At 68.9% G+C, this 751458-nt stretch carries 705 protein-coding genes, 7 tRNA genes, 13 pseudogenes and 4 riboswitches (1 of these 729 running past the window's edge); of the genes and pseudogenes, 399 read left to right on the top strand and 326 right to left on the bottom strand.

What is annotated here, in order from left to right; genetic code table 11:
• Positions 1-472: pseudogene (locus tag AB8M85_RS05170) on the top strand (pyruvate dehydrogenase (acetyl-transferring), homodimeric type); the annotation flags it as partial.
• A 40-nt stretch (positions 473-512) separates the two neighbouring features.
• Here the strand turns inward: AB8M85_RS05170 and AB8M85_RS05165 are convergent.
• The 3 genes from AB8M85_RS05165 to AB8M85_RS05155 form a co-directional block, all read right to left on the bottom strand.
• The gene (locus AB8M85_RS05165; protein WP_372697676.1) at positions 513-1865 is read right to left on the bottom strand and encodes a permease prefix domain 1-containing protein; all 1353 of its coding nucleotides are present in this window, start codon (positions 1863-1865) and stop codon (positions 513-515) included.
• A complete protein-coding gene (locus AB8M85_RS05160; protein ID WP_372697675.1) occupies positions 1862-2224 on the bottom strand; it encodes a PadR family transcriptional regulator in 363 nt (120 codons plus the stop codon). Before AB8M85_RS05160 ends, AB8M85_RS05165 begins: the two co-directional genes overlap by 4 nt.
• 84 nt (positions 2225-2308) lie before the next feature.
• Positions 2309-2494, bottom strand: coding sequence for a hypothetical protein (locus AB8M85_RS05155; RefSeq protein WP_372697674.1), 186 nt, complete (start codon positions 2492-2494; stop codon positions 2309-2311).
• Positions 2495-2817: 323 nt separating this feature from the next.
• Between AB8M85_RS05155 and uraD the strand changes: the two genes are divergently transcribed.
• From uraD to AB8M85_RS05135, 4 genes are all read left to right on the top strand, one after another.
• On the top strand, positions 2818-3315 hold the full coding sequence (gene uraD / locus AB8M85_RS05150) for a 2-oxo-4-hydroxy-4-carboxy-5-ureidoimidazoline decarboxylase (RefSeq protein WP_372697673.1): 498 nt from the start codon (positions 2818-2820) through the stop codon (positions 3313-3315).
• A gap of 70 nt (positions 3316-3385) precedes the next feature.
• Positions 3386-3739, top strand: coding sequence for a hydroxyisourate hydrolase (gene uraH, locus AB8M85_RS05145; protein ID WP_372697672.1), 354 nt, complete (start codon positions 3386-3388; stop codon positions 3737-3739).
• A 4-nt stretch (positions 3740-3743) separates the two neighbouring features.
• Positions 3744-4682 carry a factor-independent urate hydroxylase gene (pucL, locus tag AB8M85_RS05140; protein WP_372697671.1) on the top strand — a complete coding sequence of 313 codons (939 nt, stop codon included), beginning with the start codon at positions 3744-3746 and terminating at the stop codon, positions 4680-4682.
• A gap of 72 nt (positions 4683-4754) precedes the next feature.
• The gene (locus AB8M85_RS05135) at positions 4755-6377 is read left to right on the top strand and encodes a nucleobase:cation symporter-2 family protein (protein ID WP_372697670.1); all 1623 of its coding nucleotides are present in this window, start codon (positions 4755-4757) and stop codon (positions 6375-6377) included.
• A gap of 111 nt (positions 6378-6488) precedes the next feature.
• Here the strand turns inward: AB8M85_RS05135 and AB8M85_RS05130 are convergent, their stop codons facing one another.
• On the bottom strand, positions 6489-7250 hold the full coding sequence (locus tag AB8M85_RS05130; protein ID WP_372697669.1) for an IclR family transcriptional regulator: 762 nt from the start codon (positions 7248-7250) through the stop codon (positions 6489-6491).
• Between the two features lie 240 nt (positions 7251-7490).
• On the opposite strand from AB8M85_RS05130, the gene AB8M85_RS05125 reads away from it, so the two are divergent.
• Genes AB8M85_RS05125 through AB8M85_RS05110 form a run of 4 tightly spaced genes read left to right on the top strand, consistent with a single transcriptional unit; the run spans position 7491 to position 12622 of the window.
• Positions 7491-8882 carry an NAD-dependent malic enzyme gene (locus AB8M85_RS05125; protein ID WP_372697668.1) on the top strand — a complete coding sequence of 464 codons (1392 nt, stop codon included), beginning with the start codon at positions 7491-7493 and terminating at the stop codon, positions 8880-8882.
• An 11-nt stretch (positions 8883-8893) separates the two neighbouring features.
• The gene (gene aceB, locus AB8M85_RS05120; RefSeq protein ID WP_372697667.1) at positions 8894-10519 is read left to right on the top strand and encodes a malate synthase A; all 1626 of its coding nucleotides are present in this window, start codon (positions 8894-8896) and stop codon (positions 10517-10519) included.
• A complete protein-coding gene (locus AB8M85_RS05115; protein ID WP_372697666.1) occupies positions 10516-11787 on the top strand; it encodes an aldolase in 1272 nt (423 codons plus the stop codon). The genes aceB and AB8M85_RS05115 overlap by 4 nt, the downstream gene beginning before the upstream one ends.
• Entirely contained in the window at positions 11780-12622 is an 843-nt protein-coding gene (locus AB8M85_RS05110) for a bifunctional allantoicase/(S)-ureidoglycine aminohydrolase (protein WP_372697665.1), read from the top strand. The genes AB8M85_RS05115 and AB8M85_RS05110 overlap by 8 nt, the downstream gene beginning before the upstream one ends.
• A 79-nt stretch (positions 12623-12701) precedes the next feature.
• Here the strand turns inward: AB8M85_RS05110 and AB8M85_RS05105 are convergent, their stop codons facing one another.
• Positions 12702-13898: an ATP-binding protein gene (locus AB8M85_RS05105; RefSeq protein ID WP_372697664.1), complete on the bottom strand. Its 1197-nt coding sequence runs from the start codon at positions 13896-13898 to the stop codon at positions 12702-12704.
• 109 nt (positions 13899-14007) lie between these two features.
• Between AB8M85_RS05105 and AB8M85_RS05100 the strand changes: the two are divergent.
• Positions 14008-14231: pseudogene (locus tag AB8M85_RS05100) on the top strand ((S)-ureidoglycine aminohydrolase); the annotation flags it as partial.
• 103 nt (positions 14232-14334) lie between these two features.
• Here AB8M85_RS05100 and AB8M85_RS05095 read toward each other — a convergent pair.
• From AB8M85_RS05095 to AB8M85_RS05075, 5 genes are all read right to left on the bottom strand, one after another.
• Positions 14335-15033 carry a maleylpyruvate isomerase family mycothiol-dependent enzyme gene (locus AB8M85_RS05095; RefSeq protein ID WP_372697663.1) on the bottom strand — a complete coding sequence of 233 codons (699 nt, stop codon included), beginning with the start codon at positions 15031-15033 and terminating at the stop codon, positions 14335-14337.
• A 133-nt stretch (positions 15034-15166) separates the two neighbouring features.
• On the bottom strand, positions 15167-15571 hold the full coding sequence (locus AB8M85_RS05090; RefSeq protein ID WP_372697662.1) for a VOC family protein: 405 nt from the start codon (positions 15569-15571) through the stop codon (positions 15167-15169).
• A gap of 64 nt (positions 15572-15635) precedes the next feature.
• Positions 15636-16259 (bottom strand): maleylpyruvate isomerase family mycothiol-dependent enzyme, encoded by a 624-nt coding sequence (locus AB8M85_RS05085; RefSeq protein ID WP_372697661.1) that lies wholly within the window; start codon positions 16257-16259, stop codon positions 15636-15638.
• A 49-nt stretch (positions 16260-16308) separates the two neighbouring features.
• Positions 16309-17034, bottom strand: a complete 726-nt coding sequence (locus AB8M85_RS05080) for an aspartate/glutamate racemase family protein (RefSeq protein ID WP_372697660.1) — start codon at positions 17032-17034, stop codon at positions 16309-16311.
• A 28-nt stretch (positions 17035-17062) separates the two neighbouring features.
• Complete coding sequence (locus AB8M85_RS05075) at positions 17063-18595, bottom strand: NCS1 family nucleobase:cation symporter-1 (RefSeq protein WP_372697659.1); 1533 nt, start codon at positions 18593-18595, stop codon at positions 17063-17065.
• A 304-nt stretch (positions 18596-18899) separates the two neighbouring features.
• On the opposite strand from AB8M85_RS05075, the gene AB8M85_RS05070 reads away from it, so the two are divergent.
• The 4 genes from AB8M85_RS05070 to allB all read left to right on the top strand — a co-directional run bounded on the left by AB8M85_RS05070 (position 18900) and on the right by allB (position 24016).
• Positions 18900-19691, top strand: a complete 792-nt coding sequence (locus tag AB8M85_RS05070) for a hydroxypyruvate isomerase family protein (RefSeq protein ID WP_372697658.1) — start codon at positions 18900-18902, stop codon at positions 19689-19691.
• A 40-nt stretch (positions 19692-19731) separates the two neighbouring features.
• Entirely contained in the window at positions 19732-20649 is a 918-nt protein-coding gene (locus AB8M85_RS05065) for a 2-hydroxy-3-oxopropionate reductase (protein WP_372697657.1), read from the top strand.
• A gap of 134 nt (positions 20650-20783) precedes the next feature.
• The gene (gene gcl / locus AB8M85_RS05060) at positions 20784-22595 is read left to right on the top strand and encodes a glyoxylate carboligase (protein ID WP_372697656.1); all 1812 of its coding nucleotides are present in this window, start codon (positions 20784-20786) and stop codon (positions 22593-22595) included.
• A 35-nt stretch (positions 22596-22630) separates the two neighbouring features.
• Positions 22631-24016 (top strand): allantoinase AllB, encoded by a 1386-nt coding sequence (gene allB / locus AB8M85_RS05055; protein WP_372697655.1) that lies wholly within the window; start codon positions 22631-22633, stop codon positions 24014-24016.
• Positions 24017-24066: 50 nt separating this feature from the next.
• Here allB and AB8M85_RS05050 read toward each other — a convergent pair whose 3' ends face one another.
• Positions 24067-24267, bottom strand: a complete 201-nt coding sequence (locus tag AB8M85_RS05050) for a hypothetical protein (protein ID WP_372697654.1) — start codon at positions 24265-24267, stop codon at positions 24067-24069.
• Entirely contained in the window at positions 24260-24562 is a 303-nt protein-coding gene (locus AB8M85_RS05045) for a hypothetical protein (RefSeq protein WP_372697653.1), read from the bottom strand. Before AB8M85_RS05045 ends, AB8M85_RS05050 begins: the two co-directional genes overlap by 8 nt.
• Before the next feature lie 180 nt (positions 24563-24742).
• On the opposite strand from AB8M85_RS05045, the gene AB8M85_RS05040 reads away from it, so the two are divergent.
• Positions 24743-25540: an alpha/beta fold hydrolase gene (locus AB8M85_RS05040; RefSeq protein WP_372697652.1), complete on the top strand. Its 798-nt coding sequence runs from the start codon at positions 24743-24745 to the stop codon at positions 25538-25540.
• Here AB8M85_RS05040 and bcp read toward each other — a convergent pair.
• Positions 25537-26013, bottom strand: coding sequence for a thioredoxin-dependent thiol peroxidase (bcp, locus tag AB8M85_RS05035; protein ID WP_372697651.1), 477 nt, complete (start codon positions 26011-26013; stop codon positions 25537-25539). The genes AB8M85_RS05040 and bcp overlap by 4 nt on opposite strands.
• Positions 26014-26231: 218 nt before the next feature.
• Here bcp and AB8M85_RS05030 point away from each other — a divergent pair, with 218 nt between their 5' ends.
• The 8 genes from AB8M85_RS05030 (at position 26232) to AB8M85_RS04995 (ending at position 35259) form a co-directional block, all read left to right on the top strand.
• A complete protein-coding gene (locus AB8M85_RS05030; RefSeq protein WP_372697650.1) occupies positions 26232-27965 on the top strand; it encodes an ABC transporter ATP-binding protein in 1734 nt (577 codons plus the stop codon).
• Positions 27966-30152, top strand: coding sequence for an ABC transporter ATP-binding protein (locus AB8M85_RS05025; RefSeq protein WP_372697649.1), 2187 nt, complete (start codon positions 27966-27968; stop codon positions 30150-30152). It begins immediately after the preceding gene.
• Between the two features lie 117 nt (positions 30153-30269).
• A complete protein-coding gene (locus AB8M85_RS05020; protein ID WP_372697648.1) occupies positions 30270-30941 on the top strand; it encodes a pentapeptide repeat-containing protein in 672 nt (223 codons plus the stop codon).
• A gap of 19 nt (positions 30942-30960) precedes the next feature.
• Entirely contained in the window at positions 30961-31740 is a 780-nt protein-coding gene (locus AB8M85_RS05015) for a lysostaphin resistance A-like protein (RefSeq protein WP_372697647.1), read from the top strand.
• Positions 31737-32978 carry an MFS transporter gene (locus tag AB8M85_RS05010; protein ID WP_372697646.1) on the top strand — a complete coding sequence of 414 codons (1242 nt, stop codon included), beginning with the start codon at positions 31737-31739 and terminating at the stop codon, positions 32976-32978. Before AB8M85_RS05015 ends, AB8M85_RS05010 begins: the two co-directional genes overlap by 4 nt.
• On the top strand, positions 32971-34341 hold the full coding sequence (locus AB8M85_RS05005; RefSeq protein WP_372697645.1) for an MATE family efflux transporter: 1371 nt from the start codon (positions 32971-32973) through the stop codon (positions 34339-34341). Before AB8M85_RS05010 ends, AB8M85_RS05005 begins: the two co-directional genes overlap by 8 nt.
• Before the next feature lie 9 nt (positions 34342-34350).
• Entirely contained in the window at positions 34351-34917 is a 567-nt protein-coding gene (locus AB8M85_RS05000) for a DUF308 domain-containing protein (RefSeq protein ID WP_372697644.1), read from the top strand.
• 36 nt (positions 34918-34953) lie between these two features.
• Complete coding sequence (locus AB8M85_RS04995) at positions 34954-35259, top strand: hypothetical protein (protein ID WP_372697643.1); 306 nt, start codon at positions 34954-34956, stop codon at positions 35257-35259.
• A gap of 9 nt (positions 35260-35268) precedes the next feature.
• Here AB8M85_RS04995 and AB8M85_RS04990 read toward each other — a convergent pair whose 3' ends face one another.
• Together AB8M85_RS04990 and AB8M85_RS04985 are read right to left on the bottom strand one after the other, a co-directional pair.
• Entirely contained in the window at positions 35269-35601 is a 333-nt protein-coding gene (locus AB8M85_RS04990; protein ID WP_372697642.1) for a hypothetical protein, read from the bottom strand.
• A gap of 53 nt (positions 35602-35654) precedes the next feature.
• Entirely contained in the window at positions 35655-36200 is a 546-nt protein-coding gene (locus AB8M85_RS04985) for a CGNR zinc finger domain-containing protein (RefSeq protein ID WP_372697641.1), read from the bottom strand.
• A gap of 122 nt (positions 36201-36322) precedes the next feature.
• Between AB8M85_RS04985 and AB8M85_RS04980 the strand changes: the two genes are divergently transcribed.
• The 4 genes from AB8M85_RS04980 to AB8M85_RS04965 all read left to right on the top strand — a co-directional run bounded on the left by AB8M85_RS04980 (position 36323) and on the right by AB8M85_RS04965 (position 42095).
• Entirely contained in the window at positions 36323-37267 is a 945-nt protein-coding gene (locus AB8M85_RS04980; protein WP_372697640.1) for a DMT family transporter, read from the top strand.
• Positions 37268-37441: 174 nt separating this feature from the next.
• On the top strand, positions 37442-38662 hold the full coding sequence (locus tag AB8M85_RS04975; RefSeq protein ID WP_372697639.1) for a glycine cleavage T C-terminal barrel domain-containing protein: 1221 nt from the start codon (positions 37442-37444) through the stop codon (positions 38660-38662).
• 27 nt (positions 38663-38689) lie between these two features.
• Positions 38690-41278 (top strand): FAD-dependent oxidoreductase, encoded by a 2589-nt coding sequence (locus AB8M85_RS04970; RefSeq protein WP_372697638.1) that lies wholly within the window; start codon positions 38690-38692, stop codon positions 41276-41278.
• Positions 41279-41333: 55 nt separating this feature from the next.
• The gene (locus tag AB8M85_RS04965) at positions 41334-42095 is read left to right on the top strand and encodes an IclR family transcriptional regulator (protein ID WP_372697637.1); all 762 of its coding nucleotides are present in this window, start codon (positions 41334-41336) and stop codon (positions 42093-42095) included.
• A 286-nt stretch (positions 42096-42381) separates the two neighbouring features.
• On the opposite strand, the gene AB8M85_RS04960 is transcribed toward AB8M85_RS04965, so the two are convergent.
• The 6 genes from AB8M85_RS04960 to AB8M85_RS04935 all read right to left on the bottom strand — a co-directional run bounded on the left by AB8M85_RS04960 (position 42382) and on the right by AB8M85_RS04935 (position 48338).
• Positions 42382-43116 (bottom strand): phosphotransferase, encoded by a 735-nt coding sequence (locus AB8M85_RS04960; protein ID WP_372697636.1) that lies wholly within the window; start codon positions 43114-43116, stop codon positions 42382-42384.
• Positions 43117-43256: 140 nt separating this feature from the next.
• On the bottom strand, positions 43257-43889 hold the full coding sequence (locus AB8M85_RS04955; protein ID WP_372697635.1) for a class I SAM-dependent methyltransferase: 633 nt from the start codon (positions 43887-43889) through the stop codon (positions 43257-43259).
• Between the two features lie 37 nt (positions 43890-43926).
• Complete coding sequence (locus AB8M85_RS04950; RefSeq protein ID WP_372697634.1) at positions 43927-45348, bottom strand: amino acid permease; 1422 nt, start codon at positions 45346-45348, stop codon at positions 43927-43929.
• 46 nt (positions 45349-45394) lie between these two features.
• A complete protein-coding gene (locus tag AB8M85_RS04945) occupies positions 45395-47683 on the bottom strand; it encodes a heavy metal translocating P-type ATPase (RefSeq protein ID WP_372697633.1) in 2289 nt (762 codons plus the stop codon).
• A gap of 60 nt (positions 47684-47743) precedes the next feature.
• Positions 47744-47968, bottom strand: a complete 225-nt coding sequence (locus tag AB8M85_RS04940) for a heavy-metal-associated domain-containing protein (RefSeq protein ID WP_372697632.1) — start codon at positions 47966-47968, stop codon at positions 47744-47746.
• A gap of 40 nt (positions 47969-48008) precedes the next feature.
• Positions 48009-48338 carry a metal-sensitive transcriptional regulator gene (locus AB8M85_RS04935; protein WP_372697631.1) on the bottom strand — a complete coding sequence of 110 codons (330 nt, stop codon included), beginning with the start codon at positions 48336-48338 and terminating at the stop codon, positions 48009-48011.
• A 167-nt stretch (positions 48339-48505) separates the two neighbouring features.
• On the opposite strand from AB8M85_RS04935, the gene AB8M85_RS04930 reads away from it, so the two are divergent.
• The 13 genes from AB8M85_RS04930 to thpD all read left to right on the top strand — a co-directional run bounded on the left by AB8M85_RS04930 (position 48506) and on the right by thpD (position 62387).
• Positions 48506-49654 carry a lipid II:glycine glycyltransferase FemX gene (locus AB8M85_RS04930; protein WP_372697630.1) on the top strand — a complete coding sequence of 383 codons (1149 nt, stop codon included), beginning with the start codon at positions 48506-48508 and terminating at the stop codon, positions 49652-49654.
• Between the two features lie 70 nt (positions 49655-49724).
• Positions 49725-49892 carry a hypothetical protein gene (locus AB8M85_RS04925; protein ID WP_372697629.1) on the top strand — a complete coding sequence of 56 codons (168 nt, stop codon included), beginning with the start codon at positions 49725-49727 and terminating at the stop codon, positions 49890-49892.
• A gap of 160 nt (positions 49893-50052) precedes the next feature.
• Complete coding sequence (locus tag AB8M85_RS04920; protein ID WP_372697628.1) at positions 50053-51390, top strand: GAF domain-containing protein; 1338 nt, start codon at positions 50053-50055, stop codon at positions 51388-51390.
• Between the two features lie 131 nt (positions 51391-51521).
• Positions 51522-53045: an aldehyde dehydrogenase family protein gene (locus AB8M85_RS04915; protein WP_372697627.1), complete on the top strand. Its 1524-nt coding sequence runs from the start codon at positions 51522-51524 to the stop codon at positions 53043-53045.
• A gap of 89 nt (positions 53046-53134) precedes the next feature.
• Entirely contained in the window at positions 53135-54166 is a 1032-nt protein-coding gene (gene adhP, locus AB8M85_RS04910; protein WP_372697626.1) for an alcohol dehydrogenase AdhP, read from the top strand.
• 92 nt (positions 54167-54258) lie between these two features.
• Complete coding sequence (locus tag AB8M85_RS04905; RefSeq protein WP_372697625.1) at positions 54259-54663, top strand: DUF779 domain-containing protein; 405 nt, start codon at positions 54259-54261, stop codon at positions 54661-54663.
• A 261-nt stretch (positions 54664-54924) separates the two neighbouring features.
• Positions 54925-55860 carry an SGNH/GDSL hydrolase family protein gene (locus tag AB8M85_RS04900; protein WP_372697624.1) on the top strand — a complete coding sequence of 312 codons (936 nt, stop codon included), beginning with the start codon at positions 54925-54927 and terminating at the stop codon, positions 55858-55860.
• Between the two features lie 130 nt (positions 55861-55990).
• Positions 55991-57451 carry an aldehyde dehydrogenase family protein gene (locus AB8M85_RS04895; RefSeq protein ID WP_372697623.1) on the top strand — a complete coding sequence of 487 codons (1461 nt, stop codon included), beginning with the start codon at positions 55991-55993 and terminating at the stop codon, positions 57449-57451.
• Positions 57452-57536: 85 nt separating this feature from the next.
• A complete protein-coding gene (locus AB8M85_RS04890) occupies positions 57537-58745 on the top strand; it encodes a hypothetical protein (protein WP_372697622.1) in 1209 nt (402 codons plus the stop codon).
• A gap of 241 nt (positions 58746-58986) precedes the next feature.
• Positions 58987-59463, top strand: a complete 477-nt coding sequence (gene ectA / locus AB8M85_RS04885) for a diaminobutyrate acetyltransferase (RefSeq protein WP_372697621.1) — start codon at positions 58987-58989, stop codon at positions 59461-59463.
• Positions 59464-59555: 92 nt separating this feature from the next.
• The gene (gene ectB, locus AB8M85_RS04880) at positions 59556-60824 is read left to right on the top strand and encodes a diaminobutyrate--2-oxoglutarate transaminase (RefSeq protein WP_372697620.1); all 1269 of its coding nucleotides are present in this window, start codon (positions 59556-59558) and stop codon (positions 60822-60824) included.
• 115 nt (positions 60825-60939) lie between these two features.
• Positions 60940-61341 carry an ectoine synthase gene (locus tag AB8M85_RS04875; protein WP_372697619.1) on the top strand — a complete coding sequence of 134 codons (402 nt, stop codon included), beginning with the start codon at positions 60940-60942 and terminating at the stop codon, positions 61339-61341.
• Positions 61342-61487: 146 nt separating this feature from the next.
• Complete coding sequence (gene thpD, locus AB8M85_RS04870) at positions 61488-62387, top strand: ectoine hydroxylase (protein ID WP_372697618.1); 900 nt, start codon at positions 61488-61490, stop codon at positions 62385-62387.
• Between the two features lie 98 nt (positions 62388-62485).
• On the opposite strand, the gene AB8M85_RS04865 is transcribed toward thpD, so the two are convergent.
• A complete protein-coding gene (locus tag AB8M85_RS04865; RefSeq protein WP_372697617.1) occupies positions 62486-62923 on the bottom strand; it encodes a pyrimidine dimer DNA glycosylase/endonuclease V in 438 nt (145 codons plus the stop codon).
• Between the two features lie 199 nt (positions 62924-63122).
• Here AB8M85_RS04865 and AB8M85_RS04860 point away from each other — a divergent pair, with 199 nt between their 5' ends.
• Positions 63123-64004 carry a type I restriction-modification system subunit M N-terminal domain-containing protein gene (locus tag AB8M85_RS04860; RefSeq protein WP_372697616.1) on the top strand — a complete coding sequence of 294 codons (882 nt, stop codon included), beginning with the start codon at positions 63123-63125 and terminating at the stop codon, positions 64002-64004.
• A gap of 236 nt (positions 64005-64240) precedes the next feature.
• Here the strand turns inward: AB8M85_RS04860 and AB8M85_RS04855 are convergent, their stop codons facing one another.
• The 10 genes from AB8M85_RS04855 to AB8M85_RS04810 form a co-directional block, all read right to left on the bottom strand.
• Complete coding sequence (locus tag AB8M85_RS04855; RefSeq protein WP_372697615.1) at positions 64241-65749, bottom strand: aldehyde dehydrogenase family protein; 1509 nt, start codon at positions 65747-65749, stop codon at positions 64241-64243.
• Positions 65746-66504 carry an HD domain-containing protein gene (locus tag AB8M85_RS04850; RefSeq protein ID WP_372697614.1) on the bottom strand — a complete coding sequence of 253 codons (759 nt, stop codon included), beginning with the start codon at positions 66502-66504 and terminating at the stop codon, positions 65746-65748. Before AB8M85_RS04850 ends, AB8M85_RS04855 begins: the two co-directional genes overlap by 4 nt.
• The gene (locus AB8M85_RS04845; RefSeq protein WP_372697613.1) at positions 66501-67808 is read right to left on the bottom strand and encodes an NAD(P)/FAD-dependent oxidoreductase; all 1308 of its coding nucleotides are present in this window, start codon (positions 67806-67808) and stop codon (positions 66501-66503) included. The genes AB8M85_RS04850 and AB8M85_RS04845 overlap by 4 nt, the downstream gene beginning before the upstream one ends.
• Positions 67809-67810: 2 nt before the next feature.
• The gene (locus tag AB8M85_RS04840) at positions 67811-68131 is read right to left on the bottom strand and encodes a 2Fe-2S iron-sulfur cluster-binding protein (protein ID WP_372697612.1); all 321 of its coding nucleotides are present in this window, start codon (positions 68129-68131) and stop codon (positions 67811-67813) included.
• Positions 68132-68164: 33 nt separating this feature from the next.
• Positions 68165-68950 carry an SDR family NAD(P)-dependent oxidoreductase gene (locus tag AB8M85_RS04835; protein WP_372697611.1) on the bottom strand — a complete coding sequence of 262 codons (786 nt, stop codon included), beginning with the start codon at positions 68948-68950 and terminating at the stop codon, positions 68165-68167.
• Entirely contained in the window at positions 68943-70847 is a 1905-nt protein-coding gene (locus AB8M85_RS04830) for a PEP-utilizing enzyme (protein ID WP_372697610.1), read from the bottom strand. Before AB8M85_RS04830 ends, AB8M85_RS04835 begins: the two co-directional genes overlap by 8 nt.
• An 83-nt stretch (positions 70848-70930) precedes the next feature.
• The gene (locus tag AB8M85_RS04825) at positions 70931-72010 is read right to left on the bottom strand and encodes a PEP/pyruvate-binding domain-containing protein (RefSeq protein WP_372697609.1); all 1080 of its coding nucleotides are present in this window, start codon (positions 72008-72010) and stop codon (positions 70931-70933) included.
• Between the two features lie 4 nt (positions 72011-72014).
• Positions 72015-73295: a cytochrome P450 gene (locus AB8M85_RS04820; protein WP_372697608.1), complete on the bottom strand. Its 1281-nt coding sequence runs from the start codon at positions 73293-73295 to the stop codon at positions 72015-72017.
• Between the two features lie 142 nt (positions 73296-73437).
• Positions 73438-74250: an IclR family transcriptional regulator gene (locus AB8M85_RS04815; protein WP_372697607.1), complete on the bottom strand. Its 813-nt coding sequence runs from the start codon at positions 74248-74250 to the stop codon at positions 73438-73440.
• 72 nt (positions 74251-74322) lie between these two features.
• The gene (locus AB8M85_RS04810) at positions 74323-75006 is read right to left on the bottom strand and encodes an HD domain-containing protein (RefSeq protein ID WP_372697606.1); all 684 of its coding nucleotides are present in this window, start codon (positions 75004-75006) and stop codon (positions 74323-74325) included.
• Between the two features lie 167 nt (positions 75007-75173).
• On the opposite strand from AB8M85_RS04810, the gene AB8M85_RS04805 reads away from it, so the two are divergent.
• The 5 genes from AB8M85_RS04805 (at position 75174) to AB8M85_RS04785 (ending at position 80006) form a co-directional block, all read left to right on the top strand.
• The gene (locus tag AB8M85_RS04805) at positions 75174-75905 is read left to right on the top strand and encodes a DedA family protein (protein ID WP_372697605.1); all 732 of its coding nucleotides are present in this window, start codon (positions 75174-75176) and stop codon (positions 75903-75905) included.
• 58 nt (positions 75906-75963) lie between these two features.
• Positions 75964-77307 (top strand): 23S rRNA (adenine(2503)-C(2))-methyltransferase RlmN, encoded by a 1344-nt coding sequence (gene rlmN / locus AB8M85_RS04800; protein ID WP_372697604.1) that lies wholly within the window; start codon positions 75964-75966, stop codon positions 77305-77307.
• 36 nt (positions 77308-77343) lie between these two features.
• Positions 77344-78153 carry an oxygenase MpaB family protein gene (locus AB8M85_RS04795; protein WP_372697603.1) on the top strand — a complete coding sequence of 270 codons (810 nt, stop codon included), beginning with the start codon at positions 77344-77346 and terminating at the stop codon, positions 78151-78153.
• Between the two features lie 114 nt (positions 78154-78267).
• Positions 78268-78705 carry a hypothetical protein gene (locus AB8M85_RS04790; RefSeq protein ID WP_372697602.1) on the top strand — a complete coding sequence of 146 codons (438 nt, stop codon included), beginning with the start codon at positions 78268-78270 and terminating at the stop codon, positions 78703-78705.
• A gap of 140 nt (positions 78706-78845) precedes the next feature.
• Positions 78846-80006, top strand: a complete 1161-nt coding sequence (locus AB8M85_RS04785) for an aminotransferase class I/II-fold pyridoxal phosphate-dependent enzyme (protein ID WP_372697724.1) — start codon at positions 78846-78848, stop codon at positions 80004-80006.
• 46 nt (positions 80007-80052) lie between these two features.
• Here AB8M85_RS04785 and AB8M85_RS04780 read toward each other — a convergent pair whose 3' ends face one another.
• Entirely contained in the window at positions 80053-80454 is a 402-nt protein-coding gene (locus AB8M85_RS04780; RefSeq protein ID WP_372697601.1) for a hypothetical protein, read from the bottom strand.
• A 197-nt stretch (positions 80455-80651) separates the two neighbouring features.
• Between AB8M85_RS04780 and AB8M85_RS04775 the strand changes: the two genes are divergently transcribed.
• The 8 genes from AB8M85_RS04775 (at position 80652) to AB8M85_RS04740 (ending at position 88356) form a co-directional block, all read left to right on the top strand.
• Positions 80652-81623, top strand: coding sequence for an ABC transporter ATP-binding protein (locus AB8M85_RS04775; protein WP_372697600.1), 972 nt, complete (start codon positions 80652-80654; stop codon positions 81621-81623).
• Between the two features lie 29 nt (positions 81624-81652).
• The gene (locus AB8M85_RS04770; RefSeq protein WP_372697599.1) at positions 81653-82405 is read left to right on the top strand and encodes an ABC transporter permease; all 753 of its coding nucleotides are present in this window, start codon (positions 81653-81655) and stop codon (positions 82403-82405) included.
• An 11-nt stretch (positions 82406-82416) separates the two neighbouring features.
• A complete protein-coding gene (locus AB8M85_RS04765) occupies positions 82417-83526 on the top strand; it encodes a sensor histidine kinase (RefSeq protein ID WP_372697598.1) in 1110 nt (369 codons plus the stop codon).
• Entirely contained in the window at positions 83523-84131 is a 609-nt protein-coding gene (locus AB8M85_RS04760) for a DNA-binding response regulator (protein WP_372697597.1), read from the top strand. Before AB8M85_RS04765 ends, AB8M85_RS04760 begins: the two co-directional genes overlap by 4 nt.
• 137 nt (positions 84132-84268) lie before the next feature.
• Positions 84269-85303 (top strand): iron-siderophore ABC transporter substrate-binding protein, encoded by a 1035-nt coding sequence (locus AB8M85_RS04755; protein ID WP_372697596.1) that lies wholly within the window; start codon positions 84269-84271, stop codon positions 85301-85303.
• Positions 85304-85388: 85 nt separating this feature from the next.
• Positions 85389-86360, top strand: a complete 972-nt coding sequence (locus tag AB8M85_RS04750) for a FecCD family ABC transporter permease (protein WP_372697595.1) — start codon at positions 85389-85391, stop codon at positions 86358-86360.
• A complete protein-coding gene (locus tag AB8M85_RS04745) occupies positions 86357-87556 on the top strand; it encodes a FecCD family ABC transporter permease (RefSeq protein ID WP_372697594.1) in 1200 nt (399 codons plus the stop codon). The genes AB8M85_RS04750 and AB8M85_RS04745 overlap by 4 nt, the downstream gene beginning before the upstream one ends.
• Positions 87553-88356: an ABC transporter ATP-binding protein gene (locus AB8M85_RS04740; RefSeq protein WP_372697593.1), complete on the top strand. Its 804-nt coding sequence runs from the start codon at positions 87553-87555 to the stop codon at positions 88354-88356. The genes AB8M85_RS04745 and AB8M85_RS04740 overlap by 4 nt, the downstream gene beginning before the upstream one ends.
• A 77-nt stretch (positions 88357-88433) precedes the next feature.
• On the opposite strand, the gene AB8M85_RS04735 is transcribed toward AB8M85_RS04740, so the two are convergent.
• On the bottom strand, positions 88434-89825 hold the full coding sequence (locus AB8M85_RS04735; RefSeq protein ID WP_372697592.1) for an MFS transporter: 1392 nt from the start codon (positions 89823-89825) through the stop codon (positions 88434-88436).
• Between the two features lie 209 nt (positions 89826-90034).
• Positions 90035-91441, bottom strand: a complete 1407-nt coding sequence (purB, locus tag AB8M85_RS04730; RefSeq protein ID WP_372697591.1) for an adenylosuccinate lyase — start codon at positions 91439-91441, stop codon at positions 90035-90037.
• A gap of 196 nt (positions 91442-91637) precedes the next feature.
• On the opposite strand from purB, the gene AB8M85_RS04725 reads away from it, so the two are divergent.
• Both AB8M85_RS04725 and AB8M85_RS04720 read left to right on the top strand, forming a co-directional pair.
• A complete protein-coding gene (locus AB8M85_RS04725; protein WP_372697590.1) occupies positions 91638-91874 on the top strand; it encodes a hypothetical protein in 237 nt (78 codons plus the stop codon).
• Positions 91871-93322: a hypothetical protein gene (locus AB8M85_RS04720; protein ID WP_372697589.1), complete on the top strand. Its 1452-nt coding sequence runs from the start codon at positions 91871-91873 to the stop codon at positions 93320-93322. The genes AB8M85_RS04725 and AB8M85_RS04720 overlap by 4 nt, the downstream gene beginning before the upstream one ends.
• A gap of 29 nt (positions 93323-93351) precedes the next feature.
• Here the strand turns inward: AB8M85_RS04720 and AB8M85_RS04715 are convergent, their stop codons facing one another.
• On the bottom strand, positions 93352-93762 hold the full coding sequence (locus AB8M85_RS04715) for a phage holin family protein (protein ID WP_372697588.1): 411 nt from the start codon (positions 93760-93762) through the stop codon (positions 93352-93354).
• Between the two features lie 104 nt (positions 93763-93866).
• On the opposite strand from AB8M85_RS04715, the gene hisC reads away from it, so the two are divergent.
• The 4 genes from hisC (at position 93867) to AB8M85_RS04695 (ending at position 98794) form a co-directional block, all read left to right on the top strand.
• Positions 93867-94988 carry a histidinol-phosphate transaminase gene (hisC, locus tag AB8M85_RS04710; RefSeq protein WP_372697587.1) on the top strand — a complete coding sequence of 374 codons (1122 nt, stop codon included), beginning with the start codon at positions 93867-93869 and terminating at the stop codon, positions 94986-94988.
• A 122-nt stretch (positions 94989-95110) separates the two neighbouring features.
• Positions 95111-96277 carry a pyruvate dehydrogenase (acetyl-transferring) E1 component subunit alpha gene (gene pdhA / locus AB8M85_RS04705; RefSeq protein WP_372697586.1) on the top strand — a complete coding sequence of 389 codons (1167 nt, stop codon included), beginning with the start codon at positions 95111-95113 and terminating at the stop codon, positions 96275-96277.
• Positions 96274-97248, top strand: a complete 975-nt coding sequence (locus AB8M85_RS04700) for an alpha-ketoacid dehydrogenase subunit beta (protein WP_372697585.1) — start codon at positions 96274-96276, stop codon at positions 97246-97248. Before pdhA (AB8M85_RS04705) ends, AB8M85_RS04700 begins: the two co-directional genes overlap by 4 nt.
• A 40-nt stretch (positions 97249-97288) precedes the next feature.
• Positions 97289-98794, top strand: a complete 1506-nt coding sequence (locus AB8M85_RS04695) for a 2-oxo acid dehydrogenase subunit E2 (RefSeq protein WP_372697584.1) — start codon at positions 97289-97291, stop codon at positions 98792-98794.
• A 28-nt stretch (positions 98795-98822) separates the two neighbouring features.
• Here AB8M85_RS04695 and AB8M85_RS04690 read toward each other — a convergent pair whose 3' ends face one another.
• A complete protein-coding gene (locus AB8M85_RS04690; RefSeq protein ID WP_372697583.1) occupies positions 98823-99032 on the bottom strand; it encodes a hypothetical protein in 210 nt (69 codons plus the stop codon).
• A gap of 65 nt (positions 99033-99097) precedes the next feature.
• Here AB8M85_RS04690 and AB8M85_RS04685 point away from each other — a divergent pair, with 65 nt between their 5' ends.
• From AB8M85_RS04685 to idi, 3 genes are all read left to right on the top strand, one after another.
• Complete coding sequence (locus tag AB8M85_RS04685; protein WP_372697582.1) at positions 99098-99685, top strand: MFS transporter; 588 nt, start codon at positions 99098-99100, stop codon at positions 99683-99685.
• Between the two features lie 221 nt (positions 99686-99906).
• On the top strand, positions 99907-100038 hold the full coding sequence (locus AB8M85_RS04680) for a hypothetical protein (RefSeq protein WP_372697581.1): 132 nt from the start codon (positions 99907-99909) through the stop codon (positions 100036-100038).
• A 52-nt stretch (positions 100039-100090) separates the two neighbouring features.
• Positions 100091-100660 carry an isopentenyl-diphosphate Delta-isomerase gene (gene idi, locus AB8M85_RS04675; protein WP_372697580.1) on the top strand — a complete coding sequence of 190 codons (570 nt, stop codon included), beginning with the start codon at positions 100091-100093 and terminating at the stop codon, positions 100658-100660.
• Between the two features lie 66 nt (positions 100661-100726).
• Here idi and AB8M85_RS04670 read toward each other — a convergent pair whose 3' ends face one another.
• Positions 100727-101329, bottom strand: a complete 603-nt coding sequence (locus tag AB8M85_RS04670; RefSeq protein ID WP_372697579.1) for an NAD(P)-dependent oxidoreductase — start codon at positions 101327-101329, stop codon at positions 100727-100729.
• An 80-nt stretch (positions 101330-101409) separates the two neighbouring features.
• Here AB8M85_RS04670 and AB8M85_RS04665 point away from each other — a divergent pair, with 80 nt between their 5' ends.
• Both AB8M85_RS04665 and AB8M85_RS04660 read left to right on the top strand, forming a co-directional pair.
• The gene (locus AB8M85_RS04665; RefSeq protein ID WP_372697578.1) at positions 101410-101796 is read left to right on the top strand and encodes a winged helix-turn-helix transcriptional regulator; all 387 of its coding nucleotides are present in this window, start codon (positions 101410-101412) and stop codon (positions 101794-101796) included.
• Positions 101789-102589, top strand: a complete 801-nt coding sequence (locus AB8M85_RS04660; protein WP_372697577.1) for an NUDIX domain-containing protein — start codon at positions 101789-101791, stop codon at positions 102587-102589. The genes AB8M85_RS04665 and AB8M85_RS04660 overlap by 8 nt, the downstream gene beginning before the upstream one ends.
• On the opposite strand, the gene AB8M85_RS04655 is transcribed toward AB8M85_RS04660, so the two are convergent.
• Together AB8M85_RS04655 and AB8M85_RS04650 are read right to left on the bottom strand one after the other, a co-directional pair.
• A complete protein-coding gene (locus AB8M85_RS04655) occupies positions 102590-103879 on the bottom strand; it encodes a PLP-dependent aminotransferase family protein (protein WP_372697576.1) in 1290 nt (429 codons plus the stop codon).
• A 95-nt stretch (positions 103880-103974) separates the two neighbouring features.
• A complete protein-coding gene (locus AB8M85_RS04650; RefSeq protein WP_372697575.1) occupies positions 103975-104397 on the bottom strand; it encodes a helix-turn-helix domain-containing protein in 423 nt (140 codons plus the stop codon).
• A 95-nt stretch (positions 104398-104492) separates the two neighbouring features.
• On the opposite strand from AB8M85_RS04650, the gene AB8M85_RS04645 reads away from it, so the two are divergent.
• Together AB8M85_RS04645 and AB8M85_RS04640 are read left to right on the top strand one after the other, a co-directional pair.
• On the top strand, positions 104493-105350 hold the full coding sequence (locus AB8M85_RS04645) for a carbon-nitrogen hydrolase family protein (RefSeq protein WP_372697723.1): 858 nt from the start codon (positions 104493-104495) through the stop codon (positions 105348-105350).
• A 228-nt stretch (positions 105351-105578) separates the two neighbouring features.
• Positions 105579-106763, top strand: coding sequence for an NADP-dependent malic enzyme (locus tag AB8M85_RS04640; protein WP_372697574.1), 1185 nt, complete (start codon positions 105579-105581; stop codon positions 106761-106763).
• A gap of 80 nt (positions 106764-106843) precedes the next feature.
• On the opposite strand, the gene AB8M85_RS04635 is transcribed toward AB8M85_RS04640, so the two are convergent.
• Both AB8M85_RS04635 and AB8M85_RS04630 read right to left on the bottom strand, forming a co-directional pair.
• Positions 106844-107140, bottom strand: coding sequence for a DUF503 domain-containing protein (locus AB8M85_RS04635; protein WP_372697573.1), 297 nt, complete (start codon positions 107138-107140; stop codon positions 106844-106846).
• A gap of 408 nt (positions 107141-107548) precedes the next feature.
• Entirely contained in the window at positions 107549-108490 is a 942-nt protein-coding gene (locus AB8M85_RS04630) for a GlxA family transcriptional regulator (protein WP_372697572.1), read from the bottom strand.
• Positions 108491-108598: 108 nt separating this feature from the next.
• Between AB8M85_RS04630 and AB8M85_RS04625 the strand changes: the two genes are divergently transcribed.
• Entirely contained in the window at positions 108599-108910 is a 312-nt protein-coding gene (locus AB8M85_RS04625; protein WP_372697571.1) for a putative quinol monooxygenase, read from the top strand.
• A gap of 483 nt (positions 108911-109393) precedes the next feature.
• Positions 109394-110179 carry a DUF4232 domain-containing protein gene (locus tag AB8M85_RS04620; RefSeq protein WP_372697570.1) on the top strand — a complete coding sequence of 262 codons (786 nt, stop codon included), beginning with the start codon at positions 109394-109396 and terminating at the stop codon, positions 110177-110179.
• On the opposite strand, the gene AB8M85_RS04615 is transcribed toward AB8M85_RS04620, so the two are convergent.
• On the bottom strand, positions 110176-110625 hold the full coding sequence (locus tag AB8M85_RS04615) for a lipopolysaccharide assembly LapA domain-containing protein (RefSeq protein WP_372697569.1): 450 nt from the start codon (positions 110623-110625) through the stop codon (positions 110176-110178). The genes AB8M85_RS04620 and AB8M85_RS04615 overlap by 4 nt on opposite strands.
• A 127-nt stretch (positions 110626-110752) precedes the next feature.
• Between AB8M85_RS04615 and AB8M85_RS04610 the strand changes: the two genes are divergently transcribed.
• A complete protein-coding gene (locus AB8M85_RS04610; protein WP_372697568.1) occupies positions 110753-111796 on the top strand; it encodes a Gfo/Idh/MocA family oxidoreductase in 1044 nt (347 codons plus the stop codon).
• Entirely contained in the window at positions 111793-113028 is a 1236-nt protein-coding gene (locus AB8M85_RS04605) for an NAD(P)/FAD-dependent oxidoreductase (RefSeq protein ID WP_372697567.1), read from the top strand. The genes AB8M85_RS04610 and AB8M85_RS04605 overlap by 4 nt, the downstream gene beginning before the upstream one ends.
• 40 nt (positions 113029-113068) lie before the next feature.
• Here the strand turns inward: AB8M85_RS04605 and AB8M85_RS04600 are convergent, their stop codons facing one another.
• Positions 113069-114163 (bottom strand): YihY/virulence factor BrkB family protein, encoded by a 1095-nt coding sequence (locus AB8M85_RS04600; RefSeq protein WP_372697566.1) that lies wholly within the window; start codon positions 114161-114163, stop codon positions 113069-113071.
• 459 nt (positions 114164-114622) lie between these two features.
• On the opposite strand from AB8M85_RS04600, the gene AB8M85_RS04595 reads away from it, so the two are divergent.
• From AB8M85_RS04595 to AB8M85_RS04570, 6 genes are read left to right on the top strand one after another with little or no spacing between them, the layout of a single operon-like run.
• Positions 114623-116239 (top strand): ABC transporter substrate-binding protein, encoded by a 1617-nt coding sequence (locus AB8M85_RS04595; RefSeq protein WP_372697565.1) that lies wholly within the window; start codon positions 114623-114625, stop codon positions 116237-116239.
• The gene (locus AB8M85_RS04590; RefSeq protein ID WP_372697564.1) at positions 116236-117264 is read left to right on the top strand and encodes an ABC transporter permease; all 1029 of its coding nucleotides are present in this window, start codon (positions 116236-116238) and stop codon (positions 117262-117264) included. The genes AB8M85_RS04595 and AB8M85_RS04590 overlap by 4 nt, the downstream gene beginning before the upstream one ends.
• Positions 117261-118178, top strand: coding sequence for an ABC transporter permease (locus AB8M85_RS04585; protein WP_372697563.1), 918 nt, complete (start codon positions 117261-117263; stop codon positions 118176-118178). Before AB8M85_RS04590 ends, AB8M85_RS04585 begins: the two co-directional genes overlap by 4 nt.
• Positions 118175-119878 (top strand): dipeptide ABC transporter ATP-binding protein, encoded by a 1704-nt coding sequence (locus AB8M85_RS04580; RefSeq protein ID WP_372697562.1) that lies wholly within the window; start codon positions 118175-118177, stop codon positions 119876-119878. Before AB8M85_RS04585 ends, AB8M85_RS04580 begins: the two co-directional genes overlap by 4 nt.
• Complete coding sequence (locus tag AB8M85_RS04575) at positions 119875-121131, top strand: acyl-CoA dehydrogenase family protein (RefSeq protein WP_372697561.1); 1257 nt, start codon at positions 119875-119877, stop codon at positions 121129-121131. Before AB8M85_RS04580 ends, AB8M85_RS04575 begins: the two co-directional genes overlap by 4 nt.
• Positions 121128-122510, top strand: a complete 1383-nt coding sequence (locus AB8M85_RS04570) for an LLM class flavin-dependent oxidoreductase (protein WP_372697560.1) — start codon at positions 121128-121130, stop codon at positions 122508-122510. The genes AB8M85_RS04575 and AB8M85_RS04570 overlap by 4 nt, the downstream gene beginning before the upstream one ends.
• A gap of 89 nt (positions 122511-122599) precedes the next feature.
• Here AB8M85_RS04570 and cycA read toward each other — a convergent pair whose 3' ends face one another.
• Positions 122600-124075, bottom strand: coding sequence for a D-serine/D-alanine/glycine transporter (gene cycA, locus AB8M85_RS04565; RefSeq protein WP_372697559.1), 1476 nt, complete (start codon positions 124073-124075; stop codon positions 122600-122602).
• A 198-nt stretch (positions 124076-124273) separates the two neighbouring features.
• Between cycA and AB8M85_RS04560 the strand changes: the two genes are divergently transcribed.
• Entirely contained in the window at positions 124274-125119 is an 846-nt protein-coding gene (locus tag AB8M85_RS04560; protein WP_372697558.1) for a CoA ester lyase, read from the top strand.
• Positions 125120-125147: 28 nt separating this feature from the next.
• Here the strand turns inward: AB8M85_RS04560 and AB8M85_RS04555 are convergent, their stop codons facing one another.
• The 4 genes from AB8M85_RS04555 to rraA all read right to left on the bottom strand — a co-directional run bounded on the left by AB8M85_RS04555 (position 125148) and on the right by rraA (position 127908).
• Positions 125148-125714 carry a copper resistance protein CopC gene (locus AB8M85_RS04555; RefSeq protein WP_372697557.1) on the bottom strand — a complete coding sequence of 189 codons (567 nt, stop codon included), beginning with the start codon at positions 125712-125714 and terminating at the stop codon, positions 125148-125150.
• 65 nt (positions 125715-125779) lie between these two features.
• Positions 125780-126541, bottom strand: coding sequence for a YcnI family protein (locus AB8M85_RS04550; RefSeq protein WP_372697556.1), 762 nt, complete (start codon positions 126539-126541; stop codon positions 125780-125782).
• A 119-nt stretch (positions 126542-126660) separates the two neighbouring features.
• Positions 126661-127299 (bottom strand): hypothetical protein, encoded by a 639-nt coding sequence (locus AB8M85_RS04545; RefSeq protein WP_372697555.1) that lies wholly within the window; start codon positions 127297-127299, stop codon positions 126661-126663.
• A 144-nt stretch (positions 127300-127443) separates the two neighbouring features.
• Positions 127444-127908, bottom strand: a complete 465-nt coding sequence (rraA, locus tag AB8M85_RS04540) for a ribonuclease E activity regulator RraA (protein ID WP_372697554.1) — start codon at positions 127906-127908, stop codon at positions 127444-127446.
• Between the two features lie 81 nt (positions 127909-127989).
• Between rraA and AB8M85_RS04535 the strand changes: the two genes are divergently transcribed.
• The 3 genes and pseudogenes from AB8M85_RS04535 to AB8M85_RS04525 form a co-directional block, all read left to right on the top strand.
• Positions 127990-129324 carry an MFS transporter gene (locus tag AB8M85_RS04535; RefSeq protein ID WP_372697553.1) on the top strand — a complete coding sequence of 445 codons (1335 nt, stop codon included), beginning with the start codon at positions 127990-127992 and terminating at the stop codon, positions 129322-129324.
• Positions 129321-129995, top strand: coding sequence for a FadR/GntR family transcriptional regulator (locus AB8M85_RS04530; RefSeq protein WP_372697552.1), 675 nt, complete (start codon positions 129321-129323; stop codon positions 129993-129995). Before AB8M85_RS04535 ends, AB8M85_RS04530 begins: the two co-directional genes overlap by 4 nt.
• A gap of 107 nt (positions 129996-130102) precedes the next feature.
• A pseudogene (locus tag AB8M85_RS04525) lies at positions 130103-132061 on the top strand (FAD-binding and (Fe-S)-binding domain-containing protein); the annotation flags it as partial.
• A gap of 1164 nt (positions 132062-133225) precedes the next feature.
• Here the strand turns inward: AB8M85_RS04525 and AB8M85_RS04520 are convergent.
• Genes AB8M85_RS04520 through AB8M85_RS04505 form a run of 4 tightly spaced genes read right to left on the bottom strand, consistent with a single transcriptional unit; the run spans position 133226 to position 137571 of the window.
• Positions 133226-134083, bottom strand: a complete 858-nt coding sequence (locus AB8M85_RS04520; protein WP_372697722.1) for a fumarylacetoacetate hydrolase family protein — start codon at positions 134081-134083, stop codon at positions 133226-133228.
• 40 nt (positions 134084-134123) lie between these two features.
• Entirely contained in the window at positions 134124-135104 is a 981-nt protein-coding gene (locus tag AB8M85_RS04515; protein ID WP_372697551.1) for a ribokinase, read from the bottom strand.
• Positions 135101-136525 carry an MFS transporter gene (locus AB8M85_RS04510; protein ID WP_372697550.1) on the bottom strand — a complete coding sequence of 475 codons (1425 nt, stop codon included), beginning with the start codon at positions 136523-136525 and terminating at the stop codon, positions 135101-135103. Before AB8M85_RS04510 ends, AB8M85_RS04515 begins: the two co-directional genes overlap by 4 nt.
• Positions 136522-137571 (bottom strand): nucleoside hydrolase, encoded by a 1050-nt coding sequence (locus AB8M85_RS04505; RefSeq protein WP_372697549.1) that lies wholly within the window; start codon positions 137569-137571, stop codon positions 136522-136524. The genes AB8M85_RS04510 and AB8M85_RS04505 overlap by 4 nt, the downstream gene beginning before the upstream one ends.
• 247 nt (positions 137572-137818) lie before the next feature.
• On the opposite strand from AB8M85_RS04505, the gene AB8M85_RS04500 reads away from it, so the two are divergent.
• Positions 137819-138802 (top strand): LacI family DNA-binding transcriptional regulator, encoded by a 984-nt coding sequence (locus tag AB8M85_RS04500; RefSeq protein WP_372697721.1) that lies wholly within the window; start codon positions 137819-137821, stop codon positions 138800-138802.
• Positions 138803-138931: 129 nt separating this feature from the next.
• Positions 138932-139324, top strand: coding sequence for a hypothetical protein (locus tag AB8M85_RS04495; protein ID WP_372697548.1), 393 nt, complete (start codon positions 138932-138934; stop codon positions 139322-139324).
• A gap of 140 nt (positions 139325-139464) precedes the next feature.
• Here the strand turns inward: AB8M85_RS04495 and AB8M85_RS04490 are convergent, their stop codons facing one another.
• Complete coding sequence (locus AB8M85_RS04490) at positions 139465-139785, bottom strand: nucleotidyltransferase family protein (RefSeq protein ID WP_372697547.1); 321 nt, start codon at positions 139783-139785, stop codon at positions 139465-139467.
• Between the two features lie 133 nt (positions 139786-139918).
• Positions 139919-140107, bottom strand: a complete 189-nt coding sequence (locus tag AB8M85_RS04485; protein WP_372697546.1) for a hypothetical protein — start codon at positions 140105-140107, stop codon at positions 139919-139921.
• A gap of 92 nt (positions 140108-140199) precedes the next feature.
• On the opposite strand from AB8M85_RS04485, the gene AB8M85_RS04480 reads away from it, so the two are divergent.
• The 3 genes from AB8M85_RS04480 to AB8M85_RS04470 are packed head-to-tail and all read left to right on the top strand — an operon-like array spanning position 140200 to position 142653.
• Complete coding sequence (locus AB8M85_RS04480) at positions 140200-140844, top strand: TetR family transcriptional regulator (RefSeq protein WP_372697545.1); 645 nt, start codon at positions 140200-140202, stop codon at positions 140842-140844.
• A gap of 4 nt (positions 140845-140848) precedes the next feature.
• Positions 140849-141808, top strand: coding sequence for an ABC transporter ATP-binding protein (locus AB8M85_RS04475; RefSeq protein WP_372697544.1), 960 nt, complete (start codon positions 140849-140851; stop codon positions 141806-141808).
• Positions 141805-142653, top strand: coding sequence for an ABC transporter permease subunit (locus AB8M85_RS04470; RefSeq protein ID WP_372697543.1), 849 nt, complete (start codon positions 141805-141807; stop codon positions 142651-142653). The genes AB8M85_RS04475 and AB8M85_RS04470 overlap by 4 nt, the downstream gene beginning before the upstream one ends.
• A 9-nt stretch (positions 142654-142662) precedes the next feature.
• Here the strand turns inward: AB8M85_RS04470 and AB8M85_RS04465 are convergent, their stop codons facing one another.
• Positions 142663-143301 (bottom strand): DUF805 domain-containing protein, encoded by a 639-nt coding sequence (locus AB8M85_RS04465; RefSeq protein WP_372697542.1) that lies wholly within the window; start codon positions 143299-143301, stop codon positions 142663-142665.
• A 110-nt stretch (positions 143302-143411) separates the two neighbouring features.
• On the bottom strand, positions 143412-144626 hold the full coding sequence (locus AB8M85_RS04460; protein ID WP_372697541.1) for a PucR family transcriptional regulator: 1215 nt from the start codon (positions 144624-144626) through the stop codon (positions 143412-143414).
• 150 nt (positions 144627-144776) lie between these two features.
• Between AB8M85_RS04460 and AB8M85_RS04455 the strand changes: the two genes are divergently transcribed.
• The 4 genes from AB8M85_RS04455 to AB8M85_RS04440 are packed head-to-tail and all read left to right on the top strand — an operon-like array spanning position 144777 to position 150775.
• The gene (locus AB8M85_RS04455; protein ID WP_372697540.1) at positions 144777-146099 is read left to right on the top strand and encodes an MFS transporter; all 1323 of its coding nucleotides are present in this window, start codon (positions 144777-144779) and stop codon (positions 146097-146099) included.
• Positions 146100-146130: 31 nt separating this feature from the next.
• A complete protein-coding gene (locus tag AB8M85_RS04450) occupies positions 146131-147801 on the top strand; it encodes a thiamine pyrophosphate-binding protein (RefSeq protein WP_372697539.1) in 1671 nt (556 codons plus the stop codon).
• A complete protein-coding gene (locus tag AB8M85_RS04445) occupies positions 147798-149507 on the top strand; it encodes an amidohydrolase (RefSeq protein ID WP_372697538.1) in 1710 nt (569 codons plus the stop codon). The genes AB8M85_RS04450 and AB8M85_RS04445 overlap by 4 nt, the downstream gene beginning before the upstream one ends.
• Positions 149504-150775 (top strand): M20 family metallo-hydrolase, encoded by a 1272-nt coding sequence (locus AB8M85_RS04440; RefSeq protein ID WP_372697537.1) that lies wholly within the window; start codon positions 149504-149506, stop codon positions 150773-150775. Before AB8M85_RS04445 ends, AB8M85_RS04440 begins: the two co-directional genes overlap by 4 nt.
• A gap of 81 nt (positions 150776-150856) precedes the next feature.
• On the opposite strand, the gene AB8M85_RS04435 is transcribed toward AB8M85_RS04440, so the two are convergent.
• A complete protein-coding gene (locus AB8M85_RS04435) occupies positions 150857-151252 on the bottom strand; it encodes a DUF1622 domain-containing protein (RefSeq protein ID WP_372697536.1) in 396 nt (131 codons plus the stop codon).
• A 307-nt stretch (positions 151253-151559) separates the two neighbouring features.
• Positions 151560-151940, bottom strand: a complete 381-nt coding sequence (locus AB8M85_RS04430) for an ArsR/SmtB family transcription factor (protein ID WP_372697535.1) — start codon at positions 151938-151940, stop codon at positions 151560-151562.
• Positions 151941-152140: 200 nt separating this feature from the next.
• Between AB8M85_RS04430 and arsB (AB8M85_RS04425) the strand changes: the two genes are divergently transcribed.
• The 10 genes from arsB (AB8M85_RS04425) (at position 152141) to AB8M85_RS04380 (ending at position 162107) form a co-directional block, all read left to right on the top strand.
• On the top strand, positions 152141-153118 hold the full coding sequence (arsB, locus tag AB8M85_RS04425) for an ACR3 family arsenite efflux transporter (protein ID WP_372697720.1): 978 nt from the start codon (positions 152141-152143) through the stop codon (positions 153116-153118).
• A 52-nt stretch (positions 153119-153170) separates the two neighbouring features.
• The gene (locus tag AB8M85_RS04420) at positions 153171-153593 is read left to right on the top strand and encodes an arsenate reductase ArsC (RefSeq protein ID WP_372697534.1); all 423 of its coding nucleotides are present in this window, start codon (positions 153171-153173) and stop codon (positions 153591-153593) included.
• Between the two features lie 88 nt (positions 153594-153681).
• Positions 153682-155091 (top strand): NAD(P)-binding protein, encoded by a 1410-nt coding sequence (locus tag AB8M85_RS04415; protein WP_372697533.1) that lies wholly within the window; start codon positions 153682-153684, stop codon positions 155089-155091.
• 535 nt (positions 155092-155626) lie between these two features.
• Positions 155627-155941: a hypothetical protein gene (locus tag AB8M85_RS04410; RefSeq protein WP_372697532.1), complete on the top strand. Its 315-nt coding sequence runs from the start codon at positions 155627-155629 to the stop codon at positions 155939-155941.
• 190 nt (positions 155942-156131) lie between these two features.
• Complete coding sequence (locus AB8M85_RS04405; RefSeq protein ID WP_372697531.1) at positions 156132-157583, top strand: GntP family permease; 1452 nt, start codon at positions 156132-156134, stop codon at positions 157581-157583.
• Between the two features lie 47 nt (positions 157584-157630).
• The gene (locus AB8M85_RS04400) at positions 157631-158881 is read left to right on the top strand and encodes a CaiB/BaiF CoA transferase family protein (RefSeq protein ID WP_372697530.1); all 1251 of its coding nucleotides are present in this window, start codon (positions 157631-157633) and stop codon (positions 158879-158881) included.
• The gene (locus AB8M85_RS04395) at positions 158878-159858 is read left to right on the top strand and encodes a hydroxymethylglutaryl-CoA lyase (protein WP_372697529.1); all 981 of its coding nucleotides are present in this window, start codon (positions 158878-158880) and stop codon (positions 159856-159858) included. The genes AB8M85_RS04400 and AB8M85_RS04395 overlap by 4 nt, the downstream gene beginning before the upstream one ends.
• Positions 159859-160114: 256 nt before the next feature.
• Positions 160115-160480 (top strand): metalloregulator ArsR/SmtB family transcription factor, encoded by a 366-nt coding sequence (locus tag AB8M85_RS04390; protein WP_343903170.1) that lies wholly within the window; start codon positions 160115-160117, stop codon positions 160478-160480.
• Positions 160477-161583 carry a cation diffusion facilitator family transporter gene (locus tag AB8M85_RS04385; RefSeq protein ID WP_372697528.1) on the top strand — a complete coding sequence of 369 codons (1107 nt, stop codon included), beginning with the start codon at positions 160477-160479 and terminating at the stop codon, positions 161581-161583. Before AB8M85_RS04390 ends, AB8M85_RS04385 begins: the two co-directional genes overlap by 4 nt.
• Positions 161584-161636: 53 nt before the next feature.
• Positions 161637-162107, top strand: a complete 471-nt coding sequence (locus AB8M85_RS04380) for a peptidase (RefSeq protein ID WP_343903172.1) — start codon at positions 161637-161639, stop codon at positions 162105-162107.
• A gap of 70 nt (positions 162108-162177) precedes the next feature.
• Here AB8M85_RS04380 and AB8M85_RS04375 read toward each other — a convergent pair whose 3' ends face one another.
• Entirely contained in the window at positions 162178-162600 is a 423-nt protein-coding gene (locus AB8M85_RS04375; protein WP_343903173.1) for a four-helix bundle copper-binding protein, read from the bottom strand.
• A 260-nt stretch (positions 162601-162860) separates the two neighbouring features.
• On the opposite strand from AB8M85_RS04375, the gene AB8M85_RS04370 reads away from it, so the two are divergent.
• The 5 genes from AB8M85_RS04370 to AB8M85_RS04350 all read left to right on the top strand — a co-directional run bounded on the left by AB8M85_RS04370 (position 162861) and on the right by AB8M85_RS04350 (position 167411).
• Entirely contained in the window at positions 162861-163301 is a 441-nt protein-coding gene (locus AB8M85_RS04370; protein WP_372697527.1) for a hypothetical protein, read from the top strand.
• 114 nt (positions 163302-163415) lie between these two features.
• Positions 163416-164024, top strand: coding sequence for a DUF305 domain-containing protein (locus AB8M85_RS04365; RefSeq protein WP_372697526.1), 609 nt, complete (start codon positions 163416-163418; stop codon positions 164022-164024).
• Positions 164025-164123: 99 nt separating this feature from the next.
• On the top strand, positions 164124-165002 hold the full coding sequence (locus AB8M85_RS04360; protein WP_372697525.1) for a F510_1955 family glycosylhydrolase: 879 nt from the start codon (positions 164124-164126) through the stop codon (positions 165000-165002).
• A gap of 94 nt (positions 165003-165096) precedes the next feature.
• Positions 165097-165846 (top strand): cytochrome c biogenesis CcdA family protein, encoded by a 750-nt coding sequence (locus AB8M85_RS04355; protein WP_372697524.1) that lies wholly within the window; start codon positions 165097-165099, stop codon positions 165844-165846.
• Between the two features lie 29 nt (positions 165847-165875).
• A complete protein-coding gene (locus AB8M85_RS04350) occupies positions 165876-167411 on the top strand; it encodes a multicopper oxidase family protein (RefSeq protein WP_372697523.1) in 1536 nt (511 codons plus the stop codon).
• Positions 167412-167529: 118 nt separating this feature from the next.
• Here AB8M85_RS04350 and AB8M85_RS04345 read toward each other — a convergent pair whose 3' ends face one another.
• Positions 167530-169659, bottom strand: coding sequence for a heavy metal translocating P-type ATPase (locus tag AB8M85_RS04345; RefSeq protein WP_372697522.1), 2130 nt, complete (start codon positions 169657-169659; stop codon positions 167530-167532).
• A gap of 197 nt (positions 169660-169856) precedes the next feature.
• Positions 169857-170035, top strand: a riboswitch (cyclic di-AMP (ydaO/yuaA leader).
• A 6-nt stretch (positions 170036-170041) separates the two neighbouring features.
• Between AB8M85_RS04345 and AB8M85_RS04340 the strand changes: the two genes are divergently transcribed.
• The gene (locus AB8M85_RS04340; RefSeq protein WP_372697521.1) at positions 170042-170998 is read left to right on the top strand and encodes a C40 family peptidase; all 957 of its coding nucleotides are present in this window, start codon (positions 170042-170044) and stop codon (positions 170996-170998) included.
• Between the two features lie 237 nt (positions 170999-171235).
• Here the strand turns inward: AB8M85_RS04340 and AB8M85_RS04335 are convergent, their stop codons facing one another.
• From AB8M85_RS04335 to AB8M85_RS04325, 3 genes are all read right to left on the bottom strand, one after another.
• Complete coding sequence (locus AB8M85_RS04335) at positions 171236-171436, bottom strand: GDCCVxC domain-containing (seleno)protein (RefSeq protein ID WP_343903182.1); 201 nt, start codon at positions 171434-171436, stop codon at positions 171236-171238.
• A 160-nt stretch (positions 171437-171596) separates the two neighbouring features.
• The gene (locus AB8M85_RS04330) at positions 171597-172274 is read right to left on the bottom strand and encodes a cation diffusion facilitator family transporter (RefSeq protein WP_372697520.1); all 678 of its coding nucleotides are present in this window, start codon (positions 172272-172274) and stop codon (positions 171597-171599) included.
• Entirely contained in the window at positions 172268-172600 is a 333-nt protein-coding gene (locus AB8M85_RS04325; RefSeq protein WP_343903184.1) for a metalloregulator ArsR/SmtB family transcription factor, read from the bottom strand. The genes AB8M85_RS04330 and AB8M85_RS04325 overlap by 7 nt, the downstream gene beginning before the upstream one ends.
• 396 nt (positions 172601-172996) lie before the next feature.
• On the opposite strand from AB8M85_RS04325, the gene AB8M85_RS04320 reads away from it, so the two are divergent.
• Positions 172997-173608, top strand: a complete 612-nt coding sequence (locus AB8M85_RS04320; protein WP_372697519.1) for a recombinase family protein — start codon at positions 172997-172999, stop codon at positions 173606-173608.
• Between the two features lie 178 nt (positions 173609-173786).
• Here AB8M85_RS04320 and AB8M85_RS04315 read toward each other — a convergent pair whose 3' ends face one another.
• The gene (locus AB8M85_RS04315; RefSeq protein WP_372697518.1) at positions 173787-175082 is read right to left on the bottom strand and encodes an MFS transporter; all 1296 of its coding nucleotides are present in this window, start codon (positions 175080-175082) and stop codon (positions 173787-173789) included.
• Positions 175083-175433, bottom strand: a complete 351-nt coding sequence (locus AB8M85_RS04310) for an ArsR/SmtB family transcription factor (RefSeq protein ID WP_372697517.1) — start codon at positions 175431-175433, stop codon at positions 175083-175085.
• A gap of 97 nt (positions 175434-175530) precedes the next feature.
• Between AB8M85_RS04310 and arsB (AB8M85_RS04305) the strand changes: the two genes are divergently transcribed.
• The 8 genes from arsB (AB8M85_RS04305) (at position 175531) to AB8M85_RS04270 (ending at position 182578) form a co-directional block, all read left to right on the top strand.
• Entirely contained in the window at positions 175531-176610 is a 1080-nt protein-coding gene (gene arsB / locus AB8M85_RS04305) for an ACR3 family arsenite efflux transporter (RefSeq protein ID WP_372697516.1), read from the top strand.
• Between the two features lie 121 nt (positions 176611-176731).
• Positions 176732-177082 (top strand): arsenate reductase ArsC, encoded by a 351-nt coding sequence (locus tag AB8M85_RS04300; RefSeq protein WP_372697719.1) that lies wholly within the window; start codon positions 176732-176734, stop codon positions 177080-177082.
• Between the two features lie 76 nt (positions 177083-177158).
• Positions 177159-178553, top strand: coding sequence for an FAD-dependent oxidoreductase (locus AB8M85_RS04295; protein ID WP_372697515.1), 1395 nt, complete (start codon positions 177159-177161; stop codon positions 178551-178553).
• A complete protein-coding gene (locus AB8M85_RS04290; RefSeq protein ID WP_372697514.1) occupies positions 178543-179079 on the top strand; it encodes a low molecular weight phosphatase family protein in 537 nt (178 codons plus the stop codon). The genes AB8M85_RS04295 and AB8M85_RS04290 overlap by 11 nt, the downstream gene beginning before the upstream one ends.
• Positions 179080-179190: 111 nt before the next feature.
• The gene (locus AB8M85_RS04285; RefSeq protein ID WP_372697513.1) at positions 179191-180306 is read left to right on the top strand and encodes a tyrosine-type recombinase/integrase; all 1116 of its coding nucleotides are present in this window, start codon (positions 179191-179193) and stop codon (positions 180304-180306) included.
• Positions 180293-180661, top strand: a complete 369-nt coding sequence (locus AB8M85_RS04280) for a helix-turn-helix domain-containing protein (RefSeq protein ID WP_372697512.1) — start codon at positions 180293-180295, stop codon at positions 180659-180661. Before AB8M85_RS04285 ends, AB8M85_RS04280 begins: the two co-directional genes overlap by 14 nt.
• Positions 180662-180808: 147 nt before the next feature.
• Positions 180809-182101 (top strand): hypothetical protein, encoded by a 1293-nt coding sequence (locus AB8M85_RS04275; protein ID WP_372697511.1) that lies wholly within the window; start codon positions 180809-180811, stop codon positions 182099-182101.
• Positions 182102-182209: 108 nt separating this feature from the next.
• Positions 182210-182578, top strand: a complete 369-nt coding sequence (locus tag AB8M85_RS04270) for an SOS response-associated peptidase family protein (protein ID WP_372697718.1) — start codon at positions 182210-182212, stop codon at positions 182576-182578.
• A 270-nt stretch (positions 182579-182848) separates the two neighbouring features.
• Here AB8M85_RS04270 and AB8M85_RS04265 read toward each other — a convergent pair whose 3' ends face one another.
• Complete coding sequence (locus tag AB8M85_RS04265) at positions 182849-184663, bottom strand: DUF262 domain-containing protein (protein ID WP_372697510.1); 1815 nt, start codon at positions 184661-184663, stop codon at positions 182849-182851.
• A gap of 435 nt (positions 184664-185098) precedes the next feature.
• Here AB8M85_RS04265 and AB8M85_RS04260 point away from each other — a divergent pair, with 435 nt between their 5' ends.
• The 4 genes from AB8M85_RS04260 (at position 185099) to AB8M85_RS04245 (ending at position 188592) form a co-directional block, all read left to right on the top strand.
• Entirely contained in the window at positions 185099-185761 is a 663-nt protein-coding gene (locus AB8M85_RS04260) for a hypothetical protein (protein ID WP_372697509.1), read from the top strand.
• Positions 185762-185806: 45 nt separating this feature from the next.
• The gene (locus tag AB8M85_RS04255) at positions 185807-186892 is read left to right on the top strand and encodes an HNH endonuclease (protein WP_372697508.1); all 1086 of its coding nucleotides are present in this window, start codon (positions 185807-185809) and stop codon (positions 186890-186892) included.
• Positions 186893-186963: 71 nt separating this feature from the next.
• Positions 186964-187104 (top strand): helix-turn-helix domain-containing protein, encoded by a 141-nt coding sequence (locus AB8M85_RS04250; RefSeq protein WP_372697507.1) that lies wholly within the window; start codon positions 186964-186966, stop codon positions 187102-187104.
• 222 nt (positions 187105-187326) lie between these two features.
• On the top strand, positions 187327-188592 hold the full coding sequence (locus AB8M85_RS04245; protein WP_372697506.1) for an NYN domain-containing protein: 1266 nt from the start codon (positions 187327-187329) through the stop codon (positions 188590-188592).
• Positions 188593-188792: 200 nt separating this feature from the next.
• Here the strand turns inward: AB8M85_RS04245 and AB8M85_RS04240 are convergent, their stop codons facing one another.
• Complete coding sequence (locus AB8M85_RS04240; RefSeq protein ID WP_372697505.1) at positions 188793-190586, bottom strand: AAA family ATPase; 1794 nt, start codon at positions 190584-190586, stop codon at positions 188793-188795.
• Positions 190587-191532: 946 nt separating this feature from the next.
• Complete coding sequence (locus tag AB8M85_RS04235) at positions 191533-191880, bottom strand: GNAT family N-acetyltransferase (RefSeq protein WP_372697717.1); 348 nt, start codon at positions 191878-191880, stop codon at positions 191533-191535.
• A gap of 91 nt (positions 191881-191971) precedes the next feature.
• On the opposite strand from AB8M85_RS04235, the pseudogene istA (AB8M85_RS04230) reads away from it, so the two are divergent.
• From istA (AB8M85_RS04230) to AB8M85_RS04220, 3 genes and pseudogenes are all read left to right on the top strand, one after another.
• A pseudogene (gene istA, locus AB8M85_RS04230) lies at positions 191972-193529 on the top strand (IS21 family transposase).
• On the top strand, positions 193526-193780 hold the full coding sequence (locus tag AB8M85_RS04225) for a hypothetical protein (RefSeq protein WP_372697504.1): 255 nt from the start codon (positions 193526-193528) through the stop codon (positions 193778-193780). The pseudogene istA (AB8M85_RS04230) and the gene AB8M85_RS04225 overlap by 4 nt, the downstream one beginning before the upstream one ends.
• An 18-nt stretch (positions 193781-193798) precedes the next feature.
• On the top strand, positions 193799-194275 hold the full coding sequence (locus tag AB8M85_RS04220; protein ID WP_372697716.1) for an ATP-binding protein: 477 nt from the start codon (positions 193799-193801) through the stop codon (positions 194273-194275).
• Between the two features lie 351 nt (positions 194276-194626).
• Here the strand turns inward: AB8M85_RS04220 and AB8M85_RS04215 are convergent, their stop codons facing one another.
• Positions 194627-195430 carry an IclR family transcriptional regulator gene (locus AB8M85_RS04215; RefSeq protein WP_372697503.1) on the bottom strand — a complete coding sequence of 268 codons (804 nt, stop codon included), beginning with the start codon at positions 195428-195430 and terminating at the stop codon, positions 194627-194629.
• Between the two features lie 76 nt (positions 195431-195506).
• Between AB8M85_RS04215 and AB8M85_RS04210 the strand changes: the two genes are divergently transcribed.
• Together AB8M85_RS04210 and AB8M85_RS04205 are read left to right on the top strand one after the other, a co-directional pair.
• Positions 195507-195959: a hypothetical protein gene (locus AB8M85_RS04210; RefSeq protein WP_372697502.1), complete on the top strand. Its 453-nt coding sequence runs from the start codon at positions 195507-195509 to the stop codon at positions 195957-195959.
• A gap of 87 nt (positions 195960-196046) precedes the next feature.
• Positions 196047-196589 (top strand): flavin reductase family protein, encoded by a 543-nt coding sequence (locus tag AB8M85_RS04205; protein ID WP_372697501.1) that lies wholly within the window; start codon positions 196047-196049, stop codon positions 196587-196589.
• 40 nt (positions 196590-196629) lie between these two features.
• Here AB8M85_RS04205 and AB8M85_RS04200 read toward each other — a convergent pair whose 3' ends face one another.
• Complete coding sequence (locus AB8M85_RS04200; protein ID WP_372697500.1) at positions 196630-198405, bottom strand: bifunctional UDP-sugar hydrolase/5'-nucleotidase; 1776 nt, start codon at positions 198403-198405, stop codon at positions 196630-196632.
• 381 nt (positions 198406-198786) lie between these two features.
• On the opposite strand from AB8M85_RS04200, the gene AB8M85_RS04195 reads away from it, so the two are divergent.
• From AB8M85_RS04195 to AB8M85_RS04175, 5 genes are all read left to right on the top strand, one after another.
• Complete coding sequence (locus tag AB8M85_RS04195; protein WP_372697499.1) at positions 198787-199005, top strand: hypothetical protein; 219 nt, start codon at positions 198787-198789, stop codon at positions 199003-199005.
• 62 nt (positions 199006-199067) lie between these two features.
• Positions 199068-199703: a TetR/AcrR family transcriptional regulator gene (locus AB8M85_RS04190; RefSeq protein ID WP_372697498.1), complete on the top strand. Its 636-nt coding sequence runs from the start codon at positions 199068-199070 to the stop codon at positions 199701-199703.
• On the top strand, positions 199690-201414 hold the full coding sequence (locus tag AB8M85_RS04185) for an MDR family MFS transporter (protein WP_372697497.1): 1725 nt from the start codon (positions 199690-199692) through the stop codon (positions 201412-201414). The genes AB8M85_RS04190 and AB8M85_RS04185 overlap by 14 nt, the downstream gene beginning before the upstream one ends.
• Before the next feature lie 13 nt (positions 201415-201427).
• Entirely contained in the window at positions 201428-202585 is a 1158-nt protein-coding gene (gene solA, locus AB8M85_RS04180; protein ID WP_372697496.1) for an N-methyl-L-tryptophan oxidase, read from the top strand.
• Positions 202586-202674: 89 nt separating this feature from the next.
• On the top strand, positions 202675-203019 hold the full coding sequence (locus AB8M85_RS04175; protein WP_372697495.1) for a bifunctional 3-phenylpropionate/cinnamic acid dioxygenase ferredoxin subunit: 345 nt from the start codon (positions 202675-202677) through the stop codon (positions 203017-203019).
• On the opposite strand, the gene AB8M85_RS04170 is transcribed toward AB8M85_RS04175, so the two are convergent.
• Positions 202987-203850, bottom strand: coding sequence for a hypothetical protein (locus AB8M85_RS04170; protein WP_372697494.1), 864 nt, complete (start codon positions 203848-203850; stop codon positions 202987-202989). The two genes, AB8M85_RS04175 and AB8M85_RS04170, sit on opposite strands and share 33 nt — an antisense overlap.
• Before the next feature lie 27 nt (positions 203851-203877).
• Positions 203878-204849 (bottom strand): D-2-hydroxyacid dehydrogenase family protein, encoded by a 972-nt coding sequence (locus AB8M85_RS04165; RefSeq protein WP_372697493.1) that lies wholly within the window; start codon positions 204847-204849, stop codon positions 203878-203880.
• 84 nt (positions 204850-204933) lie between these two features.
• Between AB8M85_RS04165 and AB8M85_RS04160 the strand changes: the two genes are divergently transcribed.
• The gene (locus tag AB8M85_RS04160) at positions 204934-205941 is read left to right on the top strand and encodes an aldo/keto reductase family oxidoreductase (protein ID WP_372697492.1); all 1008 of its coding nucleotides are present in this window, start codon (positions 204934-204936) and stop codon (positions 205939-205941) included.
• 40 nt (positions 205942-205981) lie between these two features.
• On the opposite strand, the gene AB8M85_RS04155 is transcribed toward AB8M85_RS04160, so the two are convergent.
• Complete coding sequence (locus AB8M85_RS04155; protein WP_372697491.1) at positions 205982-206908, bottom strand: NAD(P)H-binding protein; 927 nt, start codon at positions 206906-206908, stop codon at positions 205982-205984.
• 167 nt (positions 206909-207075) lie between these two features.
• On the opposite strand from AB8M85_RS04155, the gene AB8M85_RS04150 reads away from it, so the two are divergent.
• Together AB8M85_RS04150 and AB8M85_RS04145 are read left to right on the top strand one after the other, a co-directional pair.
• Positions 207076-208317 carry an MFS transporter gene (locus AB8M85_RS04150; RefSeq protein WP_372697490.1) on the top strand — a complete coding sequence of 414 codons (1242 nt, stop codon included), beginning with the start codon at positions 207076-207078 and terminating at the stop codon, positions 208315-208317.
• 88 nt (positions 208318-208405) lie between these two features.
• Positions 208406-208861 carry a DedA family protein gene (locus tag AB8M85_RS04145; protein ID WP_372697489.1) on the top strand — a complete coding sequence of 152 codons (456 nt, stop codon included), beginning with the start codon at positions 208406-208408 and terminating at the stop codon, positions 208859-208861.
• Here the strand turns inward: AB8M85_RS04145 and AB8M85_RS04140 are convergent.
• Both AB8M85_RS04140 and ald read right to left on the bottom strand, forming a co-directional pair.
• Complete coding sequence (locus AB8M85_RS04140) at positions 208858-209412, bottom strand: DUF421 domain-containing protein (RefSeq protein ID WP_372697488.1); 555 nt, start codon at positions 209410-209412, stop codon at positions 208858-208860. The two genes, AB8M85_RS04145 and AB8M85_RS04140, sit on opposite strands and share 4 nt — an antisense overlap.
• A gap of 178 nt (positions 209413-209590) precedes the next feature.
• Positions 209591-210718, bottom strand: coding sequence for an alanine dehydrogenase (gene ald / locus AB8M85_RS04135; RefSeq protein ID WP_372697487.1), 1128 nt, complete (start codon positions 210716-210718; stop codon positions 209591-209593).
• Between the two features lie 180 nt (positions 210719-210898).
• On the opposite strand from ald, the gene AB8M85_RS04130 reads away from it, so the two are divergent.
• Together AB8M85_RS04130 and AB8M85_RS04125 are read left to right on the top strand one after the other, a co-directional pair.
• Positions 210899-211390, top strand: coding sequence for an Lrp/AsnC family transcriptional regulator (locus AB8M85_RS04130; RefSeq protein WP_372697486.1), 492 nt, complete (start codon positions 210899-210901; stop codon positions 211388-211390).
• Between the two features lie 112 nt (positions 211391-211502).
• On the top strand, positions 211503-212906 hold the full coding sequence (locus AB8M85_RS04125) for an HNH endonuclease (protein WP_372697485.1): 1404 nt from the start codon (positions 211503-211505) through the stop codon (positions 212904-212906).
• A gap of 15 nt (positions 212907-212921) precedes the next feature.
• Here AB8M85_RS04125 and AB8M85_RS04120 read toward each other — a convergent pair whose 3' ends face one another.
• From AB8M85_RS04120 to AB8M85_RS04105, 4 genes are read right to left on the bottom strand one after another with little or no spacing between them, the layout of a single operon-like run.
• Positions 212922-213656: an ABC transporter permease gene (locus tag AB8M85_RS04120; protein WP_372697484.1), complete on the bottom strand. Its 735-nt coding sequence runs from the start codon at positions 213654-213656 to the stop codon at positions 212922-212924.
• A complete protein-coding gene (locus tag AB8M85_RS04115; protein ID WP_372697483.1) occupies positions 213653-214444 on the bottom strand; it encodes an ABC transporter ATP-binding protein in 792 nt (263 codons plus the stop codon). The genes AB8M85_RS04120 and AB8M85_RS04115 overlap by 4 nt, the downstream gene beginning before the upstream one ends.
• A 19-nt stretch (positions 214445-214463) precedes the next feature.
• Positions 214464-215132, bottom strand: a complete 669-nt coding sequence (locus tag AB8M85_RS04110) for a TetR family transcriptional regulator (protein WP_372697715.1) — start codon at positions 215130-215132, stop codon at positions 214464-214466.
• Positions 215133-215170: 38 nt separating this feature from the next.
• A complete protein-coding gene (locus tag AB8M85_RS04105; RefSeq protein ID WP_372697482.1) occupies positions 215171-216628 on the bottom strand; it encodes a GuaB1 family IMP dehydrogenase-related protein in 1458 nt (485 codons plus the stop codon).
• Between the two features lie 162 nt (positions 216629-216790).
• On the opposite strand from AB8M85_RS04105, the gene AB8M85_RS04100 reads away from it, so the two are divergent.
• The 6 genes and pseudogenes from AB8M85_RS04100 to AB8M85_RS04075 all read left to right on the top strand — a co-directional run bounded on the left by AB8M85_RS04100 (position 216791) and on the right by AB8M85_RS04075 (position 228699).
• Positions 216791-218008 carry an NRAMP family divalent metal transporter gene (locus AB8M85_RS04100; protein WP_372697481.1) on the top strand — a complete coding sequence of 406 codons (1218 nt, stop codon included), beginning with the start codon at positions 216791-216793 and terminating at the stop codon, positions 218006-218008.
• Between the two features lie 5 nt (positions 218009-218013).
• Complete coding sequence (locus tag AB8M85_RS04095) at positions 218014-218865, top strand: putative hydro-lyase (RefSeq protein ID WP_372697480.1); 852 nt, start codon at positions 218014-218016, stop codon at positions 218863-218865.
• A 105-nt stretch (positions 218866-218970) separates the two neighbouring features.
• A pseudogene (glgX, locus tag AB8M85_RS04090) lies at positions 218971-221166 on the top strand (glycogen debranching protein GlgX).
• Positions 221167-221168: 2 nt separating this feature from the next.
• Positions 221169-223505 (top strand): malto-oligosyltrehalose synthase, encoded by a 2337-nt coding sequence (gene treY, locus AB8M85_RS04085; RefSeq protein ID WP_372697479.1) that lies wholly within the window; start codon positions 221169-221171, stop codon positions 223503-223505.
• An 8-nt stretch (positions 223506-223513) separates the two neighbouring features.
• Positions 223514-225271 carry a malto-oligosyltrehalose trehalohydrolase gene (treZ, locus tag AB8M85_RS04080; protein WP_372697478.1) on the top strand — a complete coding sequence of 586 codons (1758 nt, stop codon included), beginning with the start codon at positions 223514-223516 and terminating at the stop codon, positions 225269-225271.
• Positions 225272-225342: 71 nt separating this feature from the next.
• Complete coding sequence (locus AB8M85_RS04075; RefSeq protein WP_372697477.1) at positions 225343-228699, top strand: SNF2-related protein; 3357 nt, start codon at positions 225343-225345, stop codon at positions 228697-228699.
• A 558-nt stretch (positions 228700-229257) separates the two neighbouring features.
• Here AB8M85_RS04075 and AB8M85_RS04070 read toward each other — a convergent pair.
• The 6 genes from AB8M85_RS04070 to AB8M85_RS04045 all read right to left on the bottom strand — a co-directional run bounded on the left by AB8M85_RS04070 (position 229258) and on the right by AB8M85_RS04045 (position 236373).
• Positions 229258-230421: a glucose-1-phosphate adenylyltransferase family protein gene (locus AB8M85_RS04070; protein ID WP_372697476.1), complete on the bottom strand. Its 1164-nt coding sequence runs from the start codon at positions 230419-230421 to the stop codon at positions 229258-229260.
• A gap of 11 nt (positions 230422-230432) precedes the next feature.
• Complete coding sequence (locus AB8M85_RS04065) at positions 230433-231140, bottom strand: GntR family transcriptional regulator (protein WP_372697475.1); 708 nt, start codon at positions 231138-231140, stop codon at positions 230433-230435.
• 45 nt (positions 231141-231185) lie between these two features.
• Positions 231186-232979: a biotin carboxylase N-terminal domain-containing protein gene (locus AB8M85_RS04060; protein ID WP_372697474.1), complete on the bottom strand. Its 1794-nt coding sequence runs from the start codon at positions 232977-232979 to the stop codon at positions 231186-231188.
• Entirely contained in the window at positions 232976-234673 is a 1698-nt protein-coding gene (locus tag AB8M85_RS04055; RefSeq protein WP_372697473.1) for a carboxyltransferase domain-containing protein, read from the bottom strand. The genes AB8M85_RS04060 and AB8M85_RS04055 overlap by 4 nt, the downstream gene beginning before the upstream one ends.
• A complete protein-coding gene (locus tag AB8M85_RS04050; protein WP_372697472.1) occupies positions 234670-235428 on the bottom strand; it encodes a LamB/YcsF family protein in 759 nt (252 codons plus the stop codon). The genes AB8M85_RS04055 and AB8M85_RS04050 overlap by 4 nt, the downstream gene beginning before the upstream one ends.
• A 72-nt stretch (positions 235429-235500) precedes the next feature.
• A complete protein-coding gene (locus AB8M85_RS04045; RefSeq protein ID WP_372697471.1) occupies positions 235501-236373 on the bottom strand; it encodes a hypothetical protein in 873 nt (290 codons plus the stop codon).
• A 192-nt stretch (positions 236374-236565) separates the two neighbouring features.
• Between AB8M85_RS04045 and AB8M85_RS04040 the strand changes: the two genes are divergently transcribed.
• The 3 genes from AB8M85_RS04040 to AB8M85_RS04030 all read left to right on the top strand — a co-directional run bounded on the left by AB8M85_RS04040 (position 236566) and on the right by AB8M85_RS04030 (position 238514).
• A complete protein-coding gene (locus tag AB8M85_RS04040) occupies positions 236566-237330 on the top strand; it encodes a SurA N-terminal domain-containing protein (RefSeq protein WP_372697470.1) in 765 nt (254 codons plus the stop codon).
• A 79-nt stretch (positions 237331-237409) separates the two neighbouring features.
• Complete coding sequence (locus tag AB8M85_RS04035) at positions 237410-237910, top strand: DUF456 domain-containing protein (protein ID WP_372697469.1); 501 nt, start codon at positions 237410-237412, stop codon at positions 237908-237910.
• A 193-nt stretch (positions 237911-238103) separates the two neighbouring features.
• Positions 238104-238514, top strand: a complete 411-nt coding sequence (locus AB8M85_RS04030) for a hypothetical protein (protein WP_372697468.1) — start codon at positions 238104-238106, stop codon at positions 238512-238514.
• On the opposite strand, the gene AB8M85_RS04025 is transcribed toward AB8M85_RS04030, so the two are convergent.
• The 4 genes from AB8M85_RS04025 to AB8M85_RS04010 all read right to left on the bottom strand — a co-directional run bounded on the left by AB8M85_RS04025 (position 238511) and on the right by AB8M85_RS04010 (position 241614).
• Positions 238511-239329, bottom strand: coding sequence for a glycosyltransferase family 2 protein (locus AB8M85_RS04025; RefSeq protein ID WP_372697467.1), 819 nt, complete (start codon positions 239327-239329; stop codon positions 238511-238513). The genes AB8M85_RS04030 and AB8M85_RS04025 overlap by 4 nt on opposite strands.
• Positions 239326-239952 carry a hypothetical protein gene (locus AB8M85_RS04020; RefSeq protein ID WP_372697466.1) on the bottom strand — a complete coding sequence of 209 codons (627 nt, stop codon included), beginning with the start codon at positions 239950-239952 and terminating at the stop codon, positions 239326-239328. Before AB8M85_RS04020 ends, AB8M85_RS04025 begins: the two co-directional genes overlap by 4 nt.
• Entirely contained in the window at positions 239949-240839 is an 891-nt protein-coding gene (locus AB8M85_RS04015) for an endonuclease/exonuclease/phosphatase family protein (protein WP_372697465.1), read from the bottom strand. The genes AB8M85_RS04020 and AB8M85_RS04015 overlap by 4 nt, the downstream gene beginning before the upstream one ends.
• Before the next feature lie 100 nt (positions 240840-240939).
• Positions 240940-241614, bottom strand: coding sequence for a TetR/AcrR family transcriptional regulator (locus AB8M85_RS04010; RefSeq protein WP_372697464.1), 675 nt, complete (start codon positions 241612-241614; stop codon positions 240940-240942).
• Between the two features lie 114 nt (positions 241615-241728).
• On the opposite strand from AB8M85_RS04010, the gene AB8M85_RS04005 reads away from it, so the two are divergent.
• Genes AB8M85_RS04005 through AB8M85_RS03995 form a run of 3 tightly spaced genes read left to right on the top strand, consistent with a single transcriptional unit; the run spans position 241729 to position 245520 of the window.
• Entirely contained in the window at positions 241729-243090 is a 1362-nt protein-coding gene (locus AB8M85_RS04005) for a flavin monoamine oxidase family protein (RefSeq protein ID WP_372697463.1), read from the top strand.
• 3 nt (positions 243091-243093) lie between these two features.
• Positions 243094-243978 carry a universal stress protein gene (locus AB8M85_RS04000; protein WP_372697462.1) on the top strand — a complete coding sequence of 295 codons (885 nt, stop codon included), beginning with the start codon at positions 243094-243096 and terminating at the stop codon, positions 243976-243978.
• 9 nt (positions 243979-243987) lie between these two features.
• Entirely contained in the window at positions 243988-245520 is a 1533-nt protein-coding gene (locus AB8M85_RS03995; RefSeq protein WP_372697461.1) for an APC family permease, read from the top strand.
• A 24-nt stretch (positions 245521-245544) separates the two neighbouring features.
• On the opposite strand, the gene AB8M85_RS03990 is transcribed toward AB8M85_RS03995, so the two are convergent.
• The 8 genes from AB8M85_RS03990 to AB8M85_RS03955 are packed head-to-tail and all read right to left on the bottom strand — an operon-like array spanning position 245545 to position 252647.
• Positions 245545-246978, bottom strand: a complete 1434-nt coding sequence (locus AB8M85_RS03990; protein ID WP_372697460.1) for a deoxyribodipyrimidine photo-lyase — start codon at positions 246976-246978, stop codon at positions 245545-245547.
• Positions 246975-247829, bottom strand: a complete 855-nt coding sequence (locus tag AB8M85_RS03985) for a prenyltransferase (protein ID WP_372697459.1) — start codon at positions 247827-247829, stop codon at positions 246975-246977. Before AB8M85_RS03985 ends, AB8M85_RS03990 begins: the two co-directional genes overlap by 4 nt.
• Positions 247826-248164 carry a lycopene cyclase domain-containing protein gene (locus AB8M85_RS03980; RefSeq protein ID WP_372697458.1) on the bottom strand — a complete coding sequence of 113 codons (339 nt, stop codon included), beginning with the start codon at positions 248162-248164 and terminating at the stop codon, positions 247826-247828. The genes AB8M85_RS03985 and AB8M85_RS03980 overlap by 4 nt, the downstream gene beginning before the upstream one ends.
• Positions 248161-248529: a lycopene cyclase domain-containing protein gene (locus AB8M85_RS03975; protein WP_372697457.1), complete on the bottom strand. Its 369-nt coding sequence runs from the start codon at positions 248527-248529 to the stop codon at positions 248161-248163. Before AB8M85_RS03975 ends, AB8M85_RS03980 begins: the two co-directional genes overlap by 4 nt.
• Complete coding sequence (crtI, locus tag AB8M85_RS03970) at positions 248529-250130, bottom strand: phytoene desaturase family protein (protein WP_372697456.1); 1602 nt, start codon at positions 250128-250130, stop codon at positions 248529-248531. The genes AB8M85_RS03975 and crtI overlap by 1 nt, the downstream gene beginning before the upstream one ends.
• Entirely contained in the window at positions 250130-251011 is an 882-nt protein-coding gene (locus AB8M85_RS03965; RefSeq protein ID WP_372697455.1) for a phytoene/squalene synthase family protein, read from the bottom strand. Before AB8M85_RS03965 ends, crtI begins: the two co-directional genes overlap by 1 nt.
• Positions 251008-252156, bottom strand: a complete 1149-nt coding sequence (locus tag AB8M85_RS03960; RefSeq protein WP_372697454.1) for a polyprenyl synthetase family protein — start codon at positions 252154-252156, stop codon at positions 251008-251010. Before AB8M85_RS03960 ends, AB8M85_RS03965 begins: the two co-directional genes overlap by 4 nt.
• On the bottom strand, positions 252153-252647 hold the full coding sequence (locus tag AB8M85_RS03955) for a MarR family winged helix-turn-helix transcriptional regulator (RefSeq protein ID WP_372697453.1): 495 nt from the start codon (positions 252645-252647) through the stop codon (positions 252153-252155). Before AB8M85_RS03955 ends, AB8M85_RS03960 begins: the two co-directional genes overlap by 4 nt.
• 106 nt (positions 252648-252753) lie before the next feature.
• On the opposite strand from AB8M85_RS03955, the gene AB8M85_RS03950 reads away from it, so the two are divergent.
• Positions 252754-253608 (top strand): tryptophan-rich sensory protein, encoded by an 855-nt coding sequence (locus tag AB8M85_RS03950; protein WP_372697452.1) that lies wholly within the window; start codon positions 252754-252756, stop codon positions 253606-253608.
• Positions 253605-255059, top strand: a complete 1455-nt coding sequence (locus AB8M85_RS03945) for an SDR family oxidoreductase (protein ID WP_372697451.1) — start codon at positions 253605-253607, stop codon at positions 255057-255059. Before AB8M85_RS03950 ends, AB8M85_RS03945 begins: the two co-directional genes overlap by 4 nt.
• Here AB8M85_RS03945 and AB8M85_RS03940 read toward each other — a convergent pair.
• On the bottom strand, positions 255056-255532 hold the full coding sequence (locus AB8M85_RS03940) for an Lrp/AsnC family transcriptional regulator (RefSeq protein WP_372697450.1): 477 nt from the start codon (positions 255530-255532) through the stop codon (positions 255056-255058). The genes AB8M85_RS03945 and AB8M85_RS03940 overlap by 4 nt on opposite strands.
• 414 nt (positions 255533-255946) lie before the next feature.
• Here AB8M85_RS03940 and AB8M85_RS03935 point away from each other — a divergent pair, with 414 nt between their 5' ends.
• From AB8M85_RS03935 to AB8M85_RS03910, 6 genes are all read left to right on the top strand, one after another.
• Positions 255947-256162: a helix-turn-helix domain-containing protein gene (locus tag AB8M85_RS03935; protein WP_372697714.1), complete on the top strand. Its 216-nt coding sequence runs from the start codon at positions 255947-255949 to the stop codon at positions 256160-256162.
• Positions 256146-257303, top strand: coding sequence for an alanine racemase (locus AB8M85_RS03930; protein WP_372697449.1), 1158 nt, complete (start codon positions 256146-256148; stop codon positions 257301-257303). Before AB8M85_RS03935 ends, AB8M85_RS03930 begins: the two co-directional genes overlap by 17 nt.
• 83 nt (positions 257304-257386) lie before the next feature.
• A tRNA-Ala gene (locus tag AB8M85_RS03925) sits at positions 257387-257459 on the top strand.
• 232 nt (positions 257460-257691) lie between these two features.
• Positions 257692-257991, top strand: a complete 300-nt coding sequence (locus AB8M85_RS03920) for a DUF4193 domain-containing protein (protein WP_372697713.1) — start codon at positions 257692-257694, stop codon at positions 257989-257991.
• 243 nt (positions 257992-258234) lie between these two features.
• Complete coding sequence (locus tag AB8M85_RS03915) at positions 258235-259446, top strand: acetyl-CoA C-acetyltransferase (protein WP_372697448.1); 1212 nt, start codon at positions 258235-258237, stop codon at positions 259444-259446.
• Positions 259447-259461: 15 nt separating this feature from the next.
• On the top strand, positions 259462-260946 hold the full coding sequence (locus tag AB8M85_RS03910) for an enoyl-CoA hydratase/isomerase family protein (protein ID WP_372697447.1): 1485 nt from the start codon (positions 259462-259464) through the stop codon (positions 260944-260946).
• Here AB8M85_RS03910 and AB8M85_RS03905 read toward each other — a convergent pair.
• Entirely contained in the window at positions 260943-261851 is a 909-nt protein-coding gene (locus AB8M85_RS03905) for a cation diffusion facilitator family transporter (protein WP_372697446.1), read from the bottom strand. The two genes, AB8M85_RS03910 and AB8M85_RS03905, sit on opposite strands and share 4 nt — an antisense overlap.
• A 108-nt stretch (positions 261852-261959) precedes the next feature.
• Between AB8M85_RS03905 and AB8M85_RS03900 the strand changes: the two genes are divergently transcribed.
• From AB8M85_RS03900 to AB8M85_RS03890, 3 genes are all read left to right on the top strand, one after another.
• The gene (locus AB8M85_RS03900) at positions 261960-263120 is read left to right on the top strand and encodes a N(5)-(carboxyethyl)ornithine synthase (protein ID WP_372697445.1); all 1161 of its coding nucleotides are present in this window, start codon (positions 261960-261962) and stop codon (positions 263118-263120) included.
• Positions 263121-263223: 103 nt separating this feature from the next.
• Positions 263224-264432, top strand: coding sequence for an NAD(P)/FAD-dependent oxidoreductase (locus tag AB8M85_RS03895; protein WP_372697444.1), 1209 nt, complete (start codon positions 263224-263226; stop codon positions 264430-264432).
• Between the two features lie 152 nt (positions 264433-264584).
• The gene (locus tag AB8M85_RS03890; RefSeq protein ID WP_372697443.1) at positions 264585-265814 is read left to right on the top strand and encodes an MFS transporter; all 1230 of its coding nucleotides are present in this window, start codon (positions 264585-264587) and stop codon (positions 265812-265814) included.
• 18 nt (positions 265815-265832) lie between these two features.
• On the opposite strand, the gene AB8M85_RS03885 is transcribed toward AB8M85_RS03890, so the two are convergent.
• A complete protein-coding gene (locus AB8M85_RS03885) occupies positions 265833-266264 on the bottom strand; it encodes a VOC family protein (protein WP_372697442.1) in 432 nt (143 codons plus the stop codon).
• An 80-nt stretch (positions 266265-266344) separates the two neighbouring features.
• Positions 266345-267688 carry an AI-2E family transporter gene (locus tag AB8M85_RS03880; protein WP_372697441.1) on the bottom strand — a complete coding sequence of 448 codons (1344 nt, stop codon included), beginning with the start codon at positions 267686-267688 and terminating at the stop codon, positions 266345-266347.
• Positions 267689-267869: 181 nt separating this feature from the next.
• Between AB8M85_RS03880 and AB8M85_RS03875 the strand changes: the two genes are divergently transcribed.
• A tRNA-Ala gene (locus tag AB8M85_RS03875) sits at positions 267870-267945 on the top strand.
• Positions 267946-268073: 128 nt separating this feature from the next.
• Positions 268074-268760: a Type 1 glutamine amidotransferase-like domain-containing protein gene (locus tag AB8M85_RS03870; protein WP_372697440.1), complete on the top strand. Its 687-nt coding sequence runs from the start codon at positions 268074-268076 to the stop codon at positions 268758-268760.
• 48 nt (positions 268761-268808) lie between these two features.
• Here the strand turns inward: AB8M85_RS03870 and AB8M85_RS03865 are convergent, their stop codons facing one another.
• The 9 genes from AB8M85_RS03865 to AB8M85_RS03825 form a co-directional block, all read right to left on the bottom strand.
• A complete protein-coding gene (locus tag AB8M85_RS03865; RefSeq protein WP_372697439.1) occupies positions 268809-269435 on the bottom strand; it encodes a DUF2249 domain-containing protein in 627 nt (208 codons plus the stop codon).
• On the bottom strand, positions 269432-269965 hold the full coding sequence (locus AB8M85_RS03860; protein WP_372697438.1) for an O-acetyl-ADP-ribose deacetylase: 534 nt from the start codon (positions 269963-269965) through the stop codon (positions 269432-269434). Before AB8M85_RS03860 ends, AB8M85_RS03865 begins: the two co-directional genes overlap by 4 nt.
• A gap of 35 nt (positions 269966-270000) precedes the next feature.
• Positions 270001-270390 (bottom strand): hypothetical protein, encoded by a 390-nt coding sequence (locus AB8M85_RS03855; RefSeq protein ID WP_372697437.1) that lies wholly within the window; start codon positions 270388-270390, stop codon positions 270001-270003.
• 15 nt (positions 270391-270405) lie between these two features.
• Positions 270406-270924 carry a methylated-DNA--[protein]-cysteine S-methyltransferase gene (locus AB8M85_RS03850; RefSeq protein ID WP_372697436.1) on the bottom strand — a complete coding sequence of 173 codons (519 nt, stop codon included), beginning with the start codon at positions 270922-270924 and terminating at the stop codon, positions 270406-270408.
• 5 nt (positions 270925-270929) lie between these two features.
• On the bottom strand, positions 270930-272333 hold the full coding sequence (locus AB8M85_RS03845) for a DUF1731 domain-containing protein (RefSeq protein ID WP_372697435.1): 1404 nt from the start codon (positions 272331-272333) through the stop codon (positions 270930-270932).
• Between the two features lie 106 nt (positions 272334-272439).
• Complete coding sequence (locus tag AB8M85_RS03840) at positions 272440-272703, bottom strand: GlsB/YeaQ/YmgE family stress response membrane protein (RefSeq protein WP_372697434.1); 264 nt, start codon at positions 272701-272703, stop codon at positions 272440-272442.
• 148 nt (positions 272704-272851) lie between these two features.
• Positions 272852-274414 (bottom strand): S10 family peptidase, encoded by a 1563-nt coding sequence (locus AB8M85_RS03835; protein WP_372697433.1) that lies wholly within the window; start codon positions 274412-274414, stop codon positions 272852-272854.
• A 144-nt stretch (positions 274415-274558) separates the two neighbouring features.
• Complete coding sequence (gene putP, locus AB8M85_RS03830; RefSeq protein ID WP_372697432.1) at positions 274559-276079, bottom strand: sodium/proline symporter PutP; 1521 nt, start codon at positions 276077-276079, stop codon at positions 274559-274561.
• A 161-nt stretch (positions 276080-276240) separates the two neighbouring features.
• Complete coding sequence (locus AB8M85_RS03825) at positions 276241-277170, bottom strand: LysR family transcriptional regulator (RefSeq protein WP_372697431.1); 930 nt, start codon at positions 277168-277170, stop codon at positions 276241-276243.
• A gap of 184 nt (positions 277171-277354) precedes the next feature.
• Between AB8M85_RS03825 and AB8M85_RS03820 the strand changes: the two genes are divergently transcribed.
• Positions 277355-281047: a proline dehydrogenase family protein gene (locus tag AB8M85_RS03820; RefSeq protein ID WP_372697430.1), complete on the top strand. Its 3693-nt coding sequence runs from the start codon at positions 277355-277357 to the stop codon at positions 281045-281047.
• A 147-nt stretch (positions 281048-281194) separates the two neighbouring features.
• Positions 281195-281521, top strand: a complete 327-nt coding sequence (locus AB8M85_RS03815) for a hypothetical protein (RefSeq protein WP_372697429.1) — start codon at positions 281195-281197, stop codon at positions 281519-281521.
• A 125-nt stretch (positions 281522-281646) separates the two neighbouring features.
• Here the strand turns inward: AB8M85_RS03815 and AB8M85_RS03810 are convergent, their stop codons facing one another.
• From AB8M85_RS03810 to AB8M85_RS03780, 7 genes are all read right to left on the bottom strand, one after another.
• Positions 281647-282171, bottom strand: a complete 525-nt coding sequence (locus AB8M85_RS03810) for a GNAT family N-acetyltransferase (RefSeq protein ID WP_372697428.1) — start codon at positions 282169-282171, stop codon at positions 281647-281649.
• Positions 282168-282425, bottom strand: a complete 258-nt coding sequence (locus AB8M85_RS03805; protein ID WP_372697427.1) for a hypothetical protein — start codon at positions 282423-282425, stop codon at positions 282168-282170. The genes AB8M85_RS03810 and AB8M85_RS03805 overlap by 4 nt, the downstream gene beginning before the upstream one ends.
• Positions 282426-282487: 62 nt before the next feature.
• Complete coding sequence (locus AB8M85_RS03800) at positions 282488-282766, bottom strand: HPr family phosphocarrier protein (RefSeq protein WP_372697426.1); 279 nt, start codon at positions 282764-282766, stop codon at positions 282488-282490.
• A gap of 80 nt (positions 282767-282846) precedes the next feature.
• Complete coding sequence (locus tag AB8M85_RS03795; protein WP_372697425.1) at positions 282847-284535, bottom strand: phosphoenolpyruvate--protein phosphotransferase; 1689 nt, start codon at positions 284533-284535, stop codon at positions 282847-282849.
• Positions 284532-286538: a fructose-specific PTS transporter subunit EIIC gene (locus tag AB8M85_RS03790; protein WP_372697424.1), complete on the bottom strand. Its 2007-nt coding sequence runs from the start codon at positions 286536-286538 to the stop codon at positions 284532-284534. The genes AB8M85_RS03795 and AB8M85_RS03790 overlap by 4 nt, the downstream gene beginning before the upstream one ends.
• A 2-nt stretch (positions 286539-286540) precedes the next feature.
• Positions 286541-287542 (bottom strand): 1-phosphofructokinase family hexose kinase, encoded by a 1002-nt coding sequence (locus AB8M85_RS03785; RefSeq protein WP_372697423.1) that lies wholly within the window; start codon positions 287540-287542, stop codon positions 286541-286543.
• Positions 287539-288324, bottom strand: a complete 786-nt coding sequence (locus AB8M85_RS03780) for a DeoR/GlpR family DNA-binding transcription regulator (RefSeq protein ID WP_372697422.1) — start codon at positions 288322-288324, stop codon at positions 287539-287541. Before AB8M85_RS03780 ends, AB8M85_RS03785 begins: the two co-directional genes overlap by 4 nt.
• 158 nt (positions 288325-288482) lie before the next feature.
• Between AB8M85_RS03780 and AB8M85_RS03775 the strand changes: the two genes are divergently transcribed.
• Positions 288483-290402: a glycoside hydrolase family 15 protein gene (locus AB8M85_RS03775; protein WP_372697421.1), complete on the top strand. Its 1920-nt coding sequence runs from the start codon at positions 288483-288485 to the stop codon at positions 290400-290402.
• Positions 290403-290415: 13 nt separating this feature from the next.
• On the opposite strand, the gene AB8M85_RS03770 is transcribed toward AB8M85_RS03775, so the two are convergent.
• Positions 290416-291696, bottom strand: coding sequence for an MFS transporter (locus AB8M85_RS03770; protein WP_372697420.1), 1281 nt, complete (start codon positions 291694-291696; stop codon positions 290416-290418).
• A 157-nt stretch (positions 291697-291853) separates the two neighbouring features.
• Between AB8M85_RS03770 and AB8M85_RS03765 the strand changes: the two genes are divergently transcribed.
• Complete coding sequence (locus AB8M85_RS03765) at positions 291854-292417, top strand: acyl-CoA thioesterase (protein ID WP_372697419.1); 564 nt, start codon at positions 291854-291856, stop codon at positions 292415-292417.
• Between the two features lie 16 nt (positions 292418-292433).
• On the opposite strand, the gene AB8M85_RS03760 is transcribed toward AB8M85_RS03765, so the two are convergent.
• The gene (locus tag AB8M85_RS03760; RefSeq protein WP_372697418.1) at positions 292434-293180 is read right to left on the bottom strand and encodes a FadR/GntR family transcriptional regulator; all 747 of its coding nucleotides are present in this window, start codon (positions 293178-293180) and stop codon (positions 292434-292436) included.
• A gap of 165 nt (positions 293181-293345) precedes the next feature.
• Between AB8M85_RS03760 and AB8M85_RS03755 the strand changes: the two genes are divergently transcribed.
• From AB8M85_RS03755 to AB8M85_RS03725, 7 genes are all read left to right on the top strand, one after another.
• The gene (locus tag AB8M85_RS03755; protein WP_372697417.1) at positions 293346-294959 is read left to right on the top strand and encodes an ABC transporter substrate-binding protein; all 1614 of its coding nucleotides are present in this window, start codon (positions 293346-293348) and stop codon (positions 294957-294959) included.
• 102 nt (positions 294960-295061) lie between these two features.
• Positions 295062-296018, top strand: a complete 957-nt coding sequence (locus tag AB8M85_RS03750; protein ID WP_372697416.1) for an ABC transporter permease — start codon at positions 295062-295064, stop codon at positions 296016-296018.
• A gap of 3 nt (positions 296019-296021) precedes the next feature.
• Positions 296022-298166, top strand: coding sequence for a dipeptide/oligopeptide/nickel ABC transporter permease/ATP-binding protein (locus AB8M85_RS03745; RefSeq protein ID WP_372697415.1), 2145 nt, complete (start codon positions 296022-296024; stop codon positions 298164-298166).
• The gene (locus AB8M85_RS03740) at positions 298163-298984 is read left to right on the top strand and encodes an ABC transporter ATP-binding protein (RefSeq protein ID WP_372697414.1); all 822 of its coding nucleotides are present in this window, start codon (positions 298163-298165) and stop codon (positions 298982-298984) included. The genes AB8M85_RS03745 and AB8M85_RS03740 overlap by 4 nt, the downstream gene beginning before the upstream one ends.
• Positions 298985-299074: 90 nt before the next feature.
• A complete protein-coding gene (locus tag AB8M85_RS03735) occupies positions 299075-300016 on the top strand; it encodes a dihydrodipicolinate synthase family protein (RefSeq protein ID WP_372697413.1) in 942 nt (313 codons plus the stop codon).
• A gap of 17 nt (positions 300017-300033) precedes the next feature.
• A complete protein-coding gene (locus AB8M85_RS03730; protein WP_372697412.1) occupies positions 300034-300738 on the top strand; it encodes an N-acetylmannosamine-6-phosphate 2-epimerase in 705 nt (234 codons plus the stop codon).
• Positions 300739-300785: 47 nt separating this feature from the next.
• A complete protein-coding gene (locus AB8M85_RS03725; protein WP_372697712.1) occupies positions 300786-301502 on the top strand; it encodes a glucosamine-6-phosphate deaminase in 717 nt (238 codons plus the stop codon).
• A gap of 7 nt (positions 301503-301509) precedes the next feature.
• Here the strand turns inward: AB8M85_RS03725 and AB8M85_RS03720 are convergent, their stop codons facing one another.
• The gene (locus AB8M85_RS03720; RefSeq protein ID WP_372697411.1) at positions 301510-302946 is read right to left on the bottom strand and encodes a hypothetical protein; all 1437 of its coding nucleotides are present in this window, start codon (positions 302944-302946) and stop codon (positions 301510-301512) included.
• Positions 302947-303260: 314 nt separating this feature from the next.
• Here AB8M85_RS03720 and AB8M85_RS03715 point away from each other — a divergent pair, with 314 nt between their 5' ends.
• Both AB8M85_RS03715 and AB8M85_RS03710 read left to right on the top strand, forming a co-directional pair.
• A complete protein-coding gene (locus tag AB8M85_RS03715) occupies positions 303261-305639 on the top strand; it encodes an ATP-binding cassette domain-containing protein (protein WP_372697410.1) in 2379 nt (792 codons plus the stop codon).
• 53 nt (positions 305640-305692) lie between these two features.
• A complete protein-coding gene (locus AB8M85_RS03710) occupies positions 305693-307513 on the top strand; it encodes an FMN-binding glutamate synthase family protein (RefSeq protein ID WP_372697409.1) in 1821 nt (606 codons plus the stop codon).
• 106 nt (positions 307514-307619) lie between these two features.
• On the opposite strand, the gene pcaC is transcribed toward AB8M85_RS03710, so the two are convergent.
• The 7 genes from pcaC to AB8M85_RS03675 form a co-directional block, all read right to left on the bottom strand.
• Positions 307620-308012 carry a 4-carboxymuconolactone decarboxylase gene (pcaC, locus tag AB8M85_RS03705; protein WP_372697408.1) on the bottom strand — a complete coding sequence of 131 codons (393 nt, stop codon included), beginning with the start codon at positions 308010-308012 and terminating at the stop codon, positions 307620-307622.
• On the bottom strand, positions 308005-308865 hold the full coding sequence (locus AB8M85_RS03700; RefSeq protein ID WP_372697407.1) for an alpha/beta fold hydrolase: 861 nt from the start codon (positions 308863-308865) through the stop codon (positions 308005-308007). The genes pcaC and AB8M85_RS03700 overlap by 8 nt, the downstream gene beginning before the upstream one ends.
• 81 nt (positions 308866-308946) lie before the next feature.
• Positions 308947-310341, bottom strand: coding sequence for a lyase family protein (locus AB8M85_RS03695; RefSeq protein WP_372697406.1), 1395 nt, complete (start codon positions 310339-310341; stop codon positions 308947-308949).
• A gap of 25 nt (positions 310342-310366) precedes the next feature.
• Positions 310367-310942, bottom strand: coding sequence for a protocatechuate 3,4-dioxygenase subunit alpha (gene pcaG / locus AB8M85_RS03690; protein ID WP_372697405.1), 576 nt, complete (start codon positions 310940-310942; stop codon positions 310367-310369).
• On the bottom strand, positions 310943-311776 hold the full coding sequence (pcaH, locus tag AB8M85_RS03685) for a protocatechuate 3,4-dioxygenase subunit beta (protein WP_372697404.1): 834 nt from the start codon (positions 311774-311776) through the stop codon (positions 310943-310945). It abuts the gene before it with no gap.
• A gap of 93 nt (positions 311777-311869) precedes the next feature.
• Positions 311870-313069 (bottom strand): 4-hydroxybenzoate 3-monooxygenase, encoded by a 1200-nt coding sequence (locus tag AB8M85_RS03680; protein WP_372697403.1) that lies wholly within the window; start codon positions 313067-313069, stop codon positions 311870-311872.
• Between the two features lie 156 nt (positions 313070-313225).
• The gene (locus AB8M85_RS03675) at positions 313226-313696 is read right to left on the bottom strand and encodes a MarR family winged helix-turn-helix transcriptional regulator (RefSeq protein WP_372697402.1); all 471 of its coding nucleotides are present in this window, start codon (positions 313694-313696) and stop codon (positions 313226-313228) included.
• Positions 313697-313836: 140 nt separating this feature from the next.
• Between AB8M85_RS03675 and AB8M85_RS03670 the strand changes: the two genes are divergently transcribed.
• From AB8M85_RS03670 to AB8M85_RS03630, 9 genes are all read left to right on the top strand, one after another.
• Positions 313837-314763 carry an SDR family NAD(P)-dependent oxidoreductase gene (locus AB8M85_RS03670; protein ID WP_372697401.1) on the top strand — a complete coding sequence of 309 codons (927 nt, stop codon included), beginning with the start codon at positions 313837-313839 and terminating at the stop codon, positions 314761-314763.
• A gap of 6 nt (positions 314764-314769) precedes the next feature.
• Positions 314770-315660 (top strand): amidohydrolase family protein, encoded by an 891-nt coding sequence (locus AB8M85_RS03665; protein ID WP_372697400.1) that lies wholly within the window; start codon positions 314770-314772, stop codon positions 315658-315660.
• A complete protein-coding gene (locus AB8M85_RS03660) occupies positions 315657-316853 on the top strand; it encodes an acyl-CoA dehydrogenase family protein (protein WP_372697399.1) in 1197 nt (398 codons plus the stop codon). Before AB8M85_RS03665 ends, AB8M85_RS03660 begins: the two co-directional genes overlap by 4 nt.
• 65 nt (positions 316854-316918) lie before the next feature.
• The gene (locus tag AB8M85_RS03655) at positions 316919-317374 is read left to right on the top strand and encodes a MaoC family dehydratase (RefSeq protein WP_372697398.1); all 456 of its coding nucleotides are present in this window, start codon (positions 316919-316921) and stop codon (positions 317372-317374) included.
• Positions 317375-317507: 133 nt separating this feature from the next.
• Entirely contained in the window at positions 317508-319061 is a 1554-nt protein-coding gene (locus tag AB8M85_RS03650; RefSeq protein ID WP_372697397.1) for a long-chain fatty acid--CoA ligase, read from the top strand.
• Between the two features lie 64 nt (positions 319062-319125).
• Positions 319126-320100 carry an ABC transporter substrate-binding protein gene (locus AB8M85_RS03645; protein ID WP_372697396.1) on the top strand — a complete coding sequence of 325 codons (975 nt, stop codon included), beginning with the start codon at positions 319126-319128 and terminating at the stop codon, positions 320098-320100.
• Positions 320097-320933, top strand: a complete 837-nt coding sequence (locus tag AB8M85_RS03640) for an ABC transporter permease (protein WP_372697395.1) — start codon at positions 320097-320099, stop codon at positions 320931-320933. The genes AB8M85_RS03645 and AB8M85_RS03640 overlap by 4 nt, the downstream gene beginning before the upstream one ends.
• Positions 320930-321703 carry an ABC transporter permease gene (locus tag AB8M85_RS03635; RefSeq protein ID WP_372697394.1) on the top strand — a complete coding sequence of 258 codons (774 nt, stop codon included), beginning with the start codon at positions 320930-320932 and terminating at the stop codon, positions 321701-321703. The genes AB8M85_RS03640 and AB8M85_RS03635 overlap by 4 nt, the downstream gene beginning before the upstream one ends.
• Before the next feature lie 46 nt (positions 321704-321749).
• Positions 321750-322616 carry an ABC transporter ATP-binding protein gene (locus AB8M85_RS03630; protein ID WP_372697711.1) on the top strand — a complete coding sequence of 289 codons (867 nt, stop codon included), beginning with the start codon at positions 321750-321752 and terminating at the stop codon, positions 322614-322616.
• Here AB8M85_RS03630 and AB8M85_RS03625 read toward each other — a convergent pair whose 3' ends face one another.
• Both AB8M85_RS03625 and AB8M85_RS03620 read right to left on the bottom strand, forming a co-directional pair.
• Positions 322617-323360, bottom strand: a complete 744-nt coding sequence (locus AB8M85_RS03625; RefSeq protein WP_372697393.1) for an IclR family transcriptional regulator — start codon at positions 323358-323360, stop codon at positions 322617-322619.
• A 2-nt stretch (positions 323361-323362) separates the two neighbouring features.
• A complete protein-coding gene (locus tag AB8M85_RS03620) occupies positions 323363-324463 on the bottom strand; it encodes an enoyl-CoA hydratase/isomerase family protein (RefSeq protein WP_372697392.1) in 1101 nt (366 codons plus the stop codon).
• 137 nt (positions 324464-324600) lie between these two features.
• Between AB8M85_RS03620 and AB8M85_RS03615 the strand changes: the two genes are divergently transcribed.
• The 6 genes from AB8M85_RS03615 (at position 324601) to AB8M85_RS03590 (ending at position 330049) form a co-directional block, all read left to right on the top strand.
• Positions 324601-325806 carry an acetyl-CoA C-acyltransferase gene (locus AB8M85_RS03615; RefSeq protein WP_372697391.1) on the top strand — a complete coding sequence of 402 codons (1206 nt, stop codon included), beginning with the start codon at positions 324601-324603 and terminating at the stop codon, positions 325804-325806.
• A gap of 13 nt (positions 325807-325819) precedes the next feature.
• Positions 325820-326494, top strand: coding sequence for a 3-oxoacid CoA-transferase subunit A (locus AB8M85_RS03610; RefSeq protein ID WP_372697390.1), 675 nt, complete (start codon positions 325820-325822; stop codon positions 326492-326494).
• The gene (locus AB8M85_RS03605; protein ID WP_372697389.1) at positions 326491-327144 is read left to right on the top strand and encodes a 3-oxoacid CoA-transferase subunit B; all 654 of its coding nucleotides are present in this window, start codon (positions 326491-326493) and stop codon (positions 327142-327144) included. The genes AB8M85_RS03610 and AB8M85_RS03605 overlap by 4 nt, the downstream gene beginning before the upstream one ends.
• Before the next feature lie 134 nt (positions 327145-327278).
• Positions 327279-328100, top strand: a complete 822-nt coding sequence (locus AB8M85_RS03600; protein ID WP_372697388.1) for an IclR family transcriptional regulator C-terminal domain-containing protein — start codon at positions 327279-327281, stop codon at positions 328098-328100.
• A 154-nt stretch (positions 328101-328254) separates the two neighbouring features.
• On the top strand, positions 328255-329451 hold the full coding sequence (locus AB8M85_RS03595; RefSeq protein WP_372697387.1) for an SH3 domain-containing protein: 1197 nt from the start codon (positions 328255-328257) through the stop codon (positions 329449-329451).
• Positions 329452-329701: 250 nt separating this feature from the next.
• A complete protein-coding gene (locus AB8M85_RS03590) occupies positions 329702-330049 on the top strand; it encodes a hypothetical protein (protein ID WP_372697386.1) in 348 nt (115 codons plus the stop codon).
• A gap of 39 nt (positions 330050-330088) precedes the next feature.
• Here the strand turns inward: AB8M85_RS03590 and AB8M85_RS03585 are convergent, their stop codons facing one another.
• From AB8M85_RS03585 to AB8M85_RS03575, 3 genes are all read right to left on the bottom strand, one after another.
• A complete protein-coding gene (locus AB8M85_RS03585; RefSeq protein ID WP_372697385.1) occupies positions 330089-331015 on the bottom strand; it encodes a LysR family transcriptional regulator in 927 nt (308 codons plus the stop codon).
• A 49-nt stretch (positions 331016-331064) separates the two neighbouring features.
• Positions 331065-331331 (bottom strand): hypothetical protein, encoded by a 267-nt coding sequence (locus AB8M85_RS03580; protein WP_372697384.1) that lies wholly within the window; start codon positions 331329-331331, stop codon positions 331065-331067.
• A 131-nt stretch (positions 331332-331462) separates the two neighbouring features.
• Complete coding sequence (locus AB8M85_RS03575) at positions 331463-332455, bottom strand: LLM class flavin-dependent oxidoreductase (protein ID WP_372697383.1); 993 nt, start codon at positions 332453-332455, stop codon at positions 331463-331465.
• Between the two features lie 109 nt (positions 332456-332564).
• Between AB8M85_RS03575 and AB8M85_RS03570 the strand changes: the two genes are divergently transcribed.
• Both AB8M85_RS03570 and AB8M85_RS03565 read left to right on the top strand, forming a co-directional pair.
• Entirely contained in the window at positions 332565-333203 is a 639-nt protein-coding gene (locus tag AB8M85_RS03570; protein WP_372697382.1) for an ArsR/SmtB family transcription factor, read from the top strand.
• The gene (locus AB8M85_RS03565; protein WP_372697381.1) at positions 333200-333457 is read left to right on the top strand and encodes a hypothetical protein; all 258 of its coding nucleotides are present in this window, start codon (positions 333200-333202) and stop codon (positions 333455-333457) included. Before AB8M85_RS03570 ends, AB8M85_RS03565 begins: the two co-directional genes overlap by 4 nt.
• 17 nt (positions 333458-333474) lie before the next feature.
• Here the strand turns inward: AB8M85_RS03565 and AB8M85_RS03560 are convergent, their stop codons facing one another.
• The 3 genes from AB8M85_RS03560 to AB8M85_RS03550 all read right to left on the bottom strand — a co-directional run bounded on the left by AB8M85_RS03560 (position 333475) and on the right by AB8M85_RS03550 (position 336684).
• On the bottom strand, positions 333475-334098 hold the full coding sequence (locus AB8M85_RS03560) for a PadR family transcriptional regulator (RefSeq protein ID WP_372697380.1): 624 nt from the start codon (positions 334096-334098) through the stop codon (positions 333475-333477).
• 112 nt (positions 334099-334210) lie between these two features.
• Positions 334211-335617 (bottom strand): aminomethyl transferase family protein, encoded by a 1407-nt coding sequence (locus AB8M85_RS03555; protein WP_372697379.1) that lies wholly within the window; start codon positions 335615-335617, stop codon positions 334211-334213.
• Between the two features lie 200 nt (positions 335618-335817).
• Positions 335818-336684, bottom strand: coding sequence for a methylenetetrahydrofolate reductase (locus AB8M85_RS03550; RefSeq protein ID WP_372697378.1), 867 nt, complete (start codon positions 336682-336684; stop codon positions 335818-335820).
• Positions 336685-336910: 226 nt separating this feature from the next.
• On the opposite strand from AB8M85_RS03550, the gene AB8M85_RS03545 reads away from it, so the two are divergent.
• A complete protein-coding gene (locus tag AB8M85_RS03545; protein ID WP_372697377.1) occupies positions 336911-337900 on the top strand; it encodes an ABC transporter substrate-binding protein in 990 nt (329 codons plus the stop codon).
• A 109-nt stretch (positions 337901-338009) separates the two neighbouring features.
• Here AB8M85_RS03545 and AB8M85_RS03540 read toward each other — a convergent pair whose 3' ends face one another.
• A complete protein-coding gene (locus tag AB8M85_RS03540) occupies positions 338010-338213 on the bottom strand; it encodes a cold-shock protein (protein WP_343901574.1) in 204 nt (67 codons plus the stop codon).
• A 220-nt stretch (positions 338214-338433) separates the two neighbouring features.
• Positions 338434-340029: an MFS transporter gene (locus AB8M85_RS03535; RefSeq protein WP_372697376.1), complete on the bottom strand. Its 1596-nt coding sequence runs from the start codon at positions 340027-340029 to the stop codon at positions 338434-338436.
• Between the two features lie 112 nt (positions 340030-340141).
• Between AB8M85_RS03535 and AB8M85_RS03530 the strand changes: the two genes are divergently transcribed.
• Positions 340142-340684 (top strand): TetR/AcrR family transcriptional regulator, encoded by a 543-nt coding sequence (locus tag AB8M85_RS03530; protein ID WP_372697375.1) that lies wholly within the window; start codon positions 340142-340144, stop codon positions 340682-340684.
• On the top strand, positions 340684-341979 hold the full coding sequence (locus AB8M85_RS03525) for a CynX/NimT family MFS transporter (protein WP_372697373.1): 1296 nt from the start codon (positions 340684-340686) through the stop codon (positions 341977-341979). The genes AB8M85_RS03530 and AB8M85_RS03525 overlap by 1 nt, the downstream gene beginning before the upstream one ends.
• A 20-nt stretch (positions 341980-341999) precedes the next feature.
• Here the strand turns inward: AB8M85_RS03525 and AB8M85_RS03520 are convergent, their stop codons facing one another.
• Positions 342000-342542: a DUF1697 domain-containing protein gene (locus AB8M85_RS03520; RefSeq protein WP_372697372.1), complete on the bottom strand. Its 543-nt coding sequence runs from the start codon at positions 342540-342542 to the stop codon at positions 342000-342002.
• A 128-nt stretch (positions 342543-342670) separates the two neighbouring features.
• Here AB8M85_RS03520 and AB8M85_RS03515 point away from each other — a divergent pair, with 128 nt between their 5' ends.
• Positions 342671-344668, top strand: a complete 1998-nt coding sequence (locus AB8M85_RS03515; protein WP_372697371.1) for a prolyl oligopeptidase family serine peptidase — start codon at positions 342671-342673, stop codon at positions 344666-344668.
• Positions 344665-344973: an acylphosphatase gene (locus AB8M85_RS03510; protein WP_372697370.1), complete on the top strand. Its 309-nt coding sequence runs from the start codon at positions 344665-344667 to the stop codon at positions 344971-344973. The genes AB8M85_RS03515 and AB8M85_RS03510 overlap by 4 nt, the downstream gene beginning before the upstream one ends.
• On the opposite strand, the gene AB8M85_RS03505 is transcribed toward AB8M85_RS03510, so the two are convergent.
• Together AB8M85_RS03505 and AB8M85_RS03500 are read right to left on the bottom strand one after the other, a co-directional pair.
• Complete coding sequence (locus AB8M85_RS03505) at positions 344970-346340, bottom strand: NAD-dependent succinate-semialdehyde dehydrogenase (protein ID WP_372697369.1); 1371 nt, start codon at positions 346338-346340, stop codon at positions 344970-344972. The two genes, AB8M85_RS03510 and AB8M85_RS03505, sit on opposite strands and share 4 nt — an antisense overlap.
• Before the next feature lie 102 nt (positions 346341-346442).
• Positions 346443-348140 (bottom strand): ABC-F family ATP-binding cassette domain-containing protein, encoded by a 1698-nt coding sequence (locus tag AB8M85_RS03500; RefSeq protein ID WP_372697368.1) that lies wholly within the window; start codon positions 348138-348140, stop codon positions 346443-346445.
• Between the two features lie 142 nt (positions 348141-348282).
• Between AB8M85_RS03500 and AB8M85_RS03495 the strand changes: the two genes are divergently transcribed.
• Positions 348283-348792, top strand: coding sequence for a ferritin (locus AB8M85_RS03495; protein WP_372697367.1), 510 nt, complete (start codon positions 348283-348285; stop codon positions 348790-348792).
• Here AB8M85_RS03495 and AB8M85_RS03490 read toward each other — a convergent pair.
• The 4 genes from AB8M85_RS03490 to AB8M85_RS03475 all read right to left on the bottom strand — a co-directional run bounded on the left by AB8M85_RS03490 (position 348789) and on the right by AB8M85_RS03475 (position 352287).
• Entirely contained in the window at positions 348789-349169 is a 381-nt protein-coding gene (locus AB8M85_RS03490) for an RNA-binding S4 domain-containing protein (RefSeq protein ID WP_372697366.1), read from the bottom strand. The two genes, AB8M85_RS03495 and AB8M85_RS03490, sit on opposite strands and share 4 nt — an antisense overlap.
• Before the next feature lie 12 nt (positions 349170-349181).
• Positions 349182-350345 carry a glycerate kinase gene (locus AB8M85_RS03485; protein ID WP_372697365.1) on the bottom strand — a complete coding sequence of 388 codons (1164 nt, stop codon included), beginning with the start codon at positions 350343-350345 and terminating at the stop codon, positions 349182-349184.
• 91 nt (positions 350346-350436) lie between these two features.
• Entirely contained in the window at positions 350437-351492 is a 1056-nt protein-coding gene (locus tag AB8M85_RS03480) for a CdaR family transcriptional regulator (protein ID WP_372697364.1), read from the bottom strand.
• A 9-nt stretch (positions 351493-351501) separates the two neighbouring features.
• On the bottom strand, positions 351502-352287 hold the full coding sequence (locus AB8M85_RS03475; RefSeq protein ID WP_372697363.1) for a DeoR/GlpR family DNA-binding transcription regulator: 786 nt from the start codon (positions 352285-352287) through the stop codon (positions 351502-351504).
• 289 nt (positions 352288-352576) lie between these two features.
• On the opposite strand from AB8M85_RS03475, the gene AB8M85_RS03470 reads away from it, so the two are divergent.
• The 8 genes from AB8M85_RS03470 (at position 352577) to AB8M85_RS03435 (ending at position 365251) form a co-directional block, all read left to right on the top strand.
• Complete coding sequence (locus tag AB8M85_RS03470; RefSeq protein WP_372697362.1) at positions 352577-353935, top strand: ABC transporter substrate-binding protein; 1359 nt, start codon at positions 352577-352579, stop codon at positions 353933-353935.
• 19 nt (positions 353936-353954) lie between these two features.
• Positions 353955-354866: a carbohydrate ABC transporter permease gene (locus AB8M85_RS03465; RefSeq protein ID WP_372697361.1), complete on the top strand. Its 912-nt coding sequence runs from the start codon at positions 353955-353957 to the stop codon at positions 354864-354866.
• Positions 354863-355861 (top strand): carbohydrate ABC transporter permease, encoded by a 999-nt coding sequence (locus AB8M85_RS03460; RefSeq protein WP_372697360.1) that lies wholly within the window; start codon positions 354863-354865, stop codon positions 355859-355861. Before AB8M85_RS03465 ends, AB8M85_RS03460 begins: the two co-directional genes overlap by 4 nt.
• Before the next feature lie 9 nt (positions 355862-355870).
• On the top strand, positions 355871-359029 hold the full coding sequence (locus AB8M85_RS03455) for a glycoside hydrolase family 2 TIM barrel-domain containing protein (RefSeq protein WP_372697359.1): 3159 nt from the start codon (positions 355871-355873) through the stop codon (positions 359027-359029).
• Complete coding sequence (locus AB8M85_RS03450; protein WP_372697358.1) at positions 359026-361143, top strand: alpha-galactosidase; 2118 nt, start codon at positions 359026-359028, stop codon at positions 361141-361143. Before AB8M85_RS03455 ends, AB8M85_RS03450 begins: the two co-directional genes overlap by 4 nt.
• Positions 361140-362297 (top strand): galactose-1-phosphate uridylyltransferase, encoded by a 1158-nt coding sequence (galT, locus tag AB8M85_RS03445; RefSeq protein ID WP_372697357.1) that lies wholly within the window; start codon positions 361140-361142, stop codon positions 362295-362297. Before AB8M85_RS03450 ends, galT begins: the two co-directional genes overlap by 4 nt.
• Positions 362294-363580: a galactokinase gene (gene galK, locus AB8M85_RS03440; protein WP_372697356.1), complete on the top strand. Its 1287-nt coding sequence runs from the start codon at positions 362294-362296 to the stop codon at positions 363578-363580. Before galT ends, galK begins: the two co-directional genes overlap by 4 nt.
• Before the next feature lie 351 nt (positions 363581-363931).
• On the top strand, positions 363932-365251 hold the full coding sequence (locus AB8M85_RS03435; RefSeq protein ID WP_372697710.1) for a short-chain fatty acid transporter: 1320 nt from the start codon (positions 363932-363934) through the stop codon (positions 365249-365251).
• 153 nt (positions 365252-365404) lie between these two features.
• Here AB8M85_RS03435 and AB8M85_RS03430 read toward each other — a convergent pair whose 3' ends face one another.
• The gene (locus tag AB8M85_RS03430) at positions 365405-365623 is read right to left on the bottom strand and encodes a hypothetical protein (RefSeq protein WP_372697355.1); all 219 of its coding nucleotides are present in this window, start codon (positions 365621-365623) and stop codon (positions 365405-365407) included.
• Here AB8M85_RS03430 and AB8M85_RS03425 point away from each other — a divergent pair.
• The 3 genes from AB8M85_RS03425 to AB8M85_RS03415 all read left to right on the top strand — a co-directional run bounded on the left by AB8M85_RS03425 (position 365622) and on the right by AB8M85_RS03415 (position 368310).
• On the top strand, positions 365622-366374 hold the full coding sequence (locus tag AB8M85_RS03425) for an Abi family protein (RefSeq protein ID WP_372697354.1): 753 nt from the start codon (positions 365622-365624) through the stop codon (positions 366372-366374). The two genes, AB8M85_RS03430 and AB8M85_RS03425, sit on opposite strands and share 2 nt — an antisense overlap.
• Before the next feature lie 216 nt (positions 366375-366590).
• Complete coding sequence (locus tag AB8M85_RS03420; protein WP_372697353.1) at positions 366591-367715, top strand: hypothetical protein; 1125 nt, start codon at positions 366591-366593, stop codon at positions 367713-367715.
• A 25-nt stretch (positions 367716-367740) separates the two neighbouring features.
• A complete protein-coding gene (locus AB8M85_RS03415; protein WP_372697352.1) occupies positions 367741-368310 on the top strand; it encodes a hypothetical protein in 570 nt (189 codons plus the stop codon).
• A 298-nt stretch (positions 368311-368608) separates the two neighbouring features.
• Here AB8M85_RS03415 and AB8M85_RS03410 read toward each other — a convergent pair whose 3' ends face one another.
• The 9 genes and pseudogenes from AB8M85_RS03410 to AB8M85_RS03370 all read right to left on the bottom strand — a co-directional run bounded on the left by AB8M85_RS03410 (position 368609) and on the right by AB8M85_RS03370 (position 378641).
• A complete protein-coding gene (locus AB8M85_RS03410) occupies positions 368609-371929 on the bottom strand; it encodes a type I restriction endonuclease subunit R (protein ID WP_372697351.1) in 3321 nt (1106 codons plus the stop codon).
• Positions 371929-373131: a restriction endonuclease subunit S gene (locus AB8M85_RS03405; protein ID WP_372697350.1), complete on the bottom strand. Its 1203-nt coding sequence runs from the start codon at positions 373129-373131 to the stop codon at positions 371929-371931. Before AB8M85_RS03405 ends, AB8M85_RS03410 begins: the two co-directional genes overlap by 1 nt.
• 116 nt (positions 373132-373247) lie before the next feature.
• Positions 373248-374798 (bottom strand): N-6 DNA methylase, encoded by a 1551-nt coding sequence (locus AB8M85_RS03400; RefSeq protein ID WP_372697349.1) that lies wholly within the window; start codon positions 374796-374798, stop codon positions 373248-373250.
• A 257-nt stretch (positions 374799-375055) separates the two neighbouring features.
• Entirely contained in the window at positions 375056-375466 is a 411-nt protein-coding gene (locus tag AB8M85_RS03395) for a DUF302 domain-containing protein (RefSeq protein ID WP_372697348.1), read from the bottom strand.
• 229 nt (positions 375467-375695) lie between these two features.
• Positions 375696-376223: pseudogene (locus AB8M85_RS03390) on the bottom strand (MFS transporter); the annotation flags it as partial.
• Positions 376224-376268: 45 nt separating this feature from the next.
• Positions 376269-376640: a thioredoxin gene (trxA, locus tag AB8M85_RS03385; protein ID WP_372697347.1), complete on the bottom strand. Its 372-nt coding sequence runs from the start codon at positions 376638-376640 to the stop codon at positions 376269-376271.
• A gap of 31 nt (positions 376641-376671) precedes the next feature.
• Positions 376672-377562 (bottom strand): sulfite exporter TauE/SafE family protein, encoded by an 891-nt coding sequence (locus AB8M85_RS03380; protein WP_372697346.1) that lies wholly within the window; start codon positions 377560-377562, stop codon positions 376672-376674.
• Between the two features lie 61 nt (positions 377563-377623).
• Entirely contained in the window at positions 377624-377920 is a 297-nt protein-coding gene (locus AB8M85_RS03375) for a rhodanese-like domain-containing protein (RefSeq protein ID WP_372697345.1), read from the bottom strand.
• A gap of 130 nt (positions 377921-378050) precedes the next feature.
• Positions 378051-378641 carry a rhodanese-like domain-containing protein gene (locus AB8M85_RS03370; RefSeq protein WP_372697344.1) on the bottom strand — a complete coding sequence of 197 codons (591 nt, stop codon included), beginning with the start codon at positions 378639-378641 and terminating at the stop codon, positions 378051-378053.
• Positions 378642-378763: 122 nt separating this feature from the next.
• Between AB8M85_RS03370 and AB8M85_RS03365 the strand changes: the two genes are divergently transcribed.
• On the top strand, positions 378764-379021 hold the full coding sequence (locus AB8M85_RS03365; protein ID WP_372697343.1) for a metal-sensitive transcriptional regulator: 258 nt from the start codon (positions 378764-378766) through the stop codon (positions 379019-379021).
• Positions 379022-379315: 294 nt separating this feature from the next.
• Here AB8M85_RS03365 and AB8M85_RS03360 read toward each other — a convergent pair whose 3' ends face one another.
• Positions 379316-380719: a rhodanese-like domain-containing protein gene (locus tag AB8M85_RS03360; RefSeq protein ID WP_372697342.1), complete on the bottom strand. Its 1404-nt coding sequence runs from the start codon at positions 380717-380719 to the stop codon at positions 379316-379318.
• 732 nt (positions 380720-381451) lie between these two features.
• Entirely contained in the window at positions 381452-382807 is a 1356-nt protein-coding gene (locus tag AB8M85_RS03355) for a rhodanese-like domain-containing protein (protein WP_372697341.1), read from the bottom strand.
• A gap of 328 nt (positions 382808-383135) precedes the next feature.
• On the opposite strand from AB8M85_RS03355, the gene AB8M85_RS03350 reads away from it, so the two are divergent.
• Positions 383136-383699, top strand: a complete 564-nt coding sequence (locus tag AB8M85_RS03350) for a recombinase family protein (RefSeq protein WP_372697340.1) — start codon at positions 383136-383138, stop codon at positions 383697-383699.
• A 170-nt stretch (positions 383700-383869) separates the two neighbouring features.
• Here the strand turns inward: AB8M85_RS03350 and AB8M85_RS03345 are convergent, their stop codons facing one another.
• Complete coding sequence (locus AB8M85_RS03345) at positions 383870-385309, bottom strand: MFS transporter (protein ID WP_372697339.1); 1440 nt, start codon at positions 385307-385309, stop codon at positions 383870-383872.
• Between the two features lie 269 nt (positions 385310-385578).
• On the opposite strand from AB8M85_RS03345, the gene AB8M85_RS03340 reads away from it, so the two are divergent.
• Positions 385579-386439, top strand: coding sequence for an IclR family transcriptional regulator (locus tag AB8M85_RS03340; RefSeq protein ID WP_372697338.1), 861 nt, complete (start codon positions 385579-385581; stop codon positions 386437-386439).
• A 706-nt stretch (positions 386440-387145) separates the two neighbouring features.
• Here the strand turns inward: AB8M85_RS03340 and AB8M85_RS03335 are convergent.
• The 8 genes from AB8M85_RS03335 to AB8M85_RS03300 form a co-directional block, all read right to left on the bottom strand.
• Positions 387146-387925 carry an N-carbamoylsarcosine amidohydrolase gene (locus tag AB8M85_RS03335; protein ID WP_372697337.1) on the bottom strand — a complete coding sequence of 260 codons (780 nt, stop codon included), beginning with the start codon at positions 387923-387925 and terminating at the stop codon, positions 387146-387148.
• A 1007-nt stretch (positions 387926-388932) separates the two neighbouring features.
• Positions 388933-390009: a YeiH family protein gene (locus AB8M85_RS03330; protein ID WP_372697336.1), complete on the bottom strand. Its 1077-nt coding sequence runs from the start codon at positions 390007-390009 to the stop codon at positions 388933-388935.
• A 199-nt stretch (positions 390010-390208) separates the two neighbouring features.
• Positions 390209-391120 carry a pyridoxal 5'-phosphate synthase lyase subunit PdxS gene (gene pdxS / locus AB8M85_RS03325; protein WP_372697334.1) on the bottom strand — a complete coding sequence of 304 codons (912 nt, stop codon included), beginning with the start codon at positions 391118-391120 and terminating at the stop codon, positions 390209-390211.
• The gene (locus AB8M85_RS03320) at positions 391117-391863 is read right to left on the bottom strand and encodes an aspartate/glutamate racemase family protein (RefSeq protein WP_372697333.1); all 747 of its coding nucleotides are present in this window, start codon (positions 391861-391863) and stop codon (positions 391117-391119) included. Before AB8M85_RS03320 ends, pdxS begins: the two co-directional genes overlap by 4 nt.
• 3 nt (positions 391864-391866) lie before the next feature.
• Positions 391867-392865 carry a D-cysteine desulfhydrase gene (locus tag AB8M85_RS03315; protein ID WP_372697331.1) on the bottom strand — a complete coding sequence of 333 codons (999 nt, stop codon included), beginning with the start codon at positions 392863-392865 and terminating at the stop codon, positions 391867-391869.
• Between the two features lie 87 nt (positions 392866-392952).
• The gene (hisD, locus tag AB8M85_RS03310) at positions 392953-394260 is read right to left on the bottom strand and encodes a histidinol dehydrogenase (RefSeq protein WP_372697330.1); all 1308 of its coding nucleotides are present in this window, start codon (positions 394258-394260) and stop codon (positions 392953-392955) included.
• A 57-nt stretch (positions 394261-394317) separates the two neighbouring features.
• The gene (locus tag AB8M85_RS03305) at positions 394318-395541 is read right to left on the bottom strand and encodes a DegT/DnrJ/EryC1/StrS family aminotransferase (protein WP_372697329.1); all 1224 of its coding nucleotides are present in this window, start codon (positions 395539-395541) and stop codon (positions 394318-394320) included.
• A gap of 80 nt (positions 395542-395621) precedes the next feature.
• Positions 395622-397358 carry a Na+/H+ antiporter NhaC family protein gene (locus AB8M85_RS03300; protein WP_372697328.1) on the bottom strand — a complete coding sequence of 579 codons (1737 nt, stop codon included), beginning with the start codon at positions 397356-397358 and terminating at the stop codon, positions 395622-395624.
• Here AB8M85_RS03300 and AB8M85_RS03295 point away from each other — a divergent pair.
• The 3 genes and pseudogenes from AB8M85_RS03295 to AB8M85_RS03285 all read left to right on the top strand — a co-directional run.
• Positions 397336-397413: pseudogene (locus AB8M85_RS03295) on the top strand (hypothetical protein); the annotation flags it as partial. The gene AB8M85_RS03300 and the pseudogene AB8M85_RS03295 overlap by 23 nt on opposite strands.
• A gap of 24 nt (positions 397414-397437) precedes the next feature.
• On the top strand, positions 397438-397983 hold the full coding sequence (locus AB8M85_RS03290) for a GntR family transcriptional regulator (protein WP_372697709.1): 546 nt from the start codon (positions 397438-397440) through the stop codon (positions 397981-397983).
• The gene (locus AB8M85_RS03285; RefSeq protein ID WP_372697327.1) at positions 397976-399553 is read left to right on the top strand and encodes an amidase; all 1578 of its coding nucleotides are present in this window, start codon (positions 397976-397978) and stop codon (positions 399551-399553) included. The genes AB8M85_RS03290 and AB8M85_RS03285 overlap by 8 nt, the downstream gene beginning before the upstream one ends.
• A gap of 130 nt (positions 399554-399683) precedes the next feature.
• On the opposite strand, the gene speB is transcribed toward AB8M85_RS03285, so the two are convergent.
• Positions 399684-400682 carry an agmatinase gene (gene speB / locus AB8M85_RS03280; RefSeq protein ID WP_372697326.1) on the bottom strand — a complete coding sequence of 333 codons (999 nt, stop codon included), beginning with the start codon at positions 400680-400682 and terminating at the stop codon, positions 399684-399686.
• Positions 400679-402076 (bottom strand): MFS transporter, encoded by a 1398-nt coding sequence (locus tag AB8M85_RS03275; RefSeq protein ID WP_372697325.1) that lies wholly within the window; start codon positions 402074-402076, stop codon positions 400679-400681. Before AB8M85_RS03275 ends, speB begins: the two co-directional genes overlap by 4 nt.
• Before the next feature lie 206 nt (positions 402077-402282).
• Here AB8M85_RS03275 and AB8M85_RS03270 point away from each other — a divergent pair, with 206 nt between their 5' ends.
• From AB8M85_RS03270 to AB8M85_RS03240, 7 genes are all read left to right on the top strand, one after another.
• A complete protein-coding gene (locus AB8M85_RS03270) occupies positions 402283-403791 on the top strand; it encodes a PucR family transcriptional regulator (RefSeq protein WP_372697324.1) in 1509 nt (502 codons plus the stop codon).
• Positions 403792-404503: 712 nt separating this feature from the next.
• On the top strand, positions 404504-405757 hold the full coding sequence (gene otnK / locus AB8M85_RS03265; RefSeq protein ID WP_372697323.1) for a 3-oxo-tetronate kinase: 1254 nt from the start codon (positions 404504-404506) through the stop codon (positions 405755-405757).
• A gap of 24 nt (positions 405758-405781) precedes the next feature.
• Positions 405782-406561, top strand: coding sequence for a 2-oxo-tetronate isomerase (otnI, locus tag AB8M85_RS03260; protein WP_372697322.1), 780 nt, complete (start codon positions 405782-405784; stop codon positions 406559-406561).
• Positions 406558-407361, top strand: coding sequence for a DeoR/GlpR family DNA-binding transcription regulator (locus tag AB8M85_RS03255; RefSeq protein ID WP_372697321.1), 804 nt, complete (start codon positions 406558-406560; stop codon positions 407359-407361). The genes otnI and AB8M85_RS03255 overlap by 4 nt, the downstream gene beginning before the upstream one ends.
• Positions 407358-408317 carry a D-erythronate dehydrogenase gene (denD, locus tag AB8M85_RS03250; protein ID WP_372697320.1) on the top strand — a complete coding sequence of 320 codons (960 nt, stop codon included), beginning with the start codon at positions 407358-407360 and terminating at the stop codon, positions 408315-408317. Before AB8M85_RS03255 ends, denD begins: the two co-directional genes overlap by 4 nt.
• A 90-nt stretch (positions 408318-408407) precedes the next feature.
• Positions 408408-409031: an aldolase gene (locus AB8M85_RS03245; RefSeq protein ID WP_372697319.1), complete on the top strand. Its 624-nt coding sequence runs from the start codon at positions 408408-408410 to the stop codon at positions 409029-409031.
• A 207-nt stretch (positions 409032-409238) separates the two neighbouring features.
• A complete protein-coding gene (locus tag AB8M85_RS03240; protein WP_372697318.1) occupies positions 409239-410723 on the top strand; it encodes a GntP family permease in 1485 nt (494 codons plus the stop codon).
• 253 nt (positions 410724-410976) lie between these two features.
• Here the strand turns inward: AB8M85_RS03240 and AB8M85_RS03235 are convergent, their stop codons facing one another.
• The 6 genes from AB8M85_RS03235 to AB8M85_RS03210 all read right to left on the bottom strand — a co-directional run bounded on the left by AB8M85_RS03235 (position 410977) and on the right by AB8M85_RS03210 (position 417666).
• Complete coding sequence (locus tag AB8M85_RS03235; RefSeq protein WP_372697317.1) at positions 410977-411879, bottom strand: amidohydrolase family protein; 903 nt, start codon at positions 411877-411879, stop codon at positions 410977-410979.
• A gap of 263 nt (positions 411880-412142) precedes the next feature.
• On the bottom strand, positions 412143-413222 hold the full coding sequence (locus tag AB8M85_RS03230) for an AI-2E family transporter (RefSeq protein WP_372697708.1): 1080 nt from the start codon (positions 413220-413222) through the stop codon (positions 412143-412145).
• Positions 413223-413411: 189 nt separating this feature from the next.
• On the bottom strand, positions 413412-414812 hold the full coding sequence (locus tag AB8M85_RS03225; RefSeq protein ID WP_372697316.1) for an NAD-dependent succinate-semialdehyde dehydrogenase: 1401 nt from the start codon (positions 414810-414812) through the stop codon (positions 413412-413414).
• 216 nt (positions 414813-415028) lie between these two features.
• On the bottom strand, positions 415029-416093 hold the full coding sequence (locus AB8M85_RS03220) for an aldo/keto reductase (RefSeq protein ID WP_372697315.1): 1065 nt from the start codon (positions 416091-416093) through the stop codon (positions 415029-415031).
• 42 nt (positions 416094-416135) lie between these two features.
• A complete protein-coding gene (locus AB8M85_RS03215; RefSeq protein WP_372697314.1) occupies positions 416136-417224 on the bottom strand; it encodes an NAD(P)/FAD-dependent oxidoreductase in 1089 nt (362 codons plus the stop codon).
• 271 nt (positions 417225-417495) lie between these two features.
• Entirely contained in the window at positions 417496-417666 is a 171-nt protein-coding gene (locus AB8M85_RS03210; protein ID WP_372697313.1) for a hypothetical protein, read from the bottom strand.
• 314 nt (positions 417667-417980) lie between these two features.
• On the opposite strand from AB8M85_RS03210, the gene AB8M85_RS03205 reads away from it, so the two are divergent.
• Positions 417981-418745 (top strand): alpha/beta fold hydrolase, encoded by a 765-nt coding sequence (locus AB8M85_RS03205; protein ID WP_372697312.1) that lies wholly within the window; start codon positions 417981-417983, stop codon positions 418743-418745.
• Positions 418746-418767: 22 nt separating this feature from the next.
• On the opposite strand, the gene AB8M85_RS03200 is transcribed toward AB8M85_RS03205, so the two are convergent.
• The 5 genes from AB8M85_RS03200 to AB8M85_RS03180 all read right to left on the bottom strand — a co-directional run bounded on the left by AB8M85_RS03200 (position 418768) and on the right by AB8M85_RS03180 (position 424158).
• Complete coding sequence (locus AB8M85_RS03200; protein WP_372697707.1) at positions 418768-420018, bottom strand: acyl-CoA dehydrogenase family protein; 1251 nt, start codon at positions 420016-420018, stop codon at positions 418768-418770.
• A 144-nt stretch (positions 420019-420162) separates the two neighbouring features.
• A complete protein-coding gene (locus AB8M85_RS03195) occupies positions 420163-420870 on the bottom strand; it encodes a TetR/AcrR family transcriptional regulator (protein ID WP_372697311.1) in 708 nt (235 codons plus the stop codon).
• Between the two features lie 77 nt (positions 420871-420947).
• Positions 420948-422390, bottom strand: coding sequence for a DHA2 family efflux MFS transporter permease subunit (locus tag AB8M85_RS03190; protein WP_372697706.1), 1443 nt, complete (start codon positions 422388-422390; stop codon positions 420948-420950).
• A gap of 162 nt (positions 422391-422552) precedes the next feature.
• Positions 422553-423527 carry a PhzF family phenazine biosynthesis protein gene (locus tag AB8M85_RS03185; RefSeq protein WP_372697310.1) on the bottom strand — a complete coding sequence of 325 codons (975 nt, stop codon included), beginning with the start codon at positions 423525-423527 and terminating at the stop codon, positions 422553-422555.
• A gap of 79 nt (positions 423528-423606) precedes the next feature.
• Complete coding sequence (locus AB8M85_RS03180; RefSeq protein WP_372697309.1) at positions 423607-424158, bottom strand: hypothetical protein; 552 nt, start codon at positions 424156-424158, stop codon at positions 423607-423609.
• 325 nt (positions 424159-424483) lie between these two features.
• On the opposite strand from AB8M85_RS03180, the gene AB8M85_RS03175 reads away from it, so the two are divergent.
• The 6 genes from AB8M85_RS03175 (at position 424484) to AB8M85_RS03150 (ending at position 430616) form a co-directional block, all read left to right on the top strand.
• Positions 424484-425335, top strand: a complete 852-nt coding sequence (locus AB8M85_RS03175) for an ABC transporter ATP-binding protein (RefSeq protein ID WP_372697308.1) — start codon at positions 424484-424486, stop codon at positions 425333-425335.
• Positions 425332-426648, top strand: coding sequence for a permease (locus AB8M85_RS03170; RefSeq protein WP_372697307.1), 1317 nt, complete (start codon positions 425332-425334; stop codon positions 426646-426648). The genes AB8M85_RS03175 and AB8M85_RS03170 overlap by 4 nt, the downstream gene beginning before the upstream one ends.
• 194 nt (positions 426649-426842) lie before the next feature.
• Positions 426843-427811: a siderophore ABC transporter substrate-binding protein gene (locus tag AB8M85_RS03165; RefSeq protein ID WP_372697306.1), complete on the top strand. Its 969-nt coding sequence runs from the start codon at positions 426843-426845 to the stop codon at positions 427809-427811.
• A gap of 15 nt (positions 427812-427826) precedes the next feature.
• On the top strand, positions 427827-428816 hold the full coding sequence (locus AB8M85_RS03160; protein ID WP_372697305.1) for an ABC transporter permease: 990 nt from the start codon (positions 427827-427829) through the stop codon (positions 428814-428816).
• Positions 428809-429864 carry an iron chelate uptake ABC transporter family permease subunit gene (locus AB8M85_RS03155; RefSeq protein WP_372697304.1) on the top strand — a complete coding sequence of 352 codons (1056 nt, stop codon included), beginning with the start codon at positions 428809-428811 and terminating at the stop codon, positions 429862-429864. Before AB8M85_RS03160 ends, AB8M85_RS03155 begins: the two co-directional genes overlap by 8 nt.
• On the top strand, positions 429861-430616 hold the full coding sequence (locus AB8M85_RS03150) for an ABC transporter ATP-binding protein (protein WP_372697303.1): 756 nt from the start codon (positions 429861-429863) through the stop codon (positions 430614-430616). The genes AB8M85_RS03155 and AB8M85_RS03150 overlap by 4 nt, the downstream gene beginning before the upstream one ends.
• Before the next feature lie 41 nt (positions 430617-430657).
• On the opposite strand, the gene AB8M85_RS03145 is transcribed toward AB8M85_RS03150, so the two are convergent.
• Together AB8M85_RS03145 and AB8M85_RS03140 are read right to left on the bottom strand one after the other, a co-directional pair.
• Complete coding sequence (locus AB8M85_RS03145) at positions 430658-431461, bottom strand: SDR family NAD(P)-dependent oxidoreductase (RefSeq protein ID WP_372697302.1); 804 nt, start codon at positions 431459-431461, stop codon at positions 430658-430660.
• Between the two features lie 248 nt (positions 431462-431709).
• Positions 431710-432516, bottom strand: coding sequence for an MBL fold metallo-hydrolase (locus tag AB8M85_RS03140; protein WP_372697301.1), 807 nt, complete (start codon positions 432514-432516; stop codon positions 431710-431712).
• A gap of 140 nt (positions 432517-432656) precedes the next feature.
• Between AB8M85_RS03140 and AB8M85_RS03135 the strand changes: the two genes are divergently transcribed.
• Positions 432657-434606: an SIP domain-containing protein gene (locus AB8M85_RS03135; protein ID WP_372697300.1), complete on the top strand. Its 1950-nt coding sequence runs from the start codon at positions 432657-432659 to the stop codon at positions 434604-434606.
• Between the two features lie 101 nt (positions 434607-434707).
• On the top strand, positions 434708-435226 hold the full coding sequence (locus tag AB8M85_RS03130; RefSeq protein WP_372697299.1) for a GNAT family N-acetyltransferase: 519 nt from the start codon (positions 434708-434710) through the stop codon (positions 435224-435226).
• A 103-nt stretch (positions 435227-435329) separates the two neighbouring features.
• Here AB8M85_RS03130 and AB8M85_RS03125 read toward each other — a convergent pair whose 3' ends face one another.
• The 3 genes from AB8M85_RS03125 to AB8M85_RS03115 form a co-directional block, all read right to left on the bottom strand.
• On the bottom strand, positions 435330-436283 hold the full coding sequence (locus AB8M85_RS03125; protein ID WP_372697298.1) for an oxidoreductase: 954 nt from the start codon (positions 436281-436283) through the stop codon (positions 435330-435332).
• Between the two features lie 128 nt (positions 436284-436411).
• Positions 436412-436726: a hypothetical protein gene (locus AB8M85_RS03120; protein WP_372697297.1), complete on the bottom strand. Its 315-nt coding sequence runs from the start codon at positions 436724-436726 to the stop codon at positions 436412-436414.
• A gap of 79 nt (positions 436727-436805) precedes the next feature.
• Positions 436806-437354 carry a MarR family winged helix-turn-helix transcriptional regulator gene (locus tag AB8M85_RS03115; RefSeq protein WP_372697296.1) on the bottom strand — a complete coding sequence of 183 codons (549 nt, stop codon included), beginning with the start codon at positions 437352-437354 and terminating at the stop codon, positions 436806-436808.
• A 102-nt stretch (positions 437355-437456) separates the two neighbouring features.
• On the opposite strand from AB8M85_RS03115, the gene AB8M85_RS03110 reads away from it, so the two are divergent.
• The 6 genes and pseudogenes from AB8M85_RS03110 to AB8M85_RS03085 form a co-directional block, all read left to right on the top strand.
• On the top strand, positions 437457-439346 hold the full coding sequence (locus tag AB8M85_RS03110) for an ABC transporter ATP-binding protein (RefSeq protein WP_372697295.1): 1890 nt from the start codon (positions 437457-437459) through the stop codon (positions 439344-439346).
• 221 nt (positions 439347-439567) lie between these two features.
• On the top strand, positions 439568-439849 hold the full coding sequence (locus tag AB8M85_RS03105) for a helix-turn-helix domain-containing protein (RefSeq protein WP_372697294.1): 282 nt from the start codon (positions 439568-439570) through the stop codon (positions 439847-439849).
• Entirely contained in the window at positions 439846-440334 is a 489-nt protein-coding gene (locus AB8M85_RS03100; RefSeq protein WP_372697293.1) for a HipA N-terminal domain-containing protein, read from the top strand. The genes AB8M85_RS03105 and AB8M85_RS03100 overlap by 4 nt, the downstream gene beginning before the upstream one ends.
• A 121-nt stretch (positions 440335-440455) precedes the next feature.
• Positions 440456-440845 (top strand): annotated as a pseudogene (locus tag AB8M85_RS03095) (IS21 family transposase); the annotation flags it as partial.
• 50 nt (positions 440846-440895) lie between these two features.
• A pseudogene (locus AB8M85_RS03090) lies at positions 440896-441021 on the top strand (ATP-binding protein); the annotation flags it as partial.
• A gap of 49 nt (positions 441022-441070) precedes the next feature.
• Positions 441071-441328 (top strand): annotated as a pseudogene (locus AB8M85_RS03085) (hypothetical protein); the annotation flags it as partial.
• A gap of 45 nt (positions 441329-441373) precedes the next feature.
• On the opposite strand, the pseudogene AB8M85_RS03080 reads toward AB8M85_RS03085, so the two are convergent.
• Positions 441374-441586: pseudogene (locus tag AB8M85_RS03080) on the bottom strand (recombinase family protein); the annotation flags it as partial.
• An 885-nt stretch (positions 441587-442471) separates the two neighbouring features.
• Positions 442472-445702, bottom strand: a complete 3231-nt coding sequence (locus AB8M85_RS03075) for a hypothetical protein (protein WP_372697292.1) — start codon at positions 445700-445702, stop codon at positions 442472-442474.
• Positions 445703-446831: 1129 nt separating this feature from the next.
• On the opposite strand from AB8M85_RS03075, the gene AB8M85_RS03070 reads away from it, so the two are divergent.
• The 3 genes from AB8M85_RS03070 (at position 446832) to AB8M85_RS03060 (ending at position 448242) form a co-directional block, all read left to right on the top strand.
• Positions 446832-447170: a hypothetical protein gene (locus AB8M85_RS03070; protein WP_372697291.1), complete on the top strand. Its 339-nt coding sequence runs from the start codon at positions 446832-446834 to the stop codon at positions 447168-447170.
• A gap of 40 nt (positions 447171-447210) precedes the next feature.
• Positions 447211-447519, top strand: a complete 309-nt coding sequence (locus AB8M85_RS03065) for a hypothetical protein (RefSeq protein ID WP_372697290.1) — start codon at positions 447211-447213, stop codon at positions 447517-447519.
• Between the two features lie 120 nt (positions 447520-447639).
• Positions 447640-448242 (top strand): hypothetical protein, encoded by a 603-nt coding sequence (locus tag AB8M85_RS03060; RefSeq protein WP_372697289.1) that lies wholly within the window; start codon positions 447640-447642, stop codon positions 448240-448242.
• A 296-nt stretch (positions 448243-448538) separates the two neighbouring features.
• Here AB8M85_RS03060 and AB8M85_RS03055 read toward each other — a convergent pair whose 3' ends face one another.
• The 5 genes and pseudogenes from AB8M85_RS03055 to AB8M85_RS03035 all read right to left on the bottom strand — a co-directional run bounded on the left by AB8M85_RS03055 (position 448539) and on the right by AB8M85_RS03035 (position 451693).
• Positions 448539-448874 carry a hypothetical protein gene (locus tag AB8M85_RS03055; RefSeq protein ID WP_372697288.1) on the bottom strand — a complete coding sequence of 112 codons (336 nt, stop codon included), beginning with the start codon at positions 448872-448874 and terminating at the stop codon, positions 448539-448541.
• Positions 448875-449117: 243 nt separating this feature from the next.
• Entirely contained in the window at positions 449118-449276 is a 159-nt protein-coding gene (locus AB8M85_RS03050; RefSeq protein ID WP_372697705.1) for a DUF4913 domain-containing protein, read from the bottom strand.
• A 66-nt stretch (positions 449277-449342) separates the two neighbouring features.
• On the bottom strand, positions 449343-449765 hold the full coding sequence (locus AB8M85_RS03045; RefSeq protein ID WP_372697287.1) for a hypothetical protein: 423 nt from the start codon (positions 449763-449765) through the stop codon (positions 449343-449345).
• Complete coding sequence (locus AB8M85_RS03040; protein ID WP_372697286.1) at positions 449765-450517, bottom strand: type IV secretory system conjugative DNA transfer family protein; 753 nt, start codon at positions 450515-450517, stop codon at positions 449765-449767. The genes AB8M85_RS03045 and AB8M85_RS03040 overlap by 1 nt, the downstream gene beginning before the upstream one ends.
• A 32-nt stretch (positions 450518-450549) precedes the next feature.
• Positions 450550-451693, bottom strand: a pseudogene (locus AB8M85_RS03035) (IS110 family transposase).
• Between the two features lie 451 nt (positions 451694-452144).
• On the opposite strand from AB8M85_RS03035, the gene AB8M85_RS03030 reads away from it, so the two are divergent.
• From AB8M85_RS03030 to istB, 3 genes are all read left to right on the top strand, one after another.
• A complete protein-coding gene (locus tag AB8M85_RS03030; protein WP_372697285.1) occupies positions 452145-453230 on the top strand; it encodes an IS110 family transposase in 1086 nt (361 codons plus the stop codon).
• A gap of 399 nt (positions 453231-453629) precedes the next feature.
• A complete protein-coding gene (istA, locus tag AB8M85_RS03025) occupies positions 453630-455168 on the top strand; it encodes an IS21 family transposase (RefSeq protein ID WP_372697284.1) in 1539 nt (512 codons plus the stop codon).
• The gene (istB, locus tag AB8M85_RS03020; RefSeq protein ID WP_372697283.1) at positions 455165-455944 is read left to right on the top strand and encodes an IS21-like element helper ATPase IstB; all 780 of its coding nucleotides are present in this window, start codon (positions 455165-455167) and stop codon (positions 455942-455944) included. Before istA (AB8M85_RS03025) ends, istB begins: the two co-directional genes overlap by 4 nt.
• A 186-nt stretch (positions 455945-456130) precedes the next feature.
• Here the strand turns inward: istB and AB8M85_RS03015 are convergent, their stop codons facing one another.
• Complete coding sequence (locus AB8M85_RS03015) at positions 456131-456838, bottom strand: metal-dependent transcriptional regulator (protein ID WP_372697282.1); 708 nt, start codon at positions 456836-456838, stop codon at positions 456131-456133.
• Positions 456838-458082, bottom strand: a complete 1245-nt coding sequence (locus AB8M85_RS03010; protein ID WP_372697281.1) for an Nramp family divalent metal transporter — start codon at positions 458080-458082, stop codon at positions 456838-456840. The genes AB8M85_RS03015 and AB8M85_RS03010 overlap by 1 nt, the downstream gene beginning before the upstream one ends.
• A gap of 106 nt (positions 458083-458188) precedes the next feature.
• On the opposite strand from AB8M85_RS03010, the gene AB8M85_RS03005 reads away from it, so the two are divergent.
• The gene (locus AB8M85_RS03005; protein WP_372697280.1) at positions 458189-459301 is read left to right on the top strand and encodes a glutathione S-transferase family protein; all 1113 of its coding nucleotides are present in this window, start codon (positions 458189-458191) and stop codon (positions 459299-459301) included.
• 52 nt (positions 459302-459353) lie between these two features.
• Here the strand turns inward: AB8M85_RS03005 and AB8M85_RS03000 are convergent, their stop codons facing one another.
• Complete coding sequence (locus AB8M85_RS03000) at positions 459354-459806, bottom strand: hypothetical protein (protein ID WP_372697279.1); 453 nt, start codon at positions 459804-459806, stop codon at positions 459354-459356.
• Between the two features lie 76 nt (positions 459807-459882).
• Here AB8M85_RS03000 and AB8M85_RS02995 point away from each other — a divergent pair, with 76 nt between their 5' ends.
• Both AB8M85_RS02995 and AB8M85_RS02990 read left to right on the top strand, forming a co-directional pair.
• Complete coding sequence (locus AB8M85_RS02995; RefSeq protein ID WP_372697278.1) at positions 459883-460923, top strand: RNase H family protein; 1041 nt, start codon at positions 459883-459885, stop codon at positions 460921-460923.
• Positions 460924-460960: 37 nt separating this feature from the next.
• Complete coding sequence (locus AB8M85_RS02990; RefSeq protein WP_372697277.1) at positions 460961-462106, top strand: serine hydrolase domain-containing protein; 1146 nt, start codon at positions 460961-460963, stop codon at positions 462104-462106.
• A gap of 34 nt (positions 462107-462140) precedes the next feature.
• Here the strand turns inward: AB8M85_RS02990 and AB8M85_RS02985 are convergent, their stop codons facing one another.
• Positions 462141-462974: an FAD:protein FMN transferase gene (locus AB8M85_RS02985; protein WP_372697276.1), complete on the bottom strand. Its 834-nt coding sequence runs from the start codon at positions 462972-462974 to the stop codon at positions 462141-462143.
• Positions 462971-463276, bottom strand: coding sequence for a hypothetical protein (locus AB8M85_RS02980; RefSeq protein ID WP_372697275.1), 306 nt, complete (start codon positions 463274-463276; stop codon positions 462971-462973). Before AB8M85_RS02980 ends, AB8M85_RS02985 begins: the two co-directional genes overlap by 4 nt.
• A gap of 304 nt (positions 463277-463580) precedes the next feature.
• Between AB8M85_RS02980 and AB8M85_RS02975 the strand changes: the two genes are divergently transcribed.
• Complete coding sequence (locus AB8M85_RS02975; RefSeq protein ID WP_372697274.1) at positions 463581-464342, top strand: SGNH/GDSL hydrolase family protein; 762 nt, start codon at positions 463581-463583, stop codon at positions 464340-464342.
• Here AB8M85_RS02975 and AB8M85_RS02970 read toward each other — a convergent pair.
• The gene (locus AB8M85_RS02970) at positions 464318-464659 is read right to left on the bottom strand and encodes a putative quinol monooxygenase (RefSeq protein WP_372697273.1); all 342 of its coding nucleotides are present in this window, start codon (positions 464657-464659) and stop codon (positions 464318-464320) included. The genes AB8M85_RS02975 and AB8M85_RS02970 overlap by 25 nt on opposite strands.
• Before the next feature lie 52 nt (positions 464660-464711).
• Here AB8M85_RS02970 and AB8M85_RS02965 point away from each other — a divergent pair, with 52 nt between their 5' ends.
• Positions 464712-465443, top strand: coding sequence for a VIT family protein (locus tag AB8M85_RS02965; RefSeq protein WP_372697272.1), 732 nt, complete (start codon positions 464712-464714; stop codon positions 465441-465443).
• Here the strand turns inward: AB8M85_RS02965 and AB8M85_RS02960 are convergent.
• On the bottom strand, positions 465440-466951 hold the full coding sequence (locus AB8M85_RS02960; RefSeq protein ID WP_372697271.1) for an amino acid permease: 1512 nt from the start codon (positions 466949-466951) through the stop codon (positions 465440-465442). The two genes, AB8M85_RS02965 and AB8M85_RS02960, sit on opposite strands and share 4 nt — an antisense overlap.
• Positions 466952-467119: 168 nt before the next feature.
• Here AB8M85_RS02960 and AB8M85_RS02955 point away from each other — a divergent pair, with 168 nt between their 5' ends.
• From AB8M85_RS02955 to AB8M85_RS02910, 10 genes are all read left to right on the top strand, one after another.
• Entirely contained in the window at positions 467120-467788 is a 669-nt protein-coding gene (locus tag AB8M85_RS02955) for a DEAD/DEAH box helicase (protein WP_372697270.1), read from the top strand.
• On the top strand, positions 467736-468767 hold the full coding sequence (locus AB8M85_RS02950) for a helicase-related protein (RefSeq protein WP_372697704.1): 1032 nt from the start codon (positions 467736-467738) through the stop codon (positions 468765-468767). Before AB8M85_RS02955 ends, AB8M85_RS02950 begins: the two co-directional genes overlap by 53 nt.
• Before the next feature lie 85 nt (positions 468768-468852).
• Positions 468853-468952, top strand: a riboswitch (glycine riboswitch).
• A 187-nt stretch (positions 468953-469139) separates the two neighbouring features.
• Positions 469140-472022 carry an aminomethyl-transferring glycine dehydrogenase gene (gene gcvP, locus AB8M85_RS02945; RefSeq protein WP_372697269.1) on the top strand — a complete coding sequence of 961 codons (2883 nt, stop codon included), beginning with the start codon at positions 469140-469142 and terminating at the stop codon, positions 472020-472022.
• Between the two features lie 37 nt (positions 472023-472059).
• On the top strand, positions 472060-473187 hold the full coding sequence (gene gcvT / locus AB8M85_RS02940) for a glycine cleavage system aminomethyltransferase GcvT (RefSeq protein WP_372697268.1): 1128 nt from the start codon (positions 472060-472062) through the stop codon (positions 473185-473187).
• Between the two features lie 40 nt (positions 473188-473227).
• Complete coding sequence (gene gcvH / locus AB8M85_RS02935; protein ID WP_372697267.1) at positions 473228-473608, top strand: glycine cleavage system protein GcvH; 381 nt, start codon at positions 473228-473230, stop codon at positions 473606-473608.
• A 17-nt stretch (positions 473609-473625) separates the two neighbouring features.
• The gene (gene glyA / locus AB8M85_RS02930) at positions 473626-474930 is read left to right on the top strand and encodes a serine hydroxymethyltransferase (protein WP_372697266.1); all 1305 of its coding nucleotides are present in this window, start codon (positions 473626-473628) and stop codon (positions 474928-474930) included.
• Between the two features lie 166 nt (positions 474931-475096).
• Positions 475097-476506 carry an L-serine ammonia-lyase gene (locus tag AB8M85_RS02925; RefSeq protein ID WP_372697265.1) on the top strand — a complete coding sequence of 470 codons (1410 nt, stop codon included), beginning with the start codon at positions 475097-475099 and terminating at the stop codon, positions 476504-476506.
• Positions 476500-477048, top strand: a complete 549-nt coding sequence (locus AB8M85_RS02920; protein WP_372697264.1) for a GNAT family N-acetyltransferase — start codon at positions 476500-476502, stop codon at positions 477046-477048. Before AB8M85_RS02925 ends, AB8M85_RS02920 begins: the two co-directional genes overlap by 7 nt.
• Before the next feature lie 10 nt (positions 477049-477058).
• Positions 477059-477229: riboswitch (M-box (ykoK) riboswitch) on the top strand.
• 190 nt (positions 477230-477419) lie between these two features.
• Complete coding sequence (gene mgtE, locus AB8M85_RS02915) at positions 477420-478778, top strand: magnesium transporter (protein ID WP_372697263.1); 1359 nt, start codon at positions 477420-477422, stop codon at positions 478776-478778.
• A gap of 127 nt (positions 478779-478905) precedes the next feature.
• Positions 478906-480045, top strand: a complete 1140-nt coding sequence (locus AB8M85_RS02910; RefSeq protein WP_372697262.1) for a hypothetical protein — start codon at positions 478906-478908, stop codon at positions 480043-480045.
• A 66-nt stretch (positions 480046-480111) separates the two neighbouring features.
• On the opposite strand, the gene AB8M85_RS02905 is transcribed toward AB8M85_RS02910, so the two are convergent.
• From AB8M85_RS02905 to AB8M85_RS02890, 4 genes are all read right to left on the bottom strand, one after another.
• Positions 480112-481086: a metal ABC transporter solute-binding protein, Zn/Mn family gene (locus AB8M85_RS02905; RefSeq protein ID WP_372697261.1), complete on the bottom strand. Its 975-nt coding sequence runs from the start codon at positions 481084-481086 to the stop codon at positions 480112-480114.
• A gap of 36 nt (positions 481087-481122) precedes the next feature.
• The gene (locus tag AB8M85_RS02900) at positions 481123-482424 is read right to left on the bottom strand and encodes a YibE/F family protein (RefSeq protein WP_372697260.1); all 1302 of its coding nucleotides are present in this window, start codon (positions 482422-482424) and stop codon (positions 481123-481125) included.
• Positions 482425-482524: 100 nt separating this feature from the next.
• Positions 482525-483928 carry an APC family permease gene (locus tag AB8M85_RS02895; RefSeq protein WP_372697259.1) on the bottom strand — a complete coding sequence of 468 codons (1404 nt, stop codon included), beginning with the start codon at positions 483926-483928 and terminating at the stop codon, positions 482525-482527.
• A gap of 165 nt (positions 483929-484093) precedes the next feature.
• Positions 484094-486046 (bottom strand): acyl-CoA dehydrogenase family protein, encoded by a 1953-nt coding sequence (locus AB8M85_RS02890; RefSeq protein WP_372697258.1) that lies wholly within the window; start codon positions 486044-486046, stop codon positions 484094-484096.
• Positions 486047-486235: 189 nt separating this feature from the next.
• On the opposite strand from AB8M85_RS02890, the gene AB8M85_RS02885 reads away from it, so the two are divergent.
• From AB8M85_RS02885 to rpsN, 4 genes are all read left to right on the top strand, one after another.
• Positions 486236-486709, top strand: a complete 474-nt coding sequence (locus AB8M85_RS02885; RefSeq protein ID WP_372697257.1) for a MarR family winged helix-turn-helix transcriptional regulator — start codon at positions 486236-486238, stop codon at positions 486707-486709.
• A gap of 428 nt (positions 486710-487137) precedes the next feature.
• The gene (rpmB, locus tag AB8M85_RS02880) at positions 487138-487374 is read left to right on the top strand and encodes a 50S ribosomal protein L28 (RefSeq protein WP_372697256.1); all 237 of its coding nucleotides are present in this window, start codon (positions 487138-487140) and stop codon (positions 487372-487374) included.
• Between the two features lies 1 nt (position 487375).
• Entirely contained in the window at positions 487376-487543 is a 168-nt protein-coding gene (gene rpmG / locus AB8M85_RS02875) for a 50S ribosomal protein L33 (RefSeq protein WP_372697255.1), read from the top strand.
• A gap of 4 nt (positions 487544-487547) precedes the next feature.
• The gene (gene rpsN, locus AB8M85_RS02870) at positions 487548-487853 is read left to right on the top strand and encodes a 30S ribosomal protein S14 (RefSeq protein WP_372697254.1); all 306 of its coding nucleotides are present in this window, start codon (positions 487548-487550) and stop codon (positions 487851-487853) included.
• A gap of 82 nt (positions 487854-487935) precedes the next feature.
• Here rpsN and AB8M85_RS02865 read toward each other — a convergent pair whose 3' ends face one another.
• Positions 487936-488613, bottom strand: a complete 678-nt coding sequence (locus AB8M85_RS02865) for a DUF1992 domain-containing protein (RefSeq protein WP_372697253.1) — start codon at positions 488611-488613, stop codon at positions 487936-487938.
• A 290-nt stretch (positions 488614-488903) separates the two neighbouring features.
• Here AB8M85_RS02865 and AB8M85_RS02860 point away from each other — a divergent pair, with 290 nt between their 5' ends.
• The 7 genes from AB8M85_RS02860 to AB8M85_RS02830 all read left to right on the top strand — a co-directional run bounded on the left by AB8M85_RS02860 (position 488904) and on the right by AB8M85_RS02830 (position 497173).
• Positions 488904-489188, top strand: coding sequence for an HU family DNA-binding protein (locus tag AB8M85_RS02860; protein ID WP_372697252.1), 285 nt, complete (start codon positions 488904-488906; stop codon positions 489186-489188).
• Between the two features lie 189 nt (positions 489189-489377).
• Positions 489378-490067 (top strand): copper resistance protein CopC, encoded by a 690-nt coding sequence (locus AB8M85_RS02855; RefSeq protein WP_372697251.1) that lies wholly within the window; start codon positions 489378-489380, stop codon positions 490065-490067.
• A 131-nt stretch (positions 490068-490198) separates the two neighbouring features.
• Entirely contained in the window at positions 490199-492316 is a 2118-nt protein-coding gene (locus AB8M85_RS02850; RefSeq protein ID WP_372697250.1) for a cytochrome c oxidase assembly protein, read from the top strand.
• On the top strand, positions 492306-493142 hold the full coding sequence (locus tag AB8M85_RS02845; protein WP_372697249.1) for a hypothetical protein: 837 nt from the start codon (positions 492306-492308) through the stop codon (positions 493140-493142). The genes AB8M85_RS02850 and AB8M85_RS02845 overlap by 11 nt, the downstream gene beginning before the upstream one ends.
• 101 nt (positions 493143-493243) lie before the next feature.
• Positions 493244-495196: an NHL domain-containing thioredoxin family protein gene (locus AB8M85_RS02840; RefSeq protein ID WP_372697248.1), complete on the top strand. Its 1953-nt coding sequence runs from the start codon at positions 493244-493246 to the stop codon at positions 495194-495196.
• Positions 495197-495410: 214 nt separating this feature from the next.
• Entirely contained in the window at positions 495411-495854 is a 444-nt protein-coding gene (locus AB8M85_RS02835; RefSeq protein ID WP_372697247.1) for a MarR family winged helix-turn-helix transcriptional regulator, read from the top strand.
• Positions 495851-497173 carry an MFS transporter gene (locus AB8M85_RS02830; protein ID WP_372697246.1) on the top strand — a complete coding sequence of 441 codons (1323 nt, stop codon included), beginning with the start codon at positions 495851-495853 and terminating at the stop codon, positions 497171-497173. Before AB8M85_RS02835 ends, AB8M85_RS02830 begins: the two co-directional genes overlap by 4 nt.
• Before the next feature lie 6 nt (positions 497174-497179).
• Here AB8M85_RS02830 and AB8M85_RS02825 read toward each other — a convergent pair whose 3' ends face one another.
• The 5 genes from AB8M85_RS02825 to AB8M85_RS02805 all read right to left on the bottom strand — a co-directional run bounded on the left by AB8M85_RS02825 (position 497180) and on the right by AB8M85_RS02805 (position 501174).
• On the bottom strand, positions 497180-498172 hold the full coding sequence (locus tag AB8M85_RS02825; protein ID WP_372697245.1) for a hypothetical protein: 993 nt from the start codon (positions 498170-498172) through the stop codon (positions 497180-497182).
• Between the two features lie 105 nt (positions 498173-498277).
• Complete coding sequence (locus AB8M85_RS02820; protein ID WP_372697244.1) at positions 498278-499042, bottom strand: amino acid ABC transporter ATP-binding protein; 765 nt, start codon at positions 499040-499042, stop codon at positions 498278-498280.
• Positions 499029-499694 carry an amino acid ABC transporter permease gene (locus tag AB8M85_RS02815; protein WP_372697243.1) on the bottom strand — a complete coding sequence of 222 codons (666 nt, stop codon included), beginning with the start codon at positions 499692-499694 and terminating at the stop codon, positions 499029-499031. Before AB8M85_RS02815 ends, AB8M85_RS02820 begins: the two co-directional genes overlap by 14 nt.
• Before the next feature lie 23 nt (positions 499695-499717).
• Entirely contained in the window at positions 499718-500536 is an 819-nt protein-coding gene (locus tag AB8M85_RS02810; RefSeq protein WP_372697242.1) for an amino acid ABC transporter substrate-binding protein, read from the bottom strand.
• 131 nt (positions 500537-500667) lie between these two features.
• Complete coding sequence (locus AB8M85_RS02805) at positions 500668-501174, bottom strand: MarR family winged helix-turn-helix transcriptional regulator (protein WP_372697241.1); 507 nt, start codon at positions 501172-501174, stop codon at positions 500668-500670.
• A gap of 179 nt (positions 501175-501353) precedes the next feature.
• Here AB8M85_RS02805 and AB8M85_RS02800 point away from each other — a divergent pair, with 179 nt between their 5' ends.
• Positions 501354-502019: an NADPH-dependent F420 reductase gene (locus AB8M85_RS02800; RefSeq protein WP_372697240.1), complete on the top strand. Its 666-nt coding sequence runs from the start codon at positions 501354-501356 to the stop codon at positions 502017-502019.
• 28 nt (positions 502020-502047) lie between these two features.
• Complete coding sequence (locus tag AB8M85_RS02795) at positions 502048-503094, top strand: LLM class flavin-dependent oxidoreductase (RefSeq protein ID WP_372697239.1); 1047 nt, start codon at positions 502048-502050, stop codon at positions 503092-503094.
• 15 nt (positions 503095-503109) lie between these two features.
• Here AB8M85_RS02795 and AB8M85_RS02790 read toward each other — a convergent pair whose 3' ends face one another.
• From AB8M85_RS02790 to AB8M85_RS02765, 6 genes are all read right to left on the bottom strand, one after another.
• Positions 503110-504039 (bottom strand): AEC family transporter, encoded by a 930-nt coding sequence (locus tag AB8M85_RS02790; RefSeq protein WP_372697238.1) that lies wholly within the window; start codon positions 504037-504039, stop codon positions 503110-503112.
• A 3-nt stretch (positions 504040-504042) separates the two neighbouring features.
• The gene (panD, locus tag AB8M85_RS02785; protein WP_372697237.1) at positions 504043-504474 is read right to left on the bottom strand and encodes an aspartate 1-decarboxylase; all 432 of its coding nucleotides are present in this window, start codon (positions 504472-504474) and stop codon (positions 504043-504045) included.
• 57 nt (positions 504475-504531) lie between these two features.
• Positions 504532-504602, bottom strand: a tRNA-Gly gene (locus tag AB8M85_RS02780).
• A 79-nt stretch (positions 504603-504681) separates the two neighbouring features.
• A complete protein-coding gene (locus AB8M85_RS02775; protein WP_372697236.1) occupies positions 504682-505890 on the bottom strand; it encodes a cation:proton antiporter in 1209 nt (402 codons plus the stop codon).
• A gap of 9 nt (positions 505891-505899) precedes the next feature.
• Positions 505900-506382, bottom strand: a complete 483-nt coding sequence (locus tag AB8M85_RS02770; RefSeq protein ID WP_372697235.1) for a cation:proton antiporter regulatory subunit — start codon at positions 506380-506382, stop codon at positions 505900-505902.
• 146 nt (positions 506383-506528) lie between these two features.
• A complete protein-coding gene (locus AB8M85_RS02765; RefSeq protein ID WP_372697234.1) occupies positions 506529-507017 on the bottom strand; it encodes an SseB family protein in 489 nt (162 codons plus the stop codon).
• 132 nt (positions 507018-507149) lie between these two features.
• Between AB8M85_RS02765 and AB8M85_RS02760 the strand changes: the two genes are divergently transcribed.
• Complete coding sequence (locus AB8M85_RS02760; RefSeq protein ID WP_372697233.1) at positions 507150-508856, top strand: fumarate hydratase; 1707 nt, start codon at positions 507150-507152, stop codon at positions 508854-508856.
• Between the two features lie 24 nt (positions 508857-508880).
• Here AB8M85_RS02760 and AB8M85_RS02755 read toward each other — a convergent pair whose 3' ends face one another.
• Positions 508881-509771 carry a D-alanyl-D-alanine carboxypeptidase family protein gene (locus AB8M85_RS02755; RefSeq protein WP_372697232.1) on the bottom strand — a complete coding sequence of 297 codons (891 nt, stop codon included), beginning with the start codon at positions 509769-509771 and terminating at the stop codon, positions 508881-508883.
• Positions 509772-509912: 141 nt separating this feature from the next.
• Here AB8M85_RS02755 and dcd point away from each other — a divergent pair, with 141 nt between their 5' ends.
• Positions 509913-510494, top strand: a complete 582-nt coding sequence (dcd, locus tag AB8M85_RS02750; protein ID WP_372697231.1) for a dCTP deaminase — start codon at positions 509913-509915, stop codon at positions 510492-510494.
• Positions 510495-510515: 21 nt separating this feature from the next.
• Here the strand turns inward: dcd and AB8M85_RS02745 are convergent, their stop codons facing one another.
• Positions 510516-511277 (bottom strand): SDR family oxidoreductase, encoded by a 762-nt coding sequence (locus AB8M85_RS02745; RefSeq protein ID WP_372697230.1) that lies wholly within the window; start codon positions 511275-511277, stop codon positions 510516-510518.
• Positions 511274-512620: an MFS transporter gene (locus AB8M85_RS02740; protein ID WP_372697229.1), complete on the bottom strand. Its 1347-nt coding sequence runs from the start codon at positions 512618-512620 to the stop codon at positions 511274-511276. The genes AB8M85_RS02745 and AB8M85_RS02740 overlap by 4 nt, the downstream gene beginning before the upstream one ends.
• Before the next feature lie 147 nt (positions 512621-512767).
• On the opposite strand from AB8M85_RS02740, the gene AB8M85_RS02735 reads away from it, so the two are divergent.
• From AB8M85_RS02735 to mnhG, 6 genes are read left to right on the top strand one after another with little or no spacing between them, the layout of a single operon-like run.
• The gene (locus AB8M85_RS02735) at positions 512768-515761 is read left to right on the top strand and encodes a Na+/H+ antiporter subunit A (protein WP_372697228.1); all 2994 of its coding nucleotides are present in this window, start codon (positions 512768-512770) and stop codon (positions 515759-515761) included.
• Entirely contained in the window at positions 515758-516330 is a 573-nt protein-coding gene (locus tag AB8M85_RS02730; RefSeq protein ID WP_372697227.1) for a Na(+)/H(+) antiporter subunit C, read from the top strand. Before AB8M85_RS02735 ends, AB8M85_RS02730 begins: the two co-directional genes overlap by 4 nt.
• Complete coding sequence (locus AB8M85_RS02725; protein WP_372697226.1) at positions 516327-517949, top strand: Na+/H+ antiporter subunit D; 1623 nt, start codon at positions 516327-516329, stop codon at positions 517947-517949. Before AB8M85_RS02730 ends, AB8M85_RS02725 begins: the two co-directional genes overlap by 4 nt.
• The gene (locus AB8M85_RS02720) at positions 517946-518608 is read left to right on the top strand and encodes a Na+/H+ antiporter subunit E (RefSeq protein WP_372697225.1); all 663 of its coding nucleotides are present in this window, start codon (positions 517946-517948) and stop codon (positions 518606-518608) included. Before AB8M85_RS02725 ends, AB8M85_RS02720 begins: the two co-directional genes overlap by 4 nt.
• The gene (locus AB8M85_RS02715) at positions 518605-518874 is read left to right on the top strand and encodes a monovalent cation/H+ antiporter complex subunit F (RefSeq protein ID WP_372697224.1); all 270 of its coding nucleotides are present in this window, start codon (positions 518605-518607) and stop codon (positions 518872-518874) included. The genes AB8M85_RS02720 and AB8M85_RS02715 overlap by 4 nt, the downstream gene beginning before the upstream one ends.
• Positions 518871-519269, top strand: coding sequence for a monovalent cation/H(+) antiporter subunit G (gene mnhG, locus AB8M85_RS02710; protein WP_372697223.1), 399 nt, complete (start codon positions 518871-518873; stop codon positions 519267-519269). Before AB8M85_RS02715 ends, mnhG begins: the two co-directional genes overlap by 4 nt.
• 6 nt (positions 519270-519275) lie before the next feature.
• Here the strand turns inward: mnhG and AB8M85_RS02705 are convergent, their stop codons facing one another.
• Positions 519276-519545 carry a DUF4235 domain-containing protein gene (locus AB8M85_RS02705; protein WP_372697222.1) on the bottom strand — a complete coding sequence of 90 codons (270 nt, stop codon included), beginning with the start codon at positions 519543-519545 and terminating at the stop codon, positions 519276-519278.
• Between the two features lie 68 nt (positions 519546-519613).
• Positions 519614-519740: riboswitch (TPP riboswitch) on the top strand.
• A 54-nt stretch (positions 519741-519794) separates the two neighbouring features.
• Here AB8M85_RS02705 and AB8M85_RS02700 point away from each other — a divergent pair.
• Positions 519795-520415 (top strand): ECF transporter S component, encoded by a 621-nt coding sequence (locus tag AB8M85_RS02700; protein ID WP_372697221.1) that lies wholly within the window; start codon positions 519795-519797, stop codon positions 520413-520415.
• 4 nt (positions 520416-520419) lie between these two features.
• The gene (locus AB8M85_RS02695) at positions 520420-522810 is read left to right on the top strand and encodes an ATP-binding cassette domain-containing protein (protein ID WP_372697220.1); all 2391 of its coding nucleotides are present in this window, start codon (positions 520420-520422) and stop codon (positions 522808-522810) included.
• Positions 522811-522938: 128 nt separating this feature from the next.
• Here AB8M85_RS02695 and AB8M85_RS02690 read toward each other — a convergent pair whose 3' ends face one another.
• Positions 522939-523907, bottom strand: coding sequence for an aminodeoxychorismate lyase (locus AB8M85_RS02690; RefSeq protein ID WP_372697219.1), 969 nt, complete (start codon positions 523905-523907; stop codon positions 522939-522941).
• An 87-nt stretch (positions 523908-523994) separates the two neighbouring features.
• Here AB8M85_RS02690 and cls point away from each other — a divergent pair, with 87 nt between their 5' ends.
• Positions 523995-525464, top strand: coding sequence for a cardiolipin synthase (gene cls / locus AB8M85_RS02685; RefSeq protein WP_372697703.1), 1470 nt, complete (start codon positions 523995-523997; stop codon positions 525462-525464).
• A gap of 162 nt (positions 525465-525626) precedes the next feature.
• Here cls and AB8M85_RS02680 read toward each other — a convergent pair whose 3' ends face one another.
• From AB8M85_RS02680 to AB8M85_RS02660, 5 genes are all read right to left on the bottom strand, one after another.
• Positions 525627-527792: a chorismate-binding protein gene (locus AB8M85_RS02680; RefSeq protein ID WP_372697218.1), complete on the bottom strand. Its 2166-nt coding sequence runs from the start codon at positions 527790-527792 to the stop codon at positions 525627-525629.
• The gene (locus AB8M85_RS02675) at positions 527782-528285 is read right to left on the bottom strand and encodes a low molecular weight protein-tyrosine-phosphatase (RefSeq protein ID WP_372697217.1); all 504 of its coding nucleotides are present in this window, start codon (positions 528283-528285) and stop codon (positions 527782-527784) included. The genes AB8M85_RS02680 and AB8M85_RS02675 overlap by 11 nt, the downstream gene beginning before the upstream one ends.
• 72 nt (positions 528286-528357) lie before the next feature.
• Positions 528358-528984 carry a LysE family transporter gene (locus AB8M85_RS02670; RefSeq protein ID WP_372697216.1) on the bottom strand — a complete coding sequence of 209 codons (627 nt, stop codon included), beginning with the start codon at positions 528982-528984 and terminating at the stop codon, positions 528358-528360.
• Positions 528985-529071: 87 nt separating this feature from the next.
• A complete protein-coding gene (locus tag AB8M85_RS02665; RefSeq protein ID WP_372697215.1) occupies positions 529072-529902 on the bottom strand; it encodes a methyltransferase domain-containing protein in 831 nt (276 codons plus the stop codon).
• Between the two features lie 36 nt (positions 529903-529938).
• Positions 529939-530400, bottom strand: a complete 462-nt coding sequence (locus AB8M85_RS02660; RefSeq protein WP_372697214.1) for a MarR family winged helix-turn-helix transcriptional regulator — start codon at positions 530398-530400, stop codon at positions 529939-529941.
• Positions 530401-530436: 36 nt separating this feature from the next.
• Between AB8M85_RS02660 and AB8M85_RS02655 the strand changes: the two genes are divergently transcribed.
• The 8 genes from AB8M85_RS02655 (at position 530437) to AB8M85_RS02620 (ending at position 540452) form a co-directional block, all read left to right on the top strand.
• Positions 530437-532626, top strand: coding sequence for an MMPL family transporter (locus AB8M85_RS02655; protein WP_372697213.1), 2190 nt, complete (start codon positions 530437-530439; stop codon positions 532624-532626).
• Between the two features lie 287 nt (positions 532627-532913).
• Positions 532914-534635: a DEAD/DEAH box helicase gene (locus AB8M85_RS02650; RefSeq protein ID WP_372697212.1), complete on the top strand. Its 1722-nt coding sequence runs from the start codon at positions 532914-532916 to the stop codon at positions 534633-534635.
• Between the two features lie 253 nt (positions 534636-534888).
• Positions 534889-536748 carry a molecular chaperone DnaK gene (gene dnaK, locus AB8M85_RS02645; protein ID WP_372697211.1) on the top strand — a complete coding sequence of 620 codons (1860 nt, stop codon included), beginning with the start codon at positions 534889-534891 and terminating at the stop codon, positions 536746-536748.
• A gap of 15 nt (positions 536749-536763) precedes the next feature.
• The gene (gene grpE / locus AB8M85_RS02640) at positions 536764-537393 is read left to right on the top strand and encodes a nucleotide exchange factor GrpE (protein WP_372697210.1); all 630 of its coding nucleotides are present in this window, start codon (positions 536764-536766) and stop codon (positions 537391-537393) included.
• An 85-nt stretch (positions 537394-537478) separates the two neighbouring features.
• Positions 537479-538462 carry a DnaJ C-terminal domain-containing protein gene (locus AB8M85_RS02635; protein WP_372697209.1) on the top strand — a complete coding sequence of 328 codons (984 nt, stop codon included), beginning with the start codon at positions 537479-537481 and terminating at the stop codon, positions 538460-538462.
• 60 nt (positions 538463-538522) lie between these two features.
• Positions 538523-538969: a heat shock protein transcriptional repressor HspR gene (locus AB8M85_RS02630; RefSeq protein ID WP_372697208.1), complete on the top strand. Its 447-nt coding sequence runs from the start codon at positions 538523-538525 to the stop codon at positions 538967-538969.
• A gap of 10 nt (positions 538970-538979) precedes the next feature.
• Complete coding sequence (locus AB8M85_RS02625; protein ID WP_372697207.1) at positions 538980-539915, top strand: alpha/beta hydrolase; 936 nt, start codon at positions 538980-538982, stop codon at positions 539913-539915.
• Positions 539916-539924: 9 nt separating this feature from the next.
• Positions 539925-540452, top strand: a complete 528-nt coding sequence (locus AB8M85_RS02620; RefSeq protein ID WP_372697206.1) for an SRPBCC domain-containing protein — start codon at positions 539925-539927, stop codon at positions 540450-540452.
• Positions 540453-540462: 10 nt separating this feature from the next.
• On the opposite strand, the gene trmB is transcribed toward AB8M85_RS02620, so the two are convergent.
• Entirely contained in the window at positions 540463-541329 is an 867-nt protein-coding gene (trmB, locus tag AB8M85_RS02615) for a tRNA (guanosine(46)-N7)-methyltransferase TrmB (protein WP_372697205.1), read from the bottom strand.
• Between the two features lie 34 nt (positions 541330-541363).
• Positions 541364-542857 (bottom strand): polysaccharide deacetylase family protein, encoded by a 1494-nt coding sequence (locus tag AB8M85_RS02610; protein ID WP_372697204.1) that lies wholly within the window; start codon positions 542855-542857, stop codon positions 541364-541366.
• A gap of 146 nt (positions 542858-543003) precedes the next feature.
• Between AB8M85_RS02610 and AB8M85_RS02605 the strand changes: the two genes are divergently transcribed.
• Positions 543004-543420, top strand: a complete 417-nt coding sequence (locus tag AB8M85_RS02605; protein ID WP_372697203.1) for a YccF domain-containing protein — start codon at positions 543004-543006, stop codon at positions 543418-543420.
• 341 nt (positions 543421-543761) lie between these two features.
• On the opposite strand, the gene AB8M85_RS02600 is transcribed toward AB8M85_RS02605, so the two are convergent.
• Both AB8M85_RS02600 and AB8M85_RS02595 read right to left on the bottom strand, forming a co-directional pair.
• Positions 543762-544121: a DoxX family protein gene (locus AB8M85_RS02600; RefSeq protein WP_372697202.1), complete on the bottom strand. Its 360-nt coding sequence runs from the start codon at positions 544119-544121 to the stop codon at positions 543762-543764.
• Position 544122: 1 nt separating this feature from the next.
• The gene (locus AB8M85_RS02595; RefSeq protein WP_372697201.1) at positions 544123-544725 is read right to left on the bottom strand and encodes a TetR/AcrR family transcriptional regulator; all 603 of its coding nucleotides are present in this window, start codon (positions 544723-544725) and stop codon (positions 544123-544125) included.
• Between the two features lie 135 nt (positions 544726-544860).
• On the opposite strand from AB8M85_RS02595, the gene clpB reads away from it, so the two are divergent.
• The gene (gene clpB / locus AB8M85_RS02590) at positions 544861-547470 is read left to right on the top strand and encodes an ATP-dependent chaperone ClpB (protein WP_372697200.1); all 2610 of its coding nucleotides are present in this window, start codon (positions 544861-544863) and stop codon (positions 547468-547470) included.
• Positions 547471-547472: 2 nt separating this feature from the next.
• Here clpB and AB8M85_RS02585 read toward each other — a convergent pair whose 3' ends face one another.
• Positions 547473-548060 (bottom strand): septum formation family protein, encoded by a 588-nt coding sequence (locus AB8M85_RS02585; protein ID WP_372697199.1) that lies wholly within the window; start codon positions 548058-548060, stop codon positions 547473-547475.
• Positions 548061-548256: 196 nt separating this feature from the next.
• Between AB8M85_RS02585 and AB8M85_RS02580 the strand changes: the two genes are divergently transcribed.
• Positions 548257-548484 carry a DUF3073 domain-containing protein gene (locus AB8M85_RS02580; RefSeq protein ID WP_372697198.1) on the top strand — a complete coding sequence of 76 codons (228 nt, stop codon included), beginning with the start codon at positions 548257-548259 and terminating at the stop codon, positions 548482-548484.
• Positions 548485-548598: 114 nt separating this feature from the next.
• Positions 548599-549525, top strand: coding sequence for a Sir2 family NAD-dependent protein deacetylase (locus AB8M85_RS02575; RefSeq protein WP_372697197.1), 927 nt, complete (start codon positions 548599-548601; stop codon positions 549523-549525).
• A gap of 58 nt (positions 549526-549583) precedes the next feature.
• Here the strand turns inward: AB8M85_RS02575 and purM are convergent, their stop codons facing one another.
• From purM to AB8M85_RS02545, 6 genes are read right to left on the bottom strand one after another with little or no spacing between them, the layout of a single operon-like run.
• Positions 549584-550726 (bottom strand): phosphoribosylformylglycinamidine cyclo-ligase, encoded by a 1143-nt coding sequence (purM, locus tag AB8M85_RS02570; protein WP_372697196.1) that lies wholly within the window; start codon positions 550724-550726, stop codon positions 549584-549586.
• A gap of 13 nt (positions 550727-550739) precedes the next feature.
• The gene (gene purF, locus AB8M85_RS02565) at positions 550740-552290 is read right to left on the bottom strand and encodes an amidophosphoribosyltransferase (RefSeq protein ID WP_372697195.1); all 1551 of its coding nucleotides are present in this window, start codon (positions 552288-552290) and stop codon (positions 550740-550742) included.
• Positions 552291-552337: 47 nt separating this feature from the next.
• Entirely contained in the window at positions 552338-552667 is a 330-nt protein-coding gene (locus tag AB8M85_RS02560) for a hypothetical protein (RefSeq protein ID WP_372697194.1), read from the bottom strand.
• A 3-nt stretch (positions 552668-552670) separates the two neighbouring features.
• Positions 552671-553054 (bottom strand): sterol carrier family protein, encoded by a 384-nt coding sequence (locus AB8M85_RS02555; RefSeq protein ID WP_372697193.1) that lies wholly within the window; start codon positions 553052-553054, stop codon positions 552671-552673.
• A gap of 3 nt (positions 553055-553057) precedes the next feature.
• Positions 553058-554056 (bottom strand): asparaginase, encoded by a 999-nt coding sequence (locus AB8M85_RS02550; RefSeq protein WP_372697192.1) that lies wholly within the window; start codon positions 554054-554056, stop codon positions 553058-553060.
• Between the two features lie 42 nt (positions 554057-554098).
• Positions 554099-554722: a class I SAM-dependent methyltransferase gene (locus tag AB8M85_RS02545; RefSeq protein ID WP_372697191.1), complete on the bottom strand. Its 624-nt coding sequence runs from the start codon at positions 554720-554722 to the stop codon at positions 554099-554101.
• Positions 554723-554775: 53 nt separating this feature from the next.
• Between AB8M85_RS02545 and purD the strand changes: the two genes are divergently transcribed.
• Both purD and AB8M85_RS02535 read left to right on the top strand, forming a co-directional pair.
• On the top strand, positions 554776-556062 hold the full coding sequence (gene purD / locus AB8M85_RS02540; RefSeq protein WP_372697190.1) for a phosphoribosylamine--glycine ligase: 1287 nt from the start codon (positions 554776-554778) through the stop codon (positions 556060-556062).
• The gene (locus tag AB8M85_RS02535; RefSeq protein ID WP_372697189.1) at positions 556062-556967 is read left to right on the top strand and encodes a phosphoribosylaminoimidazolesuccinocarboxamide synthase; all 906 of its coding nucleotides are present in this window, start codon (positions 556062-556064) and stop codon (positions 556965-556967) included. The genes purD and AB8M85_RS02535 overlap by 1 nt, the downstream gene beginning before the upstream one ends.
• Here AB8M85_RS02535 and AB8M85_RS02530 read toward each other — a convergent pair.
• Positions 556964-558202: a helix-turn-helix domain-containing protein gene (locus AB8M85_RS02530; RefSeq protein ID WP_372697188.1), complete on the bottom strand. Its 1239-nt coding sequence runs from the start codon at positions 558200-558202 to the stop codon at positions 556964-556966. The genes AB8M85_RS02535 and AB8M85_RS02530 overlap by 4 nt on opposite strands.
• 168 nt (positions 558203-558370) lie before the next feature.
• Here AB8M85_RS02530 and AB8M85_RS02525 point away from each other — a divergent pair, with 168 nt between their 5' ends.
• Positions 558371-558616, top strand: a complete 246-nt coding sequence (locus AB8M85_RS02525; protein WP_372697187.1) for a hypothetical protein — start codon at positions 558371-558373, stop codon at positions 558614-558616.
• Between the two features lie 90 nt (positions 558617-558706).
• On the opposite strand, the gene AB8M85_RS02520 is transcribed toward AB8M85_RS02525, so the two are convergent.
• From AB8M85_RS02520 to AB8M85_RS02505, 4 genes are all read right to left on the bottom strand, one after another.
• Positions 558707-560515 (bottom strand): ABC transporter ATP-binding protein, encoded by a 1809-nt coding sequence (locus tag AB8M85_RS02520; RefSeq protein ID WP_372697186.1) that lies wholly within the window; start codon positions 560513-560515, stop codon positions 558707-558709.
• Positions 560512-562356: an ABC transporter ATP-binding protein gene (locus tag AB8M85_RS02515; RefSeq protein WP_372697702.1), complete on the bottom strand. Its 1845-nt coding sequence runs from the start codon at positions 562354-562356 to the stop codon at positions 560512-560514. The genes AB8M85_RS02520 and AB8M85_RS02515 overlap by 4 nt, the downstream gene beginning before the upstream one ends.
• A 93-nt stretch (positions 562357-562449) precedes the next feature.
• Positions 562450-563400: a metallophosphoesterase gene (locus tag AB8M85_RS02510; protein WP_372697185.1), complete on the bottom strand. Its 951-nt coding sequence runs from the start codon at positions 563398-563400 to the stop codon at positions 562450-562452.
• A 39-nt stretch (positions 563401-563439) separates the two neighbouring features.
• On the bottom strand, positions 563440-565593 hold the full coding sequence (locus AB8M85_RS02505) for a transglycosylase domain-containing protein (RefSeq protein ID WP_372697184.1): 2154 nt from the start codon (positions 565591-565593) through the stop codon (positions 563440-563442).
• Between the two features lie 37 nt (positions 565594-565630).
• Here AB8M85_RS02505 and AB8M85_RS02500 point away from each other — a divergent pair, with 37 nt between their 5' ends.
• The 3 genes from AB8M85_RS02500 to AB8M85_RS02490 are packed head-to-tail and all read left to right on the top strand — an operon-like array spanning position 565631 to position 567271.
• Positions 565631-565786: a hypothetical protein gene (locus AB8M85_RS02500; RefSeq protein ID WP_372697183.1), complete on the top strand. Its 156-nt coding sequence runs from the start codon at positions 565631-565633 to the stop codon at positions 565784-565786.
• Between the two features lie 20 nt (positions 565787-565806).
• The gene (locus AB8M85_RS02495) at positions 565807-566283 is read left to right on the top strand and encodes a RidA family protein (RefSeq protein WP_372697182.1); all 477 of its coding nucleotides are present in this window, start codon (positions 565807-565809) and stop codon (positions 566281-566283) included.
• A 55-nt stretch (positions 566284-566338) separates the two neighbouring features.
• Positions 566339-567271, top strand: coding sequence for an NUDIX hydrolase (locus AB8M85_RS02490; RefSeq protein ID WP_372697181.1), 933 nt, complete (start codon positions 566339-566341; stop codon positions 567269-567271).
• Positions 567272-567414: 143 nt separating this feature from the next.
• Here AB8M85_RS02490 and AB8M85_RS02485 read toward each other — a convergent pair whose 3' ends face one another.
• A complete protein-coding gene (locus AB8M85_RS02485; protein ID WP_343900293.1) occupies positions 567415-568092 on the bottom strand; it encodes a Crp/Fnr family transcriptional regulator in 678 nt (225 codons plus the stop codon).
• Between the two features lie 204 nt (positions 568093-568296).
• Between AB8M85_RS02485 and AB8M85_RS02480 the strand changes: the two genes are divergently transcribed.
• A complete protein-coding gene (locus AB8M85_RS02480; RefSeq protein WP_372697180.1) occupies positions 568297-569484 on the top strand; it encodes a MarP family serine protease in 1188 nt (395 codons plus the stop codon).
• Positions 569485-569522: 38 nt separating this feature from the next.
• Here AB8M85_RS02480 and AB8M85_RS02475 read toward each other — a convergent pair whose 3' ends face one another.
• The 3 genes from AB8M85_RS02475 to acs all read right to left on the bottom strand — a co-directional run bounded on the left by AB8M85_RS02475 (position 569523) and on the right by acs (position 573113).
• Positions 569523-570512: a DUF2332 domain-containing protein gene (locus AB8M85_RS02475; protein ID WP_372697179.1), complete on the bottom strand. Its 990-nt coding sequence runs from the start codon at positions 570510-570512 to the stop codon at positions 569523-569525.
• A gap of 57 nt (positions 570513-570569) precedes the next feature.
• On the bottom strand, positions 570570-571034 hold the full coding sequence (aroQ, locus tag AB8M85_RS02470; protein WP_372697178.1) for a type II 3-dehydroquinate dehydratase: 465 nt from the start codon (positions 571032-571034) through the stop codon (positions 570570-570572).
• A gap of 93 nt (positions 571035-571127) precedes the next feature.
• A complete protein-coding gene (acs, locus tag AB8M85_RS02465) occupies positions 571128-573113 on the bottom strand; it encodes an acetate--CoA ligase (RefSeq protein WP_372697177.1) in 1986 nt (661 codons plus the stop codon).
• Positions 573114-573381: 268 nt separating this feature from the next.
• Here acs and AB8M85_RS02460 point away from each other — a divergent pair, with 268 nt between their 5' ends.
• The 3 genes from AB8M85_RS02460 to AB8M85_RS02450 are packed head-to-tail and all read left to right on the top strand — an operon-like array spanning position 573382 to position 576340.
• On the top strand, positions 573382-574731 hold the full coding sequence (locus tag AB8M85_RS02460; protein WP_372697176.1) for a hypothetical protein: 1350 nt from the start codon (positions 573382-573384) through the stop codon (positions 574729-574731).
• 2 nt (positions 574732-574733) lie between these two features.
• The gene (gene nth, locus AB8M85_RS02455) at positions 574734-575564 is read left to right on the top strand and encodes an endonuclease III (RefSeq protein ID WP_372697175.1); all 831 of its coding nucleotides are present in this window, start codon (positions 574734-574736) and stop codon (positions 575562-575564) included.
• A complete protein-coding gene (locus AB8M85_RS02450) occupies positions 575561-576340 on the top strand; it encodes a CoA pyrophosphatase (protein ID WP_372697174.1) in 780 nt (259 codons plus the stop codon). Before nth ends, AB8M85_RS02450 begins: the two co-directional genes overlap by 4 nt.
• 22 nt (positions 576341-576362) lie before the next feature.
• Here the strand turns inward: AB8M85_RS02450 and AB8M85_RS02445 are convergent, their stop codons facing one another.
• A complete protein-coding gene (locus AB8M85_RS02445) occupies positions 576363-578075 on the bottom strand; it encodes a bifunctional 3'-5' exonuclease/DNA polymerase (RefSeq protein WP_372697173.1) in 1713 nt (570 codons plus the stop codon).
• A 132-nt stretch (positions 578076-578207) separates the two neighbouring features.
• Between AB8M85_RS02445 and ssd the strand changes: the two genes are divergently transcribed.
• The 7 genes from ssd to AB8M85_RS02410 all read left to right on the top strand — a co-directional run bounded on the left by ssd (position 578208) and on the right by AB8M85_RS02410 (position 583231).
• Positions 578208-579389 carry a septum site-determining protein Ssd gene (ssd, locus tag AB8M85_RS02440; RefSeq protein ID WP_372697172.1) on the top strand — a complete coding sequence of 394 codons (1182 nt, stop codon included), beginning with the start codon at positions 578208-578210 and terminating at the stop codon, positions 579387-579389.
• Positions 579386-580645 (top strand): TadA family conjugal transfer-associated ATPase, encoded by a 1260-nt coding sequence (locus AB8M85_RS02435; RefSeq protein ID WP_372697171.1) that lies wholly within the window; start codon positions 579386-579388, stop codon positions 580643-580645. Before ssd ends, AB8M85_RS02435 begins: the two co-directional genes overlap by 4 nt.
• The gene (locus AB8M85_RS02430) at positions 580633-581487 is read left to right on the top strand and encodes a type II secretion system F family protein (RefSeq protein WP_372697170.1); all 855 of its coding nucleotides are present in this window, start codon (positions 580633-580635) and stop codon (positions 581485-581487) included. The genes AB8M85_RS02435 and AB8M85_RS02430 overlap by 13 nt, the downstream gene beginning before the upstream one ends.
• A 152-nt stretch (positions 581488-581639) precedes the next feature.
• Positions 581640-582047, top strand: coding sequence for a type II secretion system F family protein (locus AB8M85_RS02425; RefSeq protein ID WP_372697169.1), 408 nt, complete (start codon positions 581640-581642; stop codon positions 582045-582047).
• Positions 582048-582194: 147 nt separating this feature from the next.
• Entirely contained in the window at positions 582195-582422 is a 228-nt protein-coding gene (locus AB8M85_RS02420; RefSeq protein WP_372697168.1) for a DUF4244 domain-containing protein, read from the top strand.
• A 10-nt stretch (positions 582423-582432) separates the two neighbouring features.
• Entirely contained in the window at positions 582433-582813 is a 381-nt protein-coding gene (locus AB8M85_RS02415; protein WP_372697167.1) for a TadE family type IV pilus minor pilin, read from the top strand.
• Positions 582803-583231: an Rv3654c family TadE-like protein gene (locus AB8M85_RS02410; protein ID WP_372697166.1), complete on the top strand. Its 429-nt coding sequence runs from the start codon at positions 582803-582805 to the stop codon at positions 583229-583231. The genes AB8M85_RS02415 and AB8M85_RS02410 overlap by 11 nt, the downstream gene beginning before the upstream one ends.
• On the opposite strand, the gene AB8M85_RS02405 is transcribed toward AB8M85_RS02410, so the two are convergent.
• Positions 583228-585558, bottom strand: a complete 2331-nt coding sequence (locus AB8M85_RS02405; protein ID WP_372697165.1) for a DEAD/DEAH box helicase — start codon at positions 585556-585558, stop codon at positions 583228-583230. The two genes, AB8M85_RS02410 and AB8M85_RS02405, sit on opposite strands and share 4 nt — an antisense overlap.
• Before the next feature lie 47 nt (positions 585559-585605).
• Positions 585606-586271 carry a GNAT family N-acetyltransferase gene (locus AB8M85_RS02400; protein WP_372697164.1) on the bottom strand — a complete coding sequence of 222 codons (666 nt, stop codon included), beginning with the start codon at positions 586269-586271 and terminating at the stop codon, positions 585606-585608.
• A 226-nt stretch (positions 586272-586497) separates the two neighbouring features.
• On the opposite strand from AB8M85_RS02400, the gene AB8M85_RS02395 reads away from it, so the two are divergent.
• Positions 586498-587424 (top strand): rhodanese-related sulfurtransferase, encoded by a 927-nt coding sequence (locus AB8M85_RS02395; protein WP_372697163.1) that lies wholly within the window; start codon positions 586498-586500, stop codon positions 587422-587424.
• Here the strand turns inward: AB8M85_RS02395 and AB8M85_RS02390 are convergent.
• The gene (locus AB8M85_RS02390) at positions 587379-587912 is read right to left on the bottom strand and encodes a GNAT family N-acetyltransferase (RefSeq protein ID WP_372697162.1); all 534 of its coding nucleotides are present in this window, start codon (positions 587910-587912) and stop codon (positions 587379-587381) included. The two genes, AB8M85_RS02395 and AB8M85_RS02390, sit on opposite strands and share 46 nt — an antisense overlap.
• 97 nt (positions 587913-588009) lie before the next feature.
• On the opposite strand from AB8M85_RS02390, the gene AB8M85_RS02385 reads away from it, so the two are divergent.
• The 6 genes from AB8M85_RS02385 (at position 588010) to proC (ending at position 595986) form a co-directional block, all read left to right on the top strand.
• Entirely contained in the window at positions 588010-589671 is a 1662-nt protein-coding gene (locus tag AB8M85_RS02385) for a methyltransferase (protein WP_372697161.1), read from the top strand.
• 11 nt (positions 589672-589682) lie between these two features.
• The gene (locus AB8M85_RS02380) at positions 589683-590324 is read left to right on the top strand and encodes an ArsR/SmtB family transcription factor (protein WP_372697160.1); all 642 of its coding nucleotides are present in this window, start codon (positions 589683-589685) and stop codon (positions 590322-590324) included.
• 130 nt (positions 590325-590454) lie between these two features.
• On the top strand, positions 590455-593193 hold the full coding sequence (gene topA, locus AB8M85_RS02375; RefSeq protein WP_372697701.1) for a type I DNA topoisomerase: 2739 nt from the start codon (positions 590455-590457) through the stop codon (positions 593191-593193).
• A 17-nt stretch (positions 593194-593210) separates the two neighbouring features.
• A complete protein-coding gene (locus AB8M85_RS02370; protein WP_372697159.1) occupies positions 593211-594230 on the top strand; it encodes a Ppx/GppA phosphatase family protein in 1020 nt (339 codons plus the stop codon).
• Positions 594231-594247: 17 nt separating this feature from the next.
• A complete protein-coding gene (locus AB8M85_RS02365) occupies positions 594248-595075 on the top strand; it encodes a sugar phosphate isomerase/epimerase family protein (RefSeq protein WP_372697158.1) in 828 nt (275 codons plus the stop codon).
• Between the two features lie 47 nt (positions 595076-595122).
• Entirely contained in the window at positions 595123-595986 is an 864-nt protein-coding gene (gene proC / locus AB8M85_RS02360) for a pyrroline-5-carboxylate reductase (RefSeq protein WP_372697157.1), read from the top strand.
• Positions 595987-596041: 55 nt separating this feature from the next.
• Here the strand turns inward: proC and AB8M85_RS02355 are convergent, their stop codons facing one another.
• On the bottom strand, positions 596042-596713 hold the full coding sequence (locus tag AB8M85_RS02355) for a TrkA family potassium uptake protein (RefSeq protein ID WP_372697156.1): 672 nt from the start codon (positions 596711-596713) through the stop codon (positions 596042-596044).
• Entirely contained in the window at positions 596706-598124 is a 1419-nt protein-coding gene (locus AB8M85_RS02350) for a TrkH family potassium uptake protein (RefSeq protein WP_372697155.1), read from the bottom strand. The genes AB8M85_RS02355 and AB8M85_RS02350 overlap by 8 nt, the downstream gene beginning before the upstream one ends.
• A gap of 203 nt (positions 598125-598327) precedes the next feature.
• Between AB8M85_RS02350 and AB8M85_RS02345 the strand changes: the two genes are divergently transcribed.
• From AB8M85_RS02345 to AB8M85_RS02315, 7 genes are all read left to right on the top strand, one after another.
• Complete coding sequence (locus AB8M85_RS02345) at positions 598328-599473, top strand: acetoin utilization protein AcuC (protein ID WP_372697700.1); 1146 nt, start codon at positions 598328-598330, stop codon at positions 599471-599473.
• A gap of 53 nt (positions 599474-599526) precedes the next feature.
• On the top strand, positions 599527-600135 hold the full coding sequence (locus AB8M85_RS02340; RefSeq protein ID WP_372697154.1) for an ArsR/SmtB family transcription factor: 609 nt from the start codon (positions 599527-599529) through the stop codon (positions 600133-600135).
• A 156-nt stretch (positions 600136-600291) separates the two neighbouring features.
• Positions 600292-601632, top strand: coding sequence for an NADP-specific glutamate dehydrogenase (gdhA, locus tag AB8M85_RS02335; protein ID WP_372697153.1), 1341 nt, complete (start codon positions 600292-600294; stop codon positions 601630-601632).
• 92 nt (positions 601633-601724) lie between these two features.
• Complete coding sequence (locus AB8M85_RS02330) at positions 601725-602273, top strand: flavin reductase family protein (protein WP_372697152.1); 549 nt, start codon at positions 601725-601727, stop codon at positions 602271-602273.
• Positions 602274-602571: 298 nt separating this feature from the next.
• Positions 602572-603657 (top strand): 3-deoxy-7-phosphoheptulonate synthase, encoded by a 1086-nt coding sequence (locus AB8M85_RS02325; protein WP_372697151.1) that lies wholly within the window; start codon positions 602572-602574, stop codon positions 603655-603657.
• A 135-nt stretch (positions 603658-603792) separates the two neighbouring features.
• Entirely contained in the window at positions 603793-604005 is a 213-nt protein-coding gene (locus AB8M85_RS02320; protein WP_372697150.1) for a helix-turn-helix domain-containing protein, read from the top strand.
• Between the two features lie 127 nt (positions 604006-604132).
• Entirely contained in the window at positions 604133-604231 is a 99-nt protein-coding gene (locus AB8M85_RS02315; RefSeq protein WP_003792170.1) for a 30S ribosomal protein bS22, read from the top strand.
• A gap of 158 nt (positions 604232-604389) precedes the next feature.
• Here the strand turns inward: AB8M85_RS02315 and AB8M85_RS02310 are convergent, their stop codons facing one another.
• A complete protein-coding gene (locus AB8M85_RS02310) occupies positions 604390-605208 on the bottom strand; it encodes an HAD family hydrolase (protein WP_372697149.1) in 819 nt (272 codons plus the stop codon).
• 101 nt (positions 605209-605309) lie between these two features.
• On the opposite strand from AB8M85_RS02310, the gene AB8M85_RS02305 reads away from it, so the two are divergent.
• Together AB8M85_RS02305 and AB8M85_RS02300 are read left to right on the top strand one after the other, a co-directional pair.
• A complete protein-coding gene (locus tag AB8M85_RS02305) occupies positions 605310-605564 on the top strand; it encodes a glutaredoxin family protein (protein ID WP_372697148.1) in 255 nt (84 codons plus the stop codon).
• Entirely contained in the window at positions 605561-606208 is a 648-nt protein-coding gene (locus tag AB8M85_RS02300; protein ID WP_372697147.1) for a redox-sensing transcriptional repressor Rex, read from the top strand. Before AB8M85_RS02305 ends, AB8M85_RS02300 begins: the two co-directional genes overlap by 4 nt.
• A 48-nt stretch (positions 606209-606256) precedes the next feature.
• Here AB8M85_RS02300 and AB8M85_RS02295 read toward each other — a convergent pair whose 3' ends face one another.
• On the bottom strand, positions 606257-607060 hold the full coding sequence (locus AB8M85_RS02295) for a hypothetical protein (protein WP_372697146.1): 804 nt from the start codon (positions 607058-607060) through the stop codon (positions 606257-606259).
• Positions 607061-607232: 172 nt separating this feature from the next.
• Between AB8M85_RS02295 and AB8M85_RS02290 the strand changes: the two genes are divergently transcribed.
• The 6 genes from AB8M85_RS02290 (at position 607233) to AB8M85_RS02265 (ending at position 612475) form a co-directional block, all read left to right on the top strand.
• The gene (locus tag AB8M85_RS02290) at positions 607233-607895 is read left to right on the top strand and encodes a histidine phosphatase family protein (RefSeq protein WP_372697145.1); all 663 of its coding nucleotides are present in this window, start codon (positions 607233-607235) and stop codon (positions 607893-607895) included.
• 4 nt (positions 607896-607899) lie between these two features.
• Positions 607900-608526, top strand: coding sequence for a TlpA family protein disulfide reductase (locus AB8M85_RS02285; protein WP_372697144.1), 627 nt, complete (start codon positions 607900-607902; stop codon positions 608524-608526).
• Positions 608526-609317 carry a cytochrome c biogenesis CcdA family protein gene (locus tag AB8M85_RS02280; RefSeq protein ID WP_372697699.1) on the top strand — a complete coding sequence of 264 codons (792 nt, stop codon included), beginning with the start codon at positions 608526-608528 and terminating at the stop codon, positions 609315-609317. Before AB8M85_RS02285 ends, AB8M85_RS02280 begins: the two co-directional genes overlap by 1 nt.
• Positions 609317-610984: a cytochrome c biogenesis protein ResB gene (locus AB8M85_RS02275; RefSeq protein ID WP_372697143.1), complete on the top strand. Its 1668-nt coding sequence runs from the start codon at positions 609317-609319 to the stop codon at positions 610982-610984. Before AB8M85_RS02280 ends, AB8M85_RS02275 begins: the two co-directional genes overlap by 1 nt.
• Positions 610985-611001: 17 nt before the next feature.
• The gene (gene ccsB, locus AB8M85_RS02270; RefSeq protein ID WP_372697141.1) at positions 611002-612063 is read left to right on the top strand and encodes a c-type cytochrome biogenesis protein CcsB; all 1062 of its coding nucleotides are present in this window, start codon (positions 611002-611004) and stop codon (positions 612061-612063) included.
• A 190-nt stretch (positions 612064-612253) separates the two neighbouring features.
• Positions 612254-612475 carry a hypothetical protein gene (locus tag AB8M85_RS02265; RefSeq protein ID WP_372697140.1) on the top strand — a complete coding sequence of 74 codons (222 nt, stop codon included), beginning with the start codon at positions 612254-612256 and terminating at the stop codon, positions 612473-612475.
• A gap of 95 nt (positions 612476-612570) precedes the next feature.
• Here the strand turns inward: AB8M85_RS02265 and AB8M85_RS02260 are convergent, their stop codons facing one another.
• Positions 612571-612996 (bottom strand): PLD nuclease N-terminal domain-containing protein, encoded by a 426-nt coding sequence (locus AB8M85_RS02260; RefSeq protein WP_372697139.1) that lies wholly within the window; start codon positions 612994-612996, stop codon positions 612571-612573.
• Between the two features lie 54 nt (positions 612997-613050).
• Here AB8M85_RS02260 and AB8M85_RS02255 point away from each other — a divergent pair, with 54 nt between their 5' ends.
• Positions 613051-613320, top strand: a complete 270-nt coding sequence (locus tag AB8M85_RS02255) for a DUF4229 domain-containing protein (RefSeq protein ID WP_372697138.1) — start codon at positions 613051-613053, stop codon at positions 613318-613320.
• 33 nt (positions 613321-613353) lie between these two features.
• Here AB8M85_RS02255 and AB8M85_RS02250 read toward each other — a convergent pair whose 3' ends face one another.
• From AB8M85_RS02250 to AB8M85_RS02240, 3 genes are read right to left on the bottom strand one after another with little or no spacing between them, the layout of a single operon-like run.
• Entirely contained in the window at positions 613354-614250 is an 897-nt protein-coding gene (locus AB8M85_RS02250; RefSeq protein WP_372697137.1) for a 1,4-dihydroxy-2-naphthoate polyprenyltransferase, read from the bottom strand.
• A 42-nt stretch (positions 614251-614292) separates the two neighbouring features.
• Positions 614293-615411: an AMP-binding protein gene (locus AB8M85_RS02245; protein WP_372697136.1), complete on the bottom strand. Its 1119-nt coding sequence runs from the start codon at positions 615409-615411 to the stop codon at positions 614293-614295.
• Between the two features lie 8 nt (positions 615412-615419).
• Positions 615420-616373, bottom strand: coding sequence for a 1,4-dihydroxy-2-naphthoyl-CoA synthase (locus AB8M85_RS02240; RefSeq protein ID WP_372697135.1), 954 nt, complete (start codon positions 616371-616373; stop codon positions 615420-615422).
• Between the two features lie 206 nt (positions 616374-616579).
• On the opposite strand from AB8M85_RS02240, the gene AB8M85_RS02235 reads away from it, so the two are divergent.
• Complete coding sequence (locus tag AB8M85_RS02235) at positions 616580-618028, top strand: amino acid permease (RefSeq protein WP_372697698.1); 1449 nt, start codon at positions 616580-616582, stop codon at positions 618026-618028.
• Here the strand turns inward: AB8M85_RS02235 and AB8M85_RS02230 are convergent.
• The gene (locus AB8M85_RS02230; protein WP_372697134.1) at positions 618019-618528 is read right to left on the bottom strand and encodes a PaaI family thioesterase; all 510 of its coding nucleotides are present in this window, start codon (positions 618526-618528) and stop codon (positions 618019-618021) included. The two genes, AB8M85_RS02235 and AB8M85_RS02230, sit on opposite strands and share 10 nt — an antisense overlap.
• 31 nt (positions 618529-618559) lie before the next feature.
• Here AB8M85_RS02230 and AB8M85_RS02225 point away from each other — a divergent pair, with 31 nt between their 5' ends.
• The gene (locus AB8M85_RS02225; RefSeq protein WP_372697133.1) at positions 618560-619090 is read left to right on the top strand and encodes an SRPBCC family protein; all 531 of its coding nucleotides are present in this window, start codon (positions 618560-618562) and stop codon (positions 619088-619090) included.
• A gap of 87 nt (positions 619091-619177) precedes the next feature.
• Here AB8M85_RS02225 and AB8M85_RS02220 read toward each other — a convergent pair whose 3' ends face one another.
• Positions 619178-620584, bottom strand: coding sequence for an MFS transporter (locus AB8M85_RS02220; protein WP_372697132.1), 1407 nt, complete (start codon positions 620582-620584; stop codon positions 619178-619180).
• A 294-nt stretch (positions 620585-620878) separates the two neighbouring features.
• Here AB8M85_RS02220 and AB8M85_RS02215 point away from each other — a divergent pair, with 294 nt between their 5' ends.
• From AB8M85_RS02215 to AB8M85_RS02185, 7 genes are all read left to right on the top strand, one after another.
• Positions 620879-622102: an acetyl-CoA C-acyltransferase gene (locus AB8M85_RS02215; protein ID WP_372697131.1), complete on the top strand. Its 1224-nt coding sequence runs from the start codon at positions 620879-620881 to the stop codon at positions 622100-622102.
• 41 nt (positions 622103-622143) lie between these two features.
• On the top strand, positions 622144-622917 hold the full coding sequence (locus tag AB8M85_RS02210) for an enoyl-CoA hydratase/isomerase family protein (RefSeq protein WP_372697697.1): 774 nt from the start codon (positions 622144-622146) through the stop codon (positions 622915-622917).
• A gap of 2 nt (positions 622918-622919) precedes the next feature.
• Positions 622920-623798, top strand: a complete 879-nt coding sequence (locus tag AB8M85_RS02205) for a 3-hydroxyacyl-CoA dehydrogenase family protein (protein ID WP_372697696.1) — start codon at positions 622920-622922, stop codon at positions 623796-623798.
• A 43-nt stretch (positions 623799-623841) separates the two neighbouring features.
• Positions 623842-624555, top strand: coding sequence for a tyrosine-protein phosphatase (locus AB8M85_RS02200; protein ID WP_372697130.1), 714 nt, complete (start codon positions 623842-623844; stop codon positions 624553-624555).
• Between the two features lie 10 nt (positions 624556-624565).
• Positions 624566-625201, top strand: a complete 636-nt coding sequence (locus AB8M85_RS02195) for a GNAT family N-acetyltransferase (RefSeq protein WP_372697129.1) — start codon at positions 624566-624568, stop codon at positions 625199-625201.
• A 52-nt stretch (positions 625202-625253) separates the two neighbouring features.
• A complete protein-coding gene (locus AB8M85_RS02190; protein ID WP_372697128.1) occupies positions 625254-626258 on the top strand; it encodes an NAD-dependent epimerase/dehydratase family protein in 1005 nt (334 codons plus the stop codon).
• Positions 626259-626447: 189 nt separating this feature from the next.
• Positions 626448-628160: an ATP-binding cassette domain-containing protein gene (locus AB8M85_RS02185; RefSeq protein WP_372697127.1), complete on the top strand. Its 1713-nt coding sequence runs from the start codon at positions 626448-626450 to the stop codon at positions 628158-628160.
• Between the two features lie 38 nt (positions 628161-628198).
• On the opposite strand, the gene AB8M85_RS02180 is transcribed toward AB8M85_RS02185, so the two are convergent.
• Together AB8M85_RS02180 and AB8M85_RS02175 are read right to left on the bottom strand one after the other, a co-directional pair.
• Positions 628199-628624: a hypothetical protein gene (locus AB8M85_RS02180; protein ID WP_372697126.1), complete on the bottom strand. Its 426-nt coding sequence runs from the start codon at positions 628622-628624 to the stop codon at positions 628199-628201.
• A gap of 225 nt (positions 628625-628849) precedes the next feature.
• Entirely contained in the window at positions 628850-629743 is an 894-nt protein-coding gene (locus AB8M85_RS02175) for a serine protein kinase RIO (protein WP_372697125.1), read from the bottom strand.
• Positions 629744-629962: 219 nt separating this feature from the next.
• On the opposite strand from AB8M85_RS02175, the gene paaZ reads away from it, so the two are divergent.
• A complete protein-coding gene (paaZ, locus tag AB8M85_RS02170) occupies positions 629963-632089 on the top strand; it encodes a phenylacetic acid degradation bifunctional protein PaaZ (RefSeq protein WP_372697124.1) in 2127 nt (708 codons plus the stop codon).
• Between the two features lie 90 nt (positions 632090-632179).
• On the opposite strand, the gene AB8M85_RS02165 is transcribed toward paaZ, so the two are convergent.
• A complete protein-coding gene (locus tag AB8M85_RS02165; protein ID WP_372697695.1) occupies positions 632180-633808 on the bottom strand; it encodes a thiamine pyrophosphate-dependent enzyme in 1629 nt (542 codons plus the stop codon).
• A gap of 285 nt (positions 633809-634093) precedes the next feature.
• On the opposite strand from AB8M85_RS02165, the gene AB8M85_RS02160 reads away from it, so the two are divergent.
• On the top strand, positions 634094-634696 hold the full coding sequence (locus AB8M85_RS02160) for a GNAT family N-acetyltransferase (protein WP_372697123.1): 603 nt from the start codon (positions 634094-634096) through the stop codon (positions 634694-634696).
• A 28-nt stretch (positions 634697-634724) separates the two neighbouring features.
• On the opposite strand, the gene AB8M85_RS02155 is transcribed toward AB8M85_RS02160, so the two are convergent.
• From AB8M85_RS02155 to AB8M85_RS02085, 15 genes are all read right to left on the bottom strand, one after another.
• The gene (locus AB8M85_RS02155; protein ID WP_372697122.1) at positions 634725-635336 is read right to left on the bottom strand and encodes a GrpB family protein; all 612 of its coding nucleotides are present in this window, start codon (positions 635334-635336) and stop codon (positions 634725-634727) included.
• A gap of 50 nt (positions 635337-635386) precedes the next feature.
• The gene (locus AB8M85_RS02150) at positions 635387-636079 is read right to left on the bottom strand and encodes a nicotinamide mononucleotide transporter (RefSeq protein WP_372697121.1); all 693 of its coding nucleotides are present in this window, start codon (positions 636077-636079) and stop codon (positions 635387-635389) included.
• Positions 636080-636226: 147 nt separating this feature from the next.
• Positions 636227-636835 (bottom strand): TetR/AcrR family transcriptional regulator, encoded by a 609-nt coding sequence (locus tag AB8M85_RS02145; protein ID WP_372697120.1) that lies wholly within the window; start codon positions 636833-636835, stop codon positions 636227-636229.
• A 9-nt stretch (positions 636836-636844) separates the two neighbouring features.
• Positions 636845-638164, bottom strand: a complete 1320-nt coding sequence (locus AB8M85_RS02140) for an AMP-binding protein (protein WP_372697119.1) — start codon at positions 638162-638164, stop codon at positions 636845-636847.
• 75 nt (positions 638165-638239) lie between these two features.
• Complete coding sequence (gene paaI / locus AB8M85_RS02135) at positions 638240-638692, bottom strand: hydroxyphenylacetyl-CoA thioesterase PaaI (protein WP_372697118.1); 453 nt, start codon at positions 638690-638692, stop codon at positions 638240-638242.
• Between the two features lie 149 nt (positions 638693-638841).
• Positions 638842-639012 carry a hypothetical protein gene (locus AB8M85_RS02130; protein WP_372697117.1) on the bottom strand — a complete coding sequence of 57 codons (171 nt, stop codon included), beginning with the start codon at positions 639010-639012 and terminating at the stop codon, positions 638842-638844.
• Positions 639009-639629, bottom strand: coding sequence for a nucleotidyltransferase domain-containing protein (locus AB8M85_RS02125; RefSeq protein ID WP_372697116.1), 621 nt, complete (start codon positions 639627-639629; stop codon positions 639009-639011). The genes AB8M85_RS02130 and AB8M85_RS02125 overlap by 4 nt, the downstream gene beginning before the upstream one ends.
• A 95-nt stretch (positions 639630-639724) precedes the next feature.
• Complete coding sequence (locus AB8M85_RS02120; protein WP_372697115.1) at positions 639725-640744, bottom strand: adenosine deaminase; 1020 nt, start codon at positions 640742-640744, stop codon at positions 639725-639727.
• 90 nt (positions 640745-640834) lie between these two features.
• Positions 640835-642997 carry a S9 family peptidase gene (locus tag AB8M85_RS02115; protein ID WP_372697114.1) on the bottom strand — a complete coding sequence of 721 codons (2163 nt, stop codon included), beginning with the start codon at positions 642995-642997 and terminating at the stop codon, positions 640835-640837.
• Between the two features lie 67 nt (positions 642998-643064).
• Positions 643065-643451: a hypothetical protein gene (locus AB8M85_RS02110; RefSeq protein WP_372697113.1), complete on the bottom strand. Its 387-nt coding sequence runs from the start codon at positions 643449-643451 to the stop codon at positions 643065-643067.
• On the bottom strand, positions 643448-643738 hold the full coding sequence (locus AB8M85_RS02105) for a hypothetical protein (RefSeq protein WP_372697112.1): 291 nt from the start codon (positions 643736-643738) through the stop codon (positions 643448-643450). The genes AB8M85_RS02110 and AB8M85_RS02105 overlap by 4 nt, the downstream gene beginning before the upstream one ends.
• 51 nt (positions 643739-643789) lie before the next feature.
• On the bottom strand, positions 643790-644572 hold the full coding sequence (locus AB8M85_RS02100; RefSeq protein ID WP_372697111.1) for an SDR family oxidoreductase: 783 nt from the start codon (positions 644570-644572) through the stop codon (positions 643790-643792).
• Between the two features lie 102 nt (positions 644573-644674).
• Positions 644675-644977, bottom strand: a complete 303-nt coding sequence (locus tag AB8M85_RS02095) for a type II toxin-antitoxin system PemK/MazF family toxin (protein WP_372697694.1) — start codon at positions 644975-644977, stop codon at positions 644675-644677.
• A gap of 23 nt (positions 644978-645000) precedes the next feature.
• A complete protein-coding gene (locus AB8M85_RS02090) occupies positions 645001-645234 on the bottom strand; it encodes an antitoxin MazE5 (protein ID WP_372697110.1) in 234 nt (77 codons plus the stop codon).
• A gap of 212 nt (positions 645235-645446) precedes the next feature.
• The gene (locus AB8M85_RS02085) at positions 645447-645656 is read right to left on the bottom strand and encodes a hypothetical protein (RefSeq protein ID WP_372697109.1); all 210 of its coding nucleotides are present in this window, start codon (positions 645654-645656) and stop codon (positions 645447-645449) included.
• Here AB8M85_RS02085 and AB8M85_RS02080 point away from each other — a divergent pair.
• The 3 genes from AB8M85_RS02080 to AB8M85_RS02070 all read left to right on the top strand — a co-directional run bounded on the left by AB8M85_RS02080 (position 645649) and on the right by AB8M85_RS02070 (position 649482).
• Positions 645649-647100 (top strand): serine hydrolase domain-containing protein, encoded by a 1452-nt coding sequence (locus AB8M85_RS02080; protein WP_372697108.1) that lies wholly within the window; start codon positions 645649-645651, stop codon positions 647098-647100. The two genes, AB8M85_RS02085 and AB8M85_RS02080, sit on opposite strands and share 8 nt — an antisense overlap.
• Before the next feature lie 193 nt (positions 647101-647293).
• A complete protein-coding gene (locus AB8M85_RS02075; RefSeq protein WP_372697107.1) occupies positions 647294-648727 on the top strand; it encodes an amino acid ABC transporter substrate-binding protein/permease in 1434 nt (477 codons plus the stop codon).
• Positions 648724-649482: an amino acid ABC transporter ATP-binding protein gene (locus AB8M85_RS02070; RefSeq protein ID WP_372697106.1), complete on the top strand. Its 759-nt coding sequence runs from the start codon at positions 648724-648726 to the stop codon at positions 649480-649482. The genes AB8M85_RS02075 and AB8M85_RS02070 overlap by 4 nt, the downstream gene beginning before the upstream one ends.
• A gap of 150 nt (positions 649483-649632) precedes the next feature.
• Here AB8M85_RS02070 and AB8M85_RS02065 read toward each other — a convergent pair whose 3' ends face one another.
• A complete protein-coding gene (locus AB8M85_RS02065) occupies positions 649633-650010 on the bottom strand; it encodes an iron chaperone (protein ID WP_372697105.1) in 378 nt (125 codons plus the stop codon).
• Positions 650011-650238: 228 nt separating this feature from the next.
• On the opposite strand from AB8M85_RS02065, the gene AB8M85_RS02060 reads away from it, so the two are divergent.
• Positions 650239-650706 (top strand): hypothetical protein, encoded by a 468-nt coding sequence (locus AB8M85_RS02060; RefSeq protein ID WP_372697104.1) that lies wholly within the window; start codon positions 650239-650241, stop codon positions 650704-650706.
• A gap of 69 nt (positions 650707-650775) precedes the next feature.
• Here AB8M85_RS02060 and AB8M85_RS02055 read toward each other — a convergent pair whose 3' ends face one another.
• The gene (locus AB8M85_RS02055; RefSeq protein ID WP_372697103.1) at positions 650776-651489 is read right to left on the bottom strand and encodes a hypothetical protein; all 714 of its coding nucleotides are present in this window, start codon (positions 651487-651489) and stop codon (positions 650776-650778) included.
• Positions 651486-651920 (bottom strand): PadR family transcriptional regulator, encoded by a 435-nt coding sequence (locus tag AB8M85_RS02050; protein ID WP_372697102.1) that lies wholly within the window; start codon positions 651918-651920, stop codon positions 651486-651488. Before AB8M85_RS02050 ends, AB8M85_RS02055 begins: the two co-directional genes overlap by 4 nt.
• A 154-nt stretch (positions 651921-652074) precedes the next feature.
• On the opposite strand from AB8M85_RS02050, the gene paaA reads away from it, so the two are divergent.
• From paaA to AB8M85_RS02020, 6 genes are read left to right on the top strand one after another with little or no spacing between them, the layout of a single operon-like run.
• Positions 652075-653064 (top strand): 1,2-phenylacetyl-CoA epoxidase subunit PaaA, encoded by a 990-nt coding sequence (paaA, locus tag AB8M85_RS02045; RefSeq protein WP_372697101.1) that lies wholly within the window; start codon positions 652075-652077, stop codon positions 653062-653064.
• Entirely contained in the window at positions 653065-653388 is a 324-nt protein-coding gene (gene paaB, locus AB8M85_RS02040) for a 1,2-phenylacetyl-CoA epoxidase subunit PaaB (RefSeq protein WP_372697100.1), read from the top strand.
• Positions 653385-654257 carry a 1,2-phenylacetyl-CoA epoxidase subunit PaaC gene (gene paaC, locus AB8M85_RS02035; RefSeq protein WP_372697099.1) on the top strand — a complete coding sequence of 291 codons (873 nt, stop codon included), beginning with the start codon at positions 653385-653387 and terminating at the stop codon, positions 654255-654257. Before paaB ends, paaC begins: the two co-directional genes overlap by 4 nt.
• 11 nt (positions 654258-654268) lie before the next feature.
• Complete coding sequence (gene paaD / locus AB8M85_RS02030) at positions 654269-654757, top strand: 1,2-phenylacetyl-CoA epoxidase subunit PaaD (RefSeq protein ID WP_372697098.1); 489 nt, start codon at positions 654269-654271, stop codon at positions 654755-654757.
• The gene (paaE, locus tag AB8M85_RS02025) at positions 654754-655941 is read left to right on the top strand and encodes a 1,2-phenylacetyl-CoA epoxidase subunit PaaE (protein WP_372697097.1); all 1188 of its coding nucleotides are present in this window, start codon (positions 654754-654756) and stop codon (positions 655939-655941) included. The genes paaD and paaE overlap by 4 nt, the downstream gene beginning before the upstream one ends.
• Positions 655942-655950: 9 nt before the next feature.
• Positions 655951-656730 (top strand): enoyl-CoA hydratase/isomerase family protein, encoded by a 780-nt coding sequence (locus AB8M85_RS02020; protein ID WP_372697096.1) that lies wholly within the window; start codon positions 655951-655953, stop codon positions 656728-656730.
• 88 nt (positions 656731-656818) lie between these two features.
• On the opposite strand, the gene AB8M85_RS02015 is transcribed toward AB8M85_RS02020, so the two are convergent.
• The 3 genes from AB8M85_RS02015 to AB8M85_RS02005 all read right to left on the bottom strand — a co-directional run bounded on the left by AB8M85_RS02015 (position 656819) and on the right by AB8M85_RS02005 (position 659370).
• Positions 656819-657892 carry an HNH endonuclease gene (locus AB8M85_RS02015; protein ID WP_372697095.1) on the bottom strand — a complete coding sequence of 358 codons (1074 nt, stop codon included), beginning with the start codon at positions 657890-657892 and terminating at the stop codon, positions 656819-656821.
• A gap of 304 nt (positions 657893-658196) precedes the next feature.
• Positions 658197-658805: a flavin reductase family protein gene (locus tag AB8M85_RS02010; protein ID WP_372697094.1), complete on the bottom strand. Its 609-nt coding sequence runs from the start codon at positions 658803-658805 to the stop codon at positions 658197-658199.
• Between the two features lie 115 nt (positions 658806-658920).
• Positions 658921-659370, bottom strand: a complete 450-nt coding sequence (locus AB8M85_RS02005) for an Lrp/AsnC family transcriptional regulator (RefSeq protein ID WP_372697093.1) — start codon at positions 659368-659370, stop codon at positions 658921-658923.
• Positions 659371-659590: 220 nt separating this feature from the next.
• On the opposite strand from AB8M85_RS02005, the gene pdhA (AB8M85_RS02000) reads away from it, so the two are divergent.
• From pdhA (AB8M85_RS02000) to AB8M85_RS01980, 5 genes are all read left to right on the top strand, one after another.
• Positions 659591-660778: a pyruvate dehydrogenase (acetyl-transferring) E1 component subunit alpha gene (gene pdhA / locus AB8M85_RS02000; RefSeq protein WP_372697092.1), complete on the top strand. Its 1188-nt coding sequence runs from the start codon at positions 659591-659593 to the stop codon at positions 660776-660778.
• Complete coding sequence (locus AB8M85_RS01995; protein WP_372697091.1) at positions 660775-661890, top strand: alpha-ketoacid dehydrogenase subunit beta; 1116 nt, start codon at positions 660775-660777, stop codon at positions 661888-661890. The genes pdhA (AB8M85_RS02000) and AB8M85_RS01995 overlap by 4 nt, the downstream gene beginning before the upstream one ends.
• 2 nt (positions 661891-661892) lie before the next feature.
• Positions 661893-663329: a dihydrolipoamide acetyltransferase family protein gene (locus AB8M85_RS01990; RefSeq protein WP_372697089.1), complete on the top strand. Its 1437-nt coding sequence runs from the start codon at positions 661893-661895 to the stop codon at positions 663327-663329.
• 201 nt (positions 663330-663530) lie between these two features.
• Positions 663531-664370 carry an MBL fold metallo-hydrolase gene (locus tag AB8M85_RS01985; RefSeq protein WP_372697088.1) on the top strand — a complete coding sequence of 280 codons (840 nt, stop codon included), beginning with the start codon at positions 663531-663533 and terminating at the stop codon, positions 664368-664370.
• Positions 664371-664419: 49 nt separating this feature from the next.
• Positions 664420-665643: an MFS transporter gene (locus tag AB8M85_RS01980; protein WP_372697087.1), complete on the top strand. Its 1224-nt coding sequence runs from the start codon at positions 664420-664422 to the stop codon at positions 665641-665643.
• 44 nt (positions 665644-665687) lie between these two features.
• On the opposite strand, the gene AB8M85_RS01975 is transcribed toward AB8M85_RS01980, so the two are convergent.
• A complete protein-coding gene (locus AB8M85_RS01975) occupies positions 665688-666593 on the bottom strand; it encodes a phosphatase PAP2 family protein (protein ID WP_372697086.1) in 906 nt (301 codons plus the stop codon).
• A gap of 219 nt (positions 666594-666812) precedes the next feature.
• On the opposite strand from AB8M85_RS01975, the gene AB8M85_RS01970 reads away from it, so the two are divergent.
• Both AB8M85_RS01970 and menD read left to right on the top strand, forming a co-directional pair.
• A complete protein-coding gene (locus AB8M85_RS01970; protein ID WP_372697693.1) occupies positions 666813-667751 on the top strand; it encodes an o-succinylbenzoate synthase in 939 nt (312 codons plus the stop codon).
• Positions 667752-667761: 10 nt separating this feature from the next.
• A complete protein-coding gene (menD, locus tag AB8M85_RS01965) occupies positions 667762-669570 on the top strand; it encodes a 2-succinyl-5-enolpyruvyl-6-hydroxy-3-cyclohexene-1-carboxylate synthase (protein WP_372697085.1) in 1809 nt (602 codons plus the stop codon).
• 53 nt (positions 669571-669623) lie between these two features.
• On the opposite strand, the gene AB8M85_RS01960 is transcribed toward menD, so the two are convergent.
• From AB8M85_RS01960 to AB8M85_RS01945, 4 genes are all read right to left on the bottom strand, one after another.
• Complete coding sequence (locus AB8M85_RS01960; RefSeq protein WP_372697084.1) at positions 669624-670379, bottom strand: amino acid ABC transporter ATP-binding protein; 756 nt, start codon at positions 670377-670379, stop codon at positions 669624-669626.
• A 5-nt stretch (positions 670380-670384) separates the two neighbouring features.
• Entirely contained in the window at positions 670385-671170 is a 786-nt protein-coding gene (locus tag AB8M85_RS01955) for an amino acid ABC transporter permease (protein ID WP_372697083.1), read from the bottom strand.
• 68 nt (positions 671171-671238) lie between these two features.
• Positions 671239-672045, bottom strand: a complete 807-nt coding sequence (locus tag AB8M85_RS01950; protein ID WP_372697082.1) for a transporter substrate-binding domain-containing protein — start codon at positions 672043-672045, stop codon at positions 671239-671241.
• A 140-nt stretch (positions 672046-672185) separates the two neighbouring features.
• Complete coding sequence (locus AB8M85_RS01945) at positions 672186-673541, bottom strand: isochorismate synthase MenF (RefSeq protein WP_372697081.1); 1356 nt, start codon at positions 673539-673541, stop codon at positions 672186-672188.
• 71 nt (positions 673542-673612) lie between these two features.
• On the opposite strand from AB8M85_RS01945, the gene AB8M85_RS01940 reads away from it, so the two are divergent.
• From AB8M85_RS01940 to AB8M85_RS01930, 3 genes are read left to right on the top strand one after another with little or no spacing between them, the layout of a single operon-like run.
• Positions 673613-674389, top strand: a complete 777-nt coding sequence (locus AB8M85_RS01940) for a demethylmenaquinone methyltransferase (RefSeq protein ID WP_372697080.1) — start codon at positions 673613-673615, stop codon at positions 674387-674389.
• A gap of 23 nt (positions 674390-674412) precedes the next feature.
• On the top strand, positions 674413-675756 hold the full coding sequence (locus AB8M85_RS01935) for a geranylgeranyl reductase family protein (protein WP_372697079.1): 1344 nt from the start codon (positions 674413-674415) through the stop codon (positions 675754-675756).
• Entirely contained in the window at positions 675749-676846 is a 1098-nt protein-coding gene (locus tag AB8M85_RS01930) for a polyprenyl synthetase family protein (RefSeq protein ID WP_372697078.1), read from the top strand. Before AB8M85_RS01935 ends, AB8M85_RS01930 begins: the two co-directional genes overlap by 8 nt.
• Positions 676847-676862: 16 nt before the next feature.
• Here the strand turns inward: AB8M85_RS01930 and AB8M85_RS01925 are convergent, their stop codons facing one another.
• Genes AB8M85_RS01925 through AB8M85_RS01915 form a run of 3 tightly spaced genes read right to left on the bottom strand, consistent with a single transcriptional unit; the run spans position 676863 to position 679223 of the window.
• Positions 676863-677348: an HIT family protein gene (locus AB8M85_RS01925; RefSeq protein WP_372697077.1), complete on the bottom strand. Its 486-nt coding sequence runs from the start codon at positions 677346-677348 to the stop codon at positions 676863-676865.
• Between the two features lie 5 nt (positions 677349-677353).
• Positions 677354-677788, bottom strand: coding sequence for a hypothetical protein (locus AB8M85_RS01920; protein ID WP_372697076.1), 435 nt, complete (start codon positions 677786-677788; stop codon positions 677354-677356).
• Positions 677789-677813: 25 nt separating this feature from the next.
• Positions 677814-679223 carry a PucR family transcriptional regulator gene (locus tag AB8M85_RS01915; protein WP_372697075.1) on the bottom strand — a complete coding sequence of 470 codons (1410 nt, stop codon included), beginning with the start codon at positions 679221-679223 and terminating at the stop codon, positions 677814-677816.
• A 122-nt stretch (positions 679224-679345) separates the two neighbouring features.
• On the opposite strand from AB8M85_RS01915, the gene AB8M85_RS01910 reads away from it, so the two are divergent.
• The 3 genes from AB8M85_RS01910 (at position 679346) to gabT (ending at position 682596) form a co-directional block, all read left to right on the top strand.
• Positions 679346-680932, top strand: coding sequence for a sodium-dependent transporter (locus AB8M85_RS01910; RefSeq protein WP_372697074.1), 1587 nt, complete (start codon positions 679346-679348; stop codon positions 680930-680932).
• Entirely contained in the window at positions 680929-681069 is a 141-nt protein-coding gene (locus tag AB8M85_RS01905) for a methionine/alanine import family NSS transporter small subunit (protein ID WP_372697073.1), read from the top strand. The genes AB8M85_RS01910 and AB8M85_RS01905 overlap by 4 nt, the downstream gene beginning before the upstream one ends.
• Positions 681070-681249: 180 nt before the next feature.
• On the top strand, positions 681250-682596 hold the full coding sequence (gabT, locus tag AB8M85_RS01900) for a 4-aminobutyrate--2-oxoglutarate transaminase (protein ID WP_372697692.1): 1347 nt from the start codon (positions 681250-681252) through the stop codon (positions 682594-682596).
• A 114-nt stretch (positions 682597-682710) separates the two neighbouring features.
• On the opposite strand, the gene rarD is transcribed toward gabT, so the two are convergent.
• From rarD to AB8M85_RS01875, 5 genes are read right to left on the bottom strand one after another with little or no spacing between them, the layout of a single operon-like run.
• Positions 682711-683721 carry an EamA family transporter RarD gene (gene rarD, locus AB8M85_RS01895; RefSeq protein ID WP_372697072.1) on the bottom strand — a complete coding sequence of 337 codons (1011 nt, stop codon included), beginning with the start codon at positions 683719-683721 and terminating at the stop codon, positions 682711-682713.
• Positions 683722-683769: 48 nt separating this feature from the next.
• Complete coding sequence (eccCa, locus tag AB8M85_RS01890) at positions 683770-687753, bottom strand: type VII secretion protein EccCa (protein WP_372697071.1); 3984 nt, start codon at positions 687751-687753, stop codon at positions 683770-683772.
• 3 nt (positions 687754-687756) lie between these two features.
• Positions 687757-688836, bottom strand: coding sequence for a hypothetical protein (locus AB8M85_RS01885; protein ID WP_372697070.1), 1080 nt, complete (start codon positions 688834-688836; stop codon positions 687757-687759).
• A gap of 14 nt (positions 688837-688850) precedes the next feature.
• Positions 688851-690197 carry a type VII secretion integral membrane protein EccD gene (eccD, locus tag AB8M85_RS01880; RefSeq protein ID WP_372697069.1) on the bottom strand — a complete coding sequence of 449 codons (1347 nt, stop codon included), beginning with the start codon at positions 690195-690197 and terminating at the stop codon, positions 688851-688853.
• A 6-nt stretch (positions 690198-690203) separates the two neighbouring features.
• The gene (locus AB8M85_RS01875; RefSeq protein ID WP_372697068.1) at positions 690204-690530 is read right to left on the bottom strand and encodes a hypothetical protein; all 327 of its coding nucleotides are present in this window, start codon (positions 690528-690530) and stop codon (positions 690204-690206) included.
• 214 nt (positions 690531-690744) lie between these two features.
• On the opposite strand from AB8M85_RS01875, the gene AB8M85_RS01870 reads away from it, so the two are divergent.
• The 3 genes from AB8M85_RS01870 (at position 690745) to AB8M85_RS01860 (ending at position 693104) form a co-directional block, all read left to right on the top strand.
• Positions 690745-691089: a WXG100 family type VII secretion target gene (locus AB8M85_RS01870; RefSeq protein ID WP_372697067.1), complete on the top strand. Its 345-nt coding sequence runs from the start codon at positions 690745-690747 to the stop codon at positions 691087-691089.
• Positions 691090-691181: 92 nt separating this feature from the next.
• Positions 691182-691478, top strand: coding sequence for a hypothetical protein (locus tag AB8M85_RS01865; protein ID WP_372697066.1), 297 nt, complete (start codon positions 691182-691184; stop codon positions 691476-691478).
• 195 nt (positions 691479-691673) lie between these two features.
• Complete coding sequence (locus tag AB8M85_RS01860) at positions 691674-693104, top strand: FAD-dependent oxidoreductase (protein ID WP_372697065.1); 1431 nt, start codon at positions 691674-691676, stop codon at positions 693102-693104.
• Between the two features lie 89 nt (positions 693105-693193).
• Here the strand turns inward: AB8M85_RS01860 and AB8M85_RS01855 are convergent, their stop codons facing one another.
• Positions 693194-694690: a catalase gene (locus AB8M85_RS01855; RefSeq protein WP_372697064.1), complete on the bottom strand. Its 1497-nt coding sequence runs from the start codon at positions 694688-694690 to the stop codon at positions 693194-693196.
• Between the two features lie 51 nt (positions 694691-694741).
• Positions 694742-695206, bottom strand: coding sequence for a Fur family transcriptional regulator (locus tag AB8M85_RS01850; RefSeq protein ID WP_372697063.1), 465 nt, complete (start codon positions 695204-695206; stop codon positions 694742-694744).
• A gap of 138 nt (positions 695207-695344) precedes the next feature.
• Here AB8M85_RS01850 and AB8M85_RS01845 point away from each other — a divergent pair, with 138 nt between their 5' ends.
• From AB8M85_RS01845 to efeB, 5 genes are all read left to right on the top strand, one after another.
• Entirely contained in the window at positions 695345-696628 is a 1284-nt protein-coding gene (locus AB8M85_RS01845) for an MFS transporter (protein ID WP_372697062.1), read from the top strand.
• Between the two features lie 141 nt (positions 696629-696769).
• Positions 696770-697636, top strand: coding sequence for a zinc metalloprotease HtpX (gene htpX, locus AB8M85_RS01840; protein ID WP_372697061.1), 867 nt, complete (start codon positions 696770-696772; stop codon positions 697634-697636).
• A gap of 217 nt (positions 697637-697853) precedes the next feature.
• A complete protein-coding gene (efeU, locus tag AB8M85_RS01835; protein WP_372697060.1) occupies positions 697854-698696 on the top strand; it encodes an iron uptake transporter permease EfeU in 843 nt (280 codons plus the stop codon).
• 47 nt (positions 698697-698743) lie between these two features.
• Positions 698744-699910: an iron uptake system protein EfeO gene (gene efeO / locus AB8M85_RS01830; protein WP_372697059.1), complete on the top strand. Its 1167-nt coding sequence runs from the start codon at positions 698744-698746 to the stop codon at positions 699908-699910.
• Positions 699911-699972: 62 nt separating this feature from the next.
• On the top strand, positions 699973-701226 hold the full coding sequence (efeB, locus tag AB8M85_RS01825) for an iron uptake transporter deferrochelatase/peroxidase subunit (RefSeq protein WP_372697058.1): 1254 nt from the start codon (positions 699973-699975) through the stop codon (positions 701224-701226).
• Positions 701227-701319: 93 nt separating this feature from the next.
• Here the strand turns inward: efeB and AB8M85_RS01820 are convergent, their stop codons facing one another.
• Positions 701320-701808, bottom strand: a complete 489-nt coding sequence (locus AB8M85_RS01820) for a YajQ family cyclic di-GMP-binding protein (protein WP_372697057.1) — start codon at positions 701806-701808, stop codon at positions 701320-701322.
• A 175-nt stretch (positions 701809-701983) separates the two neighbouring features.
• Here AB8M85_RS01820 and AB8M85_RS01815 point away from each other — a divergent pair.
• Positions 701984-702065, top strand: a tRNA-Tyr gene (locus AB8M85_RS01815).
• 73 nt (positions 702066-702138) lie between these two features.
• Here the strand turns inward: AB8M85_RS01815 and AB8M85_RS01810 are convergent.
• A complete protein-coding gene (locus tag AB8M85_RS01810; RefSeq protein WP_372697056.1) occupies positions 702139-702552 on the bottom strand; it encodes a hypothetical protein in 414 nt (137 codons plus the stop codon).
• Between the two features lie 151 nt (positions 702553-702703).
• Between AB8M85_RS01810 and trxA (AB8M85_RS01805) the strand changes: the two genes are divergently transcribed.
• Both trxA (AB8M85_RS01805) and AB8M85_RS01800 read left to right on the top strand, forming a co-directional pair.
• Positions 702704-703072 (top strand): thioredoxin, encoded by a 369-nt coding sequence (gene trxA / locus AB8M85_RS01805; protein WP_372697055.1) that lies wholly within the window; start codon positions 702704-702706, stop codon positions 703070-703072.
• A 98-nt stretch (positions 703073-703170) separates the two neighbouring features.
• Positions 703171-704874 (top strand): AMP-binding protein, encoded by a 1704-nt coding sequence (locus tag AB8M85_RS01800; RefSeq protein ID WP_372697054.1) that lies wholly within the window; start codon positions 703171-703173, stop codon positions 704872-704874.
• Between the two features lie 16 nt (positions 704875-704890).
• Here the strand turns inward: AB8M85_RS01800 and AB8M85_RS01795 are convergent, their stop codons facing one another.
• Positions 704891-705940, bottom strand: coding sequence for a DNA-3-methyladenine glycosylase (locus AB8M85_RS01795; protein ID WP_372697053.1), 1050 nt, complete (start codon positions 705938-705940; stop codon positions 704891-704893).
• 113 nt (positions 705941-706053) lie between these two features.
• Between AB8M85_RS01795 and AB8M85_RS01790 the strand changes: the two genes are divergently transcribed.
• Complete coding sequence (locus AB8M85_RS01790; protein ID WP_372697052.1) at positions 706054-707430, top strand: cystathionine beta-synthase; 1377 nt, start codon at positions 706054-706056, stop codon at positions 707428-707430.
• A 58-nt stretch (positions 707431-707488) separates the two neighbouring features.
• Entirely contained in the window at positions 707489-708646 is a 1158-nt protein-coding gene (locus AB8M85_RS01785; protein ID WP_372697051.1) for a cystathionine gamma-synthase, read from the top strand.
• A gap of 102 nt (positions 708647-708748) precedes the next feature.
• Here the strand turns inward: AB8M85_RS01785 and AB8M85_RS01780 are convergent, their stop codons facing one another.
• The 3 genes from AB8M85_RS01780 to AB8M85_RS01770 all read right to left on the bottom strand — a co-directional run bounded on the left by AB8M85_RS01780 (position 708749) and on the right by AB8M85_RS01770 (position 712940).
• A complete protein-coding gene (locus tag AB8M85_RS01780; protein ID WP_372697050.1) occupies positions 708749-710242 on the bottom strand; it encodes a carboxyl transferase domain-containing protein in 1494 nt (497 codons plus the stop codon).
• 11 nt (positions 710243-710253) lie between these two features.
• The gene (locus tag AB8M85_RS01775) at positions 710254-711489 is read right to left on the bottom strand and encodes a CaiB/BaiF CoA transferase family protein (protein WP_372697049.1); all 1236 of its coding nucleotides are present in this window, start codon (positions 711487-711489) and stop codon (positions 710254-710256) included.
• 86 nt (positions 711490-711575) lie between these two features.
• Positions 711576-712940 carry an SLC13 family permease gene (locus tag AB8M85_RS01770; protein ID WP_372697048.1) on the bottom strand — a complete coding sequence of 455 codons (1365 nt, stop codon included), beginning with the start codon at positions 712938-712940 and terminating at the stop codon, positions 711576-711578.
• A 127-nt stretch (positions 712941-713067) separates the two neighbouring features.
• On the opposite strand from AB8M85_RS01770, the gene AB8M85_RS01765 reads away from it, so the two are divergent.
• A complete protein-coding gene (locus tag AB8M85_RS01765; protein ID WP_372697047.1) occupies positions 713068-713769 on the top strand; it encodes a FadR/GntR family transcriptional regulator in 702 nt (233 codons plus the stop codon).
• Between the two features lie 48 nt (positions 713770-713817).
• On the opposite strand, the gene AB8M85_RS01760 is transcribed toward AB8M85_RS01765, so the two are convergent.
• The 3 genes from AB8M85_RS01760 to AB8M85_RS01750 form a co-directional block, all read right to left on the bottom strand.
• Complete coding sequence (locus AB8M85_RS01760; RefSeq protein ID WP_372697046.1) at positions 713818-714678, bottom strand: GNAT family N-acetyltransferase; 861 nt, start codon at positions 714676-714678, stop codon at positions 713818-713820.
• 30 nt (positions 714679-714708) lie between these two features.
• Positions 714709-715896, bottom strand: a complete 1188-nt coding sequence (locus tag AB8M85_RS01755) for an amidohydrolase (RefSeq protein ID WP_372697045.1) — start codon at positions 715894-715896, stop codon at positions 714709-714711.
• A 119-nt stretch (positions 715897-716015) separates the two neighbouring features.
• Positions 716016-716441 carry a hypothetical protein gene (locus tag AB8M85_RS01750; protein ID WP_372697044.1) on the bottom strand — a complete coding sequence of 142 codons (426 nt, stop codon included), beginning with the start codon at positions 716439-716441 and terminating at the stop codon, positions 716016-716018.
• A gap of 282 nt (positions 716442-716723) precedes the next feature.
• Between AB8M85_RS01750 and AB8M85_RS01745 the strand changes: the two genes are divergently transcribed.
• The 5 genes from AB8M85_RS01745 to AB8M85_RS01725 all read left to right on the top strand — a co-directional run bounded on the left by AB8M85_RS01745 (position 716724) and on the right by AB8M85_RS01725 (position 720447).
• Positions 716724-718616: a DEAD/DEAH box helicase gene (locus tag AB8M85_RS01745; protein ID WP_372697043.1), complete on the top strand. Its 1893-nt coding sequence runs from the start codon at positions 716724-716726 to the stop codon at positions 718614-718616.
• Between the two features lie 242 nt (positions 718617-718858).
• Positions 718859-718930, top strand: a tRNA-Thr gene (locus AB8M85_RS01740).
• Positions 718931-719000: 70 nt separating this feature from the next.
• Positions 719001-719077: transfer RNA gene (locus AB8M85_RS01735), tRNA-Met, on the top strand.
• Positions 719078-719157: 80 nt separating this feature from the next.
• The gene (locus AB8M85_RS01730; RefSeq protein WP_372697042.1) at positions 719158-720171 is read left to right on the top strand and encodes a DUF2797 domain-containing protein; all 1014 of its coding nucleotides are present in this window, start codon (positions 719158-719160) and stop codon (positions 720169-720171) included.
• Positions 720172-720189: 18 nt separating this feature from the next.
• Positions 720190-720447, top strand: a complete 258-nt coding sequence (locus tag AB8M85_RS01725) for a hypothetical protein (RefSeq protein WP_372697041.1) — start codon at positions 720190-720192, stop codon at positions 720445-720447.
• Here AB8M85_RS01725 and AB8M85_RS01720 read toward each other — a convergent pair.
• Both AB8M85_RS01720 and AB8M85_RS01715 read right to left on the bottom strand, forming a co-directional pair.
• On the bottom strand, positions 720444-722114 hold the full coding sequence (locus AB8M85_RS01720) for a SulP family inorganic anion transporter (protein ID WP_372697040.1): 1671 nt from the start codon (positions 722112-722114) through the stop codon (positions 720444-720446). The genes AB8M85_RS01725 and AB8M85_RS01720 overlap by 4 nt on opposite strands.
• The gene (locus AB8M85_RS01715) at positions 722114-722476 is read right to left on the bottom strand and encodes an ArsR/SmtB family transcription factor (protein ID WP_372697039.1); all 363 of its coding nucleotides are present in this window, start codon (positions 722474-722476) and stop codon (positions 722114-722116) included. Before AB8M85_RS01715 ends, AB8M85_RS01720 begins: the two co-directional genes overlap by 1 nt.
• A 139-nt stretch (positions 722477-722615) precedes the next feature.
• On the opposite strand from AB8M85_RS01715, the gene AB8M85_RS01710 reads away from it, so the two are divergent.
• The 5 genes and pseudogenes from AB8M85_RS01710 to AB8M85_RS01690 all read left to right on the top strand — a co-directional run bounded on the left by AB8M85_RS01710 (position 722616) and on the right by AB8M85_RS01690 (position 725935).
• Positions 722616-723068 (top strand): MaoC family dehydratase N-terminal domain-containing protein, encoded by a 453-nt coding sequence (locus tag AB8M85_RS01710; protein ID WP_372697038.1) that lies wholly within the window; start codon positions 722616-722618, stop codon positions 723066-723068.
• Positions 723065-723511, top strand: a complete 447-nt coding sequence (locus AB8M85_RS01705; RefSeq protein ID WP_372697037.1) for a MaoC family dehydratase — start codon at positions 723065-723067, stop codon at positions 723509-723511. The genes AB8M85_RS01710 and AB8M85_RS01705 overlap by 4 nt, the downstream gene beginning before the upstream one ends.
• The gene (locus AB8M85_RS01700) at positions 723508-724578 is read left to right on the top strand and encodes a UDP-N-acetylmuramate dehydrogenase (protein ID WP_372697691.1); all 1071 of its coding nucleotides are present in this window, start codon (positions 723508-723510) and stop codon (positions 724576-724578) included. Before AB8M85_RS01705 ends, AB8M85_RS01700 begins: the two co-directional genes overlap by 4 nt.
• Before the next feature lies 1 nt (position 724579).
• A pseudogene (locus AB8M85_RS01695) lies at positions 724580-725676 on the top strand (winged helix DNA-binding domain-containing protein).
• Between the two features lie 67 nt (positions 725677-725743).
• Positions 725744-725935: a hypothetical protein gene (locus AB8M85_RS01690; protein ID WP_372697036.1), complete on the top strand. Its 192-nt coding sequence runs from the start codon at positions 725744-725746 to the stop codon at positions 725933-725935.
• A 95-nt stretch (positions 725936-726030) separates the two neighbouring features.
• On the opposite strand, the gene asd is transcribed toward AB8M85_RS01690, so the two are convergent.
• From asd to AB8M85_RS01630, 12 genes are all read right to left on the bottom strand, one after another.
• Entirely contained in the window at positions 726031-727149 is a 1119-nt protein-coding gene (gene asd, locus AB8M85_RS01685; RefSeq protein ID WP_372697035.1) for an aspartate-semialdehyde dehydrogenase, read from the bottom strand.
• A gap of 111 nt (positions 727150-727260) precedes the next feature.
• Positions 727261-727488: an NF038396 family protein gene (locus tag AB8M85_RS01680; RefSeq protein WP_372697034.1), complete on the bottom strand. Its 228-nt coding sequence runs from the start codon at positions 727486-727488 to the stop codon at positions 727261-727263.
• Positions 727489-728103, bottom strand: a complete 615-nt coding sequence (locus tag AB8M85_RS01675; RefSeq protein WP_372697033.1) for a dihydrofolate reductase — start codon at positions 728101-728103, stop codon at positions 727489-727491.
• The gene (locus AB8M85_RS01670; RefSeq protein WP_372697032.1) at positions 728100-728903 is read right to left on the bottom strand and encodes a thymidylate synthase; all 804 of its coding nucleotides are present in this window, start codon (positions 728901-728903) and stop codon (positions 728100-728102) included. The genes AB8M85_RS01675 and AB8M85_RS01670 overlap by 4 nt, the downstream gene beginning before the upstream one ends.
• 32 nt (positions 728904-728935) lie before the next feature.
• Positions 728936-729697: a DUF1648 domain-containing protein gene (locus AB8M85_RS01665; RefSeq protein ID WP_372697031.1), complete on the bottom strand. Its 762-nt coding sequence runs from the start codon at positions 729695-729697 to the stop codon at positions 728936-728938.
• A gap of 11 nt (positions 729698-729708) precedes the next feature.
• Positions 729709-730140 (bottom strand): GntR family transcriptional regulator, encoded by a 432-nt coding sequence (locus AB8M85_RS01660; protein ID WP_372697030.1) that lies wholly within the window; start codon positions 730138-730140, stop codon positions 729709-729711.
• Entirely contained in the window at positions 730137-731978 is a 1842-nt protein-coding gene (locus tag AB8M85_RS01655; protein WP_372697029.1) for a hypothetical protein, read from the bottom strand. The genes AB8M85_RS01660 and AB8M85_RS01655 overlap by 4 nt, the downstream gene beginning before the upstream one ends.
• A 104-nt stretch (positions 731979-732082) precedes the next feature.
• Complete coding sequence (locus AB8M85_RS01650) at positions 732083-732433, bottom strand: GNAT family N-acetyltransferase (protein ID WP_372697028.1); 351 nt, start codon at positions 732431-732433, stop codon at positions 732083-732085.
• Between the two features lie 77 nt (positions 732434-732510).
• Complete coding sequence (locus AB8M85_RS01645; RefSeq protein ID WP_372697027.1) at positions 732511-733479, bottom strand: NUDIX domain-containing protein; 969 nt, start codon at positions 733477-733479, stop codon at positions 732511-732513.
• On the bottom strand, positions 733479-735689 hold the full coding sequence (locus AB8M85_RS01640) for an RNA degradosome polyphosphate kinase (RefSeq protein WP_372697026.1): 2211 nt from the start codon (positions 735687-735689) through the stop codon (positions 733479-733481). The genes AB8M85_RS01645 and AB8M85_RS01640 overlap by 1 nt, the downstream gene beginning before the upstream one ends.
• Before the next feature lie 93 nt (positions 735690-735782).
• On the bottom strand, positions 735783-736766 hold the full coding sequence (mshD, locus tag AB8M85_RS01635; RefSeq protein ID WP_372697025.1) for a mycothiol synthase: 984 nt from the start codon (positions 736764-736766) through the stop codon (positions 735783-735785).
• 19 nt (positions 736767-736785) lie between these two features.
• Positions 736786-737490: a winged-helix domain-containing protein gene (locus tag AB8M85_RS01630; RefSeq protein ID WP_372697024.1), complete on the bottom strand. Its 705-nt coding sequence runs from the start codon at positions 737488-737490 to the stop codon at positions 736786-736788.
• A gap of 123 nt (positions 737491-737613) precedes the next feature.
• On the opposite strand from AB8M85_RS01630, the gene AB8M85_RS01625 reads away from it, so the two are divergent.
• From AB8M85_RS01625 to AB8M85_RS01610, 4 genes are all read left to right on the top strand, one after another.
• Positions 737614-738498, top strand: coding sequence for a hypothetical protein (locus AB8M85_RS01625; protein ID WP_372697023.1), 885 nt, complete (start codon positions 737614-737616; stop codon positions 738496-738498).
• Between the two features lie 197 nt (positions 738499-738695).
• On the top strand, positions 738696-739295 hold the full coding sequence (locus AB8M85_RS01620; protein WP_372697022.1) for an FABP family protein: 600 nt from the start codon (positions 738696-738698) through the stop codon (positions 739293-739295).
• Position 739296: 1 nt separating this feature from the next.
• The gene (locus AB8M85_RS01615; RefSeq protein ID WP_372697021.1) at positions 739297-740370 is read left to right on the top strand and encodes a folate-binding protein YgfZ; all 1074 of its coding nucleotides are present in this window, start codon (positions 739297-739299) and stop codon (positions 740368-740370) included.
• A 185-nt stretch (positions 740371-740555) separates the two neighbouring features.
• The gene (locus tag AB8M85_RS01610) at positions 740556-741713 is read left to right on the top strand and encodes a calcium:proton antiporter (RefSeq protein ID WP_372697020.1); all 1158 of its coding nucleotides are present in this window, start codon (positions 740556-740558) and stop codon (positions 741711-741713) included.
• An 8-nt stretch (positions 741714-741721) separates the two neighbouring features.
• Here AB8M85_RS01610 and AB8M85_RS01605 read toward each other — a convergent pair whose 3' ends face one another.
• The 5 genes from AB8M85_RS01605 to AB8M85_RS01585 all read right to left on the bottom strand — a co-directional run bounded on the left by AB8M85_RS01605 (position 741722) and on the right by AB8M85_RS01585 (position 745751).
• Entirely contained in the window at positions 741722-742459 is a 738-nt protein-coding gene (locus tag AB8M85_RS01605; protein ID WP_372697019.1) for a GNAT family N-acetyltransferase, read from the bottom strand.
• A gap of 47 nt (positions 742460-742506) precedes the next feature.
• Positions 742507-743535, bottom strand: coding sequence for a 6-phosphofructokinase (locus AB8M85_RS01600; RefSeq protein WP_372697690.1), 1029 nt, complete (start codon positions 743533-743535; stop codon positions 742507-742509).
• Between the two features lie 167 nt (positions 743536-743702).
• A complete protein-coding gene (locus AB8M85_RS01595) occupies positions 743703-743954 on the bottom strand; it encodes a PspC domain-containing protein (RefSeq protein WP_372697018.1) in 252 nt (83 codons plus the stop codon).
• A gap of 55 nt (positions 743955-744009) precedes the next feature.
• The gene (locus AB8M85_RS01590; protein ID WP_372697017.1) at positions 744010-744426 is read right to left on the bottom strand and encodes a hypothetical protein; all 417 of its coding nucleotides are present in this window, start codon (positions 744424-744426) and stop codon (positions 744010-744012) included.
• A complete protein-coding gene (locus AB8M85_RS01585) occupies positions 744423-745751 on the bottom strand; it encodes a PspC domain-containing protein (protein ID WP_372697016.1) in 1329 nt (442 codons plus the stop codon). Before AB8M85_RS01585 ends, AB8M85_RS01590 begins: the two co-directional genes overlap by 4 nt.
• Before the next feature lie 125 nt (positions 745752-745876).
• Here AB8M85_RS01585 and AB8M85_RS01580 point away from each other — a divergent pair, with 125 nt between their 5' ends.
• Positions 745877-747199 (top strand): PspC domain-containing protein, encoded by a 1323-nt coding sequence (locus tag AB8M85_RS01580; protein ID WP_372697015.1) that lies wholly within the window; start codon positions 745877-745879, stop codon positions 747197-747199.
• Positions 747196-747870: a LuxR C-terminal-related transcriptional regulator gene (locus AB8M85_RS01575; RefSeq protein WP_372697014.1), complete on the top strand. Its 675-nt coding sequence runs from the start codon at positions 747196-747198 to the stop codon at positions 747868-747870. Before AB8M85_RS01580 ends, AB8M85_RS01575 begins: the two co-directional genes overlap by 4 nt.
• Before the next feature lie 142 nt (positions 747871-748012).
• Here the strand turns inward: AB8M85_RS01575 and AB8M85_RS01570 are convergent, their stop codons facing one another.
• Positions 748013-749212 (bottom strand): pyridoxal phosphate-dependent aminotransferase, encoded by a 1200-nt coding sequence (locus AB8M85_RS01570; RefSeq protein ID WP_372697013.1) that lies wholly within the window; start codon positions 749210-749212, stop codon positions 748013-748015.
• Between the two features lie 294 nt (positions 749213-749506).
• On the opposite strand from AB8M85_RS01570, the gene AB8M85_RS01565 reads away from it, so the two are divergent.
• The 4 genes from AB8M85_RS01565 to rplK form a co-directional block, all read left to right on the top strand.
• Positions 749507-749579: transfer RNA gene (locus AB8M85_RS01565), tRNA-Trp, on the top strand.
• A 124-nt stretch (positions 749580-749703) separates the two neighbouring features.
• A complete protein-coding gene (gene secE / locus AB8M85_RS01560) occupies positions 749704-749970 on the top strand; it encodes a preprotein translocase subunit SecE (protein WP_372697012.1) in 267 nt (88 codons plus the stop codon).
• A gap of 469 nt (positions 749971-750439) precedes the next feature.
• Entirely contained in the window at positions 750440-751201 is a 762-nt protein-coding gene (gene nusG / locus AB8M85_RS01555) for a transcription termination/antitermination protein NusG (protein WP_372697689.1), read from the top strand.
• A 136-nt stretch (positions 751202-751337) separates the two neighbouring features.
• Positions 751338-751458, top strand: the beginning of a protein-coding gene (gene rplK, locus AB8M85_RS01550) for a 50S ribosomal protein L11 (protein WP_372697011.1). The gene runs 311 nt beyond the window's last position; only the first 121 of its 432 coding nucleotides appear in the window; its start codon is at positions 751338-751340; its stop codon lies beyond the right edge, outside the window.

Below are 751458 nucleotides of genomic sequence, written 5' to 3'. Positions count from 1 at the left end.
CCAGCTGCTGGCCTCCGGCGTCTCCGTACCCTGGGCCCTGGAAGCCCAGCAGATCCTCGCCGACGAATGGGGCGTCTCCGCCGACGTCTGGTCCGTCACCAGCTGGAACGAACTGCGCCGCGACGGCGTCGCCGCCGAGCGGGACGCCTTCCTGTACCCCGATGCCCCGGTGCGCCGTGCCTACGTCACCGAGAAGCTGGCGGATGCCCGGGGGCCGGTGGTGGCCGTGAGCGACTATGCCAGCCAGGTGCCGGACCAGATCCGCCAGTTCGTCCCGAACGACTTCGCAACCCTGGGCGCCGACGGCTTCGGCTTCTCCGACACCCGCGCAGCAGCGCGGCGCTATTTTGCCATCGACGCCCACTCGATCGTCGTGCGTGCCCTGCAGATGCTTGCCGCGCGCGGGGAGGTCGCCCCGGAGGTGCCGCGGAAGGCGTTCGGCAAGTACCAGCTGGCCGCCATGACGCGATAGGGGCCCCGGGGCGCCTTGCCGGCAGGGCGCCCCTGATCTGCTACCGGAAGCCGAAGACGGGCGGGAAGAGCGCCACCACGATCAGCGCCCAGACACCGTAGGCCGGGAGGTACCGGGTCTGCCAGTGTTCCAGCTGGGCGAAGACTCGGCGCCGCCGCAGGAAGCCGAGGCCGAGCCATGCCGACCGGAGCAGGTGGACCAGCAGCAGCAGGTTCAGGCCCAGCGCCGAGATCTTATTGGGGCTGGGCCCGAACTCGGCGATCCGGGCGAGCATCGCGACCAGCATCACCACGTCGACGGCGATCGCGGCCAGGACGAGCAGGAGCTGGATGCCATCGAAGAGGCCCGGTGGCGCCAGGGAGTCCCGGGCCGAGATCGCGTAGAGCAACAGGCACAGCACCAGCACCAGGATCGCGTCCATCAAGATGAGCAGTTCCCGGTCGACCTCCCCGGGACCGCCGGCTGCCGCCAGCACCGCCAACATGGACAACAACATGAGCAGTGTTAGTGGGGTGAACACCTTGGTGAGCACCGGGGCGATGTTCTCCACCACGTTCTGCTTGGCTTCCACGAGCCAGGCGGCCACCACCAGGGCGCCGGGCACCGCGAACGGCAGGATCCAGCCCTCCATGACCGGTTCGAGGTCGAGGTCCACGAGTTGCAGGACGGCGAAGGTGAGCCCGATGAGGACAGCGCCACCCAGTGCCAGCAACGTGAAGTAGATGGCGATCTCACCGGTGAACCTCACGAAATCCATGCGGCGGACGTCGGAGCGCCACCGGCCGCCGGCATAGGCGGCCCCGGCAAGCATCCACAGGAGCACGGGGGCGTGCAGGATGGCCAACAGTTCGGTCGATCCGCCGGAGGCGACCGGGTAGGCGTTGAGCAGGACCGCCAGAACGGCAAAGGCCAGCAAGAGGATTCCCGCCGCCCGCCCCGTCAGTCGGCGTTTCCACGCGAAGTAGGCCGCGGGAAAGGGGACGACGAGCAGGCCGATGTTCCGGGCCAGGACGGACTCCTGGCCGAACAGCAGGACCCCGGCCTTCACCGCCAGGCCCGCGCCAACCGCCAGGCACAACACCACCACGAGTTCGCGCCGCCCCGTCCCCTCGGCGCCCCCGCGCCCTTCGGGGACCAAGACGAGTTGCTTCCACAACCGGTCCGAGTGCTCGCGGGCGAATTCGCGGGAGACGGCGTCGAGGTTCCCCATCCGCTTGATAGCCACGAGGAAGGCCTCGTCGTCATCGAGGCCGTTGGACTGCCGTTCGGCGATCTCCCCGCGCAGGTGGTCCTCGAGCTCATCGAGGTCCGCCGGGGCAATGGCCTGGCGCCGCTGCAGGTATCCCCTCCACCGTCCGATCTGGGCCTCCAGTTCGGCGTGCGCCTCCATCATGCCCACCCCGTCGCGGCCGCCGGCGGTTGTTCGAGTGCGCGCCAGGCCTGGCGCAGCGTCTCGGCCACCACGGCCCACTGCTCCTGCCGTTCGGCCAAGGCCTCGCGACCTGTGGGCGTGATGGCGTAGTGCTTGCGGCGGCGTCCGGCTTCGGACGTGCCCCAGGACGAGGACAGGTAGCCGAGGCGTTCGAGACGGTGCAACAGCGGGTAGAGCATGCCGTCGGTCCACTGCAGGTCCCCGTCAGAGAGTTCGCCCACGCGTTTGATGATGGCGTAGCCGTAGAGCTCGCCCTCCGCGAGGATCCCCAGGACCAGCGGGGTGGCCGCAGCGGCGACCAGATCCTTGTCGATGTGCATCGTGCCTCCATACCTAGATCTACTAGGTAATGAAGCATAGCAGTACTAGGTATGGAATGACTGTCGGCGGGGCGGTGCCGGAGGTTACCGCCGGCGGCTGGACGGCAACAGCCGGGCCCAGAATCCGGTGCGCGCGGATTCACTGCGCGGCGGCAGGGCGAAATCGGGGTCGGCCCCGCCGACCGAGTAGAACGGCGTGGCGGGCTCGCGGATCGTCGGAACCGCGTGCGCGGCGGCCTCCTGGTGTGTGGCCTTGTCTGTGGTGGTCATGCTGCACGTCCTATCGGTTTTCGTATAGCGAGAAAACTTTATTGGTTCATGGAAACATTGTGCGATCGGTGAGGCCGAAAAGGCAAGGGTTTGGGTGGAATCCGCTGGAGAACATGGAGGGATCCGGCCGGCGCATGCGTCCAGCGCCCGGGCGGGTGGAAAGCAATTCCCGGGAAGCCCTTGACAGCTGCGGTGTGAGCTGGCTTACAGTATTTGCGGAACCGGAGTTCCACGATACAAAAGCATCGAATCAAGTTGGCGTCACCGCCAATGGTCAAGGGTGTTCGGCACTGCGGAAGCGCAGCAACGAAAGAGCAGACCCGATGGACCTGATGCACTTCAATTCGACGACCGCGGACCAGGCGGCAGCCGCCGTCCGCCCCTGCGTTGACATCACCCGCTGGGTCGACGCCGTCGTTGGATCGCGGCCCTACCGCAGCGTGGACGAGCTGCTGGCCACCGCAACGTCAGCGGCGGCCCCCTTCGAACCCCACGAGGTCGACGCCGCCCTGGCACACCATCCGCGCCTGGGCGAGCGGGCCGCGGGGAACAGCGCCGAGGCGCATTTGAGCCGGGGCGAGCAGTCGGGCTTGGGGACCGACGACGGCATCACCGAGCGTCTCGCCGCCGCCAACGCCGCCTACGAGGCCCGTTTCCACCGGGTCTTCCTCATCCGGGCCGCCGGCAGGACGCCGGAGGAGATCCTCGCCGAGATCGACCGCCGGATGCAGAACTCCCCGGGACGCGAAGCCGCCGAGGTGGCAGCCCAACTGCGCGAGATCGCGGTCCTGCGCCTGCGCGGGATGCTTTCGCCCACCTGAGCAACACCGCCGTCGTCCCCTGTTTTCACCGCGGCAGACGCCGCCCCATGCCACCTTAGAGGAGCAGCAGATGAACGCGCCGCACCATCGCAGCCACATCACCACCCATGTACTCGACACCGGGACCGGGAGGCCCGCCTCCGGTGTCAAGGCCACGCTGGAGGCCCCGTCGGCCGCCGGCTGGCAGGAAATCGGATCAGGCACCACCGACGGCGATGGCCGGATCGGCAGCCTGGGCCCGACAGAGGTTGAACCAGGCCACTACCGGATCACTTTCGATACCGGGGCCTATTTCGGGACGAAGGGCACGGAAACCTTCTTCCCCGAGGTCGTACTAGGTTTCATCGTCGCCGATGCCGCCGAGCACTACCACGTACCCCTGCTCATTAGCCCGTTTGCATTTTCCACCTACCGAGGGAGCTAGAACCATGACTGCCATCACCACGGAACAGGCCACGACGGCGAACGCCTCACCGAAGATCGTGCTGGCGAAGAACCAGTACGGCAAGGCCGAAGTCCGGCTCGTGAAGATCACCCGTCACACCGCCCGCCACCAGATCGAGGACCTCAACGTCACCTCCCAGCTGCACGGCGACTTCGAAGCCGCCCACACCGAGGGAGACAACGGGCACGTTGTGCCCACCGATACGCAGAAGAACACCGTGTACGGCCTGGCCCGCGACGGGGTCGGATCCCCCGAGGAGTTCCTGGTCCGTCTCGGCGCCCACTTCACCGGCAGCTTCTCCTGGGTCACCGGTGGGCGTTGGGCTGCCGAACAGTATTCCTGGGACCGCATCGAGGACCACGACCACGCGTTCTCGCGGAACATGAGCGAGGTTCGCACAGCGGTGCTGGAGATCGCCGACGACCGCCAGGACGTCCTCGCCGGGCTCAGCGGCCTGACGGTGCTGAAGTCGACGGGCAGCGAGTTCCACGGCTTCCCGGTCGACCAGTACACGACGCTGCAGGAGACCACCGAGCGGATCCTGGCCACCGACGTCAACGCCCGTTGGCGCTACAACACGGACGCGGTCGCCGCCGGGGACCTGGACTACAACGCCGTCTATGCCTCGGTGCGCACCCTGCTGCTGCGTGGCTTCGCGCAGACCCACTCGCTGGCACTGCAGCAGACGATGTTCGAGATGGGCCGGCTGGTCCTGGAAGCCCACCCGGAGATTGAGGAGATCCGGATGTCGCTGCCGAACAAGCACCACTTCCTGGTCGACCTGGAGCCCTTCGGGCAGGACAACCCGCACGAGGTCTTCTTTGCCGCGGACCGACCGTACGGCTTGATCGAGGCGACCATCCAGCGCGAAGGCGTCGCGCCGACGCATCCGATCTGGGAGAACGCCGCCGGCTTCTGCTAGACGGCACCAAGGGGCGCCTGCGCTGCCACGCGGGCGCCCCTTCCATCACGGCAGTGTACGAGGAGGTCAGCAGTGAAGGCTGATAAACATCGCAATACCACCGCAATCCGGCGTCCGGAGGACGAGCGGCTGCCACTGGGGCGGACGTTCGCCTACGGACTCCAACATGTTCTCACGATGTACGGTGGGATCATCGCCCCGCCGCTGATCATCGGCGCCGCGGCGGGCCTAGGCACCAACGACCAGGCCCTGTTGGTCGCGTGTTGCCTGTTCGTCGGCGGGCTGGCCACCATCCTGCAGACGGTCGGCATCCCGTTCTTTGGAGCCCAGCTGCCGCTGGTCCAGGGCACCTCGTTCGCCTCGGTCGCCACGCTGGTGGCCATCGTCAATGGGGGCGGTGGGATCCAGGCCGTGTTCGGGTCGGTATTGGTCGCGGCGGTGTTCGGATTCCTGGTCGCGCCCTTCTTCGCCCGGATCATCCGCTTCTTCCCGCCTGTCGTCACCGGCATCGTGATCACGATGATCGGCTTGTCGCTGACACCGGTGGCCGCGAACTGGTCGATGGGAGGCAACGAGCAGGCCGAGGACTACGGCTCCCTGGCCAACATCGGCCTGGCCGCCCTAACGCTGGTACTGGTGCTGCTGCTGAGCAAGGTCGGCAACGCGGCGATCTCGCGGTTGTCCATCCTGCTGGCGATCATCGTGGGTACCCTGGTTGCGCGGGCCACCGGCATGGCCGACTTCTCCCAAGTCGGCAGCGGCCCGGTCGCCGCCCTGCCGCAGCCCCTGGCCTTCGGGGCGCCGGTCTTCGAGATCGGCGGGATCATCTCGATGACCATCGTTGTCCTGGTCATCCTCACCGAGACCACGGCCGATATCCTCGCCATCGGGGAAATCGCCGGTTCGCCCGTGGACAAGAAGCGCATCGCCAACGGGCTGCGTGCCGACATGGTTTCCAGCATCGCCGCTCCGTTCCTGAACACCTTCACCCAGAGCGCCTTTGCCCAGAATGTGGGCCTGGTGGCCATCACCGGGGTGAAGAGCCGCTTCGTCGTCACCGCCGGTGGCGGCATCTTGATGGTGTTGGGGCTGCTTCCCATCCTCGGCCGCGTGGTGGCAGCCATCCCATCGCCGGTGCTCGGGGGAGCCGGGATGGTGCTCTTCGGCACGGTGGCAGCCAGCGGTATCCGCACTCTGTCCAAGGTCAAGTACGACCAGAGCATGAACATGATCATCGTCTCGGCGTCGCTGGCCTTTGGCATGATCCCGATCGTCAAGCCGGACTTCTACGATGGGTTCCCTGATTGGCTTGCCACGATCCTGCACTCGGGGATCAGCTCCGCGGCGATCATGGCGGTGCTGCTGAACTTGCTCTTCAACGTGCTCACCTTCGGGAACCCGGCAAAGGACGCTTCGGTCTTCGTCGCCTCTCCGCCGAGGATGGTCCGAAGGGAACAGCTGAGGGGATTGCGGGACGGCGACCGGGTGGACTCCGGCAAGGTCGTCGACGCCGACGGCGAGGAGGTCCCCGTGGTCACGACCGAGCAGTTCACCGTGGCGCTGGCGGACCACGTCAGGGCGTGCGAGGCCGCGGGGGTCCGGGCCGAGCTTCCGGACGGGCTGGATCCGGAGGCGGTGTTGGAGGCGGCGCAAGCCGTTCCGCAGCCGAAGGAAAGCAGTATCCCCGCACACTAGCGGCAGATGGAACACAACGAGCGGCTCCCCGTGATGCCCGGCCGGAACCCCGGCCCACATCACGGGGAGCCGCTTTCGCCGGAGGAACGTGTCCCGCCCGGCGCCACTGCGCTAGTCCTGCGTGCCGGTCAAGGCCTCGGAGATGATGCTGGTGGCCTCCGTGAGCGCGGGAATGGCACGCTCCGCCAACGAGTCGTCCACCCGCGTGATCGGGCCCGAAATGGAAACTGCCATGGGCGTCGGTGCGCCAGGAACTGCCATGGCGAAGCACCTGACGCCCACTTCCTGCTCTTCCTCGTCGACCGCGAAGCCGACGCTGCGGATCTTCTTGATCTCGTCGTGCAGGGCCGACAGCGACGTGATCGCGTTCGGCGTCGGAGCCGGCATCCCGGCCTGGCCGACCAGACGGTCGATCCGGTCGTCGTCCAGCACCGAGAGGATCGCCTTGCCGGCGCCCGTGTTGTGGAGGCCGGCGCGGCGTCCGACTTCGGTGAACATGCGCATGCTGTGGGGGGAGGGGGCTTGGCTGACGTAGGTGATCTTGTCGCCGTCGAGCACCGCGAGGTTGGCCGATTCGCCCAGTTGTTCCACGAGGCGGCGCAGCAGTGGGGAGGCGACGGCACCCAGCTGGCGGTTGGCGACCTCGCCGAGCCGGATCAGCCGTGGACCCAGCGCGTAGCGGCGGTTGGGCAGCTGCCGGACATAGCCGATGCCCACCAGCGTGCGCAGTAGGCGGTGGATCGTCGGCAAGGGTAGCGGTGTCTCCTGGGCGAGTTCGCTCAGGGTGCATTCCCCGCCCGCCCTGGCAATGAGCTCGAGCAGCTCGAAGGCACGCTCGACGGACTGGACCCCGGTAGCGGGTTTGGCGGGCATTGGATCTCCTGGGTTCTCGGACCGGTGAAGGCACCGGAGGGGGGTCGAAGGGTCGGGAATTATTCGCCACACTACCGGAATCGGGGAACGGTTTTCCGACAGGCGAGAAGACGAGATGGAAACTCGTCGAATTTTCTAGCCTTCAACGGTTGCTTTTCCATTCCTCAAATAATAATGTCCACTATACGGAAACAAGTTGACCTGCGTTGGTCCGACCGACGAGATAAGAGGAGCAAATCCATGGCGAATCCCAGCCCCGGGTATTCACTGACCCTGCGGGTCGAGACCCCGGCGACCTTTACCGCCACGAGCGAGCTCGCCGCGGCAGTCGGTGCCGCCGGCGGATCCATCACGGCATTGGACGTCACCGAGTCGACGCACCTCTCCATGGTCGTGGACGTCAGCTGCAACACGACCGATGCCGCCCACGGCGAACGCGTCCGCACGGCCATCGACGCCCTGGACGACGTCACGGTCCGCAAGGTCAGCGACCGCACCTTCCTGATGCACCTCGGCGGCAAGCTCGAGGTCAACCCCAAGGTCCCGCTGCGCAACCGCGATGACCTCTCCCGCGCCTACACCCCCGGGGTCGCCCGTGTCTGCCAGGCCATTGCCGAGAACCCGGCCGATGCACGCCGGCTGACCATCAAGCGCAACACGATCGCCGTCGTCACCGACGGCTCCGCTGTGCTGGGCCTGGGCAACATCGGCCCCGAGGCCGCCTTGCCGGTCATGGAGGGGAAGGCGGCACTGTTCAAGCAGTTCGCCGACGTCGACGCCTGGCCGGTCTGCCTGGCTACGCAGGATACGGGTGCCATCGTGGAGATCGTCAAGGCGATCGCGCCCGTCTACGGAGGCGTGAACCTCGAGGACATTGCCGCTCCGCGGTGCTTCGAGATCGAGGCGCGACTGCGCGAGGAACTGGACATCCCCGTCTTCCACGACGACCAGCACGGCACGGCGATCGTTACCCTGGCCGCCCTGGAGAATGCGTTGAAGGTCGTCGGCAAGACCATGGACCGGGTCCGCATCGTGGTCTCCGGCGTGGGCGCCGCGGGCAACGCGATCGTGCAGCTGCTGCTGGAACGCGGGGCAACCAACATCATCGCCTGCGGACGTAACGGGGCCATCTCCCGTGCCGACACCAGCGCAGGGGGCCACCGGGCCTGGCTGGCCGAGCACACCAATCGCGAGGATTTCAGTGGGACGCTGCATGAGGCCCTGGTCGGCAGCGATGTCTTCATCGGCGTCTCGGCCCCCGGCATCCTCACCGGCGACCACGTGGCCACGATGGCCAAGGACGCCATCGTCTTCGCCATGGCCAACCCCGATCCCGAGGTCGACCCGGTGGAAGCCGGCCAGCACGCGGCGGTGGTCGCCACCGGCCGCAGCGACTTCCCCAACCAGATCAACAACGTCCTGGCGTTCCCCGGTTTCTTCCGGGGCCTGCTCGACGCCGGAGCCGTGGACATCATCCCCGAGATGCTGGTCGCCGCCGCCGAGGCCATCGCAGCACGCGTCGCCCCCGAGGAACTGAACCCGGGCTACATCATCCCGAGCGTCTTCGACCCGCACGTCGCCGCCGACGTCGCCGCGGCAGTGGCCGCAGCCGCCCGAAACAGCACCAAGTAAGGACAAAGACCATGAGCATCACCCTGACCCACACCCCCCGCGTCGCCGGTGCCGAGGCGATCCTCACCGAGGACGCCCTGGCGTTCATCGAGAACCTCCACCAGCGCTTCACCGGGACCCGCGACGCCCTGCTGGCCGCCCGGAGCTCCAGCCGGCGCGCCGCCTCGGCCAGCGGGACGATGGACTTCCTGCCAGAGACGGCCCACATCCGCCAGGCGGACTGGACCGTCGCCGAGGCCCCGGCGAAGCTCCGTGACCGCCGCGTGGAGATCACCGGCCCCGCGAGCCCGGCCAAGATGGCCATCAACGCCTTGAACTCCGGCGCCAAGGTCTGGCTTGCCGACCTCGAGGACGCCTCGACCCCCACCTGGCACAACGTCGTCGACGCCCTGGTCAACCTCGGCGCCGCAGCCCGCGGGACGCTCTCCTTCACCAATCCCGACGGCCGCGAATACACGCTGCGCCAGGACGCTCCCCTGGCCACCGTGGTCGTCCGGCCCCGCGGCTGGCACCTGCCGGAGGCCAACGTGCTCATCGACGGCAAACCGGCCATCGGCGCCCTGGTGGACTTCGGCCTGCACTTCTTCCACAACGCCGCCCACCTCGCCGCCAGCGGTGACGGGCCCTTCTACTACCTGCCCAAGATGGAATCCCACCTCGAGGCGCGTTTGTGGAACGAGGTCTTCACCTTCGCCCAGGCCGAACTGGGCATCCCGCACGGCACGGTGCGGGCCACCGTCCTCATCGAGACCATCCCCGCCGCCTTCGAGATGGACGAAATCCTCTACGAACTGCGCGAGCACGCCTCCGGCCTGAACGCCGGGCGCTGGGACTACCTGTTCAGCATGATCAAGTACTTCCGCGAAGCCGGACCGAAGTTCACGATGCCCGACCGTGCCGACGTCGCCATGACCGCGCCGATGATGCGCGCCTACACCGATCTGCTCGTGGCGACGTGCCACAAGCGCGGCGCCTTCGCGATGGGCGGAATGGCCGCGGTCATCCCCAACCGCCGCGAGCCCGACGTCACGGCGGCCGCCTTCGAGAAGGTCCGCGCGGACAAGGCACGCGAAGCCGGCGACGGCTTCGACGGGTCCTGGGTCGCCCACCCCGACCTCGTCCCGGTATGCGCCGAGGTCTTCGACTCCGTGCTGGGGGACCGACCCAACCAGCTCGAGCGCCAGCGCCCCGAGGTCGAGGTGACCCCCGCCATGTTGCTGGACGTCGAATCGGCACCGGGCAAGGTCACGGAGGCGGGCGTGCATGCCAACCTCTACGTCGCTGTCGCCTACACCGCCGTCTGGCTCTCCGGCAACGGTGCCGTGGCCATCCACAACCTGATGGAGGACGCCGCCACCGCGGAGATCTCTCGCTCGCAGGTCTGGCAGCAGATCCGCAACCAGGTCGTGGCCGAGGACACGGGCAACACGATCACCGCAGAGCTGGCCTCCGCGATCCTGGCCGAAGAAGTTGAGCGGCTGCGCGGGGAGGTCGACAACGCGGAGGTCTTTGCGGCCTACTACCAGCCCGCCGCCGAACTGATCGGCCGCCTGGTCACCGGGCAGGACGGGGACTTCGAGGATTTCCTCACCTTGCCCGCCTACCAGCTGCTCTCCACCGAGCTGGTGGCACCATGACCGGCCCGGCCGTCCTGGACGACGGCGCCCGCTCCGCGGTCGAGGTGCGTCTAGCCGCGACCGATCGGCTGCTGGCCCGCGCCTACCCCGGCCCGTCCCCGGTGCGCCAGCCCATCCACACCGCCTACGTTCCCGCCGACGCCTTCACCGGCGAGCTCGCAGCCGACTGGGGGCGGAAGGCCCTCGAGGCGGCACGGTCCGCCGGCGGGATCGACGCCCTGGCCACCGCCATCGGGGTCGATGTGGCGGCGGACCTGGTCGAGGCCAAGCTGGCCGCCGAACCCATCGAGGACCTGCGTCTGGACTTCGAGGACGGCTACGGCACTCGACCGGATGCCGAGGAGGACGCCGACGCCGTCCGTGCAGCCCGGGAGGTCAACCGGGCCGTCGCCGCCGGCAGCGCCCCCCCGTTCATCGGCATCCGCTTCAAGTCCCTCGAGGCGCCGACACGCGCCCGGGGCCTGCGCACCCTGGACCTGTTCATCGGCTCACTGGTCGAGAGCGGGGGCCTGCCGGACGGGTTGGTCCTCACGCTGCCCAAGGTCAGCACGGTCGCCCAGGTCGAGGCCATGGTCTACGTCTGCGAACGCCTCGAGGCAGCCCATGGGCTGGCTCCCAAGCGCCTGCGCTTCGAGGTCCAGATGGAGACCCCGCAACTGATCCTGGGGGCGGACGGCACCGTGCCGTGCGTCCAGGTGATCCACGCCGGCGGAGGCCGGGTGTCGTCGCTGCACTACGGGACCTACGACTACTCGGCCTCGCTGGGCATCGCCGCGGCCTACCAGTCCATGGAGCACCCGGCCGCCGACTACGCCAAGTCGGTCATGCAGGTCGCCGTGGCCGGCACCGGCGTCCACCTCTCCGACGGATCCACCAACATCCTGCCCGTCGGCGACCCCGAGCACGCGGTCGACGCCTGGAAGCTCCACGCCCGGCTGGTCCGCCGCCACCTCGAACGCGGGATCTACCAGGGCTGGGACCTGCACCCGGCCCAGTTGCCGACCCGCTACCTGGCAACCTACGCGTTCTACCGCGACGGGTTCGCCGCCGCCGCCGCCCGCCTGCGCAACTACGTGCACCGGATCGAGTCCGCCATCATGGACGAGCCCGCGACGGCGAAGGCGCTCGCCGACTTCATCCACCGCGGCCTGGCCTGCGGCGCCCTGACCGTGGCGGAGGTTGAATCCGCCGTAGAGATCAGCGTCGAGCAGCTGCGCACCCTCGCCCTCGGCCGCCCCACGCAACCAGCAAAGGAATCCCATGTCTGAGACCACCGTCGTCCCCCAGAACGCCACGTCGCCGTACTTCGGTGCCCAGGCCGGGCATCCGCCCCAGACGGACCTGCTCACCGATCGGGCGGTCGTCACCGAGGCCTACACGGTCATCCCGCGCGGGGTCCTGCGCGACATTGTCACCTCGGTCCTGCCGGAGTGGACCGGAACCCGGGCCTGGGTGCTGAACCGGCCCGTCGCCGGCGGGGCCACCACCTTCTCGCAGTCCATCCTGGAGGTCGCCGCCGGCGGAGGCTCCGAGCATCCCGAGCCGCAGCCGGAAGTCGAGGGGTTCATTTTCGTCATGGGCGGCGAGCTGACGGTGGTCATCGAGGGCACGTCCCACGTCCTGGCCCCTGGAGGCTTCGCGTTCGTCCCCGCCGGCACCGTGTGGACGGCCCAGAACGATGGCGTGGAGCCCACCCAGTTTCACTGGATCCGCAAGCGCTACCAGCCACTTGCCGGGCACACCGCCCGTCCCGTGGTCGGCAACGAACGCGACATCACCCCCGGCGCCATGCCCGGGACCGAGAACAAGTGGCGCACCACCCGCATGCTGGACCCGCAGGACCTGGCCTTCGACATGCACGTCAACATCGTCACGTTCGAACCCGGCGCCTCGATCCCGTTCGCCGAGACGCACGTGATGGAACACGGGCTCTACGTGCTCGAGGGCAAGGCGGTCTACCGGCTCAACGCCGACTGGGTCGAGGTCCAGGCCGGCGACTACATGTCACTGCGCGCCTTCTGCCCGCAGGCCTGCTACGCCGGCGGACCGTCGAACTTCCGCTACCTGCTCTACAAGGACGTCAACCGCCAGGTCGTCCTCTAGGCGCTCCTCCGGACACTGCACGACGGCGGAACACCAGGAGCCGGGCACCCCCTGTGGGGGCGGCCCGGCTTCCTGGTGTTTACTCGAGGACCTTGCGTTTGATGAAGTCGGCCATCCCGGGAACCGTGAAAGCCACAAAGCCCCGGTCCGGGGCATAGATATGGCCGTTCTTGATCAGTTCGCGGCGGGAGACCGACAGGTCGCTGGTGCGTGACTTGCCGGTACGAGTGACCAAGTCTTGAATCGCCGAAGGCTGTTCATCGTCCTCAGCCATGGCCTTCATGACTTCACGCTGGGCGGGTGTGGCCCGTTCCCAGCGTGACTGGTAGAGGCCACGATCCACTTCCTGGCGGGCCTTTTCTGAGCCGATTTCCGCATCTTCGAGCGTGATTCGGTTGGCTTGGGCGCGAACGTCCCAGACGTGCTTACCGCAGGCCTGAACGAAATAGGGATAGCCGCCCGACGTGTCGACGGCGAGCTCAAGCGCGTTGGCATCCCAGCTGACTTCCCGTTGTTCCGCAGGCTGGACCAGCGCGCTCATCGTTTCGTCTTCCTTGAGCAAGCCCAACGTCCTGTAGTCGTAGAGCCTCTCCGCGTAGCTCGTTGCGTCGGCGAGAACTGCCGGTAGGGACGGCAGGCCCGTCCCGATGAACAGGACTGGGACAGGCCACGCGGCCTGGCCGAGGTTGTGCAGTGCAACGTTGAGCCCATTGAGGTCGGGAGCCGGTGCTTCCTGGAGTTCATCGACCGCAATGAGGACTCCCGCATCTATCGAGCGCGCTGCCGACCCCAAACTGTCCAACAGGTCGCGGACGTCCTGCTCCGGGTCTCCACTGTCCGCCGTGCCAGGCTCGGGATCTATCTCGAACCCGAAACCATAGTTGCCCATGGGGTCGACTGTTAGTTGGAACGAGCGGAAGACGCGCAGTGCAGTCGAGAATTTTTCCCGAACGTGTTCGCCTGTCGACATGAGCTTCCGCAGTTGGGTATGCAGCTCCTTGGCAATGGCTTGGCTGAGGCTCCGGCCGGTAGTTGCCTCAAGCTTGATGGCCACCCAGCGGGAGGACGACTGGGCCCGGCGAACGAATTCATTGAGGAGAACGGTCTTGCCCACGCCTCTCAACCCGGAGATGATGATGGGCCGTTCGCCCTCCGATGCATCAAGGACCTGGTCCATCAATCGTGACACCTCCGTCACGATATCGTCGCGACCGGATAACTCCGGAGGAACGCGGCCTGCGCCCGGCCGGAACGGGTTCGTATCTGCGGAAGGCATTTATGTCCTTGTCTATGGCCGTATAAGAAAAATCTTATATGGTTATATCAACCCATACAAATGTCCGGCTTTTGATGTTGCTCCTCCTTGGCGCCTGTGTCAGCGAGCAGAACCAGACGCTTTGATCCCGTTCGCCGAGACGCACGTGATGGAACACGGGCTCTACGTGCTCGAGGGCAACGCGGTCTACCGGCTCAACGCCGGTAGACCGAGGTCCAGGCCGGCGACTACATGTCACTGCGCGCCTTCTGCCCGCAAGCCTGCTACGCCGGCGGGCCGTCGAACTTCCGCTACCTGCTCTACAAGGACGTCAACCGCCAGATCGTCCTCTAGGCGCTCCTCCGGACACTGCACGACGGCGGAACACCAGTAGCCGGGCACCTCCCGAGAGGGGGTGCCCGGCTGCCGGTTTTTGCTGGGCCGGAAGCCGGTCAGCTCACCAGGACGGCAGTTCAGGCAGCGGGCCGTCGGCCTCGACATGCTCGCCGTTGCCGCGGGCCAGCCAGGCGAGCAGGCCCTCGCGATCGGACGCGACCTTCAGGGCGCCGTCGCCGACGACCCACTCGTCGCCCTCTTCGGTCACCAGCGTCATCCCCGGGGCGTTCTTGGCCCGCATGGTCCGCACGGCGGCCTCGATGCCGTAGAGCTGCGCGTCCAGGTCCGCTTCCTCGAGGGTCCAGGTGGTGTCCAGGTCGTGGTGGTGGATGACGACCTCGGCGATGCGCAGCGCCACGATGGACGTCGCGGGGATCTGCTTGCCGTGCAGGTGCACCTCGTCGACCGAGAGCTCCCCGGAAAGGCGCTGGGCCTGCTCGGCGAAGTACGTGGCGTTGTCCCGGAAGAGGCCGACCAGGTCCTTGCGGGGCAAGGCGGCGAGCTCGGCGATCTCCTCATCGCGCGCCTCCCGGGAGTCATAGAGCTGCTGCTCCTCGCCGGTGGTCGCCCAGTCCACGAGCTTGACCAGGGCGCGCCCGTTGGAGGCGAGATGCGCGATGACGTCGGCACGCGTCCAGCCCTCGCACAGCGAGGCAGCGGTCATTTCGACGTCGGAGAGCGATTCGACAGTCGCCAGCATCATGCCGGTTTCACGGCCCAGGAGCGAGAGGTCGGAACGGAGTCGCGCGGTGTTGATCATGGGGTCACCTTACCGGGGGGCAAGGTGGCGTGGGCCACTGGGGCGGATACATATCGAACGGGTCCCAACCCAGACGCCGGGGGTCCCGGCGCCAGCAGATGGTGGTGGGCTGGCCGCCCCGTGAGCGCTCGTCCTACACCGAGCGCTGGTGGTCGCGGGCCCGTTCGGCATCGCTGCGCAGGATGCAGAACTCGTTGCCTTCGGGATCGGCCAAGACCACCCAGCCGGTGCCGTCGGGCATCCTGCGGTCATCGACGACGGTGGCTTCCAGCTCCAGCAGGCGCGCCAACTCCTGGTCCCGGGTGCCCTCGGCGGGGACGAGGTCCAGGTGCAGCCGGTTCTTGACCTGTTTCGGTTCGGGGACCTCGATGAAAAGCAGCCGCTGCGTGCCGTCGGGGGAGAAGATCATGCACTCCTCGTCGCCCGGCCCGTCGGGGTTGTCGGCGTCGGGGGAGAAGCCGAGGATCCCGGCCCAGAAGAGGGACAGTGCGTAGGCGTCACGGCAGTCGAACGATGTATGCGATATCAGGGCGGTCATGCCGGACATGCTGCAGCGCCGGGACCGGCAGGTCAACCCCGGCCAGTCGATAGGGTCCGCCAGCCTACGGCGTGAGCCGCTCCTGGAGGATCCGGGCGCCGGGCCCCGTCAGGTCCGCGGCTGCCGCGCCGCGTCCCGCCATGGCCAGGAGCACCGCCTCGGCGGGTCCGCGGGCCTCGGATCCGCGGCCATGGGTCCAGTCCAGGTCCGTCGCGACCAGTCGCACGCCCCGGGCCTTCCAGAATCCGCGCAGCGGCGGGGCCCAGACGGCGAATGGCAGCGCAGCGGCCAGCCGCTCGGCCGGAACGGCCCGCGGCATCCCCAGAGGCCGCCGGATGTCCTGATGGTGGATCAGGCAGTCGACCAGGCCCACGCGGCCCCCAAAGCGCGCCGTGGATCCCTGTGGCTCGACGTGGTCGCGGAGGAACTCCAGGAGCTCGTCGGGGCTCTTGTCCCGGTAATCCGCCAGGGCGGCCGCGTTGAGCCGCTGCGGGCGGAAGCGGGTGCGGCCCAACCGCTTCAGGAGATCGACCGGGCCGTGTTCCTCGTAGCTGACGACGTGGGCGACCACGTCGCGGACGCTCCAGCCAGCGCAGAGGCTGGGGGACTCCCACTGCCGCGGCGGCAGGGTGGCGAGGAAATCGGCCAGATCCGATCGTTCGGCACGGGCCAAGGCCATGACGTTCATGGGTGCTCCTCCCTCGAGCCGGCCGGGTCGGGGGCCGGTCGCGGTCCGGCTAATCTACCGTGAACGGCCACCCGGTGACCTGCTTGGGACGCGGCGGGGCATAGGTGCGCACCTTGGAGGTCCTCAGGCCCATCCGCACCAGCGATTCGGCGATCCCCACGGCGGAGCGGACCCCGTCGACGATCGGGACGCCGGTGGCCGCGGCGACGGCCTCCTCCAGTTCTGCCATGCCGCCGCAGCCCAGGCAGATGACCTCGGCCCTGTCCTGCTCGACGGCGAGGCGCGACTGCTCGGCGATCGCGGCCACGGCCCGCTCCGGGTCGGATTCCAGTTCCAGCACGCCCAGGCCGCTGGCCCGCACCGAGGCGCAGCGGTCGACGAGCCCCGCGAGCTTGAGCCGGTCCTCGATCAGCGGAACCGTCCGGTCCAGGGTGGTCACCACGGAGTAGCGGTGCCCCAGGAACATGGCGGTGGAGGCCGCGGCCTCGGTGATGTCCACGACCGGGACCTCGAGCAGCTCCTGCAACCCCTCGCGGCCGTGTTCGCCATAGCCGGCCTGGATGACCGCATCGAAGGGCTCCGCGTACCGCTGGACGGCGTCCATCACCCCCAGCGCCGCGAGGTAGCTCTCGAAGTTCCCCTCGCAGCTCTCGGCCCCGAACCGCGGGGTCAGTTCGATGATCTCGGTGCCCGGGGAGGCGGCCGACCGGGCGGAATCGCCGATCGCGCGGGTCATGGAGGCGGTGGTGTTCACGTTGACGACGAGGAGGCGCATGCGTGCCGGCCTTTCGGTGCGAGGGGATTCAGTGTGAGGGGGTGACGGCGATGTCCTCGCCGCTGACGTCGTCGTACTGCTTTCCCCGGGGGGCCACCAGCAGGTAGACCACCGCGCCCACGGCGGCGCCGATGAACCAGGAGAAGTGCGAGACCACGGCGAAGACCGGGACGAACGCGAAGGCCAGGGCCAGCATGGCCGCGGGGACCAGGGCGGCCACGGCCCGGCGGTTGAAGCCGCCGGTGAAGTAGTAGGTGGAGTGCCCGTGGTCGCGGTAGAGGTCCGGGACGTTGATGCGGGTGCGTCGGATCAGCCAGTAGTCGGCCATGATGATGCCGAACAGCGGACCCAGCAGGGCGCCCAGGCCGCCGAGGAAGTACGTGATGACCACCGGGTTGTTGTAGAGGTTCCACGGCAGGATCACCAGGCCGATGACCCCGGAGATCAGCCCGGCCCGGCGGAAGTTCAGCACCTTCGGGAAGAGGTTGTTCAGCGCATAGATCGGGGCCACGAAGTTCGCCATCAGGTTCACCGCGATGGTCAGCACCAGCAGGGCCAGGCAGGCGGCGGAGAGCAGGAAGGTGTTCGGGATGGCCTGCACGATGTCCGCCGGGCTCTCGATCACGCGGCCGTCGATGCGGAACTGGGCTCCGGCGAGCACGACGACGATGCCCCCGAACAGGAGCATGTTCAGCGGGATGCCGAAGAAGTTGCCGCGGATGATGGAAGTCTTCGAGCGGGCGCTGCGGGTGAAGTCGCAGAAGTTCAGCACGAACGTCGAGTAGATCGCCACCCAGAGGGCGCCGCCGCCGAGGATCGTCAGCCACATGTCCAGCCCGGTCTTGGACTCCGGGGTTGTCCAGGCGATGGCGCCGCCGGCGCGGGCGAACATCCAGAGGGCCAGCGCCGCCATGGTGACCAGGATGACCGGCCCGGCGAACGCCTCGTACTTGCGGATCATCTCCATGCCGTAGCTGACGATGACCAGCTGCAGCGCCCACAGGGCGACGAAGCTGATCCAGCCCAGCGTGGACAGGCCCAGGAGCGAGTTGGTGTCCAGCCCGGCGGCGCCGGGGGCGATCGCAATGATCATGATGCGCAGCACGACGGACGCCAGGTAGGTCTGGACGCCGAACCAGGCGACGGCGACCGATCCGCGGATCAGGGCGGGAATCTGCGCCCCGCGGATGCCGAAGGCGATGCGGCTCATCACCGGGAACGGGACGCCGGTCTTCTCGCCCATGAACCCGGAGAGGGTCAGCAGCAGGAACAGCAGGGCCGCGCCGACGGCGAGGGCGGTGAGGATCTGCCAGCCGCCCAGGCCCAGCGAGAACAGGCCGATGGCGAACGCGTAGTTGCCCAGGCTGTGCACGTCGTTGGCCCAGAGGGTGAAAATGCTGTAGGCGCTCCAGGTCCGGCCCGTGCGGGTCGTCGGGGCGAGGTCCTCGTTGTAGAGTCCGGCGCTGAGATCGTGCGGGTTGTGGGACTCGAGATCGAGAGCGGCCGGGCTGGCCGGTTTGACCACGGGGATATCGGGGAATTCATCGCGCAGTGCGGTCATGGGAATTGACCCTTCTGTTCAGGCCGGGAGCAGGGCGGAACGGCTGAGAGGGAGCGGCGGCCGCGGTAGGGAGCGGGCGCCGCTTCTTCTCGTATGGCGGAAAAAAGATTTCAGAACGATGTGTTCGAGGTAACACCTCCGGACCCGTTGCTGTCAATGGCTATCCGTTGCGTGACCGAAAATCCCCTGTCGTGAAGACGGTTCTGCGCTGCTCTTGACAGCGTCTCGTGTCACTTCTAATGTTTTCAGTGTGCAGAAGAAAACTTCCACGATTCGGAATCAATCGTTTCGAAAGGACCATGCGATGTCGTACACCGTGAACTGCTCCATCCTGTTGACCGAGCTGCCGCTGCTCGAGCGACCGGCCGCGGCCAAGAAGGCGGGCTTCGACAACGTCGAGTTCTGGTGGCCCTTCGCCGAGGCCGTGCCGTCCGATGTCGACGTCCAGGCCTTCACCTCCGCCCTGTCCGACGCCGGGGTCCAGCTCACCGGGCTGAACTTCCTCGCCGGCGACATGCCCGCCGGGGACCGCGGCCTGGTCTCGTGGACCGGCCGCGACACCGAATTCCGCGACAACCTCGACGTCGTCGCCGCCATCGGCGAGGCGACCGGCTGCCGCGGCTTCAACGCCCTCTACGGCAACCGCCTCGACGGCGTGGAGGCGGCAGCCCAGGACGAGCTGGCCGTCGAGAACCTCGTCGCCGCCGCCCGCGGGGTCCGCCGCATCGGCGGAACCGTCCTGCTCGAACCCGTCTCCGGCACCCCCGCGTACCCGCTGAAGACCGCCGCCGACGCCCTGGACGTCATCGCCAAGACCCGCGCCGCCGGCGTGGACAACGTCAAGCTGCTGGCCGACTTCTACCATCTGGCCGTCAACGGCGACGATGTCGACGCCGTCATCGAGGCCCATGCCCACGAGTTCGGCCACATCCAGATCGCCGACAACCCCGGACGCGGTGCCCCCGGAAGCGGCGAGCTGCCGTTGGGCGAATGGATCACCCGCAGCCGCGAACGCGGCTACCACGGCCCCATCGGGCTCGAATACAAGGCAGCCGCCGAGACCGCCTTCGACTGGCTCATCCGCCAACCCGCCTAGCCACCGCGCCTCCCAGCAACGATTTCCCCAGGAGCACCACATGAGCACGCAGAACATCGCCTTCATCGGCCTCGGCATCATGGGCCTGCCCATGGCCAAGAACCTCGCAGCCGCCGGCTTCCACGTCACCGGCTACAACCGCAGCCCCGACAAGGCCGCCGACCTCGCCGCGAACGGCGGGCACGCCGCGGCGAACATCGCCGAGGCCGTCGCCGACGCGGACGTCGTCATCACCATGGTCCCCGATTCCCCCGACGTCGAGTCCGTCGTGACCGGTGAGAACGGCGTCTTCGCCCACGCCAAGGACGGCGCCCTGTGGATCGACAACTCCACGATCCGCCCCGACGTCGCCGTCGCGCTCGCCGACGAGGCCCGCGCCGCCGGCCTGCGACCGCTGGACGGACCCGTCTCCGGCGGCGAGCAGGGGGCCATCGACGCCGCCCTCTCGATCATGGTCGGCGGCGAAAAGGCCGACTTCGACGACGCAGCACCCGTCTTGGCCGCCATCGGCAAGACGATCGTGCACGTCGGGCCCTCCGGTTCCGGGCAGACCGTCAAGGCAGCCAATCAGCTCATCGTCGCCGCCAACATCCAGGCCCTGAGCGAGGCCGTCGTCTTCCTCGAGGCCTACGGCGTCGACACCTCCGCCGCCCTGCAGGTCCTCGGCGGCGGGCTGGCCGGCTCCAAGGTGCTGGACCAGAAGGGCCAGAAGATCCTGGACCGAAACTTCGACCCCGGCTTCCGCCTCGCCCTGCACCACAAGGACATGGGCATCGTCACCGCCGCCGCCCGCGAGGCGTCCGTCGTCCTCCCGCTCGGCGCCCTCGTCGCCCAGCTGGTCGCCTCCACCGTCGCCACCGGCGACGGGGCGCTGGACCACTCCGGCCTCTTCCGCGGCGTCGAGCGCCTCTCCGGTGTTTCCAGCACGACGCCGGAGCCGGCTCCCGCCGCCGGCTGACCCCACCTGCCTGCCCCCTCGGCGGGTCAAGCCACACCAGACCCGGCCGCCGGTACCTCTCTTCGGCCCGTACCGGCGGCCGCACCACTTCACACCCTTTTTCGCCCGCACCGCGGGCCCCCTAGGAGAACACCATGACCACCATGCGCACCGTGGACGCCGTCGTCCTCATCCTCGAAAAGGAACGTGCCACCGAGGCCTTCGGCCTGCCCGGTGCCGCCATCAACCCGCTGTACTCGGCGATGAAGGCCCACGGCGGCATCCGCCACACGCTGGCCCGCCACGTCGAGGGCGCCTCCCACATGGCCGACGGGTACTCACGCGCCGCGGCCGGGAACATCGGCGTCTGCCTGGGCACCTCCGGCCCTGCAGGCACCGACATGATCACCGGGCTCTACGCCGCCTGGGCCGACTCCGTGCCGATCCTGTGCATCACCGGCCAGGCGCCGGTGGCGAAGCTGCACCAGGAGGACTTCCAGGCCGTCGACATCGAGACGATCGCCCGCCCGCTGACCAAGCTGGCCTCCACCGTGCTGGAACCCGGCCAGGTCCCGGGCACCTTCCAGAAGGCCTTCCAGCTGATGCGCACCGGCCGTCCGGGACCGGTGCTGATCGACCTGCCGATCGACGTGCAGATGGCCCAGATCGAGTTCGACATCGACGCCTACGAGCCGCTCGAGGTCTCCAAGCCGCGCGCCAGCCGCGCCCAGGCGGGCAAGATCCTGGACCTGCTCACCGCGTCGGAGCACCCGCTGATCGTCGCCGGCGGCGGCATCATCAACGCCGACGCCTCCGAGCAGCTGGTCCAGCTGGCCGAACTGCTCAACGTCCCGGTGGTCCCCACGCTGATGGGCTGGGGCGCCATCCCGGACGACCACCGCCTGATGGCCGGGATGGTCGGGCTGCAGACCCACCACCGCTACGGCAACGCCAACTTCCTGGACTCCGACTTCGTCCTGGGCATCGGCAACCGCTGGGCCAACCGCCACACCGGCGGCCTGGACACCTACCGGGCGGGCCGGAAGTTCGTGCACGTGGACATCGAGCCGACCCAGATCGGCCGCGTCTTCTCCCCGGACCTCGGGGTCGTCTCCGATGCCGGGGCCGCGCTGGAGGTACTGCTGGAGGTCGCCGCCGAGCGCCAGGCCGCCGGCACCCTGCCGGACTACAGCGCGTGGGCCGACACGACGACGGCCCGCAAGGGCGAGGGCCACCGCAAGACCAACTTCGACAACGTGCCGATCAAGCCGCAGCGCGTCTACCAGGAGATGAACTCCGCCTTCGGCCAGGACACGACCTACGTCTCCACGATCGGGCTGAGCCAGATCGCCGGGGCCCAGATGCTCCACGTCTTCGGCCCCCGCCGCTGGATCAACGCCGGACAGGCAGGGCCCCTGGGCTGGACCGGCCCCGCGGCCCTGGGCGTGGTGCGCGGCAAGCCCGGCCAGAAGGTCGTCGCCCTGTCCGGGGACTATGACTTCCAGTTCATGATCGAGGAACTCGCCGTCGGCGCCCAGTTCAAGCTGCCGTACATCCACGTGGTGGTCAACAACTCCTACCTGGGCCTGATCCGCCAGTCGCAGCGCGGCTTCGAGATGGACTACCAGGTGTCACTGGCCTTCGACAATGTGAACTCCCCGGAGACCGAGGGGTATGGTGTGGATCACGTCAAGGTGGCCGAGGGGCTGGGCTGCAAGGCGGTCCGCGTCACGGATCCGGAGAAGTTGGCCGAAGGTTTCGCAGAGGCGGGACGGCTGGCCGAGGAGTTCTCCGTCCCGGTCGTCGTCGAGGTCATCCTGGAGCGCGTCACGAACATCTCGATGGGCACCGAGCTGGACAACGTCAACGAATTCGAGGACCTGGCGGTGGACACGGCCGACGCGCCCACTGCCCTGGTCCCGCTGTCCCCGGCACCGGAGCAGGTCCCCGTCGGCGCCAACGCCTAGCCACCGACAGCAGAGCACACGAAGGAGTGGAAGCCATGGGAAGCAGCCCCAGCAACACGAGCACGGCCGGCACCGCCGCAGCCACCGGGACCTACGACCTGGTCGTGCGCGGCGAACGCGTCGCCCTGCCCGGGGGCATCGGACCGGCCGAGGTGGGCATCAGCGGCGGGAGGATCACCGCCATCGTGCCCCTCGGCGAGGCCCTGGCGGGGGGAGAGGTCATTGAACTGGCCCCCGGCCAAGTCCTCATCCCCGGTCTCGTCGACACGCATGTGCACGTCAACGAGCCGGGCCGCACCGAGTGGGAGGGCTTCGACTCCGCGACCCGGGCGGCCGCCGCCGGCGGGGTGACGACGCTGATCGACATGCCGCTGAACTCCATCCCGCCCACGGTCGACGTCGAGGCGCTCGAGGCCAAGCGAGAGGTCGCGGCGGGCCAGGCGCACATCGACGTCGGCTTCTGGGGCGGCGCCATCCCGGGCAACCGTGGCGAACTGCGGAAACTCCACGACGAGGGCGTCTATGGGTTCAAGTGCTTCCTGCTGCACTCCGGCGTCGACGAGTTCCCCGCGTTGGAACCCGACGAGATGGAAGCTGACATGGCCGAGCTGGCCGGGTTCGACGGGCTGATGATCGTCCACGCCGAGGACGCCCACACCATCGACACCGCACCGCACCAGGGCGGCCGCGCCTACTCCGATTTCCTGGCCTCCCGGCCGCGGGACGCCGAGAACCTGGCCATCCAGCGGGTCATCGACGCCGCCCGGCGCACCGGTGCCCGCGCCCACATCCTGCACCTGTCCTCGTCGGACTCGCTGCCCGTGATCGCCGCGGCGAAGGCCGAGGGCATCCGCCTGACGGTCGAGACCTGCCCGCACTACCTCACGCTGCTGGCCGAGGAGATCGCCGACGGGGCGACCGCCTTCAAGTGCTGCCCGCCGATCCGCGAGGACGCCAACCGCGAACTGCTCTGGCAGGGGCTCATCGACGGGACGATCGACTTCATCGTCTCGGACCACTCGCCCTCGACCGTGGACCTCAAGGAGGTCGAGTCCGGCGACTTCGGCACCGCCTGGGGCGGGGTTGCCTCGCTGCAGCTGGGCCTGTCGCTGATCTGGACCGAGGCACGACGGCGGGGCGTCACCCTGGAGACGGTGCTGTCCTGGATGTCCCGCAACCCGGCGGACCTGGCCGGGCTGGAGGGCAAGGGCCGGCTTGAGGTCGGCGCCGACGCGGACTTCGCCGTGTTCTCCCCGGAGGATTCCTACACGGTCGACGTGTCGGCGCTGCACCACCGCAACCCGATCTCGCCCTACCAGGGCAAGGAACTCACCGGCCGGGTCTCCGGGACCTACGTGCGCGGCACGGAGGTCGACTTCGCGACGCCGACTGGCCGGCTGCTGCGCCGCGGGGAGAGGTAGGCCGGGCCTCCGCCGGGTGCCCCGGCCGGGGCAGCCAGCCGGGGTGCACCTCAGTCGGCCTGATCGGGGGAGAGGTCGTCGCGTTCCGGCGCTTCCTGGACCTCTTCCGCATCGGTATCGTCGACGAAGGGCTCGCTCTGCCGGAACTCCTCCCGGTGGCTGGGCTTGATGCCGTCGATGCCGCTCTGGGCCTCCTGCTTCATCTCCTCGTCCAGCTCCGGACCGTGCTTGTTGCTTCCGCGCTCAGCCATCTGACTCCTCCTCGCTTTCCTCGGTGAGGCCCTGTGGGGCCCGTTCGGCCTCTTCGCCCGCTTCCGGGGGGACCGGGTCGGTGGCCGGGGGTACCTGCCCCGGCGCGTAGTCCTGCAGGCCCGCGGCGACGCGTTCCTCCTGCTCGGCGGCGGCGAAGTCGTCGTCGTCCAGGTCTTCCGGGACCTTGGCGTGGCCGCGTCGGTCGGAGCCGGGAAGGGCCGTGCCCTCGGGGTCGATGATGTCATCGAGGTTCGGGTTCCCTGCGGGCCGATCCCCGGACCTGTCTGTCGGCATGCTCTTCTCCTCACCTGCTGCGGCGCGGGCCTTGCCACGTGCGGCGGCCAGCTGTCTTGGTTCCTTTCAACGTAGGACCGGCCCCGCGGGGAAGTACAGGGTCCACGTCGGCCGCCGCGGGGCCATGTGGGACGCGCGCCGCCGTTGACCCGTGGACCGGTGCTGGCTACGTTGTTCGGCATGGAGTGCCGGGTCGGCGGGAGCTCAATCCACTATGCCGAACACGGCGCTGGGCTGCCGCTGGTTGCCCTGCACGGAGCCGGGGTCGACCACCGGGAGATCGAGGCCGCGCTGGAATCCGTCCTCCCGCCCAGCGGCTACCGCCGCATCTATCCCGACCTGCCGGGCATGGGCAGGACCCGCGTGGCGGACTCCATTGCGTCCAACGAGGGCGTGGTGGCACTGCTCGGCGCTTTCCTCGACGAGATCGCGCCCGGGCCGGTCCTGCTGCTCGGCCACTCTTACGGCGGCTACCTGGCGCGCGGGGTCGCGGGGCGGCGGCCGCAGGTGTGCGGCCTGGCCCTGCTCTGCCCCGTCGGGCAGGCCGCCGGGGATATCCCGCCCGAGATCGCCGTGAGCAGCGACCCGCACGCCCATGACGAGCTGGCCCCCGTGGACCGCGCCGGGTTCGACGCCTACTTCGTGGTGCGCACGCCCGAGACGGCCCAGCGGTACCGCGACGCGGTGCTGCCCGGCATCCAGCTGGCCGACGAACAAGTGCTGGGACGCCTCTTCGCCGGGTGGCGGATCGACACCGGGGACGTGGCACCTGCCGTGCCCGTGTTGATCGCGGCCGGGCGTGGCGATTCGACGGCGGGGTTCACCGACGCCATCGACCTGCTGGCGGACTACCCGCGGGCGGCCCTGGCCATCATGCGTGGCGCCGGGCATGCGCTCCCGCACGAACGGCCCGGCTTGCTCCGGGCCCTGATCGGGGACTGGCTGGACCAGGTGGCCCGGACGGGCGCGGGTTCCTAGACCCCGAGTTCCTGGCGCAGCCGCGCGACATGGCCCTGGGCGTCCACGTCGTACTCCGCCGACTTCACGGTGCCGTCGGGGTTCACCACGATGGTCGAGCGCAGCGTCCCGGTGTGGACCTTGCCGCCGAATTCCTTGTCCCCGTAGGCGCCATAGGCCTTGGCAACCTGGTGTTCGGGATCGGAGAGCAGCGGGAAGGTCAGCGACTGGTCCGCCGCGAAGGCCTGCAGGTCCTCGAGCGGATCCGAGGAGATGCCCACGACGTCGTAGCCTGCGCCGGTGAGGGCCGAAAGGCTGTCGCGGAAGTCGCAGGCTTCTGTGGTGCAACCCGGCGTCGCCGCCTTGGGGTAGAAGTAGACGACGACGGAACGGCCGTCGAAGTCCGCCAGGTCGATCGTGTTGCCCTGCGCGTCGTCGAGGCGGAACGCCGGGGCCGGGGCGCCGGGCTGGAGCTGGCTATCGGTGGTGGTCATGGTGACTCCTCAATTGTCGTATCGTGACATTCTTTTTCCATTATACGAACAGTGAAGCCCTTGGATAGGGGTCCACCGAAAATCATCCCGGCGACGGATTGAATCCTCCGAATGGCGGAGTAGGGTTTTCAGTGCCCCGGATGGCTGCAGCCGTTCGGGCCGTACTCCGCCGACGCGATCCAGCCACCGGTGGGGCCTGTTCCGAAGGACCTTCCTGCATGCTCTTGCGTCTCATCCTCAAGTACTCGAAACCCTATACCCCGTGGATCATCGGCGTCTTGGTCTTCCAGCTGGCCACCACGATGGCCACCCTGTTTCTGCCCAGCCTCAACGCCCGGATCATTGACGAGGGTGTGACCCAGGGAGATACCGACTTCATCTGGCACACCGGCGGGATCATGCTCGCCGTTGCCTTCATCCAGGTCCTCACCGCCGTGGCCGCCGTGTACTTCGGGTCCAGGACCTCCATGGCCGTCGGACGCGACATCCGCCGCGGCGTCTTCCACTCCGTGGCCGGCTTCTCGGCCCGCGAGGTCAACCAGTTCGGGGCACCGACGCTGATCACCCGCGGCACCAACGACGTCCAGCAGGTCCAGATGCTCGTGCTCATGGGCCTGAATTTCATGGTCTCCGCACCGATCATGTGCGTCGGGGGCATCATCATGGCCCTGCGCGAAGACGCCGGTCTGTCCTGGCTGGTCTGGGTCTCCGTCCCCTTCCTGGTCGTCATCGTCGGCATCCTGATCCGCTTTCTGATGCCGTTGTTCCGCCTCATGCAGGAGCGCATCGACAAGATCAACGGCGTGCTGCGCGAGCAGATCATCGGCATCCGGGTGGTCCGCGCGTTCGTCCGCGAGCCCTATGAGACCGAGCGCTTCCAGACGGCCAACGAACGCCTGACCGATGTCGGCGTCCGGGTGGGCCAGCTCTTCGTGCTGATGTTCCCGCTGATCGGCATGATCCTGCATCTGGCCACCGCCGCTGTGCTGTGGTTTGGTGGCCACCGGGTGGCGGCGGGGGAGATGGAGGTCGGCTCGCTGACCGCCTTCCTGCAGTACCTGCTGCAGATCCTCATGGCCGTCATGATGGGCACGTTCATGGCCATGATGATCCCGCGCGCCGCAGTCTGCGCCGAGCGCATCGACGAGGTCCTGCACGTCAAGCCCTCGCTCCGCGATCCCGAAACCGTGACCGCCGACGCGCCGTTGCACGGGACCGTCGAGTTCCGCGGCGTCTCCTTCGGCTACCCCGGCGCCGAGGAGCCGGTGCTGAAGAACCTGGACTTCACCGCCGAACCCGGGAAGATGACGGCGATCATCGGCTCCACCGGTGCCGGCAAGACGACCCTGCTGAATCTCATCCCGCGGTTGTACGACGCCGACGCCGGGCAGGTCCTGATCGACGGCGTCCCCGTCCCGGCACTGACCCGGGACCAGCTCTCGGAACGGGTCTCCACCGTGCCGCAGCGCCCCTACCTCTTCTCCGGGACAGTGGGGTCCAACCTGCGCTTCGGTGCTGAGGACGCGACCGATGAGGAACTGTGGGAGGCGCTGCGGATCGCCCAGGCGGAGGACTTCGTCCGCGCCAAGGAGGGTGGACTGGAATCGAAGGTCGCCCAGGGTGGCACGAACGTCTCGGGTGGCCAACGCCAGCGGCTGTGCATCGCCCGGGCGCTCGCGGCCCAACCCAAGGTCTACCTCTTCGACGATTCCTTCTCCGCCCTGGACGTCTCCACCGACGCCCGCCTGCGCGCGGCTCTGAAGGACACGATGCGCAACGCCACGGTGATCATCGTGGCGCAGCGGGTCTCCACCATCACCGAGGCGGACCAGATCCTGGTGCTCGACGACGGCGAGATCGTCGCCCGCGGCACGCACGAGGAGCTGCTGGATTCCTCCGGGACCTACCAGGAAATCGTCGAATCCCAGATCAGCGCGGAGGAGGTGGCCTAGATGGCACGCAACGACAAGCGCGCACGCCGCACGCCCCAGGAACCCGGCGAGGCCGCCGACGCCACGCCACAGGAGGCCGCAGCCCAAGGCGCAGCGCCGGTGGCAGTGGAAACCGCCGTCGAGTCCGGCGAGGACTTCGCCGACATGTCGATGGACGACGGCTTCGGTGGCCAGCAGTCAGTGCGCAAGGCCAAGCACTTCTGGCCCTCCGCCAAGCGCCTCGTGGGACTCCTGGCCCCCGAAAAGGCGGGCATCGCCGTCGTGCTGCTGTTCGTCGCGGCCGGCGTGGTGCTCAACGTCATCGCCCCGAAGATCCTCGGCAGGGCCATGGACGTCATCTTCTCCGGTGTCATCGGTGCGCAGATGCCGCCCGGGGCGACGAAGGAACAGGTCGTCCAGGGGCTGCAGGCCCAGGGGCAGGACGACCTGGCCGACATGCTGGGCCGGATGAACCTGGTCCCCGGCGTCGGCATCGACTTCCACGAGCTGGGCGTCATCATCTCGATCGTGTTGGCCATGTACTTCGTGTCCAACGTGTTCATGTGGGCGCAGGGCTTCCTGCTGAACAAGCTCGTCATGCGCGTGGTCTACAAGCTGCGCAAGGACGTCGAGGACAAGCTCAACCGGCTGCCGCTGAACTACTTCGACACCCGCCAGCGTGGCGACCTGCTCTCCCGGGTGACCAACGACGTCGACAACATCCAAACGGCGTTGCAGCAGGCGTTCTCGCAGCTGATCCAGTCGCTGCTGACGGTCATCGGCATCGTCATCATGATGTTCATAGTCTCCTGGCAGCTGGCGCTGATCGCGCTGGTCGCGCTCCCGCTGTCCGCCGTGGCCGCCGCCGTCATCGGTGGCAAGGCCCAGGGCCTGTTCGCCGCCCAGTGGAAGGCGACCGGCTCGCTGAACGGGCAGATCGAGGAGTCCTTCTCCGGACACGACCTGATGAAGGTCTTCGGGCGCGAGGACGAATCCGTGGAGCGCTTCGACGAACGCAACGAGGAGCTCTACAAGGCCTCCTTCGGTGCCCAGTTCGTCTCCGGCACGATCTTCCCGGTCATGCAGTTCATCTCCTACCTGGCCTACGTGGGCATCGCCGTGGTCGGCGGGCTGCGCGTGGCCTCCGGGCAGATGAGCCTGGGCGACGCCACCGCGTTCATCCAGTACTCGCGCGAGTTCACCCAGCCGCTGGGCCAGATCGCCGGCATGGCCAACCAGGTCCAGTCCGGCGTGGCCTCGGCCGAGCGCACGTTCGAGCTGCTCGATGCCGAGGAGCAGGACCCCGAGACCGCGACGGCGTACCTGGCCGCCCGCACCGAGGGGCACGTCGAGTTCAACGGCGTCACGTTCTCCTACGACCCGGCCAAGCCGCTCATCGAGGACCTCTCCTTCGAGGCCCACCCCGGCCACACCGTGGCGATCGTCGGCCCCACCGGGGCCGGGAAGACGACCCTGGTGAACCTGGTGATGCGCTTCTACGAGCTCGACGGCGGCAACATCACCCTGGACGGGGTGGACATCACCGCCCTCTCGCGCGCCGAACTGCGCTCGAAGGTCGGCATGGTGCTCCAGGACGCCTGGCTGTTCAACGGGTCCATCATGGACAACATCCGCTACGGACGGCTCGACGCCACTGACGAGGAGGTCTACGAGGCGGCCCGGGCCACGTACGTCGACCGCTTCGTCAAGGCGCTGCCCGAGGGCTACGATTCGATCATCGACGACGAGGGCACCAACGTCTCCGCCGGAGAGAAGCAGCTGATCACCATCGCCCGGGCGTTCTTGGCGAACCCCTCGCTGCTCATCCTCGACGAGGCCACGTCCTCGGTCGACACCCGCACCGAGGTCCTGGTCCAGCACGCCATGGCGGCGCTGCGCACCGACAGGACGAGCTTCGTGATCGCCCACCGCCTGTCCACCATCCGCGACGCCGACACCATCCTGGTGATGGAGTCCGGCCGGATCGTCGAACAGGGCAACCACGAGACGCTGCTGGCCGCACAGGGCGCCTACCACCGGCTCTACATGTCCCAGTTCGCCGGGCCGGCGGAGGACCCCGATGCCGAGGCTGACGTCGATGCGGCCCTTGCCGAGCCGGCCGGGGTTGCAGCTGGCCCGGGGACGGACGACGCGACAGCAGCCGGCGGCGGAGCCGGGGGCCCCGGAAGCGGGTCGCCCGCGACCTAGGCGCCGGACCCACCCGGGACCACCCGCCAGCGCCCCTGCCGTGTATGCCGGATGGCCGTCGACGAGCCGGCCAGCAGGCCACCACGTCGGGGGCGTTGCGCGCTCTAGAGTAGGGGAATGCCTGCTTCGAACGCCTCCCCGACGCCCCGTCCACCCCGACTGCCCGGCTTCGACGCAGGAGGCGAGCGTCCGTCCGGGGATCTGACGGCCCTGGACCTGGACGGACGCAGCGACGGACTGCTGTTCGACTCCGACGACGCAGCGGGCCAGGACCTCGACGACACCGTCTTCACCGACTGCACCCTGCGCCGCGTCTCGCTCATGGGCGCCGACCTGAACCGGGCAACCTTTGGGAACTGCCGCTTCGAGGACCTGACGGCCGCAGCTCTACGGGCCCCGGACAGCGGCTGGTGGAACACGCGGCTGGAACGGACGCGGATCGGATCGGCCGAACTGCACGGGGCCAGCCTGCGGGCGGTCCTCATCGACGGCGGGAAGCTGGACCTGGTCAACCTGCGCGGGGCCAAGCTCAAGGACGTCCTGTTCCGCTCGCTGATCATCGACGAACTCGACCTGGGCGAGGTCCAGGCCGAACGGGTGGCGTTTGAGGATTGCCGCGTCGGCATGCTGGTCCTCAACGGTGCTCGGCTCAGGGACGTCGACCTCCGCGGTGCGCGCATCGGCGGAATGGCAGGGATCAGCGGGGTGCGAGGGGCGACGGTCAGCGACCTCCAGTTGCAGGACTTGGCGCCACTGCTCGCTGCGGAGGCGGGGCTCCGGGTCCTCTAGCATTCGCTAGGCTGGAATTATGCACTCCACCCCGCATCCGGCCGCGCCGGGCCCCGCTTCCGGCGAGCCGCGCAAGCGCCGGACCTCACGCTTTGGCCCGGACCGTTTCCGCGTGGGGGATGCCATCATGGTGCTGGCCTACGTGGTCCTCTTCGTCGCCGGCGCTGCCGCACTGCTGACGCTCATCCCCGGGTTCACCCAGGCCTTCACCACCGGCGAGACCGCCGCTGCCGCCGTGAACTTCATCGTGTACGCCGTGCTGTTCACCGGTGCCATGATCATGGCCTTCCCCACCCTGGCCCATTCCTTCCGCACGTTCGCCTACCACCCGTGGGCGAAGGCCTTCATGGTGCCCGGTGCCTGGGTGGCGAACCTGGTCGTCACCACGATCGTCATCGTCTCCCTGGGTGGTGCGGTCAAGAGCGAGAACCAGCTGGCCATCGAGGGCATGACCACCTCGGTGCCGTTCCCCACCATGCTGGTCATGGCCGTGGTCATGGGCCCGTTCGTGGAGGAGTACGTCTTCCGCCACCTGCTGATCGGCAAGCTCAGCCGGAAGGTCAACGTCTGGGTGTGCGTGGTGATTTCGATCGTCCTGTTCGCCGGAATGCACTTCCTCGGCTCCGGATCCTTCGACCCGACGGCGGCCATCCCCTACGTCAGCCTCGGTGCCGTCATCAGCGTCGCCTACGTGCTCAGCGGCAAGTCGCTGGCCTACTCCTACCTCATCCACCTGCTGAACAACCTCATCGCCCTCACCGTGGCCTATTTCCTGCTGCCGCTGGTGCCCGGCGCATGAGCGGACCCGCTCCCTTCGCCGGACACGTCCGCGGCTCCGCCGGCTACCGGCGCATGATCATGGCCCTCTTCGCCGCCGGTGTCGCGACCTTCTCGCAGCTGTATTCCGTGCAGGGTGTCCTTCCGGCGTTGTCCCGTGCGCAGGGGGTCTCGGAGGCCCGTGCCGCCCTCGCCGTCTCCGCGGCCACGCTGGGGCTGGCGGTCTCGGTGATCGGCTGGTCGGTCGTCGCTGACCGCATCGGCAGGCTCCGCGCGATGCAGACGGCGGTCATTGCCGCCGTCGTGCTGGGTCTGCTGGTGCCCACCGCCCCGGGATTCGAGGCGCTGCTGGGGCTGCGCTTCCTCGAAGGTGCCGCCCTCGGCGGGATCCCCGCCACGGCACTGGCGTACCTGAGCGAGGAGATTCATGCGATGCACTCGGCCATCGCGGCCGGGACCTACATCTCCGGCACCACCTTGGGGGGACTGGCCGGACGCCTCATCGCCGGGCCGCTGAGCGAGGTGGCCAGCTGGCGGGTCGGCACCCTGGCCGTCTCCCTGCTCGCCGCCGTCGCCGCGGTGGCGTTTATCGTCCTGGCTCCGGCGCCGTGCGGCTTCACCCCCGTGCCACGGCGGGCCCCCGGCCAGCCCGGGCTGGCCCGCAAGCTATGGGCCAACCTGGCCAACATCCGGCTGCTCGCCCTCTACGCCCAGGGCCTGCTGCTGATGGGCGGGTTCGTGGCGGTCTACAACTTCCTGGGCTTCCGGCTCGAGGCCCCGCCTTTCCTGGTCCCGGCGTCGCTGACCTCGCTGGTCTTCATCGCCTACCTTTCCGGCACGTGGTCGTCGCGGCAGGCAGGGCTGCTGGCCAACCGGTTCGGCCGGCTGCCGGCGCTGCTCGGCTCGATCGGCGTCATGGCCACCGGCCTCGCGGTGACCCTGGCCCCGAACCTCGTCCTGGTCCTGGTTGGCCTGGTGCTCTTCACCGCCGGCTTCTTCTCGGCCCACGCGGTGGCCAGCGGCTGGGTCCCGCTCATCGGCCGCACCGGCCGCGCCCAGTCCGCCAGCCTCTACAACCTGGCGTACTACACCGGGTCCAGCCTGTTCGGCTGGGCGGTCGGCCTGGCCTTCGTGCCGTACGGCTGGGGTGGTGCGGTGGTCTTCATCCTGGTCCTGCAGTGCGTGGCGGCCGGTCTCGCCGCCTTGTTTTTGCGCGCCTCCGGTGCGCGCCCCGTGGGAACGGTGGCCGCCCGTGGCTAAGGACCGCAATAGGGCCCAGGTGCCCGCAGGGCTCGGCCGCACGATCCTGGCGCTCGCCGTCCCCGCCCTGGGGGCGCTCATCGCCGAGCCGCTGTTCCTCATGGCGGACACTGCGATCGTCGGGCACCTCGGGCTCAACGAGCTGGCCGGGGCCGGGTTGGGCACCACGGTGCTGCAGACTGCCGTCGGCCTCATGGTCTTCCTCGCGTATTCCACCACCCCTGCCGTCGCGCGGTGGCTGGGGGCCAAGCGGCTGGACCTCGCCCTGGCCGCCGGACGCGACGGGCTCTGGCTGGCCCTGGTCCTGGGCGTCGTGCTCGCCGTCGCCGGATGGGTTGCCGGGCCGGCCTTGCTCGCTTCCATGGGTGCGGATGGGCCGGTGCTGGGATTCGCGCTGGATTACCTGCGGTGGTCCATGCCCGGGTTGCCGGCCATGCTGCTGGTCCTGGCGGCGACCGGAGTGCTGCGCGGCCTGCAGGACACCAAGACCCCGCTGATCGTCGCCGGAGCCGGGTTCGGGGTGAACATCGTGTTGAACTTTTCCCTGGTGTACGGGGCGGGGCTCTCGGTGTCGGGTTCGGCGATTGGCACCTCGATCGCCCAGTGGGGCATGGCGGCGGTGTACCTGGTGCTGCTGGTGCCCCGGCTGCGGGCCGCCGGAGTATCCTTGCGCCCTCACGTGGCGGGGGTCGTGGGGACCGGGAAGGTCGGCAGCTGGCTGATGCTGCGCACCCTGAGCCTGCGCGTCGGCATCCTGGCCACCGTCTGGGTGGCCACCGCCGACGGTGCCCTGACCCTGGCGGCCCACCAGCTGGTCTTCACCATCTTCACGTTCATGGCCTTCGCGCTGGACGCCCTGGCGATTGCCGCCCAGGCCCTGATCGGCAAGGAACTCGGCGCCGGTGACCGGGCCACTGCGAGGGCCCTGACCCGGGTGATGACCAGGTGGGGCCTGCTCTTCGGGGTGGGAACCGGCGTCGTGCTGGCCCTGCTGGCTCCGGTAGTGGGGGTCCTGTTCACCTCCGACCCGGCGGTCCAGCACGCGGCGGCCATCGGACTCTGGGTGCTGGCGGCCTCCCAGCCGCTGGCCGGTCTGGTCTTCGTGCTCGACGGAGTGCTCATCGGCGCCGGCGATGCCCGGTACCTGGCCCTGGCCGGGGTCATCGCCCTGGTGCTCTACGCCCCGCTGCTGGCCGGCGCGGCCTGGCTGCCGCTGGTACCGGACCTGCCGATCCTGTGGTTGTGGTGCGCCTTCGGCATCGGCTACCTGGCGCTGCGGGCGCTGACCCTGCTCTGGCGCATCCGCAACGACCGCTGGATGTCCGTCGGAGCGCCGTCCCGGGCCGGCGGCGATTCCCATTAGGATCGTAGGGTGCCTGCCGTAACCACCCCCCGTGAAGAAGCCGCCGCCGTCTGGAAGCCGGTGATGTTCCGTGCCGTCGTGGCCGCGGCGTTCGGCGCCCTCTCGGTGTTCTGGCAGCAGCCCAGCGAGTCGGTGGTCGCCTACGCGTTCGGCGCCTACCTGGTCCTGACCTCCAAGTCGGTCTGGGACTTCGCGGTGGCGCGGGTCGTGCCCGCGCCGGTCCGTGGCCTGCTGGGCGGGGCCGCCATTGCCTGGTCCTTCTGCGCGGTGTTCATGCTCATCTTCGCCACGACAACGGCCACCTCGATCGCCGGGGGCATCGGCCTGGCCGTCGCCGGCGTGCTCGAACTGGCCGTCTACCTCCGCCACCGCCGCGAGCTGGTCCCGGTCCGCGATTTCCTGCTCACCGGATCCATCTCGATGGCCACCGGCATCCTGTTGCTGGCCTGGCGGGGCCTGGACCATCACGGGGTCTTCGGCGTCGCCGGCGGCGGGGCGATCATCACCGCCGTATTCCTGCTCATCGCCGCCTTCGGCTACCGGCACGATGCCCGGGGCGAGGCCGCAGGGCGGTAGACTGGAGCCGTCCCAATTTCTTCAGGAGGCATCCCCGTGGGTTCCAACCCGTCCCAGCAGAAGCGCTCATGGCAGCAGAGCATCAAGGCGCCGTTGATCTTCTCCCTGGTCGCGGGCGTCGTGGCCGGCGTCGTCGCCTCGATCTCCGCCACCGGCGGCGGGGACAACCCGCTGCGCATAGACATCGGGCTCATCGCCTTTGGCGTGGCCTTCATCGCCAGCCTGCTGGTGATCTCCGTGCTGACCATGGCCGGCAAGGAGAATCCCCCCGCGCTCAGCGAGGGCTCGGGCGTGAACCGCTCGTCGGACAAGCCGACCGACAAGAAGCCCGGCCAGAAGTAGCGCGGGCGGTCAGCCGACCGTCTCGACGCCGTCCTTGCCGCCCCATTCCTCCAGGAACTGCTCGCGCGTCATCTCGCCCAGGTCGCGGCGGATGAGCGCGATCAGTCCTTCGGCCTCATCGATGTTGTTCCCCGTGATGCGCAGGATCTCGGCGTCGTTGTCGATGCGCCGGACCACGGCGGTTGCGCCCATGACGTCCGTCCCGTCACCGCCCAGGACGGCATCGGCCAGTCCCACGAACCAGCGCCCGGCCGCCTTGAGCGTTCCGTCCGAGGCATGCTCCAGGTCCACGTCGTAGTTCTCGGAGGCGTGGTGCTCCTGAGGTTGTTCAGAGGTGTTCACGGTCTCTTCCTTCCTGGGCGCCGGTGCCCGCGGGCATGCTGCATGGGACCAGTCTAGGGCCGGTTGGCCGCCCGGCGCTGGCGATAGGCGCGCACATGTTCCCGGTTGGCGCAGTTTCCCGTCTGGCAATACAGCTTCGACCGGTTGCGCGAGAGGTCCAGCACCGCTGCCTCGCAATCGCGGGCCGCGCAGATGCGCAGCCGCTCCAGTTCACCCGAACGCAGGACGTCGACGACCGCCATCGCCGCCTCCACGGCCATCCGTTCGGCCAGTGGGGCGGCAGGGCTGGTCGCATGCAGGTGGTAGTCCCAGTGGTCGTGCTTGACCAGCTGCGGCAGGGCGCGGGCATTGCGCAGGATGTTGTTCACCACCGCCACCGCCGCGTCCTCGTCGGCGGTCCACAGGTTCCGCATCATGCCGCGGACGTGCCTGACACTGCGCAACTCGGAGGCGTCGTGGGTGCGCGATCCGGTGAAGTTCTCCCGTTCCACGAAGACGTCCAGATCGGCAGTGGTCAGCAGCCCGTCGGCACCGTCGCGCAGTGTGTTGATGAGGTGGACGACGGTCTGTAACGACGTTTCGGTGTCAGGGGCAAACATGCTGGTGACTCCTTGTATCCCGCGCGTCTGCCGCGGAGTATGCTGTTGTCACGAGTGTACGCCATTTCACCCATGACACGGAGGCGTTCTCGCCATGACCTGCCCACGCCCCGAGGAGAACGATGTCCACGTCAGCAACGAGCCGTGCGGGCACCGCCGCCCACCCCGCCCTCGCGGGCGTCTGGATCGCTCTGTTCTCCTCCGCTGTCTTCGGCATCTCCGGCTCCTTCGCCACCTCGCTGCTCGAAGCAGGGTGGAGCAGCGGGGCCGCCGTTGCGGCCCGCATGGCCGGGGCCTTCCTGGTCCTGCTCGTGCCGACGGTCCTGGTGCTGCGTGGACGGTGGTCGTCGGTGGCCGCCAACTGGAAGCCGATCGTGCTTTTCGGCCTCTTCGGCGTCGGGGTCTGCCAGTTCGCGTACTTCCAGGCGGTGGCGCGCCTGGACGTGGGCGTGGCGCTGCTGCTCGAGTACATGGCCCCGGTGCTGATCGTGCTGTCCCTCTGGGTGCATACCCGCAGGGTCCCGCGCGGCCTCACGATCGCCGGGACGCTGGTCTCGCTCGCGGGCCTGGTGCTGGTGCTGGATCTGGCCGGAACTCAACGCGTCGACCCGATCGGCATCCTCTGGGGCCTGGGGGCAGCCGTCGGGCTGGCCGTCTACTTCTTCGTCACGGCCAAGGCCAACGAGACGCTGCCCCCGCTCGTCCTGGCCGCGGGCGGCCTGCTCGTCGGCGCGCTGTTGATGATCCTGCTCGGCGCGGTCCGGTTGCTGCCGTTCACCGCGACGTTCGGAACGGTGGGATTCGCCGGATTCGCGTCCCCATGGTGGGTTGCCCTCGGTGGCCTGGTCATCGTGGCCACCGTGCTTGCCTACGTCTCGGGCATCATGGCCGCCCGGGCGCTGGGTTCGAAGGTGGCCTCGTTCATCTCGTTGACCGAGGTGCTCTTCGCCGTCCTGTGGGCCTGGCTGTTGCTGGGCCAGATGCCCGCCCCGGTCCAGCTCGCCGGCGGCGTCGCCATCGTCTGCGGGGTACTCCTGGTGCGCGCAGACGAGCTGAAGTCGCCCTGACAGGCAAGTTCAGGGGCGGCATCTGGGCGTCCACTGGAGGCCACTCCGGAGCGGCCGTGACAACCCTTGACCCCACCCCGGGGGCGGTCCACACTGGTTGCACATGGCGCAGTGTTGCGCACCATGCGCAACGATTGGCACTCGGCCGGCGCCAGGATCAATCAGGGAGTGATCATGTCCGAGGCCATCGATACGGGCGCGTTCCAACAACCCGGCACCGGATCCAGCGCCAACCCGAACCCCGCGGTCACGCTCTACACGCGACTACGCAAGTCACCGTACTTCTGGAAGTCCCGCGAACACGGCGTCGCTGCCTACAGCGTCTACAACCACACGTACCACCCGCGCCACTACGGCGATCCGGTCTCCGAGTACTGGTCGTTGCTCAACGACGTCACCCTCTGGGACGTCGGCGTCGAACGGCAACTGGAAATCAGCGGCCCCGATGCCTTCGACTTCACCAACTACCTCATCCCACGCGACCTCGGCCGGTGTGCCGTCGGCCAGTGCAAGTACGTCTTCATCACGGCAGCCGATGGCGGCATCATCAACGACCCCATCCTGCTGCGGGTCGAGGAGAACCGCTTCTGGCTCTCCCTGGCCGACAGCGACGTCCACCTCTGGGCGATGGGCCTGGCCCATGCCGGCAACTGGGATGTGACGGTCAAGGAAGTCGACGTCGCGCCGATCCAGATCCAGGGCCCCAAGGCCAAGGGCCTGATGTCCGACCTCTTCGGCGAGGACATCCTCGAGCTGGGCTACTACTGGCTGCAACGGCGGACGCTTGGTGACCTCTCCGTCGTCGTCTCCCGTACCGGCTACACCGGGGAGACCGGCTACGAGATCTACCTGGAGAACGCCACCCGCGATGCCGGCAAGCTCTGGGACATGGTCTGGAAGGCCGGCCAGGCACATGACCTGCGCGTCATCGGCCCGTGCCACATCCGGCGCATCGAGGCCGGCATGCTGGCCTACGGCTGCGACATCACCCTGAACACCAACCCGCTCGAGGTCGGCTACGACTACAGGTGGATGGTCGACCTGGACCAGGAAGCCGACTTCGTGGGCAAGGAAGCCCTGGGACGCATCCGCGACGAGGGCATCAGCCGGCTCATGGTCGGGCTGGAGATCGACGGGCCGCCGCTGGGCAGCTACAACGACGGATCCATGATCGAGCCCTTCCCCGTCTCCGAGGCCGGCGGCGACGAGCTCGGCCAGGTCACCAGTGCCTGCTTCTCCCCGCGGCTGGAACGCAACATCGGGCTGGCCATGGTCCCCATCGGGCTGAGCGACGAGGGCACGACCGTCGCAGTCCACACACCCGAAGGCATTCGGCAGGGGACCGTGGTGCGCAAGCCGTTCATCGACCCGACCAAGGAGATGCCGAAGTCCTGACGCGCCATCCGAGACGGAGGAGGAGCCATGAGCCAGCCGACTGAAACCACGCCCCAGCCCACCGGTGTGCCGCAGCCGCCGGACGCAGGGAACCTGCCGGACCGGGCCGATGCCGTCGTCATCGGTGCCGGCATCGTGGGCAGTTCGCTGGTCAAGCACCTTGCCGCGGCCGGGTGGCGGAACCTGCTGTTGGTCGAGCAGGGCCCGCTACCCGACCCCGGTGGCTCCACCGGGCACGCCTCGAATTTCATCTTCCCGGTCGACCACCACCGCAACGTCACCGAACTGACCGTCGAGTCCATGCACCAGTTCAGCGACCTCGGGGTGCTGACCACCTGCGGGGGCATCGAGGTCGCCCGTGACGATGCCGGGCAGGACGAACTGCGGCGTCGTTTGTCCTCCGCGAAATCTTGGGGTGTCGACGCGGAACTCATCGACCCCGACCGGGTCGGGCAGCTGGTCCCGATGGTCGACACCTCGCTGATCACCGGCGGCTTTTACACCCCTTCGACTGCCGTGGTCGACCCGGTGGCCGCCGGGCAGCTGATGCGCCGGGCGGCGCTCGACGCCGGGGCGCTGACGATTGCGGAGAACACGGAGGTCACCGGGCTGCTCACCGAACCGTCCTCTTGGGGCGGGCCGGCACGGATCACCGGGGTGCGCACCACTGCCGGGGACGTCGCCACCGACACCGTGGTCATCGCCTGCGGGGTCTGGTCCCCGAAGATCGGGTCGATGGCCGGCGCCGGCATCCCGCTGACCCCCGCGGTGCACCAGATGATCAACCTCGGGCCCATCGCCGACTTCACGGCCAGCGGCGTGGAAATCGACACCCCGATCATCCGCGACATGACGGCCAAGATGTACGAACGCCAACGCTGGGGCGAGCTGCAGATCGGCTCCTACGCGCACCGGTCGATACTGCACGACGCCGAATCCCTGGCCCGCGTGGGCACCGTTCCCCTCTCGCCCACCCAGCTCCCGCTCAGTGAAGCCGACTTCGCCGGTCCGCTGGAGCACGCCCGGCAGCTGTTCCCGGTGCTGCGCGACCCATCGCTGCAACGCACCCTGGCCATCGACGGGCTGCTGTCCCTGACCCCGGATGGCGGGGCGTTGTTGGGACCCACCCCGGAGGTCGACGGTCTCTGGTCGGCATCCGCCGTGTGGATCCGTGAGGCCCCGGCCGTGGGGAGGTACCTGGCCCAGTGGATGACCGAGGGCTCCGCCGAGGTCGACCTGCACGCCGACGACATCGCCAGGTTCCACCCCTCCCAGCGCACCCGCTCGTTCGTGCGCGCCCGCGCCACCGAGGCCTTCCCCAAGACCTACGGGATCGTGCACCCGCGCGAACAATACGCCAGCGCGCGGAGCCTGCGGCGCTCGCCGATCCATCCACGGCATCTGGAGAACGGTGCGGAATTCTTCGAAGCCGCCGGATGGGAGCGGCCGCAGTGGTTTGCCTCCAACGCCGACCTGCTCGAGGAATTTGGCGAGGCAGTGCCCCGGCGCGGGCACGAATGGGACGCCAGGTGGCACTCGCCGATCAGCGTTGCCGAGCACCTGTGCCTGCGCGAACGCGGGGCCATGATCGACCTGTCGGCATTCGCCCAATTCGACGTCGCCGGGCACGGGGCCATGGACTTCCTGCAATCACTGGCGATGGCCCAGGTTGACCGACCCGTTGGCCGGATCATCTACACCCCGCTGCTGGACCCTCGCGGCGGCTTCCGCTCCGACCTCACCCTGGTGCGGCTGGGCATCGGGCACTACCGCGTCATCACCGGTGCCGGCGACGCGGGACGGGACTTCGCGTGGCTACGTCAACACCTGCCCGCGGACCGCTCGGTCCACCTGGCCGACCTGACCTCGGCAACGGCGACCGTCGGACTCTGGGGCCCGCGGGCGCGTGAGGTGTTGGCGGCGGTGAGTGCCGATGACGTCTCCGACGCGGCCTTCGGCTTCGGCACGGCGCGGGACATCACCGTCGGCGACATCCCGGTCCTGGCGCTGCGCATCTCCTACGTGGGCGAGCTGGGGTGGGAACTGCACACCAGCGTCGACCAGGGGCTGCGGCTCTGGGATGCGCTCGCCGAGGCCGGACGACCCCTGGGCATCCGGCCGGCGGGGATCGGTGTCTACGGGACCAGCGCCCGGCTGGAGAAGGGGTACCGGTTGATGGGGGCCGAACTCTCCGCCGACTACAACCCGGTCGAGGCCGGCCTGGCACTGCCGCGGGTCAAGGATGCGGAATTCATCGGAAAGGACTCCTACCTGCGGGCACGGGAGGGCGAACCCGCAGCGGTGCTGTGCACCCTGGGCCTGGACGCCCAGCCACCGGAGGCCGGCACGCCACGCTTCCCCACCGGCAACCAACCCATCCTGGACTCCGCGGGGAACGCCATCACCGATGCCTGCGGGCGACGCTCCTATGTCACCAGTGCAGGTGACGGCCCGTCGGCCGGCAGCTACCTGCTGATGGCGTACCTGCCGCCGGAGCACGCGAAGGAAGGCAAACACCTGCACGTCGAGTACTTCGCCCGCCGGTATCCGGTCACCGTCCTCAGCGCGGGCCGCACTCCGGTGTTCGACCCGGAGAACCTCAGGATGAAGGGCTGAGCCATGCCCCGGCACGTGGCCAAACCGTACGATTCCTGCTGGTAGCGTGAGCGCCATGACGGCACAGAGCGAACGCGTGGCCAAGGGCGGGATCCAGTCGGTGGATCGTGCCGCCGTCGTGCTGGAATACCTGGCCCGTGAAGGGGCCAGCACCGTCAGTTCGGTCGGCCAGGAACTGGACGTCCACAAGTCGACGGCCTTCCGCATCCTCAACACGTTGCTGGACCACGGGCTGGTGGAGCAGCGTTCCGACAGTGCGGAGTACCAGCTGGGGGAGGGCCTGGTCCGGTTGGCCCAAGCCGTTCCCGCGACCCACAGTTTCAGCCCGCGCGTTCACGAGGCCTGCGTCTGGCTGGCCGGGCAATGCGGGGAAACCGTGACCCTGAACGTGACCGAAGGCGGGGAGTCGGTCACGATCGACCAGATCCTCCCCGGATCGTCGGTGGTCAGCCGCAGCTGGCTGGGCCGGCGGACCCCGCTGCACTGCACGTCACCGGGCAAGGTGTCGCTGGCCCTGCAGGACGACGCCGCCCGGGGGCAATTGCTCAAAGGACGGTTGAAGCGGTATACCCCGGCCACCATCACCGATCGCCAGGCGCTGGCCCGGGAACTGGACGCCACCGCCGAGCGTGGCTATGCGCTCGCCCTGGAGGAGTTTGAGGAGGGGCTGACCTCGGCTGCAGCCCCTGTTTTCGGGGCCGACGGCTCGATGATCGCGCAGATCGGCGTGGCCGGACCGTCCTACCGGCTGGGCGACGAAGCGCTGGCCAGCACCGTGGTTCTGGTGCAGGAAGCCGGGCGCCGGGCGTCCGCCTAGCGGAATGCCAGGGGGATGGCTTGCCGACAGATCTCCGGAAGTCGAAGCTAACCCAGATCAGCCATCGGTTTCCAACCCATCCACCGATGCCCACCTGACGTGGTGGCGTCCGCGCGCGGTCTCTGCAGGGCGACGCCGATTGCAATCACCAGGACGGAAGGGCCGGGGACGACCTCGAAATCCCTGGCCAGTAACAGGCCCGAGGTCAGGACGTGAAGCCCGGTTTCCTCGGGAACCCCGCGGCACGACGGTGCGGATTTCGGAGATGTCGGTGGCCTGAAAGTCCTCACGACGCCGCATGCGCCGATCGGAATCCGCGCCGGGTGGCGAAGTTGTTGAGCGCGTGGTTGCGCAACCCCTCGTCGCCAGCCAAGTCTGCGGCGACTGCCACCTGAAGCGGAAGAGCGCGCTTAATCGCGGCAGCGCGCTGCAGCAATTCTTGGGAAAAATCCTGCTTCAGGTCGCCGGTGGAATATGACCCCAGCAAGGGGGCGACGTCAAGGGCTTCATCCCCCAGACAGAGGTTGTCGGGGTCGATCAGACCGATCCCGGTGTCACTGATGAGGATGTTGTGTGGCCCGAAGTCCCCGTGGCAAAGCTTCATCTCGTCGTTTTCCATGCTGAACATCATGGCGACCGTGTCACGTGCGGAAGCCCTGACCGGTGGAGCGATATCCTCCATGAGCTGCTCCAGCAGGTCTGCAAAGTCGCGACCGCCACACCACTGCCGTGACTCCGGAATGCCAGTGTCCAGGTGGGCCTCCACGGATCGGAGCGAGTCCAGCAGGGGGAGGATGATGTGGCGGTCACTGGCCCACGAGGTTGGAACCAGGGGTGTGCCCGGTAACCGTGTTGTCCCGAAAGCTGACCATTCGGCGGCGTGGAAACCATCTGCGATGACCCGGGGCGTGGAGCCCCTCAGATCGAATTCCGAAAATTTCTGCATCACGGCGACCTCGGCGTATATGGCGAGACGACGGTTTCGACCATGCCTGACCCGGTAGACGGCATCCTCGAGCATGACGGCAGTGTGGAAGGCGCCGTGCCGAATTTCGGTGTTGCTCCAGTCATGCCGAGGCCAGACTTCCTCCAGCTCATCAAGGAGAGACGGCGTGAGGTCCGATTGTGTGTGACTCATGACCCGATTTCGCTTCACCTTATTCACCGGCTGAGAACGAATATGCCGTCCGGAGCATTGATCGGCTCCGGGGTTCCCGCCGCAGCGAAGACGCTGACGGACCACGGTGAATCGGATGCGTAAGCGCCGAGATGCCAGTCTGCATACCGGTGTTCCAAGGTCAGCCCGGTCATTTCCGCCGCAGCGTCCTGGTCGGCCGGGCCGCCCGGGATTCCCGTCGTCGTTCCGGTCACGAGCAAGCCGCCCGGGACCAGGATGCCTTCAATACAGGCAAACACCGCCGGCAGCTCGTCCGCAGGGACGAAGGACGGGACATTGCCGGACAAGAGGACGACGTCGTAGGAAGGAGGAAGGCCGCTGCCTGCCAGCTGCTCTGGTGTGGCTTGCGTGGCGGAGAGGGGCCGAAACCACTCGGGGTCGTGAAGTTCCCGGGCAACCCGGAGGACCGTCTCCGTGGGGTCGATCCCGTAGGCGTCGTGGCCACGTTTCCGCAAACCCCTGACCGTTGCGCCGATGCCGCATCCGATATCCAGGATGCGCGCCCCGCGAGCACTGAGCATGTCAATGAAGCGCACGTCGACTTCCAGGTCCGTTCCGGACTCGACGTGTTTCCTCATTTTGGCTGCGTAGCGACCGTAGTTCCGTTGTTCGCTCATGCATCGAGTCTTGCAGGTGGGACCCCGGGGTGCGGAGTTATCGGGCGTCCGCGTCCGCGTCGGTGCCCGCGCCGTCAAGTTCCGCCCGCCGTCGGCCGTCTCCCCTGACCCAGAGCCGATAGGCGATCACCAGCAGGACGATCCACGCGGCTCCGACATATAGCGCTGTCCGGGTGTCCTCGAAGAAGCCCAGCACCACCAGGACCAGCACCATGAAGGCCAGCGCCGCATGGCTGGCGACCGGCCACCCGGGCACCGGGAAGGCCGAAGGGGCCGCGCCCTCACGTGCGAGTTCACGTTTCATGGCGATGTGCGCCAACAGGATCATGATCCAGACCCAGACAGTGGCGAAGCTGGCGATCGAGGCGATCACCAGGAAGATCCTCTCCGGGATGACGGCGTTGAGGACCACGCCAACGAGCAGCGTGCAACCCATGATGGCAGCCGTCAGCAGCGGGACTCCATTGGCGGAGACCTGGGCGAAGGCCCGCGGGGCCTGCCCCTGGTGGGCCAGGCCGAAGAGCATCCGCCCGGCACTGAAGATGTCCGAATTGATGGCGGAGACCGCGGCGGTGATGACCACTGCATTGAGGATCGAGGGTGCTGCCGGGATGCCGAGTTGGGCGAAGATCGTCACGAACGGGCTGCCCTCGGAACCGATCTTGTCCCAGGGAAACAGGGACATGATCACGGCCAGGGTCCCCACGTAAAACAGCAGGATGCGCAGCGGGACCGTGTTGATCGCCTTCGGGATGCTGCGTCCGGGGTCGCTGGCCTCGCCGGCGGTGATGCCAATGGTCTCGATGCCGCCGAAGGCAAAGACGACGACGGCGAGGGAGGCGATGATCCCGCCCACGCCATGGGGCATGAACCCGCCGTGCTGGATGAGGTTCTGCGGTCCCACTGCCGTTTCGGCCTGCAGGTGGAACCCGAAGACCATCAGGGTGATGCCCCCGCAGATCATCGCGAGGATGGCCACGACCTTGATGAGGGAGAGCCAGAATTCCAGTTCGCCGAAGACCTTCACGCGCATCGTGTTCAGACCGGCGATGACGAAGATGATCGCCAGGACCCAGATCCAGCGGGGGACGTCGGGGAACCAGAACCCCAGGTAGACGCCGAACGCTGTCACATCGGCCAGGGCCACGATCGCCATCTCGAACGCAAAGGTCCAGCCGGTGATGAAACCGGCCAGTGGACCCAGATACCGGCTGGCGTACTGGCCGAAGGATCCGGGGACGGGGTGGCGTACCGCCATTTCGCCCAGGGAGCGCATCACCACGAAGACTGCCGCGCCGGCAACGACGTACGCCAGCAGGACGGCTGGCCCCGCCTCCTGGATGGCCTCCGCCGACCCGTAGAACAGGCCGGTCCCGATCGCCGATCCCAGGGCGATGAAGTGGATGTGTCGGGCGCTCAGGCCGCGGGTGAGGCCGCGGGAGGCCGGTGGGTTGGTCATGACGGCCTCAAGAATACTGCGTTTCGTGCCGTGCCCGGGCGTCTGGCTACTTCCCGAAGCCGCGCAGGCGCAGGCTGTTCAGCACCACCAGCACCGAGCTGGCGGCCATGGCTGCGCCGGCGATCATGGGGTTGAGCAGCCCGAACGCGGCGACCGGGATCCCGATGGTGTTGTAGAGGAACGCCCAGAACAGGTTCGTCTTGATCGTGCCCAACGTCTTGCGGGAGAGCTCGATCGCCTGTGGGATCTGGGCCAGGTCGTTGCCCATGACCGTGATGTCCGCCGCGGCGATCGCCACGTCGGTGCCCGAACCCATGGCCAGCCCCAGGTCGGCCTGGGCCAGGGCGGGGGCGTCGTTGACGCCGTCGCCGACCATCGCCACCACGGCGCCGGCGGCCTGCAGCTCGGCGACCTTGTCGACCTTCCCGGACGGCAGGACCCCGGCGAACACGTCCTCCGGCGCGATCCCGACCTCGGCGGCCACCAGCCGGGCGACGTCGGCGTTGTCCCCGGTCAGCAGCACCGGGCGCAGCCCGAGCGAACGCAGCCGGGCGATGGCCTCCGGCGAGCTGGCCCGGATGGTGTCGCGCAGCCCGATGACGCCCACAGTGGCGCCGTCGACGGCGACGAGCACCGCCGTCGTGCCTTGTTCTTGGGCCGTGCGGAGGGCCGTGAGCGTGGCCTCATCGGGGTCGACGCCGTTTTCCCGCAGCCAGGCGGGTTGCCCGGCGAGGACGACGGCGGTTCCCACCGTGGCGCGCACGCCACCCCCGGGGGAGGAGGTGAAGCCGGAGACCGTAGTCGCCGCTGCGCCGGGACGTTCGGCCGCGGCGGCGGCGATGGCGTGGGCGATGGGGTGTTCGGATCCGGATTCGGCGGCTCCGGCCAGGGCCAGGAGGTCGTCCTCGCCGAGGCTGGACGTGGCGATGACGTCGGTGACCGCGAGCCGGCCCTCGGTGACGGTTCCCGTCTTGTCCAGCAGGACGGTGTCGACCCGGCGGGTGTCCTCGAGGACCTCGGGGCCCCGGATGAGGATGCCCAGTTGGGCGCCGCGGCCGGTGCCCACGAGCAGGCCGATGGGGGTGGCCAGGCCCAGGGCGCAGGGGCAGGCGATGACCAGCACCGAGACGGCGGCGGTGAAGGCGGATTGCACGTCGCCGGTGAACACCAGCCAGGCGATGAACGTGGCCAGGGCGATCGCCAGCACGATCGGCACGAACACCGCGGAGATCCTGTCCGCGAGCCGGGCGATCGGTGCCTTGCCGGTCTGGGCGTCGGAGACCATGCGGCCCATCTGGGCCAGGGTGGTGTCCGCGCCGACGCGGGTGGCGCGGATGAGCAGGCGGCCCGAGGTGTTGATGGTGGCACCGGTGACGGTGTCGTCCACCCCGACCTCGGTGGGTGCGGATTCGCCGGTGATCAGGGAGGTGTCGATGGCGGAGGCGCCCTCGAGGATGTAGCCGTCGGTGGCGATCTTCTCCCCGGGACGCACCACGATCTCATCTCCCGGCACCAGCTCGGCGGCCGGGACGCGGACCTCCACGCCGTCGCGCAGCACGTTCGCCTCCTTGGCCCCCAGGCTGAGCAGGGTCTTCAGCGCGTCACCGGCCGAGGACTTGGCGCGGGCCTCCAGCCAGCGGCCGAGCAGCAGGAAGGTGGCCACGACGCCCGCTGTCTCGAAGTAGAGCTGGTGGTGGGACATGTCCATCGCCGACCCGTGGGCGGTCAGGGCCGGGTCGATGACCAGCTGCCAGAGGGAGAAGAGGTACGCGGCCAGCACGCCGATCGAGACCAGGGTGTCCATGGTGGAGGAGAGGTGCCGGGCGTTCACTGCCGCCGCGCGGTGGAACGGCCAAGCCGACCACCAGGTCACCGGGGTGGCCAGGGCCAGGGCGACCCAGCCCCAGTGCGGGAACTGCAGTGCGGGGACCATGGAGATGAGGAACAGCGGGAGGGTGAAGATCGCGCCGACGATGAGGCGGGGGCGCAGCTCATCCGCCGTACCGCCGTGGTTCAGGTGGTCGCCGTGGTCCCCGGGGTGCCGGTCTCCGTCGTGGTCACCTCGCGGGCCGTGCGCGGAGCCCGCGTGGGGGTCGGCCTTCACCCGGGCGCCATAGCCGGCGGCCTGGATGGTCTCCAGCAGGTCGGTGTCCGAAACCCCTGCTGGGGCCGTCACCCGCGCCGATTCCAGCGGTAGGTTGACGTTGGCCTGCACGCCCTCGATCTTGCCGAGCTTGCGCTCGATCCGCCCGACGCACGAGGCGCAACTCATCCCCTGGATGTCCAGGTCGATGACCCGGGCTCCGTCGGTGGTGAGGGCTTCGTGCTCTTCCATGGGGTGCTGCTCCTTCGGCAAGGGCGGGGAAGTGGGGGATCCTGCGGTGTCAGGCATGGGTCAGGCGTTGTTGCCGACCACCGTGTAACCGGCCTCGGCGACGGCCTCGGACAGGGTGGCCTCGCTGATCGGTCCCGCGGATTCGACGGTCGCCGTCGAGATGCCTCCGGCGTTGAGGTCGACGTCGACCTTCGAGACGCCGTCGATGCCCGTGATCTCCTCGGTGACGGAGGCGACGCAGTGTCCGCAGGTCATGCCGTCGATGCTGATGGTGGTGGTGTTCATGTTGATGCTCCCTCGGGTGTTGGTGGTCGGGGTGGGCAGGTCAGCGCAGCAGGCGGCCGATGGCGGCGGATGCCTCGCGGACCTTGTCGTTGACGATCTCCGGGTTGCCGGTTGCCAGTGAATCCTGGGCGGCGCCGACCACGCAGTGGCCGATGTGCTCCTCGACTAGGCCGAGGCTCACCTTGTGCAGGGCGGCGTTGACCGCTGAGATCTGCGTGAGGATGTCGATGCAGTACTTCTCCTCGTCGACCATGCGCGCGATGCCGCGGACCTGCCCCTCGATGCGGCCGAGCCGCTTGAGCAGGGCCGTCTTATCGGCGGTGTAGCCGTGTTCGCGGTGTTCGTCGGTGGTGGTCGTCGCGCTGTCCATGCCCTCAACGTATACCCCAGTGGGGTATCTCGTCAAGTACCCCACGGGGGTATTAAGGCGGGATGGTGACGGCGGTGCCGGGCCGCCGTCGTGCCCCGGGTCACCCCTGGGCCGGGCCGCAGTGTCGGACGGCCGGAGCCCCGGGGCGCGTTGCTATGCTGGCTGGCGTGACATCCACCCAGCTTTCGGTCCGCCAGATCCCCGCCGACGACCACTTGGCCCACCTGGCCTCCCATCCCGAGGCCAGCTTCATGCAGTTGCCGGCCTGGGCGCGCGTGAAGGGCGAATGGCGTGCGGAATACCTCGGCTGGTTCGACCCCACCGGCATCCTGAGGGCCTCCGTGCAGGTTCTGCACCGCCCCGTCCCGAAGCTCAAGTACACGTTGGCCTACCTGCCCGAGGGGCCGGTCGCCGACTGGAACGAACTGGAGCCGGGCGACGTCACCGCCCCGATGCTGGCCCACTTCAAGGCCAGCAAGGTCTTCCTGGCCCGCATGGGCCTGCCCGCCGTGGAGCGCAGCTGGGCCGCCGGAGTGGTGCGCAAGGCACTGTCCGCCGGTGGGCATGCGCTGATGACCGAACTCGACACGCTGCACACCGATACCCGCGCCGTGGCGCTCGCCGATGCCCTGCGCGCCGAGGGATGGACCAAGCAGGAGGTCAGCGAGGACTTCAACGCCGGCCAGCCCGAATTCCAGGCACGCATCCCGCTGGCCGGAGCCGACGGCGAAGCGCTCGACGTCGACGGCGTGCTGGCACAGATGAACCAGAACGCACGGCGAGAGACCCGCAAGGCGGCCTCCGGCCCGCTGGAGGTCCAGGCCGGCAGCGTCGAGGACATCGAACGCTTCCACGCCCTGTACCGGGAAACCGCAGAGCGCGACGGGTTCACCGGGCGGCCCACCAGCTACTTCACCACCATGTTCAATGCCCTGAACGAGCACGCACCCGGCACCTGCACCCTCTACTTCGCGGTGCATGAAGGCCGCGACCTGGCCTCCGCCATCCGCGTCTCCAGCGGCCAGGGCGCCTGGTACGTCTACGGCGCCTCCTCGGCGTCCGAGCGCAAGCTCTTCGCCCCCAAGGCGCTGATCCACCGGATGATCATCGACTCGCTGGCCGACGGCTGCGCGTTCCTGGACCACGGCGGCGTCTCCGCCACGCTGGACAAGGAACACCACCTGGCAGGGCTCACCCTGTTCAAGACGACCCTGGGCTGCAACGTCGTGCAGACGTTGGGGGAGTGGGACAAACCCCTGAACAAGCCCATGACCGCGGCCTTCAACCTCTATATGCGGGCCCGCAACCGCCACTGAACCGGAGGGTACCGCCGCCCGGGCTTCGGACATAGAGTGGCACCATAGGCACCGACACCGGGAGGCAGCCATGGGCGACTATCGCGCATACACCGACGAGGAAAAGGCCAGCTACGTGGCCCCCGCGTGCAATTCGTGCGGCCAGCACCGCCACATCGTATGGGAGGACAAGGGCACCGGGGCGGCCCATTGGGTTCCCCGTGACGCCGGCTGCTCCAACGAGGCCTGCACCGCCTGAACGGCTGGCCGGCCTGTCCACGGCAGCCGCCGGGGCTTCCACCTCCGGCACCCTGCCCCTTACACTGTGCCGTAGGCCACAGGGGTTGTTTCGATTCCCCGTGGTCGCGATGCGCCAGGATCCTCCTGTGCGGCAACCGGCGCCTGGATGGTGGTAACTCATGGCCTTGACGTCTCCGGCTTCGCCGGTGCTGCAGCAGCAAGCCGAGCGCGCCCATGCCCGTCTGGCCTCCGGCGGGCCGGCCCTGTCCGGTTGGGACGACCCCGGGTTCCCGAAACTGCGGCCCGTGGTCCACGACTCCTGGGTGCGTTCGCTCGGCTTCCACCGCGATCCCGCGCGCGCCCGGGCCCTCAGTGGCCTGAGCGACCCCCAACTCGACGAATTCCGCCGCACGCACCCCCTGGCCTCCGTGATGCCGGTGTTCGACCGGCTCCTGGTCCAGCCGGCACGCGACACGGGCATCCTCGTGGCCGTCGGGGACGACGCGGGTCGTCTGCTCTGGGTGGAGGGTGACCCCACGGCCCGCCGTGCCGCCGAGCTGATGTCCTTCGTGCCGGGGGCCGACTGGTCCGAACGGGCCGTCGGGACCTCGGCGCCCGGCACGGCACTGGCGACCGGATCCGGGGTGCAGGTCAGCGGTGCGGAGCACTTCAGCCCCGAAGCCCACCGCTGGAGCTGCTCGGCGGTCCCCATCCACTGCCCGCTGACGGGCCGTTTGCTCGGCGTGGTGGATCTGACGGGCAACGACGACGCCGTGGCCGGCCACTCGCTCGCCCTCCTGCAGGCAGCGGTCGCCGCTGCCGAGTCGCAATTGCGCCTGGATGCCCTCGACCTGGCCGCCCGCGGGGCCTCCTCGGGGACCCCCGGGCGTGCCACGTCGGTGATGCCGGCCGCCCCCGTTGCGGGGCCCGCACGGCTGCGGGTCCTCGGATACGACGATCCCGTGCTCGAACGCGGTCCGGCGCGCCGGGTCCTGGGGGGACGGCACATCGAGATCCTGACCTTGCTGGCCTGGCACCACGGCGGCCTGGATGCCGCCGAACTCGCCGGGCTGCTCTTCGGCGACACCAACCAGCAGGTCAGCGCCCGGGCGGAGATGGTCCGCCTGCGCAAGGCCCTGGGGCAGGAGGCGTCGGCCATCGGCCTCGATTCGCGCCCCTACCGTGTCGCGCCCACGGTGGGTACCGATGCGCGGGACGTCCTGCGCCATCTGGCCGCGGGGCGCCACCGGCAGGCGCTGGACACCTACGGCGGCCCGGTCCTGCCCCGGTCCGACGCGCCGGGCATCGCGGACATCCGGGTCGAGGTCTCCGGTGCCCTGCGCGAGGCCATGCTCAACGACGCCGACCCCGGGATGCTGCTGGAATACCTGGACTTGCCGGAGGCCGCCGATGACGTCGACGGACTGAGGACAGCGCTCCAGATCCTGCCGCCGCGCTCACCCGGCCGCTCCGTCGTCGTCTCCCGGCTCCAGCGCCTGGAAGCGGAGCTCGCCTAGCCTCCCGGCGGACATGCAACGTTGGTGCAACCCCTGCTGGCATAGCGTGATCCACATCACGCGGAACCAGCCGATGCGTCCACGGGCCCTGCGGCCCGCGGCCGCTCCGGGCCACCAACAAAGGAGTTGTCATGACCGTCTACGCCGCCCCCGGAACCGATGGCGCACTACTGGACTTCAAGCCCCGCTACGACCACTACATCGGCGGTGAATGGAAGTCACCCGTGAAGGGCGGGTACTTCGAGAACATCACCCCCGTCACCGGGCAGGTGTTCTGCGAGGTCGGCCGCGGGACGGCGGAGGACATCGAGGCGGCCATCGACGCCGCCGAGGGCGCTGCCCCCGCCTGGGGCCGCACCTCCCCGGCCGAACGGGCACTGGTGTTGAACCGGATCGCCGACCGCATCGAGGAGAACCTCGAGAAGCTGGCTGTCGCGGAGACCTGGGACAACGGCAAGGCGGTGCGCGAGACGCTGAACGCCGACCTCCCGTTGGCCGTGGACCACTTCCGCTATTACGCCGGGGCCATCCGCGCCCAGGAGGGCCGGCTCTCGCAACTGGACGAGAACACCACCGCCTACCATTTCCACGAGCCGCTCGGTGTGGTCGGACAGATCATCCCGTGGAACTTCCCCATCCTCATGGCCGTGTGGAAGCTCGCCCCGGCACTCGCCGCGGGCAACGCCGTCGTGCTCAAGCCCGCCGAGCAGACGCCCGTGTCCATTCTGGTCCTGATGGAGATCATCGGCGACCTGCTGCCCCCGGGCGTGCTGAACGTCGTCAACGGGTTCGGCCTGGAGGCCGGCAAGCCGCTGGCCTCGAACAAGCGCATCCGCAAGATCGCGTTCACCGGCGAGACCACCACGGGACGGCTGATCTCCCAGTACGCCTCGCAGAACCTCATCCCGGTCACCCTGGAACTGGGCGGGAAGAGCCCGAACATCTTCTTCGAGGACATCGCCGCCGAAAACGACGCGTTCTACGACAAGGCGCAGGAGGGCTTCACCATGTTCGCGCTGAACCAGGGTGAGGTCTGCACCTGCCCGTCGCGCGCCCTGGTGCAGGAGTCGATCTACGACAGGTTCCTCGCCGACGTCACAGCACGCACCCAGGCGATCAAGCAGGGCAACCCGCTGGACACCGACACCATGATGGGCGCCCAGGCGTCCAACGACCAGCTGGAGAAGATCCTCTCCTACATGGACATCGGCCAGCAGGAGGGCGCCAAGATCCTCACCGGTGGCGCCCGCGCCGACCTCAGCGGGGACCTCTCCGGCGGCTACTACGTCCAGCCGACGATCTTCGAGGGCGACAACTCGATGCGCATCTTCCAGGAGGAGATCTTCGGGCCGGTGGTCTCCGTGGCCCGTTTCAGCGGCTACGACGACGCGCTGAAGATCGCCAACGACACCCTCTACGGCCTCGGTGCCGGCGTCTGGTCCCGCGACGGGTCCACCGCCTACCGTGCCGGCCGCGAGATCCAGGCAGGACGTGTCTGGGTGAACAACTACCACGCCTACCCCGCCCATGCGGCGTTCGGCGGGTACAAGTCCTCGGGCATCGGGCGGGAAAACCACCTGATGATGCTGGACCACTACCAGCAGACCAAGAACCTGCTGGTCTCCTACAACCCCAACAAGCAGGGCTTCTTCTAAACCGCGCATTTCCCCACCCGGAGGCCGTCGGCGTGCGCCGGCAGCGTAGCTGGAGCGCGCCCGAGGCCCCTCAACGACAGGAAATACCCATGAGCACCATGAAAGCAGCCATCGTCCGCGAGTTCGGCCAGGACCTGGACGTCGACAGCACCGAGATCCCCGAGCCCGGCCCCGGCCAGGCGCTGGTGAAACTGGTCGCCTCCGGCGTCTGCCATACCGACCTGCACGCCGCCGGCGGCGACTGGCCGGTCAAGCCCAACCTTCCCCTCATCCCCGGTCACGAGGGCGTCGGCTACGTCGAAAAGATCGGGGAGGGCGTGACCGAGGTCAAGGTCGGCGACCTGGTCGGCAACGCCTGGCTCGCCAGCGCCTGCGGAAGCTGCGAGTTCTGCGGCACCGGCTGGGAGACGCTCTGCGAGTCCCAGGCCAACGGCGGGTACTCCATGAACGGATCCTTTGGCGAGTACATGCTGGTGGACGCCAAGTTCGCCGCGCACATCCCCGAGGGCGCAGACCCGTACGAGATCGCCCCCGTGCTCTGTGCCGGCGTCACCGTCTACAAGGGGCTCAAGCGCACGGAGGTCAAGCCCGGCCAATGGGTGGTCATCTCCGGCATCGGCGGACTGGGCCACATCGCCGTGCAGTACGCCGTCGCCATGGGCATGCGGGTCGCCGCGGTCGACGTCGCCGAGGAGAAGCTGGCCCTGGCCCGCAGCCACGGCGCCGAGGTCACCGTGAACGCCTTCGCCGCGGATCCCGCCGAGGCCATCCAGGAGGCCACCGGGGGAGCCCACGGCGTGCTGGTGACGGCTGTCCACCCTGCGGCGTTCGGCCAGGCGATCGGCATGACCCGCCGCGGCGGGACGATCGTCTTCAACGGGCTGCCCCCGGGCGAGTTCCCGGCGCCGATCTTCGACATCGTGCTCAAGGGCCTGACCATCCGCGGGTCGATCGTGGGCACGCGCCAGGACATGATCGAGGCCCTGGAGTTCTACGCGGCGGGCAAGATCAAGCCCACGTTCCACACGCGGCCACTGGAAGACGTGAACGCGGTCTTCGACGAGATGCGCCACGCGAAGATCGATGGCCGCGTCGTCATCGACTACGTCGGCGCGGCCTAACCGGCAACCAGCGGCATCCGGGCCCCGGTCCTGCAGCGCCCCCGCGGCGCTGCAGGACCGGGGCTTCGGACCCAGCAGAAAGGGAAACGACCATGGACACGGTGCTCGACGCCCGCCCCACCATCGAGGGGGAGGACTTCACCCGGGTGCGCCTGAGCGCCGACGCCCAGGCGTTGCTGCGCACCTTGTGGGCCCGCCACGGCCCGCTGATGTTCCACCAATCCGGAGGCTGTTGCGACGGTTCCTCGCCCATGTGCTTCCCCGACGGCGACTTCATCACGGCCGAGGCGGACATCCGGCTGGGCGTCTTCGACCTCACGGACGACGACGGTGCACCCCTGGGCGAGCTCGACTTCTGGATGTCGCGGGAACAGTTCGAGTACTGGAAGCACACCCGGCTGACCGTCGACGTGGTCAGCGGCCGCGGTTCCGGATTCTCCGTCGAGGCACCGGAGGGCAAGCGCTTCCTGATCCGCAGCGAGCTCATCGGGGCCTGAACCCGGGGCCCGCCGTCGGGGATGACAAACCTTCCTTCCTCCGCGGTCCCGTCCTACGATGACATCACGCGCGTGCCCCGTGTTCCGGGGCGCCTGGCCTGTTGCGCCGACCCCGCGAGGCATCCGGGTCGACGGCCGGTGGTTTCCCCTGGGGGCGGATCCACGCGGGACCCCTGGGGGTCCCGCCTGTCGCCGCCCGACCTCTCGGGACCGCCTCTCCGCGCAGGTTTGGGCGGAGGGGACAGGAGAAGGACCCTCATCATGCACCGCACCCAGCTACAACGACTCCGCACCCTGCTCTACTCCACCGCAGCCGCCCTGGCCCTCGTCGCCACCGGCGTCGGACCCGCAACCGCCGCCCTCACGCCGACCGCCGGCGTCCCGGCCACCCACGCCACCGCCTCCCACGGGTCTTCCTTCCACGGGACCGCCGGAAAGCGCCACCACCACCCTCCGCAACGCATCGACTACGTCAACCTGGGTGACTCCTACTCGGCGGGCTTCGGCTCCGGGAACATCGTCGCCGGCCCCTTCCCGGGCTGCCTGCAGGGTGACGGGCCCACGCATGTGACCCGGTTGGCGGCCCGGCCGGGTGTCCGCCTGATCGCCAATGCCGCCTGTGCCGGGGCCACCCCGTCCGACGTGGCCACCGTTGCCGCGGGCCTGAAGCCACAACTCGCGGCAGCCGAGCTGGTGACGCTGACGCTGGGCGGGAACGATCTGGACTTCCGCGGGATCGCGACCGCCTGCAGCACGCAGGGGACCGCACAGGCCTGCGCCCTGGCCACGACGACGGCACGAAGGGCCATGCCGGGAATCACCTCCGACGTGCGCTCCACGTTGCGGAAAATCGACAGGTCCACCCGCGCGCGCATCCTCGTGCTGGGATACCCGCGGCTGTTCTCCCCGCAGTTCGGTGACAATGCAGTCATCACCGCCGGCAACGCCCGGGCGCTGAACCGGCTCGCGGACCAGCTCAATCGCGCGGTCCGTGCCGGAACCCGGGGCCATGCCAGCTTCGTCCCGGTCACCAGCGCGTTCACGTGGCACGGCATCGGCTCCCCGGTGTCCTGGATCCACCTCAACCCGCTGAACCCGGCTGACCCGGTGAATCTGCACCCGACGACCGCCGGATACCTGTACGGCTACTACCCGGCGGTGCTGCGCAAGGCCCAGCTGCATCGGCTGGCCCGGTGAATCCACGGCCCGGAGCCCGGCTCCGGGCCGGCCCCCTCGGGCGGCCCCCTGTCCCTTCGTGCTGGAACATGGGCACAATGGGCGCAGGGGCCCCGCGGCTTCCCGATCCTCCGACCGAAAGGCTGACACCGTGACCTTCCTTGGCGATTCACTCTGGGACGCGAAAATCTACTCCAGCGGCTGGAAGGCAGGGCGAGGCGGCACGTCGGCCGCAGTGGAACCGGCCACCGGTGACACGCTGGCCAGCTACGGCGTGGCCTCCCGCGAGGACGTCCTGGACGCTTCCCGGGCCGCCGCCGCAGCGCAAAAGGAGTGGGCGGCCCGCAAACCGGAGGAACGCGCCGCCGTCCTGCGCCGGGCCGGTGCCCTCTGGGAAGAGCACGCCGCGGAGCTGGACGAGTGGATCGTGAGGGAATCCGGCGGCATCCCCGCCAAGGCCGGCCTGGAAACCCATACCGCGGCCAACGAATGCCATGAGGCCGCGGCGCTGCCCGGACTGCCCGCCGGTGAGGTGCTGACCACCAACGAGGACCGCTGGTCCTTCGCCCGCCGCCGTCCCGCCGGGGTCGTCTCGGTCATTTCCCCGTTCAACTTCCCCCTCATCCTGGGGATCCGCGCCGTCGCACCGGCCCTGGCATTGGGCAATGCCGTGCTGCTGAAGCCGGACCCGCGCACCACCGTCTGCGCCGGGGTGTCCATCATGCGCGTCTTCGAGGAAGCCGGGCTGCCAGCGGGCCTGCTCTCGCTGCTGCCCGGTGGCGCCGACGTCGGCGCTGCCCTCGTCGAGGCCCCGGAGGTGCGCGTCATCGCATTCACGGGCTCCACGGCAGCGGGCCGGAAGATCGGCGAATCGGCGGCCCGGCTGCTCAAGCGGGCGCACTTGGAACTGGGCGGGAACTCCGCGATGATCGTGCTGCCCGGAGCGGACCTGGCCAAGGCGGCCTCCGCAGCGGCGTTCGGATCCTTCATGCACCAGGGCCAGATCTGCATGGCCACCGGGCGGCACCTGGTGCACGAGGACCTCTACGAGGACTACGTCGCCGCCTTGGCCGACAAGGCCAGGAACCTTCCCATGGGCGATCCGAAATCAGGCACGGTGGCCATTGGCCCCATCATCGACGAAGGCCAGCTGCAGCGGATCGACGGTCTCGTCCAGTCCGCGGTCTCCGCCGGTGCCCGGCTGGCGGCCGGGGGATCGGTGCGCGATGGCCTGTTCTACCACCCCACCGTGCTGGCCGACCTGGACGACGGGCACGACGCGTGGAGCCAGGAGATCTTCGGCCCGGTGGCCCCCGTGCGCAGCTTCTCCACCCTCGACGAGGCGGTGAAGATGGCCAACGACTCCAGCTACGGGCTCTCGGTCTCGATCCTCGGTGACGTCGGGGAGGCCATGAAGCTGGCCGACCGGCTGGAATCGGGCAAGGTCCACATCAACGAGCAGACCGTCTCGGACGAGGCGAACTCGCCCTTCGGGGGAGTCAAGGACTCGGGCAACGGCGGGCGGATCGGCGGTGCCGCGGCCAACATGGAGGCCTTCACCGAAGTGCAGTGGCTGACGATGCGCCCGGAGATCGCCCCCTATCCCTTCTGACCCCTCGCCCCCGTGGCGCGTGGCACCTCATGGCAGAATCGAGGTGCCAGCCACCCGCGCCAAGGTGCCCGTCAGGAGGCGAGAGATGCAGGACCAGGCAACGCCCCCCGTCGCCCGGCGACAGCTGGACATCGAGTCGCGCTCCATCTGGGCCGGCGTCGCGGCGGCGGTCGTCGCCGTCGCCGTCGGGCTCATAGCCTTCCGCGGATACCGCCCGCCCCTGGCCGGCGACGGCTCGGTGGCGATCTATGCCGCCGTCGTGGCCGGGACCATGGCCGGGGCGGCCTTCGTCGCCGGCTACGTCCAGAACGTGCGCACCGTCCACCTGTGGCTCGGCGCCCGTCCGGTGGTCCGCCAGATCGTCGACGTTGCCGCGCTACTGGTCGTCCACGCGTCCATCGCCACCATGTCCGCGCTGGTGCTCTTCCGGCTCTTCCAGCAGGCGTTCTCCGGGCTGACGGTTGATCCCGTGGCGGGAACCGTGATGCTGGCCGTCTCGGCGGGCATCGCCGGCTACTTCGGCTACACCTCGGGAGCCCGGATCACGGCCGTGGCCCTGTCGGTCATGCTGGCCATCTTCATGTCCTCCGGGATGCTCGTGAGCATGCTCTACGCGGAGAACCCGCTGTGGTGGCACTCGATGTTCAGCGAGCTGGGGACCGGGCAGGCCGGGCTGACCTCCTTCTGGACGTTCAACACGACGATCACCACCTCCGGGATCATCATGACCACCCTCTCGGCGTTCATCACCCGCGACCTCAAGCGGTGGGCCGAGGTGCTCGCGGGACGCCGGCACGACGCCGGTGCCTCCCGCCGCTGGCACCGCGCCCTGCGCGCGGACCGGCTCCTGCGTCCCCGTCCCGCCGTGGTGCGGGCCTGCCTGGTCGCCGGAGGGGCCTGCATGGTGGGGATCGGCCTGTTCCCGGTCAATACATTCGAACGGGTGCATACATCGTTCGTGCAGGTCCTGGCGGTCGTCCTGGTCGTGCTGCTGGCCGGTGTGCCGCTCTGGCTTCCGGGCTTCCCGAAGGCCTTCTACCTGCTCACCTATATTTCGGTGGCCGCCCTCGTCGCCGCCGCCCTGTTGTGGCGTCCGGTGCAGTACTACAACCTCACCGCACTCGAGCTCGCAGCGGCGGGAATCGTGTTCGCCTGGCTCGTCGTCTTCATCCGCAATACGACCGCCGTGGTGGCCTCCGCAGGTGTCGAACCAGCCGTTCCGGGGCTGGGGACAGGCGTCCCGGCGGGGGAAAAACCCGCAGGAGAAGCCCCGGGTAATATAACGAACCGGTAACGATAGACAGACGGGGAAATCACCCGGGGCCACTCCTCGGCATCCCTTGGCATCTTTGGGATCCCTCCGATTGGGGGCACGGCGGCGAAAGTCTCCTCCCGGGGGGTTTCCGTGTCAAATCACCGCCCCTCGGGTTGATCGAAAATCTCATCACGTTACGTTGGAGGGGATGGAAAATGAACTCGTAAACACCACGTCCGAGGCTACATTTCGCCACCCAGTTACCGACGATGGAGCCGCCATGTGGACCATGGCGAAGGATTCCGAGGTGCTGGATCTCAACTCGTCCTACTCCTACCTGCTCTGGTGCCGCGACTTCGCGCAGAGCTCGCTCATGGCCGAGGTCGATGGGCAGTCGGCCGGGTACGTCACCGGCTACATGCGCCCCGATGAACCCGGCACGCTGATGATCTGGCAGGTCGCCGTCGGCGCCAACTACCAGAAGCGCGGGCTCGCAGCCGCCATGCTCGATGAGCTCGCCATCCGCACCAATGCCGATCGCCTGGAGACCACGATCACCGCCGACAACGGCGCGTCCAACCACCTCTTCCAGCGCTTTGCCGAGCGCCACGAGGCCGAGTGCGACCGCGAGCCGCTGTTCACCACCGCCATGTACCCGGACGGCCACGACACCGAGTACCTCTACCGGATCGCCCCGCTGGGCCTGGATGCGGACCTGCGTTCGCTGAACCTGGCGGCCAGCAACTCCAAGGGCTAGTCCCCCTACCCACGACTTTTTTCGACGCCGGGGCGCCACGTGGTGCCCGCGCCGTATCCACGCCTGTCATCGCACCTACGAAGGGAATGACTATGACTGACATCTTTGAAACGCTCGAATCCGAGGTCCGCGGCTACAGCCGCAGCTGGCCCGCCGTCTTCACCCACGCCTCCGGAGCCATCCAGACCGCCGAGGACGGCACGGAGTACATCGACTTCTTCGCCGGAGCCGGAGCGCTGAACTACGGCCACAACAACCCGGCCCTGACCGCCCCGCTGGTGGACTACCTGGCCAGCGGCGCCGTCGTTCACTCGCTGGACATGATGACCCCGGCCAAGCGGGAATTCCTGGAGACCTTCCAGGAACTGATCCTCAAGCCCCGGAACCTGGACTTCAAGGTCATGTTCCCCGGCCCTACCGGCACCAACACGGTCGAGGCCGCGCTGAAACTGGCCCGCAAGGTCACGGGACGCCAGAACATCATCTCGTTCACCAATGCCTTCCACGGCATGACCCTGGGCTCGCTCTCGGTGACCGGCAACGCCATGAAGCGCCACGGTGCGGGCGTCCCGCTGGGCAACACCTCCAAGATGCCCTACGACGACTACCTGGAGGGTGCCGGCTCCGACCTGGCCTTCCTGGAGCGCTCCCTGGAGGACACCAGCTCGGGCATCGACAAGCCCGCCGCCGTCATCGTCGAAACGGTGCAGGGCGAAGGCGGCCTGCGCGCCGCCCGTGCCGAATGGCTGCGCAACCTCTCGGCGCTGCTCAAGCGCCACGACGTCCTGCTGATCGTCGACGACGTCCAGGCCGGCTGTGGACGCACGGGCACGTTCTTCAGCTTCGAGGAGTCCGGGATCGAGCCGGACATCGTGTGCGTGTCCAAGTCGATCTCCGGCTACGGCCTGCCGATGGCTCTGACCCTGTTCCGCCGCGAACTGGATGTGTGGGGCCCGGGCGAGCACAACGGCACGTTCCGCGGCCACAACCCGGCCTTCGTCACCGGGACGGCAGCGTTGAAGAAGTACTGGGCCACCGACGACTTCCAGAATGAGCTGGCCGGCACCATCGCTGCCCTGCACCAGGGCCTGGACGGGATCGCCGGCCTGGTCGACGGCGCCGCTATCCGCGGTCGCGGGATGCTGGCCGGCGTGGTCTTCCCCGACAAGGACACCGCCTCCAAGGTGGCCGCCGAGGCCTTCGCCCACGGTGTGCTCGTCGAGACCTCCGGCTCGGAGGACGAGGTCCTGAAGGTCATGCCGCCGCTGACCATCACCGACGACGAGCTGCAGCGCGGCCTCGCCGTCATCACCGACGCTGTGCGCACCGTCACCGGCAAGCCCGCCCTGGCCTCCGCCTAGGCCACCCGCCCCCAGATTCCACGCCGGGGGGATGCCAACCCATCTCCCCGGCGTGAAAGAACCGAGGTGTCCGGTGAGGGCACCGTGAACGACCAACGACTTCCCAGGAGGAACCATGCAGGTAGTGAACCTGAACGACCTGAACGACACCGAACGCGACATCAAGTCCGAGACCTGGCGCAGCCGTCGCATGGTCCTGGCCCGCGAGGGCGTCGGCTTCTCGTTCCACGACACCGTGATCTACGCCGGAACCACCTCGACGTTCCACTACGCGAACCACATCGAGGCCGTGTACTGCGTCCAGGGCGAGGGCACGCTGACCAACGAGGTGACCGGCGAAGTCCACGAGATCACCGACGGCACCATGTACCTGCTGGACGGCAACGAGAAGCACACCGTACGCGCCACCACCGAGCTGCGCATGGCCTGCGTCTTCAACCCACCCGTGACCGGCCGCGAGGTCCACGACGAGAACGGCGTGTACCCGCTGGTCGTCGAGGAGCCGGCCCAGTCCTAGGCTTCGCCACAGCTTGCCCGAGCGCGGCACGGACCCCGGTCCGCGCCGCGCTTCGGCGTCTCCCGGCCGGACACCGCGTCCGGCCGATGTAACCAGGGGCCGGGGCATCGGAGCCCCGGCCGCAATCCACCGAGGAGGAAATGGACATGACGGAAACACTTCGTCGCCAGATTGACCAGTATCCAACGCGAACCGACGACGACGTCAAGGTGCTGGACCGCAAGGACCCCGTGGTGTGGGGCGGCCCCGACGACGGGCCCTTCGACGCCGCCACGCTGGAGGGCTTCGAGCAGAAGGGCTACCTGGCCATCGACCAGCTCATCACGGACGCCGAGCTGGAGGACCTGCGGGCCGAGCTCCGCCGCCTCTCGGAGGACCCCGTGGTCCGCGCCGACGAGGCCACCATCGTGGAGGCCGCCTCGCAGGAGGTGCGCTCGGTCTTCGACATCCACCGCTCCAGCGAGGTGTTCAAGAAGATCGCCAACGACCCCCGCGTCGTCGGCCGCGCCCGCCAGATCCTGGGGTCGGACGTTTACATCCACCAGTCGCGGGTGAACTTCAAGCCCGGCTTCGAGGGCAAGGAATTCACCTGGCACTCGGACTTCGAGACCTGGCATGCCGAAGACGGGATGCCCTCCCCGCGCGCCGTGAGCATCTCGATCTCGTTGACGGACAACTACTCCTTCAACGGGCCCCTGATGATCATGCCCGGGACCCACCGCAAGTACGTTTCCTGCGACGGGGCGACCCCGGAGCTGAACTACAAGAAGTCGCTCATCATGCAGGGCGCCGGCGTCCCCGACAAGGAGACGCTCACCCGCTTCGCCGACGAGTACGGCATCGACGTCCTCGAGGGCCAGGCCGGCGGCGCCATCATGTTCGACTCGAACTGCATGCACGCCTCCAACGGTAACGTCACCCCGTTCGCCCGCTCCAACGTGTTCATCGTCTTCAACTCGGTCGAGAACACCCTGGTCGAGCCCTACGCGGCGGCCGAGCGGCGTCCGGACTTCGCCGGATCGCGGGACTTCACGCCCGCAGGCTAGCCGGGACAAACAATAGGGCACGACGGCGGCTGGAACCCCTGGTTCCGGCCGCCGGCTGTGTTCGGGGCTGCTTTCTGGCCCGGCCCGGGCTGCTGCCGTTAGGTGACCTCCCAGGCCTCGACGTCCCCGGGCACCGCCAGGAATAGCGGGTGCGGGTCCGGCCGGTTCGGCTCGATCGGGACCGTGGCGACCAGGTCCGGGGCGCGGACGGCCAGCTTGGCCAGCAGATGATCGCGCTCGTGGTCGAGCTGACCGGTGGTCACCGGCAGCGGACCGGGTACTGGAAGCGGCCCGCGCAGGATGAGACCGCGGTTGAAATGGTATCCGCGGGCATCGGCTTCGACGGCGAGGCCCTCCAAATATGCGCCGATCAACGCGAGTGGATCAGTCCGTTCCCGGAAGCGGTCCAATTGCGGATGGTTGCGGTAGCCGGTGGTCCGGCCGTCCAGGACCTTCTGCGCCAGCAGGGTCTCCCGCCAACAGGCCACCAGGCCCTTGCCGTCCAGATACCGGGGATGCAGGGACCAGATGCGCATACACCTTAGGGTATCCGCGCCCGGTCCGATGCCCGGCGGAAGAATCCTTCCGATCGGGCCAATTCACGGCGACGCTTCCGGCAATAAGGGGCGAAACGGAAGAATCCTTCCGAGTGAATGCACACGGCCATCGCCGGTGAGTTGGTCAGACACCTGCGGGCGGACCCAACCGTCCGTCCCAGCACATAAGCTGGATGCCATGATCACAGGGGAACTCAAATCACAGGTTGACCGCGTCTGGGACGCATTCTGGTCCGGCGGCATATCCAACCCGCTGGAGGTGATCGAGCAGATCACCTACCTGCTGTTCCTCAAGAGGCTCGACGAGAACCAGACGGCCGCAGAACGCCGGGCCGCGCACAAGGGTACCCCCGTCGAGAACCCGGTCTTCCCGGAGGGCGCAGACAGGTTCGGCCGTTCATACCAGGATCTGCGGTGGTCGCGCTTCAAGGACTTCGACAAGACAGAGATGTTCACGGTCTTCAGCGAGAGCGTCTTCCCGTTCCTTCGCGACGGACTCGCGCGGCAGGCGAATGGCGACGACTCCTCGTACACGCACCACATGCGCGACGCCCGGTTCACCATCACCAAGGACCACTTGCTGCAGAAGGCAGTGGACCTGATCGAACAGATCCCGATGGATGACCGCGACACCAAGGGCGACCTCTATGAGTACATGCTCTCCAAGATCGCCAGTGCCGGTACCAACGGCCAGTTCCGCACCCCGCGGCATATCATCGAGCTGTTGGTGGCCATGCGCGATCCGAAACCGCCGGAGATGATCTGCGATCCCGCCGCCGGCACCTCCGGCTTCCTGATGGCCGCTGGCGAGTACCTGCGCCAGCAGAACCCTGACATGATGTTCGACCCGGCTCTGCGCGAATACTTCAGCGAAGCCGCAACCGAACAGACCGATATTGCGAAAAAGCTAATGTTCGTGATCGGCTCCAGGGCACGCAAGCACCTTTACCTCATTTCGGAAACTGGACGAGGCAACCAGTGGTATCCGAAGTACCAGAGCAACGTCCTCAAGGGGCTCGGCAAGTATCCTTATACTTCGCGTCTAATTACACGGCTCTGAGGCATAATTCGACGTGGGGGCGATTTCGGCGGTGATGGACCACGAGGGTGCGCTGCTCCGGCGTGCCGGTGACGGAGCAGCAGCTCCTTCTTGTGTGTAGCTGTTCCGATGCGTGACAGTACCTGGACCGGCGGGTGCTCGACCTGCCGGTCGCTCCGGACTGTCACGTGGCGTCGGACCAGCATGACTGATTGCACGACTGGGGGGGAGGGCGAGATAGTCGGGCAATCGTCCGCTCAGCGCCGGTGGATCGACTTGTAGCTCAGGTAGGCCGCCAGCCCCTCTTCGCCGTATTCGGTTCCCAGCCCGGAATCGTGTCGCCCCCCGAAGGGCGCCGAATGATTGGAGGCGAAGAAATTCAGACCCACGGAACCGGAATCGATCTGGTCCGCCACCGCCAGGGCGGCGTCCTGGTCCTCGCCGAAGACGAGGCCGCCGAGCCCGAACTGCGTGTTGTTGGCCAGCGCCACCGCGTCGTCGACGTCGTCATAGCGCAGGATGGAGAGGACGGGGCCGAAAATCTCCTCGCGGGCGATCCGCATGGAGGGATCCACGTCGGCGAACACCGTCGGCTCGATGAAGTACCCGTTCTCCAGACCTCCTCCCCGCCGGGCCGGCCGGCCGCCGGTGGTCGCCCGGGCACCCTCCGCGTGGGCAGACTCCACGTACTCCATCACCGTGTCGTACTGCGCAGACGTCGCACAGGGACCGAAAACCGTGTCCGGATCCAGCGGATCGCCCTGCCGGCCCGCGGCGATGGTCGCGGTCACCCGCTCCACGACCTCGTCGTACCGGGAGGCCGGGGCGAGGATGCGGGTGGAGATGTAGCAGGTCTGGCCGGTATTGCGCATGCACGAACGCACCAGCACCGAGGACATGGCCTCAAGGTCGGCATCAGCGAGCACGATGGCGCTGGATTTCCCGCCAAGTTCCAGCGTGACCGGGCGCAGTAATTCGCCGGCAGCGGCCGCGATCTTCCGCCCGACGGGAGTCGACCCGGTAAAAGCCACCTTGTCGACTCCCGGATGCCGGACCAGGGCATCGCCGAGCCGACCGGAGCCGGTCACGAGGTTCACCACGCCCGCGGGAACCCCCGCAGCGGCGACCGCGTCCACGATGAACCGGAACGAGAGCGGCGTGGGGGAGGCCGGCTTCATGACCACCGAACATCCGGCCAGCAGGGCGGGGGCTAGCTTGATGGCCATCAGGTTGATCGGGAAGTTCCACGGTGCTATCAACGCACACACGCCGACCGGATCACGACGCACGACCGATTCGCCGATTCCCGATGGGAATGGACGCACGTCTTCGGTGTCCAGCCGCGGGGCCAAGGTGGCGAAATAGCGCAGGATGGAAGCAGCATTGGCCGCCGCACCCCGGGATTCGGCCACCGGTGAACCGTTTTCGCGGGTGTTGGCCAGGGCGATGTCTTCCGCACGGGCTTCGACTTCTTCGGCGATGCGCACCAGGTAGCCGGCCCGTTCGGAAGCGGCCAAACGTCGCCACGGTCCGGTCTCGAATGACCGCCGCGCCGCGTCAACTGCCGCGTCGACGTCGTCGGCATTCCCATCGGGAACCGAACCCCAGACTTCGCCGGTGGCCGGATCGGTCACCGGGTTTCGAGCCGTCCCCCGCGCGGTGGTCCACTCTCCGTCGATGAAGACGTCGTCCACATGGGTGTACCGCAGGTCCAGTCCCGCACGGATCGCGCGGGCGTCGGGGGTAGCGGGTGCCGGGGCGCTCATCGGATGACCTCCGTGCGCAGCAATGCGACCGATCGGTCAAGATCTGCGGTACCCATCTCGACGGCGGCCTGGGTGATCAGTTCCGGGAGGATCTCCGAGCGCAGCCGGTCGCTGTACACGGCGGGGTCCATGCCAAACCAGGACGAAGCCAGCGCGATGCCCGCATGGTCGAATCGCCAGAGCCGGTCGGCGTCGCGGACCAAGGCGTCTTCCAGGGAGAAGGCGACCGGACGGGTGTCGTGGCCGTCGATGATGGTGCAGACCTGTTCGATGAAGTCCAGTCCATATCCGAGCCCGGGGAGGACCCGGCGGGCCACGGTGCAGCCTTCTGACTCGTGTTCGTAGCGGATGGCGGCCTTGCGCCAGTCGCCGCTGAATCCCTCCGACAGGATGCGGGACTCGTCGACGTGGGCCCATCCGGTGTCGTGGAGGATGATGGCCACCGACACCAGCTCGCGGTCCGCCGCCGGGTAGGCGTCGCAGAGCCGGGTGGCGAACGCCAGCGAGATCGGCAGGTGGATGTCGTTGCCCCGGGTGCGGGTCTCGGGAACGACGGCGGCAAAAAGCTCGGCATATCCGGTCGCCGGGGTGCCCGCGATAGGGGAGGCATCAACCTGCCCCGCCGCCGGAATGGGCCGCACCGGGTGGGCGTCGACGAAGGCGAGGGCCCGGGCGTCGGAAGCATGATCAGACGGATCATGGGAGGCCCAGGCGGTGGTTCCGCCGGGAGCCGGGCCGGTGGGTTGCGCTGTCATGATGCTCCTTCGAGGCGGGTGGCGTCAGCCGGATCGGTGGTGAGGGTCTTGAGCTGGACCGCGGGGTCGGCAGCGGCGTTGGAGGGGATGTTCTGGCCCTTGCCCAGGGCGTTCTTGACCGCCATGAAGTCCAGTGGGGCGTTGACGCAGTCGGCGGCGATGATGTGCCCGTCGCGGTAATACAGGACGGTGAATTTTCCGCGCTCTTCGACGCGGCGGACCACTGTCTGGTCGAAGCCCATCGACAATCCGGCGATCTGCAGTTTCAGGTCGGCCTGGTTGGACCAGAACCAGGGGATCCCGGCGTAGTCCTCACGGTGGCCCATCAAGGAGTAGGCGGCCACCTTGGCGTGCTCGATGGCGTTGTTCACGCTTTCCAGCCGCAGGCGTTCGCCCGCGGGGGCGCCGGGGAGCGGGTTGGGGATGTTGGCCACGTCGCCCACGGCGACCGTGGTTCCGTCGGAGGCGAGCGCGTTGGCGTCGACGACGATCCCGTTGTCAACGGCCAGGCCCATCTGCTCGGCCAGCTCGGTGTTGGGGATGACCCCGATGCCGATCAGCACGATCTGGGCACCCAGGACGGTTCCGTCCTCGAGCTCGACACCGGAGACGGCGCCGGTGCCGCCGTCGACCATCCGGGATATCCTCGCGTTGAGGTGGATGTCCAGGCCGCGCGCCCGGTGGGCGTCCAGGAAGAACTCGGCGGTTTCCTCGCCCACGGCCCGTCCGACCAGACGCGGCCCATATTCGAGGACGGTGACGTTCTTGCCCATGCCCTGCAGGCTGGCCGCGGCCTCGAGGCCGATGAATCCGCCGCCGACGACCACCACATCGCTGGCGGGGCCGACGATTTCCTTCAGGTGCAGGGCGTCGTCTGCGTTGCGCAGGTAGACGACACCGGCGAGGTTGCCGCCCTCGATGTCCATGCGCCGGGCGCGGGCGCCGACCGCCAGGGCCAGCCGGCGGAAGGGGAATTTGGTTCCGGAGGCCGCGTGCGCCACCCCGGAGCCGTCGTCGTTCTTGTCCACGGCGGTGATCCGCTCGCCATTGACGAGGGCCACGCCGTGCTCGGCCCAGTAGTCGTTGGACCGGAAGATCAGGTTCTCCTTGTCGACCTTGTCCTGCAGGAACTCCTTGGACAGGGCGGGCCGCTGGTAGGGGCGGTGGTCTTCGTCGCCGAGCAGGGTGATGGGCTCCTCGAAGCCCAGGGCGCGCAGCGAGATGGCCAGCTGGACGCCGGCTTGACTGGCGCCGATGACCAGCAGGCCGGTTGGATCGGCCGTCGTGGTGTCGGGGGTGGACATGGCTACACCTGCGTTTCGGGGGTGGTGACGTGGAGGTCCTGGCCCTCGCACAGCTTCAGCTGGCAGGACAGGCGCGAGTTCTCCTCGCGGTCCACTGCGGTGCCGTAAAGCATCTCGTCCTCCATGTCCTCCATGGCGGGCAGTTGAGCGAGGTCGTCGTCGCGGACGAAGACGTGGCAGGTGGCGCAGGACAGGGAGCCGCCGCATTCGGCGACGATGCCCGGGAGCCCGTTGCGGACCGCGGTCTCCATGACCGAGTCCCCGACGTTGCCCGTGATGTCGCGGACGTCCCCGTCGGCGTCGGTGAAATGTACCGTAGGCATGATTCCTCCTGTGGTTGATGCAGGTCTGGGTGGCTAGATGAACTGGCGGCCGCCGTCGACGACCATGGTCTGGCCCGTGAAGTACGAGCTGTCCGGGCCGGCGAGGTACAGGGCTGCACCGACGATGTCGTCCGGCTGGCTGGCCCGTTTGAGGGCCCCGCGGTCGACGCCGTAGGTGGCGGCGTCGTCCATGAGGCCGTAGCTGGCCTCGGTCAGGGTGAAGCCGGGGGCGATCGCGTTGACGGTGATGTTGCGCCGGCCTAGCTCCTTGGCCAGGACGCGCGTCATCGCCACGACCCCGCCCTTGGAGGCGACGTAGTGCATCCACTGTTCGGATCCCGAGAAGATGGTGGCCGAGGAGAGGTTGATGACCCGGCCGCCGTCGGGCAGGTAGGGGCTGGCGGCGCGGGTCACCAGCCACGGGCCCTTGAGGTTCACGTTCATCACCAGGTCCCATTCGGCCGGATCGATGTCCTCGAACGGGCTGCGGGTGACGGTCGCGTAGATCGCGGCATTGTTGATGACGACGTCGATGCGCCCGCCGCCGAGTTCGGCCGCCTGCCGCGCGAGCTCCTCGGTGGAGGCAGCGTCGGTCACGTCGGCGGCGAAGGCCGCGGCCTGCACCCCGTGCTCCCGCACCAGCTGGGCTGTCTCGGCGGCACCGACCTCGTTGACGTCCGCGACGGCGACCCGGTAGCCGCGCTCCGCGAACCCGAGTGCGAACGCCCGTCCCAGGCCCCCCGCCCCGCCGGTGATGAGCACCGTGCGGGCGGGAGGCAACGGCGAGTCCGGGGTGCCGGGGATGGGCGCATCAGACATGGCTGGCACCCGCACCGGCGGGGACGTCCCCGGAGTGGCCGTGGCTGTGGCTGTGCGCACCCGGGCCGGAGACCGGTTCGTGGTCCAGAATCTCCACGGTGCCGGTGGTGCCGTTCACGCGCAGCCACTGGCCGGTGGTGATCGTCGTCGACCCCGACCCCGTACCGGTGACCGCCGGCAGGGCGTACTCGCGGCAGACGATGGCCGCGTGGCTCATCATGCCGCCGATGTCGGTGACCGCAGCGGCGATCTTGCCGAAGATCGGTCCCCAGCTCGGCGCGGTGACGGTGGCGACCAGGATCTCTCCGGGCTGGACTTCGGAGAGCTGGTCGGAATCGTGGATGACGCGGGCACGGCCCTCCACGGTGCCCGGGGATGCGGCCATGCCGCGCAGCCCGCCGCCTTCGACGGCCTCGCCACCGCCGAGCCACTGCTCCACCTGTTCCGTGGTGATGCCCCACAGCATGCGGGTGAACGGTTCGGTAATCGACTCCGGCGGGGTGTTCAGCGCCGGGGCCGGGCGGGCGGTCTTCAGCGCGGTGACGATGTTCCGGCGTTCCTCGATGACCTCGGGCCAGTAGGTCGGGCCTATCGGGGCCTGGGCGCCCACGCCCCAGCCGGTGACCAGGTCGAACAACGCGTCGCGGACCTCGTTGCGGCCCAGGTAGAGCAGGTCGTCCGGTTCGGTCCAGAACCCCTCGGCATGCATCATGCGCGAGAGCTCCCGGATTTTGCGCCAGAACACGCCCATGGTCCAGTGCTCGATGTAGAAGTTGTGGTTCTCCACGTACGGGTAGGCAGTGGCGGCCAGCTCCCGCTTGGCGTCGAAAACGGATTGGTTTTCGCCGTCGAGCAGGTCGCGGTATTCGCCGACGATGCGTTCCTTCTCGGCGATCAGCGCCTCCTTGGGGCGCATGATCTCCTGGCCGTCGTCGAGGCGGCGGATGTAGTCGGCGATGTAGCCCAGCGGGATCTCCTGGTGCTCGTACCAGTACTTGTCGTGGCCGTAGAAGCCGTTGCCGACAGTGAAGTTGAACCACGGATCCTTCGCATCCTCGTACTGCTTCAGCCAGCGTTCCCCGCCCTCAAGGGTGGCGATCGCGGCCAGCGTCGCACCGGCCTCGTCCGGATTGGCGAAGGCGTCCTGCATACCCAGCTCGACGGCGAGCTTGGCCAGGCCCTTGAGCTCGTCGTCGGGACGGAACAGCTCCATGTCCACACCCTGGACCATCCTGGCGATGGACTGGTCGGGGATGTTGGGGAAGACGGCCTTGCAAAAGTTGAAGAAGTCCAGGTAGGCGATGTAGCCCAGGTTCAGGAACTCGAAGTGGTACTGCCAGTTCTGGTAGGCCAGCTGGATCAGCCGGTCGTAGTTCTCCAGCAGCACCTCGGAGCCGTCCATGGCCTTGCCGGAGGTGATGTCATCCAGCGGGACCATGTCCGGCAGCTTCGCGAAAGTCAGGGACTCCATCTCGTCGATGGTGCCGCGGACCTTGACTTGCCACTGCTCGAGTTTCTCGGCCCAGTTGGCGAAGTAGTGACCGACGCGCTCCTCGAAGTGCGGGACGCGTTCTGCGATCTGGTCCTCGGGGACGGGAATGGGGGACATGTAGAGGTAGCCCAGGTGGACGCGGAACTCGATGCCGTTGGCGTTGGGGATCATCAGGTGCCGGGCGTTGTACTGGCCCAGGCACTTGACGGCGAATTCGCCGCCGATGGTCTCGAAGGGCTTGAAGACGGTGGGCCAATGCTGTGAGTCGCAGAACCAGAACTTGGCGTCCTCCTCGTCCTTGAGCTTGTCCTGGAAGACCAGGTAGTAGGGGTAGATCTTTTCCCAGCCCTCGGCGCCGGCGGGGACAGCGAGCTCTGAGGGCTTGGGGAAGGATTTCATGGACATGTCGCGTCCTTTCGGTGTGGCTCGACGGTGAGCCGCGGGGGTGGCGTGGTGCTGTGGGTGCGGGCCGGGGTCCGTAAAGCGGTTCAGGCGCCCTGTTTCAGGTTGGCGGGGGCGAGGCCCAGGGAGGCGGCGAAGCCGCCGCCCAGCACCGGGGTCGGCGCGGTCTGCGGCTTGGAGGAGTGGACGGTTTCCGGGCGGGACTGCAGCAGCAGGAGGTTCCCGCCGTCGGGCAGGTCGGCATCCAGGGCCCATTCGATGTCCTGCGGGCAGCCATAATGCTTTTCCGCCCGTTTGGCCATAGCGGCGACGGCCGTGAGCTCGTCGTCGGACAGGCACCGGCGGGCCCTCCGGTCCGCGTCGACCTCGCGTTCGACCAGGGCGTGGGCTCCCGTGTCGGGAACGAGTTCGGCGTGCTTGTCGCCCACATGTTCCTGGACGATCGCCAGGGTGACCTTGTCGAGTTGGATGTTGTCGGGGGTGACGGTTCCGGAGACGACCATCTCACCGACGCCGTAGGACGCGTCGATGGTGATCTTCGACCGGTCGCCGGTTGCCGGGTCCAACGTCATGGCGACCCCGGAGGTGCGGGCGTTGACCATCTTCTGGATGACGACGGCAATGGACAGGCCCTCGTCGGGGATGTTGTTCTTCAACCTGTACAGGATGGCCCGCGAGGTGTAGAGCGAGGCCCAGCACTTGCGGATGTGCTCGCCGACGGCGTCGAAGCCCTCGAGCCACAGGTAGGTATCCTGTTGGCCGGCGAACGAGGCATCCGGCAGGTCCTCCGCGGTTGCCGAGGAGCGCACGGCCACCGGGACGGGACCATCGAAGCGAACCATGAGGTCGGCGTACGCGCCGCGGGTGGCGTCGCGGGCCTCTTTCGGAACAGGCCGGGAGCAGATGGCCTCGCGGATCCGGGAGGAAATCGCATCGACGGCGGCGACGTCGTCGGGATCGAGCGCGGAGAGGTGCTCGGCGATCTTCCCCGCAATACCGGTCGATTCCATGAACAGGTTGAACTGGTCCGTGGTGACGACGAACCCAGGCGGGACGGGCATGCCGGCCGCGGTCATGGTGACCAGGGAGGCGCCTTTGCCGCCGAGGCGCTCGAGCGAGGCAGTCGCGCCGTCGTCGAAGAACTGGATGTGGCGGGTCGTGATCATGGTGTCAGGCCTCCCAGGTGACGGGGACAGTTTCGGGGACGCGGAAGGACAGGTTCTTGCGGAATCCGATGTCCTCCGGGGCGTCCAATTGGAGATGGGGTGCGAGCCGGGCGATCTCCTCGAGGCAGATCTTCGCCTGGAGCTTGGCGAGCATGTTGCCCAGGCAGTAGTGGATTCCGAACCCGAAAGAGAGGTGCTCCCGGGCATTGCCGCGGGTGATGTCGAATTCCTCGCCGTCATCGAACCGGGAGGAGTCGCGGTTGGCCGACCCCATGAGCAGCAGCAGCCCGGCGCCCTCGGGGATGTCGACTCCACCGACGGTGGCGGCCTTGAGGGCCTTGCGCCGCCAGCCCACGATGGAGCCGGAGTAGCGCAGGATCTCGTCGATCGCCTTGGGGACCAGTTTGGGGTCGGCGACGACCTGCTGCCATTGGTCGGGGTGGGCCATGAGGACCCGCACGCAGTTGGAAATCAACGTCGTGGTCGTTTCGTGACCGGCAAAGAGCAGGCTATAGAGCACCGAGGCGATCTCGTGGTCGCTGATCTCGGCACCATCTCGTTGTGCAGCCACCAGGTCCGCGGTCAGGCTGTCGCCGCCCTCGGCATGTGCCGAGGAGACCAGCTGGAGGCATTCCTGCCAGTACTCCACCAGGTTGTGGGCGTGGGGGACCTGTTCGCTGTCGCTCAGATCGCCCCAGGTCATCGCGGCCCGGGAGTCCGACCAGCGCTTGTAGGTGTCGATCTTGGAGGTGTCGGCACCGATCAGCGTGAGGATGGTGATGGTAGGGATGTCGTAGGCGAGGTCGCGGACCATGTCGCCGCGACCATCCGGGCGGGCCAGCATGGCCTCCAGCCGGGTGACCACGTTTTCACGGATGGCCGGTTCGAGCTGCTTGTAGCGCCGCGGCGTGAAGGCCTTCTGGACCACGGTGCGGATCCGGGTGTGCTCCGGGGGTACGCGGGCGGATAGGCCCGAGTATGCGGTGAACCCGCCGTCCGCCATGATCTGCTTCGCCTCCGGGCCGCGTTCGCGGACCGGCGCTTGTGCGTTCTCGCTGGAGAAGGTCTCCCAGTCGTCGAAGACGGCCTTGATGTCGTCGTAACGGGTGACGACGTAGTAGTTGATCCGTTCGTCGAACATCACCGGCTGTTCCTCGCGGAGTTCGGCGTAGGAGGGGAACGGGTCCTTCATGTCGAATGGCTCGTAGCCGTGGTGGCCAGCCGGTGCCGCTGCGGCCCCGTGGCCGAAGGGGCAGCCCGTTGCCGTATCCGAAGGGGAAGACATGTGTACTCCTGGTGGGTCTGCGGTGCGGCATGATGTGCCGCCGTCGTCCTACCAGTGTCGTCCACATCACATCGCAAAGCTCATGCCTTCTTCCACTGGACGGAAGGCGTGTGGGCCGGGGGTCGCAGCGCGAAGAGCCGGCCTAGTGTTCTGGGGGAGCCGGCGGCAGTGGATCGATGATGCTCCCGAGCAGCGTTTCCAACGGGATGTGGGCGGTGGCCCGCTGGATCTGCGCAGAGATGCCGTTGAGGACGGGAAGGTGTCGGTTCATCGACGATGCCTGCTCTGCGGAGACGACCAAGCCGATCGAGCAACCGATCTTTCCGGAGTGGAAGACCGGTACCGCGATCGAGCACAAGCCCAAGCGCATCTCCTCGAAGGTGGTGGCGTAGCCCTGGCTGCGGACTTCCGACAGTTCAATGGCCAGTCGTTCCGGGTTGACGTGGGTATGCATGGTGGGCTGTCCCAGAGTGCGCTGGAGATATCCCAAGCGAACCCAGTCCTCCTCGAAAGCGAGCAGCACCTTGCCGCAGGCGGTTGCGTGCAAGGGCAGGCGGCCCCCGACGCGTGAGGCGCGGGGGATCCGCTTGCTGCCGTAGACCCGGTCGATGTAAAGCGCGCTCGCCCCGTCGCGGACCACCAGCTGGCTGGTTTCGCCGGTCAATGAGAAGAGATCCTGCACAAAGGGGCGAGCCGTCTCGCGCAGCTGCCGGCCTGCGTTCTGGGCTATGGCCCAGAGACGGAGCCCTAGCTGGATGCGTCCATTCGGGCCGCGGGAGAGGAACCCCCAATCGACCAGCTCGCCCACTAAACGGTGCGTGGTGCTCAGGGGGAGCCCCGAGCGCGTGGAGATCTCCGTCAGCGACATCGACCGGCGCGAGGTCTCGAAGACCTCGAGGATGCCCAGGACCTTCGAGGTGACGCTGCGCCCGGTGTCCTTGTTGCCACCTGACATGGATCCTCCGTCGACCGGCCCGGCGGGACCTTGGCTTGTCCAACCATCCAAGCACATCGGGCGGGCTGCGGACTATCGACCCGTCAGCGCCCGCCGCTGGTCCCATGCCGAGGCCGATTCGACGGCGGAAAAGGCCCGGGCGACGGCACGGGCCTCGTCGGTGAACAGGTGCCCATGCACCCGCGCGCTGCACAGCCGCAGGGCCTGGCCGCGGTCCAGGCCGAACCAGTCCATCACCGTATCGAGTCCGTGGGGACTTAGTCGCCAGGTCTTGTCGGCGTCCTTGACGAGGGCATCGTCGATGCCCAGCGCCTCGCGGCGCGAATCATGACCGTCGATGATCTCCAGGATGCGCTGCGTATGCCCGGCATCGTGGCCGAGGTCGCCGAGGATCCCGGCCGCCAGTCGGCTGCCTTCCTTCTCATGCAGCAATACGAGGTCGGGCCGTCCACCCCCGGGTGCGATGGCGGAGAGGACCTCCTCCGGCGGAACCTGGGACCAGCCGATGTCATGGAGCAAGATGGCCGGTAGGACAATGGCGGGCTCGGCCTCCGGGTGGGCCGCCAGGAACGAGGTGGCCAAGGCATAGGCGTAGAGCGTGTGCGCGTCGTTGTCGCGCACCGCCAGCAGCGGGGCGGCCTGCTCCCAGATGGCTGCATCACGTCCCTGTAGGGCGATGACCCCGCCGGGGTGGTCCGGGACATGGGTGGACACGTCGTGGCCGTACTGGTTGGCAAGGGGCTGCAGCTTGGTCATGGGGCCAGCTTCGCAGCGGTGGACGGCCGGGCCAAGAGCCGGCTGCCACTGGGCGGAAGACGGCGTCGCCGCTGCGAGACTGCGGCGCTGGTCCGCGGGCGACGGCGATGCCCCGGCTGGCATAGGATCGATGCCCGAACGCATCGTCGGAACGAAAGGCTGGACCCGTGAACGAGTTGGGCGAGGGGCTGCGTTCCCTCGACGACATCTGGGTCTATGCCGTCGGCGCCCTCTTCGTGGCGGTATCTGCGCTCATCCCGCCGGTGCCCAGCACCACGCTCTTCGTGGCATTGGGCGCCTTGGCCGCGAATTCGGACTCGCTGAATCCCGTGCTGCTCGGTGTCGCAATGCTCATGGGTGCGCTCGCCGGCGACATCGTGACCTACTTGCTGGCCCTGCGCTTCGACGTCGTGCATTGGCGCATCCTCTCCGGCCGCCGGTGGCAAGCCGCCCTGGCCGCGGCGCGCAGCCGGCTGAAGGACAACGACCTGCCCCTGGTCATGACCTCGCGGTTCATCCCTCTGGGTCGACTGACCCTGAACGTCGGTTCCGCCCTGGTCCCGCACCCGTGGAGCGTCTTCTTCAGGAATTCGCTGATCGCCGGGATCGTCTGGTCGATCTACTCCGTGGGAGTCGGGGTGCTCTCCGGGCTCTGGGAGGACCTGGACACCGAGTTCGCCGTCCTGCTCGCGATCGTCGTCTCGCTGGTGTTGGGCCGACTGATCTCCACCGCCATCCAGTGGTGGGAGACGCGCAGCATGCCGTCCGCCGTCGTGGCCGCCCGAACGGGACTGCGTGCCCGCCGGAGACGCCGCCTCGCCGTCCGCGCCGGGAAGGCTGCCGCCCGCAACGCGGCACTCGAAACCCGTGCGCCGGGGCATCACCGCGACGACCGATGACCTCCTCATGGTGAGCGGGGCCATAGGGCCCGCGCGCCGTCTGGACAAGCATGGGACAATGGGGGTAATGACTACTTCCCCCAACTCCGCAGTTCCCGACTCCGCCGAGCACGCCCGCAGCCGGACCTCGGAGGCCGTCGCCGCGCGCAGCGACCGCACCGCCAAGCACGACGAGTCCGAGACGCGGCGCGTCTCCGAGCGGCGCGCCGAGCAGGAGGGGCGCACCCAGGTCCGTCCCACGGCCGAGGGCTGGACGCAGGCCATGGCGCCGGATGGCCGCCCCAAGCTCGAATTCAAGTCCAAGCCGCGCGTCTCCCAGCCGCCCGTGCACCTGGCCGACCTGTCGTTGGCCGAACGCCAGGCCAAGCTCAAGGAACTCGGGCTGCCGGCGTTCCGCGCCAAGCAGCTCTCCGTGCACTACTTCCAGCACTACACCACCGACCCCGAGCGCATGAGCGACCTGCCCAAGGAACGCCGGGCCGAACTGGTCGAGGCGATGTTCCCGCCGCTGCTCACCGAGGTCAAGCGGCTGACGACCGACAACGGGGACACCATCAAGTTCCTCTGGCGGCTCTTCGACGGATCGCTCGTCGAGTCGGTGCTGATGCGCTACCCGGGCCGCGTCACCTTGTGCGTGTCCAGCCAGTGCGGTTGCGGCATGAACTGCCCGTTCTGCGCGACCGGCCAGGCTGGGCTGACCCGCAACATGTCGGCCGCCGAGATCCTCGACCAGATCGTCCAGGCCAACCGCGTCATCGCCGAGGGCGGGCTGAAGGGCGGACGCCGCGACGGCGGGCACGACGCCGAACGCGTCACCAACATCGTGTTCATGGGCATGGGCGAACCCCTGGCCAACTACAAGCGCGTGATGACCGCGGTGCACCGCATGATCGACGACGCCCCCGAGGGGCTGGGGATGAGCGCGCGCAACATCACCGTCTCCACCGTCGGCCTGGTCCCGGCGATCAACAAGCTGGCCGCGGAGGACATCCCGATCACGTTCGCGTTGAGCCTGCACGCCCCCGATGACGAGCTGCGCGACGAGCTCATCCCGGTGAACTCGCGCTGGAAGACCGACGAGGCGATCGACGCCGCCTACAACTACTACCGGACCACGGGGCGCCGCGTCTCCATCGAATACGCGTTGATCAAGGACATGAACGACCACGCCTGGCGTGCCGACCTGCTGGCCAAGAAGCTCAACGCGCGCGGCCGCGGCTGGGTCCACGTGAACCCGATTCCGTTGAACCCCACCCCGGGTTCGGTCTGGACCTCCTCGGAGCCGGACGTCACCGACGAGTTCATCAACCGTCTGATCGACGCCGGGATCCCCACCACGCTGCGCGACACCCGCGGCAAGGAGATCGACGGCGCCTGCGGGCAGCTCGCCGCCGCCGAATAGAAAGCCACCCGGCGGTACCGCGCTAGCATCGAAGGCATGGGCATCTTCGGCACGGGCACCGGTTCACCGCCAACGATGGCCGACATGGCGCCCGAATCCGTCCTGCTGGCGGGGGCCGGCCGGGCCATCCTGCTGCAGTTGGCCTACCCTCCGGTCGGCCACGGCGTCGCCCGGCATTCCGGTTTCGTCGAGGACCCGTTGGCCCGGCTGCACGGGACCCTGACCTACATCTACGCCCTCACCAACGGCACGCCGGCCCAGGCCGACGCCGCCCGCCGCTGGGTCGAACGCTCCCACGCCCCGGTGCATGCCGACGCCGCATCCGACGGCAGCCATCCCGCCTACGACGCCAACGACCCCGACGCCCAGTTGTGGGTCGCGGCCACCCTCTACGACTCCGCCATGGTGGTCCACGACGCGCTGTTCCCGCCGTTGCCCGCCGAGGCGGCCGAGCGGATCTACCGCGAGTACGCGGTGCTCGGAACCGCGCTGCGCATGCCGGAGGATCTCTGGCCGGCCACCCGGGCCGACTTCGCGGCCTACTGGGACCGGATGGCTGCGCGGCTCTGCGTCGACCGGGCCATCCTGCGCGTCGGCCGCCAACTCCTCGCTGCCCGCAACGCCCCCGCCTGGGTGCGGCTCCTCATGCCGGTGGCACGCCTGCTCACCGCTGGCCTCCTCACCCCCGAGCTCCGTGCCGGCTTCGGCCTGCGCTATGGGCCGGTGCACGACGGCGTCTTCCGCGCCCTGCTGCGCACGGTCGCCCTGGTCTATCCCCGCCTTCCCGAGAGGTTGCGCCACGCGCCCCTGCACTTCTACCTGCGCCGACTCGACGCCTTCTCGTAGGCCGCTCGCGCTCCCTCCACAACCGGGCTGACGGCCCGGCTACCCACCTCCCATCTCCCGCGGGCCGTCGGCGGCGGGAAGTGAGGGACCGTGGTGGTGTCGAAAGGGGACATCATGACCGGCACCAGCCCGCCAGTGCGAACGAACGCCGTGCCGGTGGGGATCCGGAACATCCCGCCGCTGGCCCGCGCCCCGGTGCATCGCGAATGCCTCGTCTGCTATGTCTACCGGATGTGGAGGCATCACGGATGCGGCGACGACTTGTCCTTGGTCCGGCTGTACTGCGACTTCTCGGCCCGGCGGGACAGGCAGCTGGGAGACCGGCTGGCCGGGGTCGGCGTCCACAGCGCGGCCGACCTGGTCTTCGGTGCGCACCAGCCCAACGCGCCTTGCTGGAATCCCGGCGGATCGCGGTATGCGGGAGCGACGCCGGACGGCGTGCCGGCCTGCCTGCAGGTGGCCACCGGATCGACGGCGGCCTGCCACCTCTGGCTGCGCACCACGACGTGGAGGGTTTCGGGTGCCGGTCGTCGCCTCACGCTCTGGGCCTAGGTGCGGTGTCAGGCGTCTTCCCCGTCGGCCGCCTGTGTCAGGCTAGGTGTACCGCGCGAAGACCGACCACGAGGAGCAACTCCGTGAACCAACGACCACTCTCCGTTGCCTCCCGCGCCCAGGTGCCGCCGTTCCAGGTGATGGACATCCTCGGTCGGGTGGCGGAACTGCGCGCCGCCGGCCGGGACGTCATCTCCCTCTGCGCGGGGGAGCCCAGCGGCGGCGCGCCCACGGGAGTGTCGGATCGGGCGGCGGCGATCCATGCCTCCAGGGTCCCTTTGACCTATACGCCGACGCTCGGCATCGCGGAACTCCGCGCGGCCATCGCGGGGCACTATCGGCGCTGGTATGGAGTCGAAATACCCGCCGCCAATGTCGCGGTGACCACTGGATCCTCCGGGGCCTTCATGCTCACTTTCCTCGCGGCCTTCAACCCCGGCGACCGCGTCGCCCTCGCGCGTCCCGGCTATCCTGCTTACCGGAACATCCTGCGGGTATTGGGGATCGAGGTGGTCGAACTGGACTGCGGGCCGGAGACCCGGTACCAGCCCACGCCCGGGCAGCTCGATGCCGCTGCTGCCGAGCACGGCCCGCTGAGCGGTCTAATGCTGGCCTCGCCGGCCAACCCGACCGGAACGATGCTCTCCCGCGGCGAACTCGCCGATCTCACCGCATGGTGTGCTCGTCATGCGGTGCGGCTGATCAGCGACGAGATCTACCACGGCATCACCTATCCCGCGGCCGGGGAACCGGACCCGCAGGGAGTCTGCGCCTGGGAACTGGACCGCACCGCCGTCGTCATCTCCAGCTTCTCGAAGTACTGGGGCATGACGGGCTGGCGGCTGGGCTGGGCCATCGTGCCCGATGACCTGCTGGCGGCCGTCGATGCCCTCGCCGGGAACGTCGCCCTCTGCCCTCCGGCACCGGCCCAGATGGCAGCCGTGGAGGCCTTTACGGAGGATTCCTACCGGCAGGCCCGGGGCTTCGTCGACGAGTTCGCCTCAACACGCGCCGTCCTGCTGGAGAACCTGCCGCGCTTGGGGTGGGGGACGGCCGCCCCGGCCGACGGGGCGTTCTACCTGTATGCGGATCTGGGCGGGGCGATGGCCGGCTTCGAGGACTCCGCGGCCTACTGTGCCGCATTGCTCGAGGAGGAAGGCGTGGCACTGGTGCCGGGCGCCGATTTCGACGGTGTGGAAGGCCGCCGGGCGGTGAGGTTGAGCTTCGCTGCGGGACGGGAGGCAGTGGCCGAGGCGGTCGAGCGCATCGTGCGTTTCCAGGCAGGCAACGCGCACGTGTGAGGTTCGCGCGGCCGCGCCGGCAGCGACGTCTGCTCGCTGGTGGTCCTCAGCCGGCCCCGAGCAGCCCGATGCCGCCGACGACGAGGCTCACGGTCAGGAGGGCGCCGCCGGCCCATAACAACGCGATGAGCCCGTTGGGCTTCTGCGGGTTCCGCCCGATCACCGACAGGAAGAAGCCCGCGGGCATCAGGATCGCCGAGATCAACACGCCGTCGGCGGCGTAGCAGAACAGGGCGGGCACCGCTGCGGCGTCCATGAGCAGCAAGACGACCAGCCCCAGGACGACGAGCACTCCGGCATGGGCATGACCTGCACGGAAGAAGGATTTCTGCAGTTCATTGGCTGGCTGCTTTCCCGAGACCACGCGCAGCACGAACGTGCCGCCGTAGGCGATGGCGACCACGGCCAGCAGGACGACCCCTGCGGTGGTGGTGCTGCCCGTATCCATGATGCCTCCTGCTGATGAGACCGGGCGTTCGGTCCTTTGACCGCGCTCTACGAGCCCGTCGTCCTGGCGCGCCGGCTGGCGCACCAGGACGCGGCTGCGCGTCGGCTGGGGGAACCGCCCCGACCATGACATCGGTCATGGGCAGATCGTGATCGCTGCCAGAGGTGCGACGGCGGGACTGCGACAAGACTGGGGTCATGGACAATCCGACACCAGCCCTTGAGCTTCAGGACCTGCACAAGACCTTCCCCGCCGACGGAGGGCGGCTTAACGCGGTCGACGGCATCGACCTGGCCGTCAACGCGGGGGAAATCGTCGCCCTGCTCGGCCCCAACGGAGCCGGGAAGACCACGACGATCGACATGGCCCTGGGCCTGGCCGTCCCGACATCGGGCAGCGTCAGCGTCTTCGGCCAACGACCGCAGGCCGCCGTCCGCGCCGGTCGGGTTTCGGCGCTGCTGCAAACCGGCGGGTTGCTGCGCGACCTCACCGTCCGGGAAACCGTGGTGGCCATTGCCTCACTGCACGGCGCCACGGGGCGGGTGGAGGAGGTCATGGCGGCCACCGACACCGCCCGGCTGGCCCGCCGAAAGGTCGTCAAGTGTTCCGGCGGTGAACAGCAGCGGCTGAAATTCGCGCTGGCACTGTTGCCGGATCCCGACGTGTTGATCCTCGACGAACCCACGGCCGGCATGGACGTCAACGCCCGCCGCGACTTTTGGGCCACGATGCGCCGCGACGCCACGGCGGGCCGCACCGTCATCTTCGCCACGCACTATCTCGAGGAAGCCGAAAGCTTCGCCCAGCGCATCGTGCTCATGAACGCCGGGAAGATCATCGCCGACGGCAGCACCTCGAGCGTCCGGGCCCTCGCCGCCGGACGGACGGTGGCGGCGACGCTCCAGCAGCACGGCACTATCGACGCCACCGACCCGCGACTGGCCGAGCTCCGCGCACTCGCTGGTGTGACGGACCTACAGGTCAACGGCACCCGGGTCACCGTCACCACCACCGATTCCGACGCCGTCGCCCGCCACCTGCTCAACGGAGGGGGCGGCTCCGAACTGGAGATCTCCGCGCCCAGCCTGGAAAGCGCCTTCGTCCAGATGACCCGCGACGCCGTCCCCACGCCGATACACACCGCACCGACCGACGCCGTCGGCGCCTGACCCGTCCCGATGTCCCGAAGGGAAACACCATGAACGCGACCTTTGTCCGCATCGACCTGACCCGCCAATTGCGCGACGTCATGAACCTGATGTTCGTCCTCGTCCTGCCCACCCTGATGTATGTCATCTTCGGCCTGTCGTTCAGCTACGCGAACGAAAGCGCGGGCAATGGCAACGTGAAGTTCTACATCATGGCGTCGATGGCCGCCTACGGTGCCTCCGTCGCCGCCACCACGGTCACTGGCGTCTCCGCGGTCGAGCAGATGCAGGGGTGGGGCCGGCAAATCGGCCTGACGCCCCTGCGGCCGGCCGGATTCGTCGCTGGAAAGGCAGTGGTTGCCCTCATCGTCACTGCCCTGTCGATCGCCGTCGTCTTCATCGTCGGCGCACTCACCGGCGCGCACGCCGACCACGGCTGGATGTGGGCAGCCACCTTCGCGATCGCGCTGGTCGGATCGATCCTGTTCGCCTTGTTCGGCTACGCCGTCGCCATGCTCTTCAGGAGCGAGTCGGCCATGGGCATCGCCTCCGGGCTGCTGGTCGTGCTCTCCTTCCTCGGAAACGTCTTCGTTCCCCTGTCCGGCACCCTGCTCGACGTCGCCCGGTTCACCCCGATGTACGGATTCGTCGGCCTCGTAAGGTGGCCCGTCCTAGAGGGTGCCCAATCCGGTTCCACGGATGTGGACCCCTTGTGGGCGCTGATCGCTAATCTGGTGGCATGGCTACTCATCTTCGGGCTCGTCGCGGTCCTGGCCGTGCGCCGCGGCCGCGCCCGCCGGTAGGAGGGCCTGCCATGACCCGGCAGGCGGCTGCCCGCGGACCCGCCGAGGCGTCCACCGACCGGTGGGCCCAACGCGGCTGGCTCCTCTCCGCGATCTGGCTCGTCTTCCTGGGCTACACGATCGTGGCCCTCGTCCAGGCGGGCCTCGGGCCCGGGAGGCTGGCCCTCGGCTACCTGCTGATCGGGCTCTTCGTCGGGGTCTACCTGTTCGCCTTCATCGGCGGGAACCGCCTGGACCCCGACGCCCGCTGGCCCCGGTTCAACGCCCTGGGGTTCGTGATCCTGGCGGCCATCATCCTGGCCATGGGCGCGCTCATCGGCCTCGATGCCCTGTTCATGACGCCCTTCCTGATCGGCTACGCCTGCTTCCTGCTGCCGCGTCCGGCCGCCTGGGCGGTGGGGGTCGGCTGCATCGGGCTCACCTTCGCCTTGCCGGCGCTGGCGGGCGACGTGTGGGGGTACGTCTTCATCGCCGCGATCCAACTGGGGATCTTCGTGCTGAACATGGTGACGTTCGCCCTGATCCAGGCAGGCAACCGCAGCGAGCGGATGCAGGCCGACCTCGCCGTCGTCTCCGAACGCGAACGCCTCGCCCGGGACGTCCACGACATCCTGGGCCATACGCTGACCGTCGTCGCCGTGAAGGCCGAGCTGGCCGAACGCCTCATCGACGCCGACCCGGAGCGCAGCCGGACCGAAATCGCGGACATCAGGGCGCTGGTGCGCGGCGCCCTCGCCGATGTGCGGGCCACGGTCGGCGGACTACGCGGCAACGGCCTGTCCACCCAGCTCGAGGCAATCCGCCTGACGCTGGGCGGCGCCGGGCTCGCGGTCGAGGTCGAGGGCGACCATGCCGGACACGTCCCCGACCGGCTGCGCGACCCGCTGGGCTGGCTGCTCCGCGAGGCGGGCACCAACGTGCTGCGCCACGCCCGCGCCTCCCGCTGCCGCATCCGCTTCGCGTCCGGCTCCCTGGTCATCGAGGACGACGGCGTGGGGCTGGGGTCGAGCACCGCAGGCAATGGCATGTGCGGCATGAGCGAGCGCATGGCCGAGGCTGGCGCGACCTTCCACGTGGGGGCGGCCGCCCTCGGCGGAACCCGGGTTGAGGCCAGCTGGTGAGCATCCGCGTCCTCGTCGCCGACGACCAGGCGTTGGTGCGCGGCGCCCTCGTGGCCCTGCTCAACCTGGAATCCGACCTCGAGGTCGTGGCCGAGGCCGACCACGGCACCGCGGCGGTGGAACTGGCCGGACGGCTTGCCGTGGATGTCGCTGTCCTGGACATCCAGATGCCCGGCGTCGACGGCATCGAGGCCGCTCGCCGCATCCGGGCCGGCGTGCCCGGGTGCCGAACGCTCATGGTCACCACCTTCGGGCGCACCGGCTACCTGCGCGAGGCGCTCCAGGCCGGCGCCAGCGGGTTCGTCGTGAAGGACACCCCCGCCTCCGAGCTGGCCGAGGCCATCCGCAAGGTCCATGCCGGGCTGCGCGTCGTGGACCCGGAACTGGCCGCGGCCTCGCTCTCCGAAGGGCAGAACCCGTTGACCGAACGCGAACGCCAGGCCCTGGCACTGGCCCGCGACGGGAAGGCAGTGGCGGCGATTTCCGCCACCTTGCACCTGTCGGCGGGGACCGTCCGGAACCACCTCTCGTCGGCGATCGGCAAGACCGGCGCAGTCAACCGCATCGAAGCGGCGGGCATTGCCGCCGAACGCGGGTGGTTGTGAACAGCGCACGATAATTACGTGACGACTCCGTGACGTTGCAAGTCCAGAACCAAGTTGGGGTAGCCTTACCTTGCACGACATTCGATGATCACGGCCAGTCCTCCCAGCGTCCGGCCCGCACCACGGTAAGGAACCCCATGCCCTTTGCACGCCTGCGTTCCCTCGGGGCGACGGTGGCCCTCGCGGCCGCCTCCGCCCTCGCCCTGGCCGGCTGCGCCGGCGGCGACGCCACGGCCTCCGGCGACAGCACCCCGACCCCCGAAGCCGGCTTCCCGGTGAGCATCGAGAGCGCGTTGGGCACCGCCGAGATCCCCGAGAAGCCCGAACGCGTCATCACCCTGGGGCAGGGTTCCGCGGAAACCTCGATAGCGCTCGGAACCATCCCCGTGGGCATGGAGGAGTACGCGTGGGCCGCCGATGAAACCGGCTACCTCCCGTGGATCCACGAGGCCGTCGAGAAGGACGGCGGCAAGCTGCCCGAACTCGTCGGCGCCGGGGAGCAGCTGGACATGGAGAAGATCGTCGAACTCGATCCCGACGTCATCCTCGCCCCCTGGTCCGGGCTGACCCAGGAGCAGTTCGACACGCTCAACGCGATCGCCCCGACGGTGGCCTACCCGGACAAGGCCTGGAGCATCGACTGGGACCAGCAGATCGACATCGTCGGCAAGGCGCTCGGGCAGGAATCCGAGGCCCGGGCCCTGGTCTCCGACCTGAAGAAGCAGCTCGCCGATGTAGCCAGCGCCCACCCCGAGTACGCCGACTACACGTTCTCCTACATCTACACCACGCCCGACACCCTGGGCGTCTTCCTGCCCACCGAACAACGCGCCGCCATGGTCGACGCGCTCGGCCTGACCCCGGACCCCGCCGTGGAGCAGATGAAGGAGACCGAAGGCACCGACTCGGCGATCATCGGCTACGAGAACGCCGACCAGCTCAACGACAGCGACCTCATCTTCACGTTCTACTCCGACGCGGCCGCCCGCAAGCAGGCCTTGTCGAACAAGCTGTACTCACAGATCCCGGCGATCGAGAAGGGCGCCGTCGTCGCCAGCGACGACAACGCCTTCGTCACCGCGTCCTCGATGATCAACCCGTTGACCGTCCCCTATGCCCTGGACCGCTACATCCCGATGATCGACCACGCCATCGCCCAGGCGAAGAAGTAGCAGCACCATCCGGGGCACCACCAGCACCGCGACCAGCCTGCAGCAGACCCGGACCAAGCGTCCGGGCCCGCTGCAGGCTGCACCCGTGTACCTGGCGTGCCTGCTGGTGCTCGCCGCCGTCGTGGTCGCCAGCCTGGTCCTCGGCTCCAAACCCACCACCGTCACCCAGCTGTTCAACGCGTGGTCCGGGCACGGTGACCCCTACCTGGCGGCTGTCTTCGACTCGCGCTACCAGCGCACCCTGCTCGGCCTGGCCGTTGGTGCCGCTCTGGCGCTGGCAGGCACCCTGATGCAATCCGTCACGGCGAACCCGCTGGCCGACCCCGGCCTGCTGGGCATCAATGCCGGCGCGGCCGCGGCCATGGTCACCTGCACTGCCCTGTTCGGCCTCACGCTCGGTTCCCCGGCCGCCGTCTGGGTCGCCCTCGCCGGGGCCGGGCTCGCCGCGGTGGTCGTCTACGTGGTGGGCACCGCCGGCTCCGGAGGGGCGAACCTGGTCCGGCTGATCCTCGCCGGCGCCGTGGTCACCGCCGTGCTGACGGCCTATGTCCAGGGCATCGCGCTCAGCCTGCCCCAGACCTTTGACAACTACCGCTTCTGGGTCGTCGGATCGCTGCACCACGGCGCCTACAGCCAGCTCTTCTCGGTCCTGCCGTTCCTCGTCCTTGGTCTGGTGATCGCCTTCGCCGTCGCCGGCGGGCTGAACATTCTGGCGCTCGGCGGCGAAGCGGCCACCGGGCTCGGCGTCCGCACGGGCCTGGTGCGCGCCGCCGGACTTGGAGCGGCCACCCTCATGAGCGCGGCCGCCACCGCCGCCGTCGGCCCCATCGCCTTCATCGGCCTGGCCGTTCCCCACATCGTGCGGGCCCTCGTCGGGCTCGAGATGCGCCGCCAGCTGCTCGGTGCCCTGCTGGTCGGGCCCATCGTCCTGCTGGCCGCCGATGTCATCGGACGGGTGCTGCTGCGCCCGCAGGAACTCATGGTCGGGGTGGTCACCGCCTTCGTGGGCGCGCCCATCCTGCTCCTGGTCGTCCGGAAGCTGGGGGACCGCTCATGAGCGGGCTCACCACCGAGCGCGCAGCCGACCGGCACGCCGACGGAGCCGCCCCGAAGGCAACGGCCGCAACGGCCGCAACGGGCGCCCCGGGCGCCCCGGGCGCCCCGGGCGCCCCGGGCGCCCCGGAGGGACCGCGGCCGCCCCGGGTCCCGGCCCCATCCGCTGCCGGTCCGGTGCTGCGCATCGGCTCGCGCATCGCGGTGCCCGTGGCACGGCGTCCACTGGCCGTCGGGGCCGCCCTCGTGGCCTTCCTGCTGGCAGCGGCCTTCGGGACCTTGACGATGGGCGGACTCGGCATCGAGCCATCCAAACTCCTCGGCGCGCTGTTCGGCGGGGCAGAGGACGGCAAGCAGGCCTTCGTGCTCGGCCACCTGCGCGGCCCGCGGCTGGTGGTGGCCGTCGGCGCGGGCATCGCGCTGGGGCTCTCCGGCGCGCTGTTCCAATCCGTCACCCGCAACCCGCTGGGCAGCCCGGACGTCATCGGCGTCAGTGCCGGCGCCGGGGCCGGCGCCGCGCTGTTCGGCCTGCTGCTGCCCGGCACCGCATCGATCCCGCTGGGGTCGGTGCTCGGCGCTGCGGCCGCAGTGGGGCTCGTTGCGCTGGGCACCGGCACCGGGTTCGGCAACCCGCTGCGCATGATCCTGGCAGGCATCGGGGTCTCCGCGATGGCCGCGGCGTTCACGCAATACGTGGTCTACGTGGTCGCCCGCGATCAGGCGACGATGCTCTCGTCCTACCTCAACGGCTCCCTCGAGGCCCGCTCCTGGGAGCATGCCGCCACCATCGGGGTGGTCCTGCTGGTGTGTGCGGTGCCGCTGGCATTGCTCAGCGTGCCACTGGCCTTGAGCGAGATGGGCGACGACGTTGCCCAGGCCCTCGGGTCCCCGGCGTCCGGGACCCGCCGCCGGGCGGTGGTGTTGTCCGTGGTGCTCGCCGGCGGAGCGGTCGCCGTCGCGGGCCCGATCGCCTTCATTTCCCTGACCGCCCCGCACATCGCCCGCCGGCTGGCCCGCAGTGGCCGCCCCCAGCTGCTGCTGTCCGGGCTGACCGGCGCGTTGCTGCTCGTCGTCGCCGATCTGGTCGCCCAGCAGGCGCCGTGGGCCCAGGCCCTTCCGGTCGGCATCCTCACCCTGGCCATCGGCGGCGTCTACCTCGGCGCGCTGCTCGTCCGTGAATTCAGAAAGGGGTCGGCATGAACCCTCGTGACGCCCAACCCGTCCTGGCCGCCCGGGGCATCAGCCTCGGCTACGGCAGCCGGACCATCGTTGCCGATCTGGACCTGGGGATCCACGCCGGGGACTTCAAGGTCATCGTGGGCCCCAACGGCTGCGGCAAATCCACGCTGCTCAAGGCGTTCGCCCGGGTGAACAAGCCCACCGCGGGGCGCCTCGCGCTCGATGGGGAGCCGGTCGCGAAGATGAACGGCCGGGCCGTGGCCCGGCGCATCTCGCTGCTGCCGCAGGGGGCGGTGGCCCCGGAAGGCATCACCGTCGGCGACCTCGTCGCCCGCGGCCGCCACCCGCACCACACGCTGCTGCGCCAATGGTCCCCGGCCGACGACGCCGCCATCTCCGCGGCCCTGCAGCGCACCCGGCTGGCCGGGATGGAAAAGGTGCCGGTGGCCTCGCTCTCCGGCGGCCAGCGCCAGCGGGCCTGGCTGGCCATGGTCCTGGCCCAGGACACCGACATCATCCTGCTCGACGAACCGACGACGTACCTGGACATCGCCCACCAGTACGACCTGCTCGAGCTGTTCGCCCAGCTCAACCGCGAGGGACGCACCATCGTCGCCGTCCTCCACGACCTGAACCAGGCGGCCCGCTTCGCCTCCGACCTGGTGGTCATGAAGGACGGTGCCATCCACGCGCAGGGAGCGCCGCGCGCGATCCTCACCTCGGAGCTGGTCCGGCAGGTCTTCGGCCTCGAGGCCGAGGTGATGGACGATCCGCAGTCCGGGACGCCGATGGTCGTCCCCCACGTGCGCGCCGCTGTCTGAGGCCGGTGCCCGGACGACGACGGGCCGGGACCATCCGACCGGCTGGTCGAACGTCCCCGGCCGCATCAGCAGGGCGGTCAGCCCGCGCTGGGGCGCGCCAGGGGTGCGGTGCCGGCCTCGGCCGGGCCGGCCACGGGGTGGCGCACCGGGTTGCCCAGCTCCTCGATGGGAGTGCGGTGCGTTTCGCGCGCCCACCAGGCGCCGGCGACGGCGATGATCGAGGACGCAGCGACAATCCAGGCGGCCGGCCCCCAGTTGGCGTGGACGCCGCCGACCAGGGCGGTGCCCAGCAGCGGGGTGAATCCGGCGCAGACGATGCCGACCTGCAGCCCGATCGCCATGCCCGTGTAGCGCACGCGCACGTTGAACAGCTCGGCGAACCAGGCCGGGTAGATGGCGTTGGACATCGAGTAGGTTCCGGCGGTGATCGCGGTGCTCACCACGAAGACCAGGCCGACCTGGGCCGTCGAGATCGCCCAGAAGTAGACCCAGATCAGGCTGCCCGAACCCAGCACGCCGGCGATGAAGATCGTCCGGCGGCCGAATTTGTCGGAGAACAGCGCGAACAGCGGCTGGGTGGCCATGGCGATGATGTTGCCCACGATGCTCACCACCAGCATGGTGGAGGCCGGAATGCCGACGCTGACGGCATAGGCCAGGCCGAAGGCCTGCATGAAGGTATTGGTCACCGTCTCGAACGACATCATCGAGATCTGCAGGAACTGGGCCGGGTGGGTCTTGAACATGTCCATGAACGGCAGCTTGGCCAGGTCGTGCTTTTCCGCCTTGGCCTCGAAGACCTCGGGCTCCTCGAGGGAACGGCGGACCAGGAACGCGACGATGAGTACGACGACGGAGAGCAGGAACGGGATCCGCCATCCCCAGGCCAGGCGGTCGGCCTCGCTCATCGCGGCCACGGGCAGGAAGACCAGCGAGGCCAGCACGATGCCCGCGGAGATGCCGCTCATGGCGAAGGAGGGGAAGAACCCGCGGCGGCCGACCGGCGATTCCTCCATCGTCAGCGCCGAGGCCCCGGCGGTCTCCGCGCCGGCGGACAGCCCCTGGCACAGGCGCAGGAACACCAGCAGGGCCGGGGCCACGTAGCCGGCGGTGTGGAAGTCCGGCAGGACGCCGATCAGGAAGGTGGAGCCGCCCATGACCAGCAGGGTCAGCACCAGGGTGTTCTTGCGTCCCATGCGGTCGCCGAGGTGGCCGAAGACCACCGCGCCGAACGGGCGGGCGACATACGCGACGCCGAAGGTCGCAAAGGAGGCGAGCATGGCAATGGTGGGATCGCCGCCGGGGAAGAAGATGTGGGAGAAGACCAGGGAGGCGGCCGTCGCGTAGACGAAGAAGTCGTAGTACTCGAGCATGCCGCCGAGGAAGGCGGCCAGTGCCGCCTTGCGGGCGCGGTGTAGGCGGCGGGCCTGGTCCGGCGCGGTGGGCGTGATGGCTGGTTGCGATGCCATGGGAAGTCCTTTGGATCGTGCTGATACATGGTCGCACGCAGGGTGTTGTGCGTATTCCGAACAGTCGTGCGGTATCTGACTGATTCGATGGTAGAGCACGTGACGCCAATCACCAAGGGCTGCAGGTCAGCGGCGTCATGTACCGCCTTAACGCCAGAGGACGACGCCGGGAGGTTCCGGCGTCGTCCTCGGGGGCAGGTGGGGCTGGGCTACTTCAGATGATCCACCAGCTCGGCGGCGATGCCGTTGTACGTGGCCGGGGCCAACGCCTGCAGGCGCGCCGCGGCCTCGTCGCCCAGGCCCAGCCCGGCGACGAACTCCTGCATGCGCGCCGCGTCGACGCGGTGCCCGCGGGTCAGCTCCTTGAGCCGCTCGTAGGGGTTCTCCATGCCCGGGGTGCCGGCGATGGCCTCGGCACGCATGACCATCTGGATGGCCTCGCCGAGCACCTCCCAGTTGTGCTCCAGGTCCTCGGCCAGCACGTCCTGCGCCACGTCCAGGCGCTCCAGGCCCTTGGCGACGTTGGAGACGGCCAGCAGCGAGTGTCCGAACGCGGTGCCGATGTTGCGCTGCGAGGACGAATCGGTGAGGTCGCGCTGCCAGCGGCTGGTCACCAGGGTCGAACCGAGGGTGTCCAGCAGCCCGTTGGAGATCTCCAGATTCGCCTCGGCGTTCTCGAACCGGATCGGGTTGACCTTGTGCGGCATCGTCGAGGAGCCCGTGGCGCCGGCGACCGGGACCTGCTTGAAGTAGCCGATGGAGATGTAGCTCCACACGTCGGTGCAGAAGTTGTGCAGGATCCGGTTGAACCGGGCCACGTCGGCGTAGAGCTCGGCCTGCCAGTCGTGCGACTCGATCTGCGTGGTCAGCGGGTTCCAGTCCAGCCCCAGGCCCTCCACGAACGTCCGCGACACCTGCTGCCAATCCGCCCCGGGTACTGAGGCGTAGTGCGCGGCGTAGGTGCCGGTGGCCCCGTTGATCTTGCCCAGGTACTCGGTGCGTGCGATCCGCTCCAGCTGGCGGGTCAACCGCCAGGCGGTGACGGCGAGCTCCTTGCCCAGCGTCGTCGGGGTGGCCGGCTGCCCGTGCGTGCGCGAGAGCATCGGCACCGCGCGCGTCGTCTCGGCCATGGCGCCGACCTGCTCCACCAGGGCGCGGGCCGCAGGCATCCAGACGTCCTCGACCGCGTCCTTGATGCCCAGCGCGTAGGAGAGGTTGTTGATGTCCTCGCTCGTGCAGCCGAAGTGCACCAGCGGGGTCAGCGCCTCGATGCCGATGCCGGGCAGCCGGCGGTTGATGTAGTACTCCACGGCCTTGACGTCGTGGACGGTGATGGCCTCGATCTCGGACAGCTCGGAGACCGAATCCGCGTCGAAGTCGGTGACGATGCGGCGCAGCGCGGCGGTCTGCTCGGCAGACAACGGGGAGGTGCCCGGCAGGACCGAGTTCGAGGTCAGGTGGATGAGCCACTCGACCTCGACGTGGACCCGGTTGCGGTTCAGGGCCGCCTCCGAGAGGTGGTCCACCAGCGGGGCGATCGCCGACCGGTAGCGGCCGTCGAGGGCACCGAGTGCCAGCGGTTCGGAAGCAAGGGATGTGCGCGCGGAATCAGCCATGATGCCCATTCTTTCATGCACTACCGCCCGCCCGGCACCGCATGACGTGCCCTGTCCGCCCGCGCCGGCCCCTCCACCGGCGCCCGATATCCACAAGGACGACGGCGGGACCTGCGCGCCGCTGCTGCCGCACCTAGCGTGGTGTTCACCGGGGCTGCGGCGGGAACGGCCCCGCCGCCGGGACAGGGGAGGCGCGGTGCAGGATTGGGATCTGGCGGAGGCACGGGCCCGGCATGCCCTCGAGGAGGTCGACACCGCGCGCACCCAGGTGCTGGGCGCCCTCGGGGTGCAATGGCGCTCGGCGGCCGGCAGGGCCTACCGGAGCCGCCTCGAGGACTGCCTGCGCCAGCTCGATGCAGTGCCCCGGGAGCTCGAGGAGGCCCTGGCGGCCATCCGCCGGGGGCGTGAAAGCCCAACGGTGGCCGGGCCATGAGCCACAGCAGTTCCGGCGGCGTGGCCAGCGTGGACTTTCAGCTCGACCAGTTCGAACGCGCTGCGGCCCTGCTCGGCCGGGCGGAGGAGGGCCTGTTCACGGCGGGACAGCTCCTGGCGATGGCGCTGGCCGACGGGGCACCGCCGGTGGCAGGCCGGGGACTGCTGCAGTCCCGGGCAGCCGAGGACCACCTCTGGGCCGCACAGTGCCTGGCCGCGGAGGTGGCGGACCACGTTGCGGCCTTCCGCTCCGGGCTCCGGGCCAGTCGGGCCACCTACGAGGAAGCCGAACGCGAGGCGGCCCGCGTCGCCTTCCGGCTCCGCTCCGCGACGCTCTTCGTTGGGCTGGAGAGCGAGATGGCGGCCAACCATGGGCACCCCGACCGGCAGACGACCGAGGACCTCATCAACGCGGCCCCCGGATATGCGCTGGCCTGGCTGGCCACCGGCGGCGACCCCGGCTCGGAGCCGGCAACCTGGGCGGCGTGGCGGACGGTTGCACGGCTGGTGGCGGACCGGGAACACGGTGGCCCCTTCCACGTCGGCCTGGCCGAACGGTTGGGATCGGGGCTGGTGGGCCTGGCCATCCTGCGCCAGATCCTGAACCTGCGCAGCATCCACGTCGAGTCCGTCTCGACGTCGGCCCCGGAGGACTTCACCGCGCCGCTGGCCGAGCTGATGGATCTGCAGCGTCGGGCAGAGGCCGCGGTGTCCGGGGAAGGCGCGGTCCTGGTCACGACCACGCAGACAAATGCTGGCACCGTCCACATCCTGACCCTGCCCGGGACCCAACCGGCCGGGGACTGGCGCACGTCCGAGCGGTTGAATCCCTTCGACGACGGCGGAATCGCCGAAGGGGTGGGGCTCGGCAGCGCCTACATCGCCGAGGCGGCGGCGGAGGCGCTGCGGGAAGCCGGTGCCCACCCCGGGGACCGGCTGGTCATCACCGGCTACAGCCAGGGCGGGATCCACGCGGCAAACCTGGCACTTGACCCGGCACTGGCCGAGGAGTACGACGTGGAATACGTCGTCACCGCCGGTGCGCCCGTCGGCGGGACGCCGCTGCCGGACGGAGTACGCGGGCTGCACCTCGAGCATGTCGACGACATGGTGCCCGGCCTGGACGGACGCCCCAATCCGCGGACCGACAACCAGGTCACCGTCGACTTCCGGGGATACGCCCCGGGGACGGACCTGCAGGCCGGGGGATTCGGTGCCGCGCACCAGCTGGGAAACTATGCGCACCTATCCCGTGAGCTGGCCACCAGCACCGATCCCGGGGTGGTCGAGGCGCGCACCGCGCTCGGCGCGGTCTTTGCCGGTGCGGGGACGGCCACCGTCACCACGGTGACCTTGCGGCGTGGACCCGCGAAGCCGGCCCGGCGCATGAAGCCCAAGCCCGTTCGCGCGTCGCTGGCCCGTGGCCTGTCCGGCGCCGCACGGCAGTGAGCGTCCGGGTCCGCAAAGCACGCGGGGCGTCAGCGTTCCCGGCTGTCGGGGACAATCCAGCCGATGACGGCGGAGACGATGCTGATGATGACCGCCCCCAGGATGGCATCCCAGAAGAAGGTCTCCACGTGCAGGCCGATGGGCGTGTAGCTGCTCAGCCACGACGTCAGCACGAGCATGGCCGCATTGATGACGATCGCGAACAGGCCCAGCGTCAGACACGTGATCGGCAGCGACAGGAAGCCGATGATCGGGCGCACCACCGCGTTCACGATGCCGAAGATCAAACCGATGAAGAGGTAGGCCAGCACCACCCCGACCATGTCGTTCCCCGCGGCCTCGCTCACGGCGCTGGAGCCGACGGTGATGCCCGGAAGCAGCCAGGCCGCGGCGGCGAGGGCCAAGGCGTTGACGATGACTCTGACGATGAAACGGAACATCCGGTCATCTTTGCACATCGGCGCCGATCGGCCCATGGCCGCCACGTACGGGGGACACCGGCGGCCGACCCGCCAGACGCCTCGGCGGCGATAGGGTGGAGGGTATGAGCAACGAGAACCCCGTCACACCCGTCGAGGTGCAACCACGTCCCGTGCTGGACCTGCTTCCGAAGTACGCGGCGGGCAAACCCCCGGCCGCCGTGCCCGGCCTGACCTCCTTCAAGCTGTCCTCCAACGAAAACCCCCAGCCGCCAATCCCCGCGGTGCTGGAGGCCATCCGCGAGGGCGTCGACTACAACCGCTACCCGGACCCGCTGGCGACGAAACTGCGCGAGGCCCTGGCCGCCTACCTCGATGTCCCGGCCGACGACATCGTCACCGGAGCGGGAAGCCTGGGTGCGCTGACGCAGATCCTGCAGACCTTTGCCGGGCAGAACGACGACGACGTCGCCGACGAGGTCATCTATCCCTGGCGCTCCTTCGAGGCCTACCCGATCGTCGTGCAGACCACCGGCGCCGACGCCGTGGAGATCCCCAACCTGCCCGACGGCCGGCACGACCTCGAGGCCATGGCCGCTGCCGTGAACGCCCAGACCTCCGTGGTGCTGCTCTGCACCCCGAACAACCCCACCGGCCCCGCGCTGACCACCGCCGAGGTGGAGAAGTTCATCAACGCGGTCCCGGCCAACGTGCTGGTCGTCATCGACGAGGCCTACAACGAATTCGTCCGCCTCGACGATGCCGTGGACGGCATCGAGATGTACCGCAAGTACCCCAATGTCGTGGTGCTGCGGACCTTCTCCAAGGCCCACGGCCTGGCCAACCTGCGGGTCGGCTACTCCGTGTCCCATCCGGCGATCACCCAGTACCTGCGCGTCATCGCCACCCCGTTTGCCGTCTCGAGCCTGGCCGAGCAGGCCGCCGTCGCCTCGATCGAGAACATGGACCAGGTTGTCGAAAGGGTACAACGACTGGTCGACGAGCGGACCCGTGTCGTCGAGGGCCTGCGGGACCTGGGCTGGGAGGTGCCGGATGCCCAGGGGAACTTCGTCTGGCTGGCGCTGGGCGAGGACACCCCCGAGTTCGCCCGGATCGCCGGGGAGCAGGCGCTGTCCGTCCGCGCCTTCGGCACCGAGGGGCTTCGGGTGAGCATCGGCGAGGAAGAGGCGAACACGCGTTTCCTCGAGGTTTGTAGCAAGTATCCAAAACGACCCACCCTTTCCTAGCCGGTCGCCAATCCCGGCCGGACGCCGACGGCCCAGTAGGCTGGAGGGGTATTTCCGTTATATGCCCCCTGCGGAATGCATGCCGTAGGGGGCATATTTCCAAGCGAAGGGTACCCACGCGCATGACCTCAACCGCACAGGCGACGGCGGCAACCGACATGGTCCAGTTGCTCACGCCCGACGGAGAGCTCCTGTCGGAGGGCGAGTATTCGCCCTATCTCGCGGAGGTGGATGCGGAGCGGCTGCGCGGCTTCTACCGGGACATGGCGTTGACCCGGCGCTTCGACCAGGAGGCCACCGCCCTGCAACGGCAGGGACAGCTGGCCCTCTGGGTGCCGCTGCGTGGCCAAGAGGCCGCGCAAATCGGATCGGGACGCGCCACCGAGGCGCGTGACTACATCTTCCCGACCTATCGCGAACACGGCGTGGCCCTCACCCGTGATGTGGACTTCCCGCAGATGCTGCGCATCTTCCGCGGCATCTCCAATGGCGGATGGGACCCGCGGGAGAACAACTTCCACATGTACACAATGGTCCTCGCGGCCCAGATGCCCCATGCCACGGGGTACGCCATGGGCATCCAGCGTGACCAGGCCGGGTGGGACACCGAACGGCTCGCCGCCGAGGGCACCGCGGTGGTGGCCTACTTCGGCGACGGCTCCTCCTCGGAAGGGGAAACCCACGAGTCGATGGTCTTCGCCGCAAGCAACCAGGCACCGGTCGTCTTCTTCTGCCAGAACAACCAGTGGGCCATCTCGGTCCCGTTCGAGGTCCAGTCACGGGTGCCGCTGGCCCAACGCGCGGCCGGCTACGGCTTCCCGGGCATCCGCGTGGACGGCAACGACATCCTGGCGGTCTACGCCGTCACCCGCTGGGCGCTGGAACATGCCCGCAGGGGCGGGGGACCGGTGCTCATCGAGGCCCAGACCTACCGCATGAGCGCGCACACCACCGCCGATGACCCGACCAAATACCGCACGCCCGTGGACGAGGAGCCGTGGGTCCTCAAGGACCCGCTGATCCGGCTCGAGAAGTACCTGCGCGCCCAGGGCCTGGTCGACGACGCGTTCTTCGCCCAGCTGGCCGTCGACGGCGACGAGATGGCGGCCCGCGTGCGCCGCGAGGCGCTGGCCTTCCCCGCCCCGACGCTGGCGCAGTCCTTCGAGAACGTGTACGCCGAGGCGCACCCGCTGATCCGCGAGGAGCTGGAGTTCCACCGCCGGTACGAGGCCGGATTTGCCGACGCCGACGCGATGACCGCCGACCAGCAGCAGGGGGAGTCCCGATGACGACCATGACCATGGCCAAGGCCCTGTCCTCCGGGTTGCGGCGGGTGCTGGAGGAGAACCCCAAGTCGCTGCTGATCGGCGAGGATATCGGCCGGCTCGGCGGCGTCTACCGGATCACCGAGGGCCTGATGGCGGACTTCGGGACCGACCGGGTCGTCGATTCCCCGCTTGCCGAGGCGGGGATCATCGGCACCTCCATCGGGATGAGCCTGCGGGGATACTCGCCGATCGCCGAGATCCAGTTCGACGGCTTCGTCTTCCCCGGCTTCAACCAGATCACCACCCAGCTGGCCAAGATGCGCGCGCGTTCCGAAGGGCGTTTCGGGGCCCCCGTCGTCGTGCGCATCCCCTACGGCGGCGGCATCGGTTCCATCGAGCACCACTCGGAGTCACCGGAGGCCCTCTTCGCCCACACGGCCGGGTTGCGCATCGTCACCCCGTCCAACCCGAACGATGCCTACTGGATGATCCAGCAGGCCGCCGCCTGCCTGGACCCGGTGATTTTCTTCGAGCCCAAGCGCCGCTATTGGCTCAAGGGCGAGGTCGACACCGAGACCCCGGCGCAGGACGCCTTCAGCGCCCAGGTCGTCCGGGAAGGCGCCGACGCCACGATCGTCACCTACGGGCCCCTCGTCCCGGTGGCCCTGGCCGCCGCCGAGGCCGCGACCGAGGACGGGCGCAGCATTGAGGTCGTCGACCTGCGCTCGATCAGCCCCATCGACTTCGACACCGTGGTCGCCTCGGTGCAGAAGACAGGCCGCCTCATCGTCACCCACGAGGCGCCGACGTTCGGCGGGATCGGCGGCGAGATCGCGGCCCGCGTCTCCGAGCGCGCCTTCCTCTCGCTCGAGGCGCCCGTGATCCGGGTCGGTGGATTCCACATGCCCTACCCGGTCGCCAAGGTGGAGGAGCAGTACCTGCCGGACATCGACAAGCTGCTCGACGCCCTGGACCGTTCCTTCGACTACTGAGCCATCCGGCACCCCGACCAGCCCGCCCAAGGAGCCATCCATGAGTACCTTCAACCTGCCGGACGTCGGCGAGGGCCTGACCGAGGCCGACATCGCCTCCTGGAAGGTCAAGCCCGGCGACACCGTGGAGACCAACCAGGTCTTCGTGGAGATCGAAACCGCCAAGTCGCTGGTGGAGCTGCCCAGCCCGTATGCCGGCGTCGTGACCGAGCTGCATGCCGCGGAGGGCCAAACCGTCGAGGTCGGCCAGCCGCTCTTCTCCGTCGACGAGACCGGGCTCGAGATCCCCGCCCCGCAGGAACCCGGCGTCGAGAGTGCCCCGGTGGCCCCCGAACCGGTCGCCGAGCCGGCGGAACCGGCAGGCGGGCCCGAGGAGGACAAGGCACCCGGCCCGCTGGTCGGATCGGGCCCGAAGGCGGATCCAGTACGACGGCGGCCGCGCACCTCCCGCGGAACCCCTGATTCCGGTCCGGTCGCCGGACAGAGGCCGGCTCCATCGAGCGCCCGCCCGGTCGCTGAATCCACGACGCCACCGGTCCCCGTCACCGGCACCCCCGCGGCCGTGCCGGTCCCTGCGGCACAGGCATCCGCAGCGCCCGCCCCCACCGCCGGGGCCCGTGCGCTGGCCGCGCGACAGTCCGTGAGCCAGCTGCTGGACCGTGTCCTGGCCAAGCCGCCGGTGCGCAAGATCGCCAAGGAACTGGGCATCGACTTGTCCAAGGTCCGCGGCACCGGCGGCCGGGGGGAGATCACCCGCGAGGATCTGATCTCCTACCAGGCCCAACGCGAGGCCGAGCAGGACCAGGCGCCGACGTTCTGGATGCCCGGAACGGTCGACGAGGACCGGGTGACCCGTGAGCCGGTCCGCGGGGTGCGCAAGGCGACGGCGAAGGCCATGGTGGAATCTGCCACGACCGCCCCGCATGTGAGCATCTTCGTCGACGTCGATGCCTCCCGCACCATGGAGTTCACGCAGCGGCTCAAGAAGTCCCGGGACTTCGAGGGCATCAAGGTCTCCCCGCTGCTGATCCTGGCTAAGGCCGTCATCTGGGCCGCCGCCCGCAACCCCAGCGTCAACGCGAGTTGGGTCGAGCAACCCGACGGATCCGCCGAGATCCACGTCAAGCACTACATGAACCTCGGCATCGCCGCTGCCACGCCGCGTGGCCTGCTGGTCCCGAACATCAAGGACGCCCAGGACCTCGGCCTGAAGGAACTGGCCATCGCCCTCAACGAGTTGGCGGTCACCGCCCGCGAGGGGAAGACCACGCCGGAGGCGATGCGTGGCGGGTCGCTGACCGTGACCAACATCGGCGCCCTGGGCATCGACACCGGTACCCCGATCATCAACCCGGGGGAGGTGGCCATCGTCGCCTTCGGCACCATCCGGCAGAAGCCCTGGGTCGTCTCCGGCGAGGTCATCCCGCGCTGGATCACCACCCTGGGGGGCAGCTTCGACCACCGGGTCGTCGACGGGGACCTCTCGGCGCGGTTCATGGCCGACGTCGCCGCCATCATGGAGGAGCCTGCGCTCCTGCTCGACTAACCGCCACTGGAGGTGCAGCCGGGCTGCCTCAGGTGCTGTGCCGACCCCGGTGCCGCGTTCGGCGGAGGAAGAACGCCGTCCCCAGGCCCACCCCGACGGCAACGAGGGCCGGGGCGACCCAGGGGGCCCGTTCCCAGTACCAGGTGACGACGCCGTCGTCGAGGGTGAATCCGCAGGCCAGCAGGATCGACAGGATGGCCAGCGGCAGCAGTGGCGATCGCCGCGCTGTGGATGCCATGGTGCCAACCCATGGAGGTGGAGCGGTCCCGGCCGTGGTCGGCCGGGTGGCTTCACGGTAGGCACGTGCCCTGGCGCCCGTCAACGGATGGCCGGGAACACCCCGCCGCGCCGGGCCCAACGACGCCGCGTCACCAGGGCCGCTCGGCATCGGGTGAGCCGGCGTCCGCGATCTCCGTCTCGCTCGAGCACGCCAGCGACCACCGGCGCGGTGTGACCACCAGCTGGACCCTGCAGGGCACCCAGTTCGGTACCTTGCTGGCCACCGGCGTGTTCATCCCCTTCGCCACGCTTCCGCAGGAACAGCTGCTGTCGTGGGGTTGGCGCGTGCCGTTCTGGCTCTCCGCCGTCGTGGTCGTCACCGCCTACATCATCCGGCGCAAGCTGGAAGAGCCGCCAGCCTTCCGCGAAGCGAATGAGACGGTTGTCCACAAGACCCCGCTGGCTGCGACCTTCCGCCACCACAAAACCGCCGTGCTGCGCATCGCCGCTGCCGCGATGATCAATACCGTCAGCATGGTCTTCACCGTCTGGTCGATCAGCTACGCCACCAACGGCATCGGCCGCGACCGTGCCACCATGCTGTGGGTGACGGTCGTGACCAACTTCGTCGCGCTCTTCGCCATCCCGCTGGCGGCCATGGTCTCCGACTAGCTCGGGCGCAAGCCGCTGTTCATCGCCAGAACGATCGACCCGGCGATCCTCATCTACCCGTACCTGACAGCCATCACCGCCGGCAACTGGCCCCTGATCTTCATCGTCGGTGTGTAGATGTCCGGCATTGCCTACTCCTTCGCCAATGCCATCTGGCCGGCCTTCTACGGGGAGATGTTCCCGACGCGCGTCCGCGCCACCGGCCTGGCCCGGGCATCTTCGTGAGCGCCATGTGCATCCTCTCGGGTGCCTCCGCCCTGACCGCGAAGGAAACCAGCAAGCGCAGCCTCGAGGAGATCAACCAGCTGCACACCACCCGCACCAAAGCGGCGGACGCCTCGCGCATCGACTAGGGTTCCAGTGGACATCCGGTCGACACCGGCGGAACCACGGGCAGGAGTACACGTGACGGCACAAGCGCCGCGACGACGGCCGCAGGAGAGCGTGGTGCTGCTGGATGCACGCCACGAGCCCATCGGAACGGCCGCAAAATCCGAGGTCCATACCCGCACGACGCCGTTGCATCTGGCCTTCTCCTGCCACGTCTTCGCGCCGGACGGACGCGTGCTGGTCACGCGTCGATCCCTGGCGAAGCAGGCCTGGCCCGGGGTGTGGACCAACTCGGTCTGCGGGCACCCTGCACCAGGGGAGGCCGGCGAGGAGGCGGTCCGGCGTCGTGCACGCTACGAACTCGGTCTGGAACTGGGGGCCGTCGTGGAGGTCCTGCCGGAGTTCGCGTACCGCGCCGAGGACGCGTCCGGCATCGTCGAGAACGAATTCTGCCCCGTCCATTTCGCCCTGGCGGCCGGCGAGCCGGAACCACGGGAGAGCGAGGTGGCCGAACACCGGTGGGTCGCTCCGGCTGAGCTGGTCGCCGCGGTGGCCGCTGCACCCTGGGCCTTCAGCCCCTGGCTTGTCCTGCAGATGTCCGACTTTGCATCGCGCGGCATCGACTACCTGGCCCCACACCAGTAGGCACCAGTCAGCAGACACCGAATGGCCCCGCAGCACACCCGGCTGCGAGGCCATTGCGGTACCGGGCTAGTTCGCGACGGTGAAGCGGCGGTGCCGGTGCTGGGGGTCCTCCAGCTCGTCGAGCACGGCCACCGCGAAGTCCTGCGTGGAGATGGCGTCGCCCACGGGCGAGTCGGCGCCGAGCGTGTAGGTGCCCGTTCGTTCGCCCGGGGCAATCACCGGCGCCGGGGCAAGCATCGTCCAGTCCAGGCCGGAGGCCGAGTTGTAGTTCTCCATCACCGCGACCATGGCGCGGGATTCGGCTTCGTATTCCGGGGGGAAGCCCGGCTGGTCCACGAGCAGCCCGCCATCGACCATGGTGCTGCCGGCGCCGCCGACGACGAAGACGCGGGCCGGGACCAGGGTCTCGCTGATCTCCTCGTGCGCGTCGATGAAGTCCTGCGGATCCCCGCCCTCACGCGACGGCGGAACGGAAAAGACCACGACGTCGTGGTCGGCTGCCAGGGCCCGGTAGGCCGCGAGGTCGCCCAGCTCGGCGGTGGCGGATGCCGCGCCGTCCACGGCCCGACCCGAGCGCGAAACGGCGGTGACCTCGTGTCCGCGGGCCACGGCCTCGTTGACGATCTGGCTGCCGACCATTCCGGTGGCTCCGTAAACGGCGATCTTCATGGTGAATCCCTCTCCTGGATGGCTGATGTCTCGATGCTATGCATTTGATACCCGGTACCTCAACGTCATAAAGTACCCCAATGGATACCATCGACCGCCCCTTCGACGTCATGGACGTCGACTGCCCGTCCCGTCTGGTCCTGCAACGCATCGGCGACAAGTGGACGCCCCTGGTCATGCAGACGCTCAAGGCCGGGCCGGGACGGTTCACGGCGATCCGGTCGGCGGTGGGAGGCGTTACCCCCAAGGTACTGACGCAAACCCTGCGCGCGCTCGAACGTGACGGGCTTGTTGCGCGCACCGTCTACGCCCAGGTCCCGCCCCGCGTCGACTACGCCCTCACCGAGCTGGGCGCGACGCTGCTGGAACCGCTCGACGCCGTCCGCGCCTGGGCCGAGACGCACGCAGACGCCATCCTCGCCTGCCGCGAGGTCTACGACGACCGGCAGGAAGCCTCCCGTGCCTGAGTCCCTACCGGAGCCGGATGCCGCGCCCGAACCCGAACTGCACGGCGACGCCGCCACCGTGGTCCTGCTGCGCGAATCGCCGCGCGGCCCGGAGGTGCTCCTGCTCGAACGCCCGTCGCACCGGGGATCCTTCGCCGGCGCCTGGGTCTTCCCGGGCGGCCACGTCGACCACGAGGATCGTGAAGCGGTGGCCGCGCAAACCGATCCCGAAGTGGCACGCGCCGCCGGACACCCGGTTCCCGACCTGCACGACGGCGGTGCCCCGGATCCGCTGTTGGCTGCCGCGCTGCGCGCGGGTGTACGCGAGACCTTTGAGGAGACCGGACTGGAGGTCCTGGAGGCGGAGCTGGCGGGCTTCTCGATGTGGACCCCGCCGCCGACGGCCCCGAAGCGCCTCCGGACCTGGTTTTTCCTCGCCATCGTGGACGCCGGGTCCTCGCAGCATCTGCGCCTGAGTCCCGACGAGCATGTCGACCATGCCTGGCTGACGCCCGCCGAAGCACTGCAGCGCCACGGGGAGGGTGCCATCAGCCTGGTGCCGCCCACGTGGATGACGCTGCGCTGGCTGGCCCGGCAGGACAGCGCAGCGGGAGCGGTCGAGGCAGCGCGAAGCCGCCCGCCCGCGGATTTCCGCAGCCTGCGCACCGTTGACGAGCAGGGCCGCCCGATCGTGGCCTGGGCCGGCGACGAGGCCTACGACGTCGGCGGGTTGGCCGGGCCCGCCGGGGCGCGCAACCGCGTCCACCTCGGTTCGCTGCCCTGGGTCAGGGAACGGACACCCCGCGAAGGTTGATCAGGCGGCGTCGATGGCGCGGCGCAGCACGTCCGCCAGGCGCCGGACGCCCTCGGTGATCTTCTCCGGCTCCACGGCGCTGAAGGCCAGCCGCAGGCGGTTGTTCGGCTCGTCGCCCGGGGTGAAGGCGGCCCCGGGGATGAAGACCACGCCGCCCTCGATCGCCTCGGCCAGCAGGGGGTAGGTGTCGATCCCGGCCGGCAGGGTGACCCAGATGAAGAAGCCGCCATCCGGCGTCGTCCATTCCACGCCCTCGGGCATGTGCTCCTCGAGCGCGGCAAGCATCGTGGCGCAGCGTTCGGCGTACAGGCTGCGGTAGGTGGCGATCTGCCCGCGCCAATCGTGCCCGTCGAGGTAGCTGGTGATCAGCAGCTGGTTCAGCGTCGGCGGGCAGAGCACCACGGCCTCGCTGGCCAGGTAGAACCGCCGGGTCAGGTGCGCCGGCAGCAGCGCCCAGCCGATGCGCAGCCCCGGGGCCAGGATCTTGGAGAACGAGCCCATGTAGATGACGTCGTCCGGGTTGCCCGCGCGCAGCGGGGCGTACGGCTCGCCGTCGAACTTGAGCAGCCCGTAGGGGTTGTCCTCGAGGACCAGGATGTTGGCCTCGCGGCAGATGTCCACGATCTCCTGCCGGCGTTCGGCCGCCAGCGAGATGCCCGAGGGGTTGTTGAAGTTCGGGATCGTGTAGAGGAACTTGATGCGACCGCCACGCTCGTTGACCTCGGCGATGCGGGAGCGCAGCTGGTCGGGGACCAGCCCGTGCTCGTCCATCGGGACCGATTCGACCTCGATCTGGTGGGCCTCGAAGGTGTTCAACGCGCCCACGTACGTCGGGTCCTCGCACAGCACCACGTCGCCCGGATCGCAGAAGACCTTGCACGCCACGTCCTGGGCCGACTGCGAGCCGGTGGTGACCACGATGTCGTCGGGGTCGACGCCGGTGATGCCCTCTTCCGCCATGACCTGGCAGATGTGCTCGCGCAGCTCCACGGTGCCCTTGCCGCCGCCGTACTGCAGGGCCGTCATGCCCTGCTCGGCGATGAGCTGGTGGGCCATCTGGCCGATCTTCTCCAGCGGGAGCGATGCCAGGTACGGGTTGCCGCCGGCGAGCGAGACCAGCCCCGGGCTCAGCGAGATGTCGAAGACGTCGCGCACGGCGGACTGCTTGATGCCGGCCGCGCGCGCGGAGAACAGGCTCTCGTGGCGGGCCGAGGCCTGCGCGCGTTCGAGGGCGACCTCCGATTCGGTCGGCAGCGATTCATGGTCGGGGGTGTTCTGCGGTGTGGTCACCCTCACATGGTAACAACGGTTCACCGGGAGGCAACAGCTGTTCCCTGCTGGGCTTATTTGCGGCTGCCCTGCCGCGGACGACGGCGGAGCCGGGCCTACGCGGGCGCCTCACCGGGGCCCGGTGCCCGGTTCTCGCGGGCCGCATCCCGGGCCGCCACCCAGGCAGCCACGTCGGCGGGCCTGATCCTGCGGTGGCTGCCCCGGTACTCCACCGCGATCGTCCCGGCGTCGGTGAGGTTGCGCATGTAGGTGTTGGACACCCCTGCCAGCCGCGCGGCCTGCGAGGTGTTCAGCCACCGGTCCGCGGTGCTCAACACCACGGCCTCCCCACCGGCCAGCCGGCCCAGCAGGTCCAGCACGGCGTCGGTGGCCGCCGGGGGCAGGCGCACCGCGGTCCCGTTGACGAACACCGTCGCATCGGGGGATTCGGCCAGGGCAGCCCCCAGGCGGGCGGCGTCGGCCGGGGCCAGCGCCTCGTGCTGGGTGGTCTTCGTGAGGGCCGTGGTCTCCTGTGGCATGGTCCCATCATGCCGTGCCGACGGCCCCAGCGGCAGGCCCGTATGTCCCAGGGCCCCGGATATGGGCCCGGATATGGGACAGTCGGGACATGACGTTGACGATCGCGCTCGCCCAGCTCAACTCCACCGCGGATCTGGAGGCGAACTTCGACCTGGTCCGTGACCAGGCGCGGCGCGCCCGCGAGGCGGGTGCCGCCGTCGTGGTCTTCCCCGAGGCGACCATGTGCGCCTTCGGCAACCCGCTCACCGCGGTGGCCGAACCGCTCGACGGGCCCTGGGCGAACCGGATCCGCGCCCTGTCCGCCGAGCTCGGCATCGTCACGGTGCACGGCATGTTCACCCCTGGGGAAGGCGGGAGGGTGCGCAACACGCTCCTGGCCACCGGTCCCGGGGTGGAAGCCAGCTACGACAAGATCCACCTCTACGACGCCTTCGGGTTCGCCGAATCCGACGCCTTGACCGCCGGGGACTCGATCGCCACCTTCGAGGTCCAGGACACCGTGTTCGGCCTGTCGACCTGCTACGACGTGCGCTTCCCGGACCTCTATCGCGCCACGACCGCAGCCGGGGCCGCAGTGAACATCGTCTGCGCCTCGTGGGGGGACGGCCCGGGAAAGGCAGCACAGTGGGACGCGCTCATCCGGGCCCGCGCACTGGACACCACCACCTTTGTCATCGCCTGCGACCAGGCCGACCCCAACGCCAGCGGCCGCCCGGCCTCCGGCACCGCGCCGCTCGGCGTCGGACACAGCGCCGTCATCTCCCCGCTGGGCCAGACGCTGGCCGCCAGCGACCCGGGCCCCTCGCTGACCATCGTCGAGCTCGACGTCGAGGGCCTCGACGCGGCCCGCGCCACGCTGCCGGTGCTGGCCAACGCGCGGGCCTTCGACGCCTCCGGCACGGCGGCAGCACCGACGGGCACGAAGACCGGCACGGCGGCGAACCCGGCGTAAAGTCCGGCGCCGGAGGTTGGGTGGACCGGCCCGATGCCTTACTGTGGGTGCAACGGTCTAAAGAAAGTACTGACCACTGCGCAAGCGCCGCGAGCCACCACCCCTGGCCGGCCTCCGCAGAGCAGGGCAGGCCGCCCGCCGCACGCGACGTGACGCGCCGGTGCGCAGCCCGCGGAATCCGTGCCATGCCCGCGTCCCGATCAGCTGACTTTCACCAGGAGCATCCCCATGTCCACCATGACCACCCCCGAATCCTCCCCGACCACGACGGCGCCCATCGTCGAAGCCGACATCTTCTCCGCGCACGAGGGCGGCAAGCTCTCCGTCGAGTCCACCATGCCGCTGGATTCCACCCGCGCCCTCTCCATCGCCTACACGCCGGGTGTTGCCCAGGTGTCCCGCGCGATCGCCGCCGACCCCGCCAAGCACGCCACGCACACCTGGGCCTCCCGCCTGGTCGCCGTTGTCTCCGACGGCACCGCCGTCCTGGGGTTGGGCAACATCGGCGCCGCCGCCTCGCTGCCGGTGATGGAGGGCAAGTCCGCCCTGTTCAAGAACTTCGGCGGCCTGAACTCCATCCCGCTGGTCCTCGAGACCACCGACGTCGACGAGATCATCGAAACGCTCATCCGGCTGCGGCCCAGCTTCGGAGCCGTTAACCTCGAGGACATCTCCGCACCGCGCTGCTTCGAGCTCGAGGAGCGGCTCATCGAGGCCCTCGACTGCCCCGTGATGCACGACGACCAGCACGGCACCGCCGTCGTCGTCCTGGCCGCCCTGACCAACGCAGCCCGCGTGGTCGGCAAGCAGCTGGCCGACCTGCGCGTCGTCGTCTCCGGGGCCGGTGCCGCAGGCATCGCCATCGCCGACATCCTGGTCAACGTCGGCGTCGGGGACGTCATCCTGCTGGACTCGAAGGGCGTCATCCACCGCGACCGCGACGACCTGAACCCCATCAAGGCCAAGTACGCCGCCACCACCAACCGCGACGGCATCATGGGCGGGATCCGCGAGGCCCTCGACGGCGCCGATGCGTTCGTCGGCGTCTCCTCCTCGACCGTCCCCGAAGAGGACCTTGCCGGGATGAACGAGGATGCGATCATCTTCGGCCTGTCCAACCCGGACCCGGAGGTCATGCCCGACGTCGCGGCACGCTACGCGTCCGTCGTGGCGACCGGGCGCAGCGACTTTCCGAACCAGATTAACAACGTGCTGGCCTTCCCGGGGATCTTCCGTGGCGCGCTCGACGCCGGAGCACGCCGCATCACCGGCGAGATGAAGATTGCCGCTGCCATGGCCATCGCGGATCTGGCCGCCGAGGACCTGGCACCGGACTTCATCGTCCCCTCCCCGCTGGATCCTCGGGTCGCCGCGGCGGTGGCCGCGGCGGTGGCCGCCGCGTCCCAGCAGTAGCACGACAGGACGACGCGCGGGCGGGGCACCCCGGTGCCCCGCCCGTTGCGTGGGCCTCCTGGGCTACGCCGGTACAGCGCCTACTCGTCCTCGGAGGAGTGCAGCCGGCGCCGGGCGCCCAGGAACGCGACCTCGGGCCGGCCGGCGACCAGCCGTTCGATGCCGTCGAGCACCTCGACCACGTGGCGGGCATCTGCTGCCACCACCCCTGCCGACAGCTCGGCGCGGCGATGGAGGTCCTGGCGGCCGGTTTCGGCGACGGAGACCTCGAAGCGCCGGCGCACTTCGGCCAGGATGGGCCGGATGACCGCACGCTTGGCCTTCAGGGAGTGCACATCGCCGAGCAACAGGTCGACTTCGATCCACCCGAACCACATGCCCCCATCATCCACCGGGCCGAAGGCATCGGCAACGGGGCTCTTCCCAGATGAGGGTGTAGGTCAGCCGGGCGCGTCGGTCCGCAGATAGACGTCGAGGTCTCCCGACGATGGAGGTTCCTACGCCATCCATCCGAAAGACCTCGACGTGACCGACGCTACCCCGCCGGCCGGCTTCGGCCGCCCTGACCTGACCGCCTTCGCGTCTCATCCCAATCGACCCTGATCGGGTCTGCTGATCCTCTCGACGAGAACGCAGCGACATCATAGCCACCTAACCCTGACCGTCCGGGAAGCCGGGGCACGTCGCATGGCCTGTGCTGCGGGCGTGTCGAGTGGGGCGTCCAGGGGCGACGCAGGAGCGTCGACGCGACGTGCTGAGAGGTGGTTCTAAGGCATGGCGATAGGTCAGGAACGGCGTCGCTCCCTGCGCAGGAGGGAGCGCAGAGTCTCGGCGTTCGCGTAGCCGACCCGTAGCGCGATCTCGGCGGAGGTGAGGTCCGTGGTTGCTGAGAGGTGCCGAGCTCGTTCGATGCGAAGCCGTTGGACGAAGCCGAGCGGAGTGAGGTTGAGCGCCGCACGGACTCGTCGTTCGAGGGTGCGCCGGCTGGTGCCGAGCGACTGCGCGACGAAGGCGACGTTGAACGGTTCGTCCAGGCGGGCGCGCACGAAGCGTTCGAACTCGACGACGATCGGGTCCTCGTGCCGGAAATGTTCGTAGGCGACGAAGGCCGCCTGCGACGGACGCTCGTCGATGATGAGGAGCTTGGCGACATGTTGGGCCAGGTCGGGGCTGATCGATCGCACGAGTGAGAGCGCGAGGTCGATGTGGGCGAAGGCGGCGCCGGCGGTGACGAGGTTCCCGTCGACCACGACCATGGTGTCGAGATCGAGGGCGACGGTCGGATAGCGCTTCAGGAACTCCGGCCCCAGGAACCAGCTGGTCGTCGCCCGCCGATGATGCATCCGTCCGGTCTCGGCGACGGCGAACACGCCGGTGCACGCCGCGGCGATCCGGGTGGTCGCCTCGTCGAGGCGCCCGAGCGAGGCGATGACCGAACGAGCATCTCGGCTCTGGAGGACGTCGTTGGTAGCGGCGGCCGTAAGGGTTCCAAGCGCAGGGACGACGACCACGTCGAACTCTCCGGACTCCGACAGCGGGTGGTCCACCGACAGGGTCATCGATGCCGTCGTGGTCACTCGCCGTTTCGGTCCGAGGATGGCGAGTTCGATCGGGTCGATCCGCGGGTCGACATCGCCGCGGGCTCCGTCGGCCACCCGCACGATGTCGATGATCGACGCGATAGCCGAACCGAAGCAGCCGTCGATCGCGATCAGTCCGATACGCATGACGTAAACAATAGCAATACTGCCGTATACGCCACTTCTCACATGCCCTTGCTCGTCATACACTGAAATCGCTTCACCAAGAAACCTCGGCACCTAGGAGAACCCCTCATGTCAACACCCGCATCACTTCCGTATGCCTTCGTCGCCAAGATCGTCGCGGCCGATGGACAGCACGACGCGCTCGCCGATCTGCTCGCCGGCGCTGTCGCGCTCGCCAACGATGAAGTAGGAACGATTGTCTGGTTCGCGGTCAGGACCAACGCCGACACCTTCTGGATCTTCGATGCATTCCCCGACGAGGCCGCTCGCGACGCCCACGCCAACGGCGCCATCGTCGCAGCCCTGATGGCCAACCAGCACCTCCTCGGCGCAGCACCCGAGATCCTGGCGGCCGACGTCCTCGCGTCCAAGCTCCCGTAGTCCGCCAACGCACGAGACGATCGCGCCCCGCCGAGCCGTCGCCAGGTCGCGACGCAACGCCACGCTGCGTTGCCGAGCGGTGCGAGGCCTATCGGCACACGGACAGGATGCCGGCCGCGAGCGCTCAGCCTGCGAGGGGTCCGTCGCAGAGGAGAGCGACGTCGGTGTCGGGCAGAGCCGTGAGGCCAGCGCATCGCGCGACCACCAGAACCGAACAGCCCCTGCCCTGCGTTTCCGCAGGTCAGGGGCTCTTCGCCGGAGCCGCCTGTCGGAATCGAACCGACGACCTAATCACGTCGGCTTTGCGTCTATCGCTTGATGCGCCCACTGGGCGAACGAGCCGCTGACCTGCGCAAACGCCGAGCGTGGGGGACGCCGCCATCCGGTGGTGACCGACGACGACCGACCAGTACCGACTGTTTCACCGGAGCTTGCGGCGGCGTCGAAGCCGAGCAAGTCGGCGGCGTCGTCGTGGACTGGCCGGTGGGGCGCCTGGTATTCCTCGTCCGCGGTGTCCAACCCGAGGTGGGAGCCGGCGCCTATTGGGGGCTGGTGTGGGGGTGGGCCCCCGCCTGGATCGCCGCCTCCGCAGGCTGCTGGAGCTCGCGAAACCGCTCCGGGACCGGCCGGGCCACCACGGTGGTGCGGCTGCTCCCGGCAGTGGGCTTCGCCGTCGTACTCGTGGCGGCCATGCCGCTGGCATCGGAGGCAAACCGCAACGCCGCCCCGGTGCCGGTGGCGGCCGAGCTCGTGCCGGCCCCGATCCCGATCGGCCAGCCCGACGCGACCTACGCGATCGAGCCCGGCGCCCCGGGAACACCGCATCCGGACGGCCGGCACTGGTGTGCCGGCGACGACGTGGCGATGTCCCTGGGCGGAGGCGACGCGGCCACGGGGCACCGCGCGCAGCAGCTGCTGGTGGAGAACACCTCGACGCGGGCCTGCCGGCTCGGAACCTACCCCGATGTCGCCTTCGACGACCCAGACGGCAACGCGATGAACGTGCTGTTCTACCGGGGCGGGTCCTTCATGACTGAGGACCCGGGGCCGGGCGTGGTGGTGCTGCAGCCCGGGGAGACAGCAACGGCGATGATGGGCTGGAACGCCATGGCTCCGGGGGGTTCGACCACCCCGGGCACCGTCCTCGTGGCCCCGTACGCCGGGGCCGACCGGATGCGGCTGGCCGTCAACGGGCCGGGCGGGGAGTTGGCGCTGGACATCGTCGACGGGGGAGCGGTGGCGATCACCGCCTGGTCCCCCGGAGGCTAGCGCTTCTTCGGCGCCTTCGGCTTCGCCTTTCCCTTGCGGGCGATGGCACGCAGCTGGATGATCCGCGCGGCACCAACGATCGCCACGACGATGCCGCCGCCCACGGCCGCGACGAACAAGGCCAGTCCCAGCTGGACGGTGCCCTGGAGCCCGAAGTACTGCAGGTCCACCGTGTTGGTGTTCTGCGCGATGAAGATGATCAGCAGGACCAGCAGCACCAGCGCCAGGACCGTGGCGGTCCACATGACCCCGCTGCGCGTGACGCGCATCGGGTCCTCGGTCGAGGCACGTGGAGCCCCCTCGGGGCGCCGGGCAGCGGTTCCGGTGCCACCCACGGTGGTTTCGGCACCGGGCCGGCCGGCCACGGCCCCGCCCACGAGGTCGCCTTCCGCGGGATCGCGGGGGTCCTGCTGCGGTGTCGGGTTCTGCTGCGGGTCCTTCGACATGTGCATCCCTTTCCTCGACGTGTGGCGGCGAGGCCGCCGGGGCCTTCGGCAACAGCTTACGGGCCGGGGCCGTTCGGGGCAGCCGCATTGGTAGGGTTTGGCTGTATCCGCCCCCGAAGGAGCCGCCGTGAACCCCCGTCCGCCACTGCGCACCGCCGTCCTGGGATTCGGCCTGTCCGGCCGCGTCTTCCACACCCCGCTGATCGCCGCGGACCCCGCCTACTCGCTGGACGCAATCGTCACGGGCAACCCCGAACGCGCCGCCCAGGCCTCCGTAGCGCATCCCGACGCACGGATCCTGCCCGACGCCGACGCCCTCTGGGCCCGGGCCGCGGACTTCGACGTCGTGGTCATCGGCACTCCTCCGGCCACCCACGCTGCCCTGGCCCTGGCGGCCATCGGGCACGGCCTGCACGTGGTGGTCGACAAGCCCTTTGCCACCAGCACCCCCGAAGCGCGCGGCGTCCTCGACGCAGCCGCCGCAGCCGGCGTCGTGCTCTCCGTCTTCCAGAACCGCCGCTGGGACGCGGACTTCCTCACGGTGTCCCGGCTGGTGGCGGACGGTTCGCTGGGCGAGGTGCTCACCTTCGAATCGCGGTTCGAACGCTGGAAGCCAGCGGGGCTGCGCGACTGGAAGGACACGGCCGGCATCGCCGGCGGCGGAGGTGTCCTCTTCGACCTCGGCACCCACGTCATCGACCAGGCGCTGGCCCTGTTCGGCCCGGCGGCAGAGGTCCACGGGCAGACCCGGCGGGTCTCCGGCGGCCCCTCCGACGCCGACGAGGACGCCTTCGTGTCCATTCGGCACACCTCCGGGGTGTGGTCGCACCTCTCGACCGGCCTGCACGTGGCCGTGCCCGCGCCCCGGTTCCGGGTCCTGGGCAGCAGGGCCGGCTACGAGGTCTGGGGCCTGGACGGACAGGAGGCAGCGCTCGACGGCGGGGCCTCGCCCAGCGACCCCGGTTACGGGCAGGTGCCCCGGGAGCAGTGGGGCCGGCTGGGGGTGCCCGGGTCCCTGGATCCGGTGCCCGCGGAGACCGGAGACTACCCGGAGTTCTACCGCGGTTTCGCCGCAGCGGTCCACGGCGACGGACCGGTGCCGGTGGACCCGGCCGATGCCCTCGCCACGTTGGACGTCATCGAGCAGGTCCACCGGGGTCATCGCGGATGAGCGCGGCCGACATGCAGGGTGCATCGGGTTCCTCCGTCCTGGTCATCGGCGGCGGGCTGGCCGGGTTCTCCCTGGCACGGCAGCTGCGCGCGCTCGGCCATACCGGCCGGCTGCGCATTGTCGACCCCGAGGGCCTGCCCTACGACCGCCCGCCGCTGAGCAAGGCCTACCTGCTCGGGCACACGGACCAGGCCGGCATCCTGCTGGCCGACGCCGACTGGTGTGAACGCCACGACGTCGAGATCCTCACCGGGACCGTGGCCGCCATCCACCCGGAGACCGGCGAAGCCGACCTGGCCGACGGAACCGTGCTGGAGGCCGACCTCCTGGTCCTGGCCACCGGCGGCACCGCCCGCCGGCTGGCCATCCCCGGGGGCGACCTGGACACCGTGCTGGAACTGCGCACCCGGGCCGATGCGGACCGGCTGCGTGCCACCCTACGCCCGGGACTGCGGCTGGCCGTCATCGGGGCGGGGCTGATCGGGGCCGAGACCGCCTCGGCCGCCCGTGAACTCGGTGCCGACGTCATCCTCATCGACCCGGTCGATCCGCCGCTGGTCCCCGCGGTGGGACCCGAGCTGGCCCGGCGGCTGCACGACATGCACGCCGAACGCGGGCTGGAGGTGGTGACAGGCGTCCCGGCCTCCATCACCATCGACGCCGGTGCCCACCTCATCACGCTCGACGACGGGCAGGCCATCACCGCCGATGCCATCCTGGTCGGCGTGGGCATCACCGCCAACACCGCGCTCGCCGTGGACGCCGGGTTGGAGGTCGATGGCGGGGTCATCGTCGACGACCGGCAGCTCACCAGCCATCCGCGGGTCTACGCGGTGGGGGACGCCGCCCGCCGCCGAACCGCGGACGGGGTCCTGCAGCGCCGGGCCGAGCATTGGGAAAGCGCGATGAACACCGGCCGCACCGCGGCCGCGGCCATCGCCGGGGCCGAGCTGCCCGTCCACGGTGCCAGCTGGTTCTGGTCGGACCGGCATGGGGTCCACGTCGAGGGCGTCGGCTCGATGACCGGCCCGGGCACCACGGTCATCCGCGAGATCGACGGGGTCCCGGCCATCGCCTTCCGCCTCGACCCGGACGGCTATCTGGCCGGCTGTGCCGCCATCGACGGTGGGCTGGCCGTCCGTGCCGCCCGCCGAATGATCGACCGGCGGGTCCACGTCGACCCGGCACAGCTCGCCGACCCGGCGGTGAACCTGAAGAAGCTGGCGCGCTGAGGCCGACTGCGGCTGGCGGCGGTAGCGGGCAGCGGGCCCGCTAGCTGTCGCGGTCGCCGTCTCGGCTGGCCTGCCGCAGGGCGCGGCCCTCTTCGATGATCCTTTCCTCCTTCAGCGACCGTTTGTCGCTGGCCTTGGTGTCGCGCGGGGGCAGCTGGACGTCTTCGGCGGCGTGCAGCCCGCCCTGCAGCTCGCGCCCGCGTTCCATTTCGGCGTCGAACTCCGCCCCCAACAACAGCGAGAGGTTCGCGATCCAGATCCACAGCAGCATGACGATCACGCCGCCGATGGCTCCATAGGTCTTGTTGTAGTGCCCGAAGTTCGAGACGTAGAAGAAGAAGCCGAGCGTGGCAATGGCCAGGATCACCAGCGCCAGCACCGACCCCAGGCTCAGCCACCGGAACTTCGGCTGCTTCACGTTGGGCGTCCCGTAGTACAGCACGGCGATCAGCAGGATGGCGAAGACCACCAGCACCGGCCACTTGGCGATGTTCCAGACCATGACGGCGGTTTCGCCGAGGCCGACGGCGTCGCCGATCGTCCGGGCAATGGGTCCGGAGACGATCAGCAGGATCGCCATGGCCACGGCCAGCAGGAGCATCACCAGCGTGACCAGCAGCATCAGCGGGCGCAGCTTGTAGAACGGGCGCCCCTCGTCGACCTCGTAGATCCGATTCATGGCCCGGCCGAAGGCGCCCACGTAGCCCGAGGCCGTCCATAGGGCGCCCAGCAGGCCGACGATCAGGGCGAGTCCGGCCGACGGCGCGGTGGCCAGCTGTTCGATCGGCTGCCGCAGCGTGTCGGCGACCTGGGGGCTGGCGACCCCTTCGATCATCCCCATGATCATCTTGACCGTGGATTCTGCCTGGCCGACGACGCCGAGCAGGGAGACCAGGGCCAGCAGCGCGGGGAAGATCGACAGGACCGTGTGGTACGTCAGCGCGGCAGCCAGGTCGGTGCACTTGTCCCGGGAGAATTCCCCGATGGTGCGCTTGAGGATGTATTTCCACGCCCGGCCGGACAGCTGCGGGGGCGCGGTGGGCTTGCGGCGGTCGTCCGCCGGGGGCTCCTGCCCGCGGCGTGCGGCGGACTCGTCCGCCTGGTGCTGCCGGTCTGCAGATGATCGGGAAGACATTCGTACCCTCCAACGACGATCGGAAGTGTCGGTCCTGGGAAAGGCCAGTCAAACACGACGACGGCAGGCCAACAACGCTTTCAGCGTCCCGCGGCCGCCAGGGGCCTGTCGTCAAGCAGGTTTCGCTCTGTGACGGGAAACGACAGGACATGACGCGCCGCCACCGGCCGCGACCGCCCCATCGGCGGTCCCGGACGGGGAAATGTGACCCGGAACGACGTCCGTTTCCGTCACATGACAGCGGCCTTGGCACCCTGGGCCTCCGGGGTTTCCAATCGAAGCACGACGTCCACCGATCCGCGGTGGGCCTCACGACTTCGAGGAGCATCCGTGACAAATCGCCAGCCGGCGTACCAGGCAGAACCCCGACCGCATCCGCCGCTCCGACGACGACGGGACGCTCGCCCCGCCGCACTGCCAGCCGGCCGTTCCCTGCTGTTCGCGGGCATGGTGGCGGCCATGTCCCTGGCGCTCGCAGCGTGCGGGGGAGGGGCACACGCGGAATCGGCCGACGGCGCCGCGCGGGAACCCGTCGCCGGCGGTACGCTCGTCTACGCCACAGGGGACGTCGAGCCGGCCTGCCTGGACCCGATCGTCTCGGGCAACGTGCCGCAGGCCCTGGTCGCCACGCAGTACCTCGAACCGCTCTTCTACCAGGATGAGGACGGCAACATCGGTCCCTGGCTGGCCGAGGCGTGGAAGTGGTCGAAGGACCGGCTGTCCCTGGACATCACCGTGCGCGACGACGTTCACTTCACCGACGGCCAGCAGCTCAACGCGCAGACGATCATCGACAACGTGGCCTACATCAAGGACCCCGAGACCCTTTCCAGCACCGCCCTGCTGGCGGTCGAGAAGGTGGAATCCGTCGAGAAGGTCGACGAGTTCACCGCCCGGCTGCACCTCTCCGCACGCGACAACGCCCTGCTCGAGCATTTCGCCCAGGTGTGGCTGCCCATGCAGTCGCAGCAGGCCCTGGCCCGCGGCGCGGACGCCAACTGCCTGTCCCCGGTGGGCACCGGCCCCTTCAGGGTGCAGAGCTGGTCCAAGCAGCAGCAGATCGTGCTCACCCGCAACGAGGACTACCACACGGCCCCGCCGTCGGCCGGGCACACCGGCCCTGCCTACCTGGACCAGATCATCTGGCGCATCCTGCCGGACCACGCCGCCCGCTTTGCCGCCCTGCAGTCGGGGGAGGTGGACGTCATCGACGTCCTCCAGCCGCAGAACGCGGTCGCCGCGGACGCGGACCCCGCGCTGGACACGCTCATCGGTTCCCGCCCCGGCCACGTGGTCAACCTGACGCTGAACGCCACCACCGCTCCGTTCGGCGACGTCCGCGTCCGCGAGGCATTCGTGCGCTCCGTGGACGTCGACGCCGCCCTGAAGAGCATCTTCATGGGCACCGTCCCGCGCTCGAACTCGGTGCTCAGCAGCATCACCAAGTACAACCTCCAGGAACCCGACGTCTATGCGCAGGACGTGGACAAGGCCAACCGCCTGCTGGACGAGGCCGGCTGGACCGGCCGCGACGCCGAGGGCTACCGCACCAAGGACGGGCAGCGCCTGGCGGCCACGGTCATCCAGAACGACGCGGTGCTGGTGCCGGTCTCCGTGCTCGAGCAGTTCCAGGCCAGCGCCAAGGCCGTCGGATTCGACCTGCGGATCAGCCAGGAGGAAACCTCCAGCTTCAATGCCCGCCGCTACTCCTGGGACTACGGGTTGGCCCCGCTGTACTACACGAAGAACTCGCCGTCGGTGCTGAACATCGTCTACGACTCCGCCCACATCCCCTCGGTCATCGAGGGCGGATACCACGCGAACAACAACGGGCTCACGGGCCCTGCCGCCGAGAAGATCGACACCGCGCTGCGCGCCGCCGCCACCACCGCCGACGAGGAGGAGCGCGGCCGGCTCTACGCCCGGGCGCAGCAGCTCATCGACGCCCAGTACCTTTCGCTGCCGATCTTCGACCAGCAGACCCGCCTCGGCTTCCGCTCCGACGTCGAGGGCGTCCAGCTCCTGTCCCCGCTGGGGATGCCCACCTTCTACGACACCTGGTTGGACCGATCATGACCACACCCACCGACATCCGCCCACCGGGCGCCGAGACCATGGCGCCCACCACCGCATCCGCATCCCGCACAGTACGACGCCGGGAACTCGCCCCGATCGCCCGGCTCGCCCTCCAGCGCCTCCTGGGTGCCGCCGTCGTGCTCTGGGCCGTCGCCACCCTGGCCTTCTTCGCCCTCCGGCTCGTGCCCGGCGATCCCGTGGACGCCCTGCTCGGCGGTCCCGGAAACAACGCCACCGAGGCCATGCGCCAGCAGGCCCGCGAGGCCAACGGCCTGGACCGGCCGCTGGCGGTGCAGTACGCCGCCTACCTGGGCCGGCTGCTCACCGGGGACCTCGGGGAGTCCTACCAGCTGCGCGAACCGGTCGCCAAGATCCTCGGCGATCAGGTCGGCAGCACCCTGCTGCTGGCCGTGCTGGCGCTGGCCGCCGCGTGGGTGCTCGCCCTGGCGCTGGCGTTGTGGTCGGCACGGGGCGGCCGGATCGCCACCACCGTGGGGAACCTGCTGGAGGTCGTCTCCGCAGCCGTTCCGCACTTCTGGCTCGGCAGCCTGCTGATCCTGGTGTTCAGCGTCCAGTTGCAATGGCTTCCGGCCACCAGCGGCGCACCCGGACCGGAGGGGCTGATCCTCCCGGTGCTGACCCTGGCGATCCCGCTGGCCGGCTTCTTGGGACAGGTCATGCGCGAATCCATGCTCACCGCCATGCAGTCCCCGTTCGCGCTCTCGGCGCGGGCCCGCGGCGAGGCGGAGACCCAGGTGAGCCTGCGCCACGCCCTGCGCCACGCGGCACTGCCGGCGATCGGGCTTTCTGGGTGGGCCGTCGGCTCGCTGATCAGCGGTGCCGTGGTGGTCGAGACCGTTTTCGCCCGGCCCGGGATCGGCAGGACGCTGCTCCAATCGGTCCTCGTGCGCGATGTGCCGCTGGTGCTCGGCGTCGTGGTCCTGGTCGCCGCGATCTACGTGGTCGTCACCGTGCTCAGTGACCTGGCCGACCGGCTGGCCGACCCGCGGCTGCGTGCGGCATGAGCGGCCTGGCCCCCGGGGCCGGCCCGGCCACACCGGCCGCGGCGTCCACGTCGGCTCCGATCCCTGGAGGCGGAAGCGGGACCGCACCGGCAGGACGCCCGCGGATCCGGCGCCGGCTCGGCCCCTCGATCCTGGTCCCTGCCGTGATCCTGGCTGCCCTGGTGGCAGCGGCCGCCATCCCCGGAGTGCTGGCCCCATATGGACCGCTGGCCATGGAACCCGCCGTCGCCTTCACCCCGCCGGGCCCCGGCCACTGGTTCGGGACCGACGAATCCGGACGCGACGTCTACTCCCGGGTCATCCACGGCGCCCGCAGCTCGCTGCTCATCGGCGTGCTGGCCACGGCGATCGGCCTGGGGGTGGCGACCCTGCTCGGCGCCCTGGCCGGATTGGGCACCCGGAGACTCGACTTCGGGGTCTCCCGGTTCCTGGAGGTGCTCTTCGCCTTCCCCGGGCTCCTCCTGGCCCTGCTGGTCATCACCATCCTGGGCCCCGGCGTCGTCACCACCACGGTCGCCGTCGGCCTGTCCACAGCCCCGGGCTACGCCCGCATGATCCGCTCCCAGGTCCTCTCGGTCCGCCGGTCCGGCTATGTGGAGGCCTCTGTGGTCCAGGGCCGCTCGCGCTGGTTCATCATCCGCCACCACATCCTGCCCAATGTGGCGGCGCCCCTGCTGGTCCTGGCCACGCTCGGGATCGGGCAGGCCATCGTCTGGGCCTCGTCGCTGAGCTTCCTGGGTCTGGGCGCCACCCCGCCGGACCCCGAATGGGGCTCGATGCTCTCCAACGGGCGCCTCTACATCGGCAATGCCTGGTGGCTGACCGTCTTCCCCGGCCTGTTCATCGTGCTCAGCGCCGCCACCACCACACTGCTCGGCCACGGCGTGCAGCGGCACCTGAAGGAGAACCCATGAGCACCACAGACACACCCCCGGTGGTCAGCGTCCGCGACCTGCGGATCGGCTTCGGCCCCGCCGATGCCCCGGTCCCCGCAGTACACGGCGTCGACTTCGACGTCCACCCCGGCCAATGCCTGGCGATCGTGGGGGAGTCGGGATCCGGAAAATCGGTGACGGCGCGGACCCTGATCGGGCTGACTGGCCACGGATCCCGCATCCGGGCCGATCGGCTCGAGCTGGACGGAAAGGACCTGCTGGCCAGCAGCGACAGGGACTGGCGCCGCGTCCGCGGCGCCGGGATCGGCTACATCCTGCAGGACGCACTGGTGTCGCTGGACCCGCTGCGCACCATCGGCACGGAGATCGATGACGCGCTGCGCATCCACACCCGGCTCGGACCGCGCCAGCGACGCCAACGGGTCCTGGAACTGCTGGAAGCGGTCGGCATCCCCGAGCCGGAACAACGCATCAACCAGCGCTCCGGGGAGCTCTCCGGAGGCCTGCGGCAGCGTGCTCTGATCGCCTCCGCCATCGCCTTGGAGCCCGCGCTGCTGGTGGCCGACGAACCCACCACCGCACTGGATGCCACCGTGCAGGCACAGATCCTGGACCTGCTCGCCGAACGCAAGGCCGCAGGATCTGCACTGCTGCTGATCAGCCACGACCTGGCCGTCGTCGCCCAGCTGGCGGACCACATCGCGGTCATGCGGGCCGGGGAAATCGTCGAATCCGGGGCCGCCGCCGAGGTGCTGGCCAACCCGCACCACGACTACACCCGCCGCTTGCTGCGCGCCGTCCCGACCGACAAGCCCCGTGGCAGCCGGCTCTCGGACACCGCGACCGGCATCACCGACCGCCACCGGAAGCTAGTCGCAGCGCGGGGCCCGGCGGGGCCGGATGGGGTGGACCATGACGTGGTCCTGTCGGCGGCGAACCTGCGCAAGACCTATCGGAACCCCGATGGCACCGACCGGGTCGCCGTCGCGGACGTGTCCTTCGCCCTGCGCCGCGGCACCACCTTGGGCATCGTCGGCGAATCCGGATCCGGCAAGAGCACTGTCGCCCGCATGGCGTTGGGCCTCGCCCGACCCGACGCCGGAAGCGTCGACCTGCTGGGCCGCCCCTGGAGCGCCCTGCCCGAACGCGAGCGACGGCCGCTGCGCCGCCAAGTGGCCACCATTGCACAGGACCCGCTGGGTTCCTTCGACCCGCAATGGAGCGTGGGCCGGATCCTCTCCGACGCCCTGGCCGGCAGCGGCCGGCGCAGCCGCGACGAGGTCGCCGCCCTGCTCGAAACCGTCGGCCTCGGCCCGCACCTGGCCACCCGTCGGCCGCTCTGGCTCTCCGGCGGCCAGCGCCAACGCGTCTCCATCGCCCGGGCCCTGGCCGGCGGCCCGGAGATCATCATCTGCGACGAACCGGTCTCAGCCCTTGACGTCTCCATCCAGGCGCAGGTGCTCGACCTGCTCGATGACCTGCAGCGCGAATTCGGCCTCAGCTACGTCTTCATCTCCCACGACCTCGGAGTCATCCGGCACGTCAGCGACGAGATCCTGGTCATGCAAGCCGGCGAGGTCGTGGAAGCCGGACGCACCGAAGAGGTCTTCGCCGCCCCCACCCAGCACTACACCCGCAGCCTGCTCGAGGCGGCACCTCGGCTGGCCCCTGCGGCCGGCACCGGCCCGGCAGCCAACGGACCGAAAGGACGCCCATGACCACCCTCTCCGACGTCGGCACCACCCAGGACGCCCCCACGACCACCTCGCTGCTGGAGCGGTTCGCCCCGCTGCTGGAGCACATCGCCTCCGGGGCCGTGCACCGTGAGAGCGCCCGGACCCTGGCCTACGACGCCGTGGCCCGGCTGGCGCAGGCCGGCTTCACCTCCGTGCGCATCCCCCGGGAACACGGCGGGCCGGGGGCCAGCCTGGCACAGACCCTCCGGTTGCTGCGGGAACTGGCCATCGCCGACCCCAACCTGGTCCAGGCATTGCGTGCCCATTTCACCGCCGTCGAGGTCCTGCTTTCCGGCCCCGACAGCGAGCGCCGCGGGCGCTGGCTGAAGCGCATCGCCGACGGCGCCATCCTCGGCAACGCCACCACCGAGAAGGGCAATGCACCCGGAACCAACTCGACGCACTTGCTGGACCGCAACGGGCAGCTCGTGCTGACCGGCACCAAGTACTACAGCACCGGCAGCCTCTACGCCGACTGGATCCAGGTCCACGCCGATACCGTGGACGGTAGGAGCGTCCGGGCGACGGTCCGCCGCGATGCCCCCGGCGTCGAGGTGCTCGATGACTGGGACGGATTCGGGCAGCGACTCACCGCCTCGGGCACCGCCCGGTTCGACGACGTCGCCGTCGACCCCCAGGACGTGATCGAGGCCCCGCGTGGCGGCCCAGGATTCACCGCGGCCTACGTCCAGGCGATCCTGCTGGTGGCCCTGGGCGGCATCGCCGCAGCGGCGCGCCGTGACACCGTCGACTACGTCCGCGGCCGGACCCGCGCCTTCGCACACGGCGTCGGGGAATCGGCTTCACGCGACCCGCTCGTCCAGGAGGTGGTCGGGCGCATCTCCAGCTCGGTGTTCGCCATTGACGCCGTGCTCGACGCCATCGGGGAACGGATCCAACAGGCCGCCGCCCGGCAGGCAGCGGGCGGACTGGACGCAACCGAAACGCAGGAACTGGATGCCAGCGTCTCGGAGGCGCAGGTCTTCGTCGTCGAACAGACACTTGACGTCACCAACCGCCTCTTCGAGGTCGGCGGTGCCTCCGCCGTCTCCCAGGGACGCGGCCTGGACCGCCACTGGCGCAATGCCAGGGTCCTGGGCCAGCACAACCCCGTCATCTACCGTGCCCGCGAAATCGGCCAACACCAGTTGACCGGAGACCAACGCACCACAGCCATCTACGTCGGCGCCGCAGGTGCCCAGGTACCCGCCACCACACCAGGAGACCCCGCATGACCACGCCCCTGCTCTTCAACGCCTTCCTGATGAACACCGTCTCCCACATCCACCACGGTCAGTGGCGGCACCCCGAGGCCCGCCAGCACGAGTTCAACGACCTTTCCCTCTGGACGGACCTGGCCCGGACGCTCGAGGAGGGCCTGTTCGACGCCATGTTCTTCGCCGACGTCACCGGCCTCTACGGCCCGGCCGGCGGCCAGTACGCGGACAACGTCACCGAGGGCCTGCAGATCCCCTCCAACGACCCGGCCGTCCTGCTCGGGGCGCTGGCCGCCGTCACGAAGGACATCGGGCTGGCCTACACCTCCAACGTCATGCAGAACCATCCGTTCAACTTCGCCCGCCAGGTCTCCACGCTGGACCACCTCTCCCGCGGGCGGGTGGCGTGGAACATCGTGACCAGCACGCAGGAGAACGCCGCCCGCAACTTCGGGCTGCCAGCACTGGTCGAGCACGATGCCCGGTACGACTGGGCCGACGAATACCTCGACGTCGCGTACAAGCTGTGGGAGGGGTCCTGGGACGAGGACGCCGTGCTGGTGGACAAGGCCGGGGGACGGCACGCCGACCCGTCGCGGATCCACAAGATCCACCACATCGGGCCCCGCTACTCGGTGGAGGGCCCCCACCTGCCGGCACCGTCCCCGCAGCGCACGCCACTGCTTTTCCAAGCTGGCGGCTCCGAACGCGGCATCCGCTTCGCCGCGAAACACGCCGAAGCGGTCTTCATCGGCCCGCCCGACCCCGAGGGCGCGCGGCAGCACACCGCCACCGCCCGCGCAGCGGCTATCGAGGCCGGCCGCCGGGGGGAGGACATCAAGTTCTTCCAGGGGCTGAGCTTCATCGTCGGGTCCACCCATGCGGAGGTGGACCGCCAACGCGCCGACCTCGAGGAGTACTCATCGGTCACCGGCTACCTCACGCATTCCTCGCTGGGCATCCTGCCGGACGGTTCCCGGCTGCCGGAGGACACGGAGTTGCGCGCTATTCCGAACAACGGCGGGCAGGGCTTCGTGGACTGGCTGCGGCGGGCGAACCCGGACCGCGAACCCACCCTGGCCGACCTGGCCCGGAACCGGATCCAGCGCGGCATCGTCGCCGGCACACCGGACGAGATCGCCGACCAGCTGGTGCGCTGGCAGCAGGCCGGGATCGACGGGGTCAACGTCATGAACTGGCGCCTGCCCGGAAGCTACCTCGAGTTCAACGAACGGATCCTGCCCACGCTGCAACGCCGCGGCCTGGCCAAGACCGCCTACTCACCCGGGACCCTGCGCCGCAAGGTCTTCGGCCACGACCGGCTGCCGGAGAACCACCCGGGCGCCCGGTACCGCGGGGCATTCGGCCGAGCCCCGAAACCTGTCGTCGTCCACTGACCGGCCGGGGCGGCGCCAGCCGACGACGACGGAGGGCGGGTTCGCGCTGGAACCCGCCCTCCGTCGTCGTACTCTGATCTGCTCGGCGCTCAGGCGTCGATGCGGGCCCGGCGCTCCTCGTGCTCGCGGGCGACCTTCGCCTGGTGTTCGGCGCGGATGCGGGCGTGCAGCGGGTTGCGGCGGACCACCAGGTAGCCGATGGCCAGGGCCACGAACCAGACCGGGGTGAACAGCAGGGCCTGCAGCGTATCCGGCTGCGTGGTCAGCGCCCACAGGATGAAGGCGAAGAACACCATCACCACATAGGGCATGAACGTGCCACCGGGCATCTTGAAGGTGCTCGCCTCGTGCAGGTGCGGGCGGCGACGGCGGTAGACGACGTAGCTGAGCAGGATGATCGTCCAGACGAACATGAAGCACAACGCGGAGATCGTGGTGACCAGGGTGAACGCCTCGGCCACCGAGCCCTCCGCGTAGAGCAGCACGACACCGGCGAGCAGGAACATGCACGAGAACAACAGGGCGTTCTTCGGGACCTTGCGGCTGGACAGGCGGCCGAAGGCCTTCGGGGCGTCCCCCTCGCGGGAGAGGCCGTAGACCATGCGCGAGGTCGAGTAGATGCCCGAGTTGGCGCTGGAGGTCGCGGAGGTAAGCACCACGAAGTTCACCACTCCCGCCGCTCCGACCAGCCCGGCCAGGGCGAACATGCCCACGAACGGGGACTCGTTGGCCGTGTAGCCGGTCCAGGGCCGGACGGCCATGAGGATGATCAGGGCGCCCACGTAGAAGAGCAGGATGCGCACCGGAATGGAGTTCACGGCACGGGGCAGGTTCTTCTCCGGATCCTTGGTCTCCGCGGCGGCGGTGCCGACCAGTTCGATGCCGACAAAGGCGAAGACGGCGATCTGGAACCCGGCAACGAAGCCCATGAAGCCGGTCGGGAACATGCCCCCGTGCTCCCACAGGTTGGAGAAGGAGGCGGTGGCGCCCTCGGACTCGAAGCCCATGATGATCATGACCAGGCCGGTGACGATGAGGGCTAGGATGGCCACGATCTTGATCAGCGCGAACCAGAATTCGGTCTCGCCGAAGGCACGCACCGTGGGCAGGTTGAGCCCGAGGAGGATGAGGATGCAGGCCACAGCCGGGATCCACAGCGGCAGCTGGGGCCACCAGAACGCGACGTAGTGGGCGATGGCCACCACGTCGGCGATGCCGGTGACGACCCAGCAGAACCAGTAGGTCCAGCCGGTGAAGAACGCGGCCCAGGGCCCGAGGATGTCGCCGGCGAAGTCGCCGAAGTTCTTGTACTTCAGGTTGCTCAGCAGGATCTCGCCCATGGCCCGCATGACGAAGAAGAGCATGAAGCCGATGACCATGTACACGAAAATGACCGAGGGGCCGGCAGCGGAGATGGTCTTGCCGGAGCCCATGAACAGGCCGGTGCCGATGGCCCCGCCGATGGCGATGAGCTGGATGTGGCGGTTGGACAGGGCGCGGTCGAGTTTGGGCTCTCCCGGCCCGTCGCCGGGCGCGGTCGTCTCGACCTGGGTGCTTGCGGACATGGGTACTTCCTTGTGTTCGGGCAGGGGATGCCACCTCGTGGAAGGGGGCGCTCTGTGATCGCGGATACACAGCGGCAATCACTGTAGCGCCACAGGCGGCGGCCACCGCAACCAGATGGCCGGGTTGCGCCGCGGCACGCAGTGTGACGGGCACGACGGCGGTGGAACGCCGGGCCGCAGACTCGGTAATGTGGGGGCATGTCCCTTCGCAACCGCCGCGCCGCGTCCCTGCCCGCCAAACTCTCCCGCTCGTGGCTCCTGGTGAACGCCTCGAAGCCCGAGTCGTACGCCCCGGCGCTGGCCTCCGAAGCGGACTCCGTCATCTTCGACATGGAAGCGGCAGTCCCGGACGCGCAGAAGGCCGAGGCCCGCGAGGCGGTCGTGGAGGCCCTGTCGACGGGCATGACAGCGTGGGTGCGGGTCAACGGCATCGAAACCGACTTCTGGGCCGACGATCTGGCGGCCCTGTCCAAGACGAAGGGCCTGCGCGGGGTCATGCTGGCCATGACTGAGAAGCCCGAGCAGGTCACCTACACGGCAATGCGCCTTCAGGCCGGCACACCGGTCCTGGCGTTGATCGAGTCGGCCATCGGCATCGAGAATGCCACGTCCATCGCCTCCGCGCCGGGCACCTTCCGCCTGGCTTTCGGCACCAACGACTTCCGCAAGGACACCGGCGTCTCCGAGGACCCGATGGCGCTGGCCTACGCGCGCGGCAAGCTCGTGGTCGCCTCCCGCGTCGGCCAGCTGCCCGGGGCGATCGACGGCCCGGCGGCAGCCGCGGCAGATCCCGAAGACGTGCACGCCGGCTGCCGCGTCACCGCCTCGATGGGCATGACCGGCAAGCTGAGCCTCTCGCCGGCCCAGGTGGAGGACATCAACCAGGGCCTCTCGCCCAGTACCGATGAGCTCTCCTGGGCCCACGAGCTGCTCGAGGCCCACGCCGCGGGCGCTGCCGTCGGCGACGGCTCCTACCTGCCGCGTCTGGCGCGCGCCCAGAAGATCGCCGACCTCGCCGACTCCTACGGCCTCTGGAACGCCTGAGCCGGCGCGGGACTGGTCCTGATCGGGGTCAGTCCGTGCCGAAGCGACGCCAGGCGATGGCGATGCCGGCGCCGATGAGGATCAGCACCGCCACCCCCGAGGGGATGACCCACGGCGCAATGCCCTGCCCCGCAGGCTCCGCGGCGGGGGACGCGGCGGGATCCGCAGACGGCGTGGCCGCCCCGGGCTCGGCTCCCGTGCGGGTCGTGAAGCTGAACTCCCCCTGGATGGGGTGCCCGTCGGAGGACACCACGCGCCACTGCACGGTGTAGGTCCCGGCGGGGGTTCCGGGCTGGACCGCTTGGGTGACGACGCGGTTGGTGACCGTCGCCTCGCCGGTGGCCCAGTTGGTGCCCTCGGCATCGACGACGTGGATCTCCGATCCCATGGCGATCGGGATGTTGTCGTAGGTCATCGCAATGTCCTTCGGCATCGTCTCGATGGTGGAGCCGGCGTCGGGGTTGGTGGAGATGAGGTTGTCGTGGGCGCTGGCCGCCCCGATGGGCACGAGCAGCGCCAGGAGCATTGCCGCCAGGAGGGTGGTGCCGCGTACGGCCGGCCGGCGCAGGCCGCGCCGGGTGGTGTGGTGGTTCATGGTTCGGCTTTCGTGGGGGAGGGTGGCCCGCCGCGGGACGGCGGGCCACACCCCGGGGACGGAGGTCAGTTCTTGCGGCTGCTGCCGACGGTGCGGACCAGGGCGATGGCGCCGACCAGCAGGCCGGCCACCCCGATCCACAGCGCGGCGACACCGATCCCGCCGCCGGTGGAGGCGTCCGCCTCCGATCCCTGCGCTGCTTCCGCTGCCTGCGCCGCGTCCGAGGACCCGCTGCCATGCTGGGCATCGCCGGATTCGGCCGGTGCCGCCGTCGTGGTGAAGGAGGGGGCCGGGTGCTCCGGTTCCTGGCCACCGGTGCCGGCGGGGTCGTCCCATTTCACCACCGTACCGTCGGTGTAGTGCTGGGTCGCGGGGAGGACCACGGCGGTCCCCGCGGACGGCAGCGTGCCCAGGGACACGGTGAACGTCTGGAATTCGTCCTGGCCGATCTGGTGGGCCTGGTCCGCCTTCCAGGTGACGGAGGTGGCGGCCTCGGTGACCGTGGTCCCGTGGACCGTGACGGGCTTCTCGAGGGTGTCGTGCCTGACCGTCGCGGTCCACCCTTCCACCGGCTGGACGCTGACCGAGGTGAACGGGGTGTCCTTGGGCAGGGCCACGGTCAACTGGTCGGTTGTCGCGCTGTCCGATTCGTTGGGCACGCTGAAAGTCGCGTGCGCGTAGGAGCCCTCGGCGGTCTTGTTCGGGCTGACGGTCACATGGGCCGAGGCGATGCCGGTGCCCAGGACCATCAGCCCGGCGGTGGCTGCCGCGGCGGCAGCGGTGGTGAGCAGGCGGTGGCGTGCGGGGGTGGTGTTCTTCGTCGTCATGGGAATCCTTTGCGGGGAGTGCAGGGGCCACGCAGGGCGCAGCCGCAGCAGGGGTGGTTCGGGAAGAACCGGAGGCATGGCCGACCGGTCGGCGATGTCCCGACGCCCGCCCGCCTGCCTCAGGAGACGGCGGGGGCCGGGAAGGACGACGGCGGTGGGCCGCGGAGCCGGTTGGCCCGCGCCGGGCACCGGGTCCGGAGCACGGGCAGGGCGCGGATGGCCTGCAGGCGCGGCGCCGACGCGGCCGGGACGGGGACGCCGGGCACCCCGACCAGGGGCCGGAGCCAGGCCACCAGCAGCCAGAGGGCGTCCTCACCCCGGGAGAGGGCGAACGCGGTGAGCGCAATCGCCAACGCATGGGCCGCCAGCATCGGCAGTTCCCACCCGCCGGAGTGGACGTGAGCCAGCGTCGCGTCTCCCGGCAGACAGGAGGCGACGACGGTGGGGCCGTGGTGCAGGTGGCCTGCGCCCTGGTGCCCGGAGCCGCCGGTGCAGGTCGGGGACGTCGCGAACCAGGCGAAGGCGTGGTGCAGCCCCCACTGGCCCGTCCCCAGGAGGGCGAGCAGCGACCGCATCCCCAGGCGCCGGCCGGCCAGCAGCATGACGGGCACGTTGACGAGCGCGCCGAGCAGGACCAGCACGGGCAGGGTGGGCAGCCGGCCGCCGCCGAGAAGGTGGGACGCTGCCGCCAGGCAGAGCACGGTGGTGGTCACCGCCGCCGAGCGCCACAGGCGCAGGGGTGCCGCTGCGGTGCGCATGGGTCCCCTTTCGCCGGCCGGCTGCGGGTGCAGTCCCCACCAAAGTACCGAACGCGTCCCGCCCGCGCCGAATCGGGAAGACGCCCCGCCTCGGTCCCGGGCGGGCCCGGGTCGGTTCCGGGCAGTTCCGGTTCGGCCCCCGGGTCAGGAGTCGACGAGGACACCGTCCTCGTCGGCGTGCAGCAAGGCACCGGGACGGAAGCGGACCCCGCCGAACTCGACGACGGCGTCGACCTCCCCGGCCCCTGCCTTGGCCGACTTGCGCGGGTTCGAACCCAGCGCCTTGACGCCAAGGTCCAGGCCGGCCAGGGCCACCCGGTCGCGGATGACGCCGTTGATGACGACGCCGGCCCACCCGTTGGCAACGGCCGCGGCGGCGATCATGTCGCCCATGAGAGCCGACTCGTGGTTTCCGCCCCCGTCGACGACCAGCACGCCGCCGTCGCCCGGGGTGTTCAGCAGCTGCTTGACCAGCCCGTTGTCACGATGGCAGCGCACGGTGCGGACGGGACCGGCAAAGCGCTTCCTCCCGCCCAGGTCCTGCAGGGGCAGGGAGAGGGATTGCAGGGTCTCGTCGTCGTCGTACAGGTCGCACGTGGTGAAGGACATGGGCCCAGCATAGGCGGAGCGGCGGGAGAACCCCGTCACAAAATGTCCCACTTCAAACATCAGACGTCTAATGTCTAGGGCATGCCCCCTTCGACACCACCTCCGGCGACCCCTGCCCTCCCGCCCCATGCCCCGGCCGCCGAACATGCAGCTGGGCCGGCCCCGGAACACGCACCGGAGACTGCACCGGAGCAGGCCCTGGAGGCCGTCGTGCGGACCCGGTTCGTCGTCGTCCTCGGGGTGGTCGCCGTCGTCCTGGTGGGATTGAACCTGCGTGCCGGCATCGCCAGCGCGGCAGCGCTCTTCCACGACCTCCAGGCAGTGCTGGGCTACGGGCCGCTGGTCGCCGCGGTCCTGCCCTCGATCCCGACCCTGACCTTTGCCTTCGCCGGCGCGGCGACCTCTTGGCTGGTGCGGCGGATGGGGGTGGAGCGCACCATCCTGCTGGCCCTGGTGATCCTGGCCGCCGGACTGGCCGTCCGCGCGGTTCCCTCCGTGGGGATGCTGCTGCTGGGTACGGTGGCCGGGATGTGCGGTATCGCGCTGTGCAACGTGGCCATGCCCTCGTTCATCCGGGAGCACTACGCCCACCGGACCTCGCTGCTGACCGGCACCTACACGATCACCATGTCGCTCGGTGCCACGGCGGCCTCCGCGCTCGGCGTGCCCCTGGCACTCCAGCTCGACTCCCCGACACTGGGCCTGGCAGCGTGGTCGCTGCTGGCCGCGGTATCGGCCCTGGTCTTCATCCCGCTGGCCCTCGGCGGCCGCCGCCCGCCGGAACCCGCGGAGGGGTCACCCGGCCTGTCGCCGATGCAGGTGCTGCGGACCCGCAGGGGCCTGCTGATCGCCGGCCTGTTCACCGTCCAGGCACTGCTGGCCTACTCGCTGATCAGCTGGCTGCCCGTCATCCTGATTTCCCGCGGCATGGACCCGGCCCTGGCGGGGCTGCTGCTGGCGGGCATGCAATTGGTGACGATCCCGTTCACGCTCATCCTGCTGCCCCTGGCCGCCCGACCGAGTGGACTGCGCTGGGCGTTCATGCTGTGCTGCGGCACGGTGATGGCCGGGCTGGCCGGGTTGGCGCTGCTCCCGCTGTCCTCGTCCATGCTGGCGGTCCTCTTCCTGGGCCTGGGGATCTCGGTGTTCCCGCTGGTGCTCGTGGTGATCAGCCGCAGCGGCCAGAACGCCGCGGAAACCACGGCGATCTCCACGGTGGCGCAGTCGGTCGGCTACCTCGTGGCCACGGCCGGCCCGTTCGGCGTCGGCCTGCTCCACAGCCTGACCGGTGCGTGGGGCGTACCCCTGTGGCTGCTGTTTGCCGTGGCCGTCGCGCAGCTGCTGCTGTGCCTGGCCCTGACGGCGGGAGCCCCGCGCCATCCGGGCGGACGGCGGCTCCGGCGGGTGGCCGCATGACCACCACGCCGCGCACCCCGCTGGCCCAGGAGGTCACCGCGGCGCTGCGCACCGCCATCGCCTTCGGGGAATGGCCGATCGGCGAACGCATCCCGGCCGAGCCCGCCCTGGCGGAACGGTTCGCGGTGTCCCGCGGGACCCTGCGCGAGGCCATCAAGGCGTTGTCCCATGCCGGCATGCTGGAGGTGCGGCGCGGCGATGGCACGTACGTTCGCGCCAGCAGCGAGATGCAGGGGACGGTCCAGCAGGCCTACGCCCGGCACACCGACCAGGACGTCCTGCAGGTCCGCTTCGCCCTCGACGCGCAGGCTGCCCGCCTGGCCAGCACGTCGGCGACCGTGGCGGATCTCGACGTGATGCGCGGCCACCTGGCCGGGCGTCGTCGTGCCTGGGAGGCGCAGGACATCGAGGCCTGGATCGCCGCCGACTGGGCCTTCCATCTCGCCGTGGCGCGTGCCTCGGGCAACGGCCTGCTCGTCGAGCTTTACGCCAGCTTCGGCGACGTGTTCCACGGCACGAAGATGGCCCAGCGCCTCCGCGGCGGATTCGACGGCTGCCGGGCGGCCGGCCACGAGGAGCTGGTCGAGGCCGTCGCGGTCGGCGATGGCGACGCCGCGGCACGCAGCACGACGGCGAACCTCACCTACTGCCTCGGATTCGCCAGCGGGTGATCCCGCCGCCCGCAGTCCACGCGAACGGTTCCACGCGTGGCTCCCCGGTCCTAGGCTGGCCAGTGGGCGGGCTGCCCAGGGCCCGGCGAAGGTATTGGTGATGGAACATGGCGCGCGTGGAACTGCCTGCCCCGGTCGTCCGGCCGGGGTCGGAAGAGGCCCGGAACAGCGGCCCGCCACCGTCCCTGCACGGGCTGCAACGTGACCTCGAGGCCCGGGTGGACGGCGAAATCCGCTTCGATGCCGGTTCCCGCGGCGCCTACTCGACCGACGCGTCCAACTACCGGCAGGTGCCCCTCGGCGTCGTCGTCCCCCGCACCGTGGAGGCCGCCGCCGAGGCCATGCTGGTGTGCCGCGACCACGGCGCCCTCGTCCTGCCGCGCGGCGGCGGCACCAGCCTGGGCGGACAGGGCACCAATGCCGCGGTGGTCATTGACTGCTCGAAATACCTGACCCACCTGCTCTCGGTCGATGCGACCGAGCGGACCTGTTGGGTCGAACCCGGGATCGTCCTGGACGAGCTGAATGCACAGCTGGCCCCGTCCGGCCTGGGCTTCGGCCCGCAACCGGCCACGCACAACCACTGCACCCTCGGCGGGATGATCGGCAACAACTCCTGCGGGGCCACGGCCCAACGCACCGGCAAGACCGTGGACAACGTCCTGGCCCTGGAGGTCATGCTGCCCGACGGCACGCGCCTGAAGGTCTCGGAGACCCCGCCCGCGGACCTCCAGCAGATCCTCGCCGACGGCGGCCGCAGCGCCGAGGTCCACCGCCAGCTGCGCGAGCTGGCCGACCGCTACGGCGACGAGATCCGGGCCCAGTTCCCCCAGATCCCGCGCCGGGTGTCCGGCTACAACCTGGACTCCCTGCTGCCCGAATTCGGGTTCAACCCCGCCCGGGCCCTCGTCGGGACCGAGGGGACCTGCGTCCTGGTGTTGCGGGCCAAGCTGGCGCTGATGCCGGTGGTGCCGGCCACGGCTGCCGTCCTGCTCGGCTATGCGGACCTGGGCAGCAGCGGCGACGACGTGCCCACCGTCCTGGAGCACGACCCGGTGGCCCTGGAGGGATTCGACCAGCGGATCATCTCCTACCAGCGCACCAAGCACCTCAACACCGGGGCCATCGACCGGTTGCCGGAGGGCCCGGAGGCGTGGCTGCTGGTCCAATTCGGGGCCGACACCCCGGCCGGTGCCCGGCGGAAGGCCGGGGACTTCGCCGAGGCGGCCCGCCGCTTCGACACCCGTCCCACCATCAGCGTGTACGACGACGAGGCCCAGCAGGAGCAGCTGTGGCAGATCCGCGAGGCCGCCCTGGGCACGGCAGCGCACGTCCCGGGCCTGCCCAACATGTGGCCGGGCTGGGAGGACTCGGCCGTACCCCCCGAGCGGCTCGGCGAGTACCTGCGCGGGCTGCGCGGGTTGTACGAGGAGTTCGGCTACTCCGACGCCTCCCTCTACGGCCATTACGGGCAGGGCTGCGTGCACAGCCGGATCCCGTTCGACCTGGCCAGCGAGCAGGGGATCGCCACGTTCCGGGCGTTCATGGAACGCGCGGCACGGTTCGTCGTCTCCCTGGGCGGGTCGCTTTCCGGCGAGCACGGCGACGGCCAGGCCCGCGCCGAACTGCTCCCGGTCATGTACAGCAGCGAACTCATCACCGCCTTCGCCCAGTTCAAGGCCGTGTTCGATCCCGGCAACCGGATGAACCCGGGCATGATGGCCGCGCCCTACCGGATCGACGAGAACCTGCGGCTGGGGGCCGGCTACTCACCGGAGCAGCTGGAGACGCACTTCTCCTTCCCCGACGACGACGGGCGGTTCGACCAGGCGGTGCTGCGTTGCGTCGGGGTGGGCAACTGCCGACGGCACGACGGCGGTGTCATGTGCCCGTCGTACATGGTCACCCGGGAGGAGGAGGACTCCACCCGCGGCCGCGCACGCCTGCTGTTCGAGATGCTGCAGGGACACGAGGACTCGCCGATCCGCGACGGCTGGCGCTCGCAGGAAGTGCACGACGCACTGGATCTGTGCCTGTCCTGCAAGGGCTGCAAGGCGGACTGCCCGGTCGAGGTGGACATGGCCACCTACAAGGCCGAGTTCCTCAGCCACTTCCACGCCGGCCGGCTGCGGCCCATGGCGCATTACTCGATGGGCTGGCTGCCCCTCTGGGCCGCGCTGGCCTCCCGCGTGCCCCGGGTGGTGAACGCCCTGACGCGCACTCCCGGGGTGGCGGCGGTGGCCAAGGCCGCAGGTGGCATCGCCCCCGAACGCACGATTCCGCTCTTTGCCACCGAGACCTTCCAGTCCTGGTTCGCCCGACGGCAACCACAGGGCAACGGACGGCGCGGCGAGGTGGTGCTCTGGCCGGACACGTTCAGCAACTCCTTCCACCCGCATGTGGCCCAGGCCGCGGTCGAGGTCCTCGAGGATGCCGGATGGAGGGTCCTCGTTCCGCAGGATCCGGTGTGCTGCGGCCTGACGTGGATTTCCACCGGGCAGCTCGACGTGGCCCAGCGCGTCCTGCGGCGCACGGTCGACGTCCTCGGGCCGCACCTGCGCCGCGGCACCCCCATCCTGGGGTTGGAACCGTCCTGCACGGCGGTCTTCCGTTCCGACGCCGCCGACCTGTTCCCCCACGACGCCGACGTCCGCCGGCTGCGCGACCAGACGGTCACCCTGGCCGAACTCCTGATGGACCACAGCGAGGGGTGGCAGCCACCGCGGATGGCCCGCGGGGCCCTGGTCCAGACGCACTGCCACCAGCACGCAGTGATGGGATTTGACCGCGATGCCGACCTGCTGGAGGCCATGGGCGTCGATGCGGACGTGCTGGATTCGGGGTGCTGCGGCCTTGCGGGGAATTTCGGGTTCGAGAAGGGCCACTACGAGGTCTCCGAGGCGTGCGGGGAGCGCGTGCTGTTCCCGGCACTGCGGGGTGCGGACCGGGACGCGGCCGTCCTGGCCGACGGCTTCAGCTGCCGCACCCAGATCGAGCAGGGCCAGGCCGGCGGCCGGCAGGGCCTGCATCTGGCCGAGCTGCTGGCCGCCGCCCTCCACGGCGACGAGGCAGCGGGCATGGCGCCGGAGGACGCCTATGGCCAGCGGCCCCAGACCCCGCGCATCGGCCCCGCGCATCGGCCCCGTGATCGTCCTCGGCCTCGCAGCAGCGGCGGGGGCTGCCGGCCTCCGGCGCCTGCTGCGCGGCAGCCCCCGCCGGACGTCCCGCTGCTAGACGACGACGTTGCGCTGGGCGCCCAGGCCGTCGATCGAGGTTTCCAGCACGTCGCCGGCCTTCAGCCACGGGTGCCGTCCGGCCTCGTTCCGCCGCCCGAGCGCGACGCCGGCCGGCGTGCCGGAGAGGATGAGGTCGCCGGGGGCGAGCGTGACCATCGTGGAGAGGTAGGAGACCAGGGCGGCCGGACCGAACACCAGGTCGGCGGTGGAATCCTCCTGGACGGTTTCGCCGTTGACCTTCGTGCGGATCCGCGCCCCGTCGGGGAACTCGTCGGCGGAGACCAGGAACGGCCCGACCGGGGTCGAGGCCTCCCAGGCCTTGCCCTGCATCCATTCGGTGGTCCGTCCCTGCCAGCCGCGCATGGAGACGTCGTTGGAGACGGCGTAGCCGGCGATGTGGTCGGCGGCGTCCGCTTCGGCGATGCGCCGGCCTTCGGCGCCGATGACGATGGCCAGTTCGCCTTCCCAGTCCAGCCGGTGGTCCTCCTCCGGCACGGCGATGGGATCGGCCGGGCCGGTGAGCGAGCGGGCGAACTTGGTGAAGACCGTGGGGTAGGCCGGCAGCTCCTGGCCCGTCTCGAGGATGTGGTTGCGGTAGTTCAATCCGATGCAGAAGACCTTCTCGGGGGCCGTGACCAGCGTGCCGAAATCGGCCTCGGCCACGGGTACGACGGCGCCGCGATCCTGGGGTGCCCGGGCCGCCTCGAGGGCCGCGGCCCGGGTGGCGTGGCCGGCGGCCAGGAAGGCCCCCACGTCGGCGAAGCCGGCCAACTCGTGGGCGGTCTCGCCCTGGACGAGCGCGGCGAACGTCTGCTGTGCCGCCCCGGGACGGCGGATGGTTGCGAGTTTCATGGCACCATCCCACCACATGCCGGAGCGGCACCGTGCGGCGTTACGCCGTTCGCAGGGCTGCGGCCACGTCGGCGGCCGTCGGATAGGCCGCCTGTGTTCCCTTCTGCGTGGCGGCCAGGGCTGCGACGACGGAGGCATACGCGGCAGCCTTGGCCAGGCGGTCGCCTGCGGCCAGCCGGGTGGCGATGCCCCCGGTGAACGCATCGCCGGCGCCGGTGGTATCCACGGCGAGCACCCGGGTGGGGGCGATCCGCGTGATGGGGGCACCGGCGTCGTGCGTTCGATCCAGCACCACCGACCCGTCGGCGCCCAGGGTGACCACCACGCGGTCCAGGCCACGTTCGGCGAACCGTTCGGCCACCGGACCCCAAGCGGCCTCCGGGGCCCCGGGGTCGGGGATGCCGGCGCCGTCGAGGAACTGCGAGGCCTCGTGCGCGTTGACCAGCAGCACGCCAGTGGCCGCAGCCAGCTCCGGGGTGATCGGGGCGTAGGGGGAGAGGTTCAGGACCACTGTGGCACCGGCGTCGTGCCCTGCCCGGGCGGCGGCCGTCACCGTTTCCGGGGCGACCTCCAGGCACAGACAGACCACCGAGGCGCCATCGAACAGGTGCGCCGCGGCCTCCACCTCGGCGGGGGTGACGGTGCCGTTGGCCCCGGGGGAGATGACGATGCTGTTCTCGCCGGCGGCGTCCACGGTCACCACGGCGACACCGGTCTCGACGCCATCGGCGGTGCGGACGGCGGAGGTGTCCACGCCGGCGGCGGCGCAGGAGGACAGCAGCAGGGTCCCGTTCGCATCGTCCCCGACGGCACCGAGCAGGGCGACGTCGGCGCCGAGCCGGCCGGCGGCGACCGCCTGGTTGGCGCTTTTGCCCCCGGGGTTCACGCCGAAGCCCGAGCCCTGCAGGGTCTCCCCTGGGCCGGGCAGGCGTTCGGTGTAGATCGTCAGGTCGGCATTGAGGGAACCGACCACGACGATCCGCCCGTCCCGCCCTGGCGCGGTGTGGGTGGGGGTGCTCATGCGGTGACCTCCGCGTCGACGGGCTTCGGGATCAGCAGGGAGGCGGCCAGGGCGGCGAGGGTGATGACCAGGCCGGTAACGATGACGGCCGTGTAGGACGCCGAGGCGCCCAGCGAGGCGGTGCCCACCAGCACGGCCGGCAGGACCAGGAAGCTCAGCCCGGCGCCGAGGTTGAAGGCGCCGGCGTTCATGCCCGGCAGGAAGCCCGGGTTGCCCGGGGGCGAGAGCACGACGCCGAGCCCGTTGAGCATAATGTTCGCGGTGCCGGCGTACATGATGCCCAGCAGCGCGGTCCCGGCAACCATCAGCGGCAGGTTGTCCATCCCCAGGAACAGGATGGCCAGCAGGGCGACCACGGAGCCGATCATGCCGATGCGCAGCACCCGGGTGTAGCCCAGCACCGGGGCGAGCCGGCCACTGACCGGACCGAAGATCCACCCGAGCAGGGCGTACGGGGTGAGGATCAGCAGGGCGGTCTCGGTCGGGCCGACGCCGAAGCCCGGTGCGGCGGCCTGGACGTAGGCGGGGACGATCCCGTTGATGACGGCGAAGATGCCGGTCATGGTCAGGATCGTGGTCAGCAGCGGCGCCCAGGTGGAGCGCTGGCGCAGGTGCGCGATCTCCACCATCGGCTCGCTCGTGCGCTTCTCGGTGGCCCAGAACGCGGCGAACGCGGCGATCGCCACGACCAGCAGGACCAGGGCGAGCACCAGTGTGGACGTCGAGTAGGCGCCGACCAGCGCGGCTCCCTCGTTCAGGGCGGTTAGCAGGGCGCCGACGGCGATGACGATGAAGACGACCCCGCGCCAGTCCATCGTGGTGCCGGCCCGCGGTTTGGTCTCGTCCGTCTTCCACCAGACGGCGGCGGCGGCCAGCACGGCGAGGACGACCATGAACCAGAAGATGCTGCGGAAGCCGAAGTTCTCGGCCAGGTAGCCGCCGAGGAACGAGTCGACGCCGGCCACGCCGCCGTTGACGGCGAGGATGAGGCCCATCATGGTGCCGTAGCGGCGCTGGTCGGTTACCGCCGAGCGCAGCATGATCAGGCACATCGGCACGGTGGGACCGGAGATGCCCTGGATGATCCGGCCGGCGAAGAGCCAGCCGATGTTCGGGGCCAGTGCGGCGACGACGGAGCCGACGGCGGTGAGCACCAGCATGATCACCAGGATCCGCTTGCGTCCCACGATGTCGCTCAGCCGCGGCAGGAACAGCGAGAAGAGCGCGGCGGTGGTGAAGAACCAGGTCTGCGACAGGCCGATGGCCGCCTGGTCGGTATGCAGTTCCTCGCCCATCGTGACCAGGGCGGGGCTGAGCATGGAGGCGTTGAGCTGGAACGCGATGCAGGCGGCCAGCAGGGCGAACAACAACGCGGTGGTTCCGCCGGTGGCGGTAGCGGGACGGGTGGAGGTGGTGCTCATCGTGCGGCCACCGCCCCTTCGGACGCGGCGATCTCGTCGGCAACCAGGTCGTCGGCGGCGGCTTCCGGAGCGGCGGCCAGGTCGACCTCGCCGATCCGCTCGAGGGCGTCGGTGACCAGGTCCCAGAAGCGGGCGTGGTCCAGTTCGACGGCGACCGAGGTGTGGCAGTCCTCCGGCGCCGGGGCGCGGAAGTCGGCGACCGTCATGCCCAGGGTCAGCTTCCCGGCCAACTCGATGTCGACCGGTACCTTGCGGGTGGTCACGATGGACGGGTCGATGACGTAGGCGACGGCGCAGGGATCGTGCACCGGCGGATGGTCGAAGCCCTGGGCGTCCTGGTAGGTCCGGGCGAAGAAGTCCATCAGTTCGCGCACGAACCTGGCCGGGCCGGTGCCCAGCGCCTCGATGCGCGCCACGACGTCGGGGGTGGCCAGCGCCTGGTGGGTCAGGTCCAGCCCGACCATGACGACGGGCCAGGGCTCGTTGAACACGATGTGGGCGGCCTCGGGGTCGATGATGATGTTGAATTCGGCCACGGCGCTCCAGTTGCCCACGTGGTACCCGCCACCCATCAGCACGACCTCGCGGACACGTTCGACGATGCGCGGCTCCTTGCGGGCGGCCATCGCGATGTTGGTCAGCCCGCCGGTGGGGACCAGGGTGACGGTGCCGGGCGCGTGCGCCATGACGGTCTCGATGATCAGGTCCACGGCGTGGCGGGGATCCAGCTCGATGGCGGGCTCGGGCTGGGCGGGGCCGTCCATGCCGGATTCGCCGTGGATGTCGGGGGCGTTCTCGATGCTGCGCACCAGCGGGCGGTCGCAGCCGGCGGCGAACGGGACGCCGGTGATCCCGGCAATCGTGCCGACCGCGAGGGCGTTGGCGGTGACCTTGGCCAGCGTCTGGTTGCCGACGACGGTGGTGACCGCCAGCAGCTCGATGTCGGGGTTGCCGTGCGCCAGCAGGATGGCGACGGCGTCGTCGTGCCCGGGGTCGCAGTCGAGGATGATCTTGCGGGGGCTGTCGGTCGCGGGATGTGCGCCCATGTTTTTCTCCACGTCATTGGGGTCGCCGGCTCCTGCCGGCGGATCAGGGGTTTCAGGAAGATTCTGCACCGCGCCCCGCGGTTGCGTCAAACGCTTAACCCCCGACTGCACGACGGCGGTGTCAAGCGCTTGATCTTTTGGCCCGCGCGGGACGCGGACTCGCTAGGATGGAACGATGGAATCCGCCGACGCTCCAGCCAGCCAGCAGCCTGCCGTCGCGTCGGCAGCCCGCCGCGTCACCGCCGCCATGGTCGCCGAACGCGCCGGCGTCTCCACCGCCACGGTCTCCCTGGTCGCCAACGGCAAGTCCGCGGGGCGCGTCTCCGCCGCGAACGAGGAGCGCGTCCGGCAGGCCATCCGGGAACTGGGCTATGTCGTGGACGGCATCGGCTCGTCGCTGTCCCGCGGGGTCAGTTCCACGGTCATCCTCGTCGCCCCCGACATCTCCAACCCGTTCTTCGCCCGCGTGATCGCCGGTGTGCGCGCTGCGCTCGGCGACGATTACCAGCTGCTGCTGTCGGTCACCGATGCCGGCCACTTTCCCAGCGCGGTCGAGACCCGCCGGCTGCTGTCGCTCCGTCCCGCCGGGCTGCTCGTGGACGCCCCGGACGAGGCGTTCCTCGAGGAGCTCTCCGCCCCCGGGCCGGTGGTGCTGCTCGACGCCCCCGGGGTCGGCGACCGGCTGCCGACGGTGAACATGGACGTGGCCGGAGGTGCCCGCGACCTCGCCGCCCACCTTGCGGCGCAGGGCCACCACCGGGTCGCCTACGTCGACGGCATCACCGGCACCGCGACGTTCGCCCTGCGCCGGGAGGCCTTCCTGGCCGAGGCCAGTGCCCGGGGGATCGAGGTGCCGTCCACGGCGCAGGTCGCCACGAGCATCGATGTCGGGGCGGCGGCTGCCGCATTCGCGGCATCCTGGGCCGCGTGGCAGCGCGACGGGATCACCGCCGTCGCCTGCGCCACCGACACCCATGCCTACGGCATCCTGCAGGAGGCCCGGGTCGGGAGCCTGTCCGTCCCGGGCGAGCTCGCGGTCGCCGGCTTCGACGACCTGCCCTATTCGCAGACCAGCAACCCGGCGCTGACCAGTGTGCGGCTGCCTGCCGACGACCTCGGACGCCGGGCCGCGGAACAGCTGCGCCGCCTGATGGACGGCGACACGCTGGACGAGACGCAGCTGACCTTGCCCAGCTCGCTCGTCATCCGGGCCTCGACCCATCGGCGTTGACGGGGGCGGGGGAAGGAAGCGGTTCTGCATACCGGGGCGGCCTGCTGCCGCGCCTTACCTTGTTGCCGCGGCGCTGCGCGCGTAGCGTGGCGAGCAGAACGCAGTAGGCGACATTGAGGAGAAGTCATCATGCGCGGCATGGTCATGGCAGTCCGCCTGTTTCTGGCGGCCGTCGTTGTCTGCGCGGTGGTTGCCGCGTTGGCCGTTGCGCTGGGGGACACCGCGCAACAATGGCAGTACGACGCGATGAACCGATGGTCCGGACTGCTCGGCATGCTCATTGCCGGCTCCGCGGCCCCGGCGGCAATGGGGGCAGTGGTGCCCAAATGGGTGCTCGGCACGCCGGTGGCGCTGCTGTTCGCCGGCCTGCCGCTGGTGGTGCTGCTTCTCATCCAGCTGTCGGATCTGGACAGCACGACCATGCACGTTTGGGCTCTCATCGGAGCGATTTGCGCCGCCCTGGCCGTCCTGACCCTGCCGGCGGCGGGATTCCTCGTACGGCGCCGCGAGCGCGTGGCCTAGCGCCGGACCAAGAGTCGGCGCTGGAATACGGACGACGCCTGGGCCCGTTCCGCCCGCCTTCCGGAAGCGCCCGAACAGCTTCCCGGTGCCTGCGAGATTTCGAAGCACGGCATCGTATGACCTATCTGCGTCGGAGCGGCTCACAGATCAATCGCCTGTGTGAGGGCGGTTGAAGAGACAACGTCTCGGAGCAGGTCCGAGGACACGGCGTCGACGGAGATCTGGAGGATACGACTGAACTCTTCTCCTATGCCAGCGACGCGGAGCAGCTGATTGCCGCTGTCCGGGTCCAAATCCACAAGGATGTCGACGTCGCTCGAATCTGTTGCATCCCCGCGTGCTGCCGATCCGAAAATCCGTGGGTTGCGGGCCCGGTAACGGCGCAGCACCTCGTCCAGGGCGAGGCGGTGAATGGCGATGGCTTTCCGCACAGCGGCCGACTCCACCGTGATGGTACCCATGGACCAAGGACAGTAGTCGCCTCCCTTGGAGCCAATGGGGCGTCCGGCGGGTGGGAGATCAACCGTGACGGCTCGGGTGGGATGGGGCGTTGGCCGCCCATGGAGGTCATGGAGCCGGTCGTGGCGATCCCAGCTAGAAGACGACGAAGAGGAGCACCACCAGGACGGAGACCGCCGTGACCAGTCCGACGGCGATCGGCCAGAGCCGCTTCGGCCCCGCCTCCGGGTCGTAACCGTCCCTGAAGGCACTCGTCACCCGGTTGCCGCCCAGCAGCGGGTGCTCTTCGGCTTGCGGGATCTTGCGACCGCCGCGGTCCTGCATCGCAGCGCTCCTTGCCTCGGTGGTATTCCGTCGACCATACCCGGGGGCGCAGTGCCCTTGACACGACTGAACGACCGTTTAGCATCTTAAACATGCGTTCAATCGATGGCGATGCGACGACCCAGGCGAGGATCCGTGATGCGGCCATCACCCTGTTCGGGCAGCGGGGCTTCGCCGCCAGCACGGTCCGCGACATCGCCACCGCGGCCGGCATCAGCCCGGGGCTGGTCATCCACCACTTCGGCAGCAAGGCAGGCCTGCGCACCGCCTGCGATACCCACGTGCTGGAGAGCGCCCGCGCCGCGGCCGGCTCCAGCAACGATCCCGAGCAGCTGCGCGACGTCCTCACCGAGTACCTGTCCAAGCCGGACGAGTACTCCCGCGAGCTGGCCTACATCCGACAGTCCGTCGTGGACGACTCCGCGGCAGGCGACGAGTTCTTCGACGCCTACGTCCGCCTGACCGGGCAGATCCTCGCCGAGGGCCTCCGGTCCGGCACAATGCGACAGGTGCAGGACCCGCTGGCCACGGCGACCTGGATGGTCACCAACTCCCTCGGCCTGCTCGTGCTCGGGCGCCACGTCGCCCGCAGCCTGGGCAACGACGAGTTCGGCATCGAGACCATCAACCGCATCGCCGGCCCGGCCGTCGAGCTCTACACCCACCCGCTCTACACGGATGAATCGTTCCTGCAGGCCACGCGCGACGTGGTCTCCGCTGCCGAACCGGAGGGGTAGCACCATGGACCAGGCCATTGAGGTCGGCGGGCTCGCCAAGAGCTACGGCAAGCGCGAGGTCCTGCACGGCCTCGATTTCGAGGTCCCGCGCGGCCAGGTCTTCGGCGTGATCGGACCGAACGGCGCCGGCAAGACCACCGTCATGCGCTGCCTGCTGGACATCATCCGCCCCTCGGCGGGCCGCGTCAGGGTCCTGGGTGCCGAACCGCGACATGCCGGCCCCGACATCCGCCGGCGCATCGGCTACCTGCCCGGCGAACTCATCCTCGAGGGCCGCACCACCGGGCGCCGGCTGCTCCAGCACTTCGAGCACATCAGCGGTCCCGTCGCCCCCGGCCGCGTCGACGAGTTGGCCGACCGGCTCGGCATCGACCTGGACCGCCAGACCCGCCGCCTGTCCAAGGGCAACAAGCAGAAGCTCGGGATCGTCCAGGCGTTCATGCACGACCCCGAACTGCTCATCCTCGACGAACCCACCAGCGGGCTCGACCCGCTCATGCAGCAGGAATTCCTGCGCCTGGTCCGCGAGGCACGCGACGCCGGCCAGACGGTCTTCCTCTCCTCGCACGTCATCAGCGAGATCCAGCAGGCGGCCGATGCCGTGGCCATCCTGCGCGAGGGACGCATCGCCACCATCTCCACGGTCGCGTCCCTGCGCGAGGGCGCGGTCAGCCGGCTGCGCGTCCAGACCCACCTCTCGCCGGACTGCGTCGGCCAGCTCCTGGGCGCACTGCCGGGCATCGGGAACCTGAGGGTCGAAACAGTGCACGACGCCGGTGGCTCGCCCGTGTGCCAGGCCTCGGCCACCTGGTCGGGGAAGGCCGCGGAGCTGGTCGACGTCCTGCCCCGGCTGCAGCCCGTGGACCTGGCACTGGAGGAACCCGACCTGGAGGAGGCCGTGTTGGCCCTGTACCGGAATCCGGACACGCGGGAAGCCGGGCAACCAGAAGGAGCGAAGTCATGAGCACGACGGCGATGCACCGCCAGCGGACGGTGGGGCGTACGCGGCGGCCACGGCTGCCGCTGCTGTCCAAGGCCCTGGTGGACGCCCGGTTGTCCACGCTGGTCTGGGCCATGGCGATGCTGGCGGTCATGGCCCTGTACCTGCCGCTGTTCCCCGCGATCGGCGGCAACGACCAGATGCAGCAGATGCTGCAGGCCCTGCCGCCCGAGCTGGTCAACGCGCTGAACTACGGGCAGATCGCCACCGGCACCGGATACACCCAGGCCACGGTCTTCGGGCTGCTGGGATTCCTGCTCATGACAATCATGGCCGTCTCGGCCGGGGCGGGGGCCATTGGCGGGGACGAGGAATCCGGCCTGCTCGAGCTCACCATCGCCCACGGGGTGACGCGCACGCAGGTCGTGCTCGAACGTGCCGCCGCCCTGGTCGTCCGGGTCGTGGTCCTGCACGCCTTCGTCCTGGTCGTCCTGGTGGTCCTCAAGGGGCCCGCGGAACTGGGCTTCGACGCGGCCCACGCCGCGGCAGGAGTGCTGATGTTCGCCCTGCTGGTGCTGCTCAACGGCTCGTTCGCCCTGCTCGGCGGGGCCATCGGCGGCCGGAAGGTCCACGGCATCGCCGCCGGCGCCGGGGTGGCCGTGCTCGGCTACGCATTCAACGCGCTGGGCAACCAGAACCTCGACCTCGAGTGGATGCATGCCGTCTCGCCCTACTACTGGGCCTACGGCGATTCACCCCTGGTTAACGGGGCGGATGCCCCGGCGGCGCTGTTGCTGCTCGGCGTCAGCGCGGCATGCATCGCGCTGGCCGTCGCGGCACTGCATCGCCGGGACATCCACGGGGTGTAGCTGGGGGACCTAGCGTCGTGTCGGGCCGCCCGGCTGGCCGAAGTCCTGCTGCGTGCCCGGCTGCTGGTAACCCTGCGGGGCGTTCTGCCCGGCGAATCCACCGGTCGGTGCACCTGGGTATCCGGTCTGGCCACCGAAGGCGTTCGCGTGGGCCGCGGCGCCGCCATCGGCGTCGTAGCGCGCGCCCTCGGGCGATGACGGCATCAGGGCCAGGACCAGGAGGACCAGCCCGCCGACGCCGGGGACCAGCACCAGCAGGTAGAGCAGCCCGCTGAAGTTGGCGTCGTGCAGGCGGCGCACCGTGATGGCGATGTTCGGGACGATGACGGCCAGGCCGTAGAGGCCGAGGAGGAGCATGGGCAACACGAAGCCCATGCTGTCCGCTTCACCGGTCACCGGATCGATCGAGCCGATCAGCAGGACGATGAACACGGTGTAGAGCACGCCGACGATGATCGCGTTGAACAGGGCTGCCCACCAGTACTCGCTGCGGCTGGCCCGGCCGCTGAAGGTCGCGTACTTCGTGAAGAAGCGCTTGATGGACTGTCCGAAGCTGGCCCCGTACAGGGGCTGGTCCAGCGCGACCTCCCCGTTCGAGGGGGTGCCCGTCGGACCCGACGGGTAGGGGGTGGGGTATCCGTTGCTCAAAGTTCCTCCATCAAAGTGAGTACAGTCGCTTGAAGACAGTCTCTCAGACTGCGTCGTACTCTGCGATGGGGAGGAGTCCCCGTGGCCAGGAGTGGCGGAATTCCCTTCCGTCAGGCCCAGGCGACCACCAGGCGGGCCGCCTGGGCCGGCACGGACAGGTCGACCCCGGTCAGTCCGGTGAATCGGCGCATCCGGTTCATCAGCGTGTTGCGGTGGCAGAACAGGGCGTCCGCGGAGGCCGCGACGCTGCCGGTGGCCAGGTAGCTGCGCGCGGTTTCCAGCAGGCGTTCCCGCTCGACCTGCCCGCAGGTGGCCAGTGCTGAGTCGACGTCCGCCGCCAGCCGGATGCCATCGGTTCCCAGCCGGGAACCGGCGAGGCGGGCCCAGGCGGTGTCCAGACGCAGGGCCGACGTGTCCTGGTCCGTGGCCAGATGGGCCAGTTCCAGGGCCAGCTCCCCCGCATCGTGCAATCCGGCCAGCCCGTGGACCTCGTCGACGAGCCCGCAACGCAGGGTCGAGATGCGCTCGCCGGCGTCGTGCAGTGCCGAGCCGGGCCGTCCGTCGGCGGGCCAGAAGGCCAGCAGCGCGTCGGCGAAGGGGTGGGTGAAGACCTCGGCGCCGCGGCGTGCGGCCAGGGCGATGCTCACCCGCAGGGCGGCGGCGTCCTCCCCGGCGGCGACCGCAACGGAGAGGCGGGTGTCCGCCGTGAGGCCGAGCGCGGCGGCGGCCCGCTCGACGACGGTCGGTGGCGCGGCGGTATCGCCGAAGAGCGAGGCGACCAGGCCCTGCCGGACCGAGGAGGCCTCGGTGGCCATGCGCTGGCGTTCGGCCATGTAGGCGCCCTGCGTCTGGCTGGCGTACGCGTCGACCACATGCCATACGCTGTTGGCCCGGGCCACCAGCAGCGGGGCGTCGTCGGGGGTGGACAGGCCCGTCAGCGCATCCCAGAGGACCGAGAAGTCGAGCCGGATGGCCGTCATGAGTGCCTCGACGGGGATGTCGGCCCGGGCGCGGGAGACGCCGACGTCCGTGGCGATGCCAAGCTTGGCGTCGTGCAGCTCCTGCGGGTCGGCCGGTGCGCCCGACGGCCCGGTGGAGCGCAGGCTGCGGATCAGTGCCTCGAAGGACTGCTCGCCCGTGCGGCGCAGCTCGGCCGACGGCAGCGGTGCGTCCTCGTAGTGCGGCAGCCGCAGGACCCGGGCGAGGAAGTCGCCGGTCAACTCCTCCACCCGCAAGCCGTCGAGCAGGGTGTTCCAGCGCGCGGAGTCCGCATCCGCCGTCGTACCGTTGTTTTCCACTGTATCGAGGCTGTCCGCAGGGTCCATTCGACCAGTTTATGTGCTTTTGCACATCCCGCGACGGCAAATACGTGTCAAACCGCTCTTCGGGTGACAGCGCTCACACTGGCAGACTGGGGGGGATCCCGGGCACGGCAGCGTTGCCGTCCTGCCCCGAGCACCAGTGTGGAGGCACACATGAGCCAGTCAACGAACCTCGAAGCGGGCGCGACCCACCAGGTCACCGACAAGGAGGCCACCAAGGTCGCCATCGGAGCCCTGGTCGGCACCGCCATGGAGTGGTACGACTTCTTCCTCTTCAGCGCCGCCGCGGCGCTGATCTTCAACATCCACTACTTCACCAACGAGAACGCCACGGCCGCCGCGATGGCCTCCTTCGCCACCTTCGGCGTCGGACTGGTGGCCCGGCCGCTGGGCGGCATGTTCTTCGGGGCGATGGGCGACAAGATCGGCCGGCGCAAGACGCTGATGATCACGATCGTCGGCATCGGCCTGATCACCGGGCTGATCGGTCTGCTGCCCGACTACGCCGCCATCGGCATCGCCGCACCCATCCTGCTGGTCATCCTGCGCATCTTCCAGGGGCTCTTCGTCGGCGGCGAGTGGTCCGGCGCCATGACGATCGTGGTGGAGAACGCGCCGCTGAAGCGACGGGCCCGCTACGCCGCCCTGCCGCAGATCGGCTCGCCCATCGGCACGATCCTCTCCTCCGGCGGGTTCTTCCTCGCCACGCTCTACTTCTCGCAGGAGTCCTTCACCTCGTTCGGCTGGCGCATTCCGTTCCTGGCCGCCTTCCCGATGCTGCTGCTGGCCCTCTACATCCGCTCCCGGCTCGACGAATCCCCGGTCTTCGCCGAGCTCATGGAGGCCGGCGCGACGGAAAAAGCCCCCATCAGCACCGTGCTGAAGCAGAGCTGGAAGCAGATCATCGTCGGCATGGCAGCCGCCTTGCTCGGCGTTGGCGGGTTCTACCTGGTCACCGCGTTCATGGTCTACTACGGCACGAAGATCCTCGGCTACAGCGCCTCGCTGATGCTGCTGGCGACCATCGTCGCCGCCGTGGTGGAGATCCCGGTGCTGCTCATCGGCGGACGGCTGGGCGAGAAGTTCGGCGGCAGCAAGGTGATCGTCTACGGCGGCCTGCTCTCCGCCGTCGTCGCCGTCCCCGCCTTCCTGATGGTCGGCAGCGGGTCTCCCGTGCTGATCGTGCTCGGCGTGACCGTTGCCGTGGCGACCCTGTCCTTCCCCTACGCGGCCTCGGGAACGGTCATGACCGGCCTCTTCCCCGCAGCCACCCGCTACACCGGCGTGGGATTTTCGCAGAACGTCGCGGGCATGCTCTCCGGCTTCATCCCGCTGCTGGCAATCAGCGTCACCGCGGCGGCCGACAAGCACTGGTGGCCGGCCGCCCTCATCCTGGTCTTCCTCTCGCTGTTCACCGCCGTCGCCGGGTACCTGGCACCGCGCATGAGCGTGGCCCTTCCCGGCTTCAAGCACTAGCCGGATCCAAGCACTAGAAGGAGTCCCCTGAATGAGCACCTCCGCCGGCCACCTGGTCGTCCGCCAACTCGAGGCCCAGGGCGTTCGCCGCGTCTACTCCGTCCCCGGGGAGAGCTTCCTGGACGTGTTGGACGGGCTGCACGATTCGCCCATCACCACCGTGGTCGCCCGCCACGAAGCCGGCGCCGGGTTCATGGCGCTCGCGGAGGCCCGACTGACCGGGATGCCCGGCATCGCCATGGTCACCCGCGGGCCCGGCGCGGCCAACGCGATGATTTCCGTGCACACCGCCTGGCAGGACGCGACGCCGCTGGTGCTGTTCGTCGGACTCATCCCCGTGGCCGACCGGGGCCGAGATTCCTTCCAGGAGTTCAGCCTGGACGGGTGGTTCGGCACGACGGCCAAACGGGTGATCGTGCTCGACGACGAACACCGGGCCGCCGAGGTGGTGGCCGAGGCGATGCACGCGGCCTCCTCCGGGCGCCCCGGCCCGGTGGTCATCGGGCTGCCCGAGGATGTGCTGGTGCGCATGACAGACTCCGGGCCGGTGCCCCCGCGTCCCGTTCCGGCATCGGTGCCCGGGCCGGCAGCGGTCGAGGAGCTGGCCGGGCGGCTGGCCGCGGCCGAACGTCCACTCATCGTCGCCGGGGGAGAGGGATGGATCGACGCCGCCGGTGACATCGACGCCGGGACCGCACTGGCGACCTGGGCCGAGGCCGCGCACGTCCCCGTCGCCGCCGACTGGCGCGCCTACGACGCCGTCCCGCACTCCTCCGCCGCGTGGTCCGGCTACCTCGGCTACTACCGGTCCGACGAGCTTGCCGAGCGGATGGCCGAGGCCGACCTGCTGGTCTTCGTCGGGTGCGGGCGCTCCGACGTCCCCTCCGACGGGTACACCCTGGGTCTTGAGGCGAGTACCGTCGTCGTGCTTCCCGATCCGAATGCCGCCACCCATGCCGGACGGATCGACCAGCAGATAGTGGCGACGCCGGCCTCCTTCACCACGGCCCTGCCCGCGTCCGAGGCCGCCCGCGGCACGCGCGGAAATACGTGGATGGACGCGCTCGCCGCCGGCCAGCGCCGCTTCGCCACGCCATCCCCCGAGGACCCCGCCCTCGGCGTCGACCTCTCGGTGGCGTTCGGGCTGCTGGAGGAGAAGCTGCCGGCGAACCGCATCCTCGCCTACGGTGCGGGCAACGCCACGCTGTGGGGCCACCGGTACCTCTCCCATGCCGGGCCGGGCACGCTGGTGGGCCCACGCAACGGCGCCATGGGCGTTTCGGTGCCGGCCGCCGTGGCCGCCTCGCTGGTGCACCCGGACCGGGTCGCCGTCGCGATCTGCGGCGACGGCGACTTCCTGATGAACGGGCAGGAACTCGCCGTGGCCCGGGCCCAGGGCAGCGCCCCGCTGGTCGTCGTTGTGGACAACGGCGTCTTCGCCACGATCGTCCAGCACCAGGAGAAGCACTACCCCGGTCGTCCCTCGGGCACCGCGATGGCCAACCCCGAGTTCGCCGCGCTCATCGGAACCTACGGCGGCCACGGAGAAGACGTCCACACCACCGCCGACGTCGCCGCGGCCATCGACCGGGCGCTGGAAGCCGTCACCGACCGCCGCGTGCCGGCCCTGCTGCACCTGCGCATCGACCCGGCAACCATGCCGCCGTCGACCGCGGCCCCCGCCCAGGAGGCCGGCTCGTGAACCTGGACCTGATCCTGCGCGGCGCCGAGATCATCACCCTCGAGGGCGAGCGCCCCCGCGCGAGCAGCATCGGCATCCTGCACGGGCGCATCGCAGGCTTCGACGAGGAGCTCGACGGCTGCACCGCCACCCGCGAGATCGACCTGGCCGGCGCCGCCGTCGTCCCCGGGTTCATCGACGCCCATTGCCACACCACCTGGTGGGGCGTCGGGCTCGACTCGGTGGACCTGCAGCACGCCCGCGGCCTCGACGAGCTCTACGCCCTGCTCGAGGCCGAAGCCGCCCGCCTCGACGGGCTCGGGGACGAGGACGCCTGGCTGCACGGCACCGGCTTCAACCACGAACACCACGGCGGCGAATTCCCCGACATCGCCCGCCTCGACGCCATCACCGGGGACCGGCCGCTCTACCTGCGCCACATCTCCGGCCATCAGGCCATCACCAATACCGCTACCCTGGCACTGGCCGGTGCGCTGGACCCGGGGTTCGAGGACCCGGTGGGCGGCGCCGTGGTCCGCGACGCGCGGGGCAACCCGACCGGCGTCGTCGAGGAGGCCGCCCAAGCGATCATCCAGGACCTGCTGCTGCCCTACTCCCGCGAGGCGATCGTCGACGCGCTCGATGCCGCGACCACCCGCTACGCCGCCGAGGGCATCACCAGCTTTACCGAGGCCGGCATCGCCGCCGGCTGGATCGGACACAGCCCGCTGGAGGTCGACGCCTACCAGCACGCCCGCCGGACCGGGCGCCTGCACGCCCGCGCCCAGCTGATGCCCACCCTCGACGCCCTGCACGAGGTCACCGGCCACGCAGAGGACCTGCACGGCGGATCCGGCCGCGGCCTGGACCTGGGCCTCGGCGCCGGATTCGGCGACGACCGGCTCTGCCTCGGTCCCGTGAAGGTGTTCATGGACGGCTCGCTGCTCGGAGCCACCGCCGCCGTCACCGAGGACTTCTGCGGGCACCCGCACCACCGCGGCTACCTGCTCGACGACGAAGCCACCTACCGCGAGAAGGTCACCTCCGCCTACCGGGCCGGCTGGCCGATCGCCCTGCATGCCATCGGCGACGCGGCGATCGACCTCGCCTTGGAGCTCGTTATCGGCTGCCAGGACGCGTACGGGGCCAACCCGCTGCCCAACCGGATCGAGCACTTCGGCATCGCCCGGCCCGACCAAGTCGCCCTGGCCGCGGAGCACGGGATCGCGGTCACCCCGCAGGCGGCATTCATCGGCCCACTGGGCGACCAGATGGCCGAACTCGTCGGGCCCGACCGCGAGGGCTGGCTCTACCGCGGCCGTTCCATCGTCGATGCCGGCGGCCTGCTCGCCGGCTCCTCCGACCTGCCCGTGTCCGACAACAACGTCCGCCGCGGGATGCAGGCATGGGTCGACCGCCGCACCTCCACCGGCCACGTCCTGGGCGGAGCGCACGACGACGGCACCCCCATCGAGGGCCTCTCGCCCGAGGAGGCGCTGCGCGCCTACACCGCCTGGGCCGCCGCCGCGACCGGCACCGGAGCCGAGAAGGGCACCCTGCGCGCCGGCAAACTCGCCGACCTCGTCGTCCTCTCTGGCTCCCCGCTGGGCGCCGACGACATCGCCGCACTCGACGTGCTGGCCACCCTCGTCGGCGGCCGGTTCACGCATTCCACACTCGACGGCGTCACGGCCGAAACCGACCCCACGAACGGAGCCCCAGCATGAGCACCACCACCACACGCACCGTCTCCATCGACCGCACCGAGGCCGCCCGGGCCTTCCTCGCCGATTTCCGCTCGATGAGCACCTTCGGCGCCACCGCCGGCGGGGGAGTGGACCGCCAGGCCGGCACCGCAGCCGACGGGCAGACGCGCAACTGGTTCCGCGGGCTCGTCGAGGGCCACGGCTTCGACGTGCGCTACGACGCGGTCGGCAACCAGTTCGCGCTGCTCGAGCTGGTCCCCGGCGCCCCCTATGTTGCGATGGGCTCCCACCTGGATTCGCAGCCGCTGGGCGGGCGCTTCGATGGGGCGTACGGTGTGCTCACCGCCGCCCACGCCGCCATTCGGCTGAAGGAACAGGCGCATGACGCCCGGTTCAACATCGCGGTCATCAACTGGTTCAACGAGGAGGGCTGCCGCTTCAAGCCCTCCATGATGGGCAGCTCCGTCTTCACCGGCAAGCTCCCGGCCGACCAGGTGCTGGAGACCACCGACGCGCACGGCACCACGGTGCGCGACGCGCTGGAGTCCATCGGCACCATCGGCGACTTCAGCCTGGATGTCGCCGCCTACCTGGAGATCCACATCGAGCAGGGCCGCTCGCTGGAGGACAACGGCTTGACGATCGGCCTCGTCGAATCCACCTGGGGCGCCAACAAGTACGAGTTCGTCGTCCACGGCGAACAGGCCCACACCGGGGCCACCATCATTGCCGATCGGCACGACGCGCTGCTCGGCGCCTCCCTGCTGGTCGCCACCGCCCGCGACATCGCGGACGAGTTCTCCACCGACGAGCACGCAGTGATCACCTCCTGCGGCGAATTCACCGTTTTCCCGAACTCCCCAGTGGTCGTGGCCAGCCGGGTGAACCTGCTGGTCGACCTGCGCAGCACCGACCCGGATGTGCTCGCGGCAGCCGACGCGGAGCTGCACCGCCGGGTCGCCGCCATCGAGGAACAGGCCAGCGTCGAAATCGAGCGGGGCGCCGAACATGTCTGGGCGTCCAAGGCGTACGACGCCGCAGGCATGGAGCTGGCCGCCGCCTCGGCCGAAAAGCTCGGGCTGCCCTACGGGACGGTGCGCACGCTGGCCGGCCACGATTCGACGAACATGAAGGACATTGTCCCCACTATCATGCTCTTCGTGCCCAGCGTCGAGGGCATCTCCCACAACGAGAAGGAACTCACCAGCGACGTGGACATGCTCGCGGGCCTGGACCTGTCGACCGAGCTGCTCGGCCGCGTGGTGCGCGGAAACTTCGTGCAGCGGTAGGTCTCCGGAACCGGCCATCCACGTTGGGCGGGCAGGGGCAATGACACGCGCCACCGGTTTGGCATCGCCCGCCGCGCGGCCTCAATCAGCCCCTTGCTCCTGGCCCGCCACCTCCGGCCGTTTTTGCCAGGGCCACCGTCCGGTGATTTCCAGTTCAAGCGACCAGCTGAGGAACGTCCGGATGACCACGATCGCAGCCAGTACGGCGACGCTTTCCATCGAGGGGGTCACGGCAACCGTCCGGATGATGTCGGCCGCAACCAGGAGTTCGAGACCGAGCAGGATGGACCGACCGAGGAAACGCCGGAACTGTCGGTAGACGTCGCCTTCACGGCGAACCAGCCGCGTCGCTGCGAAGATGGCCGCAAACAGGGTTCCGATGATGACGGCGGCCACGCCGACGGCATCCATGACACGGCCTGCCGATTCGATCAGTTCCTGATAGCCAGTCATCTTCGCTTCCTCCTTCGTGGGCATCCCGGGCCATTGCAACCTTCTCAGCGCAGCGCCTCGGCCACTACTGTTTGCGCAGGTACGGCTCGATCCCGGTCGCGACGGAGGGCCCGGCTGGCCTTCGGGTTGGACGCGGTCCCACCAGACGGTTTCAGCCCGACGGCCTCAGCCCAGACATGAGACCGCGAATCGCCCGGCGGCAGCAAGGGTTGTTGCCCAGGGAAAACGCTGTCCTCGAACCCGAGGACAGCGCTTGCCCATGGTGTCGTCGATCGCTGCGGCTATGTCGGTATCCAGCCGACCCGGGTGCCCTACCCGAGGGAGCCGGCCCTCAACTTCCCGATCCGACTGGAGTGGAGACCTGGAGGCCGAGGATGTTCTGTGAGGCAGCTTCCAAGGCCCCCGGAACGAGGGAATAGTAGGCCCAAGTTCCACGTTTTTCGCGGTGCAGCAGCCCCGCCTCGACCAGGATTTTCAGGTGGTGGGATACGGTGGGCTGCCCCAGATCCAGCGGTTCGGTGAGATCGCAGACGCAGGCCTCTCCGCCGTCGCCTGCCTTGACGATGGACAGCAGCCGCAGTCGGTTGGGGTCGGCAAGTGCCTTCAGGACGCGGGCCATGGCCTGGGCTTCGGCGGCGTTGAGCATGGGAAGCCCGCTGGGCGTGCAGCAGGACGGCTTGTTGCCGTCTTCGACCACCGGTGCAGTGTTCATGCCTCCATTATGCCCATTGATTGACAGTTGTCGATATAAGCATGGATACTTCTTGCATCGACAATCTTCAATCTTCCGTTGGACCGGCGAGGAGCCTTGTGAACACCGAGACCAGCAGAACCATCCCGCCGGAGGAAGCCGCAGTTGTCGTCAAGCTGTCCACGCTGGACCGTTTCCTGCCGGCGTGGATCATCGCCGCGATGGCCGCAGGATTGCTCCTGGGCAAGTTCATCCCCGGCCTGGCCGGGGCACTGGACGCCGTAAAGATCGGATCGATCTCGCTGCCGATTGCCGTCGGCCTGCTGGTCATGATGTATCCGGTACTGGCCAAGGTCCGCTACAACGAGACGGGCCGCGTCGTGGGAGACCGCAAGCTGCTGGTCACGTCCCTGGTGATGAATTGGCTGCTGGCCCCGGCCTTCATGTTCGCGCTGGCCTGGATCCTCGTCCCGGACCTTCCCGAATACCGCACGGGGCTGATCATCGTCGGCATCGCCCGCTGCATCGCCATGGTCATGATCTGGAACGACCTGGCCTGCGGCGACCGGGAAGCCGCCGCCGTGCTGGTTTTCATCAACTCGCTCTTCCAAGTCGTTGCCTTCGGCGCGCTGGGCTGGTTCTACCTGCAGGTCCTGCCCGGCTGGCTGGGACTCCCCACGACGGCCGCCGACTTCTCGTTCTGGTCCATCACCGTCTCCGTGTTGGTGTTCCTGGGCATCCCGCTGCTGGCCGGATTCCTCACCCGGGCGCTGGGGGAGAAGGCCAAAGGCCGGGACTGGTACGAAGGACGGCTCCTGCCCAAACTGGGTCCGTGGGCGCTCTACGGGCTGCTGTTCACCATCGTGCTGCTGTTCGCCCTGCAGGGGAACACCATCACCTCTCAACCGCTCGACGTCGCAAGGATCGCCCTGCCGCTGCTGGTGTACTTCGTCGTTGTGTTTGGTGCGGGGATGTTCATCGGCCGGGCGCTGGGCCTCGGCTACGCGAAAACCACCACGCTGGCCTTTACCGCCTCGGGGAACAACTTCGAGCTCGCCATCGCCGTCGCCATTGGAACCTTCGGGGTCACCTCCGGCCAGGCCCTGGCCGGCGTCGTGGGTCCGTTGATCGAGGTCCCCGTCCTGGTGGCCCTGGTCTATGTGGCCCTATGGGCGCGCAATCGTTTCTTCGCCCACTGACCACGATCAGCCCGCGTCAGCCATCCGCCCCGTTCCCGAGGAGCCACGTTCCATGAGCACCACCGAAACCGGCAGGAAGCCCTCCGTCCTGTTCGTCTGCGTCCACAACGCCGGCCGGTCCCAAATGGCCGCCGCCTACCTCACCACGCTGTCCGGCGGAGCCGTCGAGGTCCGCTCGGCAGGCTCCGAACCGGCAGAAGCGGTCAACCCCGCGGCGGTGGCCGCCATGGCAGAGGAGGGCATCGACCTGTCCGCCGAAATCCCCAAGGTCCTCACCGTCGACGCCGTCCGCGAATCCGACGTCGTGATCACCATGGGCTGCGGGGATGCCTGCCCGGTCTTCCCCGGCAAACGCTACGAAGACTGGAAGCTCGACGACCCCGCCGGGCAGGGCATCGAAGCCGTCCGGCCCATCCGCGACGACATCAAAAACCGCATCCAAGCTCTCATCGCGGACCTCACCCCCATCCGCTAGACCCAACTGCCGGAAGCAGGACGGGGCCCAACGTCGACCCCGAACAGTGACCGCAACCGACAAACACCGACCCAGGAGAACCGCGATCATGAAGCGCCAACAACAAGATAAGCTGCCGGTTGCCATCATCGGAGCCGGGCCGGTGGGCTTGGCTGCGGCGTCGAACCTCATCGAACGAGGACTCACGCCCGTTGTCTTCGAGGCAGGGGAACATGTCGGCGCGGCCATCCGCGAGTGGGGGCACGTAAGACTCTTCTCCCCCTGGCGGCACAACATCGACCCCGCCTCCCGACGCCTGCTCGAGCCCACGGGGTGGATCGAACCCCGACTGTCCTCCCTGCCCTACGGCTCCGAACTCATCGAACAGTACCTCGACCCCCTCGCCGCGCTCCCGGCCATCGCCAACGCCCTGCACCTGTCGACGACCGTCACCGCAGTCAGCCGCATCGGCATGGACAAGACGCATTCGCGCGGCCGCGATAAACGCGCCTTCCTCGTCCGCGTACGGGCCGTCGACGGAACCGTGGCCGACCACCGGGTCCGTGCCGTGATCGACACGTCCGGGACCTGGGCGCAGCCCAACCCCATCGGGCAGGCCGGACTACCAGCCCCCGGGGAAGCCGAGGCCGTCGCCCAGGGACGGATCACCGGGCCATTGCCCGATGTCACCGGGCGGGACCGCGACCGGTTTGCCGGCCGGCACGTGCTGGTGATCGGGGCTGGGCACTCGGCCGCCAACACGCTGATCTCCCTGGGCCAGCTGGCCAAGAATGAACCCGGCACACGGATCAGCTGGGCCGTACGCGCCCCCGATGCCACACGTCTCTATGGTGGCGGGGACCTCGACGGGTTACCCGCCCGCGGCCAGCTCGGCACACGGCTGCGCAAGCTCGTCGAGGACGGGCACATCGAACTGCACACCTCCTTCACCAGCACATCCTTCGACATTGTTACCGTCGCTGGCCGGGAAGCGCTGTCGGTGACCGGTGACACCCCAGACGGGCAGGTGACGCTGGAGGCGGACCTGCTGATCCCGGCCACCGGCTTCCGCCCAGACCTGGGCATCCTGCGGGAAATCCGCCTGGAACTGGACCCGGCCGTCGAGGCGCCCCGGGCATTGGGCCCCTTGATCGACCCCGAGTTCCACTCCTGCGGAACCGTCCCGGCCCACGGAGCCAAGGTGCTGGCCCACCCGGAAAAGGACTTCTACATCGCCGGCATGAAGTCCTACGGCCGCGCACCGACCTTCCTGCTCGCCACCGGATACGAACAGGTCCGCTCCATCACCGCCGCATTGGCCGGGGACACGACAGCCGCCGACCAGGTCCACCTCGAACTGCCCGAAACCGGGGTCTGCTCCACCGACCTCGGAGGCAGCTGCGATGCCCCGGTGGAAAACACCGGCCAGGACGAGCCGGCGGAATCGTGCTGTGCTACACCGGCACCGGTGCTCATCGGCATCCCCGCCGGGCTCGCACACGGCCGCTCCGCGGAGTAGGCCGGCGCGCTCGCCGGAAAATCCACGTAGCCGAGTTGACTGGTCCTAGGGGCCGGGTTCCGCGTCCGTCCGGCCCCAATTTCAACGCATTGCCCGCATGCTCATCTGGTCACGGCTACTCAGGGGATGCCGCCTATTAGGTCCTCACGGTGGCGGGGGCGCACCAGGCGGTCGGGCACATGGGAGGTCGACAGAACTCCGAAGGAGCGGATCACCCTCCCGTGAAGTCATAACCTCTCGAAGGATCGCCGTATCGGCAATGTGGCACCGGTTGCCGACCCGGCAACGCACAAGAGGTGGTCCGGCTAAATGTGGAACTGGCCCCGGTTCCCGCCATCTGCAATGTTCATGCACGAAGATGTCAGGTGCCTTGTTTCTGAAGGGGTACCCGGCCGGGAAATCGCCCGCATTCTCGGCCGTCGGACAGGGGTCGGCGATGGCCAGATGGACGAAAACCCTTGAGCGCCCTTCGCCCGCATCCTAGGCTTGCATGCGGTCAAGCAGCGGCCAGTGAATTTCCATCGTGGAGCGTGTCATGAAAAACAGGGCCTCCGTCCTGGTCCGCTTGGACGCCAGCCGCTGCAGTGCCGTCGTCGAAGTCAAAGGTGCCGTCACCGTCGAGAACTGCCAGGGGATCCTGCCCGTCGTCGAACGGACGCTCAGCTTGTCGGGCATGGGAGGCGTGGAGGTCGACCTGTCCTGTGCCAGCGTGGTGGAATCCGCAGCCCGTTCCCTCCTGCGCAATGCCGGATGCACAGTTTTCGACGGTCCCGCTGCCTCCGCGAACCCGGGCCCCGACGCGTTCGACCACCGCGGCGACCTGGCGTCCACCGCTGCCATGGGGTCGTAGGCTCCCGCCCTTCCACGCATCTTCCATGTCCTTCCCCGCTGTGGGGGAGCAGGGGCGCCAGAGGCCCCATCCGTCGTCGTGCCGTCGCAATCTTTGGTCTTGGTCTTGTAATGTAAGAACAAAACCATAATATGGGTTGAGCAACGTGGTTCCGATCACACCAAAGTGATACCCAACCCGAAGGACCCCCATGTCAGATGCAGCCATCCTGATCAACACAGCTGTGGCCGTCATCGCCACGGTCGTGCTGATCGTGCGCTTCAAGGTCAACCCCGTGATCTCCCTGGTGATCGGCTCCGCCTACCTCGGCCTCGCCGTCGGCCTGGGCGTGAAGAAGACCGTCGAGACCATCTCCACCGGCTTCGGCGACATCATGATGGAGGTCGGCCTGCTCATCGCCTTCGGCGTCCTCATGGGCTCGATCCTCAACGAGACCGGCGCCATCCGCCGCCTCGTCGAACGCCTCCTGAAGACCTTCGGCCCATCCCGCCTGCCCTACACCATGGGCCTGGCCTGCGCGACGGTCCTGCAGTCGATCTTCCTGGACGTCCTGCTCGTCATCTCCGCACCGCTGGCCCGCAAGCTGGCGCCGAAGATCGGCCGGCTCGGCACCGCCCGCATGGCCACCGCCATGGCCATCTCGCTCGAATGCGGCATCGTGTTCATGGTCCCCGGCGTCGGCGCCCTGGCGTTGGCCGGCCTGCTGGGCGTTCCGTTGGGCAAGATGCTGCTCTTCGGCCTGCTCATCGTCGTCCCCACGGTCATCATCGCGATCGCCATCATGACCTTCCTATTCCGCCGCGGCCTGTGGAAAGAGGAATCGGACGAGAACCACGAACTGTTCGCGGCCGAGGAAGAGGAAGCGCACGACGGCGGTGCCCCCACGGGCCCCGGTGCCCCCTTCCGCAACAACAGCTCCGGCAGAGGCCAGCCGGCCGACGTCCCCCCGGCCGGAACCCAGGGCTCCGCCGTGGCCGTCGCCGCGGAGACCCGACAAGAGCCCGCGCTGATCCTGCTCTTCGCCCCGCTGCTGCTGTCCCTGGTCCTCATCGCCGCCGGCGCCATCCTGGAGATCGCGAAGATCGAGATCGCCCCCGTCCAATTCGTCGGCGAACCCATCATCGCCCTGCTCATCGGCCTGGTCGGCACCTGCATCGTCGGCCGCTACACCGTGGGCCAGAAGCGGGTCGAGGCCGGCATCTCCGCGGGCTTCCGGGAATCCGGCCAGATCCTGCTGCTCACCGGCGTCGGCGGCTCCCTCGCCGCAGCGGTCACCGCGGCAGGTGTCGGCGACATCCTGGGCGGGTTCTTCACCGCCAGCCATGTCGCACCGCTGGTCGTGGTCTGGGTCATCGCGGCCGTGCTGCACATCGCCGTCGGCTCCGTCACACTCTCGGCCATCACCGCAGCGGGCCTGCTGGCCCCCATTGCCCCCGCGCTGGGTCTGGACCCGGTCCTCATCGCCCTGGCCGCCGGCGCCGGATCCCTGTTCATGGTCCACGTGACCTCCAATACCTTCTGGCTCCTGCAGTCGCTGCTCGGCCAGACCACCCGCGGTGCCCTGAAGTCCGTGACCTTGGGCGTTTCCGTCGCCTCGGTCGTGGCCCTGGGCCTGGTCACGGTCCTGAGCCTGTTCATCTGACCCGGCACCACCGAACCACCGACACCGCCGTAGCAAAGGAAGAACCAATGAGCGAGAACACCACGGCCCCGCTGGCCGGAGTCCGCGTCCTCGAACTGGGCAACTACATCGCCGCCCCCACCGCAGGCCGGTTGCTCGCCGACTTCGGCGCGGAGGTCATCAAGGTCGAACGCCCCGGCACCGGTGACGAACTGCGCAACTGGCGCCTGGCCAAGGGCACCACGTCGATGCTCTACCGGACGCTGAACCGGAACAAGAAGTCGGTGGTCCTGGACCTGCGCTCCGACGCCGGCCGCGCCGCTGTCCTCGAACTGGTCCGCACCTCCGACATTCTGCTGGAGAACTTCCGCCCCGGCACCCTGGAGAAGTGGGGACTCGGCCCGGAGGTCCTCAACGAGGCGAACCCCGAGCTGGTCATCACCCGGATCTCCGCGTTCGGCCAGACCGGCCCGCTGTCCGAGCGCCCGGGTTTCGCCGCCGTGGCCGAGGCGTACAGCGGCTTCCGCAACCTGGTCGGCGACCCGGACCGCGCGCCCGTCCGCGTCGGGGTCTCCATCGGCGACTCGATCGCCGGGCTCTACGCCGCCTTCGGCTCGGTCATGAGCCTGTTCCAGCGCGAAACCCGGCGCGGCGCGGGCCAGCCCAGCACCGCGCTGGGCGAGCGGATCATCGACGTCGCCCTGAACGAGGCGATGTTCTCGATGATGGAATCCCTCGTCCCGGACTACGAGGCCTACGGGCAGAAACGCGAACGCACCGGTGGGCGGATGGAGGGCATCGCCCCCTCCAACGCCTACGTCTGCGCCGACGGGGCCAGCATCGTCGTCGCCGGCAACGGCGACTCGATCTTCCAGCGCTACATGGAGACCATTGGCCGCCCCGACCTCGGCGCCGACCCCGGCCTCGGCTCCAACGCCGGCCGCTGGGCCCGCCGCGAGGAACTCGACGCGGCCATCGGGGAATGGACGTCGCGCCACGACGCCGCCACCGCCCTGGAGCAGCTCGACGCCGCCGGAGTCCCGGCCGGACCGATCTACACGGCCGCCGACATTGTCGCCGATGAACAGTACGCGGCACGGAACATGGTCCAGAAGTTCGACGTCTCCACCGGCGAGGAGCTGCTGCAGGACGTCGGCTTCCCCGGCATCGTCCCGGTCATCGGCGCCACGTCGCTGCCGGTGCGCCACCTGGGTCCGGACCTGGGCGAACACAACGATGAGGTGCTCGGCGGACTGCTGGGCCTGGACGCGGATGCCCGGGCGGCTGCCGCCGGGGCAACGGAGGTGCGCAGCGCATGAACCCGACTAATGGAACCACGAGCCGAACCAGGAGCGGAACCGCCCAGGGCACGACGGCGGTGCGCAGCGCCTCCCTGCGCGATGTCACCTTGCGGGACGGACTGCAGCTGACGGGCAAGAACCTCTCGACGGCGGACAAGATCGCCACCGTGCGCCGGCTGCTGGAACTCGGGGTCCCGGAAATCGAGTTGGGGTCCATGGCCCGGGCCGACCTGGTCCCGACCATGGCCAACACCCTCGAGGTCGTCGCCGAACTGACGGCCGAGGAGTTGGAGCCTTGCTGGATCTGGGTGGCCACGCCGGGCCACGTCGCCAAGGCCGCGGCAGCCGGCGTGCGGAACTTCCAGTACTGCCTCTCCGCTTCCGATGCCCACAACCAGGCCAACATCGGGCGCAGCACCGACGCCAGCCTCGGGGCCCTGCCGCAAGCGGTCGACTATGCACGGGGAGTGGACGGGCGCATCCAGCTCTGCATCGCCACCTCGTTCACCTGCCCCTTCGAGGGCCAGGTCCCGGTCGAGCGGGTGCTCGCCATCGCCAGCGACCCCCGCGCCGAGGGAACCTGCGACATCGTCATCTGCGACACCCTGGGCCAGGCCCACCCCGGGCAGGTTGCCGAACTCGTTTCCCGGGTCCGCGACGAGAGCCCGGAGCGGCGGATCGTCTTTCACGGGCACGACACCTGGGGCCTGGGCGTGGCCAACACCCTGGCCGCGATCGACGCCGGGGCCGATCTGGTGGACGGGGCGCTCGGCGGTTTGGGCGGCTGCCCGTTCGCCCCCGGGGCCAGCGGCAACACGGCCAGCGAGGACATCCTCTTCGCCACCCGGCCGTCCTGGCTCACGCCTGAGACGTTCGCCGGCATCGTCGAGCTCGGCGAGCAGGTCCTCGGGGAACTGGGCGAATCCAGCCGGTCCAAGGCCGCCCAAGGCGCCCGGTCCAGGGCCGAGGCCTTCGAGTGGGTCATCCGCCGCTGAGGAGGTTCCAGCGTCGCACCGAGGCGATATCCGTGTAGTTTGCGGGCGCTGAAAAATCGTTTCGGGAAGGTTCCAACCCCGAGGGGCTTTCAGAATGTGCGGACGCTTTACGTTGTCCGACAAAGTAGGCATTATCTAACTGGATGCAACGCTGTCGTTTTCAGAAGTGGACTTCACTGCCTCTCAGCAGTCCTGTGCACTGAGATCCGAGTCGACTTCCGTTTCCAGGCGCACCATCTCGTGCAATAATCTTCGCATGAATGCAGATAAGAATGTTTGTGGCCGTGAACCGGATAGCCAGTATGTGGAGCTCGCGGTGGAGGTCTTCTCCATGCTTGCCGATGCCACGCGCGTACGCCTGGTCCTGGCCCTGCGCGACGGTGAGCTGCCGGTGAACCAATTAGCCGAGATCGTGGACAAGTCCCCGGCGGCGGTGTCCCAGCACCTGGCGAAGATGCGCCTGTCCCGGATGGTCCTCAGCCGCCAGGACGGGACCAGGGTGTTCTACCGTCTGGCCAACGAACATGCCCGGCAGCTGGTCGCGGATGCGATCTTCCAGGCAGAACACGCCCTGGGAGGCACGCCGCTGCACCATCATGGGGATGCCGAGGGAACCCCGTGAAGTCGCGCACCGGGCACGACCACGACGACCGCGGCCATTCCCACGATCACCAGCACGATGGTCACGACCACGGACACAACGACGACCATCCCCATGATGGGCGCGGACATCACCATGACCATGACCAGGGCGGTCACGGCCACGAGCATCCCTCCGGGTTGCGCGGGGTCATCCACGGATTGTTCGTCCCGCACAGCCACGACGTCTCCGATTCGATCGACGATGCCATGCAAAGCAGCGCCAAGGGCATCCGCGCGGTCAAGCTGTCACTGATCGGGCTCGGTGCCACGGCTGTCTTCCAGCTCGTGGTGGTGCTGGTCAGCGGCTCCGTCGCGCTGCTGGCCGATACCGTGCACAACTTCTCGGACGCACTGACCGCCATCCCCTTGTGGATTGCGTTCCTTCTGGGACGGCGCGCCGCCACCCGGCGTTTCACCTTCGGCTACGGAAGGGCGGAAGACATGGCGGGGTTGTTCATCGTCGCGATGATCGCCCTCTCGGCCGTGGTGGCCGCAGTCGAATCGATCCGCAGGTTCTTTGAGCCCCAGCCGCTGGAAAACCTCGGATGGGTGCTGGCCGCCGGCCTGATCGGTTTCGCGGGAAACGAAGCCGTCGCCATCTACCGCATCCGGGTGGGCCGGCAGATCGGATCGGCCGCCCTGGTCGCCGACGGGGTCCACGCCCGCACCGACGGGTTCACTTCCCTGGCCGTCGTGCTGGGCGTTGCCGGCGTCTGGCTCGGGTTCCCGCTGGCGGACCCGATCATCGGCCTGCTGATCTCCGCCGCCATCGCGGTCCTGCTGTGGGGCACGGCCAGGGACATCGGCAGGCGCCTGATGGACGGGGTGGACCCCGACCTGGTCCAACGCGCGGAGACGGCTGTCACTGCCATCACGCCGGGCGAGCCGGGAGTGCGCATGCGGTGGATGGGGCACAAACTGCACGTGGAGGTCTCCCTCCCCACCGACGGGTCCTCCACGATGCCGCACATGATCGAACGCAGCCGATCGGTCGAAAAGGCGCTCCGCTCGGCTTTGCCGAATGTCGGCTCCGTGACCACCATCCCGGTCTGGGACACGTCGGCGGAGCCCTCCCCCGCCTAGGCCCGCCCCGATCCGGCATCGAGACTGGCCGCCACTACCTGCAGGAGCACAACATGCCACCCATTACCCGGGCCGCCACCGCCGAACTACCCACGGGGGAGATCTTCGGGGTCACCGCCGACGCCCTGGAAATGATCGGGGTGTTCGGCGGGACACTGCACTGCTATGAGGGCCCGGGAGGGTGCCGGGCCACCGGGCTGTACTTCTCCCGGTCCCTGCCCCGCAAACCCATCCATTGCACCCTGCACCCGGCCGGGGGTCCCGGAAACACCACCGGCGCGGACGCGGATGCGCCACACCCGGGGCTCGAGGACCTCACGTTGAGCGTGGGCCACGGCCTGTCAGCGAAGCTCGACGGTGCCGTGCTGGACTTCGGGAACCACAACAGGATGCAGCGCTTCATCTGGCTGGAACTCCCCTCTGCCGGGGATGCCCGCTGCGGGTGCCGCCGGTCCTTCGGTGCCCGCACGGGAAAGCGTTCGCCCTGCCTGGACAAGCAGGGGGTGGGCCTGACGGACCTCTAGGAACGGGCCGCCGGCAACGCGACGGCCGCGGCTTCCTTCCTTGTGGCGGGCCTTCCCGGGGCCGGCCCGGTTATTCGGAGGCCCCGCGTCCCAGGCCCGCGAGGAGTTCGTTGCATGCCTGCTCGCAGCGGCGGCAGGCTTCGGCGCAGACCTTGCAGTGCCCGTGCATTTCCGCGTGTTGTCCGCATTCATCGGCGCAGGCCTTGCAGGTCGCGGCACAGGCCTCGAGGACCGAGCGGGTGACGTTGGCGTCGTAGCCGGTGTGCCGGGAGAGGACATTGCCGGTCGTGGCGCAGACATCGGCGCAATCCAGGTTCGTCCTGATGCACTTGGTGAGGTCGGCGACCATGTCCTCGGCCAGGCAGGCGTCCGCGCAGGCGGTGCAGGTCTGGGCACACTCGAAACACGCGGCGATGCAGTCCGCGAGTTTTTCGCGGTCGATGCCGCCCAGGTCCTTCGGGTACGTGTCGAGCATGCTGGTGATGTGGCTCATTGGATTGCTCCCTTGCGCGTCGGCTTCGTCCGGTCCAGGCGTGCAAAGCATGCCTCGTTTGCCCCACGCTAGACCTGCCCGCGGGGAGGTGTCGACGAGATGTGCAGCTGTTCCGAAGGACCGCCCGCACCCCGGGCTTCCATACCCCCGCGGGGTAGACGTAGGCACCAACGCGGATTCCGGGAGGGACGCCGAACCGGCGTTCCGTCCCATGGCAGCGAAAGACCCGGGCCCCACCCCTGGGCGGTAGAATGGCCCATGTGATGGATTCAGGGAGGACCGGACCCCGCCGGCATTCTTTCCTGCTCCTGCTGTGCCTCGGCGCCGTCCTGACGGGCATCATCGGCATGCACCTGTGGATGGGCGGACATGGGGAACACACGGATTCCCAACCGGCCCCGTCCTCCGCCAGCGTGACCCCACTGGCCACGGCTACGGACCTGCCCAGCATTCATGCGCACACCGGGGCCATTGGCGATGGATCGCCGATGGCCGGTTGCGTCGGCACCTGCGATGCCGGGGACATGGCAGCTGGCATCTGCATGCTCTCGCTGATCGTCCTGGCGATGTTCGCGTTCCTGGCTCCACCGCGCAACGAGCTGCTGCGTACGCTGCTGCGTCGCGGCCCGCCGCCCGTCCCGCGGGTATTTCGGCTCGTTCCCACTCCTTCGTTGACCCAGCTCTGCATCAGCCGCACCTAGAACCGGTGTGCGGACCAGCCATGCCCACCGGGCACCTGGTTTCGCCTTCACCGGCCACCGCCTGGTGGCCGGCTGACCTGCAGACACTTTCTTAGCAACGAAGGACGAACCACCATGAACCGCAAGCTTTTCCTGCCCGCCATCGGCGTGGCCGCAGCAATCATCCTGGCCGGTTGTGCCGGCAACGAGAACCCCGCCGCCTCCGGCTCCGCCGCGGCTTCGTCCCAGCAGTCGGCCTCGTCGAATGCCGGGAGCCAGGTTTCGGCCGAGCACAACGACGCGGACACGATGTTCGCGCAGATGATGATCCCCCACCACAAGCAGGCCGTGCAGATGAGCGAGCTCATGCTCGCCAAGGACGGCATCGACAACAAGATCACCGACCTGGCCACCACGATCAAGGAAGCCCAGGGACCCGAGATCCAGACCATGACCGGATGGCTGAAGACGTGGGGCGAACCCACCGAATCGGACATGGGCGGCCACGGCATGGAGGGCATGATGACCGACGAACAGCTCAAGGAACTGGAGTCCGCCCAGGGTACCGATGCCTCGCGGATGTTCCTGGAGGGAATGACCGAGCACCACAAGGGCGCCGTCGGGATGGCCGAGGACGAGATCGCCGACGGAAAGAACCCCCAGGCCATCGCCCTGGCCAAGCAGATCGAAAAGACGCAGCAGGCGGAGATCAAGAAGATGCAGGACCTGCTCGCCGGCCTCTAGGCCGCACCTTTCCCACGCGGCCAACGGTGCGGGGCCCGGAACCCGGACCCCGCACCGGTCACGCCTGCGTGCCCAAGACCTTCCGAAGGAACTCCCATCATGCCCAAATCCATCCTGCTCCGGCGCCGGAAACGGTTCGCCGTGCTCGTGGCCGCCAGCACCCTGGTGCTCTCAGCCTGCTCTGCCCCGTCGACCCTGGACGACCAGATTCCCGTGGCCGCCACCACCGACTACCCCACCAGCCACATCCACGGCATGGACGTGGATGCCGCCTCGGGGAGGGTCCTGCTGGCCACCCACGAGGGCCTGTATGACGTCTCCACGAAACCGGCCACCAGGATCGGCCCCGAGATCGACCTCATGGGCTTCACCGTCGCCGCCGACGGGATCCTCTACGCCTCCGGACACCCGGGCCCCGGGGTGGACCTGCCCGACCCGGTGGGGTTGATCGAATCCACCGACGGGGGCAGGAACTGGACGCCGCTGTCGCGGACCGGGCAATCGGACTTCCACGCCCTGGCCGCTACCCACGAGGGAGTCATCGGCTTCGACGGCCAACTGCTCACCAACAAGGGCGGCAGCTCCTGGGAGCTGGCCGGGGACCAGGTGCCGGCCTACCATCTCGCCGCCGCCACCGACGGCCACGTCGCCTTGGCGACCACGGAGTCCGGCCTGATGCGCTCGAACGACCACGGCAATTCATGGAACCGGGTTCCCGGGGCCCCCTTGTTGATGATCACCGCCATATCCGGCAACCAGGCAGCGGGCATCACACCCGACGGGGCCCTGTATGTCAGCAGCGACGGCGGACTGCAATGGCGGAAACAACCCGCCACCTCGAAGGACGTGGCCGCCATGGACCTGGTCGTCAAGGACGGCGACACGCAGATCTGGATCGCCTCCGCGACCGGTGTACGGGTCTCCCGCGACATGGGGCGCACCTTCACCGACGCCGAGCCCCAAAAGGGCCAGGAATGACCACCCGCAGGGCCCGGGCGGTGCCACGTAGGGCCGGGGAAACGGGCGGGGAAACAGCAACCGGCGGGCCAGCCCATCGCCGGGGAGGACGGGGATGAGCATCGGTGCGTTCTTCGCCGAAACGGTCCAATCCGGCGCGCTGGTCGTGGCAGCACCGCTGGCCATGACCGCCGGTGTCGTCTCCTTCCTGTCCCCGTGCATCCTGCCCCTGGTCCCGGGCTACCTGGGCTACGTCTCCGGGCTCTCCGAGGCCGGGCGGCCCGGGAGCCGCCGCCGGATGCTCACCGGTGTCGGCCTGTTCATCCTGGGTTTCGCGCTCGTGTTCACCTTCTACGGTGCCGCCTTCGGCCTCATCGGCGGCTGGCTGCTGCGCTGGCAGGACCTGCTCATCCGGGGCCTGGGCATCTTCGTCATCGCCATGGGGCTGGTCCTGGTGGGCCTCTTCCCGGCGCTGCAACGGACGGTGAAGCCGTCCTTCAAGCCCAGGGCCGGGATTGCCGGGGCACCTGTGCTGGGAATCGTGTTCGGCCTCGGCTGGACACCCTGCATGGGCCCCACCCTCAGCGCCGTGCTGGCTTTGAGTACCAGCACCGGACAAGCAGGCCGCGGCGCGCTGCTGGGCTTCCTCTACTGCCTGGGGTTGGGGATCCCGTTCCTGCTCGTGGCACTGGGCCTTGAGCGGGTGAGCCGGGCATTGGGCTTCGTCCGGCGCCACATACGCGCCTTCAACATCGCCGGCGGGTCCCTGCTTGTCCTCGTCGGCGTGCTCATGGCCACCGGCACCTGGACGCACTGGATCTACCAGCTCCAGAACCTCTCAGGGACCTTCACCACTCCCGTATAGAACCCCCACGACACCAAGGAAACCCCTCCGTGCAAAACCAACTGAACCGCCGCTCGTTCCTGGGGCTCTCGGTCGCGACCGCCGCCGCGGCTGCCCTGGCCGCCTGCACCCCCGCCAAACCGACAGCCGCCCCGCCGGCCCGGATCCTGCCCACAGACCCGCTGGTCGCCCAGGCCGAAGCCGCACGGGCATCCACCGGCACGACCATCACCAAGAAGCTCGCCCCCGGACCGTTATCCACCACCATTGCCGGCAAGAAGGCCAACACCTGGGGGTACGACGGTTCTCTCGTCGCGCCGACCCTGCGCGGCAAGGCCGGGGACCGGCTCGAGGTCAGAGTCGACAACCAGCTCGATGAACCCACAACCATCCACTGGCACGGGGTGGCCCTGCGCAACAACGCCGACGGCGTCCCGGGCCTCACCCAGAAGGCCATCGCGGCCGGCAGCGACTACGACTACGCCTTCACCCTCCCGCACCCGGGGACCTACTGGTACCACTCCCACGTGGAAATGCAGCGCGAACGCGCCCTCTACGGGGCCCTGGTCATCGAGGACCCGAAGGAGACCCTGGAATACGACAAGGACTGGGTCATCGTCCTGGACGACTGGCTCGACGGGATCACCGCCACCCCCGAAAAGGTCCTCAAGGAGGTCTCGAAGGGCATGGGCGACATGGGGACAATGGGCGGGATGGACCACGGGGGCGGAGGAGGCCCCATGAAGATGGGCAACACGCTCATGGGTGCCACCAGCGATTTCCTCGGCGGGGACGCCGGGGACATCGCCTATCCGCTGCACCTCTTCAACGGACGCGGCCCCGGCGGCCCGGAGACCTTGGAGGCCAAGGCCGGGGACCGGATCCGGCTGCGCATCATCAATGCCGCCGGGGACACCGCCTACCGGATCGGCATCCCCGGCCAGCGGCTGACCCTGACCCACACCGACGGCTTCCCGATCAAGCACGAGGACATCGACGCCGTCGTCCTGGGCATGGGCGAGCGCATCGACGCCATCCTGGTCGTGGAGGACGGCTATACGCCGCTGCTGGCACTGGCCGAGGGCAAGGGGCAAATGGCCTACGGGCTGGTCTCCACCGGCACCGGCACCCCACCTGCCCCGGCGAGGCTCCCCTCGGAGCTGGCCGGCCGGGTGGTGGACGGCGGACAACTTACCGCGGATCCATCGGTGAAGCTGGACGCGAGGTCACCGGATAGGACGCACGAGGTGCGCCTGACCGGGGGGATGGCGAAGTACGACTGGGGCATCAACGGCCACCGCTACGACATGGCCGACCCCTACGCCAACGCCTTCGACGTCACCGCCGGGGAACGGGTGGAGGTGAAGTTCGTGAACGAGACCGAGATGTGGCACCCGATGCACATCCACGGCCACACCTTCCAGGTCGGCAATGTCGGAGCGCGCAAGGACACCGTCATCGTCCGCCCCGGGCACACCCTGACGGTCTACTTCGATGCCGACAACCCCGGGCAGTGGCTCATGCACTGCCACAACGCCTACCACGCCGAACGCGGCATGATGGGGGTCTTCTCCTACGTCAAGTAGCCCATTCAAATGGGAATAGACGCGGGGCCCCGTGGACATGTGACGGGAGCACCCACCAGGGCCCTGGGCCCGTGGGTGCTCCCATCGGTTCCTGCTGCCCGTGTGGGGCCGGCAACGCCTACACAGTGGCCGGTTCCCGCTCCGGGGACGGTGACCGGCGCAGGGCCTCGGCCGTGCTGGCTCCGGGGGCCAGGTCCAGGCGGCGTAGCAGCTGCGCGTTCAGGGCGACCACGACGGTGGAAGCCGACATCAACAGGGCACCGACCGCCATGGGCATCACGAAACCGACTGGGGCCAGGACGCCGGCCGCCAGCGGAACGGAGACCAGGTTGTAGCCGGCCGCCCACCACAGGTTCTGCTTCATCTTGCGGTAGCTGGCACGGGAGAGCTCGATGACCGAAAGCACCGAACGGGGATCATCGCTGGCCAGGATCACCCCCGCCGAGGCGATGGCCACGTCCGTACCAGCCCCGATGGCAATGCCGACATCGGCCCGGGCCAACGCGGGGGCGTCGTTGACACCGTCGCCGACCATCGCGACCTTGCGGCCTTCGCGCTGCAGCTCGGCGACCTTCTCCTCCTTGTTCTCCGGGCGCACCCCGGCGAACACGCGGTCGATGCCCAACTCGCCGGCCACGGAGCGGGCCACGGCCTCGGCGTCGCCGGTGATCATGACCACCTCGATATCCAGTGCATGCAGGGCCCGGACCGCTTCGCGTGATTCCGGGCGGACCTCATCGGCCAGGCCCAGCGCGCCGATCACCGCACCGTCCCTGAGCACGTGAAGGATGATCGCCCCCTCGGCCTTCCATCCCTCGGTCTCGGGCAAAGGGGCTGCCCCGTGTTGTTCGAGCATGCCGGGGCCGCCGACGCTGATCCTGGAGCCGCCGACGTCCGCGTCCACGCCCAGCGCCGTGGAGGCCTTGAAATCCGTTGCCGTCCGGGGTTCGATTCCGCGGTCCCTGGCCGCGGCGACGATCGCCTTGGCCAGCGGGTGCTCGCTGTCGGCCTCAGCGGCAGCGGCAACGGCCAGGACCTCCCGCTCGTCTTCGCCCTCGGCCGGCAGGGCCTTGGACAGGACGGGCTCGCCCCGGGTCAGGGTACCGGTCTTGTCGAAGAGGACCGAGGTCACGGTGCGCATGCTCTCCAGGGCGAGGCGGTCCTTGACCAGGACGCCACCGCGGGCGGCACGTTCGGTGGCGATGGAGACCACCAGGGGGATCGCCAGACCCAGTGCGTGGGGGCAGGCGATGACCAGGACGGTGATCGTCAGGATGACGGCATCATCCGGGAAGCCCAGCAGACCCCAGACGACCGCCGTGATGACGGCCGCCCCGAGCGCGAACCAGAACAGCCAGCCGGCCGCGGTGTCGGCGATGCGCTGGGCCCGTGATGAGGAGCCCTGGGCCTCGGTGACCAGACGCTGGATCCCCGCCAACGCGGTATCGTCGCCGATGGCGGTGATCTCCACGCGCAGCGCGGTGTCCGTGGCCACCGTACCGGCCACCACCTGATCGCCCGGTCCCCGCCGGACCGGGCGGGACTCACCAGTGATCATCGACTCGTCGACGTCGGCAGTGCCTTCGACCACGCGGCCGTCGGCGGGTACGCGGCCCCCGGGACGGACAATGACCACATCCCCGACCACGAGGTCGGCGGGGGCAATGGGGACCGCCTGGCCGTCGACGAGCTTTTCCGCCTCGTCGGGCAGCAGGGCCGCCAGCGAATCCAGGGCGGAGGACGTCTGTGCCAGGGAGCGCATCTCGATCCAGTGGCCCAACAGCATGATGACGATCAACAGGGCCAGTTCCCACCAGAAGTCCAGGCCGTGGTCCAGCAGGCCCAGATGGGCACCCCAGGAAGCCAGGAACGCCACGGTGATCGCCAGGGCGATCAACAACATCATCCCCGGCTTGCGGTCCTTGAGTTCGCCGGCCGCGCCGGTCAGGAACGGCTTGCCGCCCCACACGTACATGATGGTGCCCAGAATCGGGGAGATCCACAAGATCCAGGGCGCCTGGGACAGCTGGTAGCCGATGATCGAGGCGAACATGGTACTGAACCCGACCACCGGTACGGCGATGACCAGCATGATCCAGAACAAGCGGCGGAACTGGCCCACGTGGTCCCCGTGCCCGTGGTGGCCGCCATGGCCCTGCCCGCTGTGATCCATGGGCGCGTGGTCGTCATGGCCCGCGGGTCCGGCCTGCGTGTCGACGTGGCCGTGGTGCCTTCCTTCTGTTTCCATGCCCCCAAGATATACCCCCCGGGGGTATACATCAAGACCTGGTGCCCAATCCCACCATCGCCCGGTCCGCGCCAAGCCTGCGGCCGTCGTGACACGTCCTACATCAATCCGTAACCATTTCGTGACTTTTACAGTTCTTTCATGTAAATTCGTCTGCGTGCCGGGCTTCCTATGAGCCCGGCACACCCAAGTGGATTGCCGAGCACTGCCACCACTTCGGGTCCGTTCGCGAAGCTTCTGGCAGTGGCGGGGGAACCAAATCCGGGCCCACCGGGCCCTTGGGGTTAAGCGCCTCGCGCTGCCTTGTCAGCGCGGGACGCCGAGTGGCTCCCACTCGAACCCGACAGCTAACCCCGCAGGCATTGGGAGAGGTAACCAACACATGACCAAGCGACACCTGGGCCGCCACCGCGCCGCGCCCGTCCGCAGCAACCCCTTGGGCTCTATCTCCAAGGCAGTCTCCTCCAACGCCGGCTCAGTTGGCCGCCAGGCCGCAGTCATCGCCGCGGCCTCCGGCCTCGTGCTGACCCTCGGCGTTCCCGCCGAGGGCGCCCCGTCCGCCCGCGAAGCAGGCAAGGCCCCGGCAGCTGACATCCTGCGCACTTCCGTGGACTCCCCCGCCGCCGTCACCGTTGCGGACGCCAAGCCGCAAGAGCTGAAGCAGATCAAGGTATCCGTCGCCGACGTCAAGTCCACCGACGGATCGGCCCACCGCGCAGCATTGCGCAAGGCCGCAGCCGAACGCGAAGCAGCCCAGGATGCCGCTGAACGCCAAGCCGCCGCGGACCGCATAGACGCCCAGACGGAAGCCGCCGCATCTGCCGAGCGCGAGGAAGCAGCCGCAGGCGCTGCGATGACCCGCCAGAGCCGCCAGTCCTCAACGCCGGCGCCGTCGAGCACGAACGACAACGCCTCGTCGACCGGTACGGTCACCACGGCCTCCACTCCCGCTCCGGAGACGACCGAAACCAGCCCGACATCCAGCGCGGGCCTCTCGGGGATCGCGGGCATGGCCATGAGCTACGAGGGGACACCCTACGTGTGGGGCGGCAGCAGCCCCTCGGGCTGGGACTGCTCCGGTTTCATCCAGTACATCTACGGCAAGGCCGGCATCAGCCTGCCCCACAACACGACCGCCATCCGCACCAGTGGAAAGTTCGTGAAGACCTCCAACCCCAAGCCCGGCGACCTGGTCTACCAGAACGGCGGCAGCCACGCCGGTATCTACATCGGTGGCGGTAAGATCATCGGCGCACAGAACCCCTCCGTCGGCACCGTTGTCCGTCCAGCCGACAGCCCCTATGGGCCGTTGATGGGCTACTACACCTACGTAGGCTAGGGAAAACCGGGCAAGGGCCCGAGCCACTTTGAACTACTCCCCAGTTGTTGGACTCCATAATTCAGTTCCAGCAGCTGGGGAGCGCTTTTATGCGTTCAGATGGTTCGCTTTCGGGTAGAGGGCTTGTCCTACGCCGAAAAACAATGTGTCCGGGCCGGAATCAAGCACGCCGGGCCCTCCCGCGGTCCATCTTTTGCAACAGGTGGACGATACGTTACCGGTCGGCACCGCTTTTTCTTACGTGGACGAATCCTGCCTTGAGGGGCAAGGTACTGTCCCGTAGGAACAGAACACGCAGCAATCGCCGGCAACGGGCCGAATTCGCTTGGTGCAATTTGGGCACGCCCAGAAGAACTGGCAGGAATCGGAGGGCATCCGCAAGGATGCTTCGTACCCGCAAGCAGGACACGTCAACGTCGACGTCAGCTCAATCATCATTCCTTCCTTCCCATCAGGCGCAGCGCCTTTGGCGCAATTCTGGTCGGTGAACGCATCCGGGGCATCGCTTGCAAAGGAAGCAGGGATCCAGCCGGGTAGGATCGGGCGTGCCCGCCAGGCGCCAGCTGGCCATCGCGGCTGCTTCCGGTCCACGCCTGCGTCAGCAGCAACCCGCCTCGCCGGAAGACGATTCCCTGTCCCCGGATATGGCTGACATGGGCTGCGTGCATGCCTCCCCTATCCATGCCTCGAATCCTTCCCTGACCGCGAATACCGCGATGACAAAGCCGGCTACCGGATCGGCCCAGCTCCAGCCGAAGAGGCTGTTGAGCAGCAAGCCCGCCAGGACGGCAGCTGAAAGGTACGAGCAGATCAGGGTCTGCTTTGAATCGGCAATGGCCGAGGCCGATCCCAGTTCCCGTCCTGCGTGGCGTTCGAGGAGGCTGAGAAATGGCATCACCACGAGGCTCACGGCGGCCAGGGTGATGCCGACCGGGCTATGTTCGGCTTCCTTGAGCCCGATCAGCGTGAGGACGGCGCTGACACTGACATAGGCAGCGAGACCGAAAAAGGATACGGCAATCAGGCGCAGGGCCTTTTTCTCGCGGCTTTCAGGGTCGCGGGCTGCGAATTGCCAGGCAACAGCCGCAGCCGAAAGCACTTCCACGATGGAATCCAACCCGAAGCCGACCAGGGCGACCGAGGAAGCGGCCGCGCCGGCTGCCAGGGCGATGACGGCCTCTATGAGGTTGTACGTGATCGTGAGGGCAACGATGATCCGTATCCGGCGCTTGAGTAGCTCCCGGCGCCGATCCTGGGCTGGGAGCGTGTTCAGCATGTGCACTCCGGCCCCTCGCAGCAGCCGGGGTCGACCTGCAGGACCACGCGAAGCAATTCGTCCATGGCTGCGCCCAGGTGCGGATCGCTCAGCCGGTACCAGGATCGCCGGCCCTCGGGTACCGCCTCGACCAGTCCGCACCCGCGCAGGCAGGCCAGCTGGTTGGACATGACCTGGCGCGAGACGCCGAGCGCGTCGGCCAGGTCCGAGGGGAATGCGGGCGCTTCGCGTAGGGCAAGCAGCACGCCGACCCGCGTGGAATCGGAGAGTGCATGCCCAAAACGCGCCAAGGCAGCGGTATGCGAGGGTGTGGCCGTTGTGTTCACATCATAATAATACATGGATTTATGAATTCACCGGTTCATGTATTAGCGCGGCTCTTGCCTCTCTTCCGGCACCGCACGACGGTCCACGAACGGCAACGTCTGAGCACGCGTCGACGCCAGTCACGGGAAGCACCATGAGGTGGGCGAAACGCCTGGCCGAAGGTATGCGGCGCAGCCGTAAGCCCGAGGACACATGCACCAGCTGACAGTGGTTCTGTTTCTTGTGCAGGAACTTCCGACAACGGCAGGGCGCGTCCCTGTCGAGGGTGTCCCACTTCCTTGGAAGTGGAACAGCCCCACCGAACATGCCGGCACGAACGGACACGCCACGGATTTGCGTTCCAGAACTAAGCCCAAAAGACCGTCCCAGAAGAACCGTACGAGCACGACTTCCGCATGGACATTGGGTATGCGCGCGTTTCGACTGCGAAACAGGACCTCGACCGGCAGATCGATGCCCTGCAAGCCGAGGGCATCGCCGATCGGCATATCTACGTGGACAGGAAATCCGGCTCGACCACCAACCGTCCCGGGCTTCGCGAGGCGCGGGACCAGGCGCGGGATGGTGACGTGATGGTCGTGCACACCCTGGACCGGCTCGGCCGCACCGTTCGCGATACCTTGAACCTCATCCACGACCTCGCCGAGCGCGGCGTCGGCGTACGGAACCTGGCCGATCCCATCCGAGTCGACTCGGCCAACCCCGAGGACCCCATGTCCCAACTCGCGGTGGTCATGCTGGCACTCTTCGGCCAGATGGAGAGGACCTACGCAATCGAGCGGGCAGCCCACGCCCGCGCAGTGGCCACCAGCAAAGGCAAGCGCATCGGCCGGCCCAGCGTCGTCGACCCGTCGAAACTCGCCTACGCCGAACACCTGCGCGACCAGGGCAACTCCATCCGGGAAATCGTGGAGAAGACCGGCATCACCCGCTCAAGCCTCTACCGCCACCTGCCGCCCCGACCCCCGGAAATTCTGACCGCCGAGGGAGAACGCGAGAAACACTGAAGCACACCATCAGGTTGCTGGTGCAGACGACTACGGACCGGAATGCTGCTTGGTGCAGTGGACTTCGGACATCATTGCCGTCCGAAGTACTGGATTACCCCGTCATGACGGCGATCCCAGTGCGGTCGACTTCTGAAAATGACAAACGCCTGTCGGCATGACGGGTCGATCCGCATGGTCAGGACGGAGTGCCGGGGGCGGGAAGGAGCCGGCTGCTGCGGCGGTGAATCAGCATGAGCCAGAGCGTCAGGACTGCTGCTGCCAGTGACATCGCAGCCAAGACCAGGAGCGTCGGCTTCTCTCCCCAGCCGCTGATCAATGAGGTGCCCCAGACGGGGGCTGCGGCTTGGGCCAGTAGGGATGGAAGGGCTATTCGTCCCATGGTCCGTGCGTAGCGTTCCTGTCCGACGAGGGCCAGGGGAACGGTGCCGTTGGCGATGGAGTTCAGGCCGATCCCCGCCCCATACACGACCATGGGCAGGAGTAGTGGTCCGAGCCCGAGAGCCAGGAGCGCGAGGGCGGTTGTGATGGCCGTGACCGCCGTGAGCATGGTCCACAACGGATGGCGTCGCCGGGCGAGGGTGAATTCAACGAGCCGGGCGCCCACCTGCGAGGGGCCGATGGCGGCAGCCAGGCCAACCGCGACGGCACCGCTGGCTCCCAGTGGCGCCAGCAGCGTGAAGACGTGCACCGACACGACCGCCGATACAGAGGTGCCGAGTGTCGTGATGAGGGCAATGAGCGCCACGGGCAGCCACAGCGGGCCAGGCTGCCGGGCACCGGACGGCGGGCCCTGGTGGGGTTCTGCTGCTGGTTCGGGGCTGGCTTTGCCGTGCGGGGCGAGGAGCACATACAGCGGGAAGGTGACCAGCAGATGCGCCGCGGCGTATGCCGCGCAGGTCCACCGCCAACCGAATTCGTTGGACAGCAAGGTGGTCAACGGCCAGCAGGCGGTGCTGGCGAAGCCGCCGAACAACGTCAGGGCGGTGATGGAGGAACGGGCCGTGGACCCGTAGGCATGGCCCAGAACCGCGAATGCCCCGCTGTAGAGGCCGCCGCTCATGCTGGCTCCGAGGATGACCCACGCGCCGAGGTAGAGCCATTGGTTGGGTGCCAGGGAGAGGGTGGCGAGCCCGCCGGCCAACAGCAGGGCGCTTGCCGCCAGGACCTCTCGGCCATGGTTGCGCGAAACCAGGGAACCGATGGCGGGCGAGCCCAGCGCCGCGACGAGCAGTGCCACGGAAACACCGCCGACGACCCAGGGATGTGGCCATCCGGTGTCGGCGGCTATCGGGGCTGCCAGGGGGGCTAGCAGGTAGAACGTCGAGCCCCACGACAGGATCTGCCCGAAGCCAAGGCCCGCGATGACGACGCCCCGCCGTGCAGAGGGGCCGCCGCCCGGACCGGATACGGGCGCCCCTTTTGCCCGCCGACCGCCCCGAGGGGCGGACAGGGGTTTGGCGGGAGGTTCCACCTACAGGGCGAGGATGCTTTGCGACGCGGCTTCCAGCGCCCCGGGAACCAGGGAGTAGTACGACCAGGTGCCGCGCTTCTCGCGGTTCAGCAACCCGGCGTCGACCAGGATCTTCAGGTGGTGGGAGACCGTGGGCTGGCCCAGGTCCAGTGGTTCGGTCAGGTCGCAGACGCACGCCTCGCCACCCTCGCCGGACTTGACTATGGAAAGCAGCCGCAAGCGGTTCGGATCCGAGAGCGCCTTCAGGACGCGCGCCGTGGCTTGGGCCTCGATGGCATCGAGTGCCGGACCACCGGCTGGCTCGCAACAAGGCGCGCCGGTGCGTGTTTCGGGTGCCAGCAGGGTTTCCATGGCCTCATTGTGCCATGGATTGACATTTGTCGATATAGATGTGGATACTTCTTGCATCGACAACCGTCAATTTGATGTTGGATCTTCAAGGAGCCTCGTGAACACCGAGACCACCACACCTGCCGTCCGGGGGGAGGCCGCCGTCGCAGGCGAGCTCTCCACCCTGGATCGGTTCCTGCCCGTTTGGATCATCGCGGCGATGGCCGCCGGCCTTTTGTTGGGCAGGTTCATCCCCGGGCTGGATACAGCCCTGGATGCGGTGAAGATCGGCTCCGTGTCCCTGCCGATCGCCATCGGCTTGCTGGTGATGATGTATCCGGTCCTGGCGAAGGTCCGCTACAACGAAACGGGCCGCGTGGTCGCGGACCGCAAGCTGCTGATCACCTCCCTGGTGATGAACTGGCTGCTGGCCCCGGCGTTCATGTTCGCCCTGGCCTGGATCTTCGTACCCGACCTGCCCGAATACCGCACCGGGCTGATCATCGTCGGGCTCGCCCGCTGCATCGCCATGGTCATGATCTGGAACGACCTGGCGTGCGGGGACCGGGAGGCCGCCGCCGTGCTGGTCTTCATCAACTCCGTCTTCCAGGTCATCGCCTTCGGCGCCCTGGGCTGGTTCTACCTCCAGGTCCTGCCCGGCTGGCTGGGCCTGCCGACCACGGCGGCGGACTTCTCCTTCTGGTCGATCACCGTCTCCGTGCTCGTGTTCCTGGGCATCCCGTTGCTGGCCGGATTCCTCACCCGCACGCTGGGGGAGAAGGCCAGGGGCCGGGACTGGTACGAGGGGAAGTTCCTGCCGAAGCTGGGGCCCTGGGCGCTCTACGGGCTGCTGTTCACCATCGTGCTGTTGTTCGCCCTGCAGGGGAACACCATCACGTCCCGGCCGCTCGAAGTGGTGCGGATCGCGTTGCCGCTGCTGGTGTATTTCGTGGTCGTCTTCGGTGCCGGAATGCTCATCGGCCGCGCCCTGGGCCTGGGCTACGCGAAGACCACCACGCTGGCCTTCACCGCCTCGGGGAACAACTTCGAACTCGCGATCGCGGTGGCCATCGGCACGTTCGGCGTCACCTCCGGGCAGGCCCTGGCCGGGGTCGTGGGCCCGCTGATCGAGGTCCCCGTCCTGGTGGCGTTGGTCTACGTGGCCCTATGGGCGCGCAAACGCCATTTCGCCCACTGAGCAACACCGCATCCGCCAACCCGCTGTCCTAGTCCGAGGAGCACGAAAAGTGAGTACCGCCGAGACCACCACTAAACCGTCCGTCCTGTTCGTCTGCGTCCACAACGCCGGACGCTCCCAGATGGCCGCCGCCTACCTCACCGCACTGTCCGCAGGCGCCATCGAGGTCCGTTCCGCCGGGTCCGAGCCAGCGGACTCGGTCAATCCGGCCGCCGTGGCCGCCATGGCCGAGGAGGGCATCGACATGTCCGCCGTAACGCCCAAGGTCCTCACCGTGGACGCGGTGTGGGAATCCGATGTCGTGATCACCATGGGTTGCGGTGACACCTGCCCCATCTTCCCCGGCAAACGCTACGAGGACTGGGAACTCGATGACCCGGCAGGGCAAGGCATCGAGGCCGTCCGGCCCATCCGGGACGACATCAAGACCCGCATCCAGGGCCTCATCGCAGAACTGCTGCCGACCACCTAGCGGACACCGCCGCCCGCGGATCCAAGCAGGTGGCCGAAGGCAAACGAGCACGTACCACCCAAGGAGAACGATGGATATGACGAACCAACCGAACGACCTCCCGGTTGCCATCATCGGCGCCGGTCCCGTGGGCCTCGCCGCGGCAGCGAACCTCATCGAACGCGGCCTGGTCCCGCTCATCTTCGAATCCGGCCACCAGGCCGGCGCTTCCATCCGAAACTGGGGGCACGTCCGGCTGTTTTCCCCCTGGCGGCACAACATCGACCCCGCCTCACGTCGCCTGCTCGAACCCACCGGCTGGACAGAACCCCGACTGTCATCCCTGCCCTACGGCGCCGAGCTCGTGGAACACTACCTCGAACCCCTCGCCACCCTCCCGGCCATCCGGAACGCGCTCCACACATCCACCACCGTAACGGCAGTCAGCCGGGCCGGGATGGACAAGACACACTCCCGGGGACGGGACGAACGCCCCTTCCTGGTCCGCACGGAAACCGAAGACGGCACGGTGGAAGACCACCGGGTACGCGCCGTCATCGACGCCTCCGGAACCTGGGCCCAACCCAACCCGCTCGGACAAGCCGGCCTGCCCGCCCCAGGCGAAGCCGAAGCCACCGCCCGCGGCCTGATCACCGAACCACTCCCGGACGTGACCGGTGCCGACCGGGCCCGCTTCTCAGGCAAACACGTCCTGGTCATCGGAGCCGGGCACTCGGCCGCTAACACCCTCATCTCCCTGGGCCAGCTGGCCAAGAACGAGCCCGGAACCCGCATCAGCTGGGCCGTGCGTGGGAGCGACACCTCCGGCCTCTACGGCGGGGGGGGCCTCGACGGGCTGCCCGCGCGTGGCCAACTGGGGACCCGTCTGCGCAAACTCCTCGAGGACGGGCACATCGACGTGCATACCTCCTTCACGACCACCGGATTCTCGACAGGTGACCTGCTCGCCGTCACGGGAGCCACACCGGAGGGCGAAACGACGCTGGAAGTTGACGTGTTGATCCCCGCCACGGGCTTCCGCCCCGACCTGGGCATCCTGCGGGAAATCCGACTGGAACTCGACCCCGCCGTGGAAGCACCACGGACCCTGGGGCCGCTGATCGACCCCGAATTCCACTCCTGCGGGACCGTTCCGGCGCACGGGGCCAAGGAACTGGCCCACCCCGACAAGGACTTCTACATCGCCGGCATGAAATCCTACGGACGGGCCCCGACCTTCCTGCTCGCCACCGGATACGAACAGGTGCGGTCCATCGTCGCCGCCATAGCAGGGGACATGGCCGCTGCCGGACAGGTCCACCTGGAACTGCCCGAAACCGGCGTCTGCTCCACGGACCTTGGCGGTACCTGTGATGCGCCCTCCGAGGCCTCTGAGCCTGGCGACGCGGCAGGCTCATGCTGTGCTGCCCCCGAACCCGTGCTCATCGGCATTCCAACCGGCCTGGCCCATGGACGTTCCGGTGCAGAATGACCAGGCGGCCCGAACCGAAGCCATGCGCGGACACCAGAAGTTGACGGCCGCGGCGACCACGAATCCTATGCCGGGAACCGTCCTCCGGAAGGAGGAACCCCTTTCCGTCGATGGCAGGCCGGTAGTCCTGTTCGTCTGCGTCAAGAACGGCGGAAAATCCCAAATGGCCGGGGCGCTCATGCGCCACCTTGCCGGAGGCAGCATCGACGTCCGCACCGCCGGTACCAAGCCCGGCAACGGACTCAACGCTCAGTCAGTGCAGTCCCTGTCCGAACTTGGCATCGAAATCGGCGACGAGCGACCCAAACCCATCACCAGGGAACTGCTCGCCGGCGTCGACCTGGTGATCACCCTTGGCCGGGAAGCGGAATTGGAACCGATTCCGGGAACCCGGATGCGGAACTGGGACATCGATGAACCTTCCCCGAGGGGGATCGATGGAATGGAAAGGATGAGGCTGGTACGCGACGACATCCGGGCCAGGGCCACGCGCTTGCTGGGGGAGCTCAACGCGGCCGCGCGGTAGCCGGATGAGCTAACTCCCCATCGGCCGTCCACCCCTCGGGCCACGCACCGGCACCGGATTGAGATCCGAAAGCCATTGCATCATTGTTGCATTTAATGCAACGATCGGGTGATGGCCAACCAACGCGAAATGGGGGATTCCCCGCTGCATGTGTTGGGCAACGTCCGTCCGTTGGACGAGCCTGCGTTCATCTTCAACGCGATGCTCCAAGGCTGGGACGACCAGCAACAAAGCCGCGGGTTGTCAAGGCAAACCATCGACGTCAGGACCAGTTTCATCCGCCGCTTCTCCGCATACTGCGAGAAGCTGCCATGGGAGTGGGCCCCTGTGGACCTCGAGGACTTCAGCATCCACGCACTCTCCAGGGCGAGGCCCCTGGCGAAGTCCACCACGCGCGGCTACCAGGTGATGGTGCGTGCATTCTGCGACTTCATGATGGATCCGCGCTACGGATGGGCGGGTGAATGCGAGAAGAGATTCGGCAGCGCCCCTCAACAGATCTGCCACGACTGGAACACGGTAAGGCACCTGGCCGAATACGAAGGCCGGCCCGAGCGCAGGGCGTTGACCTACGACGAGCTGGAGCGATTCTTCACCTATGCGGATGGGCGAGTCGAGACCATCATCCAAGCTGGGCGCAAGGGGGCGCTAACGGCCCTCAGGGATTCACAGATCTTCAAGACCACGTATGCGTATGGTCTGCGGCGTGCCGAAGTGGTCGGACTCGACGTAGCGGATCTGCGGCCAAATCCGGCAGCGCCCGGATATGGAACCTACGGTTGCGTTGAAGTGCGATGGGGCAAGGCGAGCCGAGGATCCGGGCCCAGGCGGCGCACGGTCCTCACCGTGCCCGAACTGGACTGGGTCATCGAAGGCCTGGAGCAATGGGTCCACGAAGGCCGTGACCGGGTGGCCACGGATGCCGGGGACGCGTTGTGGACCACCGAACGCGCCACCCGCGTCTCACTGCGCTACCTGGATGATCGTTTTGCCGAGATCCGCGACGGCGCCGGGCTGCCGCGGGAACTGAGCCTGCATTGCCTGCGGCACACCTACGTGACGAACCTGATCGAATGGGGCTACTCGGAGCGCTTCGTCCAGGACCAGGTCGGGCACCTTTACGCCTCCACCACCGCCATCTACACCTCGGTGGGGAACGACTACAAGAACCGGGTGATTGCCCGGGCCCTCTCGCGAATCTACGGAGCAACCGATGCCCACACCTGAAACCCCTGCAAACACGGTTGCATGGCACCTGCGGGACCTGATGGCCGCCGCCGGAATGTTCAAGACCACGGACCTGGTCGAGCCGCTCCGGAAAGCAGGAGTTCAACTCTCGCGCGAGCAGGTATTCCGCCTGGTCACCAAGCCACCAGCCAGGCTCAACATGGAGGTCCTCGCCGCGCTCTGCCTGGTCTTGGACTGCACCCCGAACGATCTCATCAAGATCGTCCCGGCCAACGTTGGATTCCGGAAAACCGGAACAACAGACGCGGCAACCTCTACCGGCTCCTCCATCGGATCACTCCGACCGGTGCCGGCCCGCATCCACCGGCCCTCCGACCCCGGACCTGGCAGCTAGAGGCCCGTCGTGGCCAAGGAACCGCGCCCCTGCCATCTGTGCTCGCGGCAGGTGGTGCATGGCTACGAGCTGCTGGGCGGGACGATCTGCAATCCGTGCTACTCCAGGCTCCGCAGGAATCCGGGGAGCTGCCCATCCTGCGAAGTAATGAAAGTCCTGGCCTTCTTCGACGACGACGGGACCATCGTTTGCGCAGCATGCGCGGGCGTCCCCAGCCGATTCGCCTGCAAGACGTGTGGAAGCGAGGAGCAACTCACAGGATCCCAGTGCGGGACCTGCCGCCTCCAAGAACGAGCACAGGCAGTCCTGGCCCAAGACGACGGGAAGATCCATCCCGACCTGACAGGACTCTACGACATACTGCTGAGCACGCCGGACAAGCGGACCGTCGTGCGATGGATCAAGCACGATCAAGTGCACGGCACCCTGCGTGCCATGGCCACCGGAGGCGCACCCATCAGCCACAGCACTCTGAACCAGCTCCCGCCTTCACCGAGGATCCGCTACCTGCGCCGGCTGATGGTCACCGCAGGAACGCTACCCGCCGTCGACGTGCACCTGAACGACCACGAGGTCTTCGCCAACTGCTTCCTGCAGGCCCTCGCTCCAAACCATGCAACGATCCTCCGCCGCTACCACCAGTGGCATGTCCTGCGGATGATGCGTCAAGAGTCCGAGGCAGCTCCGATATCACCGAACGTGGACTACCGGCGGCGCCGAGAACTCAAGGCCATCGACTACTTCCTCAGCTGGCTCGACGGGCGTGGGACAAGCCTCGAAAGGATCCACCAGCAGGACCTTGACCGATACCTCGCACAACCCAAGGGCATCGAAATCAGGACTTTCGTTGTCTGGGCCCGCCGGCACCACCTGATGCCCCAGCTGGAGATCTGGGCGCGGCGAACGGGGCGCGCACAACAAGCCATCAGCGACGAGGCCCGCTGGACGGCCATCAACCGTCTCGTCAACGATGAGTCCCTTTCGTTGACCGTCCGCCTGGCGGGGCTATTCGTCCTGCTCTACGCCCAGCCCGTCACCACCTGCGTCCGGTTGCTGCATTCCAACGTTGTCTGCACGCAGACATCGGTGGCAATCCGCTTCGCGTCGACGGCCATAGAAATGCCACGTCCCGTCGCCCAACTGGTCAAGCGATACCTGCAGTCGCCCACACAGCGGGCCATCTACAGGAGCCCTGAGCACCAGTGGTTCTTCGAAGGCCTGATGGCGGGTACGCACATGAGCGAGGCGAACATGCGCTTGCTGCTTCACAACGCTGGTCTGGAGCCGCTCCGGGCACGGGGAGCGGCCCTACGCCACCTAACGGTCGCCTTGCCAGCGCGCATCGCGGCCGACGCACTGGGAATATCAACCGGAACAGCGACCACCTGGGCAAGACTCTCTGGTGGAACCTGGAAGGACTACCCCGGTCTCCGGAGGTGAACTATTCGATTAGGGCAAACTGGAATACATGACTTCCACCAACACCCAGGGGGATCTGGTGGCTGCCTTCGGCATTGACGAGGCGGTCGGAAACGAGCTGCGCCCGAGCTGGAATGTCGCCCCCCCACCCAGAAGGTCAGGAACATCACCGGGCGCGGCCCGCAAGGGCCCGTGCCCGGCCGGCGGTTGGAGACCGCCCGGTGGGGGCTGGTGCCCGTGTGGGCGAAAAGCCGCTCCGTGGGCAGCCGGGCGATCAACGCAGGCTCGGAAACCGTCCTGGAGAAGCCGACCGTCCGGTCCGCTGCCGTGAAGCGCCGTGCCGTGGTCCCGGCCGAAGGCTATTACGAGTGGCAGCAGGACGGCAAACAGAAGATCCCGACCTACCTGCATCCCGAGGACGGGGGAATCGTTGCGTCCGCCGGGCTGTACGAGTTCTGTCGGGACCCCGGGGCCCCCGAGGGGGAGCCGGGGGAGTAGCTGATGACCACCACGATCCTCACCCGGCCCGCGGCCGACGCCCTTGGGAACATCCACGACAGGACCCAGGTCATCGTGCCCGAGGACCTGCAAGATGAATGGCCGGACCCGGGCCTGGTTGAGCGTCGTTGGTCCCTAAATCCAGGGCGGGACGGCCTATGTGGCAAAAGAGCGTAGGGCAAGAAGTCGTACCCTTGTGCTCGGCTGCATAACGGGACAGCCCTTGCGTCCGGCAGTGCGTTGGTTCTGTGGTGCCTGTGAAGGTCGTGCTCATGCGCCGACTGTTGAATTTGGCCGGCCCCAGACACGGCAGGCCGCCGCGGCCAGCTGTTCGGCCCGCTTTCCGATGGTCGGTTCATTCCATTGTTCGGAGGCGGCTATGGGCTTGTTGAGCTGCAGGCCCGACTGAAGGGCGAACTCAGCGCGCTTGACCTCCCAGCCCAGGTTGGAGACTCCCTGGTTGAAGCCGGAGGTGACCAGCGTCAGGTTCCCGATGCGCTGCAGGGCGGAATTCCGCTGCTGCGCGGCGAGCTCATGCTGGGCCGGGTCCGATTCACCAATGGGCCAGTGGGTTTGCCAGGACTGGGGGAGGATGTGCTCGATCTGGAGCCGGTCGTAGTCGAAAGCTGCCGGCTCTGTGCGCGGATTTTCAGTCTGCAGCTGCTGGTCGATGGCGGCGAGGATGAGTCGGATACGCTCCTGCGTGAAGGAGTTGTAGAACCTGTTGTTCAAGAAGGCTGCCCTGACATCGTCGTCCGTCGGCCAGGCCAGTCCTGCCGAGTATGATTCCAGTGCGGTGATGACTGCCTCGGCGACGTTTTCCCCAGCCTTCAATGATGTCTGGGCGGTCTTTAACACGTCCACAAAGAAGGTGTTGTAGCCGCGTGTGTTGGCGCCGGTTATCATGCGCCGCATCACCCAGGACTCGATTGCGGCAACGGCCCTCTCGTGGTCGTTCAAGGGGAGGGTTTCCTGCGGCAGCGTGCGCAACCACAGGAACAGTGGAACAGCTGTCAGGACCCGGATTCTGTCGACCCGCGTATAGGCCCGGGCCAGCACGTCGGATTCGGCGCGCTCAGGGTCGTAGATGATCGCGTATGCGGAAGCGTACTCGCGGAGTTCCTTCAACACTGATTCAGTGGTTCTGTCCGCAGCGGCCAGGTAGGAACGAACCTGACCATAGAGATGCCCGACATTGGCTTCCTGCCCGGAAGCGGCCGTCAGCCAGGCGGAGAGCAGGACATCGCGCCGGCCTCGTGCCGCGTGCCCGGTACCGACTGTTGTCTTCCACCACGGCTCGTCGAACGGGGCCCAGTAGCGGTCGTACAGCGCATCCAGTTCCTTTTCGCCGCTGAGATCCCCGCGGAGGAAGAGCAGGTTCTTCACCAGGTCGGCTGCCGAGAGCGGAGTCTGCCGCCCATTCAGGACTTCGAAGATGACCTGGGCGTCGTCATTGTCGTCCAGGTCAATGACGACCAGCTTGAAAAGGCCCAGGAGCGCGTCAACGATGACGTCGGCGAAGTCCTCGTCCGGTGCTGCCTTGATGGCTGCTCGAGTTTGTTCCGCAAAAAACGCGCGCGCTTGCAGATATGGGTGCCCGGCCGCAGCCACGGCGGCATCCGAGATGGCGGCGGGCCAGACATCCCTGTCCTTGCGCCGCGGCCAGAGCTTGTACTGGTCAAGGGGCTCTACGGCCACGTCGGCAGGGTTCTGGATGAGCCGGCGTACCTGAGCGGCCCGTGGCGATCCTGTTTCCAGCAGGACATCCAGAATTCCCCGGGCCAGCAGCTGGAGGGTGGTCAATCGCTGCTGTCCATCAATGACAGCGCGCTGGTCCACGCCTCCGGTAGTCGAGGGAAGCTGGTCACAGACAATGGCACCTAGGAAATGAGGAGCGACTTTCTTGTCCGCACGTGCTTTCGACTCACCCACCGCCTCCGCATCAGCCCTGGCCTTCTGCAATCTTTCCGCCGCGCTGAGCAGGTCTTCATGGAGCAGGCGCCACTGCCCATCAAGAGTCCACTCGTAGTCACGCTGGAACGTCGGAATTACGAATCTGCGCTCAAACCCAAGAACGGTCTTCAATGCGTAAGTTTCCGCCTGCAAAGTTCCCCCAGATCACGACGGTGCCTTTTCCGTCACTCTAGCGGACCAATAACAAGCACAAGAGATGTAATGCAGGTGTTCCTAGCATTAATTGCATTCCTGTTCGAGGAGATGTCCACGTCCGGCCGGACCCCCTCGCCCATGGTTGCTTTCATACGCATGCTCATCACGAACCCGGCCCGTGTGGATGCCGCGATGTTCTCGACGTGGGGTCCCCGGCCGTTATCCGGGGACCCCGCCGTCGCTCGATTGTCGACGTATGCGCACGAAAGGTCTGCCGGCCCCGGCGACGCAGGAGACCCGCGCAGGGCCGGACACCATCTCGCCAGGCGCAGGATTATCGGCGGTGAACGGGCATTGGTAGCGGTTTCGGCTAGTCTGACGTCATTCCATAGGCGTGGTTGGGGGAACCGGATGAATGAACAGCAGGCAATCAAGGCAGTGGCGCAGTCGGCCAGGAGCATCGACGAAGAACATTTCTCGGTTCCACTTGGGGGATGGCCAGACCAGATCGGGATGGCTCTCATCGACGCGGTCTATTCGATCCGGGCGAGCTACCATGCCAAGAGCCCGACCAAAGGCGTCCTCAACCGCGCCCGCGCCTTCCGCGAGAAGTATCCGGAATCCGCCAATGACCTACAACAAATTCGCGACGTCGGCAAAGAAGCGATCCGCAATGTCATGGGAAATGGCAAGAGCTCCGGCCGGCACAAGAGCGTCTGTCTGGTGGAAGCAGCCGATAATCTCCTTTCGTTGGATCCCCCGGTCCGGAATGCACGGCAACTGAAGGCGCTCGATCCGAACCACAAGCGGGCGTACACCTCGGTCAGGGGGCTGGGATGGGTGACCTATGAGTACTTCACCATGTTGTTGGGACAGCCCGGCATCAAAGCCGACACGATGATCCGCCGCTTCGTGGACACGGCCCTCGAGAAGGAGGGTCTTCCCCCGGTCGACACCCACACGGCCAGACGAATCGTTGAAGCCGCCCACGCGCAGGAACGTCCGGCTATGGGCCTCAGCGCATTCGACCACGCGATCTGGCTTCACCAACGAACAGTTTCCCAGCAAAGATAGACATCACCGCACCGCCGATCCAGCCCCGCACAAAAGAAACACTTCATGGCACTGGAAGATCTCACCGATACCGGCGCCGTCATCAGGGCACTGCACATGTATGACGACATGGGCCGGGACGCATTTCTCGCCAAGTACGGCTTCAGGCCGGCACAAAAGTATTGGTTGTCCCACGAGGGGCGCCGCTACGATTCGAAGGCGATTGCCGGTGTGGCGCACCTGAACCAGACAGGGACGCTGTTGAGCAGCTCGGAATTCACCGGGGGAATCAACGGAGCCGTGAGGATCCTGAAGGGGCTTGGCTTCGACGTCACCACTGACGAGGTTCCCGCAGCTGAAGCTGGCGGCCGTCCCTCGTTCGCGGTCATTTGGAATCCGGGCAACTGGACATGGGACCAGGATGACTTTGAATCCGTACGAGAATCCATTGCGGCCACGGGCGGTGCCACCGGTCAATGGAGTACCGGGTCCCGATGGTCTGGAATCGAACCAGGGGATCGTGTATTCCTGTTTCTAGTTGGCTCGGAGAATAGGGGGCTCATCGGTTCCGGGCACGCCGCATCCGAGATTGAACCAAGCCCCCACTGGGACGGACAGCACACGGACGAGGCCCCCTACATCAAAATCCTCTGGGACGCCTTGGTCGACCCAGAAGATTTGCTCTCGTGGGATCAGATACAAGCCAATGACCCCGATTTTCCCGACAACTTCCAGTCAGGAGGGGTACGCATAGATTGGCAGCGCACCGCGGCTCTTGAGTCCCTGTGGCTGGAGCACATCGACGCGGTGACGTTGGGCCACGCCGGAGAGCCGCCCGCTTCGGGGATCCCCGTCAGCTACACATGTGGCCGTGCGAAGCGTCGAAATCATCAACGCCGCTTCAGAGCTCTGCTGTTCCGCCACTACGAGGCCGAATGTTGGATCTGCGGGTTTGACCAAATCGAAATCCTGGAAGCGGCCCACATAGTGAGTGACGCACATGGCGGTGCAGCGACGGTAGAGAACGGCCGGTTGATGTGCCCAAACCATCATCGCGCGCTTGACGTCGGGTTATTTGGGCTCGGTGATGACGACGAATCTATTTGGATGGACACGGCGAATGAGTTCCTCGCTCCAGAGAGGCCAGCGTGAACGAGTGGTCGCAATGAATTCCAGCTGATCGACCGCATAGGTGGCCCAACTCCCGAAATTCTGCAGTTTGGATGAGACCCGAAAAGGTCAGGCAGGCCGGCCAGTACCGGACGGCAGGGTTGACGCCGCCCGAGATCGGGAAGCTATTGGGAGTCAGTAGGGCGACCGTATACCGCTATCTCAGCCTGTTGGCCGAAGCGAAAACGAGCTAAGCGAATGCATCATCCGCCGTCCCGAACTTTTGCTCAGGTCGGTTTCCTGATGTCTCTCAACGTTAGTGGAGCACGGGTTTCTCACTGCTCGGTTGTGAGACATGGAATCGAGGCATATGAGTTCCAGAACTCTCCCTGAGCTTTTAAGGCGGCTAAACCCGCAGGGGGTTCTGGAATCCTGCGTGGGTGCCCCCGAGACCTTATTGGTGGCATACTCCGAAGATGACGGACCTCACCTTGTGCGAAAATCGCCGCCTGCGGCGTGCAGCCATCTTCGTGGACTTTGACAACGTATACAGCGGCCTGGATGCACTCGATTCCCAAGCAGCCGCAAATTTTGCAACGGACCCAGGGCGGTGGACGAGCGCGATCGCCGGCGATGACTCGTCGCGCGGCGCACGTCGATTCCTAATCCGAAATTGCTACCTGAACCCATCAAAGTACTCGAAGTACCGTGCTTATTGGACGCGTGCCGGGTATCGGGTGATTGACTGTCCTTCGCTGACTCAGCAGGGGAAGAGCAGTACCGACATCAATCTGGTTCTCGATGCCGTGGACGTACTGTCGGGGAGCAGCAACGTCGAAGAGTATTTCATCGCCTCCGCTGATGCGGACTTCACCTCTTTGATACAGCGCTTTCGCGCAAGAGACCGCCAGAGCACCGTGATTTTGGCGGGACCCGCCTCGGGGGCGTATCGCAATATGGCCGACGAGGTCATCGAAGCAGACGATTTGGTCGCGATACTCAACAAGCAAGAACTCCTTATTGCGTTGCCTGGAGGAACGACCTCCTCCGTGGATACCGCCCTGCCCCCATCCTCATCCGTGGTGGGCAACACTGCTGGCGGGGACGCGGAAATAGGATCGCCTTCGCCTGCCGCTGCGGCTGTACTCAAATTCATTAAGACCGCCCCTGGACCCGTTAAAGGTGCGCAGGTCGCTGACCACGCGCGTGCTGCGGATCCGAAGATCAGTGCGGACTGGGAAGGTTACGGATCGCTGAAGGCCTGGTTGGGCCAGCTAGGGCCAAGGGTAGCTTGGAACAATACGCCGCCAAGTTGGGTGTTGGATACCCAACGTTTTACGGCTGATGACGTACCGGCCCTCGTTGATTCTCGGCCGGCCCTTGAGCAGCAAGTGACGAGGGTTACCGATATTCCCAGACTGTCCACTGAGCAGTTTCGCCAGCTATTCATTTCCTTGGAACACCGGCTGCAAGGCGAGACCGGCAACAGGAATGAAATCGCAAAGCAGGTGCGGGACGACTGCTCCGACGCAGGCTCTACCGTGGGGCGCTCTGCTGTGAACTACGTGATCCAAGGCCTGTTGTATGCCGGAGCAAGCCTGAAGTCTGGGACTTCAGCCGCAGATCTGGGAACAGCGTGGGCCAACAACGTTGAGGCTCTGTGCGTAGGCGCGCGCATGGAGTTCTCTGAAAAGGAGAAAGCCGAACTGCGTACGTGGGCAAGTGGCGGCCTGGCAAGCTGAACAGATGCGGGTTCCCGACTAAAAACAGCATGATGCCGCCACTCATATGTTGGCCGTTGCAGGAGTGTGTCGATCTGCTGTCTTGTAACCCATGGGTTGCAAGATTGATGTTCCGCAGACGCGCGGGGGTTTCTCATCGTGCATTTTCATAGAGAAGCTCCTTCCGTTGCCTAAGAGCATCGGCAAGGATCGGGTTCTAATCAGGAGCCCGGCTGTGCTGGTAACGCATCGGTGGATCCGTTGGCTTTCCGGATGAAGGCCACGACCATTTTCATTTGTCCATTGAGGTCGTGCGGCAGCTCACCGTCGGGCCATATGCGGCAGGCTTCTCTCGCCACTTTCACCTTGTCCGGTTGAGTTAGCGGCTTCCCCTCTATCGAGGGGAGGCTCGTGAGGTGTAACGGGTTCGCCCATTTGTCCGTCGGCACGTGATGGTGGCTTTTCTTGTGGACAGATGCCACGGCGGTGCGGAGAGTGTCTACCGGCACGTAGTTTTCTATGGTTCGGCAGGCCGTTATCCACGCAAACCCAGGCATGTCGGCACGGTTGAATTCATTTCGCACACGAGTCTTCGTATCGTTGATTTTGCCCCGGGCGGTCCGTTTGTCGCTATCGATCAGAATGGCCGAATGCCGGTTAAGGCGCCGCAGTGAAATGAACTCGTCGACAGACGGATCATTGGCTGTGAGGTGGCTGAGGAGACCGCCGCCATAGAACATCACAGCAAAGTGGATGCCTTCTACGAATTCGCGAGGGGCGACCATCTCAAGCCACCGCAACAGGTAGATACGATCCGAGGGGCCCTCAACCCAGATGACTGAATTCGCCTGAATCAGGTCCGAAGGGCGGTAGCCGAGATCACTGCAAAGATCGGACACGTCTTGGACTGTTGCGGCTTCGCTGACGCGGGTGCCGTTTTCGGCGTCGTGCTTTACATGCAGGACGCAAGCGCGCTCGTAGTCCAGCAAATGAGCGGAGTGTGTAGCTATGAGGTACTGATTGCTCGTCGTGTCGCTCAGGTACCGAACTAGCTTTCGCTGCAGCAATGGGTGCAGATGGACTTCTGGCTCCTCGATGCAAATGAGCGTTCTTTCGAGCAGGGTGGCAGCCGTCGCAAGAATGATCACTTGGTGAATGCCTGTCCCCAGGCTTGTAAGTGGCAGGGCCCGGCCGCCTTGGATGACCTGTAGTTCATCTTGGCCGGAAGCAATACGGATTTCTACGTCGTTGTCCTCGAGAACGCTCTGAGCGAACTGTTGAATGGCCTCGAACCGGGGGTGGTCGGTCGAGTAGCGATTTGCGGGCGGGTTCTGTAGGCGTGCGAGTCGATGGATGAGGTCTTTTCCGCTGAAGTCCCCAGGGAGTCCGCTGTAGTCCCCCTGTTGGGCATTGTCCTCGTCGACGGTGTCGCCACTTGATGATATTTGCCGGAATGCGCCTACAGTCTGAACAGGCGGGAATCTGAGCGGAAATAATGCGTCGAGTACGCGTTGCGCATCAGCGGTCTGCCCGCCTCCTGACGTCGATGTGAGGTCCGCTGATGCTTGCCCCAGAACGCGACCGTCCACGGAGGCTGCCACCGCAGAAAGCCATTCTTGGTCCAAGGACCAGCTAAGCGGCGTACCACTCGCGCTGTACGTAAGCCACACATCACTTCCGGGAAACGGATGGAATACATCAGCTTGAAGGAGCGAGAACACGGCGTCCGGGTGGGAGAGATTCTTCCTCCCACTTCGCAAGTCGCCGGGTTCTCCTAGCGGGTGTGCCATTTGCATAAGTAGCTTCGGACCCTCGGGCTGAGGCCAATCAGCCCACTCCAGGTTGTCGGGATGTTCCTTCAGGAATGCTTGTGCGAAGCGGAGGATATTGGACTTCCCCGCGTTGTTCTGACCCGCCACCAGGGTAACCTTGCGCAATCCACCGAGTGGTTGGAGGTCTCGGAGACTGCGATAACCGCCGACACCGAAGCCAGGCAGAAGCATTTTTTCGTCCATATGGGCATTCTGCCAAACAGCATTATGCGTTTGGGCCATGAGCCATTAGCCGGATCCATCGCCAAAGTAGAGGAATTCTGTTCAATTTCTCTTTAGGGACCGTTTGTGGCACGAATAGTTGTGAATCGTAGCAGGCACTCATATACCCACCCACAAACCAAGTCCGAAACGGGAGTGACCGCAACTACGTGACCTACGGAATTTGACCCGGAACCAGGGCAGATGCCGTCGATCACCCAACGAAGACGACGGCTTGCGTCGGCTCAAGCAGGTGCGCACGTCTTCCCGGGGAAGCTAACCCCGACCATGCGGGTCATCCGTTCGGCGGCCTGCAGCAGGGGATCGAACCACCGGCGGCAGGTCTCCTCGGGCATCCGAAACGTCGGGCCGGTGATGATCACCGCGCCCAGCACGGCTGCCGAGGCGTCGAAGACCGGGCCGGAGGGCCGGAGGTGTCGGAACCGCGTCCGCCGGCGGTGGCAAATTCGTCGGCCCGCGTGCGGCGCACGGCTTCCTGAAGCGCCTCGGATTCGGTGAGAATGGTGCCGATGACGGATTCCTACGGGATGCGAACCGGCACGTGGAAGTACGGGATTCACGTCCAGCAGAGCCCGACCCGTGGGTGGCGCGTTCGGGTTGATGGTCCGGATGGCCCGGGCGCTTGGTGAAGCCATGAGTTCCGCTGTCCACAAAGTGAAGAGCTCCGGTGTCCACGCCGGGATGAGGTTACACGCCATCTAGCAGGGCTGGGAGTACCCGAAACCCGCACTCGCCAGGGGATAGGCGTGCAGGGGCAGGAGCTCGGCGACGTGCGTATTGCGGCGCATCGGCCATCGCCGCGCGGTCACGGTTGTCCTGGCCAGCGGTGAAGAAGCCTCGCCAAGGGCGCCCGATCCACGGCCGAGGCTCTCGAGTGGGTTCGTCCGCGCCCGAGACGCGACCCGGTTCAGAGGAACCGGCACATGCCGTCCTGGCCGGTGCCGAGGTCCTTGAAACCGCGTGATTCGTAGAGCCTGCGACCGGGTGGATCAGCCGTCAGGCTGACGTAGGCACCCTCCGGGGCGCGGGTGCGGATGTCCTCGAGCAGGCTGTCGAGGATCGCGCCGCCGATCCCGCAACGTTGGTGCTCCGGCAGGACCGCCATGTCCGCGATGACGAAGTACCACCCGCCATCCCCCACGATGCGCCCCATGCCCACCGGATCGCCCGACGGTCCGATGACGTGCCTGAATATTCGCGGTTCTGAGGGCCAGCAGTAGTGCGGCCCAGGGCCAGTTCTCGATGCGCTGGTTATTGCGCTTGGGAGCCACCATTGACGTCTTTCAGAGCCACCTGTTTAGGCTCCTTCCACCATGTGAGGGCACGTGGTGGAAGGAGCAATTCCAATGGTAAAGAAGATCAATGCGAAAGCCGTGCTCGGCCTTCGCGCCGAGGGCCTCTCGGGCAGGGCGATCTCTGTCTCGCAGGGCATCTCCAGAAACAGTGTCGCGGTCGTCATCGAGGCCGCTGACCGGCTCGGTGTGGACTGGGACGAGCTGCGCGAGAGGCCGGAAGCCGAGGTCTACGCGCTCCTGTTCCCGGGCCGCGGCGAACGCCAGAGCGTGTTCGTCCAACCCGACTGGGACCAGGTACACCGGCAGCTGGCCCGGGTCGGGGTGACGCTGAAGCTGCTGCACGGTGAATACCAAGATGCCTGCGCCGCAACACGTCAGCCGGCGATGGGGCTACGACCGGTTCTGCAAAACCTACCAACGCCATGTCCTTATCGCCGGTGCCGCCTCGCGGGTCGGGCATAAGGCCGGCGTCAGCGTCGAGGTCGACTGGTCGGGCCCGACCATGCACCTGGATGACCCGGTGACCGGCAGGAAGCAGACCGTGTATCTGTTCGTCGCCTGGCTGCCGTTCAGCAGGTACGCCTTCGTGGCACCGGCCCTGGACATGAAGCAGGACACCTGGCTGCGCATCCACGTGGCGATGTTCGAGTTCCTGGGCGGCTCGGTACCGCGGATTGTCCCGGACAACCTCAAGACCGGGGTCATTTCCCATCCCCGCGAGGGTGAGATCGTGCTCAACGACGCCTACCGCGAACTCGCCGGACACTACGGGTCCGCGGTGCTGCCGGCCAGGGTGAAGCACGCGAAGGACAAACCCAGCGTGGAAAACACCGTCGGGCACGTGGCCACCTGGGTGATCGCCTCGCTACGGGAGCGGTCCTTCGCCACGTTGGAGCAGTTGCGGGCCGCGATCGGCGAACGCGTGCAGGCCTATAACCGCGAGCCGTTCCAGAAGCGTGCCGGATCCCGGTTGGGGGTGTTCACCAGCGAGGAGAAACGCCTGCTGCGTCCCCTTCCCGCGGTTCCCTACGAGATCAGCCGGTGGATCCACGGCCGGCGGGTTGCACGCAACAGCTACGTGTCCTGGGAGCGGAACTTCTACTCCGTGCTCTCCCAGCACATCGGCACACGCGTAGACCTGCGGATCACCGAATCGGTGTTGGAGGTCTATCGCGACCACGAGCGGCTCACCAGCCACCGGCTGCAACCAGCCGGGGCGGTGAACCAATACCGCACCAACGACGCCGACCTGCCCGGGGACCGCCGCTGGCGCGAATGGGACGGAACACGCGTGCGGGAATGGGCGTCGCGGATCGGCCCCGGCACGGTGACGGCCGTCGAGCGGATCTTCGAATCGGTTGCCATCGAGGAGCAAGGCCTGGACGCGGCACTGGCGGTGCTGCGCCTATCGCGCAGATACTGCCCGTCCCGGGTGGAAGCAGCCTGCCAACTCGCCCTGCGCGGACACGTCCGATCCCCGCGTTATGCGCACCTGCGCCCGATCCTGGAAACCAGGCAGGACCAAATCGGAACACCACCACCGGACGAGCCCGGCGGACCTGGCGGCTACGTCCGCGGTGCCGACTACTACGCGGGAGGGAACCGATGAGCCCGGTCGATATCGAGACCAAGCGCAAGCTGCGCGAGATGAACGCCAGTGACCTGCTCGCGGCCATCGAAACCCAGGATGAAACCCTGAGCATGCATCTGGCCTTCGAGGAACGAATCAGCCTGCTCGTGGACGAGGCGTATTCGGCCTTCACCCATTCGAAGGTGACCGGGCTGCTGCGACGGGCCGGACTGCGTTATCCGAACGCGGACCTGCGACGCGTGGACCTCCTCGAGGAACGCGGACTCTAACGGGCCACGGTCACCCAACTGGGCACCTGCTCGTTCATCGAGCGCCGGCAGAACGTGGTCTTCCAGGGCTACACCGGCTCCGGGAAGTCCTACCATGGGTGCGCCCTGGCCAAACAAGCGTGCCAGCACCGGATCCGGGCGCACTACATCCGCATGCCCGACCTCGAGGAAGCCTGGGCCCAGGCCAAGGACAAACCATCCGGCACCGCGAAGTTCCTACGCAAGTACGCCTCGTTCACGCTTCTTGTCGTAGATGAGTGGCCCCTGGACCGGCCATCGGAGCCGATGCGATCCATGCTGCTCGAACTCATGGAACGGCGCTACGACGCGACGTCGACGGTGTTCTGCACGCAATACCCGCAGAAGGATTGGCACCAGCGGCTCGGTTCGGCGGTCCACGCCGACGCGATCATGGACCGGATCATCCACAACACCATCTGGATAGAGACCGGGACCTACAACATGCGCGAGCACGCCACCGTAGCCAACGGGTAGAAGCCCTCGAGAGCGCCAGTGGCTCCCAAGCACGCGGCTACTGGCGCTCTTCGGCAATAACGCTGGCTCCCTCTGGCAATATCCACCGGCTCTCAAACCATCAAATACTCAACGTGCCGGAACGACCACGACCCCGCGATGGCGGCCTCGCCCTGCTCGGGGGTCCTCCGTGAGAGCCCACTGCCGGGACGGAGGCGCACACACTCCTCGACGGACGGAGCACCATGGATCAACTGGTAGGGCGGGAGCAATGGCATGTCGTGACTCTACCGGTTCACCTCCGAAGGGCCCCCACCGCCGTCGTGCATCGGAGGAACCCGGCTGCGCACTTCGATCCGGCGCCGGGCGTTGTCAGGCGGGTGCGCCCGGCTCCCCGGGGAAGCGGCCACCGACCATGCGGGTCATCCGTTCGGCTGCCTGCAGCAGGGGTTCGACCCACTGGCGGCAGACCTCCTCGGGCATCCGGAACGTCGGGCCGCTGATGGTCACCGCGCCCAGCACGGCGGCCGAGGCATCGAAGACCGGGGCGGAGAGCCCGGAGGCGCCGGATTCGCGTTCGCCGGTGGTGATGGCGAATCCGTCGGTCCGGGTCCGGCGCACGGCTTCCTGCAGCGCCTCGGACTCGGTGATGGTGAAGTCGGTGATCGATTCCAGCGGGGTGCGCAGCAGCGACTGGAGGAGTTCGGGATCCCAGGCGAGCAGCACCCGGCTGGCCGATCCCGCGTGCAGGGGCAGGATCTTGCCGACGTGCATTTCGCGGCGCAGCGCGTGCCGGGTCTCGGCCATGGCCACGCAAACGCGGTGGTTCTGCTCGGCCGTGAAGAAGCAGGCGGTCTCGCCGAGCGTGTCGCGCAGGTCCGCCAGCAGCGGGGAGACCACGTCGAGCATGGCCTTGCCGCGGGTCGCCGGCGCGGCCCAATACGCCATCTTCAGGCCGATCCGGTAGCCGTCGCCCTCGCGGTCCAGGAAGCCCTGCCCGACGAGGTTGGCCACCAGCCGCTGCACCGTCGACATCGGCAGGTCGGTGGCGGCACGGATGTCGCCCAGGGTGAGGATGGGCCGGGTCAACGTGAACGCGTCGAGGATGGCGGTGATCTTCCCGAGCACCAGCAGGGTGTTGCCGCTGGCCTTCGGGGCGGTGGACGCTGCTGGCATGGGACTTACGCTATGCGCAAGCGACCATCCAGTCCAACCCCTCCCCGCCCTGCAGCGCCCGTCCTACAGTGGGGGGATGAGCAGAGCGGCAACCCCCTTCATCGTCATCGGCAGCCTCGGCGTCCTGGCCGGAGGCCTCCTGTCGGCCATCAGTGCCGCATCGCCCAGTTACCTGGCGTCCTGGGCGGTGGCCTACCTGGTCCTCGTGGTCGGCGCCGCCCAGCTGGTGCTCGGTCTCGGCCAGGATCGGCTGGCTGCGGGAGAGGTGGCCCCCGGGGTCATCTCCGCCGAGCTGCTGGCGTTCAACCTGGCCAACATCGCCGTGCTGGCCGGCTCGCTGTTCGCGGTCGTGGCGCTGACCTGGCTGGGGGCGGCGTTGATCATCGTGTCTATGGCCCTGTTCATCTGGGCCGTGCGGGGCAGCACGTCCGAACACCGGGGACTGCTGTGGCTGTACCGCGTGGTGGTTGTGGTCCTGTTGGTCTCGGCCCCGATCGGCATCGTCCTGGCGCATTCGCGCATGGGCTGAGCGGCGGGAGGCCGGCCGCCGGGGTGGTGCCCACCGCGTCGCGGGCCTACGGTGGGGGACAGGACCCGATCCGGCAGGAGGGCATCGATGGGCAGCAGACCGGTAGGTGGCCGGGCAGCGCAGGGAGCGAGTGGCCGCGCCGGCCTGGCCGCTGCCTTCCGGGACGCGTTCGCCGGGCACCCCGGCGGCGTCGCCATCATCACGGCCGCCGGACCGCGAGGCCCGGTGGGTCTCACCGCGACGTCGGTGATCTCGGTCTCCGTGGCCCCGCCGACCCTGGCGTTTTCCCTGTCCTCGGCCCGCGGCTCGGCCGGGGCCCTGCTCACCGCCGATTTCCTGGCCGTGCACCTGCTCTCCACCGAGCACGAGGACCTGGCGAGGCTGTTCTCCGGCCCCGGTGCCGACCGCTTCGGCCCGGACACCGCATGGGACCGGGCGCCGACCGGCGAACCGTTGCTGGCCGGTCCGCAAGTGATCCTGCGCTGCCGCGTCCTGACACGGACGCCGGTGGCGGGATCGACGATCGTCGCCGCCCAGGTCATCGACCTGCTGGGCCCCGGTACGACGACGGAAGGCGGGGCAACCCCCCTGGTGCACTACCGCAGGGGGTACCACCGCCTTCAGGGGTGAACCGGTGCCGCGCCGGGGAGGAACCCCGGCGCGGCCACGGCTACTGGGTGATCGCCCGTCCGAGCGGCGCCGGGTCCACGACGTCGTGCTCCTCGAAGTAGTTGATCGCCGCGACCAGGTCGCTCTGGCCCGAATCGGCCGCGTTGGTGCCCTCGGCCAACGTGGTGAAGTTGTCCCCGCCGGCGGCCAGGAACGAGTTCACCACGACCCGGAAGACATCGCCGTCGGCGATCGGCTGCCCGTTGTACGACATCGACGTGATGTGCGAACCGCGGGGCGCGTCCTCGGTGTACGTGTAGCTCAGGCCCGCCGACACGCCCAGGTGCAGTTTCGGCCGGCTGGAGCCCTCCGGCTGCCACTGCTCCTCCAGGACGGCCTTGAGCTGGGCCCCGGTGAGGTCCTCGGTCCACAGGGTGTTGCCGAAGGGCTGCACGCTGGCCACGTCCTTGTAGGTAACGGTCCCGTCGGTGCCGTAGAGCAGGTCGGCCCGCAGCCCGCCCGGGTTCATCAGGGCGATCTGGGCCGGTTGACCGCCGAAGTCCTCATTGGAGGTCGCCCAGAGCTGCATGTCGGCCACGAGGTTGCCTAGGGAGGACTCCACGCCGCGGTCCGAGCCCGGCTCGGCCCCGCCGCGCAGGATGTCGGCGCTGATCTTGCCGATCGGCTGGGCACCGACGACCTCCGCCTGCTCGGCGGCAGCCGTCACGATGCGTGCTACCCGCCGGTCCGCCCGGAACGCGGCGACCGGGTCACCGGCGGCATCCGGCGTCGTCAACTGCACCAGCGAACCGGACAGGGAGACCGGCTTCTTGGTGCGGCGGTCGACCGTGATCTGCACGCGGTCCAGGGTCGTCCCGTATTCGTGCGCCTGCACCACCGGGCGCTTCATGGACTTCGGCCAGCCCTTGACCGGGTACGAGCACGCGTAGCCCTGGTGGGTATGGCCGGAGTAGATGGCATCGATGTTCGCCGACGCCCCGCGCACGAGGTCGCCGTAGGCGGTGTCCTCGGTGGCGATCGCCGAGCAGTCGGTGCCTGCCGACCCGTCGTGGGCCAGCAGGACGACGACGTCGGCCTCGCCGTTGGACTTGCGGCCATCGGAGAGCTGGCGGGCGACCCGGTTGGCCGCCTCGAGCTGGTTGCCGAAGTCCAGGTCGGCGATCCCCGCCGGGCTGACCAGCGATTCGGTCTGCTCGGTGACGACGCCGACGAACCCAACCGTCACGCCCTGGACCTTGCGCAGGGCGTATTCCTTCAGCGCCGGCCGGTGGGTGCCCGCGTAGTACACGTTGGCGCCGAGCGCGTAGTCAGCGCCGCGCTTCGCGCTGCCGTTGCCGTAGCGCGGGATCACCCGGTCCTTGAGGTCGTCGAAGCCGCGGTCGAATTCATGGTTGCCCACGGCCGAGACGTCCAGCCCTCCGACCCGGAGCGCGTCGATCGTGGGGGTGTCCTGCTGGGAGAACGAGGTGAAGGTCGAGGCGCCGATGTTGTCCCCGGCCGAGACGAAGAGCGTGTTGTCCTTGCGCTTGCCGGTCAGCTTGTCGACGGCACCGGCCAGGACGGCGGCGCCGGCCGAGGTGCCGTTGGCCTCGATCCGTCCGTGGAAGTCGTTGATGCCGAGCAGCTGGATGGTGCTGGTGCGCGGCTGGTGGTGTCCTCCACCGTGATGACCTCCACCGTGGCCGCCGCCGTGGTGCTTGCCCTGCGGGACCATGGGCGGCGCCGCCTGGGCCGGGGCGGCCAGGGAGGTGGCGGCGAGTGCGAGTCCCGCTGCGACCAGGCTGGCGCGTTGGATCGGATGCTTGCGTGGGTTCATGTCATGACTCCCGGGTGCGATGAGTGATGTGCCGCACCTTTGCGGCGCGACACCGGCGATACTACCGAGCGCCCGGGCCGTGTCAATGGCGGCGGGGACGGGCCGCCCCACCCCTTCCCAGTGAGCCCTGCGGGGAAAACAACGGAGCCCTGGGGGCGACGGCGGCCCACCGAGCCGCCGCGGCCCCGGGCACTGCGGAAAGGCAAGGCGGACCAAGGCAAAGGAGCCCCCGTGGCTGTGCTTCTGAATCCCTACCCTCGCGTTCTGGGGCAATGCCCGCAGTGCCCTGGAGTTCTACCACGGCATTGTCGGCGGGAACCTCGAGCGCTCGACGTTCGGTGGCTACTCCTTCGACGCCGCCAGAGCCCCGGTCGAGCAGGAGTGGATCATGCACGGGGCGCTCCCTGGGCGGGCGGCCTGGTCCTGCTGGCCGCGGACATCCCCACGACGCTGGACTGCGCGGCGTTGGCGGGCCTCTCGGTTTCGCTGAGCGGACAGGATGGCGCGGCGCTGGCGCAGGCGCCGTGGGGAGCTAGCTTCGGAATGTTGACGGGCCGGTCCGGGGTCGGCTGGATGGTGGACATCGGAACCACGGGTTGATGCGCCATATGGAACAAAGCTTGCAGTTGTGCAAACTTTGCACGAGTGCATAAACTGTACCCATGCAAGAAACCCCGATGACCCAGCGCGAGCGCAACCGCCTGGACACTTGGAATGCCGTGCATGATGCCGCGGCTGCCATGGCGCTCGAGGACGGCCCCGGGGTCGTGACCATCGAGGCCATCTCCACCCGGGCCGGTGTCTCCAAGCGGACGTTCTTCAACTACTTTCCGACCAAGGAAGACGCGATCCTGGGCACCCGCGCACCCTGCGTGCCGGATGAGCTGCTCGAGCAGTTCCGCACCAGCGACGCCGACCTGCTGACCCGGATCGTCCGGATCCTCACGGGGGTCATGCGGACCAGCCTCCGCGGTGGGGAGGCGTACCAGGAGCGGCGCAAGATTGTCAGCCGGTACCCCGAGCTCCGCGCGCGCGTCGTGCAGCACATCAATGACGCCGAACGCCTGGTCGACGAGATCCTGCGGGAACGCATCCAGAACGAGGAAGCCGAGGAAACGCTGAGCCGCCTGCCGGCGGGCGAGGAGTCGGCCCGCGCCCTGCTCATGCTCGCCGGGACGATCACGCGCTACGCCTACAGCTGCGACCCCGAGGGAACCGTCGCCGACATCGACGGGCACATCGATTCAGCCGTCCAGATCTTCCGAGAGGTTATGCAAGCCACCCATGACAACGACTAAAACCGCCAAAACCAAGCCGGTGCACGGCAGCAAGAACCACATCGTCCTGCTCTTCTCGGCCCTGATGGTCACGATGCTCATGGCATCGCTGAACCAGACGGTGCTCTCCGCCGCCCTGCCCACCATGGTCGGCGAGCTCAACGGCGTCGAGCACATGGCCTGGATCATCACGTCCTTCATCCTGGCCTCCACCGTGATGATGCCGGTCTACGGCAAGCTCGGCGACCTCTTCGGCCGCAAGCCCCTGCTGATCTTCGCCATCCTGGTCTTCATGTGCGGCTCCATCTGGGGCGCGCTGTCGGACACGATGAACGCCGTGATCATCGCCCGTGTCATCCAGGGCCTCGGCGGCGGCGGGCTGATGATCCTCTCGCAGGCAATCATCGCCGACGTCATCCCCGCGCGTGAACGCGGCAAGTACATGGGCGTCATGGGCGGCGTCTTCGCGATCTCCTCCGTGGCCGGCCCCCTGCTCGGCGGCTGGCTCACCGAAGGCCCCGGCTGGCGGTGGGCTTTCTGGCTGAACCTGCCCCTGGGTGCGGTTGCCGTCCTGGCCTCCATCTTCCTGCTGCACATCCCGAAGAAGACCAACGCGACCCGGCCCAAGATCGACGTCCTGGGCATGATGCTCATGGCGCTGGCCACCACCGCGCTGGTCCTGGCCGGGACCTGGGGCGGGAACACCTACGCCTGGGACTCGCCCACCATCCTGGGCCTGCTCGCCGGCGCCGTCGTCGCCGCCGGGCTGTTCGTGCTGACCGAGTCCAAGGTTTCCGAACCGGTCATGCCCCTGATGCTGTTCCGGAACCGCAACTTCGTCCTGACCACGTTCTCCGGCCTGATGATCGGCATCGCGATGTTCGGCGCCATCGGCTACATGCCGACCTACCTGCAGATGGTCACCGGCTTCGGGCCCACCGCGGCAGGCCTGCTGATGATCCCGATGATGGGCTGCCTGCTCATCACCTCCGTGATCGTCGGCCGGCAGGTCTCCGCCTCCGGCCGCTACAAGGTCGTCATGATCGCCGGCACCCTGGTGCTGGGCCTCGGGCTGTTCCTGCTCTCGACCATCCACGCCGATTCCCCGGTCTACCTGATCTGCGTCTTCCTCGGCGTCATGGGCCTCGGCCTGGGCATGTGCATGCAGATGCTCACCCTCGTCGCCCAGAACTCCTTCCATCTGCGCTATGTCGGCACCGCCACCGCCGGGCAGAACTACTTCCGGCAGGTGGGCGCCACCCTGGGCTCGGCGGTCGTCGGGTCGCTCTTCGCGAACCGCCTGACGGACCTGGTCAAGGAGCGGATGCCCGCCGGCGCGGCATCGGGTTCCGGCGCCCAGGTGAACTCGCTGACCCCGGAGCTGGTCAACTCGCTGCCGGAACCCATCCGCAACATCATCGTCACCTCCTACAACGAGGCCCTGGTGCCGATCTTCCTGTGGATGGTGCCGCTGGCGATCGCCGCGACCATCGCGCTGTGCTTCATGAGCGAAAAGGCCCTGGCCACCAAGATCGAACGCGACGTCCCTGCGGAGTCGCTGGCCGAGGGACAGCTGGCCCACGTCCAGGAACGCCCCAACGCCCGCAGCGGCGAGCCCACCCACCGGGCACCGTCTATGGCGCCCGTTCCTGCCCGCGATGTCGTCTCCGACCCGGAGGATCCGGGCGACCGCCCCGACGGAGCCCACCGGTCCGACGGCCCGGACGCCTAGGAACGGTCGCACAATGACAACGCACACGCGGGTCGCCGTCGTCGGGTTGGGGGCCCTGGGGGCCGCCGCCCTCTGGCGCCTGGCGGCCCGCGGCGTGGACGTCGTGGGGTTCGAGCAATTCGGCATCGGGCATGCTCTCGGCTCGTCCCACGGGCAGACCCGGCTCTTCCGTGAGGCCTGCCTGGAGCATCCCGGACTCGCGCCGATGGCCGCCGAGAGCCGAACGCTGTTCCGCCAGCTCGAACAGGCCTCCGGCAAGGAACTGCTGCGCATCACCGGCGGCTACCTGATCGGCTCCCCGGAGTCCGACGTCGTGGCCGGTACCGCCCGCGCCGCGGACGCCTACGGCCTGCCCTATGAACGGCTCGACCGCGCGGCACTCGCGGCCCGGCTGCCGCAGCAGGCGGAACTGCCCCCGGACGCCTGCGGCATCCACGATCCGGGCTGCGGGGTCATCGACCCCGAGGCGACCGTCGTCGCGGCCGTCGCCGAAGCGGCCCGCCTCGGGGCGGCCGTCCACACGCACACCACCGTCGAGACCCTCGAGCCGGGCGCCGACGGCGTGCGCATCACTGCGGGCGGTCGCGTGCACACGGCGGATGCGGTGATCGTGGCGGCCGGGGCCTGGCTGCCGCCGTTCATCCCCGAGCTCGAACTCACCCCGGTCCGCACCCCGTTGCACTGGTTCGCGCCCGACCGGGACGGGGCGGGCTCGGCCACCGACTTCGCGGTCGACCGCTTCCCCGTCATCGTGCGGCAAACCGACCCGGAGACCGTCCTCTGGGGACACGGCGCCGTGGACGGCGGCCTGGTCAAACTCGGGATCGGCGACATTTGGGGCGAGCGGCCACCGCGCATCGACCCGTCCGCCCTGGACCGCGGGGTGAACACCGCCGAGTGGCGGCGCCTCTCCGCCCTGGTGGAGCGCGTCCTGCCGGGGCTCGACCCCGTCCCCGCCCGGGTGGAACCGTGCATGATCACCCTCTCGCCCGATGACCAGTTCGTGATCGGCACCAGCCCGGCCTCGCCGCGGATCCTGGTGGCCGGCGGGGACAGCGGCCACGCGTTCAAGCACTGCCTGGCCATCGGCGAGAGCCTCGCCCGCGACGTCGCCGGCGAGGCCCAGCCCTACGACCTCGACTTCGTGAGGCCCGGCCGGTTCGCGGTGTGAGGCACGGAATTGCGCGCCGTGGCGGGGTGCACAACACTGGATGACGGGACCCGACTGGCGTCCCGATGCGCCAACCAAGGAGTGACACCGTGAGCGAACCGATCCATGTGGGCCCGGTCGACGAGATCGAGGAAGGCGAAGCCAAGGTCATCGACGCCGACGAGACCGGAACGGGCTCCGACATCGCCGTCTTCCACAGTGAGGAAGGCGGCTTCTACGCCCTCGACGACGAGTGCACGCACGAGACCGCCTCGCTGGCCGACGGCTGGATCGAGGGCGACGAGGTCGAATGCCCCGTCCACTCGGCCCGCTTCTGCCTGAAGACCGGCGAGGCGCTCTGCCTGCCGGCCACCGTCAACGCCCGCACCCACAAGGTCGAGGTCCGCGACGGCGAGGTCCTGCTATACCCCGGCGTCCCGGTCGCCGACGCCTAGCCGCTCCAACACCGCCGGCGTGCCCAGTTCCGGCCGGTCCCCGGGCCGGGCCAGGTAGTGGACCAGCGCGGCATGCAGCAGGTTCGGATCGGCGAGCAGCAGCTCCACCGGGACCACCAGGTCCGGGCGGGTTCCGCCGTCGTTCTCTGTCCCGCCGTCGCCGGGGGTGGCCCTGCGGTGCAGGACGATCTGTGCCGGTCCGCGGCGCCCCAGCGGGCTGCGGCCGCGCGGGTCCGCGGCGCTGACCGAGGCCACATCGCGCCAATACACCTCGCCCAGGCCCAGCGGCCCGTGGAGCACCACCCGGCTGCGGGTCAGGTAGACCCCCGGTGGCAGCTCGGAGGCGGCCAGGCGCAGCAGGCGCAGGCCCTCGCGCAGGATGAGGAATCCGGCGATGCCCAGCGCGACGGCCCCCGCGATCGTCCACACGCGCTCGAACCCGGAATGCAGCAGCACGAATCGGCCGATGGCGGCCAGCGCGGCCACCAGCCCGATGACGCCCAAGCCCACGGTGGCCGCTGCGAAGGATGGCGAGTTCCGCCGCGCGGCGAAGTAGGTGGCGGCCCGCAGGCCGCTGCTGGTGGTGACCGGCCGCAGCTGTGGATCCGGCGGGAAGGGGTCAACCCGGAACTCGCGGCCCACCGAGACGATCGTGCCGACCCCGAAGGCGACCAGCGGGATGCCGAACAGCAGCGAGCCGAGCACCAGGGCCCAGGCGCCGAGACCGAGCAGGAACGCGGACATGACGAACGCCGGGACCAGATGGTGGGCCAGTTTCCAGCCGCGATGCCGCGGCGCCCACACCGGCTCGACCTCCTGCGCTGCTGACATGCCCTTATCGTAGCGAGCGGCGGCGCCTCAGGGCCCCAATACGCGCACGGGGGAGCCGGCGAGCCAGGCCGCCACGTCCTCGAGCGTCTGCCCGTAGAACACCGCGTACTGTTCGGCGGTGACATAGCCCAGATGCGGGGTGAGCACCGTGCGCGGGGCCTCCAGGAGCGGATGGCCGGCCGGCAGGGGTTCGTTGTCGAACACGTCCAGCGCGGCCCCGCCCAGCCAGCCCTCGTGGAGCCCGCGGACCATCGCCTCCTGGTCCACGATCGGCGCCCGCGCCGTGTTCACCAGCAGGCCGCGGGGTCCCAGCAGGCGCAGCTCCGCCTCGCCGACCAGCCCGCGGGTGCGTTCCGACAGGCGCAGGTGCACGCTGAGCACGTCGGCGGCGGCGAACAGCTCCTCGCGCCCCACCAGCCGGGCCCCGGCCGCCGCGGCCCGCGCGGCGTCCAGGTGCTGGCTCCAGGCGATGACGTCCATCCCGAATGCCGCGCCGTACCCGGCGATGCGCGTGCCGATCTTGCCCAGCCCGAGCACGCCGAGCGTCCGGCCGGCCAGCTCGGAGCCGACGCCGGTCTGCCAGCCCCCGTCCCGCAGGGAGGCCTGCTGGGCGGGGATGTCGCGCATCCAGGACATCAGCAGCGCCCAGGTGTGCTCCGGCGCCGCGGTGGGCGAACCCTGCGTCCCACACACGGTGACGCCCGCCGCCGCGGCGGCCTCCAGGTCGATCGCCGCGTTGGCCATCCCGGTGGTGACCAGCAGCCGCAGCCCCGGCAGCCCGGCGATCAGGTCCGCGCCGAAGGCCGTGCGCTCGCGCATCGCCACCACGATGTCGAACCCCTCCAGCGCCGCGACCACCTCCCCGGGCGTCGTCAACGGGTCGTGGAAGACCACCACCTCCACGTCCTCCAGCGTGTCCCACGCGGCGGCATCCAGCGCCACGTCCTGGTAGTCATCGAGGATCGCCAGCCGGTGGGCCGGGCGGTCGGTGGTGGCCATGCGGGCCCCTTCCTGTGGTGGTCGTCTCCCGTGAACCCTATGCCCGTAGGCTGTCATCCAACACCACGGCGAAGGAGTCCCCCGATGCACAACGCGACCCGCACTGCGATGCCCCGTGCAGTGCACGACGCCGGAACCCGCCTGCTGTTCGGCTGCATGGGATTGGGCGGTGACTGGGAGAAGGGGCCGCTCGAAGCGGCCGATGTGGCCGCGGCCCACGCCGCCGTCGACGCGGCATTGCAGGCCGGCATCACCGTGTTCGACCATGCCGACATCTACCGCAACGGCAAGGCGGAGGAGGTCTTCGGCCGCGTGCTGGCCGAGCGGCCGGGACTGCGCGAGGGGATCCACCTGCAGACCAAGTGCGGGATCGTGCTCGGCACACCCGGGGCGCCGGGCCGGTACGACTCCTCGGCGAAGGCCATCACCGCCCGCGTCGACGGCTCACTGGCCCGGCTCGGCGTCGAGCGGATCGACACGCTGCTGATCCACCGCCCGGACCCGTTGACCCCGCCAGACGAGATCGCCGACGCCGTCGCGGCGCTGCGGGCGGCGGGGAAGGTGAGCCGCCTGGGGGTCTCCAACCACTCGGGAGCGCAGATGGCCCTGCTGCAGTCGGTGCTGGACGAGCCGCTGGCCGTGAACCAGCTGCAGCTCAGCCTGGGCCACCGCGGGTGGCTCGAATCGGCGGTCATGGCCAACGTGCTGGACCCGCAGGCCGGCGGCCCGGGCGCGGACGCCGCGTCGTTCCCGCACGGCACGCTGGAATACTGCGCTGCCCACGGGGCGGAACTGCAGGCGTGGGGCGCCATGGATCGGGGCCGGTACACCCGCGGCCCGGCCGCCGTGCCCGACTCCGACCGCCCGGCCGCCGCGCTCGTGGCCCGGCTCGCCGACAAGCTGGACGCCACGCCCGAGGCGGTCGTCCTGGGCTGGCTGATGCGCCACCCGGCCCGCATCCGCCCCGTCGTCGGCACGACCAGTCCTGCCCGGATCGCCGCCTGCGCCGGCGCCGACACCGTCGCCGCGCGCATGACCGGGGACGACTGGTACGCCCTGTGGACCGCCGCCCGTGGCGAGCCGCTGCCGTAGCCGTCCTTGCCTGTGCTCCTGGACTGGTCCGGTCCCGGCCCTACCCCGCCTCGTGCAGCAGCTCCAGCGTCCGGCGCAACGGCTGCGCCGGCCGCCCCAGCAGCCGCGGCACGTCGTCGCTGACCGGCGACAGGTCGCCCGAGGCGATCGCGGTGTAGGTGCTGACCCAGGCGTCCAGCTGCCAGTCCGGGGCGCCATACGATGCGCGCGAGGCCCGCGCCTCGTCCACGGTCTCGGCCAGGTAGCGCACGCTGCTGCCGGTGACCTCGCTGATCACCGCCGCCGCCTCGTCCAGGCTGAACGCCTCCGGGCCGGTCAGGTCGTACGTCCGGCCCGCATGCGCCGCGTCCCGCCCGGCGGCCCGTTCCACAGCGGTCTCGGCGAGCACGACCGCCGCCACGGCGGCCACGTCGTCGCGCGCCACCGCCGAGACCCGTCCCACGCCGGCGGGTCCGCGCAGCAGCCCGTCCTCCCCGGCGAAAAACGGGAAGACGTCCTGGTAGAAGTTGTCGCGCAGGATCGTGTGCGGCAGCCCGGAGGCGGCCAGCAGCTGTTCGGTGGCGAAGTGGTCGCGGGCCAGCGTGAACACCGCATCGGGCGCCGCGGCCAGGAACGACGTGTAGACCACGTGCCCCACCCCGGCGGCGGCCGCGGCACGGAGGAACGTCGCATGGTCGGCCAGCCGGTGGTCCGTCTCGGCGGCGGAGACCATGAGTACGACGTCGGCACCGGCCAGGGCGCTGGCGGCACCGTCCTCATCGGCGAAGTCGAGCGCCGCGGACTCGACTGCGGTAGCCGCCGTCGTACTGGGCAGGGCACGGGCGGCGGCCGCGGCGCGCTCGGCATCCCGGGAGAACAGGCGCAACCGGGCGGTGCCGGACAGGCGGCGGGCCACGCGGGAGCCGACCGCGCCGGTCGCCCCGGTGATCGCGATCAGGGGAGTGCTGGGGGAATGCGCTCGGGTCATGCGTCCACCGTACGCCCGGCACCGGGTCACACGGCAGCGCAGGGGCCGGCGGCAGAATACGATGGCTGGACCATGAACAAGACCCGCGCCCTCGCCAAGCCGCTGACGTGGCTGCTCATCATCGCCCTCATCGCCACCGTCGGGGCCGGTGTGCTCCAGGGCGTGCTGTGACGACCGGCGTCGAGGCGCTGGCCGAGCCGACGCGCCCCGTCAACGCCCGCTGGGTCCTCGGCGCCGTGGTGGTCAACGTCGTCATCAACGTCGCCTTCTTCGCGCCGATCAACATCCTGATCGGCCTGCAGGCCACGGCGATCAGCGCCGACCACAAGGAGGCGATCCTGTCCCTGGTCACCGCCTGCGGCGCGGCCGTGGCGCTGGTGGCCAACCCGGTCACCGGGGCGCTGTCCGACCGCACCACCTCCGGCTGGGGCCGGCGCTCGCCGTGGATCCTCTGCGGGGCCGTGCTGGGCACCGCGGCCATGCTCTTCCTCTCCGGTGCGACGACGATCGCCGCCCTGGTCATCGGCTGGTGCCTGGTGCAGGCCGGCTGCAACGCCATGTACTCGTCCATCACCGCCGCCGTCCCGGACCGGGTGCCGGTGGCCCAGCGCGCCACTGTCGGCGGGCTGGCTGCCATGGGCCAGACCCTGGGCATCCTGGGCGGCTCGGTGGTCGGGTTCGTGATCTCCGGGGACGTGGCCGTGGGCTATTGGATCTGCGCCGCGGCGATCGCGCTCGGCGTCATCCCGTACCTGACGCACCGCAACGACCCGGTCCTGCCGGCCGGGGTGCAGCCCCGCTTCCGGCTGGGCGAGTTCCTGCGCGGCTTCTGGATCAACCCCGCCGAACACCCCGACTTCGGCTGGGCCTGGCTGACCCGCTTCCTCATGTTCGTGGGCAACCAGCTGGTCATCGTGTACCTGCTGTTCTTCCTCACCGACGTCATCCACCACCCCAACCCGGCCGGCGGGGTGCTGGTGCTCACCGGGTTGTATGCGGTGATGGTCGTCCTGACCAGCGTGGCCGTGGGGCGCTGGAGCGACCGGGTCGGCCAGCGCAAGGTCTTCGTGGCCGGGGCCTCCGGGGTGATCGCGTGCGCCGCGCTGATCATGGCGTTCTTCCAGGTCTGGCCGGCCGCGATGGCCGGGGCGGCCGTCCTGGGGATCGGCTTCGGGGCCTACCTGGCCGTGGACTTCGCCCTGCTGACCCAGGTGCTGCCTTCCGCCGCGGCCCGGGGCAAGGACATGGGAGTGGTCAACATCGCCGCCGCCCTGCCCCAGGTCATCGCCCCGACGCTGGCGCTGGTGGCGGTGCAGTACCTCGGCGGGTACACCGCGCTGTTCGTGATGGCCGCCGTCATCGGGCTGGTCGCCGCCGTGCTGGTGTACCGGATCACATCGGTGCCGTAGCCCGGGCACGCGCCCGGGTACCGCCGTCGTGCCCTGACCTTCGCGTGCACCGTCCTGCGCTGTCCTGCGCTCGCGGTAGCCTGAATGAATGATGGACTGGCTCCGCGAGGCACCCTTTGGCTGGGCGTACCTGTTCCTCTTCTGCGGTGCGATGCTGCGGGCCAATACCACCTACTGGATCGGCCGCGGCATCGCCGCCGGGGTCAGCCATTCACGCTTCGAGCACGTCCTCGAGGGCCCGATCTACCAGCGCGCCCGGCGCTTCATGGCCCGCTGGGGGATCCTGGCCGTCCCCCTGTCGTTCCTGACCATTGGCATCCAGACCGCGGTGAACGCCAGCGCCGGGATCTCCCGCATGCCGCTGGTGCGCTACCTGCCGGCCGTCGTCGCCGGCTGCCTGCTATGGGCGCTGATCTACGCCACGGTCGGCATGGCCGTGGTCTACGCGGCGCTCGCCGTCGGATGGCAGTGGATCGCCCTGGCGGCCGTGCTGCTCGTCGCGGGGACGCTGCTGTGGATCCGCCACCGGCGCCGCAACGGCTAATCACCGGGGCCCGAGAGGAACGACGGCGGAACCCGGTCAGCGCCCACGACCCCTTCCAGCAACGCCGCTTCGATGGGCATGCCGGCGCGCAGCACGCTGATCTGCCCGGTCGACTCCAGGATCACGCAGGCGACCTCCGAGCGGTGCCGGATCCCGGACAGACGCAGCCGGGCGGTCAGCTCCGCCGCCGAGATGTGGGTCCGGCGCAGGTTCTCCTCGACGGTCTCCGTCCCGGCCATGAGCAGGTACGCCCGGTTGTTGACCAGTCCCTCGGCCGGGCGAAAGCGGCGCAGCTGGCCCGTCAGCGCCTGCAGGACCAGCAGGGTCAACAGCCCCAGTGCGCCGGCGGCCAGCGTCGGGGTGTACCCGAGGATCGCCCGGCCGACGACCGCGCCCAGGGCGACCGCCGCGGCCAGGTCGAAGCTGGACAGGCTGGCCATGGTCCGCTGGCCCATCACGCGGATCAGCGCCAGCACCAGGACGTACAACAGGATCGCCGAGACGACGACCCGTCCCGCGTCGGCCCACGTCAGACCGTATTCGTGCCACATGAGTGCCCCTCTCTACCGGGTTCCACCCTAGACCGGTGGCCGCCGTCGTCCCGGGATCGCGGTCGTCCGGGGGGCAGCGGTCCGGAGGCAGGGGGACCCCCACGACAACGGGCGGCCCGACACCCTTGGGGTGCTGGACCGCCCGTGTTCCGGGGGCGTGGTGCCTAGCTGGTTGACATCAGCCGACGGGGGTGCCGTTGAGCACCGTTGCGGTCGGGGTGTAGTCCAGGCCGAGGGCTTCGGCGACCGGGGCGAACGTCACCCGTCCGTCGTGGACGTTCAGGCCGTTGGCCAGTCCGGGATCGGCCTGCAGGGCCGCCCGCCAGCCCTGGGTGGCGATGCGCAGGGCGTAGGGCAGCGTCGCGTTGGTCAGCGCCGCGGTCGAGGTCTGCGGGACGGCGCCGGGCATGTTCGCCACACAGTAGTAGACGGCGTCGTGGACCTTGAAGGTCGGGTCGGCGTGCGTGGTGGCGTGCGATCCCTCGAAGCAGCCGCCCTGGTCGATCGCGATGTCCACCAGCACGGAGCCGGGGCGCATGTTCGCGACCATGTCCTGGGTGACGAGCTTCGGGGCGGCGGCCCCGGGGATCAGGACCGACCCGATGACCAGGTCGGCCGCGGCGACCTCGCCGGCGATCGTGAACTTCGAGGAGGCCAGGGTCTTGATGCGGCCGTTGTAGGCGACGTCGATTTCCTTGAGCCGGCCCAGGTTGATGTCGATGATCGTCACATCGGCGCCCATGCCCGCGGAGATCGCGGCGGCGTTTTCGCCGGCCACCCCACCGCCGATGACGACGACCTTGGCCGGGCGGGTGCCCGGGACGCCGCCCATGAGCACGCCCGCGCCGCCGTTGGGCTGCTGCAGCTGGTAGGCGCCCACCTGGGCTGCCAGTCGGCCGGCGACCTCGGACATCGGGGCCAGCAGGGGCAGGCCGCGCCCTGCAGTGACGGTTTCGTAGGCGATCGCCGTGGCGCCGGCGTTGATGATGGCCTCGGTGCACTCGCGCGAGGCCGCCAGATGCAGGTAGGTGAACAGGATCTGGTCGCGGCGGATGCGGTGGTACTCGGCAGCGATCGGTTCCTTGACCTTGAGGATCATCTCCGCCTCGGCCCAGGTGCTGTCGGCATCCGCGGCGATGCGTGCCCCGGCTTCGATGTACAGATCGTCGGGGATGCCCGATCCGACGCCGGCGCCGGCCTCGACGAGGACGTCGTGGCCTCGTTCGACGAATTCGGAAACACCGGCAGGGGTAATGGCTACGCGGAACTCGTTGTTCTTGATTTCGCGGGGAACGCCGATGATCATGGGGTACTCCTTGGTTATTGGTGGCCGTCAGCATGGACCGGGCTCCCATTCCCGGATCCTGACAGGTGGGTTGTCGTGATTAAAGCGTAGTTTTTCTGCGGATCGTTGCGTGTTCTGCAGAATTATCTCCAGTAAGATCGTGAATATCTGCAGTTTCTACCAATCGACAAAGGTGTGATCGTGGCCACAGCGAAAGATCTTCGGGGCAAGCGGCCGTATGAACTCGACGAGATCGACCGGGGGCTGCTGCGGATGCTCACCGAGAACGCCCGACGCACCAACAACTCCCTGGCCGAGGAGTTGGGGATCGCCCCGTCGACCTGCCTGGCACGCATGAATGCACTGCGCGAGTCCGGGGTTATCCGCAAGTTCACCCTGGACCTGGATCCCGAGGTCCTGGGTCATGCGCTCGAGGCGCTCATCTTCGTGCGGATCCGAGCCGGCGCGCGGCACCTGATGGCCAGTTTTGCGGAGGAGATCCGGGGCAAAACCGGGGTGATGCAGTTGTTCTTCCTCGGCGGTACCGATGACTTCCTGATCCATGTGGCGGTCAAGGATTCCAACGACGTGCGCCAGTTCGTCCTCGACAACCTCTCGGCAAACCCTGCAGTGGCATCGACCCAGACCTCGCTGGTCTTCGAGCACACGCGCGGATCCGTGCCCTGGCTCTGAGCCCCTCGGGCCTCCACAGGAGGTGGTGCGCCGACGGATATCCACATGTAGGCGTCCGCCCGGCCCAGGGGGTCGCGTCGAAACTAGACTCGAATACATGTTCGAAGATTCTATGGAACCGGTCACCGGGACGGGCGGTGCTTCCACCGTCGCGTCGCCGGCGTTGGAGCCGTCCATGGCGGTGCCGGACGCCGACGTCATTGCGACAGTGAGTGGGGTCATCGACCAGTTGGCCGTTGGACGTTCCGATCTGTCGGAGAAGGCGCTGGTCGATTTGATGCGCGAGCTGGAGGCCGCCAAGGCCGCTGCCGCGGCCTATCAAGCGCGGGTCGCCGTCCAGCTGCGGACCCGGATCGTGGAAAGGGAACGGGCCGCCGGTGTCCCCGAGGAAAAACTGGGCGCTGCGGCCGGGGCCCAGTTGGCTCTGGCCCGCCGCGAGCCGCCAAGCCGCAGCGGGCGGTGGATGGGGTTCGCCCGCGCGGTGGTCACCGAGATGCCCTACACGCATCGGGCCTTCAGCTCGGGACGCATCAGCGAGTGGCGGGCGATGATCCTGGTGCGTGAGACCGCATGTCTGACGTTGGAGGACCGGCAGAAGATCGATGAAGCGCTGATGGCCGACCCGCGCACCACTGAAGGGGCCGGGGACCGGCGCGTTGCAGCAATGGCCCACCAGCTGGCCGACCAGGCCGACGCGGCAGCCCTCGTGCGCCGAGCCCGGAAGGCGGTGGGCGATCGGCACGTGAGCCTGCGGCCCGCCCCGGACACCATGGCGATCCTCACCGGAGCCCTGCCTGTTGCGCAGGCAGTGGCCGTCTTCAAGGCGCTATCCCGTGCCGCGGATTTTGCCTCCTCGCAGGGGGATGCCCGCAGCAGGGGGCAGGTCATGGCCGACACGCTGGTCGAGCGCGTGACCGGACAAGAGCGGGCCGCTGACGTGCGGGTGGAAATCGAACTCGTGATGACGGACCGGACCCTGTTCAAAGGCGACGTCGAGCCGGCATACCTGCAAGGCTACGGCGTGGTGCCGGCCCAAATTGCCCGGGACCTGATTCGAAACGCCACCCGGCCGCCGGGCATGGAACCCTCCCAAGATCTTGGCGGGCCCGAATCGACTGGCGGGTCGGGGACGGGTGGGGGAGACGATAAAGAGCTTGTGTGGCTCAGGCGGTTGTACACGGCTCCCGGTACCGGGGCGCTGGTGGGGATGGACTCGAAGGCACGGCTGTTTCCCGATGGTTTGCGCCGGTTCATCGACTTGCGCGACCAGGTGTGTTCGCGGCCGTGGTGCGACGCTCCTATCCGGGAGCGGGATCACGTGGTCGCGCATGCAGCGCGCGGGCGGACGTCGGCGGAGAACGGGGCTGGAACCTGCAGTCACTGCAACCACAGCAAGGAGGCCCGCGGGTGGAGCTCGCGAGTGGTCCCTGGTGACCGGCACACCATCGAGGTCACCACTCCTACTGGCCACACCTACCGGTCCCAGGCGCCAGCGCCTCCCGGTACCGACGCCTGACGGGCAGCGGTGGCGCTACGGCGTCCTGCGGCGCAGTGTCACCGATCCCAGTGCAATGGCACCGACGATCCAGGCGCAAATGATCAGGATCCTGACCACGACGTAGGCCGTGTCCTCGTCGCCGGTTGCCACGGCACCCAACGCATCCATGGCGTGGGAGAGCGGTAGCCAATCACCGATTTGCCGCAGCACGTCCGGCAACTGATCTCGGGGAAGAAAAAGCCCGCCCAGCAGGATCTGTGGGAAGACGAAGGCCGGCATGAACTGGACCACCTGGAACTCGCTGCGGGCAAACGCACTGGCCAGCAAGCCCAGGGCCGTTCCCAGCAGTGCGTCGACCACTGCCACCAGGAACAGCAGCCAGACCTGGCCCTCGATCTCCAACCCGCACACCCACACCGAGAAGGCCACGGCAATGGCGGTTTGCACGATGGAGAGCAAACCGAAGGCCAGTGCGTACCCCAGGATGAAGGACCCCTTGCCGAGCGGCATGGTCAATAGCCTCTCCAGGGTTCCCGACCGGCGTTCCCGCAACGTGCTGATGCTGGCCACCAGGAACATGACGATGAACGGGAAGAGGGCGATGATGGCCGGGCCGATGGTGGCGAATACCGGCGTCTCGGTGAAGATCCAGGCCACCAGCCCGATCAGCAGGCTGGGGACGATCAGGAGCAGGGCGACGGTGCGCGGATCATGCCGCACCTGGGCCAGGACGCGTCCGGCCGTGGCGAAGGTCGACGCGGCGTTCACGGTGTACCACCTTGTCCAAGGCCCGGATCCTGCCGGTGGCGGGCGTGCGTAGATGCCGGCTGCGCGGTCTTGCCCGGCCCGGAAATCAGGGCGAGAAACGCCGCCTCTGCGGTTTCCGTCCCGGTTGCCGCGAGCAGGCCGTCCGGGGAGTCGTCGGCGATGATGTCCCCGTCCCGCATCAACAGCAGGCGGTCGCAACGCGTGGCCTCGTCCATGACGTGGCTGGAGACCAGAAGCGTGGCGCCGTCGGCGGCAAGCCGGCGGAAGAGCGCCCACAAATCCGCGCGGAGCACGGGATCCAGCCCGACTGTCGGTTCATCCAACACCAGCAGATCCGGCTCACCCAGGAGGGCGACCGCCAGGGACACGCGGCTGCGCTGGCCGCCTGAGAGGTTATCCACCAGTTGGTCCGCCGTGTCGGCCAGGTCCGTCAGGTCAAGGACCTGTCCCACCCGGTCCCGTCCGGTCCGGAGGACCTTGCGGAAGTAGTCGAGGTTCTGGTGGACCGTCAGGTCGTCGTAGACGCTGGCGGCCTGGGTCATGTAGCCCACCCGCTGGCGCAGTGGTGCCGATCCGGCGGGCTCGTCGAAGACCCTGATCGTTCCACCGTGGACCACCTGCGTGCCGACGATGCTGCGCATCAGGGTCGACTTGCCGCAACCGCTGGGGCCGAGCAGGCCCACCACAGCGCCGGCGCGCACGCCAAAGGTCAGATCCTCCAGCACGGCTGACTTGCCCCGGCGGACGGTCAGCCCGTCGACCTCGATGGCCATCGCATTATTCACCATGTGATGAATTAAAGTCCTGTCAGGGCTCCGGGTCAACGGTGCCGTGGGGATCCCGATCAACAGTGCCGGGAAGCTCCCGCCCGGTGAGATGCCACTGGACGACCGGGCCCACCGTGTCGACGAGCTGCCCGATGGGTGCCGTAGCCAGCGGTTCGATCCCCAGCACGAAGCGCATGAGCAACAACCCGGCCATCTGGCTCGCCGCCAGCGATGCGCGCAGCTCGGCGTCGGGGCCGCCGACCCGGCGGGCCAGCTGCCCCAGCATCTCCCGTTTGAGGAAACTGCGGACCATGGTCGAACCGGCACCCGTACCCACCGCGCTGCGCATCAGGGCGATGGCCGCAGGCCGCACGGCAGGCCGCTCCCAGGCCGTGAGCACGTCGTGGACCAGGCGCCGGCCGAAGAGCTCGGACGGTCCATCGAGCACCTCGGCCACGATGCGGTCCGGACGCAGTGGCACCCGAACCACCTCGGTGAACAGGCCGGCCTTGTCGTCGAAGTAATGGTGGACCAGCGAGGAATCCACGTCGGCGCGGCGGGCAATCGATCGGATCGAAGCGGACTCGTAACCGCGTTCGTGGAATTCGGCGGTCGCGGCAGCCAGGATGCGATCCCGGCCGCTGCCGGAGGCACTGCCACGCGGCCGCCCCCTCCGGCGACCGGATCCGCCGTCGTCCTTGTTCTGCATCACGGCACCAGCCTACGGCCGGGCCCCGGGGAAGACCCCTACCAGGAGGTGTCCCGCGGGCGGCCTTCCTCGTAGCCGGCGCTGGACTGCACGCCGACGACGGCCCGCTCGCGGAACTGGGCGATGGAGTCGGCGCCGGCGTAGGTGAAGGAGGAGCGCACCCCGGAGATGATCGAATCGACGAGGTCCTCGACGCCCGGGCGGGCCGGATCCAGGTACATCCGCGAGTGCGAGATGCCTTCTTCGAACAGCCCCGAACGGGCCCGGTCGAAGGCCGACTGCTGCTTCGTGCGGTTCTGCACGGCGCGGGCCGAGGCCATGCCGAAGCTCTCCTTGTAGGCGCGGCCGTCCGAATCCAGCACCAGGTCCCCGGCGGATTCGTGGGTTCCGGCGAACCAGGAGCCGATCATGACGCTGGCGGCACCGGCGGCCAGGGCCAACGCGACGTCGCGCGGATACTTCACCCCGCCATCGGCCCAGACCTCGGCGCCTGACTCGCGGGCCGCGCCGGCGCATTCGAGCACTGCGGAGAACTGCGGGCGTCCCACGCCGGTCATCATGCGCGTGGTGCACATGGCCCCCGGCCCCACGCCGACCTTCAGGATGTCGGCCCCGGCAGCCACCAGGTCCGTGACGCCGGCCGGGGAGACGACGTTGCCGGCCACCACCTGCAGGCGCCGGCCGGTACGGGCGGCGAACTCGTCGCGGGCGGCGGTCACCAGCGGAAGCGCCTCGATCATCTTCTCCTGGTGGCCGTGGGCGGTATCCACCACGATCACGTCGACCCCGGATTCGAGCAGAGCAGCAGTCTTGGCACGGACATCGCCGTTGATGCCGACGGCCCCGCCGACCATGAGCCGGCCCTGCGGGTCGACCGCGGGGGAGTAGATCGTCGAGCGCAGGATGCCCTTGCGGGTCAGCACACCGGCCAGCCGTCCGCCGTCGAGCATCGGCACCATCGTCAGGTGGCGTTCGGTGATGGTGTCGAAGACCGAGCGGGGGTCCTCGTCGACCGACGCGGTGGTGATGTTCTGGCTCATTACCTCGGAGATCCGGGCGAAGCGGTCGACTTCCTGGCAATCGCCGAGGCTGACGATCCCGACCGGCTCGTCGCCCTCGAGGACGACGGCGGCACCGTGGGAGCGCTTGCCCAGCAGTGAGAGGGCGGTCGCCACCGCGTCCCCGGCCTGCACGGTGATGGGGGTCTCGAAGACGGTGTGGGCGCGCTTGACCTGCCCGACCATGTCGTTCACGGCGGCCTGGCTGATGTCCTGGGGAAGGATGGCGATGCCGCCGCGGCGGGCGACGGTCTCGGCCATGCGGCGACCGGCCACGGCGGTCATGTTCGACACGACCAGCGGGATCGAGGTGCCGATGCCGTCGGGGGTGGTCAGGTCGACGCTGGTGCGCGATGCCACGGCCGAGCGCGAGGGGACCATGAAGGTGTCGTTGTAGGTCAAGTCGTACTGCGGGTGCACGTCGTTGAGGAATTTCACATGCCTCAGGCTACCGGTTGGACGGCCTCCGCGAGCCGCCGTCGCCAAGGCGGCAAAAGATTGTTCAACAATGTCTTGTCAAGATTGTTCAACAACCTGTAGGCTGCGAAGCAGTAATCGCCCCTGTGACGCCAGTCACTGCCGACAGGACGGAACATCGAAATGTCCGAGACACCCACCCAGAAGAGGCTGAGCCCGGCCGCCCGCCGGACCGCCCTGCTGGGGGCCATGTTCCTGATGGCCACCAGCGCCATTGGCCCCGGCTTCATCACCCAGACCACCGTCTTCACCGTCGAACTTCGCGCGGCGTTCGCCTTCGCCATCGTCATCTCGATCCTCGTCGACGTCGCCGTCCAGCTCAATGTCTGGCGGGTCGTCGGCATCTCCGGGATGCGCGCCCAGGAACTGGGCAACAAGGCCCTGCCCGGCGTCGGCTGGGTCCTGGCCGTCCTCGTGTTCATCGGCGGCGTGGTGTTCAACATCGGCAACATCGCCGGCACCGGCCTGGGCATGAACGCCATGCTGGGCCTGGACCCGAAGATCGGCGGCGCCATCTCCGCCGTCGTGGCCATCCTGATCTTCCTCTCCAAGCGCGCCGGCCTGGCGCTGGACCGCATCGTCGTCCTGCTCGGGGCGATCATGATCCTGCTGATGATCTACGTGGCCATCGTCGCTGCGCCGCCGATCGGCGAGGCGCTGAAGAACACGGTCCTGCCGGAGAAGATCGACTTCCTGATCATCACCACGCTCATCGGCGGCACGGTCGGCGGCTACATCACCTACGCCGGTGCCCACCGGATGCTCGACTCCGGCGCCACCGGCCCGGAAAACGTCAAGGCCATCACCCAGAGCTCAGTGCTCGGCGTCATCGTCACCGGCATCATGCGCGTGCTGCTCTTCCTGGCGATCTTCGGCGTCGTCGCCGGCGGCGTGACCCTGGCCGGGAACAACATGGCCGCCGACGCCTTCCAGCACGCGGCCGGGGAAATCGGCCTGCGCATGTTCGGCGTCATCCTCTGGAGTGCCGCCCTGACCTCCGTCATCGGCGCCGCCTACACCTCGGTCTCGTTCATCACGACCTCGCGCACCTCCGAACGCACCCGCAACCTGATCACCGTCGCGTTCATCGTCTTCTGCGCCGCGGCCTTCCTGCTGCTGGGCCAGGCACCGCAGACGCTGCTGATCTTCGCCGGCGCCTTCAACGGACTGATCCTCCCCCTCGGCTTCGCGCTCATCCTCTGGGTCGCCTGGCGCCGCCGCGACCTGCTGCAGGGCTACAAGTACCCTGCCTGGCTGCTCGTCATCGGCGTGCTCACCTGGCTGCTGACCCTCTACCTGGGCTGGAACTCGCTCTCCGGCCTGGCCGAGTTGTGGGCGTGATCGACATGGAACCCACCACGGACGGCACGGGCCACGGCACGACGGCGGTGCCCGGGCCCGGCGCGGATCCCGCCTCGGAGCGGGGAACCTGGACCCCGGCCCGGGCGCGGAAAGCCTTCCGCGAGGGGCTGGTCGCCCCGACCGCAGGCATCTCCCGCGGGTACGCCCAGGCCAACCTGATCATCGTCCCGAAGGCGCAGGCCTTCGACGTCCTGCTCTTCGCCCAACGGAACCCGAAATCCTGCCCCCTGCTCGGCGTGCTCGATGCCGGCCAGACCAGCGGGGACCTGCTGCCCGGGGGAGACATCCGCACTGACGTGCCGAAGTACGTGGTCTACGAGGACGGCGTGCCCGTCGCCGAGCCCACCGACATCACCGCCTACTGGAGCGATGACCTGGTGACGTTCATCGTCGGCTGTTCCTTCACGTTCGAGACGGCTCTGCAGGACGCCGGGCTGCCGGTCGCCCACATCGACCAGGGCGTGAACGTGCCCATGTACCGGACCAACCGCCGCTGCGAGCCGGCGGGGACGATGGCCGGACCCCTGGTCGTCTCGATGCGCCCCTTCCCGGCCTCCCAGGTCGCCGACGCCGTGCGGATCACCTCCCGCTATCCGGCCGTCCACGGGGCCCCGGTCCACATCGGCGATCCGGCCGAGCTCGGCATCGCCGACCTGGACCGTCCGGACTTCGGCGACGCCGTGGCCATCCCCGCAGGACACCTGCCGGTGTTCTGGGCCTGCGGGGTCACCCCGCAGGCAGCGGTGATGGAGTCCCGGCCCCGGCTGGCGATCGGGCACGCCCCCGGGCACATGCTCATCACCGACGCGTGCGACAACGCCTACCTCGTGCCCTAGCTGAATCGTCAAGCGGACCGAGATGCTGGGCGCGGGGCCCCTGATGCCTATATCGTGAGCGGCAAGGCCCCACCCCGGGCGCCTTCCCCGTCATGAGGAGAGCAGATGGACGTTTGGCCCGGAGACGCCTACCCGCTGGGCGCCACGTACGACGGCAACGGCACCAACTTCGCGCTCTACAGCGAAGTCGCCGACCTGGTCCAGTTGTGCCTGCTGGACGACGACGGTACCGAGACCCGCATCGACCTCACCGAGGTCGACGGCTTCGTCTGGCATTGCTTCCTGCCCCAGGTCGGCCCCGGCCAGAAATACGGCTACCGGGTCCACGGGCCCCACGACCCGGCGGCCGGCCACCGGTGCAACCCGAACAAGCTGCTCCTGGACCCCTACGCCAAGGCCGTCCACGGGGAGATCGACTGGGACCCGTCGCTCTTCGGCTACGTCTTCGGGGACGAGGAGACACCGAACAACGACGATTCGGCGGCCCACATGATGCTCGGCGTCGTGGTGAACCCCTTCTTCGACTGGGACGGCGACCGGCGTCCGAGGCGCCCCTACCACCGCAGCGTCATCTACGAGGCCCACGTCAAGGGCCTGACCCGGCTGCACCCCGAGGTCCCCGAGGAACAGCGCGGGACCTACGCCGGGATTGCCCACCCGGCGGTCATCGCCCACCTGCAGAAGATCGGCGCCACGGCGATCGAGCTGATGCCGGTGCACCAGTTCGTCAACGACTCCACCCTGCAGGAGCAGGGGCTGTCCAACTACTGGGGCTACAACACCATCGGCTTCTTCGCCCCGCAGAACACCTACTGCTCCAGCGGCGACGAGGGCCAGCAGGTCCAGGAGTTCAAGGCGATGGTCAAGGCCATGCACCTGGCCGGGATCGAGGTGATCCTCGACGTCGTGTACAACCACACCGCCGAAGGCAACCACCTCGGGCCCACGCTCTCCTTCCGTGGCATCGACAACGCCGCCTACTACCGCCTCGTCGAGGACGACCCGCGGTACTACATGGATTACACCGGCACCGGGAACTCCCTGAACGTGCGCAACCCGCATCCGCTGCAGCTGCTGATGGACTCGCTGCGCTACTGGGTCACCGAGATGCACGTCGACGGCTTCCGCTTCGACCTGGCTTCCACGCTGGCACGCGAGTTCTACGACGTCGACAAGCTCTCCACCTTCTTCGAGCTCATCCAGCAGGACCCCGTCGTCTCGCAGGTCAAGCTCATCGCCGAACCCTGGGACATCGGCCCCGGCGGCTACCAAGTCGGCAACTTCCCGCCCCAGTGGACCGAATGGAACGGCAAGTACCGCGACACCGTCCGGGACTTCTGGCGCGGCGTGCCGTCAACCTTGGGCGAGTTCGCCTCCCGCATCACCGGCTCCTCCGACCTCTATGAGCACTCCAGCCGGCGGCCGGTGGCCTCGATCAACTTCGTCACCGCCCACGACGGCTTCACGCTGCGCGACCTGGTCTCCTACAACGAGAAGCACAACGAGGCCAACGGCGAGGACAACAACGACGGCGAATCGAACAACCGCTCGTGGAACTGCGGTGTCGAGGGACCCACCGACGATGCCGAGGTGCTGACCCTGCGGGCCCGCCAGCAGCGCAACTACCTGGCGACCCTCCTGCTCTCGCAGGGTGTGCCGATGATCGCCCACGGCGACGAGCTGGGCCGCACGCAGGACGGCAACAACAACACGTACGCGCAGGACTCGGAACTGAGCTGGATCAACTGGGAGGAGGCGGACACTCCGCTGCTCGAGTTCACGGCCGCCGTGAACCGGCTGCGCGCGGAGCATCCCACCTTCCGGCGCCGCAGGTTCTTTGACGGCCGGCCGGTCGCCCGCGCGGACGGGGAGGCCCTGCCGGACATCAAGTGGCTGGGCGCCGACGGCACCCCGATGACCCCCGAGGACTGGGACGCCGATATCGCCCAATCCTTCGCGGTGTTCCTCAACGGCTACGGGATCGCTGGCACCGACGAACGCGGGCAGCCCATTCGGGACAGCAATTTCCTGTTGTTCTTCAACCCCCACCACGAGGACGCGGTCTTCACGATCCCGTCCACCGAATTCGCCCCGGCCTAGGAACCGGTGCTGGACACGGCCGGGGACCATGCCAACGCCGAGCGGGTCGACGCCGGAAGCACCATCACGGTGACGGCGCGTTCGCTGCTGGTCCTGCGCGCCTACGAGGAGACACCCGAGGCGGACCACTCGGTCGCGGCCTCCCTCGCCGCGCAGACGGCGACCGATGACGAGGCCAGCACGCCGAAGTCGGGGGAGTAGGCATGAAGACCCCGCGCTCCACGTACCGCCTGCAGATCCGGCCCGGCTTCACCCTGTACGACGCCGCCGAGCTGGTCCCGTACCTGCGGGACCTGGGGGTCCACTGGGTCTACCTGTCCCCGATCCTCACCGCCGAAACCGGATCGGACCACGGCTACGACGTCGTGGACCCCACCACCGTCGACCCCGCCCGCGGCGGCCGCGCCGGACTCGAGTCCCTGTCGCAGGCCGCCCACGCCGCGGGGATGGGAGTCCTGGTGGACATCGTGCCCAACCACATGGGCGTGGCCACCCCGAAGTCCAACCGCTGGTGGTGGTCCCTGCTCGCCGAGGGCCGGGGCTCGCGCTACGCCGAGGCCTTCGACGTCGACTGGGACGCCGGCGCCGGACGGATCCGGCTCCCCGTCCTGGGGGATGACGAACTCGGCCAACTGGAGCTGGCACCCGTCGACGACGGGTTCGAGCTGCGCTACCACGAGCACGCCTTCCCCGTGGCCGCCGGCACCGCCACCGCCGGGGACGACGCGCGGGCCGTCCACGACCGCCAGCACTACGAACTGGTGAACTGGCGCCGCGCCGACAACGAGCTGAACTACCGGCGCTTCTTCGGGGTGAACTCGCTGGCCGGCCTGCGCGTCGAGGTCCCCTGGGTCTTCGACGAATCCCACGCCCAGATCCGCAGCTGGTTCGACGACGGCCTGGTCGACGGGCTGCGCATCGACCACCCCGACGGCCTGGCCGACCCGGCCGGGTACCTCGCGCGGCTTCGCCAGGTAACCGGCGGCGCCTACCTGCTCATCGAGAAGATCCTCGAACCCGGCGAGGCGCTGCCCGCCGGCTGGCAATGCGAGGGCACCACCGGATACGACGCGCTCGCCGACATCGACCGGCTCTTCGTGGACCCCGAGGGCAGCGGCATCCTCAGCGAGGCCGCCCCCGTGGAGGGCTACCACCCGATGATCCACGACACCAAGCGCGCCATCGCCGACGGACTGCTGCACTCCGAGGTCCTGCGGCTGGCCCGGCTCGTCCCCGCCGGGGCGGTGCCCGACCCCGACGCCGTCGTCGACGCCCTCGCCGAGATCCTCAGCTGCTTCCCCGTCTACCGCAGCTACCTGCCCGACGGCGCCGGACACGTGGAAGCGGCCGTCATCGCCGCCCGCATCCACCGCCCCGACATCGCCGAAGCCATCACCGCCCTGCACCCGCTGCTCGACCCCGGAAACCAGCACGACGCCGGAACCACGCTGGGCGAACTGCCCACCCGGTTCCAGCAGACCTCGGGCATGGTCATGGCCAAGGGCGTGGAGGACACAGCGTTCTACCGGTTCACCCGCCTGACCTCCCTGAACGAGGTCGGCGCAGACCCCTCGCTGTTCGCGCTGGAGCCCTTCGACCTGCACACCCGGCTGGCCGCCCGCCAACTGGACCTGCCGCTGTCGATGACCGCCCTAAGCACGCACGACACCAAGCGCGGCGAGGACACCCGCGCCCGGATCAGCGTGCTCGCCGAACTGCCGCGGGAGTGGGCCGGAACGCTCCAGCGCCTCGATGCCCTCGCCCCGCTGGGGGACCTGCCGTTCGCCGACCTGCTGTGGCAGGCCGCCGTGGGCGCGTACCCCGCCGGCCGGGAACGGGCCCACGCCTACGCCGAGAAGGCGGCCCGCGAAGCCGGCAACAGCACCACCTGGACCGATCCCGACGAGCAGTTCGAGGCCCGCCTCCACGCGGCCGTCGATGCCGCCTACGACAATCCCGAGGTGGTGTCGCTGGTCGCCGGCCTCGTCGAGCGCATCCAGGACGCCGGGTGGTCCAACGGGTTCTGCGCCAAGCTGCTGCAACTGGCCATGCCCGGCGTCCCGGACGTCTACCAGGGCACCGAATTCTGGAACCGCTCCCTGGTGGACCCGGACAATCGCCGGTCGGTGGACTTCGCGCCACGGCAAGAGGCCTTGGCCGAGCTGGACCGGATCGACGACCGCGCGCAGCTGCGGGCCCTGGGCGCCGATGCCCGTGCGAAGCTGCTGATGGTCTCCCGTGTCCTCCGGCTGCGCCGCGACCGGCCCGGGCTGTTCACCGGCTACGAGGCCGTCGCCACCTCCGGGGCCGCGGCGGGACACCTCTTCGCGTTCGACCGCGGCGGGGCCATCGCCGCACTTACCCGCCTGCCCATCGGCCTGGCCGCCGACGGCGGCTGGCGCGACACCGTCCTGCACCTGGCGCCCGGGGCCTACCGCGACGAGATCACCGGCGGCCACCACACCAGCGACGGCCAGCTGCGCGCCGCCGACGTCTTCGCCGACTACCCGGGCGCGCTGCTGACCCGGCAGACCGACTAGGGAGCACCATGGAGAAGCCCTTCGCCGTGTGGGCGCCGCGCGCCACCGAGCTCAGGCTGCTGGCCGGCGGCCGGCAGTGGGACATGCACCGGCACGACGGCGGATGGTGGGCTCCCGCCGTCGTGCCCCCGGGCGCCGATCTCGACTACGGCTACCTGCTCGACGGCGCGGATACCCCGCTGCCCGACCCGCGCTCGCGGCGCCAACCCGACGGGGTCCACGGGCTCTCGCGGACGTTCGACCCGGGCGCCCACGCCTGGTCGGACACGGACTGGGTGTCGCCCGGACTGGCCGGCGGGGCGATCTACGAACTCCACCTGGGCACCTTCACCCCCGAAGGCACCCTGGACGCCGCCGCCGAGAAGCTGCCCTACCTGGCCGGGCTGGCCATCCAGCACGTCGAGCTGCTGCCGGTCAACGCGTTCAACGGCACGCACAACTGGGGCTACGACGGCGTGCTCTGGTACGCGGTCCAGGAAACCTACGGGGGGCCGGCGGCCTACCAGCGGTTCGTCGACGCCGCCCACGCCCACGGGCTCGGCGTCATCCAGGATGTCGTCTACAACCACCTCGGGCCCAGCGGGAACTACCTGCCGCGCTTCGGCCCGTACCTGACCGAGGGCAACGCCAACACCTGGGGCGACTCGGTGAACCTGGACGGCCCCGGCTCGGACGAGGTCCGCTCCTACATCGTGGAGAACGCCCTGATGTGGATGCGCGACTACCACGTCGACGGGCTCCGGCTCGATGCCGTCCATGCGTTCAAGGACTCCCGCGCCACCCCGCTGCTCGAGGAACTGGCGGCAGCCACCGACGCCGTGGCGGACCGGAGCGGGAAGCCGCTGTTCCTCATCGCCGAGTCGGACCTGAACAACGACCGCCTGATCCAGGACCGGACGGTCAACGGGTACGGGCTGTCCGGGCAGTGGAGCGACGACTTCCACCACGCCGTCCACGTGAACCTCATGGGGGAGACCAGCGGCTACTACGCCGACTTCGACTCGATCGGCGCCCTGGCCAAGGTCCTGCGCGGCGGCTTCTTCCACGACGGGTCATACTCCTCGTTCCGCGGACGCCACCACGGCCGGGCCATCGACACCAACCGCGTGTCGCCGGGCCAGCTGGTGGTGTGCACGCAGAACCACGACCAGATCGGCAACCGCGCGGCCGGGGACCGGCTCACCGCCAGCCTGGGGGCCAACCGGCTGGCCATCGCAGCGGTGCTGAACCTGACGGCCCCCTTCACGCCGATGCTGTTCATGGGCGAGGAATTCGCGGCCTCGACCCCCTGGCAGTTCTTCACCTCCCATCCCGAACCCGAGTTGGGGAAGGCGACGGCGGAGGGCCGGCTGGCCGAATTCGCCGCCATGGGCTGGGATCCCGCCACGGTTCCGGACCCCCAGGCCGAGTCGACGTTCCGGGACTCAAAGCTGGACTGGGCCGAAGCCGAAGACACGGGTCGGTCCGACGTGCATGGGCGGATGCTCGCCCTGTACCACCGGCTGCTTGCCCTGCGGACCGTCGAACCCGACCTCGCCGACACGGGCACGTGGCCGCAGGTGGAGGCCGACGCGGACGCGGGATGGCTGGTGGTGTACCGCGGCTCGATCGCCATTGCCGTGAACCTCTCGCCAGGCGAAGCAGCCGTTCCGCTCTCCCGCGCCGCCGGTCCGCTGCTGGTGGTCGTCGGCGAGGCCGTCGCCGGGAACGATGGAGAGTCCGTGGTGCTGGGCGCCGACTCGGCGGCGGTCGTGCGCGTGTCGTGAGCTGCTGACCCGTTGTCCACAGGCAGGACCTGCCAGACCCTCCGCGCCCGGGCCGCGGCTACACTGGGCCGGTGGAACCAGACCTGCCCCCCGTGCTGCACGACGCCCAGATCCAGCGATTCGTCGGCCGGCAGACCTTCGAACGCGGTTTGGAATACTTCTTCACCGGCCGCGTCCAGGACCTCGAATGGGACTCGGGCGTCCGGCAGGTGTCCGCGCACGTACGGGGCTCGGCCGGTGCCGTCTACCGCAGCATCGTCACCTTTACCCGCGGGCTGGAACCGGCGATCGCCGTCTGCGGCTGCCCGGTGCACGAACGCTGCAAGCACACGGCGGCGCTCATGCTGGCCGCCTCCGTGGCCTCGAACCAGGCGCGGACGACGACGCAGCAGAAGCTCCCACCCTGGCAGCGCCGGCTCGAGGCCATGCTGGAGGCGCCCGGCACGGCGCGGCCGCCGGCACCCTTGGGCGTCCAGTTCGAGCTCATCACCGCGGCCAAGGGCCGGAAAAACCGGCTGACCGTGGGCCTGCGGCCGGTCACGCTGAACGAGAAGGGCCGCTGGGTCTACTCCAGCCTCCGGTGGGGCGGATTCGGGGCCAACGCCTCGGCGGGCTACTACTTCGCCGGCGGGCAGCAGGCCCTGCAATTCGGCCCGTCCCAGGAGCGCTGGATGCAGGACTTCCACGCGCTGCACGGCTTCGCCTACGCCAACCCCTACCTCGACCTGGAACGCTTTTCGTCCCCGGTGTTCTGGCGCCTGCTGGCCACCGCCCAGGAGGCCGGCATCGTGCTGCGCGGGGCAACGGCCGCCACCGCGGTGACCGTGCACGATCCGGTCACCGTGGGCCTGGACCTGGCCGATGCCGGGGGCAAGCTGCGGATGACTCCGTCCCTGCGGCACGCCGACGGAACCGTACCGGACCAGCCGGTCGACCGGGCCAATGCCGTTCCCGGCACGGAACGCCGGCTGCGGGTCATCGGCACACCCGGCCACGGCATGGCCTGGTGGGACGAGGTGCCCGACCAGCCCCTCCGTGCGACCGCCATCCACCTGGCCCCCGCGCACGGCCCGGTTCCCGACGTCGTCGCGCAGCTGCTGGAAGGGGGCAAGCCCCTGGAGATCCCGCGGAACGGTCGCGATGCCTTCGTCCACGAGTACCTGCCCGAACTGGCGCGCCGCGTGCGGATCGTCTCCCGCGACGGGGCAGTGGACGTCCCCGACCGCGAGCCGCCACGGCTGCGGCTGGTGGTCGCGCACTTCCGGCGCCCGGGCCAACGCCGCGCGCCAGCGGCCACCGGCGTGCGGTTGGAGTGGGGCTGGGACTACCGGGTGGGACCCACCAGCACCAGCCACCTGCTGCTCCCCGACGGCGATCCGAACCGGGACGCGGCGGCCGAGGCCGACCTGTTGCAGGATGTGGCCCGTTCCCTGCCGGACTTCCCGGCAGCCTGGCAGGAGGTGTTCCCGCAACCGCTGCTCAACCCTCCCGGAAGCAACGAACCGGTGGACCTGGTCGGCGTCGACGCCGCGCGGTTCACCGCCGAGGCGCTGCCGGTCCTCAACGACTGCGACAGGGTCCTCATCGAGGTCCAGGGCCAGCCGGTGGACTACGTGGAACTGACCGAGGTCCCGGCGATCTCCGTCAGCGCCGGCGAAACCGACACCAGCGACTGGTTCGATCTGGGGGTGCGGGTCCACCTAGGCGACACCGAAGTCCCCTTCGACCAGTTGTTCCTGGCGTTGGCCCAAGGGGAGGAATACCTGTTGCTCGAGGACGGCAGCTACTTCTCGCTGGACAAACCCGAATACCGGCAACTGCGCCGGCTCATCGAAGAGGCCCGGACGCTGCAGGACCGCGGCGCCCAGGCCTTGCGAATCAGCCGGCACCAGGCCTCGCTGTGGGATGAACTCGTCGAACTCTCATCCGACGCCGAGCAAACGGAGGCCTGGAAGGCGTCCGTCGGGGGATTGCTGGAGTTGGAGCGGATCGAACCCGCCGCCCCGCCCGCCGGGTTGAACGCCACCCTGCGGCGCTACCAGCAGGAAGGATACTCCTGGCTGGCGTTCCTGCATGACCATGGCCTCGGCGGCGTGCTGGCCGACGACATGGGGCTGGGCAAGACCCTCCAGACGCTCGCGCTGATGCTCCACGCGCAGCAGCGGACCTCCGACACCGGCGGGGCCGCGCGGCCCTTCCTGGTGGTGGCGCCCACCTCGGTGGTTCCCAACTGGGCCTCCGAAGCGCAGCGGTTCGTCCCGGGCCTTCGCACCGCCGTCGTCTCCGAAACGCTCCAGCGCACCGGCACCGAGCTTGCGGCGCTGTTGGAGGATGCCGATGTCGTGGTCACCTCGTACGCGCTGTTCCGGCTGGAGAATGAGGCGTACGCCCGGCAGCGCTGGGCCGGCCTGGTCCTGGACGAGGCCCAGTTCGTGAAGAACCCCGCGACCAAGGCCGCCGCCCAGGCGCGCGCGTTCCCGGCACAGTTCAAACTCGCGATCACCGGGACGCCGATGGAGAACAACCTCTCCGAGTTGTGGTCGATGTTCGCGATCACCTCCCCGGGCCTGTTCCCCTCCGCCAAGCGGTTCGAGGAGCTCTACCGCAAGCCGATCGAAAAGGACGGCGACCCGGAGCGGCTGGCCCAGCTCCGGCGCCGGATCCGCCCGTTGATCATGCGCCGGACCAAGGAACTGGTCGCCACGGAACTGCCGCCGAAGCAGGAACAGGTCCTCGAGCTGGAACTGTCCCCGCGGCACCGCACCATCTACCAGCGACACCTGCAGCGCGAACGGCAGAAGGTCCTGGGGATGCTGGAGGACATGGACTCCAACCGCTTCCAGATCTTCCGGTCGCTGACCATGCTGCGCCAGTTGAGCCTGGATGCCTCGCTGGTCGACGAGCAGTACGACGGCGTGCCCTCCAGCAAGCTCGATGCCCTCCTCGAACAACTCGAGGACATCGTCGCCGAGGGGCACAGCGCGCTGGTGTTCAGCCAGTTCACCTCGTTCCTGTCCCGGGCGGCACAGCGGCTGGACGAGGCGGGGATCGCCTACGCCTACCTGGACGGCAGCACGCGGTCCCGGGGGAAGGTCATCGAGACGTTCACCAGCGGCAAGGTCCCGGTGTTCCTGATCAGCCTGAAGGCCGGCGGCTTCGGGCTGAACCTCACGCAGGCCGACTACTGCTTCCTGCTGGACCCCTGGTGGAACCCGGCCAGCGAGAACCAGGCCGTCGACCGGGCCCACCGGATCGGGCAGACGCGCAATGTGATGGTCTACCGCATGGTCTCCAAGGACACCATCGAGGAGAAGGTGATGGCCCTCAAGGCCAAGAAGGCCCAGTTGTTCTCCTCCGTGATGGACGAGGACGCCGCCTTCGGTGCCGCCATCAGCGCCGAGGACGTCCGGGCGCTCTTCGGGGCCTGAGCACGCCGGAGGCCCCCCGTCGGCCTTGATGTGGTCTTCGGTGCGTGCCCATGATGACAGTGGAACACGCATCGACATCGGAGGCGTGATGGAGCCGTCAGCGAGCCCGCGCAGCGGCCGTTCGCTGCCTCTACGGGAGGCCGTGCACCCCGGCATCGGCCACGCGGGCGCCGCCCGTCTGAACGCCCACCATCGTTTGGTCGGCGCGGTCCTGGTGGCCCTAGCCGGGGTGCAGATCGTCATCGCCTTCATCGGGTCCCTCCTGATCTTCGCGGGCTTCAACCTGTGGGTCTCGCCCACCTACGCCATGACCGCCGAAAGCTTCCCCGCCCGGGCACGGACCACGGGTTTGCGTTGGTGGACGGCGTGGGGCACATCGGCGGCGGCATCGGGGTCCTGGTCATCGCCCGCTCCTGCCGCACCTGTCGATCCTGGGCGCACTGCTGCTCATTTCGGTCTTCCTGGTCGTCGCGGCGGTCATCGCCCAATTCACGACGCATACCCGCAACCGGCCCCTGGACGAGGTCTCGCCCTAAGGCGCGGGAACCGCCGTCGTGCTCAGAAGCCGTCGGGCAGGGTAGCGGTGCGGTCGAAGTCCTCGGTGGTGCTGACCAGGCCGTCGGCGCCGATGAGCGTGACAGCGCCCTCGGTGCCCCGCCGGTTGCCGCCGGAAATATCCGCCCCGGCATCGGCGACGACATTCTCCAGGATGACGCCCGGTCCCACGTGCACCCCGTCGAGCAGGACGCTGTGCCGGACCGTTGCCCCCTCGTCGATCACCGTGCGGGGACCGACGACCGAATGCGTGACGTTGCCGCGTACCTCGGCGCCGGCGGCGACCATCGATTCCGCGATCCGCGCCGAGGAGTGGATCCGGGCGGGCAGCAGCTGGGGTTGGGCGGTGAGGATCGGCCGGTCCGGATCGTCCAGCTCGGCGCCGGTGCCGTCGAGCAGCTGCAGGTGTGCGGTCCAGTAGGACTGCAGCGTGCCCAAATCCATCCAATAGCCGTCGTGCCGGTGTTCGGCCACGCGGCGGTGCTCGACGAACCAGGGCAGCAGGTCCTCCCCGTAGTCCGCCAGGTCAGCGCCGCTCGCCTCCAGCTCGTCGAGGGCGGTGAGCAGGCTGGCGGTGTCGAAGAGGAAGACCTCCATGGCCACCAGGTTGCCCGGGGGATCCTGCGGCTTGTAGTCGAAGCCGGTGACGGTGCCCTCGTCGTCGGTGGAGACGACGGCGTAGCGGGAGGCGTCCTCGTCCACGGGCGTGGTCGCCATGGTCAGATCGGCGCCACGGTCCCGGTGGGTCTCGAGCAGGTCCAGGAAATCCAGGGTGTACAGGTGGTCGGCGCTGAGCATCAGGACGAGGTCGGGATCGAACTCCCGGATCAGCTGCTTTTGCCGGTTCAGCGCGTCGGTGTTCCCTCGGGCGAACCCGGCCCCGTCGGCACCCTCGAAGGGCGGCAGGACGCGCAGCCCGCCGTGGGTGCGGTCCAGGTCCCAGGGCCGGCCGTTGGCCAGGTGCTCGTTGAGGCTGTGGGGCAGGTACTGCTGGATGACCCAGACGTCGCTGATGTGCGAGTGCGCCAGGTTGGACAGGGCGATGTCGATCAGCCGGTAGGTGCCGCCCACCGGCAGCACGGGCTTGGCCCGGTCATCGGTCAGCGCGCCGAGGCGGGAGCCCTGGCCTCCGGCGAGGACCAGGCCCAGGGTCCGTGGCATGCGCATGGGGGACTCCGTCAGTTCCCGCTGGCGGGGGTGCCCCGCCCGCCGGATTCGAGGTGGCCGAGCAGCTCCGCTTCGGCGTCGTCGAGGTAGCCCCGCAGCACGTCCGCTGCTTCGGCAGGCTGCCCGGCGCGCAGCCGGGCGACGATGTCGACGTTGCGCTGGACGTAGTGGGTGTGGAAATCCGGTGCCGAGGACATGGCGTGGAAGACCAGGCGCATCTGGGCCAGTACCCGCTCCATGAGCACGAGCAGCGAAGAGCTGCCTGTCAGCCGGATGACCGCCTGGTGCAGGGCCTGGTTGGCGTCGGCCATGTCGGCCACCGACCCCGCGGCCCGGGCCTCCTGGGCGCGGGCGACGATCAGGTCCATTTCGTCGAGGTCCTGCTCGGTTGGGAGGCCCCAGAGGACGGCCGCCGGTTCGATCATCCGCCGGACCCGGTAGATCTCGCGGACCTCTTCCGCGCCGGGGGAGGCCACGAAGACGCCCCGGTTGGGGATCCGGACGACCACCGATTCGCCGGCCAGCGTGCTGAAGGCCTCCCGCAGGGTGTTGCGCGAGACGCCGAGCGAGGCCGAGAGGGCCTGTTCGGAGAGCTTCGACCCCGGAGTCAAGAGCCCCTGGGCGATGCGGCGGCGCAGGACCGAGGCGATCCAAGCCGCGGTGTGGGCATGCCGGGAGGCGTCGGTGTCGAGGTTATCCACCAGGGCGTTCATGGGCATGGTTCCAATCTACCGGCCCGGGACCGCGCCCGGACCACATGAGGGTCAGCCGATCGTCCCGAGGGACTCCCCGCGCACGACGGCGGTGCCCGGCTCGGTGCCACCCCGGCGGAGTGTGCCGGCACGGTGGGCGGGAACGGTGGTTTCCATCTTCATCGCCTCCAGGACCAGCACCGGGTCACCGGCGGCCACGTCGGCACCGTCGGCGGCGACCCACTTGACCAGGTTGCCGTTCATCGGGGCGGTGAGTTCGCTGCCGTTGCCGGAGTCCGACCCGGAACCCGAGCCGGAACCCGATGCGGCACCCGGGCCGGCGCTGCCGGCGGAGGAGGCACCGGCGTCGTGCGGTGGTGTGCCGGTCCGGCAACCGCGCAGGGCCCCGAGCAGGGCGGCGGGCAGGCCGAGCTGGACCGCCTTGCCGTCGAGCTCGATGGTCAGCCGCTCGCGCTCGGCGCCGGGTTGGGCGGCGGCGACGTAGGGGGAGGCGGCCAGCTCGTCGGCGAACGAGGTCTCGATCCACGTGGTGTGGACGCCGAAGCGGTCCGTGGCGGTGAAGTCCGGATGCCGCACCACGGCCTGGTGGAAGGGGATGACGGTGGGCAGCCCGGAGATGACCAGTTCGTCCAGCGCGGCGCGGGCGCGGCGCAGCGCCTGGGCGCGGTCGGCGCCGTGGACGATGAGCTTGGCCAGCAGGGAGTCGTATTCGGTGGGCACGGTGTAGCCGGAGGCCACCCCGGTGTCCACGCGGACCCCGGCGCCGGTGGGCGCCGCGAAGGCGTCGATCGTTCCGGGGGAGGGCAGGAAGCCGCGGGCGGGGTCCTCGCAGTTGAGCCGGAACTCGAAGGCGTGGCCGGAGGGCTGCGGGTCCTCGGTGAGGGAGAGCGGCAGGCCGTCGGCGATGCGGAACTGCTCGGCGACCAGGTCCACGCCAGCGGTCTCCTCGGTGACCGGGTGCTCGACCTGCAGGCGCGTGTTGACCTCCAGGAAGGAGATGATCCCGTCGGGGGAGACCAGGTACTCCACGGTCCCGGCCCCGGTGTAGCCGGCCTCGCGGCAGATGGCCTTGGCGGATTCGTGGATGCGCGAGCGCTGGTCGTCGGTGAGGAACGGGGCCGGGGCCTCCTCGACCAGCTTCTGGTTGCGGCGCTGCAGCGAGCAGTCGCGGGTGCCCACGACCACGACGTTGCCGTGCGTGTCGGCCACGACCTGGGCCTCCACGTGGCGGGGCAGGTCCAGGAAGCGCTCGGCGAAGCATTCGCCCCGGCCGAAGGCGGCGGTAGATTCGCGGACCGCCGAGTCGAAGGCGTCGTCGATGTCCTCGATGCGCCGGGCGATCTTCATCCCGCGGCCCCCGCCCCCGAATGCGGCCTTGATGGCGATGGGGACACCGTGTTCGGCGGCGAAGTCGTGGACGGCCGCGGCATCGGCGAGCGTTCCCTCGCTGCCCGGGACCAGGGGCGCCCCGGCGCGCACGGCGATCTCCCGGGCGGTGACCTTGTTGCCCAGGGCGCGGATGGCCTCCGGCGAGGGGCCGATCCAGGTCAGCCCGGCGTCGAGGACGGCCTGGGCGAAGTCGGCGTTCTCGGAGAGGAACCCGTAGCCGGGGTGGACGGCGTCGGCCCCGGAGGCGGCGGCGACGCCGAGCAGCTTGGCCACGTCCAGGTAGGTCTCGGCGCTGCCGGAACCGTTCAGGGCGTAGGCCTCGTCGGCCAGGCGGACGTGGAGGGCGTCGGCGTCCGGGTCCGAGTACACGGCGACCGAGGCGAGCTCGGCGTCGGTGCAGGCGCGGATGACGCGGACGGCGATCTCCCCGCGGTTGGCGATCAGGACCTTCTTCATGGGCGGGTTCCTTCGGTGGTGGCAGGGGCGGGGGCAGGGGCGGCGGCGTCCAGGGTGTCTGCTTCCAGGGTGTCGGGGTCCACGACCCGAAAGCGGAGGGCGGTGCCGGGGGCCGCCTGCGCGGCGGCCGGCAGGTCCTCGGGCACGACGACGGCGATCACCGGGTAGCCGCCGGTCACCGGGTGGTCGGCGAGGAAGAGCACGGGAAGGCCCGAGGGCGGGACCTGGAGGGAGCCGGTCGCGGTTCCCTCGCTGGCCAGTTCCCCGGTCCGGGTGCGCCGGAGGGGGGCCTGGCCGTCGCCGGCCTCGAGCCGCACGCCGATCCGGTTGGACTGGGTACCGGCGGTCCAGCTGGCTCCGCAGAGCGCGTCGAGCGCGCCCTCGTCGAACCAGTCGGCCCGGGGCCCGGGCGTGACGCGCAGGGTGAGGGTGCCCTCCCCGGGGGTATCGGTGGCCGCCGGCTCCGGGTTGCCGACGATGTGGCCGTGCCCCGCCGGGCCGATGGGCAGCGAGACGCCCGCCGCTAGGGGGGCGGGGCCCAGGCCCGAGAGCGTGTCGGTGGAGCGGCTGCCCAGCACCGGGGCCACTGCGAGGCCGCCGCGCACAGCCAAAAAGCTGCGCAGCCCGGTCCCGGGGGAATCCAGGGTGAGGGTTTCGCCGTCGTGCAGGGCGAAAGGGGCACGTGCAGTGGCGGTGCGCTCGCCGTGGGGGCCGGAAATGGACGCGGACTCGGCGGAGCCAGCGAGGGCCAGGACCAGTGCGCCGACGGCGCGGACCTGCAGCCCGCCAAGCAGCGTCTCGATCACCGCGTCGCCGGGGCCGTTGCCCACCAGCCGGTTGGCCTGCCGGGCCGAAGCGGCATCGGCGGCGCCGGAGGCAGGAACCCCGAGGTCGCCCAGCCCGGGGCGGCCGAGGTCCTGGATGAGCGACTGCAGGCCGGGGGAGATGACGGTCAGGGCCGTACCTGAGGCGGCCGGGGCCGGTCCGGCAGCCGGTTGGGTGGCCGGGGCGGGCGGCGGGACAGTGAGCGGGGCAGTAGCCGGGGTGCCGCTCTCCGCGGGCTGGACCTCGACGGCGTCGCGGACCGCACGGTAGTGGACGATGTCGCCCGGACGGACCAGGGCCGGGCGTTCCCGCCCCAGGTCCCACATGCGGGCGGTGGTGCGGCCGATCAGCTGCCAGCCGCCGGGGGAGCGGGCCGGGTAGACCGCGGAGAACGGGCCGGCGAGGCCCACCGATCCCGCCGGGACCGCGGTGCGGGGGGTGTCGCGGCGCGGGACGGCCAGCGATTCGTCCTCGCCGTGCAGGTAGGCGAAGCCGGGGGCGAAGCCGCCAAAGGCCGCCGTCCAGACCTGGCCGGTGTGGGCGGCGACGACGCCGTCGGCGCCGAGGCCGGTGAGCCGTCCCACCTCGTCGAGGTCCTCGCCGTCGTACACGACGTCCAGGGTGATCTCACGGCCCTCCGGCGCCGGGGCGGCACTGCTGCCGAATTCGTCCAGGGTGGCCGGGGCCGCGAGTGCGTGGGCCCGGGAGTCGAAGGCGAGCATGATGGTCTCGGCGGCGGCCAGCACCTCGATCTGGCCGGGCAGCGGGGTGTGGGCCAGCCGGGCGTGCAGCGCGACGACGTCGTCCAGGTCCGCCAGTTCCAGCAGGAGCGTGCGCGGACCGGCCCAGCGGACGGCCGGTGAGCTCATGCGAAGGACCGGATGGAGACGCCGGCCGCTTCCAGGCCGCGGCGCACGGCGGCGGCCATCGCCACGGCACCGGCGGTGTCGCCGTGCAGGCAGATGCTCTCGGCGGGCATGGACAGCGTGGATCCGTCGCGGGCCGTCAGCGTGCCCTCGGTTGCCAGGCGCACCATGTTCGCGGCGACGAGATCGGCGTCGTGCAGGACGGCGCCCTCCTCACGGCGCGAGACGAGCGTTCCGTCCGGGTTGTAGGCGCGATCGGCGAAGGCCTCGGCCACCGCCCGCATTCCCGCCGCCTCGGCCCGGGCCAGTGCCACGGAACCGGGAAGCAACAGCAGCGGCAGGTCGGTCCCGAAGGCCTTGACCGCATCGACGACGGCCTGGGCGTGGGCCTCGTGGTGCACGATCGTGTTGTAGAGGGCGCCGTGGGGCTTGACGTAACGGATGGACCCCCCGGCCGCGCGGGCCACGGCGTCGAGTGCGCCGAGTTGGTAGAGCACGTCGTCGGCGAGTTCGGTGGGGGAGCAGTCGAGGAACCGGCGGCCGAAGCCAGCCAGGTCGCGGTAGGCCACGTGCGCGCCGGTCACCACGCCGGCGGCCACCGCGTCACGGCAGGTCTGGCCCATGGTGGAGGGGTCCCCGGCGTGGAAGCCGCAGGCCACGTTCGCGCTGGACACGGACTCGAAGATGGCCGCGTCGTCGCCCATCGTCCAATTGCCGAAGGACTCGCCCACGTCGCTGTTCAGGTCGATGCTGGTCACCGTGATCTCCGTCTCGTTGCTGGTCCTCCAAGCATGCATCAAGACGGAAGATTGTTCAACAATCCGAGGTGGTCAGAACTCCCCGTCGTTGCCCAGGCCGCCGAAAAAGCCGTCCCCGCCGCCGGCGCCGAAGTCGCCCTCGCCGAACAGGCCGTCCAGCAGGCCGCCTCCGGAGAGCGCCTCCCCGCCCTGGGCCACCGAATCGCCCAGTCCCGAGGCCGCATCGCCGAGGCCGGACACGGAGTCGCCGAGCCCGCCGGCGGCTTCGCCCAGCCCGTCGCCCAGGCCATCGGCCGCCCCGGCCAGGCCCTCGCCGATCCCGGAGAACCCGTCGAGCAGTGGTCCGGCGATGGCGCTGCCGATGAACCCGCCGGCCACCCCGGCCAGCAGGCCGGCGCCAATGGCGCCTGCGGCCCCGGCCGCCAGTCCGCCGAACCCGCGGCCGGAACCGCGCGATGCGCCGTTCCCCCCACCGAGCAGGCGTTCCATGAAGCCCGGCTGGGCCATCTCGGCCCGGGTAGCCGAGCGCGCCAGGTCCTCCGGTTGGTTCGAGCGCGGGCGCTCACCTGCCGGCAACTCGTCGCCTAGCCCGGCCTGCAGGGCATCGCGTTGGGCGGGGGTCAGGCGGGCAAAAGCCTCGGCATGCGCGCGTTCCATGTCCTCGGGCGGGGCCGTGCGCAGCATGTACTTGTACTTGGCGATGGCCGCGGCGTCCTCGTCGGCCACAGGCGCCCCGGAGCCCGGCGCGGGCGCCGCCCCGGAACGCGCCACAGAACCCGATGCTGGTGAACCCGATGCCGGTGCACCCTGCCGGTCGGCGTTCCCGGGCCGGTGCCCGCCATGGGGTGGGGCGGGGCGCTGGCTCTGCCGCTCGGCCAGCTGCTCGCGCAGGTACTGCCCGGCCATCTGCTTGCCCTTGTTGGCGAGTTTGTTGAACATGCCCATGGTGGTACTTCCTCACGTCGTGCCAGTGGTACGGCGCGTGACGTCACGCCTGCCCTACCCAACTCCCGGGCGTGGTAGCCGGTTCCCCGCTTGGCCCAGAGCGTAAAACGAGCCGCAGCGGCCCGTTTGCCAGTGTGCGTTCAGGTCGTGTTGCTAGCCTCAACGGGATTCGAATACCTCAGGAGGTAGCACGTGAACAAGAAGAAGATGCTGGCCGCACTGGCACTGGTGGGCTCGCTCTCCCTGGTCACTGCCTGCGGCAGCGGCGGAAGCGACGAGGCTGCCGGCTCGTCCCAGGCGGCCTCCTCGCAGTCTGGGAGCCAGCAGGCGGCCCCGTCGCCCGATCTGGAGGGCGTCCCCGACGTGGTGGCCACGGTCAACGGGCACGACATCACGAAGGACGAGTTCGCGCAGCTCTACAAGAGCCAGTTCCAGAACGCGGCCATGCAGGCGCAGATGTCGGGCCAGGACATGTCCGACCAGACGCAGCTGAAGAAGCAGGCCGCCGAGGCGATGGTCGGTTCCGAACTGCTGATGCAGCATGCCGAAAAGGCGGGCCTGAAGGCCAGCAAGGCAGACCTCGATGAGGCGCTCGGCGACGCCGCCAAGCAGAACCAGATGAGCAGCAAGGAATTCCTCGCCGCAGTCGAGAAGCAGGGGATGGACCGCAAGGCCGTCGACAAGGCGCTGAAGCAGCAGGTGGAGATCGGCAACTTCGTCGAGAAGGAAGCCGGGCCGTTCACCGCCAGCGAGAAGGAGCTCAAGGCCGCCTACCAGCAGGCCAAGGACGCCCAGTCCCAGCAGGGAGGCGCCAGCGGATCGGCCCCGGCGATGCCGAAGTTCAAGGACGTCAAGCCCCAGATCAAGGAGCAGATCGTCGAGCGGAAGAAGGCCCAGGCGGCGGACGCGCTGGCCCAGAAGCTGCGCAAGGACGCCGACGTCAAGATCAACCTCTAGCGCCAGCCCCTCGGGCGCACGCCGGCGTGGTCTCCGGGCCGGGTGCCGCCCGGACCGGTGATGCTGGCAGACTGGGGCCGTGGACATGCAGATCCTGGTCACCGTTATCGCCGGCCTGTTGCTGGTTGTCTCCGTCGTCGGCACGGTCTACCCCGTGCTGCCCGGCAGCCTGCTGGCCATCGTGACGCTGCTGGGGTGGGCCTGGATCCTGGGCAGCCCGGCAGCCTGGACCTGCGCCGGCATCGGCATGGGCCTGGCCCTCGCGGGGTGGTCCGCCTCGGCGGTGCTGACCGGTCGAACGCTCCGGCGCCAGCGGATCCCGCGCGGCACCATTCTGGTGGCCGTGGCCGCCGGGATCGCGGGCATGTTCCTGATCCCGGTCGTGGGGCTCTTCGTCGGGTTCGGCCTCGGGCTGCTGCTGGCGGAATATGCACGACGCCGGGACCTGAAGTCTGCACTGCGCGCCAGCGCCGCAACACTGAAGTCCACCGGGCTCGGCATCCTGGTCGAGTTCGGCTGCGCGGCCCTCGCGGGATCGGTTTGGACGATCGGTGTCATCTGGCACTTCGCGAGCCGCTGACGCGCGCGAGGCCGGTTCGCCACTCCCCGCACCGAGTTGACCCGGGCGACGGCCCGCGGCGTGCGACACACACTGCTGTGAGATTGGCCGCTTGGCGGCTGCTTCCCCTGTCCCGGCCCGGGATACCGGCGTATTTTGGTTGTAAGAGAAAGTTTTCACGCGGTCAGGGTGGGTCACCAGAAGGAGTGTCGTCATGCGCGCAGCGCCAGCACGTCAGCGTCTCGGGTCGGGCAAGGTCATGCACCTGGGCGAGGACATCATGTTGGCCCGCCATGGGGACCGCATCGCCGAACTGCGCCAGGACCGCAAGCACGACATCACCATCGCCCGGCTGCAGGGCGGCCGGACCGACTGGGTCTCGAACAAGCTGGTCGACATGACCCCGCGCATCACCGATTCGCCGGTTGCCCGCATGGGCCGCCTGGCCGATGACTTCAAGGCCGACAAGCTCTCCATCAAGCGCGACGAGGCACGTTTCCTCGCCAAGATCGGCGCCGTCTGGGGTGGCGTTGTCGTGGCGCTGGGTGGCGGCATCCTCTGGATGACCTACAACACCGCCAACCCTGAACTGTTGCAGGTCATGATGACCACCCCGGGCTTCTAGGCCCGGTCCGCTCCGGAGGGCGGTAGAGGCGTCGCACCCCGTGGCCTCGGCCGGAGGAGACGCCGCCGCCGGGCCGCCCCGGCGATCCGCACCCAGGGCGCTTCCTCGGGCCAGTGCAGAAAGATCGTGTGGAAGCCCCTCCGCAGTCGAAGCAGGCGCTGCCCGTCCGTGAAGGGACGCATCGATATCCCCACCCTCATGCTGCGGCAGAAGCCGATCCGGTGGCGGGAGCCCAGATGGAAGGAGAGGTCCACGTCATCGTGGACCAGCCAGTCCGCCAGGTGCAGCTCGTTGCGCACTTCCAGCCAGGCGTTCCGTCGGAAGGCCATGTTGGACCCGAACAGCGGGACGTGGCCCAGGGCGAGGCCGGTCAGGAAGTAGTAGGGGACCAGATAGACCAGCAGGGCCGGTCGACGCAGGAGGGTGGGTCCGTCGTTGAAATGGGCGGGACCGGTGAGGGCTTCCAGCAGGGGATCGGCGGCAAAGGCGCGGGCCGCCGCTGCGATGCTGCCCGGATCGGGTACCGAGTCCGCGTCGAGCCGGAGGATGACCGAACCGGTGGCGTGGTCGTAGCCGGTGGAACTTGCGGTTCCGATCCCGATGCGTGGTTCTGCGATGACACAGGCCCCGAACGCGCGGGCCACGGCGGCGCTGTCGTCGGTGGAGGCGTTGTCCACGACGATCACTTCATGGGCTGGGGGATCCTGCCGGTTGACGGCCTCCAGGCACTGGCGGAGCTTCGGCGCATCGTCCTTGACCGGGATGACGACGCTGACCGTCGGAAGCTGCGCGGGGAGCCGGTACGGAATGCTCATCTTTCCTGCCGGCCCTGCTGCGCGTGACCGCTGTGCTGGCGGAGCCGCCCCCGGCCGCGTCCCACGCGGAACCACAGGGTGCCAGCGGCCAATGACCCCAGGGCGCCGGCTGCCATGTCAGCGACGGTGTCGTCGTAGCCAACATGGACCGCAGGGTCGATGACAGTGTGTCCGAACCACTCGAGCATCTCCCAGGCAGCTCCGGTCGCCAGGCCGAAGACGACCGTCAAGCCAACCAGCGCCTGGCATTCCCTCCGATCATGCCCGTCCGGCAGGGCCCCTGCACGTTGGACGAGGATGACGGATAGGAGTGCCACCAGTCCGCCGAGCGCGCCATGGACGAGCTTGTCCCAGCCGGGCACGCTTTCGTAGAGGTCGGCCACGTTGCTCCACGCGGCGACAAGCGCGACGGCACCCGTGGCGGTGTCCAGTGCGCCGGGAAGGGCGAGTGCCCGGGGAATGAGTGTTGCGAGCAAGGCGAGCATGAAGACGGCCACCTGGATCCACCCCCAGCCCAAGCCGGCCGCAATGACGCTGGCCGCCGCGAGCAGGCGGACCGCATCGGCCAGTCGACAGGTGGCCGATTCAGGGCGCCGGAGGAAGGCAGCGATGAGCGCGTTCATGCGCGGCCCGCTCCTTCCGCACCGGGCGGTGCCGGCTCCCAGCGCAGGACGGCGTGCACGGGTTCGTGGTCGGACACCGCGCGGCCGCCGAACCGGACCGGGTTCACCCCTGCCGCTTCCACGGTCGTCCCCGGGGAAACCAGGATCCAATCCAGCCGCCGGTCCTCGGCGCGGGGCGCCCGGTACCGGGTGTAGGTGCCGCAGTCGATGCCGATAGCCTGCCGGGCCAGGCTGAAGGTGTCTTCCAGCACCGTGCCATCGGCCAGGGTGCGGTGCAGGGCGGAGCCGGCATCGTCGTTGAAGTCGCCCATGAGTACGGTGGGGCCGTCGATTTCCGCTGCCCGTTCGTGCAGGAGCCGCGCTGATTCGGCGCGGGAACTGCGACTGAGGTGGTCCAATTGCGTGACCATGACGGTGAGGGGCAGCCCCGTATGCAGGTCCCGGAGACGGGTTTCGACGACTAGCCGCGGCAGCAGGTTGCCGAAGGAGCGCGATCCCGGTTCATCGGGACGGGCCGAGAGCCACCAGGTACGCGATGACTCTGGCAGCAGGCGCGTGGCGTCCGCATGCACCTCGCAGCGTTCCCCTCCACGGGTTGCCGACCGTCCGCTGCCGAGGCGGGCGTAATCCGGGCCCAGCATGGTGCGGATCTGCTCCGACTGGTCGGGCATGACCTCTTGGAGTCCCAGCAGCGCGGGGGCCTCGGCGGTGAGCAGGCGTCGGAGCAACGGCCTGCGGCGGTTCCATCGGTCGGCGGCAGGCGGCCGCCAAGCCGGCATCCGGCGCCGGATGTTCAGGGTCATGACATGCAGATCCGGGGCCTCGACTGGCCCCACGAGCGGTTGCTCGGCGGCTTCGGGATCGAAAGACCTGAGCGGCACCAGCACGGCGACTCCAAGGTGGCGGCGGAAACGATGACGGCAGAAGCAACGCTATCAGCCCCTGACGGCAGTGCGGTGGCGCCCTGAGTGCCGTCGGCGCGGTCGGTCAGGCGCGTCCGGCCAGCAGGCCCCGCAGCAGGGCATCCAGCCCGTAGGAGAAGGCGTCCTGGGCCGCGTCGTGGCCGGTGGCACGTTGGCTGTCGACGGCAGCGGAGAATGCCGGGACCTCATCGGCCACGGAGCGCACCTCGAAGATGTCCTTCGGAGCGACGGCATCCATGGCGGAGCCGAAGATGAAGGATTCCAGCGCCACGATCGCGGGGATGATGCGTGGTCCGTCCCAGCCGGCCCGGGCGAAGCCGGCCGCCACCTCCTCGTACATCTGCAGCGTGCGCGGGGAACCGGAGACCTGGAGAACGGCGATGACCGGCACCAGGGGGGTGTGCCGGGCGAAGACGTCGCGGTAGGAGACCGCCCAGCTGCGCAGCGCCTCCTCCAATGGCCGGGTAGCGAATCCCGAGCAGTCGACACCGTCCATCACCAGGTCCTGGATGAGCTGGAGCAGTTCCTGCTTGGACTCCACGTGGTTGTAGAGCGCGGACGCCGAGACTCCCAGGGTGCGGGCCAGCGCGGACATGGTGAGGGCGTCATACCCCTTCTCGCCGACCAGGTCCAGGGCCGCGGTCCCGATCTTCGATCGGCTGAGCAGCTCTCCCCGGGGCCTGCCTGCCTTCCGCCGAGGTGCCGCCGGGGTCTTAGCAGCCCCCGCTGAGGTTTCCACAGAAAACTCCTTGCCGTGTGCCACTTCACATTCCCGTGCTTTAGTCCTACCATCATTCTAATAAATGAACTTCATTCATTTAAGTTTGAACGGATAGAAAGCAGGGCCATCCCCATGGCAACCATCGAACGCGACGTCGTCGTCATCGGCGCCGGCCCCTCGGGTCTCACCGCGGCACACGAACTCACCAAAGCCGGCCGGACGGTCGCGGTACTCGAGGCCCGTGGCCGTGTCGGGGGCCGCACCTGGACGGACGAGATCCACGGGGCGACCCTCGAACTGGGCGGGCAATGGATCTCCCCAGACCAGACGGGCCTCTACGAACTCATCGGCGAACTGGGCATCGGCACCTACCCGCGCTACCGCGACGGCGCCTCCGTCTTTATTGCCGCCGACGGCACCCGCACCGAATACAGCGGGGCAGACTTCCCGATCGACGCCGAAGCCGTCGCCGAGACCGACCGGCTGATCGCCGAAATGGATCGGCTGGCCGCCGAAATCGACCCCGACAAACCCTGGGAACATCCCCGTGCGCGGGAACTGGACACCATCTCGTTCCACCACTGGCTGCGCAACCTCTCGGGCAACGAGGAAGCCTGCACCAACATCGGGCTGTTCATCGCCGGCGGCATGCTGACCAAACCGGCCCACGCCTTCTCCGCCCTGCAGGCGCTGCTCATGGCAGCCTCGGCCGGATCATTCTCGAACCTCGTCGATGAGGACTTCATCCTCGACCGCCGCATCAAGGGCACCATGCAGGGGGTTTCGAAGGCGCTGGCTGCGCGATTGGGTGATGCTGTGCATCTGGAGAACCCGGTCCTGCGGCTCCAATGGCACGACGACGGCGTCACCGCCCACGGTGCCACGGTCACCGTGAAGGCGAAAAAGGCCATCCTGGCCGTGCCGCCGAACCTGTACTCGCGGATTTCCTACGAACCGCCGATGCCGCGGCGCCAGCACGTGACCCACCAGCACCAGTCCATGGGCCTGGTCATCAAGGTCCATGCCGTCTATCCGACGCCGTTCTGGCGGGACAAGGGGCTCTCCGGCACCGGTTTCAGCCCCTCGCGCAACGTTCAGGAGGTCTACGACAATACGTTGGACGGGGATTCGCGCGGCACCCTCGTCGGTTTCGTCTCGGACGAGAAGGCCGACGCCCTGTACGCCCTCGGCGACGAGGCCCGCCGCGAGGCCATCCTCTCCGACTTGGCCGCCTTCCTCGGTGAGGAGGCGTTGGAACCCGACGTGTACTTCGAATCGGACTTCGGCGCGGAGGAGTGGACCCGCGGGGCCTACGCCACCAGCTACGACCTGGGCGGCCTGCACCGCTTCGGGCCCGAACAGCACGAGTCCGTCGGGCCCATCCACTTCAGCTCCTCCGACCTCGCCGGCGAGGGCTACCAGCACGTTGACGGCGCAGTGCGGATGGGCAAGCGCACCGCTGCCCGCATCGACGCGGCCCTCGGGGAGCGCTGAGGCATGCGCTACATCGTCGGCTACACCGCAGACGCCCGCGGCGCCGAGGCCGTCCGGCTCGCGCTCGCCCTCGGCGGGGACCTGACCGGAGGCGGGGAAGAGACGCATCTGGACCTCGCCATGATCCTGCCCGAGCACACCCCCTTCAGCGCGACCTACCCCGGCGGCGACCACGGCTACCGCAGCATCATCGCCGAGCAGGTCGACGCCTGGGCCGCCGAGGCCCTGCAACTGGTCCCCTCCGGCGTCTCCGCGCGGGCCGTGGTCCGCAGCGCCGCCTCGGAAGCCGAGGGGCTGGATGACCTCGCACGGGAATCCGGTGCCGGGCTCATCGTGATCGGTGGCCGGCAAGGCAAGCTGGCCGCGCGCATGGGCCCCGGCTCGGTCGCCACCGCCCTGCTGCACTCCGCCTCCACCCCGGTGGCCATGGCGCCCGTCGGCGACGGCGGCGCCATCCCGCACGGCCTGGAACGTGTCACCGCCTTCGTCGGCACCCGCCCCGGTGCCCTCGCCGTCGTCGAGACGGCCGCAGTGGCCGCCCGGCGGCGGGGAGCCCAGCTGCGCATTGTCTCGTTGCTGGGCCAGGATGGCGGCGATGAGGCCCAGCTGTCCGCCCGGCGGGCCGAGCTGCAGGGCCACGTGGAAGCCGTCGTCAACGAGGCCGGGATCTACGCCGAAACGGTCGTGGCCGAGGGCCGGAACATCGAAAAAGGCGTACAAGCGCTGCCCTGGCAGCGCGACGAGGTGGCGGTCGTCGGCTCGAGCCGGTTGGCCCACCGCGGACGCCTTTTCCTGGGCGCCACCGCGCAACGCATGCTGCGCACCCTGACCGTCCCCCTGGTCGTCGTCCCGCGCGACCACCAGCCGCCGTCCCCCACCGGGCAATAGGAGAACATCATGACGCACATCGAATCCGGCGGCCCCGAAGGCCGCCTCGCCGTGGACCAGACCGGGGGGCTGGGGGAGAAGGGGCTGAGCAAGGGAGCCGTCGGGGTGCTCGGCGCCGTGGTCATTGGCGTCTCCTGCATCGCCCCGGCCTATACGCTCACCGCCGCCCTCGGCCCGACCGTCGCCGAGGTCGGCACCCACCTTCCTGCCATCTTCATCGCCGGGTTCATCCCCATGCTGCTCGTGGCCTTGGGGTACCGCGAGCTGAACAGCGCGATGCCCGACTCCGGGACATCCTTCACCTGGGCCACCCGCGCCTTCGGCCCCTGGATCGGTTGGATGGGCGGCTGGGGACTGATCGCCGCCACCATCATCGTCCTGTCGAACCTAGCCGCAGTCGCCGTCGACTTCTTCTACCTCATGCTCGCGCAGATCACCGGGCGGCCGGAACTGGCCGACCTGACCGACGTGCTGTGGCTGAACATCGCCACGACCCTGGTGTTCATCGCCGGAGCCTGCTGGATCTCCTACCGGGGGATCGAGACCACGAAGTCCTTCCAGTACGTGCTCGTCGCCTTCCAGCTCCTGGTGTTGGGCTGGTTCGCGATCGCCGCGTTCTCCCATGTGGTCAACGGATCCGCCTTCGACGCCACCCCGATCAGTTGGGAATGGTTCAACCCCTTCGACGTCGGCTCGCTCACCGGCTTCGCGGCCGGGGTCTCGCTGTCCATCTTCATCTTCTGGGGCTGGGACGTCACCCTGACGATGAACGAGGAGACCAAGGACCCGGACAAGGTCCCGGGCCGGGCGGCCACCCTGACCGTGCTGGTCATCATGGCCATCTACATGGTCGTCTCGCTCTCGGTCATCTCCTTCGCGGGCGTCGGCGACACCGGGCTGGGAGCCGGGAACCCCGACAACCAGGAGTCGATCTTCGCGGTCCTGGCCGGCCCGGTGATGGGCCCGTTCGCGATCCTGATGTCGCTGGCCATCCTGTCCTCGTCCGCCGCGTCGCTGCAGTCCACCTTCGTCTCCCCCGCCCGGACGATCCTGGCCATGGGCTACTACAAGGCGCTGCCTCCGGGGTATGGCAAGGTCTCGCCCCGCTTCAAATCGCCGTCCACCGCGACGATCACCGCCGGCGTCGCGGCGGCTGCCTTTTATGTCATCACCCGGACGTTGTCCGAGAACGCCCTGTGGGACACGATCACCGCGCTGGGCATGATGATCTGCTTCTACTACGGCGTCACGGCGCTGGCTTGCGTCTGGTACTTCCGCCGCGAGCTGTTTACTAGCGCCCGGTCCGCGGCCTTCAGGTTGCTGGCCCCGTTGCTCGGCGGCATCATCCTGCTCGTCATGTTCGTCAAGACCGCGGTGGACTCGATGGATCCCGACTACGGCTCGGGAAGCAACATCGCCGGGCTGGGCATGGTGTTCATCCTCGGTGTCTCGGTCCTGGTGCTCGGGGTGGTCGTCATGTTCTACATGCGCTGGCGCCACCCGGCCTACTTCCGGGGCGGCACGCTGACCCGCCGGACGTAGCGGCAGCCGAGGCACATCCTCCGCCTACCCATCCCGGGTCTCCTGGTAGGCGGAGAGGGCGCGACGGCGGGACTCACCCAGGTCCTCGATCGGCTCCGGGTACCCGGGAAGCAGGGCCGCGGGTGCCCAGCGGCTGACGTAGGCCCCGTCCGCGTCGAACCGCCGCGCCTGGGTTTGCGGGTTGAAGATCCTGAAGAACGGGGAGGCATCGGCCCCCGATCCGGCGACCCACTGCCAGTTCGCCGGGTTGGAGGCCTCGTCGGCGTCGACCAGGGTCTCCCAGAACCACTGTTCACCCACCCGCCAATGGATGCCCATGTTCTTGGTCAGGAAGCTGGCGACCAGCATGCGGACCCGGTTGTGCATCCATCCGGTCTCCCAGAGCTCGCGCATGCCGGCGTCGACCAGCGGGACGCCGGTGGCCCCGGCCTTCCAGGCGTCGACTGGCTCGGTTGCGGCGGCCAAAGCCTGATCCGGGGGCGGGAGGGTTCCGTACAAGGCCTTCGGTGTCTGGTTTCCGGGCTGGTCCGGCCAACGCCAGGGGAAACGGTCGAAGCCAGGTCTGATATTCTCCATTGCCAGGTCCGGATGGTGGTACAGCAGATGCCAGCAGAACTCCCGCCACCCCAGCTGCCGCAGGAACGCCTGCGTGCCGGGGTGGGCGGCGGCAGCGCCTGAGGACAGGGCATGCCAGAGCTGGAACGGGCTGATGTGGCCCCACCGCAGATAAGGCGAGAGGCGACTCGTGCCGCGGATCCCCGGAACGTCGTGGCTGTCTGTGTAGTCCCGGATCGTCTCCGCGATGAAGTCTTGGAGCATCCTCCAGGCCGCGTCCTCTCCCGGGGTCCAGTGGTCCCCCAGCTTCGCTGCCCAGTCCGGTGTGGTGTCCACGAGCCCCCAGCTGTGCAGGTCATCGCTGTCGGTGGGGCTCTCCGGACGGCGGGCATCGTGGCCGGGCCGTTCCGGTGGATGCAGGGGATGCCGGATGTCCATCTGGCGGAGCCGGTTCCACATCGGCGTGAAGACGCGGTAGTGGCCGCCCTGGCCGGTCTGCAGGTTCCAGGGCTCGTGCAACAGCGTTGCCTGGAAGCTCTCGGCGTGGACACCGGCAGCCTGGAGGTCCGCTTTGGCCTGGGCATCGACCGTGCGTTCCGCATGCCCGTATCTGCGGTTCCAGTACACCGCGCCGGCATCGGCGTCTTGGACCACCGTGACGATCTCCCGGGCGCCGGGCCCCCTGCGCAGGACCAGTTCGATGCCGAGCTTGGCGAGGCCACTCCCCAGATCACCGAGTGCCTGGTGGAGCCACCATCGGGCGGCACCGCCGAGGGGCCGGAGTCCGGGGGACGCCTCGTCCAGGATGTAGACCGCTACGGCAGGGCCGTCGGCGATGGCGGCCAGGAGTGCGGGGTTGTCGGCAATGCGCAGGTCATCGCGGAACCAGATGATGGCGGTCATCGGATCGCCACGTACCAGATGAGCAGCAGGGTGACCACGAACCCGGTGGCGTAGTTCAGCCACAAAAAGCGCTTCCAACCCCGGTTGGCCGCCCCCGATCCGGCATCGTCCAGGCGTAGGAACGGCAGCACGTTGGCCACGTAGGGCAGGGCGAGCAGCGCAGCCAGCGGGCCGGGCCACGCGCTGCCGAGCATGAGTAGTCCGGCCCCGCAGTACGCAGCGACGGCCGCAGCCACGGTCGCGCGGGCTCCCAGCACGGTCCCCACGGAGCCCAGCCCGGTCTCGCGATCGGGCACGATGTCCTGCACCGCACCGAAGGCATGGCTGGCCATTCCCCAGAGGAAGTAGGCGGCCACGAGGCACCAGAGGCCGGCGGAGAACTCGGCTCCGCCGAGCAGCAGGCCGTACACGGCAGGGGAGACGAAATGGGTGCTCGAGGTGGCCGAATCAAGGAACGGGCGTTCCTTGAAGCGCAGCCGCGGTGCGCTGTATGCAACAACGGCGGCCAGCGAGACCAGCAAAGCGATGTTGGCCGCCAGCGTGCCTTGGGTGGACAGGACAATGGCGAACGGAACGACGGTGATCCCCGACGTCCACAGGATGCCACGGTGGCGCGACCGGTCGACGACGGCTCCTTCTGCCCCGCCCTTGCGGGGATTGCGGAGATCGGACTCGTAGTCGAAAACATCGTTGATGCCGTACATGGCCAGGTTGTACGGGAAGAGGAAGAAGACCGTGCCGACGACCAGCACCCAGGAGATCCCGCCGGTGGAAAGGAGATAGGCCGCGGCAAAGGGGTAGGCGGTGTTGACCCACGAGACGGGTCGAGAGGTCAGCAGCAGGTCGGTCATCGATCCTCCGGGTCGTGGGATGGTTCCTTCGCGCCGTCACCCGTGAGGAGCAGCCATGCGGCGGGAAGCAGGATGGCCGCACCCAACGGGTAGGCGAAGTCACCCAGCGGGGCCAACCCGACTAGCGGCCCGGCCAGGGTCGCCTCCGCATAGGTGAACAAGCCCACGCCGATCATGATGTTGTCGAAGACGGCGGTCAGCAGGAGCATCCCGCTGGCGGCCGCGCCCAGGGCGGCCAGGGTCCGGCGGCGCAGCCGGCCGCTGAGGGCCGCGGCGAGCAGGGGCAGCAGGGCAAGACCGACGAAAGCGAAATTCAGCGAGGCATATGCGCTCATCGGGCGTCCTCCTGGGCGGGGGCTGGGCCTGTCGCACGGGTCCCGGCCTGTCCCACGGGTTTCCGCCGGAACCAGGCCAGGACCCCGGTGAATAGGACCATCGTCTGGTAGACGAGGAACAGCAGGAATACCGGCTCCTCCAGGGGCAATTCGGGGCCCAGCATGATGCCAGTCATCAGCGGCGATTCCCGGTGCAGGAAGATCCCCGCCGCGATGGCGAAGAGGTCCCAGCTCAGGAAGTAGCCGAGTCCGAGCGCCGTCACGAGGGTCGCGGCGAGGGGGCGGGCCCAGAAGAAGAGCCGGAACCTGGCATCGAGCAGTGCCATGCATCCCAGCAGGGCGAGCAGGATCAGCAGATAGGCCATCAGGCATCAGTCCTGGCGGGTTCGGGGAGGCGTCCGGTCCTGCGGTCTCCACGGACCGCCTTGAGCACCAGCTCGGCGCTGATCAGGCACATCGGCACACCGATTCCGGGGCGGACGGAGCTTCCGGCGTAGAGCAGCCCGTCGACCCGTCGGCTGCGGATTCCGGGCCGCAGGAAGGCGCTCTGCCACAGGGTGTGGGCCGCACCCAAGGCGCTGCCCTGCCAGGCGTTGACGTCGTGCGCGAAGTCGCCGGGGCCGAAGGTGCGGCGGATGGCGATGCGCGCGCGCAGGTCGGCCACGCCGGACCAGTCCGCGAGCTGGTCGATGGCGGCGTCTGCGGCGGCCTCGACGCGGGCCGCCCCGCTTCCGTCGACGCCACCGGTGCCCCAGGCAGGCTCGGCGGGCGCGGGAACGAGGATGAAGAGGTTCTCGTCCCCGGCGGGGGCCACGCCCGGGTCAGTGGCACTGGGACGGCAGACGTAGATGGAGGTCTCGGCGGCCAGGTCCCCGCCGGAGCGGATACGCCCGAAGTTGTCCCGCCAGTCGGCGGTGAACAGCAGGTTGTGGTGCGCGAGTTCGTCGAGCCGGCCGCGGATGCCCAGGCAGACGAGCACCGCGCTGGGGCCGGGGTCGCGACGGGCCCAGACCCGTTCCGGGTGCGTGCTGTGCTCCGTCGGCAGGAGCGTCGTCTCCACGTGGTGCAGGTCGGCTGCGGCGACCACCAGATCGGCGGTGAGCGAACGGGCGGTCCCGTCGGGGCCGGTGTATTCCACGCCGCGGACGGTTCCGCGGCTCCGGCGGCCGCCCAGAGACCACCGAGGTGCGGGGCCGCCGTCGACCGTGTCGATGCCCGTCACCGTCGACGACGTGCGGATGTCCACCCCCGCCCGGCGCACCGTGTCCTCCAGTGCGTCGACGAGCGCGGCGAATCCACCGAGCGGGTAGAGGACGCCGTCCGCGAGGTCCAGGTGGCTCATCAGGTGGTACATGGCCGGCGCGTGGAAGGGATCCGTGCCGAGGAAGACCGCCGGATAGCCGAGCAATTGGCGCTGCCGCGGATCGCGGAACCTGCGCCCGACGAAGCGGTCCAGCGAGGTGCCGAGCAGCACCGCCATGCGGGCCCCCCGGCGCAGCACGGCAGGATGGAGCAGTCCGCGCTTGCTCTCGAAGTCGTCGTAGAGGAAATGCTCCTTGGCCAGCTCATAGGTCTGTGCCGCCGAGTCGAGGTACTTCTCCAGCTGGAGCCCGGACCCGGGGTCCATGGCCTCGAAGGTTGCCCGGGCCGTTGCCCGCCCCGAGTGGATGTCGACGGGGTCCTCGTGGCCCTGGAACCACGTCCGGTAGGCGGGGGCCAGCGGGACCAGGTCCAGCTGCTCTGCGGCGCTGGTGCCCATCAGGCGGAACCAGTGGTCGATGACTTCCGGCATGAGATACCAGGACGGCCCGGTGTCGAAGTGGAAGCCATCGGCCGCATGCCGGCCAGCCCGGCCCCCGAGGCCTGCCCCCCGTTCCAGCAGTGTCACGTTGTGCCCGTCGCGGGCCAGCAGTCCGGCGCTGGCCAATCCGGCGATGCCGCCTCCGATGACGGTGATGCGCGCCATCAGGCGGTCTCGGCGTCGCGGGTGGATCGGGTCGTGACGACGCGCAGCAGGATGACTGCCTTGCCGGGGCCGCTCAGTCGTACGCGATGGCGAAGCAGGTGGCTGACCGGTACGGAATCCAACTGTTCGACCAGCGCCGAGAAAAGACCGTGCGCCAGCGAGACGGCACGCCGGGCGCCCGGGGCCAGGAAGACCATGCCCTGCCCGGCGGCGGCCAGCTCCGCGCGGATCTCCGCGACCAGTGCGGTTTTCGCCGCGTCGTCGAAGGCACCGTCGCCCAGGTAGCGCCGGCCGAGTTCGTCCTGGTCGGCGGCCAGGTCGCGTAGGAAGTTGACCTTTTGGAAGGCCGAGCCGAGGCTGCGTGCCGCAGCCTCCAACTCGTCGTCGTGCCCCGGCACTGCACCGGGCATGGCCCGGAAGACGCGCAGGCACATGAGGCCGACGACCTCGGCAGAACCATAGATGTAGCGATCCAGCGAGGTCCCGTCGTGGCGGGCGATGGTCAGGTCGGCCCGCATCGACTCGAAGAACGGCCCCGTCAGGTCCTGGCCGATGCCGAAGAGCCGGGAGGTGGAGGCAAAGGCGTGGACGACCATGTTGGTGCTGTACCCGGTGGCGAGTGCCGTGTCGACTTCCTGCTCGAGCCGGTCCAGTTGCGCCCCGACGGCCGCCGCATCGAGTCCGGCGGCCGCCGCCGCGCCGTCCACCGCCTCGTCCGCGACGCGGACCAGCGCGTAGATGTTCTCCACATGCCGCCGGGCCGCCGGGCCCAGCAGGCGGCAGGCCATCCCAAAGGACGTCGAATACCGGGAGATGACGACGCCGGCGCTGCGGCTGGCCGTGTCGGAATACCGGGTGAGGGGGCTGGGGTCCAGGCTCATTTGGTGCGCTCCAGGATGAAGGTGCAGACGTCGGCCAGGTCGTCGGCCAGGGTGGTTTCCGGGGCCAGGTCGGTGGCCTCGGCGAGGGCATGGCGGACCAATCGGTGGGCCAGCCGCCGGGCAGCGTCCTCCGCACCGGCGGTCTTCAGGGCTGCGCGCACGTCCTCGATGCCCACTTCGCCGCGGTGGTAGGCGGAGTGGGCAGCAACGTAGGCGGCGTCGTGGGCGGCGAAGGCGCCGAGGATCGTCTTCTTGTCTGCACGCAGGTCCGACTCGATCGACTTGCCCGTTTGCGCTGGATCCCCGAAGGTTCCCAGGACGTCGTCGATGACCTGGTAGGCGATGCCGAGGGTCCGGCCGATGGATCCCATCCTTTCGGCGGTCCGCTCCGGGGTGCCGGCGAGGACGGCGCCGGCGCGCAGCGGGGCTTCGAAGGAGTAGGAGGCCGTCTTGAGCCGTTCCATGTCCAGCACCTGGTCCATGTCGATGTCCAGTCCGCCCAGCGAGTACACGAGGTCGTCCAGTTCGCCAGCGGCTGCCGCCAACACGGCGGCGTTCATGACGTCCAGGATGTCTTCCGTGGTTCCCGTGGCCGCCCCGGCCCGCGCGGCGAGCCGTAGAGAGCCCGCCAGCAGGATGTCCCCGCCGATGAGGGCAGCCGCATTCCCGACATGATCGGCCTCGGCCCCGGCATGCCCCAGATCCAGCGCATCCTTCCGGTACAAGGCGCCCACGGTGGGCCGGCCCCGGCGAACGAGGTCCCGGTCGATGACATCGTCGTGGATCAGCAGTGCCGAATGCAGCATCTCGAAGGCCGCACCCAGGGTGGCTGCCGCGTCTCGGTTGCCGCCGCCGAAGACTCCATAGGCCAGCAGGACCAGGCGGGGCCGCGTCAGTTTGCCCCCGTCGAGGCTCTCGTCCAGACGATCCCAGAGCTGGGCGAAACGCGAGTTGTCCGCGCCGGCGTGGCCCAGGGCGGCTCGAGCCTCCGTCTCCAGCACGCGGCGGACGCAGCGCCGGAAGTCGTTCCACTCCTCCTCCGGGGCGGGAGAGGCCGCCACGTGGCCTTCCGTGCCGACGCCCACGGGGTCGGCCGTCCGCTTGACAGCGGCCATTGGGGCGGGGGCATTGGAGCGTTGGCTCATGTCGGTGTCCCTTCGGCGGCGGAGGCCATGGCATCGATGCGTTCCTGCATAGATACCACAACCCCGTCCAGGTAGGTGGTCACTGCATGTTGTCCGGCGTCATCCATTCCCCGGACCAGGGCGTCCGTGGCCAAGATCATGGGCATGAGCTGAGCCATGGCCTCCTGGACGGAGGATTCGGTGGGTTCCACCACGATGCGCCGACGGTCCGATGGGTGGGGGAGGCGGCGGACATGTCCGGCCCTCACCAGCCGGTCGATCACGCTGGTGACCGCCGCGGTCGTTAGGTGGAGTTGCGCGGCCAGTTCCGACGGCGTCGTCGGACCCGCTTGGAGCAGATGCTGCATGGCCTGGAAGTCGGTCTCATTGGTCTTGAGGTGTAGGCGCATCCGGTATTCGACGGTGTCGTTGAGCACCAGGATCTTCCGCAGGAGCAGCGACGCCGGATGCATGGCGGGCCGGCCACCGCGTGTTGGAGTGCTGTCGTCCATTGTTCTCCACCAAATATTGATAATCAGATAATCTAGCTACATACTGGTGCATAGCACCGTAAATGTCGAGTCCTCAGCGGACGCGACGGATCAGCACGGAGTCTCGATGATGGGAAAGACCACGCATACCAGCGAGGACCCGCGCCGCGCGTCCCGGACCGCCCCCTGGTTCTACGCCGCCACGGTGGCAGTCGCCGTGGCCGGGGCGTTCCTCGGCAGCGGGGCGATCGGCGGAACCCCTATCCAAGATGCGGCCGGAGGCTGGTTGTCTGCCGACGGCACCGTGCTCGCGCCCGGTACGGGTGCCTTCTCGATCTGGAGCGTCATCTACACCGGGTTGGTCGTCCATGCGGTGATCCAGCTGCTGCCCGCATGGCGCGGATCGGGTCTCCAACGCCGCCTGCGGCCGTGGGCGGGCGCGTCGGCGCTGTTGAACGCCGCGTGGATCTGGGTAGTGCAGTGGGGCCAGCTCCTGCTCAGCGTCGTTGTCATCGCCGTCCTGTTGGCGGTCCTCGCGCGGACCTTCATCCTCTTCCTGCGCACGCCGACGAACGGGCGGACGGAGCGGCTGGTCGTGGGCATCACGTTCGGCCTGTACCTCGGCTGGGTGAGCGTGGCGACGGTCGCCAACACCTCCGCCCTGCTGGCCTCCTGGGGAGCTCAGGCCTCCGACGGAGCAACCGTGGTCGTGGCCGCTGCCGTGCTGGCCGTCGCGGCCGCGATCGGCATCACGCTCGCCGCTGCCACCGGTGGGCGCCTGGCCCCGGCGGCGGCTCTGGCCTGGGGGCTGGCCTGGATCGCCGTCGGCCGGCTGGATGGGGGCACGCAGTCGGTCCCGATCGCCTGGGCCGCCGGCGCCGCCGCGGGGCTGGTCGTCGCGGGAACGCTGCTCTACCGGATCCGGGAGGCCCGGGTACCGAGGCACCAGCTGGCCGGCGACCGCGACGGGGCCACCCGTTGAGCCGCGTGGCCGTGGCGGGGGCGACCGGCTACGTCGGTGGGCGGCTGGTACCGCGCTTGCTGGAGGCCGGCCATGACGTCCGGGTGCTCACCCGCAGCCCGGGCAAGCTCCGCGACGTCCCCTGGGGCCAGCGCGTCGAGGTCGTCGAGGGAACCCTGGAGGAGGAGTCCGCGGCCCGGGCACTCGTGGAGGGCGTCGACGTCGTGTTCTACCTGGTCCACTCCATGGGGGGGCCGGGGGATTTCGAACGGACCGAGCGCTTGTGCGCCCTGCAGCTGGGCTCGGCTGCGCGGGCTGCCGGGGTGGGGCGGATCGTCTACCTGTCGGGCCTGCACCCCGAGGGCGAGCTGAGCCGCCACCTGGCCTCCCGGACGGAGGTGGGGCGCATCCTGGAGCACACGGGCGTGCCGACGCTCGTGCTGCAAGCCGGACTGCTCATCGGGTCCGGTTCGGCGAGCTTCGAGATGATCCGCCACCTCACCGACGTCCTGCCGGTGATGCCGGCCCCGCGCTGGGTGCTGAACCGGATCCAGCCCATCGCCGTTCGCGATGCCTTGCACTACCTGCTGGCCGCCGTCGACCTGCCCGCCGGCACTGCCGGGACCTTCGACATCGGGGGACCGGACGTCCTGACCTACGCGCAGATGATGCGTGGCTACGCCGCAGCCGCGGGTCTGCGCCTACCGGTCGTTCTGGCCCTGCCGGTGCTCACGCCCTGGCTTGCGGGGCAATGGGTCAACCTGGTGACGCCCATCCCGCGCGGCCTGGCGCTGCCCCTGGTCGAATCGCTGCAACATGACTGCGTCATGCGCGACCGGTCCATTGAGGGTCTCATCCCTCCGCCGGCCGGTGGCCTGACCAGCTACCGCCGCTCGGTCGAGCTTGCGCTGCTGAAAATCGAGGCAGACGCGGTCGAGACGTCCTGGGCGACCTCCCGAGACACGGCGGAGCCGGCGGAGCCGTTGCCCAGCGACCCCGACTGGTCGGGACGCACGGTCTTCACCGACGTGCGGGAACGGACAACGACGGCGGAACCCGATCGCGTCTGGAAGGTCATCGAGGGCATCGGCGGGGACAACGGGTGGTACTCGATGCCGCTGGCCTGGTCGGTGCGCGGCTGGATGGACAAGCTCGGAGGAGGGGTCGGCCTGCGCCGTGGCCGCAGGAGCCTCAGCTCACTGCAGCTGAACGACGTCGTCGACTGGTGGCGTGTCGAGGCGTTGGAGCCGGGCCGGTTGCTCCGGCTACGCGCCGAGATGAAGGTGCCGGGCGGTGCATGGCTGGAATTGAGGGTTGATCCCGATGGCTCCGGCAGCGTCTACCGCCAACGGGCCATCTTCTTTCCCCGCGGGCTCGCCGGTCGGCTCTACTGGATGGCGGTGCTGCCCTTCCACGGCGTCATCTTCCGCAGCATGGCCGAGCGCATCACCCGCGCGGCCCAGGATGCCTAGCCCTGGCCGGAGAGCAGCCCGGTGGTGCGGTACGGGATGACCTCACGCAGGAACATCGTCGTGGACGTCCTGGTGATGCCGGGGCAAAAGCGGATGACCTCGCTGACCCGGTAGAGGTCGTCAGGGTCCGAGGCAACGACGCGGATTAGCAGGTCTGTGTCGCCGGCCGGTGCAAAGCACTCGAGGACCTCGGGAATCTGGCTCAACGCTGCGATGGCCTCGTCGAGCATCGACTGATCCAGTTCCGCGGAGACCGAGGCGGCCACGCCGCGCCCGAGGGCTGCGGGCGTCACCCGGCTGCTGTTCGGGCGCAATGCGCCGGAAGCGGCCAGCTTCTCGAGACGGGACTGCACCGTGCCGCGGGCCAGGCCCAGGCGTTGGGCCAGCATCATGATCGGGATGCGCGGGTCCTGGTCCATGGCGGCGAGGATGCGGCGGTCCGTGGCATCGAGTTGGTACGACTCGGGTGTCACCGGGGCTCCTTTGCTGGGGTGTTGCGAACAATGTCGGCGTGGACCCGGTCAAAGTGACCAACGTCCTCAATGCAGCAGACTCAAGAATAGTCAATTTGACCAGCGTCATTCAAGCGGGTTGCGCGTTCTGACCGGTCAGTGATCTATTGATGTTCGGAACTGAACAGTGTCACGGGCATTGCGACGTTTGGTTGACGGATTGGCGGCGACACCCCGGCCGACGGTGCGGCACGGCCCATAAGGCCCGCAACCAACAGCTAGCTACGAGTATGGCCCGCGGAATCCCGCCAGGGGAATTCCGCGGGCCATCGTGACGCCAGACGAATGGGCCGCCCGGTGCAGCATGTTGTCCCCATGTGCCGTGAATGGCTGGAAACGTGCCCTAACTCGCGATAACTTCTAGACATGAGATTCATGCGTCTGGAAGACGTCGCCGAAGAGCTGAGCGTGAACATGCCCCAGGTGCGCTCCCTGGTACGCAGCGGCGAACTCCCGGCCATCAAGGTCGGCGGACGCGGCGTATGGCGCGTGGAACGCACGGAGCTCGAGGCCTACATCGAGCGGCAGTACACCGCCACCCGCGAAGGGCTCAAGCAGGACGACGGCGCGGCCCATGACGGCGGACGCTAACCGCAGGGTCTTGCCGGCCTCGCTTCCCACCTCCATCCAGACGCCCGAGGTGCTCGTTGACCTCGACATCCTCCACCGGAACATCGATGCACTGGGCCGCGTCGTCTCGGCGCGCGGTCAGCGGCTGCGCCCCCATGCCAAGACGCACAAGAGCCCTCAGATCGCTGCCATGCAGTTGGCAGCCGGTGCCTGCGGGCTCACTGTCGCGACCGTGGGGGAAGCCGAGGTCTTCGCGAACGCCGGTGTGGACGACCTGTTCATCGCCTATCCGCTGTGGGTCAGCGAACCGATGGCGCCGAGATTAGCCGCGCTGGCTCGCAGGGTCACGCTGCGCATCGGCGTAGATTCCGTCGAAGGAGCCCGCAATATAGTCGCCCGGCTGGGCCCCGACGCGGCCGCGCTGGCCGTGATGATCGAACTCGACAGCGGCCACCACCGCAGTGGAACCGTTCCGGAACACGCGCTGGAGATCGCGCGCACCGCACGGCAGGGCGGACTCCACGTCGCCGGGATCTTCACCTTCCCCGGACACAGCTACGAACCCGGCGCCTCCGCCGGTGCCGTCCAGGACGAGTCCCGCGTCCTGGACGAAGCGGCCCGCTCGCTGCGGGCAGCCGGCTTCACCGACCTCGAACTCAGCGGCGGGTCGACCCCAACGGCGCACACCACGGCAGCGGGCGCGGCCACGGAGGTCAGGCCCGGCGTCTACGTCTTCAACGACGCCCAGCAGTTGGAGATGGGCCATTGTGCGGTCGCGGACATTGCCCTGACCGTAGCCTCGACGGTCGTGAGCCGGCGTCCGCATCCCGACGGCGGTGGCCGGGTGGTACTCGACGCCGGGAGCAAGGTCCTGGGCAGCGACCGGCCCGCCTGGGCCAGCGGCTTCGCCCGCATCAGGGGATGCCCCGAAGCCCGCGTCACCGCCCTGTCGGAACACCACGGCACCGTTGAATTCCCTGCCGGTGGGCACCTGCCAGGCCTCGGTGACATCCTGCAGGTGATCCCCAACCACGTCTGCCTCGTACCGAACCTCGTGGACGCGGTGACGGTGGTCCAACGCGAGGACTCCGGCGCGGAGGCCGAAGGGACCTACCGCATCGTCGACCGGTGGACGGTGGCCGCCCGCGGCCAGAACAGCTGAGGGCCCCGACGCCGGTTTTGTGCTGCGGCATTGAAGTGCGTTAAGCTGTCGCACGTGGTATCCGCGGGTGGCAACATCCGCACGGGGCTTTAGCTCAGTTGGTAGAGCGTTTCGTTCGCAATGAAAAGGTCAGGGGTTCGATTCCCCTAAGCTCCACACGATCCGAGTCCAAGCGGAGCCGACGCTCCAGCGTGGACTCGTTTTTCTTTCCGACGTCGAACGGCCACCGAACGGTACGACGTCAGGGGGACAGGTCGGACCCGTCCGTGGAAGCACGGTTTCGGATCGCCACATGTTCCCTGGTTCGCCCGCAGTGGAATTTTCCACGAAACGCGCCCCGCTGTCCTATCCTTGCGGGGCATACATCAACAACATGAGGAGCACAACCATGGCCCAGGACTACGACGAAGCCCGCCCCGACGTCGCTGAGCGCAGCGAGGAAACCCTCAAGCGCGTCAAGGAGATGGATGCCCCGAACGCCCGCACCGTCGTCGAGGAACTCGACGAAGGCGAAGCCCTCGACGGGCCCGAACTGCCCGGCGCCATTGTCGACGACGAGCTCATCGTCCGCGTGCTGCCGCAGGCCGCCGACGAATTCACCTGCGGTTCCTGCTTCCTGGTCCGCCACCGCTCGCAGCTCGCCCGCGAGAAGGACGGCGTGAAGTACTGCCGCGACTGCGAAGCGTAGACACCAGCTCCTGGGCAGGCGGCGGCCACCGCCTGCACTGATCCTCCCGGCGGATGCCGGGCTGGGTCATCCGGCGTCCTTGTTCAGCGAATGAGGGCGCCGTTAGTCATTTCCGGCCGGATGGTTCCTCCGGTGCGCGGGCCCGCGGTGACGCAACGCGTCGCGTTGCCGCGATGCCGCACCCTAGGATGGGCCGTGGGTGCGACGAAGCCCACACCACCTGGCGGAGGGAGCCAATCCGGCATGCACAGCGAGGCCTACATCTACGACGCCGTGCGGACCCCGCGCGGCCGCGGCCGCCACGGCGCCCTGCACGGGACCAAGCCCATCTCGCTGGTCACCGGACTCATCGACGCGCTGCGCGAACGCAACCCCGGCCTCGACGAGTCCCGCATCGACGACCTCATCCTCGGCGTCGTCACGCCCATCGGCGACCAAGGGGCCGACATCGCCCGCATCGCCGCGATCGCGGCCGGCCTGCCGAAGACCGTGGGCGGATTCCAGCTCAACCGCTTCTGCGCCTCCGGACTGGAGGCGGCCAACCTGGCCGCCGCCAAGATCCGCTCCGGATGGGAACACCTCGTCATCGCCGGCGGCGTCGAATCAATGTCGCGGGTCCCCATCGGTTCCGACGGCGGTGCCTGGGCCTTTGACCCCGCCACCAGCTTCGATACCTCCTATGTCCCGCAGGGCATCAGTGCCGACCTCATCGCCACCACCGAGGGCTTCAGCCGCCACGCCGTCGACGCGTTTGCCCTCCGGTCCCAGCAGCGCGCCGCCGCGGCCTGGGACAACGGCCACTTCGCCCGCTCCATCGTCCCGGTCCGCGACCAGAACGGGCTCGTGGTCCTGGACCACGACGAGCACATCCGCCGCGGCACCACCGCCGATGCGCTGGCCGGCCTCCATCCCGCTTTCGCGGCCATGGGCCAGGACGGCGGATTCGACGCCATCGCCCTGGAAAAATACCACTGGGTCCCGGAGATCGACCACGTCCATACCGGCGGGAACTCCTCGGGTATCGTCGACGGGGCCGCCCTGGTCCTGGTCGGCTCCGAAACGGTCGGCCGGGACCTCGGCCTCGTCCCGCGCGCCCGCATCGTGGCCGCTGCCGTCTCCGGGGCGGACCCAACCATCATGCTCACCGGCCCGACGCCGGCCACCCGCAAGGTCCTGGCCACCGCCGGACTCTCCGCAGCGGACATCGACCTGTGGGAGATCAACGAGGCCTTCGCCTCCGTCGCCCTGAAGTACCAGCGCGACTTCGACATCCCCGACGACCGGCTCAACGTCCACGGAGGGGCCATCGCCATGGGCCACCCCCTCGGCGCCACCGGCGCGATGATCCTGGGGACCATGGTCGACGAACTCGAACGCACCGGGCTCTCCCGTGCCGTGGTCACGCTGTGCATCGGCGGCGGCATGGGCGTGGCAACGCTGATCGAACGCGTCTGAGACCGGAGGATGGACATGCACGCACAGGAGATCGTCCGCGAGGACATGCACGACGACGGAATCCTCACCTGGACCCTCGACGCCCCCGGCACGGCGGTGAACCTGCTCGACGCCGCCTTCATCGCGGCCCTGGCCGGGCGACTCGACGCCGCGGAAGCGCGTCTGGCCGAGGACCAGGCCGCGATCGCCGGCATCATCCTCACCTCGGCGAAGGAGAGCTTCTGCGCCAGCGCGGACCTGGACGCCATGGCCGCGGCCACGCCGACCGACGCGCAGGCCGTTTACGACCTGGCCCTGGGCATGGCGAGCGCGTTCCGCCGGCTGGAGACCCTGGGGGTTCCCGTCGTGGCCGCCGTGAACGGTTCGGCCCTCGGCGGTGGCCTGGGCCTGGCCCTGGCCACGAACCACCGCATCGCCCTGGACGAGCCCGGCATCCGCTTCGGCCTGCCCGAGGTCGGTTTCGGCCTCTGCCCGGGCGCCGGCGGCGTGCTGCGCACCGTGCGGCTGCTGGGCGTGGAGCGTTCGCTGGACGAACTGCTGCTCGGCGGCTCCAGCTTCGGCACGCAGGACGCCATCCAACGGGGGATCGTCGACGAAGCGGTCGACGACGAGGAGGAGCTGATCCCGGCGGCCCGGCAGTGGCTCCGCGAGAACCCCCACGCAGTCCAGCCCTGGGACGCAGACGGCTACCGGATCCCCGGCGGGATCCCCGGGCTCCCCGCGGCGACGGGCACCGACGCCGTCGCCGCCGTCCTGCAATTCCTGCCGGCCCGGCTGCGCAGCCGCCGCGATGCCCTGCACAACCCCGCACCGCGTGCGATCCTGGCCGCGGCCGTCGAGGGCGCGCAGGTGGATGTCAACACCGCCGCCGTCATCGAGGCCCGGTACCACACCCAGACCGTCGTCGACCCGGTGTCCACCGCGATGATCGGCCTGCGGCATGCCGACCGCAAGGCGGCGGGCCAGCAGTCGGTGGATGCAACGACGGGCGCGGTGCCGGATTCCGTGACCGCCGCCGCGGGAGAGTCCGTCCCCGGCGTGCACACCGATCACCAGGGCAACCCGGATGCAGACGCGGACGAAGCGCTGGATCCGGCCCGGCGCGCCGGGCCGGATGCCGCGCGTCGAATGGTCGTCGACCTCAACGATGCCGCCCGGGTGGCAGCTGGCGACCTGGTGGCCGAGGGCATGGCGGGTATCTCCGTCGTGCGCGCCGCCGGACAGGCAGGACTGTCCTCGCCGCTGTACCAGTCGATCGAGGAGGCCGTCGGGCAGACGGCCGGTGCCCACGTCCCCGCCACCGGCGGCACCGGCGCGCAACAGCCCGGACTGGATACCGCGGCAGCCCAGCGGCGTCTCCTCTCGGCCATCGCCGAGGCCGGACGCCGGCATCTCGCCGATCGCGACGCCGCGGCGGTCGCGGCGTTGAACATCGCCTCGGTCGACGGCGCGGGCTTCCCGGCCTGGACGGGTGGCATCGCCCGTTGGAGGGATGCCTAAAACTCCAGCGAGGCCTCGTCACTCACCGAGAGCGACAACACGGCAGTCTCGATCATCTCGTGGCCTTCGAGCTCCTGTTCGATGCGGCGCATCTGCCGGGCGACCTCCTCCTCGGGGTCATCGCCCTCCAGGTCCACCTCGGCGACCAGGAACAGCCGCCCGGGACCGATGTACTCCAGATGCAGGTAGGTCACGCGGGCGATCTCCGCGTGCTCCTGCAGGGAGTGCCCCACCCGGCTGCGGATTTCCGGCGTCGAGCTGGCGCCGATGAGAAAATGCCGGTTCCGGTCGATGAGCACCAGGGCCACCACGCCGAGCAAGGCGCCGATCACGATCGACCCCAGGGCGTCCCAGATGGCATTGCCGGTGATCTCGTGGACGAAGATGCCGGCCGCCGCCACCACCAGGCCGACCAGGGCCGCCGAGTCCTCCGCGACCACCGCACGCAGCGTCGTGTTGGAGGTGTGCAGGACCAGCCGGAACACCGAGGTGTCCGCCTTCCGGGCCTGCCGGCGGGCCTGAACGATGGCCTGGGTGAAGGAGATGCCCTCGAGCACGAACGCGACGCCCAGGACGATGTAGGCAAGGTTGGCCGATTCCACCGGGGCCGGATTCGCCAGTTCCTGGACGCCATGCATGACGGAGAAGACCGCGCCGGCGGTGAAGATGCCGACAGCGGCGAACATCGACCACACGTAGGCCTCCCGGCCATGGCCCAGCGGGTGCCGCTCGTCCTTGGGACGGGACGAACGGCGGTCGGCGACCAGCAGGAAGACCTCGTTGCCGGCATCGGCCCAGGAGTGGGCTGCCTCGGCCATCATCGACGCCGAGCCGGTGATCACGGCAACCACGGTCTTGGCGATGGCCACCAGCAGGTTGGCGAGAAAGGCGATCAGGACCGTCATGTGGGAACCTCCATGGCGCCAGTGTATGACCGGGTGCCGGGCCGGTGACAGGCCCGGTGTAGCGTAAGGGCCACGGTGCCATGGCGGCACCCGAAACGGATGTGCACCATGGCAACACCGAACCAACCCGTCCTGGGCGTCCTGGGCCGCTCACGCAAGACCGACGAACACCGCGTCCCGATCCACCCGGGCCACCTGGAACGGATCGATCCCGGGATCCGGCGGCGCATGGTCCTGGAGGAGGGCTACGGCAGGCGCTTCGGCTACTCGGATGGGGACCTCGGAACGCTGGTCGGCGAGGTCACCACGCGCGCCGGGGTGATCGCCGCCGCCGATACCGTCCTGCTGGCCAAGCCGCAGGCCAGGGACCTCGAGGACCTGCGCGAGGGCCAGACCCTCTGGGGCTGGCCGCACTGCGTCCAGGACCGCGAACTGACCCAGCTGGCCATCGACAAGCGCCTGACCCTGATCGCCTTCGAGGCCATGAACCACTGGGCCCGTGACGGCGGGTTCTCGCTGCACGTCTTCCACAAGAACAACGAGCTGGCCGGCTACAGCTCGGTGATCCACTCCCTGGCGCTCACCGGGGTCACCGGTGACTACGGGCGCCGGCTCACCGCCGTCGTCATCGGGTTCGGGGCCACCGCGCGGGGAGCGGTCACCGCGCTGAAGGCCCACGGCATCACGGACATCCGGGTGCTGACGAACCGCAAGGTCGCCTCCGTGGCCGCGCCGATCCACTCCGTGGACATGATCCAGTTCGACCACGACGGCGGCCCCTACCTCAGCGAGGTCATCACCGACGACCGTGGCCGGGTCCCACTGGCCCCGTTCCTGGCCGAAAGCGACATCGTGGTGAACTGCACGCTGCAGGACCCCAACCACCCGCTGCTCTACCTGCGCAGCGCCGACCTGGACGCCTTCTCCCCGGGCAGCCTGGTCATCGACGTCTCCTGCGACGGGGGCATGGCGTTCGAGTGGGCACGGCCGACGAGCTTTGCCGATCCGATGTTCACCGTGGGGACGAACATCGACTACTACGCGGTGGACCACAGCCCGTCCTACCTGTGGAACTCGGCCAGCTGGGAGATCAGCGCCGCGCTGCTGCCGTTCCTCGAGGTGGTCCTGGGCGGGCCCGCGGCCTGGGCCGGCAGCGAGACCATCACGCGGGCCATCGAGCTGCGTGACGGTGTCATCGCCAATCCCGCCATCCTCGCATTCCAGGACCGCGCGGCCGACTACCCCCACGGGCCAGCCAACCGGTCCTAGCCGGCGGTCCGGCCGGCTGCTTGCCCCTGAAGCCCGCCGGGCCTACCTTGAGGGAAAGCGGACCCGGGAGAACGGTGCCCGCGTGGGCATCCAGGAGGTAGCCATGGCAGCATCCGACGGCACGGTGATCATCGGGGGAGGCCTCGCGGCAGCCCATGTGGTCCAGACCCTGCGCGAGCACGGCTACCCGAATGGCATCACGCTCATCGGCGACGAGCCCACCGCGCCCTACGAGCGTCCGCCGCTGTCCAAGGACTACCTGCAGGGCAAGCAGGCCGCGGATGCCTCCATCGTGCACGACGCCGGCTGGTACGCCGAGCATGACGTCAGCCTGGTGTTGGGGGAGCAGGCCGCCTCCATCGACCGGCAGCACCACGTGGTGCGGCTGGACTCCGGCTCCGAGCACCCCTACGGGAACCTGGTGCTGGCCACCGGGGCCGATTCCCGCCGGCTTGAGGTGCCCGGCGCCGACCTGCCGGGCGTCCACCTGCTGCGCCGCGTCGGCGACGCCGAGTCCCTCAAGGATTCCTTCAGCGCTGGCGGCCGGCTGGCCGTGGTGGGAGCCGGATGGATCGGACTCGAGGTCGCCGCCAGTGCCCGGCAGGCGGGCATGGAGGTCACCGTCGTTGCCCCGGGCAGCACGCCGCTGGGCTCCGTACTCGGCCAGGAGATCGGCGCTCACTTCGCCGCACTGCACCGGGCCAACGGCGTGGAGCTGCGCCTGGGCACGCAGGTGAGCGGCATCATCGAGCGCGACGGGCGAGCCGCCGGCCTGGAGACTTCCGCCGGGGAGGTGCCTGCCGACGTCGTGCTCATCGCCATCGGGGCGGTGCCGGCCACCGGCCTGGCGGAGGCGGCCGGGCTGGACGTCGCGAACGGGGTGCTGGTGGACAGCGCGCTGCGCACCAGCGACCCGGACATCCTGGCCGTCGGGGACGTCGCCAACGCCCAGAACACCCGGCTGGGCCGGTTGCGCGTCGAGCATTGGGACAACGCCATCCGACAGGGCACGCTGGCCGCCCAGACGATCCTGGGCCACGACGACCGCTACGACTGGCTGCCCTACTTCTTCACCGACCAGTTCGACCTGGGCATGGAGTACGTCGGCCATGCGGGCCCGGACGCACAGACCGTGATCCGCGGGAAACTGGAGTCCGGGGAGTTCATCGCCTTCTGGCTTGAGGACGGAACCGTGGCCGCCGCGATGAACGTGAACATCTGGGACGTCAACGACACCCTGCGCGCCCTGGTCGGCCGCAGCATCGAGCCCGCACGCCTGGCCGATGCGGAGATTCCCCTCGCCGCATTGTGAACCCGCGGCGGCCGGGGCCGGCGGGGATGCCGATGCTGCGGGAATGAACCGACCTCCCTAGACTGTTGACCTCGGTACGCGCCATGGACAGCAACGAGGCACCTGGCCGGTCACCAACACCGCCCCAAGCCCTCGAAGGTAGGAACCACCGCATGACCACCCCGCCCCGCACCACCCTGCTCTCCGGACGACCCCTGCTCATGGCCATGGTCGCCCTCGCGCTGGGTGGTTTCGGCATCGGCACCACGGAGTTCTCCATCATGGGCCTGCTGCAGGAAGGCGCCGCGGACCTCGGGGTCGGCAACGCCGACATGGGGCTGATGATCTCCGCCTACGCCGTGGGCGTCGTCGTCGGGGCGCCGCTGCTCACGGCCCTGGGCGCGCGGGTGGCCCACAAGACCATGGTCTCCTGGCTGATGGTGCTCTTCACCGTCGCCAACTTCTCCTCGTTCCTGGCCCCGACCTACGACAGCATGCTCGCCACCCGGTTCCTCTCCGGGTTGCCGCACGGTGCCTACTTCGGCCTGGCGGCCATCCTGGCCGGGAACTTGGTGCCGCCGACCATGCGCGGCCGGGCGATCGCGTGGGTGATGATGGGCCTCTCGGTCGCCAACGTCCTGGGGGTGCCCGCGGTGACCTGGCTGGGACAGCAGCTGGGCTGGCGCTGGATGTTCGCCTCCGTCGCGATCATCGGGGTGCTCACCCTCATCTCCATCCGCCTCTGGGTGCCCTATAACCCGATCCACGAAGGGGCCAGCATCCGCCGGGAACTCACCGCGCTGCGCAGCGGCCGGGTGTGGATGGCCATGGCCACCGGGATCGTTGGGTTCGGCGGGTTCTTCGCCGTCTACTCCTACATCAGCCCGACCCTGACCGACGTAACCGGGCTGCAGGCGTCCGCGGTCCCGCTGGTGCTGGGGCTCTACGGGATCGGCATGGTCTTCGGCAACCTGCTCGGCGGCCGGCTGGCCGATTGGTCCGTGCACGGCAGCATCTACATCGCCACGATCGCGATGGTGGTGTTCATGAGCGCCTTCGGGCTGCTCTCTCCCTACCCGGTCCCGGCACTGGTCCTGGTCTTCATCCTGGGCGGCACGGGATCGATCCTGGTGCCGAGCTTGCAGGCCCTGCTCATGGACTCGGCCCCCAAGGCGCAGTCGCTCGCGGCATCGCTGAACCACTCAGCGCTGAACATCGCCAACGCCCTGGGCGCGGCCCTGGGCGCGGCGGTCATCAAGCTCGGGTTCGGCTACCAGGCGCCGGCGTTCCTGGGCGCCGGGCTGGCTCTACTGGGCCTGTGCCTGGCGCTGCTGACCGCACGGGTGTTCAAGGCACGTGCCGCCGCCGATGCACGGGCGGTGGCCGTCGGCCACTCCAGCTGATCCCGGGCGCCGCTACTGCTAGCCCGCCGACTCGGCGGCGCTGATGTTGAACATCCAGCTGACGCCGAACTTGTCGGTCAGCTGCCCGAACGAGTCACCCCAGGGCGCCTGTTCCAGGGGCATGGTGACCGTCGCACTGTCGGAGAGCTTGTCCCACCAGCCCTGCAGGGTCTGGGCGTCTTGGCCGGTGGAGCCATCCGAGCTCAACGCCGTCGTGCCGTTGGGTGCGGCCGGATGGCCGCCTCCGGAGTCGCTGCCCATCAGGTGCAGGCCCCGTTCGATGAACAGGGACGAGTGCATGACCTTCTGGCCCAGGTCGGGATCCTTCTCGCCCATGCCGTCGGCAAACGTCAAGATGCTCAACTCGCCGCCGAAGACGCTGTTGTAGAACTCCATGGCCTCCCGTGCGTTGCCGTCGAAGCTCAGGTAGGGGGTCAGGCCGATGCCCATGGTGGTGCCCTTCTGCTCGGGGAACGGACACGGAGGTGTCCGCCACCATTCTTGCCCGGCCGCCGCCGTGTGAGAAGAGGTCAGCGCTCCCGGTCCGAGGAGAGGTCATCGCCGCGGTCTGCCTGCTCCCGCGTCGTGGTGGTGCCGGTGGCTGCGCCCGGCCAGGAGCCGGAGCCGGAGGGTCCGGAACCGGTGGGGAGGGGGCCAGATTCGATGGGGCCAGGTGTGCTGGGCGGGGCAGCGGATTCCGCCGTCGTACTGGTGGAGGCGTCCTGGCGGTCCTCCGGGGCGTCGGGAATGTCCTGCGCCGAGGGGCCGGTGCGGCCGCGTGCGGATCGCCCGGCCTTGGCGTAGGCCGGGGCCTGGCTGGAAATCAGCACGTTGATCCACCGGGCCTTCGGGTCGGCGTCGACGAGCAGGGCCTTGAGCAGCAGGGTCGCCGGCAGGGCCAGCAGGGCGCCGAGCCAGCCGAGGACCCAGTACCAGAACAGCAGCGACAGGAACGAGACCGTCGGGGTGACCCCCACGGACTGGCCGGTGAACTTGGGCTGGATGATCGACTGGACCGTGAAGTTCAGCAGGCTGTAGGCCGCCACGACCGTGATCGCCGGGCCGGGGCCTCCGTCGAGCAGGGCCAGCAGGGCCGGCGGGACCAGGCCGATGACGAAGCCGATGTTGGGAATGTAGTTCGTCAGGAACGCGAGCACGCCCCAGACCCAGATCAGCTCGATCCCCAGGATCGCCAGAACCCAGACGTCGAGCAGTGCAACGATCAGCCCGAACACCGTGGTGACGACCCAGTAGCGCCGGACGCCCCGGCTGAAGACCATGATGGCCTCGGTGAAGCGCGGGTTGATTCCGCCCATGACGCCCAGCCGGCGGCGGATCTGCGTGGAGTCCATCCCGAGGAAGAACACCGTCATCACCACCGTGGCCAACAGTGACATCACCGAGGAGACGTTGTCCAACAGCGGGCGGACCACGTTCATGATGCTGCCGGCGTTGATGGACTTCAGCTGCTCGACCACCATGGACGAGCTGATCCCCCAGGTCGCCAACCAGGCGGAGAGATTGTCCCAGAGGTCCACGAACTCCTTGTTGTACCGCGGCAGGGCCAGGAGCAGCTCGCTGCCGGCCCACGCGGTGGCACCGAGGAACGCCACGAGCAGCACGAGGACGAGGAGCACCGTCAGGACCGCCGCCAGGTACCGATGCACCACACGGGACATGAGCAGCTGCAGCGGATAGGCCACGATCATCAGGTTCAGGCCCAGGAACACCGGGGCGACGATGCCGGCCAGGCCTTGGACGAAATGCAGGGTGATCGCCAGTCCGGCCAAGCCGAGGCAGATCAGCACGAAGCGCGGCATCGGCGCCCGGGACGGGGCAACCGGTGTCGACTCGTGCGCCCTCGACGTTTCCATCGGTGATGGCCCCCCTGCTCTGGTTCGGGTCCCAGTTTACGGGCGCCCCCCGGCGGCCGGCATCGGCCCAGGGGATGAGATTGGCCGGCCGGGAGGTGCTCCGATTGGCGCATCATGGCCCGGGTACTGTAGATTATTAAATCGTCCCGGACGTCGGAATGCGACGGCGGGGGCAACCTGCGGGGGTATGGCGCAGTTGGTAGCGCGTCTGCATGGCATGCAGAAGGTCAGGGGTTCGAATCCCCTTACCTCCACCACAGGAAAAAGGGCTTCTCGGTTCGGGCAGAACTGTGGGGCCCTTTTCGTTGCGCGGGATCCGGCGCGCCGCTATCGTGCGGGAAACACCGTCTGGCAGTGCACCCGGCACCCGGAAGGACAACCGGCCATGAAATTCCTGCTCACCTCGGCGGGCATCGCCAACGACAGCATCGGCGAGGCGCTCGTCCGCCTGCTCGGCAAGCCCATCTCCGAGGCCACTGCCCTCATCATCCCCACGGCCATCTACTCCTTCCCCGAGGGCGGCAGGATGGCCTGGCAGGCCATTTCCGGGGCGGCACCGAATCCCCTGTGTGGACTGGGCTGGAAGTCCCTGGGGGTGCTGGAACTGACGGCGCTGCCCAGCATCCGGAAGGAGAACTGGGAGCCCATGGTCCGGAACGTCGACGCGTTGCTGGTCTGGGGTGGCGACGTGCTCTACCTGTGCCACTGGATGCGCCGGTCCGGGCTGGCGGACATCCTGCCGGACCTGGACCGGACGCTCTACGTGGGCATGAGCGCCGGGAGCATCGCCATGACACCCCATAACTGCGACGCCGAGTTCGACCTGGGCTTCGTCCCCGAGGACAGCGACCGCGGCGGGGAAGCGGAGCGCGGGATCGGGCTGGTGGATGTCGCCCTCTACCCGCACTTCGGGAACCCGGACATGGAGGACACCTCCGCAGCCAACATCGGACGGTGGGCTGCCGGGATCCCCGTGCCGACCTATGCCATCGACGACCAGACCGCCCTGGTCGTGGAGGACGGCACGGTTGAGGTGGTCTCCGAGGGGAGCTGGCAGTTTTTCACCCCGTAGGACCCTGGCACCGTGGGTCAGCGTGGGGCCGATCCCCCTGGCTCGGACTCAGCTGCCGTCGAGCGTCCGGGTCGGCTGCAGCAGCAGCGACTGCCGCTTCTGGTGCACCGTCAGGTAGCGCAGTCCCTCCGGTCCGGCGGTGAACGCGCGGCGGGACCGGCGTGGCAGCCACACCAGCGCGCCGGGTACCAACTCGAGGTCCCCGCGCTCGGTGGAGAGCGCACCGGTGCCGCCGAGCACGTGGATCATGACGTCGAGTTCGGGACCGGCAAAGGCGTCGATGGCGCCGCCGGGTTCCAGGGCGATGATGTTCGAATCCAGGTCGCGCTCGGGCACGGGGACGTTCCAGACCGCACCCGAGGCGCCCGGTGCACCCGTGTCGGCCGCCACGTCGCGGGTGTTCAGCAGGACCCGGGGCAGCGGCGTGCTGGCTAGCTTGGTGATCCTGATCCGCCAGACGGAGGGCCCGCGGTCGAGGTAGTCCCAGCCGTGGCTACCGGGGTGCCCGGCCTCGAACTCCCCGCGCAGGGGCAGCGGGTCGTGGTCGTTGACCAGGATGAACGCCCCGCCAACCGGGAGCCCGGCGTAGGCGGCCATGATCGCCGGATGCCGGTCGGCGCGGGACAGGCCGCGGGCATCGAGTTCCGGCACGGCGGTGGGGTCGGTGGATGTCATGGGCGGTCTCCTTGCACTTCGCGATCCCTGCGGGCGTCGACGGCCGCGCGGACCCGCCGGTAGTCGTCCGTCGACCGGGCGACGAGCAGCACCTGCCCGACCCGGGTCGGCGTGGCGGTGAGGGTCTCGACGGCGGCGGCGATGGCGTCGTCCAGCGGCCAGGCGTAGATCCCCGCGCTGATCAGCGGGAACGCGACGGAGCGGGCCCCGAGCTCGTCGGCGACCTCGAGGCTGCGCCGGTAGCAGGATTCCAGGAGCGAGCGGTCGCGCTGCCCGGCGGCGTGGTTGGGGCCGACCGTGTGGATGACCCAGCGTGCCGGCATCCTCCCGGCCGTGGTCCAGCCGGCGTCCCCGGTGGCCAGGCCGTGCGGGAAGCGGGCGATGCAGTCCGCCAGCACGTCCGGTCCGCCGGCGCGGTGGATGGCCCCGTCGACCCCGCCGCCGCCGCGCATCGCGGAGTTCGCTGCGTTGACGACGGCGTCGACCTCCTGGGTGGTGATGTCGCCGTGGACGGCGTCCAGTTGCGTCATGGGTTCCCTTCCTGCGGCTCGTGCCGCTGTTGGCCCTACAGCCTTCCGACCCAGTCCACCACGGGATCCAGCGTGGCGAAGGAGGCCCCGGCGTCGTCCTCGTGGAACAGCGTGATGGAGGGCAGCTCCCCGCGCTTGAACAGGCGCGTGTACGCGTCGGCCGGGCGGGAACCGCCGATGACGACGACGGCGCTGTTGCGTTCCGGGGCGATCGAGCGGGCCAGGGCGATGCCGTGGAGCCGGCCGAAGAGCGGCGGGCTGGCCAGGACGAGCCCGTCGTAGAAGACGATGTCGTTCGCGGCGGCATTGCGCACGGGGATCTGCTCGGCCAGGTGCCCGGCCCCCTGCAGCGCCCCCTCGAGGGCCTGGGCATAGGCGCGGGTGCGTTCGTTGCGGTCATAGTGGACGATGGCGATGGTGCGCATGGGTGCCTCCTCGCATCAGAACAGCGGCGATTGGTCGGCGGCCGGGGGCAGCACGCCCTCGAGCCGGAGCAGGAAGAGCTTGCGGTCGATCCCGCCCCCATAGCCGGTCATCGACCCGGTGGAGCCGATGACGCGGTGGCAGGGCACGATGATCGAGACGGGGTTGCGCCCGTTGGCGGCCCCGACCGCGCGGGTCAGGTGCGGATCGCCCAGCTCCGTGGCGAGCTGGCCGTAGCTGAGCGTGGCGCCGTAGGGGATCCCGGCCAGCCGGTCCCAGACGCGGTGCTGGAAGTCGGTGCCCTGGGCGTTCAGCGGCACGGAAAAGGTGGTCCGCGTCCCTGCGAAGTAGCCGCGCAGTTCCTCCATGGCCTGGGCGATGACCTCCGGCACGTCGGCACCGGAGACCTCGGTGCCCGCAGTCGGGCCCGGTGGCAGGTGGGCGTGGTCCTGCATGTGCACGCCGCAGAGGCCGCGGCTGGTGGCCGTCAGGCGCAGCCATCCGATCGGCGATGCCATCTGCGCGTACACGGTCATGGCCGCTACCGGGTGATCTCCGCGAGAGCGCCATCCAGTTCGGGATGGGCGAAGGTGAAACCGGCCTGGAACAGCCGGCGCGAGGTGGCGTGGCGGCCGGTCAGCCCGAGCGCGGGATCCGACCGCAGGGCGGCCGCCCCGATCTTCAGCAGGGGCTCGGGGGTTGGCAGGCCGAAGCGCTTCAGCGGCCCCGGCGCCAGGACCCGGCGCAGCCCGCGCATCAGCTCCGCGTTGCGCACCGGGCGCGGGGCGGCGGCGATGACGACGCCGTCGGGAAGCTTCAGGCCGGGTTCCAGCCCGAGTCCGGCCCGCACGATGCGCAGCCAGTCCTCCAGGTGGATCCAGCTGAACCACTGGCGTCCCGAGCCGACGGGGCCTCCGAGGCCGGAACGGGCGAGCAGGGCCAGCCGGTCGAACGCCGGGGATTCCTGCTCCAGGACGACGGCGGCGCGCAGGATCGTCGTGTGCGTTGCGTTGGCCCCGTTGAGGGCCTCCTCCCAGGGGCGGGCGACGCCGGTCATCTGCGGCAGGGTGGCGGGGCCATCTGGCAGCGGGGAGTCCTCGGTCAGCCGCTCCTCGCCCGCGTCGGAGTAGATCGCCGTGGTGCTGGCCTGGATCCACCGCTCCACGTGCGCGCCGTCCTTCCGGCTGGCCTGGACCAGCGCCCGGGTGGCGTCGACGCGGGAGTCGCGCAGCTCGTCGACCGCTTCTGCGGACGGACGGACGTCGACCAGGCGGCCGGCGAGGTTGACCAGGCTGACCGTCCCGCCCTCGTGGGCCAGCTCGTCCGTCCAGGCGCCCTGGCTGCGGCCATCCCACGTGACCTGGCGGAACGGCGAGTCGACGCGTGGGGTGCGGGTGAGGATGGCGGGTTCGAGTCCGCGGCAGAACAGGTCGGCGGCCAGTCGGGTGCCGAGGAAGCCGTTGCCCCCGGCGATGACCACGCGGCGGCCAGGATCGGTGCGGCCGCCGGCCAGCCGGAAGAGCCGGGCGCAGTTCTCGGCGAAGTGGGCCGCGAGGGGTTTGGCGGCGGTCTCGGTGAAGACGGCCGAGCCGTAGCCCTCGATGGCGACCCTCTGCGTCAGGAGGGTTCCGCCGTCGTGCTGTGTCATTTCCCAGTGGACAAGCAGGCCACCGCCGGGCTGGTGCTGGCGCCAGGAGAAGGCGATGCCGGGCTGGTATCGGGTGACGACGGCGTCGGGGGCGGTGCGGGAGTGGATGGCGCCGAGCAGCGGCGGGTTGGGGGTGTAGGCCAGCCGGGTGCCGGGGCCGGGTTCGCCGTCGTGCTCGGGGACCAGCGAACGCACGGCGCGGTTCCATTCGGGCAGGCGGGCGGGGTCCGAGACGACGCGCCAGACGTCCTCCGGCGGCAGTGCGAGGACATGGTGCTGTGTGCGGTTCCAGGCCATGGTTTCAGCTTAGCCGCGAACGGTGTGGGCGCGAGGGGACGGGCCCTGACGCAGCGGGGGTGGCCACCCCTGCGGGATGGCCACCTCCGTGCTGGTTGTGGTGTGGTTAGGCCGTGCGGCGTTTGGTGATGAAGCCCCAGATGACCAGGACGATCAGGGCACCGATGATGGCCCAGATCCAGGACACGATGCTGAAGAACTCGTTCATGTCGGCGCCGAAGAGCGCGCCGCCGATCCAGCCTCCGAGGATGGCGCCGATGACGCCGAGAATCAGGGTGGCGATCCATCCGCCGCCTTGTTTGCCGGGCAGGATCGCCTTCGCGATGGCGCCGGCGATGAGTCCGAGAAGTAGAAAAGCCAGAAAATTCATGCTGTCCCTCCTTGCGTCTCCCACAGTTGTGGGCCTTGTGCCCCCGGGATCACAACGTCCCGGCGGGGCTGTTCGCCATGATACCAAGCACTTTTGACGGAGTCAGTACATCGTGTGCGGCATCGTGTGCGGTCCTTGCACACGGCGGTCAGGACGCGGGCGAGGCCCCCGGGCCGGAGACGAAGTCGGCCAGGGCGGCGGACTGGGCCAGACGGCACTCGTTGTTGAGGTACATCATGTGCCCGGCCTCGTGGTAGTGGTGCGAGAACCGGTTCCGGGCCTGCTCGGGCAGCTGGAGGTGGGCCCAGGTGTACTCGGTGGCGGTGAACGGGGTCGCACCGTCGAAGTAGCCGTAGTCCACGTGCACACGCAGGTCCGGCAAGTCGACCATCAGCCGCTCGAGATCGCCGGAGACATCGACCGGCGCGCCCTCGAAGGTGCGGTAGCTCCACGGCTGGACCCTGCCGGTCAGGACCTCGTAGGGCAGGTCCGACTCGTAGCCCAGCTCAGTGCGGACATAGTGGTTGATGGCCGCGGCGTAGGGGCCGGTGATGGCCCGCATGCTCGGGTCTTCCCAGGTGTGGGATTCCTGGGCGCGCGGTGGCTGCGCGGTGAACCGGCCGTCGATGCGCCCGACGAGCAGGCCCCGCTCGCGCAGCAGCTCGGTGGCGAACTCCATGTAGTCCCAGCGCAGGTTGGTCCGGCGGATGAAGGCCTCGGACAAGGTGGTCAGTTCGGCAAGGTGGCGCACGACGGCGTCGTGCTTGCGCTTGGTCAGCCGACTGCCCAGGTGCAGGGCCAGGACGTAGTCGCCGGAGGCGTAGTCCTGCGCGTCGCGGACGACCTCGGCCAGCGGGCGGTTTCCGTGCCGGCCGTGGTGGTGGGCGATGGCCGCGTAGGTGGGCAGGTGCAGCGCGTAGGGGGTGTCGCTGCCCGGCTGGAAGTCCAGGGTGGAGAGGTTCAGCACGGTGCTGATCAGCCCCAGTCCATTGACGGCCAGGCCGTGGGCGTCGTAGAGCCGGCGCGCCACGGCCACGGCGCGCAGCGTTCCGTAGCTTTCGCCGACCAGGTACTTGGGGGAGAGCCATCGGCCGTTGCGGGTGGTCCACAGGCGGATGACCTCCGCGATGAGGTCGCGGTCCTCGATGAAGGCGTGGAACTCGTCCGTCTTGCCGCCGTCGACCACCCGGGAATAGCCCGTGTCGACCGGGTCGATGACGACCAGGTCGGCGTGTTCGAGGAGGGATTCGTGGTTGTCCACGAGGGCGTACGGCGGCGGCGTCATGGCTCCGACATCGCCGGTGTGCACACGGCGGGGGCCCAACAAGCCCAGGTGCAGCCAGAGGCTGGCCGAGCCCGGCCCGCCGTTGAAGGCGAAGACGACCGGGCGGGGGTTGGGTGTGCGGTTCTGGCCAGCCTCGTCGGCCGTGGCGTCGGCGTCGCCCGAGGCGTCCGCGGTATAGGCGACCAGGAAGATCTCGGCCTTGGGCAGGTGACCGCCGTTGGTCCCGTTGAGGGCCTCTTCGCGGCGCAGGACCATCCGGCCGGTCGTACTGGTGTAGGCCAGGCCCGAGGCGGTCTGGTGCCTGCGGACGACGAAGTCATCGGCCACCGCCGGGCCGGTGGATGCCTTGTCCTGGTCTCGGTCGGCGGGCGGGAAGGCGTTGGCCGGCTCCGGGGATGCGGAGGCCGGGGATGTCTGCTCTGCCATGGGTTTGAGCGTACCGCACGGGATTCGGCGCCAGGCAGGGGCACCACGCCGGCTGCCGGAAGGTCGTGGACGTGCCACGGCCCCGGCCGGCGGTGCCGGTTCCGGGGCCGTGCTGCCGTGTTCGGCGGCAGGTGGGGATGCTGGTCAGCTGCGGGCGCGGGCCTTCGCCGTGCTGCTGACCTGGGTTTCCATCTCGCTGAATTCGCCGTCGATGACGGGGTTCTCCTTGTGGGTCATGCGCGAGACGATGACGGCGACGATGACGTTCAGGGCAAAGGCCGGGACGATCTCGTACAGGAAGCTGTGCAGCTCGGGGATCTTGCCCCAGACGAACACGGTGACCGCCCCCACGATCAGGCCGCTGACGGCTCCCGCGGTGGTCAGCTTGCGCCAGTACAGGCTCAGGATCACCAGGGGGCCGAAGGCAGCGCCGAAACCTGCCCAAGCGAAGGAAACCAGCTGCAGGACGCTCGCGTCGCGGTCCAAGGCGATCAGGAACGCGACCACCGCGATGACCAGGACGCCGGTTCGCCCCAGCATGACCTGCTTCTTGGCCGTGGTCTCCCGGCCGACGATGTTGTAGAGGTCTTCTACGAGGGCGGAGGAGGAGACGATCAATTGCGACGAGATGGTGGACATTACGGCGGCCAGGACCGCTGCGAGGACCAGGCCGGCGATGAACGGGTGGAAGAAGATCTGGCTGAGCAGCAGGAACACCGTCTCGGGGTCCGTGATCTCCTTGGCCGGATCGTCCGCGAAGTAGGCGATGTCGACCAGGGCCGTGGCCACGGCGCCAAGCGCTGAGATCGCCATCCAGCTGATGCCGATCCGCCGGCCGACCTTCGCGTCGGCGGGGGTGCGCAGCGCCATGAAGCGGACGATGATGTGGGGCTGGCCGAAGTAGCCGAGGCCCCATGCGGCCGCGGAGATGACGCCCAGGAGCCAGATCCCGGTCGGGTCGACGCCCAGGCCGTTGAAGAGGTTCAGCGCACCGGGCTGTGCCTGCTTAATCCCGTCGATGGTGGCGCCGATGCCGCCGGTGGCGATGACGCCCACGATGGGTACGGCGATCAGGGCAGCGAACATCAGCAGCCCTTGGGCCACGTCGGTCAGTGTCGCGCCGAGGAATCCGCCGAAGAGCGTGTAGGCGAGGGTGACGATGGCCACCGTTGCCATGCCCACCAGGTAGGGCCATCCGAAGGAGCTCTCGAAGAACTTGCCCGCCGCGACCATGCCGGAGGAGACGTAGAAGGTGAAGAAAACCAGGATGATCAGCGATGAGGCGATGCGCAGGACGTGGGAGTTGTCCTTGAGCCGCTTCTCGAAGAAGCTCGGGATGGTGATCGCGTTCTGCGAGACCTCCGTGTAGGAGCGCAAGCGCGGGGCAACGAACTTCCAGTTCAGCCACGCGCCGATGGTCAGGCCGATGGCGATCCAGGCCTCGATCAGGCCCGATGCGTAGATCGCCCCGGGCAGGCCGAGCAGCAGCCAGCCCGACATGTCGGAAGCGCCGGCGGAAAGTGCTGCGACCCCGGGCTTCAGGCCACGGCCCGCGAGCATGTAGTCGTCCAGGTCCTTGGTTTGGCGAAAGGCGAAATAGCCGATGCCCAGCATGGCCGCGAGGTAGACGACGATGGCCGCCAGCTGGAATGCATGTTCAGACATGGTTCCTCAATTGTCCGGTTGTTGGGATGTGCCGCCCCCAGGGTGTGCCACGGAACGGTGCGTCCGGCGCTCTCGGTTGGCGAATGCCGGGCGGTGCGAGTGAGTGGTCTTCCCGAGTATGGCACCAACGCACTTGACATGTGATCGGTGTCACGCCGCTGTTACATGTTCGTGACCACGTTCGGGGAATTCTCCGCGAGCCCATCCGCCTGCGTCTCGAGGGCGCTGCGCACAGCGGCGATGACGGGATTCTGCGTGCTGGATTCGCGCGCGGCCGTAAAGACCGTGCGCCACGGACGTGAGGGCACCTCGATGGAGCGGAGCTGTGGGTTCCGGTGGGCCCACACCAGGTCCGGCAACAGGGCGACGGCGTTCCCCGACTCCACGAGGGCGATGTGTGCCTGCAGGTCCGCCGATTCGTACCTCACGTCCGGTTCGAATCCGGTGGAGCGGCACAGTTGTTCGGCCCAGTGTCGTGATGCCGTTCCGCGTGGTTCCATCACCCACGGCAGGCGGGCGGCCTGCTCCAGGGACTCGACGTAGAGGCCGAGCAGTTCCGGGTCCGCGACGCCCAACCGGATCGAGTCAAGCACCAGCGGCCGGCGGTCCAGCCCCGGGTAGCGCGGCATCGCATGGCCCGGGTACTGTTCGGCCACCACCAGGTCGAAGTCCCGTGCCCACGTCTCGTGGAGCGCCGTCTCCGGCTCGTGCTGGGTCATCTCCACCCTGACCCCCGGGTGGTCGGCGCGCAGCCGTGCCAGCGCACCGGGCAGCAGGGCCAGGGCGGCGCTTTGGAACATGGCCAGGCGGACCGTCCCGGAGGTCTCCGGCAAGGTGCTCGCCAGCGCGGCCTCGGCCCGTTCGAGGGACTCGAGCAGTTCGGTGGTGTGGGCGACCAGGACCTGTGCCTGCGGGGTGAGGGCCAGGCGCCGTCCGCTGCGACGCAGCAGGACCACGCCGGTCTCCTTCTCCAGCAGGGCCAGCTGCTGGGAAACGGCGGAGGGGCTGTAGTTCAACGCCGCCGCCACGCCGGCGATGGTGCCGCGGATGCTCATTTCGCGCAGGAGGCGCAGCCGTCGGACCTCGAGCATGGGGCCTCCCTCCGGGCTCCAGCGGAACCACCATCAAACCATCACGTTTGCTTCATCTCATTGTTCACTAATCGTCGCTTTTCCTTAAGCCACGGGACTTCGATACTGAAAGGTGTGGGGGACTCTGCCCCATTGTCGCGCGGCCGGTATCCACCGGTCTTGTCCTGCTAGGAGCACCACCGAAGTGACCAACGTTTCCCCGTCTGTTTCCCCGTCCGGGCAGCCGGACACCCTGGCTTCCCCGAAGGATCTCGCCGATGACGCCGTCGCCCTGGTCCGGCGCTGGCTCGTCGAAGGCGCGAAACAACCTGTCGACGCCTCGGCCCAGCAGCTCGCCGGCGTGTTGAAGGATCCGAAAGGGCTGGACTTCACCGTCGGTTTCGTCGACGGCGTCATCCGTCCCGAGGACCTGCACGTCGCCGCCCGCAACCTGCGGTCCCTGGCCCCCCAGGTCCCTGGGTTCCTGCCCTGGTACATGCGCTCGGCCGTCGCGCTCGGCGGCGTCATGGCCCCCGTGGTTCCCGGTTTGGTCATTCCCATCGCCCGCCGGGTGCTGCGCGAGATGGTCGGCCACCTGATCGTCGATGCCACCGATGCCAAGCTCGGCCCGGCCATCGCGAAGATCAAGCGCGACGACGTCCGGCTGAACATCAACCTGCTCGGCGAGGCCATCCTGGGTGAAAAGGAAGCCGACCGCCGGCTGGAGGGCACCCAGCGCCTGCTGCGCCGGCCCGACGTCGACTACGTCTCCATCAAGGTCTCCTCGACCGTTGCCCCGCACAACCACTGGGCGTTCGACGAGGCCGTCGGGCACATCGTGGACAAGCTCGCCCCGCTCTACCGGATCGCCCGCGATGCCTCCCCGCGCAAGTTCATCAACCTGGACATGGAGGAATACAAGGACCTCGACCTGACGATGGCGGTGTTCATGCGCCTGCTCTCGCTGGACGAGTTCCGTGACGTCGAGGCAGGCATCGTGTTGCAGGCCTACCTGCCGGACGCGCTGTCCGCGATGATGACCCTCCAGGAGTTCGCCGCCGAACGCGTCGCCGCCGGCGGAGCCCCGGCCAAGGTCCGCCTGGTCAAGGGCGCGAACCTGCCCATGGAGATCATGGAGGCGGATATCCACGGCTGGCCCACCGCGACCTGGCACTCCAAGCAGGCCACCGACACCTCCTACAAGTCGGTGCTGGACTACGCCCTGCGCCCGGAGCACATCGCCAACGTGCACCTGGGCGTGGCCGGGCACAACCTGTTCGACATCGCCTTGGCCCACCTGCTGGCCGAGGCCCGCGGCATCACCGACGGGCTGGACTTCGAGATGCTGCTGGGCATGGCCACCGGCCAGGCCGCGGCCGTCAAGGCCGACGTCGGCTCCCTGCTGCTCTACACCCCGGTGGTCCACCCCGGCGAGTTCGACGTCGCGATCGCCTACCTGATCCGCCGCCTCGAGGAGGGCGCGAGCCAGGAGAACTTCATGTCCGCGGTCTTCGAGCTCGACGGCAACGAGGCCCTGTTCGAACGCGAAAAGCAGCGCTTCCTCGCCTCCCTTGAGGACCTCGGCGACGCGGTCCCGGCCCCCAACCGGATCCAGGACCGCCGCGAGTACGACGCCGATGCTGCCGCCACCGAGGTCGCCGAACTCGCCTCCGGGGCACGCGGGTTCGCCAACACTCCGGACACCGACCCCGACCTGCCCGGCAACCGGGCCTGGGGCGCCGGAATCCTCGCCCGGGTCCCCGGCTCCACATTGGGCACCGCGACCATCGAGGCGCACACGCTGACCACCACCGGGCAGGTCGACGACGTCGTCGCCGCGACCCACGCCGCCGCCGAGGCCTGGGGGAAGCTCAGCGGTGCCGAGCGCGCCGCCGTCCTGCACCACGCCGGCGAGCGGCTGGCCGCCCGCCGGGCCGAGCTGCTGGAGGTCATGGCCGCCGAATGCGGCAAGACGCTCGACCAGGGCGACCCCGAGGTCTCCGAGGCCATCGACTTCGCCCACTTCTACGCCGAGTCCGCCCGGGCGCTCGACGACGTGGACGGCGCCACCTACATCCCCTCGCGGCTGACCGTGGTCACCCCGCCGTGGAACTTCCCGGTCGCCATCCCGGCCGGCTCCACCCTTTCGGCACTCGCGTCCGGATCCGGCGTCGTGATCAAACCGGCCAAGCAGGCCGCCCGTTCCGGTGCCGTCATGGTCGAGGCCATCTGGGAGGCGCTCGACGCCGCCGGGATCGGGCGGGAGCTGCTCTCCTATGTCCAGCTCTCCGAACGCGACCTCGGCACCCGGCTGGTCTCCCACCCCAGCGTCGACCGGCTGATCCTCACCGGCGGCTACGAGACCGCCGAACTGTTCCGCTCCTTCCGCCAGGACCTGCCGCTGCTGGCCGAGACCTCCGGGAAGAACGCCATCATCGTCACCCCGTCGGCCGACCTGGACCTGGCCGCCCGCGACGTGGCCGCCTCGGCCTTCGGGCACGCCGGGCAGAAGTGCTCCGCCGCCTCGCTGGTGGTGCTCGTCGGCTCCGTGGCCACCTCGCGGCGCTTCCACAGCCAGCTCGTCGATGCCGTCCGGTCGCTGAAGGTCGGCTACCCCGTGGACGCCGGGACGCAGATGGGCCCGGTCATCGAACCGGCGCAGGGCAAGCTGCTGCGCGGGCTGACCACGCTGGGTCCCGGCGAGCAGTGGGTGCTGCAGCCGCGCCAGCTCGACGACTCCGGCAAGCTGTGGAGCCCGGGCGTGCGTTCGGGCGTGCAGCGCGGCTCCGAATACCACCTGACCGAGTACTTCGGTCCGATCCTGGGCGTCATGACCGCCGGGACGCTTGAGGAAGCGGTCGGCATCGTCAACGACATCGACTACGGGCTCACCTCCGGGCTGCATTCGCTGGACCCGGAGGAGCTGGCGTACTGGCTCGACAACGTCCAGGCCGGCAACCTCTACATCAACCGCGGCATCACCGGCGCCATCGTGCGCCGCCAGCCGTTTGGCGGGTGGAAGAAATCGGCCGTCGGTGCCGGGACCAAGGCCGGCGGCCCGAACTACCTGGTCGGCATGGGCTCCTGGGCCGACGCCCCGGTCAGCGCCCAGGCCATGGCCGCCGCCGAATCCCACGCCGCCGTCTCGCACGCGACGGTGCGCACGGCCACGGGCATGGACACCTCGGAGGGCTCCTACGCCGACGTCGCCGGCGGCAGCGACATCCTCGGCATCGTCGCGGCCGAGGCCGGCACGGCGTCCGGAAACGCCATCGAACCCGGCGACTTCGCCTGGCTGCAGGGCGCCCGCGCCACCGACGCCGCCCAGCTGGCCGGCGAATTCGGCGTCGCGAAGGACGTCTCCGCGCTGCAGGCCGAGCGCAACGTCTTCCGCTACCGCCCCGTCCCGGTCACCATCCGCTACGAACAGGCCACCTCGGGCCATGGGCTGGCCGAGCTGCTGCGCGTGGTCTCCGCCGGGCTCGGCGCCCATGCGGCGACCAGCACCCACGGCATCAGCGGCCGGGCCGGCACCAGCACCCGCCCGGGCTCCGGCATCACGGTCAGCGTGTCCGCCGACCTGCCCGCCCGCGTGCTCGCCGCGCTCCGGGCGGAAGGCGTGCAGGTGGCGGTCGAGGACGGCGCCGCCTGGGCCGGACGGGTGGGGCGGTTGGCCGCCAAGACAGGACCGGACTCGGGTGCGCGGATCCGCTACATCGGCGCCTCCGCGCAGGACACCTACGCCGCGGCCCAGGGCAAGCCCGACGTGGCCGTCTACGACCACCCGGTGGTCGCCGCGGGCCGGGTCGAGCTGCTGCCGTTCCTGCGTGAACAGGCCATTTCGATCACCGCCCACCGGTTCGGCACCCCGAACCACCTCACCGACGCGATCCTCTAGGGAGCCGATCCCAGCAGCAGCGGCCCGGGCTCCACGGCCCGGGCCGCCGCTGTATCCGGGGGTGCACGGCGAGGCGACGGTTCCGTCTGTCGTCGACCCGCCCCGAAAAACTGGCCAGAACCCTATCTGCCGGGCCTACCATGGGCCATGGACGGAAGACAGGTGGAGGGCATCGTCAAACGCGGCTTCTCCGGGGCGCTCGCCGGTGTGGCGGGCACGGCAGCCATGAGCGCCGCACTGGGGATTTCCGACCTCTTCGGGGTCATGGACCGACAACCCCCGCGCATCATCATCGAGGACCTGCTGCCCGGCCTGTCGGAGGACGCAACCACGTCCGTGGCACTGGTCTCCCACCTCGGTTACGGTGTCGGCGCGGGGGCGGCCTACGGGGTCCTGGTCGCGCCGGAGCACCGCAACGGGTGGACGGGCGCCCTCTACGGCATCGCCGTGTGGGCCGTGGGGTACGAGGGATGATTGCCGCTGCTGGGGATCCTGCCGCCGGCCCACCGGGACAAACCTGCCAGGTCGTGGACGATGTTCACGGCACATGTGGTCTACGGTGCCGCGTTGGGGCGGGCAGCGGGACGCCGCCATCGGCGTTACTCCTGCCGGTAGTGGTCGACGCCCTCGTGGTGTCCGGCAGGCCCGAATCCGCGTCGGGTGAGCAGCCGGGCGGAGACGGCGTTGTCGGGGTGGACGCGGGCGGTGAGCGCGTCCGTTCCATAGAGGGCGGGAACCGTGGCCACGGCTGCGTCGACCATGGCGCCGGCGATGCCGCGACCCCAGTGGCCGGGGGAGACCCAGTACCCGATCTCGACCCCGCCGACCCGGCGCATGGCGACCAGCAGACCCACCGGGTCGCCGGCCACTACCGCCAGAAACCAGCGGGTGGCACCGTCCTGGTCGAGCGGACCGTTCCGGAGGGCCGCCTGGATGCGGTCTTCGGTGTAGGGCCGGTCCCAAGTCCGCCCATCACCGACGTAGCGGGTCACCCGCTCGTCCGACGCCAGCTCGATGATGAACCCGGCGTCACTTGCACGGAAGGGGCGCAGGGCGACCGACGGGGGCAGCGACCCGGGTGGCTTGTGACTGGCGCTGGCCCGGCAGTGCTGCTCGCCGTTCACGGGAGGGCCCCGACCCGGCGGGTTCCGAGGTGCAGGCAGGCCCAGAACGCCAGCGCGATCAGGCCAAGGCTCAGGACGGCGAAGCCCACCAAGCCCGTGGTCGACACCACATGCAGGCCTTCGAGGCGGTCACCGGCGGACAGCGGCGTGTAACCGAACCATCCGATCGTCGCGGGCTGGGAGGACGCCGCGGCCGTGACGACGATGCCGGCGATCACGGCCGCGCAGGAGCAGAGCAGGAGCACGTGCCTCAACACCGGTTGTTCATGACCCGACTATAGACAACGCCGGGGGCAGCCCGTCGTCGGAGGGGGGGCTATTCGGCGTCGTGGTCCGTTTCCAGGATGGCCACCAGCCGGTCGAGGGCGGCCTCGGCTCCTTCGCCGTCGGCCCGCAGGACCACGGTGGTGCCGTATTCGGCGCCCAGGCCCATGAGGGACAGGATGCTCGAGGCATCCAGGGCCTCGTCGGCCGGCTCGCCCTCGAGGGCAATGGTGACCTCGAGGTCGAGGTCGCCGGCGGCCTCGGCGAAGATGGCTGCCGGGCGGGCGTGGAGGCCGACGCGGCTGGCGATGGTGGCTGTACGTTCTGCCATGGTGTTCTCCTGGGGTGTATTGATGGGGTGGGTCGACGGAGTGTATCGAATGGAGATGGTTGGAAGGTGGGTCCGCCGGGTTAGAGCCCGTAGACGTCGAGGTCCGGCAACTCGGCGCGGACGAGCGTACGGGCCTCATCCGCTGAGCCGGCGCCCAGGGCCAGCCGGGCGATCCGCTGTGAATCGGAGCGGTCCACCGTCCTGAGGATGGCTGCCACCGCAGGCAGTGCCCGTCGGTTCATCGACAGCGTGGACACGCCGAGTCCAACGAGGACTACGGCCAGGGCCGGATCGGCAGCGGCCTCGCCGCAGACGCCCACGGGCTTCGGCCCACCGGCCGCAGCGGTCCCGCCCTCGCACGTCGTCTGGATGAGGTGGAGCACGGCAGGCTGCCACGGGTCGTTGAATTCGGCCAACGGACCGAGTTGGCGGTCGGCGGCCATCGTGTACTGGGTCAGGTCGTTGGTGCCGATGGACGCGAAGGCCACCTCGGAGACGACGTGCCGGGCCATGACGGCAGCGGAGGGAACCTCCACCATCACGCCTGGGGTCCGCAGTCCGGCGGCGGCACAGCGGGCGGCGAAGGCCGCCGCCTCCGTCGGGGTGGAGATCATCGGGGCCATGGTCCACACCTCGGCCTCGGTGCCCTGCGCCGCCTCGGCGATGGCCGCCAGCTGGCGTTCCAGCACGCCGGGTACGGCGGCATCGGTGCGGTAGCCGCGCACCCCGAGGGCCGGATTGGGTTCCGTGGAGTCGGTGAGGAACGGCAAGGGCTTGTCGGCCCCGGCATCGAGCGTGCGCACGACCACCTTGGAGTCGCCGAAGGCCTCGAAGACCGCGCGGTAGGCCCGGACCTGTTCCTCGGCGCTGGGCTCGGTGTCCCGCCCCAGGAAGCAGAATTCGGTGCGCAGCAGGCCCACGCCTTCTGCTCCGGCGGCTGCTGCCTCCACGGCGTCGGCTCCGCTGCCCACGTTGGCCAGCAGCGGGACGCGGTGGCCATCGCGGAGCTGGCCTTGGCCGGTGAAGGCGGGCAGCGGGACGCGGGCGGCGTAGGCCGCGGCCAGGGCGGTTTCCTCGGCGCCGGGGTCGCGGACCACGGTGCCGTCGATGCCGTCGACGAAGACGACGTCGCCATCGGCCAGGTCCACGGTGCCGGGAGCCGCCACGATGGCGGGCAGTCCCAGGGACCGGGCAACGATGGCGGTATGGGACTGCGGGCCGCCCTCACTGGTCACCAGGGCCAGGACCCGGGCTGGGTCCAGGGTCGCCGTGTCGGCCGGAGCCAGATCGAGGGCGCAGAGCACGAACGGCTCCTCGGCAGCCGGGATGCCCGGAGCGGGAACGCCGCGCAATTCGGCCACGATCCGGGCGCGGACGTCCAGGACGTCGGTGGCGCGTTCGGCCATGTAGCCGCCCAGTGCGGTGAGCTGCGTGGCGACCGCGTCGGCGGCCTCCCAGACCGCCGATTCGGCACACGTGCCGGAGTCCACGAGCCTCACCGCCGCCTTCAGTAGGGTCTTGTCGGAGGCCATCAGGGCCGTGGCCTTCAGGACGTCTGCGGCATCGCCGGTGGCCGTTGCGGCCCGTTCCCTGAGGCCTGCGGCGACGGTCCGTGCCGCGTCGGCCAGTCGTGCGGATTCCCGCTCGGCGGTGGTGCCTTCGGGAAGGGGTGCGCCGTCGGCGGGGGCGGTGATCGGGTTCGGCATCCGGCGGACCGGGCCGATGACCCGGCCGGCGCTGACCCCGACCCCGGCAAACGACGGGCTCATGCCGCCACCTTCTCGGTGTCGGCCGCCGATCCGGCGGCGGGGGACCGGCGGGCGTAGCGCTTCAGTGCCAGAACCGCGAGGGCGGAGAGGACCATGCCCACGGCGATGGAGACCAGGAACATCGCCAGGTTGCCGATGGCGAACCAGACGAACAGCCCGCCGTGCGGGGCCTGGCTGGTGACGTGGAAGCCCATCACCATGGCACCGGTGACGCCGGCGCCGAGCATGCCCGCGGGGATGACGCGCAGCGGGTCGGCGGCGGCGAACGGGATGGCGCCCTCGGAGATGAACGCGGCACCAAGCAGCCAGGCGGCCTTGCCGTTCTCGTGTTCGGCGGCGGTGAAGCGCCTCTTGTCCAGAGTGGTGGCCAGCGCCAGGGCCAGCGGGGGGACCATGCCGGCGGCCATGACCGCGGCCATGATCTCCCACGGGGCCTGGTTCGTGACCGATCCGGTGCCCAGGCCGGCGACGGCGAAGGCGTAGGCGACCTTGTTGACCGGTCCGCCGAGGTCGATGGCCATCATCAGGCCCAGGATGAGCCCGACCAGGGCCGCGGCCGTGCCGGACATGCCGGAGAGCCAGTTGCTCAGCGCCGTGCTCAGGGCGGCGATCGGGCCGCCGAGGAAGAGGAACATGGCGCCGGAGGCGAGGATGGAGCCGATCAGCGGGATGATCACCACCGGCATCAGCCCGCGCAGCAGCTTGGGCACCCGCCAGTTGCCGATCCAGCGGGCGACGACGCCGGCGAGCAGGCCGCCGACGATGCCGCCGAGGAACCCGGCCCCCATGAACCCGGCGACCGCGCCGGCGGTGAAGCCCGGGGCCAGGCCCGGCCGGTCGGCCAGCGCGTAGGCGATGTAGCCGGCGAGGACCGGGACCAGGAATCCCATCGAGAGGCTGCCGATCTTGAACGCGACGGCGCCGAGGTAGGCGAGCAGGCCGCCGTCGGGCAGGTTGAACAGGGTGTTCTGCACGCTGACCTGGTCGGCGACCTCGGTGATGTCGTATCCACCGAGCAGGAAGCCTAGGGCGATGAGCAGCCCGCCCCCGGCGACAAAGGGGATCATGTAGCTCACGCCGGTGAGCAGAGAGCGCTTCAGGGCCGCCCCGAGGCGTTCGCTGCCCTCGCCGGTGGCGGTGTCCCCGGAGCCGCCGGTGCCGGCCGGGACGCGGCGGGCGTTCGGGTTCTCCGCCGCGGCCAGGGCGTCGGCGACGAGTCGGGCGGGTTCGTCCACGCCGCGCTTGACGGGCGCCTGGATCACGGGCAGGCCCGCGAAGCGGTCCTTGTCGCGGACGTCCACGTCGACCGCGAAGATCACTGCATCGGCGGCGGCGATGACGGACGGGTCCAGCGGCGTGGCACCGGCCGACCCCTGGGTCTCGACCTGGAGGTCGACGCCGACCTCGGCAGCCGCCGCGACCAACGAGTCGGCGGCCATGTAGGTGTGGGCGATGCCGGTCGGGCAGGCGGTCACGGCGACCAGGGAACGACGGCGGGGCGCCGGCTCTCCACCCTCGGTTGCCGCGGGTGCGGCCGCGGGCTGGGCGGGCGCGGGGGAGATGGCGGCGTCGACGAGGTCGACGACCTCGGCCGCGGTGCCGGCCGAGCGCAGTGCCGCGGTGAAGTCCTTCTTGACCAGCGACCGGGCCAGCTTCGAGAGCAGCTTGAGGTGCTGCTGGTCGGCGCCTTCGGGGGCGGCGATGAAGAAGACCAGGTCGGCCGGTCCGTCCTTGGCGCCGAAGTCGACGGCCGGGGCCAGGCGGGCCATCACGAGGGTGGCCTGGGTGACCGCTGAGGAGCGGCAGTGCGGGATGCCGATGCCGCCGGGGACGCCGGTCGCCGTCTTCGCCTCGCGGGCGATGCCGTCGGCCGCCAGATCCGCGGCGTTGCGGGCACGTCCGGCGCTGGCGACGACCTCGGCCAGGGCCCGGATGACCTCGGCGCTGGTGCCGCCGAGGTCGCGGTCCAGCAGGACCAGTTCGTCGGTGATGAGTTCGGACATGGCTACTCCTTGGGGGTCTGGGTCGAGGCGGCCAGCGGTGGGACGGCCGGGGCCAGGGAGGTGATGGTGACGTGGTCCGGGGTCGTCTGGTCCGGGGTGGGGATCAGCGAGCCGGGGAGGGAGGCCGCCGCGGCGCCGTAGGCGACGGCGGAGCGCAGGCAGTCGGGAGGTGTGGCGCCGCGGTCGTGCGCCAGCAGGTAGCCGGCCAGTGCCGAGTCGCCGGCCCCGACGGTGCTGCGGGCACGCACGGGTTCGTGGGTGGCCAGCCAGGCCCCGGCGGCAGTGACGAGGACGGCGCCGCGGGAACCGAGGGTGGCCAGGACGGCGGCGGTGCCCTGGTCGACGAGCCGGCGGGCCGCGGCGGCGGCCAGTTCGGGGGAGGCCTCGAGCTCGCCCTCGGAGGAGGTGCCGGTCAACTCCGCCAGTTCGGCGGCGTTGGGCTTGATGAGATCCGGCAGCCGGCCCGGCTGGGCATACAGGGCGGCCAGGGGCGCGTCCGAGGTGTCGACGGCGATCTGCGGGCAGCGCTCGCCGAGGTCGGCGTGCAGGGCGGAGATGGTGTCGGCGTAGAAGCCGGTGGGCAGCCCCGGGGGCAGCGAGCCGGCCAGCACGAGCCAGGACGAGCCGGCGGCGGCCTCGGACAGCGCCGAGGCGATCGATTGCTGCGCCGCCGCGTCGAGGGTGGGGCCTGGCTCGTTGACCTTGGTGGTGGTCCCGTCCGGCTCGGTCAGGGTGACGTTGCTGCGCAGCGGTTGCCCGATCGGCAGCGCCCGGTGGGGCAGCCCGTCGATGCCCAGGCCGACGACGACCGGGTCCGTGGCGTCCCCGGGGAGCACGGCCAGGGCGGGCACCCCGGCGGCGACCAGGGCGCGGGCGACGTTGACGCCCTTGCCCGCGGACTGCGCCCCGGCGGCCAGGGCCCGCTGTACGGCCCCGCGGGAGAGGGGCGCGCCGAGTTCGATGGTGCGGTCGAGGCTGGGGTTGGCGGTGAAGGTGGTGATCATGCGAGGACGACCTCCACGTCGGCGTCCTCGAGGGCGGCGGCGAGCCCGGTGTCCGGTGTGGTGTCGGTGACCAGGGTGTCGACCTGGTCCAGGCCGGCAAAGCGGAGGAGGGTTTCCTGGCCGAGCTTGCTGGAATCGGCCAGGACGACGACGCGGCGTGCGCAGGCCACGATCGCGGACTTCACCGCCGCCTCCAGCGGGTCGGGGGTGCTCAACCCGAAACTGGCGTGGATGCCGTTGGCGCCGACGAAGGCGATGTCGGGACGCAGGGCGCGGAACTGGTCGATGGTGGAGGTGCCGATGGCGGCGCTGGTCAGCGCGCGGACCCGGCCGCCGATGACCTCGAGCTGGAACGACCCCGCCCGGGCGATGCGGTAGGCGACGGGGACGGAGTGCGTGAGGACCAGCAGGTCGTTGCTGCGCTGGGCGGGAAGCGTGGAGGCCATCGCCTGGGCGAGCAGTTCCGTCGTCGTGCCGGCATCGAGCACCACCGAGCTGGCGCCGGTGGGCAGCAATTCCACGGCACGGGCGGCGATGCGGGACTTCTGCCCGTGGTTCAGCGAGGTGCGCACGCTCAGGCTCTCCTCGGCCGTGCTGGCGCCTCCGCCGGCAACCGCCCCGCCGTGGACGCGGCGCAGCCGGCCCTCCTGCTCGAGTTGGGCCAGGTCGCGGCGGACGGTCTCGCGGGTGATGTCCAGTTGCGCTGCCAGGTCGGCGACCGTGACGCGGCCGGTGCTGGACACCAGCTCGACCATCAGCCGCTGTCGTTCCTCGGCGAACATGTGCCGTCCCTTCGGTGGTCCTCATCACAATGATCTGCGTTTCGTTGACTTTAGATTGCGCTACCTCAAGAAGTCAACAGAAAAAAAGAAAAACAAAAGAAAACGGGCTTGGGGGCGAACGGCTTGCCCCGCTGGGGCTGCTGCGGTTGGCTAGGGGGATGGCCTCATTGATCGAAGACTATGCACTCTTGTCCGACCTGCACACCGGGGCGCTGGTGTCGGAATCGGGCAGTGTCGACTGGTTGGGATTCCCCCGCTTTGACTCCGATGCCTCCTTCGCGGCCCTGCTCGGCGGGGCCGAACACGGACGGTGGCTGCTGGCGCCGGCGGGCGCTGTGGACGATTGCGAGCCAGAACACCCAGCTCGGCGCGCCGAGCGGCGCCAGGCTTCCCGCCAGGCCGGCCCCGACGAGCCGCATGCGCAGGGCGATGCGCAGGACCCGGCGGCGGAAGAGCGCCCGGTCGTCGTGCAGCGGACCTACGTGGACTCGACGTTCGTGCTGCGCACCCTGTGGAAGGCCGACGAGGGCGAGGTCCTGGTGACCGACCTGATGCCTGTGGGGGACGAGCGGGCCTCGATCGTGCGCCGGGTCGAGGGACTGGCCGGCAGCGTGAGGATGCACCAGGAAATCAGCTTCCGCTTCGGCGACGGCTCGGTGGTCCCGTGGGTCCGCCGGCACCAGGACCCGGAGACCGGGGTGACTTCCATCGTGGCGGTGGCGGGCCCGGACGCCATGGTGCTGCATGCCGATCGGCTGCCCCACGGCCAAGACCAGCGGCACGTCGGGGACTTCATTGTCGCCGCCGGCGAGACCATCGACTTCGAGCTGTGTTGGTTCGCCTCGCACAAGGACGCCCCGCCGCGCATCGACGTCGGGGCGAACATTCAGGCCACGATGTCCTACTGGCAGCATTGGGCCAAGGACATCCCGGCGCAGGAGTCCTACCACGACATCGTCAAGCGTTCCCTGCTGGTGCTGCGGGCCCTGACGCACGAGGAAACCGGCGGCATCGTTGCCGCACCCACGACGTCGCTGCCGGAGGACTTCGGGGGCGAGCGGAACTGGGATTACCGGTTCTGCTGGCTGCGCGACGCGGCGTTGACGCTCGAGGCGATGATGACCCACGGGTATGAGAAGGAGGCGATGAACTGGCGCAACTGGCTGCTGCGTGCCGTTGCCGGCGATCCGGAGGACCTGCAGATCATGTACGGCGTCGCGGGCGAGCGGCGGCTGCCCGAACGCATCCTGGACCACCTGCCCGGCTACGAGGGCTCCCTTCCGGTCCGCGCCGGCAACGGCGCGGTGGACCAGTACCAGGGCGATGTCGTCGGCGAGGTGCTCGTGGCCCTGGAGAAGCTGCGCAACATGGGCGGGGTCGAGGACCACTTTTCCTGGCCGCTGCAGAAGACCCTGCTCGGCTACGTCGAGAAGCACATCGACCACAAGGACCACGGCATCTGGGAGATGCGCGGGCCCCTGAAGTTCTTCACCCACTCGCGCGTGATGATGTGGGCCGCGTTCGACCGCGGCGTCCGGGCCGTGCGCGAGCACGGGCTCGAGGGCGATGCCGAGGCGTGGGAGAAGCTGCGCGACCGCCTCCACGCCGAGATCATGGAGCACGGCTTCGATGCCGGGGCCAACACCTTCCGCCAGACCTACGGCGATACCGAGGTGGATGCCTCGCTGCTGGTGCTGCCGCAGGTCGGATTCATCGCCTACGACGACCCCAAGATGCTCGGGACGGTGGCTCGCCTCGAGCGCGACCTGATGGACGACGCCGGCCTGCTGCTGCGGTACCGGACCACCGCGGGCAAGGACGGGCTCTCCGGCACCGAGCATCCGTTCCTGGCCTGCTCGTTCTGGCTGGTCGAACAGTATGCCCGCTCCGGGCGCATCGACGACGCCCGGCGGCTGATGGACCAGCTGGTGGGCTACGCCAACGACCTGGGCCTCCTGTCCGAGGAGTACGACACCATCGACGACCGCATGGCCGGCAATTTCCCGCAGGCGTTCTCGCACCTGACGCTCATCAGGGCGGCGGACGCGATCAACGGGCACGCCCAGCACGCCGTCTGACCGGCCGCGGCCGTCAACCGGCCGCAGCGAGGGGAGTCGAGAGCCTGGCGTCCAGCGGATGGGCGATCTCGTCGCGGCCCATGCGCCCGGCCAGCCAGGCGATGACACCGATGACCGGGGACACGACGCCGGCGACGACGAAGACGACCCACAGGGGGACGGCCTCGCCGACGGGGCCGGCCAACGCCATCGACACCGGCATCAGGGCCAGGGAGACGAAGAAGTCCAGGCTGGAGATCCGGCCGAGCATGCGGCGCGGAACCCGGCGCTGGAGCAGCGTGCCCCAGATGACCTGGCCGATGCCGCCGGTCGCCCCGACGACGAAGAGCACCGCGGCCAACTGCCACAGGCCGGTCACCGCGCCGACGGCAGCCAACGGCAGCGTCCCGAGTGCCCAGACCGCCACCATCCAGGTCAGGTAGCGCCGGGGCAGGGGCCGGGATGCGGTCAGCAGCGAACCGGACGCGGCGCCGATGCCGAAGGCGGCCAGCACCAGTCCGAAGGCCTGGGCATCCCCGCCGAGCTGCCCGCCGACGATGAACGGCAGCAGCACCTCGATCGGCCCGATGAAGCTCAGGACCGACAGGACCGCGAACAGCAGCGTCCACAACAGCCACGGTGTCCTGACGGTGTAGGCGACGCCCTCGCGGAGGTCGGCGAGCGCGCTGGGGCGCACCTCGCCCGGTTCAAGGTGCGCATCGTAGGCGGAGGCGTGGCTGATGGCGCGCAGCACGGACACCGCGAGCAGATGGCACACCGCCATGCCGGCGATGGCATAGGCGGGGGCGAACGCGGCGACGATCATGCCCGCCGCGGCCGGGCCTGCGGCCTGCTGCAGGACCGGACGCACCGTCCCCTCCACGCCGTTCGCCGCCAGCAGGTCCTCGGGTGGCAGGATGCGCGGCAGCAGGGCCGAATAGGCGGGAAAGAAGAAGGCGGCACCCGTCCCGACCAGGAAGCCGGCGATGACCAGGTGCCACAGCTCGAGGATGCCGCCGAGCGCCAGGGCCGCCACCGTGGCCATGATCGCCAGGCTGGTGGCCTCGACGGCGATGACGATGCGCCGGCAGGAGACGCGGTCGGCAGTGATCCCCCCGATCAGCACGAAGGCCAGCAGGCCGATGCTCGTGGCGGTCGCCACGAAGGACAACTGCACCGGACCGCCACCCAGCCGCTTGACCTGGTAGACCATCGCCACCGCCCACATGCCGTGCGAGAAGACGCTAACCACCATGGCGGCGATCAGGATGCGGTAGTCGCGGTGCGCGAAGGGCCGGAGGGCGCGCGGGGCCATGGTCTGTTCCTCGGGGGAGCGCGGGCAGTGCGTGGCACCGGCCCGGGATGTGAAGGGCGCCGTGCGGACGTCCCGTGAACCAGTGTGCAACCACTGGTTGGGTTGGGTCAATCACTGAAGGCTCGCCGTCGTAGTTACCCGCAGGTAACATGGGGGCATGCACATGATCTTCCGTCTTTGGCTCATGCTCCTGAAGGCCCGTCGCCGCCCGCAGCTCGACCTGTTCGGGGTGGGTTCGCTGCCGATGCGGGCGCTGCTGACGGATATCGACATCGCCGGGCACATCAACAACGGCATGTATTTCTCGATCTTCGACCTGGGGCGCTTCGACCTCATGGTCCGCGCCGGCAGCTGGGACGCCATGCGGCGCAAGCGCTGGACGCCGGTCGTCCAGGCCGAGACCATCACCTTCCGCAAGTCGGTCGTCTTCAACCAGCGCTTCAGCGTCGAGACCCGCATTGCAGGGATGGACGAGCGCAGCATCTACTTCGAGCAGCGGATCGTTGCCGACGGCGAGGTCTATGCCAGCGCGCTGATCTGCACGCGCCTGCTCGGGCGCCAGGGGCCGGTGTCCAACGAGGAGATCCTCGCGGAGCTCGGCGTCGAGGTCCCGGCAGGACTCGATCTCCCGGAGTGGGCGACGCGGTGGCGGGAGTCGACCGCGTTGCCCGGTGCGCGCAAGCCGGCCCCGCACTCCTGGGCCGCCGGGCTCCGGCGGTAGCGGCCGGGCTGCGGCCTCAGGCCTCGAGGGCGAACTCCGTGAGCTGGCTGCGGATCCCGTCGAAGTGTCGGTGCATCAGCTCGGCGGCGAGCGCCTTGTCCTTGATGCGGACGGACTCGACGATGTCGCGGTGGATCTTCGCCGTTTCCGCCAGGCCAGCGATGGGGTTGCCGTCGTCGCCGGTGTCGATGGCCTCGTGGATCGTGCGGTAGACCTGCCAGAAGACGCCCAGCAGATTCGTCAGCAGCTCGTTCTCCAGGCAGGAGAAGAGCAGGCGGTGGAACTCCTGGTCGACCTCCACGAAGGACTGCCCGCCGGCGGCCCGTTCCTCCATGGTCACCGCGAGGGCCTCCAGTTCCCGGAGCTGTTCCTCGTCGAGCACGTCGATGGCCGAGCCGATCAGCCCGGCTTCCAGTGCCTGCCTGACCTCCACGAGTTCGTGGGCCTCGTGGCCCTTGTGCCGCAGGGACATCCGCCCCCGGAAGGTGAGGCTGTCGGCGAGGGCCACCAGGTTGTTGGAGGCGACGAACATGCCGAACCCGTGCCTGATTTCCACGACCCCCAGGGCCTGCAGCACCTTGATCGCCTCGCGCAGCGTATTGCGCCCGACGCCGAGCTCCTCGGTGAGGATGTTCTCGGTTGGTAGTGAATCCCCAGCGCGGAGCCCGCGGTCGATGATGAGGTCCATGATGTCGGAGGTCAGGGCGCGTAGGCGTTCCTGGGCCCCGAGCCGGACGTGGCGCGCTGGAGCGGTCATGGCCATTTCCTTTCGCGTGTCCCCGGACCGGTGCATGCCTGGCCGGGGTGTCGATGTCCTGTCAAAACCTTCGGGCGGGCACTTGACCCCGCTCTGTGATTCGGCTTACAGTCTACATCATTACGTCGGACATCCTACGTCCGACTTCTCATTCGTACAGAAGAGGTAATCATGTCCCTCAGCGACTTGGCCGCCAAAGAAGGCAGCCGACGCAACTTCCTCAAGGTCTCCGGCCTCATGGGTGCCGCCGCCGCGTTCTCCGCGAGCATCGCCGCCTGCGGTGGCCCCAGCTCCTCGGGAGCCGGCGCCGCTTCCGGCGGCGCGGGCGCCGACACGATCGAAGCCGGGATCTCCTACGCCTTGTCCACCGGGTTCGACCCGATGACCTCCTCGGGTGCCACGCCGTTCGCGGCCAACATGCACATCTTCGAGGGACTCGTGGACCTGCATCCGGCGACCCGTAAGCCGTATCTGGCCCTGGCCGCCGCCGAGCCGAACCAGGTCGACGACACGACCTGGGAGGTCAAGCTCCGTTCCGGCGCGAAGTTCCACAACGGCGATGACGTCACCGTCGACGACGTCGTCTACTCGTTCGAGCGCGTGCTGGACCCGAAGAACGCCTCGTTGTTCGCCCAGTTCGTTCCCTTCATCAAGTCGGTCAAGGCCAAGGGCAAGGACACCGTCGTCTTCAACCTGAAGTACGCGTTCCCGCTGTTCCCGACCCGCATCTCGGTGGTTAAGGTGGTCCCGAAGAAGCTCGCCAAGAAGGACCAAGCGGCCTTCGACGCGAAGCCCGTCGGCTCGGGCCCGTACCAGCTGGTCTCGGCGACCAAGGACGACAAGATCGTCTTCAAGAAGTTCGAGGACTACAACGGCCAGTACCCGGCCGGTGCGACGAACATGACCTGGTACCTGCTCTCCGACGCCGCCGCACGCGTCACCGCCGCCGAATCCGGGCGCGTCTCGGCCATCGAGGACGTCCCCTACCTGGACGTCGACCGGCTCAAGGCGAAGATCAACGTCGAATCGGTGCAGTCCTTCGGGCTGCTGTTCCTGATGTTCAACTGCGCCCAGGCGCCCTTCGACCAGAAGGAGGTCCGCCAGGCACTGCACTACGGGCTGGACACCGACACCATCATCAAGACCGCGCTGCTGGGCAACGCCAAGGCGGCCACCTCCTACGTCCAGGACACCCACCCGCAGTACATCGAGGCCTCCACGGTCTACACCTACGACCCGGCCAAGGCCGAGTCGCTGCTCAAGGACGCCGGCGTGACCTCGCTGGAATTCGAGCTGCTGACCACCGACACCTCCTGGGTGAAGGATGTCGCGCCGCTGATCCTGGAATCCTGGAACAAGATCCCGGGCGTGAAGGCCACCATGAAGAACCTGCAGTCCGGCGCCCTGTACGGGGAGAACGTCGACACGGGGAAGTTCTCCGTGGTCGTCGCACCGGGCGACCCCTCGGTGTTCGGCAACGACATGGACCTGCTGCTGAGCTGGTTCTACCGTGGCGACGTCTGGCCCAAGAACCGCTTCCGCTGGGACAAGACCGCCGCCAACCAGAAGGTCCAGGCCAAGCTCGACGAGGCCGCCAAGTCCGCCGACGAGGCCAAGGCCAAGGCGGCCTGGGGCGAGGTCATCAACACCGTGGCCGAGGAGGCCCCGCTGTACCCGATCTTCCACCGCCAGCTGCCCACCGCCTGGGACGAGAACAAGCTCGAGGGCTTCCAGCCCCTGCCCACCACCGGCGTCTCCTTCGTGGGAGTCAAGCCCAAGGCGTAGCAGCCAACGAGCGGTGCGTGCCGCCGTCGTCGTCCCCCTGACGACGCCGGCACGCACCACCTTTTTCGAGTACATCCATCCCCGACACATGGGAGTCCAACCGTGGGAACCCTCCTGCGACTGCTGATGCGCCGACTGGCGGCCCTGCCGCTGATGATCCTGGGCGTCACGTTCCTGGTCTTCGTGATCCTCAAGCTCGCCCCCGGCGACGAGGCCACGATGGCCCTGGGCGAAGGCGCCAGCCTCGACGCCAAGGAGGCCTACCGCGCCGAACGCGGCCTGAACCTCCCGCTGCCCGTGCAGTACGTGGCCTTCCTGGGCCGCCTGCTGACCCTGGACTTCGGCGTGACCACCCCGCCCTCGCGCCCGGTCGCCGGGATGATCGCCCAGGCCTTCCCGCTCACGCTGCAGCTGACGGCGTTCGGCGTGGTCATCGCCGTCGTGATCTCCCTGGCCTTCGGCGTGCTCGGGGCCCTCTACCGCGACAAGCTGCCCGACCAGCTGATCCGCGTCTTCTCCATCGCCGCGGTCGCCACGCCGTCGTTCTGGCTGGGCATCCTGCTCATCCAGTGGCTGGCCCTGGGCGCGAACCCGCTCTTCCCCTCCGGCGGCATGCCCGGGCCCGGCGAGGGGTTCGGCGCCTGGCTGCGCCACATGACCCTGCCGGCGCTGGCGCTGGCCATCCCGGTCTCCGCCTCGCTGATCCGCGTGGTGCGCACCTCCATGGTCGAGGAGCTGGACAAGGACTACGTCCGCACCGCGATCGGCAACGGCGTGCCCCGCAACGAGGTCATCTCCCGCAACGTGCTGCGCAACGCCCTGGTCACCCCGGTGACCGTGCTGGGCCTGCGCATCGGCTACCTGCTCGGCGGCGCCGTCGTCATCGAGATGATCTTCTCGCTGCCCGGCATGGGCCAGCTGATCCTCAACGGCATCACCGCCCACGACACCAACCTGGTCCAGGGCGTCGTCCTGGCGATCGCCGTGACGTTCGTGCTCGTGAACATCGTCGTCGACCTCGTCTACCTGCTCATCAACCCCCGCATTAGGACGGTGTAGCCGATGGCTCCCCTGGCACCCCGCAACGCACTGGTGGAACGCCTGAGTACCGGCGCCACCCGCCTGACCTCGCTGACGCTCGGCTCGAAGGTCGCCCTGGTCTTCCTGGTGCTGATCGCCCTGGCGGCGGTCCTGGCACCGGTCCTGGCCCCGCACAGCCCGCTGGCCTCCGGCATCCCCGCCCAGCGCCCCAGCGCCGAGAACCTCTTCGGCACCGACCGGCTGGGCCGCGACATCTTCTCCCGCCTGCTCTTCGGCGCCCAGACCTCCCTGGTCATCGGCCTGGGCTCGGTGGCCCTGGCCCTGCTGCTGGGCGGGCTGCTCGGCTCGCTGGCCGCGACCAGCAGCAAGTGGGCCAACGAGGTCATCATGCGCATCATGGACATGCTGATGGCCTTCCCCGGCATCGCCCTGGCCGCGGCGCTGCTGGCCTCGCTGGGCAACACGATCCCGGTGATCATCGTGGCCATCGCGGTCATCTACACCCCGCAGATCGCCCGCGTGGTCCGGGCCAACGTGCTCTCCCAATGGGACGAGGACTATTCGCGGGCCGAACGCGTGATCGGCGCCGGACGCTTCTACATCCTCATCAAGCACATCATGCGCAACTGCGCCGCCCCGGTCCTGGTCTTCGCGACGGTCATGGTCGCCGACGCGATCATCCTCGAGGCCTCGCTGTCCTTCCTCGGCGCCGGCGTGCAGGACCCCGCCCCCTCCTGGGGCAACGTCATCTCCTACGGCCGCACCCTGGTCCTCAACGGCGCCTGGTGGGCCACCACCTTCGCCGGCCTGGTCATCCTGCTGACCGTGCTGGCGCTGAACATCCTGGCCGAGGGCATGACCGACGCCCTGGTCAACCCCAAGCTGCGCGGCGCCACCACCCCGGCCGCGGACACCGCCACGGCCGAGGCCGCCGCCGCTGCGGACTCCACCGTGCAGCACACCACCGGCGGGCTGGCCGAACCGGCCACCGGCGCCGCCGACGGGGCCGGGACACCCATCCCGGCCGCAGACGCCCTGGCCGGGGACCAGGGCGGGGCCGAACGCCGCCGCCTGGCCGCCGAACTCGACCGGCTCGCCGAGGTCGAGGCCCGGCGCACCGACCGGCTCCAGCTGGCGAACGGGGGAGCCGGCGCCGCGCCGGTCCTGGAGGTCCGCGACCTCTCGATTCGGTTCCCGGACCGCTATGGCGAGACCCGGATCGTGGACAACGTCTCCTTCACCGTCCGCGAGGGCGAGACGATGGGCCTGGTCGGCGAATCCGGCTGCGGCAAGTCGATCACCTCGCTGGCCGTCATGGGACTGCTGCCCGATACCGCATGCATCACCGGCTCCATCCGCTTCGGGGACCGCGAACTGCTGCCCCCCGACGGCCGGGGCGGCACCCGCGCCGGCGACGCCGGGGTCTACAAGGGCCTGCGCGGCGAGCAGATCGCCATGGTCTACCAGGACGCGCTGTCCTCGCTGAACCCCTCGATGCTCATCAAGGACCAGCTCGCGCAGCTCACCCGCCGCGGCGGACGCAAGAGCCCGGCCGAACTGCTCGAACTGGTCAAGCTCGACCCGGCGCGCACGCTGAAGTCCTACCCGCACGAACTCTCCGGCGGCCAGCGCCAGCGGGTGCTCATCGCCATGGCCCTGTCCCGCAAGCCCAAGCTGGTGGTCTGCGACGAGCCGACCACCGCACTGGATGTGACCGTGCAGAAACAGGTCGTGGACCTGCTCAACGAATTGCGCGAGCAGCTCGGGTTCGCCATGGTGTTCGTCAGCCACGACCTGGCGCTGGTGGCCTCGCTGGCCCACCGGGTCACCGTCATGTACGCCGGGCAGGTCGTCGAGGCCGGCCCCGTCCGTTCGATCCTGTCGCGTCCGACCCACGAATACACCCGGGGGCTGCTCGGCTCCGTGCTCTCCATCGAATCCGGTGCCGAACGCCTGCACCAGATTCCGGGGACCGTGCCTAGCCCGGGAGACTTCGCCGACGGGGACCGCTTCGCGGACCGCTCGACCCAGCCCGGAGCCGATCCGTCCCGGCGGCTCGTCCTCACCCCGGTCGACGGCCACGCCGACCACGTCTGGGCCAGCCCGCAGCCGGAGGCCCCCACCCTGGCGCCGGCCGGAACCACCACGAAGGGAGCGCAGGCATGAGCCAGCCCGCATCGACCAGCAGCCCCACCCCGGTCATAGAACTGAAGGACCTGCACGTCCACCACCGGGCCCGGTCGGGCAAGGCCTTCAAGCCCCTGGTCGTCAAGGCCGTCAACGGCGTCCACTTCAGCGTGGGCCGCGGTGAGACCGTCGGCATCGTCGGCGAGTCCGGCTGCGGCAAGTCCACGCTCGCCTCGGTGCTGGTCGGGCTGCAGTTACCCACCTCGGGCGAGGTGCTCTTCCGCGGCAAGCCGGCGGTCAAGCGCAATGCCGCACTGCGCCGGGAATTCGGGCGCAGCGTCTCGGTCGTCTTCCAGGACCCCGCCACGGCGTTGAACGCCCGCATGCAGGTGCGCGACATCCTGATGGACCCGCTCGTGGTGCACGGCATCGGATCGGCGGCCAGCCGGAGCAAGCGGGCCGCCGAACTGCTGGGCCTGGTCGGCCTGCCGGCCTCCGCCGGCGCGGCCTTCCCCAACCAGATCTCCGGCGGACAACGCCAGCGCGTGGCCATCGCCCGCGCGCTGGCCCTGGACCCGGACATCATCGTGGCCGACGAACCGACCTCCGCCCTGGACGTCTCAGTCCGGGCGCAGGTGCTGAACCTGCTCTCCGACCTGAAGACGGAGCTGAACTTGGGCATGGTGTTCATCTCGCACGACATCCAGACCGTGCGCTACGTCTCCGACCGGATCTGCGTGATGAACGCCGGGGAAATCGTGGAGCAGGGCCCGGCGGCCCAGGTCTTCGATTCGCCCACGAACGACTACACCCGCAAGCTCCTCGGCGCCGCGCCCTCGCTGCTCCACGCCGGCTAGGCGCCGGAGAGCCCAGACCCCGGGCCCGCCCGAGGGCCGCCTCAGCATGACCTCTCACCGCACCACCCACCAGAACAGGAACCACCACCCGTGACCGCAGCAACCACCGCCACCCCCCGCACCTACTCCGGGGTCATCCCGCCGGTCATCACCCCCCGTTCCGCCGACGGCTCCGTCGACACGGCGTCGCTCGAACGGGTGGTGGACCACCTGATCGACGGCGGGGTCACCGGCCTGTTCGTGCTCGGTTCCTCCGGGGAGGTCCCGTACCTGACCAACGCCGAACGCGAACTGGTCATGACGACCATCGCCGGACGCAACGGCGGCCGCGTGCCGCTGCTGGCCGGAGCGAACGAGCAGACCACCGCCCGGGTCATCGAGGAGGGCCGGCGCATGGTCGACCTCGGCGCCGACGCCCTGGTCGTCACCACCCCGTATTACGCGCTCTCCAACGCCGCCGAGATCGAGGACCACTTCCGGGCCGTCAAGGCCGCGGTCGGGGTGGACATCTTCGCCTACGACGTGCCGATCCGCACCAACGCCAAGCTGCCCCTGGACGTGGCCCTCCGCCTGGCCGAGGACGGGGTGATCGCCGGCGTCAAGGACTCCTCGGGCGACGACGTCTCCTTCCGCCGGCTGCTGCTGGCCACCGCCCACCTGCCGGGCTTTGCCGTCTTCACCGGGCACGAGGTCGTCGTCGACGGCGCCCTGCTCGGCGGCGCCCACGGCGTGGTCCCGGGCCTGGGCAACGTCGACCCGGCCGGCTACCGCCGCATGGTCGACGCCGCCGCGGCCGGCGACTGGGCCGCCGTGCGCAGCGAACAGGACCGGCTGGCGAAGCTGTTCACCATCGTCTTCACCCCGGACGCCGCCCGGGTCTCCGGCGGCGCCGCGGGGCTGGGCGCCTTCAAGACCGCCCTGGTCCTGCTCGGCGTCATCGAGGACAATGCGATGAGCACGCCCATGGCCTCCCTGGACGACGCCGAGACCGCGGCCATCGCGGACATCCTGCGCTCCACCGGGCTGCTCTAGGACCGAAGGACCAGCACATGATGACCCCCTCCGACCTCCTGGCATCCCTGCGCGGACGGCTCATCGTCTCCGCGCAGGCCTACCCGGGCGAGCCGATGCGCCACCCGCAGACCATGGCGCAGGTGGCCGCCTCCGCGGTCACCGGCGGCGCCGCGGCCGTCCGGGTCCAGGGCCTGGCCGACATCCAGTTCACGCGCTCGGCCGTCGAGGTCCCGGTGATCGGGCTCTGGAAGGACGGGCACGACGGCGTCTTCATCACCCCCACCGCGCACCATGCCCTGGCCGTGGCGCAGGCCGGCGCGCACGTCGTCGCGCTGGACGGAACCCGGCGCCCGCGCCCGGACGGGCTGACGCTGGAGCAGACCATCGCCCGGGTCCACGACCAGAGCCCGGCGCTGGTCATGGCCGACTGCGGGTCGCTGGACGATGCCCTGGCCGCCGCCGCGGCCGGCGCGGACCTCGTGGGCACCACGTTGGCCGGCTACACGGGGGAGCGGGCCACGACCGACGGCCCCGACCTGGAGCTGGTCGCGGCGATCGCCGGGGCAGCGCTCGGACGGCCCCTGGTGGCCGAGGGGCGCATCCACACCCCCGCCCAGGCCCGCGCGGCCCTGGAATCCGGGGTCCACGCCGTGGTGGCGGGCACCGCCATCACGCACCCGGCCAGCATCACCGGCTGGTTCGACGCGGCCCTGCACGCCGCCTCCGGGGACCCGCGGTGAGCGGCCGCGGGGGGAGCGCCGGCGTGGCCGATGGCGGCTCGGGCACGCTGCGCCTCCTCGTGGGGCAGGACGCGGACGACGCCGGGAAGCTGGCTGCCGGGGTCGTGCTCGGGGCCGTGCGGTCGAACCCCGCGCTGGTCCTCGGCCTGGCCACCGGTTCCTCCCCGCTGCCCCTGTACGCGGCCCTGGCCGCCTCCGGGGCCGACTTCTCCGGGATCTCGGGCTTCGCCCTCGACGAGTACCTGGACCTGCCCGACGGCCACCCCCAGTCCTACGCCGAGGTCATCCGCACCGAGGTCACCGAACCGCTGGGCCTGGACCCGGCCCGGGTCCACGTCCCGGACCCCCACGGCCGGGACCACGCCGCCCATGCCGCCGCATATGATGCCGCCATCGCCGCCGCGGGCGGGGTCGACGTGCAGATCCTCGGGGTCGGTTCCAACGGGCACATCGGCTTCAACGAACCGGGATCGGCCTTCGGCTCGCGGACCCGCGTGGTCCCGCTTGCCGAACGCACGCGCCGGGACAACGCCCGCTTCTTCGCCTCCCCCGAGGAGGTCCCCACGCAGTGCCTCACGCAGGGGATCGCGACCATCCTGGAGGCGCGGCACCTGCTGCTCGTGGCCCACGGCGGGCACAAGGCGGAGGCCGTGCACCGTGCCCTGCGGGGGCCGGTGACCGAGGACTTCCCGGCGTCCGTCATCCAACGCCACCCGCAGGTGACCGTGGTGCTGGACGGGGCCGCCGCCTCGCTGCTGGCGTAGGGGCCGGCTACCGGCGCAGGTGTCGCCGGGCCCTGACCAGCAGGATCACGGGGACCGCCAGGAGCAGCAGCGGAACCAGCAGCAGCAGGCCCCGCGGCCACGCGGCGAGCGCACCGGCCGAGGCCACGGCGGTGGACCTCCGCAGCTTGTCCGTGCCACTGGCCAGTTCCGTGGACCCGGAGAACAGCTCCTGCGTCCCGTCCGCCAGCTTGCCGTTGCCCGTGGCCAGTTCCCCCGCACCTGCGTCCACCTTCCCGGTGCCGACCTGCAGCGACTCCGACCCGGTGTCGAGTTTGCCCAGCCCCGCATCCAGCTGGCTGGTCCCGGCAGCCAGTTCCCCGGCACCGTCGTCCAGCCGGTTCGCCCCGGCAGCGAGCTTGCCGTTGCCCTCGGCCAGTTTCCCGGCCCCATCGCGGACCTTCACCGCGCCGGCGGCGGCCTCCTCGGCGCCGTCGACCAGATCCGGGGTCTTGCGGGCCAGCTCGCCGGTTCCCTTCTGGAGCTTCACGGCACCGGCGGCGATGGCTGCGTTACCCTCATCGAGTTCCCCGGCACCGGCCTCCAGCCGGGCGGCACCGGCGTCGAGCTCGGCCAGGCCGGAGTGCAGCCGGGCGGTCCCGGCCTGGAGCCGGTCGGTGCCGTCGGCCAGCTCGGCGTTTCCGGCGGCGATCTGCCGGGCGCCCTGGTTGAGCTTGACGAGCTCGTCCCGGATGACGCTCAGAGGAACCAGCCCCTTGAGGGGGTCGTCCGCGGCGGCCAGGAGCTTCTCCGTCCCGGCGGCCAGGGTGGCCGAGCCGTCGGCCAGCTGGTGGGCACCGGGTGCGGCCTCGGCCGTGCCGTCCATGAGTTCCTTGCTGCCGGCCAGGACCTTCCCGGTACCGGAGGCGAGGGCCTCGGTTCCGGCATGGAGCTTGCTCGCACCGGTGGAGGCCGCGCCGGCCCCGTCGACCAGCTTCTGGGCCCCGGCGTCGAGCTTGCGGGCCGCGCGGTCCGCCCGGCCGGCACCGGCGGCGACCTTCTGCGTGCCGGCGGCCAGGCGCTTGCTTCCGTCGGCCAGCGTGGACGAGCCCTTCGCAGCGGCAGCGGCGCCGGTGGCCAGCTCGTCGGTACCGGCCTGCAGCCGGCCGGCTCCCTCGTCCAGCTCCGCTGCCCCGCGCGTGGCGCTGTCCATGCCGCGGGAGAGCTTGCCGGCGCCCTCGTCGAGCTCGCCCGTCCCGGCATGCAGCGCGTCGGCCCCGGTGGCGGCCCGGCTCGCACCGTCCTTGAGCTGGACGATGCCGGACCGGGCCTGGCCCATGCCGTTGTCCAGCCGGGAGGCGCCCTGGGCGACCCGTCCCGAGTAGATGACGTAGAAGGCTAGCAGCCCGATCAGGAACAGGGCGAGCAGGGCGGTGATGATGGCGTGCATGAGCGAGTGCTGCTGTGCCGCGCGGTGTGCATTCATGCGTTTCCTCCGGGAGGTCGTGGCGGGCCGGATGGCAGCATGCAGGCACCCAAGGGCGCGTCGATGCACGAGCCGGCCCCCCAGCCCGGGTGGTTCGTCCGCGGGGTCCTTCCGGGTGCGGAAGGACCCCGCGGCAGCCCGGTGGTGGGAAGCCCGGGCGGGGTCATATGGTGGTGACCTGCCTTACATTGAACCTACTGCTCGGTAACTTTGCAATAGCTGTCGAGGGGTTTCTTCTCCACACGCGACGTCGTGGCCCCGATGTCGACGATTGCCCCGTGCCGAGCCTGCGGCCTCCGCCTACACTGGTTCCCATGTCCGGAACCCCCGCGCCTGCAGGCGCCATCGCAGCCGACCTCCATGAACTCATCCGGGTGCGCGGCGCCCGTGAGAACAACCTGAAGGACCTCTCGGTCGACCTGCCCAAACGGCGCATCACCGTGTTCACCGGGGTCTCCGGCTCGGGCAAGAGCTCGCTGGTGTTCGGCACCATCGCGGCCGAATCGCAGCGGCTGATCAACGAAACCTATAGCGCCTTCCTGCAGGGGTTCATGCCCTCGCTGGCCCGCCCGGAGGTCGACCTCCTCGAGGGGCTGACCACGGCGATCATCGTCGACCAGGAGCGCATGGGCTCGAACCCGCGCTCCACCGTCGGGACCGCCACCGACGCCAACGCGATGCTGCGCATCCTGTTCAGCCGGCTGGGCGATCCGCACGTGGGCCCACCGACCGCCTACTCGTTCAACGTCCCCACGCGCCGCGCCGGCGGGGTGATGAGCACCGAGAAGGGCGGCCGCGTCGAAAAGCGCGTCGTCAAGGACGCGGTCTACCTTGGGGGCATGTGCCCGAAGTGCGAGGGCATGGGGCAGGTCTCGGACTTCGACCTGACCGCCCTCTACGACGCGGACAAGTCGCTCTCCGAGGGCGCCCTGACCGTCCCCGGCTACTCGATGGACGGCTGGTACGGGCGGCTGTTCGAGGGCATGGGCCTGCCGATGGACACGCCGATCGGGAAGTTCACCCGGAAGCAGCTGGACACGATGCTCTACGCCGAACCGACCAAGATCAAGGTCGAGGGCGTGAACCTCACGTTCGAGGGCGTCATCCCCAGGATCCAGAAGTCCATGCTCTCCAAGGACGTCGAGGCGATGCAACCGCACGTGCGGCGCTTCGTCGAACGGGCCATCACCTTCGGCACCTGCCCGGAATGCGAGGGGACCCGCCTCACGCCCGAGGCCCGCTCGTCGAAGGTCAACGGCAAGGACATCGCGCAGCTGTGCGCCATGCAGATCAGCGACCTGGCCCAGTGGGTGGGAGCCCTCGACGAACCGTCCGTGGCGCCGCTGCTCTCCGGCCTGCGGCACCTGCTCGATTCGTTCGTGGAGATCGGCCTCGGCTACCTCTCCCTGGACCGGCCGGCGGGGACGCTCAGCGGCGGCGAGGCCCAGCGCACCAAGATGATCCGCCACCTGGGCTCGTCGCTGACCGACGTCACCTACGTGTTCGACGAACCGACCATCGGGCTGCACCCGCACGACATCGACCGGATGAACGACCTGCTCGTGCAGCTGCGCGACAAGGGCAACACGGTACTCGTGGTCGAGCACAAGCCGGAGACCATCGCCATCGCCGACCACGCCGTGGACCTGGGCCCCGGAGCGGGCGCCGACGGCGGAATGGTCTGCTTCGAGGGCACCGTCGAGGAGCTGCGGGCCAGCGACACCGTCACCGGACGCCACCTCGACGACCGGGCGGCCATCAAGGACAGCGTCCGGCAGGCCACCGGCGCCCTGGAGGTCCGCGGTGCCTCGACGCACAACCTCAAGGACGTCGACGTGGACGTCCCGCTCGGCCTGCTCTGCGTGGTCACCGGCGTGGCCGGATCGGGCAAGAGCTCGCTCATCCACGGCTCGCTGGCACAGCGCGAGGGCGTCGTGGTCGTGGACCAGGGCGCCATCAAGGGCTCGCGTCGCAGCAACCCGGCGACCTATACCGGAGTGCTGGAACCGCTGCGCAAGGCCTTCGCGAAGGCCAACGGCGTCAAGCCGGCCCTGTTCAGCTCCAACTCCGAGGGGGCCTGCCCGACCTGCAAGGGCGCCGGGGTCATCTTCACCGACCTCGGGATCATGGACACGGTCGAGACCCCCTGCGAGGAATGCGAGGGCCGGCGTTTCCAGGCCGCGGTGCTCGACTACACCCTCGGCGGACGGAACATCGCCGAGGTGCTGGACATGTCGGTGCAGGAGGCCCTGGAATACGTCGGCGGCGGCGAGGCGAAGATCCCCGCGGCGCACAAGGTGCTGGCCCGCCTCGACGGGGTGGGGCTGGGCTACATCAAGCTCGGCCAGCAGCTGAACACCCTCTCCGGCGGCGAACGCCAGCGCCTGAAGCTGGCCAACCAGATGGCCGAGGGAGGCGACGTCTACATTCTCGATGAGCCCACCACCGGCCTGCACCTGGCCGACGTCGAGAACCTGCTGGCCCTGCTGGACCAGCTGGTGGACGCCGGCAAGTCGGTGATCGTCATCGAACACCACCAGGCGGTCATGGCCCACGCGGACTGGATCATCGACTTGGGACCCGGTGCAGGGCACGACGGCGGAAAAGTGGTCTTCGAGGGCACGCCGGCCCAGCTCATCCAGGAGCGTTCGACGACCACCGGCGAGCACCTCGCCCGCTACGTGGGGGCCTGACCCGGCTACGTCGGCGGTGTCGGAAAGGCGCGGCCCGGGGGTAGGGTCGGGACATGGTTCGCTTCTTCCTGTTGACCCTGTTCGTGCTCCTGGCGGCGGCGGCCGTGGTGGCCGCGTCGTTCGGCCCCATCGGGTGGATCGTCCTGGGGGTCGTGGTGGTGCTGGTCATCGCGCTGGGCATCCACGACCTGCTGCAGACCGAGCACGCGATCCTGCGCAACTTCCCCGTCCTGGGGCGCATGCGCTACCTGCTGGAATCGATCCGGCCCGAGATCCAGCAGTACTTCATCGAGCGGAACACCGATGGCCGCCCGTTCGACCGCGACACCCGCTCGCTCATCTACTCGCGCTCCAAGGGCGCCGACAGCCACAAGGCCTTCGGCACCGAGCGGGACATCAACCGGCAGGGCTACGAGTTCCTGCTGCATTCCAGCGCACCGCTGCCCCCGCCGTCGGACCACCACCGCGTACGCATCGGTGGCCCGGACTGCAAGCAGCCCTACGACATCGCCCTGATGAACATCTCCTCCATGAGCTTCGGGTCGCTGTCCAAGAACGCCGTGCTGGCCATGAACAAGGGGGCGTCGCTGGGCGGCTTCATCCACGAGACCGGTGAAGGGGGCCTGACGAGGTACCACCTGGAATACGGGGCGGACCTCTTCTGGGAGATCGGTTCGGGCTACTTCGGCTGCCGCACCGCCGAGGGCAAGTTCGATCCGGAGACCTTCCGCGCCAAGGCGGCCAACGAGGTCGTCAAGGGCGTCACCATCAAGATCAGCCAGGGGGCGAAACCGGGGCTCGGCGGCGTGCTGCCGGCGGCCAAGATCACCCCGGAGATCGCCGAGGCCCGCGGTGTTCCCCTGGGGCAGGACTGCATCTCCCCGGCGTCGCACTCTTCGTTCCACACCCCGCGCGAGCTCATGGAATTCATCCGGCAACTGCGCGACCTCACCGACGGCAAGCCGATCGGCTACAAGTTCTGCGTCGGCTCCCGCACCGATGTCCTGGCCATGTGCAAGGCGATGCTGGAAACCGGGATCACCCCGGACTACATCATCATCGACGGGTCCGAGGGCGGCACCGGGGCCGCGCCGCTGGAGTACGAGGACCACGTGGGCACGCCGCTGACCGAGGGGCTCATGCTGGTGCACAACGCGCTGGTCGGGACCGGCCTGCGCGACAAGATCCGGCTGGGTGCCGCGGGCAAGGTCGCCAGCGGCAGCGACATCGTCAAGCGGCTCATCCAGGGGGCCGACTTCACGATGAGTGCCCGCGCCATGATGATGGCCACCGGCTGCATCCAGGCGCAGAAATGCCAGACCAACGAGTGCCCGGTAGGCGTCGCCACCCAGAACCCGCGCCTGATGCGGGCCCTAAACGTCGAGGACAAGGGCAACCGCGTCTACAACTACCAGAAGCTCACCGTCACCGAGGCCGAGCAGATCATGGCCTCGATGGGCGTCTCGACCCCCGAGAACCTGAACCAGCGGATGCTCCGCCGCCGGGTGGACCACCTGCGGACCAGCAGCTATGCAGCCCTCTACAACTGGCTGCGCCCGGGCGAGCTGCTGGAGGACCCGCCCCGCGGCTGGCGGCTGGACTGGGACGAGGCCGACTCCGACCACTTCGGCGAACACGCCCCGATCCCGTGGCTGGAACCGGCGGCCGGTGGCGGGCACGCAGCTGCGGAGGCCTCCGGCGGCGACGATCGCTGGCAGGACCGGCCGGACCAGGGCAAGCGGTGGGACGAGACCAGCGCGATGGCCAAGGTCAAGGCGCGGCCGACCCGGGACCCCGTGGACGACACGGATACCGGCAAGACCCCGCGCGTCGAGTCCTCCGGCGTGCGCCCCGAATCGCGTCCCGGCGGGTAGCCACGGCGTTCCCCGGAGGGCCGCTCCGGGGAAGCTGAGGACGGTGCCAGGCCAACCGGTCCGCCCCCTCGACTGATCCTCCCGGCGCGCGCAACCGGGCCCGGGCCTACTCGTATTCGGCCAGGACCTTCTGCCCGATCTTGAAGGCCACATTGGCCGCCGGGACCGAGCAGTAGATGGCGCACTGCAGGAAGACCTCCTTGATCTCCTCCGCGCTCATCCCGTTGCGCAGGGCGGCGTGGACGTGCATCTCGAGCTCCTCCCAGTAGCCGCCGGCGATCATCGCGGTCAGCGTGATCGCCGAGCGGGTGGTCCGGGGCAACCCCTCTCGCGTCCAGATCGTCCCCCACGCATAGCGCGTGATCATCTCCTGGAACTCCTCCGTGAAGGAGGTCGCGTTCGCGGTGGAGCGGTCGACATGCTCGCCGCCGAGCACCTCGCGGCGCACGACCATCCCGTCGTCGTACCGGTCGCCGGGCAGGCGATTCGACTCAGCCACGGGAGGCCTCCTGGGTGAAGAAGTCGATGAGCAGGGCGGCGGTCGCCTCGGGATCCTCGGCCGGGGCCAGGTGCGCCGACGACTGCACGACGGCGGAACGTCCGTTGGCCACGTGGCTCGCCAGGAACTCGGCATCGGCAGGCGGGCAGACCACGTCATGGGCGCCGGCGATGGCCAGCAGAGGATCGGTGATCGCGTCCAGCTCCCCGGTCAGGTCGAAGCCGGCCAGCGCGCCGCAGGCATGGGCGTAGGAGAAGCGGTCGGCGTCCTGCAGGGTGTGCAGCAGGTCGGTGGAGACGACCGGGTTGGCCTCGATGAACCCGGGGCCGAACCAGCGCTCGGCCGATCCGGCGACCATGGTGGGGGTGCCGGCCTTCGCGACGAGCTCGGCGCGGTCTTTCCAGCCCTGCGGGGTGCCGATCTTCGCGGCCGAGCAGATGATGGCCAGCCCGGAGAACAGGCCCGGGTGGTCGTGCCCGAGTTGGATGCCCGTGGCGCCGCCAATGGACACCCCGGCGTAGTAGACCGGCAGGTCCCGGGAGATGGTCCCGTCCGCGCGCAGGCGCTGAAGCAACGACACGACGCCGGAGGCCAGTTCGGCCATGCTGAACCCCTCCGTGGAGGCGTCGGCCCCGCCGTGGCCGGGCAAGTCCCAGGCGATGAGCTCGAAGTCGCCGGCCAGGCGGGACGCGATGGGCCCCCACAGGGCCTTGGCCCCGGTGCCCAGCGACGGGCCGAGCAGCAAGGCGGGCTTGGCCGCGGCCTTCGTGGTGCCGCCGGCGGGGGCTGCGGATCCGGCGGGTTCGCCGGCGATCTGGTTCAGCGCGATGCCGCGCAACATCGGTTCGGTCATGGGTCCTTCTAACTCGGGGTCGAGGTGGTCTGTGGGGGTGGGGTCGGCGGAGCTGCGGGGCGCGCCGTCAACCGTCGGCCGTCAGCTGGCAGCCGGCAACCACGCCGCGTGGTCGGCCAGGATCCGGTCGATGAAGGCGTCGGCCTGGCCGAGGTAGCCCGCCGGGTCGAACAACGCCTCGAAGTCCGCCTCCGACAGGGCGGTTCCGGGGACCGCGTCACGCAGCAGCGGACGCAGGTCCAGGCCCTCGGAGAGGGAACGGGTGATGAGCTGCTGGACGGCGGGTTTGCCACCGTCGACGAGCGGGGCCAGCCGTGCGGTGATGCGTTCGCTGAGCAGCAGGTCACCAGTCAGGGCGGCGTTGGCGGCCATCGCCTCCGGATGCACCTCAAGCCCGGTGGCCAGCTCCGCCAGCTGGGAGGCGGCGCCGCCGGCCAGACGCAGCAGCGATCGCAGGGCCGCCCATTCGCTGTGCCAGGCACCGTCGGGACGCTCGTCGACGGCCAGCCCGGCGGCCAGGAACAGCTGGGCCGCCTGCTGGGGGGCGGAGAGTGCCGCCTGGTGGATCAGCACGGAGAGCACCGGGTTCTGCTTCTGCGGCATGGCGGAGGAGCCGCCGCGTCCGGGCGCGCGCGGTTCGGAGACCTCGGCGACCTCCGGGCGGGAGAAGGTCAGCACGTCCGCGGCCAAGGTTCCGGCGGCGGCGACGGTGTCGGCCAGTGCCGCGCCCAGCCCGGTGACGGGCAGGCGGTTGGTGTGCCAGGGGGTGCCGGGATCCCGCAGTCCCAGCCGCGCGGCCAGCGAGGTGACGAGCTCCGGGACCGGGGCACCGCCGTCGTCCCCTGCCAGGGAGTCGGTGAGCGAGGCGAGGGTGCCCACGGCGCCGCCCCATTGCAGCGGCAGGCCGGCGAGGGCGGCGTCGAGCCGGCGGCCGGCCTGCACCAGGGCGGCGAGCCAGTTGGCCGCACGCAGGCCGAACGTGGTGGGCAGCGCGTGCTGGGTCAGCGAGCGGGCGACGCAGACGGTGGTGCGGTGCCTGCGGGCGAGGGCGGCGAGGCCGGCGGCCGCGGTCGCCAGGTCGGCGCGGATCGTGGCGCCGGCCCGGGCGGCGAGGAGCATCAGGGCGGTGTCGACGATGTCCTGGCTCGTGGCACCACGGTGGACGACGGCGGCTGCCTCGCCCGCGTCGTTGGCCCGCAGTTCGGCGCGCAGGTCGGCCAGCAGGGGGATCAACGGGTTGCCCCCACCGGCCGAGCGGCGGCCCACGTCGGGCAGGTCATACAGGGAGGCATCGGCCGCGGCATCGACGGCGTCCGCCGCCGCCTCCGGGCAGTGCCCGGCGTCGGCGAGGACGCCCACCCAGGCGGCCTCGACGTCGAGCAGGGCCTGGGCGAGCGCGGTGTCGGAGGTCGCTGCGGCCACGGTGGTGCCTGCCCAGGCGGGGGACAGCAAGCCGAAGTCGGCGTCGGTCATCATGGTTTTCAAGCTAGCAGGGAACGGGTCAGGACCGCGGGTACGCCAGGAAGGCGGTCTCGGACTCGCCCTGCAGGTGGACGTCGAAGCGCAGCGCGCCGTCCGCCTCGCGGGTGGCGATGAGCGTGTCGCGGTCCGTGGCGTCGAGCGAGGCCAGCAGCGGGTCGGCGGCCAGTGCTGCGGTGTCTTCGGGCAGGTAGATGCGCGTGAACAGCCGGTTGAGCAGGCCGCGGGCGAACACCGTGAGCATGATGAACGGCGCCTTGCCCTCGCCGGTTGCGCCGGGGTTGAGGGTGGTGAAGTTGTAGTTGCCCTCGTTGTCCACCGCGGTGCGGCCGAACCCGGTGAAGGTGTAGCCGTCGCGGACCAGCGAGCCGGCCTGCGCCACGACGTTGCCGTCCGCATCGGCCTGCCAGATCTCCAGCAGGGCATCCGGGATCACGGTGCCATCGCCGTCGTACACGGTCCCATGCAGGCGCACGGCGCCGGGGCGTGAGGGGCTGACGAGTTCGTTGTCGCGCTCGTAGGGCAGCGCGTAGCCGTAGAACGGGCCGATCGTCTGGCCCGGGGTGGCGGTGAGCTTGGTTTCGGGTGCCGGTGCCATCTAGTGGTCCCCCTCCTCGTGTTCCATCCAGGTGCGGTTGCTGCCGGTCAGCACGATGTCCCAGCGGTAGCCGGTGGCCCATTCGTGGCTGGTGACCGAGTGGTCGTAGGTGGCCACGAGCGCGTCGCGGGCCTTTGGGTCGGTGATCGACTGGTAGATCGGGTCCAGGGCGAACAGCGGGTCGCCCGGGAAGTACATCTGGGTGATCATCCGCTGCGTGAAGTCGGTGCCGAAGAGCGAGAAGTGGATGTGGGCGGGACGCCAGGCGTTGTGGTGGTTCTTCCACGGGTAGGGAGCCGGCTTGATGGTGGTGAACGTGTATTCGCCGTTCTCCCCGGTCAGGGTGCGGCCGACGCCGGTGAAGTTCGGGTCGATCGGGGCGGGGTGCTGGTCGCGCTTGTGGATGTAGCGTCCGGCGGCGTTGGCCTGCCAGATCTCCACCAGCTGGTGGCGCACCGGGTGCCCGTCGCCGTCGAGCACGCGGCCGGTGACCACGATGCGCTCGCCGATGGGGTCGCCGTTGTGCTGGATGGTCAGATCCGACTCCAGCGCGTGCACGTCGCGCTGGCCGAAGGCCGGGCTGTACAGCTCGATGGTCTCCGGGTCGGCGTGGTGCAGGGACTTGGTCGGGTGGCGCAGCAGCGAGCTGCGGTACGGGGCGAAGTCGATGCGCGGTTGCGTCTCGGCGGCCCCGCCGGAGGCGACCGAGGTGCGGTAGGCATCGTGCACGTCGGCGATCTCGGTGCTGATCGCCTCCTGGGTGGCCGTGGTGGCGGCCGGGTCCAGCACGTGGCTGTCGTCGAACGATTCGGCGCCGGTGGTCGTCTCAGTCATCGAATCTGCTCCTTTCGGTGGGTCTGGTTGGTGGGGTGGGACGGGGACGACGGCGGTGCCTGGCTGCCGGTGTCCCTGCAGGGCCGGGAGGTGCTAGGCATGCGGCCACCCGGTGTAGGACTCGGCCAGGTACTGCTGGCCGTACCGCGAGGAGGTGACGGTCTCCAGCTCGCCGAGGGCGCGCTTGAGCAGGAACGGGTTGGCGTCCGGCGGGGTGTGCAGCATGGAGGTCATCCAGTAGGAGAAGTTCTGGGCCTTCCAGACGCGTTGCAGCGCCAGGTCGGAGTACCCCTCGAGCAGGGTGTCGGAGCCGGTGGCGTAGAACGAGTCGATGGCTTCGAAGAGGACCTTGACGTCGGCCAGGGCGAGGTTCAGGCCCTTGGCGCCGGTCGGCGGGACCGTGTGCCCGGCGTCGCCGGCCAGGAACAGCCGCCCATGGCTGAGCGGTTCGCGCACGAATGAGCGGAAGCCCAGGACGGTCTTGTCGAAGATCGGCCCGGTCTTCAGTTCGAATCCGTCCGGGCCGTCCACGCGGCGCTGCAGCTCCGACCAGATCCGGTCGTCGCTCCAGGCGGAGACGTCCTCACCCGGGTCGCACTGGAAGTACATGCGCTGCACGCTCTCGCTGCGCTGGCTGATCAGCGCGAAGCCGTGGGGGGAGTTGGCGTAGATCAGCTCGGCGGAGCTCTTGGGGGCCTCGGTGAGGATGCCGAACCAGACGAAGGGGTACTCGACCTTGAAGTCCTGCTGGCCGGGGACCTCGACGTTGCGGCGGCAGAAGCTGCGGGAGCCGTCCGCGCCGACGATGATGTCGCAGCGCACCTCGGTGAGGGCACCGTCGGCGTCGGTGAAGGTGAAGGACGGGTTCCCCGACTCCACGTCGGCGATCGAGGTGACCTCGCAGGAGAACCTCACATCCCCGCCGTCGCGTGCGCGGGCCGCGGCCAGGTCGACGAAGACCTCGTTCTGGGCGTACAGGGTCACGGTCGCATCGACGAGGTCGCGGAAGTCCAGTGGGTGGGATTCGCCGTTGAAGCGCAGGTCGATTCCCGCGTGTTCGTCGCCGTCGGTCAGCACCCTGCCGTCGACGCCTGAATCGGTGAGCAGCTTGACCGACCCCGCTTCGAGGATCCCGGCGCGGTGGGTGTTGTGGATGGTCTCGTGGTCGCGGGATTCGACGACGATGTTCTCGATGCCCGACTGGGCCAGCAGGTGCGAAAGCAGCAGGCCCGCGGGACCGCCGCCGATGATGCCGACGCGGGTATGCAGGACGGTGGGGGCTGCCGATGGCATGCGTGCTCCTTTGCGATGTGGGGACCGGGGACCGGGAGGTGGACGCCGTCGGGCGGGGGGCCTTGCGGTGTGAAACCAGTGTGCGCTGTCGTGTGGCTCACAGGCCAAGCACGTCCTATTGAATGGGAATGATGGCGGGACCCGATAGCCCGGTCGTTAGTTGGGTGGGAAGGCCGCCTTGTTGAGCAGGGCCAGGAACTGCCGCTGCTCGGCGGCGCTCAATCCGGCCAGCGAGAGCGCCTCGGACTCGCAGGTCAACGCCCGGGCGCGCTCATAGAGCGCCTGCCCGGCCTCGGTGGAGTCGATGAGCTTGGAGCGCCGGTCGTTGGGGTCGGGGATGCGGCGCACGTGCCCGTCCTTCTCCAGGTTGTCCACGAGCGCGACGATCTGGCTGGGGTCCAGGGAGAGGAATTCTGCCAGTTCGCGCTGGGTCGGGTGGAGTCCGCTGCAGGCCAGCGAGAGGACCGAGTAGGAGCGCACGCGCAGACCCAGTGGCGCCAGGCGGGCGTTCGCCTCCGCCGAACCGCGGGAACGCGCGCGGGCAATGAGGAAGTTGGCCTCGCCCGCGAGTTCGGAGGCCAGGAAGCGCTCCGTCCCCCTGGTTGCCGGGGCCGTGGGTGTCGTCATGGGTGCTCCCTGCCTAATAGGTGAGTTAATTAATGGTTGACTTTTTCAAGAATATCGTATGTCATCTAACCATCATCAGAATCCCACGTGCCGGTCGGCCCGGCAACACGGCAGGCCGGCCCCGAACCCCAGGAGAACCCATGTCACTGGCAGGAAAAGTAGCCATCGTCACCGGCAGCGGACGCGGACTCGGCTTGGCCTACGCCCGCGAACTCGCCCGCCAGGGTGCCGCCGTCGTGGTCAACGACGTCGATGCCGACGTGGCCGCCGAGGCCGTGGCGGCCATCGAGGCCGACGGCGGCCGCGCCACCGCCGTCGTGGCTCCCGTGGGCAGCTCCGAGGTCGCGGCCCAGCTGGTGGCCGGTGCCGTGGACGCCTTTGGCGGGCTCGACATCCTGGTGACCAACGCCGGCATCCTGCGCGACAAGTCGCTGCTGAAGATGACCGACGAGGACTTCGACGCCGTCATCAACGTCCACCTGCGCGGCACCTTCACCTGTGTCCGGGAGGCCTATGGCTACTTCAAGGAGCACGGCGTTGCCGGACGCATCATCGCCATCGGCTCGCCCACCGGCCAGCGCGGGAACTTCGGCCAGACGAACTATGCGGCCGCCAAGGCCGGCATCGTGGGCATGGTGCGCACCTGGGCCCTGGAGATGAAGCGTGCGGGCGTCACCGCCAACGCGGTCATCCCGGTGGCCGCCACGGCCATGACCAAGACGGTCCCCTTCTTCGCCAAGGCCGTGGAGGCCGACGAACGCGGCGAGGCCATGCCCGACTTCTTCCGCAAGGAGCTGGGCTTCGGCACCGCCGAGGACGTGGCGGGACTCATCGCGTTCCTGGCCTCCGACGAGGCCGCCGGGATCAACGGCCAGGCCCTCGGAGTTGGCGGCGACCGCCTCCAGCTGTGGGGCCACCCCGAGGCCATCGCGACCGAATACCACGACGGCGGCTGGGGCTACGAGGCGCTGCGCACGGGGTACCCCTTCGCCGATCGGTTGCAGCCGGTCGGGGAGAGCTTCCCGGAACTGCCCGCCGACCTGCAGCCGGCACCGGTCGCGAAGTAGCCTGCCATGCCCGTCTACGAACCGGCCATCGACCTCGATGCGGTCTCCGCGATCGACATGCACGTCCACCTCGAGGAGGACTCGCATGGCCACCGCTCCATGCCCGAGGACCTCTTCGAGGCCTCGGCCGCGTACTTCAAGTCCGAGGAGCGCACCCCCTCAATCGACCGCATCGCCGAGATCTACCGCGGCGCCGGGATGGCGGCGGTGGTGTTCACCGTCGACGCCCGCACCGCCCTGGGCCACGCCCCGAACTCCATCGACGACCTGGTGGCCGGCTGCGCGCGCCACCACGACGTCCTCATCCCCTTCGGGTCCGTCGACCCGCGGACCGGCGGCGCGGCCTTGGTGGAGGCCCGACGCCAGGCCGACGAGCTGGGCGTGCGCGGATTCAAGTTCCACCCCTCCCTGCAGGGTTTCGACCCCAGCGACGACGAGTTCCGCCCGCTGTGGCGCGAGCTGGAGCAGTTGGGCCTGCCCTGCATCTTCCACACCGGCCAGAACGGCATGGGTGCCGGGCTGCCGGGCGGACGGGGCATCAAGCTGCGCTACTCCAACCCGCTGCTGCTCGACGACGTTGCCGCCGACTTCCCGGGTCTGACCATCATCATGGCCCATCCCTCGGTGCCCTGGCAGGACGAGGCGAACTCGATCGCCACCCACAAGGCCAACGTGTACATCGACCTCTCCGGCTGGAGCCCGAAGTACTTCCCGGAGTCGCTGGTGAAGCGCGGGAACAACATCCTCGCGGGCAAGCTGCTCTTCGGCACCGACTTCCCGCTGATCACCCCGCAGCAGTGGATGTCCGCCTTCGACGACCTTCCCCTGAAGGGCGCCGTGCGCCCGGGCATCCTCAAGGACAATGCCGTCCGGGTCCTCGGTCTGGGCCGGCCATGAACCCGCACGCGACGGCTGCCTTCCACCGCGCGGATGTGTACGGGTTCGCCGAACTGCTCACCGACGCAGAGCGGGCCGCGCTGCTGCGCCTGCGCGGCCTGCTCGACGAGCACGTCCGGCCCGTCCTGGCCGAGAGCTGGGACCGGGGCGAGTTCCCCGCCGACATCGACGCGCCGCTGGCCGGCGCGCGGCTGATGGACCCGATCGAGGTGGCCGAGGCCGGGCAGCAGCCCAGCTCCCTGTATGCAGGGTTCCGGACCTTCGAAATCGCGCGCGTCGACGCCTCGGTGCTCACCTGGTACAACGCCCAGGCCGGGCTCTTCCGCACGACGGTGGCCTATGGTGCCGCCCCCGAGCAGGCGGAGGAACTCGATGCCAGGATCCGCGACTTCTCCTGGCGGGGCGTCTTCGCCCTCACCGAGCCCGACCACGGTTCCGACATCGCCGGTGGCCTCGCGACCAGCGCCCGCCGCAACCCCGCGACCGGACACTGGACCATCGACGGGGCCAAGCGGTGGATCGGGGGCGCGGGCCAGGCCGACGTCATGGCGGTCTTCGCCCGCGACGCCGACGACGGACAGATCAAATGCTTCCTGGTGCCCACGGACGCCGAGGGCGTGCGACTCGACGTCATCCACGGCAAGGCCAGCCTGCGCATCATGCAGAACTACGACATCACCCTCACCGGCGTCGTGGTGGACGAAGCCGCCCGCTTGCCGAACATCAACTCGTGGAAGGACGTCGCGGCCTGCCTGCGCCGAATGCGCGCCGACGTGGCCTGGAGCGCCGCCGGCGTCGCGGCCGGGGCCTACGAAGCCGCGGTCGACTACGTCGGCCGACGCGGGCAATTCGGCCAACCGCTGGCCCGCTTCGCGCTCATCCAGGAGAAGCTGGCCCACATGCTCGGCAACGTGACCGCCAGCCTGGCGATGGTCGTCCGCCTGAGCCAACGCCAGGCCGCGGGCATCTACCGTGACGAGGACTCGTCGCTGGCCAAGATGCACACGGCGCGCACCCTGCGCGAGACCACGGCGTTGGCGCGCGAGGTCGCCGGAGGCAACGGCATCCTGCTGGCCAACGACCTGGCCCGGTACCACGCCGATGCCGAGGCCCTCTATTCCTACGAGGGGACCCACGAGATCAACGCACTGGTCGTGGCCCGCTCCATCACGGGCATCGCCGCCTTCCGCTGACCACCACCCCACCAACCATCAGGGCTGGAACACCACCGCCCCATCCGCCCATCGAGGAGAACACCATGCCCCAGACCGTCATCAACTACCAGGACCTCGCCCAGGCCGCCGGAACCGACCTCGGCTACAGCGAATACCGCACCGTCAGCCAGGATCAGGTCGACACCTTCGCCGACGCGGCGGACGACCACCAGTGGATCCACACCGACCCCGAGCGGGCCAAGGACGGCCCGTTCGGGGGCCCCATCGCCCACGGCTACCTCACCCTGAGCCTGCAGATCCCCTTCTGGGCCGAGCTCTTCGAGGTCGACGGGGTCACCACCAAGGTCAACTACGGCCTGGAGAAGGTCAGGTTCCCGTCGCCGGTGCACGTGGGCGCGCGCATCCGGATGAAGGCGACCATCGCCTCGGTCGACGAGGTCGCCGGCGGCTACCAGATCGCGGTCGACCAGGTCGTCGAGGTCGAAGGCGGCACCAAGCCTGCCGTCGTCTCCCGGGGGCTGTACCGCTTCTACGCCTGAGTTGCACCGGGACCGCAGAAACATATTGATTTTCTCAATAGTTGAACATAACCTTATTTAAGCGTGGCGCATATCACGTCCGCCACGCGGGCCGGGCCCACGGGCAACGGCCGGACATCGAAGGAGAGTGGACATGCGCAACGCCGGGCTGGGTCCGTGGATCCGCAAGCGCAAGGTGAAGTCGGGGGACAAGGCCGCCGTCATCCACGCCGGCCGTGAACTGGGCTACGCCGCCATGGCCGACCGGGTGGACCGGCTGGCCGGTGCCCTCCAAGCCCGTGGCGTCGCCCCGGGGGACCGCATCGCCTACCTGGGAAACAACCATCCGGCGTTCCTCGAGACACTCTTCGCCGCCGGGCTCGCCGGCGCGGTCTTCGTCCCGCTGAACACCCGGCTGGCACCGGGAGAGATGGCCTACCAGCTCACCGATTCCGGCAGCCGGCTGCTCATCCACGAAGCCGGCCTGGCCGCATCGGCCGAGCAGGCCACCGAGGGGACCACCGTGGAATCCCGCCTGGCCGTTGGCGGCGCGGTCCCCGGCATCGAGGCCTACGAGGACGCGATCGCCGCCGCCGAACCCATCGCCCAGGATGCTCCGGTATCGCTGGAGGACCCCGCGATCATCCTCTACACCTCCGGGACGACCGGCCGGCCGAAGGGTGCGGTGCTCAGCCACGGCAACATGACCTGGAACAGCATCAACGTCATCGTGGACTACGACGTGCCCACCAACGAGGTCGCCCTGATGATCGCCCCGATGTTCCACGTGGCATCGCTGGGCATGGGAGCCCTGCCGACCCTGCTCAAGGGAGGGACCCTGGTGCTCCAGGAGCGTTTCGAACCCGGCGAGGTGCTCGCCGCCATCGAGCGGTACCGGATCACCAGCCTCTCGGGAGTCCCGACGACCTTCCAGATGCTGGCCGAGCACCCCGCCTTCGCGGCCACCGACATCTCGTCCCTGGTCAAGCTCACCTGCGGGGGTTCCGCGGTGCCCTCGCGCGTCTCCGACGCCTTCGAGGCCCGTGCGCTGTCCTTCTCCAACGGCTATGGCATGACCGAAACCGCGCCCGGGGCCACGGCCTTGTTGGCCGAGCACTCGCGCGCCAAGGCAGGGTCCTCGGGACTGCCGCACTTCTTCACCGACGTGCGCATCGTGGAGCCCGGCGGCGGGGTCGCCCCGGCCGGAACCGACGGGGAGATCCAGATCTGCGGCCCGAACGTCACCTCCGGATACTGGAACCTCCCCGAGGCGAGCGCCCGGACCGTCGTGGACGGGGGATGGCTGCGCTCCGGGGACATCGGACACCTCGACGGGGAGGGGTTCCTCTACGTGTCCGACCGGCTCAAGGACATGATCATCTCCGGCGGGGAGAACATCTACCCGGCCGAGGTCGAGACCGTCATCCTGGAGCTGCCCCAGGTCGCCTCGGCCGCCGTGATCGGCATCCCCGACGAGAAGTGGGGCGAGGTTCCCAAGGCGGTCATCGAGCTTGCCGAGGGCGCCGTGCTGGATGCGGAGGCCCTGCGGACCCATCTCGACGGCCGGCTGGCCCGCTACAAGATCCCGCGCACTGTCGAGTTCGTCGGCGAAATGCCACGCACCGCCAGCGGCAAGATCCGCAAATCCGACCTGCGCCGAGCCCCTGGCCGCCAGGCAGCAGAAAGTACCGGCGCCGGTCCACGGTGACGGGGGGAATCACCCGCCGGCGGACCTGCCCCGGCGGCCAGCACCTTGTGAGGAAGAGGCACACATGAAGAACATCCTGAAAACCACGGTTGCCGCCATCGCCGTCCTGGGCCTGGCGGCCTGCGGTTCCGGCTCGCCTAGTGGAGGGGCCGACGACGCGGCTGCATCGGGGGGAGGCCAGCTGACGCCGGTGACCGTCGGGGTCATCCCCATCGTCGACACCGCGCCGATCTGGCTCGGCGACGAGCAGGGCTTCTTCGCCGACGAGGGCCTCGACCTGGACATCCAGACCGCCAGCGGCGGGGCCGCGATCATCCCCGGCATCCAATCCGGCAGCTACGACTTTGCCTTCTCCAACCTCGTCTCCCTCATGGTGGCCAACGACAAGGGCCTGGACATGAAGATCGTCGCCAATGGCAACAGCACCACCGGAACCGACCACGACTTCGGCGCCGTCGTCGTCCCCGGCGACTCCGCCATCAAGTCGCCGAAGGACCTGGCCGGCAAGAAGGTCTCCGTGAACAACCTCTCGAACATCGGGGACACGACCATCAAGAACGTCGTGGAGGAGGACGGCGGGGACCCGGATGCCATCAACTTCGTCGAGGTCGGGTTCCCCGACGCGCCCGCGGCCCTGGACAACGGCGTCGTGGACGCCGCATGGATCCTGGACCCGTTCCTGACCCAATCGGTCGACGACGGGGCGCGGGTCATCAGCAACAACTTCACCGACTTCGACCCGAACCTGGACATCGCCGCATACTTCACCAGCCAGGAGTCCCTCGACAAGAACCCGGAGCTGGGCGAGAAGTTCCAGCGCGCCATGAACAAGTCCCTGGAATTCGCCCAGGAGAACCCCGACAAGGTCCGCGACATCGTGGGCACCTACACCAAGATCGACGCCGAGACCCGCAAGAAGCTGATCCTGCCGACGTTCCGGGTCGAGATGAACCGTGAAGCGGCCCAGAAGCTCGGCGACGCCGCGGTGAAGTACGGGACCCTGCAAAAGGCCCCCGACCTCGATGCGTTGCTGCCATGAGCCAGGCAACCATCGAGGCACCGGTAGCAGCCACCCGCCGGCGCGCCCGCCGCACCGCGGCCGGCCTGCCCAACTGGGCGCTGGGCGCCATCGGCGTGGTCGTGTTCCTGGGCGCCTGGGAACTGTTGCCCATCCTGGGCATCGTCGAGGCAAAGTACCTGCCGCCGGCGTCGGAGGTCATCATCGCGCTCGTCGGGGACTTCGGCATGACAGCCTTCTGGGTCTCTGTCGGTGACACGCTGCTGGCCTGGGCGCTCGGGCTGGCCATGGCCAGCGTGCTGGCCCTGGTCCTGGGGATGGTCATCGGCAACTCCGCGTTCCTGCGCCGCTTCACCAACTCGACGATCGAGTTCCTGCGCCCGATCCCCTCGGTGGCGCTGATCCCGTTGGCCGTGCTGCTCTACGGGGTAGACCTCGAGTCGTCCCTGCTGCTGATCGTCTACGCCTGCTTCTGGCAGGTGCTCATCCAGGTCCTCTACGGGGTGGCCGACGTGGACAACGTGGCGATGCAGACGGCCAAGTCCTACAACTTCTCCGCCTGGCAGCGCATCAAGGACGTCATCTTCCCCACGGTGCTTCCGTACCTGATGACCGGGCTGCGGCTGGGCGCCGCCGTCGCGCTGATCCTGGCGATCACCGCTGAACTGATCATCGGCTCGCCCGGTTTGGGCCGGGAGATCGCGCTGGCCCAATCGGGCGGCGCGATCTCCGGGATGTATGCCCTGATCGTGGCCACGGGCCTGCTCGGCGTGCTGATCAATGTCGGCATGCGCGTCATCGAACGGCGGATCCTGGGTTGGCACCCCTCGATCCGCGGGGAGGCAACAGCATGAAAACACTGAAAACAGCCGGATACCTGCTGGCACTGCCGGTCCTGCTGGTGGCCTGGTGGTGGATCGGGACCTCCGGTGAGCCGAATTTCTTCGTCCCGACCCCGGCGCAACTGGTCGACATCTTCGGGCCCACCTGGTTCGAGGGGCGGATCGGCACGGACGTGGTGCCCAGCATCGGCCGCCTGGTCGCCGGCGTCGTGCTCGCCATCGTCCTGGGCATCGTCCTGGGCCTGCTGGTGGGCCTGAGCCGGACCCTGCGTGGCCTGACCGAACCGGTTTTCGAGTTCTTCCGGGCACTGCCGCCACCGGTGCTGATCCCGGTGCTGATGCTGCTGATCGGCGTCAACGACTCGATGAAGATCGCCGTCATCGTCTCCGGGGCCATCTGGCCGGTGCTGCTGAACACCATCGAGGGGGTCCGCTCCATCGACCCGGTGCAGAACGAGACGACCCGTTCCTATGGGATTTCGGGCCTGGCGCGCATCCGCTACCAGGTGCTGCCCTCGGCGATGCCGGTCATCATGGCCGGGATCCGGCAGTGCCTGTCCATCGGGTTGATCCTCATGGTCATCTCCGAGATGTTCGCCTCCGACTCCGGGCTGGGCTTCACCATCGTGCAGTTCCAGCGTTCCTTCGCCATCCCGCAGATGTGGTCGGGCATCCTCGTGCTCGGGCTCATCGGCGTGGTCATGTCCTTCATCTTCCAATGGGCCGAACGGCGCGTGCTGCGCTGGTACCACGGCCTGAAAGAGGTAGAAAATGCAGTCTGAGTCGCCGCTGTTCATCCAACGCACCACTCGACAGGAGGCAGCCGCAATGGTCGGCACGCCAGCAACCCCCGATGCCGGATCGGCCGCGGCACCGGCCGGACGGACACTTCCCGCAGGAGAGGCGCTGCTCTCCGTCCGCGGGCTCAAGAAGGTCTACCACACCGACGGCGGGGACATCGAGGCGGTGCGGAACCTGACGTTCGACCTGGCCCGCGGCGAGCTCGCCTGCCTGGTCGGGCCCTCGGGGTCGGGCAAGACGACGCTGCTCAAGTGCATCGCCGGCCTGCTCGGTGCCACCGACGGGGAGATCCTGCTCGACGGGGCGAAGGTGACCGGGCCGCCGAAGAAGATGGCCGTGGTGTTCCAGGAGTACGGGCGGTCGCTCTTTCCATGGCTGCGCGTGGCCGAGAACGTCGAGCTGCCGCTGAAGAACGCGGGCGTGCCCAAGGCCGAGCGCAAGGCGCGCGTGGCCGAGGCGCTGGAAGCGGTGGGGCTGGAGGCCGTGCCGCGCTCGTACCCCTGGCAGCTCTCCGGGGGCATGCAGCAACGCGTGGCCATCGCCCGGGCCGTGGCCTACCAGCCCGAGGTCCTGCTGATGGACGAGCCGTTCGCGGCCGTCGACGCCCAGACCCGCGCCGATCTGGAGGACCTGGTCCGCCGGTTGTGGAAGGACCTGGGCATGACGGTCCTGTTCGTCACGCACGACATCGACGAGTCCATCTACCTCGGCGGACGGGTCATCATCCTCTCCTCGTCCCCGACGGTCGTGCAGGAGGACCTGGTCATCGACCTGCCCTCCGAGCGCGACCAGCTCGAAACCCGTTCACTGCCGCGGTTCACCGAACTGCGCCACCACGTGTACGAGGAGATCCAGCGCGCCAAGCGCGGGCACCGGCCCGACGCCGCCGCGTAGCTACACGGTTCCCGCCAGGGCGCGGGCGATGCCGCCGGCCGCGGTCCGCAGGGCCATGACCGCGGCCGGCAAGAGGTCGGACTCCGTGGGCACGACCACCGAGATCACGGCCGCCGCGTGGCGCCGCTCGTCGAGGATGGGCACCGCTGCGCCCGTGGTCCCCGGGTCGGTGAACCCCGCCAACGTCGCGTAGCCGGTGAGGCGGATGTGGGCCAGCGTCCGCCGCAAGTCGGGGTGCAGGGCCAGGGCGTCCTGATGGTGGCGTTCGAGGAACCCCTCGATGACGTGCTGCGGGGAAAAGGCCAACAGGGCCATGCCCATCGACGTGCGCAACACCGGCATGCGTCCGGCCACGTGGGCCTGGTTGACCGCCGCGCCCGGGCGCGAGAGGCGCTCGACGATCAGCACCTCTTCCTCGTGCAGGATCGAGAGCTGGGTGTTCTGCTGCACCAGCCGGTTGATGTCCTCCATGTAGGGAAGGGCCACCAGACGCAGGTCGCGGGTCATCGAGGCGCGGTTGGACAGTTCCCACAGCCGCAGCCCCAGCCGGGTCTCGCCGTCGTCGTTCCGGGCCAGCAGGCCATGGGAGACCAGTTCCTCGACGAGGCGGTAGGCGGTGGCGCGGGGCACCGCCGCGCGGCGGGCCAGAGCGGTGACCGTGAGCGCTGGATGGTCGGCGTCGAAGGCATCCAGGATCCTGACGAACCGGTCCAGCATCGAGTCGCCGGACGGTGAGTTGGCCATGGCTATCCCGCGGCGATGGCCGCGGCGATCTCCCGCAGGTCGACGCGGGCGGGGTCGGACGGCGTCCACTGCGGATTGCGGTCCTTGTCGATGATCTGCGCCCGGATGCCCTCGGGCAGGTCCGGATGCCGCATGAGGTAGGCCGCCACACGCAGTTCCCGGGCCAGGGCGGAGGGCAGGTGCGCGTCATCGCGGGCAGCGCGCACCGCCTGAAGTGCCGTCTGCAGGGCCAACGGCGAATTGCCGCGGATGGCCGCAGCCGCCTCGGCCGCCGACGGGGAGGGGCTCTGGTCGAGTCGCGCCAGGATGGCCGGGACATCCGCGCCGGCATAGGCCGTGTCGATCCATCCGGCCTCGCCCGCCAGCCGGGCAGCGGGGGCCGGGACGCCATGCAGGATCTCCAGGGCGATGGCCACGTCGGGTGCTGGCAGGCCGATGAGGTCGGGCAGTGCTGCCAGGATCTCCTCGAATCCGTCGTCGGCGATGCAGAAGTCGGCGAATCCGGCATGGATCGCATCCCCGGCCCCCATCGTGGACGCCGTGAGGGCCAGGTGCTCACCCAACCGGCCCGGCGCGAGGCCCAGCAGGTGCGTCCCGCCGACATCCGGGGAGTAGCCGATGTGGGTTTCGGGCATGCCGACGGCCGAGCGTGGGGTGACGATGCGGATGGAGGCGTGGCCGGCCAGTCCGACCCCGCCGCCCATGCAGAGCCCGTCCATCAGGGCCACCACCGGCTTGGGGTAGGTGGCGATGAGCCCGTCGAGCTGGAACTCCTCGGCCAGGAAGGACAGGAACTCGTGCTGCTTGCCGGTGGTGATGGCCGTGTGGAAGGCCAGGATGTCGCCACCGGCGCAGAAGCCGCGTTCCCCCGCCCCGCGCAGCACCACGATGCCGACCTCGGGGGCATCGCGCCATGCGTCCAGGTGCCGTGTCAGCGTGGACACCATGGGACGGGTCAGGGCGTTGATCTGGCGCGGCCGGTTCAGGGTCAGGATGCCGATGCCATCGGCGACGTCGGCCAGGACGTGCCCTGCCTCCGGTGGACCGGTTTCCGCTGCCTGCGCCATTGACGTCCGTCCCTTCGCCGAGTCCGTGATTCCCATTCAATGACGCTACCCCCGCCGTGGAGGCCAAGCCAGTTGATCACGCAGGCGATCCCATTGTGTCCCGGGGCAAGAAACGATAGGGTTCGTTATACGAACTTAAGTTCATACAGTGAACATTCGATGGCAGGAGACCCATGCAGCAGGCCTACGTCTACGACGCAATCCGCACCCCCTTCGGCAAGATCGGAGGGGCGCTGGCCTCGCGCCGCCCCGACGACCTGGCCACCCATGTCGTCCAGGCCCTGGTTCAACGGTCCACTGGCCTGGACCCCGAACGCATCGACGAGTCCATCTTCGGCAACGCCAACGGCGCCGGCGAGGAGAACCGCAACGTGGCCCGCATGGCCACCCTGCTGGCCGGTCTGCCCGTCTCCCTGCCCGGCACCACCGTCAACCGCCTGTGCGGATCGTCCCTGGATGCCGCCATGATCGCCTCCCGGCAGATCAACGTCGGGGACGCGGACCTGATGCTGCTCGGCGGCGTCGAATCCATGTCGCGGGCCCCCTGGGTGCTGCCCAAGACCGAGCGCCCGTTCCCGATGAACAACCTCGAACTGGCCAACACCACCCTGGGCTGGCGGCTGGTCAACCCCGAGATGCCCGGTGCCTGGACCGTCTCCCTCGGCGAGGCCACCGAACAGCTGCGCGAACGCGAGGGCATCGACCGCGAACGCCAGGACGCCTTCGCTGCCCGCTCCCACCAGCTCGCCGACGCCGCCTGGAACGCCGGGCACTACGACGACCTCGTCGTCCCCGTCGAGCCCAACACCCGCAAGGGCGTGCGCCTGGACCGCGACGAGACCATCCGCCCCGACTCCACGCCCGAGTCGCTGGCCGGGCTGCGCACGGTCTTCCGCACCGAGAACGGGACCGTCACCGCCGGCAACGCCTCCCCGATGAACGACGGCGCCTCCGCCGCCTGGCTCGGCAGCGAGCAGGCCGCGACCCTGCTCGGCCGCGAACCGCTGGCCCGCATCGCCGGCCGCGGCGCCGCCGCCATCGAACCGCAGTACTTCGGCTTCGCCCCCGTCGAGGCCGCCAACCGGGCCCTGGCCAAGGCGGGCATCGGCTGGGAGGACGTCTCCGCCGTCGAACTCAACGAGGCCTTCGCAGCGCAATCGCTGGCCTGCATCGACGCCTGGGGCATCGACGAGGAGATCGTCAACGCCTGGGGCGGTGCCCTGGCCATCGGCCACCCACTGGGTGCGTCCGGCCTGCGGATCCTCGGCACGCTCGCGCGCCGGCTGCAGGAATCCGGGCAGCGCTGGGGCGTCGCGGCCATCTGCATCGGCGTCGGCCAGGGCCTGGCCGTCGTCCTCGAAAACACCACCAGCAAGTAAAGGGGAAACCACCGTGGCACCACGCATCGCCGCCAACGCCGCAGATGCCGTCTCCGGCATCCACGACGGCGCCACCGTCCTCATCGGGGGGTTCGGCAACGCCGGCCAGCCGATGGAACTGATCGACGCCCTGCTCGACTGCGGGGCCACCGGCCTGACGGTGGTGAACAACAACGCCGGACAGGCCGACGCCGGCCTGGCGCTGCTCATCAAGGAGCGCAAGGTCCGCAAGGTCATCTGCTCCTTCCCCCGCCAGTCCGACTCCTGGCATTTCGATACGGCGTACCGGGCCGGGGAGATCGAACTCGAGCTCGTCCCGCAGGGCAACCTCGCCGAGCGGCTGCGCGCCGCCGGTGCCGGGATCGGCGGGTTCTTCACCCCCACCGGCTACGGCACGCTGCTGGCCGAAGGCAAGGAAACCCGCGAGATCGACGGCGTCGGCTACGTGCTGGAGACCCCGATCAAGGCCGACGTCGCCCTCATCAAGGCGCTGACGGCCGACGAGTTCGGAAACCTGGTCTACCGCAAGACCGCCCGCAACTTCGGCCCCGTCATGGCCACCGCCGCCGCGCAGACCATCGCCCAGGTCGACCAGATCGTCCCGGTCGGCGGGATCGACCCCGAGGTCGTGGTGACCCCGGGCATCTACGTCGACACGGTCGTGCAGATCGCAGGAGAGAACAAATGAGCTACAGCTACACCGCCGCGGCGCTGACCCGCGATGAGATGGCCGAAATGGTCGCCAACGACATCCCCTCCGGCGCCTTCGTGAACCTGGGCATCGGCCAGCCGACCAACGTCTCGAACTACCTCACCGCCGATCAGGGCGTCACCCTGCACACCGAGAACGGCATGCTCGGCATGGGGCCGGTCGCCACCGGCGAGGACATCGACGGCGACCTGATCAACGCCGGCAAGATCCCGGTCACCGAACTCCCCGGAGCCAGCTACTTCCACCATGCCGACTCGTTCGCCATGATGCGGGGCGGACACCTGGACGTCTGCGTCCTGGGCGCCTTCCAGGTCTCCCAGACCGGCGACCTGGCCAACTGGCACACCGGCGCCCCCGGCGCGATCCCCGCGGTCGGCGGCGCCATGGACCTGGCCATCGGCGCGAAGTCCACCTGGGTCATGATGGGCCTGTTCACCAAGGCCGGCGACTCCAAACTGGTCGAGACGCTGAGCTACCCCGTCACCGGTCTGGGCTGCGTCTCGCGGATCTACACCGAATCGGCGATCTTCCTCATCGAGGACGGCACCGTGACGGTGCGCTCCACGCACGGCATCAGCTTCGACGAGCTCGCCGAACGCCTTCCGGTGGAACTGCAGCAGGCCTGACGCACGTCCCCGCGAAGGCCGGTCACCGGATGGCCGGCCCCAGCGGGATGGCCCGTCAAGCCCCGCCGCCGGCTTTAGGATGGGTGGGTTGCCGCGGGATCGCCGCAGCACCGCGCCCCTTCCGGAAGGACACCATGGAGTACGACGTCGAGACGACCCCGGGCACGCCGCCTCCTGCCGTGGCCGGCCAGTTCGTGCAGTCGCTGGCCCGCGGGCTGGACGTCATCCGCGCCTTCGATGCCGAGCACCACTCCATGACACTCACCGACGTCGCCAAGCGCACGGGCCTCTCGCGGGCCACGGCCCGGCGCTTCCTGCTCACCCTGGCCGAACTCGGCTACGTGCGCACCGACGGCAAGCACTTCGAGCTGACCGCCCAGGTGCTCCAACTCGGCTACTCCTTCCTCTCCGGGCACACCCTGACCGAACTCATCGAACCGGTGCTCGAGGAACTGTCCTCGCGGCTGAATGAATCGGCCTCGGCCTCGGTCCTGGACGGAGCCGACGTCGTCTACATCGCCCGCGTCCACACCCGCCGCATCATGCGCGTGGGCATCACGGTCGGCAGCCGCTTCCCCGCCTATGCGACCTCCATGGGCCGCGTACTGCTGGCCCACTTGGACCCGGAGGACCTCGAGGCCGCCCTCGCCGCGCGCCCGCTGCAGGCCCTGACGCCGAACACCATCACCGACCCCACGGTCCTGCGCCGGGAACTGGCCGCCGTCCGGGCACGGGGCTGGTGCCTGGTGGACCAGGAACTCGAGGTCGGCCTGCGCTCCATCGCAGTGCCTGTCATGTCCCCGGACGGCGCCGTCGCCGCGGCCCTGAACGTCTCGATGAGCACCCTGCCCGGGGCCTCACCGACCGGAGACGGAACCGACGAGGCAATGGAGATCCTGCCGCAGCTTCAGGACGCCGCCGCTCGCATCGAGGAAGCGCTGCGCGCCCGACGCTGAGCGCCGTGGTCGGTTCGCGGGGATGTCGTCTGTGAAGGGTGGTCTGGGGAGCCGGGACGGGTTACAGTCTCGGTAACCTTCCGGCCGGACCACGTCCGCCGCCACCAGCGCGGCGCGTGGGCATCGGCCGGCACCTGCGGCGGGGGAGCAGCGCATGTCGACCCGGAACCATCTGTTCACCCAGGGCGCTGTCGCGTCCGTGGCGCTGGCGCTCGTCACCGCCGGCGGGGCGCCGCCGGCCGCCGCCGCCCCATCCGTGACAGCCGCGTTCCGCCCGGTCGCCTCGCCGATCGCATCGACGGTGGCCCTGCAGGCCCTCCCCGCGGCCAAGACCGTGAAATACGCGAAGACGACGGCGAACCTGAACCTGCGCCGGAACGCCGGGACGAAGTACCCGTCGTTGGGCGTCATGAAGAAGGGGACGGTGGTCGCCCGGACCGGCAGGACGTCCGGGGCGTGGTGGCAGGTCAGGTACGGCAGCAAGACCGGCTGGGCTTCATCGGACTACCTGCGGTCCACGGCCAAGCCGGCAGCGGCCAAGCCCCAGCCCGGCGCGGCCAAGGCCATCCGCTGGTTCGCCGGATCCCAGGCTCTGTATGCCAAGCCAACCTTCGCCTCGAAGCGGCTGCAGGCGTTCACCAAGGGAATCAAGGCCACCCAGCTGCGCACCTCGGGTTCATGGTCCTACGTCCAGGCCCCCGGTAGCCGGGGCTGGGTCCCGACCAGGGACCTGTCGAAAAAGGCGACCCGCTACACCGGCTCGACCATCCTTCCCTCCAGCAGCCACCGCTGGACCCGCTACGCCTCCCATGTCCGCACCGGGGGATCGACCTCGACGCGGAGCTTGGGGGTGGTGCCAGCCGGGGAGATGATGCCCGTGCTGTCCGGGCGCAACGGCTGGTCGCGGGTGAAGACCTCGAAGGGCACCGGCTGGATCAAGAACACCCTGCTGACCAACCTCGCGACGAAGGCCCCTCCGCATCTGCAGCCGGTGACCGCCAGGATGATCAAGAAGGTCAAGGCCAGGTACGGGCGGACCTACAGCTCCGTCGGCACGTTGCGCAACGGGTCCATCGGGCACCGGCTCGGCGTCGGGTCGGACTTCATGATGCGCGGCTGGAGCGCATCCTCGGGCATCCGCAATGGCAACAACCTGGCTGCCTATCTGGTGCGGAACCGCGCCTCGCTGGACATCGACTACATCATCTGGCGCGACAGGATCTGGCTTCGGCAGGACGGGCAATGGGGGCCCTACTCGAAGGGCGGTTGGGGCCGGCATCTGAACGCGCGCGGCTGGAACGCCACGACCATGCACTACGACCACGTCCATGTGGAGAACCTGGTGGATTGAGACGGCCGGGATCGCGGGGACCGTCGATAAAGTTGAACACCTTCGGCCGTTGCGGTCACTCCGGATGGGCTAGGTGCTCGCGGGTGTGGCTAATCCTTGCCCGGGGGCGGTCGATAGTGCTCAGGTAAGAGTCCACGCAGCCAGGGGGAAGCCACGACCATCAATTCCATCTCATCGGCAGGGTTGATGGGCGCGGTCCCCCCGTTCGTTCGCAGTTTCCCAGATGAAGGGGGACTTCTCATCGGGAGGTTTGCTCACCAACTCCGACATTGCCTTGATCAAGGCGGCCACGCACACCGAGTTCAACTGGCCGCCGGCGGTTGGTGAGGGGGCGCCACAGGCGGCGTTCGACCTCTCCATGGTGCGCCTGCGCCAAATGCAGCAGGGCTCGGTGATCGCGGAATTTACGGCCAAGGATTTGGCCAATCTGCGCCGAGCGGGCCTGGTAGACGCCGATTTTTTGCAGGGGGCCATCGAGTATCTCAAGGGGTGCGGCCGGGATGACGACCGGACAGCGGGTTCGTCGTCCCAGGCTCCTCCGACGGACCTGACCCGTGCGTCGGGAACTGTCGCTCAGGACGGGGCCGTCTACCTCTGAACCGGCCGGCAGGCACGACATCTTTCGTCCTCCGCCGCCTCAGGGGGCGATGCTGATCTGCCGGAGCTCGGCGGCCAGCCGGTCCATGAACACGTCGACCTTCGGGCTGCGCGAGCTGCCCACCTGTAGTGCGAAGATGCTGCGGGCCAGGCGGATCTCCGGCACGTCCAGCACCACGAGGCCGTCGGGCTTCTGCTGCATGGCCAGAGCCGGCACGAGGGCTGCGCCCAGGCCCGTGGAGGCCAGATGGAGGGAGGCGTTGAAGTCGTCACAGTGGGCCATGACGCGAGGATGAAGGTCGAGTGAGGCGAAGAGCCGGGATATGACCGTCGCGTCCGACGTCCCGGGGTGGTGCATGATCCAGGGCATGTTCGCCAGCTGGGCGGCATCGACCCGCGCACCATCGGCGAATTTCCAGGAAGCCGGGACCACGACCCGGAAGTCGTCGTCGCCGAGCCATTGCCGGTCCATCGTGCCCGGCCAGCCCAGCCCCGTCTGGCCGACCTGGAAGACCAGGGCGAGGTCAAGCTCGTTGCCGGCCTGCAGGCTGGCGATCGTCTGGTGCGGTTCGCCCACGCTCACCCGCAGCCGGATTCCGAGCCCTGCCCAGTCGCGGGCGCCGAGCAGCCGGGGGAGGGCGAACGTGGCCAGCGAGGGGAAGATGCCCAGCCGCAGCTCCTGGGCGGGGTCCGCACCCGGGGCCCCCGCCGCCGTCGTGCTCGCCGCGAGCAGCGCATCGATGTCGGTGAGGACCTTGCGGGCGTGCCGAGCCATGGTGGCCGCCGCCTCGGTGGGCTCGATCGCGCGGGCGGAGCGGCGGAACAGCACGACCCCGGAGTCCCGTTCGAGGGCCGTCATCTGCTGGGAGACGGCGGAGGCGGTGTAGCCGAGGGGGACCGCGGCCGCAGCGAAGGAGCCGTGGGCGATGACCTCCAGGAGCGTGCGCAGATGCACGGGGTTGACCATCAGCGCTCCTGGGGGTCGACGAGGGTACAGCTAGCAATGCTATGCCATGCTAGTCCTCGTCGTCGTCCTCCCGCGCCGCCTTGTCCTCGTCGTCGAGCTCCCATTGCGAGGCCAGCAACTCCTCGTCGGATTCCTCGTCGGGGTCGTCCAGCTCGTCCACCACGTACCGGTGCCGGCGCAGCGGGTCGATCCGGTCCATGGTCTCCGGGGCGTCCGAGGACCCGTCCTCCGGTGACCCGTAGCGGCCGTCGCCCGGCTCGTCGAGATCGTCTTCGGGAAGCTCGTCGAAGACCGTGTCATCATAGGTACCGCTCATGGCCATTGCCCTCCTGCTCCGCGTGCCGGGCCCGGTGCCCGGTGGCACGTCTGACACCACCAGCGTAGGACGCGGCGACGCGGTTGGGAACGGGGCTCCGCTACCGCCCCCGGGGCGTCGTCCGGGAGGAACTAGCCGCGCAGCCCCATGGCCCCGGCCGTGAGCCGGACCGAGGCGAGGCGGTCGACGGGATCCGAGGCGTTGTGCACGGTGATCAGCTCGTCCGCGTGGGCGCTGCGTGCGAACCCCTCGAGGTAGTCCCGCACCGACTCGGGGGACCCGACGGCGGTATAGGCCAGCATCTTCAGGATCTGCTCGCCGGCGGCGGACTCCATCAGCATGTCGATCTCCGGCTCCGTGAAGGGCGTTTCGCGGCCGCGTCCGAGGAAACTGGAGACGCGGTCGCGGCGGACCTGCTCCATCTGGACCTGTGCCTGTTCGTTGGACTCGGCGGCCACGACGCCGACGCCGGCGATCACGTAGGGCTCGGAGAGCTGTTCGGAGGGCTGGAAGTTGTTGCGGTAGGCGCCGATCGCCGCGTGCAGTGCATCCGGGGCGAAGTGCGAGGCAAACGAATACGGCAAGCCCAGCTGGGCGGCCAGCTGGGCCCCGAACAGGCTCGACCCCAGGATGTACAGCGGCACGTCGGTGCCGGCGCCCGGGTAGGCGTTGACCGTCGGGATGCGCGAGTTCCCCGTCAGGAAACCCTGCAGTTCAAGGACGTCGTGCGGGAAGGAGTCCGCGGCGGCGGGGTCGCGCCGCAGGGCGCGGAAGGTGGCCTGGTCGCTGCCCGGCGCCCGGCCGAGTCCGAGGTCGATGCGGCCGGGGAACAGCGTCTCCAGAGTCCCGAACTGCTCTGCGATGACCAGCGGCGAGTGGTTGGGCAGCATGATGCCGCCGGCGCCGAGGCGGATGGTGGAGGTCTGCTGGGCGATGTGGCCGATGAGGACCGAGGTCGCGCTGGAGGCGATGGTGGCCATGTTGTGGTGCTCGGCGTACCAGATCCGCGTGTAGCCGGCCGTTTCGGCCGCCCGGGCCAGTTCGACCGACTCCCGAAACGTGTCGGCGATGGTGCTGCCGGCCGGAACCGGTGCGAGGTCAAGAAGGGAAAGGGGGATGCTCACGTAGGCGACAACCCGGCGTCGTGCCCAAACATTCCCCGTGCAGCGCGGCGGGCAAAACAATCGCAAAATTTCTGTTGCAAAGAGTTCTTTGGCATCGTATGCTGTGCTCATGGAACCACTTGAGGAACCCGCTCGACACGCCGCCCGCCCGCTGGGCCTTCCGGCCTTGAAGGCGCTGAGCCACCCACTGCGCCTGCAGCTGCTGGAAATGCTCTCCCGGTATGGGGCGCAGACGGCCAGCGGCCTCGCCGAGCGGCTGGGGGAATCGAGCGGATCCACCAGCTACCACCTGCGCCAGCTGGCCAAGCACTCGCTGGTCCGCGAAGTCCCGGACAAGGGCAATGCGCGGGAACGCTGGTGGGAACGGCCTCCCGGCCCGATCACCGTGGGGCCGGAAAGCCGGCAGGGGGACGCGGCCACCATCTCGGCTGCGCGGATCGTGGCCCGGCAGTTCGAACAGAACCGTGCGCAGGCGCTGGAGGATTTCCTGCGGTTCGGCGACGAGGCGCTAGGGGCCGACTGGATGGACGCGGCGGTCCTGAACACCTCCAACCTGCGCGTCTCCCGCGAGCAGCTGGCCGACATCTCCGATCGCGTGGTCGCTTTCCTCGGCGACATCGTCGAGGAATACCGCGACATCGGCGGACCGGACGCACGACCGGTCCAAATGCACTTCAACGCCTTCCCGCTGGTTGATCCGGGGCATCCCGGGACCGCCGGCACCGCACACCAGGAGAAAACGACATGATCACCCGCACCCTGCCGGCAGGCACGGTCCCGACGCGGACCCTGCGCATCCTCGAACCCGACGGCTTCGGCACCGCCCTCATCGGCGCCGGAACGGCACTGACCGACTGGGGCGAGCACCTCACCGCCCGCCGCGCGGCACGGCACGCCGCCCTGCGCTCGGCCAGCGGCCGGGACCGGGCCAGCCGGTTGCACGACCGCGAGGAGGCGGTCGCCGACGCGTTGGCCACGCGGCACTCCGGACTCGGCCTGTAGGACCCGGGTGGAGCCGGCTACCGTCGCGGGGTGGACAGTTCCGGGGCGGTGGTCGGCTCGCTGCCGTAGAGCTCCTCGATGAGGCGCAACCCGCGGTTGGCCCACGCGATCTCGGCCTCCGCCCGGGCGATGAGCCCCTCATAGGCGAAGCGCTTGAAGGCCACCGTCCGGTGGCGGTCCCCTGCGGGCGTGACCTCCAGACGGCGGTTCAGCATGGCGCTGGTGCCCGTGTCGATCTCGCGGATTTTGGCCTCCCACTGGCGCAGCAGGGCCGTGTTGTGTGAGATGTGGTCCTGCATTTGCGAACGCGCGGCCTCCGGCGTGGCCCACTCCAGGTAGGCGGCGCGCAAATGAGCCGGGTCGCGCACGCGGGAGAAGCCCATGGGCTCGTTCATCCAACAGGTGAAGGCCTCCGCCCCCGCGCCGGTGACGTGGTAGCGGCGCTTGGTTCCGTTCCTGCCCCAGGCGATGTCCTCGCCCTCGACCAGGCATTCCTTCTCCATCTTGCGCAGCTCGGGGTAGATCTGCGAGTCGGGGGCGTACCAGACGTGCCCGACCGATTCGCCGAACAGCTTGTACAGGTCATAACCCGTCATCGGTTCGACGTTCAGCAGCGCCAGGATGGCATAACGCAGGCTCATTCGCGCACCTTTCAGGGATCCGTGTGCTCATCATAGGCGGGGGCCGCGGCTGGGCCGGCCAGCAGGGCGCCGGTGCCGCTGCGGACTGCGCTACCCATGCCGGGAACCGCCGCTACCGGGCGTACCCGGTGCGCCATCCGCCCTGGTAGTCGCCGCGGGCGGCAACCGAGTAGGGCGCCGCGCTGACCACGACGCGGGCCGTGAACTGGCGGTGCGGTTCGACGGTGGTCTTGGCGGTTCCACCGTCGGGCTCCCCCCAGACGACCCGGAGTTCGGCTCCCTCGGGGATGCCCGGGTCGATGGTGGCCAGCGAGAGGCCGCGTCGTTCATTCGAGCTGTACCCGGTGAACATGGACAGGCCCACCGTGTTGCCGTCGGCATCGATCACGCGGTCATAGTTGGATGATCCGTAGTTGGCCAGGGGCAGGTCGAAGTACTTGTAGGGCTCCTGTTCGGTGTCCAACACCGATGTGAGGATGGTGCCCAGGTCCTCCGCGTTCCATGCCAGGGTGACCTTGCGGCGCTGGGTGGCCGGATCGATCTGCTCCAGGGCCTGTCGGCCGATGAAGTCATGGTCGAACTTCACGAAGGAGCCGTAGCCGAGTTCCCACGGCGTGAGGTAGTAGTCCTCGATGTCCCCGGAGACGAAGCTGCCGGCCACGGCGTTGGTGGCCTCGTAGCTGTCGGCACCGAGCCACTGACGGTAGGACCGCAGATCCTCGCCTGTGTAGATCCCGGGGAGCGGGGACGGGATCCACCCCGACTCCAAGGTGTTGGAGGGATAGGCCCGGGCGCCCACGGCGAGCATGCCGAACTCCAGTCCGGCCTCGAGGACCGCGTCGCGGATCAGGTCGTAGGACTCGTACGGACCCCAGATCTCCAGGCCCGGAGCGCCGGCCATGCCGTGGCGGAGGGTGCGCACTGTCTGCCCGGCGATCTGCAGGGAGTCCATGGTGAAGAACTTCAGCTGTTCGACGGGGGCGCCGTTGAGCTTCTCGATGATCTTCCAGGCGTTGGGACCCTGGATCTGGAACCGCCAGTAACGCCGCTGCACAGGCTTGCCCATCGGCCGTGAGGGCGAGCGCCGGTCCACCTCGATCTCGACGTCGTAGCCACCCGTCTCGCCGTGGAACAGCAGCCAGTTCGCGGCCGGGGCGCGGCCGACGTAGACGTATTCGTCGTCCGCCTCGTGGAACAGGATGCCGTCGCCGATGACGTGCCCGGCCGGCGTGGTGGGCACGTATTGCTTGGCCTTGTTGACTGGGAAATTGGCCACCGAGTTGATGGCCGTGTCCGAGATCAGCCGCAGCGCATCGGGGCCGGAGATGAACAGGTTGTCCATGTGGTGTGTCTGGTCGTAGAGCACTGCGGTCTCGCGCCAGGCGCGTTGCTCGCTGCGCCAGTTCGTGAATTCCGGTGCGACCACGGGGTAGATGTAGGCGCCGATCTGGGAGTTGCGCAGGAGCTCGACCGTGCTTCCTGCGGCGTCGAGGACTTCCTGGAGGTTCTGGGGCGTCATGGGTATTCCTGTTCCTGGGGGAGGGGGTGGCCGAGGGCGGCGGGGGCGTCTGCCGGTTGGCCGTGACGTGGGTCACGCCGTCGGTCCGAGCCTATGACTATGGAGGTAGTTATGTCGAGGGGTACACACGCCGGCCCCGCGGGTGTGGGCCGATGGCCGTCCGCGTCACCCGGATCGGCGGCGACCGGGGGCCGGGCCGGTCAGGACCCGGCGTCAAACTCCACGGCCCACCGGGCAGTGGCCTGCAGGCCGCCGAAGGTATACAGGTGCAGCCCCACCTCGCCGTGGAGGTCCGGGACCAGCGCCGCGGCCAGGTCGGCAACGAACCGGTCGGGGCCGGTGGTCCCGAGCAGGTTTGTCAGCGAGAAGCCGTATTTGTGCGCAATTCCCGCCGACGAGGCCACCCCGAAGCGGCGGGCATAGGCCAGGAGCCTCTTGATGCCGGCCGGCCCGGGAACGCCGATGCGGACGGGCAGGTCAATGCCCCGGTCGCGGAGTTCGGCCAGCCAGGTGAGCACGGGGGCGGTGTCGAAGCCGAACTGGGTGATGATCGATCCCGAAAACCCGGCGTCGTGCAATGCCGCCGCCTTGTCCTGGAGCGCCTTCCAGAGGGTGGCGTCGTCGATCTCGGGGTGTCCTTCGGGGTACCCCGCGATGGCCACCTGCGTGATGCCGTGCGCCTCGAGCCGGCCCGAGGTGATCAGCGAGAGTGCATCCGGGTACGGACCTAGGGGTTCGGCCGGATCCCCGCCGACGGCGAAGACCCTGCTGGGTCCTGCCTGCTCCTGCAGCGCCTGCAGGAATCGGTCGAGCTCGGCCGTGGACAACACCCGCCGGGCCGAGATGTGGGGGACCGGGTCGAAGCCAGCGGAGCGGACCGCCGCTGCCGCGGCAACCCGCATGGACAGGTCCTCGTTGCCCAGGTAGGTGACATTGACGTGGGTCCCCGGCGGAATGATGCCGACGGCCTCTGCCAGTGCGGGGCTGTCCTTGCCCGTCATCTCCAGGGAGAAACCGCGGACCAGATCGGAGGGGGAGGGGTGGTGGGTACCCGGTGTGGAAGGCATGGTGGATCCTTTGCGTCGGTCCACACAACCTACCTACGTCGATAGGGTGCGTCCAGTGTCGAGGATTTCAAGATAGATGGTTTGTTCAATGATTGAAAAGTTATTGTAAATGTCGCGACTCGTCGCTAGCGTGTGGGGTACGCCATATCGCGTCGCCGATGGAGTGCGACGCTGCGGGTACATGATCGGCCAGGTGGTCTTGCCGATCCTTGACGAGGAGGCATTCATGAGGAAGTCGCGAGCGGGGACGCTGGGATTGGGGCTGGCTGCGGTACTGCTGTTGAGCGCCTGCGGCGGCGGTTCGCCGTCGGGCAGCGCGGACGCGCCATCGAGCGGAGGAGCGGACGGAGAGCTGACCCCCATCAGCGTCGGGGTGCTCTCCATTGCCCCGTCGGTCGCCATGCAGTACGGCATCGACGAAGGCATCTTCGAGGACCATGGCCTGAAGGTCGAGCTGCAGACGGGCCAAGGCGGTGCTGCCATGCTGCCCGCGATCTCGAATGGGAACATGAACTTCGCGGTGGGCAACCCGCTGTCCGTGTTGACCGCGGCCGACAAGGGGCTGGATGTGCGCATTGTCACCGGCTACTCCGGTTCCAAGGCCGAGGGCGAGGACATCAACGGCGTCGTGACGCGCAAGGACTCCGGAATCGACGGCTTTGCCGACCTGGCGGGCCAGACCACATCAGTCAACACGCTCAAGACGCAGGGGGACCTGACGATCATGGAGGCAGCGGCCCAGGAGGGTGCCGACCCCGCGCAGCTCAAGTTCAATGAAATGGGGTTCCAGGACATGGAAGCCCAGCTTGACCGCGGCAACACCGACGCGATTTGGGTTCCGGAACCCTTCCTGAGCAAGGCCCTGGCCGATGAGGACAACAAGCTGGTCGGATTTCCGAACCAGGAGGCGATCCCGGGCCTTCCCACCATGGTCACCTTCACCAGCGGCGACTACGCCGAGAACAGCTCCGAGATCGTCGACCGGTTCCGTGATGCGATGGAGGAGACGCTGACCGGCGCCCAGGCGAACCAGAGCGACGCCAAGGCCCTGTTGCCCGAATTCATGGGCATGGACGCGGGGATGGCCAAGGGGCTCAAGATGGAACCGTGGGATGCGGCCGTTCCCACCGAGCAGCTGCGAAAGCTCGGGGAGCTGACCGTCAAATACGATTACCTGTCCAAGGAGCCGGATCTGGACAAGATCATCGTGAAGTAGCACCGGGAGGCCGCCAGCCGGTCCCCGCAACGAAAATGGTGGCATCCCCGAAGGGATGCCACCATTTTCAGGTGATCTCACCGGCCCGTTTGAGGGCCCGATGGAAAACTTAGACGGCGCGGATGTCCGTGGCCTGCAGGCCCTTCTGGCCCTGGGTCACCTCGAACTCGACCCGCTGGCCCTCTTCGAGGGAGCGGAAGCCGTTGGACTGGATCGCGGAGTAGTGCGCGAACACGTCGTCCGAGTTGTCATCCGGAGCGATGAAGCCGAAGCCCTTTTCAGCGTTGAACCACTTGACGGTACCAATTGCCATGATTGTGTCCTTTCGAGACTGTCCGCAGGGGACGTAGGGGTTGTCACCACCGGACTTGGCAGTGACATGCAGCTACGAGATTTACCGCGAGTCAAAAAGAGACACTCCCCGCGAGCGGGGCCTTGACACTGAAATTACTGCGAGAAAACTACGACTACATGTTCCACAATACGCGAGATTGCCGCCAGAACCTATCGCCCGGGCAAAACCCGCTGGAGATTCATCCCGCCTTTGCCTGCCGTTCACCGTCGGCCGGCACCGGCTGCGGCGCTCCGGACGCTTCCGTGATGGCCGGGCCGCCGTTCTTCAGGGCCAGGCGGACCACCACGAGCGCGACGAGCATGAGGGCCGCCGCGATCGCGGCGGTGATGGTGACCCCGCTGTCGAAAGCCCTGGCGGCCGAGTCCAGCAGGCTCGTGGCTGCCGAGCGGTCGGGCATCGACCCCGCAACCTCCACGGCACCTCCCAAGGTCTCCTGGGCCTGTGCGGCCTGGCTGGGTTCCAACTGGGACGGCACCGAGACGGCGCTGCTGTAGGCCGCGTTGAGGATGCTGCCCAGGACTGCGGTGCCCAGCACGGAGCCGACCTCGTAGGCGGTCTCCGAGAGGGCCGCGGCGGCACCCGCCCGGGCCGGCGGGACGGCCGAGAGAGCCAGGTCGTTGGAGATCGTCTCCGCCAAGCCGACGCCGATGCCCAGGACGCAAAACGCCGCCAGCAGGGCGGCCAGCGATCCCGAACGCCCGAGAGCCAGCACCAGGGTATAAGCCGCGGCGCTGAAGGCCAGGCCGGTGATGACGACGGCTGCCGGTCCGATCTGCCGGACCAGGGGAACGGCCACGAAGCCGAAAACCACCGTCAGGACCAGCCCGGGCACCATGAAGAGGCCGGCTTCCATCGGCGAGAGGCCCGCGATGAGCTGGAGGTGCTGCGAGAGGAAATAGATGAACCCCACCAGCGCGAACACGCTCAGGAGGTTGACGGCCAGGGCCGCGGAGAACGTCGGATTGCGGAACAGCCGGATATCGAGCATCGGGGCCTGGCTGCGCAGTTGACGGCTGGCGAACGCGAATCCACAGGCCACGCCCAGGCAGACTGCTGCAACGGCAAGTGCTGCGGACCCGTCCCCCACGGCGGCCTTGATCCCAAAGGTGATGGGCAGCAACGTGCCCACGGCCAGGAGAATGCCCAGCGGGTCCATCCGGCCCGGCTGCGGGTCGCGGGATTCGGGGACCAGGAAGGGGGCGAGAAGGACCAGGGGCAGCAGCATGGGGACGGACAGCAGGAAAACCGATCCCCACCAGAAGTGCTCGAGCAGCCATCCGCCGACGATCGGGCCGAGCGCCGCGCCCCCGGAGAAGGCCGAGGCCCACGCGGCGATCGCGGTCCGGCGCTCGGTCGGGTCGGCGAAGATGTTGCGGATCAGCGAGAGCGTGGCCGGCATGAGCATGGCCCCGAAGACCGCCATCAGGGCACGAGCCGCGATGAGCAGCGACGCGTCGGGCATGAAGGCCGCGACGGCCGACACCGCCGCGAACCCCACCGCGCCGATCAGCAGGACCCTGCGGCGGCCGATCCGGTCTCCCAGGCTTCCCATCGGGACCAGGAGGCCGGCCAGGACCAGCGGGTAGGCGTCGATGATCCAGAGCAGTTGCGTCGACGTCGGGTCCAGCGCCGTCGACAGTGCCGGGACGGCGAAGCTGAGCACGGTGTTGTCCACCGCGACCAGCAGGACGGGGAACATGAGCACGCCCAGGGCGGCCCAGCGGCCCGCCCGGCCCGGGCCCGCCTGCCGGGCGGATGGCTGCATCGTGGTCATGGTGGTCCTCGCATCGACTGGAACTGACCCTGTTACTGTACCGTCTGGACGGTATGTCGTCCATGGTGCGTCGATGACCACTCGGAGCCGCGCAAACGCTAGAGTCGGGACCATGTCCAGACCACCAGCAGCGCGGGAGAAGCTCCTCGGCGCCTATTGCAGCCTGCTGCGCACGGAGGGGGAACGCGCCGCGACCATGGACGCCACGGCAGCCCTTGCCGGCGTGTCCAAGGGCGGGCTGCTGTATCACTTCCCCTCCAAGGACGCGCTGGCCGACGCCGTCATCGACCGCCTGCTGCAAACGGCCAGCGAGGACAACGAGCGCATGGCAAGCGCCCCCGAGGGCGCGGCGCGCTACTACGTGCGCACCTCGACCGCCGGCGACACGGAATTCGACACCTGCTACCAGGCGGTGGTGCGCCTGGCCGCCGGTTCCTACGCCCCGGCTGCGGCGGCCCTGGACCGTGTCCATGGCGATTGGGAGCGGCTGGTGCGCCAGGACGTCCCGGATCCGCATGCCGCCGAGGCCATCATGCTGATCGGCGAAGGACTGTACTTCCACTCGACGATGCCCGGCAGCTGGTCGCGGTCACTCGTCGGCTCCGACATCGAAGCGCTGCTCGGCCAGGTCGACCGGCTCAAGGAAGGACGCTGATGGCGTACCGCCTCCCGCTGCGGCCATGGAAGGGGCGCATCGCGGCGCTGGTGGGCATCATGCTCATGGCGCTGAGCGTGCGCGCCGCCGTGGTCTCGGTCCCTCCGCTGCTGGACCTCATCGGCCCGGAACTGGGGTTCACCTCCTTCACGACCGGCCTGCTGGCCATGCTGGCACCGGTCATCTTCGCCGTCTCCGGGTTGTTCACCCCTCGGCTGATCGCCGCCCTGGGGCTGGAACGCACGCTGGTGCTGGCCGTGCTGGTGGCCATCGTCGGACAGGCCGGCCGCGCCTTCGTGGGCGACGTCGCCTCGTTCCTGCTGCTCTCGGCCCTGACCATGGTCGGCTACGGCATCGGCAACGTCGTGCTGCCCCCGCTGGTCAAGAAGTACTTCCCCGACCGCATCTCCTCGGTCACCTCCGGGTACGTGACGCTCATCGCCATCGGCACGGCGATGAGCCCGATGTTCGCCGTGCCGCTCGAGCAGATTTCCGACTGGCGGTTCTCCATCGGCTTCTGGACCCTGGCCAGTGTCGTGGTCCTCATCCCCTGGGCCATCCAGTTCTCCGCCGACCGCCGGCGGCGTGCCGCCCAGAGGGTCGAGGACGCCCGGCTGGCAGCGGACGAAACGCAGGACGAGATGCAGGCCCGGCTTTCCGCCGTCGTACCGGTCGAGGCCGACCGGCGGATCAATCCCTGGCGCTCCCGCGTGGCCTGGGGACTGGCGATCTTCCTGGCCGGCAACTCGGGGCAGACCTACGTCTACTTCACCTGGCTGCCGCCCTACCTCATCGGCGAGGGCCTCGATCCGGCGGTGGCCGGCAGCGCGCTGGGGTACTTCGCGCTCCTCGGGCTGCCCGTGAGCCTGCTGGTCCCGCTCATCGTCCCGCGGATGAAGCACCCCATCTACGCCGCCGGCCTGTTCATCGTGTTGTGGATCATCGGGCATGCGGGCATGTTCTTCCTGCCCACCCAGGGCACGTGGTGGTGGATCACCTCCGCTGGGCTCGGCCAGGGCACGTTTGCGATGGCCCTGCTGATGATCAACCTGCGCTCGCGCACCACCTACGGCTCCGGCGTGCTGGCCGGCTTCAGCCAGGGCGTCGGCTACGCCGGCGCCGCGATCGCGCCGCTGCTCTTTGGCGTCGTGCGCGACGCGACCGGTGGCTGGGCGGCGTCCTTCGGGATGCTGGGCATCTGCCTGCTGGTGCTCATCGTCGGTGCCGTGATGATCAACGGCCCCCGGCAAATCGAAGACGACGCCGACGCCCCGCGGCAGGTGGCGCGCGTCTGAGGTCCGGCCGTCCGGGCAGGTCAGGCACCCGCCCGGGCCAGCACCTTGTGCAGGGTGTTCAGATTCCGGGTCGTCAACACCGGCTTGTGCCGGGCGCGCCCCAGCTCCCGGGCCAGCGGAGTGTCCAGCGAGCTGCCGCGCGGGACCTGCCAGTACAGCACCTGGTCCCCGGCGGCGAACCTCTCCCCGTCCACCGGCACCGGGTCGGCCCCGAGCACGTGCGCCACGGCATCGGCAGCGGCGGCGAACACCACGTAGTCGTGCCGCTGGATGCCGTCGTCCACGGCGGGGAAGGGGTAGGCGTCCACGATCGCGGCGAGCCGTTCCGGGGGCACGACGATGACCCAGGCCTCGTAGCCGAAGCGCGCCCGCAGCACGGCCTCGACGTCCGCCTTCAGCGCCGCGGCATCGCCGGTCCCGGCGTCCAGCACCACGTTCCCGGAGGCCAGCAGGGTCGAGACGCGGGTGTATCCGGCCGCGGTGAGCGCCTCGGCCAGGTCCTTCATGGCGATGCGGATCCCGCCGACGTTGATGCCGCGCAGGAAGAGGGCGTAGGTGGGCATGGGCCCATTCTGCCCTGCCGGGCACGACGGCGGAATGCCCGCCCGGGTGCCGGGCCACGGGCGCGCGGTGCACTGGCGGGCAGTACCGGGCCTTCGGCGGCACGGGAGCCGATGGGTAGGCTCGGAACATGACGACCCACGCACCCTACGGTTCCTGGCCCTCCCCGATCTCCGCGGACTCGCTGGTGGCCACCAGCACCCCCGTCGGCGCCCCGCGCTTCGCCGGCGGCGGCATCTGGTGGCTGGAGGGCCGGCCCGCCGAGGGCGGCCGGTTCACCGTGGTGGCGCAGGGGACCCCACCCCGCGAACTCGTCCCCGCCCCCTACAACGTGCGCAGCCGCGTCCACGAATACGGCGGCGCCGCCTGGGCCCCCGTGGACGGCGGAGCCGACGGCCGGCTGCTCTTCTCGAACTTCTCCGACCAGCGCGTGTACCTGCGCACCGACGACGGGATCAGCCCGCTGACCCCGGAATCCACCCCGGCCGGCGAACCGGAGGCCGACCCCCTGCTGCGCTTCGCCGAATTCGTGCCGTCCTGGCGCGATGGCGAGGTGCTGGCCGTCTGCGAGGACCACCGCGGGGCAGGGCTCGAGCGGTACGTCGTCGCCATCCCGCTCGACGGCAGTGCCGCCGGGGACGCCGCCGGCCTGCGGCCGGTGACGCCCGCCTCCCGCTTCGTCGCGTTTCCGCGGGTCTCGCCCGACGGCCGGGCCATCGCCTGGATCAGCTGGGAGCACCCGCAGATGCCCTGGGACGGCACCGTCCTGCACGTCGGCACGCTCGACGATGCCGGCACGGCCGCCGCGGTGCGCGACCTCGCCGGCTCCACCACCGAATCGGTCCTGCAACCCGAATGGCTGGACGCCCGGACCCTGGCCTTCGCCTCGGACCGCTCCGGCTGGTGGAACCTGTACGCGCAGGACCTCGACGGCGGTCCGGCCCGCGCGCTGTGCCCACGTGAGGAGGAATTCGCCGAACCGCTGTGGGAGATCGGCAGCTGCTGGTACGCAGTGCTCGACGACGGCAGGATCCTGGCTGCCCACGGCACCCATGGCCTGCGGCTGAGCCTGCTCGATCCGGCCACCGGCACGCTGGAGGACCTGGACCTGCCCCTGACCCACGCGGTGCCCGCCGATGTCCGCGGTGGCAGGCCCGGGGAACCGGTGCAGGCGCTGCTGGTGGGGAACAGCGCCACCGAGGGCCCCGGATTACGGCGCGTGGACCTGGACACGCGGCGGCTGCGGATGGTCCGCCGGTCGTTGGAGGAGCTGCCCGACCCCGGCGCGCTGCCGGCCGGCCGGGCCATGCAGTTCCCCGGGGCCGACGGCGCCGTCGTGCACGCCAACGTCTATGAACCGGCCATGGCCGGGTACGCCGGTCCCCAGGACGAGAAGCCCCCGTTCGTCGCTTTCGTCCACGGCGGACCCACCGGGCAGGCCCGCATCGGCCTCTCCCTGGCCATCGCCTACTACACCAGCCGCGGACTCGGCGTCGTGGACGTGAACTACGGCGGATCCAGCGGGTTCGGGCGGGCCTACCGCGACCGGCTGAAGGGCCAATGGGGCGTGGTCGACGTGGCGGACACCGTGGCGGTCCTGCGCGGGCTCGTCGACGCGGGCCTGGCGGATCCGGACCGCCTGGCGATCGAGGGCGGCTCCGCCGGCGGATGGACCGCGCTGGCCTGCCTGGTGGGCACCGACGTCTTCGCCGCCGGCATCTCCCGCTACGGCGTCGCCGACCTCGAGGCCCTGGTCGCCGACACGCACGACTTCGAGGCGCACTACATGGAATCGCTGGTCGGACCCTGGCCGGCGGCCCGCGACCTCTACGCCGAACGGGCCCCGATCAACCACGTGGACCGGCTGGACTGCCCGGTGCTGCTCTTGCAAGGCGACGAGGACCGCGTCGTCCCGTCGACCCAGTCGCAGGCGTTCGCCGACGCCCTGGCGGCCAAGGGCATCGAGCACGCCTACATCCTGTTCGCCGGGGAACAGCACGGCTTCCGGCAGGCGGCGAACATCGTGCGCGCCCAGGAGCTCTCGCTCGCGTTCTACGCCAACGTGTTCGGGTTCGACGCCGACGTCGCCCCGATCGAACTCACGCGCGGGCCGGAGGCCACGGCATGAGCGCGCCCCGGGAGGAACCCGGCGACGGCGGCACCCCGTCCGCAGTGGAGGTGCTGGTCTTCGGCACGGTGCAGGGGGTCGGCTTCCGCTACCGCACCCGGCAACGCGCGGAGGCCCTGGGCCTGGGCGGCTCGGCCGCCAACCTGCCCGATGGCAGCGTCCGCGTCATCGCCCAGGGGCCGCGGGACCGGGTGGCGGAGCTCGTCGACTGGCTGCGTTCGGCACAGGCCCCCGGCCGGGTCGAGCGGGCCGAGGTCCGGGAGCGCGACGTGTCCACCCGCCTCACCGGGTTCGACGTCGGCTAGCGCGTGCGGATCAGCTTGCGGTTGACGAACTCGTCCATCCCGTACTTGCCCAGCTCGCGGCCCACGCCGGAGCGCTTGACGCCGCCGAAGGGCAGCTCGGCGGCGGTGCCGGCCGGCTCGTTGATGTAGACCATGCCGGCGTCGATCTGGTGGGCCACCCGCTGGGCGCGCTGCGGGTCCTCGGTGAAGATCGACGATCCCAGCCCGAACGGGGTGTCGTTGGCCAGGGCGACGGCGTCCTCCTCGCTGGCGACCTTGAAGATCATCGCGACCGGACCGAAGAGCTCCTGGTGGAAGGCCTCCATGTCGGGGGTGACGCCGGTGAGCACGGTGGGCTGGAAGAACGCGGAGTCCTCCGCGACCTTGGACCCGCCCACCAGGGCGGTAGCTCCCTCGGCGATCGCGGATTTCACCTGCTTTTCCAGGTTGTCGGCGGCGGCCTGCGAGGACAGCGGGCCCAGGAACGTCTTCTCGTCGGCCGGGTCCGACGGGGTGATCGCGGACAGCGACTCGGTGAACTTCTCGACGAAGTCGTCGTAGAGGTCCTCCATGACCACGAAGCGCTTGGCCGCGTTGCAGGCCTGCCCGCCGTTGCCCATGCGCCCGTTGACCGCGCGCTTGACGGTCTTGTCGAGGTTCGCGGTGTCCAGCAGGATGAACGGGTCCGAACCACCGAGTTCGAGCACCACCTTCTTCAGGTTCCGCCCGGCGACCTCGGCCACGGCCGAACCGGCGCGCTCCGACCCGGTGAGCGAGACACCGGCAATCCGCGGGTCAGCGATCAGGTCGGCGATCTGCTCGTTGGTCGCGAAGATGTTGACGTAGGCGCCGTCGGGGGCACCGGCGTCGCGGAAGATCTGCTCCATGGCGAGCGCCGACTCCGGGCACTGGGGTGCGTGCTTGAGCAGGATCGTGTTGCCGTTCATCAGGTTCGGCGCGGCGAACCGTGCCACCTGGTAGTACGGGAAGTTCCACGGCATGATGCCCAGCAGCACGCCCAGGCCCTCCTTGCGCACGACGGCGGTGCCACCGGCTGCGACGTCGAGTTCCTCGTCCTCGAGGTACTTCGGCCCGTTCTCGGCGTAGTAGCGGTAGATGGACACGACGATGTCGATCTCGCCCCTGGCCTGCAGCACCGGCTTGCCCATTTCGCGCGTGATGATGGCGGCGAGCTCGTCCTTGCGCTCGGCGTAGAGGTCGGCGACACGGCCCAGCAGGGCGACCCGGTCATCGACGGCACTGGTGCGCCACGTGCCGAATGCGGCGTGGGCTGCCGCAGTGGCGTCCTGCAGGCCGGCATCGCTGATGGTGTCGTATTCCTTCTCGACCTGGCCGGTGGCTGGATTGGTGACGGCGTAGATGCTCAACTTGGCTCCTTCGATGGGGACGTGCTGTCGTGGCCATTCTGCCTGAGAAGCCACGTCTTCGGCACAGCGTCGGGCCCCGCGCGGGTATTCCCGGGCGCGGGGTCAGCGGCTGCGGTCCACCCGCGCCTCGTCCCAGACCGGCTCCTCGGTCTCGTAGACCCGCCCGTCGGAACCGAAGACCAGGAACCGGTCGAAGGACTTGGCGAACCAGCGGTCGTGGGTCACGGCCAGGACGGTTCCCTCGAACGCGTTGATCGCGCGCTCCAACGCCTCGCCGGAGTGCAGGTCCAGGTTGTCGGTCGGTTCGTCGAGCAGCAGCAACGTGGCACCGGAGAGCTGCAGGAGCAGGATCTGGAAACGGGCCTGCTGGCCGCCCGAGAGCGAGTCGAAGGCCTGCTCGGCCTGCCCGGCCAAACCGTAGCCGTCCAGGGCCCCGGAGGCCGCCTCCCGGCCCAGCCCCGAACGATGCTCGTCGCCGCGGTGCAGGATATCCAGCAGGTTGCGGTGCCCCAGGTCGGGCCGGACGTGCGTCTGGGTGAAGTAGCCGGGGCGGATGCGGGCCCCGAGCTTCACCGTCCCCTCGTGGGGGACCTCGGCCAGCACGATGTCGGAGACCGGCAGGTGCTCGCGTTCGGGGTCCGTGCCCCCGGCGGCGAGCAGGCGCAGGAAATGGGACTTGCCCGAACCGTTGGAACCGAGCACGCCGACGCGGTCCCCGAACCAGATCTCCGTGGAGAACGGCTTCATCAAACCGGTCAGTTCCAGCTTCTGGGCGACGATGGCCCGCTTGGCCGTGCGGCCCCCGCGGAGGCGCATCTTCACGTTCTGCTCGATGGGCAGGGCCTCGGGCGGGCCGATCTCCAGGAACTTCGCCAGCCGCGTCTGCGCCGCGTGGTAGCGGTTGGCCATGTCGGAGCGGAAGGCCGCCTTGTTCTTGTACATGTTCACCAGCTCCTTGAGCTTGGCGTGCTCCTCGTCCCACCGCTTGCGCAGTTCCTCGAAGCGGGCGTTGCGGTCGGCGCGGGCCTCGACGTAGCTGCCGAACGACCCGCCGTGGATCCAGGCCGAGGCACCGTTGATGCCCGGTTCCAGGGTGACGATCCGCTCGGCGGCCTGGTTGAGCAGCTCGCGGTCGTGGCTGATGAACAGCACTGCCTTGTCGCTGCTGCGTAGCTTGGACTCGAGCCAGCGCTTGCCCGGCACGTCGAGGTAGTTGTCGGGTTCGTCGAGCAGCAGAACCTCGTCGTTGCCGGCGAACAACGCCTCCAGGACCAGGCGCTTCTGCTCGCCGCCGGACAGGGTGGAGGCCGGCCGGTGCTGGGCGCGTTCGAAGGGCAGGCCGAGGGCGGCCATGCAGACCTCGTCCCACACGGTCTCGATCTCGTAGCCGCCGGCGTCGCCCCAATCGACGATGGCCTGGGCGTAGCGCATCTGGGTCTTTTCCTCCGCGGCAGGGGAGGAGTGGTCGGCCAGCATCGCGTCTTCGGAAGCGGCCAATTCGGCGGCGGCGGCGGCCAGGGCCGGGGGCGCGGCGGAGACCAGCAGATCGCGCACGCTGGACTCGTCGCGGACCTGTCCGACGAACTGGCGCATGATCCCCAGGGTTCCGGAGAGCCCCACGGTTCCACCGTCGGCCACCAGGTCACCGGCGATGATCTTGAACAGCGTGGTCTTGCCGGTGCCGTTCGGGCCGATCAGGGCGGTCTTGCTGCCGGTGCCGACCTTGAAGAAGACCTCGTTGAGCAGCTGCGTGCCGTCGGAGAGGAAGTAGTCGATCCCGGCAACATCGATATGACCCATCCGGACAGTCTAGGTGGGATCAGGTATGGCTTCCCAACCCTGCCAACTCGGCGCAACGCCGTCGTTCGCTATTGCCCTGGCGCCCGGTCAGTTAGGCCGAACTCCGGTGACAGCCCCGGAAAACCGCCGTAGATTGAGCGGCATGAAACTTACCGGAGCACTCGAAAAGGCATTCAACGACCAGGTCACCCTCGAGCTGGAGGCGTCGGTGGTGTACCGCCAGCTGGCCATCGAGATGGATGTCCAGGACCTGCCGGGCATCGCCGGGTGGTTCCGCGCCCAGTCCCAGGAGGAGATCGTCCACGCCGAGAAGTTCATCTCCCACATGACCGACCGCGACTCGAGCCCGTCCATCGGCGCCATCCAGGCCCCCGGGGTCAAGTCCGGATCGGTCCGGGACGCCTTCGAGGCATCGCTGGCCCACGAGGTCAAGGTCTCGGAGGCCATCCGCCGCCTGTACCGGCTGGCCCAGCAGGAAGGCGACATCGACGCCCTGCCGCTGCTGAGCTGGTTCGTCTCCGAGCAGCTGGAGGAGGAGGCGACGGTGGGCGAGATCATCGGCCGTGTCCGCCTCATCGGCGACGACGGCCCGGGCCTGCTGCGCCTGGACGCAGAGCTGGGATCGCGCCCCGGCGCCGACGACGAGGCCTAGCCTCCCAGCTCGCGGCGTAGCCGCTCCAGTTCGCGGCGGTCCCGTTTGGTGGGCCGCCCGGTGCCGCGGTCGCGGACCGGGACCATCAGGGCGGGGGCCTTCGGGCGGGCCGGGGTGTGGTCGGTGTAGCAGCTGGCCGCGGCCTGCGCCCCGACGCGTTTGACGATGAGCTGGCGCACCTCGAGGATCCGCTCGAATCCGGACTCGCGGATCCGGATGGTGTCCCCGGGCACGACGACCGCCGCGGCCTTGGCCGGGCGGTCGTTGAGCTTCACGTGGCCGGCCCGGCACGCGGCCGTGGCGGCGGAGCGGGTCTTGAAGGCGCGCACTCCCCAGAGCCACGCGTCGATGCGTACTGCCTTGTCCAGCGTTTTCATGGTCCTTCGAGCCTAGCGGCCAGCGGCTCCCGGCGCGTGTCCCAGCCCCAAGGCGGCACAGGCCTGCGCCGCGGTGTCCTCGATGAGCCGTTCGGCGTCGGCCTGCAGTTCGGCCAGTCCCGCGGGCCCGGGGGCGATCGAGAAGGCGGCGGTCAATCCGGCGTCCCGGCAGGCGGCTGCATCGAGTTGGACGGCACCGGCGATGACGACGACGCGCGCGCCCGGGTCGGCGGTGCGGCGCACGGCGTCGACGACCTTGCCGCCCAGGGACTGGGTGTCCAGCCGCCCTTCGCCGGTGAGGACGACGGCGGCACCCTCCAGTGCGCCGCGCAAGCCGATGGCCGCGGCGACGAGTTCGGCACCGGGGACCATCTGGGCCCCCAGCAGGGCCACCAGGGCCAGCGGCATTCCGCCGGCGGCACCGCACCCCGGTTGCCCGGCGAGGGAATCGGCCCCCAGTACCTGGGCCAGGTGCCTCAGCCCGGCGTCCAGGGCGGTGACGTCGTCCGGTGAGGCCCCCTTCTGCGGCCCGAACACGGCGGCGGCCCCGCGCGGACCGCAGAGCGGGTTGTCGACGTCGACGGCGATCCGCCAGGTGACCGCCGTGGCGCGCGGATGCAGCCCGGCTTGGTCGACGGTGGCCACGGAGGACAACGCGCCGCCGCCGGGGGCCACTGGAGTGCCGGATGCGTCGAGGAAGCGCGCGCCCAGCGCGGTGAGGAGCCCGGCGCCGCCGTCCGTGGTGGCCGAGCCGCCGATGCAGAGCAGGATCTCGTCGACCCCGGCATCGAGCAGTCGTTTCGCGATCAGGCCCACTCCGTGGGTGTCTGCCACCAGTGGTTGGAGGGGGACGTCGGAGACCTGGGGCAAGCCGTTGGCTTCGGCGGCCTCGATGATGCCGGTGGTGCCGTCCTGTGACATGCCGTAGCGCGCGGTGCAGGGGCGGCGGAGCGCATCGGTGGTCTCGATCGTCAGCGGTTCGGTGCCCCAGGTGGCCAACAGGGCGTCCAGGGTGCCCTCGCCGCCGTCGGCCATGGGCAGTTCGAGGATCCGTGCGTCGGCTCCGGCGACGGCCCGTACGCCTCGGGCCATGGCGGCGGCGGCCTGCGCGGCGCTGGCGCTGCCCTTGAAGGAGTCGGGGGCGACGACGATGACGGGGGAGGGCGTGCTGGTCATGGATCCACTCTAGGTGGGCCGGACATAGCGACAATATGGGCAAGGTGCCCGTACTTGAGGCGAATAGTCCCGCTGAGGGAGGGCAGGATGCCTACCTGCGGGAGGCGACGATGGCAAGCTGGAGGGTTGCGGCCTGGCCGGGGACCCGGGGGTCGAGCCCGGTCAGCTCGGTGATGCGGTCGAGCCGCTGGATGGCCGTGTTGCGATGCAGGTAGAGCTGCCGGGCCGTGGCGGAGGTCGAGGAGCCGCCGGCCAGGTAGGCCTCCACGGTGCGGTGGTGCTCGGGGCGCAGGCCCGCGACGCGGCGGGCCAGGGCGGCAACCGTCGCCGGCGGCAGCCCGGCGACCGACAGTTCGGGCGCCAGGTCGACGAGCTGGAGCGTCCTGCGGCCGTCATGTAGCGGCAGCAGCCCGCGGGCCGCGACCAGGGAGCCAAGAGCCTGTGCGGAACCGGCGAGTTCGAGGGCGTCGGTGCTGGTCCCGCCGTCGAGCACTACCCGGCTCGTCGAGTCTTTGGTTGGCTCCTCGGGGAGCCGGCTTCCCGACCGGGCGCCGGTAAGGACCCAGAGGGCGCCGCCGAACCGGGCCCGCCGATGAGGGCCGGACGGCGTGGGGCCGCCAGGGGAGTCCACGCTTCCGGCGACCTGGTCATCCAGAACGGCCTCGAGGCGCCAAGGTGGCGGTAGTTCGGGCAGTCCGGAGTCCAGGGCCGCGCTGAGCGCTGGTCCTTCCAGTTCGCCCGCCACCAGCGCGCCCAGCAGGTCGCGGTCGGCGGCATCCCTGCGGGCGGTGTCGTCGATCTCGCGTTCGCGCTCGAGCAGCAGTGCAGTGGTCAGGACCAGCACCTGGGCGACCGGCGCCACACGCTCGGGCGGTCCCGTCACGCCCAGCACGCCGACGACGTCCCCGTCCAGCCGCAGCGGAAGGTTCACGCCGGCGCGCTCGGAAGCCGGCCCGGCCTCGTGCACGATCCCAGGCTCCCCGGCGGCCACCGCACGCGCCACGGCGTGCATCGAACCGATGCGTGCGGCGTCGGTGGAGGCGATGATCACCCCCGAGGGGTCCATCACGTTGATGTTGAATTCCAGGGTCGGGGCGACCTGGTCGATCACGCGTTGGGCCAATTCGCGGCTCAGGGGCGGGGGCATAACGCCATCCTAGGGTGCCGGCGTCAGCAGGACGGTGTCGATGGACTGTTCGAGGATCTCCACGGCACCGGGCGCGAGGGCGCTGCCGGTGACGAGGACGTCGGCGGCGTCCAGGGGGGCGATCTGGCACAATCCGGTGATGCCCCACTTGCTGTGGTCGGCCACGACGACATGCTGGGCGGCGGAGGCCATGAAGGCCCGGTTGGCCTGGGCTTCGAGCATGTTCGGCGTGGTGAACCCGTCCTCCGCGGTCATGCCGTGGACGCCCATGAAGCAGATGTCCACGTGGAGTTGCGCCAACGCAGCCAGGGCCAGCGGGCCGACCAGCGCGTCGGACGGCGTGCGGATCCCCCCGGTGAGGATGACCGTCTGGGAGGCGTTGTCCGCGCTGTAGAACACCTCGGCGATGCGCGGTGAATTCGTGATGACCGTCAAGTCCGGGATATCGGTGCACTGCCCGGCCAGCGCATATGTCGTCGTCCCCGAATTCAGGGCAACCGACATGCCGGCTTCGATCAGCCCTGCGGCACGGTGGGCCAGCGCCTCCTTCTCCGGGGCGGCAAGACCGAGTTTGCGGGCGAACCCCGGTTCGCTGCTGGTAGCCGACGGCCCGCGGGTGGCCCCGCCGTGCACCTTGACCAGGTCCCCGGCGGTGGCCAGCGCGTTCAGATCGCGCCGCACCGTCATTTCCGAGATGCCCAGCTCGTGCGAGAGGGCCGTGACGCGCACCTGCCCGTACTTGTTTAATTCATCCAGGATGTGCCGGTGGCGCTGCTGCGGGAGCATCTCTGCCATGGTCTGTGGGCCTTCCGGGGGAACGTCGGTGTTCGAGGTGTCTTGCGCGCCAGCATAGCCGAGGTGCGGAATTGTGCGAATTTGCAATCGTCGCGTTTACGAGTTGAGGAGCCGGAGTGGCGCGTTACGAGAAACATTTTCGTTCAGGTCTTGTGCTCATTTGTGTCGCGTGCCATAGTGACCGGAAGTCAGAATTAGTTCTGTTCTGATCGACTTTGAGCGTTTTCTTGAAAACCACCGTCGTTGGGCACGTGGAAGATGGGCCGACGGCACAACCCAAGGAGTCACCGTGGCACACCACCCTTCCCGGATGCCCGGGCGCATGTCCCCGCCCAGCCCGTCCTCCCTCGGATCGCGGCTCGCCGTCCCGGTCAACCGTCGGACCGTCCTGGGAGGTGCCATGGGGCTGTCGGCCCTGGCGGCCCTCACCGCCTGCGGCGGCGGAGGAGGGGCCAGCACCAGCGCCGGCACCGGCGACATCACCTTCGGATCCAACCAGTCCGACGCCGTTCCCAAGGGCGCATACCAGAAGATCGTCGATGAATTCATGAAGGAATCCGGATCCAAGGTCTCCATCAACACCGTCGACCACAACACCTTCCAGGAACAGATCAACTCCTACCTCCAAGGCGATCCCGACGACGTGTTCACCTGGTTCGCCGGGTACCGGATGCGGTTCTTCGCCGACCAGGGCCTGGCGGGGGACATCTCGTCGGTGTGGGACGAAATCGGCCCGAACTTCAGCGAATCGTTCAAGGCGGCGTCCACTGCCTCGGATGGAAAGCAGTATTTCGTGCCGTTGTCCTACTATCCGTGGGCCGTCTTCTATCGGAAGTCGGTCTTCGAGGACAAGGGCTACCAGGTCCCCACGACGCTGGATGAGATGACCGAGATCAGCGAGGACATGCTCAAGGAGGGACTGGCCCCGATCGCCTTTGGCGACAAGGACGGCTGGCCCGCCATGGGGACGTTCGACATCCTGAACATGCGCATCAACGGCTACGACTTCCACACCAAGCTCCTGGCCGGCGACGGCTCGTGGGAATCCGACGAGGTCAAGGAGGTCTTCAACACCTGGGCCAAGCTGATGCCCTACCACCAGAAGGGCGGCCTGGGCAGGAACTGGCAGGAAACAGCCCAGAGCCTGCTGCAGAAGAAGTCCGGCATGTACCTGTTGGGCATGTTCGTCTCCCAGCAGTTCCAGGACGTCGAGGGCGGTGACGCACTCAAGGACCTCGACTTCTTCACGTTCCCGGAGATCAACCCCGAATTCGGCACCGACTCCATCGATGCACCCATCGACGGGTTCATGATGAGCGCCCAAACGCAGAACGCCGGCACCGCGAAGGACCTGCTGGCCTACCTTGGCAGCGCCAAGGCGGAGAAGATCAACGCGGACGCGGACAAGGGGCTCGTCGGGCCGGCCAATGACATGGACACCTCGGGCTACACGGCCCTGCAGAAGAAGGCGGCGAAGGTCGTCGGAGAGGCCAAGAACATCGCCCAGTTCATGGACCGCGACACCCGCCCGGATTTTGCCTCCACGGTCATGATCCCGTCGCTGCAGGCCTTCGTGAAGAACCCGAAGGACATCAACAACATCCTCGGGAACATCGAAGCGCAGAAGCAGGCCATCTTCACCGGCTAGGGCTGGGGAGGGGAACATCATGAGCACACTCACGCACAAGGCGCCACGGGCCAGGGGACGGAAGGTCCGGCGCTACAGCACGACGGACCGGCTGGTCCTGGCCCTCATGCTGGGCATCCCGGCACTGGTGGTGCTGGCCTTCGTCTGGGGGCCGGCACTGGGATCGGTGTTCCTCTCCTTCACCCGATGGAACGGGGTGACCGCCATCGAACCGATCGGCTTCCTGAACTACCAGCAGGTCGCCACGATCTACCCGCCGTTCTGGCCCGCACTGCAACACAACCTGATCTGGTTGGCGGTGCTGGCCCTGGTGGCCACGCCGCTGGGCCTGTTCCTGGCTGTGCTGCTGGACAAGAACATCCGCGGCACCCGGTTCTACCAGAGCATCTTCTACATGCCCGTGGTCCTCTCGCTGGCCCTGGTCGGCTTCATCTGGACGCTGCTGTACTCGCAGGACCAGGGGCTGGTCAACCAGCTCACCGGGGCGCACGTGAACTGGCTGGGCAACTCGGACATCAACCTCTGGGCCGTACTGGTCGCCGCCAGCTGGCGCCACGTCGGCTACATCATGGTCCTGTACCTCGCGGGCCTGAAGGGCGTGGACCCCTCGATCAAGGAAGCCGCCGCCATCGACGGGGCCAACCAGCGCCAGATCTTCTTCCGGGTGGTCTTCCCCGTGCTCAAACCGATCAACGTCATCGTCCTGGTCGTGACCGTGATCGAGGGACTGCGCGCCTTCGACATCGTCTACATCATCAACAAGGGCACCAACGGCCTGGAGTTGCTCTCCGTGCTGATCACCAACAACATTGTCGGCGAGGCCAGCCGGATCGGCTTCGGCTCCGCCATCGCGGTGATCCTGCTGGTCATCTCGCTGGCCTTCATCATCACCTACCTGGTGCAGACCTTCAGGAAGGAGGACCTGCGATGAGCGCGGCCACGCTGACCCCCGGCGACTCCGAGTCCGCCCGCGACTCCGCAGCGGCCTCCGTGGCACCAGCTGACGCTGCGGCAGCCACCCCGGGCACTGCCGTCGTGCAGGGGAACCCACGGGCCGGGGCGAGCCGGTCCTCCCGGAACGGAGCACCGGAACAGCGCAAGGCGCCGCTGTCCCCGGGCCGCGTCATCCTGCACGTCTGCCTCATCCTGTGGGCCGTGATCTGGCTGGTGCCGCTGGCCTGGGCCGTATACACCTCGCTGCGCCCCTACGCGGAGACCGCGGAGAAGGGCTACGTCTCCCTGCCGGACACGCTGAACTTCGACAACTACGTCACGGCCTGGACCCAGGCAGACCTGCCGCATTACTTCCTGAACTCCCTGTACATCGCCGTCCCCGCAGTCGTCGTCGTGCTCTTCATGTCCTCCATGGCGGCGTTCGTGCTGGCGCGCTTCAGCTTCAAGCTCAACCTGGCGATGTTGATGTTCTTCACCGCGGCGAACCTGCTGCCGCAACAGGTCATCATCACGCCGCTGTACCGGATGTTCCTGGCCCTGGACATCTACAACACCCAGTTCGGCGTCGTGCTGATCAACGTGGCCTTCCAGATGGGCTTCTGCGTGTTCGTGCTCTCCAACTTCATGAAGGCCCTGCCCGACGAGCTCGGCGAGGCCGCCCAGGTCGACGGGGCCGGGGTGTGGCGGCAGTACTACCAGATCGTGCTGCCCCTGACCCGGCCCGCGTTGGCCGCCCTGGCCACCCTGGAGTTCGCCTGGATCTACAACGACTTCTTCTGGGCCCTGGTGCTGCTGCGCGACGGCGACGCGATGCCGGTGACCAGTGCGCTGAACAACCTCAAGGGCGCGTTCTTCACGGACAACAACCTGGTCGCCGCCGGAGCGGTCATGATCGCCCTGCCCACCGTGGTCATGTTCCTGGCGCTGCAGAAGCACTTCGTGGCCGGCCTGACCCTCGGCAGCAACAAGTAGGGCGGCCCGGTGAACCTCCCCGCAACCCCAGCCTTGCCCTACCACCTCGACCGCTCGCCCGGCTCCGGCGCGCTGCCCGCCCGCGCCCATCTGGACTCCGACCGGCCCGAGGCCAGCCTCGCCGGGACGTGGGGGTTCCGGTATGCACCGTCCATTGCGGCGGCCGACCCCGACCCCGCCAACCCGGACGCCTACTTCCCCGACGCAGTCTCCGTCCCCGGGCACTGGGTCCTGGACGAGGCCAACGGCCCCTTGGTCATCGGCCAGGTGAACCGCTTCGGCAGCCCCTGGTACACCAACGTGGACTACCCGTTCCCGCTGGACCCGCCGTACGTGCCCGACGCCAACGGCACCGGGGACCACCTGCGCGAGTTCACCGCCGACGAGCTGGGCTTCACCGCCGCCGTCCTGGCCGGGCTCGCACGGGTGGTGCTGCGGTTCGAGGGCGTCGAGTCGGTGTTCCGGCTCTGGCTGAACGGCACCGAGCTGGGCCATGCCGCCGGGAGCCGGCTCACCCACGAATTCGACGCCACGGACACGCTGCTTCCCGGTTCGGCGGTGAACCGGTTGGTGGTGCGCGTCCACGCCTTCTCCGCCGCCAGCTACTTGGAGGACCAGGACCAGTGGTGGCTGCCGGGCATCTTCCGCGACGTCACCCTGATCGGCGAACCTGCCGACGGGATCCACGACGTCCGGGTCGTCGCCGACTACGACGGCGGCACCGGCCACCTCACGCTGGAGGCGGACGCCCCGGAGTCGGCATACCCGCTGCGGTTGGCCATCCCCGACCTGGGCCTCGAGCGCGAGATCAGCACGTCCCTGACCGAACTGGACGTCGGCGGGGTCGAGGGATGGACGGCCGAGACGCCACGCCTCTACACCGCCACCCTGTCCTCGGCGAGTGAGACGGTTTCCCTGCGGTTGGGGTTCCGGCGGGTCGACATCGCCGACGGGGTGCTGCGGGTCAACGGGGCGCCCATTCGCTTCCGCGGCGTCAACCGGCACGAATTCCACCCGCGCGCAGGACGCGCAGTCACCGCTGGGTTCACCCGCGGCGAGCTGGAGACGATGAAGCGCCACAACATCAACGCCATCCGCACCAGCCACTATCCGCCGAACCACCACCTGCTGGATCTCGCCGACGAACTGGGCTTCTGGCTCATCGACGAATGCGACCTGGAGACCCACGGCTTCGTCGCCGACCGGTGGCGAAAAAACCCCTCCGACGATCCGGCCTGGCGCCCCGCGTACCTGGACCGCATCGAGCGAACCTGGCGGCGCGATGCGAACCACGCCAGCGTCGTGATGTTCTCGCTCGGCAACGAATCCGGCACGGGGGCGAACCTGGCGGCCATGGCCGACTGGCTGCACCGGCACGATCCGATGCGTCCCATCCACTACGAGGGCGACCACGACGGCGCCTACACCGATGTCTACTCGCGCATGTATGCCACCCCCACCGAATCCGCCTCGATCCTGGCCGGGGAACCCACCCCCTCGGCGAGCGCGGAGGGATCGGCCCGGATCGCGACCCAGCCGTACGTGTTGTGCGAATACGCGCACGCCATGGGCAACGGGCCCGGCGGGCTCGGTGACTACGAGGCACTCTTCGACGGCCACCCCCGGGCCGCCGGGGGATTCGTCTGGGAGTACAAGGACCACGGGATCCTGGCCACCACCCCGGACGGCCGGCCCGTGTATGCGTATGGCGGGGACTTCGCCGAGCCGATCCACACCTCGAACTTCGTCCTCGACGGACTCGTCTTCGCCCACAGCACCCCCAGCCCCGGGCTGGTCGAATACGCCAAAGTCATCGAGCCGGTCAGGATCACCGTCGGGGAACGGCTCCGGGTCGAGAACCGCCAGGATTTCGCAGACACCGGCGGCTTCACGTTCCACTGGCGGCTAGACCCGGACGGTCCCGGAGACGACGCCGTTGCGCCGCTGGCCGCGGGGGTGCTGTCCGTCCCGGCGACTGCCGCGCGGTCCGCGTCCCTGGTTGACCTGCCCGGCGAGGTGGGGGAGCACCCCGGCGCGGTTCTCACCGTCTCCGTCCGCCTCGCGGCCGATGCCTGGTGGGCCGAGCAGGGGCACGAGGTGGCTTGGGGACAGGGGATTGCCGGCCGTCCCGCCGAGGCCCCCGCCTCCGGGACCACCCAGCCGCCGGTCGCGCTCCCCGCGCGCCGCGTCGAAGCGCGGCCTATTTCCACCCACTCCGACCTGCACCACCTGGCGCGGTTCGACGAAGCCGGCCTGCTCGAGCGGCTCGCCGACCTGCAGCTGGAGGGTCCCCACCTGCAGGTCTACCGGGCCCCGACGGACAACGACGGCGGGGCCATCGAACCCACCCGTGACCTGCGCCCCGGAGGCGGAGGCGCCATGGGCCCCGACGCCCAGGTGGCCCCGGGCTTCGACTGGGACACCTACGCCGGCACCGTACCCGGACCCGTCGTCGCGCTCGCCGACCGCTGGCACGACGCGGGCTTGCACCGGCTCCAGCGCCGCACCCTGGCCACCCAAGATGATGGGGATGGCCTGCGGGCCACACACCGCTACGGCGCCCCCGCGGCGTCGACCGGGTTCGGCACCGAGTTGGAATGGAGCGTCGTCGACGGGGCGCTGCGCTTGCGGGCTCGGACGGAGGCGTTGCAGGACCCAGGCTTCCCGCTCGCCCAGCTGGGATTTGAATTCACCCTGCCCGCCGAGGCGCTGGCCGACGACTGCGCCGCGACCTTCACCGGCGCCGGACCGGGCGAATCGTATGCCGACTCCCGGGCCGCCCAACGGTTTGGAATCCACCGGCTGACGGTGGGTGGGTTGCGCACCGACTACCCACGCCCCCAGGCCAACGGACGACGCGGCCACCTGAGTCGGCTCGACCTGGCGCTGGCCGACGGGCGGACACTGCGGCTGCGAATCCTCGAGGGCCCGCCGGACACCGGCTTCACCCTCGGCCCCTGGAGCCAGCAGGAGCTGGCCGCGGCCGGTCACCCCACCGACCTGCCCACGCCCACCCGGTGGCACCTCGGAATCGATGCCGGCCAGCACGGGCTGGGCAGCCGCTCCTGCGGGGTCGACGTCGCCGCCCGCGACGCCCTCACCGCCCGCGCGGCGGAGCTGGTCCTGGACTTCGCCCTGCTGGACACCACCGCGAAAGGAACCCCATGAGCCTCGTATCCCTCTCCGGCCACGGCGTCTGCCTGGTCCTGGAGACCAGCGGGGACCCCACCGTCGTGCATTGGGGAAGTGATCCCGGCCCCCTGCCGGAGCACGCGTCCACCGGGCCGGTACTGCACTCGAACTACGACCACCCGCTGAGCATGCCGTTGTGGCCGCAACCGGCCAGCGGCTGGTCCGGCACCCCGTTGCTCGAGGGAGGCCGCGGCGGGCGCGACACCTCGGCACGCTTCACCGACCCGGAGGCGACCAGCGGGGAGGGGCGGCTGGTCCTGGGCGCCACCGACGCCGAGGCCGGGCTGGAACTGGCCACCGAGGCCGAACTACTCCCGGGCGGCCTGCTGCGCCTGCGGCACACCGTTACCAACCGCGGTGCCGCCGGCTACGAGGTCCGCGCCCTGCACGCCACGCTGCCGGTCGGAGCGCAGGCCACCGAGCTGCTCGACACCGCCGGGCGCTGGTCCCGCGAACGATCGGTCCAACGGCTGCCCTTCGGCACCGGGACGCACACCCGGACGGGCCGGCGTGGGCGCACCGGACACGACGCGCCGCTCCTGCTCGCCGCCGGGACGCCCGCCTTCGCCAACCGGCGCGGCGAAGTGTGGGGCCTGCACCAGGGGTGGAGCGGCAACAGCACCGTGTTCGCCGAACGCACAGCGACGCCCTCGCGCACCCTGGGCGCCGGGGAACTCCTCGGGGCCGGGGAGGTCGTCCTGGACACCGGGGCCGGCTACACCTGCCCGTGGACCTACTTCGCCTACTCGGATGCGGGGCTGGACGGCATCGCGGCCCGCTTCCACACCTACCTGCGCTCGCGCGAAAACCACCCCCGCCGGACCCGGCCGGTGGTACTGAACACCTGGGAGGCCGTCTACTTCCAGCACGACCTGGACGAACTGGCATCGCTGGCTGGGGCGGCCGCCGAGGCCGGGGTGGAGAGGTTCGTGCTCGACGACGGGTGGTTCGGCTCCCGGCGCGATGACACCTCGGGTCTGGGGGACTGGCACGTCTCGCCCGAGGTCTGGCCGCAGGGCCTGGTGCCGCTGATCCGGCGGGTCAACGAGCTGGGCATGGAATTCGGCCTCTGGGTCGAACCCGAGATGGCCAACCCGGATTCGGACTTGGCCCGGCAGCACCCCGACTGGCTCTGTCGCGCCCGCGGGGACTCGCTGGCGCCCACTTGGCGCCAGCAGCAGGTCGTGGACCTGACCCACCCGGGCGCGTACGCCCACATCCTGGCCTCGCTGGATACGGTGCTGGCCGTCGCCCGGGACGCCGGGACCCCGATCGCGTTCCTGAAATGGGACCAGAACCGCGACCTGGCCGACATGGCCTCCGCCGGCCGGCCCTCCCAACAGGCCCAGACGCTGGCGGCCTACCGCATGATGGACGACCTCAAGGCAGCCCACCCGGGACTGGAAATCGAGGCGTGTTCCTCCGGCGGTGCCCGCGTGGACCTGGGGGTGCTCGAACACGCCGACCGGGTCTGGGCCTCGGATTCCAACGATGCGCTCGAACGCCAGCACATTCAGGAGATGACCCAGCGGGTGCTGCCCCCCGAACTCGTCGGCCAGCACATCGGGCCGCCCACCGCTCACACCTCCGGGCGCACTCACGCGCTGGCGTTCCGCGGGATCACCGCGCTGTTCGGGCACTTCGGGATGGAATGGGACATCCGCGAGGCTGTCGGGGCCGACCGCGACACCCTGCACCAGCTCGTCCGGCTGTACAAGAAGCACCGCGTCCTGCTGCACTCCGGGGTCCAGGTCCGGGCCGACCTCGGCGACGATGCCTTCAGCCTGTACGGAACCGTGGCCGGCGACGGCAGGGAGGCCCTCTACGCGTGGGCGCTGCTGCGCTCCAGCGACGACGCCGGCCCCGGAGCCGTTGCCCTGCCCGGCCTCCGGGACGAGGTGGCCTACCGGGTCACCGCGATCCTGCCCGGCGACGAGCCCGGCACCTACGCCGAACGCCGGCCCTCCGCCTGGATGGCCGAGGGCTACACCGCCACCGGCGCCTACTTGGGCGCCGTCGGCCTGTCGCTGCCCGCCCTGAACCCCGAGCGGGCCATCCTGCTCCACGCCGAAGCCCTGGAGGCACCGTGAGCACCCCGCACCCGCACACCGACCTGGCCGACGGCGGCGCGCTGCAGGAACCGGCCCGGGGGCGGTTGGCCGACGGCCGGGAGATCCTGTACTTCTTCGACCAGCCCGGGGACGGCGACGGCTTCGTCCCGCCGGCCGATCCGCGCCCCCTGCCCGTCCGCCCCCCGGCCGCCGAACTGCGACGCGACCCGCTCACGGGGGAGTGGGTCTCCTTCGCCGCCCACCGCCAGGCCCGCACCCACCTGCCGCCCGCCGACGAATGCCCGCTGTGCCCCTCCGGCCACGACCGGCCCACCGAGATCCCGGCCGTTGGCTACGACGTCGTCGTCTTCGAGAACCGCTTCCCATCCTTCGGACCCGACCAGCGGGACCAGGTGCTCGGCGATCGGCTCGGCGTGTCCCACCCGGCCCACGGCCGCTGCGAGGTCATCGCGTTCGGCTCCGCGCACGACGCCTCCTTCGGGGACCTCGGCCCCGAGCGGGCGCGTACCGTCGTGGAAGCCTGGGCCCAGCGTACCGCCGAGCTCTCCACGCTGCCCGGCGTCGAGCAGGTCTTCGCCTTCGAGAACCGCGGTGCGCAGATCGGGGTGACCCTGCACCACCCGCACGGCCAGATCTACTCCTACCCCTACATCCCGCCCCGCACCATCACCCAGCTGAAGCAGGCGGTCACGCACCGCGAACGCACCGGACGGAACCTGATGCAAGACGTGCTCGACTTCGAGTGCGCCGACGGCTCCCGCATCGTGGAGCGGACCGCCCATTTCACCGTATTCGTCCCCTTCGCCGCACGGATGCCGATCGAGGTGCACATCGTCCCCCACCGCCACGTCGCCGACCTGGCCGGGCTCACCGCCGACGAGCGGGACGACCTCGCGGCAGGCTACCTGCGCCTGATCCGTGCCGTCGACGCCCTCTACCCGACACCCACGCCCTACATCGCCGCCTGGTTCCAGGCCCCCGTGCGCCACCCGGATGCCGGCGAGCTGCGCCTGCACCTGCAGCTGACCTCACCGCGCCGGGCCCAGGACAAGTTGAAGTACCTGGCCGGTTCGGAGGCCGCCATGGGTGCCTTCATCGGCGACGTCACCCCGGAATCCACGGCGGCGCGGCTGCGTGCCGCCCTCGCCACCCTGGACGGGGGCGCGGCATGACACACCGGTACGACGACGGTCCCCCCGCGCCCGTCCGCCCGGCTCCGGCCGGCGCCTGGCGGCCCACCGCTGGGGGCGTTCCGGACTACGGGGCGCAGACGGCCCGCATCACGCAGGCCTTCACCGCGCTCTTCGGCGGCCTGCCCGACGGGGTCTGGGCGGCCCCGGGACGGGTGAACCTCATGGGGGAGCACACCGACTACAACGAGGGCTTCGTGCTGCCCTTCGCCCTGGAGCACACCGCCCGCGTCGCCGTGGCCCTGTGCCGGACCGGCCCCCCGCGCCTGCGCACCGCCTCGCTGCAGGGGACGTCCTCGGGAACCGGCACGGTGCCGACGGCGTCCCCGATTACCGAAGCCGACTTGGGGCACTTGGAACCGGGCGCGGTCGCCCCCTGGGCGCGGTACGTGGCAGGGGTCATCTGGGCGTTGCAGCAGCGCGGACACCAGGTGCCCGGGGTGGACATCCTGCTTGATTCCGACGTGCCGGCGGGTGCCGGGCTGTCCTCCTCGGCAGCCATCGAATGCGCCGTGGCACTGGCGCTGGACGAGCTGCTGGCCACGGGCATCGGGCGCGAGGAGCTGGTACTGGCCTGCCAACAGGCGGAGAACGACTTTGTCGGTGCCCCGACCGGCATCCTGGACCAGTCCGCGGCGCTGCTGGGGACCGCGGGGCATGCCTTGTTCCTCGACTGCCGCAGCCGGGCCGCACGGCAGGTGCCGTTGCCCCTGGCCGACGCAGGCCTGACGCTGCTGGTCATCGACACGCGGGTTGCCCACGCCCATGAATCCGGCGGCTACAAGGACCTGGTTGCCGCCTGCCGCCGGGGAGCCGCTGCCTTGGGGGTTCCCGCCCTGCGGGATGTCGGCCCCGACCGGTTGGATGATGCACGGCTGCTGCTGGACCCGGAGACCTTCCGCAGGGTGCGGCATATAGTCACCGAGAACCAGCGCGTGCTCGATGTCGTGGGGCTGCTGGATGCCGGAGGACCCGGTGGCATCGGGCCGCTGCTCAGCGCCAGCCACGCCTCGATGCGCGATGATTTCGGCATCTCCTGCCCGGAGCTGGACGCGGCCGTGGAGGCCGCCCAGCAAGCCGGTGCCCGCGGTGCACGGATGACCGGCGGCGGGTTCGGCGGATCGGCCATTGCCGTGGTCGCCGCACAGGAGGCCGGCCAGGTCGGCGATGCGGTTCGCCGGCGGTTCGCCGAGGACGGCTACGCCGAACCGGGAATCGCCAGCGTCCTGCCAGGTCCCGGTGCACGCCGGATCGATGGCCGGTAGCCTGCCCGGGACGCGAGAAGGGGCCCCGGCTTTGGGGGGAAAGCCGGAGCCCCGATTCATCACTCGCACCTTCATGAGGTACTTAAGACTCTAGGAGCCGACCCTTGGCGGGGGCTGTGCGTGGCGTGGGGATTCGCTCCATTCCGGTCCCGGGGGCGGGCTTGTCGTCGTCGTTCCCCGGCCCTTGCCGCCCCCAGCGGCGGGCCCAGACGGGCCTACGGACCGGGTCCGCAGCCGCGGGGCCCGAACTCGGTAGTGTGGTGGATGTCACCCACCCCTTCATCCCGCGAGGTGTATTCCGTGCCAAGTCGCACCGATACCGGCAAGCAGGGCACTCCGATTTCCCGTGCCATGCGTCCGGTTAACCAACTGGTCGAAAAGTTCATCCCGTCAGCGCTGGTATTCGCCATCGTGCTGACCTTCATCGTCGCCATCCTGGCCCTGTTCCTGACCGGGTCCTCGCCAGTGCTCGTCGTCAAGAGCTGGGGTGATGGGCTGGCCGGGTTGCTGGCCTTCATCACCCAGATGGCCTTGGTCCTCATGCTCGGCCACATCCTGGCCAACACCCGGCCCGTGCGGAAGCTGCTGGCCTTCCTGGGAAGCATTCCGCGCACGCCCCTCCAGGCCTACCTGTTCGTGTTCGTCGTCGCCGCCGTGGCCTCGCTGATCACCTGGGGGCTCGGCCTGGTCGTCGGCGCCCTGCTCGCCAAGGAAGTCGCCGCGCAGGGACGGGAGAGGGGACTGCGGCTGCACTTCCCGATGCTCGTCGCCTGCGGCTTCGCCGGCTTCGTCGTCTGGCACATGGGCTACTCGGGATCGGGCCCGTTGACGGCGGCGACACCCGACTCGTTCATCGCCAAGCAGCTCGGCGGCCCGCTGCCGATCTCCGAGACGACCTTCTCCTCCTGGAACATGGTCGCCGCGGTCGCCACCATCGTCGTCGTCGGGTTCGCCCTGTTCCTGGTGGCACCCCGGCAGGCCGACAAGATCGTGGAGCTGGAGCGCGACGCCCGCGATGCCGGGGTCGAGGTCGAGGAGGACATCGTCACCCCGGCCGACCGCGTGGACGCCAGCCGGTTGCCCACCCTGCTGCTGGGCCTGATGCTGGCCGCGTACCTGGTGATCCACTTCGTGCAGGGCGGGACCATCACGCTGGACATCGTGAACTGGACATTCCTGGCACTGATCCTGCTGCTGGTGCGCAACCCGTTCGAACTGGTCGCCCTGACCAAGGACGCGGCGTCCAACGTCGGCGAGATCCTGCTGCAGTTCCCGCTCTATGCGGGCATCCTCGGCATCATGGAGGGCACCGGGCTCATCCAGGTGTTCTCCGATGCGTTCGTGGCCATCTCCACGCCGCAGACCTTTGGCGTCCTCGCCCTGCTGTCGGCGGGGCTGGTGAACTTCTTCGTCCCCTCCGGCGGCGGCCAGTTCGCCGTCCAGGCGCCGATCATGCTCACTGCCGCCGAGCAGCTCGGGGTGGATCCGTCGATCCCGATCATGGCGGTGGCCTATGGCGACCAGTGGACGAACATGATCCAGCCGTTCTGGGCTCTGCCGTTGCTGGCCATCGCAGGGTTGAAGATGCGCGACATCCTCGGCTACACGACGATCGTGCTGGTTGCCTCGGGGCTGGTGTTCGCCGCGACGCTGCTCATCGTCTCGTTGTAGCCGCCGCCGGCGTCCGGACATGATGAGGGCCCCGGCTTGGGGAAAGCCGGGGCCCGATTCATCACTCGCACCTTTGAGGTAGTCACCACTCTAGGGAGCTAACCTATGCTGCAGCTGGGAGCCGGGTGGGGATTCGCCGGACGCTCCCAAGGGTTAGGTGAGCAGCAGTGCGATGAGCCCGATGACGGGCAGCGAGAGCAGCGAGGACAGGAAGATGACGTCGCGGGCGGCGGCCGTGGGCATCCGGAACTGGCTGGAGAACAGGTAGACGTTCTGCGCCGTGGGCAGCGCAGCCATCACCACGACCCCGAAGAGTGCGGTGCCCGAGACCCCGAACAACAGGTGCCCGGCCGCCCACGCCGCACACGGCATGAGCACGAGCTTCACCACCAGGGACAGCACGACGTCGGCACGCACCGACATCGAGCACATCGAGGTGTCGCTAAGAATGCAAGTCGGATATGTCCTTGGCCGGCGTTCCGCCTTCGCACACCTGGACCCGGGAACCTTCGTGGGGGCCTTCGCCGAGGCCCAGACGGATGCCGTCACGGGGGAGGTGTTTCCCAGCAAGCACGAGCAGTGGATCTTGAAGGCGGCCGAGCGGCAGAACGCTTCCGATGAGGCATTCGTGGCGCATTTCCGGGACAAGTACGACGACCGGATGCCGATATGGGCACTGACGGAAATCCTCGAAATGGGACAGCTCAGCCGGCTATATGGCGGACTGGTCAACTCGATTGCCACGGAGATCGCCACTGCGTACTCGGCGCCGTCGAAAAAGGTGATGTATAGCTGGATCTCAAGCCTGAACTACGTGCGGAACGTGGCTGCCCACCACGCGCGGATTTTCAATCGAAAGCTCGTGGTCGCTCCCCGCCGGCCGGCGGTGGGGCAGGTCCCGCTGCTTGATCACCTGAAGGACGGGGAATCCTCGAAACAGGTGTTCGGCCTCTACAACGCTTTGGCGGTCATGGCCTACCTGATGCGGTCGATCGATCCAGACAGTGGGTGGCCAAAGCGCGTGGTTGATCTCGTGGAGTCTTTTCCGGAAACAGAAGCCGTAACGAAGTATTCACTGGGATTGCCACCGCGGTGGTCCGGGCTCAAGCTCTGGAATCCATAACCGGCGGTCTCGCCTGGTTCGATCTCGATGGGATCTCAGGGCCAAGGTTCCATATGCGCCGTTATCGGCGTTTGATGTTTCGATTCGGTGCGGTCCAAGAGATGCACAGGCAGAGCACTGCTATTTGAGCGGGTGGAGTGTCGTTTTCACTGGCCTGCAGCCGTGCGAAGGCATGCTTTACTTACAGGCAGACATCACGTTTTGAGAGGGGAATCTTTGGCCACCTACGGCTTCAAACTACTGAGGGTCGAGTCTTTTATCGGTCGAGGGCGTAAGCGGCAGGACTTTGGAAAGATCGGTTTGCTGGGCCTAATCGAGAAGGATGTTGCCGCAGCAGTTGAACGATCGAGGGCTAGTAAGGAAAGCAGCCTGGGGCAAGAAAGCCCCGCCAACCAGGACGGGTCTCAGCCCGGTGAGGAGTCCGAAGTGGACCTCAGCGACTTGTCGGCGGACGACATCGTCTCGGGAGATGAAGATCCCGTTGAAGGGAACGAAGACGTTGTAGCCGGCGATGAATCTGGCACGCTGCGGAAGAAGAAGCCGGACGCGGTCGTACAGTTCGAGGGATCGACACGGTACCGGAACGCCCTGTTGATTCGGCTTCAGTACGGAATCGTTGGGGATCATGACTATGGAGTTGACCCAACCGGACAGAGCCTGGACGTAGATCTGAAGAAGCGGGCGACGACCCGGCACTACCGAGCCGTGCTGATAACTCCAGACGAAGGCGAGGCTGGGTTCTTGGCTGTGGAAGCAATCTCCAGGTCGAACCCGGGCTCCGATCTTCCTCGTCGCCTGCACCAAGCGGCCGATGGTCACACCTACAAATTGCGCACTCTGGGCACTGTCGCAGACGAGCCTTCCATCAAGGCACTAATGCGCGACGGACACGTCGACTTTGTTGAGCTCATCAAGTCTGCGACAGATGAGGACGCAACATACCCCATCCCTGTTGACGCCGTGCTCCGATTCAAGCTTGGAGCCAAATCGTCTTATGGAGATGACATTCTCGGACATGTAAGAAGCTGGGTCTCCAACTGGATAGACAAGAAGGAAGACAAAAAAGCTATAAATCCCACAGAAGAAGCTCGGGACCTGGCAAGTATCCTCTGGAAAGGCACCAAAGACCTGGGCTTCGATACGGCTCGGGTAAAGGTGAAGTCGACCAAGCAGGCCAAGACGCTCCAGCCATTGGACGTAAGGGAAGGGTTTGTTTACGACTTGGGGTCAAAGAAACTGGACGACGGCGCATTCTTCAGGGAGGTAGCTCTCGTCGCTCAGTCGGTCTTCAGCAACAATGAGATGGACATGCCGCTAGGCTGGAACGAGCAGGTCGAATAACTAGCACGATCGGGGGAACACCGTTTTGAAGCGTTTCAACGTTTTTGCCCTACTGATCGACCAGTATCGCTACATAAGGAACACGAGTTCTAAGCGAGCTGCTGTCATGACTCGCTTGATTTTGATCTGTTGTGCCCCTGTCCTCGCCTGGGTCTCTTGGGCACAGGGATGGCAGCTGCAATCAGTGGGAGAACTGATCGGTGCCCTGGGCCTGCTGGCCGGTGTGTTTATCTCTGCCTATGCAATTGTTTTTGGGCTTAGGGTTACTCAAGGGCGCAGGCCAACTAGCAACCTGAAGCTCAAGGTCGCGCATTCGATGGACGAAGCGGCACTGACGCTTTTGTCAACGGGCCTCCTCGCAGGAATCGATGCGGGCTTCTTAGCTGTGGTTTCCGCCATGACACCAGAGGGATCCTCCGTTGGGGTTGGGATGACAGCTGCGGCTTCTGGTTTGAGCTCGTTGGTTGGCCTCTACTTCCTGATGTCGGTTCGACGCCTGCACATGCTTTACGTCGAGGCTTTCCCCCCGTACTGGAGGGTCAGAGCCATGGTCGGTCATGAAGAACAGTCAGAGCAGAAGCCGAGTCACCACTGATTGCCAGAATCGCTAAGAGAATTTCATCAAGTTCTAAGCGCGGATGACTTGACCCTAATCTGGAAGACCATAGTCTTGGCTGGGTTAGCAACGTACGTACCCTCGTGAACTTTTGGAAGTGCCTGTGGACGAGAGTGACATGTATTTTTGCGCGCTCCCTTCATCTCTCGGACATCGAGAAGGCATGTTGTTCTAATGCTCGGCCTCGCTGGCCAGTGCGCTAGGCCAGGTCATTTACATGTACACCGGTCTCGTGGTCTTGGCGTGGCTGTGGGTGCAACCGCGCCACGGAGGCGAATTATCGGGCGTCGGTAGCGCCCAGCTGTGCTGCAACATGAGCGGCAAATGCGGGGTCGTCATGGATGCGCGCGACGACATCGTCTGCGATCTTGTTCACATCTATCGGTCCGGCGTACATAGGGCTCTGCGTAGAGGCGCGAGGATCATCCCTGGCGGTGTAGGCGCTCTTGCCATCGTCACCGTAAGCGGTGAGGACGTGATCGAAGACAAGCTGCACCTTCGAGGTGAAGATGTTGGATGTGTAGGGCGTTTCGGGCAGCCCTTGGTCCAGGACCTGGCGGATTGTGCTGTCGACGTCGCTCATCACGTCGACCTTGCGCCGCCAGTCCTGGACGAGCTTGTCGTGGAGATGTTCTAGGAGCTTCTTGGCGCTGGCCTTCACGGTGGCACGCTCGTCCTCTGTCAGCGCGGGATCGGGTTGGGTCAGCAGATCGAAGATTGCGAGCTCTTCCTCGTTCAAGCCTTCTCGTGCAGACCGTTCTTCTTCCTCGGTTAGGGTCTGTGACAGTTCGATCAGGCGTCGGAGGTACTCGTCGATGTTCACACTTCCGGCGTTGTACTCCGAGATCAACTGTTCGATGCGTTCGAGCAGTTCGTACCGTGTTGGGTTGCGGGTCGCTGCTCCGATGGCCTGTTGGCGGAGCAGTTGGGCCAATCGATCCGTTTCGGCTCGCTTGCGACCTGCGATCTTGGCTGCCAATCCCTCAAAGTCGATCAAGGACAGGTCGATCAAGGGGTCTGGTTTGGTCCCCTCGGCGGCCGCCCGGATGACATACTCCTCTGCACCGACCGATCGATCGAGTAAGGCGTCGACCGCGTCCGTGACTGCGCCGAGGTCTGCCTTGGGCGGCCGTGTGGCTTCTGCGATGCGTTCGGCGAGGACCCGGATCGCGGCGACGTTTTGCTGCTGGGCGGCTGCCTTGGGATTCGGTAGAAGCGCCTTGAAGAGCTTGCGTACCTGGCGGGCCTTCTGCTGGAAGTCATTCCGGGTGTCTTCGTTCACCAGCAGTGCTTCGACTGCGGCGTCACGCTTGGCGACGTGATCGAACCCCTCAGCGTCACGCATCGCGCCAAGATCCACCCCCAGGCCGGAGCAGAACTCGAACAACTCGGCGACGGAGGTATCCAGCTCGTCCGAGAGCGCATCGATGATCTCGATGGGCGGCTGACCGGTCTCTGCCGCCCCGTAGATGGCGAGTGCCTTCTCGAGGTTCCGGAAGACGCCAACGTAGTCGACGATCAGGCCGTTGTCCTTCTCTGGGAAGACGCGATTGGCACGGGCGATGGTCTGCATCAGGGTGTGGTTCTTCATCGGTCGGTCGAGGTAGATGGTCGAGACACTGGGCGCGTCGAAACCGGTCATCCACATCGCGCAGACGAACACCAGGCGCAGCGGGTCCGCGGAGTCCTTGAACTTCTCGGCGAGGTCCTCGCGGTTCATTCGCTCGCGGTGCGGCCGGATGTCGAGTCCGAGGTCGTCGAGCATCTTGAGTTCGTTCTGGCTTTGCGAGACCACCACCGCCATGTCGGTGGTTTCCATCAGCTCGATACGCGACGCCAGCCAAGGCCGCTCCAGTTCAGGGAGTGCATCGTGTGCAGCACGCAACTCATTGAGATGCTCGGCCCAGGCTTCCTTGACCAGGTTGTACATGCGCACGGCGGCGGCCTTGTCGAGTCCGACATACATCGCCTTGCCGCTGAACCCGCGGCCGGCGAAGTGGGCGACGAGGTCCTTGGCCAGGACCTTCAGGCGCTCGGGACGTGTCAGGAGCGTGTATTGCGTGCCGAAGGCGCGTGCCAGCTGGCCCTCGGCGTCCTCGTCGAGCTCGGCTTCTTCCAGGAGTGCGTCGAGTTCGTCGGAGAAGTTCTGGTTAACCAGCTGGAGTTCGGGGATGCGGTTCTCGTAGTAGAGCGGAACCGTCGCACCGTCTTCGATGGCGTCGCGGAAGTTGTAGATGCTGACGTAGTCACCGAACTGCTCGCGGGTTGCCTGCTCTTCGCCGGCGATCAGCGGAGTGCCGGTGAAGCCCATCATCGAGGCGTTGGGCAGTGCTGTACGCATGTTGAGGGCGAGCGTGTCGTACTGGCTGCGGTGCGCCTCGTCGGTGATGACGATGACATCTGAACGATCCGAGAGAACTGGCATCTGTCGCTCCCCCAACCTCTTGGATGGCTGGAACTTGTGGATCAGGGTGAACACGTACCGGTGATCGGCGGCCAGCAGTTCGCGCAGGTGTGAGCCGGCCTCTGCATGCACCCGTGCCTCGGGTGAGATCGCTCCGGCGTCGGCGAACTCTCCGTGCAGTTGGGTGTCGAGTTCGGTGCGGTCCGTGACCATGACGAATGTCCAGTTTCCCGGCACTTGGCGCAGAACTTTCTGTGTGAACCACAGCATGGACAGCGACTTGCCCGATCCTTGAGTGTGCCAGAAGACACCGAGGCGTTTGTCCTGTGCAGAGCGTGCCTGATGGAGGTTCTCGATCGCTGCGTTGACGCCGAGATACTGGTGCGAACGCGCCAAGACCTTGATCAGTCCACCGGGACGCTCCATGTAGGCGACGAAGTTTTCGAGGAGGTCGAGCAGCATTGCTGGGTCACAGGTGCCCCGCAGGGCGGTCTCCAAGGCGATCGCGCCACGGGTCCCGGCGGCGTCGATGACTTTCCAGTCATTGAAGAACTCCCACGAGGAGTACGTCGACCCGACCTTGGCAACGCTGCCGTTGGACAGCAACACGAAGCAGTTCGGAATGAAGAGCTGAGGGACGGTGTCGCGATAGTCGGTCAAGTTGTCGTCGTAAGCTGACTTAACCGACTCGTTGGGCTCCTTGAACTCCATCAGCACCAACGGGACACCGTTGACGAACAGTGCAAGATCAAGGCGGCGGCTGTGGAGGCTGCCCTTAACCCACAGCTGCTGCACCGCGAGGAGGTCGTTGTTCGAGGGGTTCCGCAGATCGAGGTAGCGGAGCGTCTCGATCTGCTTGTCACCGTTGTCGTCGGTCCACTCGGCTTGATAGCCATCACGCAACAGGTTGTGGACCTCCCGGTTGGCACGCACCCGGTCCATGGCCGAGCGGTCCTTGGTGAATACCTCAGTGGCCTCGTTGATCGAAGCATCCGGGACACGCTCGTCGTTGAGCTTGCGCATCTCGAAACGAAGCCTGTGACTGAGTACGACATCGTGCTGGGAATCACGCCCAAGGGTACCTTTGGCTCCTAGGGTCTCCTGGAAAGCATTCACCGGCGTCCAACCAAGCTGCGCCAGCAACTCAATGCTTGGTTTCTCGACGTAAAAGTACTCCGGACCAGTGGGAGCCATTACGCCACCGCACCCTCATCGGCTAGCTCTGTCGTGACCAGCGCGTCTAGATCGAGTCTCGAAATGTCGATCTGACCCGTGACCAGCTTCGGCAGCAGGAGGTCTCGCAGACGCTCAAGGGCGGCGGCCTCGCGCCCGAGGTGGTGCGAGAGCCTCCAGCTTGGCGCGGCGCTAAGGGTGAAATTCTCTAGAACTTCACGCGGAGGCACTAGGACGTCACAATTGATCACCTTTTCCTTACTTACATTCTGCTGCGCAGCACCCTGCGCGATTTGATTTAGATGACCGCGGAGAGACTCGAGTGTGAACCAAAGGTACTCCGTCGTACAGACGTCAGGATTCGCCACAAGGCCCAACGCCGCCTGATTTGCGCTTGCCGTCGACGTGAGAAGACCAAGCCGACCAACGGTTGGTGATCCATAGATGGCCATCAGGATGGTCTCCGGTGAGAATGTTCTTCCTGCCTCGAGTCCAGCGGCTGAAAGCTGTTCCGAGGACCCAAGCAATACGCCGTCGTTCAGGTCGCCGGTCTTGTACCAATCGACTGAGGGGTCGTCCCAGTACTCGGGCGTTGACCGTCGAGGGGTCGCACCGGCTTGAACGCGAGAGCAGAGTTCGTTCAACTTCCCGGCGGTCCACCCCTCAGGAATCCGTCCGAGGGCTGACTCGGCCATGGGCACATCACCGTGGCCCGGGTATCGGAACTTCACGAACCATTCGCGGTAGATGGACCGCGCCATCTCCTCCAGCACCTCCACCCGCCGCCGGTTGTTTTCGATTAGGTCGTCGATGCAGCTGAGGACGGAGACCACTCTCATTTGCTTCCGCAATGAAGGAATCGAGACCATGATGTTTTTCAGTTGCCCCAAATTGAATCCGGGCACTGCCGCGCCAATTGCCTGACCGGTGACTACACTCACCATGTTGGGGCTCGACAAAAGATAGTACAGAAATGCCGAATCAACCTTTTCTGGGTCTGGCGTCAGTTTCATCTGCTTATTCGAGACGATGTACTCGTCGTATGAAGCACGGTCGTCCACCAGCCCGATCTGGCCAACGGTGCCCCAGCAGGTGAAGACCAAGTCCCCTCGTCGCGCCACGCTACGTTTAAAAGTCATAGCCTTGGTGGCGGTGATGAAGGCCAGACCTGCCTCGCTTAAGCGAACCCCAACGTTCAGGCTGAGGTTCGACCCGCGGATCACGGGCACTCCTTCATTCACGAAGTTCTTCGCACTGATTGCTGAGCCAAACGGACCCGTGGCTAGGGCATGTGGGTTCGGACTTGCTAGGTCAGCGATCGACATCTTACGCAATTCGCTCATACGTCGAGAACCCCTTGGACTGCTGCGTTTACTTTAGAACGCAAGAGGTCGGCTTCGTCGCTCAACATTGAGAATTCTTCATACAGCGCCTCGAGGTCGCCCATGAAGTCAACGTGGCTCTCATCAACCACTGCTGTTCCGGTGTATCGACCGGGGTTTAGGCTCCAGCCTTGTGCCTCGATCTCGTCGCGGGTGGCAACCTTGCAGAGACCGCCCACGTCAACGTAGTTGCCGTCGGGAAAATTCTCCTTGAGAAGTGCGCCGCTGCCCTCCTTGGTCTCAACGTTCTCGCCACGGTAGAGCCGTACGATGTTGGCCAGGAACTCGATCTGTTCGCCTGTGAAATCACGATGGGCACGGTCGACCTGGCGGAAGAGATTTCGCGCGTCGAGGAACAAGACGCTTGCTTCACGCGGTGTGCCGACTTTGGCTTTGTCGAGGAACCACAGCGTTACCGGCAGCGTGACGGTGTAGAAAAAGTTGGAGCTGATCGCGACCATGACGTCGACGGAGCCGGACTCGATCAACTGCTTGCGGACCTCCTTTTCCGAGTGACCCGCATCGCCAGCGGAGTTCGCCATGACGAATCCCGCGCGGCCCTGCGGCGAGAGCGCCGAGTAGAACTGCTGAATCCACAGGAAATTACCGTTGTCGGCCTTCGGAAGGCCGAACGGGAATCGCTTGTCGCCAGCCAGCTGATCCTTCTTAATTTTGTCGACGTTGAACGGCGGGTTCGCCATCACGTAATCGAAGGCACCAACCGCGCCATGTGGATCCTCGTAGTAGCTGTTGGCCTGGCGGATGTCGCCCGAGAGCCCGTGGAGCGCAAGGTTCATCTTGGCCAGAGGGACGGTGTCTTCAGTCTTCTCAGCGCCGAAGACCGAGAGCTGACGGCTGGCGGACGCGTGGTGCCGCTCGACGAACTTCGCGCACTGGACGAACATGCCGCCCGACCCGCAGGCCGGGTCTAAGACCCGACCTTGGAACGGTTCCAGGATCTCGACGATGAGGCGGACGATGGAGTAAGGCGTGAAGTACTCTCCACCGCCCTTGCCTTCCTGCGCTGCGAAATTGGAAAGGAAGTCCTCGTAGATGAAGCCGAAAGCGTCGCCTTCGAGCTGGGTGGGCAGCGGCGCAAATAGCCGCAGCAGCTCAATTAGGGTCGAACGTTCCAGCTTCTGATAACCGCGGGGCAGGATGTCCTTGAGCTCGGGGTTAAACTTCTCGATAGCCTTGATTGCATCGTCGGTGGCCTTGCCGACGTCATCGCCTTCAGGCAGGTCAACAAGAGTCGACAGTCGTGCCTCATCGGGGACATAGAGGACGGTCTTCGCCTTATAATCTGCGATCGCCGCAGGGTTCCGAGCGCTGGCCTTGGCCTCGACCTCGCCACGAACAGTCTCGAATCGGTTCTCGGCGTAGGCGAGGAAAACCAGCCCGAGCACTGGGTCGCGGTATTGCCCCGGCGTGAGTTTCGAGTTGGCTCGCAGCTCATCGGCGGCAGCCCAGAGCATGGCCCGCACCCGGACGAGATCATAAGTTTTCACAAGTAGAGGATATCGGCGAAGGCGGACGCAGCGCTCAGGTTCACGGTGGGTCGCGGGTGACGGAGGCAGACATGGACGCAGCGGCAGTAGTCCGTAGGTTCATCAGGGACCTGGAAGTCGAGTAGGTCTGCCGGTACACGGATTAAGTTCTTGACGTGCGCGAATCTTGTCTCATTAAACGTTCGTTTGATGAGATTTTCAGCGCATGGTTCGCTGGATCGAACGCTCTTTTGGTGCTGGTGCGCCCACGTGGGGGGTCACCTGCTGGTGATGTCTTCGAGTGCGGCTTCGAGGCGGGCATCGGCGTCGTTGGCGACGTCGCGTGTGGCGTCGGTGGAGCTGAGCTGAACCATGGTCTGGGGGTCGATGGACTCGATGGTGGTTTCGGTTGCCCCGGGGGCGCGGCGGACGACGACGTTGCAGGGAAGGAGGGCCCCCAGTTCTGGTTCGGCGGTGATGCCGCGTTGGGCGAGTTGCGGGTTGCAGGCACCGAGGATGATGTAGTCACCGAGCGCATCCCCGTTCTCCTGACCGAGTTTTTGGGTGAATGTGGCCCTGACATCGATCTCTGTCAGGACGCCGAAGCCCTGCTCGGCGAGGGCACTGCGGGTGCGTTCGACGGCTTCGTCCCAGGCGAGGGGGACGGTAATGGTGTGGGTATAGGCCATGTCGGATCTCCTCGGGTACAGGGTTGATGTTGTCCGCCACGCTACTGCTCTGTGTGGCGTGGTGGAACCCATTCGGCGGTCGCGGGGTCGCGTCCGGTGTGTGTTTCGTACATGCGCAGTGCCACAACAACAGCCGATGCCGCGCTGAGGGCGGCGGCGACCCAGACGGCCGCGCGCAGACTGGAGGCGTCGGCGAGCAGGCCTCCGAGAAGCGCGCCGGCGGCGCCGTGGGCGTCGGGCGTAGGTCGTACTGTTCGGCGAGGTAGCCGGCGAACAGGGACGTTGCGGCGATAACCCCGTAGCCCGTGGCTTCGTTCAGGCCCATGGCCAGTCCGCGGCGGTCCGGGCCGACGAGGTCGATCTTCATCACGACCGTCGTGGACCAGGCCAGTCCCTGGTTGATGCCGAGCAGGGCGTTCGCGGCGACCACCTGGCCCCAGCCCGGTGCGAGGATGAGCATGATCGGCACCGGGACGGCGAACAGCCAGCCGGCCAGCAGGACCGGCTTGCGTCCGTAGCGGTCCGAGAGCGTCCCGGCGAATCAGTTCGAGGCAGCCTTGGTGAGGCCGAAGGCGGCCACGTACGCGAAGACGAACGTGTAGCCCGCGAGTGCGAACTCGGACTTCGCGAGCAGTGGCAGCACCGTCTGCTGTCCGATCATGCCGCCGACGAGGGCGTTGACGGCCACCAGCGGGGCGAACTGCGCGGCGTTGGCGCGCAGTCCCAGTGTCGGCAGGCGTGCCGTGGTGGTGTTCATGAGGGGGCTCCAGACGGCGCTGGCGCGGCTAACCGGTTCGGGGAGTCAGGCCTGCTGGGTTCGTTGTGCTTTGAGTTTGGCCCGTACCTCGGTCATGTCCAGTGCCTTGACGCTGGTGATGACTGCCTCGAGGTCGGCGGTACGCAGGGCGCCGGGCTGGCTGAAGACCAGCACGCCGTCGCGGAAGGCCATCAGCGTCGGGATGGAGGTGATGGCGGCGGCGGCGGCGAGGCCCTGCTCTGCTTCGGTGTCGACCTTGCCGAAGAGGATGTCCGGGTGCTGCTTTGAGGCGGTTTCGTAGGTGGGGGCGAACATGCGGCAGGGCCCGCACCAGTTGGCCCAGAAGTCGACGAGGACGATCTCGTTGTTCTCCAGGGTCTGCTCGAAGTTCTGTTCGGTGAGGTTGACGGTGGCCATGGTGTGCTCCTTTGGTCCGGTGGTTGGTGGGTTAGGGCGTTTCGGCCGTTCCCGGTGCGGGGGACGGGGGTGTCTTGCGTAGTGGGCAGGCGGGGATGGCGAACCAGCACAGAGCTGCTGCTGCGGCGAGTGCCGCGGCGGTGATGCCGACGAGGAGGTTGGCTGGGGAGGGCAGTTCCTGCATCAGCACGAAGACGCCCATGGCGAGGACGAAGAAGCCGAAGCCCCGGCGAAGGGCCGACTCGGGGATGCGTCCGGCCAGGCGGGCTCCTGCGAGGGAGCCGATGATGGCGGCGGCGGTCACGCCGAGGGTGAGGGGCCAATCCAGGTTTAGGGCGGTCAGGTGTCCGGCGAATCCTGCCATGGAGTTCATCGCGATGACCAGCAGCGACGTGGCAACGGCCGTGGCCATCGGCAGACCGCCGAGCAGGACGAGCGCGGGCACGATCAGGAACCCCCCGCCGGCGCCGACGAGCCCGGTCAGCAGTCCGACGGCCCCGCCGGTCAGAAGGGTTTTTGCCATTGGCATGTCCACGGTTGGATCTGCCGCGCTGGTTGCGCGTCGTCCCCGGATCATGGCCGCGGAGGTGGCCAGCATCATGGCCGCGAAGGCGACCATGAGGACCGTTCCGGGGATGTGGTTGCCCACGGTGCCTCCGGCGAAGGCCCCGGCCATGCCCGCGGAGCCGAAGAGGAGCCCGGTCTTCCATTTCACGCGGCCGTTTCTGGCGTGGTTCCCCGCGCTGGCCAATGAGGTCACGCCGACGACGAACAGGGACATGGTGATTGCCTGTTGTGGTTCGAGCCCGGCGACGTAGGTGAGGATCGGGACGGTGAGGATGGACCCCCCGCCGCCCAGGAGGCCGAGCGAGAGCCCGATCAGTACCGAGAGCAGGAGGATCACTGCGAGCGTGACGGTCATGGTGGTCCTTGTCAGGAAAGGGAGCAGGCGGGAAGCAGGGGGGGGCTTGGGGACAGGATGCCTAGGTGGTGGACAGGCCGGCTTGCTGCCAGGCGCTCATGCCCCCGGCCATGGTGTCCGCGGCGAAGCCGGCGGCGTTCAGGGCGTCGGCGACGCGCGCGCTGCGGTTCCCGCTGCGGCACACGACGATGACCGGGCGGTCCTTGTCGATCTCGCCCAGGCGGGCGTTGAGGTCCCCCATGGGGATGTGGAGGGCGCCGGGGATCATGCCGTCGGCGACCTCGAAGTCCTCGCGGACGTCGAGGACCTGGTCGCTGTCCCGGCGGGCCGCGGCCTGCTGGATGTCGATCTCGCTCATGTGTCTTTCCTTCCGGATCATTTGTATTTTTTTGGGGTCGTGGGGCCGTGTGGCAGGGGGATGCCGCACGGCCCCTGTTCATGGGCCAGCCCCGGTGGGCGTCCGGAGGGGGACGATCCCGGGCTGGGTTCTAGTTCCGGGCCGGCAGCTGGTCGATTGCGGTCCGGGCGGTGGGTTCGGCGGCGGTCTTGTTCCAGGGCATCTTGGATAGTGCCTGGCCCATGGCGCAGGTGTTGGTTGCGGCCGAGAAGGTCAGCCCGGTGCCGATGGCGCCGGCGAGCAGGCGCAGCTTCGGGGAGACGAACCTCCCGGCGACGAGGCCGGCGACCACGAGGGAGCCGGCGGCCAGGCGCACCTGTCGTTCGAGGTCCCAGCGCTGGGTGCCGCGGACGACGTCGCCGCCGGCGGAGGCGAAGCCCGGAACGCCGCCGGCCAGGACCAGGGCGGTGCCGATTCCAGCGCCGTCGAGGCGCGTGCGGGCCTGCTCGGCCCGGACGCCGGACTGGCACACCAGCACCACGCGGCTACCCAGGCGCTCGGCGAGCTCGTCGGCGTGCTCGGACAACAGCGCCAGCGGCACGTTGTAGGAGCCACGGATGTGCATGGTCTCGAATTCCGCGGCGGAGCGGACGTCGAGGACGACCAGGTCCTCGTGCTGGTCGATCCATCCGCGCAGGGTCGCGGCGTCTAGGTCGGTTACGGTGGGGGTTGCGGATGCCAAGAGGACCTCTTCCTGTCGAACGAATACGTCCTTAAGAGTCTGCCACATACCCCTGGGGGTATGCAACAAACCCTAGGGGGTATAGAATCGGACAGGAACAAGACCATCCGAGGAGAACCGCCATGCAGCTCGACACCACCGAACTCAAGCCCGTCGTCAACCGTCTCAAACGAGCCCAGGGCCAGCTGGCAGCGGTCACCCGCATGCTGGAGGGGGGGAGCGACTGCAAGGATGTCGTGACGCAGCTTTCCGCGGTCTCCAAGGCGCTGGACAAGGCCGGCTTCGCGATCATCGCCTCCGGGCTGGAGCAGTGCCTGGCCAGCGAGGACAACTCGATGGACAAGAAGGACCTGGAAAAGCTCTTCCTGTCCCTGGCCTAAAAGCCACATTCCCGGTTCGGCGGTTCCCGGACACGCAACAGGGCGTCCTGCATCATGCGGGCGCCCTTTTTTCGTCTCCGGTGGGATGCATCCGTGTGCGTGGGTTCCGGCGCGTGCCGGGGGACCGCGCGGCTTCCGCGTGTTCGGCGCTGCAGCGTGGGGGACGGGCCGCGGGGGTCGCATGGGGGGCGCGTGCTTCGGTTGCGAAGTGCCGCAGGCACCAAAGGGACGCCCCGCAGATCGCCGGGGCGTCCCTTTCCTTCCTGCCCGGCCGTCATAGCCGGCCGGGGCGGGTTATGCGTTGGCTGGCTGCGAGGCCTTCCAGTTGGCCCAGGCGGCGTAGCTGCCGTCGAGTTCGACGACGTCGTGCCCTGCCCGGCGCAACGCGCTGGCGGCCACGGAGTTGCGCACACCGCTTTGGCAGTAGGTCACGATCGTGCCCTCGCCGGGCAGCTCGTCCTGGTGCCAGAGCACGCGGCCGGCGCTGAGCTGGCGGGAGCCGGGGATGTGTCCGTCGGCGTGCTCGGTCTTGTTGCGCACGTCCAGCACCAGTGCCGCGTCGAAGTCCTCGAGGTCCTCGGGCTGGATGATCCGCGGGACCGCGGTGGGCAGGCCCTGCAGGTCGGTGACATAGCCGGCGACCTTGTCGATCCCGACCCGGATGAGGTGGTCCCACAACTGCTGGGCCTGCTCCTGGTCCCTGGCGAGCAGCACCAGCGGGCGGTCATCCGTTTCGGGGTCGATGGCCCACGCGCCGAAGCTGGCGACCTTGGTGCCGGCCGGGATGTTCACCGACCGTGCGACGGTGCCCGGGTGGACCTCGTTGTTCGGGCGCGTGTCGACGAAGGTGACCGTGTCGTCGTCGATGTCGCCAGCGACCTGGGCGCTGGGCAGCTCCTGCAGGGCGTCGCGTTCGCCGATGACGGCGGGGCCCTGGCGGTTCTGGCGCTTCATCCGCGAAAAGTACGCGTGGGCATCGGGCTGGCCCTCGAGCAGCTCGTCGATGAATCCCTGCTCGTCGCCTGCTTCCAGGTACTTACCCCACCAGGAGTAGAGGCGTTCGTAGCCGACGGTGGTGGAGGGCAGTGCGCCGAGCGCCTTGCCGCAGGCGCTGCCCGATCCGTGGGCCGGGAAGACCTGGACCAGGTCCGGCAGCGCCAGGAAGCGGTCGCGCAGGCTGGCAAAGAGCTGCTTGGCCCCCTCAAAGCGAGTGTCCACGCCGCCGGCCGCCTCGTCGAGCAGGTCCGGTCGGCCGAGGTCCCCGGCGAAGACGAAGTCCCCGGAGAGCAGGTAGCCGGGCTGGTCGGCAAAGGCCCCATCGGTCACCAGGAACGAAAGATGCTCCGGGGTGTGCCCGGGGGTGTGGATGGCCTTGAGCGTGATGTTGCCGATGGCCAGGGTTCCACCGTCGTGCAGCCGGTTGGCCTCGAAGCCGTACTGCCAGTCCTCCCCGCCTTCCCCGGAAACATGCATCTCCGCTCCGGTGGCCTCAGCCAGCTCGCGGGTCCCGGAAAGGTAGTCCGCGTGGATGTGGGTCTCGGTCACCGCGACGATCTTCATCCCGTTGGCCGCGGCCAGGTCCAGGTAGGGGGCGATGTCACGGCGGGCATCGACCACGATTGCCTCGCCCTTGCGCTGGCAGCCGATGAAGTAGCTCGCCTGGGCCAGGTCCTCGTCATAGATCCGTTCGAGCAGCATGTGATCTCCTTGATGATCGTTTCGACACCCCGGGGGGTATCCGTTCCTGATCAACAATAATACCTAGGGGGGTATCCCGCAAGGACCTCCGATAAAATCTGTATACCCGTGGGGGTATGCTGGATTTTGAAGGCGGCAGTACCGCAAGAGCCAAAAGGAATGGGGACGAAAGATGTGCCGAGCAGTCACATGCAGGAAATGTGGCAAGACGACATGGGCCGGGTGCGGCAACCATGTCGAGCAGGTCATGCGCAACGTGCCGAAATCCAACCGTTGCACGTGCGGTGCCTCCGCGACCCCACCGGAGGCAAAGCGGTTCGCCGGCACCGGATGGCTCGGCAGACTTTTCAGTCGGGACTAGGTTGTGATCCCGCGGGGTGGTGTCCACCGCGAGTGATTTTTTCGGGCCCCGGCCAAAGGTGGGATCGTCATTGTGGACCAATTGCCTGGTTCTGTGGCATGCGGACACTTCTTGGCCGGGCCAGCGTGCGCACCGCGTCTGGCCACCATTTCCGCTTTGGGAAACACCGGCCGCGTTTTGGGAACAGGGGAGTGGATTCCAGGCACGGCACGCGCCGGTCGGCTACGCGGGGCCGAACGCGGATCTGCAGGTCCCGGTGGCTGGGGACCCGGGATGCGCGAGGCCCACATCGGCCACGGGCCCGGTGGGACCGAGGTAGGACGGCCCGGATCGGACTGTAGCTGGCGAACGCCAGGGCGGGCTGTGGGCGGTTAATTCCCGCTGATCGGCAGTCCGGCGCTTGCGGCGTCGGTGAACATGGCATCGATGTGCACGACGTCTTTGCCGGCGCGTTGCAGCAGGCTCGCGGCGATGCCGGAGCGGTACCCGGAGGCGCAGTGCACCCATAGCCTGCCCGGGGGGACGTCGGCCATGCGGGGCAAAAGTTCGTGGACGGGTATGTTGACGGCTCCCCTGATATGGGACTTGTCGAATTCGTCCGAGCGCCGCACGTCGAAGATGATGTCGTCGCCGGTAGTGCCGTGGGGCACCTTTTCCCAACCGACGCGTGGATACTGGGAGGTATCCGCGTCGGGGGCCCATTCGCCGGGGCCGTCGCCGATGGACGCGTCGGGTGAATCGATGCCGATGCGTGACAGGTCGCGGATGGCGTTCTCCACCTCCTCGTGTGTTCCCACCAGCGTCAGCTTTTCGTTCCAGGGCAGCACCCATCCGAGGTAGGCGGTGAAGCTGGAGCCGTCGCCGTATTCGAAGCTGACGGATCCACTGAGGTGGTTGCCGGAGAACGCGACCCTGTTGCGCAGGTCGATGACCCATCCACCTTCGCCGAGACGGCGGGTGATTTCGTTGGCGTCGACGGATTCGGGCACGGTCAGGTCAGGCGAACCGGGGCCTTGGAGGTTCAACGGGCTCATGTGCGCGTAGTAGGCCGGGTATGCGGTGAGGTTGGCAATCAGCGCGGTGACGAAGTGGTCCTCGTCCGGGTCTGTCAGGGCGTGGTTCTGCCGTTCCTGTTCGGCGATCGTGGAGGAGTCCACCCCTGTGGCCGGTCCGCTGGAGCAGAAGGAACCGAAGCCGTGGGTCGGGTACAACTGCGCGTCGGGCGCGGCTTCTCCGACGAGACGACGCGCCGATGCGTATTGCTCCCGGGTCAGCATCTCGGTGTCTTCGTCGCTGACCAGATCCGTCCGCCCGACGGACCCGTATAGCAGGCTTCCTCCGGAGAAGACTGCCTCCTCGCCATCATGGCCGACGATGTAGGACAGGTGCGTATGGGTATGGCCCGGGGTCGCCAGGGCCCGCATGGTCAGCTTGCCGATGTGGATGACCTCGCCGTCCGCGATGGGTGTTCGCTCGTAGTCCAAGGGGTCCGCGGCGTTGACCAGGTATTGCGCCCCGTGGGCCCGGGCCAGCTTGAGGCCGCCCGTGAGGTAGTCGTTGTGGATATGTGTCTCGGCGATGTGGGTGATGCGCACCCCGGCCTCGCGCACGGCGGCTTCGAGCCGGTCCGTATCGCGTTGCGGGTCGATCACCAGTGCGCTCGAGCCGTCGTGTACCAGGTAGCTGCGATCGCCCAGCTGGGGTGTATCGATGGTGATGATGTTCATGGGGGTGCTCCTAGTGCTGATGCCTTCCACAGGCTTCCCGATGCCAGTGCCTAGGAGCATAGTCCGAGGACCAACGGCCTGCATCCCTTCGGGGGGGGGGGGGGGGGGGCCGGGCCCCTAAACACCGGTCAGAGAATCCCGAAAAACGTTCATTTGATGAGGCACCGTATACGTCGATTGGGGACCGCCGCGGGCGGCTGCAGTTCGCGTGGCAAATCAGGGATCTTGGACTTCGGGAGTTCGGCGTGCCGCGTCTCAATACATTGTCTCATTCGCTATTGTCTCAACTGCATGGGATGGAACGGGTTTTTGAGAAGGGGTAGCGCGGATGGCAAGTCTTGGGTACGCGAGGGTTAGCACCATCGAGCAGAACGCGGATCTGCAGACCGCGGCCCTTGAGGGCGCGGGATGCCTCAGGGTCTACACCGACCATGGCGTCAGCGGGACGCAGGCCAGGCGCCCGCAGCTCGACAAGCTGCTCGAGAATGCCAGGGAAGGGGACGAGCTGGTGGTGTGGAAGCTCGATAGGCTCGGGCGCAACACGCGGCACCTGCTCGATCTCGTGGGCGGGCTCGAATCCAGGGGCATCCATTTCCGTTCGCTGACGGAGGGGGTCACGACCACCGGGCCCATGGGCAAGGCGATGCTGACGATCATGTCCGCCTTCGCGCAGCTGGAGCGCGACCAGCTGGCTGAACGCACGCGGGCGGGTCTTGCGGCGGCGGCGGCCCGCGGCCGCAAGGGCGGCCGGCCCGGCGTCACGCCTGAAAGCGAAAAGGTCCGGCAGGCTGGCCAGTACCGTGCGGCGGGGCTCACCCCGCCGGAGATCGGGAAACTTCTTGGCATCAGCAGGGCCACCGTGTACCGGTACCTCGGTCTGTTGGCAGAGTAGAACGGGACGCCGGTGTGGACGTCCCGTTCCTGCCATCTGGTGGGCTGACCGGCTCGCGTGGGCCTTGTTTGCGGGGGCCTGGGAAGCACGTTCGGCGCTTTCCCGGCTCCCGCTTGGTGTTGGTCTGCTGCCGTTCGGCCCGACGGTGCGCGCCTGGCCGCGGGGGGTTCTTACGGCGAGGTTGTGCGGTTTGCTGTTGTTCGCCCGGTGTTTGGCTTGGGGGATGCCGGGCTTCCTGCCCCGATCGCTGCGGCGTCCTCCTCGGCGAAGGACCGGTGGTTGGTTTCGCGTAGGAACAGGGCTGCGATGAGTGCGCCGGCGGCGATGACGGTCAGGTAGATGGCCGGGGCCACCTTGTTGCCGGTGGCCGCAATCAGCCAAGTGGCCACGAAGGGCGCGGTCCCGCCGAATATCGCGTAGCTGACGTTGTAGGTGATGGCGGAGGCGGTGTAGCGCACGGCGGTGGGGAAGACCTCGCACAACAGGACCGCGGTCACCACGTTGGCGGTGACGGCACCCACGGCCAGCATGGCCTGGGCTGCCAGTGCGGATCCGAACCCCCCGCCGGCTGCGAGCTGATAGGCCGGGATGGCCAGTCCCCCGAGTAGGATCACCGAGGCGTACATGGTGCGCTTGCGTCCTATGCGGTCGCAGATCCGGCCGATGAACGGGCACAGGGCGGCCGCGAAGACCAGGGCGAGGACGTTGGAGAGCAGGACCTGGGACGACGGCAGGCCGACGACTTCGCGCAGGAACGTGGTCATGTAGGTGGAGAAGGTGTAGAAGGACAGCGCAGTCAGCGAGATGTATCCGGCCAGCAGGGACATGGTCCGCCACTGCGAACGGAACGTGTGCGACAGGGGTGCGTGATCGGCGGTTTTGGATTCGACGACTGCCTTGAACAGCGGGCTCTCGTCGAGCCGCTTGCGGATGTAGAACGCGATGATGCCCAGGGGCCCGGCGATCAGGAAAGGGATGCGCCAGCCCCAGGAATCCATGTGTTCCGTGCTGAGGTTTGCGGCGAGCAGGTAGGAGAGGAGGGCGGCGGCGGCGAAGGAGCCGAAGGTGGCTGCCGGCATCCAGCTGGAGTGCCGTGAGCGTTCGCCCTGCGGGGCGTGTTCGATGACGTAGGTGACGGCGCCGGCGTATTCGCCGCCGGCGGAGAAGCCCTGCACGCTGCGCGCCGCGGTCAGCAGCACGGCTGACCAGATGCCGATGGTGGCGTAGTTGGGCATCAGGCCTATGGCCAGGGTGGATCCGGACATCAGCAAGACGGTGAGGGCCAGTACGCGTTTGCGGCCGATCCTGTCCCCGAGCCGGCCGAAGAAGGCCCCGCCGACCGGGCGCAGTGCGAAGGCGACGGCGAAGACCGCGAAGGTCTGCAGCAGGGCAACGACGGGGTCGCCTTCGGGGAAGAATGTGCGGGCAAGGATTGGCGCCATGAAGCCGTAGATGGCGAAGTCGAACCATTCGACCACGGTGCCGGCCCCTGCGGCGAAGGTGACCTTGCGCAGGGTGGCGCGGGAAACCGCCGTGGTCCCTGCGGGCGTGGAAGGGGCGGGCGTGGAGTTTGCTGGCGTGGATTTATCTGCGTCGTGCTCGCGTTGCATGTCTGCTCCCTGGAGTCGCGAACCTGTGGAACCCTGCATGCAAAGAGGTGGAACAGCCGCTGGGGCCCATGCCGGGTCAATGATGGTGGATGCCCGGTGATGTGTCCCCGGGTGCGTGTGGATGTACATTTCGGTGTTGCTATGCAAGAACTATAGTTGTGAGGTGAGCAACATCACAAGAGGTCAGGCGAATTGTTTTCGGATCGCATCAAGTGCCTCGGGAGCCGGGGGGCGGATGGCGGTTTGCGGGGGTGCAGGCATGGTTGGATATGACTGTCGACGAAGGCGGAGGACTTCCGCGGAAGAAGGTGCGTGTAGTGGGCAAGACCCAACAAGCTTCGGAGGGCACCCAGGGCGTGGCCGCGTCGCTGCTGAACGGGTTGGCGGTGTTGGAGGCGTTCTCCATCGAGACCCCTGTTTTGGGGGTCACGGAGATCGCGAACCGGGTCAACCTGCACAAGAGCACCGTCTCGAGGATATTGAACGGGCTCACTGAGGCCGGCTATATCCAGCGGGACGAGGACACGGGTCGCTTCCGGCTCGGGCTGGGAGTCATCAGGCTCTCCGGGCCTTTGCTGGCCGATCTGGACGTCCGGCGTGCGGCCCTGCCCTACCTGGAGGACCTTACCGCCGCCACCCGGGAAACCTCGGCGATCTCCGTGTGGAACGGAACGGAGGCGATTGTCGTCGAACAGGTCGCCAGCCCGCACCAGGTCAAGCACACCGCAACCATCGGCACGCACTATCCACGTTACGAAAGCTCCTCGGTGCGCATACTGCTGGCCGGGCTTCCCTCTGCCACGGTTCAGCGGCTCTTGGGGGATGGAACCATCACGATGGAGGCCGGCAGTGGTGCGCCGCAGCCAGTGGCGGCGCACCTGCAGTACCTGCGGGAAACCGGCTACTCGGTCAATGACGGATACACCACGGATGAGGAATACGGGGTCTCCGCGCCGGTGCGCGACTACCGGGGGGTCGTCGTGGGGTGCATCACGGTCAGCGCCCCCCGTTCGCGGGTATACAAGCAACACAGCATGGAGGCACTGGCCCAAGCCGTCAAGGGGGCCGCCGCGCAGGTGTCAGAGCGCCTTGGGGCGCCGGTGACCCCCACGACCGCTGTCGCTGGCTAGGACCGGATCCGCCCGGCAGATGACGCTGCGCTACTTCTCCGTTGCCATCCACACCATCGCCGGGGGCAGGGACCCCGGGCCAAGGGGTTCCACGGAAATTTCTGGAGCCCTTGTTGGTGGTGCTTTTCGGCGCGACGGGGTACCGGCTGGGCTTGGTGCGCAGCGTCGCGTTTGGGGCGGTGTTTTCGTTCATGCGCGCAGAGTTGCAGGGATCCTCGCGGGTGGTGCCGCCGCGGCTCAGCGCGGACCGGGCGTTGCGGTGTCGTCCCGCCAGGGCGGTGTCTGCCGCCTTCATCGTGCTTCCTGCCCCGGCGCGTCTGAGGTCGGGGCAAGCCCTTGATGGCGGGCAGTGCAGGGAGCCGAGGACCAAGAGGAACAGGGCTCGTTTGGGGACTTCTCTCCGCGAGTGGAGGTGCCCGAGTGCCAGGTGACCAGGGCTAGCCCGGCGTGTGAGGTGTAGTGCCCGGTCTGGGAGTCCGCGCCGGTTGCCTCGGTGAGGATCCGGGCCTCGGTTCTGTGTCGATCACCGGTAGCGGCGCCAGGGGTTCGCGAAGGGGCGGGCCTCCATGTGCAGCTCGACCCGGCCCGGGGCCCGGACTTCCATGTCCCGGCGGAAATGCAACAGTCCGGCACCCGCTGACGGGTGCCGGACTGTGGTCCCGCGGCGGGCATGCCGGGCCGCGTGAATTCGAGGGTACGGTGCCGTCTAGGCCGGGTCCGCGGGGGTTGCCACCTCGGGCTGGGGGTCCGAGAGGGTCTTCGGGATCGTGTCTTCGAACCGGCCGAGGCCGTTCAGGTAGTCCACCACAGTATCGGTGGACTCCACGTCGCCGAACTTGTTGTCGATGTCGTAGAGGTTCCACTGCACGACGCCCGGGACGCGGTCGCCGATGGTTTCGCGGGGGATGATCGGGCGGAAGCCCTTGGCGATGGCGTCCTCGACGGTGTGGCGCACGCACCCGGCAGCGGTCGCGCCGGTCACGATGAGGGTGTCGATGCGGTTGGAGGTCAGGAAGAGCTCGAGGTTCGTGCCCGGGAACGCCGAGGCGCGGTTCTTCTGGAGCACGACCTCGCCCTCGGCAGGCGCGATGCGGTCGTCGATCTGCGCCCAGTAGGAATCCGCCGGAAGGGTTTCCGTGGGGATCTTCGAGTACCACAGGCCCATGTCATTGGTGCCGGAGGAGGCGTCGCGGTTGTTGTAGACGTTCGTGGTGTAGAAGACCGGGACGCCCTTGGCGCGCGCGGCCTCGTTGATGCGCTGCACGTTGGGGATGATTTCCTCCATGCCCGGGCAGCTGAACGGGTGGCCCGGGCGGGTCCAGGCGTTGGCCAGGTCGATGTGGATGACGGCGGGGCGGTTGCCGAAGCCGATCCGCCGCTTGAAGCCGCGCTCGTTGTAGATGCTGGTTCCGGCTTCGAATGCCTCCTCCAGCACTGCTGCAAGACGAGCTTCGATGTCGTTGAACGTCTCTGTCGTTTGAGTCATGGTTCTCTCCACTCTCGAGGTTTCTGTGTTGCTGGCAAAGCAACTTTGTTGCTGTAGTAAGTACTGTAATGCACGGATCGCCCCAACGCCAGAGATGCGCAGAATCCGGTCTTTTCGGCGCAGTGCCAGCCAGGCGGGGCATCGGCGAGTGCCTCCCTCCGGCTGCCCGGCACAAGGGGCCGGCTCGCGGCCGTAGTTGCGCGGAAGCCCTAGGGGTTCCGTAGCCAGCGGACGCCATCTGCCGCCGGCTGACTGTCGACAAGCGCGCCCGGAGTGAGCCCGAGCTCTTCCAGGCGTTGGGCATCCCGTCCCACAGCCTCAGTCGACGACGCTCGAAAACGGGTCACTCGACGGCTGAGGTGTTCAACATTCAGGCGTCGTAGACAAGCCTCACTGAGGCTGGGGGCGCACCACCAAGACCCTGGGTGGAGACCGTCCGGAGCCTTGGAGTTGGCCGGCCCCCGCTGGCGCCGAGCTGGCGGACTTCTCTGTTTGGGCCGATGCCGCGGTGATGGTGAAGAGCGTGGTGCTCGGTTCTTGAGCCGTGCGGCGAGGGTGGGCATACGGGCGGTGGCGCGTCCGCGCCGACCCAGATTGGTGACGACCAGGGTGTCACCCTCGTGGAAGGCGTCGCGGCGGACGGACGCCGACGGGGAGCCGGCCGGCCCCGTGCCGGTCCCCGGCCTGGCCCGGGTGGAGACCTGCGCGTATTCGGTGGGATTGCCCGTTCCACGGGTCTTCATGTGTCTCGCAATGGTGTGCTGGTGGCATGTGTTCAGTCACCGCTTTGCGAGACACGGTAGCAGGACTACGGGTTCCGCATCTTTCTGGGGCTACGGGAATATCTCGTCCCGGTATCTTGCATCCCATGGGTTACGAGAAGTGGCATACAAGGATTCCGGCCTGGATGGGACATGACCGCAGGGCGAAGGATAGTTGTTGCCGATTGTGGCGATTCCTTCGGCAAGGGCGTTCCAAGCCCCTGAGGAGAGATGGCCGCCTTAATTTCAGCCGATCTGAACCGCGATCCAGCCGAGTGCTGCGATCAATGTCCACGACAGGAGTGCGACCACCAGCGCGCGCCATCCGGTGCGTACTAGCTGCCCCAACCGCACTGCCGTGCCAAGCCCGAAGAGCGCCATGGCCAGCAAGGCCGTCTGCGCTGCGTCCGCGCCGTCGATGACGGGCTCGGGCAGTGGGATGAAGGTTCGGATGAGCATCATGGAGATGAATCCGGCGACGAAGAGGGGCACGATCGGCGGATGTTTTGTGCCAGCGGCCGGTGTTCCCTCGCGCTGCCGCACGACGACCGAGGTGATGGCCACCATGGGTGCGAGCATGAGCACACGGGTCAGCTTGACCACAACGGCGACAGCCAACGCCGCTGAACCAGCAATCTGGGCAGTGGCCACTACTTGCCCGACGTCGTGCACGCTGGCACCTACCCAGTGGCCGAACTCCAGGTTCGTGAAGCCTAGGGGGTGCCAGAGAATGGGCAGGACGGCGATTGCCAGTGTCCCGCACAGGGTGACGAGGGCCACGGGGGTGGCGGTTTCCTCATCCTTCGATTTGACGACTTGGCTCATCGCGCCGATCGCGGATGCCCCGCATATCGAGAATCCGGTGGCGATTAGCAACGGCTGGTGTCCGGGCAGTTTGAAGAGGCGTCCCAGCCAGATGGTCACGATGAAGGTGATGGCCAGGACCGCGATCACGGTGATGATGGATATCCACCCCAGGTGGGCGATGTCCACCAGGCTCAGTTTTAGGCCTAGCAGCACCACCCCCAGTCGCATGAACTTCTTGGCTGCCACGTTTAACCCGGGCTTCAGGCTCCCCGACAGCCCTTGACGGGCGGCCGGAAGCTGGCCGACGAGAATGCCGAGTGCGACGGCAGCCGTGAGCAGGGGGACGCCTGGAACCAGTACGTGGATGCCCCACGCCGCCAGTGCTGCTGTACCGGCCGCAGCGATGCCGGGCACCCACTTGCGCTGCTTCTTCGGCCCCGGGCCGTTCGTGGATGCCGGGCCGCGGCGGATCGTGCCGGGTTTGGGCGGGTTGGGGGTTGCTTCTGCGGGGTTCATGGGATCCACTCTTGCCTGGTGGGCGGACACGGTAGGGGCAAATCGGGTTGGCGGTGGCGCCTGGGGACCGCCGGAACCCCGTTCCCCAAGGCGTTGGGGAACGGGGGTCCGGCGGGGAACTGGATGGTTAACATCGAAAGCGGCTTCGCGCGACCAAGGGCCCTGGCGGGTGCTGCCGGTGGCCGGCGAGCCGGTGTTGTTACCAGCCGCGCTCGGCGAACTGGATCGAGCGCGCGGGCTCGTCGACGCTTATGCCGACCATGGCCTCGCCCAGTCCCCGGGAGGCCTGGGCGATGACGTCCGGGGCGTCGTGGAAGGTCGTGGCCTTCACGATGGCCGCGGCGCGCTGGGCCGGGTTGCCGGACTTGAAGATGCCCGAGCCGACGAACACGCCGTCGGCGCCGAGCTGCATCATCATGGCCGCATCGGCAGGGGTGGCGATGCCGCCGGCGGTGAAGAGCACCACCGGGAGCTTGCCGGTCTGGGCGATCTCGCGGACCAGCTCGTAGGGGGCCTGCAGCTCCTTGGCCGCCACGTACAGCTCGTCCTCTGCCAGCGAGGACAGGCGGGCGATCTCGGAGCGGATCTTGCGCATGTGGCCGGTGGCGTTGGAGACGTCCCCGGTGCCGGCCTCGCCCTTGGAGCGGATCATCGCCGCGCCCTCGTTGATGCGGCGCAGGGCTTCGCCGAGGTTGGTGGCACCGCAGACGAAGGGGACGGTGAAATCCCACTTGTCGATGTGGTTCACGTAGTCCGCAGGGGTCAGGACCTCGGACTCGTCGATGTAGTCGACGCCGAGGGACTGCAGCACCCGTGCCTCCACGAAGTGGCCGATGCGGGCCTTGGCCATCACGGGGATGGAAACGGCCTCGACGATGCTGTCGATCATGTCGGGGTCGGACATGCGCGAAACGCCGCCCTGGGCGCGGATGTCGGCCGGGACCCGCTCGAGGGCCATCACGGCCACGGCGCCGGAATCCTCTGCGATGCGGGCCTGCTCGGCGGTGACGACGTCCATGATGACGCCTCCCTTGAGCATCTCGGCCATGCCGCGCTTCACCCGGGAGCTGCCTGTGGCGGTCCCGGTTTGGTTCCCTGTTGTCTGCTTCACCTGGTCGGCCCTTCATTTCTGGTAGTTGTTTGCGCTTGTGCCCTTGACACGGTTTCCCGGGCCAGTTCGACGGCGGGGTCGATCACTTGCAGGCCGTTGGTGTCCGCTTGTCCGTCCAGCAGTGTGGATAGTTCGGTGCACCCGGCGATGGCTACCCGTACCCCCTGGGTCCTGAGGGAGTCGGTTACCACCGCCAGATCAGTGCGCAGGGCGCTGCCTTCAAGTCCGGCTTTGACTTCGTGGACCAACCGCATCAGCGTCTGCTGCTGCTCCGGTGAGGGGAGCGCGACCTGGTACCCCGCCGCTGTGAGCGCGTCCTGGTAGATCCCGGACGCGAGTGCGCCGTCGGTGGCCAGCAGGCCGATGGGCTCGCCGGTGCCGGTCGCTGGTATGGCGGCGATGGTGGTTTCGATGATGCTGATGAATTCCACTTCGCGTTCGTTCATGACCGCTGGGAGGTAGCCGTGCACGGTGTTGCATGGGACAACGAGGATATCGGCTCCGCAGCGTTGCAGTTGGTCTGCACCTGCATTGAGCCACGGGGTCGGATCGGTGCCTCCGGAGAGCAGGGCGTCCTGGCGGCTGGGCACTGTCGGGTCGGCCCAGATCACCACCCTTAGGTGTTCCTGATCGGTGGTGGCGGGGGTCAGCTCGATGAGTTTTGTGTAGAAGTCCGCCGTGGCGGCAGGCCCCATCCCGCCTAGAATTCCAACCAGGCGGGATGCGGTGATGGCCTTGGTCATTGCCTAGCCCAGGACTTCCTGGGGGTAGGCGTAGATGGCCGGTGAGCCGCCGGTGTGGATGAAGAGCACGTCGTTGTCTTTGTCGAAGGCACCTTCCTGGATCATGCCAATCAGGCCCGCTGCGGTCTTCCCGGTGTAGACGGGGTCCAGCAGGATACCCTCGGTGCGGGCGAAAAGCTGGATGGCATCGGTCATCTCGCGGGTGGGCAGGGAGTATCCCGGGCCGACGAATTCGTCGCGGACCGTGACGTGGTCCGATGGGACCTCGAGTTCGGCGCCGGCGAGCTGGGAGGTCTGGTTGGCCAGGTCCAGGATCTTGGCTTCCTGGGGCTCCTTGGCTGCGCGGACGCTGATGCCGGTGACGGGGATCCCGGACTGGTTGCCGTGCAGTCCTGCCACGAGTCCGGAGTGGGTGCCGCCGGATCCGCTGGAGCACACGACGTGGTCGATTTGCAGCCCGGACTCGAAGGCCTGGGAGAGGATCTCCTCGGCGCAGGCTACGTAGCCCAGTGCGCCCAGGGCGTTGGAGCCGCCGCCGGGAACGATGTATGGGGTGCCGCCGTCGGCGCGAACCTGCTCGGCGATGTCCTGCATGCCGGCCATCAGATCCGTGCCCCCGGGGACAGGGGTGATGGATTCGGCGCCGAGCAGGTGGTAGAGCAGGTTGTTGCCGCTGGCTTCCTCCTTGTAGGAGCCTTCCACACGTTCCTCGATGAGCAGCCGGCACTTCAGCCCTTCCTTCACGGCAGCTGAGAGGGTCAGGCGGCAGTGGTTGGACTGGACGGCCCCGGTGGTGACGATCGTGTCCGCTCCCTGGGCGAGGGCATCGGCCATGAGGAACTCGAGCTTGCGTGTCTTGTTCCCCCCCGAGGTCAGGCCCAGCAGGTCATCGCGCTTGATGTGGATGCGCGGACCTCCAAGTTCCCTGGTCAAGTTGGGCAGGAACTCGATGGGGGTTCGGCCTTCCGTGTAGCGGCGGCGGGGGATGCGTGCGAGATTCATGTTCTCCTCTTTCGTGGTCGCGATGCCTGTTGTGTTGGCATGCTCGGTCTTGGCGGGCTGTTGGTGGACGTGGGGTGAACGGGTTGTTCAGAGGGCGTCGATGCGTGTGTCCAGTGGCTGGTCGGGGAAGTATTTGGCGATGCGTGCATCGCCAGCAAGGGCGTGGCCTTCCATGCCCTCTACCCGTGAAATGCGTGCGGCGACCCGACCGATCCGTTCGTTGGCCGCACGGGTCATGCGCTGGTAGGTCACGGTCTTGATGAACTTCCCTGCCCAGAGTCCGCCGGTGTAGCTCGCTGCCCCCCGGGTGGGAAGGATGTGGTTCGGGCCGGAGGTCTTGTCTCCGTAGGTGACGGTGGTTTCTTCTCCCAGGAACAGTGAGCCGTAGTTGTGCAGGTTGGCGAGCCACCAGTCCAGGTCCTGGGCGTGGACCTGGACATGTTCGTTGGCGTATTCATCGGCCAGGACCGCGGCTGCTTCACGGCTGTCCACGACGGCGACCTCTCCCAGGTTCTCCCATGCGGTTTCGGCAACCGAACCTGCGGGCAGCTGCCCCAAGGCCCGCGGGATATTGTCGAGGACCGCTTGTGCTGTCTGCTTGGAGGTGCTGATCAGGATCGTCTGGGATTCGGTACCGTGTTCGGCCTGGCTGATCAGGTCCACCGCGACGAGCCAGGGATCTGCGCTTTCATCGGCGATGACCAGGGACTCGGTGGGGCCGGCCACGACGTCGATGCCGACCCGGCCGTAGAGCAGGCGCTTGGCTTCGGCGACGAACCGGTTTCCGGGTCCGGCCAGGATGTTCACCGGTTTGCCGGTGAAGTGTCCAAAGGCCATGGCCCCGATGCCCTGCACCCCGCCCAGGCTCAGGATGGTATCTGCCCCGGCCAGGGAGATGCCGTAGAGCGCCGCGGGGTGGATGCCCGCATCGCCTCGGGGAGGGGAGCACGCGGTCACGTGCTGGACGCCGGCAGCCTTGGCCGTGGCCACACTCATGGCCGCTGATGCCAGGTGGGCGAAGCGCCCGCCCGGGACGTAGCATCCGGCGGCAGCGACGGGGATCTGGCGCTGCCCGACCACCAAGCCGGGGTGGGATTCGAACTCGAATTCCAGCAGCGAGTCGCGCTGGCGTTCGGCGAAGGTGCGGACCTGGTGGTGGGCGAACTGGATGTCGTCCTTGACGGTTTCCGGCAGGGACTTCGCAGCGGCCGCGATATCGCTTTCGCTGACGACGAAGCTCTCCGGGTCCCAGGAATCGAGTTGGCGGGAGAAGTCCCGGGTGGCCGATTCCCCTTCGGATTCGAGGCGTTCGAGCATCTTCTGGACCGTTGCCGTGGTCTCGGTCAGGTCAGGCAGTGAAGCTGTCTGCCCACGCTTGAGGTATTCGGTGGTCATGAGGAGGGCCTTTCAAGATGGTGGTTTTTGCGCTGCCGTGGGTGTGGACGGTCCGTGTCAACCAGTGGCGCTGCGGACGCTTTGGATGGCGTGGGTGATGATGTGCGCAGCTTGGTGGCAGTGGTGCTCGGTCATGGCCGGAGGGATGCGCATGTCGCACAATGTGGAGAGCAGCGCCTCGGTCTGGGATAGCAGCATCCGCTCATCGACGTATTCCCACTGGGAAGGTCTGCTGGTGAATCCCTCCATGCGTTCCTGGCCAAACCATTTGATGCCTAGGCCGTGCTCGAGGCATGTTGCCAGGAAGTTCCCGATGTCCGCGGCTTCCATCTCCGGCAGGCAGAACTGGAACGAGCTGCCGATGTAGCCCTCGCGAGGGTCACGCTGCATGATCCGGAGGCCTTCGACATCCTTGAGGAGTGTTTCGAGGAGCTGGTAGGAGGCGTTCATCCGTTTGCCGCGTTCTTCGAGCAGGTCCAGCTGCGGCAGCGCAACTGCTGCCGCCGTGGCCGAGAGTCGGAGGCTGTAGTTGGGGACTTTCCCGCGCAGGGGTTCGAAGGCCTCCTCGGAGGGCCGGGCGGCGTGTTGGCCGTAGAGCATGTAGCTTCCGGAATTCAGGATTGCGCGGACGGCCAGTTCATCGTCGTCGGTGACGATGATTCCGCCTTCCCCGGCGTTGATGTGCTTGAAGGTCTGGAGGCTGAAGCAGGCGGCGGTCCCGAAGGTGCCTGATGCCCGGCCATCCCACGAGGCACCGAGCGTGTGGGCACAGTCCTCAATGAGGGTAATGCCGTATCTGTTGCAGACGCGCACCACCTCGTCCATGTTGGAAACGTGCCCGCGCATATGCGAGAGCAACAGGGCCTTGGCCCCGGATTCGGAGGCGCGACGTTCGAGGTCGGTGGTGTCGATGGTGCAGTTCTCGGTGACCTCGACCAGCACAGGGGTCGCCCCCGCGTGGTCGATGGCTCCTGGTACCGGGGCGAGGGTGTACCCGTTCACCAGGACCTGGTCCCCAGCGCGGACCCCGCTGGAACGAAGGGCCAGGAACAGTGCCGCGCCGCAGGAATTGACGGCAATCGCATATTTGCGGCCCAACATCTGCGCGAAACGCTGTTCGAGCTGTGCTGCATCTCCGAGCGTCCCGGGTGCCGTTTCGCCGTAGCGGAACAACCTGCCGCTTTCCATGAGCTCGACGGCCCGGGCAATCCCGGACGCGGGAATCGGGTCCGGCTGCGTCAGGTCCAGGTCGAAGTGTGGGACCGTGTCGGTGTCGTCCATGGTCTGGCTCTGCCTCCTTCTCTTGTCTCGTCATCTCGTTGGCCTTGGCGTGGCGCGCCTTGCCGGGAAGGTCTTCTGTCCTAGATATTGGGGACTTCATCGGCGGCGGTGGCGTATCGCCGGTTCCAGCCGGTCATGATGGAGATGAACAGGACGATGATCAGAACCCACGCATACGGGTTCAGGGCCGCCGAACCGATCGAGACGACGGGCAGCTTGTACTGCGTCGCTGTTGCCAGGATGGTTGCGTACCAGATGATCACCGCGTTGTGCCACGGAAGCATGTAGAACACCGTGTTCGCCGCACAGTCCATGAGGTTGGCGATGCGGGCCGGTGCCAGGTTGTGCCGCAATCCCAGGGGCCGCCCGATGGTCGGTCCCACCAGCAGGATGGCTGGAGCGTTGGCCCCGAGCGGGACGGTGAAGAGAAGGGTGATCCCGGCGATGGCCAGTTCGGCGCTCTTGACGCCACGGGCGGCGTGGGACTCCAGGCGAACGAGGATGCCGGCCATGAATCCGCTGTCGGCGAGTATCTGCGCGAGGGCGAGGATGAACAGCACCAGGACGATGGCGCCTGTGATGTCGGCTATGCCATCCTGGATCAAACCCGTCGATTCGCCTCGTTCCCCCGGGATGGAGAAGATGTCGGTGAACTTCAGCAGCCCGATGGCCACCCCGATCACCATGCTGGTCAGGCTGCCCCACATCAGCGCGATGATGATGTGGTGCCGGCGCATCGCCAAGAAGATGACCACCGCGAAGGGGATGAGCATGAACAGGCCCAGGGGGTTGGCCTCGACAGCGATCTGGTTGGCCGCTGCGTCGCCACCGCCACCGAAGATGGCGAGGACGACGACGGTCACGCCCGCGGAAATGAGTGAAAGGGGGAGGCGCGAGCGAACGACATCGGCCATGGTCGCTTTTGCCGTGTATGCCGAGCTGATGGTGGTATCCGAGATGGGGGCAATATTGTCACCAAAGGCACCGCCGGCCAGGATGCCGACCGCCAACATCGTGGGATCCGCGCCTAAGGCGACACCAGTGGGGTAGAGCACGGGGATCAGAGCCAGTGCAGCACCAACGCTGCTTCCGGTGCCGGCTGAGAAAACACATGAGAGCAGGAAGGCCAGGACCGTGAACAGGGCTCCTTGCAGTCCGGCATTGATACCGAGCCAAAGAAGCCCGTTCACGAGACCGCCGCCGGAGAGCAGACTGCCGAAGACGCCGGCGAATATGTAGGCAGTGATGATCACCGCCCCGGTATTGTCCGAGAGTCCACGGATTACTGATTCCGCGAAAGCCCTGGGCGTGCGGGTGAGGAGGAGGCCGACCACCAGGGCGGCCCAGCCCCCGACCCAGAAGCTGGAGAGACTGGCCCGCTCGGTCGCGGAGAGCCAGACCAGGACACCGACCAGAACCAGTGCAGGGACAAGGGCCATGGCCGGGCCACCGAACATCCTGATACGCGGTTTCGCGTCGATCGGTGGAGGCTGTTCCATCGTGGTCTCCGGTCCAAATTCAGCAGAGGTGCCGCCACGATGATGCGGTGCCGGCGAGTTTTCCGAACGTCTGCGCATAACGGGTCCTATCCAACGCATTCGATGATTGATTTTTGATTTTTGATTGAAAACCAGCGTGACACACCTCACCGAAGGCCGCAAGGGTGCTAGCTTGAATAGCATGAACGTGACGGAATTACATACCTCTTCGGAACCGGTGCGGGGTGCAATCCGGGGCAGTGGGCTGGTCAGCTTTGCCCACAGCGAGATCCGTCGCCTGATCCTCTCCGGAGCGTTGAGCCCCGGAGAACGGGTCACCGTCAGGCCCCTTGCCGAGCAATTGGAACTTTCCCCCACCCCGATCCGCACTGCCCTATCTGCTCTGGAGCGCCAGGGGATGCTTGAAGCCCGTGACCACCGGGGATTCTTTGTCCCCCAGCTCAGTCTCGAGGACTTCATGGAAATCTATGAACTGCGCGAGGCGCTGGAAGGCATCGCATCGCGGCGGGCGGCCCAATCGGCCCGGCGAACAGAACTCGCGGACCAGATGGACGCGTTGCTGGAGGAACAGCGGGCCGCCGTCGCTGAGGGCGATCTTGCTGCCTATGGCGAGCTGGATGTCCAGTTCCACCAGCTCATCTGGTCCGAATCGGGGAACCGACGGCTCGCCGGCGTGGCGGACAACCTCTTCGGGCAGATGCGCATCGGCAACAACATCTCAGCCCAGGCCCCCGGCCGACCCGAAGCGTCACTGCGCGAGCACGCTGCCATCGTCGCAGCAGTGCGCGACGGCGATGACCGCGGAGCCGAACGCGCTGTCAGGTTGCATGTCCGCACGGCCGGCAAGGCGTTGGCCAAGCTGCTCCAAAGCGGGGGACGCCCGGAACATGCCACCCGTGATGGCCTGATGGCCTCCGAGGCCTGGAGTGAACAACGTGGATGAGAACCGGACGCTGATGGACATCGCCGAGGGCTTCGGCATCGACGGGACCGGCCGAACATCCTTGTGGCAAGACCGGCTCGATGCGGACCGCCAATCCGTACAACGCGTGCGCACCGCCATCACCGACGGCGTCCCTCAAGGTCTGAACGCTGCGACCATGCACGGTCTCCCGGCCGAATTGCCGCCATCCCGCCATAACTGGGACCGAGCCGGTGGCGAATTCATCAGCGACCGGGTGGAACGCCACCTGGAGGCCATAGCCGCAAACGCCGGGCTGAACGCCTTCACCCACGTTTTCGCCCAGGAATCCCGCGAGGCGGCGCGTGAACTGGACCGCCGCCTTGCCCGGGGCGAAGATCCCGGGCCGCTCACCGGCGCCCTCGTGGCTGTCAAAGACATCATGCGCATCGACGGGTGGGCTTCATCGGGCGGAACCAAGGCCTTCCACATGCAGGCCGGGGCCGAGGCCACAGCCGTCGCCCGCCTGCGCGCAGCCGGTGCCATCATCATCGGAGCGGCCAACCTGCACGCCCTGGCTTACGGCCCGTTCAGCACCAGCAGCGACTTTGGCGCCGTGGGCAACCCCCTGAACCCGCGGCTGGTTGCCGGAGGTTCCAGCGGAGGCTCGGCGGCAGCGGTTGCCGCTGGCCTGGCTGACGTGGCCATTGGAACCGACACCGCCGGATCAATCCGCATGCCGGCCGCGCTGTGCGGCGTTGTCGGGGTGAAACCCACCTATGGGTCAGTGCCATCCGATGGCTGCCACCCACTGGCCCGCACACTGGACCATATCGGACCCCTCGCCCGAAGCGTGAACGACGCCAGAATCATCCTGGATGTCATTTCAGACGCAACCCGTCGTAGCGGAAGGGACGCCGCAACTACCCGTAGGCAGGCCGCACCGTCTCCGCGACGGCCCAGGATTGGCATCCCCTGGGGATATATTGACCAACTTCTCGACCCACAGGTACGGAAGGCGTTCGAGCGCTCTATTGGGCACTTGGACAAATGGGGTGCCGAGGTCGTTCCCGTCACCATTCCCCAGCTTGATGACGGCCCCTCCATCATGTTGTGCACCTTAGGTGCCGAGGCTTTCGGTACCTTCAGGAAACTGTTGTCCGGGCGCGCCTCCCAAATCCCGGAAGATGTGCGGCTCAGGCTGGAGGCCGGAATGTTCATCTCCGCAGCCGATTACATCTATGCCCAGGAGCTGCGCGAAAACCTGGGCCGCGGCGTTGACTCCGCCCTTGAGGGCGTGGACGTCCTGGCGACTCCGACTTTGCCAATCACGGCCCCAGGCGTCGGGGAAATTGACGATGTCGTTCCCGCCACCGGGGTCCCGGTGCGTGCAGCCATGAACCGGATGGCACTTCCCTTCAACCTCACCGGGCACCCGGCCCTCAGCTTGCCGATAGCGACGGACCGCGGTGGGGCCGGAATCGGCATTCAGTTCATTGGCCGGCGGGGAGCCGACTCCGAGCTTCTGTCAATAGCGCTCCAGTTAGAAGAACAAATCTCCAACGATGCACCAGCTGCTCCCGACCTCCGAGTGCACTGGAGCTCGAGTTGACGTCATTCGGAGTCGTGGATTGGGTCTTCGGCTGACGAGGGATGGGTAGAGTCGGTGGGCGAATGGCCAAGGCCGCCACTGGCCCGGGCATCGATTTCTTCGTTGCCCGGGCCAGTGAATGTGGGGGTCTCTAGACGGCGGCTTCTTCCATCTCGTACCGGCCCCGGGATTGGTCCAGGTGGCCGGAGGAGACCATGAGGCCCATCATGTCGAAGACCACGGTGGCTGCTGCCAGGGAGGTGATGTCGGCGTGGTCGTAGGCGGGGGCGACCTCGACCACGTCGGCGCCAATGATGTTGATGCCGTTCAGGCCACGCATGAGGCGCAGGAGCTCACGGGAGTGCAGGCCACCCATTTCCGGGGTTCCCGTGCCGGGGGCGAAAGCGGGGTCCAGCACGTCGATGTCCACGGAGAGGTAGACCGGGGTGTCGCCTAGGCGTTCGCGCACCCTCTCAATGGCAGCCTGCACGCCGATGTCATCGATGTCGGTGGAGCGGATGATCTGGAACCCGAATTCGTGGTCGCGCAGGAAGTCGTCCTGGTCGTAGACGGGGCCGCGGATGCCCACGTGCATGGACTTGTCCTCGACCAGCAGGCCTTCTTCGAAGGCGCGGCGGAACATGGTCCCGTGTGTGATCGGTTCGTCGAAGTAGGTGTCCCACGTGTCAAGGTGTGCATCGAAGTGCAGTAGCGCAACCGGGCCGTGGACCTTGTTCACGGCCCGGAGCATCGGCAGGGCGATCGTGTGGTCGCCGCCGACGGCGATGACGCGCTTGTCCTTGGCCAATAGCGGGAGCGCCTGCTCTTCGATCTGGGTCACTGCCTTGCCGATGTCATAGGGCGTGCAGGCGACATCGCCGGCGTCGACGACTTGGACTGCTTCGACGGGGGTGACGTCCAATTCGACGTGGTAGCCGGGGCGCAGCAGGCGCGAGGCCTCGCGGACGGCTGCGGGGCCGAAACGGGCGCCGGGGCGGAAGGAGGTTCCGCCGTCGAACGGCACCCCGAGGACGGCGATGTCGTAGTCGGGAACGGCATCGATCTGGGGGAGGCGGGCGAAGGTGCCCAGTCCGGCGAACCGGGGGACCTTGGTTGCCTCGACAGGGCCGACGGGCTGGTGCTTGCTCATACGAGGGTTCCTTCCGTGGTGGTTTCTGCAGTCATGCTTTTGGGGGCGGGGTGTTCGGGTGTGGCATCGCCGGAGGTGTCGGAGAGTGATCGGTTGGCCGTTTCGGGGGCGAGGATGAAGGTGGCCACGAGGCCCACCAGGGAGATGCCGGCCCCAATCAGCAGGGCACCTGAGGCGCCGAAGCTGATGATGGCCACCGGCATCAGGTAGGTACTCGCCGCGGAGCCGACACGGCTGATGGCGGTGCCGAATCCGACCGCGGTGGCCCGGATCTCGGTGGGGAAGAGTTCGTTGGGGTAGACGACCTCCAGGAAACTGGAGGCCCCCGACGCCAGTGCGAAAACCGCCAGGGCAGTGAACAGGAACTGGGGTGCCACGCCGGGGATGAAGGCGGGGGCCGCCAGTGCGAGCACGATCACGGCGAAGGACCACAGCAGCAGCTTGCGTCGTCCGATTCGTTCGACCAGCCAGAGGCCGGGGATGCCGCCGACGACGAAGAGCAGTGATATGAGCAGCGACCCGCCGTAGAGGTTGGCGTCTCCGTCCAGGCCGAAGGAGGAGAGCAGCTCGGGGGCGAAAGTGTAGACCGCGAAGAGAGGAATCACCTGGGCGGTCCAGAAGATGGAGACGAAGAGGGTGCGCCTCCAGAATTTCCTGTTGAAGATGTCGGTGAAGGTCGCGGTGCGTTTGCCGCTGTCCTCATCCTCGCCCAGGGAATCGATGTCGTAGTCGTTACCGAAGACCTTCTTGATCACGGCACGTGCCTCGTCGATCCGGCCGCGAGAGTATAGCCAGCGCGGGGATTCCGGGGTTCCGAGGCGGAAGAGCAGGGTGATGATCGCGAAGACCGCCGGGCTGGCGAGCATCCAGCGCCAGGCATCCTCCCCGACCCCGCGCATCGCGAAGCCGACGGCGAAGGCGGATGCGGCCCCCACGGCCCATACCACGAAGGTGGCCCCGAGCATCCGTCCGCGGTGTTTGCGGGGGAGGAATTCGGCCAGCAGGGAGGTGGCGATGGGGTAGTCTGCGCCGATCGCGACGCCGAGCAGGAAACGCAGAACGACCAGCTGCCAGAGGTCGGCGGAAAAGGCGCTGAGGATGGAGAACAGGGCCAGGGCGATCAGGTCCAGGATGTACATCGTGTGGCGGCCGACCTTGTCGGTGACCCAGCCCAGGACGCCGCCGCCGAAGAAGATGCCCACCAGGCTGGCGGCGCCGACCAGGCCGATTTCCAGGGGGTCCAGGTCCAGGGCCGGCTTCATGGTGATCAGTGCGATTCCGATGATCGACAGCGCGTAGCCGTCGATGAATGGCCCGCCGGACGAGAAGACGGTGAGTTTTTTGTGGAACCGGGTTAGTGGTGCGTCGTCAATGAGGCGAGTGGAGGTGCTCATTGCGGACCCTTCTCTTGGGGGTGCCCGGCTCGTCCGGGCTGGGGTTTCGATTACGACCATCATTGGTGACGGGGATCACGGCTACAATCAACGAATGTTTATGCATCCGTTCGCTCCTTAGACATATGTATGATTTGAGGCGCGAGCTGTGATGTGGTGGGTACCTGCTGCCCGACAGCGGACCCTACGCATGGAGGAGGCCGGGCATGGCCATGACGGTCAGGGAACTGGTGGCTGAGCCGCAGTTGGGTTTGGAATTGCTTGCCGGGGCAGAGGGGGCCGATCGCCCGATCACGTGGTCGCACACCTCGGACCTGCCCAGTCTCTGGGAGTGGGTATCGCCCGGAGTGCTGCTGATGACCAATGGAATGTCCATCCCCGAGGATCCCGCCTCCCAGGTCCAACTGGCCGAGGCCCTGGTGGAGGCCGGTGCGGTGGCGTTGGCCGTAGGGGCAAAGATGCATGCTCCCGAGTTCTCCACGGAATTCGTGGCGGCGTGTGCTTCCCTTCCCCTTCCCCTGATCTCGATCCCCTACCCCTTGCCCTTCATTGCCATATCCCGTGCGATTGCAGAGGCGAGCCTGCTGGAGGAATCCCGCCGCATACGCCAAACCGCCCGGATTTACGACTTGTTGCGCAAGGCGACGTCGCCCAAGGAATCCTGGCCCGAGTTGCTTGGGGGCATCGCGGCGGAACTGCGGGCCCGCGTGCATGTCGTGGATGCCTGGTGCCTGCACCCCTGGCAGCCGGGGGACCCGGCGTTGCCGGCGGGGTTGATTGACCGGGTCCGGGGCATCAATTCCGCATCGACACCAGGGACCAGGCATTTCCTGTGGAATACGGACGGTGATTCTTCCATCCTGCTCATGGAAATCCCCACCCACCCACATGCGCTGCTGGTGGTGCTCCCGGAGGCCGAAACCAAGCCCGACGGAGTCGTGCTGTTGCATGTTGCCACGGTGCTGGGTCTCGGGCTCTCCCGGACGGCACTGGCAATGGAGGGTCAGTACCGCTCAGGTGGGGAATTCCTGCTTCAGGCCTTCGGCGGCAGGATCACGGCCGCAGAGGCGTCCCGTCGACTCGAAGAATTCGGCATTCCAGACGACGGAACGCGCATGCTTTCGCTACCAGAGGCGCCCGAAACCAACCTGCCCGAGATCCACCGCGCGCTATGGCGTCACGGAACCAGCAGTATCTGTGTCGTCCACGAGGGAAGACTGCACGTGCTCATGGGTGTGCGTTGCCCGAAGGAATTGCTGCTGCACGTCCTCGCCGAGAAAACACACATGGGACTGAGCACGGCCTTGGGCGCCCACGAAATCCAGCGTGGGTTGCGTGAATCCCTGTGGGCGCTGGGGCAGGCGACAGCCAGCGGCGCGCGACTGGTCGAGTACGTCGAAGGCGTGTCATGGCTCGGCCCCCGCAGCTACCGCGAGGGTGAGGACCTTGTCCAGCGGCTACTGGGCCCGGTGATTGAACACGACCGGAAAAACCAGACGGCCTTCATGGCCACGTTGGAGGCATACCTGGGCAACCAGCGTTCGGCCCAAAAGACAGCCATGTTGCTCTTCGTGCACCGTCAAACAGTCATCTACCGCATCCGAAAAATCGGTGAGCTCACGGGACTGGATTTGGCCGAATCAGATTCGGTTGCCCGGCTTTGGCTGGCCCTGCAGGCGTACTACGCCATGGGAAACCAAGCACCTGCAGGATAGGGGGCCGCCGGCGGAAAACTGACTGCAGGCGGGCAAACCGGTCGCCTCGCATTTTCCCCAGGCCATGAGAGCGTCCATGCCATCCACGGTGCGCCGTGTGGGCGGCAGACGTGCCATTTAGCGTTGTCGAAAAACCGCCACCTGTCGTTGCGTTTCACATGCCGGTGAGTGTCTCGACCCGGTGTATTGCAGCCCGCGGGTTGCAAGATATCCTGCCGAAAAAGCTAGGAAGGCTCGGAAGCCCATGCCTTCGCCGCCCTTGGTGGTGGCGAGTCCCAGAAGCACTCCCCGGAGCGCTCGGAGCTGCCTCACGGAATTCAACGGCGATCTGCCGATCCTTTCAACCGCGTTCCAATTCTTCGAGACCGCAAGGACCACGGGTCCTCGGCATCCCCGGGAGTTTGGAGTGCAGTCACAGCTCCCCGGCCGGCGCTTTCCGTAAGTTGGGATTCCCCCACCCTCGGGCAACAACGTCCGCGATCGACTCAACAGGCACGGTGACAGGCAGCTGAACAAGGTGCTCCCCACGGGCGCGCGGACCCGGGCGATGTTCGGCGGCAAGACCAAGGCCCACGTCCTGTTCGAGCTGCGGGTGCCGGAGGTTGCTCCGGGGCTAGCCTTTCAGCCAGGTGTTAGGTGTTACATTTTGGGCAGATTTGTGATTTCCTGATACCCAGCATTGGTTAGCACGGCGGAATTGGGAGCGGAGCACATGGGTGTGCAAGTGGGCGTCATAGCGGATGATTTCACCGGGGCCACGGATATCGCCGGCTTCCTGACCGAAAACGGGTTTCGAACAATCCTTTTAAGCGGCATTCGGGATACGCCAGGTGTTCTCGATGAAGTGGAAGCCGTGGTCATCAGTCTCAAGAGCAGGTCAAACCCGGTGAAGGAAGCGGTTCAACAGAGCCTGGATGCAATGCGGTTCCTCAATAAGCAGGGAATCAACCGCTTCTTTTTCAAATACTGCTCAACCTTCGACAGCACGCCCAATGGAAACATCGGTCCTGTGACCGATGCGTTGCTTGGTGAAATCGGCGAGGACTTCACCGTGGTTTGTCCTGCGCTCCCAGTGAACGGACGGACGATTTACAAGGGCTATCTGTTCGTGGGTGACGTGCTGCTACAAGAGTCCGGGATGCGCGACCATCCTGTAACGCCGATGCGTGATTCCAATCTGATGCGGCTGATGGAGGTGCAAGCCGAGGGGAAAGCCGGAAACGTTCCCGTCCAGGTCATCGACCAGGGGCCGGCCGCCGTTCGGGGGGCGCTGACAGACCTGCGAAGGTCGGGCGTTCGCTATGCCATCCTGGACGCGGTGAGTGATGAGCACCTTCACTGCCTGGGGGAAGCAGTTGCCGACTTCAACTTGGTGACCGGCGGATCCGGTTTGGGTGGTGCCATAGCTCGGGCTTTGAACGACCGTGGCAGTTCGGACGAAGCAACGCGGTGGACACCTCTTGTGGGCCGTACAGTTATTTTGTCGGGTTCCAGCTCGGTTATGACCAACCTGCAGGTTGAAAACTACGTGCAGCGTGCTCCCGCGTTCGGACTTTCGATCGAACGGGTTTTGCAAGATCCCAGTGGCTACGTTTCCGAGATTGTTGGATGGGTGCTCGCCCAGCCCGAGGACGGGCTCGCCCCCATCGTGTATGCGACGGGCCAACCGGAGCAGGTCCGGCGCACGCAAGAAGCGTTTGGCGCCGATGTGTCCGGCTCCGCCTTCGAGAGCCTGTTCGCAGCGCTTGCGCGGGCCCTTCGTGGGGTCGGGGCGACACGCTTCATCGTGGCGGGAGGGGAAACTTCGGGTTCGGTAACGACGGCTCTGGGCGTCGAGGGGTTCCGTGTCGGCCCCCAGGTTGCACCCGGGGTCCCGTGGGTTCGTTCTCTTGAGGGAACGGTGGATCTTGTCCTTAAATCCGGGAACTTCGGTGAAGAGACTTTCTTCACCACGGCTCAGAAGTAGAGCAACGGAGTTCGAGAAAGGTCGATGATGCCCAAATTCGCAGCCAACCTATCGATGCTCTTCACCGAGATCCCGTTTCCAGAGAGATTTGAGGCCGCAGCGGCTGAGGGATTCCACGCGGTTGAGTACTTGTTCCCTTATGAGCACTCGAAGGACGAGCTCAGGGGATTGCTGCGCTCGGCTGGCCTCACTCAGGTACTGTTCAACCTGCCTCCGGGAGATTGGGGCGCCGGCGACCGGGGGTTGGCCTCCCTTCCCGACCGGCGGCAGGAATTTCGGGCAAGCCTTGACCTGGCCCTTGAATATGCGGAGGCGCTGGAATGCCGCCAGCTTCATGTGATGGCAGGGAACGCCCACGAGGATCAGGTAGCCCTTGAGACCTATATTGCCAATATCCGGTTCGCGGCCGAGCGGGCTGCGGAGCTTGGTGTCTCGATTCTTCTAGAGCCACTGAATGGGCGGGATATGCCCGGGTACTTCCTTAGGAGTGTCGCTCAAGCAGTCCGCACGCTGGAAGAGATTGATCGGGAAAACGTCCGTCTTCAGCTGGACCTTTACCACGCGCAGATCACCGACGGTGATGTGACCAACCTGATCCGCAAGGTGCTTCCCTGGATCTCCCATGTGCAAATCGCCTCTGTCCCTGACCGCCAGGAACCGGACAAGGGAGAACTGTTCTACCCCCATGTACTAGCCGTGCTGGATGAGGCTGGCTATGGCGGCTGGGTTGGCTGTGAGTACCACCCGGCCGGCGACACGCGCGCGGGTCTAGCCTGGCTGCAGGAATACAAGGAAGACCGGTGATCCCCGCAGAGCGGCAACGAGCTGCCCTCCGTCTTCTCGAAGACAAGGGCACGATCAGCATAGCTGCCCTGGTCGAAGTGCTGGGGGTGTCGCATATGACCGTCCGGCGCGATATCCAGCGCCTTGAGGAAATGGGCCGTGTTGTGTCCGTGGCAGGAGGGGTCAGTCTGCCGGCGCGTATGGCGATGGACCAATCCCACCGCGTGAAGGAAGGACTTCAACGAGCTGAGAAGACCGCGATAGCCGATGTCGCCGCGCAGCAGGTTTCCATGGGTGATGTGGTTTTTCTCGATGCGGGGACAACGATCCTAGCGATAGCCCGGCGTCTTGCGCAGATGGACGGACTGACCGTCATCACCAACGACGTCGCGATTGCAACATTCTTGTCGGGGTCCTCAGAAAATGAGTTGTACCTTGCCGGGGGCCGGATGGATCGGGCCAATCTGTCTTCTGAGGGCCCGATGACGGCGAGCACGATCGCAAGTTTCAACATCGACGTCTCTTTCATGTCGACCTCGGCATTCGACCTACACGGAACGTCGGTCACTTCCGAAGAGAAACTCGTTGTCAAGCAAGCCATCATAGAAAACTCGTCCCGCACCATCCTGGCCAGTGACAGTACCAAGTACGGCAAGGTGGCCACTCACAGGGCCATTGGTTTTCAGGATTTCGCCGCAGTCGTCTCGGATACGGGGCTAGGACGCTCAGTTGCGGAACGAATCCATCAACTTGGGGTGCCTCTGCTGCTCAGCGAACCGAAAACCCCGGAAAAATCAGACCTACGAAAGGACTACCAATGAATATCGTTGTCACCGGTGGAGGTGGTTTCCTCGGAAGCCGGGTCATTCAATTGCTGCTGGAACGCAAGGACCGGGGCGAAGCAGGGGTCGACTTTGAACAGATTATTTCACTGGACCTCGCCGAATGTCCCGTTGCCGACTCCCGCGTGCGCTCCGTTGCCGGGGACGTCGCTGATCCGAATCTGCTCGCATCTGTCATCACGGCTGAAACAACCGGTATCTTTCACCTTGCTGCTGTGCTGAGCGGTGGTTCGGAAGAAGATTTCGACTTGGCCATGAAGATAAACGTAGGTGGGACCCAAGCAATTCTTGATGCGGCGCGGACATCCGGGGTAAAGCCCCGGATCGTATTCTCCAGTTCACTGGCTGTGTTTGGCGGACTGATGCCCGAGGTGGTTCCCGAATCGCTCGCGGCGCAGCCGGGATCAACTTATGGCGCCGTGAAGGCCATCGGGGAGCTACTAGTCAACGAATACTCACGAAAGGGATTCGTTGACGGTCGAGTCTGCAGGCTCCCAACCATTTCCGTCCGTCCTGGAAAGCCCAACTCCGCCGCGTCCTCGTTCGCGAGTGGGCTCATCCGCGAGCCGCTTAATGGCATTCCTTCAGACTGCCCGGTTCCTGTCGATACTCGCATGTGGCTATCGTCGCCCGACATCGCCGTTGGCAATCTCGTTCACGCGTTGGAAGTTGATGCGGGCCTTCTTGGCCCATGGCGCACATTGAATCTCCCGGGGATCTCGGTGACCGTGGATCAGATGCTCGAAAGCCTTGCCAACGTGGGTGGGCGGGAAGCACGGGAATTGGTGACGCTCAATTTGGATGCGCGGGTCATGGACATCGTGTGTTCGTGGCCGGGAGATTTCGACGTAGAGCGTCCGCTGCGGCTGGGGTTCGCCAAGGACGTCGATTTTGATGATGTGGTTCGGCAATACCGAGACGAATACGTTGATTGAGGAACACGCATTCGAAGACCAACCTGGTGAACAAAACGATCGCACCGCTTGGTCCTACAGACCCTCGATGGGCGAAATCAGAGGAATAAGTTGAACAACACCAGAACGAGAAACGAAATCGTCTCTTTGGCAGCGAGCCTCTTTGCGCGAGGATACTCCGTGGGGAGCGCGGGCAATATCAGCGTTCGGGTCCCTGATGGCTACCTCATGACCCCGACTGATTCGTCATTGGGGAGGCTCGAGGCTTCGCAGCTTTCCCTGCTCGATGGTGATTGGAACCTCATAGAAGGAGACCCTCCCTCCAAGGAAGTCGTCATGCACCGGGCCATGTATGAAGCGAGACCGGCGGCCGGCGCCGTTGTTCACCTTCACTCGACCTTCGTCACGGCTTTGAGCTGCCTCGCGGACTCAGATGGACCACTTATCCGACCGCTAACCCCATACTTCGTGATGCGGCTGGGCGAAAGTATTCCACTGGTTCCGTATTTCCCTCCCGGCTCTGCCGAGGTGAAGCCGGCCATCCTTGACGCTGCCGCGGGGTCAGCAGCGGTTATCTTGCGCAACCACGGCAGCTTGGTTTCAGCTTCAACGCTCGTTGATGCGGTCAACACGTCGGAAGAATTGGAGGTATCTGCTCAACTCGAATTGCTACTAGGAGGTAGGGACGCCAGGCCGCTAAACGCCTCGGAGGTCAACGAACTCATCAAGAAGTAAATGGACCTTGGCCTTCCGGAGCGAAACAGTAGAACTCACCACGGGGAGTCCGCCTTCTCCCCACAAGAGTCGTTGGGTCCGGACGATGAAGTAATTTGCCCTGCTTTCCTGACAAGAGTCTTGAAACCTGCTTGCAGTACCTGACCTTGCCACGTCAATCCGGCTTGGTTGCGCGTCCGGTCTGTTTGCTCTAATCAAAGGAAATCCATGGAACTCCAGCCTTTATTAGCTCTAGCGTTGGGGATAGTAGCGATCATCGTGATCGTCCTCCGAACCCGACTCGACGCATTCGTCGCCCTGCTGATCGCAGCGATTTTAACCGGTGTAGTCGCCGGGCAAGACCTGACAGGAATGGTGGACTCGATCGCCAAGGGGTTCGGCAACACCCTGGGCAGCATTGGGATAGTCATCGGCCTAGGGGTTGCTATTGGCAAGATCCTCGAAGTCTCCGGAGGCGCGGACGCAGTGGCGAAGACCTTCCTCAAGGCATTCGGCAAGGGCCGCGAAGAATGGGCAATGGCGAGTGTCGGATCATTGGTATCCATTCCCGTCTTCTGCGACTCGGGCTATGTCATCATGAATCCCCTCGCTCGTTCCATAGCCCGAGTTAAGCGCGGCGGCTACGTCGCATTGGCGCTGTCCCTCGGAGCAGGGATGACGTTGACCCACCACCTGGTGCCGCCAACCCCTGGACCTTTGGCAGCTACTGGCATCCTGGGTGCCGATTTGGGGCTGGTAATCGTTACGGGATTGGCTTTCACGGTCCTACTGCTTCCGGTTGTGGTTGTGTATGCCAAGTGGATCGGCCCGCTCTTGGAGGACCGGGTCGTCCCCGAGGTGAAGATTGCGCTTTTCGGCGAAGCGCGGGCTCAGCGGGCAGGCGGCACCCCCACTGCGACCTTGGAGAAGGGGAGCGAAGAGCGTGACATGGCTGAGGTCGAGACCTACGATCCCATTGCCGCTCTAGGAGAAGCCCCGGCGGGTGCCAAGCCCCACAAGGTTGGCCCATTCGTAGCCTCCCTACCCCTCGTCGTGCCGTTGCTGTTGATCGTGCTGAACACGGTGACCGCTGCCATCGACAAAGCCCAGCAGGGTGCCTTGTCCGGTGAGGACTACACGGCCAGCGACTGGGTTGTCCCCTTCGCCTTCTTCGGAAATCCCGTCGTCGCCCTGGTGATTGGAACGATTCTGGCGGTCTACGTCCTGCTGCCCCGGTGGACACCCCGCAATCGGGTTCACGGTTGGCTGTCCGAGGCAGCCGCCTCGGCCGGATTGATCCTGCTCATCACGGGCGCGGGCGGAGCCTTCGGCCAGGTTCTGCGTGACTCCGGCGTCGGTGACGCCCTTGCCGAGGCGATCGCGGCCACCGCCCTACCGGCCTTCCTGGTGCCATTCATCATTGCCACCGTGGTGCGTATAGCACAGGGGTCGGGGACAGTTGCAATGATTACCGCCGCCTCCGTATCGGCACCATTGGTTGCAAGCCTGGGACTTGCCCCACTCGTTGCGGTGCTCGCCTGCACGGCCGGTTCCATGGTCTTCAGCTACTTCAACGACTCCTACTTCTGGGTTGTCACCAGGTTCACCGGGCTTGAGGGTGTGGATGCGCTCAAGGGGTGGTCTGGAATAACGACCGCGATTTGGGCTGGTTCCATACCGTTGCTGATCATCTTGAACCTCATAGTCGGCTAACTGAGCGGACTCGGGTTGTGTTGGGTTAGTGGCAATCCGGAGGGCTGGTTCCAGTGCACAAGCACCAGAACCAGCCCTCGTCCGTTCCTGCGCCAGTGAGGCCGGTCGGTTATCGTTGCCAGTTCGCGTTCGATCGAGCGGCCCGTGGCCCTTCCGGGTGCTGAAGGGTATGCCCGGCTGCGCGGGCGCGCCGATCGGAGCCGGTCGGGCACCGTCGGCGTGGGCCGAAGGCGGCCGGGCCGGCCCGCCGGCCTCAGCTCCCGGAGGGCAGGTCCAGCAGGCGGACTCCGTTTTCCCACAGCACCGCACGCATCCAGTCGTCGCCGAGGCCGAGTCGGGCCAGGGACTCGAGTTGGTGCGCATAGGGATAGGGGATGTTCGGGAAGTCGGTGCCCAGGATGACGCGGTCCCGGAGGCCCGGAAGGCGGTCGATGTAGTCCCGGGGTATGGGGGCGAACTCGTTGGTGAAGTCGGTTCCGACCATGGTGGTATCGAGGTGGACGCCGGGGTAGTCGGGCACCAGGTCGGCGAAGGCATGGAATTCGGGCATTCCCATGTGGGCGATGACCAGCACCAGGTCTGGGTGTTTCCCCAGAACGCGGCGCACCGGATCCGGGCCGGTGAACTGCCCGCGAAGGGGTGCCGATCCCGCGTGGATGACAACCGGTGTCCGCGACTGCTCCAGTGCGGACCAGGCCTCGTCCAGCAACGGATCGTCGGGGGCGAAGCCCCCGACCTGGATGTGCAGCTTGAAGAGCCGTGTCCCGTCGTCGATCGCCTCGCGGACGTAGGCGGCCGCCCCCGGTTCCGGGTAGAACGTGGCACACCGCACGGCCCCCGGAACCCGGCGCGCGAAATCGCGGCTCCACGTGTTCAGCCACGTGGCCATCCCCGGCTTGTGTGCATAGGAGAGGGAGGGAATGGCCGCCAGGCCGAAGCCGCGCAGGCGGGCCAGCCTGGAGTCCTCATCTTCCCGGTAGTGGATCGGCCAGGGCCTGCCATAGTGCTGCTCTGCCTGGTCGAAATACGCCCAGACCTTGTCCATCATCTGCTGGGGCAGGAAGTGCACGTGGATGTCAGCGAGCCCCGGGATGCCGAGGGCGCGGAGGTAGCCGGGGATGTCGGCATCGGTGGCCGGGCCGGGAGTAGTTGTCAACGGAGCTCCTGTGGGACGTGCGTTCGTGGCCCGCCGTGTTGGAGCCGGCCGATACCCGCAGTCTAGGTGCTGGTCAGGGATCTGGTTTTGCGGGCTGGACGCCGGGCGGGGCAGCACGGCCCGGACACGATGAAGGCCCCAGCCTGGGGGAAGGCTGGGGCCCCTGTTTCATCACTCGCACCTTGATGAGGTACTTAAGACACTAGGGCGCGAAGCTTTGTGGAAGCTGTACACATGGTGGGCGTTTGCCCGATATCTGTTTCCTATGCCTGCCGGTGCCCGGGATCCATCTCGTACGGGCGCACCGCTTCGGGGTCCCGACCGCTCCAGATCTTGACGATGGCCCACCCCACGGCGGTCAACGGCACCGACAGCACGGCTCCGACGATCCCGCTGAGCACGGTGCCAATCGTCAGGGCCAACAGGATGACCAGCGCGTGCAGGTGCAGGGCCTGGCCCATGACGACCGGCTGCAGGAAGTTGCCTTCGAGCTGGTTCACCAGGACCACCACACCGAGCACGATCAGGGCCACCACGGGGCCGTTCGCCACCAGGGCCACCAGGGTGGCCAGGATGCCGGCGAAGGTCGCGCCCACGATCGGGATGAACGCGCTGATGAAGACGATGGCCGCCAGGGGCAGGGCCAGCGGGACATGCAGGATCCACAGGGCCACCCCGATGCCGGTGGCGTCGACCAGCGCGACGATCGCCGTTCCGCGGACGTAGCCGCCGAGCGTGGTCAAGGTGCGGTCCCCGGTGGCCTGCCATTGGGGTTCGTGGCTGGACGGGATCCAGGACAGGAAGAAGGCCCAGATCTTGTCGCCGTCCTTGAGGAAGAAGAACATGATGACCAGCAGCAACACCAGCCCGGTGAAGAAGCTGCTGGCGGCAGAGATCCCGGTGAGGGCCCCCGCGCCAAACTGCTTGCTGGTCAGGAAGTCGGTGACCGCCGTGACGCCCTCGTCGATCTGGCTTTGGCTGATCTGGAAGGGCAGGTCCTTTACCAGGCCCTGGAGTTGGTGGAAGCCCTGGACGGCCTGGTCGACGAGGCCGGGCCATTCGGCTCGCACAGCGAAGACGATCCCGGTTCCGACGCCCCCCAGGACGACGAAGGATCCAAGGAAGACCGTCCAGGCGGCGAGCAGGGGCGGCACGAAGCGGCGCATCCAGCTCACCAGCGGCCACAGGGCGCTGGTGAGGATCAGGGCAATGAGCAGCGGAAGCACGACCAGGCTCACCCGGGCCAGCCCGAAAATTGCCGCGCCGGCCAGGACCACGAGCAACAGGAGCTGACCGGCCCGGGTGGCACTGCGTCCCAGTGCGCTGGACCACAACAAGGACACCCTGTCCGCCGGGGCCACGCGGGAATCGGCGGGACCGAGGGCCTCCGCCCGGGCATTCCCCCCTGCGGAGGCCGCGGCGGCAGATGGGGCGGGACGGTGCCGGGCACGCCGGTGGAACGGTCGGAAAGTCATCGAAGCGCCTCAAACGTCATGGTCCCTACTCTAGGGTAGGGACCACGCGCGGTCGCGCTATTCCGCGATGTAGAACAGGCGCTTGTTGACGAACTCTTCCATGCCCAGCGGGCCGAGTTCGCGGCCGAAGCCCGAACGCTTGACGCCGCCGAAGGGCAGGTCGGCGCCTTCGCCGATGCCGTTGACGTTGGCCATGCCGACCTGCAGGCCCTGGGCGACCTTGCCGGCGCGTTCCGGGTCGGTACTGAAGACCGCCCCGCCGAGGCCGTACCGGGTGTCGTTGGCGAGCCTCAGCGCCTCCTCGTCCGAGGAGACCTTGTAGACGACGGCGACGGGCCCGAACAGTTCCTCGCGGTAGGCGCGCATGTCCTCGGTGATGCCGGAGAGCACCGCCGGGGAGTAGTACGCCGCCGGTCCCTCATGCAGGGTGCCGCCGGCGTGGAGGGTGGCCCCCTTGGACACGGCGTCCTGGACCTGCTCGTGCAGGGCCTCGGCGGCGGCGCGGGAGGACAACGGGCCGAAGGTGCCGTCGTCCTCGGTGGCCGGGTCGCCCGGGACCAGGCCGGTCGCCTGCTCGGTGAGGCCGGCGACGAACTCGTCGAAGATGTCCTCCATGACGATCATGCGCTTGTTCGAGTTGCAGGCCTGGCCGGTGTTCTCGATGCGGGTGGCCCATGCCAGTTCGGCGTCCTTCTGGACGTCGGCGGAGTCCAGGACCACGTAGGGGTCGGAGCCGCCGAGTTCCAGGACCGCCTTCTTCAGGTTTTGCCCCGCGAGCTGGCCGATGATGGCGCCGGCCCGTTCGGAGCCGGTGAGCGAGACGCCCTGGACGCGCGGGTCGGCGATGATGTCGGCGATTTGCTCGTGGGAGGCGAACAGGTTCACGTAGGCACCTGCCGGGACCCCGGCGTCGTCCATGATCTTCTGGATGGCCAGGGCGGAACGCGGGCAGGTCTCGGCGTGCTTGAGGATGATCGTGTTGCCCAGCATCAGGTTCGGGGCGGCGAAGCGGGCGACCTGGTAGTACGGGTAGTTCCAGGGCATGATGCCCAGCAGCGGGCCGACGGGCAGGCGCTGGACCATGGCGCGGCCGCCGCCGATGGCCTTGATCTCCTGGTCGGCGGCCAGCGTGGGGCCCTCGTCGGCGAAGTAGTTGAAGATGTCGGTGCAGAATTCCGCTTCGCCCTTGGACTCCGAGAACGGCTTGCCCATCTCCTCGGTGATCGTCGCGGCCAGCTCGTCGGCGCGTTCGGTGAACAGCTCGGCGACGCGCTTGACGATGGGGGCGCGTTCGGTGATGGGCAGCGCGCCCCAGGACTCGTAGGCGGACTGCGCTGCGGCCAGGGCCTCGCCGACCTGCGCGTCGGTGGCGGTATCGAAGGTCTCGACGACCTCGCCCGTGGCGGGGTTCAGCACGCGGTAGCCGGGCTGGTTGGACTGCTGGGCGGTGGTGGACACTGCCTGACTCCTTGTCGTTGAAACTCGGGGGCGCCCTCGGTGGAGCGGCGCACCAATCCATCATGTCCCGGATGGGCGGGTTTGTGAATCGGGTCACTGCATCTGCACATTTTGGCCGCACGCCAGCAGTGCAGGGGACCGGAACCGGCCCCCAGCTCTCCAGGTACGACGACGGGACCCGGGGCGGCTGCCCCGGGTCCCGTCGCGGGGGATCGCCTAGGAGTCGGAGAAGGTGCGCCAGAGATCCACGCTGTCCCCGGTTCCGGAGGTGATCCCGTCAATCAGCTCGAGTTCCTTGGCGGTGAACGAAGTGTTGCCCGCCGCGGCCAGGTTCTCGTCGAGCTGCCGCGTGGAGGAGGCCCCGACGAGCACGGAGGTGACCCCGCCCTCGCGCAGCAGCCAGGCGATGGCCAGCTGGGCCAGGGACTGGCCGCGCTGCTCGGCCAGTTTCGCCAGTTCGCGGGCCTTGCCCAGGTTCTCCTCGGTCAATCCGGCCAGCGAGGAGCGGCCGCCGGAGGGGACCGCGTTCTTGTCGTCGAGATACTTGCCGGTCAGCAGGCCCTGGGCCAGCGGGGTGAAGGCAATCGAGCCCATGCCCGCCTCGGACAGGGTGTCCAGCAGCCCGTCCTCGACCCAGCGGTTGAGCATCGAGTAGGAGGGCTGGTGGATGACCAGCGGGGTGCCGAGCTCGTCGGCGACCTTCTTCGCCGCCGTCGTGCGTTCGGGGGAGTAGGAGGAGATCCCGACGTAGAGCGCCTTGCCCTGGCGCACCAGCGTGTCCAGCGCGCCCACCGTCTCCTCGATGGGCGTCGCGGGGTCGGGGCGGTGCGAGTAGAAGATGTCGACGTAATCCAGCCCCAGCCGCTGCAGGGACTCCTCGGCGGAGGCGATCAGGTACTTGCGCGAGGCCCAGTTGCCGTACGGGCCGGGCCACATGTCGTAGCCGGCCTTGGACGAGATGACCAGTTCGTTGCGGTACGCCTTGAAGTCGGTGCGCAGCATCCGCCCGAAGTTCTCCTCGGCGGAGCCATAGGGCGGGCCGTAGTTGTTGGCCAGGTCGAAGTGGGTGATGCCGTGGTCGAAGGCGTGGCGCAGGACCTCGCGCTGGGTGTCGAACGGGCGGTTGTCCCCGAAGTTCCACCACAACCCCAGGCTCAGCGGCGGCAGCAACAGGCCGGAGGTGCCGACCCGGCGGTAGCCGAGGGTGTCGTACCGGTCCTCGGCGGCGGTGTAGGGACGGTGGCCTTCAGCGGCGCGGTCGAAGTGGATGTCCTGGGCCAAGGCGGGGCTCCTCACGGGATGACGGGTGGGTTCAGCCCCATGCTACGCGGTGGCGGCCAGCACGTCCCGGGCCAGCCGGTGGCCCACCAGCGGGCCCATGGTCAGCCCGGCCGGGCCGAACCCCGCGTTGGCCCACACGCCGGGTGCCAGCTGCCGGGCGATTGGCAGGGCCTTCGGGCTCATCGGCCGGATGCCGACCCGGGTCTCCAGCACGGTGGCCTCTGCCAGACCCGGCGCCAGGTCCAACACGCCGTCGTAGAGCTTGCGCTGGCCGGCCGGCGTGCGGCGCACGTCGACGCCCGATCCGTCCTCGCGGGTGGCCCCGAAGACGACGCGCGAACCGCCGAACGAGACCATGTAGACGTCGGAGAGCGGATGGACGCTGGGCCAGTCGTCAGTGGCGTGCCCGTCGGCGCGCAGGTGCAGGATCTGCCCCCGTTGGGGCACGACGCCGGTGCCCACTCCCAGCGGGGCCAGGACCTGGTCGGTCCATACCCCGGCGGCGACGACCACGGCATCCGGCGCTAGGGTGCGCTCGGCGGCGAGAACGGTGGGGGCACCGGAGGACGTGGTGGGCGGTGCCAGCCGGGCGGTGGCCTCGATGGCCTCGGCCCCGCAGGCGGCCGCCGCGCGCAGGAGGCCCTCGCGCAGGGAGCGCCCGTCCACCCGGGCGCCGCCGGACAGGTGCAGGCCGAAGAGCCCGGGGCGCAGGGGCGGGAACAGTGCGCGGGCCTCATCGGTGTCGACGCGGCGCAGGGTCCCGGCCACCGCGGAAGCGGAGATGCGTGCGGAGAGGCGCTCCGCCGTCGTGCGCAGGAGTTCGGCGTCATCGTTGACGATCAGTCCGCCGGTGACGCGGTAGTCGACGTCCCCGACGCCAACCGCCGCCAGCTCTTCGAGCAGCCGCGGGTAGTATTCGGCGCCGGCCGCGTAGAGGTCGTAGAAGGAACCGGTGCCGCGCGAGGAGGCCCAGGGCATGATGATGCCGGCTCCGGCGGGGGTGGCGGATCCGTCCAGCCGGGCGTCGACGATGTCCACGCGGGCGCCGGAGCGGGCCAGGGCGAAGGCGGTGGAGGCGCCGGCGACGCCGGAACCGATGACGACGATGTGCGGGGAAGTGGGGGCTGCCATGGACCTCAGGCTACTGCGGGCGTCTGCCGGGCGGCGACCCGGGGCCGGGATCTGGACGCGGTCCTGGACCGGCCGCTTAACGGGTGAAGCACCGGCCATAGCGGACAAGGAGGCGACAAACCGCTATAACCGGTGCTTCTGATCACTCGCACCTTTGAGAAGGTTCCACCAGCCTAACCAGCGATCCTTGGAGCCACCTGTGCGTCCGGTGTCAGCTCCGTGGGAGTCGGCGGGGACCGGTCGAGGGGCTGGTCCGGAGGCTGGCCGGGGATCAGTAGTTCGACGGCGGATCGGAGGCGGGGAAAGACTCCTCCTCCCACTCGTCGACCCGCTCGTCGTCGTGGTCGTGCTGGGCCCGGGTGGCCTTCGCGGCGTCGGTCTCGGTGTCCTCGGGGTCGACGGCTTCGCCTGCGTCGGGTTGCGCGAACGGGTTCTCGCTCATGGGGTCCTCCCTCGTTGATGCTCCTGGGACTTGATGCTCCTATGACCCCAGTCTCGCCCCGAACCGCGGGCCTGTCGAGGGCACGACCGTCGCAGGCGGCGGACGCGGCTTAGCGAGACGAGCACCGGCTGGTCGATAGTTGGGGGGAATCATCGATCATCCAGCCGGTGCTCTCATCACTCGCACCTTCATGAGGTACTTAAGTACTCTAGCGCCGGAAGCTTGGCGTTTGCTGAAAGCGGTCGCCGGATGCCGGGCCCGGAGACCTGTGCCGGCGCCGGAGCGGTGGGCCGCGTCGGCGGTACCCTGATCCCATGGCCGAAACACGCAACGCCCTGGACGGGACGACCATCTCCTACGACATCTCCGGGGCGGGCCCCGCCGTCGTCCTGCTGCATGGTTCGGCCCTCTCGCGGGCGATCTGGCGCGGCCTGGGCTACGTGAAGGCGCTGGACGGGTTCACCGTGGTGCGGATCGACCTGCGCGGCCACGGCCGCAGTGCCAAGCCGCGCGAGAGCACGGCGTATGCGATGGACCTGCTGGTGGCCGACGTCGTCGCGGTGCTCGACGCCGCGGACCTGGCCCGTGCCGCCGTCGTCGGGTACTCGTTCGGTGCACGGGTCGGCTTCTCGCTGGCGGCGACGAGCCCGGAGCGGGTGGAGAAGCTCGTGACCCTCGGCGGGACGTTCCGCCCGCAGTCCGGGCAGGTCGCGAAGGTGTTCTTCGACGGCTACCTCGACGCCCTGCGCACCGGCGGCATGCAGGCCTTCGTCGACGGGCAGCGGCTGGACCCGCAGACCCGGGCCGCGTTCATGGCCAACGACGCCGAGGCGCTGGTGGCCTACTTCGAGCGGACGGAGGTCGAACCCGGGCTCGACGAATCGGTGCTGCCGGAGCTGGACCTGCCGGCCCTGCTGCTGGCCGGCACCCGCGACCGCGAACGCTACCTCGACTCCCGGCGGGCCGCCGAGCTGATGCCCGACGCCCGTTTCGTGCCCCTGGAAGGCCGGACCCACGGCTCGACCCTGTTCCCGCCGGACGAGGTGCTGGACGAGTTGCTGCCGTTCCTGCGCGGCTGAGCGTCCCGCGGCGACACGCCGGCTACTTGTTGAAGGCCGAGACGCCGGTGATCGAGCGCCCGATGATCAGCGCCTGGACGGTCTCCGTGCCCTCGTAGGTGTGCACGGCCTCGATGTCCGCCAGGTGACGCGCCACGCGGTTCTTGAGCAGGATGCCGTTGCCGCCGAGCAGATCGCGGGCGTTGGAGGCGATCTGCCGGGCGGTGCGCGTGCAGGTGTACTTCGCCAGCGAGGCCTGCACGGGGGAGAGCTCGCCGCGCTCCTCGCGATGGGTCATCTGCATGACCATCAGCTGCATGGTCGCCAGCTCCGAGTGCATGCGGGCCAGCCGCTCCTGAACCACCTGCGCGGAGGCCAGGGTCCGGCCGAACTGGGTGCGCTGGGAGGCGTACTGCACGGCCGACTCGTAGCAGGCCACGGCGTGGCCGACGGCGGACCACGCCACGCCGAGCCGGGTGGCGAAGAGGACCTTGGAGGTGTCCTTGAACGAGTTCGCGCCGGGCATCACATGCGAGTCGGGGACGAAGACGTTCTCCATCCGGATGTGGGCCTGCCAGATGGCCCGCAGGCTGAGCTTGCCCGGAATCGTGGTGCCGGTGTAGCCCTCCCACTCCTGCTGGACGATGAACCCGCGGATGCTGCCCTCGTCGTCGCGGGCCCAGACCACGGTGATGCCGCCGGTGGAGCCGTTGCCGATCCACTTCTTCTCGCCGTTGAGCACGTACCCGCCGTCGACGCGGGTCGCCCGGGTCTCCAGCGACACCGAATCCGAGCCGTGGGTGGGTTCGGTCAGCGCGAAGGCGCCCAGGACCTCGGCGCGGGCCAGCGGGGGGACCCACCGGGCGATCTGCTCCTCGGAGCCGCAGTAGGCGATCGAGCGCAACGCCAGGCCGGCCTGCACGGCGCCGATGGTGCCCACCGAGCCGTCGGCGCGCGAGAGCTCCATGTTGACCAGCCCGGCGGCCAGGGTGCTCATGGCCGGGTAGCCCTCGACGTCGATGCCGTCGCGCAGCAGGTCCAGCTCGCCCAGCCGCGTGGCCAGCTGGAAGGGGTAGTCGGAGCGGTCCCAGTAATCGTCGATGACCGGGCGCACCTCCTCGAGCCCGAAGCGGCGGGCACGGTCCCAGTAGGCGCGGTCCGCGGCCGGGATGGCGTCCTCGCCGAACAGGCCCGCCGGGTCGACGTCGACCTCGCCCCAGAGCTCGTACTCCGGTTCGACGACGCCCAGCGGAAACTCGGCCAGTGGGGATCCGGCCGGGGCGGAGCCGTCCACCGGGGAATCGGTCGCGGGGGTGGTCTGCGGAGTGCTCACGGGATGTCCTTCGGTTCGGCTCGGCCGGGCAGGCGGGCGCCGGCGGTCCTGGGGTGGTTCCCCCTAGCATCGCTGAAACCGAGTTCCACGTCAAGACACCCAGTGTCAGGCGGGGTGGTCCTGCCCTTCGAGCGCCTCGCGGACAGCGGCGAGGACCTCGTCGGTCCCGGCGCCGGACGTGGAGACCGTGACGACGACGGCGGGGCCCGGCTGGGCTGCCCCGGGAGCCGGTCCTGCGGCGGTCCCCTCCAGCCGTGGATGGTGCAGGGCCGCCAGCGTGGCCAGTTCCGCGGCGAGCCGGGTCCGCAGGCCGTCGTCCTGGGCGGTCAGCCAGCTCCGCAGGAACGCGTTGTGCACCGCGACGACGGAGGCAGCATAGGCCGTGATGGCCAGGTTGGGCGCATCCAGGCCGGGCTCGACCCCGAGGGCGGCGCGCATCCCGTGCCGGAAGGCCCGTTCGTAGCGGTGGGTGCTGACCAGTTCGCGGTCACGCAGGGCGGGGACCTCGCGCAGCAGCCGGAAGCGCAGCAGGGACGCCCCGCGGCGCCCGAGGTGGTGGTCGAAGACGGCCAGCGCCGCAGCGGCCACCCGGTCCTCCAGCCCGCGGCCCGGCGCGGCCAGGATGGCGTGCACCGCCTCGATGACCCCGTCCATGTCGGCGAATACCATGTCCTCCTTGGAGCCGTACCGGCGGAAGAACGTGCTGCGGCTCATCCCGAGGACCTCGGCGAGCTGGTCCACGCTGGTGGCGTCGAAGCCCCGCTCGACGAGCAGCCGCAGGGCGGTTTCGGGCACGGCGACTGGCTGGTCCATGCCGGTGAATCTAGCACGGGACGGACCCGGCGACGGGGCTGGCCCGGCCGTGGAGCGGGCCCAGCTGCGGAGGGGTCTCAGCCGCGGGGCGGGGTGGACGCGCTCGGGCGCCGGAAGAACAAGCAGACCAGGGCGGCGAACACGGCGACCAGGCCCGGCAGCAGCAGCGACTGGCCCAACGCCGTGGAGAAGGCCCCGTGCAGGAATTCCGGGATCGCCTGGCCCATGGTGGCCTCGGATCCGGCCCCAGCGGCGGCTCCCGCGTCACCGGAGTGCGGCATCGTCGCCAGCACCGCGGTGGATTCGACGCTGATGCGGGCCTCCATGAGGAAGGCGATCAGTGCCGATCCCAGGACCGCCCCGACCTGGCGGGTGGTGTTGTAGACCCCGGAGCCGGCGCCGGCGTCGGCCTGACCCAGATCGCGGGTGGCGGTCAGCGAGACGGAGGGCCAGATGCCGGCGCTGCCGATGCCCATCACCACCGGCGGGAGCAGCAGGACCCAGAACGGCACGTCGGGGGTCAGCAGCAGCCCGTAGGCGACGATCCCGCCGCCGAAGAGCAGGAACCCGGGCACGGCCAGCAGCTTGGGGTCGATCTTGTTGGTCATCCGCCCGGCGAAGGGCGCCAGCACGCCGGACACCACGGCCATCGGCGCGATCATCAGGGCCGACATCGTGGGCGACATCCCGCGGACGGACTGCAGGTAGAGGATCATCGGGAAGCTCATCGCCGTGATCGTCAGGCCCATCGCGGTGATGGCCACGTTGGCCAGCGAGAAGTTCGCGTTGCGGAACAGGCCCAGCGGCAGCAGCGGCTCGCGCCGGTTGAAATGCTGCCAGACGACGAACGCCACCAGCACGACGACCCCGGCGATGATCAGGGACCAGACGGTGATGGGTCCGGCAATGGTGCCCCAGTCGTAGGTGTTGGCCTCCTGGATGCCGAAGACGATCAGGAACATGGCCACCGCGGAGAGCGCCACGCCCAGCCAGTCGAAGCTGTGGCTGTGCCGGGGCAGCTGCGGGACCTTGACCCAGACCCGCCACATGGCCAGCAGGCCCACGGGGACGTTGACGAAGAAGATCCATTCCCAGCCCAGCGTGTCCACCAGCACGCCGCCGAGGATCGGTCCGGCCAGCGTCGCGACGCCGGCGACCGCGCCCCAGACGCCCATGGCGGCCCCGCGCCGCTGCGCGGGGAACATGCGGGTGATGAACGTCATCGTCTGCGGGGTCATCATGGCCGCGCCCAGGCCCTGGGCCACCCGGGCGGCAATGAGCATCCCGATGGTCGGGGAGAGCCCGCACCACAACGACGAAGCCGTGAACAGGGCCAACCCGATGAGGTAGAGGTTCTTCGGCCCGAACCGGTCGCCGAGGCGCCCGGTAACCAGCAGCGGCACGGCGAACGCCAGCAGGTAGGCGCTGTTGACCCAGATGACCCCGTTGATCCCGGTGTCCAGCCCGCGCATGATCGCCGGCATCGCGGTGGAGACGATCGTGGAGTCCACCAGGATCATGAAGAACCCGATGACCAGGGCCCACAGGGCGGTCCAGGCGGCGCGGTCGTCCGGGGCGGTTTTCGGGGAGGTCTGTGCGTTGGTCACCGGTAGAGACTACTCTCCGCCCGGCCGCTTGGGACCTCCGGCAACCGGTGATCTGGGCGACACCGCGCCCCTCGCTCAGCCGACGCGGACCGTGCCCTCGATGCAGGTGGTGACCTGCCCGGAGACCCAGATGCCGCCGTCGTGCCCGGAGAGCCCGACGTGCCCGGCCCGGCCCAGCCGGGTCCCCTGGCGCACGGTGTACGACGACGGGGCCAGGCCCGCGGGGATCATCCACTGGGCGATGCCCGCGTTCAGGCTCCCCGTCACCGGGTCCTCGGGCAGTCCCTCCCCGGGGCAGAAGGCGCGGACCTCGAAGTCGGCCGGCACCCCCGCCACGGCGGTCTCGAAGACCGCCGCGTCGTCGGCCGGGCGCAGCGGCTCCAGCTCGGCTCGGGTGCCCTTGGGCCGGTGCTCGTTGCGGCGGGCATAGGAACCGGCGGCCACGCCAGGGGCCAGGTGCGGGCCGACCACCCCGATCTCGAGCCCCTCCAGGGCGGCGAAGTCCGGCTCCAGGGCCAGCACGGCATCGGCGTCGCGCAGCACCAGCACCGCCCACTGCGGGCCGTTGGCCACCCACTGGTGGTCCACGACGTCGTCCCGGCCCAGACCGAGCCCCGCCAGCGCCCAGCCCAGGACGTCCTCCTCCAGCGGTCCGGTGCGCTGCAGGGGCGGGGCACGGAAGCCCAGCCGCCGTCCGCCGTCCTCCCGCGGGCCGGTACGCACCTCGATGAGCCCGGCACCGCATTCCTGCACGATGACCCCGGGCCGGCTCGGGCGCCCGCCGGCCTCGAGCCAGGCGTGCGCCGTGCCCAGGGTGGGGTGCCCGGCGAAGGGCAGCTCCGTCGTCGTGGTGAAGATCCGCACCCGGTAGTCCGCGGCCGGGTCGGTGGGCGGGAGCACGAACGTGGTCTCGGCCAGGTTCGTCCAGTTCGCGAAGCGGAGCATCTCCGCCTCGTCCAGCCCGTCGGCCTCGAGGACGACGGCGAGCGCGTTGCCCAGGTAGGGGGTGGCGGTGAAGACGTCGACCTGGCGGAACGGGCGAAGGGTCATGGCGCCATCGTGGCACACCGGACCCGGCGGGGGAGGCCCCCGCCGGGTTCATGACGTGATGGTTACCGGCCGATTGGCATCACCACCGGTGGGCGACGTCGATGACCAGGCGCGAGCCGGTCCCCGGGCCGTCGAGGATGAAGGTGCGGAACGGCAGCCGGGCGCGCACGCCGAGCCCGAACGAGGTCTGGCCCTCGAAGCTGCCCAGGTAGGCCACCTGCCGGAAGGTCCGGTAGCCGGAGACGTCCACCGCATGGGTGCGGCTGGACGGGCGGTAGGTCGCGTGCCCCGACGAGTCGTAGGCCGGGGCCCGGACGACGATGCGCAGATCGGCGGCACCGGAGAGCGGGACGCGCCGGCCCTGGCCCTCGGTGTACACGGCGTTGACGTAGCGCACGTCGTAGCCGCGGACCTGCCCGCGCAGGTCGATCACGATCCTGTCGTAGCAGGTGTGTTGCCCGGTGCGGACCCCGGTGACCCGGGCGCTGGACATCGCGGAGGCGGAATCGGCCAGCGATCCCCACCGGATGCCGCAGTACGGCGCGGGGGCCGCGACCGCCGGTGCTGCCGGGGCCAGCCCCAACCCCGCGACCAGCAGGGCGCTTGCCAGGCCCGCTTTCAGTGTCTTCATGTTCTGTTCACTCCCAAGGATGGTGCGTTGGCTGATGCCCCCATGATGTGCCTGCCCGCCGTGTGCGGCAACAGTTATTCACGATGGTGCATAAACGTGATGAACGCACCATCCCGTGCCCCGGAACGCATCGATTTCGGGGGCGTTGTGGTGAAGCATTGGCCACTGCCGGGCCCGGTCGCGCGCCCCGGGTTACGATCCGGAACCATCCGCCGGAAACCGTCCGCTGGGGTGAGGCGGCATCATCCCGCGGTAGGACATGGCCGCGCCGGATTCAGCTCCGGGGTGCATCCGCCGCGGGTGCAGTGCACGGAAGACTGGAACCATGCCAGAGAAGCCCACGCACCCCGCACCCCCGCACGCCCACCCGCATGCCGACCACCACCCTTTCGCCACAGGCGCCACCGACCCTGCTGCCCCGGACCCCGCAGCGCCCCGGCCCATCCTCGCCGCCCGCGGCCTGGTCCGCGCCTTCGGGACCACCCTCGCCCTGGATTCTCTGGGGCTGGACATCCAGCGCGGCGAATCGCTGGCCATCATGGGCCCCTCCGGATCGGGCAAGTCCACCCTGCTGCACACCCTGGCCGGCATCGAGCGGCCCGACGCCGGATCGGTCCTCTTTACCGACCCCGAGACCCCCGCCGCACCGGTGGAGATCACCGCACTGGGCGAATCCGCCCGCTCCAGGCTGCGCCGCGGCAGCTTCGGGTTCGTCTTCCAGTCGGGCCTGCTCATCCCCGAGCTCACCGCCATCGAGAACGTGGCCATGGCGCTGATGATCAACGGCATGCCCCGCTCGGCGGCCCTGCCCCGCGCCGCCGAATGGCTCCAGGCCCTCGGCCTGGCCGGGATGGAGGAACGCCGGATCGGCCAGCTCTCCGGCGGTCAGGCCCAACGCGTGGCCATCGCCCGAGCCCAGGTCACCGGCGCCACCGTCACCTTCGCCGACGAACCCACCGGCGCCCTGGATTCGGCCACCTCCGACGAGGTCCTGGCCATCCTGCTCGGGGCCACCGTGGGACGGGGCAACACCCTGGTCATGGTCACGCACGACCCCGACGTCGCCGCCCGCTGCCACCGCGTCATCCACCTGCTCGACGGCAGGATCCAGCACGACGCCGGTGCCTCCTCCCGGCCCGGCACCGGCGCCGGGGCGGGCCAGGGAGGCCGGTCATGAGGGCGTTCTCGCTGGCGTGGCTGCTGGGCCGGCCCACCCGCGGCCGGAGGGCGCCCCAGCTGCTGACGGCCACCGCCTACGCCCTGACCACCGCGCTGCTGCTGCTCGTGGCCGCCGGGGGCCTGTCCTTCAGGACCGTGCAGGACGAGCTGACCGGGATGTACCTGATCCTGGCCGGCATCGCCGTGGTCCTGCTGGTGGTCCCGCTGGCCGTCCTCGGTGCCGCCGCCGCCCGGCTCTCCGCCCGCTCGCACGACGAGCGCTTGGCCACCGTGCGCCTGCTCGGCGGGACCCCGGCCCTGGCCGGCGCGGTCACCGTGATCGACTCCGCGGCGCTGGCGCTGGTGGGCGCGGCCGGCGGCATCGTGCTGTACCTGGCCTCCGCGCCGGTGGTCGGCCTGCTGCACTTCCGCGGACGGGCCATCGGGTCCGGCATGTTCATGCACCCCGGGATCGTCGCGGCCCTGGCGCTCGCCGTCGTCGTGATCGGAGTGGTTTCGGCCGTGGTGGGCCTGCGCCGGCTGAACGTCTCGCCGCTGGGCGTGCGCCTGCGCACCGTGGCACCCACGGCGCGGTGGATCCGCGCGGTGATCGCCGCCGTCGTCATCGTCCTGGCCTTCAGCGCGTTGCAGGGGCTCTCCGCCTTCCGGGACCTGGCCGTGATGATCGCGGTGATGCTCGGTGCATTCGCCGCGGTGCTGGCCGTGCTCAATGTCGTCGGCCCCTGGGTGGTCCGCGTGCTGGCGGGGCGCTCGCTGCGCCGGGCCGAGACGCCCGAGCGGCTGCTGGCGGCCCGGATAATCCTTGAGGCCCCGCAGGCCGCCTGGCGGCAGGTTTCCGGCGTGACCATGACCAGCTTCGTCGCCGTGTTCGGGGGAGCCGGGGCCGCCATGATGAGGGCCTCGGCCTCCGGGCGAACCGATCCGCAGGAGCTGGCCCTGGTCGGCGACGTGCTCACCGGGGTGCTGGTGACCATCGCGGCCTCGTTCCTGGGGGTGTGCTGCTCGGCAGTCATCAACCAATGCGCGCTGACGCTGGACCGCCGGGACCTGTATTCGAACCTGGACCGGCTGGGGATGGATCCGGCCACGATGGACCGCGCCCGGGTGCGCTCGGTCATGGGACCGCTGCTGTGGGTGTCCCTGGGGTCGGCCCTGGTGGCCGGGGTCCTGCTGCTGCCGTTGGTCGGCATCGCCATGATCGCCTCCCCGCTGACGGTCCTGGTCGTCGCGGCGACGCTGGCCGCCGGGATCCTGGCCGTCCGGGGCGCGCTGGCGCTGGTCGGTTCGCGCACGGTGCTGCGCACGGCGTAGCCGTCCGGGCAGCCAGGGGACGGCGGGGCCGGGCGGGCGAGGGATCCGCCCGGACCCGTCGGGCGAAACGCAACTTCGCGTCATGTGACATGAATAACATCAAGACCGATGATCGTTATCTACTCAGGGTAGGCTAAGTTAATCGAGGAACCCGACCTGCCGGCCTGCTGGCCATCATCACTCGAAGGAACCCCATGTCTTCCCTGAAACTGCGCCTCGGCGTTCTGCTGGGCGCCTCCGCCCTGGCCCTGACCGCCTGCGGCACCTCGACCGCCGCCACCGACGCCGGCGTGCCGACCATCAACGTCGAGGACAACAACGGAACCCAGAAGGTGCCGGCGAGCCCGGTGTCGGTCGTCGCGACGGACAACCGGACCTTCGAGACCCTCTCGGACTGGGGGGTGCAGCTCAGCGCAGCGGCCGTGTCCCTGATGCCCCCGACCATCGACTACACCCAGGACGCCTCCATCGTGGACCTGGGCACGCACCGCGAACCGGATCTGGAATCCGTCGTGGCCGCCCAGCCCGACCTGATCGTCAACGGCCAGCGCTTCGCCCAGTTCCACGAGGACTTCGCCCGCCTCGTGCCCGATGCCACCATCCTGGAACTCGATCCGCGCGACGGCCAGCCCCTCGACGCCGAGCTGAAGCGCCAGACCACCATCCTCGGCGAGGTCTTCGGCAAGCAGGACGAGGCCGCGCAGCTCAATGCCGACCTCGATGCAGCCATCGAGCGCGCCCGGGACGCCTACGACCAGAACGAGAAGGTCATGGCCGTCATCACCTCCGGCGGCGAAATCGGCTACGTCGCCCCCTCCAACGGGCGCACCCTCGGCCCGGTGTTCGACATCCTCGGCCTGACCCCCGCCCTGGAGATCGACGACGCCACCGAGGACCACCAGGGCGACGACATCTCCGTGGAGGCCATCGCCTCCTCGAACCCGGACTGGATCCTGGCCATGGACCGGGACGCAGCCGTCGCCGCCGACGACGCCTCCTACGAGCCGGCCAACGAACTGCTGGATTCCTCTCCGGCCCTGGACGACGTCACCGCCGTACGGGAGGACAACGTGGTCTACATGCCGACGGACACCTACACCAACGAGGGCATCCAGACCTACACCGAATTCTTCAACTCCTTCGCCGACGCCCTCGAGGGCTAAGGCCAGGACCGCACGATGACCGCCACCCCCGCCACGAACCGACGCGTCGCGTCGAAGGGACGGCTCTTCGAACCGCGCCTGCTCATCGGCATCGGCGTCGTCGGCGCCCTGCTGGTGTTCTCCCTGTTCACCGGCGTGTACGACATCTTCGGCGGCGAGCAGGGGGCCGAGATGTTCGGCATCACCCGCATCCCGCGCACGATCGCATTGGTCCTGGCGGGGGCGGCCATGGCGATGTCCGGCCTGGTGATGCAGCTGTTGACGCAGAACCGCTTCGTCGAACCCACGACGACCGGCACCACCGAATGGGCGGGACTGGGTCTGCTGGCGGTCATGATCGTCAACCCCGGCGCGGGCATCACCGCCAAGATGATCGGCGCCGTAGTGGCCGCCTTCATCGGCACGATGGTCTTCTTCCTGTTCCTGCGCAGGGTCTCGCTCAAGGCCTCCCTGACGGTCCCGATCGTGGGCATCATGCTGGGCGCCGTCGTCGGGGCCGTGTCCACGTTCCTCGCCCTGCAAACCGGCATGCTCCAAAGCCTGGGCATCTGGTTCGCCGGCAGCTTCACCTCAGTCCTGCGCGGGCAATACGAGGTGCTGTGGATCGTCGCCCTGGTGGGGATCGCCGTGTTCCTGGTGGCCGACCGCTTCACCGTGGCCGGACTGGGGGAGGAGGTCGCCACCAACGTGGGGCTGAACTACAACCAGGTCGTCCTGCTCGGCACCGGGCTGATCGCCATCGCGACGGGCATCGTCACCGTCGTGGTGGGGAACCTGCCCTTCCTCGGGCTCATCGTGCCCAACATCGTCTCGATGTTCCGCGGCGACGACCTGCGCGGGAATCTGCCGTGGGTGTGCCTGCTGGGCATCGGGATCGTGACACTCTGCGACCTGATCGGACGCACGATCATCATGCCCTTCGAGGTGCCCGTCTCGTTGATCCTCGGGATCGTCGGGGCCGTGGTCTTCATCGGGCTCCTGCTCAGGCAGCGCCGCCATGCTTAGGACCGCCACCCCACCGGCGCCCGCCGGCCCCCGCACCCGCTCCACCGCACGCACCTCGGGCCCGCTGCCCACGGCCCGCTCGCGCCGGCGCTACCTGATCGTCCTGGGCGTTCTCCTCGTCCTGGCCCTCGGCTTCGGTTACGGCCTGCTGGCTTGGGACAACCCGATGCCGCCGGGAACCGCAGGATTCTGGCGGATCGCCGAACTGCGCGGCACGAGCGTGCTGGTCATGCTCGTCGTCGCCTTCTGCCAGGCCATGGCCACGGTCAGCTTCCAAACCGTGACGAACAACCGCATCATCACCCCCTCCATCATGGGCTTCGAATCCCTCTACATCGCCGTGCAGACGGCCGCTGTCTTCTTCCTGGGTGCCGCCGGGGTGACCGCCGTGCAGGGCCTGCCGCAATTCATGCTGCAAGTCCTGGTCATGGTCGGCCTGTCGCTGGCGCTCTACGGCTGGCTGCTCTCGGGCAAGTACGGGAACCTGCAGGTCATGCTGCTCATCGGCATCGTCCTGGGCGGCGGGCTCGGCGCGGTGTCCACCTTCATGCAGCGGCTGCTGTCGCCCAGCGAGTTCGACATCCTCACCGCCCGGCTGTTCGGCTCCGTCGCCAACGCCGAGGCGTCCTACCTGCCGGTCGCCATCCCGCTGTGCGTGGTCGCCGGTGGGCTGCTCTGGGCGAATTCCCGCCGGCTCGACGTCGTGGCCCTGGGGCGGGACGCCACCACAAACCTCGGGTTGGACCACCGTGCCCAGGTCATGCGCACGCTGTTCCTGGTCTCGGTGCTGATGGCCACCTCGACGGCGCTGGTCGGCCCGATGACCTTCCTGGGCTTCCTGGTGGCCACCCTGGCCTACCAGCTGGCCGACACCCATGACCACCGCCTGGTCTTCCCCGTCGCGGTGCTCATCGGGTTCGTCGTCCTGGCGGGGTCCTACTTCATCGTGAAGAACGTGTTCTACGCCCAGGGCGTCGTCTCCATCATCATCGAGGTCGTCGGCGGCTCGCTCTTCCTGTACTTCATCCTGCGAAAGGGGCGCCTGTGATCACGCTCAACGAGGTCCGCAAGAGCTACGGCAGCGACGTCGAGATCGGCCCGGTCAGCTTCGAGATCCCGACCGGAGGCATCACGGCGCTCGTCGGGCCGAACGGCGCCGGGAAGTCCACGCTGCTGACCATGATCGGCAGGCTGCTCGGCCTCGACGCCGGGGCCATCGAGGTGGCCGGGTTCGACGTCGCGAGCACCTCGTCGAAGGACCTGGCCAAGATCGTGTCGATCCTGCGCCAGGAAAACCACTTCACCGCCCGCCTGACCGTGCGCCAGCTGGTCGGATTCGGCCGCTTCCCGCATTCGAAGGGCCGGCTGACCACCGTCGACGAGGAGGTCATCTCCCGGTCGATCGACTTCCTGAACCTGGGCGACCTCGAGGGCCGGTACCTGGACCAGCTCTCCGGGGGGCAGCGCCAGCGCGCCTACGTGGCCATGGTGCTGGCCCAGGACACCGCACACGTCCTGCTGGACGAGCCGCTGAACAACCTGGACATGCGCCATTCGGTCCAGATGATGCAGCACCTGCGCCGTGCGGCCGAGGACCTGGGCCGCACGATCGTCGTCGTCATCCACGACATCAACTTTGCCGGGCACTACGCCGACCACATTTGCGCCGTGAAGGACGGCCGGGTCGTCGAGTTCGGCACTCCGGAGCAGATCATGACCGACGAGGTGCTGACCCGCGTCTTCGACACCCCCGTGCAGGTCATCGAGGGGCCCCAGGGCCCCTTGGCCGTCTACTACTGACGGGCCGGCCAGGCCACTCCGTCGGGAACTCCGCCAACCGGTCAGCGGCCGCGCTGGGCGACGCGGGCGACGATGGCGTCCGGGGCGATGCGGGCCAGGAACGAGATGACCTTGTATTTCGTGCTGGGGATCGAGACCGAGCGCCCGGCCATGGCGTCGGTGAGTCCGCTGCGCACGACCTCCTCGGCCTCGAGCCAGGACCAGGACGGAATCGACTTCTTGTCGATCTTCATCCGGTCGTGGAACTCGGTGTGCGTGAACCCGGGGCACACGGCCGTCACCGAGATGCCGCGGTCGCGGTAGAAGACATTGGCCCAGCGGCTGAAGTTCACCAGGAAGGCCTTGGCGGCCGAATAGGTCCCGCGCGGCGTGAAGGCCGCGACGGAGGCGACGTTGATGATCCGGCCGCCGCCGATGCCCGCCATCGTGCGCAATGCCGCGTGGGAGAGGATCAACGGGGTGCGGATGTGGATCCCGAGGTGCGTCAGCTCGTCGGCGAGGTCGTTGTCGGCGAAGTTCCCGGCCAGGCCGTAGCCGGCGTTGTTCACCAGCATGGTGACGGGTTGGTTGGAGTCGGCGAGCCGGTTGGCGACCACTTGCACCCCGGACTCGTTGACCAGATCGGCGCTGATGGTCTGGACCTGGACGGCATACCGGGCGCGCAACGTCTCCGCCGTGGCGTCCAGCCGGGCCTGGTCGCGGGCGACCAGCACCAGGGAATAGCCCTGGGCCGCCAGTTGGCGGGCGAATTCAGCACCCAGGCCGGCCGTGGCGCCGGTGATGAGCGCGGTGTAGGACGGCTGGGCGGAATAGTGCGTCTCGGGATGCTGCGTGGAGCTGGCCATGAGTTGACTGTAGCGGCGAGCGCGGGACAGTCCAAGGAGGCCGCACGGGCGAGACGAAATCGTCACCGGCTGGCAATAGGGCAGTGGAACTTTGCGTAATGCAGCGCCCTAAGGTTAGCCTAACGAGAGAGCGTTTTCCGGGGCGATCCCGGACCGGATCGAAAGGGGCGACAGCATGGAAACACCCCGCCGTGCCCACCCCGCGGCGTCACGTGCCGCACGGCGCTGACGTGCTCCTCCCCTCTCTCCTACGGGGTCCCCGTCGTCCCGAACAGGTAGTCCAGCTGCGCAGCCACCGAGTGCTCGGCCGCCCCGCGGACCGCGGGATCGACATCGGCATAGACCAGGTCGGCCACCGCGGCGGCTGCCAGGGCAACCGTTCCGCCGCCGAGCCGGCCCACGGCCTCGCGGACCTGGTCCAGCCGTTGCAGCCGGTGTGCCGTGTACTGCTCGACGACGGTTCCCAGGTGGGGATGCCCCGGACCATGGGCCGGGAGCATCGCGGCGCGACCGAAACCGGACAGGACGTCGAGGCTGGCCAGGTAGTCGCCCAGCGTCCCGTCCGGGAAATCCAGGATCGTGGTCCCGCGCCCGAGCAGCGTGTCCCCGGTGAGGACGGCACCGTGATGGCCGTCGTCGGGCAGCAGGAAGCACACCGAATCCGAGGTGTGCCCCGGCGTGGCCAGCACCTGGATCGCCACCCCTGCGGCCGTGAAGGCCTCCCCGTCGACCAGCGGCGGAGCCTGTCGGCAGTGTTCGGGCAGCACCGCACGGACCGGGGCGCCGGTCAGTTCATGCAGTCGGTCGATCCCCTCGGTATGGTCCGCGTGCCGGTGCGTGACGAGGACGAGCTCGACGCGCCCCTGGGCGGCCAGCGACTGCAAGTGCCCCTCATCGGCCGGTCCGGGATCGACCACCACGACCGACCCGGCGTCGGGGCCGCGCAGGATGTAGGAATTCGTGCCGTCCAGCGTCATGGGGCCGGGGTTCGGGGCCGTGATCATGGCCGCGCAGGAAGACATGGGCAGGACGGGAGCGGGTGTCGGGTCGGGCATGCCGCCAGTCTAGGGCAGCAGCCGCACCGCGTCCCCGGAAAGCACCCGCCCGTCGGCTCCGCCCGGCCCCTCGACCACCGCCTGCCGCAGCGGGCATCCCGCAACGGCACCGCAGACACACCCCTTGACCGGAGGCAGACATGACCACCCTAAAGGCAGAGAACCTGTCGCTGGCCTACAGCGGGCACCCCGTGGTGCAGGACCTGACCCTGGACCTGCCCGCTGGGCAGATCACCATGGTCATCGGGGCGAACGGCAGCGGCAAGTCCACCCTGCTGCGCGGTTTGGCTGGCCGTCTCGCCCCGGCCGCAGGCGCGGTGCTCCTGGACGGGACGGACCTGCACGATCGGCCCGCCGACGAAGTCGCCCGGGCCCTGGGCCTGCTGCCCGAACCACTGGACGCAGCCGGGGGAACCACCGTGCGCGAACTCGTCGCCCGCGGCAGGGCCCCCGAAGGTGGCGCGGGCGCCGGCTGGACCCAGGACGACGACGATGCCGTGGACCGTGCCCTGGCCGCCACCCACTGCACCGACCTGGCCGCCCGCGACGCCGGAACGCTCTCGGGCGGGCAGCGGCAGCGGGCCTGGATGGCCAGCGTCCTCGCGCGGGAGTCCGGCGTGCTGCTCCTGGATGAGCCGACCACGCATCTGGACCTGGCCCACCAGCTGGTGCTCCTGGACGCCATCGCGGACCTGAACCGTCGGCACGGGACGACCGTGGCCATGGTGCTGCACGACCTGAACCTCGCCGCCCGCTACGCAGACCACCTGGTGGCCCTGGCCGACGGCGCGATCGTGGCCTCCGGGCGGCCCTCCGAGGTGCTCACGGCCGAGTTCATCCAGGCGGTCTTCGGCCTGCCAGCACGGGTGATCCCCGATCCCGTGGCCGGTTCGCCCCTGGTCCTGCCGATCGGCCGGCACCGGGTGCTGCGCCCGGAGGTCGCGGACGACGGCGGGGCCCCGCGTTTCAGGACCTCGCGCCTTGAAGACGAATCGCCGGTGGCCGGACAGGACGCCTCCGGCCGGGACGCGCCCGCACAGGAGCCGGCGGCAGGGCAGGAGGGCGGGGACTCCGCCGTCGTACCCGTGTTGCGCAAGCCGGCGGTCGAGGTGTGCCCGACCCTGGCCTTCAGCCTCACCGCCGTCGACGTCCAGGACCTGGGCCCCAGCTTCCGCCGTCTGACCCTGGCCGGCCCGGAGCTGGAACACTTCGGCACCGGCGGGCACCCCCTGGACCTGCGGATCAAGGTCCTGGTACCCCCTGCCGGCGACGGCGCGGTGGAGCGCATGCGGGACCTCTTCGCCGACCTGGCCCCGGGCGGGACGATCAGCGACGAGGACGCCTCCGGCTGGTACCGCACGTGGCTGGCCAAGGATCCGGCCGAACGCGGGGCCATGCGCACCTACACAGTGCGCTCCTTCCGGCCCGCCGGGCACCCTGGCAACGCCGGCGCCGACCCGGAACTGGACCTGGACTTCGTGCTGCACGTGCGCCGCGAGAACGGCGTGCTGGTCGGGGGCCCGGCATCGGTCTGGGCCGCCGAGGCGCAGGTCGGCGACGAGGTCGTCATCCTGGGGCCGAACCGGGCGCTGTGCGGACACGACTACGGCGGCATCGAATTCCGGCCCGGGCAGGCCCGGCGGATCCTGCTGGCCGGCGACGAGACCGCCGCGCCGGCAATCTGCTCGATCCTCGAGTCGTTGCCGCCGGGCATCACCGGCGACGCGTTCATCGAAGTGCCCTCGGTCGACGACATCCAGGGCTCGTTCACCCGCTCCGGGGTGGCGGTGCAGTGGCTGCCGCGCGGCATGCAGGCTCCGGGTAACCTGCTGGAGGCGGCGGTCCGCTCCGCGGTGGCCGTGCCCGGTGCCGGCGCCGTGGACCCGGGCAACGACTACGAGGACGTCAACGTCGACGAGGGCATCCTCTGGGAGACGACCTCGGGATCCGGCCAGCCGTTCTACGCCTGGATCGCCGGGGAAGCCGGGGTCATCAAGTCCATGCGCCGCTACCTGGTGCGTGACGTCGGGATCGACCGCAAGCAGGTGTCCTTCATGGGGTACTGGCGCACCGGCCGCGCCGAAGGGTAGGGGGCTCGCCCTCTTCCCGGCCGCTCGCCGGCAGGCCCCGGTCTGCCCCGCCCTTCCGCAGGCCATGGCCGTGCCCCCGCCCGGCATGCGAGGCTGTGGTGATGGAAGAGACCACCGTCCGGCAGGCCGACGTCCGGGACTGGGCCGCATTGCGCGAGGTACGGCTGCGTGCCCTCAGCGAGGACCCGGAGGCGTTCTGCTCCACGTGGGAACGGGAATCCGCCTTCGCCGAGGATCAGTGGCGCGAGCGCGCCGGCCAAGGCGGCTGGCTCCTCGCCTGGCCCGGCGGACTGCCCGACGCGGCATCAGACGCCGCACCGGTGGCCCCCGGGGGCGTGGCTGGCGGTGTGCTGCGGCCGGGGACCGGTGGCTGCGAACTCGTGGGCATGTGGGTGGCCCCCGCATCACGCGGATCGGGTCTGGGAGCGGAGATCATCACCGCCGTGGCCGGCTGGGCGCGCCGCACGCGGGCCGGTCGGCTGGATCTGTGGGTAATCGACGGGAACAGCCGTGCGCGCGCCTTCTACCGGCGGCAGGGTTTCCTGGAGACCGGGGAAGCGCAGGAACCGCCCGGACGTCCCGGGGAAGTGGAGATCGGCATGACCCTGCCGCTCATCTAATCGGTCAGGTGCAGTTTCCCCGGTCGTCCCCGGTCGTCCCCGGTCGTCGCCGGCCGGGGCTGGCTGGCGGTCGTTCGGGTCCCGGTCCGCCGGATCCTGTGGTTCAGCCCCGCGTCGGGCTGTCCAGGTAGCTGACCTGCGTGAGTTCCTCGGAGAGCTCCCAGAGCCGTCGGGCGGCGACCGGGTCGCCGGCAGCTGTGCTGGCCCGGGCGATCCGCGGTGCGCCTCGCAGTCCTCCAAGGCCGCCCGGGCCGAAGTAGTCCCCGCCCCGCGCCGCCGGGTCGGTGGCCGCACGCAGCGTCGGGCGGGCTCCGTGTTGCGGGCGGGGCATCACGGCGTTGAACACCATCCGCGCCGGGTGAAGCGAGGGCCGGTCGAACACGTGGCCGAAGAGGTCGGTCCCCACCACGCCCGGGTGGGCGGCGACCGCGATGGTGTCCTGGCCTACGGCCTTCAACCGCCGGTCCAGCTCGTGGGTGAAGAGCAGGTTGGCCAGCTTCGAGCGCTGGTAGGCGGCCGCGGGGGAGTAACCGCCGGACGCGAACATCGGATTCGAGAAGTCGATGCCCCTGCCGCGGTGCGCCAGGCTCGAGAGCGTGACGACGCGCGATCCCGGCGCGGCCTCCAGAGCCCCCAGCAGCAGGCCGGTCACGGCGAAGTGGCCCAGGTGGTTGGTGCCGAACTGCAGCTCATGCCCGTCGGCGGTGAGGCCGTAGGGGGTCATCATGATGCCGGCGTTGTTGATGAGCAGATCCAGCCGGTCGTGGCCTGCGTGGAATGCGTCCGCGAAGGAGTGCACGGTGGAGAGGATCGACAGGTCCACGGGGATGACCTCGGCGCGGAGCTCGCCGACGGCTTCCACCGCCGTGAGACGCAGCTGCTCGAGGGCGGCCCGGCCCTTCTCCTCGTTCCGGCAGGCCATCACCACGTGGGCCCCGTGCCGGAGCAGCTCGCGCGTCGTGGCCAGGCCGAGCCCGTTGTTGGCGCCGGTCACGACCGCGGTTTTGCCGGTCAGGTCGCCGATGTCGTCGGGGGTCCAGGGGGGTTGACGGGCCATGGGATGTACTCCTGCCGGTGGGTGGATGCCTGCGGTCCCACCCTAGACCGGTGCGCCCTGTCGCCATCGGCTGGGAACACGAGGCCGCGTGGGGCCGGATAACGAGGGCGTCAAAGGCCGCAGAAATGTCAGCGGTGACGCGAGTTCATCTTTGCAACCGCTTCGCTGCCGAACATCCATGCGGCAAACACGGCGCTGCCCAGTTCGAAGGCCACGAGGCGCGAGTCCCATCGCCCCGGGTCGGGGGCCGCGCGCCGGAGCAGTGCCAGGCCAGCGACCAGATTGATGGTGCCCCAGGCGGCATTGACCCCGGGCGATGAGTCCCGCCCACCCAGCGGCGTGAGGTGGCGGTGGCCCGTCGCAGCCGTCGCCAGATGCGGCAGGCTATTGACGCAGAGAGCGCCCGCCGTGAACGCTCCCGCTTCCGCTCGTGTTGGTCCCATGGACCCCCACCCTAGGGGTTCACGACGGGTCGGTGAAGGGGAAGCCCGCCTACCGGTCCTGATGCGGCACGTGGGAGCCTCAAGTCCGGTGCCCTGCGTGCTCCTCGTCGGCCAGCACGCCCAAGAGCCGGGCCAGCTCGGCGCGCTCGACGGAATCCAGCCGGGCGAAGTACTCGTTGGCCTGTTCGCGCCGCGCGCGCTCCACGTCGGAGCGCAGCTGCTGTCCGGTGTCCGTGAGTCGGACCAGCACCGCACGGCGGTCGTGGGGATCGGGGATCCGCTCGACTAGGCCCTTGGCCTCGAGTTGGTCCACCACCTCGGTGGCCGAACGCGGGGCGATCCGCAACTGGCCGGCCAGGGCCTTCAACCGCAGCACCCCCTCCGGCGAGGAGACTGCGGCACGCAGGGCCGCCGTCGTACCCGTCCCGGTGTCCACGGCCGGGGCGCAGGCATCGCCATGCCGGGCCAGCGTGTTCAGCGCCCGCCACTGGTGGGGCGTCATCTCGAACGGTGCCAGCTCGTGCGCCCACCGGCGGCGCAGGCCCCGGAACGCGGCGTGGAAGAGGTCGCCCAAGTCAGGTTCACCCGCGGGTTCGGCAGTGGCGGAGGCGGCGGTACGGGAGCTCATGCCCCCAGTGTACTCATTTGCGCGGCAACCACATAGTGAGGTAGCCTCTGCATAGTTGGTGCGACAACCGTGCCACTCCTTCGACCCCAGGAGGTGGTGCCCATGGCATCGGTCCCGAACCCCACCCCATCCCCAGCCGCACCCCCGGTCGGCGGCATGGGAGGCGGACGCCCCGGCGGACCGGGCCCGGCGAAAGTCAGCGCCGCAGACCGCGACCAGCTTTCCGACCATCCCGTGAGCCTGCGCCGTGTCGCCGCACTGTTCGCCCCCCACAAGGGCATGATCACCGTCCTGGTGCTGCTGATCAGCGTCGCCTCGATCGCCGGCCTGGCCCAGCCGTTCCTGATCCGCGCGATCATCGACGACGCCATCCCGCACCAGGACATCCCGCTGCTGGCCACCCTCGCCGGCGCCATGGTCGTCATCGCCGCGGTCACCGCGCTGATCGGCGTCGTGCAGACCTGGATGGCCACCGACATGGGCCAGCGCGTCATGCACACCCTGCGTTCGGGCATGTTCACCCACCTGCAGGCCCAGTCGCTCGCCTTCTTCACCCGTACCCGCGGCGGCGAGGTCCAGTCCCGGCTGACCAGCGACATCGCCGGCATGCAGTCCGTGGTCACCACCACCGCCACGTCCATCGCCTCCAACCTGACCACGGCCGTGGCCACCGCGATCGCCATGGTCGCCCTCTCGCCGATGCTCAGCATCCTCTCGCTCATCGTCATCCCGCCCGCGGTGATCCTCAGCCGCCGCGTCGCCCTGATGCGCCGCGACATCACCGCCGACCGCCAGGCCGAGCTCGCCAACCTCTACACCCAGGTCGAACAGGGCCTCTCCGTCTCCGGCGTGCGCCTGTCCAAGACGCTGGGCACCACCGAGCGCGACGCCGAACGCTTCACCGCCAGCTCCCACCGGCTCATCGGCCTGGAACTGCGCTCCCAGCTGGCCGGCCGCTGGCGGATGGCCACGATGCAGATCGTCTTCGCCGCCATCCCCGCGGTCATCTACTTCGCCGGCGGCTTCCCGGCGGCCACGGGCGGCATGACCATCGGCACGATCGTGGCGTTCACCGCGCTGCAGTCGGCGATCTTCCGCCCGATCATGGGCCTGCTCAACGTCGGGGTCCAGTGGGTGACCGCGATGGCGCTGTTCAGCCGCATCTTCGAGTACCTCGACCTTGTCCCGGAGATCACCCCGCCCGAACACCCGGTCGCCATCGACCCGTCCACCGTGCGCGGGGAACTGCGCTTCGAGGGAGTGGGCTTCTCGTACGACGGCGATGCCCGGGTTTTGTCGGATATCGATCTGCTGGTGCCGGCAAGGACCACGACGGCGATCGTCGGGGCCACCGGCTCCGGCAAGTCCACCCTGGGCTCGCTGGTCCCGCGGCTGCATGACACCACCGCAGGCCGGGTCACCATCGACGGGATCGACGTGCGGGACATGGCGCCGCAGGACCTTGCCAAGATCGTGGGCGTCGTCTCCCAGGAGTCCTACCTGGTGCACGCCTCGATCCGGGAGAACCTGCTCATGGCCGACCCCGACGCCGACGAGGACACCCTGTGGGCTGCGTTGGAGGCAGCGCAGATTGACGAGCTGATCTCGGGCCTGCCACGCGGGTTGGAGACGAAGGTGGGTGCCCGGGGGCACCGGTTCTCCGGCGGCGAGCAGCAACGTCTCGCCATCGCCCGCACCATCCTGCGCAACCCGCGGGTCCTGGTCCTAGACGAGGCGACATCGGCGTTGGACAACACCACCGAGGCCCAGGTCCAGGCGGCCCTGGACCGGCTGGCCGAGGGGCGCACGACCATCACCATCGCCCACAGGCTCTCCACGGTCGAGCAGGCCGACCAGCTGGTTGTCCTCGACGGCGGACGCATCGTCGAGCAGGGAACCCCTGCCGCGCTGCGCGCCGGAGACGGGCCCTTTGCCCGGTTGCTGCGCTCCCGCGCACAAGCCGATGGCCTGCCCCTGGGGATCAACCGGTAGGTAGCCTTGGTGATTGGTGCCGGCAAGCTGGGGAGGTCAGGCGTGGACACGTCACCTCCCGGGACGGCCGGTGCCAAGCGGCGAGGGTTCTGCCATTCGACGTTTATGCGGTTGTTTTTGTCCTTTTAACCTTTTGAGAACCTAATGGGGTTGTTTTCGACCCCATTAGTGCTGACTCATGCTAATGTGTTGTTATCCACCCCATTAGCGCAGGAGGAGTATTGGATCACCAACTGCAACGCATCGGAGTTGCACTCCGTGCCCGACGCATCGAACTCGGCCTGTCGCAAGGGGAGCTCAGTGACACCACTGGGCTCGACCGCAAGCGGATCAGCAACATCGAACGCGGGTTGCCCGGCCGCTCCTCCATCCTCACCGAAGTCGCCAACGCCTTGGGCATGGACTTGGTTGCCCTCCCGCGCGAGGACCCCCGCGCAGCGTCGGCCCGATACGAAGCCGACAACTACGATGCAACGCGCCGACGAGGGCGGAGCCAGCCGTGACGCTCATCGCGTGGCTCAACGGGGATCCTGTCGCCGAACTCAGTGACGCGGGCCAGGGATACCTGTCCTTGAGATACACGGAAGAGGCCATTCGGCAACATGGGCCGGGAAGCATCCTGCTCTCCCTCAAGCTCCCGGTGCGCGCCGCGCCGTACCCTGGGACGGAGGCCAAATACTTCCTGGACGGGTTGCTCCCCGAAGACCACGTCCGGGCAGCCCTCGCGGACAGGGCCCGGGTATCGACGGAGGATACATACGGACTCCTCAAGTTTTACGGGCTGGATTGTGCCGGCGCCATCCAGGTCACCGAACCAGACCAGGGCCCCGACACCAGGCAAAGCGGAGTCCATTGGCTCGACGGCTCCGACCTGAAGATGGCGATCTCCGATCTGCCCGCCGCACCTCTGGGCATCGACGTCGACCCCGGTGTCCGGTCTAGTCTCGGAGGCCTGCAGGGCAAGTTGGCCGTGGTCCTCGACAGCTAACGGGTGGGACTGCCGGTGAACGGGGCCCGTTGGGTATGGCACTCTGATTTAGCCCCACTTAGGCGCGGTTATCAAGGTGGTGCTGGGTTGGGAGCGGTTGGAGAACGAGCGGTTCATCGCGATGCGCTCCCACTACGGGTTCGACTCATTCTTCTGCCTGCCCGGGATCGATGGCGCCCACGAGAAGGGCGGGGTCGAGGGCGAAGTCGGCCGGTTCCGCCACCGCTGGCTCTCCCCAGTGCCCGAATTCGCCTCGATCGCGGCCTTGAACGAGTTCATGGCCGATTGCGACGAGAGGGACCAGCACCGGGGGATCACCGGCCGCCCCATCACTGTCGGGGCCGCCGCCGCCGAGGAGGCGCCGATGCTGCACCCGTTGCCGATGGACGTGTTCGACGCGGGGACCACCGCCTCGTTCAAGGTCAACCACAAGGCCCTGACCTGCGTGCGCCAGTGCTACTACTCCGTCCCTGCACGGTTTGCCGGTCGGCGGGTCTCGGTGCGCATTGGTGCCGACAAGATCGAGGTGTTCGCCGAGGGGGCCCGTTTCGCCGTCCACGTGCGAGCGGTGCACCATTCAGTGAGTGGGGCCAGACCTTCACCGACCCGCGGCTCGCCGCCGCGGTCGTGGACCGGCTCACCTTCCGCGGCCACATCATCAACACAGGCACGGACTCCTACCGCCTGAAAACCACACAGCAAAACTCATCCAAACCAACTAGCCAACAACAACCGGGTGGGGCCAAATCAAACGGCGAACCCGGGGCCAAATCAACTTGCTATTCCCACCCCGTCGACTCATATCCTCAAACCGGCCAGGCTCACAGACGAAAGTATCGAACGGTGGTCGGGCATAGCGGCAGCCGAACACTTTGCCATGCGGTTGACCTTCCCGGCCGGCCAATTGAAGGGCATGAAGGTCAGGGCGGCTGAAACCGAAGTCCGAGACGTCATGGGCCGGTCCGCCATCCTCGTGCGCAGATTCGACAGACGTGGGAACGGCGAGTCCCTGTGCCGGATACACCAGGAGGATTTCGGGCAGTCGGTCAAGGGTGATGATCGCCGAGCTGTCACGGGAGTGGAGGGCCGCAAGTGCCCGGTCCAGGGCGGGTCGGGCGGCGCGGGCTCCGCTGATGAGGTGGTCTATTTAGAGGTCGTCGAGGCGAACGCCAGCAGCGATGAGGTCGGCGGGCTGGTAGTCGGTATCCTGCCTTCGAGTCGAGACCCGTGCATATCCGATCAGCTTTCCCAATCGGCTCCTCAATCTGTCTCCCAACACTTGTTGAACTCCTGTTTTCAGGTGGCCACTTGTAAGACATTGTGGCAGGACTAGGAGTTCTGCAGGCCCTCGCGAACGGGGGAGTGTCTCGACCTGGCGTCTTGTATCCCATGGGTTGCAAGATCGGTAATCGAGACATTGCGCGTCACCTACGGTTCATCGGGCGTCTAAAAGCAGACTGCAGGACCCCCCGCTTCGCCGCGTACTGAATCAGATGGTTGACTCGCCGCCGACGACTACCCCTCTTTCCCGGATTCAGCGGGCCACTTGTGCCCAACAATACAAAAGGCACAAGTGGAGATTTTAGGGCGTATTCTCAAAGGACGAAGGCGAGCTCACCAGGAGGCTACCCATGGACCCGGTTACACTAATCCTCACGGCTTTGGCCGCTGGCGCTGGAGCCGGCGCAACCGAGGCTGCGAAGATGGCTATTAAGGATGCCTATGCTGGCCTAAAGAGCCTCATTCTGAGACGATTTGGGAAAGACATCCAAGCCACGACAGCTCTAGCTATGTTTGAGAGCAACCCTGACCAGACCATCGCTTCCTATTTGCGACCCCATCTTGTGGATTACCGCTTGGAAGCCGACGCGGAGGTCTTGGCCTGCGCGGAAGGTTTGCTTACGCTAGCCAGTGATCCTTCGGCAGGTGGCGCTGGTTCAGTCGCAATCACCGGCAATGTCGATCAACGTGCAGACCGAGGCGGAGTTGCCTTGATTGGGGGGACCACAGGATCAATCAGGACACACTTCTCCGAGGAGCCTGACCGCAGCAGCGGGGGGAGTGGGGGTCGGTCCTAGAGCAGGATGCCTTAAGCCGCCGACAGGTTACGGGGAACAGATCCTTCCTCTCGAGCAAGTCACTGGTCTGCAAGGTCTCCGCTATTGGTTGAGCGTTCCTGTTCGTTGCCGCTTTCTACCGAATCACGTTGGTCGAGTAATGATTTCTGGAGGAATAGGTTCAAGAAGTCAATCATGCGCACCAGGGGGTCGCTATCTATCGTTCTGGTTGGGCCCATGTCGAGATCATTAATTTCTACCCACTTCCCTGCAATGGCTAATCCTGATTCAACTTGAGCAGGAGTTAGTACGGTTTGAGTGAGAAGGTCCCTCAAGACAAAGGCAGCAACGTCTTGAGTCATGTTGCGGCTGAACCATATGTCTGCGGAGTCCAAGACCGACTCCAAGTGTTTTGGTAGCAGATCGCGTCGGCGTAACAGCGCAGAAAGCACTATCGATGTTTGCGTCCTTGTGGCATGGACACCGACCCATTCGATTGCCATTGCTGCGGCGATTTCAGAATTGGATGAAGTCAAATCTGCGCGCTCTAACAACGCATGGAGGATGAATCGTTCCTGAAGTGAATCCATATGCCTGGTTATCCAGGATTTAGCCGTGCCTATCACCAGATCCAGACGCTGAGGGTCAAGGTCCGGCGTACGAACGAGCAGCATTACGCTCCGTCGGCCAGCGGGGCCGGTGTAGCTAGAAGCAGCTTCAGCGACTCTTCTTAACAACAAATTCCGCTGAGCAACGGTCAGAGATGCTTGTGCGAGAACTTGCCGAGTCAGTCTAATCGACGCCTGGATCGCCCCATGGCTGATAAGGCGCTCGATTTCCCCTTTGTCCAGGTCGCTTCGTCCCAGTAGTGCCTGCACCACATTGCTGGCTTCGGGTCCGGGGTTTTGCTTCAGCCAGGCATGCGTCGCAGCGCAAGCTGCCTCGATTTGCCCTTTGTCCAGGTCGGTCCGTCCCAGTAGTGCCGGCAGCACATAGCTGGCTTCGGGTCCGGGGTTTTGCTTCAGCCAGGCATGCGTCGCAGCGCAAGCTGCCTCGATTTGCCCTTTGTCCAGGTCGGTCCGTCCCAGTAGTGCCTGCAGCACATAGTTTGTTTCGGGTCCGGGGTTTTGCTTCAGCCAGGCATGCGTCGCAGCGCAAGCTGCCTCGATTTGCCTTTTGTCCAGGTCGGTCCGTCCCAGTAGTGCCTGCAGCACATAGTTTGTTTCGGGTCCGGGGTTTTGCTTCAGCCAGGCATGCGTCGCAGCGCAAGCTGCCTCGATTTGCCCTTTGTCCAGGTCGGTCCGTCCCAGTAGTGCCGGCAGCACATAGCTGGCTTCGGGTCCGGGGTTTTGCTTCAGCCAGGCATGCGTCGCAGCGCAAGCTGCCTCGATTTGCCCTTTGTCCAGGTCGGTCCGTCCCAGTAGTGCCTGCAGCACATAGTTTGTTTCGGGTCCGGGGTTTTGCTTCAGCCAGGCATGCGTCGCAGCGCAAGCTGCCTCGATTTGCCTTTTGTCCAGGTCGGTCCGTCCCAGTAGTGCCTGCAGCATATAGCTGGCTTCGGGTCCGGGGTTTTGCTTCAGCCAGGCATGCGTCGCAGCGCAAGCTGCCTCGACGTGCCTCTTGTCCAGGTCGGTCCGTCCCAGTAGCGCTTTCAGCATATAGCTGGCTTCGAGGTCCGAGCTGCTGGATACTCGCTGGAGGGCTATGTCGGCGGCATTGTCGCGTTGCATGGGCGTCAATTCTGGGCGACTCAAGAACGGGGGGACGACAAAGGCCGCACTGGGGTGGGCAGCGTTTTGTTCAAGCCACGTCTCACCGAGTCGGATGGCGGTGCCCGATTGTTCAGAACTGAGGTCTTTCCGGTGAAGAACGGCGGATAGCAGGTGGGATGCGTATGTGTGATTGCTGTAGCGCACCAGCCATTTGATAGCGCAGCTGAGAGTAGCTGGCGTGCGTTCGGCGTCGAGAAAGGGGGACGTTAGGAGACGAGTGAGGAGGAAGTCTGCACCCAAGCTATCGGCGTATGTTTGACTCCATTTAAAGGATAAGTCAAGCAGAGCGCCCACCGATTCAGGGGGCACATCATCGCGGTCGAGAAGATGCCGCAGCAGCCGATCGGCGCCGTCTGGGGGATTGGCTTTCAACCAGGCCAGAGCCTGCTCCACGATTTGTGAGCTGTATTCGTTGGGCAGGTGTATTGCGGCGGTCGTGAGCAAGTCTCGGGCGGCTGAATGGGAACCCAGCTCATCCAACAAGGGCCGCGCCAGATGCTCCCAAGTAGTTTCTGGGCCCGATAGCAGAGGTGTTACCAGAAGCGCCGACGCGGTGACGGAACCGTTGATTGGGTCCTCGGTCAGCCTACTTAGGATGACTCCAGCACGAGCCCTTACCCAGGTATCTGTGTGTTCCTTTAAAGTTGCGCTTAATTCGTCGCGTGCCTCACGCTCGTTATAAATACGCTCGAGGGTAACGAGAGCGTTGCTTAAAGCCGCTGGGGCATCTGCTGCAGCATTTAAGAAGGTGGTTAGGTGTGCTGGATGGGCTACTGTTCCATCTGGGAAGAGAACGCTCTCAACAACATGGTCTACTACGACGTCGTGTACCGAGGTCAGTGCAGCCTCAGTGGGTATGAGCCATCCCATGTTTATGAGCATGCTTACGAGATGCTGGGCGGTCCATTGGGGGGCGGCATGCTCCTCCAAGCTCGCCAGCACTGTTGAAGCGACAGTGCTGGCCAGCGCGACTGTCGTGGGTGTGGTAGCTAGGACTACCGCAGTAGCGTGCACGGTGTCGTCAACAGTTGATGGCAGTAAGGGTGTCTCGGAGCTAGCACGAGGCGCGAGGTGGTCCTCGGAGAGCCGGTCACGCAAGTAATCGCTTAGATCCCCAGAGACTAGGGTATCTGTAACCAGGTCTGAGGTGATGTGATCCTCAACGATGGTAGCTATGAGCCGGACTAAGACCGGGCGAGTAAGACCCGTGCGGCTCAGAACGTAGCCAAGGCCGCGTCGCTCGATTGCGGTCGGTGCGGTATTGGCTGCCACAGCAGCACACACGTCGTACAGATCTTGGGATGTAGGCGTTAGCTGAACGTGTTGCAGCGATTTGAGCCCGGGATATTTTTCATGGTTGTTCCACCATCCGGTGCGGACGCTGGTTATTACGGCGAGCTTTGGGCTAGGGTGCCTGGCTGCAGCGACCAATTCCTGCAACAGGTCCATGTCAAGGGTCGTTTGGTACAGGTTGAGATAGTCGATGACGATAAGGGCAGGATGAGTTGTGCTCTCACTCCGTTCCTTGAGGTAGTCCACAGCAGAGGACACATTCGACCCGCGTAGGTGCAGCACGTCCCATCCGTCTTGCGAGGCTAGAGCTGCAACTTCAAAAAGCGTGCGGGTCTTTCCTATCCCTCCATGCCCGCTCAAGAGGATACTCCCAGACTTAGACGGGTCTGTCAGGCTGTCCCACAAGGCTTGCGGATGCCACGGGGCATCTCGGCGAGGCGGCCAAAACGGAAGCACGGACTCGGTCAAAGCAGATCGACGTCCTCGTAACGCAGCCACCACCGCTGTGTGTGGTCGCAGGCATGCCGGTACTCGAAGCGTTTCTGGAGGCACATATCCCGCGTAGATGATCCCAACTTTCGCACCGTCACCGAGCGCTACGCCTCCGCGGTCAGCTGACACCGTTTTGCTTAAGAGAGGTGTCTGCGCTTTTGGAGCGCTCGTGCCAAGGGAACCTTTAGATGGCTCGGTGGTCACGTTAGAGGACGCCGGTCGAGCCGGAATCTCCACTGGGATGAGGGGCTCCGATCGCCAGAGTCCTGGTCCCGGCTTCGGAACAACCGAATTCAGCGGCCCGTGATTCGCAGGCTCCTCCCCGGCGGGCGACGAATGATGCGATGGTTCACAACTCAGACCGTTTAGACCATCCTCTGAATCCGTCATAAGCCTTCCTTGGTATAGGGAAGTCACTCTCCGCTCAGTGCGGCGAATCCTCCTAGGAGGCCCAGGACTTGGCTAACCGTGAAGTACGAGCCTAATGCCCCCTCTCGCACGAACCAAGGGTGAGTGAACTGAGTCCCTGGCGGTCATGACACCTTTTACTCAAGGACGGCCACGCGTTTCGGCATGGTGGGGCTGGTGTCGGGCCGGTGGACCCTTCGTTGTTTTGTGATGGGGAAGCTGCGCCCATCGCTCGGCAGCGGCAGATGACGGTTATGGCGGGTGGTGGGCTGGGCGTTGTGTGCAGGTGGTGGGTTGGGTCCCGGCGTCCACGTGTGTGCGGGAAAAGACCGGAGGATTAATCTTTTACCGTGCCCATGTGGGCGCGGGGCAGCGTGCTCCACACGGCTCCTGCGCCCCTGGTTTTCTGCTTGGACGTTATGCGTCCACGCTGTCAGCCGGTCGATTCCCGGCCGGCCTTTTTGTTGCCTGTCTCATGCGTACCTCGAAGGCGGTCTTTGAAATGCATAATGAATCCAGGCGCTACCGGGAGGCGCGGAACCTGCGTCTGGTGCTGACCACGGACCTGAACTCTTTCGCGCAGCAAATGCCCCGCCCCGCCTCCGCGACACTGGGCAAACAGGCTACGCAGCCGGTGTCGGATAAGGAATTGCCTGACTCGATCCGGTTGATGCGTCGCGGTTCACCAGTACCCATCAACAAGGGCCTGGCCGATACCCGGCGGGGCAGTGTCGTGCCGGCGAAGACCGAACCTGCACGGACGCGGCAGCAAGCGATGCCGGGGCAGGACAAGGACCAGGACTACGGACGTTAGAAAGAGCACCACCCACCGCAACTAGGAGCGTGAAGATCCCGTGAGCGAAGAAGGCGTTGAAGATGTTGTCGAGGGGCTGCTTCGGCAGTCCATGACCGCAGCGGCCCAGCTGGGCGAACAGCTCGCCCGTGCCCGTCAGCAGTTCATGCGCAAGACAGAACAGCGCAGCGAACAGCAGCACATCGAAGCCCAGCGCGCCATGGCCGCAGACCTCGCCGCGATGCGTGCCGTGGTGGTCCCGGTCGGCCAGGATGAATGGTGGAACACCGCCAAGCCCGAGCAAATGACCCAAGCGCATCTGCTGGCCGAGGCGTGGAAGGACCACGACCCCGAGGCGCTGGCCGCGTAGGAGAAGATCACCACCGAGGTCAAGAACCGGTACGGGATCGACACCGCAGACCTACAAGGTGATGGCACCTACCTGCAGGACCGGCTGGCCCTGCGGCAGTTCGCGGACCACCAACAGCGGGTGGCAAAGGAACATGCCGAGGCCATGGCGCTGGTAGCCGCAGCGCAAGCCGAGGAAATCAACCGACGCGCCTCCGAGCTGCACGAGCAGATCGAGCGCCACCAGGTGCCCCCGGAATACCTTGCCAACGACGAGCTGGTCACCGCTCTGCGGGAAGCCAAGGAAGCGGCCGGCACCGACGCGGCACCGGACGCCGAACGTGCGGTGGCCGAGCGGATGCACCTGATCCAAAAGGACGGGGTGCAGGGACCGAGCATCGAGGACCTGCGCCAGGAAATCGGGCAGGACTACTCGGGCATCGAGGAATCGCACTTCGCAGACGCGGCGTTCGTCGCCGCCGCCCGTGACTGGCACGAAGCCAAGAACCTGGCCGAGGGTGGTTTCGAGGCCAAGGGCAACACCGGGTTGCAAGGCCGCTACGAGAACGCGGAGAAGGAATTCTTCTCCCGTCTTGCCCTGATGGGCAGGGACATCGAGGACAAGGTCATGGCTGACCGACCCACCGAGAACTCCGTACCGGAAGCCGAACCGGCACCAACCCGGCCGACACAGGGCCGGCCTACGGTTCCAAGGAGTACTACGACGGGTTCGAGACCTCGCTGAAGGGCGCAGCGACCGGTGCCGACATCAAGGGTCGCGTGGCTGCTGCCCGGGGGCAGGCCACGCACCCGAGTACAGCGGCCAAAGCCCCCTCCAAGGCACCCAAGGCCCTAAAGGCCGGCGTCAGCGTTAGCGCTGTCCGAGAGCTCTCCAACGATGGACCTTCGCGTTAGGGAACTGAAATGATGGAGGGGCGGCTAACGGGTTCTCCTCGGGGGCGGCCCCTTGTCTTACCCAGAGCGCTACCGGAGCACCTAGCAGAGTCCATCTTCTTTCCGAATCGCCGGGAGTTCCATCAACTAGATGCCTCCGCTCGCGACGGCCACAATAAATGCCGCCACCGCCACGGCTAGGCATGCGCCCGCATTCCATCCCTTGCCAAAAGCACCCACACGACCACCGAACAGTCCGAGTATTGTTCCGACAGCTACACCTGTAGCAGCGACGAAGGCACCCCAGCCAGCGGCCGCAACTACCGCGCTGAAGTCCTGGGTACCTGCGTCTTGGAGTGCGCTAACCGGATCCAGAATCAGTTGTTGGATAACGAGGAAAAAAGCAGCACTTGAAATGAATAGCGTCGCAAAAGTCCATGCAGGGTTTGGTTCGGGCCTGCTATCTACGGATGTTTTGTCCACTTTTCCCCCTAAGTAATTACGTTTGGACGCCTTGGATTCTATCCCGCTGCGATCTTGCTGCTCGTCATCGCAGAAGTGAGCAGCTCAACACTGGCGCGGTGGTCCTCTCGCATCCGTGTTTCGATGCCCGGATCTCGAGGCTTTGCCGCTGCTTGTGCGCGTTTGAAGAGATCCAGCGGCTAGTTCGGTGTCTCGGATGCCTTGGGGAACCACCCCTCGGGCGCGATGTCGCAGGGGAAGGGTTCAGGTGCGTTGTGCCGGGTGGGGCTGCACGAATGAAACGGTCCCTTTTTGGCTGAGCAGGACGGCCATGTGGACGTCCGTATGGCCCTTCCACCACACGCTCCTCCCGGTGGTCGGGTCGAGTCGCAGGTGTTCCCAGGCACGCCATAGGGCGTCTATCCGGCTGACTGCTTCGGGGTGGAGGAACCACTTCCGGCACCACTTGCCGTTCTTCGTATCGAGGATTCATTTGTAGAGCGGGAGCAGCTGCTCGTGCAGGAATTCCTCGGCAGTGTCGTAGAACGCCTGGGGCGCGTCCTCTGTAGCTGGGGCAGCAGCGACGGGAGACGCTGATTCATCCTCAGGTTTGCCTGCGGTCCTTCGTCGGGCAGCCTCCAGGGCGTTCGAGGCCGTTTCCACTTCCTCCAAAGCGCCATTGCTCGCCCGTTCGCTTTGCGTGAGGGCTTCGGTGGCGGCTGCCCGCAACCAGCCGGTGAGGTTCTGTTCCGATTTCTCCTGCGCAGCCAGCAACGTCTCCTCGGCTTGGGCCAATGCCGTGTGTGCATCCTGCACCCGTGTCTCTGACCTTGAAAGTGCCGATTCGGCCGGTGCCGGCCCGCCCCCTACTTCGGCGGTGTTTTCCTCGGTGAACATATCCAGCTCGTCCATTACCGGGCATCCTTGCCTGCGGTGATCCACGGGTTCTCCGTCGCGGTGGGATCCGCGGGTCGGCCGGCCTCGGCCGCAACGGCGAAGCGTTCCACCGCAGATGTGCATGAGGGTGCGTATCGGCTGATGGACTCGTTTACGGCGTCCTTGTGTTCGGTCTTCCACCAGGGCCGAGTCTTGACCAGGGTAGCGCGGGCGCCCGAGGCGAAGACGACGGCACGGCCACGTTCCATTTCGGTCAGGTCCGAAACGTCCAGGATGCGTTCCTTGCCTTCCTGTCGGGAGCTGCTGGAGCCGCCGCGTCCGGTGGAGTGGGAGACGCTGTTGTAGGAGTAGTCCCCGATCAAATCCGAGAGGGTGCGCAGGAAGCCGTCTTCCTTGACCCCGCCCCCGTAGACGACGACGTTTGATGCGGACCAGATCTTCCGCATTCCCGGCTCTCCCCACAGTTCAACGCCTTGGGACGAGGACTGCAGGATGGCCATGTCGATGATCCCGCGGGAACCGTTGTGGCTGAACAGATCCGGCCGTGCAGCCCAGCGCACGACGTTGGCCAGCTCATCCAGGGCGAAAACCGCCGGGACCGGGAGCCGGCCGCCCAGGCGTGCGCCGCGTTCCTCCATGGCCTCGGCCACAGCCACCGTCAACGCCGTCGTCAGTGGGGCTGCGGTGCCGACGCCTTCGATGGACAGTACGTAGAGCGTTTCGGCACAGGTGGCGAACGCGGGGGGTGTCCCTATGTTTTTGGTCAAGCGGCTACGGGTGTCTTTTCCTCGTAGAGGGTTCAGTTCTTGATCATTGAGTAGAGCACGTCGCAGCGTCGTCTTGCCAGACACATGACCGCGGCGTTGTGCTTCTTTCCCTCGGCGCGTTTGCGCTGGTAGTAGGCGATGGAGATCGGGTCGTGGCAGCTGGCGACCCACGCGGAGCGGAACAGGGCGTTCTTCAGCGCCTTGTTGCCCGACCTCGAGGGGTGTTCGCCGTGGATGGAGGTGCCGGAATACCTGGAGGTCGGGGCGATGCCCGCGTAGGCGGCCAGGTGGGCGGCGTCCTTGAACCCGTGGCCGTCGCCGATGGCCAGGAGCACTGCTGCCGTGGTCTTGATCCCGACTCCTGGCATGGAGATCAAGACCTTGGAAAGAGGGAAGTCATCGACCAGCTTCTCGACCTCGGTGGCCAGGATCGCCCGTTGGGCCTTGAGTTCCTTGATCTGGGCAGCCACCCGCGGGACCACGATCTCCACCGCTGCAGTGCCGGCGACGGTCGCCGTCTGCTCGGACAGGGCGGTGAAGACCTCCTCGATGAGGGCGGAGGGGTTCTTGCGTGAATGGTTGCGGGCTAAGCGGAGAACGTTTCCCCTGCCGGCGGCCCGCAGGCCTGTGGGTCCTCCGTAGTGGATGAACAGCTCGAGCACGAGCGAACGGGTGATCCTCGTTTCCGGGAAGACCCGTTCCAACGCGGGGAAGAAGCCGGTTGATGGCCCGGGTGCATTCATGCGTCAGGTCCGCATCAAAACCGGCGAGGACCTTCAGCGCGGAGAGGACCTCGCTGTCGCGGTCCACCTGGCGCAGGGTATGGGGCATTGAGCGGGCGGTATCGGCGATGATGAACGCATCCCGGGAATCCGTTTTGGCCTTTCCCGGATATAAGTCCGCGGCTTTGCGCATCGCCAAACCGGGGAGGTAGGCGACCTCGCAGCCGGCGTCCCGGGCTACCGCGATGGGCAGTGCGCCGATGGTGTTGGGCTGGTCCACGATGACCAGCACCCTTCCGTGGGTCTGCAGGCCGGTCAAGACCTCGCGCAGCTTTGCCTCGTCTTGGGGCAACGGATGGTCGAAGAGCCGGCCGCCGTCCCGGCCCAAGGCCGTAGCGTGGTGGCCGCTCCTGCCGACGTCGAGTCCGCAGAACACGGCGATCTGATGGTCCATGGTGGCGCTCCTTTGCACCGTGCGGTTGGCCACCTGTCACGACACTCGATGCCACACCCACGTTACGAAGAGACCACGGTGTCCAACTCGCCGGGTCGTGTCCCTATCAGCGGTCAACGCGTGTCTCCAGGCCCGGCGACAACACCCTCCTGTGAGTCTTGACGTGGCTGGTCCGGGACCGGCTGGCAGGGTGGGTGTTGGTCGCCTTTCCCTGGCCGTGACTCGACACCCCCTCGGCGCTTTGTGGGCCTTGGATCCGAAATGTCCGGCTGGGGATGGTGGCCGGAGCCCGCCCGGCCCACGCCCATGGCTTGATGAGAAGTCTGCCCAGCCCCCTTGGGGTTGTGGCCCATCACAGGAATGCCTCGGAGTGACCTTCGCCCGGACTGGCACCGGCCGCGCTGCGGCCTGATGCAATTGCCTGTCCGCAAGAAAGGAAACCTTGGCTGCAATGACCACAGTCGCAAATTCCAGTCCATTTGTCATCGGCGTGGACACCCATGCCCGCACTCATACTTACGCAGTGCTCGCCGCGAACGGCGAGCACCTTGATACCCGGGCATTTCCTAATACCCACGCAGGCAAATCGCGTGCGATCGCATGGGCAGCTCGCCGGACGGGTGGGGACCTCGGAGCGCTCTGGGTCATCGAAGGCACCGGCAGCTACGGCGCCCTACTCGCCGGCACGGTCGCACGTCAGGGGTACCGTGTGGTCGAGGCCCCCCGAGTCAGGGCCTACGCACCCGCACGCCACGGGAGCGGGAAGTCCGACCCTTTGGACGCCGCCGCGATCGCCTCCGCGGCCCTGCCGTTGGAAACAGCTCGTTTGCGCATCCCCCGGCAAGACGAGGGCATCCGGGCAGCACTGAGGGTCCTGGTGGCAGCGAGGGAGCAGATGACGCTTGAACGCACGGCAAAAGTCAACGCCCTCACAGCCCTCCTGAGAATTGTCGACCTCGGCATTGACGCACGCAGACCCCTCACTGATCCCCAGATTGCTGAAGTCTCGCACTGGCGCACCCGCGACGAGGCTCTCGCGGAGGCAACCGCCCGGGCGGAGGCAGTTCGACTCGCCAAACGCATAGCTGCCCTAGACGCAGAGGCCAAGGACAACCACGTCCGCACCACCGAGCTCCTGGAAGCCAGTCCGGCGGCACCCCTGCTCAAGGAGACTGGCATCGGGCCGGTCACTGCAGCTGTGGTCTATACGGCGTGGTCGCATTTGGGCTGGGTGCGATCTGAAGCCGCATTCGCTGCTCTCGCCGGGGTAAATCCCATACCCGCTTCGTCCGGAAACACCGTGCGACACCGACTCAACCGCAGTGGAGATAGGCGCCTGAACAGCGCGCTGCATATGGTTACTGTCGTCCGAACAGTCCATGACCCTGCTACTCGCGCTTACGCGGATCGCCGGAAGGCCGAGGGAAAGACACCACGCGAGATCCGCAGGTGCCTCAAGCGCTATCTCGCCCGTCGTCTATATCGTGCCCTCAACAGTCTTCACGCAATGGATGAAACCGCCCAAGGTGCTGTTTGACAGATATAGAAGTTTCGGATCATGAGTGACAGGGCAGGACAGTCATACCGAACCTGGCGACCAAACCCCGTTTACCGGGGTCCTATAAATGTAACGGGGCTGGAGTCTGGAACATTCGCGCCATCGAAGAAGGCCCAATCCTCATGGCCGACCGTGACTTGCGAGATCGGCAAGTGCTGACCTCATGCCCGCTCGGGCGCGCCGATGTTAGCGGCCATGAAAAACTGCCCATAGGCGGCCACGAAACTGCCCACTGACGGCCAGGAGAACTGCCCGTTGGTGGCCACGGGATCTGCCCACTTCCTTTGCTGAACCCGCTGCTTGAGTGGCGGGAGCCTCTTCCCGGGGTTTGATTGCGGTGTCTAGTACGCATCAAAGCCACCCAGGAAGAGGCCCTGAATGAAGTTTGACGGAGAAATCATGGAAATTCTTGCTGCCTACGATCTCACCGGGTCGTTGCGCGCCGCGGCCCAGCTGACTGGCTGCTCTCACCACACCGTTTCCCGACACGTTGCCGCCCGCGATGCCGGTCGCCCGATCGCCGAGCAGGCCCGCAGGGAGCGGGTCACCGATGCGTTCATGCCCAAGCTCGAGGAATGGGTCGAGAAGTCCGAAGGGAAGATCCGCGCGGACAAGGCCCACGAAAAACTCACCGCCATGGGATACACCGGCTCGGAGCGCACCACGCGCCGGGCGATGGAACAAGTCCGCGCCGCCTACCGGCTGGGGCGGGTACGGGTCCACCGTCCGTGGGTCACCGAGCCAGGCATGTGGTTGCAATACGACTTCGGCGACGGACCTGTCATCGATGGAGCCAAGACGGTCTTGTTCGTCGCGTGGGTGGCCTGGTCCAGGTTCCGGATTGTGATCGCATTGCGCGACCGTACCGCGGCCTCGGTGTTCGCCGCACTGGATCGCACCTTCCGGATCATCGGAGGGGCACCTACCTACGTGTTGACCGATAACGAGAAAACGGTGACGGTCTCCCATATCGCCGGGGTCCCGGTACGCAACCAGCAGACGGTGGACTTCGCCCGCCACTACGCGGTCACGGTCCTGACCTGCCAGCCGGCGGATCCGGCGTCCAAGGGCGGGGTGGAATCCTCGGTGAAGCTCGCCAAGGCAGACATCGTGCCCAAGGACACGAACCTGCGCACCGCCTACGATTCCTTCACCGAGCTGGAAGCGGCCTGCGATGAGTTCATGGCCGAGGTGAACAACCGCGAACACCGGGCGACCCGCCGCAAGCCCGCCGCGATGCTCATAGAGGAACAACCCCGGTTGCACCGCGTTCCAGGGAACCCCCACACGGTCGCGTTCGGCCTGGCACGCACCGTGGCGGCGAACACGCCTATGGTGGCGTTCGAGAACGCCCAGTACTCGGTTCCGGCCCACCTGCTCGGGGCCCGGGTTTTCGTGCGCAGCCACGGGATCGGTGCCGACGAGCAGGTCATCATCGTCCATATCGGGTCCGAGGGGCCGATCGAGGTCGCACGCCATGGCCGGGCGCGTCCCGGGTCCCCGGCGATCGATGACGACCACTTCCCCGGGCACCGGGCGAAGGTCCCCGGGGACTACACGATCAGGGCCCGTAGCGCAGCGGAGGCCGACTTCCTGGCCATCGGTGCCGGCGCCCGTTCCTGGCTGCTGGAAGCAGCAGCAGTCGGCACCGCGCGCATGAATCAGAAGATGGCCGGGGCCGTCGCTCTGGCCAAGATCAGCGGAACCGCCCCCGTCGACGAGGCCCTCGGGACCGCGGCCACCTATGGGCGGTTCGCGACCGGGGATCTCGCCTCGATCCTGGCCGCCAGCCCGCGAGGTAAAGCGCATCGGGCAGATGAGAAGACCTCTCTGGCCCAGGGAACCGCCGCCTGGGCAACGATCGGGCAACCTGGAAAACCCGCCACGGCCGATGCCAACCTGGAGGAGAGCGCATGAGCCCGGTGAAGACCACTGCCCCGGCACTGCCGGAGGACATCGAAACGCTCATGCGGCAGCTGAAAATGCCCCACGCCCGCGCGCTGGCACCGGAACTGGTTGCCACCGCGAAGGCCCAACGGTGGGAACCCGCCGAGGTCATCAAGGCCCTGTTCACCGAGGAGGTCGCCGGCCGTGCCCGGTCCATGCTCGCCACCCGGCGAAAGGCGGCGGGATTCCCGACCGGGAAGACCTTTGATGCCTGGGATGAGTCCCTTTCCTCGATCCCGTTGCCGACACAGCAGGCCCTGCGGACCCTGGAATGGATCGGCAGGAAGGAGAACGTGGTGGTCTGCGGCCCCAGCGGCACCGGGAAGACGTTCTTCCTCGAGGCGCTGGGCCAACATGCCGTCGAGTCGGGGATGCGCGTGGCCTGGTTCCGGCTCGAGGACCTCGGCGCGCTGGTCAGGGCGCATCGGTCCGATGATTCCGTTTCAAAGGTCGTCGCTCGGATCCTGCGCGCTGATCTGGTCGTGGTTGATGACATAGGACTGCTCGAAGTAGGTGCCGATGCCGCCGAAGGGCTCTACCGGCTAGTTGATGCCGCCTACGAGAAGCGAGCCATTGCGATTTCCTCGAATCTCCATCCGGCTGGCTTCGATGAGCTCATGCCCAAGACCCTCGCGACGGCGACTGTTGACAGGCTGCTGCACCATGCCCATCTCTGCCAGACCTCGGGCGAGTCGATTCGGCTGACCCAGGCCCTGGCCGGGAAGGGAGTTACCGCGATGAACTAGCCACAGATTTCATGGCCGATGCCACCACAAACCTGGTGGGCAGATCCGTTGGCCGTGCGTGGGCAGTTTCCGTGGCCACCAGCGGGCAATTCTGGTGGCCGCCTACGGGCAGTTCCTATTGGCCATTGACACGCCGAAACTCCCCGAAGTGTGTCGCCGGTCAGAACAGGGTCGGCACGCTTCGTCCTACCTTCGCGTCCTGGTAACCAACCAGAGCGCCGCAGCAGCATCGTCTGGCAGCGGAGCCAGTCCACCGCCGTCGTATTCGAGAGGAATTGAGCTGGACCCGGCATCGCGGGTTCCCACGGTGATCATGGACCCGGGACGCAGGCCGTGGCCAGCGAGCAGGCGCAAAACGGCCGGGTCGTCATCGGAGATGCGCGTGACCTCGTAGCTGCCCGGACTGGCATCGGTGAGCTTGACCGCGTGCTTCGGGTGGGGTGTGGTTCCGTCTGCCGCGGGGATCGGGTCGCCGTGTGGGTCGCGGTCGGGGTGGCCGAGCAGGGCGTCGATGCGATCGATCATGGTCTCCGAAGCCGCATGCTCGAGGTTCTCCGCCTCGTCGTGGACTTCCTCCCACGAGTAGCCCAGCGTGCGCACCAGGAACGATTCGATGAGCCGGTGCTTGCGGACCATGGCCACGGCATGACGCTCGCCGGCGGGAGTGAGGCGGACCGGCTTGTAGGGTTCGTGGCTGACCAGCCCCTGTGCCGTGAGCCGGCGGATGGTGTCCGAGACGTTGGCGGCGGTGGTCCCGAAACGCTCGGCCAGCGCCTTGCCGGTGATGGGTGCGCCACCCCACTCGGTGGCGGACCAGATGGCCTTGAGGAAGTCCTCGGCAACCCGGCTGATGCCCTCGGCGGGCGGCGGGGTGGAAGAGTTGCGGGGTGTCATCAGGCGGCCCCCGTCACGGTGAGGTAGATCAGCAGGAGGTTCAGCGCCACGATGGCCACGGTGATCGTCCACGCGAAGACCTGCGTGGGAGTGGAGTTGGCGTTCGGGCCCATGAGCGAGCGCAGGCCCGTGTAGCGGACCAACGGGATCAGCGCGAAGGGGATGCCGATGGAGAGGAACACCTGGCTGAGGACCAGCGCCCAGGTCGGGTCGACGCCGACGGACAGGATGATGAGCGCGGGGATCAACGTGACCAGCCGGCGCATCAGCAAGGGGATGCGCCGGTGCAACAAGCCCGACATGATCGCCGAGCCGGCATAGCAGCCGACCGAGGTGGAGGCAAGGCCGGAGGCGAGCAGGCCCACCCCGAACACGACGCCGATGAAGGGGCCCAGCGCGTCAACGATGGCTGCGTGGGCACCCTGGATGGTGTCGGTCCCCTCCACGCCGCGCAGGCTCGTGGCGGCCAGCAGAAGCATGGCGATGTTAACCGAACCGGCGACGACGAGCGCCAACCCGACGTCCCAGCGGTTGGCCCGCAGCAGCCGCTTCAGGCCGGCGGGGGAGTGGCCGCCGCCGTGGCGGTCGCGGGAGAGCGAGGAGTGCAGGTAGATGGCGTGCGGCATGACGGTCGCGCCGAGCATGCCGGCGGCCAGCAGGACCGTTCCAGCCCCTTCGAAGCGCGGGACCAGGCCCCCGGCGGCGGCTCCCCAATCCGTCGGGCTGACGAACAGGCCAGCGACGAAGCCAATGGTGATCAGCACCAGCAGCGCCATGATGACCAGTTCGAACGGCCGTTGCCCGTGTCGTGACTGGATGGCCAGCAGGACCATCGACACGATCCCCACCAGCAACCCGCCCAGGGGTAGGGGCAGCCCGAAGAGGATCTGCAAGGCAATCGCGCCGCCGATCACCTCGGCCAGATCGGTGGCCATGGCGATCAGTTCGGCTTGGCCCCAGAAGGCCAGCCGGCCCGTGCGCGGCAGGCGCTCGCCGAGGACCTCGGGCAGGGACCTCCCGGTGACCAGGCCCAGCTTGGCGGAGAGGTACTGGATCATGACGGCCATGACGTTGGCGACCACGAGCACCCAGACCAGCAGGTACCCGTGCTGGGCGCCGGCGGTGAGGTTGGCCGCGACGTTGCCCGGGTCCACGTAGGCGATGGCCGCCACGAAAGCCGGGCCGAGCAGCCAGATCAGGCGGCGCTGGGGTCGGCCCTGCCGCTCGATGACCGAAGTCGTCATGGTGCTCCCTTGTCGCCGTCGTGCAAAAAAGTTAAGTGAGCTTAACTTAGCGCGGATCGGACGCAAGGGCCAGCGCTCTCGCCATGGTCCGTCGTAGGCTGGCTTCATGAGCGAGAACCAGCACTCCACCCGCGGCGCCTACGTGACGCCGGGCGCCGAATTCACCCGGGACACCAACTACATCGACGACCGGATCGTCGCCGATCCGGAAGCCATCCGCGCCTCCTCCGCCGAGCCCGGCGGATCGATCGGGAACCCCGACGCCGGCCTGGCCGAGGGTGCTCAGGCGTGGCCCGTCGAGGCCGGTCGCTATCGGCTCGTGGCCGCCCGTGCCTGCCCGTGGGCGAACCGGACGCTGATCGTCCGCCGGCTGCTCGGCCTCGAAGACGCCATCAGCGTCGGCCTGCCCGGCCCGACCCACGACGCCCGCTCCTGGACCTTCGACCTGGACCCCGACGGCCGCGACCCGGTGCTGGGCACCGAACGGCTGCAGGAGAACTTCTTCGCCCGCTTCCCCGACTACCCCCGCGGCATCACGGTCCCGGCCATCGTCGACATCCCCACCGGCGGCGTCGTCACCAACGACTACCCGCAGATGACCCTGGACTTCTCGACCCAGTGGAAGGAGTTCCACCGCGAGGGCGCCCCGGACCTCATCCCGGCCGGCAGCTGGGAGGAGATGGCCCCGGTCATCAAGCGGATCTTCACCGAGGTCAACAACGGTGTCTACCGCTGCGGGTTCGCCGGCTCGCAGGAGGCCTACGACGCCGCCTACGACCGCCTCTTTACCGCCATGGACTGGCTGGAGGAGCGGCTCACCGGCCAGCGCTACCTGATGGGCGATCACATCACGGAGGCCGACGTCCGCCTGTTCACCACGCTGGCCCGCTTCGACCCGGTCTACCACGGGCACTTCAAGTGCAACCGGAACAAGCTCGACGAGATGCCCGCCCTGTGGGGCTACGCCCGCGACCTGTTCCAGACGCCGGGCTTCGGGGACACGACCGACTTCGTGCAGATCAAGCGGCACTACTACATCGTGCACGAGGACATCAACCCCACCCAGTTCGTCCCGCAGGGGCCGGACCTGTCCAACTGGCTGGACCCGCACGGTCGCGAATCCCTCGGCGGCTCGCCGTTCGGCAATGGGATCGCCCCCGGCCCGGTGCGCGCCGGCGAAGAGGTGACGCCGGGCCACAACCCGCTCTACCCGGCGTAGGGGCACCTGGTCGCGGGCATCGTCGTCGTGCTCCACAGGACGACTACCGGGGTTACGTAGCCTCGTCGAGGCCGATCACGAGGACGTTCTCGTGGATCCGGGTCCAGCCGTCGGCCGTGAAGGGGGACGTGTCGGTTCCGTCGGACACGAGCATCGCGGAGCCACCCTGGAACGTCGTCGTGATGGGCGTACCGCCACCGCAGGCCGTCTGCTCCCGCTCCATGACGACGAGGCAGAATGCCGGTTTCATCTGGGCCTCCTCCGGGGCGTTCTCGTCATCCGCAGGCAGCGCCACATAGAAGGAGATGCCGCCGCTCTTCGCCGCGAAACGCACGCTAGCCGGCTGGAGTGGGGTGGTATCGAAACCGGCGGGCAGGGCATCGGCCTCGGTCGCGGGCTGGTCGAGCAGTTCGATCCCGGATGCGGCGTTCGAACCCGAGCATCCACCCAGCAGCGGCAGCGACAGCGCGGCGACCAGGAGTGCTGACAGGCGGTTGACGTGCATGTTCCCCCAGAGGTTGTCGCTTCACCCTAGCTCCACCGGCACCCAAGCAACACCCCCACGTGGCAGGATGGGAACCATGACGATCACCGCCGCAGCAGACGGCTCAGCACTGGGAAACCCTGGACCGGCCGGCTGGGCCTGGTACGTCGACGACACCACGTGGCGGGCCGGCGGCTGGCCGCACGGGACCAACAACATGGGCGAGCTCATGGCCGTGCTGGACCTGTTCCGCGCCACGGCCCACGTCGCCGACGAGCACCTGCGCATCCTGTGCGACTCGCAGTACGTCATCAACTGCATCACCAAGTGGATGCCGGGCTGGAAGCGCAAGGGCTGGAAGAAGGCCGACGGCAAGCCGGTCCTCAACGTCGACCTCCTGAAGCAGATCGAGGACGCCATCGCCGGCCGCGACTACAGCTTCGAGTGGGTCAAGGGCCACGCCGGGCACTACCTCAACGAGGCCGCCGACGAACGCGCCCGCGCCGTCGCCACCGCCTACCAGGCAGGCCGCGGCAGCGACATGGGACCGGGCTACCCGGGATCCGGGACAGCCGGGTCCGGCACGCCGGCCACCCCCGCTCCCGCCTCCACGGCGCAGGCCGGCTCCGCGCGAACGCAGACCGCCACGCTGCCCGCCCAGGACGACCTCTTCTCCTCCCTCGAGGACCCCGCCGAAACCGGGCGGGGCAGCGCCGACATCGACGCCGTGGTCACGCTCGAACGCGAACTGCTGGACCCCTCGGTCCGCTCGGACGCCGGGCAGCTGGAGTTCCTGCTGCACCCCGACTACCGCGAGATCGCCGCGGACGGCACCCTGCGCGAACGCGACACCGCGATCGCCGTGCTGGCCTCACAGGCCACCGACCTGCCGGAGGCCACCGGCGAAGGCCTCGAGGACGACGACGATGCCCCCTCGGCCAGTTACGCGCCACCGGTTGCGTGGTCGAGCGCCGAACGCACCTTCGAGCTGCTCGAGGCCATGCAGGTCGGCATGGACTCCATCCACCTGGCCTACCGGCTGGTCGGGGACGAGGCGGCCACGGCCGTCGGCTCCCTCTGGCATCGCCAGGACCAGCGCTGGCGGCTGCGTTTCCGCCAGGAAACCCCCGAAGTCTAGCCACGGCACCCACCCCGAGCCCCAGGAGAGCCACCACGTGACCGATCCGCGTTTTGCCCCCGTCGTCGACCTGCTGGAATCCTTCGCCGCGGCCGACCCCGACTATTCGGCCCAGCTGTGCGTCTACGCCGGGGGCCAGCCGGTTATCGACCACGTCGTGGGGCCGAACAGCACCGCCGACTCGCTCACCGGAGTCTTCTCCGCCTCCAAGGGCGCCGCCGGGATGGTCATGGCCCTGCTGGTGCAGGACGGCCTGCTTGACCCAGGCGAGCCGGTGGCGACCTACTGGCCGGAATTCGCCGCCTACGGCAAGGACGCCATCACCGTCGGCCAGCTGCTCAGCCACCAGGGCGGCCTGCCGGGGATCGACGGAGGCCTGACCGTGGGCCAGTACACCGACTCCGCCACCGGGGCGGTCCGCCTCGCCGCGGCGCCGCCGGTCTGGAAGCCGGGCTCCACGCACCAGTACCACGCCCTGACGATCGGCGTCTTCGCCGAGGAGCTGGTACGCCGGATCACCGGCGAGACGTTGCAGCAGGTCTACGAAACCCGGATCCGTGCGCCCTTCGGCATCGACTTCTACCTCGGGCTGCCCGAGGACGAGGAGACCCGCTACCGCGACGTGCTCAAGCCCGTCCAGTCACCGCCGTTGCCCTTCATCGATCCCTTCGGCCCGCTGGGACTGGCCCTGAACTCGACCGGCGGATTCGACGTCGGCGACGGCCAGGCGTACGATCTGCTGGACCTGCCCAACCTGCCGGTGATCCGCTCCGCGGGCATCGCGGCCGCCGGCGGCGTGGCCAGCGCCCGCGGCCTGGCGCGGCTCTACGCGGCGGCGAGCACCGGCGTCGTGCGTGAGGACGGGGCGGCTGACGGGCCCTTCCTGACGGCCGAGACGATCCACGCCGTCGCCGACGAGCGGGTGTTCGGGATCGACCGGGCCAACGGGCTGACCGGGGCGTTCGCGCTGATGTTCATGAAGTCCATTCCGCGCAACGACTTCGGTTCCTGGCGGGCCTTCGGGCACGACGGCGCCAACGCCACGCTCGCCTTTGCCGACCCCGCCTACGGCATCGGCTTCGGCTACGTGCCGGCGCGGGCGGAGGAGAGCGGCACCGGTTCCCGCGGCGGGCAGCTCACCGTGGAGCTGCGCCGGGCACTGCTGGCCGCCGCCGCCAACTGATTAGCGGCGCCTGTCCGGACCCCCCCCGGCGCGATTAGAGCGGGGCCTGCAGTGGCCAACCCGCGGAGGCGAGCAATTCGCCGTCGTGCCCGCAGACCATGACCGCGATCCCGAACTCGCGTACCGCTGCATCGAGCGTCGACGGGCCACCGGCGAGGATCGCCTTGGAGAGCACGTCGGCGGTGACGATGTCCTCGGCCAGCACGCTGACTTGCAGGTAGGCGTTCGGGCGGCCGTCGCCGTGGCCGGAGGAGGTGGCCAGCGCGGCGGTGAATCCGGGGGTGCCGGCCAGCGGCACGTCGGCGACCAGCGCGGCCGCATCGAAGGGGTCCGTGATGCCGGCGCGCCAGTGCCTGCCGTAGAACGGGTCCGCCCCCGTCGGTTCGGCGGGGAACGGCGAGCCGCTGCACAGCACGTCTCCACCGGCGGTGACCGACCAGTGCGGCAGCTGGAGGTCCATCATGGCCTGGCCCGCGTGGGCGATGGCCCACCCCTTGACCAACCCGCGCAGGTCCACGGGGCCATCGGGGGCATGCGGGGTGAAGGCCCCCTCCGTGGCGTTGCGCCAGCCAACGGCCTGCTCGTAGAGGGCGCGCAGCCGGTGGTGCGAGTAGCGCAGTTCGGTTTCCCCTCGGCGCAGGCTCTCGACCGAGCCGCGGCCGCCGACACCGAAGTACTCCTCCGTTTCGACGAAGACCCGGCGGACCGTCTGCACGGCCGCGTCGAGTTCGTCCGGATCCATGGGGGCGCTGATGGAGACCATCGTGCCCAGTGCCTCGAACACCCGGCTGGCCAGTCGGGGGACCGCCGGGTCCTCGGATTCCCCATCCGCGTCGAATTGCCGCTCGGTGTCGATCGGTGTGCTCATGCCAGCGACATATCGAGGGCGGCCTGCTGCGTGAGGCCGTAGCCGGCGGCGCTGTAGCCCGGACCACTGAGCAGCTGGACCGGTTCCGCACCGCGCAGCTGGCCGCGGCGGACGGTCGAGAGCGTGCTCGATGCCGCTGCCGACCGGTGGTGGGCGCTCGAGGCGCCGCCTGCAACCGTGCCGAGGCGATGGGTGCTCGGAGCCGCCGCGGAGGCGGTGGTGGTGGCCGTGCCGCCGAGCCAGCCGGAGGCCAGGACCCCGGCGGACGCCACGGAGGCGAAGATGGCCTGGCGGATGTTCACGACAGGGTCCTTTCGGCGTCGGAGCCGGCAGGGACGGGTAGGTCATGCATGGCTCCAGCCTCTCGAACCGAACTGTGAACACCCTGTGCCGCGGCTCCATGCCGGCTCCAGCAGGCCCCGTTTCCGCCAGGGGCGCAAGGCCTTGCGGCCAGGCGGGCGGCCAGATGTCCGGGAAAACACGGGTTGCGCGCCCCACAGGCAGCCATTTCCCGGACACCTGCACACCCGTTGAGATTTTGGCGCCCCTGCGTGGGGCACGTTCGGGCCGCCATGACCGGACGACAAGTCGTCGTACAGTAAACGGGTGGAATTCGAGAAACGGTATCTGGCCCTGGGGGATTCGTTCACGGAAGGCGTCGGCGACGACGACCCAACCCGCCCCAACGGGGTGCGCGGTTGGGCGGACCGGGTGGCCGAACAGCTGTGCGCGGCCGACCCCTCCTGGGGATACGCGAACCTGGCCATCCGCGGCAAGAAGATCCGCCAGGTCATCGACGAGCAGCTCGAGGCCGCCCTGGCCCTGCAACCGACCCTGGTCACGCTCTACGCCGGCGGCAACGACATCCTGCGACCGCGCGTGGACATCGACGCGCTCATGGCCGGCTACGACCAGATGGTCGCCCGGCTACGCGGCACCGGCGCCGCCGTCGTGCTGTTCACCGGATTCGACTCCACTGCCTCGGCGGTTTTCGGGACCACGCGGGGACGGACCGCCATCTACAACGAGTGGGTCCGCGAGGCCGCCGATCGGCATGGCGCGGTCATCGCCGACTACTGGCGGTGGCGCGAATTCAGCGACGTGCGGTACTGGGCCCAGGACCGCCTGCATATGGGCACCCCCGGGCACATGCTGATGGCAAAGAAGGTGCTGGGCGTCCTGGAGGCCACGGACGCCATCGAGACCCCGGAACTGGAGACGGTGCCGGCCCGGAGCCGGAGGGCGCGGATGCAGGAGGACGCGCGCTGGGCGCGCGAGCATGTGGTGCCGTGGGTCAAGCGCCGCCTGACCGGGACCTCGTCCGGCGACTCGCTCAGCCCGCGCTACCCCGGATACGTCCGGCTGTAGGCGGTGGGCCCCGGTCGGTCGCGCAGCGGGGAGCCGAGGACCTCGAACCGGAAGCCGCCGAACCCGCCCGAGAGCAGGGGCCGGGCCGCGGCGATGGCCGCCTGGACCTCGGGCAGCGCCAGCGATTCCCGGTGCGCCGCCTCGCTGGCCCAGAGTTCGAGGACGTAGACTGTGTCCGGGTCGTCGTCGTTGACCCCGACCTCATAGGCGAGGCACCCCTGGCGGGCCAGGACATCGCTGCGCCGGGTCAGGAGTGCGACCAGCTCGTCGCGCTTGCCGGGGACGGTTCCGAGGGTTCCCACATTGGCGAAGGTCATGGGTCAAGGGTAGCGCTGGCCCGCCGCGACGCAGTGGTGGTTGACTGGCCGCATGAGCAGCCCCAATCCGGCACCGCACCCCGACGAGCCGCACGAATCCTCCGGCCTCGCCGAGCGGCTGAACTGGCTGCGCGCCGGGGTCCTCGGGGCCAACGACGGGATCGTCTCCACGGCCGCGGTCGTGGTCGGCGTGGCCGGGGCGACCACCGCCAGCGGGCCGATCCTGGCCGCCGGGGCCGCCGCCCTGATCGGTGGCGCGGTCTCGATGGCGCTGGGCGAATACGTCTCGGTCTCGAGCTCATCCGACTCGCAGAAGTCGTTGATCGCCAAGGAACGCCGCGAACTGGAGGAAATGCCTGACGAGGAGCTCGCCGAGCTGGCCTACCTCTACGAACAACGAGGCCTCAGCGCCGGCACGGCCGAGGCCGTCGCCCGGGAGCTGACCGCCCATGACGCACTCGCCGCGCACCTGGACGTGGAACTGAACATCGACCCCGACGAGGTGGTCAGCCCGTGGAACGCGGCACTCGCCTCGGCCGTGTCATTCACCATCGGGGCGCTGCTGCCATTCCTCACGGCCGTCCTGCTGCCCGCCTCCCTGAAGATCCCGGTGACGTTCGCCGCGGTGCTGGTCGCGCTCGCCGTGACGGGGGGACTGGGCGCCTATATGGGACGCGCGCCGATGTTCCGTCCGGTCGTGCGGGTGGTGGCCGGCGGGCTGCTGGCGCTGGGGGCCACGTTCCTCATCGGCACCTGGCTGGGCAGCAGCGGGGCCGTCGGCTAGGGCTGGGAGCGGGGAGTTCCGGCGTCGTTCCCCGTGTTCGCCTCGTCGTGCCCTGCGGCATGGCCGGCGGCCACTGTGGAGCGCCGCCGGCCGTAGGCCAGGTAGACCCCGGCACCCAGGACCATCCAGAGCCCGAACACGATCCAGGTGGAGCCGCCCAGGTTGGCCATGAGGAACACGCAGCCGGCGACCGCCAGGATCGGGGTCACCGGGTAGAACGGGACCCGGAAGGTACGCGGGAGGTCGGGGCGGTTGCGGCGCAGGTAGATCACCGACAGGCTGACCAGGCTGAAGGCGAAGAGCGTGCCGATGCTGGTGGCGTCGGCCAGTTCGCCCAGCGGGACCAGGCCGGCCGTGAGCGCGATCGTGCCGCCGGTGATCAGCGTGTTCAGCACCGGGGTCCCGGTGCGCGGGTGCAGCCTGCCGAACACCCGTGGGACCATGCCGTCCCGTGACATGGCCACCAGCACGCGGGTCTGACCGTAGAGCACGGTGATGACGATGCTGATGATCGCCACGACCGCCCCCACCGAGAAGACCAGGGCCACCCAGGCCTGCCCGGTGATCTCCTCGAGGACCTGCACCAGGGCGGCCTCCTTGCCAACGAACCACTGCCAGTCCTTGGCGCCCACGGCGGCCACGGCGACCAGGATGTAGAGCACGGTGACGATCACCATCGAGGCGATGATGGCCCGCGGCAGGTCGCGCTGCGGGTTCACCGCCTCCTCGCCGGCGGTGGAGGCGGCGTCGAAGCCGATGTAGGAGAAGAACAGGCGCGAGGCCGCGGCCGAGACGCCCGCCGTCCCCATGGGCAACAGCGGGGCGAAGTTGCCGGTGTGGAAGGCGCTGAAGGCGATCACGACGAAGAAGACGAGCACGGCGATCTTCAGGAACACCAGCACGGTGTTCACCGTGGCCGACTCCTTGGCCCCGCGCATCAGCAGGACCATGGCCAGCAGGACCACGACGACGGCGGGGATGTTGAACACGCCGCCGTCGGGCCCCGGCGGGTTGGTCAGGGCGGCGGGCAGCTCGACGTTGAAGGTCGCGGCCAGCTCGTTGACGTATTCGCCGGCGCCGACGGCGATGGCGGCCACCGAGACCCCGTATTCGAGGATGAGGCACCAGCCGCAGATCCAGGCCAGCCCCTCGCCCATCGTGGCGTAGGTGTAGGAGTAGCTGGACCCGGAGACGGGGACCGCGCCGGCCATTTCCGCGTAGGACAGGGCGGCCAGCAGGGCGGCGATCCCGGCGATCGTGAAGGAGATCCAGACCGCGGGACCGGCCAGCGGCACCGAGGACCCCAGCACCACGAAGATGCCGGTGCCCAGGGTGGCGCCGACGCTGATCATCGTCAGCTGCAGCACGCCCAGGGTGCGCCGCATCGTCCCGCCACCGGAACCGTGTCCGGCCTCGGCGTCCAGCGCCTCGACGTCCTTGCGCAGCAGCAGCTGGCGGCCCAGGGGCAGGTGTTGTCCGGGGCGGGTGCGGGACGGGGGAGTGGGCATGAGGGGTCCTAACACCGGGCGGTGGCCCGGGATGACGATGCGGCTGCCGGATCACGGCGGCGGACGATGTGACCCTATAGTTTTTCACCCTCATGCAAAATCATCCAAACGGACTGCGGGACGACCCACTCTGCGGACAGCCGGGCGGCCGGCTCCTAGGGTGGCTTGGTGACTACTTTGCCCTCACCGACTGCCGACGATATCTCCCGGTTGGCCCGCGAGGCCTTCGGCTGGGACTCCCTGCACGAGGACCAGCTCGCGGCCGTGCAGGCGGCCGTGGACGGGCGCGACGTGCTGGCCGTGATGCCCACCGGATACGGGAAGTCCGCCATCTACCAACTCGCGGGTCTGCTCGTCGACGCCCCGGCCGTCGTCGTCTCCCCGCTGATCGCCTTGCAGACCGACCAGCTGCAGGACCTGAACGACGCACCCGGCGACTGCCGGGCGGTGGCCGTGAACTCCTCCATGCCGGTGCGCGCCCAGCGGCAGGCGTGGGAGGACGCGGCCGCCGGGGAGGCCCGCTTCCTGTTCCTGGCTCCCGAGCAGCTGGCCAAGGACGACGTCGTGTCCCGGCTGGCCGAGCTGGAACCTGGGTTGTTCGTGGTGGACGAGGCACACTGCGTCTCGGCGTGGGGGCACGACTTCCGGCCCGACTACCTGCAGCTCGGTGCCGTGCGTGAACGCATCGGCAACCCCCCCGGCCATCGCCCTGACCGCCACGGCATCCCAGCCGGTCCGCCGGGAGATCGCCGAGCGGCTCCGCCTGTCGGACCCGCTGGAATTCGTGCAGAGCTTCGACCGGCCGAACCTGCGCCTGGAGGTGGTGCGCCACCGTGACCGGGGCGTCAAGGAAGCCGACCTGGTCGAGCAGGTTTCCCACCTGCCCCTGCCGGGCCTGGTCTACGTGGCCCGGCGCAAGGCCACAGTCGAATATGCCGACGCGCTCGCCGAGGCCGGGCTGCGTGCCCGGCCCTACCACGCGGGGCTGAAGGCAGCCGACCGCCGCCAGGTCCACGAGGACTTCCAGGCCGACCGGCTCGACGTCGTCGTAGCGACCACCGCCTTCGGCATGGGGATCGACAAGCCCAACGTCCGGTTCGTCGTACACGCGGACATCACCGACTCGCTCGACAGCTACTACCAGGAGATCGGCCGGTCCGGACGCGACGGGGACCCGGCGCAAGCGGTCCTGCACTACCGCTCCGAGGACCTGGGCCTGCGGTCCTTCTTCGGCACCCACCACACCGACGAGGATGCCGTCCGCGACGTGGCCAAAGCCCTGCGCGCGGCCGGTGGACCTCTCAAGGGGGCGGCCCTGCGCGAACAGGTCGGGCTGCCCGCGCGCCGGGTCACCGGCATCGTCAACCTGCTCGAATCCGCAGGAGTGCTCACCGCCCGGCGCGGCGGCCTGCGCATCGACCCGGACGTGCGCCCCGCCGAGGCGGTGCGGCGCGCCGTGGAGACGGCCGAGACCCGGCAGCGCATCGATGACACCCGGATCGAGATGATGCGCGGCTACGCCGAGACCGACGGCTGCCGGCGGCAGTACCTGCTGGGCTACTTCGGCGAGGAGCTGGCCGAAACCTGCGGCAACTGCGACAACTGCCTGGCCGGCACCGCGGTGGACATCAGCGACGAGGACGGGGACTTCGCCCCGCAGTCCGCTGTGGTCCACAAGGACTGGGGTCCCGGGATCGTCATGAGTATCGAGGACGACCGGCTGACCGTGCTGGTCGACGACGAGGGGTACAAGACGCTGTCCCTGCAGGCCATCGAGGACGAGCCCGGGCTGTTGCGCCGTGCCACGGAACGCTGAGTCCCCGGGTGCCTGGCGCCTGTTGTCCTGGTCACGGCGCCTCGGCTAAGATGGGGGAGTGCCCCGTCCGCGGGGCACACGCCAATGACATGCGGCGGGAGAGTCCCGTTCAGAACCACTGGCGGGCGCCGTAGGAGCAATACCCTCCCCGGGAATCTCTCAGGCACCCGTACCGCCGCGCTGAGGCAACTCTGGAAAGCAGCAGCACCACAAGGCACCGGTCCACCGGAGCCAGGGATGCTCTCACCGACGGTGCAAGCCGCGTCCGGGACACCGGCGCGGCGGAATCTCTCAGGTCCAATACAGAGTCGGGGAGGAACCGAAGCTCATTCGGCGTGCAGCGCACACCGACCACCCTTGGAGTTCCCCCAGATGACCGAGACCACGGCCCGTCCCACCACAGTCCCCGGCGACCTCGTGTTCGCCGACCGCCACATCGGCCCGCGTGGCGATGCCACCGAGACCATGCTGCGCCAGCTTGGCTACGCCAGCCTCGACGACCTCGTCGACACCGCAGTGCCCGCCGACATCCGCCAGTCCGAACCGCTGGACCTGCCCGCGGCCCGCTCCGAGGCCGAGGTCCTGTCCGACCTGCGCGCCATCGCCGCGAAGAACATCCTGAAGACCCAGATGATCGGCCAGGGCTTCTACGACACCTTCACCCCGCCGGTCATCCTGCGCAACGTCCTCGAGGACCCCGCCTGGTACACCGCCTACACCCCGTACCAGCCGGAGATTTCCCAGGGCCGCCTCGAGGCCCTGCTGAACTTCCAGACGATGGTCTCGGACCTGACCGGCCTGCCGATCGCCAACGCCTCGCTGCTCGACGAGGCCTCCGCCGTCGCCGAGGCCGTGCTGATGATGCGCCGCGCCAACAAGGCCAAGGGCGACGCCAAGACCGTCCTGGATGCCGACCTCTTCCCGCAGACCATCGCCGTCGTCGAGGGCCGGGCCAAGGCCCTGGGCTTCGAGCTCGAGATCGCCGACCTCTCCGCCGGCCTGCCCGAGGGCGAGATCTCCGGGATCGTGCTGCAGCAGCCGGGCAACTCCGGCCGTGTGGTCGACCAGGCCGCGATCATCGCCGCCGCCAAGGAACGCGGTGCCATGGTCACCGTCGCCGCCGACATCCTCTCGCTGACCCTCATCGTGCCCCCGGGCGAGCAGGGCGCCGACATCGCCGTCGGCAACACCCAGCGCCTGGGCGTCCCGCTGTTCTTCGGCGGCCCGCACGCCGCCTACATGTCCGTGCGCAAGGGCCTGGAGCGCTCGCTGCCCGGACGCCTGGTCGGCGTCTCCAAGGACGACGCCGGTCGACCCGCCTACCGCCTGGCGCTGCAGACCCGCGAGCAGCACATCCGCCGCGAGAAGGCCACCTCCAACATCTGCACCGCCCAGGCGCTGCTGGCCATCACCGCCTCCATGTACGGCGTCTACCATGGCCCGGAGGGCCTGCAGGCGATTGCCCGCCGCGCCCACCTGCGCGCCAGCACGCTGGCCGCCGTCCTGTCCGACGCCGGATTCGAGCTGGCCGCCGAGGCGTTCTTCGACACCCTCACGGTCACGGCCGCCGGCCGCGCCGCCGAGGTCATCACCGCCGCTGAGGAGCGCGGGATCAACCTGCGCCGCCTCGACGCCGACACCGTGGGCATCTCCACCGATGAGACCACCACGAGCGCCCACCTGGTAGCCATCGCCGAGGCCTTCGGCGTCGCCGATGCAGCGACCGGGGTGGAGCGCGCGGAAGCCGGGGCAGCCGAGAAGCTGCCCTCCGCCGTCGTGCGCTCCAGCGAGTACATGACCCACCCGATCTTCCACTCGGTCCGCTCCGAGACCCAGATGCTCCGCTACCTGCGCCGCCTCTCGGACCGCGATCTGGCGCTGGACCGCACGATGATCCCGCTGGGATCGTGCACCATGAAGCTCAACGCCACCGCCGAGATGGAATCGATGTCCTGGCCCGAGTTCGCCTCCATCCACCCATATGCCCCCGCCCACCAGACCGAGGGCTGGCGCCAGCTGATCACCGACCTCGAGGACCGGTTGAGCACCATCACCGGCTACGCGGGCGTCTCCATCCAGCCCAACGCCGGTTCGCAGGGCGAATACGCCGGGCTGCTGGCCATCCGCCAGTACCACCTCGCCAACGGCGACGACGCCCGCACCGTCTGCCTGATCCCCGCCTCCGCGCACGGCACCAACGCCGCCTCCGCGGTCCTGGCCGGCCTGAAGGTCGTCGTGGTCAAGACCGCGCCGAACGGCACCATCGACGCCGCGGACCTGGACGCGAAGATCGAGGCCAACCACGACTCGCTGGCCGCGATCATGATCACCTACCCCTCCACGCACGGCGTCTACGATGCCGACGTACGCGAGGTCTGCGACAAGGTCCACGCCGCCGGCGGACAGGTCTACATCGACGGCGCCAACATGAACGCCCTGGTCGGCCTCGGCCGCCCGGGACAGTTCGGCGGCGACGTCTCGCACCTGAACCTGCACAAGACGTTCTGCATCCCGCACGGCGGCGGCGGACCCGGCGTCGGCCCGGTGGCCGTGGCCGAACACCTGGTGCCGTTCCTGCCCGGCGCCCCCGCCGGCGAGGCTACCGAGCGCACCGGCACCGCCGTCGCCGCCACCACCTACGGGTCGGCCGGCGTGCTGCCGATCTCCTGGGCCTACGTGGCCATGATGGGCGCCGAGGGTCTGACCAACGCCACCAAGAACGCGTTGCTGACCGCGAACTACGTGGCCTCCCGGCTCAACGAGTACTTCCCGGTGCTCTACACCGGCAACCAGGGACTGGTCGCCCACGAGTGCATCCTGGACCTGCGCGATGCCACCGCCAAGACCGGCATCACCGCCGAGGACGTGGCCAAACGCCTGATCGACTACGGCTTCCACGCCCCGACGTTGGCCTTCCCGGTCGCCGGGACGCTGATGGTCGAGCCGACCGAGTCCGAGGACCTCGCCGAGATCGAGCGCTTCATCGAGGCCATGATCGCCATCCGCGCCGAGATGGAGCAGGTCCTGGCCGGTGACTTCACCGCGGAGGAATCCCCGCTGCGCCTGGCCCCGCACTCCGCGGCGGCCGTGGTCACCGGCGACTGGGACCGCAAGTACACCCGCGAGCAGGGCGCCTTCCCGGTGCCCGGCCTGCGCCAGGACAAGTACTTCCCCCCGGTGGGGCGCATCGACGGTGCCGGCGGCGACCGGAACCTGATCTGCTCTTGCCCGGCCCCCGAGGCATTCGAGAACTAACCCGGATCCCCGGAACCCGACGAAAGGCAGACTCCCCGTGAGCACCGAAACCACCACGACGCCGCAGCAGACGCCCCTGCACGGCGAACACGCAACGCTGGGCGCGAACTTCACCGACTTCGGCGGCTGGGACATGCCGCTGAAGTACGGCTCCGAGCTCGCCGAGCACCAGGCCGTCCGCGAGGCAGCCGGGCTGTTCGACCTGTCCCACATGGGCGAGGTCTGGGTCGAGGGACCCGACGCGGCCACGTTCCTGAACACCGCGCTGGCCGGCAACATGGCCGTCATGAAGGTCGGCAAGGCCAAGTACTCGGTGATCTGCAACGCCGACGGCGGGATCATCGACGACCTGATCACCTACCGCCGCGCCGAGGACCGCTTCCTCGTGGTCCCGAACGCCGGCAACGCCCCGGTCGTGGCCGCCGCCCTGGCCGAGCGCGCCGCCGGCTTCGACGTCACCGTCACCGACGCCTCGGCCGACACGGCGCTGGTCGCCGTCCAGGGGCCGATCGCTGAATCGATCCTCCTCGGGCTGGTCTCCGCCGAGGATGCCGAAACGGTCACCGGCATGAAGTACTACGCCGCCGACGAGGTCACGGTCGCCGGGATCGACGTGCTGCTGGCACGCACCGGCTACACCGGCGAGGACGGCTTCGAGCTCTACATCCCCAATGCCGACGCCGTCGCGCTGTGGAAGGCGCTGCTGGAGGCCGGTTCCGGTCGCGGGCTCATCCCCGCCGGGCTGGCCAGCCGCGACTCGCTGCGCCTGGAGGCCGGCATGCCGCTGTATGGCAACGAGTTGACCCTGGAAACCACCCCGTTCGACGCCGGACTGGGCCCGATCGTCTCCTTCAAGAAGGAGGAGGACTTCGTCGGCCGCTCCGCACTGGAAGCCAAGAAGGCCGAGGGACCGGCCCGCAAGCTCGTTGGCCTGAAGGGACTCGGGCGCCGGGCGGGTCGTTCACACTACGCTGTGCTGAAGGACGGCAACGTCGTCGGCGAGGTCACCTCGGGACAGCCCAGCCCCACGCTGGGATACCCGATTGCCTTGGCGTACGTCGACGTCGCCCTGACCGAGGTCGGCACCGCACTGGACGTCGACCTGCGCGGCAAGCCGCAGCCCTTCGAGGTCGTGGACCTGCCGTTCTACAGCCGCAACAAGTAACGCCCACCCGTACTGGATCCCCGAGACAAAGGACAACACCATGAGCAAGGTTCTTTCCACCCTCCGCTACTCCGCCGAGCACGAGTGGGTCGACGGTTCGACCCCGACCAAGGTCGGCATCACCCAGGTCGCCGCCGATGCACTCGGGGACGTCGTGTACGTCGACCTGCCCGAGGCCGGCTCGACCGTCACCGCCGGCGAGACCTGCGGCGAAGTCGAATCCACCAAGTCCGTCTCCGACCTCTACGCGCCGGTCACCGGCACCGTCGTCGAGCTCAACCAGGAGGCCATCGACAACCCGGCCCTGCTGAACGAGGACCCCTACGGCACCGGGTGGCTCTTCACCGTCGAGGTCTCCGAGGAGGGCCCGCTGCTCTCCGCCGCGGACTACGCCTCCGCCAACGGCGGTGACGTCGAGTGACCACGACGACCGCACCCGTGGCAGCACCTTCCCTGACGGCGTCGTTGGCCGAGTTGGATCCGGAGGTCGCTGCGCGGATCGATGCGGAGTTGGCCCGTCAGCAGGAGGGCCTGGAGATGATCGCGTCGGAGAACCACACGGCGCAGGCCGTGATGGCCGCGCAGGGGTCGGTGTTGACGAACAAGTACGCCGAGGGCTACCCGGGCCGGCGCTACTACGGCGGGTGCGAGCACGTGGACGTGATCGAGTCGTTGGCGATCGAGCGGGTCAAGGCCCTGTTCGGTGCCGGGTTCGCGAACGTGCAGCCGCATTCGGGTGCCCAGGCGAACGCGTCGGTGATGCATGCGCTGATCCGTCCCGGTGACACGGTGATGGGGCTGAACCTGGCCCATGGCGGGCACCTGACGCACGGGATGAAGATCAACTTCTCCGGCCGCCTCTACAACATCGTGCCCTATGGGGTCGACGAGACCTCCTACGAGGTCGACATGGACCAGGTCGAGGCGCTGGCGCGCGAGCACCAGCCCAAGATGATCGTCGCCGGCTGGTCGGCGTACCCCCGCCAGCTGGACTTCGCCCGGTTCCGGGCGATCGCCGATGAGGTCGGCGCCTACCTGTTCGTGGACATGGCCCACTTCGCCGGCCTGGTCGCCGCAGGACTGCACCCCTCACCGGTTCCGCACGCGCATGTGGTCACCTCCACCACGCACAAGACGTTGGCCGGCCCGCGCGGCGGGATCATCCTGACCAACGACGCCGACATCGCGAAGAAGGTCAACTCCGCGGTGTTCCCCGGCCAGCAGGGCGGACCGTTGGAGCACGTCATCGCGGGCAAGGCCGTCGCGTTCAAGATCGCCGCCTCACAGGAGTTCACCGAGCGCCAGGCCCGCACCCTGGCCGGTGCGCGGATCCTGGCCGAACGCCTCACCGGCGACGATGTCTCGGCGCGGGGGATCAGCGTGTTGACCGGGGGCACCGACGTGCACCTGGTGCTGGTGGACCTGCGGGATTCGGTGCTCGATGGCCAGCAGGGCGAGGACCTGTTGGCACGGGTGGGGATCACGGTGAACCGCAACGCGGTCCCGTTCGACCCGCGTCCGCCGATGGTGACCTCCGGGTTGCGGATCGGGACCCCGGCGCTGGCCACGCGCGGCTTCTCCGAGGCCGCCTTCAGCGAGGTCGCGGAGATCATCGCGCAGGCCCTGATCGCCGGGACCACCGAAGGCGGGGCCGACGAGGCCGTCCTGGCCGGGCTGTCCGCCCGCGTCTCGGCCCTGGCCACAGCACACCCCCTCTACCCGGAGCTGGCTCCGCTCTCCTGAGCCGCAAGCGCCGTCGGAGGCGGCAGCGGGCCCGGGGACTCGTTTTCCCCGGGCCTGCTGAACACCAGCCCCGCGACGACACCCCGGAGGAGGCCCCTCGGCCTCCTCCCTCCGCGGAACGGCCCCTGCCGTCTCCGCACCCCTCTCGTTCAAAGGAAGTACCAGCATGGCCATCAGTGTTTTCGACCTCTTCTCGGTCGGCATCGGTCCCTCGAGCTCCCACACCGTCGGGCCCATGCGGGCCGCCCAGCGCTTTGCCGCACGACTGGTGGAACAGCAGCTGGCTGCCGCCACCGCCGACCTGCGCATCGACGTCTACGGCTCCCTGGCCGCCACCGGACGGGGCCACGGCACCTTCACCGCGGTACTGCTGGGACTGGAGGGCTTTGAACCGGAGAGGATCCTGCCCGACCAGGTCGAGGAGCGCCTGGCCGACATCGCCGAGACCGGCACCTTGCGCTTCTGCGCCGAGCTGGGGGCCCAGAACGACCTCAAGTACACCGTCGAGGACATGGTCCAGCACCCGCTGACCGTCCTGCCGCGCCACACCAACGGCATCCGCTTCCAGGCCCTCGACTCCGACGGCGGGGTCCTGCTGGACGAGACCTATTTCTCCGTCGGCGGCGGATTCATCGTCCGCGAGGGCGACGAGGAGGCCGCTGCGGCCGAACTCGACGAGGTCAACCAGGAACTGCCCTACCCCTTCCGCACCGCCGCGGAACTGCTGGACCACTGCCGCACCAGCGGGATGGGTATCGCCGACGTCATGATGGCCAACGAGCTGACCTACCGCAGCCGGGAGGAGATCCGCGAGGGGCTGCTGCACATCTGGACCGTCATGGAGGAATGCAAGGACTCCGCCATCGCCCGCGAAGGGATCCTCCCAGGCGGGCTGAAGGTCCGCCGCCGCGCGCCCGACTGGCACGAGCGCCTGAGCAAGGAGGACAAGGACCGCGACCCGCGCTACTGGCAGGAATGGGTCAACCTCGTCGCCCTGGCGGTCAACGAGGAGAACGCCTCCGGTGGACGGGTCGTCACCGCTCCGACCAACGGAGCGGCCGGGATCATCCCCGCCGTCATGTTCTATGCCACGCACTACCTCCCCGGCATCGAGTACGCCACCGGCTCCGACAAGGAGGACATCATCGTCCGCTTCCTGCTCGCCGCAGCAGCGGTGGGGGTCCTCTACAAGGAGCAGGCCTCCATCTCCGGGGCCGAGGTCGGCTGCCAGGGCGAGGTCGGCTCCGCCTCCTCGATGGCCGCCGCCGGGCTGGCCGAGGTCCTGGGCGGCAGCCCCGCGCAGGTGGAGAACGCCGCCGAGATCGCGATGGAGCACAACCTGGGGCTGACCTGCGACCCGATCGGCGGGCTCGTGCAGATCCCCTGCATCGAACGCAACGCCATCGGTGCCTCCAAGGCAGTCAATGCCGCCAAGATGGCCCTGATGGGCGACGGCGAGCACCGCGTCTCCCTCGACGAGGTCATCGTGACCATGCGCGAGACGGGCAAGGACATGAGCGACAAGTACAAGGAGACCGCCATGGGCGGGCTCGCCGTCAACGTCGTGGAGTGCTGACCGGCACCCCGCAGGTCCGGCGCCTGCTCCCCGGCGACGAGGCGCAGGCCCGGTCCGCGCACGCCGAACTCGCCGCCGAGGGATTCGATTTCATGCTCGGGTACGACGACGGCGAGGACTTCGCGGCCTACCTGGCCCGGCTGGGGCGGGAGGAACACGGTCAGGGGCTGGCCCCCGGCTACGTCCCCCATACCTTCCTGGTCGCGGTGGCCGGCGGGGCCCTGGTCGGCCGGGTATCGCTGCGGCACGAGCTGACCCCCATGCTCGCGGCCATCGGCGGGCACATCGGCTACGGCGTGCGACCCGCCTTCCGCCACCGCGGGCACGCCACCGCCCTGCTTCGTGCCGGGATCCGGACCGCGGCCGGCCTGGGGCTGAAGCGCGTGCTGGTGACCTGCGACGACACGAATGCCGCGTCGATCGCTGTCATCGAACGATGCGGCGGCGTCTACGAGGACAGCGTCGAACTGCTGCCCGGCCACGCCAAGCTGCGGTATTGGATCCCCGCGACGGGTTCGCCCTCCCCGCCGCCTCCGGGCTAGGGTGGGGTGCGAAGCGCATCGTTAGGCGAGGCTTCTGCACGGACACAGGCCGCTGACCCCACGACATCGAGAGATGCCCACGGTCAGGACAGATCTCCCCGGATTAAGGGGTGGTCCCAAGCGGCTTCCGGTGAACCGGATACGCCCTGCAGTGCTGAAGCCCGGACGTGGGGCGCTCCATTTTGTGGAAGCGCGGTATCGGACAGGGGCCGGCCGCGCCCGGCTGGCCGACCAGGGGGAGGTGACCCGCACATGGACGACGGACCTTCTCCAGCGCCCGCCACCACCGCGGGCCAGTGCCATTCCCCTGCGCCGAGCGCAGCCACCACCTAGCCGCCCGGGAGGGCCGCACACCGGAGGGACCCCGGACCATGAAGCAAGACGACACCCTGGAAACCGCTGCCGTCAGCGACGCCCTGAGGCAGGCGCTGAACCGCAAGGACCTGGCCGCCGCAGCCGACGTCGTCGCCGGGCTGTCGACCTCGCAGGCCCTGGACGAGATGGAGCGGTTGAACAGCCGAGACCGCGCCGTCACCTACCGGCTGCTCGGCAAGGACCGGGCGCTGGCCGTCTTCGAACGGCTCGACGCGACGCTGCAATCCGAACTGGTGCAGGGGCTGCAGGACGCCGACGTCGCAGAGGTCTTCGCCGGCATGACACCCGACGACCGGGTGGCGCTGCTGGACGAGGTGCCGGCAGCAGTGGCCCGGCGGCTGCTGCTGGGCCTGTCGGTCCGCCAGCGCACGCTCACCAATGCCGTCCTGGGCTACGGCCAGGGATCCATCGGGCGCAGCATGAGTCCGGAATTCATTGCCATGCACCCCTGGAACACCGTCGAGCAGGCCCTGGCCCGGGTCCGTGCCGGCCTCGATGACGCGGAGACGGTCTACACGCTCCCCGTGGTCGACTCGGGCCGGAAGCTGGTCGGGGTCGTGAGCCTGCGGGACCTGCTGCGGGGCGGCCCCGGGGACCTCGTGGGCTCGGTCATGGCGGTGCCGGAATCGGTGCCGGCGACCCTCGACGAGGAATCGGCGGCCCGCAGGTGCGCCGACCTGAAGATCCTGGCCCTGCCGGTGGTCGATGCCGAAGACCGGCTGCTGGGGATCCTGACGGTCGACGACGCACTGCAGATCCTGGAGGACGCCGAGTCGGAGGACGCCGCACGGACCGGCGGCAGCGAGCCGCTGCGGCGCCCCTACCTGTCGACACCCGTCTGGGACATCGTGAAGTCCCGGGTGGTGTGGCTGCTGGTCCTGGCCATCGGGGCCACCCTGACCGTTCAGGTGCTGGCTGTCTTCGAGGCGACGCTGGAGCAGCAGGTGGTGCTCTCCCTGTTCATCCCGCTGCTGATCGGCACCGGAGGGAACACCGGCAACCAGGCTGCCACGACGGTGACCCGGGCCCTGGCGCTCGGCGACGTGCGGACCCGCGACATCTTCAGGGTCCTGGCCCGCGAAGTCAGGGTCGGTGCGACGCTGGGTCTGCTGCTGGGAGCGGTGGGCCTGTTGCTGGCAGGGCTCTTGTATTCGCCGGCCCTCGGATGGGTGATCGGGTTGACGCTGCTGGGCGTCTGCACCCTCGCCGCAACGGTCGGAGGCATGATGCCGCTGTTGGGCAAGGCACTGCGCGCGGACCCCGCGGTCTTCTCGAATCCCTTCATCAGCACCTTCGTCGACGCGGCCGGACTGGTCCTGTATTTCCTGGTCGCCACAGTGGTTCTGCGGCTCTGACTAGGGCCTGCCCAAGCGGTGTCCGGCCCATGTAGGGACCCTGTTCGCTGCGGCCCCACGATGCTACGGTGGGCTCACGGACCCAGTAGTCACGCGGCGAAGGCGTTGCGTGGGAAGGAGTTTCCCCATGGCCAATCGGGCAGGTTCCAGCGGAATTGATGCCACGTTGTTTCGACAGGAAGGTCCGTGGTGCACGGCCTTCGTAGACGCCTCACTCGGCACGACGGCGGCACAGGAGGCCGCCGATCTCCTGCCCGACAAGGTCACCCAACTCCTGAAAAGCCAACAAGCCAGCGAGGCCGACATCGAGGCCATGCGCTCGGCACTGCGTCCGGCCGTCGGACGGCCCGCACCGGTCTCCCGTTTCGTGGCCGTGGCCGCCGGGAAGGTCGTGCTCGACGAGATCGTCCAGGGCGTGCGGACCCAGACACCGCAGGTCGAGTGCAGCGAATTCCCCAACCTCGTGCCCCTGGCCCGCGCCCATGGGGGACAGTTCCCCTATCTCGTGGCCGAGGTTGGCCGCGACGGGGGCGAAGTACGGCTGCGCCACTCCGCGGTTGCCGGAGTGGCGGAGGAATACCGCATCGTCGGAGACCGGGAGGAAGCCCACCACGCCCGTCGTGTCCCGGGCCGCTACGACGAATCCAAGAACCAGCACCAGACCACGGAGATCTGGCGGCGGAATGCCGATGAGATCGCCCGGCTCGTCGACGAAGTTGCCCGGGACACGCGGGCCCGGCTCATCGTCCTGGCCGGCGACACGAAGGCCCGCGAACTGGTGCTCTCGCAGCTGGCCGAGCCGACGCGGGCACTGGCCGTCACGCTTGACCAGCACACGCGCACCGGCGGCGCCGATCCCGTCGCGGTCGAAAAGGAGGTCGAGGCGCGCGTGGCACAACTGCTCGCCGACGACATCCGCGATCTTTCCGAGCGCATCGGGAACCAGGCCAACGCGCCCCAGCCGGGGGCCGTGCTGGGCATCGATGAGGTGGTCTGGGCGCTGCAACAGGGCCAGGCCTCCACGGTCGTCGTCGCAGAGTTCCAGGATGAGCACTCCTTGCTGGCCCTTGCCGGGGAACCCTGGGTGGCCGCAGAGGGAACCGACGTCGAGGGCGCGGGTGCCCTGGGATCCTGGCCGGCACCCGAGGTTCTGCTCCGCGCGGTCGCGATGACCGATGCGTCGATCCGCTATGTCCCCGCGGGGGTGCTGCCCGACGGTGCCGGGATCGCCGCGCTGCTGCGCTGGCCCAAGGGCGCCGCCGCCTGATCCCCCGTACCGCAGCGGGAAGGCCAGCCGGCCAGCGGTCGGGCCGGCCTTCCCGCGAGGGGCATCCTAGTCCTGCAATGCCTGGGCGATGGCGTCGATGTTCGAGCCCATCCAGGCGAGGTAGTCGGTGCCTTCCGGGAGCGTTTCGGTGAACTCCACCACCGGGACGCCGGCTGCCTCCGCGTCTTCGCGGACGGCCTCGGTCTGCGGCCCGCTGGTCTGCGCGTTGTAGGCCAGCAGGGAGATCTTGCCCGAGGACAGCTTCTCATCGAGCTCCTTGAGGAGCAGCGGCGAGACGTCGCGACCGGCTTCGATGGCACCGCTGAACCCCTCGGGCGTTCCGTCGGCCAGGCCCGCCGAAGTGAGCAGGTAAAACGGCACCGGTTCGGTCATGGCGAATTCCTGCCCCTGGCCGTTCTGGGCCAGGTGCTGGAGCCTGGCTTCCAGCCCGTCGATCCCGGCAGTGAATGCCCCGGCATTGGCCGTGAAGGTCGCCGCTTCGTCCGGTTTCAGCTCGCCCAACCGGTCGGCCACCTCCGTGGCGACGGCAGCGGCGGTGGGCAGGTCGTACCACACGTGCTCGTTGAAGGAGGCGTGGTCGTGTCCGCTGTGGCCCTCCGTTGCAGGGCTGGCGCCGTGCGTCTCGTCGTCATGGGGGGCCTCGTCGGCGTGGATGGTCGGGGAGAGGTCCACGGCGGTGATGATGGATGAAGGCTCTGTTCCGAGATCCTGGGTGAGCGTGCCGATGAACGGGTCGTAGCCGCCACCGTTGGCCACGACCAGATCCGCGTGGGAGAGCGTGAGCTTGTCCTGCGGTGTGGCCTCGTAGGAATGCGGATCCTGGGATGCCCGGTTGATGATCGACTCGACGGTCACCGCGTCCCCGGCGACCTGCTTGACGATGTCCCCATAGGCGTTGGTCGAGGCCACCACGGTGAGCGCATCGGCCTCGCCGGTCTCACCGGCCGGGGCGTTGTCCCCGCAGGAGGCCAGGCCGAGGCCGAGCAGGAGGACGGGGATGATGGCGAGCCGGGAGCGCATGGGGGCCTTTCGGGCGGAGGAGTTGACTTCCATAGCCTAGGGCAAATGAGAATCATTTGCATCTTGAAGGATGAGGGCGTCCCGCGCGTCGTCGCCGGGATCGCGCGGCGTGCCCACCGGACGGCCCGATCCCACGGCCTTGACCACGGCGACGGCCACGGCCGTGGTCACCGGGATGGCCAGGACCAGGCCGATGGAACCGACCAGGATGTGGGCCACCTCCTCGGCCATCTGCCCGGAGGTGAACGTGTCGAGCAAGGGCCGGTCGTACAGGCTCACGAGTACCAGTACCGGCAAGGCGGCGCCGGCATAGGCGAACGCGATGGTGTAGACGGTGGAGGCGATATGATCCCTGCCGATCCGCATGGCCGCGGTGAACAGCTCGCGCGCCGATGAACCGGGAGCCAGCTCCGCGAGTTCCCAGACGGCCGATGACTGGGTGATCGTCACGTCGTTGAGCACGCCGAGCCCGGCGATCAGCAGCCCACAGAGCAGCAGGCCCGACAGGCTCAATTCCGGCACCGTCGTCGTCAGGGTGTAGCTGCTCTCGTCCCCGACGCCGGTGAGGTAGGCGGCATCGGAGACCCAGAGCGCCAGCGCGGCGGTCACCGCCAGCCCGAACAGCGTCCCGAGCAGGGCCGTGGAGGTCCGGGCCGAGAAACCATGGGCAAAATACAAGGCGCCGAACATGATCACCGTTGCGCTGACCAGCGCAACGAGCAGCGGCGGCCGTCCCTCCACCAGCGCCGGGAGCATGAAGTAGCCGATGAAGGCGAACCCGCCCACCAGGCCCAGCAGTGCCCGGAAGCCGCGCCAGCGGGCCACCAAGCAGACCACGAGGGCGTAGGCGATGGCCAGCAGCACGAGCGGGACGGTGCGGACGAAGTCGACGAAAACGTAGGGCGCGGCGATGGCGGTCGAGGCCTCGTGCAGGTCCAGGAAGCGGATCTTGTCCCCGGGTTCCAAGGGGCGCGAGGCAATCGTCTCCGGGGGGACTTCCACGGGGACCGGGGCCGTGGCTCCCTCCGGGACCACGTAGGAGACCTGGCAGTCCAGCTCCTTGCCGCCCGCTTCCGCCATGCCCCGGGACGAAGGGCAGGTCTCCTGCACCGTGCGCTCCACGGTCCCGGTTTTCATCGCGACCCCGGAGGCCACCCCGTAGGGGTCGCCGAGCGAGACCCGGTCCGCCGCAGGCCCCGGCCAGAGCAGGAACGTCCCCACGACGGCCGCCAGGGCGGCCGGTACGAGCAGGATGGCCAAAAGTAGGTGGGCCCGCCGGCGGCGGATCGGGTCGGCCAGGATGCGGGCATTCGGATCGTGGCCATGGCTGCCGCCCATGGGGCTCCTCCGGGGTTCAGGGGTGTGCCGTCGACGGCTGTCACGCACCATTCTAGGCAGCCGGGGGCCGGCCGCGGCGAAGAGCGTCCCGCCGGGCGGGTCAGGAACCCAGGTCCTCCGGGCGGGTGAACGAGGTCGCCTGCCCCCGGCTCCGCGCCCACAGCCAGTTCACCAGCCACAACAGGACCCCCAGCCCGACCATGATCCCGGCGATCTGGTACTCGATGGGGTCCTGCGCCCAGGGTCCCACCAGGAAGCCGCAGGTGAGCACCCCCAGGTAGGGCAGGATCCGCGGAGCCCTGAAGTGGTCCCGGTCCACGGGGCGGCGCCGCAGCACGATCACCGCGACGTTGACGACGGTGAACACGCACAACAGCAGCAGGGCTGTGGTCCCGCCCAGGGCCGTCACGGTTTCCTTGCCCATGAAGTTGGTGACGATGGTGACCAGCGCGAAGGCGATGAGCGTCGTGAAGATGATGGAGGCCCAGGGGGAGCGCCTCCGGGGGTGGACCTTGCCCAGGAACCGCGGCAGGACCCCCTGGCGGGCCATCCCGTAGAGCAGCCGGCTGGCCATGAGCATGTTGATCAACGCGGTGTTCGCCACGGCGAACATGGACAGGAACGGGTAGATGACATCCACCGGGATTCCGGGAGCCCCGACGCTGACGACCTCCAGCAGGGGCGTAGGGCTCTCGGACAACCGCCCGATCGGCACCAGGGCGACGGCGATGACGGACACCAGTACGTAGACGACGGCGGTGATCCCCAGGCCGGTCATCATCACCTTCGGGAAGGTGCGCACCGGGTCCTTGGTCTCCTCGGCCATGTTGACCGAATCCTCGAAGCCCACCATGGAGAAGAACGCCAGCGACGTCGCCGCGGTGAGGGCGAGGAAGACGCCCTTGTCTCCCGAAGTCTCGAAGACCATCACGCGACCGAAGTCCGCGTTGCCCTGGGCGGCGGCCCAGAAGCCGATGAGGATCACGATCAGCAGGCCGCTCATCTCCACCAGCGTCAACACCACGTTCAGCTTCACCGACTCGCTCACGCCCCGGAAGTTCACCAGGGCCAGCAGGGCCATGAAGACCAGGGCGATCGCCGTGACGGCCGTCTGGTCCCAGTCGAGGTTGAACCCGGCGATGAAGTTCTCGCCCAGGAACTTGGCCGCCGTCGAGGCCGAGGTGATGCCTGAGCTGAGGACGGCGAAGGCCACGAGGAAGGTGACGAAGTGGATGCCGAACGCCTTGTGCGTGTACAGCGCCGCGCCGGCCGCCTGCGGGTACTTGGTCACCATCTCGAGGTAGGAGAACGCGGAAATGGTCGCCACCGCGAAGGCCAGCAGCAGCGGTGCCCACGCAGCGCCGCCGATCTCGCCGGCGACCTCACCGGTCAGCGCATAGACGCCGGTGCCCAGGATGTCCCCCACGATGAACAGCAGCAGCAGCTTGGGGCCGATCGTGCGCTTGAGTTCCGGTTGCCCCTCGGTGGTGGTCGTGCTGCCCATGATCGCTCTCCGTCCGGTTGCCGTCGCGGCGTCGTCACCGCTGGACGGCAGGCCGGAGAGGCCCAGCTCGGGAACTCCGGCCGATCCGGCAGCGGATCGTCTTCACCCTGCCGTCAACGTAACATCCGGGCCGGGGGATGTCGTGGGATCGGGTGGCCCCGGTATTCAGCCGTTGCCGTAGGGCCGGCGCAGATCCGGCAGGTGCTCCCCGGCATCCGACCACCCGGCGATCCAGGGGCCCGTGCCCTCGGACTGGTCCACCACGCCCTCCTCGGCCCACGCATAGTCCCCGGCGAGGACCTTCCGGGCCAGGGCGGCATCGCCGTCGTCGGTGTTGTCCCAGAGCTCGGTGAACAGCCGCTCGACGCGCCCGCGCGATTGCCTGCAGAACGCCTCCGCCAGTTCCCGCGCCGCATCGGCATGCTCCGGTTCTGTGGCGCGCAGCAACGCCGCGCGGGAGACGCAGGCCGACATGGCGAACAACTCCGCCCCGATGTCCACCACGCGGCCCAGGAACACCTGGCGCGTTTCCAGCCCCGCCTGCCAGCGGGCCATGCCCGCGAACGTGTGCCGGGCCAGCCGGCGGCTGGCCCGCTCGACGTAGCGCAGGTGGGTGGCCAGGGTGCCGGCACCGGAATACGACGTCGGTACCATGCCCGGACCGGCGGCCAGGGTCGGCAGCCACTTGGCATAGAACCCCGAGGCGCCGGCCGCCGCGCGGGCCTTCTCCGACAGCGTCGCATCGGCCCGGGCCAGGTCGCCGGCCGCCTTCAGGTGGGCGTCGACCGCCTCCCGGGCGATGAGCAGGTGCATGATCTCGGTGGAACCCTCGAAGATCCGGTTGATCCGCAGGTCCCGCAGCAGCTGTTCGGCGGCCACGGCCCGTTCGCCGCGGGCGGCCAGCGAATCGGCGGTCTCATACCCGCGGCCGCCGCGGATCTGGACCAGCTCGTCGGCCATCCGGCAGGCCATCTCGCTGCAGAAGAGCTTGGCCAGCGCGGCCTCGATCCGCACATCCTTCATCCCGGCATCGGCCAGCGCGGCGGAGAGCTCGAAGACGGACTCCACGGCGAACGACGTCGCGGCGATGAACGCGATCTTCGAGGCCACGGCCTGGTGTTTGCCGACCGGCCGGCCCCACTGCACGCGTTCGGCCGACCATTCACGGGCGATCTTCAGGCTCCACTTCCCGGCGCCGGCACAGAGGGCGGGGATCGACAGCCGCCCGGTGTTCAACGTGCTCAACGCGATCTTCAGCCCCTGCCCCTCCCGCCCGAGCAGGTTCGCGGCCGGCACCCGGACCTGGTGGAAGCGGGTCACCCCGTTCTCGATGCCGCGCAGGCCCATGAACGCATTGCGGTTCTCGACCACCAGGCCCTCGCTGTCGGCCTCGACGACAAACGCGCTGATCCCGCCGGGGACCTCCGCTCCATCGGGACCGGCGTGGGGCAGCACGCGGGCCATCACCACGACCAGCTCGGCCACGGCGCCGTTGGTCGTCCACAGCTTGACCCCCTCCAGAAGGTAGGAGTCGCCGTCGGCCGACCGCGTCGCCGTCGTGCCCAGGCGGGCCGGGTCGGAACCGACGTCGTTCTCGGTCAGCAGGAACGCGGTGATCGCCCCGGCGGCGCAGCGGGGCAGGAACTGCCGCTTCTGCTCCGCGGTGCCGAACATCTTCACCGGTTCGGGCACCCCGATGGACTGGTGGGCCGAGACCAGTGCCCCGATGCTCGGGCTGATCGTGCCCAGCAGCATCAGTGCCCGGCCGTAGTACGCCAGCGACAGACCCAGCCCGCCGTACTCGACGGGGATCTTCATCCCGAAGACCCCCAGGTCGGCCATCGTGGCGATGTACTCGTCGGGGATGCGGGCCTCGCGCTCGATGAGCCGGCCGTCGAAATGCACGACGGCGGCACGCAGCTTCGCCAGGAAGGCCTCCCCGCGCGAGGTCTCGTCGGGGGAGGGGCGGGGGTGCGGTTGGATGAGCCCGAAGTCCACCCGGCCCAGGTACAGGCCCTGGGCGAAGCTGGGCCGGGCAGTGCCCGCGTCCCGCGCCGCCTCGGCCACCGCACGGGCGGCCTTCTCGTCGATGGTGGTGCTCTGATCGGTGGCGCCCATGGACACTCCCCTGTGACCTCGGCGTGCCGCCGGCCGCGCGGTACACGGGTACCGGGACCGCCGCAGGACGGAGGCCCACACGCTGTCCCCCTAGGCTACGCCGCGCAGGCAAGGGGTGCCCCGGTGGGCTTGGCCACAGACGCACCGCGCTCCCGGTTGCCTGAAACTTCATGTGACATCATGGGACCCATGACCGAAACCCGCTGGCTGTCGCCCGAGGAACGCGAGTGCTGGCTGGCCCTGATGGCCGTGTCGATGCAGCTGCCGAGCCTGCTGGACAGCGACCTGCACCGGCAGGCGAGGATCACGCTGTTCGACTACAACGTGCTGGCCATGCTCTCCGAGGCCGACGACCACCTGCTGCCCATGAGCGAGCTGGCCGGACGGACGAACTCCTCGCTGTCCCGCCTGAGCCACGTGGTCAAGAAGCTGGAGGGACGCGGGTGGGTCGAACGCTCGCAGAGTCCCGTGGACGCCCGTGTCACCGTGGCCCATCTGCGCGATGCCGGCATGGAGATGCTGGTGGGCCTGGCCCCGGAACACGTGGGCTCGGTGCGCCGGATGATCTTCGACGGGCTGACCGATGAGGATGTGGCCGACCTGGCCCGCATCGGCCGCAAGGTCGTCGCCCGCATGGACCCGGAGCACTGGATCTTCCGCTGACCCGCCGCCCCGCCCGTCCCGGGAGGGGCCACGGCGAGTCGGTCCCGGAAGGGGGCACCGGCGTCGTGCCCTGCATTTTGAGTTCGGCCGTCCGGCGATTAGGATGGTAACGCGTTAAGTCACGTGCCCGTCGTGGCGTGTCCCATCAGGGGCAGGTCGTTCCGGGGGCGTGGTTACCCGTAAACCGAATAACGCGGACCAGCCGAGTAGGGAAAAATGCTCAACCGGGACGCTGTATTCACCGTCTTTCGCGCAAGTAAGGCGCTTCGGTTGGTTCTCACCCAGCCTGGTTACCTTCGCACGTCGCAGTAATTCACGGTGTCACAACTGGTGGCGGGACTCTTCAACGCAGGTTCAGAGGCAGCAACACCGCGCTGTGATCTGTTTTATCGAGTACCGCCAATATTTACTACTACTGAGGAGTGATCATGGCAGCTGTATGCCAGGTGACCGGTGCAGTTCCGAACTTCGGACACAGCATCTCCCACTCGCACCGCCGCAACAAGCGTCGGTTCGACCCGAACATCCAGAAGAAGCGCTACTGGGTTCCGTCCCTGCGCCGCAATGTCACGCTGACCCTGTCGGCCAAGGGCATCAAGACCATCGACGTCCGCGGCATCGACCGCGTTGTCGCCGACCTGCTGGCGAAGGGTGTGAAGCTCTAACATGGCAAAAGCACAGGATGTACGCCCCATCATCAAGCTGAAGTCGACTGCCGGGACCGGGTTCACCTACGTGACCCGCAAGAACCGTCGTAACAACCCGGACCGCATGGTCCTGAAGAAGTACGACCCGGTTGTCCGCAAGCACGTCGAATTCCGAGAGGAGCGCTAAACACATGGCTAAGAAGTCCAAGATTGCTCGCAACGAGCAGCGCAAGGTCATCGTGGAGCGCTACGCCGCGAAGCGTGCCGAGCTGAAGAAGACCCTGGTCGACGAAAACGCGACGGACGAGGCACGCGAAGAGGCCCGCCTGGGCCTGCAGAAGCTGCCCCGCAACGCCTCGCCGGTGCGCGTGCGCAACCGCGACTCCATCGACGGCCGCCCCCGCGGCACGTTCCAGAAGTTCGGGATCTCCCGTGTCCGCTTCCGCGACATGGCCCACCGCGGCGAACTTCCGGGCATCACCAAGTCGTCCTGGTAACCACCAGCGATTTTCCCCCGAGGGTCCCTTCCGGCAACGGAAGGGGCCCTCGGGCGTTAACGGGCAGCCACCGCCCGATGGGCTATTTCGTCGGTGCCACCAGCCACGCCCACAGGCGGCGCCAGGGCCCGGGCCGGGCGACAGGTTCCTCGCCCGGCGCGTCCGCGCGCGGGGCCACGCCCGCCGCGGTGCGGCGTTCGCGCCAGCGGCGGACCTCCACGTCGGGGTCGCGCACGGCGGTGATGACCGGTGGGCCTCCGAGTAGCTGGCGGCGGGCCTCGCGGATCCGCGCATTGAAGTCGGCGACCACCTCGCGGACCTGGGCCTCGCCCGGCAGGGCGTCGAGGGTGTCGTCCATCGCGGCGTCCTCGGTGCGCAACAACAGGGCCGGGGGCCCCACGCCGCTGATCCGCTCGCGCTGCATCAGCGACTTCAGCCACCAGTCGGGGTCGGTGGAGGACAGCGACGGAAGCGGCTTACCGGCATAGGCCAAGTGGTCGAAGTCCCCGCGGGCGATCGCCCGGTCGATGCTCGGATTGGCGATCTGCCAGGCCTCGTCGGTGGCGTGGAAGACCGGCGGGGCCTCGGCCGGGCCCTGTGCGGCGATGCCGGCCCGACCGGCTTTGGCGCGGAAGACCGACCCGGAGCGCTGTTCGTAGTCGTCCACCGGGGGCTCCGCCTGGGCGGCGTCCTGGGCATCCCGGTAGCGGGCCGCGTGCAGCCGCGCGGCATCGTGGTCGGGGGAGGGTATTTGCACCATGGTGGCCACCGCCTCGAATCGGGGTCTGGGACCAGAATACCGGGCCGTCCTTGTGGGCCTCAAGGCCTCCAGCTGTACCGGACGCCGCTGCCCGTCGGGGCGCTGAAAACGGCCGGGGGAGCCCGAAAACCGCCAAAATCCGGGGAAAAACCAAAAAATTCCGGCCAAACGCCGCGAAACTGGGCGTGTCAGTCGGTGAGGGCTGGTAGTTTCCTTCTCAGTAGTCCCCGCATCCGCAGGGCAACCCGGCCGCATTCGGCCGGGCAGGTTACAGTCCAGGAGGAAATACATTGGCTTTGAATCGTAGTGAACTCGTTGCAGCCGTCGCCGAGAAGACGGGCAACTCCCAGGTCGCAGTGAACTCCGTGCTGGATTCGGTGTTCGAGACCTTCGTCGAGCAGGTCTCCCAGGGCGAAAAGGTGTCCATCCCGGGCTGGCTCGCCGTCGAGCGCACCGACCGTGCCGCCCGCACCGGCCGCAACCCGCAGACCGGCGAGACCATCCAGATCCCGGCCGGCCACTCCGTGAAGCTGACCGCCGGCTCGAAGCTGAAGGCTGCCGTCTCCAAGAAGTAGACCCGCACCCGTGGATCCGAGGGTCCGTTCCGCCACCGGCGGAACGGGCCCTCGTTCTATCTGGCCGACGACGCTCAGGACAACGCTTCTACGTGGCGTAGAATTAGTGCTGCGTGCGCCCGCCTCCACCGTCCGAACGGACGAATGCAGCCCCCGCCACGGCGAACTCCACGGAACCGAAGGAAGACCATGCACCGCTCCCCAGACCATGCCAGCAACGTCCACGCCGTTCCGGTCGCAGCCCGGCCCGGACTCGGCGCCGCGAGCCGGACCGTCCTGGCCGCAGCCGCCGCAGCCCTGCTGACCGTGCTGGCGCTCATCGTCGCCCCGTCGGCGTCGGCCCATGATTCACTCATCGGATCCACTCCGGACAACGGGGCCACGGTTACCGGGGCACTGGACTCCGTGGAGCTGAGCTTCAGCGGCGAGCTCAAGCCGATCGGCAGCGAGGTCAGCCTCAAGGACGCGGACGGCGCGCAGCACGATGCAGAGGCCTCGGTCAGTCGCAACGTCCTGACGGTCGACTTCGGGCAATCCCTGCCCGCCGGCAGCTACACGCTCACGTGGCGGGTCGTCTCCAGCGATGGCCACCCGATCGAGGGGACCACCGCCAACCAGCAGGCCTTGGCCTTCACGGTGGACGGAGGCGCCGCGGCGTCTTCCGGGCCGGCACCAGCGGCATCCACCGCCGCCTCGCCGTCGTCCACGACCGGCCAGACCCAGCCCACCATGACCGGCTCGGCAGCCGCATCCCAGCAGGACGACGGCGCCAGCGGACTGCCCACGGCAGTCATCTGGATCATCATCGCCGTGGCCGTCGTCGCGGCCGCAGCGATCGTCTTCGCCAAGGCACGTCGACAGGGCGGCCCGGGCCAGTAGGCGACCCCGAGGCCGGGGCGTGAGCCAGGCCACCGGGGCCGTCCACGAACGGTCCGAAGTGAGAGAATGAATGGCATGGAAGCAGGGTTGAAGCAGTGAGCCGCAGCGTATTGCCTGGCCGGGACACGACTATGCCCACGCCCCCCGCACCCACGTCGCCGGACGCGCGCCGGGGGGCGTCGCGGCTGTGGCAGATCCTGCTGATTCCCGCCATCCCCGTCGCCTTGCTCGTCCTGGTCATCGCCCTCGAGTTCTCCGGGGCCGCCCAGGGCACCGAGCTCGGGGACCCGGGGGCATTCACCCGCTGGTCGCTGCCCATCGCCACCCTGATCCACCACACCTCCATGGCCGTGGCCATCGGCGCCCTGGTGTTCGCCGCGACCGTGCTGCCCCGCTCGACCAAGCCGCACCGCTCCCGCAAGGGCTCCAAGGACACCGACGGCGGAGCCGAACACCCCGCCTTCGCCCGGGCCATGAACGTTGCCGCCGGCGCCGCCATCGTGTGGACACTTGCCGCGGTCGCCGTGCTGGTCCTGACCTTCTCCGATGTCGCAGGCCTCCCGCTCTCCCTGGACGCGGCCTACACGGACTCGATGAAGGACTACATCCTCAACATCTCGCTGGGCCAGGCCTGGTCGTGGATGATCGTGATCGCCGCTGTCGTCAGCTCCCTGGCCTTCGTGGTCCGTTCGCCGGTCGGCGTCGGGCTCAGCGCGGTGTTCTCCCTGTTCGGCATCCTTCCGCTCTCGCTCATCGGCCACGCCGCAGGTGGAGACGACCACTGGGGGGCAACGAACGCCATCCTGCTCCACCTGCTCGGCATCTGCCTGTGGGTCGGCGGAATCGCCGTCCTGGCCTGCGTGGCCCCGTTGCTCGGCTCGGCAGCCCCGGGGCGGTACCGCTCCACGCGCCCGGTGCTCGCCGGCGTCGTCTTGCAGCGGTTCTCGGCACTGGCCACCATCTCGTTTTTCGTCGTCTTCGTCTCCGGGGTGATCAGCGCCTATGTGCGCATGAACCACTGGGACCAGTTGCTCAGCGGCTACGGCATCCTGGTCATGACCAAGGCCGTGCTGACCCTGGGGCTGGGGGCCTTGGGCCTGGCGCACCGGCGCTGGGCCATCCCGCGGCTGCTCTCCGGGACGGTGTCGGCCACTGCGACCGCCTGGCGCATTGTCGCGGCCGAAACGCTCGTCATGGCCTCCACCATGGCCGTGGCGACCGCACTGGCCCGCACGGCGCCGCCGGTGCCCGAGGAGCTGCCGCCGGAAGCAACCCCCGCGCGGATCCTGACCGGCTACGACCTGCCACCCGAACTGGTTCCCTCCAGCTGGCTGACCGTCTGGCGCGTCGACTGGCTGTGGCTGGCCATCATCATCTTCCTGGCCATCGCCTACCTGAGGGGCATCCGCACGCTGCGCCGGCGCGGCGACTCCTGGTCGGTGCTGCGCACCGTGTCGTGGTTCGTCGGGCTGGCGGCGCTGTACTACATCACCTCGGGGGCCCCGGCCGTCTACGGCCAGGTGCTGTTCTCCATGCACATGGTCGGGCACATGGCCCTGACGATGGTCGTGCCGTTCTTCCTGGTGCTCGGGACCCCGATGACCCTGGCCCTGAAGGCCCTGCCCAGCCGCACCGACGGCACGCGGGGACCGCGTGAATGGCTGCTGGCCGGCATCCACTCGTGGTTCTCCAAGATCGTCACGCACCCCATCTTCGCCGGGGTGAACTTCGCCGGCTCGATCATCCTGTTCTATTCGACCGACCTGTTCCACTTCGCGATGGCCGAGCACACCGGGCACGAGTTGATGAACCTGCACTTCGTGCTGACCGGCTACATCTTTGCGTTGAACATGATCGACGGCGATCCGCTCCCGCGGCGTGCCGCGTATCCGATCCGGTTGGTGCTGCTGCTGGCCACCATGAGCTTCCACGCGTTCTACGGCGTTTCGCTGATGGGCAGCGAACAGCTGATCCAGGCCAGCTGGTTCGGCAACATGGGCCGGCCGTGGGGCGGCACGCCGCTGGAAGACCAACGGCTCGGCGCCGGTGCGATGTGGGGGATCGGCGAGGTGCCCACGCTGCTGCTGGCGCTCGGCGTCGTGCTGACATGGAGCCGTTCCGACTCCCGGGAAGCAGTCCGGAGCGACCGCCAGGCCGAACGTGACAACGATGCCGAGCTGGAGGCCTACAACGCGATGTTCTCGCAGCTGAAGGAACAGGACCGGAAGGTCGAGCGCAGTGGACGCTAAGCCCCCGGGCCGGACCCCGCCCCCAGGAGTCCGCGCCCAGAAGACGGCCCTGCTCGTCGCCCGCTGGCTGGCACTGGTGGTGGTCGTCATCGCCATCGTCATCGCCGTGACCAGCTGCAGCTCCACAGGCTCTGCGCAGCAGACGACGCCCTCGAACCCGCACGAGGGCTCCGGATCCGCCTCGAGCTCCGCGGCACAGGACCCGGCGGGACAGAGCCCGGCACCGACGGGACCGTCGGCGGAGGCCGTCGCCGCGGGCATCCAACGCGCCGCCTCCTACAACTTCACACTCGCCGCGGTCGCCTCGCCGCAGGACCTGGAGGCGCTGCGGGCCGCGCCCCAGGACACGCTGGAGGGGGCCACCGTGGACCCGGCCGCCTGCCGTGCCGCCGTCCAGCAGCTGAACTGGTCCCCGGCGCAGCTCGGCCAGGACGCGGCCCGCACCGACTTCGCAGCCCAGGGCGTGGAGGCAACCGGCTCGATCGAGGTCGCCCGGATCACCGACCGGGCCGCCCTGGATGCGCACTACGCCACCGTGGAGCAGATGCTGGGGGACTGCGCCGACGTGAGCCTGTCGATCTCCGGGTCCGACGTCCCGCTGCGCAGCACGACGCCGGACCTGCAGTCGAAGGCCGTCGACTCGGCGCTGCTGTGGAGCCGGGCCGCGCAGGGCAGCGACCTGCGGCAGCAGGCGCTGGTGCTCATCGGCGAGCGGGACGGCTACGTTGCCATGGTCTCGTTCATCGCCACCGACGGGCTCGATGACGGGAAGTTCGCCCAGCTGGCCGAGGGAATCCTCACCTCCACGCTGGACGACCTCGCCTGAGCCGTCGTCGTACACCGTCATCCGTCCGCGGGACGGGAACATTCCCGTCCATAATGGGGTTGAGACCCTTACGTCAGCCGACAACCCACGGGAGCCGTTTCATGAGTGCAGATTCCACCGCCACCGAGTCCGTCCGGGCCGCCTACAAGGTGCGGGCCTCCGACCTGGTGGGCCGCAACTGGCTGAACACCGGTGGAAAACAGCTGGGGCTGGGCGACCTGCGCGGCAAGATCGTCATCCTCGATTTTTGGACCTTCTGCTGCATTAATTGTCTGCACGTGCTCGACGAGCTGCGCCCGCTCGAGGAGAAGTACTCCGACCTTTTGGTCATCGTCGGCGTCCACTCCCCGAAGTTCGAGCACGAGGCCGACCCGGTCGCCCTCGCAGCCGCCGTCGAGCGGTACGAGATCGCCCACCCGGTCCTCGACGATCCCGAGCTGGAGACCTGGCAGGCCTATTCGGCGCGGGCCTGGCCGACGCTGGTGGTCGTGGACCCCGAGGGGTACATTGCCGCCCACCTCTCCGGCGAGGGCCACGCCGCGGGCCTGGAGTCCCTGGTCGAGGAGCTGGTGGCCGAGCACGAGGCCAAGGGCACGTTGAACCGCGGCGACGGGCCCTACGTCGCCCCGCCGGCCCGCGAGGGCGACCTGCGCTTCCCGGGCAAGGTCCTGGCCCTGGCGGACGGCACCTTCCTGGTCGGGGATTCCGGACACCACCGGCTCGTCCAGCTCGACGGCGACCTGGCCACCGTCATCCGCACCATCGGCTCGGGGGAGCGCGGCCACGCCGACGGCACCGCCGACACCGCGGCCTTCAACGAACCCCAGGGCCTGGCCCTGCTGCCCGCAGACGTGGCCACCGTGGTCGGCTACGACGTGATCGTCGCCGACACCGTCAACCACCGGCTGCGCGGCGTGGACCTCGCCACCGGGAACGTGACGACCGTGGCCGGCAACGGCATCCAGCGCCTGCTCGACGCCGAGACGGCCCGCGCCGCCGGCGAGGCCGCGAACGACCCCGACGCCTGGGTCTGGGACCTCGGCGCGAATCCGCTGCAGACCTCGCTCTCCTCGCCCTGGGACGTGCTCTGGTCCGCCGCCTCCTCCCGGGTCATCGTCGCGATGGCCGGAACCCACCAGATCTTCGCCTTCGATCCAGTCTCCGGCGCCCTCGACGTCTTCGCCGGCACCGGGCTCGAGGGCCTGCAGGACGGGGCCCCCGGGCAATCCTGGTTCGCCCAGTCCTCGGGCCTGGCCGACGACGCGGACGGCAACATCTGGGTCGCCGACTCCGAGACCTCGGCGCTGCGCGTGCTGCGCCTGGACGAGGCCGGATCCGTGGCCTCCGTGGAGACCGCCATCGGCATCGGCCTGTTCGACTTCGGCTTCCGCGACGGCGAAGCCGCGCAGGCACGCCTGCAGCACCCGCTCGGCGTCACCGTGCTGCCCGACGGCTCCGTGGCCGTCGCCGACACCTACAACGGGGCCGTGCGGCGCTACGACCCGGTCACCGGCACCGTCTCCACCCTGGCCCGCGACCTGGCCGAGCCCTCCGACGTGCTGCTGGACACCTCGCTCGACGGGGACCCCGTCCTGCTGGTCGTCGAAACCAACCAGCACCGGCTGGTCCGCCTGCCGCTGCCGAAGGAGGCGCTGAGCGTCGACGAGGGCGCCGCGCAAACCCAGCGGCCCCAGACGCCGGTGGCCCCCGGCACCCACCAGATCACGGTGCGCTTCGCCGCCCCGAAGGGCCAGAAGCTCGATGACCGCTGGGGGGACCCGACCCAGCTGAAGATCTCCTCCTCGCCCGAGGACCTGATCCTGGCCGGCGGCGGCACCTCCACGGGCCTGAACCGCACCCTGGAGCTGAACCCTGAGGTCTCCGACGGGGTCCTGCACATCACCGCCCGCGCCGCTGCCTGCGACGGCGAACCCGGCGGGGCGATCCCCGACCACGCCGCCTGCCACCTCTACCAGCAGGACTGGGGCATCCCGGTGGTGTTGGAGCACGACGCCGACAGCGGGCTGACGCTGGACTTGCGCGGCCTGGACTGAGGCAGCCCGGCACCCACGAACGGCGGGACACCCTGGGAGGGTGTCCCGCCGTCGTGCTCTATGCGTCGCAGCGCGCTCGACGACCGGCACATCACGCAGACCAGTGACGCGGACCATGGCGAGCCCACGGCTCCCGGCGTACGCTTAGCATTGCTAAGCAACTAATTCCTCGCGCGACGCGACCCGCCGCCACGGATGCGAGACCAGGAGCACCATGGCCCCCCACCAGCCACTTCCAGCCACCGACGACGACGACCTGGCAGCGCGGCTGCGCGTGGCCATCATGCGCGTCTCGCGCAGGCTGCGCGTGGAGGTCGGGGGCGGGACGGTTACGGCGGGGCAGTACTCGGTCCTGGTCGCCCTGTGGCATGAACCGCGCACCCTCGGGCAGCTGGCCGCCCGCGAACGCGTCCAAGCCCCCTCGATGACGCGCATCGCCAAGGCCCTGGAGGAGCAGGGCTTCATCCAGCGCACCAGCCACCCCGACGACGGCCGCCAGGTCCTGATCGAGATCACCGCGGCGGGACGCGGGGTCGTCGAACACGTCCGGGGCGAGCGCACCGCCTGGCTCTCCCGCCACGTCGCCGACCTGGACGAGGCCGACCGCGCCACGCTCTGCCGCGCCGCCGAGCTGCTCACGGAGATGAACGCCCGATGAGCCAGATGTTCAAGGCCCTCTCCGTGCCGAACTACCGGCTCTGGGTCTCCGGGGCGCTGGTCTCCAACATCGGCACCTGGATGCAGCGCGTGGCCCAGGACTGGCTGGTCCTGACCGTGCTGACCGACAACTCCGGGACCGCCACCGGCATCACCACCGGATTGCAGTTCCTGCCCATCCTCTTCCTGGGCCCCTACGCCGGGCTGGTCGCCGACCGGTACGACAAGCGCAAGCTGCTGCTGGTCACCCAGACCATCATGGGCCTCTGCGCCCTGGTGCTCGGCCTGCTGGTGCTCGCCGGGACCGCCGAGCTCTGGCACGTGTACCTGCTGGCGTTCATCCTGGGCCTGGCCAGCGCCTTCGACGCACCGGCCCGGCAGGCCTTCGTCTCCGAGGTCGTCGGCCCGGACGACGTGCCCAACGCCGTGGCGCTGAACAGCGCCTCCTTCAACCTGGCCCGGCTGGCCGGCCCCGGCGTCGCCGGCATCGTCATCGCCTGGCTCGGCACCGCCCCGGCGTTCCTGATCAACGCCGCCAGCTTCGCCGCCGTGCTGCTCTCGATCTGGAAGATGAAGCCCGAGCTGCTCTACACCCCCAAACCGGCGGTGCGCGCCAAGCACCAGATCCGCGAGGGCATGGCCTACATCAAGGGCCGCCCCGACCTGGTCATGATCCTGGTCCTCGCCGCCCTGGTGGGCACCTTCGGGCTGAACTTCCAGATCACCAACGCCATGATGGCCACCCAGGTCTACGGCGTGGGCCCGGGGGAGTACGGCCTGCTCGGATCGGTCATGGCCGTCGGGACGCTCGCCGGGGCGCTGCTGGCCGCCCGGCGGGGGCGGTTCCGGCTGCGGTACCTGATCGGCGGGGCGATCCTCTTCGGCGTCTTCAGCATCGTCTCCTCGGTCATGCCGCGGTTCTGGCTCTACGCCCTGGCCCTGGTCCCCGTGGGCCTGGCGTCGCTGACGTTCCTGAACAGCTGCAACACCTCGATCCAGCTCTCCGTCGAACCGCGCTTCCGCGGCCGCGTGCTGGCGATCTACATGATGGTCATCCAGGGCGGGACCCCCATCGGGGCGCCGCTGGTCGGCTGGCTCGGCACCGAATTCGGGGCCCGCTGGTCCATCGCCGCCGGCGGGATCATCGCGCTGGCCGCCGGGCTCTGGGCCCTGCAGTTCGTCCGGCGCGGGCGCCTGAACCAGCCGGTGTTCGCCACCGGGGACGGGCAGCCGGCCGTCGACGCCCCGGACGGGCAGGAACCCCGGGGCGGTGCCGCGGGCGAGGGGCGTGCCGCCGGGACCCGGCGCGGGCGCGACTAGGGCGGTTCAGTACCCGACGACCGGGGTCACGGTGACCGAGTCGCCGGAGACCTCCAGCTTGGCCGTGAAGCCGAAGTCGTGTTCGACCGTGTTCTTGGTCTTGGCGCCGGTCATCAGGTTCTGCTCGACCAGGCTCAGCGAGGTGCCGACCTCCAGCGGACGCAGCACCCAGCCGCCGTCGTAGGGACCGACCTCGGCCTCCGGGTAATCCGTGATCTTCCAGTGGATCGTGTCGGCGGAGACCCGGGCCTCGGTGTCGTAGCTCAGCGGGCAACCGGCCGGCTTGAGGACCTGCTGCTTGGCACACTCATCCAGGTACTGGTGCAGCTGCGCGTCGATGTCCTGCTCCAGCTTCTGGGTCGGCTTGGTGGTCAGCGCGAGCCCATCGGTCCCGGCCGCGGACGCGGAGTCGACGACCACCTGGCGCTTGGCGCCCTGGAAGTACTTGTCGCGGTAGCTGGCCTCGACCACGGACGGCAGGAAGACCGGCAGCTTCGCCGTGCCCTTGGCCAGCGGGGCCGTCTCGCCGTTGACCCGCACCTCGTTGGTGGTATCGGCCTTGACGGTGACCTCGGGCAGGTCGGTGGCGGCGAAGGCCCAGCGGTCGAAGAACAGCCAGTCCCTGCCGGTCCGGGTCAGGTGGAAGACCGTCTGGTGCTGCTTTCCGTCGACTTCGTAGGTCGTGGTGACCTCGACCTTGCCGTCGGTGACCTCCCGGCCCGGCTGGACCTGGAAGTCCTCGATGGGTGCCACGGCGGCCTTGAGGGCCTCGTCGTCGAGCAGCAGTGCATTGCCCTTCGGCGCCGCCGGATCCAGCAGGCCCATCGCCTGTTCGCCCTCGCCGGCCTGCAGCATGTCGAAGTAGGTGCTGACCTGCCGCTCGGGCCCGAAGACCTTCTGGTTCACCAGGGTGATGGTCACGACGGCGGCGACGGCGAGGACCATCAGCGCGGCCAGCCACAGGGCCAGGACCCGGATGGACGGGGAAGCGTTTTTCACCTGTTACACGTTACCGGGAATGGACCCGACCCCGTGAAACGGCGACGACGGCGCGATCGGGCTCAGCAGCGCCGGCGACGCCGGGCGCCGGCCGGGACACGGCCGCTAGAACGGGTTGAGCAGCCGGTGCACGAATTGCCGGGTGCGTTCCTCGCGCGGCTCGCGCAGCACGGTATCGGGGTGGCCCTGCTCGACGACGACGCCGCCGTCCATGAAGACCACGTGGTCGGCAACCTCCCGGGCGAACGCCAGCTCGTGGGTGACCAGGACCATCGTCCAGCCCTCCTGGGCCAGCTCCTTGATGACCGTGAGCACGTCCCCGACCAGTTCGGGGTCCAACGCGGATGTCGGCTCATCGAAGAGCAGCAACGAGGGCTTCAGGGCCAACGCCCGGACGATCCCCACCCGCTGCTGCTGGCCCCCCGAGAGCTCATGCGGGTACTGGCCGGCCTTGTCCGAGAGGCCGACGCGTTCCAGCAGCGAGGTCGCCTCCGCGACGGCCTCGGCCTTGGGGCGGCGCTGGACCTGGATCGGGCCTTCGGTCACGTTCTCCAGCACCGTCTTGTGCGGGAAGAGGTTGTAGTTCTGGAAGACCATGGCGCTGCGCGTGCGCAGCGCCTGGGCCTCCTTCGTGCCGGTCGCCGCGGAGAACGTGACGGACGGCCCGCCGGCGAAGGCGACCGTTCCGGCGTCGGGCTTCTCGAGCCCGTTCAGGCAGCGCAGCACCGTGGTCTTGCCCGAGCCCGATGGGCCGATGAGGGCCAGCACGCCGCCGACATCGACGGAGAGGTCGATCGACTTCAGCACGACGTTGTCGCCGAAGGACTTCTGCAACCCGGCCACCTGCAGCAGCGGTTCAGTGGGCGACATAACGGTCCAGCCTTTCCTCGATCTTCGACTGCCCGGCCGACAGCACGAGGCAGAACACCCAGTAGACCAGCGCGGCCTCCAGGTAGAGCAGCATGAACTGCTGGCTGAAGGAAGTGATCTCCTGGGCCTTGCGGAACAGCTCGGTGACCAGGATCAAGGACGCCAGTGAAGAGTCCTTGACCAACGAGATGAAAGTGTTCGACAGCGGCGGAACGGACACCCGTGCGGCTTGCGGCAGGATCAGCCGGCGCAGCGTCTTGCCGCGCGACATGCCGATCGTGTAGCCGGCCTCCCACTGCCCCCGGGGCACGGAGAGGATGGAGGCCCGGATCACCTCGGCTGCGTAGCCGCCGACGTTCAACGAGAACGCAATGATCGCACTCGGCCATGGGCTCAGGGTGACCCCGACCGAGGGCAGGCCGTAGAAGATGACGAACAACTGCACCAGCAGCGGGGTACCGCGGATGACCGAGATGTAGGCGCGGGCGATCCACCTCAGCACCGGATTCGACCCGATGCGCATCAGTGCGATGACCAGCGCCAGGACCAGGCCCAAGACAAAGCTGGCCACGGAGAGGGGGATGGTCCCCGAAAGCCCGCCGAGCACGATCGGCCACAATGAGTCCAGGAACAGTTCCCAGTCGACGTTCATCAGGCCAGCCTATGTCCTGCCGGCTACTTGGAGACGTCCTCGCCGAAGTACTTGTCCGAGATCTTCGCCAGCGTCCCGTCGTCGGAGAGTTCGGCCAGTGCCTGGTCAACGGCCTCGACGAGGTCGTCGCTGCCCTTCGGGAAGGCCAGGGCCGCCTCGGAGGTCTCCTTGGTCTCCGCGGCGACCTTGATGCCGGAGTCCGGGTTGCTCTCCTGGTAGTCGAGGTAGGTCAGCTTGTCGTTGATGGTGGCATCGACGCGGCCCTGCTTGAGCAGGGTGACCGACTGCGCCCAGCCTTCGACGCCCTGGACGTTCGCCCCGGATTCCTTGGCCAGGTCGTTCCAGTTGCTCGTCAGCGACTGCGCGGTGGTCTTGCCCTTCAGGTCGGCGAAGGAGCTGATGTCGGTGTTGTCCGCCGTCGTGACGATCACGCCCCTGCTGATCGTGTACGGGGTGGAGAAGTCGTAGGCCTTCTTCCGCGCGTCGTTGATGGTGACCTGGTTGGCGATGACGTCGAACCGGCCGGCCTCCAGGCCGGCGAAGATCGCATCCCACTGCGTCTCCTTGAACTCGGGCTTGACCCCGAGTTTGTCGGCGACGGCCGTGACCACCTCGACGTCGTAGCCGGTCAGGTCCCCGGTGCCGCCTTCATGGTAGGAGAAGGGCTTGTAGGTGCCCTCGGTGCCCACGGTCAGCACGCCGGAATCCTTGACCTCCTGCAAGGTCAGCCCATCGGCCGCCTGCTCCGAGGGGGTCCCCGATTCGGCAGCGGACGAGCACCCGGAGACGGCGAAGGCCAGGGCGACGGTGGCGGCGGCGAGCGGGAGAAGACGACGGTTCATGGGCAGGTCCTTAGGGTGCGGCGGACATGGTCCGGGATCGACAGGGGCCCCGACGGTGGCCGGGGAAATTGAACGCTAACATCGCCAGCGCCGGCGCGCCGCGGATTATTCCGAAGTACGACGGCGATGCACTACTGCAGGTGGTCCATGGCCTCGCAGGGGCTGGTTCCCGGATCCGCCCGGTGGACGTGGTGGGCCAGGCGCGTGACCAGGGCGCCCAGTGTCTTGGCCTCGTCATCGGCCATCCCGGACAGCAGCTCGGCCTCGGCGACGGCGACCCGCTTCTCGTACGCGGACAGCATCTGCCGGCCACCGGCAGTCGCGATGACCTTGCGGGCGCGGCGGTCCGTCGGATCAGGGACGCGCTCCACGACTCCGGCGGAGACAAGCGCGTCGAGCAAATACGTCAGGACCGTTCGGTCAATGGCGAGATGGACGCCCAGCGCCTGCTGGTTCGGCGGATCCTTGTGCACGACTGCCGATAGCACCTGGTAGCCGCGGATGCCGGAGGGCATGCCCTCGACGGCATCCTCGAAGAGGACCTGGTAGCCGCGCAGCACCATGCCGAGGTTCCAGCCCAAGTCGCCGGGGACCGCCGGTTGCGCGTGCGTCTCCACCGCTTCGTCCACTTCAGCCATGGTGCGATTCTACAACAATGAGGGAGGTTGAACAGATATTCTGTTCACTATATAGTCTGTATAGCATCATAAATGATCGAACCTTTGGAATTGCGGAAGTGCCGGTGGGCCAGGTGCAGCACCAGCGTGAAGTCCGTATCCACCGTGTATTCGAGCGCCAGTGCATGGAGGGTCCCCGGATGAAAAGTGAACAGCCGGTGTCGGCAACGGCGACCATTGGCATTCTCGGAGCCGGCCGCGTCGGCACCGCTGTTGCGCGGCAAGCCCTCAAGGCCGGATACCGGGTGAAGCTGGCCACGTCCAAGCCCGCCGACGAGATCGAACTCCTCGTCGATATCGTCGTCTCCGGTGCCGACGCGGCGGAGGCAGCTGAAGCCATGTCCGCCGATCTCGTGGTGGTGGCCGTCCCACTCCACAAGTACAGGACACTTCACCCGGCCCAGCTGGCCGGGAAGACGGTCATCGACGTCATGAACTACTGGCCGGCAATCGACGGGCAGATCGATGAATTCGCCGACGATCCACGCGGCAGCAGCGAAATCATCGCTGATTTCCTGGCCGATTCCCTGGTGGTGAAATCGCTGAACCACATCGGCTACCACGAGCTGGAGGAAGACGGCAGGCCGTCGGGGGCGGCCGACCGCCGTGCGCTGGCCCTGGCCGGCGACCACGGGGGAGCGAAGTCCGTCGTCGCCGGCTTCATCGACCGTCTGGGCTACGACACCTTCGACGCCGGCCCGCTGGCCGCAGGACGCGCCTTCGGCCCCGGGACGGAGATCTTCAACGGCAGGCACTCGGTGGCGCAGATGGCAACGCTGTTCGCCGGGGCATCGCTCGCCGCGTAGGCGAAATCCACAGCAGGGGAAACGGAGAATGACCATGGAAATCGGCGCCTACAGCTTCGGCGACACCCAGCGCAACCCCGACGGGAGCGAACGAACCACGACGGAGGCCGTGCGAAACCTCTTCGAGGCCATCGTCCACGCCGACGGGGTCGGGCTCGACTACTTCGGGATCGGCGAACACCACACCACCTCGATGCCGGCCTCCTCGCCCGGAACGCTCATCGCCGCCGCTGCCGGTGCCACGCGGAAGATCACGCTGGGCAGCGCGGCCAGCATCATCAGCACCGACGACCCCGTCCGGATCTTCCAGCAGTTCGCCACCGCCGACGCGATTTCCGGCGGACGGGTGGAGATCACCGCCGGCCGCGGTTCATCGGTGGAGACCTTCCCGCTCTTCGGCTACGACCTGCGCGACTACGACGAACTGTACGCCGACAAGCTCGACCTGCTGATGGCGATCAACAACAGCCCCTCGGCCACCGTCGACTGGTCCGGCAAGCGCAGACCGGCCATCCCCGGTCTGGCCGTGGTCCCGCGGCCCGCCAGGAAGCGGCTTCCGATCTGGCTGGCCACCGGCGGCAATGCCGGCTCGTCGGCCCGGGCGGGGAAACTCGGCCTCCCGGTGTCCTACGGCATCATCGGCGGGGCGCCCCACCGCTTCGCACCGCTCGCCGAACTCTACCGGCGCTCGGCGGCGCAATCGGGCCACTCGGGGGAACAGGTCAAGGTGTCCGTGGCCGCGCTCGGACTGGTTGCCCCCACCAAGCAGGAGGCCCTGGACCGGTTCCATCCCGGCTGGCACAACCTCAACGTCGAGATGGGGCGGCTGCGTGGCTGGCCGGCACCGGACAAACGGGACTTCCTCGCCCAGGCGGAGGCACCGGGAGCCTACTATGTCGGCGATCCCGACGAAGTCGCCGAGCGGATCGTGCACCTGCACGGCTACCTGGGCCATGTCCGCCACTTCCTCCAGATGGATATCGGCGGACTGCCCCACGAGCACTTCCTGGAGTCGCTGACCTTGTTGGCCACCGAGGTCAAGCCGCGCGTGGAACGGCTGCTTGCGGCCAGGTAAAGGCCCGCCACGACATCAACTGTGCAGGATGACCGGGACCAGCATCATGGCCGGGACGGCGGCGATCGTGGTCAGCAGGACGGTGTCCTTGGCGACGACCAGTCCCTGCTCGTACCGGGAGGCGGTGACGAAGACGTTCTGTGCCGACGGCAGCGCGCCCATGATCACCACAGCGAACAGGTCCGGTCCCTCGAGCCGGAAGACCAGTGTTCCGGCCAGCCACGCCAGGACGGGGTGCACCAGCAGCTTCAGGCCCGTTCCGACCAGGACGTCGGAGCGCCGGGCCGAGATCTTCTCCAGCGGCTTGGATCCCACCAGCGAGATGCCGAAGGCGATCAGCATGGCCGGGATCGAGGCACCGGCGATGAGTTCGACCGGTTCCTGGATGGGTTGGGGCAGCTTCCAGCCGAAGACGGCGAAGAGCAGGCCCACCAGGGAGGCGACGATCATGGGGTTGCGCAGCGTGGCCAGGACCAGGGCGGTCGGTGTTGTCCGGCGCCCGGAGGTGGTGGCGTCCAGCAAGGCCAGGAAGACCGGGCTCCAGAGGGCCAGCTGGAACAGGATCACCGGGGCGGCGTGCGAGGTGTTGCCCAGCACGTAGGCGGCAATCGGCAGGCCGAGGTTCGCCGAATTCACCGTAGAGGCGCTCATCGCCCCGATCAGCCGTTCCGGCCGGTCCCGCTTGAGCCACCAGCCGGTGATGGCGAAGTAGAGCAGGGCGACGCCGGAGGCGCTGATCGCGGCAACGGCGAGGCTGGGGCCCAGGACGGCTGACGGGTCGGAACCGGCCACCGTGATGAACAGCAGGGCCGGGCTGGCGACGAAGAACGTCAGGCGGTTCAGGACGAATCTGGCATCGGGCCCGAGGACCCCGGTGCGTCCGACGAAGTAGCCGACGACGATGACGGCCCAGACGACGGAGAAGCCGGAGAGGACCCCGAGCACGTCCTAGAAGTCCGCGGGCATCCCGGCGATCGCATGCGGCGGACGCATGGCACCGGTGGAGAGGGACTCCGACGGGTCGCTGCCGAGGCCGACCATGGAGTTGTTCGCATCGACATGGACGACCCGCGGCACGTAGCTGCGGGCCTCCGCGGTCTCCATCTCGGCGTAGCTGATGAGGATGACCGTGTCGCCCGGGTGCACCAGGTGTGCGGCGGCACCGTTGATGCCCACTACGCCGGTACCGCGCTCGCCGGCAATCGTGTAGGTCTCGAGCCGGGCGCCGTTGGTGACGTCGACAATGCTGACCAGTTCCCCGGGCAGGATGTCGGAGGCCTCGAGCAAGTCGAGGTCGACGGTGACCGAGCCGACGTAGTGCAGATCGGCATGGGTGACCGTGGCGCGGTGGATCTTGGATTTGAACATTGTGCGTTTCATGGCATTCCTATTCTACGCGCCACGCGTTCACCGGGCTGTGGGCCAAGGCACAAAGAGAGCGGGCGACGGGAATCGAACCCGCGTGTCCAGCTTGGGAAGCTGGCGCTCTACCATTGAGCTACGCCCGCAAAACACCCGCCGGTCCGTTCGTACCCGCGGGTGCATCTCAGCATAGCCCACGCGCCGGTGAGTTGCATCTTGACACCGTCACGAAGGGTCCGCGGTGCCGAGGTCGGCGCCGCGCGCGGCATGGTGGCGGCGGGCCGCCACGGCCCGTCCGAGCGGCTCCGCCACCCGGGTCGCGATGGGACCGAGTACCGCGAGCAGCATCACGTAGGTGGTGGCCAGGGCGGCCAGTTCGGGGGACGCCCCGCCGCCTGCCACGGCGAGGCCGGCGATCACGATGGAGAACTCCCCGCGGGCGATCAGGGCCGTCCCGGCACGGATCCGCCCCGGGATGCCGATGCCCATCCTCCGGGCGGCCCAGGCGCCGGTGGCGATCTTCGTCAGGGAGGTCAGCAGGGCCAGGCCCAGGGCCAGCAGCAGCACCGGCGGGATGGTCCGCGGGTCGGTGTTGATCCCGAAGACGACGAAGAACATGGCCGCGAACAGATCGCGCAGTGGAGCCAGGACCTTCGTCGCCGAGTGGGCCGTGGCCCCGGAGATGGCGATGCCGAGCAGGAAGGCGCCGACGGCCGCCGAGACCTGCATGGCGGCGGCGAGCCCGGCGACCAGCAAGGCCGCCCCGATCAGCTTGAGCAGGAAGTTCTCCTGGTCCGGGGAGTGCAGCAGGCGCGAGATCAGCGGACCGAAGCGCAGGGCCAGCAGCAGCACGAGGCTGACCGCCAGCAGGGCGATGGCCTCGGTCCGCAACCCGCCGAGGAAGCTGACCCCGGCCAGGGCGGCGGTGAGGATCGGCAGGTACACGGCCATCGCCAGGTCCTCGAGCACGAGGATGGAGAGCACCACCGGGGTCTCGCGGTTGCCCAGGCGGCCGAGGTCGGTCAGGACCTTGGCGATGATGCCGGAGGAGGAAATGTAGGTGACCCCGCCCAGGACCAGGGCACCGATGGGGCCCCACCCGAGCAGGAGGGCCAGACCCGCGCCGGGGGTGAAATTCAGGATCAGGTCGACCACGCCCGCCAGCCAGGAGGCGCGCAGCCCCGTGACGAGTTCCTTGGCCGTGTATTCCAGGCCGAGCATCAACAACAGCAGCACGACGCCGAGCTCGCTGGCGATGTCGCCGAACTCCTCGATGCCCGAGAGCGGGACGATGCCGCCGTGGCCGAAGACCAGACCGCCCAGCAGATACAGCGGGACCGGGGACATGCCGATCCGTGCCGCCACGCGTCCGAGGAGCCCGAGACCGAGGAAGACGGCGCCGAGTTCGATCAGGACGAGTGTGGTGTGGTCCACGGGCGGTTCCTATCCGTGGTTGAGCAGGTGGGCTGCCTTGTCCAGGCCGTCCGTGGTGCCGACCACGATGACCACGTCTCCCGGGGCCAATTCGAACGAGGGCGGCGGCGAGGCGTAGACCTGGCCGCTGCGCGAGATGGCGACGATCGAGGCGTGCGTGCGCGTGCGCAGGTGGGTGTCGCCGAGGGTGCGGTCGGCATAGGGGCTGTCCTGGCTCAGGACGAACTGGCGCGTGTTCACCCCGGGCAATTCGCGGTGTTCAGCGGTCAGGTCGGCGACCAGCTGCGGGGCGCCGAGGAGGCTGCCGATGGCCGCTGCCTCCTCGTTGGTCAGGGGGATGGCCGCCTGGCAGGCGTCGGGGTCCTGGCGCTCGGAAATGATCAGCTCCATGCCGCCGTCCCGCTTGACCACGACGCCCACGCGTCGGCCGGTGGCCAGGGTGACATCGCGGCGTACCCCGATCCCGGGAAGGGGGGTCTCGTCCAGATTCATGGCTCCAGCGTAGACCCGCAGGCCCCCGCCGCGCAGGGGCTCGTCCGGGCTTTGGCCCCCGGTGGAACCGGGGGACACGCGTCCGGCACGGCGATGGCCGCCCCCGGCGATTCGGAGGCGGCCATCGGACCGGGTGCTGGGGAGGATCAGGACGCGGGGGGAGTGCCGCCGTCGTCCGTGGTCTCGGCAGGTGCCTGTGCCGCGGAGGAACCGTCCGGGGCGAAGTCCCGGCGGATCGCGTCGACCCCATCGGCGGGGATCTCGAAGCCGAGCTGGTGCCCGGGGTTCAGGACCAGCCCTGCACCTGAGAGGTTGTCGATTACCGCGGCACCGACGACGCGCACGGCGAAGGGGGCCTCGGCGATGTAGGTCTCCGGGATGCGGTTCACGTCGGTGAACAGGGCGATCACGGGCTCTCCGTCCTTGTTCTGCAGCAGCAGCGGCTGGACGTTCTCGGTCTCCTCGGTCACCTGTTCGCGGCTGAGGAAGAAGACCTCCTCGGACAGGAAGGTGGCGATGACCTGGCCCGCCTTGGCCTCGTCGGCCTGCCCCTCATGGAGCACCGTCTCCAGGTGCGTCTGTGGTTCGTCGGGATCCGGGGTTCCGGCTGGGCTCTGGGTTGGCTCGTCGCTCATGCCTTCCAGCCGATCACGCCGGCCCGCGATGCGCAACCCGGCCTGCCGCAACGAAGCGGCAACGGTTCGGGGTTCGGCCGGGCGCCGAATTAGACTGGGCGCAACCACCCCCACGGATGCCAAGGATGCCCCATGACCGAGTTCCAGTACGAGGACCTGTTGCCGATCGGCCAGGACGAGACCCCCTACCGCCTGATCGGCGCCGAGGGGGTGCGCTCCGTCGAGGGGCCCGGGGGCCGCAGGTTTCTGGAGGTGGATCCGGAGGCACTGTCGAACCTGGCCCGCACGGCCCTGCACGACATCTCCCACTACCTGCGTCCGGCGCACCTGCAGCAGCTGCGCAACATCCTGGACGACGACGAGGCCAGCGCCAACGACAAGTTCGTCGCCCTGGACCTGCTCAAGAACGCCAACATCGCCGCCGGTGGTGTCTTGCCGATGTGCCAGGACACTGGAACCGCGATCGTGATGGGCAAGCGGGGCCAGCAGGTCCTGACGCAGGGCCCGGACGAGAACGCCCTCTCCCGCGGGATCTACGACGCCTACACGCAGCTGAACCTGCGCTACTCCCAGCTGGCACCGCTGACGACCTGGGAGGAGAAGTCCACCGGCAACAACCTGCCGGCCCAGATCGAGCTCTACGCGGACACCGAGCCCGGCCATGAGGAACAGTACAAGTTCCTGTTCATGGCCAAGGGCGGGGGATCGGCCAACAAGTCCTTCCTGTACCAGGAGACCAAGGCGATCCTGAACGAGAACGCCATGCTCACGTTCCTCGACGAGAAGCTGCGCTCGCTGGGCACCGCGGCCTGCCCGCCGTACCACCTCTCGATCGTCATCGGCGGCACCAGCGCCGAATTCGCCCTGAAGACCGCCAAATACGGCTCGGCGAAGTACCTGGACAACCTGCCGACCACCGGCGCGATGACCGGCCGCGGCTTCCGCGACGTCGAACTCGAGGAAAAGGTCCTGGAACTGACCCGGCACTTCGGCATCGGCGCCCAGTTCGGCGGGAAGTACTTCTGCCACGACGTCCGTGTGGTCCGGCTGCCCCGCCACGGCGCCTCGCTGCCCGTTGCGATCGCGGTCTCCTGCTCGGCCGACCGCCAGATGCTCGCGAAGATCACCGCCGAGGGCGTGTTCGTGGAGCAGCTCGAGACCGACCCGGCCCGCTTCATGCCCGACGAGTCGCACCCGGCCATCGCCGCGCACGACGACGAAACCGACGGGGTGACCGGCACCGGGGGCTCCTCCGTGGTCAAGGTCGACCTGAACCGGCCGATGGACGAGGTCCTCGCCGAGCTCTCCAGGCACCCCGTGAAGACCCGCCTGTCACTGACCGGGCCGCTGGTGGTCGCCCGCGACATCGCCCATGCGAAGATCCGCGAACGCCTGGACGCCGGCGAGGAAATGCCGCAATACCTCAAGGACCACCCGGTCTACTACGCCGGGCCGGCGAAGACGCCCGAGGGCATGGCCTCGGGATCCTTCGGCCCGACCACTGCAGGGCGCATGGACTCCTACGTCGACCAGTTCCAGGCAGCGGGCGGCTCGAAGGTCATGCTGGCCAAGGGCAACCGGTCACGCCAGGTCACCGAGGCCTGCAACACCCACGGCGGCTTCTACCTGGGTTCCATCGGCGGCCCGGCGGCGCGGCTGGCCCAGGACTGCATCCGCAAGGTCGAGGTCCTCGAGTACGAGGAACTGGGCATGGAGGCCATCTGGCGCATCGAGGTTGAGGACTTCCCCGCCTTCATCGTCGTCGACGACAAGGGCAACGACTTCTTCGCCGAAACGCTCAAGCCGACGTTCACCGGGATCCCGGTCCGCGCCAGCTAGCGGCCCCGGTCCGGTGTGGGCCGCCTACTGTCCGTAGGCGGTCCGCGCCCAGTCGGGCATCCACCCGGTCTCCTCGGCGATGCGCTGCCGGCGTTCGGCCGCAGCATCGCGGCTCGCCTGCGCGGCTGCGGCCTCGCGCCGGGCCTCGGCCTGCCGGGCGGCCCGGATCGCCGCCAGCTCGTCGGAGTACTGCTCGAACGTGTCGACTTCCTGCTCGCGCATCTCCTGGGCGGCGTCCACCCCGAGGTAGCGCAGGTGCCAGGGCTCGAAGTTGTAGCCGGTGATCTCCTGCCGGCCCTGCGGGTAGCGGATGATGAAGCCGTACTCGGCAGCGTGGGCTGCCGTCCACTTGCCCGCGGGCAGATCCGCCAGACAGGCCTTCAGGGAGCACTGTCCGCTGGCGACCCCGATGTCGGCCGAGAGCCCCAGTTGGTGCTCGCTGGTGCCCGGGCGCGCCGAGATCCGCGAGGCGTAGGCCTCCCCGTACATGTTCGTGTACCGGCGGAACAGGCCGACCTGGTAGTCGTAGGAGCGGTAGGCGCTCTCGACGATCAGCGCATGCCCGTCATCGCGGGCGGCCGCGAGGAGCCTCTCCAACGCCGCGGCGGCCTCGGGGACCATGCGGGCGCCGGAACCGTTGACGGCGACCAGGTCCTGCGGGACGTAGTCGCGCGGGTGCAGCGGGTGGTGTTCGTTGACGAGGACCAGGGGCGAGGTCGGATCCAGCGTATAGGCGGCGTAGTCGCCCTCCCTGCTGTCGTTCGTCGTCTTCTCCTCGTGCCCGGTATCCCCGGGCGACGGCGGTGCCGAGGACGACGACGGGGCACCGGCCGGCCGTGTGTCCCCGCCGGACGCGGCCTGCGCGGCGGCTGCGGGCAGCATGAAGGCAGTGGCGAGCACAAGGGTGGTGGCCACTGTTGCGGTGCGATGGAGCGGGCGGGGTGGTGTCGGCATGATCTCAGCGGTGCGCCGGGCGTTCCGCGGCCCTCGCGGTGCCGCTCAACCCACCGACTTCAGGATAACGCCGATCCGGCTGCATGGGCTATTTTAGGAACCGTGCTGATTTCAGACCGCGACATCCGGACCGAACTGGACTCCGGGCGCATCGGGCTCGACCCGTATGACCCCCAGATGATCCAACCCGCCAGCGTCGACGTCCGCCTCGACCGCTTCTTCAGGCTCTTCGACAACCACAAGTACGCCCACATCGATCCGTCGTTGGAACAGCCCGAACTGACCCGGCTGGTCGAGGTCGAGGCCGAGGAACCGTTCATCCTGCACCCGGGCGAATTCGTGCTCGGCTCCACCTACGAGCAGGTCACCCTGCCCGACGACGTGGCGGCCCGTTTGGAAGGCAAGTCCTCGCTGGGCCGGTTGGGCCTGCTGACGCACTCCACCGCCGGGTTCATCGACCCCGGGTTCTCCGGGCACGTGACCCTGGAGCTCTCGAACATGGCCACCCTGCCGATCAAGCTGTGGCCGGGCTCGAAGATCGGCCAGCTGTGCTTCTTCAAGCTCTCGTCCTCGGCCGAGCACCCCTACGGGGACGGCACGTACGGGAACCGGTACCAGGGACAGCGCGGACCGACGGCCTCCCGCAGCCACCTGAACTTCCACCGCTCCGAGCTCGGCTCGTAGCCGGAGCCCGGCCGGCCCGGCTCAGCCGCGGCCGGTGAAGGGCATCCCGGTGGCCGTGATGACCAGCGAGTCCACGGTCACCTCCAGTGGCAGGTCCGCCACATGGCGGATGGTCCGCGCCGCGTGCGCGACGTCGAAGACCGGCTCGACGCGGGTGGTGCCGTCGGCCTGCAGGGTCCCGGTGGTGAACCCCGCGGTCAATTCGGTGGCGGTGTTCCCGATGTCGATCTGTGAGGCCGTGATGCCGTGGCCGCGGCCGTCGAGGGAGATCGACTTGGTCAGCCCCGTGATGGCGTGCTTCGTCGTCGTATAGGCCACCGACGCCGGACGCGGGGCATGGGCGGAAATCGATCCGTTGTTGATGATCCTCCCCCCGTGCGGGTCCTGCGCCTTCATCTGCCGGACCGCGGCGGCCGCGCAGAGCATGCTGCCGGTCAGGTTCACGGCCACGACCTCGTTCCATTCCGCCACGCCGATCTCGTCCACGGCGGCCCGGGGGCCGAAGACGCCGGCGTTGTTGAAGAGCAGATCGACCCGGCCCCAGGTCCGGGCGACGGTGGCGAAGAGCGACTCGACCTGTTCGGGGTCGCCGACATCCGTGGGTACCGCCACCGCGAGCCGGTGGCCCTGGGCGGCCTCGTGCAGCGCGTCGGGCCGCCGGCCGGCCAGCGCCACATGCCATCCGGCGGCGAGGAGCTCGCGGGCCACGGCCCGGCCGATCCCCGAACCCCCACCGGTGACCACCGCCACCCGTGGCGTGCTCCCAGGGGCCCCGGTGCTCATGCGCTGCCCTCCCGGCGTCCGGACGCCGTGGGCCGGTGGACCGGGAACAGCAGCACGAGCCCGACGAGCAGGACCAGCATGATGCCCAGGATGCCGTAGCGCTGGGCGCCGCCGCTGGCCACATGCGGCTCCGCCAGGGTGATCGCCAGGGTGAACAGCCCCGGGGCCAGGAAGGAGGCGGCCCGCCCGGTGGTGGCGTAGAGGCCGAACAATTCGCCCTCGCGGCCTGCGGGGGCCAGTCGGGCCAGGAAGGCGCGGGAGGAGGACTGTGCCGGGCCCACGAACAGGCACAACAGCAGCCCGAAGACCCAGAAGCCGCTGGCCCCGGGGGAGAGGAAGACCCCGGCGGCGGCAACGAGCAGCCCGGCCAGCGAGCCGATGATGACGGACTTGGGGCCGATCCGGTCGTCGAGCAGGCCGCCGGCCATGGCCCCGGCGGCGGCCACGACATTGCCGACGATGGCGAACACGATGACCTGGGACAGCGAGAAGCCGAATGTTCCGGCGGCGATGACGCCGCCAAAGGCGAAAACCGCGGCCAGCCCGTCGCGGAACACCGCCGAGGCAATGAGGAAGAAGACGGTGTGCGGTTCCGTGCGCCACAGCGAGAGGACATGCCGGCCCAGCCGCTTGTACGACTCCAGGATGGAAACCTTCGCGACGGCCTCCCGGCGGCGGATCTCCGGGACCGCGAAGAGCACGGGCAGGCCGAAGCCCAGGAACCAGAGGGCGGAGAAGACGGCGACCAGCCGCAGGTTCAGGGACCCGTCGGTCGAGGCCCCCGGCCAGTCGATGACCGGCTGGACGAACAGGAACAGGACGAGCGCCAGTGCCAGGATCCCGCCCAGGTACCCCATGCCCCACCCGAAACCTGAGACCTTGCCGATCGTCGCCGGCGTGGAGATCTGCGGGAGCATGGCGTTGTAGTTCACCGACGCGAATTCGGAGAACACGCTCGCCACGGCGATCAGCGCCACCCCGAGGAGCAGGAACCCGGGATCGGGCAACACGAAGAAACAGGCCGCCGTGGCCACGGCGACCAGCACCGTGTTCACCCCGAGCCAGAACCGCCGCCGCCCGCCGAAATCGGAACGCTGCCCGGTGACCGGGGCCAGCAGGGCGATGACGACGCCGGCGGTCGCCAGGGCGGTGCCCAGGGCTGCCGAGTTCGCGTCGGTGTCGCCGAACAGCGAGCTGGTCAGGTAGACCGTGAAGACGAAGGTCGTCATCACCGCGTTGATCGCCGCGGCCCCCCAGTCCCAGCTCGCCCAGGCGAGGACCTGCTTCGATATCGCCGCTGTGCCGCGGGGCGGACGGGCGACGGGCGTGGCATTCGGGCTCATGGCTGCATCGTAACGCCCTTGGCGAAATAACTGTCCGGACGACATCCAACGGGAGAATTACATTCTTGAACTGTTAAAGTAAAAGGAAAACCTGACCGTCCGCTGCGGTGTCGAACCATGCGTGGCCCAGAATCCCGGGAGGAACGAGTGGCACTGGTTCTCATCGCGCTATTCGCGGTGAGCGCCGTCGCGCCGCTGTTGTTCCGCCGGTTCGGCCGTGCCTCCTTCTACCTGCTCGGGGCGGTCCCCGCGGCGGCCTTCGTGTGGCTGCTGGTGAACTTCACGGCGTTCACCTCAGCGGACCAGGCCGCGCTGGCCGGGGAACCCCATGCGCCACCGGGGCTGGCCGTCGAGTGGATCCCGGGGCTGCAGCTGGAGCTGGCCTTCCGGATGGACGCCCTGGCCGCCATCTTGAGCCTGCTGCTCCTGGGTGTCGGCGCCCTGGTGCTGTTCTACTGCGCCCGCTACTTCAAGAACGAGGACGCGAACATCGGGCCCTTCGGTGCCCAGCTGCTGGCCTTCGCCGGGGCGATGTTCGGCTTGGTGGTCTCGGATGACCTGATCCTGCTGTTCATCTTCTGGGAAATCACGACCATCCTGTCGTACCTCCTGGTCGGCTTTGCCCGCACCCGCATCTTCGCCCGCCGGTCGGCACTGCAGGCGCTGCTGGTCACCACCTTTGGCGGCCTGGCCATGCTGCTGGGACTGGTGATGATCGGCCAGAGCGCGGGGACCTACCGGCTGTCCGAGGTCATGGCGCGGGCACCCGAACTGGTCTCGCAGGGCACCCTGATCGACGTGGCCATCGCCCTGGTCCTGCTCGGGGCGGTCAGCAAGTCCGCCCTGGTCCCCTTCCACTTCTGGCTGCCCGGAGCCATGGCCGCTCCCACACCGGTCTCCGCGTACCTGCACGCCGCCGCCATGGTCAAGGCCGGCGTCTACCTGGTGGCACGGCTGGCACCCGGCTTCTCCGACACCGCCTTCTGGGACCCCCTGGTGGTCGGCCTGGGGCTGGCGACCATGCTCATCGGCGGATGGCGTGCCCTGCGGCAAACGGACATCAAGCTCATCCTCGCCTACGGCACCGTCTCGCAGCTGGGCTTCCTCATGCTCACGGTGGGCCAGGCCGATGCCAACGCCGCCATCGCCGGGTTGGCGATCATGCTGGCCCACGGCTTCTTCAAGGCCGCGCTGTTCCTGGTGGTCGGCATCATCGACCACCAGGCCGGAACCCGTGACGTCCGGCTGCTCTCCGGCCTGTGGCGTACCGCACCGAAGCTCTTCGTCGTCGCGCTGCTCTCCGCCGCATCCATGGCAGGAATCCCCCCGCTCTACGGCTTCGTCGCCAAGGAATCGGTCCTCGAGGTCCTGCTGGACGGTGCAGGGAACGGCCCGTGGGGCATGGTGGTGTTCATCGTCGTCGTCCTCGGGTCCATCCTGACAGTTGCCTACAGCGCGCGGTTCATCTGGGGCGGATTCGCCTCCAAGCCCGGCATGCCGGCCACGCCCTTCAAGGCCGTCCCGTGGCTCTTCCTGGCCTCCCCGGCCGTGCTGACGGCCGCGACCGTGGCCTTCGGGCTCTTCCCGGCCCCGCTCGGGCACGCAGTGTCCGCGTTTGCCTCGCTGTTCCCGGCCGCGCACCACCCGGTGCACCTGGCCCTCTGGCACGGACTGACCCCGGTGCTGGGCCTCTCGGCCCTGGTCGTTGCCGCCGGACTGCTGCTGTACCGGTGGCGCGTGGGCTTCGGTGCCCTGCAGGCGCGGGTGCCGGCGCTCGTGGACGCGGAGCTGGCCTACAAAGCGGTCCTGAACGGCCTCGACGAGGTAGCGGTGTGGGTCACCGGCCGCACCCAGCGTGGTTCGCTTCCGTTCTACCTGGGCGTCATCCTGCTGGTGGCCCTCGTCGTCCCGGCGGTCGCCGCCTTCGCGAACGTGACCCCCGTGCCCGACCAGCTGATCTGGTTCGACACACCCGCCCAACTGGTCACCGGACTGTGCATGATCGTCGGGGCGCTCGCCGCAGTGCGCGCGAACAAGCGCTTCCTGGCCGTTCTCATGGTCTCGGTGACCGGCTACGGCATGGCGTTCATCTTCGCGCTGCAGGGCGCCCCGGACCTGGCCCTGACCCAGCTGCTCGTCGAGACGATCGTGCTGGTCGCCATGGTGTTGGCCCTGCGCGTGCTGCCGCCGCCGTTGTGGATCGAGAACCCCGCGGGGCACCGGATCGCCCGGGGCGTGCTGGGCGTCGGGTTCGGCCTGGCGATGATCGCCATCGCGGCCACGGCGATGGCCTCGCGCGTCGCCGAGCCGATCTCGCTGCACTTCCCCGAGCTGGCCTACGTCGGCGGCGCGGGCAAGAACATCGTCAACGTCACCCTCGTGGACATCCGCGTGTGGGACACCTTCGGGGAGATCACCGTGCTGGCCGTGGCCGCCACCGGCGTGGCCTCGCTGATCTTCGTCCGCGGCCGCGGGGACGTGCGACGCCGGGCGCTCGACGCCGAGCCCGGCTCCGTGGGCCGGATGCGCCCGGACTCCGGAAGCGCCCGGGCCGCCGCGACGCTGGCCACCGCCCGCCACTTCGCCCAATCCGCCAAGGACGCCTGGCTCGTGGCCGGCAAGACGCTGGCTCCCGAGCGGCGCTCGATCATCTTCGAGGTGGTCGCCCGGCTGGTCTTCCACACGATCATGCTCTTCTCCGTCTACCTGCTGCTGGCCGGGCACAACTCGCCCGGGGGCGGCTTTGCCGGCGGCCTGCTCGCGGGCCTGGCCCTGGCCATCCGCTACCTGGCCGGAGGGCGCTTCGAACTCGCCGAGGCCAGCCCCATCAGCCCCGGGACCCTGCTGGGGATCGGCCTGGCCGTGGCCTCCCTGTCCGGCATCATGCCACTGCTGCTGGGTGGCCAGCTGTTCCAGTCGGCGGTCATCGAGTTCGCGTTGCCGGTCTTCGGCGAGCACAAGTTCGTCACCTCGACCTTCTTCGACATCGGCGTCTACCTGGTCGTCGTCGGCCTGGTCGTGGACGTGCTGCGCAGCCTGGGCTCGGAGATCGACGAGAAGACCGAGAAGCGCGGGGCACGCTCCGGGGGCCGGGGCGCCGCGGGCCGGGGCGCCTCGCAGCGGACGGGAGTCGGACGATGAGCGTGAACGTGACCTTGCTGGTCGTGATGGGGGTGCTCTTCGCCACGGGGATCTACCTGCTGCTTGAACGCAGCCTGACCCGGGTGCTGCTGGGCATCATCCTGGTCGGCAACGGGGTGAACCTGCTGATCCTGGCCGCGGGCGGACCGAAGGGCCTGGCCCCGATCTACTCGGCGGGCACCCCGCCGGGGGAGTATGCGGACCCGTTGCCGCAGGCGCTGATCCTGACGGCGATCGTCATCACCTTTGCCGTCACTGCCTTCCTGCTGGCCATGATCTACCGTTCCTGGGTGATCGCCCGCCGGGACGAGCTCACCGACGACCTCGAGGACCGCCGCGTCGCCGAGCAGGACACCTTCGACTTCGAGGAGGACTCCGAAGTCGCGATCGAGACCTCCGAATTCCCCGAGGACGCGGACGACGACGGGGCCCTGGCCCGGGAGGGCTTCTCCCGCCAGCAGGCGGCTGCCCGCGAGGCAGGGGAACGGCTCGCCAACGACTTCCGGCAGGCCTCCTCCGAGGAAAGCGCCGGAACCAGCAACGACCAACGGAACAGGAAGGCGCGATGATGGGCAACCTGGTAGCCGTCGACTTCGCGCCCCTGGCGGTGCTGCTGCCGATCCTCGGCGCGGCACTGGCCTTCGTGCTGCGCCGGCACCCGCGCGCCCAGCGCATCGTGACCATCGGGACGTTGTGCCTGACGCTGGTCCTCGAGTCCTGGATGCTCGTCTCCGCCTGGCAGCACGGGGCGCAGGCGGTGATGATCGGCGGCTGGGCGCCGCCCTTCGGCATTTCCCTGGTGGTCGACGAGTTCTCCGCGCTGATGCTGGTCGTGTCCACCGCGGTCAGCCTCACCGTGCTGCTCTACGCCACGGGGCAGGGCATGGCCGACGGCGACGAGGACGGGCCGATCTCGGTCTTCCACCCCGCCTATCTGATCCTCGTCGCGGGCGTGTCCAATGCGTTCCTGGCCGGGGACCTGTTCAACCTCTACGTCGGCTTCGAGATCCTGTTGACGGCCTCCTACGTGCTGCTCACCCTGGGCGGGACCACGGCACGGATCCGGGCAGGGGTCACCTACGTCGTCGTCTCGGTGGTCTCCTCGGTGTTGTTCCTCGTGGCGATCGGCATGATCTATGCCGCCACGGGCACGGTGAACATGGCCGACCTCTCCGGCAAGCTTGCCGACGTCGACCCCGGCACGCAGATGGTCCTGCATGTGATGCTGCTCGTGGCCTTCGGCGTCAAGGCGGCCGTCTTCCCGCTGTCCTTCTGGCTGCCCGACTCCTACCCGACCGCGCCGGCGCCGGTGACCGCGGTGTTCGCCGGGCTGCTCACCAAGGTCGGCGTCTACGCGATGATCCGCACCGAGACCCTGCTCTTCCCGGGGGAGCGGCTGCATACCGCCCTGATGGTGGTGGCACTGCTGACCATGGTCGTGGGCATTCTGGGGGCGCTGGCGCAGGCGGACTTCAAGCGCATGCTCTCCTTCACGCTGACCAGCCACATCGGCTACATGGTCTTCGGACTGGCCACCGGCAGCATCGCCGCCCTGGCCGCCACGATCTACTACGTCGCCCACCACATCATCGTGCAGACCTCGCTGTTCCTGGTCGCCGGCCTCATGGAACGCCGCGGCGGGACGACCAACGTGGACCGGCTCGGCTCGCTGGCCAAGCTCTCGCCCGTGCTGGCGGTGCTGTTCTTCGTCCCCGCGATGAACCTGGGCGGCATCCCGCCGTTCTCCGGCTTCCTGGGCAAGCTGGGGCTGCTGCGCGGCGGCGTGGACCTGGGCACACCGCTGGCCTGGGTCCTGCTCGCCGGTGCGCTGGCCACCTCGCTGCTGACCCTGCTGGCCGTGGCCCGCGTCTGGAACCGGGCGTTCTGGCGCCGCGCCGAGGACGCCGAGGACCCGGACCCGCTCCTGCTCATCGCAGCCGACGGCGGCGGGCACGCCACCACCTACCAGCACGTGCACGACGTGCCCGCCAGCCGGTTCAGCGGCCGCGGCGACACCGCCCTGCTGCCGCGCACCATGGTCTATTCGACCGGTGCCCTGGTGCTGCTGGGCGTCGCGTTGACGGTCTTCGCCGGACCGCTGTTCGACCTGGCCGACCAGGCCGCCCAGCAGATGGTCGAACGCACCCCCTACATCGAGGCCGTCCTCGGGGCGGGAGGCGGATCATGAGCCCGCACCGCCACCACGTCCGCCCCGCACGGCCCTCCGAGCTGCTCACCGGTGCCCGGGGAGCCCGGGCCCGGGCACGACGGCGGCGCGCCCGCTTCCTGATCGAACTGCCCCTGACGCTGTGGATGGTCCTGGTCTGGGGGGCGCTCTGGCGGGACTTCAGCCTCGGGAACCTGCTGTTCGGGTTCATCCTCTCGCTGGCCGTCGTGGCGACCTTCAAGCTACCGCCGGTCGAGCTCAGTGGCCGCTTCAATGTCTGGCACGCCGTGCTGTTCGCCCTGCGGTTCATGTGGCAGGTCGTCAAGGCCAGCATCCACGTCATGGGCGTGGCCATCGTCCGCGGGCCCAGGGTGCGCAACGCCGTCATGGGGATCCGCATGCGCAGCCACGAGGACCTCATGGCCACGGCGCTGGGCCACGTTCTCACGCTGATCCCGGGGTCGTTCGTCGTCGAGGTCGACCGCACCACCTCGACCCTCTACCTGCACGTGCTGGACATCAACGGCGACGAGGACGCCGAGGGCTTCCGCCAGGAAATCCGCGACATCGAGGCGGCGCTGATCCGCGTCATGGGCAGCCGCGAGGAGCTGGCGGCGTTGCGCGCCGAGGAGGCGTCGGCGGCGGAAGCCACCGCCCAGGGAACGGAGAAGCAGCCATGACCATCATGATTGCCGCCTGGATCTCCGGGATCGCCCTGGCCATCGGGGCCGTCCTGTCGCTCGTCCGGCTGGCCCGCGGCCCCTCGATCCTGGACCGCACCATCGCCCTGGACGTCTTGCTGGTCATCATCATGTGCGGGCTGTGCCTGGACATGGCCGTCAACCAGCACCTGAACCACATCGTGTTCATCGTCGTCGGCTGCCTGGTGGCCTTCATCGGCTCGGTCACCATCGCCCGCTACGTCACGGATCGGAGGAACCCATGATGGTCATCGCCCTGGTCGAGGGCGGAACCGCCGACACCGTCGTGGACTGGATCACGGCGGTCTGCATGGTGGGCGGCGCGCTGATGTCCGTCGCCGCGGGCATCGGCCTGGTGCGCTTCCCCGACCTGTTCTCGCGCATGCACGCGGCCACCAAGCCGCAGGTGCTCGGGCTCTTCCTGCTGCTAATGGCGGTCGCCTTGCAGATCAGGGCGTGGTCCGCAGTGCCCGTGCTGCTGCTGGCGTGGTTGTTCCAACTGCTCACCGCGCCGGTGACGGCCCACATGGTCGGTCGGGCGGCCTACCGGACCAAGCACCTCAAACAGGAAACGCTGGTCCTCGACGACCTCAATGAAGTGGTCTCCGAGGCCCAGCGTCGCCTGGACGAAGGCCGGTAGCCGGTCTCAGACCTCGTCGACGGTCTTGTTGAAGTGGCGGATGGTCCGCTGCGTCCCCCGGTTGGTCATCACCTGGATCACTGCCGCGACAACGGCCGACACGACGGCGAATCCCAGCGCCTGGCGCAAGGTCGCCTGCGCCTGCGCGTCGGCATCCCCCGGTTTGGGCGGATTGACGCCGGTCGCCTTTTCCCAGACCACGTCCACGAGCTTGCCGCCGAGGAATCCGGCACCGATCGACATCACCGAGCCGAAGACTTTCAGTAGTACGTTCACGAACGATTCTCCCGTCGGTAGGTGGTTACCCGCCCAGCATAACGCGCTGTAGACTGGGGCCACTGAAACACCTACGACAGGGGAGCGTCGCCGACCGGAAACGGCCGGGCACACGGACGCTGAGAGTGCGGAATGCCGCAGACCCTCGAACCTGCTCCGGCTCGTACCGGCGAAGGGAGTCGAGAATCTCAGGACACGCGGAACCGCCGCGTTGCCCTCCCCTCCTTGACCACCAAGGAGGACACCCTCATGAGCAGCACCCTTTCTGCCGCGGCCACGACGCGCCGCAGCTGGCGCGTCGTCGACATCGTCGTCGCATCCGTCATCGCCGTCGCCTCCGGCGTCATCTTCTGGGCCTGGAACACCACCCACCACCTGCTCGATTTCCTCTTCCTCGCCTTCCCGCCATCGTCGGCGCTGTTGGCCGGAATGTGGCTCTTTCCCGCAGTGCTCGGGGCGCTGGTCATCCGCAAACCCGGGGCCGCTCTGTTCTGCGAGATGGTGGCCGCGGTGGTCTCCTCGCTGCTGGGCTCCGAATACGGCTGGACCGTCTGGGTCTCCGGCCTGGTCCAGGGGCTGGGCGCCGAGGTCGTCGTTGCCGTGTTCCTTTACCGCCGCTGGTCGCTTCCGGTGGCCCTGCTGGCCGGGCTGCTGACCGGCATCTTCGGCGGGGTCAACGATGCCTTCATCTTCGCCTGGTTCCCCGAGTACACGACGGCGATGAAGTTCGCCTACGTCGGCTGCATGGCGGCCTCCGGACTGGTCATCGCCGGGCTGGGCAGCTGGGCCCTGACCCGTGCACTGTCCCGGACCGGGGCCCTGTCGGCGCTGGCCTCGCGGAAGGCCGCCCAGGAGCGGATCGTCGGTTGATTCGATGAACCACCGCCTGGAACCGACAGCGGATCCCGCCGCGGCCGCCGGCCCGGCACCGCGCGGCTGCACCGTCAGGGCCCGCGGCTGGGCCTGGAAACACGCCGGACGCGAAGTCCCGGCGGTCTCGGGCCTGGACCTGGACATCGCCTCCGGTGAGCGGGTGCTGCTCGTCGGGCCGTCCGGGGCCGGGAAATCCACGCTGCTGCATGCCCTCGCCGGCGTGCTGCAGGACGACGAGGACAATGCCTCGGCCGGCGAGCTGCTCATCGACGGCCAGCCGGCCGGCCGGGCCCCTGGCCGGATCGGGCTCATGCAGCAGGACCCGGAGACCCAGGTCGTGCAAGCCCGGATCGGCGACGACGTCGCCTTCGGCGCGGAAAACCTCTGCGTTCCCGCCGGGGAGATCTGGCCGCGGGTTGCCGCGAGCCTGGATGCCGTCGGCCTGGACCTGCCCGTGGAGCACCCGACTTCCGCCCTGTCCGGCGGCCAGAAACAGCGCCTGGCCCTGGCCGGGATCCTGGCGATGCGCCCCGGGCTCGTGTTGCTCGATGAACCGACCGCGAACCTGGACCCCGACGGTGTCCGGGAGGTCCGTGACGCCGTGGTGGAGTCCGTCGGACGCAGCGGGGCGACGATGGTCATCGTGGAGCACCGGCTCGAGGCCTGGGCCGACGCGGTGGACCGCGTCATCGTCCTGGAGCCCGGCGGAGGGGTCGCCTGCCAGGGCAGCCCGGCCGAGCTGTTCGCCCCCGGCCCCCTCCGCGACCGCCTGGCCGACGCCGGGGTCTGGGTCCCGGGCTACACCCCGCCGCTACCGGCCCGCGAGCCCGCCGGGACGCCGGCAACCGGGCTGCTGCGGACCCAGGGACTGGCCGTGGCCCGGGCGCCACGCACGGCACCGGCCCTGACCGACGTCGACCTGGGCATCCGGGCCGGCGACGCCCTGTGCATCACGGGGGCCAACGGCGCGGGGAAATCCACGCTGGCATTGACCCTGGCCGGCCTGCTGCCCGAACGTGCCGGCCGCGTGGAGGCCCGGTCCGGGCTGCGCGGTTCCGCCGTGGCGGACACAGGGACCGAAGGGGACGCGCGGCCGTACCTGTGGCGCGCCGGGGAACTGGTCACCCGCATCGGGACCGTCTTCCAGGAGCCCGAGCACCAGTTCGTGACGGCGACCGTCCGCGACGAACTGGCCTACGGGCCACGGCACGCCCGCCGGCCGGGCAGCAACGAGCGACTGCACACCGATGCCGAGATCGACCGGCGCGTCGATGGGCTGCTGGACCGGCTGGGCCTGCGGGACCTGCAGGATGCGAACCCGTTCACCCTCTCCGGCGGGGAGAAGCGGCGCCTGTCGGTGGCCACCGTGCTCGCCGCAGGCCCCCGCCTGCTCATCCTGGACGAGCCGACCTTCGGGCAGGACGCGAACACGTGGAGGGAGCTGGCCCTGCTGTTGCGCGAGCAGCTCGACGACGGGGTCGCCGTCATCGCGGTCACCCATGATGCGGCCTTCGCCGCCGCACTCGATGCCACGCCCTACCCGGTGCGCCGCCCGGAGGCGCCCACGCCACCGGCTGCGGTTCCCGCAGGGACGGTGCCGGTCATCGAACCCGACCCGGCGGGCCGGGCCAGCTTCTTCGGCCGCTGCAACCCGCTGGCCAAACTGGCAGCCGTCGTGCTGGCAACCACGCCCCTGATTGCCTCGTTGGATCTGGTCAGTTCCACCGTCGTCGTCCTGGCGAGCCTGCTGCTCCTGCCGCTGGCCGGGATCCGGCCGCTGCGGTTCCTGGCCCGGGCCTGGCCGCTGCTGGTGGCCGGCCTCTTCGCGGCGTGGGGCACGGCGCTGGTGGGCTACGATGCCGGGGCGGTGCTGCTGGACCTGGAAGTGGCGACGGTGAGCGAGGGTTCGCTGGTCTCCGGACTGGCCACCGGGTTTCGGGTGTTCGCCGTGGCGGTACCGGCCGTCATCGTGCTCTCCAGCACCGATCCCACGGACCTGGCCAACGCGCTGGCCCAACAGGCCAGATTGCCGCACCGCTTCGTGCTCGGTGCCCTGGCCGGGATGCGGCTGCTGGGCCTGCTGGCCGAGGAATGGGCCACGCTGGGCATGGCACGCCGGGCCCGTGGCGTCGGGGCACAAGGCAACCTCGTCCAGCGGTTGCGGGCCAATGCCGGCCAGAGCCTGGGGCTGATGGTGCAGGCCATCCGCCGCGCCTCCCGGCTGGCCGTCACGATGGAGGCCAAGGGCTTCGGCGGGCGGCACCGCACCTGGGCCAGGACGGCGACGTTCGCGGGACGCGACGCGTGGCTAGTGGCCGGTGGCCTGCTGCTGGGGGCGGTGGCCGTGGCCGCCGCCGTGGCGGCCGGGACCTGGAATCTGGTCTGGGGTTGACCCGCCGCCCGGCTCAGCGCATGTACTCGAAGTGCCAGGCCTCGGCGTACGGTGAGCCCTGCTCGTACACCGTGTGGTGCACCCACCCGTAGGACTTCGAGTGGGCCTTCAGCCAGGTGTAGTACCTGTCAGCGGATGGTCTCGACCAGACCCGTCAGCTCGGCGTGCAGGTCGGCATCGCGGGCGATGGCAGTGCCGTCGATGGAGTTCACCGGTGCGAGCAGCCGGATGCTGGAAACCAGCCAGACGGCGTCGGCCTCCAGCAGGTGGTGCGGTTCCATGGGCCCGTAGCCCAGCGACCAGCCGGCCCGTTCGGCGGCCGCGAAGATCGCGCCCTGGGTGGTGCCGGGCAGGATGCCGGTTTCCAGCCGCGGGGTGACCAGGCGCTTGACCCCGTTCTCGCGGGTGGCCAGCAGCACGGTCGACGTCGGCCCCTCGAGCACGCGTCCGTCGCTGGAGGTGAAGATGACGTCGTCGGCCCCCAGCGTGCGGGCATGGCGCAGCGCGGCCATGTTCACCGCGTAGGAGAGCGTCTTGGCGCCCATGAGCAGCCAGGGGGCCCGTTCGGCCAGCGAGGAATCGTAGCCCCGGTCCAACAGCACGACGGCGATGCCCTCCTGCCGCTGGCGGCGCCCGGTTTCGGGGGCGGGGGAGACCATGACCCACGCGGCACCGTGCCCGGCGCCTTCGCTGCCGCGGGTGACGACCAGCTTCACCACGGCCTCGTCGCGCTCCGCGGTCGAGGCCAGCGGTGCGGAGGTGCGCCATCCGCCATCGGCGGTCCCGGTCGTGGAGCCGGTTGTGCTCCCGGCGTCCGGGGCCGCGGCGCTTCCGGCATCGTAGCCGGCCACCGCCGTCGTGATGGCAGCACGCCAGGCCTGTTCGTCGGGCAGGGCAAGATCGCAGCTGGCCGCCGAGGAGCGCAGCCGGGCCAGATGGGCGTCGAGCTTCCGCACGACCCCGCCGGTGTAGAGCATCGACTCGAAGACGCCATCGCCCCGTACGACCCCCTGGTCGGTGACGGGCAGTTGGGCGGCGGTGGCATCGGCCACCCGGCCGGCCGGGGTGGAGGGGTCCACGAACACCAAGACAGTCATGCGCACCAGAGTACCCCCGGGGTTCTTACCGGACCGATAGGCTATGACGGTTGGCGTTCGTCGAGAGGTGCGTGGGTGACTGAAACGATGTTCCTCTGGGATGGCCTGCCCGGATGGCTGCTGTCGATCCTGTGGATCGTGGACATCGGCATCCGCGTGGTCATGCTCGGCATCGTGCCCGGCAACCGGCGCCCGACCACCGCCATGGCGTGGCTGCTGTCGATCTTCTTCCTGCCCGTGGTCGGACTGGTGTTGTTCCTGCTCTTCGGCAACTTCAAGCTCTCCCAGCGGCGGATCGACCGGCAGACCGAGGTCAACGAGCGCGTCTTCGCGGCCACCCGCGAACTGGACCTGCACGACGACGAACTCGATGCCCCGGAGTGGGTGCAGTCCGCTGCCCTGCTGAACCGCAACCTCGGGGCCTTCCCCATGCAGGAGGGCAACCGGATCGAATTCATCACCGATACCCGCGAGTCGCTGCAGCAGATGACCGAGGCCGTCCACACGGCCGTGCAATACGTCAACGTCCAGTTCTACATCGTCGGCGACGACCCGATCCTGGCCGGGCCGTTCCTCGACGCGCTCGACGCGGCCGTGGCCCGGGGCGTGAAGGTCCGGCTGCTCTTCGACCACCTGGGAACCATGCGCACCTCCGGCTACCGGAAACTGCGCAAGCGGTTAACGGCCGGCGGGATCGACTGGCGGCCGATGCTGCCGGTCTCCCCGCTGCGCCGGCAATGGCGCCGCCCGGACCTGCGCAACCACCGCAAGATGCTGGTCATCGATGGCGAGGTCGCCTACACGGGCAGCCTGAACCTGATCGAACCGGGCTACAAGCGGGCCTCGGCGCACAAGATCGGCCGCGAATGGCTGGACCTGATGGCCCGGGTGCGCGGCCCCCTGGTCACCGCGCTGGACGTCGTGTTCACCACGGACTGGTCGCAGGAGACGGACGAGAACCTGATGGAGCACGTCAACCAGGGCGGTGTGCCGACCGCCCAGGGCGATATCACCGGGCAACTGGTGCCCAGCGGCCCCGGGTTCATCTCGGAGAACAACCTGCGCCTGTTCAACACGCTGATGTATTCGGCCACCGAGAAGCTGACGATCACCAGCCCCTACTTCGTCCCGGACGACTCGATGCTCTACGCCATCACCACCGCCGCCCAACGCGGGGTCGAGGTGGAGCTGCTGGTCTCCGAACGCGGCGACCAGGCCCTGGTCCACCACGCCCAGCAGTCCTACTACCTGCAGCTGCTGCGTGCCGGGGTGAAGATCTACCGGTACCGCAAGCCGATGGTCCTGCACACCAAGTGCTTCACGGTCGACGACGAGGTCGCCGTCTTCGGTTCCTCCAACATGGACATGCGCTCGTTCTCGCTGAACCTGGAGGTCTCGGTCATGCTGCTCGGCTCCCGCGCCGTCCGGGCCATCGACCAGGTGCAGGCCGCCTACAAGCAGCACTCGACGCTGCTCACGCTCGAGGACTGGAGCGGCAGGACGCGGCTGATGCGCTACGTGGACAACGTGGCCCGGCTGACCGCCACGCTGCAGTAGGCGCACGGCAGGCCCCGCCTCGGCCGGGCTACCGGGGACAATTGGCCCACCGTCGCTGCCCCTGCCGACAACGACCACGTCGAGGAACACCACGATGGCGCGGCCCAGGCGGGCAGGTGCATGAGGCGATCTCGCGCTCGGCGGCGGGGCCCCGGGAGTCCCCTACACGCTGAGGGGGCATCGGCCGGCTGCCGGGCCGCCGTCGTCGAACGAGGTTCCCAGGGCGCGGAGCACGCCGCGGGACTTCGTGGCGACCTCGTCCCATTCCGTGGCCGGATCCGAATCCGAGGTGATCGCCCCGCCAAGGCCGAGGCTAAGGCTCCAGCCCGCGCCCTGTTCGTCGGCCCGGGTTCCCGCGTTCCCCGATCCGGGCGGTGTTCCATGCTGCGCAACCAGCGTGCGGATCACGACGGCCAGGTCGGCGGCGCCGGTATGGGAAAAATAGCCCGCTGCCCCCGAATAGACCCCGCGCGGGCGGCCCTGCTCGAGACGGTCCAGGATCGCCATGGTCGAGATCTTCGGGGCGCCGGTCATCGACCCGGGCGGGAACGCGGCGGCGACGGCCTCGGAGCGCGAGGCATCGGGCAGCAGCCGCGCCTCGATGGTCGAGACCAGCTGGTGCACCGTCGCGTAGCTTTCCACCGCGCACAGGCGCGGGACCCGCAAGGTGGCGGGATCGGTGAAGCGGGAGAGGTCGTTGCGCAGCAGGTCCACGATCATGATGTTCTCCGCCCGGTCCTTCGCGGCGGTGGCCAGGTCGCGGGCCAGCTCCGCGTCCTCGGCCGGGTCGGTGGAGCGCGGGCGGGTGCCCTTGATCGGCTCGGCGCGCAGCAGGCCCGCGGCGTCGATCGAGAGGAAGCGCTCGGGGGAGGAGCTCGCGACGATGGTGCCCGCCCAGCGGATGTAGTGGGCGAAGGGGGCAGGACTGGAGGCCCTCAGGCACTGGTAGGCAGTCCACGGGTCGAACCCCGCGCCAGCCCCTGCGGTGGCGGGGACGTCTGCGCGCAGCACGGTGGTCAGGCAGACCTCGTAGCTGTTGCCCTCGGTGATCTCCTGCTGCGCGGAGCGGATCTTGGCCAGGTAGCCCGTGCGGGAATCCGCAGGGGCGAAGGAGGGCGGGCTGCCCCCGGCTGCCGCGTCGGACGCCCCGGCTGCCGCGTCGGACGCCTCGGCTCCCGGGACCGCAACGCTGCCGGTGGCGGAGCCGATCAGGCGGGCTGTGGCCTCGAGCCAGGAGTGCGCGTCGGGGGCCGCCAGGGCCAGCAGCCACGCCTCGGACCGGAGATGGTCGAGCACGACGGCGCGCCCGGGGTGCAGCAGCGCGGCATCCGGGGTGGGGCTGGAGGCGTTCGGCACGCCGCCGGATTCGCGACCCAGCTCGTACCCGAGCCACCCGAGCCAGCCCAGGGCGAATCCGGCCTCGTACCCGGAGGGTGCCTCCAGGCGAGCCGGGCCCCAGTTGCGGTCCAGCCAGGTGAAGAACGGGCCGCCCAGGCGGGTCACGGCGCAGCCGGTGGTGATCTCGGTGGTCCCGTCCCGGTGCTCGATGCGCCAGGCGGCGGACCCGCCGTCGTCCGCGAGGATGCTGAAGCGGTTGCGCGTGGTGCCGGGCAAGGCCGCGTTCGAGGAATCCAGCAGGACCGCGTGGTCCCCGGGGCAGAGCCGTTCGAACAGGTCCGGCGCGCTCGCCAGGCGGGGCACTGCCAGGCGCCGGGAGAGCAGTGCCGGTGTGGCGGCGGCCTGGATCTCGGGGCGCAGCGCCTGTTGCAGCCCGGGCAGCTGGGCCAGGGCGCGCAGGGCATCGGCGGGGGCACTGCCGTCGGCGGGGTTGAACACCAGGACGTCGGCGGCCGACGGGACGGGGTCCGCCTCGAGCCAGGCGGTTTCCTGCGCCGCCCAGCGGTCCCAGTGCGGGGCAAAGGTGTCGCCGTCGCGCGCGAGGGCGCGCCGTCGTCGTGCCGTGTCCTCCACCTCGACCCAGACCACGGCATCCAGGTACCTGCGGGCCTCGCGGCACCCGGCACCGACGCCCTCGACGAGCACGATGTCGGCCGCGGCGGTGGTGCGGCGCTCGCCATCGGTGTCGTGGACCCAGTCCCAGGACGTCCAGCGTGCGTCCTCGCCCCAGTGCAGGGACTCCAGCACCTCGGCCACGTAGCGTTCCCGGCCCGCGGCGAGGCCGTCCCACCCGGTGTAGACGTCCTCGAGGTGGAACAACGAGACGCGGCGGTGGGCACGCAAGCTGGTGGCCAGTTCCAGCGCCAAGGTGCTCTTGCCCGCACCGGAGCGGCCGTCGACCGCGATGATGACGGGGGATCTAGGCGCCACGCGTGTCCGCGGTCTGGTTCCTGATGTGCTGGACCAGGCCGGGCAGTGCGGCCGAGATCAGCTGGTAGGTCGTCTCGAAGTCGGCGTCGTCGCCGTACCAGGGGTCGTAGATGCCCTGCCGTGCCGGGGCCTCCTGTGCCGAGTCCGGGTCGAAGGAGCGCAGCATGCGGATCTTGGTGCGGGCGGAGTCCGAGGTGGCCAGCCGCCGCAGGTGGGTGTAGTGGTCGGCGTCCAGGGCCAGCACCAGGTCGACCTCGTCGAAGTCGCCGGCGTCGAACTGCCGGGCCACGTGCGAGGAGGTCTCGATGCCGCGCCGGGTCAGCAGGGCCGCAGCACGGGGATCGATCGGGTTGCCGGTTTCCCAGTCGCTGGTGGCGGCCGAGGTGATGTCCACGTCGGAGATCCCGGCGTCCTGGACGGCTTGACGGAGCAGGTAGGCGGCCATCGGCGACCTGCAGATGTTGCCGGTGCACACGGTGAGGATCCTGAACATGAAGCCAGTCTATGCACGTCCGCGCCCGGAGGGCAGGCTGCGGGGACCTGCGGGGCAGGGGGCCCGCCCGGCCTATTGGTGCATGAACAACAGCAGGGCTGCGACGAAGATGAACAGGGTGCCGAACACCAGGTTCAGGATGCGCTGGCCGCGGGCATTGCGGGTGAACCGGCGGAACCCCTTGGCCGTGGCGGCGAAGAAGAACCACATGACCAGGATGTCCACGGCCACGATCGTGCCGATGAGCACCAGGTACTGCGGCACCAGCGGTTCCAGCGGGCGGATGAACTGCGGGGTGAAGGCCAGGAAGAAGACGATGGCCTTTGGGTTGAGCAGGTTCACCCAGAGGCCCCGGCGGAACATCGAGGAGGCCGGTTCGTGGGCCCGGACGTCGACCGCTGCCGTATCCGCATCCGGTTTGGCCCGCAGCAGCCCGATGCCGAGGTAGACCAGGTAGGCGGCGCCGAGGTAGCGCACCACGGCGAAGGCCACGGGGGAGTTGGCGACCAGGACGCCGACGCCTGCCGCGACGACCAGCACGTGGACCAGCAGGGCCGCCTGCTGGCCCAGGATCCCCCAGAACGAGCGGCGGAAGCCGGCGTTGAGGGCGTTGTTCATCGTGTTGATGGCCCCGGCGCCGGGCGTGAAGCTGATGAGGAGGCAGGCGCCCAACAGCGAGAGCCATAGCGAAAAGGTCACCCGAGGATTCTAGGGGTGCCAGCACGACGCCGGGACCACCGTGACGTGGTGGGCACGCCGTGCGCCGCGAATGCCGGGCCGCGCCGTTCAGTCCTCGCCGACGCGGGCGATGAGTTCGACGCTGGGCATGATGAAGACCCCGGCCGGGTCGGCGGCCCACTGCCGCCAGCCCGCCGCGATGCCCTGCAGCGCCTGCTGGTCCGCGATGCCGCGTTCGAGCGCCTGCTCGGCGTAGCTGGAGTGCAGGGCCCGCTCGGCCCAGCCCAGCCCGAAGTCGTTGCGGCTGGCTTCGGTCCCGTGGATCCACGTCGAGGCCGAGACCTGCAGGTCGGCGGGGTCGAAGCCGGCAGCCAGCGCCCAGGACAACAGCCGGCGCCCGGCGTTGGGTTCGGCGCCGTTGGAGCGGGAGAGCCGGTCGTAGACCTCCCGCCAGCGGGCCAGTGCCGGGCTCTCCGGGTACCACGACATGGCGGCATAATCGGCCTCGCGCAGGGCGACCAGCCCTCCCGGGGCCGTGACGCGCCGCAGTTCGCGCACCGCGGCCACCGGATCCACCAGGTGGTGCAGCACCTGGTGGGCATGGGCAATGTCGAAGCTGCCGTCGTCGTACTGGAGGTCGTAGATGTTGCCGACCTCGAAGCCGACGTTGACCACGTCCTCGGCGGCGGCGCGGGCGCGGGCGGTGGCGAGCACGTCCTCGGAGCGGTCCACGCCAACGGCACGTCCGCTGCCATCGGGGGCGGCGATCAGACGCGCCAGGTCCAGGGTGATCGAGCCGGGGCCGCATCCGACGTCGAGCAGGCGCTGGCCCGCGGCCAGGTGGGGCAGCAGGTGGGGCGCGGAGTCGGCAGCGGTGCGGACCGCATGCGCGCGGACGACACTCTCGTGGTGGCCGTGGGAGTACACCTCGTTGTCCATTTCCCGATCCTAGGCGCGCGGCGGTTTCCGCGGCAGCTACATGTCGAGATTTTGCGTCGCGCCGTCCACGGCGCGGGCCGCGTCGGCCATGAAACGGGAGATCACGGCGATGTCTGCCTCCGGATAGGCGGCGATGGCCTCGGATAGCGCGCGGGCCAGCGGGGCGAACATGCGCCGGCCCTCCGAGACCGCGTGGTCGGTGACGGCGATGCGCACCACGCGGCGGTCGGTCTCCGAGCGGCGCCGGACCACGTGGCCACTGCGTTCAAGCCGGTTGACCAGGGCCGTGGTGGCCGGCGGGCTCAGATGCAGCTCGCGGCCCAGGGCCGAGGCCGTGGGGGGTTGCCCGGACTGTTCGTGGCGCATGACCACCGAGAGGGCGTTGAGGTCGCTGCGGTGCATCGAGTTGCCCCCGCTGGTGGCGTCCACGAAGCGGTCCGACGCCTGGGTGAATTCCTGCAGCAGCCGGACCAACTGGAAATGCGCCCCGTTGTCCACGGTTGAAGTGTAGCGCCGACAAGATATAATTCCAGCGTGAAACTATTTGGCCATGGAACTAAATCCGAAGCCGAGCCCCGGCACCGTGGCGTGCGCCTGCTGGTCTGCGCGGTGCTGCTCCTGGTGTGGCTCGGCGTCGCCGGGATCGGCGGGCCCACCTTCGGCAAGCTGGACCAGGTGCAGAGCAACGACCAGGCCACGTTCCTGCCGGCCAGCGCCGAGGCCACCCGGGCCCTGGACTGGCAGCAGCGCTTCGACGGCAGCGGTGCCATTCCCGCCGTCGTCGTCCTGGAGGCACCGGACGCCTCGGCCCTGGAGGGCGTCGACCTGAAGTCCCTGGCCGCCGACGTGGCCGACCTGGACGTGGTCCGCGGCGATGTCGCCGGCCCGTTCCCCTCCGAGGACGGCCTGGCCGTCGAGATGATCGTCCCACTCGATGCGGACGTGGACACCGACCAGGCCGTCGACGCGCTGCGCAGCCTGCTGGACGCCGGCGTTCCGGCCGGGGTCACCCCCTACGTCGCCGGCCCGGCCGGCCTGACCGCCGACCTGATCGGGGCCTTCGCCGGCATCGACGGGATCCTGCTGCTGGCCGCTCTCGGCGCCGTGCTGGTGATCCTGCTGCTGGTCTACCGTTCCCTGCTGTTGCCCCTTGCGGTGCTGCTGACGGCCATGTCGGCCCTCTGCGCGGCGATCCTTGCCGTGTTCTGGATGGCCAAGGCCGGGTGGATCGCCCTGGACGGCCAAAGCCAGGGGATCCTGTCCATCCTGGTGATTGGCGCCGCGACGGACTATTCGCTGCTGCTGGTGGCCCGCCATAAGGAGGCCGTCGCCGATGGCGCCGGCCGGCTGGCCGCAGTGGGTGCCGCCCTGCGCGGAGCAGCCGCCCCGATCATCGCTTCGGCGGCCACGGTGACCGCCGGGCTGCTGTGCCTGGTGTTCTCGGACCTGAACTCCAACAAGGCCCTGGGCCCCATCGGCGCCTCCGGCATCGTGTTTTCCGTCCTGGCCGCCCTCACGCTCCTGCCCGCCCTGCTGGGCCTGCTCGGGCGGGCCTCCTACTGGCCGCTGGTCCCCCGGCACCACGACCATGTCCCGGACTCCCCGGTTGAAGGAGCCGGGATCTGGGGACGGACGGCGCGCCTGGTGCGCCGTCACCCGCGGCGCATCTGGATCACCACCGCAGTGGTCCTGCTGGCCGGATGCGCCGGGGTGTCCCAGCTGCAGGCCACCGGTGTGCCGCAAAGCGAACTGGTCCTCGGGCAGACCGAATCCGCCGCCGGGCAGGACGCCCTGGCCCGGCACTTCGACGCCGGGGCGGGGAGCCCGGCAACGCTGATCACTGCCGCGGAGGCGGGCGAGGACATGCTCCAACGGGTCCAGGACGTCGACGGGGTGGCCAGCGCCTACCTGCAGGCCCCCGGCGGGGCGCCCGCAGGGGTCGGTGCCCCTGGGGCCGAGACCCGGCCCCAAGTCGTGGACGGGCGGGTCCTGCTCTCCGTGACGCTCTCCGATCCGGCCGACTCGACCGCCGCGCAGCAGACGGTCGTGGACCTGCGTCAGGCGGCCCATGCCGTGGACCCCGAAGCGCTGGTCGGGGGGCCGAGCGCCGTCGCACTGGACACGAACCTCACGGCCGAGGCCGATCTGGTGAAGATCATCCCGCTGGTCCTGGGGGCGATCCTGGTCATCCTGGTCCTGCTGCTGCGCTCGATCCTCGCCCCGGTCCTGCTGGTGCTCACGACCGTGGTCTCCTACGGCACCGCCATGGGGGTCTCCGCCCTGGTGTTCAACGGGGTCTTCGGTTTCCCCGGGGCCGACCCGTCGGTGCCGCTGTTCGGCTTCGTGTTCCTCGTGGCGCTGGGGGTGGACTACAACATCTTCCTGATGACCCGCGTGCGCGAGGAATCCATGGTCCATGGCACGCGCGAGGGCGTCGTGCGCGGCCTGGCCGTCACGGGTGGGGTCATCAGCTCCGCGGGGATCGTGCTGGCGGCGACCTTTGCGGCCCTGGGCGTCATCCCGATCATGTTCCTGGTCCAGCTCGCCTTCATCGTCTCCTTCGGCGTCCTGCTGGACACGCTGGTGGTCAGGTCGCTGCTGGTTCCGGCGCTGGCGTACGACCTGGGCGAACGGATCTGGTGGCCCTGGAGGCTCCGGACCGTGCCGGCCGACGGCGCGGGGCTCCAGAGCAGCCCGCAGGGCCGGGATGCGGCCCAGCCGTGACCTCCGGCACACAATGGGGACGGCGGCGCGGCCACTGCTAGACTGAATGGCAGTGGCTCCACGCCTTCCGGCCCCCGGCCGGACGCATGCGGGCCCTGCGTCGACAGATGTGAACCTTTTCCCGCCGCCCCGGGCATCCACTGGATGCGGTACCGGCAGCAGCGGCGGAAGGCCCCTCGCCCCCGGGCGATCGGTGGAGCACCCCATCCAGGGTGTCCAGGCCATCCTCTTCTTCGGCGACCTGCGCGCCGAACCCGGTTGCGCACAGCAACGACCGAAAGCAGCCCGTGAGCGTTTCCTTTACTTCCCTCGGCGTGCCCGCACGCCTGGCTGACGTCCTGTCCGCCCAGGGAATCGACACCGCCTTCCCCATCCAGGAAGCCACCCTCCCCTCCACGCTGGCCGGCAAGGACGTGCTCGGCCGCGGCCAGACCGGCTCCGGCAAGACCCTGGCCTTCTCCCTTCCGCTGGTGGCCCGACTGGCCGCCGAGCCCAAGCCCCGCAAGGCGCGCTTCCCGCGCGCCTTGATCATGGCGCCCACCCGTGAGCTGGCCACGCAGATCAGCCGCGTGGTCATCCCGCTGGCCCAGGGCGCGGACCTGCGCACCGCCGTCGTCTTCGGCGGCGTTTCCCAGGTCCGCCAGGAGAAGGAACTGAACTCCGGCGTCGACATCCTCATCGCCTGCCCCGGCCGACTCGAGGACCTGCTGCGCCAGAAGGTCGCCGACCTCTCCCGCGTGGAGGTCTCCGTGCTCGACGAGGCGGACCACATGGCCGACCTCGGGTTCCTGCCCGTGGTCAAGCGCATCCTGGACCAGACCCCGCGCGGCATCCAGCACATGCTTTTCTCCGCCACCCTGGACAACGGCGTCGACAAGCTCGTCCAGCGCTACCTGGACCACCCGGTCGTGCACTCGGTGGACGCCCCGCAGGCGGCAGTGGACACCATGGACCACCACGTGTTCATGGTCGACGCCGATTCCAAGAAGGAACTGGTGCTCGAATTGGCCTCCGGCACGGGACGTCGCATCATGTTCATGCGCACCAAGCACCACGCCAAGAAGATGGCCGTCTGGCTGTCCAAGTCGGGTGTCCCGGCCGTGGACCTGCACGGCAACCTGAGCCAGAACGCCCGGGACCGCAACCTGGCCGCGTTCCAGGGTGGAGACGCCCAGGTCCTGGTGGCCACGGACGTTGCCGCCCGCGGCGTCCACGTCGACGGCGTCGAGCTGGTCGTGCACATCGACCCGCCCTCCGAGCACAAGGCCTACCTGCACCGCTCCGGTCGCACCGCCCGCGCCGGTTCCTCCGGCACGGTCGTCACCATCGCCACCCCCGACCAGCAGGGCGACGTGAAGTCCCTGATGCGCGCCGCCGGCATCAAGGTCCCGTTCGAGAAGGTCACTCCGCAGGCCGCCGCCGTGGTCGCCGTGCGCGGCGCAAAGGCCGAGCATGTCGCCTACGTGGCGCCCCAGGCCCATGCGACGCAGCGGACCAAGACCCTGGCAGATTCGGACGCCGCGGGCGGACGGGGCCGCCGGCGTGGTGGCCGCGGCAATGCCCGCGCCGCCCGCCCTGCCGCCGAGTCCCCGGCGACCGGCACCGAGTCCCGCGGCGGCCGCGGAGGGCGAAAGCGCCCCGAGCCCGCCGCGCGCACGGCAGCTGCCGGCCGTCCCGCTGCTGCCGAGCGCGGTGAGCGCGGTGGCGCCCAGCGTTCCGTGCGTGCCGGCGGACGGGCCGGGGGCCAGCGCACGGCCGCAGGCCAGCGCACCGCCGGCGGCCGCAGCCGCGCCGGGCAGCGCCAGGCCGGCGCACGTCCCGAGGGTCGCGGCGAGACCGGCCGCTCGTACACCTCGGCCCGCCCGGCCTCGACGGGCAACCGCGGCGGCAACACGATCGGCGATGCCATCGGCGCGAAGACGCAGGAGGCGCTCGGTGCCGGAGGACGCCCCGGCCGGGGCCGCGGCAGCCGGCGGGCCGGCGCCCCGCAGTCCAACCACAAGGGCTAGCGGAGCCAGGTCCCGGCGAACGCCCGGACCGCCACGGCCAGAGGCGCCGTTCCCCCTCCCGGAGAGGGGGGAACGGCGCCTTTTCCGTGCCCGGATCCTGCCCGGGCCCTGGGACAAAAACCAAACTTGAGCGCACTGCACTCAAGTTCGAGTTGACATCAAAACGAGCCTGAGTAGACTTGAGTGCAGAACGCTCAACCTCCCGGGTTGGGCGGAGAACCCCAGCATTTCCCACCGGAAAGAAGGATGCATCATGTCCCGTGCCGTAGGTATCGACCTCGGAACCACCAACTCGGTCGTCTCCGTTCTGGAAGGCGGCGAGCCCACCGTCATCGCCAACGCCGAAGGCGCGCGCACCACGCCGTCCGTGGTGGCCTTCTCCAAGTCCGGCGAGGTCCTGGTCGGCGAAATCGCCAAGCGCCAGGCCGTCAACAACATCGACCGGACGATCGCCTCCGTCAAGCGCCACATGGGCACCGACTGGAGCACCACGATCGACGACAAGAAGTACACCGCGCAGGAGATCTCCGCGCGGACCCTGATGAAGCTCAAGCACGACGCCGAGTCGTACCTGGGCGAAAAGGTCACCGACGCGGTCATCACCGTCCCGGCCTACTTCAACGACGCCGAGCGCCAGGCCACCAAGGAGGCCGGCGAGATCTCGGGCCTGAACGTGCTGCGCATCGTCAACGAGCCGACCGCCGCCGCACTGGCCTACGGCCTGGACAAGGGCAAGGAAGACGAGCTCATCCTCGTGTTCGACCTCGGTGGCGGCACCTTCGACGTCTCGCTGCTCGAAGTCGGCAAGGACGAGGACGACTTCTCCACCATCCAGGTCCGCTCCACCGCCGGCGACAACCGCCTCGGCGGCGACGACTGGGACCAGCGCATCGTCGACTGGCTGCTGGCCCAGGCCAAGTCCAAGGGCGCCGACCTGTCCAAGGACAAGATCGCCCTGCAGCGCCTGAAGGAAGCAGCCGAGCAGGCCAAGAAGGAACTCTCCAGCGCGACCAGCACCAACATCTCGCTGCAGTACCTCTCGGTCACCGCCGACGGCCCCGTCCACCTGGACGAGCACCTCTCCCGCGCCAAGTTCCAGGACCTGACCAAGGACCTGCTCGAGCGCACCCGCAAGCCGTTCAACGATGTCATCAAGGAAGCCGGCGTCAAGGTTTCCGACATCGCCCACGTCATCCTCGTCGGCGGCTCCACCCGCATGCCGGCCGTGGCCGACCTGGTCAAGGAACTGGCCGGCAAGGAAGCCAACAAGGGCGTGAACCCGGACGAGGTCGTCGCCGTCGGCGCCGCCCTGCAGGCCGGCGTCCTGAAGGGCGAGCGCAAGGACGTCCTGCTGATCGACGTGACCCCGCTGTCGCTGGGCATCGAGACCAAGGGCGGGGTGATGACCAAGCTCATCGAGCGCAACACGGCCATCCCGACCAAGCGGTCCGAGACCTTCACCACGGCGGACGACAACCAGCCGTCCGTGTCGATCCAGGTCTTCCAGGGCGAACGCGAGTTCACCCGCGACAACAAGCCGCTGGGCACCTTCGAGCTGACCGGCATCGCCCCGGCCCCGCGCGGCGTGCCGCAGGTCGAGGTCACCTTCGACATCGACGCCAACGGCATCGTCCACGTCTCCGCCAAGGACAAGGGCACCGGAACCGAGCAGTCGATGACCATCACCGGCGGCACCTCGCTGGCCAAGGAGGACATCGAGCGCATGGTCCAGGAGGCCGAGGAGCACGCTGCCGAGGACAAGGCACGCCGTGAGGCCGCCGAGACCCGCAACGCCGCCGAGCAGACCGCGTACTCCGTGGACAAGCTCATCAAGGACAACGAGGACAAGCTGCCCGAGGAGGTCAAGACCGAGGTCCAGGCCGACGTCGACGCCCTCAAGACGGCCCTCGAAGGCCAGGACAACGACGACGAGGTGAAGGCCGCCTACGAGAAGCTGCAGGCGTCCCAGACCAAGCTCGGCGAGGCCATCTACGCCCAGGCCCAGGCCGACGGCGCAGCCGGGGAAGCCGGTGGCGAATCCGCCGGCACCGACGCCCCGGAAGAGGACATCGTCGACGCCGAGGTCGTCGACGAAGACGACGAGAAGAAGTAAGGCGGTTCGATTCCGATGCCACACCACGGCAACGAAGAAGAGCACGGCGAGGAGCCGGTGCGCTTCACGGACAAGCGCAAGGTCGATCCCGAGACGGGTGAGGTGCGCGCTGCCGCAGGGCAGGAGGACGTGACCGCAGCCCAGGAGGGCGCCGAGTCCGAGGACGCGCTGGCCCAGGCCGAGCAGATCCTCAACGAGGCCGGCCAGCAGGAGCCGCCCGCCGCGGCGACCGACGTCGAGGCGGAACTGCGCAACGACCTGCTGCGCCTGCAGGCCGAGTACGTCAACTACCGCAAGCGCGTCGAACGCGACCGCGAAGCGGTACGCGACCTGGCCGTGCAGTCGGTGCTGTCCAGCCTGCTGCCGGTGCTCGACGACCTGGACGCCGCGCGCCAGCACGGCGACCTCGCGGACGGGCCGTTCGCGGCCGTGGCGAAGAAGTTCGACGCCATCCTCGCCGGCCACGGCCTCACGCGCATCGAGGAGACCGGGGTCGCCTTCGACCCCACCATCCACGAGGCACTGATGCAGCAGCCCAGCAGCGAGGTCCCCGAGGACCACGTGGCGCAGGTCCTGCGCATCGGCTACCAGAAGGGCGAACGCGTCATCCGCGCAGCCCAGGTGGTCGTTTCCACCGGCGAATAGCGCCACCCCTCCCCGGCCGCCCCACCCCGTGGGGCGGCCGGGGACCCCTTAAGCCCGAGAACCAACCAGAAACAGGAGGCGCCCGATGGCCAGTCAGGATTGGGTCAACAAGGATTTCTACGCCATCCTCGGCGTCTCCAAGGATGCCAGCGACGCCGACATCAAGAAGTCCTACCGCAAGCTGGCGCGCAAGTACCACCCGGACACCAACCCGGGCGACGCCAGCGCCGAGCAGAAGTTCAAGGACATCACCGAGGCCAACTCCGTGCTGTCTGACCCGGAGGAGCGCGAGCAGTACGACGCCATCCGCGCCATGGGTTCCGGTGCCCGCTTCTCCGCAGGAGGCGCCGGGGGACCGGCCGGCGGCGGAGCCGGCTTCGACGACATCTTCGGCAACCTGTTCAACACCGGTGGCGCGCGCCGCGGCGGCGGCGGCTTCCCCGGGGGCAGCCAGGTCCCGCCCGAATTCGCCGACCTGTTCGGCGGTGGCGGCGGTGGATTCGGCGGCTTCCAGCAGACCCCGCAGAAGGGGGCCGACCGCACCGCCTCGACCACGATCTCCTTCGCCGGATCCATCCGCGGCACCACCATCGGCCTGCGCGAACCGGACGGTGAGGTCATCGACGTGCGGATCCCCGCGGGCATCCGCGACGGCCAAAGCGTGCGCGTGCGCGGCAAGGGCCAGCGCGGCCCGGCCGGCAACGGGGACCTGATGGTCAAGGTAGCGGTCAAGCCCCACGCCTTCTTCCACCGCGAGGGGAACAACATCCGCATCCACCTGCCCGTCGGCTTCGCCGAGGCCGCCCTGGGCGCGACCCTTGAGGTCCCGACCCTGACCGGGGAGACCGTGAAGATGAAGGTCCCGGCCGGGACCTCCTCCGGGCGCACCCTGCGCCTGAAGGGCCGAGGCGTGAAGACGTCCAAGGCAACCGGCGACCTGCTGGTGACCATCGACGTCGTCGTGCCCCAGAAGCTCGGCGCCGAGGCGCAGGAAGCCGTCAAGGCCTTCGCCGCGGCCACCACCGACGCCGACCCGCGCGCCGGGATCGCCGCGCAGGCGGTACTCTAGCGCCGACGGGCCCGGATGGGGCAGCGGCGGACGACGGACAGACCACGAGGAGGCACGCACATGTCGGAGGGCAAGGCACTGGCCATCAACGACCGGTTCATCCCGGTCTTCGTGATCTCCGTGGCCGCCGAGCTGGCGGACATGCACCCGCAGACGCTGCGCCAGTACGACCGGATGGGGCTCGTCTCCCCGTCCCGGCAGCGCGGCAAGCAGCGCCGCTATTCGAAGCACGACGTCGAATTGCTGCGCGAGGTGCAGCGCCTCTCCAAGGACGGGGTCTCCCTCGAGGGCATCCGCCGGGTCCTGGAGCTGGAAAACCAGGTGGCCGCCCTGCGCTCCCGCGTGGCCGAGCTCAACCAGGAGCTCGAGGAAGTCAACCGCCGAGCCTCGGACCTGCACCGCGTCTTCGCCGCCGGCGCCGGGGCAGGGGACGTGGTCACCCTCTCCCGGGGCGAGCGCCCCCGCGCCCGCAGCCAGGCCGTCGTCATCTGGCGTCCGCAGGACTAGGACGCTGGCCGTGCCGTCGACCCCGGCCAGCGTGGCCGACCTCATCGCCCGGGCCGAGCGGGGGTTCGAGGTCGCCACGCGCCGCCGCGATGCGCTCGACCAGCCGCGCAAGGCGGCCATCGACGGCGTCGCCCACGCGCTGGCACCGACCTCCATGGACCGGGCCATCCCGCCGCGGCGGCTGCTCTTCCTGGACCTCGACGGGCCCGAGCCGCTGGCTGCGGTCGTCCTGGGCGACCCCGACACCGCCAGCCACCTGACCTGGCAGGTCTCCGGGGCCGGCATCCGCCCCGGCACCGCCATGTGGGGAACCGCCCGCGAGGTCGGGGAACTGCTGCTCGAACAACGGCGTGCCGGGGCCCCGGCCCCGGCGGTCATCGCCTGGCGGGGCTACCCGGCGCCCGGATTGCTGCGGGCCATCTTCAACCGCACCGCGCGCACCGCCGTCGAACGCCTCACCCACGACATCCGCCGCATCGCGGACCTCCTGCCCGCCGGCGTCCACACCGCCCTCGAGGCCCACTCCTACGGAGCCACCCTGGCCGCCCACGCCCTGGCCCGGCTGGCCACCGAACCCGCCCGCCCCGGAAGGCGCCCGCCACGGATCCAGGCCTTCGCGACCACCGGATCGGCCGGCATCCCCACACACCTGCTCACCGCACCGGAAGGCCTCGGGGTCCCGGCCGGCCACTGCTTCGAGGCCGTCGCCCGGGCCGACCTGCTGGCCCGCTGCGGCCGCCTGCTCAGCGGGCGCACCACGGTGGCCGGCCTGCCCTTCGCCGTCGACGGCCATCCGGAATCGGGCCTGCACGCCGTCACCGGGCACAACACCTCCCGCTACCTCCCCGGGGCCACCCATGCCGACTACGGCTACCGCGACCCCGGCACGCTCTCGCTGCACAACCTCGCCCGGATCCTCATCGGCGCACCGCCGGCTTGGACGTAGCATGTGTCCATGAGCGAGGACAGCATGGCGCTGGCGGACTTCGGCCGGCGCGGCGAACGGTGGATCCTGACCTACACGATCGACCTGCCCGTGAACCGCTGGGACGCCTGGATCGCCATCACCAGCCGCGACGGGCTCGGCCAGTGGTTCCCCGCCACGATCGTGGGGGAGTGGACCACCGGACGCCCCCTGCGCTTCACTGTCGGCGCGGACCCCGACGGCGAACCCATGGCGGGCCGCGTCGTGGACGTCGAGGCCGGGGCGCTGCTCGCCTTCACCTGGGCCACCGACTCGCTGCGGATGGCCCTGACCCAGTACGACGCCGGGACCCGGCTGGTGTTCGCCGCCTCCCTGGACAGCCAGGGCCGCGGCGCCCGCGAGGGGGCGGGCTGGCATGTCTGTCTGGCCGCCTTGCGCGAATCGGTGGGCGGCTACGTCGAGGACGCCGACCTCGACTGGCAGGCCCTGTTCGACAGGTATTCCCGCCGGTTCGGGCCCGAGGCGGCCACCGTCCTGCCGCCCGCGTCCCGGCCGTGACCGGCCCCCATCAGCCGGCCTCGGGCTCGCGGCGGTAGGCCAGGTCGAAGACCAGCCGTCCGGCCGCCAGCGCCTTGCCCTCGAAACTGGTGCGGATCCGGCCCTCGTAGCGCGGGGCCCAGCCGCCGAGCTCGTCCGTGAAGCCGGGGTCGGGCTCGTGGCCCTCCAGGCCGCCGCGGCGGACCCGGGTCAACGGCGACTCAGCGCCGGCGCGTTCCCCGGCGTGCAAGGTGCTGAAATCGGGGCTGGCATCGAGGATGGCGCGCATCTGCTCCGCGTAGTCGGACCAGTCGGTGGCCAGCCGCCAGGTCCCGCCCGGGGCCAGGACCCGTGCTGCCTTGGGCAGGAAGGACTCCTTGATGAGCCGGCGCTTGTGGTGGCGGGTCTTGTGCCAGGGGTCGGAGAAGAAGATCCACAGCTCGTCGACGGATCCGGGTTCGAGCATGACGTCCAGGACCTCGGGCGCATTGGCCTGCACCGCCCGGACATTGGTCAGGCCCTTGGCATCGATCCGGGCCATGAGCTGTGCCAGGCCCGGCAGGTAGACCTCCACGGCCAGGAAATTGCGTTCGGGATGGGCCTCGGCGGCCGACGCAATGGCCTCGCCCAGGCCGGTGCCGATCTCCACGGTCAGGGGCGCCGTGCGGCCGAAGGCCTCGTCGGCGTCGAAGCGGAAGCCGGCGTGGACCGAGGTGTCGGCGTGGTGCCGCGGGACCTGGATGACGTAGTCGCCGGACAGCCGGTCCCAGGAGTCCTTGCGCTTGCCGTGCAGGCGGGAGCCGCGGCGGACGAAGGACACCGGATCGGTGCGGTAGTAGCTCAGGTCGTCGACGGCCCGGCCGCTGACCGGGGGCTTGGGCGCTGCGGAATCACTCATTGGACCAACGTTAGCGGCCGGGTGCGTCGCGGCGCTATTTGCCAGCGGCTCCGTGGGTGTAGGCCACCTGGGCCTCGGGGTCCATCGGGGCCAGGAGCTCGGAGACGGTGACGAAATGGTAGCCGCGGCCCCCCAGCCCGGCGAGGATCCGCGGCAGGGACTCCGCGGTGCCGGCAGAGCCGTGCAGGAGCACGATCGCCCCCGGGTGGGCCCGGCGCAGGACCGCATCCACGACGAGGTCCGGATCGTGGTGGACCCAGTCCAGCGGATCGACGTCCCACAGGGCCACCGGCGTGTGGGCCAGCCGGTTGACCTCCGGGCTGGTCGCGCCATAGGGCGGGCGCATCAGCGTGGAGGACGCACCGGTGGCCGCGGCGATGGCGTCGTCGGTCCGGCCCAGCTCGCGGCGTGCCTGTTCGGCGGGCATCGAGGTCAACGCGCGGTGCGACCAGCCGTGATTGCCGATCTCATGGCCCGCGGCAACGGCCTGCCGCAGCTCGGCGCCGTAGCGGCCGATCTGGGGGCCGACGACGAAGAACGTGGCCAGCGCGTCGTGCTCCTCGAGGATGGACAGGAGCCGCCCGGTCTCGGGGCCGGGACCGTCCTCGAAGGTCAGGGCGATGCATTTCACGTGCCCGCAGTCCGGGGACCGGCGTGCCGACGGCACAGTGCCGGCGACGGGGGGACCGGCTGCGTCCTGCCGGGCCGTCTCCTGCGCCGGCCCGGCGGACGAGGCCGCGCCGGCGGGGTCCATTCCCGCCGCGCGCACGGCGAGTCCGCGGTCGCTGAGCAAGGGCAGCAGGGCGGCCGAACCGACCCGCGCCACCACCGGTGATGCCGCGGCCGGGGCGACGGAACCGTCGTCGAATTCGACCAGCGCATTGCCGGCGGCGTCGAAGTTCACCGAGTCCAGCAGCACGGGATCCGGATCGGCCGCCCGGTCCGGGAAGACGTCGGGATCCACCGCCAGGTCATCGGCAACCAGGGCGCCGAACGCCGACCAGTCCCGGTCCGAGGCGAAGAGGTCCCGCGTGTCCAGGGTGTTCCGGTCCTCGCGGTCGTACCACAGCGTCCGGTAGGCCGAAGAACCGGAGGAATCCCGGACGGCATAGGCGGTTTGCCTGATCCCGACCATCCGCGCGGAGCGGGCCGTCACGGCCGAGGAGATGTTCAATTCCGACGGCGGGGCGCTCGCGGAATCCCGCTCCCGGAGGGCCCGGAAGGCGGCGATCTCCTGGTCCACCGCCTGCTCCTGGCCCCGTCCGAAGGCGGGCTCATCCTCCAGGGTGAACCAACGGGCATGGATGTGGTGGTGCTCGTCGACCCTGCTGCGCGTCCCCGACCCCTCGAGCAGGCCAAGGCCCGGGGCCGCGGCCAGGCCGGTCCCGTCACCGATCGGCGCCGGCGTGCCCGCTGCGGTGAGGGGGCGGGGAAGGGACGCTCCCGGTGAGACGGCGCATCCGGCCAGGGCCGCGGCCACCAATGCGGCCCCGAGGCACAGGCGGGAGGAACGCGGCCGGGAGATCATGGCTCCCATCTTCCCGCGTGGAGGCTACCGGCCGGTACCAGAACGCGTCCGCACCGGGCATCGTTAGCAAAACTTAAGCTCCGGTCGGCAGGATTTCAGGGACTTCCCCGATGGCGGTCCGATTCCCCGCGGGGCAGACTGGAACCATGAGCGGACCCGTGAACCTGATCCTGAACGTCATCTGGCTGGTCTTCGGCGGCCTCTGGCTGGCCCTGGGCTACCTGTTGGCCGGAATCGTGTGCTGCCTGCTGATCGTGACCATCCCCTTCGGGTTGGCCTCGTTCCGCATCGCCAGCTACGCGTTGTGGCCCTTCGGGCGGACCATCGTCGACCGCGGCGGACGGGCCGGCTTCTTCTCCACGATCGGCAACGTCATCTGGATTGTCGTGGCAGGCCTCTGGATCGCCATCGGCCACGTCGTGACCGCAATTCCGATGTTCGTGAGCATCATCGGCATCCCGCTGGGCATCGCCAACCTCAAGCTCATCCCGGTATCCCTGGTGCCCCTGGGCAAGGTCATCGTCCCCTCGGGAGCGCACCTGCCCATGGGACCCGCCGCCTGACCGGTCCCCGGCGGCGCGGGGCGTCTCCAGTGGTGGGGGGCCGCCGTCGACGCCGTGTGGACCTGGTGGCCCCACCCGGCAACCGGGATCCGGGGCGGCCAGGCCCCGGAACCAGGAAGGTTCCCCCTGCAGGACATCGTCAATCGCCTGTGGTTCGATGGCTGTGGCCCCGAAGCAGCCCGCTCCTACACGGGGATTTTCCCGGACTCCCGCCTGCTGGGCCAATCCCCGGGGCCCGATCCCGAGGTGCCGGGTCGTCCAACGCGTCACTGCGGCGTTCAGGCCCCTGAAGACGATCGACCTGGCCGTGCTGGAGGCTGCGGCCGTCGGCTGGTTCCCGGCTATCTCAGGTAGGACGCCACCAGCACGAGCATCGACAGGGCGAGCATGCCCAGGCAGTTCAGCCAGAATTCCCGCCGGAGGAATCGCGCCCGGAGGTGGGCAACGGCCGCGGTGAGGAAGTAGCAGACGACGCCGGCGTTCGCCGCCAGCCCGATGCCTGGGACAACCAGTCCCAGGGCCAGTCCGCCGGCGGCCATCAGCTTCACCACCACCAGGACCCACCACCAGTGCCGGGGAAACGCGACTCCGTCCAGGAAGTCCCTGATGAACCGCGGCGGATGCACGGACATCGCTGCGTCGGCGAGCATCACGACCGCCAACACCAGGGTCGGCCAGGCGGGATCCGGGACCAGCGACATGTCAGCGACCGCTTTCCGCAACGGACAGGGCAGCGGCGCGGATTTTGGCGGGGGCGCTTTCAGGGCCGAAGGCACCGCCGGCCCAGGAGAACAACACGCCCAGGTAGGCGAAATGGATGGTCTCTGCCGCCTGGGCGGCATCGTCCGCCGACAGGCCCGCCTGCTCGAGGACCGCCGTGAACTCGGCCTTGAGCGCGGAGGCCAGTCCGTTCATGGCCGCCGCATCGTGTCCTCCCCGGAAGAGGACCGATCCGTAATGGCGTGCCAGATCCAGGTCCGCTTCGAACAGTTCGAGGAACGGCAGCACCAGTGCCTCGATCCGGCGGGCAGCCTGCTCCGCCGTGAGCCGGGAACCCGCTTCGGCAGATGCCCCACGTCCGGAGTGCACTGCTGCGATCCCCTCGTCAAAAGTCGAGACCAACAACGAGTCCTTGTCCCCGGCGGCCATCACCGTGCCGACGCTGACCCCTGCCTTCTCGGCAATCTGTCGGATGGTCGTGGCCGAGAAGCCGTGCTCCCGAAAGAGCGTCGCCGCGGCACCGACCACCCGCTGCCGGGTGGCCTCTCGCTGGCCCGTCCTCGATTGAACTCGTTCAGTGAACATGTTCATTAAGTTAGCGACCGTGACTCCGCGGCGCAAGGGGCCCGAAAGGGCATTCCGGAATAAAAGGTCGCGAATCAAAGTTGAGTGAAGTAGACTCAAGTTTGAACGAGCCAGTACTGCCAGGAAAGGGACCGCATGGACACCAAATTCACCACCAAGAGCCAGGAAGCACTCTCCGCCGCCGGCATGAATGCCTCCACGGCGGGCAACGCCCAGGTCGAGCCGGCACACCTGCTCAAGGCGCTCATGGACGACCGCGGGTCCCTGGCGGTGGAACTGCTCAAGAAGGCCGGCGTCGACCCCGACGCCGTTTCCGTCGCGGCCAGCAACGCGATCCGCGCGCTCCCGGCTTCGTCGGGCAGCACCGTCGCGCAGGCCCAGTACTCCCGGCCCTTCCTGCAGGTCATCAATTCCGCCACCCAGGCCGCCGGTGAATTGGGGTTCGCCCGGGTCTCGGCCGAGCACCTGCTGCTCGGACTGGCCGCGGATGCCGGCAAGGCCGGCGAGATCCTGCGCGGTGCCGGTGCCTCCGAGAAGGCCCTGAAGGCGGCCGTGGAAGGACTGCGCGGGGACAACGCGCGGGACACCGAGAACCCCGAGAGCACCTTCGAGGCGCTGGAGAAGTTCGGGACGGACCTGACCGAGATCGCCCGCTCGGGCAAGCTCGACCCGGTGATCGGCCGCGATGCCGAAATCCGGCGCGTCGTGCAGGTCCTCTCCCGCCGCACCAAGAACAACCCGGTGCTCATCGGAGATCCCGGCGTGGGCAAGACCGCCGTCGTCGAGGGCCTGGCCCAGCGGATGGTCGCCGGCGACGTCCCCGAGTCGCTGCGGGGCAAGACCCTGATCGCCCTGGACTTGGGGTCGATGATCGCCGGGGCGAAATACCGCGGCGAGTTCGAGGAACGCCTCAAGGCCGTGCTCGAGGAGATCCGCAACTCCGACGGGCAGATCGTCACGTTCATCGACGAGATCCACACCGTGGTGGGCGCAGGGGCGTCCGAGGGGGCCATGGACGCGGGCAACATGCTCAAGCCCATGCTGGCCCGCGGCGAATTGCGCCTCATCGGTGCCACGACGCTGGACGAATACCGGCAGGACATCGAGAAGGACCCGGCCCTGGAACGGCGCTTCGCCCAGGTGTACGTCGGGGAGCCGAGCGTGGAGGACACCATCGGGATCCTGCGCGGGCTCAAGGAACGCTACGAGGCACACCACAAGGTCGAGATCGCCGACTCGGCCCTCGTGGCCGCGGCCACCCTCTCGAACCGCTACATCTCGGGCCGGCAGCTGCCGGACAAGGCCATCGACCTCGTCGACGAGGCCGCCTCCCGGCTGCGCATGGAGATCGACTCGGCACCCGAGGAGATCGACGAGCTGCGCCGCGTCGTGGACCGGATGACCATGGAGGAGCTCGCGCTCAAGGGCGAAAACGACCCCGCCTCCCGCGACCGGCTCGAGGCGCTGCAGGCCGACATGGCCGACCGCCGGGAACGGCTCGATGCCCTCAATGCCCGGTGGGAGGCCGAAAAGGCGGGCCTGAACCGCGTGGGCGATCTCAAGGTCCAGCTTGATGAGCTGCGCTCCCGTGCCGAGCGCCTGCAACGCGACGGCGACCTGGAGAAGGCCTCGCGGCTGCTCTACGGGGAGATCCCCCAACTCCAGCGCCAGCTCGACAACGCCCAGGCGGCGGAGGCGGAAGGGGACGGCCAGCGCGAGTCGATGGTCTCCGAGGAGGTCACGGCCGACGACATCGCCGAGGTGATCTCGGCCTGGACGGGCATCCCGGCCGGCCGCATGCTCCAGGGCGAGAGCCAGAAGCTGCTCGAGATGGAATCGCGGCTCGGCGCCCGGTTGATCGGGCAGCAGGCGGCCGTGACGGCCGTCTCGGATGCGGTGCGCCGGTCCCGGGCCGGGATCTCCGACCCTGACCGGCCCACGGGATCGTTCCTGTTCCTGGGGCCGACCGGTGTCGGCAAGACCGAGCTGGCCAAGGCCCTGGCCGACTTCCTGTTCGACGACGAACGCGCCATGGTGCGCATCGACATGTCCGAATACGCGGAGAAGCATTCCGTGGCCCGGCTCGTCGGCGCCCCTCCCGGGTACGTCGGCTACGAGGAAGGCGGACAGCTGACCGAGGCCGTGCGCCGTCGCCCGTATTCGGTCGTCCTGCTCGACGAGGTGGAGAAGGCACACCCCGAGGTCTTCGACATCCTGCTACAGGTCCTCGACGACGGCCGGCTGACCGACGGGCAGGGACGCACTGTGGACTTCCGCAACGTCATCCTGGTCCTGACCTCCAACCTGGGGTCCCAGTTCCTGGTCGATCCCTCGCTGGAGGAGGCCGCGAAGAAGGAAGCGGTGATGAACGTGGTCAACGCCTCGTTCAAGCCGGAGTTCCTGAACCGGCTCGACGACGTCATCCTCTTTGACGCGCTCTCGCTCGACGAACTCGGCCACATCGTGGAGATCCAAGTCGCCGCGCTGGCCCGCCGGCTCTCCGACCGCCGGCTGACCCTGCAGGTCAGCGACGCCGCCCGCGAGTGGCTGGCCCTGACCGGCTACGATCCCGCCTACGGGGCCCGGCCGCTGCGCCGGCTGGTCCAACGCGAGATCGGCGACCGGCTCGCACGGGCCGTGCTCTCCGGCGCAATCGCCGACGGGGACACCGTCGAGGTAGATGTCCAGGCCGACGAGGGCGGGTTGTCGGTGACACGGAGCGGAACACCGGCCCAGTCCGGCTGAGGTTAGGCGTGGGAAGTCGGCAGGAGCGAGGTCGTCGTCGTGCCCTCCTCCAGGGCCAGGAAGCAGGCGACGGTGCGGTCCCCGGCCTCCCACGTTCCCGCCGAGGGGCGGCTGAACGCGTAGTTCCACGCGCCCTGCAGCGCGGTCCCGGGGTCCAGGGTGATGGCCCGGCAGGCCTCTTCGGCCTTCGAGGTCACCCGTGGATCCCCGGGGTAGGGCACGTCGTCGAGTGTCTCGAGGCCGATCAGCTGCGCCGTGTGCGGGGTCGAACAGGTGACGATCGTCGCCGGTTCGAGCGGTGAGGTGAACTCGGCCAGGCAGTCGCCGACCTCGAACTGTGTCGGGGGAGCCCCCTCGGCGATGATCCCGTCGATGCCGGGCGAGGGATTCCGCGGCACGGGAGCCACCGCAGCGGGGTCCGGTCGCGTGGCTTGGATCAGGCGGGTGATGCCGAAGACCAGGATCAGGATGATCCCGATGGCCCCGATCGCCAGCCAGATCGGGGCGATCCCGAAGCGGTGCGCATTCTGCGTCTGGGCCGGGCGTGGAGGCTGGTAGGACGGCGGTCGCCGTTCGCTGTGCTCCTGCACGGTCGCTCCATTCGGGGTCAGTGCGGCGATGTGGGTAGTGACACCCACTCTAGCGGCCGCATCGGGCCCTGCAGAGACGGCGTCGGGGGTCGAAACATGTTAACCTTGGAATACGAAAGAAACAGCCACATTCTCCGGGGCCTTCCTCTTGGATTGAGGGACCACCTCCGGATCTAGCGAAAAAGGGGGTCACGCCATGGGGCGCGGCCGTCAGAAGGCAAAAGCGACACGGCAGGCCAGGGATATCAAGTACTATTCCCCGGCCACCGACTTGTCTGCCCTGCAACAGGAGCTGGGTGGTGGGCGTAGCCATGCCACCCGGACGTCCTCACCTGCCGAAGACTCCAGCGACGCGGACTACGCGGACTATGGGGATCGGTATTCCAGTGATGACGACGACGGCGAATCCCGCCGACTAGGCTGACCACCGCGCCACGATGGCGCGGGGGCGATGATTTCCACCCGAAGCGGTGCCGAGGCGCCGGGCGACCCCCAAGGGCCGCCCGCGCTTTTTATCGTGCCCGGAAACGAGGATGACATGGATCTCCCCATCGCCAACGCCCACCGGGCGGCCATCCGTTCCATCGAGCGCATCGTGGCCGAAACGGCGCCACCCCAGGACCCCGTTACGGCCCGGGACGGCATCGCCGCCATGCTCGCGCGGGGATCCGTCCTCGCGTTGACCGGGGCGGGCATCTCCACCGATTCGGGGATCCCCGACTACCGCGGGCCCCGCGGCTCGTTGCGGTCCCATCGGCCGATGACCTATCAGGAATTCAAGCATGATCCCGCCGCCCGGCAACGGTATTGGGCGCGCAGCTTCGTCGGCTGGCGGCGCATGGCCATCGCGGAACCGAACGAGGGGCACCAGCTGGTGGCCGCGCTGCAAGGCACCGGCGCCATCCACGGCGTGGTCACGCAGAACGTGGACGGACTGCACCGTCGTGCCGGATCACCGGATGTGGTGACCCTGCATGGCGATCTGGACGAGGTGAAGTGCCTCAACTGTGGTTTCGTGGAATCACGGCCCGGCCTGGACCACCGCCTAGCCGCGGCCAATCCCGGGTACCTCGAGCGCGTCGTCGTGGATCCCGATGCCGTGAACCCCGACGGCGATGTCACCCTGTCGGACGCGCAGATCGCCGACTTCACGATGGTCGGCTGCCTCTCCTGCGGCAGTGTCGAGCTCAAGCCCGACGTGGTCTACTTCGGGGAGAACGTGCCGGCCGAGCGCAAGGAGGCGGTGCGCCGCCTCGAAGCGGCATCCACCGGCCTGCTGGTCATCGGCTCCAGCCTGGCCGTCATGAGCGGCTACAAGCTGGTGCTCAACGCCGTGGCCAACGGCCGGCAGGTCGCCATCATCAATGGCGGGCCCAGCCGGGGCGATGCCAAGGCGCACTGGCGGTGGCGCACCCGGGTGACGCCGGCACTGCGGGAGCTCGCCGGGGTAGTGCCTGCCCCCTGAACGGCAACGGCCGCTGGTTCCCCGGGGGAACCAGCGGCCATCAGGACCGGGAGCGCCGTCAGCCGGCGTAGGAGCCGCGCATGAGGACGGCCCCGCCGTCGACTCCCTTTGCGCCCTGGACGAAGTCGGCGCCGCTGGCGGCCGCGTTGTCGGTGATGGCCCCGACGGTACCGGCAACCCAGGCCGGCACCCCGCGCTCGTTCAACCGGGAGACGGCATTCTGCGCGGCATCCCCGTCGACGATCGCGATCATGCCCACGCCGAGGTTCAGCGTGCGCTCGAGGTCCGCCAGCGGGACGCCCCCGAGTTCGCCGACCAGCGAGAAGATCGCCGGCAGGGACCAGGTCGAGCGGTCCACGGTGGCCATCAGGCCCTGCGGCAGCACCCGGGCCAGGTTGGCCGCCAGGCCGCCACCGGTGACGTGGCTGAAGCCGTGCAGCACCGAGGCGCCGCCGGCGTTGAGGTGGTCCATGAGATCCAGGCAATCCGCGGTGTAGATGCGGGTGGGGACCAGCAGTTCCTCGCCGAGGGTGCGCCCGAGTTCGGAGACCTCGCGGTCCAGGGCCCACCCGGCGTGGTTGATGACCCGGCGGACCAGTGAGTAGCCGTTGGAGTGGATGCCGGAGGAGGCCATGGCGATGACGACGTCGCCCGAGCGGACGCGTTCGGGACCGAGCAGGGCATCGGCCTCCACGACGCCGGTGGCGGCGCCGGCGACATCGTATTCGTGCTCGCCCAGCAGGCCCGGGTGCTCGGCGGTTTCCCCGCCGACCAGGGCCGTGCCCGCCATCGAGCAGCCTTCGGCGATGCCGCGCACGATGTCGGCGATGCGCTCGGGGACGACCTTGCCGCAGGCGATGTAGTCGGTCATGAACAACGGCTTGGCGCCGACCACGACGATGTCGTCCACGACCATGCCGACCAGGTCCTGGCCGATGGTGTGGTGGATGTCCATGGCCTGGGCGATGGCGACCTTGGTCCCGACGCCGTCGGTGGAAGTGGCCAGCAGCGGCTTCTGGTAGGAGACCAGGGCGCTGGCATCGAACAGGCCGGCAAACCCGCCGACCCCGCCGAGGACGGAGTCGTTGTGGGTGGCCTTGATGGCGTCCTTCATGAGCTCGACGGCGCGGTCGCCCGCTTCGACGTCGACGCCCGCTGAGGCGTAGGTGATGCCGGCGGATTCCGGCTGGGAGGATGTCATGCGGATGGCGTCCTTACTTCGAACTCGGGGTCTTGTCGGCAGGGGTCAGGGAGCCTTCGAATTCCTCATCCGGGCCCGGGTCGCAGCCGTCGCTGCCGGCGTTGGGCCGCTCGAGCAGGTTCTTGCCCAGCCGGTCCCGCCGGGGCAGTTCGATCGGGTAGCTCCCCGTGAAGCAGGCGGTGCACAGGCGCTCGCGCGGCTGCTGTGTCGAGGAGATCATGCCGTCCTCGGAGATGTAGGCCAGTGAATCCGCGCCCACCGAGGTGGTGATCTCCTCGATCGTCGCCCCGTTGGCGATCAGCTCCGCCCGGGAGGCGAAGTCGATCCCGTAGAAGCACGGCCACTTGATGGGCGGGGAGGAGATCTTCACGTGGATCTCGGCGGCGCCGGCTTCGCGCAGCATGCGCACGACGGCACGCTGGGTGTTGCCGCGCACGATCGAGTCGTCGACGACGATGACGCGCTTGCCGCGGATGACCGGCTCGAGCGCATTGAGCTTGAGCTTGATGCCCAGCTGGCGCAGGGTCTGCGAGGGCTGGATGAAGGTGCGCCCGACGTAGGCGTTCTTCACGAATCCGTGCGCGAAGGGGATGCCCGATTCCTCGGCGAAGCCGATGGCCGCGGGGGTCCCGGACTCGGGCACGGGGATGACGATGTCGGCGTCGGCGCCGTTCTCGCGCGCCAGCTGGCGGCCCATCTCCACGCGGGACTCGTAGACCGAGCGGCCGTTGATGGCCGCGTCCGGGCGGGCGAGGTAGACGTACTCGAAGACGCAGTGCGCCGGGGTCGCCGCGGCGAACTGCTGCGAGCGGATGCCCTCCTCGTCGATGGCGATGAACTCGCCCGGCTGGATCTCGCGGATGAAGCTGGCACCGACGGTGGCCAGGCCGGACTGCTCGGAGGCCACGACCCAGCCGCGCTCCAGCCGGCCCAGGACCAGTGGACGCACCCCGTGGGGGTCGCGGGCTGCATACAGCGTGCCCTCGGTCATGAAGACGAAGCTGAAGGCGCCCTTGAGCTTGGGCAGCAGCTCCAGGGCCGTCTGCTCGAAACCCGTTCCCTCCTGGCCGCGCAGCAGGGCGGTGACCAGTGCGGTGTCGGTGGTGTTCCCCTGGGCCAGTTCGCCCCGGAACTTGGAGCCCTGGTCGGCCACGACCATGTCCATCAGCTCGGCGGAGTTGATCAGGTTGCCGTTGTGGGCCAGGGCGACCGTGCCCTCCGCGGTGGCACCGAGGGTGGGCTGGGCGTTGGCCCAGTTGCTGGCCCCGGTGGTCGAGTAGCGGCAATGGCCCACGGCGATGTGGCCGGTCATCGAGTTCAGCGTGTTCTCGTCGAACACCTGGGAGACCAGGCCCATGTCCTTGTAGACGTTGATCCGCTGGCCGTCGGAAGTGGCGATGCCCGCCGATTCCTGGCCGCGGTGCTGGATGGCGTAGAGGCCGTAGTAGGCCAGCTTGGCGACCTCCTCGCCGGGGGCCCAGACCCCGAAGACCCCGCATTCGTCCTGCGGGCCCTTTTCTCCGGCCAATAGATCATGTGAAAGCATTCCGTCACCGCGCACCATGGTCACCATTCTCTCACGTCGAGGGGACGGGCTCGGTCCCGGGGCGGCTAGTTTGACGCGCCGTCGTCATCCATCGGAACGGCGTGCGCGCGGCGGCCGCGGCGGCGCAACACCGCATCGACGATGAGGAAGGCGATGCAGCCGAGCAGGACCCCGGCCAGGCCGAAGACGACGGCGAAGAACCCGAAGACCGACCCCTGGGTGAACTCGCCGCCGGGATCGCCGGCGAGGGCGGTGAACATGGCCGCCAGCACACCGAGCACGGCGCCGGCCCCGACGAACGGCCAGAACTTCGGCGAGCTGGAAACCGAGACCTCGACGGGTTCGGGGGAGTTGCCGTGGTCGCGGGGGGAGGAGGCTGAGCGGGGGGATTCCATGCCTTAAAGGGTACCGAAGAGCGGCAGGTGCCTGGACAGGTCGGCACGCAGCCCGGAGGCCGAGACGGCACCGGAGGCGAGCGCGCCGGGCCAGTCGAGTTCGCCGGTGGCCAACGCCAGCCAGGTGGCCGCGTCGAGTTCGACCACATTCGGCGGGGTGCCGCGGGTGTGCCGGGGTCCGGCGACGCACTGGGCGACGCCGAATGGCGGGACCCGGACCTCCACCGAATTGCCCTCGGCACGCTCGGAGAGCTCCTCGAGCGCATAGCGCACGGCCATGGCGGTGGTCGGGCGGGGCAGTGCGGCCCGTTCCCCCGCGTCCGCACGCTGCCAGGCAGCCACCGCAGCGAGGCCCCTCTCGGCCGGGATCCGGCGTCGTACTCCCACGTCCTAGTCCAGCAGGTCCAACACAGGCCGGGCGAGGCGTACCCTGCCCACCGGCTCCCCGCCCCCGAGCACCGGGGTGGTGATCTTTTCGAGGACGGCGGTCATCGCCTCGACCTCGATGGCACCGACGGAGGCCAGCAAGGTCAGCCCCACCAGCGAGGCGGCCCGGGAATTGCCGTCGCGGATCTTCAGCGCGCAGGACACCCCGTCCGGTGCGCCCAGGATCAACACGCCCTCGGCTCCGAGCTTGGCGAGGACCCCCAGGTCCTCCATCACGACCGTGTTCTCCTCGCCGTGCCCGTGGACGGCCCAGGGGTAGTCGAGCATGGCGGTGGCGATGGTGGTTGCCCGGGCGTCGGAGGTCTTGTTGCCGGGCGACCCGGAGAGCCGCCCGGTCGCGGCGGCCAGCCCGCGCAGCGAGATCGCCGGGATCGGGGCGCCGCACCCGTCGACGGCCAGGTGGGCGATCTTCTCGCCCGCGTAGTCCTCCACGACCTCCACGACGCGGCGTTGCAGCGGATGCCCGGGGTCGAGGTAGGTGGCGGTGTCCCAGTCGTTCTCGGTGCAGGCCCACAGGAAGGCGGCGTGCTTGCCGGAGCAGTTGAACGCCAGGCGGGAGGGCGATCCGCCGGCACGGATGGCCTGCAGCCGGGTGGCCTCGTGGCGGGGCCAGGCCGCCGGGCAGCGCAGGTCTGCCTCGGACAGGCCGGCCTTGGCCAGCATCGCCGCCGCCAGCTCCTGGTGCTCGGTGCTGCCCACGTGGCTGGCGCAGGCCAGGGCAACCTCCGCACCGCGCAGCGGGACCCCGGACTGCATGGAGGCCAGCGCCTGGAAGGGCTTGAGCGAGGAGCGCGGGAAGACTGGCGCATCGATGTCGCCCAGGGAGCGCAGCACCTCACCGTCGGTGCCGAGGACGACGGCGGTGCCCGCATGGCGGGATTCGATGAAGCCGTTGCGGTCCACGACGGCCAGGTCGGCGAAAGCTGGGGTGCTCTGGGGCATGCGACTACTCTAAGCCCACCGGAGGCAGGGCCGGGGCGGGGTTCAGCCGGCAGCGGGCCGGCCCAGGACCGCCACCAGGAAGCCCGTGTCCCCGGGGTAGGGGTGCAGCTCCCAGGAAGAGAACCGCTGGTCGAACGTGAAGCCGGCCTCCTGCGCGTCGTCGGCGAACGCCTCGGGGGCGTAGCCGCGGTCGGTGCCGAAGCCGACGACCGCCCGGCCGCCGGGGGCCAGGTGGGCGTGGAAGCGGCGGAGGACCTCGGGCGCGCTGCCCGGGGCGAGGAACGTCATGACGTTGCCCGCGCAGACGATGAGGTCAAAGGGTTCGGATCCGGCGGCCAGGTCGAGTTCGGCAAGATCGAGTTCGGCCAGGTCGCCGACCCTCCAGTCGACCCGGGGGTGATCGGCCCGGGCCGCCTCGATCAGCTCGGGATCGGCGTCCACCCCGACGACCTGGTGGCCGCGCCGGGCGAGCTCGCCGCCCACGCGTCCGGGCCCGCAGCCGGCATCGAGGATGCGGCTGCCGCGCGGGAGCATCGCGTCGACCAGCCGCGCCTCGCCGTCGAGGTCCGCGCCCTCGGCACGCATGGCCTCGAAGCGCTGGATGTACCACTGTGAATGGCCGGGGTTTTCCTTCCGGCGGGCTTCCCAAAGGGTTTCTTTACGCACGTCCACCAGCCTACCCAAGCCCCCGCCGCCGCGCCCCGGTACGCTTGGGGATCGTGAAGGTACTCGTCATTGGCCCCGGTGGCCGCGAACACGCACTTGTCCGTTCCCTCCGCGACGACCCGTTCGTCACCGAGGTCCACGCAGCACCCGGCAACGCGGGCATCGCCCGCGACGTGCCGGTCCACGCCATCAACGCCCAGGACCCCGCAGCGGTCGTGGCGCTGGCCCGCGACCTCGGGTCTTCGCTGGTCGTCGTCGGGCCGGAGGCGCCACTGGCCGCCGGCGTCGCCGACGCCCTGCAGCAGGCCGGCATCCCGGTCTTCGGCCCCACCCGGGCCGCCGCCCAGCTGGAGGCATCGAAGGCGTTCGCCAAGGAGATCATGGCCGTGGCCGGCGTGCCCACCGCCATGGCGCGCGTCGCCACCGACGCCGCCGAGGCAGCGGACGCGCTGGACGCCTTCGGGGCCCCCTACGTCGTCAAGGACGACGGGCTGGCCGCGGGCAAGGGAGTCGTCGTGACGCAGGACCGCGACGCCGCGCTCGCCCACGCCGAGGAGTGCTTTGCCGCCGGCGGCAGCGTGGTCATCGAGGAATTCCTCGACGGCCCCGAGGTCTCCCTCTTCGTCATCTCCGACGGCCACCACGCCGTCCCGCTGGCCCCTGCCCAGGACTTCAAGCGCATCTTCGATGGCGACGAGGGCCCAAACACCGGCGGCATGGGTGCCTACAGCCCACTGCAGTGGCTGCCCGCCGGCTTTGTCGAGGACGTCATGGACCGCGTGGCGATGCCGACCATCACGGCCATGGCCGACCGCGGCACGCCGTTCACCGGCGTGCTGTACTGCGGTCTGGCCCTGACCCGGCGCGGCATCCGCGTCATTGAATTCAATGCCCGGTTCGGCGATCCCGAGACCCAGGCGGTGCTCGCCCGGCTCCAGACGCCGCTCGGCTCGCTGCTGCTGGCCGCGGCCAATGGCACCTTGGATGCCGTCGAACCCCTGACGTGGCGCTCCGAGACGGCCGTCGGGGTGGTCCTGGCCTCCGCCCGGTACCCGGACAGCCCGGTCACCGGGGACGTCATCACCGGCCTGGACGAGGCGGCCGCCCTCGAAGGGGTCAGCGTGCTGCACGCCGGGACCGCCGTGGACGACGCCGGTGCCACCGTGTCCGCCGGGGGCCGGGTCCTGGCCGTGGTCGGCCTGGGAGAGGACCTGGTGGCGGCGCGGGAACGGGCCTACGCCGGGGTCGGGAAGATCGGCCTGGCCGGCGGGCAGTACCGCACCGACATCGCCCTGCGCGCCAGCCAGGGTCGCATCGCCGTCGAGCTGGAGGAGAACTGATGGCCGGATTCGAGACCGAGACCCTGGACCTGCCCGGGTGGGACCACCTGTATTCGGGCAAGGTGCGTGACCTCTACACCCCGGCCGGGATCGCACCGGACGAGGCCGACCGGGTCCTCGTGGTGGCCAGCGACCGGATCAGCGCCTACGACTTCGTCCTGGAGACACCGATCCCGGACAAGGGCAAGGTGCTCACCCAGCTGAGCCTGTGGTGGTTCGACCAGCTCGACGGGTTCGCCAACCACGTCATCTCCACCGACGTGCCGGAGGCCGTGGCCGGACGGGCCATGGTCTGCAGGAAACTGCAGATGTACCCGATCGAGTGCATCGCCCGCGGATACCTCACCGGCTCGGGCCTGGCCGAATACAACGCCTCGCGGACCGTGTGCTCGCTGCCCCTGCCCGACGGCCTGGTGGACGGCTCGGCACTGGAACCGGCGATCTTCACCCCGTCGGCCAAGGCCGAGGTCGGCGAGCACGACGAGAACATCACCTATGCCGAGGTCATCGAGCGGGTCGGGGAGTCGGTGGCAGCCCAGCTGCGGGAGCGGACTCTCGGGGTCTACACCCGGGCCGAGCAGATCGCCCGGGAACGCGGCATCATCCTCGCAGACACCAAGGTCGAGTTCGGTCTGGATCCCGCCAGTGGCGAGATCACCCTGGGCGACGAGGTCCTGACCCCCGACTCGTCGCGGTTCTGGGACGCCCAGACCTACGAGGCGGGGCATGCCCAGCCGTCGTTCGACAAGCAGTTCGTCCGGGACTGGCTCACCTCCGGGGCCTCCGGCTGGGACCGCGGCGGCGACGCCCCGCCGCCGCCACTGCCGCCGGAGGTCGTCGAACGCACCCGGCAGCGCTACATCGAGGCATTCGAGCGGCTCACCGGGCGCGCCTTCTCCGCCTAGCGGCGGGACGCCCGGATCTCCGTGGCCAACTCGATCGCCAGCGACGCGCGGTCGGGGGAACCGGCCAGGGCGAAGGCCTGCTGGGCGCGGGCCAGGTGGTCCACCGCCTCGGTGCCGTTGCCCATGCTGACCATGCAGCGCGCCGTGAGCAGGTCGATCTCGCCCTGCAGGTGCTGCGAGAGGATCTCTCGATCCTTGGAGACCGGCTCCAGTTCATCCAGCGCCTGCTCGGGCTGGCCATTCAGGTGCAGCCAGCGGGCGCGGATCAACCGCAGCTCCAGCGCCTCGGCCGGATTTCCGCCGATAACGCTGATCGCCAATTCGGCCTTCTCGATGCACTCGAGGGTCTCCGGTTCGACGACACCTGCGGTCAGGCGCATGGAGGCGGAGGCCTTGTTGAACCGCGCCCACTGCTCGATGTCGCTGGCGGGCAGCAGCCGCTGGGCAGCCAACTGGTGGTTGCTCAGTCCCGAGGCGATGTCCTGGCGCTTGAACGCAACATTGCCGATGGCCCAATAGGCGTTGCCTGCGGTCTGGCTCGGCGCGCCCTCGGAGACCGCCTCGGCGAGTGCCTCGCAGCTGGTCCAGGCGGTGTCCAGCTGGCCCGATTCGGCCAGGGAGGCGATCAGGGCGAACAGGGCGCCGATGTAGATCAGCGAGTCACCGGGCAGGTTCTTGCCCTGCTCCACCGCGTTGATCGCGTGCTCGACGGCGATGTGCAGCTTCCCCAGCCCCAGATAGGCATTGGCCACCAGGGTCTCGGCCCTGACCTTCAACGCCAGGGACTCGTCGGTCAGGGGATGGTTGAGGACTTCCTCGGCCGTGGTGCGGTATTCGTCATGCAGGCCCTGGTCGCGCAACGACTCCGCGCGCAGGAACATCATGTTCCACCACGCGCTGGAATTCTTCAGCCGCAGGGCCACGGAGGCGGCCTCGGCGGCGGTCGCGCCGGCGTCGGAATATTCACGGGCGGTGAACGACTGCCGGGCCCGGTGCTCGAGCAGCACGAATTCCGCCTCGTCGGCCGAAACCGGGGTGTTCCACGAATCCATCAGCTCGCGGTCCAGGTTCAGCCGGGCCGAGAGCTCGGTGATGATTTCCGCCGTGGGTTCCCGGCTCCCGGTCTCCAGCAGGGAGATGTAGCTCGTGGAGTACTTGCCGTGTCCGAGCTGGGCCTGGGTCAACTTCATCTGCTGCCGGGCGTGGCGCAGCTTCTCGCCGAATTTGATTCCCATGGATTCCCCTTAGTACGTCGTCGTGGTGAACTACAGCTTGCGTCGAGAAAGCGTTGTCCGCAAAACCTTGACGAAACATGTTCCTTCTAATTTACAATGAATGTTAAGTGATGCGCCACTCACTGACGCGGTACAGGTACATCCACGGCGACCCTCAAGGAGAAAACATTGAAGAAACTTGTTGCAGCGCTCGCAGCCACTGCCGCATTGGCGGCCGGTGCGGTTCTCGCCGTCGGCGATTGGCCGCATGCCACCCCTGCCGTCGGCGATTGGCCGCACTCCTCGGTGGCGGTTGGTGACTGGCCGCACTCGAGCATCAACGTCGGCGATTGGCCGCACTCCACCATCAACGTGGGCGACTGGCCCCACTCCACCATCAACGTCGGCAACTGGCCCCACGCCACCGCCATGTGATCTACCGGCAGGACCGCATTTTGCGGGATGTCGTCGAGGCCCGGTTTCCGCGCTGCGGAGGCCGGGCCTTCGCCATGCCCGCAGCGGCTCTCAGATCAGGCTCTGCTGCCAGGCGGCATGCAGGGCCGCGAAGCGGCCGCCGGCCTCCACCAGCTCCCGCGGGCTGCCGTCCTCGACGATCCGCCCGTCGTGCACCACCAGCACCCGGTCGGCGATTTCCACCGTCGAGAGCCGGTGGGCGATGATCAAGGCGGTCCGCTGCCCCAGCAGGGTCTGCAGTCCGCGTTGGACCAGCCGCTCGCTGGGAATGTCCAACGAGGAGGTGGCCTCATCCAGGATGAGCACCGTGGGGTCGGCCAGGAAGGCGCGGGCAAAGGAGATCAACTGCCGCTGGCCCGCCGAGACACGGCCGCCGCGCTTGTTCACGTCGGTGTCGTAGCCATCGGGCAGGGACCGGATGAACTCGTCCGCACCGACCGCCCGCGCGGCGAGGACGATCTCATCCGGGGATGCCCCGGGTCTGCCCAGGGCGATGTTGTCCGCGACGGTTCCGGAAAACAGGAAGGCCTCCTGCGTCACCATGACCACCGAACGGCGCAGTTCCTCGTTGGCCAGATCGCGCAGTTCGACGCCATCCAGGGTCAGCGAGCCCTCCGTGAGGTCGTAGAAGCGGGCGATGAGCTTCGCCAGTGTGGATTTTCCGGCACCGGTTTGCCCGACCACCGCCACCGTTTGCCCGGCGGGGATGTCCAGGTCGAACCGGTCCATGACCACCGGTCCATCGCCGTAGCCGAAGACCGCGTCCTGGAAGCGGATGTTCCCGGCGGGCCGTTCGAGTGCCACGGGCTGTGTGGGCTCGACGACGGTTGGCTCCTCCTCGAGGAGCCCGGAGACCTTCTCCAACGCGGCGGTGGCCGACTGCAGGGAGCTGTAGAACATGGCGATCTGGTCGACGGGCTGGAAGACCCGCTTGCCGGCCAGCAGCAGGGCCACCAGGACACCGACCTCCAGGGTCTCGTCCAGGACCCGGAAGCCCCCCAGGAGCAGCAACGTGGCGACGGTCAGGTTGCCGATCAGCACCAGGGACGGTTGCAGGACGCCGAACAGGTTGATGGACCGTATCGAGTTGTCGCGGTATTCGTGGGCGACCGCCCCGTAGCGGGTGTCGTTGTCGCGCTCGCGGCGGAACGCCTTCACCGCCCGGATGCCCGTCATCGTCTCCACGAACGAGGTGATCAACCGTGCCGAGACCACGCGGGATTCGCGGAAGATGACTTCCGAGTGCTTCTGGTACCACCGGAAGACAATGGAAATGGGTACGACGGCGCACAACACCACGAGGCCGGAACGCCAGTCCATCCAGAAGATGCTCGCCGCGGTGAAGATGACGAAGACGACGCCGGAGACCAGTTGCGAGATGCCCTGGTCCAGCAGTTCGCGCAGTGTCTCCAGATCCGAGGTCTGCCGGGAGATGATCCGTCCGGAGGTGTATTTCTCGTGGAATTCCAGGCTCAGCAGCTGGGTGTGCCGGAAGACCCGCATGCGCAGGGTCAGTAGCATCGCCTGGCTGACCTTCGCGGTGCACAGGTTGTACCAGCCCAGCAGGACCCCGGCGAGGATGGCGGAGACCAGGTAGACGGTTCCGGTGATCGTGAACGGTGCCGCGTTCCCGGCCACGAGGTGGGGCAAGGCCCAGTCGATGGCCCAGGCGATGATCACCGGGAAGGAGGCACGCGCCAGGTTCGAGACGATGACGAGCACCACCGTCAGCAGGAGCATGGGCTTCAACGGTGACGCCAGCTGGCCGAGCAGGTGCCAGGAACGGGCCCTGACGCGGGTGCGGTCCTCGCGGCTGAGCAGGATCTGGTCTTCGTCGCCGACGCCTCGTGTCTGGCTCATGCGCGGTTCCCTCCCCGGGTGTCCGATTCCAGGATGTCCTCCACCGTGGGCGGTTCGTCCAGGCTGGCGATGACGTAGCGATAGTGGTCGTTGCGGGCCAGGAGCTCCGTGTGCGTTCCCACGTCGTCGATCTGCCCGTCGCGCAACAGCGCCACCCGGTCGGCGAGCATGACGGTGGAGGGCCGGTGGGCGACGATCAGCGTCGTCGTTCCCCCGAGCACCCCGCGGAGGCGTTCGGTGACGGCCTCTTCGGTCCGGACATCGAGCGCGGAGAGGGGGTCGTCCAGGACCAGGATCCGGGGCTTGGCGGCAATGGCACGCGCCAGGGCGATGCGTTGGCGCTGGCCGCCGGACAGGGAGAGGCCCTCCTCGCCGATGACGGTATCCACGCCGTCGTCCAGGTCGCGGGCGAAACCGGCCTGCGCCACCTCGAGTGCCTCGTCGAGGGCGTGGCGGGGATCCCGGCCCGCTGGCAGGTCGGCTCCCAGCAGGACGTTGTCGGAAATCGAGGACGAAAACAGCGTGGTGTCCTCGAAGGCGACCGACACGGCCGTGCGCAGCTCGGCCAGGTCCATCCGGCGCACATCCACCCCGTCGACGACGACGGAGCCGCCCGTGACCTCGTAGAGCCGGGGGACGAGCTGCAGCAGTGTCGACTTGCCACTGCCGGTGACTCCGACCAGGGCCATCGTCTCCCCGGGCTCTACCTCGAGGTCAAGCCCGGCCAGGACCGGGGCGGACCCCGGGCGGGCATCGGGGTAGCTGAAGGACACCCCGCGCAGGCTCAGGCGGCCCTGGGGATGGGCAGGCGTCTGGGGCGCGGCGGGGGAGTCGATCGTGTTGCGGGTGTCCATGACGTCGAAATGCCGGTCCAGTGCCGTCTTCGTCGTCAGGGTCATGCCCAGCAGCATGCCGATGCCTTCGACCGGGGCCGCCAGGACGGCGGCCGTGCCGAAGAAGGCCACCAGGTCCCCAACGGTCAGCTCGCCGCGGGCCGTGAGCCAGATGCCCACCAGCAAGCCGGCGCCGAGGGTGATTTCGGGGACGGAGACGACGAACATGAGGAACCCGGAAAGGGATCGTGCCTTGTTGATCTCGGTGTCGCGCAACTGACGGGCGCGCACGCCGAATCCCTCGAGGGCCTGGCCGCCGCGGCCGAAGGCCTTGATCACCCGGATGCCGTGGACGGACTCCTCGACGTTGGTGGCGAGGTCGCCGGCCTGGTCCTGGCTGAGCCGGCTGGCGGCGCGGAAGACGTTGCGGAAGTAGAACGCCCGGATGGTGATGGGGATGGCGCCGGCGAGGTAGATCAACCCGAGCAGCCAGCTGCTCGTGACCATGAACCACAGCCCGACGACAACGGTCACGGTGGACACGACCAGCATGATCGACCCGAAGGCGAGCCACCGGCGCACCAGGCTGAGGTCGGCCATGGACCGCGAGAGCAGCTGCCCCGAGCCCCACTTGTCGTGGAATGCGACCGGCAGCCGCTGCAGGTGGCGGTACAGCCGCACCCGCAGATCGGTTTCGATGCGGGCTGCCGGGGTGATGACGAAGACGCGGCGGAAGAACACCAGGACGGCTTCGGCCAGGCCGAGTACAGCGACGATGCCGGCGCTGATCCAGACGTCGTTCGCCGAGCCCCCGGGGTGCAGCACCGAGTTCACCAGGCTGCGCAGCACCTGGGGGATCGTCAGGGCGACGATGCCCGCGCCGAGCGCGCAGAGGAAACCCGCGACCAGGCGGGGCAGATACGGGCGGATCTGTGGTCCCAGCCGGGCGAGGGTACTGCGGAACGACGTCGATGTGTCGGGTTCGCTCTGGCTGTTTTGGTGTTGCACCACGACGGGTGTCCTCGTTCTGTTGTGTTTGCCTACAGCAATCAAAACATACGGTACCGCGAGCGGTTGGGTACTACCAATCGGCCCTTCGGGTCAGCTCCTCGAGGTGAGCGTGACGACCACAGCCTCGGGCGGGCAGGCGATGCGCACCGGTGCGAAGCGCGAGGTTCCGATGCCTGCCGAAACCTCCAACGCCGTCGTCCTGCCGGCATGCTCCCAATAGGTCAACCCGCGGGCGCGCCAGGTGGGCAGGTCGCAGTTGCTCACCAGAGCTCCGTAACCGGGGATGCAGATCTGGCCGCCGTGGGTGTGCCCGGCGAAGATGACGTCTGCTCCGGTGCCGGTGAACTGGTCCAGCACGCGCTGGTAGGGCGCGTGGGTGACGGCGATCCGCAGATGCGGCGCCTGGTCGCCGGTCGAGGATCCACTGGGCCACCCCGCGAAATCGTCAAGTTTCAAGTGCGGGTCGTCCACGCCCGAGAAGTCCAGGCGCATCCCGTGGTAGGTCCGGGAGATGGCCCGGTTGGTCAGGTTGACCCAGCCCGCCGCACCGAAGCCGGTGTGCATTTCCCGCCACGGCAGGACCCGGTGATCCAAGTTTCCCGGCTGGTTCCGGCCGACGAGGTAGCGCAGGGGGTTCTTGGGCCGCGGCGCGTAGTAGCAGTTCGAGCCGGGAACGAAGACACCGGGGAAGCCCATCAACGGTCCCAGTGCATCAAGGAGTTCGGGGACGGCCCCGCGGTGGCTGAGGTTGTCGCCGGTGTTAACCACCAGATCCGGATCCAGGTCCGCCAGGGAGCGGAGCCACTGCTTCTTCGCCTCCTGGCCCGGGACCAGGTGGATGTCCGAGAGGTGGAGTATCCGCAGGTCGGCGAAGCCCGGGGGCAAGATGGGCAGCGTTTCGTGGCGGATGGTGAACGCATTGCGCTCCATCATGCCGTACCCGAGCGCCAGGCCCCCCAGTGCCGCGGCGGCCCCTGCGCCCGCGCCGAGCAGGGGTGCCGCTCGCTTGATCGACTGCCAGGTGTCCCGTGATGCGGCCATGGGTGCGGTGCTCTCCTTCGGTGGTTCCGTTATGCGTCCTTAGTCGCCATTATCGCCGCTATCGCTCGAGGAGCCACTCTCCGGGGCACCGTTGGAGCCGGAGGACCTCTTCGACGACGTATTCAGGCTCTCGGTGGGGTAGTAGTCGATGACGTCCTTGGCGTATTCGTACCACTGCGGCGCGGCCAGTGTCGAGGAGTCGACGTAGTCGTAGGTCTTGCCGTTGATGGTCTCGCCCTTGGTCGTCTGGTTACCTGTGAACCGGCCCGTCCACGAGGCGGTGGAGGTGCCGGTGGTGTAGCCGACGAACCAGGTGGAGGAGGCGGAGTTGTTGGTGCCGGTCTTGCCGGCGATCGGCTCGTTGATCCGGCCCTTGGCCACACGCGTTCCGGCGATGCGCTTCAAGGTCCCGTTCAGCGTGTTGATCACGCCGGGCTCGATGACCTGTTCGCAGGAGATGCCCGGAACCTTGTAGGAGTTCCCGGCGGCATCCGTGACGGACTCCAGTGCGCGGTTCTCGCAATACTCGCCCTTGTTGGCAAACGTCGCGAACGCGGTGGCTTGGGCCAACGGTGTGATGTTCACCGAACCGATGACGAACGACGGGTTCGCCCCGGTGATGGGCTTGTTGTCCCACGCGTCAAACAGCCCGGTACGTTCGGTCACGTTCGCGATCTTGCACAGGTCGAGCTTCGATGCCTCGGCGACGGTTGCGGTGTTAATCGACCAGTAGAGGCCGTAGTCTACGGTCATGCGTCGCTTGAATCCGGGGCTGGCGTTGCCGACGGGATAACCGGGGGGATCCAACTGCACGTAGCCCTTCGGCATGCAGGACGCCTTCCAATGGAACGATGCGGGGTAGTTGTCCCTGCTGGCGTCGATGGTGTCGGTCATCTTCCGGCCGTCCTCTAGCCAGGCGATGGCCGTGTACGGCTTCATCGTCGAGCCGCCCTGGAAACCATGGGTTCCGCCCATGGTCGAACCGACGTTGAAGTTGTAGGTCGTGTAGGAGGGGTTGTCCGGAATCGAGCCGTACTTCTTGTTCTGCGCCATGGCCAAGATGTTGCCCGTGCCCGGTTCCACGGTGACGATGGCAGCACCCATGTTGGAGGAGTCGTCCGCGGGAATCGTCTTCTGCGTCTCCTTTTCCGCTTCCTTCTGCAGGCGCGGATCCAGGGTTGTTTTGATCGTCAGGCCGCCACGGTAGAGCAGGGCTTCGCGGGCCTCTTTTGTCTTGCCGTAGGCCGGATCCTTCAGGATCAGGTGCGCGACGTAATCGCAGAAGTAGTTGGCCGAGGCGGCTCCGTAGCAGCCGGACTTCAGTTCCTTCGGGTCCAGGCCCAAGTCGGTCTTGACCGCCTTGTCATACTCCTTCTGGGTGATCGCGCCGGTGCGGAGCATGGCCCCCAGCACCGTGTTGCGGCGCTTCAGCGTCAGCTTCGGGTTCTTTTCCGGATCGAAGGTGTTGGGGCGCTGGACCATGCCGGCCAGCATCGCCGACTGCGGGATGTTCAGGTCCTCGGCATGGATGGAGAAGTAGCGCTGGGCGGCCGCTTCGACACCGTAGGTGGTCCCGGAGAAGAGCACGAGGTTCAGGTAGCCCTGCAGGATTTGCTGCTTGGTGAATTCCTTCTCCACGGAGATCGCCAGCTTCGCCTCGCGGAGCTTGTCGGCGAGGTTCTTGGTGCCCGAATACGTGATGTCGGACTTGTCGGCGCCGTTGAGGAAGGCGGCGTTGATCAGCACGTTGTTCACGTACTGCTGCGTCAGCGTGGAAGCACCCTGCTGCGACGAGCTGGTGAGGTTGTGGAGCGCAGCGCGGGCAATGCCGCGCAGGTCGACGCCATTGTGTTCGTAGAAGCGCTCGTCCTCGATGGAGACGATGGCCTCCTGCATGTGCTTCGAGATTTTGTCCAGCGGCACCGGGGTGCGGTTCTCGGCGTAGAAGGTCGCCAGTTTCGTCCCGTCCTTGGCCAGGATCGTGGAGGGCTGGGAGAGCGGCTCCTGCTTCAGCTCCGCCGGCAGCGCCTCGAAGAAGTCCATTCCGACCGAGGCGGTGGAGCCAGCCACCGAGGCGGCGGGGATCAGCATTCCGGCGGCCAGGACGCCGCACAGGGCACTGACACCGAAGAAGGCCACGATCTTGCCGAGGGTGGTTGCGGTGTTAAAGAAGGGGGACTTTCGAGACGCCATGCCCACCAGTTTAGCCGGAGGAGCTAACGTATCCCGTATGACCAAATGGGAATACGCGACTTTACCGCTCATTGTCCACGCCACGAAGCAGATCCTGGATCAATGGGGAGACGACGGCTGGGAGCTCGTCACCGTCATCCCCGGGCCCGACGGAAACGCCCCGGTGGCCTACCTCAAACGACCGAAGCAGTAGCAGGAAAGGACCCGGAAACCGTGGAAAACCAGCCCTCATCCGCCGTCGAACAGCGTCTAGCCGACCTCGGACTGACGCTGCCCCAGGTGGCGAAGCCCGTCGCCGCGTACGTGCCCGCCGTGATCACCGGCAACCTGGTGCACACCTCCGGGCAGCTGCCGTTCATTAACGGCGAACTCACAGTGACCGGCAAGGTCGGCGCCCAAGTCGAGGCCGAGGCCGCCAAGGAGCAGGCAGCGGTCGCGGTGCTCAACGCGTTGGCCGTCGTGAAGTCCATGATCGGCGACCTCGACCGCGTCACCCGGATCGTCAAGGTCGTCGGTTTCGTCTCCTCCGATCCGTCCTTTACCGGACAGCCCGGCGTGGTCAACGGTGCGTCCGAGCTGCTCGGCACGGTCTTCGGGGACGCGGGCATCCACGCCCGCTCGGCCGTGGGCGTGGCGGCCTTGCCGCTGGACGCCGCGGTGGAAGTTGAACTGATTGCGGAATTCAACTGACCCACCCCGCCCCGGAGTCGGGGGTGTGTCGGGCACGGGCGGCGGGCCGCGTCCCGTGGAAGCGGACCTGCCCCGCACCGGTCTGCTCCGGCGCCTCTTCCCGCTGCCGCCGTCCCAGATCGGGGCGGCGGACAGCTGGACCACCTTCGGCGCCCGCACCCCGCGCGCTGCCCGCAAGGCCTCATCCGTTGTTCTGCTAAGGGATTCCCCGCGCGGCGTCCAGACATACCTCGGCTACCGTCCCGGCGGATCGCCGCTGGGCTCGGTCGCCTTCCCGGGCGGCAGCTTCGAAGCGGACGACGACGACCTCACCGCCTGGTTCGGTCCCTCGATCGGGTGGTGGGCCGAACGCCTGGGCGTGTTGGACCACCGGATCACCCGCAGCCACATCGTCTGCGCGGTCCGCGAGTTGTTCGAGGAGACCGGCATCCTGTTGGCCGGGGCGGACCCGCTCTCGATCGTGGAAAACTGCAACACCGAGGAGTGGATGCAGGTCCGCGAGGACGTCGCGGGCCAGGACGTCAGCTTCACCGCCATGTTGGCCAAACGCGGCCTTGGCCTGCGCACGGACCTGCTGCGCCCGCTCTCGCATTGGATCAGCCCCGACTTCGCCCACCGACGGTTCGACACCCGCTACTTCGCGGCGGCACTGCCGCCACAGCAGGAAGCGACCCTGCTGCGGGACAAGGGCGTGTGGGCCGGGTGGAAGTCCGCCGCCGAGGTCCTGGAGCACCGCACCGAACCGCTCCTGGGCGACGAGGTCGGGCAGGAGGACACCCGCGGGCTGGACTTGAGCCGGATCACCACCCCCGCCGTGGAGTTCCTCCTCGAGAAGATCGCCACGACCCGCGGGACCGTTGCCTACCTGTCCCACCGCCGGCCGGTGAAGTCGTACCACCCCAAGCTCGTCTGCATCGACGGCAGCTACTACCTCGATGTGAGCATCAGCACGGCCTCTGAGGGCGGCGCCGCGGCACGCGGCCGCTGATCCCCACCGGTTTCTGCCGGACCTCCGGCGGCAGCTGGCAGGACAACGAAAAACCCCCGCCCCGTGGTGGTTCCGCAGGTGCGGAACGCCCCGGTGGGCGGGGGTGGATCGTTGCGCCGGGGCGACCGGCGCAACGGGTGGGCCTAGCGGGAACGCTGGCGCAGGCGCTGGATGTCCAAGATGACGACCGCGCGAGCCTCCAGACGCAGCCAGCCGCGCTGGACGAACTCGGCCAGGGCCTTGTTCACCGTCTCGCGGGAGGCGCCGACCAGCTGGGCCAGTTCCTCCTGGGTCAGCTCGTGGGCCACCAGGACGCCGTCGGTGGCCGGACGGCCGAAACGGTCCGCGAGGTCCAGCAGCGCCTTGGCCACGCGGCCGGGGACGTCGGAGAAGACCAGGTCGGCCAACGATTCGTTGGTACGGCGCAGGCGGCGGGCCAATGCCTGCAACAGCTGCACCGAGACCTCGGGGGACGTCTTGAGGACCTTGCGCAGGTTCTCGTGGCGGAGGCCGGCCAGCCGCGTCTCCGACACCGCAGTGGCGGTGGCGTTGCGCGGGCTCGGATCGAACAGGGCCATCTCGCCGAAGAGCTCGCCCGGACCGAGCACCGCCAGCAGGTTCTCCCGGCCGTCCGGGGCGGTCCGCCCGAGCTTGATCTTGCCCGAAACGATGAAGTACAGCTGGTCTCCCTGGTCCCCTTCGCGGAACACGGATGCCCCGCGGGACAGATCGACCTCGGTCAGTTCTTCGGTCAGGGCCGAGAACACCTCGTCGCTGAGCGTCGTAAACAGTGGTGCCCGGCGCAGTACCTCGATGTCCATGAATTCTCCTGTCAAGTGTGTTGGCGCTTGTCCCATTGTGCCGTAGTTGGAGACGATGTGACACCTTCCACAACGATAGTGGCACGATTTCAGCCGTCAGCACCAATGGTTGCACCGTCTGTGCCCGTAGACTGAAAGAGCCGCGCGGGCGAGAGCCGACCTCCGTGCCCCGTGCCGGTGTCACGCGACGGGTTGGAGTTTTTGGTGTTCTTCGGATTCGGCTGGCTCGACATCGTCCTGCTGCTGTCATTCGTCGCGTTCCTGGTCTCGGGCCTGCGCAAGGGGTTCTTCGTCACATTGGGCGGCGTTGCCGGCCTGATCGCCGGCGGGGTGGCCAGCTTCTACGCGATCCCCATCGTCTCCGGCTGGGTCTCCAGCTCCAATTGGCGCGTTTTCTGGGTCATTGCCACCGTCGTCGTCCTGGTGATCCTGGGCCACGCGATCGGGGTGGCCATCGGCAACCGGGTCCGCCTGGCCCTGAACTTCCCCGTCATCAAGACCTTCGACCGGCTGCTGGGCGGCATCGTCAACGTTGTCGTCGCGGCGCTGGTGATCTCGGCGATCGCGTTCTCCGCCGCGACGATGGGCCTGCCGTTCCTGTCCCAGCAGATCGCCTCCTCGAAGGTCATCAGCACGATCCGCGAGGCCACGCCGGACCCCGTGTCGGCGGCCATGGCCAAGGCCCGCTCCACCGTCATGGGCCAGAGCATCCCCGAACTCGTCGAGCCCTTCGCCCCGGTGCCCGAAACGGCCCCGGCACAGGTGGCCCCGGATTCCGAGGCGGTCCGTGCCGTCGCCGATTCGGTGGCGAAGATCACCGGAACGGCCTTCGCCTGCGGGGTCAACCAGACCGGCAGCGGCTTCGTCGTGGCCCCCGACCGGATCCTGACCAACGCGCACGTGGTGGCGGGGATCTCCGAGCCCGTCGTGAACACCCCCGATGGCCGGGCGCTGCCGGCCCGCGTCGTGCATTTCGACCCGCGCCATGACCTGGCGGTGTTGGCGGTCTCCGGGCTCGGGCTGGACCCGGTCCCCGTGGGCTCGGACCTGTCGGCCGGTGACCGGGCGACGTTCATGGGCTATCCAGCGGGCGGGCCGTTCCAGGCCAAGGGCGCCGTGGTGCAATCGCTGCGGACTGTCTCCGTGCAGAACATCTACGGTGCCGACCCTTCGCCACTGCAGATCTACCAGCTTGGCGCCGACGTCCGGCAGGGGAACTCCGGCGGCCCGCTCCTGGATGACGCCGGACGGCTCGTCGGCATGGTCTTCGCCAAGGCCAAGGGCGACACCCCGGTGGGCTACGCGCTGTCGCTGAAGGTCGTCGAACCCGTGGTCGAGCACGCTTCCGGCTACACGGACACGGTGTCCACCGGGGCCTGCTCGGCCCACTGAGGCACCCGCCCGCCCGCGACCGGGTGGGCACGCAGTGCTCAGCCGATCCAGTCCAACGTCGCCCCGTGCTGGCCCGTGTAGGCCAACGGCACCCCGTCGAGGGCGAGCGTGAACCGGTCGCCGCGATCCGAGGCGACGGTGGCCCCGCCCTCGTCGACCAGGAAGTTCTCGTTGGAAAGCCAGCGGCAGTCCAGCGACCTGACGGTCGCGGCGAAACTGGACCGCTCCGCCGCGGACAGGTAGGCCAGGACCGCCGTGTGGAAGACCACCGCCGTGTGGGTGGCCGGTACCGCCGCCACCAGCTCGGCGACGCGCTCGTTAAGGTCGCCGGCCACCAGGCGTGGGCGGCGGTCCTGCCCCAGGGTGGCGAGCGTGGCCAGGGCCGAGCGCAGCGTCGCCAGCCGGTTATCCTGGCCCGGCCAGACCAGGGCCTCGAGCCACCGGGCGGTCTGCGGGTCCATTCCGTCCAGCGGGTTCAGGTCCACCCCGGACCGGGACGCGACCTCGGGCAGGGCCGCGGGCAGGGGAGGGGTGCCGGTGGTGGCGCAGCGCAGCAGGGGAGTCCCGGAGCCGAGCCGGGTGCCGCCGTCGTACTCGTAGGAATAGAGGTCCGGCAGCAGGCACAACCCGGCCGAGGGCCCGACCTCGATGAGGGCCAGTGGCTTGCCGGTGTCTGCGGCGAGGAGCCCGAGGGCCGGGAGGAGGGTGGCGCAGCGGCCGGCTTCGTTGGTTTGCGTGCGGTGGGTGAGCACGATCTCGCGCACGCGGGGCCAGTGGGCGTGGAGGTACGCCTCCCAGGTGGCAGCGTCGCCGTCCCGGCAGCCGGTGAAGCGGCTGGCGGCGAACACGAGGTTGGGTTGGCGTTTGGCCGGCGGCAGGGTCGCGATCAGCGCTGCCAGCGTCGGGGTGGCCGCCACGTGGGTGGCCCAGTCGGCGTAGACCTCCGAGTGGCCGGCGAACCAGGTCTCCGCGTGCCGGCGGTAGCTGGTTGCCGTGGCTGCGGTTGCGTCGTGATCGGGGTGGGTCATCGTGCCTTCCTCCTCCCGGTCACCGGTGGTGGTCCCCGTTGCTGGTCCCCGGTGGTGCTAGCCGCGGGTGGCGAGCTGGTCGATGGCGTAGCCGTACCCGTTGATCCCGGCGCCGATGAAGACCGCTGCGGCGACCGGTGAGATGTAGGAATGGTGCCGGAAGGCCTCGCGGGCGTGCACGTTCGAGAGGTGGACCTCGATGACGGGCAGCTCGACGGCGGAGATCGCGTCGGCGATCGCGATCGAGGTGTGCGTGAAGGCGCCGGGGTTGATGACGATGCCGGCGGCGGTCCCGCGGGCGGCGTGGATGGCGTCGATGAGCACCCCCTCGTGGTTGGACTGGGCGAAGTCGACCTCCAGGCCGTGGACGCCCGCGCGGTTCCTGCACAGGGCCTCGACGTCGGCCAGGGTCGCCGTGCCGTAGATGGCCGGTTCGCGGGTGCCCAGCAGGTTCAGGTTGGGGCCGTTGAGGACCAGGAGGCGGCGGGGTGCGGAAGCGGCGTCGGAAGCGGTGTCGGTCATGGCCCCATTAAACCCCCACGCCCCGCCCACACGTGGTGTGTGACGGGGCGCGGGTGCTTCACGGTTGCCGGGTGCCGGTGCCGGGTGCCGGGATCAGTGGCGGACGGAATCGGCGATCTGCTGCATGACGGTGGCGTCGGCCAGCGTGGTCGAGTCGCCGACCTCGCGGCCCTCGGCGACGTCCTTCAGCAGGCGGCGCATGATCTTGCCCGAGCGGGTCTTGGGCAGTTCGGGGACCACGAAGATGCCGCGCGGCTTGGCGATCGGGCCGATCTGCCGGCCCACGTGGGCGCGCAGCACCTCCACGACGTCCTCGCCCTCGCCCGGCTCCTTCTGCAGGATGACGAATGCGTAGACCGCCTCGCCGGTGGTCTCGTCCTTCGCCCCGACGACAGCGGCCTCCGCGACCAGCTCGTTGGCCACCAGGGACGACTCGATCTCCGTGGTGGACAGGCGGTGCCCGGAGACGTTCATGACGTCGTCGACCCGGCCCAGCAGCCAGACGTCACCGTCCTCGTCGCGCTTGGCCCCGTCGCCGGCGAAGTACATGTCCTCGAACCGCGACCAGTACGTGTCCTTGTAGCGGTCCATGTCGCCCCAGATGCCGCGCAGCATCGCCGGCCACGGATCCCGGATGACCAGATAGCCGCCCTCGCCGTTGGCCACCGAGGCGCCGTTCTCGTCCACGACGTCCACCGTGATACCGGGCACCGGCACCTGGGCGGAGCCGGGTTTGGTGGCGGTGACCCCGGGCAGCGGGGCGATCATGTGGGCGCCGGTCTCGGTCTGCCACCAGGTGTCCACGATCGGGGTGGGGTGCTCCTTGCGCTCGCCGTTGGCCCCGGCGTTGGAGCCGATGACGTCGCGGTACCACATCCAGGCCTCGGGGTTGATGGGTTCGCCCACCGAGCCGAGCACGCGCAGCGAGGAGAGGTCGTAGCCGTCGGGGATCTCGCGGCCCCACTTCATCATGGTGCGGATGGCGGTGGGCGCGGTGTAGAGGATCGTGACGCCGTACTTCTGCACGATCTCCCACCAACGGCCCTGGTGCGGGGAGTCCGGCGTGCCCTCGTAGATGACCTGGGTGGCGCCGTTGACCAGCGGGCCGTAGGTGACGTAGCTGTGCCCGGTGACCCAGCCGATGTCGGCGGTGCACCAGAAGACGTCGGTCTCGGGGTGCAGGTCGAAGGTGTCGCGGTGGGTGACCGCGTTTTGCACCAGGTAGCCGCCGGTGGTGTGGATGATGCCCTTGGGCTTGCCGGTGGTGCCGGAGGTGTAGAGCACGAACAGCGGGTGCTCGGAATCGTGGGCGACCGCGGTGTGCTCGGCGGAGGCGGCGGGCACGACGTCGTCCCACCACTGGTCCAGCCCGTCGGTCCAGGCCGTGGGCTCGCCATTGCGCTTGACGACCAGCACGTTCTGCACGGAGCCGGCGCAGTTGGCGACGGCCTCGTCGACGGCGGGCTTCAGCGGGCTGGGCTTGCCGCGGCGCCAGGTGCCGTCGGCGGTGACGACCAGCTTGGCTTCGGCGTCGTCGATACGGCTGCGCAGCGCGTCGGCGGAGAACCCGCCGAAGACCACCGAATGGATGGCGCCGATCCGGGCGCACGCCAGCATGGTGATGACCGCCTCGGGAATCATCGGCAGGTAGACCGCCACCCGGTCGCCCTTGGCCACGCCGAGGGATTCGAAGGCGTTGGCGGCGCGCTTGACCTCCTCGGTCAGTTGCGCATACGTGTAGGAGCGGGTGTCGCCGGGCTCGCCCTCGAAGTGGATGGCGACCCGGTCGCCGTGGCCGGCCTCCACATGCCGGTCCAGGGCGTTGTAGGCGGCGTTGACCGTCCCGCCGACGAACCACTTGGCCACCGGGGCCTCGGACCAGTCCAGGGTCTGCGTGAAATCGGTATCCCAGGTCAGCACCTCGCGGGCGCGGTCCGCCCAGTAGCCCAGCCGGTCCTCGGCGGCCCGCTGGTACAGGTCCTCGTGGGCCACCGCCTGGTCGGCGAACGCGGCACTGGGGGCGAAGCTGCGGTCCTCATGGGACAGGTTGTCGAGGGTGGAGGAGTGCTTGTCCGACACGATCTGGGTCCTTTCGGCGCGGAAGATAGATGCTGTGAGTCAGGTTACAACCGATTGAGCGTCGTGGTGTTCTCGGTCACGCCGTGAGACGTTCACCGTGCGGTTTCTGCGGTGAACGGTCCATTGCGCGCACGCCGGGGGCGAAAAACGCGGGCGCCGGGGCGAAAAGATGGGGCCCGGACCTGTCCCGCGCGTCCGGCGGCGCAGATAGGCTGGGAACCGACGCAGAATGCACCCCGCCACGCTGATGGCGGCGAAAGGAGTCATCGTGGCCACATCCTCCGCCGACCGGTCCGACACCGCACCTGCCCTGGCAGGCCCGTTCACGCTACGCGAAATCGTGGTGATGGCCGGCGCCGTGCTGCTGCTCATCGGTTCGGTGCTGCCCTTCGAGATCGGGAAGGGCTCCTACGCCAATGTCTGGACGTTCCATACGACGGCGTTCAACCAGTTCGTGACACTGGCCCTGCCGCTGGTCCTCGGGGCCGCCTTCGCCTGGCGCCGCCTGTCCGGGCGCACGCGCGTCACTGCCGGATCCCTCACCCTGGACCAGCTGGCCTCGGTGGTGTCCCTGCTGGGCATCCTGTACTTCTTCATCAGCTCGGTCATGTCGATGAACCCGGCCTTCCTGCTGGGCCTGCTGGGCTCCCTGGTCATGTCCGCCGGAACCGCAGCCGCACCCTACATCCCCGGGTTCGTGCTCGACTTCGTCCCCGGGGAGGGAGCCCTGCTCACCCGCCCGATCCGCCCGAGCGAACGCCGCGGAACGGCACCATCGCACGGGGCACCTGACCCCATGCCGTCGGCGGGCACGCCGGGTGCCGCGGGGCACGGCCACACCCCTGCCGCAGGACACGGCCACACCGCCAGCGGGGCGGAAGCCCATGCGACGGTGGCCGCCGGACTGGCCGCCACCCACAGCGCGACGCCGGAACCCGCCCCGGGCTCCTGGCCCCGCCCGGAGGCCACGGAGGAACCCGTTGCCGCGGAGCCGGCAGCTGCCGCAGCGACGGCTCGTTCCGGCGCGGATAGCGGTCACGGCGAGGACGGATCGGACGCACAGGCACCGGACACGGCACCGGACGAGGCCACGCGCGACGCCGCTGAATCGGACGCAGAGGCGACCGCGACCGACGACGCCACCACCACGACCGGGACCGCAAACGCGGCCGAGGCCTCCGCTGCGGCCGACACCACGACCGAGGGTGCCACCGACACGACGTCGGCAGGCGAGGGGGCAACGGCCGACACGTCGGAGCCTGCCACCAGCGCCGTCCCGTCGACCGCGACCAGTGCAATGCCCGCCACCGCCACCGGCACCGGGGCCGATTCCGCACCCGACGCCGCCGACCCGGGCTCCGGGAGCACGGCGGCGGAGGACGAGATGTCGTTCACCGCCACCAGCTCCGGGCAGGACTCCGGCAGGCAGCAGGCCTTCTGGTTCGCCGTCCCCGACCGGCGCACCGCAGTGAACGAGGCCACCGGCCGCAACGCCTTCGTCCTGGAACCCGGCGAGTGGATCCTGGCCCTGGAAGACCGCGGCTACGAGTTCGTCGTCCAGGACTCCGACGGGACCGTCGGCCTGCTGCGTGACCTCGGCCGGATCGAGCGGGCCTGACGGTGGCATCCCCGACGCCCCCGACACCCCGGACGCTGCGGGCCCGCCCGCGCCACGGCGAGACCCTGATCGGACTCAAGCGCCGTGCCCGGAAAATCAACCGGACCCTTGCCGAGGCGTACCCGTACGCCGTCCCGGAGCTGGACTTCGCCAACGCCTTCGAGCTGCTCGTGGCCACGATCCTCTCCGCGCAGACCACCGACGTGCGCGTCAACGCCACCACCCCGGCGCTCTTTGCCGCCTACCCCAGCCCGCGCGCCCTGGCCGAGGCGGACCTGGAGGCCGTCCAGGAACTCATCCGCCCCACCGGCTTCTTCCGCGCCAAGGCCAACAACATCACCGCCATGGCCCGCGCCATCGTCGACGAGTACGACGGCGTGGTCCCCGGCCGGATCGAGGACCTCGTCACCCTGCCAGGGGTCGGGCGGAAAACCGCCAACGTGGTGCTGGGCAACGCGTTCGGCGTCCCAGGCATCACGGTGGACACCCACTTCCTGCGGCTCTCCCGCCGGTTCGGCTGGACGGAGGAGGCCGACCCGGTCAAGGTCGAGCACGCGGTCGGCGCGCTGTTCGACAAGCGCGACTGGACCATGCTGTCCCACCGCGTCGTCTTCCACGGCCGGCGCGTGTGCCACGCGAAAAAGCCGGCCTGCGGGGCGTGCCCCGTCGCGACCCTCTGCCCCTCTTATGGGGAGGGCGAAACCGATCCGGTCAAGGCGGCCAAGCTGCTCAAGTACGAGCTCGCCCCCGGCCGTGAGGAGCTGCTCGAGCTCATGCGGGACGGCAAAACCCGGCGGGAATTACGGGCGCTGGGCCACGGACTGGGAGCATGAGCGCCCGCCCCCGTCCGGCCGAACCCGCCGACGTCTCCGCGCACACCGGATCCGCCGCCCGGGCCGAAGCCCGATCGGACGCCCGCGACGACCTGCTGGGCGTCATCGAACGCCACCGCCCGCTGGTGGAAGCCGGCGACGACGGGATCAGCCGCGTGCCCTCCTCGTGGATGTTCGAGGGCATGGACCACGCGGCGGCGCGCCGGGCGGCGGTGCTGATCCTGTTCGGCCGGCTCGACGAGGTCGAGTCGTCCGCAGTGGCGACCAGAGTGCCCGCGGACCTGGACGTCTTGTTCGTCGAACGCGCGGCCACCCTGCGCCAGCACGCCGGACAGATCGCCTTCCCGGGCGGGACCATCGATGCGACCGATGCCTCGTCGGTGGCGGCGGCGCTGCGCGAGGCCGAAGAGGAAACCGGGCTCGACCCGGACGGCGTCGAGGTCCTGGGGGAGCTGCCCGCGGCCGAACTTCCCGTCACCAACTTCGTCGTCACCCCCGTGATCGGCTGGTGGGACCGGCCCAGCGAGGTCTTCGCCGTCGACCCCGGTGAATCGGCGTCGGTCTTCCGGGCCCCGGTGGCCGACCTGGTCGATCCCGCGAACCGGTTCCGCGTGGGGATCAGCAGGGACGGCCGAACGCACCACTCGCCGGCCTTCGACATCGAGGGCCGGATCATCTGGGGCTTCACCGGAATCGTGCTGGCCCGCCTGCTCGACGACCTGGGGTGGAGCCGCCCGTGGGACGAAACCAGGAGCCGTCCCTACCCCTTCAGCTGAACCGGGCGCCCCGCCGCAGTCGCTATTTCGCGTCGGCGTAGGACCCGACGACGGCCACGCCGACCGGGAACTGCACGGGGATCCGCCCGAACAGCAGCCCCGCGGCCCGTTCGGCGGCCTGCTGCACCATCGCCGCGACCCGGTCGGCGGCCTCGGCGGGCACATGCAGCATCACCTCGTCGTGCAGGAAGAAGACCAGTTCGCCGTCGTCCCGGCCCGCGGCCCGCGCCGCCCGCAACTGCAGGCGGATCTCGGCCAGCCAGCACAGCGCCCACTCGGCGGCGGTGCCCTGGACCACGAAGTTCCGGGTAAAGCGTCCCCGGGTGCGCGCGGCGCCGTCGGCGCGGCGCTGCTCCTCGGCGGAGGTGGCCCGCTGCCCGGTGAGCCAGCGATCGGAGGCGGCCGGGGAGCCCCGGCCCAGCCAGGTGGCCACGGCCCCGCCGGCCTCCCCCGTCCGCGCGGCGCGTTCGAGGACCGCGATGGCGGCCGGGAACGTCCGGGTCAGCTGCGGCATGAGCCGGCCGGCTTCCCCGGTGGTCGATCCGTACATGGCCCCCAGCATCGCGATCTTCGCGTGCGCCCGATCACCGCCGAAGCCCTGGTCGGCGATGCCCTGGTAGAGGTCCCGGCCCCGGGCGGCAGCGGCCAGGCCGTCGTCCTGGCCCAGCACGGCCAGGATCCGCGGTTCCAGCTGGGCAGCATCGGCCACCACGAGCACGTGCTCGGCGTCGGGGCGGACCGCGTCGCGGATGGTGTGCGGGATCTGCAGGGCGCCGCCGCCGCGCGAGGCCCACCGGCCGGTGACCACGCCGCCGACCACGTATTCGGGCCGGAACCGGCCCTCGTGGACCCACGCATCGAGCCACGCCCAGCCATTGGCCGTGTGCAGCCGGGAGAGCTTCTTGTACCGCTGCAGGACCTCGAGGGCTGGATGCGAGTAGTCCCGCAGCTCCCATTGCCCGGTGCTCTTGGCGTCGACCCCCGCCCGGTGAAGGGCCCGCAGCAGCTCGTGCGGGGAATCCGGGTTCAGCTGCGGGGCGCCCAGGGCAGCTCGCAGCTCGGCGGCCAGCTCCTCCAGCCGCTCCGGGCGCACCCCCGCAGCCGTCCGGCCACCGAGCGCGTCGGCCAGCAGCGCCTCGTGCACGTCGTGCCGCCAGGGGATGCCGTGGTGGCGCATTTCGGCGGCCACCAGCGCCCCGGCCGACTCGGCGGCCAGCAGCAGCTGCAGCCGCCGCCCCTGTGGGGTGGCGGGCACCGCCCGAACCTGTTCGCCGAACTCCGCGGCGACGGCCTCCACCGAGGTCTTCTCGTCCTGCGGTTCGGAGAACAGGGCGTCCTGGTTCTCCGGGACCCGGGACGGCGGCAGCGCCAGCACCGGGTCGGCGTCCTCCCGGTCGGCCCCTTCCGCGCGCAGGCCCATCGTGTACTCCGTCTCGGCCGCTGCCGGTGCGTGCCGCAGGATGGCGCGGGACAGCGCCAGGTCGCAGGCCCGTTCAACGGTGCATCCGGCCCCCAGCAGGTCCGGGTACCACTCGGCGGTCCGTGACCACACCCACCGCGGCCGCCGGGGTTCCAGTTCCCGCACGAATCCGGCCAGCTCGTTGCGGGCCAGGACCACCGGGCGCCCCTGTGCCGCGCCGTCCTTGTCCAACAACTGCACGACGGCGGTGGCCGCCCCCTGCTCGGGGGCCGCCTGGGCGGTGGTGTGGGTGGCGAGGACTGCGTAACCGGGCACCGGTCCATTCTCGCAGGAATGCCACGCCCTCATCCCCCTCACAGCCCGGGTCCGGACCGGACCACGGGAACGCCGTCCACAAGATGGCCCCGAGGGGCACGCCCGGTGCGCCGGGACGGCGAGGGTGGATCCATGGATGACGTGCCAGCCTACCTCCCCCCGCCACCGACCGCCGAGGTGGTGGGCCGGCCTCCTGCCGACACCGCCCCGTGGCCCGGGTCGGGGATGCCGGCCGACGCCCGGGACGGGGAACCGGTCGGGTGCCTGCTCGTGACCCGGGACGACGGGCTGGCCGACCATGTCGCCCTCGTCGCCGCGGCCTGCGGGGCGGTCCTGGTGGTCGAACGGTACCTGCCCGACAGGCTCCCGGCCGGCTGCACCCTGGCCCTGCTGGGTCCGGACGCCGCGGACACGGACCCCGCGCAACGGCCGGTGGTCCCCGTGGTTCTGGTCGGCTTCGCCCCGGACCGGGACGGACTGTGGCGGGCGGCCGCCCGCAACCCGGGGGTTCGCGTGGCCATCCTGCCCGAGGCCTCGGCGTGGCTGGGCGAATTCCTGGGCGAGCAGGGACTGCACGCCGGCCGGGGGCGGGTCACGCTGGTCGCGGGGGCCTCCGGCGGCACCGGCACCACCACGCTGGCGGTCCTCGCCGGCCTGGCCGGCGGCCGGCGGGGCGTGCGCAGCCTCGTGGTCGACGCCGACCCGCACAGCAACGGGATCTGGCCGCTGCTGGGTCGGCAGAGAACCATCGGAGTGGGCTGGGAAGACCTGACGCGCTCCCACGGACGCATCGCCCCCGGGCACCTCGCGGGCATCCTGCCGGATGTGGCCGGCACCGCGGTGCTGACGTGGACCGGCGGTGCTCCCGTCCCGCTGCCCAAGGCGACCGTGAACGAGGTCCTCGCGGCCGCCCGCCGGACCTATGACAGCGTGGTAGTCGACGTCGGCCGGATCGCGGGGCTCGACGAGACGCTGGCGGGCCTGGCCGACTCCGTTGTCGTGGTGGCCTCGGCGGCCACGCCGGGCCCCGGGCAGCCGCTGGCCCCGGGAGGACGGGAGGGGCGGGCGCCCTGGCGCCTGGTCGTCACCGGCCGGTTGCCCGCCGGAGCCGACGCCGCCCGGGTCGCGTCGGCCTCCGGGCTGGAACTGCTCGCCTATGTCCCGCCGATGCCCGCACTGGCCGCTGCAGCTGCCGAAGGTCGCCTGGGGACGGCACTGGTGCGGCCCCGGACGCGGCGCCGGATCGAATGGCTCGTGGCATGGACCCTCGGATCGGACACTGCAGCACCCGACGCGCGGCAGGTGGCGGCATGACCGCCGCCCTGCCCAGCCCCGAACCCGGCGCCCAGCCCAGCGGCCGTCGCCGGTGGGCCCCTGCCGGGGGCGAGACCGCGAGGGGACCGGCTGGCGGTCTGGATGAACGGGTCCTCGACGAGGTGCGCCGCCGCGCCCTGGCCGGTGCCGGGACGCTCACGGGAGCAGACCTCGCCGCCGCCGTCAGGGCCTCCGGTCTGGTGGTGGGCAGCGGCAGCGCCGCCCAGGTCATCCGCATGCTCCAGGAGGACCTGCAGGGCTTGGGGCCGCTGCAGCCGATCGCCGACGAGCCGGGCACCACCGACGTCCTCGTCGACGCCGACGGACGGGTCTGGAAGGACGGCACGGATGGGCTGCTGCCCACCACGCTCCGGTTCCCCGAGCCCGAGCAGATCCGCACCCTGGCCGTTCGCCTCGCAGCATCCGGAGGCCGACGACTGGATAGTGCCCAGCCCTTTGCCGACGTCGTCGTGGGACGGTACCGCATCCACGCCGTCCTGCCGCCCATCTCCGCAGGTGGCCCGCTGATCTCCGTACGGATCCGGGCGGGGAAATCCGCGGGCCTGGGGTCCGTCCTGCCCGGGGGAAGCACCAACCCCTGGCACCCCATCTTGCGGGCGGTGGTGCGGGCACGAATGAACTTCCTGGTCAGCGGTGGAACCGGTAGCGGGAAAACGACCCTGCTCGGGGCCCTCCTGGGGGAAGCAGCCCCCACGGAACGCCTGCTGATCGTTGAGGACGCCCGCGAGCTGGAGCCGGCCCATCCGCACGTGGTCAGCCTGCAATGCCGCACCGGGAACATCGAGGGAGCCGGCGAAGTCAGGATGACCGACCTGGTCCGCCAGGCCCTGCGGATGCGGCCCGACCGCCTGGTCGTGGGCGAATGCCGGGGACCCGAAGTCGCGGACTTCCTGACGGCCATGAACACCGGGCACGACGGAGCCGGGGGAACCGTCCATGCCAGCTCGGCCGGAGCCGTCCCCGCCCGGCTGGCCGCCCTGGCCGCACTGGCCGGCATGAGCGGTTCCGCGCTCGCCGTGCAGGCGGCCAGCGCACTGGACCTCGTCGTCCACATGGGGCGCGTCGCCGGGCGCCGGTCGCCGCTCGAATTGGGGCGGCTGGTCCCCGACGGGAGGGGATTCATCACCGTGTCCCCGGTGGTCCGCCAGGATGCCGGATCGTGCCTGCATCCCGGACCGGCTGCCGCATGGTTCGCCGAGGCCCTCGCAGAGAAGTCCATCCCATGTCCATGGTGATGGCCCTCGCCGCCGTGCTGGCCGGCGCGGCCTGCTGGCTGCTCCCGCCATCCCATCCCTGGCGGCGGCGCCGGCACGGACCCGGCGGGGGTCAGCGCCCGCGCGTGGGTCGCAGTGCCGGGCCGGGGCATCAGGCACCTGCCTTGGCGTTGCTTCGGTCCCGCCGGGCCGGACGGGAAGCGGCGCTGGACGGCCATGTTGAGGCCTTCCGCCACCTTGCGGCGCTCCTGCGCTCCGGCCGGCATCCGGCCGAGGCCTGGACATTGCTCGAGGACACCTGGAGTGCGCGGCAGGCCGCGGGGGCGGAAGGCGGCGACGGCAGGCCATCCGCCGGCCGGAGGAATGGACCCGCACCGGCCGAAGCGGCCGCCGGGGACATCATTGCGGCCTGCCGTGCTGCCCGCGTCGCGCACGCCACCGGCGCCGGTCCCTCGGCGGGGGTGGACCGGCATCTGCGTTCTTCACCGCGATACCGCCACGCCTGGGAGCGGCTGGATTGGTGTATTCGGCTCTCCGAATCCACGGGTGCTCCGCTGGGTGACCTGCTGAATCGGCTGGCCGACCAGCTCGAGGCGGAGCAGGACCGCCGGCGTGCGCTCGAGGCCACCCTGGCCGGCCCACGCATGACCCAGAAGCTCCTGGCCTGGTTGCCGGCCCTGGGCCTGGGACTGGCCCAACTCATGGGAGCCGAGCCCTTGGCGCTGCTCACCGGCACGGCCACCGGCCGGGCCTGCCTGGCAGCGGGGGCCGCCCTGTGGTGGGCAAATGGCTTCTGGTGCCGACGGTTGCTGGCTGGCGCCCGGCCACACGGACACCCGCGCCCCCGCAAGGCCCGCGGATGATCGCGGCCTGCTTGGCAGTGCTCCTGGCAGCGGCGGCCGCCTGGTGCGCAGCGGGACCGTGGTGGCACCGGGAACCGGCACCCCATTCCGCCGGCTCCGGCTCCGGACCGCCTGCGGACGGTCCGGGTGGGGAACCACCGGATCCGGCGGATGTGCCCCTGCTGCTTGAACTCGCCGCCACCCTGCTCGATGCGGGCCTGCCGGTGGACGGCGTGCTGGGCACGCTGGCCCGGGACGTTGGACCATGCCGGGGATTGCAACCGGTGGTGCGCTCCTTGGATCTCGGCCTCGGATGGCACCGCTCGTGGCAAACCGCGCCTGCGGCGTTGCGCGGGCTGGGGGAGGCGCTGGCCTTCGCACACCTCACCGGAGCCGCCACGGCGGACCTGCTGCGGGCAGCCGCCGAGCAGGAACGGCGGCGGGAGGCGCGGAACGCGGAGAAGCGGGCCGCCGAGTTGGGGGTGAAGCTGGTCGTCCCGCTGGGCACCTGTGCTCTGCCGGCCTTCATTTGCCTGGGAATTGTCCCCGTGGTGATGGCGCTGCTCCCGGCACTTGGGTAGGCCAATTCGCCACCGGCCCCTCACAGGGGCGCAGACGGCCGCGTTATCCAGAACCGGAGCCAGCGCCGGGGCGGGGCCGGCCAGGGGGACCCAGAGTGGTGTCAGGCCCCGAGGCGGGGCCGGTATCCACGGAAGGTAGAAAGAGCCATGAACGAGAACACCTCCACAACGCCGCCTGCGGGCATGCCGCAGGACCCGGAGTCGACGGCCGGCGGCAAGACCGACCTCGCCGGGGAAGAAGGCATCGCCACCGCCGAATTCGCCATCGTCGCACTGGCGGCCGTCGGCTTTGCCGGGCTGCTGGTCGGCATCCTCAGCAGCGGCGGTGTCCGCGAGCTGCTGATGGGCCTGGTCCGGCAGGCCCTGTCCTTCTAGGCGCCCTGAGATGGCCACTAGATCGCAAGGAGGCAGCAGCACGGCGGAGTTCGCCGTGCTGCTGCCGGCCGTCGCGGCCCTGATGGCCTTGGTCCTCGGGGCCGGCGTATGCGGCATGACCCAGGTCCGGCTGGAGCAGGCGGCGCGCGCCACAGCCCGTGAGATCGCCCGCGGCGAGCCGACCGCGTCTGCCGTTCAGGCCGGGCAGCGGCTCGCCGGGGAGGACGCGCGTTTCCGCGTCGGAGCAGCGGGCACCTACCGGAGGGTGGAGGTCAGCATTCCCATCACTCTGCCCTGGTTCGGCGGTCCGGAACTGCTGGTGCTCACGGCGCGGGCCGAGGCCCGACCCGAGGACGCCGGGACCGGAAGGACGGGCGGCCATGCTCCGTGAGGCCTCTGGATCCGCGACGCGACCGCACGAGGTGCAAGGCACAGCAGGTTCGGGGACCCTGCTGGTGGTCGGGCTGGCGGCCGTGGCGGTCTTCGGGCTGCTCGTCATCCTGACGTTGGCCTCCGTTGCCTCCGCGGCCGGTCGGGCGGCGACCGCCGCCGACCTGGCGGCGCTGGCGGCGGCGGATGCCGCCCGTGGCCTGGCCCCGGGGGAGCCGTGCGCGGTGGCCTCCGAGACGGCCAGGCGCAACGGGGCGCGGCTGGAGGGGTGCCGGCGTTCCGACGACGGAGTCATCGTCGACGTCTGGACCAGTGTGCCGGTGGGACCGGCGGCCGACTGGCTGGCGCGCGTGGGCATCGACGCCTCCGGGCGCGCCCGTGCGGGGCCGCCCACCCAGCCGTGGGCTCCTCCCGGCTAGGCCCCCGCCGCGGATGCGTGGCGCAACAGCAGCCCCAGGAGCGTGACCGCAGCGGCCTTGTCGAGCGGGTTGTTGCGGTTGCCGCACTTGGGCGATTGGACGCAGGACGGGCACCCGGTGTCGCAGCCGCAGGCGGTGATCGCCTCCCGTGTGGCGTTCAGCCAGGTGGTGGCCCGGTCGAAGGCACGTTCGACGAACCCGGCACCGCCGGGATACCCGTCGTAGACGAAGATCGTCGGCATGCCGGTGTCCATGTGCAATGCAGTGGAGACGCCTCCGATATCCCACCGGTCGCTCGAGGCGACCAGCGGCAGCAGGCCGATGGAGGCATGCTCGGCGGCGTGCAGGGCTCCGGGGGCTGCATCGGGAAGGATGCCGGCAGCGGCCATTTCCCGCTCGGGGACGGTGAACCAGATCGCCTTGGTGAACAGGTCCCGGGCCTCCAGTTCCAGCGGCTCCTCGCCCAGGACTTCGTTGCTGACCACTGCCTTGCGCTGGAAGGAAACCACTTGGGTGGTGACCTTGACATCGCCGAAGTGGACTTGGACCGGGCCCCAATCCAGGGTGCGTTGTACCTCCAGCACGTCGATGGTCGTGATGTCCCGGGCTTGGGTGTAGTAGTCGGGGTTCGCGCGGTTCACCAGGACGCAGTGGTCCCGTTCGTTGAGCTCCTCCACCACATAGGTTGCCCCCTGGTGGACATAGACGGCTCCGGTGTGGGCCTGGTACTGGGTCTGTGGGGAGTCCATCGTCCCGAGCAGGACCCCGGTTCGTGCGTCGATGATGTTCATCGGGCCCCCGCCGTCCGCCCGCAGGTTGACCAGCGAGGCAGCGCTTTCCGGGTGCGTCCAGAACCATCCGGAGGGCCTGCGCCGCAGGTAGCCGCGTTCAACCAGCCCATCGAGCAATTCCTGGGCCGTCTCACCGAATAACTGGACCTCCTCGAGTCGCAGCGGCTGCTCCGCGGCGGCAGCGCAGAGGTGCGGTCCCAGGACGTACGGATTCGACGGGTCGAACACCGTGGCTTCGACGGACGTGTCGAAAATGGCCTCTGGATGGTTGACCAGGAAGGTATCGAGCGGGTCGTCGCTGGCAACGAATGCAGCCAGGGCGTCCTGTCCGGCCCGGCCGGCGCGTCCGATCTGCTGGAAGAAGGACGCCCGTGTCCCGGGCCACCCGGCGACGAGGACGGCATCGAGCCCTGCGACGTCGATACCGAGTTCCAGCGCCGAGGTCGAGGCGATGCCGAGCAGTTCACCGGTGCGCAACTGGCGCTCCAGAACCCGTCGTTCCTCCGGCAGGTAGCCGGAACGGTAGGCGGCGATCCGTCCGGGAAGGGACGGATGGACCTCGTCCACCAGGCGCCGGGCGATGGCGGAGATGGTTTCCGCGCCGCGTCTGGATTTGATGAAGGCGATGGTGCGGACCTGGCCGCTCACGAGATTGGCCAACAGGTCGGCGGTCTCGGCGATGACGGTCCGTCGTGTCGGCGCGCCGTTTTCCCCACGGGTGTCGGTGAGCGGCGGTTCCCACAGGGCGACCACGGTTTGCCCATGGGGCGAGAAGTCGACGGTCACCTCGGTGGCCTGGGCGCCGATGAGGAGCCCGAACGATGTCCCCGGCTCCGAGCTGGTCGCCGAGGCCCCGACGAAGACGGGGTCCGAACCGTAGTATGCGCAGATCCGCCGCAGGCGGCGCAGCAGGTTGGCCACGTGTGATCCGAAGACGCCGCGGTAGCTGTGGGCCTCGTCGACGATGACGTAGGCCAGGCGACGGAAAAAGCGCGCCCATCCCGGATGGTTGGGCAGGATCCCGAAGTTGAGCATGTCCGGGTTAGTCAGCACGAAGTTCGCATGGTCCCGGATCCACCGTCGCTCGCCGGGATCGGTGTCCCCGTCGTAGGCGGCAACCTTCAGGGTGGGCAAGGCGAAGCCGGCCAGGGCGGACAGCTGGTCGGCCGCCAGCGCCTTGGTCGGCGAGAGATACAGCACAGTGGTCCCGGTGGCCTCCAGCGCCACCGCCGGGTCGAGTTCGGACCGGTGAATCGCATCCAGCGCCGGCAACTGGTAGGCCAGCGACTTCCCGGAGGCGGTACCGGTGGACACAATGGTGTGCTCGCCATCGTGTGCAGCCAGGGCGGCCTGGACCTGGTGCAACCACGGCGTCGCCACCCCGCACCTGCCGAACGCCTCCACGACGTCCGGGTGGGCCCACTCCGGCCACGGTCCATGGACGGCCTCGCGGGCCGGGACGACGCGCAGGTGGCGCAGCGATTCCGGGGATGGCCCGTGGCCCAGCTGCGGAATGAGTTCGTACTGTTCTGTCACCGCATCATTGTGGCACCGCGCACCGACAGCTGGAGGACCGCCGTCAATCAGTCCTTCTTGCCCTCGAGCGTGACGATGGTGCCAATGGGCGTCCAGCCCAGGTATTGGTACAGGGCCTGGCCGTCCACCGAGGCCACCAGCAGGCCCTCTTCGACGTCGTGCTCCAAGGCCAGCGCGACCAGGGCGCGCATCACCAGGCTGCCCAGGCCGCGGCGGCGGAACTCGGGTGCTGTGATGATCCTGTCGAAGACCGCGAACTCCTCGACTACGGCCACATGGCCGCTGGCCGCAACGACCTCGGGATCGTCCTCGAGGTGGATCGAGACGTACGAGTGCTTGCCGTCGCGTTCGGTTTCGATCGTGAAACCCTCGGCCGGCCGCGGTGCCTCGACGTCCTGGCCTGACATGTCCGCCACCATCAGCGCCTCTTCGGCGGCAACAACGTTCAGGCCCGCGACCATCGCGGCCTCGCTGACCCCGTGGGAATCGCCGGTCACAGCGGTCATCCGGCGCGCGGGATGCTTGTTCAGCGTCTCGCCGACGGCCACGAGCTCCTCCGAGCTCGGCTCGTGGATGATGTACTCCCAGTCGCCGCTGGTGTCATGGCGCAGGGCGGCATGGACGCGCCCTTCCTGGCGGCTTTCATAGCCGCGGGCGCCTACCCAGCCCGTGACCCAGATGCCAATCAGATTGTCGTTCGCAGTCGATCCCATACTCCAGACACTACCCGGTGACCGGATGTTGGGGGAGCGGATGCCGGAACTGTTGCCAACCGGTAGCGAATTGTTAACATCGTCGGCTATCGCCCGGGTCCGGGTGTCGAGCACCCCGTGTCGGGGGGGCGCCCCGGGGCCGCCGCGCTGCAGGACGCGGAGGGCCGGCCGTGGCGCGCACAACAACGGTGCGACGCCGTCGGCGCGGCCGCCGTACCCTTAACAAATGGCCCAGCACCGCATTGTCCTCTTCTACTCGTTCACGCCCCTGCCCGATCCGGAGGCCATCCGCCTGTGGCAACGCACCCTGCTGGAGAAGTGGGGCCTTCGCGGACGCATCCTGGTCTCGAAGGACGGGATCAACGGAACAGCAGGTGGGGAGATCTCGGCGGTGAAGCAGTATGTGAAGGCCACCCGCGAATACCCGGCCTTCCACCGCCTCGACGTCAAGTGGAGCGCGGGCTCGGCGGAGGATTTTCCGCGGATCTCGGTCAAGGTGCGCCGGGAGATCGTCTCCTTCGGGGCCCCCGGGGAACTGGTGGTCACCGAGGACGGGGTCCAGGGCGGCGGGCGGCACCTGACCCCGGAGCAGGTCCACGACCTGGTCGACGCGCGGCGGGCCGTCGGCCAGGACGTGGTGTTCTTCGACGGGCGGAATGCGTTCGAGGCGCAGATCGGCAAGTTCAGGGACGCCGTCGTGCCCCAGGTGGAGACGACCCATGACTTCATCCGCGAACTCGATTCGGGCAAATACGATGGGCTCAAGGACCAGCCGGTGGTCACCTACTGCACCGGGGGCATCCGCTGCGAGGTCCTCTCCGCGCTCATGGTCAAGCGGGGATTCCGCGAGGTCTACCAGCTCCAGGGCGGGATCGTCCGCTACGGCGAGCAATACGGGGACCGTGGGCTATGGGAGGGTTCGCTCTACGTCTTCGACCGGCGCATGCACCTGGAATTCACCCCGGAATCGGTGACGGTGGGCCGGTGCGTGGGCTGCGAGGCGCCAACGAACAAATTCGAGAACTGTGCCACCGCCTCCTGCCGCAAGCTGAGGCTCTTCTGCCCGGAATGCGCCGGCGACGACTCCTTGCGGCTCTGCCCGGATTGCTACGCTTCGGGCCACAGCCCCGTGGAGGCATCGGCGACGGCCTGATCGGCCTCGTCGACCGCAAAGACCTCGAAGCCCCGGGCCCGGTAGTTGGCCAAGGCCGCCGGGCCGTCGAGGGAGCACGTGTGCACCCAGACGCGATGTACCGCAGAGAAGCCCTCCCACCTCGCATGCAGGTCCCAGGCCCTGGCGGTTCCCTCACTGAGCAGCACGCCTCCGAGCCCCCGTCCGAGCTGTTCGGGGAACAAGCCGAAATACACGATCTCCACCACGCCATCGGGCGATCCGGCGAGCTCGATATACCCGCCCGGCGCCCCCTCGACCGTCAGCACCCAGGTCTCGCTGCCCGGCCGGCCCACCCGATCCGCCCACTGCCCGCGGGTCAGCGACAGGCGATCGGTCCAGTTCCACCGGCTGCCCACCGAACGGTAGAGGAACTTGGAGAATTCCGGGGTGATGCCCTGGGCCAGTTCGATGCGTGCCCTCTCCGGCAGCCCGCGTCCGGCGGGACGCAGCGCAGCGGCTGATTCCATCTGTAGGGAAGTCGTGGTTACCAGCGTCAACGGGGCTCCTCGGAAGTGTCGAAAGAGTCGGTGCACCGGAAGCCTATCCGCAACTAGGATCGGCTGCGTGAATACTTCGGATGCCTTCGCCGTCATTGACCATGCCCCGCGCAGCGACGACCAGGATCTGCTGGACCGCCTGGCCGACGACCTGCGCGCCGTCGGGTACAGGCATGATGCCGTGACCGGGCTGCTGGGGGACGCGGCCCACGACGCCCTGGGCCGGGACCAGCTCGTCCCCGCCCTGCTGGTCGTCCAGGGCCTGCTGGAACGCGGCGACGGCGGATCGCTGGCCTACGCGGTAGGACTGTGGTTGCTGGGGATGTCGTTCGATGCTGGTCAACTCGACGGTTCCTTCCCCCGGGCGGGACACGCGGGCCTGCTTCGACTTGGGCTCATCGAGCCCGAGGACGGTCTCTTCCGCGCGGCGGTGGACGTGCGCCCGCATGCCAGCGACGTCGATGCCGAGCTCTGGGTGGCGAGCGACCTCGGTGCCCACCAGCGGCCCGGTGTCCTGCGCCACGACCACGTGCTGGGCATCGGCAACGCCTCCTTGACCCTGGCCCAGGCCGTCATCCGCCGACCCGTCGAGCATGCCTTGGACCTGGGGACCGGCTGCGGGATCCAGGCCTTCCACCTGTTGTCCCATTGCCGGCGGATCGTGGCCACCGACATCTCGGCACGCGCCCTGGCCTTCACCCGGTTCAACCTGCTGCTCAACCATGAAGCCCTGGGGCTGGACCCCCGCCAGCTGGAGGACCGCGTCCAGCTCCGACTCGGGTCCCTGCTCGAACCCGTCGCGGACGAACAGTTCGACCTGGTCGTCTCCAACCCGCCCTTCGTCATCACCCCGCGCCATGCCGGGGAACGGGCGGAGGAGCAGTTCACCTACCGCGACGGGGGCATGCCCGCCGATTCGCTGGTGGAATCGCTCGTCCGCGGGCTGCCGGAAGTGCTCGCACCGGGTGGGACGGCACAATTGCTCGCCAACTGGGAAATCCGGGAGGCGGACGCGGACCACGACGCCACCGGAACCGGGACGGTCGACGAGTCCCCTGATGATAAGTCCACCATGACGTGGGGTCGGCGCCCGAAGTCATGGATCGCGCCGGACCACGACGCCTGGCTCATCCTGCGGGACCAGACGGAACCGGAACTCTACGCCGAAACGTGGCTGCGCGACGCGTCGCAGGGACGGGACCGGGATGCCTACGCCACCGCGTACCGGGACTACCTCGCCGATTTCGCCTCCCGGGACGTCTCGGGGATCGGGTTCGGGTTGTTGTGGCTGCGCCGACCGGTCCTGCCCGGGGGCCCGACGTTCGGCATCCGCTTCGAGGAGATCGTCCACGCCATCGAACAGCCCATCGCCCCGCATCTGGCGGCGCAGATCGCGGCGACGGATGCGCTGGCCGGGCAGGAAGCCGCCGGGCTGGTCCTCACCGTGGCCGAGGACGTGACGGAGGAACGCCACCAGCGGCCCGGCGCCCCGCATCCCGGGGTCATCCTCCTGCGGCAGGGCGCGGGGCTGCGCCGGACGACGCTGCTCAGTTCCGCCGAGGCGGGATTCGTTTCCGCCTGCGACGGGGAATACAGCGCCGGGGTCCTGGCGCAGGCGGTCGCCTCCCTGGTCGAGGGCGACCCGCAGGAGACCACGGCCAACCTACTGGCCAGTGTTGGCCGACTTGTTACCCAGGGGTTCCTCACGGAAATGCGAAACAAAGGCTAAAGTTTTTCCACATGACGCAGAACACATCCGTGGGACCTCCGCCCGACGAGGCGAGCGTTCGGCGACAAACCGACAATCCCGTGGTCATCAGCGACCCGCAAGCCATCCGGGCGCTGGCCCACGAGGCCCGGCTCGAGGTCCTCGAGGAGCTCTTTGCGTCACAGTCGACCCGCACCGCCACCGAACTCGCCTCGCGCTGCAACCTCACCCCCAGCGCCATGAGCTACCACCTGCGGGCCTTGGAGAAGTACGGCTACGTCGAACGGGCTGCCAGCGAAGGCGATGGCCACGAGCGCCGCTGGAAGGCCGCCGGCGACCAGCTGGTGGTGGGCTCCCTGACCGATTCCATCGCGGCCAAGAACGCTTTCCTCAATGTCCAGCTCAATGCCTTCCGTGAGCGCTTGACTGCCGAGATCAACCGCCGCGACGCCGAACGAAAGGCCGGGATCGAGCCCGCTCCCGGACGGGCACCGGTCCTGACCACGGGCATGGTGTTCCTGCGTCAGGAACTCCAGGACGAGTTCGCCAAACGCGTCTATGCCCTGGTCGACGAATACGAGGCCATGGCCGACCCGGAGGAGCGCGGCGTCGAGGGCGAACGCGTCTACTACATGCTCTCGTTCCTGCCGGAAAAGCGGGGCGCCGACGGCTGAGCGGCGCAACGCGGCATTGGCCACACCGGACCGCACGGCTTGCGGTTCGTGTCCCGGAACCGGCTAACCTAGTGCAAGAATGAGCAGGCGCGCCCCGATGGGCGTGCCGTCAGCTGCAAATAGGAGAGTTGTGCCCGCCAAGGCCAAGGAAAAGACCGGCAAGAAGCTCGTGATCGTCGAGTCACCGGCCAAGAGCAAGTCCATCGCCAAGTACCTGGGCGAGGGCTTCGTCGTGGACGCATCCGTCGGTCACATCCGGGATCTTCCACAGCCCTCGGAACTGCCGACGGAACTGAAGAAGTCCCCGGTGGGGAAGTTCGCCGTCGACCTGGAAAACGACTTCGAGCCGTACTACGTGGTGTACCCGGACAAGAAGAAGAAGGTCTCCGAGCTCAAGGCCGAGCTCAAGGATGCCGACGAACTCTATCTGGCCACCGATGCGGACCGCGAAGGCGAAGCCATCGCGTGGCACCTGCTCCAGGTCCTCAAGCCCAAGGTGCCGGTCTACCGGCTGGCCTTCACCGAGATCACCAAAGAGGGCATCGCCCGGGCCATGGAGAACATCCGCGACCTGGACACCGACCTGGTCGACGCCCAGGAAACCCGCCGCGTGCTCGACCGCCTCTACGGCTACGAGATCTCCCCGGTGCTGTGGCGCAAGGTCGCCCGTGGCCTGTCCGCCGGACGCGTGCAGTCGGTGGCCACCCGGCTGGTGGTCGAACGCGAGCGCGAACGCATGGCCTTCCGCTCGGCCTCCTATTGGGACCTGTCCGGCGAATTCGCCACCGCGGCCGGGGAATCCTTCCGCGCCAAGCTGGTCGCCGTGGACGGCGGCAGGGTCGCCACAGGCCGGGACTTCGACGACCGTGGGGGGCTGAAGACCCCGAAGTCGGGAACCGCCGTCGTGCATTTGAACGAGGCCGCGGCGACCTCCCTGGCCACCGGCCTGGAGGGCTCCGACTTCGCCGTCACCAAGGTCGACACCAAGCCCTACACGCGGCGCCCCGCCGCCCCGTTCACGACCTCCACGCTCCAGCAGGAGGCCTCGCGCAAGCTGCGGTGGTCCTCGAAGTCGACCATGCAGGTGGCCCAGCGGCTGTATGAAAACGGCTACATCACCTACATGCGTACCGACTCGGTCTTCCTCTCCAACGAGGCCGTCTCGGCGGCGCGGAAGCAGGCCGCCGAGCTCTACGGGCAGGACTCGGTCCCGGCCAAGCCGCGCGTGTACAAGTCCAAGTCAGACAGCGCCCAGGAGGCCCACGAGGCCATCCGCCCCGCCGGCGACGCCTTCCGCCGTCCGCGCGACGTGAAGTCCCAGCTCGGCGCCGACGAGTACAAGCTCTACGAGCTGATCTGGAAGCGCACCGTCGCCTCCCAAATGGCCGACGCCAAGGGATCGACCGCCTCCGTCCGGCTTGCCGGCGACGCAGCCGACGGCCGCCGCGCCGAATTCTCGGCCTCCGGCACCGTGATCACCTTCCGCGGGTTCATGGCCGCCTACGAGGAGGGCAAGGACACCTCCGCGCAGGAGGAAGCCGAGAACGACGCCGAACGCCGGCTCCCGCAGGTGGCCTCCGGGGATGGGCTGAATGCCGCCGACATCACCGCCAGCGGACACGAGACCTCCCCGCCGCCGCGCTACACCGAGGCCTCCATCGTGGCCGAACTCGAGGAACGCGAGATCGGCCGCCCGTCGACCTTCGCCCCGACGATCTCCACGATCATGGACCGCGGCTACGTCACCAAGCGCGGCGGGGCCCTGGTCCCGAGCTGGATCGCGTTCTCGGTGATCCGCCTGCTCGAGGAGCACTTCGCGCAATACGTCGACTACGGCTTCACCGCCCGGCTCGAGGACGACCTGGACGAGATCGCCAAGGGCCACGTCGCCCGCTCGGCCTGGCTGAAGGACTTCTACTTCGGCGCCACCGCCGGCGCGGGCCTGCAGGGCATCGTGGAGAACCTGGGCGACATCGACGCCCGGGCCATCAACTCGATCGACATCGCGCCGGGCATCGTGCTGCGGGTGGGCAAGTTCGGCCCGTACCTGGAACGCCCGCTGCCGGCCGACGCGCCGGAGGGCAGCGAACCCGAACGCGCCAACGTCCCCGAGGACCTGGCCCCGGACGAGCTCACCGCCGAGAAGGCCATCGAGCTGATGGAGAACTCCGGGCCCTCCGAACGGCAACTGGGCACTGACCCGGAAACCGGGCGCGAGATCGTGGCCAAGGACGGCCGGTACGGGCCCTACGTCACCGAGGTCATTGTCGAGCCCACGGCCGAGGAACTCGCCGCGCAACCGGTCGAGTACTACAAGAACGGCAAGCCCAAGCCGCCGAAGAAACCGGCGAAGGTCAAGCCGCGCACCGGGTCGCTGTTCAAGTCCATGTCGCTGGAGACGGTCACCCTCGAGGACGCGCTGCAGCTCATCTCGCTGCCGCGCGTGGTCGGCACCGACGCCGAAGGCGTGGAGATCACCGTGCAGAACGGGCGGTTCGGCCCGTACCTGAAGAAGGGCACCGACTCGCGCTCCATCGGCACCGAGGAGGAGATCTTCACGATCACCCTCGAGCAGGCACTGGAGATCTACGCGCAGCCGAAGCAGCGCGGCGGACGGGCGGCGACCCCGCCGCTGGCGGAGTTCGGCACCGACCCGGTCTCGGAGAAGCCGATCGTGGTCAAGGCCGGCCGGTTCGGGGAGTACATCACCGACGGGACCACCAACATCACGGTCCCGCGCGATACGCCGCTGGAGGAGCTGACCCGCGAACGGGCCATCGAGCTGCTGGCCGACAAGCGCGCCAAGGGCCCGGTGAAGCGCGGCGCGCGCAAGGCCCCGGCCAAGCGGTCCACCGCCAAGAAGAAGTAGCGCGGGCGGGGTAGGCAATGCGACTGGGCGTTTTGGACATCGGGTCCAACACGGTGCACCTGCTGCTCATCGATGCCTACCCCGGGGCGCGTCCCACCGCCTTTGCCTCGCACAAGCGCCCGCTGTCCCTGGTGGCCTACCTGGACGACGACGGTGCCATCACCGAGGAGGGCCAGCGCGAACTGCTCGACTTCGTGCACGAGGCCGCGCGCTTCGCCACCCGGCACCGTGCCGAGGACCTGCTCGCCTTCTGCACCTCGGCCATCCGCAACGCCAGCAACGGACGCGAGGTCCTCGAACGCGTCGTGGAGCAGACCGGGATCCGGCTCACCGAGCTCTCGGGCGAGCAGGAGGCCGGCATGACCTACTACGCGGTGCGCCGCTGGTTCGGCTGGAGCTCGGAGCGAATCCTCGACCTGGACATCGGCGGCGGCTCGTTCGAAATGGCCTACGGGACGGACGAATTCCCCGAACTGGCCCTGTCGGTCCCGCTGGGGGCCGGGCGGCTGACCCGCGACTGGCTGCCGGGGGACCCGCCCCGGACCTCCGACGTGAAGGCGCTGCGCTCCTACGTGAAGGAGACGCTCGCCGGGCCCCTGGCCCAGATCGCCGAACGGCCGAAACCGACGCTGGTCACCGGCACCTCCAAGACGTTCAGGTCGCTGGCCCGGATCACCGGCGCGGCCCCCAGCGACGACGGCATCCACGTCAAGCGCGTCCTGCGGCTGGAGGACCTGAAGCTGTGGGGCCGCCGGTTGGAGGCGATGTCCGCCCGGGAACGCAGCGAGCTGCCCGGCGTCTCGGAGATCCGCGCCGAGCAGATGCTCGCCGGGGCCATCGTCGCATCCACCGCGATGAACGTCCTCGGCATCAAGTCGGTGCGCATCTGCCCCTGGGCGTTGCGCGAGGGGCTGGTCCTGCGCCGCTTCGACCACCTGATCTTTGACGGTCCGCTGCCTCTGGGGAGTAGCGTGGGAGTAGGCCAGGTCGAACTGGGCCAGCTGCCCGGGCTGCCCGCCAGGGGCGCCACCGAATGAGACGAGGGAGCCAGGCGATGTCGAAGGACTCGATACAGGTCGGACTATCCAGCGCGTCGGTGTTCCCGCTGAACGTCCACGACGCCTTCGCGGTCTCCCGCGACCTGGGCTACGACGGCGTGGAGGTCCTCGTCACGGGCAACCACCTCTCCCAGGACCCCCGCAGGCTCAACGAACTCAGTTCCCGCTACGACCAGCCGATCCTGGCGATCCACGCCCCGACCCTGTTGCTGACCCAGCAGGTCTGGGGCGGTGCCTGGTCGAAGATCGAGAAGTCCGCGGCCATGGCCCGCGAGGTGGGGTGCGACGTCGTCGTGGTCCACCCGCCGTTCCGCTGGCAGGGCAGCTACGCCACCGGCTTCGCCGAGGGCGTCAACCGCATCATGGACGAGCACGGGGTGCGCATCGCCGTCGAGAACATGTACCCGTGGCGGGCGCGGGGCCGTGAGACGAAGATGTACCTGCCGCATTGGGACCCGGTGCCGCAGCCGTACGACTACGTGACCTGGGACTTCTCGCACGCGGCCATCGCCGACGTCGACTCCTTCGCATCGGTGAAGGAACTGGGCGACCGGCTCAGCCACGTGCACCTGTGTGACGGCCTGGACAACGGCAAGGACGAACACCTGGTCCCCGGACGGGGCACCCAGCCGGTCGTGGCCGCCATGGAGCACCTGCGGGACAGCGGCTGGGACGGCCACGTCGTCGTCGAGGTCTCCACCCGGAAGGCCAAGGGGGCCGGTGAACGCGAGGAATGGCTGGCCGAAACGCTGCGCTTCGCCCGCCAGCACCTGGCACCCGCCACGGCCGAGGCACCCGCCGACTCCTCCACGCACGCCTCCTGACGGTCCCGCGCGGGACGGCGGTGGGCCCGCCGTGCAAAAATGGGGCCATGGCACCCTCGAACACCTCCAGCCCCCGGACCATCCAACGCCTGGCCTTCGTCGGCACCGGCAACATGAACGGGGCGATCCTGCGCGGCATCCTCGCCGGCGGATTCGACCCCGGGCAGATCACGGCCACCGTCCGCGGGCCGGAGAAGGCCGCCCGGATCGCCGCGGACACCGGAGTCCGGACGCTGGCCACCGGCGAGGACCCGGAGGCGAACGGCACGGCCGTCGCCGGGGCCGATGTCGTCTTCCTCGGCGTCAAGCCCGTCGGGATCCAGGACGCCTGCCGCGACATCGCCGCGTCGCTGTCCCCGGGCACCGTCGTGGTCAGCGTGGCCGCCGCGGTGACCGTCGCGATGATCGAGGCGGCGCTGCCGGCCGGGCAGCCGGTCGTGCGCTCCATGCCGAATACGCCCCTGACCGTGGGCAAGGGCGTGGTCGCGCTGGCCGGCGGGACCTCGGCCACCGCGGCCGACGTCGAGGCCGTCACGGAGCTCTTCTCCGGAGCGGGACTGGTCCGGCAGGTCGCCGAGGAGCAGCTCGATGCCGTCTCCGCCGTCAGCGGATCCGGCCCGGCCTACGCGTTCTACCTGGCCGAGGCCATGGCCGAGGCCGGCGAGGCCCTCGGCCTGGACGCCGGGCTCTCCCGCGACCTGGCGCGCGCCACGGTGGCCGGTGCCGGTGCCATGCTCGACGATCCCCAGGCCGACGCTTCGGCGCTGCGCACCGCGGTCACCAGCCCCAACGGAACCACCCAGGCGGCCCTTGAGGGCTTCGACGCCGCCGGCATCCCCGCCGGAATCGCCGCCGGTGCCCGTGCCGCCGCGGAGCGGGCCGCACAGATCACCCGCGAACTGGCCGGCTGAGCCCGGCAGGCCCACCGCGTCCCGGCCCCGTCCAGAGGTGGTGCCCCGGGGGGCGCTACGGGCGGGAGGCGAACCGCTCGAGCAGGTCGACGTGGCCGGAGACGATGAGCACGTCGCGCCGCGTGACCTTGGTGTCGGGCTGGGCGTAGGTGAAGTCCTCGCCCGGTGACTTCACGCCCACCACGGTCACGCCGTACTTGGACCTGACCTGCGATTCACCCAGCGTGAACCCCTGGGTCTCCTTCGGCGGGTACATCTTCACGATCGCGAACCCGTCGTCGAACTCGATGAAGTCCAGCATGCGCCCCCCGACCAGGTGCGCGGCCCGCACCCCGGCGTCGGCTTCGGGGTAGACCACGTGGTTGGCGCCGATCCGCGAGAGGATCTTCCCGTGCGAGGGCGTGATCGCCTTGACCCAGAGGTGCTCCACGCCGAGGTCGACGAGGTTGACGGTGATCAGTACCGAGGACTCGATCGAGGTGCCCACCCCGACGACGGCCGAGGTGAAGTCCTGGGCGCCGAGCTGGCGCAAAGCATCCACGTTTGTCGCATCCGCCTCGACCACGTGGGTCAGCGTCCCGGCCCACTTCTGCACCAGTTCCTGGTTGCGCTCGATGGCCAGGACCTCGCGGCCCTGCCGCACCAGCTGCTCCGCCACGGCTGCGCCGAAACGGCCGAGCCCGATGACCAGGACGGGGGCGTTGTGGTCCGATTTGTTCTCAGCCAATGATCGGCCTTTCCTCGGGGTAGTGGTAGAGCTGGTTCCGCTGGCGCAGGCTCAACGCCGTCGCCAGTGTAATGGTGCCCACGCGGCCGGCAAACATGAGCGCGGAGAGCACGTACTTGCCCTCCGGCGGCAGCTCGGCGGCCAGGCCGGTGCTCAACCCCACGGTCGCGAAGGCCGAAATCGAGTCGAAGAGCACGCGGTCCATGGGTTCGCCGCTGATGGCCAGCAGCAGCCCGGTGGCGACGCTGACCAGGGTGGCCCCGAGCACGACGACGGAAATCGCCACCCGCATCGTGCTCTCCGGGATCCGCCGGCCGAAGGCCCTGATGTCCCGGTCGCCGCGCGCCTCGGCGACGATGGCCAAAAACATCACGGCGATCGTGGTGACCTTGATGCCGCCGGCAGTCGAGGCCGAACCGCCGCCGGCGAACATCAGGGCATCGGTCAACAGCATCGTGGGGGCCTCGAGCTGGTTCTGGTCCACCAGGTTGAACCCCGTCGAGCGGGTCATGGCCGAGGCGAAGAACGAATGGATGAGCTTGTCCCACAACGACATCCCCCCGATCGTGGCCCGGTTGTTCCACTCCATCGCGCCCCAGCCCACCGTGCCCAGGACCAACAGGATGGCGGAGACGACCACTGTCAGCTTCGTATGCAGGTTCCACTTGCGCACGCGGCCGCGATAGACGATGAGCACCATGAGCACCGGGAACCCCAGCGAGCCGATGATCGCCCCGACCAGCAGCGGGATGAGCACCCACAAGTCGGTCTCGTAGGGGACAAGCCCGTCCGAATGCGGGGTGAAACCGGCGCTGTTGAAGGCCGAGATGGCGTAGAAGACCCCATGCCAGATGGCCCGGCCGAAGGGCTCGCCGAGCACCAGGAACCGCGGGGCCAGGGCCAGCGCCAACAGCGCCTCGATGGCCACCGAGGTGGTGATCACGATCCGCAGCAGCGTGCCGACTTCGCCCAGCCGGCCGACGTTCTGGATGTTCATGGCCTCCTGGGCGCGCAGCTTCCCGCGCACCCCCAACCGCTTGCTCACGGCCAGCGACAGCACCGACGCCAGCGTCAGGATGCCCAGGCCGCCCATGAAGATGCCCACGATGATGACCACCTGGCCGAAGAACGACCAGTGGGTCGCGGTCGAGACCACGGTCAAGCCGGTCACGCATACCGCCGAGGTGGCGGTGAACAGCGCGTCGTGCAAGGGGGTGTACTCGCCGCTGGCCGAGGCAATCGGCAGGGACAGGAGGGTGGTGAACAGGGCAATGACCAACGCGAAGACGACGATGGCCAGCCGCGCCGGCGACGTCGCGGCCAGCGCGTCGACGAAATCACGGGACCATTGGAGGAAGCGCGGCACGGCGTTCGCCCACGTCAGCGCGGTGGGTTGCAGTGGGGACGACATGTTCTCTGGCGGCTCCCGGACGGGTGGTGGGCGGGTGTTTCCCGGCACAGTCCACAGTAAAGCACCGGGGGCCCGGTGGCGCCGGGAACCGCCACCGGAGCGACGCCGATCACAGCGATTGCCGGCCAATCGCGTAGCCTGAGCCGGTGAGCTTGAGTACACCGCCGCCACCACCGACCGAGGTCCTGTGGAGCGAGGACCTGATGGGCTACCGCTTCAGCGACAGCCACCCGATGCACCCGTCGCGGCTGGACCTGACGATGCGCATGATCGAGGGGCTCGGGATCCTGGAGCGGGACAACATCTCGTTGCTTGCACCGCAGATCGCGACCGTCGAGGAGCTGGCCACCGTCCACGACCGGGACTACATCGCCGCCGTGCAGTATGCCGGCGAGCACCCGGGCGAGGTCAACGAGGAGCGCGGCCTGGGCACCGAGGACGACCCCGTGTTCAGCGACATCCACGCCGCCAGCGCACGGTTGGCGGGAGGCTCCCTCCAGGCCGCGGACGCCGTGCTGGCCGGGCGCGCCCTGCACGTGGTCAACTTCGCCGGGGGAATGCACCACGCGTCCCGCGGCCGGGCGAGCGGATTCTGCATCTACAACGATGCCGCCCTGGCCATCCAGCGGCTGCTCGACCAGGGGACCCGGCGGGTGGCCTACATCGACGTCGACGCGCACCACGGCGATGGCACCCAGTCGATCTTCTGGGACGACCCGCGCGTGCTGACCATCTCGATGCATGAATCCGGGATATCCTTGTTCCCGGGGACCGGATTCGCCAACGAGACCGGGGGGCCGCAGGCAGCGGGCAGCGTCGTGAACGTGGCCCTGCCCGCCGGAACCACCGACGCCGGCTGGCTCCGCGCCTTCCACGCAGTGGTCCCGCAGCTCGTGGCCGCCTTCGAACCCGAAGTCATCGTCAGCCAGCACGGCTGCGACGGCCACCGGCGCGACGACCTGAGCAACCTGCGCCTGAGCGTGGACGGGCAGCGCCAGAATGCCCTGGACATCGCCGACCTGGCCCAACGCCACTGTGAGGGCCGGTGGATCGCCACCGGCGGAGGCGGATACAACCTCATCGAGGTGGTCCCGCGGACCTGGAGCCACCTCGTGGCCATCGCCGGCGGACAGCCGGTGCCGCTGCGGACCCCGGTGCCGGGACGCTGGCTGGACTACGTCCGGGACCGCTACGGCGTGGACGGGCCCACCGCGATGAACGACGACGTGGACCTGTGGTGGCGCTCCTGGGAGGTCGGCTACGACCCGGCCGACGCCATCGACCGGACCATCATGGCCACGCGCAAGGAGGTCTTCCCGGTCTTCGGGCTGGATCCCTGGTTCGACTGAGGACCGCCGCGTGGTGCGATGCCGGAAACGGCATATGCGGATATGGTGATGAAATGACTTCCGACGACGTCTTCACCGTCCTGGCAGATCCGACACGGCGCAGGATTCTCGACGCACTCCGCGCGGGGGAGAACTCGGTGGGGGACCTCGTCCAGGCCCTCGAGGTCTCGCAGCCGACCGTCTCGAAGCACCTGAAGGTCCTGCGGGAAGCCGGGGTGGTGCGCATGCGCGCCGACGGGCAACGCAGGATCTATGCCGTCGAATCGCACGCGCTGCACCGTGCGGCCAGATGGCTGTCCGCGTTCCCCGCCCCGGCAGCCGGTACCGCCCCCGCGGCGGTCGCGCGCGAAGAGTACAAGAGAACCGGAGCCGACGGCAATGCCCTTTCCGACGCTGCAACCGTCGCGGGGACCGGAGCGGATGCGACCGCCCGCGCCCTGGAGGCCGCAGCCTCCTACCGCGCCGCCCAGCAGGCACAGCGCGACCAGGCCGTCGCCGCCGGACGAGCTGCGACGGAGCGCGAAAACCCCGTGGTTCCGGGGTCGGGCCACCACCAGCAGCCACTCGGCCGGTCCGTGGGACGGACCGTGGAGCAGGTCACCGGACGGGCCCAGGACCTGCTCGAGAGGCTGCAGAAACCGAAGTTCGGACGCCGCCGCTAGGCCCGTCCGCCTGCCGGATCCACGTTACGGGCTGCTTTTGGATTCTTTACGACCGGTTGGGAGCTGCGCGCCAGGGCGTGCGATTCTTCTTGTCGGAGCGCCGACGCTCACCCCAGGGGTGCCGTCGCGCCCACCTCAAGTTCAAAGGAGTACCGCTTGGATCAGCATCTGCTCGATATCCGCGAAGACGTCTTCCACCGGAACCAGGGGGAATCCGAATTCCACCAGGCCGTGACCGAGGTCTTCGAAAGCCTGGATGCCGTCATCGGCAAGCACCCCGAATACGCCGACGCGGCCATCCTGCAGCGCATGTGCGAACCGGAGCGCCAGATCATCTTCCGCGTCCCGTGGGTCGACGACGCCGGGAAGGTCCAGATCAACCGCGGCTTCCGCGTGGAGTTCAACTCCGCCCTCGGCCCGTACAAGGGCGGCCTGCGTTTCCACCCCTCGGTCTACCTGGGCATCGTGAAGTTCCTGGGCTTCGAACAGGTCTTCAAGAACGCCCTGACCGGCATGCCGATCGGCGGCGGCAAGGGCGGATCCGACTTCGATCCCCGCGGCAAGTCCGACGCCGAGGTCATGCGCTTCTGCCAGTCGTTCATGACCGAGCTCTACCGCCACATCGGCGAATACACGGACGTGCCCGCCGGTGACATCGGCGTCGGCGGCCGCGAGATCGGCTACCTCTTCGGCCAGTACAAGCGCATCACCAACCGCTACGAATCCGGAGTGCTCACCGGCAAGGGCATGGGCTGGGGCGGTTCGCTGCTGCGCCCGGAAGCCACCGGTTACGGCGCGGTGCTCTTCGCCCAGGAAATGCTCAAGACCCGCGGGTCGAGCTTCGACGGCCAGCGCGTGGTCGTCTCCGGTTCGGGCAACGTGGCCATCAACGCCATCGCCAAGGCGCAAAGCCTCGGCGCGCAGGTCGTGGCGTCCTCGGACTCCAGCGGCTACATCGTCGACGAGGCCGGCATCGACGTCGAGCTGCTGCGCGAGATCAAGGAGGTCGAGCGCGGCCGCATCAGCGACTACGTGGACCGCCGCGGCAGCAAGGTCGACTACGTCGAATCCGGAAGCGTCTGGGACGTCGACGCCACCGTGGCACTGCCCAGTGCCACGCAGAACGAACTCGACGCCACCGCCGCCAAGCGGCTGGTCGAATACGGGATCGTCGCCGTCGCCGAAGGCGCCAACATGCCCTGCACCGCCGACGCGACCCAGATCTTCCAGGACGCCGGCGTGCTCTTCGGCCCGGGCAAGGCCGCCAACGCCGGCGGCGTGGCCACCTCCGCGCTGGAAATGCAGCAGAACGCCAGCCGCGACTCGTGGAGCTTCGGGCACACCGAACGCCGCCTCGAGGAGATCATGGTCGGCATCCACACCACCTGCGCCACCACCGCCGACGCCTACGGCAAGCCCGGAAACTACGTGGCCGGCGCCAACATCGCCGCGTTCACGAAGGTCGCCGACGCGATGCTGGCCCTGGGCGTCATCTAGCCCACCGGCAAACCCCACCCCGGGCACGGCGATGCCCCGGATGCCCCCGGCCTCCGGGGCATTGCCGTGCCCGGGGTGCTTACATGGAGGGCATGGAGAACACCGAACCATTGCCCGCCCACCGCATCGACCCCCACGCAGTCGGCCAGGACGACATCGACGCCTACCGCCTGCTGGCAGGGGACATCGCCTCCGGGACCGCCGTCGTGGCCACCCGGCAGTACGGACGGGACATCGCCGCGACCGTGACCGGGTTCCTCGACGTGTCCTATGACCCGCCGACGATGCTCGTCAGCCTCTACGCCGACGGACGCATCGGCGAAGCCGTGGCCGAAGCGGGGTCGTGGGCCCTGTCGCTGCTCTCGGGAGGGCACGAAGGCACCGCCAACTGGCTGGCCAGTCCCGGCAACCCCGTCCACGGGCTGCTCAGCCAGGTCCCCTTCCGACGCGCTCCGGCCAGTGGTGCCGCCATCGTCGAGGGGGCCATCGCCTGGTTCGACCTGAGGACGACGGCGGTGCATCCGGTCGCCACGCACCTGGTCGTCGCCGGCGAGGTGGTGGCCATGGGCGGCACCGACGATGCACACGCCGCCAACGACCCGCTGCTGCACTTCTCCCGCGAATACCGCCACCTGCGCTAGAGGGCTGAGGCGGGGCCGCCGTCGTCCCGCGTCATATTGGCCGCTGACGGCGAGACCGGGACACGGCAGCGGTAGGGTGGTGGCATGACAACCCGTTGGTATGCGTATTTTGTGTCGGCTCTGGAGGAGCCTGCAGCACACTGATTGCGCATACCCACCTTCAGAGCCGACAGGGCCGGAACACCAGTTCCCGGCCCTTTGCCATTGGTACGGCGGCCCTGGACGGTGTGGTCACAGCCCGGTGAGGAACCGGGGCCGCGGTGGAATGGCACGGCGCTCCCACCCGAAAGGCCCCCCGATGACCACCCTCCAGCACGAGACGGCGACCGAACCGAACACCGACGAGCACATCGCCGGCTACGCCCCACTACCCACCCCTGCAGCACTGCGGGCCGACCTGCAGGCCGGTGGCGCCGCCCGGGATGCGGTGGCCCGGGCCCGCGATGAGGTCCGGGCGGTGCTCTCCGGCCTGGACGACCGGCTGCTGGTGATCGTCGGCCCCTGCTCGATCCACGATCCCGCAGCGGGCCTGGACTACGCGCGCCGACTCGCCCGGGAGGCGTCCCGGCACCGGGGTGAGCTGCTGGTGGTCATGCGCACCTACTTCGAGAAGCCGCGCACGACCGTCGGGTGGAAGGGCCTGGTCAACGACCCCGGACTCGATGGCAGCCACGACATGGACGCCGGGCTGCGTGCCGCCCGCCGGTTCCTGCTTGACGTCACGGCGCTCGGCCTTCCCGCTGCCACCGAGTTCCTCGAACCGGTCGCCCCGCAGTACCTGGCCGACCTCGTGGCCTGGGGTGCCATCGGGGCGCGGACGGCCGAGAGCCAGATCCACCGGCAACTGGTCTCCGGCTTGTCGATGCCCGTCGGCTTCAAGAACGGAACCGACGGCGGCCTGCAGGTCGCCCTCGACGCCTGCACCGCCGCGTCCACGGGCCAGGCGTTCCTGGGCATGGACCCGCAGGGACAGGCAAGCATGGTGCGCACCCAGGGCAACCCGGACGTCCACCTCGTTCTGCGCGGGGGATCGGCCGGGCCGAACTACGGCGATGCCGACCTCGAGGCCGCCTCCCGGGCAGCACGGGCGGCGGGCCTGAACCCGCGCCTGGTGGTCGATGCCAGCCACGCCAATTCCGGCAAATCCCACGAACGCCAGTCCGGCGTCCTGGCCGAACTGGCCACGTCGATCGCCGCCGGCCAGGACCAACTGGCCGGTGTCATGGCCGAAAGCTTCCTGGTGCCGGGAGCGCAGAAGCTTGTCCCGGGCGGACCCCTGGTCTATGGGCAATCGGTGACCGATGCCTGTATGGGATGGGAGGCAACGGAGGTCGCCCTCGGCCAACTGGCCGAGGCCGTGCGCTCGCGGATGGACGCCAAATGACCTGCAGGGGCACGACGGGTTTCACAATCACCCCAGCAGCCACTAATGTGGTCTGCTAGATGGTAGTGCGCGCGGGTCTCACCGGGCGATGCCTCGCTGGGGTGTTCCTTCCATCCAGTTCAGGAGAAATTGCCGATGGCCGACGCTAAGAACTTTTCGAACGCGCGCTTCATGACGGTGGCGGAAGTCGCCGAGGTGATGCGTGTGTCGAAAATGACCGTGTATCGACTGGTGCACGCCGGCGACCTCCCGGCCGTACGTTTCGGACGCTCCTACCGCGTCCCGGAAACGGCAGTGGAGGCCTATCTGAACACCGCGCGTGTGGATGGGGCCTCGGAGACCGCGTGAACGCGTGGTCCGCAACGGTCCCGTGGGCAGGGTAACCTGTTAAGGAACATTTAACGTCCGCGATGGTTGCTGCCTGCTCCCCGCGTGGCCGTCAGCAGTAATCAATCACCAGTCTGTGAGGAACCAAATGGGCTCAGTTATCAAGAAGCGCCGCAAGCGGATGGCGAAGAAGAAGCACCGCAAGCTGCTTCGCAAGACGCGCCACCAGCGCCGCAACAAGAAGTAGCCGCGCGTCGGGACCGTTTCCCGACCCCGGCACACGATGGCGGGGTTCCCCACGGGGGGCCCCGCCATCGTCATGCCCGGCGTGCACGTCGGGCCGTGTCGTTGTTTTCGCCAACCGCCGGCCCCTGTCATGTCAGCCGGCAACCGGAAACAGTCCGGTTACCGGTGGAAGCGGCGCCGCATCATCTGCAAGCCCCGCCAGAGACCGTAGACTGCTCCCGAATAGGTGGCCGCCCGGATGCCAATGGTTGCTGCGCGACGGCCACGGCGGAAGTCGTAGACCGGCCAGTTGTGGGCCAGCGCATGGCGGCGCAGGCGGACATCGGGGTTGATCGCCACCGGATGCCCGACCACCGTCAGCAGGGGCACATCGTTGTAGGAATCGCTGTAGGCCCAGCTCGCCGACAGATCCAGGCTCTCCCGGGCTGCGAGTTCCGTCACGGCGGCAGCCTTGGCCGGGCCATGCAGGATCTCGCCGACCAACTGGCCGGTATAGACGCCCTCATGCTGGTCCACCACGGTGCCCAGGGCGCCCGAGAGGCCGAGCCGGGCCGCGATCACATCGGCAACTTCCAGCGGCGTTGCCGTGACCAGCCACACCGGGCGACCGGCATCGAGATGCGCCTGGGCCAGCGCTCGGGTGCCGGGCCAGATGCGACTGGCGATGAACTCGTCGTAGATCTCGTCCCCCAGCGCGGCCATGTCATCGACCAGGATTCCGGCAGCCAGGGCCAGTGCCTGGTCCCTGACCCGGTGGACGCTGGCCAGGTCCTCGCCGCGCAGCAGGAAGCTGGCCTGGTGGGCAGCGATCCACAAGGCGTGGCGGACGCTGAAGGCCCCACGGCTGTACATCTTGCGGGCCACCGCGAACAGGCTCGCACCGCGCATCATGGTGTTGTCGACGTCGAAGAATGCCGCGGCATGACCGGTCTGGGGCGGCTCCACGGGCACGGCGGCGGCTCGGGACTGCTCTGGCATCGGGCCAGTCTATCCGCCGGTGTCCGTGGGGCGCGATGCAGCAGGCGTCAACTGGGGCAAAGGGAGCGCCTCCGGACACCGGGGACCGGTAGGTTGGGACCATGGATTCTTCGCAACAGGAACCGCGCATCCGGCTGCTGACCAAAAGCGGATGCCACCTCTGTGCGGCCGCCCGCCAGACGGTGGAGGCGGTGGCCGCCCGGCATGGCGTCGACTGGGACGAGGTGCGCATCGACGGCGACCTCGATCTGCTCCAACGCTATGGCGAAGAGGTCCCGGTGCTGCTCGTCGACGGAATCCAGCGGGACTTCTGGGTCATCGACGCCGCCCGGCTCGAGAAGCTGATCGGGTCATGACAGGCGCGGAAAAGCTCCTGCCCGAGGCGACCCTGGGCCGCATGACGCTGTATCTGCGGGCACTCGAGGTCCTCCGCGCGGCCGGCCAACCCACGGTCTCCTCGGAGGTCCTGGCCGCCGCCGCCGGGGTGAATTCGGCCATTCTGCGCAAGGACCTGTCCCTGCTGGGGACGTTCGGCACCCGGGGTGTCGGATACCGGGTCGAGGTGCTCGCCGAGAGCATTTCGACGACGCTGGGACTCGAACACGGCTGGTGCGTCGCCATTCTCGGGGCGGGCAACCTCGGGAGGGCCCTGACGGGGTATGCGGGCTTCCAAGAGGGGGGCTTCCGCGTCGGGGCGGTCTTCGACGTCGCGGAATCGGTGGTCGGCCGTCGTCTGGGGAACCTCACGGTCCGCCCCGTCGCCGAGCTTGCTGCGGTCACTTCGCAGCTGGGCCTGAACATGGCGATCCTGGCGGTTCCCGGGAGCGCCGCCCAGGAACTCTGCGACCTGGTGGTCGCCGCCGGGATCACCAACATCCTCAGCTTCGCGCCGGTGCTCCTCCAGGTCCCGGAGGGCGTCCAGGTGCGCAAGGTCGACATGGCACGGGAACTGCAGATCCTGGCCTACCACGCCGCCTTCGGGGCCGGGCCCGGCGACTGAACGCCACCGGGCCCGGCGACTGAACGCCACCGGGCCGGGTGCCTCCCGTTACTGCCGGAAGCCGCCGTGCTTGTGCAGGGCCACCGCGCCGATGTACTGCGAGGAGGGCCGCAACCAGGCGCAGACGATGCCGGCCACCCCCAGGGCTATGGCGAGGAAGGCGAGCGGATCGAACGAGGAGAGCAGCCCGAAGAGGGACAGCGCGGCCAGGACCGTGCCGGTGATGCGTGCCCCGTTGCTGCCCTTGCGGATGAAGGTGGCGATGAGAGCGTAGATGCCCGCGCCGATCACCATGATCACCATGACCGCAATCTTCATCGGGCCGACCATGGACTGGATGTCCAGACCGGCGTCCTTGAGTTCCTGGTCCATGGCGGGGTCCTGCGTCGTCATGGCCTGGTTGAAGGCATCCACCACGACCGAATTCGGCACCAGGAGCAGGATCATGCCCTGGACCAGCGTGATGAGGCCAGCAGCCATGATCAACCAGAATGCGGCGTTGACCTGCATCGGCGGTGCCGGACGTGTGCCGGGCGCGCCATGGAAGGGCGGCTGGCCACCAGTGGGCTGCTGCGGGTAGCCGTAATACTGCTGGTTCGTGTACCCCTGTCCCGGTGGCGGGAGGTTCGGCTGCCCGGGTTGGCCGTAGCCCGGTGGCAGGTCCTCGGAGGGCTGGCCGTACTGGCCGTAGGCGGGACGGTCAGGGGCATTCTGGCCGTATTGCGGCGTCGGACCGGGGGCGCCGTCGGGCAGGCGTTGGCCGAACTTCGGCGGCTCGGGGACCGGGGGCGTGCCCTCTGAGGGCGTGGGATGCGGGTCGTCGTGCGGATCCTGCGGAGCGGGCGTGCTCATGGTCTGTCCTCCGATGGTGTTGCGGGCTGCGTACCTGATTCCCAGCGTAGTAGGAGCACCCCCGCTCGGGGCATCATCAGGAAGGCTGAATTCCATCCGGTTGTCGTCCCGGCGTGGGGCGTCTCACCCCCGCTTTTTAGGCGTGGCCGGAAACGTTTGAGAGAATGGCTGCATGTCTGCCGCCACCGTCCACCTGCTCCGTCATGGGGAGGTCCTCAACCCGGACAAGGTGTTGTACGGACGGTTGCCCGAGTTCCACCTGTCCGAGCTCGGCCGTGCCATGGCCGAGCGCGCTGCCGAGTACTTCGCGGCACAGCGGGACGCCGGTGCGAACATCGTGCACCTGGCGGCTTCGCCGTTGACCCGCGCGCAGGAGACTGCCGCGCCGACAGCGAAGGCCCTGTCTCTGGAGATTGAGACGGATGAGCGGATCATCGAGGCCGAGAACCACTTCGAGGGCCTGTCCGGCGTCAAGGGCCATCTGCGCCGCCCGCGCCATTGGCGGTACCTCACCAACCCGTTGCGTCCGTCCTGGGGGGAGCCCTACCGGGCCCAGGTCGAACGCATGATGGACGCGGTGGGGGACCACCGCGACCGGGCCGTTTCACTCGGCGGCCCCGGAGCCCAAGCCGTGCTGGTCAGCCACCAGCTGCCCATTTGGGTCACGCGCCTGGCCGCCGAAAACAAGCACCTGTGGCACGACCCGCGGCGGCGGCAATGCACGCTCGCCTCGGTCACCAGCCTGGATTTTGAGGGGGAACGGCTCGTCGCCGTTCGTTACACCGAACCCTGCGCTGACCTGCTGGCCAACGCGGCAAACATCCCCGGAGCCTAACGCCATGCCGTCCCGTCCTGCTGTATCCCCCCTGCCCGAACGCCGCCGGGTGCTGCGCGCCGCCGCCCTGTTCGCCGCCATCATCCCATTGGCCGCCTGCTCGGCCGAGGAGGACCCGCTGGCCAAGCAGGCCCGTGCGGGAAATGGCAAGAACTACATTGCCGGCGACGGTTCGGTCCAGGAATACGCGGCCGCCTCCCGGGGCGAGCCACTGGACCTGCAGGGGACGACGTATGACGGCGAGAACGTGGGCCCCGAACAGCTCACCGGCCATGTCACCGTCCTGAACTTCTGGTATGCCGCCTGCGCGCCTTGCCGGCTTGAGGCCCCGCATCTGGCCAAGTTGAGCAAGGCGTTCGAGTCCAAGGGCGTGCGGTTCTACGGGGTCAACGTCCGTGACGGCCAGGAGACCGCTGCCGCCTTTGAACGGACCTTCGACATCCCCTACCCGTCCATGCCCGACGCCGACGGCTCGATCCTGCTCTCGATGACGGACTATGTGCCGCCACAGGCGGTGCCGACCACACTGGTGCTGGACCGGCAGGGCCGCGTCGCCGCCCGGCTTCTCGGTGAAGCGGACGAGTCCACGCTCAAGGCCCTGATCTCCGACCTGGTTTCCGAGCCGGCGTGATTGCCGGGCTCGCCACGGCCCTCCCGGCGCTGAGCGCCCAGGCCAACCCCTTCGCCGAAGCCGTCCAGGACGGCTCGCTGCTGTTGTCGGTCCCGGTCGCCGTCCTGGCCGGACTCGTCTCCTTCCTCTCGCCCTGCGTGTTGCCGTTGGTCCCCGGCTTCCTGGGGTACGTCACCGGGCTGACCGGAGCCGACCTGGCCCAGCAGAAGCGCGGCCGCATGGTCGTCGGCATCGGACTGTTCGTCCTGGGTTTCAGCGTGGTCTTCATGCTGGTCGGTGTCGTCTTCACCAAGGTCTCCGTCTGGCTGATGTACCGGGGAGACTGGGTCACCCAGGTCCTCGGGCTGGTGGTCATCGCCATGGGCATCGTGTTCATGGGCGGGTTCTCCTGGCTCCAACGCGATCGCAAGATCCACCGTCGGCCACCGGCCGGGCTATGGGGGGCCCCCGTGCTGGGCGTCACCTTCGGGCTCGGCTGGGCACCGTGCATCGGCCCCACGCTGTCGGCGGTCCTGGCCATGAGCGTTGGCCCGGACGCCAACGTGACGCGGGGTGCGCTGCTGACATTCGCCTATTGCCTGGGGCTCGGCGTGCCTTTCCTGCTCATCGCCCTCGGCTTCCGCCGCGCGGCCGGTACCCTGGCGTTCTTCCGGCGCCACCAGCGGGCCGTCATGCGTGCCGGGGGACTGCTGCTGATCGTCCTCGGTGTTCTCATGGCCAGCGGCCTGTGGGGCGACTGGGTGCTCCAGCTTCAATCGTGGTTCAAAAACGACGTAAGGATGCCGATCTGATGGCATTAACCAGGAAAAATGACCGCCCATCGCCCTCCGGCAGCGGAGGCGGCCGCAAGGGCAAGAACAGCGACGTCGCCGTCCCGGCACTGGGACCGTGGGGCATGCTCCGGTGGGCGTGGACCCAGCTCACCAGCATGCGCACGGCACTGTTCCTGCTCCTGCTTCTGGCCGTGGCGACCGTGCCCGGTTCGCTCTTCCCACAACGCCCGGTGAACCCGACCGAGGTCACTGCCTACATCGACAACAAACCGGTGCTGGGCCACTGGCTGGATACCTTCCAGCTGTTCGACGTCTTCTCGTCCGTGTGGTTCTCCGCCATCTACCTGCTGCTGTTCATCTCGCTGATCGGCTGCGTGTTCCCGCGGGCGAAAAAGCACTACCAGGCATTGCGCACCCCGCCCCCGCGCACCCCCGCCAGGTTGGGGCGGCTTCCCGAGAACGGGACCCTCGAGGTGGGGGCGGACCGCGAAGTGCTGCCAGATGCCCAGATCCTGGCACGGTCCGCGGCCCTGCTGAAGAAGCGCGGATACCGCGTCGAGCAACGCCCCGGCGACAAGGCGCCCTCGGTGGGTGCCGAACGCGGCTACGTGCGCGAAGTCGGGAATCTGGTCTTCCACTTCTCGCTGATCGGGGTCCTCGCCTCGGTCGCCGTCGGGGGCGTCTTCGGCTACACCGGGCAGCGCATCGTCGTTGAGGGCGAGTCATTCGTGAACACCCTCGTCTCATACGACTCGTTCAGCCCGGGAACCGGCTTCGAGGAAGGCGCGCTAAGTCCCTTCTCCGTCCGGCTGGACAACTTCGACGTCACCTACGACCGCGAGTCCACCACCCATTTCGGCCAGCCGATCGACTTCCACGCCCAGGTCACCACAACGGAGCCAGGCCAGGAACCACAACAACAGGACCTGCGGGTCAACCACCCGTTGCGGATCGGCGGGACGGCCGTGTACCTGGTGGGCAACGGCTACGCCCCGGAGATCACCGTGCGGGACGGCAACGGCAACATCGCCTATTCCGGTCCGGTGGTGGCCGTCCCCCAGGACGACGTCTTCACCTCGTTGCTGGTCCTGAAGGTCCCGGATGCGCAGCCGGACCAGCTGGGCTTCGTGGGCCTGTTCCTGCCGACCGCCGGGGTGAACTCCTCGGGGGTGGGCATTTCCCTGGACCCGAGCCCGGTGCTGCCACAACTCCAGCTGAACTCCTATTACGGGGACCTGGGCCTGGACTCCGGTGATCCGCAGAACGTGTTCGTCCTGGACACGGACCAGCTGACGGAGCTGAACAGCCGGAACCTGGATTCCGGCGGCCTGGTCGTCAATGCCGGGCAGACGGTACAGCTTCCCGACGGCAAGGGCTCGATCAGCTTCGATGGCATCAAGCGCTACGCGGCCCTGGATATCCACCATGATCCGGGCAAGCTGCCGGTGGCCATCTTTGCCGCGTTGGCGCTGCTTGGCCTGGCGGTCTCGCTGTTCACCCCGCGCCGCCGCGCCTGGATCAAGATCCACCCGAATGATCCGGAACGGGCGACGGAAACTGCTGGGCGTATCATCGAATACGGGGTGCTTGCCCGCGGGGAAGATCCCAGGGTGCGGCAGGAAGCCCGGGAGCTTCGCACACTTCTTGAGCGCGAATTCTCCGGCGCAGGCCGGACCGAAGTTTAGGAGACAGAGGAACACGCATGCCTACGATCAACGAACAGCTGGGCGCCTACAGCGACCTCTTCATGCTGCTGGCCGCCATGGCGTATGCCATCGCCTTCATCGCCTTCGCCTGGGACCTGGCCAAGTCCAGCCGCACCATCCGTGAACTGGAATCCGGGCTGCTGGCCGAGGAAGCCAAGCAGCTGGCCACAGTCGGCGCGCGACCGGCGGAATCCGCAGGCGCCGGGGCGGGACCGGCGAAGGACAGGGGGCCGCATGCGCCCCCGGCCGACGACGGCCTGCTGGTCAATGAGTCGATGAACTATACCCGCGACGCCGGCAAGCGCACCGCCGCCCGAATCGGGGTGTCGGTGGCGTGGATTGCCGCGGCGATCCAGGCGTTCGCGGTCGTCTCCCGCGGCGTCGCCGCCGGGCGGGTCCCGTGGGGGAACATGTACGAGTTCCTCACCACCGGCGCCCTGGTCGTGGCGGTAGTCTTCCTCGCGGTGCTGGTCAAGAAGGACCTGCGTTTCATGGGTACCTTCGTCATCGGGCTGGTGACCCTCATGCTCTGCGGAGCGACGATGGGATTCCCGACGCCCGTTGCCCACCTGGTCCCGGCATTGCAGAGCCCCTGGCTGATCATCCACGTCTCCATCGCCGTGTTGGCCTCGTCGCTGTTCACCATCACCTTCGCGCTGAGCATCCTGCAGCTCATCCAGGCCGACCGGCAGTCCAAGCTCGCCGCGGGCAAACCCGACAAGTTCGCGTTCCTGCGCATGGTCCCCAGCGCGGCGGCCCTGGAGAACTTCGCCTACCGGATCAACGCCGTCGGATTCGTCATGTGGACCTTCACCCTGATGGCCGGCGCCGTCTGGGCCGAAGCCGCGTGGGGGCGCTACTGGGGGTGGGACACCAAGGAGGTCTGGACGTTCGTCATCTGGGTCGTCTTCGCCGGCTACCTGCACGCGCGGGCGACCCGCGGGTGGACGGGAACACGTTCGGCCTGGCTGAGCATCATCGGCTACCTGTGCATCGTCTTCAACTTCACCGTGGTGAACATCTACTTCAACGGACTGCACTCCTACGCGGGCGTATAGCCCTTCAGCGGGCGGGCCCGGCGGGAAGCAACACTGCTTCCCGCCGGGCCTTTTCCGTCTGGGCGCCAGCCTGCCCCGCCCCCACGCGGACCGGGCGCCCCGGAGCGGAGGCGCCGCTGGGGCGGCGGCACCGGAGACGTCCACAGGGACCCGGAATCCCCGCGCGGGGGGCATGGCCTAAGCTGGATGGATGCCTGAACAGGAACGACTCCCACTCCACCGAACGGCCATGTTGCCCCTGTTGCTGGCCATCGCGGCGATCGCCCTGGCCCTGGTCTCGACGTTCCTGGCCGACCTCGTGGCCAAACTCGTGCTGTTGGGCCTGGCATTGGTGCTCATCGCCGCGTGCGGCGTGCTCCTGGGGCTGATGGTCCTGCGGATCCGCAGGACGTCCAATCCTGGCCAACGCTAGGCCCTCGCCCCTGCATCCCACGCGGATGCAGCGACCACCATCGGACCGAAGGCCAGAGGCAGACGGTCGGCGGAGGACGGCGCTGCTGGCCTGCCCTAGGCGTTCGGGGGATTGGTATCCCGGTCGGAGGGGAGCTCGCCGCTGTCGTTCGGGGGTTGGCGGTCTTTTTGGCTCCGGGCTTCCCGGGCCTTCAGCTCTGCTTCACGACGACGCAATTCCTCGTCCTTGGCTCGCTGCCGGCGCTGCGTCTCGAGGCTGCGCAGGAACTCGGGATCGTCATCCGGGGACGCCGGACCGCGCGGGGCGCGCCGTCCGGACGTGGGACCGGAACCGGCATCGGTGGGCCGGCCCAGCCAGAACCACAAGCAGGCCCCGACGAGCGGCAGCAGGACGATGACCACGATCCACCAGCCCTTGGCCAGGCTACGCACCCGGTTCCGTGGCGTCTGCGCGCACTGGATGAGCGCATAGATGGTGACGGCAAGGGCCACCAGTGCACCGAGAATCAAGTTTCTGACCATGCTTCCAGTGTAGTGAAGAATTCGAGGGCCGACTTCAGCCGGTAGAATCGTAACGTGCAGTTCCTCAAGTACACCATCGTCCGATTGGTTCTCTTCTTCGCCGTCTTCGCCGCGCTGTTCTGGGGGCTGGACTTTTCACTGTGGCTTGCGGCGATCATCGCCGCCATCGTCGCCTTCTGCATCGCATACCTGTTCTTCAACCGGTTGCGGACCGAGAGCACCCGCCAGGTACAGGCGAGGATGACCGACCTGCGCAAGAACCCGGGAAGCCACAAGGGAGCGCTCGAGCGCGAGGACGAGGAAGCCGAGGACCGCAACGACTAGGCTCCGGCCGGCCAACCCCGCCGCCCGGGTCGCTCAGGCCTGCTGGCGCAGCACCACGGTGACCACCATTCCAATGGCGAACAGCACGCTGTAGCCTAGGTTGATGAACCCCGTGTGCTTGAGCACCGGGATCAATGCCTGGCGTTGGGTGCTCTTGAGCATGAGCCAGGAGGGCACCAGGCACAGCGGTGCGACCAGCACCACGAGCATCAGCCAGGGATGGTTGCGCACGAGCAGCAACGGCAGCAGGATCGCCAGGGCCAGCATCAGCACGTAGGAGACGCGCGCGCCCTCGTCGCCCAACCGCACCGCCAGGGTCCGCTTGCCCACTTCCCGGTCGGTGGGGATGTCACGGACGTTGTTGGCCATCAACAGGGCCGTGGCGATCAGCCCGGTGCCGCAGGCACCCACCCACGCCGTGGCCGGAAGCTCGAGGACCTGGGTGAACGTCGTTCCGAGCGTGGCCACCAGCCCGAAGAACAGGAACACGAAGACCTCGCCCAGGCCCTGGTAGCCGTAGGGCCTGTCCCCGCCGGTGTAGCCCCACGCAGCGAAGATCGCGGCCACCCCGACCAGCAGCAGGGGCCACGCCTGGGAGAGCAGGACCAGCACCAGACCGGCCACGGCGGCAGCCCCGAAACACCCGAAGGCCGCGGCCTTCACCCGGCCCGGACGGGCGGCCCCGGAGCCAGTCAGCCGCAACGGGCCCACCCGAACATCGTCGGTGCCGCGGATGCCGTCCGAATAGTCGTTGGCGTAGTTCACCCCGATCTGCAGCAGCAGCGACACCAGCGCAGCCAGGACCGCGCGACCCCAGAACAGGTGCCCGCCGACGCCATAGGCAGCCGCCGTGCCGATGATGACGGGGGCGATGGCCATCGGGAGGGTGCGCAGCCGGGCCCCTTCGATCCATTGGGCGGCTGAGGCCACGGCGGTATCCTCTCGGTCGAAGCGGGCGGTTTCTCCAGCGTCCTATTCTCTCCCCGCCGCTCCCAACAGGGAAATTGCCGCGCGCCGGTCCGGTTTGCCGCCGGGCAGGGTGGGAAGTTCGGGAACCCGCAGCAGGGTTTTGGGAACCGCCGGGGCGCCCAGGACGTCGCGGACAGCCGAGCGGATGGTCTCCGGGGCCGCGGTACCGGTGACCAGCGCCCCCACGCTCGCCCCCCATTCGGGGTCGTCCAGGCCCACGACCAGCGCCGAGCCGACGCCGGGGACGTCCTCGATGGCGGTGGCGACGGTCGCGGCGGAGACCTTGATGCCTCCGGTGTTGATGACGTCGTCGAGGCGGCCGCCGACCTCGAGCACCCCGTCCGCCAGCGTTCCCACATCGTCGGTGGTGAACCACCGTGTGCCCTCCCCGTCCACCGAGAAGTGGGCGGCCGTCAGTTCCGGGTTGCCCAGGTAGCCGCCGGCGACGACGTCGCCGCCGAGGCGCATGCGGCCGGCGTCGGTGGAGATGCGCACCCCGGGCAACGGCTCGCCGTCGTACACGCAGCCACCGCAGGTCTCGCTCATTCCGTAGGTGCGGATGACCCGCAGCCCGTGGGAGCGGGCGGCTGCGCGCAGCGGTTCAGAGGTCGCACCGCCGCCGAGCAGGATCGCGTTGAAGCGGCGCAGCGCCGCGACGGTTTCCGGTGCGGGGTCTTGCAGCAGGCGGGCGAGCTGGGTGGGCACCAGCGAGGTGATGCGCACCCGGTCGGTCAGCTCGGCGGCGGCCGCCGTGAAGCCCTCGGCGGTGAAGCGGGCCCCCAGGTCCATCGCCCACGGGCGCGTCCCGGCGTAGAGGCTGCGCGTGAGCACCGCCAGGCCGGCCACGTAGTGCACGGGCAGGGCCAGCAGCCACTGGCCCTCGGTGCGCAGGTATTCCGCGGTGGCCATCGAGGAGGCGGCGAGCGAATCGATGGGCAGCACGGTGCGTTTCGGGGTGCCGGTGGACCCCGAGGTGCGCACGACGGCGGCGCTTCCCCCGGGCGCGTCGGTCGCCAGTTCGACGCGGTGGCTGCCGGGTGAGTCGCCCGGCAGGATTTCCACGGCCGGTCCCTGCTCGTTCAGGGCGGCGGAGAGGGCACGCAGGACGGGGTCGATGTCCATGGCCGGCCCTAGAAGTAGTACGGGTGCGCGGACCAGTCGGGGTCGCGCTTTTGCAGGAACGCATCCCGGCCCTCGACGGCCTCGTCGGTCATGTAGGCCAACCGGGTCGCCTCGCCGGCGAAGACCTGCTGTCCGGCCAGCCCGTCGTCGGCCAGGTTGAAGGCGAACTTGAGCATCCGGATCGCCTGCGGGGACTGCCGGGCGATGTCCGCGGCGTATTCCAGGGCGACCTCCTCGAGGCGCTCGTGGTCCACCGCCTCGTTGACGGCCCCCATGGCGACCATGTCCTCGGCGGAATGTTCGCGGGCCAGGAAGAAGACCGCGCGGGCGTTCTTCTGCCCGACCTGCCGGGCCAGCAGGGCCGAACCGTAGCCGGCGTCGAAGGAACCGACCGTCGCGTCGGTCTGCTTGAACTTGCCGTGCTGGCGCGAGGCGATGGTCAGGTCCGAGACGACGTGCAGCGAGTGCCCGCCGCCGGCCGCCCACCCGTTGACGACGGCGATGACCACCTTGGGCATGGTGCGCATCAGGCGCTGGACCTCGAGGATGTGCAGGCGTCCGGCGCGGGCCGGGTCGATCGACTCGGCGGTGTCGCCACCGGCGTAGCGGTAGCCGTCGCGCCCGCGGATCCGCTGGTCCCCGCCCGAGCAGAAGGAGTACCCGCCGTCCTTGGGGGAGGGGCCGTTGCCGGTCAGCAGCACCGCGGCAACGTCGGAGGTCATCCGGGCGTGGTCCAGTGCGCGGAAGAGCTCGTCGACGGTTCCCGGGCGGAAGGCGTTGCGCACCTCGGGCCGGTCGAAGGCGATGCGCACGGCGGGAAGATCCCGCAGGATCCTGCCGTCGGCATCGCGTTCCACCTGGCGGTGGTAGGTGATGTCCTCGAAGTCGAAGCCCTCCACACCCCGCCAGCGCGTGGGGTCGAAGAGGTCGGATACCTGGTCGGGAAGGGAAGTTGTGCTCACCCGCACCAGTCTAGACGCGGCGCCCGCGCCGGCCCCGGCTGCCGCCCCGGCAGGGCCCGGCCAAGGCCCACTGACAAGGACGATTAACGGCGGCGGGGGTGAGCCGGACTACACTATCGTGTCCCCTCGAACCACCCCGGCCACGCCGCAGTGCTCGCAACCCGGAAGGAGTCGGCGTGTCCCACCCCGACCACAAGACCACCTCTGTGCAGCCGCACCACGAGCGGCCGGAGCCTGCCGGCACGACCGCCGACGGCATCACCGCCGAGGGCTACAAGAAGACCCTGACCCGTCGACACGTCCAGATGATCGCGATGGGTGGGGCCATCGGCGTCGGCCTGTTCATGGGTGCTGGCGGGCGGCTGGCTTCGACGGGCCCGTCGCTCATCTTTTCCTACGCCATCGCCGGGCTGATCGCCTACTTCCTGATGCGCGCCCTGGGCGAGCTGATCATGTACCGCCAGTCTTCCGGCTCCTTCGTCAGCTACGCCGGGGAGCTTTTCGGCCCGAAGGGTGCCTTCCTGTCCGGCTGGATGTACGTCCTGAACTGGATCATGACCGGCATTGCCGAACTGATCGCGATCGGGCTGTACTTCCAGTTCTTCTTCCCCGGGGTCCCGATCGAGGTCTCGGCGATCTGTGCCCTGGCGTTGCTGGTTGCCGTCAACCTCTTCAGCGCCAAGGCGTTCGGGGAGTTCGAGTTCTGGGCCTCGGCACTGAAGGTCGCCGCGATCGTGCTGTTCCTCGTCGTCGGCATCGTCATGGTTGCGCTGAACACCCAGATCGGCGACGGCCACGCCGCCGTGTCCAACCTCTGGGCCAGTGAGGGCGGGATGTTCCCGCGCGGCTTCTTCATCTGCATCCTGGTGCTGAACTCCGTGGTCTTCGCCTACAACGCGATCGAACTGGTCGGCATCACCGCCGGTGAGATGGAGGATGCCGCCCGTGAGGTCCCGCGGGCCATCCGCGCCGTCGTGCTGCGCATCGTGGTCTTCTATGTCGGGTCGGTGACCCTGCTGGCCATGCTCATGCCGTGGGACCAGTACAAGAACGGCGAGAGCCCGTTCGTCACCGTGTTCGACCAGCTCGGAGCCGCCTGGATCGGGGACGTGATGAACTTCGTGGTCATCACCGCGGCCCTGAGCTCCTGCAATTCGGGGCTGTACTCCATCGGCCGTGTCTTCCGCGCGATGGCGAACAACGGGCACGCCCCGAAGTGGCTGGCCCGGATGAACAGCCGCTACGTCCCGTGGGCGGGCATCGTCGCCGTCGGCGTCGTCTACCTGATCGGCATCCTGGCCAACATCTGGCTGGGCGGATCCCATGCCTTCGACCTGGCGCTGAATACCGCCTCCATCGGCGTCATCTTCACCTGGGGCTCGATCTTTGCCTGCCAGCTGATGTTGCGCCACCGCAAGGGCAAGGTCTCCACCCTCCCGATGCCCGGCGCACCCTGGACCAGCTGGGCCGGGATCATCTCCCTGGTGGTCATCACCGTGCTGATCTCCTTCGACAGCTTGCCCGACCCGGCCACCGGCGAGGTCTTCCACCTGGGCCTCTACACAGTCGCCTGCATCCCGTTGATCGCCTTGGCCCTGTGGATCGGCTGGTTGCGGGTGCGCGGGAACAAGCCCGCCAGCGAGTTCTATTCCTGATGCCGCAAGGCAAAGAACGACGCCGTTGCGCTGGCCAGGACGCGGTCCTGCCCATCGCGGACCTCGCCTGAGGCGATGGCCGTCGAGCGGCCATAGTGCTCCACCCGGCCCACGGCCGAGACGACGCCGGAATCGATCGTCATCGCCCGGCGGAACCTCACCTGCAGGTCCGTTGTCGTCCAGGTCGTCCCGGCCGGGGATAGGGATTCCACGCTGAAGCCCAGCGCCGTGTCGAGCAGGGTGGACAGGAAGCCGCCATGCCCGGTGCCGATCGTGTTGAACTGCTGGGCATGCGGCTCGGTTTCGAGCCGGACCGAGCCCTCCTCGGCGTGGACGGTCCGCACCGCCAGCGCCGTCAGCAGCGGTGATTCGGGCAGTTCGCCGGCGACGATGGCCCGCAGGAAGTCCAGCCCCTGGCGGGAGCCGCTTTCGCGCCGCAGCTGTTCCGAGACCGCGATCATGTCGCGGCCGGTGGGGCGGGTGTCGGGGGAAATCGGCATGCCTACAGCGTAGGCGCGGTAGGCTCCCGGCATGGAATCGTTGCGAACCCAGCAGGATGTCAATGCAACCGCCGACGTGGTGTGGGGCGTGCTCCAGGATGGGGCCCAATACTGCACCTGGGTACCCGGCGTCGAGGACGTCGAGGGCGACGTCGAGGACGGACAGTCCATCATCCTGGTCGGATCCGATGGGGACGAGCGCACCCGGCTGAGGATCGCTGCGCAGGCCAACCGACGCATCATGACGTGGCAATCCGGCGCCGGCTTGGGCCTGGACAGCTCCGAAGTGACCTTCGATCTGTCGGATACCGGCTTCGGGTGCACCGTGGTGCTCACCCGGCGGGACTCGGGCATGCTGCACGGCCTGCTGGGTGGGGACGAGGACGCGAAAACCCGGCTGACCGAGCTGGCGGCCGCCCTGGCTGCCGCCGCTGAAACCCGGGCCTCCCATCGGGAAAGCCGGCACACCGTGGACGACGCCGCGCAAGCCGCCGATGGGACCGACGCGCCGGCTTCGGACCTGAACCCGGGCAGCGGGCCTGCCGAACCGCGCGGCATCTGATCCCGTGGCATCCGATCCCGGCCGGCCCGGGCAAACGCCGGGCCCTGCCCACTTGGCGGTGGAACAGGGCCCGGCGGCACGGAACGGCTAGCTGGGGTCCTCGGCCAGGATCCCGGTGTCGTGCGCGTCCGGGATCTCGGTGCCCCGCAACGACGCGCCGGCCGTCTCGGCCATGAACTTCACCGCGACCAGGCCGATCACCGCGGCGATCATCATGTAGACGGCGGGGAAGAGGACGAAGCCCGTCGTTTCGATGACGGCTTCGTTGACCATGGCCGCCGTGCCGCCCAGCAGCGCGGTGGCCACGTTGTAGGTGACAGCGAAGCCGGCGAACCGCACCTGCGAGGGGAACATCGCCGGGAAGGTCGCGGTGATCGTGGCCAGCTGCGGGATGTAGAGCAGGCCCAGGACCGCGAAGCCGAGGATGGCCAAGCCGAAGTTCTGGCCCATGAGCCAGAACATCGGCAGGGCGAAGATGAACAGGCCGATCACCGAGGTGTACCACATCGGCTTGCGCCCCACCTTGTCGGAGATGCTGCCCGCAAAGGGGATGACGGCCATCATGGCCACCTCCCCGACGATGATTACGATCAGGGACAAATTCGAATCCAGGCCCAGCTGGCTCTCCAGATACGTCGGCATGTAGCTGAGCAGCGTGTAGTTGACCATGTTCAGGCAGGCCACCAGGCCGAACATGACCACCATTGGACGCCAGTACCGGGTGATCAGGGCCTTCAGGCTGCTGCCCTCCTCGACCTCCCCGCGTTCCTCGAGCTCCTGGAACACGGGCGTGTCCTCGAGCTTGGAGCGCAGGTACAGGCCCACCAGGCCCATCGGCAGGGCCAGCATGAACGGGATGCGCCAGCCCCACGAGTTCATGGCGGCCTCGGGCAGTGCGACCTGGAAGACGAGCATGACGGCAGCGCCCAGGGCGAAGCCGCCCAGGGTGCCGAATTCGAGGAACGAGCCGAAGAACCCGCGCTTCTTGTCCGGGGCGTATTCGGCCATGAAGGTCGCCGCACCGCCGTATTCGCCACCGGTGGAGAAGCCCTGGACCATGCGCAGGAGGACCAGCAGGATGGGGGCGAGGATCCCGACGGTCTGGAAGGTCGGCAGCACGCCGATGAGGAAGGTGGCCCCGGACATCATCAGGATGGTCAGGGTCAGCACGGTCTTGCGGCCGAGCCGGTCGCCCAGCGGCCCCCAGACGAGGCCGCCGAGCGGGCGGACCACGAACGAGAGGGCCAGCGTGGCCAGGGCCAAGAGCGTGCCGTAGTCGCCAGGGAAGAAATGGAGGGTGATGTAGGTGACGGCGACGGAGTAGACGCCGTAGTCGAACCATTCGGTCAGGTTTCCCATGGCCGAGGCGGCGGTGGCCTTGCGGATCATCCCGCGGCCTTCGGCCGTGTGCAGGTCCGGTCCGATGTCCTCGGCGCGGTCGATGGAATGGTCCCCGTCCGCAACGGGGCTGTGCTTGCTGTCTTCCGGTGGCATCAATGCCTCCCAAATGTCTTCAGCGTGCGTCGACCGGATGCCCGTTCCCTGCCCCGGGGCGCCGGAAACGGTGACGGTCCACGATCCGGCAAAAGCACCGGAGTCGGTCAAAGCCCATCATATTACCGACGGGTGTAAAAGCCGTCAATTTCGTCATCCAGAGAAGGCAAGTTGACCGCCGAGGGGCGGGGTGGGAATCTAATAGTGAACGATTGGTCGGTAATTGTGTCCCGCGACGCACTGCGCCCGGCCGGCGAGCATGCCTGAACAGGGGCCAACCGAAGAGGAGTTTTCATGACCGAAGCATTCCTGGTGGGCGGAGCCCGCACCCCGGTCGGACGCTACGGCGGGGCCCTGAGTTCCGTGCGGCCCGACGACCTGGCCGCGCTGACCGTCAAGGCCGCAGTGGAACGGGCCGGGATCGACCCCGCGCTGGTGGACGAGGTCATCATCGGCAACGCCAATGGCGCCGGCGAGGAGAACCGCAACGTCGCCCGCATGGCCTGGCTGCTCGCCGGGTTCCCCGACACCGTTCCGGGCATCACCGTCAACCGCCTCTGCGCCTCGGGCATGTCCGCGATCACGATGGCCTCGCACATGGTCAAGGCCGGCGCCGCCGACCTCGTCGTCGCCGGAGGCGTCGAGTCGATGTCCCGCGCCCCCTGGGTGATGGAGAAGCCCACGAAGGCCTTCGCCAAACCCGGGGCCAGCTACGACACCTCCATCGGGTGGCGCTTCCCGAACCCGGCCTTCCTCTCCGGCGAGCTCTCGCGCGAGGGCAAGGCCACCTACTCCATGCCCGAGACCGCCGAGGAGGTCGCCCGCGTCTTCGGCACCTCCCGCGAGGACTGCGACGCCTTCGCCGTGCGCTCCCACGAACGCGCGCTGGCAGCCATCGCCGCCGGCCGCTTCGCCGACGAGATCGTCCCGGTCACCGTCACCGGCCGCAAGGGCGCCACCACCCTCGTGGACACCGATGAGGGGCCCCGCCCCGGCACCACCTTGGAGGTCCTGGCCGGGCTGCGCCCCGTGGTCAAGGGCGGCACCGTGGTCACCGCCGGCAACGCCTCCACCCTGAACGACGGCGCCTCGGCGATCATCGTCGCCTCCGAGGCCGCCATCGAGAAGTACGGACTGGCCCCGCGCGCCCGCATCCTCGACGGCGCCGCCGCGGGCCTGGCCCCGGAAATCATGGGCATGGGCCCGGTGCCGTCCTCCCGCAAGGTCCTCGAGCGCACCGGGCACACCGTTGACGAGCTGGCCGCGGTCGAACTCAACGAGGCCTTCTCCTCGCAGTCCCTGGCCTCGATGCGCGAACTCGGCCTGGACCCCGGCATCGTGAACAACGACGGCGGCGCGATCGCCCTGGGCCACCCGCTGGGGTCCTCCGGATCTCGCATCGCCATCACCCTGCTTGGCCGGCTCGAACGCGAGACCACCTCCGGGTCCAAACTCGGGTTGGCGACCATGTGCGTGGGCGTCGGCCAGGGCGCGGCACTGCTCGTCGAGGGCGTCTAGCCGTGGGCGCCGAAGGACACCAGCACGACGGCGGTGCCCGGCTGGATCCGTCTGCCTTCACCACTGTGCAGCTCACCGAGGCAGATGACCGCGTGTCGGTGCGATTGCATCGCCCCGAGGTCCGCAACGCGATCGACCAGGCGATGGTCGATGAACTCCACGTGGTGTGCACATACCTGGAGGCGAGGCCGAAGATCCTCATCCTCTCCGGTACCCCGGCGGACCCGGAGACCGGGGCCAAGGGGATCTTCGCCTCCGGAGCCGACATCGCCCAGCTGCGCGAGCGCCGTCGCCAGGACGCGCTGGCCGGAATCAATTCCACCTTGTTCGACCGGATCGCCCGGCTGCCGATGCCCGTGATTGCCGCCCTCGACGGGTACGCCCTCGGCGGCGGGGCCGAGCTGGCCTACGCCGCGGACTTCCGCATCGGCACCGAGGCCCTGCGGATGGGCAACCCCGAGACGAACCTGGGCATCCTCGCCGCCGCCGGGGCCACCTGGCGGCTGCGGGAACTGGTCGGCGAACCGATGGCCAAGGAGATCCTGCTGGCCGGGAAGGTCCTGCGCGGGGAGGACTGCCTGCGCGTCGGCCTCATTACCGAGCTCGTCGACCCCCAGGACCTCGACGCCTCCGCGCACGCCCTGGCCAATCGGATCGCCGCCCAGGACCCGTTGGCCGTGCGCGTGACCAAGTCCGTGTTCCATGCCCCCCGCGAAGCCCACCCCGTGATCGACACGCTGGCCCAGTCGATGCTCTTCGAATCGGAAGCCAAATTCGAGCGCATGCAGGCGTTCCTCGACAGGAAGAAGAAATGACGATGACCCAGACCCCCGACGAATCGAACCCCACCACGGGCCTTCCGGCACGGGTCGGGGTGCTGGGCGGCGGGCGCATGGGTGCCGGGATCGCCCATGCCTTCCTCATCCATGGAGCCGACGTGCTCGTCGTCGAACGCGACCAGGACAGCGCCGAGGCGGCCCGCGAACGCGTGGCGGCTGCTGTCGGCAAGTCCATCGACCGGGGGCTGGCCGGCACGGCCGAGGACCACCTGTCCCGGCTGGAGGTCTCCACCGAGTACGCCGATTTCGCCGACCGGGAACTGGTCGTCGAAGCGGTCCCGGAGATCTGGGACCTGAAGGTCTCCTCGCTGCAGGCCGTGGAGGCCGAACTCGGCCAGGACGCCGTGTTGGCCTCGAACACCTCCTCGCTGTCGATGACCGGCCTGGCCGGGCACCTGCAGCGCCCCGCCTCCTTCCTGGGCCTGCACTTCTTCAACCCGGTCCCGGCCTCGACCCTGGTCGAGGTCGTCATTGCCGAACAGACCCGCCCGGAATTGGTGGACACCGCTCGCAGCTGGGTCGCCGGATTGGGCAAGACCGCCGTCGTGGTCAACGACGCGCCCGGCTTCGCCTCCTCCCGGCTGGGAGTGGCGATCGCCCTGGAGGCCATGCGCATGCTCGAGGAGGGCGTCGCCTCTGCGGAGGACATCGACAATGCGATGGTGCTCGGCTACAAGCACCCCACCGGCCCGCTGAAGACCACCGACATCGTCGGGTTGGACGTGCGCCTGGGCATCGCGGAGTACCTGCACGAACAGCTCGGCGAGCGCTTCGCCCCGCCGGCGATCCTGCGGGCGAAGGTCGAGGCCGGCCACCTGGGCCGCAAGAGCGGCCAGGGCTTCTACGACTGGAGCTGAGCCCGCGCGGCATCGGGTCCGCTGTGCATGGCAGGATGGGCGCATGGACGAGGTGGACTGGGAGGGCGCCGTCAACGCCCGCCGCGTGGCCGGCCGGCTCTACCGGATGGGCCGCAGCGAATGGCTGACCGAACGCGGCTGGCGGCAGGCGTATGCCGACGGCATCCGTACGGTGGTGGACCTGCGCAATCCCGACGAGCGGCGCCGCCGTCCCACGGATCCGGACGTGGGCCCCGGCGCCCTGGCCGGCATCACGGTGCTCAACTGCCCCACGGAGGACCAGTCCCACGCAGGGTTCATGGCCGCCGCCGCATCGGCCGACACCCCGTATCTGAGCGACCCGCGCTACTACCCCGCGAACCTGGAGCACTTCCCGGACCTGGTAGCGGGGGTCTTCCGCGCCCTGGCACATGCGCGGGGATCCGTCGTCGTGCATTGTTCCGCCGGCCGGGACCGCACCGGCATGATCGTCTCGCTGGCCCTCGCCCTGGCCGGGAAACGGGACCTGGTCGCCACCCAGTACGACGCCGGGGCCCGCGGCATCAACGAATGGCACCGGATCAGCCCCGTGAAGCACCCGTACGAACGGCACCTGGCCCCCGGGGAACTCGACGAGGTGCTGGTGGGCCGGCAGGAATCCCTGGCCGCTTTCGTCGACGCGGTCGACGTCGAGGCATTCCTGCTCGGACACGGGCTCACCCCGGCGGAGATCGCCGCCGTGCGGGATCTGCTCGGCGCAGCGCCGGCCGCATCGTAAGCTGGCGCACATGAACCTGCTGGAACCGGTCACCCTGCGTGGGGACATCGTCAGCCTCGAGCCCCTGGCGCACGGTCACCACGACGGCCTGGTGGAGGCCGCCCGCGACGGCGAGCTGTGGAACCTCTGGTACACCGCCGTGCCCGATCCGGACGGAATGGCCCTGGAGATCGACCGGCGCCTGGCCCTGAAGGCGGCCGGAACCATGCTTCCCTTTGCGACCCGCCGGAACGCCGACGGCCTCCTGCTGGGCATGACCACCTACATGAACATCGACGCGGCGCTGCCGCGCGTGGAGATCGGTTCCACCTGGAACCGCGCCTCAGCGCAGGGCAGCGGTTCCAACCCTGACTCCAAGCTGCTGCTGCTCACCCACGCGTTCGAGACCCTCGGGTGCCCCGCCGTCGAATTCCGGACCCACTGGATGAACCAGCAGTCGCGGGCGGCGATCGAACGCCTCGGGGCCAAGCTCGACGGCGTCCTGCGCGCCCACCAGCGCACGGCCGACGGCTCCCTGCGCGACACCTGCGTCTACTCGATCACCGCCGCCGAATGGCCCCAGGTGCGCTCGGGGCTGCGTTTCCGCCTGTCACGGCACCACGCCGCCTCCGAACCGCCCGGACCCGGACACGGGACCCGCCCCTGACTTTTCGGATTCGACTTGCCAGAACCCAGCCCGGGGGAGTTGGCTGGTTGGCATGGCAAAAATCCTCATCCTCGGCGGAACCCAGTGGCTCGGCCGGACCATCGCGTTGCAGGCCCTCGGGGATGGCCATGACGTCGCCTGCCTGGCCCGTGGAGTGTCCGGCGGCTTCCCGGACGGTGCCACGGCCCTGGTGGCCGACCGGGAGGCGGACGGGGCCTACGACGACGCCGCCACCGGCCACTGGGACCTGGTCATCGAGCTGACCTGCAAGCCGGCCCACGCCAAGGCGGCGGTGGAGGCCCTCTCGCCCCACGCCGGGCACTGGGTCTACGTCTCGTCCTGTTCGGCCTACGCGCTGCACTCCAAGCCCGGCGCCGCGGAGGCCGCCACGTTGCTGGCTGCCCTGGACTCCAGCGCCGAATACTCCGACGAGCACTACGGGGCGGCAAAGGCCGGCTGCGAGTGGCTCACCGTGGCCTCGCGCGGAAACGCCGCAATGCTGGTGCGTCCCGGCCTGATCGGCGGGCCGGGGGACCCGTCGGGACGTTCCACCTATTGGCCCTTGCGCTTCGCCGCCGGCCGCGAACCGGTGCTGGTGCCCGACGACGGTGCGGACACCCGGTACGTGCAGGTCATCGACGTGCGGGACCTGTCCGCATTCATCCTGCAGGCCGGCCTGGCCGGGCGCAGCGGGCCCGTCAACGCGGTGGGCGCCGAAATGCCGCTCGGCGACGTCATCGCCAGCGCGCAGAGCGCCGCGGGCTTCGCCGGCCCGGTGGCCCCCTACCCGCTGCACCGGATGGAAGACGACCGGGTGGCCCCCTGGGCGGGACCGCGTTCCCTGCCGCTGGTGCTGACCGCCGGCACCGAGTACGCCGGATTCGCACGGCGCTCCGACCGCAAGGCGCTGCGCTGGGGGCTGGTCCGCAGGCCGCTGGCCGAGACGTTCGCCGACATCATCGCCGCCGACGGCGGGGTGCCCAGCGGGAACGCCGAAGGCCCGGCCTCGGGATTGAGCGCGGACCACGAGGCGGAGCTGATCGGCCAGCTGGCGTGAGCGCAACCGACAGTCCGTCGAGCATCCGATTGACACCTGCCAATCACGTGCGCGATACTCAAGGGGTTCTGTCCCCGCCGTAAGGAATCCTGGTGAACATCTCGGTCGCTTCCGCCTAGTCCAGCGCCGAGAACGCCGCGACCTTTCGCGGGCCGTGCTTCTGGCGCCTTCGCCGCCCAGGAGACCGACATGCAGAACCACCACCCCATCCTTCTTGACCATCTGTCCTTTGCCTGGCCCGGCGGACGCCGGCTCTTCGCTGACCTCAGCGCGATCTTGGGCCCCGGCACCACCGGGCTCATCGGTTCGAATGGCACCGGCAAATCCGCACTGCTCCGGCTGATCGCCGGTCAGCTGATGCCGGACCGGGGCACAGTGGGCGTGTCCTCGCCGCCGGCGTACCTGGAGCAGAACCCGGCCAGGGATCCACGTCGAACCGTGGCGTCGTTGCTGGGCATCTCCGATCGACTCGCCGCACTGCGCCGAATTCTGGGTGGGCAAACCGTGCGGCTGGAAGAGGACATGTCCCTCGTCGGCGACGACTGGGACCTGGAGGAACGCGCCATCGCCCTTTTGGCGGGATATGGGCTGCCGGACGTCGGTCCGGGTTTCCTTGACCGGACCACCCGGACCTTCTCCGGCGGTGAAGCGATGGTCATTTCCCTCGCGGGCATCGAAATGTCGGCGTGTGCGATCACGTTGCTCGATGAACCGACCAACAACCTGGACCGGCGGGCCCGCGCCCGGCTGTACTCGGTGATCGAGCGCTGGAACGGCACCTTGCTCGTCGCCACCCACGATCGGACGCTGCTGGGGCTCGTCGACGGCATTGCCGAACTGCGTCCCGTCGGTGTCCGGGCGGGGCTTTCCGGTTCGGCCGAACTGCACCTGCACGGCGGAGGGTGGGAACACTACCAGGAGGTCAAGGCTGCGGAGCGCGAGAGCGCCGAACGCCGCGTGCGTGATGCCCGCGCCAAAAGCGCAGTGGAACGTCGTCAGCAGGCCGAGGCCGAGACGAAGCTGGCCCGGCGGGCCAAGCAGGGGCCCAAAGCGGCCGATGGCCTGCCGAAGATCCTGGCCAATGAACTGCGCAAGCGCGCCCAGGAGACGGCTGGCCGCACACGCAAGTCGATGGCGGTCAGCAGTGATGCCGCACGGGCCGAGCTCGACGCCGCCCAAGACGACATGCCAGCAGACCTGTCGATCACCATCGAATTTCCGGCCACCAGCGTCCCCGCGGGACGAGAGCTGATGCGTCATGTCGCACCCATGGATGTGGCGTACAACGTGTTCGAAGACGGGCTCGAAGTGGTGCCCGGGGCGGGGCTTGCCATCCGAGGGCCCGAGTGGATCGTCCTGGCCGGCCGCAACGGATCCGGCAAGACTACGCTGCTGCAGGAACTGGAGCGATCCGCGGCGGTTCCGGTGGGCGTGCTGCGCCAGGACCTCGCCGCAGACGGCGGCGGCTGGGAAGGAGTGGACGTCACGGCATCGGTCCTGGACAACGTGAGGGCGGTGGCGCCACAGGCACCCGTGGAGGACGTCAGGGCGCAGTTGGCCCACTTCCACTTCCGCGGCTCACGCGTCGGGCAACCTGTGGCCCAATTGTCCGGCGGCGAGGCCTTCCGCGTCGCAATGGCCCGCATCCTGCTGGCCGACCCTGCGCCCCAGCTGCTGCTCCTGGACGAGCCGACGAACAACCTCGATCTCGAGACCACGGCACAACTGCTGGGGGCCCTGCGGTCCTACGCGGGCGCCCTGGTCGTCATCAGCCACGATGAGGAGTTCCTGCAGGAGCTGGGTCGGGCAGGAGGGCATGCGCTCCGCCAGTGGGAACTCCAGCGCACGGCGGATGCGTCGCCCGCGTTCCTTCAGGTGGACGCTGAAGCCGAAGCGGACTGAGTCGGACCAGGCCGGTGCCGGCCTGGTCCGCGGGTAGATCAGTGTGCCGGCCGGACCTGTGCCACGGCGGGTTCGCGCGTGGGCGCATGGGCCATGGACCATACCCCCACTTCCGCCAGGGCGAGGATCCCGAATGCCACCAGCCCGTGCAGGAGGCCGAGCACCGGAGTTGAGAAGGCCGCCAGTGCCAGCGCCACCTGGACGACGACGGCCAGCACGAGCCAGAGTGCCCAGCGGACGCCGGCCCGGGCGATGAGCGCGACGACCAGAAGGGCCAGGACCAGGATCGGAATGACATACATGCCGATGGTCCCGTGGATCATGGCGGCGGCAGGCGGTCCGGAGACCTCTGCCCCCGATTCGAGGGTGTTGATGACGATGAACGTCGTCCAGGCGATCAGGGCTGCTTGGATGACGACGGCTGCCGCAATGAGGTGGGCAAGGATCTTGTAGGTTTGCCGCATGGTGGCGATTCCTCCAACAGGAAAGGGCGGACCCTGTGGCCCGTCCGGGAGTGGGCGCTGCGCGCCCGAAGCAAGTCGCCGGATGTATGCCGACCACAATCGCGCGCGCCGCCACGATGCGGCCGTTGGGGACACATTAGGCCCGGAAGGAAGGCTGCACAAGATTTTTGACAGCAATTCCGCAAAGAATTCTTGTCATCTGTTCCCGCGCCGCGTAGCGCCTTGTTACGACCAGGCGACCGCGAGCAGGTCACCGAGCAGCTCCTCCGGGTCCTGGTCGATCCCGCGGTTGGCGAACCATGTGCAGACATTCCGGCAGTCGCGCGCCAGCAGGTCCGCTCCCAGTGGGTTCGCCGCCAGGTCAACCAGCTGCGGCAGGTCGATGACGACCAGCCGCGGTCCGGCTGCCAGGATGTTGTAGGGGGAGAGGTCGCCGTGGGCATAGCCCAGTGCCGCAAATCCCCGCATGGCCTCGAGGATTTGGGCGAAGTAGGAATCGAGCAGCGGCGGATCGGGGCGCAGCTGGTGCAGCCGCGGGGCTGCGGAGCCGACGCGGTCCGGGTCCTCGATGAATTCCATGAGGATCTCGGTCCCGTCGATCTGCACGGGGTAGGGGACGGGGATTCCGGCGTCGTGTGCCTGGACCAGGTAGTTCCATTCCGCGGCGGCCCATTGGGTCGCTTCCACCTGGCGTCCGTAGGTGCTGCCGTTCTTCAGGGCACGGGCGTCACGCGTGCGGCGAACCGTGCGCCCCTCGGTGTAGATCGTGGAGCGGTGGAAGGCGCGCTGGTCGGGGGTGTGGTAGCGCTTGGCGGCCAGGATCGAGGTGCGCTCACCTGTCGCGCGCTCGATGAGGAAGACATCGGCCTCCTTGCCCGTCTTCAGGATGCCCAACTCGGTGTCGATGGCACCGGCGTCCTCGATGACGAACTCGGGGTAGGGCTGGGGCCCGCGCATTGATTTCTCGATGCCGGGCCAGGTGGACCAGCGTTGGTCCGCGGTTAGGTTGTCATCCAGGACGTTCCAGTCGGCCGGACGTGCCTCCAGCGCGCTGGAAGGACGGTGCTGGCGTCGTGGCTCGAAGGTGTCAGGGGCGTCGGCGTCGAGGCGTGGGGTCATGGCGTGGGGTACTCCCGGGATGCGGATGCTGGATGGTCGGGGCGTGCGGTGCGGATCGGACCGTCATGATGACCTCCCGGGGGTGGGCGATGGTGTTAGGCGGTTCCATCCAACTACAGTGATCGACAAAAGTCAATCACTCTTCCAGAGCGGTTCGGGACGCGTCATGTAAGCTGGATCCCAAATACTGACCGATCGTTCAGGAAGGACTTGTCGACGATGACAACACAGACTGCCGAGCTGGTTCCCAGCTACGTCCAGGACGCCTGGTGGGCCCCGGAAGACCATGAGGGCGCCACCCGGGTGCTTGATGCCAACACCGGCGAGGAGCTGGCCCTGGTGAGCACCGACGGCCTCGACCTGGCCGCCGCCGTGGAGTACGGGCGGACGGTGGGCCAACGGGAGCTTGGCCGGCTGACCCTGCATGAACGTGCATTGAAGCTCAAGGAGATGGCCCAGTACCTCAACGAGCGCCGCGAGGAGCTCTACGAGATCTCGTACCGCACCGGGGCCACGAAGGTCGACAACATGGTCGACATCGACGGCGGGATCGGCGTCCTGTTCACGTTCTCCTCCAAGGGCCGACGTGAACTGCCGAACTCCAATGTCATTCCGGACGGACCGGCCGAGCCGCTCTCACGCGACGGATCGTTCCTTGGCGGCCACATCTACACCCGCATCCCCGGCATTGCCGCCCAGATCAACGCCTTCAACTTCCCGGTCTGGGGGATGCTGGAGAAGTTCGCACCGGCCTTCATCGCCGGGGTCCCGACGATCGCGAAACCGGCCACGCCGACCGGCTACCTCTCCACAGCCGTCGTGCGCATGCTGGTGGAGTCGGGTCTGTTGCCTGCCGGTTCCCTGCAGCTCGTCTCCGGATCGGCCCGCACCCTGCTGGACGTCCTGGACTACCGCGACATGGTCTCCTTCACCGGATCGGCCTCGACCGCGAATGCCCTGAAGTCGCACCGGAACGTGGTCACCGGCGGAGTGCGCTTCACCGCCGAGACCGATTCGCTCAACGCCGCTATCCTCGGACCCGACGCCACGCCGGGCACCCCCGAATTCGATGCGTTCATCAAGTCCGTGACCACGGAGATGACCGTCAAGGCCGGCCAGAAGTGCACCGCCATCCGCCGCACCATCGTCCCCGAAGCGGTCCGCGACGACGTCGTTGCCGCCATCGGGGAGCGGCTTACGCAACGGGTGGTGGTCGGCGACCCCCGGGCCGAGGGCGTGACCATGGGCGCGCTGGCCTCGCTGGACCAGCTGCGGGACGTGCGCGGCGCCGTCGAGGCCATGGTGGCCGCCGGTGGCGAAATCGCCTACGGCACCCTGGACGCACCCGTCGTGCGGACCGCATCGGGCGAGGAACGCACGGTCGCCGATGGGGCCTTCATGTCGCCGGTCCTGCTGACGTGGGCCGATGCAGACGCCGAATCCGTGCATTCGCTCGAGGCCTTCGGCCCCGTCTCCAGCGTGCTCGGCTACACCGACCTGGACGACGCGATCCGCCTCGCAGCCCGCGGTGCCGGATCGCTGGTGGCCACCGTGTGCACCAACGACGGGGACACCGCGCGCGAACTGACCACCGGAATCGCCGGGTACCACGGCCGCGTCCACATCCTGAACCGGGAAACCGCGCGCACCTCCACCGGCCACGGCTCGCCGGTGCCTCACCTGGTGCACGGCGGTCCCGGACGGGCCGGCGGCGGTGAGGAACTCGGTGGCATCCGCGCGGTCAAGCACCACATGCAGCGCACCGCCGTCCAGGGATCGCCGAACATGCTCACCGCGGTCACCGGCGTCTGGCACACCGGAGCCGACCGGGTCATCGCCGGTGCCGCCGAATTCGGTGCCGTGGAGGGCGCCGTGCATCCGTTCCGCAAGTCCCTGGCCGAACTGCGGATCGGCGACGCGTTCGCCTCCCCGCTGCGAGAGGTCACCCTGCAGGACATCACGGACTTCGCCAACACCACCGGCGACACCTTCTACGCCCACACCGATGCCGCCGCAGCGGAGGCGAACCCGTTCTTCCCCGGCGTCGTGGCCCACGGCTACCTGCTGGTCTCCTGGGCCGCTGGCCTGTTCGTCCAGCCGGCACCGGGGCCGGTGCTGGCCAACTACGGGCTGGAGAACCTGCGGTTCATCACCCCGGTGCCGGCAGGCGACAAAATCCGGGTCACCCTGACGGCCAAAAAGATCACCCCGCGTGTCACCGACGAGTACGGCGAAGTGGCCTGGGACGCGATCATCCACAACCAGGACGACGAAATTGTCGCCACCTACGATGTCCTGACCCTGGTGGAGAAGGACAACGTTACCTACAGGAACTGGGCTTCGTAGCGGGGCAACCAACGATGAGCAAGGAGGACCTGTCCGGCGGGCAGGTCCTCCTTCATATGGGGGACACCGGGTGGACCGGCGCCGCGTGGATCAGTAGGCCTTGACGCGCTGCTCGACGATCAGGTGGATCAACGCGAAGCGTCCCTCATTGTCGATGGCGGACAGCGCCGCTTCCAGCGCAGCGGGCACCTCGGCGTCGTTCTCCACCCGCACGCCGAAGCCACCGAAGGCCTGCGCCATGGTCGCGAAGTCCGGGTTCTTCAACTGCGTGCCCGACACGCGCTCGGGGTAGTCGCGTTCCTGGTGGGTGCGGATCGTGCCGTATTCCTGGTTGTCCATGACGATGACCAGCGGGGTGGCCCCGTACTGGGCGGCGGTTGCCAGTTCCTGGCCGTTCATGAGGAACTCGCCGTCGCCGGCGATGGTCACCACGCGGCGTCCGGGGGTGGCCAGCGACGCGGCGACGGCCGAGGGGATCGAGTAGCCCATCGAGCCGTTGCGGGCGCTGATCATGGAGGCGTATCCGTTGGTGGGGAAGTAGCGGTGCGCCCAGTTGGTGTGCTCGCCGGCACCGAAGGTGACCAGGGCATCCTCGGGCAGCGACGCCACGAGGTTCGCCATGAGGGTGGCCATCCTGGCCTGGCCGTCGCCGGGGGTGGCGTCGGGCAAGGCCGCGAACTTCTCCTGCTCCGCACGCATGCGGTTGGTCCACTCGCGCCAGCTGTCCTTCACCGGCAGGTCCATGCGCACCAGGTCGCGCACGAAGACGTCCGGCTTGGCGACGATCTGGTGGGACACGGGCCCGGAGCGACCGCGCAGCGAGGGGTCGATGGTGACCAGGAAGTTCTTCTTGTCCCAGTTCTGCCGGATCGCGAACCCGTCGGTGATCACGTCACCGGGGACCGTGCCGACGAAGACCAGCAGGTCGGTTTCCTCCAGCAGGTCGTAGGTCGGCTTCGGGCGGCCATAGCCAATGGGGCCGACGTACGACGGCGAATTGAACGGCACCGTGCCCTCGCAGCGCCATTCGGCGGCGGCCGGAAGGCCGTGCTCCTCGAGCCAGGTGGTGAACGCGCTGGCTCCCTCGGCGCTCCAGTCGTTCCCGCCGAAGATGAACAGCGGCTTGTCCGCTTCCTTCAGCGCATCGTGCAGCGCTTTCCAATCGGTGACGGTCATGCCCCCGCTGGCCACCGGGATCCTTGGATGGACCTCGGCCGGGATCTGGCGCTTGATGATGTCCTCGGGCAGCCCGACGACCACGGGACCCGGACGTCCGGACATGGCGGCGAACATGGCCTCGGCGACGACCTCGGAGGCCCGCTCGGCGTGGTCGAGGATCATCACGCGCTTGGCGTTGGTGCCGAACCAGGCCTTCGGCTCGAACTCCTGGAAGGCCTCCTTCTCGCGGTGTTCGAAGGGGATCAGCCCCACGAACAGGACCATCGGCGTGGAGTCCTGCCAGGCGGTGTGCAGGCCGACGTGGGCGTTCGCTGCGCCGGGGCCGCGGGTGACCATGGCGATGCCGGGCAACTGGTTCATCTTGCCGTCGGCCTCGGCCATGTACGCGGCGCCGCCCTCGTGGCGGCACACGATCGTGTCGATGGGGGAGCCATGCAGGCCATCGAGGACGTCGAGGTAGCTCTCGCCCGGGACCACGTAGGTGCGCTGGACGCCGTGTGCGACCAGTGTGTCCACGATGACGTGACCGGCGGACTTCATGGTGGCATCGGCCGCGGCGTGCTCCGGGCCTGTGGCCTCGGTCTGGATGGTTGTCACGGGGGGACCTCTCTCGCCGTTGTGATTCCTGGGTGGAACGACGCGGGCGCCCCGAAGGAGCCGCGGCGTCGTTGCCTGCTGCACGCCAAATTACCGGAAGGGGGCCACCGACCCCAGAACGCGGGACACGATGTCGTCATGTATGGGACGCAGGTCACTTTCCGTTGACGGGCGTCCGGCATGCCGGGACCGCCCGCGAATGCGCCGACTCCCGTAGTCTGGGTCGACATGAGCGAACCATCGGACCGTGCATTCGGCCACGCACCCACGCCCGTTTTGCGACCCTGGACCCTGGGGGACCGGGACGTCGCGGCGGTCCAGCGCGCCTTCGCCTGGCCCGGCATGGCGGCGCAGGCGCGGAACCCGATCGCCACCGCGGTCGGCGCCCGCTCGTGGCTGGAACCAATGGTGCCAGCGTCAGCCGATGCGGAACCGCGGTGCGTGGCCTTCGCCATCGACCTGGACGGGGTGGCTGTTGGCCACGTGATGGTTTCCGCCATCGAACGGGTCCATCTCACCGGGTGGGTCTCGTATTGGGTGGCGCCACCGGCACGCGGGCGGGGGCTTGCTGGAGCGGCCACGGCGGCACTGGCCGACCACTGCTTCACCGTTCAGGGGCTGTTCCGGCTGGAGCTGGGGCACCGCCTCAACAACCCGGCCTCGGGGCGGGTCGCCGCCGCTGCGGGCTTCGTCCGCGAGGGCACCGAGCGGCAGAAGCTGCGCTACCGGGATGGAGATGGTTGCTGGGAGCGGTACGACACCGCCCTGTGGGCGAGGCTGGCGACCGATCCGGCCCCCGCCGTCGTGCCTTTGTGGATCGCGGCAAAGTGAGCATCCCCGCCCGGGCGGGGGAGACCGGTCAGCGGATGTGGGTGCCCAGGCCCGCGGCGCGGAACATGCGCTCGTAGATTGCGTGGATGACCGGTTTCTTGCGGCGGTTGTAGTCCATGACCGTGCCGATCTCGGCCGAGGTGGCCGCGGCGGCGGCCAGCTTCGCGTCCCGGTACCGGGCGGCGTCCGTGTGGTGGCGGTGCAGCCAGTCGCGGAACATGCGGTGTCGGATGGTCTCGGGGCAGCCGGGTCCGAACACGTGGACGTTGGCCGTTGGATCCGTACCGCGAAAGCAGCGGTGCTCGTGCCATTGCGGTTCCCGGACGACCAGGGTGAACCCGGCGGACTCCAGGGCGCCGCGGTAGGCAGGTTCGTCGGCGGGGTCCGCGACGGCCAGGTCGACATCGACGACGGGTTTCGCGGGCAGCCCGGGGACCGCAGTGGAACCAACATGCTCGACGGCGAGGGCGGCAGGGCCCAGGGCGGTGCGGAGGCGTTCGGCGATCTGCTCGAACGTGGCCGGCCACGCCGGGTCGTGGTCGACGACGACGACGGGGCCCGGGGTGGGGCCACCGGCGAGCCATATGGCTGCGGCGGGATTGGACTCGTGGTGTGTGGTGATCTGTTCGTCGCCGGCCATGTGCAGGAGGCTACTGTCCGCGGCCGCCGTGGTGAAGGGGGCCGGGTGCCTCAGGCCTGCTGGTAGGGGCTCGGCGGGTATTCCGCGGCGTCGTCCTGGGTCGCCTCGGCCGGGAGCTGCCGCCAGGACCACCAGCCGAAGAGCGAGGTCCCGAACTGCAGGACCAGGACCGCCAGGGTGGCGAAGGCAGGCTGGTTGCCGAAGTAGACGGCGATCTGTGCGACGGCGGAGGCCGCCACGACCAGCCATGCCCAGCGCAACCCGTTGGCGATGCCGACCAGGCCGGCGGGCACGAGCGCGGCGAAGGCGAGTGTCAGCCAGAAGCTGGCCTGGATGCTGGCCAGGTCCAGGCCGCTGAAGATCGTGGGCACGGCGGAGGCGAAGGCGATGAGGACCGTGAGGACGAACCCCCAGACCAGCGCGGATGCCGTGAAGGGCTGGACCTCGACCAGGCGGGCGAACTTCCCGCGCATCCGGTACTTGCTGAAGCGCCACAGGCCGTAGACCGGCACCAGCAGGTAGGGCACCGCCTTGAACATGCCGTCGAACCCGAATTGCAGGGCGATGACCAGCGGGCCGGCGAAGACGGCGAGGACCTGGAACCACCAGCCCAGGTCGTTGCGGCGGGCCAGGAGCAGCAGTGCGATCCCGGTCAGGAGCACGCCGAGTGCATCGAGCGCCACGATCGTGGCGGTATCGGTGCCCAGGGGCTGGTTGAACAGGGACTGGAAGAGCTGGTCCACGAAGGCTGCCTATCGAACGGATGCGTGCATGCGCGGGCCAGGGGCCACACGAGGGGAACCCTTTGATGGTACCGCCGGGCCGTGGTCGTGCCCGAATCCGCAGGTGCCCCGGACCGATCCGCCGGACCAGCCGCAGGCCCGTGGGGATCAGGCGCGCAGCCCGTCCAGCATCATGGCGATCGCGTTGTCCTCGACCTGCTGCGGGGTCGAGGGGCCGTCGGGGCGGTACCACTCGACGAGCGAGTTGATGGTGCCGAAGAGCAGGCGGGTGGTGGTCCGCGGGTCGATGTCCGCCCGCAGCGAGCCCTCCTGCTGGGCTGACACGACGAGGTCGGCTAGCCGCCGGTCCACCGCGCGCCGCCGCTCCAGGGCAGTCCGCTCGATCTCCGTGTTCCCGCGCAGGCGCAGCAGCAAGGTCACGTAGGGCTGGCGTTCGATGAGCACCTGGATGGTCGAGCGCAGCACGAACTCCAGCCGGACCGCGGCCGTTCCGGTGGTGGCCCGGGGGTCGGCTCCCAGGGCCTCCAGCGGCTCCAGCGCCTCGTCCAGCGCCTTGTCCAGCAGGTCCCCCTTGGAGGGGACATGGTGGTAGATGGCCGACTTGCTGATGCCCAGGTTGTCCGCCAGCGTGCCCATGGACGTCGCGTCGTAGCCGTGCTTGTTGAAGACCTGCACAGCGATCGAGAGGACGGATTCCTGGTCGTGGCCGGGGCGGCCGCGTTTGGCCCCCGCGGGCTTGCTGGCGATGGTGGGCATCCCCCGATCCTACTTCTCGCGCAGGTCGTAGATGCGCCGCAGCTTGCCCACGGAGCGGGGCAGGGACTCCGGGTCCACGACGTCGATCCGGCAGCTGGAGCCGACGTGGATCTTGATCAGCTTCTGCAGTTCCAGGCCGGCGGCCTCGGCGCGGTCGGTGGTGCAGTCGTCTCGGCGTTCGATCTTCACCGCGAGCTGGTCCATGCGGTCGGGCCGGGTGATCTCCAGCTGGAAGTGCGGGGACAGGCCCGCGACCTTCAGGGCCAGCTCCTCGATCTGGCTCGGGAAGAGGTTCACCCCGCGCAGGATGATCATGTCGTCGCTGCGTCCGGTGATCCGGCCCATCCGCCGGTGGCCCGGGCGTGCGGTGCCGGGCAGCAGCCGGGTCAGGTCGTGGGTGCGGTAGCGGATGATCGGCAGGGCCTGCTTGGTCAGCGAGGTGAACACCAGTTCGCCGTGCTGGCCATCGGGCATGGTCTGGGAGGGGTCGAACGCGTCGATGATCTCCGGACGGAAGTGGTCCTCCCAGATGTGGCTGCCGTCCTTGGTCTGGTTCGATTCGCCGGCCACGCCCGGGCCCATGACCTCGCTCAGGCCGTAGATGTCGCAAGCGTCGAGGTCGAACATGACCTCGAGCTCGTGGCGCATCTCCTCGGTCCACGGTTCGGCACCGAGCACGGCGACCTTCAGCGACGTCGAGCGCGGGTCGATGCCCTGGCGCTGCATCGCGTCCCCAATGGTCAGCAGGTAGGTCGGGGTGCACAGGATCGCATCCGGGGCGAAGTCCTGGATGAGGGTGATCTGCTTCTCGGTCTGGCCTCCGGACATCGGGATCACGGTGGTGCCCAGGCGTTCGGCGGCGGCGTGGGCGCCCAGGCCGCCGGTGAACAGGCCGTAGCCGTAGGCGTTGTGGACCTTCCAGCCGGGCTTGACGCCGGACAGGCGCAGGCAGCGGGCGCCGAGCTTGGCCCAGTCGTCCAGGTCGGACTGGGTGTAGCCGACCACGGTGGCGCGGCCGGTGGTCCCGGAGGAGGCGTGGATGCGGGCGACCTGCTGCTGCGGGACGGCGAACATGCCGAACGGGTAGGTCTTGCGCAGGTCCTCCTTCTCGGTGAAGGGGAACTTCGCCAGGTCGGCCAGTTCCTTCAGGTCGCTCGGGTGCACGCCGGCGGCGTCGTACTTTTCCTTGTACAGGGGTACGCGGTCGTACGCGTAGGCGATGGTCTCCTGCAGCCGGGCAAGCTGGAGGGATTCGATCTCATCCCGGCTCATCGTCTCTTCGGGATCGAGCGGGTTGGGAAGTTCGGTGTCGGGGAGTGTCTGCGTCATGGCTGGCCCTTAGGTGATTGCAGGGGTGGGGTGGAACATGCACGACGCCGGATGGCTGGTTCCGGCGTCGTGCACCTAGCGCTTCGGGACGGTGCGCGACCGGCCGCGGAATTCGGCGACGATTTCCTCGCCGCCGTCAGGGGTGGACTGGCGGATCTGGATGTCGTAGATTCCGCTGCGCCCGGATTGCTGGCGGCGGGTGGCCTCCGCCGTCAGGATCCGGCCCGGGATGCCCGGGCGGATGAAGTTGATGTCGACGCCGGAGGCGACGGTGATCGTCTCGTCGGAGCCCTCGGGAGGGTTGCAGGCCATTGCGAACGCCGTATCGCCGAGGGCGAAGATCATCCCGCCGTGGCCGATCCCGAAGCCATTGAGCATCTCCGGGCGCAGCGTCATGGTGATCGTGGCTTCGCCGTCGGCGACATGCTGGACCTCGATGCCCAGCCACTCGGCCGTGTTGTCGTTGGCTAGGACGGCGTGGCGCGGCGCTGCGCCCGCGGTGGCCGATGCGACGTCGGTTTCGGTCATGCTGGAGCTCCATCCACGAATTACTGAACGTTCATTAGGTAATCCTGAATTGTGACTCAAGTCAAGCCACGTCCGGTCCGCAGCGGCACTGTGACGTCGTCGGTGGAAATTATCGCGACCACCCAGGGAAACTTCGCAGTCGCACGCGTCTACAGGCCCAGCAGCAGGTCGAGATGGCGGGCTGCTGCGAGGGTGACCACCACGTCGGCCACGTCCTGATGCTCGTCGGCAAGGTCCAGGACCACGTGGGCTGCCGACTGGAACTGGAGCGCCTTCTCACGCCTTCCTTGATGTACGGTCGCGCCTGCTGCGGGAGTCATGGGGTAGCCGTGTGAGCGCCGAGCCTGGCCTCAAGCCAACGACAAGCCGGGAGCACGGGGATGCCTTCGGCGATGATGTTCAAGAAAAGAGGATCCTGCTCCACCTCCGATTCCCGGTAGACCAACGGGCGTGCGTCATTGCCGGTCCAGGCGGAGACCTTGAGCGAGAGGTCTGTGAGGCGAGAGGTGGCCGCATCCTCGTCGTAGCCGTCGTGGAAGATGAAAAGGAGATCAACGTCGCTATCGTCATGCATCTCGTTCCGGGCGGCGGACCCGAAGAGGCGAACGTCCAGAGGCTCCACTGGCCACGCGCGGATCTCATCCCACACTTGTCCGAGAAGCATGTCTTTGGCGTGGGCCATCTCCGTAATGGACGCGGCGAGGAGGTGCTCCCGGTTGAGTCGATAGGAGCGCGTTTGGCCGGTGATGTCGCCCAAGGCGATACCTTGCTTGACGAGGCGCGCCAGGGCATTTCGGACACCGCTTTCCGAGTATTTCTCCGGGCTGAGGCGGTGGACGGCAGGTGCGGTGAAGCTGGTATCTGCACGCGCCAAGACAAGGAGGACGGCAGCGTCGACGGTGGGTGTCAGGGCGGCGATGGGGTTCTGTAGTCGCATGGAACCTCCGGATGCAGAATTCTACAGGTACATGCACTATTCTACAGCCGGGTCCGCAGGAGGGAAGCCGTTGACTAGCGCGCGGGTGTCGCCAACTACTCGCTGAGCCAGGCCTCAACCTCGGCCAGCAACTCGCCTTGCCGCTGCTCGGGCAGGAACGACGAGCGGATCGAATTGGCGGCCAGCAGGGCCAATGTCGCCTGGGAGAGTTCGAACGTGGACGTCACGCGGTCCAGGTTGTCGTCGAGGTAGCCGCCGAAATAGGAGGGATCATCGGAGTGGATCGAGACGTTCAATCCCGCCTCGATCATCCGGGGCAGTGGGTGGGCGGCCAGGTCGGTCACCGCGCGCAGCCTGACATTGGACAACGGGCAGACGGTCATCGGAACCTGCTCCTCGACGAGGCGCAGGACGAGTTCGTCGTCCTCCATCGCCCGGATCCCATGGTCGATCCGGGACACGTGGAGCACGTCCAGGGCCTCGCTGATGTAGGCCGGCGGGCCCTCCTCGCCGGCGTGGGCCACGCACTCCAGTCCTGCCTCGCGTGCCCGGTCGAACACCTGCGTGAATTCCGACGGCGGATGGCCCACCTCGGCGGAATCGAGCCCAATGCCGATGATGGGCGCGTCCATGGCGATCAGGTCCTCCAGCACGGCGAGTGCCTCGTCGGCCGGCTGGTCGCGGAGGAAGGCGGCGATCAGCGACGTCGACATGCCGAAGTCAGCGCGGCTGGTGGCAAGCGCCCGGGCCACGCCGCCGATGCTCGTGGCCAGGTCCACTCCGCGGGCCAGGTGGGCCTGCGGGTCGATGAAGATTTCCGCGTGGCGCACTCCGGCCGTGGCGGCGCGGCGCAGGTAGCCGGTCGTCATCGTGGCGAAGTCTTCCTCGGTGACCAGAACCGCCATATTGGCGTAGTACAAGTCGAGGAACGACTGCAGGTCGGTGAACTCGTAGCGGGCCCGTAGGTCATTGACATCCTGGTAGGGCAAGGAGATGCCGTTGCGGGCCGCGAGGTCGAAGATCAGCTCCGGCTCCAGGGTGCCTTCGATGTGCAGGTGCAACTCGGCCATCGGCGGCAGCGGGGACGGGGACGACGGGACGGGCGAACCGGACATGGGGCGGGCCTTTCTGGGGGGAAAAGTCCTCCCATGATGCCAGATGGCCGGCGGGGCTCCCGGACCCCGCCGGCTATCTGGACAGCCTCGCTAGATCCGTTCGGTGGAACCGAGGGCGTCGAGGGCGAAGGCGTAGTCCCAGGCACGGTCCTTCCACGCCTCGTAGCGGCCCGAGGCGCCCCCGTGGCCGCCGTCCATCTCGATCTTGAGAACGATCGGCTCCGTCCCGGTGCCGACCTCGCGCAGGCGCTGCACCCACTTGGCCGGCTCGACGTACAGCACCCGGGTGTCGTTGAAGCTGGTCACGGCGGCGATGCGGGGGTAGGGCACTGCCGCGATGTTCTCGTACGGGGTGTACGACTTCATGTAGGCGTAGACCTCGGAATCGGTGATCGGGTTGCCCCATTCCTCCCACTCCAGCGCGGACAAGGGCAGGTCGGGATCCAGGATGCTGGTGAGCGCGTCGACGAACGGCACCTGGGCGATGATCGCGGTGTAGAGCTGCGGGGCGAGGTTGGCCACGGCGCCCATCAGCAGGCCGCCGGCCGAGCCGCCCATCGCGGCCACCCGCTGCGGATCGGCCCATCCGGTGGTGACCACGTGTTCGGTGGCGACGACGAAGTCGCTGAAGGAGTTCTTCTTCGCCAGCTTCTTCCCGTCGTCGTACCAGTGGCGCCCCAGCTCCCCGCCACCGCGGACATGGGCGATGACGAAGACGACGCCACGGTCCAGCAGCGACAGGCGCGGGATGGAGAAGCCAGGGTCCATGCTCATCTCGTAGCTGCCGTACCCGTAGACGAGTACGGGGTTGGTGCCGTCGCGCTCGACCTCGCGGCGGCGGATGACCGAGAGTGGGATTCGGGTTCCGTCGGCGGCGGTGGCCCACTCGCGTTCGGCGCGGTAGGCGCCGGCGTCATACCGGCCCTTGACCGGGGTCTCCTTGCGCAGCGACAGTTCGCCGGTGGCCAGCGTGTAGTCGTAGATGCGCGGGGGAACCAGGAAGCTGGTGTACGCCAGCCGGATCAGCGGGGACTCGTACTCGGCGCCGGCGAGCGAACACGTGTAGAGCTCCTCGTCGAAGGAAGGTTCCACGACCGGGGACTGCGCCGGCGTGCCCAGGCCGGCGAGCGGGAGGACCTGGATGCGTTCGATCGTGTCCTGGCGGACGGAGACCACGGCATGCGTGGCGGTGACGGCGGTGCCTTCGATCTTCACGTCCTCGCGATGGGGGAAGACCGTGGCCCACCGCTGGTCGGCCAGCGGCTTGGTGAATTCGTCGGCACGGACCAGGGAGACCATGTTGTTCACGGCGTTCCGGTTGTGCGTCAGCAGGTAGGAGCGCTCGCCGTCGATCGTGACCGGGTCCATGCCGTGCAGGATGTGGGCTTCGCGGCCCAGCAACAGGCGGGGGGCGGCCAGCGGGTCGACGAGGTCCAGCGAGTGCGTTTCCGAGTATTCCGAGTTGCCGATGGAGATCAGCAGTTCGCGGCGGTCGGGGGAGAGGTCGAAGCCCATCCACATGCCCGGGTCGTCCTCCTGAAGCACGACGGCGTCCTGGGTGGGATCCTGGCCGAGGAGGTGGCTCTTGATCTGGTGGGGCCGCCACGACTCGTCGACGACGGTGTAGTAGACGCGGGTCCCGTCGGGGGAGAAGGCCAGGCCGTAGAAGACGTCCTCGATGACGTCCGGCAGCAGCTCCCCGGTGGTGAGGTCCTTGATGCGCAGGGTGAAGCGCTCGTCGCCGGCATTGTCTTCGGCGTAGGCGAGCAGGTTGCCGTCCTCGGTGACGGCCATCCCGCCGAGCGAGAAGAACGGCTTGCCCTCGGCCTCGGCGTTGCCGTCGAGCAGGACCTGTTCACCCTCGAACGGCTGGCCGGGTTCGATCACGGGCGGCGTCCAGTCGACGACGGGATCGCCCGAGTCGGTGGCCGCGACCCGGCAGTGGATGGCGTACTGCTGGCCCTCGGCGGTCCGGGTGAAGTACCACCAGCCGCGCTTGCGGGCCGGCACGGAGAGATCGGTCTCCTCGGTGCGTTCCTTGATCTCGGCGAAGATCGCCTCCCGAAGCCCCTGTTGTCCGGCGGTCACCGCGTCCGTGTAGGCGTTCTCGGCCTCCAGGTGGGCGACGACGTCGGGATTCTCCTTCTCGCGCAGCCACTCGTAGTCATCGGTGAACGTGTCGCCGTGGTGGGCACGCTCGACGGGGCGCTTGGCGGCGACGGGCGGCTGCTGACGTGTGGGGGATTGGCTCATGGGCACCATTCAACGCCATGTGGGCGCGGTCGGTCGTCCTGTTCGCCAGCGGCGTGTTGGCGGGGGTCTAGGACCTGGCCTGGCGGCGTCTGGTGTCACCGTGAAGCAGCCAGCCCATCGTGCGCCTCACCGAGTGTGCTGCCCGGTAATGAACGGCGACGGGAATGGTCCTTGCATGCCGGTCGGGACGCTCGACGGGAGGCAGGTCGGGAGCGGACACTTCTCTGGAAGCGCGCGTGCCCGAGATTGCAGCTTCCCACTGGTCCCGCTCGGCTCCGTCGTCGACGTAGTAGGCCCCGCGCCGTTCCCATGCTCCGTCGCCGCTGCGGGAGAAGACCTCTTGGAAGAAGGACCCGTCCTCCGCGTCGAAGCAGTTCGAGAGAAGCCACGAATCGACAGTGTCGATGTAGAGCTCGAAGTTGGTGAAGCGCTCGAGCGATCGTGGGACCGTCATGTGATCGCCCACCCCACCAGGCCGACGGCGGTGATCAGAAGCGCCCAGATGCCGATCGCGTAGCCGATGGCCAGGGCAGCCCGGGCGAGTCCCCTTCCACGGCCGCCTTGCGCGCGCAGCTGGCCCAGCGCGATGTGGCCGGCGCCCACGGCGAACACGGCCAGGACGGCAACACCCGTGAAGACGAGTGCGACCAGGCAGACGACGGCCAGCATCAGTGCGGCGATGGACCACCTGTTGTACCTGGCGTCGACCACTGCCGATTCGTGGGATATGGATGAAGCCATTTGTTTCCCCCTCGATCCTTCCCGAAGCCTAACGGGGCCCTTCCGCACTGACTAGGAGGTCTGGAGGCCACCGTTGCTGTGCAGGAGCTGGCCGTTGATCCAGGAGCCGGCATCGGAGAACAGGAAACGGACCAGGTTGGCGGTGTCCTCGGCCGTGCCCAGCCTTCCCGCGGGGGTGGCCTGGATCATCGCGGTGCGGAGGTCTTCATCCATCCAGCCGGTGTCGACCGGACCCGGGTTCACGACGTTGGATCGCACTCCCCGGTCGGCCAGTTCGATCGCCGCGGCGATGACGATCCGGTCCAGCGCGCCCTTGCTCGCGCCGTAGGGGAGGTTCCCGGCCGTGTGGTCGCTCGTGAGGGCGACGATCCTGCCGTTGACGCTGCCGTTCGGGCCTCCGGCCTCGGGCAGCTGTTCCGCGAAGGCCTTGATCAGCAGCCAGGAGGCTCGGGCGTTGATGGCGAAGTGCCGGTCCCAGCTGTCGACGTCCGTCGTGAGGATCGAGCTGTCCACCGACTCGCAGTGCGACAACACCAGGCCGTCCACCCGACCGCCTGGTGGGCGAGTTGCGATCAACTGCGCCGGAAGCTCCGGGTCGCCCAGGTCGCCGGGGGCAAGCGTGACCTCGGCGCCGGCGTCCCGGCACGCCTCCGCAACGGCCCGCGGATCGTCATCGCCGCGGTCGAGGTCGAGTCGGTCATCGTAGGGATTCCAGAAATTCAGGACCAGATCCCAGCCATCCCGGGCGAGCCCCAGGGCAATGCTGGAAGCGATCGAGCGCCGTCGCCCGACGCCGGTGACCAGGGCCAAGGGCCGGCGGGAATTTGGTGGCATGGCTTCGAGACTAGCTACTCGGCGTCGTGCCGTCATCGTCGCCAGCTTGGAATAGGCCAACGGCGGGACTGGTCGCCGAACGTGCGATCGGACGGCCCGATCTCACGAGGAGCAGTCGACGGCGACAGCCAGGGCGTCGCAGACTTCGCGCATTCGAGCGCCGGATACCTTCCCCAGGCGCTCGATGAGGATGGTGATCGAGACGCTCTCGATCGAATCGAGGTTGACCGCCGAGCGTAGCGGTACCGGGTCGTCGCCGGGTTCGAGGAGGACTTCGCTGGCAAGTCCCCGGATGGTCGTCGTGCACGGGGCAACGAGAGCGCGGCGATGCCTGGGGATGACCGCGTCACGGGACAGGACGACGACGGGTCGGCGGCCGATCTCGGGCATTTCGCACCACCACACTTCCCCCCGGGCGGGGAAAGCGGTCACGAGGCCGAAACCGCGCGCCGGAACGAGGCCAAGTCCCCCCAGGCGTCCGGTTCATCGAGTGGATGCACGTCGTAGGCGGCGTAGCTGGCATCCACTTCAGCGGAGCGGTGGCGGGCCAGCAACGCCGCGAGGGCCTCGTCCACGAGGACTGAATCTGTCGTCCCTGCAAGCTTGCGGGCGCTTGCCAGCAGATCGGCATCGACCGTTGTGCTCAAACGTATGCGTGCCATGCCACCATTATGCCACGATCATGGCGCACCGGGGCAGGCGCTGCCGTCCACCGGTTCCCGCCGCGCAGTGGTGCCCGGAATGAACTCGCGACGTACTTCCGTGGTGGACGCGCCTGAGTCGGGGACACCCGGGACGAGCAGGGGCCGATGGGACTCGAGCGACGACACAGCCGCGTGTATTCGGCACCAGCAGCTGACGGCTCGTCGCCGTCCTACCGCCACGGCGTCAGCGTGCAGGTGTACTGAACCTTGCCGTTGGCGTTGATGAGCTGGACCGTGAATTCGGAGCCGGCGTCGGCCACGCGGACGTGGCCGAAGTACTGGTGCTCGCCGGAGCGCGGAGAGCCCCGGGGCGGACCGGCCTGCTGGAAGTCGACCCGTGGGCCGAATGAAACCGGATGGCAGGATGGGCGCATGGCCACCAACAACACCGTCCCCGCCACCGCCAACCCCGCGATTGCCGCCTGGGCATCGGTCCTCGCCTACGCCCCCCGCTTCCTCGAACACCTGCGCGGCTTCGCCCGCCAGCCCGGATACCAGGTCGCCGTCGCCGTCGACGGGAACCTCCTGGGCGCATGCAGCGGCGGTTTCGCCGATGTCGCCTCGGGCGTCCCGATGGACGACGGCCACCAGTTCCGCATCGCCTCGCACTCCAAGATGTTCACCGCGACAGCCATCCTGCAGCTGGCCGACGCCGGCGCCCTCACCCTGGAGGACGCGCTCGCCGACCACCTTCCCGAACTGGCCGGAACCGACGCAGCAGACGTCACCGTCGGGGAACTGCTCTCGCACTCCTCGGGGCTGACCCGGGACGGCGCAGACTCCGACTTCTGGGTCCTCGGACGGGCCTTCCCCGACCGTGCCTCCCTGCTGGACACCGCAGCCCATGGCCGCGTCATCGCCCGGCACGAGCACTTCAAGTACACGAACATCGGGTACGGGCTGCTCGGGCTGGTCATCGAGGCGGCCAGCGGGCTGGACTACCGCGCCTACACCCGTGGGCACCTGGTCGAACCCCTCGGGCTGCGCCACACCGGGCCGGACCTGGACGCAGGATCGGGCCGGCTGGCCACCGGATACGGATCGCTCACGGTGGCTGGGGAGCCCTACACGCTGGAACACCGCACCGTGATCGACCACATCGACACCGGCGCCTTGAGCTCGGCGACCGGCTTCTACGCCACGGCGAGCGACGTGGTCCGCTTCCTCTCCGCCCTGCTTCCCGAGGGACCGGGACGGGCGGAGACCGGCACGGTGTTGGGCGAACATTCCAAGCGCCGCATGCAACGCAAGGTCGAATCCTCCGGCACCCCCGGACGGCACTACGGACTCGGGCTGATCCTGCAGGACGTCCACGGCCAGCCAACCTTCGGGCACAGCGGCGGGTACCCCGGACACATCACCCGCAGCTGGGCCCTGCCCGAGACGGGGGCGGCACTCAGTGTCCTGACCAACGCCATCGACGGACCGGCGACCTCGTGGGGCGAGCAGCTCATCGCCTTGGCGACCCTGTCCGCTCGGGAGGCACCGGCGTCGTCCTCCGGCATGCCGGGCGCTGAACGTGCCCGGTTCACGGGCCGGTTCGCCGGGCTGTGGGGCGTGCAGGACATCGTCGAGCTCGGCGGAAAGCTGTACTGCCTGGAGGTGGGGAGCCCGCCGGACCCGGAGACGACCGAGCCGCTGGACGTGCTCGACGGATCGCGTCTGCGGTCGCGCGATCCCAATGGCTTCGCGGGCTACGGGGAGGAACTGGTCTTCGAATTCGACGATGCCGGGGCGGCGGCGTTCCGTGGCCCGGGCGGGATGCGGATGGTGCGGCAGGCCGACTACCGGGTGCCGGAGCGGCTGGCCGACTCCGCAAGATGAGGCCGTCGCCGCACTGGGCGCCCGGGACCGGATCTACCACGCGCCGCTGGGCACTGCCTGTGAGGCGGGGCACCATGCTCTATTGTCTATGGGAGTCAAAGTCCCGTAAATACGGGCCGCACCACAAGGGAATGGGGTACTGACCTTGCGTCACCACCAGAGAACGGCCGGGCCCGGCCGACGCGGGACGGGGGTGGTGGTCGCGGCGTTCCTGGCCGTCGCCGCGCTGCTGTTCGGCGCCACCGGTGCCGCCGCCGACAGCACGTCGTCCAACTCCGCGGTTGAGGGCAAGACCTTCGTCATCGGCACCGACACCACGTTCGCGCCGTTCGAGTTCCGCGACTCCTCCGGCGAGATGACCGGGATCGACATCGACATCCTCAAGGCCATCGCCGAGGACCAGGGCTTCAACGTCGAGATCCGCTCGCTCGGCTTCAACGCCGCACTGCAGGCGCTGAGCTCGGACCAGGTGGACGGCGTCATCGCCGGCATGTCCATCACCGACGAGCGCAAGCAGGTCTACGACTTCTCCGAGCCCTACTTCGATTCCGGCGTGCAGATGGCCGTGGCCAAGGGCAACGACGACGTCACCAGCTACGAGGACCTCAGGGGCAAGACGGTCACCGCCAAGACCGGCGCCGAAGGCGAGGCGTTCGCCAAGTCGATCGCCCAGAAGTACGGCTTCACGGTCAAGTCCCTGGACCAGTCCGCCAGCATGTACGAACTGGTGAAGTCCGGCAACGCCGTCGCGGTGTTCGACGACTACCCGGTGCTGGCCTACGGCGTCGCGCAGAACAACGGCCTGAAGATCGTCACCGACAAGGAGCCCGGCGGCTCTTACGGCTTCGCCGTGAACAAGGGCAAGAACGCCGACCTGCTCGCGGCGTTCAACGACGGCCTGGCCAAGCTCAAGGCCAGCGGCAAGTACGACGAGATCCTCGACAGCTACCTGGCCGACCCCTCGGCAGCCCAGCCGACCACCTTCTGGGAGCTGCTGGGCAACTCGCTGCCGGCACTGCTCAAGGGCCTGAAGAACACCCTGCTCGTCACGGGCATCTCCTTCGTCGTGGCCATGGTCATCGGCCTGGCCGCCGGGTTCATGAAGATCGCCCGCAACATCGTCGTGAGGGGCATCTCCACCACGTTCGTGAACATCTTCCGCGGCACCCCCCTGCTGCTGTGGGCGTTCATGTTCTACTTCGGCATCCCCCAGCTGACCGGCCTCCCGATCAACATCTGGGTGGCCGCGGTGCTGACGCTGTCGCTCAACTCCGGTGCCTACGTCGCGGAGATTGTGCGCGGCGGCATCCAGTCGGTCGACCCGGGCCAGATGGAGGCCAGCCGCTCGCTGGGCCTGGGCTATGGGAAGTCCATGCAGAAGGTCGTGGTGCCGCAGGCGTTCAAGATCATGACGCCGTCGCTGATCAACCAGCTGATCATCATGCTCAAGGACTCCTCGCTGCTGCTGGCCATCGGCTTTGCCGAACTGCTCTACCAGGGCCAGCAGATCTACGCGGCGAACTTCCGCGTCACCGAGACGCTGCTGATCGTCGGCGTCATCTACTTCGTCGCCGTCATGCTGCTGACGAAGCTTGCCAACTTCGCCGACCGGAGGTTCAACAAATGAGCACGTCGTCAAACGAGACGGCCCGTAAGCCGATGATCGAGGTGCGTGGCCTGCGCAAGTCCTTCGGGTCCAACGAGGTGCTGCAGGGCATCGACGCCGAGGTCGCCGAGGGTGAAGTCGTCTGCGTGATCGGCCCCTCGGGCTCGGGCAAGTCGACCTTCCTGCGCTGCCTGAACAAGCTCGAGGACATCTCCGGGGGCCACGTGGTGGTCGACGGGTTCGACCTGACCGACCCCAAGGTGGACATTAACGAGGTCCGCCGCCACATCGGCATGGTGTTCCAGCACTTCAACCTCTTCCCCCACATGACCGTGGTGGAGAACGTGATGCTGGCCCCGGTCGAGTCGAAGAAGGCGTCCAAGTCCGAGGCACGCCAGAAGGCCATCGAGCTGCTCACGCGCGTGGGCCTGGCCGAGAAGGCCGATGCCCGTCCGGCGGCCCTGTCCGGCGGGCAGAAGCAGCGCGTCGCGATCGCCCGCGCGCTGGCCATGAATCCGGGCATCATGCTCTTCGACGAGGCCACCAGCGCCCTGGACCCCGAGATGGTCGGCGAGGTCCTGCAGGTCATCCGCGACCTGGCCACGTCCGGCATGACCCTGGTGCTGGTCACCCACGAGATGGGCTTCGCCCGCGAGGTCGGCGACCGGGTGATCTTCATGGCCGACGGCGTCGTCTGCGAGGAGGGCACCCCGGACCAGCTCTTCGGCAACCCGCAGCAGGAACGCACGAAGGAATTCCTCTCCAAGGTCCTGTAGCACTCAAGGACCCAGGACGACGGCGGGAATCCGGCAGGTGCCAGATCCCCGCCGTCGCTGTCTGCCGGGGCGGCGCCGGTGTCAGCCGGCGGCCTGCCGGACGAGGGTGCGATTGCGGTCCTCGACCTCGGGCGTCAGTTCGGCGAGGGCCTACGAGCTCGGCCACATCGCCCCGTCGTCGAGCGCCGCCTTGTCGCTGAAACCGAGCGTCGAATGCCGCGCCTTGAACTTCGCGGCGTCCTGGAAGAAGACGATCACGTCCTTGCCCTTGGCGTAGGCGGGCATGCCGTACCAGGTCCGCGGGGCCAACTCGGGTGCACTGTCGGTGACGATCTCATGGATGCGCTCGGCCATGCCGCGGTCCGGCTCGGCCATGGCCGCGATCTTGTCCAGCACATCCTGGGTGCCGTCCGACTTGGACACCTTTGACGTCTTCTTGAGTTCCTGCGAGCGTTCCTTCATGGCCGCGCGCTCGTCGTCGCTGAACGTCTGGCGGTCTGACGCGCTGGGGGAGGTCTTCTCGGTCATGGTCGTGCTCCTTGTGGTGTCCGGATGGGTGCTGCTGGACCCAGCCTACGGTCGGCCATTCGGCGCCGCTTCTCGGATCCTGCTCGATCCGCACGTCGTGCGGTGGCAGCTCCCCTTGTCCGGGAACCTCCCCGGTGCCTACGGTTGGGACGCAGGCACCGGGCCGACGGGCTCCGGGCCGGCAGGCGGCAGCCGTCGTCGTGCAGGCAACGAGCGAAGGAGCAACGCATGAGTTCGACCATGCCGGAACGCGATCCCAACATGGAACCTGATCCCGGAGCCGAATTCGTCCCCGATCCCGAGGACGCCACCGGCGACCCGCTGGACCCGGTGCCGATGGACGGCCGCGACTCGCAGCCCGCCGAGGGTTCCTCCGACAACGCGGCGATGATGGAGGAAGGCGACCCGCTGCGTGAGCCCGGGTACGCCGAGGCCGAGGAACTGCCCTACGTCGAGGACGAGGTCAACGAGCTGGAGGACTCGGGGGAACTGGCCGACCCGGCGGCCGACCAGTTGGCGAACGAATCGCTCGACGCCGAGCAGGACCCCGAGGTCGACGCCGAGTTGGCAGCGGATGCAGGCAACGATTTCCGGCCACTGGCCGACCCCGCGGCAGAGGACCCCGGCACGGACGAGGATCTCGACGATGAACTGGACGAGGAACTGGGGGAGGACCCGGACTCCGCGTCCAGCTAGACCCCACCGGCAGGGCCCGGCCCCATCGGTTGCACGATCCCGGGGCCCGGCCCTGCCGTGTCGATGCGTTCAGGCGAGGATCCACTCGGCGGCGACGCACAGCAGGGCTGCCAGTGGCATCAACAGGTGCGGGGTGACGGCGGCAAGCCAGTGCCCGCGCCCCGCGGGGCGATGCCCCTGCCCGCTGGGCTCGGTGATGGCGTCCGACCCGGACTGCAGGGCATCCAGAACGGCCCACGCGCTTGCTGCCAGCAATACGGCTCCGGAGACGAGGGCCACCCAGCCCGGAGGCCATGACACCAGCGCCGCATGGCCCCGCTCCGGTGCGAGGAACGCCGATCCCGTGGCGGCGAGGACCGCGAGACTGAAGGCAACGGCGAAGACCCACAGGTGTCGTACGGCAACATCGAAGTACCACGGCAGCGCCAGGACCACCGCCAGCGGGACCAGGTACAGCAGCAGTTGCGGGAGCGAGATGTCGAAGGCCACGCCGTCGAAGAGGGCCGATACCGCCGACACGAAGACCAGCAGGCCCGGCAGCGACACCGCTGGCCCCATGACAACAGGATCCGTCGGTCGGACCGCGGGTGCCGTCGGAAGTCCGAACTGGGTGGCGTAGGAGCGCGGGTCCCCGAAGGCCTCGCGGGCGTGCTCCCCGGAATCGGCGAGATGTCCCCGGACCACGGCGATGGCATCGCCGATGGCGTCGCCCCGGACGTTGCGCAGCCGCAGGGCCAGGGTGAGTTCGTCGATCCACGCCTGGTCCGTTTCGGTGTTGGTCATCGTCCTGTTCCTTCTCCGGTGGTGGGGAATGCGGTCCGTGGTTCCGCCGCCTCTGCCGCCGGGATCGGCGAGCGGCCCAGGTACGTCCGGGTGGTCGCGGTGAAGCGGCCCCACGCGGTGCGCTGGCGGGCCAGTTCGTCCCGCCCGGCACCGGTCAGGGAAAAGTACTTGCGGCCGGGCCCCGAGGTCCCGGCTCGCCACTCGGTGGCGACCCACCCTGCGGACTCGTACCGTGCCAGCAACGGGTACAGCGTCCCGCCCTTGACCGAGCCGAACCCCGCTGCGTCCAACGCGGAGATGATGGCGTACCCGTAGGACGGCCTGGCCTCGAGCGACTGCAGGACGCACAGTCCCAACACGGCGCGCATCCAGTCGGTCGGCCAGGGGGGACCGGGGGACTCGCCGTCGTCCTGCGCAGTCTGGGTCTGCATACCTAGATTGTGTGTCTAACTAGTATGGCTGTCAAGCACGAACAGGTGCCTCCGAGGCGCCTGGCGGCCCTCGCCAATTGACGGGCGGGTGATCCACCGCATATCCTGAACGAACGGTCAGTAATTCAAAACTTGTCACAGTGAGGTGAGCCCCATGGCTGCACAGAACGACCCGAAAGGGCCCCTGTCCGCGGTGCTGACGCCCGAGGAAGAGGCGGCGCAGGAGCATTTCGATGCGGTCATCGCGGACGATTCGCGCATTGAGCCGCGCGACTGGATGCCGGAGGGGTACCGCAAGACCCTCACCCGCCAGATCTCCCAGCACGCGCATTCGGAGATCATCGGCATGCAGCCCGAGGCCAACTGGATCACCCGCGCCCCGAGCCTGAAACGCAAGTCGATCCTCATGGCCAAGGTCCAGGACGAGGCCGGCCACGGGCTCTACCTCTACTCCGCCGCCGAAACGCTGGGCACCCCGCGCCACGTGCTGAACGACCAGCTGCTCACCGGCAAGGCCAAGTACTCCTCGATCTTCAACTACCCCGCCCGCTCCTGGGCGGACATGGGGGCCATCGGCTGGCTCGTCGACGGCGCCGCGATCGTCAACCAGGTCCCGCTGTGCCGCGCCTCCTATGGCCCCTACGGCCGCGCCATGGTCCGGGTCTGCAAGGAGGAGTCCTTCCACCAGCGCCAGGGCTTCGAGATCCTCATGGAGCTCGCCGCCGGCACCGAGGAGCAGAAGCAGATGGCCCAGGACGCCATCAACCGCTTCTACGAGCCCTCCCTGATGATGTTCGGACCCCCGGACGGCGATTCGCCCAACTCGCAGCAGTCGATGAAGTGGAAGATCAAGCGCTTCTCCAACGACGACCTGCGCCAGCGCTTCGTCGGCATGATCGCAGAACAGGTCAAGGTCCTCGGACTGACCCTGCCCGACCCCGAGCTGCGCTTCGACGAGGAATCCGGCAAGTGGATCCACAAGGAGCTGAACTGGGCCGAGTTCAAGGCAGTCATCTCCGGGAACGGACCCTGCAATGCCCAGCGCCTGCAGCGCCGCCGCGACGCCCACGCCGACGGCGCCTGGGTCCGCGAAGCCGCAGCGGCATACGCCGAGAAGATGAACCAGAAAGCCGAGGTGGCCTAGGTGGCCCAGGAACCCAACCAGCACGACGCCGGTACCCCCTCCACGCGCGAATGGCCCCTCTGGGAGGTCTTTGTCCGTTCCTCGCGCGGGCTCTCCCACGTGCACGCCGGATCGCTGCACGCCCCCGACGCCGAGATGGCCGTGCGCAACGCCCGTGACCTCTACACCCGCCGCAACGAGGGCGTGTCCCTCTGGGTCGTGGCCTCGGAGGACATCGTCGCCTCGGATCCCGACTCCAAGGGCCAGTTCTTCGAATCCCCGCAGGGCAAGGACTACCGCCACGCCACGTACTACAAGAAGAGCGAAGGCGTGAAGCACCTGTGAGCCACACCGAGACCCACAACGAGACCCACGACAGCGCCGAGAGCTACGGCGACTCGACCGCCTCGGCCACCCGCATCACCCCCGGCAATGCCCTGCGTCCGGAGGACATCCAGCTCCAGCAGGACGCCCCCTCGGAGCCGGTGGCGCAGTACGCGTTGCGCTTGGGCGATGACGCCCTGATCCTGGCCCAACGCCTCTCCCACTGGATCTCCCGCGGACCGGAGATCGAGGAGGACATCGCCCTGGGCAACATCGCCCTGGACCAGCTCGGCCACGCGCGCTCCTTCCTCTCCTACGCCGGCCTGGCGTGGGGCAAGAGCGAGGACGACCTGGCCTATTGGCGCGAGGAATCCGAGTTCCGTTCGCTGCACCTCTTCGAACAGCCCAACGGCGACTTCGGCGTCACCATCGTGCGCCAGCTGGCCGTGGCGATCTACCAGCACCTGCTCTACACCGCGCTGCTGGACTCCTCCGATCCGACGATCGCTGCCATCAGCGCCAAGGCCGTCAAGGAGGTCGACTACCACCGCGACCACGCCATCATGTGGACACGCCGGCTGGGCCTGGGCACCGACGAGTCGGCAGCCCGGATGCGCCACGCACTCGAGGTCATCTGGCCGTACGTCGACGAACTGTTCGGCGACGAGGACCTGCATGACGAGCTCGGCGACGCCGGAGTCCGCCCCTCGACCCTGCGCGAGCCGTGGCTGGCCGAATTCACCGCGGTGCTCGACTCCGCGGACCTCGAGGTCCCGTCCATGCCCTTCGCGATGTGCAACGGCCGCGGCGGCGAGCACTCCGAGCACCTGGGCTACCTGCTGGCGGAAATGCAGGTGCTCGCCCGCAAGCACCCGGGCGCCACCTGGTAAGGAGGAACCCCATGAGCACCACGACGACGGCGCTGAAGGAGATCGCGGCGCGCGTGACCGACCCGGAGATCCCGGTGTTGACCATCGAGGACCTGGGCATCCTGCGCGGTGTCCACCTCGATGACGACGGCGGGGTGCGGGTGGTCATCACCCCCACCTATTCGGGGTGCCCGGCGATGGACGCCATCCGGGAGGACCTGCAGACGGCGTTCCAGGCCGAGGGCTATCAGGACGTCACCGTCGACCTGGTGCTCTCCCCGGCTTGGAGCACCGACTGGATGACCGAGTCGGGCAAGGCCAAGCTCGAGGAATACGGCATCGCCCCGCCCACCGGCACCGGCCACCGCGGAACGGTGACACTCGGCATGGCGGTCAAGTGTCCACAGTGCCACAGCCTCAAAACCAAGGAACTCTCCCGCTTCGGGTCCACCTCCTGCAAGGCGCTCTACCAGTGCCAGGAGTGCCTGGAACCCTTCGACTACTTCAAGGTGCTTTCATGACAGAGACGACCCAGACCCCCGAGACCGGCACGGAGGGTTCCGCGCCCCGCCGTCGTGCGTCCTTCCACACGCTGACCGTCTCCGAGGTCCGCCGGCTGACCGCCGCGGCCATCGAGGTCACCTTCGAGGTGCCCGCCGAGCTGATCGACGACTACGACTACCTGCCCGGGCAGTATGTGGCGCTGCGTAAGGAACTGCCCGATGCCGACGGCAACGTCGCTGAAGTCCGCCGCAGCTACTCGATCTGCGCCGAACCGAAGCCGGGGGAGATCCGGGTCGCCATCAAGCGCGACCTCGGCGGTCTTTTCTCCACCTGGGCCAACGAATCGCTGCAGGCTGGCGACACCATGGATGTCATGAGCCCTTCGGGCGCCTTCATCTCCAAGCACCAGATGACCGGGATGAACAACCCGGAGTCGATCGACACGACGACCAGCCACAACTTCGTGGCCGTCGCTGCCGGCTCGGGCATCACCCCCGTCATGGCCATCGCCCGGACCGTGTTGGCCGCCAACGCCAACGTCCACTTCGACCTCGTCTACGCCAACCGCGCGGCAATGGACGTGATGTTCCTCGAGGAACTGGCGGACCTGAAGGACCGCTACCCCTCGCGGTTCGCCTTGCACCACGTGCTCTCTCGCGAGCAGCGGATCTCGCCGTTGCTCTCGGGCCGGATCGACGCCGAGAAGCTCACCACGCTGCTCGGTTCGGTCATCCGCACCGACCAGATCGACGAGTGGTTCCTCTGCGGTCCGTTCGAGCTGGTCCAGCTGGTCCGCGACAACCTCGCCGAACAGGGCGTTCCGGCCGAGAAGGTCCGCTACGAGCTCTTCACCACCGGCCAGCCGACACGGCCCGAGGGCCATAGCGGACGCCCGGTCGTCGAGGACGAGTCCGGGGAGAACTACGAGATCGAATTCAAGCTCGACGGACTGCAGGGCCAGGTCAAGTCCCCGATGTCGGCCCGGGAGACCATCCTCAACGCCGCGCTGCGCGTGCGCCCCGACGTCCCGTTCGCCTGCGCCGGCGGCGTCTGCGGAACCTGCCGCGCCAAGCTGGTCACCGGCACGGTCAACATGGAGGAGAACTACGCACTGGAGCCCGAGGAGATCGACGCCGGCTACGTGCTGACCTGCCAATCCCACCCGACCTCGGACGCCGTGTCCGTGGACTTCGACGCCTAGGAGCCGACCTTGATCGACCTGCACATCGCCGACGGCATCGCCAACGTGGTCCTGAACGCCCCCGAGAAGATGAACGCCCTCAACGAGGACGCGCTGCGCGAGCTCTCGGACGCCTACACTCGTGCCGCCGAAGCCGTCACGACCGGCGAGGTGCGGGCCCTGCTGCTGCGCGGTGAGGGCCGCGGCTTCTGCGCCGGACGCGACATCTCCGGCGTGGTCCCGGCCGACGACGATGTCCAGGGCTACCTGGGTGGACTGGTCGAGCCGCTGATGCGCCAGATGGCCGATTTCCCGGCGCCCACCTTCGCGGCCGTCCAGGGGGCCTGCCTCGGTGTCGGGCTCGGCCTGGCTATCGCCACGGACGTGGTCTACGTGGCGGAGAACGCCAAGATCGGTTCGCCCTTTGCCAACCTCGGGGCGACACTGGATTCGGGCGGTCACTGGCTGTTCACCGAACGCCTCGGCGCCCACCGCACGCTCGACATGGTCTACACGGCCGAGCTGATTTCCGGCGCCGAAGCCGTGCGCTCCGGCCTGTTCAGCCGCGCGATGCCTGCCGAGGAGCTGCTGGAGACCACCCGCGGCATCGTGGGAAAGGTCGCCCAGGGTGCGACGCAGGCCTTCGTTGCCTCCAAGCAGCTCGTGGCCGAGATCCGGGACCAGCGCCTGGGCCTGTGGGAGTCGATGGCCAACGAGAACCGTGCCCAAGATGACCTGTGCGCCACCGACGACTACGCCGAGGGGTTCAAGGCATTCCAGGAAAAGCGGAAGCCCGCGTTCAAGGGCTGAACCTCGAGTTGCCCTTGGTACGGATTCACGTCATGGCGACCCGACACTATCGGGCCGACTTTCTCGGAGATCGCCCGCCCCGCTAGTGCTAGTGGCTTGAGTAAACCCGTCGCGCCTGGACCCGACATGCGCCTGAACAGTGGTGGCCCTCCGCAGATTTTGAGGTCAGCTTCGCGCCCTTCGTGCGGTTGCAGCGCCAGCACAGCGTCTGCAGGTTGTCCGGGGTGCTGAGCCCGCCCTTGGACACCGGAAGGATGTGGTCGACTTCCAGAAGCAGATGGGGCTCGGCCGCCACCGAGATGCCGCATGCGGGGTTCTGGCAGGTGTGGTGGTCGCGGGCCTTGATCTCGCCGCGTAGCCGGGCGGTCATCAGGGCGCGCTGCCCCGCTGCCGACTTCGCCCAGCGGATCTTCTGCACGAGGGTCTTCGCCAGCGCCTCAAGGGTGGGGACGTCGAGCCTAATGCCCGTTGACTGGCCGCTGTTGCCGCCGGCCGAGGTGTACTGGAACTTGTATTGCGGGTACGGCACGGTGATGGGCGAGAGGTGGATGCCGACCTGGTCCCAGAACTCCTTCGCGTATCGCTTGAGGATGAACGCCGGCGGGTCGATCTTCGCGGTGATCGCCGCCTCGCGGCCCTTCACGTTGCCGACGGCCTGTTCCAGCCGCGAGATGTCCTCGGAAACCCGCTGGACGTCAGCCAAGGTCTCCTGGTCGGCCTTGATGGAGAAATACTTCATTAGGTACTTGATCGGGTTGGCGCTGGCGTTGCGCACCACCTGCAGCGAGGCGTTGTGCACGTGGGGGGTGTATTCGGCCACGTTGCGGTCACGCCGATTGTTCCACGCCGAGTTATTCTCGAATGTGGCCAGATGCGCGTACTGCCCTGTCGAGGATGTCCCCAGGTCGAAGCTGCCCTGCTCGCGGATCTCTTCGACGTAGTTCACGACGTCGTTGTGTTCGGCAACAAAGCCGGTAACTTCGGAGCGCAACTGCTGGAATTCCGCCGATTTGAAGTAGGCGTCTCTGCGGATCTTCCAGATGAACGGGTTGAGGACCAGGAGACCAACAAACGCGAGAAAGCCCACCCAGCCGCTACTGGCGATTCCCCCAAACACGATCGGTGCCCCTATGAGCACCACGATAAACAGCCCAATGGGCATTGCTCCCCCTCAGAAGTTGCAGTGATGTGAGTTAACACATTACGGCCTGTCCACAGGGCATTTCCGGCTGGTAGGCCGGTTGGGAACCGGCCACGCCGGCCCCCTTCAGGTCTTGGGCTGTTGGCGTCACGGCCGCAAACGGCGACCTAAGGGGTCTCGTGGCCTGTCCTTCGACGACCGAATGGGAAAACTCCGTCAATACCATGTCGTCCCGGTCCAACCATTCGCCATGCCGCTCCTGGACGCGGTCAAAGCCCGTTTTCGCGACACAGCCCCGGCTGGATCAGTCGGTGTGGCTGAAGTCCTACTTTGGCCGCACCATGTCGAAGCGACCCTCGGCAAGGACCTCGAAGTAGGCGCTGGGGCCGCCTCCGCGCAGGATCGGCTGGGCGAGGGCCGTCTGGTAGATGCCCTCGGCCAGCAAGGATTCGTCAATGTGGACCGCGATGACTTCCCCGATCGTGAGCACGCTGGCAGACGGGTGCCCGTCTGCCCGGCGCAAGGGAACGATGTCACTGACCCGGCACTCGAAGCTGACGGGCGAGGCTGCGACACGCGGCGCTTTGATATCTATGGAATCAGCAGCTTCCAGGCCTGATGCGGCGAATTCATCGACGTCGGACGTCGTCGATGAGGCGTTCATTTGTTCTGCGAGCCCGCGCGTGACCAGGTTCCACGTGAATTCACCGGTCAGCTCGGCATTGCGGGCGGAGTGCTTGGGGTCGGTACTCGAGAAGCCAATGAGCGGCGGCGTGTAGGAAAAAGCATTGAAGAAGCTGTACGGCGCAAGGTTGCGAACTCCAGCAGGGGAAAGCGTTCCGATCCAACCGATCGGACGTGGCCCGACAATCGCATTGAACGGATCGTGCGGAAGCCGGTGCCCCTCTGAAGGGCGGTAGAAGTGCGAAGCCATGCGCTCAGTCAACCATCCCTCGGCATCACCGACTGGTTCTTTCCCGACAGAAATGGCCCCCAGCTCCCGCTGAAGATGCCAGCGCCCCCCCATGCCGTTCTGGAGTGTCCTGCCCTCATCGGGTGTCGACGTCCTCGAAGATCAGGAACGTCTGGGTGTCCAGCACACCTGGCATCGACTGGAGGTGTTCGAACACCACGCGGCGCAGGTCCACGTTGTCCTTGGCGCGCACCAGCAGGATCACGTCGAAATTCCCCCCGACCAGGCCGATGTGGTGGACCTCGGGCAGTGCAGCCAGGCGCTCTCGCAATTCACGCCACGAATGCTGGCGTAGCTTCAGGGTCACGTAGGCCGAGGAGCGCAGGCCAGCCTTGACCGGATCGACCACGGCCATGTACCGCGAGATGACTCCTTCATCCTGCAGCCGGTTGATCCGGGAGTAGGCATGCGCGCGGGACACATGGACGTTCTGCGCCACGGTGGTCACCGACTGCCGGCCGTCGCGTGTGAGCTCGGCGAGAATCCGGTGGTCGACGTCGTCGAGCTTGACGGGTACTGAGTCCATGGTGTCCTTCCAGGGCGTTGCGTCTACGGACGGTTGTGTAACGCCACTCACAAAGACGTTCTGTCTTCAATATTAGGGGCCTTGTATCCGAATTTCCAAGCATTCTGGAAGAAGTGGATACGAACCGATTCCAGTTCGCATACTTGAGTCACGAAGTGCTTTCGACACTGCGGCCTGGACCGGTGCGTCGGAGGGCCGGGAATCTACGAAGGAGTACACCATGAGCGCCGTGCCAGGTGAGCAGCATGCCACCGAAGCCGCCGACCTCGACAGCGTCTGCCGCCACTTCGGCATCTCCGTCGAGGACTACCTGCTGCCCTCGCGCGGGCAGATCCAGATCGTCGACGAATCAGGTGCGCCGCGCCCGGTCGAGGACCAGGGCACCGAGCCCGGGCACGAGTACCCGCTGCCCGACGATGAGACGCTGCTGAAGGCCTACGAACAACTGGTCATCGGCCGCCGCGTCAACGACCAGAACTCGGCGCTGGTGCGCCAGGGCCGCATGGCCGTCTACCCCTCCAGCCACGGCCAGGAGGCCTGCCAGGTCGCCGCCGCCCTCTGCCTGGGCGCCGGCGACTGGATGTTCCCGACCTACCGCGACTCCGTCGCCGTGATGGCCAAGGGAGTCGATCCCCTGGAGACCATGATCCTCTTCCGCGGTGACTGGCACGGCGGATACGACCCGCGCAAGTACAAGGTCGGCATCCAGTCGACCCCGCTGACCACCCAGCTGCTGCACGCGGTCGGCGTGGCCCATGCCGCGAAGCTGCGCGGCGAGGACACCGTCGTCCTGGCCATGTGCGGCGACGGGGCCACCAGTGAAGGCGACTTCCACGAGGCGCTGAACTTCGCCGCCGTGTTCAACCTGCCGGTGGTCTTCTTCGTGCAGAACAATCAGTACGCCATCTCCGTCCCGCTGGCCCACCAGTCGGTCGCCCCGTCCCTGGCCCACAAGGCCGTCGGCTACGGCATGGCCGGCGAGCGCGTGGACGGCAACGACCTGGTCGCCCTCATGGCGGTCCTGGGACGGGCCGTCGAGTTGGCCCGAACCGGCTCCGGCCCCCTGCTGGTCGAGGCCCACACCTACCGCATGCAGGCCCACACCAATGCCGACGATGCGACCCGCTACCGCCAGGACGCCGAGGTCCAGGCCTGGCAGGCCAAGGACCCGCTGAACCGCATGACCGCCTACCTGCAGGGCAAGGGCCTGCTCGACGACGCCGCGTCCGAGCGCATCGCCGCCCACGCGGAGGAAACCGCCAAGGCCCTGCGCGACGGGCTGAACCAGGACCCCGAGGTCGACCCGCTGGAGCTGTTCGAGCACGTCTACGCCACCCAGACCCCGCAGCTGGCCGAACAGGCCGCCCTGCTCGCGGATGAACTCTCCCGGGAAGGGGACGCCAAGTGAGCCCGCACATCACCACCTCCTCCGAGGCCAACGGCAACGTCAGCGCCGCCACGGCGCAGGCCACCGTCCGCGCCGCGGCCCGTGCCGAGGCCTCCGGCCCGAAGCCGGTCACGTTCGCCAAGGCCCTGAATGCGGCACTGGCCGATGCCATGGAAGCAGATTCCGCCGTCGTGCTCTTCGGCGAGGACATCGGCACCCTCGGCGGGGTCTTCCGCATCACCGACGGGCTGACGGCCCGCTTCGGCGAGCAGCGCTGCTTCGACACGCCGCTGGCCGAATCCGGCATCGCCGGCATGGCGATCGGCATGGCCATCAACGGGATGCGCCCGGTGATCGAGATGCAGTTCGACGCGTTCGCCTACCCGGCGTTCGAGCAGATCGCCTCGCACCTGGCCAAGATGCGCAACCGCACCCGCGGCGCCCTGGACATGCCCGTGGTCATCCGCATCCCCTACGCCGGCGGCATCGGCGGGGTGGAGCACCACTGTGACTCCTCCGAGGCCTACTACGCCCACACCCCGGGCCTGAAGGTCATGACCCCCTCGACGGTCTCCGACGCCTACCGGATGATGCGCGAGGCCATCGACTCGAACGACCCCGTCGTGTTCCTGGAACCCAAGAAGCTCTACTTCTCCAAGGACCCCGTGGACCTCGACGCGCTGCGCGCCGAGTACGAGGCTGCTGCCGCTGCGGGGGAGCGCCTGGCCGAGGGGCGGGCTGCGATCGCCCGCCCCGGCACCGACGCGACTCTGATCGCCTACGGCCCCTCGGTCTCCACGGCGCTGGCCGCCGCCGAGGCCGCCGCCGCCGAGGGGCGGTCGCTGGAGGTCATCGACGTGCGCTCGATCGTGCCCTTCGACGACGAGACCGTCGGCGCCTCGGTGCGCAAGACGGGCCGCGCCGTAGTCATCGCCGAGGCCCCCGGGTTCGCCTCGGTGGCCTCGGAGATCACGGCCAGGGTGCAGGAGCGCTGCTTCCATTCGCTGGCCGCGCCCGTGTTGCGCGTGACCGGGTTCGATGTCCCGTTCCCGTCGCCGAAGCTGGAGGGCTACTTCCTGCCCAGCGTGGACCGCATCCTGGACACCGTCGACCTGTTGCAGTGGGAGGACTAGACATGGCCATCAAGGTATTCCTGCTGCCCGACCTGGGCGAGGGCCTGACCGAGGCCGACCTGGTGAACTGGCTCGTGGCCGAGGGCGACACGATCGCCGTCGACCAGCCGATCGCCGAGGTCGAGACCGCCAAGTCGCTCGTCGAGGTGCCCAGCCCCTTCGCCGGCACCGTGCACCAGCTGCATGGCGCACCGGGCGACACGGTGGATGTCGGCAAGCCGCTGGTCTCCGTCGAGGAGGGTGCAGCCTCCGACAGGGCGGCAACGCCGGCAGCCGCGTCGCCGGCAGCCGGAGAGCAGGCCCAGTCCTACCGTGACGAGGAGCGGGCCGGGGCCTCCGAGGGATCCGGCAACGTGCTCATCGGCTACGGGACCCCCGGAGGGACCGGGGCCACGTCGCGCCGCCGGCGGCCGCGCGGGGCGGAGGTGCCTGCCCCCGCCCCGTCCGCCCCCGAAGCCGCCAAGCCCACGTCGACTCCCGCGCCTGCGCCGACACCGATGCGGAGCCAGGCGCCGATCGTCGTTTCGCCGTTGGTGCGCCGGCTGGCCCGGGACCACGGCATCGACGTGGCGACCCTGGCTGGTTCCGGCGCCGACGGCCTGGTGATGCGCGCCGACGTCCAGGCAGCCATCGACGGCGCTGGTGCACCGGAAGCACCGGCCGCCCGGGCAACGGGCGCCGAGGAGGCCCTGCGGCTGGCCGCGGCGACCGGGGCCGATGCCCGTTCGGGGCTTGGCATCACTGAACGCACACCTCTGAAAGGCGTGCGCAAGTCCATCGCCCAGGCCATGAGCACCTCGCGCCGGGAGATCCCCGAGGCCACCGTCTGGGTGGACGTCGACGCCACCGCCCTGGTGGAGATGCGTGCCCAGCTCAAGGCAGCCGATCCGCGGAACACGCCGGGACTGCTTGCGTTCATCGCCCGCTTCACGCTGGCCGGACTGGCCCGCTACCCCGAGCTGAACACCCGCGTGCAGGACAGCGCCGACGGCGGCCAGGAGATCATCTCGTTCGACGGGGTCAACCTGGGCATCGCGGCGCAGACCGACCGGGGGCTGATGGTCCCCAGCATCGCCAATGCGCAGGACCTCAGCGCCCGTCAGCTCGATGCCGAGGTCAGGAGGCTGGCCGCCGTGGCCCGCGAGGGCAAGTGCACGCCGGCCGAGCTGACCCGCGGGACGTTCACGCTGAACAACTACGGGGTCTTCGGCGTCGACGGCTCGGCGGCGATCATCAACTACCCGGAAGTCGCGATCCTCGGGGTCGGGCGGATCATCGACCGGCCCTGGGTCGTCGAGGGGGAGCTGCGGGTCCGCAAGGTCACCGAGCTGACCCTGACCTTCGACCACCGCGTTTGCGACGGCGGGACGGCCGGAGGCTTCCTGCGCTACGTCGCCGACGCGATCGAGAACCCGGGATCGGTGCTCGCCGACCTCTAGGAGCACCAGTGGCCCGGCCGCCTCGACGAGGCAGCCGGGCCACTGCGCTTTCGACTGCGGGACGCACGAGGCAGCCGACGAAACATTTGACCCGTCCAGCCTCGTCTACGGGTGGAGGCCGTGCCGGGGTAATAGAGTCGGACCACAGATGGAGACGGTGGGCACGGTGGCTCCCCTCAAGGCGCCGGACAAGGACGGGCAATGGCTGACGAAATAACACGGGCACGCTGGACTGAGGTGGGGGAGCGCACATGGTCGCTGCGGCTCGAGGGGTTCGGCGTCAACGCCGGGCTGGTGGTCGGCGACGAACGCGCCGCGGTCATCGACTCCGGAGCCGGCCCGGGTGAGGCGGCCGGGCTCCATGCCGCCGTCCGCGAGCTCACCGACCTGCCCCTGGTGCTCATCAACACCCACGCCCACGGGGACCACTTCTTCGGCAACGCGTACTTCGCCGCACACGGGGTCGGGGAGATCTGGGCCCACGCCAACGCGGCCCGCGCCATGGCGGAAACGGGGGATGCGCAACGCCGCCTGGTCCGCTCCGTCGACCCGGACATGGCTGCAGCGGAAGGCGAGCACACCGCCGTCGTCCTCCCCACACACCTCGTGGACGCCCAGCCCGTCGACCTGGACCTCGGCGGGCATTCCATCACGCTCTTCCACCTGGGCCGCGGCCACACCGACGGGGACCTGCTCGTCGGCTCGGGCAGCGTCCTGTTCGCCGGCGACCTCGTCGAGGAGGGGGCCGACCCGTCCTTCGAGGACTCCTACCCGCGCGACTGGGAACACGCCCTGGGCAAGATCATCGCCATCGACGAGCTCTACCCCTCCGTCGTCCCCGGACACGGCCGGCTGCTCGACATGGACTTCGTGCGCACGCAGCTCCAGCAGCTGCGCCAAGGCATCCGCATGTGCAGCTCGGCGATCAGCGAGTCCTCGGCCGACGCGACCAAGGCCATCCCGATCCTGCCCTACGGTCCGCTGCAGTCCCGCCACCTGGTCATGCGGATGAAGGAGACCGCGGGAAGCCGGGGGGCGTAGCGCCATCGCCGCCACCCCGGGCCCCGGCGGCCGCGGCGGACTGGGGACGATGGTCTTCCGCGTCTACGCGCCCTCGCTGCTCTATGCCATCGGCCAGGGCTGCGTGCTCCCGGTCATCGCCCTCAGCGCCCGAGACCTGGGTGCCAGCGTGGCCCAGGCGGCCCTGGTCATCACCCTGATCGGGGTCGGATCGCTGGTCACCAACGTGCCGGCCTCCCTGCTGGTCGCCCGGCTCGGCGAGCGGATCGCCATGATCGGCGCCGCCGCCTGGGCCACCGCGGGCATGGTCGCCTGCCTGGCAGCGGGAACGCTCTGGGTCTTCGCCGCCGGCATCCTGATGATCGGGATGGCCGGCTCCGTGTTCAACCTGGCCCGGCAAAGCTACCTGACCGACGCCGTGCCCTTGAGCCACCGTGCCCGGGCGATGTCCGGACTCGGCGGGACACTGCGCATCGGCCTCTTCGTCGGTCCTTTCGCCGGGGCCGCGGCCATGCACTGGCTCGGCCTGCCCGGGGCCTACTGGACGGGACTGTGCGCCATGGCCGCCGCCACGCTGGTCAGCATCGGCATCCCCGAACTCGAGGTGCACCCAGGGCCTACCGGAACCGGGGGAAGCCGCCCGGCCCCGGATCCCACCGGGAACGACGCCGGTCCCGTCACCCTGCGCGGCATCATCGCCGCCCACTGGCGCATCTACGCCACCGTGGGCCTGGGCATCGTGATGATCTCCGCGGTCCGGGCCACCCGGCAGGCGGTCATCCCGCTCTGGGCCGAGCAGCTGGGCCTGGACGCCTCGGCCACCTCGCTCGTCTACGGCGTCTCGGGGGCCGTGGACATGCTGGTGTTCTATCCCGCCGGAAAGGTGATGGACCGCCGGGGCCGGACCTGGGTGGCGGTGCCGTGCATGGTCGTCATGGGCGTCGCCCTGGCGCTGATGCCGCTGACCACCGGGCCGTGGACCCTGCTGCTGGTCGCCATGCTGCTGGGCTTCGGCAACGGCATCGGCTCGGGCATCGTCATGACGCTGGGGGCCGACCACTCGCCGGCGGTCGGCCGCCCGCAGTTCCTGGGCTTCTGGCGGCTGATCTCCGACGCCGGCGTCATGGGCGGACCCGTCCTGCTCTCGGCGGTCACCGCGGCGGCCACGCTGGGCACCGGCGTGGTGGCGGTGGCCGTGGTGTCCTTTGCGGGAGCGGGGCTCTTCGCCTACTTCATCCCGCGCCAGGCACCGCCGGGAAGCCTGGACGAACGCCGACCCCGGAACGGCCGATAGCGCCTCTGCGCCGACGGCTGCGCTGCAGCGCCGACTTCCGCGCCTCAGCGCCAGCGACCGCGGCGCCGGGTCTGGTGGGAGAAGACCCCGGACAGCAGGCCGAACAGGCATCCGGCGGCCCCGATGACCAGCAGCGCCCCGGAGACCAGGAACCAGCCCTGCTCCGTGGTCCCGGCGGGGGCGCCGAGCCGGGTCACGAACAGGTAGGCACCGGCCGCCCCGATGAACCCGAGGACGCCGGGGAACCACAGCAGCGTCGGCCAGGTGCCCGAGGACGCCCAGAAGGCGTCCGGCCCGTCCCAGCAGTTCCACCAGGGTTGCCGCCGCAGGATGACCAGGCCGGCCAGCAGGGCCCAGAACCCCGCCACGAGGTACGCGGCGATGATGTCCGAGGGGCGGTGCCAGCCCAGCGCGAACGTGGAGATCCCGGTGACCGCGGCATACAGGCCCCCGACCGCGGCGATCAGCGGCCGCCAGCGCGGCGCGGTGACCAGGAAGGCGGCGAGGATCGACGAGGTCGCCACCGTGGTGTGCCCGGAGGGGAAGGAGTTCATCGTCGCTTCGGAGATGCCCATGTCCGGACGGAAGAGCAGCAGGTGCTTCAGCAGCTGCGTGCTGCCGGCCGCCGCGCCGAAGGACAGCGCCGCGACGACGGGCGCATACAGGTTCCGCCGCACGATGGCGGCGGTCGCCAGGGCCAGCACCGCGACCACCCCGGAGACCAACGGCAGCTCGTTCAGGAAGGACAACGCCGCGGACCGGGCCCGGCCCTCGCCGAGGAACGAGAGCGCCCCCTGCAAGGCGTCGTCATCGGCCTGCTGCCCGGTGGCCGTGAGCACGAACGCCCAGTAGGCCACGCCGAACAGCCCGGCGAGCAGCAGCATCGCCAGGATCCACAATCCGGGATTGCGTGCCGCCCGGTGCGGGCCTCCCACAGCGGGTATTTTCATGGTGTCGTTCATCTGCCTCTAGCGTCCCACAATAGGTGTGTCCTCCGGCGGAGCCGCCGCCGATACGATGAGTTGATGGTCATCCCGGACAACGCAGCCGCCGCCCCCAGCGTTCCCGATCGGCACCGCGGCGAGACGAACCCCACGCCCTCCGCCGGGCCGTCCAGCGGCCCGTCCATCGCCGAGCTCGTCGAGCGCGCCCACGTCGTGTCCCTGCCGATGCGGGTACGCTTCCGCGGCGTCACCCGCCGGGAGATCCTGCTGCTGGACGGACCGGTGGGATGGGGCGAGTTCTCGCCCTTCACCGAGTACGACGACGAGGAGTCCTCACCCTGGCTGCGCTGCGCCATCGAGGCCGGCTGGCAGGGCTTCCCCGACCCGGTGCGCTCCTCGGTCCCGGTCAACGCCACCGTGCCCGCCGTCCCCGCCGCCGGTGTCGAGGCGGTGCTGTCCTCCTTCGACGCCGCCCACACCGTGAAGGTCAAGGTCGCCGAAAAGGGCCAGACCCTGCACGACGACGTGGCCCGGGTCGCGGAGGTCCGTCGCCTGCTGCCCGGTGCCGCAGTGCGCGTGGACGCCAATGCCGGATGGACCCACGATCAAGCACTCGAAGCCCTCGAGGCGCTCGCCGGCTTCGACCTGCAATACGCCGAACAACCCGTCGCCGGCATCGACGGGCTGCGGCGCCTGCGCGCCGAGGTCATCCGGCGCGGCCTGGGGATCCTGATCGCCGCCGACGAATCGGTCCGGAAGGAATCCGACCCGCTGGCCGTGGCCCGTGCCGGCGCCGCAGACCTGATCATCGTCAAGGCCCAGCCGCTGGGCGGCATCCGGTCCGCCCTGGCCCTCGTCGCCCAGGCGGGCCTTCCCGCCGTCGTCTCCTCGGCCCTGGACTCCTCGGTCGGCATCCGCACCGGGGCAGCGCTGGCCGCGGCCCTGCCCGAACTCCCCCATGCCTGCGGGCTGGGCACCGTATCCCTGTTCGAGGCGGACGTGTCCACCGATCGCTACGAGGCCCGCGACGGGGCCCTGGACCTGCGGACGGTGGCCGCCGACCCGGAGCTGCTCCGCCGCCACGCCGCCACCGCCGACCGCCGGCACTGGTGGATCGAGCGGTTGCGCCGTTGCGCCCGCCTCCTGGAGGCCGCCCAGACCTAGGATAGGTTGCATGACGCCCGCCGATACGCCGCTGACCTCGTTCGAAGCCGCCCGTTCGGCGGTACGGACGCTCACGGACGACGGCGTCCGCGAGGTCGTCCTCTGCCCCGGCTCCCGCAGCGCACCGCTGGCCTACGCGCTCGCCGAGGCCGAACGGCACGGGAGCGTGCGCGTGCACATCCGGATCGACGAGCGCGACGCGGGATTCACGGCGCTGGGCCTGGCCCTGGCGACCAGCCGTCCGGTGGCGATCGTGACCACCTCGGGAACAGCCGTCGGGGAGCTGCTGCCGGCCGTGATGGAAGCCAACCACGCCGCCGTCCCGCTCGTGGTCGTCTCCGCCGACCGGCCCGTCGAACTGCGCGGCACCGGGGCGAACCAGACCACCCACCAGGTGGGCCTGTTCGGCACCCACGTGCGCTGCAGCGTGGACGTCCCGGCAGGGCAGGACCCGGCGCCGGATGTGCGGCGGGCCCTGATGGCCAGCGAGGGCATGACGCTGACCGGAGGCGACGCCGACGCCACCCCGGTGCACCTCGGCGTCACCACGCCGCCGCCGGCGAGCCGGCACACCCACCTCCAGCACTCCGTCCGGGGGCCCGTGCAGGTCAACCTCGCATTCCGCGACCCGTTGGTCCCCGGGGACGGCGACACCGCACCGTGGGCCGCGGCCGGAGCACCGATCGCGTTGCCACCGACACGGCACCAGCCGGCGGCCGGCACCGGAGATGACGAGCTGACCGGCCTCATCACCGGCGCCGACCTGCCCGAACGGCACACGGTCGTGGTCGCGGGGCATGACGCCACGCCCCTGGCCGAACGCTTCGCCCGCGCCCTGGGGCTGCCGCTGTTGGCCGAACCCAGTTCCAACGCCCGCTTCGGCCCCCAGGCCATCGGCCCCTACCGGGTATTGCTGGCAGGATTCGACGCACGGATCGAACGCGTCGTCGTCTTCGGTCGCCCGACCCTGAGCCGGCCCGTCGCCCGCCTGCTGGCCAGCCCTGACCGCCCCTCGGCCCTCTACGTGCCAGAACCGGTGGCATGGTTCGAGCCCGGCAGGCGTGAGGACCGGGTCATCACCGAGCTGAACGAACTCGCCGCCTTCGCCGGCCGTGCGCCGGCCGGCTGGCACGACGAATGGACCTCGGCGGCGGCCCGCGCCACCGCCATCCTCGACGAGGCCACCCATACGGCAGCGCTGACCGGTCTGGACCTGGCCCGACTGGTGTGGGACGCGGATGCCGGCCCCCTGGTGCTGGGCTCCTCCAATGCCATCCGCGATGCCGACCTCGCGGCGGTACCCGGACCCACCTGCCGGCCGGTTTACGCCAACCGCGGCCTTGCGGGCATCGACGGCACCCTGGCCACCGCGACCGGCATCGCCCTGGGCACCGACGGGGGGCCGGGGGAGCGCACCACGGTGCTGGTCGGGGACGTGACCTTCCTACACGATGTCGGTGGCCTGTTCCTGGGGGACGGGGAGCAGGTTCCGCCCCTGGATCTGGTGGTGCTCAACGACGGCGGCGGCGCGATCTTCTCCACCCTTGAGCATGGGGCCCTGGCGGAACAGCCTGCCTATGCGGCGACCGTGGAGCGCTATTTCGCCACCCCGCACGCCGTCGACCTGCGTGCGTTGGCCGCGGCCTACGGGCTCGACTACGTCCGGGTCGATGAACGCCGCGCCCTGGCGGCGGTCCTCGCCGCGGGGCCCACCGCCAGCTCGCCGGTGCGCCGGCGCATCGTGGACGTGCGGATCGACCGGTCCGGTCTACGCGACTTCCACCAGGGCATCATCTCCCGTGTCGCCTCTGGCACGTGAAAATGGCGTGGCCCCCGCCGAAGCGGAGGCCACGCCATCGCGGTTGGATCCGGTCAGAGCACCTTGGAGAGGAACGATTGGGTCCGTTCGTGGCGGGGGTTTCCCAGCACATCTTCCGGCTTGCCCTGTTCAACCACGACGCCACCGTCCATGAACACGACGCGGTCGCCGACCTCGCGGGCGAAGCCCATCTCGTGGGTCACGACCATCATGGTCATGCCCTCGTCGGCGAGCTGTCGCATGACCGCCAGGACGTCGCCGACCAGCTCGGGGTCGAGTGCCGATGTCGGCTCGTCGAAGAGCATCATGTCCGGGTTCATCGACAGGGCACGGGCAATCGCCACCCGTTGCTGCTGGCCGCCCGAGAGCTGGGAAGGGAAGGCGTCGGCCCGGTGCCCGAGGCCAACCTTCTCCAGGTTGGCGCGGCCGATCTCGGCAGCCTCCCGCTTCCCCCGCCGCTTGGCCCGGCGCTGGGCCAGCGCGAGGTTGTCCAACACGTTCAGGTGAGGGAAGAGGTTGAACTGCTGGAAGACCATCCCGATCCTGGTGCGCACCTTGTCCAGGTCCGTTTCGGGGTCGGTGATGTCGATCCCCTCCACGAGGATCGTGCCCTGGGTGGGCTCCTCCAGCCGGTTCACACAGCGCAGCAGGGTGGACTTGCCGGACCCGGAGGGGCCGATGACGCACACCACCTCACCCTGGCCGACATGGAAGTCGATGCCCTTGAGGACTTCGTTGTCGCCGAAGCTCTTGTGCAGGCCGCGGACCTCGATGGCCGGGCGGTCGGCACGGATATCCTGTTCGCTCACGCGCTCTACCGTCCTCTCTTTTGGTGGCGCTCCAGCTTGGCCACGAGCTGGGTCAACGGGAGCGTAATGACCAGGTACATCAGGGCCGCCATGATCAGCGGCGTCGAATTGGCCGTCTGGGACACGGCATCGCGGGCGAACGTGGTCAACTCGCGGTCGCCGAGGGCCATGCCGGCGATGAACAACAGCGAGGTGTCCTTGATGAGGATCACCAGCTCGTTCGTCAGCGGGGGGGTGATGATGCGAAACGCCTGCGGCAGCACGACGGAGATCATGGTCCACGCCGGCCCCATGCCCAGCGACCGGGCGGCCTCGCTCTGGCCGGGAGGGACCGCCTCGATGCCCGCGCGGATCGTTTCGGCAATGTAGGCACCGGAAACCACAATCAAGGCGATCAGCCCGAGGCTGGCGTTTCCGCCCGGGGGACGCCACTGGAAGGCCAGCGGAACGGCGAAGGCGAACCCAAAGATCACCAGCAGGGCCGGGAGGCCGCGGAACAGCTCGATGTAGCCGGTGGCGACCCAGCGGTAGGGGCCGACGGGGGAGAGCTTCATCAAGGCCAGCAGCAGGCCCAGCAGCAGGCCTCCGACAAAGGCGATCGCCGTATAGACGATCGTGTTCTTGGCGGCCGTGACGATGATTTCCGGGAACATCGCCTTCGCGACCTCAAGGTCGAGGAAGTGGACCTTGATGGCTTTCCAGTCGGCCAGGATGAGGACGGCGGCGACGGCGGCAATGAATACGACGTAGAGGCTGCCGCGGAAGAGGCGCCTGCGGGTGGAGGGTTTCAAAGGTGGCCTTCCAGCTCATGTCAGGGGTTCGCCCCGGGGAATGCTCCCCCGGGGCGAACCCGTCTGGACTACTTCGTGGAGAAGTACTTGTCGTAGATTTCCTGGTACTTGCCGTTGTCCTTGAGCTCCGCGAGCTTGGCGTCGAGTTCCTTCAGGAGCGCCTCGCTGCCTTCCTTGTTGACGGCGAAGCCGTACTGCTCGTCCGTCTTGTACTTTTCGACGATCACGTACTGCCCATCCTCCTGGTGGCCCAGGTTCACCGGCAGGTCCTGCAGTACTGCGTCCACTCCCTTGGACTTCAGTGCGGGGAACAGCTCGGCATCGGAGGGGTAGGCCTTGACCTCGGTGTCCGACGGGACGTTCTCGCGGGTGTAGTTCTCGCCCGTGGTGCCCTGCTGGACGCCGACGGTCTTGCCGGCCAGGTCCTCGATGGACTTGATGTCCGAGTCCTTCGGGACCAGCAGCGACTGCTCGGAATCGTAGTAGCCGTCGGTGAAGCCCAGGTGCTCCTTGCGGTCCTCCGTGATGGTCATGGCGCTGGCGCCCACATCGCACTGTCCGGAGGCGAGCACGACGCCGGACTGCAGGCCGTCGAAGCCCACGTCCTGGACGGCGAGCTCGAGGCCCATGGAGTCGGAGATCGCGCGCATGAGGTCGATGTCGAAGCCGGTGTAATCGCCGTCCTTCTCGAACTCGAACGGCGGGTAGGGCACGTCGGAGCAGATCGTGAGCGTCCCGGGCTGTACCAGTCCCAGCTCATTGCCGCCAGCGGAGCTGTCGGCGTCGCCGCTGTCCGAGCCGCCGCAGGCCGTCAGCGACATCAGGGCGACGGCCGAGACGGCCAATGCCTTGGTAAAAGTGGAGTGAATCCGCATCTGTAAGTTCCTTCTCGAGTGATCCGACGGACATCCGCGCCGGAAGTGTCATTCTAGACCGGAAAACCAGCGGATGAGATATTCATCACAGGCTACAGGGGTGTCTTGCGGGTAAACAAGTGGCCGGAGTGACAAAAGATTTACAGATTCAGGGCCTCGCGCATGGGCCGCATCTTGGCCCACGACTCGGCCAATTCGGCCGCCGGGTCGGAGGCCGCGACGATGCCGCACCCGGCATACAGGCGTACCCGGGTGGGGGACTCGATGACCCCGCCCCGCAGCGCGATGCCGAATTCGCCGTTGCCGGCCGCATCCACCCAGCCGACGGGTCCTGCGTATGGACCGCGGTCCATGCCCTCGAGGCGGAGGATGAGCTCGTCGGCCGCTTCGGTGGGGGTGCCGCACACCGCGGCCGTCGGGTGGAGCGCCTCGGCGAGGTCTAGGGCGGAGGGCGAGGTCCCGTCGTCGTGCACGCGCAACTGCGCCTCGACATCGGAGGCGAGGTGCCAGACATTGGGCAGCTGGAGCACGAAGGGCTCCTCGGGGGCGGTCATCCCGGTCACCAGCGGGCCGAGCTCGGCGGTCAGCGAGTCGATGGCCAGCCGGTGTTCGTGGCGTTGCTTCTCGCTGCCCGAGAGCATCCGCGCGGCATAGCCCTCGTCGCCGGTCGGCGCGGTGGCCCGGTCCAGCGTCCCGGCCAGGACCCGTGCCCGGGCAGTATCGCCGGTGACCTTGACCAGCATTTCCGGAGTGGTGCCGATGAGCCCGTCGACCGAATAGGTCCAACAGTCCGCATAGCGCAGCGCCAGTTCGCGCAGGACCTGCGAAACCGCGATGTCCGATCCCAGCTCGGCCACCGCGTCCCGGGCCAGCACGAGCTTGGTCAGGTCCCCGGCCGCGATGGCCCGCACACCGGCGCGGACCGACTCCTCGTACTGCCGCTCGGAGACCTGGCCCGGAACCAGCCGGTCCGCGCCGGGACCCAGATCACGCTCGGGCGAGGGGTCCTCGAGCAGCCGGGCGAGCTGCTCCTCGACGGCGGCGGCGCTGAGCTCGGCGTCCGGATCGGCGGTGACCAGCGTCAGCCAGCCGGTGTTGCCGGTGCGCCCCACGACCACGCGCGGGACGATCAGCCGGGAAGCATGGGAACTGGTGGCCGAGAACGCGATCGCGGAGAAGGCGACCGGCCCGGAGCCCGGCAGTCCGACGCGGTCGTCCACGTCGGCGCCCGCGGCGACCGCGGACCACCAGCGGCGCAGGTCCGCGAACCGTCCGTTCCCCGTCGCGGTGGCCCGTGCCACCTCCCCGAACCCCACCAGCCCCTCGCCCTGGCGGCCCCAGACGAGCGCGTCGTCGCGGACCAGCAGGTCCAGCAGGCCGTTGTCCTGCACGGACGCACGGGGGACGGTCAGGGCGCGCAGCGTCGGGACAGGGGGAAGGTCCGCCACCTGCGTGCCGGATTTCGGCACGGTGGAGCCGGGAAGATCACAGTTCATGGTGGCACCAGCCTACCTCCGGAGGCGGTGCGCCTTTTCGCCCTCGCGGCGAACTTTGAGACACTGGAGGGGTGAGCCGTGCATCGCTGGAAAAGCGTCCCGAAGAAGTCCAAGCCATGTTTGACGATGTCGCACCCCGCTACGACCTGGTCAACGACATCCTCTCCATGGGCCAGACGCGCCTGTGGCGCAAGATCGTCGTGGACGCGGTCGGCGCCGCCCCGGGCCAGCGGGTGCTGGACCTCGCCGCCGGAACCGGGACCTCCTCCGAGCCGTACGCCGACGCCGGCATCGAGGTCGTGGCCTGCGACTTCTCGCTGGGCATGCTCGGCGTGGGCAAGCGCCGGCGTCCCGACATCGACTTCGTCGCCGGGGACGCGACCAACCTGCCCTTCGCCGACGACAGCTTCGACGCCACCACCATCAGCTTCGGCCTGCGCAACGTGGGCGACCCGCAACTGGCCCTGGCCGAGATGCTGCGCGTCACCAAGCCCGGAGGCCGCCTGGTGGTCTGCGAGTTCTCCCACCCCACGTTCGCCCCCTGGCGGACCGTCTACACCGAATACCTGATGCGCGCCCTGCCGCCGATCGCCCGGAAGGTCGCCTCCAACCCGGCCGCCTACGTCTACCTCGCCGAATCCATCCGCGCCTGGCCCAACCAGGACGGGCTGGCCGCCTGGATTGGCCAGGCAGGGTGGGAAGCGTGCCGGTACCGCAACCTCTCCGGCGGCATCGTCGCCGTGCACCGGGCCACTAAGCCGCTGGACGCAGACGCCGCAACGGCCGCCGAACGCCGGGCCAAGGCCTCCGACTACCTGCGCCACCGGGCCTCCCGGCCCGTGCGCTAGCCGGCAGCGGCAAGGAAAACCACGTGTCTGTTTTGATTGTCGGGGCCGGCCCCGCGGGATCGACCGCCGCCAGCTACCTGGCCCGCGCCGGGGTCGAGGTCACCGTCCTGGAGAAGACGAACTTCCCCCGCGAAAAGGTCTGCGGAGACGCCTTGACCCCGCGCGCGGTGCGCGAACTGGCCCGGCTCGGCGTCGACCACTCCGACGCCGGGATCTGGCGGCGCAACCAGGGCCTACGACTGGTCGCCGGAGGCCGGGCGATGGAAATCCCGTGGCCCGAACTCGGCGACTTCCCGGATTACGGGCTGATCCGCACCCGCCAGGGCTTCGACGAGGCCCTGGCCCGCCACGCCCAGGCCGGCGGGGCGCGGTTGCTCGAGCGCCACGCGGTCACCGACGCGGTGCGCGACACCACCGGCCGGGTCACCGGCGTGGTCGCCAACCTCATGGACGAAAACGGGCGCAAGACGGGCCAGACCCGCGAATTCCGCGCCGACGTCGTCCTGGCCGCCGACGGGAACTCCACGCGCACCGCCCTCAGCCTGGGCCTGCACAAACGTGATGACCGGCCGCTGGGTGTGGCCTACCGGACCTACTTCACCTCCCCGCGCCACGACGACGACTGGATGGAGGGCTGGCTGGAGCTGCCCGACGCGGCCGGCCGCCCGCTGCCCGGCTACGGCTGGGTGTTCGGCGTCGGCGACGGCACCTCCAACGTCGGGCTGGGGATCCTGAACTCCTCGCGCGAGTTCGGCAGGCTCGACTACCGCCAGGTGCTGCGCGACTGGACCGCCGGCATGCCCGCCGAGTGGGGCTTCAGCGAGGACAACCAGGTGGGACCCATCCGCGGCGCCGCCCTGCCCATGGGCTTCAACCGGACCCCGCACTACAGCCCCGGGCTCATGCTGCTGGGCGACGCCGGCGGGATGGTCTCGCCCTTCAACGGCGAGGGCATCAGCTACGCCATGGAGTCCGCCCGCATGGCCGCCGAGGTCATCCTCGATGCCCGCTCGGGCCTGCACGGCACGACGCCGGGATCCCGGGAGGCCCTGCTGGCCTCCTACCCGGACCTGGTGCGCGGTGCCTGGGGCAGCCACTTCACGCTCGGACGCGTCTTCGCCCGGTTGATCGGCAACCCCCGGGTGATGAAGCTGGCCCTGCGCACGGGCATGAGCACACCGGTGCTGATGCGCTTCGTCGTGCGCATGCTCGCCAATCTCACCGACGACGGCGGCCGCGGGTTTGAGGATAGAGTGATCCATGTGCTGGAACGGCTGGCCCCGCCCACGGACAATCGCCGTCCGCCCCGGGCCGTGCCCGAGAAACGATCCACCCCGATGACAAGCAGGTCCCAGAACCGTGAATGATTCCCCGACCAACTGGACGACCGCCGGACACGGCGTGCCGGAATCCGTTGACCTGTTCGCGGAAACCTCGGCCATCGCCGCGGGCATCAACCTGCCCCCCGGGTTCCGTGCCGTCGCCGAAGACCCCGAGTTCGGCCCCGCCATCTCCCAGGGGATGGCCAAGGTCGAGAAGGTCCTGCGCGCCGCGGTGGCGAACTCCGATCCGCTCATCGACGCCACCAGCCGCCACCTCGTGGAGGCCGGCGGCAAGCGGGTGCGTCCGCTGCTTGTCATCCTGACCTCCCTGCTGGGCGAGGGCGTCACCCCGCAGACCATCAAGGCCGCGGCCGTCGTCGAGCTAACGCACCTGGCCACGCTCTACCACGACGACGTGATGGACTCGGCCCCCTACCGCCGCGGGGCGCCCACCGCGCACGAGGTCTGGGGCAACTCCACCGCCATCCTCACCGGCGACCTGATCTTCGCCCGGGCCTCCGTCATCGGCTCCGAACTCGGTGTCGATGCCGTCGAACTGCAGTCCCGCACGTTCGAGCGCCTCTGCCTAGGCCAGCTGCACGAAACCGTCGGGCCCCGTGACGGGGAGGACCCGGTGGCGCACTACCTCGACGTGATCGCCGACAAGACCGCCTCGCTGATCTCCACCTCCGGGGTCTTCGGCGCGCTGTTCGGCGGGGCCGCCGACCATGTCGAGGTCATGCGCGACTACGGCGAGAAGGTCGGCGTGGCGTTCCAGCTGGCCGACGACGTCATCGACGTCACCGGTGCACAGGTGCGCTCGGGCAAGACCCCCGGCACCGACCTGCGCGAGGGGGTGCCCACGCTGCCGGTGCTGTTGCTGCGACAGGCGGCAGCGGACGGCGACCCGTCGGCGGCCGACGTGCTGGCCCTGGTCGACGGCGACTTGTCCTTGGACGAGGATCTGTCCCGTGCGGTCGCGGCGCTGGCCGCGCACCCGGTGACGCAGAAGTCCTGGGAGGTGGCGCGGCAGTGGTCCGCCGACGCCGTCGCGGCCTTGGCGCCCTTGCCGGAGGGCGCCGTGAAGTCCTCACTGGCGGCCTTTGCCCACGCCGTCGTCTCCCGGGAGAACTAGGCGGCAGCGCAGCCCTTCAGCCGACCCGGCCCCATGCCGCGGCGAGTTCGCGTGCCTTGGCCGCGCGGACCTCGACGGGTACGCGGTGGCGCAGCTGGCGGTACAAGTCGTCGTCGGCATACCGCGGGAAGACATGCTGGTGGTAGTGCCAGACGTGCTGGTTCCCGGCCGGTTCGTTGTGCTGCCGGGTCGAGGTCCCCTCGGGGTCCCACGCCAGCTTCATGGCCAGTGCGGTCCTGCGGGTGGCGACCATGATGGCGGCTGCGACGCCGTCGTCCAGGTCGTAGAGCGACTCCAGGTGCGCGGCCGGGATGACCATGGCGTGCCCGCCGTAGTTGCCGAACCCGTCGCAGGCCATGATCACCGCCACCTGCCGGTCCCGGTGGACCAGATCGGTCGGGGCGCAGAGGTTCCCGGCGGACAGCGGACCGCCGGCCAGGAGCTCGCAGAAGGGGCAGAGGTAGCCGGGAGGTTCGTGTGATCCATGCGGGTGCGCAGGCACGGTCGCTAGTCCTCCAGTTCGGGTTCCAGCTCCTCGAAGACCCACTCGAACATGTCGAGCACGTATTCGCTGAAGGTCCCCTCTTCGCTCTCCCATGTCCCGCTGCCGTTGTGGCGGCGGTGGACGATCGGGTCCGGGATGTCCAGCTGGTCCTCGCGGATGCCCCAGACGTACTGCTCGTCCTCGTCCTCCATGAACAGCAGGTATCCGTCCTCGACCTCCAGCTCGTCGGGGTCGAAGAAGTAGTAGTAGGCCTCCATGAGGTCGTCGCAGGCGCCGACGGCCAGGTAGAACTCGGTGAGCACCTGGGGGATGTCCACGCCGGCGTCCCCGAGTTGCTCGTCGAGCTCCTGAGAGGTCAGCCCGTCCTCCGAAACCCACTGGTCATCGAGGTATTTGGGTACCAGGGAACGGAACTTCTCCACGAACATCTCAGCCATGCCTAAATACTATCCGTCCCGGGGGTCAGTACACGTCGTGGGCGGACAGGGCGAGCCAGAGCTGGACCCGGTCCGGGGTGTTCGAGGGGTCGTATCCGCTCAGGTCGGCGATCTGCTGCAACCGGTAGCGCACGGTGTTGCGGTGCAGGCCCAGGGCCTCGGCGACCGTGCCCACGCTGCCGTTGAGCTCGAGGAAACGGCGCAGGGTCACCATCAGCTCGGCCCCGTGGGCCGCATCGAAATCCTCCAGGGGCTCCAGCGCCTCGGCAGCCAGGGCCTGCATCGGCACGTCGTGGGCGGCCAGCAGCAGGGAGGTCAGCGAGATCCTCGAGGGATGGTTGATCCGGCCGCCGTGGCGCAGGGCCTCGACGGCCTCGAAATAGCTCCACCGCAGCCCCGTCACCTGGGCGTATGACCCGCCGTAGGACACCCTGGCCGGCACGCCCGCCCCGGCCAGGTAGGCGGCGAACTCGGTGGCTGCGGCCTCGCCCTCCCCGGCATCGAGCACCACGGCCAGGCGGTCCTCGACCATCGCCGAGACGCATTTTTCCCGCCCGGGTGGCAGGGGCAGCGTGGGCAGGATCCGGGCATTCGGCCCCACGGGATCGACCAGCAGGATCGTGTGCGCGGCGTTGGGCGAGATCCCCACGGACTGCAGGCGCAGGGCGGCGTCCTGGCCCTCGATGACCCCGCGGGTCAGGTCGGTCAGGACCTGGCCGCTGACCGTGCGCCGCGACTCGCGCAGCCGGGCGCGGTTGGCCAGCTCGACGCTGATCAGGGACTGCGCGTACTCGACCAGCCCGCCGCCGGTGTCCCGGCCATCGAGGTGCAGCGTGCAGCGGTCCTGCAGCCCGGTGGGGATCGGCACCGTGAGCCAGCCCTCGGTCGCCGGCGCCGGTCCGTGGATGCGTGCCCCGTAGTGGCTCAAGGAGACGGTGCGCTGCAGCTGCTGTCCCAGCTCGCGCAGCAGTCCGTGCAGGCCGCCGCCGCCCAGCAGGGCAGCGGCGAGGCGCTGGTGTCCCTGCAGCAGGCGTTCCATGCGGGCGACGTTGTCCGCGGCCAGGGCCTCGGCCACGATGCGGGTGATGGCCACGAACGGGGTCTCGTAGGGGACCTCGAACAGTGGAAGGCCGACCTCGACGGCCCTGCGCACGACGGCGGCGGGCACCTTGGCATGGGTCAAGCCGACCCCGTAGCCGAGGGCGAGCACCCCGGCGCGCATCGCGTGGTCGACGAACTCGGTTTGCGCGGTGACGGTCTTCTGGCGCACCCCCGTGGTCAGCAGGACCTCGCCACCGGCCAGGAAGGGGGTCGGGTCGGTCAACTCGGTCACGGCGGCCCAGGAGAGGGGACGCTCCCCGCTGCCGTCGGGGTCGGTCAGGGCCGTGAGCCGCAGGGAAGGGGAAGCCAGGAGTCCGGAAAGCGTCATCGCCATGGAATCCAGTTTAGGGCCCTTGTTGTGCGTCGGCATGACGGAAGCGACAATGCTTGGACGAAACGACGAAGCAGCCGCTGCAGTTCTTTGTGACGTGTTCAACACAAGTCTACGGTGTAGGCATGACCACTCCACCGCAAGGCGGGGCAGCGACAGCCCCGGTCCTTAAACGAGAAACCTTTTCTTCGCGAAAACTGTTCATCCTCTCGGCCATCGGCTCAGCCGTCGGGCTGGGGAACATCTGGCGCTTTCCGTATGTCGCCTACGACAACGGTGGCGGGGCCTTCCTGATCCCGTACCTCTGCGCCCTCCTGACGGCGGGCATCCCCCTGCTGTTCCTGGATTATTCGATCGGCCACAAGTTCCGCGGCTCGGCGCCCCTGGCCTACCGCCGGTTGCACCGGGCTGCCGAGCCACTGGGCTGGTGGCAGGTCCTGGTCTGCTTCATCATCGCCATCTACTATGCGGTGATCATCGCCTGGGCCGCCATGTACACGTTCTTCTCGTTCACGAAGGCCTGGGGTGACAAGCCCGGGGACTTCTTGATGGGGAACTTCCTGCAGGTGGCCGAGACACCGACCCTCGGCTTCGACTACGTTTCGGGCGTGTTCTGGCCGCTGCTGGTGACCTGGATCGTGGTTATCGCGATCATGGTCGCCGGCGTCAACAAGGGCATCTCCCGCGCCAACGCCGTGTTCCTGCCGCTGCTGGTCGTCATGTTCGTCCTGCTGGTCGTGGCCTCGCTGTTCCTGCCCGGTGCTGCCGACGGACTGAATGCGTTCTTCACGCCGAACTGGGAGGCGCTCGGCGACCCGGGGGTCTGGGCCGCGGCCTACGGCCACATCTTCTTCTCGCTGTCGGTCGCCTTCGGCATCATGATCACCTATTCGTCCTACCTCAAGCGCAAGACCGACCTCACCGGCTCCGGGATGGTCGTCGGGTTCGCGAACTCGGCGTTCGAGATCCTCGCGGGCATCGGCGTCTTCGCCGCGCTGGGGTTCATGGCGCAGGCCTCCGGCGGGGACATCTCCAAGGTCGTGGACGCGGGCATCGGCCTGGCCTTCGTGGCCTTCCCGACCATCGTCTCGCAGGCGCCGGTCGGCGCGTTGCTGGGAGTGCTCTTCTTCGGTTCGCTCGTGTTCGCCGGCATCACCTCGCTGATCTCCATCCTCGAGGTCATCGTCGCGGCGATCCAGGACAAGATGGGCTGGCCGCGCGTGAAGTCGGCACTGGCGGTGACGATCCCCGTGGGGCTGATCTCCATCGTGCTCTTCCCGACCACCACCGGCCTGTACCTGCTCGATACCTTCGACGCATTCGTGAACAGCTTCGGCATCATGCTCGGCGCCCTCGTCGCGGTCATTGTCGTCGCCTGGTGCCTGCGCAAGCTGCCGGTGCTCTCGAAGCACCTGAACCGGTACGCATCCATCAAGATGAAGGGCACCTGGATGGTGCTCGTGGCAGTCGTTGCCCCGTTGGCGCTGGCCTACATGCTCATCAACGAGTTCATCACGAAGATCCAGACCCCCTATGAGGACTACCCGGTCTGGTTCCTCGGGGTCTTCGGCTGGGGCATGGCCGGTGCATTGGTCGTGGTCGCCGTCATCCTGACGTTCATCCCGTGGAGCCGGAACTCCAAGGCCAACCACGATCCCGAGTACGACGCCGTCAAGACGGCGGAAGACGCAGAAGAAGGGGCAATCCGATGACACCCATCGCCATCACCATGCTGGTCATCGCCATCCTGACGGTCTGGGGCGGCCTCGCCCTGGCCCTGGTCAACCTGAACCGGCACCCCGAGGCGCCGGAAGACGACGCACCGGAGCTGGCCAGGCAGGACGCCTGACCCACAGCAGCGCACAGCGTGGCGGCGGCCCCATCGGAAACGGCGGGGCCGCCGTCGTGCTGTGCGGGTGCATAACTGGCCGACGGCGACCCTGTGCCAAGCACCCTAGCGGCGGTGGAGGAGCGAAACGTAGGCTCGAAGCCGACCCATGACGCCTCGCGCGTCAACGACAGGAAGGACATCGCCGTGGAGATCCAGTACCGGCTCGACCAGAAGCGCAACATCACCGGGGCCTTCCCCGGGCCCGTCTCGCAGGCCTTGGCCGAACGGCGTGCCGCCTCCGTGGCGGCAGGCGTCGCCTCCTCCGTGCCGGTGTATGCCGCCGACGCCGATGGTGGGGTGGTCGTCGACGTGGACGGCAATTCGTTCATCGACCTCGGCTCCGGCATCGCCGTGACCACCGTAGGGGCCTCCAACGCACAGGTCTCCGCCGCCGTTGCCGAGCAGAGCGCCCGCTTCAACCACACCTGCTTCATGGTCACCCCCTATGAGGGGTATGTGGAGCTGGCCGAGAAGCTGGCCGAACTCACCCCGGGCGAGCATGCCAAGAAGAGCGTGTTCTTCAACTCGGGCGCCGAAGCCGTTGAAAACGCGATCAAGGTCGCCCGCGTCGCCACCGGGCGCGCCGCCGTCGTGGCCTTCGACCATGCCTACCACGGCCGCACCAACCTCACCATGGGGCTGACGGCCAAGGCCGCCCCCTACAAGCGGGGATTCGGGCCGCTGGCATCGGAGATCTACCGGATGCCGATGAGCTACCCCTTCCGCGAGGAGAACCCGAACATCTCGGGCAAGGAGGCCGCCGAGCGCGCCATCCTGGACATGGAGAAGCAGATCGGCGGGGACCAGATCGCGGCGATCATCATCGAACCCATCCAGGGCGAGGGCGGGTTCATCGTCCCGGCCGACGGCTTCCTGCCGCGCATCGCCGAATGGGCCACGGAGCAGGGGATCGTCTTCATCGCCGATGAGGTGCAGTCCGGGTTCTGCCGCACCGGTGACTGGTTCGCCGTGGACCACGAGTCGGTCGTGCCCGACATCATCACCCTGGCCAAGGGGATCGCCGGAGGGCTGCCCCTGTCGGGCATCGTCGGCCGCGCCGAGCTGCTCGACGCGGTCCATCCGGGCGGGCTGGGAGGCACCTACGGCGGCAACCCCGTCGCGGTCGCCGCCGGCCTGGCCGCCGTGGACTACATGGCGGAAGCGGACCTGAACGCACGGGCCCGCGCCATCGAGGACCTGTTCTACGCGCGCCTGCGGCCGCTGCAGCAGGAGGTGCCGGCCATCGGCGACCTGCGCGGCCGGGGCGCCATGCTGGCCATCGAATTCGTGAAGGCCGGTGGCACGGAACCCGATGCCGAGCTGACGAAGCGGATCGCCGCCGACTGCTTGGCCGCCGGCGTCATCATCCTGACCTGCGGAACCTACGGGAACGTCGTACGCCTGCTGCCGCCGCTGGTCATCTCCCAGGACCTGCTGGCCGACGCCTTCGACGTGCTGGAGGAAGCGATCCGGAAGAACGCCTGATCCGCCCGGGCCGACGACCGATCAGGAGGCATCTGGACCCGCACCGGCTTTTTCAGGCGCCGGTATCGCCCTCCGCGGACGCCGGGCCCCGGCTCCCGCCCTCGGTGGCCGCAGCTACGGTGCTGCGGTCCACCTGGCCGGCCCGGCATCTGAGACTGCCGGGGCCGTCTGCTCGCCATGTGGCCGGGGGCGCGGCCGGCGCAGCATGTCGATCGCCAGCAGGATGATCGCCACCCACACCAACGCGAAGCCCGCGAGCCGTTCCGGCGGCATGGCCTCGCGGAAGATGGCCACGGCGATGATGAACTGCATCACCGGCGTCAGGAACTGCAGGGTGCCCACGGTGCTCAGTGGCAGCCGCCGCGCCGCCGCACCAAAGAGCAGCAGCGGAACTGCGGTGACGATGCCGCTGGCCGCCATGAGCCAGAAGTGCGCCGGGCCGTTGGTGAGCACGGTGGCTTCGCCACGCGACATCAGCCAGCCCATGTAGACGAGCGCAGGCACCGTCAAGAGTGCGGTTTCCACGGTCAGGCTCGTCACGGCGGTTGCGGTGCGGCCGACGCGGTTCTTCACGAAGCCGTAGAGCCCGAAGGAGAACGCCAGGGTCAGGGCAATCACCGGGACCGAACCGTAGGCGAACGTCAGCACCAGCACAGCGCCGAGGCCGAAGCCCAGCGCGGTCCACTGCAGCCGGGACAGCCGCTCCTTCAGGAAGACCACACCCAGTGCGGCCGAAACCAGCGGGTTGATGAAGTAGCCCAGCGAGGCCTCCACGGTGTGCCCGTGGAGCACGGCGAAGGCGTATGTGACCCAGTTGACGGTGATCAGGACCGCGGCGAGGGCTAGCCGGCGCATGGCGGCCCCGTCCCGGGCGAGGGCCCGCAGGTCACCCCAGGCGCGGGTTGCCCCGATGAGGATGAGGCAGAAGACCAGGCTGAACACGATGCGGTTCGCCACGATCTCCGTCGAGCTGGCGATGGCGATCGTCATGAAATAGAGGGGCAGCACACCCCACAATCCGTACGCTCCCAGGCCCTGGAACAACCCGGCTCGGCTCAGTGCAGGACCGGTGTGGACGCCGTCCGGCTGGGGGCGGGCAGCGGCGGTGCGGTTTTCCTGGGGCATGCCAGTAGCAACCCCGCATCGACGCAGCGTATTCCGTCCTGGCAAGGCCTACTGCGTTTCCGGGTTCAGGTAGGTCTGGATTGTCTGGACCGGGCGTCCGGTTTGCACCAGCTGTCCGCGGCCCGGGGGCAGCGGACGGGCCCGGATGTTGTTGAGCAGCCCGCCCTCGGAACGGTCCCCGCTCATGATCAGCCCGGCGGTCCCTGCATCGCGCAGTGTGGAGAAGAAGGACTCGTACATGCCCCGGCTCGCCCCGCGCACCTTGCGGGCCAGGATGACGTGCAGGTCCAGTTCGTCGGCCATGGGCAGGTAGTTGGTCAGCCGGCCCAGGGGGGACGTGCCACTGGCGGTGAGCACGTCGTAGTCGTCGGCGATGACCACCAGCTTGGCCTTGCTCGGCTGGTGTTCCTCGTCGCCACCGGTTGAACGCAGCTCCAGCTCGGCCGCCAACGCGGAGGAGAGCTGCTCGCCGACGATGGCGCTGCCGGCGTATCCGCCGAGGTAGTCGTCGGGCACGACGTCGTCGAGTCCCTTGCGCGGGTCGTAGACCCCGAACAGCAGCTCGTCGGGGCTGTACTGGCCGACCAGGGTCTCGATGACATTGCGCAGGATGTTCGACTTGCCCGACTCCTCGTCGCCGAGCAGGATCAGATGCCGGTCCTTGGCCTGCAGGTCCAGCACCTGGTCGCCCAGGTCCACTTCGCGCAGTCCCAAGGGGAACTGGGCGCCACGCTGCGGGCGGGGCGCCTCCGCCCAGCCCACGGCCGCCGGCAGGACGCGGACCTTCATGGCCGTCTCGGTGGTGTTCTGGGCGACTTGGGCCACGAGATCGCGCAGGCCGTCGGAGAGGTCCTCGGGATCGGCGATGCCGTCGATCCGGGGCAGGGCGACATGGCCGATCAGCTTGCGGTCGGACAACCCGCGTCCCGGCGCTTCGGGGTTGACCCCGGGGGCGACCTTGCGGTCGATCTGGGAGTCCTGGGGATCGGCGAGGGCGGTCTCGATCTTGTTGCCGAAAAACCCCTGCTGGGCCATGCGCAGTTCGGCATTCCGGTTCAGCGTGGTGACCACGTGGATGCCGTAGCCGCCCCCGCGCATGATCAGCGCGTACACGCTTTCCTGGATTTCCTCGAAATCGTCGGCGATCTGCCCGTATCCGTCGATGACCAGGAAGATGTCGGCGCTGGGCAGCTCGTTGAGCCGGCCCTCGGCGTGCATCCGGCGCATGGTGGCGAGGGAATCGATCTCGTGGTGTTCGAACACCCGTTCGCGCATCAGCAGCATGCCCACGAGCTCCTCCACCGTCCGCCGCACGACTTCACGGTTGGTGCGGATCGCCGTGCCGCCGACGTGGGGCAGGCCGTTGAGCGGCAGCAGCGCGGAGCCGAGCAGGTCGATGCAGTAGATGCCGACTTCATGCGGGGAATGCGTCAGCGCCAGGGAGGCGACGATCGTGCGCAGCAGCGTGCTCCGGCCCGATTGGGGCCCGCCGGTGATCATCAGGTTGCCGCCGCCGGAAGCGAAGTCGATCTCCCACAGGCCCTGCCATTGCTTGGCGGGGTCGTCCAGCAGGCCGATGGGCACGCGCAGGCCGCCTCCGGAACCGAGCGTGAGGCCGTGGTCCCCGGGATGCACTCCGCCAGCGGCCGCGTCAAGGGAAATGGCCGGCGGCAGCGGCGGCAACCAGATTTCCTGGACGGAGCGTGGGAAGGAGCGCAGCGTGTCCATGAGCGTGGACATCACCGTGGGCCCGGTGGTCCGCTTGGCGGCCGCCGGCGTGCGCGCGGAGGCTCCGGCGTCCTCGGGCTGGTCCGGTTCCTCTCCGGCGTACCGGGGTACCGGCATGACGGAGGGCACGTCCGTGGGTGCCGAATCCTCGGCTTCCTCCTCCTGGACGTCCTCGAGGGGACCGGAGACGTAGCCGGCCTTGAACCGGGTATATACCGTGGTGTCCACCTTGAGGAACCCGTAGCCGGGGACCGGCGGCAGGTGGAAGGCATCGGGGGTATCCAGCACCGTGCGCGATTCGGATTCGGAGAGGGTGCGCAGCCCGAGCCGATAGGACAGGTAGGTCTCCAGCCCCTTGAGCTTTCCCGACTCGACGCGCTGGCTGCTCAGCAGCAGATGGACCCCGATGGAGCGGCCGATGCGTCCGATCGAGAGGAAAAGGTCGATGAAGTCGGGGCGGGCGGTAAGCAGCTCACCGAACTCGTCGATGATCACCACCAGGTGGGGGAGCGGTTCCATCTCCTCGCCGCGGGCGAGCCGTTCATTGCGGTGAACCTGGTAGTCGGTGATGTTCGCGATGTTTCCGGCGGCCTTGAGGACTTCCTGGCGGCGCAGGATTTCGCCGTTGAGGCTGGCGTAGACGCGTTCGACCAGTGACAGGTCATCGGAGAGGTTGGTGATGATGCCGGTGACCTGTGGGGCACCCTCGAAGGGGGCAAAGGTGGCGCCGCCCTTGAAGTCGACCAGGACCATGGCCAGCATGTCGGGTGAGTGCGTGGCCAGCAGGCCGAAGACGAGCGAGCGCAGCATCTCGGACTTGCCGGAGCCGGTGGCCCCGACGCAGAGCCCATGGGGCCCCATGCCAAACTGTGCCGATTCCTTCAGGTCGAGGACCGCAGGCCGGCCGGTGTCGTCGGGGCCGAGCGGGATCCGCAGGAATTCGGCGTCGCCGCGGGGCCTCCAGGTGCGTTCGATGTCGGCGCGGTCCAGGTTCGGGCTGAGACCGAGCATGCCCAGGAAGCTCTGGGCGCCATCGCCCGAGCCACCGTGTTCGAGGGAATCGGCCGAGAGGCGCAACGGGGCCATTTCGTGTGCGAGGGCCTCTGCCGTGGCCGGCGCCAGCACGTCCAGGGAGCCGGAGGACACCACGGGATGGACCGGATCGGTGCGGTAGTCCTGGATCTCGAACCCGGTACGTGTCTGGGTGATGCGAACGGTCACATCGCTGGGCTCCTCGCTGCGGTCGTGCACCAGGTGCAGGACCGTTAGGCCCAGTTCGCCGGGGGACAGGAACCGGTCTGCCAAGGGAAGCTCCTGCGATTGGCCCCCGTGTGTGTCCGAGACGAGGACGAGTCGGGCCAGGGCCTGTCCGTAACGCGCGTCGACCTTCTTGGCTTCGATGGCGATTTTGGCCCGGCGTTGCAGGTCCGCGTCCATGACGTCGGCCAGGGCATCCAGGTCCGGGGCGATCCGGCGGGTCAGCTCGACACCGGAACTTTGGGACTGGTCCGCCAGATGAGGAAGCCAGGTAGCCCACTGCCAATCGTCCCGGAAGTGCTCGGGGGTGCCGATGCCCAGCCCCAGGTCCTCCGGCGAGTGGAAGGCGGCCGCCGAGGCCAGCAGGTTCCGTGTTGCGGCCAGGACGAAATCGCGGTCCCCGATGATGCTGATGTTGCCGACCGAGTCCACCGGGACGGTCAACGGCATGTCCGGGCTGGTGGCGAAGCGACGCCGGAGGATCTCGGCTTCGGCCGCCATGAACGAATCGGTCTGCTGGGTCGCGGAATCGACCTCGCTGACGGTGATGTCCCGGCACGGCCGTTCACCGGTGCCCAGGCGCACCTCGAGGAAGTCGTCGTTGCCGCGGCGCCGTTCCCAAAGCCGCATCGGGGTGCGCACGATGTCGAACAGCGCCTCGGGCGGCGGCGCGCTTTGCCGTGCCACGTCCAGGGCCTCGATCTCGTCTGCCCGCATCTTCACCCGGGAGCGTTCCAGATAGCGCATGTAGGTGTCGCGGGCCCGGCTGCGGGCCCGCATGGCCTTGCCGCGGGTGGAGAACATCATGAAGATCGCAATGACCACGGTCAGGACCATCATCAGGGCTCCGATGGCCGCGAACGGGGAGTTGCGGAACATCATCATCGCGGTCATTGAGACCGCGCCGCCGAGCATCGGGACAATGGCGGCAAGGTTCAGCCCGGGCGCTTCCCCATCGACCGGCGGGGGGCCGTCGAGGTTGAAGGGCCGGAAGCTGCGCAAGGGGGCCGACGTCCTCGCCGGGCGGTGGATGATCCGTTGGGACATGGGCTACCGTGCTCCGTTGGCGAGACCCAGGACGCGGGCCGCGAGCGTGGTGGCGGCCTCCCGGTGCGCCGGGAGCATCTGCGGGAGGGCTAGCCGTGCACCGGCCGCCAGGTGCCTGTCATAGCCGATGGCGTGGGCGTCGAATCCGAGGCGGGAGAGGCGACCGGCCTGGTCGAGTGCCTGCAACGCGGATGAATGGTCCTGCTGCATCACCAGCACCATCAGGGGCAGGCCGGCCAGGAAGGGGTGCTGCCGCCAACCGGCCAGGGCGGCCAACGCGTCGTCCATGCCGGAGAGGGTGGCCGGCACGACGAACAGGGCCCCGTGGCAATCCGCTAGGGCAGCCTGCGTCTCGGGTGCCTCCACACCGGTCGGGCAGTCGAGCACTGTGAGCGGGAAATACCGTGAGACGGTCGCCGCGGCTTCACGCAGATCCGGCATCCGGCCACCTCCGGCGGAGGCAGCCCGAGGGCCGGTGGCGAAGAGGTTCGGTGCGGCAGCCCCGAGCATTTCCACCAGATGCGCGGTGCCGGGTTGGGCTCCGCCGATGATCCCGGGGATCACTTCATCGAAGGCGGGGGCGCCATCGATCCCCAGGCGAAGGGCGAGGCTCCCGTGGCCCGGGTCGAGATCCAGGACGCAGATGTTGTCCGGCCGCAAGGTGGAATAGACCCGTGCCAGCAACGTGGCAGCAGTGGTCTTCCCGGCGCCACCACGGGTGGAGACCACGGCGATGCGCCGTCCCGTGGTGACTGGTGCCTGCACCTCGGCAGCATGCCGGCCAACCGTCGTCGCCGGATGCGTTCCGCCAAAAAGCGATCCCAGGGTACGGGTCAGGAATCCGCCGGTCGCCCGGACCCGGGCCAACCGCCGCCGGTCGATTTCCAGCGGCGAGCCGACGCCGGAAGAGGGCGGGCCGGGGGCGGCCTCCGTCAGTGTCTGGACCTGGTCGAGTTCCGGGCGCCGTCCGCGACGCGGCCTGCGGTCTGTCGGCGGAGGCGCCCAGGGGTCGTCGACGGGTTGGCCCCACGGATCGAGCTGCTGGCCGTGGGCGGGCGTGTGGGGCTGCGGGGATGTGTTCATGGTTGTCCTCCGTGCTAGAACGTGTCCAGCATTTGGGCGTAGACGCCGAAGTAGCCGATGAGCAGGGGGATCGTGGCCAGGATGGCGAGCATTTCCAGCCGCTCGCAGATTTGGCGGATGCGCGCCTCGACGTGGTCGGGAAGGTCGACGGCCAACCCCAAGCCGGTCAGGACGGCGAGGACCAGGACGCCCAGTCCGACAACCCACACGGTGTCGGGGTTGAGCCGGATCAACGCCTGGACGCCTGCCGCCACGCCGACGGCCGTGGCCGCGTAGAGCGCATAGCGTTCGATGGCCAGGGGAAAGGCCCGCGAGCGAAGCAGGGTCGCCAGCGTCAGGGCCAACAGCAGCGGCAGGGACCAGACTGGATGGCGGTCATCGGCGGCGACCAGCCACATGCCGGCTGCCGCCGAGAGGGCCGCTGCAACGGTGGCCAGGGTCAATCCGGAGTGCGCCGAACGGATGGCGGCAATGGCGTCGCGCCGCCAAATGGAGGAGCCGGAGGCACGACGGTCATCCAAGGTGGCCAAGCCGGACAAGGACAGCGCCAGCGAGGGCAGCAGCCCCAGGGCCAGGATGGAGCAGATGGCGCCCAGCGCGCCGACGCCGACGAACAAGTCCGCGTCGGCGCTCGCCGAGGCCCAGCTGGACAGCGGCAGCGCCATTGACCAGACGCCGGTCAGCGCCGCCAGCACCCCCGCACCCAGCAGTACGGCCCGCGGATGGCGCAGCACGGTCGCCAAGCAGGCCACGAACACGGCCGTCCCCGCTGCAGCCAGCAACAGGCGCAAGGGGGTCCCCGCCGACCAGTGGGCCAGCCCGATCATTCCGGCGCCCCATCCGGTACCCATCAGCGTGGCGGCGATGGGCTTGTGGGCAGCGGCCAACGAGGCGCCGAGCGCCAGCAGGACTCCACCGGCGGCCAGCAGGATCCACCAGCGTGCATCGGGCAGGTACCGTCCCAGCAAGACGTCGAGGGCAAGCCACATGCCCAAGGCGGCGAAGACGCCCGAAGCAGTCACTAGATGGTTCCGGTCCCAAGCACCCCGGACGTCGGCCGACTGCTCGACCACCGTGTCCGAGAGGTCGTAGACGACGGCGGGCGGCGGTGCCTCGCTGTTGCTGACCAGTGTGAGCCGGGCACCGTCGAAGACCTGTGCCTGGGCCAGGGACTGGTCCGCCGAAACGGGTTCGCCCGAGGCGGTCAACAGGATCTTGGAGGACACCCCGGTACCCGGGGTGTCGCCCAGAAGATCGAGGATCTGCGGCATCAGCGTCCCCACGGCCTCCATGGCAGGCAGGAGCAGATCGGCATTCCGGCGCTCGCCGACAAGGGTCACTCGGGTATAGGGCTGGGCCATGGCGGGCTAGTACCCTGTCCTTCCATTAGGTAGTGGCTGCACCGGCCGGGGCGGCCCGTCGGGCAGCACCAGGGCGCGCGCGGAGCGCTGCTGGATCTGCTGTTGCTGCTGCTGGCGCTGTTGAGCCTGCGTGGTGATCAGGTTCGTCACGAACGAAACGCCGATGCAGACGGCGGTGATCAGGGCGGCCGCCACGACGCTGAACAGGAATTGCTTCGTCGTGGCCTGCCAACGGCGTTCCGTGGGATTCTCCCCATAGAGCAGTGCATCGGTGATCCGGTTGCGACGGACGGCGACCGACTCGATGAGCTGGCTGTCGAATTCTGTCGCCACGGGATCCTCTCGTCGTACCGCTTTAGCTGTGGTGAGTCCATCATGTCAGGTGGATGGATGAAAAGTCCGCGAACGGCCCGGGCATGGGGAGTTCTCCCCATGGCCGAGCCTTGACCACGTTTGTCGAGGTGGCGTTAGCTGGTAGCCAGAACGAGGAGAAGCCGCCGCTGGGCGAGAGCCGGGCGGCCGGGAAGATCAACGAAAGGACGAGGACATGGGCTTCAAGGGAAAAATGGATGTGAACGCCATTGGGTCGGCGGCACAGCAGTCCAGCGGATCGGGTGAAGAACTGGTGCGTCTGGTGGAGGAACTCGTCGACGGTGTCGAGGACCTGAAGACGACCTTCAAGGGCAACGGCGCCGTGTCCTACCAGAACTTCATGGCCGAATCCCAGCGCGTGCAGAACGACCTGATCAAGGCGTTGTCCGGGATCTCGCAGGGCCAGGCCCAGAGCGCGAAGGAGTACGTCCAGATGGACGATGCCTTCGAGGCCGGCGGCCAAGCCGCCGAGGCTGCGGCAGCTGGCGCCAAGACCTCCAAGTTCAGCTTCGGCCAGTAGCGGCCCCGGGGGAAACCCCACCGCAAACCCCACTGGCACCCCGGTGCCACCCACACACCACGGCCCACGGGCCAGCACGGAAGGATCGGAACATGGCCGACGACATCATCCAGTTCGACAGCGACCACGCCTCGCGCATCGAGGGCGACATCATCCGCATCGCCGGACGCATCGAGACAGTCATCGGAGACCGCGAGTCCCAGGTGAAGTTCGTCCAGGACAACTGGGAAGACAGCAACTCCAGCGACACCTACAACTCGGTGGAGAAGGATTGGATCGACGCAGCCAACGAGACCCTCCAGCTCGTCCACAAGGCCCGCAAGCTCCTGGGCGAGAACAGCGTCACCGCCACCGATGCCAGCGGCAGGGTCCAGAGCATCTGGGGCTGACCGGCGCCGGGGCGGATGCCCTGGACCACCGCGGCAGAAGGCCGGGGCGGAGGCGAAAGCCACCGCCCCGGTTTTCCACGTGTGCGCGCCCACAGGAATGCGCCCCACGGGCCGGGTGCAATTAGACTAGGTGGCTGTGCGTTAATTCCGGTCCGGGGTGGCGCCTGTCGAGGAGTACAGCCGAAAGGAAAACCTGTGTCCAACCCAGCTGCAGATCGTCCGTTGCGCGTCGCCATCATCGGGGCCGGCCCGGCGGGCGTCTACGCCGCGGACATCCTGACGAAGGCCGAACGCGAGTTCGAGGTCAGCATCGACCTCTTCGACGGATATCCGGCGCCATACGGGTTGATCCGGTACGGCGTCGCCCCGGACCACCCGCGGATCAAGGGCATCGTCAAGGCGCTGCACAAGGTCCTGGATCGTGGCGACATCCGCTTCCTGGGCAACGTTACGTACGGCCGCGACATTACCCTGGCCGACATCCGCGACATGTACGACGCGGTCATCTTCGCCACCGGCGCCATCAAGGATGCCGATCTGTCGATCCCTGGCATGGACCTCGAAGGCTCCTACGGGGCCGCCGACTTCGTCTCCTGGTACGACGGACATCCCGATGTGCCGCGCGAGTGGCCGCTGAACGCCAAGGAGATCGCGGTCATCGGCAACGGCAATGTCGCCTTGGACGTGGCCCGGGTGCTTTCAAAGCACGCCGAGGACCTGCTGGTCACCGAGATCCCCGAGAACGTTTACCAGGGGCTTGCCTCTTCCCCGGTGACCGATGTGCACATCTTTGGCCGCCGCGGCCCCGCCCAGGTGAAGTTCACGCCCTTGGAACTGCGGGAACTGAGCCACTCCCGCGACGTCGACATCGTCCTCTACCCCGAGGACTTCGAGTTCGACGAGGCCTCGGACGAGGCGATCAAGACCAACAACCAGGCCAAGACCATGGTCAATACGCTGACCAACTGGCTTGTTGCGCAGGAGGACCGGGAGGAGCAGGAGGAGGCGGGCAAGCGCACGCCCGCTTCCCGGCGCCTTCACCTGCATTTCCTGCATAGCCCGGTGCAGATCAACGGCGCGAACGGCGCCGTCGAGGGGATCCGGTTCGAGCGCCAGGAACTCGACGGGACCGGCAACGTCCGCGGTACCGGTGAGATGGTCGACTACCCCGTCCAGGCCGTCTACCGTGCCATCGGGTACTTCGGGTCCGAACTGGCAGAGGTCGGATTCGACCCGCGCCGCGGGGTCATCCCGAACGACGGCGGCCGGGTCGTGGGCGATGACGGCCAGCATGTGCGGGGCCTGTATGCGACCGGTTGGATCAAGCGTGGGCCGGTGGGCCTCATCGGGCACACCAAGGGCGACGCCCTGGAGACCATCGGCAACCTGCTCGAGGACCGGTTGGACCTGCCGGCTGCGGCGCATCCGGACGAGCAGGCGATCATCGATCTGTTGACCGACCGCGGCGTTGCCTTCACCACCTGGGACGGGTGGATCGCCCTCGACACGCACGAACATGCCCTCGGCGCAGCCGCCGGAACCATCGATACCCCGGCCGGGCCCGTGACGCGCGAACGCGTCAAGGTCGTCGAGCGCGACGAGATGGTGCGCATTTCGCAGCAGTAGCGCCCACCACGGCGCCCCTGACGCACAGCGGCCCGGCCACCCCGTGAGGGGAGGCCGGGCCACTGTGTGTTCGGCGGGTGCCGGAGGTGCTAGACCTTGGCGGCCAGATCGGCTTCGCCGTCGGTCGTGCCCTGGGCACCGGCTGCGAAGCCGTCGCGCAGGATGCGGCCGAGATTCTCATCCACGTTCGTCCAGTACTGGAAGAAGCGTTCGCGGATCTCGTCGCGGGTGATGCTGTTGCACTGGCCGAGCAGGTTGTCGTGGAAACGGTCCTTGGCATCGGCGTCGAACACGTCGCGGTACAGCGTGCCGGCCTGGCCGAAGTCGCTGTCCTCGCTGCGCAGGGTCTGCGCGGCACGGATCATCGCACCGTCGGTCTCCCAGCCGCCCTCGGCACCGCGCACCGGGTCGGCTGCGGGGCCGCCATAGGAGTTCGGGGCGTAGACGCGGGCCTCGGAACCATTGAAGCTGTACTGCATGTTGCCCTCGTGCTGGTACGTGGTCACGTGGGCGGCGTGCGGCTGGTTGACCGGCAGCTGGTTGTAGTTGGTGCCGATGCGGTTGCGCTGCGCGTCCGGGTAGGAGAACACGCGGGCCATCAGCATCTTGTCGGGGCTGATGTCCACACCGGGGACCAGGTTCGACGGGGAGAAGGCGGCCTGCTCGATTTCGGCGAAGAAGTTCTGCGGGTTCCGGTTCAGCGTGAAGTGGCCGACCTTGACCAGCGGGTAGTCCGCGTGCGGCCAGACCTTGGTCATGTCGAACGGGTTGAAGCGGTACGTCTTGGCGTCCTCGTACGGCATGATCTGCACGAAGACGTCCCAGGTCGGGAAGTTGCCGGCCTCGATGTTCTCGTAGAGGTCGCGGCGGTAGTAGTCGGCGTCGGAACCGGCGAGGCGCTCGGCTTCCTCGTTGCCCATGTTGTGCACGCCCTGCCGGGACTTGAAGTGGTACTGCACCCAGAAGCGCTCGCCTTCGGCGTTGATCCACTGGTAGGTGTGCGAGCCGTATCCGTTCATCTCGCGCCAGGAGGTGGGCAGGCCGCGGTCGCCCATGACGTAGGTGACCTGGTGGGCGCTCTCGGGGGAGAGGGTCCAGAAGTCCCACTGCATGTCGGCATCGCGCAGGGCGGAGCCGTTCAGGCGCTTCTGCGAGTGGATGAAGTCGGGGAACTTCATGGCATCGCGCAGGAAGAACACCGGGGTGTTGTTGCCGACGATGTCGTAGTTGCCCTCGGTGGTGTAGAAGCGCAGCGCAAAGCCGCGGACGTCGCGCCAGGTATCGGGGGAGCCCTGCTCGCCGGCGACGGAGGAGAAGCGCAGCAGGGTCTCGGCGGTGGCACCGGGCTGGAAGACTGCGGCACGGGTGTACTTCGAGACGTCCTCGGTGACCGTGAATTCACCGAACGCGCCGCCGCCCTTGGCGTGGGGGTTGCGCTCCGGGACGCGCTCGCGGTTGAACGAGGCCAGCTTCTCGACCAGGTAGCGGTCGTGCAGGGCGGTGATGCCGTCGGGGCCGGAGGTCAGCGAGTGGGCGTCGCTGGCGACGGGGGCACCACTTTGTGTGGTGGTGAAGTTCTCGGACACGAGGTTCTCCTTCAAGGTGGGTGGTTGGCTGGTTCGGCGGCTGGGTGGGTCTTAGGCGCTGCTGCCGTGGGCCGGGGCCCCGGTTGCAACGGCCTCGGTGGCCTGCGCCGCCTCGCGGCATGTGGCGCACACCCCCTGGTAGACCACATCGGCAACCTGGATGTCCATGCCGTGCGACTCGGAGGGCGAGAGGCAGGGTGCGTGGCCAACCGCGCACTCCACGTCCTCGATCCGGCCGCAGCTCATGCACACCGCGTGATGGTGGTTGTCGTCCACGCGCGTCTCATGGAGAGCCGCGGAACCGGGCGGAGTGAACCGCCGGAGCATCCCCAACGCCGTGAGGTCGTTGAGTACGTTGTAGACGGACTGCATGGACAACTCGGGCAACTCGTCCCGCACCCCGGACGCCACGACCTCGGCGGAGGAATGCGGATTCGCCTCCAGGAAGCGCAGCACTGCCAGGCGCTGGCGCGTCACGCGCAGTCCCAGGCCGTGCAGCCGCTTCGAGTAGTCCATGACTCCATTCAACCCTTTATTTTGATGAAGTCAAGATAGGCCGCGCTAAATCGACGCGCGAACCCCAGGCCCGGAAAGCCGGCGGGCAGGTGACCCGCCCGTGGCCACCGCCGCCGGCTGCACGGCTAGAATCATGCGGTGGCCCGACTCCTCGCCGACCTCACCCCCTTGCGTGCCAGCCCCGCGTTCCGCCGGCTGTGGATCGGCAACGCGCTCTCTGCCGTCGGCAGCCAACTGACCCTCGTCGCCGTCAGCCTCGAGGTCTACCACCTGACCTCCTCGAGCTTCCACGTCGGCCTGCTGGGTTTGTTCGCCCTGGTCCCACTCGTCCTGACCGGTCTCTACGGGGGAGCGGTGGCCGACGCCTACGACCGCCGCAAAGTGGCGCTGGGATCCGCTCTGGTGCTCTGGTGCACGACGACGGCAATCGCCGCGCAGGCCTGGCTGCACCTGGACAATGTATGGCTGCTGTACGCCCTCGTGGCCGTCCATTCGGGGGCCACGGGCATCAACCAACCCACCCGGGGGGCGATCATCCCGGCCATCCTCGGGCTCAAGCTCCTGCCTGCCGCCAATTCGCTGAACATGGTCACCTTCGGCATCGCCATGATGGTCGGTCCGCTGCTGGGAGGGGTGCTCGTGGCCCAGGTCGGGTACGGCTGGACCTACACGGTAGATGTCGTGACATACCTGGCGGCAGTCGTCTCGGTCTACCTGCTGCCTGCGCTGCCGCCGGAAGGGGTGGTCGCCAAGGCCGGCTTCCGGTCGGTGGTCGAAGGGTTCGGTTTCCTGGCCGGACAGCCCAACCTGCGCATGACCTTCCTGATCGACCTCACGGCCATGATCCTGGCTGCCCCGCGCGCCCTGCTGCCCGCGGTCGGGGCGGTGCTGATCGGCGGAGGGGAAACCACGGTGGGCATCCTGCTGGCCGCCACCGCACTCGGGGCGTTCCTGACCGGCCTCTTCTCCGGGCCACTGGGGCACATCCAGCGCCAAGGCGTGGCGGTCTTCTGGTCCGTCGCCGCCTGGGGGGCCAGCGTGGCGGCCTTCGGGGTCGTCGTCCTGGCTGCCATCCGCTCGGGCGGGGCGCCGGACGACGGCAGTGCCTCGGTCTGGCTGTGGGCCGCTGCCGCCTGCATGGCCGCCGCGGGGATATCCGACGCGATCAGTTCGGTCTTCCGCACGACCATCCTGCAAACTGCCACCCCGGACCACCTCCGGGGCCGGTTGCAGGGCGTGTTCATCGTGGTCGTCGCCGGTGGCCCCCGGGTCGGCGAGCTGTTCTCGGGGACGTTGGCCGGGGGAATCGGCGAGGGGTGGACCCTGCTTGCCGGGGGAGTCGCCTGCGTGGTCGTCGCGTCCTTGTTGATGCGCCTGACGCCTGGATTCCTGAGCTACGACGCGCGCCACCCGGTGCCCTAGACTTCAGGAAACCGCTGCGGTGCACATCCCGGCGGCGTGTGATCCGCAGCGCATCCGGAACCCCGGGGGCCGGTGAAGCGTTATCCAGACATCCCGGCCGCCACTCCGGCGGCCGGAGGCACGACCAAGGAGTGGAACCCCGTGCACAATCATTTCAACGGTCTCAAGACAGCGGCCCTGCTCGGCGGCATGTTCGCCCTGCTGCTGGTCATCGGATCGCTGATCGCCTCCGGGACCGGGAACTCGGCGTTCATCTGGATCTTCGCGCTGATCGGCCTGGGCACGACCGCCTACGGCTATTGGAACAGCGACAAGATCGCCATCCGGTCGATGCAGGCCTACCCGGTGACGGAACAGGAGCAGCCGGCCATGTACCGCATCGTCCACGAACTCTCGTTGACGGCCGGGCAGCCGATGCCGCGCCTGTACGTATCGCCGACCGCGGCGCCGAATGCCTTCGCCACCGGGCGCAACCCGGAAAATGCCGCGGTGTGCTGCACTGAAGGCATCCTGAACCTGCTGGACGAACGCGAACTGCGGGGGGTCCTCGGCCACGAGCTGATGCACGTGTACAACCGGGACATCCTCACCTCGTCGGTGGCGGCGGCAGTGGCCGGAGTGGTGACCTCGGTGGCGCAGTTCATGTTGTTCTTCGGCGGGGGAGACCGCCGCAACGCGAACCCGCTGGCCATGATCGCCACCGCGCTGCTCGCCCCGTTGGCCGCCGCGCTGATCCAGATGGCGATCAGCCGGACCCGCGAGTACGACGCCGACGAAGACGGTGCCACGCTGACCAACGACCCGCTGGCCTTGGCCTCGGCCCTGCGCAAGCTCGAGACCGGCGTCCAACGTGCGCCGTTGCCCGAGGACCAGCGGCTGGTCAACACCTCGCACCTGATGATCGCCAACCCCTTCCTCGGGGGTGCCAAGAAACTCTTCGCCACCCATCCGCCGATGGATGACCGCATCGCCCGGCTCGAGCGCATGGCAGGCCGTCCGCTGGGCTGACCCACGCGATGCAGATGCAGTCCGCCCCCGCGGCGGTTCCACGAGGGCCGGTTCCTCCGGCAGCACTTGCTGCCGGAGGAGCCGGCCCTCGTTTTTTCCGGCGGACGCGTGACTCCACGTGACATGCCCCGCATTTTGCCATTGCGCAAGATGGGCGTAACGTCATCAGGCAAGGTAACCCTTGCCTGAAACTGACGGACCACACGGAAGCACCTCCATGATCGCGAATTTCCTGATCGGCCTGCGCGAAGGGCTCGAGGCAGTCCTCATCGTGGTCCTGCTGCTGGCCTACCTGCGCAAAACGGGCCGGCGGCACCTGGTTCCACGCATCATGCTCGGCGTGCTCGCCGCCGTGGTCGTGTCCCTGGGATTCGGTGCGCTGCTCACCTTCGGCCCACGGGGGCTGACGTTCGAGGCGCAGGAGGCGATCGGCGGATCGCTGTCCATCATCGCCGTGGCGTTCGTGACCTGGATGATCTTCTGGATGGCCCGGACCTCGCGTTCCATGGCCAGCGACCTGCACCACAAGGTCGATGCCGCAGCCGACGGCAAATCCTGGGCACTGGTCCTGGTGGCCGCCCTGTCGGTGGGCCGTGAAGGCCTGGAGACCGCCTTGTTCCTCTGGGCCGCAGCCCGCGCCACGGGCGAGACGTGGGAGCCGATCGCCGGCGCCGCTGCCGGAATCGCCATCGCCATCGCCGTCGGCGCACTCATCCACCGGGGTGCCATCCGGGTCAACCTGTCCACCTTCTTCACCTGGACGGCTGCGGCGCTCATCGTCGTTGCCGCCGGTGTGCTTGCCTACGGGATCCACGACCTGCAAGAGGCCCGCATCCTGCCCGGGCTCCATGCGCTGGCCTTCGATGTCTCGGCGTCCATCCCGCCATCGAGCTGGTATGGCACCCTGCTCAAGGGGATCTTCAACTTCTCACCGGCCACGACCTGGCTCCAGGCCATCGCCTGGATCGCCTACGTGGTCCCCGTCGCGGTCCTGTACATCAGGGGACTGCGCGGCCGCTCGGCGGCCAAACGCGCCGTCGAAGCTCCCGCGCACGCCTGAACCGCTGCACCTGCCCCCCATCACTACCCAACATACCGAGGATCCCCATGACCCAGTACCGCCCCCTTGCCGCGGCCGCGGCCCTCGCCATGGCCTCGCTGGCCCTGGCCGGTTGCACCGACAACACTGCCGACGCAGCGGCCGCCGATGACGGCACCGTCGCAGTGACCAGCACCGCCGATGCCTGCAACCTCAGCACCGACACCGTGCCCGGGGGGACCCTGAAATTCTCGGTCAAGAACGACGGCGATCAGGTCACGGAGTTCTACTTGCTGGCCGAGGACGGGCTGCGGATCGTGGGGGAGGTCGAAAACATCGGCCCCGGCCTCAGCCGCGACCTGGTCGTCACCGCACCCGAAGGAAAATACGTTGCCGCCTGCAAGCCGGGCATGGTCGGAGACGGCATCCGTGCAGGATTCACCGTGACAGCCCCGCCTGCAGGAGAGGAAGTCAGCGCGGACCGCGCGGCACTGCAGGCCACCGCCACCGAACAGTATGCCGGCTACGTGAAGGACCAGACGGAACAGCTGCTGGCCGGGACCAGGGAATTCGCCTCGGCCTTCGCCACTGGCGACGAGGACAAGGCCCGCTCCCTTTATGCCGCCACGCGGATGCATTGGGAACGCATCGAACCCGTTGCCGAGTCCTTCGGCGACCTCGATCCACTCCTGGATGCCCGGGAAGCCGACCTTGCAGAGGGGCAGAAGTGGACCGGCTGGCACCGGGCGGAGAAGGACCTGTGGCCGCCGAAGACCGGCTACGCGGCCCTCGGCGCACAGCAACGCAAGGCACTATCCGAGCAACTCGTCTCCGATACCGAGGAGCTGGCCCGGCGTACCGAAAAGATCGAATTCACCGCGGACAAGCTGGCCAACGGCGCCAAGGAACTGCTCGACGAGGTCGCCAGCGGCAAGGTCACCGGCGAAGAGGAGATCTGGTCGCATACCGACCTCTGGGACTTCCAGGCCAATGTCGACGGCGCACGTATCGCCTACGAGGATCTCAGGCCCCTGCTGGCCGCCGGGGACAAGGACCTCGATGCCAGCTTGGAGAAGAACTTTTCCCAACTGCAGGAGCTGCTCGACCAGTACCGGAACGGCGACGGGTTCGTCTCCTACACCGAACTCAGCAAGGCCCAGATCAGGGAACTCGGCGCATCCGTTGATTCCCTCGCCGAGCCGCTCTCCCGGCTGACGGCAGCCGTCGTGAAGTGATGACGGGCCCGCAACAAGAGGACGCATCCAGCGCCGAGGCCGGGACGGAACCTTCCCGGGCGATGAGCCGCCGGACACTGTTCACGGCGGCCGGTGCCGCCGGCGTCGCAGGGGTGGCCGCCGGTGCCACAGGTGCCGTCGCACTCGAACGCCGCTCCGCGGCACGCCCCGTTGACGACTCCGTGCCCTTCCGGGGTGAACACCAGGCCGGCATCGACACCGCTGCGCAGGACCGCATGCACACCGCCGCCTTCGACGTCACGGCAACGGACCGGGACGAGCTTGTTTCGTTGCTTCACGATTGGACGGCCGCCATCGAGGAGATGACTGCCGGCCAACCCGTGGGTGGACCCGATGGCGCAACCGGCGGGGCCTATGCCGCTCCGCCGGAGGATACCGGGGAGGCCCTGGACCTCTCGGCCAGCCACCTGACCGTGACCGTTGGTTTTGGCAGGACGCTGTTCCTCCGGAACGGAACGGACCGGTTCGGGATCGCCGACCGGATGCCCGATGCGCTCATCGAGCTACCGCACTTCCCCGGCGACGCGTTGGAGGAGGAACGAAGCGGAGGCGACCTCGTCGTGCAGGCGTGCGCCGATGACCCGCAGGTCGCCGTGCACGCCATCCGCAACCTGGCCCGGATCGCCTTTGGCCGCGCAACGGTGCGTTGGAGCCAGATCGGCTTCGGACGCACGTCGTCCACCTCCCGGAGCCAGACCACGCCCCGGAACCTCTTCGGATTCAAGGACGGCACCGCCAACATCAAGGCCGAGGACACCGAGGCGATGTCCGGCCACGTGTGGGTCGCCGGCGCCACCGGCGCGGAGTCCTGGATGAACGCCGGTACGTACATGGTTGTCCGGCGCATCCGGATGCACATCGAAACCTGGGACCGCACCTCGCTCCGGGAGCAGGAACAGGACATCGGGCGGACGAAAAAGGAAGGCGCCCCGCTGTCAGGCGGCACGGAATTCACCGAGCCCGACCTGGCCATGCAGGGCAGCGCGGGCCCCCTCATCCCCTCCGATTCCCATGTGGCCATGGCGCACCCGGACCGCAACAAGGGAGTGCGGATGCTGCGCCGCGGTTTCAACTACACGGACGGTTCCGACGGTCTCGGGCGGCTCGATGCCGGGCTGTTCTTCATCGCGTTCGTCGTGGACCCCCGGACCCACTATGTGCCGATGCAAACGGCGATGGCCAAGCACGACCTGCTGGCCGAATACCTCAGACACACCGGCTCGGGCCTGTTCGCCGTGCCGCCGGGACTGCCCGGATCAGGTGGATACCTCGGCCAGCCCCTGTTCGACGCCTGAACCGTCGACGCCGAACGTCCTGGACCGGTGCCGCACGCATGAACGCCGCGCCCCTGCCGGGACGCGGCGTTCCCGTCGGGAGCGGTGAACCGATTAGCGCAGGTTCACAAACTGCAGATCGGCATCCTCGAACGTCCGCAGCAGCTCCATGGTGGCCTGCAGGTCGTCGCGGGACTTCGAGGAGACGCGCAGTTCGTCCCCCTGGATCGTGGACTTCACGCCCTTGGGCGCCTCGTCCCGGATGAGCTTGTTGATCTTCTTCGCCACGTCCTGGGCAATGCCCTCCTTAATGGAGGCCTCGATGCGGTATTCCTTGCCGGAGGCGAACGGCTCACCGGCATCCAAGGACTTCAGGGAGATCTTGCGCTTGACCAGCTTGGACTGGAAGACGTCCAGGACCGCGTTCACGCGCTCCTCCGAGTTGGCCTTCATCAGGATCTTGTCGCCACTGAAATCGAGCTCCGCACCGACGCCCTTGAAGTCGTAGCGCTGGGCGATTTCCTTCTGGGCCTGGTTCAGGGCATTCGAGACTTCCTGGCTGTCGACCTTGCTTACGACATCGAACGTGGATTCGCTGGCCACGCGTCCTCCTCGGTAGGTTGCTGATTGACCACCAGCCTATCGGCACCGCCGCATGCCGGCACCTCCAGCAGCCCCACGGAGCCCGGCGGCGCAGGACACGCGGCCCCCAGGGCCGCCGATTCGATTCCTGGCCAAAACTTCGGTAAAGTTTCTACTCGTTCCACGCGGAACGTTCGGCAGATTACCCGAGCGGCCAAAGGGGGCTGACTGTAAATCAGCTGGCATTGCCTTCACTGGTTCGAATCCAGTATCTGCCACACCCGGTCCCGGCCAGGACCGACAAGAACCCCGGACGCACCAGTCCGGGGTTCTTGCATGCCCGTCCGCCGGTCAGGCGGCCAACTCATTGCCGACCTGCCGGACGTAGACGTCCCACAAGATCAGGTGCGCATCCCGCGAGGCATTCATGACGGCGTCGTAATGGGCCCACTGCCAGGCCGTGGCGCCATTCGAGTCCGGGGGAGCGGGCGGGCAATCGCCGGGCGTCCGCCACCCCGCCTCCGTCCAGATCGCCTGGATCTGACCGGCGCTGGTGGCCGCGGAGGAGGCATCGTCCAAGGGGTGCGGCAGGCGCATGCGCCGTTGGATGCGCGGCGCCTCGCCCACGGCAAACAACTCGGAAGCCGACACCTCCATGACGTTGGGCAGCAGGCGCTGGTAGGCGTCGGCCAGGTCGAGGCTCATCCGGATGGACTCGCGCAGGAGCTCGCCCTCGATCACGAACAACAACGTGCAGCGCGGCATGATGGTCCTCCTCAGGGGTGCCGAAGATGCATGGCCCGAGCCTAGGCCGAGCCCTGGGCCGCGGGACAGAGCGCCCTCCCGCCTGTGGACAACCGCGCGCGGAAGCGGCTGGGAGGAGACATCCGATGGGACGGGCGGCTACCGTGGAGACATGGCTACCATCGACATCACCGAAGACCAGTTCCAGCAGACCATCGAGGGCAACGACATCGTCTTCGTCGACTTCTGGGCCTCCTGGTGCGGACCGTGCAAGCAGTTCGCGCCGGTCTTCGCCCAGGCGGCCGAAAAGCACGCCGACATCGCCTTCGCCAAGGTCGACACCGAGGCCGAGCAGGGGCTGGCCGCCGCCGCCGGGATCACCTCCATCCCCACCCTCATGGCCTTCCGCGACCGGGTCCTGGTCTTCTCCCAGCCCGGCGCCATCGGTGCGGCGCAATTCGACGACCTGATCGAGGCCGTCAAGGGAATCGACATGCAGGAAGTGCACGCGCAGCTGGCCGACCAGGCCCAGGGCAAGTAGCGGCGTTCCCGCGGATCGGCGGTCGGGCGGGACGCAGCCCGCGCGGCTGGTATGTTGTGGATCACATACCTGTTCGAGATCCGTGAAAGGTGCCGTCCATGTCCCCTGCAGACCATGTGGCCACTGTTGAGTCCTACACGCACGGGGGCGACGATCCCGGGGTGCTGTCGGAGACCATCGGGGCGAACTTCCGGGCCACCGCTGCCCGCTTTCCCGATAGCCAGGCGTTGATCGAGGCGGCGACCGGCCGCAGCTGGACCTACGCGCAGCTGGACCAGGTCACGGACGAGGTCGCCCGGGCACTGATCGGCATCGGCATCGCCCCCGGCGAACGCCTGGGGATCTGGAGCCCCAACTGCGCCGAGTGGACGGTCCTGCAGTACGCCACCGCCAAGGCCGGGATCATCCTGGTCAACGTCAATCCCGCCTACCGCCTCGAGGAACTCTCCTTCGTGGCCTCCCAATGCGGGATGCGCGCCCTCGCCGTGGCCCCCTCAGACGCGCAGAGCGACTTCACGGGCATGGCGCGGACCGTGGCGAGCCAGGATAACGCGCTGCGGGAACTGATCCACCTCCCGGCGCCCGCAGGGCAGGCCGGCCCCCCGGACGGCAGCGCCGCCGCAGGCGACCAGGTGCGTGAACTCGACTGGGATGCCCTGCTCGACCAGGCGGCAGCCGTGCCGGCGTCCCGGCTCGAGGAGGTGATGGCCGCCCTGGACACGCACGATGCCATCAACCTGCAGTACACCTCCGGGACCACCGGATTCCCCAAGGGTGCCACCCTGAGCCACCACAACATCCTGAACAACGGCTTCCACATCGCCGAGCTGCTCTCCTACACCGAACGGGACCGCGTCGTGCTGCCCGTGCCCTTTTTCCACTGCTTCGGCATGGTCATCGGCAACCTCGCGGCACTGTCGCACGGAGCGGCCACCATCCTGCCCGGACGCTCGTTCAAGCCCGCGGAGACCCTGCAGGCGGTGCAGGACCACCGCGGGACGAGCCTGTACGGGGTCCCGACGATGTTCATCGCAGAACTCGCCCTCCCCGACTTCGCCGATTACGACCTTTCGACGCTGCGCACCGGCGTCATGGCCGGCTCGACCTGCCCCGAGGAGGTCATGGAGCGGGTGATCTCGGAGATGAACATGGGCGAGGTCGCGATCTGCTACGGCATGACCGAGACGTCCCCCGTCTCCACGATGACCCGCACCGACGATTCGCTCGAGCGCCGCACCCAGACCGTCGGCCGGACCATGCCGCAACTCGAATCCAAGATCGTCGACCCTGCCACCGGGGACGTCGTTCCCCGCGGTGCTACAGGGGAACTGTGCACGCGCGGATACGCGGTGATGAAGGGGTACTGGAACGAACCCGAGAAGACGGCCACGGCGATCGATACCGATCGGTGGATGCACACCGGGGACCTGGCATCGATGGACGAGGACGGCTACGTCCGGGTGGAGGGGCGCATCAAGGACCTGATCATCCGCGGTGGCGAAAACGTCTCGCCCCGGGAGATCGAGGAGTTCCTCTACCGCCATCCGGACATCCAAGACGTGCAGGTCATCGGCGTTCCGGACGAGAAGTACGGGGAGGAGATCATGGCCTGCATCATCCTCAAGGACGGTGCCGCCGGGATGAGCCTGGAGACGGTGCGCGAATTCTGCGCCGGGCGGATCGCCCACTACAAGATCCCGCGCCACGTGCAGATCCGCACCAGCTTCCCCATGACGATCTCCGGCAAGATCCGCAAGGTGGAGATGCGCGAGGAGGCCACGCACCTGCTCGCCGGGAACTGAGCCGCAGGTCGCCGGCTCAGCGGCCGCGGTGGTCCAGCGGGGACAGCCGCGGTCCGAAGGACGGTTTGCGGAAACCGCTGAGGCCGATCAGCCGCACCACGCGCTGGCGATGCCCGGCATAGGGCGCCAACAGTTCGAGCATCCCCGCGTCGTCGGTGGCCCGTCCGGTGAGGGCATGGCCGATGTAGGCCGCCAGGTGGAAGTCCCCGACAGACACCGCATCCGGATGTCCATGCGTGCGCTGCAGGGTTTCCGCCGCGGTCCAGGGGCCGATGCCCGGGATCGACTGCAGTTTCCGCCCCGGGTCCTCGTCCAGGGCGAGGGCGCCGAGCCGGTTGATCCCGGAGGCCGCCTCCGCGGCACGCAACACGGTACGACGGCGGGAATCATCCACCCGTGCCGCATGCCAGTCCCAGCCGCCGATGTGCCGCAACCGATGCGGTCCCGGGGCGATGGACATTCTCGCCGGCGCCGGGCCCGGGGCCGGCTCCCCGAAGCGCGCTGCCAGGTACCGCCAGGCGTGGCGGGCCTCGATCGTGGTGACCTTCTGCTCGAGGATGACCGGAACCAGGGCATCGAAGACCCTCCCGGTGGAGGGCAGCCGGATCCCGGGGTTCCGCCGTCGTGCCTCGGAGATCCAGTGGGGCAACCGGGCCCGCAGATTGCCGTCGAACCCCGACCAGTCGTCGCCGGCACCCAGCAGTGCCGGGGCCGAGGCGATCGCCGTACCGGCCCCCGGGCCCCAGGCCCGCAACCGCACCACGGGGCCGGCAGCCGGGGCAGCAGCGGTTGCCGGATCCGGATCGGTCACCGGGGCCGGAGCCGGTTCCACGGTGGCCAGCAACGTCGCCGGTCCGTCCCCGGTGGCGAAGCACAGCCAGGCCCGGCCGGCCCCGACGCGGGTGCAGGGGTCATGGGTACCGCGCTGCAGCACGCCCAACGTCGAGCGCAGATCGAACCCCCACGGTGCCGCCCAGGAGTCCTCGGCCTCCGGTGCGTCCACGGGCCCGGTGGGCCGCAGCAGGTCGGCGGCCGCCAGGGGAGCTCGGCGCGTGGAGGAGGTCATCCATCGATGATCCCATCCGGGTCCGACACCGTGCACACCAGCGCACCGCCGACGATGACCCCGGGTTGCGCCGGACCGGGTCCGCACGGGGCTGCGGCGGTAGAGTCGACCCCATGAAATACGCTGAATCCGTCCTGGAACTCATCGGCAACACCCCGCTGGTCAAGCTCTCGAAGGTGACCGAGGGCATCCGGGCGACCATCCTGGTCAAGCTCGAATACCTGAACCCCGGGGGCTCCATCAAGGACCGCATCGCGCTGAGGATGATCGAGGAGGCGGAGAAGTCCGGCGAACTGCAGCCCGGCGGCACCGTCGTCGAACCGACCTCCGGGAACACCGGCGTCGGCCTGGCCCTGGTCGCCCAGGCCAAGGGCTACAAGACGATCTTCGTCACCCCCGACAAGGTCGGGGAGGAAAAGCGCGACGTGCTGCGCGCCTACGGGGCCGAGGTCGTGGTCACCCCCACCTCCGTGGCCCCCGATTCCCCCGAGTCCTACTACGGGGTCTCCGACCGGTTGGTCCGCGAGATCCCCGGTGCCTACAAGCCCGACCAGTTCAACAACCCCGCCGCCCCGGAGAGCCACTACGGCTCCACGGGACCGGAGATCTGGAACGACACCGACGGGAAGCTGACCCACGTGGTCATCGGCGCCGGCACCGGCGGCACGATCACCGGCACCGGCCGCTACCTCAAGGACGTCTCCGCCGACCGCGCCTCGGGGCCCGTGAAGGTCATCGGCGCGGATCCGGACGGCTCCGTCTACTCCGGCGGCAGCGGGCGGCCCTACTTCGTCGAGGGCGTGGGCGAGGACATGTGGCCGGGCAACTACGACCCGTCGGTCCCCGACGAGGTCATCGCCGTCACCGACGCGGAGTCGTTCGCCATGACCCGCCGGCTCGCCCAGGAGGAGGGCCTGCTCGTCGGCGGGTCCTCCGGCATGGCGGTCGTCGCGGCCCTGCGCGCGGCGCAGGACCTGGACGAGGACGACGTCGTGGTGGTCATCCTGCCCGACGGCGGCCGCGGCTACCTGGCCAAGATCTTCAACGACACCTGGATGAAGTCCTACGGCTTCATCGCCGGGGGCGAGGAGGCGACGGTCGCCGATGTGCTGGCCGCCAAGTCCCACGGCCTGCCGGAACTGATCCATACCCACCCGGGCGAATCGGTGCGCGATGTCATCGACCTCATGAACGAGTACGGCGTCTCCGTCCTCCCGGTCCTCTCCGCCGAGCCACCGGTGCGCATGGGCGAGGTCGTCGGCGCCGTCGACGAACGCACCCTGACCTCCCGCCTGTTCGCGGGGGACGCCGAGCTGACCCAGGCCGTCGAGGAGCACGTGGGGGAGCCCATGCCGCTGATCGGCGCCCAGGAGTCGATCGCAGCAGCCCGGACCAAGCTGCAGGACGCCGACGCCCTGCTGGTCACCCGCGACGGCGGCCCCGTCGGCGTGCTGACCCGCCACGACCTGCTGAACCACCTGGCCCGCTGAACCACCCGATCCACCCGATCCACTGAACCACCCACACCCAGCGAAAGGGAGAACCCCCATGAGCACCCCGGGAAACGGCTTCAACACCCGCGCCATCCACGCCGGACAGGCGTTCGAACCCCACACCGGCGCCGTCGTGCCGCCCGTGCACTTCTCCACCACCTACGCCCAGGACGGGATCGGCGGGCTGCGCAACGGCTACGAGTACGGCCGCGGCACCAACCCGACCCGCGACTCGCTGCAGGAACAGCTCGCGGCGCTGGAGAACGGCACGCACGCCTTCACCTTCGCCTCCGGGCTGGCCGCCGAGGATTCGCTGATCCGCGCGCTGGCCCGCCCGGGCGACCACATAGTGCTCGGCAACGACGCCTACGGCGGCACCTACCGTCTCATCACCCGGATCCTGGGGGACTGGGGCATCGGCAACACCCCGGTCGACATGGCCGACCCGCAGGCCGTCGCGGCGGCGATTGCCGCCCAACAGACGCGCCTGGTCTGGCTCGAGACCCCGTCGAACCCGATGATGAAGATCACCGACATCGCCGCCATCGCCCAGGCCACGCACGACGCCGGGGCCCTCCTGGTCGTGGACAACACCTTCGCCTCGCCCTACCTGCAGCAGCCGCTGGACCTGGGCGCCGACGTCGTGGTCCACTCCACCACCAAGTACATCGGCGGGCACTCCGACGTCGTCGGCGGCGCCGTCGTCGTCAAGGACGCCGAGCTGGCCGAGAAGATCGGCTTCCTGCAGTTCGCCGCCGGCGCGGTCAACGGCCCCATGGACGCCTTCCTGACCACCCGCGGCCTGAAGACCCTCGGCGTGCGCATGGACCGGCACTCAGAGAACGCCCAGGCCGTCGCCGAATGGCTGCTCGGCCGCCCCGAGGTCGAGAAGGTCCTCTACCCCGGCCTGCCCGACCATCCGGGACACGAACTGGCCAAGCGGCAGATGAAGCGCTTCGGCGGCATGGTTTCCGTGCAGTTCACCGGCGGTGCCGGGGCGGCCCGGAAGATTGCCGAATCGACCCGGGTCTTCACCCTGGCCGAGTCGCTGGGCGGCATCGAATCGTTGATGAACTACCCCTCGGAAATGACCCACGCCTCGGTCAAGGGCACCGAACTGGCCGTGCCCGAGAACCTGCTGCGCCTGTCCTGCGGCATCGAGGACGTGGAGGACCTCATCGCCGACCTCGAACAGGCCTTCACCCAGCTGTAGGCCTGCCGCCTGTCCCCGGATGGGACGGCCTGGACGACGACGGCCCCCGGCCACCGCCCAAGAGGCGGCGACCGGGGGCCGTTGTCCGTTGCGGAAGCGGGCCTAGAGTCCCAGGGTCGCGAACTTGGCTGCCCGGCGCTGGCGCCGCGCCCCGGAGGGGACGGCCGCCGCGACGGAGAGCTCGTATTCGATGGCAACGGCCATGTCGGCGCAGAACCCGCGGGGATCGGCCGCGGCCTCGCGCTCCTCCGGGACGATGTGGTCGACCAGCCCGATCCGGTGCAGCGACGCCACGTTCACGCCCTGCTCGGCGGCCAGCTGCGGGGCATGGGCGGCGTCCCGGTAGACGATGGCGCTGGCGCCCTCCGGCGGCAACGGCGACAGCCACGCATGCTCCGCGGCAACCACCCGGTCCGCGGGCAACAGGGCCAGCGCGCCACCGCCCGAGCCCTGGCCGAGCAGGACGGCGACGCTGGGGGCCGACAGCCCGATCAGGCTGTTCAGCGACCGGGCGATCTCCCCGGCCAAACCGCCCTCCTCGGCCTCGGGGGAGAGGTCGGCGCCCGCAGTGTCGATGACGGTCAGCAACGGAAGCTGGAGCTCCTCGGCCAGCTGCATGCCACGGCGTGCCTCGCGCAGCGACCCCGGCCCCATCTCCGGCCCGCCGTGGCGGGGCCGCTGGTGGCCCAACACGATGCACGACTGCGTGCCGAAGCGCGCCAGCGCGAGCCCGAGCCCGGGGTCGTTTTCGCCCTGTCCGGTGCCGTTCAGCGGCAGGGCGTCGTCGGCCCCGGCGGCCAGCAGCCACCGCAGGTCCGGGCGGCGGGGGAGACGCGAGATCTCGATGGACTCCCATGCCTCCAGGGTGCCCGGACGCGCAGCTGCGCTGGCCGGAACCGGGAGGTTCCCGGCCGGCTGGGCGGGCAGCAGGATCCGCAGGGCACGGTCGATGATGTCGGGCAGGTCCTCAGGAGGGACCACGGCGTCGATGAGCCCGCACCGGTAGAGGTTCTCGGCGGTCTGCACCCCTTCGGGGAAGGGGGTGCCGTGCAGGGTCTCGTAGACGCGCGGACCGAGGAACCCGAGCAGGGCACCGGGTTGGGCCACGGTCATGTGCCCCAGCGAACCCCACGAGGCCATTACGCCGCCGGTGGTCGGATGGCGCAGGTAGACCAGGTAGGGCAGCCCCTTCTCCTTGTGCCGGCGCACCGCGTCGGTGATCGCCACCATCGACAGGAAGGCCAGGGTGCCCTCCTGCATCCGGGTGCCCCCGGAGGCAGGCCCGGCCAGCAGCGGCAGACCCTCTGCCGTGGCCCGTTCGACTGCCTCGGTGATCCGCTGGGCCGCGGCCCGGCCAATCGAACCGGCCAGGAACGTGAACTCGGAGACGATGACGGCCACCCGCCGTCCGCGGATCCGGCCCTCCCCGGTGAGCACGGATTCGTCGTGTCCGCTCTTGAGCCGGGCCGCCTCGAGGTCGGCAGCGTATTTTCCGCTCGTGGCCGGCTGCTCGGCCGGGGCATCCCAGGAGCGGAAGGACCCGTCATCCAGGACGGTGTTCAGCAGGTCGGTGGCCGTCAGCCGACGCGTCGCCACGGGAACCACGCCTAGTTCCCGCCCACGGCTGGAGCGGGCTCGGAGGCGAGCCAGGCGCGGATGGCCTCGGCATCGGCGTCGAGCCCGGGAGGGGCCGTGTGGGTGGTCCGCGTCCGTTCCTGGGCGGTGGCCGCGTCGAAGAAGCGCAGCGGCGGCCCGGGCAGGGTGATGTCCCCGAGCACCGGGTGCTCGACGTCGAGCAACAGGCCCTGTGACTTGACCTGGTCCCAGGCGTAGACCTCGTCGAGGGTGCGGACCTTCCCGGCCGGCACACCCGCCTCGTTGAGCTTGTCCAACAGGGTGGCCGGATCGTAGGCGCTGAAGGCGTCCTCGATCACGCCGATCAGCTTCTCGCGGTGGTGAACCCGGTCGGCGTTCGTGGCGAAGTCCGGGTCGGAGGCGTCGATGCCGAACGCGTCGGTCAACGCCTTCCACAGCTTCTCGCTGCCCACGCTGATCTGGACGTTGCCGCCCCGACAGGCGAACAGCCCATAGGGGGCGATCGAGGGGTGGTGGTTGCCCTGGGCGCGCGGGACCTCCCCGGCCACCGTGGCGCGCGTGCCCTGGAAGGCGTGGACCCCGACGACGGAGGCCAGCAGCGAGGTCCGCACGACCTGGCCCTTGCCGGTCTTCTCCCGCTCGAGCAGCGCCGCCAGGACCCCGTAGGCCCCGTACATGCCCGAGAGCAGGTCGGAGATCGGCACGCCCACGCGCTGCGGGTCGTCGGGACCGGAACCGGTCAGCGACATCAGGCCGGCCTCGCCCTGGACGATCTGGTCGTAGCCGCTGCGCTTCGCCTCGGGCCCGTCATGGCCGAAGCCGGTGATGGAGAGGATCACCAGGCGCGGGTTGATGCGCTGCAGCTCCTCCATCGAGAAGCCCAGCCGGTCCAGCACTCCGGGCCGGAAGTTCTCCAGCAGGGCATCGGAGCGGCGGACGAGTTCCGTGAGCGTCTCGCGACCCTGGTCGGACTTCAGATCCAGGGCGATGGACTCCTTGTTGCGGTTGCAGGACAGGAAGTAGGTGGCCTGGCGGTCGTCCTCGGGGCCGACGAAGGGCGGGCCCCAGCTGCGGGTGTCGTCACCGGTGCCGGGGGTCTCGACCTTGATGACCCGGGCGCCGAGATCGCCGAGCATCATGCCGGCATGCGGTCCGGCCAGGGCACGGGTGAGGTCCAGGACGGTGTAGCCGGTCAGGGGGCCGGTGGAGGGGCCGGAGGCCGGGGACAAGGTGTTCGTGGGGTTCACGAGTGCTCCTTTCGGGGCGGTCGAGCGGGTAGACAAGCCCGGGAGGGCCCACGAGGGGGCTCTCCCGGGCGACGTGTTGCCGGCTGTCAGAGCCAGCCTGGGACGACGAGTGCCAGCCAGGCCAGCGGCGGTCCAGCGACGACCACGATGCCTCCGTAGGCCAGGATCTGCTTGTAGAACCTGTCGGGATTGATGCCCTCGGGGGCGTTGGCGAGCACCAGCGCACCGTTGGTGGAGAAGGGCGAGACATCGACGATCGTGGACGCCACGGCCAACGCACACACGACACCGACCGCGCTGACGGCACCCGAATCCAGGAAGGGGATGGCCAGCGGGATGAGGGCCGCCAGGATCGCGGTGGAGGAGGCGAAGGCCGAGACGACGGCGCCGATGTAGCAGATCATCAGTGCGGCCAGCATCGGCATGCCCATCTGGGCGACGCCGTCCGAGACGTAGGTGATGGTTCCGGCTTCCTCCAGCACGCCGACGAAGGTGAGCATGCCGCAGATCAGCAGCACGGTGGACCAGCTGATCTTGTTGACGGCGCCCTTCTGCGCCTGAGGGGACACCAGGGCGAGGACGACGGCGATGGTGATGGAGACGAATCCGACGTCGACCTTGAAGCCCAGGGCGACGACGGCGAGGACGACGAGGCCGATGACGGTGGCGATCTGCGGGAAGGTGACACGGTCCGAGGCGGAGCTCGAGGGGCCGTCGCCGGCGGGGTCGCGGGGTCCGTAGGTGCCGCTGCCGGCACCCTTGAAGTCGACGCCGGCGGCGCGGGAACCGACCGACGCGCCCATGCGGGCTTCGGAGACGCTTTCGGCGAAGTGCGCGACGCGGCTGCCGGCCAGGGCCTTGCCGCCCAGGACGAAGTAGAGGACGACGGCGATGGCGGTGTTGAAGATGAAGGAGCTGAGGAAGAGCGCGGTGGGGCTGAAGTCGAAGCCGGTGTCGGCGATGAGTCCGTTGACGATGACGCCGTAGACGGCGATGGGGGAGAAGCCGCCGGCCTGGGCGCCGTGGACGATGAGCATGCCCATCATCAGGGGGTTGATCTTGTACCGGGCGGCGAAGCCCAGGCCGATGGGGGCCATGATGGCCACGGCTGCCGGGCCGAGCGCTCCGACCGCGGTGATGACGGCGGTGATGGTGAACATCACCCAGGGGATCAGGGCGATCCGGTTGTCGACGAGTTTCACCGCCTTGCGGATGAGCAGGTCGATGGTCCCGTTGCCCTGGGCGATCGCGAACAGGTAGGTGACGCCGACGAGGGTGAGGAACAGGCCGCCGGGGAACTGGGCGAGGATCTCCTTGGTGTCCATCCCCAGGAACAGGGCACCGAGGACGAAGGCACCGACGAAGGCGAGTGCTCCCATGTTGATCGGCAAGACCGTGGCCAGCAGGAACATCACCGCCAACACGATGATCGAAAGAATGGGAGCTGACATGCGAGGGGTCCTCCATCAAGGCGAGTGTGAATCATGCCACTAACAGTGGCCTAGCCTCCTAGACCCTGAGTCACTTTGTCAATAGCACGTTACGTGTAGTCTGGATCACAACGGAAGGCGGTAGTCCATGAAGACGCAGGGCAAGGCGATGTCGTTGGGCAAGGTCGCGCGTCCGCGGCTCTATGAGCAGCTCATGGAGCAGATCCTCGGGTACGTCGAGGCGGAGCAGCTCGGGGCCGGGGACCGGCTGCCCGCCGAACGCGACCTGGCCGAGCAGCTGGGCGTCTCACGGGCCACGTTGGCCCAGGCGTTGGTGGCCTTGGAGGTCCTGGGGGTCATCGACGTCCAGCACGGCACCGGCGCGGTGCTGGTCTACCGTCCGAGCATGGCCACGCTGCTGCGCAAGCTCCGCGAGCACCAGAACCGGCTGCCGGACATCGTCGAGGCGCGCAGCACCCTCGAGGTGAAGCTGGCCGCCCTGGCGGCCGAGCGGCGCACGGCGGAGGACCTGGCGGCGATCGACGCCGCGTTGGAGGAGATGGCTGCGGAGGTGGAGGCCGGAGACCGCGGCGTCCACGGTGATGAGCTGTTCCACCAGGCCATCACGGCGGCAGCGCATTCGGCGGTGCTGGCCCAGATGATGAGCTTCATCTCGGAGATGATCCTGGAAACCCGGATCGAATCGCTGGGCCAGCCCGGCCGGCCGGAGGTCTCCCTGGCGGCGCACCGGCGGATCGCCGAGGCCATCCGCGCCGGTGAGCCGCAATCGGCTGCCGAGGCGATGGGCCGGCATATCTCCGTCGTCTCCGAGGTCCCCCTGTTGCAGTAGGCCCCGGGACCCCGGGCAGGTGGACGTGACGGAAGGACCCGGAACTCCTCAGGCGCCCCGGTGGAGGTCCGGTGCTGCCGGGCCTTCCACGAACCCGGCCGAGGCGTAGGTGGCCACGGCGCCCACATTGGAGCTGGGGGTGCAGACGATGGCGCTGGAGGAGCCGAGGTCCCGCAACGCCGCAGCGGCCGCGCGGGTGATCGCCCTGCCGAATCCGCGGCCGCGATGCCCCGCGGCCACGCCCAGCGGCTCGAGCAGGCCGGGCCGACCGGCACCGGCCGACCAAACCGTCACCGACGCCGTCGCCTGGCCCGCATCGTCGAACGCGACCAGGCACCGGGCGTGGGCATAGGGCAGGCCGGAGGCCATCGCCTGCCAGCGCCCCTCCGTGAACGACGGGCTACCGAACGCCGAACGGTGCACGGCGGTGCGCACCGGTGCCGTGCCAGGGCCGGCCACCTCGATCCGCACACCCGGGTCCTCCACCGGGTCCGACAGGTCCCGGCGCGGCGGCGTCCACGGCTCGCCGGTGTCCCACCCGTCCTCGGCGAGGAGGTCGCGCAGGACCGCACCCGCGGGTGCTTCGATGTCCACCCGTCCCGCCGGCAGTACGCCGCGCTGCGGCTCGCCGACGTCGGCGACCAGTTGGCGGGCGAGGGCCTCATCGCGCTGCGCGTCCGGCGCGATGGCCAGCCGCAATTGCCGGGCGCCGTCCAGCAGGCCGACGGCGAGGATCCGCCCGTCCCGGCTCCAGGTGCGCACCGCCGCGGCCGTTGCCGCCGCCCCGGTGCGCCAATACCAGCCCACGTCCCCCGGATGCAGCTGCAGGGGTGTCCCGTCGACCTGCCACTGCCCCAATGCGTGCACGACCGTGCCGAGCTCCGGGATGCCGGGTGTGTCCACGTTCATGACCATCCCCCTGGCCTCCTTGAATGGTTGTTAGGCGACCGGCAGCTTCCGGTCGACGACGACCGGCAGGCGGGTCCCGTCGTCGTACTCCATGACCTGGCGGCCGCCGATGAACACGCGCAGGGCCCGCTGCATCACATCCAGCGGGTCACCGGACCAGAGCACCAGATCCGCGTCCTTGCCCACCTCGATGGAGCCGATGCGGCGATCGAGCCCGAGGACCCTTGCAGGGTTGATGGTGATCGAACGCAGAGCGGCCACCGGGTCCAGCCCCTCCTTGACGGCCAGCGTGCACTGGTGGACCAGGAAGTTGATGGGCACCACCGGATGGTCGGTGATGATGGAGATCTCCACGCCGGCGTCGTGCAGCTTGCCCGGGTTGGCCAGCGAGCGCCCGCGCAGCTCGACCTTGGACTTGGTGGTGAACAGCGGGCCGATGAGCACCGGGATGTTGCGCTCGGCGATGACGTCGGCGATCACGTGGGCCTCGGTGCCGTGGTCCAGGACCAGGTCGTAGCCGAACTCCTCGGCCAGACGCAGGGCGGTGGCCACATCGTCGGTGCGGTGGCAGTGCTGGCGCCACGGGATCTCGCGGCGCAACACCATCGCCAGGGCCTCCAGGCGCGGGTCGATGGCCTCGGGGTCGGCCTTCGCCATGTAGTTCCGTGCCTCGATGAACGCCTTGCGGATGACCATTGCGGTGCCCAGTCGGGTCGAGGGTGTCTGCTTCTTTTCCCCGTAGATCCGCTTCGGGTTCTCGCCCAGGGCGGACTTCAGCCCGCTGGGGGAGCGCAACACCATCTCGTCGATGTAACGTCCGTGCGTGTGCATCGCCACGGCCAGCCCGCCGACCGGATTGCCCGAGCCCGGGTTGACGTTGACGGTGGTGATGCCGCCGGCCAGGGCGTCGTCGAAGCCGGGATCGAACGGGTCCACGGCGTCGATGGCCCGCACGGCGGCCATGATCGGGTCGGTCATCTCGTTCACGTCGGCCGTTGAGCCGGCCTCGCCCTCGGGGTGCATGCCCAGGTGCACGTGGGCGTCCACGAAGCCGGGCAGCAGCCACTGGCCGCCGGCGTCGAGGACCTCGGTGTCCGCGGGGACCGTGGTCTCCGGGCCGCAGGCCTCGATCTTCCCGTCGCGAACGAGGACGGTGCCGTCGTAGGGCTGCCCTTCGATCGGCACGACGTGGGCGTTGGCGATGGCCAGCAGACTCATGGTGGAGTCCTTTCGGGACGGGAGCGGGATATCCCCGAGCCTATCGTCCCGGACGTGATGTGCGACACGTGCCGGTTCGCGCCGGGGGCCGGGCCGGTGTCGGCCGGGTGCCGGGGTCCTCAGCGGCGGGGCAGGCCCTTCGCGGCGCGGCGTTCGGCCCGGCGGGCCGCCCGGGCCGCCCGGGACTGCTCCTTGAAGTAGGCCATGCTCGGCGGCAGCCACAGGAGCACGACGCCGATGAGCAGGGTCGCGCCGAGGATCCCGAGGCGGGGGCCGCGCAGCACCAGGGGGATGCCGCCGATCAGGCCCATGGTCGTCAACCAGGCCCGGCCGGCCAACTGCCCCCGGAACAGGCGCCAGGCGCCGTAGCCGACGCCGATGGCCAGCAGCGCCAGCAGTAGCGCCAGCGCCATCAGCCCGGACCGGCTGCCCCCGGCCAGCAGGCGCGAGTTGCCCCAGGAGGCCACGCCGAAGCCCAGCAGGACCAGGGCCAGCACGGCCCACCAGGCGACGGCCACGCGCAGGGTGGCGGGAAGCTTTTTCACACCAGCCAGCCTACTGGGTGTGCCCAACCGCACAGGCTGCGCCCCGTCGTCGTGCCCTGTCCTCCTGTAGACTGGAACCTCACCGATATCCGGCTTCCCTCGCATCCTGCCCAATTCTTGAGGCAGGAGCTCATCGTGTGTGAGTCCGCAGCGTGCGGGCAGTTTCTTCATAGGGGAGCGGCCGGACTGGTGTTTGAGTCCGAATGTGCCGCGGATCCCGCCTCCCGACGAGTGCCGGGTGCTCCGCCCCTATGAATGAGGTAATCTCCTATGTCTTCCGACATGTCCACCAACGCGCCCGAAACCCCCGCCGAAGAGAACACGGTCAAGTTCACCGACCTGGGCATCGACCCCCGGGTGCTCGCCGCCGTCGAGGACCTCGGCTACGAGAAGCCGTCACCCATCCAGGCCGCCACCATCCCGCTGCTGCTCGAGGGCCGCGACGTCGTGGGCCTGGCCCAGACCGGCACCGGCAAGACCGCCGCCTTCGCGATCCCCGCGCTGTCGAAGATGGCCGAACTGGCCGACCTGAACGGCACCGCCCACCACACGCAGGTCCTCGTGCTCGCCCCGACCCGCGAGCTCGCACTCCAGGTCGCCGAGGCCTTCACCTCCTATGCCAAGCACATGGGCGACTTCACCGTCCTGCCCGTCTACGGCGGCTCCCCGTACGGACCGCAGCTGGCCGGGCTGCGCCGCGGCGCCCAGGTCGTCGTCGGCACGCCCGGCCGCGTCATAGACCACATCAACAAGGGGTCGCTGGACCTCTCGCACCTGCAGTACGTGGTGCTCGACGAGGCCGACGAGATGCTGCGCATGGGCTTCGCCGAAGAGGTCGACAAGATCCTCGAGGCCACCCCCGAGGACAAGCAGGTCGCCCTCTTCTCCGCCACGATGCCCGGCTCCATCCGCCGCATCTCCAAGCAGTACCTGCGCAACCCGCAGGAGGTGTCGGTGAAGTCCAGCACCACCACCGGCAAGAACACCCGCCAGCGCTACGTCCAGGTCATGGGCGCGCACAAGCTCGACGCCATGACCCGCATCCTCGAATCCGAGGAGCACGACGGCGTCATCGCCTTCGTGCGCACCAAGATGGCCACCGAGGACCTCGCCGAGAAGCTCAAGGCCCGCGGCTTCACCGCTGCGGCCATCAACGGCGACATCCCGCAGCAGCAGCGCGAGCGCACCGTGGAGAACCTGCGCAGCGGCAAGATCGACATCCTGGTCGCCACCGACGTCGCCGCCCGCGGCCTCGACGTGGAGCGGATCAGCCATGTCATCAACTTCGACATCCCGCACGACACCGAGTCCTACGTGCACCGCATCGGCCGCACCGGCCGCGCCGGCCGCCAGGGCGACGCCATCCTGTTCATGACCCCGCGCGAGAAGTACCTGCTGCGGGCCATCGAGAAGGCCACCCGCCAGCCCGTCGAGTCCATGACCCTGCCCAGCGTGGACATCGTCAACGACAAGCGCCTGGAGAAGTTCGCCGGCCAGATCTCCGAGACCCTGGCCGCCGAGGAGCTCTCGGTCTTCCGCAACCTGGTCGAGAAGTTCGAGGCCGAGCACGACGTCAGCGCCGTGGAGATCGCCGCGGCCTTGGCCCACATGGCCCAGGGCGGCCGCCCGCTGCTCATGGAGGAACTCCCCGTTCCCCCGGCCAAGCAGGCCCGCATGTCCAAGGGCGCCAAGGACGGCTTCGGCTCCCGCGGCCCGTCGCGGGCGCTGACCGAGGGCAACGCGACCTACCGCATCGCCGTCGGCCGCCGCCAGCGCGTCATGCCCGGCTCCATCGTCGGCGCCTTGGCCAACGAGGGCGGCTTCAGCTCCAGCCAGATCGGCGGCATCGACATCCGCGCCGACCACACCCTGGTGGAGCTGCCGGCCGAGCTGTCACAGGACCAGTGGAACGCCCTGTCCCGCACCCGGGTCGGCGGCGAGCTGATCCGCCTGGAGCTGGATACCGGCCGTTCCCCGCGTCGGGACCGCGAAGGCGGCGACCGTGGTGGCTACCGCAAGGACCGCGGCGGCTTCGACGGCAACCGCGGAGATCGTGGTGGCGACCGGGGTGGGTACCGCGGGGATCGCGGTGGCGACCGCGGCGGCTTCGGCGGCTCCCGCAAGCCGCGCAGCTCCTCGCGCAACTTCGAGGGCGGGCGCGGCCGCAGCTACTAGCGGGCACGGCTCCGGCATCCCGGGCCCGAGGCCATTGACACCAGCGGACGGCCGGTCCTCCCACTGCGGGCAGGGCCGGCCGTCCGGCGTTTAATGCGCCAACCGCCGCTGTCGGGGCGGCGTGGAAGCCAGGGGCCGGCAGGTCGTCGGGGCCCGGATCCACGGCCCTGGTGTGTCGTCCACCACAAGGGCCTTCCCCGATTTTATCCGGACGCAGATTGCTGGTAGAGTTTTTCTCCGTTGCCCCCCTAGCTCAGTGGTAGAGCGCGTTCTTGGTAAGAACGAGGTCACCGGATCGATTCCGGTGGGGGGCTCTGAGTGGAAAGCCCGCGTCCGAGTCGACTCGCGAGAGAAACCGACGTGGACGCGGGCATTCCCATTCGTGGCGGTGTAGCTCAGCTGGTTAGAGCGCACGACTCATAATCGTGAGGTCCCGGGATCGAGTCCCGGCACCGCTACCACAGGAATCCGTCCCGCACCGCGGGGCGGATTTCGTCGTTTCCGGGGCTGCGCGCTCCCGCTGCGCGCCTATGCTGGAGGCATGGATCCAGCGGCCGACATCGTGTCCACCCGACCGGCCGCCACCGACGCCACCGCTGCCGGCGTCCTGCTCAGCTCAGGCATCGACTGGCCCGCCGACGGCTCGACGTCGCGATGGGCCCTGCAGTCAGTCAACGGGGCACGCGCCGACCTCGTGCTGGAGCCCGGGACGCGCTGCTCCTTCGCGGTGGAACCCGGGCGTTGGTGCCTGGGGCACACCCGCGTTGACGGCGCCGAGGACTGGGCCCACGTCGACTGCCCCGACGCGGCAGCGGCGGCGCGCGGCACCCAATGCGCCTCCTGCCTGGTCCGGGACGACGCCCGCCACATGCACGACTTCCACCGCTCGGGCATCGCACCCCCCGGGTTGCGCGCCTACCTCGCGAAGCCACAGTGGCTCTACGTCGCCACGTTCGCGCACGGCGTCTCAAAGATCGGCACCGCGGGCCAGGGCAACAAATGGCGCCGGCTGGCCCAGCAGGGGGCCGTCATGGCCTCCTATGTGGCGCTGGCGGCCGACGGACGCATCGTCCGGATCCTGGAGGACCTGGTCACCGACCGCCTCGGCCTGGGGCAGGCGGTGCGTGCCTCCGCCAAGACCGCGGGGCTCACCGACCCGGGGCAGGGCGGGCCCTCGCCGTCGGGGGTGTACGACGCCGGATCCCTCGCCATGGTGCACCGGGTCCAGGTGGAGAGGGTGCGTGGACTGCTCGCCGACGACCCCGAGGCCACGGGGCTGGACGTCCAGCCCGCCGACGAGGCCTTCGAGCCTTCGCCCCTGGCCGATCCGTTGCTCTCTGCCTGGCATTCCGGCGAAGTGCACCCCTACCCCGGGTGGCTCAGCGCCAGCACCCATGGCTTCATCGTCGACGCCGTCCTGGGCCAGACACTGGGTGTGAGATTGGATGGATCCGAGCGGTTGTACGCCGTTGACGCCTCGGTGCTCAAGGGCCGGCGGGTGGTGCCCGGCGAGCACTCCACCGCGGTGCCCGTGGCGCAGGACTCGCTGTTCTGAACCGATAGACTTGATGGCATGATCAGCACACCCTGGGAATCGGCGTCGGGCCTTTACAAGGTCCTGGTGATCGCTTCCATGGCCGTCTCCGGCCTGGGCATCATCCTGGCGCTGGTCGGTGCCAACACGGGCAACCGGCCGCTGATGTACACGGCCGTCGGGATCATTCTGGTCGGCCTGCTGACCCACGTCGCCGGACTGGTGGTTCGCGGACGCGACGTCAAGACGTACCGGAAGCAGAATCCGCCCGTGCCGAAACAGCGCCAGGGCCGCTAGGGGAGCTGCTGGGAAGCATCCGCCGCACGGTTTTCCGCGACGTGTTTGCGTGCGTGCGCCACGGCGGGTTCCAATTCCTCGAAGACGTGCCGGTAGTGCCGCAGGGCCCCGATGACGCCGACGGTTTCGGCCATCTTGGCGTGTTCGGAGCGGATGCCCTTGACCAGGACCGTGATCTTGCGTCGCTCCAGGGCCCCGATGATCTCGACCAGGGCGCGGGCGCCGGTCGCGTCGAGCATCCGCAGGCGCGACAGCCGCAGGATGACGACTTCCACGCCGGTCACCGCCTGGACGTCCGTGAGGATCTTTTCGGCCGCCCCGAAGAACATGGCACCGTCGAGGCGGAAGAGCGCAATCCGTTCATCATCCGGGTGGACGTCGCCGGGCAGTGCCTCGCGTGCGGCGCCGGAGGCCTTGGCCACCGAGCGCAGGGTGAAGAAGGCCGCGACCAGCACCCCGATCTGGATCGCCTCGATGAGATCGAAGGCCACGGTGATGATGGCCGTGACCACGAACAGGGTCGCCTCGGAACGGCCCGAGCGCAGGATCGATGCCGCCGTATGCCGGGAGACCATGCGCGTGGCCGTCACCATTAGGATCCCTGCCAGCGCGGCCAAGGGGATCCGCCCGACCAGTTGCGAACCGGCATAGACGATGACCAGCAACAGCAGGGCGTGGACGATCGCGGCCAGCCGGGTGCGGGCCCCGCTGCGCACATTCACCGCGATGCGGGCGATGGCGCCGGTGGCAGGCATGCCCCCGAAGAGGCCGGCCGCTATCGACGCCAGCCCCTGCCCGGCGAGTTCACGGTCCGGGTGGTATTGCCCCGTGGTCGAACCGTGGGGGTCCACCAACCCCGCGGCGACCCGCGCCGAGAGCAGCGATTCGATGGCGGCCAGGGCGGCCACGGCCACGGCAGGGCCGGCCAGCTCCGCCATCAGGGGCAGCGAAACGGGCGGCAACGCAGGTGCCCCTAGTGCCGACGGCAGTGCGCCGATGCGGGGGATGCCCAGGTGCAGCCACTCGGCCACGACGGTGACCAGGACGATGGCGATGAGGCTGGCCGGCAGCCCGGGGTGCAGACGCGGGGCGGTGACCATCAGGGTGGCCACAACGGCGACGATGGCCACGGTGATGCCCGCTGTCGGCCACTGCGCGCCACCGGCGGAGATCCAGGCGGCAACGACGGTATTCAGCCCCGACGGTGCCTGGGTGCCCGTGGCCAAGGGCACTTGTTGGAGAAAGATGATGGTGCCGATCCCCAAGGTGAAGCCTTCGACCACCGGCCACGGGATGAACGCGACGGCCCGTCCGACGCCGGCCAGGCCAATGGCCAGGACGATCACGCCCGCCATGATGCTCAATAGGGCGATCGATCCCACGCCGTGGGCCGCGACGATGGGGGCGAGGATGACGACCATCGCCCCGGTGGGCCCGGAGACCTGCACGGGGGAGCCGCCCATCACCGCGGCGACCAGCCCGGCAATGACGGCGGTGACGAGGCCGGCGGCGGCTCCGACGCCGGAGGTCACCCCGAAGGCCAGTGCGAGGGGAAGCGCGACGATGCCCACGGTGACGCCGGCCAGGATGTCGACCCGCCAGCTCGTGGGCAGCAGCGCATAGTCGTCGGCGCCGGGCAGGAAGGCGCGCAGGGCGGGGCGTGCCATCAGTGGGCCGCCGCCGTCTGGTGTGCCGTGTTCCCGGTGCCGCGGCGGGTCGCCACCCGGTCGTCGAGGAACCGGCGGGCGATGGCCAGCAGTTCGACGACTCCGGGGTGGGCCAACGAGTAGTCGACGTGGCTGGCCCGGCGTCGTGAGGTGACCACGCCGTGCCGGCGCAGCACCCGCAGGTGCTGGGACAGATGGCTGGCCTCGATGTCCATGGCCGCCAGCAGCTGCGCGACGGTGGCTGACTGCCCCGGCGAGTCGACGAGGATCTCCAGTGCACGGATACGGGCCGGGTGGGCCAGCGCCTTGAAGAGGTTCGCCTTGATCTCATACAAGGGCAGCTGCTCGTCGTTCAGGAACATGGCGTCCTTTCTGGTGGCATGGGATGATGATTCCATCATATCGGAGGCGTGGCCCGCCCCGGCATCCGCGGCGGCCACCGTGCCTTAAGCTGGAAGCCGTGCAAGCGCAGCCACCGACCCGCCCAACAGCGAGGACACCATGAGCATCAACCCGGCCCTTGAAGGGCGCAGCTACCCGGCGGGGGAGGCCTACGTGGTCTCCCGCGAGAAGATCCGCGAATTCGCCGCAGCGACGAAGGCCTCCCACCGCTCGCACTACGACCAGGAGGCCGCCGCCGGCCTCGGCCACGCCGATCTCGTCGCCCCTCCCACCTTCGCGATCATCGTCGCCCAGCGGGCCGATGCCCAGCTGATCGGTGACCCGGAATCGGGCATCGACTTCTCCCGGGTCGTCCACGCCGACCAGCGCTTCACCCTGCACCGCCCCATCGTCGCCGGCGACGAACTCGTGGCCGAGCTGCACGTGGACAAGGTGCGCGCCATGGGCGGCGGAGCCATGATCACCACCCGTTCGGAAATCAGCACCACCGACGGTGCCGCCGTCGCCACCACCATCTCGTCGATCCTCGTCCGCGGGGAGGAGGCAGCATGACCCCCATCGACTTCGCCACGCTCGAAAAGGGCCAGGACATCGGCAGCACCACGCTGCACGTGAACCGCGCCGACCTCATCCGCTACGCCGGGGCCAGCGGCGACTTCAACCCCATCCACTGGAACGAGCGCTTCGCCACCGAGGTCGGCCTACCCGGGGTCATCGCCCACGGCATGTTCACCATGGGTGCCGCGGTCACGCTGGTCGAGGACTGGACCGGGGACCCCGGGTCCATCGTCGACTACCAGACCCGCTTCACCAAGCCCGTCGTCGTCGAGGACCCCGCCGGCACGAACCCCTCCGACGCGGAGGGCACGGCCCTGGAGGTCAGCGGGGCCATCGGCGCCCTCGACGAGGAGGCCCGGACCGCCCGCGTCGACCTGACCGTCGTCGCCGACGGGCAGAAGGTGCTGGTCAAGGCGCAGGCCCTGGTCCAGTTCTGATGTCCCGGCTGCTCTCCGAGCTGACCACTACCGGCGTCGGCGGTCCCGCGCGGCACTACCTCGAGGCCGGCACCGAGGCCGCCCTCATCGACGCCGTACGCGCCGCGGACGACGCCGGAGGGCCGCTGCTGCTCATCGGCGGCGGATCGAACCTGGTCATCTCCGACGCCGGATACGACGGCACGGTGCTGCGCATCGCCACCGACGGCCTGGACATCGTCCCCGGCCGGGATGGCGGGCCGGCCCGGGTGACCGTCCAGGCCGGGCACTGCTGGGACGACGTGGTGCGGGCCACCCTGGAAGCCGGGCTGTGCGGACTCGAGGCGCTCTCCGGTATCCCCGGCTCCGCGGGCGCCACCCCGGTGCAGAACGTGGGCGCCTACGGGGCCGATGTCTCCCAGGTCCTGGAATCCGTCCGGGCCTGGGACCGGCGGGAGCGCACCGTGGTGGAGTTCGGCACCGCCGACCTGGGCTTCGGCTACCGCAACTCGCTGCTCAAGCGCACCACCGTCCAGGGCTCGCCCCGCTTCGTCGTCCTCGACGTCACCTTCGCGCTCGAGGCCTCGACGCTCGGGGTGCCGATCGCCTACGCCGAACTGGCCCGCACCCTCGGCGTCCAGGCCGGCGGACGGGCCCCGGCCGCCGAGGTCAGGGCAACCGTGTTGCGGCTGCGCACCGGCAAGGGCATGGTCCTGGACGCAGCCGACCGCGATACCTACAGCACGGGATCCTTCTTCACCAACCCGATCGTGGACGCCGCCACCGCGGCCGGGCTGCCCCAGGACGCCCCGCGGTTCCCTGCCGAGGGCGGCACCAAGCTCTCCGCCGCGTGGCTGATCGACCGGGCGGGCTTCGCCAAGGGGTACGGGCTGCCCGGCACCGCCGGTGCCGACCTGGCCAGCGGGCGGGCCGCGCTGTCCACCAAGCACACCCTGGCGGTCACCAACCGGGGCCAGGCCACCTCAGCGGACATCCTGGCCGTCGCCCGTGCCGTCCGCGACGGCGTCCGGGAATGCTTCGGCATCACCTTGCATAACGAGCCGCTGCTCATCGGTATCGACCTCTGAGATGGCCGTCGTGCCCGCACCCCACGTCGTGGCGCGGGCGCGCCTGGCCTCCCAGGGGCTGCTGCCCGGCCCCGGCCCCGGGCACGCCGCCGGCCCGGCCGATGCCGTCCGGCGGCTGCTCCTGGTCCAGGCCCAGGATCTCGGCCAGGCGTTCTGGGCCCTGGGCGTGCGCGCACCCGGAGCCGGCGCGGCAAAGGTCCGGGCGGCGTTCGATGCCGGGGCCATCGTGCGGACCTGGGCCGCCCGCGGCACCCTGATGCTGGCCGCCCCCGGCGTCCTCGACGACGTGCTCGCGGTGACCGCGCCGCGCATGCGGGCCCTGGCGGCAGCCGGCTTCCGCCGCTCGGGCATCACCGCAGGCGACCTCGCGGCCCTGGAGCCGGTGGCGCTTCGCCGCAGCGCCGACGGCGCGACCCGCAACGAACTCCTGGAGGCCTTCCGCGACGCCGGGCAGCCGACCTCCGGACAGCGCGGCTACCACCTGCTCATGGGCCTGTCGTTGGAGCGCGTCATCGTCCAGGGGCCGATGGCCGCCGGCGGCAGCCGCCAACTCTTCGTCCCGTACCGCGACTGGCTGGGACCGGCAGGGCACGACGGCGGAATCGCGGAAGGCGCCCTGGAGCGCCTGGCGGTGGGGTACTTCACCGGCCACGGGCCGGCGACGGGGCCGACTTCGCCTGGTGGCTCGGCGTCCCGCTGGCCCCCGTGCGCGCCGCGCTGGAGACGGCCCGGGCCGGTGGGCGGCTGGTGCGCCGGGACCTGGCCGGCACCGGCCACTGGATGGGGGCTGAGACTGCGGCCCTGTTCGACGGGGGCGGGCCAGGCCCGGGTGCCCGCAGCCTCATCGCCCTGCCCGGCTTCGACGAGTACCTGCTCGGATACCGCGACCGGTCGGCCACCCTGCCGGCGCAGCATGCGGCCCGGGTGGTCCCCGGCGGCAACGGGATCTTCCGCCGGACCATCATCCAGGCAGGGGCGACGGTCGGCACCTGGTCGGCCGGGGGCGGGCCCGAGCCCTTTGGGGACGCCTTGGGGCCTGCCGCCGTCCGTGCCTTCGCTGCGCGGAAGCGTGAGTATGCCCGGTTTTGGGAACGGTGAGGTCACAATTGCGTCCCGGTGCGGGTCGCCGTGGACTTTACCGGCGGGACTGTCGCACTATGGATGCATGGAACACGAGACAAGCCTGGAACACGCGCTGGATCTGGCCGAAGGCAACATCAAGGAAGCCAAGCGCCTGCTCGATCGGGGCAAGGCAGCCCATGCCGCCGGCGAAATTACCGACGAACGTCTCGCGGCACTGCAGCGCCTCTACGACACGGCCCACGAGGACGTGGGGCGCGTCCAGCACGAGAACTGATCGGCATCCCGTCGCCGCCCACGGCGGACGCAACGCAAACGGCAGGGGCACCACCCGAAGGTGGTGCCCCTGCCGATTGCCGGCGGACGGGCCGCCTACAGGCGGCCCAGGGCGATGGCCAGCATGCGGCGCAGCGGCTCGGCCGCGCCCCACAGCAGCTGGTCGCCCACCGTGAATGCCGAGAGGTACTGCGGACCCATTTCCAGCTTCCGAAGGCGCCCCACGGGAATGTCCAGGGTGCCGGAGGCGGCGACGGGGGTCAGCTGCTTCATGGTGGCGTCCTTGGAGTTGGGCACCACCGTCGCCCACTCGTTGTCGGCGTCGAGCAGGCGCTCGATCTCGTCCAGCGGCAGGTCCTCGGTCAGCTTCAGCGTCAGGGCCTGCGAGTGCGAGCGCATGGCGCCGATCCGCACGCACAGCCCGTCGAGCATGACATGGTTGTCCTCGCCGGTGCCGAGGATCTTGTTGGTCTCGACCCCGGCCTTCCATTCCTCCTTGGACTGCCCGTTGCCCAGGTCGGCGTCGATCCAGGGGATGAGCGAACCGGCCAGCGGGACGCCGAACTCGGTGGCGTCCAGGCCCCCGCGCTGGGTCTGCAGGACCTTGCGGTCGATCTCCAGGATCGCCGAGGCCGGATCGGCCAGTTCATCGGCCACCGAGTAGTTGATGTCGCCGAACTGGTTGATCAGCTCGCGCATGTGGCGCGCGCCGCCGCCGGAGGCCGCCTGGTAGGTCATCGCGGTGCCCCACTCGACCAGCCCGTTGCGGAACAGTCCGCCCAGGCCCATCAGCATGCAGGAGACGGTGCAATTGCCGCCGACGAAGTCCAGGGTCCCGGCCGCCAGACCGGCGTCGATCACGTTGCGGTTGACCGGGTCCAGCACGATGATCGAGTCGTCGTTCATCCGCAGCGTGGAGGCCGCGTCGATCCACAGGCCCTTCCAGCCGCGGGAGCGCAGCTCGGGGTGCACGCGCTTCGTGTAGTCGCCACCCTGGGCGGTGACGAGGATGGGCAGCTTGGCCAGCTCGTCGAGGTCGTAGGCGTCCTGCAGCACGCCGGCACCCGCGGCGAACGAGGGGACCGGCCCGCCCGGGTTGGAGGTCGAGAAGAAGACCGGGTCGATGCCCTCGAAGTCGCCCTCCTCGAGCATGCGTTGCATGAGCACGGAGCCGACCATGCCTCGGTAGCCAATGAATCCAACGGAAGAAGTCATTCATCCATCGTAAGGCGACGACGGGGTCGAACCCCAGCCGGGTTACGTGCCACGGGCGCCCCTGGCGCGGATCGGCCGGTCTGGTTGGCCCGCGCCCGCCCGGACGGCGGGCTACTTGCCGGAGAGGATCCGCGCCCGTTTGCCGATGGCCCAGTACGCGCCGAACGCAAAGGCCTGGGTAATGGTCACCAGCACGATGACCCCGCCCAGGACGGCCCCGGTGAGGATCATCCAGAATCCCAGCGCCGCGCAGATCAGTCCGAGCAGCGGGAAGAGCATGAACCCCAGGGCGAACAACGGCTCGGGCTGGCAGGCCAGTGCCCGGAATGCTTCCTTCATCTAGCGGCGCTCCCAGAGCTCGTGGCGGTACTCGGTGCCGTTGGCGGCGGTCAGCCACCCCTCCGCAGGCTCGCGCAGCGCCAGCTTCCAGTCGTCGGGCAGCCGGGGCGCCCGGGTGTCCCCGGCGGCGTCGATGTTGATGACCGTAACCACCGCGGTATCGGCCAATGGCTCGTAGGCGGCGTAGACCTTCCCGCCCCCGCAGATCCAGATCTCCTTCGAGCCCTCGGCGGAGGCCGCGGCGTCGAGCCCCTCCTGCAGCGACTGCACGACGGCGGCTCCCGCACTGGCTGCCTCGTCCGCTGTGGCGGTGTCGGAGGTCAGCACGATGTTGGTCCGTCCGGAGAAGGGCCGGAACCGCGGCGGGATCGAGGCCCAGGTGCGCCGGCCCATGATGACCGGGTGGCCCATCGTCGTGTGCTTGAAGTGGGCCATGTCCTCGGGCAGGTGCCAGGGCATGGTGCCCTCGTGGCCGATGACCCCGTCGACGGTCTGGGCCCAGATCATGCCGATGCGGGCGGTGGGAGCCGTGTCGCCGGCCGGGGCGGACGCAGGTGCTGCGTGCCGGCGCCCGGGCGTGTGCTGGTCGGCATCCAGTGCTGCGTGGCGCCTCATACGGCCACCGGAGCCTTGATGGTCGGATGGTGCTGGTAGCCGGTGATCTCGAAGTCCTCGAGCGTGTAGTCCAGGATGCTCCCCGGGGTGCGGGCCAGGCGCAGGTGCGGGTAGTCGTAGGGCTCGCGGGCCAGCTGCTCGGTGACCTGCTCGAGGTGGTTGTCGTAGATGTGCACGTCGCCGCCGGTCCAGATGAACTCGCCGACGTCCAGGCCGACCTGCTGGGCGACCAGATGGGTGAGCAGCGCGTAGGAGGCGATGTTGAACGGGACGCCGAGGAACATGTCGGCGCTGCGCTGGTAGAGCTGGCAGGAGAGCTTGCCATCGGCGACGTAGAACTGGAAGAACACGTGGCACGGGGGCAGCGCCATATCCGAGAGCTCGGAGACGTTCCAGGCCGAGACCAGGTGCCGGCGCGAATCCGGGTTGGCCTTCAGCGCATCGACGACCTCGCTGATCTGGTCGATGTGCCCACCATCGGGGGTGGGCCAGGACCGCCACTGCACCCCGTAGACCGGGCCCAGTTCACCGTTTTCATCGGCCCATTCGTTCCAGATCCGCACCCCCTGCTCCTGCAGCCAGGCCACGTTGGACTCCCCGCGCAGGAACCACAGCAGCTCGGCGGCCACGGACTTGAAGTGCACCCGCTTGGTCGTGATGAGCGGGAATCCGGCCGCGAGGTCGAAGCGGATCTGCCGGCCGAACACGCTGCGCGTGCCGGTGCCGGTCCGGTCGGATTTGGGGGTGCCGTGCTCCAGCACGTCGCGCAGCAGGTCCTCGTACGGGGTTGGAATACTCACGCCCGCCAGTCTACCGGCCAAGGCCCTGACCCCTACCCCGCTCCCAGCGTGAAACCGATCGATAGGCCGACGGGCAGCCCGATGACCAGCAGGGCGAAGACCGCCACCGCCCACTTGCCCTTCGGCGGCCCGACGTTCACCGTCAGGCCCATGCCGCTGCCTTCCCGCTTGGGAACCAGCACCCGGGGGTCGGCGGGGTCGTTGTACAGGACGCCGCCGAACAGCCAGAGCCTGTCCTCCGCGGCCTCGTCGGCGTCGGGCTCGATGCCGGCCCCCGCAGCGTAGCGCTGCGCCCACCGGGATCCGAGCCAGAAGGCCCAGACGATGGCCACCAGCACGATCCCGGCCAGCAGCAGGGCGATCCACCCGCCGACGTGTTCCGGGCGGAGCCACCCCTCGAGGGCCAGGCCGGAGAAGAGCAGTGCCATCAAGACCGACGTCAGGCCCAGCCCACCGATGGTTCCGCGGATCATGCCTTCTCGGCGGATCCGGCGGTACGCCGACGGGTCCGCCCGGGCCGGTGACATGGCCGGGACGACGGCAGCCAGGAAGGCCATCAGGACCGTCATCCCGATGCCGATCCACAGCATGCCGAAGACCGTTCCCGGAGACTTGGCGTCGAAGGCATCCGGGGCGCCCGACGGGCCCCAATGCGTGGGGATCGTCTCGGGCAGGCCGGCATAGATCGACAGGCCATACAGCTGGGTGCCGAGCAGGACAACGACGGCCAGCGGATACGTCAGCCAGATGAGGCCCCGGCCACGGGACAATTGCTGTTCGGTGATCGTCCCCATGGCATCCGAGCCTAGCTGGTTCCGCGGGGTGCCCTGGCCCGCATCAGCCGGCCCCGGACCAGATCGACGACGGTTTCATCGTCGAAGGGGGTCTGCCGTGCCGCGGTTACCAGGGTCTCCACCGCAGCCTCCAGATCGGGGTATCCGCCGGGGGCCTCGCCGTCGCGCACGGCCGGGGAGGTGCCTCCGGGTGGGGGAGGGCTGGGCGCGACGACGGTACCCAGCCGGCGCCGCGACTGCAGCACCCCGGAGGACTCCAGTTCCTTGTAGGCCCGGCTGACGGTCCCGACGGCGACGCCCAGGTCGGCGGCCAGGGCGCGCACCGTGGGCAGGCGGTCACCGGGCCCCAGCTCGCCGATGGCGATGAGCGAGGCGATCTGCCGGCGGATCTGCTCGTACGGCGGGACGGCGTCGTCCAGGTCCACCGTGATCGAGGTCGTCAAGGCCGCCTCCCGCTCTCGGAGTGCTGCCCGGCGGTAGGTCCGCCCGGGGCCGGGCCCTGCGTCGGTGGGGCGGCCGGCTGGTCCGGCCGGGAGAATTCCGCCGAGGGGCAGAAGACCGCCAGGGCCGCCAGGGCAAACAGGACCGCGCTGCCCGTCCACCGCAGGCCCTGCCAGGTGAGCGGACCGCCGGCGTTCCCGAGGACGGCCGACCAGTGGAACCACAGTGCAGAGTCCATCAACACGACCAGGCCGGCTGCCATGAACAGGTTCGCGGCAGCCAGGCGGAGGATCCGGTGCCGGCTCAGGGCACGAAGGCGAACATCCTCGGCGGTGCCGGCCCGGCCGAGGCCGGGCCGCCGGGATACCAGCAGCCACCAGCCGATGGCGGGCAAGGCAGCGAGGGCCAGCCCGACGGTGATCGACAGGACCAGCGATCGGTCCCCGTGCGGTGTGGCCAGAGACAGGACCAGGGCGAGAACGTACAGTCCGGCCCCCGTGCACAGGGCGATGGTCGGCAGGGCCGGCCAGGGCAGGTGCGCGGTGGGACGGCGGCTGCCGGGATGCGGGCAGTGTCCCCGGCGCAGCAACGCCTCGACCCCGAGCATGCACAGGAAGTAGAAGGCAAAGGGCAGGCTGGCGGCCAGCAGCGGCCCCTCGACCCCGGACAGGGCGGGCGGCGGGAAGCGCATGAGGGGCCCGGCCCATCCGGGAAGCGCCAGCAGCGAGGCAACCAGCGGGACCATCGCCATGGCCATGACCCACGCGTGGCATCGGTTCAGCAGCTGCAGGGCCGCCGGCAGGCTGCCGGGAAGGTGGGCCACGGCGCGTGGGGTATGCGCATCGCCGGAGGCCACCAGCCGGGGCGGTGCTGCCGCCACCATGGCGACCAGCACCGCAAACTGCCCGAAGAACAGGACGGTGACCAGCCAGCCCCATGGTTTGTCGGCACCGGAGGCGGCGGCGCCGACCATCAACCCGCCGCGTCCGCTCCATTCCTCCGCTGACATGGCTGCCCGCTGGGCCGCGGCCATGGCCGAGCCGACGGCGGTGAGCAGGATCCCGCCGACGACGAGGATCGCCGTGCGCAGCAACCGGTTGAGGCCGATGAGCCGGATCGTGCGGTTGTCGGAAGCCGACAGCCCGGCCAGCGGATGCCGCCTGATGATGACCAGGGCCGCGATCCACGTGGCGGCGACAGCGACCACCAGGGCGGCCAGCAGCCATGGCCCGGATTCGGTGCCCGCACGCAGCCCGTCGATGGCCGGTGTGGATTCGGAGCCGATCATGTCGCCGGTCGAATCGTAGGTGGTCACATCCCGCCCGGGGATGGGTGCGACGCCGGGGCTCGACCACGCCCAGGCGATCGCGGCCAGGCCCAGCACGGAGAGGACCGCCAAAGTTGCCGCCAGGGCGCGGGGGAGGTGGTCGCGCAGCGTCCTGACCTCCAACGACGCCGTCCTGACGCGTGAGTTGGGCCGCGGCCAGGTGAACTGGGCCAGGACGTACACGAGGCCGAGCCAGAGTCCGGGGGAGGCCGCCACCCAGGCCAGGCCGAGCGTCGTATGTCCGGCGGGGTCGATCGAGGTCCACTGGGAGCCCTGGCCGTCGTCGACGTAGGTCGGCGCGGCCACGTGCACCAGTGCAGAGAGTCCGGAGGTGCTGGAGGCGAAGAAGGCGATGACGGCGGTCCAGAGTGCATGGCTGCGGGCCGACCGGCGGGGATCACCGGAGACCGGCGTATGGGCCTGCAGGCGCAGGAACCCGTAGAGCAGTGCGGCACCGACCGCGATGCCGAGGGCGATGGTGGGTGCCTCGCCCGTGGTGGTCCATCCGTTCATGGGTTTTCCTTCCGTTGCTTGTACCAATGTATCGAATTATTGATACAAAAGTACAGCGACGGAAGGTGTGGACCTGCGGCAGGTGGCCCCGGCGTCGTGCCCTGCTACTCGGCGACCATGTCCTGGTATTCGGGGTAGCGGTCCAGGTAGTCCTGCACATAGGTGCACTCCGGGATGACGGTGCGGTCCTGGGCGCGCAGTTCCTCCAACACCATCGTCACCAGGGCGCGGGCGTAGCCACGCCGGCCGTGGGCCTCGTCGATGATGGTGTGCTGCAGGGTCACGACGCCGGTGCGGGGGTCGATGCTGTAGCCGAGGATGCCGATGAACACCTCCCGGTGCCAGAGGCCGTAGCGGCCCCGGTCCGGATCATGCTCCAGGCGCAGGCCCTCGTGCACGATCTTCTCCGGACGCTGGCCCGGCACGGCTGGCTGGCCTCGGTGGGCGGTGTTCACGTGACCTCCTGGGCGGTGGATACCTGTCCTCAGAGCCTACTCGGCGCCGTGCGGGGCCGACTACCCGTGGGACGGGATCAGTCGTCGAACGTCTCGAAGACCTCGACGGACACCGGCTTGCGCAGCTTGGCCATCGGCTGCTGGATGACCACGATCGCCCCCGGGCGCAGATACGGGTCACGACCGGGCAGGAAGCGGGCCAGCGGGCCGGTCAGCCGCTCGGCGAGGGCATCGAAGACGATCGGCAGCACCGGGCGGTGCGTGCACACCGCCTGCGGCACGCCCTTGTCCATCAGCTTGCGGATGGTCTTGCGCACGCTGGCCGGCTTGCGGGTGGCCTCGTGCTCGGTCAGCCCCGGCACGAGCTTCACCCCGAGGCCACGGGACTTCAGGTACGGCGAGACCGTCTGGATGCAGCGGGTCCAGGGGCTGCTGGCCACCCGCTGCGGCTCCCAGGCGGAGAGCAGCGCGGCCACCTCGAGTGCCTGGCGCTTGCCGGTGGCGGCCAGTGGGCGCTTGCCCTCCTCCTTGGTCCAGCTGGAGCGGGGCTTGGCCTTGGCGTGGCGCAGCACGATCAGCGGAACGGTGGCCAGGCGGCCGTCGATGTAGGCCGACTCCAGCACGTCCAGCGGGTCGATGTCGGAGGGGTTGGTCAGCCAGCGGCGTGCCTCGGCGGGCGAGACCCAGCGGGCGGAATCCACCTCGTGGCCGTCCGGGACGGCGCGGCCGCCGTCGACCTGGGCGGCCCAGTAGTACACGATCTTCTGCCCGGCCTTCACCGGGTAGCGGATGGCCGGCAGCGGGATGCCCAGGGTGATGTGCAGGCCGACTTCCTCGCGCACCTCGCGGACGGCGCATTGGGGAACGGTCTCGCCGTCGTCGAGCTTGCCCTTGGGCCAGGACCAGTCGTCGTACTTGTCGCGGTGGATCATCAATACCTCGAGGTCCCCGCCGGACACCCGCCAGGGCAGCGCACCGGCCGCCAGCACCTTCACGGTCCCCCCGGTGACGACGGGGTCATCGGAGGAGCGCATCACCAGCGACATCAGCGGCGGGCCGCCCGACGCTGCCGGGATTCCAGCAGCCAGGACTGGACGTCGGAGAGTTTCTCGCCGTCGGGGCCGAGGTGGTGGCGGGTCCATGCGCCCTCGGAGTCCAGGTGCCAGCTGGCGGTCCGTTCGTCCACGTAGCGGTCGAGGATGCGCTGCAGCTCGGTGATGTCGTCCTTGTTGGACAGCCGGACCAGGGCCTCGACGCGCCGGTCGAGGTTGCGGTGCATCATGTCCGCCGAGCCGATGTAGATGACGGGTTCGCCGTCGTTGTGGAAGGAGAAGACCCGGGAGTGCTCCAGGAAGCGGCCGAGGATCGAGCGGACCCGGATGTTCTCGCTCAGTCCCGGGACCCCCGGGCGCAGCGAGCAGATGCCGCGCACGATGACATCGACCTTCACCCCGGCCTGGCTGGCGCGGTAGAGCGCGTCGATGACCGCCTCGTCCACCATGGAGTTGACCTTGATGACCACCCGGGCCTCGCGGCCGGTGCGGCGGTGGGCGATCTCCTGCTCGATCCGGTCGATGAGCCCCGACCGCAGCGACCGCGGTGCCACCAGCAGGCGCTTGAAGGTGGAGCGCGGGGCATAGCCCGAGAGCTGGTTGAACAGCCGCGAGAGGTCCTCGCCGACCTGGTCGTCGGTGGTCAGCAGCCCCAGGTCCTCGTAGTACCGGGCGGTGCGGGGGTGGTAGTTTCCGGTGCCGATGTGGCAGTAGCGGCGCAGCCGGTCGCCCTCGCGGCGGATGACCAGGGACAACTTCGAGTGGGTCTTGAGCCCCACGATGCCGTAGACGACGTGGACGCCGGCCTGCTCGAGCTTGCGCGCCCAGGAGATGTTGGCCTGCTCGTCGAAACGGGCCTTGATCTCCACCAGGGCCAGCACCTGCTTGCCCGCCTCGGCGGCATCGATGAGCGCGTCGACGATGGGGGAGTCGCCGGAGGTGCGGTACAGGGTCTGCTTGATGGCCTGCACCTTCGGGTCCGCCGCCGCCTGCTCCAGGAACGCCTGGACCGAGGTGGAGAAGGAATCGTAGGGATGGTGCAGCAGGATGTCGCGCCGGCGCATGGCGGCGAAGACGTTGGCCGCCTTGGATGTCTCCGATTCGTTGAGGAACCGGCTGGTATGGGCCAGTTGCTTCGGGTAGTGCAGGTCGGCGCGGTCGATCCCGGCGATGACCGAGAGCCCGCGGAGGTCCAGCGGGCCGGGCAGGGCGAAGACCTCGTCCTCCTCGACGCCGAGCTCGCGCACCAGCAGTTCGCGGATGGTCGGGTTGATGTCGCTGGCCACCTCCAGGCGGACCGGCGGGCCGAAGCGGCGGCGCAGCAGTTCCTTCTCCAGGGCCTGCAGCAGGTTCTCGGCGTCGTCCTCCTCGACTTCGAGGTCCTCGTTGCGCGTGACGCGGAAGGTGTGGTGTTCGACGACCTCCATCCCCGGGAACAGGTACTCCAGGTGCTGGGCGATGACATCCTCGAGCGGGATGAAGCGTGCGAGCCGGCCGGCGGAATTGCCGGCACGGGGCCCGTCGACGGAGATCAGCCGCGGCAGCACGCCGGGGACCTTCAGCCGGGCGAAGAGCTCCTTGCCGCTGACCGGGTTGCGAACGATCACCGCCAGGTTCAGCGAGAGCCCGGAGATGTAGGGGAACGGGTGGGCCGGGTCCACGGCCAGCGGGGTCAGCACGGGGAAGACCTGCGCGACGAACCAGCGGCGGATCTCGTCCTGGGCGACCTGGTCCAGTTGGTGCCACCGGGTGATCTGGATCTGCTCGGCGGCCAGGGCCGGGCGCAGGAACTCGGCGAACACGTGGGCGTGGCGCAGCTGCAGGTCCTTGGCGCGGACCAGGATCTCCTCGAGCTGGTCGATGGGGCTCACCCCGGCGGCCGAGGGCACCGCCAGGCCGGTGGCGATGCGGCGCTTGAGCCCGGCCACGCGGACCATGAAGAACTCGTCCAGGTTGGAGGCGAAGATGGACAGGAAGTTGACCCGTTCGAGCAGGTACAGGTCCGGGTCCTCGGCGAGCTCGAGCACGCGGGCGTTGAAGTCCAGCCAGCTGATCTCGCGGTCCAGGAAACGGTCGTCGGTGAAATCACCCTCCGGGCCCAACGGGGGATCGAACACCGGCAGCTCGATGCGGTCCTGCGTGGCCCGGGCCGAGGGCATGTCGCCGTCGCCGAAGCTCGCGGCGGTTGCGGAATTCGTCTCCATCGGGTCCGTCCTCACGTGGAAGTCGTTGGGGTGCAGCATGAACCGTAGTGCCCACACCACCGGCGCGGGCGCGACGACGCGTTCGGGAACACACTACCCGGCGGCCGAGGCGCCCCGCGCGTACATCACGTCCACGTCCCAGCGGGTGAACCCCAGCTTCTGGTACAGCCCGACGGCGGCGGTGTTGTCCGCATCGACGTAGAGCATCACGGCCTTCAGCCCGCGCGAGCGCAGGTACTCGATCCCGGCCACGGTCAGCGCCCGGCCGAGCCCGGTGCCCTGGGCGGCCGGGACGACGCCGACGACGTAGACCTCGCCCACGGCGTGGTGTTCGCCGGTGGTGAGGCTCTTCAGGGCCGGATGGACCTTGGTCCAGTGGAACCCGGCGATCCGCCCGTCCCCGTCCTCGGCCAGGAGGAACCCGTCCGGGTCGAACCAGTCCTCCTCCATCCGGGCGGCGAGGTCGGCCTGCGTCATCGCCCCCTGCTCCGCATGGTCGGAGAAGGCCGCGGCGTTGGCGGCGAGCCAGTCTTGTTCGTCCTGTCCGGGCACGAAGGGGCGCAGCCGGTAGCCGGGGGGCATCTCGGCCGGCGGCAGGCCGGCGTCGTGCATCAGGCGCATCCGCCACAGTTCGCGCACCGGGGCGAAGCCGTGGTGGTGGGCCAGCCGGGCGGCGGCCTCGTGGTTGCCGTGCGACCAGGCCTGCAGCGACTCCAGCGGAACCTGGACGGCAAGGGTCGCCACGAGTGCGGCGCCGATCCCGTCGTTGCGGTATTCGGGGTGCACGACGATTTCCAGCGTGCCGGGGGACTGGCCCGGGGCCGGGACCGCCACGGCCACCCCGACCAGTTCGCCGGAGGCCCCGCCGTCGGTGTCGGCCAGCCATGCGGCAATGACCAGCAGGGCGTCGGCGGATTCGCCGGTGCGCAGCTCGACCAGGGTCTGCTCGCTCAGGGGCGGGTTGCCGTCGGTGTCCTCGGCGTCGGCGGCCAGGGCGGTGATCCGGCCCAGCAGTTCAGTCCCGGGTCGGCCGGTCGAGGTGGTGATGGTCCAATCGGTGCTCTGGGTGGCGCTCATGGAACCAACATAGCCTCGCTCAGCCACCTTGTGCAGCCGCGGGTTCGTCCTCGGCGCGTGCGGCGGCGAAGCGGTAGCCGACGTTGCGCACGGTGCCGATGAGCTGTTCGTGGTCGGCGCCGAGCTTGGCACGCAGCCGCCGCACGTGCACGTCCACCGTCCGGGTGCCGCCGTAGTAGTCGTAGCCCCAGACCTCGTGCAGCAGCTGGTCCCGGCTGAACACCAGCCCGGGGTGCTGGGCCAGGTGCTTGAGCAGCTCGAACTCCTTGTAGGTCAGGTTCAGCGGCGCGCCGTGCACCCGCGCCGTGTAGCTGGCCTCGTTGATCACCACGCCGCCGGCCCGGATCTCGGCGGCCTCCTGGTGGGCCGCCGCAGTGGCCAGCGAGGTCACCAGCCGCAGGCGGGCCTCGACCTCCGCCGGGCCCGCGGTTTCCAGGACGACGTCGTTGGCCTGCCACAGCGCGGACACCGCGGCCATCCCGCCCTCGGTCAACACCAGGATGACGGGGGTGTCGATGCCGGTGGAGCGTGCCAGCTGGCACAGGGACCGGGCGTTGGCCAGGTCCCGGCGGGCGTCGAGCAGGACCGTGTCGGCCTCGGGGAGCCGGAGCAGGGTCGCGGCGGTCGCGGGGAGGATCTTCACGTCGTGGGAGAGCAGTTCCAGTGCCGGCAGGACGCCCACGGACGAACCGGGGGCGTTCGTCAGCAACAGGATGCTGGCCATGCCGAGACCTCCTTTCCCATGCCTCTCGGACCGATGCGCGCCGTTGGGACCGGAAGTTGTGCCCAGTATAAGTGGACCCCTGCCGATGCCCACAGCCTCCGGCCATGAGGCAGGATGTATGACGTGAGAACCAAAACCTTTGCCGTGGCGTCGCTGCTGGCAGTCGCCGTGCTCGTTGCCTCAAGTTACGTCGGGCCCCGGGGCGCGGGCAGCTGGGCCATGTGGGCCGTGCTCTGCGCCTGCGTGGTGGTGTTCGCCATCGGCTACCCCCGGTTGGTCGGCCTGCCCGCACCGGTGCCGCTGTCCGCCGTGATCGCGCTCGCCGGCCTGGGGTCGGCGACGTTGGCCGCGGTGGCCCCGATGCCCTCGCCGATGCGCTGGCTGGGAGCCGTCGTGGCCATCGGCGTCGTCCTGGTGTTCCTGAGCCAACTGCTGCGCGGCACCGGCGAGCGGCAACGGCTCGAATCCACGCTCGGGGGCAGCGCCGGGGTGCTGGTCGCCGCCTTCGGCAGCGGCTGGGTCGGGGCCGACCGGCTGGCGCCGAACGCCACCGACAGTTCGATGATGCTGCTGTCCGGGCTCAGCCTCGCCGCTGCCGTGCTGGTCTGCTCCATCCCCTGTCCCGAGCGCATTACCGCACCGTTGGCCCTGGTGGCGGCGATCCTGGTCGGCGGGGTGTCCAGCGCGCTCGCGACCGACGTCGCGGTCGTGCCCGCCATCGTGGTCGGGGCGGTCGTGGGCATCGTCGTGGTGGCCCTGCACATGATGCTGGTCTCCGAGGCCTCGATGGCCCACGGCAGCGCCATCCGCTCGGCCGCGCCCGGGGTCCCGGGAGCCGTCGGCGCAACGGCACCGGCGCCGGACGATGCGCCCGGTGCCGCGGCAGCGGAAAACGGCCGCGCGGGACAGGCGACGATCGGGATCTGGGGCGCGGTCGCCGGGGGCGTGGCGGCGGTCATCGCCTCGGGCGCGCTGGTCTACTACACGGAGCGGCTGCTGCTGCGATGAGCCGCCCGGCGGCCGCTGGTCACCGAATCCGCTTCCCGGCCCCACGGCGTTAGGATGGTGCCATGGAATCGAATTACATGGCACTCGAGATCTTCTTCATCACCCTGCTGGTGCTCGCCGGGCTGGGCATGGCAGGCTTCGCGGGCCTCGTCGTCACACGCCTGTTCAAGGGCCAGAAGTAGCCAGGACTGCACTGCATGCCCACCGAGATCCCCACTGACCTGACCCCGGAGCTCGTTCCGCTCTCCTGGCTCATCGGCACCTGGGAGGGCTCCGGGCGCCTCGGCGAAGGCGAGGCCGACGATGCCCACTTCATCCAGCGCGTCGAGTTCACCCACGAGGGCGCGCCGTACCTGGTGTACCGGGCCGAGAGCTGGCTCAGCGACGAGCAGGGCAACAAGTTGCGCCCACTGGCGACCGAGCAGGGCTACTGGGCGCTGGACCGGCCCCTGCAGGAGGCCGATGGCGGCCCCGGCATGGTTCCGGGCGAGATCGTCCCGGCGCTGCGTACGGCGGACGACGTCGAGGAGCTGCGGGCGCCCGAAGGCGGATTCAACATCGTGGTGAACATTGCCCACCCGCGGGGAGTGAGCGAACTCTACTACGGCAACATCAATGGTCCGCGCATCGAATTGGCCACCGACATGGTCGTTCGCGGGTCCAACTCCCGCGACTTCTCGTCGGCCACGCGCATGTACGGACTCGTCAACGGGCAGCTCTTCTGGCGCTGGGACATCGCCGCCGGCGGGGAACCCCTGGCGGCCCACGCCTCCGCGGCCTTGGCGAAGCAGGCCTGAGATGGCCTGGCGTTCACCTCTGCTGGATAACCCGGGGGCCGTGGAAGGCTCCGGCGCGGACGCCGGTGTGGCGGCGCATTACGGTGAGCCGCTGCCCGAACAACGCCGGCTGGACCGCGGCCAGGCCGTGGCCGACCTGTCCCATCGCGGGGTCGTCACCGTTTCGGGGCCGGACCGGCTGTCCTGGCTCAACAGCCTCTCGAGCCAGCTGCTGCTGGGGCTGAAGCCGGGGGAGAGCACCGAGGCGCTGTTCCTGACCCTGCAAGGCCGGGTGGAACATGACTGCCGCGTCATCGACGACGGCGAGACCACGTGGCTGATCGTCGAGGGCGCCGAGGCCGGGCCGTTGGCCGGCTGGCTCGACTCCATGCGCTTCATGCTCCGGGTCGAGATCCACGATGCCACCGCCGACTGGGCGGTGCTCGGCGCCGGAGCGCCCCTCCCCGCCCTCTCGGGCTACCAGTTCTGGCAGGACCCCTGGCCCGGCGTCAGCATCGGCGGCTACGCCTACTCGGCGTCCGGTCATCCGGCAGCCGGCCGCGTCTGGATCGAATACCTGGTGCCCCGCGGGGACCTCGTCTCCGCCGTCGGCGACCTGCCGCTGGCCGGCACGATGGCCGTGGAGGCCCTGCGCATTGCCGCCTGGCGTCCGCGCGTGAGTGCCGACGCCGACGAGAAGACCATCCCGCACGAGCTGGACCTGCTGCGCACTGCCGTCCACCTGGACAAGGGCTGCTACAAGGGCCAGGAGACGATCGCGCGCGTGCACAACCTGGGGCGCCCGCCGCGGCGCCTGGTGTTCCTGCACCTCGACGGATCCATGCACACCCACCCGGCGGTCGGCAGCGAGGTCAAGCTCGGCGAGAAGACCGTGGGCCGGGTGACCTCGGTGGGCCTGCACTACGAGGCGGGTCCGATCGCCTTGGCCACCATCCGGCGGAACACCGACCCGGAGGCGACGCTGACGGTGCGCGATGGCGAGGAAGACTACCCGGCGAACCAGGAGACGATCGTGGCCACCGACGCCGGGCAGGTTGTCGGCCGTGCGACGGGCTTCCTCCGCCCGCCACGCTGAGGCCGGGGCGGCACCGGCTGCCAAGTTGTCGCCCACTCGGGCGGTGGCATACCCTCGGACGAGGCGCACACGCCTTCCCCGCGGCGGCCCGATGGCCTGCCTCCGACGGGGACGCCCTTGCTGCGGACGGGACGGCCCGTCCGATCGGACGACACGGGGACGACCCCGTGGAATAGGTTCTGACCGTGCCTTCCACTACCGCCAGATCCATCCTCACGCCCACCGCCGTGGCACGCATCGTCGTCGGCTGGGGCGCCTTCCTGGCCCTGTTCCTTGCCGGGCCCCTGCTGCAGCCACCCGTTCCAGCGTGGCTGCTGGTCGCGACCCTGGTCCTGATCGTCGCGGTCATCCTGCTCTGTGCTTTCGGGGTGGTCCACGAGGCCGAACACCTGGCCGTCCGCCTGGGCGACCCCTACGGTTCGCTGGTCCTCACCCTGTCGATCGTGCTGATCGAGGTGGTGCTCATCGCGGCCGTCATGCTCGGACCGGGCGAGCACGCGACGATCGCCCGGGATTCGGTGATGGCCGTGTCGATGATCATCCTGAACGCGGTCATCGGCCTCTGCCTGCTCGTCGGGGGCCTCAGGCACGGGGACCTGGAGCACAACCGCACCGGCACCTCGGCCTATCTGGCGATGATCGTCGTGCTCTCGGCAGTGGCGTTCGCCGTTCCCGCACTGATCGGCCACGGCGGCGCCTACACGGCCGGCCAGGAGATCCCCCTGGTGGTCCTGACGCTGGCCCTGTACGGCTTCTTCCTGGCTCGCCAGATGGGCAGCCAGGCTGCCGACTTCCGCGAGGTCGACCCACGTCTGCAGCCGGCGCCGGTCCCATCCGTAGGCGGTGGCGCTCCCGGACGCCCGGGCATCGGGCAGGTCATCTCCGAGCACCGTTCCGAGGTGGTGCTGCGGCTGGCCGTCCTGGTGGTCACGGTCCTGCCCATCGTGCTGCTCTCGCACGACATGGCGACCCTGCTCGACGACGGCCTGGGCCGGCTGGGGGCTCCGGCGGCACTGTCCGGGATCCTGATCGCCCTCATCGTGTTCCTGCCCGAATCGATCACCTCGGTCCGTGCGGCGCTGCAGGGTGAGATCCAGCGGGTGGCCAACCTGTGCCACGGGGCCCTGGTCTCGACGGTCGGTCTGACCATTCCAGCGGTGCTGGTCATCGGCATGCTCACCGGCCAGCCGGTGGTGCTCGCTGGATCACCGGCGAACCTGCTGCTCCTCGGCGTGACCCTGCTGCTGTCGGTGACGACGTTCGCCGCCCCGAAGGTGACCGCGATGCATGGCGCGGCACATCTGGTGGTCTTCGCCGTCTACGGCATCGCCGTCTTCTCCTGAGGCGTCCCTCAGGCCCGGTCGGCGTCGAGGCTGGCCTGGGTCAGCGAGCCGGCCAGAGTGAACCCGAGCGCGTCGGCCATCAGCTGTGCCGCCTTGTTGTTGACCTCGGCACTGAACTGCGCGACGAATCCCTCGGCCAGGGCGTCATCGGCGGCGATCGCGGCGATGTAGGTGCCCAGCCCATGGCGCCGCAGCGATGGTGCCGTGAGCACCCCCAGATCCGCGATCATCCCCTCCCACACCGAATACCCGGCACCGGCGAGCGGGGCATGCCCGTCCTCGGAGAGGAGCGTGAACCGGTGGGGCAGCCCGGAGAGCCGGGCCGCGGCGAGGTCGTCACGTGGACAGATGGCCTCGAGTTCGACGGCGGTACTGGGCTCATGCGAGACCACGGTGGTCGTGGATTCCTCCACGGTGGGAGGCTCGTCGCTGTAGTAGAGCAGCGACTCGCCCAGGCCCCGGGCCCCGACGTCGCCGTGGGCGCGGACGAGCCCGAGCAGTCGCGACTCCGCGGCGAGTTCCTCGTCGTGGACGCCGGCCGCCGCCCGCAGCAGCCATTGCGGGCCGGCGAGGACGGACCCGCCCATGAAGCGCACGAAGCTCACGGTCGTGGCCGCGTCATCACGGTGGTTGATGCGTCCTGCGTCCGTTCCCATGGCCACGGACGCCAGGGCCGAGTCGGCCATGCCCAGCCGGCGGGCCCACGCCAGGGCGATGATGGCACGGGTGCCGGTTTCCAGATCCATGTGTCCAGCCTACTTTCCACCGGAGGGCGCGCCCCGCTGCGGGGCGGCTACCCGAAGAGGACGGCCGCCTCGTCGTAGCGGTGCGGCGGCACGCGTTTGAGGTTGTTCAAGGCCGCCTGGAAGGGCACGCGGTGGATATTGGTGCCGCGCAAGGCGACCATGTTCCCCCAGGCGGCTTCGTGGACCGCGTCGACCGAGGCCATGCCCAGCCGCGTCGCCAGGACCCGGTCGAAGGCGCTGGGCACGCCGCCTCGCTGGATGTGGCCCAGCACCGTGGCCCGGGACTCGATCCCGGTGGCGGCCTCGATCCGGAACGCCAGCTGGTCGCCGATCCCGCCCAGGCGGGGGCGGCCGAAGGCGTCAACGCCCCGGTCCGAATAGGCCTCGTCCGCACCTTCGGGCACGAAGCCCTCCGCGACGACGACCAGCGGTGCGCGGCCGCGGTCCCGGGCCTCGGTGACCCAGGCGTTGATCTGGTCCATGCTCACGCCCTGCTCGGGGATGAGGATCGCGTGGGCGCCGGCGGCCATGCCGCAGTGCAGGGCGATCCAGCCGACATGCCGGCCCATGACCTCGGCGACCATGCAGCGGTGGTGCGACTCCCCGGTGGTGCGCAAACGGTCGATCGCCTCGGTGGCGATGGCCACGGCGGTGTCGAAGCCGAACGTGTAGTCGGTGGCGTCCAAGTCGTTGTCAATGGTCTTGGGGACCCCGACGATCTTCAGTCCGGCATCGGTCAGCCGCTTGGCCGCGGCCAGGGTCCCTTCGCCGCCGATGGCGATCAGGGCATCGACGCCGAGGCGCTCGAGGGTTGCTGCGATCTTCTCCGGGCCGCCGCCCTCGCCGTCGAAGGGATTGGTGCGCGAGGTTCCCAGGATGGTGCCGCCCTGCTTGGAGATGCCGCGGACGCGCTCGCGGGGCAGATCGATGATGTCGCCCTCCACGACGCCGCGCCAGCCGTCTTGGAAACCCACGAACTCGTGGTCATGGCTCTTGATGCCGTTCAGGACCGCTCCGCGGATGACGGCGTTCAGTCCCGGGCAGTCTCCGCCGCTGGTCAGGATTCCGATGCGCATGGTGATGGTGTGTGCTTTCGTCAGGTTCACGTCCCGGTGGGACCTTGCTCGGAGCGCGACGCTGAGCTCAACACGGTCGATGCTAGCAAGTGGCAGATGAGACGGCCACCACACCATCGGCGGTGGCCGTCACATGCCGGGTGCAGGAACCGGGCGGGGCCGGGGCTCTAGCGCCGGGATTGCCCGCCCAGGATGCGCTCCAGCGGGATGGAACCGTCCTGGTACGGCAGGACCAGCCAGAGGACCAGGTAGAGCGGCAGGCCGATGAACGGCAGCAGGAAGCTGAGCAGGATGGCGATCCGCACGATCGTCACGTCCCAGCCTGTGGCCCGGGCGATGCCGCCGCCGATGCCGGCGACGACACGCTGCGGTCCGCGGCGGAACGAGATGGAGCGGAGGGCCCTGTAGACGGAGTCCATGATGGTCCTTTCAAGGAGTTGCGGGGGGATGGACGGGTGGGGGAGGTCGACCGTATCAGGCACCGGGCTGGTTCGTCCCGGATGAGCGTCGTGCTGCGACCAGGCCGCCGATGACCAGGACCAGGCCCGCCCCGAGGAACACGGCGATGGCAACCGCGCTGCCGCTGAGGGAGATGTCGTAGAAGACCGACACGAGGATCAGCAGGCCCACCGCGACCACGACGAGTCCGAAGACCAGGGTCCCCAGGGGGACGCCGCGTCGTTCGACGGGTTCGGGCTCGACCACAGGGGCCGGCGCGGGGGAATCCCAGCCGCCCTGCGGGTTGGTCGTTCCCGCTGTCTCCTCCGGTTCCCGTGGTTGTGCGGGGTCGGAAGGCCGGGGGTGGAGGGGCTCGGTGGCGGGGGCGGGTTCCCGTGCTTCGGGCTGCCCGGGGGAGCGTTCGGGGTCGTGACCGGTGGTGGGATCGCTCATGGCGTGACCTCCTGGGAAGTGATGTCGATGGAGTTGAAGGCGCCGTCGAAGTCCAGACGCAGGACCGGGCCGGTCGCTTCGGGGTTGATGGTGATGGCGTCCTCGTGGGCGATGCCCGAGTACTTCTGGACGCCGTCGGCGGTGTGCACCTCCAGCGAGTAGAACGCGGAGTCGCCGTTCACCCGGATCGGGATGTTGTCCGGGACGGTGACCTCGAGGCTGCTGAACACGCTGGTGACGGAGAGCATCGTGTCCTGGGTGAGGTCCGCGTAGCGGGTCAGGTCGAGTTCCCCGCTGTTGAACACGTAGGTGTAGTCGTTGCCCGAGCGCTCCACCACCGGGCCGGGCCAGGAGCGGTCCATTGTGATCTGCTTTCCCAGGCCGCCGACGAGGATGGTCGGCACGAGCAGGGCGATGGCGAACCCGGTCAGTGCCCCGCCGCGGAGGTGGCGGATTGCGGCGCCGATCAGTCCGGCACCAAGGACCGTGGTCGCTGCGGCCAGGGCGACCGCTGCCTCGCGGCCGCCGTAGTCCAGGATGCCGTTCATCGCGGTCAGGATGACCGTGCCGGCCACCAGGACGGCCAGGCCCAGGACGATGGCGACCGTGTGGCCCGGCATCGCGGGCCGGGGCGGAGTCTGGGGCCGTCGTGGCACCGTGGCCGTCGAGGGACCGGGACCAAAGCCCGCAGCCGGTGCGCCGGCCGGGCTGGTCGTGGTGCCCGCTGCAGACCAGTCGGCGGACGTGCCCGTGGCCGGCTCATCGGGTTCGCTAGTTCCCTGGGCGCCGGGTCCGTAGGGGGAGGCATACGGGCCGTAGGGCTCGTACGGGGTGGACGGGGCTGCCGGGGAAGCGGCGGCGGGTCCGCCGTCGTGTCCGCTGCTCCGGGAGTGGCCGGATGAGCGGCTGCTGAAGAACCAGATGATGGCGCCGACCACGACCAGGCTCCAGATGAGCTCGCCCCACCACGAGTCGCCGTCGTCGAAGCGCCACCCGCCCAGGACCAGGGGACCGTTGGCCAGCCCGATGATCGCGAAGACCACTGCCCCCGTCATCCCGGAGCTCCAGCGTCCCCGGCCGGCCTCCTGGAGGTGGATGCGTCCAGCCGGGCCTGGCAGCAGCGCCCACGCCGCGCCGTAGAGCAGCAGGCCGACGCCGGAGAAGATGACGATGACCAGGAGCAGCCCGCGGGCCAGGGCGGTGTCGATGCCGAAGCGCCGGGCCAGGCCCGAGGAGACGCCGCCGATCCAGTGCTGTTCGCCGCGCTGGACGCCCAGGCCCCGGATCCAGCGGAAGAAGGAGTTTTCTGCAGGTGCGTGGTTCATGCCTTCCATCCTTCCGTGGCCTGCGGGACGCCGCCATGGGGGTCTGCCCTGAATGGCCCCTGATCCTGACCCGGGGGACCCCGATCCGACGCCGCGGATGCCGCCGCTCGTGCTTGGATGGACCCATGACCGAATTCCCCGTCCGACCACCCCTGGTGCGCGCCGAACCGCGCCTGCTGGGGGGCGTCTGCGCCGGCCTGGCGTTGCATCTGGGACAGCCCGTGCGCACCATCCGGATCGCGATGGCGCTGCTGAGCCTGATGGCCGGAGCGGGGATCGTGCTCTATGCCTGGCTGTGGATCATGGTTCCCTCCCGCGAAGACGCCTTGCAGGACGCCGAACGCGCCCGGGCGGGCGGTCCCGTCTCGTTGGCTCCCGGCCCCGGTCTCGAGGCCGAAGCCGGCATTGCTGCCGGGGCAGACGCCGGTGCCGGCGTCGGATCCGAGCCGCGGGGACGTGTTGCCACGCGGTGGGGCAGCCTGGCCGGGCGGGAAATCCTGGCCGGTGCGGGCCTGCTGCTGCTCGGGGCGCTGGTCTTCGCCCAGATGCAGGGGCTGCCGGTGGCCTGGGGGCTGATCTGGCCCGCGGTGCTGATCATCGCTGGGGCGGTGCTGGCCTGGCTGCAACTCGACGCGGTGAGCCGACGCGGTCTGCGCAGGGCCGCCGGTGCCGACCGGGCCGTTGGGATGGTGCGCCTGGTCGGCGGCCTCGCCCTGGTGGTCCTGGGACTGGTCTTCCTGGTTTCCGGCGCGGTGTCGCTCGAGGCGCTGTGGAACGGGGCCTTCGTAGCGGTGATCGTCCTGGCTGGCGTCCTGTTGGTCCTGGCCCCCTGGGGGTTGCGCTTCTGGCGCGACTACGAATCCGAACGGGCCAACCGGATCCGGGTCGGCGAACGTGCCGAAATCGCCGCCCACCTGCACGACTCCGTCCTGCAGACCCTGGCCCTGATCCAGAAGCGCGCCGGCGACGAGGCCCAGGTTCTCCGGCTCGCACGCGCCCAGGAGCGCGAGCTGCGCCAGTGGCTCTACCGGGAGACGCCCGTGGCCGAAGGCGACATTTGCGAGGCGGTCCGCGCCGAGGCCGCCCGGCTCGAGGAATCGCATGCGGCCGTCATCGACGTCGTCAGCGTGGGTGAACGGGAGGGGCTGGACGGCCACGATGCCCTGGTCCAGGCCGCCCGGGAGGCCATGCTCAATGCGGCCAAGCACGCCGGCGGGACGGTCTCGGTCTACGTGGAGGCTTCCCGGCCGCGCGTCGACGTCTTCGTCCGCGACCGCGGCACCGGGTTCGACACCGCGAGCCTGCCGGAGGACCGGTTCGGGGTGCGGGAATCAATCATCGGGCGCATGCAACGCAACGGCGGCTGCGCGACGATCACCAGCAGCGCCGCCGGCACCGAAGTCCACCTGGTCATGGAACAACCGGCACACGAGGAGCAGAACCGATGAACAGCAGTGAACCGAATGCGCAGACGCGGCCCATCCGCGTTGTGGTGGTCGACGACCACGCCATCTTTCGCTCCGGGTTGAAATCCGATCTGGATGCCCGCCTGCAGGTGGTGGGTGAAGCGGCAACCGTGGAGGGCGCGATCCGGGCCGTCACCGAGCTGCGCCCCGACGTCGTCCTGCTCGACGTCCACCTGCCTGGGGGCCGCGGCGGCGGCGGGGCCGAGGTGATCGCCGGGTGCGCCGGGATGCTGGGCGATGTGCGGTTCCTGGCGTTGAGCGTCTCGGACGCGGCCGAGGACGTGGTGACGGTGATCCGCAGCGGTGCCCGGGGATACGTCACGAAGTCGGTTTCGGGGGCGGAGATCTCCGACGCCGTGGTGCGTGTCGCTGCCGGTGATGCGGTGTTCTCGCCCCGGCTGGCCGGATTCGTGCTGGATGCCTTCGGCACCCAGGCGGCCATCAGCGCCGACGACGAACTGGACCTGCTCTCGGCCCGGGAGCTGGAGGTCATGCGCCTGATTGCCCGGGGCTACACGTACAAGGAAGTCGCCAAGGACCTGTTCATCTCCGTGAAGACCGTGGAGACCCACGTCTCCAAGGTGCTGCGCAAGCTGCAGCTCTCGAACCGGCACGAGCTCACGCGGTGGGCCGTGGACCGGCGGATCCTCTAGCCCCTCCATAGCCCCTCCGCGCCGCGGGCCAAGCCCCGGCCGGAGCACCCGGACACGGGACGGCCCGCCCGGTGCCCCGCGGGGGCAGGGCCGGGCGGGCCGGGTGGCGTGGCCGTCCGGGCCACGGGTGACGGGGCGGTGGCTACCGCGCCCTGCCGAGCAGGTCGGTGATCCGCCCGACGCCCTCGGCCAGGTCGTCATCGCCCAGTGCGTAGGACAGACGGAGGTAGCCGGAGGGGCCGAAGGCCTCGCCGGGGACCACGGCCACCTCGGCCTTCTCCAGGATCAGCGCAGCCAGGTCCGCCGACGTCGCCGGACGCACGCCGTCGATCTCGCGGCCGAGCAGTCCGCGCACGTCCGCGTAGACGTAGAACGCGCCCTTCGGGGTGGGGCAGTCGACCCCGTCGATCGCGTCCAGGGCCGAGACGATGGCCTTGCGGCGACGGTCGAACGCGGTGCGCATCTCCGCCACGGCGTCCAACGGGCCGGAAACCGCGGCCAGTGCGGCCATCTGGGAGACATTGGCGACGTTGGAGGTCGCGTGGGACTGGAGGTTCGTCGCGGCCTTGATGACGTCCTGCGGACCGGCCATCCAGCCCACCCGCCAGCCGGTCATCGCGTAGGTCTTGGCCACCCCGTTGAGGATGACCACCCGGTCGCCCAGCTCGGGGGCAGCCGTGGCGATGGAGGTGAAGGTCGCCTCGTCGTAGACCAGGTGCTCGTAGATCTCGTCGGTGACGACCCACAAGCCCCGTGCTGCGGCCCACCGGCCGATCTCCGCGACCATCTCGGGCGGGTAGACGGCGCCGGTGGGGTTGGACGGGGACACGAAGACCAGCACCTTGGTGCGGTCGGTGGCCGCCGCCTCGAGCTGGTCGACGGTGACCATGTACCCCTGTTCCGGGCCGGCGAAGACCTCCACGGGGACGCCTCCGGCCAGGCGGATCGCCTCGGGGTAGGTGGTCCAGAACGGGGTCGGGACGATGACCTCGTCGCCCGGGTCCAACAGGGTGGCGAAGGTGTTGTAGACCGCCTGCTTGCCACCATTGGTGACCAGCACCTGCGAGGGCTCGATGGCATAGCCCGAATCGCGCTGCGTCTTGGCCGCGATGGCCGCCTTCAGCTCGGGCAGGCCGGAGGCAGGGGAGTAGCGGTGGAACCGCGGGTCGCGGGCCGCGGCGACGGCGGCCTCCACGACGTAGTCAGGGGTCGGGAAATCCGGTTCGCCGGCGCCGAAGCCGATCACCGGGCGACCGGCGGCCTTGAGCGCCTTGGCCTTGGCGTCCACGGCGAGCGTGGCTGATTCGGCGATCGATCCGATGCGTCGGGAAATGCGTGACATGGGGTCGCTTCCTGGGTCGGGGGCGGAGGGGCCTAGCGGTTTCCAGCTTAGCCGCGCCCCGGTGCCCTTCCCAGAATGCGTCGGCGCCCGGCCCGGGGCCGGAGGGGCCCCGGGAAGAAGGGGAGGGTGCGGGCCCAACGCGCGGGGTGGCAGGCGGTGTCGACGCGGTGTGCCGGACGGCGTCGGTTCGACTTAGCGGGGGTCGAGTGCGTAGACTGTTTCCTCGGTGTTGGAATACGCCTCGATGCGGTGTGCTCGAACGGCATGCGCAGCGGGACGGGCAACCGATTCCATAGGGTAGTGGCGCAATTGGTAGCGCAGCGGTCTCCAAAACCGCAGGTTGCAGGTTCGAGTCCTGTCTGCCCTGCGCAGTGGCAACCCGTGCAGTTCGGCGGAGTGCTCGGCGAAATCCACGTCACGGTGCGTTGTGGCCGACAGGCTGCGGTGCACCGTGATTGTTTCAAGAGGTGACGAACGCGAATCGAGGCACAGTGACCGAAGCAACAGCGGGAAGCTCCAAGGGCTCCTCCCGTGGCCGCAAGCCGGCCAACGGTGGTCTCTTTGCGCGCATCGCCTTGTTCTTCCGCCAGGTCATCTCGGAGCTGAAGAAGGTCGTCACCCCGACCCGCAGCGAGCTGGTCAACTACACGCTGACCGTCCTGGGCTTCGTGATCCTGGTGATGCTCATCGTCAGCGGGCTGGATCTCTTGTTCGGCAACGGCGCGGTCCTGGTCTTCACCAACCCGCCGGAGCAGTAGGAACGGCCGACATCCACCGGACGATCGCCAAGCAGACGTCCAGCCACGATGAAATGTTCTGGTTTACCAGTCAAAGAAAGCAGGAACCGCAGTGTCCGAGCAGGAACGCGAACCGCAGGCCAACGACGACGCCGTTGAGCAGGCAAGCGAGGCCGACGCCCCCGGGGCATCGGCCGATTCCGTCGTTTCGCAGAACGCCGACGCCACCGAGGTCATCGCCGAGGAAGCCGGCGCCGACGCGACGGCGTTGGCCGGCGGAACGGACGAGGCCGGGGAGACCGAAGCGTATGGCGCCGTGAGCGACCGCCGCGACCTCGACACCGAATACGCAGCGGCCACCGATGAGCAGATCGGCGTGGCCAGCGGCGACGACAGCACCGCCGGCGCCGCAGCCGAGGACGACCTGGCCGACGAAGCCTCCGCGGCCGCCGTCTCCGACGAGCCCGCCGAAAGCACCGGAGCCGCCGGGATGCCCGTGGGCGATGCCACGGCAACCGAGGTCACCGGCGGACCCGAGGCCGCCGGCCCGGTCCACGGGAGCGCCGAAGCCGACACTGCCGAAGACGGCGGGGATGCCGACTCCGCGGCCCCCGAGCTGTCCCCCGAGGAGGCCGTCGCCGCCGCCAAGGAGGAGTTCCGCACCAAGCTGCGCCGCCAGCCCGGCGACTGGTACGTCATCCACTCCTACGCGGGTTACGAGAACCGCGTGAAAGTGAACCTCGAGACCCGCGCCCAGACGCTGGGCATGGAGGAGTTCATCCACGAGATCCAGGTCCCCATGGAAGAAGTCGTGGAGATCAAGAACACCACCCGCAAGATCGTCCGCCGCGTGCGCATCCCCGGCTACGTGCTGGTGCGCATGGAGCTGACCGACGCCTCGTGGGGCACCGTCCGGCACACCCCCGGCGTGACCGGCTTCGTGGGCAACGCCCACGATCCGGTGCCGCTGAGCCTGGACGAGGTGTACTCCATGCTCGAGCACACCATCGTGACCGAGGAGCCGGCGCAGGCCGGTGGCTCGTCGAAGCCGGGCCGCGCCCCGATCACCGAGGTCAACGTCGACTTCACCGTCGGCGAGTCCGTGACCGTCAATGACGGCCCGTTCGAGACCCTGCCGGCGACGATCAGCGAGATCAAGCTCGAATCGCAGCAGCTCGTCGTGCTCGTCTCGATCTTCGAGCGCGAGACCCCGGTGACCCTGTCGTTCAGCCAGGTCACCAAGATCCAGTAGGGATCACCGAAAACTTCGTCTCCCGCGCGGCCGCTTTCCGCCGCGGGAAGCGATCCGGCCGCCGCGCCACGGCGGCCACCAGCCCCGGACACGCTCCTGTGTTCCGTGGGAAACGCATTGAGTAGAAGGACCCGAAATGGCCCCCAAGAAAAAGGTCACCGGCCTCATCAAGCTGCAGATCCAGGCAGGTGCCGCCAACCCGGCCCCGCCGATCGGCCCTGCGCTTGGTCAGCACGGTGTCAACATCATGGAGTTCT

This window comes from Arthrobacter sp. JSM 101049 (genome assembly GCF_041679245.1).
In the GTDB taxonomy this organism is placed as follows: domain Bacteria; phylum Actinomycetota; class Actinomycetes; order Actinomycetales; family Micrococcaceae; genus Arthrobacter_H.
The sequence above is the reverse complement of the archived record's forward strand: the minus strand, read 5'-3'. Positions and strand labels throughout refer to the sequence as shown.

Bases quoted from the DNA above. Each gene is read 5' to 3' on its own strand.
- AB8M85_RS04495 (WP_372697548.1), top strand. From the start codon at position 138,932: ATGCGCGGCATGGTCATGGCAGTCCGCCTGTTTCTGGCGGCCGTCGTT.
- AB8M85_RS01580 (WP_372697015.1), top strand. From the start codon at position 745,877: ATGACCGAATTCCCCGTCCGACCACCCCTGGTGCGCGCCGAACCGCGC.
- AB8M85_RS03160 (WP_372697305.1), top strand. From the start codon at position 427,827: ATGACCGCCACCCCCGCCACGAACCGACGCGTCGCGTCGAAGGGACGG.
- AB8M85_RS03675 (WP_372697402.1), bottom strand. From the start codon at position 313,696: ATGACGACACCCACGGCCCCGGCAACCAGGGGGACGGAGCGCTTCCTG.
- AB8M85_RS04435 (WP_372697536.1), bottom strand. From the start codon at position 151,252: ATGCCCACGAAGGAGGAAGCGAAGATGACTGGCTATCAGGAACTGATC.
- AB8M85_RS03815 (WP_372697429.1), top strand. From the start codon at position 281,195: ATGGACGGAAGACAGGTGGAGGGCATCGTCAAACGCGGCTTCTCCGGG.
- AB8M85_RS04520 (WP_372697722.1), bottom strand. From the start codon at position 134,083: ATGAAACTCGCAACCATCCGCCGTCCCGGGGCGGCACAGCAGACGTTC.
- AB8M85_RS03665 (WP_372697400.1), top strand. From the start codon at position 314,770: ATGCCCGTCTACGAACCGGCCATCGACCTCGATGCGGTCTCCGCGATC.
- AB8M85_RS02120 (WP_372697115.1), bottom strand. From the start codon at position 640,744: ATGTCCGGTTCGCCCGTCCCGTCGTCCCCGTCCCCGCTGCCGCCGATG.
- AB8M85_RS04815 (WP_372697607.1), bottom strand. From the start codon at position 74,250: ATGTCAGGTGGCAACAAGGACACCGGGCGCAGCGTCACCTCGAAGGTC.
- AB8M85_RS02230 (WP_372697134.1), bottom strand. From the start codon at position 618,528: ATGCCGATTTCCCCCGACACCCGCCCCACCGGCCGCGACATGATCGCG.
- AB8M85_RS02800 (WP_372697240.1), top strand. From the start codon at position 501,354: ATGAAAAGTGAACAGCCGGTGTCGGCAACGGCGACCATTGGCATTCTC.
- purF (WP_372697195.1), bottom strand. From the start codon at position 552,290: ATGGTGCGCGGTGACGGAATGCTTTCACATGATCTATTGGCCGGAGAA.
- AB8M85_RS03485 (WP_372697365.1), bottom strand. From the start codon at position 350,345: ATGACCAGCACGCCCTCCCCCGTCATCGTCGTCGCCCCCGACTCCTTC.
- AB8M85_RS03500 (WP_372697368.1), bottom strand. From the start codon at position 348,140: ATGGGTCATATCGATGTTGCCGGGATCGACTACTTCCTCTCCGACGGC.
- AB8M85_RS04950 (WP_372697634.1), bottom strand. From the start codon at position 45,348: ATGACCAACCCACCGGCCTCCCGCGGCCTCACCCGCGGCCTGAGCGCC.
- AB8M85_RS03450 (WP_372697358.1), top strand. From the start codon at position 359,026: ATGAGCCTCGTATCCCTCTCCGGCCACGGCGTCTGCCTGGTCCTGGAG.
- AB8M85_RS02730 (WP_372697227.1), top strand. From the start codon at position 515,758: ATGAGCGTGAACGTGACCTTGCTGGTCGTGATGGGGGTGCTCTTCGCC.
- AB8M85_RS02740 (WP_372697229.1), bottom strand. From the start codon at position 512,620: ATGAGCCCGAATGCCACGCCCGTCGCCCGTCCGCCCCGCGGCACAGCG.
- AB8M85_RS03910 (WP_372697447.1), top strand. From the start codon at position 259,462: ATGCACGCACAGGAGATCGTCCGCGAGGACATGCACGACGACGGAATC.
- AB8M85_RS01990 (WP_372697089.1), top strand. From the start codon at position 661,893: ATGGCCATCAAGGTATTCCTGCTGCCCGACCTGGGCGAGGGCCTGACC.
- AB8M85_RS02690 (WP_372697219.1), bottom strand. From the start codon at position 523,907: ATGACTGTCTTGGTGTTCGTGGACCCCTCCACCCCGGCCGGCCGGGTG.
- AB8M85_RS03110 (WP_372697295.1), top strand. From the start codon at position 437,457: ATGGCATCGGTCCCGAACCCCACCCCATCCCCAGCCGCACCCCCGGTC.
- rpmB (WP_372697256.1), top strand. From the start codon at position 487,138: ATGGCAGCTGTATGCCAGGTGACCGGTGCAGTTCCGAACTTCGGACAC.
- AB8M85_RS02840 (WP_372697248.1), top strand. From the start codon at position 493,244: ATGAGTGCAGATTCCACCGCCACCGAGTCCGTCCGGGCCGCCTACAAG.
- clpB (WP_372697200.1), top strand. From the start codon at position 544,861: ATGGACACCAAATTCACCACCAAGAGCCAGGAAGCACTCTCCGCCGCC.
- ectA (WP_372697621.1), top strand. From the start codon at position 58,987: ATGTGGACCATGGCGAAGGATTCCGAGGTGCTGGATCTCAACTCGTCC.
- AB8M85_RS04170 (WP_372697494.1), bottom strand. From the start codon at position 203,850: ATGTCAGCAGCGCAGGAGGTCGAGCCGGTGTGGGCGCCGCGGCATCGC.
- AB8M85_RS02050 (WP_372697102.1), bottom strand. From the start codon at position 651,920: ATGCAGACCCAGACTGCGCAGGACGACGGCGAGTCCCCCGGTCCCCCC.
- AB8M85_RS04625 (WP_372697571.1), top strand. From the start codon at position 108,599: ATGTCAACACCCGCATCACTTCCGTATGCCTTCGTCGCCAAGATCGTC.
- ssd (WP_372697172.1), top strand. From the start codon at position 578,208: ATGGATGACGTGCCAGCCTACCTCCCCCCGCCACCGACCGCCGAGGTG.
- AB8M85_RS02715 (WP_372697224.1), top strand. From the start codon at position 518,605: ATGACCATCATGATTGCCGCCTGGATCTCCGGGATCGCCCTGGCCATC.
- AB8M85_RS03585 (WP_372697385.1), bottom strand. From the start codon at position 331,015: ATGGTCAACCCCGTGCATCTGCGCACGCTCCTGGAGGTCATCGCCCAC.
- paaA (WP_372697101.1), top strand. From the start codon at position 652,075: ATGGCTGCACAGAACGACCCGAAAGGGCCCCTGTCCGCGGTGCTGACG.
- AB8M85_RS05070 (WP_372697658.1), top strand. From the start codon at position 18,900: ATGTCGTACACCGTGAACTGCTCCATCCTGTTGACCGAGCTGCCGCTG.
- AB8M85_RS04245 (WP_372697506.1), top strand. From the start codon at position 187,327: ATGACGGACCTCACCTTGTGCGAAAATCGCCGCCTGCGGCGTGCAGCC.
- AB8M85_RS03785 (WP_372697423.1), bottom strand. From the start codon at position 287,542: ATGATCACCACCTTCACCGCCAACCCCAGCCTCGACCGCACCATCGAA.
- AB8M85_RS04125 (WP_372697485.1), top strand. From the start codon at position 211,503: ATGGAACCGGTCACCGGGACGGGCGGTGCTTCCACCGTCGCGTCGCCG.
- AB8M85_RS02225 (WP_372697133.1), top strand. From the start codon at position 618,560: ATGGAATCGTTGCGAACCCAGCAGGATGTCAATGCAACCGCCGACGTG.
- AB8M85_RS04340 (WP_372697521.1), top strand. From the start codon at position 170,042: ATGACCAAGCGACACCTGGGCCGCCACCGCGCCGCGCCCGTCCGCAGC.
- efeU (WP_372697060.1), top strand. From the start codon at position 697,854: ATGATCGCGAATTTCCTGATCGGCCTGCGCGAAGGGCTCGAGGCAGTC.
- AB8M85_RS02965 (WP_372697272.1), top strand. From the start codon at position 464,712: ATGAGCAGCCCCAATCCGGCACCGCACCCCGACGAGCCGCACGAATCC.
- AB8M85_RS04975 (WP_372697639.1), top strand. From the start codon at position 37,442: ATGTCCGAGGCCATCGATACGGGCGCGTTCCAACAACCCGGCACCGGA.
- AB8M85_RS01720 (WP_372697040.1), bottom strand. From the start codon at position 722,114: ATGGCACGCCCCGCCCTGCGCGCCTTCCTGCCCGGCGCCGACGACTAT.
- AB8M85_RS05075 (WP_372697659.1), bottom strand. From the start codon at position 18,595: ATGACCGCACTGCGCGATGAATTCCCCGATATCCCCGTGGTCAAACCG.
- nusG (WP_372697689.1), top strand. From the start codon at position 750,440: ATGCCCGTGGGCGATGCCACGGCAACCGAGGTCACCGGCGGACCCGAG.
- AB8M85_RS01725 (WP_372697041.1), top strand. From the start codon at position 720,190: ATGATCAGCACACCCTGGGAATCGGCGTCGGGCCTTTACAAGGTCCTG.
- AB8M85_RS01850 (WP_372697063.1), bottom strand. From the start codon at position 695,206: ATGGACTACTCGAAGCGGCTGCACGGCCTGGGACTGCGCGTGACGCGC.
- AB8M85_RS03845 (WP_372697435.1), bottom strand. From the start codon at position 272,333: ATGGCCTGGAACCGCACACAGCACCATGTCCTCGCACTGCCGCCGGAG.
- AB8M85_RS04490 (WP_372697547.1), bottom strand. From the start codon at position 139,785: ATGGGTACCATCACGGTGGAGTCGGCCGCTGTGCGGAAAGCCATCGCC.
- AB8M85_RS03350 (WP_372697340.1), top strand. From the start codon at position 383,136: ATGGCAAGTCTTGGGTACGCGAGGGTTAGCACCATCGAGCAGAACGCG.
- AB8M85_RS03965 (WP_372697455.1), bottom strand. From the start codon at position 251,011: ATGAGCCTGGACCCCAGCCCCCTCACCCGGTATTCCGACACGGCCAGC.
- AB8M85_RS04570 (WP_372697560.1), top strand. From the start codon at position 121,128: ATGACCACGCCCCTGCTCTTCAACGCCTTCCTGATGAACACCGTCTCC.
- AB8M85_RS04545 (WP_372697555.1), bottom strand. From the start codon at position 127,299: ATGCGCACCGCAGCGGCACCCCTGCGCCTGTGGCGCTCGGCGGCGGTG.
- AB8M85_RS02325 (WP_372697151.1), top strand. From the start codon at position 602,572: ATGACCACCCTCCAGCACGAGACGGCGACCGAACCGAACACCGACGAG.
- speB (WP_372697326.1), bottom strand. From the start codon at position 400,682: ATGAGCAAGCACCAGCCCGTCGGCCCTGTCGAGGCAACCAAGGTCCCC.
- panD (WP_372697237.1), bottom strand. From the start codon at position 504,474: ATGAAACGCACAATGTTCAAATCCAAGATCCACCGCGCCACGGTCACC.
- AB8M85_RS02015 (WP_372697095.1), bottom strand. From the start codon at position 657,892: ATGCCCATTGGGCTGTTTATCGTGGTGCTCATAGGGGCACCGATCGTG.
- putP (WP_372697432.1), bottom strand. From the start codon at position 276,079: ATGTCTGAACATGCATTCCAGCTGGCGGCCATCGTCGTCTACCTCGCG.
- AB8M85_RS05165 (WP_372697676.1), bottom strand. From the start codon at position 1,865: ATGATGGAGGCGCACGCCGAACTGGAGGCCCAGATCGGACGGTGGAGG.
- AB8M85_RS01985 (WP_372697088.1), top strand. From the start codon at position 663,531: ATGGCTGACGAAATAACACGGGCACGCTGGACTGAGGTGGGGGAGCGC.
- pdhA (WP_372697586.1), top strand. From the start codon at position 95,111: ATGACCTCAACCGCACAGGCGACGGCGGCAACCGACATGGTCCAGTTG.
- AB8M85_RS02195 (WP_372697129.1), top strand. From the start codon at position 624,566: ATGAACCTGCTGGAACCGGTCACCCTGCGTGGGGACATCGTCAGCCTC.
- AB8M85_RS04225 (WP_372697504.1), top strand. From the start codon at position 193,526: ATGAGCCCGGTCGATATCGAGACCAAGCGCAAGCTGCGCGAGATGAAC.
- AB8M85_RS03605 (WP_372697389.1), top strand. From the start codon at position 326,491: ATGAGCTACAGCTACACCGCCGCGGCGCTGACCCGCGATGAGATGGCC.
- mgtE (WP_372697263.1), top strand. From the start codon at position 477,420: ATGAAGCAAGACGACACCCTGGAAACCGCTGCCGTCAGCGACGCCCTG.
- AB8M85_RS03600 (WP_372697388.1), top strand. From the start codon at position 327,279: ATGGAGTACGACGTCGAGACGACCCCGGGCACGCCGCCTCCTGCCGTG.
- AB8M85_RS02180 (WP_372697126.1), bottom strand. From the start codon at position 628,624: ATGCGGCAAACCTACAAGATCCTTGCCCACCTCATTGCGGCAGCCGTC.
- AB8M85_RS04070 (WP_372697476.1), bottom strand. From the start codon at position 230,421: ATGCGCATGCCACGGACCCTGGGCCTGGTCCTCGCCGGAGGCCAGGGC.
- treY (WP_372697479.1), top strand. From the start codon at position 221,169: ATGAAGACCCCGCGCTCCACGTACCGCCTGCAGATCCGGCCCGGCTTC.
- AB8M85_RS03615 (WP_372697391.1), top strand. From the start codon at position 324,601: ATGCAGCAGGCCTACGTCTACGACGCAATCCGCACCCCCTTCGGCAAG.
- AB8M85_RS05045 (WP_372697653.1), bottom strand. From the start codon at position 24,562: ATGCCGACAGACAGGTCCGGGGATCGGCCCGCAGGGAACCCGAACCTC.
- AB8M85_RS02890 (WP_372697258.1), bottom strand. From the start codon at position 486,046: ATGGGCGCCACCGATCAGAGCACCACCATCGACGAGAAGGCCGCCCGT.
- AB8M85_RS02380 (WP_372697160.1), top strand. From the start codon at position 589,683: ATGACGCAGAACACATCCGTGGGACCTCCGCCCGACGAGGCGAGCGTT.
- AB8M85_RS02530 (WP_372697188.1), bottom strand. From the start codon at position 558,202: ATGGGAATCAAATTCGGCGAGAAGCTGCGCCACGCCCGGCAGCAGATG.
- AB8M85_RS03475 (WP_372697363.1), bottom strand. From the start codon at position 352,287: ATGGCAGAGATGCTCCCGCAGCAGCGCCACCGGCACATCCTGGATGAA.
- AB8M85_RS05080 (WP_372697660.1), bottom strand. From the start codon at position 17,034: ATGCGCCTCCTCGTCGTCAACGTGAACACCACCGCCTCCATGACCCGC.
- AB8M85_RS03340 (WP_372697338.1), top strand. From the start codon at position 385,579: ATGACTGTCGACGAAGGCGGAGGACTTCCGCGGAAGAAGGTGCGTGTA.
- AB8M85_RS04830 (WP_372697610.1), bottom strand. From the start codon at position 70,847: ATGTCCATGAAATCCTTCCCCAAGCCCTCAGAGCTCGCTGTCCCCGCC.
- AB8M85_RS03205 (WP_372697312.1), top strand. From the start codon at position 417,981: ATGGCCGAAACACGCAACGCCCTGGACGGGACGACCATCTCCTACGAC.
- AB8M85_RS04275 (WP_372697511.1), top strand. From the start codon at position 180,809: ATGAAAGTCCTGGCCTTCTTCGACGACGACGGGACCATCGTTTGCGCA.
- AB8M85_RS05065 (WP_372697657.1), top strand. From the start codon at position 19,732: ATGAGCACGCAGAACATCGCCTTCATCGGCCTCGGCATCATGGGCCTG.
- AB8M85_RS04915 (WP_372697627.1), top strand. From the start codon at position 51,522: ATGACCGTCTACGCCGCCCCCGGAACCGATGGCGCACTACTGGACTTC.
- AB8M85_RS04200 (WP_372697500.1), bottom strand. From the start codon at position 198,405: ATGAACCCACGCAAGCATCCGATCCAACGCGCCAGCCTGGTCGCAGCG.
- AB8M85_RS03135 (WP_372697300.1), top strand. From the start codon at position 432,657: ATGACCACCCTAAAGGCAGAGAACCTGTCGCTGGCCTACAGCGGGCAC.
- AB8M85_RS04670 (WP_372697579.1), bottom strand. From the start codon at position 101,329: ATGAAGATCGCCGTTTACGGAGCCACCGGAATGGTCGGCAGCCAGATC.
- AB8M85_RS04205 (WP_372697501.1), top strand. From the start codon at position 196,047: ATGGGCAGCAGACCGGTAGGTGGCCGGGCAGCGCAGGGAGCGAGTGGC.
- AB8M85_RS04430 (WP_372697535.1), bottom strand. From the start codon at position 151,940: ATGAACACTGCACCGGTGGTCGAAGACGGCAACAAGCCGTCCTGCTGC.
- AB8M85_RS02995 (WP_372697278.1), top strand. From the start codon at position 459,883: ATGACGATCACCGCCGCAGCAGACGGCTCAGCACTGGGAAACCCTGGA.
- AB8M85_RS01920 (WP_372697076.1), bottom strand. From the start codon at position 677,788: ATGGCTGAGATGTTCGTGGAGAAGTTCCGTTCCCTGGTACCCAAATAC.
- AB8M85_RS03840 (WP_372697434.1), bottom strand. From the start codon at position 272,703: ATGAATTTTCTGGCTTTTCTACTTCTCGGACTCATCGCCGGCGCCATC.
- AB8M85_RS01675 (WP_372697033.1), bottom strand. From the start codon at position 728,103: ATGAGGCGCCACGCAGCACTGGATGCCGACCAGCACACGCCCGGGCGC.
- AB8M85_RS03465 (WP_372697361.1), top strand. From the start codon at position 353,955: ATGAGCACACTCACGCACAAGGCGCCACGGGCCAGGGGACGGAAGGTC.
- AB8M85_RS01800 (WP_372697054.1), top strand. From the start codon at position 703,171: ATGTCCCCTGCAGACCATGTGGCCACTGTTGAGTCCTACACGCACGGG.
- AB8M85_RS01795 (WP_372697053.1), bottom strand. From the start codon at position 705,940: ATGACCTCCTCCACGCGCCGAGCTCCCCTGGCGGCCGCCGACCTGCTG.
- bcp (WP_372697651.1), bottom strand. From the start codon at position 26,013: ATGACCACCACCGATAGCCAGCTCCAGCCCGGCGCCCCGGCCCCGGCG.
- AB8M85_RS03635 (WP_372697394.1), top strand. From the start codon at position 320,930: ATGAAAACACTGAAAACAGCCGGATACCTGCTGGCACTGCCGGTCCTG.
- AB8M85_RS03380 (WP_372697346.1), bottom strand. From the start codon at position 377,562: ATGACCGTCACGCTCGCAGTGATCCTCCTGCTCTCGGTACTGATCGGG.
- AB8M85_RS01595 (WP_372697018.1), bottom strand. From the start codon at position 743,954: ATGGACTCCGTCTACAGGGCCCTCCGCTCCATCTCGTTCCGCCGCGGA.
- AB8M85_RS01765 (WP_372697047.1), top strand. From the start codon at position 713,068: ATGAAGACGCAGGGCAAGGCGATGTCGTTGGGCAAGGTCGCGCGTCCG.
- AB8M85_RS04320 (WP_372697519.1), top strand. From the start codon at position 172,997: ATGGACATTGGGTATGCGCGCGTTTCGACTGCGAAACAGGACCTCGAC.
- AB8M85_RS02245 (WP_372697136.1), bottom strand. From the start codon at position 615,411: ATGGACATCGACCCCGTCCTGCGTGCCCTCTCCGCCGCCCTGAACGAG.
- AB8M85_RS04375 (WP_343903173.1), bottom strand. From the start codon at position 162,600: ATGAGCCACATCACCAGCATGCTCGACACGTACCCGAAGGACCTGGGC.
- AB8M85_RS03185 (WP_372697310.1), bottom strand. From the start codon at position 423,527: ATGACCCTTCGCCCGTTCCGCCAGGTCGACGTCTTCACCGCCACCCCC.
- AB8M85_RS01710 (WP_372697038.1), top strand. From the start codon at position 722,616: ATGAGCATCAACCCGGCCCTTGAAGGGCGCAGCTACCCGGCGGGGGAG.
- AB8M85_RS03480 (WP_372697364.1), bottom strand. From the start codon at position 351,492: ATGCCCCCGCCCCTGAGCCGCGAATTGGCCCAACGCGTGATCGACCAG.
- AB8M85_RS04795 (WP_372697603.1), top strand. From the start codon at position 77,344: ATGGGCATCTTCGGCACGGGCACCGGTTCACCGCCAACGATGGCCGAC.
- AB8M85_RS02900 (WP_372697260.1), bottom strand. From the start codon at position 482,424: ATGGGCGGCAGCCATGGCCACGATCCGAATGCCCGCATCCTGGCCGAC.
- AB8M85_RS04825 (WP_372697609.1), bottom strand. From the start codon at position 72,010: ATGATCACGACCCGCCACATCCAGTTCTTCGACGACGGCGCGACTGCC.
- AB8M85_RS02345 (WP_372697700.1), top strand. From the start codon at position 598,328: ATGGGCTACCGCTTCAGCGACAGCCACCCGATGCACCCGTCGCGGCTG.
- AB8M85_RS01680 (WP_372697034.1), bottom strand. From the start codon at position 727,488: ATGAAGGAAGCATTCCGGGCACTGGCCTGCCAGCCCGAGCCGTTGTTC.
- trxA (WP_372697347.1), bottom strand. From the start codon at position 376,640: ATGGCCACCGTCAACCTCACCGAACAGAACTTCGAGCAGACCCTGGAG.
- AB8M85_RS02905 (WP_372697261.1), bottom strand. From the start codon at position 481,086: ATGCGCTCCCGGCTCGCCATCATCCCCGTCCTCCTGCTCGGCCTCGGC.
- AB8M85_RS04810 (WP_372697606.1), bottom strand. From the start codon at position 75,006: ATGACCAAGCTGCAGCCCCTTGCCAACCAGTACGGCCACGACGTGTCC.
- AB8M85_RS02560 (WP_372697194.1), bottom strand. From the start codon at position 552,667: ATGGAATCCCCCCGCTCAGCCTCCTCCCCCCGCGACCACGGCAACTCC.
- AB8M85_RS03730 (WP_372697412.1), top strand. From the start codon at position 300,034: ATGATGACCCCCTCCGACCTCCTGGCATCCCTGCGCGGACGGCTCATC.
- AB8M85_RS02475 (WP_372697179.1), bottom strand. From the start codon at position 570,512: ATGACCCACCCCGATCACGACGCAACCGCAGCCACGGCAACCAGCTAC.
- AB8M85_RS03770 (WP_372697420.1), bottom strand. From the start codon at position 291,696: ATGGCCCCGCGCGCCCTCCGGCCCTTCGCGCACCGCGACTACCGCATC.
- AB8M85_RS04485 (WP_372697546.1), bottom strand. From the start codon at position 140,107: ATGCAGGACCGCGGCGGTCGCAAGATCCCGCAAGCCGAAGAGCACCCG.
- AB8M85_RS01970 (WP_372697693.1), top strand. From the start codon at position 666,813: ATGCGGGTACGCTTCCGCGGCGTCACCCGCCGGGAGATCCTGCTGCTG.
- AB8M85_RS04615 (WP_372697569.1), bottom strand. From the start codon at position 110,625: ATGTCGAAGGACCCGCAGCAGAACCCGACACCGCAGCAGGACCCCCGC.
- AB8M85_RS03145 (WP_372697302.1), bottom strand. From the start codon at position 431,461: ATGGCCAGCTCCACGCAGCATCCCGAGACGCACTATTCCGCCCAGCCG.
- AB8M85_RS03885 (WP_372697442.1), bottom strand. From the start codon at position 266,264: ATGGGCATCGGCCTGACCCCCTACCTGAGCTTCGACGGCAACGCACGG.
- AB8M85_RS02535 (WP_372697189.1), top strand. From the start codon at position 556,062: ATGGCCGGATTCGAGACCGAGACCCTGGACCTGCCCGGGTGGGACCAC.
- proC (WP_372697157.1), top strand. From the start codon at position 595,123: ATGGCACCCTCGAACACCTCCAGCCCCCGGACCATCCAACGCCTGGCC.
- AB8M85_RS03510 (WP_372697370.1), top strand. From the start codon at position 344,665: ATGAGCGCGCCCCGGGAGGAACCCGGCGACGGCGGCACCCCGTCCGCA.
- AB8M85_RS02310 (WP_372697149.1), bottom strand. From the start codon at position 605,208: ATGCCAGAGCAGTCCCGAGCCGCCGCCGTGCCCGTGGAGCCGCCCCAG.
- AB8M85_RS03755 (WP_372697417.1), top strand. From the start codon at position 293,346: ATGTCCCTCAGCGACTTGGCCGCCAAAGAAGGCAGCCGACGCAACTTC.
- AB8M85_RS03005 (WP_372697280.1), top strand. From the start codon at position 458,189: ATGAGCGAGAACCAGCACTCCACCCGCGGCGCCTACGTGACGCCGGGC.
- AB8M85_RS03335 (WP_372697337.1), bottom strand. From the start codon at position 387,925: ATGACTCAAACGACAGAGACGTTCAACGACATCGAAGCTCGTCTTGCA.
- AB8M85_RS04985 (WP_372697641.1), bottom strand. From the start codon at position 36,200: ATGTTTGCCCCTGACACCGAAACGTCGTTACAGACCGTCGTCCACCTC.
- AB8M85_RS02760 (WP_372697233.1), top strand. From the start codon at position 507,150: ATGACCGAGTTCCAGTACGAGGACCTGTTGCCGATCGGCCAGGACGAG.
- AB8M85_RS01790 (WP_372697052.1), top strand. From the start codon at position 706,054: ATGAAATACGCTGAATCCGTCCTGGAACTCATCGGCAACACCCCGCTG.
- AB8M85_RS04310 (WP_372697517.1), bottom strand. From the start codon at position 175,433: ATGGAAACCCTGCTGGCACCCGAAACACGCACCGGCGCGCCTTGTTGC.
- AB8M85_RS03760 (WP_372697418.1), bottom strand. From the start codon at position 293,180: ATGGCCATGACCGCTCCAGCGCGCCACGTCCGGCTCGGGGCCCAGGAA.
- AB8M85_RS02260 (WP_372697139.1), bottom strand. From the start codon at position 612,996: ATGGTCAGAAACTTGATTCTCGGTGCACTGGTGGCCCTTGCCGTCACC.
- AB8M85_RS04420 (WP_372697534.1), top strand. From the start codon at position 153,171: ATGAGCACCACCGAAACCGGCAGGAAGCCCTCCGTCCTGTTCGTCTGC.
- AB8M85_RS03180 (WP_372697309.1), bottom strand. From the start codon at position 424,158: ATGAAGACACTGAAAGCGGGCCTGGCAAGCGCCCTGCTGGTCGCGGGG.
- AB8M85_RS02610 (WP_372697204.1), bottom strand. From the start codon at position 542,857: ATGATCTCCCGGCCGCGTTCCTCCCGCCTGTGCCTCGGGGCCGCATTG.
- AB8M85_RS03030 (WP_372697285.1), top strand. From the start codon at position 452,145: ATGACCACAGTCGCAAATTCCAGTCCATTTGTCATCGGCGTGGACACC.
- AB8M85_RS01755 (WP_372697045.1), bottom strand. From the start codon at position 715,896: ATGAGTCTGCTGGCCATCGCCAACGCCCACGTCGTGCCGATCGAAGGG.
- AB8M85_RS03620 (WP_372697392.1), bottom strand. From the start codon at position 324,463: ATGGGAATCACGGACTCGGCGAAGGGACGGACGTCAATGGCGCAGGCA.
- AB8M85_RS04345 (WP_372697522.1), bottom strand. From the start codon at position 169,659: ATGGAAACAGAAGGAAGGCACCACGGCCACGTCGACACGCAGGCCGGA.
- AB8M85_RS03935 (WP_372697714.1), top strand. From the start codon at position 255,947: ATGCGTCTGGAAGACGTCGCCGAAGAGCTGAGCGTGAACATGCCCCAG.
- AB8M85_RS02505 (WP_372697184.1), bottom strand. From the start codon at position 565,593: ATGGCGTCTCGAAAGTCCCCCTTCTTTAACACCGCAACCACCCTCGGC.
- AB8M85_RS04820 (WP_372697608.1), bottom strand. From the start codon at position 73,295: ATGTCTTCCCCTTCGGATACGGCAACGGGCTGCCCCTTCGGCCACGGG.
- AB8M85_RS04550 (WP_372697556.1), bottom strand. From the start codon at position 126,541: ATGACGACGAAGAACACCACCCCCGCACGCCACCGCCTGCTCACCACC.
- AB8M85_RS02620 (WP_372697206.1), top strand. From the start codon at position 539,925: ATGAGCGAGGACAGCATGGCGCTGGCGGACTTCGGCCGGCGCGGCGAA.
- AB8M85_RS01665 (WP_372697031.1), bottom strand. From the start codon at position 729,697: ATGGGGACGATCACCGAACAGCAATTGTCCCGTGGCCGGGGCCTCATC.
- AB8M85_RS03515 (WP_372697371.1), top strand. From the start codon at position 342,671: ATGACGACCCACGCACCCTACGGTTCCTGGCCCTCCCCGATCTCCGCG.
- AB8M85_RS02295 (WP_372697146.1), bottom strand. From the start codon at position 607,060: ATGAGCACGCCCGCTCCGCAGGATCCGCACGACGACCCGCATCCCACG.
- AB8M85_RS03895 (WP_372697444.1), top strand. From the start codon at position 263,224: ATGGCAGCATCCGACGGCACGGTGATCATCGGGGGAGGCCTCGCGGCA.
- AB8M85_RS02745 (WP_372697230.1), bottom strand. From the start codon at position 511,277: ATGAGCACCGGGGCCCCTGGGAGCACGCCACGGGTGGCGGTGGTCACC.
- AB8M85_RS04450 (WP_372697539.1), top strand. From the start codon at position 146,131: ATGAGCACCTCCGCCGGCCACCTGGTCGTCCGCCAACTCGAGGCCCAG.
- AB8M85_RS02115 (WP_372697114.1), bottom strand. From the start codon at position 642,997: ATGAGCCAATCCCCCACACGTCAGCAGCCGCCCGTCGCCGCCAAGCGC.
- gcl (WP_372697656.1), top strand. From the start codon at position 20,784: ATGACCACCATGCGCACCGTGGACGCCGTCGTCCTCATCCTCGAAAAG.
- asd (WP_372697035.1), bottom strand. From the start codon at position 727,149: ATGACTTCTTCCGTTGGATTCATTGGCTACCGAGGCATGGTCGGCTCC.
- AB8M85_RS04775 (WP_372697600.1), top strand. From the start codon at position 80,652: ATGGACAATCCGACACCAGCCCTTGAGCTTCAGGACCTGCACAAGACC.
- AB8M85_RS03710 (WP_372697409.1), top strand. From the start codon at position 305,693: ATGGTTCGCTTCTTCCTGTTGACCCTGTTCGTGCTCCTGGCGGCGGCG.
- AB8M85_RS01620 (WP_372697022.1), top strand. From the start codon at position 738,696: ATGCCCACCGAGATCCCCACTGACCTGACCCCGGAGCTCGTTCCGCTC.
- AB8M85_RS05110 (WP_372697665.1), top strand. From the start codon at position 11,780: ATGTCTGAGACCACCGTCGTCCCCCAGAACGCCACGTCGCCGTACTTC.
- AB8M85_RS03240 (WP_372697318.1), top strand. From the start codon at position 409,239: ATGGAACTCCAGCCTTTATTAGCTCTAGCGTTGGGGATAGTAGCGATC.
- AB8M85_RS04185 (WP_372697497.1), top strand. From the start codon at position 199,690: ATGACAACGACTAAAACCGCCAAAACCAAGCCGGTGCACGGCAGCAAG.
- AB8M85_RS02065 (WP_372697105.1), bottom strand. From the start codon at position 650,010: ATGACCGAGAAGACCTCCCCCAGCGCGTCAGACCGCCAGACGTTCAGC.
- AB8M85_RS02415 (WP_372697167.1), top strand. From the start codon at position 582,433: ATGGCCACTAGATCGCAAGGAGGCAGCAGCACGGCGGAGTTCGCCGTG.
- AB8M85_RS05115 (WP_372697666.1), top strand. From the start codon at position 10,516: ATGACCGGCCCGGCCGTCCTGGACGACGGCGCCCGCTCCGCGGTCGAG.
- AB8M85_RS04355 (WP_372697524.1), top strand. From the start codon at position 165,097: ATGAGCATCGGTGCGTTCTTCGCCGAAACGGTCCAATCCGGCGCGCTG.
- AB8M85_RS02605 (WP_372697203.1), top strand. From the start codon at position 543,004: ATGAGCGGACCCGTGAACCTGATCCTGAACGTCATCTGGCTGGTCTTC.
- AB8M85_RS03855 (WP_372697437.1), bottom strand. From the start codon at position 270,390: ATGCGCACCATCGCCATCGTCCACTATGACCGCAACGAACGCACCCGC.
- AB8M85_RS04765 (WP_372697598.1), top strand. From the start codon at position 82,417: ATGACCCGGCAGGCGGCTGCCCGCGGACCCGCCGAGGCGTCCACCGAC.
- AB8M85_RS02675 (WP_372697217.1), bottom strand. From the start codon at position 528,285: ATGTTCAGGATCCTCACCGTGTGCACCGGCAACATCTGCAGGTCGCCG.
- AB8M85_RS03645 (WP_372697396.1), top strand. From the start codon at position 319,126: ATGAAGAACATCCTGAAAACCACGGTTGCCGCCATCGCCGTCCTGGGC.
- AB8M85_RS03765 (WP_372697419.1), top strand. From the start codon at position 291,854: ATGCACATGATCTTCCGTCTTTGGCTCATGCTCCTGAAGGCCCGTCGC.
- AB8M85_RS01645 (WP_372697027.1), bottom strand. From the start codon at position 733,479: ATGTCGCTGGTGATGCGCTCCTCCGATGACCCCGTCGTCACCGGGGGG.
- AB8M85_RS02300 (WP_372697147.1), top strand. From the start codon at position 605,561: ATGACAGGCGCGGAAAAGCTCCTGCCCGAGGCGACCCTGGGCCGCATG.
- AB8M85_RS04555 (WP_372697557.1), bottom strand. From the start codon at position 125,714: ATGAACCACCACACCACCCGGCGCGGCCTGCGCCGGCCGGCCGTACGC.
- AB8M85_RS01760 (WP_372697046.1), bottom strand. From the start codon at position 714,678: ATGAACGTGGACACACCCGGCATCCCGGAGCTCGGCACGGTCGTGCAC.
- AB8M85_RS02595 (WP_372697201.1), bottom strand. From the start codon at position 544,725: ATGTTCACTGAACGAGTTCAATCGAGGACGGGCCAGCGAGAGGCCACC.
- AB8M85_RS03625 (WP_372697393.1), bottom strand. From the start codon at position 323,360: ATGGCCAACTCACCGTCCGGCGACTCGATGCTGGACCGGTTCGTCAGG.
- AB8M85_RS03395 (WP_372697348.1), bottom strand. From the start codon at position 375,466: ATGGCCTATACCCACACCATTACCGTCCCCCTCGCCTGGGACGAAGCC.
- AB8M85_RS02665 (WP_372697215.1), bottom strand. From the start codon at position 529,902: ATGGACAACGAGGTGTACTCCCACGGCCACCACGAGAGTGTCGTCCGC.
- AB8M85_RS03790 (WP_372697424.1), bottom strand. From the start codon at position 286,538: ATGTCCGAACTCATCACCGACGAACTGGTCCTGCTGGACCGCGACCTC.
- AB8M85_RS01870 (WP_372697067.1), top strand. From the start codon at position 690,745: ATGGGCTTCAAGGGAAAAATGGATGTGAACGCCATTGGGTCGGCGGCA.
- AB8M85_RS03630 (WP_372697711.1), top strand. From the start codon at position 321,750: ATGGTCGGCACGCCAGCAACCCCCGATGCCGGATCGGCCGCGGCACCG.
- uraH (WP_372697672.1), top strand. From the start codon at position 3,386: ATGAACGCGCCGCACCATCGCAGCCACATCACCACCCATGTACTCGAC.
- AB8M85_RS03010 (WP_372697281.1), bottom strand. From the start codon at position 458,082: ATGACGACTTCGGTCATCGAGCGGCAGGGCCGACCCCAGCGCCGCCTG.
- AB8M85_RS02635 (WP_372697209.1), top strand. From the start codon at position 537,479: ATGGCCAGTCAGGATTGGGTCAACAAGGATTTCTACGCCATCCTCGGC.
- AB8M85_RS03650 (WP_372697397.1), top strand. From the start codon at position 317,508: ATGCGCAACGCCGGGCTGGGTCCGTGGATCCGCAAGCGCAAGGTGAAG.
- AB8M85_RS01590 (WP_372697017.1), bottom strand. From the start codon at position 744,426: ATGAGCGATCCCACCACCGGTCACGACCCCGAACGCTCCCCCGGGCAG.
- AB8M85_RS04030 (WP_372697468.1), top strand. From the start codon at position 238,104: ATGCGCGCAGCGCCAGCACGTCAGCGTCTCGGGTCGGGCAAGGTCATG.
- AB8M85_RS04890 (WP_372697622.1), top strand. From the start codon at position 57,537: ATGCAGGACCAGGCAACGCCCCCCGTCGCCCGGCGACAGCTGGACATC.
- AB8M85_RS01570 (WP_372697013.1), bottom strand. From the start codon at position 749,212: ATGTCACGCATTTCCCGACGCATCGGATCGATCGCCGAATCAGCCACG.
- AB8M85_RS03155 (WP_372697304.1), top strand. From the start codon at position 428,809: ATGCTTAGGACCGCCACCCCACCGGCGCCCGCCGGCCCCCGCACCCGC.
- eccCa (WP_372697071.1), bottom strand. From the start codon at position 687,753: ATGTCCCAACGGATCATCCACCGCCCGGCGAGGACGTCGGCCCCCTTG.
- AB8M85_RS04005 (WP_372697463.1), top strand. From the start codon at position 241,729: ATGGCAACCATCGAACGCGACGTCGTCGTCATCGGCGCCGGCCCCTCG.
- pdhA (WP_372697092.1), top strand. From the start codon at position 659,591: ATGAGCGCCGTGCCAGGTGAGCAGCATGCCACCGAAGCCGCCGACCTC.
- AB8M85_RS02320 (WP_372697150.1), top strand. From the start codon at position 603,793: ATGGCCGACGCTAAGAACTTTTCGAACGCGCGCTTCATGACGGTGGCG.
- solA (WP_372697496.1), top strand. From the start codon at position 201,428: ATGACAACGCACACGCGGGTCGCCGTCGTCGGGTTGGGGGCCCTGGGG.
- AB8M85_RS04770 (WP_372697599.1), top strand. From the start codon at position 81,653: ATGAACGCGACCTTTGTCCGCATCGACCTGACCCGCCAATTGCGCGAC.
- AB8M85_RS04260 (WP_372697509.1), top strand. From the start codon at position 185,099: ATGAATGAACAGCAGGCAATCAAGGCAGTGGCGCAGTCGGCCAGGAGC.
- AB8M85_RS04060 (WP_372697474.1), bottom strand. From the start codon at position 232,979: ATGAAGAAGGTCCTGATCGCCAACCGCGGGGAGATCGCCGTCCGCGTC.
- AB8M85_RS04140 (WP_372697488.1), bottom strand. From the start codon at position 209,412: ATGTGGCACGAATACGGTCTGACGTGGGCCGACGCGGGACGGGTCGTC.
- AB8M85_RS03345 (WP_372697339.1), bottom strand. From the start codon at position 385,309: ATGCAACGCGAGCACGACGCAGATAAATCCACGCCAGCAAACTCCACG.
- AB8M85_RS04720 (WP_372697589.1), top strand. From the start codon at position 91,871: ATGAGCCACAGCAGTTCCGGCGGCGTGGCCAGCGTGGACTTTCAGCTC.
- AB8M85_RS05155 (WP_372697674.1), bottom strand. From the start codon at position 2,494: ATGACCACCACAGACAAGGCCACACACCAGGAGGCCGCCGCGCACGCG.
- AB8M85_RS04665 (WP_372697578.1), top strand. From the start codon at position 101,410: ATGGATACCATCGACCGCCCCTTCGACGTCATGGACGTCGACTGCCCG.
- AB8M85_RS03880 (WP_372697441.1), bottom strand. From the start codon at position 267,688: ATGGAAACGTCGAGGGCGCACGAGTCGACACCGGTTGCCCCGTCCCGG.
- AB8M85_RS02450 (WP_372697174.1), top strand. From the start codon at position 575,561: ATGAGCGCCCGCCCCCGTCCGGCCGAACCCGCCGACGTCTCCGCGCAC.
- AB8M85_RS03985 (WP_372697459.1), bottom strand. From the start codon at position 247,829: ATGACCGACCTGCTGCTGACCTCTCGACCCGTCTCGTGGGTCAACACC.
- AB8M85_RS03660 (WP_372697399.1), top strand. From the start codon at position 315,657: ATGAACCCGCACGCGACGGCTGCCTTCCACCGCGCGGATGTGTACGGG.
- AB8M85_RS01715 (WP_372697039.1), bottom strand. From the start codon at position 722,476: ATGTTCCTGAACGACGAGCAGCTGCCCTTGTATGAGATCAAGGCGAAC.
- AB8M85_RS04440 (WP_372697537.1), top strand. From the start codon at position 149,504: ATGAGCACCACCACCACACGCACCGTCTCCATCGACCGCACCGAGGCC.
- AB8M85_RS04905 (WP_372697625.1), top strand. From the start codon at position 54,259: ATGGACACGGTGCTCGACGCCCGCCCCACCATCGAGGGGGAGGACTTC.
- AB8M85_RS02985 (WP_372697276.1), bottom strand. From the start codon at position 462,974: ATGAGCACACCGATCGACACCGAGCGGCAATTCGACGCGGATGGGGAA.
- AB8M85_RS03550 (WP_372697378.1), bottom strand. From the start codon at position 336,684: ATGCCTTCCACACCGGGTACCCACCACCCCTCCCCCTCCGATCTGGTC.
- AB8M85_RS03990 (WP_372697460.1), bottom strand. From the start codon at position 246,978: ATGACCGCCATCATCTGGTTCCGCGATGACCTGCGCATTGCCGACAAC.
- AB8M85_RS02600 (WP_372697202.1), bottom strand. From the start codon at position 544,121: ATGTCGCTGGTCCCGGATCCCGCCTGGCCGACCCTGGTGTTGGCGGTC.
- AB8M85_RS02390 (WP_372697162.1), bottom strand. From the start codon at position 587,912: ATGGAATCAGCCGCTGCGCTGCGTCCCGCCGGACGCGGGCTGCCGGAG.
- AB8M85_RS04215 (WP_372697503.1), bottom strand. From the start codon at position 195,430: ATGCCAGCAGCGTCCACCGCCCCGAAGGCCAGCGGCAACACCCTGCTG.
- AB8M85_RS03140 (WP_372697301.1), bottom strand. From the start codon at position 432,516: ATGCCCGACCCGACACCCGCTCCCGTCCTGCCCATGTCTTCCTGCGCG.
- AB8M85_RS03410 (WP_372697351.1), bottom strand. From the start codon at position 371,929: ATGGCTCCCACTGGTCCGGAGTACTTTTACGTCGAGAAACCAAGCATT.
- AB8M85_RS02855 (WP_372697251.1), top strand. From the start codon at position 489,378: ATGCACCGCTCCCCAGACCATGCCAGCAACGTCCACGCCGTTCCGGTC.
- AB8M85_RS03045 (WP_372697287.1), bottom strand. From the start codon at position 449,765: ATGGACGAGCTGGATATGTTCACCGAGGAAAACACCGCCGAAGTAGGG.
- AB8M85_RS01745 (WP_372697043.1), top strand. From the start codon at position 716,724: ATGTCCACCAACGCGCCCGAAACCCCCGCCGAAGAGAACACGGTCAAG.
- rpmG (WP_372697255.1), top strand. From the start codon at position 487,376: ATGGCAAAAGCACAGGATGTACGCCCCATCATCAAGCTGAAGTCGACT.
- istA (WP_372697284.1), top strand. From the start codon at position 453,630: ATGAAGTTTGACGGAGAAATCATGGAAATTCTTGCTGCCTACGATCTC.
- AB8M85_RS03435 (WP_372697710.1), top strand. From the start codon at position 363,932: ATGCGTCCGGTTAACCAACTGGTCGAAAAGTTCATCCCGTCAGCGCTG.
- AB8M85_RS04515 (WP_372697551.1), bottom strand. From the start codon at position 135,104: ATGAGCACCCCCACCCACACCGCGCCAGGGCGGGACGGGCGGATCGTC.
- AB8M85_RS03670 (WP_372697401.1), top strand. From the start codon at position 313,837: ATGTCACTGGCAGGAAAAGTAGCCATCGTCACCGGCAGCGGACGCGGA.
- AB8M85_RS03850 (WP_372697436.1), bottom strand. From the start codon at position 270,924: ATGACCGTGTACGCGCAGATGGCATCGCCGATCGGATGGCTGCGCCTG.
- AB8M85_RS02970 (WP_372697273.1), bottom strand. From the start codon at position 464,659: ATGACCTTCGCCAATGTGGGAACCCTCGGAACCGTCCCCGGCAAGCGC.
- efeB (WP_372697058.1), top strand. From the start codon at position 699,973: ATGAGCCGCCGGACACTGTTCACGGCGGCCGGTGCCGCCGGCGTCGCA.
- AB8M85_RS03535 (WP_372697376.1), bottom strand. From the start codon at position 340,029: ATGACCACGATGCAGCCATCCGCCCGGCAGGCGGGCCCGGGCCGGGCG.
- AB8M85_RS05020 (WP_372697648.1), top strand. From the start codon at position 30,270: ATGCCTGCTTCGAACGCCTCCCCGACGCCCCGTCCACCCCGACTGCCC.
- AB8M85_RS02550 (WP_372697192.1), bottom strand. From the start codon at position 554,056: ATGCCCCAGAGCACCCCAGCTTTCGCCGACCTGGCCGTCGTGGACCGC.
- AB8M85_RS04865 (WP_372697617.1), bottom strand. From the start codon at position 62,923: ATGCGCATCTGGTCCCTGCATCCCCGGTATCTGGACGGCAAGGGCCTG.
- AB8M85_RS02795 (WP_372697239.1), top strand. From the start codon at position 502,048: ATGACCATGGAAATCGGCGCCTACAGCTTCGGCGACACCCAGCGCAAC.
- AB8M85_RS02130 (WP_372697117.1), bottom strand. From the start codon at position 639,012: ATGACTCCCGCAGCAGGCGCGACCGTACATCAAGGAAGGCGTGAGAAG.
- AB8M85_RS03720 (WP_372697411.1), bottom strand. From the start codon at position 302,946: ATGAATGCACACCGCGCGGCACAGCAGCACTCGCTCATGCACGCCATC.
- AB8M85_RS04505 (WP_372697549.1), bottom strand. From the start codon at position 137,571: ATGGGCGCACATCCCGCGACCGACAGCCCCCGCAAGATCATCCTCGAC.
- AB8M85_RS02315 (WP_003792170.1), top strand. From the start codon at position 604,133: ATGGGCTCAGTTATCAAGAAGCGCCGCAAGCGGATGGCGAAGAAGAAG.
- pcaG (WP_372697405.1), bottom strand. From the start codon at position 310,942: ATGGCACCGGCACCCGAAACCAAGCTCACCGCCACCCCGGGCCAGACG.
- AB8M85_RS02925 (WP_372697265.1), top strand. From the start codon at position 475,097: ATGGCCATCAGTGTTTTCGACCTCTTCTCGGTCGGCATCGGTCCCTCG.
- AB8M85_RS03860 (WP_372697438.1), bottom strand. From the start codon at position 269,965: ATGACGCAACTGGACGCCGTCCACGGCGACATCACCACCCAGGAGGTC.
- AB8M85_RS04945 (WP_372697633.1), bottom strand. From the start codon at position 47,683: ATGGAAGAGCACGAAGCCCTCACCACCGACGGAGCCCGGGTCATCGAC.
- AB8M85_RS02400 (WP_372697164.1), bottom strand. From the start codon at position 586,271: ATGGGATCGACTGCGAACGACAATCTGATTGGCATCTGGGTCACGGGC.
- AB8M85_RS03460 (WP_372697360.1), top strand. From the start codon at position 354,863: ATGAGCGCGGCCACGCTGACCCCCGGCGACTCCGAGTCCGCCCGCGAC.
- purM (WP_372697196.1), bottom strand. From the start codon at position 550,726: ATGACATCCTCCCAGCCGGAATCCGCCGGCATCACCTACGCCTCAGCG.
- AB8M85_RS02090 (WP_372697110.1), bottom strand. From the start codon at position 645,234: ATGGCACGCATACGTTTGAGCACAACGGTCGATGCCGATCTGCTGGCA.
- AB8M85_RS03375 (WP_372697345.1), bottom strand. From the start codon at position 377,920: ATGAGCGAGATCGACATCCAGCAGGCCGCGGCCCGCCGGGACAGCGAC.
- AB8M85_RS03580 (WP_372697384.1), bottom strand. From the start codon at position 331,331: ATGAGCGGTACCTATGATGACACGGTCTTCGACGAGCTTCCCGAAGAC.
- AB8M85_RS01810 (WP_372697056.1), bottom strand. From the start codon at position 702,552: ATGCCGCGCTGCACGTTGTTGTTCGTGATCGAGGGCGAGCTCCTGCGC.
- AB8M85_RS02765 (WP_372697234.1), bottom strand. From the start codon at position 507,017: ATGAGCGACGAGCCAACCCAGAGCCCAGCCGGAACCCCGGATCCCGAC.
- AB8M85_RS04700 (WP_372697585.1), top strand. From the start codon at position 96,274: ATGACGACCATGACCATGGCCAAGGCCCTGTCCTCCGGGTTGCGGCGG.
- AB8M85_RS04605 (WP_372697567.1), top strand. From the start codon at position 111,793: ATGAGCGCGGCCGACATGCAGGGTGCATCGGGTTCCTCCGTCCTGGTC.
- AB8M85_RS04460 (WP_372697541.1), bottom strand. From the start codon at position 144,626: ATGGACCCTGCGGACAGCCTCGATACAGTGGAAAACAACGGTACGACG.
- AB8M85_RS05040 (WP_372697652.1), top strand. From the start codon at position 24,743: ATGGAGTGCCGGGTCGGCGGGAGCTCAATCCACTATGCCGAACACGGC.
- AB8M85_RS04045 (WP_372697471.1), bottom strand. From the start codon at position 236,373: ATGGGCATGTTCAACAAACTCGCCAACAAGGGCAAGCAGATGGCCGGG.
- AB8M85_RS03680 (WP_372697403.1), bottom strand. From the start codon at position 313,069: ATGCCATCGGCAGCCCCCACCGTCCTGCATACCCGCGTCGGCATCATC.
- AB8M85_RS03430 (WP_372697355.1), bottom strand. From the start codon at position 365,623: ATGCCGTGTGCGGCGTGGGCGGCCGGGCACCTGTTGTTCGGGGTCTCG.
- AB8M85_RS02070 (WP_372697106.1), top strand. From the start codon at position 648,724: ATGAGCACGTCGTCAAACGAGACGGCCCGTAAGCCGATGATCGAGGTG.
- AB8M85_RS04590 (WP_372697564.1), top strand. From the start codon at position 116,236: ATGACCACACCCACCGACATCCGCCCACCGGGCGCCGAGACCATGGCG.
- AB8M85_RS04640 (WP_372697574.1), top strand. From the start codon at position 105,579: ATGTCCACCATGACCACCCCCGAATCCTCCCCGACCACGACGGCGCCC.
- AB8M85_RS03865 (WP_372697439.1), bottom strand. From the start codon at position 269,435: ATGACATCCACCGACCCCACCGCCGTGCCGGAACTCGATGCCCGCGGC.
- trmB (WP_372697205.1), bottom strand. From the start codon at position 541,329: ATGAGTGATTCCGCAGCGCCCAAGCCCCCGGTCAGCGGCCGGGCCGTC.
- AB8M85_RS03290 (WP_372697709.1), top strand. From the start codon at position 397,438: ATGCTTGAAGCCCGTGACCACCGGGGATTCTTTGTCCCCCAGCTCAGT.
- AB8M85_RS04395 (WP_372697529.1), top strand. From the start codon at position 158,878: ATGAACCCGACTAATGGAACCACGAGCCGAACCAGGAGCGGAACCGCC.
- AB8M85_RS04580 (WP_372697562.1), top strand. From the start codon at position 118,175: ATGAGCACCACAGACACACCCCCGGTGGTCAGCGTCCGCGACCTGCGG.
- crtI (WP_372697456.1), bottom strand. From the start codon at position 250,130: ATGGCGCGCATCACCGTCATCGGAGGCGGCATCGCCGGATTGGCCAGC.
- AB8M85_RS04965 (WP_372697637.1), top strand. From the start codon at position 41,334: ATGACGGCACAGAGCGAACGCGTGGCCAAGGGCGGGATCCAGTCGGTG.
- AB8M85_RS02510 (WP_372697185.1), bottom strand. From the start codon at position 563,400: ATGGCCGCATCACGGGACACCTGGCAGTCGATCAAGCGAGCGGCACCC.
- AB8M85_RS01730 (WP_372697042.1), top strand. From the start codon at position 719,158: ATGGATCCAGCGGCCGACATCGTGTCCACCCGACCGGCCGCCACCGAC.
- AB8M85_RS02520 (WP_372697186.1), bottom strand. From the start codon at position 560,515: ATGAGCCAGACACGAGGCGTCGGCGACGAAGACCAGATCCTGCTCAGC.
- aroQ (WP_372697178.1), bottom strand. From the start codon at position 571,034: ATGACCGACACCGCTTCCGACGCCGCTTCCGCACCCCGCCGCCTCCTG.
- allB (WP_372697655.1), top strand. From the start codon at position 22,631: ATGGGAAGCAGCCCCAGCAACACGAGCACGGCCGGCACCGCCGCAGCC.
- AB8M85_RS03775 (WP_372697421.1), top strand. From the start codon at position 288,483: ATGGCCTCATTGATCGAAGACTATGCACTCTTGTCCGACCTGCACACC.
- AB8M85_RS04095 (WP_372697480.1), top strand. From the start codon at position 218,014: ATGGAACCCACCACGGACGGCACGGGCCACGGCACGACGGCGGTGCCC.
- AB8M85_RS04600 (WP_372697566.1), bottom strand. From the start codon at position 114,163: ATGTCTTCCCGATCATCTGCAGACCGGCAGCACCAGGCGGACGAGTCC.
- AB8M85_RS03545 (WP_372697377.1), top strand. From the start codon at position 336,911: ATGAGGAAGTCGCGAGCGGGGACGCTGGGATTGGGGCTGGCTGCGGTA.
- AB8M85_RS02810 (WP_372697242.1), bottom strand. From the start codon at position 500,536: ATGAACCGTCGTCTTCTCCCGCTCGCCGCCGCCACCGTCGCCCTGGCC.
- AB8M85_RS03640 (WP_372697395.1), top strand. From the start codon at position 320,097: ATGAGCCAGGCAACCATCGAGGCACCGGTAGCAGCCACCCGCCGGCGC.
- AB8M85_RS04410 (WP_372697532.1), top strand. From the start codon at position 155,627: ATGAAAAACAGGGCCTCCGTCCTGGTCCGCTTGGACGCCAGCCGCTGC.
- AB8M85_RS03195 (WP_372697311.1), bottom strand. From the start codon at position 420,870: ATGGACCAGCCAGTCGCCGTGCCCGAAACCGCCCTGCGGCTGCTCGTC.
- AB8M85_RS02430 (WP_372697170.1), top strand. From the start codon at position 580,633: ATGTCCATGGTGATGGCCCTCGCCGCCGTGCTGGCCGGCGCGGCCTGC.
- ectB (WP_372697620.1), top strand. From the start codon at position 59,556: ATGACTGACATCTTTGAAACGCTCGAATCCGAGGTCCGCGGCTACAGC.
- uraD (WP_372697673.1), top strand. From the start codon at position 2,818: ATGGACCTGATGCACTTCAATTCGACGACCGCGGACCAGGCGGCAGCC.
- AB8M85_RS05105 (WP_372697664.1), bottom strand. From the start codon at position 13,898: ATGCCTTCCGCAGATACGAACCCGTTCCGGCCGGGCGCAGGCCGCGTT.
- cycA (WP_372697559.1), bottom strand. From the start codon at position 124,075: ATGTCCGCAAGCACCCAGGTCGAGACGACCGCGCCCGGCGACGGGCCG.
- rraA (WP_372697554.1), bottom strand. From the start codon at position 127,908: ATGTCCTTCACCACGTGCGACCTGTACGACGACGACGAGACCCTGCAA.
- AB8M85_RS02200 (WP_372697130.1), top strand. From the start codon at position 623,842: ATGGACGAGGTGGACTGGGAGGGCGCCGTCAACGCCCGCCGCGTGGCC.
- AB8M85_RS03825 (WP_372697431.1), bottom strand. From the start codon at position 277,170: ATGCTCGAGGTCCGACGGCTGCGCCTCCTGCGCGAAATGAGCATCCGC.
- AB8M85_RS02725 (WP_372697226.1), top strand. From the start codon at position 516,327: ATGATGGGCAACCTGGTAGCCGTCGACTTCGCGCCCCTGGCGGTGCTG.
- AB8M85_RS05025 (WP_372697649.1), top strand. From the start codon at position 27,966: ATGGCACGCAACGACAAGCGCGCACGCCGCACGCCCCAGGAACCCGGC.
- AB8M85_RS04480 (WP_372697545.1), top strand. From the start codon at position 140,200: ATGCGTTCAATCGATGGCGATGCGACGACCCAGGCGAGGATCCGTGAT.
- AB8M85_RS04860 (WP_372697616.1), top strand. From the start codon at position 63,123: ATGATCACAGGGGAACTCAAATCACAGGTTGACCGCGTCTGGGACGCA.
- AB8M85_RS04585 (WP_372697563.1), top strand. From the start codon at position 117,261: ATGAGCGGCCTGGCCCCCGGGGCCGGCCCGGCCACACCGGCCGCGGCG.
- pcaH (WP_372697404.1), bottom strand. From the start codon at position 311,776: ATGACTGAGACGACCACCGGCGCCGAATCGTTCGACGACAGCCACGTG.
- AB8M85_RS02185 (WP_372697127.1), top strand. From the start codon at position 626,448: ATGCAGAACCACCACCCCATCCTTCTTGACCATCTGTCCTTTGCCTGG.
- AB8M85_RS02820 (WP_372697244.1), bottom strand. From the start codon at position 499,042: ATGTCGCCCACTGAACCGCTGCTGCAGGTGGCCGGGTTGCAGAAGTCC.
- AB8M85_RS02895 (WP_372697259.1), bottom strand. From the start codon at position 483,928: ATGGGCAGCACGACCACCACCGAGGGGCAACCGGAACTCAAGCGCACG.
- AB8M85_RS03130 (WP_372697299.1), top strand. From the start codon at position 434,708: ATGGAAGAGACCACCGTCCGGCAGGCCGACGTCCGGGACTGGGCCGCA.
- AB8M85_RS04500 (WP_372697721.1), top strand. From the start codon at position 137,819: ATGGTCGCCGAACGCGCCGGCGTCTCCACCGCCACGGTCTCCCTGGTC.
- AB8M85_RS03570 (WP_372697382.1), top strand. From the start codon at position 332,565: ATGGAACCACTTGAGGAACCCGCTCGACACGCCGCCCGCCCGCTGGGC.
- AB8M85_RS02175 (WP_372697125.1), bottom strand. From the start codon at position 629,743: ATGACCCCACGCCTCGACGCCGACGCCCCTGACACCTTCGAGCCACGA.
- grpE (WP_372697210.1), top strand. From the start codon at position 536,764: ATGCCACACCACGGCAACGAAGAAGAGCACGGCGAGGAGCCGGTGCGC.
- AB8M85_RS03565 (WP_372697381.1), top strand. From the start codon at position 333,200: ATGATCACCCGCACCCTGCCGGCAGGCACGGTCCCGACGCGGACCCTG.
- AB8M85_RS01905 (WP_372697073.1), top strand. From the start codon at position 680,929: ATGACACCCATCGCCATCACCATGCTGGTCATCGCCATCCTGACGGTC.
- AB8M85_RS04850 (WP_372697614.1), bottom strand. From the start codon at position 66,504: ATGACAGCGCAACCCACCGGCCCGGCTCCCGGCGGAACCACCGCCTGG.
- AB8M85_RS04300 (WP_372697719.1), top strand. From the start codon at position 176,732: ATGGCCGCCGCCTACCTCACCGCACTGTCCGCAGGCGCCATCGAGGTC.
- AB8M85_RS05015 (WP_372697647.1), top strand. From the start codon at position 30,961: ATGCACTCCACCCCGCATCCGGCCGCGCCGGGCCCCGCTTCCGGCGAG.
- AB8M85_RS02055 (WP_372697103.1), bottom strand. From the start codon at position 651,489: ATGACCAACACCGAAACGGACCAGGCGTGGATCGACGAACTCACCCTG.
- AB8M85_RS04110 (WP_372697715.1), bottom strand. From the start codon at position 215,132: ATGCAGAACAAGGACGACGGCGGATCCGGTCGCCGGAGGGGGCGGCCG.
- AB8M85_RS01600 (WP_372697690.1), bottom strand. From the start codon at position 743,535: ATGCGCATCGGAATCCTGACCAGCGGCGGAGACTGCCCGGGACTGAAC.
- AB8M85_RS03275 (WP_372697325.1), bottom strand. From the start codon at position 402,076: ATGAGCACCTCCACTCGCCTCATTGACGACGCACCACTAACCCGGTTC.
- paaE (WP_372697097.1), top strand. From the start codon at position 654,754: ATGACAGAGACGACCCAGACCCCCGAGACCGGCACGGAGGGTTCCGCG.
- rarD (WP_372697072.1), bottom strand. From the start codon at position 683,721: ATGCCCCAGGAAAACCGCACCGCCGCTGCCCGCCCCCAGCCGGACGGC.
- mnhG (WP_372697223.1), top strand. From the start codon at position 518,871: ATGATGGTCATCGCCCTGGTCGAGGGCGGAACCGCCGACACCGTCGTG.
- AB8M85_RS04835 (WP_372697611.1), bottom strand. From the start codon at position 68,950: ATGTCTGATGCGCCCATCCCCGGCACCCCGGACTCGCCGTTGCCTCCC.
- AB8M85_RS03800 (WP_372697426.1), bottom strand. From the start codon at position 282,766: ATGGCAGAACGTACAGCCACCATCGCCAGCCGCGTCGGCCTCCACGCC.
- AB8M85_RS02350 (WP_372697155.1), bottom strand. From the start codon at position 598,124: ATGTCGTCCCCACTGCAACCCACCGCGCTGACGTGGGCGAACGCCGTG.
- AB8M85_RS03525 (WP_372697373.1), top strand. From the start codon at position 340,684: ATGGCGTACCGCCTCCCGCTGCGGCCATGGAAGGGGCGCATCGCGGCG.
- AB8M85_RS03215 (WP_372697314.1), bottom strand. From the start codon at position 417,224: ATGGCAGCCCCCACTTCCCCGCACATCGTCGTCATCGGTTCCGGCGTC.
- AB8M85_RS04055 (WP_372697473.1), bottom strand. From the start codon at position 234,673: ATGAGCTCACCGGCCGTCCGCTGGGCCGGTCCGCGCACGCTCCTGCTG.
- AB8M85_RS04280 (WP_372697512.1), top strand. From the start codon at position 180,293: ATGCCCACACCTGAAACCCCTGCAAACACGGTTGCATGGCACCTGCGG.
- AB8M85_RS03315 (WP_372697331.1), bottom strand. From the start codon at position 392,865: ATGAATCTCGCACGCATCCCCCGCCGCCGCTACACGGAAGGCCGAACC.
- AB8M85_RS04715 (WP_372697588.1), bottom strand. From the start codon at position 93,762: ATGTTCCGTTTCATCGTCAGAGTCATCGTCAACGCCTTGGCCCTCGCC.
- AB8M85_RS02305 (WP_372697148.1), top strand. From the start codon at position 605,310: ATGGATTCTTCGCAACAGGAACCGCGCATCCGGCTGCTGACCAAAAGC.
- AB8M85_RS01575 (WP_372697014.1), top strand. From the start codon at position 747,196: ATGAACAGCAGTGAACCGAATGCGCAGACGCGGCCCATCCGCGTTGTG.
- AB8M85_RS04845 (WP_372697613.1), bottom strand. From the start codon at position 67,808: ATGTCCACCCCCGACACCACGACGGCCGATCCAACCGGCCTGCTGGTC.
- AB8M85_RS03270 (WP_372697324.1), top strand. From the start codon at position 402,283: ATGGCCATGACGGTCAGGGAACTGGTGGCTGAGCCGCAGTTGGGTTTG.
- AB8M85_RS02265 (WP_372697140.1), top strand. From the start codon at position 612,254: ATGCCTGAACAGGAACGACTCCCACTCCACCGAACGGCCATGTTGCCC.
- AB8M85_RS02165 (WP_372697695.1), bottom strand. From the start codon at position 633,808: ATGAAGTCCGCCGGTCACGTCATCGTGGACACACTGGTCGCACACGGC.
- AB8M85_RS02410 (WP_372697166.1), top strand. From the start codon at position 582,803: ATGCTCCGTGAGGCCTCTGGATCCGCGACGCGACCGCACGAGGTGCAA.
- AB8M85_RS04415 (WP_372697533.1), top strand. From the start codon at position 153,682: ATGAAGCGCCAACAACAAGATAAGCTGCCGGTTGCCATCATCGGAGCC.
- AB8M85_RS03305 (WP_372697329.1), bottom strand. From the start codon at position 395,541: ATGGACGACACCGACACGGTCCCACACTTCGACCTGGACCTGACGCAG.
- AB8M85_RS04980 (WP_372697640.1), top strand. From the start codon at position 36,323: ATGTCCACGTCAGCAACGAGCCGTGCGGGCACCGCCGCCCACCCCGCC.
- AB8M85_RS02060 (WP_372697104.1), top strand. From the start codon at position 650,239: ATGAGTTCGACCATGCCGGAACGCGATCCCAACATGGAACCTGATCCC.
- hisD (WP_372697330.1), bottom strand. From the start codon at position 394,260: ATGACCACCGAATACCTCAAGCGTGGGCAGACAGCTTCACTGCCTGAC.
- rpsN (WP_372697254.1), top strand. From the start codon at position 487,548: ATGGCTAAGAAGTCCAAGATTGCTCGCAACGAGCAGCGCAAGGTCATC.
- AB8M85_RS03595 (WP_372697387.1), top strand. From the start codon at position 328,255: ATGTCGACCCGGAACCATCTGTTCACCCAGGGCGCTGTCGCGTCCGTG.
- AB8M85_RS05030 (WP_372697650.1), top strand. From the start codon at position 26,232: ATGCTCTTGCGTCTCATCCTCAAGTACTCGAAACCCTATACCCCGTGG.
- AB8M85_RS04400 (WP_372697530.1), top strand. From the start codon at position 157,631: ATGAGCGAGAACACCACGGCCCCGCTGGCCGGAGTCCGCGTCCTCGAA.
- AB8M85_RS04875 (WP_372697619.1), top strand. From the start codon at position 60,940: ATGCAGGTAGTGAACCTGAACGACCTGAACGACACCGAACGCGACATC.
- AB8M85_RS02080 (WP_372697108.1), top strand. From the start codon at position 645,649: ATGGCCACCAACAACACCGTCCCCGCCACCGCCAACCCCGCGATTGCC.
- AB8M85_RS03360 (WP_372697342.1), bottom strand. From the start codon at position 380,719: ATGCTGCTCGAACGGATCTATGACGAGGACCTGGCCCAGGCGAGCTAC.
- AB8M85_RS03170 (WP_372697307.1), top strand. From the start codon at position 425,332: ATGAGGGCGTTCTCGCTGGCGTGGCTGCTGGGCCGGCCCACCCGCGGC.
- AB8M85_RS03960 (WP_372697454.1), bottom strand. From the start codon at position 252,156: ATGAGCCAACGCTCCAATGCCCCCGCCCCAATGGCCGCTGTCAAGCGG.
- AB8M85_RS04335 (WP_343903182.1), bottom strand. From the start codon at position 171,436: ATGATGATTGAGCTGACGTCGACGTTGACGTGTCCTGCTTGCGGGTAC.
- efeO (WP_372697059.1), top strand. From the start codon at position 698,744: ATGACCCAGTACCGCCCCCTTGCCGCGGCCGCGGCCCTCGCCATGGCC.
- AB8M85_RS02190 (WP_372697128.1), top strand. From the start codon at position 625,254: ATGGCAAAAATCCTCATCCTCGGCGGAACCCAGTGGCTCGGCCGGACC.
- AB8M85_RS04900 (WP_372697624.1), top strand. From the start codon at position 54,925: ATGCACCGCACCCAGCTACAACGACTCCGCACCCTGCTCTACTCCACC.
- AB8M85_RS03330 (WP_372697336.1), bottom strand. From the start codon at position 390,009: ATGAACCCCGCAGAAGCAACCCCCAACCCGCCCAAACCCGGCACGATC.
- AB8M85_RS04740 (WP_372697593.1), top strand. From the start codon at position 87,553: ATGAACCCTCGTGACGCCCAACCCGTCCTGGCCGCCCGGGGCATCAGC.
- AB8M85_RS05090 (WP_372697662.1), bottom strand. From the start codon at position 15,571: ATGACCGCCCTGATATCGCATACATCGTTCGACTGCCGTGACGCCTAC.
- AB8M85_RS02850 (WP_372697250.1), top strand. From the start codon at position 490,199: ATGCCCACGCCCCCCGCACCCACGTCGCCGGACGCGCGCCGGGGGGCG.
- AB8M85_RS04475 (WP_372697544.1), top strand. From the start codon at position 140,849: ATGGACCAGGCCATTGAGGTCGGCGGGCTCGCCAAGAGCTACGGCAAG.
- AB8M85_RS04735 (WP_372697592.1), bottom strand. From the start codon at position 89,825: ATGGCATCGCAACCAGCCATCACGCCCACCGCGCCGGACCAGGCCCGC.
- AB8M85_RS04145 (WP_372697489.1), top strand. From the start codon at position 208,406: ATGATGGACTGGCTCCGCGAGGCACCCTTTGGCTGGGCGTACCTGTTC.
- AB8M85_RS03210 (WP_372697313.1), bottom strand. From the start codon at position 417,666: ATGAGCGAGAACCCGTTCGCGCAACCCGACGCAGGCGAAGCCGTCGAC.
- AB8M85_RS02145 (WP_372697120.1), bottom strand. From the start codon at position 636,835: ATGCCCACCATCGCCAGCAAGCCCGCGGGGGCCAAACGCGGCCGCCCC.
- istB (WP_372697283.1), top strand. From the start codon at position 455,165: ATGAGCCCGGTGAAGACCACTGCCCCGGCACTGCCGGAGGACATCGAA.
- AB8M85_RS02630 (WP_372697208.1), top strand. From the start codon at position 538,523: ATGTCGGAGGGCAAGGCACTGGCCATCAACGACCGGTTCATCCCGGTC.
- AB8M85_RS05085 (WP_372697661.1), bottom strand. From the start codon at position 16,259: ATGAACGTCATGGCCTTGGCCCGTGCCGAACGATCGGATCTGGCCGAT.
- AB8M85_RS03995 (WP_372697461.1), top strand. From the start codon at position 243,988: ATGACGCACATCGAATCCGGCGGCCCCGAAGGCCGCCTCGCCGTGGAC.
- AB8M85_RS03190 (WP_372697706.1), bottom strand. From the start codon at position 422,390: ATGATCCTGGTGGACTCCACGATCGTCTCCACCGCGATGCCGGCGATC.
- AB8M85_RS04255 (WP_372697508.1), top strand. From the start codon at position 185,807: ATGGCACTGGAAGATCTCACCGATACCGGCGCCGTCATCAGGGCACTG.
- AB8M85_RS03495 (WP_372697367.1), top strand. From the start codon at position 348,283: ATGAAACTTACCGGAGCACTCGAAAAGGCATTCAACGACCAGGTCACC.
- AB8M85_RS03835 (WP_372697433.1), bottom strand. From the start codon at position 274,414: ATGGCAGAGCAGACATCCCCGGCCTCCGCATCCCCGGAGCCGGCCAAC.
- AB8M85_RS04785 (WP_372697724.1), top strand. From the start codon at position 78,846: ATGGACATCCTCGGTCGGGTGGCGGAACTGCGCGCCGCCGGCCGGGAC.
- AB8M85_RS02500 (WP_372697183.1), top strand. From the start codon at position 565,631: ATGACCAAATGGGAATACGCGACTTTACCGCTCATTGTCCACGCCACG.
- AB8M85_RS04165 (WP_372697493.1), bottom strand. From the start codon at position 204,849: ATGGCCACCACCGACCGCCCGGCCCACCGGCTGGCGATCCTCGATGAC.
- AB8M85_RS01640 (WP_372697026.1), bottom strand. From the start codon at position 735,689: ATGGAGACGAATTCCGCAACCGCCGCGAGCTTCGGCGACGGCGACATG.
- AB8M85_RS04365 (WP_372697526.1), top strand. From the start codon at position 163,416: ATGAACCGCAAGCTTTTCCTGCCCGCCATCGGCGTGGCCGCAGCAATC.
- AB8M85_RS03365 (WP_372697343.1), top strand. From the start codon at position 378,764: ATGCAGCTCGACACCACCGAACTCAAGCCCGTCGTCAACCGTCTCAAA.
- treZ (WP_372697478.1), top strand. From the start codon at position 223,514: ATGGAGAAGCCCTTCGCCGTGTGGGCGCCGCGCGCCACCGAGCTCAGG.
- AB8M85_RS03780 (WP_372697422.1), bottom strand. From the start codon at position 288,324: ATGTTCGCCGAGGAACGACAGCGGCTGATGGTCGAGCTGGTGTCCAGC.
- AB8M85_RS03540 (WP_343901574.1), bottom strand. From the start codon at position 338,213: ATGGCAATTGGTACCGTCAAGTGGTTCAACGCTGAAAAGGGCTTCGGC.
- AB8M85_RS05130 (WP_372697669.1), bottom strand. From the start codon at position 7,250: ATGCCCGCCAAACCCGCTACCGGGGTCCAGTCCGTCGAGCGTGCCTTC.
- AB8M85_RS01655 (WP_372697029.1), bottom strand. From the start codon at position 731,978: ATGAACGGATGGACCACCACGGGCGAGGCACCCACCATCGCCCTCGGC.
- AB8M85_RS02220 (WP_372697132.1), bottom strand. From the start codon at position 620,584: ATGCCACCGGAAGACAGCAAGCACAGCCCCGTTGCGGACGGGGACCAT.
- AB8M85_RS02110 (WP_372697113.1), bottom strand. From the start codon at position 643,451: ATGACGGTCCCACGATCGCTCGAGCGCTTCACCAACTTCGAGCTCTAC.
- AB8M85_RS03715 (WP_372697410.1), top strand. From the start codon at position 303,261: ATGTCCGGAACCCCCGCGCCTGCAGGCGCCATCGCAGCCGACCTCCAT.
- AB8M85_RS03490 (WP_372697366.1), bottom strand. From the start codon at position 349,169: ATGAAAACGCTGGACAAGGCAGTACGCATCGACGCGTGGCTCTGGGGA.
- AB8M85_RS03905 (WP_372697446.1), bottom strand. From the start codon at position 261,851: ATGACGGTCCTGATCGCCTTTCTCGCCAACCTGCTGGTGGCCATCGCC.
- AB8M85_RS02960 (WP_372697271.1), bottom strand. From the start codon at position 466,951: ATGCCCACTCCCCCGTCCCGCACCCGCCCCGGACAACACCTGCCCCTG.
- AB8M85_RS04935 (WP_372697631.1), bottom strand. From the start codon at position 48,338: ATGGACAGCGCGACGACCACCACCGACGAACACCGCGAACACGGCTAC.
- AB8M85_RS02420 (WP_372697168.1), top strand. From the start codon at position 582,195: ATGAACGAGAACACCTCCACAACGCCGCCTGCGGGCATGCCGCAGGAC.
- AB8M85_RS01605 (WP_372697019.1), bottom strand. From the start codon at position 742,459: ATGGATCTGGAAACCGGCACCCGTGCCATCATCGCCCTGGCGTGGGCC.
- purB (WP_372697591.1), bottom strand. From the start codon at position 91,441: ATGGCTGATTCCGCGCGCACATCCCTTGCTTCCGAACCGCTGGCACTC.
- paaZ (WP_372697124.1), top strand. From the start codon at position 629,963: ATGACAACACAGACTGCCGAGCTGGTTCCCAGCTACGTCCAGGACGCC.
- AB8M85_RS02340 (WP_372697154.1), top strand. From the start codon at position 599,527: ATGACTTCCGACGACGTCTTCACCGTCCTGGCAGATCCGACACGGCGC.
- AB8M85_RS02160 (WP_372697123.1), top strand. From the start codon at position 634,094: ATGAGCGAACCATCGGACCGTGCATTCGGCCACGCACCCACGCCCGTT.
- AB8M85_RS04160 (WP_372697492.1), top strand. From the start codon at position 204,934: ATGCACAACGCGACCCGCACTGCGATGCCCCGTGCAGTGCACGACGCC.
- AB8M85_RS03955 (WP_372697453.1), bottom strand. From the start codon at position 252,647: ATGGACGACAGCACTCCAACACGCGGTGGCCGGCCCGCCATGCATCCG.
- menD (WP_372697085.1), top strand. From the start codon at position 667,762: ATGACGCCCGCCGATACGCCGCTGACCTCGTTCGAAGCCGCCCGTTCG.
- AB8M85_RS02805 (WP_372697241.1), bottom strand. From the start codon at position 501,174: ATGGCTGAAGTGGACGAAGCGGTGGAGACGCACGCGCAACCGGCGGTC.
- AB8M85_RS04840 (WP_372697612.1), bottom strand. From the start codon at position 68,131: ATGCCTACGGTACATTTCACCGACGCCGACGGGGACGTCCGCGACATC.
- AB8M85_RS02885 (WP_372697257.1), top strand. From the start codon at position 486,236: ATGACCGAAACCCGCTGGCTGTCGCCCGAGGAACGCGAGTGCTGGCTG.
- AB8M85_RS05010 (WP_372697646.1), top strand. From the start codon at position 31,737: ATGAGCGGACCCGCTCCCTTCGCCGGACACGTCCGCGGCTCCGCCGGC.
- AB8M85_RS02005 (WP_372697093.1), bottom strand. From the start codon at position 659,370: ATGGACTCAGTACCCGTCAAGCTCGACGACGTCGACCACCGGATTCTC.
- AB8M85_RS03745 (WP_372697415.1), top strand. From the start codon at position 296,022: ATGGCTCCCCTGGCACCCCGCAACGCACTGGTGGAACGCCTGAGTACC.
- AB8M85_RS02435 (WP_372697171.1), top strand. From the start codon at position 579,386: ATGACCGCCGCCCTGCCCAGCCCCGAACCCGGCGCCCAGCCCAGCGGC.
- AB8M85_RS05050 (WP_372697654.1), bottom strand. From the start codon at position 24,267: ATGGCTGAGCGCGGAAGCAACAAGCACGGTCCGGAGCTGGACGAGGAG.
- AB8M85_RS03000 (WP_372697279.1), bottom strand. From the start codon at position 459,806: ATGCACGTCAACCGCCTGTCAGCACTCCTGGTCGCCGCGCTGTCGCTG.
- otnK (WP_372697323.1), top strand. From the start codon at position 404,504: ATGGGTGTGCAAGTGGGCGTCATAGCGGATGATTTCACCGGGGCCACG.
- AB8M85_RS04330 (WP_372697520.1), bottom strand. From the start codon at position 172,274: ATGCTGAACACGCTCCCAGCCCAGGATCGGCGCCGGGAGCTACTCAAG.
- AB8M85_RS05160 (WP_372697675.1), bottom strand. From the start codon at position 2,224: ATGCACATCGACAAGGATCTGGTCGCCGCTGCGGCCACCCCGCTGGTC.
- AB8M85_RS02770 (WP_372697235.1), bottom strand. From the start codon at position 506,382: ATGAATCTGGACGAGACCCCCCTTCCCGGGATCGGGGTACGCCGCGAT.
- galK (WP_372697356.1), top strand. From the start codon at position 362,294: ATGACACACCGGTACGACGACGGTCCCCCCGCGCCCGTCCGCCCGGCT.
- AB8M85_RS04115 (WP_372697483.1), bottom strand. From the start codon at position 214,444: ATGGTGAATAATGCGATGGCCATCGAGGTCGACGGGCTGACCGTCCGC.
- AB8M85_RS01630 (WP_372697024.1), bottom strand. From the start codon at position 737,490: ATGGCCAGCATCCTGTTGCTGACGAACGCCCCCGGTTCGTCCGTGGGC.
- trxA (WP_372697055.1), top strand. From the start codon at position 702,704: ATGGCTACCATCGACATCACCGAAGACCAGTTCCAGCAGACCATCGAG.
- AB8M85_RS04000 (WP_372697462.1), top strand. From the start codon at position 243,094: ATGCGCTACATCGTCGGCTACACCGCAGACGCCCGCGGCGCCGAGGCC.
- denD (WP_372697320.1), top strand. From the start codon at position 407,358: ATGAATATCGTTGTCACCGGTGGAGGTGGTTTCCTCGGAAGCCGGGTC.
- AB8M85_RS04940 (WP_372697632.1), bottom strand. From the start codon at position 47,968: ATGAACACCACCACCATCAGCATCGACGGCATGACCTGCGGACACTGC.
- AB8M85_RS01915 (WP_372697075.1), bottom strand. From the start codon at position 679,223: ATGGCGATGACGCTTTCCGGACTCCTGGCTTCCCCTTCCCTGCGGCTC.
- AB8M85_RS04360 (WP_372697525.1), top strand. From the start codon at position 164,124: ATGCCCAAATCCATCCTGCTCCGGCGCCGGAAACGGTTCGCCGTGCTC.
- AB8M85_RS02395 (WP_372697163.1), top strand. From the start codon at position 586,498: ATGGCCCAGCACCGCATTGTCCTCTTCTACTCGTTCACGCCCCTGCCC.
- AB8M85_RS04025 (WP_372697467.1), bottom strand. From the start codon at position 239,329: ATGAGCATTCCGTACCGGCTCCCCGCGCAGCTTCCGACGGTCAGCGTC.
- AB8M85_RS04100 (WP_372697481.1), top strand. From the start codon at position 216,791: ATGTCCGAGACACCCACCCAGAAGAGGCTGAGCCCGGCCGCCCGCCGG.
- AB8M85_RS04065 (WP_372697475.1), bottom strand. From the start codon at position 231,140: ATGCCCATGAACGCCCTGGTGGATAACCTCGACACCGACGCCTCCCGG.
- AB8M85_RS02155 (WP_372697122.1), bottom strand. From the start codon at position 635,336: ATGGCCGGCGACGAACAGATCACCACACACCACGAGTCCAATCCCGCC.
- AB8M85_RS03980 (WP_372697458.1), bottom strand. From the start codon at position 248,164: ATGAGCGCATATGCCTCGCTGAATTTCGCTTTCGTCGGTCTTGCCCTG.
- AB8M85_RS04510 (WP_372697550.1), bottom strand. From the start codon at position 136,525: ATGAGCACCACCTCCACCCGTCCCGCTACCGCCACCGGCGGAACCACC.
- AB8M85_RS03530 (WP_372697375.1), top strand. From the start codon at position 340,142: ATGTCCAGACCACCAGCAGCGCGGGAGAAGCTCCTCGGCGCCTATTGC.
- AB8M85_RS04650 (WP_372697575.1), bottom strand. From the start codon at position 104,397: ATGCCACAGGAGACCACGGCCCTCACGAAGACCACCCAGCACGAGGCG.
- AB8M85_RS02485 (WP_343900293.1), bottom strand. From the start codon at position 568,092: ATGGACATCGAGGTACTGCGCCGGGCACCACTGTTTACGACGCTCAGC.
- AB8M85_RS01615 (WP_372697021.1), top strand. From the start codon at position 739,297: ATGGCCTGGCGTTCACCTCTGCTGGATAACCCGGGGGCCGTGGAAGGC.
- AB8M85_RS04755 (WP_372697596.1), top strand. From the start codon at position 84,269: ATGCCCTTTGCACGCCTGCGTTCCCTCGGGGCGACGGTGGCCCTCGCG.
- hisC (WP_372697587.1), top strand. From the start codon at position 93,867: ATGAGCAACGAGAACCCCGTCACACCCGTCGAGGTGCAACCACGTCCC.
- AB8M85_RS03915 (WP_372697448.1), top strand. From the start codon at position 258,235: ATGCACAGCGAGGCCTACATCTACGACGCCGTGCGGACCCCGCGCGGC.
- AB8M85_RS02215 (WP_372697131.1), top strand. From the start codon at position 620,879: ATGACCGAAGCATTCCTGGTGGGCGGAGCCCGCACCCCGGTCGGACGC.
- AB8M85_RS04780 (WP_372697601.1), bottom strand. From the start codon at position 80,454: ATGGATACGGGCAGCACCACCACCGCAGGGGTCGTCCTGCTGGCCGTG.
- ald (WP_372697487.1), bottom strand. From the start codon at position 210,718: ATGATCATCGGCGTTCCCCGCGAAATCAAGAACAACGAGTTCCGCGTA.
- ccsB (WP_372697141.1), top strand. From the start codon at position 611,002: ATGCCTACGATCAACGAACAGCTGGGCGCCTACAGCGACCTCTTCATG.
- AB8M85_RS02290 (WP_372697145.1), top strand. From the start codon at position 607,233: ATGTCTGCCGCCACCGTCCACCTGCTCCGTCATGGGGAGGTCCTCAAC.
- AB8M85_RS02700 (WP_372697221.1), top strand. From the start codon at position 519,795: ATGAGCAGCACCCTTTCTGCCGCGGCCACGACGCGCCGCAGCTGGCGC.
- AB8M85_RS03900 (WP_372697445.1), top strand. From the start codon at position 261,960: ATGGCAACACCGAACCAACCCGTCCTGGGCGTCCTGGGCCGCTCACGC.
- AB8M85_RS01980 (WP_372697087.1), top strand. From the start codon at position 664,420: ATGGTCTTCCGCGTCTACGCGCCCTCGCTGCTCTATGCCATCGGCCAG.
- AB8M85_RS04635 (WP_372697573.1), bottom strand. From the start codon at position 107,140: ATGTGGTTCGGGTGGATCGAAGTCGACCTGTTGCTCGGCGATGTGCAC.
- AB8M85_RS02910 (WP_372697262.1), top strand. From the start codon at position 478,906: ATGGCCAATCGGGCAGGTTCCAGCGGAATTGATGCCACGTTGTTTCGA.
- AB8M85_RS03560 (WP_372697380.1), bottom strand. From the start codon at position 334,098: ATGAGCCTGCGTTATGCCATCCTGGCGCTGCTGAACGTCGAACCGATG.
- AB8M85_RS04470 (WP_372697543.1), top strand. From the start codon at position 141,805: ATGAGCACGACGGCGATGCACCGCCAGCGGACGGTGGGGCGTACGCGG.
- AB8M85_RS04295 (WP_372697515.1), top strand. From the start codon at position 177,159: ATGACGAACCAACCGAACGACCTCCCGGTTGCCATCATCGGCGCCGGT.
- AB8M85_RS02140 (WP_372697119.1), bottom strand. From the start codon at position 638,164: ATGACGCAGACACTCCCCGACACCGAACTTCCCAACCCGCTCGATCCC.
- AB8M85_RS03320 (WP_372697333.1), bottom strand. From the start codon at position 391,863: ATGACCAAGGCCATCACCGCATCCCGCCTGGTTGGAATTCTAGGCGGG.
- AB8M85_RS02205 (WP_372697696.1), top strand. From the start codon at position 622,920: ATGACCCAGACCCCCGACGAATCGAACCCCACCACGGGCCTTCCGGCA.
- AB8M85_RS02815 (WP_372697243.1), bottom strand. From the start codon at position 499,694: ATGAACGTCGACTGGGAACTGTTCCTGGACTCATTGTGGCCGATCGTG.
- AB8M85_RS04920 (WP_372697628.1), top strand. From the start codon at position 50,053: ATGGCCTTGACGTCTCCGGCTTCGCCGGTGCTGCAGCAGCAAGCCGAG.
- AB8M85_RS03165 (WP_372697306.1), top strand. From the start codon at position 426,843: ATGTCTTCCCTGAAACTGCGCCTCGGCGTTCTGCTGGGCGCCTCCGCC.
- AB8M85_RS01585 (WP_372697016.1), bottom strand. From the start codon at position 745,751: ATGAACCACGCACCTGCAGAAAACTCCTTCTTCCGCTGGATCCGGGGC.
- AB8M85_RS04020 (WP_372697466.1), bottom strand. From the start codon at position 239,952: ATGAACGCGCTCATCGCTGCCTTCCTCCGGCGCCCTGAATCGGCCACC.
- AB8M85_RS03930 (WP_372697449.1), top strand. From the start codon at position 256,146: ATGACGGCGGACGCTAACCGCAGGGTCTTGCCGGCCTCGCTTCCCACC.
- AB8M85_RS01950 (WP_372697082.1), bottom strand. From the start codon at position 672,045: ATGCGGATTCACTCCACTTTTACCAAGGCATTGGCCGTCTCGGCCGTC.
- AB8M85_RS04970 (WP_372697638.1), top strand. From the start codon at position 38,690: ATGAGCCAGCCGACTGAAACCACGCCCCAGCCCACCGGTGTGCCGCAG.
- AB8M85_RS04955 (WP_372697635.1), bottom strand. From the start codon at position 43,889: ATGAGCGAACAACGGAACTACGGTCGCTACGCAGCCAAAATGAGGAAA.
- AB8M85_RS04455 (WP_372697540.1), top strand. From the start codon at position 144,777: ATGAGCCAGTCAACGAACCTCGAAGCGGGCGCGACCCACCAGGTCACC.
- AB8M85_RS04250 (WP_372697507.1), top strand. From the start codon at position 186,964: ATGAGACCCGAAAAGGTCAGGCAGGCCGGCCAGTACCGGACGGCAGGG.
- AB8M85_RS03015 (WP_372697282.1), bottom strand. From the start codon at position 456,838: ATGACACCCCGCAACTCTTCCACCCCGCCGCCCGCCGAGGGCATCAGC.
- AB8M85_RS03950 (WP_372697452.1), top strand. From the start codon at position 252,754: ATGATGGGAAAGACCACGCATACCAGCGAGGACCCGCGCCGCGCGTCC.
- AB8M85_RS03975 (WP_372697457.1), bottom strand. From the start codon at position 248,529: ATGGCCTATCTGCTGATCCTGCTCGCCCTGCTGGGATGCATGGCACTG.
- mshD (WP_372697025.1), bottom strand. From the start codon at position 736,766: ATGAGCGCCACCCAGAGCACCGATTGGACCATCACCACCTCGACCGGC.
- otnI (WP_372697322.1), top strand. From the start codon at position 405,782: ATGATGCCCAAATTCGCAGCCAACCTATCGATGCTCTTCACCGAGATC.
- AB8M85_RS02695 (WP_372697220.1), top strand. From the start codon at position 520,420: ATGAACCACCGCCTGGAACCGACAGCGGATCCCGCCGCGGCCGCCGGC.
- pucL (WP_372697671.1), top strand. From the start codon at position 3,744: ATGACTGCCATCACCACGGAACAGGCCACGACGGCGAACGCCTCACCG.
- aceB (WP_372697667.1), top strand. From the start codon at position 8,894: ATGAGCATCACCCTGACCCACACCCCCCGCGTCGCCGGTGCCGAGGCG.
- AB8M85_RS01945 (WP_372697081.1), bottom strand. From the start codon at position 673,541: ATGAACTGTGATCTTCCCGGCTCCACCGTGCCGAAATCCGGCACGCAG.
- AB8M85_RS04285 (WP_372697513.1), top strand. From the start codon at position 179,191: ATGGCCAACCAACGCGAAATGGGGGATTCCCCGCTGCATGTGTTGGGC.
- AB8M85_RS04960 (WP_372697636.1), bottom strand. From the start codon at position 43,116: ATGCTCGAGGATGCCGTCTACCGGGTCAGGCATGGTCGAAACCGTCGT.
- AB8M85_RS04695 (WP_372697584.1), top strand. From the start codon at position 97,289: ATGAGTACCTTCAACCTGCCGGACGTCGGCGAGGGCCTGACCGAGGCC.
- AB8M85_RS04595 (WP_372697565.1), top strand. From the start codon at position 114,623: ATGTCCCTGGCGCTCGCAGCGTGCGGGGGAGGGGCACACGCGGAATCG.
- rlmN (WP_372697604.1), top strand. From the start codon at position 75,964: ATGGGGGTAATGACTACTTCCCCCAACTCCGCAGTTCCCGACTCCGCC.
- eccD (WP_372697069.1), bottom strand. From the start codon at position 690,197: ATGGCCCAGCCCTATACCCGAGTGACCCTTGTCGGCGAGCGCCGGAAT.
- AB8M85_RS01785 (WP_372697051.1), top strand. From the start codon at position 707,489: ATGAGCACCCCGGGAAACGGCTTCAACACCCGCGCCATCCACGCCGGA.
- AB8M85_RS02720 (WP_372697225.1), top strand. From the start codon at position 517,946: ATGAGCCCGCACCGCCACCACGTCCGCCCCGCACGGCCCTCCGAGCTG.
- AB8M85_RS03740 (WP_372697414.1), top strand. From the start codon at position 298,163: ATGAGCCAGCCCGCATCGACCAGCAGCCCCACCCCGGTCATAGAACTG.
- AB8M85_RS01975 (WP_372697086.1), bottom strand. From the start codon at position 666,593: ATGAAAATACCCGCTGTGGGAGGCCCGCACCGGGCGGCACGCAATCCC.
- AB8M85_RS04405 (WP_372697531.1), top strand. From the start codon at position 156,132: ATGTCAGATGCAGCCATCCTGATCAACACAGCTGTGGCCGTCATCGCC.
- AB8M85_RS01770 (WP_372697048.1), bottom strand. From the start codon at position 712,940: ATGTCAGCTCCCATTCTTTCGATCATCGTGTTGGCGGTGATGTTCCTG.
- AB8M85_RS03175 (WP_372697308.1), top strand. From the start codon at position 424,484: ATGCCAGAGAAGCCCACGCACCCCGCACCCCCGCACGCCCACCCGCAT.
- AB8M85_RS03355 (WP_372697341.1), bottom strand. From the start codon at position 382,807: ATGAACATCATCACCATCGATACACCCCAGCTGGGCGATCGCAGCTAC.
- AB8M85_RS03520 (WP_372697372.1), bottom strand. From the start codon at position 342,542: ATGCCCACCTACGCCCTCTTCCTGCGCGGCATCAACGTCGGCGGGATC.
- thpD (WP_372697618.1), top strand. From the start codon at position 61,488: ATGACGGAAACACTTCGTCGCCAGATTGACCAGTATCCAACGCGAACC.
- AB8M85_RS02105 (WP_372697112.1), bottom strand. From the start codon at position 643,738: ATGGCTTCATCCATATCCCACGAATCGGCAGTGGTCGACGCCAGGTAC.
- AB8M85_RS03870 (WP_372697440.1), top strand. From the start codon at position 268,074: ATGAAATTCCTGCTCACCTCGGCGGGCATCGCCAACGACAGCATCGGC.
- AB8M85_RS02365 (WP_372697158.1), top strand. From the start codon at position 594,248: ATGTCGAAGGACTCGATACAGGTCGGACTATCCAGCGCGTCGGTGTTC.
- AB8M85_RS04745 (WP_372697594.1), top strand. From the start codon at position 86,357: ATGAGCGGGCTCACCACCGAGCGCGCAGCCGACCGGCACGCCGACGGA.
- AB8M85_RS03795 (WP_372697425.1), bottom strand. From the start codon at position 284,535: ATGAGCCCGTCGTTTGCCGGGGTCGGGGTCAGCGCCGGCCGGGTCATC.
- AB8M85_RS04155 (WP_372697491.1), bottom strand. From the start codon at position 206,908: ATGACCCGAGCGCATTCCCCCAGCACTCCCCTGATCGCGATCACCGGG.
- AB8M85_RS02580 (WP_372697198.1), top strand. From the start codon at position 548,257: ATGGGGCGCGGCCGTCAGAAGGCAAAAGCGACACGGCAGGCCAGGGAT.
- AB8M85_RS04560 (WP_372697558.1), top strand. From the start codon at position 124,274: ATGTCCCTTCGCAACCGCCGCGCCGCGTCCCTGCCCGCCAAACTCTCC.
- AB8M85_RS03120 (WP_372697297.1), bottom strand. From the start codon at position 436,726: ATGGGACCAACACGAGCGGAAGCGGGAGCGTTCACGGCGGGCGCTCTC.
- AB8M85_RS04925 (WP_372697629.1), top strand. From the start codon at position 49,725: ATGGGCGACTATCGCGCATACACCGACGAGGAAAAGGCCAGCTACGTG.
- AB8M85_RS03695 (WP_372697406.1), bottom strand. From the start codon at position 310,341: ATGATGACCGACGCCGACTTCGGCTTGCTGTCCCCCGCCTGGGCAGGC.
- AB8M85_RS03700 (WP_372697407.1), bottom strand. From the start codon at position 308,865: ATGACCGAACCGATGTTGCGCGGCATCGCGCTGAACCAGATCGCCGGC.
- AB8M85_RS02010 (WP_372697094.1), bottom strand. From the start codon at position 658,805: ATGGCTTCGCACTTCTACCGCCCTTCAGAGGGGCACCGGCTTCCGCAC.
- AB8M85_RS04380 (WP_343903172.1), top strand. From the start codon at position 161,637: ATGCCACCCATTACCCGGGCCGCCACCGCCGAACTACCCACGGGGGAG.
- AB8M85_RS03070 (WP_372697291.1), top strand. From the start codon at position 446,832: ATGCGTACCTCGAAGGCGGTCTTTGAAATGCATAATGAATCCAGGCGC.
- AB8M85_RS02835 (WP_372697247.1), top strand. From the start codon at position 495,411: ATGGCCCCCCACCAGCCACTTCCAGCCACCGACGACGACGACCTGGCA.
- AB8M85_RS03920 (WP_372697713.1), top strand. From the start codon at position 257,692: ATGGCCCAGGACTACGACGAAGCCCGCCCCGACGTCGCTGAGCGCAGC.
- AB8M85_RS04190 (WP_372697498.1), top strand. From the start codon at position 199,068: ATGCAAGAAACCCCGATGACCCAGCGCGAGCGCAACCGCCTGGACACT.
- gcvP (WP_372697269.1), top strand. From the start codon at position 469,140: ATGACCGAGACCACGGCCCGTCCCACCACAGTCCCCGGCGACCTCGTG.
- AB8M85_RS04630 (WP_372697572.1), bottom strand. From the start codon at position 108,490: ATGCGTATCGGACTGATCGCGATCGACGGCTGCTTCGGTTCGGCTATC.
- AB8M85_RS02330 (WP_372697152.1), top strand. From the start codon at position 601,725: ATGGAGAACACCGAACCATTGCCCGCCCACCGCATCGACCCCCACGCA.
- AB8M85_RS04790 (WP_372697602.1), top strand. From the start codon at position 78,268: ATGACCGGCACCAGCCCGCCAGTGCGAACGAACGCCGTGCCGGTGGGG.
- AB8M85_RS01865 (WP_372697066.1), top strand. From the start codon at position 691,182: ATGGCCGACGACATCATCCAGTTCGACAGCGACCACGCCTCGCGCATC.
- AB8M85_RS04240 (WP_372697505.1), bottom strand. From the start codon at position 190,586: ATGGACGAAAAAATGCTTCTGCCTGGCTTCGGTGTCGGCGGTTATCGC.
- gcvH (WP_372697267.1), top strand. From the start codon at position 473,228: ATGAGCAAGGTTCTTTCCACCCTCCGCTACTCCGCCGAGCACGAGTGG.
- AB8M85_RS01690 (WP_372697036.1), top strand. From the start codon at position 725,744: ATGGAACACGAGACAAGCCTGGAACACGCGCTGGATCTGGCCGAAGGC.
- AB8M85_RS01705 (WP_372697037.1), top strand. From the start codon at position 723,065: ATGACCCCCATCGACTTCGCCACGCTCGAAAAGGGCCAGGACATCGGC.
- AB8M85_RS02285 (WP_372697144.1), top strand. From the start codon at position 607,900: ATGCCGTCCCGTCCTGCTGTATCCCCCCTGCCCGAACGCCGCCGGGTG.
- AB8M85_RS05125 (WP_372697668.1), top strand. From the start codon at position 7,491: ATGGCGAATCCCAGCCCCGGGTATTCACTGACCCTGCGGGTCGAGACC.
- AB8M85_RS02370 (WP_372697159.1), top strand. From the start codon at position 593,211: ATGCGACTGGGCGTTTTGGACATCGGGTCCAACACGGTGCACCTGCTG.
- AB8M85_RS03555 (WP_372697379.1), bottom strand. From the start codon at position 335,617: ATGACGCCCCAGAACCTCCAGGAAGTCCTCGACGCCGCAGGAAGCACG.
- paaD (WP_372697098.1), top strand. From the start codon at position 654,269: ATGAGCACCACGACGACGGCGCTGAAGGAGATCGCGGCGCGCGTGACC.
- AB8M85_RS04535 (WP_372697553.1), top strand. From the start codon at position 127,990: ATGCCCCCTTCGACACCACCTCCGGCGACCCCTGCCCTCCCGCCCCAT.
- AB8M85_RS05095 (WP_372697663.1), bottom strand. From the start codon at position 15,033: ATGATCAACACCGCGCGACTCCGTTCCGACCTCTCGCTCCTGGGCCGT.
- AB8M85_RS02125 (WP_372697116.1), bottom strand. From the start codon at position 639,629: ATGCGACTACAGAACCCCATCGCCGCCCTGACACCCACCGTCGACGCT.
- AB8M85_RS03425 (WP_372697354.1), top strand. From the start codon at position 365,622: ATGAGCACGAGCTTCACCACCAGGGACAGCACGACGTCGGCACGCACC.
- AB8M85_RS02830 (WP_372697246.1), top strand. From the start codon at position 495,851: ATGAGCCAGATGTTCAAGGCCCTCTCCGTGCCGAACTACCGGCTCTGG.
- AB8M85_RS04855 (WP_372697615.1), bottom strand. From the start codon at position 65,749: ATGAGCGCCCCGGCACCCGCTACCCCCGACGCCCGCGCGATCCGTGCG.
- AB8M85_RS01910 (WP_372697074.1), top strand. From the start codon at position 679,346: ATGACCACTCCACCGCAAGGCGGGGCAGCGACAGCCCCGGTCCTTAAA.
- AB8M85_RS02575 (WP_372697197.1), top strand. From the start codon at position 548,599: ATGGATCTCCCCATCGCCAACGCCCACCGGGCGGCCATCCGTTCCATC.
- dnaK (WP_372697211.1), top strand. From the start codon at position 534,889: ATGTCCCGTGCCGTAGGTATCGACCTCGGAACCACCAACTCGGTCGTC.
- AB8M85_RS03890 (WP_372697443.1), top strand. From the start codon at position 264,585: ATGACCACCCCGCCCCGCACCACCCTGCTCTCCGGACGACCCCTGCTC.
- paaI (WP_372697118.1), bottom strand. From the start codon at position 638,692: ATGACCGAAACCGACGTCGCATCGGCCACCGCGGGCGCAGCGCCGCGC.
- AB8M85_RS04390 (WP_343903170.1), top strand. From the start codon at position 160,115: ATGAATGCAGATAAGAATGTTTGTGGCCGTGAACCGGATAGCCAGTAT.
- adhP (WP_372697626.1), top strand. From the start codon at position 53,135: ATGAGCACCATGAAAGCAGCCATCGTCCGCGAGTTCGGCCAGGACCTG.
- AB8M85_RS04210 (WP_372697502.1), top strand. From the start codon at position 195,507: ATGAGCAGAGCGGCAACCCCCTTCATCGTCATCGGCAGCCTCGGCGTC.
- AB8M85_RS04690 (WP_372697583.1), bottom strand. From the start codon at position 99,032: ATGGCATCCACAGCGCGGCGATCGCCACTGCTGCCGCTGGCCATCCTG.
- AB8M85_RS01885 (WP_372697070.1), bottom strand. From the start codon at position 688,836: ATGAACACATCCCCGCAGCCCCACACGCCCGCCCACGGCCAGCAGCTC.
- AB8M85_RS02100 (WP_372697111.1), bottom strand. From the start codon at position 644,572: ATGCCACCAAATTCCCGCCGGCCCTTGGCCCTGGTCACCGGCGTCGGG.
- AB8M85_RS03115 (WP_372697296.1), bottom strand. From the start codon at position 437,354: ATGAGCTCCCGTACCGCCGCCTCCGCCACTGCCGAACCCGCGGGTGAA.
- AB8M85_RS03125 (WP_372697298.1), bottom strand. From the start codon at position 436,283: ATGGCCCGTCAACCCCCCTGGACCCCCGACGACATCGGCGACCTGACC.
- AB8M85_RS04575 (WP_372697561.1), top strand. From the start codon at position 119,875: ATGACCACCCTCTCCGACGTCGGCACCACCCAGGACGCCCCCACGACC.
- AB8M85_RS04530 (WP_372697552.1), top strand. From the start codon at position 129,321: ATGACCACCACGCCGCGCACCCCGCTGGCCCAGGAGGTCACCGCGGCG.
- AB8M85_RS03655 (WP_372697398.1), top strand. From the start codon at position 316,919: ATGCCCCAGACCGTCATCAACTACCAGGACCTCGCCCAGGCCGCCGGA.
- AB8M85_RS02865 (WP_372697253.1), bottom strand. From the start codon at position 488,613: ATGGTGCAAATACCCTCCCCCGACCACGATGCCGCGCGGCTGCACGCG.
- cls (WP_372697703.1), top strand. From the start codon at position 523,995: ATGTTCCTCTGGGATGGCCTGCCCGGATGGCTGCTGTCGATCCTGTGG.
- arsB (WP_372697720.1), top strand. From the start codon at position 152,141: ATGGCCGCAGGATTGCTCCTGGGCAAGTTCATCCCCGGCCTGGCCGGG.
- AB8M85_RS02275 (WP_372697143.1), top strand. From the start codon at position 609,317: ATGGCATTAACCAGGAAAAATGACCGCCCATCGCCCTCCGGCAGCGGA.